Raw genomic sequence first — 915323 nt, 5'->3', positions numbered from 1 at the left:
CGATGTCGAATTCGTAGCCGAGCGCATAGCCTTCTTCGGTGATGTCCATCGAGAAGCGCGAGATCAGGCGATCGCGCGCGGCCTCGGGCGTGCCCTGGAAGATCGGGTCGTACGCGAGCAGCGGGTCGCCGGGGAAATACATCTGCGTGACGAGACGCGAGCCGAAGTAATCGCCGAACAGCGAGAAGTGGATGTGATTCGGGCGCCACGCGTTCGGATGGTTGCCCCACGGGTACGCGCCGGGCTTGATCGTCAGGAAGCGGTAGCGGCCTTCGCTGTCGGTCAGGCAGCGGCCCGCGCCGAGGAAGTTGGGGTCGAGCGGTGCGTCGTGCTGGTCGACCTTGTGCACGTAGCGGCCGGCCGCGTTCGCCTGCCACACCTCGACGAGCGTGTTGCGCACGGGCTTGCCGCCTTCGTCGAGCACGCGGCCCGTGACGACCATGCGCTCGCCGAGCGGCTCGCCGTTCTTCACCGCGTTCTTCGTCAGGTCATGGTCGAGTGCGCCGAGATCCTCGGCGCCGTAGACGGGCGCGTACTGGTCGCGGAGCTTCTCCTTCAGCGGGATCAGCGGGCGCGTCGGGCCGCGCTTCACGGACGAACGGTACTCGGGGTGGATGTAGGCCGGATGCGACGGCCAGTCGCGCGGCGTGAGGATCGTGGGGGAATCCATCGGGTGTCTCCTGATAGGTATTTCGCGAAGTGGATGGCAGGACTTTAGCTAATCCGGAAAGTTATGCAAAATGACCTTTTTTCGCTAATCGCATAACTGTTCATTATGTTTGACGCGCCAATGAAAATTCCGCCGGACAGGATGCCTGTCCGGCGGAAAAAGCGATCGGGCTTCGCGTCGTCGGTGACGACCCCGTGCACGGCCCTCCAGCCAGCCCGTCGCTGTTTTTTTGTGTTGTCGTTCTTGTTGTTGTCGGGTCTCCCTGAGCGCCTGTTATGACTGGCGGCCGGGATCGAACACGATCCCGTCGAATTCGAGTGCCAGCGCGCCGCTGCGCAGCAGTGCGGCCGGCGTCGCATCCCGGTCGGCGCCGAGCACGTCGCTCACGTAGTTCGCGCAGAACCCGCGCCGCGTCCGCAGGTTGAAGCGGTTGCCGAGCAGCGCGTCGATCCGCCGTTCAGCCGTTGAATGAATCCGGCGCTGCGCTTCGGTGGTCGGTGCCGCGACGCGACGGGCCAGCGCGATGCGTCCGCCGTCGGTCCGGGCGACGAAGCGCGACAGCGGCGTGAGCTTCGTCCACGCAAACGCCGATTCGGCGATCACGGGCTCGTCGCCCGAGGTGTCGACGACGATGCCGAAGCGATTGGCCCACGCACCCGTCGCGCCTGCCGCGTCGCGCGGCGCATTCGCCGGCACGCGGATGAATACGAGATCCCCGACGTGCGCGCTGGCGGCCAGCGTGCGGACCGTGGCGAGCGGGATCGTGCGATCCGTGTCGCGGGCATCGCGCGGGGCGGTGTGATGCGATTCGTAGGCAGCGGTTTCGGTTCGGGTGGTCATTTCGGCTCCGTCGTTCAGTGACAGCACGGAGCGGATTATGCAGACAAGTATCTGAAAGTGTTCATCTGCGTGCTCAGGTAGCCTAATATCTGACCTGGAGCATCATTTTTCGATACCAAAATGACCGAAACCGCCCAACTTATCGACATGCTGAAGCGCCAGTTGAAGGCGCAGGGCATGACCTACCGCGACGTCGCACGTGCGCTCGACGTCTCCGAGACAAGCGTGAAGCGGCTGTTCGCCAGCGGCCGCTTTACGCTGGAGCGTGTCGTGGAGATCGCGCAACTGCTCGGCTATACGCTGGCCGAGCTCGTGCAGGAGGCGTCCGCGTCGGCGCCGAGGCTGCACGTGCTGACCGAGCAGCAGGAAGCGCTGCTCGTGTCGGACGACAAACTGCTGCTCGTTGCCGTGTGCGCGATCAACTACTGGACCGTCGAGGACATCGTGTCGGCCTATCAGGTGACGAAGGCCGAGTGCGTGAAATACCTGCTGATGCTCGACCGGATGAACGTCGTCGCGCTGTTGCCGGGCGACCGGATTCGCGTGCGCGTCGCGCGCGATTTCGACTGGCTGCCCGGCGGCCCGATCCGCCGTTACTTCCATGCGCACGCACTCGGCGATTTCCTCGACAGCCGCTTCGACGGGGAGGGCGAGACGATGACGTTCTCGCAGGGGATGCTGACCGAGGCTGCGTCCGCGGAGCTCGAACTGGAGCTGCGCCGGCTGCGCAGCAAGGCCGCCGCGCTCCATGCAGAATCGTCGTCCGCACCGCTCGCGCAAAAGCATGGCACCAGCTTGCTGATCGCGAAGCGGATGTGGGAGCCGGCCGGTTTCCAGGCACTGCGGCGTCACGCGTGATGCAGCGTCGAGTGCTTGGGACTATCCGGAAAGTTATGCAAAATGGCATTTCATCGTCAATCGCATAACGAGTCGTTATGAATAACCGTATCGCTGACGGCCGCGTCAAGTTCCGGCACCTGCAGTGCTTTCTTGCGATCGCGCAACTGGGCGGCGTGCAGAAGGCGGCCGAAAGCCTGTCGATCACGCAGCCGGCTGTGTCGAAGACGATTGCCGAGCTGGAGGCGATCCTCGGCGTGAAGCTGTTCGAGCGTGGCCGTCAGGGTGCGCAGCCGACCCGCGAGGCGCAGCTGTTCATGCCGCACGCGAACGCGTGCGTGCTGGCGCTGCGGCAGGGCGTCGGGTTGCTCGCGCGCGAAGGAGGGGCCGCCGCGGCGACGCTGGAAATCGGCATGCTGCCGACCGTCGCGGCATCGCTCGCGCCCGCGTTGATGAAGGCGCTCGCCGAGCGCTGGCCGCGCGTCGTCGTGCGGATCGCGACGGCCGCGAACGCCGATCTGCTCGAGCGCCTGAAGTCCGGTGCGATCGAGTGCGCGATCGGGCGGCTGTCGGAGCCGGAGCGGATGATCGGGCTCGCGTTCGAGCAGTTGTACAACGAGCCGCTGGTCGCCGTCGTGCGTGCAGGGCATCCGTTGCTGTCGAGCGCGGCGCCGGCCACCGAACTCGCGCGCTATCCGGTCGTGCTGCCGCCGTACGGCACGCTGATCCGCCAGTCCGCCGAGCAACTGCTCGGTGCATGCGGCGCGCCGCCGCTGGATTCGTTCATCGAGGTGCTGTCGGTATCGGTCGCGCGCGCGCTGGCGCTCGAGAACGACGCGGTGTGGTTCGTGCCGCTCTATGCGGCCGAATACGATCTGTCGGCCGGTGCGCTGGCGCGCCTGCCGCTGCCATCCGCGGGTACCGACGAGCCGGTCGGGCTCATTCTGCGCACCGATGCGCAGCCGTCGCCGGTCGCACGGACGCTGATCGATGCCGTGCGCGAGATCGCACGATCACGGTTCGGCGACAAGCGCCCGCACCGGACGCCACGCGCCGCGCGCAAGCCGGGTCGCGGCAATCCCTGATCCTTCGGGCCGGGCGGCAAGCCCGGCTCGGTTCCTATCTCCGCTTCCGGACCGGCCATCCGGCCAGTAGCCGTCCTCGTGGTGCTTGGCATATCGTATCGTTTTTGGTACGATTGGTGTCAAGACGATGACGAGACAGCAGATCCAGGTCACGCTCGGCGTGCGGTTCTTTTGCACGGCCCGAGGCAACGAGCCGGTGCGCGAATGGCTCAAGGCGCTCGGGCAAGCGGAGCGAAGGGCGATCGGCGAAGAGATCAAGACCGTTCAACTCGGCTGGCCGCTCGGCATGCCGCTGGTCCGGAAGATGGCGCGGGATCTGTGGGAGATCCGCGTGATGCTGCCGGGGCGGAACGCCCGCGTGCTGTTTACAGTCGTGGGCGACACGATGGTCCTGCTGCATGGCTTCTTCAAGCAGTCGCGGGCCACGCCGTCGGACGACCTCGACGTCACCGTCGCGCGCCTGAAGGCGCTGACGCACGCCATTTGAATTTCCGGTTGTGCCTGAACGCACCGTCTCCGACGGTCGGGCAGCCGGCAACGCCATGCACAGGAGTACGACATGACGACCACGAATAATCCGCATATCGGCAGCGACTTCGATACCTTCCTCGAAGAGGACGGCAATCTCGAAGCGGCCACCGCCACCGCGATCAAGCGCGTGATCGCGTGGCAGATCGGGCAGGAGATGAAGGCGCAGCACATCACGAAAACCGCGATGGCCGCACGGATGAAGACCAGCCGCGCCGCGCTCAACCGGCTGCTCGACGAAACCGACACGAGCCTCACGCTGGCGACGCTCGCGAGCGCGGCCACCGCGCTCGGCAAACGGCTCAGCTTCGAGCTGGTGCCGGCCTGACGGGCATGAAGGATCGGCGGACGGCCGAGTCCGCACCTCCGCGCGTGATGCATGCGGCGGAGTGGACGGCAATCCGGCCAGCGGTTCGGCCAGCGCTTTGGCCATCGGTTCGGTCATGATCAGTCCGCGCGTCGCCGCAAGCAGGCGAGTGTCGGCCCGAGCACGCATGGCGGGTCACTGACGCGGCCCGGCCACCTGCAGATAAAGCAGCGCACCGCCCGCGAGCAGCAACGGGCACAGGATGTACCAGCCGGTCGCCAGGAACAGCCCGGCGACCGCGACCAGCGAAATCCATGCACAACGGTGCGCGATGCCGCCACGTGGCAGCAGTTTCAGCGCGGCGGCCGCGCCGAGCCCGTACACCATCACGAAGCACCCGGACGTGACGAGCACGAGGGGCTTCGGCCCGACATCCGTCAGCGTCGTCGCAGCCAGTGCGACTACGGCGAGCGTGGCGATCACGCCGAGGCTGCGGCGCGGGACGCCGCCGACCTGGCTGCCATGCGCGAGCCACGCGGGCAACGCGCCGTCGCGCCCAAGCGCCGCGCCGAGCTTGGCCGCGCCCGCGAAATACGCGTTCATCGTGCCGAGCGTGAGCAGCACCGCGGCCGCGGCGGCCAGCACCTGCGCATGACCGCCGATGCCGCCCGCGATCAGTTCGGCGAGCGGCGCCCCCGATCCGCCCGCGGACGGCCCGAGCACCGTCACGCTCGCGGCTGCAACCGACAGATACAGGAACCCGACCACCACGACCGCGATACCGGCCGAGCGCGGCATGTCGTGTGCGGGCCGGTGGAATTCGGCCGCGAGATGCGTGATCGCTTCCCAGCCGGCGAAACTCCACACGAGCAGCGCGGCCGCCTGGCCGACCGCGAGCCAGCCGTGCGGCGCGAACGGATGCAGGTTCTCCGTGCGCGCATGCGGCGCGGAGGCGAGCACCGCGGCGAGCAACAGCGTGACGAGCAGTGCCGACAACACGAGCTGCATGCGGCCTGACACGGTGACGCCGAATGCATTCGCGGCCGACACGATCGCGATCAGCGCGGCAGCCGTGACGACGACGGTCGTGTGCCCGCCACCGGTGACGGCCGCGACGTATGCGCCACCGAACATCGCGGCAGCCGGCGCGCCGGCCGGTACAGCGAAGTAGAAGCACCATCCGACGATAGCCGCGGCCTTCGGGCCGAATGCACGCCGGGCGTAGGTCGAGACGCCGCCTGCGTCGGGATAGCGCGCGCCGAGTGCGGCGAAGGTGGCGGCGAGCGGCCCGGACAGCACGACCAGCGCGGCCCATGCGAGCAGCGATGCCGGGCCCGCAACTTCCGCGGCGAGCGCGGGCAACGCGATCACGCCGGTGCCGAGCACCGCGCCGATATACAGCGCGGCGCCCTGGAAAATCGTCAGCGAGCCCGCGTGATGCACGGCGGGTGAATCGACATGCGAGGGCATGGACAGCAGTCTCCGGAAGTTTCGTTGTGTTTGGGCGCGCGCGTCCGCGCGGAAAATCGTTCGATGCTACCCGAACGACGCCGGCAGCGCGCCCCGGCGATCAGTAGTCCGTGCGGTGTCGCTTGTCAGCCAATGTCAGCAGTGCCGCGCGAGCCGCAGGCGGGCATCCTCGCGGGCAGCGGGCGATAGCTCGGGCGCGTAGTGGAACGCTCCCGAAACCAGCGATGCGACCGGCACGCCGTCGCGGAACAGCACGCGATTGCCGGCCAGCGCGGGCACCTTGTCGCCGGGCAGCAGCGTGCCGGCGAGATTCAGCGGATCGGCGCCCGTCACGCACACGTACTGTCCATCGCCCGGTTGCCGCCGCAGTTCGCGCAGGATCGGAATCGCTTCGGGCAGCGCGAACTGCTCGCCTGCGAGCCCGGCGACGAAGCGTCCGCCGCGAATCTCGCCGCGCGCCTCGAGGCGCTGCAGGACACGCACGAGTTCGCGCCAGCTCGGCAGCCAGTCGGCTTCGCGTTCGAGCAGCCGCCAGAACACGACGCCGTAACGGCGCAGCAGCGTCCATGCGATGTGTTCGAGCGCATCGGGGTCGGTTGCAACCTGGTCGCGTTTCGGCACGGGCGCATCGTCCGGCGGCGCGTGACGTTGCACGAGCGCCCAGCGGCCCGCGTCGTCCATCCCGCCGATCAGCGCGCCGCCGCGCCGTGTGCGTGGCGCATAGGTCGCGCTGCGCTTGACGGCGGGCTTCAACAGCGCACGCAGGCCCGCGTAGCTGTCCGCATTCACGAGGCCGGCCGACACGAGTTCGCCGAGCGCCTGTTCGAGTTCGACGGGCAGCATGTGCAGGTCGTCGAGCAGCGCATCGAAGAACATCGCGCCGTGCGCGGCGAGGGCATCGCGCACCTGTGCGGCGCGCGCGGACAGTGCCGGTTGCGCATCGGGATCGCGCAGCACCTGCCACGCGGACAGGTGGCGGCGCGGCAGCAGCACGATCGGCGTCGTCTTCACGGGTGTGCCGGCCGCGCGCGCCGGTGCGCCGATGCGCGTCCACACGAGCTTGCCGGAGCGGCACAGCTCGTCGAGCCCGCCTGCCATGTAGTCGGTGAGCCGAGCGGGCAGCAGCGCGTCTTCCCAGGCGCTTGCCGCGGCCTCGTAGCCTTCGAGCTGTTCGACCACGGCCGCGAGTGCGTCGCGGCCCGTGCCGCGCGTGTCGGGCGTCAGGTGTTGCCAGTGGAACAGGAAGCGCATGAAATCGGCGCGCTCGACCGGCTCGATCTCGCGGCGCAGCCGCTTCACCGTATAGCGATGAATGCGCGCAAGCAGATGGCGTTCGCACCATTCATCCGTCGTCGCGCCCGGCGTGAACCGGCCGCGCATCACATAGCCTTCGCGCTCCAGCGCCGCAAGTGCCGTCGCGATCGACGCAGGCGGCAGCCCGAGCGGTGTCGCGATCGAATCGAGGGCAAGCGGGCCGAAGCCGGTGAGCCGCGCGCGGATCACGTCGACGAGTGCGGCATCCGCTTCCCACGGCTGCGCGCAGGCAGCCGGCACCTTGAGCGCCGGCGCGGTGTGCGCGTCGGGATGCAGCGCACGCACGCACACGAGCCGTTCGACCGGCACCCACAGGGCGGCACCGTTCGGCGCGACGAGTCTTGTTGCGCGGCGGCGTTCGGCGAGCGTCGCGAGCCGGTCGGGCCAGCCTTCGTGTGCGCGTGCTTCGCTATCGGCGATGCACGCGAGCGTGAGCAGCGCGTCGTGCATTTCGTCGGCATCGCGCACGAGTGGCCATGCTTCGTCGCGCACTGCATCGATCGCGTCGGCGTCGAGCGTGCCGAGATCGTCGGCCGATTCGGGATCGCTCCAGCGGCGCGACTGCACGGCCTGCGTGCGGCGTTCCTCGAGCGGTGCATCGTCGAGGAACGCATAGGGTTTCGCGTTCAGGATCTCGGCCGCGAGCGGCGACGGCGCGGGCAGGTCGCGCGCGACGAGCTCGATCGCGCCGCTTTCGATCCGGCGCAGCAGCGCAAGCCAGCCATCGGAGTCCATCGCGTCGTGCAGGCAGTCGTCGAGCGTCTGGTCGACGAGCGGGTGATGCGGTATCTCGCGCTCGCCGACTATGTTCTCGAGGCACGCGACCTGATCGGGGAACACGGTCGCGAGCAGGTCGTCGCTCTTCATCCGCTGCAGTTGCGGCGCGGTGCGCTTGCCGCCGGTGAAGCGCGGCAGCGCGAGCGCGGTCGTCGCGTTCCAGCGCCAGCGCACACCGAACATCGGCGCGTCGAGCAGGGCCTGGATCAGCACGTGCTCGGCGCTCGCCGGACGCAGGTAGCGCCACACTTCGTCGAGTGCGAAGCTGTGCGCGAGCGACAGCGACAGGATGATCGCGTCGTCGGTCGCGGCCGCCTGCAGCTCGAAGTTGAAACTGCGGCAGAAGCGCTTGCGCAGCGCGAGCCCCCACGCGCGGTTGATGCGGCTGCCGAACGGCGAATGGATGACGAGCTGCGTGCCGCCCGATTCGTCGAAGAAGCGCTCCATCACGAGCGTGTCCTGCGTCGGCAGTGCGCCGAGTACGGCGCGCGTGCGCGCGAGATAGTCGGTGATCTGGCGGGCGGCGTCGGGCGACAGGTGAAGATCGTCGACGAGCCAGCGCAACGCCGGTGCGAGGCGGCTTTCGGCCGGGCAGGCAGGGGCGGCACGGGCGCCGTCGTTTCGTACACTGATCGCGGCTTCGGCTTCGGCTTCGGCTTCGGCTTCGGCTTCGGCTTCAACACGTCGCGTCGATTTTGCACCGCCCTTGGTCCTGGCTTGGGTCGTCGCCTTGACTCCAGCCGCCGTCTTCCCGCCAATGTCGACGTCAGTGCGTTGACCGCCTCCGGCATGCCCTTGTCGGTCGCCTTCGGCGAATAGTCCGTCGAGCCGCGCGCGCAGCCGGCCGACCGCCGCCGACAGTTCGTCGCTGCGCCCCGGTGCCTCGCCGAGCCAGAACGGGAGGTTCGGCGACTGGCCCTGCGCGTCCTCGACGCGCACGCGGCCCGTTTCCACGCGAATGATCCGGTACGATTGGTTGCCCAGCTGGAACACGTCGCCCGCGAGACTCTCGATCGCGAAATCCTCGTTGACCGTGCCGACCTGGATGCCCTGCGGTTCGAGCAGCACCGCGTAGTCGGCCATGTCGGGGATCGTGCCGCCCGACGTGGTGGCGGTCATCATCGCGTTGCGGCGCCCGCGCACGGTGCCGCCGACAATATCGCGATGCAGGTAGGCACCGCGCACGCCGCGCCGGCTCGTGAAGCCTTCGGCGAGCATCTTCATCACTTCGTCGAAGCGCTCGCGCGTCAGCCGTGCATACGGCGCCGCGCGTGTGAAGCTCGCATACAGTGCGTCTTCCTGCCATTCCGTGCACGCCACTTCGGCGACGATCTGTTGCGCGAGCACGTCGAGCGGCGCTTCGGGAATGCGCAGCGTGTCGAGTTCGCCGCGCTGCACGCAATCGAGCAGCGCGGCGCACTCGACGAGTTCGTCGCGCGACAGCGGGAACAGCCGGCCTTTCGGTACGCCGCCGACATGGTGCCCGGAGCGGCCGACGCGCTGGAGGAACGGTGCGATCCCGCGCGGCGAGCCGACCTGGCAGACGAGATCGACGTCGCCGATATCGATGCCGAGTTCGAGCGATGCGGTGGCGACGAGCAGCTTCAGTTCGCCTCGCTTCAGGCGCTGCTCGGCGTCGAAGCGGTGCTCCTTCGCGAGGCTGCCGTGATGGGCGGCGATCGCTTCCTTGCCCAGCCGGTCGGCGAGATGGCGCGCCATGCGCTCGGCGGTGCGCCGTGTGTTGACGAACACCAGCGTCGTGCGATGCGCGGCCGCGAGCCCGGCGATGCGGTCGTACACCTGTTCCCACACGTCGGTTGCCATCACGGGCTCGAGCGGCACGTTCGGCAGTTCGAGCGCGAGGTCGCGCTCGCGCGTGTGGCCGGTGTCGATGATCGTGCAGTCACGCGGCGCGTCGGCCGGGCCGCCTACCAGGAAGCGCGCGACCGCGTCGATCGGCTTTTGCGTGGCCGACAGCCCGATCCGCGGCAGCGCACGTCCGGCCAGCGCGTCGAGACGCTCGAGCGACAACGCGAGATGGCTGCCGCGCTTCGACGACGCGAGCGCATGGATTTCGTCGACGATGACCGAGCGCACGTTCGACAGCATCTGCCGCCCCGACGTGGACGACAGCAGCACGTACAGCGACTCTGGCGTCGTGACGAGGATGTGCGGCGCGCGCTTGCGCAGCGCGGCGCGCTCGGCCTGCGTCGTGTCGCCGGTGCGCACGGCGGTGCGGATCGCCGGCACCGGCAGGCCGAGTTGCGCGAGCGATTCGGCGATGCCGGCAAGCGGCGCATCGAGGTTCACGTGGATGTCGTTCGACAGCGCTTTCAGCGGCGACACGTACACGACGAGCGTTGCGTCGGGCAGCGTGCCGTCGTGCGCCAGCGCATCGCGCACCAGCTCGTCGAGCGCGCACAGGAACGCGGTGAGCGTCTTGCCGGAACCGGTCGGCGCGGCGACCAGCGTCGAGCGCCCGGCCTTGATGTGCGGCCACGCAAGCGCCTGCGCGCCGGTGGGCGCGGCGAACGTGCGCCGGAACCACGCGGCGACGGCCGGGTGGAACACGTCGAGCGCACTGGCGGCAGGGCGGGTAGCGGTGACGTCCATCTGAGCGTTGAAATGGGGTGCAAGCGCGCGGAGGGCGCGCGCACGAATCGAATCGTCAGTGTGCCAGACGCCGCGCGGGCGTGCCGGGCACGCGTGTCTACGATTCGAATTCAGATGGGGGCCGTCACCGCACTTTCAACGAACGGAAAGTTGCATGTGCGCCGGCACGCCGATCGCGCGCCGAATTACGTCAAATTGCAACTAAACGCGATTCAGCCAGCCGAGCCAGTGCTCGAGCAGCGGCGCGCGCGACCACAGCGACTGCGCGAGCCACAGCGTGCCGCCCCATGCGGCGGCCACGACGATCAGGTCGCAATGCCCGCTGTTCCACAGGTTGAGCGAGTGACGCCGCCAGATCCACGGCACGCCGAGCGGGTTCGGCCAGTCGGCGAGGAGGTGCATCAGGCCGCCGCATGCGAAGCCGAACAGCGGCGCGGCCCACAGTGGATGCGGATGATGGACGAGCCCGTGCCACCCGAGCGCAAGCAGGGCGATCCAGCCGATGCCCCAGTGCGTGATGGTGCGATGCGTGATCCACAGGCGGCGCTTGCGGCTCCACCATGCGACTTCGAGCCAGTCGGGCGCGGTGCCGCCCGCGACGCCGGCCGCGAATGCGGCGAACAGACCCGAGTGCCACGGGCCGGTTGCACCGGTTTGTGCGACGAGGACGGCGGCGGCGACGCCGGCCGCGATGCCGGACGCATGATGCGCATTGTGTGATGCCATACGAAGCGAGACGAAGAAACGTGAAGCGGGGCGCGCACGAAAAATGATGCAGCGCGAAAGCGGGGCGCTATCTTCGCAGATCGGCCCGTGCTGCGGGAGGGACGTTTGCAGATTTTTTTGCGAGCGCCACGTGGCCCGCTGCGCAGTTCGCAACTTTCGGTTTTGTGCGCCGCGTGATGACGCGCATCGCGCGCCATTTCGACCGATCCGCATGCACGTTCGGAAGCCGCAGCGTGACCGGGCGCACACAACGGATGTGCTTTCGTTGCACGCGCCGTGTTCGACCCTTTTTGTCCCCCTATACTACGAAACCGGATGTGGCCGTCGGCGCGCCAGCGGCCATGAGCGGAACAGAGGCTTTTACGGCCTGAAGGAGATCCACATGGGGGACATGCAATGACTACGCTGAATCGCTTCAAATCATCCGCTGTCGTGCTCGCGACGGTGGCCGGCATCGGGTTCCTGCCGAACGCGCCCGTCTATGCGAAGGGGCCGCAGCCCGCGGTCCTGACGAGTTCGGCGGTCGCGGTGGCCGACAAGTACAGCGCGGATGCCGCGGAGCGGATCTTCAAGGAAGGCGGCAACGCGATCGACGCGGCCGTCGCGATCGCATTCACGCTCGCCGTCACGTATCCGGAAGCCGGCAACATCGGCGGTGGCGGCTTCATGACGATCTACAAGGACGGCAAGCCGTACTTCATCGACTACCGCGAGCGTGCGCCGCTCGCCGCGACGAAGGACATGTACCTCGACAAGGACGGCAACGTCGTCAAGGGCATGAGCCTGTACGGCCCGCGCGCGGTCGGCGTGCCGGGTACGGTCGCGGGCATGTGGGAAGCGCAGAAGCGCTTCGGCAAGCTGAAGTGGAAGCAGGTGCTCGCGCCGGCGATCCACTACGCGCGAGATGGCTTCGTCGTCGACGAACAGCTCGCGCAGCGCGGCGTCGACGCGTCGAAGGAGTTCGGCGGCAAGACCAACTTCGACAAATATTTCTCCGGGCTGAAGGCCGGCGTGAACTTCAAGCAGCCGGATCTCGCCGATGTGCTGACGCGAATTTCGAACGATGGCGCGGAAGGTTTCTACAAGGGCAAGACGGCCGAGTTGATCGCCGCGTCGATGAAGACCGGCGACGGCAACGGGCTGATCACCACCGAGGATCTCGCGCAGTACCGCGCGGTGTGGCGCCAGCCGGTGCAGGCGAAGTGGAACGGCTATGACGTGATCACCGCGCCGCCTCCGAGCTCGGGCGGCATCGGCCTCGTGCAGCTGCTGAAGATGAAGGCCGACCTCAAGCAGGACTTCGAGGGCGTGAAGCTCAACTCGCCGCAGTACATCCACCTCGTCGCGGAAATCGAGAAGCGCGTGTTCGCCGATCGTGCGCAGTATCTCGGCGATCCGGATTTCTACAAGGTGCCGATCGCGCAGCTGACCGACGACGCCTACATCGCGAAGCGGGCGGGCGAAGTCAACCCGAAGGAGCCGTCGGATACGAAGAGCGTGCAGCCGGGCCTCGGCACGACGATGCCGGAGAAGGCCGAAACGACGCACTTCTCGGTGGTCGACAAGTGGGGCAACGCGGTGTCGAACACGTACACGATCAACGGCTATTTCGGCTCGGGCGTGATCGCCGACGGCACGGGCATCGTGCTGAACGACGAGATGGACGACTTCTCCGCGAAGCCGGGCGTCGCGAACATGTTCGGCGTGGTCGGCAGCGACGCGAACGCGATCGAACCGAAGAAGCGCCCGCTGTCGTCGATGTCCCCAACGATCATGACCAAGGACGGCAAGGTGTCGCTCGTGATCGGCACGCCGGGCGGTTCGCGGATCTTCACGTCGATCTTCCAGGTGATCAACAACATCTACGACTTCAAGATGCCGTTGAAGGAGGCCGTCGGCGCGATGCGCTTCCATCACCAGCTGCTGCCGCCGAACACGATCTTCTGGGAGCCGTACCACCCGGTCGAAGGCGAACTCGCGAAGCAGATCGAGGCGCGCGGCTACACGCTGAAGGGGCAGGATTTCAGCGGCGACATCCAGGTGATCAAGATCGACGGCAAGACGCCGGAAGCGATGGCCGACCCGCGCGGGCGGGGGGTGACGCGGGTGATTCACTGACGTGAAGGGGGCGTGCGCTGTTGCGAAGGCGGCCGCGCACGCCGTGTTCCATAGCCGGGTGCCGTACCGCCGGCTGCGGAACACACTCAGCCGGTGGTCCGGATGAAGCGTGCGATGCGTGCCGCGATGGCGTCGGGCGCATCTTCGAGACAGTAGTGCCCGACGCCCGCCAGCCGCTCGACGGGCGCGGACGGAAACAGCGCCGTGAAGAGCGGCAGGAAGTGTTCGGCGCCGAGCGTTCGGTCGGCGTCTCCCCAGATCGCGAGCGCGGGTTTTTCGCGTATCGCGCGCAGCGCCGCCGCATCGGGCTCCTCGAACCGGTGCGCGCCGGCGGCAAACCCGCGGGCCCATCCGATCGCGCCGAGACAGTCGGCCGGTTGCGCGAACGGCGCACCGTATGCGGCGATCCACGTGTCGTTGATGATCGCGTGATTTTCGAACCCGTTCAGCTTCAGCGTGCTCAGGATGTTGAAGCCGAGCTGACCGAGCACCGTCTCGAGCGTATCGTCCGCCGCCGCGCGCATGATCCACCGGAACCACGGCGCGTCGCGACCGTTCGCGTTCAGGCGCTCGACAAGATCGGGCTGGCCGAACGGCGTCGGCCCGTTCACGGACACGATCCGCCGGATGCGATCCGGATGCCGCGCGGCAAGCCCCATGCCGACCGGGCCGCCGAAGTCGTGCATCACGAGCGTGATGCGATCGAGGCCGCGCGCGAGTACGAAACGTTCCAGGTTGTCGATGTGGTCCTGCAACCAGTAGCTGCGGCCCGGCGGCGTCGCGCTTTTGCCAAAGCCCATGTGATCGGGGACGACGACGCGGTGTGTCGGACTCAGCGCGGCAACCAGATGGCGGAACAGGTAGCCCCACGTGGGTTCGCCATGCAGGCACAGGATGGTTTCGCCATTGGGCGGGCCTTCGTCCACGTAGTGCATCCGGAAGCCGGATGCGTCGTCGAAATGCGGGGCGAATGGAAAGGTGCCGTCGAACGTGGCATCGGACCGGATCATCGAGCGCTCCTTCGGATAGTCGGATAATTTGGTTTCAAGTTGAAACCAAAATGAAGCGTAGGTTATCGGGTTTCAAGTTGCAACCAGAAAGATGTCCGGGCCAACCGCGGATCGACCGGGCCATGGGTGCATGACGACGCGTCGGAAAGGAACGGCGCCGTAGTTTAGCGGCTGGACACAGGAGTTGGCGTGCCAATCAGGCCCGAATCGACCCTGCCATTCGTCGATCGCGAACAGTCGAGCCCCGAGCGATTGATCTTTCGCGTAATGAGTTTTATATTGCAACCATTCATTTCAACGGAAACGACCGCCGTTCCGCCCGCATTCCGGGAACGGACGCGCCCCATGCATCGATGAACAGACGAACCACGCACGAGGATTCCCCCTGCGGCGTTGCCCGCCCGCTGGACGCGATCGGCGACTGGTGGTCGCTGCTGATCGTGCGCGATGCGTTCGACGGGCTGCGCCGTTTCGGCGAATTCCAGAAGAACCTCGGGCTGGCCAAGAACATCCTGGCCGCGCGTCTGCGCAACCTGGTCGCGCACGGGATCATGGACATCGTGCCGGCCGCGGATGGCGGCGCGCATCACGAATACGTGCTGACCGAGAAAGGGCGCGGCCTGTTTCCGCTGCTCGTCGCGCTGCGGCAGTGGGGCGAGGATTTCTTCTTCGAACCGGACGAGGCGCACGTGCTGCTCGTCGACCGGAAGAGCGGGTTGCCGGTCAGGAAACTGGAGTTGCGTTCGCAGGACGGGCGCGTGCTCGGGCCGGAGGATACGGTCGTGTTGCCACCGCCGGACTGACGTGCGGCGACGGCGCCCGCGTTACCGTTTAAGCAGCCCATGCGCCTGCACGATCTGCTCGGCGAGCTGGTTGATGGAAATACGCCGCTCCATCGCCTGCGAGCGGATCTGCTGGTAGGCTTCTTCCTCGCTGATTGCGTTGTGCTGCATCAGCAGTGTCTTCGCTTCCTGCAGCGTGCGCGCTGATATCACGCGCTGTTCGAGTTGAGCGATGCGGCGGCGGTATTCGTCGTGCCGGCGGCTCTGGTGACACGCGAGCGCCATCGCGCTCAACAGGCCGAACGAGCGAATCGGCGTCGTCACCGCGCTCTGCGCATCGATGCGCAGCATCAGTTCGAGGATCGTCGGGCTTTCGTAGGTCGTGACCGCGATGAGCGGCGGCCGCGCGTCGTCTTCCAGCCACGGGATCGACAGGTGCAGCAGGTCGGGCCGAACCGCGAGAATCACGAGGTCGACGCTTTCCGGCAGTGCGGCGGGCGGCGGCCAGCGCTGCTCGGTCGGGCAGCCGATGCGCGAAAGCTGCTCGACGAGCAGCAGGCCGTTGTCGTCATCCGGGTAGTACACCATCACGCGCAGCGAGCGCAGTTCGGCGAGCAGGCGCGGCGTCGAGCGGATCGGGGTGCGGGCGCGCATCGTCGGTTATGCCTTCTGTTCGTCGGGCGCGTGCACGCGGTCGCCGAGCGAATGCGTGACGAGGTACGGATCGGGATGCACGCGTCGCGTCGCTTCGCGCACGATCGTGAAATTGCCGTCGGCCGTCGCACAGCCGATGCGCGGGTAGAGGCACGTGTGCTGCGTAAGCCGGTCGATCTTCACCCGCCCCTGGGGGGCGTCGAATTCCGCATCCGCGAGATGTTCGACGAGCCGGTCGCGCTGGTCGGTGCCGGCACGCGCGAGCGCATTGGCGAACAGGTGCACCTGGAAATACGCGGCCTCCCACGGCGCGGACGCGCTCGCATCGTCGCCGAAGCGCGCCTTGAGCTGCGCGATGCAGCGCCGGTTCACATCGGAATCGATGGTCTGAAAATAGGGCGACGACGTGTAGTGGCCGGCCGCGGCCGCGCCCATCTGGCCGAGCTCGATCTCGGAGGTCGTCAGGCTCGCGATCGGCATCTTGCGCGCATCGAGGCCGGCTTGCGCATACGCGCGGTAGAACGCGGCCGTGCTGTCGCCTACCAGCGTGCTGAACACGAAGTCGGGCGCCTTCGCACGGATGTCCTCGACCACCGCCGCGAAATCCTGCTCGGACGCGACGAGCGGCATGTATACCTCGCCGAGGATCTGGCCTTCCGGATGCTGCGTGACGAGATCGATCATGATGCGGTTCGACTCGTACGGGTAAATGTAGTCGGACCCGACCAGGTACACCCGTGCGCCGAACTGCGCAGTCATGAACGCGGCGAGCTGCACGCTGTTCTGGTTGGGCGCCGCGCCCGTGTAGATCACGTTCGGCGAGAATTCGAAGCCTTCGTAGAGCGTCGGGTAGAACAGCAGCTTGTCCCACTTCTCGACGATCGGAATCAGCGCCTTGCGGCTGCTCGACATGTACGCGCCGAACAGCACGTTCACGCGCTCGGTGGCGATCAGCTCTTCGGCGAGCCGCGCATAGGCGGCCGGGTCCGAACACGCATCGCGCACGACGGGCACGATCTCGCAGCCGTTCGCGCCGCCCGCTTCGTTGATCTCGGCGATCGCCTGCAGCGTGCCGCGCAACTGGCTCTGGCCGAGGCGCGACGTGCATCCGCTTTGCGAGAACAATACGCCAACCTTCACACTGTTCATTCGCTCTTCCTGTCTCTTCCGGGTGGGGCCGTCACGCGGTCAGGCGCCCGGCCGCGTGCGCGACGACGGCTGCCAATGCGTCGCCGTTCGCCGCGTGGACGCAACTCGGGCCGACGCCAAGTATTGTAGACAACCCGGGCGGTGCGCCGAACGACAAACCGGCGATCGCGACGCCGCGCTGCCGGCCCTGGCGTGCCGCGTGGCGCGCATCCTCGACGAGGTAGCGCGGGTCGAACACGTCGATGTCGGCGGCCTCACCGTCGCCGATCATCAGCACGGTGGCCCGTGCGCGCGCGGCTTCGCGGCGCAACAACGCCAGCGCATGGCGCAGTGCGGCGCCCGTGCGGGTGCTCATCCCGCTGTCGGCCGCGAGCAGCGCCGCACGGCGGCCGGTGTCGAACGCTTCGCCGAAATCCTTGAAGCGCGCGTAGTACACGCGATGCCGGCCGTCCGACGTGTAGCCGTGCACGGCCCAGCGCCGCCGCTGCCGGTCGAACAGCTCGCCGAGCACGAACGCCGCGCGCTTCTCGAGCGTGGCGACCTGCGCGGCCGTCGACGCCGACAGGTCGAGCAGGATCAGCACGGGCCCGCGCGCGTCGTGCGGCACGCGGCGACGGAACACGCGCGGATCGGGCACATGCCCGGCGCGTCGAGCGATACGTGCGGCGATCGCCGCATCGACGTCGAGCGCATCGCCGTCGAGCTGACGGCCGACGCGTCGCATCGGTTCGGCCGCACGCGGAGACGGCGCCCGCTTCGCCGTGCGCCGGTCGGCTTCGATCAGCGTGGCAAGCGAACGGGGCGGCACCGACGTGGCCGGCGCGCGTTCGACGATCGTCGTCCAGTCGCGACGTTCACGCTGCGTGTGGCAATTCCACTCGGGATAGCGCGGCGCATCGGGCGCGGGCGGCGGTTCGTCGTCGGGTTCGTCGCCATGGCCGCCGGTCGACGCCGACATCCCGACGCCTTCGCTGCCTGCCTGTTCGGCCGTTACGGCGGCTGGCCGGGCCCATAACCACGCGTTGTCGTCGCGATAGGACAGCCATGCGCCGTCGTCAGGCTCGAACCGCACGCGCATCTGGCCGAGATCGTTCGCAAGCCGCGATGCGACCGTACGAAACGCGCGGTAATCGTCGAGCGTGTCGCGATGTTCATTGAACAGCCGCACGCCCTTGTCGACCCACGGGTTGCCGTCGCGATACGATGGATCGAACAGCGCTTTCGCCAGCCGCGCGCACAGGCGGCCGAACGTGAGCCCTTCTCGGTCGATCGGCGCGAACGCGGGTGCCCAGAACGTCGCCAGCCCCGGCCACGTGCGTGCGAGCAGCGTTTCGACGCGCGCATCCTCGATCAGCCCGGCGACGGCGAGGCCGATCGGCGTCAGCTTGTCGGACGGCTCTCCGGACGGTGAATGCAGCCAGTGCGCAAGCGCGTGCGCCGCCGCCGCGATGCGTGCGTCGGGAGCCAACGCACCGGGCACGCGCAGCGCGGCATGGCCGAGCGTCGCGCGCTGCGCGGCATCGTCGACCCGCACGTCGGTTTCGTGCGCGGTCATCCCGTGCAGGAAGCGGGCGAGTTGCAGCGCGCTCATGTCGCGAAGTGCGCGGCGGCCATCGCCTGCAACGCGGCACGGGTGTCGGCGTCGTCGGTCGCCGCGTCGCTGATCGCGATCCGGCACGCATCGAGCGGCGCGAGCCCCGCGACGATCAGCCGGGCCGCGTGCACGAGCAGGCGCGTCGACGCACCTTCGTCGAGCCCGTTGCCGGCCTGCGCCAACGCGCGTGTACGGTGGGCAAGATCGACGAGCCGGCGCGCCGTTTCGCGGTCGGCGCCGCTTTCGCGCACGATGACGTCGGTTTCATGCGCGGCATCGGGATAGCCGAAGTCGATCGCGACGAAACGTTGCCGCGTCGACGGCTTCAACCGCCGGTGTTCGCCGTGATAGCCGGGGTTGTACGAGATCACCAGATGGAAATCCGGATGCGCATGCACGAGCTCGCCGAGCCGGTCGAGCGGCAGCACGCGCCGCGAGTCGGTCAGCGGATGAATCACGACCGTTGCGTCGGGACGCGCCTCGACGATCTCGTCGAGATAGCAGATCGCGCCATGCCGTGCCGCGAGCGTGAGCGGCCCGTCGGCCCAGTAGGTGCCGTCGGCGTCGAGCAGATGGCGCCCGGTCAGGTCGGCGGCCGACGTATCGTCGTTGCATGCGACCTGAATCAGCGGCAGGCCCATGCGCCACGCCATGTACTCGACGAAGCGCGTCTTGCCGCAGCCGGTCGGCCCTTTCAGCAGCACCGGCAGGTGATGACGGCAGGCCGTCTCGAACCAGTCGGCCTCGGCGCCGGCCGCCTGGTAGAACGGTGTGTCGGCAATGCGGTGCCCGGCAAGCGGATCGGTAGCAAGCGGCGTATCGCGTGCGCTCATTACCACCTCCCGGTCATCATCAGCATGCCGGGCAGCCAGCAGGTGCCGATGCCGATCGCGATCGTGTAGCCGGGCAGGAAACGCACGCGCCGCTTCAGTCCGAGCGCGACGAAGAACAGGAACCACAGGCTCGACCATAGCAACCACATCGTGCCGAACCGCATGTCATGCGACGTGCCGGCATAGACGAGCGCGCTGATTGCGACGAACAGGCAGTACCAGCCGAGGCCCGCGCCTTGCAGCCCGCGCCACTGGACGGCGGCGAGGTACAGGTACGTGAATGCGAACAGCAGGCCGCCCGCGCTCGAGAAATATTGCTGCGGCGCCGAGGCCTGCACGAGGTCGACGAGGTTGATCAGCAACGCGAGCAGCCCGACGAGCAGGTTCAGGCCGGCCGCGTCGCGCGGTTCGATGCGGCCGGTGAGTGCGACGCCGTTGACGACCAGCACCGCGCCGATGAAGAAGAGAGCAACACCGAGCATGATGAAGGCTCCAGAGTGAGACGGAGCCGTTCGCGCACGCGGCGCGAACGGATGTGCAGGGTGCGGGTTCAGCGGTGCGCGGGCGCATCGGACGGAACGCCTTCGATCGGGCATTCGGGCGTGCCGGGTGTCGCCCGCGTGAGGCGCTCGACGGCCTGGCGCGTGCCGTCCGGGTCGTTCACCCAGTTCGCGTAGAACTCGAACGGGCATTGCGCGACGCCGTTCGGCGATTCGCCGGAGCCGATCTTGCCTGTGTAGCCGCGGTGCAGCAGCTTGTACAGGTGGTTCTGCGACTGCATGTTGCGGCGCGCGTCGCGGATCAGGCTCACCGACAGCTCCGCATACTGCACGCCGTTTTCTTCCTCGCCGCATTCGCCGAGCGTGCGGCCGTCGAAGCCGACGATCGCCGAGTGGCCGAAATACGAATACACGCCGTCGAACCCGGCCGCATTCGCGACCGCGACGTAGCAGTTGTTCATGAACGCCATCGCCTTCGACACGAGCACCTGCTGGTCCTTCGCCGGGTACATGTAGCCCTGGCAGCGTACGACGAGTTCGGCGCCGCGCATCACGCAGTCGCGCCAGATCTCCGGGTAGTTGCCGTCGTCGCAGATGATCAGGCTGATCTTGAGCCCCTTCGGCCCTTCGGCGACAGACGTGCAGTCGCCCGGATACCAGCCTTCGACCGGCACCCACGGCATGATCTTGCGGTACTTCTGCACGATCTCGCCCTGGTTGTTGATCAGCACGAGCGTGTTGTACGGCGCCTTGTTCGGGTGCTCCTCGTGACGCTCGCCGGTCAGCGAGAACACGCCCCACACGTTGGCCTTGCGGCACGCGGCCGCGAAGATGTCGGTCTCCTCGCCGGGGATCGTCGATGCCGTGTCGTACATCTCCTTCGCGTCGTACATGATCCCGTGCGTCGAATACTCGGGGAACACGATGAGGTCCATGCCGGGCAGGCCGCGCTTGATGCCGACCACGCGCTCCGCGATTTCGCGGGCGTTCGCGATCACGTCGGCGCGCGTGTGCAGGCGCGGCATCTTGTACTGGACGACGGCGACGCCGACGGCGTCGTTGCTGCTGGAAATATCGCCATGACGCATGGTGTGCTCCTGGTTCGGGTGAAGACGTGCGTTTTCGAAAGACAAAAAAAAGCCCTTGCCTCGACGAGCGAGGCAAGGGCTTCTTTGCCGGTACGTTCATCCGACAACGCTGTCGGATAACGGGAATGCGGATGGGTGGCCCGATGTCGGGCCGGCGAAGCGCGGGCTAGCGGGCGCGCGCTGCGCACGATCGTAGGACGTCTTTGTCCGCCGGATCGATGGAATGCACTCTAGGCAAAGTTTTTTTTGGACGCAACATCGCGTATACCCCTGCACGTCGGGATCAAGCGGCGACCGGCGCGGGGTGCGCCCGGGATCGTGCATGGCGTCGGGCGTTTGCGTGGGGGCGGACGCAAGTTTGCGCGAACGACGGGACGATATCGCGCCTCGCCGGTGTCGAAGGAGCCGACGGTCAGCGCATCGGCAATACCGAATAAGGTTGCGTGTACAACCTTGTGTGGAACGCCGATGCGCGTCGAGACGCGTTCAACTCCGGTCGTTCGCCGCGTTGCTTTCGAGGAAGCTGTCCACCGCGATCAGCGACTGTTCGTCGAGCGTACCCAGCACGCTTTTCAGTTTCAGCTGCAGCTTCAGCGCGTCGAGATAGCTGTCGAACAGCTTCTGCCGGATGCCCGAGATGTCGTGCCGCAGGTTCAGCGTCTCGTACGTCGTGCTGTAGCCGACCTGATGCGCCTTCATCGACGAATCGTAGGCGAGACGCGCGGCCTGCAGCGACTGCTGCAGCGCGCGGATGCGCTTGCCGACCGATTCGAGCGCGGACAGCGCCTCGCGATGATCGGTACTCAGTTGCTCCTCGACCTCGCGCAGCCGGTTGCGGTACTGCTCGGTCACGTGCTCGGCCTCGACCTGCCGGTAGTACACGCTGCCGCCGGAGAAGATCGGGATCGTCACCTGCACGCCGACCGCGCTCTGGTGGAAGTCGGAGCGATCCGTGAGCCCGCGCAGGTTCGGGTTGAGCCCGCGCGAATACGACGCGAACAGGTCGACGGTCGGCAAGTGCTCGGCGCCGACGCGCTTCGCGGCGAGCCGCGCGACCTGGACGTCACGATACGCCTGCCGGTACGCGGGATTATCCTGCGGCGCGTATTCGCCCGACGGAATGCGCGGCGACGACCCGCGCATCGCGAGCCGCGGCCAGCGCGAGAAATCGATCGTCGAACCGAGCAGCGTCTCGTAGCGCGCGCGGCGTGCGTCGACGTCGGTTTGCGCGAGCGCTTCGTCGGATTGCGCGAGACTGCGGCGCGCCTCGATTTCGGCCGTATCGCCGATCGTCTTCATCCCGAGCTGCGCCATCCGTCGGGTATCGCTTTCGAGCCGGGTGAGCGCGTTCACTTCGTCGTCGGCCGACTGCAGTTTCTCGCGCGCGCTCAGCAGGTCGAAGCACGCGTTCGCGACGCGCAGGATCAGGTCCTGCCTCGCCACCTCGAGCTTCTGTCTTGCCGATTCCTCGTACTCGGTCGCGCGCCGCATGTCGTACAGGTAGGGCACGTTGAACAGCGCCTGCGTGACCTGCGCGGAACCGTATGCGGCATTGCTCGATCCGCTGACGTCGATGCCGAACAGGTTCGCGTGCGTACCGTACCGTCCCCATTCGAGTTGCGCGGCGGCCTGCGGCAGCATCTGCGCGCGCGCTTCGGGGAATTTCTGGCGGGCCGCGTCGTATTCGCTGCGCGCCTGCAGGTAGCGCGGATCGTGCACGACCGCGTACTGGAAGGCGGTGTCGAGGCAGAACGCACGCGCGTTCGCAGACATGCCGGCTATCGTTACAGCGAACAATGTCACGGTTGCAAGTCGGGGATTCCACCTAGTCGTAAAACTTGATAGGGAGTTACCCGTATTCCGCGTCGCCGATCCGCGATTCGCGCGCCTCGTTTCAAACATGGCCGTCTCCGTCTCCTGCCCGTGCCACAACGTATTGCAGCGGGATTTAAACGTATTGAAATTGAAATTCAAACAGCGTGAATGCCTGCTACCGGTGGCGCCTCGGAAAACGCGCCTGTAAGAGTGTGTCCTCCATTGAATTCCGATGCGCTCTCATGATAGCCTGATTTCGGCTCGTAATCGCAGTGATTATTAGATTAACAGGTCGCTAGGGATTAAAAGCCGTTTGTCTTTCAATGAAGGTTCTTTGCATCATCTTTATTTTTTACGAGGAGAGAATGATGAAGGTCATGACGACGGAACAGGTCAGGAATGTGCATGGCGGCGGTGCGATCAGCTCGCTGGGTAGCCTCGCCGTTGACGCCGCGCCGGTGGTGACCGCGCTCGGCCAGTTCCTGCCGAGCCTCGGCAATTACCTGCAGAACCCGAAGACGTTCAATAACACCGGCAAGTAACCGCCGTGCGCGGGGAGGCGCCCCCCGCGCGAAATGCTGCGAAACAGAAGGAAAAGAATCGATCGCCGCAGTGGAAATAAAGTGAATCCGAAATACATTGTTTTCGGTTCGGGCGATTATCAGGAGGCAGGAGTGCCGGATTATCTCCGTAATAAAGTAAAAGCCATTTGGATTTCAGTTGGCTGACGGTGGCGGGCATTCCGACAATATAAAGGCCACAGAAAATGCGAGACATCACGGAAGAACAGGCCCGCCAGATTCGCGGCGGCGCGTCGCTTTACTCCAATTCGGCCGCTTATACGGTCGATCTCGTCAACCAGTCGATCGGCACCACGCTCCAGGGCCTGATGACCCAGTACCAGGCCCGCGCCGTCGAACAGTTCCGGATGTCGCTCGGCTCGTCGCGCTGAGCGGCCCGCCCGACAGCCGGTAACACCGATCTTCCGTCGCAGCCGGCAGCGTGCCGGCTGCGACCATGCGTATCGCGCGACCCGCCACGGACCTGCTACCGGCAGGCCCGGGCGGCGCGTCGTCGCGCCCCGGGTGCCCGACCATGCTCTTCAATACGCGTAAAGTCCGTCCGGTCCTGCAGGACGAGGTGACGGAGTGCGGCCTGGCCTGCCTCGCGATGATCGCGTCGTGGCACGGGCGTGAAACGACGTTGCGCACGCTGCGCAACCGCTACCCGGTCCGGATCGATTCCGGGCTGTCGTTCTTCGACCTGATGGAGATCGCGAACGATCTCGGCCTGCGCGCACGCGGGCTGCAGTTCGACGCGGGCGAGCTCGATGCGTTGAAGACGCCGTGCATCCTGCACTGGGGGATGAACCACTATGTCGTGCTGACGAAGGTCGGCTACGGCAGCGTGCACATCGTCGATCCCGCGCTCGGCGAAACGAAGCTGCCGCTCGCGCAGGCGCTTACGCACATCACCGGCTATGCGCTCGAACTGAATCCGGACATCGGCTTCACGCGGGCGGGGCAGGCCGACCGGATCCGGCTGCGCGACTACCTCGAAGGGCTGACCGGCATTCGCAAGAGCCTCGCGATCGGCATCGCGGGCGGCGTCGCCGCGCAGCTCCTGCTGCTGCTTGGCCCGTCGTACGTGCAGCTGACGATCGACGAGGCGCTGAAGAAGACCGACGTCGACATCCTGTACCTGCTGACGATCCTGTTCGCGATCGTGTTCCTGTTCGACACGCTCTACGCGAACCTCGTCGGCAACATCAAGAGCTACCTGCGCAACATCGTGTCGCAGCAGTTGTCGGCGAACATGGTCGGGCATCTCGCGCGGCTGCCGATCGGCTATTTCCTGTTCCACAACACCGGCGATTCGATCTCGCGCGTGTCGTCGGTGTCGGAAGTCGGGCGCTTTCTCGTCGATGGCCTCGTCGGCGGGCTGCTCAATATCGTCACCTGCACGCTGACGCTCGTGCTGATGCTGTACTACAGCCCGGTGCTGGCCGGCATCAGCCTGGCCGGGATGGTGCTGTTCGCGCTCAGCCGGCTCGCGATCCAGCCGCAACTGCAGGACGCGATGTCGCAGATCCTCACGCGCGGCGCCGAAGCCGACGCGCTGCTGATCGAGAACATCCGCTCCGCGCACTCGATCAAGCTGCTGTCGGCCGAGACCGCGCGCAGCAGCCTGTGGGTGAACGCGTTCACGCAGAAGCTGCAAGCCATGCGCCAGCAGGAGCGGCTGCAACTGCTGTTCGATGCGATCTCGAAAGGCATCGTGCACGTCGAGCAGCTCGTGATCGTCACGTATGGCGCGTGGCTCGTGATGCACGGCCAGAGCACGATCGGCGTGATCTACGCGTTCATCCAGTACAAGAACCTGTTTGCCGACAAGTTCATCGATTCGATCCAGCTCTACGTGCGCCGCAAGGTGCTGCAGGTACACATGGATCGCGTCGCGGACGTGCTGCAGACCGAGACCGAGGAGCCCGCGCCGGACGCCGTCGTGCGACCGGTCGACGGTTTCGACGGCGCGCTGTCGATTCGCGCGCTGTCGTATACGCCGAAGGGTGGCCACCGCCCGATCCTGCGCGACATCGCGCTCGATGTGCCGGCGGGCGGCAAGATCGCGATCGTCGGCCGCACCGGCAGCGGCAAGACGACGCTGTTGAACCTGATCTGCGGCCTCGTGCGGCCCGAGCCCGGCACGCTGTTCGTCGGCGGCGTCGATCTCGCGGAAGTGAACCTGCGGCAGTACCGCAAGCATCTCGCGGCCGTCACGCAGTCCGACCAGCTGTTTCGCGGGACGATCCGCGACAACATCACGAACTTCGCGCCCGCGCCGCGGATCGGCGCGATGTTCGACGCGGCGAAGCTCGCGTGCATCCACGACGAGATCGAGCGGCTCGACCATCGCTACGACACGCCGCTCGGCGATACGCAGAAATTCCTGTCGGCCGGCCAGATGCAGCGGCTGCTGATCGCGCGGGCGCTGTATTGCGAGCCGCGCCTGCTGATCCTCGACGAATTCTCGTCGAACCTCGACCAGGCGACGACGCACGAGATCTGCCGCAACGTGCTGACGCTGCCGTGCACGATCGTGCTCGTCACGCACGATGCGTCGATCCTGTCGATGGTCGACCGGATCTACGAGATGCAGGACGGCGTATTGACCGATGCGACCGACGCATGGCGTTCGGCCGAGGAGGCGCGGTGATGCTCGGACGGCTCTTTCTGCTCAACCCGTTCTCGTATGCGTTCCTGGTGCGGCGCGCGGTGCGCGCCGTCGCGCTGCGCACGTCACCCGCGCGCGGGCTGCGGCTGATGCGCTGGTGCTCGGGCGCATGCCTGCGCTGCTTTCCGTGCATTCGCGAGTCGATCGAGCGCGCGGTCGCATACATGCTGAGCGCGCACCTGGACGACGATCCGCGACGCGTGCGGGAAGTGTCGGCGGCGATCGTGCGCGAGCTGTTCGAGGCCGAGTTCGCGGGGCTCAAGCTGCGTACCCACAGCCTCGAATCGATGAAGTCGATGATCGACGGCATGGCGTGCGAAGGCGACGAGCAGTTGCGCACCGCGCTCGCGCGCGGCGGCCCGCTGATGCTCGCGGGGCTGCACTTCGGCAACCTGATGCTGTTCGTCACGAAGCTGCGCTTCATGATTCCCGACGACCGCAAGCTGATGGTGATCCTGCACCGCGATGCGCCGGGCGTGTTCTTCGACGATGCGCTGCGGCTCGTCGCCGAATACGGCGCCGGCGAAGTGGAGTTCATCGACATCGAGGAGCGCGTGCACCTGCGGCGGCTGATCACGAGCCTGCGGCGCGAGGCGCCCGTCTTCCTACTGTTCTCCGATCTGCACGGCAAGTTCGGCAAGACCAACCGCTGCCGGCTCGGCGGCCGCTGGGTGCGGATGGCCGGCGGCGGCGTGAAGCTCGCGGTCGAGCAGGGGATTCCGCTGCTCGTCGCGTATGCGACGGGCGTGCCGTTCCGCGATCGCTGCGCGGTGCATTTCACCGAGCTCGCGGCCAGCCCGCTCGCGCCGATGCTCGGCGCGGACGACGACGCGTCGCCCGTGCGCGCGACGCACCAGCGCATCGTCGACCGGCTCGAGCAGGCGCTGGTACGCCAGCCCGAGCAGTGGCATTTCTGGGAACACTTCACGCCTTACCTGATGCCGACGCCGCTGCTCGATGCGGCCGCGCGGCGTCGCTCCTGACGAGCCCGCCCCATGCCGACCTGGAACGCCACCCTCCGAGAACAGAAGCCGTCGCGCAAGCTTGCGCGCGGCACGACCTTCGGCACCGTGATCCACGGCGTCGTCGACGTGCCGGTGTCGCTGCGGTTCTTCTGCTACCTGTCACTTGCGATGTTCGCGATGTTCGTGACCGCGCTCGTCGAACTGAGCTACGCGAATACCGAGAGCGTGTCGGGGATGTTGACGCCGCGCTCGGGGCTGATCGGCGTCAGCGCGCCGCCGGGCTGGGCCGTGCGCGACGTCTACGTCGGCAAGGACCAGCACGTGAAGGCCGGCCAGCGGCTGCTGGCGGTGACGCGCGACACGAGCTTCGTGAGCCAGGCCAACAACGTGCAGGGGATGCGCGCGGCGCTCGACCGGCAGCGTGTCGAGGTGACGCAGCAGATCGATGCCGCGCGGCTCGAATACAAGTCGTCGGTGCAGCAGATCAACCAGCAGATCGCCGCGCAGGGCGAGAGCCGCGGGCTGATCGACCGGCAGATCCAGGACCAGAAGCGCATCGTCGACGAATACGGCGAGCGGCGTGCGCGCGTGAAGCAGTTGCTCGACGAACAGGTCGTGACGCTCGAGCAGTACAACCAGGTCAACACGCAGTACCTGCAGGCCGGGCAGGCGTACCAGGACCTGCTGCTGCGCCGCGCCGAGCTCGTGAAGAACGCGATGAAGCTGCGCGGCGACCTCGACACGATGCAGAGCAAGTACGACGGCGCGAACGCGGAACTGAAGATCAAGCAGGAGGAACTGAACGCGAAGGAATACAACATCGACGAGAACGTGAACCAGGTGCTGTACGCGCCGGCCGACGGGCAGATCGTGCGGCTCGACGTCGTGCAGGGCGGCGTGATCGACCCGCCGGGCACGCGCGTCGTCGAGATCCTGCCCGCGAAGGCCGACGGGCTGATCGCCGAGGTCTACATTCCGTCGTCGAAGGCCGGCTTCGTGAAGAAAGGGCAGGAAGTGAAGGTGGCGTACGCCAGCTATCCGGTCGAGAAGTTCGGCACCTATCGCGGCAAGGTGTTGTCGATCTCGCCCGTCGCGTTTTCCGCGAAGGAGCTGAACCTGCCGGGCGATACCGCTACGCCGCAAACCTACTTCAAGACCTGGGTCGAGCTGGCCGACCGCATGCCGGCATTCGAAGGACGGCCACTGTCGCTGCGGGCCGGGATGATGCTGAAGGCCGATATCGTGCTGGAGCGGCGCAGCCTGCTCGAATGGCTGTTCGAGCCGTTGTACCGCATCCGTCAACGCCTGTTCGGCGTGCCGGCCTGAGCCGATGGCGAGCCGGGACAAGGATCGTCGCCGCCGCGCGCGGCCGGGCGCCGTGCGCCCGCTGTCGCGCTGGCTCGCTGCGGCGCTGTGCGCTTGCGCGGCCGTCGCGCATGGCGCGCCGCAGCCGGACGGCGACGCCGAGCCGCGCTGGCAGGCCGGCGCCGACGGAATCGGCTTCTGGCCGGGCGGCGACGCGGACGGATTCGATGCGAGCGCGTGGGCGACCGATGCAGGGCCGGCCCGCCGCGAGCGTGACGACTCGGGCGATGTGCCGCAACCCGACACCGTACCGTTGACGGCGCGCAAGATCACGCTCGGCCAGCGAACCAGCGGGGCGGGGCGCGCATGCGTGGCCACGCGCGACGATGGCGCGGACGGTATCGGCTTCGACGACAACGGCGCAACTGGCGGCTGCGAGCCGGCCGCACCCCGCGATGCGACGGCGGATCGCGCACCGGCCGGCGGCGTCGTCCACGCCGACCGGATGCCGTACGAACTGCATCCGATCGACCCGTCACGGCTGCCCGATCTGCCGGCCGCCCAGGCGCCGCCGCTGCTGACGCAGCTGATGGGCGACGACCGCAACATGGTCGGCCTCGGCTGGCACTTCATCGGCACGACCGGCCGATCGACACCCGTGACGACGCACACGGACGCCCTCGGGCTGAACAGCTTTCAGAACCAGGGTTCGAGCCTGTCGCTCAGCAATACGAACACGCTGGCGTTCACGTTGACCCACTTCGTCTCGGAGAACTGGGCGGCCGAACTCGGCGCGGGCATTCCGCCGGTGCTGACCCTGCGCGGGCACGGCAGCATCGCGCTGCCGCTCGACCGGATTTTTTCGGGCGTCCAGGGGCGCTTTCCGCTGATCGATCTCGCGAACACGCAAAGCAATCCGCTCGCGACCACGCGCGCGTGGCTCGGCTCCGTCGTGTTCAAGTATTACCTCGGGGAGCGCGACGATCGTTTCCGCCCGTTCGCGGGCATCGGCATCAGCTATACGCGCTTCACGAACACGAACCTGAATCCGGTGTTCCAGCGCAAGCTCGCGTCGCTCGGCGGGCTGCTCGCGGCGGGCGCGGACATCGGCAGCCTGCAGTCGCTGCTGCTCGACCCGTCGCTGTTCCAGCGTATCTGGGATGCCGGCGGCGACCTGCTGCTGTCGGGCAAGACCAACGTGTCGGCCAAGGTGAAGAGCGTGTGGGAGCCGGTGTTCACCGTCGGCGCGAGCTACCAGATCACGCGCCGGTTCTGGGTCACCGGCATGGTGACCTATATCCCGTTACGTACGAAGATTACGCTGGACATCGACCAGCCGAACCGGCAGCTCGCGTCGAACACGTTCGATATTTCCGCGAACCCCGTGCTGGCGAGCGTACTGCTCGCATTCCGCTTCTGACCGGCGCGCCGGCCCTTTTTCATGAATTTGACGCGCGACACTGGGATAATGTCGGAGTTTGGCTGCGTCAATGATGGAAGGAGGCCCCATGGGCGACAACGATACCCGTAACGAGACCGACGACCGCACCGATATGGAATCGATGGAGGTGCGCCAGCGCCGTTTCGAGGAAGACCTGGTCGACGCGTACGACGAAGAGCTCGAGATGGAGCTCGACGATCGCCGCTTCGACGACACCGACGACCTGCTGTTTTCGCAGGAGCGTCGCGAGGCGCGCAAGCAGTATTTCCGGGAACTGTTCCGGCTGCAGGGCGAACTCGTGAAGCTGCAGGACTGGGTCGTGAGCACGGGGCACCGGCTCGTCGTCATTTTCGAGGGGCGCGACGCGGCCGGCAAGGGTGGTGCGATCAAGCGCATCACGCAGCGGCTGAACCCGCGCGTATGCCGCGTGGCGGCGCTGCCGGCGCCGAACAACCGCGAACGCACGCAATGGTATTTCCAGCGCTATGTCGCGCATCTGCCGGCCGGTGGCGAGATCGTGCTGTTCGACCGCAGCTGGTACAACCGCGCGGGCGTCGAGCGTGTGATGAACTTCTGCACCGACGAGGAATACGAGGAGTTTTTCCGTTCGGTGCCCGAGTTCGAGAAGATGCTGGTGCGTAGCGGGATCCAGATCGTCAAGTACTGGTTCTCGATCACCGATCACGAGCAGGAAGTGCGATTCCAGAGCCGGATCCAGGATCCGCTCAAGCAGTGGAAGCTGAGCCCGATGGATCTCGAGAGCCGCCGCCGCTGGGAAGCCTATACGGCCGCGAAGGAAGAGATGCTGCTGCGTACGCACATTCCGGACGCGCCGTGGTGGGTCGTGCAGGCCGTCGACAAGAAGCGCGCGCGGCTGAACTGCATTCACCACCTGCTGCAGCAGGTGCCGTATCACGAGGTGCCGCACGCACCGATCGACCTGCCGCCGCGCGAGCATCACGAGGATTACATCCGCCGGCCGGTGCCGGACAACATGATCGTGCCGGATACTTACTGAGTGGCCGCGGCGGGTTCGATGCGATGAAGGGGCGCGCCGTGCAACGCGGCGCGCGTTACTCCCGGATCAGGAATGCGTCGCGGTTGCGCCCGACGATCCATGCGGGTGCGCGCCCGCGCCCGCTCCATGTCGCGCCGGTTGTCGGGTCGCGATACTTCACACCGACGGTGAACAGCTTCGCGCGATCGCTGTAACCCTGCCCGAAGATTTCCCGTGCGGTCAGCGCGTAGTTCGTGACGAGTTCGCGTACCTGCGCCAGCACCGCGTTACGTTCGCGGCTTCGCGCCGCCTTGATGCGCCGATCGAGTTCCGCAAGCTGGGCTTGCAGTGCCTTCACTTGATGCATGCGTCCGATATCCCGTAGTCGAGTTTTGATTATTGGCGACGCGTGGTGAACCGTACGTCGGCGCGCCTGGCCCAGGCGCGCCGCCTCGGCCGGTGGCGGTTGCGTGCTGCTTGCGCCGGCCTGCGGGAAACGTATGCGGCGCGAGTCGCCGGGAACCCGGTGAGATTAAGTGGCGGCGTGTGGTTTTTCTATCGGACGTATCTGATTTTTCGGCGGAATTTGCCGGTAGCGGGGGCGACGGGGCGCGCGGTTGCCGCTCGTCACAGATCGGGAAAGCCTGATCGCCCTTGCGTCAGGTCGAACAACTCGGCCCGCGCGTTCACGTCGGCGGTCTCGGGCAGCTTGATCACGAGCCTGACCGTCATCCCGTACGCGCTGTCCACCAGTTCATAACCCGCCTGTTCGATCCAGCGGCGCACGCGCGCCTCCTCGGGATAGCCGATCTCGATCGCGAGCCGCGTGTAGCGGATGCGCTCGACGCGCTCGGCATCGAGCAGCGCCGACGCGATTGCATCGGTGTACGCGCGCACCAATCCGCCCGCGCCGAGCTTCACGCCACCGTAGTAGCGCACGACCGCACCCAGCACACCGTCGAGATCGTGATGGCGCAGCACTTCCAGGATCGGGCGGCCCGCGGTGCCCGATGGCTCGCCGTCGTCCGACATCCCGGATTGGCCGCCCGCCAGCAGTGCCCAGCACACATGCGTGGCCGTCGGATGTTCTTCGCGCAGGCGTTGCAGTGCCTGCATCGCGGCGTCGCGGTCGTCGACGGGAATCGCGTACGCGATGAAGCGGCTCTTGCGGATCTCGAGTTCGCGGATGTAAGTGGTGGCGAGCGAGTACATCATGCGTCGCGGCGGGGAAAGTGTAAGGAAATCAAGGTGATGATGGCGTGTCGACTCTTTCGATGCTGACCCGGGCAGGCATGGGCCAGCTGCATGGGCGGGATGGAAGCCGGATTTTACCGTGGTGCGCATCGAAGCAACTCGATGCCGTCAGGATCCGGCCCGGCGGATCCACCGGACACGCAATGGCGAAGCGCGCCGATGTGAATGGTGCGGCAGCGGCCGTTCACCTGTTGCGGCTTGATCGAGATCGCCGCGCTCGCGACGTTGCTGGCGCTGTTGCTCTGGTAAGGGCCGTCAGCGGATGGGTGAATACGGAAGAGCCGGGCACGACATGCGCGGCTCTTCCTTCGGGCTATCGCCGCTCAGTGCCCTTGCAACCGGATATCCCGCGACGACGCACCGACATACACCGTCCCGCCCGGCACCACGCGCCAGCCGTTACGCGACGTATCCCACACGCTCTGCATGCGCGGCGACACGGTAACGCGCACACGCCGTGTCTCGCCCGGATTCAGCCGGATCTTCTCCCAGCCGACCAACCGCTTCGGCGGTTCGTCCTTATACGGCACGCCGAGATAGACCTGCGGCGTCTCCGCGCCCGCAACGCGCCCGTCGTTGCGCACCGTGAACGCGACGCTCAGCGACCCGTCCCATTGCTTCGACACCGACAGCCCCGAATACGCGAAGTGCGTGTACGACAGCCCGTAGCCGAACTCGAACATCGGTTTGATGTTGTGCGCGTCATACCAGCGATAGCCCATGTTCAGCTTTTCCGCATAGACGGGATCGTTGTCGAACGCGCCGTTTTGCCCCCAGGTCGGCGAATCCTGATCGCGCGCGGGGAACGTGACGGGCAGCTTGCCGGACGGATTGACCGCGCCGAACAGCACGTTCGCGATCGCCTTGCCGCCGGCTTCGCCCGGATACCACGCCTCGACGATCGCGGATACCTGGTCCTTCCACGGCATCAGCACCGGGTTGCCGCTCTGGACGACGACGATCGTGTGCGGATTCGCACGCGCGACGGCTTCGACGAGCGCATCCTGGTTCGACGGGTTCGCGAGGCTCAGGCTCTGGAGATCGCCGAAATCTTCGCCAGCCGGCTGTGCGACCACCACGATCGCGACGTCCGAACGGCCCGCGAGTGCCGCGGCCTGGTCGATCTCCTGCTGCGTGTACGCGCGGAACGGCGACTGCTGATCGCTGTTGCCGGCATACGTGACCTGCGCGGCCGGCGCGAGCGCGCGGATCGCGGCGACGATCGGCACGTCGACCTTCAGCCACGGATTGCGCCACCAGCTGCATCCCGTCGATGAACCGAACGTGAGGCCGCCGCAGCCCGCGAACGATCCCGATACGGGGTCGCGCGTGTTGCCCGAGCCGCCGCCGGACAGCACGGCCGCATCGGCATGGCCGCCGATCACGGCGATATGCGACAGTGCCGACGCGGCAAGCGGCAACTGGTTGCCGTCGTTCTTCAGCAGCACGATCGACTGCTCGGAAGCGGCCTGCGCGAACCGGCTCGCGGCCGCGAAATCGATCGTGCCGCCGCCCTTGGCCGGATCGTCCATCACGCCGACGCGGATCATCACCGCGAGCTTGCGCCGCACCATGTCGTCGAGTCGTGCAGTCGACACCGAGCCGTTCGCAATGGCCTGCTTGACGGCCGCCGGCGTCAGGTACACGGTCGATCCGACGTCTTCTTCCTCGTCGAGCCCGGCGTTGATCGCGGCGGCGGTGCTGTGCGTCGCCCCCCAGTCGGACTGCACCTGGCCCTGGAAGCCCCATTCGTTCTTGAGCACGTCGTTCAGCAGGTGAGGGTTCTCGCATGCATACGTGCCGTTCAGGCGGTTGTAGCTGCACATCACGCTGCCGGGCCGCCCGCGCTTCGCGGCGATCTCGAACGGCAGCAGGTAGAGTTCGCGCAGCGTGCGCTCGTCGATCTGCGTGTTGCCGCCCATCCGGCCGTGCTCCTGCTCGTTGCCCGCGTAGTGCTTGATGGTCGCGATGACCTTCTGCCGCTGCGTGGCGAGCGTGCGTTCGGCGAGCAGGTCGCCGGCGAGCAGCGGATCCTCGCCGAGATACTCGAACAGGCGCCCGCCGCGCGGTTCGCGCGCGAGATTGGTGCCGCCGCCGAGACCCATGCCGAACCCTTGCGCGCGCAACTGGATGGCGACCTGCTTGCCGTAGTCGTACGACAGGCGGCGATCCCAGCTCGCGGCGACGGCGATCGTCGCGGGGAACGTCGTGCTGGCCTGCGAAGTGCTGCCGGAACCCGTCGCCGAGTCGACCATGTTCAGGTCGGGAATGCCGAGCCGCGGCACGCCCTGGATGTAGCCGGCGCCGCCGCCCGGCACCTTTGACATTTCGTATTGCGAATGAATGAATTGAAGTTTTTCGTCGAGTGTCATCTTGCGCACGAGCAGGTCGGCGCGCCGAACTGCCGCGGCAGACGCGAACGCATCGGTCGCGTCGCCCTGCGCGTTGAAATCGGCGTTGCTTGCGTAGGCATTGGTGCAGAGGGTCGCTGCCAGCACGACGGCCGGCCAGAGTTTGTCCCGCATGTTGCTCTCCATGATCGTATTGCCGGTTGTTCGAATGATGTCTGGAGCTGCGCACGTCCGGTGGATTCGCACCGGACGCATTCGGCTGGCGATGCTGGATGGTTGCGCGTCGCATGCCAGGCCAGGCGGGGAATCGTTACGGCCGGTTGGGCTCGACCGGTCAACGCGGACGGCGACGCACGGGCCGCCCGACGCTGCCGAATCGGATGTAGCGATTCTCTGCAGCGACTAATGGTATGAATGTAGTTTGACTACAGCATCGGTGTTTCTACCGATATGTCGGATCTTTCTTCGGCAGGGGCGTGCGGCGGGGCGGAAAAGCGGTCATCGTTTCCGATCGATGCTGTGCGATCGGGTAAGAAGTGCCTGCGTGCGAGCGGTTTTGCGGTCGATACGTCGAGGCGGGCGATCCGGTTCGTTGCGTACGCATCGAACCGGGCTTCAGTTATTTCGCGCACTGTTTGTCGGGAATGTCGCTTCTATTCTGGAATGGGCGCGTGCGAACGATCGTGCTCGCCCATCCCCTCAGGATTTCCCCATTCAAGCGTATCAGTCAACCACACGTCGAGGATCGATATGGCATTCCAGCTACAGGATCGGGTTCAGGAAACGACGACCACTATCGGCACGGGGGCGCTCTCTCTTGCGGGGGCAATGACCGGATTCCGTTCGTTTTCGTCCGTCTGTGCAAATGCAGATACCTTTTACTACGGGTTGCAGGCCGTGACCGGTGCCGGTGCCCCGAGTGGAAGCTGGGAGATCGGAATCGGCACGTACAACGTCAGCGGGAACACGCTGTCGCGTACCACCGTATTGGCGTCGAGCAACGGCGGGGCTGTCGTCAATCTCGCGGCGGGCACCACGCAGGTATGGATCGATCTGCCGGCGGCGCTGCCTGCCAATTTGCCGGTCAGCGCCAAATACTTCGGCGCAAAGGGAAACACGAGGATCGTCAATGACGGGGTAACGACGTCGGGGTCAACGGCGTTCACATCGGCGTCGGCGGCATTCACGGCTGCGGATGCGGGCAAGCGAATCGACGTTGCGACGACCAATGCCAGCGGCGTCGCGACGCTTGTGGTCTCCACCACGATTGCGGCATTCGTCAGCGCAACGCAAGTGACGCTCGCGAAAGCAGCCAGTGCCTCCGCGACGGCAGCGAATGTGGTCTACGGCAGCGACGACGGCCCGGCCCTGACAGCGTGGTTGAACTACCTGATGACCATCTGGCCGGTCAAAGGCGATCTTCCTGCCGGGGTCTACTATTCGGGCAGCGCGCTTCCCGCGATCACGAAGCCGATAGCATTGTTCGGGCATTCGGCGCGTACCTCGATCATCCAGTTTGGCGCCGGGGTCAGCGGTCAATGCCTGACGGTACTGAACGCGGGTTTCAATAGCGAAGCGACGGACCTGCCGCAAACAGGCAACGTGTCATGGACATCCAACACGGCCGTGCTGGCCGGTTGCGTGCTGCGTGACTTTACCCTTCAGGGAAATCGCGCGTGCGCATCGCTTCAACATGGATTGGTATTGCAAGGCAACGTGGACTGGCTCGACGTCGCGCACGTGAACTGCCTGTATTTCCGGGGGGGCGGCGTGCTGTGGATGGATACCGGAAGCGGAGCGACGCAAGCGCGCGCCAACGTACGCGAAGTCAATCTGGGTACGATGAAGATCAGGCATTGTGGCGACGTGTCGACGAACACGCCCAGCTTCGGCATCTATCTTGACGACAGTCCAGCCGCCACCGGATCCGATTCGTCGAACCTGTTCAACCTGAACAATATCGACATCATCTTCAGCTACGGCACGGCGCTCGCCGTGCAAGACCGGCGCACGTCGAACACCGGGTACGCAATGACCGGCATTCAAGCTCGCAACATCCTGCTGCACGACCGCATGACAACGATGGGCCTGAGCGGAGGGCGCATGTTCAGCGTAGTGGGACAGATCACCAATAGTGTCTTCGAAATCAATTTCCCGTTGAGTGCTCGCAACGATTACGCGGTTGAAATTTTACCGAATCCGAATTTCAATACCTATCCGTATGACAATGAATTTGTCTTTTCTTTTCCCAAGACAGTCAAGGGCGTGACTATCGGAAACGTCGGCTACAACGCGATCAAGTTCAGAAATTACTTCGGTTGTGCCGAGGCGGCATTCATCTCTACCACGGGCCCATATAATTTAAAAATTGATTGCGAGACCGACAGCGTATTTCAATCGATCACTTCTGCGATAACGCTGACGGGCGCGAGCGCAGTGGCGATTCCCGGCTGGAATTTCAACACAACGCCTAATCTGTCGATCTTCATGCCGGTGAATGCAGTCAATGGAACTGGCGACACCACGCTGGCAACGATTTTTGGCATAACCGGCACGATTGCGCGATCCGGAAGCGTGACGGCCGGGACCGATACCTACACATTCACGCCCTCTTCGTCAAATACGTCATACATTCCGGCTGGCGAATACTTTTCGAAGATTTGCGTTGACGGTTCGCAGGCTACCGGTGTTGCCGGGCGCTACAAATACATCCCTGAGGATCGGTACGGGCGCGCAGTCAGTGGCGCATGGGCAAGCGGGCGCCTGCTTCAGATGTGGCCGTGGCAATTTCATATTGAATATGCGACCGGACTGGTTCGCTACAGCTATGGCGCGCCGACGGCCGACAGCGCCGGCAATGCGATGGCGCTTTGGTCGAACGGCTTCGTCGGCACGAGCTCGACGCCGAGTGTGACCGGTATCAGCAAACTGACGGCGAACTATGCGTTGCCGACGACGCTGACGAACCTGACCGGCGGCATAGATGGTCAGTCGGTCAAGATCGTTGCGACCAACGGGAATTGCACGATCGCGAACAACGCGAACCTTCAGACGACGACCGGGGCCAATGTCGTCATGGCAACCGGTCAGGTTCTGACCTTCACGTTCGACGCGACACTGAACAAATGGTGTGGCGGCTGACAAGGTTGCCATAGCGGCTTTGTGACACGACCCTCCACCGCAACGCGCACCGATCGGTGCGCTTTTTTTTGGTTCATCGCGGATTACCGGCGACCGCGCTCGCGGCAGCCTGGCGCCGGTTTCAGGCAGTGTGGTCAGCGAGGCCGCGGCGTGTTCTTCGGGGCCCGATCGGATGTTTGTATGAAGATAGGTTTTCGGTGGGGTTGCTCACATACACGCGTCGCCAGACAGTGTCCAATCACGTGTCAGCGCGTGAGCAACCCGGCCGGAGCACGACCGGCAGGTTGCGCCGGCGACAGGATGCAGACAAGCCCAGCAGGGTGCTGCTCATGATGAGCTGTATGGAATGATGCGCTGTGACAAGGGGCGCGCGGCAATGCAGCGCGAGCCGTGCCGGCAAGCGTAATGCGGTAATCCGTCATGTCGGGCGGGTTCCCGCACAGTTTGGAACGACGCGATGTCAACGACTACACAAACTATATCGAGGCTCGGTTCACTGCGACTGTTTGCGGTGGGGGTGACCGTGTGTACGCTGAGCGCATGTGCATTTGCGCCCGGCATGACCTACCGCGCGCCGGCCGAACGCGACGCGAATGCGCGTGTGAGCGTCGCCGCATCGGGCGCGGGCGGCCTCGACGGCGTGCAGAACGTGTCGAGCGAGGACCTGATCGAGATCACGCCGGCGTTCGTCGAGCAGCAGCGCGCCACGCGTTCTACCAGCGTCGACGCCGAAGTCCGGCACCTGTTCGGCACGCCGACGGCGTACGTCATCGGTCCCGGTGACGTGCTGAACATCGTCGTATGGGATCACCCGGAACTGAACCTGCCCACGGCCCAGGCGACCAATGGCGACAATATCGGCACCAATTCGGTCGCGGCGGGCTACACGGTCGACGCGAGCGGTAACGTGCAATTCGCGTACGCGGGCCTCGTACACGTGGCGGGGATGACCGAGGCGCAGGCGCGCACGGCGCTGACCCGGCGACTCGGCGAATACGTGCGCAAGCCGCAAATTGCGCTGCGCATCCAGGCGTATCGCAGCAAGCGCGTCTATCTCGACGGTGAAGTGCGCACCCCCGGGTTGCAGATCGTCAACGACATGCCGATGACGCTGCCCGAGGCGATCGATCGCGCAGGCGGCTTCACCACTGCGGCCGATCGCTCGCAAGTCACGGTAACGCGCGGCGACAAGACGGTGAACGTGAGCCTGCCGGCGATGGTTGCGGCAGGCGTGAATCCGTCGAACATCCTGCTGCGCGACGGGGATCTGGTGCGCGTGCGCGCGACGAGCGACGCGAAGGTGTTCGTGCTGGGCGAGGTGACACGCCCGGCGACGCTGACATTGACCGACGGGCGGATGAGCCTCGGCGAAGCGCTCGGCGATACGGGCGGCGTGAGCCAGTACACGTCGGACGCGCGACAGATCTACGTGGTGCGCCGCGGGCCCGGCAACCGGCCGCAGGTCTACCACCTGGACGGGAGCGCGCCGGCATCGTACGCGCTTGCCGATCAGTTCGCGCTCGAGCGTCGCGACGTCGTATTCGTCGACGCGTCATCGCTGGTGCGCTGGAGTCGTGTCGTGAATCTGCTGATTCCGTCTGCGGCGCAGGGTGCGCTGACGGCCCGCGCCGTTACGCCATGAACGATGTTCCGAATGCCGTGGTCGCGATTTTTCTCGCGCCGGCTGCGACGACGCCTTGCCAATGCGTCGTTTCGGCCCGCCTCGTGCGGCGTTGCAGCGACAGGTATTGAAATTGTAATGTGACGTACGGAAAACGTCAGGATTGAATGATTAACTACCCGTGGATGATCGAGCGGGGCCGTCCGCCTGGCGCATCGAGGTCATCCGGCGTGACGGAATCCGAATTGAGCACATTCTCGGAAGCATTCTCGACGACGAAGCGTCTGCGGATCGGGGTGGTCCTCGGCGAACGCTTGCGCATCATGCGCGCGTCCCTTCGTTCACGCGAGTAGCGATCGACCGCTTGCCTCATGGCCTGCGGCAAGCACGCATTGAAATCCGGCCCGTCAGACACTTACAACAAGGACCAAACCATGACACCCATCCAGTTCGATGGATGCGTCGGCTGGCTTCACGAGGGAAATCGACCCCATGGCATCGTCATTTGCGAGCCGCTTGGCCACGAGGCGCTTTGGCTTCATAAATTCGTGCGCTCACTTGCCGAGCATCTCGCCGATCGTGGCTTCCCGGTGCTGCGTTTTCACTATCCGGCGAGCGGCGATTCACTCGGCGACGAACAGGACCCGGAGCGCTTCGAGTGCATGCTGGCGAGCATCCGGCAGGCCGTTCGGACGCTGCACGAACGCGTTGCGCCGGACAGCCTGACGCTCGTCGGCGTGCGTGCCGGCGCAACGTTGGCGCTCCTCGCGGCCGACCGCATGCCGGGGCTCACACGCTTCGTCGCAGTCGCGCCCGTCGTGCGTGGCCGCAGCTACGTGCGAGAGCTTTCCCTCGTCGCACAACGCTGGCTCGATAACGTGCCGCCGACCGTACGGGATGCGGTTCGCCACGAACGGCCGTTCAATGTACTCGGCCATGCGTATCCCGACGATCTCGTCGGCGCGCTCCGGCGTATCGACCTGTGCGACGCCGTCGCGAACATGCGCACGTTGCCGGCGCGTGCGTTGCTCGTTGATGCGCCGTATGGCGACAGCGCGGCGTTGTCGGACGCGTTGCAGGCGCGCGGTGTCGCGGCGAGCGTTCATACGTGCCAGGACTGGGCGGTCGCGATGCGCGAGCCGCTCTGGTCGCGGCTGCCCGATGCGTTGCCCGATACGATCGCGAACTGGGTCGACGACGGTTCGGAAACGGTCGTTCGCGTCGCCGAGCAACGTCCAGTGTGCGGGGTCGTACTGGCGGGCAATGGCAGCGTCGAACATTTGATTCGTGTGGGCCCGCAACAACTGGTCGGCGTGTTGTGCGAACCGGCGGGCGAGAGAATACGGGCCGGTGCACCGACGCTGCTGATTACCAATACGGCCGCCAATCCGCGCATTGCCGACGGACGACTCTCCGTTCGGCTGGCCCGGTCGCTCGCGGCGCTTGGCATCTGCAGCTTGCGTATCGATTCGAGCGGCATTGGCGATAGCAGCCAGCGTGCGCGTGACGACCAGACGGACATTCCGTACTCGGACCAGGCGATTGGCGACATGGTTGCCGCCGCGCGTTGGCTGAAAGATGCCGGCCACCACAAGATCGTTGCGTTCGGGATCTGCTCAGGGGCGTACGCGTCGCTTCACGCGGCCGCGCAGGGGCCACTGGCCGGTGTGATCGCGGTCAATCTTCCGGTTTTCATCTGGCCGCGCGGGCAGACGCTCGCGAACGTCGTCTATAACCAGACCAATTCGATGCGCGGCTATGCTGCCTCGTTGCGCAACCTCGACAAGTGGCGCCGCCTGCTGACCGAGGGGCGCGACCCGCGTCCGGTATTCCGCGCGCTTTTCCGTTTCGTCACCGATGTCATGACCGTACCGGTCAGGCGCCTCATGGAGCGTGTCGGCCGGGGGCCGGGAAAGGACACGCCACGCGGCTTGCTGCATGACATGTCTGCGCGTGGCATTCAGACTCATCTGATCTACGGTACGTTCGACCCCGGCATCGATGTCATGGTCCGGAATTTCGGCTCGGCGTCCTCCGGTGCGTTCGCGCATCTTCCGAATGTATCGGTCGACACGCAGGATGCACTCGACCACTCGTTGCATGGCGCAGCCGCTGCACAATTCGTGATCGATCGATGTGCTGCGTTGCTGGTCGACTGGCATGCGCCGGCTGTGCCCGTCGCCACCGCCGTCGCGCAAACGGACGCGGAAGCGAAGACGAAACGCGCGATTCCGTAGCATTTCGGCAAGCGTCGCACCGACGCAAGCGCGGCGGGGCGGCAATTCGGGGGCGGCTGAACGGCTGGCAGCCGGCCGGTGCACGGGACGGAACGCGCCCTGGTGCATGGGGACGCCTGTTTGAATCCGCCCGTAAGTGACCGTGCGAACAGATCCCCGGTGTCCGAAACATTATCGTGGCGGTGTCCATTTCTCGTGTCGCCCCGCCTGCGACGGCGTGGGCGCCACGAGGTCGTTCAGGAATACCGATGCAACGAAATCACCACGATTGCCGAAACACGAGCAACCGCCGCGCGCCGCGGGCCGGGCATGCAGGATGGCATGGCGCACGCTCGTTGAACGGGGGGGCAGAGCCGCCTCCTGCGTACGAAGACCGTGACGACGCGTCGCTCTCACCGTACAACGTACATTGAGGCCGGTCGTGATGCGTGTGTTGGTCATCAACGACTTCGTTCGCAGGGGCGGGGCCGAGGAGGTATATCGGGTATCGGTCGACGTGCTGCGCGCACGCGACGACGTCGTGGTCGAAACCTTCGACGAGCACACGTTGCCCGATGTCGAAGATAGCCGGCGCGCGCGCACGTGGTCGCCGGCCGCTGCGCGTGCCCTCGTCACGCTGCTCGAGCGATTTCGTCCGCAACGGATCCTCGTGCACAACTATCACAATCTGCTGTCGAGCGCGATCCTGCCCGTGCTGGCCCGCTACAAGCGGCGCTCGGGATGTGGCTTGTACATGACCGCGCACGACTACCATCTGTTGTTCTACAACCCGAGTCTGATGGTCTATTCCCGGGGAAGGGCGCGGCCGTTGGCGCTCGACGAGCTGCGTCACGCCAGGCGTTTCGCCTTCACCGCCAGCCCGCACGGTTTTCTTCACGATGTCGCGAAGAAGTTGCATTGGCATGCGGTCAATGCGCTTTTCGACCCGATCGGCCTGTTCGACGAGATACTCTGTCCGAGTCCGTTCATGCGCGACCTGATCGCGCGATCCGGCCGAACGCCCGCCACGCTGGTACCGAACCCGATCGACGCCACACTGGTGCCCCGCGCGCCGAAGCCCGCGAAAGGCGATCGTCTCGATCTCGCGTTCGTCGGTCGCGTGGAACCGGACAAGGGCCTCGTGCCGTTTGTTGCGCGGATGGCTGAGCCGGCCGGCGATGCGATTGCATCGCTCACCGTCTACGGTGACGGATCGGAGCGGAGCAACCTGGAAAGCCAGTACGCGGCACTCGTCGAATCGGGGCGGCTGCGTTTCGCAGGACGCCTCGATCACGACACGCTGTTCGCCGCACTACCCATGCACGATGCCCTCGTGTTGCCGTCGATCTGGGTGGAGAACGCGCCCCTCGTCATCGTCGAAGCCGCGATGCTCGGCCTCCCGGCGCTCGTGCACGACATCGGAAGCCTTTCGACCTTCGGTGACGAGATCGGCAACAAGATTCGCTACCGGAATGCGCCTGAAGAATTCGCACGCGCACTGGTCGAACTGCGTGCACACCTCGACCGCACGAACCGTCGCTACGACTGGTCGCGTTACTCGATCGACTGCTATGCGTCGTCGCTGTATGCCGTGCTCGGCATCGGCAGGGACGGTCCGCGCACGTGGGCTCATTGACGGTCGGTGCAAGGTTCACATTCAGCCCGGAAAGCACGATGACCGCCGTTCGAAAAAACTTTGCGTTGTTGTTTTCGCTGCAAATATCGACATATGTCGTGCCACTCGTCACGTTGCCACTGCTGACGCGTGTGCTCGGCCCGCAACAGTACGGCACGTTGTCGTTCGTGCTGGCGGTGGCAACATACTTCATCAATCTGGCGAATTACAGTTTCGACCTGACGGCAACGCCGCGTGTCGCGCTCGCGAAGGACAGGGTCGAGCGATCCCGCATTTTCTGGACGACGGTTTGCGCCCAGTGGCTGATCACCGTCGCCGGCTTCGCCGTGATCATGGCGCTGACGATGCTGATCCCGCATTTCGCGGCGGAACGCACGGCGCTGCTCGTCGGATTCGGGATGGCGATCGGTGCCGCGCTTACACCAGGCTGGTACTTCCAGGGAATCCAGCGGCTGAGCGTGTTCAGCGTCACGGTGGTTGTGTACCGTGCGCTCAGTGTCGCCGCGTTCTTCCTGTGGGTTCGCACGCCGGACGATCTCCTGCCCGCGGTCGCGATCAACGCGGCGGTGCCGTTGCTGTGCGGAATCACGTTGCTTGCGTATCTCTTCGTTCAGCGCGAGATCGAGCGCGTACGCGTGCGGTTTGTCGATATCGTCGCAGCGCTGCAAGGCGGCTTTCAGGTGTTCCTCGCGTCGACGTCGATCTCGTTCTACGCGTCGACCAATACCGTGCTGCTGAGTATCGTCTCGGGTAACGTCGCCGCCGGCTATTTCGCCGCAGGCGACAAGCTGATCCGGGCCGCGGTCGGCCTGTTGCAGCCGCTACGGGCATCGACCTATCCGCACGTCACCTATCTGATGCATCACGCGCGCGACGAAGCGTTTGCGTTCCTGCGCAAGCTGATCGTCGTGCAGGGCGCGCTCGTGCTGGCCATGTCGGCAGCCATCTACGCATGCGCGCCGATCGCCGTCAGGATTCTGTATGGCAGTTCGTTTGCGCCGACGGTCGGCGTGCTGCATTGCCTGGCCCTGGTGCCGTTCATGGCATGCCTGACGGATCTGTTCGGTGTTCAAACGATGCTGCCGCTCGGCATGAAGCGCGCCTTCAGCGTCATCCTGATCTCGTCCGGCTTGTTGAACATGACCTTGCTGCCGCCGCTTGCGATGCTGTTTGCCGAGCGGGGCGCCGCGATCGCGGTATTGATCGCCGAAACAGCGGTTGCCGTCGCGCTTGCTTATGTTCTCCGTCGCGAACGGGTCGGGCTGGTCAACGTGCCGGTGCGTTCGGGGTGACGCGATTCGCGCTGCACGCACGACGCGGGGGAAGGCGGCGGCGCGGTCCCGCCACGCCGCGGGCACTGAAAGTGTGGGTTGTCGAACGTTTCTTCCGAGTGTGCCCACCTATACTGGCCGGACATGAACGCAGGCCGGCGACGCTTCGCCGCGCCTGGTCGGCGCACGTCGCACGGGGCGGTTTGCGCGAACCCTGTCGCGCGTCACGCCTTCGCGTCGCTCCGCTCGAAAACATGTGTCTCCAGCATCATGAACGGAAACCGATCGACTAACCGGCTCTGGGCCGCCACATTCATGATTGCGATCGCAAGCGAGGTCTTTTCCGGCGCGATCCGCTATTACACGTCGCTCGCCGGCATTTCGATGCTCGGCTATCTGCCTAAGGCCATGATGGTCGGCTGCATCGTACTCGGCCTCGTGGTGCGGCCGCGCATCGAAACGCTGCTCGCCGGAAGTTACCTGGCCGTGCAACTGTGCGTTTCGCTCGCGAACGGCATCAGTCTCGTGGCCGCGTGTTTCTGGATCTGGACGGTCGCGCCGTTGCTGTTCGTGCTCCTCATGCCGCCCGGTGCGCTCGACATGCTCGAGTCGAACCCGATCCGGCTCGCGTTCGTCGCATTGACGACGGCCTGCTGCGCCGGCGTCATGCTCAACGGGTTGGTACACCTGCCATGGGTGGGCGGCAGCATCGACGTGGACGGCGTCAATGTGCAGCTCGCGTCGTCCAATTACGTCGGTACCGTCCCGCGCCTGACCGGCTTTGGTCGAAGCAGCGCAACGACCGGCCTCGTGATCGGCCTGCTGACCACGTGGCTCGTCCCGCGCCTGCGCAACGCGATGGCCATCGTGGCGCTGCTCGCAATGTCGGCGGCTGCGATCTGGGCCACCACCAACAAGACGACACTCATTGCGCTTTCGCTCGTGCTGCTCTGTTTCGCCATGCTGAAAACGACAGGTCTCAAGCGCGCCTGTATCGTGCTGACGGGATTGATGATCGTATTGCCCGTCGCGGGATGGGTGATCGCCGCGACGACCAACGTGGGTGTCCCCGATACGGGGTCGCTCGCTTCGATGCAGGACCGGCTGTTGAACACCTGGCCAAAGCTGCTCGACGGCATGGCGAGCGCAAATCTGCTCTGGTTCGGCGTCGGGCCTGGCGGCTTCGGTTCGGCGACGGCGTACTATACGGCCGATTTCGGCTTCAATACCGGCTATTCCGATAATGCCGCGCTCTATGTCGTCGCGAATCTTGGTGTAGCGGGGGCCGTGCTCGTCATGCTCGTATTCGTTCAGCGCGTGCTTGCAAGTCGTACCGACGACCCGCGAGCATGGCTGATGCTGCTGTTCGTGCTGTTGAGCGGCGTGACGACCGATATCTTCGAAGCGCTTGGCTGTCTGCTCTTCACGGGCCTCGCGATCCGCACGCTGACCGTGCATGCCGGCCGCGACGCCCCGGAGCACACGGCGACTTGGGCAGGCAGTCGATGAGTAGGGCCATTCAACCGGCACGCGCGAGGTCGTGGGCGAGGTGGTTCGCGTCCGCGCTGCTCGGCGCCGCAGTCATATCGACGGCATCGAATCCCGCCAGCTCGGACGAACCGGCCGTTGTCCTGCCGAATGCGACGCAAACGCCGATGCTGCCGTTCGTCGCCCTCCCGCGCTTTTTCGACACGCGCGCGAATTCGGGTGTCGCGATTCACGAGATCGACGATCCGGCGCTGCTCGACGCAGTACGAGACGCCGGTTTCTCGTTCGTCCGAACCGACCTGTTCTGGGATTCGGTGGAAACGCCGAAAGGCTGGGATTTCTCGCACTACGATGCGCTCGTCGCCAACCTGCGCGCGCGTGGGCTCGGCGCGCTGTTCATCCTCGGCTACGGGCATCCGCGATACGCACCCAAGCAGCCGCCGACGTCGCCTGCCCAGGTCGACGCATTCGCCGAATATGCGACGCAAGCCGCACGGCACTATCGCGATCAGCCCGTACGCTTCGAAGTCTGGAACGAGCAGGACCACAAGGACTACTGGCTCGCGCCGCCATCGCCGGCCGCGTACCGGAACCTGTTGGAAGCGACCGTCCGGGCGGTCAAGACCGCGAATCCGAATGCGGTCGTTGCGACGGGAGGCGTTCAGCAGGTCGACATGACATTCATCCGGGCGGTCGGCGATATCGGCAGCGCATCGCAGCCCGCACCCGACGCGGTCAGCGTGCATCCGTATCGGCAGAATGCGCCGGAAACCGCGCTGGGCGACTATGCCGCGCTCGCGCGAGATCTCGCCACGTATCATACTGCGCCCGCCATCTGGGCCACCGAGTGGTCATATCCGACCTACGCTTACAAGTACGTGTCGCACACCCGAGACGGCCACGACCCGGTCGCGCGCGAACGTCAGGCGCGCTACGCGGTACGACGCCTGCTGGTCGACTGGGTCGCGCAAATCGGGCTCACCGCCTACTACGACATGCGCAACGATGGCCGCGACCCGAAGAACATGGAGCACAACTTCGGCCTGCTGGACGCTGACAACACACCGCTGCCGGCGTACGTGGCAGTTCGCAATCTGTTCTTGTTTACCGCGAATGCCCGAGCTGCACGATTGTTTCTCGATCAGGTCCGCCGTTTCGCCGTCCTGCAATTGCGGACCGATGGCGTCGTGAAATACGTGGTCTGGTGCTATGGAAACAGGAACGCAGTCGACGTCGATCTGTCGCAGTTGCCAGCTGCCGGTACGTCCGCATCCGATCTCTATGGAGCGTCGCTCGACATCACGCGCCGCCGGTTGACACTTCGCGAAGAGCAGGGCCCGGTGTTCATCGTCTCGGCGACTGGCCGATAGCCGGCGAGCAAGATCGGAAACGGTCGCTTAATCCAGAAAACAACCATGAAAACCAACGCACGAATCATCCAGTCTCCGCAGCGGTTACCCGACGAATCCGGGTTGACGCAGCTTTGGCAAGCCGTTAGACAGCATCGCCGCCTGTTCTTCGCAACGATCGGCGTCACGCTCGTCGCGGGTGTGCTGTACGCACTGCTGGCCACGCCGCAGTATCGGGCCGAAGCGCTGCTGCGCGTCCAGACCAAGCCGGGTTCGTCGATCAGTTCGCTGTCGGACGTGTCCGGGACGATTGCGGCGTCGCCGTCGGCGTCCGACGAAAGCGAGATGCTGATATCGCGCGCGGTCATCGACGCAGCGATCGATGCGACCGGTGCCGATCTCGATATCCGCAATGCAAGCCGGTTTCCGCTGATCGGTTCGCTTGTGGCCTCGCGCTTCGATGCGGACGACGCGCTCGCGCCGGCGCCGCTCGGGATGACCGGTTATGCATGGGGCGGCGAACGGCTCGACATCGGCGAATTCTCGATTCCGACGAATGCGCTCGGTGATCGATTCAGGATCGTCGCGGATGACACGAATACCTGGATGCTCCTTGACGACGACAACCACGCGCTCGCGCACGGCAAGGTCGGTGAAACGGTGCCGTTCAGGCTGCCCGGCGAGGCGACGGCCGGCCGGTTGCGTGTCGACGCGCTGCGCGCGCGTCCGGGCATCGCATTCACGGTGCGCAAGCAACCCGAGCCGCTCGTATACGAAAACATATCGAAGCATCTGAAGACGGTCGTGCCGAACCGCGACTCGACACTGGAATCGCCTTCGATGATTCGACTCAGCTACCAGACGGACAGCGCCCGGGAAGCGAAGAAGATGGTCAACGCAATCGTGCAGCAGTATCTGCAGCGCGACCTCGCGTTTCGGACCGATCGCGCACGGCGCAATCTCGACTCGCTGCGCCAGCGGCTGCCGGGACTGAAACACGACTTGCAGAAGGCCGAGGACGATCTGAACCGGTACCGGACGCAGAACGGTGCGATCGACGTCGATCAGCAAGGGGTCGCGCTGATCAGCCGCCTCAACTCGCTGGCGGAGCACCAGACCGCGCTGCAGATCTCGCTCGACGACGTCAGGCAGCGTTTTCTGCCAAAGAGCTTCCAGTATCAGACAGTTCAGTCACAGCTCGAGCAGGTGAAGCAGGAGATCCGCGACACGAGCGCAACGGCGGCCAGGTTGCCGACGACGCAGCGCGAATTCGTGCGGCTGTCACGCCAGGTGACGATCGCGACGCAGCTTTATACAAGCGTGCTGACCAACGCGCAGCAACTCGAGCTCGCCATTTCCAGCGCGTCGCCGGGCGTGATGGCGGTCGACTGGGCGGTCGCGCCGTTCCGGCCGGTCTGGCCCAAGCGCGGCATTGTCGTGCTCGGCGCGCTGTTTGCAGGGGTGTTCCTTGCATTGACGGGCGTGCATTTGCTGTCGCTGTATCGCCGTGAGCTGCATTCACCGGCCGGGTTGGCCAGGGTGACCGATCGCCCCTGTCTCGCGATCGTGGCGTCGTCGCCTGCCTTGACGGCCGTGCCTGGCGGGTCGCGCGTGATGGCGTTGCCTCTGGCCGCGACGCATCCCGACGACGTGGGGGTCGATTCGGTGCGTGCATTGCGCGCGAGCCTGAAGGTTGCGCTCGCGGCGCCTGATCATGGGAGCGAAGGCGGCCAGGTCCTGCTGTTCACGGGAGTGACGGCGGGCGTCGGCTGCAGCTTCGTGGCGTCGAATCTGGCGTATCTGCTGGCGGGAACGAAGGCCAGCGTGCTGCTGATCAACGCGGACTTGCGTGCTTCATCGATGGCGGGCGGCCCAGGGCTCGCACAGGTGCTCGACGGCTCGGTGTCACCCGATACCGTGACGCTGCCCGTTGCGGGAAGCCACCTGTCGATCATGCCGGCGGGTGTTCCGGTCAAAACGTCTCCCGGCGAGTTGCTGGAAGGCACCGGTTTCACGACACTCATCGCATCAATGCGCGAGCGTTACGACTTCGTCGTCATCGACGGGCCGCCGCTGCTGCCCAACAACGACGCGCTCGGCATCATCGGTGCGAAGTGCGACGCGCACGTCCTCGTTTCGCGCGGTGGCGTGACACGCGTCGCCGACGTCGAGACCGCGTTGTCGCGCTTGCGGAGCATCGGTGCCGATATCACGGGGCACGTCTTCAATACCTACACGGGATCGAACCGGCCGGTCGCCGAACGCGTGCGGACGCGTGATTTTCCGGTTCGCTCGACCGCGCGCCAGCGCGTGTAATCCCGGGAGGCCCGGTGCCGTGGATTCGTATGGCGGCACCGACGAGGCCGGCAAAAGGCAGGTGTTCCAGCGCCATCCCGCATGCCGTTTGCCGGGCTGGATGACGGCATCGCGGGGAGTCGATCGACGTGGGTGAGCGCTTGCCGGCCGGCAGCGGGCGCCCGACGATGCGCATAGGCTGCCTTAAAGTGTATTGAATATTCGGTTCATCGTTTCCGCGCTCTTGCTCCAGCTGTATTGCTCGGCGTGAACGGAACCTCGACGTTTCAGATCCGCCCTGAGTTCGGCGGAGTCGAGCAGATTGCGCAATTTTTCTGCGATGTCGTTCGACGAATAGGGATCGCAATAGAGTGCCGCATCGGCGCAAACTTCCGGCAGCGCCGCCGATCTTCCGACCAGCGTCGGGCAACCATATCGCATCGCCTCGAGAGGCGGAATGCCGAACCCCTCGTAGATCGATGGGTAGAGGAAGCAGGCCGCATGCTGATACAGCGCTTTCAGCTTCTCGTCGCTGATGTACCCGGCGTACTTGATGTTAGGCGCGGGCGCGGAGATATCGTCCTGCGTGCCAAACACGGCGGCATTGCGCATGCCGACGATGACGAGATCCACCGACGGGTCGTCGATCTGCCGGAACGCAGCGATCAGCCGGCCGAAGTTCTTGGTGGGGTTCATGCTGCTGACCGCCAGCACGAACCGGCCCGGCGTGAGCGCGTGTTCGTTCAATACGCTCGGGTCCGGTTCCAGTGCGTCGAGATGGTCTGCACCCAGTGGGACGACGCTGATCTTGTCCGTTGAAACGCCGCAGTGGTGCGCGAGGCGATCGCGCGAAAAGCGGGAGTTGGTCAACACGCAAATGGAGGTGCGCGCGAGAATCCAGAACATGATCCGGTACCACACCCGAAACGGTCGGGAGAAGTGTGCGGGTGTATCGAACACCGCCGCATCGTGCATATAGATGATCTGCTGGCCAAGGAAAATGGAACCGGAATTGCTGAGGTTGACGATGCGGTCGCGGCGTGCAAAAAGCGGAAGGACCAGTTGCTCCCAGATCACGCCTTTGGCGAAGCCGACCTTGACCGTCTTCGTACCGCTCACCACGGCATCGGTATGCGGCGGAACGAGTACGGTGACGGAATCCTGCGGCTGCGACCGGACCAGTGCAGCGATCAACTCGCGTGCGACGCGTTGCACCCCCGTCGTTTTCTGGGTGGCGAAACGGCCGTTATAAACGAGTTTCCTGGGTTCTTTGAGGTTGCTCATGTCAAATCCGGTGAGGTCGATACGCGGCCTGAGGCGTGTGGATCGGGCTGAACGGCGCCGCCTGCGTCGCGTCCATGACGGGCATCGGTTCGATTGCCGAAGGTCGAGAGAGCGATGTGCGGAGTGCACTGCTGTCGAAGGCGACACGCACTGTTCCCGATTACGGCAATGCGTCAGGCCTTGACCTGCTCAGCTGCGGCATGCTCGAAATACAGGGCATCGGCGCGACGCGGGCGCGCGTTCAGTCCGTAGAGGGACTGCCATTGTCTGAAGATGGCATTCATCGAAAACCGATGGAGTGCAAACTTTCTGGCCGATTCCCCCATTTGTTCCCGAAGCTGCCGGTCGTCGCGGAGCAGGGCCACATACCGCGTCATCTCGTCGACATTTGACGCGACGTATCCGGTCACGCCGTGAATGACCACGTCGCGGTTGCCGACGACGTCCGTGACCACGGCGGGCAGGCCTGCCACCTGCGCCTCGATCAGTGCCACCGGCATGCCTTCCCAGCGCGAGGTCTGGACGTAGATATCCAGTCCGGACGCCAGCTCGAGTGCGCGCGAACGCGTCACCCAGCCGCTGCAGAAAATTGCCTGACTTTCGCGGGGATTCGGAATTTCGTCGGCGTCGCCGCCAATCCAGAGAAACTGGACGTCGGCATCGTGCAGCTCGGTCGCCAGTTGTACGAAGGCTTGATGATTTTTCTGGAAAGACGCGCGACCGCTCATTCCGATCGCAATCTTGTGATCGTCACGCGCCCGACGCGAAGGGATCTCGACGACGTTGACGCCGTTTTCCACCAGCACGGCCGATTTCGCTCGAATTCGCCCCTTGATCTCCTGGAGTTCGCTGTCCGAGCAGGCGACGATGGTTCCGCCGAGGAGGGCGGCCATTCGCTCGAATCCCAGATAGGCGAACTGTTTCGCGCGGGAAACATCGCGACGCAGAAACGACAGGCCATGCGGGGAATAGAGCACCTTTGCGGCCGGCGCGGCGATTCTAGCTGCGGCCCGTCCCAGTACGCCGGCCTTTGACGAATGAAGATGAATCACCGTCGGACGGCATTCGCGAAGGCATTGGACCAGGGCGCGCAAACTGAGCAGGTCCTTCCTGACACTGACTTCGCGAGCCATGTCGACGTGGACGAGCTCGACGTCAGGTCGGAAGAGCATCGGGAAATCGGCCGGCGTTTCGGGGCGGATGGAATGCAGCACGGTCACGTCGACGCCCGTTGCCGCAGCGTGATTGGCGAGGTGGACGAGCATCGAAAGCACGCCGCCGCCAAACGCTTCGACAATATGAACGATCCGTTGTGTGGTCATCTTCTGGGCTGCCTGTTCGGCCGGATGCCGCGCGGTCGACCGTAAATGCGAATATCCGACAACCCGCGATGTCGACGATATTCAATTCGATCGATGGAAAACATTCAAAAGATATGTATGACTAAATGAATGGATGAGATAAAGCCTTGTCGTCCGCATCCATTCGATCTCGATCAGGCCTATGACATGCCGACGTTGTCGGGGGATCAATCCACTCGATGACACTCGATGAGGCGCCGAGATGGCGAGAGGGCGAAACGCGTCTCTACGGCTGACAGTGATCGGACGATTCATGTCGCGCATCGATGAATGTCCGTTCGAGGACGCGTGACGACGCGTGTCTGAGGCATTGTGCTACGCACGCGCGACGGGCTGGGTGCGATGGCTTACATTGCGCGACCGAAGCGTGGCCGGGCATGCGTCGGTCTTCCGCGCGCGCGGGGGCGTGATCCGCACATGCTTATCGAGCGACGTCCGGCACGGCGGTCGGCGTGAGCGTTTTCGGTGACGCAATCGGGACCGGTTGCGCCGCCCGTGCATCGACCGCGCGTCCATACTGATCATCGAACCGGACGATATCGTCCTCGCCGAGATACTCACCCGATTGCACCTCGATGATTTCGAGCGGAATCCTGCCTGGATTCTCGAGACGGTGCATTTCACCGACGGCGATATACGTCGACTCGTTTTCGCAGAGCAGGAACGTCTCGTTGCCGCGCGTCACCTTCGCGGTGCCGCGTACGACGATCCAGTGTTCGGCCCGGTGATAGTGCATCTGCAGCGATAGCTGCTGGCCGGGCTCGACCACGATCCGTTTCACCTGGAAGCGCTCGCCGAGATCGATCGAATCGTAGTGTCCCCACGGCCGCTGCACCTTGCGGTGCTCGCTCGCCTGCGGGCGCCGGTCGGTCTTCAGCCGCGCGACGACGTTCTTCACGCGCTGCACGTCGTGCTTGTTCGCGACCAGCACCGCATCGGGCGTCTCGATCACGACGACGTCCTTCATCCCGACGCACGCGATCAGGCGCCCCTCCGAGCGCACGAAGCTGTCCTGCGTATCCTCGAACACGATCGGGCCGCGCGCGACGTTGCCGTGATCGTCCTTCGGCATGATTTCCCAGATCGCATCCCAGGTGCCGACGTCCGACCAGCCGGCCGCGAGCGGCACCACGATGCCTTCGATGCCGAGTTCGCGGTGTTCCGCGAGGCGCTCCATCACCGCGTAGTCGATCGAGTCCGACGGGCACGCGTCGAAGGCCGCCGCATCGATCCGGAAGAACGGATCCTCGGCGATGCCCGCACGCCATGCGGTTTCGCAGGCCGCGTGGATGTCAGGCGCGAGCGCGGCGATCGCCCTTAGCCAGACCGATGCGCGAGTGACGTAAATCCCGCTGTTCCACCAGTAGTCGCCCGACTGCAGATAGCGCTCGGCGAGCGCCGCGTCGGGCTTTTCGACGAAGCGACCGATCGCGTAGCCGCCCTGGCCGCCGTGGCGGCCCGTGCGCGGCTCGCCGACCTGGATGTAGCCGTAGCCCGTTTCGGCGCGGCGCGGCAGCACGCCGAGCGTGACGATTGCGCCTTCCTGTGCGTAACGCGCCGCGCGCGCGATCGCATCCTGGAAGGCGCCGACGTCGGCGATCACATGATCGGCCGGCATCACCGCGAGCACGGGATCGTCCGCGAGCTGGCTTGCGTCGAGTGCCGCCAGCGTCAGCGCAGGCGCGGTATTGCGTGCGGCCGGCTCGAGCAGGATGCGGGCGGGTGCCGCGCGGCCGAGCACCTGTGCGGCACTCATGACACGATGCTGCTCGCCGCAGACCAGCAGCAGCGTGTCGCCGAGCGAGGCATTCGCGATGCCGTTCAGGCGGCGCGCCGTCGCCGACAACGGCGATTCGTTCGAGGTCAGCTCGATCAACTGCTTCGGATACTGCTCGCGCGACAGCGGCCACAGCCGCGTGCCGGAGCCGCCCGCGAGAATCACCGGCAGGATGCACGGCAGGTCGGGCTCGGGAACCGGACGAAGGGTGCGGGTCATCGATTGGCTCCGGTGTCGGCGGGCTGCCGGTTGTGTGTGCGGCTGTCGGCTCGCGCGTCGTCGTTGCGCGACCGGTGTGCCGACACGGCTCGCGACAGCAGGTTGCGCAGCGCGCCTGCAGCGCGGTCGGACGATCGCACCAGACCGATGAACGGCGCACCCTGTTCGAGATACGGGCCATAGGCCTTGCGGAATCCGAAACGCTTGTAGAACGCCTGGCGCGGCGCCGGGACGTGCGTGCGCACCGCAGCCGCGGGCCATGCGGCCTGCGCGGCGGTGAGGGCGCGCTCGATGAGCCGCTCGAGCGTATCGTCGTCGCGGCGGCTCTCGCTCGTGAGCACCTTGTCGATCACGACGTCCGGGTCGATGTCGTCGCCGGGCAGGATGCGTGCGTAAGCCGCGACTTCCATGGTGTCGCCGTCGCGCAGGGTCGCATAGACATGCAGCGCGCCCGCGTCCTTGCCGTCGATGTCGAGATGCGTGTGCGCGTCTTCGACCACCAGCACGGCGTTGCGGGCGCGCAGGATTGCGTAGAGGTCGACGGCGCCCAGATGTTCGAATTCACAACAATGCCATTCCATGATGCTGTCCTCGCGTGATGCCTTCGGCATGCCGTGCCGCACGGACGCGATCGTCCCATGCAGCGCGGCGATCCTCATCATCCGGGTGCGCGGTGCGTCGGTCTGTTCGAAAGCGTACTCACGATCCGGATTCGCTTCGCCGGTGCGGCTTGCGCAGCCGGGAAGCGCCGCGCGAGCGCCGCAAGGTGCGGTAGCACACACCGGGATGGCCGGTGCCTTTTCATAATTGCCCCATCCTGGCGGCCCGCGTCGATGCGAGGCCAGTCAACATCGAATGTCAATAAAGAACCGGGGGCCGGACTTGAAGACTGCGAGCGTTCACGACGGGCCGGTCGTGCATGGCGGCGCCGGGCACACACTCACGCACGCGGTCGGCTGTATCGCGCAGGCCGGCCGTGAGCCGCCTCGTCGAATCACGCCGGGGCAGTGCGTGCCCGTGCGGCGTGCATGTCCTCCATCCGCATGCCGTTGTTGGGGCTTGGGATCAGGCGACGCGGCCTGGCCGATGGCGACAACGTGCGGCCCGCATCCGAACCGACGAAACGCCGGATCCGATCCCGACGAGCCTGAGCGTCGCGTGGCGGATCGCCATGCTGCATCGCGGGAGGCGCGCGCCGGCGCGACCGACTTCACACGTGGCCGCGACGACTCGCCGGACAGCGATCGGCGTGCGCGGCACGCGTCTCGCCGTGCGTCGGCGCCGCGAAACGGGATGCGTGATGTGGCGCGGTTGATTACGGCATGTAACGGACGAGCGGAGACCGAGCGGGCCGGGCGTCGCCGCGATACGATTCGGCTGTCCGGCGGCGCGCGCGATTATGTGGCAAGTGGAGTGCGGTGTCGGCCATTCCCGGGGATTTCGGTGAAAATGACTGGCAATCAACCGTGCCTATCTTGGGGAAAAGTAGTATTTGCCACTGATTGACTGGAATGCTCGTAGATAATCAAATCTCAGTGGTCAAACGCGCGTGGTGCGGGGCAACCGGTTGCATTATCGGTCGCGTAACCGGTTGATTCAGGTTTATCTTTTGGTAACAAGACCATCTCGAAACGGGGTGTAAATTCAGGAGCGGATGAAATGCGGCGGTCATTCCGGAAGCGGGGTGGCGGCCATCCGGTTCAGCATCGGGCGCAACGGTCGTGTACGACGTGACGCACATGCCGACGGCATTCCCGTCTGCCGACGCGTTCCGCCTGGATGGCGGGTCGCCTCAAAGCGGGAACGTCGTGGCTCCCTCAGCCGCGCGTTCCCTTCGAGTTCGATGACAACGAGGCCGGATGACATCCGGCTCGACCTCCGGGGGCTCTCGCCGTGTGCAGTTTCGATCTTCGCCAAAGCTGCGGAAACGCAGCGCGGAAAGGTGGCCATGCGCCGCCGGCCGCAGCGCACGCGAACGGTTCGCGGAGTGGAGAAAGTGATGGTTCGTTATGAATATGCCAATAACGCGCGATAAGAGCGCCGGCGCGGGGAGTGGTAACGGGCAGCGTCCGCTGATTTACTGGACGCAGTCGCCGTCCGTCATGCTGCGAAAGGAACTGGCGCGACGCGACTGGAAAGTGTCGATCGTTGCGCAGGCGAGCGAGCTGCGCGACACGTCCGGTGAAATCACCTGCGGCATCCTCGACCTGAGCGGCGGCCATGCCGACGCGATCGGGAGCATTGCGTCGACCTGCGCGTCGATGCGCGACGTCGTCTGGGTCGCCCTCGTCGACGTCGGCCAGACCGCTTCGCCGAACGTGCGCGCGCTGTTGCGCGACTATTGCTTCGACTACGTCACGTTGCCCGCCTCGCATCAGCGGATCGCCGATACCGTCGGCCATGCGTACGGCATGGAGTGCCTGTTCGCGCGCGATCGCGAACGGCTCGAATCGGAGGAGAAAGGCATCGTCGGCACCTGCAGCGCGATGCTGCGGCTGTTCGATACGGTGCGGCGCTTCGCGCGCACGGACGCACCGGTGTTCGTGTTCGGCGAAACGGGGACTGGCAAGGAGTTGACGGCGGTCGCGATCCATCGCCATTCGGAGCGCCGCAACGGCCCGTTCGTCGCGGTCAACTGCGGCGCCATTCCGCCGCACCTGCTGCAATCCGAACTGTTCGGCTATGAACGCGGCGCGTTTACCGGCGCGAACGCACGCAAGATCGGCTATGTGGAAGCGGCGAGCGGCGGCACGCTGCTGCTCGACGAGATCGGCGACCTGCCGCACGAGAGTCAGGCGAGCCTGCTGCGTTTTCTGCAGGAGCGCGCAATTCATCGGCTGGGCGGCAGCGATCCGGTGCCGGTCGATGTCCGGATCGTGTCGGCGACGCACGTCGACCTGCGGGACGCGATGGCGGAAGGGCGCTTCCGGCCGGACCTGTTCCACCGTCTGTGCGTGATGCGCATCGACCAGCCGCCGCTGCGCGCGCGCGGCAAGGACATCGAGCTGCTCGCGCATCACATGCTCGAACGCTTCCGTGGCGACGCGCGCCATCGCGTGCGCGGCTTCTCGACGGATGCGATCACGGCACTCTACAAGCACGACTGGCCCGGCAATGTCCGGGAGCTGATCAACCGCGTGCGCCGCGCGGTCGTGATGACGGAAGGGCGCCTGATAACCGCGCAGGATCTCGAACTCGAGTACTGCCTCGATGCCGCGTCGCCGTCGGTGGCCGACATCCGCAAGTCGATCGAGCGCGAGGCGATCGAAACCGCGCTGCTGCGCACGCGCGGGCGCGTCGCGGCGTCGGCCCGCGAGCTCGGCGTGTCGCGCGCGACGCTGTATCGCTGGATGGAGGCATACGGGATCGAGCGGCCGCGCGGCACGGGCTCGTCCGACTGAGATTCGACATGGGCGCTCGCGGCTTTCAGCCGCCGCGAGCACCGCATCAACCGGCCTGCGTGGCGCGCACCGTGCGCGCGGCGTTGACTGCCCGGACTTCCACGGCCGGCGGCACATCGGCCGCGGCTCCATGCTTCCCGGTCAGGTCAAGCGGAACGAGGGTGACGCGCGCCGGCGTGTCGGGCGCGAGATGGAACCAGTCGTCGCGCGGCAGGTAGCCCGGCGCATCGATCTGCACATGACGCGCAACGTGCCGTGTGTCGATGTCGACATGCCACGTGTTACCGGTGCGCGACACGCACGCTTCCAGCCCGAGTTCACGGCGCGCCAGGGCGGCCGGACCCGTGCGGGACGGGAAATGGAACGCCTGCGACAGCAGCGTGCCGTCGTCCGCGCGGAGTGTCGCGACGACGGTGTCGTGTTCGCAGGGCCCGAAGCGGTACGCGTAGGTCCAGTCGAAGAACCGGCCGAGCAGCTCGGCCGTGCCGATCCGCACGGCGTCGTGCGCCGCCATTCGCACCGGGCAGCCGGCCCGCGCGACCGGCGTGCGGCCGTCGCGCAGCGCGACCAGCTCGAGCGCAGCCGACAGCGGCGCGGGGCGCTCGTTGACCACATGCACATCGAGCCCGTTCAAGCCTTCGTCGACGAGCAGCACCTGCACCGGCTGCAGGACCTGGCGCAACGCATACCACGCCGATTTCGGCCGGTGCGCGGCGTCGATCACCCCCCAGCCGGCGCCGGGCATCACGTCCTGGAACTGCCAGACGAGCGCGCCGGCGCAGCGCGAGCCGGTGCGCCGCCATTCCGAAAACGTTTCGCGCATCAGGTCCGCAATGACCGCGCGCGACAGCTCGAAGTAGCGCGCCGGATCCTCGCGCCGCAGCCGGTCGGGCACGACGTCGTAGAGCGTCTGCAGATAGTGGTCGCGTATGTCCTCGAAATCCCACGACGTGCCGGGGTCGCGCGGCACGGCCGCTTTCCAGCGCGGCTCGTGCACGCCGGGCCAGCCGAGCTCGGCGAGCGTCGCGTCGCACGGCACGTTCGAGAACGCGAGGCATTCGCTCGCGAAGCGCACGTCCGCGCGCCGCGCGTCGTCGAGCGGGCGCAGGTAGGCACCGACGCCGTAGTAGTGCGACACGCGTTCGCGCGGTGCGAACGGCAGCACGCCGCCGTCGGGCGAATCGGGCACATACGGGACGTCGGGCCGGCATGCGGCCGCGTGGCCGGCCAGCCGGTCGGCGGTCAGCTCGAGGAAGCGCTGCTTCGGGCCGAGCCCGGACATCGCGGCCTGTTGCGCGATCTCGCTGCCGCCGCACAGTACGGCGAGCGACGGCGATGCGCCGTGACGGGAGAGGAACTGCCGGGCTTCGCGATCGACGTTGTCCGCGAACGCGGGATCATCGAACGCATAGTCGAAGTTCGCGAACATGAAATCCTGCCAGACCAGCAGCCCGAGCCGGTCGCACCACGCGTGAAAGGCATCGGCCTCGTAGGTCATCGTGCCGCCGACGCGGATCATGTTGAAGCCGGCGTCGCGCGCGAGCCCGAGCAGGCGGGCGTAGGTCGCGTCGTCCGCGTGCAGCGCGAGCGGTGCAGCACTGCTCCAGCACGCGCCGCGCGCGAACACGGGCACGCCGTTGATGCGCAGCCCGAAGCCCTTGCCGTCGGCGCCGGCGTCGACTTCGATCGTGCGGAAACCCGTTGCACCGAGCGGCCGCACCGCGTCGCCGAGATGCAGCGCAACGTCGTACAGCACCGGCTCGCCGTGCGTATGCGGCCACCAGCGGCACACGTTGGGTACCGCGACGCTGGCGCGCAGACGGTCGGCACCGGCACGTTCGAGCGTGGCGTGGTGCTGGCCGCACGACAGCCGCGCCGCGATCGCGTCGGGCAGCGGCGCGGCGAACGTCAGTTCCGCATCGAGCCAGCCCGTGTCGCCTTCGATGCGCGCGTGCAGGTCGCAATCGACGAGAACGGGCCCGTCGGCCGGATCGAGCACGTCCACGGGCCGCCACGGGCCGGTCGGTACATGCGGCGGAAACCAGCCCGGCATGTGGCCGAACAGCGACGTGCGGATCGTGCGCAGCGCCGCCGGCTCGGCGAGCCGCGTGCGCCAGCGTGCCCGGCGCGGCGCGCGCGTGTCGCGCAGGTGCGGGGCGAGCGCCCGGAAACACAGGGTCAGCCGGTGAGCGCCGTCGAGCGACACGGATACGTCGTGTGCGACGAACATGCTGTCGGAGCGGAGGATCGGCGTGTCGTCGAGCCACGCTTGCGCGAGCGTCGCGAGGCCGTGAAAGCGCAGCACGCGCGGCCCGTGTCCGCGCAGTTCGATCCGGTACCAGTGGTCGCGTTCGTCGAGCGATTCGGCTTCGTCGAGCCGGCCCGCAAGCGCGAGCGACTGCGCGACCGTGCCGGGCACGGTCGCCGGGATCCAGCCGGCGGCCGGGAGGTCGCGCGGTTCCCGTGCGACCCCCGCGGCCGTCGCCAGCATCGACCACGCGGGCAGGGCGCGCGCGCGCGTCACCGCATGACCGGCACGGCTGCCGCGGTGTCGCTGCGCACGGGCGTCATGTGCCGCAGCGGCAACGCGATTTGCCGCGCGCAGGCAACCACATCCGCGTACGCGGCCTCGATCGCTTCGAGCGTCGACTCGCCGCGCTCCTCCTTGCCGCGCGCGCAGGCGCGCGCGAGCCGGAATTCGAGCACCATCGCTTCGGACGCGATGCGGTCGCACGCGGCGCGGATCTCGGCGAACGGCCCGACGCAGCCGCTGGCCTGCAGCCAGCGCGCGTAATGGCCGAACAGCTCGAAATTCGCGCCGAGCTGCCGTACCGAGTTGAACGAGTACGCATGGAAACGCTCGAGCGGCGAATCGGCGAGCGTCCGCGCATCGGTCTGCAACTGCCGCCGGAATGCGGCGATCGGGTCGACGACCGGCAGGCGCCGCAGGTGGCGCTGCAGCGCGGCGAGCGACGTTTCGCACAGCGCACGCTCGTCGAGCGGCGCAAACCGCCGCTTTGCGCATTCGACGTACGGCGGCAGCGTCATCGGCGAGTTGCCGCCGACGAGCCCGTCGTAGTCGAAATCCTCGGCCACGTAATAGCCGCTGTTGTGGAAGTAGCCGATCTGGCGCTTTGCGCGGTCGATTGCATCGATGCCGATCGTCGTCTTCGTGTGCTGCGTGCGGTAGCTGCTGCCGCGCGTATCGGGCAGGAACCACGCGTCGACCTCGACGATCATCAGGTGGCCGCGCGCAACCTGCGTCTCGATGTGCTGGACGAGCGGCTCGTAGATCGAGTGCTCCTGCACGACGATGCCGTACAGCCGCTCCAGTTCGTCGTGCGGAAACTTGAAGAACGTGAACTGGTCGCCCTCGAAATCGAGCGCGATCGTAAACGGCAGCGCCGCGTACGGATTGAAGCCCCACCAACGGAGCACCTCGAGCCACATGTCGACGTAGCAGTTGGTCTGTTTCCAGACCATCTCCTGGCCATGCAGCGGATGCGGCCGGTAGTGGCGCGCGCGGTGGCGCACATCCTCGAACGACGCGTCGTCGCCGTCGCGGGACACGAATCTCATGGCGTGCCCCACAGCACGTCGCGGACTGCGCGCGGCCATGCATCGAGGTCGAGGCCGTGATGGCGGAACAGCGCGAGCGTGAGCCGTTCGAGGCCGAAGCCGACGCAGCCCGTGTGCGCGACGTCGCCCGTGGCGGTGCGGATGTCCCACAGCAGCCCGAAATGGTCCATGTGGTAGTTGAAGCTCAGGCAGGCGGTCTGGCGACCATCGTGCTCGATCGGGATCAGCAGCTCGAACTTCAGGTTCTGCTCGCGCTGGCTGTTCGCGACGATCTTGCCGCCGCGCCCGAAGAACGGATCGTTCGCGAGGTCGATCGCGTTGGGCAGGCACAGCATCTCGATCATCCGCGTGCCGCGTTCGATCCAGGTCTCGCGGAACGCGACGATCTGCTCGGGCGTGCCGATCCGCACGTACTCGCGCATCCGGAACAGCTGCATGCGGGTCGGATCGAGCGACGGCTCGTGGCGGAAGCAGTACGAGAAGACGTCGACGATCCGGCCGTCGGCCGGCAGCGCGCCTGCGCGTGCGACGACCGGGTAGACCGGGTAGCACGCGGCCGGCGTCATCACGACGTAGGTGGGCTTCTGGCTTTCCGTCCAGTCGTCGCCGCGATCGAGGCACTGCAAGACGCGCTGGTGCTGGTGTTCGTCGCCGCAGAACGCATGCACGCTGCCCGCGAGCTGCGGGAAGCTCTTCATGTATTCGCTGCGCTCGAACTCGGTGCGGCTCATCGCCGGCGGGAAGCGCAGCATTTCGGCCTGCTGGTCGGCGCCGATGCGCGTGACGAACGCGTCGAGCGCTTCCACGACGCGCTCGAACCGTTCGCTGCGGCCGAACAGGCCCTGGATGCCGGTGGACACCAGCAGGCCCGCGTCGATCAGTTCGTCGCGCAGCGGGTTGACGCCCGCGCGGTCGATCGGTGCATCGGCGGGAGCGGATGCGGCGGAGGGCACGGCAAGGCGATCGTTCACGTATGTTTCTCCAGCGTCGCAGGACGCAGCGCGAGCAGCAGGTTCGAGGTGTTGACGGCAATGCGGTCGTTGCTGATCATCAGCGGCGCCGCATACAGGTCACGAATGTGGCGGCCGATGCTGAACGGCGTGCCCTGCTTGTAGCCGGCCATCCCGCAGATCATCATGGCCTGGTGCGCGACTTCCAGCGCGGTCGTCGACACGTAGGTCTTCAGCGTGTTGATCTCGGCGGCCCGGGCCATGCCGGCCGACCACGAGCGGGACGCCGGATTCGCATGAAGGCGCAGCACGTTGTCGACGCGGGCCTGCATCGCCTGCATCAGCGCAAGCGAATCGGCGATGCGCCGCGACGCGGGCGACGGCGCGCCATCGGTCTGGCGTGCCTGCGCGCGGAAGAACTGGTGCGCGCGGTGGAACGCGTCGCCGGCCACGCCGATCCATACCGCGGCCCACAGGATGTGCGACACCGGCACCATCGTTTCCTCGGCGATCTTCGCGAACGGCACCGGCAGGCACTGGACGGCAGCGCCTTGCGCATCGAGCTCGAAACCGTTGCTGCAGGTGCCGCGCATCCCGAGCGTGTCCCATTCGCCGCGGCGCGTGAGCGTATAGCCGTCGCGCAGCAGCGTGACGAGCACCTGCTCGGAAGCCGGCGCGTCCGCATCGCGTCGTGCGGTCGCGAGGATGCCGTCCGCATAGTCGCCATACGAGATCGTCGGCGCGGATTTGCGCAGCCGGAACTCGCCGCCGTTGATTTCGAGCGCACACTGGCTCGCACGCAGGTTGCCGCCGACGCCGTCTTCCGACGTGGCCGATGCGAGCAGCCACTGGTGACGCACGAGCTGCTGCAGGAACAGTTTGTGCCAGCCCTGGTCGAGCGCGTGGTCGACGACGCAGGCGACCTGGATCTGGTGCATCGCGAACACCATCGCCGACGACGCACAGGCCTGGCCGAGAATCGAGCAGGCCGACGCGATGTCTTCCAGCGACGCGCCAGCGCCGCCGAGATGGGGCGGCACCATCGCGCCGAGCAGGCGGCGTGAGCGCATGGCCTCGATCGCCTCGACGGGGCAGCGCGCGTCTCGGTCGACCGCGTCCGCGTGCTGCGCGGCGATCTGCGCGACGGCATGCGCGGCCTCGTCGAGCCGACGCGAATCGCTGTCGGCCGCGAGTTCGGGAAGCAGCGCGCTCATGCTGAATGCTCGGTGCGTTGCAGCGTGGTGATCGTGTCCGCGAGCGCGTCGATGCTGCGGAACAGGTTGCGGTTCAGCATCTCGTCGGGAATCTCGATGTTGAATTGCTTCTCGATCGCGAGCATCAGCTGGATCGTGTCGAGCGACGAAAGGCCCGCTTCGTAGAGATCGTCCCCGTCGCCGATCGAGTCGATCGCGGCTTCGAGATGGGCGACGTGCTTCAGGATGGTTCTGATTTCGTTTTTCACGTGCTGCTCCGGCGTGCGTGGTGTCGTCCGCTCGGGCAGACGCGCGATACGCGCTGACGTCCCCCCGGCAGTCCGGCATCAGTAGACCATTGGCAGACGCGGCGTTCTGTTCGCCACCCTACAAACAGCTAACCCGGCAGGCAGGCGGCGCGCCAGCGCCGTCCCGATGCGGCATGCCAATCAGGCGCGCGCCGCGGCCGGCACGCCCGAATCGGCAGACAGGATGCGCTTCATCTCGTCGCGCACGATCGCGCGGCAGCCGCACGACATTTTTTCGAGGCCGGCGAGGTCGGCGAGCTCGATCGAGCTCCGGTATTGCCGGATCAGGCCCAGCTTCTGGATTTCGCCGGCGGCATCGGTGACCGTTTCGCGGCGCACGCCGAGCATCTGCGCCAGCATGCTGTGCGTTACCTGGATCTCGATGCTGCGCGTCCGGTCGTACGCGAGCAGGAACCATCTGCATAACTGATGTTTGAGCACGTGATGACGGCTGCAGAACGTGATCTGGGAGACCTGCGCCATCAGCAGCCGCACGCACAGGAACACGAGATGGCGGATGACCGGCGATGCGTCGAACGCCGCGGCGAACACGCGCCGGTCGAGCCGGTAGACGAAGCCGTCGCGGCAGGCCACGGCACGGCACGGCATCCGGCCGCTGCCGCCGATCACGTCGTCGCACACCACGCTTTCGCTGCCGATCTCCGCGACTTCCAGCGTCATGCCGCCGGACGACACGTACTGCAACGAAATCGCGGTCGTGACGGGCAGGTAGACCGCGGCGAGCATTTCGCCGGGCTCACAGAGCACTTGCCCGGATTTCAGGTGGACGAGTTGAAGCTGGGGGGCCAGCGTCGCGAGTTCTTCGCGGTCGATGGCCGCGAGAAAGCGGTTCGCATCGAAGCTGTGGGAAAGCTCGATCATGCCGTTCGCATGCGCGACGGTGTCAGGGGCCTGATGAGTCACGGCGCATCCTCGTAGGGTGGCGGTCACGCGTCGTCGCGGCGATACCCCGAAAATGGGGAATTCGCACGATCGTGCGGACTTGTGTTCGTCAAAAATGGAGAGACGATACTGGCGAAAAGGCTAGCACGGCATTGAAACCGAACAATTGCATATTGCGTCATTTCACAAAGTTTGACGATTTTGTCCAGGTGAAAACGTCATCTGGATTTAATGATTCATTTCGACGAAATTAATCATCCTGAATCTGAATGTGACTTCGGGCATTCATTCCATGTCGGCCGGGAATCAATCGGTCGGGAAGGTGCATCGCGTGGGGGAAGTGCCTGGCGGGCATTGAACATTATTTGACAAATAAATGGTGGTCGCACAAAAGCATATGAAAATCAAAGGCTTGTGGTTGAATTGTGCGGTAGGTGACAGAGCTGAAAATTAGTGTGTCGATTCAAATTTGAGACAGTTTCAAACAACCGTGTGAGGCGTGACGCCGCAGCGGAGTGCTGTCCGGCACATCACGGAAACAATTGAAAATCGACTGTAAGTATATGAGCGACAAGCCTCGCGGCACCGGCGCGGCTACCTCGGGTGGAGGCACGCAAAATGATCAGTCAAATGGCGTGCAGTGTCCATCGCTCGGAAGAGTGTCCGAAAATGAGACGCTTTTTTTGTTTTTGCACGAGTTATTTGGGTGATTTAAATCCGGTGTGATTCATATATTAAGGATGGGCATGTATTGGCACGTAAATCGCTTATTCGGGCTGGCGTGTCGAAACGGAGCGGTCGACTCGATCCGGCGGCGAACAAGCCGATGGTCAGTCGGAATCAGGGTTGTGGCCGCAACCCCTGCGACGTCCGGGCGCGCATCGCGATAACGAGTTCCATGCACGCAGCTGCAGGCGGCACGGACGATAAAAGGGATACAGACATGCTTCATCTTCACTCGAGCTACTCGGCGAATGCCATCCTCGATGCCCTCCCCGAGGACAGCATCCGCACCATCGCACCGCATCTCGAACTGGTCAGGATCAAGGCCGGGATGCTCGACCGGGTCGGCGAGCCGATGCGCCACGTGCATTTCCCGACGACGTCGATGATGTCCGTGCAGCACCTGATGGAAGACGGTGCGATGGTCGAGGTGGCGCAGGTCGGCCGCGAAGGGGTGGTCGGGCTGGCGACGATGGTCGGTGGCGCCGCGGCGTCGCACCGGGTCGAGGTCCGCATCGGCGGGATGGCCTATCGTGTGCCGAGCTGCGTGATGCGCGCCGAATTCGAGCGCTCGCCGCAGACCTACCGGCTGCTGCTCAACTACTGCCAGGCGGCGATGGCGCAGATCTCGCGCAGCGCGCTGTGCAACCGGCATCACTCGGTCAGCGAGCAGCTCAGCCGCTGGCTGCTGCTTGCGCATGACCGCATTGACGGCGACGAACTGGCGGTCACGCAACAGACGATCGCGAACATGCTCGGCGTGCGGCGCGAAGGCGTGACGGAGGCGGCGGGCAACCTGCAGGAAGCCGGGTTGATCCGGCAGCGCCGCGGCCGCATCACGGTGCTCGACCGAGACGGCCTCGAACATCACGCGTGCGAATGCTACGACCTGATTCGCGCGGACTATCGCAGGCTGCTCGGCACGCGCGGGACGGCGCGGCCGACACCGGTTCGGCCCCGCATGCCGGAGGCGCATCGCGGGTTCCCGGCACGTGGTGCGTGACGATGCAGTCGAAGCCCGGTGGAACGAATGCGATGCGGCGGGCCGCGATCGCGGCGACCGACGTCGTGCTCGTGCTGGCAGGCGCGCTCGCCGCGCAGGCGGCGTCGGGCCTTGCGTGGCGCGAGCTGTCCGACGCGCAGCGCGGCGCGATCGCGCTGTTGTGCGTGCTGACCGTGGCATTGCTGCCGCGCTACCTGCGCTCCGTGCGCGGCAGCATGGCGCCGCACGGCGGCACGCATGCGCTGACACAAACGCTCGTGGGGCTCGTCTGCGCGAGCGTGCTGACGGTGGCCGCCGCGTTGTGGATCATGAACCGCGGCGGCACGATCACGACACGCTGGATCGTGCGCACGGTGCTGGCCGGCGATGCCGCGTTGCTGCTCGGCCGTACCGCACTCCTGGCGCTCGCGCTGACGCGTGACGACCCGCGCGCGCGGCAGCGCCGCGTCGCAGTGGTCGGCGCAACGGCCTACGGGCGTGTCGCGGTCGAGCGGATGCAGCTCGCGCCGCAGGGCCCTTTCGTGGCGGCGTGCGTATTCGATGACGACGCACCGGCTGCCTCCGGCGGGATCGGCGGCGTGCCGGTGATCGACGACTGGAATGCGTTGCGCGACCTGATTCGCGGCGGCGAGATCGACGAGGTATGGCTCACGCTGCCGATGTCGCACGAGTGGCGGATCCAGCGCATCGTCCGCGAGTTGCGCGACGAATTCGTGGAATTGCGGCTGCTGCCCGACGTGCGGCAGATGGCGGTGGTCGATCGCTCGGCGACCGACGTGCTCGGCATGCCGGCTATCAACCTCGCGACCACGCCACGCTCGGCGCCGGAGCTGTGGGCGAAGTTCGCGTTCGACCGGCTGTTCGCCTTCGGCGTGCTGATCCCGTTGCTGCCGCTGCTGTCGATGCTGGCGATCGCGGTCAAGCTGTCGTCGCCGGGGCCCGTGCTGTTCAGGCAGCGCCGCAAGGGCGTCGATGGCCGGGAGTTCGACATTCTGAAGTTCCGGACGATGCGCGTGCATCGCGCACAACCGGGGGTCGTGCGGCAGGCGTCGCGCAACGATACGCGCATCACGCGCGTCGGCGCGTTCCTGCGGCGCACATCGCTCGACGAGCTGCCGCAGTTCTTCAACGTGCTGTTCGGGCAGATGTCGGTCGTCGGCCCACGCCCCCATGCGATCGAACATGACGACTTCTACCGGCAACTGATCGACTGCTACATGTATCGCTACCGCGTGCGGCCCGGCATCACCGGATGGGCACAGGTGAACGGCTATCGCGGCGAGACGCGCAAGGTCGAGGCGATGGAAGCGCGTGTGAAGTTCGATCTGTTCTACATGCAGAACTGGAGCTTCTGGTTCGACATGAAGATCATCCTGTTGACGGTCGTGCGGGGTTTCATCGGGCGCAATGCGTTCTGACGAAGCGTGGCCCGGAATCTTGCGTGTCCGGCGGCCGGGTATGCCGTCGGCGGCGGGCGCGGCGTTCGAATCGGCGCCCGCCATCGGAGATGCCGCTTCGTTTTGCGATCGTGTCGCGATTTCGCGTCCGTCCCCAGTTCGGCAGGGCGTATCGCGAGCGCTGCAGTGCACGCTGATTCCGGTCAACACATGCGTGTTCAATGGGTTTATCCTGCGTCGAATGCGTCCGGCCCTTCGTGTCTCCGGGCGCACATCCGGACACGGTGGCAGGCGGTGACGCCTGCCCGCCGCGCACCGGCGCGACACCGCGCGCCGCAATGCCCAGCGCGGAACCCGGAACAGGAGAGACGGCCATGGCGCTCGACCCACAACAACGGCAGACGCTGAAACAGCGGCTGAACGAGAGCGAGCAGACGTTGCGTGCGGAGATCCGCGCCAGCGAAGACCAGCGCGCGTCGGAATCCTACGCAGACCTTGCCGGCGCGGCGCCGGACGAGGGCGACGAGGCCAATGCGGATCTCTTCGTCGACGTCGATCATGCGTTGATCGGCATGAAACTTACCGAACTGCGCGCGATCGGCCGCGCCCAGCAGCGGATGCGCGACGGCAGCTACGGCGAGTGCATCGACTGCGACGGCTCGGTGGGCTACGAGCGCCTGCTGGCACGCCCGGCCGCCGAGCGCTGCACGCATTGCCAGTCGATCTACGAGCGGCATTACGCCACGACGCCGCGCGCCACTCTCTGACGCCGGCGTCCGAGCCATATCGGCGCTGCACGCGTGGCGCGGCCGGCGTACGATGATGAACGGGCGCCCGGCGGCGTCAGCATGCGGCGCCGGGCGGGCAGACGCCGTCGCGCACGCGCGCGGCGCCATCCACGTGGAAGGGAGCCACGCCGATCATGCCGATCCACAATGCCGGGTGTGCGGCCGTGTTCGCCGAGATTGCCGACATGCTCGAGATCCAGGGCGCCAATCCGTTCCGGGTGCGTGCCTATCGCAATGCCGCACGGACGATTGCGGACTACGGGCGCGATATCCCGGCGATGATCGCGAACGGCGACGATCTCGGGAAGATTCCATCGATCGGGCCCGATCTCGCGTCGAAGCTGCGCGAGATCGTCGCGACCGGCACCTGCGAATTGCAGCAAACGCTGCGTCACGCATTGCCGGGCGCGATCGTCGAGCTGCTCGACGTGCCGGGGCTCGGCGCGAAGCGCGTGAAGGCGCTCCATGACGCGCTGCACGTCGATTCGCTCGAGCAGCTTCGCGCGGAAGCGAAGAGCGGGCACGTGCGCGAGCTGCCGGGCTTCGGTGCGAAAACCGAAGCGCATTTGCTCGAAGCGATCGACGACCGGCTCAAGCGCGAACCCCAACGTTTCCTGCTGCCGGATGCGGCGCACTCGCTGCTGCCGCTGCTCGAACGCCTGCGTGCCGTTGCCGGCGTCGGCAAGGTCGTGCCGGCCGGCAGTTTCCGCCGCCGCCGCGAGACGGTCGGCGATCTCGACATCCTCGTCACCGCACGCGATCCGGCGGCTGTCGCCGACGCGTTCGTCGGCTATGGCGAGGTGGTGCGCGTGCTGGCGCACGGCAAGACGAAGTCGAGCGTGGTGCTCGCCAGCGGGTTGCAGGTCGACCTGCGCGTCGTCGATGCCGACGCGTTCGGCGCGGCACTCGTCTACTTCACGGGATCGAAGGCGCACAACATCGCGTTGCGCAGGATCGCGCAGGCCGGCGGGCTGAAGATCAACGAGTATGGCGTGTTTCGCGGCGACGAACGGATTGCCGGCGCGACCGAGGCGTCGATCTATGCCGCGATTGGCCTGCACGACGTGCCGCCCGAATTGCGCGAGGATCGCGGCGAGATCGACGCAGCGCGCGCGGGCACGCTGCCGGCGCTGGTCGAGCGCAAGCATGTCCACGGCGACCTGCATGCGCATACCGACGCATCGACCGGTCGCGACAGCCTGCGGGCGATGGCCGATGCGGCGCGCGCACGCGGGTTCGCGTACCTGGCCATCACCGACCGGGCACCGCATGCCGGTGGTGGCCGCCACCCCTTCGACTGGCTTGCCGGGCAGCTCGACGAGATCGATCGCCTCAACGCGTCGTTCGACGATTTCGTGCTGCTCAAGGGCGTGGAGGCCGGCATTCGCGAGGACGGCAGTCTCGACGTGCCCGACGCAATGCTTGGCCGGCTCGATCTCGTGGTCGGTGCGGTACGCGACGGCTTCGAACTGTCGCGCGACGCACAGACCGCGCGCATGCTGCGCGCGATGGATCATCCGTATTTCACGATTCTCGCGCACCCGACGGGCCGTGTGCTCGGCGAGCGGGACGCATGCGAACTCGACGTGTCGCGCGTGATCGAGCATGCCGCGGCGCGCGGCTGCTTCGTCGAACTCGATGCGCAGCCGCGGCGGCTCGACCTGCCGGACATCTGGTGCCGCGCAGCCGCGCAGGCCGGCGTGCCGGTGGCGATCGGCTCGGATGCGTGCAGTGCGGACGAACTCGACAATCTTGCGTACGGCGTCGATCAGGCGCGACGTGGCTGGCTCACGCGGCCCGACGTGCTGAACACGCGCACGCTCGCGCAATTGAGGCCGCTGCTGGCACGCACGATGGGTGCGGGCGGCGCGTCGAAACGCAGCGGCGGCGCGAAGGGCGCATGAGCGCGGCTGACGGCGTGTGCCGCCAGCTGCCGGCCATGCATGAACGCGGTCACGTCATGCCAGTACGCCGGCCGCGGGCACATAGGGCAGGCCGAGCGCCAGCGCGACCGCTTCGTACGTGATGTGTCCGTCGCACACGTTCAGGCCCGCGCGCAGATGCGGATCGTCGGTCATCGCTTGCTTCCAGCCTTTGTCGGCGAGCGCGAGCGCATGGGTGAGCGTTGCGTTGTTCAGCGCGAAGGTCGACGTGCGCGCGACTGCGCCGGGCATGTTCGCGACGCAGTAGTGCACGACGCCGTCGACGACGAAGGTCGGGGCCGCGTGCGTCGTCGCATGCGAGGTCTCGAAGCAGCCGCCCTGGTCGATCGCGACGTCGACGACGACGGCCCCCGTGCGCATCGTCGCGATCATGTCGCGCGTGACGAGCCGCGGCGCCGATGCGCCCGGTACGAGCACCGCGCCGATCACGACGTCGGCATCGCGCACGGCTTCGTCGATCGTGTGCGCATTCGAGCAGACGGTCGTGATCCGGTTGGCGAAGACGAGGTCGAGCTGGCGCAGCCGGTTCACGTTGGTGTCGAGCACGGTGACGCGTGCGCCGAGGCCGACCGCCATCTGCAGCGCGCCGGTGCCCACCACACCGGCGCCGAGCACGACGACATGCGCGGCCGGCACGCCGGGCACACCGCCCATCAGCAAGCCACGCCCGCCGCGCGGGCTCTCGAGGTGGGTCGCCGCGACCTGGATCGACATGCGCCCGGCCACCTCGCTCATCGGCGCGAGCAGCGGCAGGCCGCCGCCGGGGCCCGTCACGGTTTCGTATGCGATGCAGACGGCGCCGGACTTCACGAGCGCGGCCGCCTGGTCGGGATCGGGTGCGAGATGCAAGTACGTGTAGAGAATCTGGCCGCGTCGCAACATGGCGCATTCCGCCGGTTGCGGCTCCTTGACCTTGATGATCATGTCGGCGCGCGCGAAGACTTCGTCGGCGCCTTCGCAAAGCGATGCGCCCGCGGCGGTGTAGTCGTTGTCGAGCAGGCCGATCGCCGTACCCGCGCCGCGCTGCACCAGTACGCGATGGCCGTGCCGCGTCAGTTCGTGCGCGCCGGCCGGCGTGAGGCCGACACGGTATTCGTGGTTCTTGATCTCTTTCGGCACACCGATCAGCATGAGTCGCCTCCATGGCCTTCGTTATCGTTGTCGTGCAGGTGCGCAATGCGCCGAACGATGCACGTGCGGCCGGTCGCGCGGGGGCGTATCGACCGCAGTACTGGAATAACAGCGTAGTGGTGCGCGAAGGGAAGTCAAGCGGCCGGCCTGCGCCCGCCTGCTTGCGCACTGCATCGCAACATGCGCTGTCGCGGGCGGCGGGTTGCGACCGGACGTCGCAATGCGGGTGTCGCCGGGTTTCGGTATCGTCACGTGTGGCGCGGACCGAGGCCGCGTGCCGGAACCTTGCCGGCAACATATCGCGATAGCGAGACAACGAGACGAGGATATCGACCGACATGACCGGAGCGTATTTCAGCGTGCCGACGCTTTGCGCGATCGCGCTCATTCACGTCTACTGGGCGTTGGGCGGGCGGCGCGGCAAGGGGGCGGCCATTCCGGAGCATGACGGCGAGCCGCTGCTGCGGCCGACCGCCATCGGCACGCTCGCGGTCGCGGCGGCATTGCTGGCCGGCGCGTGCGGGGTCGCCGCGCGTGCCGGTTGGCTGGGGCAGCACGCGAATCACGGCACGATCTCGTTCGCGGTCGTTGCGCTCGCACTCATCTTCGCGGTGCGGGCCGTCGGCGATTTCCGTTACGTCGGCTTCTTCAAGCGGATTCGCGGGTCGCGTTTCGCACGCATGGACACGCGCTACTACTCGCCGCTTTGCGCGGCGCTGGCGCTTGCCATCGCGTCGATGTTCTGGCCGTGGTGAGCGCGCGTCTCAGCACGCGGGCCTCTCCATCTCCTTAAGGAATTCCGCCGGCACGGTGTCGGTCAGCCATACGCCGTTTTCCGCGACGAAGAACGTGTAGCCTTGCCGATGCATGCGTTGCGCATCGACCTCGAGGATCACCGGCACGCCGTAGCGCTTGCCGACGGCCAGCGCCGTCCGGATCTCCGGCGACAGATGCACGTGATGACGGGCGCCCGGTTTCAGCCCTTGCGCCCGAATCGAATCCAGGAAGCGCGTCGCGGTGCCGTGATAGAGGCGCTCGGGCGGCTGCGCGGCCGGATAGCGGCGCTGCACGGCGGGCGTCGAATGGCCTTGTACTGCCCGGATGCGACGGCCGTCGTCGGAGAGGGCGAAGCGTTGCTTGTCGCTGGTCGCACAGACGGTTTCGAGCGTCGCGCGATCGAGAGGGTGCCCCTGGCGGGCGGCCCCGGTGATCAGTTCGTCGATATCGGCCCAGCCTTCCGGGTCGAGTTGCAGCCCGATCGTCTCCGGCGCGTGGCGCAGCAGGTAGCTGAGGGTTCGGCTGATGCTGGTCGCGTCGGGCGCCGGCAGTTTTTTCTTCGATGTATTCATGAGTCGCGGAGGCTACCAGAACGCGACGCACATCGGCTCCCTCGGGTGCGCTGCGTGGCTGGAAAGAGACAGCCTTCGACGCGGCCCACCACACAACAATCCTCTCCCTGACGCCCGCATCAGCCGGCAATCACACGATCCTTGCGCGTTCCGGCTTCCGGATTTTTCAATTGTTGCGGTTTTCGATGCATTGAATTGCATTGGCGCGATTCCGGATGGAACCGGTTCCATTTATAATTCGCGGCACTTGTCGCCGGACCCGAAAGAGCGCCGCGCACGTCGCGCTTGCTGTCGGCAAACGCGGCGTCTAAGTTGAATGAGGGTCATGAGCGATGAGGGGCAGATGCAGGCAGATGCCGGTATTTGTCAGACGATACGGCTCATCAAGAAGCCGATCCGTGTAGCGCAGCCTGAATTGGCGCGATGCGCGGCTGCATGAAGGCGCTGCCGCGCATCGCATGGACGGCGCCTGCATCGTGGTTGTTCGCAACAGACGAAAGAACAGGACGGCCAGCCGCGTGCGGCATGGCTGCCAAGCCGGACATGCCGCATGCGGAGTGCGCGCGTCCGGGCCCCGATCCCCAACGATCAACATCCGACCATGTCCACGCCACCAGACAAACCCAATTCGCGCCGCCGTTTCCTGCGCACGTCGGTCGCGCTCGTGCCGATCGCGTCGGTCGCCGGCTGCGACCTGCGCTCGTCGTCGCCTTCGGCGACGAACGGCAACGCGCCCGGTGCATCGGCCAACGCCGAGCGTGCCCCGTACAAGCCGACCTTTTTCGATGCAAAGGAATGGGCGTTCGTCCAGGCCGCCGTCGACCGGCTGATTCCGGCCGACGCCGAAGGCCCCGGCGCGCTCGAATCGGGCGTGCCCGAATTCATCGACCGCCAGATGGAGACGCCGTATGCGCACGGCGCCACCTGGTACATGCAGGGGCCGTTCCAGCAAGGCGTGCCCGAACTCGGCTATCAGCTGAAGCTGGTGCCGCGCGACATCTACCGGCTCGGCATCGCGGCGGTCAACCGCTATTGCGAGAAGACCCACGGCAAGGCGTTCGCGGATCTCGACGCGCCGACGCGCGACACCGTGCTCGGCGCGCTGGAGAAGGGCGGCGCGCAGATCGACGACGTGCCGCCGGGCGTGTTCTTCGGTCAGTTGCTGCAGAACACGCGCGAAGGCTACTTCTGCGATCCGGTGCACGGCGGCAATCACGACATGGCTGCGTGGAAGATGATCGGTTTTCCGGGCGCGCGCGCGGACTTCATGGATTTCGTCAACCAGAACGGCAAGCCGTATCCGTATGGCCCCGTCTCGATCAACGGGGAGCGCAGCTGATGGCCGCAGAGAAAAAACCGCATGTCGATGCGGTGATCGTCGGCTTCGGCTGGACCGGCGCGATTCTCGCGAAGGAACTGACCGAAGCGGGCCTGAACGTCGTCGCGCTCGAGCGCGGCGAGTATCGCGACACCTACCCGGACGGCGCGTATCCGAACACGATCGACGAGCTGACCTACAACATCCGCAAGAAGCTGTTCCTCGACCTGTCGAAGACGACCGTGTCGATCCGCCACGGCCTGCAGGACACCGCGCTGCCGTATCGGCAGCTCGCCGCGTTCCTGCCGGGCGAGGGCGTGGGCGGCGCGGGGCTGCACTGGTCGGGCGTGCATTTCCGGATCACGCCGGAAGAGCTGCGCCTGCGCAGCCACTATGAAGAGCGCTACGGCAAGAAGTTCATCCCCGAAGGGATGACGATCCAGGACACGGGCGTGACCTACGACGAGCTCGAGCCGCATTTCGACTTCGCCGAGAAGGTGTTCGGCACGTCGGGGCAGGCGTACAAGGTCGGCGGCAAGGTGGTCGGTAACGGCAACGTGTTCGACGCGAATCGCAGCGACAACTTCCCGCTGCCCGCGCAGCTCAACACCTATTCGGCACAGCGCTTCTTCGACGCGGCCAAATCGCTCGGCCTGCATCCGTACCGGCTGCCGTCGGCGAACACGTCGGGCCCATACACGAACCCGTACGGCGTGCAGATGGGCCCGTGCAACTTCTGCGGCTACTGCAGCGGCTACGCGTGCTACATGTACTCGAAGGCGTCGCCGAACCTGAACATCCTGCCCGCGCTGAAGCAGGCGCCGAACTTCGAGCTGCGCTCGAAGTGCCACGTGCTGCGCGTCGACCTCGACGATACGAAGAAGCGCGCGACGGGCGTGACCTACGTCGACCCGGCCGGACGTGAAGTGCACCAGCCGGCCGATCTCGTGATCGTGGCCGCGTTCCAGTACCACAACGTGCACCTGCTGCTGCTGTCGGGTATCGGCAAGCCGTACGACCCGATCTCGGGCGAAGGCGTCGTGGGCCGCAATTTCGCGTACCAGAACCTGTCGACGATCAAGGCGTTTTTCGACAAGGACACCTACACGAACCCGTTCATCGGCGCGGGCGGCAACGGCGTCGCGGTGGACGATTTCAACGCGGACAACTTCGACCACGGCCCGCTCGGCTTCGTCGGCGGCTCGCCGCTGTGGGTGAACCAGGCCGGCGTGAAGCCGATCAGCGGCATCGCGACGCCGCCCGGTACGCCGCAATGGGGCTCGGCGTGGAAGAAGGCGGTCAAGGACAACTACGCGCACACGATCTCGATGGACGCGCACGGCACCAACATGTCGTACCGCGACGTGTATCTCGACCTCGATCCGACCTATCGCGATTCGTACGGCCAGCCGCTGTTGCGGATGACCTTCGACTGGAAGGACAACGACATCAAGATGGCGCAGTACGTGACCGGGCAGATGAAGAAGATCGCGGAGGCGATGGGGCCGAAGGCGATCGGCGTGTCGACGCGCGAGTTCGGCAAGCACTTCGATTCGCGTGCGTACCAGACGACTCACCTCGTCGGCGGCGCGATCATGGGCACCGACCCGAAGACGAGCGTGCTGAACCGCTACCTGCAGTGCTGGGACGTGCACAACGTGTTCGTGATGGGCGCATCGGCGCTGCCGCAGGGCATCGGCTACAACCCGACCGGGATCATCGCGGCGCTGGCCTACTGGTCGGCACGTGCGATCCGCGAGCAATACCTGAAAAATCCCGCCCCGCTGGTGACTGCATGAAGAGGACGATGAACCACAACGTTGCGCGCCGGATGTCGCGCGCGCTGGCGGCCGGTGCGGCCTGGGCCGCGTTCGGCTTCGCCGGCTCGACGGCGTTCGCGCAACCGGCCGCGGCGCCCGCGGCGGCTTCCGGCCCGGCGGCCGCACCCGCGGCCCAATCCGCCGACGCGGCCCTGATCAAGCGCGGCGAATACCTCGCGCGGGCTGGCGACTGTATCGCGTGCCACACCGCGAGCGGCGGCAAGCCGTTCGCGGGCGGGCTGAAATTCGACACGCCGATCGGCGGGATCTACTCGACGAACATCACGCCCGACCCGAAAACGGGCCTGGGCGGCTGGACGGTCGAGGACTTCACGCGCGCGGTGCGCGAAGGCGTGCGCAAGAACGGCGACACGATGTATCCGGCCATGCCGTTCCCGTCCTACGCGCGCCTGAGCGACGACGACATGAAGGCGCTGTACGCGTACTTCATGCACGGCGTCGCGCCGGTCGAGCACGAGAACCGCGCGGTCGACATCGTGTGGCCGCTGTCGATGCGCTGGCCGCTCGGGATCTGGCGCAAGATGTTCGCGCCGACACCGAAGCCGTTCGACGCGGCGCCGTACAGCGATCCGGTGGTCGCGCGCGGTGCGTATCTCGTGCAGGGTCTCGGCCACTGCGGCGCGTGCCATACGCCGCGCGCGCCGACCATGCAGGAGCGCGGGCTGACCGACGCGGACGGCCCGGACTTCCTGGCCGGCGGCGCGGCGATCGACGGCTGGGTGCCGACGAGCCTGCGCGGTGAGCCGCGCACGGGCCTCGGCACGTGGACGGAGACCGAAATCGTGCAGTTCCTGAAGACGGGCCGCACGCTGCGCACGGCCGCGTTCGGCGGGATGACGGACGTGGTCGGCCACAGCATGCAGCACATGACCGACGACGACCTGAACGCGATCGCGCGCTACCTGAAGACGCTGCCGCCGCGCGTGCAGGGCGAGCAGCCCCACGTGTACGACGCGGCTGCCGCGAAGGCGCTGCAGACCGGCGATGCGAGCAAGCCGGGTGCCGCCGTCTATCGCGACAACTGCACGGCCTGCCACCGCAGCGACGGCCACGGCTACACACGCGTGTTCCCGGCGCTCGCCGGCAACCCGGTCGTGCAGGGCGACGATCCGACCTCGCTGATTCACGTCGTGCTGGAAGGCAGCGCCCTGCAGGGCACGCGCACCGCGCCGTCGACGTTCACGATGCCGCCGTTCGGCTGGCGTCTGTCGGACCAGGAAGTCGCGGACGTGTCCAACTTCGTGCGCACGAGCTGGGGCAACACGGGGGCGCCGGTGACGGCTGCTCAGGTCGCGAAGGTGCGCAAGAGCGTGCCGTCGACCCGGCCCGAACCGCCGCCGGGCGCGCGGTTCCCGCAAGCGTCGCGTTGACGGGGCGGCGGGGCGCCCGCCCCGCCTGTCCGAGGTGTTTCAGGGCGCCGCCGCACCCGCGCGGCGCCTTTCGTTTCGCCGGGGTTGCACCCCGCGGGAGCGCGCCGCCGCGTGAATTTTTCGCGGGGGCACGCCATTTGTCCGCCTCATCCCTTATCCTTTCATTCTTGAACCTTACTAAACAGTTACAAGAACTCGGGAGGGGGGATGCCTCATGACGTCAGCCTGATTGCATTGCTCGCGGCCGGTTTCGGTCTCGCGATGGTCTTCGGTTATTTCGCGTCGCTGTTGAAAATGCCGCCGCTCGTCGGCTATCTGCTCGCCGGGATCGTGATTGGCCCCGGCACGCCCGGCTTCGTCGGCGACCTGTCGCTCGCGCAGCAGCTCGCCGAAGTCGGCGTGATGCTGCTGATGTTCGGCGTTGGCCTGCATTTCTCGCTCGGCGACCTGCTCGCGGTGCGCAAGATCGCGCTGCCGGGCGCAATCGTCCAGATTACGGTGGCCACGCTGCTCGGCGGCGGGCTCGCGCTCACCTGGGGCTGGAGCGTCGGGGCGGCGCTCGTGTTCGGGCTCGCGCTGTCGGTCGCGAGTACCGTCGTGCTGCTGCGTGCGCTCGAAGGGCGCGGGCTGGTCGAGACGGTCAACGGGCGCATTGCGGTCGGCTGGCTCGTCGTCGAGGATCTCGTGATGGTGCTCGTGTTGGTGCTGCTGCCGCCCGTCGCGGGGCTGCTCGGCGGCACGCCGCCCGGCGACGCGCACGCGGCCGGCGGCAGCGTGTGGGGCACGCTCGGCGTCACGATGCTGAAGGTCGCGGCGTTCATCGCGCTGATGCTGGTGGTCGGCAAGCGTGTGTTTCCGCGCATTCTGTGGCTCGTCGCGCGCACCGGCTCGCGCGAGCTGTTCACGCTGTGCATGATCGCGGCCGCGGTGGGCATCGCGTTCGGTGCGGCGAAGCTGTTCGACGTGTCGTTCGCGCTCGGCGCGTTCTTCGCCGGCATGATGATGCGCGAGTCGGAGTTCAGCCGGCGCGCAGCCGACGAGACGCTGCCGCTGCGCGACGCGTTCTCGGTGCTGTTCTTCATCTCGGTCGGGATGCTGTTCGATCCGAAGATCCTGCTCGCGGAGCCGCTGCACGTGATCGAGGTCGCGGCGATCGTGGTGATCGGCAAGACGCTCGCGGCGGTCGCGCTCGTGATCGCGTTCCGCTATCCGCTGAACACCGCGCTGACGGTCGGCGCGGGTCTCGCGCAGATCGGCGAGTTCTCGTTCATCCTTGCAGGGCTCGGCCGCGCGCTCGGGCTGCTGTCGGCCGAGGGGCAGAGCCTGATTCTGGCGGTCGCGCTGATCTCGATCGCGATGAACACGCTGCTGTTCGCGATGATCGATCCGGCGCTCGCGTGGATCCGCAAGCATTCGGCGTTCGCGCGCAAGCTCGAGGCGCGCGACGATCCGCTCGCCGCGCTGCCGATGTCGACGCCGCAGACGCACCTCACCGGGCAGGTCGTGATCGTCGGCTACGGCAAGGTCGGCACGCGGATCGCGCACGCGCTGGACGAGCGCGGCATCGCGTATGTCGTCGTCGAGCAGAATCGCGAGCTCGTCGAGAAGCTGCGCGCGGAAGGCGTTGCCGCCGTGTCGGGCGATGCGATCGAGCCGATCGTGCTCGTGCAGGCGCATATCGCGCGCGCCGGGATGCTGGTCGTCACGCTGCCCGACGTGTTCGACGTGCGGCAGATCGTCGAGATCTCGCGCACGCTGAACCCGGCGCTCGAGGTCGTGCTGTGCACGAACAGCGGCGACGAGGCCGCGCTGTTGTCGCACGAGGGCATCGGCACCGTGTTCATGGGCGAGACCGAACTCGCGCGCGGGATGACCGAGCACGTGCTCGGCAGGATGACGAAGCCGGCTGCGGCCGCTGCGCATTGACGGCGCGCGGCATCGCGCCGCGCACCGGTTGGGGCGAGACGGCGCGGGCGGCCGCCGGCCCCGGGCACCGCTTCACGATCAGTAGAACGTCTCGAGCGTCAGTTCCTGCGCCATCACGCGGTTGCCGGCCAGCAGGCCGCCATCGACGGGCAGCGCGACACCGGTGATGATCCGCGCGGCCGGCGAGCACAGGAACAGCGCAGCCTGCGCGACGTCGTCGGGCGTCGCGAAATCGTCGAGCGGATACCACTTCCTCAATGCCTCGAACACCTGCGGGTTGCGCGCCACGCGCGCTTCCCAGGCAGGTGTCTTCACGGTGCCCGGCAGCACGATGTTCGCGCGCACGCCGTCGCGGCCGAATTCGATCGCGAGCGATTTCGTGTAGCTGATCAGCCCGGCCTTCGCCGCGCTGTACGCCGGATGCCCGAGCGCATGCACGCCGTTGACCGAACCGATGATCGCGATCGCGCCGCGCCCGCGTGCGCGCATGCCGGGCAGCACGGCTTCGACGCTCATGTAGGTGGCCGTCAGGTTCGCGTCGAGATCCGTGCGCCAGGTGGCGGGCGTCGTGTCGCGCAGCGTGGTCGACGCCGCCGTGCCCGCGTTCGCGACGAGCACGTCGACCGGCGGCTGCGATTCGAGCAGGGAACGCAGCCGCTCGGCGTCGGTGAGGTCGTCGACGAGCGGTGCCGCGCGCGCGTCGCCGAGCGTATCGAGGAAGCGGTCGAGCGCCGCGCGGTCGCGATCGAGCGCGAGCACGCGGTCGCCGGCCGCGAGGAAGGTGCGGCACAGCGCCTGGCCGATGCCGCCGGCGGCGCCCGTGACGAGCGTGGTGCGTGTCATGTCGGCTCCTTGGGCTGGCTCACAGACCGAGCGCGGCGCGCGCCTGCTTTTCGTTGTCGCGCGTGATCAGCGTGCCGGAGGTCAGCACGAGCGGCTGCGGCGCCTGGTTCTTCGTGATCCAGTCATACATGTTGACGCTCGTCTGGTAGCCGTGCTGGCGCGGATTCAGCAGGATCGAGCCGTAGAAGCCCGTCGGCTTCGGCTTCGCGAATTCGTTGAGCGCAACCTGGCTGCCGTTGATGCCGACCGCGACCATCGCGTCGGCGCCGATGCCGCGCCCCTCGGCGGCGCGTACCGCGCCGACCGTCGTGTCGTCGTTCGAGCCGAACGCCACCCAGCGCTTGAAATTCGCATGCTTGGTGAGCGCGATGTTCGCCGCGTTGAACGCGCCTTCGGTGTCGGCGGTCATTTCGGGGGCGTCGATCACGTTCGCGGCCGGGAAACCGGCGGCCTTGAGCGCGTCCACCGCGCCGGTCGTGCGCGCTTTCGCGGTCGGCAACTGGTCGTACGCGATCCGGATGATGCCGACCTCGGCCGGATTCCAGCCGCGCCGCTTCGTCTCGTCCGCGATTGCCTGGCCGACCTGCTGGCCGATCTTGTACGCGGAGATCCCCATGTGCGGCACGCCCTGGAGCGGCGCGCCGCGGCCGTCGACGAGCTGGTCGTCGACCGACATCAGCTTGATCCCCGCGCGCTTCGCTTTCGCCGCGATGCCGGGGCCGAGCTTCACGTCGGGGGCGCAGATGATCACGCCCTGTGCCTTTTGCGCGGCGAGGCTGTCGAGCGCGGTCGATACCTTTTCACCGCTCGGCGTCGCGATCTTGATCAGCGTGAAGTGCTTTTCCTTCGCCGCCTGGTCGGCGAAGCGCCATTCGTCCTGGAACCACGGATCGTCCGGCTGTTTGACGAGGAAGCCGATTTTCACGTCGGCGGGGTCGGCGGCATGGGCGGGCACCCCGCCGACCAGCGCCGCGCTCGCCATGGCCAGTGCGAGCGTCTTCCAGTGGAATCGCATGCGTCTCTCTCCTTTGTCGTCGTCGCGCATGCGGGCCGGGTTGCCCGACGCACGGAAAAATTGTAGAAGGAGGCAGCGGGAACGCTCAAATGATGCGCGGCGTTCCTAGAAAGTGGGACAGACCCGATGGCGGGGAGGGGCGAGGAGGCGACGAGGTTGTCGGGGCATGACGCGCGCCGGGGGGCGGGGCGACCCGCCGCGCGGGCTGCGTCGATCACCCCGCCGCCGTGTTGGCTTGCGCCGGCGCTCTCGACGGCGCGGCGGTTTTCGGCGCTGCCGCCGTCTTTGCCTGCGTCGCCGCCGCTTTCGGCGCGGCCACCGTCTTCTGCGGCGCAAGGGCCTTCGCAGGCGGCGCCTTCTCGGGCTCGACCGGCGCATCAGGCGGCACGCCGAGCAACTGCAGCGAACCGCTCGTGACCGACGCGAACACCGGGCCGGCCACCGTGCCGCCGTAATAGCCCTTGCCGCGCGGCTCGTCGATCATCACCGCGACGATCAGGCGCGGGTTGCTCATCGGCGCCATCCCCGCGAACAGCGCGCGGTACTTGCCCTTCGCATAGGTCGCGCCGACCTGCTTGCGCGCGGTGCCCGTCTTGCCGCCGATCCGGTAGCCGTCGACGCGTGCGCGGCGCCCCGTGCCGCCTTCGCCGACCGCCATCTCGAGCATCGAGCGGATCGCCGCGGCTGTCTGCGGCGACGTCACGCGGTGGCCGCGATGCGCGTCGATCGTCTGCTGGTCGGTGCCGTTCTTCAGCAGCGACACCGGGTGCAGCGTGCCGTCGCCCGCATAGGCCGTGTAGGTTTGCGCGATCTGCAGCAGCGACATCGACAGGCCGTAGCCGTATGCCATCGTCGCCTGCTCGATCGGCCGCCAGCGCTTGTAGCCGCGCAGCCGGCCCGACGCGACACCGGGGAACGTCAGTTCCGGCGCGCGGCCGATCCCGTATTCCTGGTATTTGTTCCAGATCGTTTCGGCGGGCAGGTTCAGCGCGAGCTTCGCGAGCGCGACGTTGCTCGACTTCTGCAGCGCCTGCGCGACCGTCAGCGAGCCATGGTTCGACGTGTCGTGGATCACGGCCGGGCCGATCTTGTAGCTGCCCGGCGACGTGTTGATGATCGTGTTCGGCGTGACCTTGCGCTCGTCGATCGACAGCGCGACGACGAGCGGCTTGATCGTCGAGCCCGGTTCGAAGGTGTCGATCACCGCGCGGTTGCGCAACTGCTGGCCGGTGAGGCGCGCGCGGTCGTTCGGGTCGAAGGTCGGGTAGTTCGCCAGCGCGAGGATTTCGCCGTTCTGCGCATCGAGCACCACGACGCTGCCGGCCACCGCGTTGTTCTCGATCACGGCCGCCTTGAGCTGGCTGAACGCGAGCTGCTGGATGCGGCGGTCGATCGTCAGTTCGATCGTCGCGCCGTGCTGCGCCGGGACGAGCGGGCGCGTGTCCGACACGATGCGGCCGAGCCGGTCGCGAATCACCTCGCGCTGCCCGGACGTACCCACCAGGCGCGCATTTGCCGCGAGTTCGACGCCTTCCTGGCCGTTGTCCTCGACGTTCGTGAAGCCGACCACGTGCGCGGCCGATTCGCCTTCCGGGTAGAAGCGCTTCGAATCGGCGATCTGCGTGATGCCGTCGATCGCGAGCTTGTCGAGCTTGCCCGCGGTGTCCGCGTCGACCTGCCGCTTGAGCAGCACGAACGTCTTGTCGTTGCCGAGGCGCCGCTTGACCTCGACGAGCGGCATGTCGAGCAGCTTCGAGATCTGCGGGTAGTCGGTGTCGGCGACCTGTTTCGGGTTCGCCCAGATTTCATAGGTCAACAGGCTGACGGCGAGCATCGCGCCGTTGCGGTCGACGATGCGCCCACGCGTCGCGTCGAGCTCGATCGTGCGCTGGTAGCGTTTCTGGCCCTGGCCGACGTAGAACGCTTTGTTCGCGACCTGCACCCAGAAGGCGCGGCCGATCAGCGCGGCGAACGCGACGAACACGACGATCACGATCAGCTTCGAGCGCCACATCGGCAGGCGCGATGCAAGCATCGGATTCTTGGTCGCGGCCGCGTACGGATCGGCGGGGTGGGTCTTCTTTTTCACGCTCATGCAATGGCCGGGTCGGGCCGCCGAAAGGCGGCTGGTCAGTCTGGATATGCGATTGTAATAAATGAGTAAACGCCGTGTGAGGAAACTGTGTTCCGGCCCCGAGAAATAACCGGCATTGGCCCTCCGGCTCGGGGCAAAAAAGGGACGAAGGGAAGGTGGGGCGGAAGCGGAACCTCACCGGTGCGGAGGCAATGAAGAGTGGGGCGATTCGCTGCGGGTCGATCCGGGGGCGGCAATATTCAATACGGTCGATGCCGACCATCCCCGGTGTGCGATCAATTGACCGGCTCGCGGTTATTTCTTTAAACCGGAAAATTAAAAACGCCCCGAAACGGGGCGCCGGTAATGCTGAATATCGAAATGAATATCACTGAAGCTGGAATAAACCCGAAAACCGCAGACGAATTAAATCGATTATTTCTATCGGGCGACAGAAATGAATTCCCGGTATTCCGGCTCGCTCGTGCAGCGATCGACGGCCTGCAGCCGCCACGCGCCGGGGTGATTGCCGGCGAGTACCGCGGGACCCTGTTCGCGCTGCGTCGCATCGAACGACAGTCCCTTCAACTGGCACAAGGCATTCCCGCCGTCGGCCGCGCAGAGCGCCATTGCGCCCTCGACGTCGCGGACCTTGCCCCAGGTCGGCAGATCCAGGCCCTGATGTGCCTCGCGCGACCACAGTCCCTCGTCGGTATCGACCCACAGTACCGCGAAGGATTGCCGGGTTGCCGATTCGCTGCCATTAATCCGAATGGTGAGGCGCATTGTGATCGTCTCCTAAAAAATGACACATTCGACCGTTTTGACTTGATCAGTCTAGATAGACTGGTGTGAAACGCAAGTGATAAACCGCAATAAATCCGTATCGAGTTCATTGCGGTTTCAGATGGAACGACGTCTGACGATTCGCGATGATTCCGGCGGCGCGCGCAAACACACGCGTACCGGCGATCGCGGCGCCGACGGGGGCCGGGCCGATCATCACGACATGGGATGACCGGGCCGCGAGGCGCGTCGATCTGTCGCGCGTGTCCGGCTGCGCAAACCGGGCCGATCCGGGGCGGCGCCGCACCGTCGGAAGGCGTCCCGACCGGATGTTGCGGCGCTTTGACGGCGCGGCCAGTACGACAGACTCCGACAATCCCATACAAATCGGCACACTTTCACGAAACTTTCGGAACAGACTTGCCTGCGGTCGAGCCCCACACTGGGATCTTTCCGATCCTGTGCCGCGGACGCCCGTCCTCGGCGGCTGCCGCCGCCTCGAGCCAGAGACGCGATCGACGCGATCGCGGGCCGCGCGCCCGATCGGGACTGCCGGGGCGCGCGTCAGGGCCCGGCCCGGCCGGTGAGCCGTGCGCAGCCTGCAACCGCGGGCCGCGCGATGCCCGGCCGACTCTTCGAAGGAGACTATCGTGCTGATCTGGAAAACCGCGCTGTCGCTCAACTGGCGGACGAGCCTCGTGTCGCCGGCCAGCGCACCGGTCGCGGCGGCGAACGTCGGGCGCCTGGTGCTGACCGGCGCAACCGGCTTCATCGGCAGTACCGTACTGACGGCGCTGGTCAACGCGGGGCTGCTCGACCGCGTCGTCTGCGTCGTACGGGCGCAGGACCGCGGCCACGCCGTCGCGCGGCTGCGCGAAGCGGCGCTGCGCGCGGGGCTGGCGCCCTACTGGGCGTCGCGCCTGACCGATGCGAACGTGATCGTCGGTGCGCTCGGCGACGTGTGGCAGGGCGCCGACGCGTCGCGCCTCGCCGCCGCGACGCACGTGATTCATTGCGCGGGCCATGCGTCGCCGGCTGACGGCGCGCACCTGCGGGCCGACATCGCCGATGCGGTGCGCTTCGCCGAACGCTTCGCTCGGGCCCCGCGACTGCAGCGCTTCGTGTATGTCGGCACGGCCTACGCGCATGCGGGCCGCGGCGGGATCGTGCAGGAAGCGGCCGCGGGCGGCGTGACGAACGACGTCGCGGGCGACGAGGAAGGCTTGCCGGGCGCCGTGCTGGCGGCGGACTACCTGCACGCGAAGGCGGAGACCGAGCATCGTCTGCGCGCGCTCGGGCTGCCGCTCGTCGTGGTGCGGCCGTCGCATGTGGTCGGCCACACGGTGCTCGGTACGCGGCCCGCGCCGAACTCGTTCTGGATGTTCCGGCTGGCGCATGCCGCGCGCCGCTTCACGGCGCGGCCGATGACGCGCATCGACATCGTGTCGGTGGACGACGTGGCGCGCGCGACGATGCTGCTGGCCGTCAAGCCGACGCTCGCGCACGACCTGTATCACGTGTCGGCCGGCGACGAGGCGCCGCAGGTCGCACAGATCGTGCGTGCGATGGACGAGGCGGCGGGGATGACGGGCGCGCCGCGCTACGCGGCGTGTGCGCCAGCCGAGTTGCCGCTTGTGGTGCGCGATGTGCTCGGGCGGACCGATCCGGCACTCGAACGCGTGATCGGCCGCGCACTGAAGCGCTGCGGCGAATTCGCGACGGTCGATCGCGTGTTCGACAACCGCCGCGTGCGCGACGAAATCGATTTCGAGCCGCTGCCGTTCATCGATTACGTCGAGGAATGTATGCGCACGTCGCGCGGCATGGCCGTGACCGACCTGATGCGCGGCGCGGTGCACTGATATTGCCAGTAGCGCACCAGCTCCCGTTCCCGCGCCCGGCGGGAGCGGGAGCCGTCATCACGTGTTGCCGCCGAGCTCGATGAGTCGGTCGAGCGCGCGATAGATGTCTTCGAGGCCGTCCTGGCCGAACCGCGATTCGAGCTGCCGATACTGCTCGTCGATCCGCGGGCCGATTTCCGTGACCAGTTTCCTGCTTTGCGGCGTCAGGCTGACCAGCAGCCGGCGCTGATCTTCCTGCGCGCGCGTGCGCGTGATCAGCCCGTCGCGCTCCATACGTTCCAGCACGCCCGTGAGGCTCGGGCTCAGGATGCAGCAGCGCCGCGCGATCTGTCCCGCTTCGAGCGCTTGCGCCGGTTCGCCGTCGAGCACGCGGATGATCCGCCATTGCTGTTCGGTCAGCGCGAATTCCTTGAGAATGGGGCGGAACAGACCCATCAGCGTTTCGCGAGCCTCGAGCAGGAGCATGGCCAGGTTGCGATGGTCGAGCGTACGGTTCATCGGGTTGGGCAGTGGACGGGGACGCATCAATCTTAACAGCCGCAGGGAGTGAATTTCGCGTATCAGGGTAATCGAGGTTGCCCGCGCGAGATTGTTTACTTAAGATATTAACTATTGACGATGCGCCGCGACGCGCGGCAGGGGAATGACGCATGGAGCTGTCTTGCACGACCGCCGCGGCGCCGCCGTTGCCGGTCGCCATCGGTACCGTCTACGGTGCGCTGCTCAACGAGCGCGCGGCGCTCGACGCGCTCGGCGATGCCGTGAACGCGCCGCCATACGGCCGCCCGCCGCAGGCGCCGATCCTGTACATCAAGCCCGCCAACACGCATGCGGGCGACGGCGCGGCCGTCGTCGTGCCGGCCGGCATCGACGCGCTGGAGATCGGCGCGTCGGTGGCCGTCGTGTTCGCCCGCCGCGCGACGCGCGTGCCGGCCGCGCAGGCGCTCGACTACCTTCACGGCTTCACGCTCGCGAGCGACGTGTCGGTGCCGCATCCCGATTACTACCGTCCGGCCGTGCGCTTCAAGTGCCGTGATGGTTTCTGCCCGCTGGGCCCGGCCATCGTGCCGGCCGCCGCGCTGGGCGAGGTCGACGCGATCGCCCTGACCGTGCGGATCGACGGCGAGGTGGTCGTGTCCGCCTCGACGGCCACGCTGATTCGCTCCGTGCGCGAGTTGATCGCCGACGTGACGGCCTTCATGTCGTTCGACGCGGGCGATGTCCTGCTGCTCGGCGTCGCGGGCGGCGCACCGCATGCCCGCGCGGGCAGCACGATCGAGATCGCCGCCGCCGGCATCGGCACGTTGCGGCACACGCTGATTGCGGAGGAAACACGATGAAGACGGCGCGCGTGATCTACAACGGCGCACTGCATGCGGCCGAACCGGCCGGCGACGGCGCGATCCGCCTCGATACGGGGCGAGTCGTTGCCGAGGACGGGGTGGAGTGGCTGCCGCCCGTCGCGCCGCGCACGACGTTCGCGCTCGGCCTCAACTACGCCGACCACGCGAAGGAACTCGCGTTCAAGGCGCCGAGCGAGCCGCTGATCTTCCTGAAGGGGCCGAACACGTTCATCGGCCACCGGTCGCGCACCGTGCGCCCGGCGGATGCCGCCCACATGCACTACGAGTGCGAGCTGGCCGTCGTGATCGGCCGGCCCGCGCGCAACGTGGGCCGCGCGCAGGCGCTCGACTACGTGGCCGGCTATACGGTCGCGAACGACTACGCGATCCGCGATTATCTCGAGAACTACTACCGCCCGAACCTGCGCGTGAAGAACCGCGACACCTGTACGCCGCTCGGGCCGTGGTTCGTCAGCCGCGACGAGATCGGCGATGCCGGCGACCTGACCCTGCGCACGACGGTAAACGGCCGGGAGACGCAGCGCGGCAGCACGCGCGACCTGATCTTCGACGTACCGGCGTTGATCGAGCACATCAGCGGCTTCATGACGCTCTCGCCGGGCGACCTGATCCTGACCGGCACGCCCGAGGGGCTGGCGGACACGAAGCCGGGCGACGAGGTCGTGACCGAGATCGAAGGGATTGGCCGGCTCGTGAACACGATCGTCGGCGAAGCAGACTACTATCGCGCCGGCTGAGCCCGTCGCCCAAGGAGAGAGCATGACCATCAAGCACTGGATCGACGGCCGCGAAGTCGAAAGCCGCGAGACGTTCACGACGCTGAATCCCGCGACGGGCGATGTCATCACCGACGTCGCATCGGGCGGCGAGGCCGAAGTCGACGCGGCCGTGCGCGCCGCGAAGGCAGCGTTCCCGAAATGGGCGAACACGCCCGCCAAGGAGCGCGCGAAGCTGATGCGCAAGCTCGGCGAGCTGATCGAGAAGAACGTGCCGATGCTCGCGGCGCTGGAGACGCAGGACACCGGCCTGCCGATCGCGCAGACGAGCAAGCAGCTGATTCCGCGCGCGTCCGAGAACTTCAACTTCTTCGCGGAAGTGTGCGTGCAGATGAACGGCCGCAGCTATCCGGTCGACGACCAGATGCTGAACTACACGCTGTACCAGCCGGTCGGCGTGTGCGCGCTGGTGTCGCCGTGGAACGTGCCGTTCATGACCGCGACCTGGAAGACGGCGCCGTGCCTGGCGCTCGGCAACACGGCCGTGCTGAAGATGTCGGAACTGTCGCCGCTGACGGCCGACCAGCTCGGCCGCCTCGCGCTCGAAGCCGGCATTCCGCCGGGCGTGCTCAACGTCGTGCAGGGCTATGGCGCGACGGCCGGCGATGCGCTGGTGCGCCATCCGGATGTGCGCGCGGTGTCGTTCACCGGCGGCACCGTCACCGGCAAGCGGATCATGGAGCGTGCCGGTCTCAAGAAGTATTCGATGGAGTTGGGCGGCAAGTCGCCGGTGCTGATCTTCGACGATGCCGATTTCGACCGCGCGCTCGATGCATCGCTGTTCACGATCTTCTCGATCAATGGCGAACGCTGCACGGCCGGCTCGCGGATCTTCGTGCAGCGCACGATCTACGACCGTTTCGTGCAGGAATTCGCGCGCCGCGCGAACAACCTGGTGGTCGGCGATCCGTCCGATCCGGCCACGAACCTCGGCGCGATGATCACGCGCCAGCATTGGGAGAAGGTGACGGGCTATATCCGCATCGGCGAGCAGGAAGGCGCGCGCGTGGTCGCGGGCGGCGCGGACAAGCCGGCGGGGCTGCCCGACCATCTGCGCAACGGCAACTTCGTGCGGCCGACCGTGTTGGCCGACGTCGACAACCGGATGCGCGTCGCGCAGGAAGAGATCTTCGGGCCGGTCGCGTGCCTGATTCCGTTCGAGGACGAGGAAGAAGGGCTGCGGCTCGCGAACGACACGTCGTACGGCCTTGCTTCGTACATCTGGACGCAGGACGTCGGCAAGGTGCATCGCCTCGCGCGCGGCATCGAGGCCGGGATGGTGTTCGTGAACAGCCAGAACGTGCGCGACCTGCGCCAGCCGTTTGGCGGCGTGAAGGAATCGGGCACCGGACGCGAGGGCGGCGAGTACAGTTTCGAGGTGTTCGCGGAGATCAAGAACGTGTGCATCTCGATGGGTTCGCACCACATTCCGCGCTGGGGCGTGTAACGGGCGCGGGTCGTCTGGAGCACGAAAGAACCATACGGAGACTTGAACGATGGGCAAACTGTCCCTCGCCGCGAAAATCACGCACGTGCCGTCGATGTACCTGTCGGAGTTGCCCGGCAGGCATCACGGCTGCCGCGAGGCGGCGATCCGCGGCCATCAATTGATCGGCGAGCGCTGCCGCGCGCTCGGCGTCGACACGATCGTCGTGTCGGACGTGCACTGGCTCGTCAACGCCGGCTATCACGTGAACTGCAATGCCCGGTTCTCCGGCACGTACACGAGCAACGAGCTGCCGCATTTCATCCGCGACATGCAGTACGCGTATCCGGGCAACCCGGCGCTCGGCCGGCTGATCGCCGAGACGGCCACCGCGCGCGGGATCGCGACCCGCGCGCACGAGATCGACAGCCTCGAACTCGAATACGGCACGCTCGTGCCGATGCGCTACATGAACGCCGACCAGCACTTCAAGGTCGTGTCGATCGCCGGCTGGTGCATGTGGCACACGCTCGACGAAAGCCGGCGCTTCGGCGAGGCGCTGCTCGAAGCGATCGAGAAGAGCGATGCGAACGTCGCGTTTCTCGCGAGCGGTTCGCTGTCGCACCGCTTCAACGACAACGGCAGCCCCGAGGAATCGATCCACGAGATCAGCCGCGAATTCTTCCGGCAGGTCGACCTGCGCGTGGTCGAGCTGTGGAAGCAGGGCGATTTCAAGACCTTCTGCGCGATGCTGCCCGAGTACAACACGCATTGCCACGGCGAAGGCGGGATGCACGATACGGCGATGCTGCTCGGCTTGCTCGGCTGGGATCGCTACGACAAGCCCGTCGAGATCGTCACCGACTATTTCGCGAGCTCGGGAACCGGGCAGATCAATGCGATCTTTCCGTTGTCCTGAGTACCTCGCCACGCATTCGACAGGAGACTGGCCATGCCCCATATCGTCGTCGAGTACACCGCGAACATTCGCGACGACGCACGCATTCCCGCGCTGCTGCGCACGATCAACGCCACGCTGATCGCGCAGGGCGGCGTGTTCCCGACGGGCGGCATCCGCTCGCGCGCGATCGAACTGCAGGACTATTGCGTGGCCGACGGCACGGAAGACGACGCGTTCGTCCACGTGACGCTCAAGATCGGCTCGGGGCGCACCGACGAGCAGAAACAGGCCGCGTGCGACGCGCTGTTCGGCGCAATCAAGTCGCATTTCGCGGAGCTGTACGCGAAGCGCTACCTTGCGCTGTCGATGGAATTGACCGAGTTCAGCGAAAGCGGCTCGTACAAGCACAACAACATTCACGCCCGCTACAAGCGGGCCGGCTGAACCCCATTCCCGATCCGACCATGCTCGAACCCGCCATCATCGACCAGCTCGCCCGGCGTCTGCACGACGCCGAGCGCGAGCGCACGCAGATCCGCCAGATCTCGCTCGACCATCCCGACATCACGATCGACGACGCGTATGCGATCCAGCGCACGTGGGTGGCCATGAAGCTCGCGGAAGGCCGTACGCTGAAGGGCCACAAGATCGGCCTCACGTCGAAGGCGATGCAGAACACGTCGCAGATCGACGAGCCCGACTACGGCGCGCTGCTCGATGACATGTTCTTCGACGACGGCGGCACGATCCCGACCGCGCGCTTCATCGTGCCGCGCGTCGAGGTCGAACTCGCGTTCGTGCTCGGCAAGCGGCTCACGGGCCCGCACTGCACGATCTTCGACGTGTATGACGCGGTCGACTACGTGGTGCCGGCGCTCGAGATCATCGATGCGCGCAGCCAGTCGATCGACCCCGACACGAAGCGGCCGCGCAAGGTGTTCGACACGATCGCCGACAACGCGGCGAACGCGGGCGTCGTGATCGGCGGGCGGCCCGTGAAGCCGCAGGACGTCGACCTGCGCTGGGTCGCGGCGATCATGTCGCGCAACGGCGTGGTCGAGGAAACGGGCGTCGCGGCCGGCGTGCTGAACCATCCGGCGAATGGCGTCGCGTGGCTCGCGAACCGGCTGGCGCGCTTCGACGTCGCGCTGGAGCCAGGGCAGATCGTGCTCGGCGGCTCGTTCACGCGGCCGTGCGCGGCGCGTCCAGGCGACACGTTCAGCGTCGACTACGGTCCGCTCGGGACGATCCAGTGCTACTTCGAATGAGGTGAGCGGACGATGCAGATTCCTTCGAATGTGTTCAAGGCCGCGCTTGCACGCGCAGACGCGCAGGTCGGGCTGTGGCTCGGGCTCGCGAATCCGTACAGCGCCGAGGTGGTTGCGGGTGCCGGTTTCGACTGGCTGCTGATCGACGGCGAGCATGCGCCGAACACGGTGCCGACGATCCTCGCGCAACTGCAGGCGATCGCGCCGTATCCGTCGCATCCGGTCGTGCGCGTGCCGTGGAACGATCCGGTGATCGTCAAGCAGGTGCTCGACCTTGGCGCGCAGACGTTGCTCGTGCCGATGGTGCAAAGCGCGAATGAAGCGCGCGCGGCGGTGGCTGCAACGCGTTATCCGCCGCACGGGATTCGCGGCGTGGGCAGTGCGCTGGCGCGTGCGTCGCGCTGGAATCGCGTCGGTGACTACCTGCATCGCGCGAACGACGAGATGGCCGTGCTCGTGCAGGTCGAGACGCGGGCGGGGCTCGAGGCGATCGAGGCGATTGCGCGGGTCGAGGGCGTCGATGGCGTGTTCATCGGGCCGGCGGATCTGGCCGCCGATCTCGGGCATCTCGGCAATCCGGGGCATCCGGATGTGCAGGCGGCAATCGACGGCGCGATCCGGACGATCAAGGCGGCCGGCAAGGCGCCGGGCATTCTGAGCGCGGATGAGGCGGCCGCGCGGCGCTATCTGGAGGCGGGGGCGTTGTTCGTTGCGGTCGGTGTGGACACGACGCTGCTGGCGAGAAGTGCGGAGCGGTTGGCTGCGCAGTTCAAGGGGAAGGGGGGCGAGGCCGCGAAGAAGGGGGACGGGACGTATTGAGCCCGTGGCGGCGACTGGCGTTTTCTGTCTAATGGACGCCTGCCTTCCGCACGGCGGTTTCATGTCTGCAGATCGCCGCGCTTATTCCTCTCCACGCCGCCCTGTTTCCATATACCTCCCCGGCGTCGTCCCCAACGCGCGCCGGAACATGTCGATGAACGCGCTCACATTGTCGTACCCGAGATCTAGCGCGATCGTCGTGACCGGTACACCGTCGGCAATTCTCTCGAGCGCCCGCAGTAGCCTGGCCTGCTGACGCCACTGCGCGAACGTCAGCCCCGTCTCCGCGACGAAGCGGCGGCTCATGGTCCGGGCGCCGATGCCGGCCCATTCGGCCCATTCCTCCAGCCGCCGGTTGTCCGCGAGATCCGCGGCAAGCGCATCGGTGATCCTCATCAGCCGCGGGTCCTGCGGCCGCACCAGCCCCAGCGCCTCGACTTCCGATGACGCGATTTCATCGAGGATCACATCGGCGATCCGCGTCCGCGCGGCATCCAGCGCCGCATCACCCCAACTGGCCGCGCGCTGCACGGCCTCCCGCAGCAGCGGCGTCGTGCGGATCGCGCGCGGCGTATCCGGCAGCGCCGCGCAGCGCGCTTCGGCAACGAACGCCGACCAGCCGGAAATCGGCCCGAACGAGCGCAGCGAATGCCGGCAATGCGGCGGAATCCAGATCGCGTGGATCGCTGGCACGACCCAGTCCTGGTCGTCGAGCCCGATCGTCAGCAGTCCGCTCAGCGCGCCGACGAGCTGGCCGCGCGCATGCGAATGGGAGGGCGTCACGCGCGGGTCGCGTTGCGACAGGACCGCAGCGACGACGAACGGGCCGTCGTCGGACGTGACGAATCGGGCGGGCAGGAGTGGATCGGACATGGCCGGATATCGGTATCGAATGGCCGTTATACCGGAGATCGGCCGAATTGGCACGCCTACACTGGGTCCATCGATGACAACCGGAGTAAGACACGATGCGAGCCGAACAGATGCTTCCCGACCATGCCGACCGTATCGAGGCCGACGGAACGACGATCCGCAAGGGCACCGTCGGCGCGTTCCTGGTGAACGCGCGGGTGCTGACCGACACGAACGCCGCGCCGGCCGATCGGGCGCGCGCGGAAGCCGACACGATCGACGCGTTGCCCGCGTTGCGCGCACTTGGCCTGTTCGACGTGCTGGAAGTGCGCGACCCGGCGCTGCGTGCGTGGCTCGATGCGCGATGACGCGCATCGGCACCGTCGACCGAGATCCCTGATTCAAGGAGCAACCATGAAGGCAGCAGTCGTGACGGGCGCCGGCAAGCGTCCCGTCCAGATGGCATTCGAAGCACCGCGTGAGATGCCGGGGCACCGCCTGATCGACGTGACGGCGTCCGCGCTGAGCCGGATCGCGCAGGCGCGTGCGTCCGGTACACATTACTCGTCGGACGGGCGTTATCCGTTCGTCGTCGGGGTCGACGGCGTGGGCCGTCGCGACGACGGGCAACGCGTCTATTTCTTCGGCCCGCCCGCACCGTTCGGCGCGATGGCCGAGCGCACGGTCGTACCCGATACGCGATGCGTGCCGTTGCCCGACGCGCTCGACGACGTGACGGCCGCGGCGATCGCGATTCCCGGCATGTCGTCGTGGGCCGCGTTGACCGAGCGTGCGCGGCTCGTCGCGGGCGAGACGGTGCTCGTCAACGGTGCGACCGGTACGTCGGGGCGGCTGGCGGTGCGAATCGCGAAGTATCTCGGCGCCGCGAAGGTGATCGCGACCGGCCGCAACGCGGCCGCGCTGCAGGCCTTGCTCGGCGCGGGTGCGGATGCCGTCGTGTCGCTGCAACAGGACGACGCACATCTGGCGCGGGCGCTCGAGCCGCATTTCCGCGCGGGCGTGGATGTCGTGCTCGACTATCTGTGGGGGAGCAGCGCGCAGGTATTGCTGGTGGCTGCGGCGAAGGCGACGCCCGATGGGCGCCGGCTGCGTTTCGTGCAGATCGGCTCGATCGGCGGTGCGGACGTGCTGTTGCCGGGCGCGGTGCTGCGGGCGACGGCCATCGAGCTGATGGGCAGCGGCCTCGGCAGTGTGCCGCTGCCGCGCCTGCTGGCTTCGGTGCGCGGCGTATTCGACGCGGCCGGGCCGGCGGCCTTGGCAATCGAGACGCGGGCCGTGCCGCTGGCGGACGTCGGCGCGCATTGGGACGACACGAGCAGCCTGGTGCGAACGGTGTTCACGATGCGCGAGGGCGGATGATGAAGCGGCGGCGCGCGGCCTGGCCGCATGCACGGCTGGCGCCGTTTGGGCATGTGATCTCTTCAGGATGCCGATCGGTCCGGCGAACCGCTTCGTGGCGCCATCGAGGGCAGGGCGGCAAGCCGCGGGCCGCGAGCCGGTGACGCGGCGCACGGTGCGCGCGCCGCTACCCGCCGTCACGCTTAGAACCGCTGCTGGATCCCCGCCGTCACCCCGACCTGGGTCGTGCCATAGCCGTTGACATCGCGCGATACGCCGACCTTCTGCCCGTGCTGCCCGATCGCGAATGCGCCGGCCGCGTACAGTACCGTGCGCTTCGACAGCGCGTATTGCGCGCGCATCGACACGAGCGTCGGATCGGCATCCGTGCCGCCCTTGATGTTCTGGTGATATACGGCGCCGATCAACGAGAACGTCGGCGTGAACTGGTACGAGCCGCCGACCCAAACCATGTCGCTCAACTGGTTCGCGGCGCTCGTGCGATACGCGCGCTTGTAGTTGCGGTAGCCGGCCATCGTCTTCAGGTTGCCGAAGTCGTAGCTCAGGCCCGCATGAATCCCCTGGATGTAGTTGACCGGATCGGCCGGCGTCACGCTGTCGGCTGCGCCGTTCTGCCGGTCGAACGCGACCACCGCGGCGAACGGGCCGCCCTCGTAGCCGATCGCCGCGTCGTACTTCGAGCTGGTTTTGACACTGCCCGGCACGTTGCCGAAGCCGTACATCGCGCCGAACTTGACGCCGCTGAATTCGCCGTCGTAGCGCACGGCATTCGACGAACGCGTGAACATGCCGTCCTTGCGGCCGCCGGTCGCCATCGACGACGTCGCCCACGAATAGTTCTGCGAGTAGCCCATCGGGTCGAACTGCAGCATGTAGTCGTAGGTGACGGTGAAGTTGCGGCCGAGCGAGATCTCGCCCCACTTGCCCTTCAGGCCGACGGTTGCGCGGCGCCCGAAGATCGCGTCGGGGCCGTCGTCGGACGCGCCGTTTGCAAGATCGATCCCGCTTTCGAGACGGAACACGGCCTTCAGCCCGCCGCCGAGATCCTCGACGCCGCGCAGGCCCCAGCGCGACGTGTTCTTGTTGCCGGACTTGAGCTTGTACGAATTGCCGCCTTCCGGCGCGGCGTGGTTGGCGAATTCGATGCCGGCATCCATGATCCCGTACATCGTGACCGACGACTGCGCGTGCACGGCGCCGGCGGTGAGGCCGGCGACGGCGGCCGATCCGGTCAGGACGGCGGCGCGAAGGGAACGTTCTGCGCGTGACTTCATTGACGGTGTCTCCTTGGTTCTTGTGAGTGGGTGAAGCGGGATCAGGCGAATGCGGCGCGCGGCACGCCGCGGCGGACGCCCGAAGACGTCCGCCGGACCTGCCTGTCATGACACGACGGAACGCGCGCAGGTGGCGGGCGGAGCGCCCGCCGCGTGGGTCAGCCCGCTTTCGCGAACGCCCAGCAGTCGTTGGTCGGGAATTCGATCCAGTGCTTGCCGGCCGCTCGCGGTACGTGGCCGAACGCGCGCAGGCGCATGTCGCCGCAATGGAACAGGTATTCCCAGCGGTCGCCCAGATACATCGACGTAACGAGGTCGGCCTGCAGCCGGTTCGCGCCCGGGCCGTCGGTGACCTGCACGCGCTCGAGGCGGATCACGGCCTGCGCGTCCTGACCCGGCGCGAACGTGTCGCGGGCGAGCGCCTGCAGTTCCCAGCCGTCGCCGGCGAGCGTCACGCGTTCGCCGTCGACGGCCGCGACGCGCGCGTCGATCCGGTTGTTGCTGCCCATGAACTCGGCCGTGTACAGCGAACGCGGCGAGCCGTACAACTCGGCCGGCGTGCCTTCCTGCTCGATGCGGCCGTTGCGCAGCAGCAGGATGCGGTCGGACATCGCCATTGCCTCGGTCTGGTCGTGCGTCACGCACAGGGCCGACAGCCCGAGCGACACGATCAGCTCGCGCAACCATGCGCGCGCTTCCTCGCGCAGCTTCGCGTCGAGGTTCGACAGCGGCTCGTCGAGCAGGATCACCGGCGGGTTGTAGACGAGCGCGCGTGCGATCGCGACGCGTTGCTGCTGGCCGCCCGACAGCTGGTGCGGAAAGCGTTCCGCGAGATGGCCGAGGCCAAGCTGGTCGAGCGCGCTCTGAACGCGGCGTTTCTGTTCGGCCGGTGCGACGCGGCGCAGCTTCAGCCCGTAGCCGACGTTGTCGGCGACGGTGCGGTGCGGCCACAGCGCGTACGACTGGAACACAAGGCCGAGCGAGCGCTGCTCGACGGGCAGGTCGACGCGCTGCGCGCCGTCGAAGAACACGCGGCCGTCGAGCTGGATGCGGCCGTCGGACGGCTGTTCGAGGCCGGCCACCGCGCGCAGCAGCGTGGTCTTGCCGCTGCCCGATGCGCCGAGCAGGCAGACGACTTCGCCGGCCTTCAGTTCGAACGACACGCCCTTGAGGATCGGATTGGCGCCGTAGCTGAGATGCAGGTCGTCGACGATGAGCTTATCCATGAAGTTTCACTCCGAAACGCAGGGCCACGCCGAGACCGGCACCGACCATCGCGATGTTGATGACAGAAAGCGCGGCGACCTGGTCGACGGCGCCGGTCGCCCACAGCGACACGAGCAGCGCGCCGATCACTTCGGTGCCGGGGGACAGCAGGTAGACGGCCGTCGAGTATTCGCGCTCGAAGATCATGAAGATCAGCAGCCACGCGGCGAGGAGACCGAAGCGCACGAGCGGCAGCGTCACGTCGAGCGATACGCGGCTGCGCGTCGCGCCGACGCTGCGGCCGGCTTCCTCGAGCTCGGGGCCGACCTGCAGCAGCGCGCTCTGGATGAGCCGCATCCCGTACGCGAGCCACACGACCGTGTACGCGATCCAGATGCTCCACATCGAGTTCTTCAGCTCGCGCAGGCCGGGGACGAACAGGAAGATCCACAGGAATGCGAGACCGGCGAGCAGGCCGGGCACCGCGCGCGGCAGCAGCACGATGTAGTCGAGCAGCTTGGTGGCCCAGTCGGGGCGGCGGTGGCCGGCGAACGCGACGAGCGAGTAGAAGCCGACCGCGAGCGCGCCGCCGATCACGCCGATGCCGAGCGTGTTGACGATCGCGCGCACCAGGTTGTCCTGCTCGAACAGCTCGGTGAAGTTCGACAGCGTCAGCACTTCGGCGAGCGCGACGCCTTCGCCCCAGTTGGTCACGAACGCGCGCAGCACGATGCCCGAGAGCGGCACGATCACCGTCAGCATCAGCCACAGCGCGACGATCGCGAGCGCGACCCAGCGCCATACGCCGAGCGGCAGCACCGTCGCGCGGCCAGCCTTGCCCTTTACGGTGACGAAGCGGTTCGCCGTTTTCAGCAGGCGGCGCTGCAGCAGCACGAGCGGGAACGTGATCGCGACGATGCACACCGCGACCGCGGCCATCAGGTGATACGACGGCACGCCGAGCTTGTTGGTCAGCTTGTACAGGTAGGTTGCGAGCACGAGGTGGCCTTCCGGATCGCCGAGCACGAGCGGCAGCCCGAACACCTCGAAGCCGAGGAAGAACACCAGCACGCCGGCGAACAGCAGCGCGGGCATCGTCATCGGCAGGCTCACGTCGAGCGCGACCCGGAACGGGCGGGCGCCCGTCACGCGGGCGGCTTCCTCGACGTCCGAGCCGAGGTTGCGCAACGCGGCGGACGAGTACAGGTACACGTGCGGCACGTGCGTGAGGCCGACGATCACCGTGATCGCGAAGATCGAATACACGTTCCAGGGTACGTTCTGCACCCCGAACAGTTCCTTGAACCACACCGAGTAGAAGCCGACCGGGCCGGCCGCGACCACGTAGCCGAACGCGAGCACCATCGGCGACACGAACACGGGCGTGAGCAGCAGCGGTTCGAGCCAGCGGCGGCCGGGCAGGTCGGTGCGCACCATCAGGAACGCGAGGACGCCGCCGAGCGGAATCGAGATGAACAGCATCCCGCCGGCGATGACGAACGAGTTCTTCACGGCCGACCAGAAATCGGGATCGCTGAAGATGAAGCGGAAGCCTTCGATGCCGAGCGTCTTGTTCGCGTCGAAGAACGGCGCGGACAGCAGGCTCTGGAACAGGATGAAGCCGAGCGGCAGCGCGACCGCGATGGTCAGCACCGCGACGACGATCCAGCGCAGCATGCCGGCGAGCGGCTGCAGACTGTTGACCGGCAGCGCGGGAATCGCATCGCGCGGGCCGGTGGTGGGCGGAACGGCCGGCGCCGTTCCGTGTGTGCTGGTTGAAAGCATGAGTTCGCCCCTGCGGCCATCCGGATGGCCGCCTCCAGGAAATCGGTGAGGGAAAGGGGCCGCCCGCGCGATGCGCGGCGGGCGGCAGTCAGTCAGCGGATCAGCGCTTGATCGCCTGCTGCCATTGCTTCAGGAACGCGAGGCGCTTCGACTGGTCGAGATAGACGAGCAGGCCGGTGCCGATCTGGATCGGCTTCAGCGAATCGCCGAGTTCCTTCGTGAGGCTCGCGGCCGACGTCTCGCCGGTCACGTCCGCGCGGATCGCGTACAGGTTCGCCTGGTTCGCGATCAGCGTCTGGCCGCGCTTCGACAGCAGGTAGTCGACCCACAGCTTCGCGGCGTTCGGGTTCTTCGACTTCTTCGACACCGTGGCGAGGCGGCTCACGATCTGCGTGTAGTCCTTCGGAAACACGTAGCCGATCGACTTGTCCTTCTTCGCCTTCGCGTACGCGTACGAACCGATGATGTTGTAGCCGATCAGGTTCTCGCCCGACGAGATCCGCTCCATCATCGCGCCCGTGCTCGACTGCAGCTTCGGGCCGGTCGCGCCGATCGCCTTCACGAGCTCCCACGTGACCTTCTCGTTCAGGTGCGCGTCCTGCGTCAGCGCGTTGAAGCCGACGCCCGATTTCTCGACGTCGTAGGTCGTGACCTTGCCCTTGAACTTGTCGCCTTGCGTGGTGAGCAGCTTGATCAGGTCGGCGCGCGTGGTCGGCACTTCGTTCTCGGGGATCAGGCGCTTGTTGTAGACGATCGCGAGCGGCTCGAACGTCGTGCCGTACGCCTGCTTCTGGTATTGCGCCCACTGCGGCACGTTTGCGCTTTCGGGCGAATCGTAGGACGCCATCAGGCCGTCGTTGACGAGCTTGACCTGCAGGTCCATCGCCGAGCTCCACAGCACGTCGGCGCTGGTGCTGCTCGCCGCGTTCTCGCTGATGTAGCGGTTGTACAGCTCGGTGCTGTTCATGTCGTTGTACTCGACCTTCACGCCGTACAGGCTTTCGAAGTCCTTGATCAGCGGGCGCACGAGGCCCGTGTCGGTCGTCGAGTAGACGATCAGCTTGCCTTCCTTCTTCGCGGCGTCGATCACGCCCTGGTAACTCCCCGGATACCCGGCCGGAACCTGCGCGGCGGCGGCGCCGGCGGCAGTGCCCAGAACGACCGCCAGCGTGGCGGCGAGGTGCTTCGGTGCAAACGGCATGTCTTCCTCCAGTTACGTCTAGGTGTTGTTCGAGTGGAGCGGATGTTAATTGCGGCGCACTTTCAGCCTGCTTTCATTTCCGTTCACAATCGCGTCCTTTGTGTCATGGATTTCCCGAGGTCGAAGCGGCGGCGGCCGCGCGTTTTGCGGCGCGCGGCACGGTCAGGCACGGGCGGAAAGCAGGTTGCCGCGGGGCGCGGCAACGATGACAGGGGGGCTATGCGGGTTGCGCGAGCAGTTTGCCGAGCAGCCGGCCGCCATGCCGCGCATGCGCGGCCGTCAGCGCGGAGTACCCGATGACGACACCCGCTTCGCACCGGGCGCTCCGACAGAATCCGCGGATCGGCTGCAATTCGATCCCGTCCGCATGGGCTTGGGCGACATACGTGGCGTCGTCCATCCCGGGCGGCAGCCACATCACGAAATGAAAGCCCGCGTGTTCGCCGGACACCGCGTACCGACCGCCGGCGTGTTTCGCCAGTTGGTCGAGCACGATGTCGCGCCGTTGGCGGTACGCGTGGCGCGCGGCGCGCAGGTGCTTCGCAAAATCGCCGTGCGCGATGAAGCGGGCCAGCGCCAGCTGGGGCGCCACGCCGACCGAGCGTGCGGTCGCATGCCACACGGCCGAAAGGGCCTGCCGCAGTTCCGCCGGCACGACCATGAAACCGATGCGCAGCCCCGAGAACAGCGTCTTGTTGAACGAGCCGCAGTAGATCACGCGATCACACGCGTCGAGCGATTTCAGCGCGGGCAGCGGGGCGGTCTGGTAGCTGAATTCCCCGTCGTAGTCGTCCTCGATGATCCACGCGCGGTTGCGCTGCGCCCAGTCGAGCAGTTCGAGCCGGCGCGACACCGACATCGTGATGCCGAGCGGCGCCTGATGGGCCGGCGTCACGTAGGCCGCGCGCGCATCGGGATGCCGTTCCAGCGATGCCGTGTCGATGCCTTCCCGATCGACCGGCACGTCGATCACGGTCGCACCCGCGATCGTGAAGATCTGCCACGCCGACGCATAGCCGGGGTCCTCCATCAGCACCGTCGAGCCGCGCGTGAGCAGCGTGCGCGCGACGAGATCGATTGAATGCCGGATGCCGGTCGTGATGAAAATGTCGCCGGCGCTGCACGGGATGCCGCGGTATTCCCGCAGGTATGCCGCGATTTCATTGCGCAGGCTCTCGACGCCTTGCGCGGGCGTGGCCCCGAGGTCGTTCGCCGTCGCGGCCAGCAGGCTGGCGCCGAGCGCCTTCTTCCATTGCTGCATCGGCAGCAGGCCGGGATCGGCGAGCCGCGCGACGAACGGGACGCCCGGGCGCACGCCTTGTTCCGGCACGGTGGCGTCGGTCGTGCGTGCTGTCGCGGGGTGGGCGTCGGAGGGGGGAAGGCCGGTGTCGCGCGACTGCGCGGCCGCGCGCAGATAGCTGTCCGGCACCACTGCGCAGACCCGCGACCCGGATCCTTGCGTACGGGCGATATAGCCCTCGGAGCACAGCCGGTCGTACGCCGCTTCGACCGTGCCCCGGGCGACGCCCCAGCGCGCGGCGAGGGTGCGGCTGGACGGCAGCGGGCTGTCGCCGGGCAGCAGGCGCTTCAGGATCGCGTCGCGCAGTGCGTCGGCAATGCACTCCTGCTTCGACTGCGGACTGCCTGCGGACAACCCGGCAGGGCACGGCAGATCGAGCGGAATCGCGGCTTTGCCTCGCGACATAGTGGTCCAGTCAGTGTCGGATTTAATGGCCCTTCAGCTTATATCACTTTGACCTTAGATTGCTGTCGACCACATCAATCCGACCGGAGACGGGCTCACCGCATGAAAACGCGTTCATTACCCCAGTGGGGCTGGCTGTTCCTGTTGATGCTCGTCGTGTGCCTGCCGCGCGTCACGATCGATGCGTACCTGCCGTCGCTGCCGGCGATGGCGGACGCGCTGCACGGCACCGATGCGCAGTTGCAGCTCACGCTGACCCTCTACATGGTCGGCTATGCGCTGTCGATGCTGGTGTCGGGGCCGTTGTCCGACCGTTACGGCCGCCGTCCCGTTTTGCTCGGCGGCCTGTGCCTCTACGTGGTCGCGAGCGTCGCCTGCGCGTGGTCGGCCAGCGTCACGGCGATCGTCGTCGCGCGCATCTTCCAGGCGCTGGGCGGCTGCAGCGGAACGGTGATCGGCAGGGTGATCGTGCGCGAGCGCTTCCCGACCGCGATGCAGGCCACGATGCTGGGGCGGATTTCGGCCGGCATGGCGCTGTCGCCGGTGATTGCACCGCTGGCCGGCAGCGCAGTGGCCGAGTGGCTCGGCTGGCGTGGCGTGTTCGGATTGCTTGCGGCAGGCGGGCTCGTCGCGACGGCGATGGTGCTGCGCTACCTGCCGGAGACCCGCGAACGCGACACGCGGCCGGCGCCGGGCAAGGGGATCCTGCGGACGTATGCGGGCCTGCTCGGCGAGCGCCGTTTCCTGCGCTACTCGCTTGCCATCAGTTTCGCGTACTGCACGTACTACCCGTTCATCGCGGAATCGTCGACGCTGTTCCAGCGGCAACGGGGCGTATCCGGCCCGGTGTATGCCGCGATTTTCGGCCTGACCGTGCTCGGCTACCTGATCGGCTCGAATGTGTTTGCGCGGACTGGCACGCGCTGGAAGGCCGATGCCGTCATCGCGGCGGCGGCGGGCATCAACCTGGCCAGCGCCGCCGCGTTGTGGATCGGCGGTGCGATCGCGCCGACGGCGGTGGCGGCGCTCGTCGTCCCGATGTTCTTCGTGATGATCGCCGTCGGGATCGCGATCCCGGCCTGCCAGTTCGCGGTGATGCAGCCGTACACTACGATCGCGGGGACGGCGTCCGGGTTGTTCTTTTTTATCCAGATGGCGATGACGGCCGCGTGCGGCGGCGTGCTGGCGTGGCTGTCGGATGGCACCGCGCGCCCGATGATCGTCGTCACGGCCGGTGCGAGCGTCGCGTTCGTGGCGGTGGCCGTCGGCCTGCGCGAGCGGCGGCGGGTAAGCGACGGTTCGCACGTCGCGACGCGGAACCGGCCGGCCGCCGAGCGCTGACGGACGGTCGGCGGGAGGGCCGACGAGCGCCCGCGCCGGTGGCGCAACCCGTGTTTGCGCGAGGCGTCGCCGTGGAAAGGATCATGTAATGTAGCGGCCTGTCGCTGACCTTACTGGAACCCCCATGCGTGTGCTGCTCGTCGAAGACAATCCGAACCTCGCCCAGTCGTTGAACGACGCGCTGAGCGCGGCGCGCTTCGCGGTCGATCACATGGCGGACGGCGAGGCGGCCGACCACGTGCTGCGCACGCAGGATTACGCGCTGGTGATTCTCGATCTCGGGCTGCCGAAGCTCGACGGGCTGGAAGTGCTGCGGCGGTTGCGTGCACGGCGCAATCCGGTGCCGGTGCTGATCCTGACCGCGCACGGGTCGGTCGAGGATCGCGTGAAGGGGCTCGATCTCGGCGCCGACGACTACCTGGCGAAGCCGTTCGAACTGACCGAACTCGAGGCGCGCGCCCGCGCACTGATCCGCCGCAGCCTCGGCCACGAGCATTCGCGGGTCGAATGCGGGCCGCTTTCGTATGACAGTATCGACCGCAGCTTCCATCTCGCGGGCGAGCCGCTGTCGCTCACGCCGCGCGAGCGTTCGGTGCTCGAGGTGCTGATCCTGCGCAACGGTCGCGCGATCAACAAGGAAACGCTGTCGGAGAAGATTTTCGGGCTGGACGAGTCGGTCAACGCCGATGCGATCGAGATCTACGTGTACCGGCTGCGCAAGAAGCTCGAGAACACGGGCGTCGCGATCGTCACGCTGCGCGGGCTCGGTTATCTGCTGGAAGCGAAGGCGGAGACGGCTGAATGAACTGCCGCCGCGCTCGCGACCTTTGCACGGAACCGGTGTACGCGTTGACGCGCGACGCAGGATCGACACGTTCGCGGCCTGCCAACCACACGCATGCCATTCACGGCCGGCGGCGCGGGCGTGGAGCGGTGCGCGGTGCATGCCCTGCCATGTCCCATGGTGCGGCCAGGCGGGGGGGCGAGTGACCCGCCCGAACCTGCGCACCCAGGTCGCGCTGTGGCTGCTGCTGCCGCTGCTCGGCCTGCTCGCGCTCGACTCTTGGCTCACGTACCAGCGCGCGATGAGCGCCGCGCACGTCGCGTTCGACCGCACGCTGTCGTCGTCGCTGAAGTCGATCCGCGAAGGCGTGCGGCTCAACGACGGCGAGATCGAGGTCGACCTGCCGTATCTCGCGCTGGAAATGCTCGAATCGAGCGACGGCGGCAAGATCTACTACCTGATCCGCGAGGACAACGGCCACACGATCACCGGCTACCCGGACCTGCCGCTGCCACAGGGGCGCGACGCAGGCGACGGCGCGCTGTTCGTCACGCGTCACTACGATGTCGTCTATCGCGGCGAACCGTTGCGGATGGCTGCGCTGCGCATCCCGGTGCACGACGTGCCGACCGCGCAGTCGCGCATCGTGTGGGTGATGGTCGGCGAGACGATCGAGGCGCGCCAGGCGCTTGCACGCGAAATCCTGGTGGGGTCGCTGCTGCAGGAAGGGTTGCTCGTCGTGCTGGCGCTCGGCATCGTGTGGCTCGGCGTCGGGCGCGGGCTGCGGCCGCTGAACCGGCTGTCGGCGACGGTCGCCGCGCGCAGCGAGGACGATACGACGCCGCTCGATACCGGCGCGATGCCGAGCGAACTCGCGCCGCTCGTCGAGTCGATCAACCAGTACATCGGCCGCACGCAGCGGATGCAGGTCGCGCGGCGCCGTTTCTTCGCGGACGCGGCCCATCAACTGAAGACACCGCTCGCGGCCGTGCAGGCCGGCGTCGAGCTCGCGCTGCGGCCCGACGAGCAGCCGCGCGTGACCGGGCACCTGCGGCGCGCGAACGGCGCGGTGCGGCAGGCCGCGAAGATCGTGCAGCAACTGCTGTCGTTGTCGCGGCTCGATTCGGACAGCGGTCATGCGGTCGCGCACAAGCCGGTCGCGCTGCACCGGCTCGCGCGCAGCGTGACGCTTGACTGGTCGCCGGTCGCACGCGCGCGCGACATCGATCTGGGCTTCGAGCACGAGGCCGATATCGACGTGCATGGGCAGTCCGACCTGCTTGGCGAGATGATCGGCAACCTGATCGACAACGCGATCCGTTACGCGGGCGACCGCGCGGTGATTACGGTGCGCGTATCGCGCGATGGCGAGCACGCGCGGCTCGACGTCATCGACAACGGGCCGGGCATTCCGGCGGCCGAGCGCGACGCGGTGTTCGAGCGCTTCCATCGCGGCAGCAAGACGCAGACGGTCGAAGGGACGGGGCTCGGGCTGTCGATCGTGCGCGAGATCGCGCGCGTGCATCAGGGCAGGGTGACGCTTGCCGATGCGGCCGGCGGCGGGCTGGTCGTGACGATCCGGTTGCCGGCGGCGAACGACGCGGCGCCGCGGGCGGCGTGATGGCGATCAGCGATGCGGGAAGCGGCGCGCCATGTGCGGCGGCCTCCCGGCTGCGCGGAGGATCGGGTGTTGCAAGCGGTCTCGTGCGTCCGGCTCAATCGCCGAACCCGATCTCCGCTTCCAGCGACTGGCCGACTTCGAGCCACGCGCCCGCGCCTTCGACGACGATCGCATTGATGCCGAACGTCAGCTCGCCGTTGAAGCTCGGGTTCGCGCGATAGGTCTGCATCGTGTCGGTCGGCTCGTGCGGCCACGCGGGATCGGGCGCGCCGGTGGCCTGGTCGATCGTCGGCATCGGGCAGCGCGTGCACGGCTTCACGAGGCGCAGCCGCACGGGCGTCGCGCCTTCCGTGTCGAGGTGTTCGACGAAATCCTCTTCGTATGCATCGAGATCCGACACGACGATGTTCGGGCGGAAACGGTTCATCGGAATCGCCGGTGCGCCTTTTGCGGCGAGCCGTGCGTTCAGGTCGTCGAGCGACGCCTGGCCGATCACGAGCAGCGGGTAGCCGTCAGCGAATTGCGTGTGCGTATCGATCTCGCCGGTCCATTTGCGGTTGCAGCCGCGGCGCGCGTCGGGGCCGAAGCGCGCGAGCTTCGTGGGCACGCCGAGGAATTCGCTGAGCCACGCGGCCGTTTCGGCGCCCGTGTCGATCGCGTCGACGGTGTCGCGCCACACGGTCGTGGCCATTTTCGGCGTGGCGGGCGATGCGCTGCCGTCGAGCGGCGTGCGGATCTCGCGCATGCCCGGCGCGTTCAGCACGAGCGCATCGCTGTCGAGCGCGGTGTGGATCAGCGCGAGGCGCGGGTGCGTGCGCTGCGTGATCATCTGCCCGGCGGGGTCGGTGATCAGCCAGTGGCGGTCGTACGCCAGGCCCGTTTCGAGCAGTTGCGCGCGCGACAGCGCGATGCCGGCGCAGGATTTGATCGGGTAGACGAAGAGGTCGGCGATGGCTGGCATGACGCTGGCTGAGGGCGGATGGCGAGACTGCGATTGTGCCAGATCGTGCCGACGCCGTTTGGGCGGCTGCGCACCGTCGCGCGGCCGGTCATGCGAGCGGGAAGCCGGGGTCGAACGTCGCGCGCACGTCGAGCGGCTGGCGCAGCAGTCCGGCCTTCAGGTAGAAGTCGGCCGTGCGTTGTTGCTCGGCGATGATCGCCGCGTCGATCGGCAGCCAGCGCGTGCTTCGGCGCTCGAACTGCAGCCTCGCGGCCGCCGGCGGAATGCCGATGATGCGCGCGAGCGCGGCGGAATACGCGTCGACATGCCGGTACGACCACACCTGCGCGCGCACCACGCGCCGCAGGAAATCGTGCAGCACGTCGCGCTTCGACGCGATCGCCGCGTCGGTCGCCGCGATGTAGCTGAGGCCCGACCACAGCCCGCGGCCATTGACGAGGACGCGCGCGCGACCGCTCGTTTCGGCGAGCGCGGTATAGGGTTCCCAGGTCGCCCAGGCGTCGATTGAACCGGTTGCAAGCGCAAGCATCGTATCGGCGGGCGGCAGGAAGCGGAACGAGACGGCGTCGGGCGGCAGGCCGGCCGCGTCGAGCGCCTTCAGCGTGACGAAATGGCCGATCGAGCCGCGCGTGGTGCCGATGCGCTTGCCCTTCAGGTCGGCCGCGCCCTTCAGCGCCGCATCGGGCCGCACGAGAACGGCCGTGCCGTACGGGTCGGAGCGGTTCGCGCCGATCACCTTGATGCGTGCCCCCGACGCGAGCGCGAAAATCACCGGCGCATCGCCGATCGGCCCGCAATCGACGGCGGCCGCGTTCAGCGCCTCGGCGAGCGGCGCGCCGGCCGGGAACTCGGTCCACGCGATGTCGTACGCCAGGCCGTTCAGTTCGCCGGCGGCTTCGAGCAGCGCGCGCAGCCCGCCTTTCTGGTCGCCGGCGCGCAGCAGCGGCCGTGCGCCCGATTGCGCGCGCAGCGCGGCCGGTGCCGCGGCGATCGTGGCGAGGGCGCTCGCCTGTGCGAGGAAATGGCGTCGGGTCGGATTCATCGTGAAGTTCGGTCGGAAGAGACGTTCAGGGATTCAATCAATGCGGAAGTCCGGCCTGCACATCGCGCACGGGTTCCGCGTCGACGCGCAGCAGCAGCGCGGTCAGCGGATCGCCGGTCGCTGCCGGTACGGCCGGTCGTGCGGCGCTGTCCGAACGGCACAGCAGGTCGGCATCCGACCAGCCGGCGCTGCCCGGCAACGCGCGCGCCCGCAGCCAGCCGCGCCGATCGGCGAGGAGCTGCGTACCGCCGAACGCGTCGGGCGCCACGCCGGCGATCGTCGCGAATGCGAGCCACGCACCGGGCGTCGACGCGACGCAATCGGCTTGCGCGGTGCCGCTCGCCTGCGCGATGGGCGCGCCGCGTGCCGTGACGAGCAGCGTTTGCCAGCGCGCGTCTTCCGGCGGGGGCGTCACGCCCGGCGCGAGCGCGACGACGCGCACGCGCTGGCCTGCGCGCCAGCGCTCGAGCGGTTGCGGCGCGGCGGCGCCGCAGCGCACGTCGAGCGCCGGCAGCGGGACCGGTACGGGCCACGCGCCTTGCGCCTGCGCGCCGCTGCCCGCGGCGAGCGCTTTCAGGTAGTCGAGCACGGCCCAGGTATCCTGCGGGCCGAGCGTCGCGGCGAAGCCGGGCATCGTCGACGCGCCGTGTTCGTCGCGCGTGCCGTGGCGTACGCGCCAGAACAGCTCGCCGTCGAGACGGCGGGCGAGCAGCGCGCCGGCGAAGGTCGGCGGCCAGCGCGAGAGCGTGGCCGCGAGCGGCCCTTCGCCGCGTCCGTCCGTGCCGTGGCAGGCCGCGCAGTGTCGTGCATACAGGTGCGCGCCGCGCATCACGTTCGATACCGAAAACGGCACGGGATCGCGCTGGAAGCTCGTCGGCACGGCGGGCGAGAGCCACAGCGAAGACGGCGGCCACGGCGCGAACCATGCCGCGGCCAGCGCGGCGAGCGCCGTGGCGACCCGCCACTTGCGTGAAGCGAGCGCGATGCCCGCGAGCACGACGGCCAGCGCCGTCGCCGCCGCGGCGAACGCGAGTTGCCGCGTGAGTCCCGCGTCGATGCGCAGCGTTTCGAGCGCGATGCGACGGGCCCACGGCCAGGCGGCTTGACCGTCGGCGTCGCCCGTCAACCCGATCGCATGCAGCACGCGCGCCAGCGCGATTTGTGCGCGATACAGCCCTTGCAGAAACATGAGCGCCCAGTCGGCGAACGTCGGCGCGTTCATCGGCACCCTTCCCGCCGCGCGGCGGCCCAGCGTCGAGCGGCACCGCGCATCTACCAGCTCGCATCGAGCCCGAGATGCCGCAACGCGTCGTGGCGCAGTTCGGCAAGGCGCGGGTCGCCGCGATGGCGCGGGTAGGGCAGGTCGACGTGCAGTTCGGCGACGATGCGTGCCGGACGCGGCCCGAACACGATCACGCGCTGCGCAAGGAACAGCGCCTCCTCGACATCGTGCGTGACGAGCAGCGCGGAGAAGCCGTCGCGTTGCCACAGCGCGGCGAGCTCGGCCTGCATCGTGAGCCGCGTGAGCGAATCGAGCTTGCCGAGCGGCTCGTCGAGAATGAGCAGGCGCGGATCGTTGACGAGCGCGCGGGCCAGTGCGACCCGCTGCGCCATCCCGCCGGACAGCTGATGCGGGAATGCGTTCGAGAATTCCTGCAGCCCGACGCGCGCGAGCGCCTCGTCGACACGATGCTGCGACACGCGCGCCACGCCGCGCGCCTCGAGGCCGAGCGCAACGTTTGCGCGCACGCGCCGCCACGGGTACAGCGTCGGGTCCTGGAACACGACGATGCGCGACGGATCGGGTTGTTCGATCGGCACGCCGTCCTGTGCGATCGTGCCTTGCCGCGCGGCCTCGAGGCCCGCGACGAGGCGCAGCAGCGTCGACTTCCCGCAGCCGCTCGGGCCGAGCAGTGCGACGAATTCGCCGGCCGCGACCGACAGCGTGACGTCGTCGAGCACCGGCAGCGCGCCGCCGGGGCCGTCGAACGCATGGCTCACGCGGCGGATGTCGATGCGCGCACCGCGCGGCGCCGTGACGGCGGGCGCCGCGGCGACGAAAGACGCAACGGACGATTCGAGTACGCCGGTGCTCACCATTTGACCGTTCCTTTCTGCCAGGCGAGCGCGCGATCGCGCACCGCGAACAGCAGCGCAATGAGCCCGGAAAACAGCAGCGCCATCACGATCAGCGCCGCATACATGTTCACGTACGATGCCCAGCCCTGCGCCCAGCTCAGGTACCAGCCGAGCCCCGACTTGACGCCCATCATCTCGGCGACGACCAGCACCGTGAACGAAGCGCTGAGCCCCATGAAGATGCCGACGAACACGTGCGGCAGCGCGGCCGGAATCGCGACGCGCAGCACGAGGAAGCGCGCATTCGCACCGAGCGTGCGCGCGACGTCGTAATACTGCTTGTTGACGCTCGCGACGCCCGACCACGTCAGCACGGCGACCGGGAAGCCGGTAGCGAGCGCGATCAGGAACGCGGCCGCCGAATAGCTCGACGGGAAGAAGTAGAACGTGAGCGGCAGCAGCGCGGTGGCCGGCACGGGGCCGAGCACGCGCAGCACCGGATGTACCCAGTAGCCGATCCGGCGCGACCAGCCGATCGACACGCCCACGGCGAAACCGACCGCGACGCCGTACGCGAAGCCGAGCGCGAGCAGCTTCAGCGTGTTGCCTGCGCTGCCGAGGAGGCGCGGCCAGTCGTCGACGTAGACTTCGATCAGCGCCTGCGGCGGCGCGAAGAACGGGGTCGGCAGCCAGCCGGTTTTCGCGGTGACGATTTCCCACGCGGCGAGCACGAGCGGCAGCGCGACGAGCCATGGGCCGGCCGGGCGCAAGCGCGCGAGCCGCGTGCGTGTCGCGGGTGCGAGATGGCCGAGCGTCGCGGCGATGAGCAACAGCGCGGCGATCGTCCACGCGCCGACGGCGAATTCGTCGGTATACGCCCAGTCGGTGAAGCCGACGACACGGTTCGGCCACAGCTGCGTGAGTGCGCCGAGCCCGGCCCACGCGAGCGCGGCGGCGATGCCGGTCGGCCAGGTGCGCGCACCGCGGGCTTCGGCGGCCAGCGTCGCTTCGCACGCCGTGCAGGCGACGCGCGCCGCGGTCGCGGCGGCACTGCCGCCGGAAGGGGCGGACGCGGTGTGCGCGGAGGGCGCGCGTTCGATCGTCGACATCGCGTCACCCCAGCACGTTCGCATAGACCTGCTGCGCGAAGCGCTGCGGGTCGGTGCTCTTCTTCAGCACGCTGATGCGGCGGAAGTCGTCCGCGTAGAACGCGATTTCCTGCTGCAGGTCGACGTTGGTCGGGTGGTGATCGTAGGTGAGCGTCGCGTAGAGCTTGCGCAGGTCCTCGGGGCTGATCTTCGGCGAATATTTCGCGAACACCTTCGCGGCTTCGTTCGGGTTGTCGTGCGTGAACTCGGTGGCCTGCACGATCGAGCGTGCGAGTGCGGCGGCCGACGGCCGGTCGTTGCGCACGAGGTCGCCGCGCGCGCCGATCACGCAGCACACCTTGCGCGCGTATTCGCCGGACAGGTTCGTCGCCAGTTCGGTGTACGCACCGTTGCTGCGCTTCTCGAGCAGATAGAGATTCGGGTCGCCGTCGGCGATCGCGTGGATCTCGCCCTTGTCCACCGCCACGCCGAGCAGATCGGCCGGATACTGCCGCCACGTGATGTCGCGCTCGGGATCGATCCCGTTCTTCGCGAGCAGGATCGAGAAGAAATGCTTGCCGGGTGCGGCCAGGTCGCTGACGCCGACCGTCTTGCCCTTCAGCGCCTGCAGCGTCGTCACGCCGGCTGCCTTCGCGCCGAGCAGCCGCACGCAGCCGCCATGCGAGCTGCCGATGATCTTCACGTCGAAACCGGCTTCGAGCGGCTTGAGCCAACGATGGATCATCCCGACCGCCGCATCGGCCTTGCCGGTCGCGATCGATTCGAGCAACTGGTCGGTCGACCCGCTGTAGTTGATCAGCTCGACCTTCAGGCCGTTCTTCTCGAAGAAGCCGCGCTCCTGCGCGACGACGATCGGCGTCAGGCAGAACGCGTTCTGGTTCCACGCGAACGTGAGCTTCTTCAGCGGCGGCGCGGACCAGGCCTTGCGGCCCAGCGTGATCGCGGGCGCGGCGAGTGCGACGGCGCCGGCGGCGCGCAGCAGCGTGCGGCGTTTGCCGTCGTGCGCGTCGGCGGGCGCGGTTGCGGGTGCGGTGGTTCGGGTCATGTTGGTCTGGTCTCCGGTCGTGCGACAAGGCGCTCAGTCGAGCAGGTCGGGTTCGTCGGCGACGACGCGCGCGAACAGGCTGTCGAATGCATGCAGCGCGCCCTCGGGGCCGCCGATCTGGTCGTGCGTGTGGCGTGCGGTCGCGTGATCGATCGGTTGCGGCGTGCCGGCTGCCTCGGCGAGTAACTGCGTATGCGCGGCGTTGTCGAGCGCGATGTACCACCATGCGGCGGCCTCGACCGACGGGCCGGCGGTCAGGATGCCGTGGTTCTTCAGGATCACGCCCTTGTGCGTGGTACGGTCCGGCTTCACGAGCGCCGCGGCGATCCGCGCGCCTTCGCTCGTGTCGACGACCATCCCCGTGAAGTCGTCGAACAGCGCGTGGTCTTCATGGAACACGCAGGCGTCCTGCGTGAGCGGGTCGAGCAGGCGGCCGAGCGTCGACCACGCCTTGCCGTAAGTCGAATGCGTATGCGCGGCGGCGACGATATGCGGATGCGCGTCGTGGATCGCCGCGTGGATCGCGAACGCGGCCTTGTTCAGCGGCCGCGTGCCGATCGCGGTTTCGCCGCGTGCGTTGACGAGCAGCAGGTCGGACACCTTGATCTGCGAGAAATGCACGCCGAGCGGATTCACCCAGAAGTGGTCGGGCAGCTCGGGGTCGCGTGCGGTGATGTGGCCGGCGAGCCCCTGTGCGAAGCCGAAGCGTGCGAACAGGCGGAACGCGCCTGCGAGTCGTTCCTGACGGTGACGGCGCTCGGCGGCGACGTCGATGCGCGGTGCCGGCGGATCGAACCAGAAATGCTGGCGCGGCGCTTCGGCAAGTTCGAGTCCCGATGCGGTACGGACGGGCGAGGAAAGGACGGCGGACATGGTGGCGTAGGGCTCCGTATGGCTCCGTTGGGCTCAGGCCGCGCGGCGTGCCGCGTCGCGGGCGGCGACGGCGCTGCGCACGCGCGGAATCAGTTCGCGGCCGTAGTCGATCGCATCTTCCAGCGGATCGAAGCCGCGGATCAGGAACGTCGTCACGCCGAGGTCGTAGTAGTCGAGCAGCGCGTCGGCGACCTGTTCGGGCGTGCCGACGAGCGCCGTCGAATTCGAGCGGGCGCCGGTGAGCTTCGCGATTTCGGTCCACAGCCGCTTGTCGACGCGCGAGCCGCGATCGGCCGCGGCGAGCAGGCGCCGCGCGCCTTCGCTCTGCTGCGGCCCGCCGGCGCCGAGGCCGGCCGCATCGCGCAGCCGGCGCGTTTCGTCGAGGATGCGATGCGCGCGGGCCCAGGCTTCGTCTTCGGTCGCGGCGAGGATCGGGCGGAACGACACGGAGAAGCGCACCTGCCGGCCGTGCTTCGCGGCTTCGGCACGCACGCGCGTCGTCAGGTCGCGCACCTGGTCGAGCGATTCGCCCCACAGCGCGTAGACGTCCGCGTGCTTGCCTGCCACCGCGAGCGCCGCTTCCGACGCCCCGCCGAAATAGATCGGCACATGCGGCTGCTGGAATGGCTTCACTTCCGAAAAGCCCTGCTTGAACCGGTAGTGCGTGCCGTCGTGATCGAACGGCTGCGCTTCGGTCCAGATCCGCCGCAAGATGCCGAGGTATTCGTCGGTGCGTGCATAGCGCGCGTCGTGGTCGAGGAAGTCGCCGTCGCGCTGCTGCTCGCTGTCCGAGCCGCCGGAGATGAAGTGCACGGCGAGCCGGCCACGGCTGAACTGGTCGAGCGTCGCGATCTGCCGCGCGGCGAGCGTCGGCGCGGTGAAGCCCGGGCGGTGCGCGAGCATGAAGTGGATGCGCTCGGTCGCGGCCGCGGCGAACGCGATCGTCAGCGTCGCCGACGGGCCGGTCGAGTGGTGCGGCACGAGGATCCGGTCGAAGCCGGCCGTCTCGTGGGCGCGTGCAAAGTCGCGCACGTAATCGGGATCGACGACGGGGCCGGACGGCGGGTGGATTTCCGACTGCTTCTGGCTCTGGATCATGCCGATGAATTCGACGCTCATCTGGGTCTCCGGTGCAGGGACGTCCCGGCACGTGGCCGGGCAGGAATGGAGCGCAGGTTAACGCCGGGATCATGCGAAACGGAAATAATCAATCCCGATTTGAATATCAGATTTGCATGGTTTGGGCGAGGGTGCGCTGCGCATACGCTGTGGGCTCACGAACGATCGGGCGCGCGGGCGCCGGCGAATCCGGCACGGTGCGTTCCAGACCGCCGGCTTCATGAGAAACCGCGCCGCGCGGCGATCGATTGCCGCTGTTGCCGCCTGTCCGTCTTACTCAGGGAATCCGTTTCGATGTCCGCCAGCCTTGCCGCTTCCTCGCCGTCGCCGCAGCCGCGTTCGCTGCGCCTCCTGTCGACCGAAGATGCCGATGCCGACGACGCACGTGTCGCCGCGCTGCTTGACCGCCTCGCACCGGAACTGGCCGCCGACGCGGCCCGCAACGACGTCGACGGCCGCTTTCCGCACGAGAACTTCGCGCGGCTGCATCGCGCGGGGCTGATCGCGCAGGTCGTGCCGCGCGAGCATGGCGGCGCCGGTGCGACGCTCGCGCAGGCGAGCCGGATCGTGGCCGCCGTTGCCCGGGCCGATCCGGCGACCGCGCTGGTGCTGACGATGACGTACCTGCAGCATCGCGCGCTCGGCCGTGCCGACAACCGCTGGCCGTCGCGGCTCCGGCGGGCGGTGTTCGACAGCGCGGTGACCCAGGGCGCGTTGATCAACGCGCTGCGCGTCGAGCCTTCACTCGGTTCGCCGTCGCGCGGCGGCTTGCCGGAAACCATTGCACGTCGCGACGGTGACGGCTGGCGGTTGTCCGGTCACAAGCTGTACAGCACCGGGATTCCGGCGCTGCGCTGGCTGGCCGTGTGGGCGCGCACCGACGAACCGGCGCCGCGGGTCGGCGTGTTTCTCGTGCCGCGAGACCGCGATGCGGATGGCGATCGCATCCGCGTGATCGAAAGCTGGAATCACCTCGGCCTGCGTGCGTCAGGCAGCCATGAGGTCGTGTTCGACGACGTGCGGCTGCCGGCCGATCACGCGGTCGACGTACGCGCGCCGCAAGCGTGGGCCGTGTCGGCCGCGACCCATGCGGATGCCGACGCGCAGGCCGACCAGCAGGCATGGATGGTCGCGCTGCTCGGCGGCCTGTACGACGCGGTGGCGCGTGCGTCGCGCGACTGGCTGGTCGGGTTCGCGACGACGCGTGCGCCGAGCGGGCTGGGCGCGCCGCTCGCGACGCTGCCGCGCGTGCAGGAGGCGGTCGGCGAAATCGAGGGCTGGCTGCATGCGAACCGCGTGCTGCTCGACGATCACATCGCGCGCACCGACGCGGGCGACGCACCGCCGGTCACGACGAGCGGCCTCGTCAAGCGGACCGTGACCGAGCACGCGATCCGCGTGGTCGAGCAGGCGTTGAAGCTGTCGGGCAATCACGGGCTGAGCCGCGCCAATCCGCTCGAACGCCACTTTCGCGACGTGCTGTGCAGCCGCGTGCATACGCCGCAGGACGATGCGATCGCGGTGGCGGCGGGGCGTGCGGTACTCGAAGCGGTGAGCCGGGGCGAAACGAAGGACGAAACGAAAGACGAAACGAAGGGCGCGGCGGAGACGGGCGGGGCGCCGGTCAACGAGACCGGACGCGGCCGCGCCGATGCGTGAGCGGAGCAGGGCGGGCGCGTACCTCGAGCGGGCTGCACGACGCGGTCGCCGCCCGGCACGCTCACGCAGCCTTGCCGTGCGCCTGCTCGGGCAACGCGAACGCCGTGCGCGCATGCGCGGCAACGGCGGCGAGCGGCGCGTCGAAGCGGGCCGCATCGTGCCGGCGCAGCAACCACAGATCGATCTGGGGCTTGAAATCGGTGAGCGGCACGATGTCGAGCGCATCGCGCAGCGGGCTGCCTTCGACGAGCGGCAACGGCATCAGCCCGATGCCGAAACCGTTCGCGACGCTCTGCAGTTGCAGGTCGCGGCCGTAGGTGTCGAGCGTGACCGGCATCGGCAGGCCCTGCGCGTCGAGCGCGCGCCGCAAGCCCGCACGAAAACCGCAGCCGTCCGGATTGAGCACCCAGCCACGCGCATGGCAATCGGCGAGCCGATAGCTGCGGCGCGGCCAGTCACCCTTGCGGCCGACCGCGACGAGCCGCGTGGCCAGCAGCCGTTCGCCCTCGACCTGCGCGGGCAGCACCATTTCGCGCGCGAGGAACACGAGCGCCGCATCGAGTTCGCGGCGGGCGACGCGCTCGACGAGCATGCCGCCCCAAGCGGTCGTGACCTGCGTCGCGAGCGCGGGCCACTGCGCGGCGAGTTCGACGATCAACGCGGGCAGCATCAGCTCGCCGAGGCCCTGCGTGAGCCCGATCCGGAATTCGCCGGCGGGCGGCTGCTTGCCGGCCGTCAGCTCCCGCAGCGCATCGACTTCGCGCAGGATCGCGCGACACTGCTCGAAGACCTGCCGGCCGATGTCGGTCGGGCGCGGCGGCTTCGTGTTGCGGTCGAGCAGGATCACGCCGAGCGCTTCCTCGAGATTCTGGACGCGCCGCGTGATCGCGGGCTGCGTCATCCCGAGCTCGGCCGCGGCCTGGCTCAGGGTCTGGCAGCGGACGACCGCTGCAAAAGCGTCGATATCGCTAATTTTCATGTTTGTTCTGCATGGTCTTTCGGGTGCATCATGACGATCCATCATATTCGGCATCATATTCGAGGAGTCGGCCGATGAGTACGCTTTCGTTGCATCAGACGCCGCTGCGGCCGTTCGTCGACGGTCTGGGCGCGCTGCTTGCGTCCGGCGCGAACGAGACGCGCATCCTTGACGAGGGCGGCGTGCTGCTCGCCGCCCTCGTCGAACACGACGACTGGCTGCCCGACGCATTCGCGCAGCCCGACCCCGCACGCTATCGGCAGTACCTGCTGCATCTCGACCCGGACGAGCGGTTCTCGGTCGTCAGCTTCGTGTGGGGGCCCGGCCAGACGACGCCGATCCACAACCACACGGTGTGGGGGCTGATCGGGATGCTGCGCGGCGGCGAGTTCTCGCAGCCGTACCGGTTCGACGCAGCGGGCAAGCCCGTGCCGGCGGGCGACGCCGTGCGGCTGCAGCCGGGCGAGATCGAGGCCGTGTCGCCGCGCATTGGCGACGTCCACCGCGTGACCAACGCGTTCGCGGATCGGGTATCGATCAGCATCCACGTGTACGGCGCGAACATCGGCAAGGTCGAGCGCGCGGTGTTCCTGGACGACGGCACCGTGAAGCCTTTCGTGTCCGGCTATTCGAACGCCTGATGCAGTTGCCCGCCGGCACGCGTCGGCGGGCCCGAGATTCATCCGTACCGTTTTCTTCACCGACTTCAACGCATTCGAGACAGAGACACCGTGACGCAATCCGCCGATTCCACCTTCCGCTTTCCCGTCGCGTCGTACCAGGACGTGCGCGCGCGCCTGCTGGCCCGCGACGAGATCGCGCTGATCGACGTACGCGAGGAAGATCCGTACGCGCAGGGCCACCCGCTGTGGGCCGCCAACTTTCCGCTGTCGAAACTCGAACTCGACGCGTGGACGCGGATTCCGCGCCGCGACACGCCGATCGTCGTGTTCGGCGAAGCGGGCGGCGAGGATCTCGCGCCGCGCGCGGCGGCCAAACTCGCGCAACTCGGCTACTCCGACGTGCGGCTGCTCGACGGCGGCCTCGCGGGCTGGCTCGCCGCGGGCGGCGAACTGTTCATCGACGTGAACGTGCCGAGCAAGTCGTTCGGCGAATGGGTCGAGGCCGAGCGGCACACGCCGTCGCTGTCCGCGCAGGAAGTGCAGGCGCTGATCGACGCGAAGGCCGATGTCGTGATCGTCGACGCGCGCCGTTTCGACGAATACCAGACGATGAACATCCCGACGTCGACGAGCGTGCCGGGCGCGGAGCTCGTGCTGCGCGTGCGCGCGCTCGCGCCGAACCCGGCGACGCGAGTGATCGTCAACTGCGCGGGCCGCACGCGCAGCATCATCGGCACGCAGTCGCTCGTGAACGCGGGGCTGCCGAATCCGGTCGCCGCGCTGCGCAACGGCACGATCGGCTGGACGCTCGCGGGCCAGACGCTCGAACGCGGCGCCGCGCGACGCTTTCCGGACGACATCGACGCGACGCAGCGTGCCGACGCAAGGCGGGCGGCGCGTGCGGTGGCCGAACGCGCGGGCGTGCCGCGCATTGCGCTCGCGGACGTCGCCGCGCTCGGCGAGCCGGGCCGCACGCTGTATCGCTTCGACGTACGCACTCCGGATGAATACGAAGCCGGCCACTTGCCGGGTTTCTTGAGCGCGCCGGGCGGCCAGCTCGTGCAGGAGACCGACCATCACGCGGCCGTGCGCGGCGCGCGGATCGTGCTCGCCGACGACGACGGCGTGCGCGCCGACATGACCGCGTCGTGGCTCGCGCAGATGGGCTGGGACGTGCGTGTCGTCGAACCGGAGCACGGTACGGCGAAGTTCGGCGAGCGCGGCCAGCCGCCGCGCGACGTGCCGGCAACGCCGCCCGCGACCGACGTGTCGCCCGCGACGCTCGCGGGCTGGCTGAAGGAGGCGGCACCCGGCGAGCTGGCGATCGTCGACGTGACGGCCAGCGCGAACTACGTGAAGCGCCATATCCCGGGTGCGTGGTTCGCCGTGCGTGCGCAGTTGCGTGATGCGTTCGCGGCGATTCCGCCCGCCAGGCGCTATGTGTTCACGTGCGGATCGAGCTTGCTGGCGCGGTTCGCGGCGGACGATGCCCGCGCGCTGCTGCCGGCTTCGGCTGAAATCGCGGTGCTCGCCGGTGGCACGGCAGCATGGATCGAGGCCGGGCTGCCGCTCGAAAGCGGCGAGACGCATCTGGCGTCACCGCGCATCGACCGCTACCGGCGCCCGTACGAAGGCACCGACAACGCGGCGGCCGCGATGCAGGCCTATCTTGACTGGGAGTACGGGCTGGTCGATCAGTTGAAGCGGGACGGCACGCATCACTTCCACGTGATCTGACCGATGCGGTGCAGCCGGGCGCGGCGTGTCGTGCGTCGCGCCCGGTCAGGGCGCATCTCAGCGCTTGAACGTATCGACGGCCGTGCGGCCGACGGCCGGATCGTCGGTAAAGAAGCCGTCGATCCCCGCGCGCAGGTAAGCCTGGATCTCCCGCACCGAGCCGGCGGTGTTGCGCGTGGCGGGCGTGCCGCCATCCTTCAACGAGGCGGGCAGGAAGTTGTTCTCCGGGCGGAACGTGTACGGATGCACGACGAGGCCGGCCTCGTGCGCATAGCGCACGTACGGCGTCGGCTGCTGCAGCGTGCCGTCCGCGGCGACCGCGATGATCGACGTCTTGTACGGGCCGACGCCGTTCGCATAGGTCGCGATCTCGCGCATGCCGTCGCGCGTCGACAGGTCGCCGTAGGTGCGCTTGTCGTTCGCCTTCACGAAGTCGTACGGGCGCTGGCCGGCTTCGTCCATCAGCTGCACGAGCTTCCAGTTCGGCTGGCTCGACTTGATCCGGTTGCGGATCGTCTTCAGGTTCGCGACCTCGAACGACTGGATGTAGACGGTCGCCGTGCGCGCCGTGTACGAATCCTTCAGCAGCGCATCGACGAGACGGTCTTCGAGCGGCAGGCCGATCGACTGGAAGTAGGTCGGATGCTTGGTCTCCGGATACAGGTGGATCGTGCGGCCGGTCTGCGCGGACATCTGCTTCGCGAGCGCGACGATCTCGTCGAACGTCGGAATCTCGAACTGGTCGTTGTATGCGGTGTTCGCGGGGCGGACCTGCGGAATGCGCTCGCGGGCGCGCAGCGTCTTCAGCTCGGCGAGCGTGAAATCCTCGGTGAACCAGCCGGTCAGCTCCGCGCCGTCGATCGTCTTGGTCGCCTTGCGGCCCGCGAACTGCGGCAGCGTTGACACGTTCGTCGTGCCCGAGATCTCGTTCTCGTGACGCGCGACGAGCACGCCGTCGCGGGTCGACACGAGATCGGGCTCGATCACGTCCGCGCCGTCCTCGACCGCCTTGCGGTACGACGCGAGCGTGTGTTCGGGGCGCAGCGCGCTCGCGCCGCGATGGCCGACCACCTGGACCTTCGCGGAAATCGGCTGGGTGGGGTCGGACGCGACGTCGTCGCCGCCGCACGCGGCGAGCAGGAACGCGGCGGCACAGGCGACCGGGACGTAGCGCAGGGAGGTCGGGCGCTTGAAGAGCATGTCGATGAACCTTCGAAACGAGAGTCGGAAAGGGGCGATCGCTCCGGCATGCGGCCGTCGTGGCGTGTCGCACGGAGTCGAATGGGACGCGATCGTCGCATCGAATAATTACATATGTATTACTTGTGCCTTTCTTTTGAATATTTTTAGGGCGCGATACCGGCGGCGGAGCAGTTGATTGCGGCCCGATGTGGGGCGCATTCCGGCCGTCTCGGGCAGGCCGCGCGCCGGATGCACTAAACTTGCGGGAATTTTGCATCGCCGCGCCGGGGCGGACGTCCGCCTGGCGCGACGATGCGGCGACTCGCGGGCCGGCGCGGGCGCCCGGCGCCCGTGTGCGTCCGGGGCCCGCGCCGGCCGATTTTTCCCGACCCATGACGACTCGAACCGATTCCGCCTACCTGCTCGGCGACCTGCTGAAGAACGTTTCCCGCTCCTTCTACCTGACGCTGCGCGTGCTGCCCGACGGCATGCGCGATCCGGTCGGCCTCGCGTACCTGCTCGCGCGCGCAGCCGACACGATCGCCGACACGGCGCTCGTCGCACCCGATCGCCGCGCGGCGTTGCTGACCGACCTGCGCGACGAGGTCGAACGGCTCGGCGACGGGGTTGCGCTGTCGCGTGCGCTCGAGGACGTGACGCGGATGCAGACCGATTCGCACGAACACGTGCTGCTCGGCTCGATGGCGCCGATGCTCGCGCTGCTGCGCGCGCAGCCGGAGGCCGACCGCGCCTCGATCCGCAAGGTCGTCGCGACGCTGACGGCGGGGATGGTATTCGACCTGCGCACGTTCCCCGACGAGCAATCGGGGCGGGTCGCGTCGTTGCCGACGCGTGACGAACTCGACCGCTACACGTATCTCGTTGCCGGCTGCGTGGGCGAGTTCTGGACCGACATGACGGGCATGCACACGCCGGCGGCACGCGGCTGGAACCTGCCGGACATGTGCGAGAAGGGCATCCGTTTCGGCAAGGCGCTGCAGATGACCAACATCCTGCGCGACTGCGGGAAGGACCTGCGCATCGGCCGCTGCTACCTGCCCGACGACGTGCTGGGCGCACACGGGCTCGGCGTCGCCGACCTGACGGCGCCCGATGCGTCCGCGCGCGCGCGCGGCGTACTCGTCGACCTGCTGCGCGTGACGCTCGACCAGTATCGCGACGCGTGCCTGTATACGCTCGCGATCCCGCGCCGCTTCGTGCGACTGCGGCTCGCGTGCCTGTGGCCGATCATGATCGGCCTCGAAACGCTCGAGTTGCTGGCCGGCCACGCAGCGTGGCTCGATCCGGCGAAGCCGGCCAAGGTGCCGAGAAAGCGCATCTACCGGATCATGGCGTCGTCGCTCGCGCTGGTCGGCTCGAACACCGCGATTCGCGCGCGCATGACCGCGCTCGCCGATGCCGTGAGCGCGCATCTCGTGCCGCCGGCCACGCGCTGAATCGCACTGAACGATGCCGGCACGACGGGTGCCGGCGTCGCCCCTCGGCCCACGTTCGCCGGGCCGCTCCCGCCGATCTCCCGCGCCTCGACTAAAAACGTTTTCATTATTTCGTTTCGCGAAACGTGGGTGTCATGAACGTCAGCGATCCTTCGCGGCGGCGTGAATCGTGGCATCGACCACGGTCGCGCATTTGTAAGATGTATGTTGCCGAAGGCATCTGACGACATCCGTCGGTCGCGTTGCACCTGTAAAAATGTAAAGCTAGGGTTTTCACCGGGAAATGCCGGAGAGGCCCGCCGCGTAAGCGTTTTCAGGTGTTATGTAACCGCTTGGTGAACCCGCGCGTTGCGTCGATCATACGATGACCGACTGCGCGTGTTGGGAAATAATCGGTAATCCGTCAGAATTGCGCCGGCATGTACTCGCACATGTGTCAGGTCATAAAACCACACCACAAAAGAAATCATTCTTTGAGGACGGAGAATCAATGAAAAAGCGCGTCGCTTTCGCCATGACGGCAGCTGGCCTTGCAGCCGCTACCGTCGCCCACGCTCAAAGCAGCGTGACCCTGTACGGTATCGTCGATAACGGTCTGGCTTACCAGAACAACTCGTCGGCAGTCGGTGCGACCTCGGGTGGTCACTCGAAGGTGCAGATGTCCACCGGCGTGTGGGCAGGCAGCCGCTTCGGCCTGAAGGGCAGCGAAGATCTCGGCGGCGGCACGAAGGCGATTTTCCAGTTGGAAGCCGGCGTCAACACGGCTAACGGCTCGTCGCAGTGGACCAACGGCATCTTCACGCGTCAGGCGTGGGTTGGCCTGACCAACAACACGTACGGTACGCTGACGGCCGGCCGCCAGTACACCGCGTACTACACGCTGCTGTCGCCGTACAGCCCGACGACCTGGCTGACCGGCTATTACGGCGCGCACCCGGGCGATATCGACTCGCTGGATACCAGCTACCGCGCGAACAACTCGCTCGTCTACATGTCGCCGAAGTTCTACGGCTTCACGGTCGGCGGTTCGTACTCGTTCGGCGGCGTTGCAGGCGCAACGAACCGCGGCTCGACGTGGAGCGCCGCGATCCAGTACCTGAACGGCCCGGCAGGCATCGCGGTCGGCTACCAGAAGGTCAACAACGCGACGCTCGGCGGCGGCGTGTGGGGTGCGAACTCGACGGTGCAGAACGGCCTGACGGCGACGGGTGACGGCAACCAGCCGGCCGTTTCGTCGATCAACAATGGCTACGCGACCGCGCAATCGCAGCAGCGTATCGCCGTGACGGCGGGCTACCAGTTCACGCCGGCATGGGACATTTCGGCATCGTACTCGAACGTCCAGTACACGCCGGGCGTCGGTTCGTCGTTCCGCAACACGGCGATCTTCAACACGGCAGGCGCCGTGCTGCACTGGAAGGCAGCGGCTCAGTGGGACTTCGCGGCGGGCTACTCGTACACGGCGGCAACGCAGTCGAACGGCATCACGAGTTCGGCCAAGTACCACCAGGTCACGCTGTCGCAGTACTACAGCCTGTCGAAGCGCACGGGCCTGTACGCAGTTGAAGCTTGGCAGCATTCGAGCGGCAACACGCTGAACGGCGGCAAGATCATCGCTGCAACGACGTCGATCGGCGACGGCGTGGGCGCAGGTTCGAAGCAGAACCAGATCGGCCTCGGCGTCGGCCTGATCCACCGCTTCTGATGTCGCGCGGCGCGCGAGCGCCGCTCAGGGCATGCGGTATGAAAAACCGGCCTTCGGGCCGGTTTTTTATTGGCGGTGCGCATTGTGCGCAGTGCCGGTTCCGTCACCGGCGAGCATCGAATGGAAGCGGGCGGCGACGGCAGTCGAGCCTGACAGGTGCGCGCATCATGCGATGCATGGCGCAGTGTTCGGCCGGTGCCAATGCCGTCCTGTTCGTCACTGCGCAGCCGCATCCGTCCAGCTTCCCGCCAGCGCCTGGAACAGCGCCGCCGTATCGGCAAGCCGGTCGGCCTGCGCGCGGGTGCGGTCGAGCGACGTCTGCAGCGCCTGCCGCTGCGCGTCGAGCAGGTCGAACGTGCTGATCCCGCCCGCCGCGTAGCGGTCGCCGGCAATCATGTTGCTTGCCGCCGCTTCCCGCGCGGCGATATCTCTCGCCTGCAGTTCGGCCGCGTCGTGCTCGACCGCGCGCATCGCGTCGGCCACCTGCTGAAGCGCCTGCAGCACGGTTTCCCGGTAGCTCGCGAATGCTGCGTCGTACGCCGCTTCGGTCGCACGTTTCTTCGCGCGCAGTTCGCCGCCGTGAAAGAGCGGTTGCGTCAGGCCGAGGCCGACATTCCACACATTGAGCCCGCTCACGAGATCCGCGATGCGCGTGCGTTCCGAGCCGATCCCCGCCGAAATCGAAAAGCGCGGATACAGGTTCGCGGTGGCCACGCCGACGTTCGCGCTCGCCTGGTGCAGCACGGCTTCGGCCGCGCGGATGTCGGGTCGTTCGCGCGCGAGCGTCGACGGCAACGCGACGGGCAGCGTGCGCGGCAGCGCAAGTGCTTCGAGCGTGAGGTCGGGCAGCACGGCATCGGACGGCGGCACGCCGAGCAGGATCGCGAGCCGGTGGCCGGCCTGCGCGAGGCGGGCGTCGAGCGGCGGCAGCGACGCCTGCGTCTGCGCGAGCAGTGCGCGTTGCGCATGCACGTCGGCCTGCGAAACACCGCCCGCCGCGAAACGCATTTCGACGATGCGCAACTGCCGCGCCTGCGCGTCGATCAACTGCCGCGTGAGCGCGACCTGCTGCGCGAGCGACGCGCGCAGGATCGCGGTCGCGACGACGTTGCCCGCGAGTGTCAGGCGCGCCGCGTCGAGCGTGTACGACTGGTAGTCGACTTGCGCGCGTAGCGCTTCGAGCGCACGCCGGTTGCCGCCGAACACGTCGAGTACATACGACACGCTCACCGATGCGTCATAAAGCGTGAACGGCCCCGGGCTGGGCACGTTGGCGGGCAGGCCGAACGCGGTCGTGTCGACTTGCTCGCGTGTGGCGGACAGGCTCGCATCGACTTTCGGCACCATCGTCGCGCCGGCTTCGGCCGCATGGTTCTGCCGCGCTTCGTCGAGCCGCGCGCGGGCTTCGGCAAGCGTCGGGCTGTTGTGCCACGCGGTATCGACGAGCCGGTTCAGCGGTTCGGAGCCGAACTGCGTCCACCAGCATTGCGGCGTGTGCGCGGCCGGTGCGAACGTCTGCGGGTCGCCGGCCGCGCCGGTGGCGGCGGCCGTCGTCGCGGGCGGCTCGCCGCGCGTGTAGTGCCGCGTGGCTGGCGCGTCAGGTGCGTGGAAATCCGGCCCGACCGCGCATCCGGCGACGAGCAGCGCGGCGGCCAGCGCACAGCCGTGAGCAGCGCGGTCAACGTGGAAGGGGCGACGCGAAGCCGGTTTCATGGTGCCGTGCCTAGTCGAGCGTCCGCCGGTAGAAACGCAGCGCGACGCCCATCACGACGATGGTGAACAGCGCGACCGGCCACACGGACGGCCACAGGTCGCTCCAGCCGTTGCCTTTCAGGAGGATGCCGCGCACGAGGCGGTTGAAGTAGGTGAGCGGCAGCAGGTTGCCGATGAATTGCGCCCACTTCGGCATCCCGGCGAACGGGAACATGAAGCCCGACAGCAGGATGTTCGGCAGGAAATAGAACACCGCGAGCTGCATCGCCTGCAACTGGTTCTGTGCGAGCGACGACAGCGTGATGCCGACGGTCAGGTTCGCGGCGATGAACAGCAGCGCGGACAGGTAGATCGCGAACACGCCGCCGACGAACGGCACGTCGAACACGAACCGTGCCGCGGCGACGATGATCGACACCTGGATCAACCCGATCAGCACGTACGGGACGATCTTGCCCGTCATCACCTCGAGCGGCCGCACCGGTGTTGCGAGCAGGTTCTCCATCGTGCCGCGCTCGCGTTCGCGGGTGATCGCGAGGCCCGTCATCATCACCATCGTCATCGTCAGGATCACGCCCATCAGGCCCGGCACGACGTTGTACTGCGTGATGCCCTCGGGGTTGTACAGCCGGTGCAGCACGACGTCGAACGCGGCCGGGCGGCCGTTCAGGTAGGCGAGCGGACCCGTCAGATCCTTGTCCGCGACGGGCTGCACGAGGCCCGGCAGCGCGCCGATCGCCGACGCGGTCGCGACGGGATCGGTCGCGTCCGCCTCGACGAGCAGCGACGGACGCTCGCCACGCAGCAGCCGCCGCGAAAAATCGGCCGGCACGGTCAGCACGAATTGCACGTCGCCGCGTGCAAGCGCATGCCGGCCGGCCGCCTCGTCGGGCAGCGTCTCGACGATGTCGAAGTACGCGGAATTGCGCATCGCGGCGACGAAGCTGCGCGCGAACGGGCTCGCATCGGCGACGATCACGGCCGTGGGCAGGTGCTTCGGATCGGTGTTGATCGCGAAGCCGAACAGCGTGAGCTGGATGATCGGCACGCCGACGATCATCGCGAACGTCACGCGGTCGCGCCGCAGCTGCAGGAATTCCTTCAGCACGATGCTCCACCAGCGAGCGACCGAGAACGCGTCGTGCAAGCGTGCCCACGCGTTCATGACGACGCTCCGCCGGGTTGCCCGGACGCGCGGCCCATCATGTAGATGAAGACGTCCTCGAGCCCGGTGTCGATCGGCGCGACCTGCAGCGCGGCAGGCCCATCGGCTTGCGCCGCGACCTGCGCGAGCGTCGCGTCGAGCCGCGCGCGATCGCGGCCGCTCACATGCAGTGCCGAGCCGAATACGACCGTCTGGTCGACGCCCGGCATCGTGCGCAGCCGCGCGGACAGTTCGCTCAGGTGCGCACCGGTGATCGCGCGGGTCGCGAGCCCCTGCGACGCGACGATCTCCGCCGACGTGCCCTGCGCGAGCAGCTCGCCGTACGCGATGTACGCGAGCTTGTGGCAGCGCTCGGCCTCGTCCATGTAGTGCGTGCTGACGAGCACCGAGATCCCTTGTGCGGCCAGCCGGTGCAGCTCTTCCCAGAAGTCGCGGCGCGCGGCCGGATCGACGCCGGCCGTCGGTTCGTCGAGCAATAGCAGCGCCGGCTCGTGCAGCATGCAGGCGGCCAGCGCGAGGCGCTGCTTCCAGCCGCCCGACAGCGCGCCCGTGAGCTGGTCCGCGCGGCTCGCGAGGCCGAGCCCGTCGAGTGCGCGCGCGACGGCCGCCTTGCGGTCGGGCATCCCGTACACGCGCGCGACGAAGTCGAGGTTCTCGCGGATCGACAGGTCTTCCCAGTACGAGAAGCGCTGCGTCATGTAGCCGACGTGCCGCTTGATCTGCGCACTGTCGCGCACGATGTCGTAGCCGAGGCAGGTGCCGCTGCCCGAGTCGGGCGTGAGCAGCCCGCACATCATCCGGATCGACGTGGTCTTGCCGCTGCCGTTCGGCCCGAGAAAGCCGAAGATCTCGCCGCGCGCGACGCGCAGCGACACGTCCTTCACGACATGCTTGTCGCCGAAATGCTTGTTCAGGCGATCGACGTCGATCGCATACGGTGCGGGCGGCAGGTTCATGGCACCCTCACGGCGACGGGCTGGCCCGGGTGCAGCTTCGGCGCGTCGGCGACGGCCGGGCGCGCCTCGATCATGAACACGAGCTTGGTCCGGCTCTCGTTACTGTAGATCACGGGCGGTGTGTATTCGGCCTCGCTCGACACATAGGTGATGCGCGCGGGCACGTCGGCCGCGCAGCCGTCGCAATGGATCGCGACCGTGCGCCCCGGCGCGAGCGAGGCGATGGCGGCTTCCGGCACGAAGAAGCGCACCTTCAGGTTTTGCGGCGGCAGCATCTGCACGACCGGATTGCCGGCCTGCACCCATTCGCCGACGCGGTACAGCGTGTCGTACACGCGTCCGGCGGCGGGCGCGGCGACGCGCTTCTGGTCGAGCTTCCATTGCGCCTCGGCGACCGCCGCCTGCGCGGCGTCGACCTGTGCGGCCTGCGCGGCGATCTGCTGCGCGCGGCCGGGCAGGCGCGCGACGTCGACCTGTTGCTGCAGTTCGCGCATCTGCGCGGCGGTCGTTTGAGCGGCCGTGCGCGAATCGTCGAGCTGCTGTTTCGACAGGCCGCCGGCAGCGTACTGGCTTTCATCGCGCACGCGTTGCGCGGCGGCCCGCGCGGCCTGCGCGGTGGCTTGTGCGAGCTGCGCCTGCGTGACCGCGATTTCGGGCGGGCGCTTGCCCGTCTGCAGGTCGGCAAGCTGCGCGCGGGCGGCCGCGAGCTGGTGCTGCGCCTGCAGCAGCGCGGCTGTTTCGCTGACGGCTTCGAGCGAGAAGGCCGGTGCGCCGGCGGCGAGGGTCTGGCCGCGCGCGACCGACAACTGCGCAAGCGTGCCCGACTGCGACGACGACAGGTACACGAATTCGCCTTCGACGTAGCCCTGGTAGGTCGTGCCGTTGCTGGCCTGCCGTTCGCAACCGGCGAGGAGCGCGACGGCGGCGGCCAGTGCGATCGGCAGCGCGCGGGCCGTGTTCACGACGGGCTCCGTGGCGAGCGGGCTGGCGCGCGCGGCGCGGCGGCCGGCGGCTGCAGGCCCGAACCGAGCAGTGCGCGGACGTGACGGTGCAGCACGTCGCGGTCGATCGGCGGCAGGCCGCGCGCGCTTTGCCACAGTTTCGCGGTCGCGAGCGGCAGCATCACCAGCGCGATGATCGAATGGAACAGGAACGCCGGTTCGAGCGCGGGGTTCAGCGTGCCGGCCTGCTGCGCGCCGCGGATGCGCTCGGCGAAGCGCCCGACATGGTCGAGCGGAATGCGGCGGACCATCCGCTCGCGCAGCAACCCGCCTTCGTGGACGATCTCGCGCAGCCAGATCGACGGCAGCCACGGCATGCGGCGCGTGACGTCGAAGAAGCGGTCGACGAGTTCGGCGACGAGCGCGAACGGGTCGTTTTCGATCTGCGGCTCGGTCGGCCGCCACACGAACGCGATGACCTGCGCGAGCCGTTCCTCGACGATCGCGTCGAGCAGTTGCTCGCGATTCGTGAAGTAGTAGTGGACCATCGCCGACGTGACGCCGGCCGCGGCGGCGATCTGCGCGACCGTGGTCGCGGCGATGCCGCGCTCGGCGAACAACTGCATCGCGACGTCGAGCATGTGGTCGCGCAGGTCGAAATCGTCGACCGACGGGCGGCGCCCGCGCGGCCTGGCGACGGTGGATTTCGCGTTCATGAAATCGACGCTAATTGATGAGTTAGTTAATTTCAAGGAAGGGTTTTCGCCCGGGTTGATCGAGATCAGGCGAGCGTTGAATGGGGACGCGGGCGGGCGAGGCGGCGACGTGACGCGGCGCGGCGCGGCGCGGCCAGCCGGCGGCGGAGTGTAGGGAACAGCTAATGGAGAAACGGTGGGGGAAACGAGCGGGGCTGCGGCATGGCGCCGGCGGCATGGGCCCGGACGCGAAGCGAGGGCGCGAGCCTGGACAATGGCGCGCGCCCCCGAAAGGCGGCTACTGGTCGATTGGCGACGTCATCGGCACGTGATCGCCGGTCAGCCCGAACACGACGAGCTGCGCAGGCTCGGTCGCGCTCGCGTTGCGCGACACCTGGTGGCGCGAGCCGGGCGCCTCGTACCAGCCTTCGCCGGCGCGGTAGCGCCGCAGCGGGCCGCCGTTCACCTGCGACAGCACTTCGCCTTTCGACACGACCGCGAACACCGAGCCGAGGTGCCGGTGGGCTTCGGAAGCCTGGCCGGGCGCATAGTCGACGGTCGCGACGACGGCGAGCTTGCCGGGCGCTTCGGGCACGGCCTGCTGCATGATCGTATGCACGTTGTCGCCGGCGTCGTGCGCCCCGGCGGCGGCCGGCAGCAGCGCGGCGCCGGTCGCGAGCCACGCGTACAGGGCGGCGCGACGCAGGTGCGTAGCGTGAGTCATCGTCGTCTCCTTACTCGGGCATCTTGCGGAACGCGATCGCGAAGCGGTTCCACGAGTTGATCGTCGCGATCAGCATCGACAGGTCGAACAGTTCCTCGTCGGTGAAGTGCGGCTTCACGGCCTCCCACACGGCGTCGGGCACGTGGTTGCTGGCGACCAGCGTCAGCGCCTCGGTCCATTCCAGCGCCGCGCGTTCGCGCTCGGTGAAGAACGGCGTTTCGCGCCACGTGACGACGGTGGCCAGGCGGCGCTCGGTTTCGCCACCCTTGCGCGCATCGGTCGTGTGCATGTCGACGCAGAACGCGCAGCCGTTGATCTGCGACGCGCGCAGGCGGACGAGTTCGGCGAGCGGCTTCTCGATCGAGCTCTTCGCGAGGAATTCCTCGGCATTGCGCATCACCTTGATCGCATTCGGGCTGGCGGCATAGAAGTTCAGGCGCGGTTGCATGGCAGGTCCTTTCTCGGTTGGAGCGCACGGTGGCGCGACAGGACCTACTTTAGGACGCACGCTGGCCTGCTTGAATGGCCAATTTCGGGAAAATTCAGGTAACCAGTGCCGCGCCGCCGACGGTGTCCGAACCCAGCAGGCCGGCCAGCTTCGCAAGCGCCGTGTCGATGCGCAGCGCGTCGATCCCGCCATAGCCGAACAGCAGCCCCGCGCGCACCGGCACGCCGACGTGGAACGCCGAGATGCCATACAGGCCGATGTCGTGCGCGCGGGCCGCGCGGACCAGCGCCGCTTCGTCGCACCCCGGCTTCAGGTAGGCGGCGAGGTGGATGCCGGCGGTGGGAACGATCGCATCGAACCACGGCGCGAGTGCGCCGCGCAGATGGGCGATCAGCATCTTGCGGCGGGCATCGTAGTGCTTCTGCACGCGCTTCAGGTGCCGCGCGAAATCGCCTTCGAGCATGAAGCGGGCAAGCGCCGCCTGCGTCAGCGTGCAGGTGTGCCAGTCGACGATCTGCTTCGCCTTGGCCAGCGCGCCGCGCAGCGCGCGCGGCGGAATCGCGTAGCCGATCCGCAGTTCCGGAAAGATCGTCTTCGAGAACGTGCCGACATAGGCGACGAGGCCGGTGCGGTCGAGGCTCTTCAGCGACTCCACCGGCCGGCCTTCGAAGCGGAACTCGCCGTCATAGTCGTCCTCGATGATCACCGCGCGGCGGCGCTGCGCCCATTCGAGCAGCGCGACGCGCCGGTCCAGCGTCATCGGCATGCCGAGCGGGAACTGATGCGATGGCGTCACGTAGACGAGGCGTGCGTCGTCGGGCAGCCGTTCGGTCAGCAGCCCGTGCGCGTCGACCGGCACGCCGATCACCGTCGCGCCGAGCGACGCGAACGCGGCGCGCGCGGGCGGATAGCCGGGGTCCTCGACGGCGACCACGTCGCCGGGCCGCACGACGACGCGGGCGATCAGGTCGAGCGCCTGTTGCGCGCCTTGCGTGACGAGCACGTCGTCCCAGCCGCACGCGACCGCGCGGCTGAACGCGACATAGCGCGCGATCGCGCCGCGCAGTTGAGGATCGCCGGCCGGGTCGTGATACTGGGCGGGGCCGCGCATCTGCTGGCGCAACGCGTGATGCAGGCAGCGCCGCCACGCGTCGAACGGGAACAGCGCCTTGTCGGTCACGCCGCCACGGAAGTCGAAGCCGGGCGAATCGTGCGGCATCGGCATCGCGAGCGCATCGGGCAGGTCGTTCCACAGCGCGCGCGCATCGACCGCGTCGACGCGCGGCGTATCCTCGACGAGCGACGGCGCCGACATGGCGGCAGCGTGCGGCACGCGCGCGAGGCCGTCGGCGACGAACGTGCCGTCGCCCGCGCGGGTAGTCAGGTAGCCCTCGGCGACGAGGCGCTCGAACGCGTCGAGCGTCGTCTTGCGCGATACGCCCAGCTGTTTCGCAAGGTCGCGCGTCGACGGCAGCCGCGCGCCGCCGGCGAGCCGCCCGTCGACGATCGCGGTGCGCAGTTGCCGGAAGATCTGCCCCGTCAGGTCGTGACGGCCTTCGATGCGGATGGCAATGTCCATCGCGGTGGTTACCTCGATTGTCGTAATTTTGTGCCGATCAGCATACCGGAAGTCCGCCGTGGAGGTCGCTTGGCGGGGCGCCCGCACCGGTCGCCAAGCCGCAAGCAATCGGGGACGCGGGCTGAACCGGCCGGGTGGCCCCGTAACTCGCGTCCGCTGCCCGTACCCGCCGATTGGACCTCGGCCCGCCGCTGCCTTACGATCCACGACAACCCCAGACCGGAGCGAGCCCATGCTGTCCGAAGACGAACTTGCGCTGCTCGACGCGATCCGTGCCACCGGCAGCCTGTCGCGCGCGGCCGCGCGGCTCGGCAAGGCGCCGTCGACGGTGTCGCACGCGGCGCGCCAGCTCGAAACCCGCTTCGACGCGCTGCTGTTCGACCGGCGCGGCTACCGGCTGCAGCTCACGCCGGCCGGCCAGTTGCTGACCGACGAGGCGGCGCGGCTGGCGCTGGACGTCGCACGGCTGACGCAGCGCGTGCGGCAGATTGCGAGCGGCTGGGAAGACCGGCTGTGGATCGTCAGCGACGAGGTGCTGGAGTTCGACACGCTGCTGCCGGTCGTCCGGTCGTTCGATGCGCTCGACTCGGGCGTGTCGTTGCGTTTCACGCACGAAGTGCTCGGCGGTACCTGGGAAGCCCTGCGCGACGGCCGCGCGGACCTGGTGGTCGGCGCGACCAACGAGCCGCCCGCGATTCCCGGCTTCAAATGGTTCGAACTGGGCGCGATGGAGTGGGTGTTCGCGGTGTCGCCACGCCATCCGCTGGCCGCCGCGACCGGCGCTCTGACGCGGGACGTGATCGGCGCGCACCGGGCGGTCGTCGTCGCCGATTCGTCGCGGCGCGCGGTCGGCCGCGCGTATGGCCTGCTCGGCGGACAGGCCGTGCTCGCGGTGCCGTCGATGCGCGCGAAGATCCTCGCGCAGCGCGACGGGCTCGGTGTCGGCTGGGTGCCGCTCCGGCGCGTGGCGTCGCTGCTCGCGCGCGGCGAACTCGTCGAAAAACAGACAGCCGATCCGCGCGAGCCGAACCGGCTGTATGTCGCGTGGCACGGCGACCGGGACGGCCGCGCGCTGCAATGGTGGCTCGAGCAATTGCGCGAGCCGCGGCTCGCGCAGCGCCTGCTCGACGGTATCGACGTGGCCGGCTGACGCGGCGAGGATCAGGGCAGGACAAGCGAACCTGCCCGCTCGAACACGTTCGACGATTTCGAACATGTTCGTCGCGCACGTCGTACGGCAGGGCCGGGCGCCGCGCGCATCCTGTGTTCACGGTCAACTCACCGGTTCACAGGAGAACATCATGCAACGCTTCGAAGGAAAGACGGTCCTCGTCACGGGCGGCAACAGCGGCATCGGCCTGGCGGCCGCCAAGGCATTCGCGGCAGAAGGCGCGCGGGTCATCATCACCGGGCGCGATGCGCAGACGCTCGAGGCCGCGCGGCAAACGCTCGGCGCCGGCGCGCTCGCAATTCGCAACGAGGCCGGCAGCGTCGCATCGGCCCGCGCGCTGGCCGATGCGATCGCGTCGGCGGGGGCGCGGCTCGACGCCGTGTTCATCAACGCGGGCGTCGCGAAACTCGCGCCGTTCGCCGACAGCGATGAGGCCATGTGGGATCTCGTGTTCAACACCAACGTGAAGGGCGCGTATTTCCAGATCCAGTCGCTGGTGCCGCTGCTGAACCGCGGCGCGTCGATCGTGATCAACGGCTCGATCAACGCGCACATCGGGATGCCCGGCTCGTCGGTGTACGCGGCGAGCAAGGCGGCCGTCAATTCGTTCGCGAAGACGCTGTCGACGGAGTTGCTGCCGCAGGGTGTGCGCGTGAACGTCGTGAGCCCCGGGCCCGTGCAGACGCCGCTGTACGGCAAGCTCGGGCTCGACGCGGCGACGCTCGATGAAACCGCCGACAAGATCAAGGGCCTCGTGCCGGTCGGCCGGTTCGGCACGCCGGAGGAGATCGCGTCGACGGTGCTGCACCTCAGCGCGCCGGAATCCGCGTTCATCGTCGGCGCGGAGATCATCGCGTCGGGCGGGATGGGGTTGCTCTGACCCGGTCGTGACACAGGCGGGGCCGCACTCGCCCGGCGCAATGCCGGGCGGGCGGTTCCTGCGAACCGCATCTGCCGTGCTGCCAGCGCCGAGTGACTGCGGACGTCGGCGGATCGCGCCCCCTGCGAAAAGGCCATGACGGTAGCAGGGGCGACTATCCGTTTACTAGACGACCGGTCTAATCCGCGGCTATCATCCGTCCTCATGAATGCGACGACGTCCGCGGCGCATGCAACGAAGACGCGAAATGCCATTTGAATGCCATTCCGCGCTGCGATGCTGGTGGTGCTGCGAGACGCCGTCGTTTTATTTCGAATCATCCTAGACGACCGGTCTAATAGGCGAGTATCGCATTCGGATATGCGGGCCGCACGTTGACGCGTCTCAGCTGACTAACCGACAGGCGCGCCGCGCCGACCGGCCGGATTGCCCGGTTGCGCGGCCCCGTTCCCTCATCCATTTCGAAGGAGTATCCGATCATGAAGATTCTGGTTGTCCTGACCTCGCACGACACGCTCGGCGACACCGGCAAGAAGACCGGCTTCTGGCTCGAGGAACTGGCCGCGCCGTACTACACGTTCAAGGATGCGGGCGTCGAGCTGACGCTTGCGTCGCCGAAGGGCGGCCAGCCGCCGCTCGATCCGAAAAGCAGCGATCCGACGGCCCAGACCAACGCGACGCGCCGCTTCGACGCCGATCCGGCGGCCAAGGCCGAACTCGCGTCGACGCGCAAGCTGGCCGAGGTATCCGTGGACGACTACGACGCCGTGTTCTACCCGGGCGGCCATGGCCCGCTGTGGGATCTCGCCGAGGATCTGCATTCGATCGGCCTGATCGAGCGCGCGCTGGCGGCCGGCAAGCCGGTCGCGGCCGTGTGCCACGCGCCGGGCGTGCTGCGTCACGTGAAGAACCCGCAGACCGGCGAATCGGTCGTGCGCGGCAAGCGTGCCACGGGTTTCACCAACAGCGAGGAAGCGGCCGTCGAACTGACGGAAGTCGTGCCGTTCCTCGTCGAGGACATGTTGAAGACCAACGGCGCGCAATTCGAGCGCAGCGCCGACTGGGCGCCGCATGTCGTCACCGACGGGCTGCTGATCACGGGGCAGAACCCCGCGTCGTCGGAGCCCGTCGCCGAGGCGCTGCTCGCGCAGCTCGGCCACCGTTGAGCCGAGGGCGCCGGCCGGGCCGGCGCCGTACCGTATCCGTCGCCGGGCGCAGGCCGGCCCGTCGACGGCCCGATCGTTCCGTCGTGCGTACCGCACGGCGCGTTTCCAGTCGTTTTGCAGAACCAAGCAAAGGAGCCGTGGATGTCTGCCCTGTTCGAACCGTTCAAACTCAAGGATGTCACGTTGCGCAACCGCATCGCGGTGCCGCCGATGTGCCAGTACGTCGCCGAGGACGGCGTCGTCAACGATTGGCATCACGTGCATCTGGCCGGCATCGCGCGGGGCGGCGCGGGCCTCGTGATCGCCGAGGCGACGGCCGTGGCGCCGGAAGGGCGCATCACGCCGGGCTGCGCGGGGCTGTGGAACGATGCGCAGGCCGAAGCGTTCGCCCCATCGGTCGCGGCGATCAAGGCGGCCGGCGCGGTACCCGGCATCCAGATCGCGCACGCGGGCCGCAAGGCGAGCGCGAACCGTCCGTGGGAAGGCGACGACCATATCGCCGAAGGCGATCCGCGCGGCTGGCAGACCATCGCGCCGTCGGCCGTGCCGTTCGGCGCGCATCTGCCGAAGACGCCGCGCGCGATGACGCGCGACGACATCGCACGCGTGCAGGCCGACTTCGTTGCGTCGGCGAAACGCGCGCGCGACCTGGGCTTCGAATGGCTCGAACTGCACTTCGCGCACGGCTATCTCGCCCAGAGCTTCTTCTCGGTGCATGCGAACCAGCGTGACGACGAATACGGCGGCTCGGCCGAGAACCGCGGTCGCTTCCTCGTCGAGACGCTCGCGGCCGTGCGCAAGGTGTGGCCGGAGCATCTGCCGCTGACCGCGCGCTTCGGCGTGATCGAGTACGACGGGCGCGACGAAGAGACGCTCGCCGAGTCGATCGCGCTCACGCAGCGGCTGAAGCGGGAAGGGCTCGACATGCTGAGCGTGTCGGTCGGTTTCTCGACGCCCGACGCGCAGATTCCGTGGGGTCCGGCGTTCCTCGCGCCGATCGCCGAGCGCGTGCGCCGCGAGGCCGGGCTGCCGGTGTCGTCCGCGTGGGGGATCGACACGCCGCAACTCGCGAACCGCGTGGTGGCGGAAGAACAGCTCGATCTCGTGATGGTCGGCCGCGCGCATCTGGCCGACCCGCACTGGCCGTACTACGCGGCCAAGCAACTCGGCGTCGAGCGTCCGTCGTGGACGCTGCCCGCGCCGTACGCGCACTGGCTCGAGCGCTACCGGAGCGCCGACAAGGTGGCCTGAGCGGGCGGGGCGCCGGGGCGGCGCGCGCATGACATGCGCCGCCGATCCGGCGCCGATGGATAGAATGGCGGTTCGCGCAGGCCGGTTGCCTGCGCGAACCGCCATTTTCTCATTCTCGACAGAGGTGCCATGGGCGCACATGTCCCGTCGTCTCCCGATCCTGCCGCACGGCCGCGTACGCAGCAGGTCTCCCGTGCCGTGCTGTACGCGGCGCTGCTGGTCATCGCGCTGTGGGTGATCCGCGATTTCATTCCCGCCATCGCCTGGGCCTGCGTGATCGCCATCGCGATGTGGCCGATGCTGAAGCGCTTCGAATCTCACCGGCTGTTCCGCAACCGCCCGACGCTCATCGCGCTCGTCATCACGGCGGCGATCTCGTTGCTGGTCGTGCTGCCGGTGGCCGTCGCGGCAACCCAGGCGATCGGGCAGGCGCATGACCTGCGCGAGTGGCTGCGCACGATCCAGGACAACGGCATCCCGGTGCCCGACCTGGTTGGCCGGCTGCCTTACGGCGCGGCGCAGGTCACCGAATGGTGGCAGGCCAACCTCGGCCACCCGCTGCATGCGGCCAGCGCGATGCATGCCGTCAACGGCGAAAAATTCCTCGCGTTCGGGCGGCAGTTCGGCACGAAGCTTGCGCACTGGCTGCTCGAATTCGGCTTCATGCTCGTCACGCTGTTCGTGATCCTGCGCGCCGGCCACAAGCTGTCGGGGGCGTTACTGCAGGGCGCGCGGCGTGCGTTCGGGCGCAGCGGCGCGGCGCTGATCGAGCGGATGGTCTCGGCCGTGTTCGGCACGGTGACGGGGCTCGTCGTCGTCGGGCTCGGCGAGGGCGCGCTGCTCGGCATCGCATATGCGCTGGCCGGCGTCCCGCATGCGGCGCTGCTCGGCCTCGTCACGGCGATCGCCGCGATGCTGCCGTTCTGCGCGCCCGTCGTGTTCTGCGGGGCGGCGCTCTGGCTGTTCGTGCAGGGCGCGACCGTGTGGGCCATCGTGGTGGCGGTGCTCGGGTTCGTCGTCGTGTTCGTCGCCGAGCACTTCGTGCGGCCGGTGCTGATCGGCAATTCCGCGCGGCTGCCGTTCCTGCTCGTGCTGTTCGGCATCCTCGGCGGCGCCGAGACGTTCGGCCTGATCGGGCTGTTCGTCGGCCCCGCGCTGATGACCGTGCTGACGATGCTGTGGGCCGAATGGATTGCATGACGATGCGTGCCGAGCCGGCGGCATGACGCGGCGGTGCGGATGCGCGTCCAGGCGTGCATCGGCCGCCGCGACGGGCGACGATCTGCGTTGTGCAGAGGCTGGCAATGCGAGGATTCGGATAAAGATCTCTACATTTCTTTTCGATCCGGACCCAAAGGTCTAGTAGCATGGGGCTTTCGATCGCGCCGGCGCGGCGCAGCAGATTTTCCCAAGCATGCGATTGATTCCGATGGCCCGTCCCGCAGCGACGCTCTCCCTGGCCGCCAGCTGCCTGATGTTGCACGGCTGCGCGTGGTTCGACGCGTGGCTGCCATTCTCGTATTCGCGTACGCCGCTCGCGAGGGCCGCGTCGCGGCATGGCGCGACGCGCGCCGATGTCGTCCGCGCCGGCGGCAATCCGCGCAGCGTATGGATGGTTCGCAACGGCAGCGGCGTCTGCTACAACTACTTCATCGAGCACGGCAACGATCACCGCGAATACTTCGTCGTGTTCGACAAGGCCGGCGTCGTCACGCAACACGGCTTCGATTCCTGCATGAACGCCGACCGCAAGGGCACGCTCCAGCCGGGCAAGGCCGCGTCGCGCTAGCGCGGCGGCCGTGCCCGTTGGCCGTCACGCGATCGTGTCGACCACGCCGCCGTCCACCCGCAATGCGGCGCCCGTCGTCGCCGAAGCGAGCGGCGAGCACACGTAGACCACCAGGTTCGCGACCTCCTCGGGCGTCGCGGGCCGCTGGATGATCGAGCTCGAACGGTGGTTGCGCACGAAATCCACGGCCACGTCCTCGACGCTGCGGCCGGTTTCGTCGGCCGTTTCCTTCAGCAGCGCCCGCACGCCGTCCGACATCGTCGGCCCCGGCAGCACCGAGTTGACGGTCACGCGGGTGCCGGCCGCGAGTTTCGCGAGCCCGCGTGCGATCGACAGCTGCGCGGTTTTCGTGAATCCGTAATGAATCATGTCGACCGGGATGTTCAGGCCGGATTCCGACGAAATGAACACGATGCGCCCGGCATTGCGTTCGATCATTCCCTTCAGGTAATGCCGCGCGAGGCGCACGCCGGACATCACGTTGGTCTGGAAGTAATGTTCCCATTCGGCGTCGTCGATCTCGAAGAACGCCTTCAGGCCGTAGATGCCTGCGTTGTTGACGAGGATGTCGGCCGCGGGCGTGTGCTGCGCGATGCGCGCAGCGCCGGCGGCATCGGACAGGTCGGCCGCGACACCGTCGAAGTTCGCATCGGGGACGGCGGCACGCAGGTGCGTGAGCGCGGACTGCACCGACGCATCGCTGCGGCCGTTGACGACGACGCGTGCGCCGGCGCGCGCGAGCCCTTCGGCGATTGCGAGCCCGATACCGGCAGTGGAGGCGGTGACGACCGCGGTCTTGCCTTTCAGATCGATATGCATGTGCGTGACGGGAGAGGAGTGAGGGGGATCCGCCGCGGGTGTCGCAGCGGACGGAATTCCAAGCTTAGGCGAAACGGCGCGATCCGGCGTCGAAGCCGCCGATCCCGTTGCGCGGCGCCGCACAGTCTTGTACGGTGAGCGTTCGCCGTCCGAACCGGGAGCCCGCTGCGTGAGCCGTACCGCCAACCGATCCGTCGTACCGTCGCCGTTCTGGCGTGATGCCGCGCTGCCGTTCATCGAGGCGCGCACCGTCGACGACGGCCGCGCGATCTGCTATGCGAAGCACACGCACGACACGTTTTCGGTGGGGGCGATCGTCGGCGGCACGAGCACCTACGTGAACGGCGCGACGAACGAGCATGTCGGGCGCGGCGTGCTCGTGATCATCGATCCGGAACAGGTGCACGCGTGCAATCCGTACGGCCCCGATGCATGGGCGTACCGGATGGTCTATGTCGACGTGCCGTGGCTCGCGCGGCTTCAGCATTCGCTGGGCCACGATCCGAACGGCGACTTTCGAGGGTTTTCGGCGAAGTTGACGGAGCGGCGCGACCTGTTCGCGCAATTTGGCGGCTTTTACCGCACGCTCGTCGCGCCCGGCATCGATCCGCTCGGCAAGGCGAGCGCGGCGGTCGAGTTCTTCACGGCGCTGCACGGCGCGCTCGATCGGGAACTGCCCGGCCCGCGCGCCGGGGACGACAACGCCCGGCTCGCGCGCGCGGCGGACTATATCGCCGCGCATTGCCGTGAGGGCGTCACGCTCGATGCGATCTGCGCCGCGGCCGATCTGTCGCCGTCGTACCTGATCCGCGCGTTCAGCGCCCGCTACGGGATGACGCCGCATGCCTTCCTGATCGATCGCCGCGTGCAGTACGGCCGCACGGAGCTGCGCCGCGGGCGGCCGATCGCCGAAGTCGCGCTGGACGCGGGCTTTGCCGACCAGGCGCATTTCCAGCGCGCGTTCCGGCGGATCGCAGCCGCGACGCCCGGCCAGTACCGCAGCGCGACGAACTGAACGGCAAGCCCTACGCGTCGAGCAGGAACAGTGCGCTGCCCGCGAGCAGCAGCGCCATCAGCCGATTGAACACGCGCATGTGCCGCGCGTTCGCCAGCCGGTGACGCAGCGACGCGCCCGCATACGACCAGCACGCGATCGACGCAAAACAGATCACCAGATACAGCGCGGCGAACTGCCAGACCTGCGTGCGGTCGCCATCGGCAGCATAGGCGCCCATCGCGGCCACGCACGCGAGCCACGCCTTCGGATTCAGCCACTGCATCGCCGCGCCGGCCGCCGCCGACGGGCCGGCCACGTCCGGGTTCGCAGACAGCCGGCCGTCATCGAGCGCGAGCCGCAACGCCATATAGAGCAGGAACGCGATCCCCGACCACTGCGTGGCGGTCGTCAGCACGGGCCAGCGCGCGAGCGCCGCGTGCAGCCCGAGGCCGATCAGCAGGAACAGCGCGACGAAGCCGAGCGTCGCGCCGGCCGCATAGCGCAGGCTCGCGCCGAGGCCGTGCCGCGCGCCGGCACTGAGCGCGACGATGTTGACGGGACCGGGGGTGATCGACGAGGCGAGCGCGAATGCGGCCATCGAAACCAGCATGCTCATTGATTGTCTCCATGCGAATGTCAAAGTCGCATCGAGACTAAAGAAGCCGCGCGTGTCGGTATTGAAGAAAACTGCCCTCGGCGTCGCTGTCGGGATTCACGTGATGCTGAACCGGTCGCCGCGCGCATCGGCGACCGAAAGTCGTTGGAAGCACCGTTGCAGCCGCAGTCGTCGAGTCTCACGTCACGGACGGGCGGGAGTCGCGAGCGCGTCGAACACGTCGGCTTCCGGAAGCCGCAGCCACGACGCCGGGCCTGCATCGATTTCTTCGACCGTCAGCAGACACGCATCGAGTTCGCGACGCAACCGGACGTGATCGATCGACTGCCCGATGAACACGATCTCCTGCCGGCAATCGCCGGTCGGCTCCTCCCACTTTTTCAGCACGCCGTCGCGACGATAGTCGTCGTGCGGCCAGTCTGATCGAGGAACGAATCGCCACCATCGTCCGACGTAACCCCACTGGAACGCGCCGCCCGTTTGCACGAGCATGGCGATGTCGGCATATCGGTGCGCAGCCCAGACATATCCCTTGCAGCGAAGCAGTCGGCCGTTGGCCCAGGGGCGACGCAGCCACGCGAGCAGGCGCGCCGGATGAAACGGCGCACGTTCGTGATAAGTCCACGACGCGATCCCGTACGCGTCGGATTCCGAGGGGCGTTCGTCGGCCTGCATGCGTTGCATCCATCCCGGCGATTCGACGAGCGCCGGGAGATCGAAACGCCGCGTATCGAGGACGTCTGACGGATCGATCTCGCCGTGCTGCATCGGCAGGATTCGCGCGGACGGATTCAGCGATGCAAGGAGGGCGCGCAGCCGGTCGAAACCTGCGTCGCCGATCCGGTCGAGTCTGCTCACGAGGATCACGTTCGCGTATTCGACTTGTTCGATCAGCAGGTCCGACAGCTTGCGCGGCGGACCGGAATCGCTGCCGTTCGCGAGCGTGGCGTCGTGCGTGACCGGTTCAGCCGACGCGATCATGCCCTCGAACGTCTCGCCGTTGACCACCGTGACGAGCGTGTCCAGCCGCGCGAGTTCGCTGAGGCTGAAACCGTCGCGGTCGAGGAACGCGAACGTCTCCGCAACCGGCATCGGCTCCGAGATACCGGTCGACTCGATCAGCAGATAGTCGAAGCAACGCTGCCGCGCGAGCGTGCTGATCTGCTCGAGCAGATCGGCGCGCAGCGTGCAGCAGATGCAGCCGTTGCTCATTTCGACGAGTTCGTCCTCGCCTCGACGCAGCTCGACGTTGCGCCGCACGTCGTCGGCATCGACGTTCACTTCGCTCATGTCGTTGACGATCACGGCGACCTTCAGGCCGGCGCGGTTGCGCAGGATGTGGTTCAGCAACGTCGTCTTCCCGGCGCCGAGGAAGCCGGACAGCACGGTGACCGGAATCCTCGGCGGCGCGGCGGCCGGCGCTTGTCGATGTTCCGGCGTCGTCATGCGCTGTGCCCGGACGCGCGATCCAGGTAGCCTTCGAACAGGTCGACCACAACATAACCGTCGTCGGCGGCGGCGCCCCACAAATCCTTCACGCGGAACTCGACATGATAGGTCGGCTGATGCACGGCTCCGGTGTCGCCGTGGCCGATCGCGTCCGGGAAGGGCCACGATTCGGTCGTCCGGTGCAGCACGACGCCTTCCTTGCCGCGAACGTAGCCCGGCGCGCGGATGTGTCCGCTGACGTATTCGTCGCGAACGACGACGCGATCGCCGACCTCGAACCGCGTCGAGTCGGAAGGTGCTGCCCGGCCGCCGGATTTCGGCGGGTTTGCGAGCCGGAAATGCGAACCGAGCGCGCGGTCGAGTTCGTCCTGCGTGAGCACGCCGGTTTCGACGAGCAAGGTGGCCGTCGCGATCACGTAGCGCTCGTAGTAGCGCGTGCCGACGTGCTGGCGCACGTCGATGCGTTCGACTGCGTGACGTACCTCGTCGACGCTGAATTTTTTCAGTGGGTCCACGCCGACGAACATCAGGCTGTACGCGAGATGCTCCCAGTCTTCCTTGAAGACCGGCTTGTAGCTGAGACTGTTGATCGTGTGCGGCACCGGGCCGAAACCCTGGAACCCGCCGAGGTCGTGAAAGCCGTCCATATGTGACTCCGAGATGAAGGTCGAAAGCGAAACGTGGCGCGAGTCAGTGCACGCGCGGCAGCGCCACGCCGATCAGCACGTCCTTCGTGACGAGCGTGCGCAGTTGTTCCTCGGTCATGTGCTCACTGCCGGCCGGCCGCACCGGCAGCACGAGATAGCGGCTTTCGGCGGTCGTATCCCAGACCTTCACGACGACGTCGTCGGGCAGGTCGGTGCCGAGTTCGCGCAGCACCGTGCGCCCTTCGCGGACGAGTCGCGCACGATATTCGAAGCCCTTGTACCACTCGGGCGGCAGCCCGAGCACCGGCCAGTTCGTGCATGAGCACAGGCTGCAGACGATCACGTTCTTCAGCGTCGGCGTGTCTTCGAGCGCGACGATGTATTCGCCCTGCGGCCCGGTGTAGCCGAACTGCGCGCACGCGGCCGTGCCGTCCTTCAGCAGCAGTTCGCGAAACGCCGGGTCGACCCACGCGCGCGCGACGATGCGTGCGCCGTTGGCCGGATCCCAGGTCGTGGACATCAGCTCGGTCAGGCCTTCGATATAGCCGTCGGGGATCAGGTTCTTCTCTTTCATCACGCGAAACAGTGCCCAGGCACGTTCGCCGGGCGTCGAGGCTGTTTCCGCGGAAGGGATCGCGCTCATCGTGGGGTTCCTTGTGGTGGTTCGGGTCGACCGCCGCCATCGCGTTGGTACTGCCGTGGCGGGGCGTGGAAGCGTGGTGTCGGTCACGCTCGACGAGCAGGGTAAGAAGAGAAAAAGCGCGGTTCTTTGCCGGCACGGATCGGAAACTATGCTGACACGGCCCCGTGGCGCGGCAGGGGCCGACGCGCAACGGCGGCACGGCGATTCGTGGCATCGACAGGGCGCCCGGCACGCAATGGCGGCCGCCGGCGCACGTTGTGCGACCGCCGTATGGCACGGGGCGCGGAGGTCCGCCACAGCCAATTTCTTGTTCCGCCGGAAAACAGAAATGCGGATTTTGCCTTTCTATTCTCACTCTCAAGCGACGGCCGTTCGATGTCGCGAATCGCCGGTACTCCCGCAGTAACGGCGGAACAACAGTCAGCCAACCCCCCGCGATTCCACCGTCCGGCAACGATTCCCGTTCGTCGTACGTCGAGCGCGGCGGTGTCTGCGCATCCAGGTGAGGAGCATGATGGGCAACGTCAACAGAATGAAACTGAAGCGTATCGCGCGCTGGATCGGCTTGTCGCTGATGGCCGTCGCATCGCATTACGCGGGCGCGGTCGAGGTCGATCCCGGCGATTACGAGCAGTATCCGGCCGGCGCGACGATCGGCGTGCTGTACTACAACTACTCCGCGACGAACGCCTACTACGCGAACGGCCACCGGACGTCGGATTTCGACCTGCAGTCCAATATCGGCATCGCCCGCCTGCTGCATGTGTTCCAGCTCACCGACAGGCTCACGATCGATCCGCAGGTGTTGCTGCCGTTCGGTCACATCAGCAGCTTCGGCAACGCTAGTGCGCTTGGCAGTACGAACGGTGTCGGCGACGTGATCCTGACCGCACCGTTGAAATTCCGCCTGAACGACGCGAAGGACGTCGTCGCCGCGACGGTCTACGTCTACGCACCGACAGGGAGCTACGACCAGAACCGCGGTCTCAATCTCGGCGCCAACCGCTGGTCGCTCGATTTCCAGGCGGCCTACATCAAGCACTTTTCGCCGCAGTGGGCGCTCGATCTCGTCGGCGACGCGATCTGGTACGGCAACAACACGTCGTACGGCGCGAGCGGCACGACGCTGCATCAGCGGATGAGCTACAGCGCACAGGCGATGGTGCGTTACATGCCCGATCCGGGCACGTCGCTCGGGATCGGCATTACGCAGTTCTGGGGCGGTGAAACGAGCGTGGGCGGCGCGGACAACAACGACGCGCTTCGCACGACGCGCATGCGGATCACCGCGGCGAAATTCGTGACGAAATCCGATCAGGTGCAAATCCAGCTCGGCACCGATCTGAGCGTGCGCAACGGCCCGAAGAACAGCCTGCTCGCCGGCCTGCGTTACGCGCACATCTTCTGACGACCCGCGTGCGCCGGGATACGCCCGGTGCATCTCGCTCCGTGTCCCCAACGTCGATACCTCGACATCCGATTCCCTTTCCAGAGAGGTCACGCATGGAATCCGCCATCGACAAACACCTGATCTGCCCGCGGACGCTGTCGCGCCGCGTCGCCGACGATTACCAGCCACCGTTCCCGATGTATGTCGCCCGGGCCGCCGAAGACCTGAGCCAGGTCGTGATGGGCTATTTCGGCGTGCAGTATCGCGGCGCCGACAAGCGCGCCACGGCGCTGGCCGCGTTGCGCCGGATCGTCGCCGATTTCGGTGCGCCGGACGGCCCGAACAACTTCGATCTGACACAACACACCGACGACCAAGGCTACGAGAACCTGATCGCCGTCGGCTACTGGCGCGATCCGGCCGCGTATGCGCGCTGGATTGCGTTGCCGGCACTCGCCGACTGGTGGGCCTCCGACGCGCGTCTCGCGGACGGGATCGGCTACTTCCGGGAAATCGTCGCGCCGCGCGCCGAGCAGTTCGAGACGCTCTACGCATTCACGAGCGATTTCCCCGGCGTCGGCGCGATCATGGACGGCGTCAGCGGCGAGATCGAGGAGCACGGCTACTGGGGATCGATGCGCGACCGGTTCCCGATCTCGCAGACGGACTGGATGCGCGCGGACGGCGAGTTGCGCGTCGTCGAGGGCGATCCGACCCGTGGCGGCCGAGTGGTCGTACTGGCACACGACAACATCGCGCTGATTCGCTCCGGCCAGGACTGGCGCGCGGCCGAGCGCGACGAGCGCCGACTGTATCTCGAGGAGATCGAGCCGACGCTGCGCAGCGGGATGGAATTTCTGCGCGACAACGGCGCGGACGTCGGCTGCTACAGCAATCGCTACGTGCGCTCGATCGATCTCGACGGCAACGTGCTCGACGAGAGCTACAACATCGGCCACTGGCGCTCGCTCGACCGCCTCGAGCGCTGGGCCGAATCCCATCCGACGCACCTGCGGATCTTCGTCACGTTCTTCCGCGTCGTGACCGGGCTGTCGAAACTGCGGCTGTATCACGAGGTGTCCGTCTTCGACGCCAAGCATCAGGTTTACGAATACGTGAACTGCCATCCGCGCACCGGACTGATGCGCGACGCCGTCACCCGCTGAATCCCGCCGGCGCCGACGGCGCCGCTTACCGAACTGGAGAACGTCGATGGCCATCAAACGCCCGACTCGCGAACAACTGTCCGACATTGCAGCCGGTTTCGGCTTTCATGTCGATTCCCGCCAACTCGCCGAATACGACGATGCCCTGCAGGCGAACTTCGATGCGTACGACGCCATCGACGCGTTGCCCGACTATCTGCCCGTCGTCGCGTATCCGCGCACGCCCGGCTACCGCCCGGAAGGCGACGAGAACCGTTACGGCGCGTGGGCGCGCAAGAGCACGATCCACGGTGCCGCGGAGGGCAAGCTGCGCGGCAAGACGGTGGTCGTGAAAGACAACATCTGCGTTGCCGGCGTACCGATGCGCAATGGCGCGAGCACGTTCGAGGGCTACGTGCCCGACGTCGATGCGACCGTCGTCACCCGGGTGCTCGACGCCGGCGGCACGATCGCCGGCAAGTCGACCTGCGAGTACTACTGCTTTTCCGGCGGCTCGCACACGAGCGCGTCGGGGCCGGTGCACAATCCGCGCAAGGCAGGGCACTCGTCCGGCGGCTCGTCGTCAGGCAGCGGCGCGCTGGTCGCGAGCGGCGAGGTCGACATGGCGCTCGGCGGCGACCAGGGCGGCTCGGTCAGGATCCCGTCCGCCTATTGCGGCATCTACGGGATGAAGCCGACGCACGGGCTCGTGCCGTACACCGGCGCGATGCCGATCGAGGCAACCGTCGATCATCTGGGGCCGATGACGAGCAACGTGCTCGACAACGCGCTGCTGCTCGATGTCATCGCGGGTGACGACGGACTCGATCCGCGCCAACGGGCGTTGCCGCCGCGCGCCGATTATCTCGGCGCGATCCGCGACGGCATCGCGGGACTGCGGATCGGCATCCTGCGCGAGGCGTTCGGGCTCGCGAATTCGGAGCAAGTGGTCGACGAGGCCGTGCTGGCCGCCACGCATCGGTTGCGCGAGCTGGGCGCGAGCGTCGACGAAGTGTCGGTGCCGCTGCATGCCGCCGGCACCGCGATCTGGCTGCCGATTGCGGCCGAGGGTGCGACGCAGCAGATGATGAAGGGCAACAGCCACGGTTTCAACTGGGGCGGCCTGTACGTGACCGGCATGATCGATCATCACGCGGGCTGGCGCGAGCGGGCCGATGAGTTGCCGGATACCGTGAAGGTGACGATGCTGCTCGGCGAATATTTCACGAGCCGGTATCGCGGGCGCTACTACGCGAAGTGCCAGAACCTCGCGCGGCGCTTGCGGTCGGCTTACGACGCGGCGCTGCAGTCGTATGACGTATTGGTGATGCCGACCGTACCGATGCGCGCGTCGAAGCTGCCGGAGCCCGGTTGCGCGATGTCCGAGTCGCTGACGAGGGCGTTCGAGATGCTCGCGAATACCGCGCCGTTCGACGTGTCCGGGCATCCGGCGATGTCGCTGCCGTGCGGGGTAGCCGACGACCTGCCGATCGGGCTGCAACTGGTCGGGCGCCGTTTCGACGAGGCGACGCTCTATCGCGTTGCGTATGCGTATGAACAGTCTTCCGACTGGCGTCGGACGACATGCTCATGACATGCCCGGCGCGGTAGCGCGTCGCCGCTGCGCCGCGTGTCGGTCCGACCGGCAACGCGGCGTACGCGGCCATCGATTGGACAATGCGCTTTTGAACGGGCACGCTACCGGCTGCGTGTTTGCTAACCCATGTGGGGCACGACCATGACGATGCGTCCTTTCCCGCGCGCCGCAAGCGGCGACGCGCCCGGTCTGGCGTCCGACAGCCCGCTGGACGAACGGACGAACGCGGCCATCGAGGTGCCGCCCGACGGCTCGGTCAGCCAGCGTATCGAATTCTGGCGCGAGACGATTCTGCGCCTGTTCGCGGACGTGCAGATCGCGGCCGTGCAGAAAGCCGATTTCTTCGGCCGAGTGCGGCAGCGCAAGTGCGAAAAGATGCGAATCTCGGAAATCCACGCGAGCGAGCAGGCCGTGATTCGGCGTTATCGCCAGGCGCGCAGCGAGTATGAGGACAAGTATTTCGGAGTATTGATGCTCGAGGGCAGCCAGTCGGTCGAGCAGGACGGCAAGATCGTCACGCTGCACCCCGGGGATTTTGCGATCTACGACGCGACACGGCCTCACCACCTGCAGTTCGGCCAGTCGTGGCGCGAGATCGTCGTGAGCATTCCCCGCGCGACGCTGAACCAGCTCGTCATCGGGATGGAGCACCGCACGGCGTGCCCGACGCAAACCGGGGAGGGCGTCGGCAGCGTCATGCGTGCGTTTCTCGAGCAGATGTCGTCGCAGATCCGTAGCGTGACCGAGGACGAGATGCGGCAGTTGTCGGATACCGCGATCACGCTGATCGCGATGACGCTGGGGGGCATGCAGCGCAACGACCTCGCGCAATCGAGGATGAAGGCGTTGACACTGACGCGTGTGAAGCGGCATGTGCTCGAGCACCTGCACGATCCGGAGCTGAACCCGATGATGATCGAACGGACGATCGGGATTTCGTCGCGGTACATCAACAAGCTCTTCGAGGCCGAGGAGACGTCGCTGATGCGTTACGTATGGAACCTGCGACTCGAACGGTGCGCGCAGGATCTCGCGAATCCGCAATGCGTGGCGCTGCGCGTGTCCGACGTCGCATTGCGCTGGGGATTCAACGACATGTCGCATTTCAGCCGCGTGTTTCGCGAGCGGTTTGCGATGTCGCCGCGGGCGTGGCGCGAGCAGGGTGGCAAGCCACGCGCGTAATGCGTTCCGGGCCGCGTTCGTGGCTGGCAAGCGCCGATCGGAGGCGGCCGGACGTCGACAGGCGCGGCCGCCGTCAATGCAGCGCGCGTGGTGCATGGGCCGGACGCGAATCGGCCGAGCCGGCCGCGTCGGCTGCGTCGCCAGCGCGTAGCGGACCGCCCGCGCACGGTTGCGTCGACACCGAGAACCCGAACGTGTTGATGCCGCCCGAGCAGGCGACGAATACGCTGCCGCCGTGCATCTCGGCGACGGCCTTGACGATCGACAGCCCGAGCCCGTGGTTCTCCTTGCTGTTCGCGCGGGCTTCCTCGAGCCGGTAGAAGCGCTCGAACACGTGCGAGCGCCGTGCGGGATCGATCGGCTCACCCGGGTTCGCGACCGACACTTCGACGAGCGTGTCGCGGCGCACGATCGTCACGCTGACCGTCGCGCCGGGCGCCGAATGCTGGATCGCGTTGATCAGCAGGTTCGTCATCGCGCGGCGGAACAGCGACGGATCGACGGCCGCGCGCGCATCGCCGTTCAGTTCGGCGTGCAACTGCGCCTCGTCGAGCGGGATTTCGAGGAAGTCGAGCATGCGCCGCACTTCGTCGGCGAGCGACACGTCCTTCAGGTCGGTCGCACGTTCGCCGCGGTCGCTGCGCGACAGGAACAGCATGTCGTTGATGATCACGCGCAGCCGCTCGAATTCCTCGAGGTTCGACTGCAGCGTCTGCTGCATCCGGTCGACCGTGCGGTCGCGGCTGGTCAGCGCGACCTGGGTCTGGCCGATCAGGATGCTGATCGGCGTGCGCAGTTCGTGCGCGACGTCCGCGTTGAACGCCTCGAGCCGCGCGTAGGTTTGCTGGATGCGGTCGAGCGCACCGTTGAACGATGTGGCGAGATCGCGCAGCTCGGCCGGCAGCGCGTCGGTCTGCAGCCGCTGGCGGCGGTTCGCGAGGCTGATCGCCGATGCGTCCTGCGATAGCCGGTCGAGCGGCGCGAGCCCGAAGCGGGCCACCGCGCGGCTCAGCAGCAGCGTAATGAGCGTCGCGAGCGTGATCAGCCCGGCGAGCGTCCAGACGAAGCGGCGCAGCATCCGCTGCGTGCGCTCGCACGAGCTGGCGACGACCAGCTTCAGCGTCGGCCGCTCGCCGTTACCGGCCACCGTGACGGTCTTCGTCATCACGTCGTAGGTGCTGTGGTTCAGCGCGTAGCGCTGGAACGCGCCGAACGGCGCGCCGACCGGCACGCCGTCGACGGGCGCGCCGAAGCGGAAGTCCGGATTCGTGCTGTCGACCTGGTAGCGCGTCGAGCCGTCGGGCGGTTCGAGATCGGCGAGTTTTTCCTGCATGAGACGCCCGCGCATGGCCGTGGTCGCATGCGACACGATCATCTCGGCGACCTTGGTGCGCGTGTCGAGCGTCGCGCGCACCTCGGCGAACAACTGGCGCTCCATCATCACGAACAGCCCGCAGCCCACCAGCGTGAACACGAGCAGCGACACGATGCCGAACATCGCCGAAAGCCGCCGGACGATCGAGCGTTTCATGCGGGCCTCTCGGTGTCGCCGTCCTCGCGCGCCTCGAGGACGTAGCCCATCCCGCGGATCGTGTGCAGCAGCTTGTCCGTGAACGGGCCGTCGAGTTTCGCGCGCAGGCGCTTGATCGCCGTCTCGACGACGTTCGCGTTGCTGTCGAAGTTCACGTCCCACACGAGTTCGGCGATGGTCGTCTTCGACAACACTTCGCCGCTGCGCCGCGCGAGCACGCCGAGCAGCTGGAATTCCTGCGCGGTCAGGTCGAGGCGCGTGCCGTCGCGCGTGGCGCGGCGGCCGATCAGGTCGACGCGCAGGTCGCCGATCGAGATCAGCGTCGATTCCTGCACGCGAGCGCGGCGCGTCAGCGCGCGCAGCCGCTCGATCAGTTCGAGGAACGAGAACGGCTTGGTGAGGTAATCGTCGGCGCCGCCGCGCAGCCCGCGCACGCGGTCATCGACGCGGTCGCGCGCGGTCAGCATGATGACGGGCGTCTGCTTCTGCGCACGCAACGCGCGCAGCACGCCGAAGCCGTCCAGCTTCGGCAGCATCACGTCGAGCACGACCACGTCGTACTCGAATTCGACGGCTTTCCACGCGCCGTCCTCGCCGTCGAGCGCGGTGTCGACGACCCAGCCTTCCTCGGTCAGGCCGCTCTTCAGGTATTCAACGACTTTCGGTTCGTCTTCGACGATCAGGACTTTCATGTTCGAATCCGTTGTCCGGTCAATCCGGTTAAGGGCTCGGGCGCGCCGGGGCCGCCGTGGCAACCTCGGCCGGCGCGGGGCCGGCCGCGGCATGGCCATCCCAGCCGCCGCCCAGCGCCTTCGCGAGAAACACGACGAGCGCCGCGCGCTGGCCCTGGATCTGCACGGCCTGCCGCTCGCTGGTCAGCAACTGCTGCTCGGCCGTCAGCACGTCGATGAACGGCGTCAGGCCGCCCGCGTAGCGATCCTGCGCGAGCGACACGAGCTTGCGCGCGTCGTCGACGGCCGCGGCGGCCTGCTGCGCGGCGTCGGCGAGCACCGACAATCCCGTGACCGCATTCTGCACCTCCTGGAAGGCGGTGAGCACGGTCTGCCGGTAGCTGGCCTGCGCGGCAACGTAACCGGCCTGCGCGAAATCGACGCCGGCCTTCAGTTTGCCGCCTTCGAACAGCGGCTGGCTGAGCGACCCGCCGACCGACCACAGCAGCGCCGGCACGGTGAACAGGCCCGCAAAGCGCGTCGCGTCCCAGCCGATATCGGGCGACAGCATGATGCGCGGGAAATAGGCGGCGCGCGCGACGCCGATCTGCGCATTCGCGGCGGCCATCGCGCGCTCGGCCGACGCGACGTCGGGGCGCCGCTGCAGCACGTCGCTCGGCAGGCCGGTCGGCAGCGCCGGCGCGTTGATCGGTACGACGCGCGGCGCGATCGAGAAGGCGGGGGCCGGCGTGCCGACCAGCGTCGCGATCGCGGTTTCGACCTGCACGCGCTGCTGGAGCAGCAACTGCGCCTGCGTGCGCGTCGCGTCGAGCTGCGCGCGCTGCTGCAGCAGGTCGAGGCCCGACACCGCGCCGAGGTCGTGGCGCGCGCTCACGTAGTCGAGCGCTTTCTGCTGCAGGTCGATCGAGCGCCTGACGACGTCGATCTCGGTATCGAATTCACGCAGCGCGAAATAGCTCGATGCGAGATCGGCGGTCAGCACCAGGCGTGCGTTCGCGAAATCGTCACCGGCCTGCTCGGTGGTCGCCTGCGCGGATTCGACGCTGCGCCGCACGCGGCCGAACAGGTCGAGCTCGTAGCTGACGCTCGCGCCGACCTGGATGTCGTTCTGCACGGTCGACGCGTTCGGCGTTGCGTAGTTGGTCTGCGGCCGGTCGGCCGAGATCTTGAAGCGCTGGCCGCTCGCGTTCAGGCCGACGGCCGGATACTGCGCCGAGGCGACCGACGCGAGCGTCGCCTTCGCCTGGTCGTAGCGCGCGGCGACGGCCTTCAGGTTCTGGTTGTTGCGCAGCGCTTCGGTTTCCAGTGCATCGAGCTGCGGATCGCCGAATGCGGTCCACCATGCCGGATCGAGCGGCGCGCGGGCTGGCGCGGCCGGATGCCAGTAGGAATCCGCCGGGTCGAGCCGCCACGCGGCCGGCGTGTCGACGTCGGGCCGCTTGTAATCGGGGCCGACCGTACAGCCGGCGAGGGCCGCCGCGAGCGCAACGGCGGTGGCGGAGACGGCGGCAGGCCGCCGGCGGAGGCGCATCGCGATCACGACTTCGCCTCCGCGGCGCCGGATGCCGGTTTCGCGGCCGGCGCCGCGACGATCACGTGGTCGCCGTTTGCGAGCGCGTCGCTCGGGTTCGTGACGAGGCGGTCATTCGGCGTGAGCGGGCCGTCGACTTCGAGCGTCTGCCCGATCGTGCGCACGACCGTCACCTGTTTCAGGCGCACCTGGCCATTCGCGTCGACGGTCGCGACCGTCGGGCCTTCGGCGCGGAACAGCAACGTATTGGCCGGCACCTGCAGGCGGCCGACCGGCGTCATCGGCAAGGTGGCCTGCACATACGCGCCGGGCAGCAGCCTGCCGTCCGGGTTCGGCAGCGTGATCTCGATCTGCAGCGAGCGCGTCGCGACGTCGATCGCCTCCGACGTGCGCGTGATCGTCCCGTCGAAGGTCCGGCCCGGCAGCTCGGCCTGCGCGACGCTCACGTGCTGGCCGACCTTGACCTGCTGCGCATACGCCTGCGGCACCTGCACGTAGAGGCGCAGCCGGTCGGCCTGCACGACCGTGAACAGCGAGCGGCCGGCGTTGCCGGAGCTGACGAGATCGCCCACGTCGACGTTGCGCTGCGTGACGATCCCGTCGATCGGCGCGACGATCCGCTGGAAGCCTTTCAGCTCGGTGAGGCGGCGCATGTTCGCATCGGCCGCGGCGAGGTTCGCGGTGCCCTGGTTGAACGCGCCTTGCCGGTCGTCGAGTTCCTGCTGCGAGACGGCATCGCGCTGGCGCAACTGCTGCGCACGGTCGAACGATGTCTTCGCGAGCGCGAGTGCGGCTTGCGCCTGCTGGCGCTGGGCGGTGGCTTGCGCGAGTTCCTGGTTCAGCTCGGGTGTGTCGAGTTCGGCGAGCAATTGCCCCTGCTTCACGTGCGCGCCGATGTCGGCCTGCCAGCGCAGCACGTAGCCGCTCGCGCGGGCATAGATCGGCGCCTCGACGAAGCCGCGCAGCGTGCCGGGCAACGTCAGCTTGCCGCCGGTGGCCGCATCGACCGGATGCGCAATGCTCACGTACTGGCGCGTGTTCTGCTCGGCAACCGCGTCGAGCCGGTTGCGGTTCAGCACGTTGACGACCACCGTGCGCGCGGCGCCGGCGGCCAGCAGCACGCCGATCACGATCAGGACGATCTTCCCGCGTCGCGACACCGACGTGCGCGTCGGCAGGTGCATGCCGCGTTCGTCCACCTGGATGCCGACGGAGCTGTGATGTTTCTCTTCCATGAATTCAACCAAATCAACCGGGTAGTGGGACGAAAGTCAGTGTCCGGCCTGGCGTGCACGCCGGCGGGCCAGCCGCGCATGCACGCCGCCGAACACGAGCGGCACGAACAGCAAGGTCGAAACGGTCGCGAACAGCAGCCCGCCGATCACCGCGCGGCCGAGCGGCGCATTCTGCTCGGCGCCTTCGCCGAGACCGAGCGCCATCGGCACCATCCCGATGATCATCGCGAGCGCCGTCATCAGCACCGGCCGGATCCGCGTCGCGCCTGCTTCCAGCGCGGCCGTGAGCGGCGGCGCGCCGGCCTCGAGGCGCTGCCGCGCGAACGACACGACCAGGATGCTGTTCGCGGTCGCGACACCCACCGTCATGATCGCGCCCGTCAGTGCCGGTACGCTCAGGTGCGTGCCGGTGATGAACAGCATCCACACGATGCCGGCGAGCGCGGCCGGCATCGCGCTGATGATGATCAGCGGGTCGAGCCACGACTGGAAATTGACGACGATCAGCAGGTAGACGAGCACGATCGCCATCGCGACGCCCGCGCCGAGGCCGAGATACGACGTGCGCATCGTCTCGACCTGGCCGCGCATCGTCAGCTCGGTGCCGCGCGGCAGCGTCGCGCGCGCGTCGGACACGATGCGGTCGATCTCGCCCGCGACCGCGCCGAGGTCGCGGCCTTCGACGCTGACGTACACGTCGATCGCCGGGCGGATGTTGTAGTGCGTGATCACGGCCGGGTTCGCGGTGCTGCGCACCTGCACGAGGTTGCCGAGCAGTTGCAGCGGCATGCCCGTGCGGCCGCTCGCCGAGATCGGCGTGCCGAGCAGGTCGTCGACCGACGAGATGCTGTATTGCGGGGTCTGGATCTGCAGCGGGTACTGGACACCGGTGCGCGGGTTGATCCAGAACGACGGCGTCGTCTGCGAACTGCCGGACAGCGAGATCAGCATGTTCTGCGCGACGTTCTGCGCGGAGAGGTTGAGCTGCTGCATGCGCGTACGGTCCATGTCGGCCAGCAGGGTCGGCTCGTTGTTGCGTTGCAGCACGTGCACGTCGACGGCGCCGGGGATTTGCCTGAACTTTTTCATCAGGCTGCTCGCGATAGTCATGTTACTCGCGAGATCGTTGCCGAGCACCTGCAGGTCGATCGCGGCCGGTTGGCCGAAGTTGAGGATCTGCGTGATGATGTCCGACGGCTGGAAGAAAAACTCGACGCCCGGGAAACGCTCGGGCAGCACCGTGCGCAGCGCCTGCACGTAGTGCTGGGTCGCGCGGTGGCCGGGCTTCAGCGCGATCAGCAGCTCGCCGTCGAGCGTGCCGATCGTGCCCGCGTTGCTGTACGACAGGTTGATGCCGCTCGCCGGCAGGCCGAGGTTGTCGACGATCGCGCCGAGTTCGTCGGGCGGCACGGTTTCGCGGATCACGCGTTCGACCTGGTCGGCGAGGCGCGCGGTTTCCTCGATCCGGTAGCCGGTCGGCGCGCGCATGTGCAGCCGGATGTTGCCCGAATCGGCATTCGGGAAGAAATCGCGGCCGAGCACGAACACGAGGCCCGTCGACAGCACGCAGAAGCCGAGGAAGCACATCGCGTAGAAGCGGCGGCGCACCAGCAGGATGCTGAGCAGCACGATGTACCACGCGCGCAGCCGCTCGAACGCATCGTTGAACGCGTGATGGATGCGTGCGAAGCGCGACGTCGCGTGATCGGGGCCGGTGCTCGCCTGCTGCGGGCGGAACAGCAGCATCGCGAGCGTCGGCACCAGCGTGCGCGACAGCACGTACGACGCGAGCATCGCGAACACGACGGCTTCCGCGAGCGGCACGAACAGGTAGCGCGCGACGCCCGTCAGGAAGAACATCGGCACGAACACGATGCAGATGCACAGCGTCGACACGAACGCGGGCACCGCGATCTCGCCGGCGCCCTCGAGGATCGCGTCGTGCAGGTCGGTACCGAGATGCAGGTGCCGCTCGATGTTCTCGATCGTGACGGTCGCATCGTCCACCAGAATCCCGACCGCGAGCGCGAGCCCGCCGAGCGTCATGATGTTGATGGTCTCGCCGAGCGCGGACAGCGCGATCAGCGACGTGAAGATCGACAGCGGGATCGAGATCGCGATGATCAGCGTGCTGCGCCAGTTGCCGAGGAACAGCAGGATCATCATCGCGGTCAGCACGGCGGCGATCAGCGCCTCGTGGATCACGCCCTGGACGGCCGCGTTGACGAACACCGACTGGTCGAACAGCGGCGTGATCGTGAGCCCTTCGGGCAGCGTCGGGATCACCTTCGGCAGCAGCGCCTTCAGGTCCGACACGACCTTGAGCGTCGACGCATCGCCGCTTTTCAGGATCGAGATGAGCACGCCGCGCTGGCCGTTCTGGCGCACGACGTTGGTCTGCGGCGCGAAGCCGTCGCGGACCGACGCCACCTCGCGCAGGTAGGTCGTCGCGCCGTTGACGGTCTGGACCGGCAGGTTGTTGATGTCGGCGATGGTGTCGGCCGACGCGTTCGTGTCGATCCGGTATTCGGTCTGGCCCATCTTCGCGGTGCCGGTCGGCAGCACGAGGTTCTGCGTGTTCACCGCGTTGACGATGTCGGCGGGCGTGAGCCCCTTCGCGAGCAGCGCCTGCGGATCGAGGTCGATCGCGACCACGCGTGTGCGGCCGCCGTACGGGAACGGAATCTGCACGCCCGGCACCGTGATCAGCTGCGGGCGCAGGAAGTTGAGCGCGATGTCGGCGAGCGACTGTTCGCTGAGCGTCTTGCTCGACAGCCCGAGCTGGATCACCGGAATGCTCGACGCCGAGTAGGTGATCACGAGCGGCGGCGTCGCGCCCTGCGGCATCTGCCGCACGATCGCCTGCGCGGACGAGACCGTCTGCGCGATCGCCGTCTGCACGTTCGCGCCCGGTTGCAGGAACACCTTCACGACCGCGATGCCCGGCAGCGACGTCGATTCGACGTGCTGGATGTTGTTGACGGTCGTCGTCAGGATCCGCTCATGCACGGACGTGATGCGGTTCGTCATCTCGGTCGCGGAGAAGCCGCTGTAATTCCAGATGACGCTGATCACGGGAATGTTGATCGCGGGCAGCACGTCGACCGGCGTGCGCATCAGCGCAAGCGGGGTGGCCAGCACGATCATGATGGCCATGACGATGAACGTGTAGGGGCGCCTGAGCGCGAGATTGACGATCCACATGGAGGCGGCGGGACAGGCGGTGATCAGGCGTGGGTAAATGGAACCCGAATGATAGGCGTCGGCGTGGAACGGGTTACTGTCGCGAAACTGGCGGAATTGTCAGTTTGGGGCGCGGCGGTCGATTGCCGATTCGGCAGACGAAACGCGGCGCGGCGCGACGGCCGGAAAACGGCCGCGATACCGGACGGGCGAGCGGCGTCGGCGGCGATCCCGTTCATCGGTCCGCGCTCAGATCTGCTCGATCCCGACGCGCGCGAGCGCACCGAGATCGACGACGTCGATCTGGTTGTACGCGAGCCGCAGCGCGCCGAGCTTCTCGAGCTGCTGCAGCGCCTGGTTGATCCGCTGCCGCGATACGCCGACGAGCATTCCCAGTTCCTCTTGCGAGATCGACAGCGACGGGCCGGTGTCCGGGTACAGGTCGGGGTTGAAAAGCTGCGCGAGCGACTGCGCGACGCGTGCGTCGACGTCCAGCAGCCGGCTGTTCTGGATCGACGCGATGAATTCGCCCATCCGGTTGTTCAACTGGTGGATCACGAAGCGCGTGAACGGCAGGCTCGTGTCGAGCAGCGCATGGAACGTGTCGGCCGGCACGAACAGCACGGTCGAGCGCTGGATCGCGACGACCTCGTACTTGCGCAGCTCGCGCTTGATCACGCTGCCTTCGCCGAACCAGCCGCCCGACGGCACGCCGGAGAACGTGCAGCCGCGCCCCGACGCATTGAAGATGGCGAGCTTCAGCAGCCCGCGGTGCACGCCGATCCAGTATTCGGACGGCGCGAGCCGATGGGCGATCACGTCGCCGGCCTCGCACTGCTCGACGTGCGACTGCGCGAGCACGAGCGCCTGGTGCTCGGGCGCGAGCGTGCGGAACCACGCGCACTGGCCGAACAGCGTGGCGAGCGCCGGCAGCCGGCCCGGTTCGGGAAGGGCATCGGCCGGGTCGGCGGGCGCGTCGGGCGGTGCGGCGAGTGGGTCGTGCATGGTTGCGGGTTTGCGAGGATAGGGATAACGCGCAGCGCGTGACGGGCACTCTGTCGTTTCGATGACAGACGGCTCACAATAGCGCCCGTTAGGCTGTCGGCAATTGAACCACATCAAAACGATTCGGGGTGGATGCGCCTCGGTCGACAGGACACGGGAGACAGGATCATGACGCAGATGTTCGAGGCCGGACTCGGCCGCCGCGACGCGAATTACGTGCCGCTCACCCCGATCGACTTCCTGGTCAGGACGGCCGAAGTCTACGGCGAGCGCCTCGCGATCGTGCACGGCGACGTGCGGCGCACCTGGGGCGAGACCTACACGCGCGCGAAGCAACTGGCGAGCGCGCTCGCGCGGCTCGGCGTCGAACGCGGCGACACGGTCGCGGCGATGCTGCCGAACATCCCGGCGATGGTCGAGGCGCACTTCGGCGTGCCGATGGCCGGCGCCGTGCTGAACACGATCAACACGCGGCTCGACGTGTCGTCGGTGCTGTTCATGCTGCGTCATGGCGAGGCGAAGGTGCTGATCGTCGACACCGAATACGCCGAGTTCGCCCATCGCGCGGCGCTCGAGGTGCCGGGCCTGAAGATCGTCAGCGTGGCCGACGCGATGCCGACCGATCCCGCGCGCTTCGCGGGCGCGACCGACTACGAGGCGCTCGTCGCAAGCGGCGACGCCGACTACGCATGGACGCCGCCCGCCGACGAATGGGATGCGATCGCGCTGAACTACACGTCCGGCACGACCGGCGACCCGAAGGGCGTGGTCTACCACCATCGCGGCGCGTATCTCGCGGCGATCAGCAACCTCCTCGAATGGGACATGCCGAAGCATGCCGTCTACCTGTGGACGCTGCCGATGTTCCACTGCAACGGCTGGTGTTTCCCGTGGGCCGTCGCGGCGCGCGCGGGCGTGAACGTCTGCCTGCGCAAGTTCGACGCGAAGACGGTGTTCGACCTGATCCGCCGCGAACGCATCACGCACTATTGCGGCGCGCCGATCGTACAGAGCGCGATCGCGAACGCGCCGGCCGAGTTCCGCGAAGGGATCGACCACACGGTGCACGCGATGGTCGCGGGCGCGGCGCCCGCGCCGGCCGTGATCGCGAAGATGAAGGAAATCGGCTTCGACTTGTTGCACGTGTACGGGCTGACCGAGGTCTACGGGCCAGCGACCGTGTGCGCGAAGCAGTCGCGGTGGGAGGCGTTGGGCGACGAGGAGCGCGCGCGGCTCAATGCGCGCCAGGGCGTGCGCTATCACCTGGAAGCGGGCGCGACGGTGCTCGATCCCGACACGATGGCGCCGGTGCCGGCCGACGGCGAGACGCTCGGCGAGATCATGTTCCGCGGCAACATCTGCATGAAGGGCTACCTGAAGAACCCGAAGGCGACCGACGAGGCGTTTCACGGCGGGTGGTTCCATACCGGCGATCTCGCCGTGCTGATGCCGGACGGCTACATCCGGATCAAGGACCGCAAGAAGGACATCATCATCTCGGGCGGCGAGAACATCTCGAGCATCGAGGTCGAGGATGCGCTGTACCGGCACCCGGCGGTGGCGGTCGCGGCCGTGGTCGCGATGCCCGACCCGAAGTGGGGCGAGGTGCCGTGCGCGTTCGTCGAGCTGCGCGAAGGCGCGAGCGCGACCGAGGAGGAGATCGTCGCGCATTGCAAGGCGCTGCTCGCGGGCTTCAAGGTGCCGAAGGCCGTGCGGTTCGGCGAGCTGCCGAAGACATCGACCGGGAAGATCCAGAAGTTCCAGCTGCGCAATGCGGTGGGATCGGACAAGGCGATCGACCTGGCGGGCGGCGACAAGAAGTAGGCGATGCGCCGGCCGTAGCCGGCCATCCGTTCCCCGTCACGCATTCCGTTCGAGCCGGAACACGCTGACCGCGTCCGACAGGTGCGCGGCCTGGTCGCGCAGCGCGACGGCCGCGCGTTCGGCGCCCGAGATCAGCAACGCGTTCTGCTGGGTCGCGTCGCCGATCTGCGTGACGGCCAGGTTCACCTGCTCGATACCGGTCGATTGTTCGCGCGACGCGGCGCTGATCTCGCCGATCAGCGTGCGGACCTGGTCGACTCGCGCGACGATGTCGCGCATCGTGCCGCGTGCGGCCTCCGCGATCCGGTAGCCCTGTTCGACGGTCGTCGACGATTCGGCGCTCAGCGCGTCGATCTCCTTGACCGCGGCCGCGCTGCGCTGAGCGAGCGCGCGCACTTCGGCCGCGACCACCGCGAAGCCCTTGCCGTGTTCGCCCGCGCGCGCGGCCTCGACGGCCGCGTTCAGCGCCAGGATGTTGGTCTGGAACGCGATCCCTTCGATCGTGCCCGTGATCTCGGCGATCCGGCGTGTCGCGCGGCCGATGTCGTCCATCGTCGCGACCACGCGCTGCACCGCGGCGTCGCCGTTCGTCGCGGCGGCCGATGCGTCCGCGACCAGCGCGTTGGCTTGCGCCGCGTGCTCGGCACTCTGCTGCACGGCGGCGGTGATCTGTTCCATGCTGGCGGCCGTCTGTTCGACGCTGCTCGCTTGCGTCGCGATCCGCGCGGCGATGTCGCCGCTGCCGGCCGCGATGTCGACCGTGCCGCGCGCGATGTCGGCGGAGCTGTTGCGCACCTGCGCGACGATCCGCGCGAGGCCGTCGCCGATCCCGTCGACCGCCTGCACGAGCCGGCCGATCTCGTCGTCGCCCGGCTTGCCGCGCGTGGCCGCGCCATCGCGGATGCGCACGCTGAGATCGCCCGCCGCATAGCGCTCGGACGCCCGTGCCGCCGCATCGAGCGGCCGGCTCACGACGCGGCGCACCACGATGACGAACAGCGTCGCGAACGCCGCCACGAGCACGGCGCCGATCATCAGGAAGCGGTTGCGGGTGGCGCGCATGGTGGCCAGCAGTTCGTCGTCGAGCGCGATGCCGCCGACGAGCCACTGCCACTGCGGAATCGTCGTGAACGATACGAATTTTGCGGTCGGCCCGCTGTCGTGCGCGGCCGGGTCGGTCGACGTGTACGCGAGCCGCCCCTGGCCGGCCGCGAGCATCTGCGCGTACGGCGCGCGGGTCTCGTCGGCAGGCTGGCCGTCGGCATCCGGATGCACGACGAAGGTGCCGCGCGACGGCCCCTGTGATGCATCGAGCACGAAGTAGTAGCCGTTGTCGCCGATCTTCAGCGACCGGATGCCGTCCTCGACGAGCTTGAGCTCGGCGCCGATGTCGAGGCCGACGAACAGCGCGCCGATCACGCGGCCGGTCGCATCGGTCACCGGCTTGTACTGCGTGATGTACGGCCGGCCGAACAGCTTCGCGAGGCCCGTGTAGCTGCGTCCGGCGACGAGCGGTGCGTACGCGGGGCCGGCACGGTCGAGCCTGGTGCCGACGGCGCGCGCGCCGTCCTGCTTCTTCAGCGACGTCGTGATGCGCACGAAATCGTCGCCGTCGCGCGCGAAGATCGTCGCGATCGCACCGCTTTTCTTCAGGAACTGGTCGGGGATCGAATAGTCGAGGTCGAGCGGCTGGCCGCCCGCGGACAGGGTTGGCGCGGCGACGCCGCCGATGTCGACGGTGCGCGCCGGGTCGAGCGTGAAATCAGGCGGCAGGAAGCTCGCGAACAGCGACATCGAGCGGTTGGCTTCGGCCGACAGCGCCTTGTCGAACAGGTCGACCATCGCGCGGATCGACTGTTCCTTGTCGACGATCCGCATGTGGGCTTCTTCAGCCAGCTGCTGGCCGGCGAAATGCGCGAGCGTCCACGCGAAAACGGTAAACAGCAGGGCGACGAGCGCGCACGCCAGCGCCGCAAGACGCGCGCCGACGCTCACCCGGCCCGATTGAGTCAATCTCATGCGACATCCTGAGTGGGGAGGGAGAGGAGGCGGAACGCACGCGTCACCGCTAGTTGCCCGGTTAATACGGCAACTTCGGCGAAATCTTTAGCGGCGCGCCGTCGATGGCGGCGCCGGCAGGTGCGGCCGTCGCACGGGGCTGCGGCGAGAAGCGGGTGTCAATGCGTCATGAGCCACGCGACGGCCAGATAACGGCCGACTTTCGCGATCGTCACGATGACGAGAAAGGTCGGCAGCGGCTCGCGCAGCACACCCGCGATCATCGTCAGCGGATCGCCGATCACGGGCGCCCAGCTCAGCAGCAGCGACCAGCGACCGTAGCGCGCGTACCAGCGTTCGGCGCGCGCGAGCGCGGCGGGCTTGACGGGAAACCAGCGGCGCTCGCGGAAGTGCTCGATGCCGCGCCCGAGCGCCCAGTTGATCACGGAGCCGGCGACGTTGCCGATGCTCGCGACGAGCACCAGCGCCCACACGGGTTCGCGCCCGGCGAGCAGCAGGCCGGCGAGCACGGCTTCGGACTGGAGCGGCAACAGGGTCGCGGCGACCATCGACACGGCGAACAGGCCGCCGTAAGTGAGTAATTCGGACATCGCGCGATTGTAGCGGGCGCGCGCCGGCCGAACCGGGGCACGGGGGTCACACGGTCATGCGGCGTCGGCCGTGCCGAACAGCAGGTGCGAGATCACCGACTTGTCGACGGGTTCGTCGTTGAGCGTGCTGGCCAGCAGTTCGCCGGCGAGCTGCTGCGGCGAAAACACCATGTCGGGTTTCAGCAGGCGCAGCCGTTCGAGGTTGCGCTGGTGGTTCACGAGCGCAACGGTGCGCACCGTTGCTGCGATCTCGCGGATCGCGAGGATGATGAAGGCGTTCTCGGCGTCGTCGGAGCGCAGCGCGAGCACCGCACGCGCGGTCGCCGCGCCGGCGCTTTCCAGGACCGCGTGGTCGGTTGCATCGCCGACGATCAGGTCGGTCGTTGCCGGATAGTTGTGCTCGACGCCGGCCGGCACGACGACGGTCACCGCGTAGCCGCGCTTGCGCAGCCCGTCGTGCACCGCATGCGCGACGGGGGTCGCGCCGACGATCAGGTAATGATGCTTGCGGATCACGTTCGAAATGCCTCCCTTGACGATTCGTTTCAGATTGCCGCCGATCACGGGGCCGACGACCGCGCTGATCGACGTCGCGAACACCGTGATGCCGAGCACGATCACCGACGCGGTGAACAGGCGCGCGGTCGGCGCGTGCGGAACGATGTCGCCGTAACCCACCGTCGACATCGATACGATCGAGAAATAGACGGCCGTGGCGAGATCGTGGACGGGCGGCGTGAATTGGTCGCCGAGATACAGCACGCCGAAGGTCGCGTAGATCAGCAGCGATACGATGCTCAGCAACGCGAACAGGCTGCTCGCGGCAACGCTCGCACGGTCGAAGTGCCGCCAGTAGTACAGCAGCGCGACGGCCAGCACGGCCGTGTAGACGAACACGGCGTGGCTGCGATAGCCGCCGAGCACGCTGATCGCGGCGGCGGCGACCAGCAGCAGGATCGACAGCACCCACGCGACGCGGGCGCGCAGCACGATGCCGATGGCCATCGTCGCGAGGCCGGCCGCAACGACCACTTGCGGCAACACGACGAGCCCGGCGTTGTCGACGAGGTTCAGCGCATCGGCGAGCCACGCGTGATGCGCGCCGAGCTTTGCGTGCTCGACGACGGGGCGCAGCACCATGAGCGCGTCGAGCGCGAGGAGGAGAGCGAGATACCAGTGCAGGCCGATCGGCGCGAACACGCGCCGCAGGCGGGTAGTGAGGGGCTTCATCCAGTCGCCCGGCTGGCCGGGCATGTCCAACGAAACAGCCGCTACCCTAAAGCATTCGGCAATCGGCTGCTTTTTCGAGGGGCCTTGACGGCGGCCGCGAGGAAGCCGCCGCCCGGCCGTGTTCAGTTCCAGCCGACCATGATCGCGCCCATCCCGACGAGCAGCCCGCCCGTGACGCGGTTCATCGCGCGCATCCGCGCGGGCCGCTGCAGCGCGCGGCTCAGCCGGTGCGAGAACAGCGCCATCGACGCGACGCCGCCCGCGAACAGCACCGCGAACGTCGCCGCGAGCAGCAGGTACTGCTGGTTCAGGCTCCAGTCGGCGCTCGGGCTGAGGAACTGCGGAAAGAACGACGGGAAGAACAGCAGCGTCTTCGGATTCAGGCCGGAGGTCGCCAGGCCGCGCCAGAACAGCGCGCGGTGCGAGTCGGTGTCCGGCGGGGTTGCCCCGGCCGGCCCGATCGAGGCGGCGGGCGCGCCGGCCGGCGCACGGCTGAGCCATTGCTTGCAGCCGAGCCAGACGAGGTAGGCCGCGCCGGCCCAGCGCAGCACGGTCAGCGCGCGGTCGTCGAGATGCACGAGCGAATTCAGGCACAGCGCGGTCAGCGCGAGTTGCAGCAGCACGGCGAGCGTGCCACCCCAGACGCACGGCAGCGCGCGGCGCCAGCCGGCGCGTAGCGCCTGGTTCATGGTGAGGAGGTTGACGGGGCCGGGGGCGTAGACGAGAACGGCGGAGGCAGTGAGAAACGACAGGTAAAGCCTGAACGACATGACGGGTAGCGCGGGAACAGGAACATGGGCGCCGATGCCGCGCGGCCGGATAGGCGCGCGGGCGGCGGGGAGTTGCATGCCTGCTGGCCGGCGCCGCAACTCGTGATTGCGGCCGTGCGTCCCGGTGCGAAGGGGTTGTCGCGGGGAGCGTGCCGGACAGCAGGCATGGGTAAAAATATATCAAGGGGCCGGATTAAAAGGCTTCCGCTTTTCCACACAAACCGACACAAATCCGGAATGTCGTTCAGATAGAATCCCGCTTTTCAGTAGAAGATTCTTTCCGCCATGGCCACACGTGAACGCTCGCCGAAAACGCTCGACAGCCAGGATCGCAAAATCCTTGGTGCACTGCAGAAAAATGCGCGTCTGTCGAACGCCGAACTGGCCGAACAGATCGGCATGTCGACCACCGCGTGCTGGAACCGCACGCGGCAGCTCGAGATGGACGGCTACATCGACGGTTATGTTGCGCTCGTCAACCAGCGGAAGCTGGGCTACGCGGACATCGTGATCCTGGAGGTCACGCTCGATCGCCACGAGGACGACGCGCTCGCGCGCTTCGGCGAGGAACTCGCCGCACTGCCCGAGGTGCTCGAGGCCTATCTCGTATCGGGCGAGTACGACTACTGGATCAAGGTCGCGGTGGACGGCACGGCCGGCTACGAGCGTTTCCTGCGCGAAAAGCTGTACAAGATTTCGAGCATCCGTCACAGCCGCTCGATGTTCGCGCTGCGTTGCATGAAGGACGTGCCGTCGATTCAGGTGTTTTGAGAATGGGGACGAGCATGCGGCCGTGGGCGAAACGACGGCGCATGGGGTTGCGCGTTTGCGCGGAGAAAGCCGGCAAGCGAGCGAGGGGACGAGGCGTACGGCGCGATTCGGTACCTGGGCCGGCAACGCGGATGAATCTTCCGCCCGCGGCGATCCGGCGTACCTGCGTGCAGGCTGGATAACGGCTGCGGGCCGGGGCAACCGTCAGACAAAACCGCGCCGATGCCGATCGGCGCCGGCATCGGCTTTAAAGCAACTTCAGAACGACTTCGACGCGCTCCCGATACGGAGCGTGTTCAACAGGACTATCCGGCCCGTTTCCTGCGACTGGCCTTGCACGCCGTTGCCCGACGCAGCGGCCTCGTGGCGCGCGTCCGGGCAAGCGGATCAGGCAAGGCAACGTGCGGACGGCCTGCAGGCGGCCGGTCGTTCCGTTCAGCGCGGCAGGCGTGCGTGTGCTTCGGCGATGACCTCGCAGTTCTCGAGGTGGAGTGCCCATGCTTCTGCAATCAGCTCGCCCATACGTGCGAGCCAGCCAGCGGATTCGGTGGAACGGTCGGAGAGGTTAGACGTTTGCATGACGAAGCCCCTTATAGGTGGCGAGTTAGGGATAACCCTAATCATAGCGAAACGCCTCCGCTTTGTGAAATGCGATTTCGTTATATGAGAATTACTGACAATTCATGTTGCGGCTTCGCAACATGAATGTCGGCTGCCATATCGGCTGCCTGCGCGAGGCCGTGCCGGTGCGACAAGGCCGCGCCGGCACGGCCTCGCATGGGGCAACAGAGGGGATTCGAGCGGTGGGCGGCGATCGGTCGGCGGGCGGCGGCTTACCCGCCGATCCACCCGAACCGCCACGACAGCCGCCGCGTCGCGGCGAGCAACGCCTGCGCGAGGTCGCTGTCCGGCCCGCGCGGGAAGCCGCGCGACGAGCCGATGATCGCGATCACGAGCCGGATGCTGCCGGTGTGATCGAACACGGGTGCGGCGACTGTCCCGATGCCCGGCACCGGCGCGTCGAATGCGAAATCGAGTCCGGTCGCGCGGATCGTCGCGAGCCGAGCGCGGAACGCATCGTCGGCCGGCGCGGCGGCGGTGCCCGCGAGGCGCACGGGTTCGTCCGCGAGCAGGTCGGCCAGCACGTCGTCAGGCATGCCGGCCGCGAACACCCGTCCGATCGCCGTGTTGACGAGCGACATCACCGTGCCGACCTGCAGGCTCACGTGCTGCGGCCGCGCTGACTCCTCGAGTCGGATCACGGTCGGGCCGAGCGGCCCGAGCGTCGCGGCCGCGACGCTCATGTCGGTCGCGCCGGCCAGCGCGACGATCTCGGCTTCCGCGTCGCGCGTCGGCGACACGCGCTGCATCGCGATCAGGCCGAGCGCCTGCCCGAGCGGGCCGCCGCCGAAGCAGCCGGCGTCGTCGCGGCTCAGCAAGCCGATCTTCTGCAGGCTGACGAGATGAGGAAAGGCCTTCGCGGCCGGCATGCCGGCGGCCGCCGCGAGATCGCGCAGCGGCAGCGCGCGGCCAGCCGACACCAGCGCAAGCAGCAGCTCGCCGGTGCTGTCGAGCGCATGGATGCCGCGCTGCGCCTTCGCATCGTCCGCCAGGGCAGGCGGCACGCGCGGGGCGGCCGGGGCCGGGCCGGAAACCGGCGGGGGCGCGTCGTGCGCCGCGCCGAGCAAGGCGGTGGCCTGCCGTGCCGCGTCGCGCAATGCCGCCGCGATCGGGCCGTCCCAGTCGACGTCGATCGAGCCCGTCGAACCGATCACCGTCAACGCGAGCTGCAGCGTGCCCGTCGCGTCGAACACCGGCACGCACATCGCGCTGACGCCGGGGCTCGGCAGGTCGACGCCGCGCTCGATACCGCGGGCGCGGATTGCATCGAGTTCGGCCCGCGGCACGCCGGCCTCCGGCACGGGCTGCTCCGCGCCCGCGAGCGTGGCGCCCGCGCCGGCCTGGCTGGCCGCCATCGCGTCGAGTTGCGCGGGATCGCCGAACGCGCGGAACACGCGGCCGGTGGCGGTGGTGTCGAGCGACATCACCGAACCGACGTGCAGGTTCACGTGCAGCGGATAGCCGCCGTGCTCGATACGCACGATCGTGGGCCCGAGCACGCCCGGCACCGACAGCGCGACGCTCAGGCCGACCGCTTCCGCGAGTCGCGCCGCGTGCGGCAGCGCCGCGCGATAGGCTGGCTGGCGCTCGATCGACATCAGCCCGAGCCGCAGCGACAACGGCCCCGGCTCGTAATTGCCGGTGATCGCATCGCGCTTCACGAGCGCAAGCCGCGTCAGGCTGACGAGATAGGTGTGCGCCTGCGCGGTCGACAGGTCGGCCGCCGCGGCCAGCTCGGACAGGCCGAGCGGCTTGCGCCGGCGCGCGAGCGCGTCGAGCAGCCGGCCGCCGACCTCGACACTCTGGATCCCGCGCTGCGCCTTGGGCGGCGCGTCGTCTGCGCTGACTTCGTGGTTCTGCACGCGATGAATCTTCCGTTGACGAAACCCCGCATGGTATCCGACGCCATTTATCGCGCCAGCCCGCAGGTTTACCCGTATTAGACAATAGCAAGCGACTTTGTCATTGACAAATATTCGGCACGGGAAGATGATCCGCTCACTCCCCTCAACACATGGCTCGCAGCCACGGAACGCAACATGGCCAAAGCATTCGCCTCCCAAGCCGATCTGGAAGAGAAGAAAGTCACCTGGACGAAGCTGTCCGAGAACGCCTACGCGTACACCGCCGAAGGCGACCCGAACTCGGGTGTGATCATCGGCGACGACAGCGTGCTGATCGTCGACACGACCGCGACGCCGGCGATGGCCCAGGACCTGATCGCGAAGATCCGCAGCGTGACCGACAAGCCGATCAAGCACGTCGTGCTGTCGCACTACCACGCGGTGCGCGTGCTCGGCGCATCGGCGTATTTCGACGAAGGCGCGCAGCACGTGATCGCGAGCCGCGGCACCTACGAGATGATCGTCGAGCGCGGCGAGGCCGACATGAAGTCGGAGATCGAACGCTTCCCGCGCCTGTTCGCCGGTGTCGAGACGGTGCCGGGCCTGACCTGGCCGACGCTGGTGTTCGAGCGCGAGATCACGCTGTTCCTCGGCAAGCTCGAAGTGAAGATCATGCACGTCGGCTCGGGCCACACGAAGGGCGACACGATCGTCTGGATCCCGTCGCAGAAGGTGCTGTTCTCGGGCGACCTCGTCGAATACGACGCCGCGTGCTACTGCGGCGACGCCCAGCTCGAGCAATGGCCGGCCACGCTCGAGGCGCTGCGCGCGCTCGGCGCCGAGAAGCTCGTGCCGGGCCGCGGCCCCGCACTGCTGAACCCGGCCGACGTGAACAAGGGCCTCGACTACACGAAGGATTTCGTCACGACGCTGCTCGCACAGGGCCGCAAGGCCGTCGAGCAGAAGCTCGACCTGAAGGCGTCGATGGCGCTCACCCGCGAAGCAATGGACCCGAAGTTCGGCCACGTGTTCATCTACGAGCACTGTCTGCCGTTCGACGTGTCGCGTGCGTTCGACGAAGCGAGCGGCATCACGCATCCGCGCATCTGGACGGCGCAGCGCGACAAGGAAATGTGGGCCGCGCTGCAGGATTGAGCGGCTTGCACAGGCGGGGTGTCCGACAGGGCGCTCCGCCTTTTTTCTGACGCGGCGACTGGCCACGGCTTCCTGCCGCCTGTCCGTCCGCCGTATCCGTTCTCACAAGAAAGCAGGGCGCACGTACGCCCCGGGAGACGGCTGCGCGCTCGAATCGCGCAGCCTGTTTGGAGAGAGACATGCCTCAATCGCTTCCCGCCGAAGCGGCGCTCGCGCACGCGAGCGCTTCGGCTTCCGCCGCCACGAACGACGCGCTGCTGTTCCGCAAGATCGCGTGGCGAATCGTGCCGTTCCTGTTCCTCTGCTACGTCATCTCGTTTCTCGACCGTATCAACGTCGGCTTCGCGCAGTTGCAGATGAAGCACGATCTCGGCTTCAGCGATGCGATGTACGGCCTCGGCGCCGCGGTGTTCTACGTCGGCTACGTGTGCTGCGAAGTGCCGAGCAACCTGCTGCTCGCGCGCTTCGGCGCGCGCCGCACCTTCACGCGGATCATGCTGCTGTGGGGCATCGCGTCGACCGGGATGATGTTCGTGTCGCAGCCGTCGCATTTCTACGTGCTGCGCTTCTTGCTCGGCGTATTCGAAGCGGGGTTCTTTCCCGGCATCGTGCTGTACCTGACCTACTGGTTCCCCGCGAACCGGCGGGCGGCCGCGATCTCGGTGTTCTTCGCAGGCGTCGCGGTGGCCGGCGTGCTCGGCGGCCTGATGTCGGGCTGGATCATGCGCGACATGAGCGGCGTGCTCGGGATGCACGGCTGGCAGTGGATGTTCGCGATCGAAGGCGCGCCGGCGATCCTGCTTGCATTCGCCGCGTTCACGTTGCTGGTCGACCGGCCGCAGGACGCCACGTGGCTCACATCCGATGAAAAGGCGCAGGTTGCCGCGCTGTGCACCGACGGCTGCGGCCATGGCCACGCGCACGACGGGCGCAGCCTCGTGGCGGCACTCGCGAACCCGCGCGTGTACCTGTTCGCGTTCATCTATTTCTCACTCACCTGCGCGTCGCTGACGCTCAACTTCTGGATGCCGCTGATGATCCGCGACTTCGGCGTGACCGACGTCGTGGCCGTGAGCCTGTACACGGTCGTGCCGAATGCGGTCGGCGCGGTGGGGCTGGTCCTGATCGCGCGCCGTTCGGATCGCACCGGCGAGCGCCGCAGGCACTTCGCGTGCTGCACGATCGGCGGCGGGCTCGCGCTCGCGGCGCTGACGCTGCACCTGCACAGCTTCGCGGCGATGCTCGCGTGCCTGTCGGTCGCGGCGACGCTGATCTTCGCCGCGTTGCCGATCTTCTGGGCCGTGCCGACCCGCTACCTGTCGGGCAACGCGGCCGCGGCCGGGATCGCGCTGATCAGCAGCATCGGGATCACGAGCGGCATCGTCAGCCCGTGGGTGATCGGGATGATCCGTACGCGCACCGGCAGCATGGATCTCGCCGTGTATCTGCTGGCCGCGCTGCTGGTGGCGAGCGGTGTCGCGCTGATGCTCGGCGTGAAAGGCGAAGGCGCGCCGCGCGACTAGGCAGGCAACGGCCGGTCGCTGCTGGCGGGCGGCGGCGACCGGCACCCCGTATGGGACCCGCACCCGAATCCATCGAGGAGACGATCGATGTCAGCCCCTCTTCAAGCGGCCGCCGCGCGTGCCGTCGCGCCAGGTGTCGCATCAACGGACGACGATGCGCTGTACCGCCGCATCGGCGCGCGGATCGTGCCGTTCCTGTTCATCTGCTACATCGTGTCGATCCTCGATCGCAGCAACATCGGCTTCGCGCAGTTGCAGATGCGGCAGGACCTCGGCCTGACCGACGCGATGTACAGCCTCGGCGCGGTGCTGTTCTTCGTCGGCTACGTGCTGTTCGAGGTGCCGAGCAACGCGCTGCTGCGCCGCTTCGGTGCGCGCCGCACGTTTGCGCGGATCATGTTCCTGTGGGGCGCGGTGTCGGTCGCGATGATCACCGTCGACAGCGCGAAGCATTTCTACGTGCTGCGCTTCCTGCTCGGCGTATTCGAAGCGGGGTTCTTTCCGGGCGTGGTGTTCTACCTGACGTACTGGTATCCGGCGCGGCGGCGCGCGTCGGTGCTGTCGATCTTCTACGCGGGCGTCGCGGTGGCCGGGATGGTCGGCGGGCTGCTGTCGGGCTGGCTGATGCGCGGGATGTCGGGCGTGCTCGGGCTGCACGGCTGGCAATGGATGTTCGCGATCGAAGGCGCGCCCGCGATCGTGCTCGGCGTGATCGCGTGGTTCTGGCTGTGCGATCGACCCGAGCACGCGCGCTGGTTGTCCGACGCCGACCGCCAGCGGCTCGCGGCCGACCTGGCCGCCGACCGCGCCGGTGTCGATACGCCGGCGCCGCACTCGCTGCGCCAGGTGCTGGCCGAACCACGCACGTACCTGTTCGCATTCATCTATTTCTCGCTGACCACCGCGCTCCTGATGCTGTTGTTCTGGATGCCGCTGATGATTCGCGAATTCGGCATCCACGATGTCGTGCAGATCAGCCTGTTGTCGGTCGTCCCGAACGCGGTCGGCGCGGCCGGCCTGATCGCGATCGCGCGGCGCTCCGATCGCAAGCGCGAACGGCGCCGGCACTTCGCGGCATGCGCGTTCGGGGGGGCGGCGGCGCTCGCGCTGCTGACGCTGCACCTGCCGAGCATCGTCGCGATGATGGCGCTGCTGTCGGTCGCGGCGATGCTGATCTTTGCCGCGCATCCGGTGTTCTGGGCCGTGCCGTCCGCGTATTTCTCCGGTGCGGGCGCGGCAGGCGGGATCGCGCTGATCAGCAGCATCGGCGTATCGAGCGGCATGATCACGCCGTGGCTCGTCGGGCTGATCCGCACGAGAACCGGCAGCATGGATCCGGCGATGCTGATGATCGCGGCGCTGCTGGCCGCGTGCGCGGTCGCGATGCTGCTGGGCGTGCGGGCGGTGCCGCGTGAAGGGGCGGTGTGACGCGGGCGGCGCCGGTGCGCTTCAGTGGAGGGACAGAAACAGCCCGGGCAGGACGAGCAGGCCATGCAGCACCAGCGCTCCGTAGATCGTGCCGCCGCGCGCCTGCAGGTCGATCGACAGGCAGGCGACGGCTGCGACGACCCCGATGGCCGATAGGCCCGCCGCCCAGAAGAGCGCGGTGATCAGCACGCGCACGCCGGTGTACGGATCGTCCAGCGAACTGGCGAACACATAGCCGATCAGAAGCGCCAGCAGCTCGATGAGCGCGACGACGAGAAGACCTGACGCGATTCGCGCGGTGCGTTTGGCATTGTCCATGGCAAGTCGGAGTGGGTAGGGGCGGGGGCGCTAGCCTACACGATCGGTCCCGAATCGGTCGCGCAACGGGGGTGGCAGCACGCCCGGCGAGGAGCGAGCGTTGCCAGACAGAAATCTACGCCCGATACACCTCGATCCGGTTGCGGCCGCGCTCCTTCGCGAGATAGAGCGCCTTGTCGGCGCGCGACAGCGGCTGGTATGCGCCGAAGTCCGACGCCCGCATCGCGTCGATGCCGATGCTGACGGTCAGCGTGACCTGCTGATCCTCGTGCGTGAGCCGCGCCTGGCTCGCGCGTTGTTGCACGCGCTGCGCGAATGCCAGCGCGCGGTCGAGATCCGCGCCCGGCAGCACGATCGCGAATTCCTCGCCGCCAACCCGCCCGACGATGCCGTCCGGCCCGGTTTCCGCGAGCAGCAGCCGCGCAAAATGCCGCAGCGCGCGGTCGCCGACCGGGTGACCCCAGCGATCGTTCAGCGCCTTGAAGTGATCGAGATCGAGCATCAGCACCGCGGCGGCCTGGCCGGTCGTGCGCACGGCGCGCAGCGCGGCTTCGCTTTGCCGCATGAATGCGTGGCGGTTCGACAGCTGCGTCAGGTGGTCGGTGGTCGCCATCCGGTGCAGTTCGGCCTCGATGTGCTTGCGGTCGGTCGCGTCGGTGATGAAGCCGTGCCACACGGTGCCGCCGTCGGCCGTGCGCTGCGGGCGCGCGTCGCCTTCGCGCCAGCGCAGGCCCTGGCCGGGCAGCAGCACGCGATATTCGAGCCGCCACGGCGTCAGTCGCATCGACGAGTCGTGCAGCGACTGCCGATAGGCGACCAGGTCGGCCGGATGGATGCGCGTCTCGACCGCCTCGGCGCTGCGGGCGATCTGTTCGGGCGTCAGTTCGTAGATGTCGCCGACACCCGCGCTCGCGTAGGAAAAGAAGCGGCGCCCGTCGGGCGCCTGCCGCAGCTGGAACACCAGCCCGGGAACCTGGTCGGTGAGGTCCGTGACGAGCGCGGCCGAGTCGCGCAATCGCACGGCGAGCTCGCGCAGCGCGGTGATGTCCGTGGTCGTCCCGACCATCCGGAGCGCGCGGCCGTTGCCGTCGCGGGCAATCACCTTGCCGCGGCTGCAGATCCATTTGTACGAGCCGTCCTTGCAGCGGATGCGGTGCTCGACCGCGTAGTAGTCGGTGCGCTGCTCGAAGTGCGCGAGCATCGCGGCCTTCACGTCGGCGGCGTCGTCCGGATGCAGCCGTTCGTACGCGTCCTCGATCCGGGTGCTGAGCTCGTGCGGCGCGTAGCCGAGCATGGCCTTCCAGGCCGGCGAATAATGGATCTCGCCGGTTTCCACGTTGCGATCCCACACGCCGGTGCCGCTTTCGGTCAGCGCGAGCGTGGTCAGCGTGCTGTGTTCCTCGACGACGCCGAGCCGTTCGCGCAAAGCGGCTGCTTCGGTCGCGCGGGCAAGCGTGCCGGCGGCGAGCGTGGCGAGGTCGCACAGCAGCGCGTATTGCTTGGCGTCGAGCGCCGGGCGTTTATCGTCAACGACGCACAGCGTGCCCAGCGTCGCGCCATCGGGGGCGGCCAGCTTGCAGGCCGCGACGATCCGCAGCGCAAGAGGCGAGCCTTCGTTGCGTTGGCCGGTGGTGTTCGCGCCGTGCAGGGCGAACCGGGCCTCGGCAGCGGGGGGCGGCCCGGCTTGGGGCGGCAAGCCGTCGGCGGGAAGTGAATCGGCAAGCCGGTCGGGCAGTTCGCCGTCGACGGCCAGCACGCGTTGCGCATCGGCGCCGGCGCGCGTAATGAACGCGCCGGCGGCGCTGAAATGCGCACGCGCGACACGGCAGACGGTGTCGAGTTCCGGCAGGGGTGGGAGCGTGGGCTGACGGTTGGCCGAACCGCGTGCGGAGGCCGGCGCGTCACCCGTCTCGGTGATGAACATACGGACCCGCATGGTCGAATTCCGCAACGGACGATGGCCCTCGTGATCGGACGAATACCGGTCGAACGAGGTCGCTTGGGGACTGCAGTCGCAGAGCTTACTGTTGCGCGGAATACGTGGCAAGCGAACCGGAATCGTCTGTCTTTTTGCGACATTTGTGCAGGCCAGGAAAGAATCCGATGCGTGTTTCCGCAGACGAATCTCCCGATCGGCACATGCCCGGAAACGGGCCACGGAACCTCGGATGATGACGGACGATTCGCCACGCATCGCCGTGTTCCGCAGCCCATCCCGGGGTTCGACGTGCTCGTCGCTTTCGACCTGCGGGATGCCGCGTGCTCAGCTTGCCGTCGCGTAGCGCGGCGCGGGCGTGTCGGCCGACAGGTGCGGCGCCATCGTGCGGCGCGCGGCCTCGTACGCGGCCCATTCGTCGCCCGCGTGCAGCGACGGGATCGTCACGAGTTCGCCGCGATCGAAACCGACCAGCGCCGCATCGACCATGTCCGGCGCCGGCATCACGATTTCCTTCGGCAGATGTTCGAGCGGCAGGCCGCCCGTCTGCCAGAAATCGGTGGCGGTCGCGCCGGGCAGCACGGCCTGCACCTGCACGCCCTTGCCGGCGAGCTCGTGATGCAGCGACTGGCTGAACGCGAGCACGAACGCCTTGCTGCCGCCGTACACGCCGTTCAGCGTTTCCGGCGAGATCGCGACGATCGACGAAATGTTGATCACCGCACCGTGGCCGCGGGCGACGAAGCCGGGCACCGCCGCATAGGTGAGGCGCGTAAGCGCGGTCACGTTGAGGTCGATCATCCGCGTCATCGCGTCGACGTCGCTGTCGAGCAGCGGCGCGTGCGTGCCGACGCCCGCGTTGTTCACGAGCAGCGTGATGCTCGCATCCTGCTTCAGCTTCGCTTCGACGGCGGCGAGTGCGGCGCGGTCGTTGAGGTCGGCGTCGATGATCTCGACGCTGCGCTGCGTGTCGTTCGTGATGCGCTCGGCGAGGGCGGCCAGCCGCTCACGGCTGCGCGCGACCAGGATCAGGTCGTAGCCGCGGCGTGCGAGGCGGTCCGCGTAGACGGCGCCGATGCCCGACGACGCGCCGGTAATGAGGGCGGTACCGCGATGTGCTTGCGTCATGATGTGCTCCGTTTCGATGGGAATGGCCGGATGGCGTGAAGCCATTCTGGCCGCGAATCGCTGCGACACAAATGACGTAGATGGGTATGATTCAGGACATCGGGCCGACCCACTCGCCCGGGACGGGAGAACGCACATGCACCGCATCGGCTTTTTGATCAGCGATGGTTTCCAGATCATGGCGCTCGCCGCGCAATCGGTGTTCGAGTACGCGAACATGGGCATGAGCGAGCCGTTCTACGTGATGGACAACTATTCGGTCGACGGCGGCGACGTGCGCTCGTCGCTCGGGCTGTCGGTCGCCACGTGCGCGCTGCGCGGGCGGATCGCCGTCGATACGTGGATCGTCGCGGGCGTCAACGATCCGATCGCTTCGCCGGCGCCGGCCGGTGTCGTCGCGTTCCTGCGCCGCGCCAACGCACGCGCGCAGCGAATCGCCGGCATCTGCACGGGCGCGTTCGTGCTGGCCGAGGCCGGGCTGCTTGCGCAGCGCCGCGCGACGACGCACTGGGCGTTCGGCCGCGACATGCAGCGGGGCTATCCGGAGATACGCGTCGAGGAAGACCGGATCTACATCGTCGACGGCCCGATCTGGACGTCGGCCGGGATGACGGCCGGCCTCGACCTCGCGCTTGCAATGGTGGAAAAGGATCTCGGCGCCGATGCCGCGCGATCGGTCGCACACAAGCTCGTGATGCACCAGCGGCGGGCCGGCGGCCAGTCGCAGCATTCGGAAATGCTGAAGCTCGCGCCGAAATCCGACCGGATCCAGAACGCGCTGAACTACGCGCGGCAGCATCTCGGCCGCGCGCTGACCGTCGAGGATCTCGCCGAAGCCGTGCACCTGAGCCCGCGCCAGTTCAGCCGCGTGTTCACGCTCGAAACGGGGCAGTCGCCCGCGAAGGCGATCGAGCGGCTGCGGCTGGAGAATGCGCGGCTGATGATCGAGCAGAGCCGCCACTCGCTCGACTTGATTGCGAAGGAAAACGGCTTTCGCGACCGCCGGCACATGCGCGAGGCGTTCGTGCGCGGGTTCGGCGTACCGCCGCAGGCGATGCGGCGCGACGCGCGGGCGGGCGAGCGGGAAACGGGCTGAACCGTCATCGGCATCCGCCGGTTCTGCCTGTCCTTGCGACGATCACGGCGGCGAGCGGCGCGTTCGATCGCCGCGGCCGCCCGGCATTCAACGCGTGACGAACGGCGCGGCGGCGTCCGGCGCCGTGCGCGCATGCTTGCGCTGGCGCAGCAGCGCGACGCGGCAGTTCTCGCGCGCGGTCTCGCGGCCGTCGTCGTCGAGCAGCACGAGATCGCCGCGCATCACGTTGAGCGTGATCACGTCCTCACCCGGCGCGCCGAGCGTTTCCGGCGTGTGCACCGAGCCGGCCGGTTCGAGCACCGTCGAGCCGGCGTGCGCCACCCAGTCGTATTCGCGGTAGCGCCACGCACCCTGCAGCGTATGGACGAACACCTCGCCGTCGTGACGGTGGCGCGGCAGCGTGCCGCCGGCCGGCATCTTCAGCAGCGCGGTCAGTGTGTCCTCGGCCGCATTGATGTGCAGGTACTTGATCGCCAGCCCCGGCAGGTCGGCGCTCATCGGCAGCCACGGCAGCGCGTCGCCAGGCAGGCACGAAATCGGCGGCAGGTCGGTGGAGAGCGGGGCGGACGGCTGCGTCATGGCGGGAGGCGGAGCGGAAATGGGGAGCCCGCATTATCGCAGAGCCGGCTCGTGCGGCCGAACGGGACGCTTCGCATCGGCTCGAGCGCATGCGACGAGGCGATCCTTACAGTCTGAAATACACAGCTAAACTGTACAGTTTTTCTGTATATCGGATATCCTGACTACATGAACACGCCAGTGCCTTCTTCCGAAGCGCTCCCGCTGGCCGGCCTTGCCGGCGAACTCCGCATCTCGGTCGGCAAGCTGATGCGGCGGATGCGGGAGCAGATCCACCCGAACGATCTCACGTCATCGCAGAAGTCGGTGCTGTTGCGGCTCGACCGCGACGGCCCCGCGACCGTGTCGGCGCTCGCGCGTGCCGAGAGCGTGCGGCCGCAGTCGATGCGCGTGACGGTCGCGACGCTCGAGACGCTGGGCGCCGTCAGCGGCGAGCCCGATCCCTCCGACGGCCGGCAGACGCTGATCGCGCTCACGCCCGGTTTCCGCAAGGTGCTGCAAGCCAACCGCGCGGCCAAGGACGACTGGCTGTTCCGCGCGCTGCACGCGCAACTGTCGGAGGCAGAGCAGGCCGAGCTCGCATCGGCCGTGAAGCTGCTGCAGCGGCTCGCCGAATTCCAGGAACCGCCGCGTTCGTAAACCGCCTCGCCCCGCTCGCCGAAAGGACAACCCAAACATGAACTTCTCGCATCTCGTGTCGTATTGCTTCGGCGGCGCGTTTCTCGCGAATGGGGTGCCGCACCTCGTCAGCGGGTTGCGCGGCGAGCCATTCCAGACCCCGTTCGCGAATCCGCCCGGGCGCGGGTTGTCGTCGTCCACCGTGAATGTCGTGTGGGGCGTCGCGAACCTCGTGATGGCGTATGGGCTGGTGTGCCGGGTCGGCGATTTCGACCTCCGGGTCACGGCCGACGCGGCGGCGTTTGGCCTCGGCATCCTCCTGCTCGGCCTGTTCCTCGCGCGGCGCTTCGGCGAGCTGCACGGCGGCAACGAGCCCGACAGGGAGCGGCCGTGAGCGTGCCGGCGGCGGGCGTGTTCCGCTCGCTTCGCGGCTTCAACTATCGCGTGTGGGCGATCGGCGCGCTGGTGTCGAACATCGGCACGTGGATCCAGCGCACCGCGCAGGACTGGCTCGTCCTCACGCAGCTCACGCATCACGACGCGTCGGCGGTCGGCATCGTGATGTCGCTGCAGTTCGGCCCGCAGCTTCTGCTGCTGCCGTGGACGGGGTACGCGGCCGACCGTTTCGACCAGCGCAAGCTGCTGATGGCGACGCAGGCGCTGATGGGCGGCCTCGCGCTCTTGCTGGGGCTGCTGACGGTGACCGGCGTCGCGCAGCTGTGGCACGTGTATCTGTTCGCGTTCCTGTTCGGCTGCGCGTCGGCGTTCGATGCGCCGGTGCGGCAGACCTTCGTCGCGGAACTGGTCGCCGACCGGGAGCTGGCGAACGCCGTCGCGCTCAACTCGACGTCGTTCAACGCGGCGCGGATGATCGGGCCGGCGGCGGCCGGCTTCATCATCGCGTCGATCGGCACCGGCTGGGCGTTCCTGCTCAACGGGCTCAGCTTCGTCGCGGTGCTGGCGTCGCTGTCGATGCTGCGTGCCGACGAGCTGCGCGCGCATGCGCGGGCCGGCCGCACGCGCGGCAGCCTGCTCGACGGGTTCCGTTACGTGTGGCAGCGCCCGGACCTGAAGGCGATCCTCGCGATGCTGTTCCTGATCGGCACGTTCGGGCTCAATTTCCAGCTGTTCATCTCGACCATGGCGGCCAGCGTGTTCCACGTCGACGCGCGCGGCTTCGGCGTGCTGTCGTCGATGATGGCCGTCGGCACGATTACCGGTGCGCTGCTCGCGGCACGCCGGGACCGGCCGCGCTTCCGGCATCTGTGGATCGGCGCGGCGCTGTTCGGGCTCGGCTGCACGCTGGCCGCGCTGGCGCCGGGCTACTGGCTGTTCGGTGCCGCGCTCGTGCTGACCGGGATCGCCGCGATCACCTTCATGAACTCGACCAACAGCCTGATGCAACTGTCGACCGAGCCGGCGATGCGCGGCCGCGTGATGGCGCTGCGTCTCGCGGTGGCGCTCGGCGGCACGCCGATCGGCGCGCCGGTGGCGGGCTGGGTCGCGAACCATCTGGGCCCGCGCTGGGCGCTCGGTGTGGGCGCGATGTCCGGTTTTGCCGCGGCGCTCGTCGCGACGCATTTTCTGAAGCGCATGCGCGCGCAGGGTGGAGCGGGCGGTGGTGTTTGATCGACTATGAAAGGGGCGTAGGCTGTTCAGTTGTTCGGCCGGACAGCGCTCGGTCGTTCGACATTCGGCCGATCGGCATTCGGACGTTCAGCACTCGGTCGTTCGGCACCCGGTTGCTCAGCGCTCAGCCGTCCGGCACTCAGCCGTTCAGCACCCAGCCGCCCAGCCACGCCAATGATCACGCCCCCGGCCGATCTGCCGCATGCGCGGCTTCGAGACACGACTGAAACAGCAGCGCGGCCCGCGACGGCCGCGGCGAGCGGCGCAGCAGGCTCACGAACCGGCACCGGTAGTTGAACCGGTGCGGCGCGATCGGCTGCATCAGCCCCTTGGTTTCGAAGCTTTCCGCGTAATGGTCGGGGAGGAAGCCGAGATAGCGGCCGGACAGGATCAGCGTCGCGATCGACTCCTGGTCCGACGCGGTCGCGCTGCGCGTGAGCTTCGCGCGATGGCTCAGTTCCATGTTCGGCGAATGGAAGCCGAGCCCCGCGAACGCGTGGTTACGGATCGTCGTCCACGTGAGCTTGCCGTGCGGCGCATCGTAAAGCGGATGCTGGCGGCCGCAATAGAGCAGCATCCGTTCGTCGAACAGCTCCGAATACACGAGGCTGCCCGAATTGCGGTGCGCGGGAATGATCCCGACCTGATAGCTGCCGTCGATGATCCCGCGCTCGACCTCGTTGATCGACGCGACATGCAGGTTCAGCGCGACGTCGGGGGCCTCGTCCGTGAACTGGCGGATCGCGTCGCCGAGCCGCGCGTTCGCGTTGGTGGCCGTCTTGTCGAACACCGCGACGTGCAGTTCTCCGCCCATCCGCTCGTGAATACCGTCTATCCTGCTGCGAAAGGCCTCCATCGACGCGAGCAGCCGCAGCGTCTCCTCGTACACCGTCTGTCCCTCGGGCGTCAGCGTGAAGCCCGCACGGCCGCGCCGGCACAGTACGAGGCCGACGCGCGTTTCCAGATCCTTCACGTGCCGGCTGATCGTCGAGATGCCGATATTCAGTTCCAGTTCGGCCGCCGCCATCCCGCCGCACTGCACGACGCCCTTGAAGACCCGCAGCAGGCGCAGATCCATGTCGCTGAGCTGCCCGAGCAGCGCACGGCTCTTCGGTTTTTTTGCTTGCATAGTTGCGCAAGTGAACATTGATATTGCGATATTGAAGAGACTAATTGGCCTCCCGACAATGCGCAACATCATCACAAGAAGGAGGGGCGCGCCGCGCCGACCGACATGACCGACATCACCACCGCCGCGCAGCAGGACGACACGACCATCCGTACCGACGCCGCATGGCTCGACGCGCACTGGATGCCGTTCACCGCCAACCGCCAGTTCAAGGCCGATCCGCGCATGATCGTGTCGGGCCAGGGCGCGTATTACACGGACGCCGAAGGCCGCAAGATTTTCGACGGCCTGTCGGGTCTCTGGTGCACGGGCCTCGGTCACGGCCGCACGGAAATCGTCGAAGCCGTGAGCCGCCAGGTCGCGCAGCTCGACTACGCGCCGGCGTTCCAGTTCGGCCATCCGAAATCGTTCGAGCTTGCGAACAAGATCAAGGACCTGACGCCGGCCGGCCTCGACTACGTGTTCTTCACGGGTTCGGGCTCGGAAGCGGCCGATACCTCGCTGAAGCTGGCCCGCGCGTACTGGCGCGCGAAGGGCAAGGGCACGAAGACGCGTCTGATCGGCCGCGAGAAGGGCTACCACGGCGTGAACTTCGGTGGTATCTCGGTGGGCGGGATCGGGCCGAACCGCAAGCTGTTTGGCCAGGGCCTCGACGCCGACTTCCTGCCGCATACGCAACTCGCCGAGAACAAGTTTTCGCGCGGGATGCCCGAGCACGGCGCCGAACTGGCCGACCGCCTGCTCGAGCTGATCGCGCTGCACGACGCATCGAACATCGCGGCCGTGATCGTCGAGCCGTTTTCCGGTTCGGCGGGCGTGGTCGTGCCGCCGAAGGGCTATCTGAAGCGACTGCGCGACATCTGTACCGCGCACGACATCCTGCTGATTTTCGACGAGGTCATCACGGGCTTCGGCCGTGCCGGCGCGATGACGGGCGCCGACGCGTTCGGCGTGGTGCCGGACATCCTGAACTTCGCGAAGCAGGTGACGAACGGCGTGCAGCCGCTCGGCGGCGTGATCGCGACGAAGGAAATCTACGACACGTTCATGGCCGCGGGCGGCCCCGAGTACATGCTCGAGTTCCCGCACGGCTACACGTATTCGGCGCACCCGGTCGCGTGCGCGGCCGGCATCGCGGCGCTCGACCTGCTGGTGAAGGAAGACGCGGTGGCCCGCGTGCGCGATCTCGCGCCGCATTTCGAGGCGGCCGTGCACGGGCTGAAGGGCCAGCGCCACGTCGCGGACATCCGCAACTACGGGCTCGCGGCTGGCCTGACGATCGCGGCACTGCCGGGCGAGCCGGCACGGCGCCCGTACGAGATCGCGATGCGCTGCTGGGCGAAGGGCTTCTACGTTCGCTACGGCGGCGACACGATCCAGCTGGCGCCCCCGTTCATCTCGGAGAAGCGCGAGATCGACAACCTGGTCAACGCGCTGTCCGACGCATTGAACGAAGTGGACTGAGCCGCGGCTTGCCCTCAAGCGACAACCGAATTCACGAAAGAGCCTGAACGATGAAACACGACAGCAATGTGACCTCCACCGTCGGCCACCTGATCGACGGCAAGCGCGTCGACGGCGGCAGCCGCGTCCAGCCGGTGTTCGACCCGGCCACCGGCGAATCGAAAAAGAGCGTCGCGCTCGCCGACAAGCTGACCGTCGAAGCGGCGATCGCGTCCGCGCAGGCCGCGTTTCCGGCCTGGCGCAACACGCCGCCGCTGAAGCGTGCCCGCGTGATGAGCCGCTTCAAGACGCTGCTCGAGGAGCATGCCGACGAGCTGTGCGCGCTGATCACGGCCGAGCACGGCAAGGTGCTCGCCGATGCGATGGGAGAACTGCAGCGCGGGATCGAGAACGTCGAATACGCAACCTACGTGCCGGAGTTGCTGAAGGGCGAGCACAGCAAGAACGTCGGCCCCGCGATCGATTCGTGGAGCGAGTTCCAGGCGCTCGGCGTCGCCGCCGGCATCACGCCGTTCAACTTCCCGGTGATGGTGCCGCTGTGGATGTGGCCGATGGCCGTCGCGTGCGGCAACACGTTCGTGCTGAAGCCGTCGGAGCGCACGCCGTCGTCTACGTTGCGCATGGCCGAGCTCGCGCTCGAAGCCGGCCTGCCGCCGGGCGTGCTGAACGTCGTGAATGGCGACAAGGAAGCGGTCGACACGCTGCTGACCGACTCGCGCGTGAAGGCCGTGAGCTTCGTCGGCTCGACGCCGATCGCCGAATACATCTACTCGACCGGCTGCGCGCACGGCAAGCGCGTGCAGGCGCTCGGCGGCGCGAAGAACTTCGCGGTCGTGATGCCGGACGCCGACATCGGCAACGCGGTGAACGCGCTGATGGGCGCCGCGTACGGCTCGTGCGGCGAACGCTGCATGGCGATTCCGCTGGTCGTCGCGATCGGCGACGAGACGGGCGACCAGGTCGTCGCGGGCCTGAAGGCCGAGATCGAAAAGATGAAGGTCGGCCCGGGCAACGGCTCGGGCGTCGACATGGGCCCGCTCGTCACGCAGCAGCATTTCGACAAGGTGACGGGTTTCGTCGAAGCCGGTGTGGCAGCGGGCGCGACGCTCGTCGTCGACGGCCGCGGCGTGAAGGTCGACGGCCACGACGGCGGTTATTACCTCGGCCCGTGCCTGTTCGACAACGTGAAGCCCGGCATGCCGATCTACCAGCACGAGATCTTCGGGCCCGTGCTCGGCGTGATCCGGCTGAAGTCGCTCGACGAGGCGATGGCGCTGATCGACGCGCACGAATACGGTAACGGCACGTGCCTGTTCACGCGCGACGGCGAGGCCGCGCGCTACTTCAGCGACAACATCCAGATCGGCATGGTCGGCATCAACGTGCCGCTGCCGGTGCCGGTTGCGTACCACTCGTTCGGCGGCTGGAAGCGTTCGCTGTTCGGCGACCTGCACGCGTACGGCCCGGACGCCGTGCGCTTCTACACGAAGCGCAAGACGATCACGCAGCGTTGGCCGTCGGCCGGCGTGCGCGAAGGGACTGTGTTCAGCTTCCCTTCGAACCGCTGACGCGCCACCCGGCCGCATGCGTCGCCCGCCCGCTTGACGGCGGACGACGCAGCGCGGCCGGCGCGATCGCGAGAAGGCCCGCCCGGATCGACGATCCGCGCGGGCTTTCTTGCGCAGGCGCAGCGTGCGCGGAAGACGGCGGACGAGCGCTTACGGCGCAACCACGTGCCACATGTCCTTGAAGTTGTCGCCGTTGCGGTCGCCCTGTTTCATGTCCTTCGAGAAGAAGTACAGCGGCTTGCCCTTGTATGCCCATTGCGGGCTGCCGTCGTCGCGCTTGACGATCGTGTAGGGCCCGACCGGAACGTCGGTCGCGCTGGCCTTGTACGGCGGCCAGAAGGATTCGCACTGGCCCGTGCACGCGCTGGTGCCGGCGTTGGCCTTGTCCTTGTCGAACGTATAGACGGTCATTCCGTTCGCGGCGACGAGCGAACCGTTTTCGACTTTGGTGATCGAGCCTTGAGCCGACGCCGAAGCGGATGCAATGGCGAGCAGGGCGGAGCTGACGAGCAGCGCGGCTTTCATGAGGGCCTCCTGTAATCCGGTGGGCGGCCGCGATCGTGCACGGGCGAGCGTGCGCCGGGATCGCGATGAAGGGTGCCGGAACGCGGTGCCGTTGCCGCCGGTGCGAGCGACGCAGGGTCGAATGGCGGCAAACGGGGCGCTCCATTCACGATAGGCGGTTTTTGGCGGGGCTGCGAGAACATTGGGGGCGTATCGGCCGCGCGTAGGCGTTACACAATGGCATCGCGATCGTTGCCATGCTCCGGCGCCGGTATTTGACATCCGTCCCCGAGTGCGCGCTGCGCCTACCCGTGCGTCAGCGCCTCGCGCGATTGGTTTGCGCGACGCCCGCGATCACGAGCGCACCGCTGCCCAGCATCGATGGCGACAGCGGTTCGCCGAACAGCGGCACCAGGTTGGTGAACACAGCCGCGCGGGCCGTGCATGGCGAAACGGCTCACCAATGCGGGATCGGCCGCCGCCGCGTCACACCCAGAGCCGGTACATCCAGAACGATTCGTCCTCGATGAAGCGTTGCGTGAATTCGCTCGGCGAGAAACCGGTGATCCGCTTGACCTCGCGGCTCAGGTGCGCCTGGTCGGCGAACCCTTCGTCCAGCGCCAGCGTGGCCCAATTGAACGCGGTGCCGGCTTCGAACCGGTCGCGCGCCGCGAAGAACGCGCTTTCCGTCCTGACGAGCGCCTGCCATTCGCGCAGCGATCGGCCGCTGTAGGTCTTGATGCGGCGTTCGACCTGGCGCGGGCTGTGCGTGCCGCGCCATTCGCGTGCCTGCAGCGCGAGGCGCTCGACCCAGCTGCGCCCAGCGTGGCGGAGCGACGACAGCGGTGTAGTGGGCCGAAGCGCCTGCCAGCGCGGCGCGAGATGACGTTCGATGGCCGCCAGCACGTCGGCATCGCGCTCCGCGCCGAGCAGGCCATCGAGCAGCGGGTGCCAGTCGGGGGCGAGGCACGCGTGCGCGTCGAGCACGCGGTCGTGGATGTCCGGCAGCGCGACGCCGAACAGCGCCCGCGCCGCATCGGCGGTGAAGCAGATCATGCCGATCCTTCCACCCGTCGGCGCCCAGGCCACGGTAGGGGCGGAATGGCTGCCCGACAGCGTCGCCGAGGCCCCGAAGGGGCGCCACCGGGGCCCGTCGGCTGCGGGTTCGACGAAGCCCACGTCGAGATCCCGATACCACGACACGCACACCAGCGGCGTGGCCGGAAAATGCGAGAGCCGCTGCGCGTCGCTCAACGCGAACCCGCGCGTGTCGTGCAACACGATCGCGACCACCGCGCCCTGCAGGGCAGCCGGCGCGGGGTACAGCCGCCCGTGCGGCGACCGCCCGTCCCTCAGCACGCGAGGCGCGCGTGCCAGCGGATCGGGGCATGACGGCGAGATCGATAACGGATCGGAGAACATGACGCCGGAGTATAGGGACAGGCCAGACGCGTGTCGATGTCGTTTGCGTTCAAGACCGCCGGCAAGCCGATGCGGACAATCCGGCCCATGAATACGCGATCCACTTCCCAATGTCCATTCCATGCGGGCGCCCCGGCTTCGGCGCCCGTGCTTCACCCGCCCGGCGTGTGGCCGCCGGGGCCGCGCACCGGCCTGACGGGTTGGGGGCTGCTGCGCACGATGTCGCGCGACCTGCTCGGCACGCTGGCCGGCTGGCAGCGCGCATACGGTGACGTCGTGCACTTGCGAATGTGGCCCGAGCATGCGGTGGTCGTGACCGATCCCGCGCTCGTGCGCGAACTCCTGGTGACGCATCACGATGCGCTCGGGCGCTGGGAGCGAGCCGTCCGGGTGTTTGAGGAGGTTCACGGCCATAGCGTGCTGATCGCCGAAGGCGACGCGTGGCGCGACAAGCGGCACGCGTTGCAGCCGAATTTCATGCCGAAGCCGGTTCAGGCGTTCGTCCCGTCGATCGCGGCGACGGCCGGACACGCGCTTGCGCAGTGGCCGGCGCGCGATCCGGACTGGCCGATCGAAAGCGCGCTGACGTCGCTGGCGATGGACGTGATCATGCGCACGATGTTCTCCGATGCGATCGGCGACGATGCGCGTGCGGCCGAGGAAGCCGTGCGCGCGGTGAGCGCGGCGGCCAACGCCGATTTCTACTGGCCGGCAAGCACGCCGGACTGGATGCCGTGGAAGCGCGGCAAGGCGCGGGCGATAGCCGTGCTGAACGGGCTGATCGACCGGCATCTGCAGGCGCGTCTCGACTTGCCGATGCACGCGTGGCCCGACGATCTGCTGTCGCGTCTGTTGCGGCTGCATCGGGACGACGCGCGGCGATGGCCGGTGCGGGCCGTGCGCGACGAATGCATGACGGCGTTTCTCGCGGGCCACGAGACGACGGCCGGGGCGCTGACCTGGTGGGCGTGGTGCATGGCGGCGCATCCGGAGGCGCAGGCCGCCGCACGCGACGAAGTGGCGCGCGTGCTGGGCGGTCGCGCGCCGTCCGCCGAGACGCGATCGTCGCTGCGCTACCTGACGCACACGCTCGAGGAAACGCTGCGCCTGTATCCGTCCGCGCCGATCCTGATCAGCCGCCGGGCGGCCCGGCCGATCGTGCTGGGGCCGTGGCAGTTCCCCGCTCGGACGCTGTTCATGCTGCCGCTGCAGCTCATGCAACGCGATGCGCGATGGTTTGCGGAGCCCGACGTGTTTCGTCCCGAGCGTTTTGCGGACGACGCGCCGGCCGCGCCGCGCGGAAGCTACATGCCGTTCGGCACGGGCCCGCGTGTGTGTCTCGGGCAGCATCTGGCGATGACGGAAATGACGATCGTCGCCGCGATGATCCTGCAGCGCTACGAATTGTCGGTGCCGCCGGGCATGACACCGCCGCGGCCGGTGCTGAACGTGACGCTGCGGCCGGAGCGGCCGCTGCATCTCGCGATCGCGCCCGCCGCGGCCGGCCGTGCCGAGTGATGCGTGCGGCGCGGCCGGGCGAGCGGGGCGCCGATGCGACGGGGCATCGAACGCGACGGCATGCTCGCCGGACTCGCGTGTCATGAACGATTGCCGTTCAGGCAATGCGGCGTCATCGAATCGTCGGAATGTGAATGCCTGCCGGCCGCGCCTTTTGGCGCCGCTGGCGCGGCGTCGCGCAGCACCTATGCTTGAAGGGCCCACGCCGGGCGGAGCCCAAGGAGACGGTCATGCGCATGCTTCTCAACATACGAATCCCTCACGAGCCGTTCAATACGCTGGTGCGCGATGGCAGCGTCGGCGACGTGATCTCGCGAATACTCGAAGCGGTCAAGCCGGAGGCCGTGTATTTCACGGAGCAGAACGGCGGGCGCGGGGCGGTCGTGATCGTCGACGTGAATGACCCGTCGCGGATCCCGGCGCTCGCGGAGCCGTGGTTCCTGATGTTGAATGCGGACTGCGAGTTCCGCGTGGTGATGTTGCCGGACGATCTCCGGAATGCCGGGCTCGCGCAGATCGGCGCGAAGTGGAAGTAGCGGACGTAGCAGGACACTGCGTATGACCGTGCCCCTGCTCGAGAGCCGGGCAGGCGGCATGGCGCGGCTCTCGCGTGCCGGCTATTGTGCAGGTCGCGACGGTTCGGGGTTCGCTGCTTTCCCGTCTTTCGGCCGCAATAGCAACAGCAGGCCGCTCAGCGCCGCCGCGGCGACGAACGCGAAAAAGAACTGTTCGTTCCATCGGCGCAGGCTGTCCGACGCCACACCGCCGGCACTCCCGGCCGCGGCGCCGGCTTCCAGCAGGAACGTGAAGACCGCCGGCACCGGTGCGGAACCCAGGTAGGCCAGGAACGCGAACTGCAGCCGGCCACGCGTGAGAATCGACCAGACATCTTTCCCCATCAGGTAAGCGACCAGCAGCAGCGGTGGCACGAGCACGATCGACGCGGCGCTGATGGCACACAGAAGCAACCAGCCAAGTCCGACGAGCGGAATGAGCGACATGAATCGGGATTCCTGTTTCGGGGCAGTCTCGTTGTCGACGGATCATCCGGATGGGCTTCAACGGATAACCAGGGAAGGCGGCGATTCACGGATATTGCACGATTCCGCGCCCGCTGCCATCCGCCTTTGTCGATATGTCGACGTGTTCATCCCGCCGCATCTTCCCCCAACGCCTGGATGAAGCGCGAAAACAGCTCGGGCTGCGACGAGATGCCAAGCTTCGCGTAAAGATGCCGCCGGTGCACCTTCACCGTTTCGGGTGATATCGCCAGCCGCTCGGCGATCGCCTTCGACGAATTGCCGCGCAGCACCATTCTCGCGATCGACATCTCGCGATCGGTCAGCACGCCCGCGCCGAAGCGGGCAAGCGCCTGCTCGACCCGCGCACCGAGATCGGCATCGGGCGTGGCGCGTGCCGCGTCACCCACCAGCCGCCAGTGCTGCCGGATCGCCGCGAGCACCCATGGCATCGCGGCCGTCAGCTTGCCGAGCGGCTCGACGTCGAACCGCGTACCCGCGCCGAGCGACAGCGACAGCAGCAGGTCGGCGTTTGGCCGCACGAGGATCTGGATCTCGTCGTCGCCAACCGCATCGCGGAAGTAGCTCAGAAAATATTCACTCTGCCGGAACAGGTCGGGCGCGACTTCCTCGAGCCGGTAGCAGCCGTCGGCGAGCCCGTCGTGAGCGGCCTGCAGGAACGGATCGAGCAGATATAACCCATTCAGGTAAAGCGGCACCGGCGACGCGGCATCGGTGCCGCCCGTGTCGTATTCGTCGAGCACGAGCGGCACGCCGTCGCGGCCGATCGCGGTCGCGAGCGCGTTGTCGAACGGCACCATTTCATTGAGCAACAGCACCAGAAACCGCCAGAAGCGCGGCTGGCCGAGATGATCGATTGCGCGGCCGAGCGCCTGGTGCATCGCGATTTCGGAAAAGAGACGATCCATACCACCACCGGAAGGGCGTAACACGAAGGGGGAATAGCGGTCCTGAAATTGGCTTCCTAGACTGCCACGCAATCAGTCGGGCCCGAGTATGGGCGTTCAAAAAACGTTGGCAAAGCAGGACAGGAGAACGAAATGGCGATGATGTCGGAATCGACGGGCACGCTGCAAGCGGCGCCTGCAACGGAAGACGCGCCGCGCGCGCTGTCGCAGACGCTCAGCGTGCGCGATGCGGTGATGATCACCGTATCCGGCGTGACGCCCGCGAGCTCGATCTTCGTGATCGCGCCGTTCGCGATCCAGCAGGCCGGCAGCGGCGCGGTGCTGTCGTTCCTGCTCGGCGGCGTGCTCGCGCTGGCGTTCGCGCTCTGTTACGCGGAGCTCAGCGCCGCGCACCGCAGTGCGGGCGGCGAATACGTCATGGCCAAGCGCGTGTTCGGCACGCTGCCCGGCTACCTGACCTTCATCACGGTGCTGTCCGTCAGCGTGTTCATCCCGGCCGTGCTCGCGAGCGGCGCCGCGCCCTACCTGAACAACGCGCTCGGCACGCATTTCGGCAACCAGTCCGTCGCGCTGACGATCGTGCTGCTCAGCTACCTGCTCGGCATGCTGAACATCAAGACGAACGCGTGGATCACGGGCGCGTTCCTGGTCGTCGAGATCGGCGTGCTGATGCTGATCGCGGGCCTCGGCTTCGGTTCGCCGCATCGCGGCGCCGACGCGCTGATCGCGCCGGTCGTCGCGAGCGGCAACGCGCTCGTGCCGGCGACACTGGCCGCGATCGTCCCGGCGATCGGCACGGCGATCTTCTGCTACAACGGCTTCGGCTCGGCCGCCTATCTCGCGGAAGACCTGCGCGGCGGCAACCGCAATGTCGCGAAGGCGGTGATCTACTCGCTGCTCGTGATCCTCGTCGTCGAACTGATTCCGCTCACCGCGATCGTGCTCGGCGCGCCGTCGCTGACCGAGCTGACGAAGAGCGCCGACCCGATCGGCTATGTCGTGCGTTCGCTGAGCAGCCCGGCCGTGTCGCGCGTGGTCAGCGGCGGGATCTTCCTGTCGGTGTTCAACGCGATCATCGCGATCGTGATCACGATGGGCCGGCTGCTGTACAGCAGCGGCCGGCACGCGCTCTGGTCGCGCACCTGCAACCGTGCATTCTCGACGATCCATCCGCGCCTCGAATCGCCGTGGCTCGCCACCCTCGCGCTTGCGGTGCCGTCGGCCGGGCTCGTGTTCGTGTCGAGCCTCGACGAACTGACCGCGTTCACGGTCGACCTGTTGCTGCTGATCTATCTGGTCGTCGGGCTGGCCGCGCTCGCGAGCCGCTTCGTGCGCCGTGACGTCGAACATCATTACCGGATGCCGTTGTGGCCCGTGACGCCGCTCGTCGCGGTAGCCGGCGCGGCCTATACGCTCTACACGACGCTGGCGACGGCCACGAAACCGACCGACCTGATCATCATCGCGGGGCTGCTGATCGCCGCGCTCGTGATGTATGCGGTCTGGGCGCGCCACAGCGAAGCGTTCCGCACGCTCTGAGCGCTGGCCTTGTCGAAGCACTGAAACACCGAACCATTGAGAGACTGGAGGAACTGCATCATGCGCACGAGGGATCTCGGCATCCGCATCGGACTCGGCACACCGGGCCGCTTCAACGCGATCACGGACGTTCCGGGCGTGCGGGTCGGGCATTGCACGCTGAACGTCGAGAACGGCGACGCATCGATCCGCACCGGCGTCACCGTCATCGAGCCGCGCGCGGGCGCCGCGCACGATTCGCCGTGTTTCGCGGGCGTGCACGTGCTGAACGGCAACGGCGACGCGACGGGGCTCGAATGGATCCGCGAGGCGGGCCTGCTGACCACGCCGATCGCCTATACGAACACGCACAGCGTCGGCGCGGTGCGCGACGCACTCGTCGCGAACGAGCGCGAAGCGGCGGCCGGCCGCGTGTACTGGTGCATGCCGGTCGTGATGGAAACCTACGATGGCTTGCTGAACGACATCTGGGGGCAGCACGTGAACGCCGCGCATGTGCAGCGCGCGCTGGCCGCCGCTCAGCCGGGGCCGGTTGCCGAAGGCGGCGTGGGCGGCGGCACGGGGATGATCTGCCACGAGTTCAAGGGCGGCATCGGCACCGCGTCGCGCGTGCTCGCGGCCGATGCGGGCGGCTGGACCGTCGGCGCGCTCGTGCAGGCGAACTACGGCGTGCGCGAGATGCTGCGCGTGGCCGGCTACCCGGTCGGCGAAGTGCTGCGGCACGTGCCTTCGCCGTTCCGCGCGCCGGACGCGCAAGGCGAGGCCGGGATGGGATCGATCGTCGTGACGATCGCGACCGACGCGCCGTTGCTGCCGCATCAATGCACGCGCCTCGCGCAGCGTGCGAGCGTCGGGCTGGCGCGCGTCGGCGGGGGCACCGAGGATTCGAGCGGCGACATCTTCCTTGCGTTCGCAACGGGCAACGACGGCCTGCCGGCGGCGAACTACGGCAGCAAGGGCGCGCCGACCACCGGCGTGCAGATGGTCAACAACGACCATATTTCCGCGCTGTTCGTCGCCGCGGCGGAAGCGGTGGAGGAAGCGATCGTGAATGCGCTCGTCGCGGGCGGCGACGTCGAGTCGCGCGGTGCACGGGTCGAAGGGCTGGGGCAGGCGCGCTTGCTGGATGCGTTGCGCGAGGTGGGCTGGCGGCCGGGGCGCGGCGCGTGAAACGGCATGCGCCGCTTCAATCGAAGCGGCGTAGGCGGGAGCGTCGATGCGGCGAGCGGTCGGGCCGCCGCTCGCCCGCGCATGCAAGGCGGACGGTGCGGGCGTGGCCGTGACGACGCGGCGCCATGCTCAGCTGCCGAAGTAGATGTTGCAGAAGCTGACGGGGCCGACACAGGCGTTCGGGTCTTCCTGCTTCGATTGCGAACGATCGACGCGGCCTGCGGTTGCGACGGCTTCAGCGCGGTTCGCCTGCTGCTGTGCGACGTCTGCCGGAGCCGGCTGTGCGTGAGCAACGGCAGCGGTGAGCGACAGGGCAACGAGGGCGAGGTGCAGCGGCTTCATGTTGGTTTCTCCTGGGTGAGTGCCAGTCTCGCTGGCAGTGAGGAAACTATAGGCTCGCACTGCTTAAAGATTAATCACCGCGGCTGTAGAGCTTATTTCCATCCGGAACAAGGATCCGGTTGCGCGCGCACCGATCCTCAATGGCGGAGCCGGTTGAACGGCGCGTCCTTGTCCAGCAGCGCGCTGCGCATGAAGTGCAGGCAGCCGACGATTCGCTGCATGCGGTGCCGCTCGTCGGGCACCGCGTACCACGCCTGCAGCGTGTGCTGCGCCGCGCGGATCGCGAGGTTCACCGATTTCAGCGTGCGCGCGTGATGGCCGGGTGTCGGGTCGTCGAAGAAGCGCGGCAGCTCGCGCAGCACCGCGTCGATCGAACCGGTCCAGCGCAGCATTTGCGGCGGCTTCGATGCGCGGAACGTGTTCAACTCGTCGCGCAGGTCGATCACCGCGTGGCCGACCTCGAGCGTCGACAGCATCCAGCGCAGCGCGTCGCGATGCTGTCGCGTGCGCCGCACGAGCAGCGTGCGCAGCTGCGCCATCAGGTCGTGCGTACTCGACTGGAAGCGCTGGGCGAGGCCATCCGGCGCGCCTTCGCACGCCAGCGTGACCTGGCGGCGCAGGTCGTGCGCGATGCGGCCCGTGAGCCACGGCATGTGAGTCGGGAACACGACGGCGAACACGAGCGCGCACGCGAGCATCGCGACGACGATCGCCAGGCCGTTGTTGATCAGCACCTCGGGGGTATACGCGATCGCGTTGTCGGGCCCCGCGAGCAGGCAGAAAAATACCGCGAAGCCGATTCCGTAGCCGGACAGTCCCGGCCGCATCGCGAGAAACGCGCCGAGGCCGAGCACCGGCGCGAGCGCGGCGCACAGCAGCGGGAAGCCGTCGATGTTCGGATACACGTAGCACAGGAACAGGTAGCCGACGACGGTCGCGAACGCCGCGCCGACGCTCATCTGCGCGACGAACTTCGGCGCGCGCGGCGACGTCGAGCTGAGCGCGCACGCGATCGCGGTGGCGATCACGGCGAGCGGGCCGCTCGGCCATTCGGAGGCAAGCCAGAACGCACTCATTGCACCGACGGCGACGATCGTGCGCAGGAACGCGAACCCGACGAAGAACGCGTTGGTCTTCACCGCGTAATGCGTGACCGAGCGCTCGAATGCGTGATCGTCCTGGTCGAGCGACGCATAGGTGTCGGCGTAGCCGAGATATTCGCCGATGAAGCGGTACAGCAGCTCGATCGCGGTATCGAAGTCGAGCAGGCCGCCGGCCGCATGCGCCTCGATGTTTCGCCGCGACGCGCGCGCGGCTTTCGGCAGCGCGCCGTGGAAGCGGCGCAGTTCGAGCAGCGCGCCGGTGGCCGGCGAGACGCCGCGCGGCCGCTCGTCGCGCAGCGCGGCGAAGCGCTGCGCGAGCGCGTCGACGTGCGGCGCCAGCGCATCGAGCACCGCGTCCGAGCCATTCGCGCGCAGCCGCTTGACGAGCTGGTGCAGCGCATGCAGCCGCGTGCACGCATTCATGAACTCGCTGTTCAGCCGCGCGAGGCGGCGGCTGCGCGCGCGAATGTGCGGATCCTCGAACGACGCGAAGGCGCGATTGGCCTCGAAGCCGACGATGTCATCGACGAAATCGGCGAAGCGCCGCTCGAAATCGCCGCGCGCGACGTCGCCCGTGAGCGCGCCGGCCGTGAACGCCGCGAACGTCGCATGGCGCGTGCCCAGCGAGCGCATCAGCGCCTTCGCGGAGCTGAGCGGCAGGATCAGCGCGCTGACCGCACCGGAGCACGCGATGCCGAGCGCGACTTCCGCGGCGCGCGTGAGTGCGGACTGGAACAGTGTCTGCGGGGTCGTCACGGCCGGCAGGCCGATCAGCGCGGCCGTGTAGCCGGCGAGCACGAAGCCGTACCAGCGGAAGTGGCGATTGCGCACCGCGAGCGCGATGCAGGTGCCGATCCACAGCGTGATGCCGGCCATGTACAGCTCGGGCTGCTGCGCGAACAGCCCGCCGAGCGCGAGTGCGGCGACGAGGCCGGCCGCCGTGCCGAGCACGCGGTAGAAGCTCTTCGCGAACACCATCCCCGACAGCGGCTGCATCAGCACGAACACGGTCGTCATCGCCGTGCGCGGCTGCGACATCTCCAGGCGCATCGCGATGCCCATCGCAAGGAGCGCCGCGAACACCGTTTTCGCGAGGTGCAGCCAGATCAGCCCGTCGCTCGCGGCCCAGTCGCGTGCCGCGTCGCCGAGTGGATCGAGCCATGTGCTCCATCGTGCCGGTTCGATGGAAGGTCGCTCGATCGCAGGTTGTGGCTTCATGAAAAGAGGGGGCCGGTACGGGGCCGGGCGAGATGCGCGGCGCGTCCGAACGGTCCGTTCGACTGTTGAGGCGCCGATTGTAGGAGTGCGGCGCCCGCGCATTAACGCAGTTGCGGGGAAACGATAGTTGCAGCCGGAGTAACAATCTGTCGCATCCCGTGGAGGAAAATGGCGGCTCCGCTACAGGTTGCTCACAGGAATGGATACCCTACAAAACATGCGGGTGTTTTCGCGCGTCGTCGAGACGGGCAGTTTCACCGCCGCCGCGCAATCGCTGAATTCGACGACCGGCGCGATGTCGCGCGCGGTGTCGGAGCTCGAGGCGCGCCTGCGCACCCGTCTGATGAATCGTTCGACGCGCCGTCTCGCGCTCACGTCGGCCGGCGAAAACTATCTGCGGCGTTGCCGCCAGATCCTCGCCGACGTCGACCGCGCGGAAGAAGAGGCGAGCTGCGCGCACGAACGGCCGGCCGGCGTGCTGCGCATGCACAGCTTCGCGAGCGTCGGTCATCACTATGTATTGCCCGCGCTGACGCGCTATCACGCGCAGTTTCCTGACGTATCGATCGAGCTGTCGCTGTCGCAGCGCATGCCCGACCTGTTCGACGGCACGAGCGACATGGCCGTCGTGACCGCGTCGTCGCTGCCCGATTCGGAACTCGTGTCGCACCTGCTCGGCTCGACCTTCAGCATCCTGTGCGCGTCGCCCGACTATGTGAAACGGCACGGCGCGCCGGCTCGCCCGCAGGATCTCTCTGCGCACGCGTGCCTGACGCTGTGCACGCCGGCGTTCCCGACGCACGAATGGGTGCTCGAGGGGCCGGAAGGCGTCGAACAGATCCACGTCACCGGGCCGGTGCAGACCAATACGGCCGAATCGCTCGCCCTCGCGATCCGCGACGGCATCGGGATCGGCATGCTGCCGTTGTACTCGGCGATCGACGCACTGCGCGACGGCACGCTCGTCCGCGTGCTGCCCGCGCATATCCTGCAGAAGATGAACGTCTACGCGCTGTATCCGTCGCGCCGCTTCATCGATGCGAAGGTGCGGACCTGGGTCGAGATGCTGCGTGCCCAGGTGCCGGGGATGATCGCGCGCGACGTCGAGATGCTGAGCGCGATCGATCGCGAACCGCAGGCCGCCTGAGCGGCGGACGCGCGTCGGCGCATTGCCCGCACGGCCGGCGTTTTCTCGTCAAGCCAACCAAGCGAACGCAAATCGCGCCATGCCCGCGGTACGTGGTTCACGCGGGCGGGGCGCTTCGTCGTGCCGTTACCGCGCGGGCCTGGCGGCCGCACCCGATTCCGTTGCCGGTTCGCCGGCCGGGCCGTATGCGGCGTGTGCCGCCTTCTGTTCCGCGAGACGCTTTTCGTGGAGTCGTTCCTGCGCCGCCATGATGTCGTCCGGATAGTTGTTGACTTCGCCGCGCGCCGGGTTGTAGCCGACCGACTCGAGATCGATCAGCTCCTGCAGCACTTGCGCGCGCGTGACGGGCGATGGGGCCGACTGGGCGAAAGACAGGGCCGGTGCAGCAAGCAGGACGGCGGCGGCGGCAGCGACGAGCGATTTCACGAGGTTCTCCTGGGTACGGGGTGGGCGGCCGGATCGACGCGATGCGTGACCCTGACCTGTGCTGGCAGTCTACGCAGCCCCCTCGCGCGTAAAAACCCCGATTCCAGGCAGGCTGCCTTCCAGATGAAACAACATTGGCGCAAGCCGCCCGCGGGCAGCGAACCCGTGTGCGAACGCAGGTTCGTGGCCGTCGGGCGGCGATGCATCGTGCCGGTCAGAAGCGCGTGCGCATGCCGATCGTGCCGACGATCTGGTTCGCCGTGCTCGATGCGCCGCCCGAGCCGTCGATGAACGCCTGGTAGCCGCGGCCCGCTGCGTGCTGATACATCGCTTCCGCATAGACGTCCGTGCGGCGCGACAGCTTGTAGACGGCCTGCAGGTCGACCTGATGCCACTTCGGATCGGTGCCGTGCTTGCTGTCGGGGTTCGACACGCTGGCGTCCGTATACACGTAGGCCGCGCCGAGGCTGACCGCCGGCGTCACCGCATAGCGCACGTTCACGTCGTAGTTGTTGAACGCGACCTGGCCGGTCGAGCCGAACGAGCCCGTGTTGTCGTACTGCGAGCGCGTATAGACGAAGCCGACGGTGGCCGGGCCGAATCCGTAGCTGATGCCGCCGCCGTAAGAACGCATGCGGTCCGAGCCGATCGACCAGCCGCCCTGGTTCAGGCTCTTCGCTTCGGCCGCATCGGTCGCGCCCGGGCTCGCGCTCGTCGAGCCCTTCGTGCCGTTCATCTGCAGGTACGCGCCGGCCAGCTTCAGCGGGCCGTTCGTGTAGCTTGCCGCGACGCTGTACGCGCGGTTCGCGCCGAAGCTGGTCGCGTTCGAGAACGCATACATCGCGCCGACCTTGAAGCCCGCATGGGTCTCGCTCGTGTACTTGACCGCGTTGTTGATGCGCAGCGAGTGGTTCAGGTTGTCGTTGTCGAACGGATGCGCGAAGCTCGTGTCGCCGAAGTCGCCGGCGGTGGCCGACAGCGGCGCGACGAAGTCGACCATCGTGTCGTATTGGCGGCCGAGCGTCAGCGTGCCATAGCCGCTCTGGCTCACGCCGACGTACGCATGGCGGCCGAACAGCTTGCCGTCCTGCCCGAGCCCGCCGTTGTTCACGTTGAAGCCGTTCTCGAGCACGAACAGCGCCTTCAGGCCGCCGCCGAGATCCTCGGTGCCGCGAAACCCGACGCGGCTGCCGTTGACGGTGCCGCTGTTCAGGCGCCACAGCGACGCACCGTTGGCGTTGTTGGTGTAGACGATGCCGGCGTCGATCAGGCCATACAGTGTGACCGAGCTCTGTGCGTGAGCGAGCGGGGCGAACAGCGCGGCGGTGCATGCGCCGGCGACGAGGGTTTTTTTCATATCAAGGCTCCTGCGTGTGGGACTGGCAACGAAAGTTCGGCGCAAGTATAGGAACGCATCCCACGCGCAAGGCCGCCGGGGGCCGCGAGCGCACCTTTCCGGATCCGGCAAGAGTCCTTCACAAAACCGACATGACGTGCCGTGTGCGCCTGACGCCGGCGGCTTTTGCGCGATCGCGTGCGCGTGGCATCCGCGCCTCGGTGGCCGGCTGTCGCATCGTTGCAACATGCGCGGCGCGCGGCACGGCGGTTGATCGTCGTGACCGGTGCGTGGAGAATGGGGCGTTCGCGCCGACGCCGGGCGTTACACGCGCGCATCGACGCGTTTCATCGATACGCGTCAACGGGATCGCACGGCCGCCCGCGCCACGCGCGCGGCCGTTTTCATGGATGCCACGGGGAGACTTCACATGAATCTGTTCAACGTACGCCTGCGGGGCCGCGACGGCCTGTTCACGATCGGCATCGATGGCGGCAGGATCGCGCGGGTCGACGCCCAGTCGGCGCCGGTCGCACCCACGGGCGCAGCGGATGTCGACGCGGGCGGCCGCCTTGCGATTCCGCCGCTCGTCGAGCCGCATATTCACCTCGACGCGGTGCTGACGGCCGGCGAGCCCGCGTGGAACATGAGCGGCACGCTGTTCGAGGGCATCGAGCGCTGGGCCGAACGCAAGGCGACGATCACGCACGAGGACACGAAGACGCGCGCGCATGCGGCGATCGGCATGCTGCGCGATCACGGGATTCAGCACGTGCGCACGCACGTCGACGTCACGGATCCGACGCTTGCCGCGCTGAAGGCGATGCTGGAAGTGAAGGACGAAGCACGCGGGCTGATCGACCTGCAGATCGTCGCGTTTCCGCAGGAAGGCATCGAATCGTTCGACGGCGGCCGCGCACTGATGGAGCAGGCGATCGAACTCGGCGCGGACGTCGTCGGCGGGATTCCGCATTTCGAGAACACGCGCGAGCAGGGCGTCAGCTCGATCCGCTTCCTGATGGATCTCGCGGAGCGCACCGGCTGCCTCGTCGACGTGCATTGCGACGAGACCGACGATCCGCATTCGCGTTTTCTCGAAGTGCTCGCGGAAGAAGCGCGCGTGCGCGGGATGGGGGCGCGCGTCACGGCGAGCCATACCACCGCGATGGGCTCGTACGACAACGCGTACTGCTCGAAGCTGTTCCGCTTGCTGAAGCGCGCGGGCCTGAACTTCATCTCGTGCCCGACCGAGAGCATCCACCTGCAAGGGCGCTTCGACACGTTTCCGAAGCGGCGCGGCGTCACGCGTGTCGCGGAACTCGATCGCGCGGGCATCAACGTGTGCTTCGGTCAGGATTCGATCAAGGACCCGTGGTACCCGCTCGGCAACGGCAACATCCTGCGCGTGCTCGATGCGGGCCTCCACATCTGCCACATGATGGGCTACCAGGACTTGCAGCGCTGCCTCGACTTCGTGACCGACCACAGCGCGACGACGATGCATCTCGGCGACCGCTACGGCATCGCGGTCGGGCGTCCGGCGAATCTCGTCGTGCTCGACGCGGACAGCGATTACGAAGCCGTGCGCCGGCAGGCCAAGGCCGCGCTGTCGATCCGACACGGGAAGGTGATCCTGCGGCGCGAACCGGAGCACGTCACGTATCCGGATTGACGTGCACGGCGGGCGGTCAAGGCCCGCCAGGCTTCATGCATTCATCAAATGCATGAGTCAATTCGAAAAATACGTTTGTCTCATGATTGGCGCGGGCCTACGATGCGGTCCTGACAACGGCGTGCGGGTTGCGCGCCGTCTTTTCGATCCCATTCGCCGACCCCATGCGCCTCGATCTCCCGTCCGCTCCCGCATCCTCCTCGCCGGCCGCCAGCCCGTTCGCGCGCGTGGCGGTCGTCACGATCCTGACCGGCGTCGGCGCGGGCCTCGGCGGCATGCTGCTCGCGCTGCTGCTGCATGCGATCCAGCACGTCGCGTACGGCTACGACATCGCGCACGTGATCGGCACCGAGAGCTTCCTCACCGGCGTGACCGGCGCCGATCCGCTGCGCCGGCTCGCGGTGCTGATCGTCTGCGGGATCGTCGCCGGCGGCGGCTGGTGGGCGCTGTACCGGTATGGCCGGCCGCTCGTCAGCATCCGCCGCGCGGTGCGTGCGGCCGATCCGCGGATGCCGTTCGTCAGCACGACCGTTCACGCGCTGCTGCAGATCGTCACCGTCGCGCTCGGCTCGCCGCTCGGCCGCGAAGTCGCCCCGCGCGAGATCGGCTCGCTGCTTGCCGGGCGGCTTGCGCATGCGGCGGGGCTCACGCCCGACGATTGCCGGCTGATGGTCGCGTGCGGCGCGGGCGCGGGCCTCGCGGCCGTCTATAACGTGCCGCTCGGCGGGGCGATCTTCGTGCTCGAAGTGCTGCTCGGCACGTTCGCGCTGCGTGCGCTGGTCCTGGCGGTCGCGACGTCGGCGATCGCCGCGGCCGTTGCGTGGATCGGCCTCGGCAACGAACACCAGTACACGGTGCCGCCGTTCGTGCTGAGCACGCCGCTGGTGGTGTGGTCGATCGTCTGCGGGCCGCTGTTCGGCTTTGCCGCCTACGGCTTCGTGCGGCTCACGACGCGTGCGCGGGCAGACGCGCCCAAAGATGGGCGGTTGCCCGTGCTCGCGTTGCTCAACTTCGCGGTGATCGGCGTGCTCGCGATGCGGTTCCCGCAACTGCTCGGCAACGGCAAGGGCCCGGCGTCGCTGGGTTTCGACGGCACGCTGACGATCGGCCTCGCCGCGACGCTGCTCGTGCTGAAGGTGCTGATCGAGGCCAGCAGCCTGCGCGTCGGCGCGGAAGGCGGCCTGCTGACACCGGGCCTCGCGAACGGCGCGCTGCTCGGCGTCGTGCTCGGCGGGCTGTGGAGCCTCGTGTGGCCGGGCGCGTCGATCGGCGGGTGTGCGCTCATCGGCGCGACCGCGTTTCTCGCCGCGTCGATGCAGATGCCGATCACGGCGGTCGTACTGCTGCTCGAGTTCACGCGCGCGGATCACGACAGCCTCGTGCCGATGCTGCTTGCCGTGGCCGGCTCGCTGGTCGCGTACCGGTTCGCGCAGCGGCTGGCCGAGCAGCGGGCGAATCCGGTTGCGACCGTGAGCGCACCTGCGACCGCCGGCCGATAACGCACCCGCATCCGACCTTTTCACCGGCGGCGCCGATCGCACCGCCAGTGGCCGTTTTCCTCCCCGTTTCCACGATCGCGATTGCCGGGCCCGGCGTGCGCGACATCATGGGATAGTGCGTGACGACGCTGCTGTTCTCGGGCGTCGTGTTCGTCGCGGAAATGTATCTGTTCTGACGCGGCTGGGCGCGAGGCGGGCGGCATGGCCTGATATCGGCGGCCGGGACGCAGGTCGCCATCCGCCGGTGGATAATCGGCTCACCCTGTTTCCGCCGATGGAGGCTGCATGACCGATCCGAACGAACCGCCCGGCCGCCGGGCGTATGCGAGCTTCGCGCAACGTTATGCCGACATCGCGCCGACGAAGGCGCACAACGCGCTCTACGAACGTCCGGCAACGATGGCGCTGCTGGGCGACGTCGACGGCCTGACGGTGCTCGACGCCGCCTGCGGGCCCGGCATCTGCAGCGCGCACCTCGCACGCCACGGCGCGACGGTGCATGCGTTCGACGTCACGCCGGAGATGGTCGCGCTGGCGAGAACGCGCTGCGCGGGCCTCCCGGTCGACGTCGTGGAGGGCGATCTGGAGGGGCCGCTCGCCTGGTTGCCCGACGATGCGTTCGACAAGATCGTCTGTTCGCTCGCGTTTGACTACGTGCGCGATCTTGCGCCGACGCTGCGCGAATTCCGGCGCGTCGCGCGGCCGGGCGCCACGCTCGTGTTTTCGATGGCGCATCCGATGCGGGACTGGATGGACGAACGCACGCGCGGCGAGGGCACCTATTTCGATACGTCCCGCTTCGGCTTTCACTGGTCGGGTTTCGGCGAACCGAAACCCTACGTCGAAGCGTGGCGGCGGCCGCTCGCCGACATCCTGAACGCAGTGGCCGACGGCGGCTGGCGGCTCGACCGGTTCGTCGAGCCGAAGCCGCTGCCCGAGATGAATGCCGCGTCGGAGCGGCTCCATGCGGAGCTGTCGCTGGCCCCGGCCTTCCTTTGCATCCGCGCGCGCTGCTGACACGCCGCGGCGCGGCGGTCGTCCTGACTCAGTGCTGCGCCGGCTCGTCGTTCAGCGTACCCAGGAACGCTTCGATATCCTTGATGTCCTGCGCCGTCATCGCGGGCTTGTCGCCCGGTTTGCGATCGAACGGCGCATCGGTCACGTCGACGTTCCCGCGATATTTCGGCGGGATGTCGTCGTACTCTTCGACCTTGCCGTCCGCGCCGCGCGAATAGAATTTTTGCGGCGAGATGCTGCGCTCGTTGTAGAACGCCATCACCTGGTCGAGCGTGTGGAACACGCCGTTGTGAAAGAACACGTGGCGCGTCGCCGAGTTGCGCAGCGTCGGCGTGAGGAACATTCCGCAATACTGCGTCTGGTCCTTCAGGTCGTCGCGGAACGGCCCGCACACGCCGAGATCGTAGAACGCCGGGTTGCGGTTCTGCGCCAGTTCCTTGTTGCGCGGCGCGCCGAGCGCCTCGTACTGGTAGTCGGTAAACATCGGCGGCAGCCCGTCCTTGCCGGGCTTCGACAGGTGGCAGCCCGCGCAATTCGCCTTGTCCGGATCGTTGAACAGGCGCAGCCCGCGCAGTTCGGCCTGCGTGAGCCGTGCACGGCCTTCGAGCCAGCGGTCGTACTTGCTGTTGTACGGGTGGAACGACGGATCCTCCACCTGGTAGCGTGCGATCGCGAACATCGCCTCCGACACCGCGAGCTGCGGGCTGTCGAACACGCGTGCGCCGAACAGTTGCTCGAGTTGCGCGCGGTGCGACGACTGCGCGAGCTTGCGCGCGACGTCGTCGATGCTCGCGTTCGCCATCTCGACCGGATTCAGCAGCGGGCCGAACGCCTGCTGCTGCAGCGTATCGGCGCGGCCATCCCAGAACATCCCGCCCTGCGGCACGAGCTGCGGCGCGGCCGACGTGCCGGCCACCTTCTGCGCCTTGACGACGCCGGCGGCCGACGCGGCCTGCTGCGCGACGGTCGGCGCGGCGTCGTTTTCACCGGCATCGGGGCCGATGCTGAAGTTCGGCTGGCGATACAGATACATCAGCGACGGCGGCGGGCGATAGCCCTGCTGCGTCATCGCGAGGCCGCCCGGCTGCACGTCGAGCGCGTTCGGCGGGCCGTACGCATGATCGGGGCTGTGGCACGACGCGCACGACTGCTTGCCCGACGCGGACAGCGACGGATCGGCGAACAGCGCGCGGCCGAGTTGCGCGACTGCCGACAGCGGCTGCGCGGCGGGCCGCTGCAGCACGACCGGATGCGGGTTCGCCCCCGTCCAGTCGGCGACGACGGTGCCGATCGCCGCGGGCACCTGCGACGGAAATGCGATCGCGAACGCGCCGTAGCCGAGCACGGCGGCGCCGATCGCGAATGCCGCGCGGCGCAGGAGGCGGGACGGCGTGCGCGGCGCGCGGGTGCCGGTGGTGTCGGGAGACGGGAACGCAGGGCGAGCGGTCATGCTGTCGGTCGGAAATCGGGCGCCGCACGAAGCGGCGCGTTAAACGGAAACGGCCGACGCATCATGCGCCGGCCAGGCGGTCAGGCAGTACCGGTCAGATCGCCGGCGCCGAGCTCAATGCGGTGCCGAGTGTCGGGTCGAGATACAGCGGCGTCGTGTTCGGCTTCGACGTGAAGTCGAACAGGGTGCGCAGGTCGCCCGCCGTCGCGTCGAACGAGCCGCCGCCGATGCGCTGGCCGCCGAGCCAGTTGTCCTCGATGAAGCGCACGACGGACGACTGGTCGAGCATCGTGTGATCGACGTAGTTCTGCTTCGCGTACGGCGAGATCACGATCAGCGGAATGCGCACGCCCGGGCCGCAGCGGCCGTTCACGGTGCCGCCGTTCACGCCGGTCGTGCCGCCCGAGCCGCACTTGCCGTTGCCGCTCACCTGGTCGACCGGGTCCGACGAACCGCGGGTCGGCGGCGTGTACACGTGGTCGTACCAGCCGTCCGAGTCGTCATAGGTGACGATCACGGCGGTGTTCTGCCAGTCCGGCTGCTGCTGCAGGAAGTTGACGACCTTCGTCACGAACGCCTGCTCGTCGAGCGGATCCGAATAGCCCGCGTGCGCATCCTGTGCGGCCGGCGCCTTCAGGTAGCTGACCGACGGGAAGTTGCCGGCCTTCACGGCCGCGAAGAAGTCGTCCGTGTCGTATTGGTGGTTCGCCGGTTCGGCGGTCTTGCCGTCGGTCTGCAAGCTCGAACCGATCGCCGCGACCGAGCTCGGGCGCGTGTGCTGCGGGTTCGCGGTCGACGCGTAGTACTGGAACCAGTTGTGGTGCGGGATGTAGTCGGACGTCGCGGCGTTCACGGCGGTGGCGACCGTGCTGCGGGCGCAGCCCGTGGTGCCGTTGCCGTTCGTCGTCGACAGGTTGAAGCCGCCCATGAAGCCGCCCCACGTGATCTTCGCGCTGTTCAGCAGGTCGCCGATGTTCTTGCCCGTCATCATCGCCTGGTCGGTCGTGCTCGAGCACACGTCATAGCCCGGGTCGACGTCGTTGATCATCGTGTAGCCGGTCTGACCGTCGTTGATGTAGTACGAGCTCTTCGCGAGCGTCGACGGTTGCGCCGACGTCTTGACGATCTGCATCCCGTTGGTCTGGCCCGACACGACGTTCAGCGCGCCCGGCGTCGACGGGCCGTACGTCGTCGTGTACGTGTTGTCGCTCATCGCGAAGCGCTGCGCGTAGTTCCACAGCGCGGTCACGGTATTGCCGTCGAAGTAGCCCATCACCTGGCCCTTCGTGCCGAACGCGCCGGCGCCGCCGGACGAGCCCCTGCCGGTGTATTTCGGGAACAGATCGGCCGCGCCGAGGTCTTCCGCTTGCTGCTCGGCCGTGTACGCGTGGTTCTGGTCGGCGGTCGCGGCCTGCGTGCGGTCGAGGCGGAACGGGTTCGCCGCGTCGGTGCCGTTGGCCGTGTTCGTGAAGTTCGGATTCGCGGTGAGCAGCGTGCCCGTCAGGCCGTTCGGCGTCGGCGTGCCGGCCTTGGCGGTGAACGCCGGTTCGCCCGACGGGTTCGTCGCGTTCGGGTAGGTGCCGAAGTAGTGGTCGAACGAAATGTTTTCACCGTAGATCACGACGACGTGCTTGATCGGCGTGGCGGTCTGCAGCGCGTCCTGCGACGACACGACGGGTGCCGGCGGCGTCGACGTCGGATCGCTGCCGCCGCAGGCGAACAGCGCAAGCGCCGCGGCAGCGCAGGCGGTGACAAGCAAGGCTTGACGGAACATCGGGAAACTCCAGGTAAGGTCTTCGATGGTGGAGAGCGGCCCCGTCGCCGTGTGGGTTCGGCGCGGAGCTCGCGAGAGAGCACGCGCATTGAAACAGTCCCGTATGAAGATATGGGGACGGAGTGATTTCGCGACGGTTGCGCTGCGGTATCGATTTCATTACGGCGCGACGCAATGCGAAAGAAAGTGGAAAGGAATGAACCACGTGCCACCTTTGCGTCACATTCCGCGGCGCCGTGGGCCGCTGCCGCAGATGCCGCGCGGGGCGGGCGAGAGGACGTTGCTGCTCGGTTTGCGGAGGGGGCCGCGCGGCGCAGGGATTTTGACAATCGGATGACGTATTCATACGATGAACGCCCTGCGGCGACGATATCGCGTGGCCGACCGTCAGCGAGTATTCATCGTGCCGATCCCCGTTTTGTTTGCCGTTCTGTGTGCGGCGTTCCTGCATGCGTCATGGAACGCGCTCGTCCGCGGCAGCGGCGACCGGTTGCGGTCGGCCACGGTGCTGCAGATCGCGATCGGGCTGTTCGCGCTGCTGTTCCTGCCGGCCGCGGCGCCGATCACGCCGGCGAGCTGGCTCTGTGTCGTCGCGTCGGCCGTGCTGCACGTCGTCTATACGCTGCTGTTGGTGCGCGCGTACGAGCACGGCGACCTGACCGTCGCCTATCCGGTCGCGCGCGGCACCGCGCCGCTGCTCGTCACGCTCGGCGCGGCGGCGTTCGCGGGCGAGCACCTGAATGTCGGCGCGCAATGCGGGCTCGTGCTGATCTGCGCGGGCATCCTGGCGATCGGCCTGGAACGCGGGCGCGGCGCGAAGCACCGGATGATGCAGGTGCTGCCGACCGCGTTCGCGACCGGCGTGTCGATCGCGGCCTACAGCGTGGTCGACGGAATCGGCGTGCGGGAAAGCGGCAACACGGTCGGCTATACCGCGTGGATGTTCGTGCTGACGGGTGCGATGATGGCCGCGTACTACCGCCTGCGGGCGGGGCCGCTGCGGCTGAAGCAGGATGTCGGCGAAACGGCGAAGGCCGCCTGCGGCGGCGTGTTCGCGGCGCTCGCGTACGGCATCGTGATCTGGGCGATGGATCGCGCGCCGATGGGGCCGGTGTCGGCGCTGCGGGAAACGAGCGTGGTGTTCGCGGCGCTGATCGCGCGGGTGTACCTCGGCGAGCGGCTGACGCCGCGCCGGGCGGCCGGTTGCGTGGTGATCGCGGCGGGGGCGTTGTTGATCAGTGCGTTTGAAGCGGTGAGGTGAACGGGGCGGCCGAGCGTGCGGCCCGCAGTTTCAGCCTTCCACCGGCATCGCACTCGTGCACTTGATCTCGTCGAGGCACACGCTCGAATGCACGCCGCTCACGCCGGGAATGCGCATCAGCGTCTCGAGTAGGAACCGCGACAAGCCTTTCAGATCGTGTGCGACGACCTTCAACACGTAGTCGATGTCGCCGGTCACCGAGAAGCACTCCTGGATCTGCGCGAGATCGGACACCAGTTTCTGGAACTTCGACAGGTCGCGGATATGCCCGCGCTCCATCGTCACGTGCACGAAAGCGGTGACGCCGAAACCGAGCGTGTCGGGGCACAGCCGGGTTTCGTAGCGGCGGATCGCGCCGATCTCTTCCAGACGCCGGTGGCGGCGCAGCGTCTGCGCGGGCGACAGGCCGACGGCCTTCGCCAGATCGAGGTTCGACGCGCGGCCGTTCTCCTGCAGGATCGCGAGCAAGTGCCGATCGAGGCGATCCAGAACCGGTTCATGCATTTTTGTTTCCTCATTCGTCTCCTGGATGCAATCTTATCTCATAATGTAGGGTTTGCATGAACGGGTTACGAAACCCGATTTCGCCGTCGCGACGCTAAACTGACGCCGGATTTTCGTATGCGAACGCAGCCATGCGGGCGCGGCGACAGTCGGTGGCCGGTCTGGCGGGCACGCCGATGCGAATCGGGCGCCGCCACGCGAAGATTGCAGTCCCCAACCCGGCGGCTCCACGAACGGCCCCGGCACAGCAAAAACAGCGCCCGGCACACCGAGGCGCGCCGCACCGCTTCAGGCGGAGGCGGACAGAGTGGAGAAGACATGGTTTCTGGAAACGAGAGCGACGGCCTGAAGCGCGGGCTGAAGAACCGGCACATCCAGCTGATTGCGCTCGGCGGCGCACTCGGCACGGGGCTGTTCCTCGGCATCGCGCAGACGATCAAGATGGCAGGCCCGTCCGTGCTGCTCGGTTACGCGGTGGCGGGCGTCGTCGCGTTCTTCATCATGCGCCAGCTCGGCGAGATGGTCGTCGACGAGCCCGTCGCCGGCTCGTTCAGCTACTTCGCCGACAAGTACGTCGGCCACTTCACCGGCTTCCTGTCGGGCTGGAACTACTGGGTGCTGTACATCCTCGTCAGCATGGCCGAGCTGTCCGCCGTCGGGATCTACGTGCAGTACTGGTGGCCGGGCGCGCCGACCTGGGTGTCGGCGCTGGTGTTCTTCGTCGCGATCAACCTGCTCAACCTGGCAAGCGTGAAGTCGTATGGCGAGACGGAATTCTGGTTCTCGATCATCAAGGTCGCCGCGATCGTCGGGATGATCGGCTTCGGCGGCTGGCTGCTCGTGAGCGGCCATGCGGGGCCGGAGGCGAGTGTCCGGAACCTGTGGCAGCACGGCGGCTTCTTCCCGAACGGCGTGTCGGGGCTCGTGATGTCGATGGCCGCGATCATGTTCTCGTTCGGCGGGCTGGAGCTGATCGGTATCACCGCGGCCGAGGCCGACGATCCGAAGCGCAGCATTCCGCGTGCGACTAACCAGGTGATCTACCGCATCCTGATTTTCTACATCGGCGCGCTGGCCGTGCTGCTGTCGCTGTATCCGTGGGAAAAGGTCGTCACCGGCGGCAGCCCGTTCGTGCTGATCTTCCATGCGCTGAGCAGCAACGTGGTGGCCAACGTGCTGAACGTGGTCGTGCTGACGGCCGCGCTGTCGGTCTACAACAGCGGCGTGTACAGCAACAGCCGGATGCTGTTCGGCCTCGCGAAACAGGGCAACGCGCCGAAGGTGCTGTGCTCGGTGAACAAGCGCGGCATTCCGCTCGCCGCGCTCGGCGCGTCGGCGCTCGCGACCGGCGTGTGCGTGCTGGTCAACTACTTCATGCCGGGCAAGGCGTTCGAGGTGCTGATGGGCCTCGTCGTGTCGGCGCTGATCATCAACTGGGCGATGATCACGCTGATCCACCTGAAGTTCCGCCAGGCGAAGCGCGCGGCCGGGGAAGAGACTTCCTTCCGCAGTCTGGGCTATCCTTTCACGAATTACCTGTGCCTGGCATTCATGGCCGGCATTCTCGTCGTGATGTACCTGACGCCGGATCTCCGCCTGTCGGTGTACCTGATCCCGGTATGGCTCGCGGTGCTCGCGGTCGGGTATCGCTTCCGTCAGAAGAATGCAGGCTATGCGGTGCACGACGGCGCATCCGCACGCTGACGCAGGCCAGGACCGATCATTCTTCCAAACGAGACCGACTCAAGCCATGTTCGAACACATCGACGCGTACCCGGGCGACCCGATCCTGACGCTCAACGAGAACTTCCAGAAAGATCCGCGCGACCAGAAGGTCAACCTGAGCATCGGCATCTACTTCGATGCCGAAGGCCGGATTCCGGTGATGGGCGCCGTGCGCGAAGCCGAAGCCGCGCTGCAGCGCGAGAGCGGCCCGAAGCCGTACCTGCCGATGGTCGGCCTGCCTGCGTATCGCGACGCCGTGCAGGCGCTCGTGTTCGGCGCCGATCACCCGGCCCGCGCGGCCGGCCGCATCGCGACCCTGCAGACGCTCGGCGGCTCGGGCGCACTGAAGGTGGGCGCCGATTTCCTGAAGCGCTACTTCCCGGATGCGCAGGTGTGGCTCAGCGATCCGAGCTGGGAAAACCACCGCTTCATCTTCGAGCGCGCCGGCTTCACGGTAAACACGTATCCGTACTACGACGAAGCGACGGGCGGCCTGAAGTTCGACGCGATGCTCGCGGCGATCGACGCGCTGCCGGCGCGCAGCATCGTGCTGCTGCACGCGTGCTGCCATAACCCGACCGGTGTCGACCTTGACGAAGGCCAGTGGGAGAAGCTGATCGACGTGATCGAGGCGCGCGGGCTGCTGCCGTTCGTCGACATGGCGTACCAGGGCTTCGGCGCGGGCCTCGACGCGGACGCCTTCGCAGTGCGCGAACTCGCCCGCCGCGGCGTGCCGACGCTGGTTGCGAACTCGTTCTCGAAGAACTTCTCGTTGTATGGCGAGCGCGTGGGCGGCCTGAGCGTCGTCTGCGAGGATGCCGCCGCGGCCGACCGCGTGCTCGGCCAGCTCGCCGGCGCCGTGCGCTCGAACTACAGCAACCCGCAAACCTACGGCGCGAAGGTCGTGGCGGCCGTGCTCGGCACGCCTGCGCTGCGCAAGCAGTGGGAAGAGGAACTGGCGGCGATGTGTCGCCGCATCGCGCGGATGCGCCAGTCGATCCATGACGGCCTGCGCGACCACGTCAGCGGCGAGGCACTCACGCGCTATGTGAAGCAGCGCGGGATGTTCACGTACACGGGCCTGACCGAATCGCAGGTCGATGCGCTGCGCGAAGTGCACGGCGTGTATATCCTGCGTTCGGGCCGGATGTGCGTGGCGGGCCTGAACGACTCGAACGTCGCCATCGTCGCCGACGCCATCGGCAAGGTGCTGAAGAGCGGCGTCTGAGCGCGGCGCGCTCCGGCGCGCCACGCGGCAGGCCGAACCGGCTGTCTCCCGCAAGGGGGCAGCCGGTTTTTTTGTGCGGCCGCAATGTGCGCCACCGGGCTGACGCGGGCGCAGGCGCGGCGGTACGATCACGGAACCGAACGCAACTCGGAAGGAGCGACATGGGCATCCGGATCATCCAGCTCGGCACGCCGCGCGCGGCCGGCGAGGGCCTGCGGATCGGAACGGTGCGGCGGCCGCCCCGCGGCGTGCCGAAGGCGGAATTCGCGTCGCGCAACTACTATGATGTATGGTTGCCGACGCTGTCGCCGAGCCCGGAACTCGTCGCGCAGGCGCAGGCGGCCGAAACCGATGCCGAATGGAACGCGTTCCGGCGCCGCTTCCGCGCGGAAATGGCGCAGGGCGATGCGGCGAAGGTGCTGGACCTGCTGGCGGCGCTGTCGGGGACCACCGCGTTCTCGATCGGCTGCTACTGCGACGACGAACGCCATTGCCACCGCAGCGTGCTGCGCGAATTGCTCGCGGAACGCGGTGCGGCGATCGAGCCGGACGCGGGCTGAAAGCGGACTGAAACGGGCTCAAGCCGGGCTCAAGCCGGGCTCAAGCGGCATCGCGCAGCCGCGCCGGGTAAGCCGCCGCGCCGTTATCGTGCGGCGCAGCGAACCCGTTGACGTGGGTCAAGCGTGCGGGCGCGCGCGCCACTATGCTCTTGTCATGGAGCCATCACGACGATGACAGGCGGACAGATGCAGATTGCCTTCCCGCCGGAACCACCCGAATATTGCGCACGCGACCTGGTCGTGGCGTTTTCGGCGCTGGTCGACGGGCGTTGCGTACAGTGCGCGGTCACGGCCGAGGCGCTGGAAGATCATTTCGGGGCGCCGTCGCTGCTCGAACGCGACCTGCTGACCGCATTCGACGCGCACCGGTCGGCGATCGAAGCGATGGCACGACGCATGCTCGAGGAAATCGGCGGCCGGCCGGTGCTGCTGCACAGCGGCCACTTCCGGCTCGAAGACTGATACCGCAGGAGGGCGCATGACATTGCAGGGCAACATTCACGAACGCGACTGGTCCGTCGAGGTCGAGACGCGACCGTGCGAATCGGGCGAATTCCGCTGCCGCGTGACGGTCGAGCATGGCACCGGCGCCGCGCGTTTTCATCACACGTTCGAGCACAGCCATGCGTATCCGACCGAACGCGAGGCGATGATCGAAGGGCTGCGGGCCGGCATGACGTGGATCGAGATGAAGACGTCGCAGACCTTCAACGTATGAACGGTCCCGCGCCGGCGAAGGCGCGGGCAGGCTATCGGCCGGGCAGCGATCGAAGAAATCGCGCCGTGCCACGGGTAACACGTGCCGCCGCTTTTGGGTGCGGGCGGCACTTGCAAGGCGGTCGACGAGCGGGCGGCCCCGTCAGGAGACACGACATGGGCGTGGGCATGCAGATCGCCTGCCACGGATTCGCGGGTTCCGCCGCGGTCGAGGCCGAAGCCGGCGCGCAGCTGGTGCGGCTCGAACGGTTCCGCGCGCTGATCGGCGGTTGCCATCTCGCCATCGAATTGCGTGCCGCCGCCGATGGCGCACGCCGGTACGACGTGCGGCTCGACCTCGTGATGCGTGACACGGCGCTCTGGACGCTACCGCCGTGCGTCGGCGACGATCTGGACGACGTGCTGCGCCGTGCGTTCATGCAGGCCGAGCAGGCGCTGATCGCGTGCCAGGCGGGCGATGCAAGGGCGGAGCTGCGCAACGCGGCGGGCGGCGGCGCGGTGCAATGATGCATCGCGCGCGAAACCGCGCCGGCGGCCGGGCGTCGTCCTGGCCTTGTTCCATCAGACCCGTGCGAGCGCTTGCGAGTCGATGATGCGCACGCGCTTGCCGCGCGTTTCGACCAGCGCTTCGCGATGGAACCGCGAGAACATCCGGCTCACGGTTTCGAGCTTCATCCCGAGATAGCAGCCGATTTCCTCGCGCGTCATCCGCAGGTTGAATTCCGTCGCCGAATAGCCGCGCGCCTCGAAGCGCGACGACAGGTTCAGCAGGAAATGCGCGACGCGCTGCTCGGCCGACATCGTGCCGAGCAGCAGCATCTGGCTCGATTCGCGGACGATCTCGCTGCTCAGCATCTGGTAGAGGAAGTGCTGCATCGGCTTGATCTCACGGCACGCCGCTTCGAGCGCGCCGAACGGGATGATGCACACGACACTGTCCTCGAGCGCGATCGCGTCGCAGCAGTGCTGGCCGCTGCCGATGCCGTCCATCCCGAGCGTTTCACCGGCAATCTGGAAGCCCGTCACGTGTTCCCGGCCGTCGCGGTGCATCATCACCGTCTTGAACGAACCCGCGCGCACCGCATAGATGCTCTGGAACGGATCGTCGGTGCGGAACAGCGCGTCGCCCTGGCGAACCTGCCGGGTCGTGCAGATGATCGCGTCGAGGCGGCCGTATTCGGCCGCGGTCAGGTGGGGCGGCAGGCACATCGAACGCATCGCGCATACCGAGCAGCGCGCGGCGGGATGTTTGGCGGCGTCGGCGCGCGTGACCGCGCGAAGCGGAATCGCCGGCCGAGGCGCGATGGATACGTCGGCGGCACAGGGGGTGGCTGTGGACATGAGTCACTCCGGCTCGTCAGGGGCGGTGCGCGCGAGCGTGCACCAGGGATTCGATGACACGGCATGCGGCGTCGAATTCTGCGGTCTTGTCGAAGAAGTAGTCGGCTCCGGCCGACGCGCATGCCTCTCTGAATGCCCGCGCCGAGTGATTCGTCAGCACGATCGTGACGATGCGCGGCGCGGCCTTCGACAGCATCCCGATCAGGTCGAGACCGCTGCCGTCCGCCAGCCGCAGGTCGACGATCACCACATCCGCCTGGCTGCTGCGGATCTGCGTCCACGCGTCCTGGCCGTCTTCCGCCTCGCCGACGACGGCGACACCGCGGATCGCGCCGACGAGCAGCGCGATCCGCTGCCGGACGGCGATGGCGTGATCGACGAGAAACACCCGGAGCGCGGGGGGGAACTGGCTGGCATTCATGCCGGCAGTATCGTGTTGCGCCGCCGAAAATGAAATCGGCCGAATTGGAAGTTGATGTAGGCCGCTGCGACGCGTTGTAGGGTAATTCCTACAACGCGTACGGGAAACCACCGGAACGGCCGCTTCGTGACGTGCCTCGTGTGCGGCCCCGGCGGGCCCGATCAGCCGGCCTGGCGCGCCGCCAGCGTATCGCGCGCCGTGCGGCACGCGGCGAGATCCCACGCGGCACAGCCGACGCTCTTGAACAGCAGCGGCCCCGTGCGGTCGAATGCGCCGCCCAGCACGTCGGCGAGCGACGCGACGTGCTGCCAGTCGACCTGCGCGACGATCAGGTCGCCGGCTTCGTGGCGCGCGCCGGCCGGGTCGTCGACGACCAGCCGGCTGGCGCGCACCGTGTTTGCGTCGATCTCGGCCGCGTCCGCGGTGAATGCGCCGACGCCGACCACGAGCCGGCCTTCGCGCGCGGCTTCGCGATAGACGGGGGTGCGGCTCGTCGTCAGCGTGACGACGACGTCGATCGCATCGGGAATCGCGTCGCCTTCGAGCGGCGCGAGACGCGGTGCGTGCGCGCGGTGCGCGGCACAGAATGCAGCCGCGCTGTCGGCGCTCGTGCCGCGCACGTGGAGGCGCGCTTCGGGAAAGATCGCGGCGAACGCTTCCGCGTGATTGGCCGCCTGTTTCCCGGTGCCGATCAGCAGGATGTCGCGCGGCGCGGCGCCATGCAGCGCCTGGATGCCGAGTGCGGTGATGGCCGCCGTGCGGCGTCCGGTGACCGTCGGGCCGTCGAGCGCGAAGCGCATTTCGCCGGTGGTCGCGTCGTATGCCGTGACCTGGCCGAGGATCGTCGGTAGCCCGCGGGCGCCGTTGCCCGGGCACACGTTCACGAGCTTGTGGGTCGCGAGGTCGCGCGCGCTCGACGGCATCGACAGCATCACGCCGCCGGCCTGCAGCGGCACGACCAGGCGTTCGGGGCTGACGATCTCGCCCGCCGCATAGTCGGCGACGGCCTGCCTGAGCGTGGCGAGCAGCGCCGGGTAGTCGAGCAGCGCGGCCGTGTCGGCTGCATCGAGAACGGGAATCGGGGAAAGAGCGGTCATCGTGTACGTCGTATGCGTCGGTGAGCGTGGACGACGGGCGCATGCCGCACCCGCCACGGGGCTGCCGGATACCGTGACACAGGGCAGTGTGGATCGAATCTATACCACTTGCTGGCCTACCTGCAACCCAGAAAATAAAGCGGCGCTCCTGTTTTGGTTCTAATATCTATCCAGAAAAGGCCGCCATGGCCTCGCTGCCGGCGCGCTCCGGTATAGTGCGAACCCATTCCAGATTCACGCCCTCGACCGGGCAGGAGCTACACGATGATGTCCGCGCGTCCCGACACACTCGAAGGCGGTTTCAGGCCGCTGCAGATCTACGAGCAGGTGGCCGAGAAAATCCGCGACGAGATCCGCGCGGGGCGCTATGCCGCCGAGTCGCGGCTGCCGTCCGAGCGCGAGCTCGCGGGGCTGTTCCAGGTCGGCCGGCCGGCCGTGCGCGAGGCGCTCGGCGCGCTGCAGAACGAAGGGCTCGTGTTCACGAAGCGCAATTCGGGCACCTACGTCGTGGCGTCGCCGCTCGACGTGCTCGCGCAGCGCGGCGACATGCACCGGGCGTCCGAAGCCGATTTCAGCCCGACGTCGACGCTCGACGTGCGGCTGATCCTGGAGCCCGCGATCGCACGCCTCGCGGCCGCGCACGGCCGCACCGACCCCGGTGCGGAGCGCTATCTGGCTCAGATGGAGACCATTACCGACGTCGACGATCCGCATCAGCGCGCGCTGTGGAACGAGAGCGACCGGCTGTTCCACCGGCAACTCGCGTTGATGACCGGCGACGCGCTGATCGTGAAGATCGCGGACGAAGTCGCGAAGACGATGGACCAGCCGCTGTGGAAACGGCTGAAGGACGACGGCATCTACGATGCGGGCCGGATCCGGCTCTACGTGTCCGAACACCGGCTGATCTACGAGGCGATCGTGTCCGGCGACGCCGATGCGGCGGCGTTCTATGTCGAGCAGCACATCCTGCGCGTGCGGCGCGACATCGCGCCGAAGTGACCGCGCCGGCCCGTTCTGGTCTGAAAAATGACCAGAATCGAAGTTTTTATTTTTGAATTGCTTGCATGGTAACCACGCGTGTCCTACATTGGTTTCACACAAAACCAATCAGGAGACATCATGCGACACCTCGTTACCGCGCTCTCGGTGGCCATCGCCGCCGGCGCGCTGACTTCCGCGCATGCGCAGGAAGTCGTGATGATCGGCCATTCGGCGCCGCTGACCGGCCCGCAGGCCGCGAACGGCAAGGACAATGAAAACGGCGCGCGCCTGGCCGTCGACGAACTCAACAAGGCCGGCATCAAGGTCGCCGGCAAGACCGTTACCTTCAAACTGGTTTCCGACGACGACCAGGCCGATCCGAAAGCCGGCGTGCAGGTTGCCCAGAATCTCGTCGACAAGGGCGTCGTCGCGGTGCTCGGGCCATACAACTCGGGCGTCGCGATTCCCGCATCGCGCGTGTACTCGACAGCCGGCGTGCCGATGCTGCCGGTGGCGTCGAACCCGGCGCTGACCAAGCAGGGCTTCAAGAACATCTTCCGGATCGGCGCGAGCGACGAACAGCTCGGCGGCACGATGGCCACCTTCGCCGCGAAGACGCTGAACGCGAAGACCGCAGCCGTGATCGACGATCGCACCGCGTACGGGCAGGGCGTTGCCGAGCAGTTCATGAACGTCGCGAAGGCGAACGGGATCAAGATCGTCGACCAGGAATTCACGAATTCGTCGGCCACCGATTTCCTCGGCATTCTCACCAAGATCAAGGCCGGCAACCCCGACGTGATCTTCTTCGGCGGCTATGCCGCGCAGGGCGCGCCGATGGCCAAGCAGATGAAGCAGCGCGGCCTGCGCGCGAAACTGCTCGGCGGCGACGGCATCTGCTCGGCGGACATGGGCAAGGTCGCGGGCGACGCGGCGTCGATCGTCTACTGCGCGCAGGGCGGTGTCGCGCTCGAGAAGACGGCGGCCGGCCGCGAATTCCTGAAGAAGTACCACGACACGTATCACACCGATACGCAGGTCTACGGCGTGAACTACTACGACGGGATGAAGTTGCTCGCCGACGCGATGGTCAAGGCCGGCACGACCACCGACAAGGCGAAGCTGATCGCGCAACTCGCGAAGTCGAACTATGCGGGCGTCGCGGGCACCTATTCGTTCGACGCGAACGGCGACCTGAAGGGCGCGCCGACCACCGTCTACGTGATCCGCAACGGCTTGCCCGAACCGTACGCGAAGTAACCGGCCAGTCTGTCATCGGACGGCGGCGCGGCCGCCGTCTTTCGTTTCAACGCATTCGATCGACCATGAAAATTTCCCGATCCCTTTCCACCGTCGAAGTTCATACCGGCGGCGAAGCGTTCCGTATCGTCACGAGCGGGCTGCCGCGCCTGCCGGGCGACACGATCGTCCAGCGCCGCGCATGGCTCAAGGAGAACGCCGACGAGATCCGCCGCGCGCTGATGTTCGAACCGCGCGGCCATGCCGACATGTACGGCGGCTACCTCACCGAGCCCGTGTCGCCGAACGCCGATTTCGGCGTGATCTTCGTGCACAACGAAGGCTACAGCGACCATTGCGGGCACGGCGTGATCGCGCTGTCGACCGCGGCCGTCGAGCTCGGCTGGGTGCAGCGCACGGTGCCGGAAACGCGGGTCGGCATCGACGCGCCGTGCGGCTTCATCGAGGCGTTCGTCAAGTGGGACGGCGAGCACGCGGGGCCGGTGCGCTTCGTCAACGTGCCGTCGTTCATCTGGCAACGCGACGTGTCGGTCGAGACGCCGTCGTTCGGCACGGTGACGGGCGACATCGCATACGGCGGCGCGTTCTATTTCTACGTCGACGGCGCGCCGTTCGACCTGCCGGTGCGCGAGGCGGCGGTGGAAAGGCTGATCCGCTTCGGCGCGGAAGTGAAGGCCGCCGCGAACGCGAAGTACCCGGTCGTGCATCCGGAGATTCCGGAAATCAACCACATCTACGGCACGATCATCGCGAACGCGCCGCGCCACCCGGGCTCGACGCAGGCGAACTGCTGCGTGTTCGCGGATCGCGAGGTCGACCGCTCGCCGACCGGCTCCGGCACCGGCGGCCGGGTCGCGCAGCTCTACCAGCGCGGCCTGCTCGCGGCCGGCGACACGCTCGTCAACGAATCGATCGTCGGCACGGTCTTCAAGGGGCGCGTGCTGCGCGAGACGACGGTCGGGGCCATCCCGGCCGTGATTCCGGAAGTGGAGGGCAGCGCGCATATCTGCGGGTTCGCGAACTGGATCGTCGACGAACGCGATCCGCTGACCTACGGTTTTCTCGTGCGCTGAGGTGCCGCGCCGATTGGCCGCGCCGGGCGCGGCCGCCCGTTTGTAGTACCAGGCTTGGCGCGTCGTTCCCGTTGCGGGGCGCGCGCCTTTTTTGCGCATGAACCGCCGCGCAGCCGCTCCGCGTGTGCCGCCGCCGCGCCATTGCGGTCCGGCGGGCCGCGCGAGTTTGGTACGATGCACCCTTTTCAGCCGAGCTCCACCCGCGTGAATCGCCGAAACGTGCCGTCAGTGCGTGACTTCTGTGCCAGATGGGTCACGCGCGCCCAACCCGTCGCGGCTGCCGCCGTCGCGCGGGTCAAGCCTCTCGCCGCCACCGCGTGGCGCCATGTCCGTCACCCGACGCGCCGCGGCGTGCTGCTCGCCGGCGCCGCCGTGCCGGCGCTGTTCGTGGTGTACGTGGTCGTGCTGATCCCGTTCACGCCGGGCATCGGCGACATCCGCAAGGCGCGCGTCGACCAGCCCGCGCAGGTGCTGTCCGCCGACGGCAAGCTGCTCGCCGAATTCAAGCCGTCGAACCGCGAATGGGTGCCGCTCAAGCAGATCTCGCCGCACATGGTCGACGCGCTGATCGCGACCGAGGATCACCGCTTCTACGAACACCACGGCCTCGACTGGAAGCGCACGGCGTCGGCCGCGCTCCATACGTTCTCGGGCAGCCGCCAGGGCGGCTCGACGATCACGCAGCAGCTCGCGCGCAACCTGTATCCGGACGAGATCGGCCGTGCGCCGACGCTCACGCGCAAGGTGAAGGAGGCGATCACCGCGCTGAAGATCGAGGCGGTCTACAGCAAGGACCAGATCCTCGAGACCTACCTGAACACGGTGCCGTTCCTGTACAACGCGTACGGCGTCGAGATGGCCGCGCGTACCTATTTCGACAAGTCGGCCGACGAGCTCGACGTGCTCGACAGCGCGACGCTCGTCGGGATGCTGAAGGGCAACAGCTACTACAACCCGGTGCTGAATCCCGAGCGGGCGCTGCAGCGGCGCAATACGGTGCTCGGCCAGATGGTGAAGTACGGCAAGCTGTCGCCGGCGCAGTTCGCGCAGTTGCAGCGCCGGCCGCTGCGGATCGATTTCGAGCGCCAGAAGGAGCCGCCGGGGCCGGCGCCGCATTTCGCGCAGCAGTTGCGCAAATGGCTGATCGCGTGGGCCGACCGCAACGACTACAACATCTACTCGGACGGGCTGATCGTGCGCACGACGATCGATTCGCGGCTGCAGCAGATGGCGACCCAGGCGCTCATGCTGCAGGGCAACCAGTTGCAGGGCATCGCGAACAACGCATGGAGCGGCCGCGACGGCTGCGGCACCGACAACGAGGTGTTCCGCACTTTCATGCGCGAGTCGCCCGAGTACAAGGCCGCGCAGGACGCCGGCAAGGACGACGCGGCCGCGATGAAGCTGCTCGCGGCCGACCGCGGCTTCATGCGCGCGCTGTGCAAGACGAAGACGGACGTGCAGGCCGGCTTCCTCGCGATCGATCCGCGCAACGGGCAGATCCGCGCGTGGGTCGGCAGCCGCGACTTCACCAGCGAGCCGTTCGACCACGTCGCACAGGCGCGGCGCCAGCCGGGCTCGACGTTCAAGCCGTTCGTGTATGGCGTCGCGTTCGCGAGCGGGATGAAGCCGGACGACACGTTCATCGACCAGCCGGTCGAGATCCCGTTGAAGGGCGGCGAGATCTGGCGGCCGAACGACGACGTGCCGCCGACCGGCAAACCGATGACGCTGCGCGACGCGGTCGCGCTGTCGCGCAACCGGATCACCGCGCAGGTGATGGAGAAGGTCGGGCCGGCTGCCGTGGCAAGGCTCGCACGCGACATGGGCGTGTGCGAAAGCCCGCTCGAACGCGTGCCGTCGCTCGCGCTCGGCACGAGCCCGGTCACGCTGAAGGAGATGGTCGCGTCTTACGCGACGATCGCGAACGGCGGGCTGTATGTCGAGCCGCAGATGGTGACGCGCATCGAGAACCGCCAGGGCGACGTGCTCGCCGAATACGCGCCGGCGCCGCCCGAGCGCGCGCTCGACGCCGAAACCGACAAGACGTTGCTCAGCGTGATGCGCGATGTCGTGACGCGGGGCACGGGCGGCAGCATCCGCACGCGCTTCGGGATCCGCGGCGACGTGGCCGGCAAGACGGGCACGACGCAGGACAACGCGGACGGCTGGTTCATCCTGATGCAGCCCGGCCTCGTCGCCGGTGCGTGGGTCGGTTTCGACGACGGGCGCGTGACGCTGCGCAGCGACTACTGGGGGCAGGGCGCGCACAGTGCGCTGCCGATCGTCGGCGATTTCTTCCAGCGTGCGCAGCGCGCCCGGATCGTCGACACGAAGGCGAAATTCGATACCGAGCCGTCGCCCGGCTGGTTCGCGTCGCTGCGCGAGCGTGCGACGGACCTGTTCGACACGTGGTTCCCGCCCGAGGCGAAGAAAGCGCCTGCGCCGGTCAGGACGCAGCGGGTGGAGCGTGCGCCCGAGGCTGACACCGGCGCGGCCTCGGCCGCTTCGGTCGCATCGGCGCCCGAAGCGGCATCGGGCGGCATCGTCGAGGAATGGGTGCCGGCGTCCGAAGTGGCCGCGTCGGCCGCCGCGCTGTCGGCGGGCGCGTCGCAGCCGCAGCCTGCGCAGCCGCCAGCGGGGGCGAGCGCGGCGGGCGGAGGCAGCGCGGGCCTCGGCGCCGCACCGGCTGCCGCCCCTTCGGCCGCACCGTCCCAGGCGCCCGTGCCGGCCGCACCCGACGCGACCGGCGCGTCGCAGTAACGGAGCCGTTCAGATTTCGCGCGAAGCTGCCGTAATCATGTTGTCATGTCAGCTCGCGCGGTCGCTCCGCGCTGCCCCGATGAGGCTATCTACCGACTACGTCGCGCTCACGCGCGACGATCTCGCCGCCGGCGTCCCGCTCGGCTTCGATCTCTACGATGCCGACGGCGCCGCGCTGCTGCCGGCGGGCACGACGCTGCGCGATGCCGCGCAGCATGCATTCCTGTTCGACCATTTCCGGCCGGTGCGGCGGCGCGACGACGCCGAAGCCGTAGCCGAGCCGCGCATGCCTGACGCGGTGCCTCACGCGCCGCGGATGGGGTTGTCGGCGGGGGCTTCGATCGGCATCCGCCGCCGGGTCGGCACGACACGCGGGCTGCAGCGCTATCGTCTGATCGGCATTGCCGCATCGGGCGCGCTGTTCGTCGAGCCGCAACCGGCGACCGCGATCGACTTCACGCCCGGCGACGACATCGAGGCCGTGGCGATCGGCCGTGCCGCGGTGTCGCGTTTCGGCGCGACGGTCGAGTCCGTGCAGGCGGCGGGTGCCGCGCGGTTCCTGATGCTGTCGCCGCCCGGCTTCGTCGACCGGCTACGTACGCGCGCGGAGCCGCGCGTGGCGGTGCGGATCGCGGCCTGTTGCGCGGGCGGGCCGGAGGGCGCGGAAGGCATCGGGATGGTGCACGACATCAGTGTCAGCGGGCTGTCGATTGCCGTCGACCGGCCGATCGCCGCAATCGGCGAATCCTTGCGCGTGCAGCTTCCGTACGCGGCCGGCGACCGGGTCGAACTGCTGGCGCTCGACAGCACGGTGCGGGCCGTCCATGCCGATCCGGCAGCGCCCGCGCTGACGCTGCATCACGCGGCGTTCGGCGAGACCGGCGCCGACGACCTGATCCGCCTCAAGGCGCTGCTGTTCGACCGGCTGATGGCGTCGTCGGATACCGATCGGCGGCGCTGATGCGCGGCCAGACGCGCCGGGTGCCGTATCGGGGTATTCGGTGCGTGAATGTCGACAATCGTCTGATGGTTCGAGCGATTCAGTGGCGATTGTATGTTTTCCGTCAACAGTGAATTCGCGATTTAAGTATTTACCCTGATAGCGTGGCCTCCTAGACTTCACCTCATGCGCAACGACCCCGAGTCCGAAGCGCCTGACAAAACAATCCTGGAGGTAACGCATCATGAAATCGCTGATCAAGGCAGTTGCACTGGCCGCCCTGGTGGCCGCACCGGTTGTCTCGTTTGCCCAGAGCCAGCAGCCGCTGACGCGCGCGCAAGTGCGCGCCGAGCTGGTCCAGCTCGAAAAGGCCGGCTACAACCCGAACGACTGGATGAACTACCCGGAAAACATCCAGGCCGCACAGGCAAAGATCGCCGCCGCGCAGAACACCGGCGCGCAAGCCGATGCAACGGGCTACGGTGCGAACGCCGCCGCGACGTCGCAATCGGGTCAGCGCGTGGTCGTGCCGGCCGCAACCGACCGTTCGTCGGTGTTCTTCGGCCACTAAGCCAGGCAGCGTCCGCAAGGGCGCCCGGTTTGCCGTTTCATCTGAAACCCGTGCACGGTATCCGTGTACGGGTTTTGCATTTTTGCCGCCTGAACGGGGGGGGCCGCGTGCGCACTGCAACTTGATGCGCATCACCGCATGCTGCCCGCCAGCCGTGCCCGCGTCGCGAGCACGGCCGCGACGCCGCCGAGGATCGCGGCCGATGCGAGCGCGAGCCGCCATGTCGGCTGTTCAGACAGGAACAGCACGGCGCCGCACGCGGCGACGGGCGGAACGGAGAGCTGAACCGCCGCGGCGCGCATCGCCGTGAGGTGCCGCAGCGCGGCATACCAGACCACGTAGCCGAGCCCCGACGTCAGCGCGCCGGAAAGCGCGGCGAGTGCGACGCCGGCCGGCGTGACGTGAAAGCGGGTGGCGAGTGCGACGCTCAGCGCGAGTGCCAGCGGCGCGGCGCGCAGGAAGTTGCCGGCGGTTGCCGCGACCGGATCGACGGGCCGACGGCCACGTATCGAATAGATGCCCCATGCAATGCCGGCGGCGGTCATCAGCGCGGCGCCGCGCGGCGTAGGCGCGGCGAGCCCGGGTGACACGAGATACACCAGTCCGCCGAGCGCCGCGCCGAACCCGGCCCATCCGGTCGCGGCAAACCGTTCGCCGGCGTGCCATCCTGCCGCGAACATCGTCAATTGCACCGCGCCGAACAGGATCAGCGCGCCGGTGGCCGCGCTGACGGTCAGGTACGCAAACGAGAAGCACGTGACGTACACGAACAGCATCGCCGCGGCGGGCCAGTCGGCTCGCGGGGCGGGCTGTCGCGCTCCCGCACGCGCGACGATCGCGAGCATCAGCGCGCCGGATACGAGGCGCAGGCTGCCGAAGCTGGCCGCGTCGATCCGTCCGGCCTGCAGCGCGAGTCGGCACAGCAGCGAATTCGACGCGAAGGCGAGCATCGCGATCGACGTCAGCACGACGACGCGCACGCCCGGCCGGACATGCAGCGCGAAGGCGGAGGCGGGCGGTCGCATCGCGGGTCTCAAGCGTGGCTGGCGACGATCAGCACGGCCGCGCCGAACAACGCGGCGCCGAGCGGCGCGGTGAGCGCCTGCCCCCACGACGCATTCTTCTCGAGGGCCATCAACGCGGCGAGCGCCAGCATCCAGCCGAGACTGCCGGCGCCGACGACGAACATCAGCAACATCAGCGCCCAGCAGCAGCCGACGCAGAAGAGCCCGTGGCTCACGCCGAGCGCAAACGCGTGACGCATCGGCGCACGGCCGCGCCAGCGGCTGATCACGAAACTGTAGGGCGTGCGGCACCGGTCGAGGCAGTGCGTCTTCAGTCCGCTGAACTGGAACGCGCCGGCGAGCGCGAAGACGGCCGCGCCGATCAGCCAGCCACGCCACGCGAGCGCCGGCACCCGCGCGACACCGGTCAGCAGCAGCCCGTGCAGGGCATGCGCGACGAGCCCAAAGCCGCTCCACGTGGCGACGTAGCCGACGCCGACCAGCGCCAGCAGGCGCGTCTGATCGGGGCGGCTTGCGACGACGCGGGCGAACGCATCGAACAGCGACAGCGTCGTCGGCAGCATCATGGCGAGGATCATCAGCGTCCAGCCGGCCGCGGCGAACGCGGCCGGCAGCCACAGCGTGCCGCCGGGCAGCGCGCGGCACAGCGCGCTGAACGGTTCGGCCAACGCGCTATCGCCGTGGTCGAGGTACCGCCCATAAGGACTGCGCGTCCACGCCCACAGGGTGAGCCAGGCGAACGCGACGAGACTCGCGAGCACGAGCGGGAACAGGCGCCGATGCAGCGACGCAGCCATGACCGTTGGCGCGCGATCGCGCTTCACGCGTCGAACAGGAACGTGCTCTGCAGCGCGTTGTGATTCTTCAGGTCGACGTCGATCCCGATCGCCGCATTCCTCGACCGATAGACGGGCGCCTTGCCGACGAACACCGGCGCGCCGGGCACCGTCGAGAACACGGTGTCGGTCAGCGTCGTCTGCGCGCCGCTCGGGCCGAGGGGCTCGAGTTCCGCGTGGTAGTCGGTGCCGATCGACAGCGTGCCGCGCGCCCCTTCGACGTTGAACGTGATGGGGGCGCGTTCGATCGACACGACCGTGCCGATCAGTTTCGCGAGCTCGGCGATCGGGCCGCCGGCCTGGCCCGTGTAGACCTTGAGCAGCGCCTGCTCCTGCGCGTCGGACGCCGTGTCGCTGAGGTAGATCGCAGCGGTCCAGTTGCCTTGCAGGATGTTGCCCGGCACGCGGCACACTGCGGCGATCGTGTTGCCGCCCACATCGAGGCCGTCGACGGTGCCTTTGTCGACATGCCAGGCGACGATCGTGTCGCAGACCCCGAAATCCGGATCCTCGCCGATCCAGCACGGGCAGAGTACGCGACAGTTGCAGACCTCGAGCAGACGGCCTTCAAGGTGATAGCTCATGATTCCCTCCAGGGAGCGACGGCGATGGCACGTTGGGCTGGGGGAGGAAGCTGACCGACGAATCGTCACCCCGCTCGGCGATGCGAACGCGAATTGCGCTGAGGAATGCGCGGAAGCGGAGACGGGATGGATGCGATAGCGCGGGCCTGAAGCGGCGTATCGATTTTCAAGTGTAGGTGCGGAGGGCCGATATGCAAGCCGTCGCATGCTGCGACGCCGGCTGACAAGCCGGCGCGCGTGCGCTAGCATCGCGATCGGTGTCGCCGCGAGACGGCCGCCGATGCGCGACAGCGCGGCAGGCGCGGCACCGGGTTCCACGACTTCAACGAACAACAAGGAGCATCCATGCGTGTCTTGACCGGTCTGCTGTGCTCGCTGGCGCTGGCGGCGAACCTCGCCCATGCGCAGGCGAATTGTGCCGACGCGACGGATCAGGCGGCGATGACGGCATGCGCCGATCGCGCGTACAAGAAATCCGACGGGGAACTGAACCGGACCTACCAGGCCGTCACCGCGCGCCTGCGCGATGCGCGGCCGCTTGCCGACAAACTCGTGAATGCGCAGCGTGCCTGGATCGCGTACCGCGATGCCGAATGCAACTTCTCCAGCGCGAACGCCGAGGGCGGCAGTGCGTACCCGATGGTCGTGTCGACCTGCCTGGACGATCTGACGAAAGCGCGCACCGAAACGCTGAAGGGTTATCTGTCGTGCGAGGAAGGCGATCTCGCGTGCCCGGTGCCGGCCAAGTAAGCGTCGTGCGCCGCCCGGTCCAACGCGTGCCGCGCGACCGGGCGACACACGCCATCCGCTGCCGGATGTCGTCCGTTACACGTCGTCCGTTTCGTCGAGCAGCTTGTGCCGCATCGCGTAACGCACCAGCGCCGCTTCGTGCGGCATCTGCATCTTTTCCAGAATCCGCGTCTTGTACGTGCTGACCGTCTTCGCGCTCACGCACAGCGCGTTCGCGATCTCGGTCAGCGTCTGGCCGGCGGCGATCCGCCGGAACACGTCGAATTCGCGGTCGGACAGCCGCTGGTGCGGCAGCGTCTCGGCCGGCTCGTTCAGGCTCTGCGCGAACTGCTCGGCCATCGCGAGGCTCACGTAGACGCCGCCCGACGCCACCTTCGTGACCGCGCCGACCAGCTCGGCGCTCGCGCTTTCCTTCGTCAGATACCCCGACGCGCCGGCGCGGAACGCGCGCACCGCGTATTGCTGCTCCGCGTGCATGGTCAGCACGAGGACGCGCAACGCGGGCTTCTCGTCCTTGATCTGCTTGATCAGCTCGACGCCGTTGCGGCCCGGCATCGACAGGTCGAGCACGAGCACCTGCGCGGGCGTGGCGCGCACGAGCGCGATCGTCGACGGGCCGTCGCAGGCTTCGCCGGCCACCTCGAATCCGGTGGCGTTCTGGAGAATGTGCCGCAGACCGTCGCGTACGAGCGTATGGTCGTCGGCGATGAGCACCTTGATCATGTGATGAGCGTTTCCTGTTGTACGGTACTGAGCGGGAAGGCGACAGTGATCGAGAAGCCGCGCGCGAGCGCGGTGTCGATCGTCACGGTGCCGCCCAGCATGTGGGCGCGTTCGCGAATACCGATCAGGCCGAACGATTTGTCTTCGTGGGCCGGGCCGCCGGGCGCCGAGCCGCGGCCGTTGTCCGCGACGCGCAATACGCAGAAGCCGTCCTCGACGTCGAGCCGCAGCGCGACGCGCGTCGCATCCGCGTGCCGCGCGACGTTCGTCAGCGCTTCCTGGACGATCCGGAACAACGTGGTCGCGCCCGCACTGGTGAACGTGAGGCCGCCGGTTTCGATGTGCCGTTCGACATCGATCCCGTAGCGGTTCGTGAAATCGTTCGCGAGCCATTCGATCGCGGGCACGAGGCCGAGATCGTCGAGCATCACGGGCCGCAGGTCGGCCGCGATGCGCCGCACCGACGCGACCGTCGCGTCGATCAGCCGCCGCATGCCCTGCAGGTGCGACTGCATGACTTCGTCGGGTTGCGTGCGACCGGGCACGCGCAGTTGCTGTTCGACCACCGACAGATCCATCTTCAGCGCGGTCAGCTGCTGGCCGAGGTCGTCGTGCAGCTCGCGCGCAATGCGGGTCTTTTCCTCTTCGCGCACGTTCTGCAGGTTCGCCGACAGTTCGCGCAATTCCTCGCGCGACTGCTTCAGCGCCGTGTCGGCGCGCTGCCGCTCGGTGATGTCGCGCAGCATCACCGTATAAAGCTTGCCGGACGCGTCGCGGATCTGCGAGATCGAGGCCTCGATCGGAAACTCCTCGCCGTTGGCGCGCAGCCCGAACAGCACCCGCTGGCGGCCCATCTGCCGCTCGGACACGCCCGTCACGCCGAACTGGTCGACGTGCTTCGCGTGCGCGGCGCGGAACCGCTCGGGGATGAAGCGCGACAGCGGCGCACCGATCGCCTCCATCGCGGACACGCCGAACACCTGCTCGGCCATCGGATTGAAGATCACGACCGTCTGCTTTTCGTCGATCGTGATGATCGCTTCCATCGACGAACGGATGATGCCCATCATCCGCGCCTCGTTGAGGATGCCGCGGCTGCTCGCGCCGGAATCGACGGCGCCGGAGCGGCCGCGCAGCAGCGCATGGACGAGCACCGCGAACACGATCGACGCGATCAGCCCAGCAGCGAGCACGGTGCCGGCCGCGCGCTGCGCGCCGGTCGCGCTCGGGCGGCCGTCCGCGGAATACGCGAGCGTCAGCGCGGTGCCGCCGAAATTCAGCTCGTCGGTGCGCCGCATCAGGTCGGGCGATGCCGAGGCCTCGTCGGTCGTCGTTTCGACGCTGACGATCGCGCGCCGATCGCCGCCGGCGGTGATCCGCACGTCGATCCCGCGTTCCGCGTCGAGCGCGCGCTCGACCAGGCGCTGCGGGCTCAACGCCGCGAACAGCACGCCGTCGGCGCCGGTTTCGCGCAGGCCGGGCGGCGTGGCGGCCGCATGCGGCGACGCAGCAACCGGCAGGAACAGCGTGAAGGTGCGGGCGTCGCGGGACGCGTCGTCGTCGGCAGGGTGGACGCCGAGCGCGACGTCGCCGGTCTGCAGCGCGTGCGCAAGCGGCGCGGCGTCGGACGCGCCGAAGCGCACGACGGGCGAATTCGACGCCGGTGCGCTGAGCGCGGCGGTCGCGAGCGTGCCGGCCGGCATCGGCTTCGCGCCGGCGAGGGCGATGCGCGTCGCGGGCGGCAGCGGCGCATAGCCGATCTGGCGAACCGGCGAGCGGCCGCTGTCGAGGTCGAGCGTGTCCGCATACCGGCGCCATTGCTCGGGCGTCATGCCCGGGACGAGGCTGAACGCGCCGCGCGCGCCTTCGAGCACGGCCGCGCCGGATTGCAGCTCGTGGCGAAGCATCGCCGTCACGTGCGTCGTGCGGCGTTCGAAACGCGTATGGACGGCGCCTTGCCACTGCTCGCGCACGAGTAGCGCGACGCCGAGCGACAGCGCGGCGCCGGCGCACAGTGCAACGACGCCGGCCGCGAGCGGCTGGCGTAACATGATCTGGAGGCGCGTGGGCCCTCGGGCGTCACGCGTCGGGGTTCCACTTGCGGTCATTCGATGGCCATTCTGTTGTCGGGGGCCGCCCCGTGGCACGAGGGCAGCGCAGCAAAACCGGGCAAAACTCGCACCGGCCGCACGGAACGTCTATTTTCAAGATGAAATTGTGCGCGATTTACATGTTTTTTGTAATGGGGCACTGGAAATTGAGGCAACCGGCGTGAAGCAGTGGGCGCGCCCGCCGCGCTTGACGCGCATCAACGGGCGCGTCGGCACGTGGGGCAGACTGTTCGGCAGGCCACCGGGCACCGGGCCGGGTGGCGAATACGGGCCGCCGTCGCGCAACGCGCGATGCGTGCCCGGTCGGAGGGACGGACCATGTACAAGCGGATTTTCGTCGGGCTGGACGGCAGCCCGAGTGCGCGTCTCGCGCTGAACGAGGCGATCCGGATCGCGGCGGCGTCCGGCGGCGAAGTGACCTGCGCGTATGTCGTCGAGCACCGGCCGCAGCTCGTCGACGTCGACGCGGGCTTCGCGGGCGAGCGCGATGGCGATGCGGCCGCGACCGAAGCCGCGACGCCGGTGCTCGACGATGCGAAAGCGGCGCTCGCGCAGGAGCATGTGTCGGGCACCGTGCGCGCGCTCGACGCCTATGGCGAGGATGTCGCCACGGTGCTGATGCGCACCGCGGCTGAAGCCGACGCCGACCTGATCGTGATGGGCACGAGCGGGCGGCATGGCCTGCGCCGGCTGCTGCTCGGCAGCGTCGCCGAGTCGCTGCTGCGCGCGGCCGACCGGCCCGTGCTGCTGGTGCGGCACAGCGAGCCCGGCGCGCCGGCGGCTAAGTGACGCGCGCGGCAAGGCGCTGACGCTGACGCACGGGCGGGCGCGGGCGGCGACTGTCTCGCCCATTCGCCGGATGACGTCCCGACGAAACGGAAACCCACGACGCACGGCGCGTGAGCACAGCTGTCGCGTCCGTCACATCGGCCGGGCGAGGGCGGCGCGCCCGCTGCACCCGACGGGCGCGTTTCGCGTGCCCGCGGTTGCATCCCGACACGCAGTTCTGGCAGCATCGACCGGTGTCCGCTTGTTCGCCGCGCGCATGGCCGCGGCGATCGACGCAGCAGCATCCGGCGGCATGCGGCGCGCGTTCGCGATGAGCGAAGCGTGGCCGTGCGCCGGGTGCCCGGCTCCCTACCTTACCGACGTCATCCGCCATGCCGATTTCCGCTACCGACCTGATTCGCCAGTTCGACCTGCAGCCGCATCCCGAAGGCGGCTATTTCCGCGAAACCTACCGTGCGACCGATTCGGTCGTGCGTCCGGCCGACGGCGCGTCACGTGCCGCGTCGACCGCGATCTACTACCTGTTGTGCGACGGCGCGTATTCATCGTGGCACCGGATCCGTTCCGACGAAGTCTGGCATTTCTACGTGGGCGACCTGATCGAAGTGTGGGTGCTCGACGACCGCGACGGGCTGACGATCCATCGGCTCGGCAACCCGCTCACGCATCCGGGCACCGTGTTTCAGGCGGTCGTGCCGGCCGGGAGCTGGTTCGGCGCCCGCTGCGCGGCGCCGGAGCATGTCGCGCTCGTCGGCTGCACGGTCGCGCCGGGCTTCGAGTTCGCGGAATTCGAACTGGCCGACGCAGCCGCGCTGGCCGCCGCGTTTCCCGACTACGCGGAACACGTCGTGCAGCTTGCTCAGCGTCAGCGCACGGATAGGTGACTGTCACGGCGGTGCAACCCGTGGCGCGAAGCCGGTACCGATGGTGCGTGTTCCGCGCGATCGCGGCCAAACCCGTTTAGAATGCCGTGATGCATCAGGTCGGCTGCGGACGTGCCGCGGCGCCCGTTGCGCAGCCGTCCGGCGGCCACCGTCGCGCGGCTGCATGCCTTCCAGGAGCGCCGCCGTGTGGCACTTTCCCATCGCTATTCCGTCGTCGCTCGGCCCGTGGGCCGTATTCGCGAGCGTGTTGATCACGCAGCTCGGCGTGCCGGTGCCGGCCGTCCCGATGCTGATTCTCGGCGGTACGATGGCGGCAATGGGGCAGGCGTCCTGGGTCAGCATGTTCGCGGCGGCGATCGGCGCGACGATGCTGGCCGATTCGCTGTGGTTCTTCATGGGCCGCACGCGCGGCCGTCGCCTGCTGAACGGCCTCGTGCGCTTCTCGCTGTCGCTCGACACGACGCTGCGTTTCGCACGTAACGTATTCGAAAGATACGGTGCGCCGCTGCTCGTGCTGTCCAAATTCCTGCCGGGCCTCGGCCTCGTGTCGGCGCCGCTGCTCGGCACGACCGCCATCGGCGTCGGCGTGTTCCTGTTCTGGGACCTGGCCGGCGCGTCGCTGTGGGCCGCGTTCTGGCTGGTCGGCGGCGCGGCCGTTCACGATCAGATCGTCCAGTTCGTGCTGTGGGTGCGTGCGAGCGGCGGCACGATCCTCGATGCGTTCCTCGCGATCTTCATCACGTTCCTGCTGTACCGCTGGGTGCGTCGCGTGCAGTTCCGCCGCTATCTCGCGCAGGTGCGTATCTCGCCGCCGCAGCTCGTCGAGATGATGACATCGGACGAGCCGCCGCTGATCTTCGACGCGCGGCCGAAAGCGATCCGCGAGCGCGAACCGTACCGGATCGCCGGCGCGGTGCCGGTCGATCTCGATTCGCCGGATTTGCTGGACCCCGAACTGCTGAAACGGCCGATCGTCGTCTATTGCGTGTGTCCGAACGAGGCCACCGCGAAACGCCTGATCGCGAAGATGCAGCGCAAGAAGATGATCCACAACATCCGCGCGCTGAAGGGCGGACTCGACGCGTGGGAGAAGCACGGCTATCCGGTCGAGCCGCTGCCGGCCGATCTCGATGCGTCGCGTTATTTCGTGCGTTCCGACCACGGCGCGCTCGAAGGCGAATATACGGTAAGGGCGACGTTGTCCAAGTAAATGCGCGCGCTATCTCGCGCGCATCCGAATTCCACCTCTGATTTCACGCACTCCGATTTTTCCGAAAATCGGCTGGCGCGAAACGTCTGATCATTCTTATAATCCCGCCTGCCTATTGCGTGCGCCTGATCGCGCACACTCGACGCGCGTTCGTTCGCGCTGAAAGCGATTGATCCCGTTGCCGCTCGTCACGCGCTCAGCCGCGTCACACGGGCCGCACGGGCGTATTCCGTGAAAGTCCCGATCCGATTTCCGGATTGTTCCGGAAAATATCGATAATCCGCGGCGATTCCAATCGGATTGACGCAGCATCCGTGTCGTTTCTTATTCAGGAAGCGACGGCGGAGATTATTTCGTTTTCGGCATGAACGGCCGCGCATTGATATCGACAATGACGGCGGCCCGTTCGCGGCTGCCAGGAGACGGACTTGAAACAACCAGAAGACCAGTTGCACCGCGGGCTGGAAGAGCGGCACATCAACCTGATGGCGCTCGGCGCGACGATCGGCGTCGGCCTGTTCCTCGGCTCGGCCACCGCGATCCGCGTCGCCGGCCCGGCCATCCTGCTGACCTACCTGCTGGGCGGCATCGCGATTTTCCTGATCATGCGCGCACTCGGCGAGATGGCGATCGCCAATCCTGTCGCCGGCGCGTTCAGCCGTTACGCACGCGACTACCTCGGGCCGCTGGCCGGCTACCTGACCGGCTGGACCTACTGGTTCGTGTGGATCGTCACCTGCATGGCGGAAATCACGGCGGTCGGCGTCTACATGCACATGTGGGTCCCCGGCGTGCCGAACTGGATCTGGGCGCTCGCGGCGCTCATGGCGATGGGCTCGGTGAACTTCATCGCGGTCAAGCTGTACGGTGAATTCGAATTCTGGTTCGCGCTGATCAAGATCGTCACGATCGTGCTGATGATCATCGGCGGCGGGTTGATGATCGCGTTCGGCATCGGCAACGGCGGTGTCGCGATCGGCCTGTCGAACCTGTGGGCGCACGGCGGTTTCATGCCGAACGGCCTCAACGGCGTGATCGCCGCGTTGCCGATCGTGATGTTCGCGTATCTCGGTGTCGAGATGCTCGGTCTCACCGCCGGCGAGGCGCGCAACCCGGAGAAGTCGCTGACGAAGGCCGTGAACTCGGTGTTCTGGCGCGTGCTGATCTTCTACATCGGCGCGTTGTTCGTGATCATGTCGCTGTATCCGTGGGACCAGATCGGCACGCAGGGCAGCCCGTTCGTGATGACGTTCTCGCGGCTCGGCATCCCGGCGGCTGCCGGCATCATCAACTTCGTCGTGCTGACCGCGGCGCTGTCGTCGTGCAACAGCGGCCTGTTCAGTACCGCGCGGATGCTCTACAACCTCGCGCAGCAGGGCCAGGCGCCGAGCAAGCTCGGCAAGGTCAACCGCAACGGTGTGCCGGTGTACGGCGTGATCGTGTCGGTCGCGCTGCTGCTGATCGGCGTGCTGCTCAACTATCTCGCGCCGCAACACGTGTTCACGTGGCTCACGTCGGTGTCGACGTTCGGTGCGATCTGGACGTGGTGCGTGATCCTGATCGCGCAGATGCGCTTTCGCCGCACGCTGTCGGCTGACAAGATCGCGCGCCTGCCGATCCGCGTGCCGCTCTATCCGCTCGGTTCGTTCGTCGCGCTCGGCTTTCTCGTGCTGGTCGTCGTGCTGATGGCGTTCACGCCCGACACGCGCGTCGCGCTCGTGATCGGGCCGGTATGGATCGTGCTGCTCGGCATCGCGTATGCACTGTTCTACGCGAACCGTCCGGCGGTATCGATGCCGACGAAGTCGTAAGCAGCACGGGCAGGGGCCCGAGCGCCCCTTGATCGCGATCATGCACGTGCGGGCCGGACGGCCTATGCTGAACGAATCGATTGTCCGCGCTTCGCGTGGCAACCCGCCGATCCCAGTAACCGTCGCGATCACGGTGGCCGCCCGGCCGCCGTGCGCCACTTCAGCGCGAAGCTCCCGTCGTCGTTCCGCGACGACGCGCACGCACCGAGGCCTTCGCCATGCAGCCTGCCCAGCCCATCCCGACGCTTGCGCGAATCGCGCTGGCCGTCGATCCGACGCCCGAATCGCTGTCCGCCGCGCGCTATGCGCGCACGCTGCTGCGTCCCGGCATGCGATTGCGCATCGTCTGCGCGATCGACAACCCGCGCCTCGTATTGCCCGACATCCCGCGCATCGACGCACTGCTGACGTCCGCGCGCGAGGACCTGATGCGCGAGGCGCAAGCCATCAACGAACGGATCGCGGCGTTGTTCGCCGATAGCGGCATCGAGGTCGAGCAGGCCATCGTCGATACGTCGGTGACGGGCGGCTCGGTGGCCGATGCACTGGTGAGCGACACGTCGGCATGGGGCGCGGACGTGCTGATGGTCGGCGCGAATCCGCATCACGGGCTGCTGCGGCTCGTCGAAGGCGCGATGTCGGACACGCTGACGTCGCGCGCGCGCTGCGCGTTGCTGATCGTGCCGGCCGCGTATGCGCGGCCGTCGGACGGCGGCCTGCAGCGGCTGATGTTCGCGGTCGACGGCAGCGAGCCGTCGCTGCACGCGGTGCGCATCGGGCTCGGCTTCGCGACGCCGACGACGTTGCTGTACGCGGCCTATGTGATCGATCGTGCGGTTCGTCTGACGGATATCGTGCCGGTGCGCGCGCTGGAGGATGCCTATCGCGCGGAGGGCGAGGACGCGCTCGCGAAGGTCGGCCCGCTGTTCCATGCGACCGGGAACCCGACCAAGCGCGGTGTCGTCGAGACCCGTCCGACCAGCGACGACGTGGCCCATGCGCTGATGCGCGACGCCGCGCACTGGCGTGCGGAATTGCTGGTGGTCGGCACGCACGGCCGGCGCGGTATCGCCGCCTGGCTGATCGGCAGCGTCGCACGCCGCGTTGCGCATCTCGCACAGGTGCCCGTGCTGCTCGTGCGCGGTGCCGAATAAATCGTGCGATGTCGAGAGCGAAGCAGGATTGGGTTGACCTGCATCAGAAACGGTGCGCATATCGCGTGAGACATTGACTGACGGAACATCCGGCAACGCGGGCGGTCTGTCGTGCATTGCTCAGCCACGTCGCAACGCGTGTATCAAAGGCTGCGATCGACGGTGCATTCACAGCCGTGACATCCATTTCCAGAGCCGCAACGTGCGATGCACGGCGCGTCATCTGATCAAGCACTCTCTGGCACGAGGGTAGGCAGCCGATGGTTGCCTTGGAGGACGGGCGGGGTGCAAGCCACCCCGCCCGCTTTCCTCGTTCGTGTTGTAGTTGGCCCCGTCTGGTTTGCTTTCCTCGCAGGAATCGTTGTCGTTGCGGCCGTGTGGAACGGCGCGTCATGTTGCGTGAGGGCGCGCGGTGGCGTTACGGCATGCGCGCCGCTGCCGGCGTTACGTGGTGCACTTGCCGTTACACGACCCCGTGCCATGCAACGGCTGCCGAACGCTCAGGTTGCGCGAAGCATCCAGCGCAGGTCGTGCCGTCGGCCTGCGCCGCGGCGCACCCGCGAGCGCTGGTGCGCGACATGCAGCGGCGCGCACGCGCTGCACGTGCGGTTGCGCAGGCGGTTCGCGTGCGGCCAGCCGGGGCGCGCCTTGCGGCGTGGCTCCTCAATGGTCGGCGCGTCGGGTGCGGCCCGCGCGCAGAGTGCCGCGGCGAACCGTTGCAACGCGAGAACCGAGCCCGCGACGCTCTGGTACTTTTCGCGGCCGATCTGCCCGTCGAGCGTGACGAGCAACCCGGCTTCGCGAGCGAGCGCAAGCAAGGTGTCGATATTGTCGGACGGACGATTGCCGGCCGGCACGGCCTTGGCGGGCAGGGCGCGCGCGTTGCCCGACGCGCGCCGCAGGCCGTCCCGGCCCGGTAAGTTGCGATGTTCCATGGTTGGTCTCCTGCGCCAGGCCCCGCGTGCCGGCTCGACGGCCGGCTGAGCGATGACCCGTATGAACGTTTCGTCCATGTCACCAGTATCGTGTGGCGCCCGTGCGCTGCCAAGCAGCGCGCGCTGAAGTCGCTGTCAGGTAATGCGCGGCGCCTATCGGAATCCGCTGACACGCGGGGCGGCCGATCGGCCGTCCCGGCGGCGATCCGTCGCGTTCATTCCGACGAATGGACCGCGCGCGGCAGACGTCGCTTGACGCATGATTTCGGCCGGTCTAAGTTCGCCAGTGCATCGGCGTCGAGCGGCGTTCCATCGTTTGCCAGTCGACCGGTGCCGCGCCCCGGGGTGGCGTGGCAGGGCTTCCAGTCTCGTTCGCGGGCAGTTTGCGCCGCGGATATGGCGCGGCCGGTTCGGGGACGGACCGGCAAGACGGCACGCAACGTGTCGTTGATCGCGCGCAAACACGCGCCGGCGCATCGCACGCCGCGCTGCCATTCAGTCTTTAAGCTTCCGGTACCTTCTTCTTTTCGTTCCTCGACCGTCAGGAGTCCGTCGATGTCCAAGGACAATTTGCTCGATTCACTCAAGGAAGCCGCCAAACAGCGCGCGATCGGTTCGGATCAGTTGCGAGCGATGCTCGACGACGAAGTGCGCGTACTGTCGTCCGGCGCGCGGGTGCACGACTACATTCACGTGTTCGCGATCCGGCATCTGCGCGACCGGATGCGCCAGCAGGACGATCTCGATAACGACACGCGGGCCGATGCGCCGCCCGCGGACGCCGATCCGCGTCCGAGCCATCGCCTGTGACGGGCGAGCGCCGCGGCTGACGCCGCGGACGCGACACGATCCGTCGCAAGGCCAGGGCCGGATCCTGATCGACATTCATGCATCCGTCGACAGCAAACCAGCCTGTTCAAACCTCGCTTCGATCGCCGCTCCCAGGATCGTTGGTACCGTCGTTGCGCTGTCGTCGCGTCCGGTGACGGTGCGGCCGATGCGCCGGCCGGCGCAGTCATCCCGACAATCTCCCGACAATTTCCTGACAGGTCACACGGTCTTTTGTCATATGTTTCACTGAATTGTCACGGCGGCCTCAAGTAAGCCGGGCGATTGCCGTTTACCCGGTGAATTCGTCCACCGGGCGTTCGCGCTCCCTTACCGAGTCGTTGCCATGTTCTCCTCCATCCGCGCCCGCATCCTCGCCGCGTGCGTCGCCATCGTCGTGTTCGCGCTCGTCGCCACCACGCTCATCAACTACTTCATCGCGCGTTCGTACAACGACGACGCGATCGACCGCAACCTGACCTCCGTCGCCAGCGGCCACGTGGTCGGGATCGCCGACTGGGTCGCCACCCGGAGCCGGATGATCGCGTCGCTGCAGGATGCCGCGCTGACGCCCGATCCGCTGCCGGTGTTCAAACAGATGGCCGCGGCCGGCGGTTTCACGAACGTCTACGCGGGCTATGCCGACAAGGTGTTCCACTTCTCCGACCCGACCGGCATTCCGCCCGATTACGATCCGACCGGCCGCCCGTGGTACAAGCAGGCCGCGCAGGCCGGCAAGCCGGTCGTCACGCCACCGTACGTCGACGCCGGTACGGGCAACCTCGTCGTCACGTTCGCGGTGCCGATCCTGCGCGACGGCGCGCTGAAGGGCGTCGTCGCGGCGGACGTCTCGATGGACACCGTGATCGCGAACGTGAAGACGATCCACCCGACGCCCGCGAGCTTCGGGATGTTGATCGACAGCAACGGCCACGTGGTTGCACACCCTGACGCGAAGCTCACGCTGAAGCCGGTCGCCGACGTGTCGCCCGAGCTCGGCGCGATGAACGGCGCGACGATCGCGGCCGCGACGGCGCCCGTCGAGGTGACGGTCGGCGGCGACGCGAAGCTGGTGCGCGCACGCCCGGTGCCGGGCACCGACTGGTACGCGCTGGTGCTGCTCGACAAGAACGAGGCGACGGCCGGGATGCGCTCGCTGCTGACCGCTTCGCTGATCACGCTGCTCGTGATCGTCGGGGTGGCTTCGCTGATCATCGGCGCGATCACCGCGACCGCGTTCCGCCGCCTGTCGCAAGTGCGCCAGGCCATGGCCGCGATCGGCTCGGGTGCGGGCGACCTGACGCAGCGCCTGCCGGCCGAGGGCCGTGATGAAGTGGCCGACATCGCCCGCTCGTTCAACAGCTTCGTCGACAAGCTGAACGACGTGATGCGCGAGATCCGCGATGCGAGCGAATCGGTGCGCACGGCCGCGAACGAGATCGCGGCGGGCAACCAGGACCTGTCGTCGCGCACCGAATCGGCGGCGGCAAGCCTCGAGGAAACGGCCGCATCGATGGAAGAGATCACCGCGACCGTCGGCCAGTCGGCGGCCGCCGCCGGCCAGGCCGACGAACGCGCGGCAGCCGCGTCGCGGATCGCGTCGCACGGCGGCGTGGTCGTGTCGGACGTCGTCGCGACGATGGAGAAGATCGAGGAAGCATCGGGCCGGATCGGCGACATCATCGGCGTGATCGACGGGATCGCCTTCCAGACCAACATCCTTGCGCTGAACGCGGCCGTCGAAGCGGCGCGTGCGGGCGAGCAGGGCCGCGGCTTCGCGGTCGTCGCGCAGGAAGTGCGAAGCCTCGCGCAACGCAGCGCGCAGGCCGCGCGCGAAGTGAAGGTGCTGGTCGAATCGACGGTCGCGAGCGTGTCGGCCGGGTCCGGGCAGGTGCGTCAGGCCGGCGACACGATGCGCGAGATCGTGTCCAACGTGTCGAACGTGACGACGATCATCTCCGAGATCACGCACGCGGCGAACGAGCAGACGCGCGGCATCCAGGAAGTGAATCGCGCGGTCACGCAGCTCGACGAAATGGTGCAGCAGAACGCGGCGCTCGTCGAACAGTCGACCGCCGCCGCGACCGCGCTGCAATCGCAGGCGAACGCGCTGGCGACCACGGTCGGGCGGTTCAAGGTCGCCTGACGCGGCTTGTGGAACAGACGGCCGCGCCGCTCAGGAGCGGCCGTTGTCGGGCATCAGCGCGAGCCGGTTGTAGAGCGTTTTCAGGCTGATCCCGAGCGCTTTCGCGGCGCGCGGCTTGTTGCCGTCGAAGTGGTGCAGCGTCGCCGCGATGAAGCGCTGCTGCGCATGGTGCAACGTCGCGCCGAGCGGCAGCGCCATCGTGTTCTCCGATAGCCGTTCGGGCGGCATCACCGGCTTCGGCAGCGTGACGTCGATGCCTTCGTCCGCCAGGATGTACGCGCGCTCGATCGTGTTGTGCAGCTCGCGGACGTTGCCGGGCCACGAGTACGTGCGCAGCGCCGCGATCGCCGCCCCCGTCAGCCGCTTGTGCGCATGGTGCCGTGCGTTGAGGGCTTCGACGAACTCCAGTGCGATCGTCTCGATGTCGCTGTCGCGCTGGCGCAGCGGCGGGACGTATAGCGCAAACGCGGCGAGGCGGTAGAACAGATCCTCGCGCAACCGGCCGTCGCGCACGGCTTCGGCCGGGTTGTGGCGCGTGGCCGATACGATCCGCACGTCGAGCGGAATCGGCTCGGTGCCGCCCACCCGCACGATCACATTCGATTCGATCGCCCGCAGCAGCTTCACCTGCAGCGGCGCGGGCATTTCCGCGATCTCGTCGAGCAGCAGCGTGCCGCCGCGCGCGGCTTCGAAGAAGCCTTCCCGTTGCGCGATCGCGCCGGTGAAGCTGCCTTTCTCGTGCCCGAACAATTGCGATTCCGCGATATCCGGCGGAATCGCGCCGCAGTTCACGGGGACGAACGGGCCGTCCCGCCGGGCGCTGAGATCGTGCAGCCGGCGCGCGACGATATCCTTCCCGACCCCGCTTTCGCCGGCAATCATCACGCTGGCACGGGTCGGTGCAATTTTCTCGATGCGATCGAGCAGCGTGCGCATCGCGGAGGACCGGCCGGACAACCGGCGCCCGTCGGCCCGCTGCTTCATACGGTTTGCGATATCTCCCATCTGCGTTTCGCGGGCCGTTTTGAAAATCGGCATCACGCGTTCCGTTGATTGCAATATTTTCATCGACAGCGAAACGGCTGTGAAGGTGCCGCAAGATAGAAATTTCCAATGTGCGCGGCGGGGACGGAAGAATCAGGCCATCGCGGTTCCTGACACGAATCGCGGTATCGGGTCGGTGCTTTTTTACATCATTCCGCTGAAAAAACCGGTTGCGTCCAGGGTGCACTGACGAGGCCCGCGACACCGGCCGCTGCAGCCCGGCCCGCAGGGTTGCCACGCAGCCAGGCCACCCGGCGTGGCACACCATCCGGCCATCCGCGGCCCGAACCGGGTATGCCACTTGCTGACCCCATCACGCTCGCCCGGCACGCTGCACGGCAGGCCGGATGGTCGACCCGCGGCGTGACGCCGTGCGACCGGAGCCGGCGCGAGGCAAGGATGCAATGAGAACCCTGACCCGTGAGCTGTTACGGCAGGGTGCATGGATCGTGCTGGCCGTCGGGCTGGCGTCCGCGCTGCAGGCGTGGGCGGTTCGCGTCGGCGGCGAGCACGCGCCATTTGCGCCGCTGCCTTTTTACGCAGGCGTTGCGGCTGCCGCGTGGCTGACGTCGTTCGGCGGCGGCCTGGTTGCCGCCGCGTTCAGCGTCGCTGTGATCGCTGCGCTGGGGTGGCGTGACGCGTCGCTGGCCACGCTGCTCGCACAGGCCGGCGCATTCGCCGCAATCAGCTTCGTCGAGTGCGTGCTCGTGAGGGCGATGAAGCCGCTGCTCGCGAACGATCGTCTGCGCGAACCCGATAACGACGGCGACGCCGATGCGCACGAGCCGCGTCGCGAGCCGACGCCCGGCCCGCGCATGCCCGTACCGGACGACGGCCTGCTGCGCCGCGTGGTCGATGCTTCGCCTGACGCGATCGTCGGGGTCGATGCCGCACGCCGGGTCACGAGCTGGAATCCGGCGGCGCGAAGGATCTTCGGCCTCGACGCAACGCAGGCCGCCGGCCGCGACATCACCGTGATGATCGCGCCGCGCTGGCTGCGACGCCATCCGTTGCCTGCGTCGTTCGCGAATCTGCCCGCGCCGGTCGGTCCTTTCGACGTGCTGTGCGTGCGACGCGACGGCGGCCGTTTTCGCGCGACCGTCGCCGCGTCGCCGATCGTCGACGCGCAGGGCAACTGCACGGGGCTGTCGATGACGTTGCGCGACGCGCACGCACGACGCCGCGACGAGCGGCGCCACATGCGCTCGCTGCGCGGCGCGCGCGACGCACGCGTGCAGGCGGACACGTCGAACCGGCTGAAGGACGAACTGCTGGCCACCGTGTCGCACGAACTGCGCACGCCGCTGAACGTGATCTACGGCTGGGTCGAGGTACTGCGCAACGTCGACGGACAGGGGCTCGCGCAACAGGCGGTCGACGCGATCGATCGCAGCGCGCGGTCGCTGTCGCACATGGTTGCCGACCTGCTCGACGCGTCGTCGCTCGCGACGGGCCGGTTGCGCCTCGAGCGGGTGCCGGTCGATCTCGTGCGGGTCGTGCGCGATGCCACGCGTGAACTCGATGCAACCGCACAGGCGAGCGGGCTCGAGCTGTCGACCCGTTACGAGATGCCCACCTGCGTGATTCCGGCGGACCGCGAGCGCGTGCGCCAGGTCCTGTCGAACCTCTTGTCGAATGCGATCAAGTTCACGCCGCCGGGCGGCCGTATCGTCGTGTCGCTGGCCCGGGCGGGCGAGCGTGTGCGGCTGTCGGTCGCCGATACCGGGCAGGGTATTGCGCCGGAATACCTGCCGCATCTGTTCGAGACGTTCAGCCGGCCCGAACGCGCCTTTGCGTCGCCGAAGCGCGGCCTCGGGCTCGGCCTGTCGATCGTGCGCAACCTCACCCAACTGCTTGGCGGCGAAGTCGTCGCGACGAGCGCCGGCACCGGACGCGGGACGACCGTCACGGTCACGCTGCCGGCCGGCTGGGACGTCGACGAACCCGCCGAGAATCTGCCGCACACGGCGGGCACGCCGGATACGACGACGCTCGACGGCCAGCGTGTGCTCGTCGTCGACGATGACGCGACATCGCGCGCGAGCCTCGCCGCGGCACTCGAAACGATGGGCGCGCAAGTGTCGACCGCGCAATCGGGGCATGACGCGCTCGACGTGGTGGAACGGCAGGCGCCGAACGTCGTGCTGTCGGATCTCGCGATGCCGGACGGCGACGGCTTCTGGCTGCTCGACCGTATCCGACATTTGCCGGGCGGCAGCGGGCACCTGCCCGTCGTCGCGATCACGGCGCACGCCGGCAACGCCGACCGGCACCGCGTGATGGCGGCCGGGTTCGACGCGTATCTGCGCAAGCCGGTGGACATGCCGACGCTCGCGAGCGTGATCGCCGATGTCGCGCCGGCCGCCGCGCACGATCGAAAGGGGCGCGACCGGTAGACGCCGGGGGCCGCTCGCCGGGTCATCGACGAGGAAAGGCGGCGCGATGGATGCAACGGCAACCCGCGCGGCCGGCGCGCTCCGTCGCGACATACGGAGGTCCGGATGAAAACGAATCGAACCGGCCGGCCGACGGCGATCGTGCTGGCCGCGATCGTCGGCGCATTGAACGTCGCGTTCGCGCAGGGGCCGGCGTCGCCCGCTTCGCCGGCGCAAGTCGCGCCGGGCGTCATCCGCCCCGGCACGACGGCCGACGAGGCGGGCATGACGCAGCGGCCGACCGGTATCGATGCTGAATTCGTCGACAAGGCAGGCATGATCGGCAAGGTAGAGCGGCAGGCCAGCCAGCTCGCGCTCGACCGCTCGTCGAATCCGGACGTGAAGGCGTTCGCGCGCAGGATGATGAACGATCACGGGCGGATCGCCGGCGAGTTGCGGCAGCTTGGCGCGGCCAAGGGCCTGCCGGTCCAGTCGCGGATGCTCGTTGACCCGGCCGTGACCGCGATGCGAACCCAAGCGGGCCACGCGTTCGACACGGCCTATGTCGCGCTGGCGGGCCCGCGCGCGCAGGAAGCGGCGATCCGGCTCTACGAGGCCGAGGCGCGGAACGGCCGCGATCCGCAGCTTCGCGCGTTCGCGGCCAACGCGTTGCCGATGCTGAACGCGCATCTGGCCGCCGCCCGGCAACTCGCGCAGGCGGTGGCGGCCGCGCACTGAGCGGCGATCGCGCTACCGCTCGTCGCCTTCGGGGCGTTCAGGGGCGTCGGGGCCGCCCGGCGACGCCTCGTACGGCGGCGAGTCGAGCGCCGTTTCGCCTTCCTCGATCAGCCAGTACGGCGAACTGCCGTAGTACGCATGCAGCGCCTCGGCCCACTCCGGATCGGCCATTGCGGGCCAGCGGTTCCTGTCGAAGCCGGGGGCTTCGCGCACGCGTTCGGTGGCGACGGGCAGCACGAAGCATTGGCGCTCGACGTCGAGCACGAGGACGTTCCACGGCACCGCGAGCAGCTTGTCGCCGATCCCGGGCAGGCCGCCCGACGCCACGACCGCATACGCGATCCGGCCGGAGCGCACGTCGAGCATGATGTCGGCGACCTGGCCGACGTCGTCGCCGTCCATCGTCAGGACGCGATCGCCTTCGAGCGTGCGGGCGGCCATCACGTCGGGTCCCGGCCCGCCGCCGGCCGTGCGGCGCTTGCCGCCGACGATGCGCGTGTCGTCGCGCGACGGTCTGTCCGTTGTCATCGAACACCTCCTGGTCGAAGCGGCGCCCGGGCGGGCCACGCGGCGTGAACGGGCGCCGCTCAGCGCCGGCGCGGCAGCGACACGTCCTCGAGCGTATTGGCCAGCTCGTCCCGCTCGGGGCCGCCCGCGCGGGTCGCGATGTCGCCGAGCGACACGATGCCGACCAGCCGCCGGTTGCGGTCGAGCACCGGCAACCGATGCAACTGCACGTCGGCCATCCGCTGCTGGACGTCGCCGACACCGTCGTCCTCGACGCACCATTGCACAGGCCTGGATGCGACCGCCTGCACGGGCGTATCGGACGAATGGCCGTGCGACAGTCCGCGCACCGCGAGGTCGCGGTCAGTCACGATCGCGACGAGTTCGGGGCCGTCGCAAACGGGCAGCACGCCGATATCGAAGCGCCGCATCAGTTCGGCCGCGTGGCGAATCGTGTCGGTCGGCGCGACGCACACCACGTCGCGCGACATGATCTCGGTGACGCGAAACATGAATGCCTCCTTCGTGAACAAGACGATCCAGGAGCAGCTGGCGTGCCGCGCGCGGGCCGCACACGCCGGGCCTCGACGGCCAGGCGACGGAGAAATTTGCCAGCCCGCTTGTACATCTTCCACGGCGGCAGCCGCGAACGGGTAGGGCGGGACGTCAGTGCCCGATGCCCGTCATCGTGACGATCGCGAGCACTACCGCGCTTTCGATCGCCGCCAGCGCTGCGACGCCGGCGGCGCCGCTGATTTCATGCCATCTGCGTTCAAGGCCTTTCATCGGATCGACTCCGGATTGCTCCGGCGCGCCGCTGCGCAGTGCGAGCCGGTTGCCGCCGTCAGCCGTGATCGGGGGGCGGGGAAGGAACGTGCGGCGCGCGGCGTTCGCGCTCGCCGGACGGCTTGGCAGGATCGATACGGGTCGCGCCGCCAACGGCGGGCGGATCGCTGGCCGGAAACGTTTCCTCGAGTCCCTCGTCGATGCGTTCCTCCGTCTTGTCTTTGGACGGCGGGCGCGACGTGGCGAGCCAGAGCAGTCCGGCAGCCGGTGACACGGCGTCGTGGCGGCCGGGGGCGTGAGCGGTCATGGTCGTACCTCCTGGGTCATGGATGGGGGCGCAAGCGCGATGCCTGCGCGGGACCGACGGCACGACGCTTGCGCGTCGGCGAAACCGCGCGGGGCGCGGCGCAGCCACGCACGCCGTCGGCGTGGACGAGAGGACATCGCGATGAAGGCATCCACTGAAAGGATACGTTACGTCGCGAACGGTTGCGGCCGCGATTTCTGCCACTTGCACGAGCGTTTCGACACGTGGCAGCGCGAGTCGCCGGTCTATCGGCCCGAGGCCCGAGCGGCGCACGTTCGACGGCAAGGGAGAGGCACGCGATCTGAACGACACCGTCTACGACGGCCCCGAGCACGCGCAGCAGGCGCTCGTCGCGGCATGCGCGCCGTCCGACCGATTCGCGCTCGCGGTACGGCCGACCGCCGACGGGCGCACGTTGTGGCTCGTGATGACGGCCCATGAGGACTCTGAGCACGCGACAGCGTCCAACCGGGGCGGCCAACCGGGACACATGCCGCGGCAATGGGCACACCACTTGCGCAGGGTTGCGGCGCCATCGAGATGCGCGCCGTCGCGCAGGAGAGACATGAATACGCCATACACGCTGCACCGCCCCGAACCGACGACGCCCGACGTCGACCCGGACCCGACGCCCGGGCACGACGATCCCGTCGATCCGCCCGTGCCCGACGGGCTGCCGCAGGGTGACCCGCCGTCGCACCCGTCACCGATGCGGATGCCGGGAGGAAGCGGTGCATCACACGCGTCCGCGCGAACACTGAAAAAGGGAGGACCCTCATGGACATTCACGTGCAATCGCCAGACAAGCGCGCGATCGCTCAGGTGCTGGGCCGCTATTTCGAATCGCGCTCGTTGCGCTATCACATCGAGGAACTGCCGGGCGGCGTGCTGCAGATCGGCTTTCGCGCCAGCGGCCGCCCGGTTGCCGTCACTGTTTCGTTCGACGATGCCGCGTACGACGCCTATACGCATTGGGACGCGAGCCAGAAGCAGCTCGCGCTCGGACGGCTCGCCGACGGCTTCTCGCGGATGATGTCGACGCGCAGCCCGGCCGCGCTGGCCGGCGACTATCACGTCGAGCGATTCTGATTCCACCACGCTTCACCGGACGATTCCTGCGGCTGGCAAAGTGCCCGCCCGCAGCGGGCGCTTTGCGTCCGCGCACGCGTCGCGTAGGATGTCCGTTAATTCAGCGCACGCTACGTTCGCGCCGCAGGCCGCCAGCCGCTGCAGCCGAAGAGGCGCAATGCGCTTTCCTTCAGGTTCGTTTCGCGCAACTGCCAGGGACCGCCGTGATGACTGTTGCTCGCCCTTTGCTGTCACCCGGCGCACGCCGGTTCGTTTCCGGTGTGTCGGCCTGCGCGGCGCTCGCCGCGGCCGGCGCCCGCGATGCGTCGGCCCAGACGCCTTCGCCGCTCGGCGAGTGGCAATACTCGGCGGGTGTGCCACTCGAAAAACTCTACGACCCGAACATCTCCACCTGGAATATCAGCGTGGGCGCCGCGATGACGCTGCAGCCGCGCTATGCGGGCTCCGACCGCTATCGCGTGATGGGCGGCCCGAATGTCGACATCCGCTATCGCGACCTGTTCTTCCTGTCGACGGGCGAGGGGCTCGGCGCGAACGTGCTGCGCGGGCCGAACTGGCGCGTGAGCCTGTCCGTCGGTTACGACCTCGGGCGCCGCTCGGCCGACGATATCCAGCACCTGAACGGCCTCGACAACATCAACGCGGCTCCGGTGATGAAACTGGCGGCCGATTACGTGATCTCGAAGGAATTTCCGCTCGTGTTGCGCGCGGATATCCGGCGCAGCATCGGTGGCTCGAATGGCTGGGTCGGCGATTTCTCCGCGTACATGCCGCTGCCGGGCAGCAACGAGCATTTCTTCTGGTTCGCGGGGCCGACCGTGTCGTTCGCGGATTCGCGCTACATGAACAGCTGGTTCGGCGTGAACCCGGGCGCCGCCGCGCGTTCCGGGTTGCCGGCCTATTCGTCGGGGGCCGGGCTCAAGTCGTACGGCGCGGGCGTGACGATGGCCTGGTTCGTGAACAAGCACTGGTTCGTCACGATCGACGGCGCGATCGAGCAACTCGTCGGCCGCGCCGCGCGCAGCCCGATCACGCAGCAGTCGACCAACGGCGTATTCGACATGTCGGTGAATTACCAGTTCTGAGCGGGGTCGGGCAGCAGCGGGCCGATGGCGCGTGCGGCATCGGCCGTCACATTTGATATGATTCCGACCTGTACGAATGTACAGTGATCAATCCCGTGACGCCTGCATCGCCGACGCCCCCGGCGTTTTACTACCTGACCAATTTCGAACGCGCGCTGGCCTGGCTCGGCGAGCGTTACGACGACCTGTTCGACGCGCACGAGCACGCGTTCGTCCGCCGGTTCGCGACGCTGCCGCAGGCGTCGCGCGCGCTGCTCGTGCGGATGCTGATGCGCAACGGGTGCGACTTCCGCGCCAGCAAGCTCGTGTACGACGAAATCGGCTGCGCACTCGCCGCAGCCGCGCCGCTCGTCGAACTCGGCTGGGTCGACCCGGCGCCCGCGCTGACGCTCGACGAACTGTTCGCGCTGTCGACCAAGGCCGATCTGCTGCGCATCTTCCCGGCCCTCGCCGCGCATGCGGGCGAACGCAAGCCCGAATGGCTCGAACGGCTGCGTCCCGGACACGACGTCGCGCAACCGCTCGACGCATGGGGCGCGCACGACGGCGACCGTGTGCTGCGCGTGACGGTCGGCGCGCTGTGCGACCGGCTGCGCCTGATGTTCTTCGGCAATCTCCATCAGGACTGGAGCGAGTTCGTGCTCGCCGATCTCGGCGTGTTCCAGTACGAAAGCGTGCCGATCGCGCCGTCGTCGCGTGCGTTCCAGCAGCGCGGCGACGTCGATGCGTATCTCGCGCTGCAGGTGTGCCGCGATGCGCTCGACGCATGGCCCGGCGATCTGCCGTTCGACGACCTGATACGCGCGATCGACGCGGTCGATTGCGGGCAGCCGTGGCTCGCAACGCGTCGCGCAAAGCTGCTGTTCGCGCTCGGGCAGGCCTGCGAACGCCGGGCCGACTGGGCCGCCGCGCTCGACGCGTATGCACGCAGCGCATGGCCCGGTAGCCGCCACCGTCGCATCCGCGTGCTCGAACGCTGCGGGCGTGACGGCGATGCGCTCGCGCTGGCGCTCGATGCGCGCGGCGGCTTCGAGAGCGACGAGGAGCGCCAGCGGGTCGAGCGCATGCTGCCGCGTCTGCAGCGCCGGCTCGGGCAGCGCGTCGAACGGGCGGCCGCGGCGACGGACGTGCCGCGCGAAACGCTCGTGCTTGCGCGCCCCGATGCGTTCGTCAGCGTCGAATTTGCGGTGCGCGATCATCTCGCGCAACCCGCTTCGCCCGTCCATTACGTCGAAAACACGCTGATCAATTCGCTGTTCGGGCTGCTGTGCTGGGAGCCCGTGTTCGCCGCGGTGCCCGGTGCGTTCTTTCACCCGTTCCAGCGCGGCCCGGCCGACCTGCACGCGCCCGATTTCGTCGCGCGCCGCGCGGACGCGTTTGCCGCGTGCTTCGCGCAGCTCGATTCGGGCGCCTATCGCGACACGATCCGCCGGCATTTCACGCTGAAGGCGGGGCTGCAATCGCCGTTCGTGTTCTGGGGCGTGCTGAGCGACGAATTGCTCGACGAGGCGCTCGCGTGCCTGCCGCCCGAGCACTTGCGGCTGTGGTTCACGCGCCTGCTCGCGGATATCCGCAGCAACCGGTCGGGGCTGCCCGATCTCGTCCGCTTCTGGCCCGGCGAGCGCCGCTACGAACTGATCGAGGTGAAAGGCCCCGGCGACCGCCTTCAGGACAATCAGACGCGCTGGCTCGCGTACTGCGTCGCGCACGGCATCCCGGTGCGCGTGATCGACGTCGAGTGGGCGGGCGAAGACGTCGCGCACGCCGAAACGGCGAGCCTGTCCGCATGAGCTACGTCGTCGCGGTGCGGGCGATGTGCGAGTTCACCGCGCGACGCGGCGATCTCGACCTGCGCTTCACGCCCGCGCCGACCGCGCTGGAAGGCATTGCCGGCCACGGTGCGGTCACGTCGAACCGCGGCGCCCGCTACGAAACCGAGATCGCGCTTGCGGGCACGTGGGGCACGCTCACCGTGCGCGGCCGCGCGGACGGCTACGACCCGGTGGCAAACCGTCTCGAGGAGATCAAGACCTATCGCGGCAGCCTCGATGCGATGCCGGCCAACCACCGCGTGCTGCACTGGGCGCAGGCGAAGGTCTACGCGCACCTGATGTGCGACGCGCGCGGCTTGCAGGAAATCGACGTCGCGCTCGTCTATTTCGACATCGTGTCCGAACGCGAGACAGTGCTGACGCAAACGCTGGGGGCGGCCGAACTCGCGACGTTCTTCGCCGAGCAGTGCGCGTGCTTCGTCGGCTGGGCCGAGCGCGAGACGGCGCACCGCGCGGCACGTGATGCGGCGCTGCGTGCGCTTGCGTTTCCGCACGGACAGTTCCGCAGCGGCCAGCGCGAGCTGGCGGTGGCCGTCTATCGCGCGGCACGCGACGAGCGTTGCCTGATGGCGCAGGCACCGACCGGCATCGGCAAGACGCTGGGCACCGTGTTTCCGCTGCTGAAGGCCTGCGGCGAGGGCGAGCTCGACCATGTGTACTTCCTGACCGCGAAAACGCCCGGCCGCGCGCTCGCGCTCGAGGCCGCGACGACGCTCGGCGCGGGCTCGCCGGCGCTGCCGCTGCGCGTGCTTGAACTCGTCGCGCGCGACAAGGCGTGCGAGCATCCGGACAGCGCATGCCACGGCGAATCGTGTCCGCTCGCGAAAGGCTTCTACGACCGGCTGCCGGCCGCGCGCGATGCGGCGATCGAGGCCGGGCTGCTCGACCGCGACACGGTGCGCGCGGCCGCGCTCGCGCACGACGTCTGTCCGTACTACCTGTCGCAGGAGCTCGCGCGCTGGTCCGACATGGTGATCGGCGACTACAACTACTACTACGACGGCAGCGCGATGCTGTACACGCTCGCGCAGCAGAACCAGTGGCGTGTCGGCGTGCTCGTCGACGAAGCGCACAACCTGCTCGATCGCGCGCGCAAGATGTACAGCGCATCGCTCGATCCGTTCGCATTCGCGGCGGCCCGCGAGGCTGCGCCCGCGGCGCTGCGCAAGGCGTTCGACCGGCTCGCCCGCGCCTGGGGCACGCTCAGTCGCGCACAGGCGGGGCGCTATGCCGCGTACCCGGAAATACCGGGCCCGATCGTGTCGGCCGTGCAGAATCTGGTCGCGGCGCTCGGCGAACACCTGGCCGATGCGCCGCGCGCGAACGGCGACGCACTGCTGCGGTTTCATTTCGAGGCGATCCAGTTCGGCGTGCTTGCCGAAGCGTTCGACAGTGCGTCGATCTTCGACGCGACGCTGCACGGCGTACCGATGCCGCGCCAGCCGGTGCTCGACGGCGTTGCGTCGGCGAGCCGCCGGCGCCGCGTCCAGTCGACGCTGTGCGTGCGCAACGTGATTCCGGCGGGTTTTCTCGCGCCGCGCTACGAAGCCGCATGCGCGACCGTGCTGTTCTCGGGGACGCTGAGCCCGTTTCACTTCTACCGCGACACACTCGGGTTGCCCGGCGACACGGGCTGGCTCGACGTCGACGGGCCGTTCCGCGCCGAGCAACTGACGGTGCGCGTCGCGAGCCACGTGTCGACGCGCTGGCGCGACCGCGACCGTTCGCTCGAACCGATCGTCGACCTGATCGCCGAGCAATACGCGACGCGGCCCGGCAACTACCTCGGTTTCCTGAGCAGCTTCGACTACCTGGGGCGCGTGGTCGCGCTGATGCAGACACGGCATCCGGACGTGCCGGTCTGGGCACAGGCGCCGGGCATGGCCGAAAGCGAGCGCGACGCGTTTCTTGCGCGCTTCGACGCGGGTGGGCGCGGCGTCGGCTTCGCGGTGCTGGGCGGCGCGTTCTCGGAAGGCGTGGACCTGGTCGGCGAGCGGCTGATCGGCGCGTTCATCGCGACGCTCGGGCTCCCGCAGGTCAACGACGTCAACGAACAGATGCGGCATGCGATGGACGCGCGCTTCGGTAACGGCTACGACTACATGTACCTGTACCCGGGCTTGCAGAAGGTCGTGCAGGCGGCCGGGCGCGTGATCCGCACCGAGCGCGACGAGGGCGTCGTGCATCTGATCGACGATCGTTACCGGCGGCGTGAAGTGCGCGACCTGCTGCCGAGGTGGTGGCGGATCGGGTAAGGCAAGGGCCGCCTGACCGTCGTGTAAGCGAACCTGCCGGTGGCCGTTGCCGCGCATCTTCCGCGTGATCGATCACGTGCGTTTCCGCCCGAGCCGCTTCGAGGATTTAAAAGGTCGAAGCGCTCGCGCGATGCAATGCGGTGAAGCGGCGACGGCGTTTTGATGCGCTTGCCATGGCGCGTCGCGAGCGGCGTGGTTTTCTTATCCGATCGATGTCGGTATCGAGATCGTCGGCGATTTGCCGAAACGAGCAGACGGGAGGCGGAGCAATCGGCGGACTTCCCTAGAGCACGTTCAGCATCGCGAGCGCGGCTTCCTGCAGATGCGGCAGCACGCGCCGCACGGCCGCGTCGGTCGTCTCCGCGCCGATCGGCATGTTCGTGCTCAACGCGGCAACCACTTCCCCATGACGGTTCTTCAGCGGCACCGCGATCCCGCGCACGCCGACCTGCAGTTGCTGCTCGATCGCCGCGAAACCGGCGTCGCGTGCGCGGTCGACCTGTTCGAGCAGGCGCGCCTTGTTGGTGATGGTGTGCGGTGTGAACGGCGGCAGTTCGGTGTCGTCCAGCCACGCGCGCACGGCTTCGCGATCGGGATAGTGGGCGAGCAGCACGACGCCCGGCGACGTGAGCGGCGCCGGCACGCGTGCGCCGAGCACGAAGCCGGTCGTCATCACGCGCGACACGCCGTTGCGCGCGATGAACACGAGTTCCCAGCCGTCGAGCACGCTCACGTAGGCCGACTCGTTCAACGACGCGCTCAATTGCTGCAGATAGGGCTGGACCGTGCGCGGCAGGCGCGCCGAATCGAAGTACGACCAGCCGACCCGCAGCACGCGCGGCGTGAGGCCGTACAGCTTGCCGTCGGTGTACACGTAGCCGAGCGATTCGAGCGTCAGCAGGTAGCGCCGCGCGGCCGTGCGCGTAAGACCGGTGCGCGCGGCAGCCTGGGTGGGCGTCATGCGCGCATGCTGGCTGTCGAACGCCTCGAGGATCGCCAGGCCTTTTTCGAGGCCGGCAATCCAGTCGCGTCGGTCGAGTTCGGGCTTTTTCATCGTCGGAAGGTGCCTTCTGCGTGCGCGGTAATCGCGCGTGAATGGGCGATTATCGCGCAGATCGGATCTGCCGGGATGCATCGCCGGGGCTGGTCTGATTCGACGCCGGATGCGTGCCCCGAGCCCGGAACATGGCCGTCGACGATAATCGGCGGCGCGCCGAACTACCGGATCGGTCTGACGTGCGCGACCTCGGTGGAAGACATGCGGAAAGCGTTGCCGCCGTTGCGCGGCATTCCAAGGGGGATTTCGCCGGCGAAGCCGCGCTAGAATCGCCGCCTCGACTGGAACAGAACAATGAAAATTCGCGAATCCGTGTTGGCCGTGCTCGTCGCGGCCGTACCGCTGCTTGCCGCGGCGAATCCTTCGTCCGGCACGCGCCTCCCGAAGCCGACCGTCGATGTGCGTGCGTGGCCGCGCATGACGTCGCCGAAATTCGGCTGCTATGTCGAAACAGCCTTCGGCTACCGTGACAAGCGCTTCAATTGCGTGTTGAAGCAGTACAGGAACGCCGGTGACGTGTGCAAGAACACGAAGGCCTACTACGAAGGCCCGGCGTTCCCCGACCGGCTCGCGGCCAGCGTGCATCCGCTCGCGACGAAGGTCGAGCTGGACTGGGAGCACGGCGACCTGCAGATGGTCACCGTCACGCTGAAGGGGACGTGGAACGAAGCGGATGTGCGCAAGGCGTTCGGGCTGCCCCGCGCGGAAGGGCGCAAGCTGACCGAAGCGGAGTTGCGGTCGGCGCCGGGCAACCTGATGGACACGAGTGTCCAGTATCCATCGGCCCCGCTCGACGAAAGCCTGGCGAAGCGCCCGAGCAACCCCGCGCGCGGCACGACGGCCGTGATGCTCTACGGGTTCGACCACATGGGCGCAGGCGACGCCGATTGCGGGGGCGGCGAGTAACGCGCGAGAAAGCGGCCGGTGCGGCCGCCGACCGGGTACGGAGGTGGTACGGCGCCCGGATGGCGTGCGCCGTACCGTCAGGGTCTTACTCGCTGCTCGTCCACTCGACGTTCGCGCCGACCGAGCGCAGGTTCTCGACGAAATGCGGGTGCGCGCGGCGGATCGGCAGCGCGTTCATGATTTCCGAGCGGCCTTCGATGCTCGCGGCCACCATCAGCAGCGCGATCGCGACGCGGATGATGTACGGGCTCTCGACGCGCGCCGGCGTCAGTTGCAGCCCGCCGAACGTGATCAGACGATGCGGATCGGACAGCAGCACGTGCGCGCCGAACTTCGACAGTTCGCCGGACCAGCCGAGCGCGCCGTCGTACACCTTGTTCCAGAACATCGCGCTGCCTTCCGCGCGCACGCCGAGCGCGATGAAGATCGGCAGCAGGTCGACCGGAAGGTACGGCCAAGGCGCGGCTTCGACCTTGGTGAGGATGTTCTGCGTGAACGGCCGGCGCACGCGCAGCGGGCCGTCGCGTTCCGCGCGCGACCAGCCGTCGCGGTGCGTGACGTTGACGCCGAACTTCGCGAACGTGCGGTCGATCAGCGGAAAATGCTCGGGGGACGAGTTGCGCACCGTGATGTCGCCGCCCGTGATCGCGCCGAGCGCGAGGAACGTCGCGATTTCGTGGAAATCCTCGGCGAAGCGGAATTCGCCGCCGCCGAGCTTGCGGCCGCCCGTCACGCAGAGCCGCGACGTGCCGATGCCCTCGATCGCGACGCCGATCATCGCCAGGAACTGGCAGAACTCCTGCACGTGCGGCTCGGACGCGGCGTTCATCAGCGTCGACGTGCCGTTCGCGGCGGTCGCGCATAGCGCGAAGTTTTCGGTGGTCGTTACCGACGCGTAGTCGAGCCAGTGGTCGTTGGCCGTCAGCGGGCCTTCCGTGCGGACGATCAGCGAATCGGGCGTGCGCTCGATGTGCGCGCCGAAGCGCTCGAACACCTCGACGTGCGGATCGATCTCGCGCACGCCGAGCGTGCAGCCCTTCACGTCGTTCTCGAGGCGCGCGACGCCGAAGCGCGCGAGCAGCGGCGGGATCAGCATGATCGACGAGCGCATCGCTTCCGGCAGCCGATGGACGGCCGGATCGAATGTCGTGTTCCGATGGTGGAGTTCGAGCAGGCCCGTCGTGAAGTCGACCGACACGTCGCTGCCGAGCGTGCGGAAGATGTCGAGGATCTTGCGCACGTCGGTGATATCCGGCACGCCGACGAGGCGCAGCGGCTGATCGGTCAACAGGGTGGCGCACAGAATCGGCAGGACGGCGTTCTTGTTTGCGGACGGCTTGATGTCCCCGCGCAGCGGAGTGCCGCCGTGGACGATGAGATTCGACATGATATGGGGGCGTATCGGTGACTGACGTAGGCCCATATGATGCCATTGGTCGGCGGGCGGCGTGGAATGTTCGGCGGCGAAAAAGGGGAATCGGGGCGGGCAACTGACAGTGTTTGACGTCGCGCGCACGAACACGAGGCAGCGGTGCCGTTGCCGGTCGACGTCGAGCAGTGCTGCGTGATGGCCGGCCATGGGGTGGGCCGGCCATTCGGTCAGGTTGTCACTGCGCCGCCCGCATCCGCGCGGCGACCACCAGCGAAATCAGGCAACCCACCGCGAGGTAACCGGCGACGAGGTGCCACGAGCCGCCGCCCACGCCGACGAGGCCGACCGCGATGAACGGCGTGAACCCGCCGCCGACCACGCTCGCGAACTGGTAGCCGACGCCCGCGCCGCTATAGCGGTATTCGGCGCCGAACAACTCGGTGAACAGCGGTTGCTGGACGCTCACGACCATGTCGTGCGCGGCGTTCGCCAGCAGGATCGAGAAGATCACGATCCACGCGATCGACCGTGCCTCCAGCGCGACGAAGAACGGCACCGCGGACGCAAGGCCGATCAGCGCGCCGATCAGGTAGATGCGGCGCAGGCCGTAGCGGTCGGCCAGCCACGCGAAACACGGGATCGTCACGCAGCTCACCGCGCCCACCAGCAAGCCGATGTTCAGGAACAGGTCGCGCGACATGCCGAGGTTCGTCGTCGAATAGCTGAGCGCGAACGCGGTGACGATATACATCGTGAACAGTTCGGCGAGCCGCAGCGCGATGATCAGCAGGAATGCCTTCGGATGGCGCGTCAGCGCTTCCAGCACCGGCAGGCGCAGCTTGCGGTTGCCGTGTTCGACCTTCTCGACGAATTCCTGCGATTCGTCCATGTTCTTGCGCACCCACAGCCCGATCAGCACGAGCACGATGCTGAATACGAAGGGCAGGCGCCAGCCCCACGACTTGAACCCGGCCTCGCCCAGCGTGTGGCTCAGGATCGACACGATGCCCGTGGCGAGCACGAGGCCGACGCCGTAGCCGACCTGCACGCCGCTGCTGTAGAACGCCTTCCTCTGCTTCGGCGCGCTCTCGACGGCCATCAGTGCCGCGCCGCCCCATTCGCCGCCGACCGCGAAACCCTGGATCGCGCGCATCAGCACCAGCAGCACGGGCGCCCACCAGCCGATCGACGCGAAAGTCGGCAACAGGCCGATCGCGACCGTCGACAGCCCCATCAGCATCACGGTCAGCACCAGCATCCGCTTGCGGCCGAACCGGTCGCCGTAGTGGCCGAACACGACGCCGCCGAGCGGCCGGAACAGGAAGCCGACGCCGAACGTCGCGAAAGCCGCGAGCGTGCCCATCGTCGGGCTGACTTTCGGGAAGAATTCGGAATTGAATACCAGCGCGGCGACGATCCCGTACAGCAGGAAGTCGTACCAGTCGACAACGGCGCCGACGAAGCTGCCGATCGCGGCCTTGCGGGCCTGGCTGCGTATGCGGGCACTGGCGGCGGCGTCGAGGGTGTCGAAGGTTGGGGTCATGGCGATGTCTCCTGGCACGGCGCATCGTGGAATCGTGGCGGCGCCGCGTCCGATGCTGCATTGAAGTCGATGGGTGAACGGAGAATAGGGCGCGCGCCGCATGGCGGCAATTGGCCAATCGGACAATGTGCGCGATTATCGTTCAAATCCGTGCGATTATCGAACGCTTTCCGGGTTTGCACTGAGCGGCGTAACGATATCCCGTTTGGCCAGGGTGTGCCGCCGTGAACGATCTGGTTAAAATTGGAACCATTGAAAATTCGCCCGTTCGGGGCGGATGCGCGGTCGCCACCCTGGCCGCGCATGCCGCACGCGACGGGCACCATCCCCATCGACCGCATACCCCCGGAGACTGGAATGCCCGGCAATTCCCACCCCCTGTCCAGCGATACGCCGCCCGTTACCGATCCGGCTGCCAATCCGCTCGGGATGGCCGGCCTCGAATTCGTCGAATTCGCGGCGCCCGTGCCGGAAGCGCTCGCGCAGCGCTTCGAGCAGTTCGGGTTCAAGGCGATCGCGCGGCACGTCAGCAAGAACGTCACACTGTACCGGCAAGGGCAGATGCATTTCCTGATCAACGCCGAGCCCGATTCGTTCGCCGCGCGCTACGCGGAGGAATACGGGATGGGCGTCTGCGCGATCGGGCTGCGGGTGGCCAGCGCCCGGCGTGCGTTCGAGCGGGCGATCGAGCTCGGCGCGTGGGCGTTCGAGGGCGAGAAGGTCGGGGTCGGCGAGTTGAAGATTCCGGCGATCCAGGGCATCGGCGATTCGCACCTCTATTTCGTCGACCGCTGGCGCGGGCGTGACGGCCAGCGCGGCGGCGTCGGCGATATCTCGATCTTCGACATCGATTTCCGGCCGATCGACATCGCGACCGCGCATACCGATCTCGACTGCGCGGGCGTCGGGCTGCGGCAGGTCGATCATTTCACGCAGACGGTCGGCGCGGGGCGCATGCAGGAGTGGCTGGATTTCTACCACGACCTGCTGCATTTTCGCGAGATCCACGAAATCGACGCGCACTGGCATGTGTCGGAGGAATCGCGCGTGATGGTGTCGCCGTGCGGCGCGGTGCGGATTCCGGTCTATGAAGAAGGCACGCGGCGCACCGAGCTGATGCATGCGTATCTGCCCGACCATCCGGGCGAGGGCGTGCAGCACGTCGCGCTGGCCACCGACGACATCCTGTCCTGCGTCGATGCGCTGCGTGCGAACGGCGTCGAATTCATCGAGCCGCCGGCCCGCTATTACGACGAGGTCGACGCGCGGCTGCCGGGGCATGGTGTCGATCTCGACGCGCTGCGCCGTCGCGCGGTGCTGGTCGACGGCGAGATCGGCAGCGACGGCGTGCCGCGCCTGTTCTTCCAGACTTTCGTCAAGCGCCGGCCCGGCGAGATCTTCTTCGAAGTCGTGCAGCGCCAGGGGCACCACGGGTTCGGGGAAGGGAATCTGTCGGCGCTCGCCCGCGCGCGCGACGCCGGCTAGGTGGCACCGGCGCCTGCCTCGGGCGCCACGCGCTGCACGTCGAGCGTCATGCGCCGGCAGCCGGCACGCGGTTCGGCGCCGGGTCGTTCGGCTCGCGCAGCACGCATGCGGTGCCGCCCGGCGTGTACATCGACACGACACAGCGGTTGCACGACGTGTAGCCCGACTGCGCGAGCCGGCCGTCGCGCAGTTCGTTGACGAAATCCGGCTCGAACACGAGTGCACGTGCGAGCGCGACCGCGTCGAACCCTTCACGCATCGCCCGCTCGACGTTCCCGCGTGAACGGACGCCGCCGGTTTGCAAGATGGCATCGTTCGATGGCAACGTAACGACGCGGCATGCCGCGCACGACTCGAACAACATCAGGAGAACCGCATGAGCAGCCAGTCGCAGAAGAAGCAGAAGCGCCTGCCGAAACCCGCAGGGCGCCAGGCAATCCTGACCGAGCAACGTCGCCGGAAGATGGCGCGTTCGCCTCATGCGTATGTGCGCGGCAATACGGCCCGGTTCTACGAATGGCTCGTCGAAACCAACGGTAGCGCGCTGCCGCACGGCCCGTCGATCTGGATCTGCGGCGACTGTCATACCGGCAATCTCGGCCCGGTTGCAAACCGCGAAGGGAAGGTCGACGTGCAGATCCGGGATCTCGACCAGACGGTCATCGGCAATCCCGTCCATGACCTGATCCGCCTCGGGCTTTCGCTGGCGACGGCCGCGCGCGGGTCGGCGCTGGCGGGCCTGACGATCGTGCACATGATGGAGGCGATGACGGCCGGTTATGCATCGGCGTTCGGCAGCCGCAACGCGAAGCTGCCCGAGCGTCCCGAACCGGTCCACCTCGTGATGAAGCAGGCGATGCGCCGCTCGTGGCGGCAACTTGCCGTCGAACGGATCGAAGGGCTCGCGCCGACGATTCCGCTCGGCCGTCGCTTCTGGCCGCTGAGCGCGAAGGAATCGCGTGCGATCGGCGAGCTGTTCCGCGACGAAGCGATCGCGACGCTCGCCACGAGCCTCAAGGGCCGCAACGACGCGGGCAAGGTCGACGTGCTCGACGCGGCGTACTGGGTGAAGGGCTGCAGTTCGCTCGGACGGCTGCGCTACGCGGTGCTGCTCGACATCGACGGGGACGTCAGCGACGGCGACGACCTGTGCCTGATGGACATCAAGGAGGGCGTGACGGCCGCCGCACCGCGCGACGAAACCGCCGCGATGCCGCGCGACAACGCCGAGCGCGTCGTGGAAGGCGCGCGGCATCTGTCGCCGGCCCTCGGCGAGCGGATGCGGGCGGCGCGCCTGCTCGACCGCGCGGTCGTGATCCGCGAACTGCTGCCGCAGGACCTGAAGCTCGACATCGATCTGCTTGCCGAGGACGATGCGCGCGAAGTCGCACGCTATCTCGGCGCGGTGGTCGGCGCAGCCCACGCGCGCCAGATGGACAAGCCGACGCGCGCGGCGTGGCGCGCGGAACTCGGCCGCAACCGCGCGAAGACGATCGATGCGCCGATGTGGCTGTGGAACAGCATCGTCCAGCTCGTGAGCAACCACGAAGCGGGGTATCTGGAACATTGCCGGCGCTTCGCCGCAGGGGAGTAGTGACTCGCCGCGCGCGACGGCCGAGGCTATCCGGCTGCGTCCGGCTTGTGGCGCTGCCGACGCATGCCGTCGAGGATCGCGTCTGCCACGTTCGCCTGAAATTCCGCCAGGATCCGCGCGGCGGCTTCGACAATCGCGGATTCCGTGCGCGGACGACGGCTGCGATCGCGGCGCACACGTTGTTCTCGGTCAGGCCGATGCGCCGAACCTGCGCGATCCTATGGCCTGGCCGGATCTCGCCGTCATGTGAGCGCCGGGCGGGCTCGGCACCTTGACGAGCCGCTCGATGCTGGCTGCCGACGGGTGCGCAGGATTGCCGCGTGACGCCGGGGCCGGCCGTATGTATCGACAAAAACAACCGATAGCCTGTCAAGCGAAGAGCCGCCCCGTCATCCCGCGTCAACGCGTTACGCTGCTCGCAACGGATGCGGCTGCGCACCCCGTGCGCTTTCCGGATCGTCGTCGCCGAGCGGAATGAACGCCATGATCTCGAGGTCGTGCCCCGACAGCGCAGGCAGCCGGAACGGGCTCGACAGCACGTTCAGCCGCCGTACGCCAAGCTCGCGCAGGATCTGGGAGCCGATCCCCGTCACGCGTCCGTCGCGGCGCGCATGGCCGGCCGGCGCCCGCATCGCGTCGCCGCGCATGTCGCAGTCGAGCAGCACGGCCACCCCGCAGCCGGCCGCGTCGATTCGCTGCAGCGCGGCGTGCAGCGGCCACGAATGCGCGGACGGTTCCGCATCGAGCAGGTCGAGCAGCGAATGGCATTCGTGCACACGCGTCAGCACGGGCGTCGACGGATCCGGCTCGCCGCGCACGAGCGCGAGATGCGGCGCGCCGTGCACGGTGTCGCGATACTCGATCGCGCGGAATCGTCCCCACGGCGTATGCAGCGGACGTTCACCGACGCGTTCGACGAGCGATTCGTGTTCGCGCCGGTAATGGATCAGGTCGGCGATCGTGCCGATCTTCAGCCCGTGATGCGCGGCGAACGCCTTCAGCTCGGGCAGCCGCGCCATCGTGCCGTCGTCGTTCATCACCTCGCAGATCACCGATGCGGGCGTGAGCCCGGCGAGCGCCGCGAGATCGCAGCCGGCCTCGGTGTGCCCCGCGCGCACGAGCACGCCGCCCGGGCGAGCGGCGATCGGGAACACGTGGCCGGGCTGCACGAGATCGTCCGGGCGGGCGCCGGTCCGCACCGCCGAACGGATCGTATGCGCGCGATCGGCCGCCGAAATGCCGGTCGTCACGCCTTCGGCCGCCTCGATGCTGACGGTGAACGCAGTGCCGAACGGCGTACCGTTGCGATCAGCCATCGGCGGTAGCTTCAGTTGCTCGCAGCGCTCGGCGGTCAGCGTCAGGCAGATCAGCCCGCGCCCGAAGCGCGCCATGAAATTGATCGCGTCGGGCGTCACGTGATCGGCCGCGATCACGAGATCGCCTTCGTTCTCGCGATCCTCTTCGTCGACGAGCAGGACCATTCGGCCAGCCCGCAGCTCGTCGACGATCTCCCGCGTGCCGGCGAGCGTCATGGGGCCTCCGTCGGGTCGAACGCGCGGCGCAGCGCGTCGGCGCCGAACGTCAGCACGCGGTCGGCTGCATCGAGCGCGCCGAGCATGCTCGCGAAACCGTGAAGCTGGCCCGGCCAGCGCACGAGCGTCACCGGCGTGCCGGCCTGCGCGAGGCGCAGCGCATACGCTTCGGCCTCGTCGCGCAGCGGATCGAATTCGGCGCTGACGATCGTCGCCGGCGCCGCGCCCGCGACATCCGGCGCAGCGAGCGGGCTTGCCAGCGGCGACGCGCGATCGGCGCCGGCGTCGAAATAGTGGTGCTTGAACCAGCGCATCATGTCCGCCGTCAGGAAATAGCCGTTGCCGAGCGTTTCGTACGACGGATGCTCGGTCGCGCAATCGACGACCGGATACAGCAGCAACTGGTGCGCGATCGCGATGCCCGAGCCACGCAACTGCAGTGCGGCGACCGCCGCCAGATTGCCGCCCGCGCTGTCGCCGGCCACGGCAAGTGCGCCGGCGCGTGTGCCGAGATCGCGCGCGTTGGCGGCGGCCCAGCGCACGGCGTCGCATGCGTCGTGCGCGGCGGCCGGGAAGCGCGCCTCGGGCGCAAGCCGGTAGTCGACCGAGAGCACGAGCGTGCGCGCACGGGCCGCGAGGCTGCGGCACAGGTTCGCATGCGAATCGATCCCGCACGATACGAAGCCGCCGCCGTGGAAGAACACGGTCAGCGGCAACGGCCCGTCGGCGGCGGGCCGATACAGCCGTGCGTACAACTGACGGCCCGACGCGGGAATCTGCCAGTCCTCTTCGGCGGCGACGGCATCGCCCGGGGCGAACGCGCCGCCGGCGGCAAGACTCGCGCGATACGCGGGAACGGTGAGCTGCGCGAAATCGATCGCGGGCGCCTGGGCGAATGCGGCGAGCAGCGCCTGCGCCTGTGGGTCGAGCGGCATGGGGACTCCTGTCCGAATCGGATGCGGTTTGAATCAGGTAAACCCGTGTCGCGGTTTTCCCCGAGTCCGCGCCGGATGCTTGCCGGCACGGCCTGACGGGCATTCCAGCGCAGCGGGCAGCGCGCCACATCATCCGATCGGACGATGGTGCGTCCGCACGGATGGCCAATTCTCCCCATTCAGTGAATCTCCCGATGACGCTGGAATTTAGACGCGTCTTAATCATGGCGGCGCGGTTGGGTCGTGCCGGAAACATGTCGTATGGAGGATGGAGCGTGCTGATGGAGACGAGATGGGCTCCGCAAGAGAGCCAGGCAATCAGCGACGAGGCCGACATCGGCGTCGCGGATTTCAGCGAGCTGATGGCGCGCATCTATCAGGGGCCGCTGGAGACGCCGCCGTGGGCCGGTGCGCTCGAACTGGTTCGTCGCTGGCTGCAGGCCAACTACGTGACGCTGATCCTGCGCGCGGCCGCGAGCGACCGCCGCGCGCCGCTGTCCGTGCACGCGTCGGAATTCGGCCCGGTGGTGCCGGGCGACGGCGAGGCGTCGTACAACAACTACTACTATTCGCTCGACCCGTTCGTCGGCCTGCCGGCCGATCGCGTGGTGACGGTCGACGACGTGTTCGGCGACACCGGCTGGCTGTCGAGCGAGCTGTACAAGCAGTTCCTGAAGCCGCAGGACGTGCGCTATATCCTCGGCGCCGACCTGCGCACGCCGTCAGGCGTCGAGTGCCGCTTCCGCGTGTGCCGCAACTATGCGTCGAAGCAGTTCTCCGCGCGCGACAAGGCAATCTGCGCACTGCTGCTGCCACACCTGAAGCGCGCGGTGGAATTGCATTCGCGGCTCGACACGGCCGAGGTCGAACGCTCGATCTATGCGAACGCGATCAACCGGATGCAGATCGGCACGATCACGCTCGACGAGAACGGCACGATCATCGACCTGAACAGCGTGGCCGACGAGATCCTCAAGCAGAACAACGGCCTGACGATTGCGCGCGGCACGATCGAGGCGACCGATGCGCAGGAGAACCGGACGCTGAAGCGGTTGATCCGCCATGCGGTGATGGGGCACCACGGCACGGCCACGGCGACCGTCGAGGCGATGCCGATCACGCGCTGTTTCGACAAGCCGCGCCTCGGGCTGCTGGTGCGCACGGTGCTGCTGTCCGACTGGTCGGAGGACAACAAGCGGCGGCCGGCCGTCACGCTGTTCCTGCGCGATCCCGACCGCAAGCCGCAGGGCGCGCAGGAAATCATCCGCAAACTGTTCGACCTGACGCCCGCCGAGACGTCGCTCGCGCTGCTGCTGACGAACGGGCTGACGCTCGAGGAGGCCGCGGAGGAATCGGGGATCAGCAAGAACACGGCGCGCACGCATCTGCGCGCGATCTTCTCGAAGACGGGTGTCACACGCCAGGCGACGCTCGTGCGGATTCTGCTCGGGAGTGTCGTGCCGCTCGGGTAAGCGACAGCCGAGGTCGATCCATCGGAACCGGCCGCATTCGTCTGGCGAACCATCGACATGGGTCAACGCGTCGCGTGCCGCACGACGGCTGCGGCATCATGCGAAAGAGGCTCGCACCGTGCGAGCCGCTTCTTCATTCAGCGCCGCAGATAGCGGCTACCCTGCCGCCCGCGATGCATGGCGATGCCCGCTGCGTTCACGAGCCACGCGTCGACCGATCGGCCCATGCCGACAGCGCCGGCCACTGCGCACAGCCGCGCCGGATGAAACCGGCCCCCGTGCGGATCACAAGCGCGCCGATCGCGAGGGCGGCCAGATCATCGAGACGGCCGAAGCCGACCAGTGCCGCGCTCATCGCGAGCGCTGCCAGCAGCGACGACAGCGCATCGGTCCGTACATGCCAGCCGCTCGCCTCGAGCAGCGCGGAGCCCGTCTCGCCCGCCTTGCGCAACATCCAGTGCGACAGCACGGCCTTGCCGGCGAGCGTGACGGCGACGAGCGAGAGCGTCATCGCGCCCGGCTGCACGACGGGCGGCGTCGCGAACCGGTTCGTTGCATGCCAGATCATTTGCGCGCCGGTCGCAACGAGCAACGCGCCGAGGCCCGCGAGCGCGAGCGGTTCGTAGGTCGGGCGCCGCTCCGGCGGCAAGCGCGCGTCGAGCCGGCACGCAATGAGGATCAGCGCATCGGCGGCAAGATCGATCGCCGCGTGTGCGACGTCCGCGAGCAGCCCGGACGAATGCGCGGACCACGCCGCGACCGTCTCGACGGCGAGCAGCAGCAGGTTGAGCGCGAGGCTGACGGCGAGGGCGCGGGAGATGGCCGCATAAACGTGGGACGTGGCGCGCGACGTGCGCTGCATGGTGGATTCGTCTGTCGATAGCGTGGGGCAGACCCGAACGCTACTGGTCGACGGTGGCAGTTCCATGACAGGCGCCGGGCGCGGCCCGTCCGGTCAGCGGTGCACATCCGCCGACGGCAGCAGCGCGGCGAAGCGATCCGCGAGCGTCGGGCGCGACCGCCCGGGCCAGATCGCGCCGGGTTCGAACAGCGGCAGCGCGGCGCCATCGCCACGAACCCCACGATTGCCGAGCAGCCCCTGCGTCAGACCCGCCGTCAACGCCGTCCGATGAACGTCGGCACGCGCTTGGCGACCAAGCCTCGAAAGCCGATCCGGAATGGCGGGCTCCTTGTTCTCATGCATTGCATTGACGCACCGGAAGGATGCCGACGGCGCCGTGAAGCGGGGCGGTCGGCTTTTAATCGCGCAATGTTGACGATTTTTTGCGCTGATTGAAGAGGCACTCTGGCGTGCAGGCGGGTTGGGAGGAGTCGGGCGACGTGTTGTGCTCAGCGATTTTGCACTCGATATGGGCGCGATACCAAGCCTGACAATCTCGACATTATAGAAATAATGTCAAATAACAATGGTCGATGAATTGGATATTTAACGGTTTACGTTATATTATTAACGAAACCATCCGCCCAATCCCGCCATGTCCGATCTCGCCGCCGACGAATCCCGCCTGACCGCCGAAATCGAGCGCCTGAAGGCCGACTTCCCGAAAACCCGCGAGTTGTATCGCGAAGCCTGCGCGCTGCTGTTCTTCCGCTTCGGTATCACGCCCACCGCGAACCGCCTGTACCAGCTGGTCCGCAAGGGCAGCATGAGCACGCCGACAGCCGTCCTCGGCGAGTTCTGGGCGGAGCTGAGGGAAAAAAGTCGCGTCCGCATCGAGCATCCCGATCTGCCGGCCGACTTGCAGGCGGCCGCCGGCGAACTGGTTGCAACGCTGTGGAATCGGTCGAGCGCCGACGCGACCGCCGCGCTCGACGCCTTGCGCGCGGAAGTCGAAGCCGAACGGATGGCGGCGAAGGCGGAAGTCACGGCACTGCAGGCCGAACTCGCCCGCACCGAAACCGCGCTGGAACAACGCACGGCCGCACTCCTGGCCGCGCAGGTGCGCATTCAAGAACTGGAGCAGGCGAGGGCGGCGGACGACGCATCGCGACAAGCGCTGCAAGCGGATATCGAACGCCTCACGGCCGACAACGCGGAAGGCGACCGCGCACTTGCGCAGGCACGCGCGGATTTCACCACCCAACTCGACCGGCTGCGCGACGACGCCGGCCGGGCAGAGGAACGCTTGCGCGCGTCGGAGAAGCGAGCGCTGCAGGAGATCGATCGCGAGCGGCTCGCCGCCGCGCGGCTGCAGAAGGAACTCGATGCTGTGGCATTGCGCGCGGAGCAGCGCGATACGCAGCAGCGCAAGGAGGTGGCCGCGCTGCAGGCGCAACTCGGAGATGCGCTGCATCGATGCGGCGTGCTTCAAGGGCAGCTCGACGGCGCGCAGGCGACCAATGCGGCGCGAGCCAACGAACTCGACGCGCTGCGGCGCGAAATGACAGTGCTCTCGCGCCGGTCGGCGCTGCGTGGCGCCAAGGCGGCACCGGCCGCGCAACGCGACGAGCGGAGGGCTCGCACGCGAAAGCGCGCAGCCGAAGCGCCGCCGCGCTGACGGAGGCGCCCGCAAGCGTGCGTCAGCCCAAGGCGGCGCACGCCTGAAGCCTGAAGCCTGAAGCCTGAAGCCTGAAGCCTGAAGCCTGAAGCCTGAAGCCTGAAGCCTGAAGCCTGAAGCCTGAAGCCTGAAGCAGACACGCAAGCGACCGAGCCCCCTAAACCCCTGATCGCCCGCCCATCTACCGATACCGATCAACTCGACACATACCGCGACGGCAGCGCCGGCGCGTCCGCCGGAATCGTGACGAGCGACGTATTCAGCCAACCCTGCGGCGAGCCGTTCGACTGCGCATAGGCGCCGACGTACGGCATCATCCGCGTCGTCTGATAGACCTGCGGCGTCCACCCGGCGGGCGCGAGGAAGATCGACGTCGCGCGCTTTTCGCTATAGGCGGACGCACCGTACGTCGAGATGTTCCACAGCGTCTGCTGATACGTCGCATAGTCGGCGTTGTGCCGCGAACCGCCAGCCTGCCAGCCTTCGAGCTGGATGAACGTGTTGTACGTGCCCACGCCCGCGAGCAGGTTGTTCACCGTGCGCCCGTACAGGAACGACAGGATCAGCCCGCAGCCGGCCGGCGCGAAATCGCTGCCGACGCTCAGGTAATAGCGGCCCGTCGTGTTCAAAACCGATGCGTAGTGCGAGTTGCCGATATCCGTCGACGTCGTCAGCCCGCTCGCGCCCACGAAGCTGTCGAACGCCTGCATCGTGACACCCGCCGGCAGGTCGCTCGTCGCGCTGATCGCGACGATGTGCGAACCGGCCGCCAGCTGCGTCAGGAACGCGGACAGCGTACCCGCGATCCAGTTGCCCTGCGCATCGACGAACGGAAACGCGCGATAGCCCGTCAACGCGAACACCGCCGGATCGGAGCCGGCTTGCCACGCGATCTGCGGCACCCACATCGTCAGTGGGCCGGCGTTCGATGCGGTGGATACGTACTGCTTCAACGCGTCGATCAGTTGCGCATCGGCGGCGGGCAGTGCGCCATAAGCTGCGCCGTTCTGCCAGCGCTGCACCCATTGCGCGACGAAGCCCGCGAGCTGACCGCCGGTGAAGTCGGCCGGCGGCACGTAGCCGAGCGGGCCGGTACTTTGGTACGCGGACTGGATCGCCGCGGCCGTGCGCACGTTGCTGCCGAACATGCTGTTCGCGAAATCCTGGCAGTTGTTGGCCGGCGGCGTCGCGAGCTGCGCGAGCGGGACGACCCACGCGCCGTTCGCGGTCGCGACGCCGCGATACAGCGTGAGATTCGCGACCGAGTCGTGACCGGGAAACGTGGCGGCGTCGGCACCCGCCACGTAGCCGGCCGACGGCGTGACGCTGACGGTGGTCGGTTGCGACCCGAACGGATGCGTGTACGAGATCGCAAACGATGCATCCCCGCCGGCCAGGCTGAACGATCCCGTGCAGTCGCCCCAGCTGTTCGACGCGCTGACGGCAGTCGATTGCCCGGTTGCGACCTGCGCTTGCGACGCCCGCGGCAGCGAGCCGCTCTGGCTCGCCGCGTTGCCGTACGCGAGTGTCGTCGACGGGATCGCATTGACGACGTTGATCGTGATCGAGCGGTCGGCGATGCCGTACTGGCGGGTGGACGCATCCGCGGCGCCGGTGGCGGCGAACGACGACGCGGACGTCGGGTTGCCGTCGCCGCCGCAGGCAGCCAGCGTGCCGACGAGCGGCGACAGGGTCAGCGCGGCGCCGCGCTGGATGAAGCGCCGGCGGTTCGGCGCGGACGGACGTTCGGGTTTCGAAGCGGTCATGGGCGTTCCTGGTCACGGGTTCGGGAGGCGACAACGGCGATCCGGCGCGTTGCACACGTGTGCAATGCCGGTCGAAACGGCTCGTTCGCCGGCACATGCGCCGCGCGTATTTATGCGGGAGATCGATGAAACGCCCGCGACGAAACCGAGTCGTGCATGTGACGCCGCGCACGCGGCAGGGCGGAACCGGGGCGAGGAATGCCGGAGCGACATTTGGGCGCCCGGCGGGGATCGGGTAAAGTGCCGCTCAACATGCCGGTTCGACGTTACTAGACGACCGGTCTAATCGTTGCTAACATACGTCATCATGAATGCATCTTCAGGCGCGGAAGTCCGCCAGCACATCCTGGATATCGCCAAGCCGATCATGCTCCACAAGGGGTTTTCGGCGGTCGGTCTGAACGAGATTCTCGCTGCGGCGGGCATCCCGAAGGGCTCGTTCTACCATTACTTCGGCTCGAAAGAGGCATTCGGCGAGGCGCTGCTCGAATCGTATTTCGACGGCTATCTCGCGCATCTCGACAACCTGTTCAAGCATCAGCCCGGCACGGGCGCCGAGCGCCTGATGACGTACTGGCGCAACTGGCTGCACACGCAATGCGCGGACGATCCGGAAGGCAAGTGCCTCGCGGTGAAGCTCGGCGCGGAAGTGTCCGACCTGTCGGAGGCGATGCGCACGGTGCTGCGGCACGGCACGAGCCAGATCATCGAGCGGCTCGCGGGCGGCATCGAGGCCGGGCTGGCCGACGGTTCGCTGAGCGGGGTCGCCGATCCGTCGTACACAGCCGCGATCCTCTACGAGCTGTGGCTGGGCGCAACGCTGCTGGAAAAAATCCACCGCAACCGCCAGCCGCTCGAAAGGGCGATGGTCGAAACGCGGCGCATGCTGAACCTGCCGCCGGCCGCGCAAGACGGAGCGCAGTCGTAACCCGGGCGCGCACTGGCGCGCCTTGTTTTTGCCCTGATTCTAGACGACTGGTCTACTTAAGCTCGCATGACGAACGCATCGCTCCGCGTTACGCTGTCCCGATTGTTCCAACCGCACGCGTGCGACCGCGACGGCCTGACCGTCGGCGCTGCCACGCGTGCGTGCCTTCTGCTGCCTCATCCCTGATCCGATCGTGCCCACGAAGCACGTTTATTCCTGTTGACGGAGACTCACATGCCGCAAACCAAGACCGCAAACCGCCAGATCATCCTGAATTCGCGCCCGGTCGGCGCACCGACGCCGGACAACTTCCGCATCGAATCCGCTGACGTGCCGACGCCCGGCGCCGGCCAGGTGTTGCTGCGCACGGTCTGGCTGTCGCTCGACCCGTACATGCGCGGCCGGATGAGCGACGCACCGTCCTATGCGCCCCCGGCCGAACTCGGCCAGCCGATGGTCGGCGGCACCGTCAGCCAGGTCGTCTCGTCGAACCTGCCCGCGTTCCGCGCAGGCGACCTCGTGGTAGCGGGCGCCGGCTGGCAGGACTATGCGTTGTCCGACGGACGCGACCTGATTCCGCTCGGCCGCGACTTCGCGCATCCGTCATACGCGCTCGGCGTGCTCGGCATGCCGGGCTTCACCGCCTACACCGGGTTGCTGAAGATCGGCGAGCCGAAGGCCGGCGAAACCGTGGTGGTCGCGGCGGCGAGCGGTGCGGTCGGCGCGGTGGTCGGCCAGATTGCCAAGTTGAAGGGCTGCCGCGTGGTCGGCGTCGCGGGCGGCGCCGACAAGTGCACGTACGTGACCGACACGCTCGGCTTCGACGCGTGCGTCGACCATCGCGATCCGGCGTTTGCCGCGAAGCTGAAGGACGCTTGCCCGAACGGCATCGACGTCTATTTCGAGAACGTCGGCGGGGCCGTGTTCGACGCGGTGTGGCCGCTGCTCAACGAGCATGCGCGCGTGCCGGTGTGCGGAATCATTGCGCATTACAACGACGCGGCATACGACGACACCGCGGTGTCGACCGGCCGTGATCGCGTGCCGGCGCTGATGGGTACGATCCTGCGCAAGCGCATCCGCGTGCAGGGTTTCATCATCCTCGATCACTATGCGACCGGTTATGCGCCGTTCCTGAAGGACATGAGCGAATGGGTCGCGCAGGGCAAGGTGAAGACGCTGGAAGACGTCGTCCCCGACCTGGCCGACGCACCGGAAGCGCTGATCGGCCTGCTGGCCGGCAAGAACTTCGGCAAGGTCGTCGTGCGCGTGGGCCCGGACGAACTGGCCTGATGCCGCGGCACGGCAACACACCACAGTTGCACGCCGGCGTCGCGTTACGCCGGCTTGTGGCATGCTCGATTCCGTTTCGATAGGAGTGACAAGATGGCGCTTCACGTGATTGCTTCGCTGTTCCTGAAACCCGAACACGCGGAGGCCGCCGAGGCCGTCCTGCGCAGCATGGTCGCGAAGACGCGCACCGAGCCGGGCAACCGGCGCTACGACCTGTTCCGCGAGCAGGACGGCTCGCCGAACCTGCACCTGTACGAGATCTACGACGACCAGGCTGCGTTCGACGCGCACCTCGCGAGCCCGTATTTCGTTGAATTCCGCACGAAGTCGGCCGACTGGTTCACAGCGCCGCCGGTCATCAAGGTGCTGTCGGGCATCGACGTGGCCGAGTAACGACGTCGGATCACCGCCGCGGCTCGTCCCACCCGGGCCGCGCGGCACCCGTCGCGCACCGCGCGACGGCGATGACAACGACGACACAGCGCGGCGCGCCTTGCGCGCCGCTTCCCCAATACACCGGCCCCGGAGGCTGAATGATCACCCTCAACATCAACGGCGAAACCCGCTCGGTCGACGCCCCCGACGACATGCCCTTGCTCTGGGTGCTGCGCGACGTCGTCGGCCTCACCGGTACGAAGTTCGGCTGCGGGATCGCGCAATGCGGCGCGTGCACGGTACATCTCGACGGCGTCGCCGCGCGCTCGTGCGTGCTGCCGGTTGCGGCCGTCGCGGGCCGCAAGATCACGACGATCGAAGCCGTCGGCGCAACGCCGGCCGGCCACAAGGTCCAGCAGGCATGGCGCGAGCTCGACGTCGTCCAGTGCGGTTACTGCCAGTCGGGGCAGGTGATGGCCGCCACCGCGCTGATCGCGTCGAACCCGAACCCGACCGACGCCGACATCGACGCGGCGATGGCCGGCAATATCTGCCGCTGCGGCACGTACAACCGGATTCGCGCGGCCGTGAAGCAAGCCGCGAAGGAGGCCTGACATGTCGCGAGGACTGATCGAAGCCGGCCGGGCCGGTACGGGCGTATCGCGCCGTTCGTTCCTCAAGTTCGGCATGTCGCTGGGCGCGGCGGCCGGTGGCGGCCTGTTGCTCGGCTTCAGCCTGCCGGCCGCGGGCGACGATGCACGTCGTTCGGTGATCGGCGGCGACGGCGATGAAACCGCGCGCGCCGGCGTGTTCGCCCCGAACGCGTTCGTGCAGATCGACCGCGCCGGCAAGGTCACGCTGGTGATGCCGAAGGTCGAGATGGGGCAGGGCGTCTATACGGCGCTGCCGATGCTGATCGCCGAGGAACTCGAAGTGCCGCTGTCGAGCGTGACGCTCGACCATGCGCCGCCGAACGAGAAGCTGTTCCTCGATCCGCTGCTCGGCGGCCAGCTCACCGGCGGCTCGACGTCGGTGCGCTACGCGTGGGAACCGCTGCGCCGTGCGGGCGCGACCGCCCGTACGCTGCTGGTCTCGGCCGCCGCGAAGCAATGGAACGTCGATCCCGCATCCTGCCGCGCCGCGAACGGCGAAGTGCAGCACCCGCCGAGCGGCCGGCGCGCGTCGTACGGCCAGTTGGCTGACGCCGCGGCGAAGCTGCCGGTGCCGAAGGACGTCGTGCTGAAGAAGCCGGAGGATTTCAAGCTGATCGGCACGCCCGCGAAGCGTCTCGATTCGCCGGAGAAAGTCGACGGCACCGCGCAGTTCGGGCTCGACGTGCGCCTGCCCGGCATGCTGTACGCGGTGATCGTGAACAGCCCGGTGTTCGGCGGCACGGTCGCGAGCGTCGACGATACGGCCGCGAGGAAGATTCCCGGCGTGCGCCAGGTCGTACGCGCGGACAACGCGGTCGCCGTGGTCGGCGATCACACATGGGCCGCGAAGCGCGGCGCATCGGCGCTCGTCGTGAAGTGGAACGAAGGCGCGGGTGCGAAGGTGTCGATGAAGGACATCGTCGCCGATCTCGCGCAGGCGGCGGCGAACGGCAAGGGCGCGGTCGCGCGCAAGGAGGGCGACGTCGGCCGCGCGTTCGCTGGCGCGAAGACGCGCGTCGACGCCGTCTACGAACAGCCGTTCCTCGCGCACGCGACGATGGAACCGGTGAACTGCACGGTGCACGTGCGCGGCGACGGCTGCGAAATCTGGGTCGGCACGCAGGTGCCGACGCGCGCGGTCGACACCGTGCAGCAGCTCACGAGCTTTCCGCCGGAGAAGATCGTCGTGCACAACCACCTGCTCGGCGGCGGTTTCGGCCGGCGGCTCGAAACGGACATGATCGGTCAGGCGGTGAAGATCGCCAAACAAGTCAACGCGCCCGTGAAGGTCATCTGGACGCGCGAGGAGGACATCCAGCACGACATGTACCGGCCGTACTATTACGACCGGATCTCGGCCGGCCTCGACGCGAACGGCAAGCCGGTCGCGTGGCAGCACCGGATCGTCGGCTCGTCGATCATCGCGCGCTTCGCGCCGCCCGCGTTCAAGGACGGCATCGATCCCGATGCGGTCGAGGTCGCGGCCGAGTTGCCGTACGACCTGCCGAACCAGCTGGTCGACTACGTGCGCCAGGAGCCGCGCCACGTGCCGACCGCGTTCTGGCGCGGCGTCGGCCCGACGCGCGGCACGTTCGTGGTCGAGAGCTTCATCGACGAACTGGCCGCGCAGACCAAGACCGACCCGGTGCAATACCGCCGCGCGCTGCTCGGCAAGACGCCGCGCGCGCTCAACGTGCTCGACGTCGCGACGAAGGCGGCCGGCTGGGGTGGCCCGGCGCTGCCGACGGGGCAAGGGCGCGGCGTCTCGGTGATGCACGCGTTCGGCAGCTTCTTCTCGATCGTCGTCGATGTCGCGGTGGATAACGGCGAGGTGCAAGTCAAGCGTGTCGTGTGCGCGGTCGATTGCGGCATGGTCGTCAACCCGAACACGATCGAGGCGCAGGTGCAGGGCGGCATCATCTTCGGGATCACGGGCGCGCTGTACGGCGAGATCACGATCGAGGACGGCCGCGTCATGCAGAGCAACTTCACCGACTACCGGATGCTGCGGATCAACGAGACGCCACCGATCGACGTGCATCTGGTGAAAAGCGGTGAAGCGCCGGGCGGGATCGGCGAACCGGGCACGGCCGCGACGGCCGCGGCGCTGTCGAACGCGATCTTCGCGGCGACCGGCAAGCGGCTGCGTAAGCTGCCGGTCGGCGACCAGTTGAAGACGGCGTGAGGGGGGCGACGACCATGCAAAACCTCACCCTGAAGATGCTCGGCGCGTCGTTGTTCGCCGTGTCTGCGCTGCTGGCCGACACGGCCGCGCATGCCGCTCAGACGGCACCGGCCGACAGCGCGCTCGTCGCGCGCGGCGCGTATCTCGCGAAAGCGGGCGACTGCGTCGCGTGCCACACCGCGCCACGTGGCACGCCGTTCGCCGGCGGCCTGAAGATGGTCACGCCGATGGGCGCGATCTACACGACCAACATCACGCCCGATCCGGAAACGGGCATCGGCGGCTATACGGAAGCCGAGTTCGCGAGTGCGCTCCGCGCAGGCGTCGCGAAGGACGGCCATCACCTGTATCCGGCGATGCCGTACCCGTCGTACGCGAAGCTGAAGGATGACGACGTGAAGGCGCTGTACGCGTATTTCATGCACGGCGTCGAGCCGGTGAAGCAGGCGAACCGGCCGTCGGACATCCCGTGGCCGCTCAACATGCGCTGGCCGCTCGCGTTGTGGAACAAGGTGTTCCTCGACACGACGCCCTACGCCGACAAGCCGGCCAAGGACGCGATGTGGAACCGCGGCGCGTATCTGGTGCAGGGGCTCGGGCACTGCGGGTCGTGCCACACGCCGCGCGGCGTCGGCTTCCAGGAGAAGGCGCTCGACGAAGGCGGCGCGGCGTTCCTGTCGGGCGCGCCGATCGACAACTGGTTCGCGTCGAACCTGACCGGCGAGCCGAACACGGGGCTGGGCCGCTGGAACGAGGCCGAGGTCGCGCAATTCCTGAAGACCGGCGCGAATCAGCACGCGACCGCGTTCGGCTCGATGGTGAGCGTGATCAACCACAGCACGCAGGCGCTCTCCGACGACGATCTGGCGGCGATTTCGCGTTACCTGAAATCGCTGCCGGCGGCGGGCGGCACGGGCGCGCCGCCGTACAACTACGATCCGAAGGCGACGCAGGCAGCACTGGGCCGGCCGGCAGCCGATCCGGGTGCGAAGGTGTATAACGCTTACTGCCTGCATTGCCACGGCGCGGACGGGCGCGGCTACGCGCCGCTGCTCGCGCCGCTCGCCGGCAATCCGAACGTGCTCGAAGCCGATGCCGCGTCGCTGATCAACGTGACGCTGAACGGCAGCGACACGCTCGTGATCGACGGCGTGCCTTCCGCGTATCCGATGCCGGCGTTCTCGAACCAGTTGAACGATCGGCAGATCGCCGACGTGCTGACGTTCATGCGCGCCGGCTGGAACAACGGCGCGCCGGCCGTGCAGGCGGCGGACGTCGCGAAACTTCGCAAGGCGACGGCGGCCGCGCGCTGAGCGCGGCCCCATGCGGAACGATGGCGGGCCGGTGAGCCTGCCGTCACTGCCGCCGGGTGCGTGCCTGCCCCGGCGGCTTGGCTTTTTTCTGTCGTTTTCCTGTCAACCGGCGCGCGGCCGTTCGCGGCAGCGCGCGTTTATCGACGTAATGTAGGGGTGTCTGGATGGCTAACGTGACTTATACGGATACGCAACTGCTGATCGACGGCGAGTGGGTCGACGCCGCAAGCGGCAAGACGATCGACGTCGTGAACCCGGCGACCGGCAAGCCGATCGGCAAGGTGGCTCACGCGGGCATCGCCGATCTCGACCGTGCGCTCGCCGCCGCGCAACGCGGCTTCGAGGCATGGCGCAAGGTGCCCGCGCACGAGCGCGCGGCGACGATGCGCAAGGCGGCCGCGCTGGTGCGTGAACGCGCCGACGCGATCGCACAGTTGATGACGCAGGAGCAGGGCAAGCCGCTCACCGAAGCGCGCGTCGAAGTGCTGTCGGCAGCGGACATCATCGAATGGTTCGCGGACGAAGGCCGCCGCGTATACGGCCGGATCGTGCCGCCGCGCAACCTTGCCGCGCAGCAGACCGTCGTGAAGGAGCCGGTCGGCCCCGTCGCCGCCTTCACGCCGTGGAATTTTCCGGTCAACCAGGTCGTGCGCAAGCTGAGCGCCGCGCTGGCAACCGGCTGCTCGTTCCTCGTCAAAGCGCCGGAAGAAACCCCCGCCTCGCCGGCCGCGCTGCTGCGCGCATTCGTCGACGCGGGCGTGCCGGCCGGCGTGCTCGGCCTGGTGTATGGCGATCCGGCTGAAATCTCGTCGTACCTGATCCCGCACCCGGTGATCCGCAAGGTGACGTTCACGGGTTCGACGCCGGTCGGCAAGCAGCTTGCCGCGATGGCGGGCCTGCACATGAAGCGCGCGACAATGGAACTGGGTGGCCACGCGCCGGTGATCGTCGCCGAGGACGCCGACGTCGCGCTGGCGGTGAAGGCCGCCGGCGGCGCGAAATTCCGCAACGCGGGGCAGGTCTGCATTTCGCCGACGCGCTTTCTCGTGCACAACAGCATTCGCGACGAATTCACACGCGCGCTGGTCAAGCATGCCGAGGGGCTGAAGGTCGGCAACGGCCTCGAGGAGGGCACGACGCTCGGCGCGCTCGCGAACCCGCGGCGGCTCACCGCGATGGCGTCGGTCGTCGACAACGCGCGCAAGGTCGGCGCGAGCATCGAAACCGGCGGTGAACGGATCGGCTCGGAAGGCAATTTCTTCGCGCCGACCGTGATCGCGAACGTGCCGCTCGAAGCGGACGTGTTCAACAACGAGCCGTTCGGCCCGGTCGCGGCGATCCGCGGTTTCGACAAGCTCGAGGACGCGATCGCGGAAGCGAACCGCCTGCCGTTCGGTCTCGCCGGCTACGCGTTCACGCGTTCGTTCGCGAACGTGCACCTGCTCACGCAGCGCCTCGAAGTCGGCATGCTGTGGATCAACCAGCCGGCAACGCCGTGGCCGGAAATGCCGTTCGGCGGCGTGAAGGACTCGGGCTACGGGTCGGAAGGCGGGCCGGAAGCACTGGAGCCGTATCTCGTCACGAAATCGGTGACGGTGATGGCCGTCTGACGGTCGTCAATCGATCGCGTGCGCGGCGCTGTCGGCGTTGCGCATGCGATCGGCGCAGGTCGGGCGGTATGCCCGGCTTTCGTCAGTTCTCCTGCCAGCCGCATTCGAACGGCGACCACCCCGGTATTTCAATACGCGCGTCACTGCGGGTCGATTGTTTCGATTCAGTCACCAGCCACGACATACGCGACACCACGCCCCTCGGTGAATGGCACCAGCACCCGGTGCCTGCCCGATCGGAACCCGATCCGCTCGACACCGCTCAGGTCAAGTCGTCAGCCACCTGGCAAGTACGGACTGCACCTCGTACCCGAGTGCCACGCTTTTTGGTATAGGTTATCCAGAAGAAACCATAACAACCGGTGCGTCAGCGTCGGCCCAACCTGAGAGGAAACGGATGCATCCGCGGTCGGCAGCGCCGTACTACGTTGTGCTGGCGGGGACCTTGATAGCGTGCGCGCTGATGGGCCTTTGCGTATTGCAGTTGTTTCAAAGCCGTCACGACGCGCTCGAGCGCGCACGCGATACGTCGCGGAACCTGGCGCTCGTCGCCGAGCGCGACATCGAACGCAATATCGAACTGTACGGCCTGTCGCTGGACGCGGTGATTCAGGGCTTGCAGCAGCCGGACGTCATGGCGGCCTCGCCGGCATTGCGGCGCGGCGTCCTGTTCGATCACGCGATGACGGCGAAATTTCTCGGCTCGATGCTCGTGCTGGACGCGGCCGGCAACATCGTCCTGGATTCGGCGAACGACATACCTCGACAGGGCAATTTCGGCGACCGCAAGTACTTTACGGTTCACCGGGACAATCCGGACGTCGGGCTTTACATCAGCGATCCCTATGCGTCCCGCCTGCGCGGCGGCTCGCTCAGCGTGGCGCTGACGCGCCGCGTGTCGAATCCGGACGGCTCATTCGGCGGCATCGTGATGATCGCGGTCAATCTCGAGTATTTCCACACGCTCTTCGCCGGCCTCGCGCTCGGCTCGCACGGCGCGATTTCGCTGATCGGTACGGACGGCATCATGTTCATGCGCCAGCCGTACGACGTGCACACCGTCGGCCGCGACCTCAGCAAGGCGGCGACGTTTCGCCACTTCCTGACCGCGCCGGAAGGCTCGTTCCTCGACACCTCGACGATCGACAACGTGCGCCGCCTTTACTACTTCAAGACGCTGCCGCATCTGCCGCTGATCATCATGGTCGCCGAAGCGGAGCAGGACATCTACGCCGCATGGCGGCGCCGGGCGATCATGATCGGAGCGCTGGTGGCGACCTTCGGCGCGGCGTTCATCGTGCTGTCCTGCATGCTGGGCGTCCAGCTGCGGCGTAGGATGCGGGCCGAATCCGAGCTGGTCATGCTCGCACGCACCGACGGCCTCACCGGGCTCAACAATCGGCGCTCGTTCGGGGAAGTGCTGGACCTCGAATGGCGTCGCGCACGCCGTGCCCGCTCGGTGTTTTCGCTGCTGTTCGTCGACGTCGACCGCTTCAAGGCCTACAACGACACGTATGGTCACCAGGCCGGCGACGACGCGCTGGCGGCGGTGGCACGGTGCATCGGCGACAACATCCGGCGACCCGCGGACACCGCGGCCCGCTATGGCGGCGAGGAATTCGTCGTGATCCTGCCCGATACGCCGGCCACGGGCGCTACGGAGATCGCCGAGCGGATTCGTGCGGCCATCGACGGGCTTGCGATCGAACATGCGGAAAGCGAATTCGGGCGCGTCACCGCGAGCATCGGCGTGGCAAGCTGGGCCCCCGAGCAGGAAGGGGAGGTCGAGTCGGTGATCAAGGCGGCCGACGAGGCGTTGTATCACGCGAAGGAAACGGGGCGGAACAAGGTTGCCTCGCATGAAACGGGCATCTGACGCCATCGTCGGCACGCATCGCCGATTGCCGATGGCGGGCGTGCCGTTCGACGCTCAATGCCGGCCGCTGCCGCGATAGCTTTCCACTTCCGCGTCGTACGCCGCCAGAAACGCCTTGCCGAACACCGACGCGAAATCGTCCTCGATCGCGAACACCGTGTCGCGATGGGTCGCCGCGTAGCGATCCCACATCCTCGCCTTGTACAGCACGGGCACGCGCTTCTCGTACCAGCGCATCGCGTCGTCACGCTCGCGCAGGCGTTGCGGCGAAAAGCGCGTCAGCAGGTCCATCAACGCGGCGCGCATGCCGGCGACCATGCCGATCTGGTGCGCATGCAGATCCTGGAACGCGTCGCTGACCGCGCTCTGCGGCGACATGAAGCCCGGCAGCGGCAGCCCGAACATCTGCCGCAGCACGGCGCCGCCGTCCGGCAGCAGCTTCAGCGGGTTGTTCTCGCGATCGAGCAGCATCGTCATGTGCGCCTTCACCTCGCGCTTCAGGATGCTGCGCGACGACAGCAGCTCGACCGTGCCGTTCGCGAACAGCGCCAGCAACTGGCCCGCGATGAACAGTTGTTCGGCCGACCACTGATGCGACTCGGCGGCCGTATCCAGCCCGGCGCCTTCGAAGAACGCGCTCAGCAGTTCATCGGGCGTCGGCGCGCGCGCGGCATGCGACGCCGGTTCATCGGCCGGCCGCGTATCGGCGGCGCGCGCGGCAGCTGGCTGCACACGCACGTGGTGCGTCCACTCGGGCGCATGGTCGGCCTGTGTCGTGGACGGTGCTTCGCGATCCGCATTGCCACGATCGGCCTGCGGCGCGACGCCCGTTGTGCCGATATCGCCCGATGACTGCGCGAACAGGTCGAGCGGATCGATCGACAACTGGCTGAGGTCGCGCTGCGATGGTGCGGGCGGTTCGGTCTGCGCTGCGCGATTCGCCGGCTGGGCGGCGTCCGCCCGTGCGGGGCCGCCTGGTCGTGTGCCGGCGTCCGCCGCCTTGCCGCGCGGCGCGAGACGATCCTGGAGAAGCCCCCACAGCCGGTTGCCGGCGCCTTTCGTATCGACCCGCGAAGACGTTGCTTGCATGGGGGCCGCTGAAGCGCGTGCCGGCGCCTGCGTATCGACGTGCATGCCGGTATCGGTCGCCATGTCGATGACCGGTGCATCGTCTCGATCGCCGCCATCGTCACGTTCGGCACGCAGCACGTACGGCCCGATGCGGATGATGTCGCCGGTGTTGAGCGGGCGCTCCTGCGCATAGCCGACCGGCTCGCGGTTCACCTCGATCGTCGATACGCTGCTCAGGTTCTTCAGCAGGCACGCGTCGTCGCCGACCTGCAGCAGCGCCTGCAGCCGCGATATCTGGCGTGTGTCGTCGCGCAACACGAGATGGTTGTCGCTGGCCCGGCCGATGGTGCCGCCGGGCGGATGAAACACGACGGCGTCGTAGCAGTCGTTTTCGACCGGCTCGCCGGCATGTTCGATCACGATCAGTTGCATGTCATACGTCGCTCGGTGTAGCGCTCGCGTGGAAACCGGTTCGATCAGGATGACGACGCATGCCTGCGGCGCGCGAATTCGAACGCGGGCCCCCAGATCGGATGCCCCCTCTCGGCAGGGGACAAGTCGAAGCGCGGGTTGAGGTCGAGAATTTTCGAGAACTCGGCGCGGCACGGCGTGATGCGGTTCGTCACGCAATAGCTGAACGCGAGGAGCTTGTGCGCGGCCACCTGCGTGTCGGTGTCGGCGCTGTCGATCTCCTTCGCGTGGCTCAGCAGCGCGATCGTGCGCCCGTAGTCGCCGCTGTCGTACGCGGCGCGTGCACTCTCGACCGTCGCGCGTGCAGCCGACGGTGTCGGGGACGTACCGCACCCGCCGGCCCCCAGCAACCATGCGCCGAGGAAAAGAACGAGCGATGATCGACCTTTCATTATTGAAATTAAATATTGGCGTAATTGGAAGGTGCACACAAGCGCTGTTGGATTCTAGTGCCAATCATCGGCATTGAACCCGCTGTTACGTTTTGTTTCATTTCGCCGATTCGCTTCCACATGAATGCAGAATCGACTACGAATTTCAGTGCTTGTTAAACCGGAAAAACGGCCTATAGTTCGCTGTGTTTTTCGGATTCGTCAGTTGTTTGGTCAGCGCACGTCAATGCCCGAAAAACCAGACCGTCCGTTCGTGCGAAACGAATAGGCTGACACACCACCGGCGTCGCGAGCATCTCTTGCTCGACAGCCGGCCGGCTTGAGCCCCGCGCCCATCCGACAGGTGTCCACGCCATGGAACCGGGCCGCCCACGCGCACCGGTCGGATTAATTTTGCCATTAATTTACCAACATCAATTCAATTGGCCATCGTCTCGCCAAAGCGACTTTCAAACACACTGAATGATATGACCCGGCTTTTTGCAAGAAGAATTTGCCGACAGAAATTGCAATGGATGGATATTCTGGCTACACAATTACCGACTAATTAATTGTCCCTTTTTCAATCAGATCATCCGGTTTGAAAATTGAAAACCGGTGTGTGGCTATTGTGTGGCGAGGGTGGAATATGCAATGGCGGTCGAGCAGTTTCATCGTATGGGGATGCGTGATGCTGTTGCCGGGGTGCGGTGCGACGGAGCGCGCCGCGGCGGTGCCGTATGCGATCACGGTTGACGTTGCGCCGGACGTCAACCCGGACATGAACCGCAAGCCCTCGCCGATCGTGCTGAAGGTGTTCCAGCTCCGCGCGGCGGCGTCGTTCGACAGTGCGGATTTCTTCTCGCTGCAGGACAAGCCGGAAAACGTGCTCGGCGCGGATCTGCTGGGCGCCGACCGTGTGATCCTGCGGCCGGGCGAGTCGCGCACGCTGCACTATCGCGGCAATGTCGAGGCCGGAGCGATCGGCGTGGTCGCCGAATACCGCATGCTCGAAAGGAACCGCTGGCGGCTGACGGTGCCGCTGCCGCGTGCGAAGCAGCTCAATCTCTACAAGTTCTGGCAGACGTCGCCGGGCGAGCTGAAGCTGTCGATCGCCGTGCGTAATGGCGGCATCGCGCTGAACGATGCGAAGGGGCGCCCATGACCGAACCGACGATGTCCGCGACGCCGGTCGCGGCGCTCCGCCAGCGGGTGGTGTGGACCGAGGGGATGTTCCTGCGGCCGCAGCATTTCCAGCAGCTCGAACGGCACTGGGAACGCTACGTCGCGCTGCGCTGCCTGCCGCTGCAAGGCTTCTACTGGGGCTTCGACACGCTGGAGCTCGATCGCGAGCAACTGGCGCTCGGCAAGGTCGCGTTGCGCACCGCGTCGGGCGTGATGCGCGACGGCACGCCGTTCGACCTGTCCCATCCGGACGATCTCCCCGAACCACTCGACGTACCCGCCGATGCGAAGGATCAACTCGTCGTGCTCGCGCTGCCGCTGTGGCGCGGCGGCGGCGAGGAGGTGTCGTTCGGTGCAGGCGCAGGTGCAAATGCAGGTGGCGGCAATGCTTCGAGCGCTGCAAACGGCGGGGCCGATGTCGCGCGATACGTCGTGCGCGAATACGAAGTGGCCGATGCGAACGCGGTCGCGCTCGGCCCCGCGCTGCTGCAGACGGGCCGCCTGAACGTGCGGCTGATGCTCGAAGCCGAGCTGACCGGCGACTGGCATGCACTCGGCGTTGCGCGAATCGTCGAGCGGCGCACCGATGCGCGGCTGCTCGTCGACAACGGCTATATTCCGCCGCGCCTCGTCGCGCAGCACGACGCCGTGCTGCTGGCCTATGCGCGCGAGCTGCACGGGCTGCTCACGCAACGCAGCGAAGCGCTTGCGGAACGGTTGTCCGAGCCCGGGCGCGGCGGCGTGTCGGAAGTCGCGGATTTCCTGCTGCTGCAGCTCGTGAACCGCTATCTCGCGCTGACCTGGCATGCGCAACAACACGTGGCGACGCACCCGGAGACGCTGTTCTGCGACTGGCTCAAGCTCGCGTGCGACCTGAGCACGTTCACGGCGGCCGGCCGGCGCCCGCAGTCGCTCGCGGTCTACGTACACGATGACCTGCGCACGAGCTTCGCGGAGCTGATGACCGAGCTGCGCCGATCGCTGTCGACGGTGCTCGAGCAAAACGCGATCCAGATCGAGCTGCGCGATGCGGGCAACGGCATCCGCGTCGCGACGCTGGCCGACCCGGCGCTGCGCGACACGGCCGGCTTCGTGCTCGCGGTGCGCGCGGACGTGCCGGCCGACAGCTTGCGCGCGCGTTTTCCCGCGCAGGCGAAGCTCGGGCCGGTCGAGCGGATCCGCGATCTCGTGCAGTTGCAGCTGCCGGGCATCACGATGCGCCAGTTGCCGGTCGCGCCACGGCAGATCCCGTATCACGCGGGCCATACGTACTTCGAGATCGACAAGGGCAGCGACCTGTGGAAGCAGCTGGCGCGCTCCGGCGGTCTCGCATTTCATTTCGCCGGTGAATTCCCTGGGCTCTCGATGGAGTTCTGGGCGATACGCGGGTAAGGGCGGGGCGACGCGATGCATTCCACCTCCGATTCGATCTCCCCCGGCGCCGGCGGATTCGTGCCGCCGAATCCGGGCGGCGTGCATCCAGCCGCGGCGGGCGCGGCCGGCCCGACCGCGACGCAGCCGCGCCCCGGACGCTGGGCCGCGAGCGGCACGAATCCGCTCGTCGCGGCCGCGAATCCGTTGCTCAACCTGGTGCCGCAGATCCGCTCGACCGTCCATCACCCGAATCCGGCGTGGCTGCGCGAGCATCTGGTCGTCGAGATCCGGCAATTCGAGACACGTGCGCAGGAAGCCGGCGTGCCGTCGCAAGCGATCATCGGCGCACGCTACTGCCTGTGCACGGCGCTCGACGAGGCAGCCGCGCTGACGCCGTGGGGCGGCAGCGTGTGGTCGTCGCACAGTCTGCTCGTGTCGTTCCACAACGAGACCTGGGGCGGCGAGAAATTCTTCCACCTGCTCGAACGCCTGTCGCAGCAGCCGCGCCAGCATCTCGACCTGCTCGAGCTGCTGTATTTCTGTCTCGCGCTCGGCTTCGAGGGCCGCTATCGCGTGCTCGACAACGGCCACGCGCAGCTCGACGCACTGCGCCGCCAGCTCGCGCAGACGATCCGCTCGGTGCGCGGCGAATTCGAACCCGCGCTGTCGCCGCACTGGCGCGACGTCGTCACGCGCGACGTCGCGCGCCGCGTCGTCGTGCCGCTGTGGGTGTGCGTGGCGCTCGCGCTGCTGATCGGCTTCGGCGTGTTCGTCGGGCTGCGGATCGCGCTCGCCGGGCATTCGGATCGGCTGTTCGCGTCGATCGACGCGCTGCACGTGCCGAAGCTGCAGCCCGCGCAGGCGCCGCCGCGCCCGGCGCCCGCGCCGCGCATCGCGAAGTTCCTGGAACCCGAGATCGCGGCCGGTCTCGTATCGGTGCGCGACGCTGCCGATCGCAGCGTGATCGTGCTGCGCGGCGACGGGTTGTTCAAGTCCGGCTCGACGTCGGTGATCGACCGCTACGTGCCGGTGCTCGCGCGCGTGGCCGATGCGCTGAACAAGGTGCCCGGCAACGTGCGCGTGACCGGCTATACCGACGACACGCCCGTGCATACGGCACGCTTCGCGTCGAACTGGGACCTGTCGCGCGAACGCGCGGAAGCCGTGCGCGGCATGATCGCCGCGCGGCTCGACCATCCGGAACGGCTCGCGGCGGAAGGACGCGGCACGCTCGACCCGGTCGCACCGAACGATTCATCGGCGAACCGCGCGCTGAACCGGCGTGTCGAGATCACGCTGCTGCCGGCGCCCGGCAGCGCCGCCGTCGGCGCGAGCCCCACGCAGGGGGCCAACTGACCATGAACCAGGCTGTCGCGCGTTTCGTCCGGCCGTTGCCGTCGCGGGCGATCTGGACCTTCGCCGGTCTCGTCGTGCTCGCGTGCCTGGTGTGGCTCGCAGGCCCGCTGTTCGCGTTCGCCGAGGTCCGGCCGCTCGAAAGCGGCTGGGCGCGCGGGCTGACGATCGCGGTGCTGTTCATCGCGTGGGGCGCACGCGTCGCGTGGCGCAGCTGGCGCGCCGGCCGCCTCAACGCGCAGTTGCTGAACCAGCTGCGCGAGGCCGCTCCCGGGCCGGCCGCCGCCGGCGATCCGGCGAAAGCGCAGCTCGACGAGTTGCGCAGCCGTTTCGACGAAGCAGCGACGCTGCTGAAGAAGGCGCGCTTCGGACAGGCCGACGCCATACGCAAGGACCTGCCGCGCTGGTTCGACCGGATGTCGCGCCAGTACCTGTATCAGCTGCCGTGGTACGTGTTCATCGGCGCGCCGGGCTCGGGCAAGACCACCGCGCTCGTGAATTCCGGGCTCAGCTTTCCGCTTGCCGAGCAGTTCGGCCGCGCGGCAATTCGCGGCGTGGGCGGCACGCGGCATTGCGACTGGTGGTTCACGAACGACGCGGTGCTGATCGACACGGCCGGCCGCTATACGACGCACGAGGGCAACCGCGCGCTCGACGAGGCCGAGTGGAAAGGCTTCGTCGACCTGTTGAAGAAATACCGCACGCGCCAACCGCTGAACGGCGCGATGCTGACGATCAGCGTCGCCGACCTGCTCGGTGCGTCGGAGGCCGAGCGCACGCAGCACGCGATGGTGCTGCGCAAGCGGCTGCTCGAACTGCGCGTGCAGCTCGGCATTCGCTTTCCCGTGTACCTGCTCGTGACGAAGGCCGACCTGCTCGCGGGCTTCGCCGAGTATTTCAGCAGCTACGGCCGCACGGAATGTGCGCAGGTGTGGGGTTTCACGTTCCCGCTCGCACAAAGCGAGGCGCCGGGTTTCGACCTGCGCGCGGCATTCGACCGCGAATACCGGCTGCTGCACCAGCGGCTGAACGACGGACTGCCCGAACTGCTCGCCGCGCAGACCGATGCGCGCCAGCGCGAAATGACGTACCTGCTGCCGCAGCAGATCGCCGACCTGCAGGACATGCTCGGCCAGTTCGTCGCCGAGGTGTTTTCGGTGTCGAGCTACGAGCCGATGCCGATGCTTCGCGGCGTCTACCTGACGAGCGGCACGCAGGAGGGCACCGCGTTCGATCGCGTGATGAGCGGCATCAAGCGTTTCCTGAAGATCGAGGGCGTGCCGCCGGTCGCGCAGGTCGGCTCGACCGGGCGCAGCTTCTTTCTGAAGTCCCTGCTTCAGGAACACATCTTCCGCGAAGCCGCGCTCGCCGGCAGCGACCTGCGCTGGCACCAGAAGCGGCGCGTGCTGCGGATCGCCGGCTACGTGCTGCTCGCGCTGGCGTGCGTGGCCGTGCTGGTCGCGTGGCTGCGCAGCTATTCGAACAATCGCGCGTATCTCGACCAGATCGCCGCGCGCGTGCCGGCCGTCGATGCGCAGATCGCCGGGGCGAAATTCTCCGATGCGGCGGACGTCGCCCGCCTGCTGCCCGTGCTCGACGCGCTCGGCAACCTCGCGAATGCGGGCGGCACCGACCTGCAGCATCCGCCGCTCGCGTATCGATGGGGGCTGTTCCAGGGTGAGAAGATCGACGAAGCGGTCGACGCCGTGTACCGGCGCGCGCTCGAAGACGTGCTGCTGCCGATCGCCGCGAGCCGGATGGAGGCCGCGCTGCGCGACGCCCGGCCCGACGAGACCGAATACGCGTATGCGGCGCTGAAGGCGTATCTGATGCTGTACGACAGCGCGCACTACGATCCCGCGTTCGTGCAGGCCGTCGTCGACCTCGAAATGGAACGCGCGCTGCCGCCCGATTTCTCGCCGGCCGAACGCACCGCGCTGCGTGCGCATCTCGCCGCGCTGTTCGGCAACCGTGTCGCGGTGTCGCCGTATCCGATGAACGAGCGGCTCGTGGCCGACGTGCGCGACCGGCTGCGGCAGGCGCCGTTCTCGCAGCGGCTGTACCGGCAACTCACGCTCACGCTGCGGCCGGCCACCTCCGCGTTCGACTTCAGCGTCGCGCGGGCGGTCGGTCCCGACGCTTCGCTGGTGTTCCGCCGCCAGAGCGGCAAGCCGCTGTCGGAAGGCGTGCCGGGGCTCTATACGCGCAACGGCTATCGCAACGTGTTCGCGCCGCGCCTGGCCGGCGAGGTCGACGCCTACGGGCGCGAGGAAGTGTGGGTGCTGAACCTCGGGCTGTCCGAGATTCCGGGGCCGACCGACGCGGCCGCGTGGGCGCGCGATATTCGCCAGCTGTACCTGAACGACTACCTGAAGATCTGGGACGACTATCTCGCCGACATCAAGCTGCAACGCACCGCGACGCTCGCGCAGAGCATCCAGGTGGCGCGCGCGCTGTCGGCCGCCGATTCGCCGCTCACGCGGCTGATGGTCGCGCTCGCGCGCGACACGGCGCTCGGCGATGCGCCGGGTGGGGCCCGCACTCTCGCGGGCCGCGCGCAGGACAAGGTCGACGAGGCGCGCAGCTCGCTGTCGCAGATCTTCGCGGGCCAGGGAAGCAATTCGAGCGCGAGCGCGTCCGCGGCGGCGCCCGCGAGCGCCGAGCAGATCGTCGACAGCCACTTCGCCGGGCTGCGCGCGTTCGCGCCGGGCAGCGGCGACCAGGCCCAGGCGTTCAATGACGTGCTGAAGTCGATCGACGCGCTGTACACGTACCTCACCGCCACCGACGACGCACTGAGGAGCGGCGCGCAACCGCCGCCGTCCGACGCGCCCGCCAAGCTGCGCGCCCAGGCCGGCCGCTTGCCGACACCGTTCCGCGAAGTGCTCGACGACCTGTCGAACGTCGCGAACGGCAGCGTCGCGACCGTCGAGCAGCGCAGCGTCGCGACGCGGGCCGGTGCGAACGTCGGCGACTTCTGCCGGCAGGCGATCGCGGGCCGCTATCCGTTCGCGCGCGGATCGTCGCGCGACGTCGCGCCGGCGGATTTCGCGCAGATGTTCGCCCCCGGCGGCCTGATGGACGACTTCTTCCAGAAGAACCTGCAGTCGATCGTCGATACGACGTCGCATCCGTGGCGCTTCGCGAACCGCAATGCGGACGCCGATCCGTCGGCCGCCGCGATGCTTTCTTCGTTCGAGAAGGCGGCGGTGATTCGCGACGTCTACTTCGGCGGCGGTGCGCGCACCGAGCAGCTGAAGGTGCAGATCCAGCCGCTCGAAATGGACCCGTCGATCACGGAGATGGTGCTCGACGTCGACGGGCAGATCGTCCGCTACGCGCACGGCCCGCTCGTGCAGAGCGCGGTGGACTGGCCGGGCCCGCGCGGCAGCAACCAGGTGCGGCTGCAGGTGTCCGGGCAGGCCGGCGCGACCGACGGCTTCACGACCGACGGGCCATGGGCGCTGCATCGGCTGTTCGACCGCGCGGGCGTGTCGGCCGGGCGCGGCTCGGACCAGATGATTGCGCGGTTCACGGTCGACGGCAAACCGATCGTGCTGCAAGTGAATGCGGGCAGTGTCCGCAACCCGTTCAGGCTGCCCCAGATGGAGTCCTTTACATGCCCTCCGAAGCCATGAGCCCGACACCGCCGTTCACGCGTACCGACGGCGATGCGCCGGCCTGGTACGGGAAGATTCCCGGCGCCGGCGACTTCGTGAACAGCCGGCTGCCGCATGCGCTCGCGCTGTGGTGGGAACGCTGGCTCCAGCAGGGAATGGCCGCGATGCGCCAGCAGGGCGCGGGCGAGATCGAGCGCCACTACACGGTCGCGCCGGTCTGGAATTTCCTGATTCCGGCGGGCGCCGGCGCGTCGTGCGTGCAGCCGGGCTGCCTCGCGCCGAGCTGCGATCGCGTGGGGCGCTATTACCCGGTGATCGTCACGCTGCCGATGCGCGCGGCCGATTACTGGAACGCATTGCCGGACGTTGCCGACACGTTCTATTGGCAGGTCGGCCAGGCGCTGCTCGACGCGATCCGCCATGCACGCGCGCCGGGCGACCTCGAGCAGATGCTGGAGCGCGTGCGGCTCACACCGGGCGACGACACGTACGCCGACCTCGTCGCCGGCATGCCGGCGCCGCCGCCGCAACGGCCGGCACCGGCCGCGTGGCCGGGGCTGTCCGGTTACTTCGATCCGCACGGCGGCACCAGCTTCTGGTGGACCAACCGCGCGGACGGATCGCCGCTGCGCACGCATGCGCATACGGGCACGCCCGACAACGCGCTGTTCCTGACGCTGTTCGGCGGCGGCTAGCGGCCCGGCCGACGGACGGCGGGCCGCCGGGCGCGGCGGGCGGAAAGGACGCAGTTTCGAGAGGTGGTGGAGATGAAGGACGCAGGATCGAGAGACAACGAGCACGACACGGCGACACGCGGCGACGCATCCGAATTCACGGTGCGGCCGCTGCCGCTCGGCCATCGCCTGGGCGAATTGCAGCTCGACGAGGTGCTGGGCATCGGCGGTTTCGGGATCGTCTATCGCGCGTTCGACCGCACGTTGCGGCGCGCGGTCGCGATCAAGGAGTACATGCCGTCGATGCTGGCCACGCGCGGCGGCGACTATACGGTGTCGCTGCGCTCCGAGCGGTTCGCGCAGGCCTTCGACGCCGGGCGCGGCGCGTTCCTCAACGAAGCGCGCCTGCTCGCGCAGTTCGATCATCCGGGGCTCGTCAAGGTCCTGCATTTCTGGGAAAGCCACGGCACCGCGTACATGGTGATGCCGTTCTACGAAGGGCGCACGCTCAAGCAACTGCTCGACGGCGGGATGCGGATCAGCGAGACGCAGTTGCGCAATATCGTCGGCGCGCTGCTCGGTGCGCTCGACACGCTGCATCGCGCGCAGTGCTTCCATCGCGACGTCGCGCTCGACAACGTGCTGATCCGCCCGAACGGCAGCGCGATCCTGCTCGACTTCGGCGCGGCGCGCAAACGGATCGGCGATCTGGTCGACGACGGCGCGATGATGATCAAGCCCGGCTACGCGCCGATCGAGCAGTACACCGACGATCCCGCGTTCAGCCAGGGGCCTTGGACGGATCTCTATGCGCTCGGCGCGGTGATGCACGCGATGATCACCGGCGAACTCCCGCCCGCGGCCGTCGTGCGTAGCATCCAGGACACGTACCGCCCGCTCGCGTCGCGCGAACTGCCGGCCGGCGAGGTGTACAGCCCGGCATTTCTCGCGGCGGTCGATCATGCGCTGCAGTTGCGGATTCCGGATCGGCCGGAGTCGGTTGCCGCGTTCGCGGTCGAGCTCGGGTTGCGGGACTTCGGGACGGGTGGCGGATATGGCGCGGCGGTCGCGCCGCCCGTGAGCGATGCGGGCACGAGCTGGGAAGGGAAGCGTGAAGCGTCTGCCGGGCTCGGCACTGCACCGGCTGCCGCCACGGCGTCGGTTGGCGCGGGCGGGACCGCCTCGGGCAACGCTGCGCCGGATGAGCGGGCGCCGACGCCTGCTGGAGCGGACCCGCTGTCCACGCCTACGAACACGGCATCCGCGTCGTCTGGCATGTCCGGCGCCAAGCCGGTGGCCGATGATGCGCCATCGACGTCCAAAGCGGCCGCAGAAGGCGCGGCGATTGCGGCTGCGAGCAAGTTCGCGGCGTCCGAATCGCATGCGTCCAGGCCGGCTGCGAAACCGGCTGAATCCGACGCACCGCTCGGAAACGTCCAACGAGAGAAAGAACCGCCCGCTGCAAGCGCCGACACACAGGGCGAAGCCAGTACACGATCCGCAAGGACTGCCCCGGACATCGGCGTGCATGGTGCGGCAGGTTCGGGCAATGCAAACGCGTCAGCGGCCGCCGGCGCCGCCGGCCCGGCCGCCCCGCGTCCCGCCGCATCGGCATCGTCACCGGGCGGCGCAGCCATGCCTGCCGGTGCCCAACGCGGCCAGGCACGCACCGGAACGCGCAACCGCCGTCTGCCTGTCTACGTCGGCAGCGCGTTCGTCGCACTGATCGCCGTCGGCCTCGCCGCGACCTATCTGTCGCGTCCCGCCCGCGTCGCCGACGAGCCCGCGCCCGTCGCGAGCCAGCCGCAGGCCGGCACGTCCCCGCCCGCGAGCATGCCGGCTACCGCGCTGGCCCAGCAGGGGCCGACACCGGCCGTCGTGCCGCCGTCCAGCCTGCCGGCCGGATCGTCCGCGCAGGTTCCGCCGCCCCCCGTCGCGGCGGCGCAGGCCAGCGCGCCTGCCGTCGAGGCCGCCGCGGCCGCGCCACAGGTTGCAACCACCGTGACGAACCCGGCCCCGTCGCAAGCGGGTTCCGGTTCCGCCATCGCACCCGCCGGCAGCCTCGATGCGTCGGAGCGTGTCGTCACCGTGCCGCCGTCGGAAGCGGCCGCGATACCGGCGACTGCGCCAACCCGGACGCCGAAACCACCGCCGGAAACCGACACCGCGGTCGCCACCGTGAACGTGCTGCCTGCCGAGCGACAGCCGCGTCCGCCGAAGGTGCAGGAAACCGTGCAGGTGCGTTTCAACGTGCGTCCCTGGGGTGACATCTACGTGAACGGCGCGCGGCGTGGCGCGAGCCCGCCGCTACGTTCGGTATCGCTGACGCCGGGCGTCTACGTGATCGAGATCCGCAACGGCTCGCTGCCGCCGTTGCACCGCACCGTGGCGATCGACTTCGGCAGCAAACCGGTCAACATCGACTATGCATTCGAATGACGTCAGCCAGGCGGCGCTGGCCGCCGCCGCATTGTCCACGGCGCCGCCCGGCATGCCGGCGACACCGCGCGCCGGCCTGATCGGCCAGCTGCTCGCGGATGTCGCGCCCGATGCGCCGTGCGGCGCGAACCTCGAATACGACGCCGAGTTCCTGCAACTGCAGGCGCAAGCGACGCCGCGCGCCGAGCAGCAATACGGCGACACCGTGATCCCGGCCGAGGCGCCCGACTGGCGCGCGGTCGAGCGGCTCGCGCTCGCGCTGTCCGCGCGCACGAAGGATCTGCGCGTCATCGCCTGTCTCGCGCGAAGCTGGACCGAGCAGCACGGCATTCCCGGCTATGCGGATGCGCTCGCGCTCGTCGCCAACCTGCTCGAACGCCGCTGGGACGACCTGCATCCGCGGCTCGACGCGGACGGCGAACCGGACCCGACGCTGCGGATGAACGCGCTCGCCGAGGTGGCCGGCGCGCATGACTGCGCGCGCGCGGCGCGCCGCCAGCCGCTGTTCGACGGCGGGCCGAGCGTGCGCGACGCCGAACGGCTGCTCGACGGCCGCGACGACACCGGCGGCCCCGTGGCCGGCAGCCGCGACGGCCTGCTGGCTGCGCTGTCGGCCGCGCGCGGCGACGGCACGACGCCGCTCGACGCGGCGCGCGCGGCACTACATGCGCTGGATGCGATCCGCGTATGTGTGACGGACAAGCTGGGCCGCGAATGGGCGCCCGACGAAGGCGATGCGGAGAAGGCGCTGCAGCGGATCGTGCGAGAAGTGCCGCTGCCCGAGCCGCAAACGGCCTCACCCGACATGCAGCCGGCCACGGCCGGCGACGCCTCACAGGCCGGCCCCGCAGCAACGACAACCGCACCCGCGGGGATACCGAACGCCCACGCATGGCGCGACGCCGAGGTCACGAGCCGCGACGACGTGCGCATCGGTCTCGACAAGATGTGCCGCTATTTCGAGCAGCACGAGCCGAGCCATCCGGCGCCGCTGCTGCTGCGGCGTGCGCAGCGGCTGCTCGCGCTCGACTTCTACGAAATCATCCGCGATCTCGCGCCGGAGAGCCTGCCGAAGCTGGACCTGCTGAGCGGCGAGAGGAGCGAATGAAACGAACCAAAGCCGCCGCCATGCGGGCGGCGACGACGGACTGCGCAACCTGATCGATGCGAAGGAGTGGACGATGACGGACAGAACCAAGGCGGCGGGCAGCGGACAGAAGTTCATCGCGCGCAATCGGGCGCCGCGCGTACAGATCGAGTACGACGTCGAGACCTACGGCGCCGAACGCAAGGTGCAGTTGCCGTTCGTGATGGGCGTGATCTCGGACCTGGCGGGCAAGCGTGCCGAGCCGCTGCCGGACCTGCCGGAGCGCAAGTTTCTCGAGATCGACGTCGACAACTTCGACGAGCGGATGAAATCGGTCGCGCCGCGGGTTGCGTTCCAGGTGCCGAACACGCTGACGGGCGAGGGGATGCTCAACGTCGACATGACGTTCGAGCAGATCGACGATTTCTCGCCGGCCGCGATCGCACGCAACGTCGACGCGCTGCGCCGGCTGCTGGAGGCGCGTACCGAGCTGTCGAACCTGCTGTCGTACATGGACGGCAAGCACGGCGCCGAGCAGCTGATCGAGCGCGCGATCAACGATCCCGACCTGCTGAAGACGCTCGTGCGCGAGCCGCATGCACCCGTGCAGGGCAGCGACGCGATCCAACCGGAGGCCCGCGATGAATGATCCCGTTCAATCCCGCGTCGACGCGCGCGACGCCGCGCAACCGGCCGTCGCGCACGACGAATTCGCCGCGCTGCTGCAGAAGGAGTTCAAGCCGAAGACGGCCGAGGCGCGCGAGTCGGTCGAGCGCGCGGTGCGCACGCTCGCGCAGCAGGCACTCGAACATACGGTCGGGATGACGACCGATGCGTACGGCAGCGTGAAGCAGATCATCGCGGAGATCGACCGCAAGCTGTCCGAGCAGATCAACCAGATCCTGCATCACAACGAGTTCCAGACGCTCGAAGGCGCGTGGCGGGGGCTGCATTACCTCGTCACGCACACCGAGACCGACGAGCTGCTGAAAATCAAGGCGCTGCCGGCGTCGCGCAACGAGGTCGCGCGGATGCTGAAGCGCTACAAGGGTGTCGCGTGGGACCAGAGCCCGCTGTTCCGCAAGATCTACGAAGAGGAATACGGGCAGTTCGGCGGCGAGCCGTTCGGCTGCCTGGTCGGCGATTTCCATTTCAACCACAGCCCGCCCGACGTCGAGATGCTCGGAGAGTTGTCGAAGATCGCGGCCGCCGCGCACGCGCCGTTCATCGCCGGCGCGTCGCCGGAGCTGATGCAGATGGATTCGTGGCAGGAGCTGTCGAACCCGCGCGACCTGACGAAGATCTTCCAGAACACCGAATACGCGGCATGGCGCAGCCTGCGGCAGTCGGAGGATTCGCGCTACATCGGCCTCGCGATGCCGCGTTTTCTCGCGCGACTGCCGTACGGCGCGCGCACCAACCCGGTCGACGAATTCGATTTCGAGGAAGACACCGACGCCGCGAACCACGACCGCTACACGTGGGCGAACTCGGCGTACGCGATGGCCGCGAACATCAATCGCTCGTTCAAGCAGTTCGGCTGGTGTTCGTCGATCCGCGGCGTCGAATCGGGCGGGGCGGTCGAAGGGCTGCCGAGCCACACGTTCCCGACCGACGACGGCGGCGTCGACCAGAAATGCCCGACCGAGATCGCGATCAGCGACCGCCGCGAGGCCGAACTCGCGAAGAACGGCTTCATGCCGTTCGTGCACCGGAAAAACTCGGATTTCGCGGCGTTCATCGGCGCGCAGTCGCTGTACCAGCCGGCCGAATACCACGATCCCGACGCAACCGCGAATGCGCGGCTGTCCGGCCGCCTGCCGTACCTGTTCGCGTGCTGCCGCTTCGCGCACTACCTGAAGTGCATCGTGCGCGACAAGATCGGCTCGTTCCGCGAACGCGACGACATGGAGCGCTGGCTGAACGACTGGATCATGAATTACGTCGACGGCGACCCCATCAATTCATCGCAGGAAACCAAGGCGCGCAAGCCGCTCGCGGCCGCGCAGGTGGTCGTCGACGAGGTCGAGGACAACCCCGGCTACTACACGTCGAAGTTCTTCCTGCGACCGCACTACCAGCTCGAAGGGCTCACCGTATCGCTGCGGCTCATCTCGCGGTTGCCGACCGCGAAGGCGGCCAACGAGTGAGCGGCGGGGCAGGCAACGATCGGCATTCAACGCGGCATTCATCCTGACATCGCACTGAAACGGAGACGGCAATGGGCGTGGCAATGTTTATGAAGGTGGACGGCGTGACCGGCGAATCGGCCGACGCACAGCACAAGGGCTGGACCGACATCCAGTCGTTCACGTGGGGCGCGAGCCAGCCGGGCGCGATGGCGAGCGGCAGCGGCGGCAATGCGGGCAAGGCGAGCTTCAACGATCTCGTCGTCGCCGCGTACATGGACAAGGGCGCGCCCGCGATCATCAAGAACTGCGCGAACGGCAAGCACCTTTCGTCGGTCGAGATTTCCGCGTGCAAGACGGGCGGCACGCAGGTCGAGTTCATGCGCGTGACGCTGCAGGAGGTGCTCGTCACGTCCGCGCAGGTCGCGGGCATCGATCCGGGCGACGTCGCCGACCGGTTGATGATGCATTACGGCTTCCAGGCCGCAAAGGTGAAGAAGCAGTACTGGCAGCAGAACGACAACGGCGGCAAGGGCGCGGAGGTGACCGTCGGCTGGAACATCAAGGAAAACACCGAGATGTGACGGCGCGGAGATAACCATGGACGACCCGCGAACCCGCGACGGCCGGGAGGGCAACCTGCGCGACCGGCTCCAGCCCGCGCTGCTCGACCGGCTCACGGACGACACGCCGCAGCGCGCGACCGAAGCGCCCGGCGCGCAGTGGATCGGCACCGAACGCCTGCGCACGGCCGTGCTGCGCGATCTCGCGTGGCTGCTCAATACGCGCAACGCCGAGGACGGTTTCGTCGACTGGTCGGCGTTCGCGCAGGCGCAGGCGTCGGTGCTCAACTACGGGATGCGGCCGCTGGTCGGCAAGCCGATGTCGGGCGTCGAGCGGATGTCCGTCGAGGCGTCGATCCGCGACGCGATCCTCCGCTTCGAGCCGCGCATCGCGCCCGACAGCGTCGACGTCCGCAGCGTGACCGACGCGCCCGGCGGTCGCGCCGGCGAACGGCGCCACAACGTGCTGTTGTTCGAGATCCGCGGCACGCTGTGGTCGATCCCGCATCCGCTCGAATTCCTGCTGCGCTCCGACCTCGATCTCGAGACGGGCGCGATGTCGCTGCAATCCGTGGCGGGGGCCTGACGCGATGGATACGCGCCTGCTCGATTACTACAACCGCGAACTCGCGTACCTGCGCGAGCTCGGCGGCGAATTCGCGCAGCAGTTCCCGAAAGTTGCCGCGCGGCTGCGGCTCAATGACTCGGGGCCGCCCGACCCGTACGTCGAGCGTCTGCTCGAAGGCTTCAGTTTCCTCACCGCGCGCGTGCAGCTCAAGATGGACGCCGAGTTTCCGCGCTTCACCCAGGCGCTGCTCGATGCGGTGTATCCCGGCTATATCGCGCCGCTGCCGTCGATGGCGATCGTGCGGTTCGCGCCGATGCTGAACGAAGGCAGCCTCGCCCAAGGCTGGCGACTGCCGGCCGGCACCGCGCTGCGCGCGCGACCGGCCGCGTCCGAGCAGACTGCGTGCGAATTCCGCACCGCGCACGACCTGACACTGTGGCCGCTCGAACTGACCGATGCGACCGTGACCGGCGCGCCGTCATGGCTGCCGCGCGGCGCTGTCGTGGCGCGGCAGGACGTGCGCGGCGCGCTGCGCATCCGGCTGAAGGCGCGCGGCGGTGCGAAGCTGTCGCAACTGCCGCTCGACCGGCTGACGTTCCATCTCGCGGGCCCCGAGCGCGACGCGCTGCACCTGCTCGAACTGGTCGCCGCGCATACGCTCGGCGTCGTGTGCCACGATCCGGCGCAGCCGCCGCGCTGGCTGCATACGCTCGATGCCGACGCGATCGTCCACGAGGGTTTCGATCCCGCGCAGGCGATCCTGCCCGACGACGGCCGCAGCTTCCACGGCTACCGGCTGCTGCGTGAGTATTTCGCGTTTCCGGCTCGCTTCCTGTTCTTCAGCATCGGCGGGCTGCGCGCCGCGCTCGCACGTGCGACCGGCGACGAATGCGAGCTGACCGTGCTGTTCGATCGCCACGACGCGGCGCTCGAAGCAGCCGTCAGCGCGAAACACCTCGCGCTGAACTGCACCCCGGCCGTGAACCTGTTCGCGCGTCGCGCCGACCGAATTCCGCTGCAACCGGGCGCGCGTGAGCACCACGTCGTCGTCGATCGCAGCCGGCCGCTCGACTACGAGGTCTATGCGGTGCAGCGGCTCGCGAGCGAACAGCGCGACGATGGCCAGTCGCGCGAATTCCGGCCATTTCACGCGTCGTTCGCGAGCGACGACGGCAATCACGGCGCGTATTACACGGTGCGGCGCGAACCAAGGCTGGTCTCTTCCCAGGCGCGCGCGAACGGCACGCGCACCGGCTACGTCGGCAGCGAGACCTACGTGTCGCTCGTCGACGGCCAGTGCGCGCCGTACGACGAGACGATGCGCTACCTGGCGGCCGACACACTCTGCACGAACCGCGATCTCGTGCTGCTGCAGCCGCCCGGCGTTGCGAACACGTTCACGCTGCGCGTGTCGGCCCCGGTCGAAAGCATCGTCTCGATCCGCGGCCCGTCGCGGCCGCGCCCGCCGATCGCCGATGCGCAAACCGCGTGGCGGCTGATCCGCCATCTCGGGCTCGCACGCCACACGCTGACTGACCTCGACGACGACGAGGGCGCGCACGCGCTGCGCGAACTGCTCGGCCTGCACGCCGACCCGGCCGATGCCGCGATGCGCCGGCAGATCGACGGCGTGCTGCGCGTGGCGTTCTCGCCGGTGTTCCGCCGGCTGCCTGCATCCGGCCCGCTGATGTTCGGGCGGGGCGTGCAGGTCGACGTGACCGTCGACGACCACGCGTTCTCCGGCGACAGTCCGTTCCTGCTCGGCGCGGTGCTCGAACAGTTCTTCGCGCGCCACGTGTCGATCAACGCGTTCGCCGAATGCGTGCTGACCAGTGCGCAGCGCGGCACGCTTGCGCACTGGCCGGCGCGCATCGGCAGGCGGCCCGCGATATGAAGCGCGATATGTCACCGGGTGCCGGGCCCGCCGCCGAAGCCGCACGCCGCGATGCGTGGTGGGCCCGCCTGCGTGCCGCGCCGCACGGCTACGACCTGTTCCAGGCGCTGCGCTGGCTCGATGCGCTGTCGCCCGGCCGCGCGCCGCTCGGCCATGCCGCGCGACCGCGCGACGAACCGGCGCGGCTCGGGCAGCAACCGTCGCTCGCGTTCGCGGCGTCGATGTTGGCCGGCGTAAGCGACGAGGGCAGTGGCATGCCGCCGCGCATCGCGATCCACGGGTTCGGGTTGTTCGGCCCGAACGGGCCGCTGCCGACGCACCTGACCGAATACGCGCACGAACGCGCGGCGCAGCACGATGACCCGACGTTTGCCGCGTTCGCCGACCTGTTCCATCACCGGCTGATCCTGCTGTTCTATCGCGCGTGGGCCGACGCGCAGCCGACGGTGAGTCTCGATCGCCCGGAGCGCGCACGGTTCGACGGCTATGTCGCGAGCCTGATCGGGCGGGCGGCACACGGCGACAAGCCGGCCGCGAACGCCGACACCGGCGCCGACACGCTCGCGCCGCATGCGCGCTATTTCCATGCGGGCCATCTCGTGCGGCACACGCGCAACCCGGAAGGGCTCGTGCAGATCCTGCGCCGGCATTTCGGTGTCGAGGCGCGCATCGTCGAGCACGTGCCGCAATGGGTCGCGATCGAGCGCTCGCAGCGCTGCGCGATCCGCGCGACGCGGCCGACGTTGCGTATTGGCGCCGTCGCACTCGGCATCGCGGTGCGCGATGCGCAGTCGCGCTTCCGGATCGTGCTCGGCCCGCTGTCGCTCGACGCATACCGCCGTTTCCTGCCGGGCGGCCCGCATGCCCGGCAGCTCGCGCAATGGGTGCGCGAATACGTCGGCATCGAGTTCGACTGGGACGTGCAGCTCGAACTCGCGGCCGACGCGGTGCCGGCGATCGCGCTCGGCGCGCCGCAGGGCATCGGCCGCACCGCGTGGCTCGGGCAGCGGCACGAACCGGGCCCCGCGCGCGACCTCGTCGTTCGCTACGACGTGCGCCGTGGCGGCACGCCGCGCGCCGGCGCCCCCCTTCATCCCGAAACCGCATAAACGGGAACCGTCATGTCCGATATCGGCCGCGTCAACCTGTTCGGAAAACTGAATCCGTTCCTCTACGAGACGCTCGAGCAGGCAACCGGCTTCTGCCGGCTGCGCGGCAATCCGTACGTCGAGCTCGCGCACTGGTTCAAGCAGATCCTGCAGCGGCCCGACGGCGACCTGCAGCGCGTGCTGCGCCGCTTCGACATCGACGAGGCCCCGATCGACCGCGCGCTGGTCACAGCGCTCGACCGGCTGCCGCGCGGCGCGGGCTCGGTGTCGGACCTGTCCGTGCACATCGACGACGCGGTCGAGCGCGCGTGGGTCTACGCGACGCTGAAGTACGACGCGACGCGCATTCGCGGCGCGGTGCTGCTGCTCGCGATCCTGAAGACGCCGCCGTTGCGCAACGTACTGCTGGCGATCACGCGCGAATTCGAGCGCATCGTGCCGGATCTGCTCGCCGACGAACTCGAATCGATCGTCGACGGATCGCCCGAGGCACAACCGGCCGCACATTCTTCGCAGGCCGGCCTCGGCGGCGACGCATCGATGCGAGGCACGCCCGCCGCCGAAGGCTCGGCGCTCGCACGCTTCGCCGTCGACCTGACCGCCCGCGCACGGGCCGGCGAGATCGATCCCGTCGTCGGGCGTGACGCCGAGATTCGCCAGATCGTCGACATCCTGCTGCGACGCCGCCAGAACAACCCGCTGCTGGTCGGCGAGGCCGGCGTCGGCAAGACGGCCGTCGCGGAGGGCTTCGCGCTGCGGATCGCTGCGGGCGACGTGCCGCCGACGCTGCGCGACGTCGCGCTGTACCTGCTCGACATCGGGCTGCTGCAGGCCGGCGCGAGCGTGAAGGGCGAATTCGAGAGCCGGCTGCGCGGCGTGATCGACGAAGCGATGTCGTCCGAGCGCCCGGCGATCCTGTTCATCGACGAAGTGCATACGCTCGTCGGCGCGGGCGGGGCCGCCGGCACCGGCGACGCGGCGAACCTGCTGAAGCCCGCGCTCGCGCGCGGCCTGCTGCGCACGATCGGCGCAACCACGTGGTCCGAGTACAAGCAGTACATCGAGAAGGATCCCGCGCTGACGCGGCGCTTCCAGCTCGTCCACGTGCACGAGCCGGAAGAGACGGCCGCGCTGACGATGCTGCGCGGCCTCGCCGCGAAGCTCGAAGCCCATCACCGCGTGCTCGTGCTCGACGACGCACTGCAGGCCGCCGTCACGCTGTCGCACCGGTATATCCCCGCCCGGCAGTTGCCGGACAAGGCGATCAGCCTGCTCGATACGGCCTGCGCGCGCGTCGCCGTCAGCCAGCACGCGGTGCCCGCGCCGATCGAGGACGCGCGCCGCCGCATCGACAGCCTGCGCGTCGAGCAGGAGCGGATCGCGCGCGAGTGCGCGCTCGGCACCGGCGACGCCGCGCGGCGCGATGCGATCGAGTCAGATATTACCGGCGCGCAGGCGGAACTCGACCAGCTCGACGTGCGCTGGCAAACCGAACGCAATGCATTGGCGGCGATCGTCGAGTCGCGCACCGCGCTGCTCGACGACGATCCGTCGCGCGAACTCGACGCCGCCACGCGCGCCGATATCCAGGCGCACCTCGCGACCGCGCAGCAGGCGCTGGCCGACGTGCAGGGCGATGCGCCGCTCGTGCTGCCCGCCGTCGACACGCACGCGGTGGCGGCCGTCGTGGCCGACTGGACCGGCATTCCGCTCGGCCGGATGGTGCGCGACGAGACGCAGGCCGTGCTGAAGCTCGCCGACACGCTCGGTGAACGCGTCGTCGGCCAGAAGCACGCGGTCGAGCTGATCGCCGAGCGCATCCAGACCGCGCGCGCCAGGCTGGACGATCCGAAGAAGCCGCACGGCGTGTTCCTGCTGTGCGGGCCGTCCGGCGTCGGCAAGACCGAAACCGCGCTCGCGCTGGCCGACACGCTGTACGGCGGCGAGCACAACGCGATCACGATCAACATGAGCGAGTTCCAGGAGGCGCATACCGTGTCGACGCTGAAGGGCGCGCCGCCCGGCTATGTCGGCTACGGGCAGGGCGGGGTGCTCACCGAGGCCGTGCGCCGCCGCCCGTACAGCGTCGTGCTGCTCGACGAGATCGAGAAGGCGCACCGCGACGTGCACGAGATCTTCTTCCAGGTGTTCGACAAGGGCTGGATGGAGGACGGCGAAGGGCGCGACATCGATTTTCGGCATACGGTGATCTTGCTGACCTCGAACGTCGGCGCCGATCGCGTGATGCAGCTGTGCCGCGATCCCGAGCGCCTGCCCGACGTGCAGACGCTCGCCGACGCCCTGCGCGCGCCGCTGCTCGACGTGTTTCCCGCCGCGCTGCTCGGCCGGTTGACCGTGGTGCCGTACTACCCGCTCACCGACGCGACGCTCGCGCGGATCGTCGCATTGCAGTTGCGGCGGATCGAGCAACGGATCGACGCGCATCACGGCATCCGGCTGCGCTGCACCGACGCGGCGACCGCGCTGGTCGTCGAGCGCTGCCGGACGATCGAATCCGGCGGCCGGATGGTCGACGCGATCCTCACGCATACCGTGATGCCGCGCATCGGCCGCGCGATCCTGCAGGCCACGCTCGAAGGCCGCACGCTGTCGTCGATCGAGCTGAGCGCCGCCGACGGCGAATTCGCCTATCGGTTCGACGAGGAGGCAACGACTTGAATCGCGTATTCACACTCGACAGCCCGCACGGCGACGACCTCAAGTTCCATACGCTCGACGGCAGCGACGAACTCGGCCGCCTGTTCGAATTCCGGATCGAGGCGCTCGCCGACAGTCACAGCCTGTCGCTGAAGGACATGCTCGGCAAGGCCGTGACGGTTCGCATCGAACTGCAGGACCAGTCGACGCGCTACCTGAACGGGATCGTTGCGCGCGCATCGCTTTCCGGCAGGCGAGCCGAGCGGTACTACGGCTACGAGCTGGTCGTGCGTCCGTGGCTATGGCTCGCGACGCGCCGCTCGGATTGCCGGATCTTCCAGAACAAGACCGTGCCGGAAATCGTGCAGGAAGTGCTGTCGACGTACGGCTTTCCGATCGAGAACCACCTCGCCGAATCGTATGTGCCGCGCGAGTACTGCGTGCAGTACAACGAGACCGATGCCGCGTTCGTGTCGCGGCTGATGGAGTTCGAGGGGATCTACTTCTGGTTTCGGCATGCGGAGGACACGCATACGCTGATGCTCGGTGACGCGATGTCGTCACACACCGTGCTGCCCGGCTACGAGACGATTCCGTACATCGCGCGCGACCGCACCGCGATCGCCGACGAAGAACATATCGACGGCTGGCTACCCGCGCAGGAAGTGAGCGTCGGCCGACACCAGACCACCGACTACGACTACACGAAGCCGCGCGCGGATCTTTCGTCGCAGAAGGTCGATCCGCGCGGTCACGATCACGACAGCTTTGCGTCGTTCGAATGGCCGGGCGGCTATCACGACGATACACCCGGTGCGCATTACAGCCGCGTAAGGCTCGAGGAACAGCAGGCTGAACATGAACGGGCGAGTGCCGATACCGATGTGCGCGGTGTCGCGCCCGGGTATCTGTTCACGCTCGAACATTGCCCGCGTGCGGACCAGAACCGCGAGTACCTGATCGTGCGGTGCCAGTACCGGTTTCAGGAGAACGCGTACGCGAGCGACCAGGGCGCGGAGGCCGTCGTGCATCAGACGATGATGCTCGTGCAACCGTCGAGCCTGCCTTACCGGTCGCCGCGCGACACGCCGCGGCCGCGGACCAACGGGCCGCAGACGGCCACTGTGGTCGGGCCGCCGGGGGAGGAAATCTGGACCGACCAGTATGGGCGCGTGAAGCTGCAGTTCCGCTGGGATCGGTACGGGCAAAGCAATCAGGATTCGTCTTGCTGGGTGCGGGTGTCGAGTCCTTGGGCCGGGGGTGGGTTCGGGGGCGTGCAGATTCCGCGGGTGGGCGACGAGGTGGTTGTCGATTTTCTGAATGGCGATCCGGATGAGCCGATCGTCACCGGGCGGGTTTACAACGGCGAGAAGATGCCGCCGTGGGGGCTGCCGGGGAGTGCGACGCAGAGCGGGTTGCTGTCACGGTCGTCACCGGGCGGGACGACCGAGCACGCGAATGCGTTCCGGTTCGAGGACAAGAAGGGCGCCGAGCAGCTGTGGATGCACGCGGAACGGAATTTCGATGCGGAGACGGAACTCGATCATTCGCTTTCCGTCGGGAACAACCATACGCATACGGTCGGGAACGACGAGACGATGCAGGTGAAGAACAACCGGCAACGGAGTGTGGGGCAGAACGAGACGGTGAATATCGGGCAGAACAGGGTGGCGCAGATTGGGGCGAATGAGACGCATGGGGTGGGCGGGAATCGAACGCGAACGGTCGGGAAGAACGAAACCGTGTCGATCGCCGCGAATCGCGACGCGACCATAGGCGGCATTCACAGCGAGACAGTTGCGAAGGGCAAGACGGAAACGATCGGAGAAGGCAAGACGCTGAACGTCGGACAGCTTTATCAAACGACATCGCAGGACATGAAGACGCTGGTCGCTTCGGCGCATACCGAAGAGATCGGCGCGCGCACGTCGACGATCGCGAACGCACATACGCACACGGTCGGCGGCGAACATACCGTCAACGTCGGTGCGAACCATACGACGAACGTGCAGCATCAGGTGATCGTCAACGCCGGCGACCAGCTTTCGCTCGTCTGCGGGATGTCCAGCATCGTGATGAAGAGCGACGGCACGATAACGATCCAGGGCGTCAATGTCGCATCGACCGGCACGAATACGCACAGCGTGAACGGTAAGACCGTGACGTCGTCGGCGACCGCGGAGCACACGGTCGAAGGCGCCGTCCTGAAACTGAATCCGTGACAGAGGTCAACACGAATGCAGAACTGGCAGCCGACCAATCCGGTGGAGCGCAGGTTCATGGATGCGCATACGGACTGGATGAGTTTCGCGAAGGACAAAGCCGCGCGGTTGATGGTCTGGCAGACCGACGAGAGGGATGCGGAGCTCGTGCGGTTGTATTTCCAGGTCCAGGACGAGACGTCGTGCGCGGTCAGGACAATGCGGGCGTCGTTCGTCAACGAATCGGGTTATGCGAAGGCGCTGACCGACGAGCTCATTGCATTCTACAACAGCCGGCGGGAGGCATCCAATGCGCAGGGCATACGTGCGGATTGGCAGGTGCCGTACGACGACGGCAAGAATCCCGTGCTCTATCTGTTCGCGGTGACCGACAGCCTGATGCAGCACCATCCGGATATTTTTCCGGCAATGGTGTTCGTGCTGGAACCGGTGAAAGTACGGGATGACTCGGCGTGGGTGCGATGGATGGACGATTTGCTGTCGATCATTGCGGTCGCGCCGCAGCTTGCCGAGCGCGTGCGCTTTGTCGTGCCGCGTATCGACATCGCGCCGTTTGCTGCGTTGATGCAACGGCATCGCGCTACGGTTCGCGTTGTGCACGGCAAGTATTCGATGGCGAGCGTGCCGCGTGAACTGCTGGCGGAATCGGGCGAGCGCGGGCCGAGCGGTGAGTTTCGACGGCATTTCGTGATGTTGACCGAGATGATCGAGGGCGGTAATCCTTCTCGTCTGGAGGAACTGCGTGCGGCGGCGCTGAGGGTGGCTGAGCGCGAGCAGTGGTTCGACCAATGCGTTGTCGTGCACCTGATTTCGGGGGCCGCGTACCTGAAATGGCGCGATCGGGAACGAGCGGTCGCGGCTTACCAAAGCGCAGCCAGCAGCGGCCTGCGAGCCGTCGAGGCCGGGCATCCGGCGGGGCACAAGCTCGTGGCGAACGGGTTGTTCGGCGAGGCGAGCGTACATCTCACGCACAAGGATTATGCTCACTCGGCTTATTGCTACGAGCGCGCGGCGGCGTCGACTACGGCGGCGAAGGACGGGTTGATGACGGTCGAGGCCTGGCGGATGAGCGCGGTGTGCTGGGAACGGGCAGGGGAGCGCGAGCATGCGCTGGAAGCCGGGTTCAATGCGCTCGATGCGGGATTGATGATCGACGAGCCGATGCGGGCAAACAGCAACCTGCCGATGGTTGTCGAGTGGATGGTGTCGCAGCTGGGTGTACAGGACCGGCGGCGCAACGCGTTGAGCGAGAAGGTCGCTGCGTTGCGCGGTGGGCGCTGAGCGGAGGCCGAAACCGTGGCGCTGCTAGCCGTCAAACATCTCGATCCCGTTGTTGGCGTGGACGTTCATTCGGTACTGGTCACGCCGGGTACACCGCCGGTGTTCCTGCCGCATCCTCATGTCGGGTTCATGCTCGATAAGCGCGAGTACATCCAGGCCGCAAAAGCCGTGGTCGGCTGCATTGCGACGATGATCGCGCAGGAGAAGGTGACCGAATACGTCGAGGATCATCCCGAAGAGGTGAAGAAGCTGGAACACCTGGCCGATGAGGCGAACCAGCAGGTCAATAAGCAGCTCAATGATTTGATGGGTGGCGGCAAGTTTCCGGACGTCAAGGACGATCCCACGGTCGCGGAGGGGATGAAACTGGCGAACGAGGCCGACAAAATCAAGAACCGCATCAGTGACGACCTTGGCTCGAACGTCGGATCGGGTGGCAGCAGCGGCAGGCCGATTTTTGTGAACGGGATGATGCGGGCCACCGCGGGCACGCATGCGTATCACGTTCCCGGGTTGCATTTTCCGCTCGGGGAATCGTTCGCGCCTCCGCCCGAGGAGGTTGAACCGTCGAACGACGGGGAATCGTTCATGGGCAGCAAGACGGTGCTCGCCAACAACGATCCGATGTCGTACATGGCGCTGGAAGCGTTGAGTTGCTGGTCGATCGGGATGGAGCCGCCCCCGCATAACAGCGCGCATACGGATCGGACTTATCCGTCGATGCCGAGTTCGGTGATGCTGCCGATTCCGGCAGGGCGGCCGGTGCTAGTGGGCGGGCCGCCGATAATGAACATGGCTGCGGCGGCGAAGGGGTTGTTCAAGGCGTTTCAGGGATCGAAGTGGGCGAAGGCGCTGGCGGACAAGCTGCATTTGAAATCAGGGTTCCTGCGGTGCAATGTGTTGAGGGCAGAGCCAGTGGATGCGATGATGGGGGACGTTGTTGTTCAGCAAAGGGATTTCACGGTTTTTGGGCGTTTGCCGCTCAATTGGGAACGGCAATACTCGAGTCAGAACCAATACCATGGCGCTGTCGGCGCTGGCTGGCAGACCCCTGCCGACATCCGTCTTGAACTGATGCGGCATGACGATGAGGTAGGCGTGTTGGCGTACTTTCCAGATCACGCGACGGCATTCGATACGATGCCGGATGCAGCCGGGTGGTCTGCACGGGTATATGACTGGCAGAACGGACACGTCCTGTATCAACGGAACGATAGGTTGATTCTCCGAACTCGTGCGGGGATCGAGTATGAATTCCCGTTACTCACTCCCTGGCAGCACGCTGTCGCCGCGCTCTCTGACGATGCCACGTTGGTGCTACCTGTTGAACGGATAGCTAACCTAATCAACAATGCGTGGGCATTCAAGCGTCGAACTGACGGCAGTCTTGCGTGCCTGGTCGAATGGAAAGGCAACGTGACGACCGGGCGCAAAATCGAATGCGAGACAAGCCAACATGGCCTAATTGCAGGGGCAGCGAATCTGCTCACGAAGCTAACACTAATCGATCAGGACGGAATTGCACATCCTCTTGTTCAGTACGAGCACGACCGGAACGGGAATTTGACTGCCGTGCTGGATGCAATGAGCCAGCCGCGCCGTTTCGCGTACGCAGACGGCTGCGGTATGGTGCGACACACGAGCGCGAGAGGGGTGTCTTTCCACTACAGCTACTTGAGACACAACGACGACAGGTGGCGAGTCAATCATGCGTGGGGTGACAACGGACTTTTCGATTACCGGTTCATCTACGACATTGAACATTGGGAAACACGAATCACCGATTCGCTGGGGCACACGACTATCCTCTACGCCAATGAACGAGGCATGCCGGTAGCCCAAATTGATCCGCTGGGAGGCATAACGAGTTACCGGTACGACATGCTGGGGCGGGCGAACGCCAAGATCGATCCTGTTGGCCGTACCTCTACCTGGATGTACGACGCGTTCGGAAATCTGCTGACACTGACACTACCGGACGGGAGCATCGTGCGCGCGCAGTACGACTCTGACCACCGGCTTATATGCATGACGGATCCGAATGACGGAGTCTGGCGATATACGTGGGACGAACGCGGGAATCTCCTCGACCAAACAACGCCAGCACAGGCGAGTTCAAAATACGACTACGACACGTATGGTCAGATTGTGTCCTACACGAACCCCCGAGGTGCTGTCACGCGCTTCGGCTACGATTACGATGGCAATCTCACGCAGGTAATAGATGCACTCAACCATGGCAGACAGTACACCTATGATGCCCGGGCCAACCTCATCCAGGTTATCAACGCCCTAGGCCAGGTAAGTCGTTACGAATACGATCGCAATGGAAACCTGACGCGAGTAAGTGAACCGGGAGGGCGAGAAACCTTCTGCAATTACGACGCCGATGGGAATATGGTGAGCTGCCGCGATCCGAACGGCCAGATCACTCAACTCGAATATTCACCGTTGGGACAAGTCACCAGGCGGCTGGCGCCGGACGGTAGCACAGTCGAGTATCGGTACAATACCGAAGAAAAACTGGTTGGCGTTGTCAATGAGCGCGGCGAGCTGTATCAGCTGAATCGTGATGCATTAGGCCGGATCGTCGAAGAGATAGATTACTGGGAGCAACCGTGCCGCTACGAGTATGGTGCTGCGGGCGACCTACTGCGCAGCATCAATGCTCTCGGTCAGGTAGTGAACTATGAATCGGACCCGCTCGGCCGTGTCGTCAAAAAGCATGTGCCGGATCCGCAACGGCCGGAGGGGACCCGAACCGAGACCTTCTCATACGATCGAAGCGGTAACCTAGTTGTCGCCGAAAATCCCGAATGCAGAATCGAACTAAGGTACGACTCTGCGGGTAGAGTCGTCGAAGAAAAACAGGGCAATGAATTCGTGATTGCCAGCATGTATGACGCGGCGGGTAACCGGACGGAACGCAGAACCCAGCTCGTTTCCAGCGACGGGGTCGTGGATCATGTGGTGTTCTACGAGTACAACGTCCTCGACGCTGTGACGTCGATCCGGATCGACAGTGCGCCGCCGGTCAATCTTGAGCGAGATGCTGTCGGGCAAATTCGCGTTGAGCACCTTGGTGCAGCGTTGCGGCGAGAGTTGTCATATACGTCAGAGGGTTTGCCGGCAACGCAAGCCCTGTTTTTCGGTACCGGCCCGATGTTCTCCAGTGAATACACATATGATGCCAACGGCGAACTGCTCGAAAAGCGTGACTCCCGCCTGGGCATTGAACGCTATCAGTACGATTTGGTGGGTAGGCTAACCGGGCATCTCGATCCGACCAACAAGTTGCATCGATTCCGATACGACCCGACGGGTGATCTGCTGAGTACACGAATTCGTCGACACGGCCATAGCAGTAGATTTGATGAAGTATCGCAGGTCGCTGCATGGATCCGAGAAGGCGAACATGACGGTTGCTATTACGGTTTCGACAGTATCGGCAATCTGATACGTCGGCAGGATCAGCAGCAAGATCTGACGTTGCTGTGGGATGGAGACGGCCTGCTAGTCGAATCGCGGACAACACGCGTGTGTCAGACGTCGGCACTCATGAGCAGATCGGGCACGGTGAACATTCGAACCCGATACGGATACGATGCGCTCCGTCGGCGCACGAAGAAAATCACCGAGATTCGCCGCAACATCAATCCACGGAAGGCGACTGAGTCCGGTTGGACAACGCTATACCGTACCAGCAGCTTTTTTTGGGACGGTAATATGCTGGTTAGCGAGGTCCGTAATGGCAATGGATCGATTGATATGCAGCCATCGCAAACCTCGGGACCCCTACACTCGGCGGAAGATTCATCTGGAAACGTGGAGGGTTTGACCACTGAATACCCCGAGTCGACACAGGAAAATCGCGAAGTCCGTGAATGGGTGTACTATCCACAAAGTTTAGTGCCTCTAGTCACCATACAGCATCCATACGTGACTGCCGCACCTGCACTGTTAGAGCATGGCGGCTCATCGCAGTATTACTTCTGCACTGATCCCAATGGCTTCCCGGTACGGGTTATTGATTCGATTGGTGCCGTCGTGTGGGAGGTTAATTACACACCTCCTGGCGACATTAAACTCGTTGAGAATCGAACAGATTTTTACCAACCCATTCGATTCCAGGGGCAATATTACGATGCAGAATCTGGTCTTCACTACAACAGACATCGATACTATGACTCACACAACAGCAGCTTCATCAGCAAGGATCGCATCGGTTTAGCCGGAAACCTCAATCTTTATCAATTTCTAGTCAATTCGCTAGGCTGGATTGATCCCCTGGGGCTGACTGAACACCGAGGCCGAATTCAAGCGCAAGGTGATAATCTAGAGAAATCTTTTTCATGGGCCCAAGACACGCCCATTACCGCGAATGCCGCACTGGAAGGATTGAATGACCTTGAGGCGAGCTTAAGCAAAAGCGATAGAAAAATTAGGGAAAATGAATTTAGACGTGCACGGAAATTTATCAAGAATGCGGAGCGCGCCGGCGGTGTAGACGCGCCCGTAAGCAAGACGTTTCAAGTGAAGGATACCAAACACGAACGTGTGGACATAGAAGTTAACGCCGGAAAGGCGTTCATCCCAGAGGAAGAAGAAAAAACTGGAGGTGTGTGTCAAGATGACTAAGCGCAAAAAAACATCTAGATTTTATGCGTATCTGGACGACGAACAGGTCTACTCCAGGCTTGAGGATTACTGGTTGGAATTGTTCAAAAAAATCATGTTGGATAAAGGGCTTTCAGAGAAGGACTGGGTCACCCCTCTCTACAATACAACATTTTCCAATGGCGAAAAATTCATGGATGCCAATCCAATATTTTCAGCCAAAATCAAGGCAGGAAACAGATCAATAAAGATAATTCATGATCACATTGACGACGAAATCGAAAATCACTGGATAGAAACCAGCGATGATAAAAATGAACTCGTCATAGTATGCGCACTTCCTGAAAAAAGTGCTAACGTGGTTGAATCGTTAATTAGATCCTGGATTTAGATAAACTCCAGATCACACGATACATTGCACGGAATGAGTTGCTGACTGATCGGCCCTTTTGTTATCTTACCACGCCGATTCACGATTCGATACGTAAAAATCCCCGCTGCAGCGGGGAGGGGAGGTCTAACTTTTCATGTCAAATTGGTGATGCCGCAAACAACGCGCCAGTCTCGGCGCTCCGGCTATGGGAGAGCCGAATTCCATTGACGATATGAGATGCTGGCTCGCTGTCACCGTCCTGATACTCCTGCATCAAACGAACAACCATTGGGCCAACTTGTGCAGTTTTTGCATCGGGAAATATTGAAGCCAGAGCCGCAATGCCGATAACAGCGACGTCGGCACCTGATTTGGATGTTCCGTCGCCAGTTCCAAGAAATAGTAAATTCGTAATTTTCTGAGACTTCTTGTCGACCGTTACCATGATCGTCAGATGATCGTTCAGCGAAGCCGCTAACCCGGCCGACTTGTCATCGTTAGTTTTTGTTCTGAAGTTCGCCCTGAACGGACTATCGGTCCGCATCATGAGGTCGTCAAAACTCTTCACGTATTCGTCTACAGTGATGCCGAGCGTCGCAACAGGCTCGGCAACCCCTTCGGAGCCTGAATCTGCAGCTTTCTTGGACGATGCGGCGTCGGGCTGCACATCTGATGACGATGCAGGCGACGCTGCCGGCAAAGGCGGGGAATCTGATTTTCCGCACGCGTTTAAGGCGGCGATGGCAAGCAAAGTAGCGGTGTAAACGGATATTTTTTGGATTTTCATAATTTCTCGGACGTGTCGAGTTCCCCGTGCGTATGGTCTATCGCACGGCAGACGGAAAGTATAACGAAAGCTAAAAATCGGCGTCCTGAAATCAAACCCAAACCTTGCTTGCGGTGCTGCGAGCGTGCCTTCATGCTTCGTTCGGCAGATCCTGCTCGCAATTATTCTATTTTACATAACGTGAAGACTGGAAACTATCGGCTGGATTGTTGCGGCTTCAGCAACGGAAGGGGCCGCCGCTAGACCAACTGCCATCGCGGTCGCGACGGTGGCCCCAGTCACTTTTCCCCAGACGTTCTCCCAGAATTCGCGCGCCGAGTCATCGCGCGCACGCTCCGCGTTCGCTGCGGAGATCACTTCCATCGGGTCGAGATCGAGGATGGTCGCAACCCGGACGGCCGTCATGTCGTCGAAGTAAGTGCGGCCGAGACGGTACTTACTGATCCCGGCACGCGTCATGCTCAACGCCTTCGCGGCGGCATAATCAGATTCGATGCCTAATTTCTGCTTAACGGCATCAAGATATTCGACCGTAGTTTTCATAACCGACCCCTCAACATCTAGAACCGCAAGTTTCAAAAGTGAGGGTTTCACCTTCGGCCGTGAAAATCGAAACATGCCGGCTGTCCGTATCCAAAACGCGCGCAGGAATAACGCGCTGATCGCCGTTGGAAAGGCTTGCCAGCTTGGTTCGGGGCCATACGTATATCTCAGTCTCTTTAAATCCACTGCATGACAAAACATAAAGCAGGGGTTTATCGAGGCTAACTCCGGTAGTCCCAAAGGAAATAGAGCAGGAACCGGAAAAGAGATATTTGTGCGAACTAGAAATCCATCGGACGGCCGATGAATAGTCGCTCATCGTGCTGGCCGATGCCGTGCCGCAGAAAGCCGCGAAGGCGAGGGCGGCGACGCCGAATTTCATGATCGAACCCTTAGTGAACCCTACAGGGCAAGCCTATACGACCTGTCAACGCCCGACAACGGTGTCTGGGCGTTGACGCGTATCCAATCGTTGACGTATATTCGCCAGCACGTCGCGGGGAAACAGGAACTGAACCCACCTAGCTTGCCCGTACAGCAAGCCCCCGCGACGGTTGTTTCCCTCTTCTCGGGTTCATCGGGGGTTCGGTCATGCGAAAGACTCGGTTACAAATTCATCCGTCCAGCTTGGGCGGCTTCACGCTTCAAGGCCCGTACTACCGTCGCCGCTCGCGCATCGCGCGCGCCGTCGACGCGTTCTTTCACTGGCTCGGGGCGTGACCATGAGCACGTCGACAGCGTTCGGTGATATCGGCTATCGCGTAGAGGACGTGCGCGAGGGCGAGGACGTGCATTTCCTGCCGGGCAGCGTGGGCGCGCGACCGTTCGGTCGGCCGCGTTCCGTGGCGCACATTCGCGCGACGCCGACCGGCGACGCGGCGCTGGAGCGCATCTACCGCCTGTTGCGCGACCGCCGCGCAGGCCGGGGGCGGTGATGATCCCGGTCAAGGTCAGGGCTGATGCGCTGCGCGTCGAGATTCTGCGCTTCGCGCGCGTCAAGGCGCTCGGCCGGTCGAGCATGCATTGCAAGCCGCACATCACGATCGACGGCGGCCGCTGGCACTGCGTCTATCCGGGCCCGGGGAAGGGCGAGCATGCAACCGGCGAGACGCCGGTTCTCGCGTACGGCAACTGGAGGCATACCCGCTGATGCCGCTCGCTCGCATGTCGTCCGATGAGGAATGGAGCGCGCAGCGCGTCGCGGGGCTCCCGCCGCGCTGGCGCGCCCGCATCCTCGGCCAGTACGACGAGCAGCGCGCCAGCAGCGCGCCGGACGCGCGGCGCGAGTCGAATCTCTTCCTGCTTTCCCTCACCCAGCAGCTTGACGCCGTGCGCCTGCCGCTCGGCGCGAACGACGGCGTGATCTGCGAGCGCGCGAGCGTGCTCGCGGCCGAGTGCGCGGCGCTGGCCGAGCTGTACCACGATCCGCGCGCGGCGCGCGAGGCGATGACGCGCGTCGTCGAGGCGCACCAATGCGACGCGCCGGCCGACGAGCGCGTCGACGAGCGCACGGGAGAGATCAAGGGCGTGCGCGACGTGCCGGCGTGCAAGCGCATGACGGACGCGCTCTGGTGGCGTCGCGCGCTGCGGCGCATGCACGCGCGGCACGTCGAGGCCGCGGCGATCGCGCTCGGCTACGTCAACGCGGCGCGCGACATGTACGTGAGCGACGAATCGCTCGACCGCCGCACGCAGCAGCGCAAGCGCAATGCCGCGATGCTGGAACAGACCATCGCCAGGAACGAAGAGGGCGACGAGTTCACGCTCGCGGAGCTGGCCGCACGCGGCGTCGCGAACAAGGCGATCCGCCGCGGCGAGCTGATGACGCGTATCTCGGGCTTCGAGCAAATCGCGCGCGACATGCGGCACGTCGGCCTGTTCTTCACGGTCACGTGCCCGTCGCGGATGCACAAGTGGCGCAAGGCAGGCGGCAAGGCCCGCGCGAACCCGCTGTACGACGGCACGAAGCCGAACGAAGCGCAAGCGTATCTGGCGCGCATGTTCGCGCGACTGCGCGCGGCGCTCGCCCGGGCCGGCGTGCGCTGGTACGGCTTCCGCATTGCCGAGCCGAATCACGACGGCACGCCTCATTGGCACGTGCTCGTTTTCTTCGCGCCGGGCTGGCGCGGCGACGTGCGTCGCGCGGCGCTCCCGCGCGTGTGCGCGATCGTGCGCCGCTACGCGCTGCAAGACTCGCCTGACGAGCGCGGCGCCAAGGCGCACCGCGCGGACTTCGAGCCGATCGACTGGAGCAAGGGCAGTGCGGCCGGCTATGTCGCGAAGTACGTTTCGAAAAACATCGACGGCTATGCCGTGGGGGACGACCTGTATGGAAATCCAGCGCTTGAATCGTCGGCGCGCGTCGAGGCATGGGCGTCGACGTGGCGAATTCGTCAGTTTCAGCAGGTTGGTGGCCCTCCGGTCACTGTTTGGCGCGAGCTGCGCCGGGTTGCCGAGCTTCCTGCGGGCGCTCCAGATGCGTTGGAGGCAGCGCACCGCGCGGTCAACAAAGTGGCGGGTGCGGAAGGCGAGGCAAAGCCGGCATCGTGGGCTGAGTTCATACAGGCGAACGGCGGCATATATGCGCCGCGCGAGGCCCGTCCAATACAACTCGCGAAAGAGTGGGACTCGCGCGAGGGCCGCTATGGTGAGCCGGTCGGTCAGGTCGTGAAGGGCGTGCGCGCGATGGGCTGGATCACGTACCGCGACGGCATCGTGGCGGATCGCCGCAAGCTGGTTGAGGTGCTGGTGGAAAGCGTCCGTCACGCATGGGAGATCGTCTCCCGTCGAGTGAGCGGGGGTGTTCACGCGGGCATCGCCCGCGCTTGGACTCGTGTCAATAACTGTACGCGCGGCGTTGCTGCCGATACGGACGGAATATCAGATTGGATTTCGGAATATGAAAATTTTGAGCGGTACGGGGGCGCCGTTGCCTGTTGAAGATGGAAAAACGGCAACGGCGGTAGCCGAAGTGGTCGGGGCGACGAAATTGGATGCGGCTCGACGGGAGGCGCGCGCACTGCGCGCGATGTTCGACGCGCTGTCGCCGCTGGAGCGCGCGGTCGCGGGCAAGCAAATCGCGGCGGTTCGTCGTCTCGTCGAGGCGGTCGAAGCGCTGTAACGGGGAGCGGCCGGCCGTTTCCGGCCGCACACAAAGCGAGGTAGACCATGTTGGAAGCACTGAAGAACGCTGTATCGAACGCCGTCGAGGCGCTGCGCAACAACGGCGAGCACCGCGCGTCGCTGGCGGACGCGATCACGGCCGCACACGCGTACATCGCGCATCTGGAGGATCGCGTCGCGGCGCTCGAACAGGCGATCGCGAACGGCTTCGCGGTCGCGCAGTCGGCGGCCGCCGTCGTCGACGCGGCCGGTGCCGCAGTGACGGGCGCCACCCAGGTCGAAACGAAGCCGGCCGCGTAACGGGAGGCGCCATGTCGTATCTCGGAAAGGCTGAATGCCACCTCTGCGACCGCGAGGTCGACGTCTCCGCGAACCGGAACGGCATGGCGTATTACCGCTGTGCCGCGTGCGGCGCGAAGCTGGAAACGAAGCATACGCGCGCGGATCGTTTGTTGCGCGCGAAGGTCCGGCCGTTCGATGCGCCCGAAGATGCACCGGCAAACCCGGCGCCGGAACCTGCGGCGAATCCCGGCAAATCGCCGGAACCGCCGCAACCCAGCAACCCGCCGCGCACGCCTCGGCGTGCCGGCTTCTGGAACGTATGACCATGGCAAAAATCACTGACCCGGTATCGTTTGAGGTGCCGGACAAGCGCGCCGATTCGACGCTCGACGGCGCGCAGGTCGACCCGCTCGCGGCGATCGCGCAGGAGGAAATCGACGCGAACGAAGAGATCGCGGCGAAGGCGGCGGCCGCCGCCCAGGCGGAAGCCGATGCGGTGATGGGCGATCTCGTGCAGGGTTGGCAGGAGGCATGCCGGCACGGCGCGGACATCATCACGGCCGCGTTCGACGGGCTCAAGCCCGTATGGACGCCGGAACGGATGGACAACCTAGGCGCGGCGCTCGCGCGCGCTGATGCGCATTACGGGTGGGGAGGGGCGGGGCGGCTGCTCGGTCATCCGCTGCTCGGCGTCGGCGTCGCGGCGCTGCCGGTCGCGATCGGCACGGCGCAGTTCGTGAAGCTGGAGCGCGAGCGGCTCGCCGTCGAGCGGGTCGAGCGCGGCCGGCGGCTCGCGGCCGGCGCGCCGGCCGCCGACGTTACGCCGTCGATGCCGGCTGCGCCTCCAGGCGAACCGGCGGCGGCGAAACAGCAGCGCGGGCCGACTCCGAACATGGGCGCGGCGATCGATAACGCGCTGGCACGCGACACGTTCATGCAATGACGGCCGGCATCCACAACAGCGCGGACATCATCGGCGTGGTGGGTGCCTCCAGCATGGGGAAGGGCATCTACGTGAAGGATTACCTACGTCGGCAGTCGAAGCGCCGGCCGATGGTGATCTGGTCGCCGCTGGAGGAAACGGACGACTACGCGGCGGTGATCGGCGGCCGGAAGGTCGACACGATCGCCGCGCTCGTGGCCGCGATCAAGGCAGGGGAGACGCGGCTCGTGTTCATCCCGTCCGAGAAGCCGAAAGAGCTGAAAGAGCAGTTCGACCGGTTCTGTCGCGTCGTGTGGCAGCTCGCCGGCTGGCTGGTCGTGGTCGAGGAACTGTCGAATGTGACCATGGCGAGCTGGGCGCCGCCGGCATGGAAGAAGCTGTCCACCGCCGGACGCCACAAGGGGCTGACGATCATCGGCACCAGCCAGCGGCCGGCGCATGTCGACAAGGATTTTTTCGGGAACTGCACGGAGCTGCGGTGTTACCGCGTCGGCTACAAAAACGATGCGGTCGCCATGGCCGACGTGATGCTGATATCGAACCCGAAAGAGCTGCTCGACCTGCCGCAATTCCACTACGTCCACCGACAGAAAATGTCCGGCACCAACACGACCGGCGTTGTTTCTCCGCCAAAACGCTGAAATTTCCCACAGACACGCGGGCCGCAAATTCCCGCGAATCGCCGCGATTCCCCGACTTGGACTCGCGGCGATTTTTTTTGGAACCTGCGGGCTCATCCCACTCGTACGGGCTCCACGTGTCTGAACCGTCTTACCTGCCTACCCGCTACCGCCTGTCGCAAGAAATCATCGCGACGACGGTCGGCGTGCTCGTCGCCGCATACATCATTTCGAAGGTGCCGGCGTTCAAGAAGCTGGTCGACGGAAACACGATTTGGGCCACCGAGAACAACCTGACGAGCACCTCGTCGATCACTCCCTGAGGCCCAAATGAACAAGGCTCATCTGCATGCTGCTTTGGCGACGCTCGCAACGTTCGCCGTCGTCGCCTTTATCCAGAAAAACGTGTTCGCGATCCCGGTCGTCGGCACGTATCTGCCGGGCGGCCAGTAACCCGCGCGCGGGACTCCCCACAACACCCAAGGAATCGCCATGCGCAAAGAGCAGCTTGTAAATTTCCAGAATATCGCGCCGGGACAGACCGCCATCCTCACGATGCCGATCGGCCCCACCTACGAGCGGGTGAAAATCAACCTGCTCAACGGCCTCGTGATCTCGCAGATCGACAACATCGTCGGCAAGATAAACGGCAAGCCGTTCTTCACGGTGACGGGCCCGGATCTGCTGGCCGAAAACCTGTACGAAGGGCGCAGCAACCCGACCACACTCATCCTGCTCGACTTCACGCGCAAGAACGCGAAAAGCTCGAGCACGAAGATGGGCGCGAGCGCGCAGACCAGTGAAGAGCTGCTCACGGCGATCTGCTCGGCGCTCATGCAGACCCTGACCTTCGAAATCACGGTCAACGCGTCGGCGCCGAACGGTTCGAACATGCAGGCGTTCGCGCAGCTCAACGACCCATCGAAAAATCCGATGGTGCTCAAGCAGCTCTACGCGGCGTTGGCGTTCCCGAACGCGCAGGACAACGACATCCCGCTGGCGGTGGGGCTGGCCGGCGCGATCATCAAGAAGCTGTACCTGCACCAGTCGAATTACGGCCCCGCATGGGCGGCGTCGACCGCCTACGCGCTCGGCGCGCTCGCGTCGAATGGCGGCAACCTCTACCGCGTGACGGCGGCCGGCACGTCGGCGTCGTCGGGCGGCCCGACCGGCACCGGTTCGTCCATCACGGACGGCTCGGTGACGTGGGCGTATGTCCAGGCGGTCGGCACGATCACGAAAATGCAGGTGCGCAACTCGGGCGTGATCATCTGGGAAGGCGCGCCAAGCGATGCGGCAGGCGACCAGACCGATTACGCGAAGGTGCCGCAAGCGGGCCTCACGGTGATCGACTTCGATCTGCAAGGCTTCCGCGAGAAGTGGCTCAACACGGCCGTGACGAACAACGTGTTCCTGCGGCTGACGACGAGCGGCGGCCCGTTCAACCTGCGCATGTACCAATCGATCGTCGATCCGGTATCGCGTTAATCGACGCACGTCCACCAACCAACAGGAGGGCGTATGTCGCTTTTCACGCTTGACGGAACGGGGATCAGCGACCCGTCGTCCGACACGCTCGCGGCGTATGGCGGAGACAGCAGCGGTTCATCCGACCTGTCGACGCTATACGGCGTGAACGGCGGGGGCGTCGGGGATGGCTACAACTGGTCGACCGTCACGGACTCAACGCCGGTTTCGGCCAGCTCGCAGACGCTCGGGCAGCTTCAATCCGGCGGCTCGACGGTCGACTGGACGTCGATCATTCAAGGCGGGCTCGCGACGCTGGTCGCCGCGGACTCGATCAGCCATGGGCTGACGGCGACCGGGCAGGCGCTGCCGACGTACCGCGCGCCGAACGGTGCCGTGTACCCGGTGGGGCAGGGGCCGGGCTACGTGCAGCAGGGCGGCGGCGGCTTCATGTTGCTGCTGCTCATCGGGATCGTGCTGTTCGCGGTCGCGGAGGAAAAGTAATGGTCGCCGCCGTCCCCGGTCTTTCCCTTCCGCCGCTCACCTTCGCGGGTGGGTCGGCCGGCCCGTCGAGTGCGACGGATTACAACCCGGTCAGCTTCAACGATGGCTCGTTCATCGTGTCGGGCTCGCCGCAACTCGGTACGTCGATCGCGGGCGCGGTGGCGGGCGCAACGAATAGCTTTTCGATCGGCTCGTTTTCGAACCTCACGCCGTGGCTGCTTATCGGGGGTGTTGCGTGGCTCGTGATGCATCGCAAGCGCCGCGACTGACGCTGCGCGAGGCTGACGCGGCAACGGTGGTGCCATTACTGGCACCGGTCGCGCGTTACGACACGACCGGCGGCGTCGACTCGCTCGAACGGATGGCGGCGAACGGCCGCGCGTTCGTGATCGAGCAGGACGGCGCGCCCGTCTGCGCGTATTTGCTCGAACGGCATGGTCGCGAGGCGTTCGTGACGGCGGCGGCCGGCGCGGCCGGCGTCTGCCTCACAGACCTGCTCGCGCAGTTGATCGAAGCGCAGGCGGTCGGGCTCGACTCCATCGCATTCCAGACGCGTCGACGCGGGCTGATCCGCAAGGCGATCGCCAAGGGATACCGCGTTGCCGGGCACGTCAAGAACGGAACCATCATGCGGAAGGAACTGCAATGATTCGCAACCCACAACAAATCAAGCTGCTCGCGCTCGGCCTGCCGATGGTGCCGGCGAACGGCGGCGGCTCGTCGGACTCGTCGTCGGCCTCGACGACGACGAACGCCGACCAGCGGAACAACGTCGGTTCCGGCGTCGGCGCAACGGCGTCGAGCGGCGGCACCGTGACGCTCAACGTGAGCCAGCTCGACGGCGGAGCAATCTCGGCTGCGTTCGGGCTCGGTCACGATGCGCTGGCCGGGATCGAAAACATCGGCACGGCAAGCATGAGCGCGAGCGCGCACACGGCAGAGGATGCGATCAACGGCGTGCTCACGAGCGCGCAGGGCGCGCAGCAGGCGTACAAGGATGCGACCTCTCAGGCGATCGCGGCCGTCCAGGCTGCGTATGGCAGCGCGAGCAGCGCGGTCATCGGGCAAGCGAATACGACGGCCAGCGACGTCGCGGCCGCGTATCAGGACGCGAAAACCGGCAACCAGCGCACGATCGTGATTGGCGGCCTGATCATTGCCGCGCTCGCGGTGACGATGCCGTTCCTGCTGAAAGAGGCCGCCTGATGCAGACCATCGCACAAAAGATTCTCGCGAACCCAGACCCGGCAACCGGTCAGCAGGCAGGTTATAACGCGGCCCTCGGTGGGCGCACGCTCTATGTCCAGTCGAGCGACGCCGGAAACACGCTCACGATCACGCTGACGGATGCGTTGGGTGGGCGTGAAACGGTGCAAAACGTCGGCGCGGGCGCGAAGCTCACGCCGGCTCTTGGTTTCGTGACGGTGGCGATCACAACGTCGGCGGACAACAACGTCGCCTTCATCGTCACCCAGGGCGACATCGATATCCAGCTCAACCAAACGTCCGTGCAGATCGCGAACGGTAACGGCAACCCGGTGCCGGTCGCGATCGTGAGCGAACCGGGTTCGCCGTTTCCGGTGACTGTGCAGGGAACGGTGAACGTGTCCGGCGCGACGCTCACGGCGACGAACGTCGGGATCAACAATACGAGCGCGAACCCGGTGCCGGTATCGCTCGTGAGCGAACCGGGTGCGCCAGTGCAGGTTTCGGCACCTGCCAGTGCGCCCGTTGCCGTGCAGGTTCAACCGCCGGCCAGTGCGCCGGCCGATGCATCGCCGGTCGTGGTCGGTACGTCAGGCATCGCGCTGATCGCTGCAAGCGCGGGCCGCAAGGGCTTGCGCGTGCGCAACGCGGGCACGGGGCAGCTCGCGATCACGGCGGCGGCCGGAACGACGTTCGCGAACGCGGCGGTAGTGATCCAACCGGGCGATACCTACATCGAACGCGATGCGCCGCAAGCGGCGTGGTACGCGATTTCCGATACGGGCACGACGGCCAATATCCAGACGGTGAGCTGATGAAGAACTATCCATATCGGACGGCGCTCATTGCGCTCTGCATGTGGGCCGGCGCCTGCGTCGGTCTGATCGAAACGCAGTATGCGCACGCGCAATCGGCGTCGGATTTGTTGTCGGGACTCGCGGGGCGTCTTGCGGCGAACGTCGCGACGAAAAGCCTGAACGTGACGGGAGGCTATACGGCCGCGATTACGTCGGCGGGGGCGATGGCGCAAAGCCTGTCGAAGCCGGGCACGACCGGTCAAGGCATCTACACTGGAATCTGCTCGGGTTGCACGTCGTTCGATGCGAATCAGTCGACGCTCACCGTTCCATCGGGATCGACCGTGACGACGATGAGCGGGTACGGCAGCTACATCAACAATCAGAATGGCACCGGCACGCCGAACAGCGGAAACAGCGTGAACTATTTCAGCGTCGCAACATGCGGCGTGAATAGCGCGGCATGCTGGGGACAAAACAACGTCCTGATCGACAACACGACCTATGCAACGTCGACCATCACGGGCGTGCAGCTCAACGGCATCGAGATCGATTTCGATGTGACGTCACCGCATACGAACGTGCAAGGTCCGACGATAACGGGTTCGTCGCTAGTGCAGCCGGCGGCGGCAGTCGGCTTCACGGTCGGTTCGCTTTCGGTGCAAAACCCGTCGATCGCGAAATGGACGTATGGCTTCGTCACACAGGATGGTGTCGCGAATGTAGCGGCGCACTGGGGTGCCCTAGCAGCGTCCGGATCGAACGTCGCAAGTCAGCCGGTCGTGTACGACTACTACGACGGCGCGGGCGCGGTGCGCGCCTGGACGGAACAGGTCGCGGCGAATGGTAGCCTGAATTTCACGGACAGCGGTTCAGGGCATGCTGTTCAGGTGAACAGCGGCTTCATTGCGAAAGCGCCTTCCGGCAACGGATCGATAACGGTCGACAATGCCGGCGGTCAGCAAAGCGTCGTGCTACTGAACGACAACGGCGCGAATAAGTGGCAGGTCGGAAAAGACCTGTCCGGCAACTTCTTCGTCTATGACACGGTGGCGAATGCCTACGTGATGCAGATGCCAAGCGGGGGCGTGCTGACTGTTTCGCCGCTGGTCGCTCACGCGAAATCCGAAATCGATTCGGGCTATCAGTACACCACGCCGGCCAGCGGAAGCACGCTCACCATGGGCGCCACCCAGGAAACGGAATTGATCCACGGCAGCGGAACGATCGCGAGCCTGACGCTCACGTTGCCGGCGTGCTCGACGGATGGCCAGATCGCGCGGTTTGCATCGGATGTGGCGGTCACGTCGCTCACGGTTAACGCGCCATTCGGAACGGTAACTGGCGCGCCGAACACGATCGCGGCGAATGCAGGGCACGCGTATGTGTGCCGTGCGTCGGCAACGAACTGGTTCCCGCTTTACTGATGAGCGCGGCTCCGTTCGTGTTGCTCGCGGCGAGCGCGGTAGCGCTGCTGTACCTGAGCGAGCAGGGCGATCAGGATGTCGCCAGCTTCACGCCGGGCGACATTGTTGGCAGTGCAACGGGAGATTTACTCGATATGACGGGCACCTATACCGGCGGCGATCCGAACCAAAATCGTCAAGCGTTTCTCGACATGATCGCGCAGAGCGAGATCGGCGCGGCGCTGCTCGCGGAAACGGACGACGGCTATAACGTGCTCGTCGGCGCGACCGCGGCGAACCCGCTCACCTTCTCCGACTACTCGCACCATCCGCGGATCTACAACGCGAAGTTCAACTCGACGGCGGCCGGCCGCTACCAGATCAACTGGCCGACGTTCCAGACGGTATCGAGTCAAACGGGGCTCACGGACTTCTCGCCGGCCACGCAAGACGCGATGGCGCTTCAGCTCTGCGCGAACAAGGGCGCTCTGTCGGACATCGACGGCGGCAATATCCAGGCGGCCATCGCGAAGTGCGCGCCCGTGTGGGCGTCGCTCGCGGGCGCCGGCTACGGCCAGCATGAAAACTCGCTCTCAAGCCTGATTGCATGGTTCACGAACGCGGGCGGGGTGACGGCATGAAAGACACGTTGAACAACGTGGCACTCGGGCTCGGCGTGGCTGCGCTCGGATTCGCGCTGCTGAAGTACTTCCAGAGCGCGGGCGGCAGCTCCGGCGGATCAGGTGCGGCCGGGCTGAGTGCACCAATCGGCGCGACAAGCCCGAACGCGGGCGCGCTTTGGCAGAACCTCACGTTCCCGCTCGGCACGAACACGGGCGGCGTCAACGTGACGGGCTCCGTCGATCAGGTCTACTCGTCGACGAGCTGGAACCCGGATGCGATCAGTGCGCAGCTCGGCGCCGATGCAATCGCGGCAATGGGGGCGGCCGGACAGTCGACGGCGAACGTGTGGGGATTCCACCTGTGAGCCTGAAAAGCGACGCGCTCGAAGTGACGGTGACCGTCGTCGTCGTGGGCGGTCTGCTCTGGTATGCCGCGCGCAAGGTCGGCGGCGGCCTATCGTCGCTCGGCAGCTCGATATCGAGTGCGGCGAGCGAGGCCGGCGGGGCGATCGCGGACGGTGCGTCGACCGCCTGGACAACGGCGGGCACGCCGGTTGTGCCGAACGATACGGGGATTCCGGCCGTGGACGGCGCTGCGAATCTCGCGAACGGAATCGTATCGGTGCCGTCGAGCGTGCTCGATGGACTATCGATGGGCCTGATCGGCGGATCGGGCGGAACGGGCGGTAATGGCGGGCTGGCGGGCTGGTTGATGAGCATCATCGACGGCAGCTTTTTCGCGCCGAAACAAGCGCCGGACTCGACGTTTGACACGGGGAACGGCACGGGGTGGTAACGCAATTCAACAGGGGATCATGATGAATATTTTTGCAAGACTGGCCGAGCCGAGCACGCATGCAGCGCTCGCAGGCCTCGCGGCCGTGGGCTCGCAGCTCGCCGTCGCGAACGGTGCCGATCCGCACGTCGTCGGTGCGATCGGCACGGCGCTGTCGGCGCTGTTCGGTCTGATCGGCGTGTTCCTGCCGGAAAGTTCGGGCACGGGGGCGTAATGGATGCAGCTCAGTGGCTGACCATCGGCGTGAGCATCGTGCAGATACTGGTCGTGCCGGTGGGCTGCTTCCGATACATTTTGGGGGTCGAGAAACGCTTGACGCGGATCGAGGCCAAATTGGGGATTGCCGACTGACGGAGGTCATCATGGCAAAGCATCATCGCCGCCGCGAGCGCGACAGCAAGGGTCGCTTCAAGCGCTCGCGCTAAAGAAAAGCCCCGGAAATCCGGGGCTTTTCATTCGAGGTTGTCGGGGTCGAGCGGTTCGCCAAAGAGCCACGTGAACAGCCAAACGACGGCCCAGACAATCGGGCGGACGAGCCAGTCAATCATGGGATGATCCCGAAGCGGCGAGCGATGAGCGCGCGGCGTTCGCGTGCTCGCTCGATGGTGGAATCGAAGGTGCCAGCGATCTTCGCGGCGCGCACCTTGTCGGCCACGTGCCAGAGGCGCACGTAACGTTCGAAGGCGCGCTCGCTCGACATGTAGGCCGGCGCGAGCGCGGCAACCCACTGAGCGATGTCGTCGGCGGTGACGATGACTTCTCCGAACAGGTCGAGCATGGTCGTGTTTATCGCGCCTTGGTAAACGGGTTGTCGGCGTTGCACGAATCGACGGGATAGGGAGAAATACGGGTCAGATTGATACGACGAAATAGGCTTCGTTGGCCGCCCGGCGGGCGCGACGCCTATTTGACATAACGTGAATTATCGATAGTTTTGGTGTAGTAGCTTTTTAGAAATGTCGTGTTCTAGCCATTTAGAAATGTCGCGTTTGGACCTCGGTAAGCTTGCCGGCTCCCCGTCAGATCATGGAGCCGGCGATGCACCGAACAGCACTGGTGACATTGAACATGCGAGAACTCGACCGTCTGAAGGTAATCCAGGCTGTGGTGGATTTGGGCCTGAAGCCTGGCCGCGCGGCCGAACGACTGGGCCTAACGGTCCGGCAGATCGAACGGCTAGTGATTCGGTACCGGGAATCTGGTGCGGCTGGACTGACGTCGCTCAAACGTGGTCGTCCGGGGAACCGGCGATTGGACGAGGAACTGGCTCGGCGAGCGCTGGCGATCATTCTCGAGCGCTACGCGGATTTTGGCCCGACGCTGGCCTGCGAGAAGTTGTCCGAGTGCCATGGCATCCAGTTGGCCAAGGAGACGGTCCGGAAGCTGATGACGGATGCCGGTTTGTGGGTGCCACGCCGGCAGCGGCCGCCGAAGGTCTATCAGCCGCGGGCCCGGCGCGCCTGCTTGGGTGAACTGATCCAGATCGACGGCAGCGATCATCGATGGTTCGAGGAACGGGCGCCGGCCTGCACGCTGCTGGTGTACGTCGACGACGCGACGAGTCGGTTGATGCATCTGCACTTCACGCAGACCGAATCGACCTTCAGCTACTTCGAAGCGACGCGGGCGTATCTGGAGCGTTACGGCAAACCTGGAGCGCTCTACAGCGACAAGTACAGCGTGTTCCGCAGCCCAACCGCGAGCAAGACCGGAAGCAGCGTGACGCAGTTTGGCCGGGCCATGTATGAGTTGAACATCGATACGTTTTGCGCGAACAGCAGCTCGGCCAAGGGCCGTGTCGAGCGAGCGCATCTGACCTTGCAAGACCGGCTCGTGAAGGAACTGCGGCTGCGCGGGATCAGCACGGTAGCCGAGGCCAATGCGTATGCGCCCTCCTTCATGGCAGCCTACAACACACGCTTCGCGAAGCCGCCGCGCAGCGACTTCAATGCGCATCGGCCACTGCGAGACGACGAGGATCTGGATACGTTATTGACGTGGCGTGAAACACGTCGGGTATCGAAATCGCTGACCGTGCTCCACGACCGAGTGCTTTACTTGCTGGACGACACGCCGGTCAACCGGAAGCTGATTCACCGCTACATCGATGTATGGGAGTACCCCGACGGGCGGATCGAAATCCGAGCCGATGGCAAGGTTCTGTCTTGCCGTCTTTACGACAAGCGTAAGCACCCGATCAGCACCGTAGCGCATGTCGTTGACGGAGGGGTATCCGCGATGCTATCGGATGGGATCGACGTGAGCGGTAGACGGCAACAACGGCGCCACATGCCACGGCAGCAGCTCATCGACGCGATTGACCGGATGGTCAGCGATACGCTCGAGCACGTAAGCGAGATACGCCTCCGGATCGAGGCCGTTCAGGCGCGCCGTGCCGATCAGGCTATACATCGCGGCGGCCCGTTCACCACCGGAGTCGGCGCCGGCGAACAAGTAGTTGCGCCTCCCGATCGCGACGCCACGCAGCGCCCGCTCGGCGATCAGGTTGTCGATCTCCACCTGCCCGTCGCTGCAGTAATAGACCAGTGCCGACCAGCGATTCATCGCATACCGAAGTGCCTTGGTCGTGTCGGATTTCGCAGAGAGCGTGGCGAGCGTCGCTTCGAACCAGAGCTTCATGTCGTCGAGCAACGGCACCGCTTGTGCCTGACGTACTCTGCGTCGTTCATCGGGCGGTTTGCCGCGGATCTGCTCTTCGATCTTGTAGAGCGCGCCGATCCTGTGCAGTGCCTCTTCGGTTACGGCATTGGGACGCACCGCATGCAGGTCGTGGATTTTCCGGCGAGCGTGGGCCATACATGCAGCTTCCTGGATGGTGCCGCCGCGATACAGCTCGGCATAGCCGGCAAACGCATCGGCCTGCAGCACGCCGGCGAAGTGCGCGAGATGCTGCTGGGGATGTTCACCACGTCGATCCGGCGTATAGGTGAACCAGACCGCCGCCGGCTCTTCGGAGGCACTCGGCCGGTCATCACGCACGTAGACCCACAGGCGTCCTGTCTTTGTGCGACCGTTGCAGGGTGCCAGCACAGGCAGCGGCGTGTCGTCCCCGTGAACCTTGCCGCCGGCTAACGTGTATCGGCGTACGGTGTCGACCAGCGGTGCAAGCAGCGCCGTGATGCTTCCCATCCAATACCCCATCGCACCCGGCTCGATCTCGACGCCGTCGCGCGCGTACATGACTGCCTGGCGATGCAGCGGGATGTGGTACGCGAACTTCGACACGGCAATGTGCGCGAGCAGCGCCGGACCCGGGATGCCACGATCGATCGGTCGACTCGGTGCCGCGGCCTGTACGATGCGATCGCAGCATGCGCAGGCCAGCTTCGGACGGCGGTGGCGGATCACGCGGAAGTGCGCCCGGACGTATTCGAGCTGTTCCGCGACGTCTTCGCCCAGCAGTTTGAGTTGGCCGCCGCAATCGGGGCAGTCATCGTCCGCGGGCAGATGGATGCGCTCTTCGCGCTCAAGGTGATCGGGCAACGGCTTGCGGCCCACACCTTCGCGACTCGGCCGTTTCAACGCAGGAGCGGTGGCCATATCGGCCGAGCCTTCATCGGCCTGCAGGTCTTCCAGCCGCAATTCAAGCTGTTCGATCTGGCGATCCAGCTTCTCCGATTTCCGGCCAAACTGCATCCGGCGCAGCTTGGCGATCGTCAGCTTCAGATGTTCGATCTCGATCGCGCGCGACGAGAGCTGCTCGCGCAAATTGGCGACCATCGCCTTCAGCGCGTCAATGTCATCGGGGAGATCGGCGGGAGCAGCAGACATGCAGTGAGCTTACACGACGCCACCCTCAAGCTCGCCACGCGTAATGAACGTTTACAATGCGCTTCGCGGGCGCGCTGCATCGATCGGCTGCCGCCAATCGAAACCCTCGAGCAAGAGCGCGAGCTGAGCGGTCGTCAGCGCGACAACGCCGGCATCGGCGCGCGGCCACGCGAAGCGTCCTTTCTCGAGGCGCTTCGAGAGAAGGCACAGGCCGCCGTCACACCACCACAAGCACTTCAGCAAGTCACCTCGCTTGCCCCGAAACACAAACACGTGTCCGGAGAACGGATCTTTCTCTAGCACCGTCTGTACTTTCGAGGCCAACGAGTTAAAGCCGGAACGCATGTCCGTGACGCCCGCCGCGATCCAGATTCGCGTGTTCGGCGGAATCACTTCAGGCACTCTCGTAGATACCGTTCAGCGAACTCCTGTGACACGCCGCGGATGCGGATACGTCGCTTGCCAACCTCGATCTCGATTTCACAGCTCGGCGACATCGCCGGGCTCGCCGACACATCCAGCGTTTGCGGCAGAGAGTGGTTTGGGACGTTTTTCGATGGCAGATCGATCACATCAACTGGCAGCAGCGCGATGCTTGGTGTCGAAGTTGCACGTTGCGCTTCCAGTAAGCTTCTCCGCCACTGCGCGACCATATTGGCATTCAAGCCATGCGCACGGGCCACTTCGGCAATTGAACGATTCGGATCGTTCGCTTCAGCAGCAACCGCTTCCCGAAACTCCTTCGTGTAGTTCCTCGATCCCGGTTGTCTTCCATGCACTACTGGCTTCATCGATCTGATTCCCATTACATCTGATGGGAATCAGATTGCCTATGCCGCGCTCTCACGAACAGACGGTACATGTCGAGCGCTTACCGACAAGCTGGCGGAAGTCGATCAAGGTGCAGTGATCGAGCAAAAGCGATTGAGTCACGTGCTACAAGTTTCGCAAGCGCTTCAGGCTCAGCGCGACAACCGTCGAACCTCCGGATCGCCGTCGCGAACCAATCAAGGTCAGGCCGTCCGCGGTTCAAAGCAACCCGTTGGCACGAAGAAGCAACGTGCATTTACGCAGGCCGACGTCGAGCAGGTAATCGTGGATCTCGCCGAACGCAGACAGCCGCAACAGCCCGCGCGCAAACCTAGCCGTCGGTCTGCAAGGGGCAATGACGCAAGCGTAAGCACCCTGCCCGTTCAGGACCAGCTCTTCGACACGGCGTGATCTGCAGCCCATGAGAAACAAATCATGAACCCCTGAAAACACGACATTTCTATTTAGCTGGCGCCCCGACATCTTGAAATGGCTATGACATTTGGTGTAGGAGCAAAGTAGTAATCTATGGCCAGCCCGAATTTTGCAACCCCTGGTTCTGATGTCTTTGGCTTGCGCAAATCTATCCGGAATCTGAGGTAGAGCCTCGTTCCACGATGAAAACCGCACCGGTCGATCCTCAAAATGTCGGCAGCTGCTGGGAGCTGTACAACTTGTCAGGTTCTTCGTCCGGTCGCTGTGCCGTTAGATCATCAGAGTTACAGCAGTCGCAAAACCTGGCGGGACAAATTTTCAAGCACGACAACCGCGCGACGGATCGTACACCGCGTGCTTCGTCAATACAGCCCAAGCGATTCGAGCCAGCTTGTTGGCTACCGCGCATGCCACCACGTTCGAATGGCGTCGTGTGAGCATCGATCTGATCCATTCCCCCAACCGATCAGTTCGTAGCGCCACTCGCTGGATGACGGCTCGCGCACATTGGACCAACAAGTGTCGCAGATGCTTGTCGCCTCGCTTGCTGATTCCATACAAGATGTTTCGGCCACCGGTGCTATGTTGCCTGGGCACGAGACCGATCGACGCCGCAAAGTTGCGTCCGCCATCGTACTGACTAACGTTCCCGATCTCGGACGCGAGAAGGCTCGCCGTGATGACGCCGATACCAGGAATCGACAGCAGTCGGACTGCATTTTCGTCCTCGCGTAGCTGCATCGTCAGATCTTTGTCGATGTCATGGACCTGTTGATCCAGATATCGATAATGTTCGTGCAATCGGTGCAGCAGCTCGGCCAGTCGAGGCGGCAACTCATTGGCGGCCAAGGTGTCGGGAATGCGATGAAAAACAGCTTTGGACGTTGGCAGACTAATACCGAATTCCAGAAGAATGCCGTGAATTCGATTGATGGTAGCCGTGCGCTCTACGACGAGGCCCTCTCGAACCCGATGCAACGCAGCAAGCGTTTGCTGTGCCTCTGAGCGAGGTTCTACAAAACGCATCGAGGGGCGTGCTGCAGCCTCACAAATCGCTTCGGCATCGATGTAGTCGTTCTTGTTGCTCTTCACAAAGGGGCGGACATACTGAGGCGAAACGAGCTTGGCGGTATGTCCCATGGCGATCAATTGGCGTGCAAGCCAATGCGATCCCGCGCAGGCCTCCATGACAACTGTCACGGCCTTCAGATTCCCGAAAAACGGCAAGAGTTGAGCGCGCGTCAGCCTCTTGCGAAATACTTCGTGACCCTTTGCATCTTGTGCGTGCAGATGAAACACATGCTTGCCCAAATCGATGCCGATCAGCGTGACCTCGTTCATGGCGCTCTCCTCTACCGTGGACCGAACTGCCTATCGTAGAACGATCGCTGGGATCGGGCTGGCCATTTCATTATGTCGTAGCTCGAGGGTTTCGGCGCATGCTGGCGGCGGTTCGAACTGCCGGAGCGCATCGTGGGCCAACCTGGACTGATCACCATGAGCATGCGGGAGCTGGATCGTCTGAAGGTCGTGGAAGCTGTGATCGAGCAGCGCCTGATGCCTTGGCGAGCCGCGGAGCGGCTCGGGATCAGTCGACGGCAGATTGAACGGCTGGTCGCCCGGTATCGGGCTGCTGGCCCGGCCGGGCTGCTTTCGCAGCGCCGTGGCCATGCGAGCAACCATCAACTGCCCGAGGATTTGGCACATCGTGCCTTGGGCCTGATTCGGGAGCGCTACGCCGATTTTGGGCCGACGCTGGCCTGCGAGAAGCTTTGCGAATGCCATGGGCTGCAGCTGTCGAAGGAAACGGTCAGGAAGCTGATGACAGATGCTGGGCTCTGGATTCCGCGCCGGCAACGACCGCCGAAGGTCTACCAACCGCGAGCGCGCCGGGCGTGCCTGGGTGAACTGATCCAGATCGACGGCAGCGATCATCGATGGTTCGAGGACCGAGCGTCGGCCTGCACGCTGCTGGTGTACGTGGACGACGCGACTAGCCGGTTGATGCAACTGCACTTTACGACGACCGAATCGACGTTCAGCTACTTCGAGGCGACGCGGGCATATCTGGAACGTTACGGCAAGCCGGTGGCGTTCTACAGCGACAAGTACAGCGTGTTCCGCAGCCCGACCGCAGGCAAGACCGGCAGCAGCGTGACGCAGTTTGGCCGGGCTATGTATGAGCTGAACATCGACACGTTCTGCGCGAACAGCAGCTCGGCCAAGGGGCGTGTGGAACGGGCCAACCTGACGCTGCAGGACCGGTTGGTCAAGGAAATGCGCTTGCGCGGCATCAGCACGGTCGCCGACGCCAACGCGTATGCGCCCTCCTTCATCGCTGATTTCAATCGTCGCTTCGCGAAGCCGCCGCGCAGCGACTTCAATGCGCACCGGCCGCTGCGAGACGACGAGAATCTGGACCGGGTGATGACCTGGCGCGAAACGCGTCGGGTCTCGAAGTCGCTCACGGTGCTGTACGACCGGGTGCTGTATCTGCTGGACGATACGCTGGAGAATCGGAAACTGATTCATCGCTACATCGACGTCTGGGAGTACCCGGATGGCCGGATCGAAATACGGGCCGATGGCGAGCTATTGCGATGCCGCCTTTACGACAAGCTGGCGGAGGTTGATCAAGGCGCGATCATCGAGCACAAGCGTCTGAGTCATGCGCTGCAGGTGGCTGAAGCGATCCAGGCGCAGCGCGACAACCGGCGGATCTCGGGTTCGCCGTCGCGTGCCAATCGAGGGTTACCGGTACGAGCCAAGGCATCGTTGCCAGGTGCCAAGAAACAGCGTGCGTTCACGGAGGCTGATATCGAAGGAGCCATCCTGCAGGTTGCCTCACACACACATCAACCGGAATCGAACCGACGGTCTGCGAAGGCCCGCGGGTGAACGCAAGCGCCCTGCTGCTTCAAGCTCGGCGCTTCAACGCTGAAGGACGGAAAACCGATGAAACATGCGACATCTGTATTTAGCTGGCACTACGACATCTGAATCCGGGTATGACATTTTGGTGTAGTGGCTAGATTGAAATGTCCGCTTTGGGGATGCGGCTATTTTCTTGGACTGATTTACGTCGTTAGCCCCAGGCTTTCACGGTACTCGATGGGGCTGAGATAGCCAAGCGAGCCCTTGATCCGTTTCTCGTTGTACCAGCGAATGTAGGCGCTCAGTACCTCAATGAACTCCGCGATGGTCGTCGAACGCCAGTCTCCTGGATAGAACATCTCGGTCTTCAGCCTGCCGAAGAATCCCTCACAGGCTGCGTTGTCCGGGGAACAGGCTTTACGCGACATGGATCGAATCAGATTAGCCTTTGCAACCCGCGATAGCCAGCCAGGCCAACGGTAGTGGCCACCGCGATCGGAATGCACGATCGGCGTTTTATCTGCTTCAGTCACGGTCTCGATAGCCGCGTCTAACATGGTATTCACGAGTTCTGCGTCAGGGCTTGTGCCGATCGACCAGCTGACTACCATGCCATCAAAGCAGTCGATCATGGGCGACAGATATACCTTACCCGCAGGAATCTGGAACTCGGAGATATCGGTCACCCACTTTTCGTTGGGGGCGTCAGCACGGAAATCGCGATTGATGATGTTATCTGGGGCAGGGCTGATTTCCCCGATATAAGAACGGTATCGGCGCCGCCTGGGCCTGGCTGCGTGGAGGCCGCCTTGTTTCATGAGCCGACGCACGACCTTCTCCGATAGAAACACACGTTGTCGGCCGAGCGCTGCCTGCACCCGACGATAGCCGTAGGATCGGTGATTGTCCTCGAAGATCTCTGCAACGGTACGACGGACTTCTGCATATTTGTCGGCAACCCGTATGGGCGACCGATGGTAGAAATAGGAGCTGCGCGCTAGGTCCAACCGCGCAAGCAGCTCAGCCAAGCCGTATTCTTCTCTCAGGGCGTCAACCAGCGTTGTCTTCTCCCGGTTGCTCAGGAGTGGCAGGTCGACGCCCAGGTCTTTTTTTAGGAGTTCATTCGCCTTCTTCAACAGGTCGTGTTCAAGCTGCAAATTGCGAATGTCGCGTCGGAGCCCTTCGACCTGCCGCTCCAGTTCGTCCCGATCCGTCTCCGCAGGTGATCGCTTGTCGCGTTTCATGGATGCAGGGGCCTCTCGGCCGAGTAACTGGTTCTTCCAGTTGTACAACGTCACCCTGTCAACGTCCAGCTTTCGCGCCAACGCCTGCGCACTTCCTTCGCGTGTACATAGTTCGTACACCGCGGCCTGCCTGGACGCCAGTGACGCGACCGGTCGACCTGCCTTGCCAACCACGCATCTCCTGGTTTCCGGATAGCGCTCGCGAACCCACGCCGTCAGTATCTGGCGACATGGATAGCCTAATTCCCTGAGGGTGAAGGCGAAGCAGCGCCCGTGGTTGACGTAGTGCTCAAGTGCTACGTTCTTCTGTTCTTCTGAATACTTCTGCTTTCCGCGAACATACTCCTTCTGCAAATCGCCGCTGTTCTCGAATTCCTCGCACCATGCCTTGAGAGAATTCTTCGTCGGGTAACCCAACTGGCGGATTGTCGCCTTGATGCGCTTGCCAAGCTTCAGGTACAGCTCGACCGCCCGAACGCGGTCTTCGTATGAATACATGGACTACCTCCAGGTAGTCCAAGATTTGGTCCGCATCCCCTTTTGGCTAGATTGAAATGTCCGCTTTTCGGGCCGCGTAAGCTGTCCGGCCGCCGGGTGTCCGGCGCCGGAGGCTGCGATGGCTGCAACGGAGCGGATCACGATGACGATGCGCGAGCTGGACAGGTTCAAGGTCATTCAGGACGTAGCCGACGGCAAGCTCAAGCCGTGGCGTGCGGCCGAACGGCTGGAGTTGACGACACGGCAGATTCGGCGGCTGGTCGCCCGGCTGCGTGAGCACGGCCCGGCGGGATTGGTGTCGGGACATCGAGCGAAGCCCGGCAACCGTCGTCTGGATCCAGGAGCCGCCGACCGGGCCCTGTCGATCATCCGAGATCGCTACGCCGATTTCGGCCCGACACTGGCTTGCGAGAAGCTGTGGGAATGTCACGGCATTCGGTTGGCCAAGGAGACGGTCAGGAAGCTGATGACGGACGCCGGGCTCTGGATTCCGCGCCGGCAGCGTCCGCCGAAGGTTTATCAGCCGCGAGCGCGCCGGGCGTGCCTGGGCGAACTGATCCAGATCGACGGCAGCGATCATCGGTGGTTCGAGGAACGGGCGCCGGCCTGCACGCTGCTGGTGTATGTGGATGACGCGACGAGTCGACTGATGATGCTGCACTTCACGCAGACGGAATCGACCTTCAGCTACTTTGAGGCAACGCGGGCGTATATCGAACGCCATGGCAAACCGGGGGCGTTCTACAGCGACAAGGCTAGCGTGTTTCGCAACGTGAAGCCGGGCAAGACTGGCAATCGCGTGACGCCGTTTGGTCGGGCGATGTACGAGCTGAACATCGACACATTCTGTGCGAGCAGCAGTTCGGCCAAGGGACGCGTGGAGCGAGCGCACCTGACGTTGCAGGATCGATTGGTCAAGGAGATGCGATTGCGCGGGATCAATACGGTGGCCGACGCGAACGCTTATGCGCCCTCCTTCATGGCCGCCTACAACGCGCGCTTCGCGAAGCCGCCGAAGAGCGACTTCAATGCGCATCGGCCGCTGCGGGCCGACGAGAGTCTGGACTTGGTGCTGACGTGGCGCGAGCCGCGGAAAGTGACGAAGTCGCTCACGGTGCAGTACGACCGGGTGATGTACTTGCTGGAAGACACGCCGGCCAACCGGAAACTGATCGACCGTCAGATCGAGGTCTGGGAGTACCCGGATGGGCGGATCGAGATCCGGGCTGACGATCGTGTGTTGCGCTGCCGGCAGTACGATCGCCTGGCTGAAATCGATCAAGGTGCCGTCGTCGAGCACAAGCGCTTGAGTCATGTGCTGCAGGTCGCGCAAGCCCTTCAGGCGCAACGCGATAACAGTCGAATCGGCAAAGCTCCGTCTCGAACACATCGAGGCGACTCAACCCGGACCGACCGAAACGAACCCCAAGCGGGCAAGAAGAAGCAACGCGAGATCACGCAGGCCGACGTCGAGCATGTGATCGTGGATCTGGCGCAGCGTCGGCAAACCGCAAAGCCGCCAACCAAACCTGGCCGTCGGTCCGCAAAAGCTGGAGAAACAACCGTGAGCGCCCTGCCCGTTCAGGCGCCGACCTTCGACACTGTGTAACGCTCAAAACGAGGAAAAAGACGCAGCAAAACCAACCTTAAAACCGGACATTTCTAAATGGCTGGAAGGTGGACATCTGAATCCGGGTATGACATTGGTTGTAGTGGCGTGCGGCCGAACGGCTGGAGTTGACGACACGGCAGATTTGGCGGCTGGTCGCCCGGCTGCGTGAGCACGGCCCGGCGGGATTGGTGTCGGGACATCGAGCGAAGCCCGGCAACCGTCGCCTGGATCCAGGGGCCGCCGACCGGGCCCTGTCGATCATCCGCGATCGCTATGCCGATTTCGGGCCGACGCTGGCCTGCGAGAAGCTCTGGGAGTGTCACGGCATTCGGCTGGCCAAGGAGACGGTCAGGAAGCTGATGACGGACGCTGGCTTATGGATTCCGCGCCGACAGCGTCCGCCGAAGGTTTATCAACCTCGAGCACGACGAGCATGCCTGGGCGAACTGATCCAGATCGACAGCAGTGGCCATCGATGGTTCGAAGATCGGGCGCCGGCCTGCACGTTGCTGGTGTACGTCGACGACGCGACGAGCCGCCTGATGATGCTGCACTTCACGCAGACCGAATCGACATTCGGCTACTTCGAGGCAACGCGAACGTATCTGGAGCACTACGGCAAACCGGTGGCGTTCTACAGCGACAAATACAGCGTGTTTCGCAACACGAGTGCCGGCAAGACAGGCCAGAGCGTGATGCACTTCGGCCGGGCGATGTACGACCTGAACATCGACACGTTCTGCGCGAACAGTAGCTCAGCCAAGGAGCGCGTCGAGCGTGCACACCAGACGTTGCAGGATCGGCTGGTCAAGAAGTTGAGATTGCGCGCAATCAGCACGGTCAACGACGCCAACGTTTATGCGCCCTCCTTCATCGCTGCTTTCAACACGCACTTTGCGAAGCCGCCGAAGAGCGATTTCAATGCGCATCGGCCGCTGCCGGATGACGAGAATCTGAACATGGTGTTGACCTGACGTGAAACACGTCGGGTATCGAAATCGCTGAAAGTGTTGCACGACCTCGCCCCACGTGTATTGCCACTTTCAATGTCAATAGATCACTCGTTGTCTCGCTTTCCAAGTACTTACAGCGCACCCACGCTCGAACGAACAGCGTCGAAGCGAGTGCCTTGATTCCCCACCCGAGCGACGTTCACCCAAGGAACCGGTTCACGTCGCCCCGCGCATTCAGTTCGACACCCCTACGTTCGACTTACGACTACTGCAAGCTTTGAAACCTTTCTAGGCAACCCTGCCAAACCTCGATCTAAACATTTTAGATTTCATCAAAAAATATTTGACGCTCCGTTTTCTTCCTTGTTATCTTTTCCCGCAATAAATGCCGACAGGAGTTTGAATTGCGCAAATAAACCAAAAGCCCGACAAATAACTTCCATTTTAATTACACCATTGTGATGTCGATATTCGGCTCACAAAGCCGCAATTACTTCCGCGAGGGAAAGTTTCTCGACTCACCGCCATCCAGCTTCGCTTCAGGCTGGACCGTTTCGTCACGATGCGTCGCAAGGAAACGTCGTCAGCATCGCGATCTGCTTGACGGCACGGCAGGTTTCATCCGCCGAGCCTAGCTTGCCGAACCACACCGTTCGCGCCACACGAAGTTGCATCGTCAGTCCCATGCAGCATTGCAATCGCCTGGAACAACCGTAGCAGCCCAGGTCGTCAAATGGCATCGCAATACGGTCTTTTCGGCTCAAATAACTTGCATTCCTAATCAATAGATAGCGAATCGAAGCTGTTCTATCCGCAAACCGCGGACTGTTCCCAAAGCAATTGTCGGACCACCGCACGCAGGATCGCGGCGGGGCCCGACAAACAAGAGGGCCGAGCGCAGAATCGGTGCCCGCGATACGCGAGCCCGATACCCGACCGGCCTCCAATTCTGATGGTGGGTGGGGAGGAATACTTATGTCGCCTTGAATTCTGCTGATCGTTCTGGCTTGCGTCAGGTTGCATCGGCCGCCCTTCGCTACCCGCGATCCGGGCCGCGCGCCGCACCCGTTCTTCGTCGAAATCTCGGAGCTCACAATGCAGAGAACTCAATACGTCAATCGCAAACTCCTGCAACGCTTTGCGCTGACGGCAATTGCAGTTGGAGTAGCAGCCACGATGGTCCCGCTGTCCGCCCAGGCGGCAACCAACTGGGTCCAGACCCGCACCAGCGCGTTCCTCCTGTCCAATGCACCGGCCGCGGCCGCATCGCAGGCACTGGCCGCGTCCGCTGCGGCGCCCAGCTACTCGCTGAACAGCGTCGGCACGCCAGCGCTTACCGATACGCACGTGACGCCGCTCGAATTGAGCCAGCCGCTGCACGTGACCGTAGTTCTGAAGAATCGCAACGCGGACCAGCTCGACACGTTCCTTCGCGACGTCAACCAGCCGGGTAGCGCGAGCTATCACAAGTACCTCACGCCCGCCCAGTTCAAGGCGCGCTTCTCGCCGACCGACGCACAGGTCGCAACCGTGGTCGCTCACCTGAAGGCGAACGGCTTCAACAACATCACAGTCTCTGACAACAACACACTGATCGCCGCCGACGGCAATGCCGCCAACGTGCAGCGCGGCTTCCAGGCGAGCATCAAGCGCTTCAACTATCGCGGCAAGCCGGTCTACGCGAACGATTCGGCGGCACTGATCCCGGCCTCGCTCGGCTCGATCGTCGATTCCGTGCTCGGCCTGCAGAACGCCGCCGTGCCGCATCGCCTGCTGCACCGCTTCGCGCCGGCCGCCGTCATCGAACCGAATGCGGTTTCGAAGAATGCGTCAGCGGCGTCGCAGCAAGTCGGCCACCAGCCGACCGATTTCGCAAAGATCTATGACGCGAGCGGCCTGCCCGCCGCGACCAACACCACGGTGGGCATCATCACCTGGGGCGACATGACCCAGACCATCGCCGACCTGAACACCTTCACGCAGAACGCCGGCCTGGCAACCGTCAACACGGCAGTGGTCGCGGGCGGCTCCGGCACCCTGGCCGACGACGGCGATCCGGGCGAGTGGGATCTCGACAGCCAGGACATCATCGGCACGTCGGGCGGCGTCAAACAGCTGATCTTCTACTCGGCCATCAACGGCGACAGCAACGACAGCGGCCTCACCGACGCGACGCTGACCGCCGCCTACAACAAGGCGGTGACCGACAACAAGGCGACCGTCATCAACGTGTCGCTCGGCCTCGACGAAACGGCCGCCAACTCGGACGGCTCGCTCGCGGCCGACGACGCGGTATTCAAGCAGGCTGTCGCACAAGGGCAAGTCTTCTCGGTCTCGGCCGGCGATGCAGGCGTCTATCAGTGGTCTACGTCACCGCAAGGCGCGCCCGGCTATATCGGCACGTACAACGGCACGTCGGTCAAGACGACGATCAACCTGTCCAAGTACAGCGTGTCGTCGCCCGCGAGCTCGCCGTACGTCGTCGCCGTCGGCGGCACGACGCTCTCGACCACCGGCACCACGACGTGGGCCGGCGAAACCGTGTGGAACGAAGGCGTCGCCTATGCGGACCTCGACAGCAACGGCAACCCGGTCGACAACGCCGTGCGGATCTGGGCAACGGGCGGCGGCGTGAGCGCGTTCGAGACCGCGCCGAGCTGGCAGACCGCCGCGCTCGGCAGCACGGTGACGAAGCGCGTGCTGCCCGACGTGGCGTTCGACGCCGCGCAGGCGACGGGCGCGTACATCGTCATCAACGGGCAGACGAACCAGCTCGTCGGCGGTACGAGCCTCGCGTCGCCGATTTTCGTCGGCGGCTGGGCACGCGTCGAATCGGCCAACAACAACAGCCTCGGCCTGCCGACTTCGGCGTTCTACCAAGGCCTGCCGACCAATACGTCGCTGCTCCACGACGTGTCGTCGGGCAACAACGGCTACAGTAGCCACGGCTACACCGCGAAGGCCGGCTGGGACGACGACACCGGCTTCGGCAGCCTGGATTTCGCGAGGGTCAGCGCGAGCTCCGTCAAGTAACGCGGCACGACCCGATGGGGGCGCGGCAAGCTCGCCGCGCCTCTCATTGCACCTACGCCCCGCACGACGACGGCGCATCGACGCCGAGAACAAGGATATGGCCGGGCTGGCGGCGGCATTCTGACAAGCATTGACAACAAATCAGGCACGAGGCGCTCGTTGGGCAGCAATGCCGTCGCGGCCAACGGAGGTCGGCGGGATCTGGCGGGCTTTTGTGGCGTTGCGCGCGAAGACGGCGGACAGCGGTTCGTCCTTCTCCAGCCTCGCCTGGCCCGATGGGGCCGGGCGAGGCCGGAGGCGCGGCAGTGCACGACGCCTCGATCGTGCGAATTCGGACGGAGGCCCATGCCTCAAGCCAGATACGCAGCGACCTCGTCCGGCGTCAGGAACCGCACCAGCGTCACGGACGGATTCTGCGCCGGATGGCACACACCATTGAAGCCGTTCCAGCATCGACGGATACCCTCTTCCGTCTCCAGCGCGATCAGCACGCATTGGCCGTGCTTGCGGTGGCTGCGCAGCGGCGCTTCACCCCACGCGAGCGCCAGATGGTTGACGAGCACGCCGTTCGCATATGCATGCGCCTGCAGCCAGTGAAACGCCGAGGTGTCCTGCTCTTCGTCACCGTTCCTCGGCGCAATCGGCTTGCCGACGCGCAGCGTCTGCGCGTGTTCGGCGATCAAGCGCTGCAGCAACGTGAACGCGTGGAACGTGTTGTTGACCGCATGCGCGCTGGCGACGAAACCCGTGCCGGAAGCCGGCAGCACGACGACGCACTCCGGCTCGTAGCTCAACGCCGACGCGGTGCATAGAAAGTGCAACTGGTCGAACGGCAAACTGTCGTTGTCGGCCATCCGGTCAAGCAACGACTGCAACGCGGTATCGGCGACGAGATCGCGGTGATTGTCACGATTGCGCATCAGCATCGCCATCAGCGGCAGAACCAGCGTATCGACCGCGTCCCGCCACGCATCGACTTCCCAACGCTGCTGCGCGCTCAGTGCATCTAGCCGTTGCCGAGCTGCTTGCCAGTCGCGCCGTTCGTCATCGGTGGCTTCCTCGTCGCCCTCCTCGACCGCCCTTGCGCAAAGCGGCGCGAGTTCGGACAGCCACGCCCCAAGCCTCGCCCGCGCGGCCGAAAACAGGATGCGCGGATCGGCCCCGCGCTCGACGATCGCGCCACCGAGCAGCGCCAGCAACGCCGCCCGGTTCGGGTGCAGCGCCGGCAGTTCGGCCGCACACGCGCGCAGGATGGCGTCAGCGCAGGCAGGATCCTGCGCCTGCTCAAGCAATGCTTCGATTGGGGGCAGTTCGAAGAAATCGTCCATCGTGAGGAGATCGGCTTCGTCGAGAACGGGCCGATGAAGGACGGCAAGAAATTCGGGTGTCAGCGGCGTCATGTGGCGAGTGTTGTAGCAAGGAAGAACGTGCGATGTCGGCGTAGTCGAAGCGGACGGCGCAGCGCTCGCCCGCTTCGGTGGCGAGCGCGCGTTACTCGCGCATCCCCTCCAGATCGCGAATCAACTCGCTAGCCGAGATCTCGTCGAGCGTCGACAACGCATCAGCGTCGCGAATGCTGCCCCAGTTCGACGGCGAGCCGGCCTGCAACGCACCGAGTTCCTGATCCGGATACATGTCGACCGCCCCGACGATGATCCCCGGGTCAAGCGACAGCTCGATCACCTTGCCCGCGCCGAGCGGCTTCGTGAAATACCAGATGCAGCCGGCATCCTGCACCTGGCCGCGGCGCCAGCCCTTGTTGACGAGCCCGAGCACGCGGCCGGTCGGCACCTTGACGCCCTTCCAGCGTTCGAGCTGCCGCCCGTTTCGCTCATCGTCGGTCAGCCGGTACACGTCGCGGCCAAGCTGGGCGAACGGCTGCAGCAGCTCGTAGTCGGCGAACACCTGCCCGAACGCGGCGGCGTCGGCCGGCGCGATTTCCAGCGCATGCGGCACGCCGATGCGGATCGTCGCGCCTTCCGGCAACGTGAACGCATCGTCGTCAGCCGTGGCCGCGGTGCCGTCTTCCGCCACGCGGAAGCAGGCCTTCAACGTGCCGCCGAAGTTGCCGCCATCGTCCACTTCGTACACACCCCAGACGAGACGCTGAACCAGGTGGCGCACCAGCGGATGCTCGGCGAGAAACGTGCGAAACACCTCGGGCGTCCAGCGGCGGCGGCCGCACATCGCGACCTCGAGCCGCGCGAGCTGCTGGCTCGCGATGGTGCGCGCATCCTTCTTCAGCAGCTTGAAGCGCTCGACCGCTTCCTTGCTCTTCACCGGATCGTCGGTCTTCTTCGGCTTCGGCAGGTCGGCGAGCCGCGCGCCGGCCACGCCGTCGGCGCCGGTCTCGCGCACATACGGCTTGAGCGTCTCGTCGAAGCCGACCCGGAACGCGCGCGGACCGAAGTCGAGCAGCATCGTGCCCTGCGCGTCGAGCCCGAGATCCGGCGCGAGACGATCTTCCAGTTCCTCCGACGACAGCCCGCGCGCTTCCGCGATCGCATCGATCTTCTCGCGCGCACGGTCCTGCAGCGCACGGAACTTGACCTTCTGCGCGATACCGTTGAGCAGCATCAGCGCGACGTCGCTGCCGATCGAGGCCAGCACGTCGAGGCCGGTCGCCGCGCGCGCGTGGGCCGATTCGCCGGGCCACGTGCGGATCAGCGGCGTCAGCTTGCGTGCGGTGTCGTCGTCGCCGAACAGGCCCAGTGCGGTCAGCGCCCAGCCCTCCTTACCCGGCGCGCCGGCATCGAGCCATGCGTTGAAGCAGTCCCACGAGAAGTCGGCCAGCGACTCCGCCGTGCATGCGTCCTTCACGACGTCGATGCCGCCGTAGATCCCTTCACCGGTCGGGAACGTCAGCATCTGGCCGAGCGTGTCGAGCGCGTCGTCCGGCAGCGCCTTGCCGTTCTTCAGCACCGGCCGGCGCCAGCCGCGCGGCTGCCAGAATTCGGGCAGCTTGCTGCGCTTGGTCGGGAAACGGTCGAGCGGGCTCTCGTCGAGCACCGCGCGCACCGCCTGCGGCACCGCGGGGTCGGCATAGCGCGCGGCGACCTCCATCAGCAACGCCTCGTGGCCGTTCGCCTGCAGCAATCGCAGCGCGGTGCCGGCGCAGTCGCGCGCTTCGCCCGGCTTGCCGAGCGACGGCGCGATCAGGCCGCTGGCCGCATGTTCGGGAAACTTCAGCAGCCACGCACGGCCGTCGTCGCGCAACGTCTTCAGCTTCGCGAACGCGCGGGCCGCGATCGGCGCGCATTCGACCGCGCCGTAGTTCAGCGCGTAACTGAAATTCTCCGTCGGCTTGCTGCGCACGGTCGCGATGAGGCCGGGCAACGCGGGCAAGCCAAAGGTCGCCATCAGCATATTGACGCCGGCCGTGCTGTAATCGCCCGCAATCGCGTTCCAGATGTCGACCGCCACCGCCGCCGGCAGCAGCGTCAGGTACTCGGCGCGCAGCGAGTACCAGAAGTACCGCTCGCGCTTGCGCTCGTCGATCATCGCGCGCCACGCGGCGACGAACTCCGGCGCGTCGCCTTGCCGGATCGCCTTCGCCGCAGCCTCGCCGAGCGGCCCGTAGTACTTCTTGCTCGCGTCGAAGCCGAGGCCGGCGACCAGCGTCAACGTGTTCCTTGTCGCTTCGGCGAATCGCTTCGCCTCCCACTGGTTCGGCGTTTTCGCCTGGTTGCGCTTCGCTTCGTCCCAGCATTCGATCGCCGCCAGTTCGAGCGGCTCCAGCGTCAGCACGGCGGCCTTTTTCTGCCGCGCGGCAAGCCACGGCGGCGCCGCCAGCACGCCCGGCAATTCGTCTGCCGATGCGACGTCGGCCGGGCCGGCCAGCAGCGCGAGCAGCTTGTCGATCACCGCCTGTGCCGGCGCGTCGAGCCACGGCCGCAGCCCGTCGACGTGCGCCGCATGCGCGCGCAGCAGGCGCGTCAGGCTCGGCGTCAGCAGCCCGGCATCCTTGCCGCCCGCGGCCACGAGCCGCGACAGCGCGACCATGCCCGCCACCGGCCAGCGATCGAGCGACAGCGACAGGCGCGCGAGCGCGCCCTTCGAACCGCTGGCGACCTTGGCCAGCGCGGCCACCGCGTCGGGCGTGCCGATCGCGGCGAGCGCGTCGCCCGCCGCATCGTCGGCGGCGCCGCGTTCGAGTACGTCGAACGTCGCCGCGCCGCGCTCGCGCAGTACGGTCGCGACCATCCGCGACATCCCCCAGAACGAATGGCCATAGCTGTCCGGGCGGATTTTCGCGGCGACGGCGATCGCATCGGGATCGGTCGCGGTCAGCAGCATCCAGTGCAGCGTCTCGGGCACGTCGCGCTCGGCGCCCAGCCGGCGCACCAGTGCATTCGACAAGTGCGGCGCATCGGGCAACAACAGTGCAGGAATCGGCTGGCGGGTCGGGTGCAGCGTCGGGATCGCGGCTTCGCTCCTGTCGACGCAGGCCTGCCAGTCCGCCTCGCTCGCTGCGGCGAGATGCTCGCGCAGCGCCGCCTCGCTGCCGACGATCGGCCCGCGCCAGCTACCGCGCACCGGGCCGTCGACATTCGTCGTGAAACGATGGATGCGGCGCTGCGCCTGACGGTCGTAGTCGGCGTGCACCTGGATTTTCAACGCATCGAACAGCACGTCGATCGCGCCCGTCAAACCGTATTGCGCGACCAGGTAGTCGACGACCGGGCGGCCGATCGTGGTTTCGCCGTGATAGTCGCCGACGCTCATCGCCAGCGCGAACAGCGCGGCATCGGCTTGCGCATCCGCCACCGGCCCGGCGATCGGCGTGCGTGCGACCAGCCGGTCGAGCATCCGCTGGACGGCCGGGCGCAGCGCCGCATCGGTCGCGCCGATGTCGATCGAGTATCCGTCCTTGCCTTCGATCTTCAGCCACGCGGCGCGACGCATAGGCTTCGCGCTGCATCTGCGGCGACAGGCGCACGGGTTCGCCGTGCGCGAGCCACGGCGGTACGGCGGTGTCGGCGACCGCGGGTGCTGCGTGCTCCGGTGCGGCGGCAGTCTCGGTTGTTACCCACTCGCCGAGCGCCGCAGCCGCCGCCTGCGCATGCTCATGCACGGTGGCCGACGTTCCCCAGCCATACAGCAGCCGGCGCGACTTCAGGACGTCGAACGCCATCGCGGCGCCCTGGTCGCCGACGTTGTAACGGCGCTTGATCACGGCGACCGTCAGCGTCTCGCCGGGCTGCATGTCACCGTTCGCGATCTGCGCGCGCACGGTTGCGACGACGCGCTCGCATTGGGCATCGAAACTTTCGGCCGCGACGGGCGGCACGGGCGCGGGAGTGGCGGCGGACGTGGCCGTAGAAGCCGGCGTCGATGCGCCCGGCTGGGCCGACGGCGCGGACGGCGCACGCTTCGCCGTCTTCACCGCTGCGGGTTGCGTACTCGCCGCCGATTCTGCCTCTGTGGACGCTTCCGGCACAGCGGACGAGGCTGCCGGTAGCTTCGCGGCGGTCGCGCCGATGCTCGCGCCGGCCGCCACCGCGACTTCCGCATAGCCCTTGCCGGTCTTCTCCTTGACGAGCTTGTCGAGCGCGGCGCGCGCCTTCGCGTCGTCCGCGAACGACTTCGTCTGGCTCTGGCCCGCGGTGCCGATGCGGCCCCAGCGGATATTGAGCCCGGAGCCGTCCTGCTCCACTTCCCAGAACTTGCTGGAATTGCCTTCGATCAGTTCAAAACGACGCATCCGTTCCCTCTCACTCGGATCGACGACGCAGCACGATGCCGCGCCTGCATGCCGTGGCCGTCAGGCAGCCACGACGCCCTCTCGTTCATTCATCCCGCGATCCGTGCAGCCTGCACGGCGACGCGCGGTGTCGGGCGCTGCCTGCTCGCCCGGTCGACGGTCATGCCGTCATTGCTCGACGATGCCCAGCAGCAGCAACGTCAGCGAACCCAGTTGCGCCAGCAGCGACGCCGATTGCGCCGCGCGCAGGCTGTCGGCCAGCGCGCGCAGCAGCCTGCCTGCGTTGGCGAGGCCGGCGTGCTCCAGCCGCGCGGCCTGCGCCCGCGCACGCTCGACCGCGCCGCCGCCCTGATGCCGCATGCCCTGGCGCAGCCACTCGGCCAGCAGCGCCAGCGTGTCCTCCGCGAGCGCGACCCGCGCGGGCAACGGCTCGCGCCCGCCCGCCAGCGGCAGCGGATGCGGCGCCGCCGCTTCGGTCTGCAGCACGACGGCGCGCTGTGCGGTCAGCACGGCCAGCGGCCGCATCACGGCCGTGCCCGCATGCAGGCGCACGGTGCCCGCCAGCGCGCGCAATGCCCCCCATTCGCCGGACAGCGCGCGCGCCAGCGCATCGACCGCGCCAGGCGCCACGGCGCGATGCGGCAGCGCGAGGTGCAGCACCTCGTCGACGCTCGCGTCGGCCGCCCCGGCTTCGCGCTGCGCGAGCCGCGCGTGCAGCACCTGCGCGGCCGCATCCCAGTGAACCGAGCGCACGACCATCGGCTCGAACGCGACGACGTGCAGGGACCCGGCCGCGGCGCCGTTCGCCGCCTGTCTCGGCCGCACGAAATCGGGCAGCGCGTCACGCAGGTGCGCGACGAGCGCCGCGATGCCCAGCTGGCGGATCGGCGCGGCGAGATCGTCCCAGGATTTCGGTGACAGCGGCAGCACGCCCGTCTGCCGTACGCCGGCCGCGATGTCGACCGCGCCGTTCGCGCGACGCTTCGCGGTTTTCGTGACGACCTGCCCGGCCGCGATCTGCCGCAACGGAAAACCCGCAACACGGCGGCCGGCCAGATCCGGTGCCCGGCCGCCGGCCGCGACGTCGGCGGCACGCGGCCAGTTTCGCGTCAGCACCATCACGGTCTGCGTGTCGGGATCGGCGAACAGCACGCTCGCCCCCTCTTCCGCCTCGTCGCTCCACAGCTCGACGCCGAGCGACACCAGCCGCAAATGATCGAGTTCGACCTCGCCCTTCACGCCGATGCCGAGCATCTGACGGGCCGGCACCGCGGCACCGTCGCGCTGCGTCGCGGCGGACATCGCCGCACGCACGCGCGCCCACAGTTCGGCCAGGACCCGCACGAGCCGCAGCGGCTCGAAACGGCTGCTGCGCGCATGTTGCGCGTGAACCAGTTGCCAGGCTTCGTCGAGCGCGTCGTCGACCCATTGCCAGCCGCGCTCGCGAAGGTGCCCGCGCAACGACTCCACCCGCGCGGCCAGCGCGATCGGCGGCTGGCTCGAGCCGTCCAGCCATAGCGCGTGCACCAGCTTGTCGAGGTCGGCGATCAACGCGTGCGCCGCGTCGTTGCGCAACGGCGACGGGTCGTCGTCGCTGTCGCCTTCGTCGCCGGCCGGCGGACGCACCTCGACGATCGCTTCCGATACGCCGTCGGCCGGGGCGCCGGCCTGCCGAAACGCCCAGACGGCGACCACCACGTGCGCGCAGCCGCTTCCCTGCCGGCAATCGCAGCGGGCATGCGCGAGCGAGCGCCTCGAGAAGAACCGGACCGTGCACATCGGCAGTCGTGCAACCGGCGACCATTGCGCACCGGCCCACAGCTGCACGGCCACGACGGGCCGTGCGGCCGCCATGCGCGCGGCCTGTTCGAGCACCGACGGCGCGAAGCTCGCCGCCAGCGCGGCATCGTCGAAATCGGCGGGGCTCCATGCGCGATCCGCGGGCGACGCGCCGTTCGTGCCGTAATCCTGCGGGGCATCGTCCGGGCCGTCGCGCGCTTCGTTGCTCGCCACGTCATTCCGGTTGCATGCCGCTTCGTCGCGCGGATCGGCCTGCCCCGTCTTGCCGTCACCACCTGCACGCCCACCGGCCGAGTCGACCGCATCGACCGCTTCGTTTGCCTGCATGCTCGCCTGATAGGCCAGCACCAGCATCACGCGATGCCGGCACATGCCGCTCGCCGTGCAACTGCACGCCGCATCGCGCAAGGTCCGGCCGGGCGGCAGGCGGGTCCGCACGCCGTCGTCGAACGACGCATGCACCGTACCGTCGCCGTCGACAGCCAGCGCCGGCACCGCGCCGGCCGCGACATCCTTCTGCGCCCGCTTGACGAACCCGGCGTTGGCGAGCGCGGTCAGCGCCTCCGGCGTCAGTTCGAGCAGATCGTCACGCATCGGGGCGCTCATCCCTGCACCTTCTCGGCGAGCCACGCGGCCAGTTGCCCGGGCGTCATCGCGCCGACTTGCGCGCCGGCGTTCACGAGCCGCGCCGCCATCTCGCGGTCGTACGCGGGCTCGGCCGCCGAATCGAGCGCGGCCAGCCCGAGCACGCGCGCGCCGCTCTCGGCCAGCGCCTTCACGCGGCGCACGAGTTCGTAGCCGCTGCCGCCTTCGTAGAAATCGCTGACGAGCACGACGACCGTGCGTGCAGGATTCGCGACGCAGGATTGCGCATACGCGACGGCTTTCGCGATGTCCGTGCCGCCGCCGAGCTGGACCTTCATCAGCAGTTCGACCGGGTCGGATACGTCGGCGGTCAGGTCGACCACCGACGTATCGAAGGCCACGAGACGCGTGCGCATGCCCGGCAATTGCCACAGGCACGCAGCCATCACCGCGCTATGGATCACCGAATTCACCATCGACCCGCTCTGGTCGACGAGCAGCACGATGTCCCACGGCTCGACCTGGCGACGCGTGCGACTGTTGAAGACCGGCGTGTCGAGATACAGCTTGCGCCGCTCGGGATGCCAATGGCGCAGGTTCGCGGCCAGCGTGCGCGTGTAGTCGAAGTTGCGCGCGATCTTCATCCGCGAGCGCCGGCGCCGGTCGCGCGTGCCGCTGAAAGCCTGCCGCACCTCGGTCGCCAGTCGCTCCATGATGCGCCGGACCACCTCGGCAACCAGCCGCCGCGCAGCCGCCAGCACCTCGGGATTCATCAGGTGCTTCGTGTGCAGCACGGCGCGCAGCAGCGATTCGGACGGCTCGATCCGCTCCAGCACGTCGAGGTTCGTGACGACTTCGTCGATGCCGAAGCGCTCGACCGCATCGCGCTCGAGCCGGTCGATCACCTCCTTCGGAAACAGCGTGTGGATCGTGTTGATCCAGTCGGGCGTGCTCAGCGCGGATGGCCCGAGGCCGGCACCGCGCTCGCCACGCTTCGCGCGGTCGTCGTCGCGACCGTACAGCCATTCGAGTGCCGCGTCGGCGGCCTGCGCATCGGCGCCCGGCGTGCCGCACGCGGCTTCGGCAGGCTCGCCGAGCAGCAGACGCCAGCGCTCGAGCGGGCCGGGAATGTTCAGCGGCATGGCAGGACTCGCGAAAACCGCGTCGCGCCATGCCGTGACGGCGCGACATCGTGGTGAAGGAACAAGCAGCCGCGCGCGTGGCGGTTCGTCGATCGGTGGGTCACGACGCCTCCGGGTCGGGCGTGAGCCCCCAGCGTCGCAGGCGGCCCAGCACCTGCGCCTCGATGCGCGCGGCGTGCGCGGCCTCCTCGGGCGATGCGTCGTTCGCGTGCCGCTCCGTCAGCACGCGTCGCGACAGGTGCGTCGCCTGGTGCAGCGCGAGCACGTGATCGGCGAGCCGCCCGCGCTCCTGCGGCGGCAACCACGCGAACGCGCCGCGCAGCCCCGGCAGCGCGAGCACGAAATCGGCGTCGTCGAGCGCGCGCACGGTCGCATCCATGCCCGCGACGAACGCTGGCGCGCTCGCCAGCGTCTCGCGCGCCAGCGCAAGCAGGCCGCCGAGCGCATCGCCGAGCGCGGCCGCCGGCATCGCCTGCAACAGCGCCATCGCATCGTCGATGCCGGCGACGGGTCGACCGTCGTCGGTGCCGGCATGCGCGGCGAGGCCGAGCAGGGCCCCGAGCGCCGCGCCGCGACTCGCGGGCGCCGCCGCCGTATCGGCCGCCTTGCGCCGCCAGACGGCCAGCGCGCGCAACGGTTCGATCGTGAGCGGCGTGTGGGCATCACCCTCCGTGCCGGCCAACACGTCGGCCACGATCCGGCGCAGCGCGACGTGCCCCTGCACATGCGCATCGAGATCCGCCGGCGCCAGCGCGGCGGCCGGCTCCAGCAACCATAGTGCGCGATCGAAACCGGCCTCGACAACGATCCGCAACACCGGCGCATCGTTCATGCCGAGCAGATCGCCATGACGCAGCAGCGTATGCAGGTTGCCGAGCGCGGGTGCGATCGACTCGAAGCGCTGCTCGCGCGCGACCGCATCGCGCAGCGTATCCAGCAATGTGTCGCTCAGCGCCGCCAGGCCGGCCCACGCGGCGCGGTTCAGGCCATCCGCGAGCGGCGCGATGCGACCGCCGGCCTGACGCAATTCATCCTCGAGCCGCGCGCGCGCCGCGTCGGACAGCGTCGCGCCCCACGCGCCGGCTTCGATCAGCGCCGCCTGCTGCTCGAGCGGCTCGCCGAGTTGCCAGACCTCGTCGCGTTCCCCCGACATCGCAAGCTGCGCGCCCTGGCGGCGCACGACGCCGGGCACCCGCAGCAGCGCCAGCCGGTGCAGCACGCGGCTGCGCGCACGCCCTTCGTCGGTCAGCAGGTCGAGCGTCAGCGTGCCGCGCAGCACGATGCCGAGCGCGGCCAGTTCGTCGCGCACCGCGGCGACGAGCGGCGGTTGCGGCGTGCCGGGCGCGAGTTCGCCCGCAACGTCGCCGGCCAGCGCATCCATCGCCTCGACCAGCACCGGGTCGGTGCCGGCCCGCAGCGGCCCGCGATAAGTCCACGGCAGCGGCGCGTCGAGCGCGTCCTTCACCAGCGCGCCGGCCAGCGCGTCGAGCCAGTCGCAACGCAGCGGCCGTGCATGGCCGCGCAGGCGCGCCAGCCCTTCGGCCCGCACGTGCACGGCGATCAGGTCGGCCGTCGATACCGGCAGCTTGCGCGTGCGCAGCCGCTGCATCACGTTCTCGAGCACCCGCCGAGCGGCCTCCTCGGCACCGTGCGCCCAGACCCACTGGTAATAGGCCGGCGAAGGCATGCCCGATGCGTAGCCCGCGAACGCGTCGAGGCGCTTGAACGTGTAAGGCACGAGATAGGACCCGTAGCGGACGCTGTGCGCGGCCTCGTCGACAGCCTTCGAATCCGCATCGGGCACGCAGGCGTCGTTCGACGGTTCGTCGAGCACGGTGCCGGCACCATCGTCGATCGAGCCCGGTTCGGGTGTCTCGGGCAACGCAGCCGGCAGCGTGCGCCAGAGTCGCGCCAGCGCCGGCGCGTGATAGCCGCCGCAGACGACCAGCACGTCGTCCGCCTGGCCGCCGGCTTCGCCGACCGCCCACGCGATCCAGCGCGCCATCATCCGTTCGCGCGCCTGGTTGCCGAGCGAGCCCGGATCGTCGTCGCGCAGATGCGCGAAGTAGGTCGACAGGCGTTGCGCGAGTTCGTCCAGCGCGCCGGGCGTATCGCCGACGTCCTCGAACAGGTGGTCCCACAACGCATCGCGGCCCTGCACGGCAAGCGTGTCCGCCAGCGCGCGCTCGTAGGCGTCGGCGCGTGCCTCGTGTTCGGCGTCCGCGACATCGGCATAGCGGTTCTCCAGCCGCGAGAACGCCGCGTGCCACGCGGGCAGGTCGATGAAGCGAACCGTCGCGCCGACTTCGCGCCCCGCCTGCAAGGCCTGCCATTCCGGCGAATGCTCGGCGAACGGGGTCCACGAGCCGTAATGCGCGGCATCGCCGGACAGATAGCTGTAGATCGCGATCGGCAGGCGGTGCGGACGATACAGCTCGTCGAGCCGGCCGTTGAAATCCGCCGGCCCTTCGATCAGCACGTAGCGCGGCCGCCGCGCACGGATGCGCTCGGCCACCAGCCGAGCGCAGGCGGGGCTGTGATGCCGGATGCCGACGATGTGAGGTGTGCCGGACGTGTCGGTCTGCATGCGGCGCCCGTCAGTCGACGTCAATGCATGCGACGCCGCCGACGGCGCCCGACCTGACCTTGTCGCCGCGCGCAAAGTGCGCGTCGGGCGCGTCGGCCGCGACACGTCCCGGCCCCGGCAGGTCGCCGTGAACAGTTGCGTTCATGTCGCGCGTCACGGCAGACGGTGGCGTGCCGCGTAGTACGCGCGCCAGTGCGCCCCTTCGCGCCGTGCGGCCTTCTGTTCGAAGTAGCGGCGCAGCTTCGCGCGATCGTCGGCGTTGTCCTTGACGACCGTGCCGGCGATGCAGTCGACCAGATCCTGCGGCGACCCTTCGCGCTGCTCGAGAAACCATGCGCGCACCCCGACCGCGTGCGCGACGTTCACCGCTTCGGCCGTCGACATCACCGCCGTCAGCCGGTCCATCGCGCCGTCGCTGCCCGTCGCGTCGCCGGCCCCGCCGCGCAGATCGCGGAACGTGGTGACCAGCAGTTCCAGCACCGGCTGCGGCACCGCCGCCGGAATGCCGCTGCCGGCCAGCAGGCGCGCGCTGGCTTCGCGCACGAGTGCGAGTTCGCTGTCGAAATCGAGAATCGGGAACACGGTTTCGAAATCGAAGCGCCGCTTGAGCGCAGCGCTCATCTCGTTCACGCCACGGTCGCGCGTGTTCGCGGTCGCGATGATGTTGAAGCCCTCGCGCGCATACAGCATCCCGTGTTCGCCGTGCAGTTCGGGCACCGCCATCACGCGGTCCGACAGCATCCCGAGCAGGCAGTCCTGCACCTCCAGCGGCGCACGCGTGATTTCCTCGAAACGAACGATCTTGCCGTCGTGCATGCCCTGGTACAGCGGCGCGGGCACGAGCGCGCGCAGGCTCGGCCCTTCGTTGATCAGCAACGCGTAGTTCCAGCCGTACTTGATCTGGTCTTCGGTGATCGATGCGCCGCCCTGGATCGTCAGCGTCGACGTGCCGCTGATCGCGGCCGCCAGCAGCTCGGACAGCATCGATTTCGCGGTACCCGGCTCGCCGACCAGCATCAGCCCGCGGCCGGTGGCAAGCGTGACGAGCATGCGCTCGATGCTCGCGATCGGCGCGACGATCTTCGGCGCAATGCCGAGCGCACGATCGCCGGCAATGAATGCGCGGGCGGCCGTCAGGCTCAGTTGCCAGCCCGGAGGACGTGGTTGGCCGCCATCCTGCGCCTTCAACTCGGCGAGCTGGTCGGCATACAGGACTTCAGCGGGCGGACGCTGCAATGCATGCGGTTGAGACTGAGCCATGTCTGCTTCTTCTTGTCTTGTGATCGCGGTCGGGCTCGAATGCCCTCGGAGCGCGAATTATATCGCCGCGCGCGAGGTCACGATTCGGCGAATCGGTTTTTGTCATCTCGCGGCCGGGTCGCGAGAACAGGCGCCATTGCGGTATTTGCAGAGCCTGCGCATCGCCCGGAGCACGAATCACCGCACCCACAGCTCGGCGAACGACACGAACCCCAGCGGCGCGGCCTCGGCGCCGGCAACGTGCGATGCCAGCTCGACATGCTGGTGCTCGTGCGAGATCGGAATCAACCACGCCGCATCGACCAGCTCCTTGCCGATGGCCTCGCACTCCGCCATCCGCGCGCGCGGATCGGCTTGCGTCTGGACCGCATGCAGCCGGCGGTCCAGGTCGAGCGCGGCAGCCTCCGGCATCCATTGCCGGAACGTACTGTTGGCCCCAAACCATTCGAAGCATCCGAAATCCTCGTCGTCGTGCAGGATCTCGCTGCCCAGTACCAGGTCGGCCGAATCCAGCCAGTCGCGCCGGATCAACGCCGCATAGGGCAGCGTCAACACACGCAGCCTGATCCCCGCGTCGCGCAGTCTGGCCTCGATCGCACGGGCCAGGACGCGTTCGTCGTGGGTCTGCCCCGTGACCAGCGTGAGTTCGGTGTATTTCGGCACGAAGGGTTCGGCGGCTGGCGTCGCGACGCGATGCCGCCAGGCCGGTAGCAACCCGGCCGCGGGCCGCCTCGCGGGATCGTCGTGACCGAACAAGCTGGCGGGCGCGAGCCAATCAGCCAGCGCCAGCCGGTCGGCACGCTCGCGGAACGCTTCGCGCGTGGCATTGCAGACCACGTAGGTACAGCCCGCCTGCACGCGCACGATGCCCTTGTTCTCCGGTGCGTGAGACGCGGAGTAGCCGAATCGGAGATCGAATCCGTCCGCCTGCTCGGTCGATGGAAGGAACCAGAGATCCAGTTCGTCAAGCAGCGCGCGTTCGCGATAGTGATCACCGAATGCCGACAACGTGATCCGGTAGTCGCTGCGACGCGTCAGCTTGAACGGCCCCGTGCCGATCGGCATGCGCGCAAAATCGGCGTTCCTGTGACGTGGCACGATCGACGCGTTGGCGGCCGCGAGGCGCTGCGGCCAGAGATGATCGACGTCGCCGAGACGACATACGATCCGCCTGCCCTCACCGATTTCCACGTCGAGCAGATGCCGGTACAGGCGCTGGAAATAGCTCGACTCGTCGCGCATGCGCAGCAAGGTGTACCGCACATCTTCCGGCTCCAGAAGCCTGCCATCGTGGAAACCGACGTTCGGCCTGAGCCAGAAGTGCCAGACGCGCCCAGCCTCTGCCTGCTCCCAGTGATGCGCCAGCGCCGGCACGACGCGCTGCGTGTGCCTGTCGAATTCGGTCAGTCGCGAAAAGATCTGCCGCACCAGATGGGCCTCCAGCCGGCTGATCACCCGATAGGGATCGAGCTCGTCCACCGCCCGATAGAGGGGAATGCGCAGGCGATGGCCGTGCGAGCCGGCAGGATGGATTCCGAGAAAATCCGGAAGCCGCCTCAATAGTTGCTGGCGCTGCTCGTCTCCGAGGCTCGCAAACGCCTGCTCCAGCTCACCGTCCGCCAGCAGGCAGGAAAGGCGATCGAGCACTGCATGCTGCGGGGCAACCAGCATCGTCAGCCTCGAGAAATGGCCACGGCCACGCGCCGCCTCCCACCGCAACCACCCTTGCGCCTCCATCTTGCGCAGCAGGCCTCGTACGTTGCGCTCGGTGCAGTTCAACGCTCGCGCCAGTGCCGGCAACCCGGGCTGGCTGCCCTGCTCGTCGAGAAACTCGCCAAGCCGATGAAACTGGTCGATCAGTCGCATAAAAGAGGAAACAAAAATTTCTGAATTTGCCGTTTTTATTGTGCTTGCCGTTATGCAGAATGTCCACGCAAATAAAACAAATCGATTCAAATTCACCCACTCAATGCGGGCATGCATCGTTTTGGTGAATTCGTGTTTTTGCAAACAATGACCTAACTGACGACGAATTTAATTCCCCGCACTTTCGATTCGATCGCCATCGTATAAATATCGCTGCTTCAACACGGCGCCGCCCCGGACGTTATCAATCATTCTGGATAGTTAATGAGCGAAATGAATTTCGGATATCAACCGTCCCACAATACGCTGGTTCATCAGGTCGAACGGCCGCATGGAGAACCACACCGAGAGCATTTCCGTTTCGTCCGGCAGCCGCTGGCGCCGTTGGCGCCCGGCGAAGTCCTGGTGAGAAACGTGCATTTCTCGGTCGACCCGTATATGCGCGAATGCATGGACGGCGACTGGGCGCTGCATGCGCCGCTGGAAGGACGGACCATCGGCCAGGTGCTGCACAGCACCGGCACATCGATTCGCCCCGGCGACTGGGTATTCCATCGTCAGGGGTGGCGCACCTACGCCCAGGTGCCGGCGCAAGCGCTGCGGGTAATCCGGCCCGCTGACGGGGTGCCGCTCACCGCCTGGTTGAGCATTCTGGGCGGTACCGGATTGACCGCGTGGGTCGCGCTGACCCGCATCGTCCGCCTGCAACCCGGCGAATCCCTCTATGTATCGGCCGCCGCTGGCGGCGTCGGCACCGCGGCCGGCCAGTTCGCGCACCTGCTCGGCGCGAGCCGGATCGTCGGAAGCACCAGCAACGAGCACAAGGCGCGGCAATTGACGAGCGGCCTCGGTTATTCCGATGCGTTCGTCTATCGGCCAGGGCATGTCGGCGCGCAATTGCGCGAACGGATTCCCGAAGGGATCGACGTCTATCTGGACAACGTGGGCGGCGAGCAGCTCGAAGCGGCTATTGCCGTCCTGAAAGACCACGGGCGCGCGGCGCTGATCGGCGCGGTCGCGCAATACAGCGCGCTGCAGCCGCCTGCCGCGCCACGCAATCTGTTCGAGGTGGTGGGCAAGAGCCTGACGCTGCAGGGTTTCCTCGTGAAGGACTACGCCAATCTGCAGCAGGAACTCGAAGCATTCGCCATTCCTCACCTCCAGCGCGGCGACATCGTCGCCCCGGAGACGATCACGAAGGGCTTCGACAATATCGTCGAGGCATTTCTCGCGATGCTTTCCGGCGGCAATCTCGGCAAGGCCATCGTCAGTGTCGATACCGACGATGCGGGCGCGTTCTGATTTTTGTGTCCGGGTCGACTGCGGATAATCAGCAAATCAAATAAGAACGATTACCAGCTCCAGTCGAGGCATCTTGATTCGGTCAATTAATGATTTTCCATTCCGGCGACCAAGCGCCGGCCACATCTTTCGTACTGTATACAACCAAGGGTGGGAATAATGTCTACGGTTGAAGCGAAACTCAACTACGCCGAAGTGTTCGGCGATGTACTGGATCAACTCAAATCGACGGATGCCTATCGCCATTTTCTGACTTTCTCACGCAGCGCCGGTCATTTCCCGTTGGCGAATTACCAGGGAAAGACGATCGAAGTGTGGTGCAGCAATGACTACCTGGGCATGGGGCAGCACGAAAAGGTGATTGCGTCGTTCCGGCATGCGCTGGAGCAGTTCGGGGCGGGCTCGGGCGGGTCACGCAACATTTCCGGCAATACCGGCGCGCACGTCGATCTGGAGCAGCATCTGGCCCGGCTGTACGGCCGAGATAGCGCGTTGATCTTCAACAACGGCTATCTGGCCAATACGGAAAGCCTCAGTGTGCTCGTTTCCGTGCTCAGCGACGCGGTCGTGTACTCCGATGCGTTCAATCATCGCTCGATGATCGAGGGCATCAGGAAGCTCAAGGGCAAGAAATATGTTTTCAAGCACAACGATCTTGTTGATCTCGAACGCGGCCTGGCCGCCGAACCGTTCGAGCGACCGAAGCTGATCGTCTTCGAATCGGTGTATTCAATGGACGGCGACGTGGCACCTGTGAAGGAGATCGTGCGGCTCGCGAAGCGATACAACGCCCTGACCTATATCGACGAAACCCATTCGGTCGGCGTGTTCGGCCCCAAGGGGCTGGGCCTGTGCGAAGCGCTGGACGAACATGGCGTCGACTTCATCCAGGGTGGTTTCGGCAAGGCAATCGGCACCTCGGGCGGTTTCGTCGTGGGTACTCGCGATGCCGTCGACTGCATCCGCAGCCTGTCGCCGGGCTTCATCTTCACAACTTCGTTGCCACCGGCCCTGATGGCCGCGACGCGCACGAGCATCGACCACATCATCGGCGACACGGCACGCCGCGAGACGCTGTTCAGGAACGTCGCCTATCTGAAAGCCGCGTTGCGCCGGCACCAGGTCGATTTCGTCGATGCCGAGAGCCATATCGTTCCGATCATCATCCCCGGCCTGGAAAAGATCAAAAGGGTTTCGCGAACGCTGTTGACCGACCACCAGATCTACGTTCAGCCGATCAACTTCCCGTCCGTTCCGCGAGGCCAGGAACGTTTTCGCGTGACCGTGACGCCAGACCATTCCACCGCACAGATCGACCGGTTCGTGGCGGCACTCGAATCCACCATCTGATCCAGACAGGGAACATCATGCAAATCAAGCCAGTGAGCGATTATGTCGGCGCCGAGATCCACGACATCTCGATTCGCGATATCCGCAACCCGGAGATCCGTGAACAAGTGCTGCAGGCACTGCACGACAACGAACTGCTGATATTCAAGGATCTGGATATCTCGCCGGGCGAACAGGTAGAACTCGCACGCCTGATCGGTGAACCGGTACCCTTCGTCATGAGCCAGTACCGCCACCCTGAGCACCCTGAGATCATGATCTCATCGAATGAGGTGGTGAACGGAAAGGCGTATGGCGTGCCGCGCGTAGGCAATTTCTGGCATCAGGACTCTTCATATACCGATAACCCGACCACCTATACGCTGTTGCACGGCATCACCATTCCGGCGTCGAGCGGCGATACGCTGTTTTCCAGCGCCCGCGATGTCTATGCCCGCCTGCCCGATACGTGGAAGAGAAAGATCGAAGGCCGCCAGGCGGTCCACACGGTGCGCAAGCGCTTCAAGGCCCGCCCCGAACACGTAGGCTTTTCGATCGCCGAAATCATGCAGCACGCGGAGAAGCTGCATCCGCCGGTTACGCATGACTTGGTCAAGGTCGACGCGCGAACCGGGCGGCCGTACCTGTATGGCGCCAAGGACTACCTCGATTACGTGATCGGCTTCGACGCGAACGAGAACCAGGACTTCCTGGCGCTGCTGGAAGAACTGGTGACAGACAGCCGCTACGTCTACCGCCACCGGTGGACCAAAGGCGATCTGCTGTTGTGGAAAACGGAAACCGCCTATCACGCGGTCACGCACGTCGAAGACAACCATGCGCGCACCGTGCATCGCGTGGCGGTGAAATGAGCAGCGCCGTCGGCGTAACCGATTTCGAGACGCTGGTGCCCGCGCAGACCGTCTCGCGCCAGGACCTCGTGCGCTGGTCGGGGCTGGAACCCGGCGACCTGGACGAGATCCTCCCGGCGTCGGCGGTATCGGTGTTCGACGCCGATATCCCGGACTGGCGGTATGCGGCCCAGGTGGCAGCCACCGTGATCGAGCGGCAAGCCGTCGATACGAAACGAATCGGCTGGGTGATCTACTGCGGGTCGGGCGTCTGGGATGCGCCGTTCTGGTCGCCTGCCGCGAAAGTCGCGTCGGAACTAGGCTTGACATACGCGCATTGCTTCGAGGTCGTCAACTTCTGCAACGCTGGCGCGACTGGCCTGTCCATTGCGCGCGACAAGGTGTCCGCGCGGCCGGGTCATCTTGCGCTCGTCATCATCTGCGACCGCCTGAGCCGCGTCATCGACCGATCCGACGCGCAATCGCGTGCGTTGTTCAACTTCGGCGACAGCGCCACCGCCCTGGTGGTCGGTACGGACCGCCCGCTGCTGACGCTGCGGGGTGACGAGATGCGCACCGACCCTTCCTGGTGCGACATGTATCGCGGCCAGTTGCACGACGGCCGAACCCTGGTGCGAAAGCATTACGAACGCCGGGGCCTGAAACAGCGCTACATCGATGCGTTCGTGGAACTGCTCGGCCTCTGCCTGGCCGGTGCTGCCGTGGCGATCGATCAGTTGCGCTACCTGCTCATCAACCAGGGCGATCGGGACGTCCACGAGAGTTTGCTGAAGAACCTCGATCTTCCGGCGGAGCGAAGCGTCTTCAACTACCACCTCGACGGCCATCTCGGCGGCGGCGACAACTGGATCGCACTGCGTCAGTTGTTCCAGGCCGGCCGGTTGCGGCGCGGAGATATCGTCGCGATGGCAACCAGCGCGATGGGGTTCAGTTGGGGCATGTCGTTACTGGAGGTATCGCAATGAAAATCCTGATCCTGCATCAGGCGCCGTTCAAGAAAATGCGCTATGACCTCGTGCTCGACCATCGCGAACACGAACTCACCTATATCGGGCTCGACAAACACCTGCGCGATCTGCCGGACGGACTGGCATGCCGTCGCATCGTCCTACCGCCGGACGCCGACGACGACCTCGTCCAGGCGGTACTGGCGCGCGTATCCCCCCACGACGGCTTCCGGTCCGTGATCGCGCTGTCCGAATACGGCATCCTCGAAGCGTGCCGGATTCGGGCAGCACTCGGTATCTCCGGCCCGGCGTACGAACAGATCGAGTTGGTGCGCGACAAGGTCAAGATGAAACGGCGCATCGCCGAAGTCGGCTCGATACGCTATCCGCGCTTCATCGAGCGGGCCGAGGAAGTGGCGACGCGACGATGGAGCGGCAGGACCATCAGCAAGCCGCGCGATGGCGCATCGAGCCGCGGCATCGTGGTCCATGACAGTTTCGACGCGGCGATCGACCACCTCGAACGTCACGATGGTTGGGGAAGCCATGAAATCGAGGAATATGTCGACGCGCCGCTCTACCACTTCGACGGCGTGGTGGTGGACGGCAAGATCGAATATTTCCTGCCGAGCCGCTATATCAACACGCCGCTCGCCTACCTGTCCGGCGAGCCGGTAGGCTCGTTCCAGGTCGAGCAGAGCCCGGTATTCGATGCGTTCGCGCATCAGGTCGTCGAGGCCCTGGGCATCAGCCACGGCTGTATCCATATCGAGGCCTTTTTCGACGGCAAGACCTGCATTTTCCTCGAGGCCGCCAACCGTCTGGGCGGTGCCCGCATCGTCGAAACCCATCAGTTGCGCACCGGCGTTCACCTGCCGTCGATCGAGCTTAGCGACTGCCTGAAGCTGCCGGCTCCGGCAGTGGGCGCATCGTCCCCGGCGTACTACGGCTTCCTCCTCTACCCCGGCCATCATCGCTCCGACCTGCCCGAACTCGTCGTGCCCGACGATGTCGTGCGAAGCCCACTACTGGTCGAGCTTCAGCGCAATGACCGGCCGGTGGAACAACTGACCTACGACGAAGCGCAGATCCCGCTGTCGCTGGTGGCTCGTGCCGATTCACCGGAACAGCTCGAGCACTTTCTCGGCCACTGTCTGCGGCGTATCGCTCAGCCCGGCATCCTCTGACCGCCTCGTTCAATCGCTTGCCCGAACCCTCACCATGCACGACATTACCGATCGCATCATCACCCTCTCGTCACTCTTCGACGCACTTCGGGACCAAACCGGCTGGCGTCGGCAACTGACTGCGCGACAAGTCGGTGAAATTGCCGCCCTGTTCGATCCTGTCGCACTCAAGCAAGCCGTCTGGCGTGGCCTCGGCAACCTGCACGCGCTGCCGTGGATCTACCACGCCGATCGCAACGACGTCACGGAACTGCGCCCGCACGGCGTCATTACGATCACCGGCTACAGCCTGCAGGCTCAGTGGCGCGGTGTTCTGCTGGCCTGGCTGACCGGGAATCGGGTGGCGGTGGAAAGCGAGTTCGTTTCGTTCTGGGAGGCCGTCGCAGAGGTCGCGCTGAAGCAACGCACCTTCTTGCCGTTCTCGATTTCGCTGAACCCGGAACCTGACGATGGTTCGCTGCGCGTAGACGTGCCGCCGCTGCGTTTGACGGACAACGACGATGCCGAAGCGCCCGGCGCGATACGCTATCGAATCGGGCCGGGCGCTGCCGCGCCTTATCCGCTGGAACTCGATTTGTCGCATTCGTGGAGCGCCGTGCTGGTCGAAAGAACCTACCTGGCAGGCACGTCGCTCACCGACGCACGCCGCGAGGCGAGCGCAGCCAGCCGATTGCGGCGCCTCGACAGCCGGGTGCGCTTTCTTTTTCACGAGATCCGGCAGATTCCCTACTATCGCGGGCTGACACTCCCCGACACGATCTCGGCCTTCGGCGATTTTCCGCTGCTGGACAAGGCCGCGCTCGAGGCTCATTCACCGCCTTACGGAAACGGCATGGGGTCCGGCGCCCTGCCGACCGGCGAAGTCCTGGTATCGGGCTCCAGCGGCGGAAAGAAACGCTACATCCCCTATTCACGCCATGACTGGCAAAGCATGCTGCAGGAAGCCGTGCAAATGTTGTACAACTCCGGCTTGACACCGGGCGACAAGGTCGTCAACACGCTGTACGGCGGACATTTGTACGGCGGCATGTTGACCAGTTCCCAGGAACTCGCCCTGATGCCCGTAGAGTCCTATACGGTCGGGCAAAACGTGACGCCAGAAGAACTGGTCCATTTGCGCCAGGCGTTCGGCGTCAACGTCGTGATCGGCATTCCCAGCCTGCTCGAAACGCTGCTGGACGGCGCCAAGCGGATCGATCCGGAATTCCGGATCGAGAAGGTCATCTATGGCGGTGCAGCCTGGCAGGAAAGTCGCAAGCGGTGGTTGAAGACCGAGTTCGGCGTCAGCGTGGTTCGCAGTATCCTCGCGGCCAACGATGGCGCGCAGATCGGTTACCAGCCCGAAGACCTCGGCGGCACCGCGCATCTGCTGGTCGACGACTACAACTATGTCGAGATCGTCGACGACGACGGCAACCCGGTGCCCGATGGCCAGCAGGGCCACATCCTGATCACCAACTGGCAGAAGTTCGAATACCCGCTGGTCCGTTACCGGATCGGCGATCTGGGCCGAATCATCCCGCACCCGCAAGGGCGCGCACTGGAGTATCTGGGGCGCGGCGACGGGCTGATCATCCTCAATGGCCGACAGGCGCTCTATCACCAGGAAATCGTCGACGCGCTGGCACATGTGCCGATCATCCAGTTGCAATTGAGCATCCGCCGCCATCGGCAATACGAGACGCTGCAAGTTAATGTCGAGTCGCCGGAACGCCTCGACACACGCGGGCTGACACAGCATCTGATCGATGCGCTGCCCGCCTTGCAGTCGTACGACATGGTGTCCGACCAGTTGCTGCAATTCAAGGTGGAGGTCGTCCAGTTGGCGCAGGGTACGCTGACGCGCAACCCCGTCAGCGGCAAGGTACGTCTCGTCGAGGACCATCGCCAGAGCGACCTGGAGGCGACGTCGTGATCGAAGCGCGATCCTATCCAGCCCTGCAGCAGGGCCTGTTTCAGCGCGAGGTGTTGCTGATGGGTGCGGGCCCCGTCCCGCAACCGCTCTCGGTGCGGCAGGCCAACATGCATGTCGCAAGCCATCTCGGCCCGGACATGAACGACGTGCTCGATCAACTGAAGGACATGGCGCGTTATGCGTTTCAGACCGCAACGCCGTGGATTTTCGGTCTGGCCGGCCCCGGCTCGGCCGCCGGCGAAATGGCGCTCGCCAACCTGGTGAACGCCCGATCGCGCGTACTCGCCATCGTCGGCGGTCATTTCGGCGCACGTCTGGCCGAGATGGCCATGCGCCTGCAATCAGGCGTGGACATCTTCCAGTTCGATGGTCACGCATGCTTCCCGATCGAGCGGTTCCAGCAGCATCTTGCGCGTTACCGTCCGAGCCTCGTCACGGTGGTACACGGCGAAACTTCGTCGACCACGATCAATCAGGCGTTGCCGGCGATTGCGGCGCTGTGCCGCCAATACGAAGCCCTGAGCGTGGTCGACGCGGTGTGCACGGTGGGCACCACGGCGTTGCCGATGGATGCATGGCAACTCGACGTGGTGTTTTGCGGCGGTCAGAAGGGACTGTCGGCAATCCCCGGCGTGTCGCTGATCGCCTTTTCCGCCCGCGCCTGGCAACGCATCGCGAAGCGCGACTTCAAGCCCGCCCACTGGTGCCTTGACGCCGCCCTGGCACATGCGTTCTGGCACGAGCACCGCTACCACTATACGGCCCCCGTCAACGGACTGTTCGCGTTGCACGAGGCGCTGCGCCTCCTGAACGAGGAGACCTTGCCGACCCGTATCGAGCGGCATCGTTCGAGTTCGGCGGCCGTGCAGGAAGCACTGCTGAAACTGAACCTGACGTTGGCCGCGCCCCCGCCAACCCGTCTGCACTCGGTGATCGGCGTTCATCTGCCCAGCGGGATTCAACCGGACGCGTTCGTCGCGCGCTTGCGCGACCAGCATCGCGTCGAGATCTCGACCACCTTCGGCCTGCCGCTGCTGCGCATCGGCCAGATGGGTGAACAGTGTCGCCCGCAGGCCGTACTGCGCCTCGTGGCCGCACTTGGCCACTGCTTGCGGCAAGCGGGCCGGGAACTGGACATCGACGGGATCGTGGACGAAACCGAGGCTCGGCTCGCTTCGCGGGAGCTGATGCCGAATGACTGACGCCCCGGTACTGCGGCCGCTACTCTCGCTGGCCTTCCTGCTGAACTTCAGCCGGGCATTGACGTTCACCTTTTTCCCGATCTACCTGTCGACCAGCCTCGGGTTCTCGGCCGTGCAGGTCGGTTATGCGCTCGGGTGCTCCGTGATGATCGCGACGCTCGGGGGCATTTACTGCGGGATCCTGGTAGACCGATTCACGCCGTTGCGCGCGTTGCTGCTGGTCATCACGATATCCGCCGCGATCTATGCGCTCATTCCGATGACAGCGCGATTCTCGTTGATTTTCGCGTGCCTGGTAGCCATCGAACTGGCATTTACGTCGATGCATCTGTCGATCAAGTCCCTGTTCACCGGGATACTGCCGGAACAGCAGCGTAGCGCCGCGTTCTCGGCCAATTACACGATCATCAATCTGGCGTTCTGCACAGCGCCGGTGGCCGGCCTCGCTCTCAGCCGCTGGTCGGCGCTGGCGCCGATGCTCGTTTCTGCCGCATTGAACCTGATGGCGCTGGCCGTGTTAGTCGCCTGCGCGCGACGCTACCGCACCGATGCGGCCCTGGCTGTTCCGCAGGCCGGATCGCAACCGCCGTTGCGGGAAATCGCGGCCGTGCTGGCAAGCGATAGGAGGCTGCAGTTGTTCACCCTCGGGGGGCTGTTCAGCTCTCTCGTCTACGCAAGATTCGCTACCTATCTGTCGCAGTATGTCGGGCACGTGACGGACACGGCCCGGGCCGAGACGCTGATTTCACTTACCACCGCCGTCAATGCCGCTACCGTGATCCTGCTGCAATACCTGGTAGGCAGCCGGATTTCCCATCGGAACATGCTCGCGGCCGTGATGGCCGGCAGTGTCATGCTGATCGCCGGACTGCTGGTTTACGACCATTCGATGGTGGTTGCATTCTGGATCGTCGGTACGTTCATCTTTACGCTCGGCGAGATCCTGATCGTGCCTTCGGAATTCATGTTCGTCGATTCGATCGCCCGTAGCGATATGAAAGGCGCCTATTTCGGCGTTCAGAACATCTCGATGCTGGGTGGCGGTTTAAATACGATCCTGTGCGGATTCCTGCTCGACAGCGGGATCGATGCGCACGCATTGTTCTACATCATGGCCGGCTTCGCTGCGATGGGCTGCTTGTTCTACATCGCTGGCGTACGCCATCGAACGGCGGTGCGGCGCGTCGAACCGGCGAATACCGAAGCCTGACCGCCATGTCGGGAACGCAACGATATCCCGATGCCCGGTCGTGCACGAAGTCGGGGGCAGGCACGCGCCGTGCGAGAGCGGGCCACCGGTCAGGCATCCGCCTCCTCATCGCCGCCCGTGCCCCCGACCGCGCAATACGTTTGTAGAATCAACGTGTTCGCCGTTCACGATACGGTAAGAGACAGGCTCCTCAGCCGCCGCCCCGGCGGAGCCCTGTGGTCCTTCATCGACGCGATCCGGGCGTCGTATCCGCCGTTTCCGAGTCAGGCGAGACGGCAAATTTCGCTCAAGACCAGGCCCGCGGAGCCCGACAGGATCGAGCGACACCCGCACCACCAACCGGAGGGCATCATGGCGATTCACGAAGTCTTTCCCTATTTGCACGCCTAGCGCGAAGGCGTTCGGCGCGCAGGAGAAGTTCCGTCTCGTCGAGCCGTCCGGGCGCATCGGCCACGCGGAATTGCAGCTCGGGCCGTGCACGCTGATGATCTCGGACACGTTCCCCGAATACGATATCTTCGCCCTTGATCCGGATGGCAACGCGCCGATGTCGCTTCACCTGCATGTCGACGACACCGACGCGACGATCGCCGCCGCGGTCGCGGCCAGCGCGCAACTGACACGCGCGATCCAGGACCCGTTCTACGGCGAGCGTTCCGGCAAGATCCGCGACCCGTTCGGTTACGATTGGCTGATCGGGCATACGATCGAAGCGGTCGACCCCGAAGAAATGCAGCGGCGTTATACGGCGCTGCTGTCCGGCGACCCGCAGAAAACCTGAACGGCGCACCACGCGCGCCGGTCGATCACCCCGACATTCGCGATGCACTATCACCCCGACGACATCCGCCGGCTCTACCAGAGCGTGCCGACGCTGCTGCTGAACCGCCCCGCGCCGGCCGAACGATTCCTGGCCGCCGCCGTCGCGACCGGCGCCGAACTCGGGCACGTGCTGCGCGACTACCCGCAGGTCCGCTATCAGCCGCTCGACTTCCACTACCTGTGCCAGCAAAGCCTGTCCGTGCTGGACGATGCGCTGCTGGCCGACCTCACGTGCGACATGCCGGTTGGATGGCGCGGCGCGCAATGGGCCGCGCTGTTGATCGCGTTATCGGGCGACGCGCGCCATCTGCCGCGCCTCGACGAAGCCAGGCGCCATCGCGGCGTCGAGTGGACCGCCGAGCTTGCCGACGCCGCCGTCCGCCCGGAAGCTTCGTCCGCCGGTTTTCGCTGCTGCCGGCTGATCGTCGACCTCCGGACCCAACTCGCATCGCTGCCGCGCGTCGCCGTGCGCCTGCGACAGCCGTCGCCGCCGGAAATCGCCGCGGCTACGGAAGCGGCCGTCCGAGCCGCGTATCGCCGCGGCGATGTCGCGACGGCGCTGGCGATCGCCCGCGCCTAGACACGCGGCGACCGTCCAGCCGTTTTCATCACGGCTTACTCGACGTTGTCCGATACATCCGTCATGCGGATCATGTGCGGCCTCACGCCGTCGTCCATTGTCACCGCGTCCTTCGGATGGATCAGCGCCTCGAGCCGCGCCTTCGTCGCGACGAACTCGGGCGTATTGACCTGCGAATAGTCCCGCGGCCGCGGCACGGGCACCTCGATCAGTTCCTGCACCGCCCCCGGATTCGCCTTCAGCACGAGAATCCGGTCCGCCAGAAAGATCGCCTCGTCGAGGTCGTGCGTGATGAACAGGATCGTCACGTCGATGTTGCGCCAGATGTCGAGCAGATGCGTCTGCATCTTCGCCCGCGTCTGCGCGTCCAGTGCGCCGAACGGCTCGTCCATCAGCAGGATGCGCGGACGGTTCGCGAGCGCGCGGGCAATCGCCACGCGTTGCTTCATCCCGCCCGACAGCTGGTGCGGGTACACATCCGCGAAACGCGTCAGCCCGACGAGATCGAGCCACTGCAGCGCTTCGCGCTCGGCTGCGCCGCTGCTGCTGCCGTTCATCCGGAGGCCGAACATCACGTTCTTCTTCACGGTGAGCCACGGGAACAGCGTATAGCCCTGGAACACCATCCCGCGATCGGCGCCCGGCCCCTGCACCGGCTTGCCGTCGAGCAGCACCTCGCCGCTCGTCTGTGCTTCGAGCCCCGCGAGGATGCGGATCAGCGTCGACTTGCCGCAGCCGGACGGGCCGATCACGCACACGAATTCGCGCCGGTACGTCCGGAAACTGATGTCGTCGAGTGCGACGCACTCGCCTTGCGGTGTCGCGAAACGCTTGCCGACATGACGCACGTCGAGTATTACGTCGCGGGTTTTCAAGCGCGCGAAACGCTCGCGCACGGCGTCGGACTGCATCAGGTAATCGGGAACGGCGCGCGGGTTCTGCATGATGGCCTCTGCGGAAATCGGTCGATGGGTGTGCGGCAACGGGCGTCACGCTTTCAGCGTGCGATCCCACGGAAACAGCCTGCGACCGAGCAGCCCGAGCACGATGTCGGTGCCGAGGCCGATGATCCCGATCATCAGGATCGCCGCATAAACGTTGTCGAAATGCTGGTAGCGCGCCTGCTGGCTGATGTACCACGTGATGCCCGAGCTCGTGCCGACGAGTTCGGCGACGATCAGGTAGGTCCAGGCCCAGCCGAGCAGGATGCGCTGGTCGCGATACAGGTCCGGCAGCACGCCGGGGATCACGACGTGCGTGAGCAGCTTCAGCTTCTTCGTGCCGAGTGTCATCGCCGCCTCGAACAGCCCGTATTCGAGCTTGCGCGTCGTGTTCGCAATGATCAGTACCTGCTGGAAGAGCGTGCCGATCACGATGATCGCGACCTTCGGCGCGTCGTAGATGCCGAGGATCGCGACCATCAGCGCACCGAACGCCGGTGCGGGCAAGTAGCGGAAGAACTCCAGGAACGGCTCCTGCAGCCGCGCGAGCACGCTGAAGGTGCCGCAGACGATGCCGAGCGGCACGCCGATCGCGGACGAGATCACGAAGCCCCAGAAAATGATCCGGATGCTGTGCCACAGACTCTCGTGCAGCCAGACGCCGTCGCGGGATGCCGGCGGTGTCGTGAACGCGGTGTAGAACGCGCGCAGCACCTGGTGCGGCGCGGGCAGGTAGACCGGGTTCGCGCGCACGCCTTCCGGCACGGCCGCGTGGGTCGCTCGCGCATGCGCCAGTTCATCCTCGAACACGTCGCGGTCGATCTGCATGCCGGTCTGGAAATAATCGACGCTGCCCGGGTTCGTGATGCGCATTTGCGGATGCCAAATGAACGGCACATAGCTGATCAGGCACCAGACGGCGAACGGCAGCAGGAAGGACGCCACGCCGAGCGTCCATTTTCCGCGTGTCGTCAGCTCACGGCGCACGGCAAGCCATTCGGTCGGGTTGCGGGTCATGGGCATGAAAATCTCCATATCGTTTCAGGTGCCGGTCGCGCGCATGCCGGGGCGCCGCGCGACCGGGCGTTCATTGCGATGCACCGCGCGCGGCGCTCGCGCGGTAAGCGCGCCAGCCGCCGAAGTGCGTGATGTCCTGCGCGCCGTCGAGCGCCGCGCTTTCACACAGGAAGCCCTGCACCCGAGCGCCGTCCGCGAGCGCCAGCGTGCCGATGCCGAGCGGGTCGGGGATGCCGGCGACGAAGCTGCCGTAAGCGTCAACCGGCATCTCCCAGATCTCGACCGCGATCGACGCGCCGCCGTCCGGCACGCGCACGAGGCCCGGCTTGGCGACGCCGCCGGATACCGCCGCCGACAGCGCGTAGAGACGATAGGCGGGCGCTGTTGTCGTTGAGGCGACGAGACGTCCGCCTCGCTGCGTGAGCTGCCAGTTGAGCGGCTCACCGCGCAGGTGCGCACCGACGACCGCCACCCGCACGACACCGGACGACGCGCCGGGCACCGACGCCGTAGTTGCATACGCGTCGCCGGCGGCGTCCGCCTGCGAACCGTCACACGCGGCTGCGCCGCTGCCCCGTTCGTGAGCATCCCCCCACGCCTGCGCAAGATCGAGCAACCGCGCGTCGTCGTGCGCGCGCCCGACGAACGTGATGCCGAACGGCAACCCCGCATGCCGCCCGGTGTCGCAGCGGCCGGCGGGCACCGCGATCGCCGACAGGTCGAGCAGGTTGACGAAGTTCGTGTAATAGCCGAAACGCGAATTGATGCCGATCGGGTCGGCTTCGAGTTCGTCGACGGTCGCCGTCGTCGCCGAAGTCGGCATGACGATCGCGTCCAGTCCGTTCCATGCGCGACCGGCCTCGACGCGCAACGTCGCGAGCGTGTCGAACGCGGCGAACGCATCGGCCGCGCTGAAGCGCGCCGCGCCGCCGACGATTTCGCGAATCACCGGATGCAGCGCATCGGGCTCCCGCGCCGCGAAGGCGCCGATCGCGGCGAGCCGTTCGGCAACCCAAGGGCCTTCGTAAAGCAGCCGCGCGGCAGCCAGGAACGGGCTGAAATCGATCTCGACGATCCGCGCGCCGGTCGCGCGCAGGCGTTCGAGCGCGGCGCGCCACGCCGCGCCATACGATTCGTCGCCGAAGAATTGCAGTTGATCGGCGCGCGGCGTGCCGAAGCGCAACTGCCCGAACGGTCGCGCCGGTTGCGCGCGCAGCCCGTCCGTACCCAACAACGGCTGCCATGCGCGTCCGTACGGATCACCGTCGGTCACGCCGTGCGCGGCGGCGAACACCGCCCGCGCGTCGGCCGCCGAATGCGCGAACACCGACACGCAATCGAGCGACCGGCAGGCCGGCACGACGCCGAGCGTGCTCAACACACCCCTGGTCGGCTTGAGCCCGACGAGCCCGTGGAACGCCGCCGGCACACGCCCGGAGCCGGCCGTGTCGGTACCCAGCGAGAACGACGCGACACCGAGCGCCACGGCCACCGCCGACCCAGAGCTCGAGCCGCCCGACGCATGGCGCGGATCGAGCGCATTGCGGCACGCGCCATAAGGCGAGCGCTGGCCCGACAACCCGGTCGCGAACTGGTCCAGGTTGGTCTTGCCGATCGGGATCGCACCGGCCGCGATCAGCCGCTCGACGACGGGCGCGCTGCGCGCCGGCGTGTACGCGTAGGCCGGGCAGGCGGCCGTCGTCGGGATGCCGGCGAGGTCGATGTTGTCCTTGATCGCGAACGGCACGCCGTACAGCGGCAATGACGCGAGGTCGCGCCCGGCCAGCGCGTCGGCATAGGCCGTCATCTCGGCCTGCGTCAGCGGACGGATCCATGCATGATGCGGATCGCCCGCGGCAAAATGCGCGGCGATCGCGTCGACGAGCGCGTGCGGCGTCAGGTCGCCCGCCGCATAGCGCGCACGCAGCGCGGCGATCGAGCGGACCCCGGGCACGATCGAACGTTCGGTCGTGCTCATGCGACCTCCTCGGCGGCGCCCGCCTTCATCACCATCAGCCGCTGGCCGGCGACCACCGTCGCGCCCGGCGCGCAATCGATCGTCTCGATCGTGCCGTCTTCCGTCGCCGTCACCGCGACCTCCATCTTCATCGACTCGACGATCGCGACGACCTGCCCCTCGGTCACGCGCTCACCGGCTTGCACCAACACCTTCCACAGGCTGCCCGAAACGTCCGCGGCAATCGCGCGCTGCGTATCGGCGAGCACGCCGGCTTCCCGCGCGGCGTCCGCATCGCCCGGTGCCGCGTCGCCGACGTATTCGGCATGCCCGGCTACCCGCCACCGTTCGCGCTCCGCTTCGAACGCCGTCTGCTGGGATGCCTTGAATGCGGCGATCGAATCCGCCTCGTCGCGCAGGAAACGGTTGTATTCGCCGAGATCGAACACCGATTCCTCGATCTTCAGCCCGGCGCGCCCCGCGACGAAATCCGCGCGCAGTTGCGCCAGTTCCGCCTCGCTGACTTCGTAGAAGCGAATCTCGTCGAAGAAGCGCAGCAGCCACGGCTTGCCGGCTTCGAACGCTCGCGTGGTCCGGTGACGATTCCACATCTGGACGGTGCGGCCGACGAACTGGTACCCGCCGGGGCCCTCCATCCCGTACACGCACAGATACGCGCCGCCGATGCCGACCGCGTTCTCCGGCGTCCAGGTGCGCGCGGGGTTGTACTTCGTGGTGACGAGCCGGTGGCGCGGATCGATCGGCGTCGCGACGGGTGCGCCGAGGTACACGTCGCCGAGCCCCATCACGAGGTAGCGGGCGTCGAACACGATGCGCTTCACGTCGTCGATGGCGGCGAGTCCGTTGATGCGCCGGATGAACTCGATATTGCTCGGGCACCACGGCGCATCGGGCCGTACCGACTGCATGTAGCGCTCGATCGCGACACGCGTCGACGGATCGTCCCACGACAGCGGCAGGTGCACGATGCGGTTCGGCACGCGCATGTCGGCGACGTCCGGCAATGCGCGTTCGGCCGCCTGCAGATGCGCGAGCAGCGTATCGAGCGGCAGTGTCCGCGGGTCGAACTGCACCTGGAGCGAACGGATGCCCGGCGTCAGGTCGAGCATGCCCGGCAGACGGTGCGCATCGAGCCAGCACATCAGCGCATGCACGCGAAAACGCAGGTTCAGGTCGAGCACGAGCGGCCCGTATTCCACCAGCACGTTGCGGTCGCCCGAGCGCCGGTAGACGACGCCGATGCCGCCGCCGGCCGACGGGTCGCGATGCAGCACGCACTCGTGCGGCGCGCCGGCCGGCGCCGGGCGCGCAACCGCGTCGGCGGCAGGCCCGGGCGACACGCGGGCGCGCACGAACTGCACGGTATCGCCGGGCCGCAATTGGCCGAGCTTCCACAATTCGTCATGCACGACCGTCACCGGACACACGAAGCCGCCGAGGCTCGGGCCGTCCGGGCCCAGGATCACCGGCATGTCGCCGGTGAAATCGACCGCCCCGATCGCATACGCGTTGTCGTGGATGTTCGACGGATGCAGGCCGGCCTCGCCGCCGTCCGAGCGCGCCCATTGCGGCTTCGGGCCGATCAGCCGGATGCCGGTGCGGCTCGAGTTGTAATGCACCGTCCACTGCGTGCGGTACAGCATCGCGATGTCGTCCGGCGTGAAGAAATCCGGCGCACCGTGCGGGCCGTCGAGCACGCCGAGCGTCCACGCGTGCGTCAGCGCGGGAATGTCGGCCGCGGCCAGCGTGGCGCCCGGGTCGCCGCGCCCGGCTTCCGCGTCCAGATGCAGTACGTCGCCCTTGCGCAGCGCACGCCCTGCATGGCCACCGAACTGGCCGAGCGTGAAGGTCGCCTTGCTGCCGAGATAGTCGGGCACCTGCAGCCCGCCTTTCACGGCCAGGCATGCACGCACACCGGCGCCCGTCACGCCGCCCAGCTTCAGCACCGCGCCTGGCCGCGCACGCAGCACCTGCCAGAACGGTGCGGTTACGCCATCGAGCGATGCCGCGAACGGTGCGCCGCCGAGCACGAAGAGCGTCTCGGCGTTGAAGCGCAGCGTCGCGCCGACCATCGTGAACTCCAGCCCGGCCGCGTCGCGCGCATTGCCGAGCAGCGCGTTCGCGAGCGTGAAGGCTCGATCGTCCATCGGCCCGGACGGCGGCACGCCGACGTTCCAGTAGCCGACGCGCCCGGGCGTCTGCTGCACGGTGGTCTGCACGCCGCCGTCGAGCACGTCGATCGTGTGAGGCGCGAACGCGAAGCGCGACAGGAAGGTCGTCGTCGATGCGCCGCGCGCGAACGTGTCCGAACCGGCAATCGCGCGCAGATAGTCGAGGTTGGTCTCGATGCCGTACAGCTCCGTGCGCGCCAGTGCGCGCCGCAGCGCGGCCAGCGCGTCGCGACGCGTATCGCCATGCACGATCAGCTTCGCGAGCAGCGGATCGTAGTACGCGCTGATCTCGGTGCCCGCCTCGATCCATCCGTCGACGCGCACGTCGTCCGGAAACGCCACGTGCGTCAGCAGCCCCGCACTCGGCAGGAACTGCTTGTGCGGATCCTCCGCATAGAGCCGCACCTGGATGCTTGCGCCGCGCGGTGCAACGTCGAGCGTGTCGAGCGGCGGCAGATCGCCCTCCGCCTGCAGGATCATCCATTCCACGAGATCGATGCCCGTCACTTCCTCGGTCACGCAATGCTCGACCTGCAGCCGCGTGTTCACCTCGAGGAAATAGAACTGGCGCGTATTGGCGTCGAACACGAATTCGACCGTGCCGGCCGACGCATAGCCCACCGCTCGGGCAAGCCGCACCGCGCTCGCGTGCAACGCGGCGCGCTCTTCATCGGCCAGGCCCGGCGCGGGCGTTTCCTCGATCACTTTCTGGTTGCGACGCTGCACCGAGCAGTCGCGTTCGCCGAGCGCGATCGCATTGCCGCGGCCGTCGCCGAAGATCTGCACTTCGATGTGCCGCGCGTGCTCGACGAATTTCTCGAGATACACGCCCGCATGCGCGAAGTTCGCGGTGCCGAGCCGCACGACGGAATCGAACGCCGCTGCGAGCTGCGCGGCGTCGCGGCACAGGGACATGCCGATCCCGCCGCCGCCCGCGGTGCTTTTCAGCATCACCGGATAGCCGATCGCGTCGGCTTCGGCGAGTGCCGTCCGTACGTCGTCGAGCAGGCCCGTACCCGGCAGCAGTGCGACGCCCTGCGCAGCGGCGAGTTCGCGCGCGGTGTGCTTGAGCCCGAACGCGCGCATCTGGTCGCCGCGCGGCCCGATGAAGCGCAGGCCCGCGGCTTCGCATGCGTCGGCGAAACCGGCGTGCTCGGACAGGAAGCCGTAGCCGGGATGCACGGCTTGCGCGCCCGTCTCGCGCGCCGCGGCGAGAATCGCCGCGACGTTCAGGTAGCTGTCGGCCGCCGGCGCGGGGCCGACCCGCACGGCTTCGTCGGCGAGCGCCACATGGCGCGCATCGCGGTCGGCGTCGGAGTAGATCGCGACCGACGCGATCCCGAGCCGCTTCAGCGTGCGGATCACGCGGCATGCGATTTCGCCGCGGTTCGCGACGAGGACTTTGTCGAATCTCATGGTGCCTCCCGCCGGGCTGCCCCAAGGCAGGCAACCGCCCCCGTGGGAGGCAGTGAACGTGTCGGCCCGGAGTCGCGCTTCGGCGCGTACGCCGGCCTCATGCAAAGCAAGCGAGCGTGGGGGGTGTTCATTCGGCCTCCCAGATCGTGAGGCGTACGGGCGTCGGGTTGTACCCGTTGCACGGGTTGTTGAGCTGCGGGCAGTTCGAGATCAGCACGGTGACGTCCATCTCCGCGCGCATCTCGACGTACTTGCCCGGTGCGGAAATGCCGTCCTCGAAGGTCAGCCCGCCGAGCGCCGTGACGGGCACGTTCATGAAGAAGTTGACGTTGCCGACGAGGTCGCGCTTGGTGAGCCGCGCGCCCGCGCCGCACGTGCAGTGCGCGATCGCGTTGAGGAAGCTGTCGCGGCAGTTGTGCATGTGCCGCTTGTCGAGCGCATAGCGCACGGTGTTGCTCTCGGCCGCGCACGCGCCGCCGAGCGTGTCGTGACGGCCGCAGGTATCGGCAACGATCGTCACCATCGGGTTGCCCCGGCTCGACAGCAGCACGCTGCCCGCGCTCAGGTACAGGTTGCGCTGTGCGCGGATGGTGTCCTGCGCGCTGTAACGCTCCTCGGGGTCGTCGGACCGGTAGAACAGCGTGTCGACGGCCTGATTGCCTTCGAGGTCGAGGATGCGCAAGACCTGCCCGCGCTTCAGGTCGCGCAGCCACGGTTCGCCCGCGTTCAGTGTCGTATCGTGGATCGCATCACGCGAATCGAGACGGCTTTCGATGATCGGCATGGCTCGGCTCCTTACGCAAACAGGCGATCGGTGTTGGCGAAGCCGCGCATGTTCTCGGCGCACGCGCGGCGGCACGAGTCGTCGTCCGGCGCCGCGCCGTCCGCCGGATACGCGCGGTACGCGATCAGCTTCACGGCCTTCGGCGCGTAGTCCGGGCGCGGATCGAGCGGATGCGGCGCCGTCGAGAACGCCGCCAGCGTGTTCATTTCGAAGCGCAGGTCGAGGGCGCTGCCGGCCGGCGAGTGTCCGGCGACGAAGTCGAGCGCGCCGTCGTCGCGCGTTTCGAGCTTGCTGAAGAAATTGACGTTCGCGACGAGGTCGCGCGCCGACAGCCCGTATTTCGCGAGCTCTAGCACGAGGCTGTCCCGGCCGTTGCGAATCATCGCGTTGCGATCGACCTGATACGACGTCGTGCCGTACTTGTGCGCGAACAGCCGCGCATCGCCGACGCCGCCGAGCGGGTCGTGCCAACCGAGCGTGTCGGCCGTGATCGACGCGATCACGCGCCCCATGTCGGTGTACAGCGCATGGCCGCGCGTGAGGTGCGCGGTGTGCTGTGCCTTCAGCGTGTCGGCCATGTTATAGCGTTCGAGCGGGTCTTCCTGGCGATGAAATACGGCAGACAGGTTGGCGCCGCCGTCGACATCGACGACGCGCAGCGCGAGACCGCGGCGCAGGATGCCGGACCAATGGGTTCCGGCGGGAATGAGCGTTTCCCACACGACGTGTGGCGGCGGGGCAAGGACGGCTTGGGGGCTCGGCGACATGGCGGCTCCGTGGTCGGTTGGACAAAAAGCGTGAGAGGGCGACCGAACGACATCGCGACCTCCCGGGCTTTTATCCCTCCGTGGAGCCTCGCCGTTTCCTCGAATCGAGGAGAAGACAAGACCGGATTGCTCTCGGACCAGCCATCGCACGGCGCGAACGCCGCACGACCGGAACCCTAGCGATCCTGAAGATGATGCAAATTGCTTCGCACCTCTCGGGCATCGGATAAGCGAGTTGCGTGCCAGCGTATGCGGAATCGCCGCGCCATGGGGCTTTCCGCCATGCGCGCGTTGACGAGCACTGCACCGGAGGCGGTTGGCTGCCCTTGCGGCGGGCGTGCCCCGCACCATGCAAACGCGCTCCCGCACCGGCGCAGTGCGCGCCGCGCCCGCCTGCACGACACGATCGTCGATGGCATGGGCATTGCTCGATGCCTGCACCTTCACTCGTGACGCGACACTTCATGAACAAGCTCGACCTGCTCCGGCGCGCGCTGAGCGCGCTCTTCTCCGTGCGCTTCATCGAACTGCAGCGCGCGTCGCGCCGCCGCTGAGCCTGCCCGCCGCGTGCCGTTGGCACGCTTCTCGCTCGGTATGACGCCGAGAGGTGCGGCGGCGTCGCATCTTAGGGGTGCTAGGGTTCCGGTTCATCGAACGTCTGGTCCGAGAGCAGCCCGGCGCGGATTCGTCCGGTCGCGAGACCGGGCGCGCACACGCTACACGGCGGGACAAAAGCCCGGGAGATTGGCGATGGCAACGGCCGTCGCGCCTCTCCGTGGCCGCTTCATTCGTTCCGCATCCGCAGGAACCGGCCACGCGGCCGGACCGTGCACTGGCATGGTCCGTATCGACGATCCCGATCCCGGTCTCCTGGAGAAAACGATGACCCGCCCCGCCCTGGCGCTGCGCCGCCTGCTGTCCCGCCGTTCCGTCCGTCACGCATTGGGGGCCGCCGCCACGGCCGCCACGCTGCTCATGACGCCCGCCGCACACGCGGCAGCACCGCTCAAGATCGGCTACAGCGACTGGCCCGGCTGGGTCGCGTTCCAGGTCGCGCTCGACAAGGGCTGGTTCAAGGAGGCCGGCGTCGATGTCGATTTCGAATGGTTCGATTACTCGGCATCGCTCGACGCGTTTTCCGCGGGCAAGCTCGACGCGGTCGCGGCGACGAACGGCGACGCGCTCGTGACGGGCGCGGCAGGCGCGAAGAACGTGATGATCCTGCTCACCGACTACTCCGCCGGCAACGACATGATCGTCGCGAAGCCCCCGCTGCGCAGCGTCGAGGCGCTGAAGGGCAAGAAGGTCGGCGTCGAACTCGGTCTCGTCGATCACCTGCTGCTCGAAACCGCGCTGCAGAAGCACGGGCTGAAGGACGGCGACGTGACGCTCGTGAACGCGAAAACCAACGAACTGCCGCAGGTGCTCGGTTCGTCGACCGACATCGCCGCGGTGGCCGCGTGGCAGCCGAACGCGGGCGAGGCGTTGAAGCGCGCACCCGGCGCACGCGCGATCTTCACGTCGGCGGATGCGCCGGGGCTGATCTACGACGCGATCACGGTCGCGCCTGCAAGCCTCGCCGCGCGCCGCGCCGACTGGGCCAAGGTGATCAAGGTCTGGTATCGCTGCGTCGCGTACATCAACGACCCGAAGACGCAGGCTGACGCCGTCCGGATCATGTCCGCGCGCGTCGGCCTCGCGCCGGAACAATACCTCCCGCTGCTGAAAGGCACGCACCTGCTCGACGAAGCTGCCGCGAAGCGCACGTTCCGCAAGGGCGACGGGCTCGATTCGATCTACGGCTCGACGCGCAACGCGAATGCGTTCAACGTGCGCAACGGCGTGTACAAGCAGTCGCAGGACGTCGACGCCTATATCGATCCGCGTCTGGTGATGCCGCATTGACGGGCGCGGGGCCGGGCTTCAGGCGCCGGCCCCGCGCGCGGACACACGTGCATCCTGCTGTTGCCGCCGCACCGCATTTAAATCGACGTGCGGCTGCGTCGGGTGGCGAAAGCCCCGGCGCCGCCGCGCCGAAGAACGGCCCGGAACAGGGCTGCCGGAGCGGTATCGCGCGATCGGCCGCGAACATCGCGTGCCCGTCGCCGCCGAGCTGCGCCTCGGCGACGAGGCCACCCTGCCCGCTCCCGCGTCAAGCACGTCGAACCCGATCCGCACGACATCGCGGCGCAATGTGTCGATCGGTCTCGACGTCATGCCACCGCGCGGGCACGCGCGTCGACGCATCGAAATAGCGGCTTGGGTCGGCCACGGCATCGGGATCGCCAAGCGTGCCCGAGTACGTCGACGGCCGGCCGCCGCGCCCGCCGCCTGAACATCGCCCCCTCCGCCTCGCCGCGATTCTGCGCGATTTCGCAGAGGACCTTTCCTGTGCAACGCCTTAATCGACCGGCGCACGATCTCCAATAATGGCCGCTCGATCCGCCGGCCGCCAGGCCGGGAAAACGATAAAAACTCCTATGCATTCCTACAAGATGAACAAGCACGCCAGCACTCGACTCGCGGGGACCGCCATTGCCACCTGCCTGACCGCCCTCGCGTCGGGCGGCGTACACGCACAGAGCAGCGTGACGCTGTACGGCCTGATCGACACGTCGATCACCTACGCGACCAATCAGCGCACGCACGGCGCCGGCTCGCCGGGCAGCGGCGCCGTCGCGATGACGAGCGGCGCACTGAACGCGGCACGCTGGGGGCTGCGCGGCAACGAGGATCTGGGCGGCGGGACGGCCGCGGTCTTCACGCTCGAAAACGGTTTTTCGGGCACCAGCGGCGCGCTGTCGCAGAAAGGCGTCGACATGTTCGGCCGCCAGGCATGGATCGGCCTGAGCTCGAAGACGGCCGGCGCGCTCACGTTCGGCCGCCAGTACGACCTGATCCTCGATTTCGTGACACCGCTCGGCGCGTCCGGCCCCGGCTGGGGCGGCAACCTCGCGGTGCACCCGTACGACAACGACGATTCGAACCGCAACCTGCGCATCAACCACGCGGTGAAGTACATGAGCCCGACGTACCGCGGGCTGAGGTTCGGCGCGATGTACGGGTTCTCGAACACGGCAGGCCAGTTCTCCAACAACGCGGCGTGGAGCGCGGGCGTGTCGTATGAGAACGGGCCGCTGAAGCTCGGCGCCGGCTACCTGAAGATCAGCCGCGACCGCAATGCGCCGAACCCGAATGGCGCACTCAGCACGGTCGACGGCTCGGCGACGATCACCGGCGGCAACCAGCAGATCTGGGCCGCGGCCGGCCGTTATGCATTCGGGCCGCATTCGGTCGGCGTCGCGTGGTCGCACTCGGCCACCGACGGCGTGACGGGCGTGCTCCAGGGCGGCAGCATCGCGCCGCTAAAGGGTGAATCGCTCGTGTTCGACAACTTCGCGGTCGACGGGCGCTTCTCCGTCACCCGCGCATTGAGCCTCTCGGCCGCATACACGTACACGATGGGCCGCTTCGACACGCGCAACGGCCAGACGCGCCCGAAATGGAACCAGGTCGTGGCGCAAGCCGACTATGTGCTGTCGAAGCGCACCGATGCGTATCTCGAAGGCGGCTACCAGAGCGTGAGCGGCGGCAACGGCAATCCCGCGTTCAACGCGACCGTCTGGACGCTGACGCCGTCGGCGAACAGCAACCAGGTCGTCGTCGCACTGGGGCTGCGGCACAAGTTCTGACGACGCGGAGTGGAGCGGCGCAGCGCTGCTGCGCCGACCGCGTAGGGCATGCATTCCCGCACCGCCCGATCGTCATGCCCCGAGCCGGAAAGGCCGCGCCCGTGCGCGGCCTTGCCGCCGGGGCATCGCCCGCACGGCGGCAAGAATGCCGCCCGGCTGTCGCGTCGGCGCAAAAAAATGCGGAGAAACTGGTCACGCTGTGACATTTTTCCTAATCTGTTTGCAGCGACGCCGAGATTTGGCGTTCCGGTCGCGACACTCTTTCATATGGCGCACCACCGGCTTACGAACATGATTCACGTCATGGCGCCGGACCTTTCGCGCTGTTGCGGCCGGATACGGACGTGCCGATCGCACGCCCCACGCGTTCAACGCAGTCAACCGCAGGAGACGAACGATGAGCAAAACGAACCGATTTGCGGTCCTGGCAACCGTGGTACTGCTGGCCGGTTGCCACCACGCGGCCAAGACGCCCGAGAATGCCGGCATGGCGCCGACGCCCTCGAGCGAAGCCGTCGCAACGGTGACGGCCGACGAGCTCAACAATCCGAACAGCCCGCTCGCGAAGCGCAGCATCTACTTCGATTTCGACCAGTATTCCGTCAAGCCCGAATACCAGTCGCTACTGCAGGCGCATGCCGATTACCTGCGCAGCCATCCGGCTCGGCACGTGCTGATCCAGGGCAACACCGACGAACGCGGCACGTCCGAGTACAACCTCGCGCTCGGCGAACGCCGTTCGCAGGCCGTGATGAGCGCACTCGAAACGCTCGGCGTGCAAGCCTCTCAACTCGAGGCGGTCAGCCTCGGCAAGGAAAAGCCGGTCGCGCTCGGCCACGACGAGGATTCGTGGGCGCAGAACCGCCGCGCCGATCTCGTCTATCGTTGATCGCGGGCCGCCGCGACGGCGGCCTTCGCTTCAGTATCCGCGCGAGCACCGGAAACCGGCTGAATCGCACGCGACGCCCCGCGGCACGACTTAACGCATGGCCTTCACGTCGGCCGGCGTGACGCTCGCGGGCTGGCCGCCCCACGTCGCACGCAGGTAGTTCGCGAGCTGCGCGAGTTCGTCGTCGCTCAGCGTAGGCGCGAAACCGGGCATCGGCTGCAGGTTCTCGAACCCGGCAAACTTCTGCTCGCCGATGCCGTCGAGCATCGCGACCAGCAGGTTGCGCGGGTCGCCCTGGCGCACCGTCGAATTGCCGTTCATCGGCACCGCCACGTGCGGCTTGCCCTCGCCGTTGAAGCCGTGGCAGCCCGCGCAGACCGCGAGATACACCGAGCGGCCGGCCGCGAGTTGCGCGGCGTCGGCCGACACCGGTTTCACCGGCTGCGGCGCGGGCGGCGTATCGCCCAGCAGGTACACGGACAGCGCGCGCAGGTCGTCCTTCGTCATGTACTGCGTGCTCAGGTGCACGACCGGGTACATTTCGCCGAATGCCGAGCCTTGCGGGGCGATGCCGACGCCGAAGAACGTCTGCAGGTCGGCGCCCGTCCAGCCGCGCGCGGCCAGGCCGGCCGGCGTGATGTCGGGCGCGGCCACGCGGCCGAGCGCGGCGCCGGCGAACGGCTTCGCGCTGTCGAGCTGGCCCGTGAACGCGCGCGGCGTATGGCATTCCGCGCAGTGGCCGAGCGCCCCCGCCAGATAGCGGCCGCGCTGCCAGTCGGCGGACTGGCCGGCCGAGGCATCGGGCAGGCTGTCCTTCAGGAACACCTTGTCCCAGAAGACCATCCCGAAACGCAGGTTGTACGGGAACTTCAGCGCGTGCTCGCGGTTTTCCTGCGCGACCGGCCTGACGGTCTTCAGGTACGCGTACATCGCGTCGGAATCGGCGCGCGTGAGCTGACGGTACGACGTGTACGGCATCGACGGATACAGGCGCTTTCCCGGCGCCTTGCCGTCGTGCAGCGCGGCGTAGAAGTCGTCCGCGCTCCAGCTGCCGATCCCGTGATCCTTGTCAGGCGTGATGTTCGAGCCGTAGAACGTGCCGAACGGCGATTCGAGGGGCGCGCCGCCGGCGAACGGTGCGCCGTCCTTCGCGGTGTGGCACGCCGCGCAATCGGCGGCCTTGACGAGATAGCGGCCGCGCGCGATCGGGTCGGCGCCAGGCGCGCCGGACGCCGCGCTCGAGGCCGGTGCGTCATGGCCGCCGCACGCGGCGAGCAGCAGCGCGCAAGCCGCGGCGAGCACGGGGAGGCCCGCTGCCCGCGCTGCACGATGAGCGAATGTGCGTTTCATGCGGCGTCCTTCACGAGTCCCGGCGTTGTCAGCACCACGTCCTTGACGGCTTCGTAGTAGCGGACATAGCCCGTGCAGCGGCAGAGGTGCGCGTCGAGCGCCTCGGTGATGGTGTGCTCGACGTCGGCCTTCGCAATCGGCTCGCGCTTCAGGCGTTCGATCAGCACGGTTGCCGCATTGACGAAGCCCGGCGTGCAGTAGCCGCACTGGAAGCTGAAATGCTCGAGGAACTTCTGCTGGATCGGCGACAGCTCGACCACTTCGCCCGCTTCGTTGCGCTTCGCGTGACCTTCGATCGTGCGGATCGAGCGGCCATGGAAGAAGTGCGCGCCGGTGATGCACGTGCGCATTTCCTCGCTCGTGCCGTCCGGCTTGTCGACGATCACGACACACGCGTGGCAGATGCCCTGCCCGCAGCCGAGCCGCGAACCGGTGAGGCCCGCGTATTCGTGCAGGAACTCGATCATCATCAGCCCTTCCGGCACCTGCATCGGGCCGACGGACTTGCCGTTGATATTGATCGACAGCGGCTTCGACTGGAACCGGACGAGCGGACGCTCGACGGCGGCCGGAGCCGATGCCGGCACTGCCGGAGCCGATGCCGGTGCGGCCGAAGCCGCGCTCGGCGCCGAAGCGCCGGTCGCGGCGGCGCTGGCGCTCGCGGCCGAAGCCGCGGGTTGGGCGGTCGTCATGCGAGCACCTCCTGAATCTTTTGCGGGGTCACCGGCAGGTCGGTGAAACGATGGCCGATCGCGTGCGCGATGCCGTTCACGATCGCGCCGACGACGGGAATCATCACCACTTCGGCGACGCCCTTCGGCGGATCGGTCTCGGACAGCGGCGGCAACACGTCGCCCGTCTGCGTCCAGACGGCGACGTCCGACGCGCGCGGCAGTTGGTAACGGTTGAAGTTCCACGTGCCGTTGCCGGGGCCGTCTTCATATAGCGGCAGGTATTCGTGCAGCGCGTGGCCGATACCCATCGCGAGACCGCCCTGCAACTGGCCCGACACGAGCTGCGGCGAAATCTGGTTGCCGCATTCCATGATCGAGTGGTGCGTGAGCAGCTCGACCTTGCCGGTCGCTTCGTGCACGGCCAGTTCGACCAGCGTGCCGACTGCCGTGTAGTACGTGACGGCCGCGTTGTTGCGGCTCGTCGGCGGGATGAACACGCGCTTGCGGTCCAGCACGCGGTAGCCGTTCGCGGTCGGCGCCAGCGTGCCGTGCATCGCGGTCGCGCCGGCCGGTGCGGCGGTGCCGGGCACCGGGCCGTCGTCGCCCGTCTTCGGCGCGCCGACGCGCAGCGACAGCCCGTCGATCGGCAGACGCTCGATCGCGCCGCCCACTTCGAACTCGGCGTCGGTCCACTGCCAGCGGTTGAACACGTGCACGACGGCGCCGGTCGGCAGGCCGAGCGCATGCGCCTGCTTCGCGAGCTGCTCGAACGACAGCGGCTCGAGGCCGTCGGCGGTCAGCTTGCCGTCGACCCAGCGCGCGTCCTCGATGCGGATCGTGTACGGCGCCGCCTGGCCGCCGCCGAGGCCGCGCGTCCAGATCGACATCGCGGCCGGCCACAGGCCGTAGCGGAACACCGCGCGTGCGGCTTCGCGCGTGCTGTGCGTGAAGTAATACGCGGAGTTCGTCGCGCTCGACGGCGACGCATAGCTCGGCGACCAGCGCGGGTTCGCGCTCAGCCGATCCTGGTCGGCCTGCGACATGAGGTACGGATCGCCGCTGGTCTCGACCGGCAGGTCCGGCCATTCGGTCAGGGCCACGCGCACGTCCGTTGCCGGGCGGCCCAGCCATTTCGCGACCGCGACGGCCTGCGACGTCGACATCCCGGTGCCGATCTCGGCCGCCGTGTGCTGCAGCGACACCTTGCCGTTCTCGTCGAATTCGACCTTCGCGAACGATGCTTCCGCACCCGTGCCGAAATCCTTCTGCACGCAGGCGAAGCCGACGCCGTAGCGCTTGCCCGGATTCGCGGCCTCGTAGTCGGCCTTGCGTGCGGCGCGGTGCGTCCACAGCGGATGCTGCTTCGCGCGCTCGAGCACCTCGTCGACGCGCAGCGCGCCGGCGGGAATCGCACCCTGCGTGTTCTTCATCCCCGATCGCAGCGCGTTGCGCAGGCGGAAATCGATCGGGTCGATGTTCAGTTGCGCGGCGATCTCGTCGACCGCAATCTCGGTCGCCGCCATGCTCTGCAGCGTGCCGTAGCCGCGTGCGGAGCCGGCATCGATCGCGCGCGACGCGATCGCGACCGCGGCGAGGTCGCTTTTCGGGAAGTAATAGATCGATTGCGCGGCCGTCGCCCCCACCATCGCGACCGACGGCGAGAAGTTCGAGCGCCCGCCGCCGTTCGCCTCGAAGTCGCCCTTGAACGACTGCAGCAGGCCCGTGTTGCGGTCCACCGCGATCCGGTAATGCATCTTGAACGCGTGACGCTTCAGCGACGTCTGGAACTGCTCGTAGCGGTCGTTCGCGAAACGCACCGGGCGACCGTCCGCGTACAGCGCGCAGACGAGGCCGTAGAACGGCACGTTGAAGTGATCCTTGGAGCCGTAGCCGACCGTGTAGCACGGATGCACGAACAGCTTCTTCACCGGGAAGCGGCACTTCGCGACCATCTCGGCCGCGCTCTGCGCCACTTCGAGCGGCGACTGGGTCGGCACGACGAGGTGCAGCGACTGCGTCGCGGCGTCGTACCAGCAGTTCGCGTTGTCCGGCTCGAGCGCGGCCGTATCGACCGACTGCGTGTTGTACTCGCGGTCGAACACGAGCCAGTCGGCCGGCGGATGGTCGAGCTCGCCGGCGATCTGCCCGGCCAGGAACATGCCCTGCTCGTCGAGCTTGCCGTGCTCCTTGCCGTCCGGCCATACCGGCAGGTGCTTGCGCATCATGCTCGGGAAGATCGGCGCGTCCTTCAGGCTCGAATAGACGTCGTCGTCATAGGCCGTCTTGCCGCCCACCCGAACGTAGCGGAAGGTGCCCCACGGATCGCGCTCGAGCGGGCCTGTGACCGCGCCGTAGCGGATCACGTCGTCGCGGAACTTGAGCGCGTTCTTCGCAAAGCGGAAGCGCGCGAAGTCGTGGTAGATGAGGATCGCGACCGCATGGCCGAGATACGCGGGCGTCTTGCCGGCCGGCAGCAGCATGTCGTCGCCGTAGAACGCCGGGAACGCGACGCCGTCGCGCACGAGATCGTCGGCCGTGACCACGCGGTCCGGCTTCAGGTCATCGCCGAGCAGCGACAGGTCGAAGCCTTCGTACGTGCGGTCGGCCTGCGTGACGCGCAGGATCAGCGCATGCGACTGCTGCTGCGGCCAGTGCGGCATGTCGGCTGCGCGCACGTCACGGGCGAACACTTTCGAGCCCGTGACCTTCGCGATACCGTCGATGCGGAACTGGGGGATGCCGGTGACGCTATCCCATTTGACCGGGGTGAGGAGTTTTTCTTCGAAGAGCGCCGCGAATGCGCGGCTGCCAAGGGGCGCGACATACACCGCGACGCCCGCCAGCACGCTGGCTTTCAGAAAACCCCGCCGTGACAGGCCGTGGTTTTTCATTGGGGGAACCTCCTGAGGCGGCTCGGACGGCGATCGGGTGTCGCGACGTTCGGAGCGGCGCGCATTCTGGCATTGTTTTCGATATATCGCCTATAGTATTTCCCGCATGAAATACTTATTGAATTTCTTATAACGGGATTCATACGGGCTGCGGCGGACGGTCGCGGCGCGCAATGCGTCGGCGATTTGCGCGCATTTGCCTCCGGTCGCACCGGCTTCGGCCGGCATCGACATCTGCCGACGGGCAAGCGCGCCACGCATCGCGGCCGGTCTCCGGTCGGCCACCGTACATCGTTCCATTCGCAACGATCCTGCGTCCGCCCCTTCGAATGCGCAACAATTTCGCAGGCGCGGTTGACGACCAGCGGCCGGGTGCTGTCCCGTGTCGATGAGCTGCTCCTGCCATGCTCCCGGGCACCCCGCGCGGCCCGTGTTTCATGGTAATGTCGCGCGTATCCGGCTTGCCGGCGCTTCCGCTACGTGCCGTGCGGGCGCCGCCGGCCATCGCGACATCGTGTCGAGGTCAAAAACCATGGCAGTCAGGACATCTCTCCTGCACTCCGTTCTCGCCACTCCTTCCTCCGGCAACCACCGTGTCACGGCGGCGTTGCGCCCGTCGATGCTGGTCACGCTGTTCGAGGATATCCGCCCGATGGCGATGTCCGGGCTCGCGAGCGGCTTCGTCGCGGCCGTCGCGCTGATCCGGCTGCAGCAACTCTGGTGTCTCGTCTGGCTGATCGTCGACATCGGCCTGCTCGCCGCCCGGCTCGCGATCGTGCGCGCCTACACCGTGCGCCGCGACGCCGGCGACGATCGTGCCGAATACTGGGCGAGGCGCTATGCGCCCGTGTCGCTCGCCGCGTGCTACGTGCTCGGCCTCGGCGTGATGGGCTGCGTGGACGCCGTCGACGTCGAGCTCGGCACGCTGTCGGTGATGGTCGCGGGCGGCGTATTCGGCGGGATCGCATCGCGCAATTCGGCGCTGCCGCGGCTCGCGATGACGCAGGTCACCCTCGGCGTGCTGCCGATCGGCCTCGGTGCCGTGCTGGCGGACCGGCCGGGCGCGTGGCTGCTGCTGCCGCCGCTCGCGATCTATCTCGCGGCCATGCGTACGGTCGTCCAGCGCCATTACCGCGTGCTCGTCGCGCTGATCGCCGCGCGCCAGCGCAACGCCGAACTCGTCGCACATTTCGATGCTGCCCTCACCTACATGCCGCACGGCCTGTGCATGATCGACAGCGAGACGCGCGTGATCGTCGCGAACCGCCGCACCGCGCAGCTGTTCGGCTCGCCGCGCGAGATCATGCTCGATACGCCGCTGGCCGACGTCGTCGCCGCGCTCGGCACGAACGCCATGTGCGATCCCGGCGGCGCCGGTCTCGCCGCACAGTGCGATGTCTGGCTGACCCGCGACGAACCGGAGCCGTTCGATATCGTGCTCGCCGACGGCCGACAGCTCGAACTGACGCGCCACCGCGTGCCGGACGGCAACGCGGTGATCATCGTCGAGGACGTCACCACGCGCCGCCTGACCGAGCAGCACATCCGGCATCTCGCCCGGCACGACGCGCTGACGGGTTTGCCGAACCGCCACGAACTGCATGCCCGGCTCAAGCGAATGCTCGCGCACCGGCCGCGCGTGCCGGGCCCCTCGCTCGCCGTCATGTATCTCGACCTCGACGGCTTCAAGGCGATCAACGACCGGTTCGGCCACCAGGCCGGCGACGACGTGCTGACGCAGGTCGCCGCGCGGCTCGGCAAGACGCTGCCGCCCGGCGAGCTGGCCGCGCGAATCGGCGGCGACGAATTCGTCGTCGCGATCGACGACACGACGATGCACGCTTGCTCGCTTCTCGCCGCCCGCATCATCCGGCAGATCTCGGCGCCGTACACGCTGTCGATCGGCGAGACGGTGAGCCTCGGGATCAGCATCGGCATCGCGCTCGACGACGGGCACGGCTCTCCCGACGAGCTGATCCGGCAGGCCGACAGCGCGCTGTACGACGCGAAGTCGGCCGGCAAGGGCATCTACCGCTTCTATTCGAGCGGCAGCAGCCGGGTCACGCCCGTGACCGCGAGCTGACCTGCCTGCGCGCGCCGGCCGCATCTCCCGCTTTCACTCGCCTCCGCCTCCTCCCGACGATTCAATTCCGAAACGCTTTGCATCGCCGCACGTGGCGTCGCACGTTCGCGTGTCACGTGACGTGTTCCGTAACATCGCCGCTCGCCACCGGTCACGTTGGCCGCAGAAGGCGGCACGATCGACGCCGTCCCAGGCTTTTCCGACCTGGCACTCTTATTGCTCCCTGTCAGGAAAACAGGTTTCAGGGAGACCCAACATGAATACCGTCGAAGTCCTCAGCCGAAGCGAAACCATCGACGAACTGGACGTGATCGACGGCGCATCGCTGATCCGCCGGCTCGTCTCGGAGCGCCGCATGCCGGCCGTACGCGAAGCCCGATGCGTCGACAATCCGCCGCTGACGCTGTACGGCGCATTTCGCCAGGGCGTCGCCGATCACGGCGCACGCCGCGCGAATCCGTATCGCGCCGGCAGCCGTCTCTGGGCACTATGGGAAGAAGGACGTCTCGAAGCTGAAACATCGGGCCGCTAAGCCGCCCGCACGCGCCGGCCCTGTCGCGGCAAAGGGCCGGCGCGAAACATCAGGCCCGCATGCGGCCGGCCGACCGGCATGCCGTTCATCGTTGCAACATCGCACGGGGTTTCGCGCATCGGATTTGCAACTCGCGGGTACGCATCGATGCGCTTGCCGGTTGACGGCGTTCGGCGTTCGGCGTTGACCCACCCGGCGCGGCGCGCAGCAGTCGTTTCCCGATAAGATGGCAGATTCCGTTCCTCGAACGATGCCGCCATGACCGCCTCTTCCTCACACCGCAATCCCATCCACTGCGAAATCGATCTCGACGCGCAAGGCAAGCACGCAGGCTACCTGCGGCTGCCGCATTCCGTGCACCGCTCGGCGTACGGCTGGCTGCCGATTCCGATCGCGTCGATCCGCAACGGCGACGGCCCGGTCGCGCTCGTGATGGCCGGTAATCACGGCGACGAGTACGAAGGCCAGATCATCGTGTCGCAACTGATGCGCGAGATCGAGCCCGAGATGGTCAGCGGGCAGTTGATCCTGCTGCCGATGGCGAATTTCCCCGCGGCGGATGCAGGCCTGCGCGTGTCGCCGCTCGACGAAGGCAACCTGAACCGCAGTTTCCCCGGCGACCCGACCGGGACGCCGACGCAGATGATCGCCCACTACATCGAGCATGCGCTGCTGTCGCGCGCGCAGTATCTGGTCGACCTGCATTCGGGCGGCAGCTCGCTGCTGTACCAGGGCGGCAACATGCTCGCGATCGATCCGCTCGACGCCGACGAAGCCGCGAAGCTCAACGGGCTGCTGGTCGCGTTCGGGTTGCAGAACGCGCTGCTGCACGCGCCGAATCCTGTCCATTCGGCGTCGGCCGCGCGCCGGCAGGGCGCGATCTCGATCGTGACCGAACTCGGCGGCGCGGGCATGGCCGATCCGTCGCTGATCCAGATGGGCCGCCACGGGTTGCTGCACTACCTCGGCTATATCGGGCTGCTGCGCGGCGCGCTCGTGCCCGACGCGCCGCCGACCGTCACGCGCTTCATGCGTGTCGATGGCGACCGCCACTTCGTCTACGCGTACGAGCGCGGGCTGTACGAGCCGCTCGTCGAACTCGGCGACCAGGTGAAGGCCGGGCAGCCGGCCGCGTGGGTGCATTTCCCCGATACGCCGCTGCGCGAGCCGGTGCTGCACCGGTTCAAGGGCGACGGCGAAGTGGTGTGCAAGCGCGTGCCCGCGCAGGTGCGGCGCGGCGATTGCCTGTTTCAGCTGGCCGAACCGTCCGCGGCGCCGACCATCGGCCAATAGGCCAATTCCGGATTCATCTCTTTCCCGTGCTGTCTGCCATTCATGGCGGACGGCACGCGTGCACCATTAACCAACTTGACAAATTAACCTTTTTGGTTATGATCGCAGACGGAAAAGAGAACACCTCACTGCGAGCTGTCTCGAGTCAGAACACTCATCGAGAACGGCAACGTGCGTTTGACCGCGAGTGCGGTATCGGGCGCCCAGCAACTCGGTTTTACGGAAAGGCAGGCGGTCGGTATCGTCATGTCGCTGACCGCCGACGATTTCTACAAGAGCATGACGACATATGCCGACCATACGATCTGGCAAGATCGTATATCAGCCTCGTACCGTGCGTGGCGACGTGTATCTGAAGCTGACTGTGGTCGACGACGTCCTGGTCGTGTCTTTCAAGGAGCGGTGAAAATGAAATGCCCTGCCTGCGGTGCCGCCAAGCTGGTCCGCGATACACGAGACATTCCCTATACGTACAAGGGTCGATCGACGGTCGTCCGCGATATCACCGGTGATTTCTGCCCGGCCTGCGGAGAGTCGGTTCTCGACCTCGACGAGGCGACCCGTCTCGGCGACGCGATAACCGAATTCAACAAACAGGTGAATGCGACCATCGTCGACCCGAAGTACATTGCGAAGGTACGCAAGAAGCTGATGCTGGATCAGCGCGAGGCGGCCGAGATATTCGGTGGCGGTGTCAACGCGTTCTCCCGCTACGAAACCGGCAAGACGAACCCGCCGCTCGCCCTCGTGAAGCTGCTCAGGATACTGGATCGTCATCCGGATCTGCTCGCCGAAGTGCGGGCCGCGTAGGCTCGCGTCATTCAGCAGTGCGCATGCGTGCAGCACAGCCTTCGACGCGTGCGCGTTCCGCCCCACCCCGCTCCCGCTGCAAGCCTTCTGACATCCGCCGCGAAATCCTTATCGAAATTGCTTCGTTCGCCTTTGCCGGCCGCGCCGCTAACGTGTTCAAAACGGCGGCGGCCCGCCACATGCATCGCAGGATGCACACCGGCCGCCGCCATCACGACAACCGCGCCGCGATAACGGAACAGACCGGACGGGCCGCGTGCCCGCACCCCGCCAGGAACGTCCGCATCGCGCGCCCTTCGCGATGCCCATGGCCACGACCGACCGCCTCATCGACACGACGCCGCTCGACGTCCGCGCGCAGCCGCTGATCGACGCGCTGATCGACGAATATTCGACCCGCTACCACGCGTATCGCCCCGACAGCCGCGCGTCCGCACGCGACGAGCTCGCACGCTACCCGGCCGAACGGTTCGCCCCACCCGAAGGCGCCTTCGTGCTGCTGCTGCGCGACGGCGAAACGATCGGCGGCGGCGCGTTCAAGCGTTACGACGCGCAGACCGCCGAGCTCAAACGCATCTGGACCCGCTCGGACCTGCGCCGCCAGGGCCTCGCCCGCCTCATCGTCGAGGCGCTCGAGCTACGCGCCGCGCAGCAAGGCTATCGCCGCGTCTACCTGACCACCGGTTTTCGCCAGCCCGAAGCATGGGCGCTGTACGACCGCACCGGCTATACGCGGCTGTTCGATTCGTCGATCGCGCCCGAGGCGTATGAGCACTTGCGGTTCGGCAAGGATCTCGCCGATCCGTCGCGCACGTCGACGCTGGCCGACCTGTGGGCGCCCGTGCCCGAACCGGTGCTGTCGCGCTGAGCGCGGCCGCCCCCTGCCTCCCTCCGATCTCCGCTTGCCACCACAGGACGCTTTCATGCAACGAGCCGTACCGCTTTCTTCCCGTGCCGCGCGCACGCTCGCCACCGCGCTGATCGGCCTGACCGTGTTCGCCGCAGCCGCGGCCGCCGCAACGTTCGACCTGAGCCCCGAACAGCGCGGCCGCCCGCGCGGCGCGGCCGATCCGGCCGTCGAGCGCGCAGTGCCCGCGTCGTTCAAGTTCGCCGAGCCCGGCACGCTGACGATCGGCATCGCGCCGAGCCTGCCGCCGATCAGCTCGTATGCGACCGATGCACGCACGGTGATCGGCTTCGACGCCGATGTCGGCCAGCTCGTGTCCGACAGCCTCGGCCGCAAGCTGAAGATCGTTGCGCTCGCGTGGGCCGACTGGCCGCTCGCGCTCGAATCGGGGAAAGTCGACGCGGTGATCTCGAACGTCACCGTCACCGAGGAGCGCAAGCAGAAGTTCGATTTCTCGTCGTACCGCCACGACCTGGTCGGCTTCTACGTGCGCAACGACAGCAAGATCCAGGCGATCCGCGAGCCGAAGGACGTCGCGGGGCTGCGTGTCGTGACCGACGCCGGCACCAACCAGGAAAAGATCCTGCTCGCCTGGGATCGCGAGAACGTCGCGCACGGGCTGAAACCCGTGCAGATCCAGTATTACGACGACCAGGCGATGCGCATCGTCGCCGTGCAGTCGGGCCGCGCCGATGCCGTGTTCAGCGTGAACTCGGTGCTCGCGTACCAGAGCGCGCAGCAAGGCAAGACGCGCCTCGTCGGCGCGATCAGCGGGGGCTGGCCGCGCACGGCCGACATCGCGATCGCGACGCGCCGCGGCAGCGGTCTCGCCGATCCGCTCACCATCGCACTGAACGGGCTGATCAAGAACGGCCGCTACCAGCAGGTGCTCGACCGCTGGAACCTCGCGTCCGAAGCGATCGACCAGTCGCGCACGAATCCGCCGGGGCTGCCGAAGAGCTGAGCGCCGCGCCCGCCTACCGTCGATTCACGCCCCCTCCACGCTCACGCAGGAACGTCGCCCACCATGTCTTATTCGCTTTCGTTGCTGGACAAGAGTCCGATCGCCGACGGCGCGAACGCCGCCGACGCGCTGCGCTTCACCACGACGCTCGCGCAACGCGCCGAGCAGCTCGGCTACGCGCGCTTCTGGGTCGCCGAGCATCACGGCACGCCGGCTTTCGCAAGCTCGGCGCCGGAGATCGTCGTCGCGCACCTGCTCGCGCACACGTCGCGCATCCGCGTCGGCTCGGGCGGCGTGATGCTGCAGCACTACAGCCCGTTCAAGGTCGCCGAAACCTTCAAGGTGCTGGCCGCGCTCGCGCCGGGCCGCGTCGATCTCGGCGTCGGCAAGGCGCCCGGCGGGTTGCCGCTGACCACCCGCGCGCTGCAGTGGTTCCACGACAAGGCGCGCAAGCCGGACTTCGCGGGCCAGCTCGAGGAGCTCGACGCGTTTCTCGGCTGGGGCGTCGCCGAGGATCACCCGCTCGCCGGCGCGGTCGCGATGCCGGTGCCGCCGCAGCCGCCCGAACGCATCCTGCTCGGCGGCTCGCCGGACAGCGGCGCGCTCGCCGCGCGCAACGGCTGGCGCTTCTGCTACGCCGGGCATTTCAACGGCGACGACGCGAACCTCGAACGCTCGCTGGACGCGTACCGCAGCGCGGGCGGCACGAAACCGCTCGTCGCGCTGTACGCGGTGGCCGCGCCGACGCGCGACGAGGCCGAGCAGCTGATCGGGCCGCTGAAGATCTTCAAGCTGCAGTTCGCGGGCGGCCAGAGCTTCAATCTCGCCAGCGCGCAGGCGGCCGCCGAATTCGCGCGACAGAGCGGCGCGTCCGACTACCGGATCGACGAGCTGCGCCCGACGGTGCTGGCCGATACGCCCGAGCGCATCCACCGCGCGCTCGATGCGCTGAGCCGGCGGCTCGACGTCGACGCGTTCGTGATCGACTCGCCGGTGACCGACTACGCGGCGCGGCTCGCATCGGCCGAATGGCTCGGCGGCGCGCTGTCGGCCACGCCGTTGCAGGCGGCCCTCGCGGCCGGCCGCTCCCTTTCCCCTGACCAGGACGCGTGACGCTCCCATGACGACCCGACGATCGATCCCCTTCGGCCTGATGCTGCAAGGCGCAGGCAGCCACATGAACGCATGGCGGCACCCGAGCAACCCGCCGGACGCGAGCATCAACCTCGATTTCGCGATCGGCATCGCGCGCCAGGCGGAAGCCGCCGGCATCGCGTTCGCGTTCGTCGCGGACGGCCTCTACATCAACGAGAAGTCGATCCCGCACTTCCTGAACCGCTTCGAGCCGCTGACCGTGCTGTCGGCGCTCGCGGTCGCGACGAAGAAGATCGGGCTCGCGGGCACGATCTCGACGTCGTACAGCGAGCCGTTCACGGTCGCGCGCCAGCTCGCGTCGCTCGATGCGATCAGCGGCGGGCGCGCGGGCTGGAACGTCGTGACGACGCCGCTCGAAGGCACCGCGAAGAATTTCGGCAAGGCGCATCCCGATCACGAGCTGCGCTACGAGATCGCCGACGAATACCTCGCCGTCGTGCAGGGCCTGTGGGACAGCTGGGACGACGACGCATTCGTGCGCGACCGCGCGAGCGGCCGCTTCTTCGACCGCGACAAGCTCCACACGCTCGATCACCACGGCCGCTTCTTCCAGGTTGCGGGCCCGCTCAACATCCAGCGCTCGCCGCAGGGGCAGCCGGTGATCTTCCAGGCCGGTTCGTCCGACACCGGCATCGGGCTCGCGGGCAAGTATGCGGATGCCGTGTTCACGCATTCGCCGTCGCTCGACGAAACGGCCGCGTTCACGCGGCGCGTGAAGCAGAGCGCGATCGAGCACGGCCGGCAAGGCAGCGACGTGAAGATCTTCCCCGGCATCGGGCCCATCGTCGGCCGCACGGCGGCCGAGGCCGAGGACAAATACCAGGCGATCCGCAACCTGCTGACGATCGACGAGGCGCTCGCGTACCTGGGCCGCTATTTCGATCACCACGATTTCACGCAGTACGCGCTCGATGCGCCCTTCCCGGAACTCGGCGAGCTCGGCCGCAACAGCTTCCGCTCGACCACCGACCGGATCAAGGCCGACGCGAAGCGCAAAGGCCAGTCGCTGCGCGAGACGGCGCTCGCGGTCGCCACGCCGCGCCCGAACTTCATCGGCACGGCCGAGCATGTCGCCGACGAGCTGATCCGCTGGCACGACGCGGGCGCGGGCGACGGCTTCATCCTCGGCTTCGCGGTGCAGGCGCAGGGCGTCGAGGATTTCGTCGAACTCGTGATTCCGGCGCTCGAGGCGCGCGGCCGCTACAGCCGCGACCTGCCCGGTGCAACGCTGCGCGACCACCTCGGGCTGCCGCGCAAGGCCAGTCGCCACGCGGCGCCTGATGTGTCGCGCGAAACGGCGGCCGAAGCGCACGCCTGACGCCCGCTGCCGCGCCGCCCGTGCGCGGCGCGCCCGCCCGACCGATTCGAGGATCTCCACCGACATGAGCGACACGACCCACCTCGGCGGCGCGCTGCCGCCGCTCTCTTCCCCCGGCGCGCGCGACGCCGGCACGCGTTTCCGGATCGTGCCCGCGCGCCACCGGTCGCGCACGGCCGGCTCCGTGCTCGCCGTCGCGCTGATCGCGATCGTCCTGCATTCGATCCTCGGCAACCCGCAATGGGGCTGGCCGGTGTTCGCCGAATGGTTCCTGTCGCCGCCGGTGCTGTCGGGGCTCGCGCGCACGCTGGTGCTGACACTGCTCGGCGCGGTATTCGGCCTCGTGCTCGGCGCGTTCGTCGCACTGGCCCGGCTGTCGCGTTCGCGGCTGCTGTCGGCGAGCGCATGGACCTTCGTGTGGCTGTTCCGCTCGATTCCGCTGATCGTGCTGCTGCTGATCCTGAACAACCTCGGCTACCTGTACGAGCATGTGCGGCTCGGCGTGCCGTTCACCGACATCGTGTGGTTCGACACGCCGACGACCGACCTGATCAGTCCGTTCCTCGCCGCCGTCCTCGGCCTCACGCTGCACCACGCGGCGTTTTCCGCGGAGGTGATCCGGGGCGGCATTCTCGCGGTCGACCAGGGGCAGCTCGAAGCGGCCGCCGCGCTCGGGCTGCCGCGCGGCCGCCAGACCACGCGGATCGTGCTGCCGCAGGCGATGCGCGCGATCCTGCCGACCGCGTTCAACGATCTGATCATGCTCGCGAAAGGCACGTCGATGGTCTACGTGCTCGCGATGCCGGAGCTGTTCTATACGGTGCAGGTGATCTATCGCCGCAATCTCGAAGTGATTCCGCTGCTGATGGTCGCCACCGTCTGGTACCTGATCATCCTGACCGTGCTGTCGGCCATCCAGGTGCAGGTCGAGCGGCACTATGCGCGCGGCGCGCTGCGCAACCCGCCGCCGTCCGTCCTCACGTTCGCACTCGCGCGCCTCGGCGTGCTGTGGCGGCGTGTCACGTCCCGTCACGCGGCATCGATCGCACAGGCTCAAGGCGATCACGACACCGCGACCACCGTCGCGCCGCGCGCCGGCGGCGAAGTGGCCGTGCATGGCGTCTCGAAGCAGTTCGGCATGCAGCGCGTGCTCGACAACGTGTCGTTCGTCGCCCCGCGAGGCAGCGTAACCGTGATCGTCGGGCCGTCGGGCTCGGGCAAGTCGACGCTGCTGCGCACGATCAACCATCTCGAACGCGTCGACGACGGCTTCATCGACATCGACGGCGAGCTGATCGGCTATCGCCGCGACGGCGACGTGCTCTACGAGCTGAAGGAACGCGACGTGCTGATGCGGCGCACGGCTGTCGGGATGGTGTTCCAGAACTTCAACCTGTTCCCGCACCTGACAGTGCTCGAAAACCTGGTCGAGGCGCCGGTCGTCGTGGGCGGCGTCACGCGCGACGCCGCCGAGCGCATCGCCCGCACGCTGCTCGCGCGTGTCGGTCTCGCGGATAAAGCCGATGCGTACCCGCGCCAGTTGTCGGGCGGCCAGCAACAGCGCGTCGCGATCGCGCGGGCGCTCGCGCTGCGCCCGAAGGTGCTGCTGTTCGACGAGCCGACGTCGGCGCTCGATCCCGAGCTCGTCAACGAGGTGCTCGACGTGATCAAGGAACTCGCTCGTTCCGGCACGACGCTCGTGATCGTCACGCACGAGATCGGCTTCGCGCGCGAAGTCGCGGACAACGTGCTGTTCATGGAGCGCGGGCGCATCGTCGAAGCCGGGCCGCCGGCCGTCGTGCTCGACGCGCCGTCGCATCCGCGTACGCGTGCGTTCCTGTCGAGGGTGCTGTGATGCGCACCGCTCCCGACCCGCGAGGTGCCGCACGATGACCGACCGACGCCGGTTCATGACCGCCGCGCTGGTCGCGGCGGCGGGCTTGCCGTGGCACACGGCGGACGCGGCCGCCGCCACGGCCGACCTCGACCCGCGCCAGGCCGGCCGCCTGCGCGCGCCACCCGACGATGCGGCGATCCGCGCGGCGGCCGGCTACCGCTGGGTCCGCGACGGCGCGTTCACGGTCGCGATTTCACCGCACGCGCCGCCCGTGTCGACCTATGCGACCGACGCGCGCACCGTGGTCGGCGCCGATCCCGACTATGCGCAGCTCGTCGCGGACACGCTCGGCCGCACGCTCGTGCTGCTGCCGATCGCGTGGGCCGACTGGCCGCTCGGGCTGACGTCCGGCAAGTACGACGCGGTGATCTCGAACGTCGGCGTGACCGAGAAGCGCAAGGAGAAATACGATTTCACGACCTACCGGCTCGGGCTGCACGGCTTCTATGTACGCACCGGCAGCCCGATCGCGAAGCTCGCCGAGCCGAAGGATATCGCCGGCCTGCGCATCATCACCGGCGCGGGGACGAGCCAGGAGCGCATCCTGCTCGAATGGAACAAACGCAACGTGGCGCAGGGGTTGAAGCCGGCCGATCTGCTCTATTTCGACGACGATGCGACCGCGCGCGTCGCGCTGCTGTCGGGCCGCGCCGATGCGGAGCTGAACCCGAACGCGTCGCTCGCGTACGAGGCCGCGCGCACGGGCAAGATCCGCCGCGTCGGCGTCGTCAATGCGGGCTGGCCGGCCCATGCCGACGTGGCGATCGCGACGCGGCGCGGCAGCGGGCTCGCGCCCGCGCTGACGCTGGCGACGAACGCGCTGATCGCGAGTGGCCGCTATGGGCAGGCGCTCGCGCGCTGGGGCTTGCAGAGCGAGGCGATCGCGCGCGCCGAAACCAATCCGCCGGGGTTGCCGTCGTTCTGAGCGCGTTGACAGGACGATGCCCGACACGACATCGCCCCGGCATTCCATGTCGGCCATGCCGGGGCGCGCGACACAACGCCGTTGGGTGGAGTGCCGAGCCTACGCCCTCACCGCCGCGCGCGACCGGTCAAGCTCCGCGACCTGCGCATGAATCGCCGGAATCAGGTCACGCCCGTAATCGAGCGCATCGTCCAGCGGATCGAACCCGCGAATCAGGAACGTCGACACGCCCAACCGGTAATACGCGCCGAGCGCCCGCGCAACCTGTTCCGGCGTGCCGACCAGCGCGGTCGAATTCCAGCGCGCGCCGGTCAGGTTCGCGACGCCCATCCACAGCCGCTCGTCGAGCACGTCGCCCTGCGCGGCGGCCGCCATCAGCCGTTGCGAACCCGCATTCTGCGGCGCATGGCCGGCGATCGGCTGGCCGTTCGCGAGCCGTGCCGCGCGCACGCGCGCGCGGATCGCCTCGGCCTTCTCCCATGCGGCAGCCTCGGTGTCGGCGACGATCGGCCGGAACGACACGCTGATGCGCGGCGCACGCCCGAATGGTGCGGCGGCCTCACGCACGCGTGCGATCTGCTCGCGCACCGACGCGAGCGGCTCGCCCCACGTCATGTAGACATCGGCATGCTCGCCCGCGACCGCCAGCGCGGCCGGCGACGACCCGCCGAAATAGATCGGCACGTGCGGCCGCTGCACACCCTTCACGAGCGGCGACGCGCCGCGCAGCCGGTAGAACGCGCCGTCGTGGTCGACCGGTGCGTCGGCCTGCCAGATCCGCTTCAGCACGTCGAGATATTCGCCGGTGCGGCGGTAGCGCGCATCGTGCGGCACGAAATCGCCGTCGCGCTGCAGGTCCGTATCGTCGCCGCCCGACACGATGTTCAACGCGAGCCGGCCGCCGCTGAATACGTCGAGCGTCGCGACCTGCCGCGCGGCGGCCGACGGCACGATCACGCCCGGCCGATGCGCGAGCAGGATGCGGATGCGCTCGGTCGCGGCAGCCGCGAACGACGCGACGATGAAACCGTCCGCCGCGTTGCTGAAATGACCGACCAGGATCTGGTCGAAGCCGGCGGCCTCGTGCGCCTGCGCGAAACGGCGCACGTAGTCGGGCTGGACGGCGGCGCCGCCCGGTACGTCGACCTCCGCGCCGGGCGTCGCGGTGATCATGCCGATGATGTCGACTGGCATGTCGGGGTGTCCTCGTGGTTCTCGTGGTTCTCGTGGTTCTCGTGGTTCTCGTGGTTCTCGTGGTTCTCGTGGTTCTCGTGGTTCTCGTGGTTCTCGTGGTTCTCGTGGTTCTCGTGGTTCTCGTGGTTCTCGTGGTTCTCGATCGGAAATCGTGGCCGGGATGGTCCGCTTACTGCGCGGCGGCCGCTTTCTGCGCAGGCGCCACAAACGCGCCCGCATACGAGCGGTCGAGCAGCTTCGACGTGTCGTACGCGGCCGGAATCACGCCGGCCTTGTGCAGGAAGTCGGCCGTGTTCTGCGCGTCCCTCGCGGCTGTCTCGTCGACCGGGCCGACGCGCTGCTTCGCGTTGTCGAGCCAGCGGTACGCAACGTCGGGCTCGAGCTTCGCGCGCTTCGCCCACAGGTCCGCATACTCGCGCGGGTGGCTGTCGACCCACTGGCGCGCGGCCACGACGCGTCGCAGGAAATCGGTGATCTCGGCGCGCTTGCCGGAGGCGGCCTGCTCGTTCGCAGCAACGAAGCTCAGCGCCGGCATCAGCCCCTGCGCGGTCGTCACGGGCCGCGCACCCTGTCGCAACGCGAGCGTGCTGACGAACGGCTCCCACAGCGACACGGCGTCGACCGAGCCGTTCGCGAAAGCGTTGGTCGCATCGATCGGCATCAGGTACGCATACTTGACCGAATCCGCGCGCAAGCCCGCGTGTTCGAGCGCGCGCAGCACGAGCTGCTGGCTCCACGCACCGCGCCACACGGCGATGGTCTTGCCTTGCAGATCGGCCACGGTGCGCACCGGCGAGTTCTTCGGTACGAGAATCGCGACGCCGTCGAGGCTCTGCCTCGACACCGCGACGACCTTCACCGGCGCGCCGCGCGCGGCCAGCGTCAGCAGCGCGGAATCGCCGAGAAAGCCGACGTCGATCGCATTGCCGTTCAGCGATTCGGCAACGGGCGCGGCGGCCTGGAAATGCTTCCACTCGATCGTGTAAGGCAGGTCCTTCAGCACGCCGGACGCCTCCATCGACGCCTGGATGTTGAAGTAGTTCTGTTCACCGACGCGCAGTGTGACGGTGTCTTTGGCAATGCCCGGCTGCGCGGCAAGCGCCAGCAAGAGCGCCATGACGATTCGGCTCGACAACGTGATCTCCCGGAGGGTTGGCAAACGGCCGCGCGATGGCGGCGCCTCGCGATCCGCCGTGCACGGCGGCCGGCGGAACGGATGGAACCGGTGACGATACGTCGATCTTCATCATGAAACAAACGCAATATTCTTCTATACAAAGATGCAAATGTTTTATGACGTGACTGGCGTCGCAGAATGCCGCCCGTCGCGCTCATCGGAACCCGGTTCGAATGAATCCTCGACAGATATTTCGTGCGCGAAATAAATCACGCACTATATTTCGCATACGAAATAACCACCTGAACGAGGACGGTCGTGAGCTCCCAACCCATCGAGTTTTCCGCCGCCGACGGCTACGCGCTGCACGGCACGCTGTGGTCGCCGGATGCCGAGCCGCGCGCGCTGGTGCTGATCCATCCGGCGACGGCCGTGCCGGAGCGGCTGTATGCGGGCTTCGCCCGCTTCCTGACCGAACGCGGCTTTGCGGCGCTCACCTACAACTATCGCGGCATCGGCGCGTCGCGGCCCGCGCGCCTGGGCGCGCTGAAGGCCCGCATGCGCGACTGGATGGAACTCGACGTGGGCGGCGCGACCGCGTGGGCGCGGCAGGCGTACGCAGGTTTGCCGCTGCTGGCGGTCGGGCATAGCGTCGGCGGGCATGCGATCGGGCTGTCCGCCGCCACGCCGCACCTGCGCGCGGCCGTGCTGGTCGCCGCGCATGCGGGCAGCACGCGGCTGATCGCGCAGGCGGCCGAACGCCTGAAGGTGCGGCTGATCCTGCGCGTACTCGGCCCGCTGATGTCCGCGCTGCTCGGCTACGTGCCCGGCAAGCGGCTCGGGCTCGGCGAGGACATGCCGGCCGGCGTGTTCCGCGAATGGAGCCGCTGGACGACGCTGCCGCACTATTTCTTCGACGATCCGACACTCGGCGCGGCCGAGCGTTACGCGAAACAGCAGTTGCCGATCCTCGCGCTCGGCTTCGACGACGACCCGTGGGCGAACCCGGCCGCGATCGGGCTGCTGGTAAGCTATCTGACCCGCGCGACGGTCGAACGTCGCCAGATCGATCCGCACGTGGCGGGCAGCGGCCCGGTCGGGCACATGGGCTTCTTCCGCAGCCGCCCCGGCACCGTGCTGTGGCCCGGCGTGGCCGACTGGCTCGCGCAGGCACTGGACACGCCGCGCGCCGCGGGCCGTCCCTCCCTTTCCATTGCAGCCGGGAACCCAGCTTGAGCGAAAACCGACGACTGTTTTTCATGTTGAACATCGGCCAGCGGCGCGTGCAGCGCTGGATCGACCGCAAGGCGGAGACCGAGACGCGCGCGAGCGCCGCGCAGGCCGGCGCGCTGTTCTGCCTCGCGAAACAGGATGGCGCGCTGATCGGCGAAGTCGGCGCCGCGCTGCAGCTTGCACCGTCCGCGATGACGGGGCTCGCCGACCGGATGGCGAAAGCCGGCCTGATCACGCGTCATGCCGATTCGGACGACGGCCGTGCGACGCGCCTGTACCTGACCGACGAGGGCCGCGCGGCACTCAAGCGTGCACGCGTGCTGCTGCGCGAACTCAACGGCAAGCTGTGCGACGGGTTTTCCGACGACGAACTCGATGTCGTCGCGCGCTGGCTGCATACGCTGCAGGAGCGGTTTCCGGCGGAACGATGAGCAGCGCGGCGCCGTCGCGCCATCGACGGCACGCGCCGCGTGCATCGCATCAATGCATGTCGGTCAGCACGACGCGCCCGTCGACCTTGCCTGCGCGCAGTTTCGCGAACACGTCGTTGATGTTGCCGAGCCGGTCGCGATGGATGTGCGCGCGCACCAGGCCGTCGGCCGCGAAATCGAGCGATTCCTGCAGGTCGCGCCGCGTACCGACGATCGACCCGCGCACGGTGATGCCGTTCAGCACGGTCGAGAAGATCGGCAACGGGAAATCGCCGGGTGGCAAGCCGTTCAGCGCCACCGTGCCGCCGCGCCGCACCATCCCGAGCGCCTGCGCGAACGCGCTGCGGGACACGGCCGTGACGAGCACGCCGTGCGCACCGCCGATCTCCTTCTGGATGACCTTGGCCGGATCGTCGATCGACGCGTCGATCGTCAGTTGTGCGCCGAGCTGCCGCGCCAGCGCGAGCTTGTCGGGTGAAATGTCGATGGCCGCGACGTGCAGGCCCATCGCGCGCGCATACTGCACGGCCACGTGCCCGAGGCCGCCGATACCGGAGATCGCGAGCCACTGGCCCGGGCGCGTATCGGTGACGCGAATGCCCTTGTAGACGGTGACGCCCGCGCACAGGATCGGCGCGATCTCGTCGAACGCAACCTGCGCGGGCAAATGGCCGACGTAGTCGGGATCGGCCAGGACGTATTCCGCGTAGCTGCCGTTCACCGAATAGCCGGTGTTCTGCTGGTCATGGCACAGCGTTTCCCAGCCCGTGTAGCAGTACTCGCAATGGCCGCAGGCCGTATAGAGCCAGGGCACGCCCACGCGATCGCCTTCGCGCACATGCGTGACGCCCGCGCCGACCGCCGCGACGATGCCCACGCCTTCATGGCCCGGAATGAACGGCAACGACGGCTTGACCGGCCAGTCGCCGTCGGCCGCGTGCAGATCGGTATGGCACACGCCCGATGCCTGGATGTTGACGAGGATCTGGCCGCGCCCCGGCGTCGGCACGGGCACCTCCTCGATGCGTAGCGGTTCGCCGAATGCGTGCACGACGGCCGCTTTCATGGTTTGGGTCATGGATCGCTCCTGCCTGGTCGGTAGGCGATCCAGTATCCGGATTCGGACTCGAAAGACGTTGACACGTATCAACGCGCGGGACGATGCACGGCGATGGCCGCGGCTTCAAGGTATCGCACCGGGGCGCGACGCCGGATCGCACCCCGTCAGGGGCCGCGCACTGAATGCGGGCGGCAACCTCAACGTGGTCGACGAACCAGCGTGCCGCCCACGTTCACGACCTGGACTTCCAGACCGAACCCCGCGCGGGCGCGCCCCGCCGCTCCCGTGGCCATTTCATCCATCAGACAGAAACCCGACAAAATCCTGTCATCTTGCTTGGAATTTGAAATGATATAACATATCATTTCGCGTGCTCGTCCGCCTGACGCCGTTCCACTCTGGGTGGCCGGGCCTCGCCGAGCCATTTTCCAACGGGTCGCTGCGCGTTGCTGACGCAACAATATATCGTATCCAGCCGTGACCCGCATCGCTCGTTATCCGATCCGATTCCAACCGATTCACCAACCATGCGCGACCTCCCTCGTCTACCGCTTCGCCCGCTCTCGTCCCTTTCGCTGATACTGTTCGCCGCCGTCGCGCACGCGCAGACCGATACGCCCGCCGTGTCCGGCACGCCACCGACCACCGCGCTCGCCCCGATCTTCGTGACCGCGAACCCGCTCGGCGACAACGAACTGATCGCGCCGACCGTCCAGCTTTCCGGCGATGCGCTGACACGCCGCCAGGCCGATTCGCTCGGCGAGACGCTCAACGGGCTGCCCGGCGTATCGACCACCACCTACGGGCCGATGGTCGGCCGCCCGATCATCCGCGGGATGGACGGCGACCGGATCCGGCTGCTGCAGAACGGCGTCGCGGCCTACGACGCGTCGTCGCTGTCGTACGACCATGCGGTGCCGCAGGATCCGCTGTCGATCGAACGCGTCGAGATCGTGCGCGGCCCGGCCGCGCTGCTATACGGCGGCAACGCGGTGGGCGGCGTCGTCAACACGATCGACAACCGGATTCCGCGCGAAGCGATCGAGGGCGTGACGGGTGCGCTCGACGCGCGCTACGGCGGCGCAAACTCGGTGCGCGCGGACGCCGCGCAAGTGGAAGGCGGCAATGGCCGCTTCGCGTTCCACGTCGATGCGTTCGACCGCGAAACGAGCAAGCTGCGGATTCCCGGCTACGCGCGCAGCAGCGCACAACGCGCGATCGACGGCCCCGACACGCCGCAGCCGTATGGCAACGTGCCGAACAGCGACGGCCGCGTGCACGGCGGCTCGGCCGGCGCGTCGTATACGTGGGCGGACGGCTTCGCGGGCCTGTCGTACAGCGGCTACGAATCGAACTACGGCTCCGTCGCGGAGAGCGACGTGCGGCTGCGGATGCGTCAGGAGCGCCTTGCGCTCGCGTCCGAGGTGCGCAACCTGAGCGGGCCGTTCACGAAGCTGAAATTCGACTTCGCGTACACCGACTACCGTCACAAGGAAGTCGACAACGGCGAGACCGCGACCACCTTCCGCAATCGCGGCTACGAGGCGCGCATCGAGGCAACGCATCGCAAGATCGGCCCGCTCGAAGGCGCGATCGGCGTGCAGTTCGGCCAGAACACGTTCTCCGCGCTGGGCGACGAGATGCTCGTGCCGTCCACGCGTACGAACAGCGTCGCGCTGTTCGGCCTCGAGGAATGGCAGGTCGTCCCGGCGCTCAAGCTGAGCCTCGGCGGCCGCTTCGAGCACGTGAAGGTCGATCCCGATCCGGCCGGCGTCGAGAAATTCGCGGGAGCGCAGCCGCGCGAGTTCAACGCGGGCAGCCTGTCGGCCGGCGCGCTGTTCTCGCTGACGCCCGTATGGTCGGTGGCGGCCAACGTCGCGTACACCGAACGCGCGCCGACCTTCTACGAACTGTATTCGAACGGCCCGCACGATGCGACCGGCCAGTTCCTGATCGGCAACCCGAACGCGTCGAAGGAAAAGGCCGTGTCGACCGACCTGTCGCTGCGCTACGCGAGCGGCCCGAATCGCGGCAGCGTCGGCGTGTTCTACAACCGCTTCTCGAACTACCTGACCGAGTACAACACGGGCCGCGTGGTGAACGACGACGGCGAACCGGTCGCGCCCGGTACCGACGGCTCGCTCAACGAGGCGATCTACCGTGGCGTGCGCGCCGAGTTCTACGGCATCGAGCTGGACGGCAAGTGGCGCGCCTTCGCGCGGCGCGGCCATACGGTCGACCTGGAACTGACGGCCGACTACACGCATGCACGCAACGTCGACACGGGCCAGCCGCTGCCGCGCATCGCGCCGCTGCGCGCGACGCTCGCGGCCGACTACGGCTACGGCCCGTTCGGCGCGCGCGCGCAAGTCACGCATGCGTGGTCGCAGCATCGTGTGCCCGAGAACGACTTTTCGACGGACGGCTACACGTCGCTCGGCGTGATGCTCACCTACAAGTTCCGCGTCGGCCCGACGCACTGGCTCGCCTACCTGCGCGGCGACAACCTGACGAACCAGGAAATCCGCTATTCGACCTCGGTCGTACGCGGCTTCGCACCGGAAGGCGGCCGCAGCGTGATGGCCGGGTTGCGCACCACGTTCTGACCCTCTCACGGCCCGCGGCGCCCGCCGCGGGCCGCTTTCCGGCACCCCTGCCCGCCGCGAAATTCCGTTTATCCGCCATTACCGGCAATCGCGCGGCACTCGCCGACGACGCGAACCGGTTCCCTACCCGATTCAGTCGAAACCACCTTCCGGCATTCATCGATAAATCGAAACAAATTCATCATACTATTATTAGCAAAACGACAGCTTTTGTTTCACCAAAGAAAACCGGTTTCAAATTCCACGTATAAACCTTTTAATCACGGGCACTCCATCGATTCTTGATCAAAATCAAAAGCGCCCGCCCGACAACGGTTCCAGCGATAAAAAAACTAATATCAGGGTTTTCGAAGGGTAAAGAATCATCCGATATACCCGTTAATGCCGGCACGAGCCCGTATCTGGTCGAACAATAATTTCAATTCGCCAACCACACGCACAGAGGCACACTGTGAAAATCGCCAGAATGAGCATCAAAACAAAACTCCTTGGCGGCTTCGGCCTGCTCGCAGCGGTCGTCGTGATCGTGTCGGGCATGGCACTCAAGGCGCTATCCGATACGAACGCCGAGTTTTCCCGCTACATGAACGGCATCAATGCGCGGGCGACCCTTTCCGCGCAAATCCGCACCGCCGTCGACCGGCGCGCGATCGCCGCGCGCAACCTCGTACTCGTGACCAAACCGTCCGACCTCGAGCTCGAACTGGCCGAGGTGAACCAGTCGCACAAGGACGTGCAGGACCATCTCGCGAAGCTCAAGGACATGATGGCGAACGCGACCGACACCTCCGATCGCGCTCGCGAACTGGTGGCCGACATCGCGCGCATCGAAGGCAGCTACGGGCCCGTCGCACTGCGTATCGTCGGGCTCGCGCAGGCCGGCAAGAAAGACGAGGCGATCGCCGACATCGACGACAACTGCCGGCCACTGCTCGCGCAACTGGTGCGCGCAACCGATGCCTACGCGACCTATACGCATGAACGCGAACTCGCGATCGCGCAGCAATTCGCGGATCGCTATGCGATGGAGCGCAACCTGCTGGCCGGGATCTGCCTGATCGCCGTCGCGGTCGCGGTATGCGGCGGCCTGTGGCTGACGCGCAGGATCACGGTGCCGATCGGCTCGGCCGTGGACGTCGCACGCACGGTCGCGAACGGCGATCTCGGCAGCCGCATCGACGTGAGCGGCAACGACGAGACGCGCGATCTGCTCGAAGCATTGCGAACGATGAACGAGCGATTGATCGGCATCGTCGGCCGCGTGCGCGATTCGTCGAACAGCATCGCACATGCGGTCGGCGAGATCGCGTCGGGCAACCTCGACCTGAGCCAGCGCACCGAGGAACAGGCCGCATCGCTGCAGGAAACCGCCGCGACGATGGAGGAATTCACGTCGACGGTGCGATTGAACGCGGAGAACGCGCAACAGGCCAGCTCGCTCGCCGCGAACGCATCGGACGTCGCGCAGCGCGGCAGTTCGGTGGTCGGCCGCGTGGTCGAAACGATGACGGAGATCGGCCACAGCTCGTCGAAGATCGCCGACATCACCGGCATCATCGAAGGCATCGCGTTCCAGACCAACATCCTCGCGCTGAACGCGGCCGTCGAAGCCGCTCGCGCCGGCGAACAGGGGCGCGGTTTCGCGGTCGTCGCGAGCGAGGTGCGCAGCCTCGCGCAACGTTCGTCCACGGCGGCGAAGGAGATCAAGGAACTGATCTCCGCGTCGGTGCAGACGATCCGCGACAGTTCCGAACTCGCGGGCGAAGCCGGCAAGACGATGTCCGACGTCACGCAGGCCGTTGCGCGTGTGACGGACATCATGGGCGAGATCGCGGCCGCGTCGGCCGAGCAGAGCCGCGGCATCGACCAGGTGAACCTGACGATCACGCAGATGGACGAGACGACGCAGCAGAACGCGGCGCTCGTCGAGCAGGCCGCGGCCGCATCGAAGTCGCTCGAGGCGCAAGGCCGCGAGCTGTCCGAAACGGTTGCCGCGTTCCGGATGCCGTCCGGCACGCACGTGACGTCGCCGGGCGCGTACGCGCAAGCTCCGGCCGCGCATCACTGGCAACCGGCCACCGCGTAATCGATTCCGCAACGAGGCGACGATGCGCACGCCGTGCCGCCGCACTGCCTGCGTCACGCTTGTGCGCGCCGCGCGATGCGCGGCCGCACGCGGCACGCAGTGCTGCCGCGCATCGTCACCGCCCGGCGCAGCGGGTTCGCATGCCCGACGTCGCGCTTCGCCGATCCGCGTCGCACGCTCGCGGCGCGCATACGGGTAGCACCGTGCGTGGAGCGGCAGCCTCGACGGTCGTTTCCATCGACCGGCGCGGCCTCGTGCGCGCGTCCTGACCAGCACATCGCCGCGCACGATCGCGCGTGATGCGCCCTGTTGCGCCTCGCATGGCGCACGCTGCGCGTGCAGCGTTGCGCAAGTTTCGATCCCGCCCGTGTATCGTGCGTTGCCACACCGGCGACATGGAGATCGCGCTGCATTCGCCCGCACATCGCTCGCCGAGGCAGACTTTTAAAACGCACGAATGACGAGTATGCTAAAAAAAGCACTCCCCGGTCGGACGGCGAATCGCGTACCCTGACTCCCGTCCGATCGCATTGCGGCCCCCTCGTTGCGCACATCGCGCGTCGATGGCGGCGTCTGTTTCTCGCGCCACGGCCGCACAAACCTTTCCCCCAACAATCGTCAGGAGAGCTAGTGAGCCGACTCGTCGTCGTATCCAATCGCATTGCAGATCCTCGTAAAGCCGCGGCCGGCGGCCTCGCCGTCGCCGTGAAAGACAGCCTGCAGGAATCCGGCGGCGTCTGGTTCGGCTGGAGCGGGAGGCTACGCGGCGGCGACGATCAGCCTACGCATGGCGACGAGGTGCAGATCCAGAACGTCGGCGGCATCCAGCTCGCGACGATCGATCTCGACCCGCAGGATTACGACGCGTACTACCTCGGTTATTCGAACAACGTGCTGTGGCCGGTGTTTCACTACCGGCTCGATCTCGCGCAGTTCGACCGCCGCTTCGCCGACGGCTACCGGCGCGTCAACCAGCTGTTCGCGCGCAAACTGCGCACGCTGCTGCGGCCCGACGACACCATCTGGGTCCACGACTACCAGCTGATTCCGCTCGCCGCCGAATTGCGCGCGATGGGCTGCACGAATCCGATCGGTTTCTTCCTGCACATCCCGATGCCGCCGCCGCCGATCATGGCCGCGATCCCGGAACACGAATGGCTGATGCGCTCGCTGTTCGCGTACGATCTCGTCGGCTTCCAGACCGAGTCGGACCTGCTCCACTTCGAGCATTACGTCGAAGCGGAAGCCGGCGCCGCGCGGCTGCCGGACGGCCGCCTGCGCGCGTTCGGCCGCACGCTGTCGGCAGGCGCCTTCCCGATCGGCATCAATGTCGACGAGTTCGAATCGCTCGCGCGCGATCGCGACGGGCTCGACATGTTCGCGCGGATGCGCGACGAGTATTCGCGCCGCCAGCTGCTGGTCGGCGTCGACCGGCTCGACTACACGAAGGGGCTGCCGCAGCGCGTGCATGCGTTCCGCCAGTTGCTCGAGCAGTATCCGGAGAACCGCAACCGCGCGACGCTGATCCAGATCGCCGCGCCGAGCCGCGAGGATCTCGGCGCGTACGACGACCTGCGGCGCGAGATGGACAGCCTGTGCGGCGCGATCAACGGCGACTACGGCGAACTCGAGTGGATGCCGATGCGCTACATTCACCGCACCGTCGCGCGCAAGCGCCTGCCGGGCCTCTATCGCGCAAGCCGCGTCGCACTCGTCACGCCGCTGCGCGACGGGATGAACCTCGTCGCGAAGGAATTTCTCGCCGCGCAGGACGCAGCCGACCCGGGCGTGCTCGTGCTGTCGCGTTTCGCCGGCGCGGCCGAGCAGTTGAAGTCGGCGCTGCTCGTCAATCCGTACGACACGCAAGGCACCGCGCAGGCGATCCAGCGCGCGCTCGCGATGCCGCTCGAAGAACGCCGCCAGCGTCACGCGGCGTTGATGGCGCTCGTGCGCAAGACCGACGTGCACTGGTGGCGCACGCGCTTTCTCGACGCGCTCGCCGAAGCGGCCGAAGTCGCCGCCGCAACCCCATCCTGACGCGCGCTCACGCGTCCGTCGCCACGTATTCGAGCGCCGCGCCGTTCACGTCGCACAGGTCGACCGAAACCGGAATGCCTTCGCGCAGGCTCGCCGTCAGTACGCAGTACGCATCGAACTGATCGAGCACGCGCGTCGCTGCCGCGAGATCGGCCCACGTCTTGCCGATCGACAGCCGTACCGACATCGCGCCCACCCGCACCCAGCCTGCTTCGTTCTGCACCATGTCGACGTCGATATGCGCGGCAATCGGCTGCGGATCGACACGCTGCTTTTCCAGCGCGAACAGCAGGCTCGCCGCGAGGCAGGTCGCGACGGCCGCGGCCAATAACCGGATCGGGTTCGGCCCGCGTCCGTCGCCGAGCGGCGGCGGCTCGTCGGTCAGCACCGGCGCCAGCGTCGTGCCGGCAAACGCCACTTCGAAACAGAAACGCGCCTGCTGCGCGACATCGACCGATACGTGCGCCTCGCTCATGGCGACTCCGTGGAGATCAACGGGGAAAGGAATGCCGGCGCGCAGTCGCTGCGACGCGCGCCGCTCGCAGGTTCGCGGCACCTTCAGCGATCGGGTTCGCGTGGCGGCCCGTATGCGACGAAATCGCGCTCGACCGCGGACGCATGCTCCGTTTCGATCGCGCCGCCGCGTGCGCCGGCTTCGTCGTCCGGCGCCGCCGTCGTTGCGGACGGTGGATCGACGCGCCCGTCGATCAGCGCCTGCAGCGCGTCGCGTTCGAGCACCTCGCATTGCAATAGCCGGCGTGCGATGCGCTCGAGTGCATCGCGGCGTTCGCCGAGCGTCATCGCAACCCGCGCATGCGCATCGGTCAGCAACGTGTGCACCTCGTCGTCGATCATGCGCGCGGTGTGCTCACTGCAGCGCATCTCGCCCGCATGCCATGCGCCTGGTATGCCCTGGCGCGCCTCGCCATCGTCGAACGTCGCGAGCCCGATCTTCTCGCTCATCCCGTACTGCATGACCATGTGGCGCGCCATCGCGGTCGCGCGTTCGAGATCGTTCTGCGCGCCCGTCGACACGTCGCCGAACACGAGTTCTTCGGCAACGCGGCCGCCGAGCAGGGCGTCGATCCGGTCGAGCAGCTCGCTTCGGCGCAACACGTAGCGATCCTCGGTCGGCACCTGCTGCGTATAGCCAAGCGCCGCGACGCCGCGCGGAATGATCGACACTTTCTTCACCGGATCGCAATGCGTGCGGCTTTCCGCGACGAGCGCGTGACCGGCCTCGTGATACGCGATGGTCAGCTTCTCCTGTGCGTTCATCACGCGGCTCTTGCGCTCGAGGCCCGTCAGCGCGCGGTCGATCGCCTCGTCGAAGTCGGCCATGCCGATCGCCGGCTTGCCGAGTTCGGCCGCATGCAGCGCGGCCTCGTTGACGACGTTCGCGAGATCCGCGCCGACGAAGCCCGGCGTGCGCGACGCGAGTTCGCCGAGATCGACGTCGGCCGCGAGCTTCACGCGCTTGACGTGCACGCCGAGGATCTGCCGCCGGCCATTCACGTCGGGCCGGTCGATCGCGATGTGGCGATCGAAGCGGCCCGGCCGCAGCAGCGCGGGATCGAGGATCTCGGGCCGGTTCGTCGCGGCCATGATGATTACGCCGGAGCCGGCCTGGAAGCCGTCCATCTCGACGAGCAGCTGATTGAGCGTCTGCTCGCGTTCGTCGTTGCCCGACATCGGACCCACGCCGCGCACCTTGCCGAGCGCATCGAGCTCGTCGACGAACACGATGCACGGCGCCTTCTGCTGCGCCTGCTCGAACAGGTCGCGCACGCGGGCCGCGCCGACGCCGACGAACATCTCGACGAACGCCGAGCCGCTGATCGAGAAAAACGGCACGGCCGCCTCGCCGGCCACCGCACGCGCGAGCAGCGTCTTGCCGGTGCCCGGCGCGCCGACTACCAGCACGCCCTTCGGGATCTTGCCGCCGAGCCGCTGGTAACGGTCGGGGTTGCGCAGGAATGCGACGAGTTGCTGCAGCTCGGCCTTCGCCTCGTCGATGCCCGCGATATCGTCGAACGTGATGCCGGTTTCCTGCTGCACGTACACCCGCGCGCGGCTCTTGCCCATCCCGGTGAAGTCCTGCAGCCCGCCGCGCTTGCGCAGCATCATGTTCCAGATGAACACGAACAGCACGAGCGGCAGCAGCCACGACGCAAGCGATGCGATCCAGCTCGTGTCCGGTGCGCCGTGATAGCGGATGCCGGCGGCGGTCAGCGTGTCGGTCAGGTGCTCGTCGGTCACGCGGTTGGTCGTGAAGCGCCACGGCGCGCCGGCCTGCTGCACGGCCGCGACTTCGGACGCCGGCAGCATCGTGCCGGCCTGCGGCATCTTCAGCGTGCCCGTGATCGATGCAGGGCCGACCTCGAGATCATCGACGAGCCGTGCGGCGACGAGCCGGTGGAAATCGCTGTACGCGATCGACGCCGACGACGGATGCAGCATCAGCAACTGCGCGGCGAACAGCACGAAGAAGCCCGCCGCGATCAGCAATCCCGGGTAGTCGAATTTCCTGTCCATGGCATCGGGCCGGACGTGCGCGCTACGCTAGGCGGCGCGGCACGGCGGACGTGTGCGGACGCGCGCGCAGCCGGCGCGCGGCATCGGCGGCCATGCGGAAGCGGCATTCATGCGGGCCATCGTCGCCTCGCTTCATCGCCTCGTTCGTCGCATCAATGGTGCCGCGACGACGCCTTGGGCCAGCGCCGCCGGGCAATCCTCGCCCGGGCGGCACGCTGCGACGCGCCGCCCCTGAATCAAGTCTAGCTCGCGCGCAGGCGTCGCGCATCGCCCGCGGCGCGGCTCGAATCGTCCGACCAACACCTTTCATCTGCCCCCGTTGCCGCGTTATAGTCGCGTTCATGACATTTTTGTGACAGGCGCAACACGGGCTGTTGCCTTCCATCCCGCAGCGCGGCAGCCTGTGCGACGCCGCCGCGCATCACGCCCCCGTCCACCCGCCCACTCGAGGAACCCACGACGTGAACGACACCCCCGATCGCCCCGACGACCTTCCCGCCGATCCCGACCGCCGCCGCCTGCTCGGCGGCCTCGCCGCGCTCGGCGCGGGTGTCGCGCTCAGCGGCTGCGAAACCACGGCAGGCAGCGCGCCGCGCTCCGCCGCCGACCTGCGCATCGACGAAGCGTTGCGCCAGCGCGTGCGCCACATCGTCGTGATCTATGCGGAAAATCGCAGCTTCGCGAACCTGTACGGCGATTTCCCGGGCGTGCGCCATCTGCTGAGCGAGGTGCGCCCCGAGCACACGCAGCAGCTCGATCGCGACGGCAAGACACCGCTGCCCGTGCTGCCGAAGATCTGGGGCGGGCTCGTGCCGCAGGCGCAGGAAGTGGACGGCAAGCGCTACGCAATCGCCGAGCGCGACATCGACAAGCTGCCGAACGCGCCGTTCCTGATTTCGGACGCACAGGGCAAGGCGCTGCCGAACGGCGTGATCACACGCGACCTGTGGCACCGCTTCTACCAGAATCAAATGCAGATCGCGGGCGGCCGCAACAACCAGTTCGCCGCGTGGGCCGATTCGGGCGGCCTGGTGATGGGCCACTACCGCAATTCGGCCGACACGCTGCGGCTGTGGAATCTCGCACGGCAATACACGCTGTGCGACAACTTCTTCATGGCCGCTTTCGGCGGGTCGTGGCTGAACCACATGTACCTGATTTCCGCGCAGCCGCCTCTGTATCCGGACGCGCACAAGCATCCGCACGCAGCCAAGCTGCTGTCGAAAGTCGAGGGCGACGATCCGGCCGGCACGCGCCTGAAGCTCGCCGACGATTCGCCGGCGTCCGCGCTCGACGGCCCGCCCAAGTTCGCGGGCGACGGCCCGCTGACGCCCGACGGCTATGGCGTCAACACGATGGCGCCGCCGTACCAGCCGAGCTACGTGCCGCCGGCTGACCCGGGCAATGCCGCGTATGCGGATCCGGCCGATCATCGCGTGATGCCGCCGCAGGGCCATGCGACGATCGGTGACCGCCTGTCGGAAAAGAACGTCGACTGGGCGTGGTACAGCGGCGCGTGGCAGTACGCGCTCGAGCATCGCGACACGGGCAACGTGCCCGATTTCCAGTACCACCACCAGCCGTTCAACTATTTCGCGAACTACGCGCCCGGCACCGACGCGCGCAGCAAGCACCTGCGCGACGCCGGGCTCGGCGACGAGCCGTCGACCAACCACTTCATCGCCGACATCGACGCAGGCCGCCTGCCGGCCGTCACGTTCTACAAGCCGCAGGGCAACCTGAACATGCATGCAGGCTACGCGGACATCGAATCCGGCGACCGTCACATCGCGACCGTGATCGACCATATCCGGCGCGGGCCGCAATGGGACAACACCGTGATCGTGATGACGCACGACGAGAACGGCGGCTGGTGGGATCACGTCGCGCCGCCGGTCGGCGACCGCTGGGGGCCGGGCTCGCGGATTCCGGCGCTCGTGATCTCGCCGTTCGCGAAGAAGGGTTTCGTCGATCACACGTTGTACGACACGAACTCGATCCTGCGCTTCATCAGCCGCGTGCACGGGCTCGCGCCGCTCGACGGGGTGGTCGCGCGCAACCAGGCGTTCGCCGCGCGCGGCGCGACGCCGCCGGGTGACCTGACGAATGCGCTCGATCTCGGCTGACGGCAGGCCGGCCGGATTGCTCGGCCGGCGGGTTGGCCGAGCAGGCCGGTGATACGACGACGCCCCGGGCAACACGATTGCGCGGGGCGTCGTTCATTTCAAGCCGGCAAATACTAAGCGGCGCGGCGCACTGCGTCGCACCCCGCTTGCGCGGCGTGACGCCCGGCCTGTCGGCCGAAGAACGTCGCGTCGGCCAGCGACAGCCCCGAGCTGTACCCGGCGCCCCAACGCGGCAGCCCGCAGGTCGTGCGGCCCGCGGCATAGAGCCCCGGCACCGGCGCCCGCGCCGCATCGACCACCTGCCCGGTCGGCAGCGTGTCGAGCCCGCCGAGCGTGAAATGCGGATAGAACGCGTAGTCGATCCGGCAATCGAGCGCGACGAACGGCGGCTCGATCAGCGGCTGCAGCCACTTCTTCGCCTTGTGGAACAGCGGGTCGGCGCCTTCGGCCGCATGGCGGTTGTAGACGTCGACGGTTGCCGTCAGCGTGCCCGCCGGCATCTGCAGGTCGCGTTCGACTTCCTCCCACGTTTCACCGGCCGCCGCGATGCCGATCCGCGCGATCGCAGGCGGCTCCCGATACGTCGCCCGATCGACGAGCAGGTAGATCCGGTCGTCGGCCTGGTGGAATGCGTGATGGCCCGTGCGGCCGTGATAGCCGTCCTCGTTGACGAAGCGCTGGCCGCGCGCGTTCACGAAGATCCCTCTGATCAGCGATTCGGGCGCGTAGAACGGCAGGCTGACGAAGCCTTGATCCATATGAATCGCCGCGCCGCCCGCGCTCTGGCCGAGCAGGATGCCCGAGCCGTCGTCGCCGGGGCTGCCGATCGGTTCGTCCGAGCGCAGCAACTGCGGCGCATGCCGGCGCACCATCTCGCGGTTCATCGCGAAGCCGCCCGCGCACAGGATCACCGCGCGACGCGCCCGCACGCATGCCGTCTCGCCATAGGCGCGCAGCACGACGCCGCGCACCGCGCCGCCGTCGTCGACGATCAACGCGAGCGCGCGCGTGTCGTAGCGCGTCGCGACGCCGAGCGCCGCCACGCGCTCGGCCAGCACGCGCATCAGCATCTGCCCGCCACCCCAACCCGGCCATTGCGGCGTGTGCCCGCGCGGGCACGGCTTCGCGGCCTCGCTGAACGGCCAGGCTTCCTCGCTACCCGACCAGATCAGGCAATCGTCGGTTTCCGGTTCGACGATCCGCTCGGCGATGAACGTGTTCTTGTACGCAAGGCCCTGCGCAACGAGCCAGTCGTGGTGCGCCAGGCTTTCGTTCGCGTAGAGGCGCACCTTCGCTTCGTCGGCGTCGCGGCCGCCGGCCAGCATCAGGTAGCGGTACAGATCCTCGGTGTCGTCGGTAAAGCCGGCCTGCCGCTGCGCGGGCGTGCCGCCGCTGCCGCCGAGGTAGATCTCGCCGCCCGACAGCGCGCTCGTGCCGCCGTAACTCGACGCGCGCTCGACGATCAGCGTGTCGGCGCCGGCGCGCGCGGCTTCGATCGCCGCGCAGGCGCCGGCCGCGCCGAAGCCGACGATCACGACATCGTGCTCGGCATCCCAGCGACGCACGTCGCGGGTATTCAGGGGGTGGGTCAGCGAATAGTCGGATGTCATGAGGAATGGGGCGGCGTGAAGGAAATCTGCGGGAAGCTGGGGGCGTGGAGCTGATCTGCCGAGCGGGTCGCCTGACGCGGAGGTTGGCGCGTTGTCACTGTGTCGAGTTATCGCGTTTTCGCGTTTTCATGGTGGCGCGTTGTCGTTAAGAGCACGCGGCGGTACCGATGCAAACCGTGCGCCTTGTCGGGCGCGGAGAAAATCGAACGGCGTGAAGCCGGGCGGACCGCGCAGCCGGCCCAATCCGCAACGATTGCGCGGCGGCCACGGTGACAGCGGTCCGTGCACCGTCGCACCGCGACGGCATCCGATATTGCACGGCGCGCGGCGGCGCCGGCGTCACATGCCGCGCATCGCGGCGAAACCGAAGTGCGACGGATCGATCGGCACGCAACCGGTCGGCAGGCCGTTCGCGTCGACCGAGCGGCATTGCAGGATGCCGGCTGCATACGGCGGCGACGGGACCTGATCGGCGCCGTATCGCGCCATCGCCATGACAGCGAACGTGCCCATCGCCAATACGCACAGCTTGCGCGTCGTCAGTCTCATGATCGTCGTCCCCTCCGGTGGTCCGCTGATGCGGTTCGTGTCCGGCGCGCATCGCATGCGGCGCCGGATGACTGCACGGTAGCCAGCGCCCGGCCGCCGGCCATCGTCCGTTTCGACTAGGGGCAAACGCTGAGCAGGCGATGCGCGGCCTGACGCATCGCAACATCGCACGCTTCGGCTTCGCCCACGTGGATGAACGGGACCCGTCGCGCGCCTGTCGCAGCCGGCCGCACGAATCGTCAGACGCATGCCGTGCACGGGCGCTGCGCCGCACCATCCATGCCCCCTCATGTGACGCGCGCGGCCTGCCCCGGTGTTTTCCCCGACCCTCGCCCTGCTCCGTATGGATGATGAATCCCGGCCTGCCCGGTGCGAACCTGCCGTCGACGTCGCAATGCCGCCGCGTCGGCCCGCCTCGCGCGGCCGGCGCGCTCCGTCCTTCCACGGGAGCCAACGCATGACCGATTCCAATCCCCGCCACGCGCTGTACGAACTTGCGTGCCTCTACGCGCAAGCCGTCGACCGGCGCGACTGGCCGCGACTCACCACGCTCTTCACCTCCGATGCAACCCTGGCCGGCCCCGGCTTTCGCTTCGACGACCGCGACGCGATCGTCGCGGGCATGCGCGTGATCGAGCGCTACGAAGCGACCCAGCATCACGTGCACAACCAGCTCATGACACTCGACGGCGGCGAGGCCGACGTCGAGACCTATGGCGTCGCCTGCCACGTCTACGTGCGCGACGGCGTGAAGCGCAAGCTCGACTGGGGGCTGCGCTATCGCGACCGCTGCGTGTTCGACGGCGTCGCGTGGCGCTTCACCGCGCGCACGCTGCACGTCGACTGGGCACAAGACCTGCCGCTGGCGGGCTGAACGATGCGCCACCCTGCTCCCGTCGACGGCCGCACCGCGCTCGACGCGATCAAGGCCGGCCGCGCGCCGGGCGCCGCATGAGCACCTCCCTGCTTTCAACGTCAAAGGAATTCGACCGCCCATGAATCGAGTCGCAAACAAGGTCGCGCTGGTCACCGGCGCGGCAAGCGGCGTCGGCCGCGCGGATGCGCTGCTGCTCGCCGCCGAAGGCGCGCGTGTCGTGCTGACCGACATCGACGAGGATGCAGGCCGCGCGCTCGCGCGCGAGATCGGCGACGCGGCACTGTTCGTCCGCCACGACATCGCCGACGAAGAAGGTTGGCAGCATGCGATCGCGTCGACGCTCGACCGCTTCGGCCGTCTCGACGTGCTCGTCAACAACGCGGCGATCTGCCCGGTCGGCTCGATCGAGGACACGAGCCTCGACACATGGCGGCGCGTGATGCGCACCAACGCCGATGGCTATTTCCTCGGCTGCAAGCATGCGATCCGCGCGATGAAGGGCAACGACACGCCGGGCTCGATCGTGATGATGTCGTCGGTCGCCGCACTCGGCGGGTTGCCGATGATGTGCGCGTACACCGGGTCGAAAGGCGCGGTGACGGCGCTCGCGCGCAGCGTCGCCGTGCACTGCAAGCGCAGCGGCTACCGGATCCGCTGCAACTCGATCCATCCGGACGGGATCTGGACACCGATGACGCAGGCGCTGATGCCCGATCTCGACCCGGCCGCGCTCGGCATCGGCAGCGACCCGATGGCGCGCATGTGCGCCCCGCAGGACGTCGCGAATCTCGTGCTGTTCCTCGCGTCCGACGAATCGCGCTTCGTGAACGGTGCGGAGCTGCGGATCGACAACGCGCAACTGGTGTCGTCGCTGTGACGCGGCGCAACGCTTTTCCATTCGAAGGAGTGCATCGATGATTTCATTCACCGGCAAGACCGTGTTGATCACCGGCGGCGGCGCGGGCATCGGCCGCGCGTGCGCGGAAGCGTTCGGCGCGGCCGGCGCGCGCGTCGCGGTGGCCGAGATCGATCCGGCCCGCGCGCAGGACGTGCGCCAGGCGCTCGAAGCGGCGGGCGTCGATGCGCTCGTCGGCACCGTGGACGTCACGCGTCGCGACGAGGTCGATGCGTTCGCGCGAACCGTCGATGCACGTTTCGACGGCCTCGACGTGCTCGTCAACAATGTGGGCGATTTCCTGCAGATCGCGAAACCGTTCGACGACTGCACCGACGACGACATCGCGCGGCTGTTCGACGTGAACCTGCGCCAGGCGTTCATCGTCACGCGCGCGATGCTGCCGCTGCTGCGCAAGCGCGGCGCGGGCAGCAGCATCGTCGGCGTGTCGTCGATCGAAGGTTTCCGCGCGATTCCGAACTGCACCGTGTACGCGTCGTTCAAGGCCGCGCTGACCGGCTTCACGAAGAGCCTCGCCCTCGAGCTTGGGCCGGCCGGCATACGCGTGAACCAGATCGCCCCCGAAACCACCGAGACGCCGCAGGTGCCCGTCAGCGCAATGGTCGCGGCCGAGCATCGCGAGCACATCCCGCGCTGGATCCCGCTCGGGCGCTTCGGCACGGCCGGCGATATCGCGGGCGCCGCGCTGTTCCTCGCGAGCCCGCTCGCCGCATGGGTCACCGGCACGACGCTGCATGTCGACGGCGGCGCGCTCGCGGCGGCCGGCTGGTATCGCGACCCGAACGGCTTCTGGACCAACCTGCCCGTCGTCACGGGCAACGGCTTCAACTTCTGAGCGGCACCGCTCGCCTGTTCATTTCACGCGGCGCAGTGGCGCCGCCACGGAGACTCCATGAAGATCCTGATCGTCGGCGGCACCGGCCTCATCGGCGGCCATGCCGCGCTGCACCTGCATGCGCAGGGCAACCACGTCACGCTCGCCGCGCGCAAGCCGCCCGCGCCCGACAGCGCACTCGCGCAGTTCGACGTCCTGCTGCGCGACTACGTGGCCGGCACCTTCACGCGCGACGACCTCGCGCCGTTCGACGCGGTGGTGTTCGCGGCCGGCAACGACATCCGCCACCTGCCGCCCGGCACCGACGAAGCCGCGCACTGGGAACGCGCGAACGTCGACGCGGTGCCGCGCTTCTTCGCGCTCGCACGCGACGCGGGTGTGAAGCGTGCGGTGCTGGTCGGCAGCTTCTATCCGCAGGTCGCGCCGGCGCTCGTCGACACGGTGCCGTACGTCCGCTCACGCCATCTCGCCGACGAACGCGTACGCGCGCTCGCGGCGCCGTCGTTCGCCGTCTGCAGCGTCAATGCACCGTTCGTCGTCGGATCGGTACCGGGGCTGCGCAACGCGATGTTCGCCGCCTATACCGGCTATGCGCAGGGCCAGTTCGCGGGGCTGCCCGTGTTCGGGCCGGCCGGCGGCAGCAACTTCATCTCGACGCAATCGCTGTCGGAAGCGATCTGGGGGGCACTGCAGCGCGGCGAAGCGGGCAAGGCCTACCTCGTCGGCGACGAGAACCTCAGCTTCGCCGACTACTTCGCGGCGTTCTTCCGCGCGGCCGGCAATCCGCAGCACGTGCCGTCGCTCGACCAGGAGCATCCGCTGCTGCCCGACATCGCGATCTATACGGGGCGCGGCAACGTCGTGTCGTACGAGCCCGATCCGGCCGACAGCGCGCTGCTGCGCTACCGGCGCGGCGACGTGCAGCGCGCGGTGGACGAAGTCGTTGCGCATTGCCGCGCGCAATGAGCGAACGGCGCGCGTACGCAGCGGATGCGAAAACGTCCCGCCGCCGGCAATGCATGCCGGCGGCGGGACGTCAGGGTACGACGTCGATGCGAACCGTCAGGCGCCGATGCGCTGCTCGATCTTCTTCATCGTGTCGGTCATTTCGGCCGGCAGGCGCAGCTTCAGCATATCGAACAGCGCCGCATGAAGCTTCAGCTCCTCGCGCCATTCGTCGGCGTTCATCGACGTCACCGCCTCGAACTGTTCGCGCGTGAAATCGAGGCCGTCCCAGTGCAGGTCCTCATACGCCGGCGACACGCCGAACGCATGCTCGCCGCCGCCACCCGTGCCTTCGAGACGATCGAGCATCCACTTCAGCACCCGCATGTTCTCGCCGAAGCCCGGCCACACGAACTTGCCGTTCGCATCCTTGCGGAACCAGTTCACGCAGTAGATCTTCGGCAGTTTCGCGCCCGCGCCTTCGAGCTGCTTGCCGAGTTTGAGCCAGTGTGCGAAATAATCGCTGACGTTGTAGCCGCAGAACGGCAGCATCGCGAACGGATCGCGACGCACGATGCCCTGCTGTCCGACCGCCGCGGCGGTCGTCTCCGAGCCCATCGTCGCGGCCATGTACACGCCTTCGACCCAGTCGCGCGCCTCGGTCACCAGCGGCACGGTCGTCGAACGGCGGCCGCCGAAGATGAACGCGTCGATCGGCACGCCGGCCGGGTTCTCCCAGTCACCGTCGATCGACGGGCACTGCGCGGCCGGCGCCGTGAAGCGCGAGTTCGGGTGCGCCGCCTTGCGGCCCGTTTCCTTGCCGATTTCCGGCGTCCACGGGTTGCCCTGCCAGTCGGTCAGCTTCGCGGGCGGCGTGTCGGTCAGCCCTTCCCACCACACGTCGCCGTCTTCCGTCAGCGCGACGTTCGTGAAGATCACGTTTTCGGTGAGTGTCGAAATCGCGTTCGGGTTGGTCTTCACGCCGGTGCCCGGTGCGACGCCGAAGAAACCGGCTTCCGGGTTGATCGCATACAGCCGGCCGTCGCGGCCCGGCTTCAGCCACGCGATGTCGTCGCCGATCGTCGTAACCTTCCAGCCGTTGAAGCCCCGCGGTGGAATCAGCATCGCGAAGTTGGTCTTGCCGCACGCGGACGGGAACGCGGCCGCGACGTGATATTTCTTGCCCGCCGGCGACGTCACGCCGAGGATCAGCATGTGCTCGGCGAGCCAGCCCTGGTCGCGGCCCATCGTCGACGCGATACGCAGCGCGAAACACTTCTTGCCGAGCAGCGCGTTGCCGCCGTAGCCCGAGCCGAAGCTCCAGATCTCGCGCGTTTCGGGGAAATGCACGATGTACTTGACCGGGTTGCACGGCCACGGCACGTCCTGCTGGCCGGCTTCGAGCGGATGGCCGACGCTGTGCACGCACGGCACGAACTCGCCGTCCTCTCCCAGCACGTCGTACACCTCACGGCCCATGCGCGTCATGATCCGCATGTTCACGACGACGTACGGGCTGTCGGACAGTTCGACACCGACATGCGCGATCGGCGAGCCGAGCGGGCCCATCGAAAACGGCACGACGTACAGCGTGCGGCCACGCATCGAGCCGCGGAACAGGCCGTTGAGCGTCTCGCGCATTTCGGCGGGTTCGATCCAGTTGTTGGTCGGGCCGACGTCGTCGCGCGATGCCGCGCAGATGAACGTGCGATCCTCGACGCGCGCGACGTCGGACGGATCGGATTGCGCGAGATACGAGTTCGGGCGCTTCGCCGGGTTCAGGCGCGTGAGCGTGCCCTGGTCGACCATCGCCTGGCACAGCGCGTCGTTTTCTTCCTGCGAACCGTCACACCACACGACGCGCTCGGGCTCGGTCAGCGCCGCGATGCGCGACACCCAGTCGATCAGCTTGCGATGTTTGACGAAAGCCGGCGGAGCGACGAGCGGGCCGTGCGTGGCTGCGGCCAAAGAGTTTTGCGACATGAGGATGTCTCCAGATTATTGGGCGGGGATGGGGGTTGCGGGGCGAGCCCGCGAGATGGGGGATGCGATTGGAGCGCAGGGTGCGGCGGCGCGCAGGACGGGACGCGCGAGCGGAGCGCGCGTCGATACCGCGATGCATGCGAGAGAAGGTGATGTCTCTTTAGTAATTGCGAACGCGAGTTTCGCCATACAAGCAACCTGCCGTACAACGTCATGACGGCCAGCATACCATCGCCGTTATTCGGCAGACGTTGCGTTGCAACAAGAAACAACTCCGCCGGCGAGCGGGCACGCCGGTTGCCTGTGCGTTCTTTTTTGCAGCGCCATTGCGCGCGCTTTGGGGACGAAACGGCCAGGACGGCCGTCCGTCAACGGTTTCGCGGGAGCGGCAAATCTGGCGCGCCGCTCCCGCGTGAGACCAACGCGGACACGGGCCGTGCGAATTCACGTTTTCGCTACTCAGGCAAACCCTGAATTAGGTTGCGTACACAAACATCTGACGTGAAGGCTCGGCAGGCACCCCTGCTCAAAACGGCGCGCCGGGCAATCCGGGGTAATACGCGCCTGCCGCCATCCCGCCGTCGACGGCCAGCTCGGCGCCGTTGCAGTACGACGCTTCGTCGCTCGCGAGGAACAGCGTCGCACGCGCGATTTCGTCGGGCAGGCCGACGCGCTGCAGCGGCACGTTCGCATAGTGCTTGTTGATGTCCTCGAGCGGCGCGCCGGTCGGGTTCGACATCGCGGTGTTCACGCCCCCCGGATGGATCGAATTCACGCGCACGCCCTGATGGCCGAGTTCGAGCGCCGCGACCTTCGTCAGCCCGCGCACGCCCCACTTGCTCGACACGTACGCGGCCAGTGCGTTCACGCCGCGCAGCCCATCCACCGACGAGATGTTGACGATCGACCCGCTCTTCTGCACGATCATGCGCGGCGCGATGGTTCGGATTCCGACGAACGTCCCGACGAGGTTGATCGACACCGCGCGCTCGAAATCGCGTTTCGACAGTTCGGTGATGCCGCCGAACGTCAGCACGGCTGCATTGTTGACCAGTACGTCGATACGGCCGAACTGCGCCATCGTCGCGTCGGTCACGCGCACCCAGCTCGCTTCGTCGGCGACGTCGAGCCGCATGAAGCGCGCCGCGTCGCCGAGTTCGCGCGCGAGCGCTTCCCCTTCCGCGTCGAGCACGTCGCCGATCACGACGCGCGCGCCCTCTTCGACGAACAGCCTGCACGTCGCCGCGCCCATGCCACGCGCACCGCCCGTGACGATCGCTACCTTTCCTTCCAGTCGACCCATGTCGTCCTCCGTTCGAATCCGGTTTGCCGGCTGCGACCTACGCGCATGCGTGAGCGTGCTTGCCGGATCATGATTGGCACGCGGCCAGCGCCGCGCGCTTGTCGGCCTCCGCAGTCAGCCCCAGTACGCCTGCCCGCCGTCGAGCGGCAGCGTCGCGCCCGTCAGGTATGCGGCGTCGCGGCTCGCCAGGAACACGATCGCGCGCCCGATGTCCTGCTCGCAGTCGCCGACGCGGCCGAGCGGAATCGTGCGGAAGAACGCGGCGGCTTCCTGCGGATTGGCGTCGATCCAGCCTTTCAGGCCCGGCGACAACGCATGCGGCGCGACCCCGTTCACGCGGATGCCGTCCACGCCCCATTCGCACGCCGCCGCGCGCGTCAGCGCACGAATCGCCTCCTTGGTCGCGGCGTACGCGCCGTAGCCGGACGCATCCCAGCGCACCGCGGCCGACGAAGCGAAATTGACGATCACGCCGTCGCCCTTCAGATACGGATGGCACGCGCGCATCATCCGCAGCGTCGCGATCGGCCCCGATTCCAGCCCCGCCAGGAAATCCGCGTCGGTCACGTCGAGCAGGCGGCCGAGCGGCACGACCTGCGCGTTGTTGATCAGGATCTGCACGCCGCCCAACCGCGCGACGACGCTGTCGACGCACTGCTCGATCTGCGTCGCGTCCATCACGTCGCACACGAACGGCTCGGCCACGCCGCCGCGCGCGCGGATCGTCTCGCAGGTCGCGAGCAGCTTGTCGCGGGTACGACCGACCACCGCGACCCGCGCGCCTTCCTCTGCGAGCGCCTGCGCGACGCCCTGGCCGACGCCCTGCCCCGCGCCCGTCACGAGCGCGACCTTGCCTTTCAGGATGTCCATGCGCGCGCCTCAGGCGACGATCGCCGGATGCGCCTGCACGGGCCCGCCGAGCAGTTCGCGGTACGACGGCGGCTGCTTGCCGTCGAGATCGGCGATGCCGTACCGCAGCGCGGCTTCCGCGCCGACGAGCACCTGCCCCGACAGCGCCATGCGCTGCGGGTCACCGTGAATCGCGTGAATCACGCGGCCCGTGAACTCGGGGCTTTCCGCGACGAGCGAAAATTCCTTGTACAGATCCGGGTGTGCTTCCCACACGCGCGTCGTGCGCTCGGTGCGCAGCGGCCCCATCCAGATCGACACGGCCGCGACGTCGAACGGCTTCAGGTCGACGGCCATGTCCTTCGCGAACTTGTCGACGCCGGACTTCTGGGCGCCGTAAGCCGCGCCGTGCATGTAGCAGCTCGCACCGAACGACGACGTGAACGCGATCAGCCCGCTGCGGCGTTGCGCCATCAGCCGCGCCGCGTGCCAGCTCGCGACATAGGCCGAGCGCAGCCCGACATCGAGGATGTTGACGAGGTCGAGCGACTTCTCCCAGAACGGGCCCGGCAGGATCAGCTGATCGTGCAGGCAAGTCGCGTTGTTGACGAGAATGTCGAGCCGGCCGCTGTCGCGTTCGACACGCTCGAACAGCGCCTTCACTTGCGCATCGTCCGCGTGGTCGCAGGCCACCGCGATCCCGCGACCGCCGAGCGCATCGATCTCGCGTGCGGTCTCGTGAATCGTGCCGGGCAGCGGCGCGTCGCCTTCGTTCTGCGAACGGCCCGTTACATAGACGGTCATGCCGGCCGCGCCAAGCGCACGCGCGATGCCCTTGCCCGCGCCGCGCGATGCGCCCGTCACGACGGCAACCGGCGCATCGTGGTTCCGTGTCATGTTCGATGTCTCCTGTGGAATGTGCGCCACGTGCGTGGCGCTGGCGTGCGTCAGGCGGCCGGCGGCTGCGCGCCGGCGAACAGCACGCCGGGCGCATCGCCTTCGTAACGGGCCGACAGCGTCGACGTGACGACGCAGCGCGTGCCCGCGATCCGCCATTCGCCGTCGACCTTCCGGTATGCGTCGTCGTAGTACGCGCCGAGCTGCGTGAGCGTGCGCGCATTCGTGTCGATCATCTGGTAGTGCAGGCCCCACGTGCCGCGTGCATGCGTCGCATCGAGCACGTCGATCTCGGGATTGACGCCGTGATGCATCTCGACGATGTGCGGATGGCAGCCGAGTTGCGCGAACACGTCGACGAGCGCGTCGCGTGTGTCGAACGTGCCGATCCGACCGTAGTCGATATGCACGGGGCCAGGCGCGAAGCAATCGCGCATCCCTTGCGGATCCTTGCGGTCGCAGCACGTGAAGTAGCGCGCCTTCAGCCGGCGGATCGCGTCGGCGTCCTCGAGCCGGCGCACGCGCGCTTCCAGCGATTCGATGAGGGTCATCCTGTCTCCTTGTTCGGTGCCCGCGCGGTTCGAACGCCGCGTCGATGCCACGTTACCGCCGTGCGATGCACCGGCCATCACCCGTTCGGATGAAATCCGTGATTCGTTTCGACAGCGCCGTCCAGGTGCGGCAACGGCGTTCGTCCGAACAGACGATGTGATGCAAGCGGCTTCGTTCCTACCATCGAACGACACCACCACGAGACCCGGCGATGGACGACACGACCCGCACGCTCCATGAGTACGAGCAGATCCGACAGTTGAAGTACCGGTATTTCCGCGCGGTCGACACGCACGACTGGGCGCTGCTCGCCGATTGCCTGACCGAAGACTGCGAGGCGCGGCTGTACGGCGGCCGCTATGCGTACGACGGCCGCGACGCGTTCGTGTCGAGCCTGCGCGCGCTGATCGGCAAGCCGACCTTCCTGACGATGCATCACGGCCACCATCCGGAGCTCACGCTGGTGTCGGCCGATCACGCGTGCGGCGTGTGGTTTCTCGAGGATCATGCGATCAATCTTGAGGATGACTACCTGCTGCACGGCACCGCGTTTTACGACGACCAGTACGTGAAACGCGCTGACGGTTGGCGCATTCACGCGACGCGCCACGAGCGCCTGTTCGAAACCGTCACGTCGCCGATCCCGCCGTCGTTCACGCTGACCGCGAACCGGTTTGCACCGGGTGTGGATGGTGTGCATGGCGCGGTCGCCACCGCTTCCTGAACCCCGGCGGCACCGCCGCCGATCCCGTCAATCCCCGTGGAGCCGAAGCAATGGAGAAAGTCATTTACGTGTTGTGGCGCGACGCGCAGGCCGCGCCCGATCAGTGGAGCCGCGCGGTGCGCACGCAACTCGCCGACACGCTGCTGTCGCTCGGCGCGCACGGCGTGCAGGTGAACGTCGCCGATGCGGATGTCGCGCCGGCCGCCGGCCTGAAGCAGACCAACACGCACCCGGGCATCGACGGGATCGTCGCGGTGTGGGTCGATAGCGCGAACGCGATGTTCCGCCAGCCGTTCGACGATGCGGTGCGCGCGGTGGTCCCGCACATGGCCGCGTATCTCGTCACCGAGTCGCAGCCGATTCCGAATACGCGCTTTCCGGCGCGGCCCGGCGAGCGCACGACGGGCTTTTCTCAGCTCGCGTTCCTGAAGCGGCCGCCGCGGCTGACGCACGAAGCGTGGCTCGACGTGTGGCACGGGCATCACACGCGCGTCGCGATCGATACGCAGGACAATTTCCTGTATGTGCAGAACGTCGTCGTGCGCGCGCTCACGCATGTGGCGCCCGGCTACGACGCGATCGTCGAGGAATGCTTTCCGGCCGCGGCGATGACCGATCCGCATGCGTTCTTCGACGCGGTCGGCGATGACGGGAAATTCCAGCGGAATGTGGCGGATATGATGGACAGCTGCGGGCGCTTCATCGATTTCGACAAGATCGACGTAGTACCGACGAGTCAGTATGTGGTGAAGGCGGTTCGAGGGTAGGTTCGGGCGATCGCGTGGTGCGGTCGGCTCACGCGAACTTGCCGAAATCCACGTCTTCCTTGACGAACTTTCCTGTCGACAGCAGTGCGCGTTCGATGTCCGCGATGATCGAAACATTGTCGCGCGTCGCGGTCACGAACAGCCCCCAGAGATCTTCGTCTATTTCGTACGCGCCCCGTGCATAGGTCCAATAGCTGAAAAATTGGTCGTGAGACAAGGTGACTGCGGGTTCGTCGAGGCCGTGCGGATGCGGAACCCTTACGGCGTGCAGGGCATCCCGCAGGATCGCCGCGACATCCGGAAAATCGGCAGCGCGATGGTCATCCAGGATCTCGACCAGAAGATTGCTGCCGTGGAAGACTGGCCGGATACGGAATCGAATCAGGTTTGTCATGCGCGTTCTCCTGCTTTCATCCACGACCGAACGAGCGCCCATGGCCCGCCGCCGCCCAAAGTTGACTCATGCATCCACCCACCGTTACGGACAATGGACGTTCGACGTCATCCGGCCGTGTCAGGCCGCCTCGCCGGACAAACCGGTTTCGCACGAATCCTGACGCCGACTCACGGTCGATCCGGTCACCAACTTTGAAACTGCTTCCACCACGCCATCCGCGAGCGGCAGATCCGGGTTCGAGTACGCGGCGAGGTTTTCGTGCAGATCCGCCGTGCGAACCGTCTTGAGGACGTGATTGGCGTCGGCGATCAGCGCCATTCCGGCTCGTGGATTGGCACGCTGCAGAAGCTCCGCGTCCTCTATGGCAACCTGGATATCCCGCGTGCCCTGCACGATGAGCACCGGCTTCGTGTAATCCGCCAGCACGGCCGCCGGATCGACGGTCAGTTCGCTCATCAGGAAACGCTGGACTTGCGGCCTGAACAACGGCATAAGTGCTGGATCGATGCGGGTCGCGTCTACGCGTTTCCCGGCTTCCAGGGATGCGAGGATCGATAGCGCATTTTCCAGGACCGGGGCGTTGGCCGGGTTCGATTGCAGTTGTTGCCGCAGTACGTGCACGAGCGGACGCCCCGCCGTGGAAACCAGGATCAGGCCGGCGATGTCGGCCGATTGCCGAGCAGCCAGCATTGCCACCAGCCCGCCCTCGCTATGCCCCAACACCCATACGCCGGGCGCCCCCGTCCGCGCCCGGATGGCCGCTACCCACGCATGGACGTCGGCCGCGTAGTCGTCGAGCGTGACGTCATCGGCATCCGGAACCGCCGACGCGCTGCCGTACATGCCGCGCTTGTCGATTCGAACCGACGCGATGCCTTCATCGCGCAATCCTTCCGCGAGCAACCGGTACATCGACGCCTGGATCCAGTTCGGCGCGTTGCCGTTCCTGTCGGTCGGGCCCGAGCCCGGCACGATCAGCACCACCGGGGCGTCGCCGGTATCCGGCGACAACAGCGTGCCTTTCAGCGGGCCGACGGGGCCCGGCGCTTCGATTTCCGTCTGCATGGTTTGTAAGGGATCTCGCTGATGAAAAACCATAGCCAACGGCTGCAAATGTGCATGAGACCGTCGATACCGGGCCCACACGCAGCCGGCTTTCAGTGCCAGTCGCCGGCGAATCGACGCGGCTGATACGTCTTCTCGTTCCAGGTAAACCGCGCGGACTTGCCCGACGCGGCCTTGCCCTTCGGACGCACGACGAGGTCGTAATGCCCGTGGGTCATGTGAGGGCTGAACGACAGCGCGTAATGAACCTGCTGCGTGTTTTCCGCATCGCACGCATCCTGCGCCGCGTCGCCCTGATCGTTGCCTTTCCCGGCCTTCGCCGCGACGCATTCCGCCGCCCCGTCCTTGTCATAGGTCGACCAGTCGGTCACCGCGGTGAAGATGGGTGTCACGCGAGCATCGGCATAGCGATACAGGCTCAGTATCTCGTTCGTATCGCTATGCGAGGTCGATGTGTAGTTATTGTTGAAACGGACGCCAAACGCAGTTTCCTGCGCGCTGATTCGGTAAGGGATCACGTCCATGGTCAGGAACGCGTTCCACAACATCGGTGACGTATCGACGCGCTCGCTTCGATCGCTCGCGAGCAGGTGGAACCCTTGCCCGTCGCGGGTCAGGACACCGGTCCACAGCGCCGCGTCGATGTCGTCGGTCGAGCGCTGGACCAATGCAGCCACGACCCACAGCGGCCCTGCAGCCGCCGGCCCATGCGCCCATGGCGACAGCGCGACACCCTTGATGCTGTCGGCCGGCGCGGGATCGTTGCCCATCAGGACACGCAACGCAGCTTGCTGGTCCAGGTCGCTCACATCGCTCGCGGCAAATGTGCAATTGGCAAAAAATGCCAGTATGAGCGCCAGCATCGCCTGTCCGTAAAAGTGACGTTTCTTCCTGTTTCTGTCGCCTGGATGTCGCTGCCCCGAGAATGAATCGTCTCGGCGCTTTTCCTGCATGTTGGTCAACATTGTTCGTGTATTCCTCGTCGATCCATCTTCCAACCGGTTTCAAGCACGCTTCGTCCGGGCCTCGGATTTGGCCGACCGCCATTGTCGACGACTTGCGCAGCAACGTCGACTGACCGTCGCTCCCCGCCCCGCTCTTTGCCGCCCCATGACAAAACGTCTATACTTGGACATTCCATCGACCGACTCGCCGAAGCACCCACCCCGGCGCGCCGCGATCCCCCGGCCCCACCTGCCCGGAGCGACATGAGCGACTATTCCGTTTTCGACACGCTTTGCGATCTGCTGAACACATCCGGCGCGCGGTTCCGTGTGCTGGAGCATCCGGCCGAAGGGAAATCCGACGCGATCGCCGCGCTGCGCGGCACACGCCCCGAACAGGGCGCGAAGGCGATGCTGTGCGCGTTCAAGGATGGCGGCGACGCCACCGCGCTCGCGGTCATTCCGGGCCACCTGAAGATCGATTTCCGCAAGGTCGCCGATGCGCTCGGCCGCCGCAAGGCAACACTCGCGTCGCCGGACCTCGCGGCCGCCGTCACGCGCTGCGTGATGGGCGCCGTGCCGCCGTTCGTGTTCGCCCCCGGCGTGACGCTCGTCGTCGATCCCGCCCTGGTCGAACGCAACACCGAGATCGCTTTCAACGCCGGCCGCCTCGACCGCTCCGTCGTGCTCGACGCGGCCGACTATGTGCGGATCGCGCAGCCGCTGCTCGCCGACATCACGCGGCCGGAAGCCGCGGACGGCGAATAACACGCCGGTTGCCCCTTTCCCGAAGCCGTCGCATCGATCCGAAACCTGACCGCGAAACCATCATGACTCCCACCCGGAAACGCGCGCTGTCCGAGCAGGCATCGCTGATCGAACAGGTGCAGCGCATTGCCGAAGGGCTCGGCGCGATGTTCGCGCCGTTCACCGAGGTCGTGGTTCACGACCTGCGCACGCCGAAGCACGCGATCCTCGCGATCCACAACAACCTGTCGGGGCGCGCAGTCGGCGATCCCGCGACCGAGCTCGGCCTCGCCCGCATCGCGGACGAAGCTTTCCCGCCAGTGCTCGCGAACTACCCGAACCGCTTCGCCGACGGCCGCACCGCGAAAAGCACGTCGATCGGCATCAAGGATTCGACCGGCCGCTATGTGGCCGCGCTGTGCCTGAATGCCGACGTCACGCTGTTCCGCGGTTTCCAGGGCATGCTGAACCAGTTCTGCAGCACCGACGGCGAAGCGGTTGCGGAAACGCTGGACCCCGCCGGCGCGGATGCGATCCGGCAACGCATCGACGCATTCGCAATGCGCCTCGCGACGACGCCGCGCGAACTGAAGACCGACCAGCGCCGCGAGCTGATGCAGACACTGAAGGCCGACGGTTTCCTCGAGGTACGCCGCGCGATGGAGATCGTGTCGCAGCATCTCGGCGTCTCGCGCGCGACCGTCTACAACGATGCGAAATGACCCACGCGCGATACCCGCGCGGCTTTCCTGCTGACCGATTCTTACGACCACCGGGCATCCCATGAACTCTCCGACTCTCCCCACCTACGACGACGTTGCCGCCGCCGCGGCCCGACTCGAGGGCCATGCGCACCGCACGCCGGTGATGACGTCGCGGACGATCGACGAAGCGCTCGGCGCGCAAGTGTTCTTCAAGTGCGAGAACCTGCAGCGCATGGGCGCATTCAAGTTCCGCGGCGCGTTCAACGCGCTGTCGCGTTTCGACGCGGAGCAGCGCCGCAACGGCGTCGTCGCCTTCTCGTCCGGCAACCATGCGCAGGCGATCGCGCTGTCCGCGCGCATGCTCGGCATTCCCGCGACGATCGTGATGCCGCAGGATGCGCCGGCCGCGAAGATGGCCGCGACGCGCGGCTACGGAGGCAACGTCGTGACCTACGACCGCTACACCGAGGATCGCGAACAGATCGGGCGCGATCTCGCCGCGCAGCACGGACTCACGCTGATCCCGCCCTACGACCACCCGGACGTGATCGCCGGCCAGGGCACGGCGGCCAAGGAACTGTTCGACGAAGTCGGCCCGCTCGATGCGCTATTCGTGCCGCTCGGCGGCGGCGGGCTGCTGTCGGGCACCGCGCTCGCCACGCGCGCGCTGTCGCCGCACGCGGCACTGTACGGCGTCGAGCCGGAAGCCGGCAACGACGGCCAGCAATCGTTCCGGTCCGGCGCGATCGTGCATATCGACACGCCGCACACGATCGCCGACGGCGCGCAGACGCAGCACCTCGGCAACCTGACGTTCCCGATCATCCGACGCGACGTCGACGACATCCTGACCGCGACGGATGCGGAACTGGTCGACTGCATGCGCTTCCTCGCCACTCGTATGAAGATTGTGGTCGAGCCGACCGGCTGCCTGTCGTTCGCCGCGGTGCGACGGATGAAGGACGCACTGCAGGGCAAGCGCGTGGGCGTGGTGATCAGCGGCGGCAACGTCGATCTCGAGAACTTCTGCGCATTGGTGTCGGCGCCGGCATGAGCGTCGCGGCGCGCATGAACATTCCGTCATGCGCGCCGCATCACGCCTTCACGGCGCGTTAAGTTTCGCGCCCTAGACTGATTAGGTTGTCCCGTAGTCAGTCGTGAAGGAGCCACCATGAAATCGCACGCGATCGTCGCCGCCGCCCTGGCGGCTGCTTCCCTTTCGGCGTTCGCTCAACCGGGCGTGACGTCATCCGGTTTCCCCGCCGCGTCGCCGCACGACGCCGTTGCGCAGGCGACGCACCGTTCGCCCGCCGCGTTGCCGCACGCCGGCTTCGTGCTCGCAAAAATCGATCAGAACAATACGCCGCCCGATCGCGGCGGCGACCCGAGCGGCCGCACGCATTCCGGCACGCACATGTGACGGCGGGCGCCGGGCGCGGCTGCCGCGCCCGGCCCTCAGAACGACGGCAGCGACGGATCGCGTGAAGCGAGAATGGCGTCGGTGCGCCGCTGCAGCGCGCCGTCGATCGTCTCCGGTTGCGGAATCAGCCAGTAGCGCCCTTCACGAATACCGTCGAACACGCGCTCGGCGAACGCGTCGGGCGTGAGCCCGTGCGCGTTCAGCATCGCGCGCATCGTATCGACGAAGCCGCGCACTTCGGGCCGGTCGTGCGCCGCGCCGAACGGGTCGTTGAAGATGCCCGACTGCACGGGGCCCGGCGCGAGCAACGACACGCCGACCGGCGCACCCAACATCTTCAGTTCTCCATACAGCGATTCCGTCAGCGCGACCACCGCGAATTTCGTCGCCGAGTAAGGCGACATCAGCGGGCTCGGCAGGAACCCGCCGACCGACGCGGTATTCACGACCCGCACCGGCACGTTGCGCTCGAGCATCCGCGGCACGAAGCTGCGGATCCCGTTCAGCACGCCGTGCACGTTGATCGCGAAGCTGCGCTCGAAGCGTTCCGGCGTGATTTCCCAGGTGAAACCGGTCGCCATCACGCCAGCGTTGTTGAACAGCAGGTCGACACCGCCGAAGCGCTGCCAGGCGGCCTGCGCCAACGCGTCGACGGCTTCCGGCCGGCTGACGTCGGTCGGCACGCACAAGACGTCGGTGTCGAGCGTCGCGGCGAATGCGTCGAGCTTCGCCGGGTCGAGATCGGCCAGCACGACGCGCATGCCGAGCCTGGCGGCGTGGCGTGCGAGCCCGCTGCCGATGCCGCTGGCCGCGCCGGTGATCACGGCGGTGCCGCCGTCGAAACGAATCGAGTTCGTCATGTCAATCAAAGTCCTGTCGGGTCGAGGTGGGGATGCGCATACGCGGGAATCACCGGCGGCGGTACCGTGCGGCCGTCGAGCGAACGCACCGCGCGTTGCTGCGCGCCGTCACGACGACGGTCGCGCCCTCGGATGCGAGTCGCTGCGCGATCGCACGGCCAATGCCGCGGCTTGCGCCCGTCACGAGCGCGCGCTTGCCGGCCAGTACGCCGGTTTGGGTGTCGGTCATCGTTGTCTCCTGTGATGAGCGCACGGGCCGCTCGGCCGGCGATATCCGCAACATGAAGGATCAGCTTGGTTTCTGCCTCGCCCGTTTGAACGAGATCGAGTGCGCGGGCCGCCTGTTCGAGCGGAATACGCTCGAAACGCGGCACGCGCAGCGCGCGCTTTTCGAGCAGCCCGGCGATCCGGCCGAGCGCGCCGCCGCTCGGCATCCGGCTATAGGTCATCGCGGTGCGCAAGCCGCGCCGGGCGCGCCAGCATGCACCGCGAGCCGCATCGCGAACGTGCCGACCGCGCCCGCGCCGCCGTGCACCAGCACGGTCTAGCCCGCGCGCAGCGCGCCGTCGTCGAACAGGCCGGCCCATGCGGCGAGCGCAGGCTTGGGCACCGTGGCGGCTTCCGCCACGCTCACCGCATCGGGCACGCGCGCGACGGAGTCGCGGCGCACGACCACGTATTCCGCTCCCGCTCAGTCGAGCCCCAGCGGATTCGAAATGCGCAGCTTCCAGCCGCCGCCCGCGCTTCGCGCCATCACCTGCGTCGCCGTGCCGGTTTCGGTCCGCGCCATGCCGTCCGGACGCGCGATCGTGAGCGTCCAGTCGAGCAGCACCAGCGCGACATCCCCGCTAACGAGCGTGCGACGCACCCGATTGACGATCCGCGGACGCATGGCCAGCAGCGCGGCGAATTGCGACCGCAATGCCACACGATCGCCGGCGACGATCTCGCCGTTCGTCATCCGCATCGTCGCGTCGTCACTGAACAGCGTGACGACCGCGTCGGCGTCGCCGGCATTGAACGCCGTGTCGAATGCAGCCGGCACCTGCTCCGGCGTACGCGCTGCGTGGCCCAGCCCGTCGACGAAACGGCGGATCAACCCCGCGACCGCGGCCGGCGCTTCCAGCGGCGACAGGTGGCCGACACCCGGCAGGATCTCGAGACGTGCTCGCGGAATTCTCGGCAGCAGCTCGGCCTGCAATGTGTCGACGCGATCCACCTGATCGCGCTCACCGGCAATCACGAGTACCGGCACGTCGATCGCCGCGACCTCGGCCGTGATGTCTTCCCGCATCGCGACGTTCGGCCACGCGAATTTCGCTTGCGGCGCCCCGCGCAGACTGTCCTCGATCACCTGCTCGCGGCGGGCCGGTTCGAGCGGGCTGCCGGCAAGCACATGATCGACCACCTGGCCGATCGACTCGCGCGTATCGTATGCACCGGCCATGCCCGCGCGCTGCGCGTCGGGAAGTTGCATGGGCGACGGCGGCGACGGCGCGACCAGCACGACGCCTTCGAGCCCGCGCGGCCGGCGCGACGCCAGCAACTGCGCGGTCTTGCCGCCCATCGAATGGCCGACGAGCACGTAGCGCTTCAGGCCGAGCGCGGCGATCACGCCCTGCGCGTCGTCGGCCAGGTCGGCGATCGTGTAGCCGGCTTCAGGCGCCTCCGAATGCCCCCAGCCGCGATGATCGGTCGCGACGGTCCGGTATGCGTCGGACAGTTCGTCCGCGACGAATCGCCAGGTGCGGGACGAGCCGCCCCAGTAATGCAGAAAAACCAGTGCTACTTCGCCGTGCCCCTGTTCGCTGACGCGAATCCGGATGCCGTTTGCGTGAATGTCCGTTGCCATGACCGCTCCGTCGAGACGTGATGAAGAAAGGTGGAACGCGGCCTTCGCCCGGTCGGGCCCGGCCCGCGTTCGACCGTGACGTCATCGTAGAGACGGGCACCGGATTTGATAATTGGCGATTCGCGACGTGCAGTCGATAATCAGGCTATCGAATCGAGGAGAGGGTTCATGGACCGCTTCACCTGCATCGGCGTGTTCGTGGCGGCCGTCGACGAGGGCAGCCTCGCGGCGGCGGCGCGGCGTTACGGGCTGTCCCCGGCGATGGCCGGCAAGTACGTGAGCGCGCTCGAAGCCGAGCTGAACGCGCGGCTGCTGCAACGCACGACGCGCCGCCTCAGCCTGACGGAGGTCGGCCATACGTACTACGACCGCTGCAAGCGGATACTCGAGGCGTTCGACGAGGCGAATCGCGAGGCGAGCGATTCGCAGGGCGTCGCGCGCGGCGTGTTGCGCGTCGCCGCGCCCGTGACGTTCGGCGCGATGCACCTGGGGGACGTGGTCGCGCGCTACCTGGACGCACATCCGGGCGTCGACGTCGAAGTGCTGCTCGACGATCGCTATGCCGACCTGCTGAGCATCGGCGCGGATCTCGCGATCCGGATCGGGCGCTTGCCCGATTCGGGGCTCGTCGCGCGACGCATCGCGCCGTGCCGCATGACGGTGTGCGCGTCACCCGCGTATCTCGCGCGCCACGGCACGCCACGCACGCCCGACGACCTGCGGCGCGCGCACCGGCTCGCGTTCAGCGAAGCCGTGTCGGCCGGTGACTGGACGCTCGTCGATGCGAACAACCGTGCGCACGCGATCGACGGCGCCTGCCGGCTGTCCGCCAACAACATGCAGATGCTGCTGGCGGCCGCGCTGGCCGGCGCGGGCGTCGCCTACGGGCCGACCTTCGTGTTCGGCGGCCATCTGGCGCGCGGCGAACTCGTCGCGCTGCTGCCCGACTATCACGCGACAGCGCTGACGATTCAGGCCGTGTACCCGAGTGCACGCCACGTGTCGCTCAAGATGCGCCGGTTCGTCGACTATCTGGTCGAGGCGTTCGGCGAGTCGCCGCCGTGGGACGGCCCGTGGCCCGCGCAACCGGCGCCTCCGATCGCGTAACCTCGTCACCATTCATCAGACTTGAGCGCATTTCAATGCACGTTCCGGCACCGATTTGAAAGAAATTAGAAAGGAACTGTTGCCATTCGCGCGCATTCCGGGCGGCACGCACACGAACGATTGACGCGCCGCCGACGTGCCCATTACCCTTGCGCGCTGATGGTTCCCGGAGACGGGATCAAAAGGGAACGCAGGAGAGGCCGCGCCTCGAATCTGCGGCTGCCCCCGCAACTGTGAGCGGCGAATCCGTGCCACCGCATGCCACTGGGAAACCGGGAAGGCTGGCACGAATCAGGACCCGCGAGCCAGGAGACCTGCCATCGACCCGAGGTCCAAGCAGCCGCACCGGGCGGGGTGTCCCGATGCGCCAGCACCGCCTTTGGCGGTGCCCGTTGCATGGACGGCCCGACCTCAGGATCCGCCCGATGTCCACCGTTACCGCATCCGCTTCCGCTCCGGAAGCGTCGCACCGGCACGCCGCCGGCATGCACGGCCCGCCTGCTCGCGCGCGCCGTTCCCGCTCGATCGCGTCAGCCGGCATGCGCCGCGCCGACGCCCGCGACAAGGGCCTGCCCGGCCCGGTCGCGCGATAACCCGATCACCGATAACAAAACCGGTGCTGCCCGCCGCCCGCTCACGATCGACGCATGCGCAGCCCGGCAACAGCGACAGCCAGATGAAGATTCGACACCTCCTTGCCACGTCCGCCGCGACCGCGCTCCTCTCGCCCCTCGCCCACGCAGCCGGCGACGCCGCGGTTTCGCAACCGGCCCCGGCCGCCGAAAGCGCCGACCTGCCGACGATCAACGTGACCGACACGCGCCGGCTGCCCGAGTCGTTCGACCAGCGCTATGCGACGACCCAGGTGCTCACGCGCACCGATCTCGACCGGCTGTCGCCGAGCGATCCGAGCATCACGCAGGCGCTTGCAACGCTGCCCGGCGTGACGGTCTCGCAGAACGGCGGGCCCGGTTCATCCGCGTCGGTCAGCATCCGCGGCTCGTCGGCCAGCCAGGTCGCCGTGTTCATCGACGGCATCCGGATCGGCTCGTCGACCACCGGCATCGCGCCGTGGGCGGATCTGCCGACCGAAGCGTTCGAACGCGTGGAAGTGATCTCGGGGCCGGCCGCCGCGTCGTTCGGCGCCAATGCCATGGGCGGCGTCGTGCAGCTCTTCACCCGCCGCGCGGCCAACCAGCCGAACCAGACCACCGTGTCGTTCGGCGGCGGGTCGAACAAGACGTTCGACACGCAGCTGCGCACGTCGGGCACGGTGCCGTCGACCGGGCCGCTCGCCGCGCTCGGCGGGCTCACGTACTCGCTCGGCCTGCACTCGTACAACACGGCCGGCATCGACTCGACGCGGCCTTTCGCGTACGGGCATGAGGACGGCCGCAACCCGTACCACGCGCAGGATCTCGATGCGCGCCTCGGCTACGCGCGCGACAACTGGTCGATCTCGACGTTCGCGCTGTATCACCGGTCCGATCTGTCGTTCGATAATCTCGGCGGTGGCAACCGCCAGCTCGATCATCAGTTGACGACCGGTGTCGCGTTCCATCTCGACATCACGCCGGACACGCAGTTCGACCAGTCGTTCGGGTATTCGAACGATCGCGGGTTCATCTACGCGAACGATCCGACGATCCCGACCGACCAGATCAATTCGCAGCGCATCAGCACGTCGACGTCGCTGACGCATCAGGAGCGCGGGTTCCATCTGTTCGGACTGCCGCTGTCGGGCGAAACCAAGCTCGCGTACGACTTCACGCGTGAGCAGGCATTCCTGCCGATCGACATTCCGAACGGCGTGCCGACGCGCAACGATTCTGCGTTCTCGCTGCATCAGTCGACGACGCTCGGCAGCGTGACGATGTTCCTCGCGGGGCGTCATGAAATCATCGCCGGGCAGTCGGTGAATACGGGTAACGCAGCGCTGTCGTGGGCGATCACGCCGGTCTACACGGCGCGCGTGTCGTACGGCAATGCGTTCCGGCTGCCGACGTTCAACGACCTGTACTACCCCGGCTACGGCAATCCGAATCTCAGCCCCGAGCGCAGCAATTCGGTCGAGGCCGCGATCGACGCGAACACGTCGTACGGCACGTTCACAGCCGCGATCTACGACACGCGCGTCAGCAACCTGATCGCGTACAACCCGGCGACGTTCTCGCCAATCAACATCGGCCGCGCGCATATTCGCGGGATCGACCTGTCGTACAAGGGGACGATCGGCCGCTCGACGCCGGTAAGCCTCGCGGTCGGGATCCTGAATCCGCAGGACGAGACCAACGATTCGTGGCTCAACCGCCGGCCGCGCCAGACGGTCAGCCTCAACATCGATCACACGTGGGATGAACTACACCTGCATGCGTTGAGCACCGGGGCATCGCTGCTTTATGGCGGCACGACGTTCGACGACCCGGCGAACTCGACCTATCTGCCTTCGTATCTGACGGTCGGGCTGCGCGCGTCGTACCGGATCAATTCGCACCTGACCGTGTCGGCGACGGTGTCGAATCTGTTCGATCGGCAGTATATGACCGCGTACGGGTACAACACGCTTGGGCGGACGGCGTTCGGGAAGGTTAGTTACACGTTCTGACATGTTGATGGGGAGGCCTTGGCGCGGTGTGCGGCAAGGCCTGGGTAAGCGGCCCCGAAAATTCCCGGACAGGTCACAACGACATCGAAAATCAGTCCTGCAAAAATGGGGGGGCCATAGATTTTCTAAAACGCCCCCACATAGACGGCTCGACTGCCGCACTAGCCGCCAGATGGTGGCGGCATCGGTATATCGCCAAGCTGCAATCCGAGCAACGAAATGTATTCGTAGATGTGCTGATATCCGGCCTGCCCCTCATAGGTTTGGTAGTCGGAGTTAGGTTTGCCGCACAGCCGGAGCTCCATTTCCGCGCCTCCCATGCCCCATTGCGTATAGTTCAAGTTATTGCTTTCAATAAGACCCATGTTGTCGAAAATCGACTTCTTCAACGTTGGATCAATGACGTTAGCCGGGGGATCATATAGCGTCAAAGAAAAATCCATAGACGTCTCACACCAAAACATCGGAACAGTATCCAGTGTGTTGTATACGCGCAGCGCATTACCGGCCATTTGTTTATTGAAATAATTCGCAAAAATGCCGTCACCGGCCGTTGGCGCAGCGAACGTTTGACAATAAAAATTCAAGGCTGGAAGTTTGTCTTTCAGATAAAGCGCGAGTACCGACATGAGAGCACCACCAAGGCTGTGGCCAACCAATCTGATCGTCGCACCACTTTGCATTTTTCCCAGAAAATCGGAAAGCGTGCCCTGAGAACCAATGGAAGACGCCGTATTCAATATCGCGTTTACGCCCGCATAGGTCCCCGGCGATATGTTCGCAGGCACCGGGCAGCTCTTGATAAGGTTCTGCAACGGCACCATCGGGAAAATCAACAAATCATCCCATGAATCTCTAATAGAATCTTTGTTGGTCCCACTCGTCACTACGACGATGTCGTTATTCGCCCCACCAATCAGCACCACTGTGATGTGAGCCGCGTATTTTTCGGGAGTATCATCCAAAACCAGAGCGGGACCCCAGACCACGGCATAACCGCCGCCTACCTTGGAACCATTAAGACGTGAAAGAATATTGTCCTTCACCACGGACGGCGACGGATTCTTCATGTCTTGCCAAGACATGTATTGGTTCCTTGCCGCGTTGTTTACCACGTATGCGTGCGTGAGACTGACTTTCCTCTGCAGAGATGAATCTAGCGAATTCATAACCGCTCCTTGTTTCGAAGAAAAGTGATTTTCCAAAGAGGTCAACGACATTTCACTTCCTCACGGGCCAGAGCTTAGATTAACTTATCAAAGTGCGGCTCGTACCTGTCTACTTTACTAGGCGTCGCCGAAGTCAAACCGCCCCACGTGGGTCCTTGTCACACGGAGTCCGTTGCGCTCGCCCGCGTGCCCGTCTGCCCTACTTTTCGCTTGTCCTTCAAGCGCTAACTCTCGCCACTGATTTGCACGATGTGCGCGTGATGCAACAGTCTGTCGAGCATGGCTGCCGTCAGCGTCTGGTTGTCAGCAATGGCCGACGAAGCAGCGTTGACGAGCGCGAACTGAACGACGGCTTCCGGGTTGGAACCCGACGTCTGATTGTCCGAGTGACGGTGCGGGCGAGTGACGCTTCATGGCTGCGGATTCAACCCGTCGATGCAACGAATTGATGAAATCGCTCAGCCGATGCATCACTTAGCGCCCACGCCACTTCGAGACGGTCTGTTGAGTGATCCGCAGTTTCGCCGCGACCGTCTTGTTGTCGATGCCGTCGGCACAGGCCCGCACGATCCGCGCTCGCAATACCAACGCCTGCGCCGCCTTACGTCGCATCGTCAGGGCCGTGAGTTGATCGCGCTCCGATTCGCTCACCTTCGGTCGTCCGCCCATCGCCGCCTCGTCGTGTTCGTGCATTCACCAAACACTACTACAGGTGGCAATTTATTCAACGAATTTCTAACTCACAACACTAGCGCTACGCTAATCATGACTCACTTGCTTAAGCCACGCGTTTAATTCACGCGTACGATCACGTGTTCTGTCGATTTCGCAAGTCAGTAGATCAAGATTGCGATCTTCACCCGCCTCGTTTATCAGATACCAAGCGGTACACTCGTTGCCCAGAAAACGAACCCATTGCCGCTGAGCCTCGACAAATTTCACCTTGAGTACCGGATAGTTGACGTACTCGTCACGTGGCCGAGACATCAACTTCAAAACCTTTTGGTAAGTGCGGTTCAATTCGTCGTCTGCTTGCTGAAATTCATCTTGACTACGCTGCAGCAAGCACTCGCGCGCCACGCTATCCGGTGCGCAGCTCTGCGCTTGCGCAGGGGTGAGCCACGACAATGTCAGTGCCACGGCGACGCCGAACACTACGCGACGGGCGTTGGACGCCGATGTGCCAATATGCATTCTTGCTCCTGTTCCGGCTTTTCTCATCCGCATGGCGATCGGAGTAATTCTGGTGCCGATCGCTGTCGATAGCGCCGACTGAAACACATACCGTTGACTTTTTTTAACAAGCGCGACCAACTTCGGAAAAGCTGATTGTCAACGAACTATACGACCATGTCGAGTGACTGAAAATGGCAGCCGATACGAGCCAATCGCAGCGCACCTCGGATCGAAACAATCTTGATGACGGTTCCACATCTGATTCCAAACATTCGCCGGGCGCTGCCACAAGCATCCCCTTCGACCAACACCAGGTATCCCGCGACGGCACGGCGTCACCTTCCCGCTCTGGGGAGGATTATGATGACTCGTTCGGCAGCCACGGGTTCGCCTGCCGGCGCCTCCCCGATGCCCAGCCCATCCCGTAACGCGACGCGGCAATCCTCTACGCCGCGACTGGGGCGAACCATGGATCAACGCGAAGACTTCATCGTGCGCACCATGTCGGCCGACGAGGTCGCCATGGCGGTCGAATGGGCGGCTGCGGAAGGCTGGAACCCCGGCCTGCACGATCCGTCGTGTTTCAGGGAAGCGGATCCGGCCGGTTTTTTCGTCGGCGTCTGGCGCGGCGAGCCGGTCGCGTGCCTTTCCGCCGTCGCCTACGACGAACGCTTCGGCTTCATCGGTCTCTACATCGTCAAACCCGGGTTTCGCGGCAAGGGCTTCGGCATGCGAATCTGGCAGCACGGCATGCATTACCTTGGAGACCGCAACATCGGGCTCGACGGGGTCGTCGCCCAGCAGGCGAACTACCGGAAGTCCGGGTTTCGGCTCGCGTACCGCAACATCCGCTACCAGGGGCGCGTGGACGGCATCGGGTGCGCGCATGTAGCGGCAGCGGCCGACGTGCCGTTCGAGCCATTGCTCGCTTACGATCGCCAGTGTTTTCCCGCAGCGCGCGAGCGTTTCGTTTCCGCGTGGATCGCGCAGCCGGATGCGTTTGCGCTCGCGACAGTCGACGCTGGCCGTGTCGCCGGTTACGGTGTCGTGCGGCGTTGCAAGACCGGCTGCAAGATCGGCCCGCTCTTCGCCGATGACGCCGGCGTCGCCACCGGGATATTTCGTGCGCTGGCGGCGCGCATGCCCGGCGAGGTCATCGTGCTCGACGTACCGGAAACCAACCCCGCGGCCGTCGCGCTGGCGGAACGGCACGGCATGACGAGCGTCTTCGAAACCGCCCGGATGTACACGAAAGACGCGCCGGCGATTGCAATCGATCGCGTCTTCGGGGTGACGTCGTTCGAGCTGGGGTGATCGTCCCGAGCAAGGCGACTGTACGCGCATCGAGCGGGATCGCGGTGCCGTTTTCGCCGTTGTAAACTGCGGCAAACAACCACGAAAATCCACGACATGTCATTGCATACCTACCTGCTGTTTCTGCCGGCCTGCTTTGCGCTCAATATGGCCTTCGGACCGAACAACGTCCTTTCGCTGTCCAACGGGGCACGCAACGGCGTGCTGCACTCGGTGACCGCATCGTTCGGGCGTCTCGCGGCGTTTGCCATCATGATCGCGATTACCGGGTTCGGCCTCGGCGCATTGTTGCTCGCTTCCGAAACCTTGTTTTCGGTATTGAAGTTCGGCGGTGCAGCCTATCTCGTCTGGCTAGGTATCAAGTTGCTGCGTTCGAAGCCTGCCGAACAGCCTGTCGTCGAGACGGAGCCGGCGGTGGCCCGGAAGGACCGGGCGGACTTGCTGGTGAAGCACTGCAAACAGGAATTCTATGTGGCGGCCGGCAATCCGAAGGCCATTCTGATTTTTACGGCATTCTTTCCCCAGTTCGTCGACCGAACGCACTACGCCCTCAGCTTCACTGCCCTCGGCGCGACGTTCCTGATGCTGGAACTCGTGGCCATCGTGACCTACGCCGTGATCGGTGCACGGTTGCGCTCGCTGGCGACGAACCCCAAGGGCTTCACGTGGCTGAACCGGGCCAGTGGTTCGCTGATGATCGGGTTCGGCGTGTTGCTGGCAATGCTGCGTCGGCCTGCCGCGTAATCTCTCCCTCCGGGGATGGCCGCGTGCTGTCCTCGATGTCGGGACGCTCAATGACTTGATTCGACGCATCCGGTCACAACGCGACACGCGCGACGACGTATCGACCTAAACGACGCCACGCACGCCCGCGACGACCTGAATCAGGCCGAATACCGCGATGACCGCGGCCGACACGCGCGACAGCCCGTGCATGAACGCGAACGACATCTTCGTGCGCAGCGCGGCGGTCGTACCGCTCAGGCACAGCCACCACGTCGCGGAACCGATGAACACGCCGGCGACCATCGACGCCACGGCCGGCCACATCGCCCCCTCCCGCGCCCCGGACAGCGGGCCGAGCGCCGCGAAGATCCCGACGAACGACAGGATCGTCATCGGGTTCGACAGCGTCAGGCCGAACGTCGTCACGAAATCGCGCAGCACGGTCGTGCGCGGCAGGTTGCGTTGCGCGGTCGACGCGGCCGGCGCCTGGCGCGCGATAGTCCACGCGAGCCACACGAGAAACGCGCCGCCGCCGATTTTCAGGCCGACGGTCAGCATCGGGAATGCCGTGACGATGCCCGCGATGCCGAGCGCACCGAGCAGGCCGTAGATCGCATCGGCGCACGCGGCGCCGACGCCCGTCGCGAATCCCGCCTGAAAACCGCGGCTCAGGCTGCGCTGGATGCACAGCATGCCGATCGGCCCGACCGGCACCGCGATCGACAACCCCATCACGACGGATTTGATGAACAGCATCGCCTGCTCCTTGCGAGATGCAACGGGTGGAACAGGCATCGTAGGGAAAGTCCCGTCATCGCTGAATGCGGTTTTTAAGGAAAAATGGCCACTCCACCTTAAAAAATCCCGCCTCAATGGACGATCTGGACTGGAAGGTACTGACGCTGTTGCAGGCCAACGGCCGCATCAGCTACACGGAGCTGGCGCGCCAGGTGCACCTGTCGGTGCCGGCGGTGACGGAGCGCGTGAAGCGGCTTGAAGCGGCCGGGGTCGTCGAGGGCTATACGGCCCGGATCAATCCGGCCGCGGCCGGCTATCCGGTCAGCGCGCTGATCGGCATCACGGTGCCGCAGCCGGCGAAAGCGAAATTCCTCCGGTTGCTGGAGACCATTCCCGAAGTGGTCGAATGCCATCACGTGACGGGCGCGGACTCGTACATGATGCGGCTCGCCGCGATCAGCATGACCCATCTCGAACAACTGATCGAACGCATCAACCTGTACGGCGAAACACGCACGTCGATCGTGATGTCGACGCCGCTGCCCGCACGCGGGCTGGCGCGGCCGCCGTCGCAACGCGACGTCGTTCGCGATTGACGCATCGAGCAGCCGCGTCCGATCCGGTTCCCGCAGGGGATCATCCAGCAATCCTGGCCGGCGGTAACCGGAGGCCGAGGTTCGCTTGGCCGGTTACCGCCGTGACGATCGGAATCGATCGCCTACTTGCCGGCCAAGCCGCCAAGCAGGCCGCCCACCAGCCCCGTCACGGGCGCGAGCGGATTGGAGAGCCCACCCAGCGGCGAGCCGCCGCCCGTGCCGGTCGCGGAACCGTCGTGGACGGTCGCCGGCATGCCGCCGACCACGCTCGTCACCAGGCCGGCGACCGGCACCGCGCCGTTCGCACCGCTCGGGTTCACGAGGCCGCCCACATTGGTCACGGTGTTGCCGACCGCGCGAACAAGTCCGCCGACGCCACCGACCAGCGGCTGGGGCGACGTGGACGTCACCTTCCATCCCGCCGACGTGATCGCGCCGCCGATCTGCCCGAGCAGGCCGGCGACCGGCTGCCCGAGGCCGGTTGCCGTGCCGACCTGCTGCGTGACCTGGCCGACGGTCGTGACGAGCGGCGTGATCGCCGTGCTGATCGCCTGCGTCGTCTGCTGGACCGGGCCCGACGAAAGCGCCGAGCCGAGCATGGTGCCGCCCGTCTTGATGCCGCCCGCCACCGTATCGAGCAGGCCGCCGACCGGCGTCGTGAGCGGCGCCAACGGCGACAGCGGGCCGGTGCCGAGCGCCTTCACCGTTTCGCCGAGGCCGGTGACCGGGTTGCTGACCGAACCGACGATGGAGCCCAGCCCGGCAACCGTCGTGCCGACGGGGTTCGCCGTGAAGCCGATCTGGCCGATGCCGTTGCTCACGGCGTTCGACGTGTCGCGGATGATCGTGCCGGCGCCCGTGACCGTATCGCCGAGGCCGGTGGTCACGCCCTTGCCCACGGGCGGGCTCACGCCGCTGATCGTGACGCCCGCGTCAATGACGGCCGCGCCGACGGAGCTGATGATGCCGTTGGTGCCTGGGGTTCCGCTTGTGCCGCTTGTGCCGCTGGTTCCACTCGTACCGCTGGTTCCACTCGTACCGCTGGTTCCACTCGTGCCGCTGGTTCCACTCGTGCCGCTGGTTCCACTCGTACCGCTGGTTCCACTCGTACCGCTGGTTCCACTCGTACCGCTGGTTCCACTCGTACCGCTGGTTCCACTCGTACCGCTGGTTCCACTCGTGCCGCTGGTTCCGCTCGTGCCGCTGGTTCCGCTCGTGCCGCTGGTTCCACTCGTACCGCTGGTTCCACTCGTACCGCTGGTTCCGCTCGTGCCGCTGGTTCCACTCGTGCCACTGGTCCCACTCGTACCGCTGGTTCCACTCGTGCCGCTGGTTCCACTCGTGCCACTGGTCCCACTCGTGCCGCTGGTCCCACTCGTGCCGCTCGTACTTGTCGTTCCGACGTTGTTACCGCCCGGCGTCGGCGATGTGACGTCGCTGCCGCCGCACGCAGCCAATGCGCAAGCCGCGGCAATGGCTGCGACCGCAGCATTCGCCTTGATGAAATGATTTTGCATGGAAGCCCCCGTTCGCTTTTTTTCAGCTCGATCATCCCGACAAGCATCTATCGTGCCAATGCGATCGGCGTCGTCGACGGCTTCACACATACGCCGGACTACCGCGTTCCAACGAACATCCGGGCGGCGACGCGAGACATCCGCACTCGCCCCCACTCCTGCGATCAACCCCGCGTCCCGGGTAACACGTGCGTAACGCGGGCCCTGCGTTACGTAGCATCGTGTGACGAAAGACGCGGTCCCGCCCCTATCGCCATCGCTTCGTGCGATGCACGGGGAAATCGAAACCGCCACGACGGCCCGAGTTGACGCTTGAAAACCGTGTGTCAAGAACGCACGCAAGGCGTTTCGACACGCTCGCACGGGGCCGCGCCGGCGAACGCCGGCTCACCCACTCCCGCCCGACTCTCACACGAACAGCGATGCGACGATCGCACACCACACCGCACTCGCGCCGCACAGAAACACGCGCCGCGCGACGAACATCCGCGCCTCGTCGTCGGGCGCTTTCATCGGCGATGTCGCGAGAAACGGCACGCTGGCAAGGCACGCGAAGCCGGCCAGCGCGGGCAGGATCACGACGTAGTCGCCGAACCGCCACGGCAGCGGCTCGTGCAAACCCCAGTAGCCGAGAAACAGCATGCCCATCGAAAACATCGTCGCGGCGGCCGAACTGAGCGCGACCACCGATCCCGTCGGAAATTGCATGGGAGCCTCCCCTCGCGCGGCGTGCGCGACGCCGGATCATTATCCGGGCACGGAAGGAATCAGCACAACGACCGCCGATGGCGGCGGATGGAAATCGAGGCCCGTAGCGGCGTCTGCGCCGACGATGCATCGACGATCGAAAGAATCCCGATCCTGTTGGCCGGTTGCTCCCGCGGCACGGGGATCCGGGTGCGACACGGACGATTGCGGCGCCGCCGCACGGATGATCGTTGTCACGGATCGACAGCGATCGCTTTCACGCGGAAAAAGCGCCAGCCATCAACCCGGCTTCTTCGCGGCCTGCAAGACGGAAATCCAGCCCACCACCGCCGCCGCGACCCAGCAGCAGGCGATCATCAGGTCGAGATCCATCCAGCCTTCGAAGTTCGCGCTGTTTTCGAAACTGCAGCGCTGATGGCCCCTGACCCACACGCAGCCACCGATGAATTGCTGGATGTGCATATAGACGCTGTAGACGGCAAAAGCCGACGCAATGACTGTGAGCCGCAAACGGATGTTCTTTTTCATGTCATGCGGATGCCGGTGGGAAAGCCTGTGACGATCTTACGGCAACGGCAACCTGCCCGGCAATCCGTCGCATCCTGGGTCACCCGGATGCCCGCCGCTCACTCGTCGATCCGCCTGATCGTCCTCAGGCAGTCCGCCGCCAGTTGCTGATAGATCCGCGTGCCGTTCGCCTTCGCGTCGATCTCCGCATCACTCAGCCGCCGCACGACGCGCCCCGGCATGCCCGCGAGCAACACGCCGCCTGGCACGTCGTAACCGGCCTTCACGAACGCGCACGCGGCGACGATCGTCGTGGCGCCGATCGTCGCGCCGTCCATCACGACCGCATTCATCCCGATCATCGTGTCGGGCGCGAGCGTCGCACCATGCACGATCGCACCGTGGCCGAGGTGGCTGTTGACGCCGAGCCGGCAGGTCTCGCCGATCCCGACGTGCAGCACGCAGCCGTCCTGCACGTTGCTGCCGTCTTCGACGACGATCGCGCCGAAGTCGCCGCGCAGGCTCGCATGCGGGCCGATGTAGCAGCGCGCGCCGATCGTCACGTCGCCGATCACGACCGCGCTCGGATCGACATACGCGGTTGGGTCGATGCGCGGGCGCATCCCGTTGAATTCGAACAGCGGCATCGGTCAGAGCGCCGCGGCCGCTTCCGGCACGAGCGTGAACAGGTCGCCAACCACACCGTAGTCGGCCACGCTGAAGATCGGTGCTTCCGGATCCTTGTTGATCGCAACGATCACCTTCGAATCCTTCATGCCGGCCAGGTGCTGGATCGCACCCGAGATACCGACCGCGATGTACGGCTGCGGCGCGACAATCTTGCCGGCCTGGCCGACCTGATAGTCGTTCGGCACGTAGCCGGCGTCGACTGCCGCGCGCGAGGCGCCCAGTGCCGCGTTCGGCTTGTCGGCCAGCGGCTCCAGCACCTTCGCGTAGTTCTCGCTGCTACCGAGGCCACGGCCACCCGACACGACGATGCTCGCGCCCGTGAGTTCCGGACGGTCCAGCTTCGTCACGTCACGGCTCACGAACTGCGTCGCGTTCGCGATGTCGACGCCCGTCCGGTCGGATTTCACGCCGACCTTCACGTTCGCGTCGACCACGCGTTTTATTGCCACGAGCGCTTTCAATTGCCTGACTCCTGTCCCGTTGCGCGCGCCGCGTCAGCGCGCGGTAAACCCGCCGTCGATCACGAGCTCCGCGCCCGTCACGTAACGGCCCGCCGGCGACACGAGATACAGGATGCCGGCCGCAATGTCGCGCGGGCTGCCGATCTTCGCCATCGGCACATTGGTCTGCATGTACTCGAAGGCACGATCGGGGTCCTGCCCCATCTGGCGAAACGCTTCCTCGAGCATCGGCGTGCGGATATAGCCGGGATGCACGGAGTTCGCACGGATGTTCTTCGCCGCGTAGAGCATCGCGTCGACCTTCGCCATCATCCGTACCGCAGCCTTCGACGCGTGATACGCGGGCACGTCGGGCCCGCCGACGATCCCGTACATCGACGACAGGTTCACGATCGAGCCGCCGCCGGCCGCGTCGATATGCGGAATCGCGGCACGCGTGCACAGGAACACGCCGTTGACGTTCACGTCCTGCACGCGCTGCCATTGCGCGAGCGTGAGCTCGTGCGTCGGCACGTTGTGGCCTTCGATGCCCGCGTTGTTCACGAGCACGTCGAGGCGCCCGAAGCGCGCGACGATCTCGCCGAACACGCGCGCCACGTCGGCCTCGTGCGTCACGTCGAGCGACCAGCATGCGGCCTGGCCGCCCTGTGCGCGGATGTCCTCGACCAACGCTTCCGCCGGCTGCGACAGCACGTCGAGAATCGCGACGCTCGCGCCGGTGGCCGCCAGCGTGCGGGCCGTCTCCGCGCCGATGCCGCGCGCGCCGCCGGTGATCGCGGCCACCTTGCCGCGCAGGTCGAACAGGTCTTCGATGAGCTTCATGTCGTCTCCATGCAGGTGTTCAGACGGGCCGCCCTTAAAGCGGCCGGCCGTCAGGGGCATCCGGTGTTATCGCTTATTGCGCGTCGCAAGAAAATCGAGGCATTCCCGATTGAAATAGGCAGCGTGTTCCACCATCACCCAGTGGCCGCACCGGTTCATCAGCACGAAGCGCGCATCGCGGCAGCGTTCGAGGAACTTCAGCGCGCCGCCGACCGGATTGAAGCGATCGTCCGTGCCCCAGAAACCGAGCACCGGCGTACGCAGGTAGCCGAGCGCGTCGGTCAGGTTCGGCACGCTCATCGTCGACAGCACTTCGGTCGGCTGCTCGACGCACACCGTCATCCGCTCCGCGACGAGCGCGTCGGTAACGAGCGCCGGGTCGTGCACGAGCAGTGTCAGCAGTTCGCGCATCGTGTCGTCATTCATCTGGCGATGGGTGAACAGCTGCACCATCCGCTGAATCCCCTCCATCCGGAAATAGGTGTCGCGATCCTCGACGCCGCCCGGCGCCATCATGATCAGCCCGTCGACTTCGTCCGGGTAGTCGAGCGCGTACTTCAGCGCGATCGCGCCGCCGAGCGAATTGCCGAGCAGCACGGCCGGACCGATCCCGAGCGCGTTCAGCTGCGCATGCAGCGCGCCGACGAAGAAATCGAGCGTATAGGCAACGTCGGACGGCTTCGACGACTGCCCGTAACCAGGCAGGTCGACGACGATCGCGCGATAGCCGGCCGCCGCGAAGGCGGGCACGTTGTGCTTGAAGTTGCTGAAACCGCTGGCGCCCGGGCCGCTGCCGTGGATGAATACCACGGGCCGGCCTTCGCCCGCCTCGTAGTGGTGCAGGCGCAGGCCGCCCGGCACGTCGGTGAAGATGCCGGCCGGCGGCGTCGTGGGGATCGTCATCGCGGGTTGTCTCCTTCGTCGTTCGATGGATGTCTGCCACGATGATTGCGCCGCCGGCGCCAGCGGGCATCATCCTTTCAGACTACGAAGGCGCGCGCGCTTGTTCCTATCATCGGCCCACCGAAACGGAGGCGACGATGAACGGATTCGACTACAGCGGCAAGACGGTGCTCGTGACGGGCGGCACCAAAGGCATCGGGCGGCGCATCGCCGAGCGCTTTCTCGCGGCAGGGGCGCGCGTGTTCGTCTGCGGACGCAGCGCGCCCGACACACCGCCGTCGGCCGGCGGTCGCACGGCGGCATTCGTCGCGGCCGACCTGCGCGACATCGAACAGGTCGACGCGATGCTCGCGACGATCCGCGATGCGGCGGGCGGTCTCGATGTGCTCGTCAACAATGCGGGCGGTTCGCCGTTCGCGCTCGCGGCCGATGCCTCGCCGCGCTTCACTGAATCGATCGTGCGGCTGAACCTGATCGCGCCGCTGCAGCTCGCGCAGCGCGTGAACGCGATCATGCAGCCGCAGCCCGACGGCGGCGTGATGCTGTTCATCGCGAGCATCAGCGCGTCGCGGCCATCGCCCGGCACGGCCGCATACGGCGCCGCGAAAGCGGGCCTCGTCAACGCGGTCACGTCGCTCGCGGTCGAGTGGGCGCCGCGCGTGCGCGTGGGCGCGATCAGCCCGAGCCTCGTGCAGACGGAATCGGCCACCGAAGGCCACTACGGCGACGACGATGCGCTCGACGCCATCCGCGCGACGATTCCCGCCGGACGGCTCGCGACACCGGACGACGTCGCGTCCGCATGCCTGTTCCTCGCGTCGCCCGAAGCGTCGTACACGTCGGGCGCGAATCTGCGGCTCGACGGCGGCGGCGAGCGGCCCGCGTTCCTGTCGGCCGCGCAGGCGGCCGCGCGCTGATGCACGCATGACAAACGGTGCGGCGCTTTTCAGCAGCCTGCTAGGGAAGTCATCTAGTTCATTTTGACGATTCCCTGCTACCGCGATCTCCCTACTCTGCCTCTCACGACAACACATAGTCGACCGTCGTCGATACCCCCAAGAGGAGACACCATGCATCAACGGATTTCGCGCCGTACCGACAAGCGGGCAACCGCCACGCTGTCGACGCTGGCCGCCGCTTTGCTGGCATGCGCCGCTCCCGGCGCACATGCAGGCAGCACGATCGAGCTGGGCGCCGACACGACGCTGGACTACACGTTCACGCTCAGTTACGGCCTCGGCATGCGTACGCGTGCGCCGAGCGGCAATCTCCTCACGCCGGCGAACATCAACGGCGACGACGGCGACCGCAACTTCGCGAAGAACAAGCTGATCGAGAACCAGGTCAGCCTGCTCGGCGAAGTGAACCTGAAGCACGACGACTGGGGCGTGTTCGTGCGCGCGGATACGTTTTACGACCAGGCGTATCGCCATCCTAACTACAACGACGCGCCGGGCACCGTGAACCAGTCGGGCCAGTACAACACCTTCACGAGCGACGCGCGCTACTGGTCGGGCGGCCACACGACGCTGCTCGCCGCGTATGCGTACAACACGTTCAGGATCGGTTCGACGAGCCTGAACGTGAAAGTGGGCGACCAGGTGGTCGCGTGGGGCGAGAGCCTGTTCTTCCCGAACATCGCGGGCGCACAGGGGCCGTCCGACGCCACCAAGTCGTACATGGCCGGCGCCGAAGTGAAGGACATCCTGTTGCCGGTGCCGCAGATCTCGACGCAGTGGCAGATCACGCCGAACTTCAGCCTGCTCGGCTACTACCAGTTCTCGTTCCAGCAGAACCGGCTGACCGCACCCGGCACGTACTGGAGCTATTCCGACGTCACGGGCCCCGGTGCGCAGCTCATCATCGGCCCGGGTGGGATGATCATTCCGCGCGGCCCCGACGACAAGCCGAGCGCCCGCAACCAGTGGGGGATCGGCGCGCGCTTGCGCGTACTCGGCGACACCGAGCTCGGCCTGTACCACCTGCACTACAACGACATGAACCCGAGCGTCGTCACGACGTACTTCCCGACGCTCCAGTACCAGCAGACCTACTTCAGCAACATCAAGCTGACCGGCGCGAGCTTCTCGACACAGATCGGCCCGGTGAACGTCGCGGGCGAAGTGTCGTACCGCCAGGGCGCGGCGGTGCTCGTCAACACGCCGACGGGCCCGCAGTCGACCCGCGCGAACGTGCTGCAGACCAACCTGTCCGGCATCTACTCGATCGGGCCGAGCTTCCTCGCGAATTCGCAGTCGCTGATCGGCGAACTCACGTACGTGCACGCCGGCGGCATTTCGGAACTCGACGGCTCGACCACGCTCGCGAATTCGCGCAATGCGCTCGCGGTGGAGATCGCATGGACGCTCAGCTACAAGAACGTGTTCAACGGCTGGGATCTCGACGTGCCGCTGACCTACACGCACGACCTGACGGGCACGTCGCCGCTCGCCGGTGCGCTCGGCTCGCTGACGGGCCAGGGCGACCACCGCGTGACGGCGGGCGTCACTTTCACGCGCCTGAGCAACCTGCAGCTGTCGCTCGTCTACGCGAAGTTCCTCGGATCGCCGAACCCGGTCACGCGCGCGCTCGCGGATCGCGACTACGTGCTGGCCACGGCGACCTACCACTTCTGAGCGGCCCGGCCGCTCGTCATTCAGCAAGATGAGGATCGATATGAAACGCATTCATCTCCCCCTCCTGCGCGCGTCGGTGATGGCCGCGTGCGCGGTCGTCGCGACGGCGTCGTTCCCGAAGGTCACGCCGGACGACCTGAAGGCGCTCGACGGCCCGCTGACGCCGATGGGCGCGGTACGCGCCGCGAGCAAGGACAGCGGCGTGCCGGAGTGGTCGGGCAAGTGGCTCGGCACGCCGCCGGACGTGCAGTACAAGCGCGGCAGCCGCTACCCCGATCCGTTCGCGAACGACAAGCCGGTCGCGACGATCACCGCGGAAAACATGGCGCAGTACGCCGAGCACCTGACCGACGGCCAGAAGGCGATGTTCAAGCGCTACCCGGCCACGTTCAAGATCAACGTCTACCCGAGCCATCGCGATTTCCGTTACGCGGATTCCGTCTACAAGGACATCCGCACGTACGCGCCGGATTCGACGATGACGTCCGACGCGAACGGCCTCACGAACGCGCCGCCCACGGTGCCGTACCCGATCCCGAAGACCGCTGCCGAGCTGCTGTGGAACCAGCGCTTCTCGTCGGCGATCGGCGCCGAGCAGGCGACCTACGACCAGGCGGTCGTGTACTCGGACGGCAACATCGCGTGGGGTAAGGTGCGCTACGACATCTACTCGCCGCGCAATTCCGGCAAGTTCGACGTGAAGAGCGACCTGAACAACCGCACGTACTACCGCAACGCGACGGAGCTGCCGCTGTCCGATCGCGGCTCGCTGATCGTCGGCTTCACGAACTGGGACAAGGCCGGCGCGGACAACTCGTCGCGTACGTGGATGTACAACCCCGGCACGCGCCGCGTGCGCCAGGCGCCCGAGTACGGCTACGACCAGCCGCAAGGCCCGGGCGGCTTCCGCACCGTCGACGACGACCGCCTGTACAACGGCCCCGGCGACCGCTATGACTGGAAGATCGTCGGCAAGCGCGAGATCTACGTGCCGTACGACAACTACAAGGCGATGGACAGCTCGGTGAAGTACGCCGACCTGCTGACCAAGGGCCACGAGAACCCGTCATACATCCGCTACGAGCTGCATCGCGTGTGGGTGCTGCAGGCGACGCTGAAGAGCAACTACCGTCACCAGTATGCGAAGCGCGTGCTCTACATCGACGAGGATTCGTGGATGACGCTGCTCGCCGACAACTACGACGCACGCGGCCAGCTGTGGCGCACCAACGTCGCGACGACGCTGTACGCGTATGACGCGAAGGTGTTCTACCCCGGCGTCGTGTTCTACCACGACCTGATCTCCGGCGCGTACATGGCCGACCGCCTGACGAACGAAGGCCCGATGCCGAAGCTCGACAACAGCCCGCAGTTCAACGAGGCGTACTTCTCGCCGGACGCGATACGCAGTTCGGGCAACTAAGCAACCTGTCGGCGCGGCATGCCCGCGACCCACGCGCCGGCGCACGGTGCCGCCCGCAACGGCGGCCTGTTCCATTCGAGATTCGAGGGCCCTTTCATGTCTTCCCGCCTGCATACGTCGCTCGGCGACGAGCTGTACGCCGCGTGGCACGCGCGTGCGCCGGTCGCACCGCTGTCGAGCCGCCCGCGCCGCCTGTCGCTCGACGATGCCTACCGCATCCAGCAGCGCTTCATCGAACGCCGCGTCGAACACGGTGAGACCGTGGTCGGCAAGAAAATCGGCGTGACGAGCCAGGCCGTGCAGGACATGCTGAACGTGCGCCAGCCCGATTTCGGCATCCTGCTGTCCGGCATGCACTACGCGGCCGGTGAAGCGATCGTCGCCGATTCGCTGATCGCGCCGCGCGCCGAGGGCGAGATCGCGTTCATCCTCGCGCGCGACCTGCGCGGCCCCGGCATCGACCGCACCGACGTGATCGCCGCGACGGCCGCCGTCGCGCCCTGCTTCGAGATCGTCGATTCGCGCATCCGCGACTGGGCGATCCGCATCGAGGACACCGTCGCCGACAACGCGTCGTGCGGCGTGTACGTGCTCGGCGACGCGCGCGTCGATCCGCGCACGCTCGATCTCGCGGCGTGCGAAATGACGATCGACAAAAACGGCGAGCGCGTCGCGCAAGGGCGCGGAGACGCCGCACTCGGCCACCCTGCCGACGCGGTCGCATGGCTTGCGAACACGCTCGCCGCTTACGACGTGCCGCTGCTCGCCGGCGAGATCGTGCTGTCCGGCTCGCTCGCGAAACTGATTCCGGTCACGGCCGGCGACGCACTGTCGATGCAGATCTCGGGCATCGGCAGCTGCGACGTCCGCTTTATCTAAAGGAACCCTGATGAAGAAAATCCAATGCGCACTGATCGGGCCCGGCAACATCGGCACCGACCTGCTCTACAAGCTGCGCCGCTCGCCGGTGCTCGAACCCGTGTGGATGGTCGGCGTCGATCCTGCATCCGATGGTCTCGCACGGGCGCGCGAATTCGGCCTGAAGACCACCGACCAAGGCGTCGACGGGCTGCTGCCGCACGTGGCCGCCGACGACATCCGCATCGCGTTCGACGCGACGTCGGCCTACGTGCACCGCGACAACTCCGACAAGCTCACCGCGCTCGGCGTGCGGATGATCGACCTGACGCCCGCCGCGATCGGGCCGTACTGCGTGCCGCCGGTCAACCTCGACGCGCATCTCGACAGCGCGCAGGCGAACGTGAACATGGTCACCTGCGGCGGCCAGGCGACGATCCCGATGGTGTACGCGGTATCGCGCGTGCAGCCGGTCGCGTACGGCGAGATCGTCGCGACCGTGTCGTCGCGCTCGGTCGGCCCCGGCACGCGCAAGAACATCGACGAATTCACGCGCACGACGTCCGGCGCGATCGAACAGGTCGGCGGCGCACGCAAGGGCAAGGCGATCATCGTGATCAACCCGGCCGAGCCGCCACTGATCATGCGCGACACGATCCACTGCCTGACCGACGGGCCGCCCGACGTCGACGCGATCACCGCGTCCGTGCACGCGATGGTCAAGGAAGTGCAACGCTACGTGCCCGGCTACGCGTTGAAGAACGGCCCCGTGTTCGACGGCAATCGCGTGTCGGTGTTCATGGAAGTCGAGGGGCTCGGCGATTACCTGCCGAAGTACGCGGGCAACCTCGACATCATGACCGCCGCCGCGGCCGCCACGGCCGAGCGTTTCGCCGAACAGATGCTGGCCGCGACGGCCGCCACCGCTTGAGTCGAGGAGTCACACGATGTCACTTGCAGGCAAGCAGATCACCGTCCACGACATGTCGCTGCGCGACGGGATGCACCCGAAGCGCCACCAGATCACGCTCGACCAGATGCGCGACATCGCGCGCGGGCTCGACGCGGCCGGCGTGCCGCTGATCGAGGTCACGCACGGCGACGGGCTCGGCGGCGCGTCGGTCAACTACGGGTTTCCCGCGCATACCGACGAGGCGTACCTGAGCGCCGTGATTCCGGAGCTGAAGCAGGCGAAGGTGTCGGCGCTGCTGCTGCCGGGCATCGGCACCGTCGAGCATCTGCGCATGGCGCACGCGCTCGGCGTCGGCACGATCCGCGTCGCGACGCACTGCACCGAGGCCGACGTGTCGGAGCAGCACATCGGCCTCGCGCGCACGCTCGGGCTCGATACGGTCGGATTCCTGATGATGGCGCACATGTCGTCGCCCGGGCAGCTCGTCGTGCAGGCGAAGCGGATGGAATCGTACGGCGCGAACTGCATCTACATCACCGATTCGGCCGGCCACATGCTGCCCGACGATGTGACCGCACGGATCGCCCAGGTGCGCGACGCGCTGAAGCCGGAGACGGAACTCGGTTTCCACGGCCACCACAACCTCGCGATGGGCGTCGCGAACTCGGTCGCGGCCGTCGCTGCCGGCGCGAACCGGATCGACGCGGCCGCGGCCGGCCTCGGCGCCGGCGCGGGCAACACGCCGATGGAAGTGTTCGTCGCGGTATGCGACCGGATGGGGATCGAGACGGGCGTCGACGTGTTCGCGATCTCGGACGTCGCCGAGGATCTCGTCGTGCCGATCATGGATGCGCCGATCCGCCTCGACCGCGACGCGCTGACGCTCGGCTATGCGGGCGTCTACTCGTCGTTCCTGCTGTTCGCGAAGCGCGCGGAAGCGAAGTACGGGATTCCCGCGCGCGACATCCTCGTCGAGCTGGGCCGGCAGCGGCTCGTCGGCGGGCAGGAAGACATGATCGAGGACGCGGCGCTGACGATGGTGCGGGCGCGGTCGGTGGCGGCGTAATCGCATACGGCCGTCTTCCATCCGGAAGCAGTGTGAACGGGGCGCTAGCCCCGTTTTCTTTTGACGAGGGTAGGCGCGCTGCGCGCCCGGCAGGCCGCGTGACGCGTCGCGGCCGCTCTCACCGAGACACCGCCTTCAACACGCCCCCACCTCGCGCAGCCATATCCGTCAACGATGTTTCCCGCCATGCCGGCGCCGCCGATGTTCCGCACGCGCCTGCAGCAGCGACGGCATCAGCTCCTCGATGTATTGCCGCGCCTGCCCGCGCGTCACGATCTCGCTGAAGCGCTGATGGGCCTTGTCATGGCCGACCAGCGCCGCATGCGCTTTCTTCAGGATGTGCAAGAACGCGATCAGGCTCGTGCCGTCGCGCACGGGCAGCGCATCGCGCGGGTCGGGGGCCGGTGTGGTACTCATGATCCGATCCTTTGCGGGCAGTCGGTGCGGCAGGTCGTGGTGACGAGCGCCAGCAGGTCGTTCGCGAGACGGTCGCGGTCCGTCAGCGGCGCAAGGCCGAACAGCCGCTCGAGCGTCGCGGCGACCGACGCATGGTCGTACGGCGTATGGTCGACCTGCCCGGCCGCGACCCACGGCGAAATCACGATCGCCGGCACCCGCACGCCGTACACGTCGAACCCGAAGCCGCTCGCGTTCAACGTCGCCGCCGCGCCATCGTTCGGCGGCGGCGCGGCGCCCGGCCTGACCGAATCGTAGAAGCCGCCATGCTCGTCGTAGCAGATCACGAGCAGGCTGCTGTTCCACACCGGCGAATTGCGGATCGCGTCGTACACGCGCGCGGCGAGTTGGTCGCCACCGGCCAAGCCGTCCATCGGGTGCTGCGAGCTGCCGTCCTGATAGGTACCGTGCACGATGTCGCCGTAGCCGGGCTCGATGAACGTATAGCGCGCCGTATAGCCGGCCGCGAGATCGGCCTCGAAATGCGCGAGATCGTCGATGTCGAAGAAGCTGATGCCCTTCAGCGACGCGACCTGCGGCACGTGGCCGAGCGGGTCGCCCGTCTGGTCCTGGTAGATGCGCCAGTTGTCGTCGCCGAGCGCGGCGAAGATCGAACCCTTCGGATAGGGAAAGCCGCCGAACACGTCCCACCCGGCCATTTCTTCCTTGGTCGGCGAATGGTCGAGCCCGGCCGACGACGCCCCGTGCAGGAAGAAGCGGTTCGGCCAGGTCGGCCCCGGCATCGACGCATGCCACGCGTCGCACAGCACGAATGCGTTCGCCAGCGCGTACAGCGACGGCGCCTGCGTCGCGATATTGACGCCCTGCATGATCTTGCCCGCATCGGCCGGCTGCGGCGGCGTGCCTTCGGAATGCGACGTCGCGTAGTTCGACACGAACCCGGTATTGCCGACCGGCGGATACGGCTGCCCTTTCACGAACGGCACGCCCGGGCCGCAAAGCTGCTCGAGCACGTCGGTGAATTCGTGGCACGGATCGGTCGGCATCCGGTCGGGTGCGCCGCCGCCGAACGGGTAGACCGCGTCGCCATACGCATTGCTGTTACCCGGTGACGCGGCAACGATGTCGGGATAGCCCGACAGCGCGAACAGGTGATCGAAGGAGCGGTTCTCGAGCATCAGCACGAACACGTGCCGGATGCGGTCCTGAACCGACGGGGATGCGGGGGCTGCGTCTGCACTCATGGCGCCTCCTGGCGTCGCGCGACGAAAGTCCTGCTGGCACGGTCGTTGGCCCGCTGGAAGCCGCTGAAGGCATTGAAAGCCACGGCGCGGGCCGCGAATTGCCGACGAGTGTACGACCGCGCCGCCCCGCGCGTAAAGCGGCATGCGAACCGCGTTGCGGCGCGCGCGTTCAGCGGTCGGCCGACGCGGTTTTTCCGCGTAACGCACATCGGGTCAACGATCGCGGCGCTGGTGTCGCACGACAACCGCCGGGTCCGCCGGATCAATTACGCAGCGCATCGACGTTTCGGGCGGGACGGTGCGCCGAGCGTTGACTTTCGCCGGTCGGCCCGATACGATCGATGCACTTTCAAGACGCCCTCCCGGTCCGCCGGGAGGGCGTTTCGTTTTGGTTCACCCACCAAACGGAAATCACTTGAAATGAACCCTGTCGACACCCTCGTCTCCCGCCCGAACGCCGACCATGACGGCCTCGGCTACCAGCGGCACGGCACGGGCCCCGAATGTGTGTTGGTCCTGCACGACTGGCTCGGCGACCGCACCAACTACGCGGCGCTATTGCCGTATCTCGATGAAGCCGCCTTCAGCTATGTCTTCGTCGACCTGCGCGGCTACGGCGCATCCATCCACCTGAACGGCGCCTGCACCGTCGACGAGATCGCGGCAGATTGTCTCGCGCTCGCGGACCGGCTGGGTTGGCAGCGCTTTCACATCATCGGCCATTCGATGACCGGCATGGCAACGCAACGGATCGCCGCCGACGCGCCATCGCGCATCAAGAGCGCGATCGCCGTGTGCCCGGTGTCGGCGGCCGGCAACCGCCTGAACGACGACGCACGCGCGTTCTTCGCGAGCACGACTGTCAACGACGATGCGTTTCGCCGGCTCATGCGTTTCGTGACGGGGGGATTGTCGGCGCGCTGGGCCGACTTGAAGCTGCGGCAGAACCGCGAGCGCGTGGCGCCGGCTTGCCGGCTCGCGTATCTCGACATGCTGACGGGAACGGATTTCGTCGACGACATCCGCGGGCTCGACACGCGCTTTCTGGTGATCGTCGGCGACAAGGATCCGGGGCTCGACGAAGCGGCGATGCGCGCGACGTTCCTGGCCTGGCACCCGAACGCGCGGCTCGTGACGATCCCGAATTGCGGGCATTACCCGATGCAGGAATGCCCGCCGTACTTCGCGACGGTCATCGAGGATTTCCTGCTGGACGCGGCCGCTTGAGCGTTGCGCACGCGCGGCGGCCGGTAACGGCGGTGTGGCCGCCCCGGCATGACGATGCCGGCGGTGGCCGGTGAACGGCACGCGATGTGTCGTCCACCCGGTTCGTCCAGCCTCGTCGGCCGGACGGGATTCGATCGGCGAGGCGGTGCTGCGGGCCCGCGCCGATCGTTGCCGCTTAACGGCGCGGCTGGCCGGTGCGCTGCGGACGCGTCGAATTCGCGTCCTTGTGCCGGAAGTTGATGCGGCCCTTGGTCAGGTCGTACATCGACAGTTCCAGCGTCACGCGATCGCCCGCGAGAATGCGGATATGGTTCTTGCGCATGCGGCCCGACGCGTACGCGCCGACCACGACACCGTTTTCCAGCGTGACACGGTATTTGCTGTCGGGCAGCACTTCGTCGACGATTCCGTCCAGTTCCAGCAGTTCTTCTTTTGCCAAACCAATTCCTCCAGACAAGGTAATTGACCGCAGCCGCGGCGATCTGCCCGCCGCCGTACCCGCAACGGGACGGCGGCCGGCAGGCTGCCGGGGATCGGTTCGTTCAGACGGGCCCAGGGCCTGTCTTGCGATCGGAGCCCGGCGCGTTGCGGCGTTCGGGCGGTCAGTGGCGGCGGCGCATGGAGCGCCGCGCAAGTCGGGACCGCGCCGGCTACTACGGCATGGCGGCGGTCTGCTCGGGTTGATGCGTTGAAGCGGTGATGCGCTCGCGAAGCGGCGGGCGCTTCACGAAGGCGTTGCGTCGCACGCGGATCACGCATGCGTTGAGGGAGGCGTCACGACCGATGCATCGTGGATGTCGCGATGCATCGGTCGTGCGCATCGGAAGCGCGCCGGCTGCCGCCGAAGCGGCGCCCTGCGCGCGAATCCGTCCGGCGGCGGCCACCGCTTGGCGGCCGCTGCCGATGCGGCTTACTGCGGCGTGATGTTCGATGCTTGCAGACCCTTCGGGCCGCGCTTCACTTCGAAGCTGACCTTCTGGCCTTCGGCCAGGGTCTTGAAGCCCGTGCCGCGAATTTCAGAGAAATGGGCGAACAGATCGTCGCCGCCGTTGTCCGGGGAAATGAAACCAAAGCCCTTGGTTTCGTTGAACCACTTGACGGTACCGGTATCCACAAATACTTCCTTAATACAAATGACGAATAATTGAACATGCGCCCGCAACGGGCACAGAAAGAATCTAAAGAGGGAGAGACCAACGACCGCCGCACGGAGTGCGGCCAATGATGAGCAATCGAACTTCTTGGACACTTCGGTCATGGACACTACGCGGTAGCGGCCGTTTCGTCAAGACATTTTGATGCGACGCACCAGCGCGCCCGCCCCGTGCGCCTTGCGCGGCGTGCATTGCCGGCCGATGGCACATATTTCGATGTCCCCCCTTTTTTCGGCCGGCGCACCGGTTTTTACCGCGGCTCGAACACGTGATGCAGCGCCGGCGGCGCGGCGCCTTCGCGAATCCGCATCTCGAACGCCTTGCGCGCGACGCTCGTCGGCCGCACGTCCGCCACGTCCAGGTAGAACTGCGAATACCAGTCGCGCATCTGGTACAGCGGCCCGTCGCCTTCGCACAGCAGCGGGTTGTCGATCCGCGTCTTGCTGTGCCAGATGTCGACGTCCTCGTAGAACGCGCGCTGCGCTTCCTTCACGTACGCGTTCGCGATCTCCATGTTCTGCGCGTCGGTCAGCCCGGCCACCTTCTTCACGATCACGCCGTAACGCAGCTCGAAGCTGTTCATGTCGATCGGCACATGGCAGTTCAGCAGCACCGAGTGGATCGGCTGCCCGCCGCTCTGCCCCGTCATCTGCGTGATGTGCACGGCCGGCCCGAAATACGTCGACAGCGCGGTCAGGGCGTCGCCGCCGAGCTTCTCGCTGCGGCCGACCATCAGTTGCGTCGCCTTGTGATCCTCGAACAGGTTCGCGAAATAGTCGATCGGCGCGCGGTGCACGGTCGCGAAGTGTGCGACGTCGGAGATGTTGTCGACCAGTTCGCGGCAATTGGCCTGGATCACCATCTTGTCGACGACCCAGTCCGACCATTCGTCGGAGAAACACACGTCGAGACGCGGAATCGCGACTGCCTCCGGCGGCGCGTTGCCTTCCGGGTCGTTCCACACGAACAGCAGGTTGTTTTGCTCACAGGTCGGCCACGCGCCGATGCGCGCCTTCGGCGGGATCCGCTTGCAGTACGGGATCGACGCGCACTGCCCTTCGCCGTTCCAGGCCCAGCCGTGGAACGGGCACACGAGATTGTCGCCGTCGACCGTGCCGAGGCTCAGGTCCGCACCCATGTGTGGGCAATACGCGTCGACGATGTTGACCTTGCCGGTCGAATCGGCGAACGCGGCGAGCTTGCGGCCGAAGATGTTCAGCGTATGCGGCTTGCCGTCCTTGTAGTCGCGGGCGAGCCCGAGGCAGTGCCAGCCGCGCGCATAGCGCTGCACGAGCGGCTGGGCTTCGATCTTGTAGGGGCGTGCGGACATGGTGTGTCGTCTCCTGGTGGACGCGCGCGGCGGCCCGCCGCGCGCTCGGGGTGATGAGGGGCGCGCTCAGCGCACCGGATTGCCGGATTCGAGTGCGTGCGCCGGCTTCGGCGGCGGCGCGGCCGCCGGCGCCTGCCGGGGCTGCGCCGCCGGCACGCGGTGCTCGGCACGCTCCACGCCGAGCCATGCGGCCAGCGCGGGCAGCAGGAACACCGCGCCGAACAGGTTCACGAGGAACATGAACGCGAGCAGCACGCCCATGTCGACCTGGAACTTCAGCGCGGAGAACGCCCACGTGCCGACGCCGATGAACATCGTGACGGCCGTGAACAACGCCGCCGTACCGCGCTGGCGCATCGCGTCGGCGAACGCGTCCGGCAGCGTCGCGCCGTGACGGAGGTCGTGCTGCAGGCGCTCGTACAGGTAGATCCCGTAGTCGACGCCCACGCCGACGCCAAGCGTGATCACCGGCAGCGTCGCGACCTTCAGCCCGATGCCGAGCCGCGCCATCACCGCGTTGCACAGGATCGACACCAGCGTGAGCGGCACGACGATGCACAGCACCGCGCGCCACGAGCGGAACGTGACCGCGCAGAGCAGCGCGATCGCGCCGAAGATCGACAGCAGCATCGCGATCTCCGCGTCGCCGACCGCCTCGTTGGTCGCGGCCATCACGCCGACGTTGCCGCCCGCGAGCCGGAACGCGACGTTCGGTGTCGGGTTCCCGGCCGCGAAGCGCTTGATCTCGTCGACGATGTGCGCGAGGGTCGTGCCTTCGTGGTTCTTCGTGTAGATCAGCACCTGGATCGCCTTGCAGTTCGCGGTGTTCATCCCGTTGTCGGGGTCGAACGCGCTGGAACCCTGCGTGAGCCCGTCGCTGGAGCGCGGCAGCGCGGCCCAGCGCGGATTGCCCTCGTTGAACGCGGCGATGAACACCTTGCCCTGCGACGACACGCTCGTCACCGACTGCACGCCGGCCACGCCGCGCATGGTCATCTCGAACTTCTCGATCGCGCTCATCACCGGGTAATGCAGGCACGCGTCGTCGAAGCCGGTCGTCTCGACGATCACCGACAGCACGTCCACGCCGATGTTGTACTGGTGCGTGATCGCCGCGTTGTCGATGTTGTAGCGCGAGTTCGCGCGCAGTTCAGGCGCGCCGGTGCCGATGTCGCCGATCTCCAGCTTGCGCGATTCGAGCGTGCCGTACGCGAGCAGCGCGAGCGCCGCCGCGAACACGCCGAGCGCCGGCGCCGGCCGCGCGAACACCGCGAAGCGCGACCACCTCCGGCTGCCGCCGGCCGCCGCGCTGCGCTGCGCATGGGCCAGCGCGCCGCGCTCGAGGCGCGTGTACGACAGCAGGATCGGCAGGAACACCTTGTTCGTCACGATCATCAGCAGCACGCCGAGGCACGCGGTGATGCCCAGCTCGCGCACGATGTCGATCCTGATCCGCATGATCACCATGAAGCCGAGCGCGTTGGTCAGCAGCGCGACCGTGCCCGGCACGAACAGCTTGCGGAACGCGTCGCGCGCGGCCTCCGCCGACGATGCGCCGCGCACCAGCGCCTGCTTCCACGCGTTGGTCATCTGCACCGCATGCGACACGCCGATCGAGAAGATCAGGAACGGCACGAGGATCGACATCGGGTCGATGCCGAGCCCGAGCAGCGGCAGCGCGCCGAGCAGCCAGACGACCGGCAGCAGCGCGACGGCGAGCGCCAGCACGGTGGTCTTCAGCGAACGCGTATAGGCGAGCAGCAGCGCGGCCGTGACGAGAAAGGCCAGCGCGAAGAACGCCACGACGCCGGCGATGCCGTTCTCGACGTCGCCCACCAGCTTCGCGAAGCCGATGATGTTCACGTCGATGCCCTGCTTCGCGTACTTCGCGCGGATCTCCTCGAGCTGGCGCGCGACCGCGCTGTAGTCGAGCCGCTTGCCGGTGGCCGGGTCGGTCTCGCGCAGCTCCGCGCGGATCAGCGCCGACTTCAGGTCGTTGCCGACGAGGCGGCCGATCTGCCCGGAACGCGCGACGTTGCGGCGCACCTTCGCGAGATCGTCCGGGTTCGCGCTCGAGAACTGGCCGGGCACGACCACGTCGCCGCGAAAGCCGGCCTCGGTCACCTCGGTGTAGTGGACGTTCGGCGTGAACAGCGAGAACACGCGCGAACGGTTCACGCCGGGAATGAAGAACACGTCGTCGGTCGCGTGGCGCAGCGCGTCCATGAACGTCTGGTTGTAGATGTCGCCGTCGCCGTTCCAGCGCAGGCTCACGAGGATCGTGTTCGCGCCGGGAAACGCACCCGCATAGCGCTCGAACACCTGCATGTACGGGTGCTGCATCGGGATCATCTTGTTGAAGCCCGGATCGAGCTTCAGGCGCGTCGCGGACAGCCCGAGCGCAAGCGTCACCGCGACGCACAGCAGCATCAGCAACCGGCGCCGGCGGATGATCGTGTTGGCGCAGCGCTCGACGAACGCGGCGAGGCGCGACGCGGAAACGGCTTCAGGGGGGCGTGACAGGTCGTTCATGGAATTCTCTGGTCGATGCGAAACGAACGGGAGCAGGCAGCAGGACGGCCGGGCGTCAGGACGGCGAGCCGGCGAGCGGCGCGACGCCGGCTTCGCCGCCGAGCAGCAGCGCGCCGTGGCCCATGTCGAGCACGGCCGCGAGGCTCTGCACGCCGCCGAGCTTGCGCACGTCGAAGGTCAGCCCGCCGTCGCGCGACGCGACGATCGCGCCGCCCTGGCCCACCAGCACGAGTTCACCGTCGGCGAGCTGGGTCGCGCCGAAGTACGACACCGGCACGTGGCTGTCGACATGCGTCCAGGTCGCGCCGCGATCGGTGCTGCGCACCACGTTGCCGCGCATCCCGTAGGCGACCCAGTCGCCGTTCGCGAGCATCAGCGCGCCGAACAGCGAGCCGGCGTACGGCGACGGCAGCTTGTCCCACGTGGCGCCGTTGTCGGTCGAGCGCAGCAGCGTGCCGCTCTCGCCCGCGACCAGCAGGTTGCCGTGGCCGTCGCCGACGATCGCATTCAGGTGACGATCGCCGGCCGGGGTCTTCACGGTCTGCCAGTGGAGGCCCGCGTCGTCCGAACGCAGCAGCTGGCCGAAGCTGCCGGCCGCGAACAGCGGGCCGTCGGCCGTGCCCCACACGGACAGCAACGGATCGGAATGCTCGTGGTCGATGTGCACTTCGCGCCAGTGCATGCCGGCGTCGTCGCTGCGCACGATCCGGCCGTCGTGGCCGACCGCGATGCCGAGCGTCGGCGTGACGAAGCGCACCTGCGTGAGCGTCGATGCCTGGTCGGGCGTGACCGATGCCGGTCGCCAGCGGGCGCCCCCGTCATCGCTCAGCAGGATCACGCCGCGTTCGCCGACCGCGACGATGCGTGCGCCGGCCCGGGCGAGCCCGTTGATCTGCAGCCGGTCGGCGTGGATCGCCGTGACCGGGAACGCCGGCAGCGGGCGCGGAGAAAACGCGAACAGCGCGGCGCCGAGCACCAGCGCCGATATCGCGAGTCCGGGCAAAGTTCGTTTCATCGCTTGTCTCCTGTGTCTGCGTTCGACGACGGTGAGCGCCATGGCGCTCACCACCGTCGCCCGCCAGTCTCCGGGCCGTCGGTCGTTGCCGCGGCCTCGAATGGTCCTGAATGGGGGGCCGCTTGAGCGGCGCGGCCCGCCCGCGTGCCGCTACGCGCCGACTTCGAACAGCGCGGCGGCGCCCATCCCGCCGCCGATGCACATCGTCACGACTGCGTGCCGCACGCCGCGCCGCGCGCCTTCGAGCAGCGCGTGCATCGTCATCCGCGTGCCCGACATGCCGAACGGATGGCCGAGCGCGATCGCCCCGCCATCCACGTTCAGCCGATCGTCTGGAATGCCGAGCGTGTCGCGGCAGTACAGCGCCTGGCACGCAAAGGCCTCGTTCAACTCCCACAGCCCGATGTCGCCGACGGTCATCCCGACGCGCGCCAGCAGCTTCGGAATCGCGAACACCGGGCCGATACCCATCTCGTCCGGCTCGCAGCCGGCCACCCCGAGGCCACGGAACGCGCCGAGCGGCGTCAGGCCACGGCGCGCCGCTTCGCTGCGCGACATCACGATGACCGCCGCCGCGCCGTCCGACAGCTGCGACGCATTGCCGGCCGTCACGAACTCGCCCTGCTCGACGACCTTGCCGCCGCTCCACGACGGCTTCAGCCCCGCGAGCCGCTCGGCCGTCGTGTCGGCGCGCACGCCTTCGTCGCGCGCCGCGTGCACGTCCTCGTAACCGGCCGGGTTGCCTTCCTTGTCGAACAGCGCGCGCCGCACGTCGAGCGGCGCGATTTCCGCGTCGAAGCGGCCGGCCGCCTGGGCATCGGCCGTGCGCTGGTGGCTCTGCAGCGCGAATGCATCCTGGGCGGCGCGCGAGATCCCGTAGCGGCGCGACACGATCTCGGCCGTTTCCATCATCGCCATGTACGCAGCCGGCTGGTGGTCGAGCACGGCCTGCGAACGCGCGCGATATGCGTTCTTGTGCTGGTTCTGCGTGAGCGAGATCGACTCGACGCCGCCCGCGACGACGATCCGCGCGTCGCCCGCGCCGATGCTGCGCGCCGCGCTCGCGATCGACATCAGGCCCGACGAGCACATGCGGTCGATCGCCATGCCCGGCACCGATGCCGGCAGCCCGGCTGCTGCAGCCGACAGGCGGCCGATGTTGTAGCCCTGCGTGCCCTGCTGCGCGGCGCAGCCGATCAGCACGTCGTCGACGTCGGCCGGCGCGACGCCGGCCCGTTCGAGCGCCGCGCGCACGACGTGGCCGCCCAGCGCCGGCGCCTCGGTGTCGTTGAACATGCCGCGAAACGCCTTGCCGATCGGCGTGCGTGCGACGGAAACGATGACTGCGTCTTCCATGTGTGTGGCTCTCTGAATCTAGAAGGTGTAACGGCTGATCGTGTCGGCCACGCAACCGGGTTTCGCTTCGCCTTCGATCTCGACGGTCACGCGAATCCATGCCTGCACGCCGCCTTCGAGCGGCTCGACGCGCAGCAGCTCGCCGACGCCGCGCACACGCGCGCCGACCTTCACCGGCGACGGGAAACGGATCCTGTCGCAGCCGTAGTTGACGCCGAGCCGCGCGCCGTCGATCCGCACGATCTGAGGCAGGAAGGCATTGACGAGCGACAAGGTCAGGTACCCGTGCGCGATGCACGCGCCGAACGGGCCGTCCTTCGCGCGCACCGGGTCGACGTGCACCCACTGGTGGTCGCCCGTCGCATCGGCGAAGCCGTCGATGCGGAGCTGGTCGATCGCGAGCCACGCGCTCGCGCCGAGCGTCTCGCCGACGGCCGCCGCGAGTTCGCCGGGATGCGCGAACACGCGGGGCGTCGCGCGCACGGGGTCGAGGGTCGTGCTCATCATGCGTGCTGGCTGCTGACCGACAGCACTTCGCCGGTCATGTACGACGCGTAATCGCTTGCAAGGAACACCATCACGTTCGCGACCTCCCAGACTTCGGCGGCGCGCCCGAAGGCTTCGCGCGACGCCAGTTGATTCAGCAGGTCGGCCGGCGCCGACTTCTTCAGAAAATCGTGCATCGCGAGGCTCGGTGCGACCGCGTTGATGCGCACGCCGTACGGCGACGCCTCGAGCGCCGCGCAGCGCGTGAGCGCCATCACGCCCGCCTTCGCGGCCGCGTAGTGCGCCTGTTCCGCCTGCGCGCGCCAGCCGAGCACCGATGCGTTGTTGACGATCGCGCCGCGGCCTCGGGCCTGCATGTGCGGCAGCATCGCGCGCGTCATCCGGAACGTCCCGGTCAGGCTAATGTCGATCACGCGCGACCATTCGGCATCGTCCATATCGACGATGCGGGTCGAGCCGCCGAGCCCGGCGTTGTTGATCAGCACGTCGACGCCGTCGAGCGCGTCCTGCGCTTGCGCGACGAGCGCCTGCACGTCGGCCTCCACCGCGACGTTGCACAGGCGGCCGTGGACCTGTTGCAGCCCCGTTTCGGCGCGCAGCGTCTCGACCGCCTGCTCGAGCCGCTTTTCGTGGATGTCGGAGATGAACAGCGCGCGGCAGCCTTCTTCCGCGCAGCGGCGCGCGGCCGCGAAGCCGATGCCGGCGCCGGCGGCAGCCGTGATCAGCACCGATTTGCCGGCGAGCAACTGGTGGCCCGGCACGTAGGGCGGCGCTTTTGCAATCTGGGAGTCGGTCATGAAGTACCTCGGGGTTCCCTGGGCATGCCGAGCCCGCGCTCGGCCATGATGTTGAGCTGGATTTCGTTGGTGCCGGCATAGATCGTGTCCGCACGGGAGAACAGGAACACGCGCTGCAGATGGGTGAGCTTTTCGTCGGCCGGATCGATCACGTTCGCGCGGGACCCAAGCGCATCCATCGCGAGCTGGCCGAGGTCGCGGTGCCAGTTCGACCAGAAATACTTGTAGATCAGCGCCTCGCGGCGCAGCGGCGCGGCGGCCGCGCCATCGGCGTCGTCCGCCCCGGACAGCATCCGCAGCGCGTTGTAGCGCATCACGCGCAGCCCGGCCCACGCGCGGCCGATCCGCTGGCGCAGGACGGGGTCGCGGTCCGCGCCCGATTCGCGCGCGGCGTCGATCACCCATTCGAGTTCGCGGACGAACTGCATCTGCTGGCCGAGCGTCGACATCCCGCGCTCGAAGCCGAGCAGCGTCATCGCGATCCGCCAGCCGTCGCCGGGCGCGCCGACGAGGTCGCGGGCTTCCGCACGCGCACCGTCGAAAAACACTTCGTTGAATTCCGCGCCGCCGTTGAGCTGCTTGATCGGCCGGATCTCGATGCCCGGCTGGTCGAGCGGCATCAGCAGGAACGACAGCCCCTTGTTGCCCTTCGACGCGGGATCCGTGCGCGCCAGCACGAAGATCCAGTCGGAATCGTGCGCGAGCGACGTCCAGACCTTCTGGCCGTACACGCGCCACGCGCCGTCCGCGCCCGGTTCGGCGCGCGTGCGCACGTTGGCCAGGTCGGACCCCGCGCCGGGCTCCGAATAACCCTGGCACCAGAACTGCGTGCCGGCCAGGATGCCGGGCAGGAAGCGCGCGCGCTGATCGTCGGTGCCGCACGCGACGAGCGTCGGCCCGAGCAGCCCTTCGCCGATGTGCCCCATCCGCCCGGGGCCGCCCGCACGGGCGTATTCCTCGTGGAAGATCACCTGCTCGGCGACCGGGAAGCCGCGCCCGCCGGCGTCCGTCGGCCAGCCAAGGCCGGTCCAGCCGCCCTTCGCCAGTTCCTGCTCCCACGCCTTGCGTAGCTCGGGCCAGGCTTCCTCGTCGCCGGGGCCGCCGCGGTATTTCAGGCACGCGAAGTCACCGGTCAGGTGCGATCGCACCCAGTCGGCCACTTCATGCCGCAATTGCCGTTCGCGCGTGTCGCTGTTCATTGGAGGGCTCCTGTGCGTGCTGCCGATGGACGAGATGCCGCCGCGGCGGGGGGTGCGAGCGCTTCGTCGCGACGCGATGCGCCGCCGTCGATCGCATGGGACGCGATCCATTCGAGCAGTTGCGGCGTGCTGCCGAACTGCGCACCCGACGCCTGCGCACGCTTGAAGTAGAGATGCGGGTCGTATTCCCACGTAAAGCCGACGCCGCCGTGCAACTGGATCGCTTCCTGGGCGCAGAACGCATACGCGTCGTTCGCGGCGGATTTCGCGGCGGCGATATCGGCACGCAATGCGTCGCCCGGCAGCACGCTGCCGGCTTCCGCATCCCATGCATGCGCGGCGCCGAGCACCGCCGAACGCGCCGCTTCGATCAGCACCATCATCTGGGCGCAGCGGTGCTTGACGGCCTGGAACGACGCGATCGCGCGGCCAAACTGCACGCGCTGGCTCGTGTAGTCGAGCGTCAGGTCGAGGCATTGCTGTGCGCCGCCGAGCTGTTCGGCAGCCAGCGCGAGCGCCGCGAACCACGCGGTGCGTCCCAGCAACTGGGCCGCCGCGGTGCCACACGCGAGCAGCGCGTCGCGGCTCACGCGGGCGTCGTCGAGCACGATCCGTGCGATCGGCCGCGTGGCGTCGAGCGTGTCGAGCGGCGTGACGTCGAGCCCCGACGCCGTTGCGACGTCGATCGCGAACAGCCCGACCGACCGCCCTTCGTTCGCGATCCGCGCCGGAACCAGCAGCAGGTCGGCGCGCGCGCCGTCGAGCACGTGTGCTGCGACGCCGGACAACGCGAAGCCAGCCGCGGTTTCTTCCGCGATGAACGGAAGCGGTCGAGCACTGGCCGGTTCGTCGAACGAGTCGCCGAAAGACGCGTCGAATGCGTTGACGTCCGGCCCGCCGCATGGCCGGCCGACCCGCGCGCCACTTGACTCGCCGAACGGCCAGTCGAACGGCAGCGCCAGCGTCGCACTGCACGCGCCTTCGGCAATCTTCGCGAGCCGGCCTGTCGCCAGCGGCGTATCGCAGCCGGCCAGCGCCGTCGCCGCGAGGCATGCGGTCGAAAAATACGGCACGCACGCGACGCGCCGGCCGAGCTGCTCCATCAGCACCGTCTGCTCGAGCGCACCGAGCCCCAGCCCGCCGGCCGCCTCGGGCAACGCAAGCGCGTTCCAGCCGAGTTCGCCCGCAAGCGCGGCCCACAGCGCATCGTCACGGCCGGCCGACTGCGCGAGCGCGCGGCGCACGTCGGCGGACGCGCTGCGTTGCGCAAGCACGTCGGCTGCCGCATCGCGGATCATCGCCTGTTCGTCGGTGAGCGCCAGATCCATCGCTCAGCTCCCGTACACACGCTGCGCGGGACGCGCATCGGCAAGCAACTTCGCCACCGCCGGGCCAACCTCGGCCGCTGCCCAGCGTGCGCCGCGATCGACGCGCGGGCCGGTGCGCCAGCCTTCCGCGACCGCGATCATCCCGCCCGCGACCTCGAACACCTGGCCCGTCACATCAGCCGACAGCGCGCTGCCGAGCCACACGACCAGCGGCGCAACGTTGGCCGGATCGAAATAGTCGAAGCCGCCGTCCTCGGGCTGCTTCATCATGTCGGCGAACACGCCTTCGGTCATCGACGTGCGCGCGGCCGGCGCCAGCGCATTCACGCGCACCCCGTAGCGCTGCAACTCGACCGCTTGCATCAGCGTGAGCGCGGCGATCCCGGCCTTCGCCGCGCCGTAGTTCGACTGGCCGATCGAGCCTTGCAGCCCGGCGCCCGAACTCGTGTTGACGATCCGCGCATCGACCGCGCGGCCGGCTTTCGCCGCATCGCGCCACACCCGCGCCAGCACGCTCGACAGGCAGAAGTGGCCGCGCAGGTGCACGCGCATCACGTCGTCCCAGTCGGTTTCGGTCATGCTCGTGAACATCTTGTCGCGGCAAATGCCCGCGTTGTTGACGAGCACGTGCACGTCGCCGAACGCTTCGCGCGCCGCGTCGACGATCCGCTGCGCGGTGTCGACGCGCGTGATGTCGTCCGCATTCGCAAGCGCGCGGCCGCCGCGTTGCGCGATTTCGTCGACGACTGCTTGCGCGGCATCGCGCCGGATGTCGTTGACGACGACCGCCGCGCCTTCGGCCGCGAACGCAAGCGCGTATGCGCGCCCGAGCCCGCCGCCCGCGCCGGTGATGATGACGGTGCGTCCGTTACAGATTCCCATGCTGGTGCCTCGTGGATCGTGAAGGTGACGCGCTCACAGGCGCTCGATGATCGTGACGTTCGCGAGGCCGCCGCCTTCGCACATCGTCTGCAGCCCGTAGCGGCCGCCCGTGCGTTCCAGTTCGTGCAGCAGCGTCGTCATCAGACGCGCACCGGTCGCGCCGAGCGGATGGCCCAGCGCGATGCCGCCGCCGTTCGGGTTGGTCTTTTCGTGCGGGAAACGCGTGTCGGCGAGCCATGCCTGCGCGACCGATGCGAACGCCTCGTTCATCTCGACGACGTCGATCCGCGACCAGTCGAGGCCGGCCTTCTCGAGCGCGGCCTGCGTCGCCGGGATCGGTGCCGTGAGCATCCACAGCGGATCGTCGCCGAGCACGCTCAGGTGATGGATGCGTGCGCGCGGCGTGAGCCCGTAGCGCGTCAGCGCCTCCTCCGACACGATCAGCAGCGCGGCGGCCGCATCGCAGGTCTGGCTCGCGACGGCCGCCGTCAGCGAACCGCCCGGCGTCAGCGGTTCGAGCGTCGCCATCTTTTCCAGCGAGGTATCGGGGCGCGGCGTCTCGTCGTGCACGACGCCTTCGAGCGGCACGATTTCCCGCTTGAAATGCCCGGCCTCGATCGCCGCAACCGCGCGGCGGTGGCTTTCGAGCGCATAACGCTCCATCGCGTCGCGCGACAGGTTCCAGTGATCGGCGATCCGCTGCGCGGCGACGAATTGCGACACCGGCGCGTCGCCGAAGCGCGCACGCCAGCCGTTGCTGCCCGAGAACGGGTCGTTGAAGCCGAGCGGCGCCGCGCAGGTCATCGCGGACGAGATCGGGATCTGCGTCATCGTCTGCACGCCGCCGGCCACCACCACGTCCTGCACACCGCTCATCACGGCCTGCGCGGCGAAATGCACGGCCTGCTGCGACGAGCCGCACTGGCGGTCGACCGTCACGCCCGGCACCTGCAGCGGCAGCCCGGCCGCGAGCCAGCAAGTGCGCGCGATGTTGCCCGCGAGCGGGCCGATCGTGTCGACGCAGCCGAACACCACGTCGTCGTATTCGTCCGCGGGAATCGCGTTGCGCCAGACCAGCGTCTTCAGCACGAAGCCGCCGAGGTCCGCCGCATGCACGTGCGCGAGCCCGCCCTTGCGGCGGCCGGTCGGCGTGCGCAGCGCGTCGACGATATAGGCTTGTTTCATCCGTTCAACTCCTCGAGGTCGAAGGTCTGCGCGGGGCCGATCGGCAATGCATCGCCGAGGATCGCGTCGGCCACGCGCGCCTTGTGGAACGCGCTGTCGCCCCAGCTGCCGGAGAGCGCCCAGATGCGCTTCATGAAGATCTGCAGGTCGAGCTCCCACGTGTAGCCGATCGCGCCGTGCACCTGCATCGCGTGGCGCGCGGCAAGCTGTGCGGCCGACGTCGCCGCGAGCTTCGCGTGCGACACGAACACCGCGCGCTGCGGGTGATCGTCGGCGATCGCCTGCGCCGCGCGCGCGACCACCGGCCGCGCGAACTCGTAGCGGATCGCGACGTCGGCGAGCAGGTGCTTGAGCGCCTGGTACGAACCGATCGCCTTGCCGAACTGCTTGCGCTGCGCGCTGTAGTCGATCGCGACGTCGAGCACGCGCTGCGTGAGGCCGAGCAACTGCGCGGCGACCGCGAACGCACCGTGGTCGAGCGCGCGCGCCAGCAGCGGCGCGGCTTCGTCGGCGCTCGCGATGCGCGTGGCGGCCGACGGCTCCCAGTCGAGCGTGAACAGCCGCCGCGACGGGTCGACGCTGTCCACCGCGCGCCACGCGCACTGCGCGGGATCGACGCGATGCAGCTCGCCGCGGTGTTCGCAAAGGAGCGTCTGCGCGACGTGCACGTCGGCCGCATACGGGTTCACCGGATGCACGAGCGCGACGCGCGCGCGCCCTTCGGCGATGTCGCGCAGCAGCGCGTCGCGCCAGTCGCTCGCCGGCAGCCGCGCGAGCACGCCGGCCGACACGAGCGCCGTGTCGAGCAGCGGCTCGGGGCTGCCGAAATAGCCGTAGGTCTGCGCGAGCAGCGCCCATTCCGTTTCGCTCAGGCCGAGCCCGCCGTGCGCCTCGGGCACCGACACGGCGGTCAGCCCCTGCGACGCGAACAGCGCCCACAGGTCGTCCGAGCGCCCGGTCGGCGTGGCCCAGAGCTCGCGGATCAGCTCGGGCGTCATCTCGGTCATCAGCAGGCGCTTCACGCTGTCCGCGAGCGCTTCCTGGTCTTCATCGAATACGAAATCCATACGATGTCCGTTCTGTAAGGGTGGCGCCGGTGCGCTCAGGCGCGCGGCATGCCGAGCATCCGTTCGGCGACGATGTTGCGCTGGATCTCGTTGGTGCCCGCGTAGATCGTGCCGGCCTGCGCGAACAGGAAACCGTCGAGCCAGTGGCCGAGCGCCGCGTGCTGCGCGGCCGTCTGCGGGACGACCTCGCCGTGCGCACCGAGGATGTCGAGCGCGGTCTGGTGCATGCGCAGGTCGAGCTCCGACCAGAACACCTTGTTGGTGCTCGACTCCGCGCCGATATGGCCGCCCTTCAGCAGCCGGCTTGCGGTCGCGTAGGTCGACAGCGCATACGCCTGCGCATCCATCCACGCCTGCACCACCCGCTCGCGCAGCGTCGGATCGCGGTCGGCGCTGTCGCGGTGGGCGAGATACAGGTCGCGCAGCGCCTGTGCGGTGCGCTGGAACCGTGCCGGCGAACGCAGCATCAGCCCGCGCTCGAACCCGGCCGTCGCCATCGCAACCTGCCAGCCCGCGCCTTCGGCCGCGAGCCGGTTCTCGACCGGCACGCGCACGTCGTCGAAGAAGATTTCCGCGAAACCCGTCTGCCCGTTGAGCTGGCGGATCGGCCGCACCGTGATGCCCGGCGCGGACAGCGGCACCATCAGGAACGTGAGCCCGTGGTGACGCGACGATTCCGGGTCGCTGCGGAACAGGCCGAACAGCCAGTCGGCCCACACCGCGCGGGTCGACCAGATCTTCTGGCCGTTCAGCACGTATTCGTCGCCGATGCGGGCGGCCGTCGCGCGGATCGCGGCCATGTCCGAGCCCGCGTTCGGCTCCGACCAACCCTGCGCCCACACGTGCTCGCCGGCCGCCATCGCGGGCAGGAAGCGCGCCTTCTGCTCCGCCGTGCCGAAATCCATCAGCGTCGGGCCGAGCAGGAAGATGCCGTTCTGGTTCACGCGCATCGGTGCGTCGGCACGCCAGTACTCTTCCTCGAAGATCAGCCACTCGATCAAGTCGCAGCCGCGCCCCCCGAGTTCGCGCGGCCACGTGACCATGCTCCAGCGGCCCGAGTGCAGCGTGCGCTCCCATTCGCGGTGCGCGGCGAAGCCTTCCTCCGTGTCGAAGCTCGGCAGCCGCTCGCGCGGCACGTGCGCGGCGAGCCATTCGCGGATCTCCGCGCGGAACGCCTGTTGCTGCGGCGTATAGGCCAGGTTCATGCGCGTGCCTCTCCGGCGGTTGCCTGCGCGTCGAAACGCGCATCGCGCTTCTCGACGAACGCGGCGCGCGCCTCCGTCGAATCGTTCGTCAGGTACGCCTGCAGCGTGAAGCCCTGCTCCCAGCGGTACTTGTCCTCGAGATCGCCGTCCTCGACGCCGTTCAGCGCCTCCTTCGCGAGCCGCACCATCGCCGGACTCTTCTCCGCGATCTTGCGGGCGATCGCGAGCGCCGCGTCGCGCAGCATGTCGCGCGTCACGACCTGCTCGACCGCGCCGAGCCGGTACGCTTCGGCCGCATCGATCAGGTCGCCGGTGAAGTACATCGCACGCACCTTCTGCACGCCGAACAGCCGCTGCAGATGCGCGCCGCCGCCCATCGCGCCCCGGTCGATCTCGGGCACGCCGAAGCGTGCGCAGTCGGCCGCGACGACGATATCCGCCGCGCCGCAGATGCCGATCCCACCACCGAGCACGAAGCCGTGCACGGCCGCGATCACCGGTTTCGGGTTGCGGTGCACCGCGCGAAACGTCTCGTAGTTGCCGGCGTTGACCGCCACGATTCGCTCCGGATGCGCGGCCAGTTCCTTGATGTCGACGCCCGCGCAGAAGCCGCTGCCTTCGCCGCGCACGACGATCACGCGCACGTCGTCGTCCTCGCCGAGCGCGTCGAGCGCGCGGGACAGCGCATGCCAGCCCTGCGCGTCGAGGGCGTTCACGGGCGGATGGGCGATTACCAGTTCGGCGATGCCGTCGGCCCGATCGATCCGGAACGGCGTCGCGCCGGCCGGTGGGTTGGATGCTGTCATCTCCTCTGCCTCTCTGTGATGGTGTTCACGCGGCCTGTGCCGCCGGCGCGGCGCGCAGCGCGGCCAGTGCGTCGAGCCGCTCGCCGGCTTCCGCGACGATCCGCGCGATCAATGCGTCGCACGATTCGATCGCGCCGATCATCGCGGCCGCCTGGCCGCTCGGCAGCACGCCTTCATCCGGATGGCCGTCGACGATCGCGCGCTGGATCAGGAACGGCGCATTCGCGGCCATCAGCGTCTGGCTCGCGGTGTAGTTGTGCGAGCGCAGCGCCTTGATTGCCAGGCCGAGCATGTCGCTCGTGCGCAGCCCGTTCTGGCGTCGCCATGCTTCGGCGGTCTTCAGCGCGAACAGCGTGCGGCGCAGCGGGCCGAAACGTTCGAGCTTCAGCAGATACGGGTTGTCGATCATCCGTTGCGGCAATCCGTCGAGTGCCTCCGACACGCGAATGCGCGCCGGGTCGCCGACCGCGACGTAGCGCTCGAGCGTCTCGCGCGGCACCGGCGATTCGGTGCTCATCAGGAAGCGCGTGCCCATTGCGATGCCGGCCGCGCCATACGCGAGCGCGGCGGCCAGCCCGCGCCCGTCGAAGAACCCGCCGGCCGCGACCACCGGCACGCGCACCGCGTCGAGCACCTTCGGCAGCAGCAGCGTGGTCGGCACCGAGCCCGTATGGCCGCCGCCTTCCGCGCCCTGCACGGTGACGATGTCCGCGCCGAGTTCGACGGCCTTCGCCGCATGCTTCGGCGCGCCGACGGTCGGCATGCAGACGATGCCCGCATCCTTGAAGCGGCGGATCGTCTTCGCGTCGGGCCCGCGGCCGTAGCTGACCGCGCGCAGCCGGTGCTTGATCGCCAGTTCGACGACCTGTTGCGCGTTCTTCTGGAACATATGGAAATTGATGCCGAACGGCTGGCCGGTCAGCGACTTCACTTTCAGGATCTCGGCCTCGACCTGCCCGGGTTCGAGCGTCGCGCCGGCCAGGAAGCCGAAGCCGCCCGCGTTGCAGGTGGCCGCGACGAGCCGCGCATCGGCCACCCAGCCCATCGCGGTCTGCACGATCGGATAGCGGCAGCCGAGCAGGTCGCACAACGGCGTATGCAGCGTCGTGCTCATGCGGCGGCTCCGTTGACGACGTCCGGCGCGGGCGCGTGCGCGTCGCTACGGTCCGCGCCGTTCGGCTGGCGCTGCGAGCGGGCCATGCTGCGCGCGTCGTAGCCGCCGAGGCGGTCGCCGCTCACCAGCTCGTTGTGCGCATGCGCGAAGTGATGCCACGCGAACGCCGCGTCCATCGCCGCGCGCTTGCCTTGCAGTTCCTCGACGTGATTCAGCGCCTGCTTGGTCAGCGCGAGCCCGAGGCGCGGCATCGTCGAGATCCTCGCGGCGATCGCGTAGGTCGCGTCGCGCAACCGCTCGCGCGGCACCACGCGGTTGACCATCCCCATCTGGTACGCGCGCTCGGCCGGCATCCGCTCGCCGAGGAACAGGAATTCCTTCGCGATGCGCGGGTTCAGCTCGTACGCATGCGCGAAATACTCGACGCCCGGAATCCCCATCCGCACGACCGGATCGGCGAAGCACGCATCCTCGGACGCGACGATCAGGTCGCACACCCACGCGAGCATCAGCCCGCCCGCGATGCATGCGCCCTGCACCATCGCGATCGTCGGCTTCGGCAGGTCTCGCCAGCGCCGGCACATCCCGAGGTACACCTCCTGCTCGCGGGCATAGAGGAATTCGCCGCCGTCCTTGTCGACGTGGTCGTACCACAGCGATGCGCGGTCGAACGACTCGTGGATGTCGCGGCCCGGCGTGCCGATGTCGTGGCCCGCCGAGAAATGCTTGCCGGCGCCCGCGAGTACGATCGCCTTCACCGCATCGTCGTGCGCCGCACGCCGGAACGCCGCGTCGAGCGCGTACGTCATCTTCGAGTTCTGCGCGTTGTGATACTCGGGACGGTTCATCGTGATCGTCGCGATGCCACCGTCGACCGCGTAGTCGACGACACCGTCGCCGAAGCTCACCTGGGTCGCTTCCATGTCGGACCTCATCCCCGGCGCGGCGCCGGATTGTTGCGCACGATCGTCGCGCGCAGGTTGTGCGGATCGAGCGCGCGCACGATGCGCAGGTCTTCCGCGTTCGGCGGGGCCGTCGTGTCGATATCGGGTGCGGCGATCAGCGGAAAGCCGGTCGCGTCCTGCACCTCGTCGAAGCTCACGCCCGGATGCAGCGAGCGCACGCGGATCGCGTGGTCCGGCCCGCCGAAATCCATCACGCACAGGTCGGTGACGATGCTGCGCAGGTCGACGAAGGTCTTCATCCCGGGCAGCCGGCGCGCCGGGTTGTAGCCGACCGTGCACACCATGTCGACTTCGTGTTCGACGAACGTGCGCCTGCCGTGGCCGCTGACGAAGAACGAGTTCGCATGATTCGTCGTGTTGCCGGGAAAGCCGCGTGCGCCGAGCAGCTGGGTTTTCGGGCGCGCGTAGTCGTCGCCGAGCCACGAGATGTTGGCCTGGCCGAAACGGTCGATCTGCGTCGGCATCACGAGCGCGTGGCGGCGGCCGTGCCACAGGCAGTCGAACACGCGCTCGTAGGTCATCCAGCCGCTCGCCTTCACGCGATAGCCATCGGGGCGCGGGCCGAGCGGCACCGGCTCCTCGACGAGATACGCTTCGCCGTCGGTCAGCATCAGCCCGTCGTTGTACGCGAGCCGCGCGAGGCCGGCCGCGAGCCGCGGGCCCGTGCCGATGCCGGTCGCCAGCACTTCGCCGTCGTCGCGCCAGAGTCGCGCGGACGCGACGATCATCAGTTCCGCGAGGGAATGGTCGAGAGATTCGCTCACAGGCGCTCCTTTACAGAATCGGCAACGGCAGCGTCGTCACGTGCGACAGGCCGCCGACGCCTTCGAGGTACCGGCGTTCGTCCTGGCCGACCACGTCGCGCAGGTACGCCGCCGTTGTCGCGTCGTCTTCCGCGCTGGCGCAGTACGCGCGCAGGTGCGGCAGGTCCCAGCCGTAGGCCGGACCGCACGACGTCGGATGCGCGCCGCCCGGCGCGTGCACCACGCCCGTGACGAGCGAGCGCTCGAACGGGTTACGCTTCGCGGCGTCGAGGTCTTCCGTCGCAATCGACGAATCGACCCGTTCCGCCGACACGTAGCAGCGCTGCGCGGCCCGCGTCATCCACGCGTCGAAGAACGGATCGGGGCCGTCGATGCGCGTGTTGCCCATCCGGTCGGCCGCGTTCACGTGCAGCAGCGCGACGTCGAGTTCGATCGCGGGCATCGCGAGCAGCGTCTCGCCATCGTCGTACGGCGACTGCACCGTGCGCAGTTGCGGCGCGTGATCGAGCAGCGCGGTGCCGAGCCCGGCACGGGTCGGCAGGAACGGCAGGCGTGCGGCGGCCGCGCGCAGGCCGAGCTGCAGCATCCCTTCGTCGAGTTCGAGCACATCGACGCGGCCGTGCTCACGGGCGCGGCGGAAATGCGGTTCGAGCGGAATCACGTCGAGCGACACGAAGCCGAACACCACCTTGCGCACCTTGTCCGCCGCGCACAGCAGCCCGACATCGGCGCCGCCGTACGCGACGATCGTCAGGTCCTTCAGGTTCGAGCGCGCGATTTCGCGCACCAGCGCCATCGGCTTGCGCCGCGGCCCCCATCCGCCGATGCCGATCGTCATGCCGTCGGCGAGTTGCGCGACCACGTCGCGCGCGGACATCGTCTTGTCGAGAGGTTTCATCGTCATCGTGCTGGCTTACCGGTATCCGATGCTGAAATCGTGGCCCCACTGGCTCACCTTAGTGGCCTCGAACACCGCGTGTTTCGACCAGTCGACCGTGAGACCGCCGAAGCCGTATTCGAGATCGAAGCCGCCGGGCGTCTTCATGTAGAAAGAGATCATCTGGTCGTTGCAGTGACGGCCGAGCGTCGCGGACATCTTCACGTCGTGCGTGGCCACGCGATCGAGCGCGCGCCCCACTTCGTCCATCGAGTCGACTTCGGCCATCACGTGCACGCAGCCCGACGGCACGGCCATCTCGAACAGCGCGAGGCTGTGATGGCGCGCGTTGCGGCAGTGCATGAAGTGAATGCGTTTCTCGGGTTCGGCCGGATCGGGCGTGAACTTCACGCGATAGATGTCGGACAGCTCGAAGCCGAGCACGCCGCGCACGAACGCGTCGGTCGCGTCGAACTGCGGCGCGGGCAGCACCGCGTGGCCGAGCCCCATGTCGCCGGTGACGAAGTGCGAGACGCCCAGCGGCGACACGAAGCGGCGGAAGTCGCAGCGCGCCCCCCAGTACAGCTCGTGGCGGTTGCCGGACGGGTCGGTGCACCACGCCATCGCCTGCGCGCGGCGCAGCGCGGCTTCGGCGGGCGTCGCGCGGATCGGCTCGACGCCCGCGCGCTGCAGCGCAGCAAGCGCGGCGTCGAACGCCGCGCCGTCGGGCAGTTCCCAGCCCGACGCGAAATAGCGGTCGGTCGAGCCGGGAACGATCACGTAGCGGAAATCGCGCTCGTCCATCTTCAGGTACAGCGCGCCGTCGGGCGCGTCGAGCGCCTGCATGCCCAGCACGTCTTCCGCGTAGCGGCGCCACGCATCGACACGCGTCGCCTCGACGACGACGTAGCCAAGCGCACGGACATCGATCATGTCGGCCTCCTCCTGGTTCAGAATCCGTTGTTCGTGAAAGGATTCTGGCCGGTCGGGGGGGGTGTCACATCGTCTGTTGGGACGAGAGGCGGGGGGGAAATGGACGGGGCGGAACGGCCGCGACGGGGGTGCGGCGGGCGTTGGGTCAGCCGGGGGTTCGGCAGGTTCGTGTGCCGGCATGCGGGCATCGGCTGGACACGCAACCGACGAAGGCAAAAAAAGCGGCTGTCCGGTCCGGACACATCGGCTTCTCGCCACCGTTCCGGTGAATTCGCGTGCGGTTTTCGAACCGATTCCCTCGATTGAATCTTGCGGTGCGTATTTGAAACAATGAAAGTTTTAATTTGATTAATTACTCCGCATTTATTCGCAAAATACTTTACCCATTCGGCAATCGCCCCCCCTGAAATCAATCTATTTTCATTCAAATTACAAAAAATAATAACTCAAATTAAATAACATTATAACGGTCGAGTGATTTTTACGGTGTAGATTTGATATGCCATCCATTTAAACCGGGCAAGACTGGAATTACATAGACCGCATTTTTCCGAATCCGAACGATCTCACCGAATATGGCCCCAAGCAATTAAATTGGCGCACGATTTGCATTTCGATCGACGGAAGTCATTGAACGGCCAATCAAAACAAGACCCCATCCACTCCACCCGCCAGGGTGTTCGGCAACAACAAAGAGCGTTCATTGGAAGCATTTTCCACGCAACGTCCTCGCAATGCATTTAATTCGCCCGGCATAATTTTCATGCAATCTGAGGGGCACCTCAATGTTCGACCGATATTTCGAATCTCAGGGAACGACTCGCAAGTTCGAAAGGAGATTCAAATGAGCAAATTGATCAATAAAATCGCTGTTGCTGCGTTCGGTTCGTTGATCGCAACCAGCGCGCTGGCCCAGCAGATCAGAACACAGGGAAGCGTGACGCAAATCACGTTACCCGAGCGCGGTCTGCAAATTGCCGCAATCGATTTCAAGCACGCGCTGCCGATGCCGATGCCAAGGCCGCTCGTTGCGCCGCCTGCCATGCTGGATTCACTGATGTACAACGCCAGGCCAGTGCTGGGCGTGCCGGGCCATGCGCCAGGCGGCGCCGGAGACGGCGTGCAAAGGCCGGTGCAACTGGTCGCGCCAGTCGATTTGAGTCAGTCCGGGGTCCAACCGCAGGAATACGGATCGTCGAATCAGCCATATACCACTAGCCAGGTGAATGCGAACGGCGACAATACGCAGTATTACTATCCGTTCCGTGCAGCCGGCAAGCTGTTCTTCAACATCGGCTCCGCGACCTACCTGTGCTCTGCCTCCCTGATCAAACCGGGCGTGGTCGTCACGGCCGCGCACTGCGTCGCGAATTTCGGCCAGCGGCAGTTCTACTCGAACTGGGTATTCGTTCCGGCCTACAGTAACGGAACCGCACCCTACGGTACGTGGAACGGGGCATCCGCCACCGTCATGACGTCCTATTACGACGGCACCGATCCATGCGCTGCCGCCGGCGTCATCTGCCAGGACGACATGGCCGTGATCGTGCTGTCGCCGCAAGCCGGATCGTATGCGGGCAATCGCGCCGGATGGTATGGCTATGGATGGAACGGCTATAGCTACACGCCGTCAGGGCTCGCGCTGATCGACCAGCTCGGCTACCCGGTGGCCTTGGATAGCGGCGTCTACATGGAGCGAAACGAATCGCAAGGTTTCGTGTCCGCCAGCAACTCGAACAACACGATCATCGGATCGCTGATGACCGGGGGTTCGAGCGGCGGCCCGTGGCTCGTCAATCTTGGCATGCCGCCGACACTCAACGGCACGGCCTTCGGCAACGCAGCCTCGCACAATACCGTGGTCGGCGTGACGAGCTGGGGTTATACGAACTCCGCGGTGAAGCAGCAAGGCGCGTCGCCGTTCACGAGCAGCAACATCGTGACGCTCGTGAATACCGTATGCGGCAGCACGCCGGCAGCGTGTTGAGGGCAGCCTGACGTAACGCGTCGCGCGTGGCATTGCGCTCGTCGTGCCGATTCGGCACCGCCGGCCGACGCTTCACGCGACGCACCCTCTGCGGTGCCCTGGGCCAACCCGCGCTTCGATCGAACGCGCGACGCTAGTCGAACGGATTCACCAGCCGGACCCCCGTCTTCGCGAAATCGCCGACGTTGCGGGTGACGACCGTCAGGTCGTTGATCAGCGCCGTTGCGGCAATCAGCTTGTCCAGCGCGTGCTCCGGATGCGGAACACGCAGGTGGCCCCACAACTGGCCGACATCGATGTCGATCGGCAGGATGTTGGGCGCATAGTCGGACATGAGCGCGGCCAGCCAGGCATCGAGTATCGACGCCTGCCGCGTATCGCCGCGGCGGCGGATCATCTCGACACCGCGGCGTAGTTCGGAAACCGTCACGACGGACAGGTAGAGACTGCTGCCGTCGTTTCCGGCTTCACGGAAGAACGCGCGCACCCCGCTGTTCGCGCGCTTTCCCTTTCTGATTTCGCTGATGACGTTCGTATCAATCAAAAACACGCCTGACCTCGCCGGAATCCTGAACACGTTGGAAATCCGCGTCTTCGCCAACATCGGGCATGCTCATCAGCACTTGCGCAAATGTCCTTCGCTTCGGCCGGCCGAGCGCATCGGCCAGAATGGCTCGATGTTCGGCCTCGGCACTCCTGCCATTTGCCGCAGCCTGCTCGCGCAGGCTCTGAACGATACTGTCATCCACGTTACGCACCAGAAGATTTGCCATAGGTCCCTCCATCCAGGTTGCTATCAATGATAGCGTCATGACGGTGAATTGCAAGCATCGTCATGAATGGATGGAAGACGGGGTTGGCGTCGGCCAACGGCAGCAGCCAGCATGAATCCACCCGACTTCCGCCGTTCGCCCGACACGTCGAACTGCTGTCCGCAAGGTAAGCCAGATCGGAACGACGTAAAAGACGGCCGAACGGCTATTCGCAGACAGGCGGCACGCGTGGACTCGCGCAGGGTGGCGTCATTCACCGCTGCCGGGTCGATCGCGCAACGCAGCCCCCATCCGTCGACGCATTCGGGATCGCAGGCAACCGATGTCAAACCCTGATAGGCAAATATCGGCACTCCCCCGGCCCGCACGCACAACGGCAACCCGACCACTCAGAACCGATACGAAATCCCGATCTGCAACACCGGGTACCACCGATAGCGCGACATCACCTGCCGCAGTTCGTCGAGCCCGCTCGCGACGAGGATCTGGCTCTTCGCCGGCCCGGCCGCGGCCGCGAGTTCCGGCGACAGCGTGTACGAACATTTCGGTATCCCGTACGCCACGCCGAGGTCGGCGACGAATCCGAGCCCCTTCGACGCCGGCCGATGCCCGTAGCCGATCCCGACATACGGCATCACGGCCGGATAGCGCGCTTCCGCCACCGCGTACATCCCCGGCATCGCCGGATAGCGCTTGCCGCCGAACACGTAAGTCCCATTGGTCGGCACCGATACGCCGCGCAGTTCGTCGTCGTTGAAACGCAGGCCGAGCGTCGCCCGGAAGCCGCTGCCGCGCCACGGAAAGATGTCCGCGTACAGGCCGCCCTGGCGCAGTTTCAGGTCATCCTGATAGCGATTGCCGGCCACCGTGAAGTCATGCGAAAGATCGATCGCATTGAAGTCCGCATGCGCACCCAGCATCGAATTGAAGCTCACGGCCGCGCCGATGCCGACGCCCTGCGTGCCACCCTGCAGGTAGATCTCCTGCGCGTGCGCGCTCGCGGCGCACATCACCGCCACCGCTGCCCATTGGTTCACCGTCATTTTCACGGGCGCCTCCCCCGACTTGTGCCGGGCGCGCCTCGCCAACGCATGCGGCCTGCGCCGCGCTGCGTGATGCGAACCCCGACACGACACCTTGCAAGCACGCTTGCTGTTCGACGGATCGGGAACGCGTTGCCCCGTGCGCATGGCCGATACAGCATGTGCCGCAACACACGGCGCCCGCGGCCCGATCCGATTCCCCGTTTCTATCGATGTCGTTGCATGCCGCAGATGCGTTCATCGTTGTTGCGACATTCGTTTGCGCCAGCGGCACCGGGTCAACCGCAAAGCGCGTGCCATGCGGCGCAAACCGAAGCGGGAAAAGCGTGACCGCAAAACACGGACGTTCACGCAGGCTGTAATCGGAGGAAATGTTTCAGGAACGCATCCTTATTCGGCAGACGATGCCGGGCGACGCGATCCGACGTGTCGTGCGTCGATACCCCAACGCGTGCCGAACGAGGCGGGATAGCCGTCAGCGCGCGGGAGTCGTCGTGAACGTTGGGCGCATGCGGCGCAATGCATTGAAGAATGCGTTGCAGGGATGTGACCTCGCGCCGGTCGAGCGCGACGCCGATACGCAATTGCGCGCGGTGATTCAGGGTGAACACGGATGCCGGCGCGTGCTTTTCATTTGAATGCGACCACGACGCTCCAACTTATTGGCTTTCTAGATCACCATCCGAACGAATCAGCTTGGTACAATCCATCGACCAGGACGAAGCCGATTTATAAATCAATCCGGCCACCGGAAAATTGCAGACGAGGCATTGCACCTCGAACATCCGCGCCAACCATCGGCAATTTACAAGACCAATCGACTAGCGGGGGAACTGTGAAACACATCGCAATTCTTGTGTTGGTTGCAGCCACTGTTGCGGGTTGCAACTCGAAACAATCCGACAACAACACTCAGTCGTCAGCGACGAGTCCCGCCACGCCAAGCGATACTTCCGCCCCACCGCAACCGCCTCAAGTGGTGGCGCCTGCACCCCCGCCTCCCTCCCACAACTACGCAATGAGCCAGGATGGCACGTATGGTTACGAGCCTGCGCTGAGTGAAGATGACGTGAGAGCAGGAAAAGCGACGAAGGCGCTTGTCATGATGCGCTACGTTGGCATTAGGGACGGCAGCTATATTCTGCTCCTGGTCGATGAAGACAATCCGAATATTTCGAATCGCATTACTTGTTCGGCCCCGTGCAATTTCGCCAAGTCGCAAACCATGGCCGGCGATTCGGTTCTAAAAACCGAAACCATACGGGTTGTACCTAATTCCCTGATCGGCGCGATGATCGAAGACGCGATGTCGGGGCAATTGACACCCTATGGTCAACACACGGCGACGTTGAGCCAATCTCAACCGTCAGCGACCACGGCACTCTCGACACAATCGAATTTGCCAGTTGCTCAGCCGGTGGCAAATCAATCCGCAAGCGACGCTGCAGCCTCCCCGCTGCAACAAACCAGCTTCGACTGTGCCAAAGCCAAGTCCATTCCGGAATTTCTGATCTGCCACGATTCGGATCTTGCGGCTTCAGACCGCGATCTTGCCGCGACATACCAACAAGCGAAAGATGCTGTCGTCGACAAGGCTGCCTTTGTTGAACGAACACGCAAACAATGGAATTTTCGCGAGAAGAATTGTCGCGACAAGGCGTGTCTGACATCGTGGTACGCGTACCAGAAGCGCGTTCTGACGAAGATCGCCCAAACCGGGGATGTCAACGTTCAAGACAACTGACTCGGCTCAAGCGACGCTGAAGCCTGCTCGTCCGGGCAGGCTTCCTGGCCCCGCTACACCCCATACCCGCCCGACACATTCAACTGCTGCCCGGTAATGTAATTGGCCCGGTCCGACGCCAGAAACACCGCCGCCCGCCCGACATCGGGCGCCTTCCCCCAGCGCTCGAGCGCGAGCATCTTCTGCGCCTCGTCGATCCACGCCTGGTCGAATTGGCCCTGTTCGAGCCGCACCGGAAACATCCCGGCCTCGATCACGCCGACCAGGATCGAATTCGCGCGAATGTCGTAACGCCCCTCCTCGCGTGCCAGCCCCTTGACCAGCGCCTCGTTCGCCGCCTTCGGCGCGACCGACAACCGTCGCGCTCCGGCCAGCGCAGGTGCCCGGCCGACCCGAGCGTCACGAACGATCCGCCCCCCGACGGGCGAAAGTGCGTGGTGGCCGCGACGCCTTCGCCGCGAATGTCGCGCGCGACGCGCTCGGCCACGTCGGCCTTGCTGCGGTAGCCCATCGCGACCGGCACGCCGGCGCACGCAAACTCGAGCGCGACACCCTGCCCGATCCCGCCGCTGCCGCCGAACACCAGCACCGCGCCCTGCGCAAACCCGTTGTCGTTCATCCCGTCCGTGTGTCGCGGCGCCGCTCAGGCCGCCGCCTCGCTCCCCGCCCGCAGGCGGTACTTCAGCACTTTCCCCGCGGCACTCGTCGGCAGCTGCCCGACGAACGTGAAATGCCGCGGCACCTTGTAGTTCGCCATGTTGCGGCGCGCCCAGTCGTTCAGTTCGTCGGCGTCCGCATGCGCGCCCGGCCGCAGCACGACATACGCGTGGCCGACTTCCCCGAGCCGCGTATCGGGTACGCCGACCAGCGCAACCTGCGCAATCGCCGGATGTGCGGCGAGCAGCCGCTCGATCTCGGCCGGATAGCAGTTGAAGCCGCCGACGATGAACATGTCCTTGATACGGTCGGTAATCTTCAGGTTGCCGCTCGCATCGACACAGCCGAGATCGCCCGTATGCAGCCAGCCATCGGCATCGACGGTCTCGCGCGTCGCGTCCGGCTGGTTGAAGTAGCCGCGCATCACGTTGTAGCCGCGCACCCAGATCTCGCCGGTCTCGTCCGGCCCGAGCGGCGCGCCGTCCGGCCCCGCGATGCGCAGCTCGACATCCGGCATCGGCCGGCCGGACGTACAGGCAACCGTCTGGGCATCGTCGCCCTGACGGCACAGCGTCGCGAAGCCGCACGATTCGGTCAGCCCGTAGCCGGTCAGCACCGTCTCGAAGCCGAGCTCCGCGCGCATCCGTTCGATCAGGCTCGGCGCGATCGCCGCCGCGCCCGTCACCGCGATCCGCAGCGACGACAGGTCGCGCGTCGCGCGGTCGGGGGTGTCGAGCAGCGCGTAGTACAGCGTCGGCGGGCCGGGCAGCACCGATACGCGATCGTCGGCAACGCGCCGCAGCACGTCGTCCGGCTGGAACACGAGATGCGGCAGCACGGTCGCGCCGCTCGACAGCGCGGCGAGCCAGCCGGCCTTGTAGCCGAACGTGTGGAAGAACGGATTGACGACCAGGTAGCGGTCGTCGTGGCGCACGCCGGCGATCGCCGCCCACGCCTGCGCGGCGCGCAGGTTCTGGCCGTGCGCGGTCATCACGCCCTTCGGGCGGCCGGTCGTGCCGGACGTGAACATCAGGTCCATCACGGTGTCGGGCGTCACCTGCGCCTCGCGTTCGCGCACCGCGGCCAGCGGCACCTCGGCGCCGCGCGCGAGGAACGCGTTCCAGGTCTCGTCGCGCGCACCGGGCGGCGGTTCGCCGTCGAACACGACGACGCGCTCGAGCGTCGCGGGCCGGTGCGGCGCGAGCATGGCCGGATAGGATTCGCCGAGGAAGGCGCCGCAGCAGAACAGCAGCCGTGCGCCCCCGTCGTGCAGGATGCCGCCCACCTCCATCCCCTTCATTCGCGTATTGACCGGCACGAGGATCGCGCCGACGGTGTGGATCGCCAGCGCCGCGACGATCCATTGCGGCAGGTTCGGCGCCCACACCGCGACGCGGTCGCCGGCCGCGGTGCCGCTCGCGAGCAGCGCGCGGGCCGCGTCGAGGCGCGCCGCGTCGAGCTCCGCGTAGGTCAGCCGGCCATGCTCCGATTCGATCGCCGGATGCGCGCCGTGTTGCATGGCTGCCCGTGCGATCAGCGCGGGCGTGGTCAGGATTTCGTTGTCCATCGTCATCGATCAGGATGACCGTGCGCGCCGCCGGCGCGCCACGGCTCAGTCGGGAAACACCACGCGCAGTGCGTCGCTCGCGGGCCGTGCGCAGCAGGCGAGCGTCCAGCCGGCCGCGACCTCGTCATCGTCGAGCGCGTGGTTGCCGTCGAGCGCGACCTCGCCGCGCTCGATCCGGCACATGCACGCGCCGCATTGCCCCATCCGGCAGGAATTGGGCGCCGGTACGCCCGCGCGCAGCATCGCGTCGAGCAGCGTTTCGCCGGGGGCGCTGTCGAACGCGAACGCGTCGCCGTCGAGCACCGTCTCGATCGCCGCGACGTCGCGCGACGCAGCGGCCGCCGCTGCGCTCGACGCAGCCGTCTCGGCAGCCTGCGCCGGCGCATCGGGCAGCGACGCGAAACGCTCGACGTGCACGCGGGCCCGCAGCAACCCGAGGCCGAGCATCGCGGCCAGCGCGTTCTCCATGAACCGCGCGGGCCCGCAGATGAACGTCTCCTGCCGGCTGAACGGCCGCGCGAGTTCCTCGAGATGGCGCTGCTGCGGGATGCCCTGCACGCTGTCGAGCCAGTGGATCGCGCGCACGCGGCCCGGATGGCGCTGCGCGAGCTGCCGCAGTTCGTCGCGGAAAATCACCGAGCGTTCGTCGCGGTTCGCATAGATCAGCGTCAGCATCCCGCGTCCGTGCACGAGCGCCGATTTCAGGATCGACAGCACGGGCGTGATGCCGCTGCCGCCCGCGAACAGCAGCAGGTCGCCGTCGAGCGTGCGCGGCGTAAACACGCCGGCCGGCGGCAGCACGTCGAGCGCGTCGCCCGCCCTCACGCGCTCGCACAGCCAGTTCGACGCACGGCCGTCGCGCACCCGCTTGACGGTGATCTTCGGCGCGGCGTCGATGCCGGGCGCGCTCGACAGCGAATAGCAGCGCGCGACGGTCGCGTCCGTGCACGGCACGTTCAGCGTCAGGAACTGACCGGGCCGGTATGCGAACGCGTCGCGCAACGCGGCCGGCACGTCGAACACGAACGAGCACGCGTCGTCGCTTTCGGCAATCACTTCGGCAACGGTCAGCCGATGGAAGCGCGAATCGCTCATGACCGGCTCCTCACGTCACGCGGCCGCACGGGCCACCGGCGCGCCGGGCGTCGTGTAGGCGCCGTCGAGATAGACGAGCGGATCGACGTCGCCGCTCATCAGCACCTCGCGGATACGCCCGATGAACACCGTGTGCGTGCCGTATTCGAAGCGGCCGTCCTGTTCGCACACGAGGCTCGCCTGCGCGTCGCGCAGATACGGCACGCCGTGCGGCGACGTGTGCCAGTCGCCGGTCGTGAAGCGCGCCTCGCCCTTCAGGCGGCCGCTGCAGTCGATCGCGATGCCTTCGTGGGCCGCCGACAACACGTTCACGCAGAACCCGGCGCCCGCGTCGAGCGGCGGATACAGCGACGCGCTGCGGTTGATGCAGATCAGCAGCGAAGGCGGATCGGTCGACAGCGAATCGACCGCCGTCGCGGACATCGAGTAGCGCCGGCCGTCGTGCGCACTGCTGATGACCGTGACGGAGCGCGCGAGGCGGCGCATCGCGAGCAGCATGTCGGTGCGCAGCGGATGGGGGGTGAGGTCGCTCATGGTCGGACTCCGTCAAGTTCTGTCGTGGATGGCCGGGCGGGCCGGCCGCCGGCGTCGGCTGCGCGAGCAGCCAGGTGGTCGGCGGCGAGATACCCGAAGGTCATCGCCGGGCCCAGCGTCGAGCCCGCGCCGGGGTAGCTCGCGCCCATCATCGATGCGCTGGTGTTGCCGATCGCATAGAGGCCGTCGATCGGCTCGCCGTCGGCGCGCAGCACGCGGGCGTGCACGTCGGTGACGAGCCCGCCCTTCGTGCCGATGTCGCCCGCATCGATCCGCACCGCGTAGAACGGCGCCTGGTCGACCGGCCCGAGGCACGGGTTCGGCTTGTTCCGCGGATCGCCGTAGTACGTGTCGAACAGGTTGTCGCCCTTGCCGAATGCCTCGTCGATCCCGGTGGCCGCGTAGCGCGCCATGTCGCGCAGCGTGTCGTGCAGGCCGGCTGCATCGACGCCGATGCGCGCGGCCAGCGCGTCGATCGTGTCGGCCTTCACGATCACGTCGCGGAACGCGGCCGGAATCCGGGAATCGGGCATCATCGACGCCGGCATGATCGGGCCGCACGGATACTTGCGGCGAAACCGCGCGTCGAACACCATCCAGGCGGGCACGCTCGCGCCGGTGCGCGCATGGTCGCGATACATCGCCGGCACGAATTCGGAATACGGCGCGGCTTCGTTGACGAAGCGCTTGCCGAGACCGTTCACGATCACGCAGCCCGGCAGGTTGCGTTCGACGAACAGCGCGCGCTGCTTCTCCTCGCCCGCGACACCGACCGTCGGCGCGCCCCACACGTGCGCCATCAGCGCCAGCGCCCCGCCGAGCCGGTGGCCTTCGGCGATCGCGTCGCCGGTATTGGCCGGCGGCGTCGCGCTCCACTGCGCCTGCGTCGGCTGCGGCAGGTAGCGCTCGCGCATCGGCTGGTTGCGCTCGAAACCGCCCGCGCCGAGGATCACGCCGCGCCGCGCGGCGATCGTCACGGGCTGCCCGAAGCGCTGCGCGCGCACACCCGTCACGCGGCCGTCCGCATCGAGCAGGTCGCGCATCGGCGTATCGAGCCACACGGGTACGTTGCGATCGAGCAGCGCACGGCGCAGCCCGCCGATCAGCGCATTGCCGAGCGTCAGGCGCCGGTCGCGCCGCGTGCGGCGGCGCATCCCGACATCGAGCCAGTAGCGGCCGAACTGCGCGATCGCAAGCTTCATGAAGCCGGGGCCGCGCGAGAACAGCGTGTGCGCCTCCTTCGACGTCACCGCCACGCGCCCGCCGATCAGCGTGCCGGGCGACGCCGGCCGCAGCCGGTCGAATTCGGCGCCGAGCAGGCCGCCGTCGAACGGCAGCGGATCGAGCGCGCGGTAGCCCGGCATCGCGCCCGGCACCTTCTGGAAATAGTCCGCGTACTTCGGCAGCGACTGGTAACGCACCGGCGTCTTCGATTCCAGGTAGCGCAGCATCTCCGGCGCGCGGTCGAGATACGTGTCGATTTTCTCGCGCGTCGATTCGCCGGCCACGCAGGCTGCGATATAACCGCGCGCGGCCTCGCGCGAATCGGTCGCGCCGAGCTCGGCGATATGGTGATTGCACGGCACCCAGATGCCGCCGCCCGAGACGGCCGACGTGCCGCCGTACAGCGCCGTCTTCTCGATCACGACGACGGACAGGCCGCGGTCGGCCGCGCGGCACGCGGCGAGCAGCGCGCCCGCGCCCGAACCGACGACCACCACGTCGAACACGTATTGCGGTGCTTGCGGGTCGTTCATCGCGTCTCCGTCAGATGAAGAAGTCGGTGTTCTCGCGGCCGAGCATCACGGCGCCGAGGTTCTGGCCGAAGCGGTCCACGTTGTTCGCGTAGTGCGCGCGGGCCGCGTGCAGGTCGAGGAAGCGGCGCACCAGCGGATTGCGGTGATAGATGCCGTTGCCGCCCGCGTAGCGCAGCAGCGCGTTCGCGGCCTGCGCGCAGCGCTCCGCGACCTGCGCGGACTGGTAGCGGAAATGCACGCGGCGCTCGATCGACACGGCGTGGCCACCGGTGACCGACGCCATCAGTTCCGCGAAATTGCGCTTGAGCAGCACCTGCATCTCGTCGATCGCGACCGCCGCGTTCGCGCACGCGGTCTGCGCGCCCGGATCGTCGGTCGTCTTCGCGCCGCTGTTGGCCGACACGCGCGTCGCCGCATAGCCGGTGAAATCGTCGAGTGCGCCCTGCAGCGCGCCGATGCACGACGTGCACACCGCACGCACGAAGATCTGCGCGAACGGCAGCTTGAACAACGGCGCGTCGTTGACGGCGAGGCCCGGGCTCGTGCCCATCATTCCGTCGATCGCCTTGTGCGTGCGGTACGCGGGCACGAATGCATCGTCGACGACGATGTCGTGGCTGCCCGTCGCGCGCAGGCCGAGCACGTCCCAGTCCTGCCGGATCCGGTAGTCGGATTTCGGCAGCAGGAAGGTGCGGTATTCGGGTGGCTGGCCGGCTTCGGCCGGCGGCACCAGCGCGCCGAGGAACACCCATTCGCACAGTTCGCTGCCGCTCGAGAACTTCCAGTGGCCCGACAGGCGGAAGCCGCCGTCGACCGGCGCCACGCGGCCGACCGGCATGTAGGTCGACGCGATCAGCGTCGCCGGGTCGTTGCCCCACACATCCTGCTGCGCGCGCTCGTCGAACAGTGCGAGCTGCCAGTTGTGCACGCCGACGACGCCGTACACCCACGCGGTCGACATGCAGCCGCGCGCGAGCGCCATCTGGATGTCGAAGAAGACTTGCGGATCGAGCTCGTAGCCGCCATGGCGCTTCGGCTGCAGCACCTTGAAGAAGCCGGCGGCCTGCATGTCGGCGATCGTCTCGGCCGGGATGCGGCCCTGCGCTTCCGCCTGCGCGGCGCGGCCGGCCAGCGTCGGCGCCAGCGCCTCGGCCCGGGCGATCAGCGTGGCGGCCAGTGCGTTCGAATCGTTGTCGCGATGCACGAATGTCTCCTGTGAAGCGGGTGATGCGCCGCGGCGCGTGCCCCGCTCTCGTTCAAAGTTGTTCGGTGCGGTCTGGCCGCGGGCGATGCTCGCCGCCACCGATGGTCGGCTTCGCGCGGCCGCGCCGCATCGTCCGACCGGACGGGACGACGCGCGCGGCCCGGGGCATCACGCGCAGGCGCACACCTGCTCCTTGTTGAAGAACGGGATCACGTGCTCGCCGATGTTGCGGATCGTCTCCATCTGCGCGTCGTGCGGTACCGTGCCCATCTGGCACAGGAACAGCACTTCGTCGACGCCGGCTTCCTGCAGGCGGCCGACATAGCCGATGCAGTCGTCCACCGTGCCGTACGCATGGTTCGGGTTCATCATCGCGAGCGCCGGGTCGGCGAAGTTCACGACGACTTCCTCCGATGCGAAGCGCGAGCGGATCACCATCTCGCCGGTGTCGGCCTGCACGAGGTCGTCGCCCCACTTCGCCGGGTCCGGACGCTCGCCGCCCGTGTACCAGTACGCGAGCGATTCCATGAAGTAGCGCTGGCCGCGGATGCCGATCTTGCGTGCGGCCTGGCCGTCGGCCATCACGACCGTCGGGCACAGTGCCGCGAGATGCTGGGTCGCGCGGAAGCCGACCTGGTCTTCCGGCTTGCGGTTCGCCCACGCTTCGCGATACACGGCGTTCTTCTTCGCGACTTCGTCGGGGCCGCCGAAACCGAGCACCAGCGCGCCCATCCCGCGCTGGCCGGCGCGCAGCAGCGCGTCGGTGTTTGTACACGCGAGGTACATCGGCGGGTGCGGATCCTGGAACGGCTTCGGGTGGATCGGGCGCTTCGGAATCTTGATGTACTTGCCGTCGTGCTCGATCTCGTCCTGCACGAACATCTTCGGCACGAGGTACATCGATTCGTCGATCATCGGCTGCAGCTCGTTGAGGTCGTAGCCGAACGCGCCGGCTTCCTGCTGGCTGCCGCCCTTGCCGACGCCGAAGTGCACACGGCCGCCGGACAGGATGTCGAGCAGTGCCACACGCTCCGCGACCTTGATCGGGTGGTTCATCGCGGGCGGCAGGCACACGACGCCGTGGCCGAGCCCGATGCGCGTCGTGCGGCCGGCCAGGTAGGCAAGGAAGGTTTCCGGCGCGCTCATGTGCGCATAGTTTGTGAGCGACGTGTGCTCCACACACCAGATCGTGTCGAAGCCGACCTGCTCGGCCAGCAGCGCCTGTTCGACCGTTTCCTTGAACACCCGGTGGTCGCCCTCGCGCGATGCGTCGGTGGTCTGGGCTTCGTAGATGAGGGAAAACTTCATTGCGTGCGTCTCCATGTAGGTTGGACGAGTCGGGGTCGTGCAGCCCGCCCGCACGATACGGACGAAGCGCGACGGTCCACGAATGGGAGTGTCGGCGCGCGGGCCGGTGCGGACATCGTCTGTTTGGAGTAACGGCATGCGTGCGGGGACAGAGGGGTTTCACGGTCATCCGATCGGACTGCGTGAGCGCGCAGGCGGCGCGCTAGCATCGAAAGGCGGCACGTTGCACGCCGCCCACATCAAGACAAGGGAGAACCGGGATGAAGGTATCGATGCTGCTGTATCCGGTCGACGACATCGACACGGCGCTGCCGCTGTTCGTCGACGGGCTCGGCCTGAACGTGACGTTCCGCGACGGTGACCGCTATTGCGCGCTCGACGGCGGCCCGCTGACGATCGCGCTGGTCGCGGGCGACGAGCAAATCGTCGAGCGCGCGGCGCTCACGCTGCGCGTCGACGAGGAGGACGACCTGTATGCGGCGATGGCGCGGGTCGTGAAGGCCGGTGCGTCGGTGCGCGTGCCCGTGCAGGCCGGGCCGCACGAATACCGTGCGGTGCTGGAGGACAAGAACGGCGCGCTGTTCGTGATTTCGCAGAAACGGGCCGCATGACGGCATGCGGCGCGGGCGCCGCGCGCGTGGCAGGCCCGTTACGCGTCCGCGCCCGGCGTGCTCAGGTCGCTCGCTTCGAGTAACTCGAGCAGCGTGCGCGCCGGCTGGCTGAGCCGCTTCGCGGCCAGCGCGATGAATTCGATGTCGGGCAGCACGGGCAGCGCGTCGCCGTTGACCAGCGGCGCGAGCCCACGCGTCGACAAATAATGCGACGTCGCGGTCAGGCCGAGCCCCGCACGGGCGGCCGCGATGCAGCCCGGCTGGCTGCTGCTGGAGCACACGACTTCCCAGCCGATGCCCTTCTCCGCCAGCGCGTTCAGGACGATCGCGCGCGTCACGCTCGGCTCGGCGACCAGCACGAGCGGCAGCGGCCGCTCCGGATCGACGACGGTGCCGGGCCGCGCGACCCATTCGAGCCGCGTGCGCAGCAGCGGCGTGCCGCGCCGCTCGCCGAGCCGCCGCTTGCCGATCATCAGGTCGAGCGCGCCCGCGTCCAGCCCTTCATAGAGCCGGCTCGTCATGCCGGTGGTGATCTCCAGCGCGACGTCCGGGTGCGCGGCGCGAAACCCGGCGAGCACATCCGGCAACGCGACGAGCGCGAGGTCGTCCGGCGCGCCGAGCCGCACCCGCCCCCGCAGCCTCGGCTTGCGGAACTGCGATTCCGCGCGGTTCAGCGCCTGCAGGATCACGTTCGCATGCACGAGCAGCGCCTCGCCGTCGGCCGTCATCGCGATCGAATGCGTGTCGCGCACGAACAGCCGCCGGCCGACGCTCTCTTCGAGACGACGGATGTGTTCGCTGACGCTCGACTGGTTGAGCCCGAGCTGCCGGCCCGCTTCGGTGAAGCTGCGGCAATTCGTGACGGTCGCGAACGTGTTGAGCCAGACGGGATTGAGCATCGCGCATTGTCATCGGCATTACCGATGACAGTCAACGCCTTCAGGTAGCTTCCCGATGACCATCGGAATCGGTACCATCGTGCGCTTGAAGACCGGCAGGCGCCGCGCAACCGCGTCGAGGCGCCACCCGCACCGGCCTTTGCACCACCGATTTCGCCATGTCCCGGGAACCCACACACTCCGCACTGCTCTGGATCGTCGCCGCTGCGTTCTTCATGCAGTCGCTCGACACGACGATCGTCAACACCGCCCTGCCTTCGATCGCACAAAGCCTGCACGCGTCGCCGCTCGCGATGCAGCCCGTCGTGGTCGTCTATACGCTGACGATGGCGATGCTCACGCCGGCGTCCGGCTGGCTGGCCGACCGGTTCGGCACGCGCCGCGTGTTCTCGCTCGCGATTCTCGTGTTCGTGCTGGCATCGATCGGCTGCGCGGCGTCGCATACGCTCGGCCAGCTCGTCGCCGCGCGCGCGCTGCAGGGCATCGGCGGGTCGATGCTGCTGCCGATCGGGCGACTCGCCGTGCTGCGCCGCGTGCCGGGCGAACAGTACGTCGCGGCGATCGCGTTCGTGTCGATCGCCGGCCAGCTCGGGCCGATCGTCGGGCCGACGCTCGGCGGCTGGCTGACGCAGGCGATTTCGTGGCACTGGGTGTTCATCGTCAACGTGCCGGTCGGCGTGGTCGGCCTCCTCGCCGTGCAGCGCTACCTGCCGCACGACCAGGCGCAACAGCCGCCGCCGTTCGACTTCGTCGGCTGTGCGCTGCTGTCGGCCGCGATGATCGCGCTGTCGCTCGCGATCGACCCGCCGATGCCCGCGCATCGCGCAGCGTGGGCGGCCGGGCTCGCCGTGCTCGGCCTGGCGAGCGCGCTCGCCTACCTGCCGCACGCACGGCGGCGGGCGCAGCCGCTGTTCCGGCTCGGGCTGTTCCGCGAGCCGAACTTCGGTTCGGGGCTGCTTGGGAATCTGCTGTGCCGGATCGGCACGAGCTCGGTGCCGTTCATGCTGCCGCTGCTGATGCAGGTGCAGCTCGGCTACACGCCGCTGCAGTCGGGGCTGATGATGCTGCCGGCCGCGATCGCGGGCGTCATCGCGAAACGCTGGATCGCACCGCTCGTGAAGCGTTTCGGCTACGCAGCGTTCCTGGTCGTGAATACGGGGATCGTCGGATGCGCGATCGCGGGGTTCGCGCTGGTGTCGGCGCGGCCCGCGCCGCTCCTGGAAGGCGCGCTGCTGATCGTGTTCGGCGCGGCGAACTCGATGCAGTTCGCGGCGATGAACGGCGTGACGTTGAAGGGGCTTTCGCACGCCGACGCCGGCAGCGGCAACAGCCTGTTCACGATGATGCAGATGCTGGCGATGGGGCTCGGCGTATCGATCGGCGGCGGCCTCGTCAACCTGTTCGCCGCCTATCAGGGCTCGATGGCGCACGGGTTCATGCTGTCGTTCACGTGCATGGGCGTGGTGACGCTGCTGTCGTCCGTCGTGTTCCGGCGGATCGATGCGGCCGCCCCGCCGGCCAGCGCCGCCGCGCGCCCGTCCGCGTGAGCGCGGCCGTCAGTTCGCCGGGCGGCGCTCGACGACGCGCTTGAGCACCCAGCGGATCGACGATCCGTCGGCCGGCGGCTGCGCGACGCGGTATTCGTCGATTTCGAGCGTGTACAGGTAGCCGGGCTGGTACGCGAAGCCTTCGATACCGGCGTACCACAGGCTCCACGGCTCGTTCGGGCTGCCGCGCACCTGCAGGCACTCCATCGGCGCGACGCCCGTGCAGCGCGCGGACTGCGGCGCAACTTGGACGGTCTTGGTCACCGGCTTGCTGTCGGCCGGGCGCATCGCGTTCGGCGCCGTCGCGACGGCGTCGGCCTGGCATCCGGCGAGGAGCGTGCTACCGGCAATGACGGCCGCGCCGAGCAGCGTTCTGGACTGGCGAATCATCTGATGTTCCTCAGGAAGCGTTGAAGGGCCGATTAGAGGCTCCCCACGGCAAGAAAGTTCACAAATAGCTTACAGAAGGCAATCCGCCACGTTCATTCGTGGGATGCCGCGCGCGAGCCGATACGTTGTGGTGATCCGGTTCAGCCGTGCGCATCGCCGCCGGCGGCTCGCCCGGGCCGCGCCGGTCCGGCAAGTCGCCGCTCGGCGTGCCGATCCGCGCGGTGCCGCTCAGCGAATGGTCGGAAGACAATCCGCGCCGGCCGGCGTGCGCGATCTTCATCCGCGATGCCGAACGCAAGTCGCAGGCGTCGCACGGCATCGTGCGCAAGCGGTTCGACCTCACGCCGGCCGAAACCGCGCTGACGCTCGCGCTCGTCGACTGGCAGACGCTCGAGGAAGCGGCCGCCGCGCTCGCGATCAGCAAGCACACCGCGCGCTTGCACCCGCGCGAGATTTTTCCGAAGACGGGCGTCACGCGGCAGGCGACGCTCGTCAGGACGTTGCTGAACAGCGTGCTGTCGCTGGGGTGAGGTGCGTTGCCGTCGTCACGACGGCGGATTCACCGTGGGATGATCGTGTACCATCGACGCTTCCCGATATGCCTGATCGCACTGCGTTCGTCCGCTGTTCCCCACACGAACGATCCGCACCGCGCCCTCCACTTCGCATGACCTCGCCCGTTCCGTCCGACACCGCGCTGCGCCCGCTGCCGATCGATGCGCTGACCGTGCCGGCCGCGCTCGACGGACGCACGGGCACCAACCGCTCGAACTGCGCGCATCCGCAGATCGCCGCGACCAACGACCTCGACGCGGTGCGCGCCTGGCTCGCCCGCTTCGTCGATACGCCGACCACGTTCCAGAACTACCGCAAGGAAGCGGAACGCCTGCTGCTGTGGGCCGTGATCGCGTGCGGCAAGCCGCTGTCGTCGCTCACGCACGAAGATCTGGCCGTCTACCGGCAGTTCCTGCTCGCCCCCGAGCCGGCCGAGCTGTGGTGCGCGAACGGCGGGCGCAAGCATCCGCGCGACGATCCGCGCTGGCGGCCGTTCTACGGGCCGCTGTCGGCGGCCAGCCAGCGGCAGGCATTAGTGATCCTGAACGTGATGTTCTCGTGGCTCGTGCAGGCCGGCTATCTGGCCGGCAATCCGCTCGCGTTGTCGCGGCAGCGGCAGCGCCGGCCCGCGCCGCGCGTCACGCGCCATCTCGGGCAGCCGCTGTGGCAGTCGGTCAAGGATGCCATCGCCGCGATGCCGCGCGACGATGCGCGGGCAAGCTTCCATGCGGATCGCGCACGCTGGCTGTTCACGCTGCTGTATCTCGGCGGGCTGCGCATCACCGAAGCGGCCAATACGACGATGGGCCAGTTCTTCTGCCGGCGCGATGCGGACGGGCACGACCGCTGGTGGCTCGATGTCGCGGGCAAAGGCGGCCGGCAGCGGCTCGTGCCGGCCACCGACGAAATGATGGCCGAGCTGGCGCGTTACCGACGCGCGCATGGCCTGCCCGCCTTGCCGTCCGACGGCGAGCCCACGCCGCTCGTGCTGCCGGTCGGCCAGGCGCGCCAGCCGCTCACGCGCGCAGCGCTGCACCGGATCGTGAAGCAGGTGTTCCGGCACGCGGCCGACCGGCTGCGCGCGAACGGCGAAGCCGGCGAACAACAGGCGCGCGTGCTCGAACAGGCGTCCGCACACTGGCTGCGCCACAGCGCGGGCTCGCATATGGCCGACGGCCGCGTCGACCTGCGGCTCGTGCGCGACAACCTCGGCCACGTGTCGCTCACGACGACGAGCCAGTACCTGCACGCGGACGACGACTGGCGGCATCGCGAGACGGAGGAGAAGCACCGGATCGGGTGGTAGGTGCGCACCGATCCGATGGGTCGCGGGTCGCGGGTCGCGGCTCGCGCGGCGCGTCCGCGCTCAGTGATCGAGTTCGAGCCCGCCGAGGCCACCGTTGCCGCGGCATTTCGCGCGGTCGCCTTTCACCTGCCAGTCGATCTGCCCGCACATCACGTCGATGCGCTTGCGGTAACTGTCGACCAGGCACTGCGTCGTCGTGCAGCGGTTACGCGCCTTCAGCCACGCTCTCTGCGTCGCCATGAACTGCTCGTACTCGGGCGGATCCTCGACCGGATAGTTGCTGAAATCGTAGAGCATGTGCTGGTAATCCGCGTTGAGCGCATCGTCGAGATGCGACAACGTCGGATTGGCGCAGATTTCGCGCTCCACGAACGTGGACGCCTTCGCGCAGTTGAACGACGCGGCGTGCGCGCCGGTCATGCCGGCCGCAACGGCCAGCGCAACGAGCCATGCTTTCATGTGGGTGCCGTAACGAAGAAGGCGGCGGCCGCGGATCGGCTCACCCTGACGTGCGAACGGGCCTGCCCGTCGCCGCGACCCGGGAGCTTAGGTCAACGCGCGTCGCATTTCAATACGCGGCTCGGCATCCCGGCACCTGCGCCACACGGCACGTCACACTCGATCAGTACACGCCCACCCAATGCCCGGGCACCCACGCCCAGTGGTTGCCGGCCCACCGGTAATGCCCCTTCGCCCAGCGATAGCCCGGCGCAGGCATCGGCGGCGGCACCTCGACGACGGGCGCCGGCTGTGGCGGCCGCACGGGCTCGACCACGCATGCGGACATCAGCGCCGCACTGGCCGTCACCAGCATGGCGAGCGAAACGGATCGGATCTTGATCATCCTGGATTCTCCCTTTTTGTGTAATGGTTGGTTCAGTGCCGAAGCGGCAACACCGCGCGTCACGCGGATCCCCGAATCAGCCCGCTCATCGGCCGCGTCGCACCGCTTTCCGCGAACAGTGCGGACGCGGTGCGGCGCGGATCGAGCCGCAGGCTTTCGGCGGCGGCGCCCGAGATCAGTGTGTCGAGCGACGCGGTCGGTTTCAGGTCGCGCCCTTCGTACAGGTCGCCCGGCCGCAACCCCGGCCAGTCGGCGATCACGCGGCCGCCGGCCACCGCGCCGCCCGCGAGCATCGCGACCGATGCCTGCCCGTGATCGGTGCCGCCCGTGCCGTTCGCGGCCGCCGTGCGGCCGAACTCCGTTGCGACCAGCACCGTGGTCTGCTGCCACGCGGGCCCGAGGCCGTCGCGCAGCGCGGCGAGCATCGTATCGAGCGCCTTCAGCTGATTCGCGAGCCGCGCGTTCTGCGCGCTGTGCGTGTCCCAGCCGCCCGTCTCGATCATCGCGATGCGCGGGCCGTCGTCGCGTGCGAGAAACGTCGCGGCGAGCTTGCCGACCCCGGCCGGATCCTGCCGCGCATGCGCATCGCCGGCGAGGCCGCGCGCGTCCATTGCCGACTGCCACAACGGGCCGAGTTGCGCGTCGGCCTCATAGAGCGCAGACACGCGTGCGAGCAGGTCGTCCGGTGCGGCCGGCAAGCCGGACGGCGCGTACGACGCGGCCTGCACGGCGCCGCGCAACGCGAGCGGCACGGTCGGCGCGAACGCGATCGCGTTTTCACGCGTGGCCGGCAGCAGTGCGGCGAGCCGGTTCAGCCATCCGTCCTTCACCTGGTACGGCGTGCGGCCGCCCGTCTCGAGCACGTTCTGGCCGTCGAAATGCGAGCGGTCGCGATACGGCGATGCAATCGCATGAACGAACAACGCCTGCCCGTCGCGGTACAACTGCGCGGTCTGTACGAGCGACGGATGCAGCGCGAACGTGCCGTCGAGCCGCGTCGCGGACGACGCGTCGATCGCCAGCGGGCCGCGCAGCGACGCATACGCGGGCTCGGCATACGGGACGACGATGTTCAGGCCGTCGGCCGCGCCGCGCTGGATCACGAACACGAAGCGCCGATCGGTCTCGACGTTCGCGAACACGATCCGCGGTGCGACGAGGATCGCGCCTGCGCCGGCGGCGGCCACGCTCAGGAATTGTCGGCGGGACAGTGCCATGGTCATCTCCGTTGGAAATCGGGCGATACGAGCAGCAGTGCGAGCGACGTGGTCGCGCTTTCGGCGCGCGACAGCGCGGTCGCCGTCGGCGCGCTCAACGACCCGGCGAGCAGCGTGTTGCCGAGCGCACGCGGGTCGAGCCGGTCGCCCGTGCGCGCGGCCAGCCGCTGCGCGAGTTCGACGCGGCGCACGAGCGCGTCGGGCGCGGCCCAGCTCGCGGCAACATCGTCGTAACCGGCCGGCGAGCCGGGCCGCCACACCGGCTGGCCGAGCTGCGTGAGCAGCGGCGCAACCTTCAGGTCGCCCGTGTCGTGCCAGCCGAGCCCGCGCAGCGACGACACGGCCCACTCCCACGGCGTCTTGAACTTGCGGTTGACCGGCGCCCACGCATCGGGCGCATCGACGAGCGCGCGATAGACGGTCGGCAGATCGCCGCCGCTCGCATCGAACGCCCGGGCGAGCCGATCGGTCAGCGCGGGCGGCGGATTGTCGGCGACGAAATGACGGGCAAGCTGGAACGCGATATGCCGGCCGGTCGCCTCCGAATGCGCGAGGTCGTGCAGGATCGCGCGCGCCTGCGCTTCGCCGGGCTGGTCGTAGCTGCGCCCCATCACACTACGCACGCCGGGCTCGTGCAGTTTCGGGCGAAACACGAACGCGCCGGGCGCCGCGTCGCCGGGCTGCGGGCCGCGCCCGCCGGCGATGCTCCAGCCGGTCAGCGCGCGTGCGAATTCCGTCACGTCGGCTTGCGTGTAACCCGTGCGTACGCCGAGCGTGTGCAGCTCCATGATTTCGCGCGCGAGATTCTCGTTGAGCCCCCGTTTGGCCGACGGATTGCGTGCTTCGGCACGCAGCGCGGCCGGGCTGTCGGGGCCGACCGAGCGCGCCTGGTCAAGGAAAAGCTGCATCGCGGGATGCTGTTCGACGGCGACCAGCATGTCCTCGAAACGGCCGAGCACGTGCGGGCGGATCGCGTCGCGTTCGAACGCGCCCGCGTAGGCCGCCACCGGCCCCTTGTCGACCGACACCGCGAAATGGTTCGCCCAGAAATGCACGAGACGCTCGACGAACGGCGCGGGCGTATTGAGCGCACTGTTCAGCCGCGCGGCGACGGCGCTGCGATACGTGTCGCGACCGTCGCGCCGGATCGACTGCTCGGTCGCGCGCTTCGTCGCCGGGTCGTTGCCGGTCATCGCATTGCGCGCGTTCGCGAAGCGCGTCGCGAGCGCGACCGCGTCCGGTTCGCCGGCCCACGCGGCCGGCCGCGCGTCGTAACGGTCGAACTGCGCGACGAGCGCCGCCTTCGGGTCGGCTGGCGGCGCTTCGTCGGCGCGCGCGCCGAGGCCGAAGCGGTTCAGCGCGATGGCGGCCGGCGTGATGTCGTTCGGGTGGTCCATGAAAGGGCTCTCGCGATGCGTACCCGTGTTTAACGTCGGTTGGCGGGAAATCCGTCGCGCGAAAGGCAAATATTTCGGGTTTGTCTCGCGGCTTTGAATGCGTGCGTGTTGCCGCTCGAATTTCGATCGCGGATTCGACTGACGGTTGCAGCGAATCGGGGGCGCTCGGCCGCCGCATTGCCGTATCGCTGCATCGCCGTTCCGTGCGTTGCCGGAGGCCGTAGAGAGCGGCGTGGTCGACGCGGTCTCCGCGTGGATGCTTGCACGTTGAACGTGCGCGCAAGCATCGCGCTGTCGCAGTTGCCTCGCGACGCTTCGCTGAAGCGTGCCTGCAAGCGTTGTCGATCAACACGCCGCGTACGCGTTGCGCATCACTGAACAGGCACGCCGCCGCACGTCGCCCGCGCGGCGTTTGCTGACCGACTTACCGACTCGCCGCGTCGTCCTGCTGCTTCTGCCACTTCGGCGGCAGCCGCCAGTTACCGCTACGCCGCAACCCGTCGACGAACTTCGCACGCTCGTCCGGCGTCAGCGTCGCCGCGAAATCGACGACGCTGCGCTCGACCTGCGCACGCAGCGCGGTATCGGCCGCACGCGTACGTTCGAGCGCGGCGTCGATCGCCGGACGATCGAGTTGCGGCGCGGCGAGCAGATCCAGCACGGTGATCCGGTCGTCGCGCCCTTCCCGCGCGAAATCGCGGCCGTCCTTGCGCGCCGCCTTCAGCGCCGCAACGAACGCCTGCTGGCGCGCATCAGGCAATTCGTCCGCGGCGAAACGCAATGCGGCGCGCGACGCAGGTGCGCCAGCGGCCCGCAGGTCGCGATGCGTCGAAAACCACTGATACGCACCGCCGCCGATCGCGCCGAGCATGAATACGTTCAGCACGACCGAACCGACGAGGACGAATTTCCAGCCACGCTCACTCATTCATCACTCCAGTCCACGCTCGGCCCACCGAACGTCGTTGTCAGATAGCCCGGCTCATGCGAAGGCGGCACGCTGCCCAACATCAGCATCGACACGGCCACCGCGCCCGCGAGCGCGCCGGCCAGGCCCACGCCCGCGAATGCCGCGCCCGACCACCACACGGCGCCGCGCCGCCGCGCGCGCCGCGGTGCGGGCGCCGTCGCGACGATGCGCTCGACGAGCGCCGGCGCGGGCGGTGCGACCGTATCGTTGGCGAGCCACGCATCGAGTTCGGCCGCATCGTCCAGCGCCGCCAATGCGTCGCCCGGATGCGCGCGCGCCCATGCCTCGGCGGCCGCGCGCTCGCCGTCCGGCCAGCGCCGCGCATCCGAGCCGTACGCGGCGACGATGGTGCGAAATCGTTCGGGTGTCATCGGATGTCCTCGCTAGGTGAATCGCCCGCCAGTTGCGCGCGCAAGTTTCGCCGCGCACGCGCGAGCAGGCTTTCCAGCGCGTCAACGGTAATGCCCATCAGGTTGGCCGCCTCCACGTTCGACATTTCCTGATAGTACTGGAGCACGAGCGCTTCGCGCTGCCTCGCCGGCAACGCCGCGAGCGCCTGCCGTACGCGCGCGTCGCGCGAGCGGGTCTCTGCACGCATGGCCGGCTCCGGTTGCGGATCGGGCACGTCGGGCAACACGTCGACCGGCTCTTCACGGCGGCCGCGCAACCGGTCGTAGCACAGATTCAGCACGACGCGATGCAGCCACGTGTCGAACCGTGCCTCGCCTTCGCGCCAGCCCGGCGCCTGTTTCCAGATCCGCAAGAACGTCTCCTGTGCGACGTCCTCGGCTTCCGTGCGGTCGCCGAGCATGCGCGTCGCGAGTGCGAGCAGCCGCGGCAGCTTGCGCGCGACGAGCATGCGCACGGCCGACGCGTCGCGCGCGCCGACCCGTGCGACCAGGGCCGCGTCCGGATCGCCGTCGCTCAACGCGGGGCGCTCCAGCGCATCGCGCGTCTGTGCCGCGGCGCGATCGTCGATGCGTCCGCCGGCAGACTGAAGCTCATCGTCGTGCTCTCCTTGCATGCGCCGCGCCATTACCCGGCCCCGCCATACTGGCGGTTCAGGCTCGCCGCGCGCATCGCGCACGGCCTCGGCAAGGTCCGTTTCATCGGCATCCGTTTCAGGCTGCATGGCGATCGGGTCGATCGGGTGCCGGCCGCCCGGTCGCGCGAGCGGCGGCCGGCGTGCTCAATATACGACGACCGGCGCGGGCCGGTAATAGGCCGGGCGCGCGGGCACCACGACACAGCCGGCCAGCACGATGGCGGCGGCCGCCAGTATCACCATGGTTCGAAAAGGCATGGCTGCGCCTCATGACGTTGCGGGAAACAGCCACCGCGCCGGCACCGCGTGCCGTGCGGCGGCATGCGCATCAGGCCCAGTGGCCCGGAACCCAGCGCCATGCCGGGCCGCGCGCGACCCAGTGGCCCGGCACCCAGTGATGACCGACGCGAACCACTTGCCAGTGGCCCGGAATCCACACGTAGCGGCCCTGCCGCCAGTGCCAGTGGCCCTGGTCCCACACGTAGCCCGCGCGCGGCGCGGGCATCACTTCGACGCGAGGCGGCGGCGGTGCGTAAGGCGCGACGATGACGGCCTGCGCGAAGGCCGCCGACGCGGCCAGCGCGGCCACGCATGCCGTGGCAAACCGCAATGACGTGGAAAGCTTCATGAAAGACTCCAAAGTATCGAGTATCGACCGGTAGCGGCCGTTCATGCGTTAAACGGCGCGGGCGAACAGAATCCGTCGCGGTGGCGGCAAATAAATTTCGGCCGGGCCGGATGCACGTCGGCGCAGGCCCGATGCCGCAATCCGCACGCCCGGGCATGAGCCAACCTTGCGCGGGGTTGCCCTGCTGTCACAACTCGGCAAAACTGCCCCCCGACAATGACTCGCACCGGAATCCCGCTCGTTTCCGGCTCACGCATTGGCCGCGCTCGCGCACGGCCAGGCGGTTCCACATCTCGCGTCTCCACCAACGAAAACACCGACCATGTCGAACCAGGACAACTCCCCGATCCAGCCGAACGAGCCGGCCGCGTCCGTGTCGCGTCGCGGCTTCCTGAAACTCGCCGGCGTATCCGGCCTTGCTACCGCCGCCGGCGGCCTCGCGGCAGCCAGGGCCGCCGCGTCGAACCCGGACGGCACACCCGAACAGGTTCACCTGACGTGGGGCAATGACCCGGCGTGCGAAGTCGTGATCTCGTGGGCATCGCTCGCGTCGGCCGTCAATCCGCGCGCGCGCATCGTCGCCGACGGCGAGCCCGCGCGCACCGTGCACGGCGTCCAGCGCCTGTACACCGACGGCCTGAACGGCGAGACGGTCTTTACGTACCACGCACGCGTGCACGGGCTGAAGCCGAATACGCGCTACCGCTACGAGATCACGGCCGACAACGACAGCAACGCCGCGCAGCCGTTCTCCGCGACTTTCTCGACGGCGCCGCGCGGCCGCGCGCCGTTCCGCTTCACGAGCTACGGCGATCTCGCGACGCCGAACGGCGCGTGGGTGCTGTCGTCGCCGCAGAGCCGCTTCGCGGTGCAGGCCGTCGAGCAGTTCCAGCCGCTGTTCCACCTGCTGAACGGCGACCTCTGCTACGCGAACCTGAACCCCGCGCACCAGCCCGACGTGTGGCGCGATTTCGGCAACAACAACCAGACGTCGGCCGCGAATCGTCCGTGGATGCCGTGCCCCGGCAATCACGAGATCGAGTTCAACAACGGCCCGCAGGGGCTCGACTCGTATCTCGCGCGCTATACGCTGCCGGAGAACGGCACGCGCTTCCAGGGCCGCTGGTACAGCTTCCGCGTGAGCTCGGTGCTGTTCGTATCGCTCGATGCGGACGACGTCGTGTACCAGGATGCCGCCGCGTTCGTCGGCGGCCCCGCGCCGCTCGTGCCGGCCGCGAGCACGGGCCGCCCGCCGATCGAGCCCGGCACGTCGTTCTACGTGCGTGGCTACAGCAACGGCGAGCAGACGCGCTGGCTCGAACACACGCTACGTCATGCCGCGCATGACGACGATATCGACTGGATCGTCGTGCAGATGCACCAGGACGCGCTCAGTTCGTCGAAGACGGGCAACGGTTCCGACAAGGGCATTCGCGAAGCGTGGCTGCCGCTGTTCGACCGTTACGGCGTCGACCTCGTGCTGTGCGGCCACGATCACGACTACGAGCGCAGCTACCCGGTGCGCGGCTGCAATCACCGCGCGGGCGTCGATGCGACGACCGGCGAAGTCGTCGAGACGCTGCAGCCGCGTCCGGTCGGCTCGAACGACCCGGACCGCACGACGTTCGACACGAGCCACGGCACGATCCACCTGATCCTCGGCGGCGGCGGCACCAGCGCGCCGCTCGACGTGTACGGCGAGAACCCGGCGACCGGCTTTGCGCGGGCGAAGGTGTTCACGAAGCCGAACCGGCCGGTGCCGGGCACGGCGCCGAACACGTTCGTGCGCGAGCCGGCCGATGCGCTCGAGGATGCGATCTGGTCCGCGCGCCGCGATACGGGCACCGGCTACGGAATCGCCGTGTTCGATCACGACCCGGGCAAACCGGGCGGTCACACGACGATCACGATGCGCTACTACCACGCGCCGGGCGCCGACCAGCACCCGACCGCCGACTACGAGCTGTTCGAGACGATCGAGCTGAGCAAGAAGCGCAACGAGCGCTGACCGGGCGGGCGCCCGTTGCGACGGGCGCCCGATGCTTCACTTGTCCGGTTCGTTGCCTACGCAACGTGACGGGGCGATCAGGATGCCGCGGTTCGCGAAATAGCGGTCGAAGGTCGCGCGCGGCATCGCCACGCTCTGCTGCGTGCGCACGTCGAACCCGGACGGATTGTGGTCCATACGACGCCGTTGGCCGACGCATTCGATGCAGTCGCGAATGCGTTGCGGCAGGCGCATGACGACATCGACATCGATCCCGTGCGGCGACAGCTTGAAATCCGTGGCGACGCCGGCGGATGGCCGCTGATCGCCCTGTCGACGGACAAAGACGGTTGCTTCGTTGTCACGACACTCGGATCGACGCGGAACGCGATGCTCGACTCGATCGGCAACGCGTTGTCGGCAATCGGTGCGGCATGGCGCATCGACGACGCGTGACCGGTTGCCGCGTGGCGCCCGTGTTCCCGGATCGGCCGCAAGCGCCGGGCCGATCGCCGCCCACGCCGCTGCTCGATCTCCCTCACCTCGTTAAACTACGCGTTTCCGTCGGCAATCGCCGTCCCGCATGCCGAAAGCATGCGTGCTCATGCCGGCGGACCCGAATCATCCGAAATCGAATTTGAATGTTGAAACAGGCAGGACGCATGAAGCGCAAGAATAAGGCAACGCTCACCGGGCTCGGCGCGGTGTTGTTGTGGGCCTCCGTGGTCGCCCTCGTCCGTGGCGTGAGCGAAAGCCTCGGCGCGACCGGCGGCGCCGCGATGATCTATACGGTGGCATCCGTGCTTCTGCTGTTGACGATCGGCTTCCCCGATCTGAGCAAATTCCCGAAAAGCTATCTGCTCTGGGGCGGGCTGCTGTTCGTCGCGTACGAGCTGTGCCTGTCGCTGTCGATCGGCTATGCAAGCAACGGCCAGCAGGCAATCGAAGTCGCGATGGTCAACTATCTGTGGCCGAGCTTCACGCTGGTCGCCGCGATCGTGTTCAACAAGCAGCGCGCCAACCTGCTGGTCGTGCCCGGCGTCCTGCTGTCGATGCTCGGAATCTGCCGGGTGCTCGGCGGCGACCAGGGCCTCGACCCGGCCGGCATGCTGCACAACGTCGCGAACAACCCGCTGAGCTACGGGCTCGCGTTCTTCGGCGCGCTGATCTGGGCCGGCTACTGCACGGTAACGGCGCGCCTCGCCGACGGCAAGAACGGCGTCACGCCGTTCTTCATGCTGGTGGCGCTGGCGCTCTGGATCAAGTTCGCGATCGAAGGCGGCGGCGGCATGACGTTCAGCCTGCATGCGGTCATCTACATCGTGCTGGCGGCATCGGCGCTGGGGTTCGGCTACGCGGCCTGGAACACCGGCATCATGCACGGCAACGTGACGATCATCGTCGGCGCGTCGTACTTCACCCCGGTGCTCGCCGCCATGCTCGCCGCGACGCTGCTGCATGCGCCGCTGTCGATCGAGTTCTGGCAAGGGGCATCGATGGTCTGCGGCGGGTCGATCCTGTGCTGGCTCGCGACGCGCGGCCGGCGCAGTGCAAAGGCCGCGCCCGTTCGGAGCGGCAACGAAGCCCAGGGCAACTGCCAGGGCTGACGATACCGGGCGCTTGCGTTGCGATGCCGCCCGACAGCACGCGGTGATCCTGCAGACCATCGGGCACTCACGCTAGCTGTGCGACTCCAGTGCGATACGCACGGCGAGCCCGGCCAGCACCGTGCCCATCAACCAGCGCTGCGCCGACGCCCAGACCGGCCGCCCGGCCAAGAAACCCGCGATGCCGCCTGCCATGCAGGCAATCAGCCCATTCACGCTGACGCTCACCGCAATCTGCACGCAGCCGAGTGCCAGCGATTGCGCGAGCACGCTGCCGTGCCCCGGCGAAATGAACTGCGGCAGAAGCGACAGGTACATCACCGCGATCTTCGGATTCGAGAGGTTCGTGACGAAGCCCATCGCGAACAGCCTGGCCCGGCTGTCGTGCGGCAACTGCCTGACCTGGAATGCCGAGCGACCGCCCGGCTTCAGCGCCTGCCACGCCAGGTACGCCAGATAAAGCGCACCGGCAAAACGCAACACGTCGTACGCATACGGCACGGCCATCACCAGCGCGGTGATGCCCAGCGCCGCGCACACCATGTAGAAAACGAACCCCAGCGCGACGCCGCCGAGCGACACCAGCCCCGCACGGCGGCCCTGGCAGATCGAGCGCGACACCAGGTAGATCATGTTCGGCCCGGGCGTCAGCACCATGCCGAGCGACACGAGTCCGAAAGCAAGCAAGGTAGAGGCAGCCGGCACGGAAATCTCCTTCGGGGCGAAGCGGTCATGGGCGAGTTCGAACAATGTATTGCATCTCGACCGCCATCTGCATGAATAAACTTCAAGCCTCCCATGAGCGCTGTTCATCGCACCGGCCGTTCGTTACCGGCTCTTTCTCGCTCGCGTGCGGATCGCCTTCGCCGCCTTCGCGCGTTGCGCGTCGACGAGCCGCACGAACTCATCCGCGACCGCGTTGCCGGCCGTATTCCACGACAACCGCACCGAGCGATGCAGCCTGGGCGACAGTTCCAGCACGCGGCCACCGAACGGCGTATACGTGAGCGTGATGCGCGGCACGATCGACACGCCCATGCCGGCTTCCGCCATCGACAGAATGGTCCGCATCTCGACCACGTTGAACGCGGCCCGCAGCGGCGCCCCGCCGCGCGCGAAGTAATCCGCGATCACCGGCCCGCATCCTGCCTTCGAGAAAATGAACGGCGCCGAGGACAACTGCTTTGCCGACACGCTCTTGCGGCCGGCGAACATGCCATCCGCCGCCACTGCGACAAAATCCTCGTCGAGCAGCGGCAGATTGTGCGCGAACGGCTTCGTGCCGGCCACCACGCCGACATCGGCCGTTCCGTCGTCGATCCACCCTTCGACTTCGCTGTCGGTGCCTTCGAGCAGCACCGCCGACACGCCCTGGTGCGTCTCCTTCAACGCCTCGAGCGCCGGTACGACGAACGCCAGCGACACGCTCGGCAGCGACGCGACCACCAGCTTCCCTTCGAGCTTGCCGCGCGACAGGCTGAACTGCTGGCGCAACAGCTGCGCTTCCCGCACCACGTTCTGGACGTACGGCCACAGGCGTTCGCCCGCCGCCGTCAGGACGACCGGCTGCCGGTCGCGCCAGAGCAGCTTGACCTCCGTGATGTCCTCCAGCTCGGTCAATGCATGGCTGATCGCGGACTGACTGCGGCTCAACCGGTCGGCCGCGGCCGTGAGCGAGCCGAGTTCGACCACGGCTGCCAGGGCCTGCAACTGGGCAAGCGTCATCGACGCCTCCTTGTTCAAAGATATGTATGTCGTGCATGAGATGGAAAATCGTCATGAATTATATTGAACCGAGGAAACGATCACGCCGACGCCACCCGTAGCGCACCGCGGCCGATCCCGAATCTCCTTCACAACGCTCGGGTAAGATGCATCCTCGAACCGCATATCGGTTGCCTGCAGCCCCGGCCGCACAACGGCGCGGCGTCCTGCAATCGACTTCCGGTTCAAGCCGATCCAGAACGAATGCGTGCAACACGCACGCGACCGCAACGGGCTCCGTCGACAGCGCTCGCTGCCGGAAATTCCGCGACATGCCATTCCATGATGCATTTCAATCTGACTGAAGGTGTGCTGGTCTCCAGCCTGCAGGGGCTCAGCGCGTTCGATCTGGCCGGTATCGCCGTTGCGCTGCTGCTGGGCGGCATGGCCAAGGGGATCACGGGCATCGGCGTGCCGCTGATCGCGATGCCGATACTCAGCCAGTTCCTGCCGATCCGGCATGCGGTGCTGCTGCTGTCGATGCCGATCATCCTCGGCAACATTCCGCAGGCGCTGGAAGGCGGCCAGTTGCTGGCGACGGCACGCAAGATCGCCGCGCCGATCGCGGGCACCGTGATCGGCAATATCGTCGGCGTGGCGATCCTGCTGTCGCTCAATCCGGGTCATGCGCAGGCGGCGTCCGGCGCGCTGCTGATCGTGGCCGCGGCGCTGATGCTCGCCGCGCCGAAACTCAACCTGCCGGACGCGTGGCAAAAGCCTGTCGGCTTCGCGCTCGGTTTCGGCGCAGCGCTGATGGAGAGCATCGCGTCGGTGCCCGGCCCGCTGCTCGCCACCTACCTGATTTCGTCCGGCGCGACCGGGCGCGTCTTCACGAAGCAGATCGCGATCATCCTCGTGGTGTCTATCGTCACGCTGGTCACGACGTTCAGCGGCGCCGCGCACGCGAGCGGCGCCGACCTCGCGATCTCGGCAGCGGCCAGCCTCCCGGCCATTGCCGGCATGTGGCTCGTTCGCCCGCTGCGGGACAAGATGTCGCCGCGCCTCTTCAGGATGGTCGTGCTGCTGTTCGTGCTCGTCGCGGCGTCGCAGATGATCTGGAAATCGGGCGTGTTCCGGCACGGCGGATCGCACGTTACCCGGATGGACAACGCGCACGCAGCCAAGAATTAGCAGCCGGCGCACCACCATCGATGACGCATGCGTTCTGAAAGCTGCCAGGCGTAGTATTCGCGGGCCCGGCGTATCGCCCCGCCCGACGGTGCGGACGATGCGTCACCGACCTTGCTGCTCGCTCGCTGATGCCCGCATCGGCGCAGCCATGCTTTCAGAGACATGAAATGGAAACCTACGTGTTGCTCGGCTGCGGATTCGGCCTTGGCCTGCTGATCGCCATCTGGGGCATCTGGCAACTCAAGTAACGCTTGCCCGCCCGATCCACGCGCAAGCAATCCGTATGGAGACGGACGGGAAATTGTAGTTTGCGTCCGTATTAGTCACCCATCTGCTTCGCACTCCGATTCAGCTATCCGACAGCATCGGTGACCGGCGTTTGCTCCCGTTGAAAAGCAAACGCGATCGCGCTGCATCGAAATGCGTGCACTCGGCCTTGAGCCAGTCCGAAAACACGACGGTGCGCGGATCGTCGGGATTGCGTGACAACAGCATGTAGCGCGCCGGCGCTCGCACGTGCCTGCCGAAAACATCCACGAGCCGTCCACTCGCGATCTCGTCGTGCACCAGCGCGGCGCGCCCCATCGCGACGCCCTGATGGTTCAGCGCGGCCGCGATTGCCAGGCTGGAAAAATTGAACTGCGGGCCGTCAAGATGGGCCGTCCACGCCGGACGAACCGCCTCCAGCCACGTGCGCCACTCGACGAATTCGGGTGCACCGCCCCACGGAGCCGCGTCGTGCAGCAGGACGACGCCATCCAGCGATGCCCCGCTGGCAAAGGCCGGATGCTGCGCCAGATACGCCGGCGTGGCGACCGGAAACAGGATTTCGTCGAGCACGGCCTCGGCATGCAACCGATCGTATTGCACCGGGTCGTAACGCACCGCCACATCGATGTCGTCGGTCTCCATGGCCTGACGATCCAGCACCTGAAACTCGGCCTTCACGCGAACCGGCACGTTCGGCTGTTGCCGGTGAAATTCGGACAGGCGCGGCATCAGCCACTGCAGCGCGAGCGACGGCAGGCAACTGACCTGCAGCGGGGCATTCGACATGCCAAGCGCCTGAAGCGTGCGATTGATGTCGACGAACGCGCCAGACACCGTCCCGAGCAGGATCCCGCCCTTCTCGGTCAGCTTCAGTCCGCGCGCCTGGCGCACGAACAGCGGATAACCGAGCCGGTCCTCCAGGTTCCTGATCTGCTGGCTCACGGCGCTTTGCGTCAGGTTGAACGCCTGTGCCGTCTTCGTGAAGCTCAGCAGCCGGCCGGCCGTTTCAAAACAGAGCAACGCACCCAGGATCGAACCGTCGAGTCGCATAGATATCAGTCAGGCTAATGCATTCATTAGAAATCGGCGCTTTTGCGCAGCCGTCCCGAATCGTAGCATTCCGGCCAGATGTTCCGTTTATCCGATGCAAGGCCGATCCATGACCATTACGCTCCAGCCCGCCGATCTATTAGCCAAACTGCAATCGCGCCGCCCGCTGCTGTGGCTGAATCCCCATGCCGGCGGCCCGCTGCCGCACGACGCACCGTCGCCCGACGCCATTGCGATGGCCGAAGCGCGGCTGGCGCGCTGCGAGCCGCTGATGGCCGAGCTGTTTCCCGAACTCGCGGCAAGCGCCGGAAAAATCGAATCGCCGCTGATGCCGGCCGACCGCCTGCAGCGCGCGCTATCGCTCCCGGCAGACGCACACGGCGCGTGGTTCATCAAGCGCGACGACGCGTTGCCGGTCGCCGGTTCGATCAAGGCGCGCGGCGGCTTTCATGAAGTGCTCGCGCTCGCGGAGTCGATCGCGATCGAACACGGGCTGCTCGACCCCGCGGGCGACCGGCGGATCCTCGCATCGGCCGCCGCACGCGAACTGTTTGCCGCAAACACCGTCATCGTCGGCAGCACCGGCAATCTCGGCCTGAGCATCGGCGTGATGGCCGCCGCGCTGGGGTTCGAGTCGGTCGTTCACATGTCGACCGACGCGAAGCCGTGGAAGAAAGCGCGCCTGAGACAACGCGGCGTTCGCGTCGTCGAACATGAAGGCGACTATGCGCAGGCCGTCGCGGCCGGACGCGAACAGGCACGCAATCAGCCGCGCAGCCACTTCGTCGACGACGAAGGCTCGCTGATGCTGTTCCTGGGCTACGCGGCCGGCGCCCGGCATCTCGCCGCGCAACTCACCGAGGCGGGCCGCCGCGTGGACGCGGCGCATCCGCTCCTCGTCCATATTCCGTGCGGCGTCGGCGGCGCGCCGGGCGGCATCGCGTATGGCCTCAAGGCGCTGTTCGGCGCGCACGTGCATTGCTTTTTCGCCGAACCCGTCGCGTCGCCGTGCATGATGGTCCAGCTGGCCGCCGGCCCCGGGAAGCCCGTGTCCGTCTACGACGCGGGGCTCGACAACCGGACCGAGGCCGATGGCCTGGCCGTCGCGCAGGCCTCGCACCTCGTCAGTCCGCTGATGGCGTCGCTGCTGTCGGGCGTATTCACCGTCAGCGACGCGCAGCTGTACACCCAGTTGCTCGCGGTTCACCGTACGACGGGCGTGGAGCTCGAGCCGTCGGCCGCCGCTGCCGTCGGCGGCCCCGGCTGGCTGTCGCAGTCCCCGGCCGGCCGCGACTACGTGCAGCGCCACGCGATCGACCTGCGCCGGTCGACCCACGTCATCTGGGCGACGGGCGGCTCGCTCGTGCCGCCGGAAGAACATGCCCGGTTCCAGTCTCATGCGCAGGCGCTCGCCGGTGCCGCGGCCAATGCGTGACGCGTCGGGGCCGGTGTCCGGCCTCGTTCCCGAAGACGCGTTAGACTGTCTCGATGGAACAATGCCGTTATTGCCAGAGAATCCGCGATGAATGGGATTGCCACGGTGACGAATGCCGCCGGGCAATCGCCAAGGCGCTGCGCCGGCAGCGCGCGGGCCTGCCCATGGTGCCCGATCGCATCCGCAACGAACTGCCGTCCGGCGCGCCGACCCAGCAGGTCATCGCCGTGCTGTCGCGCCAGCGCCTGCGCGCGCGGCGCGGCAACGAGGAACGCCGGGAGCGCAAGGAAATCGACGACGACGTCTGATCCGGCAGCGTCGCAGCCCGTCCGCATCCCCTCTCTCCGCCCGCGCCTTCGCCGCCGTGCGCCCGCCCCTGCCGCACGCGTCCGCCCCGCTCCGTTGCAAATCCGGCAACCTGGATTAGGGACAGAAGGCGTTTGTCTCGAAATTATTATCCAGGCTGCAACGATCTTTCGCCAAAACTCACGTTTACCCTAGGTCGACCGGCGCCTACGATGTAATCAACCGCTTACGACATGGTGTCGAACGCGGAAAGCCAAAAACATCGGAGGTCATCATGAAATCGCTCGTTTCCGCAGTCGTTGCCGCTGTCGCCCTGTCCGCCTCGTTCGGCGCATTCGCGCAAAGCACCGTGACGCGCGCTCAAGTGCGCAATGAACTGGTCCAGCTCGAAAGCGCCGGCTACAAGCCGAGCCAGTCGAGCCCGTACTACCCGGCCGACATCCAGGCCGCGCAAGCCCGCGTGCACGCCGCCGACAACAGCGGCTACGGTGCGCAACCGGCCGCGACCGTCCAGGGTGGCGCACCGGCCGTCAAGGTGCAAAACCCGCGCGACTCGGTCTACTTCGGCCACTAAGCCTTCGCGCGCAGTCCGCGCGGCCACGAGCCCGTCTTGCGACGGGCTCGTGGCATTTGCATCGCACGCTTCACCGGCCGCCGCCCGACGCGGCCCGGCCGGCCGCTTCGTCCGTCCCGCAGCCGGCGCCGCTGCCGTTGCCGACCAGATCCTGGTAGCGCACGAACGCGCGCTGCGCGGACGCCTTCGCCGCGTACATCGCCGCGTCGGCCTTGACGAGCAGTTCCTCGGCCGACGCGCCGTCAGCCGGAAACTCGCTGACGCCGATGCTCGCGCCGACCGCCACGCGCCGGTCGCCAAACTCCAGTTCCTCGGCCATCACGAGCTGGATGCGCGACGCGACGTCGCCGATCACCGCCGGTGAGCGCACGTCCGCAATCAGCACGATGAATTCGTCGCCGCCGAGCCGCGCGACCATGTCGCCGCTGCGCAGCACGAGGCTCAGCCGCTGGGCGACCGCGACGAGCGTGCGGTCGCCGGCCGAGTGCCCGTGCTGGTCGTTGATCTGCTTGAAGCGGTCGAGGTCGACGAACATCACGGCCAGCCCTTCGTGCATCGCGGCCGCACGCCGGATCGCGGCATCGAGACGCTCCATGAACAGCAGGCGATTCGGCAACTCGGTCAACGCATCGTGCCCGGCGAGGTGCGTGAGCTCCAGTTGCTTCGCACGCAGCATCGCGACCTGCGTGCGAATCTCGACGCGCATGCTCTCGAAACAGCGCGCGAGCACGCCGATCTCGTCGGCACGCCCGACCGGCAGCTGCTCGGCGGCCGGATCGTCGAACACGTGGGTCGCGGCGCGCGCGAGCGTCTGCAGCGGCCGCGTGATCGCACGCGCGAACAGGATCGCGAGGATCACCGCCATCAGGCTCGACTCGAGCACCATCCGGACGATCCGTTCGCCGAGCATGCCGGCCGGCGCCAGCACATCCGTCAGCGGGCGCCCCATCCCGAGCACGACGAAGCGATTGCCCTCGTCGTGTCCGAACGGCGTGCGCACGAACGCGAACATCTGCCCCGGCGCCGCGGCAGGATTGGTCAAGCCATTGACGGTAACGTTTGTGCGCGCGTCGTCGAACAGCGCGCGCGTGACGGCGAAGCGGTCCTGCATCAGCACGCGCCTGCCGCGATCGAAGCCGAACGTCTGCGCCGGATCGGGGTGCACGAGAAAATCGCCCCACTCGTTCGCGAGATACACCTCATAGTCTTCCGGCAGATCGCGTTCGAGCCGCTCGAACACGCGCGACAGCTCGACATCGACGACGAGCGCGCCAACCGCCTGGCCCGACGTGTCGACGACCGGCGTGCCCACGCGCAGGATCGGCAGCCCTTCGGCTGCGTGCGACCCCGTCTCGTGGTTGATCACGATCGGCGACAGGTAGATATGACCGGGCGCCGTCGCGAGCGTATCGAATACATAGGAAAACTGCCCTTTCTCCTGGAGCGCACTGGCCGGCAATACGACGATGCCGTGCGCATCGCGATCGACGCGGATGCGTTCGAGCCCGAAATCCCCGCGCGCGATCAGGCGGATCTGCAGGTACTCCGGGTGATTTCTCATGAAGCTGTAGAACACCTGCTCGAGCCGCGCGCGTGGCGCGCCATCCCGGTTGTCGCCGTCCGCGACCAGCGCGCACGACGGCAATTGCGCGAGCACGAGCGCATCGTCCGCGACGTCGGACAGCACCGTGGTGAAGCGCTGCCCCAGCAGTTGCGTCGACATCAACAGGCTGTGCTGCGCTTCCTGCACGAGCATCGCGCGGTTCGCACGATACGTGTAATAGCCGGTCGCGCCCGACGCGATCACCCCGATGCACGCGAACAGCACCGACAGTTTCGACGTGAGCCCGAGCCGGATCATTTTCCGAACCGCTCCGGCCGGTCGCCCGACACGATGCGGCTCCACAGCGATTCGCGCCGCGCGATGTCCTCGACAGGCTGGAGCCAGACGAGATGCTGGCGCCCGGTGTCGAGACCTGGCGGCGGCGCAAGCGTGTTCGCGAGGCCCTGGCGTTCGGTCAGCAGCGCGCCGATCGCCGGTTCGAGCATGTAATTGATCCATGCGAACGCGAGCTCCGGATGTTGCGCGCCGCGCGTGACGGCCCAGCAGTCGAGCCACGCGAGCGCGCCTTCGTCCGGGATCACGTAGCCGACGTCGGCGCCGGCACGTCGCAGCAGTTCGACCTGTTGCGTACCGTAGTTGCCGAACATCAGTGCCGCACGATGCTGGACGAACAACGCGGTCGCCTCTTCGGGCAGCGTGTAGTACGTCAGCAGGTTGCGGCGCAGGGCGATCAGCTTGTGCGCGACGGCGAGCGTCTGCGCGCTCGACAGGCGAAACGGATCGGGATAGCCGAGCGCCAGCGCCGTGAACGAAAAATTGTGCTGCGCGCTGTTGAAGTCGAGCACCTTGCCGCGGTAGCGCGGATTCCACAGCTCCCGCATCGAGCGCGGCGCGGCCGGCACCTGCTTGCGATCGTAGATCAGCCCCATCGACGAGTACGTGAACGGGATCGCATGGATGGCGCCATCCTCCACGAGCCCGTCGATCGTCGTGAGTTGCTGGAAGTTCGGCAACTGCCGCCGCCGGTTCGGGATGCGCGACAGGTCGATCGGCGCGAGCAAACGTTCGTGCGCATAGCGCTGGATCTCGGCCGTGTTCGCGGCCAGCACGTCATACGGCGGTGGCGCCGCGCTGTGCATGCGCGTCCACAGTGCTTCATCGGAGTCGACGAAACTCACTTCGACACGTACGTGAAATTGCGCTTCGAACGCGCTGACGACGTCGCTGTCCGCATAGCCAGGCCATGCGAGCACGCGCAGCACGTTGTCGTTGACGGTTTCGGGAGACGCGGCGAACGCCGCAAACGAAGAGGAAAGTAAGCTCACCGTCAAATTGATGAGCAGCCTGCGCACGGCGACACGTGCGCGCGTACGTGCGCCGATTCCCCTGATCAATCGGACTCTGCGTGAATCGCCCGGCTGCATTCGACTGTCCTTTTTCGAGTCGATGCGATATCCCGCAACAACACCATAAAACCTGCAGTCGCGCAATTGGAAGAAGCCGGATACGGCGCGTGCCCCCATCGACGCCGCCGCGTGCGGATGCCGTTACACCGGCCCGCTTCCGCTTGTCGGAACGAACGTCAGCGCCACGCCTGCGTGAATTCCGCGATCACACGCGACAGGTGTGCACGCATCGCTTCGCGTGCAGCAGTTGCGTCGCGCGCCATGATCGCCGCGAAGATCCGCTGGTGATCTTCCTGCGACGCTTCGCGCAGCGCGGTCGAGTGAAAATGCTCCTCGATCTTGTCCCACAACGGATCGCTGCGCGCGCAGTCCCACATCGCGGTGACCATGTGCAGCAGCACCGTGTTGCCGGTCGATTCCGCGATACGCAGGTGGAACTGGCGATCGGCCGCGTCGTACGCGACCTTGTCATTCATCTGCTCACGCATCGTCGTCAGCGAGAAGAACAGCCGGTCGAGATCCGCATCCTTGCGTTCGGTCGCCGCGAGCGCCGCGACTTCCGCCTCGATCAGCCCGCGTGCGCGCAACGTCTCGATCGGCCCCGGGCCGCGCGGCACCTCGAACGTCACCGGCCGCGCGGCGTCGGCCGCCGATACGTAGATGCCCGAACCGATCCGCACTTCGACGATCCCTTGCACCTCGAGCGCGATGATCGCCTCGCGCACCTGCGTGCGGCTCACGCCGAACTGGTCGGCCAGGCTGCGCTCGGACGGCAACCGCGCGCCGGCCTCGAACGCGCCGTCAGCCACTATCGCGTGAATCTGCCGCGCAAGGCCGATATAGGAGCGGTCCGCGGCATCGGTATCGCGGCTGGTTGGCAGGCTGGAAAGATCGGTCATCGAAAGGCTCGCAACAGGCTGGCCGGCGCCGTCGCGGCGCCGGATCGCCAAAATGGTACACCAATTCCGGGCAGTATCCGGTTCCGCATCTCCACCGGCACAATGGGCACTTCCTGAAATGCCATGCCAGCCGGATTGGATCCCATCAACTGGTAAACCACTATCCCGCACAACTGGCATACCAATCATAATCCGCACACCGGGGACGGAGCCGGCCTGCCGCCGCCCGCCCGATGCATCAACCGCCAGCCAGGAGCCGCTCCAGTGAAGATGTCATTCCGTTGGTACGGCGAGTCCGATCCGGTCTCGCTGCAATACATCCGCCAGATCCCGGGCGTCACGCATATCGTGTCCGCGATCTACGACGAACCGGTGGGAGAAGTCTGGCCCGCGCACAAGATCGACGCGCTGAAGGCGACGATCGAGCGCGCCGGCCTGCGGTTCGAAGTCGTCGAGTCGGTGCCCGTCCACGAGGACATCAAGCTCGGCAAGCCGGGCCGCGACCGCCTGATCGACAACTACCGTCAGACGATTCGCCATCTCGGCGCGGCCGGCGTGCGCGTGATCTGCTACAACTTCATGCCCGTGTTCGACTGGACGCGCACCGAGCTGTCGAAGACGCTCGACGACGGCTCGACCTGCCTCGCGTTCAGCACCGACGCGGTCGACCGGATCGATCCGGACGACGGCATCGCACTGCCGGGCTGGGATTCGAGCTACCAGCCCGAACAGTTGAAGACACTGCTCGCCGAGTATCGCGACGTCGACGAAGCAGCGCTGTGGGCGAACCTCGCCTACTTCCTGACGGCGATCGTCCCCGTCGCCGAGGAAGCCGGCGTGAAGATGGCGATCCACCCCGACGATCCGCCGCGCCCGATCTTCGGGCTGCCGCGCATCGTGAAGAACCGCGACGATCTCGCGCGAATCATGCGCATCGTCGACACGCCCGCGAACGGGCTGACGCTGTGCTCGGGCTCGCTCGGCGCGGGCCCGCAGAACGATGTCGAAGCGCTCGTGCGCGAATTCGGCGCGATGGGCCGCATTCACTTCGCGCACATCCGCAACGTGAAGGTCGACGCGAACGGCGATTTCGAGGAAACCGCCCACCTGTCGAGCTGCGGCTCGCTCGACATCGCCGCGATCGTGAAGGCGTACCACGACACCGGCTTCACCGGCTACGTGCGCCCCGACCACGGCCGCATGATCTGGGGCGAGACGGGCAAGCCCGGCTACGGCCTTTACGACCGCGCGCTCGGCGCGGTCTACCTGAACGGCCTGTGGGAAGCGCTCGCGAAGTTCGACCGCATGCCATCGCAAGCCACGCGATAACCCGCCCATCGAGGCCGCCGGCGCTGCGGATCGCCGGCGGCCCGTCACGACATTCCGCGCGGAGACACCGCATGCCACGCATCCGATGGGCCATGATCCTCATGTGCTTCCTGGCCAACGTCATCAACTTCATCGACCGCGCGAACCTTGCGATCGCGGCGCCCAGCATCCGCGCCGACCTCGGCCTCGACGCGGTCGGCATGGGGCTCGTGCTGAGCGCGTTCTTCTGGACCTACGCGTTCCTGCAACTGCCGGCAGGCTGGTTCATCGACAAGGTCGGCGTGCGCGTGAGCCTCGCGCTCGCGGTCGGCTGGTGGTCGGTGTTCACCGTCGCGACGGGGGCCGCGCGCGGCCTCGCGCAACTCGTCGGCGTGCGGCTGATGCTCGGCGTCGGCGAAGCGGCGGCGATCCCGTCGTTCGCGAAGGTTGCGTTCAACTGGTTCCCGCGCAGCGAACGCGGGCTCGCGAGCAGCATTTTCGACAGCGGCTCGCGCGTCGGCTCCGCGCTGTCGCTGCCGCTCGTCGCATGGCTGATCTCGATCGTCGGCTGGCGCGGGTCGTTCGTGATCACCGGCGGCATCGGCATCGTGTGGGCACTGGCGTGGTGGTTCATCTATCGCGACCCGGAACGCCATCGCGCAATCGCGCCCGATGCCGTCGATGCGCTGCTCGCGCAGCGCGGCGCGCCAACCGTTGCGGCCGCAACCGACGGCCCGAAGGTATCGTGGCTCGACCTGTTCCGCTACCGCACCGTGTGGGGCATGATGATCGGCCTGTTCTGCCTGAACTTCGCGATCTACTTCTTCATCACGTGGTTCCCGAGCTACCTGCTGCAGTCGCGCGGCTTCTCGCTCGCGTCGCTCGGTACCTCGGGCATGCTGCCCGCGCTGCTCGCGATTCCGGGCGGCTGGCTCGGCGGCTATGTGTCGGACAGCCTGTTCCGCCGCGGCTGGAGCGCGACTGCCGCCCGCAAGACCTGCCTCGTGCTCGGCATGCTGCTGTCCTCGTCGATCGCGCTGTCCGCCTTCGTCGAGAACGTGTGGGCCTGCCTCGGCCTGTTCGCCCTCGCGTACGCGAGCCTGTCGTTCGCCGGCGCCAACGTGTGGACGCTCGTCGGCGAAGTCGCGCCGACGCCGGCGCATGTCGCATCGCTCGGCGGCATCCAGAATTTCGCGGGCAATCTCGCGGGGATCTTCATCACGACGTTCACGGGCGTGATGCTGTCGATCACGAAGGGCTCGTTCGTCGTGCCGCTCGCGGTGGCCGGCGCGTTGTGCGTGGTCGGCGCGCTGTCGTACCTGTTCATCGTCGGCAAGGTCGAGCCGTTGCCGCCGCTGCGCGGCGGTGCGAGCCCGCAGAACGTCGAGCCGAACGCGGCCTGACGCGGCAGGAAAGCGCGGCCGACGCGCCCGCACTTTCCTTTTCGTCCCGCCCATCGGACAATGAGCCGCGCCCGCCGGCGCGGCGCCACTCCGGCCCGCGCGTCGCGACGGCGCGCTCTGCCCTCGCCGATGAAACGCTACGAAACCCTCGCCCACACGATCGCCGACGACATCCGCCACGGCAACCTCGCCGTCGGTACGCGCCTGCCGTCGCTGCGGCAGATCATCGCGCAGCACGGCGTAAGCCAGTCGACGGTGTTTCGTGCGTACTACCTGCTCGAACAGTGGGGGCTGATCCGCGCACGCGAACGCTCGGGCTACTACGTCGCGCCGGGCGCCACGCCGGCAACGAGCCCCGCCGCCAAGCGCCGCGCCAGCCGTGCCGGCGCCACGCGCAAGGTCGACATCAGCAGCCTCGTGTTCTCCGTCCTCGACGCGGCCACGCAACCCGGCATCGTGCCGCTCGGCTCCGCCTTCCCGTCGCCGCAACTGTTTCCGCTGCCGCGCCTCGCGAAATCGCTCGCGCAGGCCACGCGGCTCGTCAGCCCGTGGAGCACGGTGGTCGACCTGCCGCCCGGCAACGAGGCGCTGCGCCAGCAGATCGCACGGCGCTATCTCGCGACAGGCATCTCGCAACCCATCGACGAGATCGTCGTCACGAACGGCGCGCTCGAAGCGCTGAACCTGTGCCTGATGGCCGTCACGCGGCCCGGCGACGTCGTGGCCGTCGAAGCGCCCGGTTTCTATGCGGCGCTGCAGGCGATCGAGCGGCTGGACCTGCGCGCGGTCGAGATTCCCGTCGATCCGCACACGGGCCTCGATCTCGATGCGCTCGCGAACGCGCTCGACCGGCACGACATCCGCGCGTGCTGGTTCATGACCAATTTCCAGAATCCGACCGGCGTCACGCTGTCCGCCGAGAAAAAGCGCGCGCTCGTCGAGTTGCTCGCCGCGCGCGACGTGCCGTTGATCGAGGACGACGTGTACGGCGAGCTGCACTTCGGCCCCGACTATCCGCTGCCCGCGCGCGCGTTCGATCGGCACGGCCTCGTGATGCACTGCAGTTCGTTCTCGAAGACGCTCGCGCCCGGCTACCGGATCGGCTGGACCGCCGCCGGCCGGTTCGCGGAGAAGGTGCAGCGGCTCAAATTGATGACGACGCTGTCGGCCAGCATTCCCGCGCAGGCCGGCATCGCGAACTATCTCGAGCATGGCGGCTACGATCGGCACCTGCGCAAGCTGCGCGGCGCGCTGCACGCGCAGCTCGACCGGATGGACGACGCGCTGCGGCGCTGGCTGCCGGCCGGCGTCGAATGGGTGCGGCCCGAAGGCGGCTATTTTCTGTGGCTCGCGTTTCCCGACGCGATCGACGCGATGGAGCTGCATCGCCAGGCGATCGCACGCGGGATCAGCTTCGCGCCGGGGCCGCTGTTTTCGGCCGCACACGGCTTCGAGCGCTGCGTGCGCGTGAACTTCGGCCACCCGTGGAGCCGCGACATCGAGCACGCGATCCGTGTGCTCGGCGAGCTCGTCGCGCAGCCGTCGGTTCGCAAGGGCGCTTGAATCTCACCCGGTGCACCCTGCCTGCGTCACGGTGATGCACGCGACCCGCACGCGGGTTACAGTGCCGATCCCGCCGCTCCTCACGATTGCCCATGAGTCAACTGCCCTACCTCGATCACGACGCGCTGTTGAAACTGGCCGCTGAAGCCGCGCACGTCACGCGGCCGTGCGCCTGCACGAGAACGCCGCTCGCCGGATGGACGACCCTGCCGCTGTCGCTGCAGGACGCGCAACTGACCGAAGTCGCCACGCTCGCGCCGCCGGGCGAGACGGAGCCGACCTACGCCGAACATCACCCGGCCGGCACGCGCTACGCGTCGGACGACGCGCCGATCGCACTGCGCCATTTCCCGTACAACCGCTGCACCGTCAACCGCTGCCGCGCGTGCGGCCGCCTGTTCCTGCGCTACCAGGAAGGCGGCGGCTACTTCATCGACCAGCGCATCCGCGCGCTCGATCCGGCGCTCGTCGTCGACGCCGCCGCCTAAACACCCGCCACGGGCACGCACGCAGGCCCGGCCCGCGCCGGCGTCACGCCGGTCATCTGCTACGCCCTTTTCGTCCCCATCTGCTGCTTGTCCCGCCTCGCTGCGTTCCCTACGCTGTCTGCTGTTGCCCGACACCCGTCGCAACCTCTCTCCCGAGCCACGCGCTTCGCGCCCCGGCTCCTCTCGCGTATCACGTCATGTATCGATATACCGTTTTCGACCGGGCGCTCGTGCACAGCCGCGCCGCCCAGTTTCGCGACCAGCTCCAACGCTGGCAGCAGGGCACGCTGAGCGAAGACGCGTTCCGGCCGCTGCGCCTGCAGAACGGCTGGTACGTGCAGCGCCACGCGCCGATGCTGCGCGTGGCCGTCCCGTACGGCGAACTGTCGAGCACGCAGCTGCGCGTGCTCGCGCGGATCGCGCGCGACTACGACGTGCCAGACGACGCCACTTACCGCGCCGCATCCGACGCGCAGGCCTTGCTCGGCACGCTGCGCCTGCCGACCCGCAGCGCGCACTTCACGACCCGCACCAACGTGCAGTTCAACTGGATTCCGCTCGACAAGGCCGCCGATGTGATGGACCTGCTCGCGACCGTCGACATGCACGGCATCCAGACGAGCGGCAACTGCATCCGCAATATCTCGTGCGACGAGCGCGCCGGCGTCGCACCCGACGAGATCGCCGATCCGCGTCCGTTCGCCGAGGTGATGCGCCAGTGGACGACGCTGCACCCCGAGTTCGCGTTCCTGCCGCGCAAGTTCAAGATCGCGATCACCGGCGCGACCGAAGACCGCGCAGCCACCGACTGGCACGATGTCGGGCTGAAGCTCGTGCGCGACGACGCGGGCGAACTCGGCTTTCGGGTGAGCGTCGGCGGCGGGATGGGCCGCACGCCGATGATCGCGACGCTGCTGCGCGCGTTCCTGCCGTGGCGGCACGTGATGAACTACATCGAGGCGATCGTCCGCGTGTACAACCGCTATGGACGGCGCGACAACAAGTACAAGGCGCGCATCAAGATCCTCGTGAAGACGGAGGGGCAGCGCTACATCGACGAGGTCGAGGAGGAGTTTCGCCAGATCGTCGATCACGACGGCGGGCTGCACACGATTGCGCAGGTCGAGTTCGACCGCGTCGCCGCATCGTTCGTCCCGCCGCGGCTCAAGCCGCGCACGGTCAGCCTGCGTGACGCGAACCTGCGCATGTCCGCCCAGGCGGCACGCCACCCGGCCTTCGCGCGCTGGCTCACGCGCAACGTGGCCGACCACCGCGATCCGGCGCTTCGCATCGTCACGCTGTCGTTCAAGCGCCGCCTGCAGGCGCCGGGCGACGCATCGCCGGACCAGCTTGATGCACTCGCCGATCTCGCCGACCGTTTCTCCGCCGGCGAGGCGCGCGTGACGCACACGCAGAACGTCGTGCTGCCGTGGGTGCATGTCGACGACCTGTTCCTGCTTTGGGAAAACGCGCGCGCGATCGGGCTTGCCAGCGCGAACGTCGGACTCCTGACGGACATGATCGCGTGCCCGGGCGGTGACTTCTGCGCGCTCGCGAATGCACGCTCGATCCCGATCGCCGATGCGATCGCCGAGCGCTTCCAGGATCTCGACATGCTGCACGACGTCGGCGACATCGACCTGCACATCAGCGGCTGCATCAACTCGTGCGGCCATCATCACAGCGGCCACCTCGGCATCCTCGGCGTCGACAAGGACGGCGCCGAGTGGTACCAGGTCACGCTCGGCGGCTCGGACGGCTCGACGGCGAGCGGCCCTGCGCAGCCGGGCAAGGTGATCGGCCCGTCGTTTTCGGCGGACGAGATCGTCGATGTCGTCGATGCGATCGTCAACGCGTATCTCGACGCACGGATCGACGACGACGGTCGCAGCGAACGATTCATCGACACCGTCCGCCGCATCGGCACGGAACCCTTCAAGGCCGCCGCGAACGCTGCGCGCCATCAGGAGGAGCACGCATGAAGCAGGCGCACCCTACCGCACGTATCCGGCTATTGACGCCGGCCGAACACGCCGGCGACACGCCGCAGCACGACGACGCGATACTGACGATCGGCAACGACGAGGAACTGCCGCCGCTCGCCGGACACATCGCGCGGGCTGCGCGCATCGACCTGGCGTTTCCGTCGTTCACCGACGGGCGCGCGTACAGCCAGGCGTACCTGCTGCGCAAGCGCTACGGCTTCGCCGGCGACCTGCGCGCGACCGGCGACGTGCTGGTCGACCAGTTGCTGCTGATGGAACGCACGGGGTTTTCGAGCGCGGTGCTCGGCGACGGCACGGACATCACGGCCGCGCGGCGCCAGCTCGACCGGTTTCCGGGCTTCTACCAGCACGATGCGCGAGGGGCGATGCCGCAGCAGAACGCGGCAACGCCAGCCGGAAAATGAAACGGGCGGCCCGCAGGCCGCCCGTACGATGAACCGGAAGCTACCGGCCGGCGCCCGCCGCGAAGCGGGCGCCGGCGTTCAGCGCGCCGCGACCGGCTTGCCGAACGCGCCGAGGATCTTCTTCTCGAGCGCGATATAGTCGCGGCCGAAGTGATGATCGCCCTGCGTCTTGATCACGTCGGCGCCCGTGTTCACGAGCGCCGGACACATCGTGTCCTTCTCTTCCGCGCCATAGAAGCACTGTACGAGTTGCGGGGGCACCTTCGCGATTTCCGGCGCGACCTTCAGCGCCTTGTCGCTCGCGGGCATGCCGAGCCAGCCCGTCACGCGGATCTGGAAATCGGCGGCCGGCGCGAAGCCGAGCAGCGACATCACGGCGACCTTGTCGCGCAGGTCGGCCGGCAGCCGGTTGTACGCGAACGGCATCACGTCGGCGCCGAACGAGTAGCCGACCAGCGCCACGCGGTTCGCATGCCAGCGCGCCATGTAGGTGCGCATCACGCGCGCGAGATCGCGGCTCACCTGCGCCGGCGGCTTCTCGCTCCAGAAATAGCGCAGGCTGTCGATGCCGACCACCGACACGCCGTCGCGCTGCAGCGCCTCGGCGATCGTCTTGTCGAGATCGCGCCAGCCGCCGTCACCCGAGATCACGATCGCGAGCTGGCCGTTGCCCCCCTTGGCCGGCAGTTCGACGAGCGGCAGGTCCGACACGTCGAGTTCGTCGCCGCTCGTGGTATCCCGCAGATGCGACGTGACGAGCGACACGAGCTTCGCGGAATCGCCGGTGGCCGCCGTTTCGACGAAGCCCGGCATCGCGCGGCGCACGATCGTCGGATCGGGCGGGCACGGCTTGAAGCGCGGATCGAGCTTGGCGGCCGGATCGACCGATACGACACCGGCGATCGTGTTCTCCGGTGCCATCGACAGGATCTGCTTCGCGATCGCGCCGCCCTGACCCACGCCCGCGACGATCGGCGTGAAATAGCGCGACGATTGCGCGAGGCGTTCGAGCTGGTGGCTGACCGCTTCGGCGTCGCCGTCGAGGTGGTGGCAGGTCTCCGGCTTCGCCGCGAGATTCATCGCATAACGCTCCGAATCGACGCCGACCGTCATCGCACCGGCCTGCGCGAGCGCATCGGCGGCCTGTTGGTCGGCCGCATTCCAGCCGGCCTCGCGCGAGAACAGCACGACGAAGCCGCGCAGCGGCCCGCCGGGTTTGGTCACGGTCACGGGCCCGTAACGGCCGCCCGACACGGTTTCGGCCTTCACGGCGGCCGGTTGCGTGGCGCACGCGGCGCCGGCCAGCATCATTGCAGCGCAGGCGGCTGCCGCCCGCGCGATTCCCTTCTTCAACATCATGAACGCCGACCTCCCGCCAGCAATGACAGATCCGCCAGCGTGACAAACACGCCGACCGTGCCCGAGGCCGCGAGGTAACGCGGCTCCCAGTGCGGTTCGAACTTGCTCTTGAATGCGCGCAAGCCGCGGAAATTGTAGAAGCGGCCGCCGAAGCGCCAGACCATCAGGCCGATCCGGTGCAACGGCGACGGCATCTTCGCCGCCCCCATCCCCGAGAACGGCGCGATACCCAGGCTCAGCTTGCGGAAGCCCGCTTCCTTCAGATGCAGCGCGAGCTGCGTAAACAGATATTCCATCGCGTACGGCGACGCGTCCGGCAGATGGCGCATCACGCCGACCGTCGCCTCGGTGTTGAGGTCGGTCGTCATGAACGTGACGAACGCGATCGGCTTGTCGGCCTGCCGCACGAGCATCACCGACTGCGTCGCCAGATAGCCGTCGTGGAACGCGGCGACCGAGAAGCTCTTCTCGCGCGCGTCGCGGCTGTCGAGCCAGCCGTCCGAGATGTCGCGCAACGCCGGCAGCGCGGCCGGCACGTCGCTCGGCGCGATCACCTCGACCGTCAGCGCGTCCTTGTCGCCGCGGCGCAGCGCGTAGCGCAGGTGCGAGCGGTTCGAACCTTTCAGGTCGAACTGGTCGAGCGCGATATGCGCTTCCTCGCCGAGCTTCATCAGCGTGAGCCCCGCATCGAGATACAGCGGCAGCGCGTTCGCGCGCACCTGGTAGAACGCCGCCCGGCCGCTATGCGCGTGTGCGAGCGCGATGAACTTGCTGATCAATGCCGGCCATTCCTCGCGCGGCCCGACCGGGTCGTGCAGCGCGGCCCACGTACGGCCGTTCTTCGCATACATCAGGAACGCCCGGCGGGACTCCGAGAACAGGAACGACTTGTCGCCCATCAGCGCGAGGCCCGCATCGCTGCATTCCTGCGCGCGGATGATCCGTTCGGCATCCGACAGGTCCTGCTCCGCGGGCTTCACGAAACGGCCCGGCGCCGGGCGCAGCAATTGCCACAGTGCGAACAGCGCGACGAACACGCCGGCCGCGAGCGTCGCGCGCAGCGCACGCGGCGCACGCGCGTCGAACGAGAAATGCGACCACAGCTCGCGCGTGTACGGCACGTCGCGGAACGCGAAGAACAGCACCCATACGGCCAGCATCAGCACCATCGCCACCGACACGAACCAGCTCACCGTGAAGCGCTCGGCCAGCAGCGACGAATGGCGATTGAAGCGGCGGCGGCTGACGAGCAGCAGCACCAGCAGCGTGCCGAGCACGCCGGCCTCGACGAACGCGAGGCCCTTCGCCAGCGACAGCGCGAGGCTCGCGAGCGTCAGCGCGAAGGTCATCCACCATGCGCCGTCGAGGCGGCGCAGCAGCCCGCGCGCAACGAACAGCAATGCGACGCCGAGCACGCTGCAGATCACCTGCGAGCCTTCGAGCACCCACAGCGGCACGAGGTGGCGCAGGATCGCAATCCGGTGCCAGAACGCGGGCGTCGCGCTCGAGATCACCAGCATCCCGCCGACCGCGAACGTCACGAGGCTCAGGAACACCGGCGCGAGCTGCGACACGCGCACGGCCTGCCGCGTCACGAGCCGGCGCCGCAGCGCGCGGCCTTCGAAACCGGCCAGCAGGCCGGCCGACAGCACGAGCGGCACGCCGAAGTAGATCGCGCGATACGCGATCAGCGCGGCGACCATCGCGTGCGGCGGCACTTCGCGACCGAGCGTGAAGACCATCGCCGCTTCGAACACGCCGATCCCGCCCGGCGTATGGCCGATCATCCCGAGCAGCAACGCCGCGGCGTAAACGGTAATGAAGGTCGGGAAGCCGACCGGCGCGGCCGGCAGCAGCACCCACAGCGTCAGGCCCGCCGCGACGACGTCGAGTACCGCATACACGACCTGCGCGACGAGATCGCGTCGCGCCGGCACGTCGAACGACAGCCACTTGAAGCGCGTGACGACCGGGCGTGCGGCGTTGCCGCACATCACGACCATCGCGGCCAGCACCACCAGCAGCGCCGCGCCGGTCCACGTCAGCACGCCGGGCGCGACGTGCAGCATCGCGGCGAGCGCTTCCGGCACGCAGACCATGCCGACCGCCGTCATCAACACCATCGCGAGCGCCAGCGTGCCGCTCGTGAACACCGTCATCCGGCCGATCTGCGCGGGCGTGACGCCCGACACGCCGTACACGCGTGCACGCACCGCGCCGCCCGTCAGCGCGCCGAAACCGGTCGCGTTACCGAGCGCGGACCCGGCGATCGCGCCGATCCACAACGCGACGCGCGGCACCTTCGCGCCGACGTAGCGCAGGCCGACCGCGTCGCGAGCGACGAGCGCGAGATAGCTGAGGGCCGTCGCGGCCAGCGACGCGCCCCACTCGCCAGCGGACATGTGACGCAGCTGGCGGATCACCGACCGATAGTCGACGGATTCCGACAGGTGCTGGAAAACCACGATCAGCAGCAGGCCGATGCCGAGCGCGAGCAGCGGCGACAGCACACGCTCATTGCGGATCAGCGCCCGGAAACGGGCGATCACCGCCGCGGCGCGGCCGGGCGAACCAGAGTGGCGGGAAGACATAGGTTGTTCAGTGGTGGTGCATAGCGTGTCGCGGCGCAAGACGGCCAGGCGGCGACGTATCTGGTTGTTCTGCTTGGGCGGCCGGCCGACGGAAATGGTTGGCGGCGCCTGGATCAGAACTTACGAGTATACGGAATTTATATTACAGAATCTTTCAAGTCCGGATTGTGCGGATTTGTGGTGCCGCGTGCGTAAAAATCGCATCAAAAATTGTGCGTCCGATCAACGCAAGGTGCGCATCATACCGGGAACCGGACTTGTTTTTTCATCAGATGAATGACTTGTGATGCATTTGGGAGAAAACTGCCGGGCGGCGCGTGGCGAGCGAGGACAAAACCGTGCGGCTGGAGGGCTATTCGGGAATGGGGACGGATTGATCGGGGGCGTGTTTCCATAGGCATCCTCCACGAGCCCCTACGAGGCAGAAACGAGGCAGAAACCGCCGGCACGCACGAACCTGACCGGGCCGCGAGACGAATTCGCACACGAGCATGGCGCCTCGCGAGCGTGGGCGATCCGGATCAAATATCGCCGGTTTCCGGAGAAACCACCGGACCGGCGCCGACGACGAACCGATGCTGCAGCAAGCGCCGGCCCCCCAACAACCGCAGTACCGCGTACCGGCTCCAGGCCATGCCGGATTACGCGAACCGCGTGACCATCCAGACGCCGATCAGGATGACCACCGCGCCGACCGCCTGCATTGGGCGCAACAGATGCTCGTGCAGCGCCGTGAACGCCAGCACCACGAGCATGGAGGTCGCGACCATGACCGGATACGCGATGCCGAGCGAGGTCTTGCGCAGCGCGACTGCGTACAGCACGAACCCGATCCCGTAAGCACCGACGGCCGCACCGCGCACGATCCACGGCAATAGGCTCGACTCGCCGAGCGCCACGCCCTTGAGGGCCGCCACCCGGAGCAACAGGCTGGCGAGCCCGCCGAACGCGCCGCTCGCAATCACGATCAGCCAGTTCATCGCGCGGCCTCCGTCGCCACGGCAACATCGTGCCGCCGGCCGGCGTGGGCGCGAGCGCCACCCTGCCCGCCGGCGCTTTCGCCAAAGATCGCATCGAAGCGGTTCGCGCCATGCAGGGCGATCAACACGATCGCGGGAAAGACCACCGAGAAGTTTCGCGCCTCGTCCCGATAGCCGAAGAAGCAGAACAGCACCAGCACCGGCAGGAAGGCGGCAAGAAAGTAGGTGCGGTAGCGCGCGGGCGTCGCACGCCACGCGGCCCGGAAAAACACCGCAAGCGGTACGAGCATCAGCGGGTTCTCGAGGCTCGGGGTAAAGATGCCCTTGCCGACCAGGTTGTAGAACGACAGATAGGATGCCGGATTCAGCCAGAACTTCAGGTTGTCCCACACGTGGTATTCAACGAAGCCGCCCGCGTTTGCGCCGTACCCGCTCATGATGAACTGCCGCGTCGCCGCGCAGATGGCCAATTGCACGACGAGCCACGCGACCCGCCTCGACAGTGTGACGCCACGCTCATGCAGGAAGAACAACGCGAGCGGCACCAGGAAGAACGTCTCCTTGTTCAGCGAAAAGACCGCGATCGTCAACGTGCACGCCAGCCATCGGTTCGTCAGCACGAAGTAGCACGCGCCAAGCACGCCGAGCAGTTCGAAGAAATCGTAGTAGTAGCCGCCCTGCTGGAACGTCAGCGGGTAGATGAAACTGAACGCCGCCAGGAAACCGACCGAATGCCCGAAGCTCAGGCCGTGCAGCCGGGCAAGCTTGTAGACCAGCAACAGCGCAAACAGCGTCGACAATACGACGGCGATATACGTCAGGTGATAGACGAGCGCCACGACCGGTGTCCAGTATTCGCCCGGCACGTTCGTGAAATAGGCATTGCGCAGTGAATCATGCCGCGTGATCGACTTGAACAGCTTGTCCCGCACGGCCGGATCGATGCGTTCGGCGATCCATTTTGCCGCCTTCGGAAATGACGAGCGGTAGACGAACGGCTTCGGCGCATCTCCGTTCATCATCCCGACGAGGCTGTAGCTCGTCGCAAAACCGTCCTTCTGGTCGTCGCGAAAGCCCCACTTCAACAGCATGCTGTTGGTGATGTTTCCGGCACACACGAACAACAGCACATACACGATGGCAAAGCGGCAGTACGCCCGCACGCGGTTTCGGTTTTTTTCCGTCATAGGGTTTGCGCCGTTCATGGGGCTGGCACGAAGTGAGCGGCCAGCACAAGCGCCACCATGACGCAGAGCATGCCGAAACTGCCACGGTTTTCGAGAATATGGACGATCGGATCGTCGTGCATCGCACCACGCACCGTTGCAATCCACAGGCGTCCGAACAGATAGATCAATCCGATCTGGACGAGCCAGAGCAAATGCGGAATCGTGTAGCGCGCGGCCGTTTCGGGCGCGCTGATGAACAGGCCGAACACGACCACTGCCGCCAGCGATGCACCGATCCCGAACGGCCACAGCACTTCGAGATCGCCCACGCGGTAATCGCGGCCCGCCGACACGTGTTTGTCGCTCTGACGCAGGAGCACGAGCTCCGAGCAGCGTTTCACGAGCGCGAGGCTCAGGAACGCAAGCACGGAAAAAGCAAGCAGCCAGCGGCTGACCAGAATATCCGCGGCAATGGCCCCCGCGACGATCCGGTGTGTATACAACAGGGACAGCACGACGACGTCGAGCAGCACGACGGACTTCAGGCGCCAGCTATAGGCAGTCGTAAGCACCAGATAGAGTGCAAACATGGCGGCGAACCCGGTCGACACGGCGAACGCCAGAGCAAATGCCACCGCGAGCAATAGCGCGGCGCCGCCGAGCCCCTGCATAATCGACAACGCGCCGCTCGCGAACGCGCGATTGCGCTTGCGCGGATGACGCCGATCGTTGTCGAGGTCCCAGAGGTCATTGCAGATGTAGGTGGCCGACGCGCCAAGCGACATTGCAAGAAACGCGAGCGCCAGCGTGGTGACCTTGTCGGCGTCGAAGAACGCGAATGCCGTCAGGAGTGGAACGAACAGCAACAGGTTCTTCAGCCATTGATGTACACGCAGCGCCTTGCACCACGTCGACAGGCCGGCACGCTCGTTCTCGAACTCCCGCTCGACGGGAACGCTGTTCCGGACATCAGTAGCGACATTCGGCGCAACGCCCGCCAGAATGGCGCCCTTGGCGCCTGCCCAGATCGGCATGTCGGCCTTGCTGTCACCTGCATAGACGAAATCTTCGCCAAGCTGCTCGCGAATGCAGGCGAGTTTGGCCACGCCTTTCATGTTCGTGTCGCCGCTGGTGGCGATGACGAGATCGAACAGGCCGAGATGGGTATCCACCTGTTCGGCGATCGAGCGATGCGCGGCCGTCGCCAACACGATCCGGCGGCCGCTTTCGCGTTCGCGGGCGAGATAATCGACGAGTGGCTTGCGATACGGAAGCGTCTCTGCCCGGAGATCGGCCTGCTCGGCAACCTTGCCCTTGAATGCGGCACGCCCGCCAGCGAGCCAGAGCGGCAGCCGCAGCAAGTTCGCAGGTTGACGCTTGATGACACATATCACTGACTCCATCAGGGTATCCGACGTCGTCAGCGTGCCGTCGAGATCGACGACAAGCGGAAGTTTTCTGGTCTCTTGCATTATTGGTCAATCGTTTCCGGTTGACATCGAAGTCAAACCGGTCAATTTGCTGCTCGCGATACTGCCGCCCACCCGAAAAGGCGGCATCAATGCTCGCTCGACGATTTTCGTTTCCCCGACATCGTTGCGACTCGACCGAGCGGCCGGAATGTTACCAGAAAATATCGCCGGCGAAGACCATCATCAACCAACGCTATGCCGGTGCAATGTACAACGCCTACGACAATGCCCGTCACTCACCGATGGACAAAACATGAAAAAAATCCGGTGCTTTTATTTGAAAACCATTAATAGACCAATCTAATTATTTTCAATCGACCACGGACGAAACATATAAATTCCACGGCCCTTAATTCAAATATCAAGGATAGTCTCCGACATATCCGAATCGAATTAAAAACCTGCCGATATCGCACGCATGGCCGCGCGACCAAAGCGCAACGCTCGCTACCTCATTCCGCCCGCTCATGCTCCCCCAACCCGATCGCCTTGTAGTCGTAGGTCGGATAGAACTCCGTCCGATACGCGCCCCACGCCGTATCCTCGAGCACCCGATTGACCTCGCGCAGCCGCGACGCCGGCAACCGCAGCACGACGATCTGCCCGATCCCCATCGTCACGGTCCAACTCACCACCTCCACGCCCGGCGGCGGAAACGCCTTGTAGAACCCCTGCTTCGCGAGCTGCGCATTCAGCTCGGCAAGCGGGCGCGACTGGTCGTGTTTCAGGAATACCGTGAGCAGTACCGCGTTGTCGGGCGTCGCGGCAGCCGATCCGGCCGGCACGGTCGACGTCTGGCCGATGGCCGGTGCGCCACCGATCGCGGCGCCGGCCAGCACTGCAGCGATTGCAAGGGTTCGAATCGGGAAATACGGGAATGCCGTCATGACGCGACTCCATGGCTTCGTGGGTGGAGCCGCCATCATGCGCCGACGGCCGATACGGCTACGCGTCGTCCGCGCCGTTGCGTTCGCGCAGCACGTCGATGAACGCGCGCAGCTTGGCCGGCACGTGCTTGCGATTGACGTAGTACAGCCACATCGGCGGCAGCGTGCGGCACGCACCGGGCAGCACCTCGACGAGCGTGCCGGCGCGCAAGTCCTGCTCGATCCGCTCGCGCATGAACGCGAACGCGATGCCGACACCCTCGCGCGCCGCATCGATCACCGCGTCGGCGTCGTTCGTCACGAACACGCCGTCCGGATCGAGGTCGACGTCGCGCTGCCCGTCGCGCAACAGCCATTTATGCAGGCGCCCGCTCTCCGAGAACCGGAAACGGATGCACGCATGCCGCTCGAGCCCGGCAATCGACGCCGGCGCGCCATACCGCGCCAGATACCCGGGCGACGCAACCAGCGCACATGTCAACGCCGGCGCGATCCGCACGCCGATCATGCCCGGCTGCAACCGGTCGGCCAGGCGAATCCCCGCATCGAACCCGTCCTTCGCGATATCGACCAGTTCGTTCTCGTAGCGGATCTCGAGCCGGACTTTCGGGTAGCGTTCGCGAAACGTGGCGAGCACCGGCGCGATCACGAGCGTACGCGCGAGCGGCAGCGCGGTCACGCGCAACACCCCGTTCGGCTCGCTGCGCGCATCCTTCAGCTCGTCGCGGGCCTGCATGACCTGCCGGTACGCAGGCTCCGTCTGCCGCCAGTAGCGCTGGCCGGCTTCCGTCAGGCTCACGCCGCGCGTGCTGCGATTGAACAGCTTCACGTTCAGCTCGCCCTCGAGCTGCCCGATCGCGAGGCTGACGGCCGCCGGCGTCAGGCCCAGTGCGGCGGCGGCACGCGTGAAGTTGCCGGCCGTCGCGACGGTCATGAACACGTGCAGCCCGGCCATCGGATCGCGTCTGCTCATCATTAAAAAAACTTGAAACGCCTTCGAGCGGAATGCGAATTCTCCCATATACCGCAACTGCCTACACTAGCCCTGTCGTCCCATCATCGGAGCCTCGCATGAACCCGCTCACCGCCGCGCTGCCGCTCGCGGCCGCCCGCCGCACGATCGACGCGGCACTGGCCCACGCCGCATCGCTGCAGGTCGCCGGCATCGCCATCGCCGTCGTCGATGCCGGCGCGAACCTGCTCGCGTTCGCGCGCACCGACGACTGCTTGCTCGGCGCGATCGATCTCGCGCAACGCAAGGCGCTGACGGCGGTCCGCTTCCGCGCATCGACCGGCGCGCTCGGTGCGATGTCGGGCGACGGTCCGCTGCGCGGCATCGAACACAGCCACGGCGGGCTCGTCACGTTCGGCGGCGGCGAACCGCTCGTCGACAGCGACGGGCGCTGCGTCGGCGCGATCGGCATCTCGGGCGGCAGCGTCGACGAAGACACCGCGATCGCGCAGCACTGCCGCGACCGCTTTCCGGCAACGTTCCACTCCACAAGGTAAGCACATGGCACCGAAACGCATCCTCATCACCGGCGCGGGCACCGGCTTCGGCCGCGAAGTCGCGCTGCGCCTCGCCGAACGCGGTCACGACGTGACGGCCGGCGTACGCATCACCGCCGAAATCGACGCACTGGCGGACGCCGCAGCGCAGCGCGGCACCGTGCTGCGCGCGATCAAGCTCGACGTCACGTCGCCTCACGATCGCGCCCGCGCGGCCGAGCTCGACGTCGACGTGCTCGTGAACAACGCAGGCGTCGGCGAAGCCGGCGCGCTGGTGGACCTGCCGGTCGAGATCGTCCGCGCACTGTTCGACGTGAACGTGTTCGGGCCGCTCGAACTCACGCAGCAGATCGCGCGCGGCATGCTTGCGCGCCGGCACGGCAAGATCGTGTTCGTATCGTCGATCGCGGGCCTGATCACGGGGCCGTTCACGGGCGCCTATTGCGCGTCGAAGCACGCGGTCGAATCGGTGGCCGAGGCGATGCACGCGGAACTCGCGCCGCACGGGATCAAGGTCGCGGTCGTGAACCCCGGCCCGTACAGCACGGGCTTCAACGACCGGATGATGGAGACGGCGCGACGCTGGCGCGACCCGGCCGTGCATACCGTGACGCCCGAGCGGCTGACGTTCCCGCTCGAACAGCACGACCCGGAGGAAATGATCGCGAAGATGGTCGACGTGATCGACAGCGACGGCGGCGCGTTCCGCAACCTGCTGCCGGCATCGTCGGAAGCGTTCGTGCGCACCGAACAGGCGCGTGCGTGGGAGCGGCAGCAGTAAGCCGCCGGCGCAGCGGCGGACGGCATGCCGCCGCTGCGCGCGTTCAGTACACGTCCCGCATGTAGCGCCGTGCCTTCGAAAGCCGCGCGACGTAGTCGTTCGCGGCTTCGTCCGACATGCCGCCGTGCTCGGCGACCACCGCCTTCAGCGCCGTGTCGACGTCCTTCGCCATCCGCGCGGCATCGCCGCACACGTAGAAGTGCGCGCCTTCCTCCAGCCACGCGAACAGCTCGGCGCCCTGCTCGCGCATCCGGTCCTGCACGTAGATCTTGTCGGCCTGGTCGCGTGAGAACGCCAGGTCGAGCCGCGTCAGGAAGCCGCTGTCGCGCATCGCGCCCAGCTCGTCGCCGTAGTAGAAGTCGGTCTGCGCGTGCTGCTCGCCGAAGAACAGCCAGTTGCGCCCGCGCGCGCCACGTGCCCGCCGCTCGTGCAGGAAGCCGCGGAACGGCGCGACGCCGGTCCCGGGGCCGACCATCACGATCGGCACGTCGCCGTTCACCGGCGGCCGGAAATGCGCGGACTTCTGCACGAATACGGGTACGCGGCCGTCATCCGCGCGATCGGCGAGGAACGTCGATGCGACACCTTTGCGCGCGCGCCGGCCGTTGTGATAACGCACGGCCGACACGGTCAGGTGGATCTCGCCCTGGTGCGCGCTCGGGCTCGACGCGATCGAATAGAGGCGCGGCTGCATGCGCTTGAGCATCCCGACCAGTTCGGCGCCCGACAGCTCGACCGGGAACTCGTGCAGCACGTCCGCAAGCTGTTGCCCCCACAACCATTGCTTCAGGTCACCCTTGCGGTCGTCGCCGAGCAACGACTTCAGCGCGCCGTTCGCGCTGCGCGACGCGATGAAGGCAAGCGTGTCCGGATGCGGGCGCGTGATGTCGAAGTGACGCGCGAGCGCGTCGCCGAGGCGCATGTCGCCGACGCCGGCGATCGACACCGGCGCATCGGCCTTCAGCGCGGTGACGGACAGCAGCTCGTCGACCAGTTCCGGGCAGTTGGTCGGCCACACGCCGAGCGCGTCGCCGCTTTCGTATTCGAGGTTCGCGCCTTCGGTCGACAGCGACACATAGCGCGTGTCCTTCGCGGCGCCCGGGCGATTGAGCCGCAAGTTCGCGACGAGTCTCGACGGCGCCGGATGCGCCTTCGTCGGCAGCAGCCCCGACGGGCTCATCCCGCCGGCCGGCACCGCGTGCAGCGCCGCATCGGCCGCCTTGATCCGCGCGACGACGCGTTCGAGCCACTGGTCGGCGTCGCGCTGGAATTCGACGTCGCAATCGACGCGTGCGCAGAGCCGCACCGCGCCGAGTTCCGCGAGCCGCGTGTCGAGGCGGCGGCCGTGGCCGCAGAACTGGTCGTAGTTGCGATCCCCGAACGCGAGCACCGCGTAGTGCACGCCGTCGAGGCGCGCGGCGCTGCCGGACTGCAGCGCTTCCCAGAATTCGCTGCCGTTGTCGGGCGCATCGCCATCGCCGAACGTGCTCGTCATCAGCAGCACGTATTGCGCACTGGCGAGCGACGCCACCGGATAGTCGGACATGCACGCGGCGCGGATCTCGAAGCCCGCACTCATCAGTTGCGTCGCGTAATCCTCGGTCAACGATTCGATGTTTCCGGTCTGCGATGCCCACAGCAGCACGACCTTCGGCCGCGTGCGCACGATCCGCACGCCGCCGGACGCGCCGGCATCGGCCGGCCGCGCAGGCGTCGCTACCGGCACACTCGCCGGCACATTCGCCGGCAGCGAGCGGCTGAACAGCCCGGCCAGCATGCCGTCGAGCCAGAACCGCACCGGCGGCGTGAGCGGCGCGCCGGCCGGCAGGACGGGCACGCCGCCCTCGCGCCGGCCGGCGCTCGCCTTCAGCCCGCTGACGAGGCCGGCCACATACAGCCGTTCGGTGTCCGTCAACGGCGGCGGCGCGAGGTCGGCCACGCCGAGCGCGGCCGCGAAAGTGTCGATGTCTGCCATGTCCGATTCCTGTGAAGCGGTCGCCTGCGCCATCACCGGCGCGGGCAGCGCGTCGTCGGCGCGTGCGCCGGGTTGCGCCGTCTCGTCGGCGGCGGACGCGAACGCATCCGTCTCGACGCGCCGCAGCGCGACCGCGCAGTATTTCAGTTCGGGTTGCTGCGATTCCGGATCGATCGCGTCGTTCGTCACCGCGTTGATGCACAAGTCGTCGCCGTACACGTCGTTCCAGTGCATCGGCGCGAAGCAGTTGCCGCGCTGCACGCGCCCGGTCACGACGGCCGGCAGCACCGCGCGGCCACGCGCCGAGCGGATCTCGACGCTGTCCTTCGCGGCGATGCCGAGCGCGCTCGCATCGTCCGGGTGCAGTTCGACGAACGGGCGCGGGTTGAGCTTGTTCAGCATCGCGACCTTGCCCGTCTTGGTCATCGTGTGCCATTGATGCTGCAGCCGCCCGGTGTTCAGCACGATCGGGAACGTATCGTCGGGCAGCTCGGCCGGATCGACGTGCGACCGAGCGAAGAAGCGCGCCTTGCCCGACGGTGTCGGGAACGCGACGCGGGGTGCGTCGTTGCCTCCGGCTGCCGGACGCAGCGTCTGGCTCACGCCGTCGTTCAGGTAGCGGATCGGGTGCCGCTCGCGCGCGGTGCCCGGCGCGACCGGCCACTGCACGGGCCCGTCGCGCAGCGCCGCATGGCTCGCGCCGCGCAGGTCGTAGCCGGTCGCCGGATTCGAGAAGCGGACGATCTCGTCAAACACGTCGGCCGCCGACGCATAGTCGAATGCGTCGCCGAAGCCCATCGCGCGCGCGACTTCCGCGACGATGCGCCAGTCGGGCAGCGCGTCGCCCGGCGGCGCGATCGCGGCGCGCATCAGCGTCATGTTGCGCTCGGAGTTGACCATCACGCCGTCGCCTTCGGCCCACAGCGCGCCGGGCAGCAGGATGTCCGCATAGCGGTTGGTCTCGGTGTCGAGGAATGCATCCTGCGCGATCACGAGCTCGGCGGCCTGCAACCCGGCGATCACGTTTCGCCGGTTCGGCACCGTGGCGACCGGGTTCGTGCAGACGATCCAGCATGCCTTGACGTCGCCGGCCGCCATCCGCGAAAACAGGTCGACCGTGCCTTGCCCCGTCTCCTTGCGCAGCGAGCCGGCCGGCACGCGCCACAGGTTCTCGACGAAACGGCGATCGTCGTCGGACAACACCGAGCGCTGCCCCGGTAGCCCCGGCCCCATGTAGCCCATCTCGCGGCCGCCCATCGCGTTCGGCTGGCCCGTCAGCGAGAACGGCCCGCTGCCGGGGCGGCAAATCCTGCCCGTCGCGAGATGCAGGTTGCAGATCGCATTGGTGTTCCACACGCCGTGCGTGCTCTGGTTGAGCCCCATCGTCCAGCAGCTCATCCACTCCTGCGCGTCGCCGATCCATTGCGCGGCCGTGCGCAGGTCGGCTTGCGCGAGCCCCGTGATTGCCGCGACGCGCTCGGGCGTGTAGTCGGCAAGGAGCGCGGGCATCGCGTCCCAGCCTTCGGTGTACGCATCGATGAACGCGGCATCGGTGCGGCCGTTCGCATGCAGCAGGTGCAGCAGCCCGTTGATCAGCGCGAGATCGGTGCCCGGCCGGATCTGCAGGAACAGGTCGGCCTTGTCGGCCGTGCCGGTGCGACGCGGATCGACGACGATCAGCTTCGCGCCGGCCTTCACGCGATCCATCATCCGCAGGAACAGGATCGGGTGGCAATCGGCCATGTTCGCGCCGATCACGAAGAACAGGTTCGCGCGATCGAAGTCCTGGTACGACCCGGGCGGGCCGTCCGCGCCGAGCGACTGCTTGTAGCCGGTGCTCGCGCTCGCCATGCAGAGGCGCGAGTTCGACTCGATGTTGTGGGTGCCGACGAAACCCTTCGCGAGCTTGTTGACGAGGTATTGCGCCTCGATCGACATCTGCCCCGACACGTAGAACGACAGCGCGTCGGGCCCGTGCGCATCGAGCACTGCGCGCAGGCGGCGCGCGGTTTCGGCGATCGCGTCGCGCGCCGGCAGCGGCACCAGGTCGTCCTCGCGCGCCCGGCGCACGAACGCGCGGTCGAGCCGCCCCGAACGGCGCAGCGCGACGTGCGCCGAAGAACCCTTCGTGCACAGCCGCCCGAAGTTGGCCGGATGGTCGGCGTCGCCGGACACCTTGACGACTTCGCCTTCCTCGACGTGCAGCACCATCCCGCAGCCGACGCCGCAGTACGGGCACACGCTCTTGACAGGAGTGGCGCTCATGCGTGCTCCGGGGCGGTCAGGCCGCGACCCACACGAAGCCGTCCTCGACCCGCGACGGATACGCGCGCACCGACTGCTCGGGCGCCTCGACGCATTCGCCGGTGCGCAGGTCGAAATGCTGCTTGTACAGCGGCGACGCGACGACGACGCGCTCGCCGAGGCTGCCGATCAGCCCGCGCGACATCACGGCCGCCCGCGACACGGGATCGACGTTGTCGATCGCGAACACGCCGCCTGCCTCGGCATGCGCGACGTGAAACACCGCGACCTGCTCGCCGTTGACGAGTGCACACACGCCGGTGTTCGGCACGATCTCGTCGAGCGGGCACACGCGGGTCCAGGACAGCGGAAGACGATCGTTCATGATGGACTCCTTGGAAAGGACGCTGGTGTCGGTCGGGATCAAACGGTTGCGGATTCGGTCACGGCCTGCGTCGCGCCTTCGACAACCACGGGAATCGTCACGAGCTTGCCGCGCACGCGCTCGTCGGGCGTCGCGGGGCGAATCTGGCCGCGCGTCTCGACGAACGCGATGTTCTCGTCCGGCGCGTCGCTGTTCACGAAGTGGCGGAAGCGCCTGCGCGTGTCGGGATCGGTGACGGCCTTCTTCCATTCGCACTCGTAGGTGTCGACCACGTGCTGCATGTCGGCTTCGAGTTCGGCGCCGATCCCGAGCTTGTCGTGCACGACCACGTCGACCAGGTAGTCGAGGCCGCCTTCGAGGTTGTCGCGCCACACGCTGGTGCGTTGCAGCCGGTCGGCGGTGCGCACGTAGAACATCAGGAAACGGTCGACGTAGCGGACCAGCGTGGCGCGGTCGAGGTCGGACGCGAGCAGCTCCGCGTGGCGCGGCTTCATCCCGCCGTTGCCGCACACGTACAGGTTCCAGCCCTTCTCGGTCGCGATGATGCCGACGTCCTTGCCCTGCGCTTCCGCGCACTCGCGCGTGCAGCCCGATACGCCGAACTTGATCTTGTGCGGCGCGCGCAGGCCCTTGTAGCGGTTCTCGAGGTCGATCGCGAGGCCGACCGAATCGCCGACGCCGTAGCGGCACCACGTCGACCCGACGCACGACTTCACGGTGCGCAGCGCTTTGCCGTACGCATGCCCCGATTCGAAGCCGGCCGCGATCAGTTCTTCCCAGATCGACGGCAGCTGCTCGACGCGTGCGCCGAACAGGTCGACACGCTGGCCGCCGGTGATCTTCGTGTAGAGCCCGTACTTCCGTGCGACCTGGCCCACCGCGATCAGCCCTTCCGGCGTGACTTCGCCGCCCGGCATGCGCGGCACGACCGAGTACGTGCCGTCGCGCTGGATGTTCGCGAGGTAGTAGTCGTTCGAATCCTGCAGCCCGGCGTGCGCCTTCTTCAGCACGAATTCGTTGAAACACGACGCGAGAATGCCCGCCACCGCCGGCTTGCACACGTCGCAGCCGAGGCCGTGGCCGTGCTTCGCGAGCAGTTCGTCGAAGGTCGTGATGCGCTCGACGCGGATCAGGTGGAACAACGCCTGGCGCGAATGCGGAAAGTGCTCGCAGATATGGTTGTTCACCGCGAGGCCCTGCTTCTTCATCTCGGCCTTCATGATCTGCGTGACGAGCGGCACGCAGCCGCCGCACGACGTGCCCGCGCCCGTGCACGTCTTCAGCGCGCCGAGGCTCGTCGCGCCGTCCGCGACCGCCGTGCAGATTTGCGACTTCGACACGTTGTTGCACGAGCAGATCTGCGCGGCCGCAGGCAGCGCGTCGACACCGATCGCCGGCTTCGCAGCGCCATCCGACGACGGCAGGATCAGGAATTCCGGCGACTCGGGCAGCTCGATGCGGTTCAGCATCATCTGCAGCAGCGTGCCGTATTCGGCCGCGTCGCCGACCATCACCGCGCCGTGCAGGAACTTGCCGCAGTCGGACACCACGAGCTTCTTGTAGACCTGGCGGCGCTCGTCCGCGTACTGATAGGTGCGGCTGCCGGCGGTCGTGCCGTGCGCGTCGCCGATGCTTGCGACATCCACGCCCATCAGCTTCAGCTTCGTGCTCATGTCGGCGCCCGCGAATACGACCGCCACTGCACCGTCCGCATCGCCGCCGAGCTGCTTCGCGACCACGCGCGCCATGTCGTAGCCGGGTGCGACGAGGCCGTACACCATGCCGTTCCAGGCCGCGCATTCGCCGATCGCGTAGATGTCGGCGTCGCTCGTGCGGCAGGCGTCGTCGATCGCGACGCCGCCGCGCGGGCCGATGTCGAGCCCGCATGCGCGGGCCAGTTCGTCGCGTGCGCGGATACCGGCCGAGAACACGATCATGTCGGCGTCGAGGTGCGTACCGTCGGCAAACGCCATCCGGTGCGTGCCTGCTTCGCCATCGACGATCTCGAGCGTGTTCTTGCCCGTATGCACGGTCACGCCGAGCGCCTCGATCTTCGCGCGCAGCATCCGGCCGCCGCCGTCGTCGACCTGCACGGCCATCAGCCGCGGCGCGAATTCGACGACGTGCGTGTCGAGCCCCATGTCGCGCAGCGCTTTCGCGCATTCGAGGCCGAGCAGCCCGCCGCCGATCACCACGCCGCGCTTCGCGTGCGCGCCGCACGCCTGCATCGCTTCGAGATCCTCGATCGTCCGGTACACGAAGCAGCCGTCGCGATCGCGCCCCGGCATCGGCGGCACGAACGGGCGCGAACCCGTCGCGAGCACCAGCTTGTCGTACGCGAGCGTTTCGCCGGACGCGAGCGTGACCGTATGCGCGGCGCGGTCGATCGACGCGACTTGTGCGTTCAGGCGCAGGTCGAACGCCGGATGACGCTCGAAGAAGCCGGGTTCAACGAGCGACAGGTCGTCCGCCGACTTGCCCGCGAAGAATTCGGACAGGTGCACGCGGTCGTACGCGGGGCGCGGTTCCTCGCCGAGCACGGTGACCTGCAGCGCGCCCGTGGCGCCCGCTTCCGCCGCGATGCATTCGAGGAGCTTGTGGCCGACCATGCCGTGGCCGATGACGATGAGTTTCATGATGACGTTTCCTTCGGTCGATCAGTTCGCGACGCTGCCGGCGGCCAGCGCGCGGTCGCGCAGCTCGGCTTCGCGCGCCTTGTGTTCTTCGCTGAAGCGCACGGCCATCGCGCACAGCGCGGTCGCGGTGACGGCCAGGCCGAGCAGGCTCAGCGTGTGCTGCACGTCGCCGACGCCCTTCAGCAGGAAGCTCGCCGCCACCGCGCCGACGTTGCCGCCCGCGCCGACGATCCCCGCCACGCCGCCGAGTGCCTTGCGGTCGATGAACGGCACCAGCGCGTAGGTCGCGCCGCACGCCATGTGCGTGAACAGGCCGAAGCCGAGCATCGCGACGAGCGCGATGCCGACGCTTTGCGCATGCGAGAACCAGGTCAGCCCGAGCCCTTCGCCGACGATCAGCGCGCACAGCAGCGTCGCGCGCACGTCGAGGCTGCGGCGCGCGGCGATCCTGTCGGACAGCCAGCCGCCGAGCGCACGGGCAAACAAGGCGAGCAGCCCGAACAGGCCGACCGCGAACCCTGCGTCCTTCAGCGACAGGCTGAAGTGATCGACGTAGTAAAGCGCGGCGATGTTGTGGATGAACACCTCGACGCCGAAGCACGCGCCATACGTGACGAACAGCATCCACACGCGATAATTGCCGCAGGCCGCGAGGAAGCTCGCCCAGCCGCCCTTCTTGCCGCTGTCGACCGTCACGCCTGCGTTGCGCAGCGCGATGATGTCGCCTTGCGGGCAATCCTGCGTGAAGCGCCAGTAAGCCCAGGCCATCACGAGCATCGCAACGCCCGGCACGACCAGCGCGATGCGCCACGACGCATCCTCGCCGAAGCCGAGCATCAGGCCGGCGGCGACGAGCAGCGGCATCAGCGCCTGCGTCGCGCCGGCGCCGGCGTTGCCCCAGCCGGCCGTCGTCGCGTTCGCGGTGCCGACCACGTTCGGCGCGAACATCACCGACGTGTGGTACTGCGTGATCACGAAGCCCGCGCCGATCGCGCCGATGCCGAGCCGGCAGATCAGGAACGACAGGTAGTCGTGCGTGAACGACACCGCGAACACGGGGATCGCGCCGAGCAGCAGCAGGCCGACGTACACGCGACGCGGGCCGAAGCGGTCGCACAGCGGGCCGACCAGCAGCCGCACGGCGATCGTCGCGGCCACCGCGGCGATGTTGATGTTGGCGACCTGCGCCGCCGTCAGGTGGAATTCGCGTGCGATCAACGGCATCAGCGGCGCGCACGCGAACCACGCGAAGAAGCACACGAAGAACGCCATCCACGTCAGGTGGAACGCGCGCATCGGCGCGGTGCGGAGGCTGAAGAGATCGATACGGGTAGCTTTGTCGGTCATGTCATCCGCCAAACGAAAAACGGCGTCCTGCGCACCCGGTCTCGTCGAGACCCGATGCGTAGGACGCCGTTGCCCATGAAGCCCGTTGCCGGGCGCGTCGGTAATCGGTACTGCCGGACGAACCGCCATTGATTCGCCCGAGCCCCCTGACGCAAACGCCGTGCCATGTCGTCGCGAATCGGGCCCGCAGCCCCGCCGCGCAAGGCGTGCCGGGTGTCTTGCGACACACGACGCCACGCGACCCGCGACGCGCCGTGATGCAGCGACGCACGGATGTGGTGCGCTGCAGCACTGTCGCCGTGCGATATCGCGGTGCGCGCTGACGGGGCGCGATGCACGCCGATGCGGTGTTGCGGCTGCCCGCGCGCGGCAGCCGCCTGCATGAATGGCGCCATCGCGCGGCGCGGTGCGCGCCGTTCCCGCCGCGCCAGCGTGACGTGTCATGCCGGTTGGCCCGGATATTGCTGAATCCGGTGCATGACACCGGCAACGGCGCCGGTGGGCAGTCCCAGCAAACCATGTCCGTCGTTCAGGCGGGCCGATCAGGACAACGGTGTCCTCCCGTGCGCGGCACGGCTGGATACCGGTGCGTTTCGACCGCCCGCCGCCGCCCGCAACGACACCCACTCGACCGCCGGATGCAGGCGGCACAGGAACACGACATGACGACAGGCAAAGTCACGCTGCTGGGCGCCGGGCCCGGCGATCCCGATCTCCTCACGCTGAAGGCCGTGAAGGCACTGGCGGCTGCCGACGTGCTGCTGCTCGACGATCTCGTCGCGCCCGGCATCGTCGAACTCGCACCGCAGGCACGCGTGATCCGCGTCGGCAAACGCGGCGGCTGCCGCTCCACGCCGCAGGCATTCATCGAGAAGCTGATGCACCGCTACGCGCTGCGCGGCGCGCACGTGGTGCGCGTGAAAGGCGGCGATGCACTGCTGTTCGGGCGCGCCGGCGAAGAACTCGCGACCCTGCGCGCCGCCGCGATTCCGGTCGAGATCGTCAACGGCATCTCGTCGGGATTCGCGGCCGCCGCGAGCCTCGGTATCTCGCTCACGCACCGCGAGCATTGCCACGGCGTCACGTTCGTCACCGCGCACCGTCAGGACCACGGCGAACCCGACTGGGCGCAGCTCGCGGCGACCGGCACGACGCTCGCGATCTACATGGGAATGAGCCGCGTCGACAGCATCGCCGCCGGCCTGCTCGCCGTGCTGCCGCCATCGACACCAGCCGCGGCCGTGCAATGGGCCGGCACGCGCGACGAACGCCGCTGGACCGGCACGCTCGGCGGTCTCGCGCGCGGCATCGACGAAGCACGGCTCGGCAGCCCGGCGGTGATCCTCGTCGGCGGCGCGATCGGCGAAGCGGCCGTGCAGCACGCGCCGGACGCGGGCGCCGCGATCGAGGCGGCCTTGTCCCGGGCCGCGTAGCATGCGCGACGCCACGCGGCACCGGCCGCCCACCTATCACGAAGACAGCGGCGCCGGCCGCCGGGCTGCCATGCGCGGCGCCGACACGATGTCTGCGCGGGGCCGTTGCCCCCGCACCGCGCATCGCGCCACGATTTCGCCGCCGCCGGTCGCGTCATGAGTGCGTCTGCTTCTTCCGCCCGCCTGCGCGTGCTGCTCGTCACCGATACCGACAAGCCGATCGGCGAGCTCGGCGATGCGCTTGCGCACCTCGGCTACGAGATGCTGAACGACGTCGCGACGCCCGCGCGCCTGCCGGCCGCCGTCGAGGAGCAGCGTCCGGACGTCGTGATCATCGATACCGATTCGCCGTCGCGCGACACGCTCGAGCAGCTTGCCGTGATGCATGCCACCGCGCCGCGCCCCGTGCTGATGTTCAGCCACGACGCCAACCAGTCGCTGATCCGTGCGGCGGTCGGCGCAGGCGTCAGCGCGTATCTCGTCGAAGGGCTGTCGGCCGAGCGCCTCGCACCGATTCTCGAAGTCGCGCTCGCCCGTTTCTCGCATGACGACGCGCTGCGTCGCCGGCTTGCCGACGTCGAACGCGAACTCGCGGAGCGCAAACTGATCGACCGCGCGAAGCGCCTGCTGATGGACCAGCGCAGGCTGTCCGAACACGACGCATACGCGACGCTGCGCAAGCGTGCGATGGATCAGGGCCTGCGCATCGTCGACGTCGCGCGGCAACTGCTCGACGCGTCACCCGAGTCATGACCGCCATGGATACCTCCTCCCCCGTCGCGCCGGAGCGCGCGCATCTTCGCCTCGGGTTCGTCGCGCTGAGCGATGCGGCCCCGCTGATCGTCGCGCACCGCCTGAACCTCGGCGCGCGACACGGCCTCACGCTCGAACTCAGCCGCCAGCCGTCGTGGGCCGCCGTCCGCGACAAGCTGCTGAGCGGCGAGCTCGACGCCGCCCATGCGCTGTACGGGCTCGTCTGCGGGCTGCAGCTCGGGATCGGCGGCCCGCAGGCCGACATGGCCGCGCTGATGGTGCTGAACCGCAATGGCCAGGCGATCTCGTTGTCGCCCGGCCTCGCCGACGCGTATCGCAACAGCGGCAGCGTGCGCGACGCGTTTGCGACGCTCGGCCGCAAGCCGCTCCTCGCCCAGACGTTCCCGACCGGCACGCACGCGATGTGGCTGAACCACTGGCTCGCGTCGCACGACGTCGACCCGCTGCGCGACGTGCGCAGCGTCGTGATCCCGCCACCCGAGATGGTGGCCGCGCTCGCCAGCGGCGAACTCGACGGCTTCTGCGCCGGCGAGCCGTGGCATGCGGTGGCCGAGGCCTGCGGCGCGGGGCGAACCGTTGCCGTCACGAGCGAGATCTGGCCCGATCATCCGGAGAAGGTGCTCGCGACCCGGCGCGATTTCGTCGCGCTGTACCCGGCCGCTGCCCGCGCGCTGATCCGCACGCTCATCGATGCCTGTGCATGGCTCGACAGCGCCGCGCACCGTCGCGAGGCGGCCGACTGGCTCGCGTCACCCGATGCGCTCGGCGTACCGGCCCGGCTGATCGCGCCGCGGCTGCTCGGCGACTACGGATCGGGGCCGTTCGCCGTGCCGCCGCTGCCGATCCGCTTTCACGACGGCGGCGCGGTGAACCGCCCCGATCCGCGCGAAGGCGAGTGGTTCCTGTCCCAATACCGGCGCTGGGGCATGCTCGACGGTTCGCACGACGACGCGGAAATCGCCCGCGCGATCGCGCAAACCGCGTTGTATGATGCTGCCGTCGCCGAAAGCGGCGCACCGGGCCTGCCGCAGGCGTGATGCGCGCCGCGTGATGCAGGCGGCGCGCGCTCCCGCGCCACGCCTGTCCGGGCCGCCTGCCGGCGCACGGCATGCGCCCCCGGGTGACGCCGCATGACCACTCCGTCCCCGATCAGATTCGATGCCGAAACCCACGCGCGCGCCGCTCGACGTGCTGCTCACCGAAATCCGCGCGTGCCGTGCCTGTGAAGCCGGCCTGCCGCTCGGCCCGCGCCCCGTCGTGCGTGCCCATCGCGACGCGCGCATCCTGATCGTCGGGCAGGCGCCGGGCGCGCGCGTCCATGCGAGCGGCATCCCGTGGGACGACGCAAGCGGCCGGCGGCTGCGCGGCTGGCTCGACGTCGACGCCGACACGTTCTACGACGAGAGGCGCTTCGCGATCGTGCCGATGGGTTTCTGCTACCCGGGCCGCGGCGCAAGCGGCGACAACCCGCCGCGCCCCGAATGCGCGCCACTGTGGATCGACCGGTTGCTCGCCGAGCTGCCTTCGATCCGGCTCACGCTGCTGGTCGGCCAGTACGCGCAGCGACATTTCCTGCGCGATACGCGCAAGGCCACGCTGACCGACACCGTACACGCGTGGCGCGACTACGGCCCCGACGTGTTGCCGCTGCCGCATCCGTCGCCGCGCAACCAGGCGTGGTTCAAGCACCACCCGTGGTTCGACGCCGAGGTCGTGCCCGAGCTGCGGCGCCGGGTCGCGCCGCTGGTCGCCGTCAACGCAACCGCCCCCCTGTCGCGACGCTTCGCGACCTCCCCGTTATCCGTATCGAATCCAGAATGAACGACACCCCCACCGACCTCGACTTTGCCTGCAACGGCTGCGGCGGATGCTGCCACGACCTGCGCATTCCGCTGACGATCGACGAGGCCACCGCGTGGCTGCAGCGCGGCGGCCACGTGGAGCTGCTGTGCGACGCGATGCCGTGGCTGGTCGAACCCGAGCCCGACAATGCGTTCGCCGCGTACAAGCGCGTGCGCTCGACCGCCGCGCTCAGCGGCTCGCTGCCCGTCCGCGTCACGGTCATGCTCACCGCGACCCATGCCGGGCCGTGCCCGAACCTGCTCGACGACCTGCGCTGCGCGATCTACGACGAGCGCCCGCTCGTGTGCCGGATCTATCCGGCCGAAGTGAATCCGTTCGTGCCGCTGGTGCCGGCCGGCAAGCAATGCACGCCCGACGCGTGGCAGCAGGCGCCGTTCGTCCGCGGCGGCACGATCGTCGACGCGGCCACGCGGGAGAACATCGCGCGCTCGCGTGCGGCGAGCGAAGCCGAGACGCCGCTGCGGGCGCGACTGTGTACGGTGCTGGGGATCGATACGGCGGCCGTGGCCAACGAAGGGTTCGTGATCCATGCGCCGCCGGCCGGCACGCTGCTCGCCGCGCTGACGGCGCTGCGCGCAGCGGAGTCGGCCCCGGCCAGCGCCGACGACGCCATCGCGTGGACACTGGTGTCGAACCGCGCGTCGACGGTGAATGCGCTCGTGTCGGTCGGCGCGGCGAGCCAGCGGGCAGGCAGCGGCAGCCCGCACGCCGGTTATCTCGGCTTCTACCCGGACGAATGATCGCGGCGCGGCGCGGCACGCCGCGAGCGACACCGGGCGATGCCGCACGGCCGCACGGATCGCCGTCGCGTCCGGTTCGCTGTACCATCGCGGCTCAACCGCGTCACGAACAGCAGAATCCTTCATGCCCTCCACCGCCCCGCCGCGCCTGTACGGGATGCCCGAACGCAGCGACCGGCTCGACTTCTACATCCGCGACCAGGCGTCGCGCCAGGCGATCACCGAGCCGCACCGGCACGCGTATTTCCAGATCCAGTTCAATCTCGGCGGCGACACCGAGCAGCGGATCGGCGGCGTCACGCGGCCGTTTCCGCGCGGCGCGCTCGCGTTCGTGCTGCCGCACCGCGAGCACCTGATCCCGCATCCGGAAGGCGCGCACTTCATCGTGATCAACTTCAGCCAGGCGTTCCTGCGCGCCGATCTCGACGTCGACCCGCTCGATCTCGAGGACGTGCCCGCGCACCGCTTTCCCGAGCTGACGCCGTTCCGCTTCCAGGAACACCTCGACTTCATCCTGACCGGCGATACGTACGACGAAGCGCGCCGCCTCGCGCTGCGCATGCTCGACACCGATCGCGTGCGCACATTCGGCTCGACCACGCTGCTGCGCGGCTACCTGCTGCAGCTGATCGGGCTCGTCTGCACGCAATACGCGGGTGCGCTCGACAAGCTCGCGCAGCGCGGCGCCCAGCGCGCGGGCCGGCGCGACGCGCTCGCGCGCGTGCTGCGGCACGTGCGCGCCAACCTGACCCGCGAGGACCTGACGCTCGCCGCGACCGCCGAGGCCGCGTTCCTGTCGCCCAACTACCTCGCGCACCTGGTCCGCAAGGAAACCGGCAGCACCTTCACCGATCTCGTGACCGAGCGCCGGATCGCGCTCGCGCAGTCGCTGCTGGCTCACACGAGCCGGCGCATCGCGGACATCGCACGCTCGGTCGGTTTCCGCGACGAAGGGTATTTCGCGCGGCGCTTCCGCGCGCGGGTTGGCGTGTCGCCGAAGGCGTACCGCGACGCGAATGCCGCGCTGCCGGACGGCGACGACGCACCGGCAGCCACCGACGCGTAGTTTTGTCCCGGTAAAACGCAGTTGCGTCGCATCCGGCCGCGCGGGCGTCGGGTATCGTTGCACGCATGCCGGCCCGTGCGCCGCACGGGCGCGGCATCCGTCTTCCCACCGAACGAGGCCATCCGATGTCCGCTTATGTCATCGACGCTGCCGAGCGTCCTTCCGTCGAAGTCGACCAGTCGTCCGCGCGCTTTCCGGTGCGCCGCGTCTTCTGCGTCGGCCGCAACTATGCCGACCACGCGCGCGAAATGGGCGCCGATCCCGACCGCGAACCGCCGTTCTTCTTCACGAAGCCGGCCGACGCGATCGTCCCGGCCAGCGGCACCGTCGCCTATCCGCCGCTGACGAACGACCTCCATCATGAAATCGAGCTGGTCGTCGCGATCGGCAAGGACGGCCGGTCGATCGACCCGGCCGACGCGCTGTCGCACGTGTGGGGCTATGGCGTCGGCGTCGACCTCACGCGCCGCGACCTGCAGGCCGAAGCGAAGAAGCTGAGCCGCCCGTGGGACTGGGCCAAGGGCTTCGACGCATCGGGCCCCGTGACCGCGCTGCGCGCGGCATCGGCCACCGGCCACCCGGCGACGGGCCGCATCTGGCTCGCGGTGAACGGCGACACGCGCCAGCAAGGCGACCTGGCCGACATGATCTGGGCCGTGCCCGACGTCATCGCCTATGTGTCGCGCTCGGTCGAGCTGAAGGCCGGCGACCTGATCTTCACCGGCACGCCGGCCGGCGTTGGCGCACTGCAGCCCGGTGACCGCGTCACGGGCGGCGTCGACGGCGTCGCGACGTTCGAATTCGTCGTGGGCGCGAAGCCGTAAGCCGTAAGCCGTCACGCGACACGCATGGCGGCCACCTGCCCGGGGCCGCCGTGCGATATCCCGATGTCGGTCAGTCGTAGCGGCGCAGGAAGGCGTCGGCGACGGCCGGCGGATTCAGCACCCTCGCCGATTCGTTTTCCAGCGCTTCGGCAGCGTCGTCGTCGCTGATCGACACGAACAGCGTGATCGCCGCCCTTTCGTCGCCCGTGCCGAACAGGCCCTCGCGGTCGAGCAGGCGCAACGCCCCGATCATCTCGGCATGCAGTTGCCGCGTAAATTCCGGGAATCTCGACCGGACGAACTGCGGGCTCAGCACGTCATCGGCGAGCTTGCCGCAGATCGCATTGAACGGCGACGCTTCCGCCGCCGCGTACGCCCATTCGGAAAAGCCCCACACATACCACGGGTCGTCGTCCGGCACCGCCTGTTGCGCGCGGATCCGGCGCAGCCCCTCGACCGAATTGGCCGCCGGCACCACCGTCATCGCGCCGCTGTCGGTATACAGCGCGAACGCATAGAAATGCTCGTCCGGGTGCTGCGCCCGCAGCGCCCGGAATGTCGCTCTCGCGGCATCGGCAATGTCACGCTGGAAATCAGAAAAGTCGCTCATCACATCCTCGTCCAGTCGCCCTTCGCGCGTCGGCGCGTGCTCGGCGTGCGGCGGGTGCGTCGTCTCCCGATATTCGATCGATTCTCCGCCAATCGCCGGCGGCACGGTAGCGTGCCCTCACCGCCCCCCGGTTCCGCGCGCCCCCGTTCAGCGCCCGGCCTCCCTGGCATCGAACACCCGCACACAGACGGCCGCCGCCAGCGCGATCGCGGCCGACAACAGCATCATCACGAGCGGCGCATAGCCCGCGTTGCCGGCCGTCAACACCGCCCCCGTCAGCGACGAAAGCGCGGCGCCGCCGGCGATCGTCATCGCGCCCGCCAGCCCCGACGCGCTGCCTGCCAGTTCCGGGCGCACCGACACCGCGCCGGCATGCGCCCCGGGATTGGTCAGCCCGTTGCCGATGCCGACCAGCACGCACGGCCCGAACCATGCAATCGCCTGCGTCGCGCCGCCGAACATCAGCGCGAGGCCGATCAGCGGCCCCGCGCATGCGACGACGCGTCCGCACAGGATCGTCGTGGCCAGCGCGTAGCGGCGCGCGTAACGCGCGGCCAGGAAGCTGCCGCACACGAAGCCGGCCGTGATGGTGCCCATGTAGACGCCGATCTCCGCGGGCGCGATGCCGAACACCGTTTGCGCGGCGAGCGGCGCACCGGCCAGGAACGCGTAGAACGAGCCGGTCGAAAACGCCATGCAGAGCGCATAGGCCCAGAAACGGCGCGCACGGAGCAGCGCCGGATACGCGCGAAGCTGCTGCCCGAGGCTCGACGACCGGTTCGCATGGGTTTCGACGAGATCGAACGCACACCAGACGAACAGCGCGACGCCGGCCGCGCCGAGCAGCCAGAAACTCGCGCGCCAGCCCATCGTCTGGTCGATCGCGCCGCCGAGCGTCGGGCCGAGCATCGGCGCGAACGCGGCCGCCATCGCCGCATAGCCGATCCGGCTCGCCACACGGGCACCGCCGCCGGTATCCCGGATCGTCGCCATCGACACCGGATAGACCGACGTGATCGCCGCCTGCATCAGCCGACAGGCGAGGAATGCACGAATATCGGTTGCCATCGCGCAGCCGAGCGAGCCGAGCGCGAACACGCCAACGCTCGCCAGCACGACCGGCCGCCGCCCGAACCGGTCCGACAGCGGCCCCATCACGAACTCGAGCGACGCGGCCACGGCCGCATAACCGCCGAGCGACAGCGCGACGAGCGCATAGTCGGCGCGCAGGTCGCGCGCGATGGCCGGCAGCGACGGCAGGAACAGGCTCAGCGGCAGCACCGAGCACGCGCACAGCAGGATCAGCGTCGCGTGTCTCGGCGACGCCCGTTCAGAAGCGATCGGCAGGTTCGATTGCAAGCGAATGCCCTCCACGCACGTGCCGCACGGCCGCGCGCAACGAAAAAAAGCCCCCGAACGAGTCGGGGGCGCATGGGTGCCGGCGCGGTGCCGCTACCGGACCCTGCGCCTGTGGACGACTACGATGAAGATGGCTGCTTTCATGCCGGATGGCTCCTGGTTGCCTGGCTGACTGCGTGCGATATCGGACGATGGTAGGGGGACGATACCGTCCGCGTCAACGCCCTACCGCGCATGCACCGACACGAACCTCCGCGCGTTGTTGCGCTGGATCAGCACCGCGATCACGCTGCCGCCGCTCGCTTCGAGCGACTGGATGTCGTCCGGCGTCTCCAGCAGCGTGTCGTTGAGCTCCAGCACGACATCACCGGGCTGGATGCCGGCCTTGGCTGCCGGCCCATGCACCGCGTCCACCATCATCCCGACCGCGAGCCCCGTCGAACGGCGCTCGTCGTCGCTCAGCGCGTGCATCGTCAGCCCGAGACGGTCGCCGCCGTCGCCCGCCCCGGCTCCCGGCCCCGGTCGCGCAGCCTCCTTCGGCGCAGCCATGCCGACGGCCGTGCCCGCGTTGCCGGCGGCGTCGTCGGCGCCCGTGATCGTCAGCATCACCGGCGCGCGGTTGCGGATCAGCCGCAGCGATGCCTTCTGCCCAGGCGGCAGCGCGGCGGCCAGGTCGTTCAGTTCGGCCGAGCGGCCGATCGTCTTGTCACCCAGCTTCACGATCACGTCGCCGGGCCGCACGCCGGCCGCGGCAGCCGGCGAGCCGGGCGCGACGCCGTTGACGAGCGCGCCCGCCGGACGCGGCAGCCCGAACGCCGTGGCAAGCCCGATGCCGACATCCTGCACGTCGACGCCGAGCGCATTGCCGGACGACGCGTCCGGCGCCTGGGACGGTTGCGCCTGAGCCTGCATCTGCTTCTGCAGTTGCGCACGCACCTTTGCCGCAAACGCGATCGGGATCGCGAACGTCGTGCTCGCGTAGCGGTCGGTGCCCGTATAAACCTGCACCGCGATGCCGATCACGTCGCCCGCCCGATTGAACACGGGGCCACCCGAGTTGTCGGGGTTGGGCGCGATGTCGGTTTCGAAGAACGGAAACGCGCTGCCGTCCGGCAGCCGGTGCGATGTCGCGCTGACGATGCCGGCCGTGACCGTGTTGCCCGATCCGTCCGGCGCACCGATCGTCATCACCGGTTCGCCCGCGCGCACTTTCGACGAATCGCCGACGCGCACGAATGGCAGCTTCGTCGCGTTGACGCGCAGCACGGCGACATCGCTTTGCGGATCGACGGCCAGCACGGTCGCCTTGAATTCGCGGCGGTCGGTGAGCCGCACCGTCACGTCGGTCGCGTCGTCCACGACGTGGGCCGAAGTCAGCACCAGGCCATCCGCGCTGACGATGAAACCCGAGCCGCTGCCCGATACCGCGCGTGGCGCCGTGTCGGGGGCCGGCGCTTGCGCTTGCGCCTGCGCCTGCGGGCCCTGTGCGGGCGGCGGCGCGTCATGCCGGAAGAACGCGGCGAGCGGATCGTCGGGATCGAGGATCGCGAACGACGGACCGCTCGCCTGCTGATCGGGTGCGGCGGTCATGATGGTCACGACCGCCGGGCCGTAGCGGTCGACGATTGCCGGAAAATCGACCGGCATCGCGTAAGGCGCGGCAGCCGGGCGCTGCTTCATGGGGTGGGGCGTAACGGGCGGCGAGAGGGTCCCGGCAAGGGCGGCCGGCGAGGCCAGCCAACAGCCGGCAAACACGCCCCCGATCAACGCGGTGCGAAGCACGGCGCGAGCAAGCGTCTGGCGAACCACGGTGCACCTCCCCCGGGCGTCGCGGCGCCGACATGCGCGAGACGCGCAGGCACCCGACAAGCACCGGTACACGCCTAGATTTATAGTCCACGCGGCCTGTTCGAACATACGAATCGAAACCCGAATGCCGGGCGGCCCGGCAGGCGCGGCGCCGCCACGGCATTCGTTTCGAACAAAGTGCGCGGTTCGTCAATCCGCACATCCACCACGCGACCATTTCTGACGATCAAGACCGCGGCATGTTCAGCTCGGGGAGCGAGACCAAAAAATCGACGAACATCAACCTTGATTTTAAAAATCCAAGATTTATAAGGTCGGCAAGATAAATTGCCGTGATTGAACGGCGCGTCTCGCCTCACGCCCCACCCACCCGCTCCGCGATCGCCGACAGCATCCGCAACATCGGCTCGAACGCGTCGGCCGACGTATTGCCGAAACCGAGCACGAGCCCGTTGCCCGCCGATGCCGCATCGATCGAAAAGCCCGACAGCGGGAACGGCCCGATGCCGTGCGCACGCGCCGCGTCGACGATCGCGCGATCGCGGTAGCGCGCCGGCAGCCGCAGTGCGAGATGCAGCCCGCACGGCCCGCCCTCGATCTGATGCGGCACGCTCAGGGTGCGGTCGAGCGCGGCGAGCAGCAATCGCCGCCGGTCGCGGTACAGCCGGCGCATGCGGCCGAGATGGCGGCCGTACTCGCCGGTCTCGATGAAATCGGCCAGCGCGAGCTGCACGTGGCGCGTCCCGCCGCGCAGCATCTCCGGCAACACCGGCCGCACCGCCGCCAGCAACGCGTCGGGCAGCACGAGAAAACCGATCCGCAGCGCCGGAAACATCGTCTTGCTGAACGAACCGAGATAGACGACGGGCGAATCCGGCGCGAGCCCGTGCATCGCGCCGATCGGCTCGCCGGTATGACGGAATTCGCTGTCGTAGTCGTCCTCGATGATCCACGCGCGATGCCGGCGCGCGGCATCGATCAGCGCGAGCCGGCGCGAGATCGACAGCACGGCGCCGGTCGGGAACTGGTTCGACGGCGTCGTATAGACGAGGCGCGGCGTCCGCTCGCGCCAGTCGTCTGCTTCCGTGCGCAGCCCTTCCGCGTCGACCGGCATCGGCACGACGTCGAGGTCGGCCGCCTGCATCGCGGTGCGCGCGCCGCGATAGCCGGGCTCCTCGACCCACACCGTATCGCCCGGGTTCGTCAGCAACTGCGCGCACAGCGCGATCGCGCCCTGTGCGCCTTCCGTGATCACGATCTGCTCGGGATCGCAGCGCACGCCGCGTGTCACGGCCAGGTGGCGCGCGATCGATTCGCGCAGCGCGCGCTCGCCGAGCGGATCGCCATAGCCGAGCAGGTCGCGGCCGGCGCGGCGCAGCGCGCGGTCGATCGCGTGGCGCCACGCGTCCGCCGGGAAATGCGTCAGCGCGGGCACACCCGGCCGAAAGCCCTCCGATTCGCCGGTGCCGATGCGGCTCGGGCGAATCCGGCCGAGCCGCTGCGCAACGGCCGGCGGCGCGGCACGCCGGCGCGGCGGCGCCGGCCGTGAAAGCCCGACCACGCGCGTGCCGCGGCGATCGGACTGCAGGAAGCCTTCAGCCACGAGTTGCTCGTAGACGGCGGCTGTCGTGTTGCGCGACACGCCGAGCGTTTCGGCCAGCGCGCGCGTGCCGGGCAGCCGCGTGCCGGCCGGCATCGCGCCGCCGAGAATCGCGTCGCGCACGCGGCGCAGCAACTGGCGCTGCAGCGAAGGCGCGCCCGGCGTGCGCGCCAGCGGCGCGTCGAGCGGCAGCAGCGGTGCATCGCCGGAAGGAAGGACAGTCGTCATCGGAACATCGCAGCGTGAAAATGTCGGAACGTCGCGCACGGCCACTGGCGCACGGCGAGTGCAGGACGGCTCGTGGTTCGCGCCCCGAAACGCGTGGCACCATAAATTTACCGATCGCTGGCGCTTCTCATGGTACCTCGCCGCGACTACGATCGTCTGCATGCCGGCATGTCGCCGGCCGCCAACCGAAGCGAGATCGACCTTGTCCACGCTCACCAACGCTTTCCAGCAACCCATCGGCCACCCCGTTCCCGACTGGTCCGCGCGCCCGCGCCCGGAACGCATCGTGCTCGAAGGCCGCTACTGCCGGCTCGAACCGCTCGACGCCGAGCGCCATGCGGCCGACCTGCACGCCGCCTACGCGCAGGCGCCGGACGGCAGCGACTGGACCTATCTTGCACACGGCCCGTACGCCGACGAATCGAGCTACCGCGACTACGCGCGGATCGCGCAGGCGAGCCCGGATCCGCTGCACTACACGGTGATCGACCGTGCCACGGGCCGCGCGGTCGGCACGCTCGCGCTGATGCGCATCGATCCGGCCAACGGCGTGATCGAGGTCGGCTCCGTCACGTTCTCGCCGCTGCTCAAGCGCACGCCCATTTCGACCGAAGCGCAGTTCCTGCTGATGAAGTACGCGTTCGACACGCTCGGCTACCGGCGCTACGAATGGAAGTGCGACGACCTGAACATCCCGTCGCGCAAGGCCGCCGCACGGCTCGGCTTCCGCTACGAAGGCACGTTCCGGCAGGCGATCATCTATCGCGGCCGCAATCGCGACACCGCGTGGTTCTCGATCATCGACAGCGAATGGCCGGACGTCCGCGCCGCGTTCGACGCGTGGCTCGCTCCCGAGAACTTCGACGCGCAAGGCGAGCAACGCCAGTCGCTTGCCGCCATCCGCCACGCGCAGGCGAACGCGCGCGATGCGGCCAGCCGCGCGAACGACGCAACGCGCGTCACGGTGCGCCCGCTCGTCGCCGCCGACGAAGCCGCGTGGCGCCCGCTGTGGCAGGGTTATCAGAAGTTCTACGACACCGCGCTGAGCGAGGCGGTGTTCGCGATGACGTGGGCGCGCCTGATGGATCCCGCCGAGCCGATGTTCGTGCTCGGCGCATTCGACGCATCAGGTGTGCTGGTCGGGATCGTGCATTCGATCTACCACCGTTCGTGCTGGACCGAGGGGCCGTACTGCTACCTGCAGGACCTGTACACCGCGCCCGACGCGCGCGGGCAAGGCGCGGGCGGCGCGCTGATCGAGGCCGTGTACGAACATGCCCGCGAAGCCGGCGCGAGCCGCGTGTACTGGCTCACGCACGAAACCAACACGACGGCGCGCGCGCTGTACGACAAGCTCGCGAACCACGCCGGATTCATCCAGTACCGGCACGACCTGAAGAAGTAACGCGGCGGCGCAGCCAGCCGGCATTCAGGCGGAAACGCCGGCCGGCGCGTGCGCGTCGTCGCCGTCCGGCGCAACGTCGCACGCCACGCCGGCGGCACCCGGCACCGACGCCGGGCAGATCATCTCGTCGCCATTGGCCGGCACGGGCCGCCGCACCGGCCGGAACACCGGCTCGCCCGGCTCGATCGGCTGCCCCGAGATCGCGCAGCGGCCCGGCTGCAACGCGACGCGCAAACGCCAGCGCTGCTCGCCGTAATGGCACCGGCCGCTCTCGACCCAGCGAATCAGCAGCGCGTTGTCGCCGGCCTCCAGCACCGTGACGAACAGTTGCGGGCGCAACGGCGAGACGGCCGCTGCGGCATGCTCGGGAACCGGCGCTCGACCGAGCGTCGCGAGCGGATGCGCGACGCCGCCACGCGGCGGCATCGCATCGTCTTCGACCCATGCCGGCGCATCGCACGGCACGTCTTCTTCGCAAATCAGGCTTTCCATGGTGTTGAGCATGCTTGACGGATTTCCGTGCAGGTTGAACGGCGCCGCGCTCAGCGCCGGCCCATCGGTTCGCGCAGCAGCGACAGGCCGATCGCCGCGCCGGCGTCGGGCGGCCGAGAGCATCCGCCCGACCAGCCACCACATGCACCGACGATCGCGCCGATCGCCAGCGGCCCGATCACCTGTCCGAGATCGTTGCCCTGCACGACCCAGCCGATGCTGAGCCGCGCCAGCAACGCGCCAGCAACGCGCCAGCAGGCCGGACGCGATGCCGAACGGAAACATCGACATGATCCCGCTCGGCAACGCGAGCGAGCCGCCGAACTCGTGCCGGAGCGACGGCAATACGATCGTCGCCTCGCCGACGTGCAACGCCGACACGATGCCCGCGAGCACGACGTTCGCGACTGCGGCCCGGTCGCTGCGCGACGGCAGCGTGGCGGCATCGGCCGCGACAGGCGATTCGGGCATCTCCCCCTCCGTTGAAACGGCCGCGTGCAACGGGATGCGTCACGCGTCCGAGATCGGACTGCCGCACATGATACAAATTGAAGTTCACTTCAAGTAAAGGGGTAATGTGCGCAACGATCCGTTCCGCCAATCGCGGCAATGAGCCGGCATGGCAGCGTGCGCCTGCCTGATCCAAGCTGTCGGCTTTGCCCCGACGACGCTGCATACGCCCGCATGTCGACCGCCGCTCCCGCTCCCGACGCCCCGCTTCCGCTCGACGCAGCCTGGTCGACCTTCGGCGGCCGCAAGGCCGCCGTGCGCATCTTCGTCGCCGGATACCGCGCCGCTCGCGACCGGCGCGATGCGCCGCTGCACGACAGCCCGGACGGCCAGGTCGTGCAATTCGACGCCGGCATGGGGCGGCCATTCGAGCACTTCGTGATCGAGGGCGCGCCGGCGAATGGCGACGGCCCGTTCGGCGTCGGCGCGTGGATCACGCGCTTCGGCGCCGCGCCGCTGCCGGCCGCGCTGCAAGGCAGGACTCGCCGGCTGTCGGACGAGCATTTCATGGCTGCCGATATCGGCAGGCTGCCCGGCGACGATGCGCTCGCGCGGGCGCTCGCCTGCCACACGCCGGGCGACATCGATACGTTCAATGCGCACGCCCCGTTCCCGCCGTTCCAGCCGAATCCGGCCGCGTTCCTGTTCGCGCACCGGCTGGATGGACAAATCGCCGCCGCCGCGCGTTATGGCTTTGCGTCGGCGCGCGATATCGTCGTCGACCGGGTCGGGACGGCCGACGCGTACCGCCGCCGCGGCCTCGCGATGCAGGTGCTCGCCGCGATCGTCGCGCACGCTCGGCAACGCGGCGCGCAGCGCGTGTGGCTCGTGTCGACCGAGGCCGGCCTGCCGCTGTACCGCGCGGCCGGATTCACACTGCTCGCACCGGTTGCGGTCGACGAAGTCGTCGCCTGAATGCGCGTCGAACCACAGCGGCCATCGCCGCGCGTCTCACGATTCGTCTCATGGCGCTGAGACGAACGTCCCAGCGTCTCACCGGCGTGTCGTTCAGCTTTCGCAGCAAACTTCACGCCGCGCCCCCGTCAAACCTTTGCCTGTCAACGAACCGGAAAATACCGCATCGCACCACGCACATCCGGTCCGATCGCCGCCCGGCGCCCCCACTCAGGCTGGCCCCGTTCCTGCATACCGGTCGATCGCGCAATCGCGCGACGGGCGCACCGGCAGCCACGCCTCGCGCCCGACGACAACCCGATGGAGACAGCAACGTGAGTACACCGGCATCGACCACAGCTCCCAGCATGAAAGCCGCCGTCTGGCACGGCCGCCACGACATCCGCGTCGAACAGGTTCCCGTTCCGGAGCGCCCGCCGGCAGGCTGGGTCACGATTCGCGTGCACTGGTGCGGGATCTGCGGCTCCGACCTGCACGAATACGTCGCGGGCCCCGTCTTCATCCCGGTCGACGCGCCGCATCCACTGACGGGCCTGAAGGGCCAGTGCATCCTCGGCCACGAGTTCAGCGGCGAGATCGCCGAACTCGGCGCGGGCGTGACGGGCTTCGCGGTCGGCGACCGCGTGACGGCCGACGCATGCCAGCATTGCGGCACCTGCTGGTATTGCAGGCATGGGCTGTACAACATCTGCGAGAACCTCGCGTTCACCGGGCTGATGAACAACGGCGCATTCGCCGAATACGTGAACGTACCGGCCGAGTTGCTGTACAAGCTGCCCGACGATTTCCCGACCGAGGCCGGCGCGCTGATCGAGCCGCTCGCGGTCGGGCTGCATGCGGTGAAGAAGGCCGGCAACATCGTCGGGCAGACCGTCGTCGTGGTCGGCGCGGGCACGATCGGCCTGTGCACGATCATGTGCGCGAAGGCCGCAGGCGCCGGGCGCGTGATCGCGCTGGAAATGTCGGCCGCGCGCAAGCAGAAGGCGCTGGAAGTCGGCGCGAGCGTCGTCATCGATCCGAAAACGTCCGACGCGATCGCGGAAGTCAAGGCGCTGACCGGCGGCTACGGCGCCGACGTGTCGTTCGAGTGCATCGGGCACACGACCACGGCGAAGCTCGCGATCGACGTGATCCGCAAGGCCGGCAAGTCGGTGATGGTCGGCATCTTCGAGGAGCCGGCGCCGTTCAACTTCTTCGACATCGTGTCGACCGAAAAGGAAGTAATCGGCTCGCTCGCGTACAACGGCGAATTCGCGGACGTGATCCGCTTCATCGCCGACGGCCGCATCGACGTGCAGCCGCTCATCACCGGGCGCATCACGCTCGGCGACATCGTCTCGCACGGCTTCGAGGAACTGGTCAACCACAAGGACCGGAACGTGAAGATCATCGTTCAGCCCGGCGTCGCCTGACCGCACGCGCGGCCGCGGCAGCGATTCGCGCCGTGGCCCGCGTGCGCAAGGGTCACCCTGAAGCGTCGCCCGTGCACGGGCGGCGCGCCTGCCTGCCGTTTCCCCCGCCCTGCCGCCGTCGTCGAGCGGCACGACGGCACCATCCACGTGCACAGCGTCGTGCAGCAGGGCACCACGGTCACGATCACGCTGCCGGGCGCGGCGCTTCCGTGACGGCGGCGCCGGCGGCAGGCGGCCGAGGCGGCACCGCATCCCCGCCCGATTCTTCGATATACTGGACCGAACCCTTTTCGGGGCAACCTCGGGCCACCACGCCCGTTGCACGTTCGCCCCAACCTGCGTGGCATTGCTCACCGTGAAACCGCGAGCCGGACTGATTCTCGAACTCTTCGTCAACCTGGTACTGCCCTGGGTGGCCTACCGGGCCGCTCAGCCCTATTTCGGTGAAACCGGCGCGCTGTATGCGTCGGCGATCCCGCCGATCATCTGGTCGATCGTCGAATTCATCCGCTCGCGCCGCGTCGATGCGGTGGCGGCCATCGTGCTGCTCGGCATCGCGCTGTCGATCATCGGAATGGCGCTCGGCGGCAGCCCGCGCACACTGCTGATGCGCGAATCGCTCGCGTCGGGCACGATCGGCGTCGTGTTCCTGCTGTCGCTGTTCCGCGAACGCCCGCTGATCTTCTATCTCGCCCGCGCCACCGTGGCCCGCGAGATGGATGGCGGCGCCGCGCATTTCGAAGCCGTCTGGAACGCACAGCCGGGGCTGCGTCAAATGCTGCGGCGAATGACCTTCGTCTGGGGCGCGTTCATGACCGTGGAAATGCTGCTGCGCCTCTGGATGGTCGTGACCTGGCCGGTCGAACGCGTGCTGGTCGTGTCGCCGGTCATGGGTTACACCGTGTTCGGCTGTCTGCTGCTGTGGACATTCTGGTACCGGCGGCGGATGCGCGAGCGCAACAGCGTCCACATCCCGGGCCGCGACGGCGTCACCGAAACCGCCGGCCGCTGACCGCCGACGATTCCGGCCAGCATGGCAAGACGGCTGCGGTATGATGCGCGGCGTCTCGTCCGACGAATGCCGCTCCTGTCATGTCCCTTTCGCTCCTTCCGTCCGCCACGATCTGGCTCGCCCTGTTCGCGGCCGCCGCGTTCGTGTGGCATCGCCCGCAGCACGGCCTGAGCGTCGGCCTTGCCGTGCTCGCCTATGCGTGCGCGCTGGCGTTCGGCAAGCTCGCGCCGCTCGCGCTGGCGACCCTCGCGTTGCTGGCCGCGGCCGCCTGGGGCGCGATGCCCGAGCGCCCGCGCGGGGTGCGCATCGCCGCGCACGTCGTCTTTGCCGCGCTCGCGATCGCGCTCAGCCTGCACCTGATTCCCGGCTTCCACAATCCGCGCGTGATCGGCCCGACGCGCTTCACGCCGGATGCCGTGCCGTTCACGATGTACCTGAATCTCGACAAACCGCTCGTCGGCCTGTGGCTGGTGTGGGTGCTGCCGTGGGTCGCCCCCGACGTCCCGCTGTCGCGCGCGCTGCGCACCGGCGCGGTGGCTGCCGTCGCGACGGCAGCCGCGTGCCTGGCCGGCGCGCTCGCATTCGGGATGGTCGGCTGGGCGCCCAAGTGGCCGCCGTCGGGCTGGCTGTGGCTCGTGAACAACCTGCTGATCGTGACGCTCGCCGAGGAAGCGCTGTTCCGCGGCTACGTGCAGGGCGGGCTCACGCGCGCGCTGCGCGCATTCGCATGGGGACCGTGGGCCGCGCTGGCGATCGGCGCGGTGCTGTTCGGCGCCGCCCATGCGGCCGGCGGCTGGCAATGGATCGTGCTCGGCACGGTGGCCGGCATCGGCTACGGCCTCGCCTGGCGGCGCGGCGGGCTGCTCGCATCCGCGCTCGCGCATGCGGGACTGAACATCGTCCACTTCGGCCTGTTCACCTACCCGATGCTCGACGCCGCGCGCTGACGGCCGCGCGGCGCCGCCGCTCAGTTGATCCCGGCGACCGCGTGCGGCACGTACGGGCGTTCGAGCGTGGCGATCTCGTCGTCGGTCAGTTTCAGTTCGAGCGCGGCCAGTGCGTCGTCCAGCTGCCGCACCTTCGAAATGCCGACGATCGGCGCGGTCACCCCGCGCTTCTGCGCGACCCAGGCGAGCGCGACCTGCGCACGCGGCACGTTGCGGGCAGCCGCGATCGTCGCGACGGCGTCGACGACCGCCTTGTCCGACTTCGCCGTCGCATCGTAAAGCCGCTGGCCGACCGCGTCGCTCTGCTGCCGCTCGGTCGACTCGTCCCAGTTGCGCGTCAGGCGGCCGCGTGCGAGCGGGCTCCACGGAATCACCGCGATCCCTTCGTCTTCGCACAGCGGCAGCATTTCCCGCTCTTCTTCCCGATACAGCAGGTTCAGGTGGTTCTGCATGCTGACGAAGCGGGTCCAGCCGTGCTGCTTCGACGTGTGCAGCGCCTTCGCGAACTGCCACGCGAACATCGACGATGCGCCGATGTAGCGTGCCTTGCCGGCCTTCACGACATCGTGCAACGCCTCGAGCGTCTCCTCGAGCGGCGTGCCGTCATCCCAGCGGTGAATCTGGTAGAGATCGACATAATCGGTGCCGAGCCGCTTCAGGCTCTGGTCGATGTCGGTCATGATCGCCTTGCGCGACAGCCCCGCGCCGTTCGGCCCCGGCCGCATCCGGTAGAACACCTTGGTCGCGATCACGATCTCGTCGCGTTTCGCGAAATCGCGCAGCGCACGGCCGACGATCTCCTCCGACGTGCCGTCGGAATACATGTTCGCGGTATCGAAGAAGTTGATGCCGGCTTCGACCGCCCGCTGGATGATCGGGCGGCTCTCCGCTTCCGGCAGCGTCCACGGATGCGTGCCGCGTGACGGTTCGCCGAACGTCATGCAACCCAGCACCAGCCTGGACACCTCCAGCCCTGTCGATCCGAATTTCACGTATTCCATTGCACGCCTCGCCATTGAAGTTGAGCGGACGGCCGGACGCGCGCCGCGCATCCGCCGAACCGTCGCATGGTATCCCGGGCGGCAGGAATGCGTGCGGCGTCGCCGCCTCGTACGAAGGCAGTGCTCGTCGGCGCGAGATCGCACGGGGCGCCGGCTGCGCGGCGCGTGCGCAGCGGCGCCGGCCGCTGACTTGCTTACTTGGCCTGGTCGGCGATCGGCTGCAGGAACGCGGAGAAGCCGGTCAGCATGATCTGCACGCCGATGCACAGCAGCAGGAACGCCGACACGCGCTTCGCGACCTTGGTGCCTTCGCTGCCGAGGTAGCGCGACAGCAGCGCGGAGCGGCTGTAGACCTGCCAGATCACGATCGCGACCAGCACGGAGACGGCGATCGACACGATGCTCGACAGCATGAATTCCGACAGCTTGTGCGTGCGGTTCGCATTCAGCGCGATCGCGGTCGCGATCGAGCCGGGGCCGACCGTCAGCGGCATGGTCAACGGGAAGAACGCGCGCGTCATGATCGCGTTCGCGTCGATCGGCTTGACCGGTGTGTCGCCGCCGCCCGGGCCGTCGGGTTCGTTCAGCATCTGCCAGCCCGCGACGGCAACCGCGAAGCCGCCGCCGATCCGCAGCGCTTCCATCGAAATCCCGAAGAAATGCAGCACCGGCGTGCCGGCGAAGAACGCGACCATCAGCACGATGAACGCGTTGAACGCGACCTTCCTCGCGAGCAGATCGCGTTCGTGCTCGGTGAGCGCCTCGGTCCGTTCGAGAAACAGGAACGCGATGCCGATCGGGTTGATGATGCCGATCAGGCCGGTGAAGCCGAACAGGATCTCGGAGATAAGGCGGTTGACGATCATCGGATGAGGAATCGGTCGGGGCTGGGCCGGCAGCGCGCCGGAGGTCACGCATTGTAGAGCAAGCGCCCGCGCCGCCAAACTCGGCTACGCCCGTCGTGCCGTCGATCGTCGCCGTTTCGCCGTCGCTTCCCCTTACTCGGCGCCCGCCTCCCATGCCGGCGGACGCTTCGCGAAGAACGCGGTGAAGCCCTCCTTCGCTTCCGGCGTTGCCCGCACGCGGGAGATCGTCTGCGCGGTGAACGCCGCGCGCTCGTCCGACGGCGGATACTCGCCGATCGCGTCGAAGAAGCGCTTGATCTCCATCAGCGCATTCGGGCCGTTGCGGTCGAGTTCGGCGAGCGTCTTGTCGAGTGCTTCGTCGAGCGAATCGAGCGGCACGGCCTGGTGAATCAGGCCGATCGCGACCGCTTCGCCGGCGGCGAGCTGGGTGGCCGTCAGCGCGAGCCGGCGCGCCTGGCGCTGGCCGACCGCCTCGACCAGATACGGGCCGATCACGGCCGGCAGGATCCCGAAACGGGCTTCGCTGACCGAGAAGCGCGCGTGATCGCTCGCGATCACGATGTCGCACGCCGCGCACAGGCCGACGCCGCCGCCGAACGCATGGCCCTGCACACGCGCCACCGTCGGCTTCGGACATTGCCGGATCGCGCGCATCATCGCGGCGAACCGCTGCGCGTCGCGCAGGTTCGCCGCCGCGTCGTTCGCGCTCGCGCGCTGCATCCACTGCAGGTCGGCGCCCGCGCAGAACGCGCGGCCGTCCGAACGCAGCACGATCGCGCGCACGTCGTCGCGCCGGCCAAGCGTGGTGAACGCGTCGGTCAGTTCGGCGATCATCGTCTCGTCGAACGCGTTGAGCACGTCGCCGCGCTGCAGCGCGACGGTTGCGATGCCGCGTGCATCGACCGTGACGGCCAGGGTCTTCAATTCATCCATCGAACAGGTTTCCTCGGGTTGAACGGCAAACATGGGAATCAGGCGGCCTGGCGGCGGTCGATCACGCGCCGGGCCTTGCCGGTCGCGGTCGCGGGAATGCCGCCCGCCGCCAGCACCGTCACGCCGGACGACACGCCGACCATCGTCTTGATCCGGTGCTGCAGCTCGCGCGCGAGCCCCGCACGATCGCTTTCGCCGACGGACGCAGCCGCTTCGGAGCGCAGTTCGACCGCGAGGTCGAGCCGGTCCATGTGACCGTCGCGCGACAGCGTGATCTGGAACTGGCCCGACAACTGCGGCAGCGCGACGACGATCTCCTCGATCTGGCTCGGGAACACGTTCACGCCGCGCACGATCAGCATGTCGTCGGAGCGGCCCGTGATCTTCGCGAGACGGCGCATCGCGCGCGCGGTCGGCGGCAGCAGCGCGGTAAGGTCGCGCGTGCGGTAGCGGATCACCGGCATCGCTTCCTTCGTCAGCGACGTGAACACGAGCTCGCCGTGGCTGCCGTCGGGCAGCACCTCGCCCGTGACCGGGTCGATGATTTCCGGGTAGAAATGGTCTTCCCAGATCACCGGGCCGTCCTTCGTCTCGACGCATTCGCACGCGACGCCCGGGCCCATCACTTCCGACAGCCCGTAGATATCCAGCGCGTCGATGCCCACGCGCGTCTCGACTTCCTCGCGCAGGGCCTGCGTCCACGGCTCGGCGCCGAAGATGCCGATCTTCAGCGACGACTCGGCCGGGTCCATCCCCTGCCGCACCATCTCGTCGATCAGGTTCAGCATGTACGACGGCGTGACGAGGATGATCTTCGGCTCGAAATCGCGGATCAGCTGCACCTGCTTCTCGGTCTGCCCGCCCGACATCGGCACGACCATGCAGCCGAGCCGCTCCGCGCCGTAATGAATCCCGAGGCCGCCGGTGAAGAGCCCATAGCCGAACGCGTTGTGCAGCGTGTCGCCGGGACGGCCGCCCGCCGCGCGGATCGAGCGCGCGGTCACGTTCGCCCAGGTATCGATGTCGCGCGCGGTGTAGCCGACCACCGTCGGCTTGCCGGTCGTGCCGCTCGACGCGTGCACGCGCACGACCTGCTCGCGCGGCACCGCGAACAGCCCGAACGGATAGTTGTCACGCAAGTCGTTCTTGGTCGAGAACGGGAATTTCGCGAGATCGGCGAGCGACGTCAGGTCGTCCGGATGCACGCCCGCCGCCTCGAACGTGCGGCGATAGTGCGGGACGTTGTCGTACGCGTGGCGCAGCGACCACTTGAGGCGCTCGAGTTGCAGCGCCTGCAGTTCGTCGCGACTAGCGGTCTCGATCGGCTCGAGGGTGGCGGCGGGATGCGTCGGGTGAGTCATCGGGGTGCTCCTCCAATGGAGTGATGTCGTTATCGTGTTCGAAGCAGCGGGGGCGACGGCTACGACCGGAACGTGCGGCCGGCCGCGTGCAGCGCGGCAATGCGCGGCGACACGCGATAGCGGTCCTCGCCGTAGCTCGCCGCCAGGTTCGACAGCACGCGATGCACGCGGCCGATGCCGATCGCATCGGCCCACGCCAGCGGGCCGCACGGGTAGTTCACGCCCTTCTCCATCGCGAGATCGAGATCGGCGGGCGAACACACGCCCTGGTTCACCGTATCGGCCGCCTCGTTCGCGAGCATCGCGACGGTGCGCATCACGACCATGCCCGGCACGTCCGCCACGCCGACCACGCGAAAACCGGCCTGCTGGAACAGGCCGACCGCGTCCGCATAGGCCGCATCGCTGCACTGGAGCGCGCGCGTCAGCGCAACGAGCCCGGCCTGCGCGTAATCGCGCGCAAGGTCGACCAGCACGAGATCGGCGGCGCCCGTCTGCGCGGCGCGCGCGGTCGCGGTGCGGCCGTCGGTCAGCGCGATCGATGCGCGGCCGGCCGTCGCGAGCAGGTCGTCGGCGGTCGCGGCGGCTTGCCGGGCGCCGGCGATGCGTTCGGCAAAGCGCGCGTGCAGCGCGGCGGCCGGGCCGTCCTGCGCGAACAGCACGACTTCGGCCGGCGCGTCGCGCGGCGTTTCGAGTTCGGGCGCGGGCGGCGTCGCGCCGTCCGCATACACATAGAAGCCGCGACCCGACTTGCGCCCGAGGAAGCCCGCATTCACGAGTTCCTGCTGGATCAGCGACGGCGTGTAGCGCGGATCGTTGAAATACGCGCGGAATACCGACTCGGTCACCGCGAAGTTCACGTCGTGGCCGATCAGGTCCATCAGCTCGAACGGCCCCATCCGGAAGCCGCCGGCCTCGCGCATCACCGCGTCGATCGATGCCGGCGCGCCGCCCTGCTCGTTCAGCACGCGCAGCGCCTCCGCGTAATACGGCCGCGCGACGCGGTTCACGATGAAGCCCGGCGTCGATTTCGCCATCACGGGCTGCTTGCCCCACGCGGCGGCGGTCGCAACCAGCACCTGTGCGACCTCGGGCGCGGTCGCGAGCCCGCTGACCACCTCGACGAGCGCCATCAGCGGCGCCGGGTTGAAGAAATGCAGGCCGGCGACGCGCTGCGGCACGCGCAGCCCGGCCGCGATCGACGTGATCGAAATCGACGACGTGTTGGTGGCCAGCAGGCACGCGTCGTCGACATGGCGCTCAAGGGTTGCGAAGATCTCGCGCTTCACGTCGAGCCGCTCGGCCGCCGCCTCGACGATCAGTGCCGCGCCCGCGAAGTCGGCCAGTTCACGCACCGCGCGAATCCGGGCGCCGGCCGCGTCGGCCTGGGCGGGTTCGAGCCGGCCCTTCTCCGCGAGCCGCGCGAACTGCGCGCGGATGCCGGCCAGCGCCTTGTCGCAGGCGGCTTCGCTCAGGTCGTAAAGCAGCACCGGATGGCCGGCCGCCGCCGCGACCTGCGCAATACCCGCGCCCATCGCGCCGGCACCGATCACGCCGACGACGGCCGACGGCGCCAGCGCGCCCGAGTTCACCGAATGTGCAGAAGAAACAGCCATCGCTTGCGATCCGTCAAGAAGTGGAGGTGCGAGCAATTATAAACCGACCGGTCGGTAAATTTATGTCAGGGCGAGCCCGAATTTGTCGTGCAAGAGACCGTTACGGAAACTGCAAAGACAAAAAAATTGAAAGGTCGGGGCACTTTTTGCGGACAGAAAGGTCAATGAAAGCATTCGAATATGAGATAGTGACCCCCGAACGCCTGATAAAATTCGACAAATCGCCGGATTTCAGGGGGAACCCGCGTGTCACGCTGCCACCGTCGTCCGCCCCTCCGGGGTCGGAACCGAGCCTCCGGCTCGGGCCGCGTCTCATGTGCTGGCCTCGCCACGTGCGGCCAGCCGCATCGAACCGTTTCATCCAGCGACGGGCTTCGGCCCGCCCGCGCCCCTCGCTGCCTCACGGCGGCGAACCCAGGGCAGCACCATTGCGTGCCGCCACCTTTCGGTTTCATCGTCCTCGTTCGGCGGATAGTACGGCCGGGCTTCGTCAACCCGTGACGGCGCGTCGCGCGCCGCCACTCGCATAAGGAAACCCTTCATGCCGCTCTCGTCCAACCAGCTCCCGCGCTGGACCCTCGTGGCCCCGCTTGCCGCATGGCTGGTCCTCGCGCTGTCGCGCGTCGTGCCGGCCGAAGGCCTCGTCATCGCGGTGTTCGCCGCCGCACTCGCCGGCGCCGTGTTCGCCGCTGTCCACCATGCGGAAGTCGTCGCGCACCGCGTCGGCGAGCCGTTCGGCACGCTCGTGCTCGCGGTCGCCGTGACCGTCATCGAAGTCGCGCTGATCGTGTCGGTGATGCTCGGCGCGGGCCCCGAGAAATCAGGCCTCGCCCGCGACACCGTGTTCGCCGCCGTGATGATCATCTGCAACGGCATCGTCGGCATCTGCCTGCTGGTCGGCGCGTGGAAGCACGGCGAGCAGGACTTCCAGGGCCGTGGCGCAAGCAAGGCGCTCGCGGTACTGGCGTCGCTGTCGGTGCTGTCGCTCGTGATGCCGAACTACCTGAACGCCGCACCGGGCCCGTTCTTCTCGAAATCGCAGCTCGCATTTGCCGGCGTGTCGTCGCTCGTGCTGTACGGCGCATTCGTGTTCGTGCAGACCGTGCGTCACCGCGACTACTTCCTCACCGCGCACGACAGCGCGAACGAATCGGTGCACGCGGCGCCGCCGAGCAACCGCACGGCGGTGATCAGCATGCTGCTGCTGTTCGCGAGCCTCGTCGCGGTCGTGCTGCTCGCAAAGCTGCTGTCGCCGGCGGTCGAGCACGCCGTAATGAAGCTCGGCGCGCCCGAAGCCGCGGTCGGCATCGTGATCGCCGCGCTCGTGCTGCTGCCGGAAGGGCTCGCGGCCGTCACCGCCGCGCGCGCGAATCGCCTGCAGACCAGCATGAACCTTGCGCTCGGTTCGGCGCTCGCGAGTATCGGGCTCACGATCCCGACCGTCGCGGCCGTGTTCATCTGGGTCGGCCAGCCGCTCACGCTCGGCATCGGCCCGATGGAAACCGTACTGCTGGCGCTTACCCTGCTGGTCAGCACGCTGACGCTCAGCCAGGGGCGCACGACGGTGCTGCACGGCGTCGTGCACCTGTCGCTGTTCGCCGCGTACCTGTTCCTGTCGATCACTCACTGACGCAAAAAAGCGCGCGGCCCGGCGGATCACCTCCGCCGGGCCGCGCGCAGTCTTTCACACCCCTTCAGCGTTCCTCGTTCACGTCACGCCGCCGTTACCGCACCGGAATCACGAGGTGCTGGCCCGCCAGGATCAGGTTCGGGTTGGCAAGGTTGTTGCGGCGTTGAATCTCGCGATAGCGCTGGCCGCTGCCGAGCTTGCTCGCCGCGATCATGTTCAGCGTGTCGCCCGCCTTCACCACGTACGTGTGCTCGCCCGACGCGGCCGCGGTCGTCACCGCCTGGTCGCTGACGAAGTACTTGCGCAGCAGGTCGAGATACTGCGGCGACTGCTTGAGCTTCGCGATCGCCGCGTTCAGGTAGATCAACAGATCCTGGTCGTCGGCGCGCACGCCGATCTTGTACGCGATGTTCGAGCCGTCGAGCTTGGTCACCGCGAACTTCAGGTCGGTGTCCTTGATCGAGCTGACCGCGAACGGATAGTCGTAGATGAACGCGTCGACCGTATGGCCGTCGATGCTCTTCGCGATGAACGCCGGATCGGAATCGTCGACTTCAACGAACTTCACGTTCGGATACTGGCGCGTGACGAATGCGCGCACGTCCGGGTCGCCCTTCAGGATGCCGACCGTCTTGCCCGCGAGGTCGTCGGTCGAGCGGATCGCGGAGCCCTGCCGCACGATCAGCGAATAGCCGAAATCGTCGACGTACGGCACCGAATAGACCACGCCCGACGGCGTGTTGTCCGGGAACGTCAGCCCGTCCATTGCCACGTCGACGACGTGGTTCCCCTTCGCATCCGTATCGAGCAGCTGCTTCGGCACGCCCGGATACGTGTCGACCTCGTGACGCGTATCGACGACGACCGGCTTGCCGCCGTGCGAGAACGACGGATCCGCGAACAGCAGCCGCGCGAATTCGACGTTGAAGCCGTGCGGCGTGCCCTTGTCCTCGCCGAAGAACGGTTCGCTCGGGTTCTGCACGGAGATCCGCACGACGCCGTTTTCGGCAATCGATTTCAGCGCGCTGGCCTGCGGCGTGAAGCCCGCCGGCAGCACGCTGGACGACGGCGACGCCTGCGCGGACTGCCCCGTGTCGCCACTTTGCGCGGACGTCGAGGCCGGGGCCGCGTCATGCGCGGAAATCAGTGTCGACAGGCCGCCCTGATGCACGATCCATACGCCGACGAGCACGACCAGAAATGCGATGGCGCCAAGAAGTTTTTTCATGGTTGCGAGCCTGCAGGAAGTTATTGTTGTTTCGACGGCAGTTGCGCGGGGTTCGTCGCGTCGAGCCCGGGCGCGTGCGGCGCATTCATCACCGCCTGCTGCTGCGCCTGCTTGACCTCGGGGTTATCCATCAGCGACGTCTCCATTTCGGAGAACGCCTTGTTGACCGAGCGCATCACCGAATCGACGGCCACGTCGGTCTTGATCTGCTCGAACGTGTCGGACGCCTGCCGGCCCGCGAGCTTGTTCATCTGCTGCGCGGCCTGCGACATGTCCCACATCGCCTTCGCGCGGTCGATCGCCGACGCGAAATTCTTCAGTTCGGCCTGCACCTGCTTGTAGCGCCCCTCGCGGAACGCGAGCAGCTGCTTCATCGTGTCGAGCTGCTGCCGGAAGCGTGGCGCATCGTCCGGATACTGCTTCTCGAACAGCTCCGTCTTGTTCTCGAAGTTCTTCACCTCGGTGCGGAACGCGGTGATGCTGTCCGCGAATTTCTGTGCCGCCTGGCGCTTTTCCGCGAGCTGGTTGATCAGCGTCTCGATCGGATTGGCCTGCGCCTCCTCGACGATCATCTTCACCTTCTGGTTCGCGAACTTCATCGCGACGACTGGCGCGAAATAAATCGCGCCGAGGCCGATCACGCCCGCCGTGACCAGCGCGATCACCCCCTTCAGGATGAACAACGCGGCCGGAGCCGCGATTGCGACGCCGGCGACGATGATCGCCCACTTGATCAGCTTGACCTTGCCACTCCCCGAACTGCCGTTTGCTTCTTCATTCGAAAGCTGCGACATGAGTTTTTCTCCTTGAACCTCGAACCGAACTGCTTGCGTTTGCTTTTTCAAGCTCAATCGAAATGCTTCGGACTTCGGTGCCGCCGGGCAATCAGGCAAGCCGGCGGCGCAATGCAAGGATGGGCGCGACGGACGTCACGAGACGCCGGTGTAGGCGCCGTTCAGGATGCGGTGATGAGGAGCGGCAGACGGCGCTGCGATGCGGCGCGCCGGACGGGCGCCGTTCTTCGCCGCGGCGCTCGCGCGGACGGGAAAGTGTACCGATGCACGGTACGCAACGGGATGACGGATAGGTGACGCGCCGGGCGTCGGGAGAAGCGTTGTTCCGGCGGGCCGACAAACGCGGGGCCGGTATTCCGGTACGAGTGCGTAAAGGCTCATCGTTGTTCTTTTGTGTATCGCGGGTGCAGGACCGCGCGGCCGGCGCGTCCCGCTCCAAATGCACGGACGTATCCTGCGCCGACCGGCATGCAGCGTCAAGCAGTTGTCGCAGTGCAGCGAACTGCTGCGTTCCTCCTTTGGAACACGGGTAGCGAAGCAGCTTTCAACGCGGTAAGGATTCGCAGGACTGCGACCGGTCGTGCTCGGTCAGGATTGCTTGGCATCGCTTGCGCAAGCTTCCGGGTTGAAAGCTTGTCACATCGCGCCGACGGATTCCGCGCTTATGCCGTTACCGCGCCGCCGTGCTCCTGCGCCAGAAACCGCTCGACCATCGCGTTGAACACCGGCAGCGCCGGGTTGTCGTTGTCCGCTCGCCACGCGAGATACAGCTCGGCCGCCACGTCGGCGCCCGCCAGCGGCCGGAACATCACGCCGTCGACATGCAGTTCGCGCGCCGACGCCGGCACGAGCGCGGCACCGAGCCCCGCGCGCACAAGGCCGAGGATCGTATGCGTCTGCCCGACGTAGTGCAGGTAGTTCGGCAGCCGCCCCGCATTCGCAAACAGGCCCGAGATCAGGTCGTGGAAGTATTTCCCTTCGTTCGGCGAATACGCGATGAACGGCTGCCGGTCCAGATCGTCAGGGCCGATGCGCTCGCACGCGGCAAGCGGCGCGCCTTCCGCGACCGCAACCAGCATCGGCTCGCGCTGCACGAGCCGGTATTCGAGCGGCTGGCGCGCGGCACGCTGGCGCACGAAGCCCGCGTCGAGCATCCGCGACGCCAGCGCATCGATCTGCACGGTCGACACCATCTCGCGCAATTCGATGTCGACGTCCGGCAGCGCGTGCGCGGCGTGTGCCAGCAGCATCGGGATCATCCGGTATGCGCTGACCGCCGTGAAGCCGAGCGTGATGCGGCCGGCGCCGCCATGGGCGACGCGTTGCGCGGCCTGCTCGGCCCGTGCGGAGAATTCGAGGATGTGCCGCGCGTCGCGCAGGAACCGCTCGCCGGCCGCGGTCAGGCTGACCTGCCGGCTGCTGCGTTCGAGCAGCGCGATGCCGAGCGCATGCTCGAGCAGCTGGATCTGCCGGCTGAGCGGCGGCTGGGTCATGAAGAGCCGCCGGGCCGCGCGACCGAAATGCAGTTCCTCGGCGACCGCGACGAAGCAGCGAAGCTGGTGCAGTTCAATCATCCAATGCTTGAATCGATCGATAGTCTTTTGATGTTAGACGCATATCGATACGATTTCTATACTCGGTTGCACCTGATGCACGGCCCAAGCCGCGCACGACGACCGAGACCTTCATGACCATCGACATCCTGCTCACCCAGCCGCTCCCCGACGCCATCGACGCCGAACTGTCCGCCCGTTACGCGGTGCACCGGCTGTATGCGGCCGAGCAACCGGACGCGCTGCTCGATCGCGTGGCCGCACGCATTCGCGGCGTCGTGACCGGCGGCGCGAACGGCCTGTCCGCCACGCTGATGGACCGGCTGCCCGCGCTCGAGATCGTCGCGATCAGCGGCATCGGCACCGACGCCGTCGATCTCGACCGCGCACGCGCACGCGGCATTCACGTGACGACGACGCCCGACGTGCTGACCGACGACGTCGCCGACATGGCGATGGGGCTGATCCTGATGACGCTGCGCGACCTCGGCGCCGGCGAGCGCATCGTGCGCGGCGGCCGCTGGGGCAAGGCGGCCCAACCGCTCGCAACGCAGGTGACCGGCAAGCGGCTGGGCATCGTCGGGCTGGGCCGCGTCGGACGCGCAATCGCGCAGCGCGCGCAGGCGTTCCGGATGCCCGTCAGCTACTTTGGCCCGCGCGAGCATCGCGACAGCGGCTATCGCTTCGTGCCCGACCTCATCGCGCTCGCGCGCGACAGCGACGTGCTCGTGATCGCGGCATCGGCCGATCACGGCAACGTGCTCGTGACGGCCGACGTGCTCGCCGCGCTCGGCCACAAAGGATTCCTGATCAATGTCGCGCGCGGCAAGCTGGTCGACGAAGCCGCGCTCATCCGCGCGCTCGCCGACGGCACGATCGCCGGCGCCGGCCTCGACGTATTCGCGAACGAGCCGCACGTGCCAGCCGCGCTGCTCGAGCTCGACCGTGTCGTCGTGCAGCCGCACCGTGCGAGCGCGACCCGCGAAACCCGCGAAGAGATGGGCCGGATCGTGCTGGCCAATCTTGCCGCGTGTTTTGCCGGCCAGCGCCCGCCGACCAGCGTCACGCGCTGATCCCCGCGCCGCACGGCGGCCACCCGTTACAACACCGGATGCCTCCGCACGACGGAGGCCAGGAGACACGCATGCCCAATCGATCCAGCGGCGCCGCCCTCGCCGCGTCGCCCGCCGCCTCGCGCACGATCGGCCGCGTCCGCTATGCGGTCCTCGCGCTGATTTTCGCGGTCACCGTCATCAACTATGCGGATCGCGCAACGATGTCGATCGCCGGAACCGGCGTCGCTCACGACCTCAGGCTGACGCCCGTGCAGCTCGGCATCGTCTTTTCCGCATTCGCGTGGGCCTATGCGATCGGCCAGATCCCGGGCGGCTGACTGCTCGACCGCTTCGGCGCACGGCGCGTGTACGGCCTGAGCCTGCTGCTGTGGTCGGTCTTCACGATGCTGCAGGGCACGGTTGGCTGGCTCGCCGTGCAGGGCGCGGCCGCCACGCTCGCGCTGTTCGTCATGCGCTTCATGCTCGGCCTCGTCGAATCGCCGGCGTTCCCGGCCAACTCGAGAATCGTCGCGTGCTGGTTCCCGACCGCCGAACGCGGCACGGCATCGGCCCTGTTCAATTCGGCGCAGTACATGGCCGTCGTACTGTTCACGCCCGCGATGGCCTGGCTCACGCATGCGCTCGGCTGGGAGCACGTGTTCCTGTGGATGGGGATGCTCGGCATCGCGCTCGCCGCGCTGTGGTTCGCGTGGTATCGCGAACCGCACGGCCATCCGCGCGTGAGCGACGCGGAACGCGACTACCTGCGCGCGCACGGCGCGCTCGTCGATCTCGAGGCGAACCGCGTGCGCCATCGGCCGCGCGTGTCGTGGCATGACGTGTCGCAACTGTTCCGCCACCGGAACCTGTGGGCGATCTACGTCGGCCAGTACTGCATCACGGCCCTCACCTATTTCTTCATCACGTGGTTCCCGATCTACCTGATCAAGGGACGCGGGATGACGATCATGGAGGCCGGCTGGGTCGCCGCGCTGCCGGCGATCTGCGGGTTCACGGGCGGCGTGCTCGGCGGCGTGCTGTCGGACTGGCTGATCCGGCGCGGCATGCATCCGTCGAAGGCGCGCAAGACGCCGTTCGTCGTGGGAATGGCGATGGCGACGCTGCTCGTGCTGGCGAACGGCGCGTCGTCGAACGCGGTCGTGATCGCGCTGATGACGATCGCATTCTTCGGCAAGGGGCTCGCGGCGGTCGGCTGGGCGGTGCTCGCCGATACGGCTCCGGAAGGGATGGTGGGGCTGAGCGGCGGCGTGTTCAACGGCCTCGGCAATATCGCCGGGATCGTCACGCCGCTCGTGATCGGCTACTTCGTCGCCAGCACGGGTTCGTTCGCCGGCGCATTATGGTTCGTCGCCGCGCACGGGCTGCTCGGCATTGCCGCCTACGGATGGCTCGCGGGTCGCTTCGAGCGGATTCGCATCGCGCCGCGCGCATGAACCTCGCCGCGGCACGTGCGGTTCGCGGGAAGCATGCCCGCGCGAATCGTCACGCGCGCTTGCGGCCGCCCCGCGTCTGTTCGGTCGTCAGCCGGTCGAGTTCGCGCAGGTCGTTCTCCAGCGCGGGCGTGAGCGTCGTGCGCAGGTGGTCGAGGAACGTACGGATCTTCGCGTCGAGATAACGGCGGGTCGCGTAGACGGCATACACGCTCACCGTCTGCAGCCGATACTCGGGCAGCACGCGGATCAGCCGCCCTTCGCGGATGTCATCGAGCACCGTATACAGCGCGACGCACGCGATCCCGCGCCCGGCGCGCACCGCGACGCACAGTGCGTCCGGCACATTGACCTGGAACGGCGCGGGCTGCAGCTCGTAGACGGTCTCCTCGCCATCGCTGCGCTCGAGCCGCCATTCGCCGGCCGGCGAGGCGGGCGTATCGAGGCGCAGGCACACGTGGTTCGGCAATTCGTCGGGCGACTGCGGCGTGCCGTGGCGCGCCAGGTATTCGCGCGATGCGACGAGCACGCTGCAACTCGTGCCGCAGGTCTGCGCGACATAGCCCGAATCGGGCAGTTGCGACGCCGTCACGATCGATACGTCATAGCCCTCTTCGACGAGATTCGGCATCCGCTGCGCGAGCGTCAGCTCGACCGACACGTCGGGGTTGTCCTCCTGGTAGCGCACGATCGACGACACGACATGACTCTGCCCGAGCCCCGTCATCGCATGGATGCGCATCTTGCCGCTCGGCCGCAGCAGCGCGTTGCGCGCCTCCGCGTTCGCGTAGTCGATTTCCGCGAGGATCGATTTCGCGCGCTCGAAATAGCGTTCGCCGCTTTCGGTGAGGCCGAGATGGCGCGTCGTGCGATGCAGCAGCCGCGTCTGTACGTGCGCTTCGAGGTTCGATACCGCGCGCGACACCTGCGCGGTGGTCGCGTCGATTTCCTTCGCGACCGCAGTAAAACTGCCGGCTTCGACAACGCGCACGAACAGGCGCATGTTTTCGAGCATGTCCATTGAATTGGCTTGGGGAGAGTCAGTGGGGAGGCGTCGGCAGCGCTCGCGTCAGATGAGGAACGGAACGCAGCCGCGAACCACGTCGAATCGATCACCGTGCCGGGAGAAAGGCGGGAGAGCGGGCATCGCGTTACGTGGTTCTGGCATGACGGGGGGATTCAGTGGCCCGAATTGTACGCCGCCGCAGACAAATTTGCGCGGCTCCCCGGCCCGCAAGCTCTCATCCTGCGAAAGGTTTTTGCAAGCAACGCGCATCGCACACGGGCAACCGCTTGATGCAGTGCGACAATTTATATCACAACGCGATATAATTCGCCGCTCGTCGCTGCGCGCATCCGCGCGTCACTTTTACCGCTTCCCGTCCATGTCGTCAGGCTCCCCTCCACCGCGCCGCACGTTGCGGCAATGGCTGCATAGCTTCGTTCCCCATCCGATGTCGCTGGGCTGGCGTGAGCGCCTGCGCTCGTGCACGGGCGCGCTCGTCGGCATCGCGACGGTCGGCGTGGCGATGCGGCTGCTGCCCGGCGTGCCGGGCCTCGTGCCGCTGCTCGTCGCGCCGATGGGCGCGTCGGCCGTGCTGCTGTTCGCCGTGCCGGCGAGCCCGCTCGCGCAACCGTGGCCGATCATCGGCGGCAATCTCGTCGCCGCGACGGTCGGTGTCGCGTGCGCCCAATGGATAGCCGATCCGATCACGGCTGCCGCGGTCGCGATCGCGTGCGCGATCGGCGGCATGTTCGTGCTGCGCTGCGTGCACCCGCCGTCGGGCGCCGTCGCGCTCACGGCCGTGGTCGGCGGCCCGGCGATCCATGCGCTCGGGTTCAGATTCGTGCTGGAGCCGATCGCGCTGCAATCGGCCATCCTGCTGTCGGCCGCGCTCGTCTATCACGCACTGACCGGGCACCGCTACCCGCACGGCGGCGTGCGCCCCGAAGCGAAACCGCAGGCAGGCGGCGCTACACCCGCGCGAGGCGGTTTCACGCGCGGCGACCTCGACGCGGTGCTGAAGCGCCGCAGCGAATGGCTCGACGTCGATCCGGACGATCTCGAAGCCCTGCTGCGCGAAACCGAGATGCAGGCGTATACGCGCACGTTCGGCCAGCTCTCGTGCGCCGACCTGATGACGAAGAACGCCATCGAAGTCGCGCCGTCGACGTCGGTGACGGCCGCGCTCACGCTGCTCGACCGCCACCGCGTGAAGGCACTGCCTGTCGTCGACGGCGAAGGCCGCCTGACCGGCATCGTCACGCGCGCCGACCTCACGCGCCGGCTGCACCGCCCGACCCCGCTGTGGCAACGCCTGTCCGTGCGACTGCCGCAAGCGTTCGGCGGCCAGCCGGCGAGCGTCGCCGCCGTGATGACGCGCGACGTCACGTGCGCGCCGGAAACGACGCCGATCACCGCGCTCGTCGCGCTGTTGACGCATTCGGGCCACCACCACATTCCGGTCGTCGACGCATCGCACCGGCTCGTCGGGATCATTACTCAGACAGATCTCGTCACGGGCCTTTATCGGCAGACGCAGATGCTAGAGGCGGCGTAACGCATGCAGCGCACGTAACGCAACGTCACGGCCTGCGCGACGCAGAATGGATCGAATCCGCCAAGATTCGGCCATTTGCATCATGTTGTGATATATTTCCCGCTACCGAAACTGACTGTCCGACCGCCCCGATGAACGATACCCGACGCGCGCTGGCGAAAAGCGATTTCCAGCAACTGTCCGAATTCCGCTACCAGATGCGCCGCTTCGAGCGCTTCTCCGAGCGAGCCGCGCAAAGCGAAGGCGTGACGCCGCTGCAATACCTGCTGCTGCTGCACATCAAGGGTTATCCGCATCGCGAATGGGCAACCATCGGCGAACTCGCGGAACGCCTGCAGGCGCAGCATCACGGCGTCGTTGCGCTGGTCACGCGCTGCGAAGGGCTTGGCCTCGTGAAGCGCAAGACGAGCGAAGCGGATCGCCGACAGGTCGAGGTCCACCTCGAGCCGGCCGGCGAGACGCTGCTCGCCCGCCTCGCGGCCATGCATCGCGCCGAGCTGAAGTCGCTCAAGGACGCGTTCCAGGTTCCCCAGATCGATTACTGACCCTTGCATTTTCCACGCCGATGAACGGACCACACAAACGCGATTTCGCGACCACCGACCGCCTGCCCAGGATCGCGTTGCTTGCCGCCGGGATCGGCCTGCTCAGCACGCTGGCCGCATGCGTGCTGTTGAGCCTGATCCACTTGTTCACGAACCTGTTCTTCTACCAGCAGTTCTCGTTCGTCGACCGCTCGCCCGCGAACAACACGCTGGGCGCATGGGTGATCGTGATCCCGGTGATCGGCGGGCTGATCGTGGGGATCATGGCGCGTTTCGGTTCGGAAAAGATCCGCGGCCACGGCATTCCCGAAGCGATCGAGGCGATCCTGTTCGGCAAGAGCCGCATGTCGCCGAAAGTCGCGATCCTCAAGCCGCTGTCGTCCGGCGTCGTGATCGGCAGCGGCGGCCCGTTCGGCGCTGAAGGCCCGATCATCATGACGGGCGGCGCGCTCGGCTCGTTGATCGCGCAATGCGTGCACGTGACCGCTGCCGAGCGCAAGACGCTGCTCGTCGCCGGTGCGGCCGCCGGCATGACGGCCGTGTTCGGCACGCCGGTCGCCGCCGTGTTGCTCGCGGTCGAACTGCTGCTGTTCGAATGGCGCCCGCGCAGTTTCCTGCCGGTCGCGCTCGCGTGCGCGGTGGCCGGTTTCGCTCGCGCCGTATTCTTCGGCGTCGACCCGTTGTTTCCGGTGACCACGGCGGCGCCGACGCCCGTCGCGCTGCTGTCGTGCATCGTCGCGGGCCTGCTGTCCGGCATGCTCGCGTGCGGCCTGTCGGCGGCCCTGTACCGCGTCGAGGACACCTTCGCGAAGCTGCCGGTGCACTGGATGTGGTGGCCTGCGCTTGGCGCGATCGTGATCGGCATCGGCGGCTGGCTCGAGCCGCGCGCGCTCGGTGTCGGCTACGACGTGATCGGCGACCTGCTGCACCAGCACATCGCATTGAAGATCGCGCTTGCACTGCTGATCGTGAAGGCCGCGATGTGGGTGATCGCGCTCGGCTCGGGCACGTCGGGCGGCGTGCTCGCCCCGCTGCTGATGCTCGGCGCCGGCCTCGGCGCCGTGCTGTCGCCGATGCTGCCGGGTGGCGATCCGGCGCTGTGGCCGCTCGTGTGCATGGCCGCGACGCTCGGTGCCACGCTGGGCGCCCCGCTGACCGCGATCGTGTTCGCATTCGGCCTCACGCATGACGCGAACGCGCTGTTGCCGCTGCTCGCGGCGACGCTCGTCGCGCACGGCTTCTCGACCGTCGTGATGAAGCGCTCGATCATGACGGAAAAGATCGCGCGCCGCGGTTATCACATCTATCGCGAATACGGCGTCGATCCGCTCGAGCGGCATGACATCGGCGAAGTGATGACGTCGGCCGACCGGCTCGTCGCGATCGACGGCGACTCGACGCTCGACACCGTCGAGTCGCAGTACTTCGGCGCGAAGCAGACGCACCGTGCGTACCCGGTCGTGCAGAACGGCCGCCTGCTCGGTCTCGTCGATCGCGCGACGCTCGATGCGCAGCGCACCCAGGCCGCGGCCGACACGCCGATCTCCGGTGCATTCGCCAACCGCGCGCCTGCGGTCGCGCAGGCGCACGAAACGTGCCGCGTCGTCGCGTCGCGGCTCGCGATGCTCGGACTCGAGCGCATGCCCGTCGTCGCCGACGAGCAATCGATGCGTATCACCGGCATCGTGTCGCGCAGCGACCTGATCAAGCCCGCGCTCCAGCACTTCGACGACGAACAGAAGCGCGAGCGCTTCCGCCCGATCGTCCCGGCCAACCTGCGCGACATCGGTACGCGCAAGGCCGGCTGATCCACCGCGCAGCGCGCCACCCTCGCTGCGCACACCCCGCTCGCGCCACCTCTTCCGCGCGAAGCGGCACACCACTCACGTGCGGCATCGCATTCCGCCGCTTCCCGCGTTTAAAGTTGGTTAACAATTCGACGAGCGAAAGTTTGTCATCATGGTGCTCATGCGACGGGGCCATCAATCAGCCATTCCACTTCGCGATCAAATAAAGAGTCGCGGCACGGCATGCAGACACATGCCGCTCGCCGCGGCCGTCACATCACCACACGACCGGGCAGCGCGCCGACCACGCAGCGCGTGACGTCGTGTCGCACACGATTCATGCCGTGCCGCAGCAAAGTGCAAAGCATCGGGGCCGTCGTTTGGCAAGCGCGTTAACAACTTGTTTCCGAATAGCCGGAACCGTGCTCGTCCGATGCAATCTCACTGTTACGCAGTCCTGCTGCGCATCCCACTCAATCAATCACGACTCGAGGGAGATAACGTGAACGCAAAATACTTACCGCTCATCGCATTGACCGTGGCATTTTCTGCTCATGCAGCCGATTCTGCCCTCCAAAACGTGGGACAAAGCCAGAAACCCGCCGACCAGGTTGCGCAGTGCATCGCCAAGACCTGGGCCGACAAGTCGCAGCAACAAGTGACATCGCAGTATGAACTCGCGAACGGCCTCGCCATGGCCGTCTATGCGCCGGGCCAGCAGCCGCCGAACGGCGCCGCGGCCATCGTGCGCCCGGCCAACGCCGCCAATGCGAAGACCTGGGTGGGTTTCCGCGGTGGCGATGCATCGTCGGCCGGCGACATCAACGCCTGCCTGTAACGAGAACAGGCGCTCCGGATGGCCTTGGCGCCATCCGCTTGCGACAAGCCCCGCTTCGGCGGGGCTTTTCTTTTGCTGCGCGGGGCGTGTTACAGGTAGCTGCAGACGTAGTCGAGCGTCTCGAGCACTTCGATGTCGAAGCGGCTCTTGCCCGGCACCGAGAACGATTCGCCGGCGCCGTAGGTCTGCCATTCGCTGCTGCCGTCGAGCTTCACGCGGCACTTGCCGGCCTGCACTTCCATCAATTCGGGGGCGTCCGTGCCGAAGTTGAGCGCGCACGGCAGGATCACGCCGAGCGTCTTGCGCGTGCCGTCCGGGAAGAGCACGGTATGCGACACGCACTTGCCGTCGAAATAGACGTTCGCGCGCTTGACGACCGATACGTTGTCGAATTGGGTTGCACTGGTCATGAAATGCCTCTGATTGCTGGATGCCGGATGGCGATGTTGTTGGAGGCCGGCCGGAGCGGCGGGCCGGCCGCTATGATACCGGCTCGCGCGGCATGCGCCGCAATGGCGTGCTCGCTGCGCAAGCCGCATGCCCGCCAGACGACAGCAATGCCGCACGTCCAATCATCAGGATACCGATTCAATAACGATTACGAACCGCAGGCACCGGTTCATCGCAGCCCCTTGCGTCGCGCGGAATCGCGCAGGCAATCGAGCAGCATCGCCGCGGCAGGCGTCAGCGGGCTGTCGCGACGCGTGATGACCTGCACCGAGACGCCCGGCAGGCGCTCGCGGATCGGCAGCACCGCGAGCTGGTCGCGCGCCCACTCGCCCTGCAGCAGTTGCTCGGGCATCGACGCAATCAGGTCGCAACCGGTCATCAGGCTGTGCGCGAGCCCGAAGCTCGGGCATTCGACGACGCGCGCCGGCACCGGCAGCCCGTAGGCGACGAACGAATTGAACAGCACCTGCGTCGAGCTTTCCGGCGACGGGTTCATCAGCCAGTCGGCCTCGACGAGATCGGCGAGCGACGTGGCCGACGCGAGCGGATGCCCCTTGCGGGCGACGATCAGCGAACGGCTCGCATAGAGTTCCGCGTGATCGAATTCGGCTGCCAGCAGTTCGGGCACGACGACGGCCACCGCGAAATCGAGCGAGCCGTCGTGCAGGCGCGGCAGCGCGACGCCCGGAAACCCTTCGATCAGGTTGACGCGCGCCACCGGGAAGCGGCGCCGGAACGCGCGAAACGCATCGGGCAGGATCGTCACCGCGGCGGCCGGCGTGATCGCCGCCGCGACGGAGCCCGTCATCGCGCCCTGCGCCTGCTCGATGTCGTCGCGGGCGCGCTGCATTTCCGCGACGATCAGCCGCGCGCGCACCTGCAACTGCTGGCCGAACGCGGTGAGTTGTACGCCGCGCGCGGTGCGCACGACGAGCGATACGCCGAGTGCGATCTCCAGTTCCTTGACCGCCTTCGTCAGCGCTGCCGGCGACACGTTCAGGCGCCGCGCGGCCGCGCGAATGCTCCCCTCTTCCGCGACGGTGACGAACGCTTTCAGCTGATGGTATTTCATGGCGGCGAGACGTGATCCGTGGAAACCCTGTGCTGCGCGGCAGAAGTCGGTTCAGGGTATTCCCGAGCGGCAACCGGTGGTGAGCACCAAAGCAATTTATCAGCTTCTGGTAGACAAAAGAAATTTATATGCTTGCTCGTCATATGTGCGTCAAACGCCCCACCTGCCCCACAGGAGAGACCATGCTGCAAGCCGTGAACCCCGTCATCCCCGGTATCGCCGCGATCGCACCCGAGCTGGTCGAAGTGCGCCGCCGCATCCACGCACACCCCGAGCTCGCGTTCGAGGAAACGCTCACGAGCGATCTCGTTGCCGAGTTGCTCACCGGCTGGGGCTATGAAGTGCATCGCGGCATCGGCAAGACGGGCGTGGTCGGGGTGCTGCGCGAAGGGCAAGGCACACGCACGGTCGGGCTGCGCGCCGACATGGATGCATTGCCGCTCGCGGAAGCCACGGGCCTGCCGTACGCGAGCCGCCATGCGAACAAGATGCATGCGTGCGGCCACGACGGCCACACCGCGATGCTGCTGTGCGCGGCGCGCCACCTCGCGGCCACGCGCCAGTTCTCCGGCACGCTGAACCTGATCTTCCAGCCGGCCGAGGAAAACTTCGGCGGCGCGAAGGCGATGATGGACGACGGCCTGTTCGACCGCTTTCCGTGCGACGCGATCTTCGCGATCCACAACATGCCGGGCCGCGCGGCCGGCGACATGGCCTTCCGCACCGGCGCCGCGATGGCATCGGCCGACCGCGTGACGATCACGCTGCGCGGCGTCGGCGGCCACGGCGCGATGCCGCACTTCGCGCGCGATCCGATGTCGGCCGCGGGCAGCATCATGGTTGCACTGCAGACGATCGTCGCGCGCGAGGTCGATGCGCAGCATGCGGCCGTCATCACGGTCGGCAGCGTGCAGGCCGGCGAGACGTTCAACATCATTCCCGAAACCGTCACGATGAAACTGTCGGTGCGCGCGCTCAACGCCGACGTGCGCGCGCTGCTCGCGCGCCGCATCGAAGCGCTCGCGAAAGGCCAGGCGGAAAGCTTCGGCGTCACCGCGGAAGTCGACTACGACTACGGCTACCCGGTGCTCGTCAATCATGCGGAGCCGACTGAATTCGCGGCCGACATCGCGCGTCGGATGCTCGGCGCCGAACGCGTCGAAACCGATGCCGCGCCGCTGATGGGCAGCGAGGATTTCGCGTTCATGCTCGAAGCACGCCCCGGCTGCTACGCGTTCATCGGCAACGGGATCGGCAGCAAGGGCGGCTGCATGGTGCACAACCCCGGCTACGACTTCAACGACGACATTCTTGCGATCGGCGCAAGCTACTGGGTTCGCGTCGCCGAAGCCTGGCTCGCGGCCTGACGGCCCTTCATCCCATCGTTTCGCGCCCACCCGGGGAGTCCCACATGGAAACGTCCGCCCTTTCGCTCGCCGGCACGCCGGTCGATGCACGTGCCGCCGCGAAGAAACGCCGGCTGATCGCGGCCGCCGCCGTCGGCAACGCGCTCGAGTTCTACGACTTCACGGTCTACAGCTTTTTCGCGATCCTGATCGGCAAGCTGTTCTTTCCCGTGCATTCGTCGTTCGGGCAATTGATGCTCGCGGTTGCGAGCTTCGGCGTCGGCTTCGTCACGCGCCCGCTCGGCGGGCTCGTGATCGGCATGTATGCCGACCGCGCCGGCCGCAAGAAGGCGATGATCCTCACGCTGCTGCTGATGGCGCTCGGCACCGCGACGATCGCGGTAGCACCGACCTTCGCACAGATCGGCCTCGCCGCACCGCTGCTGCTCGTGCTCGCGCGCCTGCTGCAAGGGTTCGCGTCGGGCGGCGAAGTCGGCGCATCGACGACGCTGCTGCTCGAACAGGCGCCGCAGCATCGTCGCGGCTTCTATGCATCGTTCCAGTTCTCGAGCCAGGGGCTCGCCGCGCTCGCCGGCGCGCTGACCGGCGTCGCGTTGACGTCGACGCTGAATGCCGCGCAGCTCGAAAGCTGGGGCTGGCGCGTGCCGTTCATCATCGGCACGCTGTTCGTGCCGCTCGGCTATTGGCTGCGCAAGACCGTCGAGGAAGTGCCGGCCGCTACGCCCGCCGCCGCGCACGACGAACCCGTCGCGTCGCTGCCGCTCGCCGACGTGTTGCGCCATCACGGCAAGGCCGTGTTCGCGGGTCTCGGTGTGACGATCGGCGGCACGTCGATCCACTACATCATCGTGTTCTACATGGCGATCTACGGCGTGCAGGTGCTGCACCTGCCCACCTGGCTGTCGATGACGGCCGGCTGCGTCGCCGGCGCGATCCTGATGCTCGTGACGCCGATCGGCGGCCACCTGTCCGACGTGTACGGGCGCAACCGGATCGTCTGGTGGACGCGCATCGTGCTGATGGCCGCGATCTACCCGGCGTTCATCGCGCTGAACCGCTGGCCGGGCGCCGCGTCGCTGCTGTCGATCATCGCCGCGCTGTCGATCGTGCATGCGATCAACATCGGCGCGACGGGCGCGATGCTCGGCGAACTGTTCCCGCGCGCGGTGCGTGCGACCGGCGGCGCGCTCGTGTACAGCGTCGGCGTTGCGATCTTCGGCGGCTTCGCGCAGTTCTTCGTCACATGGCTGATCGCGGCGACCGGCAATCCGAATGCGCCTGCGTGGTATGCGATCGGGTGTGGCGCGATGACGCTGCTCGCCGTGCGCTGCATGGATGAAAAGGCCGGGAAGGCGCTGGACTGACGGGTGGCCGATGCTACGATGCGCGATGGACGTCGCGCGCGCATCGTGCATGCCAGAGGCCCTATCCCCACAACGCCCACCGTGCGCCGTCGACATGGGGGCCGGCCTGTTTCACGGCCCCGACTGCCCGTAAGACAGTGAACGCGTGCTCGCCGACATCAACCGGTTGATGTCGGCCGCGCGCATGAAGCCGGTGAAATGAGCCGGCCTTCGTCGTACGTCGCACCGGACGCGGCGGCCGGTCCCAACTTTCGCGCAGTATTCGTGACCGACGCGCACGCCTAGCGTCCGGAGCTACAAGGGGCCGCTCCAACGGCCGAGCATCATCCGCCCCAGCAAGCATCCTCAATTCTCCTCCGATAATCCACGGTCGCCCCTTATCACTCGCTTCAAACCCACCTTTGCATCTAAGCCGCACCAAGTCCGATTGCTGGCAGGCATTGAGGGCTAACCTGCCCGTTTCGGTTACCTGCAGCCATCCATCAGATCGCCGTCGATCCGCTCACACCAGCATACGTCGACGCCTATTCAATGCGACCGGGCTATTCGACTCGCGCCAAGCCGCGCACAATGTCTGGTTATATGGCGATATCTGCCTGCCGCTCGACGCGATCCCTTCACGCAACGCCATTGCAATCGACCGAGACACGGACATCTTGACCTTCACCCAACTTGCCATGCTCGATCCCGAGGGTGAGTGCAACCTCCCTTCGGGCGCATCTTCTAGCCGATCGCACTCAAATTCTGCATGCCCGAACGCATAAAGAGAGCGTCGAAGCTCCGCATTTTCCATTTCTTGCAATCTTCGGGCCAGGAGGTTGTAGAATCCGAAACCCGGTATGTCAAATCAATGACAACAAACGGGGTAAATATAATAAAGGGACGGAACATGAGTGCACAGGACATTATGAAGGCAATTCGTGGCGGCCTGATCCAGAATGAGAGACTGGTCAAGCTCGATACGCCCCTCGGCTCGGACGTGCTGTTACCGCAACGTGTCGCCGGATGGTCACGTATTGGCCGACATTTTGAATTCACGCTCGACGTCCAATCAACCAATAGCAATATCAAGTTGAAGCAGTTGATTGGTCAGCCTGTCACCCTTTGGCTTCAACAGTCCAATCAATCCTACCTCCCCCGCCACGGTTACGTTTATTCGGTCAGGCGACTGGGGTCGGAGGGTGGGTTGACCAGTTACCAGATCCGCTTTGCGTCGTGGCTGAATTTTCTTAAATTCCGCCGCGACCAACGCATCTGGCAGGACAAAACAGTCGACCAAATCCTGAGCGACGTATTTAACGCACATTCCCAGGCGAAAGGCCAGTTTGGATTCGCGATTTCAAAGCCCCTTGAACCGCGTTCGTACTGCACGCAATATGAAGACGACTGGAACTTTGTTCACCGGCTGATGGAGGCGGAAGGCCTCTTTGGTATCTGGAGACAGGCCGAGGACGGCAGGTCACACACGCTGACAATTACCGACACTCTGGGCACGTGTGAGCCGCTCGTGCCACAGACGGTGCCGTTCTCGCGTGATGGCATACATACCGAGGTCGACGCACTGCTGCACTGGTCTGGAATGCGAAATCTGCATAGCGCTGTGCTTTCCACCCGAACGTTTGACTACAAGAGTCCATCTTCACTCGCCAATCCGAAGGGCACCCATGTGCCAACGTTGTCGCACGAGTTACCCGACGAGCTTGAAGTCTACGAATATACCGGTCCCTATACATACCTGAAGGACAATCGCGGCGAGCACTTGACTAAGATCCGGATGGAGGAATGGGAGTCGCGTGCAAAACGGTTTTATGGTACGGGCGGCACGCGCGGGGTCGATGCCGGGCGGTGGTTCGAATTAGCCGGCCATCCAGAGCACGATCTGGATTCCTCAGCCAGACGCCAGTTCGTGGTTCTCGAATCATCTTGGTTGATCGAAAACAATCTTCCGGGGTCTAGCCACCATGCTGATTTGCCGGGCAGCCTGCAAAGCCGGCTGGCGAACACGGCGGGAGCCGCAAGCATCACTCACCCGGATGGCTCCACGGGATTTTATTTCGTCGAAATCGAAGCGCAACGGAAAGCTGTTCCATTCCACAGCCCATTCGAACACCACAAGCCTGTCATGCAAATGCAGACAGCGACTGTTGTTGGGCCACAGGGCCAGGAAATTTACACCGACGAGTTGGGCCGCGTTAAGGTTCAGTTCCACTGGGATCGGATCGGCCAGCGCAACGAGCACAGCTCGTGCTGGGTACGCGTAGCGCAACCGTGGGCGAGCAGAGGTTTCGGCGGCATCCAGCTTCCCAGAATCGGCGACGAAGCTGTCGTATCGTTTCTTGACGGCGATCCGGACAGACCGATTATCACGGCCCGCGTCGGGAACGGCGCAAATCGACCACAGTGGAACTTGCCCGACCAGCACCCACTATCCGGATTTGTCAGCAAAGAAATCGGCGGTGTGCAAAACAACGTCTGGCTGAAGGACGATACACAAGGGCAAGTTCAAACACAGATACGCAGCGACCACCTTGAGTCGGGACTCCACGCTGGCTATATCACGCGTGTGAGCGAACCGGCTGGTCGCGGCGAAAAGCGCGGCGAAGGAGTCGAACTGCGTACCGACGGGAATGCTGCCGTGCGTGGTGGACGGGGGCTACTACTGTCGACCCACCGCCGACCCAGTGCGACCGGCGACGCGTTCAGCGTCGATGAAGTCAATCTTCAGTTGGCAAGCGCACAGGACATCGCAGCGAACCTCGCACAGTCCGCACAATCAGCGGGCGCGCAAGATGGCGAACAGAAAGCTGTTGCCGGTACGCTGAAAGCACAGGCGAAAGGCATTCAGGGGGGCGGCGCGTTAAAACAATTCGAGCAACCGCATCTGGTGCTCGCAAGTCCGGCCGGTATCGCCGCCAGCACGCCGGAACTGATTCACGTCAGCAGCGGCAAGAGCACTTCCATTACTGCTGGCGAGCACATGTCGATCAGCACTGGCGGCGGCTTCTTCGCAAGCGCGCGTCGGGCGTTGCGCCTGTTCGTCGCCGATGCGGGCATGCGGCTGGTAGCGGCAGCGGGCGATATCGACGTGAAGGCGCTGAAGGACAGCATAAACCTGTTGGCGAAACTGAACGTGACGGTGACAGCGAATAAAATCACCATAAGTGCCCAGCAGGAAGTTGAGATCAATGGTGGTGGCAGCTACACCCGCTGGACAGCGGGACAGATCAAGAGCGGCACATCGGGTGGCTTCGAGGTCCACTCGGCAACTCGCACGCTCACCGGACCGGACAGCGTTAGTATGCCGAATATTCCGGCACTGCCACCAGAAAAGGAGCAACTGCACTTCGCGTTGGGGGCATTACCAGGGGAAGCACATCAATACGTGAGCGAACCGTACGATCTGTACAAGGGCGGATCAAAGATCGGACAAGGGGTGACGGACGAATTCGGACGTGTCGTCGTGAAAGACCATGAGCCCGGTACGCCGGCTTATCAGGTCAAACTCGCCAACGGCGGGCAATTCGACCTAAAAGTCAAGGACGCGCTCGAGGGTGACCCTGACCATACCGACCAGCGGACCAATCGGGGCGAACGGCTCGACGGCTAACCGCATCCTACCCATTGATAAAGAGGACCTGAACGTGGTCGACAGCACCTTGAATTCCCAGAATCCAGCAACGGTTGCGATTGACGAACAGTCACGCATTGCAAAGTCATCGGCACAATGGTTGCTGGAAACGCGCAAGGAAATCGCGCCAATTACCTATGAAAACCACCTCGAATTCTTGATCTGTGGCGAAGAAGGGTTCGCGAACATCGCGAATGACCTGAAACTTGCAAAGGATTCCGTCAATCTTTGCTGTTGGGGCTTCGACCCAGGGATGGAACTGATCCGCGAAAAAGGAAAAGCAAAGTGGCCTCGTGGTCAGACGTATGGCGAGCTGCTTGAAGAGGTCGCGAGCAAAGGTGTCACTGTCCGGTTAATGGTGTGGTACCAAGAAACGGCATCGGCCAAACAGAACAACGTCCCAGGCTACTCCGACACCGGGCACAATCCGCTTACGAATCCAGCCGCTTTTATCGTTGGCACATCAAAATCTCCTTACGATAGCAAGGAGCGCCAGAAATACTGCATCGAGTGGTGGAACACGCACCGTCCCAAGGGAGATTGCAGTGGCAAGAACAAAAATCTGCTTGTGACGTTCCGCTCTGTCGACTCGGCAGACGCCACATACTCGCTGTCCGACGAGGAATTCAAGCCGAAAACTGGCGCATTGCCAACCAATGAACGTCCTCTGATGACCGACTATCCGACGCATCATCAGAAACCGATCGTAATCGACTACGACTACGACAACGGCTGCAAAGCGGTCGGTTATGTGATGGGGCTGAACTCCGTGACCGACTACTGGGACACGACGGCGCACGCTATCGATGATCCCTTGCGAGAAATCCTGACGAGCAAGACACTGGGTGCAGAACAAGCTCATGAGGAGGCAACGCTGGGGCAGGCGCCCACGAAGGGCTATAAACATGTCCGGCCCTATCAGGATTATGCATGCCGCCTGTTCGGCCCCGCATTGAAGCGGGTATATGACAATTTTGCACGGGATTGGAATCACTACGCCCCTGATTCATACCGTATGCCAGAGCTTGCGGCGATACCGAGCAATATTCAGAAAGTGCCCAGCGATCCCAATCATGCAGTGCAGATCGTTCGCACACATCCCAGAGACCATGATAAAACGATCAAGGAACTTTACATTCATGCGAGTTCCTGGGCACGCAACTACATCTACATGGAGAACCAGTATTTCTTCTATCCGACCTTCGCCCAGAAACTAAAAGAGATACGACAAGATCACTGGAAGGCTTGGGCTGAAAAGGCCGGGAGGCCAAGTAGCGAGATGGGAATCCTGTATATGTTTATCGTCATTCCACACCCCGAGGATGACGGAATGATTCCCCGTACCTATGACATGCTGACCGAGTTCGGCGCGAGCGATCCGACAGCGAACAATCCAGCAATGTCCAACCAGGGGACCTACGACAAGGAAAATCATCGGGCTCAGGACTATCCGGACGCAAAAGTCGTTTCGTACACACGTGATACCGGAGTGGGTCCTGTCACGTCGCAAATCAAAGTTCTCGATCATCCGAGCGTCCAGGAACTGGCATCTACATATGGAATCAAGGTCAGTGTTGCTCGACTGCGCGCAAGCGGGCCAATTCCCGATCAGGATATGGCCTACCGTGAAATCTACATTCACTCGAAACTGATGATCATTGACGACGTATTTATCACGGTCGGAAGCGCGAACATGAATCAGCGCAGTATGACGGCAGATAGTGAGATCAACATCGGCGCAACCGGGTTGGACTATGCTGCTCCGTTGCGGGAAAAAATATTCAAGCTTCATTCTGGCGGCGACATCACTGGCAGCGGCGACTATAAAGAAATTCCCTCAATGTTCAAACGATGGGTAGCGCGTATGGATAACAATCGCGATGTATGGAAAGCAGGCAAGACAGCACTCAAGGGATTTCTTCTGCCCTTCGAGGATCATCGCGCGACCGGTACGATGCATGCCCAAGTCACTGTTCCGTCGACGTCAGAAACTACAGCCTACGTCTGAGATGAACCGATCCAACACGAATATTGTCGACCTTGCTCTTCGAATTCTATTCGCCAGCCTATGCTTGCTGGCAATTGATTCTCAGGCCAGCCCATTTACAGCCCAGACCAGTAAGCTGAGTGCATCCATGTCCGACTTGCCACGTTACGAAAAACTGCCGTTATTCAGCCCACATCGCAAGACCTTTACCTGCGTGTATCAGGACCAACACGTGCCGCCCGTCGACCCCCAGGCTGAATTGTGGTTTCAGCAAGCATTGTCGCTTAATGATCCAAACATTGACTATGACAAGCGCGACTATCCACGGATTTACCAACTCTACTCACAGGCTGCCGAGCGCAATCACTGGAAAGCAATGCTCAATATCGCATCGCTGATATTGAGCAATCGTCAGGGGGTGCCGATTCATGATCCTGAGATTGCGATTCGGTGGGTGGAAAAAGCGATGAAGCTGGGTGTTCCCGATGCCTACGATATGATGGGAATCTATCATCAAAATGGACTGATTAAAGGTGGCGACGCCACGAGCGCGTATGCCTTCTTCCAGCGCGCTGCTGATATGGGTAGCCCGTCCGCACAAACATTTATTGGAACGAAGACGGATGCCGCATATGATGATCCGGGCGGTGAATTCTGGGGCAATCTGCCGATCGCGACACAAATGCTGGAGTGCGCCCTCGCGCAAGGATATGGAAATGCCGCGAAAGAGCTAGGACATGTCTATGCGAGACCGCAAACTGCCGAAGCGAAACTGCGCGCACTTAACGTTCTTCATCAAGGGGTCAAGCTAGGTTCTGCTGAATGTGCCAACAAATTGTTTACGGAATTCGACGGCATGGATCTTACCGATGGCACCAATCTGGTCGGTCGTATTGACAAGGCACGCGCTGAACGTTACAGCAAGCTCGGAGACGCGCTCGATTTTTATCAGGGCCGCCTGAAACTGCCGAACCTTGACAAGGTACTTCCGTTGCCACCCGCACCGTTGCCGAAATGGGACGGTAATGTACAGACATTGATCGATGGCGCAAAGGCTGTCACTACCCCGCCAAAACCGCCGAAGAATGCGGCACTCCAAGGCCGAGAATTTATTCCGTCCGGATATGCCGTGGCATCGCGCGAACAAAGCACGACAGTCGTCATGGGCAACGCTCCGGTTCCGTTCAATGGTTTTTGGCTTGCGCTGTATGGCCCGCCATCTGCCTCCAAGGCAGATCTGATCCCGGCCCGTCAAAACATGCCGGAACACTACCAGATCGGTGAACACTTCCGTGCACCGTTGTTCGACTGGCTAGCCCCCGAACAGGTACAGTGGCATTACCTTGGCGAAGCTTATGCCCTCCCCCCGCAACGCGACGATTTCCTGAAACATATGATTGACACCGGACTACTACGCGAAGTCCCTGAACTCGCATTGCCAATCCAGTGTAACGGTCAGCAGCGTTGCCCGCAGACGGGGATATGGGAAAGTCGTGTGGACGATGAACATCCGATGGCAACGTTGTACAACCGGTGGGATCGGCAAGCGTTCGTCGAGAAAGGGCAAACATTTCCCCATGCCGGTGACAGCTTTATTGATGTCAGCATGAAAGATGTGAAGTGGACGTACCTCGGCAGCCCAAATGCGGAAACCGGGATGCCGGGCATCCAGGCGATTGGTCTATAAACATGCAGGGACCGCAGCGCTACTTCATGTGAGAGGGAAGAATGGTTCGTCAAGTCATCGTTGTGGGTGATATGCTCACGCCACATGGCGGCACTGTTACGACTGGTTCGAATGCCGACGTTGTAGATGGCAAGGCAATCGCTCGCAAAGGTGATACGGTCGTGTGTTTAGAGCATGGAACCCAGGCCATCGCTGAAGGCGATGTGAACGGCATGATCGGTGGCGCTCCAGTAGCGCTGCACGGACATCGTGCGACATGCGGTTGCACGTTGGTCAGCCGCTCAAGCACTGCGTCGTGGTCCTAACTGCTACAGAATGATTGCCTCCCCGTAAGAGATGGACAGAAGGAGTCACACGATTGCGCGATGACGCTGCTCGCCGTGCGCTGCGCGGATGAGAAGGCCGGGAAGGCACTCGACTGACTGGTAGCCGATGCGCGATGCGCGATTGACGTGGTGTGCGCGCATCGTGCATGATCGCTGCATGCGCCACGTCACGACCACCACCTCGACCACGACGCGCACGACCGCCTTCGGCGGGCTCGTGCGGCGAGTGCGCGCAAGGTCGTAGCGCCACCGATTCCTCACAGGCCCCGCCGGTTCCGGACGGGGTCTTGTCGTTTCTCCGTTCGCATCGGTCACTCAGGAGAAACGCCATGCCCGAAGTCTCTTCCCCGAAACGCGCACTGCTCGTCGTCGACATGCAGGTTGGCCTGTTTCACGGCCCCGAGCGTCCGTACGACGGCGAACGCGTGCTCGCGAACATCAACCGATTGATCGGTCGAGCGCATGAATCCGGTGCACCGGTATTTGCGGTGCGTCACACCGGGCCCGCCGGCTCGCCGATTGCACCCGGTTCTCCGCTGACCGCACTGGTGCCCGAACTCGCGATCGATACCACGCGCGACATCGTGTTCGACAAGGCACAGTCGAGTTGCTTCGCGGGCACGCAGCTCGCCGAATGGTTGCGCGAGGCTGGCATCGTCGAGATCGTCATCGCGGGAATGAAAACCCAGTACTGTATCGACACGGTGTGCCGCGCGGCTGCCGAGCATGGTTTTCGCGCGGTACTCGTGACCGACGCGCACACCTGCATGGACACGCCGGCACTGCCGGCCGAGCGAATCGTCGCGCATCACAATGCGACGCTTAGTGGGCCGTTTGCAACGCTGACGACGACAGAGCAGTGCGTGTTTTGATCCGCAGCAGTCGCCAGACTACACATTACGAGCGCATTTGACTGTTGCAATAGTTTCAGCAAAGATCCCCCGCACCGATTACCTTGATGCACGAGGAAGCGTCGTGAACTGCAACGACCTTCCTCGCGAGTGCCTCGTCTGGAGACAGATATTCGGTGAACCGCTTGTCGATGCGACATGGGACCTTGGTCATGTCGACGGTGTTCTGGAAGCTCTCATCTGCTCATGTCCCTCGACGGACCTACGATGCAGACTTTCATGCATCAGTCTCTGTTCAATCACGCATCCGAATGCTCGCGCATGAAGTGTTTCAGCATGGGCAAGAAGAAATCGGGCCCGCCGATCAGCGTGATTTCTGCTCCCAAAAGGGGAAGCTGCCGGAAGCTGAATTCAATTGCTTTTCTCTCGAAGCTCGCGTAGCGCTGCGGCTACCGGCATTTCTCCCTGGTTCATCGTGCCGGCAACCACCTGCCTTCCGGCTTCCGGGAACCTGGGTTGTGTAAAAGTGAGCAAGCTATCTCGCCACGTAAGATAGACCAGTACCTTGTTGTTGATTGGCACGTGATTTTTCCCGTCGGAACCGCTCTAACCTGGCAACATGCCAACTGAAAGTCAATTACAACTCGTGAACCACGTCGCTCAACGTGCGGATCGCCGTTGATCGAAATACGTTTGCGTTGTCGAGCGGCGCGTTCTTGTCCGTCCACGCGATCGCCGCCAGGCATTGCACACCAACATAGTAGAGAAATTCCCTTCGAGAAACCTGCTCACCGTACGTATTCTCCCAGCCTGCGAGAAAGGCGCTACGCAGCGTTTGATCGGAAAAATCCATATCCACCCAGACGATCTTCGCTAGATCGTAGGTTGCGTCTCCAATGCGTGCAGCTTCGAAATCCAGAATCCCGGAAACCCTATCGTCGGAGTCGACCAGGATATTTCTTCCGATGTAGTCGCAATGCAGGAGCCGGAAATCGGATGGTTCACGCAAGTTGGCGCCGGAATGAAGCAGTCGATCCAGTTGGACGCAGTATTCAGGGTAGTCAGGAGCAGCCCGGTTCAGGCGTGACATCCACTTCGAAACCATCCCCTCAAGATGAGTACGCCACTCGACGGGGTGCTCCAGCTTCACATCACGCTGCTGCCAGAACTTCATCCCCGACAAGCTGGATGGCGTGATCGCACGATGAAGCTGCCCTAAAGCAGCACCGGCAGCCGAAACGAGCCGCAGTTTCGTCTCCCGTCCGGCCCGTTTCAAAACTTGATCAAGCTGATTGCCCTGAATGGCGCTCAAGACGACGACCCCATAGTCGTCCCAAGCGGCCTTCCCCAATATTTTCGGTGCGAAAGAACTCGCTTCGAGCGCTTCCAGGATTTCACACTGCCGGTCGAAAGCCGCTTTATCCGTCGTCGCCTTGACGAACACCCTTTCTTGCGAGGTATGAGCCTCGGCGACGAACGTGCCATCCCGCTCGACAACCAGCCTAAGGTTGTCGACCCGGACGAGTTTTTCCAATGCGGCCAGATCCTTCATGTGAAAAAGATTCCATATTAGCGTTGCGAAGAGGATCAAGGTTACACAACGATCCATTGAACGGGTGAAGCCTGAGCGTGGTTTTCCCGGGACTCGAATACAGCCGTTTCGTGGAGTTGAGCGGCCGATGCGTGTCGCACCAGCATTTGCTGGCCCGGAAAAGAAATTTAGCGAATGCAAACTACCGAGCTCGCTTTACCGGTGGCTGCAAAACAACGGATGAACGTTCTGCCTTGTTCGTATCACGTCTTTTGAGTCCGGTGCGATGTACCGAAGCCAGACCGGCAAACCCTGTAAACGTAAAAAAGCACGGGTTGGAAACCCGTGCCTTTTGTGCATCCGGTGCCCTTCGCGCTCAGAACGTATGCATCATCCCCACATACGCCCCCGTCTGCGACTCGCCCGTCATAGGGCTCGTGCCCGACGTCGCATCACGCGGTGTCGCGAGCAGCGAGAAGTTCGAATTCCCGCCGTTGCGCGCGTACGCGACCGTGCCGTACAGGAACGTGCGCTTCGACAGGTTGTACGTCGTGCCGAGCACATACATGATCGCGTGCCCCGACGGATCGTGCGACGCATCGCCGCCGCCGTCACCGACCTTCACGTAATACCCGCCGCCCGTCACGGCCCACTGCGGCGTCGCAGTGTAGGTCGCGCCGAGCCAGTAGTGATCCGCGCGATCGGCCACGCCGGCCGGGCTGTCCGGCGCCTGGTAGTGCGTATACGCGCCCTGGATCTTGAACTTCGACACCTTCACGTTCGCGCCGACGAAATATTCGCGCGACGCGGTGAAGATGTTGCTGAACTTGCCGTTGCTGTCGCGCAGTTCATCGTAGATGCCGCGCACGTCGAGCAGCGGCGAGTGGTACGAGATCATGATCCCGTCCGAGCGGCCGAAATCGTCGGCCGCACCGTAGTTGAAGCCGCGTGACTGGTTGCCGAACGCGTATTGCGCCTGCACGTCGAAACCGCCGATCACCGGGCTGTGATACTCGATGTTGTTGCTGGTCTGCTGCCAGTTGCGGCCGCGCACGAGCGAGGCCGACGAAAACGCCTGCTGCACGAACGGGTCGAATTCCCACACGCCGTCGCTGTCGATGAACAGGTTGCGGCCGGCCTGCAGCTGGCCCCACGTGTTGCTCTTCAGCCCGACATACGCGCGCCTCGACCACATGCGACCGCCGCCCGTCTGGCCGTTCATCACCTGGAACGCGGTTTCCAGGTTGAAGACCGTCGACAGCCCGCCGCCGAGATCCTCGATGCCCTTCAGCCCGAACATGCTGGTGCCCCAGTCGCCGCTTTCGGCGCTCCAGCGGGTCCCGCTGCCGCCGTTCGGCTTCGCGATGTGGTTCAGGTATTCGATGCCGCCGTCGACGCGGCCGTACAGCGTCACGCTCGTCTGTGCAAAACCGGCCGCCGGCGTGGCGGCCGCGATCAGCCATGCGAAATGTTTGAGTCGCAAAATGAAGCCCCCTCGGAGTCTCGACCTTCCAGCGCGTGCCCCATGCGCGCGCCCCGGGTCCGTTTATCCGCGATCGATCGAAAAACGCCCGGGGCCTGCCGCGCAAAGCGCGAGCAGGCCGCCGGCGATCGCGATGTTCTTGTAGAAATGAATCATGTTGTTGATCTGCTCACCGCCCGTCATATTCCAGAAGTGGTGGCCGATGATGCCGGTGCCGATCGTATAGAGCGCCAGCAGCAGCGCGAGCGCGCGCGTCTGGAAGCCGACCAGGATCGCGATCCCGACGAACAGCTCCATCACGACGGAGATCGCGGCGGACATGATCGGCGCAGGCGCGCCTTCCGAACCCATGAACGCGATGGTACCGGGGAAGTCGACGATCTTCTTCCAGCCGAACATGATGAACAGGATCACGAGCAGGATCCGGGCAAGCAGCAGCAGCACATCGCGCTGGGACGCGAGAAACGGTTGATTCGGTGTCATGGTGTCGATCAACGAAAGCGATGCGTGTAGCGGGAACCCGCCCCGCGCACCGGATTGCGAATGAACCAGGACGGGCGGCCGCCTGCGCCGCCCGCCCCGCTCTGCAACAACCGGCATCGGGCAACAACCCGATGTGCTGTGCTCCTCCTCTTGTCAGTTATTGCCCTGCTTCGTCACGCGCCGCGTCAACGCAGCTTCGCAACGTCCTGCTCGGTCACCTTCGCGGCCGGATTGCCGAACTGCCCGGTCACGTAGTTCGTCAGCGCGGCGATCTGCGCATCCGACAGCTCGTGGCGGAACGCGGGCATCCCGACGTCCTCGCTGCCGGCCTTGCGCTGCACGCCGTTCAGGATCACCTGCACGAGGTTGACCGGATTCGGCGCGCCGACCGTCGAGTTGTGGAACAGCGGCGGGTAATAGCCGTCCGGCGTGCCCTTGCCCTGCATCTGGTGGCAGGTCGCGCAGTTGCCGAGATAGAGCCGCGCCGGATCGATGCCCGACGACGCGAGCGCGACGCCGCGCAGCGTCAGCCCGTCCTCGGCCGGCTTGCCCCACGACGAGCGCGACTGCTTCGCATCGCCGCTGGCGACTGCCGGCACCGTGCGAATGTACGTCGAGATCGCGCCGATATCGGCTTCCGTCATCTTCGAGAAGCTGTGCTCGATCGCCTCGGCCATCGGGCCGGCCGCCTGCGCGAGACCCGGCACGCTGCCGGTGCGCAGGTACTGGACGAGCTGCTGCTGCGTCCAGCCGCCGATCCCCGCGTTGGCGTCGGACGTGATGTTGTAGCCGTCCCAGCCCGCGAGCACCGAGCCCGACAGGAAGCTGCCGCCCGTCTCGTCGAGCGACTTCTCCTGCATCGCGATGCCGCGCGGCGTGTGGCACGTGCTGCAGTGAGCAAGCCCCTGGACGAGATACGCGCCGCGGTTCCACTCGGCGCTCTGCGCCGGCTTCGGCTCGTACGCGCCGTCCTTCAGGAACAGCCAGTTCCAGATCTTCAGCGGCCAGCGCATGCTCAGCAGCGCGGGGATCTCGTTCTTCGGCGGCGTCTGCTTGACCGGCTCGACGCCGTGCATGAAGTACGCGTACAGCGCCTGTACGTCGTCGTCATTGATCTTCGCGTACGACACGTACGGCATCGCCGGATACAGGTTGTCGCCGTTCTTCGACACCCCGTGGCGCACCGCGCGCTCGAAGTCCTCGGCCGACCAGTTGCCGATGCCCGTCTCGGGATCGGGCGTGATGTTGCTCGTGTAGATCTTGCCGAGCATCGGGATCGGCATGCCGAGACCGCCCGCGAACGGCTTGCCGCCCTTCGCGGTGTGGCACGCCATGCAGTCGCCCGCGACCGCGAGATATTCGCCGCGCTTGACGAGCGCCGGATCGGCGGCGTCGGCCGCGCGTGCGAGACCCGGCAGCGCGAGGCAGCCGGCGAGGAGGAAGGTGAGAGTAGATTTCCGCACGGTCAGACTTCCTTCTTCAGCGTGTCCGACATCCGCAGCGCAAGCGCCGCGATCGTCAGCGTCACGTTCACCGTGCCGACGGTCGGCATCGTCGAGCTGCTCGAGATGAACAGGTTCGGATGGTCGAACGTGCGGCAGTCCTTGTCGACGACCGAGTCGCGTGCGTCCGCGCCCATGATCGTCGCGCCCGTGATGTGGTTGTTCGGCGCGAACTCGTCGTTGAAGACGACTTCGGTGCCGCCCAGCACCTTCGCGGCCGTCGCGTAGACCTCGCGCGTGTGCACGGCGCCGCGCTTCACGTAGTCGTCGATCGCATACGTGATCTCGGGGCGCGGGATGCCGATCGCGTCGGTGGCCGTCTTGCTCGGCACGATGCGGTTCTCGGGTTGAGGCAGGATTTCGTGGAAGCAGTCGAACTGCACGTAGCGCGCGGAACGGTCGCGGATCTGCGCGTCGAGCTCCTCGGGCTTCATCAGCTTGCCGCCCTTGAAGATCTTCTGCGTTTCCTGGTTGATGCGCGACATGTTCGACAGGTGGATCTTCTTCGCGGCTTCGGTCGCGCGGAACGGGCCGTCGCGGAAACCGATCAGCGACGTCATCTCCTGCGGGCCGCGACCCGGCCACAGCTTCTCGTTCGCGTAGAACGACACGCCGGTGCCCGGGTGGTCCATCAAATTGCGGCCGACCATGTCCGAGCTGTTCGCGACGCCGTTCGGGAAATCGCGGTTCGCGGACATCAGCAGGATCTTCGGCGTCTCGATGCCGTTCGCGGCAATCACGAAGTACTTGCCTTCGACGCGATGGTCAGCGCCCGTCTTGTCCTTGTAGACCGCGGCGGTAATGCGCTTGTCCGGCCCGGTCTCGAGCTTGTAGACGACCGCGCTGTCGATCAGCTTCGCGCCGGCCTGCTCGGCCTTCTCGACGTGCACGATGCCGTTGTACATCGCGCCGATCGGGCAGATCGGCATGCAATTGTTGTTGCCGCAACAAGTCGGCCGCCCGTCGTACGGGCGGCTGTTGCGCGCGACCGGCTCGGTCACCACGTGGAACTTCGGGTCATAGCCGTTGAGCGCGCTCTTGATCGTCTGCTCGTTGAACGACAACGGCAGCGGCGGCATCGGGTACGGCTCCTTGCGCGGCGAGTAAAGATCTTCCTCGGGGCCCGGGCCCCACACGCCGAGTTCTTCCTCGGCGCGCTGGTAGTAATGCTCGAGGTCGTCGTACTGGATCGGCCAGTCGCGGCCGACACCGTACACGGTCTTCATCTTGAAGTCGTTCGGGATGAAGCGCCATGCCGACGCGGCCCAGTGCCACGTCGTGCCGCCCACCGCGCGGATGTACTGCGAGTTGAACTTGTGCTCGCCCTTCAGGATCAGGTAGTCGTTCGGCGGGCCGTATTCCGGATGCGGGGCCCACGCGCTCGACGGATACGGCGCCATGAAATCGGTCTTGTCGACCTGGTTGCGGAAGCGCTCGACGATCTCCCAGCGCGGCATGCGCGGACCGGCTTCCAGCAGGATCACGGACTTGCCCGCCATCGCGAGCTGGTGTGCAACGATCGCGCCCGCGACACCCGACCCGACGACGACGACGTCGGCCTTTTGCGTATCGGTATCGGCCATCAGGCTTGCCTCTCGATCGGTTTTTCGGCCCAGAAGCCGGGTTTGTTGGGGCAATACGACGGGATCACGAGCGTATCGGATACGACGCTGAACATTAATGCTTCTTCGTAGGTAATCACGACGTTGTCGACGATGCCGAGATACCACGCTTCAAGAATCTTCAGCGCGAGTGCTTCCTGGTCGGGATTCAGCGAACCGGACGCGAGTGCGCCGGCGAGTTGCGGCAGGCTGTCGGCCGTCTTGAACGAGCCCTTCTGCAAGGCCTGCAGGAAGCGCTGGCCGAGCACGCGGCTCAGCCCCTTCTTGCCTGTCAATGCTTCGGAGAGCGTCATGAACGTATCGAGCGGCGCGGTGCCGGGATCGTCGGCCAGGGCCCGCAACGCCAGCGAGCCGGTGAGGCCCGCCGCCGTCAGCGCCAGTGCGCCCTGCAGCCATTGACGCCGTGTGATGCCTGTTAAGGCTGCGTCGCCAGTGCGACGCGAATGGGGAGTGTTGTCGTTGTGCATGTTTCCTTCTCTCGAACACCGGATTCGGGAAAACCACGCTTGATATTTCTCAAACATTGGCGCGGACCTGAAATGTACGCGCACAAAGCGGATCGAACAATCTTTTTATAGTCCATTAAATGTTCCGCAATCCGAGACAATCGACATTTCGCTGCATTTTTGTGTCGTCGACGCGACAAATCTGCGGCACGCCTGCCAATGTCGCACACTGACGCCACACTGTGCGGCGCGATGCGGGCGCATGTCGGTCGGTTAGAATCGCGTGCAATCAAACAGAAAGCTTCCCTCCGAGGGCAATCGAGCGATGAAGCAGCACGACAAACAGAACAAGGCAACGCAAACCAACCACACCGCCCGGCTGCTCTGGCGCATTGGCGCCGTCGCGGCGCTCGGCGGCGCCGCGGCACTCTCGCTGCATGCGGGCGCGGCGCGCACGGTGAGCGTGTCGCCGCAAGGCACCGTCACCGAAGTCAGGCAAGCCGTCGTCAAGTTCGACGAACCGATGGTCGCGTTCGGCTCGGCTTCCGCGCCGAATCCCGCGCGCGTCACCTGCAACGATTCCACGGCCGCGCGCGGCCAGGGTCACTGGCTCGACGACAAGACCTGGGTCTACGATTTCGAAAACGACCTGCCGCCCGGCGTGCGCTGCTCGGTTGCACTCAACGACACGCTGCGCTCGGTCGCCGGCAATGCGGCCAGCGGCCCGCGCCGCTTCACGTTCCAGACGGGCGGCCCGTTCCCGGTGAACGTCCGTCCCGGCTCGCGCGAGATCGAGGAACGGCAGATGTTCGTGCTGAAGCTGAACGGCCCGGCCGAACCGCGCTCGGCGCTCGCAAACATCTGGTGCGAAGCGGCCGGCATCGGCAACCGCATTCCCGTCACGGCCGCCGACGACGATGCGCGCAACGCACTGCTCGATCACTTCGGCCTGAAGAAGGATGCCGCGCGCGTGCTGACGCTGTCGTGCGCACAGGCGCTGCCGGCCAGCGCAAAGATGCAGCTCGTATACGGCAAGGGCGTCACGAGCCCGAGCGGGATCCCGAACGAAACGGAACGGCGCTTCGATTTCACCGTGCGCGCACCGTTCGCCGCGAGCTTCTCGTGCGAACGCGAGAATGCGAAGGCGCCCTGCACGCCGCTGCGCCCGCTCACGCTGTCGTTCAACGCACCGATCTCGCGCAAGAACGCCGAGGCGATCAAGCTGCGTGGCCCCGACGGTTCGCTGTCGCCGACCTTCGCGGCCGACGACAAGAGCGAGGAAGTCACCACCGTCACGTTCAACCCGCCGCTGCCCGAACAGGCCGGCCTGACGATCGAATTGCCGTCGGGCCTGCGCGACGTGACCGACCGCTCGCTGTCCAACGCCGACCTGTTCCCGCTCGCGACGCGCACCGCGCCGATGCCGCCGCTCGCGAAATTCTCGTCGGGCACCTTCGGGATCGTCGAGCGCTTCGCCGAACCCGATTCGCCCGCGCTCGTGCCCGTCACGCTGCGCAACGTCGAGGCCGACCTGCATATCGACGGCCTCAACACCCGGGGCGCGCAGTTCTCGAACCTGAAGGTCGACGACGACACCGCGATTCGCCAGTGGATGCGCACGGTCGACCGCTTCGACAACTGGTCGATGACGGCCGGTTCGATCGACAGCCAGATTCCCGGCCTGCTCGAACGCAAGGGCCAGCACCCCGTCTACGTACCGCGCGAAGCCGGCGAAAAAGCGCCCGCGCCGCAGGACCGCCGCATCGACGTGCGCTCGCTGACGCTGCTCAAGGGCCAGCCCGGCGTGCAGGCGCTGACGCTGCCGAAGGCGGACCCGAAGGCACTGCGCCCGTTCGAAGTCGTCGGCGTGCCGATCGACAAGCCCGGCTTCTACGTGCTCGAACTCGCGTCGCCCGCGCTCGGCCGCTCGCTGCTCGCGAAGCCGTCGAGCATGTACGTGCGCACCACGGTGCTCGTCACCAACCTCGCCGTGCACCTGAAACAGGGCCGCGAAAACAACCTCGTGTGGGTCACGACGCTCGACAAGGGCAAGCCCGTGCCGAACGCGCAGATCCGCGTGTCGGACTGCAATGGCGACGAGATCGCGTCCGGCAAGACCGACGCACAGGGCCTGCTGAAGATCGACGGCGCGTTCGAATCGAAGCGCGCATGCAGCTCGTCCGATTCGGAACAACGCTTCGACGACTACTTCGTGTCGGCCCGTGTGAACGATCCGAAAACGGGCCCCGACATGGCGTTCGTCAGCTCGGGCTGGAACCGCGGGATCGAATCGTGGCGCTTCAACGTGCCGACCGACACCGATAGCGCGCGGACCGTGCGCGCGCATACGGTCTTCGACCGCACGCTGCTGCGCGCGGGCGAAACCGTGTCGATGAAGCATTTCATCCGCGCCGAAACGCTGCAGAGCCTCGCGTTCCCTGCGCAATACCCGACGCGCGTGACGATCCGCCATCTCGGCACGGGTCAGACCTACAAGCTGCCGCTCACATGGGCGGCCGACCACAGCGCGGACACGCAGTTCACGCTGCCTGCCGCCGCCAAGCTCGGCGAATACAGCGTCGAACTCGAGGGCGGCCCGGAGGACGCGCCGACCGCCACCTATTACAGCGGCAGCTTCCGCGTCGAGGCATTCCGCCTGCCGGTGCTGAAGGGGTCGATCGGCGCACGCGACGCGCAGAAAAGCCCGCTCGTCGCCGTGAAGGAAGCGCCGCTCGCGGTGCAGATCGACTACGTGTCGGGCGGCGGCGCGTCGAACCTGCCGGTGCAGGTGTCGGCGCTGATGAAGTGGGCCTCGCCGCCGTTCGCGGATCGCTTCGAGGATTTCAGCTTCACGCCGTATCGCCCCGACACGAGCGACGGCAATGCCGACGACGATTCGCAGGACGGCGACAACGCATCGGCGTCGAACAACGATCCCGACGCAACGAAGCTGATCGCCGACAAGCTGCCGCTGACGCTCGACCGCAACGGTGCGGGCTCGGTCACGCTCAAGGGCCTTCCCGACGTCGATGCACCGAAGCGCATCGCGCTCGAAGCGACGTTCGCCGACCCGAACGGCGAAGTGCAGACGATTCGCGGCGACACGATCCTGTGGCCGGCCGCGGTCGTGGCCGGCATCAAGGCGGGCCGCTGGGTATCGGTCGGCCAGCGCGTGCCCGTGCAGGCGCTGGCAGTGGACCTGCAAGGCAAGCCGCGTGCATCCGTGCCGATCGAGATCAAGGGCGTCGCGCACATCACGACGTCGTCGCGCAAGCGGATGGTCGGCGGCTTCTATGCATACGACAACAAGAGCGACACGCGCGACCTCGGCGTGCTGTGCTCGGGCAAGACCGACGACAAGGGCCGCATGGCCTGCGACGCGACGCTCGAACAGGCCGGCAACGTGCAGCTGATCGCGGTCGCCAAGGATGGCGACGGCCGCACGTCGAATGCATCGACGTCGGTGTGGGTCACGCGCGAAGACGAACTCTGGTTCGGCGGCGACAACACCGACCGGATCGACGTGATCCCGGAGAAAACCTCGTACGAACCGGGCGAAACCGCCCGCTTCCAGGTGCGCATGCCGTTCCGCTACGCGACCGCGCTGGTCGCCGTCGAGCGCGGCGGCGTGATGGAAACGCACATTGTCGAGCTGAACGGCAAGAATCCGACGGTCGACCTGAAGGTTGGCGAATCGTGGGGGCCGAACGTCTACGTGTCGGTGCTCGCGCTGCGCGGCCGGATTCGCGAAGTGCCGTGGTACTCGTTCTTCACGTGGGGCTGGAAGGCGCCGGTCGAATGGGCGCGTGCGTTCTGGCGCGAAGGCCGTCACTATGAAGCGCCGACCGCGTTCGTCGACCTGTCGAAGCCGGCGTTCCGCTACGGTCTCGGCGAAATCAAGGTCGGTACGGGCGTGCACCGCCTCGGTGTCACCGTGACGACCGACGCGACGCGCTACACGGTGCGCAGCAAGGCGCAGGCGCACGTGAAGGTCACGCTGCCGAACGGCCAGCCCGCGCCGGCCGGCACGCAGATCGCGGTCGCGGCCGTCGACGAGGCGCTGCTCGAACTGATGCCGAACAACAGCTGGGACCTGCTCGACGCGATGCTGCGGCGACGCGCGTACGGCGTCGAGACGGCCACCGCGCAGATGGAAATCGTGGGCCGCCGCCACTTCGGCCGCAAGGCCGTGCCGGCAGGCGGCGGTGGCGGCAGCGCGCCAACGCGCGAGCTGTTCGACACGCTGCTGCTGTGGAATCCGCGCGTGACGCTGGACGCGAACGGCAGCGCAACCGTCGAGGTGCCGCTGAACGACGCGCTCACGCGCTTCCGGATCGTCGCGATCGCGGCGGTCGGCCCCGACCGCTTCGGCACCGGCAGCACGTCGATCCGCAGCACGCAGGATCTGCAGTTGATCTCCGGCCTGCCGCCGCTCGTGCGCGAAGGCGACGCGTTCCGCGCGCAGGTCACGCTGCGCAACACGACCGACCGCGCGATGCAGGTCGTCGTGACGCCGCGCGTGACGGGCCTCGATGTCGCGCCGCAGACCGTATCGCTCGCGGCCAATACGGCAACCGAGGTCGCGTGGACGATCACCGTGCCCGAGCAGGCGCTCGACGCGGCCGGCGCGCTGAACTGGCGCATCGAAGCGGCCGAGCAAGGCGGCAAGCGCGCATCCGACGCACTGGCAGTCGCGCAGAAGGTCGTGCCCGCACTGCCGGTCACCGTGCAGCAGGCGACGCTCGCGCAAGTCGACGGCACGCTGACGGTGCCGGTAGCCTCCCCGGCCGGCGCCGCGAACAACGCGCAAGGCCTGCCGCGCGGCGGCATCGCGGTGTCGCTGCAGTCGAAGCTTGCCGACGGGCTGCCCGGCGTGAAACGCTGGTTCGAGCGCTATCCGTACCGCTGCCTCGAACAGCAGACCTCGCGCGCGATCGGCCTGCGCGACCCCGCGCAATGGCAGGCGCTGATCGCACGCATGCCCGTCTATCTCGACAGCGACGGGCTCGCGAGCTACTTCCCGCCGTCGTCCGACGATTCGCATGCCGGCAGCGCGACGCTGTCGTCGTACCTGCTCGTGGTGTCCGACGAGGCAAGCCGTCTCGACCCGCGCTTCGCGCTGCCGGAAGACCTGCGCACCCAGCTCGAGGCCGGGCTCGCGCGCTTCGTCGACGGCCGCCTCGAACGCAACACGTGGGCGCCGCGCCAGGATCGCGACCTGCGCAAGCTGGCCGCGATCGAGGCGCTGTCGCGCTACGGCGCCGCGCAGGGCCGCATGCTCGGCTCGATCGAGATCGCGCCGAACCAGTGGCCGACGTCGGCGGTGATCGACTATCACGCGATCCTGACACGCGTGAAGGACATCCCGCAACGCGACGAAAAACGCGCACAGGTCGAACAGATCCTGCGGGCACGCCTCACGTACCAGGGCACGCAGCTCGTGTTCTCGACCGCACGCGACGACGACCTGTGGTGGCTGATGACCAGCAACGAAACCAACGCGGCGCGTCTCGCGCTGGAATTCGCGGGCGACCCGGCGTGGAAGGACGAGATGCCGCGCGTGACGGCCGGCCTGCTCGCCCTGCAGCGCCAGGGTGCATGGCAGACCACGACGTCGAACGCGCTCGGCCTGCTCGCGGTCGAGCGCTTCTCGCGCACCTACGAGAGCACGCCGGTTGCCGGCGCGACGAAGGTCGCGCTCGGCGGCGAAGAGCGCACGATCTCGTGGTCGCAGGCATCGGCACCCGCGCCCGCCGACACGCCGGCGTCGGCCACGCCCGCCACCCGCGCCGCCGCGGCCCGCAGCGTGACGCTGCCGTGGCCGCGCGCGTCGCAGGCGCCGGCCACGCTGTCCGTCACGCAGGACGGCACGGGCCGCCCGTGGGCCACGATCGAAAGCCTCGCGGCGGTGCCGCTGCGCTCACCGTTCGCGGCCGGCTACCGGATCACGAAGACCGTCACGCCCGTATCGCCCGCCGTCAAGGGCGTGCTGACGCGCGGCGACGTCGTGCGCGTACATCTCGACATCGATGCGCAGAGCGACATGACGTGGGTCGTCGTCAACGATCCGGTTCCGGCCGGTTCGACGATCCTCGGTTCGGGCCTCGGCCGCGACTCCGAAGCCGCGACGCAAGGCGAGAAGACGCCGGACGGCGCGTGGCCGGCGTTCATCGAGCGCGACTTCGACGGCTACCGCGCGTACTACGACTACCTGCCGAAGGGCAAATTCTCGGTCGAGTACACGGTGCGGCTGAACAACGTCGGCACGTTCGGGTTGCCGCCGACGCGCGTCGAGGCGCTCTACGCGCCGTCCGTGTACGGCCTGTGGCCGAACCCGCCGATGACCGTGAAGCCGGCGGAACCGGGCAAGTAACGAGACATTGATGATCGATCCGGTATTGCCGCGGCCGGCGCGTTTCGCCGGCCGCGTATTCATCGCCATCGTGCTGGCCGCGCCGCTCGTCGCGCATGCGCTGCCGAGCTACGACACGGTGCGCCGCAACTGGCGCAGCTCCGACTGGGTGCTGCTCGCGCGCGACGGCACGCCGCTGCAGCGCACGCGCGTCGACCTCGCCGAACGGCGCGGCGACTGGGTGTCGCTCGCCGACGTGTCGCCCGCGTTTCGCGAGGCGATCGTCGTGTCGGAAGACAAGCGCTTTTATGAACACAGCGGCGTCGACTGGCGCGGCATCGCCGGCGCCGCATGGGGCAACCTGTGGAACGAGCGCACGCGCGGCGCATCGACCGTCACGATGCAGCTCGCCGGACTGCTCAGCGATTCGCCGCGCCGGTCGGGCCAGCGCTCGCTGCCGCAGAAGGCGACGCAGGCGGTCAACGCGCTGCTGCTCGAACGCGGCTGGCGCAAGGACCAGGTGCTCGAGGCATACCTGAACCTCGTGCCGTTCCGTGGCGAGACGATCGGCCTCGCCGCGCTGTCGCAGGTGCTGTTCGGCAAGGCGCCGTCGGGCCTCGACGCCCGCGAAGCCGCGATCGCGGCCGCGCTCGTGCGCGCGCCCAATGCGACGCCCGCGAAAGTCGCCGAGCGCGCATGCCGGATCCTGCGCGACATGCATGCCGAGCAGGCCTGCGCGTCGCTCGACGGCTACGTGCAGCTCGTCACCGCGCGTCCGGCCAGCGCCGCGCGCGACGACGGCGCCGCCCTCGCCCCGCACTTCGCGCGACGCATCGCGGCCGAGGTGCGGCCAACGGCCGGCGCACAGGTGCGCACGACGCTCGATGCGCCGCTGCAGCGCTTCGCGCGCGACACGCTGATGCGCGCGCTGACCGAACTCAACGCGCCCGCGCACCGGCGCAACGTGCAGGACGGCGCGGTCGTCGTGATCGACAACGCGACCGGCGAGATTCGCGCCTGGGTCGGATCGTCCGGCGCGCTGTCGAGTGCGCGCGACGTCGATGCCGTGCTCGCGCCGCGCCAGGCCGGCTCGACGCTCAAGCCGTTCCTCTATGCGCAGGCGATCGACGAGAAACGGCTGACGGCCGCGTCGCTGCTCGACGATGCGCCGATCAACCTCGCCGCCGGCGGCGGCCTGTACATTCCGCAGAACTACGACAAGGATTTCAAGGGCTGGGTGAGCGTGCGCAGCGCGCTCGGCGGCTCGCTGAACGTGCCGGCCGTGCGTACGCTCGTGCTCGTCACGCCGCACCGCTTCGCGCGCACGTTGACCGCGCTCGGCCTGCCCCTCGCGCAGGAAGGCGACTACTACGGCTTCAGCCTCGCGCTCGGCAGTGCGGACGTCACGCTGCTGTCGCTGACCAACGCGTACCGCGCACTCGCGAACGGCGGCGTTGCCCGCAAGGTCGTCGACGTGCCCGTGCCCGGTCCCAGTCCCGCGCCGGCGTCCGGCGCATCGGCCACCGCGCAAGCCACCGACGGTACGCGCGTGTTCAGCGAGGCGGCCAGCTTCGTCGTGACCGACATCCTCTCCGACAACAATGCGCGCGTGCGCACGTTCGGCTTCGACAATCCGCTCGCGACACGCTTCTTCTCGGCGGTCAAGACCGGCACGAGCAAGGACATGCGCGACAACTGGACCGTCGGCTTCACGTCGCGCTATACGGTCGGTGTGTGGGTCGGCAATGCGGACGGCTCGCCGATGTGGGACGTGTCGGGCGTCACGGGAGCGTCGCCGGTGTGGTCGGCTGTCGTCGGCTACCTGCACCGCGACCAGCCGAGCCGCGCGCCGCGCGCGCCGGCCGGCGTCGAGACGCGCCGCATCACGTTCGAACGCGATATCGAACCGTCGCGCAACGAGTGGTTCATCGCGGGAACGGCGCTCGACACGATCCGGCTCGCCGCCCCCGTCACGCCAGGCAAGGACGGCGCACGCGCGCCGCTGACGATCGGCGCGCCGACCGACGGTACGATCTTCGCGATCGACCCGGACATTCCGCCGAAGAACCAGCGGATCTGGTTCGAGCGCTCGGCCGGGCGCGCGTCGAAATTCGCGTGGCGGCTCGACGACAAGGTGATCGGGCATGCCGATCGCGTCGCGTGGATGCCGTGGCCGGGCCGCCACCGGCTCGAACTCGTCGATGCGCGCGGCAATGTGGCCGATGCGATCGGCTTCGAGGTGCGCGGCGCTTTCGCGAAGGCGGCCGCGCGCAGGCCCTGAGCACGTGAACCGGCCGCTTACCGGCCGGCTGCGTTGCCGCCGGGCTCGCGCCGCTAAACGGTACGCCCCCCGTGCGGAACGGCTCGTTCTCCCGTCGGTTTCAGTCGTCGCCTGACATGACCTTTTGCCAAGGGAACTGAAAGGATTCCGGCCTGGCGGGCAAACGGGCGAGCAGTACGCGGATCGGGAATCTAGAATACGAACAGCGCCGCTCTCCGAACGCACCGGTTGCTCCCTTCTCCCGGACACCCGCGACCATGAACATTCACCATACGCGCTTCACCCGCCCCGCGCTGGGCGCGCTCTGCGTCGCAACGCTCGCGACGCTCCAGGCCTGCAACGGCGACGCCTGCTTCGGCGTGGATGTCTGTTTCAACGACAACACGCAAACCGTCTCGCTGTCGGGCACGGCCGCCACGGGCAGCGCGCTCGCGAGCGCGTCGGTGGCGGTCAGTTGCGCGGCTGGCTCGGCGACGACACTGACGGACGGCGGCGGCAACTACCAAGTGACGGTCAACGCCGCGCTACCGTGCGTGGTCACCGTGACGTCGAGCGGCACGAGCCTGCATTCGCTCGCGTATGCAGGCGGCACCTTCAACACGACGCCCGAGACCGAGTTGATGCTGGTCTATCTCGCGGCACAGCTCGGCACGAACACAGCTGGGCTGATCAGCAATTTCCAGGGCAATTCGCACTTCCAGCAGGTCATGGGCAGCCCGAACACTGTGCAGGCCGCGCAATCGGCCGTCGTGACGAACCTGCAGCAGCGGTATGCGGTCACACTGACGACGCCGGCGTTCCTGACCACGTCGTTCGTCGTCGGCCAACCGGGCGTCGACAGCGATCTCGGTGCGCTGGAGAAAGCGGGCGCGATCGATTCGAACGGATTGCCGGATCCGGTTGCCGTGTCGCTATTGACGCAGGCCGGCGCGGCGCATCCGCTGTGAGGGACGAGATCGTCGCTGCGGGGATTGATCCCGGGCGATTCCGTGGATATATCCGATCCATCGTCCCGGCAATCCACTACGCGCATTTCCCTGGCAATCGGTTGAAATTCAGCCGGGAATCCAGTCGGGAATCCCGGCCACATCTCCAGATCGATGTCTTCCGCCGTCCTTTTCAAGGGTCGCGCATCCGGCCCACTTCATTCGAAATCCGGCCATTGAACCCCGATTGTCTGAAATTATCGACATTGAATATATCCGCTTCATTCTTTCCAAGTTCGGAATAAAAGCAATTTTCCTCATATTTCTCAACAATCGGCGTCACGCCTCGCATTTCCCATTTATCAAACAATTGGGTAAAGTGCCCACCATCCGATGACGCGAACGCCTCATTCGCGTCGCATAGCGCAATATCCGCTCGCATCAAATGAATACGAAAGCACAGATTCTTCGTTACTGGCGTGCCGCTGAAATCTTCAATCCGCAATCCGTTCCGGATATTGATCTGAAACCCGGAAAGCGAACGAAACAGACCGACCGGCTTACTCCCGACGATCTTCTCGCACCCTGGCAGCCAGGATTCACGCGCCTTCCGGCCGCGGGGAAGGATTGTGTATGGCGTCACGATGTCTATGGCGGTGTCTATCTGGTTCGGCGCGTACGCGAATTTCTCGAATCGATCTTCGGGCAGGATCCGCAATCGTTCGACTCGCGGCTCGACAGCCTGTCGGCATGCTTTCTGATTCGTGTCGATCATGACGGACGCCCGCTCTTCGATACGTTCGTACTGTCCGCGTGCGTTTGGGCATGGGGACGCACCGTCGCGCCTGGCCCCGACTCGCCGGCCTGGCTCGACGGATTCGAACCATTCGCCGCCGACTTCCTGATCAAGTTGCGCCAGATATTCGCGGTTCCCGACGACGACGACGAGGGCAAGGCGCTACTCGCGAATGAACTCGACGTCGGTCGCAAATTGACGCTGGCCGACATCGACGCGATTACCGCATTGCTGTTCGAGGAAATCGGCCTTGTGGAAGAAGTGCCGGACGAACGCGCGCGCATTCGGTCGAGGCAGGTCGAGGCCGGAAAGGAATACAAAATCGACCGTGCCGATTTCCTGAACAGCTTCTTTGTCGACGATCTGACGCGGGTCGCAGACGCGTTCGAGCAGAACAACACGGGAGCCGCGTTATCGGCCTACCTGAGGCCGGATAGCGAGATCGACAACGCAGCGCGCATCGACACCCGGCAATCGGTCGATACGATGTACCAGACGCTGGCTCCCGAGCGCTACCCTTCCGGACGCTGGCCGGCAAGCGGGCACCACCCGCTGGTCTTCAGTCAGCAGTTCGCGATCAACCGCATGATTCACGAACTGGACGACGACGCTGGAATATTCAGCGTCAACGGACCGCCCGGCACCGGCAAGACTACCTTGCTCCGCGATCTCGTGGCGCACATCGTCGTCAAACGAGCTGAAAGGCTTGCGTCGCTGCGTAGACCGGAGGACGCGTTCGACGGCGTCGGCGGCTGGGGATCCGGCAATCGTCAGCGAACCATCCATTTGTGGAAGCCGGAATTCTCGGGCTTCGAGATCGTGGTGGCTTCCGCCAATAATGGCGCCGTCGAAAACATCACGCTCGAACTGCCGGGAGCCGACGCGATCGACGACATCTGGAAACCAAGCGTCGACTATTTCCCGGATCTCGCCGCGCGCGCACTCGGCGGCGACAAGCCGGTATGGGGCTTGCTCGCGGCCCGTCTCGGCAACAAGAAGAATCGGACGGCGTTCCTTCGCGACGTCTGGTGGGATGAAAAAAAGGAAGATCGCCGAACGAACGACGAACCGGAGAGCGAAAAAGGACTACCCGGCCTCGTGACCTGGCTCGGCGACCACGCCAAGCGCCGGCCTTCGATATGGCGTGAGTCGGTCGAACGCTTCCGGCAAGCCTGCGCTGAGGAGTCGAAACTTCGGACGCAGCGCGAGGACTGGGCACGGCAGGCCGACGCGTTGCGCGCCGCGCGGTCGCGCCTCGGTACGCTGAACGCACTTGCGCGGGAACGCAACCGGGCGACAGCGAACGCGGCAAAGGCCCACGAAATTGCCCGGACACGTCACACGGCGGCTATTGAACGAGTAAGACAGGCACACTCTCAAAAAAACGATCACCTGCACGCGCGCCCGGGTTTCTTCGAGAATTTGTTCAGTTTCGGTCGCGCACACCGGGACTGGCGAATCCGATTTCTCGCATGTGTCGACGCCGAACAACAGGCCGGCGATGCGATGGACGCCGCCGCTGGCATCGTGAATCAAGCCGATGTCGCGCGCCGAGGCGCGGAACAACTCGAACGCATGACCCACGACGAAATCGCGTTGCTGTCGGACGACATTACGCGACTCGACGCCGGACTCGCCCAAGCGCGCATGGTCCTGGGCGACCATTTCATTGATCGCGATTGCGCCGATCGCACGGACCACGATCGCGAACTGTCTTCGCCATGGACCGACCGGGCATGGAACGACGCTCGGGCGAAGGTGTTCCTTGAAGCGCTGAATCTGCATCAGGCGTTCGCAGCCGAAAACGCCCATATCGTTCGTTCCAATCTCTTCGGGATGGTCGACATCCTGCAAGGTTCCGTACCGGGAAGCGTATCCCGCCAGGCCGTGAAATCCGCGTGGCAAACGCTTTTCACCGTGGTGCCCGTTATATCCAGCACGTTCGCTTCGTTCGGTCGCCTGTTCTCCAATCTTCAGCGCGAGGAAATCGGCTGGCTGTTGATCGACGAGGCCGGACAAGGGTTGCCGCAGGCCGCCGTCGGCGCTCTTTGGCGGGCCAGGCGAGCCGTCGTGGTCGGCGATCCGCTTCAGCTCGAGCCGATCCTGCCGCTTCCGTTCACCTCGCAACAGGCGCTGCGCACCCGCTTCGGTGTCGAAATGACGTGGACGCCCGGCCGTCAATCGATCCAGCGGCTCGCAGACCGGATCTCGACGGTCGGCACCTATCTTCCCGATCACGAAGGCAACCCGCTCTGGGTCAGCGCCCCGCTTCGGGTCCATCGCCGCTGCGACTTCGACATGTTCGATGTCGCCAACAAAATTGCGTACAACGGGATGATGGTATTCGGCACCGTCATGCGGGCAGAACTCGCTCTTCCCGGCACGACGTGGATTCACGTCGAGGGGCGCGATGCGAACGGGCACTGGGTCCCCGACGAGGGACGGGCTGTCGCCATGATTCTCGACGACCTGCACAAACACGACGACGCCTCCGGAACGATCTACGTCATCTCACCATTCCGGGAAGTGACGCAAGGTCTGCAGGACACGCTCGGAAATCGATACGGAAATGTCAAGATCGGCACGATCCATACGGTACAGGGCAAGGAATCGGATGTCGTCCTACTCGTACTGGGCGGCCATCCAGACCGTCCCGGCGCGAAAGCATGGGCGTCGGAAAAGCCGAATCTGCTCAACGTCGCAGTCAGCCGCGCGAAACGCAGACTCTATGTGATCGGCAATCGCGATGCGTGGCGAGACTATCCGTTTTTCAGCGAATGCGCCGTCACGCTCGAACATCGGACGACATGGCCGGGTGTCGCCGGGCACGACACCGCGACACTCCTGCGCGACGAGGCATAACGAATGAACGACGCGATTGAACGCGCAGCGCATCGTACCGGGTCGATCGATACGATCGACGCCGACACCTATTTCCAATGGCTCCGACTCGCATACACGGCGCGCGATGCAGGCGACGACGTCATCGTCGCGCTACGCTCGGCGGGCACACCGAACGCCGACGCAGAAGCCATCGCATGCAGTCTCGACCTGCCCGACGATCCACGTTTCGCGCCCGCGGTCGCGGCCCGTACCGTGTCCGACGGACTGCCAGACCACGGGATCGGCGAACGCCTCAGCCTCACGCGACGGGACGGGCATCCGTCCTCGCGCGAACGATACCGATGGATCGCAGCCTGCGCGGCACTCGTTGCCTTCGCAGCGGGCGGCATCTTCGCGCTACTCCATCGCCCACACGAGCGGCCGACCGCGGCATCCGTTCGGCCCGCAGGCCAGCAGCACGCGGCGGCAGCGATCGCAAATCGCCCGACCCCGATACCGCGTCAGCAACGCGACAGCGGGCGGGCCCAGTCATCGGAATCGCCGCCGGCGCTCACGAAACACGCCCGCCCGCTGTCTCCCCACACATCGCTCAAACAAACGGTCAATGCGCCCGCGCTCGCTACGCCGGCACCGACGCCAGTAGAGGCTGCTCGCCCAGAATCCTGTCCGCCGGGTGTCGATCGTCTCGGGTGCCCGGGCGCTCCGGGCGTCACTGAGCGCGAATCGGCGTGCCCCAACGGCTTCAGCCGCGCCGGATCGTCGTGCGTGCCGATCGCAATACCGCAGCACGCACACGCGATACCAACCGATTTTGGATGGGAATGCGACGTCGGCTTCATACAGACCGGCCGGAGCTGCACGAAACTGCGCATACCGCACAACGCGCACGTCGATTTCACCGGGCGCTCGTGGCAATGCGATGCGGGTTACGAACGTGCCGGCGAAAGCTGTCGCCCTTCGTGACCGTATATACGCCCCGCTCGTAAAATCGCGCCGTAACAATAGTGGGCACTCGCGAACGGAACCGTGCATGGCTTTGTCGCGTTGCTAGCCGGCCTGTTACGCCGCCTCCCCGCTCCCGCACACCACGGGCGCCGCCTGCTGCTGCGTCAGATACCGCAGCAGTTTCGTCACCATCCACACGACGATGCACGACAGCGCGACGAAGAACACCGCGAGCGGCGTCAGCACATGAATCGACACGAAACCGGCCAGCCCCATCATCGCGGACGACACCAGCAGCAGCGCGCATCCGAGGATCGCGCTCGTCAGGCCGGCGATATGCGGAAACAGCGAGTTGCCCTTGGCCATCAGCGTCGGGTACATCGCGCCCGCGCAGAAGCCCATCACGAGCACCGGCATCGCCAGCGTCCAGACGCGCAGCCCGACGGTCAGCGCCAGCACCAGCATCGCGACCGACGCGCCTGCCATCACGCGCGCGCCGATGCGCAGCCGTTGCTCGGCGCTCGGCAGCCCGGGCCCGTGAATCCGGTTCGACAGGCCGCCGAGGAAATACATCAGCCCGATCCCGAGCGCGAGATAGCCGAAGAAGGTCGGCGGCTTGTGCAGCGTGGTCTGCACCATGAACGGCCCGACGATGTTGAACACGAGCAGGATGCTGTAGCACAGCCCTTGTGCCAGGAAGCAGCTCTGGAACACCGGGCTCGCCAGCACCTTGCCCGCGTTCGTCATCAGCGTGCGCGGCTCGAGATGCACCGGTTTCGGCAAGGTTTCGCGGTAACGCCACAGCAGCGCCCACATCACCAGCGAGTACACCAGCAGGAACACGAGGCACGCGCGCCAGCCGAACCATTCCTGCAGGTGCGCGCCGATCACCGGCGCAACGATCGGCGCGAGCCCCCACGCGATCGACATGTACGTAAACGCGTGCATCAGCGCCTGGCCGGAGAACGAATCGGTGATGATCGCCTTCGCGAGCAGGTTGGTGGTCGCGATCCCGAAGCCTTGCAGGCAGCGCGCCAGCACGAACGTCTCCAGGTTCTGCGCGCCGAGCGACAGCAGGCAGCCGATCGTGTAGATCACGAGCCCGAACGCGAGCACGCGCTTGCGCCCGTATGCATCGGCGATTGGCCCGAAGATGAGCTGGCCGAGCGCATAGGCCGCCATGTAGCCGGACACGCTCGACTGGATCGCCTGCGGCGTGGTCGCGAACGAGCGTGCCATGTCGGGTAGCGCGGGCACGTAGATGTCAATCGCGAGCTGGCCGGCGGACGCGAACAGGCAGATCAGGAACAACAGGAAACGCGGCGAATTCGACTCGCGCGCGGCAGTGGGTGTGGCGTTCATGACGACCGGGAAGGATTCAGGCAGCGGTGACGCAGCCGCGTGATGTTCGAATTGCGAACGTGCGTGCGACGTGGCGAATTCCGTATTGTGCCTGTTGTCGGGTCGCGCGGCCGGATTCCCCTGGCATGGGCGAGGTTGAATGCCGGTTGCGGGATGGCCGGGAATCCGCTGTCGGCACGACACCGGCGGCCTCGCACCGCTTTAATTCTGGTTTAAGCCGGCCCCCGCATAGTCGCCGATGGCTCTCTCCGCGAGCCGCACGATTCGTTCATTATTGCTTCGATCAGTCTTGTTTGATGGAGATATGAAGATGCGATTCCGTTCGTTCATGGCGGCGGGCACACTGGCGCTCGCGCCCGTGTTCGCGCTGGCCGGGCAGACCGGCGCCGCCGTCGCCCAGCCGATATTCGTCAACGTCAACGGGCAGGCCGTGCCCGTGAAAGCCGAAACACGCGTGGTACAGACGGCCGTCGGCCCGATGAAGGTCAGCACGTGGCGCTGGCAGAGTCCGCAAGGCGGCGCGAGCTTCGAGATGCAGACGTCGTCGTCGGGCGGCATGCCGCCGGCCGCGGCGCTTCGGCAGATGCAGGCCGCGCAGTACCAGATGCAGGCGGCCCAGGCGCAGATGGTCGCCATGCAGCAGCAGATGATGGCGCTCCAGCACGTCGCGCTCGCCAACGCATTCGGGATGTCGGCGCCGCAGCCGGTCGGGTTCGCGATGGCGCCGTGGGCAATGCCCGAGCCGGTGCTCGTCATCGTGCCGGCGCAGCCGTCCGCGCGGTCGGTGGCGCCTGCGCCCGCAACGGACACGCCGGCCCGGCCGGCCGCGCGTGGACCTGAAATCAAGGCCTGACGCAACGCTGCGTCGCGCGAGCGAGCAAGCGAGCAAGCGAGCAAGCGACTGACAGCGATACCGAAACCGCCGGCACACGCCGGCGGTTTTTTATTGCCGGTCGCGCGCCTCCCGCGCGTTTCCCGTCCCGGCGAACGCGCGCTGCCGGCCCGCTCCAGAGCGAATCGAAACGCCGGCCCCTCCGTACTTTCCACCCATTGACACACCTCCCCGCCTTCCCTCTATACTCCTCGAAGCGTCGATAAATTGTTGAACAATCAATCGTTGAAATCGACGCCTGACCGGCCAGCACAAAGGATTCCAGCCGGATCGTCGCGCCTGCCAACTTCCCCGAGAGTACCGCGTCATGTCGAACTATCCCGCTGCCTACCAAGTCACCAAGGGCTCCGTCCTGAACGTCGACACTGCCTTTTATTCCGCGATCGCCCGACGCCAGGACGCGCGCGAACGCATCGAGTCGCATGTCGTGCCGATCCGCAGCGGCTTCGCATGGACGGTCCCGGCCGGCCACGTATTCCGCATCGTCACCCTGGAAGGCCCGCAGGTCGCCGACTTCAACATGTGGAACCTGCACAATCCGCGCGAACGCATGTGGGCGTCGCGCACCCGGCAATTGCAGGCCGCGCACGTGAGCACGTTCGACCGGCTCTGGTCGACACTGCCGTACCTGCGCCCGATGGCGACGATCACCGACGACACGCTGGCCGACTATGGCGTCGACAGCGACGGCGGCCGCGTCCACGACCTGCTCGGCACACGCTGCGACCCGTACGTGAACAAGCTGCTGACCGGCGAGGATTTTCATTTCCACTGCCACTCGAACCTCGTCCGCGCCGTCGCGCCGTACGGGCTGACCGAATTCGACGTGCACGACGTGCTCAACGTGTTCCAGTGCACGGGCCTGAACAGCGACGACAAATACTTCATGAAGGCATGCCCCGCGAAACCGGGCGACTATCTCGAATTCTTCGCGGAAATCGACCTGCTGTGCGCGATGTCCACCTGCCCCGGCGGCGACCTGTCGGTGCCGATGTGGGGCCCCGACGCGCGCGACCCGATCGACGTGTGCCGACCGCTCGGCGTCGAGGTCTACCGGCTCGCCCCGAGCCTGCTCGAAGGTTGGTCGTCGCCGTCGGTCGCGCCGTATCGCGGCCAGCACGGGATGCAGCCACCGCAGGCCGACTGGCAGCGCGACAAGACGGCGTAACGCGCGCCGCAGCCCGTAGAATGGCGAAACACCGCCGGCCGCCACGCCGGCGGCGCACGATCAGGAGAGGAGCGAACGAACGGCATGGCAAGCGAAAAAGCGAGAGGACAGTCGGTCGCTGACCGAATCAGCCATCAACTACGCGAGCACATCATCAGCGGCAAGTTGCCGCCCGGCACTGCGCTGATCGAAATGGACCTTGCCGCCGAATACGACACGTCGCGCAATTCGCTGCGCGAAGTGCTGCACCAGCTCGGCCGTGAAGGGCTCGTCACGTTCGTGCGGCACAAGGGCGTCGTCGTCCGCACGCTCAACCGCCAGGACGTGCGCGATCTCTACGTCGCGCGCCGCACGCTCGAACTGCATGCGCTGAACACCGCCGAACTCGCGCAGCCGGCGCTGCTCGAGAAAATGCAGGCCGCTATCCGTGCGGCCGAGCGCGAACTCGACAAGCAGAACTGGCAGGCCGTCGGCACGCACAGCTTGCGGTTTCATCAGCATATTGTCGCGCTGCAGAAATCGGCGCTGCTCGACGAGTTCTTCCGAACCATCTCGGCCCAGCTGCGCCTCGTCTTTGCCGCCGACCCCGACGAGCGGCGCGTACAGACGCCCGACTGGATCCAGCGCGAATACCAGATCTACGACCTGCTCACACAGAACCGTCGCAGCGAGGCCGTCACCACGCTGGCACGCTATCTCGACGATTCCGAGCGGATGCTCGTCGAAGCGATCAAGCGCAGCCAACGCGAGGCCGCGTAAGCATCGCGCGGCCGTCGCGCGCCGTCAGGCGCACTCGTCCTCCGGCAGCGCGTAACTGCCGTCTTCCCGGTGCGTTTCGAGCCCCGTGAGCGGCGGGTTGAACACGCACACGAGATGCAGATCGCCGCGCGTCGCGCGCAGGATATGCGGATCGTTCAGATTCAGTGCGTAGATCGTTCCGGGCGCGATCCGGTGTACGTCGCCCGTCGCCGTATCGACGACTTCCCCTTCTCCCGCCACGCAATAGTTGGTTTCGAAATGGTTCTTGTAGTGCAGATGCAGTTCCGCGCCTTCGTGAACACACGTCTCGTGAACCGAGTAGCCGACGCCGTCCTGTTTGACGATCATGCGCTTGCTGTCCCAGCCCGGACCGCGTGCGTGGCGTTCGGTATTGGCGATATCGCCCGATCTTACGACAATCATGAGTTTTCCTTAATAGTGTCGATGAACAATGACAAGGCAAGCCTTGTCGCCGGAAAGCAGGTCATGCGGAATCGGCAAGCGCGCGCTCGACCGCCGCGGCGATATCGAGCAGCCGCGCGTCCATACCGCGGCGCCCGGTGATCAGCAGGCCGACCGGCTGTCGATCGTGCAGGTCGCCGGGCAGGCTGATGCTCGGCAGGTCGAGCCGATTCGCGAATTCGGTCAACCGGAACGCACGCCCGTTCTGCTCGAGGTACGCGGCTTCGTCGGCGAGATCGGTCATGCGCGGCGGCAGCATCGGCACCGTTGGCGTCAGCACCGCATCCGCATCGCCGAGTTCGGCATCGTAGGTATCGGCCATTGCGGCGAGACGCAGCAGCGCGGCCGCATAATCGTGTGCGCGCACCTGCTCGCCCGCGGCAATGCGCGGTCCGACCAGCGGATCGTAGCGGTTCGCTGCCGTCGCGAGCCGCGCACGGTGCAGCATGAACGCTTCGGCCGCGATGATACCGCCCGCACGGGCGACGGCACCGGCCTCGGCCGCACAGTCGAGCCGCTTGCGCCGGATCCGCGCGCCGTGTGCGGAAAGCCGCGACAGCCACGCGTCGAATGCCCGCGCAACGACGGGATCGAGACCGTCGGTCGCGAACGGCTCGGGCACGATGAAATCCAGATCACGAACCGACACCGGCGTGCGCGCCGGCCGCCGTTCGCCACGACCGCACAGCACCTCGTCCGCGCGACGGCACAGGTCGACCGTCGCGGCCAGCAGGCCCGGTACATCGAAGCTGGTCGACAGAAACTGCATGCCGCCGTCCGGATAACGTCCGCGCGACGGCTTGAATCCGGTCACGCCGCAGAATGCCGCCGGAATGCGTGCGGAGCCGCTCGTATCGGAACCCAGCGACAGATCGGCCGCGCCAAGCGCGACCGACACGGCCGCGCCCGAACTCGATCCGCCGGCAACGCGCTCGCGCCGCGCATCGAGCGGTGTCGTCGGCGTCCCGTACGCGCGGTTCACGCCGAGCGCACCGTACGCGAACTCGGTCATCGCCGTCTGCGCGACCAGCACCGCTCCTGCACCACGCAATGCCGACACCGCCGTCGCGTCGACGGCGGCCGGCGGCGCGTCGGCAAGCACGCGCGAACCGGCATGCGTAATCCAGCCCGCGCAATCGAAGCATGCCTTCACCGTCAGCACGACACCGGCCAGCGGCAAGCCGGCCGCACCGGCGCGCCGCGGCGCATCGCATGCGTGCGCATCGGCCATCGCTGCGGCGTCGCGACGCGCCAGCCACGCCGTTTCGATGTCGTCGGGATACGCGTCGGCATGCGCGAGACATGCGCGCAGCCGGTCGACGCACGCCTGTTCGATCGCAGCGCCGTGATGCAAATCCGCCGAATTCATTTCCGCTTCTCCCGGATCATTCGTCATGCGAAGTGAACGTGCTTCAGGAAGTCCTGCACGCGCTCATCGGCGCTGCCGCGAATCCGTTCAGGCGGCACGTCGTACAGGATCCGGCCGTTTTCCATGAATACGATGCGATCGGATACCTTGAACGCGAAGTTCATCTCGTGCGTGACGATGATCATCGTCATCCCCTCTTTCGCGAGCGTTTCGACGACCTTCAGCACTTCGCCGACGAGTTCGGGGTCCAGCGCCGACGTCGGTTCGTCGAACAGCATGATCGACGGCCGCGTCGCGAGCGCGCGCGCAATGGCGACGCGCTGCTGCTGGCCGCCCGACAACTGATGCGGGTACTTGTTCGCATGCTCCAGCATCCCGACCTTCGACAACAGCGACAGCGCCTGCAGCCGGATCGCCGCCTCGTCGGCCTGGCGGTGATAGCACGGCGCCATCATCACGTTCTGCAGCGCGGTGCGATGCGGAAACAGGTTGAAGCTCTGGAACACCATGCCGATATCGAGAATGCGCTCGTTCGAGACGCGCGGCGGATGCGAACCCGACGCCCGGATGAACGGCTCGCCGTACAGGTCAATCTCGCCCGCGTTCACCGGTGCAAGGCCGTTGACGGTGCGAATCAGCGACGTCTTGCCCGAGCCGGACGGGCCGATGATCGACACCACTTGCCCCGGCACGACGTCGAGATGGATGTCCTTCAACACCTCGTGTCGCCCGTAGCGCTGCTGCACGCCCTTCAGGCGCAGCGCGAATTCGGCGTTCGCGCGCGGTCTCGGCGCGACGGCCGGCGCCGACAGCGGCAATTCCACGTGCGTGTGGCCGGCCGGCGCGGGTGCGCGGCGGCTGACGTCGAGGTGCCGCTCGAGATAGCCGAGCAGTCGGCTGAACACCGTGACGATCAACACGTAGTAGAACGCGACGGCCAGCATCGTTTCGAACACGAGGAAATTCTGCGTGTACAGCCGCTGCCCGACGAGCAGGATCTCGGCGAGCGAGATCACCGACACCAGCGACGTCAGCTTCACGATCGTGATGAACTCGTTCGCGAGCGCCGGTAACGCGATGCGGATCGCCTGCGGCATCACGATCATCCGCTGGATGCCGGTAAATCGAATGCCGAGCGCACGCCCCGCTTCGAGCTGCCCGCGCGGCACCGACAGGATCCCGCCGCGATGGATCTCCGCGAAATACGCGGTCTCGCTCAGCACCATCGCGATCAGGCCGGCCGTGAACGGATCGGACAGGACCGCGCTGGTCGCCGGAAAGACCTGCGGCAGGTTGTAGATGAAGACCAGCAGCACGAGCAGCGGCAGGCTGCGGAAAAACCAGATGTAGACGGCCGCCGCCCGCTTCAACAGCGGCCGGTGCGATTGCCGCGCGAGTGCCAGCGGGAAGCCGAGCAGCACACCGAGCACCCAAGCCGCGACGCTGAGTTCGACGACCACGACGCAGGCGCGCCAGAAATCCTTGTCCCCCAACAACTGAAACGCATAGTGCCAATCGAACTGCATCGAAAACTCCTCGACCCCGCAGGGTGATGCCCCGCCCGGCGCGCAGCGTGCACGCCGGTGCGGAGAGGCGCGCCGGCTCGGCACGCGATGATCGGGTCACGCGTACTTCGGGCCCTGCGGCGCGCCTACTTCGGGGTGCCGAGCGCGGCGGCGACGTCGGCGGGCGTCGGCTCCTGCAGCCCGTATTTCTTCACGAGGCTGCCGTACTCGCCGCTGCGCCTTGCGTCGCTCAGCGCGCCCTCGAGCGCGCCCAGCAGGCCGCTGTCGCCCTTCGTCACCCCCAGGCCGATCACGATCGGATAAAGCAGCGTCGTCGAGCCGATCTCGACACGCCCGCCCGTCTGCCGCGGGATCCCCTGCGCAACGGCTGCGTCCTCGATCTGGACGTCGACTGCCTTCGACATCAGCGCGGACGTCGCTTCAGGCGACGTCGGGAACTCGAGAATGGCGATCTCGCCGCGTCCGGTCGCCTTGCACGCATCCTGCGACAGCGCACGCAGCTTCGGCGTCCACGATGCACCCTTGATCGAGCCGACCCGCTTGCCGCACAGGTCCTGCGGCGTCCTGGGCAGGAACGTGCTGCCCTTCGCGACCAGCAGCGAGGCCCCCGTCTTCAGGTACGGGACGAAATCGACCTGCTTCACGCGGTCGGGCGTCACGTACAGCGCGGACGCAACGATGTCGAAGCGGCGCGCCTTCATCCCGAGGATCAGGTCCGGGAACCGCGTGTCCAGAAACACCGGCTCGAGATTCAGGTGGCGCGCCAGCATCCGCGAGAACTCGGCGTCGAAGCCGGCCGGCTTGCCGGCCTCCAGATACGCATAAGGTGGATACGTGAGATCGGAGCCCACCAGCAAGGTGCCGGGCCGGACGGTCTGCAGCGGAGCCGCCGCCGCGAACGAGCACGCGAGGGCCAGCGGCACGAGCGCGCCGCGAAGGAAATGGCGAAGCGGAAAACGAGCGGACATCGCAAGACTCCTGGGTTGTTCGGCTCCCGCGCTGAAATGCCGCAACGCCTCCCGGACGCCACCGCATGGGGCTTTCCGGGATTTTTCGCCGAAAATTGTTGAACAATTTCGGCCGATTCTGACCAGTTCAAATTGAAATCTGAATCCGGGTATACGCGATAACCGGCGCGACCGGACAGACACCGCATGCGCGCACACACGCGGCCTGTCGGCGCGGAGCACCGGCGCAGGCAAAGTGGAAAAAGAGGCGGGGGAACGCGATCCGGACGGATGTCCGCGAGGTACGGCGCCGGCAACGCGGCGCGCGCAGCGAAGGATCAAGAGGCGGCTTTCATCGTCCGGCTTGAACAGCGCGAAGCCCGCTCACGGCCGCCGGATGCGAGCCGCATCACCGGTTGCTGGGACGGTGGCGTTCGAACGCACGGCCGGCATGTTTGTCATGCCGGCCTGCACTCGATTGAGACGATTCCGTCAATACTGCGCCTGATCAGACGGATTCCTGAACAGCTGCTTCATCTCCGCCGACAGCGGATAGTTGAGGCTCACGCCCTTCGGCGGAATCGGCTGCGTGAACCACTGGTTGTAGAGCTTCTCGGCCGCACCCGACGTCTGCATTTTCGCAATCACGCCGTCGACGACATGCTTGAACGCCGGATCGTCCCTGCGCATCATGCACGCGTAGTTTTCATGGACGAGCGGTGTGCCCGCCACCGTGTACGCGCCCGGATTGCGGTCCTTCGCGATCTCGCCGTACAGCAGCGGCTCATCCATCACGAATGCCACCGCGCGCCCGGTCGTGACGTTCATGAACGCTTCGGCGTGATCCTTCGCGCTGATGATCGTCATGTTCATCGCCTTCTCTTCATTGAGCTTGCGCAACAGGCGCTCGTCCGACGTGCCGGCCGTCGTCGCAACCGTTTTGCCGGCCAGGTCGGAAAAGTCCTTCACGCCCGAATCCTTGCGCGTGCTGAAGCGGATGCCGTACAAAAAGATGCTGTTGGAAAACGCGGCCTGCTTCTGCCGTTCGAGCGTATTCGTCGTCGATCCGCATTCGAAATCGATCGTCCCGTTCTGCAGCAGCGGAATCCGGTTCTGCGACGTGATCGGGATTTCCTTCACCGCGAGATTCGGCAGGTTCAGTTCCGTCTTGAGTTGGTCGATGATGCGCGACGCGATGTCGCGCGAATAACCGATGTTCTTCTGCTGGTTGTCCGAATACGAGAACGGCACCGACGATTCGCGAATGCCCAGCGACACGACGCCCGTGTCCTTGATCTTCTTCAGCGTGCCGGTGAGGGCCTGCGCGTGCGCGCTACCCGCCAGCGCACAGGACAGCGCGACGGCCAGCCAGCGTAAGCGGCGATCCATGCTTTTCTCCTGACGAAACGTTGATCGAATCGCGATCGTACGCCCGACAAAATTCGCACCCTATCAGGGAAAGCGTAATCAACCTTCCACCGCAGCCAGGGCGTGAAAGATGTTTTCCGTACCGCGCAAACCGGCCCGCGCCGCACATTTCGCCCGATCGACCGCGCACGGGCTCACCCCCTCTTCTGTGCCACACGTTCCAAACACGCGTTCATGCTGCGGCGCAGCAACGTAATCGTTTGCGCACGCCCCGTTTTTTCTCGTGAAACGCACTCAAGAAGCCGCCACGCAGGCCGTTACCCAGTGCATGGCGCGTCGCAGCAACCTTGCTGCAACCGTCAGACAAAAAAGACAAGGTTCGGGTCAGCCGGATCAGCGCCACCGCCGGCACGACGGTTATCTACGAGGATCGAGTTTCAACATGAGAGCCAAACGATTCAATTTTGCGCTGGCGCGCTCCGCACATGCGCGCATGCTAGCCGGCATGCTGTCTGCCGCCGCCCTCCTGCCCCTCGCCGGTTGCGGCGGCGGCGGTGGCGGCGACGGCAGCAATCCGTCTTCCTCCAACGCGGCGCCGGCTCCGACGCCTGCTCCGACCACCCCGACGCCCGCTCCCACCACGGCCGGCAACAATGCATGCGCGACGCAGCAGGCCGCCGTGCAGATGGCGGCGCAGACGGCGCCGGCCGAAGCGCCGATCGATCACCTGATCGTCAAGCTGAAGACGCTGACGGCCACGCGTGCGATGGCGGCCATCGACAACGGGACGCGGCTCGACGCGGTGATCCAGCGCTCGATGACACGCTGGACGGCACCGGCTACCGGCAGCGCACGCGCCTATGCGAGCACGGTCGGGCAAACGCCGGTGAACGTACAGGTCGAACGGACGATCTCGAACGGCGCTGCCGTACTGTCGCTCGGGCAGCGCATGGCCGCCACCGACGCAGCCGCGCTCGCGCAGGCATTCGCAGCCGATTCGGACGTCGACTACGCGGAACCGGATCACCCGATGCAGATCCGCGACACGCCGAGCGATCCGCTCTACAGCCAGCAGTGGTACCTGTCCGACCCGACCGCGGGCATCGACCTGCCGCCCGCATGGAGCACGACCAAGGGTTCGCCGACCGTCGTCACGGCGGTGCTCGACACCGGCTACCGGCCGCATGCCGACCTCGTCGGCAACCTGCTGCCCGGCTACAGCTTCATCAGCAACGTCAACACCAGCAACAATGGCCTGACGCGCGGCCCTGACGCAACCGATCCGGGCGACTGGGTCACGCAGCAGGAACTCAGCAATGCGAACGGTCCGTACTATAACTGCGCGTCCGAGCCGAGCGACAGCAGCTGGCACGGCACCCGCGTGATGGGCGTGATCGGCGCGACCGCGAACAACGGCGCCGGCATCGCCGGCATCTCGTGGCTCGGCCGAATCCTGCCGGTGCGCGTGCTCGGCAAGTGCGGCGGTACGACGAGCGACATCGCGGACGGGATGCGCTGGGCGGCCGGCATTCCGGTCAACGGCGTCCCGAACAACCCGACGCCCGCGAAGGTCATCAACCTGAGCCTCGGCGGCGTCGGCGCGTGCAGCACGACGTTCCAGCAAGCGATCGACGACGTGACCGCGAAGGGCGTAACCGTCGTCGTCGCAGCCGGCAACGACGGCCTGTCGACCGGTCTCGACCAGCCCGCGAACTGCCGTGGCGTGATCAGCGTCGGCGCAACCGACGCGACGGGCCGCCGCGCGTCGTTCAGCAACTTCGGCGCCGATGTCGCGCTGAGCGCGCCGGGCGTCAACATCCTGTCGACGTCGAATACCGGCACCACGACGCCGGGCTCGGACACCTATGGCCTCGCGAGCGGCACCAGCCTCGCGACGCCGCAGGTGACGGGGGTCGCCGCGCTGATGCTGTCGGTGAACGGCAACCTCACGCCGGCGCAGATCCAGCAGAAGCTGCAGGGCGGCACGCGCACGACCAAGCTGGCGGCCGGCACGTCGTGTACCGCGATGCCGGCGGGCTCGGGCATCCTCGATGCAGGGGCCGCCGTCGCGTCAGCCAACTAAGCAACGCCACCCTGCTTCGACGCGGCCGCGCGCATGACGATATCGCATGCGCGCGGCCGTTTCATTGAAGGCGCTCCGGCGTCGATCCGATCGCGCATCGCCCCGATTACGTTTCTCGAAATAACGACTGACAAAAAGGTTGACGCTTCGCACAGCGACCCATTACCATCGCTCCCGTCTAATTACATGGAGTGTTCTGTGAACACCGATGCGAGTTGTAGTTGGTCCTTGACCAACTTGACTGCTGCCTGAGGAAAACGCGCAGAGCCTCGTCTTCTGCCGCATCCCGGGAAGCAGGATGCGGCGCCCTTCCGGCCTGACTGGCCAGATCTCCCGCCGAATTTTCATTGTTGTCGAATGCACGCGATACGCCATCGCGCGCGTGCATTCGTGTTGCGCGCAGCGTCAGCTGCGTGCGCTTTCCGTTCGCGTGCCGTCCGGCCGCGCGCCTTCGTGCGTGCGTCGCCGCCGATCGCCCGTGCCGATCATTCGCAACCGACAGGAGTGCAGATGAACTCAGACGACAGTAGTCGATTATCGCTCGCCGGTGCGACGCTGCGCATCGCCCCTCCGGCCGCACCGCACGCGCCGGCGAGCGTTCCCGCCTTCTCCGATCCACAACCGATCGCGCCTGACGCGACGCGGCAGGGAGCGCTCGTGCGTCGATAACGTCACGGTCGCTCCCCGCCCGCCGCCTCGTGCGCAGGGACCGACTCATGACAACACGACACAACACATCGCAAAAGAAACAGCGCGGCTACATCAAGGCCGGCGCCGGCCCGCAGAACGACCCGCGCATCATGCGCGCCGCGCAGGAAGCGGCCCGTCCGCTCGAAGAGACGCTAAAGTCGCTGAACACCAGCACGCGCGGCCTCACCTACGACCAGGCCGCCGACCGCCTGCAGCACTACGGCCCGAACGAAATCGCGCACGACAAGCCGCCGCACTGGACCCGCCAGTTGCTGCTCTCGTTCCACAACCCGTTCGTCTATGTGCTGCTGGTGCTGGCCGCCATCAGCTTCTTCACCGACGTCTACTTCGCGGCGCCCGACGATCGCGACTACGTCGGCATGACGATCCTGCTGACGATGGTCACGATCAGCGCGCTGCTGCGCTTCGTGCAGGAATTCCGTTCGCTGCGCGCCGCCGAGAAGCTGAAGGCAATGGTCCGCACGACCGCGACCGTGCAGCGCGCGGTAACCGACACGTCCGAACCGTCGCGTCGTGAGGTGCCGATGCGCGAAGTCGTGGCCGGCGACATCGTGCACCTGTCGGCCGGCGACATGATCCCGGCCGACGTGCGCCTGCTCGCGTCGCGCGACCTGTTCATCAGCCAGGCCGTGCTGACCGGCGAGGCGCTGCCCGTCGAGAAGTACGACACGCTCGGCGCGGTCGCCGGCAAATCCGCCAGCACGCATGCGGCGGATGCTGCGACCGATACGTCCGCATCGCTGCTCGATCTGGAGAACGTCTGCTTCATGGGCACCAATGTCGTCAGCGGCACGGCGACGGCCGTCGTCGTGGCGACCGGCGAGGACACCTACTTCGGCTCGCTCGCGCGCAACGTCGTGAGCCACAAGCGCATCGAGACGAGCTTCGACCGCGGCGTCGCGAGCGTGAGCTGGCTGCTGATCAAGTTCATGTTCGTGATGGTGCCGATCGTGTTCATGATCAACGGTTTGACCAAGGGCGACTGGCTGAGCGCGCTCACGTTCGCCCTTGCGGTGGCCGTGGGCCTCACGCCCGAGATGCTGCCGATGATCGTCAGCGCGAATCTCGCGCGCGGCGCGGTGGCAATGGCGCGCCGCAAGGTGGTCGTCAAGCGCCTGAACTCGGTGCAGAACTTCGGCGCGATGGACGTGCTGTGCACCGACAAGACCGGCACGCTCACGCAGGACAAGATCATCCTCGAACATCACCTCGACCTGTCGGGCCACAAGGACGAGGAGATCCTGCGGCTCGGCTGGCTGAACAGCTTCCACCAGAGCGGCCAGAAGAACCTGATCGACATCGCGGTCGTCGCGCGTGCCGACGCAATCGGCGAGCGCGTGAAGCCGCAGGGCTACAAGAAGATCGACGAACTGCCGTTCGACTTCGTCCGCCGGCGCCTGTCCGTCGTGGTCGAGGACACGCGCGGCACGCACCTGCTGATCTGCAAGGGCGCGGTCGAGGAAATGCTGGCCGTCTCCACGCACGTGCAGGACGAGGACGGCGTGCGTCCGCTCGACTTCGTCGCGCGCAAGCGGCTGCTCGAACAGGCCAGCGCCTACAACGAGGACGGCTTCCGCGTGCTCGTGCTCGCGACGCGCACGATCCCGCGCGGCGACGAGCGCCAGCAGTACCGCACCGCCGACGAACACGACCTCGTCGTGCGCGGCTTCCTGACCTTCCTCGATCCGCCGAAGGAATCGGCCGCACCGGCGCTCGCCGCACTGCGCGAAAACGGCGTCGCGGTGAAGGTGCTGACGGGCGACAACCCGATCGTCACGATGAAGGTGTGCCGCCAGGTCGGCCTCGAACCCGGCAAGCCGATGCTCGGCACGGAAATCGAAGCGCTCGACGACGCGACGCTCGCTGAAGTCGTCGAACGCACGACCGTGTTCGCGAAGCTCACGCCGCTGCAGAAGGCGCGCATAGTGAAGGCGCTGCAGGCGAACGGCCACACGGTCGGCTTCCTCGGCGACGGCATCAACGACGCGCCTGCGCTGCGCGACGCCGACGTCGGCATTTCGGTCGACAGCGGCGCCGACATCGCGAAGGAAACCGCCGACATCATCCTGCTCGAAAAGAGCCTGATGGTGCTCGAGGAAGGCGTGATCAAGGGTCGCGAGACGTTCGGCAACATCCTGAAGTACCTGAACATGACCGCGAGCTCGAACTTCGGCAACGTGTTCTCAGTGCTGGTCGCCAGCGCCTTTCTGCCGTGGGAGCCGATGCTCGCGACCCAGCTGCTCGTGCTGAACCTGATCTACGACACGTCGCAGATGTTGCTGCCGTGGGACAAGATGGATCCCGAGTTCCTGAAGAAGCCGCGCAAGTGGGAAGCCGGCAACATCAGCCGCTTCATGCTGTGGGTCGGGCCGACGTCGTCGGTGTTCGACATCACGACGTACATCCTGATGTGGACCGTGTTCGGCGCGGGTGCGATGTATCACCTGAACGGCGGCACCGGCGGCCAGATCGTGATGAATTCGGGCTGGTTCATCGAAAGCCTCGTATCGCAGACGCTCGTCGTACACCTGCTGCGCACGCAGAAGATCCCGTTCCTGCAGAGCACGGCCGCGCTGCCGGTGCTGCTGTCGACGTTCACCGCGATCGCGATCGGCTGCTGGCTGCCGTTCTCGCCGTTCGCGGAATCCCTCGGCTTCATGCACCTGCCGGGCAACTTCTGGCCGTGGCTCGCCGCGACGATGGTCGGCTACATCCTGCTCGCGCAGATCGTCAAGACGATCTACGTGCGCCGCTACAAGCAGTGGTTCTGAAAGCCATTTCCTGAAGCCGGCCGGCCCGCGTGCCCCTATGCGGGCCGGCCGGCTCGCCACGCACGACAGGTGATCCAATGAAAAGAATGCTTCCGCTCGCAGCCGCGAGCGCCCTTCTCGCGCCGTTCGATGCCCTCGCCACCCATCCGCTCGTCAGCGACGACACGGGCACGCAGGGCAACGCGAACTGGCAGTTCGAGTTCAACGCCGAGGAAACCTCGAAACAGGAAGAAAACGGCCGTCACCAGCTGTGGAACGCAACGCTCACGCGCGGGTTCGGCGATCACGCCGATCTTTACGTGAACGTGCCGTACACGCATCTGCAGACACGCACCGACGAAAATGGCGCCGGGGTCGGCGATGTCGAGATCGGCATGAAATGGCGGTTCGTCGAACGCGGCCCGCTGTCGATCGCGCTGAAGCCGAAACTGACGACGCCGACCGGCAACGACCGGCGCGGGCTCGGCACCGGCCGCGTGGGTGCCGGCGCAACGCTGCTCGCGCAGCTCGACGTCGCGCGGTTTTCGTTCCTCGCGAATGCGGGCATGACGTACCAGCCGAATCGTCAGGGCGACCTGACGTCGATCTGGGCCGTGTCGGGCGCGGCAATCTACAAGGTGACCGACACGTTGCAGATCGTGGCCGACATCGGCACGTCACGCAACACGGCAAGCAGCGCCGGTGCGAATCCTGCATTCGTGATCGCGGGCGCGATCTATTCGCCGAAACCGTGGCTCGATCTCGACATCGGCTACCGGCGCGGGCTGAACGACCAGACCTACGATCATTCGGTAATGGGCGGCGTGACGGTGCGGTGGTAACAAGCCGATACCCCGTATCGAACCGCATACCCGGCCGCAAGACGACGGGCCGCTTCCAGCGGCCCGTTTTCTATTGCGCATCGTTCACGCCGAACAGTTGCGCGCACACGGCGCGCCCATCGTCGGTCAGCGCGGCGCTGCCGGTGCCGTCCTCGTTCAGCGTCGTCACGCTCAGGCCCGCGGCGTCGAGCTGCGTCAGCACGCGGCGCAGCGTGCTCATCGGCAGTTGCGTGCGTTTCGCGATCTTGGGCAACGACCAGGTCTTGCCGGCCGGATCGCTCGCGGCGTCGTTCAGCGTCGCAAGCGTTGCGACGAAAGCGGGATCGAGCGGGGAGTCGTCGGATTCAGAAGTCATGGGTTGTGGTCGGTGAGCAAGACAGGGGCTGTCGTTCGGGCGTCCGGCACGCGATCGGGCAACCGCCGCCGGCCGAGGACACTATACCGTTTCATCCATCATGCATGCTTGATCGCGGCACGCATGAACGACACGAAGCGTGTGGTGACGGGATCGTCGCGGCCCGACAGCCACGCGAGCCCGACGCGCCACTTCGCGTCCTTGCCGTCGAGCGGCAATACCGTCGCGTCACGCAGCAGATATTGCGCACGCGACGGAATGAACGCGACGCCCGCTCCGGCCGCAACCGATGCGAGCACCGACTGCACATCTTCGGCCTGCTGCGTCACGTGCGGCACGAAGCGGCGTTCGACGCACCACCGGTCGACCTGCGCGGCCAACCCTTGCCCGCGTGCGCGCTGCAACGCGATGAAGCCGATTTCGTTGAGCGTGCCGAGATCGGCCGGCACACGCTTCAGGCCGAGATGCGGCGGCACCGCCAGCGCCAGCGCCTCATCGATCACCTTGAACGACGACAGTCCTTCGTCCGACGGCAGACGCAGGAACCCGGCATCGAGCTTGCCCGCGCGCAACCGACGCGTCTGCTCCGCGGACGACAGGTCGCTCAGCGTGACGGCAATGCCGGGATTCCGGCTGCGAAACTCCGCGACGAGCCGTGGCACGAGCGTCAGCACCGACAGGCAGATGCCCAGCCGCAAATGACCGCGCTGCCCGCTCGACAGCTCACGCGCGCGGGCAAGAATCTCGTCCGCATCGCGCACCAGCGCCTGCGCATCGGGCAGGAAACGCTCGCCGAACGCGGTGAGCTCCGCACCATGCCGGCCGCGCTCGAACAGCTTGCCGCCGAGGCTCGCCTCGAGCGCGCCGATCTGCTTGCTCAGTGCCGGCTGGCTCATGTGCAGCGAATCGGCCGCGCGGCTGAAATGGCACAGCTCGGTGACGGTCAGGAATGTCCTCAGAAGTTTCAATTCCATTCTTGAAAGGAATATCAACGATCAAAACATTCATTTTACCGATTGAATGCGATGACGTTCAATACGGACATGCCCTTTCAGGAATCGCCCGTCATGTCCGTTGATCTCGTCAGTGAATGTCCGCCCGACGACGCTTCGTGCGCACCGGCCGCCATCGACGGGCGCGCCGCAACAGCCGATCCGCGCGCACCGAAACGTCGTGCCGAACGAGTCAAGCGTGCCGAACGCGCTAGCGGCCGTGGCCGCCGCTTTCGTTTCGGCGATGCCGTGGACGCGATGAGCGCGATGAACGACGCGCCGCCGCGCCCCGTGACCGGCTCGATCGCGCTCAGCTTCGCGGTGGTGTCGCGGCGAAACTGGCCACGTTGAATGGCGCGCGGCGCCCGTGCATGCTGTTCATGCCTGCCCTCGCCGTCGCGACGTCAAAACGCGCGATGTCCTCACCCGAGCGCCAGGTCGGCGATATCGATGCGATAGCAGTTGCCGTCCGTACCGATCGCATGAAGCACGCGGCCGCGGCCAGTCATTCGGGCGATCTCGACCGGTTCGGAACCATCGCGCTGCAAGCGATACGTGCGCACCAATCGAGCATCGCCACCGCCATCGATACGCACCAGGTACAACATGTCACGTTCCTGATACGAGCCGCAGAGCAGCGCCACGTATCCGTCGGGCCGCGTCACATCCTCCATGAGCGCGAACGCATGGCTGCCGCTGACCGGCATGCGCGATGACCAGACGGTTTGCCGGTCGCGCACGCGGGCGAGCGCGAATGTGTTGTAGTAGTAGATCCATGCGTCCCGGTCGTCCGGAACGTTGAGCGCATAACAGCAGTCGATCGGCCCGAACCCCGGCGACGGAGCAAACGCATAGCGCTTCTCGCCGGCCCGGCTCCATGCGATCAACCCTGGCGCGCCGACCGGCGAATCCCAGCCCAGATTGCCGTATACGCCCTCGTCGAAATAGGACGTCCAGATTTCCCCGGCAGCCGTGGCCTGCACGGCCGCGATGCCGTCGCCGAGCAGGATTGCGCCGCACGGCGTGCCGTCGCGCCGATAGAACCGGCCATTCAGGTCGAAATCGTCGTCCCCGCGACGGACGGATCGGCAGCACACCAGCAGCAGATCGTCGCCGACAGGCTGGATGTCGTGAATATTGAACGGCGCGTTATCGATCACGCAGTCCAGGCGAACCTCGCCGCCCTGCCAGGCAATCACGCGATACCGCTGCGACGCCGACGGCACAATTTTCGCAAACGACCCGCCGCTCGATAGCGTCCTGTCGTCGCGCGGCTCCAGCGCAAACGCCATGTACAACGCGTCATCCGGTCCGACGTTGCAGGCAACCAGTTCCCCCGTCGCGGACAGGCTGTCGATCGATACGCAAGGCTGCACGGGTAACGCGTGCGGGCGACTGGACATGGGCGCTCCTGTAAATGATCTCGACATCTTGCCGGCTGTTCCATCGTTTGTCAGGCAGGCGCGGCATATCGACGCAAATCGCCACGCAAAGAGGCGTCACCCCGCCGAACAGTGCCTGCGCCATTCGCCGAATCGCGGATCGTTTCCCGCCTTCAATCGTCATCGTCCCGCGATCGACCGTATAATTTTCCGCATCCCGCTGACCACCCATACATTCCACGCAGCCTCACCGCGCGTGAAAAGGAGACGTTCGCTTGACCGGCCTCATCGCGCGCCTGCCCTTCGCCCGAGCCACCCTGCTCGCCGCCCTGTCGATGCTGGTGCTCGCCTTCTCGACAAACGCGTCGTCCACGCCACGCAACCCGCCGCCGCGCGCCGCGCACGTTCATGCACCGGCGAAGGCCGTCAAGAAAACCGTCAAGAAGAAGCCGGCCCAGCGCAACAAGAAGGCCGTCAAGCATCGCCGCCCGCGTGTGAAGCACCAGGCAGTCAAGCGTCACGCGGCACCGGCCCCGCAGCAGCGTCGCGCCAAGCGCGCAACCGCCGTGCGCCCGCGCCCGGCCGCCAAGCCGCGCCTGATGGCGAGTTGCGGCTATAGCCCGCGCGCGGTCAATTCCCTCCATTCACGCGCGGCCTACGTGCTCGACGTCGACTCCGGCACGCCGCTGCTGGCGCGCAACGCACGCACCGTGCGGCCGATCGCGTCGATCTCGAAGCTGATGACGGCCGTGGTCGCACGCGACGCGGACCGTCCGCTGAACGGCGTGCTGCGCGTCACCGCGCACGACCGCGACACGATCAAGTTCACCGGGTCGCGCCTGCAGGTCGGCTCGGAACTGTCGCGCCGCGAGATGTTCCATATCGCGCTGATGTCGTCGGAAAACCGCGCGGCCGCCGCGCTGAGCCGCGACTATCCGGGCGGACGCGCCGCCTTCGTCAAGGCGATGAATCGCGAAGCGCGCCGGCTCGGCATGCGCCATACGCACTTCCGCGAGCCGACCGGCCTGTCGCCGCACAACGTGTCGACGGCCGAGGATCTCGCGAAGCTCGTCGGCGCGGCGGCGCAGGATCCGCTGATCCGCTATTTCTCGACGGATACGTCGACCACCGTGCGCCCGGGCGACGGCGAGCTGCTGTATGTGAATTCCGACCCGCTCGTCCGCTACCGCCGCCTGCCGATCCGGCTGCAGAAGACCGGCTTCATCAACGAGTCGGGGCACGGCGTCGTGATGCGCATGCGCGTGAAAGGCCGCCGCGAAACGGTCGTGCTGCTCGGCGCACCCACGCGCGCGGGCGTCTCGAGCGATGCCATCAAGATCCACCGCTGGCTGTCCTGCTCGATCCAGTAAGCGCACACGGGCGGCCGGCGCGTTCACCCTACGGGAGCGATGCCATGCAGGACGAATATCGCTTCAACGCATTCGGACGGCTGCTGGCCGTCGTGCGCATGAACGGCCGCTGGGCCGTGTTCGATCTTGGCACCGAAGGCAAACGGCGCCCGGCCAACCTGCATGTTCCGCCGACGCTCGCCGCCGACGAACTCGCGCAGTACCTCGGCGACCTGCTGCACGAGAACGCGACCCCGAGATACAGCGAAGTCGTTCCGGTCCCGGTCCCGCTTCGCAGCGCATGACCGCCCTCCTGCCGCGCCTCGACTCGGCGGGAAAATCGACAGTTAAACTTGCAAGTTTAACTGTCGTGTCATATGATCCGCCGCATGAACCCGCCACGCAAACCCGGCGTTTCCGCCGACATCGTCGCCGCTGACCTGACCCTCGCGGTCGGCCAGCTGATCCGCCGGCTCCGCTCCGAGATCGAATCCGGGGGGCTCGGCATGTCCCAGACGAGCGCGCTCGCGCGCCTCGAACGGCACGGGCCGATGACGACCGCCGACCTCGCGCGCGCTGAAGCGATGAAGCCGCAGTCGATGAAGGCGACACTCGCAAGCCTCGAGGAAGACGGTCTCGTCGAGCGCGAACCGCATCCGACCGACGGCCGCCAGATCCTGTTCCGGCTGACCGCGGCCGGCCTCGATGCACGGCTCAAGCGCAACGCCGCGAAACACAAGTGGCTCGGCGCCGCGATCGAGCAGCTCGATCCGGAAGACATCGACACGCTCGCCGCCGCGATCCCGCTGATCCGCCGCATCGGCGAACAATGAATCCGGCCAGCGCGCCCCACGGCATTCGCGCGCACGGCTTTCCTCGTCCCTTCCACGGAGTCCCATCATGTGCGCAACCCGTCTCGACACGAACACGGCGCTCGTCGTCATCGACCTGCAGAAAGGCATCGTCACCCTCCCCACCGCGCATCCGGTCGAACCGGTGATCGCGCACGCCCGCGCACTGCTCGACGCATTCCGCGACCGCGGCCTGCCGGTCGTGCTCGTCAACGTCGCGGGCGGCGCTCCGGGCCGCACGCAGCAGCAGGTGCGCGTGGACGCCCTTCCCGCCGACTGGACCGAACTCGTGCCCGAACTGAACCGGCAGCCGGGCGATCACCTCGTAACGAAAAAGACCTGGGGGGCATTCACCGGCACCGACCTCGACGCGCACCTGAAGGCGGCCGGCGTCACGCAGATCGTGCTGGCCGGCGTCGCGACGAGCATCGGCGTCGAATCGACCGCACGGCAGGCGCACGAACTCGGCTACAACGTGACGCTCGCCGTCGACGCGATGACCGACCTCGACGCGGACAGGCATGCGAACAGCGTCGAGCGTCTGTTCCCGCGCCTCGGCGAGACGGGCACGACGCAGGACATCGTCGCGCTGCTCGACCGGCGCGGCGCATGAGCGACCCGCGCGCCCGGACGGCGCGGGGCCACGCGGCTGGCCAGCTCGATCCGTCGATCTGGAAGGTCAGCGCGGTCGCGGTACTCGGCTCGCTGCTGTCGCAACTCGACGCGACGATCGTCAACGTGTCGCTGTCGAGCCTCGCGACCGACCTGCACGCGAGCCTCGCGACGATCCAGTGGGTGACGAGCGGCTACCTGCTCGCGCTCACGCTGGTGCTGCCGCTGAACGGCTGGCTCGTCGACCGGATCGGCGCGAAGGCGCTGTATCTGTGGTGCTTCTCGGCGTTCACGCTCACGTCGGCGCTGTGCGGGCTCGCGTGGTCCGCGCCGTCGCTGATCGCATTCCGCGTGCTGCAAGGCGTGAGTGGCGGGCTGCTCGCGCCGATGGCACAGATGATGATCGCGCGCGTCGCCGGCCAGCAGATGGCGCGCGTGATCGGCTACGCGGCCGTGCCCGTGCTGCTCGCGCCGATCCTCGGCCCGGTCGTCGCCGGCGCGATCCTGCAGCACGCGTCGTGGCGCTGGCTGTTTCTCGTGAACCTGCCCGTCGGCATACTGGCGCTCGCGCTGGCCGTGCGGTTCCTGCCCGGCGACCGCGACGACACGCAGCCGCGCAAACTCGACTGGGTCGGCCTGGCGCTGCTGTCGCCGGGGCTCGTGCTGTTCCTGTACGGCATCGAACGGATCAACGAAGCGCTCGGCATCGCGGCGATCATCGCGGCCGCGCTATTGCTCGCGGCGTTCCTGCGGGTCGAAACGCGCCAGGGCGACCATGCGCTGATCGACCTGACGCTGTTGCGCGGCAAGGTGTTCGGCGCGGCCGCGTCAACGCAGTTCCTGTCGAACGGCGCGCTGTTCGCGGGCCAGATGTTGATTCCGGTATTCCTGATCCAGGCGTGCGGCCGCACGCCTGGCGAAATGGGCTGGCTGCTCGCGCCGATGGGCCTCGGCATGCTCGTCACCTACCCGTCGATGGGTGCGCTGACGAGCCGGTTCGGCGTGCGGCGGCTGGCTGCCGCCGGCGCGCTGCTCGCGCTGTTCGCGACGCTGCCGTTCGTGTTCCTCGCGCTGACCGGCTACGATCCGTACTTGCTCGTGCCGGCGCTGTTTCTGCGCGGCATGGGCCAGAGCGCAATCGGCGCGCCGTCGATTTCCGCCGCGTATGCGTCGGTCGAGCGCCGCAACCTGCCGATGGCGACGACCTCGCTCAATATCGTGCAGCGTCTCGGCGGCCCGACGTTCACGACTGTCTGCACGCTGTTCCTCGCGTGGCGGCTGCAGGTCGAATCGGTGGCGAGCGGCGGCACGCCGGCGAACGCGTATGCGTGGGCGTTCGGCCTGCTTTGCGCGCTGCACGCGGCGAGCTTCGTCACGACGCTGCGGCTGCCGTTGGGGGCGGCCGGTGCGGACGGGAAACCCGCCGGCGCCGCGCGCGCCGGTTCGCGCTGACCGCGAACGTTGCGTCGCGCTGTGCCGCGCCCGATACGCACGGCCAGCCACATGAAGTACACCGAACCGACGGCCTTCATCGCGCGTTGCAACGCGGCCAGCGCACGCCGGCCGCGACGGAACTCGCCCGCCACCTGCGCAACGGCTTCGCGCACTTGCGGGCTGCCGCCTGGCGCCGGTTCCCGTTAGACGATGCCCGGCTCCTGCGGCGCCACCGTCGTACCGGCGGCCTCCAGTGCCTGGTGCAGCGTCGGGAAGATGCACGACGCGCCGACGATCTCCGTGATCCGGTGACGATCCATGTCCGCGCGCAGATAGCGGTTGACTCGCCCGAACAGCACGCCGATCCCGCGTGCGTGCAGCATCCCGACGAGGTCGGCCAGCGTCCGCGCGGCCGAATAGTCGATGTCGGTGATCGCGCCCGCATCGACGACGAACCAGCGCGTCGGCACCGGCGCCGCATCGACGAGCTCGGTCACTTCGGCCGTGAACAGATGATCATTCGCGAAGAACAGGTCGGAGCCGAACCGGTAGACGATCAGCCCCGGCGCCGTCATCGCGCCGCGCCTTGTAGGCACCGGCTGCCATCGTCCATTGCCTTCGACCGGTTCGAGCACCATCGTGTGCGGCTGGTAGCTGTGGCGCACGTGCCGCATCAGCGACAGCGCGACGGCCAGCAGGATGCCGTGCTCGACGCCGACCGTCACGACGGCCACGGCCGTCACCAGCGCGAGCGTGAATTCGCCGGGGCTTTCCTTGCGGATCGCGGCGAGGCTGCGCAGGTTGATCAGCCCGAGCGCGATCGTGAACACGATGCCGGCCAGCACCGCATGCGGCAGGTACTGCAGATACGTGCTGAAGAACAGCAGGACCACCGCCACCACGGCCGCGAACGCGAGATGCCCGATCTGGCTGCGCACGCCCGCGCCGTCGGCCATCGCCGTCTGGGTCGGGCTGCCGTTGACGACGAACGCGCCGCCCACCGCCGCAGCCGCGTTGGCGGCCGCCAGGCCGAGGATGTCGGCGTTGGTGTCGACCTCTTCGTCATACTGCTGCGCGAACACGCGCGCGGCGGCCGCGCTCTGCGCAATGATCATCACGAAACACGACGCGGCGACCGGCACGAGATCGAGGAACTGCTGCCACGTGACGGACGGCCAGCGCAGCGGCGGCAGCCCGCCCGCGACCGGCCCGAGCACCGCGATGCCGTGTGCGGCGAATCCGAACGCGGCGCTTGCCGCGATGCTGCCCGCGACCGCGATCATCGGCATCGGCACGCGCGGCAGGAACCGCTTGCACACGAGAATCGCGACGACGACGAGCGCCGCGAGCGCGAACGTCGGCCGGTTCGTGTGGACGAGATGCGTGACGACGTAGAAGAGCTGCGCCAGGCTGCGCGACGCCGGGTACGGCACGGCCAGCCCGAGCATGTCGCCGAGCATCGCGATCGACACCTGCACGCCGACGCCGGCGAGAAAGCCGACCAGCACCGTGCGCGACAGGAAATCGGCGAGAAAACCGAGCTTGAAGATGCGCGCGAGCAGCAGCATCGCGGCGGTCAGTAGCGCGACCATGCCGGCCAGCGCCACATACTCGGCGCTGCCGGCCGGCGCCATCGACGACAGCCGGCTCGCGAAGATCGTCGCGGTCGCGGAGTCGGCGGCGACCACGAGATGGCGCGACGCGCCGAAGCACGCGAACGCGACGAGCGGCAGGAACACCGTGTAGAGGCCCGTGACGGCCGGCATGCCGGCGATGCGCGCATAACCGAGCACCTGCGGGATGTCCATCGACGCGAGCGAAAGGCCCGCGAATACGTCGCGGATCGCCCCCGCGCGGCGGATCGGGAGGATGCCTTTCAGCAGCCGCACGCCCGACGGGCGGCTTTCGTTGGAATCTTGCATGCGTGGAATGCGTGAATACGGGGTGACGTGGTTCGCAAAGCCGTTCGCGCATCGTGCCCCGGACAGGCATCGCATGGCAAGTGTGCGAAGGAGGCGCGTGTCGCTCACCGTCGGCGACGGGCCGCATGCAACGACGAACGGCGCACCGACGATCCATGCGACGTCCGCATGATTGCATGGATCGCCGTTTTCGCGCATCGAAGCGCAAAGGCCCGCCGCAGCGGTGCCCGGCCGCGCCCCGGCCAGTGCGCACCGCAAGCCGCCACACGCACGTGCGGCGGCTTGCGGTGATGCGCTTTCATCACCCGCCGTCACCCGATTACAGAGGAGACCTGCGCAATGGTGAGGAAGTTCGGGAGCCGCGCACCCGGCATCCACGGCCACCTGCCTGGAACCCGATGGCACAATCACGGTCCCTTTCATGTGCCCTTCACCGGGCGCGCGCCGCGCCGCGGCGCCGATTCAACGCACGAGAAGGCCCCTGTTCGCCCCTATGACCCTGAACGAATCCTGGTTTGCGCCGCTCGTCGGCATCCTCATCCTGCTCGCCGCCGCCGGCGCGATCACCGCCGTCGTCCATTTCCTGCTGTTCCGCGTGGTCGCGCGGCTCGCACGGCTTTCCGCCACGCGCGTCGACGACGCGCTGTTCGAATTCGGCGCGTTCAAGTGGCTGAACCGCATCGTCCCGTTCGTCGTGATCAAGCTCGGCCTCGGCGCGGTGCCCGGCATTCCCGACAAGGCCGCCCAGGTCGCCGACAAGGTGCTGTTCGCGCTGCTCGTGTTCCTCGTGACGATGACGATCAGCGCAACGCTGTCCGCACTCGAACACACGCATCGCACGCACCATCGCGACCAGCCGCGCCTGTCGCTGAAAGGCGCGATGCAGCTCGTCAAGCTCGTGATGTTCATCACCGCCGCGCTCGTCGTGATCGGCGACGCGACCGGCAAGCAGATCGGCCTGCTGCTGTCCGGCATCGGCGCGATGTCCGCGGTGCTGATGCTGATCTTCAAGGACACGCTGCTCGGCCTCGTCGCGGGCGTGCAGCTGTCGTCGAACGACATGCTGCGGATCGGCGACTGGATCACGATGCCGTCGGCCGGCGCGGACGGCACCGTGATCGACATCACGCTGAACACCGTCAAGGTCGCGAACTTCGATCACACGATCATCACCGTGCCCACCTGGAAGCTGATCACCGAGAGCTACCAGAACTGGCGCGGGATGACCGAAGCGGGCGGACGCCGCATCAAGCGTGCGCTGTTCGTCGACGCGACGAGCGTGCGCTTTCTCTCCAACGACGAGATCGAGCGGCTCGAGCGCCTGACGCTGCTGAAGGACTATCTCGAGGACAAGGTCGACGCGATCGAGCAATGGAACGGCACGCTCGGCGCGGCCGGTGACTGTGCGGCGAACCGCCGCCAGTTGACGAACCTCGGCACGTTCCGCGCGTATGTCGCGAACTACCTGAAAGGCCATCCGCGCATCCGCCGCGACATGACCTGCATGGCGCGGCAACTGCCGCTCACCGCCGAAGGCATTCCGCTCGAACTGTACTGCTTCACCGACACGACGACGTGGGTCGACTATGAGGCCATCCAGGCCGACCTGTTCGATCACCTGATCGCCGTGCTGCCCGAGTTCGGACTGCGCGTGTACCAGCACCCGTCGGGCTTCGACATGCGGCAGATGGCCGGCGCCGCGCAAACCGGGCTGCCCGCGCCGCACGCGGGTTGATGCGCGCGACGGCGGCCGGTCGTCGGCCGCCGCTTGCCGCGCGGCCCCCGGCACTCAGCGCGCCGCGCACTCCGACGCGAGCCGCCCGAGTACCTTCAGCGCGTCCTCGATCTGCCGCGACCACGGATAGCTGTAGTTGAGCCGGATGAAATGCCGGTAATCGGTGCCGGCCGAGAACATGTGCCCGGGGCCGACCGTGATCCGCTGCGCGAGGGCCAGCGCATACAGCTTCATCGCGTCGACCTTGGGCGGCAGCTCGACCCACAGCACGTACCCGCCCTGCGGCTGCGACAGCCGCGTGCCCTCCGGAAAGAAACGCCGCACCATCGCGCTCATCAGGCTCGCCTGCTGCGCGTACTGCTTGCGCATGCGCCGCAGGTGGAAATCGTAGCCGTCGTGTTTCAGGTACTCGGCGATCGCGAGCTGCTCGATCGCGGGCGTGGCTAGCGTGTTCAGGAATTTCAGCTTCTCGACCTGGTCGCGGTAGCGGCCCGGCATCGCCCAGCCGATCCGGTAGCGCGGCGACAGGCTCTTCGAGAACGACGCGCAATGCAGCACGAGCCCGTCGCGGTCGAACGACTTCAGCGCGCTCGGCGTCGTGTCGCCGAAGTACAGCTCGTGATAGACATCGCTCTCGATCGCCGGCACGCCGTGCTTCGCCAGCAGTTCGACGAGCGCGCGCTTGCGCGTGTCGGGCATCTGGAAACCGAGCGGATTCTGGAAGTTCGGCATCACCATGCACGCGGCGATGCGCTCGCGTTCGAGGATTCGTTCGAGCGCATCGAGATCGATGCCGTCGCCCGGATGCGTCGCGACTTCCAGCGCGCGCATGCCCATCCGCTCGATCGCGTGCAGCATCGCGTAGAACGTCGGCGACTCGACGGCGATCGTGTCGCCCGGCTTCGCGACGGCCTGCAGGCACAGGTTGATCGCCTCGGTCGCGCCGATCGTCACGACGATCTCGCCGGGTTCGACCGCGATCCCACGCTCCGCATAACGACGCGCGATCTGCCGGATCAGCTCCTGGTTGCCGGGCGGCAGATCGTCGATCACGCCCCAGCGCGTGCGGCGGCGGCCGATCGTCTGCGCATAGCGCGCGAGACGCTGCACCGGAAACTGCGACGCATCGGGATACGGCGAGCCGAGCGGCACCGCGTCGTCGCGCGCGATCGAGCGCAGCGTCGACAGCACGAGACGGCTCACGTCGACGGCCGACGGCTCGGCGGCCGGCGCCGACATGTGCAGCTCGGCCTCGGCCGGCGCCGCTGCGCGCGCGCGGACGAAATAGCCCGATTGCGGCCTGCTCTCGATCAGGCCGCGGCTTTCGAGCACGAGGTACGCGCGCAGCACGGTCGTGACGCTGAGCTGCTGTTGCCGGCTCGCCTGCCGCACCGATGGAATCCGCTCGCCGGGCCGGTACACGCCGCGCTCGATCTGCGCCTGGAGATCGTCGGCCAGTTGTTCGTAACGCTTCATGCGCCTTCCTTTCAGCTCCCCTTCAACAACACAGTTGCGATCCGCACTGCCTGAATGGCGGCAACTGTACTCTTTTTTGAAGTGAACAGGTGTACACACAGCCGGACGGGTGCCGCACGTACTCTGCACGCATCGACCCCGACACCCGCTGCATCATGAAAAAGAAATCCGCCACCGCGCGCATCGAACCGTACACCCACCCGGCCGCCGGCTGGGGCGCGTTGAAAGCCGTCACGATCAACCTGATCAAGGAAAAGGTCGCCGGCGGCAACTACCGCACGCTGCTGCGCCAGAACCAGCCGGACGGCTTCGACTGCCCGGGCTGCGCGTGGCCCGACCGCCAGCACGCGTCGACGTTCGAATTCTGCGAAAACGGCGTGAAGGCGGTCGCCGCCGAAGCGACGAGCAAGCGCGTGACGCCCGAATTCTTCGCCGCGCACACGGTCACCGAGCTGCTCGAACAGTCGGACTTCGAACTCGAGCAGCACGGCCGGCTCACCGACCCGATGGTGTATGACGCGCAGACCGACCGCTACGTGCCGATCGCGTGGGACGACGCGTTCGAGCTGATCGCGCGCCACCTGCGCGCACTGCCCGACCCGAACCAGGCCGCGTTCTACACGTCCGGGCGCGCCAGCAACGAAGCAGCGTTCCTGTACCAGCTGCTCGTGCGGCTGTACGGCACGAACAACTTCCCCGACTGCTCGAACATGTGCCACGAGGCGACGAGCCGCGGGCTGCCGGCGTCGGTCGGCGTCGGCAAGGGCACCGTCACGCTCGACGATTTCGAACACGCGGACACGCTGCTGATCTTCGGCCAGAACCCGGCCACCAACCACCCGCGGATGATGGGCGAGCTGCGCGAGTGCGCGAAGCGCGGCGCAACGATCGTGTCGATCAACCCGCTGAAGGAACGCGGCCTCGAACGCTTCGCCGATCCGCAAAGCCCGCTCGAGATGCTGACGATGTCGGGCACGAAGATCGCGTCGACGTTCATCCAGCCGACGATCGGCGGCGATTTCGCGCTGATCAAGGGGATGGCGAAGCGCGTGCTCGAACTCGACGACGCCGCGCGCGCCGCCGGTGCACCGCGTGTGCTCGACACCGCGTTCATCGGCGAGCATACGGCCGGCTTCGACGCGTTCGCCGACGACCTGCGCGACGAAAGCTGGTCCGCGCTGACGGCCGAAAGCGGCGTGCCGTACGAACAGATCGACAGCCTTGCGCAGCTCTATGCACGCAGCGAGCGCGTGATCGCGACGTGGGGCATGGGCATCACGCAGCACAAGCATTCGGTCGCGACCGTGCAGATGCTGACGAACCTGATGCTGATGCGCGGCAACATCGGCCGCCCCGGCGCGGGCCTGTGCCCGGTGCGCGGTCACTCGAACGTGCAGGGCAACCGCACGGTCGGCATCGAGGAAAAGCCGTCGCAGGCGTTCCTCGACCGGCTCGGCCGCGTGTTCGACTTCGAACCGCCGCGCCACCACGGCTACGACGTCGTCGAGACGATCGAAGGGATGCTCGCAGGCCGCGTGAAGGTCCTGATCGGCCTCGGCGGCAACTTCGCGATGGCGACGCCCGACACGCCGCGCACGTGGGAAGGCATGCGCCGCTGCGACCTCTCCGTGCACATCACGACGAAGCTGAACCGCAGCCACCTGATCCACGGCCGCGACGCGCTGATCCTCCCGACGCTCGGTCGCACCGAGATCGACCTGCAGGACAACGTCGCGCAAGGCGTGACGGTCGAGGATTCGATGAGCATGGTCCACGTGTCGTACGGGATGAACAAGCCGGCGTCGCCGAACCTGATGTCGGAGCCCGCGATCGTCGCGCACATGGGCCACGCGTTGTTCGGCAGCGGCAAGATCGACTGGCTGGCCTACAAGGACGACTACGCGAAGATCCGCGACGCGATCGAGGCGACGCTCGACGGCTTCTACGACTACAACACGCGCATCGCGCGGCCGGGCGGCTTCCACCTGCGGGTGGCGTCGCGCGACCGCGAATGGCTCACGCCGACGGGCAAGGCGAACTTCATCGCGCACGCACTGCCGGCCGACACGCCGATCCAACGCGCCCGTGCACTGCACGGCGAACGGCTGATGACGCTGATGACGACGCGCTCGCACGACCAGTACAACACGACCGTCTACGGGCTCGACGACCGCTATCGCGGCGTGTTCGGCCAGCGCCGCGTGGTATTCGCGAACCGCGACGACCTCGCGATGCTCGGCCTGAAGGCCGGCGAATGGGTCGACATGGAAACCGTGTGGCACGACGGCATCGAGCGGCGCGCGGACGGCTTCCTGCTCGTCGAATACGACATCCCGCGCGGCTGCATCGGCGCGTACTACCCGGAAACGAACCCGCTCGTGCCGCTCGACAGCGTCGGCGACGTATGCAACACGCCGACGTCGAAGTCGATTCCGGTGCTGCTGCATCGCGCGGCCGCGCCGGCGTCGATCGCCGCCTGACGGAGCGCGGCGATGATCGTTCGTCCGCGCGAGCACTGGCTGCGGATGCTGCTCGTCTGGAACGGCTCGGTGCTGCCGACCATCCTGCCGCAGCTCGTGCTGACGCTTGTGATCAGCCTCGTCGCGGTATGGGGCGGCGGCCGCGTGCTCGGCGAGAAGGTGCCGCTGAACCCGACGCCGTTCACGCTGATCGGCCTCACGCTCGCGATCTTCGCGGGGTTTCGCAACAACGCGAGCTACGAACGCTACCGCGAAGGCCGGCAACTGTGGGGCGGCGTGCTGACCGCCACGCGCACGCTGGTGTCGCAGGCGCTCTGCTACGGTGCGGTCGACCGTGACGATGCATCGCGGCGCGCCTTCGTTCGGACGGTCGTCGCGTACGTCTATGCGCTCAAGCATCAGCTGCGCGGCACCGATCCGGCCGCGGACCTGCGCGGGCTGCTCGACGATGCTGCCTACGCGCGCATCGCCGCGTCGCGGTTCCGCCCGGTCGTCATCGTGCACGCGCTGCGCGAAGCGTTCGCCGCGCGCGCCGATGCGGGCCACCTCGCCGACACGCGGCTGTGGATGCTCGACGCGCGTCTCGACGATCTCGTGTCGATGGTGAGCGGCTGCGAACGGATCGCATCCACACCGATCCCGTTTTCATACGACGTGCTGCTGCACCGGACCATCTACGCGTACTGCGTGCTGCTGCCTTTCGGCCTCGTCGACTCGATCGGCGCGGCGACGCCGTTCGTCACCGTGTTCGTCGCCTATACGCTGATCGCGCTCGACGCAATCGCACATGCGATCGCCGAGCCGTTCGGCGATGGGCCGAACCATCTCGCACTCGATGCGATGACGCGGCAGATCGAGCGCACGCTGCTCGAACTGAACCGCGAGCCGCTGCCGGCGGAAGTGACGCCGGGCAAGGCCTATCGCCTCAGCTGACGCACGCCGGGCGCTCCATCATTCCTGGCGGCCTCGCAGGAAGCCCTCGTGCGCGGCCGCCGTCTCGGCGATCGTGCTGAGCAACACCGCACCGCGCAGCAGCGCGCGGCCGTCGTCGCTGTCGACCTCCTTCACACGCCGCAGTAGCGCATGGGCTGCCGCGTTGCCGGCCCGCGCCAGCCGCGCGAAATCCGCGCGCCCTACCCGAGCCTGCACCAACGCGACCGCACGCCGCGCCGCCGGCTCGCGTGCCGCCAGTTCCGCCAGCGCCAACAGACAGTCGCCGATCGTCCAGGCCGCAAGCAGATCGCGCAGGTCGTGCTCGATGAGAGCGGGCGACAGACGGCCAGCGAAACCGAGTTCGCGCCCAAGGCGGTCGGCCGTGCGGCTCAGCCACGCACTCGCCTGCCATGCCCGTGGATTGCGTGCGATGCGAACCAAATCGTCGCGCACCGCGCGATGCAGGCGCCGCCGGCTCGTGCCGGGATCGCCGGGAAATACGAGCGCAAACACCAGTGCCCCGAACGCGATGCCGAGCAGCGTGGCGAGCACCGAATTGAGAAACGCGGCGTCGCCGATGCGCGCCGTATTGTCCGGCGACGTGAAATTCCAGAAGAAGATCGAGAAGCCGCTGCCGATGCCGGCCGTGCGCGGATTGCGCATCGCGATACCCGTGCCGATCAGGAACACGCCGAGGATGGTCGCGAGCATCTCGAAGCCCGACACCGCCGGCAGCAGCACGAAATTGCAGAGGGCGCCCGCGACCGCCGCGCAAGCCGCCCCTTTAAGGAAGCCGACGGTGGCGCCCACCGAGTTCGGGCGCGTCGAGAACAGCGCGCAGACCACGCCCGTGATCGCGACGAACCCGGCGCCCGACGGCCACGCGGTCACGATCCAGAGCGCCGAGGCGACCAGCACCGCAATGAACGCGCGAATCCCGTTGTGCCAAGCGAGCACCGGATCGTGGTGGAACGCGTAGCGCACGCGCGACGCCGTCGGGTTCGGCCGGTCCAACTGCGCCTTGCCCGCGAAGGCGGCGTCGAAACCGGCAAGCAGCGCCGCCAACCGGTCGAGGGTGAGCAGGCGCGACGGGTCCGAGCCGGCCGGCTCGGCGGCATCGGCGCGCACCGCGGCGTCCACGCGCGCACGCAACGCGGTCAACTCGGCGCCTGCTGCGCCCGACGCCGCCACGCCGTCGAGCACCTGCGCGGCATCGGCGACCAGCGGGTCCGGCGTGCCGCCGCTGCGCGCCGCGTGCTCGTGCAGCGCTTGCCCCGCGGCCTGCGCGGACAGCACGCCCAGCACCGCCGCGCGCAGATGGCCGATCGCGTTGCGCACCGGCGGCGCGCCGGCAGCCGCATACTCGGCCGCCGTGTCGAGTTCGAGCGCGTCCGCGAACAGCCGGTGCACGGCCGCGCCGTTCGGCTCGCGGCGCAGCGCGCCCGCGCCGACGGCCACTGCGCGGTCGAGATAGCGCGCGAGCCGCGTGCGGACGTCGGCCAGCGGCGAACCGGGCGCGAACACCGTCTCGAACGCCGCGCCGCACAGGATGCCCACCACCACGTACAGAAAGCGCGCGGTCGCGATGTCGAATGCGTGCAGCGGCGCGGATACGGCGTCCATGGCGATGATGGCCGCCGTATAGCCCGCGAGCACCGCCGCATACGCGCGGAAATTGCGCAGGAAGGTCGCGACGCCCGCACACAGGCCGATCCACGCGGCGAGCGCCGGCAGGAACAGCTCGGGCGTCTGCGCGAACGCACCGGTCAGCACGAGCGCGACGGCCGCGCCGATCGCGGTGCCGAGAATCCGGTACTGGCTCTTCGACAAACCCATTCCGCGGCTACCCTGCGCGACGATCCACACCGTCGACGCGGCCCATTTCGGGTCGTCGAGATTCATCCGGAAGGCGATGTAGAGCGCGAGCAGCGACGCGGCCGTATTGCGCAATGCGAAGCCAAGGGCGCCGGGCGGCAGCGTGGGCCGGGCGTCGCGCAGCGCGGTGCGCACGGTCGCGAACGGCGGCAGAGGGGGCAAGGCGAATTTCATGCGGCGAGCATACGGGGGCGCGCCGCCGCCACTAAGAGGCGCGGACAGGATGCGTTATTGCTCCTGGCAGGATAATCGCCGCCGCACGGAGCGATTCGGCCGGCGAAGGTAAGATGCGCGCAGGTCGAACACTGACGCACCCCGTATGGACTTCGAAAGCATCCGGATATTCCTGCGCGTGGTCGAGCGCGGCAATTTCACCGCCGCCGCCACGCACCTCGACATGCCGCTCAGCCGCGTGAGCCGCAAGGTCAAGCAGCTCGAGGACGATCTCGGCGTCCAGCTGCTGTACCGGACCACGCGCCGCGTCTCCGTCACCGAGGCCGGACGCGACTACTACGAGCGCTGCCTGCGCGCCGAGGACATCCTGCTCGACGCCGACCGCCAGGCCCGCGCGCTGCGCACGGCGCCGGAGGGCATGCTGCGCGTGCTGGTGCCCTACTCGATCGGCCTGTTCGAGCTGGAGCCGGCGCTCGCCGAGTTTCGCCGGCGCTACCCGCTGGTCCAGCTCGTGCTGATCTACGACAACAACCCGCTCGATCTCGTCGAGCACGGCTTCGACGTGGCGCTGCGCGCGGGGGTGCTGACCGATTCCAGCTACATCGCGCGCTCGCTCGGCTGGTCGCAGGCGAAGCTTGCCGCGAGCCCGGCCTATCTCGACCGCGCCGGCCGGCCCGCCACGCCGCAGGATCTCGCGCGGCACGACCTGCTGCTCGTCGGCCGCGACGCGCCCGGCCTGACGCTGCGGCTCACCAATGCGGCCGGCGACGTGGCCGACGTGCCGGTGCGGCCGGTGCTGATCACCAACGAATCGGTGACGGTGCTGCGCCAGGCCGCGGGCGGCGGCGGCATCGCGCTGGTCTCGACGCACTACACGGCCCGCCGGCTCGAGCGGAACGAACTCGAAATCGTGCTGCCCGACTGGCACCGAACCGACGACGTCGAGCTGCACGTGCTGTATCCGCGACGCGCGACCCTCGACAGCAAGGTGCGCGCGTTCGTCGATTTCCTGGCGGAAGTGTTCACCGGATGGCGCACCGCACCGTAACCGGCACGGTTCGCACACCGATTGTTGCGGCAAGCGAAATCGATTGATGAGCCGGCCCGTGTTGATGGCGGCTCGCCACATCGTTAGCCTGTCGCGATGCAAAATCATTCCACACGCGACGGCAGCCGCCTGAGCGCTGCCCGCAGGCGCGTCACGCGCGTCCCGCCTTCCTGACCGGCCGCATCCCGCCTCCCGAAGCCCGCCACGGCTTCGTGCATCCGATCGAGCAGCACGTCGCACGCATCGGCCCCATCTACCGGGCTGCGCTGCGCGCGCCGTGCCCCCTTCCGTTCAGCAGCCGCGCCTGCGTCGCGTTCGCGCGCGTGCGCGGCCGCGCACGACGGTGCGTGCCCGCCGCAACGGGCCGCATCCGTTACGCCCCTTACGCAGGAAACCCATGTCCACTCCGTCATCTTCGGCCCCGTTATCGGGCGGCCGCCTCGCGATCGGCACGATCGCGGTATCGCTCGCGATGTTCATGAACGTGCTCGACTCGTCGATCGCGAACGTCGCCATTCCGACGATCTCGGGCGACCTCGGCGTGTCGGTCGACGAAGGCACGTGGGTGATCACGATCTTCGCGGCGGCGAACGCGGTGTCGATTCCGTTGACCGGCTGGCTCACGCAGCGCTTCGGCCAGGTACGCCTGTTCGTCACGTCGATCCTGCTGTTCGTGTTCGCGTCGTGGCTGTGCGGGATCGCGCCGAACCTGCCGACGCTGCTCGCCGCCCGGATCCTGCAGGGCGCGGTCGCCGGGCCGCTCGCGCCGCTGTCGCAGGCGCTGCTGCTCGGCGCGTGGCCGCGGCGGAAATCGTCGAGCGCGCTGGCGCTGTGGTCGATGACGGCGCTCGTCGGCCCGATCGCGGGGCCGTCGCTCGGCGGCTGGATCACGTACGACTACAACTGGTCGTGGATCTTCTACATCAACATCCCGGTCGGCTTCTTCGCGGCCGCCGTCACGTGGATCGTGTTCCGCGACCGCGAATCGGCCACGAAACGCATGCCGATCGATACGGTCGGCCTGTTGCTGCTCGTGCTGTGGGTCGCATCGCTGCAGATCATGCTCGACAAGGGCAAGGATCTCGACTGGTTCAACTCGCCCGTCGTCGTCGCGCTCGGCATCGTCGCGCTGATCGGCTTCGCGTTCTTCCTCGTGTGGGAGCTCTACGAAACCAACCCGATCGTCGACCTGCGGCTCTTCACGCAGCGCAATTTCGCGGGCGGCACGATCGCGATCTCGGTCGCGTACGGGATGTTCTTCGGCACGCTCGTATTGCTGCCGCAGTGGATGCAGGGCTATCTCGGCTACCGCGCGGTCGACTCGGGGCTCGCCACCGCGCCGCTCGGGCTGTTCGCGATCCTGCTCACGCCGGTCATGGGGCGCCTGCTGCCGCGCACCGACCCACGCTACATCGCGACGCTCGCGTTCGTCGGCTTCGCGGTTGTCTTCATGATGCGCACGACCTTCTACACCGACGTGTCGCGCTGGGATCTCGTGCTGCCGACGCTGCTGCAGGGCATCCCGATGGCGATGTTCTTCGTGCCGCTGACGTCGATCATCCTGTCCGGGTTGCCGCCGGAAAAGATCCCCGCCGCCGCCGGCCTGTCGAATTTCGGCCGCACGTTTTGCGGCGCGGTGGGCACGTCGCTGATCAGCAACGCGTGGAACGACCGCACGATCCTGCATCACGTGCGGCTCACCGAACAGGCGAGCGTCACCAACCCGACCTTCGCGCAACACGTCGACACCACGCGTTCGCTGCTGCACCTGGGCCCCGATTCGGCGCTCGCGTTCTTCAACGCATCGGTCGATTCGCAAGCGGCCGTGATGGGGCTGAACGACATCTTCTACGTGTCGGCGATCATCTTCATCGCGATCATTCCGCTGATCTGGATCACGAAACCCACGCGCTCGGGCGGCGGCGATGCCGACGCGGCGGCGGCCGGCGCGCATTGATCCGCATGCGCGACGGTCGGGCCCCGCGCGGCACGTGCGGGGCCCGCTCCGCAACGCCCCGACGTAACAAAGACTTGCAATCGATACAGGCAGAAACGTCAACAGCAGGGGCCCCCTCCGCGTTTTTTGGACAAGCGCCCACGATCCGGACGCACAACGACAGGAGAAAACACCATGCGAGCCCTCACCCGCCATCTCGCGATTGCCGCCACCCTGATGTCGGTGCTGACCGGCACCGCGTTCGCCGACACGCCGTGGCAACAGGCGCATCCGCGCCGCGAAGAGGTCAACCAGCGCCTCGCAAACCAGAATCGCCGGATCCATCACGAAGTGAAGGACGGCGAGATGTCGCACGCCCAGGCCGCGCGCCTGCACCGTGACGACCGCAAGATCCGCCAGGAAGAGCGGGACATGGCTGTGCAGGATCACAGCCACATTACGAAGAGCGAACAGCGCGTGCTGAACCAGCAGGAAAATGCGGTCAGCAACAAGATCGGCCAGTAACGCCGGCAAGCGCCCAGTCGCCATCGCCTGAACGCCCGCTGCCGCCGCCCGGCAGCGGGTGCTTGTTGTATCGAATCGTTTCAACGCCCGAATCGCGTCAAACGCTGCGGGTATACTCGGACGTCAGCCGCCCGCCGTATCGACCGTCAAGAACGGCCCGATTCCGGGCGGTTTCGTCGCGAAGCTTCGCGTTTCGCCTACCCCGCGCCCCAGCCTCGATACGAGACACCCGACGACCGACCATGAAACGATTCCTGCTGCTCCTTCCCGCCGCCCTGCTCGCCGCCTGCGGTTCCGCACCCTCGCCCGACTCGGCCGCTTCCTCCGGCGCAGCGCCGATGATCTACGTGTCGTCGCAACGTCCGGCCTACGCGATCGCCAACTGCCTCGACAGCCGCCTGTCGGGCACCGAGCAGTCGCAGCACAACGGCGTGACCGACATCGCCGTCGGCTCGAACTCGTACTTCGTCACGCTGACGCCGTCGGGCAACGGCTCGGTCATCAAGGTCGTGCGCGGCTCGGGCAACGAGCCGGCCGAGGAAGCGATGCGTTTCGCGATCGCGCGCTGCGCGATCTGATCCGAACCCGCCGATGCCGGGCGTCCGCCCGGCTCGCTCCCGCGCGCCAACCCGCCGGCGCGCACGCCGAATATTTTCATCCGGGCGGCCGTCGATGAGAGAATCGCAGCCACGATTTTCTTTCAACGGAGCCCGCATGAAGCACCTGCTGTCCCGGCTGTTCGTCAGCGCCGCGCTCGTCGCGCTTGTTCCGGCATGGCCGGCACAGGCGGCCACGCCGCCCGGCATCTTCGTCGTCGCCACGCAGCTCGGCGAATTCACGACCCTCGACCCGAGCGGGATTTACGAGCTGGTGCCGTCCGAGTACGTCGCGAACACCTACGAACGCCTGGTGCGTGTCGACCTGAAGGACCCGACGCGCTTCGACGGGCAGATCGCTCAATCGTGGACGGTCGGCGCCGACGGCATGACCTACACGTTCAAGCTGCGCCCCGGCCTCACGTTCCATTCCGGCAACCCGGTGACCGCCGACGACGTCGCGTGGTCGCTGCAGCGCACCATCCTGCTCGACAAGGGGCCGGCCGGCGTGCTCGCCGATCTCGGTCTCACGAAGACGAACGTGATGCAGAAGGTGCGCGTGGTCGATGCGCAGACCGTCGTGCTCGAAACCGACCGCAAGTACGCACCGAGCTTCGTGCTCAACGTGCTGAGCGCGTGCCCGGCATCGGTCTTCGACAAGAAGCTGCTGCTGTCGCACCAGCAGGGCAACGATTTCGGCAGCGGCTGGCTCCGGACCAACGACGCGGGCTCGGGCCCGTACCAGCTCGTCAAGTGGACGCCCAACGAGACCATCGTGCTGCAGCGTTTCGACAAGTACCGCACGCCGTACCCGATGAAGCGCGTCGTGCTGCGTCACGTGCCCGAAGCGTCCGCGCAGCGGCTGCTGCTGGAGAACGGCGACGCCGACGCCGCGCGCAACCTGAGCCCCGACAGCCTCGCCGCGCTGACGAAGGCCGGCAAGATCAAGGTCGCGTCGTGGCCGGTGTCCGCGCTGTTGTACCTGAGCCTGAACACGAAGAACCCGAACCTCGCGAAACCCGAGGTGCAGCAGGCGATGAAATGGCTCGTCGACTACGACGGCATCCAGCGCAACATCGTCAGCACGACCTACAAGGTGCATCAGACCTTCCTGCCCGAAGGCTTCCTCGGCGCGTCGAACGCGCGGCCGTACAAGCAGGACGTCGCGAAGGCGAAGGCGCTGCTCGCCAAGGCCGGCTTGCCGAACGGCTTCGACGTGACGATGGACATGCCGAACGACTATCCGTACCTCGAGATCGCGCAGGCGCTGCAGGCGAACTTCGCGCAGGGCGGCATCCGCGTGAAGCTGATTCCGGGCGATGCGAAGCAGGCGATCGGCAAGTATCGCGCGCGCCAGCACGACATCTTCATCGGCGAATGGTCGCCCGACTACATGGACCCGAACAGCAATGCGCGCGGCTTCGCGTGGAATCCCGACAACTCCGACCAGTCGCCGACGAAGATGCTCGCGTGGCGCAACAGCTGGGACATTCCGCAACTGACGAAGGACACCGAGGCCGCACTCGTCGAGCCGTCGCCCGCGAAGCGCGCACAGCGCTACGAAGCGCTGCAGAAGGCCGTGCTCGCGAACTCGCCGTTCATCATCATGTTCGAGAAGGTCGTGCAGGTCGCGACGCGCCCCGGCGTGACCGGGCCGGAAATCGGGCCGATCAACGATCTCGTGTCATACCGCACGCTCGCGAAGTAATCGGGGCCGCCCGCGCGGCCGACCATGCCGGCGCGCGGGTAATCGCCGCAAGCCGCCGCGGCGGCGCTAGGCCGTGCGGCGGCCGGCGATCTACAATGGCCGGCGCCGCGGGGGCCGGCTGGTCCCGGCGATGGCACCCACCACCGAATTCGCTTCGCGAAGGAAAAACGGATGCGCACGCTACAACAACTGAGAATGGAATTCCTGCAGTACAAGATCGAACCGATCGGCTGGCTCGGCGACAGCCCTTCCCGCTTCGACTTTTATACGGAAACGGCGATCGGGTGCGACACCATCCTCGAGCTCGGCGTGTTTACCGGGCTGACCACGACGGCCTTCATGCTCGCGCAACCGAAGCGCCTCGTGTCGGTCGACATCTCCGACGAGCACTTCCACATCCGGCGCGAACTGGAGCAGGCCGCGCAAGACCTGTCGGTCGACTTCGAATTCAGGATCGCCGACGATCTCGCGATGGAGCCGCTGGCATCCGACCTGCTGTTCATCGACACCACGCATACGTACGAGCAGACGCTCGCCGAACTGAACCGCTTCGGCCCGCTGGCACGCAAGAAGATCGTGCTGCACGACATGACCACGGCCGGCGTGTACCAAGCCGTGTTCCAATGGCTGTGGGACAACAAGCAGTTTCATATTACGTATCACGACAGCCGCGGCTGCGGCGCGGTCGTCTGCGAGCGCCACGTCGGCTACTGAGCCGGGCACGCCCACCGGGGAAAACACATGCATTCGAGCGAGCACGCGGTCTGCGTGGCCATCAACGACAACAACCGCGCATGGTACGAAATGCTCGTCCCGTTCCTGCTGTCGCTGCGGCACACCGGCTACGACGGCCGGATCGCGGTGATCGGCTACGGGCTCTCCGAACGCAAGCGGCAGATCCTGGCGAGCCAGTCGGTCGACGTGATCGAAGCATCTGGCGCATATGCGCTGCCGGTCGGCCGCTTCATCGAGGCCGCCGAGTATTGCGCCCGCAACCCGCAGATCCGCAAGCTCGCGCTGTACGACGCCGACATCTGGTTCTGCGCGCCGGAGTTCGACCTGTTCTCGCAGATCGGCGACGACCGGATCCACGCGTGCCCCGACCCGCTGTTCTGCACGTTCGTCGTCACGCCGCTGATCGGCGAGCGGCGCGACGCTCATTGGCGTCTCGTCGTCGACGAAGTCCGCGCGCGCCACGGCGGTGCGCTGCAGGCCGGGCTCGTCGCCGGGACCGCCGACGCGTGGGCACGCTACGCCAGCCATCTGCGCGACTGCATCGCCCGCATCGGCACCGATTTCCAGGAATGCTTCGGGATCGATACGACGTTCCTGCACCTGTGGAGCGCGCAAGGCGAAACGGCGCTGCTCGATCCGGTCCAGAACTTCGTCAGCAAGTACGGCATTCACGAAGCGTTCGACGCAAGCGACGGCACGACGACGCTCCGGTATCACGGCGAGCCGATCCGCGCGCTGCACATGACCGGCGACATCCGCTTCCTCGACCGCTGGCGCTACTACGCGAACCACACCGACGCCGCGCTGCGTGACGGCGTGCCGTTCGCGCTGTCGGACGGCACGCCGGTGCAATCCGACGCGGTGGCCGCGCGCATCGCGGCGGCCGACTACCTGCGCTCGGCCGGGCTGACCGTCGCGTCCACGGCGATCGAGGAAAGCGCCGGCGCCTACCTGCAGGCGATCGACGAACCCGGCGGCACGATGCTGATCGGCAGCGGAAACCACGAAGCCGTGTTCACCGCGACCCGCGACATCGCGCGGCTGAACGTCTACGTCACGCATCCGTCCGGCTCGCCGTCGCCGCTGCTGTGCGAAGTGCTGGTCGACGGGCAGCCGCAGCGCAAAGGCACCGAGTTGATGGCGCATTTCTGGTATCGGATCGTGGCCGGCACCGTCATCACGCTGCGCTCGACGAGCCTCGGCGGCCAGCAGTGCAACGTGATCTGGCGGCTTCGCGAAGCGCCGGACATGCAGCAGTAGGCACCGGCCGCTGCCGTTCAGTTGAAGGCCGCCCACACCAGGTACGCATTCAACCCGACGATCACGACCGTCGCCGCTCCGGCGACGATCCGCAGCGGCAGCCGCATCGCGTAAGCACCCATCACGTCCGCGCGCGCCGACAGCATCAGCAACGCGATCATCGGCAGCGGCAGCACGAAACTCAGCACGACCTGGCTCGCGACCATCGCGCGCGTGACGTCGCAGCCGAGCGCGACCACCGCGAACGCGGGCGCGATCGTCACCGCGCGCCGCACCCAGACCGGCACGCGGCGGTGGATGAAGCCCTGCATCACGACCTGCCCGGCCATCGTGCCGACCACCGAACTCGACACGCCCGACGTCAGCAGCGCGACGAGAAACAGCGCGCCGGCCGCCGGCCCGAGCACCGGGATCAGCGTGTGATACGCGGCGCCGATGTCGGTCATGCCCGGCGCGCTCGCGTGAAACGCCGACGACGCCATCATCACCATCGCGAGATTCACGAACCCGGCCAGCCCGAGCGCGATGACGACTTCGCGGTTCGAGAAACGCACGAGCCGCCGCCGCTCCGCATCGTCGCGCGGCGCGGTGCGATCCTGCGTGAGCCCTGAATGCAGATACAGCGTGTGCGGCATGATCGTCGCGCCGATGATCCCGACCGCGATCGTCAGCGCCGCGCGATCCGGAATCTGCGGAACGACCAGGTGAAACACGGCCGCGTGCCAGTCCTGCGGCGCGATCAGCAGTTCGCCGAGATAGCACGCGCCGATCACGCCGACCAGCGCCGCGATCGCGGCCTCGAGCGGCCGGAAGCCGCGCTTTTCGAGCGCGAGGATCGCGCAGGTCGCGAGCGCTGTCGCGATCATCCCCGCGAACAGCGACAGGTGGCACAACAGCCCGAATGCGAGCGCGCCGCCAAGGAATTCGGCGAGGTCGGTCGCCATCGCGGCGATCTCGGACGCGACCCACATGCCCCACACGACCGGCGCGGGAAAGCGGTCGCGGCACAGCTCCGCGAGATTGCGGCCGGTCACGATGCCGAGCTTCGCGGACATCGCCTGGAACAGCATCGCGATCGCGTTCGCGGCCAGCACGACCCACAGCAGCCTGTAGCCGTACGCGGCGCCGGCCTGGATGTTGGTCGCGAAGTTGCCGGGATCCATGTAGCCGATCGACGCGATGACGGCCGGACCGACGAACGGCAGCAGCGCGGCGACGCCGGTGCGGCGCCCTTCCAGCGCGGCGCGCGCGGCGCCGTCGGTGTGCCCGGTGGGCCGGCCCGGCAGCGCGAAGCCGCCGGCAGGTTTGCTCGTGACGGGAATCATGGTGAGGTTCCGTTCGAATGAGGAAGGCTTCCTGAAGTTCGGGCGCCGCGGCCGGCGTGCCGCCTGCCGGCCACGACGGCGGCGGCGTTACAGCGGCACGACGTCGGGACGGTTGCGCGGAAACTGCGCGATCACGTCCGGCGCGAGGTTCAGGTGCGCTTCGACGAGCTGCGGCGGCGTATGCGCAAGCCAGTCGGACAGCGACACTTCCGCATAGCGGTCGGTCTTGAAGATCTCGAGGAACACCAGATCGGTGCTGCCCGTGTTCTGCACGTAGTGACCGAGGCTCTTTTTCACATAGCCGACGTCGCCCGCGCGGAAGTCGGCCGTCTGCGCCTTCGGCCCCGTGTCGAACACGGTCATCCGTGCGTCGCCCTGCAGGTAGTACTGCCATTCATCCGCGTTCGGGTGCCAGTGCAGCTCGCGCATGCCGCCCGGATGCACGGTGACGAGCGCCGCCGCGACGGTGGTCGACACGTTGAAGTTCGTGCTGTCCGCGATCCGCACTTCGCCGCCGCGGGTCTGCCTGACCGGCTTCATGTCGCCGAGCGAGAAGGTGAACGGATGAGGCGGCGCCCCGGCCGACGACGCCGACGCGCGCTGCGCTTGCGGGAGCGGACCCGGTTCGTCGCCCTGGAAGATCCACAGGTTGTCGAGCGGAATGTTCCTGAATGCGTCGGCCGGCACGCCGAAGTTGAGCGCGAGCACATCGGGCGGCGTGTGCGCGATCCAGTCGGTCAACAGCAGCGTGTTGAATTCGGACGCGCGGCCGTTATCGAACGCGAGCAGGAATTCGGCGCCGTCGGTGCCGAGGCCCTGCAGCGAATGCGGCAGGCCGGGCGGGAAATACCAGAGATCGCCGGTTTTCACGTCCTGCACCGATGGCCGCCCGAGCTCGTCCAGCACCGTGATCCGGCTGCGGCCGTCGAGCATGATGGCCCACTCGGCCTGCTGGTGCCAGTGCATCTCGCGAATGCCGCCGCGCGTGAGGCGCATGTTGACGCCTGAAATGGTTTCGGAAATCGCGAAATCGTCCTGCGTGACTTCGCGCGCCCATCCACCATTTTGAATGCGCTTATGCGCATTATTGAACGAGGCCCAGAATAACGGCATGCCGTTGATATCGGTGGCCGGCGGATCCTGAAAAGACGGGAATTGATTGGCGATTGCCGGATTTTTCGGGCCCGGGTCGGTCAGGCTCTGGCGGTTGCGCGCATTCACCGCGCCTTCCGGCGGGCGGTCCGGATTGCCGAACGAGGCGGCCTTGGCCGATACCGCGATACCCGCGGCGGCAATGGCGCCGGCGGTTTCCGCCAGCATCTTGCGTCGAGAAAGATTCGTCATGGTTTCCTCTTCATACCTGCAATTGAGCGAATTTCCATTACGGAACACATGCCGTTTTTCGGATTATCGAAAATCGAACATCCCGTGACGAAAGTTAAATCCAGATCGCCGAAAAACTTAAATGAATTATTAACCTTAATTAATGATTTAATCTGATCCGCTTTAACTTTGTAATTATTGCGGCGCAGCGGGATACTGAAAGGTGACCGATATCGGTGAATCGGTCAGGTCCGGTGAATGCGGAAATACGACCGCGCGCGGTCGGGATGCCACACGTGGCGACAAGATCGAGACATGCAACGCACGATCACGATGCGGCGCAGTCGATTCGGATCACTGATCCTCTCAAACTGAAACAGCCGCATCCGATGCGTCGAACGCCAGCCAACCGGGCCGGGGTGCGGTTTACGCCCGCGGCATTTCGTCGAGCCGTTGCGCGGCGAACCGCAATCCACCCAGGATGCGCTCCGCTACCCTCGCCGGAAAACCGGGAGGCAGCGCAGCGCCGACCGATTCGATCACATGCGGCGTCATCGCGACGAGCCGTTCGACGATCGGCGTCGCAATATCGCCGAGCAGGCAGTATTCGGCCATCGCGGTGAAGTGCCGTCGCGTCATGTCGCGCATCGCATAGTGCTTGCGCTTGCCGTGCACGGCCATCGCGAGCTTCGCCTTGTGCCACGACCACGGGTTCCCGCCATCGCCTTCGACCGGCCAGATCGACATCACGTCGTAGAGCGGCGTGAGGCGGAAACGGCCGCCCGGCAGCAGGCGCAGGCTGAAGTTCTTCGCGTGCCCGTCCGGTGCCGCGAGCATCCAGAACACGCCAGGGCCGCGAACAGTGTGTCGAGATCCTCCCGCGCCGTTTCCGAACGGCGCAGGAGGCCGACCAGGTCAGGCACGCCGGGGCCGCCCTGCGATTCATACTTCAGGTGCGGTGGCACGCCGAGCGCCTGGCAGAAGTCCTCCTGCGGCAAACGCAACAGCCACCGGCCGTCACGATGCAACGTACGATCGAAACGCTCGACCGACAGTACCGTGTGCGCGCCGAAACGCACGATTTCCATATGGGCGGCCGGCAGACCGAATGAATTATTCCTGTGGGGCATAAACGCAAAATATGCCTGACAGAGATAAAAACGCCTTTTTCACCTGCCCCCATGACCGCGCCCTCGACCCTATCGCCGCCCATCACCCCATAGTTTTTATCCGCTAGCGCGATTGATTTTGGCTTTGTTAGATAGATGACATTGAATCATCCAATGACAACGATCTAACATACCGATGACCTGCGCGTTCGCCCATACCGTCGAATCCCGCTTTGCCGAGCTGACGCCGACCGCGAAGCGCATCGCGAGCTACATGCTCGCGAACCTCGATCGGCTCGGCCTCGAAACCGCCGACCAGATCGCGCAGCAAACCGGCACCAGCGGCATTTCGGTCGGGCGTTTCCTGCGCAGCGTCGGTTACCGGAATCTCGACGACCTGAAACGCGAACTGCGCGGCGACAGCGACCGTCCGTGGATGATCACCGACCGCCTCGACGAGTACCGCCGCGCCACCGCCACGCCAACGACCACCGGCGAGCGCGACAGCCATCGCGGCGACGGCACGCTTGCGTCGTCGCTCGAGCGCGAACTCGACGCGATCCGCCACGTCTACCGGCTCGCCGAAGAACCGGTGTTCGCGCAGGTGGCCGACCGGATCGCCCAAGCCGACGCCGTGTTCATCCTCGGCATCCAGTCGACGCGCGGCATCAGCAACGCGTTCAGCAGCTACCTCGAATACCTGCGCCCGCGCGTGTTCTACTCGGACGGCCAGTCAGGCTCGTACGTCGATTCGCTGAACTCCGAATTCGAGCGGCCGTACTGCATCGTCACCGATACCCGCGCCTATTCGCGCAGCGCGCGCCGCTATTGCCAGGCGGCCGCCGAACGCGGCCAGCCGTTCGCGCTGGTCACCGATCTGTATTGCCCGTGGGCGCGCGAGTGGCCGGCCGACCTGCTGCAGGTGAAGACCGACGTCGGCCAGTTCTGGGATTCGCTCGCGCCGCTCACCTGCCTGTTCAACCTGCTGATCACCGCCGTGGTCGACCGCCTCGGTCCCGCGATCGACCGGCGCGTCGCGCGCAATCGCGAACTGCAGCGCACGTTCGACCAATTCGAATCCTGAGCAAACCGGACCGCCGATGAACCATTACCGCCTCGTCGAAATCACGCCCGCCACGCATCGCGTCGAGATCGATCTCGTCTACGCGACCGAGCGCAACCTGACCGGCAAGCCGATCTACCGCAACGCGCACTGTCTGCTGCTCGAGCCGGCCGAAGCCGCACTGCGCCGCGCGGTCGACGTGGCCGCGCAGGCCGGCTTCACGCTGCGCCTCTACGACGCGTATCGCCCGCCGCAAGCGCAGCAGGTGCTGTGGGAGTTCCTGCCGGATCCGAACTTCGTCGCCGATCTCGGCCGCGGGTCGAACCACAGCCGCGGCACCGCGCTGGACCTGACGCTCGTCGGCGCGAACGGCGAGCCGCTCGACATGGGTACCGGCTTCGACGAGATGGTGGCCGCGTCGGGCCATTTTCACGCGGGCTTGCCCGAGCATGTGCAACGCAACCGGCTGCTGCTGCTCGGCGTGATGCACGCGGCCGGCTTCGCGCATATCGACAGCGAGTGGTGGCACTACGAGCTGCCCGGTTCGCACGCGCTGCCGCCGATCGACAACGCGGCGAGCGGCCCGTGGCGCCTGATGTGACGACGCTGCACGCCCGCCCCCTTTTCATGCAGGTTCACGTTCAACGACTCAAACGACAGATGGAGAAGCGCCCATGAAATTCCCGACCTCCCGGCTCGTCGCGGCGCTGGCCGCCGCGTCCCTGTTCGCCGCCGTTCCGCTTTCCACCGCCCATGCGGAAACGCCGAAGGACATGTTCGTGATGGCCACGCTGCTCGACGAATTCACGACGCTCGATCCGGGCGAAATCTACGAGCTGGTGCCGGAGGAATACGTCGCGAACACGTACGACCGGCTCGTGCGCGTCGACCTGCGCGATCCGTCGAAATTCAACGGCGACGTTGCGCAGTCTTGGACCGTGAGCCCCGACGGGCTGACCTATACGTTCAAGCTGCGCTCGGGCCTCAAGTTCCACTCGGGCAACCCGCTGACGGCCGACGACGTCGCGTGGTCGATCCAGCGCACGGTGCTGCTCGACAAGGGCCCGGCCGCGGTGCTGACCGGCATCGGGCTCACGAAGGCCAACGTCGCGGCGAACGTGAAGAAGCTGGACGACCAGACGGTGTCGATCACGACCGATCACAAATACGCGCCGACCTTCGTGCTCAACGTGCTCGGCTCGTGGCCCGCGTCGGTGCTCGACAAGAAATTGCTGCTGTCGCACCAGCAGGGCAACGACTTCGGCAATGCGTGGCTGAAGACCAACGAGGCCGGCTCCGGTGCGTACAAGCTCGTCAAGTGGTCGCCCAGCGACAGCATCGTGCTGCAACGCTTCGACGGCTACCGGCTGCCGCTCGCGATGAAGCGCATCGTGCTGCGCCACGTGCCCGAAGCGGCGAGCCAGCGGCTGCTGCTGGAAAACGGCGACGTCGACGCGGCGCGCGACCTGAGCCCCGACGATCTCGCGTCGGTCGTGAAATCGGGCAAGGCGAAAGTCACGGCCTCGCCGCAGGCAACGCTGCTGTATCTCGGCCTGAATACGAAGAACCCGACGCTCGCGAAGCCCGACGTGCAGGAAGCGCTGAAGTGGCTGGTCGACTACGCGGGCATCCAGGCCAACGTCGTGAAGACGACCTACAAGGTGCACCAGACCTTCCTGCCCGAAGGCTTCCTCGGCACGCTGAATGCGAACCCGTACAAGCTCGACGTCGCGAAGGCGAAGGCGCTGCTCGCGAAGGCCGGCGTGCCGAACGGCTTCTCGGTGACGATGGACGTGCGCAACGACTATCCGTACACGGAGATCGCGCAAGCCGTGCAGGCGAACTTCGCGCAGGCGGGCGTCAAGGTGCAGCTGATCCCCGGCGACAACAAGCAGACGCTCGCGAAATACCGCGCGCGCCAGCACGACATCTACATCGGCGAATGGTCGGCCGACTACATCGACCCGCACAGCAACGCGCAGGGTTTCGCATGGAACCCCGACAACGCCGACAAGTCGAGCTACAAGATGCTGGCCTGGCGCAACAGCTGGGACATCCCGCAGCTCACGAAGGAGACCGACGCCGCGCTCGCCGAGCCGACCGCCGCGCAACGCGCGCAGCGGTACCAGGCGATGCAGAAGGAGATGCTCGCGCGCTCGCCGTTCGTGATCATGTTCGAGAAGGTCGCACAGGTCGCGATGCGGCCCGGCGTGAGCGGGCTCGAAGTCGGGCCGATCAACGATCTCGTGTCGTACCGTAACCTGAAGAAGCAATAAGGTTCGCCGCATGTCGACTCCCGCCTCCTCCCTCGAAGCACTGCGCACGCTGCCCGCGCGGCGCCCGGCCGTACGCTGGGCGTTGCGTGTGCTGCGCTGGGCGCTCACCCTCGCCGTCACGTTCGCGGGGCTGCTCGCGCTGACGTTCGTGATCGGCCGCAAGGTGCCGATCGATCCCGTCCTCGCGATCCTCGGCGATCGCGCATCGGCCGACGCGTACGCGGCCGAGCGCATCGCACTCGGCCTCGACAAGCCGCTCGTCACGCAGTTCCTGATCTACGCGCGCGACGTGCTGCACGGCAATCTCGGCATGTCGCTGCTGACGTCGAACCCCGTGCTCGACGACATCAGGCGGGTGTTCCCGGCCACGCTCGAACTCGCGACGATCGCGACGTTGATCGGCATCGCGATCGGCGTGCCGCTCGGCGTTGCGGCCGCGGTGAAGCACAACCGGCCGATCGACCACATCGCACGCTTCGTCGGCCTGATCGGCAACTCGGTGCCGGTGTTCTGGCTCGGGCTGATGGGGCTGCTGCTGTTCTATGCGCGGCTGCACTGGGTCGGCGGCCCGGGCCGGCTCGATCCCGTGTACGACGGGATGGTCGACCCGCGCACGGGCAGCCTGCTGATCGACGCGGCGCTTGCCGGCGAGTGGGACGTGTTCCGCAACGCGGTGTCGCACATCGCGCTGCCGGCCACGATCCTCGGCTACTACTCGGTCGCGTACCTGAGCCGGATGACGCGCTCGTTCATGCTCGACCAGTTGAGCCAGGAATACATCGTCACCGCGCGCGCAAAGGGCTTGTCGGAACGGCGCGTGATCTGGCGGCACGCGTTCGGCAACATCATGGTGCCGCTGCTCACCGTGATCGCGCTCACGTACAGCAACCTGCTCGAAGGCTCGGTGCTGACCGAGATCGTGTTCGCGTGGCCGGGGCTCGGCTCGTACCTGACCGGCGCGCTCCTGAACGCCGACATGAATGCCGTGCTCGGCGCGACGCTCGTGATCGGCGTGATGTTCATCACCGTCAACCTGCTGACCGACGCGCTGTACCGCGTGTTCGATCCGCGTGCGCGCTGAGGGCCGCTTCGACATGACCGTTTCCATCCTGCTTCCTTCACCGTCCATGCCGAAGGCCATCCGATCATGAATGCCGCCCCTCTCACGCTGCGCGCGTGGCTGCTGTCCGACGCGCCCGCGTCGCGCTCGCAGGCCGCACTCGGCCTCGCGTACCGCCGCTGGCGCCGTTTCGCGGTCAATCCGCTCAACCTGTTCGGGCTCGCGATCCTGGTGACGCTGATCGTCGTCGCGATCGTCGGCCCGCTGATCATGCCGCACGATCCGCTGCGCCAGGTGCTGTCCGACCGGCTGCTGCCGCCCGGCTCGCCGTCGCACTGGCTCGGCACCGACCAGCTCGGGCGCGACATCCTCTCGCGGCTGATCGCAGGCTCCCGCCTCACGCTCGGCATCGCGCTGCTCGTCGTCGTGATCGTCGTGCCGATCGGCCTCGCGATCGGCACGACGGCCGGCTATTGCGGCGGCTTCGTCGACAGCGTGCTGATGCGCATCACCGACATCGCGCTCGCGTTTCCGAAGATCGTGCTCGCGCTCGCGTTCGCCGCCGCGCTCGGGCCCGGCGTGATCAACGCGGTCGTCGCGATCTCGATCACCGCGTGGCCCGCGTATGCGCGGCTCGCGCGCGCGGAGACGATCCGCATCGCGCAGGCCGACTTCATCCACGTCGCGCGGCTGCAAGGCGCGTCGGGCCCGCGCATCCTGCTGCGCTACATCATGCCGCTGTGCATGTCGTCGGTGATCGTGCGCGCGACGCTCGACATGGCCGGCATCATCCTGACCGTCGCGGGCCTCGGCTTTCTCGGCCTCGGCGCGCAGCCGCCGAGCCCCGAGTGGGGCTTCATGGTCGCGTCGGGCCGCAACGTGCTGCTCGACGCGTGGTGGGTCGCCACGCTGCCCGGCATCGCGATCCTGCTCGTGAGCCTCGCGTTCAACCTGCTCGGCGACGGGCTGCGCGACGTCTTCGATCCCCGCCATGGAGCATGACATGCCGATGAATTCCACCCCCGCACCCGCGCCGCTCTGCGAGATCGACGGCCTGAAAATCGGCTTTCGCGGGCACGACGGCGTCGTCACCGACGCGGTGCGCGACCTGTCGCTGACGCTCGCGCCCGGCGAACGGCTCGGCATCGTCGGCGAATCGGGCTCCGGCAAATCGCTGACGGGCCGCGCGCTGCTCGGCCTGCTGCCCGACGCCGCGCGCTGGTCGGCCCGCACGATGCGCTTCGCGGGCCACGACCTGCTCGCGATGTCGCCGGGCGAACGCCGGCGGCTGTGCGGCAGCCAGATGGGGATGATCCTGCAGGATCCGAAGTATTCGCTGAACCCGGTGATGACCGTCGCGAAGCAGATGGGCGAAGCGTTCCGGCGGCACGAGCCGGGCTTGCGCGGCCGCGCGCTGCGCGAGCGGATCGTCGACGCGCTCGCGGCCGTGCAGATCCGCGACCCGGCGCGCGTCGCCGATGCGTATCCGCACGAGCTGTCGGGCGGCATGGGCCAGCGCGTGATGATCGCGATGATGGTGTCGACGGGCCCGCGCCTGCTGATCGCCGACGAGCCGACCTCCGCGCTCGACGTCGCGGTGTCGATGCAGGTGCTCGCGGTGCTCGACGCGATGATCGCGCGTCACAACACGGGCCTGATGTTCGTCAGCCACGACCTGCCGCTCGTGATGTCGTTCTGCGATCGCGTCGCGGTGATGTACGCGGGGCGCGTGGTCGAAACCTGCGCCGCGCGCGACCTGCGCGATGCGACGCATCCCTATACGCGCGGGCTGCTCGCGGCGAACCCGCCGCTCGCGAACCCGCCCGACGAACTGCCGGTGCTGCGGCGCGATCCGGCATGGCTCGACGCCGCGGCGCCCGCGCCGGCCGCTCACCTACCGAAGGAGGCCGCACGATGATCGACGTCGATCACGCATCGATCCGTTTCCCGACCCGCACGGGTCACGTCGACGCCGTGCGCGACGCAAGCTTCGCGGTCCGCGACGGCGAAGTGTTCGGGCTCGTCGGCGAATCGGGTTCCGGCAAGTCGACGCTGCTGCGCGCGCTGACGGGGCTCGTGCCGCTCGCATCCGGCAGCCTGTCGATCGACGGACGGCCGGTGGGCGGCACGCCCGATCGCGCCTTTCGCCGTCACGTGCAGATGGTGTTCCAGGATCCGTACGCGTCGCTGCATCCGCGCTTCACGGTCGACCAGACGCTGCGCGAACCGCTGTCGATCCACGGCATCGGCGACGCCGATGCGCGCATCGCCCGCGCGCTGTCCGAGGTTGGCCTTGGCCCCACGTTCCGGTTCCGCTATCCGCACCAGCTGTCGGGCGGCCAGCGGCAGCGCGTCGCGATCGCGCGCGCGCTGATCGTCGAGCCGCGCGTGCTGCTGCTCGACGAGCCGACGTCCGCGCTCGACGTGTCGGTGCAGGCCGAGATCCTGAACCTGCTGCGCCGCCTGCATCGCGAACGCAACCTGACGATGATCCTCGTCAGCCACAACCTCGCGGTGATCGGCTTCCTGTGCCAGCGCGTCGCGGTGATGCAGCACGGCGAGATCGTCGAGCAGTTGCGGATCGAGGACGTGCGCGCCGGGCAGGTTGCACGCGACTACACGCGCACGCTGCTGAACGCGACCGAAGGCTACCGTCGTCTCGCCCCGGTGGCGGGCGCGCCGGCAGGCTGACATGTGCGCGCCGCACCGGCATGCGATACTCGGCGCGCCACGCAACGGCCCGCGGCCCATGGAACCCTGGTGCGCCGTACGGGTCAATTTCGTTTCGTCAACAGCTCAACCGCAATAGGGAGGCGTTCATGCTGCAATTCATCGAAACCCTGGTCGTCGGGCTCATCGTCGGCCTCCTCGCCCGCGCGCTCAAGCCCGGCGACGACAAGATGGGCATCCTGATGACCATCGTGCTCGGCATCGTCGGCTCGCTGGTCGCCGGCTACGTCGGCCGCGCCGCCGGCTGGTACGCACCGGGCCAGGGCGCGGGCTGGATCGCGTCGATCATCGGCGCGATCGTGCTGCTCGTGATCGTCGGCGCGGTGCGCAAGCGCGCGAACTGAACGGCGCACCTTCGGCTCCAACGCAAGACGGCCGCTCATCTCGAGCGGCCGTCTTGCTTTCCGGGCGGCGCAAGGCCGTTGCCCACACAACGGTCACGACGACCGTTCGTCCTTCGATCTTATGCCACCCGGCATTTCCCTGACTTGCGGTTGCACAGATTCGGCCTACATTGGTTTAAGCAATACGCAATCGTTTGCCGATTGCCATTATTTCGATTTTTTGCACTCAAGAGGTCCGATGGTTTTGCCGTTTACGCATACAGCATTGCAGCGTTGACGGACTGCCACCCGAGCGGCCACGCTGCGACGCGCTTCCTCTCTGGAGCCTGTCATGAAGCATCGCCTGTTCGCCGCCTCGTTCGCCCTGGCTGCCTCGCTTCTGGCCACGTCCTCATCGTTTGCTGCCGGCGCGTCCGGCACCATCACCTTTTCCGGCATGATCGTCGAGCCGCCCTGCTCGTTCGCGGTCGATACGGCCGATCTCGCCCGCGGGCAAGTACGCCCTGACTGTCCGCGCCCGGCAAGCGGCCAGATCGCGTTCGTCGACGCGGCGAGCCAGCAGGCCATCAAGACCACGACCTTTACCCAGGCCTCGCGCGCAATCGTTTTACCGAACCGTCCGGGCAACCACCAGGCGCCGATGATCGCCGTCGTGACGTACCAGTAAATCCGCCCGCCGGCGCGGCACCCGGCGGGTTCCGCGCGCCGATTCGGCGCGCGTCCGCTGCGCCGGTCAATCGCGATGGCGCGCGATCCAGTCGCTGAACGCGCGGATCTTCTGCTGGCTGCCGATGTTCTCGGGATACACGAAGAAGTAGCGCGCGCCCGTCTCGAGCACGATGTCGAACGGCCGTTCGAGCCGGCGTGCGCTGACGTCGTCGTCGACGAGCGTCACGTCGCCGATCGCGACGCCGAAGCCCTGCATCGCCGCATTCGTCGCGAGATCGAGCGTGTCGAACGTCGGCCCGCGCGCCGGATCGACGCTGCGCTCGCCCGCGTGATCGAGCCATGCGCGCCAGTCGCGATGGTCGCGGGTCGGATGCAGCAACGTATGGCGCGCGAGATCGCCGACCGCGTCGAGCGGCGACGTCTGCCTCAATTCGGGCGCGCAGACGGGCGTCAGCCGCTCGTCGAACAGCGGCAGCGCGCACACGCCCGTGCCCGGCGACGTACCGTAGACGACCGCCGCATCGAACGGCTCGGTCGCGAAATCGACGACGTGCTGCCACGCGGTCGTGATCTGCACATGCAGATCGGGATGCTCGCCCTGGAAGCGCATGATGCGCGGCAGCATCCAGCGCATCACGCAGGTGGGCACCTTCAGCGCGAGATCGGTGCGCTGCCGCGTGAGCTTCATCGAAATATCTTCGATCCGCGCGAAGCTCTCGTTGACGACCGGCAGCAACTGTTCGCCCTCCGCCGTCAGCGTGAGGCCCTTCGCATGCCGCTTGAACAACGGGAAACCGTAATGCGCCTCGAGCGTCTGGATCTGCCGGCTTACCGCGCCCTGCGTGATGCACAGCTGCTCGGCCGCGCGCGTGAAGCTGCGGTGGCGAGCCACCGTCGAGAAGATCTGCAGCGCATGCAGGGGCGGAAGTCGGCGCATGAAGAAGGCAAACGGAAAAACGGCGCGGAGGGACCGCGCGCCGACCCCGGCGCGCGCTGTCCGACACGATAAGCCAAACGCCGGCTTTGCGCGAGGCGCGGGACGCTCAGGCCGTCGCGGTGAGCGCGCCCGCCACGATGCGCGCCGCCGACGCGACGACGTCCGCGCGGGCCACCGCGGCGGCCTGCGGCTGTGTGAACGACACGGCCATCACGATCGGCGCACGCGACGGCGGCCACAGCACCGCGACGTCGGTCGTCGTGCCGTAGCCGCCCGTGCCGGCCTTGTCCGCAATGCGCCAGCCGGGCGGCACGCCCGCCGCGATGCCGGTCGCGCCGCGCGCGCCGCCGACCATCCACTCCGTCAGTTGCGCGCGCTGCGGCTCGTGCAGCGCGTTGCCGAGCAACAGCCGCTGCAGCGTGTCGACCATCTCCACCGGCGTCGACGTGTCGCGTTCGTCGCCGGGCGCCGCGTTGTTCAGTTCGGGTTCCCAGTGATCGAGGCGGAACGACGTGGCGCCGCTCTCGCGCGCGAACGACGTGACGGCCTGCGGGCCGCCGAGCACGCCCATCAGCAGGTTGCCGGCGCCCTTGTCGCCCGACTGCAGCATCGCCGCGCAAAGCTGCTCGATCGTCATGCCCGTGTCGACGTGGCTTTCCGTGATCGGCGAGCCCGACACGATTTCATAGCGGCGATACAGGATGCGGCGCGGCAGCAGCGATGCGTCGAGCGAGCCGCGCGCGAGCATCGCGGCAGCCGCGACGACCGCATACGTGCCGCACAGCGGGAAGCGCTCGCGCGCACGGTGCGCGATCCGCACGCCATTCGACGTATCGAGCGCGGCGACGCCGAGCCGGCCATTCGAGGCCTTCTCGAGCGCGGTCAGTTCGGCCTGGGCGGTGTGGGCGCGCCCCTGATCGGCGACCGGCGCGGACGTGCACGCGGCGACGAACGGCGCGGCAACGGCGGCAAGCAACAGCGAACGGCGTGTCGGAGAATGTTCCATGAATGTGATGTGTTCTGTCGGAATCGGTGGCACGAAGCAACGCGGGCGCGCCCTGAACAGGCGCACCCGTTCACGCCGGCGGCCGGCCCGCGTCGGCCTACGCCGCGCATCCCCGAAGGACGGCCGTCGGCCCCGCGCAGCGCGGGACTCGCATGAACAGGCCCTAGCGTAGCAGCGACCGCCGCCACGTTCCAGCGAAACGGCCCTGCGTCACCCTTGCGACGAAGGCAGATACGGCACCGGATTGACCGGCTTGCCGTCGCGTCGCACTTCGAACAGCAGCGCGACACGCGAGTTGTCGAGGTCGCCCATTTCGGCGATCTCGTCGCCCTGACGCACGATGTCGCCCGTCTTCACGAGCAGCTTGCGGTTGTGCGCGTAGGCGGTCAGGAAATCCGCGTTGTGCTGGACGATGATCAGGCTGCCGTAATCGTTCAGGCCGGTGCCGGCGTACATCACGCGGCCGTCGGCCGCGGCGCGGACCGGGTCGCCCGGCCGGCCGGCGATCTGGATGCCGCGGTTCTGCCCCGGCCGGAACCCGTCGACGATCTTGCCGTTCGCGGGCCACTTGAGTGCGACGCCGCCCGCATGCCGCTTCGTTTCCTTGACGACCTGACGGTCGCTCGCGCTCGACGCCGCGGTCTGCGCGGTTGCCGGGTTGCTCGCTGCACCATTGCTCGACGCCGACGACGCGGCCACCTGCGTGCCGGCCACGCCCGACGGCGGCAACGGCTGCTGCTTGACGATGCGCAGCGCCTGTCCCATGCGCAGCCTGCCCTTCACACCCAGCTTGTTCCAGGTGCGCAGGTCGGCCACGCTGCAGCCGTTCGCGGACGCGATGCCCGTCAACGTGTCGCCGCGCTTCACGACGTACTTCTGCGCGACGAGAATCGGCGCCGGCGGCGGTGTGACGGCCGACGGCGCGGCAGCGGGCTGGCTCGACGGCGACGGTTGTCCCGCCAGCGTATCGCTCGGCGGAACGGACTGCGTGCTTGCACAACCGGCCATGACGAGCACGGCTGCCAGGCCCGGCAGCCACGCTGCGTTGCGGTGAATCTCGCGCGTTTTCATGGACGATCCGACTCCGGTTTGACAATCTTTCAAGCATCTCAAAAACGGAACGGCCGACGTGTAACCGGATGCAAACAATGATGACAAACGATCACGAACCGGATGCCGGCCGGCATTCGCTACCGGTAATACGGCCCGACCCGGAAAAACTTGATGGTCTGGTTGCGTGAAAACGGAAGAATTTTCGTTTCAGAAAACTATGGCGAATGCGTTTCGATAGGTGCGAAACGAGACTACCGCCTGCTGCGGCGCGCGCCCGCCGCGATGTTCAACGCAACCACCCGGCGAGTTCGGAGCAGGCCCACGCGATGCCGATGCACAGGAACAACACGTGCAACGCGATCTTGAACGACACGCCCCACGACGGATCGATCTGCATGACAGGCTCCCCGGTTGATGTGCGGCCATGATCCGCCATCGATCCCGCCCCGAAAATGCGGAACCGGCGAATCGGGCCTCAGGCTGCGCCTGAGACCGCGGCCGCGGTTCCCTGCTAACTTATCGGCCATTCCAACACGATCGCCCCGCCCATCATGCGCTTCGACCTGACCGACCTGCGGCTCTTCCTGAACATCTGCGAGGCCGGCACGATCACGAGCGGCGCCGAGCGGACCCACATCACACTGCAGGCCGCGAGCGAGCGCATCCGCGGCATGGAGGACGAACTCGGCGTGCCGCTGCTGCATCGGACCAAGTCGGGCGCGCAGGCCACCGACGCAGGCCGCGCGCTCGAGCATCACGCGCGCACCGTGCTGCAGCAGATCGACCACATGCGCGGCGAATTGCAGCAATACGGCCAGGGGCTGCGCGGGCATATCCGGCTGCTGTGCAACACGGCGTCGCTGAGCGAATACCTGCCCGACGCATTGGCCGACTACCTGCCGCATCATCCAAAGCTGTCGATCAGCGTCGAGGAGCGCTCGAGCCAGGAAATCGTGCATGCGATCCGCAACAAGACGGCCGAGGTCGGCATCGTCGCCGATTCGGTCGGGCTCGGTGGGCTCGAACAGAAGCCGTTCCGCGAGGACTGGCTGATCGTCGTCGTGCCGGCCACGCATCCGCTCGCGTCGCAAGGCGAGGTCGCGTTCGACTCGATCGCCGATGCCGACTTCATCGGCCTCACCGACGGCAGCGCACTGCAGGTGCATCTCGCCGATCAGGCGCGCGCGCTCGGCAAGCGGATCCGCTATCGCGTGCAACTGAAGAGCTTCGATGCGATCTGCCGCGTGATCGCCAGCGGCGTGGGCATCGGCATCGTGTCGCGGCACGCGGCCGAACGCGCGATGCAGACGATGGACGTGCGGCTCGTCGAGCTGTCCGATCCGTGGAGCCACCGGAAGCTGACGCTGTGCGCGCGCTCGTTCGATGCGCTACCGAAGTACACGCGCGAGTTCGTCGCGTTCCTGTCGGGCGAAACGGCGCCGCGATGATGCGCGCCGCACTCGCCCCCATCGACACATGGAAACACACGGAGGGACGCTCATGACCGACATCGATCTCGCCAATCGCTACCGCGCATATCTCGACTGCCTGAACCGGCGGGACTGGGCGGCGCTCGGCCAGTATGTCGACGACGACGTGATCCACAACGACCGGCCGCTCGGCCTCGCCGGCTACCGCGCGATGCTGGAGCAGGACTGCCGCGACATTCCGGATCTACGCTTCGACATCCGGCTGCTCACATGCGAACCGCCGCTCGTCGCGTGCCGGCTTCGCTTCGCGTGTTCGCCGAAAGGGACGTTCATGGGGCTCGCCATCGACGGCAGGAAGGTCACGTTCGCCGAGAACGTGTTCTACGAATTTCACGACGGCAAGATCCGGCAGGTCTGGTCGGCGATCGACAAGGCGGCGCTCGAGGCTCAGCTATGACATCGCCGGCGCGGCCGGAGGCCCGTCGCGATCGATGAGCCGACGTTCGGCTCGATTCGCCTCTTATGGATAACGTTTTCTCTCTAACGCAACCAAGCGCATCTCGCCGGATAGCGTGCCGCCTCGCCGCGTCGTCATCTGCATCCTGCACTCCATCGAATCGATCCCGGTAAAAATTCCTCGCGATTTCCGCATCATCCGGCGCTCGCTTCCTGCCCCTGCTTTCCCGCGATTCGGGTTTCTACCGGCGCGTCCCGCGCGAAAGTTCATTGACATCATGCCTGTCGATGTCTAAATTTGGAAAACGTTTTCCTTCGCGTCGGTGCGACGCCGTTCACGGCCCGCGCAGGGGGAACGCTTGCCCGCTCGGGTTGCGATTTCGGGCCACCGTCTTCAGGGATCAGGATTGCCAGGCGGAGGTCAGGGACGGGCGCCGGGCGCGGCAACGGTCATACCGGCCCGCCCCTCATCACTATTCAAAAACTGGAGACACAATGCATCCGCGCAGCAGATTCGCGCTCGGCGCCGCGCTCAGCGCCCTTTCCGTCCTGTTCGTCAGCGCCTGCGGCGGCAACGACTTGACCGACACACCTCCCGCATCGTCGCCGCCGTCGACCGCGACGCCCTCGCTCGCGGCGAACTCGCTGCAGGCGCTCGTCTACGGCGCGCCCGACACCAGCGTGCCGGCCGGCGCGGACATCCCCGTCACGATGATGGGCCAGATGCGCGCGCTGTTCGACCTGATCCGGAAATCGCCCGACTTCACGCAGGTCGTGATGGATCTCGGCGACGGCGCGCCGGTGCACGTGCTCGATACGAACACCGGCGACAAATTCCTGCCGGGCAAGCTCGCGCTCGGCCTGTCGTACATCCTGATCGACATGAAGTCGAAGGGCGACCCGCAATACGCGAGCTATCTCGCCACCTACCAGACGATCACGACCGCGATGATGGCGCAGTCGGGCAGCAACTACACGTACGCGAATACGTCGTGGGGCGAGTACTACTACCTCGTCGCGCTGAACAACCTGAAGGCGCACGGAATGCTCAACGAAGTCTTCAGCGACGCGATACTCGCGACGCTGCAGCAGCGGCTCACCTTCTGCGACATGTTCGGTCCCGACGCGAGCGGCAAGACCAATACGTGCCCGGCCGCGGGCACGCCGATCGACATCGCGTCGCTCAACACCGCGCAGAACTACTATGCGGTGTCCTACGGAATCGCCGGGTTGCGCCAGAAGCTGGGCTGGAACAACCCGGCGTTCGCGTCGGCGACCGATCCGTCGGTCGCGACGATGGGCGCACGCGATGCGCTGCTGTACACGCTCACGAACCACATCCGCAAGGATTCGTCGGGCGGGTTCTCGGACGAAGCGTCGAACACGCACACGACCTACTACGACCAGGCGCGCTTCGATCGCTACAGCACGTTGCTGATCGGCGAAGTGACCGAGCGCACGTTCGAGATGGGTAACGAGGCGAACCTCACGCCGGAACTGAAGGAGTATCTGCGCAAGTCCGTCGACCTGATCCTCCCGCAACTGAACGGTGACGGCCAGGGCTTCAACTACGGCCGCTCGATCGGCCCGTACGGCGATTCCGCGTTCATGGAAGTACTGACGGCCGCGGCCAATGCCGGCGTGCTGACCGACCAGGAGAAGCAGATCGCGTATGCGTTCATCTATCAGGCCGCGCATCGGTTCGACACGTACTGGTACGACCCGTCGCTGCCGACGCCGTCGGTGAACATGTGGGTCAAGGGCCGCGGCACCGACGCGTATCGCGGCAAGCCGCGCGTGATGGGCGAGAACTTCAGCCTGCTGCACCAGTACCTGTACGTGAACGCGTGGTGGAACAAGCTCGGCTTCGGCGGCAAGGCGCCGATGGCCGATGCGGACTACAACGCGTGGCTCGACGCGCTGCCGCATTACACGCTCACCTGGTACAACCAGCCGGGCGACACCGCGCATCCGTACAGTGCGGCGCTCGTCACCGTGCGCGACGGCCGGCGCGTGATCAACCTGAACCTCAGCCAGGCGCCCGACTACAACTCGTACACGCCGTACTACCCGGTGCCGTTCTCCGACAAGCTGATCTACGGCACGACCGATCTCGGCTACGCGCTGCTGGTGCCGCAGGTGTCGTACAACGGGAAGACCTACATTCCCGTCACGTACTACAAGAACCTGAATGTCCAGCAAAGCAACGGGCAGGTGATCGTGTCGTTCGATACCGCGAAATTCCGGCTCGCGTCGAAAAACGCGGCGTACACGACGGATCTCGACCTGCAGGTGCATACGGTATTGACGTTCGCGCACGGCTCGGTCGCACGCAGCGATACGCTAAGCACGGGCACGCTCACCGGCAACCTGTCGGTCGAAACGGACTTCACGTCGTTCGCGGATTTCGCATCGACACAGGCGAACGGCGACGGCGTGTCGGTGACCTACGCGAACAGCGCCGCGACCGGCTATGCGGCGTCCGGGTTCGACAACTGCGCGCTGTCCGCCTTCGATACGGTGAACGGCGCGACGAACCCGCTGTCGACGACGCCGATCGGCCAGCTGCATTCGAACTTCGCCTGCACGACGAAGCCGTTCGCACTCGGCGCGGGCGCGACCCGCACGTTCGGATGGACGCTGAAATACGCCGACCCGGCCAGAGCTGTGTGACCCACACCCACGTCCGGTGAACGACCCCGAACCCGGCTGTTGTCGAAACCGGCGTCGGGATCGTCACGGACAGCGGGCATCGCGCTCGTCGGCGATGCCCGCTTACAGCCACCCCGATCGCGGCGCCCGTCATCTGGTTTTGCCTGAGACTGGTTAGGGCTTGCGGCGCGGCGGCGCGATGGTGCCGATGTGCTGTCGCGCCACGGGCCGGCGAAAAACGCGCCGCCGGTACCAATGCAGGCGGGGCTGGACCATGCACCTCCAACGGGGTCGCCAAACTCGAACCCGCCCCCGAATCCGGACGAATACGGAGACTACTCCGCAACAAAAGCCGATCCGGGCCGATCAGCCCCCGTGAGATGGCCCCCGCCCCTGCTCGCTATCGAGGTGCGCCATCTGTGCGGCCGGATAACGCTCGCCGGCAGCCGCCCCGGCGGGAACCGCCGCTTCGATGCGAGCGATATCATTGACCGTTAGTTGCATCTCAGCCGCTTGCAATGCGTCACGAAGCTGCGTGCGCTTGCGCGCGCCGATCAGCGGCACGATATCGCCGCCGCGCGACAGCGCCCACGCGATCGCGACCTGCGCGGGATTGCTGCCCTTCTCGTCGGCGATTGCGCGCAACGCGTCGACGAGCGCGAGGTTGTGCGCGAGGTTCTCGCCCTGGAAGCGCGGGCTCGCCGCGCGGAAATCGCGCTCCCCCTGCCGCGTCGTGCTCCAGCGCCCACCGAGCAGCCCGCGTGACAGCACGCCGTACGCCGTCACGCCGATCCCGAGTTCGCGGCACGCGGGCAGGATCGCGGCCTCGATGCCGCGCGACAGCAGCGAATATTCGATCTGCAGGTCGGAGATCGGCGCGACGGCCGCCGCACGGCGGATCGTGTCGACACCGGCTTCCGACAGGCCGATATGGCGCACGTACCCGGCCTTCACGAGATCGGCGATCGCGCCGATCGTGTCCTCGATCGGCACCGCCGGATCGACGCGCGCCGGCCGGTAGATGTCGATGTAGTCGGTGCCGAGCCGCTTCAGCGAGTACGCGACGAAGTTGCGGATCGCCGCCGGCCGCGCGTCGTAGCCGGCAAACCCGCCGGCCGGATCGCGCAGCGCGCCGAATTTCACGCTGATCAGCACCTGGTCGCGTGCCCGGCCGCGCAGCGCATCGCGGATCAGCATCTCGTTGTCGCCCATCCCGTAGAAATCGCCGGTGTCGAGCATCGTGATGCCGTGGTCGAGTGCCGCGTGCAGCGTCGCGATGCTTTCGTCGCGGTCGGCCGGTCCGTAGAAATCCGACATCCCCATGCAGCCGAGCGCGAGTGCCGACACCCGCGGGCCCGTCCGGCCCAGTTCACGCGTTTCCATGTCCGTTTCCTTGAGTGATGAATGAACAGGCCGGATTCTGGACGCATCGCGACACGCGATAAACGCGAAACACTCAACCAAACCATTCGACGCTGATTAACAATGGAGCCTGCTCCCCTCCACCCACGCACCCGCCCCGCATGGATCATCTGCAAGCAATGCGCATCTTCGCGCGTGTCGCCCATCTCGGCAGCTTCACCAAGGCGGCCGAGCAGTTGCAACTGCCGCGCCCGACGGTCAGCAACGCCGTGCAGTATCTGGAAAAGCACCTGAAGATCCGCCTGCTGCAGCGCACGACGCGACGTGTCGCGCTGACGGCCGAAGGCGCGACCTATTACGAGCGCTGCGTGCGGCTCCTGGCCGATCTGGACGATGCGGAAACGCTGTTCGAGGACGCCGGCACGACGCCGCGCGGCGCGATCCGCGTCGACCTGCCCGAGCGCTTCGCGCTGAACCAGGTGATTCCGGCGCTACCGGGTTTCCACGCGCGCTACCCCGACCTGCGTGTCGTGATCGGCACGACCGACCGCTTCGCCGACCTCGTCGCCGATGGCATCGACTGCGCGGTGCGCGTCGGCGCGATGTCCGACACGTCGCTCGTCGCGCGGCGCATCGGCGAACTGGCGCAGATCAACTGCGCGGCGCCCGCCTATCTCGAGCGGCACGGCACGCCGCGCTCGCCGGACGAGTTGCCGGACCACGTCGCGGTCGGCTATTTCTCGAGCCGCACGGGCCGCGAGCTGGACTGGGAATATGCGGATATGGATACGGGCCAGCTGCACGCGGTGAAGATGCGCAGCATCGTGTCGGTCAGCAGCTCGCAGGCGTATCTCGCGTGCTGTCTTGCGGGCCTCGGGCTGATCCAGGCACCGCGCGAAGGGCTCGGGCCGCTGCTCGCCGACGGCTCGCTGGTCGAGGTGCTGCCGGAATGGAATGCCGAGCCGCTGCCCGTATCGGTGGTGTTTCCGACCGGCCGGCATCTCGCGCCGCGCGTGCGGATCTTCGTCGACTGGCTCGCGGAAACCCTCGGCGCCACGCCCCGGGCGGATTGACCGCAGCCGGCGCCGGCGCACGCGGCCCCGGCGCCGCCCGATCAGGATCAGAACTTGTGGCGGATCGCGGCGCGCACCGCGAACTGATTCGACGACGCCGACGGGCCGTCGGTGCCGACCACGTAGCCGCCGTCGGCCGCCGTGCCGGTCTTGTCGCCGGCAACCTTCTGCCATGCGCCCTGCAGGTACACGTCGGTGCGCTTCGACAGGCTGTAGTCGGCCATCAGGCCAACCGTGTGGTATTTCGGCTTGAAGGTCCCGGCCGCCGCATCGTACTTGCCGTCCGTGTACACGTATTGCGCGCCGAGATAGAAGTCGGGCGTGAGCTGGTACTTGCCGTTGATCTCGATGTTCTGGAACTTCGTCGCGGTCAGCCCGAGGCCGGCGAACGTCGAAGCCGGCAGGTAGACGGTCGACACCGGGTTCTTCACGTCCGTCTTCGTGTAGACCAGGCCGACCGTGGCCGGGCCGAACGTGTAGTTGACGCCGCCGCCGAAGATCCGCAGGCGGTCGGCGACGAAGTTCGCGTCATCCGCCGAGATCGCGCCCGCGCTGCCGACGCCCGGGTTGTTCGCCTGCAGATACGCAGCCGCAACCTGCAGCCCGGCCAGCGAGTACTGCGCGCCGAGGCTGTACTGGCGGTTGTTCGAGAAGCCGGTGCTGTTGCTGAAGCTGTACGTGCCGCCGAACGTCAGGCCGTTCCAGTCGGCGCTCGCGTACTTGACCGTGTTGTTGACGCGGAACGAGTTGTCCGTGTTGTCGTTGTCGAACGGGTGCGAGAACAGCGTGCCGCCCCAGTTGCCGTTGGCGGTGAGCGGCGCGAGATAGTCGACCACCGAGTCATACTGACGGCCGAAGGTCAGCGTGCCGAAGCGCGGCGCGCTCAGCCCGACGAACGCCTGGCGGCCGAACATGCGGCCGCCCTGGCCGAGCCGGCCGTTGTTCACGTCAAAACCGTTTTCCAGCGTGAAGATCGCCTTCAGCCCGCCGCCGAGATCCTCGCTGCCCTTCAGGCCCCAGCGGCTGCCCTGCGCATAGCCGCTCGCGAGCTGGTAATTCGATTTTCCGACCCCATTGACGTTGACGTTGTTCGTGTAATTGAAGCCTTCGTCGATCACACCGTACAGCGTCACGCTGTTCTGGGCGAAGACCGGCGCGGCGAAAGCGGCCAGCGCGGCGGCAAAAATGACGTGCTTCTTCATGACGGATCTCCGGAGCCGGGGGCCGGGCGGGTCGAGCGCCCGGCGAATGTTTGGTCTGTTGTATGTGTGGCCCGCAGGGCGGACGACGCGGTGTGCGGCCGCGTGAGGTCAAAATGGTGTCACGTCGCAAACCGTCCGTCCATCGGGGCAAGTGAACCCTGCGCAAACCGTTGCGCTCGTCCAACTGCCCCGTTGCGCAGACTGCCTGACCCGGCTTATCGGCAGCGGCAGGACGGGCGGCCATCCGCGTAAACCCGGTGTGCGCCGCATCGGTGGCACAATGCGCATCCGTTCGTCATTTCTTCACGAAGTCATGCTTCACCCCGATTCACGCGCGGCGCGCGCCGGCTGCGCCCGCGGCCCGCGCCGGGAGGCGCTCCGATGACCGCACCGGCCCGGGCCGGCCGCTACGCCGAACTCGATTTCTTCCGCGGCCTGGTGCTGCTCGTCATCGTCGTCGATCACATCGGCGGCAGCATCCTGTCGCGCGTGACGCTGCACGCGTACGCGCTGTGCGACGCGGCCGAAGTCTTCGTGTTCCTCGGCGGTTTCGCCACCGCGATCGCGTACAACTCGCTCGCCGAGCGGCACGACGAGGCTGCCGCGCGCCAGCGCTTCATCCGGCGCGCGTTCGAGATCTACCGCGCGTTCCTCGTGACGGCCGGCCTGATGCTGCTGATCACGGCCGCGCTGAACGCGTTCGCGATCGACGGCCCGAACATGCCGACCAACGATCTCGACGGCCTGCTCCACAAGCCGCTCGCCGCGCTGCGCGACATCCTGCTGTTCCGCCGCCAGCCGTACCTCGCATCGGTACTGCCGATGTACGCGTTCTTCGCGCTGCTCGTCCCGCTCGCGCTGCCGCTCGCGCGCACGCAGCCGTGGCTGCTGCTCGCGTTCAGCGGGTCGCTGTGGTACGCGGCGCCGCACGTCGCGCGCTTTTTGCCGACCGTCGAAGGCGCGCCGTGGGACTTCAATCCGTTCGCGTGGCAGTTCCTGTTCGTGCTCGGCGTGATCGCGCGCTGCCAGCCGGTCTACCAGACGCTCGCACCGAAGCCGCAGGGCTGGCTGCTGACGGCCGCGGCGCTCGCGATCGTCGCGGCCGGCGCGTACTACCGGCTGCGCGTCGAGCCGTTCCCGACCGATCCGTCGATCAAGCAGAACCTCGGCGCGCTGCGGCTCGCGAACTTCCTCGCGATCGCGTGGCTCGCGGCCAAGCTCGTGCACCTCGGCTGGATGAAGAAGGTCGCGCACGCGATGCCGTGGATCGGCACGATCGGCCGGCAGGGGCTGCTGTGCTTCGTCGCGGGCACCGCCATCTCGCTCGCGGTCGATTCGGTGCTCTACCAGGCGACCGAAGGCTATCTCGACGTGAAGCTCGGCCTGACCGCCGACGTCGTCGCAATGGGCCTGCTGTATCTCGTCGCCAAACTCTACGGGCCGCTCGTCGCGCGGCTGCCGTTCCGTTCGCGGCGATGACGCGCCGCGCCTTCATGCGCCGCTGCTACGATAGCCGGCGCCTCTCCTGAAACGATTCGACATGCGCCGACTCGCCCTTCCGTTCGCTATCGCCCTGATCGCCGGCTCCATCGCCACGGCCCGCGCCACGCCGCCCGCACCGGCGGGTTCGCCCGCGCCGCCGCCGGCCGTCCAGACCGCGACGACCCCGTCGGCCGCCCAGGAACCCGCCCTCAATCCGGGCAGCAGCGTCGTGCTGCGCACGTTCCGCTCGGCGTCGCTGAAGCGCGACTGGTCGTACACGGTCTACCTGCCGCCCGGCTACAACCCGGAAGGCGCGCGCTACCCGGTGATGTACCTGCTGCACGGCAACGCCGGCAATGCGAACGACTGGGTCACGCAGGGCCGGCTGCAGGCCACCGCCGACACGCTGATCGAGCGTCGCGAGATTCCGCCGGTCGTGATCGTGATGCCGCAGGGCGGCACCGACTGGTACGTCGACCGCAAGGAGAAGATGCAGAGCGCGTTCCTCAACGACCTGCTGCCCGAGGTCGAAGCGCACTTCGCAGTGTCGAACCAGCGCGCGGGCCGCGCGATCGGCGGCGTGTCGATGGGCGGCTTCGGCGCGCTGCGCTTCTCGCTGCTCGAACCCGGGCTGTTCTGCGGCGCGATGCTGCTGAGCCCCGCGATCTATGCGAACGAGCCGCCGCTCAATTCCGCCGCGCGCTATGTCGGCGTGTTCGGCGACCGGCAGTTCGACCCGCGCGTGTGGCACGAACTCAACTACCCGGCGCTGATGCGCGGCTATTTCGCGCGCAGCTGGCGGATTCCGATGTTCATCGCGGCCGGCGACGACGACCTGACGATCCAGGCCGAATCGAGCGTGCTGTACACGCACCTGCGCCGCGCGCAGAACCCGGCCGAGCTTCGCATCGTCGACGGCGGGCATACGTGGGACGTCTGGCGCGGGCTGCTCGGGCAGGGGTTGAAGTACGCGCTCGAGTGCGTGAAATGACGGCGGGCGGGCGCTGCCCCGCCCGTTTTCGTCAGGCTGGCCGGTGACCGGCGGGCCGCCGGCCCGAGTCGTGCCCTGCGCCCGCCATCCCGGCGCGCCTGTCGCGCCGGATGGCGCGCTCAAGATCGCGCGGGCTCAAAGCCACGTGCCGCCCTGCCGTTCGCTCGGCTCCCCGGCCAGCGCGTCGAAATCGTGAATCCAGTCCAGGTGATGCAGCACGCTGTCGCGCTCGGCCAGACGCGCATTGCGCGCCTGCGCGGCCGGCCCGTCGGGCAGGTGCAGCACATCGGCCACGGAGATCGACGCGTACTGCACCTTGCGCGTGCGGCCGCGGCGCAGCCGCTCGTACGCTTCCTGCGCTTCGCGCCAGTTGCCCGGCCCGGCCTGCGCCAGTTGCGCCGCCAGCACCACCGCATCCTCGATCGACTGATTCGCGCCCTGCCCGTGGTGCGGCACCAGCGCATGCGCGGCGTCGCCGATCAGCGTCACGCGCCCGCGGCTCCAGCGGCCGAGCGGCGGCCGGTGGAACAGGCCCCAGCGCTGGCTGATCGGCACGGCGGTGATCATCTGCACCACCGCCGGATGCCAGTTCCTGAACACGCGCAGTTGCTCGCCCTCTTCCGACGGCATCACCCAGTCGCGCGACGGCCACGGTGACGGGTGACGCTCGACCAGCAGGAAATTCTGGTCGCCGCCGTCGCCGATCGGATAGTGCAGCAGGTGCCCGTGCGGCCCGATCCAGTACTGCAGCGTTTCGGGATCGGGCAACAGGCTCAGCCGCGCGGCCGGCACCACGCCGCGAAAACCCGAACAGCCCGAATACAGCGCATCGTCGTAGCCGAGCATCCAGCGCCGCGTGATCGAGCGCGCGCCGTCCGCTCCGATCACGAGATCGGCATCGACGCGCACACCGTTGTCGAACGACAGCGTGACGCGATCGGGATGCTGGGCGAGATCGGTCAGCCGATGGCCGAGACGAATGGATTCGAGGCCGACCGCCCTGGACAGCACGGCCTGCAGGTCCGCGCGATGCACGCCCCAGTACGCGCCGCCGAATTGCCGGCGATAGTCGGGGTCGCCCCGATGACGGCCGATCACCGCGCCGCTGCGTCCGTCGCGATAGACGAGCCCCGGGATGTCCGCGCACACCGCATCGAAGGCCGCACGCAATCCCATGCGTTCGTAGAAGCGCGTCGCATTGGCCGACAGCGCGACGGCCGCGCCGACTTCGCGCAACACCTCCGTCTGCTCGTAAAGCTGCGCATCGATGCCGTGCTCGCGCAAGGCGAGCGCGAGCGTCAGGCCGCCGATCCCGGCGCCGACGATCGCAATCTTCAGGTTCGTCTGCATGATGAAGGTGTCTCCGATATTCCGATGTGGGGTCTGCGGCTTGCGCAGCGGTCATGTCGATTGCATGGGCCGTATCGGTATTCTCGGGAGCGGACTTTCATCCCGCAATAAAATGACTGGAATCTGCTTCATCACTGGATGCAATGAACCCGGCGAGGCCCAACCCATGGAACTGAGCGATATCGACCTCAACCTGCTGCTGCTTTTCCAGCGGCTGATGCAGGAACGGCGCGTGTCGAGCGTCGCCGCGCAGATGAACATGAGCCAGCCGGGCGTGAGCAACGCGCTCGCGAAGCTGCGGCGCCGGCTCGGCGATCCGCTGTTCGTGCGCGGGCCCGGCGGCGTGGTGCCGACGCCGTTCGCGCTGCGCCTCGCGGAACCCGTGTCGCACGCGCTCGCGACGCTGCATGCCGCGCTCAATCCCGAGACCGGTTTCGATCCGCAGCGCGCCACGCGCACGCTGACGATCGGCATGACCGACATCGGCGAAGTCGTGTTCCTGCCGGCGCTGCTCGAACACCTGTCGCAAGCGGCGCCGGGCATCGCGCTCAATACCGTGCGCGACACGAGCGTCAACCTCGGCGACGAAATGGCCGACGGCCGCGTCGATCTCGCGATCGGCCTGCTGCCGCAGCTCAAGGGCGGCTTCTATCAGCGCCGGCTGTTCGATCAGCGCTATGTGTGCCTGTTCCGGCGCGGCCATCCGCTCGAGGAAGCGCCGATGACGGTCGACGCGTGGCGCAATGCCGAGCACCTGGTCGTGGTATCGGCCGGCACCGGTCACGGGCAGGTGGACGAATGGCTGAAGCGCCGCCGCGTGGCGCGCCAGGTGCGGCTCACGGTGCCGCATTTCATGAGCGTCGGCTACATCCTGCAGCGCACCGACCTGATCGCGACGGTGCCCGAGCATCTCGCGCAGCAGCTCGCCGCACCGTTCTCGCTGGGCTGGCGCGCGTTGCCCGTCACGGTGCCGGGCGCGCCGATTCACATGCTCTGGCATACGCGGGTCAACCAGGACGAGGGAAACCGGTGGCTGCGCGACGTGGTGGTCGATCTGTTTGCGGAAACGGGTGCGCGGGCAAGGAAGGCCACGCCCGGCCGGAAGAAATAGCCGAGACCATCGCGCCATCGAGGGTGCTTTACGATGTCGCTCGAACCTGCGCGCCGCGCATTTCGACTACATTGCCGAAGGTGGCGACGATCCCGGTCATCGGCCGCGTTGCCCCTCTTTCAACCAGCAGGAAATCAAGCCATGTCTGTCCCGAAAAAAATCGCAGCCGTCACGGGCGCCGGCTCCGGCATCGGTCGCGCAGTGGCCATCGCGCTCGCCCAAGCGGGATTCACCGTCGCGCTGCTCGGACGCACGGAGGAATCGCTGCGCGCAACGCAGGATGCGATCCGCACCGCCGGCGGCGACGCGCAAGTGTTTCCTGCAGACGTCACCGATGAAGCGTCGGTCGACCACGCGTTCGCACGGATCGCGCAGCAGTTCGGCCGGCTCGACGTGCTGTTCAACAATGCCGGCCGCAACGCCCCGCCGGTTTCACTCGACGAATACGAATTCGATGTGTGGAACGGCGTCGTCGCGACGAACCTGACCGGTGTCTTCCTGTGTGCGCGGGCCGCGTGGCGCCTGATGAAAGCGCAGACGCCGCAGGGCGGCCGGATCATCAACAACGGCTCGATCTCGGCGCACGCGCCGCGCCCCGACACGATTGCGTACACGGCCACCAAGCATGCGGTGACCGGAATCACCAAGTCACTGGCGCTCGACGGCCGCCGGTACAACATCGCGTGCGGCCAGATCGACATCGGCAACGCAGCGACGTCGCTCACGGAACGGATGACGCAAGGCGTCCCGCAGGCGGATGGCAGCCTCGCGCCCGAGGCGCGCATGGACGTCACGCATGTCGCGAGCGCGGTCGTCCAGATGGCGAACCTGCCGCTGGACACGAACATCCTGAACATGACGATCATGGCGACCGCGATGCCGTTCGTCGGTCGGGGCTAAACGAAGCGCTCGCGACGCCCAGTCCCGGCCGGTCCGCAGCGGGAGACGTCACCCGCCCATGATTGCTGACGACGTCATGTGCTGTCGGGCGAACTCGAGCTGCACTTCAAGCACGGCGAACCGACGCGGTTGCGCGCCGGTGAGCGCGCTGATCTCGTCGCATCGGCCGCATGCGTACGTGGCGCCGTCACCCGAAGGCGCGACGCTGCTCGTGGTGCTCATGCCGCCGAGTCAGGCACCGGCGAAGCCTCTGTCGCCGTAGCCTGGCGCCGTGCGTCAGCCGGTCCGGGTTTTCTTGCCGGTGGACGGCGGCTTGACGATGACGAACTGACGACGATCCTTGCCCCTGATCCAGAGCGGCGCATTGCCGCGCCCGCTCCACTCCTTTCCGCTCGCCGGATCGCGATAGCGCGCCGGCAGCACTTTCACGACGTACGAACCCCGGCTGCCGTTGCGGCCGACCAGGTCGCGATGCTTGATCGCATAGGTATCCATCAACGAGTGAACCGCCGCGATCGCATCGACGCGTTCGCGCGCGCGTGCTCGCTCGATTTCCTCGTCCAGTTCGGCCAGCTCGACTACGAGCTGTGCATAGGTCTTGCTCGCGCTCATCTTCTTCATGCCCGCATCCACATCTGCATGCGAACCATCATGATTCGCATCACTAACTGACTGTTTCACGACGCCCCGTGACGACGGGATCCACTCGATCGGCAAGCGGCTCGCGTCGGCGCGTCGAAGCACGCGACACGCGGGCAACGACATACCGCCGCGCACAGTGCGCGCCCCCGCGTCGGCCCGAGCGTCCGCCCGGGGAATCCTCGCGGTAGACGTCCGGCGACACAATCGCGCCCTGCGTTTCAAATATCAAGTGATATTTGAAACGCGATCGTAATAGTATCTATCTCAAATATCAACTGATATCCTGCCTGCCATGAACATGCCCTCCCTTCCCCCGCGGCTGAGCCGCGAAGAAAGCCGACAGCAGACCCGCGCCCATTTGCTCGCGGCGGCGAAGCGGCTGTTCGTCGATCGCGGGTTCGGCGGCACGTCGCTCAGGGATATCGCGGCCGAGGCCGGTTATACGCAGGGCGCGTTCTATTCGAATTTCGCGAGCAAGGAGGAATTGTTCGTCGAACTGATGCGGGAGCGTTCGACGACGCAGGTGGCCGACATCGCGCGGGCGCTGAGCGACCCGTCTGCGTCCGGGGAGGACATTCTGAATGCGCTGGAAGCCTGGTCGCGGACTGTCGATGCCGAGCCCGAGTGGTCGGTCCTGGGCGTCGAGTTCAAGCTTCAGGGGCGGCGCAACCCGGCGTTCGCAGCGGCGTCGCAGGCGTTACTGGACGGCCACCGCGATGGCCTCGCCTATTGCATCGAACAGATTTTCGCGAGGATGAAGAAGGTGCCGCCCGAATCGCCGGCCGTCCTGGCCGTGTCGTTCATGGGGCTCTCGCAAGGCCTGTCGCTCCAGCGGTCGATCCTGTCAGAAGTGCCGATCGGGCACATGATCATGGTGTTCCTGCGCAGCCTGCTGGCGGCGGCAGCGCCGGTGCGCTGACCGGCGAGGTTGCAAGCGATCACGGGGATGGCCGGCGCCGCGATGGAGCCGGTTCGCGCGTGACGCGGTTCGCCGCGTTGCGGTCGTTCGCCGTACCCGATGCTGCCCGTATCCGGGCAGCACTGTGCTGCCGCGCGTTGATCGCAGGTCATTCACGAACGACGCGATGCTGCGGCGATGCACCGCATGCAAACGTGCGTCGTCACGCTCGCAGGATATCCTCGGCAACCCGTTCGAACGGTACGCGTCCTTGCCGAAGCTCGACCGCTTGGTCGCTCCCGAAATCGATATGGCCGCTGTTCAGCCCTCGATTCAGTTCGATGAATCCATCGATTGCAGCAATCGAGAACGGATGCATCGCGAGTACCCCGGCCCATGCGGACGGCTCAAGCGCGACCGGCCGCACCGGCCGATTCAGCAGGCGTGAAAAGATGTCCGCGATGTCGCCGGGCGAATATGCCGTCGGCCCTTCGAGCCCGATCTTCCGGATACCCATCCAGTCCTCACGCAGAACGTCCGCCGCGACGCGGCCGATATCCTCGGTCGCGACCATCGGAATGGCACGCTCGACCGGCGCGAGCAGGCTTGGCAAGATGCCCTCTGTGCGGACCGGATCGACAACACGTGCCCAGTTTTCCATGAAGTACGCGGCACGCAGGAACGTGACCGGGATTCCCAGTTCGGCCAGCCGACGCTCCGCGGTCCTGTTGGTCGCGATCACGCCGGTGCCGTCCGGCCGGTCCGCGCCGACCGACGACAACAGCACGAGCTTGGGCAGGCCCGATGCGCGGACCGCTTCTGCAACGGCGCGCGCCGTCACGTCCGCATGATCGAACAGATTCTCAAGCGCATAGTTGGGCGGCTTGACCAGATACGCGCCGCGCGCGCCGGTCAACGCTTGCGTCAGTGCGGCCGAATCGGCCAGGTCGGCGACCGCCACCTCCGCGCCCTGCGCGACCCAGCGCGCCGCCTTCGCGCGATCGCGCACGACCACGCGAACCGCAACGCCTGCATCAATCAGCGCCTGGGCCGCGACGGCTCCCGTGCGCCCGGTGACACCCGTGACAACGTACATATGCTCTCCAGACAGCCGCCCCACCCGTTGGAGCGATGGCTTCGATGATGTACGCTGACCTCACATAACTCAAATGCATACCGATCATGTCCAGCATGCACGAACTGGATTTACGTTCCGTCGACCTCAACTTGCTCAAGCTGCTCGACGCGTTGCTCAAGGAGCACAGTGTCACACGCGCCGGCATGCGGCTCGGTCTGACTCAGCCCGCCGCGAGCCGCGCGTTGGGCCGACTGCGCACACTGCTCGACGATCGCGTCGTCGTGCGCACGCCGAAGGGGCTGGAATTCACGCCGCGCGCGGCATCGCTGGCGCTGCGCGTCTCGCGCGTGCTGGCGGAAGCGGCCAGCATCGTCGCGCCCGAAAGATTCGATCCCGCCACCGCGCGCGGGCAGTTCTCGATCGCGTGCCTCGACCACATGGCGCTAACGCTGATTCCAGACGTGAATGCGCGACTGGAACAACGCGCGCCGGGGCTGAATCTCGAAGTACCGCCGTCCCGCGGCAACAACGTCGAACTCGTGGCGGACGGCACGGCTGGCATCGCGCTTGGCGCATTCGAAGACGATGCGTTGCCCGCAGGCTTCTATCGTCGAACGCTCTACGACGACAGCCTGGTCTGCATCATTCGAACCGGGCATCCGATCCTGTCGGCGCGACTGACGCCTGGGCGTTTCGCGGCGTTGTCGCACGTGTTGGTGACGATCGGCGGCCGGGGCGGTGAGTTGGTCGACGCGGCTCTCGCGCGGCACGGGCTGCACCGGCGAATCGCGATGCGGTTGCCGCACTTTCTGGTAGCGCCGATGGTCGTCGCGAAGAGCGACATGGCGCTGGTGCTGCCGCGCCGCCTCGCGCAGCACGTCGCGTTGTCGATGCCGGTCACGCTTGTGGAATTGCCGGTCGATGTGCCGCATTTCGCGCTGTCGATGATCTGGCATGAGCGCACGCACGACGATGCCGCGCATGCGTGGCTACGCGCTCAGATCGTCGATATTGTGCAGGCGATAGAACCATAGGCGCCGTGCGCGATCACCCGCAACGCATTGGCCTTGACGCGATCCACTTCTCCCTCAAACATCCGGATCCGGAATCCGTGTGTCACGAGATCATTCAGCGTTGATCAGTCCTCCCAACGTGCCCTCGGACGAGGCAATCTACGAGGGCTTGACGGACAAGCCTCGAATTTTCAGTCGATCGATTGCCGTCGCTTTTTCCCTTCCAGCCGGCCTTGCCGAGCGCCGTGAACCGCGGGCCGTTGCGACACGAGACCTCGCGGCCCATCATCACGCCATCGGCACCCCGCCGCCGAATCCGTCGCGTCGTCAACTCGAATCGCCCCGCCTGTCGACCGCTCGCCACCGCTCACAGCGACGGACAAATACCGTTGTCGACCGGCCGCATGCGCGAATCCAACGCGAAAACTGAAAGACTGAATTGCTGCTGCGCGAGCGATCGACGCCGCTATATTGTCGACGACCAGCCCTTTCACAAAGGACTGCGAACAATATCCGTCAACCTCCAATCGAGACATCCATCCATGAATAAAACGACACGGCTGCTGCGCATGACTTGCGCGCTCGCCTGCTGCGGCCTGTTCTCCCACGCGCATGCGCAAAGCAGCGTCACGCTGTACGGCATCGTCGACACCGGGATCGACTTCGCGTCGAACGTCGGCGACCAGCACCTGTGGCAGATGGCGAGCGGCGTCAGCGCCGGCAGCCGCTGGGGGCTGCGCGGCCGGGAAGATCTGGGTGGCGGGCTCGCCGCGATCTTCGATCTCGAAAGCGGCTTCAATTCCACGAACGGCGGGCTCGGCAGCGGCCTCGCGTTCTCCCGCAACGCCTACGCCGGGCTGTCGAGCGAGCGCATGGGCACGCTGACGCTCGGCCGCCAGTGGGATCCGGTCGTCGACCTGATCGAGCCGTACTCGCTGAACAGCTATTACGGCGGCTGGTATTTCTCGCACCCGAACGACATGGACAACCTCGACAACGGCTTTGCGGTCAGCAATGCCGTCAAATACACGAGCCCGACGATCGCCGGCTTCACCGGCGAGGCGCTCTACTCGTTCGGCGGCCAGCCCGGCCGCTTCTCCGACAACTCGGCCTACAGCGCGGCCGTCGCGTATACGAACGGGCCGTTCTCGGCCGGCGTCGGCTATCTGCGCGTCAACGATCCGGAGCAGGCGGTGCAGAGCTACCAGAACGGCGACGGCTACACGAACGCGGTATACGGCAACTATCTCGAGAACGCGCGCAGCCAGAATATCTTCGCGGCAGGCGCGTCGTACCAGATCGGCAAGGTCAAGCTGATGGGCAACTTCAGCAACGTCGATTTCCAGCAAGGCGACGACGAGCAGGACGTGAAGTTCCAGAACTACGAGATCGCCGGCACGCTCGCGGCCACGAGCCAGCTCAACTTCGGCCTCGGCTATACCTACACGACCGGCCGTGACCATGCGACCGGCCAGGAGCCGAAATACCGGCAGCTGAACGCGAGCGCCGAGTACGAACTGTCGAAGCGCACGGCCGTCTACGCGCTCGCGGCGCTGCAGATGGCGTCGGGCGGCGCCGTCGCGCAGGTCGCGGGCTTCGATCCGTCGTCGAACGGCCGTCAGGCGGTCGGCCGGATCGGGCTGCGTCATACGTTCTAGGCGACTTTGCGTCCGGCCCGGCTTCCGACGTTCCGGAAGCCGGGTCCGGCATCGCATCGATCGACACGCCAGCCGCCAGCCGCCCGTCGCACCGTCGCGCGGCGACGCATCATCCGCCGGTCCCCGGGGCCGGCGCAACTGACGAACACGCCGGGTCAGTTCGGCAGGCTGATCGCCAGTTGCTCATCCTCGAGCAGTTGCGTGAGCGACCCGTGCAGGCGCTCGAGGCTCCGCGGCGGCAGCGCGAAGCTCGCCCAGCCGAGCCCCGTGTGCCGCAGCAACAGCACCGCGCCGCCGTACAGCGGATGGCGCTCCGCATACCAGCACGGGTCCATTTCCGTCACGAATTGCTGCGCGCGCGGCGGCATCTCGGGCACCGCCGGCTGCATCGACGCGCGCAGCAGGCTCAGATACTGGATGACCGCGTCGACGTCCTCCGGATCGAGCACCGCGGCGCCACGTTCGATCGACACCAGCACCACCGGCTTGCCGTGCTCCTGGATCATCTTGATACTCAGCGGCTGCGTCATTTCTGCGTTCCTTGTCACGACTTATATCGTCCTATTATCGGCAGCCGCGCCACACGCTCACCTGAAGATTCGGTGTCGCTTCATGAAGTTTTTTTTAGATGACGAACGACGCCGGGAAACCGTTCGTCGTGTGCTTGAGCAGCAGATACCCCGCCTCCCCCGCCGCTTCCTTAAACGAAATTTCATCCATCCCGCGTCGTTTTTTAAGCGTGAGCGGCAGGCACGCATCCCATAATCGGCTCGCTACCCTGCCGCTCACGCGTTGCAGGACGCGCCGATCGATCATCGCCGGCGCATGCCTCCCAACCCCACCCTTGCGCGGATCATGAATCAACTGCAAGCGATGCGTGTCTTCACGCGCGTAGTCGAGTTGTCGAGTTTCAATCTCGCCGCCCGCCAGCTCGGGATGTCCGCTGCCGCGGTCACGCGCAGCGTCGGCATGCTCGAAGCGCACCTGAACATGCGCCTGCTGAACCGGACGACCCGCAGCCTGTCCCTCACCGAGACCGGCCGCGAATACCTCGACGGTTGCCGCACGATCATCGAGAAGCTCGACGAGATCGAATCGAACCTCGTGCAGGCCACCCGCGACCCGCGCGGCACGCTGCGGATCGCGGCGTCGGCGACCTCCGTCGCGGCCGGCCTCGGCCTCCTGCTGTCGGCGTATCGCGCCGCCCATCCGCGTGTCCGGTTCGACGTGACGACGTTCGACACGCATGTCGACATGGTCGAGGGCGGCTACGACGTCTGCTTCTGCGACGATCGCCGCCTGATCAACGCGACCTTCGTCTCGCGCATGCTGATGAGCGTGCGCGACGTGGTCGTCGCGTCGCCCGAGTACCTCGCGCGCCACGGCACGCCGAACGACCCCGGCGAACTGAACGAACACAGCCTGCTGACCGTGTCGAACGGCACGGCCCGCAGCTGGGAGTTCTCCGACGTCGACGGCGCCTACCGCGTCTATACCGGCAACGCGCTGGCGTCGTCCGGCAGCATGATGGTGCGGATCGCGGCGCTCAATCACATGGGCATCACGCAATTGCCGCATCCGCTCGTCGCCGACGATATCGCGCGCGGCACGCTGCTGCCGCTGCTCGAACGTTACGAAGTCAACGGCGGCCCGCGCTGCGTGTCGATGCTTTACCCCAGCCGCAACTATCTGTCGACGAAAGTGCGCAGCTTCATCGACTACGTGGTCGACCACTATCGCGCGCTCGAACGCGACACCGTGCAGCTCTCCGCCGCCTGACGCCCCGGGACGCTCCGTCGATGACACGCATCCTGACGATCGAAGACGATCCGCTGATCGCGGATCACATCACGCGCGCGCTGCGAGCCGCCGGCCACCAGGTGGACGTCGCGCGCACCGGCCGCGACGGCATGGCCCGCGCGATGAGCGCCGACTACGACGTCGTCACGCTCGACCGCATGCTGCCGGATCTCGACGGCCTCACGATCCTCGCGACGATGCGCGGCGTCGGCCTCGACACGCCGGTGCTCGTGATGAGCGCGATGTCCGATGTCGACCAGCGCATCCAGGGGCTGCGCGCGGGCGGCGACGACTATCTCGTCAAGCCGTTCTCGCTCGACGAGATGTGCGCGCGCATCGACGTGCTGATCCGTCGGCGGCCGCGCGGCGCGCAGGTCGAGACGGTGCTGCGCGCCGGCGAGCTCGAACTCGACCTGGTGCGGCGTCGCGTCACGCTCGGCGGGCACGAGCTCGCGCTGCTGCCGACCGAATGGCGCGTGCTCGAATTCATGATGCGCCACGCGGGGCGCGTGCTCACGCGCACGATGATCTTCGAAGCGGTATGGGGCTGCCGCTTCGATCCGGGCACGAACCTGATCGACGTGCACGTCGGCCGCCTGCGCAAGAAGGTGAACCGGCCCGGCGCCGGGCCATTGATCCGCACGATCCGCGGCTCGGGCTACATGCTCGGCTGAATCGGGCCGCCGCCACCTAAAACTTGTTTCATCTTTTTAGCGACCGGCTGTTAGGGGCCGCTCCGCAGAATGCGGTCATCGGCTGCGCATCGGTGTTTTCCCGAGGCCGCGCGCATCCGGCTCTTCTTCACGACGCTTTTGAACGGAGCAGCACCCCATGCTGAAAATTGTCCGGCTCGCGCTTGTCCGGCCCTATACGTTCGTCGTGCTGGCGCTGCTGATCCTGATCGCAGGTCCGCTCGCGGCGGTGCGCACCCCCATCGACATCTTCCCGGACATCCGCATTCCGGTGATCAGTGTCGTCTGGAACTATTCCGGCCTGCAGCCGGACGACATGTCCGGCCGGATCGTCACGTACTACGAGCGCACGCTCGGCACCACGGTCAACGACATCCAGCACATCGAATCCCAGTCGTTCCGCAGCTTCGGCATCGTCAAGATCTTCTTCCAGCCGACCGTCGACATCCGCACGGCCACCGCGCAGGTCACGTCGATCTCGCAGACGGTGCTCAAGCAGATGCCGCCCGGCACCACGCCGCCGCAGATCCTCAACTACAACGCGTCGACCGTGCCGGTGCTGCAGATCGCGCTGAGCAGCAACACGCTCGACGAGCAGAAGCTGGAGGACTACGCGGAGAACTTCATTCGCCCGCAGCTGCTGTCGGTGCCCGGCGTCGCGATTCCGACGCCATATGGCGGCAAGGCGCGGGAGGTGCAGATCGACCTCGATCCGCAGGCGCTGCAGTCGAAGGGGCTGTCGGCGCAGGACGTCGCGCACGCGCTCGCGCAGCAGAACCAGATCATCCCGGCCGGCACGCAGAAGATCGGCCGCTTCGAATACAACATCAAGCTCAACAACAGCCCGCTCGCGCTCGACGCGCTGAACGACCTGCCGATCAAGTCGGTCGGCGGCACGACCCTCTATATCCGCGACGTGGCGCACGTGCGCGACGGCTTCCCGCCGCAGAGCAACATCGTGCGCGTCGACGGCCATCGCGCCGTGCTGATGAGCATCCTGAAGAACGGCTCGGCGTCGACGCTCGACATCATCGCGGGCGTGAAGGCCAAGCTGCCGCTGATCGAACAGACGCTGCCGCCGGGCCTGAAGCTCGTCACCATGGGCGACCAGTCGACCTTCGTGAAGGGCGCCGTCAGCGGCGTGGCGCGGGAAGGCATCATCGCCGCCGCGCTGACCTCGCTGATGATCCTGCTGTTCCTCGGCTCGTGGCGCTCCACGTTGATCATCGCCGCGTCGATTCCGCTGGCCGTGCTCTCGGCGATCGCGCTGCTCGCGGCCACCGGAGAAACGCTCAACGTGATGACGCTCGGCGGCCTCGCGCTGGCGGTCGGGATCCTGGTCGACGACGCGACGGTGACGATCGAGAACGTGAACTGGCACCTCGAACAGGGCAAGGACACCCGTGCCGCGATCGTCGACGGCGCGAAGCAGATCGTGATGCCCGCACTGGTCTCGCTGCTGTGCATCTGCATCGTGTTCGTGCCGATGCTGATGCTCGACGGCATCTCGCGCTTCCTGTTCGTGCCGATGGCCAAGGCCGTGATCTTCTCGATGGTGTCGTCGTTCGTGCTGTCGCGCACCTTCGTGCCGATGCTCGCGCAATACCTGCTCAAGCCGCACGCATCGGCCGGCCATGCGTCGGGCGAAATGGCCGCGATCATGGATCCGCACGCTGGCCACGCAGGCGCGCACGACGTGCCGCCCTCGTCCAATCCGCTGGTGCGCTTCCAGCGCGCGTTCGAGCGCCGCTTCGAGGCCGTGCGCGCGTCGTACCGGATCCTGCTGGGCCTCGCGCTCACGCGCCGCAAGCCGTTCGTCATCGGGTTCCTGTGCGTGGTGGCCGCGTCCTTCGTGCTCGCGCCGTGGCTCGGCCGCAACTTCTTCCCGGCCATCGACTCGGGCGAGATCTCGCTGCACGTGCGCGCGCCGGTCGGCACGCGCGTCGAGGAAACCGCCGCCGAGTTCGACCACATCGAGAACACGATCCGCGGCGTGATTCCGCCGTCGCAGTTGCGCGCGATGATCGACAACATCGGCCTGCCGAAGAGCGGGATCAACCTGACCTACAACAACAGCGGCACGCTCGGGCCGCAGGATGGCGACATCCTGATCTCACTGTCGAAGGATCACGCGCCGACCGCCGGTTACGTGCGCACGCTGCGCGAACTGCTGCCGCGCGCCTATCCGGGCACCACGTTCTCGTTCCTGCCCGCCGACATCGTCAGCCAGATCCTCAATTTCGGCTCGCCCGCCCCGGTCGACCTGCAGGTGGCCGGCCCCAACCAGCGCGCGAACCTCGAGTACGCACGCGAGCTGTACCGCAAGCTGCGCCTGATCGCAGGCATCGCCGACACGCGCATCCAGCAGGCCAGCACCTACCCGCAGTTCACGGTGGCGGTCGACCGCACGCGCGCCGACCAGCTCGGCATCACCGAGCAGGACGTGACGAACTCGGTGGTCGCGACGCTGGCCGGCACCAGCCAGGTCGCCCCGACCTACTGGCTCAATCCGCGCAACGGCGTGTCCTACCCGATCGTCGCGCAGACGCCGCAGTACCGGATGACCACGCTGTCGGCACTGCAGAACCTGCCCGTCACCGGGGCAAGCGGCCAGTCGCAGCTGCTCGGCGGCCTGGCCACGATCACGCGCGGCGTCGGCAACGCGGTGGTGTCGCACTACAACATCGAGCCGCTGTTCGACATCTACGCGACGACCCAGGGCCGCGACCTCGGCGCGGTCGCGGCCGACATCGACGGCATCGTCAAGGCCACCGCGAAGGATCTGCCGAAGGGCTCGACCGTCACGCTGCGCGGCCAGGTGCAGACCATGAACGGCGCGTTCGCCGGCCTGCTGCTCGGCCTCCTCGGCGCGATCGCGCTGATCTACCTGCTGATCGTCGTGAACTTCCACTCGTGGGCCGATGCGTTCGTGATCGTCTCGGCGCTGCCGGCCGCACTGGCCGGCATCGTCTGGATGCTGTTCACCACGCACACGCCGCTGTCGGTGCCGGCGCTGACCGGCGCGATCCTGTGCATGGGCGTGGCGACCGCGAACTCGATTCTCGTCGTCAGTTTCGCGCGCGAGCGCCTGGCCGAAACCGGCAACGCGCTGGCGTCCGCACTCGAGGCCGGCTTCACGCGGTTCCGCCCGGTGCTGATGACGGCGCTCGCGATGATCATCGGCATGGCGCCGATGGCGCTCGGCCTCGGCGACGGCGGCGAGCAGAACGCGCCGCTCGGCCGCGCGGTGATCGGCGGCCTTGCGTGCGCGACGATCGCGACGCTGTTCTTCGTTCCCGTCGTGTTCAGCCTCGTGCATCGGCGCGACGCGCTGAAGCACGACGCTTCCCGCGCTTCCTCCCCTTCCGCGTCCGGAGCTTCCCATGTCCACTGAGATCGATATCAAGTCGCCGAAACGGCTGCCCAACCTCAAGCTCGTCGCCACGATCACCGCGCTGATCGCGGTCGGCATCGTGACGACCGGCGTCGTCGGCCGCGCGCACGCGAAACAGGAAATGACGACCTGGTCCGCCGAGCAGGCCGTGCCGACCGTGGTCGCCTACACGCCGTCGACCGGCGCCGACAGCAGCACGCTGGTGCTGCCGGGCCATCTGTCCGCGTTCGAAAGCGCGCCGATCCACGCGCAGGTGTCGGGCTACCTGCATGCGTGGTACACCGACATCGGCGCGCACGTGAAGTCGGGCCAACTGCTCGGGCTGATCGACACGCCCGAGCTCGACCAGCAGCTGCAGCAGGCGCGCGCCGACCTGCAGAGCTCGCTCGCCAACGAGAAGCTGGCCGCGTCCACGGCCGCGCGCTGGACCAGGATGCTCGCTCAGGATTCGGTGTCGCAGCAGGAAACCGACGAGAAGACCAGCGACCTCGCCGCCAAGCAGGCGATCGTCGCGGCCAACGAGGCCAACGTGCGGCGCCTCGACGCGCTCGAGGCGTTCAAGCGCATCGTCGCGCCGTTCGACGGCGTGGTCACCGCGCGCAAGACCGATATCGGCCAGCTGATCTCGGCCGGCGGCGGCACGGGCCCCGAGCTGTTCGCCGTATCCGACGTGCACCAGATGCGCGTCTACGTCAGCGTGCCGCAGAACGAGGCGGCCGCGATCCGCCCCGGCATGACGGCCACGCTGACCGTGCCCGAGCATCCGGGCGAGACCTTCCATGCGACGCTCGCCGACACCGACGACTCGATCGCCGATTCGACCGGCACGCTGCTCGTGCAGTTGATGGTCGACAACCGCGACGGCAAGCTGATTCCGGGCGAATACACCGAAGTGCATTTCGCGCTGCCGGCCGGCAGCAGCCACGTGCTGACGATTCCGGCCAGCTCGCTGATCTTCCGGCAGGCAGGCCTGCAGGTCGCCGTGGTCGGCAAGGACAACCGCGCGGTATTCAAGCCCGTGACGGTCGCGACCGACCTCGGCACGCACGTGCAGATCGCGACCGGCCTCGCTCCGGACGATCGCGTGATCGACAACCCGCCCGACTCGCTGGCCGCGGGCGACCCGGTCAGGCTCGCGGCGCCGGCCCGCGCCGTCGCGGCGGCCGCGCGCGACACGGAGCGTGCGAATGGCTAACCGGGTTCGGCTCTGCGCGATGCTCGCCGGCATCGCGTTCCTCTCCGCGTGCTCGTTCGCGCCCGCCTATCACGCACCGCGGACGGCGTTGCCGGCCAGTTTCAAGGAAGTGGGCGGCTGGCAGACCGCTAAGCCGGCCGACCGCATCGCGCGCGACGGCTGGTGGAAGGCGTTCCGCGATCCGGTGCTCGACCGGCTCGAAGCGCAGGTGGCCGCGGCCAACCCCGACGTGGCCGCCGCCGTGGCCCGTCACGACGAAGCCGCCGCGCTGTTCGACCAGGCGCGCTCGGGGCTGTTTCCGACCATCGGCCTCGGCGCGCAGGTCTCGAGCAACCGGCAATCGGCCACGCGGCCGCTGCGCGGCTCGAACCAGCCGGACGTGTACGGCTCCAACACGCTCGACGCCGGCTTCGACTACGACCTCGACCTGTGGGGGAAAGTCCGCAACGAAGTCGCGGCCGGCCGCGCCGACGCGCAAGCCGGCGCCGACGATCTCGCGTCGGTGCGGCTGAGCCTGCAGGCCAGCCTCGCGAACGCGTACTTCAACCTGCGCGGGCTCGACCAGCAGCAGCAACTGCTGGCCGACACGATCGCCACCTACCGGCGCGCGCTGCAGTTGACGATGAGCCGGCACGAAGGCGGCATCGCGTCCGATCTCGACGTCTCGCGCGCCCGGACGCAGCTCGATTCGGCCCGTGCATCGGCCGAGGACGTGCGCGCGCGGCGCGCGCTCTACGAGCACTCGATCGCGACGCTCACGGGCGTACCGGCGTCGTCGTTCTCGCTGACGCCGGACCTGGGCGTCGCGTACCTGCCGACGATCCCGGCCGGCATTCCCGCCACGCTGCTGCAGCGGCGTCCCGACGTCGCGGCCGCCGAGCGCCGCATGGCGGCCGGCAACGCGAAGATCGGCGTGGTGCGTGCGGCGTTCTTCCCCGACATCACGCTCGGGCTGATCGGCGGGTACCAGAGTTCCGGGCTCGGCCACTGGCTCAGCGCGCCGAACGAGATCTGGTCGATCGGGCCCAGCCTTGCGCTGACGCTGTTCGACGGCGGCCGCCGCCAGGCGCTCACCGACCAGGCGCACGCGAAACTGGCCGAGAACGGCGCGCGCTATCGCGCGGTGGTGCTCGCCGCGTGCCAGCAGGTGGAGGACAACCTCGCGCTCACGCACCACCTCGGCGACGAAGCCGCTCGCGAGCAGGAAGCGCTCGACGCGGCCGAGCGCACGCTGCAGTTGTCGATGTCGCGCTATCGGGACGGCGTCGTCAGCTATCTCGACGTGGTGACGGCGCAAACCACCGAGCTCAATACGAAGGTCACGATGCTGGAACTGGACACGCGCCGGCAACTGGCGGCGGTGGGGTTGATCGCCGCGCTGGGCGGCGGGTGGTCGACGGATGAAGCCGCACCCGGGGCGCAGGCGCCGGCCGCGACGCCGGCCCGTTCCGCGACCTGACACCCTCGCGACACGCGGGAGGCGTGTCGCCTTTCAAGGCACCCGTCGCGATGACGGGTGCCGTTTTTTACATCGATCCGGCTGCTCAGAACTTGTGGCGGATACCGGCCGCGACCACGGCCTGCCGGTCGTTGCCCGACGCGGCAAGATTGAAGATCCCCGCGTTGCCGAGCACCGCGACGCCGTCCGCGCCCGTCACGCGCTGGTACACGCCTTCGAGATAGAGATCGGTGCGGCGCGACAGCGCATAGTCGGCCTGCAGCATGAACTGGTTCCACTTCGGCGCGACGCTGCGGCCCGCATCGTCGAAACGGCCCTGCGTGAACGTATACGAGCCGCCCAGCGAAAAGGCCGGCGTCAGGAAGTAGCGCCCGTTCAGTTCGTAGTTGCTGAAGGTCAGCAACTGGCCGTTCACGGCGCCGTACGCACCGCCTTGCGACAGTTCGCGCGGATCGTTCAGGATCGTTCTCGTATAGACGAGGCCGATCGCCGCATGCTCGAACGCGTAATGTGCGCCGGCGCCGAACGTGCGCCAGCGGCCGCCGGCCAGCATCGCATCGCCGTCCGAACTGCTCAGCGATCCGCCCGTGTTCTGCGGCGCATTCACGCCGCCCGGCTGGTTGGACTGCAGGTATGCGACCGCAAGGTCGACCGGGCCGTTCGCATACTGCGCGCCGACGCTGTACGCGTTGTTGTTGCTGAACCCGCCGCCCTGGTTGCTGAAGCCGTACGCGCCGCCGAACGTGAAGCCGCCGTAGTCCGCGCTGCGGAATTTCACCGCGTTGTTCATCCGCGTGTCGTTGGCGAGGTTATCGTTGTCGTACGGGTGATCGGCGATGTTGCCGCCGAATCCCGAGCCCGTCGCCGACAGCGGCGCGACGAAGTCGACCAGGAAATCGTACTGGCGGCCGAGCGTCACCGTGCCCCACTGGCGGCTGGACAGACCGACCCACGCCTGGCGGCCGAACTCGTCGCCGCCGTTGCCGAACTTGCCGTTCGCGACGTTGAAGCCGTTCTCGAGGGTGAACACGGCAGCCAGGCCGCCGCCGAGATCCTCGTTGCCGCGCAGCCCCCAGCGCGACGTGCTGAGGTTGCCGCTCTGGACGCCGTAGACCGGGCCCGCACCGGCCGACGATTTCTGGTTGCTGATGTAGTCCAGGCCCGCGTCGATCGTGCCGTACAGCGTGACGCTGCTCTGCGCATGGGCCGCGCTCGCAAGCACGCACGCGATCACCGCCGGGATTGCCAGATATTTCTTCATGATGGTTTCGCTAGAGTGGATCGGTCTTCTCGCATCGCCGGCCAGTGTGGGATGGCCGGTCCGTCCGCGATGCGATGGCGCACAATTTAGGCGGCGGGCATGACAGCGCCGTTATCAAAACGGCCCGAAAAATGAAACCTTCTTCATGTTCGCGATGCAACGGTTTCATGTCCGCCCAGACGCTGCGCCCGCGCATGAATTTCTTTTCACGTTGCGTATGCCGATCCGCTAGCCACCCTCCTCTATGCTTGACCTCGACCCGATGCGCAACAGCGACACATGCCGCGCCGGGGGATGAACCCAGTCAACCATCATGAGGACTCCGAACATGAAAACCGCCCATATCGTCGCCGCCGCCATGCTCGCCGCAATCGGCACACTGTCCGTTCCCGCGTTTGCACAGACCGGCAGCCAGCCGATGCAGATGGCTTCCGCCGTCACCAAGGATGGGGGGACCGGTGTGCAGGCCGCCGGCCAGTGGGTGCCGCCGTACGGCCAGGCGATGCACGAGAAGACGCGCGCCGAGGTCTACGCCGAGCTCGTGCATGCCGAACAGGACGGGCAGCTCAAGTACCTGAACTCCACGCTCTACTCGCATTGATGCGCACCGCCGTGCGGCCGGGCGCGGTGCCCGGCTCATGCCGTCCGCGCCGTCCGCGGCGACGCCTCCCGTTCACCGAAACGTCCGCCATTCATGAAGCTTCGTCCGTTGTTCGCCCGTTCTGCCCGTCTCGCGATCGCCGCGGTCGCCGTCGGCGTCCTGCTGTCCGGCTGTGCCGCCGCGCAGCCCGACGGCCCCGGCGATTGCGTCGGCCCGCCCGATTTCTGCGTGCCGTTCTTCGGCTCGTAAACGCACGACGGGCGCGCTGCCGTCGGCAGGGCGCCCGTCGCGTCTTCCGCTCGATGCGGGCCGCGCCCGCGCGCTCAGGCGTCCGGCAGCGTCACCTGGTAGCCGTAACGGCTCACGGTATCGATCCGCACGCCGGGCAGGTGCCGCGCAAGCTTGCGGCGCAGCCGCGACACCACGAGATTGACGCTCGACGGATCGACATCCTCCTTGTCCTGCCAGACGTAGCGGATCAGCTGATCGCGCGGCACCGGCGCGTTCGGACGGCGCATCAGGCATTCGAGCAGCAAGCATTCGCGCCGCGTCACGGCCAGGCGCAGCTTGCCGTCCTTGAGTTCACGCGCGAGCGTGTCGAACGGGGATGCCGCCGCGACCGGGCCTTCCGTGTCGCGCGGCCCGGCCAGCCGCTGCAGCGCCTGCAGGCGCTCGTGCAGCTCGATGAACGAGTATGGCGCGCAAAAGCAGGCGTCGGCGCCCGCACGCAGCACGCGGATGCGCTCGCGCGCCGACGCCTGGCCGATCAGCACCACCAGCGCCGCGCCGCCGCCGCCGGCGACGAAACGCGGCAGCATCGCGATCAGCGCGGCGTCGCCGCCGGGCTCGAAAGCCGTCGCGACGATTGCGTCGAACGCCTCCTGCGAGGCGAGGAACAGCCCGTCGCGCAGGTCGTCGGCGCGCTGCAGGCTGTGCCCGCTCTCCTGCAGCGCCTTGTGCAGCCACGCCGCTTCCGGGTGCGGCGAAGTCACGAGCAGGACGCGCATCGTCAACGGGCCTCGCAGCGGAAAACCGCACACACGAGCAATTGCATCCGGACAAACGTCATGCCAGCGACCTCGGCCAGCATTCGATCGTCACGCGCGTGCCGGGCTCGGCATTGCCGATGCGCAGCGTGAAGTCGTGCACGTTGACGACCGCCGACACGATGCTCAGGCCGAGCCCCGCTCCGGCGAGATGCCCGGTACGGCGGCTGCGGTAGCGATGCTGCAGCACGGCCTCGCGCTCGTTGGCCGCGATGCCCGGGCCGTTGTCGACCACGTCGATGCGCGGACCGCACGGCGTGTCATGCAGTTCCACGCGCACGGTGTCGCCCGACGTCGTGTACTTGAGCGCGTTGTCGAGCAGGTTGGTGAGCGCCTCGAACAGCAGCGCGCAATCGCCATGGATCCGCGTGACAGGCTCGACGAGCACCACGAACTGGATCGAACGGCTGTCGGCGAGCGGCTCGAACAGTTGCCCGACATCCGTGACGAGATCCTCCAGCGCCACCTCCGCGAACCCGCCGCGCCGCTGCAGCGAACCGATTTCGGCAATGCGCAGCATCGCGCGAAAGCGGCTGAGCAGCACGTCGGTCTCGTTGCGCGCCCGTGCGACGAGGCTCGCCAGCGCCGCATCGTCGAGCCCGTCCGCGCGCTCCGCCGCGTGCGCGAGCAGCGTGTGCACGTGCGCGAGCGGTGTCCGCAGGTCGTGCGCGATGCCGTCGCAGACGCCCTTCACTTCGTTCATCAGGCGCTCGACTTCCTCGAGCATGTGATTGACGAGATGCGACAGCAGGTCGATCTCGTCGTGCCCGCCGATCGGCAGCCGCTGCCCGAGGTCGCCCTGCGCGATGCGCTGCGTGATGAGCCGAACTTCCTTCAGGCGCTGCATCTGCCGGACGCTGAGGATCAACCCGCCGACGACGCCCGCGGCAAGGCAGAACAACCCGCCGCCGACGAGCGCCTGGATGATCGCCGCGCGGATCCTCAGGATGTGCGTGAGGTCGCGCCCAAGCACCAGAATGTCGCCGTTGGCGCGCCGCTCCGCCATCGTGCGGACGACCGGCGGCACCTGGTCGCCCGCGATCGTCATCGTGTGATCGAGCGTCACGCCGTTGCGGTTCGGCTGGAGGCCGGCCGGCAGCGCCAGCACGTCGCCCGCGATATGCTTGCCGTCCGCGGTGAAGAGCCCGTAATAGTTGGTGTGCATCCGCTCGCGCTCGATCCGGTGCTGAATGGCGGCAGGAAGCTGGTCCTCCTGGATCGAATCGAAGTAGATCATCTGCCAGTCGATCACCACATCGGTCTCGCGCTCCATGTCGTGCGTGATCACCGATGCGATGTAGCCGAGCAGCAACATCACCGAGATGGAAAACGTCACGGCGTAGACAGACACGAGCCGGAACGTGCTGGAGTACCAGCGCCGCTTGGGCGCCGGCTGGACGTGATGCGTGGAGAACGTCAAGGCAGCGGGCTCAACCAAGGATGTAACCGGCACCGCGTACCGTCTGGATCATCTGTTTCGCATCGGGCGGATCGATCTTCTTGCGCAGCCGGCCCATGTGCACTTCGATCAGGTTGGTGCCGGGATCGAAGTGATAGCCCCATACGGCCTCGAACAGCATCGTGCGCGTGATGGTCTGCCCGGCATTGCGCATCATGTATTCGAGCACGCGGTACTCGGTCGGCAACAGCGCGATTTCCTCGCCGTCGCGAAACACCTTGCGCGAGATCAGGTCGAGCCTGAGCGGCCCGACGGTCAGGCTCGTGTCGAACTGCGCCGGCGCCGTCTGGCTCCGGCGCAACAGCACTTCGAGGCGCGCGGCCATTTCCTCGGGATCGAACGGTTTGGTCAGGTAGTCGTCGCCGCCCGCGCGCAAGCCGCGAACGCGTTCGTCGACATCGCCGAGCGCACTCAGCATCAGCACCGGGGTGCGCACGCCGACGCTGCGCATCGTGGTCAGGATCGTGAGGCCGTCGACGACCGGCAGCATCCGGTCGAGCGTGATCACGTCGAATTCGTTGCCGAGCGCGCGGGCCATGCCGTCGCGCCCGTTCGCCACCCATTCGACCGTGAAACCGCGACCTGTCAGTTCTCTGACGATTTCATTCGCGGTGATTTCGTCATCTTCGATCGTGAGGACGTGCGCCATGGCCGCACCGTCGCGGGACAGCTTGTTGGGCAGGACCGGCTGGTTACCCGGGGAAACTGATAATGCCATATACGATTCTCGTCTTCATCGAAGGGACGCATGCGCTTCGACTCCCGATGGCCGAACGCGCTCGGATGGAGACTACACGCGCGCGCGTAAATCGTGCGCGTCGACTTCATGAAGAAAATTTCATATACGGTGACATCGCGGCCCGGCCGTTGCCGGCACCGGCCGGCCAGGCGCGCGATGATGCGGGACGCCGGGAACCGGCCGGCATCCGGAAAATTGCGACACAATGCCGCACCGTCATTGGCGAGCGCGGACCACCGGCGGTCGTGGCCGGGCGCGTCGCGATGCAGGCAATCAGCCGCGCGGCGGCGACCCGTCCGGCTTGCCGGCCACCCGCCGCGATGCGACGGCATGCGCGGCGTCCTCCGCACGATGCAGGCGCTCGACCTTCGTCTGCGCGAGCGTCGCGTCGGCAATCGCGAGCCCCGTTCCCTGCACCTTCGCGAACGCCAGCACCGGCGAGCACACCAGCGCGACTAGCGCGGCCATCCTGACGGTCGTTTTCATGCCTTTCCTCCTGCGGGCCGCGCCGTGCGCAGCGTCGATTGATCACCGGCTCGACGATACGCACGAGCCGCTAACCGTTCGACAGCGCGCACATGAAGGTTTCTTTAACGTCCGACGCACGCGATGAAGGCGGCCTCGACACGCGCCGCCCCGCATAAAACTTGTTTCATCTTCGCGCTGCCGTTTCGATAGTCCGCCGCCCCTAACCTTCGTCGGGCAGTCGACGTTGGCATCCCACCGTACGGCCTGTTCCCAACGCTTCCCAGGAGTCGAAGATGAATCATCCCGCCCGTTACCTCGCCTGTGCCGCGCTGCTCGTGCTGAGCGTCTCCGCGCACGCCGCGCCGAAGCTCACGTCGGCGCAATGCAACGACTATCCGTTCGTGCACACGAAAGGCCCGGTCTCCCATCGGCAACTGGTCAACGAGCTGAACGAGCTGGAGTCCGTCGGCTACAACCCGTCGTCGGGCGACGAAAGCAGCTATCCGGACGATATCGATACGGCGCAGGCGCGCCTGATGCAGAAGTATCAGAAGGATTGCGCGGGCGCCGCCAACACGGTCGCGTCGAACGGCAACTGAAGCGCCAGTGGCAACCGATCTCCGAGTTTGCGCGCTTGCCTCGCGGCTGCGCGCTTTTTTTCGTCATCCGAACGGATTCGCCATCATGCGCGCAGACGGCACGACGCTTCCGGAGAGACGCGGCCCGTTCGACATCACGCGCTCATGCGCGGCGGCGAGCGCGAAACGAGCGCCGATCGGAGAGGGATCGACATGGCCTGATGCCGCCCGCCACGCCTGCATGGCGCCTGCACGATGAAAGCAGGTCGACGATCCGTCAACGACCCGCCGCGCGAATCATTTGCTTGTTCTATAAATTCGAACCCCGTCACATATCCGGATCCGGAATCCTTGCCGACTGGATCACGACCAGCGTATCGCCCGCCTCGATCCTGCACGGCGGATCCTCATAGAACGAAAAGATCTTCCCGCACCGGTCGAGCCCGACGACGATCGCACCCGGCACGACGTTCGTCATGCAGCCGATCTCGCTTGGCAACGCCTCGCGCTCCAGCAGCGTCGCGCGCCCGCGCGTCGACAGCATGTCGTTCACGAACGGCACGATGTAGCGGCTGTGCACCGCGTCCGCGAGCAGCAGCGCGCCGATCTTCGTCGACGACACGATCACGTCCGCGCCCGCCTGCCGCAATTGCCGCTGGTACAGGTTCTCCTGGATCCGCACGACGATCTTCGTATCGGGCGCGATGCTGCGCACCGACAACGTGAGCAGGATCGCGGTCGGATCGTCGGTCACCGAGATGATCACGGCCTTCGCCGCGCGCACCTGGGCCTGCTGCAGCAGGTCCTCGTGCGCGGGATCGCCGAGCAACCCCGTCACGCCGAGCGACGTCGCGGCCTCGAGCGCCTGCTGCTGCGAATCGATCACGATGATCGTCGCGGCATCGACGCCGCTCTCGAGCAGCTCGCGCACGGCGATCGACCCCGACAGGCCATAACCGCACACGACGATGTGATCGGACAATTGCTTTTGCAGGCGTTTCATGCGGAATTCCTCGACGACGCGCTGGATCACGAACTGATACGCCGTGCCCAGGAAAATGAACCAGATGACGATGCGGATCGGCACGATGAAGAACGCATCGATGAGACGCGCCCGCGCGGTGACGGGCACGATGTCGCCATAGCCGACCGTCGCGACGGTCACCATCGTGAAGTACACGAGATCGGCGACGGTCATCGGCGTGCTCTTGGTCGAATCGCGCAGGCCGTCCCGATCGAGATACAGCACGAGGAACGCGAGCACGCACAACAGCACGACCGCACCGACACGAAACAGCAGCGTGCGCCGCGGCGACGTCGCGGGACGGGTGAACAGCATGCGCGCACGCGGCGCCTGCCACGGGTTGCGGGCGCGACGCAGGCGTGAGCGCAACGAACGGCGCTTGGCGGAAGGCGTTGCCAACGGGGGAATCTCCTGAAGGATGCGGGCTCGATTCTACGACGGGAAGACGGTGATCCGGCCCGACATCATTGCATCGATTCGTCCGTTACAGCATGCTGCGCGGCCGCACCATCGTCCCGTCGACGAAACGCTGCGCGCGAAACGCCGACAGGTCGAGCGACGGCGCGCCCGTGTCGATCCATTCGGCGAGCAGCCGGCCGACGATCGGCCCCATCGCGAAGCCGTGACCGCAGAACCCCGTCGCGATCGCGAGCCCCGACGGCGTGCCCGGCGCATCGATCACCGGAATGCCGTCGGGCAGCACGTCGATCAGGCCGGCCCACGACTCGACGATCTGCGCATCCTTCAGCGCGGGGAAGATCGCCTTGAGCTTCGCGAGCGCGCGCGGCGCATGCGCGCGATTCGGCTGCGGCTGCGGATCGCGCGGCTCGATCGGTCCGGTCGCACCGTTGATGCGGGCAAGCGCATCGCGCCACGCAGCCGAATTCAGGTGTAGCCGGAACTTGTCGCGCTGCGACCAGAACGCCGGCCAGAACAGGCTCAACCCGCGCAGGTGGCCGAGCGTCAGGTCGACGTCGACCTGCATGTCGTCGGCGAGATTGATCGCACCGTTCTTGCGCTGCCGGATGCCGAGGCCGTGGCCCCACACCGTCGACGCCGACACCGGCGGCACCACATTGGTGCGCATGCACGTGCCGCGTACCGCCTGTTGCGGCAGCCGGATGCCGACGCCGTCGAGCAACCTGAAGCTGGTCGCGCCGGCCGCGCAGATCACGCGCCGCGTGCGGATCGTGCCGCGCTCGGTCACGACGCCGGCCACCGCACCGCCGGCCGTCTCGATTGCGCTCACGCCGCAGCCTTCGAAGAAGCGCGCGCCCGCCTCGACGGCACGCGCGGCGAATGCGGCCGCCACGCGGCGCGGCTCGGCCTGCCCGTCGGTCGCGGTGTACAGCCCGCCGAGCGTGCGCGCCTGCGGCGAAAGGCCGCTGACGCGCTCGTCGATCTGTGCGCGCGTCAGCGTGCGCGTGTCGAGCCCGTGCTCGCGCGCGACGGCGAGCCACGCGTTGAACGACGCCCAGTCCGTTTCGTTGTCCGCAATATAGAGACAGCCGCCCTGCCGCCATTCGAGATCGAAACCGAGGGTTTCCTCTAATCCTTCCCAGATCCGCATGCCGGCCATCATCAGCGGCACCTCGGCTGCTTCGCGGCCCTGCTGCCGCACGAAGCCCCACGCACGTGTCGACTGCTGTCCGGCGATGCGCGACTTGTCGAGCACGACGGCCTTCAGGCCGCGCAGGCCCAGGTAATACGCGGCTGCGCAGCCCATGATGCCGGCGCCGGCGATCACGATATCGGCGTCGGTCGGGAATGGTGTGCCGGCGAGGGTCAGTGCATCGTGCAGCGGATAGGTTGTCGTCATTGCTTCCTGTCAGGCGTTAATACGTCCGGATACGGACCTCGGTGGTAACGTCGTGACACACCTTTCACACAAACGCACCTTTCACGACGCTGAATAACGACCATTTTGCGGTAAAGTTATCTTTTCCGCGCGTGGCCGGTCGGCTCGCCCCTGGACGTCATGAAGACTGTCCGTCGAGACTGCCGCAAGGCGTCGTTCTGAACGTCACGATCCGTTCCCGTAGCATGACCACTGAAGCAATCACCACGGATTCCCTCGCGGTTGCCGAGCGCGTGCGCGAGCTGATGACCCGCAACGGCATCGGCAAGCGCCAGCAGACCACCGAGCTGTGCCGCATCCTCGACCTGAGTTTCTCGCAAGGCCACCGCAAACTGCGCGGCAGCAGCCCCTGGACGCTCGCGCAAATCAAGAAAGTCGCCGAAGCGTACGGCGAACCCGCCGCTCAGCTGTTCGGCGCGCAAACGCTCGACCCCGGCATGGTCGGCGCCTATTCGCAGGAGGCCGTACTTTACGCGGGCGTCGCCGAAATTCCGTGCACCGCATGGATCGGCGCGCCGCTCGAAGCCGGCGCGCGCCCCGAATTCGTCGCGTATGAACAAAACGGCCGCTGGCGCGTGCTGCGCCACACCGGCGTGCTGTACCAGAACGCGTACGACGTGCACAAGATCGAGATCTATCCGCGCCGCGCGGAGAGCGACAAGCTCGTCGTCGCGGTGATCGACCCCGATCGCGTCAGCGCGACCGAGCTGTGCCGCTATCTCGAACGGCAGGGTTTCGCGACGGCCTCGTTCGACGGCCTCGCGCCGTTCGTCGACGCGCTGCAGGGCCAGGCCTTCGATGCGGTGCTCACCGAATGGCTGTTCGACGACGCCACGGCCGCGACCGCGATCAAGGCCGTGCGCACGTCCGACAACCCGGGCGCGCCGATTTTCGTGCTGACGGGCGACCTGCTCACCGGCCGCGCGAGCGAAGCCGACATCAGCGAAGTGATCCGCGCGTTCGACGTCGTCTGCTACGAAAAGCCGGCGCGCATGGCGATCCTCAGCGCCGACCTCGCGAAACGGCTCGCACGCGGGTAGCCCCCGGGCCGCTCCTCCCCCGGACGGCCGACGCCCGCGCGGCACGGCGGTCGTGAACAGGTGCATAGCTCAGTACAATAGCCGCACCTGTTCACGCCCACGCCGGCATCCGCCGCCCGACGCCATGGCCCGCCTCATCCCCGACGACTGGAAAAGCCTCGCCGCGACCGGCGCGGCCGAACGCGAGCGCGAAACGCTCGCCGCGCTCGAACACGCGCTGCCCGACAGCTACACCGTGTATCACGGCGTGCACTGGACCCGCGCCGACCAGGCGTTCTCGGTATTCGGCGAGGCCGCGTTCGTCGTCGTGAGCCCGGCCGGCCGCGTGCTGCTGATCGAGCAGAAAGCCGGCTTCCTGCGCGAAACACCGAAGGGGCTCGTGAAGGTCTATCTGCAGAAGGAGCGCAATGTTCCGATCCAGCTTGCGCGCACGCAGGAAACGCTGCACCGGCGCCTGACAGCCGCGCTCGGCGCAGGTGTGTACGGCGTCGAGGCGCTGCTGTACTGCCCCGACTACGCGATCCGCGACGCGTCGATCGCCGGCGTCGCGGCCGACCGCATCGTCGATGCCTCGCGTAAAGCGCAGCTCGCGCAGGTGATCCTTCAGATCCTGCCCGAGGACGACGAACACTTCCCGAACGCGCCGAAGCTCCACCATTTCCTCGCGGACGAGCTCGCGCTCACGCCCGACACAAGCGCGCTCGTCGGACAGGCCGGCACGCTCGTCACGCGGCTGTCGGGCGGGCTCGCCACGTGGGCGCGCCAGCTCGAATTCGCGCCGTTCCGGCTGCGCGTCACCGGCACGGCCGGCTCGGGCAAGACGCAGCTCGCGGTGCAGGCGATGCGCGATGCGGTCGCGGCCGGCAAGCTCGTGCTCTACGTATGCTTCAACCGGCCGCTCGCCGACTACATCGCCCGCATCGCGCCGCCCGGCGCGAAGATCGCGAACTACCACCAGCTGTGCGACTGGGTCGCGCGCGACGGCGGCTATACGCCCGACTTCCAGGTACCCGGCGAATTCGAGCGGCTCGAGGCGCGCTTCGCGGAAACGCCCATTCCCGAGCACTGGCGTTTCGACGTGCTGGTGGTCGACGAAGGACAGGATTTCCATGCGCCGTGGGCCGCCGCCCTGGAGCGCTTGCTGGCGCCGGATGGCGCATGGTGGTGGCTGGAAGATCCGCTGCAGAACCTGTACATGCGCGAGCCCGTCGCCCTGCCGGGCTGGGTCACGCTGAAGGCGCTCACCAACTACCGGAGCCCGCGCGACCTGCTCGAATTCGTGCGCGACATCGTCGGCCGGGTCGAGCCGCTTGCGGCCGAGCTGCGCTCGGGCAGCCCGTTCGACGGTTCGGATCCGTCGGTGTCGTCGTACGGGGAAGAAGGCGCGTCGGCGGACGCGTTGGCCGACGCCTGCATCGATGCGACCAAGCGGGCGATCACGCACGCGCTGTCGCTCGGCTTCCGCAAGCAGGACATCGCGGTGCTGTCGTATCGCGGCCGCGAAGGCTCGGTGCTCGCGCCGCTCGACCAGCTCGGCCCGCACCGGCTCAAGAGCTTCACCGGCAAGTACGACCTGTTCGGCAACCCGGAGTATCGCGAAGGCGACGTGCTGCTCGATTCGATCTACCGCTTCAAGGGCCAGTCGGCGCCGTGCGTGATCCTCACCGAGGTCGACTTCGACACGCTCGACGCGCGTGCCGCGCGCAAGCTGTTCGTCGGCGCGACGCGTGCGACGATGAAACTGCTGATCGTCGCGTCGTCGCGCGCGGCCGCGCAACTCGCGGCCGTCTGATCTAACGGGCGGGCGGCAGGCGAGCAGGCGCCCGCCCCGCCGCCATCCGCGGTCGATCAGGCCACGCGGAACGCGCCGACCGCGCGACGCAGCCCGTCGGCCTGCTCTTCCAGCGATGCGGCAGCCGCCGCGGCCTGCTCGACGAGCGCCGCGTTCTGCTGCGACACCTGGTCCATCTGCGACACCGCGCGGTTCACCTGCTCGATCCCGTCGCGCTGCTCGTTCGACGCAGCCGCGATCTCCGTCATGATGCCCGTCACGCGGCCGATCGCCTGCTGGATGTCCTGCATCGTCGCGCCGGCCAGGCCGACGAGCCGCGAACCGTTCGCGACGCGCTCGACCGATTCGCCGATCAGCGTGCGGATTTCCTTCGCCGCCGACGCCGAGCGTTGCGCGAGCGTGCGCACCTCGCCCGCGACCACCGCGAAGCCGCGGCCCTGCTCGCCCGCGCGCGCGGCTTCGACTGCCGCGTTCAGCGCGAGGATGTTGGTCTGGAACGCGATGCCTTCGATCGTGCCGATGATGTCGGCGACCTTCTGCGAGCTCTGGTCGATCTCGTTCATCGTGCCGATCACCTCGCCGACGACCGTCGCGCCGCGCGTGGCGATCTCGCTCGCGGTATCCGCGCAGGCCTGCGCCTCCACCGCATTGTCCGCGTTCTGCTTCACGGTCGCGGTGAGCTGCTCCATGCTCGCGGCCGTCTCCTGCAGCGCGGACGCCTGTTCCTCGGTGCGCTGCGACAGGTCGGTGTTGCCGGCCGCGATCTGGTGCGTCGCCGTCGAGATCGCTTCGGAACCCTGGCTGACCTGGCGCACGGTGTCCGCGAGACTGCGCTGCATGCCGGTCACGCCCTTGACCAGCTCGGCCATCTCGTCGCGCGACGACCAGCGCACTTCCGACGTCAGGTCGCCTTCCGACAGGCGGCGGAAGTGCGACAGCAGGCGATTCACCGGCTGGGTGATCGCGAAATGCAGGCCGATCGCGCAGCCAAGGCACGCGGCCAGGCCGAACGCGATACCGGCAATCGCGCCCGCGCGCATCCAGCCGTAATAGGTCTGCGCGGTGTCGTACACGTCCTTGCCGCGCGCGACCTGGTACGCATCGAGCGCATCGGTCGCCTGCGTGAGCGCGACCGACAGCGGCGGCGCCACCGACATCAGCAGCCGGTCGGCCTCGTCGCGACGGCCGTCGCGGACCGCGTCGATCATCGGCTTCAGCGCCTGCCCGATCAGCGCCTGGCGCGCAGCGTCGAGGCGGCTCGCGAGCGGGCCTTCGTCGCCGTCGTGCGGCATCGACGCGTAGCCGCACCAAGCGGTGTCCGCCTTCGCGAGATAGTTCTCGGCCTTCTTGACGAGATCGGGCACTTCCGGCGCTTCCGGATGCAGCAGCGCACGATCGAGCGTCGTGCGCACGATCGTGAGGTTCAGGCTGGCCGCCGACAACGCGGTCTTCGCGGCCAGTTGCTGCGTATAAGCCTCGTCGAGCGCGCGGTTCGAGCTCTGCATGCCGGCGAGGCCGATCAGCCCCGACACGACGAGCAGCACGGCGACGAGACCGAGCGTGGAAAAGATCCGCGTACGGATCGAGAAACGGGAAAACAGGGCGTTCAGGTTCATGACGGGACGTGAGCGGTGAAAAGTGCCGCGGCAATCGGTCCGCAGCACTCTGGATTACGGTTTGCCTGCAAAAAACTTGAGTCCGGCCCCGCTTCTCGCCTGATCCCGGTCAATTTTTCGTGCCGGCAATCTTCTGTTACGGCTGCAACAGATCGAGGCTGGGCAGAAATTGACTGGTCAATCATCCATGGCTATAGTTCGACACAATTCCCTGCCATGGCAGATATCTCGATGACAACCGACACCCTCCTCACTCCGCCGGCCGCGGAAACGGCCCGTCGCGACGCGCCGACCGGGCTGATCGTCGCCGCGCTGCTGCTCGTCATGCTGCTGTCCGCACTCGACCAGACGATCGTGTCGACCGCGCTGCCGACGATCGTCGGCGAGCTCGGCGGGCTCGACCAGTTGTCGTGGGTCGTCACCGCGTACCTGCTCTCCTCCACCGTCGTGCTGCCGCTGTACGGCAAGCTCGGCGACCTGTACGGCCGCAAGATCGTGCTGCAGGCCGCGATCGTGCTGTTCCTCGCGGGCTCCGCGCTGTGCGGCGTCGCGCAGGACATGACGCAGTTGATCGTGCTGCGCGCGCTGCAGGGGCTGGGTGGCGGCGGCCTGATGGTCGTCACGATGGCCGCGATCGGCGATCTGGTGCCGCCCGATCGCCGCGCGCGCTACCAGGGGATGTTCGGCGGCGTGTACGGCCTCGCGACGATCATCGGCCCGCTGCTCGGCGGCTTCCTGGTCGAGCACCTGTCGTGGCGCTGGATCTTCACGATCAACCTGCCGCTCGGCTTTCTCGCGCTCGCGGTGATCGGCGTCGCATTCCGGCCGCACACCGCACACGTGAAGCACCGGATCGACTACATGGGCGCCGCGTTCCTCGCCACCGCCCTCACCTGCGTGATCCTGTTCACGAGCGAAGGCGGCTCGCTGCTGCCGTGGACGTCGCCGCAGCTGTGGATGACGCTCGTGCTCGGCGTCGTCGCGATCGGCGGCTTCATATATGAAGAGCGGCTCGCGGTCGAGCCGATCATGCCGCTCGAACTGTTCCGCCATCGCACCTTCGTGCTGGTCAGCCTGATCGGCTTCGTCGTCGGCATCGCGCTGTTCGGCTCGGTCACGTTCATCCCGCTCTACCTGCAGGTCGTGAAGGGCTCGACGCCGTCGCAAGCCGGGATGCAGCTGCTGCCGATGATGGGCGGCATGCTCGTGACGTCGATCGTCAGCGGCCGGCTGATCTCGCGGCTCGGCTCGTACCGGATGTTCCCGATCCTGGGCACGCTGACCGGCGGCATCGCGATGGTGCTGCTGTCGACGCTGACGCTCGACACGCCGCTGCACACGATGTACGCGTACATGGCGCTGCTCGGGATCGGGCTCGGCATGGTGATGCCGGTGCTCACGCTCGCCGTGCAGAACACGGTCGAATTCCGGCACATGGGCGTCGCGACCTCCGGCGCGACGCTGTTCCGCTCGATCGGCGGCTCGCTCGGCGTCGCCGCGTTCGGCGCGCTGTTTTCGCACGGGCTGCAGTCGCGGGTGATGGATGCGCTGCCGGCCGGCACGGAACTGCCGCCCGCGCTCGGCCCGGCCGCCGTGCACCTGTTGCCGGATGCCGTGCGCGACGCGTACCTGCATGCGTTCGCCGGTTCGCTGCATGTCGTGTATCTCGCGGCGGCGACCGTCATCGCGATCGCGTTCGTGCTCGCATGGTTCGTCGAGGATGCGCCGCTGCGCAAGCACAACTGATCGGAATGCGCGTCGCGCGGCGCTCGGCACCGGAAACGTGCTACGCCGCAGCCTTTAGGCCTTTGACGCGCCGTACCCCATCCGCAGCGGCCCGCCGTTACGGCGCCAGCACGACCGCCCCCGTCGTCGCGCGCGACTCCAGCAGCCGGTGCGCATCGGCCGCCTGTTCGAGCGGCAGCCGCGCGCCGATCTCCACGTGCATCCCACCCGCCAGCCGCTCGAGCGTCGCGCGCGCGGCTTCGCGATACCCCGCGACGTCGCGCGCGATGAAGCCGAGCACACTCGGCCGCGCCAGCGCGATCGACCGCACCGGCCCCAACTCGTCGAGATCGATCGTCTGCCGCGCGCCGATCGCGGCCACCTGCCCGATGCTCGCGACCATCCCGAACGGACGGACCGCGCCGAGCGTGCGCGTCAGCACGTCGCCGCCGATCCCTTCGATCGCGTAATCGACCCCCGCGCCACCGCCGAACGCGCGCGCGGCCGCGACGAAATCCTCTTCGCGGTAATCGACGACCGCCTCGGCGCCGTGCTGGCGGGCGAGCGCGGCCTTCGCGGCCGACCCGGCCGTGCCGATCACCCGCGCGCCGAGCGCACGCGCCCATTGCGTCGCCAGCAGCCCGACGCCGCCGGCCGCCGCATGCACGAGCACCGTGTCGCCGGCGCCGACCTGACGGACGCGATGCAGCAGCATATAAACGGTGATCCCCTTCAGCAGCCCGGCCGCGGCGGCTTCGTCGCTCACCCCTTCGGGGATCGGCAACACGCGCTCGGCCGGCATCGTGCGCAGGCTCGCATAGCTGCCGGTCGGCATGCCCGCATACGCGACACGCTGGCCGACGACGAGATCCGTCACGCCCGGCCCGACCGCGTCGATCACGCCGGCCGCTTCGACGCCAAGCGCGTCCGGTAGCGCGGGCAACGCATGCGCGCCCGTCCGGAAATAGATGTCGACGAAATTCACGCCGACCGCGGTCTGGCGAATCCGCACCTCGCCGGCCCCGGGCGGCGCGACCGGCGCATCGACGCGACGCAGCACGCCGGCGTCGCCGTAGCAATCGATCCCGATCCGGATGGCGGTGGCAGTTTGGGTCATGACGTTCCTCACAATCGAATTGAAGTGAAACAATCATCCCATCGTGCATAATCGATCGGAATTCCCTTTTCCCGCCCATTTACTGTGCAAAATTCGACCGATCAGGATCGCGTTCCCACGCCGGCGCTGCCGATGAGCTGGGACGACATCCGTTACTTCCTCGCGGTGATGCGCGGCGGCAGCCTGTCGGCCGCCGCGCGGGCGCTGCAGGTCCAGCATTCGACGGTCGCGCGGCGCATCGACGCGCTGGAGTCCGCGCTCGGCATCCGGCTGTTCGACCGGCTGCCACGCGGCTGGCCGCCGACCGACGAAGGGCTGCACCTTGCCGAGCACGCGGCACGCCTCGAAACCGACGCGCATGCGTTCGCGCGCGCCGCCCAGGGCGCGGCGGCGCTCGACGGCGTGGTGCGCGTATCGGCGTCGCCGGTGTTCGCCAGCCACTTCCTCGCGCCGCGCCTTGCCCGCGCGCAGCGCGCGTGGCCGGCGCTGCGCATCGACCTGCTGGGCGAGATGCACGCGGCGAACCTATACGCGCGCGAAGCCGATCTCGCGGTGCGGCTGTCGCGGCCGACCGAGCCGGGGCTCGCCGCGCGCCGGCTCGGCACGATGCGCTTCGCGCTGTGCGCGGCGCCGGAATGGGCGGACGCGCCGCCCGACACCTGGCCGTTCGTCGGCTATGACGACGCGCTCGCGCAGACGCCGCAGCAGCAATGGCTCGAACGCTTTGCGGCCGGGCGCCGCTTCGCGTTCGTCACCAACGACCTGGCCGCGCAGCATCGCGCGTGCGCGGCCGGTGCCGGTGTCGCGCTGCTGCCGAGGTTTCTCGTCGACTATTCGCTCGCCGCGGGAGGTGCGGCCGGTGCGGCCGGTGCGGCCGGTGCGGCCGGTGCGGAAGGTGCGGAAGGTGCGGGAGGTGCGGGAGGTGCGGGAGGTGCGAGAGGTGCGAGAGGTGCGGCTGGTGCGGCCGGTGCGGCCGGTGCGGGAGATGCGGCTGGTGCGGCTGGTGCGGCACCATCGTCCGCCCCGGCGCCGCTCGTCGAACTGACGTCCGCGCCACGCTGTGACATCGAGCGCGAGATCTGGCTCGTCGTCCACCCGGACGTGCGGCGGTCGCCGCGCGTGCAGCGCGTCGCGGATGCGATCGCCGACGCGGTGCGCGCGGCGGACGGCCGGCTTTGACGCCACCGACCCGCTCGCGTCAGAACCGCTGCTGCAGCCCGGCCATGATCCCCAACTGGTTACGCCCCATGTCGACCGTGCCGCCGGCGGCGACCGCCTTGGCGGCCGTCGCGCCGTTCAGCATGTAGCCGACCGACGTGTAGACGCGCGTCCGCTTGGACAGAAGATGGTTGGCACGCCCGACCAGCAAGGTCGCGTTCGCGCCGCGCGCGGGCCCGCGTTGCAGATAGCGCGTGCCTTGCGCGTCGAACGACAGCGCCGGGGTCGGCATATAGGTGACGCCGGCGAAGAAGATGTCGGTCTGCCAATGAGCGGCCGCCGCGACGTGGTTCCGGATCCATCCCGCGCCGAGCTTCGCGCGCCCCATCACCGCGTAACCGGAGACGACGCCGTGCGCGCTCGTATGGGCGCTGCTGTCGAGCGGTGCCGCCGCGCCCGCTCCGCCGCGCTTGACGTCGTAGGACGCCGCGACGCCGAAGCGCGCCGCGTCGTAGGCCACCAGCGCCGTATATTGCCGGCACGCGAGCGGATTGCCCGGCACCTGCCCCGCGCAGCCGGTAGCCGAAGGCCCGGCCGGCCCGGCGGCGTCGCGGCCGAAACTGTAGGTGCCGCCGATCGTGAACCCGCGGAACTTGCCCAGGTAGCCGATCGCATTGTCGCTGCGCGCATTCGGCAGATAGGCGTCGAAGCCGCTCGGCGAATGAATCGACGGCCCGATCACGTCGGCATTGGCAAGCGCGTAGGCCGTCATGTTCATTTGCCTGCCGAGCGTGAGCGTTCCCGCCTCGCCGCTCAACCCCACGTTCGCCTGCCGGCCGAACAGCCGCCCGCCGTAATTGAATCCGCCCGTACCGGGCTGGAAACCGCTTTCCAGCACGAAGAACGCACGATAGCCGCCGCCCAGGTCTTCGCCGCCCTTCACGCCCCATCGCGACGGCACTTCGCCGGTCAGGTGCGGGATGCCCGTCGCGGCTCCGCCCTTCGCCGCACGGTTGTAGTACGAAATACCGGTATCGACGATGCCGTACAGCGTCACGCCGCCTTGCGCATGCGCGACGGCCGATGTCGCCGCCAGCGCCGCCGCGAGTACGCTTGCCCTCACCCTCGCGTTCAACGCCCCAGAATCGATATGCATGACTGAATTTCCCGAAAAAAACGACGCGTGCTGCGTTGCCGCGCGCGATCGGCCGCCGGCCTCGCGCCGGCGGGCCCCGCCAATGTGCCGCTCAGGAGTGCCGGGCGGGCGACCCCTGCCGTTCGCCGGCCGCAGCCGCCAGGCCGTGTTGCGAAGCCGAGCGCCGATGGTCGATCAGGCCGACCGCGGCGGCGGCCGCCAGCGCGGGCAGCCCGATCGCCATGAAGTTCTGTTCCAGCGGCAGATCGATGCCGACCAGCACGCCGATGACGATCGGCGCGAGGATCGCGCCGCAGCGGCCCACGCCCAGCGTCCAGCCGATGCCGGTCGAGCGGATCGCCATCGGATAGAACTGCCCCGCATACGCGCAATTGACGATCTGGGTGCCGATGGTCGATGCGCCCGCGAGGGCGACCAGCACGAACAGCAGCGTGGGCGGCATCGGATAGCCGAGCAGCGTGATCGATACCGCGGCGAGCAGATACATCGATACGAGCACCGTCTTGATCGGAAAGCGATCGGCCAGCCAGCCGCCGCCGATCGCGCCGGCCATCGCGCCGGCGTTCAGCACCAGCACGAAGGTCAATGCCGAGCCAAGGCTGTGGCCGGCGCTCGCCATCAGCCGGGTAAGCCACGAACTGAGCGCATACACCATGAACAGGCACATGAAGCAGGCGATCCAGAACATGACCGTGCTGAATCCGCGACCGTCGTCGAATAGCTGGCGAACGGGCGCGCCGCCCGCCTTGTCCTCGCGCGGGACGACATAACAGTCGCCCGGTTGCGGCCGGTACGCCGGATCGAGCCGGCGCGCGATGCGCGCGAGCTCGTCGGTCCTGCCGCGCCGGATCAGGAACGGCAGCGATTCCGGCATCCACTTCACGAGCAGCGGAACGAGCAGCACCGGCGCCCCCGCGGCGACGAACACGGACTGCCATCCGTACGCGTCGATCATCCCCTTGCCCATCACGGCCGCGAGCATGCCGCCGACCGAATAGCCGCTGAACATCAGCGTCACCAGCGTGCTGCGCATCCGGCGCGGCGCGTACTCGGTCATCTGGGCGATCACGTTCGGCATCACGCCGCCGATGCCGATGCCCGCCAGGAAGCGGGCCGCGCCGAACTGCGCGGGCGTCTGCGCCAGCCCGGCCGCCGCGGTAAAGACGCTGAACAGCGTCAGGCAGGCCGCGATGGCCCAGCGTCGCCCGATCCGGTCGGCTACCGTGCCGAACACGATGTTGCCGAACATCATGCCGAACAGCGCCGAGCTGACCATGAAGCCGGCCTGCGCCGGATTGACGCCCATCTCCTTCATGATCGCCGGCAGCGCGATGCCGGCCACGGCGAGGTCGTAGCCGTCGAACACGATGATCAGCGCGCACCAGAACAGCACGACGCCGTGCAGCTTGCCCAGCCGCGCATCGTCGGAGAGCGCCTGCAGGTTGATTTGACGCATGGACTTCCTTCCTTTTTCCAGTGGGGATTCGGGCCTGGCGGAAGTGTTCACGTCACACGCGTTCGAACCAATACGATCGCTGAGTCAATCGATTTAGTAGATATCCGAAATATTGTCGTGCAATGCGCCACTTTCCGTCCGGATGCCGGCGCAGTGTAGGAAGCCACAATGATTCTCACTATCCGGAATTTGCAGGCGGCCATGCGAACTCGATCCGCCTTTTTCCGCGCGCCGGGCGCTATCCGGATCTTTCCCCGCGACGAACGGGACTATCCGATTCTTGCAAAACTTTCGACAAGCCTGACAAAGATCAATATCATCCTTTCAGGATATCTCGCTCACAAGAGAAACCGATGTGGCACGACGCGCATCCGCCGCCAGCCGGGTGCGCCGCACGAAAACCGCCACACAGGAGACGCCCCATGCCCCTCGCCCCGAATGCGGAAGTGCTGTCCGCGCTGTATCGGAATTGCGTGTTCCGATCCGGATTGCGCATGGATGCGCACGAGCAGGTTTCCATGGAACTGGCCGAGCATGCGCTGCGCTGGAAACAGGGCGTGCCCGACGCAGCGCTGTTCAAGGGGCAACTGAATCAGCTGACCGTCTACGCGCTGCAGTACGGCGCCGAAGTCGAGGTCGCCCCGCGCCCGTTCGACGGCTTTTCGCTCGTCCACACGTCGCTCGCGGGCGGCGCCGAAATCGAGTGCGACGGGCACGTGATGGGCGTATCCGCGGGGCGCACCGCCGTGCTGGCGCCGACGTCGCGGGTTCGCCTGCGCTGGCGGTCCGGCACGCGGCAACTGATCGTCAAGGTGCCCGATTCGCTGATGCGCGCGGTCTGCGGCCGCCGGCCCGACGACGCGGCGCCCGGCCTCGCGCCCGGATTCCTGCTGCCGCCGGCGCTGGCGTCGCAATGGGATCTGATCGCGCAGTCGCTGCTCAACGTGCTCGCCGTTGCCGACGACGGCGGTATCCGGGCCGAATGGCGCGACCACTTCGAACGAAGCCTCGCGCTCTTCCTGCTCGTGCATTGCCCGCCGTCGCCCGCCGCCGCGCAGGCCGGCACGGCGCCGCCGGCGCGCGGTGCGCCGGCGGAATCCGGATCGCGCGGCGGCATCCGGCAGATGGATGCGCTGCACGCATTCATCCATGCGCGGCTTTGCGCGCCGATCTCGCTCGAAGATCTCGCCCGGGCGGCCGGCGTCAGCCTGCGGACCCTGAACGTGCTGTGCCGGCGCTACCACGGCGCGACCCCGATGGAACTGTTGCGCAACATCCGGCTGGACGCCGCGCGCGTGCAGTTGCTCAGCGACCCGACGGCCAGCATCACCGATACGGCGCTGACGTTCGGCTTCGGGCACCTCGGCCGCTTTTCCGCGTACTACTTCGCCCGCTTCGACGAGTTGCCGCGCGACACGCAGAAGCAGCGGCAGCCGAACTGAACGCCGCGCGCCGGGCGCACGGCCGCCGCTTTACGCGTCAGGCAATCGCCCGCATAGTATCGGCTTGCCCATACACCGCCCCTGCCGCACCGTCACCATGTCCGCCACGCCAGCCGCCTGCGTCGTTCGCGACGCGACCGATGCCGACCTCGATGCGATCCACGCGATCTATGCGCACCACGTGCGCCACAGCGTCGCGTCGTTCGAGGAAACGCCACCCGACGTCGCCGAACTGCGCACGCGGCGCGACGCCGTGCTGCGCCACGGGCTGCCGTACCTCGTCGCCGAATGCGACGGCCGCGTGGCCGGCTACGCGTACGCAACGCCGTACCGCGCGCGCAGCGCGTACCGCTTCACGGTCGAGGATTCGATCTACATCGACGACACACAGCGCGGGCGCGGAATCGGCCGCGCACTGCTCGCCGCGCTGATCGAACGCTGCGAGGCCGGCCCGTGGCGGCAGATGATCGCCGTGATCGCCGACGGCGGCACCGGCGGTTCGACGTCGCTGCATCGCGCGTTCGGCTTCGAGCCGGCCGGCATGCTGAAGGGGGTGGGTTTCAAGCACGGCCGCTGGATCGATACGGCGCTGCTGCAGCGCCCGCTCGGCGACGGCGCGAACACGCTCCCCGTCTCGCCCGAGCCTGTCACGTCGCGCTAGAATGGTCGCATGTCAAAGCAGACTCATTCCACCCCCGACGAGGCGGCGCCGGACGCCCGCAACGAGTACACGGTCGACGAACTCGCGCGCGTGTCCGACACGACCGTGCGCAACGTCCGCGCGTACCAGGATCGCGGCTTGCTCGCGCCGCCGGAAAAGCGCGGCCGCGTCGGCATCTACGACGACACGCACGTCGCGCGCCTGAAGCTGATCAACCACCTGCTCGCGCGCGGCTACACGCTGTCGAACATCCAGGACCTGATCAAGGCGATCGACGAAGGCCACGACCTGCGCTCGATCCTCGGCCTCGAAAACGCGATCGGCGGCCGCTGGTCGCACGAACTGCCGAAGACCTATTCGCTCGCCGCGCTCGCGCAGATGTTCGGCCCGCAGGCGACCACGCAACTGTCGCGCGTGACCGAACTCGGCCTGCTCGAACGGCGCGGATTGTCGTTCGTCGCAAAGAGCCCCGCCCTGCTCGAAGCAGCGGCCGCGATGACGAAGGAAGGCATCCCGCCGCGCGAGCTGCTCGACGTGATCAGCCTCGCGCGGCCGCATTTCGACGCGATCGCGCGACTGCTCGTCGATCTCGTCGTGAAGCGGCTCGACCGCTACGACGCCGGCACGCTGCCGCCCGCCACCGACGTGCCCGAGCTGGTCGACGCGATCTGGCGCCTGCGTCCGCTCGCGGCCGTGTTCGTCGAAGGCGAGACGAACCGTGCGCTGGAAACCGCGGCGAGCGCGTATCTCGGCGGCCGGGTTGCGACGATCCTCGACAAGAAGCTCAGCGACGAGGCCGCGCGACAGTCCGGCACACCGGCATCGAAAGACGACGGCGACGAAGCATAGGCGCGCCGCCGTCATATTGATATCGGCAATGCTTCGTTTGCGGGCTTGATCGCCCATGCGACGATTCTTCCAGCCGAGCGCCACCACCGCTCGCCCGAAGACGTTATGCATGGAGTCCGTTCGATGATTCGTTTCACCCGCTGGATCGCCCGCACCGCCGCCGTGACGCTCGTCACGCTGTCCGCCGCGTCGGCCTTCGCACAAGGCGGCGCCGACAAGGTCGTGCGCATCGGCTACCAGAAGGCCGGCCTGCTGTCGGCCATCAAGGCGCAAGGTTCGCTCGAAGCGCGGCTCAAGCCGCTCGGCTATGGCGTGCAGTGGTTCGAATTCCCGGCCGGCCCGCAACTGCTCGAGGCGCTGAACGCGAACAGCATCGACTTCGGCTATACGGGTGCGCCGCCGCCCGTGTTCGCGCAGGCGGCCGGCGTGCAGTTCGTCTATGTCGGCGCGGAACCGCCGGCGCCGCACAACGAAGCCGTGGTCGTGAAGGCCGATTCGCCGATCCGTTCGGTCGCCGGCCTGCGCGGCAGGAAGGTCGCGCTGCAGAAGGGTTCGAGCGCGAACTACCTGCTGCTCGAAGCGCTGAAGAAGGCCGGCGTACGCTATGACGAAATTCGCCCCGTCTACCTTGCGCCGGCCGACGCGCGCGCCGCGTTCGAGAGCGGCAACGTCGATGCATGGGTCGTCTGGGATCCGTACTACGCGGCCGCGCAAGACACGCTGAAGGTGCGCACGCTGTCCGACTACACGGGCCTCGCGGCGACCCACAACTTCTACGAAGCCACACGGGATTTCGCGCAACAGCATCCCGACGTGGTCAGCGCGATCCTGAAGCAGGCGCGCGAGACGGGTCAGTGGGTCAACACGCATCCGGCCGACACCGCCGCGCTGATCGCCCCGAAGGTCGGCCTGCCGCAACCGCTCGTCGAGACGTGGATCAAGCGTGTCCCGTTTGGCGCGGTGCCGCTCGACGAAAAGATCGTCGCGGCACAGCAGGGTGTCGCCGATGCGTTTTATGCGGCGAAGCTGATTCCGCAGAGGCTGAGCGTGGCCGACAACGCATGGGTCGATAAAGGCGTGCAAAGTGCGCTCGCGGCGAAGTAGCGGGAACGCAGTGCGCAATTGCCAAAAGGCCGACGGGCGCACGACTCGTCGGCCTTTTTTGTTCCTGCCGAATTTTCGGGAAACGCCGGACGAACTGTCGGCGCTCAGCCAAAGCGCGGGGCACACTTTGACGTTTATCATGAACGACCGCGACGCGACTCCCCGTCGCAGGGCGGTTCGTGATTCGAATGGCTGCGTCGGATCTGGCTACGTCGCCGCTGCGGGTCGTTCGGGGCCCACCACCCCATCAGGCCCTGCCCAACCTGCGCGTCATGCCGGGTAGCACGCGCAGCCAGGCAAGGCCGCATCGCTTCATCCGCAAATCCGACCACCCGAAGAAACAGTTACAAAGTAACGATTGACGCCGGCACCGCCCGGCGGTTAATGTGTCGCCAGAAGTTCAAGAAGTCCGATTGCTGTTCATCAATTCATCGCTCCTCAGCGGTATTCGTTGTCCTCTCTCTCCTTGACGCTTCACGTGCTCTTTACTGAGCAAATCTTCTCATTTTTTCTCAAGGATTCTTCATGGATACCGGTATCGTCAAGTGGTTCAACGACAGCAAAGGCTTTGGCTTCATCACGCCCGACAACGGCGGCGACGACCTGTTCGCTCACTTCTCCGAAATTCGCGCCGACGGCTTCAAGACGCTGGCTGAAAATCAGAAGGTAAGCTTCGAAACGAAGCAAGGCCCGAAGGGTCTGCAAGCGGCTAACATCCAGCCGCTGTAAAGTTTGAAGAACCCGGCTTCCCGTCACGGACGCCGGGTTGCAGCGACATCCTCGCGGAGATTGCTCTCCCAAAGTTGGCGCGACTGCTCTTAGCTGCATCTGTTCATTCAGCAGCTCGCCGAGCGCCACACGCCTCGTTGCACTTCATTCCCCCTCTGGCTGCAAAGCCCTTTTTTCGCTTTACGACTGCTTCAGATTCGGCTCGCAATGGCTTTGAATCGGCGTACTCGTGCACCTTTCGCACGGCACGCGAGCACTCGAACATTATTAAAATTAAAATGCAAAACATCCGAATTCAACAGTACAACGGCTATGCCGTTCAATCCTCGGCGCATCGTTTGCCCGACGGTAGTTTTTCATCCAACCTGCTGCTTGAACGCGCCGACAGCACACGCGCCGAAGGCCGCTACCAGTTCTATTCGCTCGACTACTTCACGAGTGAGGAGCAGGCGTTGCAGCATTCGGCCCGCTGGGCACGCAACTGGGTCGACACGCGCGGTTAAAGGCAACGCCCGGCCATCGATCCGGCGACGCGCGCAAGGTATAGCCTGCGCGCGCCCATTTGCTTCACTGGCCCGCCACCTTCTCCGCCGGCCGCGTTGACCACGATATCGAGGGTCTCGAACCGCTCTGCCAGCACATCCCGAACACGTTCCACCGGATCTCAGGCACGCCAAGGTCGGCAGCCAGGGCACGGTAGGACGCGCATCGGGAAACACGCCGCCGATCGCTTCGGCGGCGCGTTCCGGCATGTTCGCGCTGTCCGATGATGACGACCTCCGCATCGTGCCGAGCCAAATGCGTCGCCGTGGTCGGGTCGACTCCCGCCCCGCCGTCTCGCCATCTCACACCGACACCAGCCGATTCATCGCACCGCCTCAAAGATCGCCGTTCGAAGACAACCACTCGGGTTCATACGCACCCAGTGCGCGCGCCGGATAAAACCAATGGAGCGGTGCATCGTCGATCCGCACGGGCGGAAGGAGCCGGGATGCCGGCCCCCACGACGTCGATTCGACGTGTTCCGCGCGATCACGTTGTCCTTCGGCGACCAGTTCGATCACTTCGCTCATGGGCTCCGAGCGCAACTGCAAATCGGCCGCCGTACGCGCCAGCGACGCGCGGACCTCGACACCGACGCCCCTTTTCATGCGCGTCGTCAGCCCGCGAATGGCGGCCGTCGCCATCAGGTAACCCGTTGCATGGTCGATGGCCTGAACGGGCAGGTTCACCGGCGCATCGTTGCCCGTCACACGCATGCCAGCCTCGGCGATGCCCGTGCTCATTTGAATGAGGCTGTCGAAGCCACGCCGGCAGCGCCATTCACCGGTCCAGCCATAAGCGTCGAGCGACACGTCGATGAGCGCAGGATTCAGTTCGCGCCGATGCGCGGCATCGAGTCCGAGACGCGCCAGCGCATCGGCCCGATAGCCGTGCACGACGATATCGGCACTGCCGAGCAACTGCTTGAGCGTATCGAGATCCGCGGCATCCTTCAGGTTCAGCCGCGCACACCGCTTGCCGAGGACGACTTCCGGCACCGTGCCCGGTTCTTCCCAGCCGTACGGATCGATGCGCAGCACGTCGGCGCCCAGGCCCGCAAGAAACCGTGTCGCCACGGGGCCGGCGAGAATGCGCGTCAGGTCGAGCACGCGAATGCCGCGCAACGGCCGGTCTTTCGAAGGCCGCCAGTCATGCGCGACGGCATCGGTCGCGGCATGAACGTGCAGCAGCGGTTCGGTTGCGACCGCCTTGCCCTGCGGATGCCCGGCCCACTCCTGCGCCGAGTACATCGCCGCCGCACACCCGCCGCGCTCGACGATCGCATCTTCAAGCGCACCGGCATCCCAGCGATTCACCGCTTGCGCGACCGACCGTGCATCGGCGGCGCACTCGAGCACCGACAAGGCGGCCAGTCGATGATGCGGCGCGTTGGTGTGCAACCGGATCCAGCGATCGCGCGCCCGATAGTTGCCGGCCACCGGATCCCATTGAGGCGGCATCGTCCAGCCCTGCGGGCGCAGCGACGTGCCGAACCACAGCGACGCCATGCGCCGGTCGACCCGAACCGACGGCAACGTTCCGGTCGACGCATGCAGCAATTCGGCAACCGACATCCCCGCCGAGCCGATCGCCGCCGTGGCCATGTCGGTTACGCGAAATGCCGAAACCAGTTCTCCCGCGCCGCTGAAGCTGCACGACTCGAGGAACGCCTGGGCCCCACCCGCCGCCAGCCAGAACGCCCCTAGACGACGCGACACCCGATCCTCATCGGCCGCGGCCGGTTCCTTCGAGATTTGATCGACACGCATGTTCGACTCGCATGAATTGGGTGAGGCAAAGATCGTCTCGCTCGCATTTGTTGTCAACGTTGATTATCCTGATCAACCTGTCGAACGATTCCCCCTGCGCACGATGTCGAACTACCTGAATTCGACCGAAGCCGCGGCAAGGCTCGGTGTCTCGCGGCAAACCCTCTATGCGTACGTCAGCCGCGGCCTGCTTCGCGCGGAGCCGGGCGGCAGTCACCGTGAAAGCCGCTACCTCGCGGCCGATGTCGACCGGCTCGCGGATCAACGCGCACGCGGCCGCAAGCCGAAGGAGGTGGCGAAGGCCGCGCTGAACTGGGGGTCGCCCGTGCTCGAATCGAGCATCACGTTGATCGACGGCGGCCGGCTTTTCTATCGCGGTGTGGATGCACTCGATCTCGCTGCCCGCGCGAGTCTCGAGGAAGTCGCGGCGCTGCTATGGCGATGCGACGAGCAGACCGCTTTCGGCCGCCACGTCCCCACGACGCCGCCGGTACTGCGAACCCTCTTCAGGCACTACGCCGATCAACGCGCCGAGCAGGCCCTGCTACCGCTCTTCACCGTCGCAAGCGAGGACGCGCCAACGGCTGTCTGGCATCAGTCGGCCGATCGCCAGGCGCAGGGCTGCGGCGATCTCGTGCGGATTCTGGCGGCATGCCTGCTGCGCACCCGGATCGATACGGCACCCATCCATGTGCAATGTGCACGGGCCTGGGATGTCGGGCCTGCGGGCGCCGATCTGATCAGGATGGCGCTCGTGCTGTGCGCGGATCACGAACTGAACGCGTCGAGCTTCACGGGGCGATGCATTGCATCGACGAACGCGAGCTTGCGGGCCGTCGTGGTCGGCGGCCTGGCCGGCCTGTCGGGCGAGCGGCACGGCGCCACCACCGCGCGCGGCGAAGCACTGTGGGACGAACTGGGCAACAAGGACGTCGAGCAAAAAATGGCCGCGCGTCTCGCCCGGGGAGACGGCTTGCCGGGCTTCGGACATGCGCTCTATCCCGGCGGCGACGTGCGCGCGACGTTCCTGTTGTCGCGGATCCTGCCGCGTCATCCTCAATGGAAAAGGATGATCGATGCGGGGAGCACCCTCGTCGGCCAGAAACCTTCGCTCGATCTCGCGCTGGTGGCACTGCGCAGGCATTTGCGGCTTCCCGTCGGCGCTGCATTCGGCCTGTTCGCGCTTGGCCGCTCGATCGGCTGGATCGCGCATGGGCTGGAGCAGCGCGAGCAATCCGATCTCATCAGGCCGCGCGCGGTTTACACGGGGACGTGGCCTGATGGCGCCGGGGCGAATCATGCCCGATCCCGCGGACGATCGGGAAAGCGGCAGACAACGCAACCCGCAGCGCCGAAAGACGACATGCTTGCCGCTTTCTTCAGGACTCGATAGCTTTTCGCCCGATGACGTCGCGGCCCGTCATCAGCGACACGCCAACGCGTCGTCGGCATAGGGACGCAGCCACCCGCCGACGTTTCGCGGATGTCGCCACCGAATCGGCTGGGCGCCTCTACGCAAATCCGCGAAGACTTCTCTCCGGATCATCGAAATACAAACAGCACACCGCCCAATGATCCGGCGATGCGCGCACCGCGCCGGCGGCGCCCGCATGCCCGGCATGCCGACTTATTTCAGCGTCCCCGCCACCTTCTTCTGCCGCCACAGGCACAGCAAGTCGCACGCAACATGCGCGGCCGCAATCGCCGTGATGTCCGCGTGGTCGTACGCGGGCGCAACCTCGACCACATCCGCGCCGACCAGGTTCACGGCGCCGAGCGCACGCACGATCGCGAGCGCCTGTGCCGACGACAGCCCGCCCGCGACCGGCGTGCCCGTGCCGGGCGCGAATGCCGGATCGAGGCAGTCGATGTCGAAAGTCAGGTACGCCGGCCGAGCGCCCACGATATCGAGGATCCGCTCGACCGCCGCGCGCGAGCCATGGTCATGCACCCAGGCCGCATCGAGCCGCTCGATCCCGAGGAAATCATCGTTCCATGTGCGAATCCCGACCTGAACCGACGTCGCCGGGTCGATCAGCCCTTCCTTCACGGCCTTGTAGAACATCGTGCCGTGATTGAGGCTGTCCGGATCGTCGTCGGCCCACGTGTCGCAGTGCGCGTCGAAATGGATCAGCGACAGCGGCTTGCCGTAGCGCTCCGCGTGCGCGACCAGCAGCGGATACGTGATGTAGTGGTCGCCGCCGAGCGTCAGCATCTTCGCGCCGGAGCCGAGGATCGTGCGCGCATGCTCGACGATCGCGGGCTTGATCGACAGCGGGTTGTGCGCGTCGAACCAGCAATCGCCGTAGTCGACGGCCGCGAGCTCGTCGAACGGGTTGAAGCCCCACGGATACGGATGAAGCTCCGCGAGCTGGACGCTCGCCGCGCGGATCGCAGCCGGGCCGAGCCGCGCGCCGGAACGGTAGGTCGTCGCGAGGTCGAGCGGCACGCCGGAGATCGCGACATCGACGCCGTCGAGCTCGCGCGAATAGTTGCGGCGCATGAACGACAGCACGCCCGCATAGGTGTTTTCGATCGACGAGCCGTACGGCGTCGTGCGACGGATCGCGCCGTCGCCGTGGAGAAGTTCGGTCATGGTCGGACCTGTTTTCGTGGGGAGGCCAGCCCGCCCCGCGTCGCACGAGCGCACGGGCCGGGCACGGCATGGATTCATCGGGCACACACCGGCTCGCGCATCCAGCCGCGCGGCCGAGCGAAACAACGACAGCAACAACCACATCGATAACGGCAATACCGCGGCGATCATAGCAAGCCGAATCGAAGTCGTTGCCCCGGTTCAACCGGGGCAACGCGCCGAAACTTTCCGCCACCGGCCACGCCCTCGATTCCTAGAAGGATTCGCCGGTTTTCGCACGCCCTTTCTTCCGGATAATGGCCGGCAGCCGCGCTCTCGACGGCGCGCCGTCCACCGCAGACAACAACAAACCGGAGACACCCGCCTTGATCGCCACGCTTCCCGCCACCTACCGCCGGCTCTGGCCGCTCGCCGTCGTCGCCGCGCTGCTGTACGGGCTGTCGCTTGCCGCCTCGCCCTATCCCGGCCAGGCCGCGGCGAAAGCCGCGATGGGGATCCTGCTGCTCGCGGCGGGCAGCACTTGCGCCGCGCCGCGCGAACGCGCGTGGCTGTGCGCGGCGCTCGCGACGGCCGTGCTCGGCGACGTGCTGCTCGCGCTACCCGGCTGGCCGCTGTCGTTCGTCCTCGGGCTCGGCGCGTTCCTGCTCACGCACCTGTGCTATTGCGCGATCTTCATGCGCTGGCGCGCGCGGCCGCACGGGTGGCGCATCGTCGCGCTCGTCGGGTTGTGGATCGCCGCGCCGGCGTTCTACGTGGCGTTCTTTCCGCACCTCGGCGAGTTGATGGCGCCGGTCGCCGTCTACATGCTCGTGCTGTGCGCGATGGCGAGCTTCGCGCTCACCGCCCGCACGCGCGGCCCGCTGGTGGCCGCCGGCAGCCTGATCTTCGTCGGCTCCGATACGCTGATCGGCGTCGGCCGCTTCCTCGGCGGCTTTCCGGGCATCGATTACCTGATCTGGGGCCTCTACGCGCTCGCGCAGGTCACGATCGTGGCCGGGGTTTTCCATGAGACGGCCGCCCGATCGATCCGTCCCTGATACTGTTTCAAACAGGCCGCCGCGCGCCGGCGGCCTCGCCGGCTCCCTCTCTCGCCCTATCGACGGCCCTTTCCGCGCCTCCCGCCATGCGGAAACCGGCCCGTTCCAAACCCCGCTCAGCCTTTTCCCGCCTGGCTTCCGGCCCTTAGAGCCCCGCTTCTAGCCTCTTGCGGTTTCCGGGTTCACCTACTATCGTTACATCAACCAATGTAACATTCAAAAATGAGCCAAATCGGAGACACCCGGATGAATGCTCGCACGTTGCCTTTCGGTCCGCCCGGCCACGACGGCCAGGACGAAACCATCGACATCGCCATCATCGGCACCGGCTTCGCCGGCCTCGGGATGGCGATCCGCCTGCGTCAGACAGGCGTAACCGACTTCGTCGTCCTCGAGAAGGCCGCGTCGGTCGGCGGCACGTGGCGCGACAATCATTACCCCGGGTGTGCATGCGACGTGCAATCGCACGTCTATTCGTTCTCGTTCGCGCCGAACCCGCGCTGGACGCGCATGTTCGCGCCGCAGCCGGAAATCCGCGCGTATCTGGAAGACTGCGTGCAGCGCTTCGGGATCGGCGCGCACCTGCGCCTGAACCACGAACTGCAGCGCGCCGAGTACGACGAGGCCGCGCAACGCTGGCGCCTCACGTTCGCGAACGGCAAGCGACTGTCCGCGCGCGTGCTGGTGTCGGGGATGGGCGGGCTGTCGCGGGCCGCGCTGCCGTCGATTCCCGGCGTCGAGAACTTCAAGGGCCGCGCGTTCCACTCGCAGCAGTGGGATCACGACTATGCGCTTGAAGGCAAGCGTGTCGCGGTGATCGGCACCGGGGCGAGCGCGATCCAGTTCGTGCCGCAGATCGCGCCGCGCGTGAAGACGCTGGCGCTGTTCCAGCGCACGCCGCCGTGGATCATGCCGAAGCCCGACCGCAACCTGACCTGGTTCGAGAAGTGGCTGTTCCGCACGCTGCCGTTCACGCAGAAGGTCGTGCGCAGCGGCATCTACTGGATGCTCGAATCGCGCGTGCTCGGCTTCGCGATCCATCCGTCGCTGATGAAGAACGTGCAGAAGCTCGCGCTGCGCCACATCCGCAAGCAGATTCCCGATCCGGAGCTGCGCAAGATCGTCACGCCGAACTACACGCTCGGCTGCAAGCGCGTGCTGATCTCGAACGACTACTACCCGGCGCTGTCGCGCAAGAACGTCGACGTGATCACGACCGGCATCGACCATATCGAAGCCGACGCGGTCGTGACGACCGACGGCAAGCGCCATCAAGTCGACTGCCTGATCTACGGCACCGGCTTCCAGGTGGCCGATCCGTATCCGCGCGGCGCGATCATCGGCCGCGGCGGGCTCGACATCGTCGACGCATGGCGTGACGGCGCGCACGCGTATCTCGGCTCGACGCTGCCCGGCTACCCGAACTTCTTCATGATCGTCGGCCCGAACACCGGCCTCGGCCACAACTCGATGGTGTTCATGATCGAGTCGCAGATCGAGTACATCCTCGGCGCACTGCAGGCGATGCGTCGCGAACGTGCGGATGCGATCGAGGTGCGCCCGCTCGTCGAGGCGCAATTCAACAGCGACCTGCAAGGCAAGCTGAAGAAAGCGATCTGGTCGACGGGCGGATGCAAGAGCTGGTACCTCGATCCGCGCACCGGCAAGAACACGACGCTGTGGCCAGGCTTCACGTGGCGTTTCCGCCAGGCGACCGCGCACTTCTCGATCGCCGACTACCACGCGTATCGCGCGCCGCAACACGACGCGACCGCGCGGCCCGCCGTCGCGCCCGCCGCTTCCGCTTCGACTTCCACGTCCGCCGAAGCGGCCTGAGCCAGACAAGGAGCAACCGACATGAGAGATTTCGCCAACAAGGTCGCCGCGATCACGGGCGCCGGCTCGGGCATGGGCCGCGCGCTCGCGATCCAGCTCGCGCAGGCCGGCTGCCAGGTATCGCTCGCCGACAAGAACGGCGTCGGCCTCGCCGAAACCGAACGGATCGTCCGCACGATCGCGCCGAACGTGCGCGTATCGACGCGCGTGCTCGACGTCGGCGACCGCGACGCGATGTTCGCGTGGGCCGACGACACCGCGAAGGAGCACGGCAAGGTCAACCTGATCTTCAACAACGCGGGCGTCGCGCTGTCGAGCACGATCGAAGGGATGGAGTACAGCGACCTCGAGTGGATCGTCAACATCAACTTCTGGGGCGTCGTGCACGGCACGAAGGCGTTCCTGCCGCACCTGAAGGCCTCGGGCGACGGCCACGTGATCAACACGTCGAGCATCTTCGGGATCTTCGCGCAGCCGGGCATGAGCGGCTACAACGCGACCAAGTTCGCGGTGCGCGGCTTCACCGAGTCGCTGCGCCAGGAACTCGACATGATGAAGTGCGGCGTGTCGGCGACCTGCGTGCATCCGGGCGGCATCCGCACGAACATCGCGCAGTCGAGCCGCGTCGCGAAGAACATGGTCGGCTTCATCGTCGAGAGCGAACAGCAAGGCAAGGACAGCTTCGAGAAGTTCTTCATCACGACCGCCGACGACGCCGCGCGCACGATCCTCGCCGGCGTGCGCAAGAACAAGCGCCGCGTGCTGATCGGCCGCGATGCGAAGGGTGCGGACTGGATGGCGCGCATCCTGCCGTCCGCGTACCAGGCGCTCGTCGTGCTCGCGACGCGCCGCGAGGCTGCGAAGGCCCGCCGCGCCGCGCGCGGCACGCCAGCCGCCGCGCCGCTGCACGCCACCTACAACAACGCAGGCAACCAGGGAGGAGAACAATCATGATGACCCCGAACATGATGCCCGTGCGGCGCGACATCCGTTTCGCGCTGCCGCCCGAACGCGCGAAGGACTGGCACGTGCAGGGCGTGCCGGTCACGCATTTCATGAACGCGCTGTCGCTGCTGTTCCCGGCCGGCGAACGCTTCTTCATGGATTCGGTGCGCAACTACCGCGACCAGATCGAGGATCCCGAACTGAAGAAGCAGGTGCTCGGCTTCATCGGCCAGGAAGCGATGCATACGCGCGAACACATCGAATACAACGACCTGCTGCAGTCGTCCGGCCTGCCCGCGCACAAGCTCGACAAGCGCCTGTGGACGATCCTCGGCTGGTTCAAGAAGGTGTTGCCGCATTCGATGCAGCTCGCGATCACGATCGCGCTCGAGCACTACACGGCGATCCTCGCGAACCAGCTGCTGTCGGGACACGAGCACCGCATCGACGGCTCGGTCGAAGGCTACCAGCAGATGTGGATGTGGCATGCGATGGAGGAAACCGAGCACAAGGCGGTGTCGTACGACGTATGGACCACCGTGATGAAGCCGGGCCTCGGCAGCTACCTGCTGCGCACGGGCACGATGCTGACGACCACCGTGTTCTTCTGGGCCATCGTGTTCGACTTCCACGTGCGCCTGATGCGCGCGCACCGTCGCGAACACGGCAAGTTCGGCGGCATGTGGCGCCTCGTGAAGTACCTGTACAGCCCGAAACACGGCGTGTTCCCGAGCATTGCGCGCGAATGGCTCGACTACTTCCGCCCGGGCTTCCACCCGTGGGATCACGACAACCACCAGTACCTGCAGGGGCTCGACACGCTGCTCGAGAACATCGACGCGACCAACGCGCGCTACGCGGCGCAAGCCGCCCCGCGCCGCGTGCCGCTGCACCCGGTTCCGCAGGCATGACGCCATGGCGCGCGCCCACGAGATGCTGACCGTCCAGTCCGGCGACGTGAAGCTCGCCGTGTATGTAAGCGGCTCGCGTCGCGCGCCGCCGCTGATCCTCGTGCACGGCTACCCCGATTCGGCGGCCGTATGGGCGCCGATCCGCGCGCGGCTCGCGAAGCGCTACCGCGTGATCGCGTACGACGTGCGCGGCGCCGGCGCCTCCGATGCGCCGCGCCGCCGCGCCGACTACACGCTCGAACGGCTCGCCGGTGACCTGAAGGCGGTGGCCGACGCGACCTGCGGCGGCCGGCCGTTCCATCTCGTCGGCCACGACTGGGGCTCGATCCAGTGCTGGGAGGCCGTGACCGACCCCGCGTTCCGCGGCCGGATCGCGTCGTACACGTCGATCTCGGGCCCGTGCCTCGATCACGTGTTCCGCGCGAAGATGCGGCTCAAGCAGAGCCTGAAGTCGTGGTACATCGCGTTCTTCCACCTGCCGCTCGTGCCGTCGCTGGTGTGGCGGCTCGGCGGCGCGGCATTGTGGCCGCGCTGGCTGCAGCTCACCGAACGCGTGCGGGCGGAGCGCGACCCCGTGCAACTGAAGAACGCGCTGAACGGGCTGCAGCTGTACCGCGCGAATTTCATCGCACGGGCACGCAAGCCGCGTGAGCGGTACGCGCAGGCGCCCGTGCAGATCCTGGTGCCGGTGCGCGACCGCTACGTGACACCCGAGATGTCGGTCGACCTCGACCGCTGGCTCGGCGACCACGTGCGCGAGGAAATCGACGGCACGCACTGGATCGTGCTGCGCCATCCCGACATGATCGCGTCGCGGATCGACCGCTTCGCGTCCGCGCAGGAGCGGCCGACGGTCACGAACGCCGCGGTTCAGCGCACCGCCGGCGCCGGCAGGCGCCTGAACAGCGTCTCGTAGTCGACGACGAGCCCGTCGTCGTCGATCTCCATCGCGGCCGTGAAATTCCGGAAGATGCCTTCGTAGCGGTAGCGCCGGCCCGGCTCGAGGCATGCATAGGCCTGCTTGACCGGCGTGACCTTCAGGTCCGGCGTCGAGATATACGCGACGTCGATCGGCCGCCGCTCGCCGCGCGCGAGCCCGAGGCGGCCGATCGGCAGCGAATTCGTGAACGGCGTCGCCGCGATGTCGATGTCGATGCAGCCGTCGAGTTCGGGCAACGCGCGGCCCGCGCCGTCGTGCCAGTGGCCTGCGCCGTCGCCGCGCAATTCGAGCGTGCCGCCGCCCATCACCTTGAGCACCGCGTATGTCACGCGCCAGTGCGCATCGCACTCGACGCGATACGCGAGCCCGTACGCACGGCCGTACCGCTGGCCGACTACCGCGCTTTCGACGACGATCCCGCCGCCGCTCCGGTCGAACGTCAGATGTTCGACCCCGTCGCCCTCGAGCGACGCCCAACGCACTTCGCGCATCGTTCCGCCTCCCGGTTTCCTTGATGCGTGGCATCGTCGCACAAATTCCCGAACGACAACGACAACAAACGCGTACTTGATCCGAAAGGCTGGCGATCGCTCAAATTCGCCGCGGAAACTGACACATTGCCCGAAAACGTCAGCGCAGGCCGGCTGGCATCACCACGCCCCAATTCGGGGCGCCGCCCACAAATCCTGACTATCCATGATTCCCTATTCCGGTGCACAGGATTGTGTCCTATGCTCGCGGCTCGTCCTGTTACGCCGCCGACATGCCTACCGCCCGTTCCGCCTCGCCGTCGATCGACCTGCGCATTTTGCTGCGCGGCATCGGGCAGATCGTCCTGCAGGCGAATGCGTTCACCGGCGCGATGCTGCTCGCCGCGCTGGCGCTGACCGACGTGCGGCTCGCCTGCGTGGCGCTGGTCGGTTCGGCCGCCGCCAGCATGACCGCCGTGCTGACGGGCGCCGAGCGCCGCGACGTCGAACAGGGGCTGCACGGCTTCAACGGCGCGCTCGCCGCGCTGATCGCCGTGCTGTTCGTGCCCCATCCGCTCGCCGCGCTCGCGCTGGTGCCGCTGGTCGCAATCGGCGCGGCGCTCGTGCAGCGCGCGATGCGCGCGCCGCTCGCTCGCTGGCGCCAGTGCCCGTATTCGAGCCCGTGCCTCGCCGTCACCGCGCTGTGGCTGCCGCTTGTTGCGTTGCAGCAAACGAACGACGCCCCGGTCGGCGCGACACTGGCGCTGCCTTCCATCGCCGACGCGCTGCTCGCGGGCGTCGCGCAGACTACCTTCGCGCAAGGTGCGTGGGCCGGCGCGCTGATCGTCGCCGGCATCGCCTGCGCGTCTCGTCGCGCGGCCGCGTTCGCGCTCGGCGGCGCCATCGTGTCGACCGTGCTGCTGCTCGCGCTCGGTGCCGATCGCGTATCGTTCGCAGGCGGCCTGCTCGGCTTCAACGGCGCACTCGCCGCGCTCGCGCTGATGCCGCGCGGCCCGCGCGCGGCGTTCGCGGCCGCCGCACTCGCCGCGTTGATCCAGTGGCTCGCGACGCAAACGGGCATCCCCGCATTCACGGCCCCGTTCGCGCTCGCGTCGTGGGTCACGGTGGCCGTCGCGCGCCGCTTCACCCTCGGAGAAACCGATGTCGTCATTCGCACACCGTCCTGACGCCGTGAAACCCGGCGGCCCGATCTCCGACGCCGAACGCCGGCTGCGCGTCGACCTCGCCGCCGCGTATCGGCTCGTCGCGCTCAACGGCTGGGACGATCTGATCTACACGCACCTTTCCGCGGCCGTGCCCGGCGAGCCCGGCCACTTCCTGATCAACCCGTTCGGCCTCACGTTCGACGAGGTCCGCGCGTCGAACCTCGTGAAGATCGACCTGGCCGGCAACCGGATCGGCGACAGCGAGCATGCGGTCAACGTGACCGGCTTCGCGCTGCATGCGGCCGTGCACGCGGCGCGCGCCGACGCCGTGTGCGTGATGCATCTGCACAATACGGCCGGCATCGCCGTGTCGATCCAGCGCGACGGGCTGTTGCCCGCGTCGCAGCACGCGCTGCGGTTTCATGGCGACCTGGCGTACCACGACTACGAGGCGCTCGCGTTCTCGCCGGCCGAAGGCGCGCGGCTGACTTCCAGCCTCGGCGCGAAATCCGCGATGCTGCTGCGCAATCACGGCACGCTGACGGTCGGCCGCACCGTTGCCGAAGCCTATGTGCTGATGGATACGCTGATCAAGGCGTGCGACATCCAGGTGCGCGCGCAGGCGGGCGGCGGGCCGCTCGTGCTGCCCGACCCGGCCGTCGCCGACCGCACCGCCGAACAACTGCGCGACGGCGGCGCGATCGAAGGTGAACTGGAATGGCCGGCGCTGCTGCGCCGGCTCGACCGGATCGATCCGACGTATCGCGACTGACGTTGCCGGCGTCCCACCGAATTTCCACCCCAAACCATCGGAGCCCCCAGTCATGCCGACTTTCAATATCCAGTTGTTCGAAGGCCGCACGGTCGAACAGAAGCGCGCATTCGTCGAAGCGATCACGCGCGTCACGTGCGAGACGCTCGGCTGCGAGCCGGGCTCGGTCGATATCATCCTGACCGACGTGAAGAAGGAGAACTGGGCGACGGCCGGGAAGCTGTGGAGCGACGAGCGCTGACAGGCATCGCGTCGGCGCCGGCAGAACCTTCCGGGCGGTATGCGCTCGAGCCGCGGTGACATCGGAACCGCCGCGCCGCACACACGGCACTCGATGGGGACTGCATGATCGAAGACAAACACATCGCCAAGACACTGAACGAAATGATCCTGTCGATGGGCATGAAACTGGATCAATCGCTCCATCAGGTCAAAGAGACGCGCCCGGCGCACGAATTCGTCGCCTATCGTGAATTCGTGTCGCAGGTGTTGACCACAATGCGGGTCGACTTCATGAACCCGCTCTACGCGCGCCACCCCGACCTGAAGCCACCCGAGCTGACTTGACGCTCGCCTGCAACGCCGAGCACGCGCGTTGCAGGCTCCCCCTCTCCTCCCGTTGTGCGCCCGCACATCGCTTTGTCACGCAATCGGCGCATAATGCCGGACAGACGCAGCAGCCAATGGCCACCCGGGAGACCGCCATGGAAGCGAAGAACGAGGAAGTCGTCGCACACCTGCTCTCCGACGTCGTCGAATTCGCGCGCGGGCGCCTGCCCGAAGCCACGTTCCGGATCGTCGAACCCTTCCTGCGTCATTACTACGATTTCGTCGATGCCGACGATCTGCAGAGCCGCAGCATCGCCGATCTCTACGGCGCCGCGATGGCGCACTGGCAAACCGCCCAGAAATTCGTCCCTGGCAGCGAACGGCTGCGCGTGTACAACCCGATCCTCGAACAGCACGGCTGGCATTCCGACCACACGGTCATCGAGATCGTCAACGACGACATGCCGTTCCTCGTCGATTCGGTGACGATGGCCGTCAACCGCCTCGGGCTCGCGCTCCATTCGGCGCTGCACCCGGTGTTCCGCATCTGGCGCGGTCGCGATGGCGGCATCGAGCGCGTCGATGCGGGCGGCGCGACACCCGGCGACGGCCAGTCGCAACTCGCGTCGTTCATCCATTTCGAAGTCGATCGCTGCGGCGATGCCGCTCTGCTCGACACGTTGCGCAACGACATCGCGCACGTGCTCGGCGACGTGCGCGCGTCGGTGGAAGACTGGCCGAAGATCGTCGACATCGCGCGCGCGACGATCAAGGACATGAAGGCGCGCGAATCGACCGCGGAAGACATCGAGGCGCGCGCGTTCCTCGAATGGATGGCCGCCGATCACTTCACGTTCCTCGGCCAGCGCGACTACGCACTCGTGTCGGACGGCACCGGCTTCGGCCTGCGCGGCATCGAGGGTACCGGCCTCGGCATCCTGCGCGAATCGCTGCGCACGTCGGGCGCGCCCGACGTGACGCCGCTGCCGCCGGCCGCCGCCGACATCATCACCGGCGCCTGGCCGATCTTCCTGACCAAGGCGAACTCGCGCGCGACCGTGCACCGGCCCGGCTATCTCGACTACGTGGGCGTGAAGCTCGTCGGCGCCGACGGCAAGGTCACCGGCGAGCGCCGCTTCATCGGGCTCTACACGTCGACGGCGTATTTCGGTTCGTATGCCGACATTCCGATCGTGCGCCGCAAGTGCGCGAACATCGTGCGGCGTGCAGGCTTCCTGCCGAAAGGGCATCTCGGCAAGTCGCTCGTGACGGTGCTCGAAACCTATCCGCGCGACGAACTGTTCCAGGCCGACGAAGACCAGCTCTACGACATCGCGCTCGGCGTCCTGCGGCTGCAGGAACATCAGCGCACTCGGCTGTTCGTGCGCCGCGACCGCTTCGACCGCTTCGTGTCGTGCCTCGCGTACGTGCCGCGCGACAAGTACAACACCGACCTGCGTCGGCGCATCGCGAAGCTGCTCGTCGATGCCTACAACGGCGTGAACGTCGAATTCACGCCGCTGCTGTCGGAATCGGCGATCGCCCGCATTCATTTCGTCGTGCACGCGGAACCGGGCACGATGCCCGACGTCGACACGCGCGAACTCGAGACGCGGCTCGTGCAGGTGGCGCGCCGCTGGCAGGACGATCTCGCCGACGCGCTGCTCGACGCATTCGGCGAAGAACAAGGCAACCGCCTGCTGCAACGCTATGCCGATTCGTTCCCGGCCGGCTATCGCGACGACTATCCGGCGCGCACGGCCGTGCGCGACATCGAGCTGATCGAACGCGTGAAGGAGTCGGGCCAGCTCGCGATGAACCTGTACCGGCCGATCGAGGCCGACGCGCGCGCGTTCCGCTTCAAGGTCTATCGCGCGGGCGACCCGATCGCGCTGTCGCGCAGCCTGCCGATGCTCGAGCATCTCGGCGTGCGCGTCGACGAGGAACGGCCGTACCGGATCCAGACGCAGGACGGCTCGCACGCGTGGGTGCATGACTTCGGGCTCGAGCTCGCCGACGATACCGAGTTCGACATCGAACGCGTGAAGGGCCTGTTCGAGGATGCGTTCGACCGGATCTGGAGCGGCCGGATCGAGAACGACGACTTCAACCGCCTCGTGCTGCGCGCGCACCTGAGCGCACGCGAAGTGACGATCCTGCGCGCATATGCGAAATACCTGCGGCAAGTCGGCTCGACGTTCAGCGACGCCTACATCGAGCGCGCGCTGACCGGCAATCCGGCGATCGCTCGGCAGTTCGTCGAACTGTTCCTGCTGCGTTTCGACCCGGCCACCGGCGACACGCGCGACGTGCAGGCCGAGCGGCTGCTGAAGGCGATCGAAGGCGCGCTCGACCAGGTGCCGAACCTCGACGAGGACCGCATCCTGCGCCAGTTCCTCGGCGTAATCAACGCGACCGAGCGCACGAACTACTTCCTGCGCGACGCGAACGGCGAATCGAAACCGTACCTGTCGTTCAAGTTCAATCCGGCGAAAGTGCCGGGCCTGCCCGAACCGAAGCCGATGTTCGAGATCTGGGTGTATTCGCCGCGTGTCGAGGGCGTCCACCTGCGCGGCGGGCGCGTCGCGCGCGGCGGCCTGCGCTGGTCGGACCGCCGCGAGGATTTCCGCACCGAGGTGCTCGGGCTGATGAAGGCGCAGATGGTGAAGAACGTCGTGATCGTGCCGGTCGGCTCGAAAGGCGGCTTCGTCGTGAAGAACCCGCCGCCGCCGAGCGATCGCGAGGCGTGGATGCGCGAGGGCATCGCGTGCTACCAGACCTTCCTGCGCGGCCTGCTCGACCTGACCGACAACCTGGTCGGCAACGCGATCGTGCCGCCGCCCGACGTCGTGCGCCACGACCCCGACGATCCGTACCTGGTCGTCGCCGCCGACAAGGGCACGGCCACCTTCTCCGACTACGCGAACGCGATCTCGCACGAATACGGCTTCTGGCTCGACGACGCGTTCGCGTCCGGCGGCTCGGTCGGCTACGACCACAAGAAGATGGCGATCACCGCGCGCGGCGCGTGGGAATCGGTGAAGCGGCACTTCCGCGAGATGGGCATCGATACGCAGACGACCGATTTCACGGTGGTCGGCGTCGGCGACATGTCGGGCGACGTGTTCGGCAACGGGATGCTGCTGTCGCCGCATATCCGGCTCGTCGCCGCGTTCGATCACCGGCACGTGTTCCTCGACCCGAACCCCGATCCGGCGATCAGCTTCGCGGAGCGCCAGCGCATGTTCGCGCTCGAACGGTCGAGCTGGGCCGACTACGATCCGGCCGCGATTTCGGCGGGTGGCGGCGTATATCCGCGCACCGCGAAGACGATCCCGCTGTCGCCGGCCGTGCAGGCCGCGCTCGGCATCGACGCACATGCGCTGCCGCCGGCCGAGCTGATCCGCGCGATCCTGCAGGCGCCGGTCGACCTGCTGTACAACGGCGGCATCGGCACCTACGTGAAGGCCACGCACGAAACCCACCTGCAGGTCGGCGACCGCGCGAACGACGCGGTGCGCGTGAACGGCGCGGAGCTGCGCTGCAAGGTGGTCGGCGAAGGCGGCAACCTCGGCTGCACGCAGTTCGGCCGCATCGAGTTCGCACAACGCGGCGGCCGCATCAACACCGATGCGATCGACAACTCGGCCGGCGTCGATTGTTCGGATCACGAAGTCAACATCAAGATCCTGCTCGGGCTCGTCGTGTCCGACGGCGAGATGACCGAGAAGCAGCGCAACGCGCTGCTCGCGGAGATGACCGACGAAGTCGGGCTGCTCGTGCTGCGCGACAACTACTACCAGACGCAGGCGCTGTCGATCGCCGGCCGCTATGCGGTCGAGCTGCTCGACGCCGAGGCGCGCCTGATGCGCTGGCTCGAACGCGCGGGCCGCCTGAATCGCGTGATCGAATTCCTGCCGACCGACGATGAAGTCGCGGAACGGCAGGCCGCGAAGCTCGGCCTCACGTCGCCGGAACGCGCGGTGCTGCTCGCGTACAGCAAGATGTGGCTGTACGACGCGCTGCTCGAATCCGACGTGCCCGAGGATCCGCTGGTGGCCGCGATGCTCGTCGACTACTTCCCGAAGCCGCTGCAGCAACGCTTCAGCGAACCGATGCGCCGCCATCCGCTGCGCCGCGAGATCCTCGCGACGCACCTGACCAACGCGCTCGTGAACCGCGTCGGCTGCGCGTTCGTGCACCGGCTGATGGAGGAAACCGACGCGAAGCCCGGCGACATCGTGCGCGCCTGCATCATGGCGCGCGACGTGTTCGACCTCGATGCGGTGTGGCGCGATATCGACACGCTCGACAACCGCGTCGCCGACGACGTGCAGGCGCGCATGTTCGTCGACGTCGCGCGGCTGCTGGAGCGCGCGGCGCTGTGGTTCCTGCGGCACCTGCAATCCGGCGCGGTGGCCGACGGCGGTGTCGCCGAGCTGATCGCGCGCTGCCGCGACGCGGCGCAGCGGCTTGCGCCCCAACTGCCGTCGCTGCTGCCGGCCGACGATCTCGAAGCGCTGTCCGAGCGGCAGCGCGTGCTGGTCGAAGCCGGCGTCGACAGCGCGCTCGCGGTGCGCGTCGCGAGCGGCGACATCTCGGCCGCGCTGCTCGACATCGCCGAAGTGGCCGCGACCAGCAACCGCAGCCTCGAACTCGTCGCGGGGGTCTATTTTTCGCTCGGCACGCTGCTCAATTACAGCTGGATCGGCGAACGGGCGGCAACGCTGCCGACGCCGACGCACTGGGACATGCTGGCGCGCGCGGCCGCGCTCGCGGAAGTCGCGCGCCTCAAGCGCACGCTCGCGACGAGCGCACTCGCGGAATCGCCGGATTCGACCACGCCGGAGACGATCGTCGGCGCGTGGCGCGCGCGCCGCGAAACCGCACTTGCGCGCTACGAGCACCTGCTCGCGGACCTGCGCGCATCGGGTGGCGCGAGCCTCGCGGTGCTGCTCGTGATCGTGCGGGAAATGGCCGTGCTCGAACGGGCATGATGGCCGCGACGGTCGCGACGGCTCAGACCGTCGCGACCAGCAGCTCTTCCGCGTTGTTCGGCGGCCGCAGGCCGTCGGTGCGATCGGCGAAGTAACGGCGCGTCAGATCGGCGGCCGATACATGTGCGGCGTGCGCAAAGCCTGCCTCGCGCGCGAGCGCCTGGATCTGCGCCGGCATGAAGAAGCTGATGAACGGCGTGCCGCTTGCCCGCGCGCCCTTCGCGGCCATTTCCAGCCCGGGGCGCACATCCGGATCCGCATGCTCCAGCGGCAGCAGGAACGTCATCGCAAGCGTCGAACCCGGCGCGAGCGACGCGACTTCGCGCAACGCGGCCGCATTCGCTTCGTGCGTCAGGTACATGCTAACGCCGGTGGACACCACGACCGCCGGCTTGCCGGCATCGAAGCCCGCGCCGACGAGCGCCGCGCGCCACGACTGTTTCGCCTCGAAATCGACCGGCACGAAACGCAGCCAGTCGGGCACGCCGAAACCGAGCTCGACCAGGCGGCGCTGCTTCCAGGCCTGCGGCGCGGGCGGGTCGACCTCGAAGACGGTCACGCGCGACGCCATGTCGGGCCGGCGCTGCACGAAGCTGTCGAGGCCCGCGCCGAGGATCACGTACTGGCTCACGCCGCGCGCGGCCTGCTCGACCACCAGATCCTCGATGAAACGCGCCCGCGCGACGATCGACGCACGAAACGGCCGCGTGAACTGCGGATCCATGTCGCCGCGCTGCTGCCAGCCGGGTTCCGGCGCGAGCAGTTGCAGCCCGACTTCGTCGGCGAGCACCGGCGGCGGCGCGTCGAGTTCGACGTGCAATGCGCGCCACAGCGCGACACGCGCGGCCGTGCTGTCGGGGGCGCTTTCGCGGGGTTCGGTCATCGCCGCCTCACGCGCCCTGCTTGCCCGGCGCCTGCAGGCGCCATGCGCGGCCGTCCGGATCGCGCACGGTCATGTCGCGCGTGCCCCAGTGGGTGTCCTCGAACGGCGTGACGACGTCGACGATCGGCTGCGGCTGCACTGCCTGTTCATCCGGCACCTTGAGCACGACCTGCAGGTCCGGCGTCTCGCCCGGCGGCACTTCCGCGATGAACAGAAAGGGGCCGTCGCCGCTGCGCAGCTGGCCCGAGTTGTGATCGGTTTCGAACTCCAGCGTGAAGCCCAGCGCCTGGAAGAACTTCGCCGACTTGCCCCAGTTGTGCGTCGTCAGGTACACGGCTTCGATTCGCTCGGTTGACATGTCACTCCTCCTTGGTGGACAGCCCCGCGCCCGGCGGCGGCGCGGCCAGGTACGCGCGCAATGCGTCGGCCACCAGCGCGGACAGCGATTGCTCCGTTTCGATGGCGCGATGCTTGACCTGCCGGATCAGGCTGAGCGGCAGGTAAACGTTGAACTGCTTGACTTCTTCGTCGGTCATGTTTGCTAGTATGCTAGCAATCTAGCAAAAGTCAATCGCAAGCGCGGCCCGTCTGTGCGGGCCGTCATGGGCTGTCGCGAAGCCGGGTTACGTCGCGGCGCGCGCCGCCAGCCGCGCGAACAGCGCGTCGAGATCGAATCCCGTCGTGTCGACGCCGATCGTGTCGCGCAGGCACGCGCCCCATGCGGCCGCATCGTCGAACGTGACGGCGCGCCCGACGCCCGCCGCGTCGCGAATCGTCAGCGTGGTGTTGCGCAGCGCGGCACGGCCATCCGGCAATACGCGGCAGGCGATCAGGTTATGCAGGAAGATCGATTCGGGATACGTCGACGTGAACCAGTTCGCGGCGTCGTAATCGATCCACTCGACCCGCTTCGGCTGGAAGCGATAGGTGGTCTGCCAGCCGTCGGGCGTCTCGATCTGCATGTCGAATTCACCGTCGACCGGCGCGGCGACGACACGGAACACGCCGTGCGGCGTCAGCTGCCGCTCGTCCGGCACGAAACGCAGCGGCGCGGTGAGCGTCGCGCTGCCGAAGCCGATGTCCGCGAGCCAGGCCGCGCCATCGAGATCGATGCGCAGCAGCATGTGCGTATGCGCGGTGACGGCTTCCGGCGGCTGCATCCAGCGCACGCGCGCGATCATCGGCGTCACGCGAAAGCCGATCGTCGTGAGCGCCGCGTAGAACAGCTTGTTGAGTTCGAAGCAGTAGCCGCCGCGGCGATGCGCGAGCACCTTGTCGACGATCGACGGCAGGTCGAGCGCGACGCGCGCACCGGTCAGCGGATTGAGGTTTTCGAACGGAATCGCCTGCGGGTGCAGCAGATGCAGCCGGCGCAGCACGTCGAGGGTCGGCTCGACCGGGCCATCGTAGCCGATGCGGGAGAAATAGCGCGAGAGGTCAAACGAGTCTGTCATGAACCTGCACCGAAAAAAGGGACACGCCACGATAACATCGCGCGAAATCCCCATGTTGTGCGGGGCCATCTTTGCGTCGCGTGCAATGCCGGCACCGCATCGCGCGTGGCCCCGTGCAACGTTACGGCAGCAGCTTCAGCGCGGACGATGCAACCGTCGGCACCGAAATGCCCTGGCTCGTCGCGAACTGCACGGCCTGGTTGAGCGTCGTCGCGAGCGACTGCAACTGGCCCGGCGCGGTTTGCGCGATATACGACGCAGCCTGCATGTTCTGCGGATTCAGGCCCGACTGCAACAGCGATGCCGCGCTCGTCGAGCCAAGATTGCCGAGCCCCGACTGCAGTTGCGAATACTGCGTGAGCCCCTGCCCGAGCGACGCGAGGCCGGTGCTGAACGCCTGCTTGTCGATCGGCCCGTGCGTCGCGCCGCCGCTCGCGAATGCCTGGCCGAGCGCCTGCGACACCGATTGCTGCGCGCCACCCATCTGCGACAACGCAGCCGGCGTCAGCGCATCGCCGCCGGCCAGCTGGCTCGCGGCCTGCTGCGCCTGCCCGGCCGCGCCGGTGAGCCCCATCGCCGACGCCAGCGAAGACTGGCCGGTCAGCACCTGCTGGTTCGCGCCGACATAGGCCTGCAGCAGTTGTGCGACGCCACCCTGCGCGGGCGCCGCCTGCTGTTGCCCGCCGCCGAGCAGCGATGCGCCGATCGACTGCAGGTCGAGCTGTGCATGCGCGGCACCGCTTGCCAGGATGCCGAGCGCGATGCCTGCCGAGGCCAGGTGCCGGCCCGTCGCGCGAATCTGCTTCATGTGTTTTCCTCGTGCCGGAATGGTTGAGGCCGATATTGTCGAAGCGCGCCGCGCGCAGCCGCAACGACTGAAACACATCGAAACGAAATCACGCCGCGCAACCGCTTGCAATTCCACGGCCGCAGTACGTGCTCAAGGAGATTCGTCCGCGTTTGCCGGGCGATTTCCTGGCGTATGCCGAAATTCGTTCTCGCACCGCATCAATCAATGACGACGGTTGTCGGCTCTCGCAAGCGATGCTGGATGCGGCTGGCCAGCCGTCCCGCGCGCCGCACTGCACATCGCACGCTCCGTCGACCGAACCAGCGGCGACGCTGAACGTGCTGTCCAGCGTCAATGACATGACGCCATGCCGTCGCACAACGCGCCCGTGCGCGGCGTGGCGCGCGCCTACGAACCACACGTTCGAGCATCGAGGCAAAACGGGCGGCTTTCCGCCGCCCGCTTCTCCCTCTCCCATGCGCGATCCGCAACCGGCTTCGGCTTCGGCTTCGGCTTCGGCTTCGGCTTCGGCTTCCGGCTTCCGGCTTCCGGCTTCGGCTTCCGGCTTCCGGCTTCCGGCTTCCGGCTTCCGGCTTCCGGCTTCCGGCTTCCGGCTTCCGGCTTCCGAGTATCGACCCACTCCGCGTTACGCCGCCATCCACGCCGGCAACCGCCCACCGACCCAATCAGCCGCCTGCTCGTAGCCGCGCGCGAGCTGCAACACGGCGAGATCGGCACGCGGACGCCCGATCAGCTGCATCCCCATCGGCAGCCCCGCGTCGTTGAAGCCGACCGGCACGCTGATCACCGGGCAGCCGGCCAACGTCCACGGCACGACCGTTTCCATCCAGCGGTGGTAGGTATCCATCGGGCGGCCCGCGATCTCCTTCGGCCAGCGCTGGTCGACGTCGAACGGAAACACCTGCGCGGTCGGCGCCGCGATGAAGTCGTAACGGTCGAAGAAGCTCAGCACGGTCTGGTGCCACGCGGTGCGCTCGACGCTCGCGTCGAACACGGCCGCGCCCTGCATTGCGAGCAGCCCTTCGACCTCGTAGATCGCCTCGGGCTTCAGCAGCGCGCGCCGCGCCGGATCGCGATAGTGCGCAAGCAGCCCGCCGCCGGACAGCAGGTGCCGGTGCGTGAGCCACAGGCGCCAGATCCGGTCGGGCGCGAACGCCGGCAGCGCGGCATCGACGTCGCAGCCGATCTCGCGCAGCGTCGCCAGCCCCCGCTCGCACAGCGCGAGCACGCCGGCCTCGGTCGCGAGATAGCCGTTCCAGTCGCCGACCCACGCGATGCGCTTGCCGCGCAGGTCGGCGTCGAGCGGCTGCGCGAACACGGCCGGATCTTCCGCGAGCGACAGCGGATCATTGCGGTTGTAGCCGGCCTGAATCGCGAGCAGTTGCGCGACGTCGCCGACCGTACGGCCCATCGGCCCTTCGATGCCGAGCTGCTGCACGAACACGTCGACGCCCGGCCAGCGCGGCACGCGGCCCTGCGACGGGCGGAAGCCGTAGATGTTGCAGAACGCGGCCGGATTGCGCAGCGAACCGCCGAAATCGCTGCCGTCCGCCACCGGCAGCATCCGCGACGCAAGCGCCGCCGCCGTGCCGCCGCTGCTGCCGCCCGCACTCTTCGTCAGGTCGTACGGGTTGCGCGTCGCGCCGTAGACCTCGTTGAACGTGTGCGAGCCGAGCCCGAATTCGGGCGTGTTGGTCTTGCCGATGAAGATCGCGCCGGCCGCGCGCATCCGTGCGACGCCCACGGAATCGGCCTGCGGCACGTTCTCGCGGAAGATCGGCGAGCCGTAGGTCGTCCGCAACCCCTTCGTCATCGCCAAATCCTTCGGCGCCTGCGGCATCCCGTGCATCCAGCCGTGGTACTCGCCGCGCGCGAGCGCGGCATCCTTTTCCGCGGCTTCGGCGAGCAGCGCGTCGCGATCGCGCAGCGCGACGATCGCGTTGACCGCGCCGTTCACGCGCTCGACGTGATCGAGATACGCGCGCATCGTCTCGACGCACGACACGGCCTTGCTGCGGATCGCCGACGCGAGCTCGCCCGCCGACAGGCGCACGATCGGGTCGACGGGGATGGAAGCGGGAGCAAGAAGCTGCGGGGCGCCGTGCGGCATGCGAAGTCTCCTGGAATCGGAAGGGAATGGCGGGCCGCATGGCGGCGGTCGCTCCCGAATCGGCCGGGAGCGGCCGGGAGCGGCCGCGCCGCGGCCGATGCACTACTCTACGCGACGCCGGATCGGCGACCCCCGATATTTTCCGCCGCGATTCATTGCGGTTCCGACTGAATCGGGGCGGCGGGCCACGCTTCGCGCGCACCGCCCCGGCCGGTGAAATCGTTTATGCGCATAAACTTAAATTTCTTATATTTCTATTAGGTGCGGCACGAGGCGGCACGCGTTAACGACATTTTTACGCGGTCGCCCGTTCTCTTTAGATCGTTCGGCCCAGCGGCGCGCTACGCTGGAATCATCTCGTTTCCCTGGACAACGTTCATGCTCAAGCTGCTGGTTCCGGTCGGCCACTCTCCCCGCTCGCTTCAGGCGGTTCGCCATGCGACCTTCCTGTATCGCGAACGGTGCGCATCGGAGATCGTGCTGATCAACGTTCAGGCGCCGCTCGAATCGACGCGGCTCGAGGCCTACCATCCGCTGTCGCGGCTGCGTTCGATCGAGGAGAAGTTCGCGTCCGACGATCTGGCCATGGCCGAACGGATCCTGCAGGACGCCGGCGTCAAGTACAGCGTCGTGATGAAGGTGGGCCCGGTGGCCGATACGATCGCGTCCGTCGCGGCAGAAACAGGATGTGACGAGATCGTGGTCGTCGCACCCAGGCACGATCCGCTGCATGCACTGCTGTCGGTGTTCCGCCGCAGCGTGATGAGCCGGCTGGTGCGGATTTCGAATGTGCCGGTCACGGCCGTGCAATGACGGGGATGACGCGCGGCGGCGCGTCGAGGGCGCGTTCGCTGACGGGCCCGAGGTTTGCAACGCGCGGTGCGCATGGGCGCGCTGCCGCTCACACGTGCACCGGCGTTGACCCGGCGCTTACTTGATGACCTTGCGCCAGAACACGAAATAGGCGGCTGCCGAAGACGCAACGAGCAGGATGGCCCACATCGGGGCGAGGCTGATCAAGACGGAAGAGACGTTAAGCATTTGGATTCCTCACTAATTCGGTAGCGATGTTCAGCACTGCCTGCTTGCCGGAACCGATGCGTGCCTCCGCGATCGCGCCCCGTCAAATCATGCGTTCATGCTATCGCCTTGAACGGCTGCGCGACCGCCCCCTCCCGTCCGTACCCTGACATTCGTCAAACTCCCGTGAATCGCGCGCCTGTCGCGCCGGAAACCGTCGCGCGAATGCGTCGCCGCCCGCCCGGTTCCGCCTGCCAGGCGCCCTGAAGCCGTGCCTTCCCTCCTCCCAACATCCACGAAAAACGGGACAGGACCACCCGGCGCCCGCGATTTCAGCAGACGTTTACCGGGGGAACCCCCAAGTGCTTCGTCAGACGGGTCCGCGTTACGCTTGGGCAACGAGGAGACAAACCATGAGACGAGCCGTACATATCGCTGTTTTCGCACTGCTGGCCTATCTCATTGGCGATCGCGCGATCCTGCATGCGCAGGGCCGCGATACCAGCCCGCTCGCGTGCGAACAGGGCGCCGCGCAAGTGAAGGTCGACGCGCTCGGCCGCGGTTTCGGCGAAGCCGCTGCCAGCAGCCAAGGCGAGGCCTTCATGTCGGGCTGCCTGGTGACGGGACGCGGCAACCAGGATGTCGCGCTGGCGAACCGCTGACGGGTGTCCGTTGACGCTCCGACCGCGACCGGGTTACGACGGCTGAACCGGAGCCGCGCGCCCGCATCCATTCCCGCTGGTCACGGTCATTTTCTCGATCGACGTCGCGACGGATGTCACGGTCCGGATGCCGTTCACGCTGAACGTCTGCTCGCGGTCCGACTCGTCGCGGGGAAGACGCATCAACAGCTGCGCGACCAGGCCGCCCTTCCGGTAATCGCCAAACCAGTCGATCAACCGGCCGATGTAACACGTGTCGCCGACGTGAACCGCCATGTCGCCGACGATCTCGTATGCGTAGTGGCCAGGCCCGTCACTCGAGTATTCGCTGCGATCGTCACCCTGCACCGACGGCGAAATCGGACACAGCGGCGTGTCGGAGCCCGCATCGCGCGCGGTGCTGTCGCTCACGTCGTGCAGCGCCTTTTCGAGCGGCGCATGCAGCCGCCGCGATCGGCGACAGCCTGTTCGATTTCCGCTACAGTGGCTTGCCCGGTATCCGGCCGGCGCACCGAAACCCTGCTGCATCTGCAACGACCACCCATCCAGAGATGAGCCATCCGCACACCGAGTTGATCCAGCGCTTCTACACGGCGTTCCAGCAGCGCGACATCGACCGGATGCTCGCCTGCTATGCCGACGACGTCGTGTTCGTCGATCCCGCGTTCGGCGAGCTGCGCGGCGACCTCGCACGCGACATGTGGCGCATGCTGGTCGCGCGTGCACAGGACTTTTCATTGACGTTCGGCGACGTCGACGTGGATCAACAGGCCGGGCGCGCCAAGTGGATCGCGCAATACCGGTTCACCGCGACCAACCGTATGGTGGTCAACCGGATCGATGCGCGGTTCCGGTTTCGCGACGGACTCATCGTCGAACATCGCGACAGCTTCGACCTGTGGCGCTGGTCGCGCCAGGCGCTGGGACTGAAAGGCGCCCTGCTGGGCTGGACACCTTTCGTGCAACGGGCGATCCGCGCGCAGGCGCGGAAGAATCTCGACGCGTATCGCGCGAAACGGAAATAGCACTCACCGTTATGGCTTCATCGTCGCGTTGATCAGGTCGCAAGCCATGTCGGGCAGAACACCGTCCGGATGCTTGAGACCGTGCAGGCGATACCCGCTTTCGTCGGCTTCGGGATTCCGGCCGACGAGCCCGACGCGCCCCTTGCCGTAGCGATAGGTCGTGGCCGCATGAACCAGCGACGATGTGACGAGCGACAACACCTCGAAAATTGAATGCCTGGATCGCATGTTCTCGATCGACGGGATTTAAGGGCTCGCGGAAGGGCCTCGCGGTCGTTCGGGACTGGGCGACTGGCGCGCGCCAGTGCTCGCCCCGCTTTTTGAAACCTGATTGAAATCCGCGTGAAATGGAGCACAGGCGCGCGAAAGCGGCCCGTGTGTAACGTTTCTTGCATGCTTGCGCAGCTATATGCGCCGCCGGCAACCTGGCTCCCGGCGCTTCGTTACCGGCCGCACACCTCGCCGGTCGAGGCCCCGAACGATACGCGTCAGTTCACATGGCGGCAGCCAAAGCCGACAACGGAGGCGCCTGATGCGGTCGGACGATTCCGGAGCGCAGCCGAGCGCCCCGCACCATCACCCCGCCGCCCTCTGCGCCTCCCGGCGACGACCGGGTACCCCCCGCCAAACCTCGCCCGCACGCACGCCCACCCGCGCCTGCGCTACACGTCCGCAACGACCGACTCCCCCGCGCCACCACGTCTCCTCACGCCCCAAACTCAACTCTTATATAAGACATAAGACATTTGACGTCAAAGCGCATTGAGATTAGAATCCCGCTGCAAAGCAGTGTCTGGAACAGCCCTGGAGTGCCGGCAAGGCCTTCCCCTCAAACGCAATATCAGCAGGTCTCCCCATGCTTGAAAACTTTCGTGCTCACGTGGCCGCCCGCGCCGCGCTCGGTATTCCTCCCCTGCCGCTGACGGCTCAGCAGACCGCCGAACTGGTCGAATTGCTGACCAACCCGCCCGCCGGCGAAGAGCAGACGCTGGTCGACCTGATCACCCATCGCGTGCCTGCCGGCGTCGACGAAGCCGCCCGCGTGAAGGCCGGCTTCCTGGCCGCCGTGGCCAAGGGCGAGACCGCCTGCCCGCTGATCTCGCGCGAACGCGCGACCGAACTGCTCGGCACGATGCTGGGCGGCTACAACATCCAGCCGCTGATCGAGCTGCTGTCCGATGAGGCCGTCGCTGCCGTGGCCGCCGACGCACTGAAGAAAACCCTGCTGATGTTCGACCAGTTCCATGACGTCAAGGAACTCGCCGACCAGGGCAACGTGCACGCGAAGGCCGTGCTGCAAAGCTGGGCCGACGCCGAATGGTTCACGAGCCGTCCGGAAGTGCCGCAAAGCCTGACCATCACCGTCTTCAAGGTGACGGGCGAAACCAACACCGACGACCTGTCGCCGGCCCCGGACGCCACCACCCGCCCGGACATCCCGATGCACGCGCTGGCGATGCTGAAGAACGCGCGCCCGGGCATCACGCCGGAAGAAGACGGCAAGCGCGGCCCGGTCAAGTTCATCGAATCGCTGAAGGAAAAGGGTCATCTGGTCGCCTACGTGGGCGACGTGGTCGGCACCGGCTCCTCGCGCAAGTCGGCCACCAACTCGGTGCTGTGGTTCACGGGCGAAGACATCCCGTTCGTCCCGAACAAGCGCTTCGGCGGCGTGTGCCTCGGCGGCAAGATCGCCCCGATCTTCTACAACACGATGGAAGACGCCGGCGCGCTGCCGATCGAGCTCGACGTGTCGCAGATGGAAATGGGCGACGTGGTCGAACTGCGCCCGTATGAAGGCAAAGCGCTGAAGGACGGCAACGTGATCGCCGAATTCCAGGTCAAGTCCGACGTGCTGTTCGACGAAGTGCGTGCCGGCGGCCGCATTCCGCTGATCATCGGCCGCGGCCTGACCGCGAAGGCACGTGAAGCGCTGGGCCTCGCGCCGTCGACGCTGTTCCGCCTGCCGCACCAGCCGGCCGACAGCGGCAAGGGCTTCTCGCTCGCGCAGAAGATGGTCGGCCGTGCATGCGGTCTGCCGGAAGGCCAGGGCGTCCGCCCGGGCACGTACTGCGAACCGAAGATGACCTCGGTCGGCTCGCAGGACACCACGGGCCCGATGACCCGCGACGAACTGAAGGATCTCGCGTGCCTCGGCTTCTCGGCCGACCTCGTGATGCAGTCGTTCTGCCACACCGCCGCGTATCCGAAGCCGGTCGACGTGAAGACGCACCAGACGCTGCCGAACTTCATCAGCACGCGTGGCGGCATCGCGCTGCGCCCGGGCGACGGCGTGATCCACTCGTGGCTGAACCGCATGCTGCTGCCCGACACCGTCGGCACCGGCGGCGATTCGCACACGCGCTTCCCGATCGGCATCAGCTTCCCGGCAGGCTCGGGCCTGGTCGCGTTCGCGGCCGCCACCGGCACGATGCCGCTGGACATGCCGGAATCGGTGCTGGTCCGCTTCAAGGGCAAGATGCAGCCGGGCGTCACGCTGCGTGACCTCGTCAACGCGATCCCGCTGTACGCGATCAAGCAAGGCATGCTGACGGTCGCCAAGCAAGGCAAGAAGAACATCTTCTCGGGCCGCATCCTCGAAATCGAGGGCCTGCCCGACCTGAAGGTCGAGCAAGCGTTCGAGCTGTCGGATGCGTCGGCCGAGCGTTCGGCCGCCGGTTGCACGGTGCACCTGAACAAGGAACCGATCATCGAATACCTGAACAGCAACGTCACGCTGCTGAAGTGGATGATCGCGCAGGGCTACCAGGATCCGCGCAGCCTGCAGCGCCGTATCGCGGCGATGGAGCAGTGGCTGGCCGACCCGCAACTGCTGTCGCCGGATGCCGACGCCGAGTACGCGGCCGTCATCGAGATCGACCTCGCCGACATCCACGAGCCGATCGTCGCTTGCCCGAACGACCCGGACGACGTGAAGACGCTGTCCGACGTCGCCGGTGCGAAGATCGACGAAGTGTTCATCGGCTCGTGCATGACCAACATCGGCCACTTCCGTGCGGCGTCGAAGCTGCTCGAAGGCAAGCGCGACATCCCGGTCAAGCTGTGGGTCGCGCCGCCGACCAAGATGGACCAGAAGCAGCTGACCGAAGAAGGCCACTACGGCGTGTTCGGCACGGCCGGTGCGCGTACCGAAATGCCGGGCTGCTCGCTGTGCATGGGTAACCAGGCTCAGGTACGCGAAGGCGCAACGGTCATGTCGACGTCGACCCGCAACTTCCCGAACCGTCTCGGCAAGAACACGAACGTGTATCTCGGCTCGGCGGAACTGGCGGCAATCTGCTCGCGTCTGGGCAAGATCCCGACCAAGGAAGAGTACATGGCCGACATGGGCGTGCTCAACGCGAACGGCGACAAGATCTACAAGTACATGAACTTCGACCAGATCGAAGACTTCAAGGAAGTGGCCGATACCGTGCAGTTGTAAGCACGCGCAGCGGGCTGCGGCGGGTGGTTGACGTCGCAGCACACCACGCGATGGCGTCGCGGGCTCAATGCCTGCGGCGCCATTTTTTATGCGGCGCCGAAACAAGCTCCACTGGGAGATGGCGGCAAAGCCGCGATGGCCGGCGTTTCTACCGCTGCGTCACGACGCTCACGCGCCCTCGCCACGCGGCTCACGACGGATCACCAACTCGTTGAAACCGGTGCCCGCATCGGGTTCGCGCGAGAAGCGATGAGCAGGAAGCAGCGCGAGCAGGATCTCGGCGGTCGTGCGCACCACGCAACCGCTCGCCACATGACCGCCCGTCACGCGGCCGCCCGCATCGGAAACGGACATGTGCAGGTGCGCCCCGTCCGGCGAGACCGAGCCGGCCAGCGTCAGGATTTCGAGATCGCCGCGCAGTTCGGTCGGCAGGTCGGCGCCTGCAAAGCGCAACTGCGCGACGCTCAGGCTGCCGATGCCCTGGATCGCGAATGCGGCGTGCGCGTCGTGCGCACGCAATGCTTCCTCGATGGATGCGCGCAGATCGTCGCCAGGGGACAGACGCAGAGGATGGGCTTGCATGGTCAAGAACCCGCTGGTGAATCGTGGTGTCGACAAAGAGTACGTTCGACCCGTGAATCCGGCAAGTCACCCACCTTCGGGAAAACTGCGCCCCCCCTCCCGGCGGTGCGCCGGCATCACCCGGTAAAACGCTCGCCCGCAATCCGCGCATCCGGTACGCCAGCCGCACCAGCGACTTCCCGCACACCCTGCACGAGCGGCGGCGGATTGCTCAGGGTCGACTAATTATCTTATTTCCGGAAATACACATTTCCATCAAATACCACCCGCACCATAAGTACGGCGCGTGGAATCCCGCCTATTTTTACGATAACCTGTTTGGCATAACTTCACGGAAATTATCGGTATAGCCTGAATGTTTCAATAAAATTAATGCATCTTTAATCATGAAAAATATTGACCGATATCCGGTCAAGTCATCGATGCGCACGATGATGTTGATCATATATTGATGATGGATATCAATATCCGATCTTCTTCGCTCTGCCTATGATGTGTCTCTGCTTTTTCATCCACCCAGACATTAATTGAGAGAATCCATGAAGACTAAGATCCGACTCATACCCGCTTTTTTGGCCGCATTCGTTTCTCTCGCCGTGCAGGCCGATCCGAACATTTCCGCGCGGGCGCCGCAACCACCGGCGGGTGGTTACGACCGCATGTCGTGGGATATCACGCCCGAAGTGGTTCCGACCACGGTTAACCGAAGCTACTACTGGGCGAACCTGTTAACGTCGGAGCACGGTGGCCATGCCATCTACACCGGCCTCCAGCCCCGCACCCAGGGATCGAATCTCGTTATCTTCAGTGCGTTTGACAACGGCACAACGCCGCTCGCGACGAACTGTTCGGGCGGTGCCGACGGCGGCTCAGGAACTTCCTGCTCCCTCGCCCTCGCTTGGCAAACGGGACATACCTACCAGCTGGAGATCACGTACAGTGCGCCGGATTCCGATGGCGGCGATGCAACCCTCGAAGGTTCGATCACGGATAAGGGTACCGGTGTCAAGACGTCGACGGGCAAGATTGCGATTCCTGCATCATGGGGTGGCCTGTCGCGATCGGCCTATTTGTTCGACGAGTACTTTCCATTCAACGCCGGCCCGAAGGATCCCGCGCAGCGAGTCTGTGTTCCATACGTGCGATACACGACTGCCCTTCCGAGTTTCTACCTGAAGGGAGTGGAGTATCCGACGACCGAACAGTCGATTCGTTTGAACACCGGGCAGGATAAGTGCGCGGTTGCCGCCGGTACACCGAATGCACGCATAACGCTTGTCAACACGGCGACCTACCGCCTCGAGAATGGTTTCTTGCCTGGCAGCATCGGTGCGCCGAAGTAAGCGGTGCTATCGCGCAGCGCCCGCCACCGGAACGGCGGGCGTCAGGCGAGATCAGCAAAGCGTAGTTGTAGCGGCTCGCAATCATCGGCCACCGGCATCCTCCGCTCCGCCGGCTTGAGTACCGCCACGGTCTGCCCCACCGAAAACCGTTTGCGTTTCATCGCCAACCTCCTTCCGGGGAGTCTCGCGTCGAAACACCAACATCCATTTCGGTCCGGATTTCCTGAAGCAGATCAGCCAGGCATGCGGTGGCGCTTGCATGCGTTCGCACAGCCCCCGCCGCAACCGGATCGCCTCGAACGAAAATGCCCGGACATCGCCCGGGCCTCTTCACTTCATCCGTTGCCGCCGGCCGCGCTTACGCTTCAAGCGCCTCGAGCACCTTCCCCTTCGTCTCGATCCCGACGAAGTGCACGGTCACCGCTGCGATCAGCGGCACGACGCCGATCAGGTAGAACGCCGGCGCGAGGTTGCCGCCGACGATCGCGTGCGGCACCACCATCGGCGCAACGAACGACGCGATCTTCAGCCATGCGCTGCCGAGCCCGCAGCCCGACGCGCGGATGCTCGTCGGATACTGCTCCGGCGTATAGACGTACGCGGTAATGAATCCCGACGCCATCAAGCCGAGCGACAGCGAGCAGAAGATCGACACGACATACACCGACGACGCGTGATAGAAGCCCGCGAACGCCAGCGACAGTGCGCACAGCACGAACGACCACACGATCACCGGCTTGCGGCCGAGCTTGTCGACCAGCAGCGCCGACGCCAGCGACCCGAGCACGCCCATCACCGAGCCGATCACCGCGAGGTTCAGCGCGAGCTGCAGCGGTGCGTGATAGAAGTTCTTGTAGATCGTCGGCAGCCATGTCGACAGCCCGTACTGGATGAACCCGCAGGTCGCCCACAACGTCGCCACCGCGAGCGTGCGCTTGCGATACGCGGCGCTGAACAGGTCGCTCATCTTGCGCTTAGGATGCTGGCGCACCATCTCGTCGAACGCGGCCGCCTGCGTGACCGGCGGCAGCTCGCCGCGCACCGACGCTTCGAACGCGCCGACCGCTCGCCCGGCTTCCGGGAGCCGCCCGCGCGACGCGAGCCAGCGCGGCGATTCCGGCACGAGGCGCGTGAGCACGAGCGACAGGATCAGCGGCAGGCCGCCGACGAAGTACATGATTTCCCAGCCGAAGCGCGGCACGAGCCACGCACCGAGCGCCATCGATACGAGCAGGCCGATCGGGAACACGATCTCGTACAGCAGCACGAAGCGGCCGCGGCCATGTGCGCGCGTGATCTCGTTGATGTACGTCGCCGCGACCGGCAACTCGCCGCCCAGGCCCAGGCCCTGCAAAATCCGCAGCAACACGAAGATCTCGAACGTCGGCGCGAAGCCGCACGCGATGCTCGTGACGCCGATCACGGCGGAGCTCCACGCGATCGCCTTCACGCGGCCGTGCTTCTCCGCCAGCGCGGGAAACAGGAAGGCGCCGATCAGCTGGCCGATCGCGCCGGATGCGATCAGCATGCCGATCTGCGTCGGCGACAGCCCCCATTTGTGAATCAGCAGCGGCAGCGTCGCCGCGATCGTGATCACGTCGAAGCCGTCGAAGAACGTCGCGGCGCCGATCAGCACGCGCGCGCGGATCTGCATCGCGTTGGCGGGAAGCCGCTCGAGCCGCGCGATGATCGCGCCGGGCGTGGAGGCGGCAGCTTCCATCGTGGCGCGACCGGCCACGACGTTGTCGAAAGTGCTCATGCGGGATGTCTCCTGTGTCTCGTCGCCCGGTCAGGCCAGAGTCTTGCTCGTGTCTGCCAGCGCTTCCGTATCCACTGCCCGGCCCTGGTTCATCCACTTGCGCGCGAGCTTCAGCTCACGTGCGTTGTTGATGGCGACGACACCTCTCACATGTCCTTCGCCCACGAAAAACAGCGTTGCGCGGCGCGCGGCAAGCTCGCCGCGCACGACGAGCTGCGCATCGGCCGGCAGATCGCCGAGGATCTGCAGGTTCACGTCGTACTGATCGGACCAGAACCACGGAATCTCCGCGTACGGCGCACGCACGCCGAGCACGGCCTTCGCAGCCGCGATCGCCTGGTTCTGCGCGTTGGCCCACGATTCGAGCCGCACGCGCCGCTTCAGCCAGCCGTTGTGATGGTTCGCGACGTCGCCGCACGCGAAGATCGCCGGGTCGCTCGTCGCGCCGAATTCGTCGACGACGATGCCGTCGTCGATGGCCAGCCCCGCATCACTCGCGAGCGACGCGTTCAGCGCGAGGCCGATGCCGGCCACCGCGAAATCGGCGTCGATCGTCGTACCGTCGGCGAGCGTCGCGCGGACCTTCGACGCGTCGCCCGGCTGCGCGTCGAGCGATGCGAGCGCTGCGCCGAGGCGGACGTCGACGCCGTTCGCACGATGCAGGTCAAGCAGGAAATCCGACACGATCTGCGGCACCGAGCGGCCGCACAGCCGCGGCGCGCCTTCGACCACCACCGCTTCGACGCCGAGCTTGCGGGCGGTCGCCGCGACTTCGAGGCCGATCCAGCCGCCGCCGATCACGAGCACACGCCGGCTCGCGCGCAGCTTCTCGCCGAGCGCGGCCGCTTCGTCGAGCGTGCGCAGGTAATGCAGGCCCGGCGTCTTCACGAGGGCGTCCGGCAGGCGCCGCGACGTGCCGCCGGTCGCGATCACAAGGCGGTCGTATTCGATCTCGCGGCCGCTTTCGGTCTTCACGACGCGGCGCGCACGGTCGATCGATGCCGCGCGTTCCGGCTGCCATGCTTCGACGTTCAGCGCGTCGAATTCGTCGGGACGCACGACCCGCACGGTTTCGATGTCGGCGTCGCCGGCCAGCACGGCCTTCGACAGCGGCGGGCGCTCGTACGGCAGATGCGGTTCGTCCGCGATCATCACGAGACGGCCGGCAAAGCCTTCCGCGCGCAGCGTCTTCAGCACCCAGCCGGCGGCCTGGCCGCCGCCGATCACGACGACCGTGCCGGGCGCGGCCTGCTCCCGCGAGTTCCCTTCGCTCATGATTTGCGCTCCGTCATGAACTTGCCTTCCGGCGCCTTCGCGCTCTTCTGCCGGCGCGTATTACCGTCGAGGCCGCCGTCGACGGCCCATTCGGCGAACACGGTCGGGCCCGGCTCGAAATCGCGCGGCTGCCACTCGGGCGTCAGCACGTCTTCGTCCGCGTAGTACTCGATCAGGCCGCCGGCCGGGTTCTGGAAGTACCAGAAGTACGCGGACGACACCGGGTGACGGCCCGGGCCGAGTTGCGTTTCCCAGCCGCAGCGGTCGATGTGCAGGCCGCCGCCGAACACTTCGTGGATGTCGCGCACGGTGAACGCGACGTGGTTCAGGCCGCGTTTGCCGTTCGGCAGTGCGAGCAGGAACAGGTCGTGGTGGCCGCCGTGCGGCGCGCAGCGCATGAACGCGCCGCGGCCCGGGTAACGATCCGATGTCTCGAAGCCCAGCAGCTCGTGATAGAACTTTTCCTGCGCATCGAGGCAGTTCGTGAAGAACACGACATGCCCGACCTCGACCGGCTCCGCGCGCGGGTAGATCGGGCTCGGCTGGTCGACGCGCAGCGTCCGGCCCCACACGTTCGACGGCGAGCCCGTGATGTCGAGTTCGCGCTTGCGCGTGACTTCGACACGGATCGCCATCCCGTTCGGGTCGATGCAGCCGATCGCGTCATCCTGCGCGTAATACCCGGGCTGGCCGGCAAGCTTCGTGCGCAGCGCGTCGAGATCCTGCCGCGTCGCGACGCCCCACGTGACTTCACGCAGCGTCGGGCCCGCTTCGAACGCGGGTGGCAGCGCCGGATCGTCGGCCTTCACGGCCAGCACGGTGCAGCCGTTCAGCGTCTCGAAGCGCGCGCGCGTGTCGTCGTGCGCGACTTCCCTCATCCCCCAGTCGGCGAAAAAGCGCCGGCAGGTGGCGAGGTCGTCGACGCCGTACGTGATCTGCTCGATTCCCAAAATGCTCATTGCGTCATTCCCCTTCGCTCAGTTCGCCCACGGCAGCGGCGCGTCGTTCAAGCCCCAGTAGAGGCTCTTCTGCTGCATGTACTCGCGGATGCCGAGACGCCCCTTCTCGCGCCCCATCCCGCTCTCCTTCCAGCCCGAGAACGGCGTGGAAATCGAAAACAGCTTGTACGTGTTGATCCAGACGGTGCCCGTCTCCAGCGCACGCGCGATGCGCCACGCGCGCTTGTAGTCGCGCGTCCAGATGCCGGCCGCCAGGCCGAACACGCTGTCGTTCGCCTGCGCGATCAGCGACGCCTCGTCGTCGAACGGCATCGCGACGAGCACCGGGCCGAAGATTTCTTCCTGACAGATGCGCGCGCTGTTCGGCAGGCCTTCGAGTATCGTCGGCTGATAGAAGAAGCCGTGCTCGCGCCCGTCGCCCGACGGCCGCTCACCGCCGCACAGCAGGCGGCCGCCTTCCTCGAGACCGAGCGCCACGTAGCGCTCCACCGATTCGCGATGCTTCGCGGTGATCAGCGGCCCCATCTGCGTGTCGGGGCGAGTCGGGTCGCCCACGCGCAGCTTGCGTGCGCCCGCGACCAGACGCTCCATGAATGCGTCGTACACCGCGCGCTGCACGAACAGCCGCGAGCCCGCGATGCACGCTTCGCCCGACGAGCTGAAGATCCCGTACAGCACGCCGTTGACCGCGTGATCGAGATCGGCGTCTTCGCAGACGATCGTCGGCGACTTGCCGCCGAGTTCGAGCGACACCGGCATCAGCTTCTCGGCCGCGATGCGCGCGATGCCGCGGCCCACTTCGGTGCCGCCGGTGAACGACACTTTCTTCACCAGCGGATGACGCACGAGCACGTCGCCGATCACCGAGCCCTTGCCCGGCAGCACGCTCAGCACGCCCTTCGGCACGCCTGCTTTCTCGCAGATGCGAGCCAGCGCAAGCGACACGAGCGGCGTGACTTCGGCCGGCTTGAGCACCACCGCGTTGCCGCCGGCGAGCGCCGGTGCGAGCTTCTGCGCATCGGACGCGATCGGCGAATTCCACGGCGTGATCGCCGCGATCACGCCGATCGGTTCGTACACGCTCATCGTCAGGTAGTCGCCGCGCGACGGCGTCAGTTCCTCGTCGAGCGTTTCGAGGCACGCCGCGAAATAGCGGAACGTGTTCGCGGCGCTCGCCACCAGCACGCGCGTCTCGCCGATCGGCTTGCCGTTGTCGCGACGCTGCAGGTTCGCGAGCGCCTCGTGGCGCTGCATGATCAGATCGGCGATGCGGTACAGCACTTGCGCGCGCAGGTGCGGCTTCAGCCCGGCCCAGTCGGCGCGGCGCCACGCGGCGTCGGCGGCCTCGACGGCTTCGGCCGCGTCTTGCGCATTCGCGGTCGACACTTCCATGTTCAGCGACTGGTCGGCCGGATAGATGCTCGCGTAAGGCGCGCCACGGCCGCGCCGCCATTCGCCGCCGATCAGGATGTTGCCGTCGGGTACGAGGCTCGTATCGAAAGGAGTCATGTCACAAGTCCCACAAATCTGTCTCTGCACGTCCGCCTTCGCCGTGGCGCGGGCGGACCTTCAACGGCCCGGTCAGATCACGCAGCGGGCCGCGCGGTTGCGCAGCGCGCGGATCGCGCTGTACGCCGTCAGCGCGGATGTCTTCGGGTTGTCAGGCAGCGGCTTGCCGCTCATTTCCAGCGTCATCTCGCCGAATGCGCCGCGTGCGGTGATGCGGTGTACGTTGCGTACGACGGCCGGATCGGCGATCAGGCGCACGTGCGTCGCGTCGAGGCCGAGGCCCGCGAGCGCGACGGTTGCCGCGACGTTCGCGTTCTTCGGATACAGGCGCGCGGCATCGCGCGCGCTGCCTTCGAAGATCACCTTTTCCTCGCTCATCGCACGCAGGTCGCACAGCGTCTCGGCGGGCGTACCCAGCCAGCCGAGCGGCGGCTTGCGGCCCACGTACAGCACTTCGTCGAGGCCGCCCTGCTTCGCGGACGCCAGCGCATCGATCCCGCCGATCGCGCCGGACAGCAGCGTCACGGTCGCGTCGCCTTCGTCGGCCGCCTGCGCGAGCACATCCAGAAGCGCGAGATCGGACAGCGCGCCGATCGATGCGACCGCGCAGTCGGTGCCGGCCTTCAGCAGCGGCACGACGTGATCGACGAGCGCGCTGTGGCCCGCGCATTCGAGCGCGAACTCGGGGCGGCGCGCCAGTGCGCCGACCGACGACACGACCTCCACCGCGCCGCCCAGCACGCCCTGCACCGCCGCGCGCTGGTGTTCCGGCACGATCACGTGCGCGACGCGCAACGACGCATCGTGCTCGACCGCGTGGTACACGGCCGCGCCGATCGCGCCGAAGCCGATCATTGCGACGTCGACCGGTGCGTGGGCCCGCTTCTGCCCGTTATGCATACTGGCGCTCCGACGGCGTTTCTTCCTTCTTCACCGGCGGGCCCGCGAAGTTCGATGCGAACGAGCCGACCGACAGCATGTCGACCTCGACCATCACCGGGCCTTCCTTCGCCAGCCCTTCGCGCACGATCGCCTCGGCCTGGTCGAGCGACGTGATCCGGTAATGCGTGAGGCCGAAACTCGCGCAGAACTGCGCGAAATCGGGCTGGTGCAACTGCACGAAGCAGCGGCGGCCGTCGTAGTGCGCGTCCTGGATGTTGCGGATCACGCCGTAGCACTGGTCGTTCATCAGCACGATCATCACGTTCGCGTTTTCCTGCACGGCCGTCACGAGCTCGCCGACGTTGACCATCAGGCCGCCGTCGCCGACGAGGCAGACCGTCTTCGCCGCCGCGCCCGCGAGCGCCGCGCCGATGCCCATCTGGATGCCCTGGCCGATGCCGCCGCCGAGCGCATGCACGCCCGAGCGCGGCTCGAAGATCTTCAGCAGGCGGTTGCCCCACGTGCTGTTCGAGATCGTCACGTCGCGCACCCAGTTGTAGTCGCGGCCCACGGCGCCCTGCAGCGTATCGACGAGCTGCTTGTACGGCCCGAGGCCCTTCGACACGTCGGCCACCGCCTGCTCGCGGGCCGCCGCGAGATCGGCCGCGAACCGCGGATCGACCGACAGGCGGCCTTCGAGCCGGTCAGCCAGCTCGGCGAGCACGCGCTTCGAATCGCCGTGCACGAACAGCGCGTTGGGATAGCCGCGGTTGTCGGCAAGCGCGTCGGCATCGATGCGGAACAGCGGCTGCGGCAGCGCGAGCCGGTACTTCAGCGTCTCGTTGCCGCGCAGGCGCGAACCGACGACGACCAGCGCATCGCAGGTCTTGTAGAACGCTTCGACGGACGCGTGCACGTTGAACGCGCCGAGCGTCGCCGGATGATCCTCGGGCAGCACGCCTCGGCCCTGCACGCTCGTCACGACGCCGAAGCCGAGCTTCACGAGGCGTTCGACTTCCTCGCGTGCGTGGCGCGCGCCGCCGCCGAGCCACAGCAGCGGGCGGCGCTTGGCCGCCAGTGCGTCGGCGAGCTTCGCGACGCGGGCCGCGTCGTGCTCGCGAACCGCGACGTGCGCGGGCTCCAGGTCTTCCGGCCATTCGATTTCAGCGGCCTGGATGTCGATCGGAATCTCGACCGACACCGGGCCTGTCGGCGCGGTCTGCGCGATGCGCACGGCTTCGCGGATCGTCGGCAGCACGGTTTCGACCGAGCGCACGCGGAACGCGGCCTTCGAGATCGCGTCCAGCATCGACAACTGGTCGGGGGCTTCGTGGATGTACGCCAGATCCCGGTCGAGGTACGGCGTCTCGATCTGCCCCGTGATGTGCAGCAGCGCGGTGCCGGCCGTCAGCGCCTCGACCATCGCGCCGGCCGCGTTGCCCGCCGCCGTGCCCGTGCTGGTGAACGCGACGCCGAGGCCGCCCGACACGCGGGCCAGGCCGTCGGCCATGTTCAACGCGCCGGCTTCGCCGCGTGCGCCGACATACCGGATGTTGCCGCGCGTGTTGATCGCGTCGAGGATCGGCATGTTGTGGATCGAGATGACACCGAATGCGGTCTTCACGCCGCACTGCTCGAGGAAGGTGGCAATCAGCTCGCCGACCGTGGTTTTTTCAGACATGGCGTGCAAAGCCTCCAGAAACGTCGATATGGCTGCCCGTCGTGTACGACGACAGATGCGTTGCGAGATAAAAAAGTGCCCAGGCGGCCTCGTCAGGCTTGCCGAAGCGGTTCAGCGGAATGTTCTTCGTGCGGGCGATCGCGCCCGTCCAGTCCTCCCAGCTTTCGCCGGACCGCGCCTGCGTTTCGTAACGGCGGCGCCACTGGCCCGACTCGACGATGCCGATCAGGATCGAGTTCACGCGGATGCGCTGCGGCGCGAGTTCGGTCGCGAGCGACTTCACGAGGCTCAGCACGCCCGCGCGCGCGGACGACGTCGCAACCATGTGCGGCTCCGGCTGCAGCGCGAGCAGCGAGTTCACGCAGGTGATCGTCGGCGCCTGCGCGTCGCGCAGCAGCGGCAGGAACGCGCGCGTCGGGCGGATGATGCTGAAATACTTCAGTTCGAGTTCTTCGCGCCACGCGTCGTCGGTCGTGTCGGCGAAGGTCGACACGCGGCCCTGGCCGGCGTTGTTGACCAGCATGTCGGCACGGCCGAAACGCGTCGAAACCGCTTGCGAGAACGCAGCCACGTCGGTCTCGTCGAGCACGTTGCAGCGCTCGGCGAGCAGTTGCGCGCCCGGGTATTTTTCAGCGAGCATCGCTTCGGCGCGTGTCAGACGGTCGCTGTCGCGGCCGCAAATCGCGACCGATGCGCCTGCCTGCAGGAACCGTTCGGCCGTCGCGAGGCCGATGCCGGACGAACCGCCCGTCACCACCGCGACCTGCCCGGTCAGATCGATCTCAATCATCGGAGTCCTAATGCCTTCAGAAACGTGTGCTCGTCATCCGAGCGGTAATTGAGCCGCCGCGACAGTTCCGCCGCCGCGCGCTGCACCTTGTCGATCAGGCCGTCCGCGATCAGCGCCGCGTCGATTTCCGGCCTCGGCACCGTCACCGTGATGCACGCGACGATCTTCTGCGTCTCGTTGCGCACCGGCGCCGTGACCACCGAGATGCCGCGCTCGAACGACGAATTGCTGACGCCGTAGCCGCGCAGCGCATCCTCGCGGATCACGTCGTACAGCGCGTCGACCGTCTCGGGCGTCGCGTTCGTCATCCGGTTCAGCGCACCTTCCGGATACAGCGCATGCAGCTCCTTCAACGACAGGTCGCCCATCAGTACGTGGCCGTGCGTCGTTGCATGCGCGGGCAAGCGCGTGCCGACGTTCACGCGGATCGAGCTGAACACCGGCGCCTGGCTCTGCGCCTTCGCGACGAACACCACGTCGCGGCCGTCGCGGATCACGATGTGCGTCGTGAAGCCGGTCGCGTCGCGCAGGCTTTCGATCACGGGCAGGCCGAGATCGGTCAGCTCCAGCGAGCTCAGGTATTCGAAGCCGAGCCGCAGCACGGCAATGCCGAGCTTGTAGTTGCGATCCTTGTCCGCGCGCTCGAGGAAGCCGAGCGATTCGAGCGTCTGCAGCAGACGGAATACCGTCGTGCGCGGAATGCCGAGCCGCTTCGACAATTCGGGCGCGCCGAGCACGGGCTCGCGCGGCGAGAATTCGGCGAGGATCCGCAGCCCGCGTTCGAGACCCGGCACCACGTAACTGGCTTCGCCCTTGCCGTTTTCGGCGTCGTCTCGTTGCAGCGGTTCGTTCATGAGAGCCCCCGCTGTGAGTCGCACTGACGGCAGAACGTGTCGATCAGTGCGGAATAGACGGCCGGTGCTTCCACGTAGCCGGCATGGCCTGCTTGCGGAATCACCTGCAGCCCGACATGGGCGGCCGCGGCGATCCGCTCGCACGCGGCGGGCGGCGTGATCGCGTCGTTCGCGCCGACGGCCACGGCCGTGCGGCCGCGAAAGCCGGCGAGATCGGTGGCGAGATCGGCGTTCGCGAGCAGGTGCGTGGCCTGCGCATAGCCGGCTGGCACGATGCGCGCCATGTTCCAGCGCACCCACGCACGCGCGTCCTCGCTCGCGAAACCGGACAGCATGTTGCCGCTGCGCTGTTCGGCAAGCCCGGCCGGACCGAGTGCGGCCAGCATCGCGAGCCGCGCGTCGCGGCGCGATTCGCGCGTTTCAGCCGGGGCGCTGCCGTAGCCGCCCGCGGGCGACACCAGCAACAGGCCGGCGATCCGCGCGGGCATCACGCGGGCGAGACCGCCCGCGATGATCGCGCCGAGCGAATGCCCGACCAGCACGCAGCGTTCGATGCCGAGTGCCTCGAGCCACGCGTTCAGCGACGCCGCGTAATCGGCGGCGGCCGGCGACGCGCCGTGCACCGGCGTCGACACGCCGTAACCGGGCGCATCCCACGCGAGCACGCGCCGCGATGCGCCGAGCGTGTCTAGCTGGCGGACCCACGATGCGGCGCCCGAGCCGATCCCGTGCAGCAGCACGACGGGCAGCGCACGGCCTGCATGCTGCGCGCCGGCCTCACGGTAGCCGATCGTGCCCGCCGCGCCGGCCGCGCAACGCTGTTCGGGAAACTGCCCGAGCAGCGCGGCGAATGCCGCGGTGCGGTCGCGTTCACGTTTGTCGATGACACTCATTGCTTCACCGGCTCCGTCTCAGCGCTTGATCTTCGCGAGCGGCGAATCGGGCGGATACGTCGGCGTGATCGGCTTCGGCGAACCGAGCATCACGCACATCAGCGCATCTTCCTCGCCGATGTTGATTTCCGTGCGATACACGCCCGGCGGCACCGAGATCAGGTCGCGCTCGCCGAGGATCGCTTCCCACGTCTCGCCGTCACGCTCGCAGATCACCTTCATCTTGCCGCGCAGCACGAAGAAGATTTCCTCGACGTCCATGTGGATGTGGCTCGGGCCGATGTTGCCGGCCGGGATGACCATCGTCGAGAACGTGAAGCCGCCGGCCGGCACCGTGTTGACGTCCTTCGCGACGCCCGTGCCGCCCGTGCCGACGTAGCGCATCTGCGCGCGGCGGTACTTCGGGTCGTAGTCGGCCTGGAACTTCAGTGCGTCCCAGTCGTAGCGCCGCGTCGCGTAGCGCGCGACGCGCCCATCCATCCAGTCGTTGAAGCTTGCGCCTTCCGGCTGGTCCCACGATTTGCGTTCGAGATCGGCGTCCGCCATCGTCAACTCCTTCATCAAGGGTGAAAACATCAATTCATCACGAAGCCGCCGTTCACCGGCAGCAGTTGACCCGTCACGAAGCGCGCGCCGTCCGACAGCAGGAACAGCACCGGGCCCGTCACGTCGTCGGGCACCTGCGCACGCGTCAGCGCGCGGCCCTGCATGTAGAACGCGTGGCGCTCGGCCGGCACGTACGCGGTTGCCTCGACTTCGGTGAGCCCAGGCGCGATCGCGTTGACCGTCACGCCGTGCGCGCCGAACTCGCGTGCCTGCGCATGCGTCATCGCGATCACCGCGCCCTTGCTCGCGACGTACGCGAGCAGCTTCGGCGCGCCCCACAGCGCGGTGTCCGATGCGAGGTTCACGATCGCGCCGCGGCCCGACTGCGCGAGGTACGGCAGCGCCGCATTGCTGACGAGCCACACGCCGCGCACGTTCACGTTCATCACGGCGTCCCACGTCGCGACGTCGAGCTCGGTCGACAGCTTGCCGCCCGAGTTCGTGATCGCCGCGTTGTTGATCAGCGCGTCGATGCCGCCGAGCGCCGCCGCGCCCTGCGCGACGAACGCGGTGACGCTCGCCGGATCGGCGAGATCGAGCGCGAAGCAATGCGCGACATGGCCGGCTTCGGCGAGTTGCGCGGCAAGCGCGCGGCCTTCGTCGGCCAGCACGTCGCCGAACGCCACTTGCGCGCCCGCTTCGACGAGCGCCTTCACGAACGCCGCGCCGAGCCCGCGCGCGCCGCCCGTGACGAGCACGCGGCGCCCCGCGAGCGACACGACCGGAGCGCGCTCAGCCATTCGAGGGCTCCGCTGCGGCCTGCGCCGCGCGATGCGCGTCGAGCGCGGAGAGATGCTCCTGCGCACGCGTGCGCAGCATCCGGCGCACGCGCGTCATGCCGACGTCGTGCTGGTACAGGTATTCGTGGTCGCGCGCATTCGGCGCGAGGCTTTCGAGGACGTAGCGGTCCTGCTCGAGCACGTCCCAGTGCAGGCCCTCGAGGCGGTTGCGGTACATGAAGCGCCACACGTCGCGCTGCCAGCCGCTGACCTTGCGCGTGCGCCAGAAGTAGACCTGGCAGTTGTCGCCGTCGACCGGCGTCGCGAAGCCGATGATCCCGAAGTTGCCGCCCGGGCCGAACTTCTGCTTGTACGGGATCGCGAGACGCATCCACAGGCAGCCCGTTTCGCCGAGCTCGACCCAGTCGAAGTTCACGTCGCGCTGGCCGATCTTCTCGAACATCAGGCCCGTTTCCGTCTTGCGCACGCGCATCTCGGCCTGCTTGTCGCCTTCGGCCATCGAGTGCGAGGTGGCGTGCAGGTACGCGCCGTGCATCGGGTCCATCACGTTGTCGATCGCGTACTGGTAGTTGCACTTCCAGTTCGACACGCACAGGAAGTGGCCGTACTCGTCGTCGACCAGTTCCTCGGGCAGGTTCAGCGGCGCCGGCTCGCCGTGCGCTTCGTCGCCGAACCACAGGAAGATCGCCCCGGCCTTCTCCTCGACCGGATACGACTTCACGCACTTCATGCCTTCGAGCGGACAGTTCGATACGGCCGGCACGCGGTTGACCGTGCCACCGCCGTCGACTTCGATGCCGTGATACCAGCAGGCAATGTTGCCGCCGAGGTTCCAGCCGAGCGACAGGCGAGCGCCGCGGTGCGGGCAGCGATCCTCGAGCGCGTGAACCTTGCCGTCGTGATCGCGCCACAGCACGATCTGCTCGGACAGGCGCGTGAGGCCGACCGGTGCATTCGACACCTGCCAGCTCGGCGCGACGGGATACCAGTAGTTCTTGATGCCGCGGTCGAGGTAGTCACGGACCGGGTCGTGTTGGGCTGCGTGTTGTACGGGGGACGTCATCAGTGTGCTCCGGATGCGGTTGTCGTCGGGTCGGCTGCCAGCGCTTAAGCGGTCATTCCGCGAGCGCGGCCATTTCGGCGCGGAAGCGCTCGGCGGTCCACACCGTGCCGTCCGGCGCGCGGAAGCCGATGCGGTTCAGGCCCGCGACGACATCGTCCAGCTCGATCGCGCCGGCTTCGAACACGCGCTCGAGCGCATCGCCGAGGTCGTTTTCGTACTGGGTCGGTGCGGCCTTGCGGTTCTGCCAGACCTGGTTCTCGACCTGGCCGGGGATCTCGATCTGCCCCTTGCCCGCGACGTTGTTCGGCTGCGGCGCCACCCACGGCTTCAGGAAGGGATTGAAGTTGACGGTCGCTTCTTTCATGTCATTCCACCTTGATCTGGATTTCCTCGCCGGCGAGACGCACCGCGTACTGCTTCAGTGCGCGTCCGCCCGGCCCCTTCAGGCATTCGCCCGTCTTGATGTCGAACACGGCCTCGTGCAGCGGGCATTCGACCGTGCCTTCGTCGACGAACCCCTGCGTCAGCAGCGCGTACGCATGCGGGCATACGTTCTCGAGCGCATACACGTCGTCGCCGACGCGGTAGATCCCGATTTCGACGCCGTCGGTCCGCTTGAACTCGATCGGCGTGTCTTCCGACAGCGCGCCGGCGTGCCCGGCGCAAACCCATTGTTCAGACATCTCACACCCTTCCTTCTGATCGACTCTCGGTTTGTTCCGATTTGTTCCATATCCGGAACGTCAGTTTATGGATGGTGATTATAGGAGTGTGTTTCCACGAGTAAAACAAAAAGCAGCATGTCCTAGGGAAAACACCGACCGCTGGATCGACGATCGCTTTCGCCTGCCTTATCAAATGTAATTTTTTGTTGTGTGACGGGCATTTACCGGCTTTTTCGAGACACTGGACACCGCTGCCGGGCTTCGGTCCGAAACCCATCCGTCCCGAAAAAATTATTTTTGACTCGGTGCCCGCCGCCTCTATACTCCATTCCATCAGAGGCACATCGTTCCTTATATGGAACATAAGAATGCCCGCTCGATGGCGAAAACGCGCGACGGCCGGCCGTTCCCGCGCATGCCGCCACGGTACGTTTTCATCAGGTTGGAGATTCAGGAGATCAAATGGTCAAGCATGCGGTAGCAGCAGCAGTGATCGGATTGGGCGCCGCGTCGGGCGCGTGGGCGCAGAGCAGCGTGGTGCTGTACGGCAGCATGGATGCGGGCGTCGCGTACGTGAACAACGTCGGCGGCCAGGCGAAATGGGCGATGATCCAGGGCAACACGCAGCCCGATCGGTGGGGCCTGAAGGGCAAGGAAGACCTCGGCAATGGCCTGTCGGCGATCTTCCAGCTCGAGAACGGCTTCTATACGAACAATGGTCAGTTCGCGACCGCGAACACGATCTGGAACCGCGCGGCATTCGTCGGCCTCGGCTCGGAACGGTACGGCACGCTGACGCTCGGCCGCCAGACGCCGCTGTCGTTCGACTATCTCGATCCGCTCAGCACGGCCTACCTCGCGATGAGCTGGTACGCGTTCCACCCCGGCAACATCGACGGGCTCGCCGCGACCGGCAACGTGCCGTACAACAACGCGGTCAAGTACCGTTCGCCGACCTTCGCGGGCTTCTCGGCCGCGGCGACGATGGCGCTCGGCAACACGACGAACTTCTCGACCGGCAAGTCGCTCGGCGTCGCGCTGAACTACGCGAACGGGCCGTTCAAGGCGTCGGCCGTGTACTCGAACGAGCACGACCGCTCGATCCTGATCAGCACGACCGGCATCACGTCGTTCCAGGGGCAGAACACAGCGAACGGCTACACCGCAAGCAAGGTCGAGAACCTCGGCGCGGGCGCGTCCTACCAGTTCGGCGACTTCCTCGTGCACGGCCTGTACACGCGCACGAAGATGCAGTCGAACGGCTTCTCGGACACGTTCCAGAGCTACGACGCGGGTGTGAACTACCGCAGCAGCGCGTTCAACACGATCGCGGGCGGCGCGGCGACCACGACGCTGGCCGGCCGCCGCTGGACGCAGGCCGAGCTCGGCGACATCTATTCGCTGTCCAAGCGCACGCAGTTGTATGCAAACGTGCTGTACGAACACGGTTCGGGCGGCGCGAAAGCCGCGTTCTTCACGGCAGGCGTGTCGAGCACCGCGAACCAGGTGATCGTGCTCACCGGGATCCACCACTCGTTCTGAACGAAGCCAGGCGTTCGCCGCCTGAAACGACAAGAGCGGCCCGCGGGCCGCTCTTGTCGTTTGTGCGCGGCTTTTGGACGGCCGCGCATCGCAACACTCAGAACATCGCGACCTTGTGGCGCGCGTGCGCGAATGTCGGATCGCTTTCGAGCGGACGATAGTTCAACCGCTGCGACAGGTCGACCGCCGCGCCGCACACGGCCTCGACGAGCCGTTCCTTCTCGCGGGCCTCGCCGATCTCCGAACGCGGCACCGTCGCGGTGATCGCCGCGACGATCGAGCCCGAATGATCGCGTACGGGCGCGGTGACCGCCGAAATGCCGCTCTCGAATGCCGCCTCGCTCACCGCGTAGCCGAGCCGCGCATAGTGGCGCACGCGTTCGTACAGCTCGTCGACGGTGCCCGGCGTGCGCTCGGTGAACTGCTCGAGGCGCTTTTCCGGGTAGAGCTGGCGCAGTGCGTCGCGCGTCAGGTCGCCCATCAACACGTGGCCGTGCACGGTCGCATGCGCGGGCAGGCGCGTGCCGACGTGCACCTTCACCGAACCGAACATCGACGCGTTGCTCTGCGCCTTCGCGACGAACACGACGTCGCGCTGGTCGCGGATCAGCAGATGCGTCGACAGGCCGGTCGCATCGCGCAGCCGTTCGAGCACGGGCCCGCCGAGATCGGTCAGTTCGAGCGAATTCAGGTATTCGAAGCCGAGCCGCAGCACGCCGACACCGAGCCGGAAATAGCGGTCGCCATTCACGCGCTCGAGGAAACCGAGCGCTTCGAGGGTCTGCAGCAGGCGGAACGTGGTCGTGCGCGGAATGCCGATGCGCTTCGACAGCTCGGGCGCACCGAGCACCGGCTCGCGCGCGGAGAATTCGGCGAGGATCCGCAGCCCGCGTTCGAGCCCCGGCACCAGGTAGGACGACGCGCCGCCATGCGATTCGTCGTCGCCGGGCGCCGCGGTTTCAGGTGCGTCGCTCATCGTTGTCTTGACCATGTGGACATGGACGGTAGGAAATCAGTCACGAAACAGGCCACGGATCGTCGTGGACGGCCGGTCATGCCGCCCCGGCGCGCACGCAGTGGCACCCGCGCGCTTCGCCGCGACGCAGCATGCGCCGCCACGACTCCATGAAGAGTCATTCACGGTCGAGAGGATAGCAGTGATGGACAGCGCGACGCCATGCGGAAATCGCCGGACGGCGGGTAGCCGCCGCCCGGCCGCGTTTGCGGCGAGCGGCCTCCGGATCGCGGCCGGCGCGGCATGCTGCGCCGGAAGGCCCGAGTGCTACAGGCGCGACAGATGAACCCGGATGTTCGCGCGGTCGTACGTAAAGCCGCCGGCCGCGGCCGGTTCGAGCACGCGTGCGAGGTCGACCGCATACCGCCATCCGCTGCCGAGGAGCCCGCCGTTCACGGCCCGGATCGCGGTGCCGCCGACGGCGATCGCCGCATGAAAGACGGAACCGCCGCGCGAGAAGCCGACCGCGGTCCCGGCCGGAATGTTCGCGCGCCCGTCCCATTCGTTGCCGTTCTCGAAGTTGAACCGCGGCCGCCAGTGCTGACCAATCGTGTCGAGCAGCGTGTTGGGCGTGATCATCGCGTCGGCGCGCATCAGATACCGCACATAGGCCGCGGCGTCGTAGCAGACGCCGCCGGAAACATACGTGTTGATGTCGGCCGTGCCGGCTATCAGCGCCTGTGCGTGTCTCTGCCGCTCGGGGAAACCGAACTGGGCGACCTGCGCGCCCAACGGGGTCAATTGCATGGGTGGCTCCTGTGGAAGCAGCGAGGCGTCATCGCCCCGCCAACGCAATAACCTCATATCTTATTACGATATCCGGCCTGGCCCGCGCGCACGGCTCCGGACGTCACGGCATGCGCGCCGCCGATGCCGGCGCGGCGGCGGCCGCATCGGGATTCGGCGCGAGCCGCAGGCGCACGCGCAGCGGCTGCAGCATGTCGGGCGGCGGCGGCTCCGTCAGTGGGCCGGCGGTGAGCAGTTGCCGCAGCGTCGCGTCCGCGTCGGGATCGCCGAGCGACGCGAATTCGACGCGCGTGACGGCGCCGCTCGTGCCGATCCACGCGCGCACGACGATCGCGGGCGGGGGCGCCTCGGCGCTCGCATTCAATACGCGCGCTTCGAGATAGCGGTGCAGACGATCGGCCGCGTCGCCGTCGGCTTCGAGCCACGTCTGGAACTGCCGCCCGGCGAGCTGTCCGTAGCGGATCCACGTTTGCGGCACGTCGGCCGTCTGTGCGACGGCCATCGACACGGCACCTGCGAAAAGCGCCCACGCGACGACGATCGCCCGCCACCCACCGGATACGCCCCACTGCTGCATTCGTTTCATCCCGCCTCCCGTTTCGCCGATGCGCCGACGCGCCGCGTTGCGTCGCCCGCTCGTCCTGCAACCCTCAGCCGATCTCGATCGGCACGTACAGGCGCGTGCCGCCGCGCTGGACGAGCAGCGCGACGTTGCCGTGCGCGGCGTCGATCTCGGTCATCAGCGCGCCGACGTTCGCGACCGGCGTGCCGTTGACCGACAGCACGACATCGCCGGGCTGCAACCCCGCGCGGGCAGCCTGGCCGCTCGCCTGCTCGACGACGAGCGCCTGGCCGACGCCGAGCCGCTGGCGCTCCTGGTCGGTCGCCGCGCGCAGCGCGAGCCCGAACCGCGCGGGCCCTTGCTCGCCGCTCGCCGACGCCGTGCCGCTGTCGAATGCGCCCACCGTCGCGCTCATGTGCATCGCCCGGCCCGCGCGCCACACGAGCAGGTCGGTTTGCCGCCCGGCCCGCATGCCTGCGACCGCGCCGAGCAGGTCCGCCGATTCGGCGACCGGCCTGCCGTCGACCGCGAGTACGACGTCGCCCGGCTGCAGGCCCGCATGCGCGGCCGGGCCATCCGGCTCGACCACGGTGATCAGCGCGCCGTCCGGGTTGGCGAGGCCGAACGAACGCGCAAGCGCCTGGCTCACTTCCTGGACGGCCACGCCGAGCCGGCCGCGCGTGACCTTGCCGGTCCGCAGCAACTGGTCCTTCACGTCGAGCGCGATATCGATCGGAATCGCGAACGCGAGCCCCTGATAGCCGCCCGTCTTCGAGAAGATCATCGAGTTGATCGCGATCACGCGGCCGCCGAGGTCGAACAGCGGGCCGCCCGAATTGCCGGGATTGATCGGCACGTCGGTCTGGATGAACGGAATCGCACGCTCGCCGGGCAACGAGCGCGATTTCGCGCTGACGATGCCCTGCGTGACCGTGTTCGCGAACCCGTACGGCGAACCGATCGCCATCACCCAGTCGCCCACTTCGGTGCGCGCGGGGTCGCCGGTCGCGACGACCGGCAGGTTGTGCGCGTCGATGCGGATCACCGCGACGTCGGAAACGGGATCGCTGCCGATCACACGCCCCTTGAACTGCCGCTTGTCGGTCAGCTTCACGTCGATCGCGACCGCATCGCCGACCACGTGCCGGTTGGTCAGGATCACGCCGTCCTCGCTGACGATGAAGCCCGAACCGAGGCTCACCTCCTCGCGATTGCCGATCACGCGTCGCGCAAGAAACGGCGCGAGCGGATGATCGGGCGCGATGCCCGGCGGCAACTGGATGCCCATCTGCGTGACTTCGCGCGTGACGCTGATGTTGACGACGGCCGGGCCGACGCGCCGGACCAGCGCGGCAAAATTCGGCAGCGCGACGGAAGGCGTTGGCGTTGGCGTTGGCGTTGGCGTTGGCGTTGGCGTTGGCGTTGGCGTTGACGTTGACGTCGGCGATGCAGCGCCCGACTGCGCGGGCCGCTCGGCAGCCGTTGCCGTTGCACAAACGCACGCGCAGGCCAACGCCAGCCCGCCGGCCATCGCTCGCGGCATCGCCGCCCGGTTCGTGTGCCTGCCCGCTTTCATGTCGCTGTTCCTCGTCGGTTCGCGCCGGAACGCCGCCGGCTCATCGATACCCGCGCCCCACGTTCGCCCGCATGCATTACTTCGGCGGCACCGCGACCGGCGCATCGGGCCGCTGCGGCGTCACCGACCGGCCCCAGTTCGCGCCGAAACGGTTTCGCTCGGTCGACAGGTTGAACGTGCCGAGTCGGTTCGACGGCTGCTTCGACAGTCGCTCCGAATCCGTTTGCGACGCGCCCGCCTGCGGGTCGGCCTTCGGCTTCAGCTGCTGGCTGAGGCAGTCGTACGACAGCGCGCGCTTGCCGTCGACCTCCGCATCGACGCACACCGGCTTCGCGGCCGAACCCGGACTGGCCGGCGCAGGCGCGGCCGCACTCGCCGCCGCGCGGCCGACCTGCGCGTGTGCGCCGGTTGCCAGCAGCAGGCAGACGATCGTCGCGATTCCGCGTCGTCGCCTCCTCATGCGCACCTCCTTCGGAAAGGGCTTCATGGCACTCGCCCTGCCGCCGTCACAGGTTCGTCCCCGGCGCCGACGCGCGCGCCAGGAAACGCGCGAACGCCGTGCGATCGGACGCTTCGACGGCAGGCTCCTGCGCATCGACCTGTTGCACCCATGCGTCGCGCATGCCGTCGACCGGCTGCCACGCCTGCACCTGTGCGCCCGTCGGATACGGCGTGACGAGCGGTTCGCGATAGTCGACGCGAAACAGCGGCGGCGCGCTGCCGCCCGCCGTCCACAGATCGCCGACGTCGCGCACGCTCGCGTCGAACCAGAACCGCACCCAGCGCACCGCCGGCGCGCGCGTGTCGTTGCCGGGCGCATCGGCACCGCACGCGTCCGGCACGCGCAGGAAGCCGGCCAGCACGAGCAGCACGGCCGCCAGATCGTCGTCGCGCAACATCCGGTACGACCAGAGATCCGCCACGTCCACGCACGAGATCACCGCAATGAAGCGCCCGATCGTGAGCGCGGGCCACGCGCGCCGCATCAGCGTGTAATGGCGCGCCCAGTGCGCCACGAAGCGCTCGCGATGCCGGGCAGCGACCTGCACGTCGCGCGAGCCGCGAATCGTCAGTTCCTCCGGCTGATACTGGCGAGTCGTGAGCACGCACTGCGCGGAGCACCGCGCGCTCCGGTGCCGTGCATAGCCGCCGGCACCGGGCAACGGCTCCAGTGCGCCGAAGCACAGCGGGCAATGCGTGGGCCACTCGCCGGGCCGGCCCGGCCACGGGTTCGCCTTCGGCATGCGCGGGCGGTCGGCCGCCGCGGCCGGACGGCGTCGCCCCGGCGTGCGCGGGTCGGGGGCGTCGACGCGCGGCGTCGAACGAACGGTTGCCATGCGCGCGCCTACCGGGCAGACGCGAGCGCTTTCTTCAGCGCGTCTTCGTTGATCGGTGCGTTCGCGGCGAGCTTCGCGAGATACGCCTGGGCATTCTGCTGCGTGCGCTGCGCACGCATCATCTCGCGCAGTTGCGCCTTCACGTCGGCCAGCGGACGCGGCGCGGCCGCGCGGACGTCGATCAGCTTCACGACATGAAAACCGGCCGGCGTCTGGATCGGGGCGGAGACCTGGCCCGGCTTCAGCGCGTCGGCCGCCTGCCGCACTGCCGGCACCATCAGTTGATCGGGCACGAAACCGAGATCGCCGCCGTTCGCGGCACTGGCCTTGTCCTGCGAGTTCGCCTTCGCGAGCGCGGAAAAATCGCCGCTGCGCGCGCGGTTCGCGAGATCGGCCGCCTGCTTGCGCGCCTTGTCGAGCGTCGCGGCATCCGCGTTCGGCGGCACCGCGATGTAGATCTGCGCGACATGCAGCGCGCGCGGCGCGGTGAACGCGGCGCGGTTCTTGTCATACGCGGACTGCAACTCCGCGTCGGACGGATAGTCGGCCGGCGGCGCATTCACCGACGCCAGGTAGCTGCGCACGACGATATCGCGCCGCGCCTGTTCGACAGCCGCCTGCACCTGCGCCTGCTTGTCCCAGCCCTTCGCTTTCGCCTCGGCCAGCACCGCCTTCTGCGCGAGCGTCGAACGCACGACCTGGTCGAGCGCCGCGGGATCGGCCGCGAGGCGTTCGCGCCCTTCCGGGCTCACCGTCTTCAGCAGGCCCGCGATGTCGTCCTGCGTGACCGACGCCTGCGCGGCGTTCGCGATCACGTCGTCCTGTGCATGCGCGACGAACGGCACGCCCAGCACGAGACTGCCTGCCACGACCGCTAGCCTCTTCATCTTCGTCATCATCGTTCGACTGCCCTCTCGATTGCTCTTGAAATGCGAACGCTGCATCAGCGCACGTCCGTCAGCGTCATGCGCAGGACCAGCGGCTGCGCCATCCCGCGCGGCGGCGCCGCGCCGACCGCCCGGCCGACGAGTGCCGCATGCAGCGCGGCGTCGAGCCCCGGTGGTCCGGCCGCGCCGCTGTCGACGCGCGTCACGTGCCCGTACCGGTCGAGCCACGCGCGCACCGGCAGCACGGGACCGTCGTCGCCCGCATCGGCCCGCTCGCCTGCCCAATGCTCGATGCCGGCACGCAGGAGGCGCACCGCCGCGTCGTCGCCGTCAAGCGTCGCCTGCAGCCACAGCGCGGTACGCCGGGCATACGCGCCCCACGCGGCGGGTGCGTCGCCCGCGGCTATCGCGTCCGCCTCGCGCCGTGCACGGCCCGGCAGCAGCGCATGCAGCGCGGCGCCGATCCTCACGTCGCAGTGGCCTCGACCGCTGCCGTGGCCGCTTCGACCGGCGCTGCGCCTGCCTGACCGCCGGCCACCGCGCGTGCCGCCGCTTCCTGCTCGGCCATCGCGGGACGGTTGCGCAGGTGCAGCAGGAATTCCTGGATCAGGCGATCCCATAGCTCGATCGTCGAACGCAGGTAGCGCTCGGACACGCCACCGGCGACGACCACGTCCATTTCCAGCGCGAGAAACGGCCCGTGGCTCGCGAGACGTGCGAAGCGCTTGGTCCGGTTCCAGTCCGCGACGAGTTCGGCCGGCAATTCGCCCTGCACCTGCAGCACGCACGACAGCGTGTAGTCGATGAACAGCTGCGCGGCGGGCGGTGCGTCGGCGCCCTGCGGCGCGAGCGCGGTGGCCGGATTGCCGAAGCGCACCGCGAAGCCGATGCCCTGGCTTGCGCTCATCAGTTGCACCGCGCCGTTCTGCTCGGCCGCCGTCACGCGGTAGCCCGCGCGGCGCAGCACGTCGGCGAGGCGGTCGGCGCTGATCGCTTCGATCGGCGCGTCGTGTGCCGTGCGTTCGTCGCCGGCGTTCGGTTGCGTGTCTTGCATGTCTGTCTTCCCCGTATTCAACGAATCGATCGGTTCCATCCCGGCTGCGGGCCACGCGCTCACTGCGCGTTCGCCGCGGTAGCCGACGCCGGTGCCGGCGCCGGTGTTGCGGCCGCCGGCCGCGCGGCCGGGTCGTACTTGCCCGCATACAGCGCATCGCCGTAACGTTGCGCGATGTCGTCGTACTTCACACGCGCCGACTGCGCGAACGGCTGACGCGACGAGAACAGCGTGCCGATCCCGACATGCTCGTACGCGTCGAGAATCTCGTGCCCCACGCGATACAGCTCGGCATTCTGTGCCTGGCAGGTTTTCAGTTGCGTGTCACGCGCGGCGGCGTCCTTCTGCAGTTGCGTGTGCTGCGCATCGCGGGCGCGCGACACGGCGAGCAAGTCCTCATAGGACGACCTGTATTTCGCCAGCGACTTCGCGTCCTGCTCGCGGCCCGCGCGCTCCTGCGCGAGCGCACGCTTCGCAGCCGCCTCGGCGCCCGAGTCGCCGCGCGCGGCCGCCAGTTGTCCCTGCATCGCCTTCAGTTGCGCAAGCGCGTCGTCGCGCTGCTTCTCGGCCGCCGCCTTGTCGCTCTGCAACTGCGCCTGGTTGTCCTGCAACTGGCGCAGTTCCTGCACGGTCGAGCGCAACTGGCTGCGCAGCTTGTCCTCGATGCCCTGCGCGTGCGCGCCGCCGGCCGCGAGCAGCAGCGTGCCGGTCAGGGCGCTCGCGAACATCGTGCGAGTGATCGTGTTCATGCGCGACTCCGGTCAGAAGCGAGCATTGAGCTCGATCTGCAGCACGTCGATCGAAACCGGCGGCCCGTACACTTCCTTCGAGCTCAGGTAACGGGCCGACACCCACGTATCGCGTGCAACCGCATACGCGGCGCCGAGCACGTAGCCGCGCGCGTTGGTGCCGCCGAGGTGGAAGTCGGGATCGTTGAACGCATCGAGCACGGCGTCCGGCTGCAGGTACTTGTATGCGATCGAGAAATTCCACTGGCCCTTCTCGCGCGGCTCCGGCTCGCCGAACGTCGCCTTCGCGAGGAAGCCGTTCGGGCCGCTGCGGTAGTCGGCGCGCGTCGCGTTCACCGACGTCGAATCGTAGTTGTTGACCGGCAGCGACGCCGCCGCGAAAGCCTTGTTGTCGTTGTACGCGAGGTTGCGCACGTATTCGCCGTCGAGACGCAGCTTGAAGCGATCGGCCACCACGGTGTCCCACTGCGCCTTCAGGTCGAGCAGCCGGTAGTTGTAGGCGAGGCCGAACAGCTGCGGCTGCGGCGTCATGCCCGGCGCGAGGTTCGGGTTCTGCACGATGTTGCGCAGCGCGATCAGCGTGTTGCCGCCCTGCATGAACGCCGGCGCCTCGTTGTCGGTGCTGCAGCTCGTCGCGCCCAGATACAGCGCGCACGGCGACGACAGCGTGCCGCGCATGTTCTGGAAGTCGTAGTACGCGGCCGCGCCGCGCAGCCGGTTCTTCGCGTCGATCTTCCAGTCGGCGCCGAATTGCGCGCCGAACATCCACTTCGTGTCGCTGCCGGCCTTCTCGGTGCTGTTCGACGGGAAGTTCTCGCTCGTGTACTGGATCGGAAACACGCCGAGCGTGCCGAACAGCGTGACGTCCGGATTCCACGGCAGCGCATGCCGCAGGTTCGCGGCGAGCCCGTCCATCATCAGGTCGTCCGAGAACACCAGGTCCGACTTGAAGAACGGGTTGTCGAAACGGCCGGCCGTCAGGTTCAGCCATGACGTGGGCTTGTACGCGAAGAACGCCTTGTTCAGCCAGATGTTCTTCTTCGCGAAGCCGCCGCCCGCGGTGGCCGTGGTCGACACGGGCCCGTTGTCGTTGCCGCTCGCGAGCTGGATGCCGGCGATCATCTCGTCGGACAGCGTCGCCGTCACGCCGAGCCGCGCGCGGTAGCGCAGCAGGTTGTTGCGGTTCTCCCGCGTGTTCTGCGTGGGGATCTGCGTGTTGTTGGTGTTCGGGTTGACGTCGAATCCGCCGGCCTGGTTGATCGCCGCGAAATTCGTCACGCCGTTCGTGTTGCCGCCGCCGTAGAAGTGATACTCGTCACGCACGCGCAGGTCGCCGTCGAGCTTGATGCGCGACACCCAGTCGGGGAAAGTGTTCGGCTGCGCCCAGTTCTCGGCCTTCGCCTGCGCGATCACTTCCTGCTTCACCTGGTCGCGGATCTGGTCGCGCACGAGCTGCGGCACGTACGGCACCGCGACGTCGCCCGGCTGCGTCGGCGGGTTGACCACGCCGCCCGCCACGACCGGCGCGCCCGATGCGCGGGCCGATCTCGCCTGCACGGCCTCGGTGCGCGCCTCGCTGATCAGCTCGTTCGCGTTCTGCTGCGTGAGCACGCCGCGCTTCACGAGCAGGTTGATCAGGTTGATCACCACGCTCTCGGTCGGCGCGGCTTTCCCCGACGCGGCCTGCGCCTCGAGCGATTGCCCGTGCGCGGCGGACGCGCAGGTCAGCCCGAGCGTCAGCACCGCCGCGCCGACGCGCGACAGGCGCGCGGGCAGCGCGCCGTTGCGGGGCACCCCACCCCGTCCGTTCATCTTCCGAATCATCGAAGCACTCCGAACAATTTTCGTTTCTTTTCCGGCAGCATCCGTGCAACGGCGCCACCCCAGGATTCTTTCTTCGTATCGCGCACGCATCGTCATGCCGGCTTGCGCCCCTGAAGCTTGACGAGCACCGGATACGAGGTCGCCGGCGGCGGTGCCTCGTCGACCCGGCCAAGCGCTTCGACCGCCGCGACCACGGCCGCGTCGATCTTCGCGTCGCCGGTGGACTGCGCGACCGTCACCTTCGTGATGCGCCCCGACGTATCCATCCACAGGTTCAGGCTGCCCGCGAAACGCGCGCCGCCGGCCTCCTGCACGCCCTTGTCCTGCTCGATCGCACGCTGCAGTACGTACACCATGTATTGCGCATAGCTCGCGTTGCCGAACTTGCCGCCCCCGCCGCTGCCGACCATCCCCGAGCCGTCGCCCGCGCCGATGCCGAAGTTGTCGGTGCCCGCCTGCGCATCGGCATTCATCGTCATCTGCTTCGGCTGGTTGTCCGACGGCTTCGGCGCCTCGGACGGCTTCGGCGCGATCGTCGGCCGGTCGACCGGCGTCTTGACCTCTTCCTTCACCTTCTCCGGCGGCGGCTTCTGTTTCGGCGGCGGCGGGGGCGGCGGCAACGGAATCACCGTCGTCACCTGCGGCGCGCTCACGCGCTTCACACCTGCGGTGTCGCCCGCGAAACGCCAGATCAGCGCGGCAACGCCCGCGAGCACCAGCACGATCGCGACGGGCTTCACGTAGCGGCCGGGGCCCTTGTCCGGCGGGCCGCCGTTATAGGTCATTTCCATCGCGTCAGCCGCCCTGCTTCGCCTTGCCGGTCACGAGACCGACCTGCGACAGATCGAGGCGGCGCAGCAGGTCGAGCACGTCCATCACCTTCTGGTACTGCACGCCCGCGTCGCCCTTCAGCACGATCGGAAAATCCGGACTGGTCGCCTTCTCGGTGCGCAGCCGGCTCTCGAGTTCGTCCATCGTCACCGGGTACGCGTCGAGGAACACTTGCCCCGAATCGGCGACCGTGATTGCCTTCGTCTTCGGCTTCGCGAGACTCGCGGACGAGCTCGCCTTCGGCAAATCGACCTTGATGCCCTGCACCGACGCGGTCGTCATGATGATGAAGATGATCAGCAGCACGTACGCGAGGTCGAGCATCGGCGTGATGTTGATGTCGTCGTACGGCTTGTCGTCGTCCTGAACCTGCATGGTGGTCTCCTGCGTGCGTCAGTCGGCCAGCACCGCGTGATCGGGCGCGCGGTGTGCTTCGGCGAGGCGCGTGACGAATTCGTCGACGAACACCTGCATGTTCGCGGTCACGTTCTTGTTGCGGATCAGCAGGTAGTTGTAGCCAAACAGCGCGGGGATCGCGACGAACAGGCCCGTGACGGTGGCGAGCAGCGCGGCCGCGATACCCGGCGCGATCGCGTTCACGTTCACGTCGCCGGCCGCCGCGATCGCGGCAAACGTGATCATCACGCCCACCACCGTGCCCAGCAGCCCGAGGAACGGGCCGCCCGAGATCGCAATCGTCAGCAGCACCATCGACTTCGACAGCCGCTGGTTTTCCCGCACGAGCGTCGCGTCCATCGACGCGCGAATCGCCTCGATCGATTCCGACGTGATCACCGTGCGGCCGTTGCTGTCCACGCGGCTGTGGATTTCATGCACGCCGGCCTTGTACAGCCGGTACAGCGACGACTGATACAGGCGGCGGCCGTCGGCGCTCGCTTCGTCGACATGCGCGAGGCCGACCAGGTGACGCCCGGCCACTTCGCGGAAGCGCTGCACGAAATACTGGTTGGCCTTGTCGACGGTGCCGACGTAGCGCGCCTTCGTCCACATCACGATCCACGACACGAGCGCCATGCCGAGCAGGATCGTGATCACGACCCACGCGTCGACGGTCACCGATTGCACGATCACGCCGAAGTAACCGAAGCCGAACCCCGACTGCTTCTCGTCGGCGCCGTACGCGACGAGCTTCGATTCCGAGCCCTGCGCGAGCGCGTCGACCGCGATCGCGGCCGGCGAGCGCGCGATCTTCGACAGGCGCAGTTCGTCGAGCGCGCCCGAATACGCGGCGAACCCGGCCGGCGCGCCCGTTGCGTCCGCACCGATCGTCGCCGCGGCGTTCAGCGCGGGCAGTGCCGCCGCGACCTGTGCGGCCTGCTTGCCGTTCACGTAGACGGTGAGGTTCCTGCCATCCGCCGTGACCGCGAGAAACGTCCACTGGTTCGCGGCGACCGGCGACGCGGCCGGCGTGCGCACCGGTGCAGCGCCACCGTCGACTTCCGCGAACGGCACGCCATTGTCGAGTCCGATCAGCAGTGCATTCGCGCCGTCGCGACGGCTGTACAGCAGCGTATTCGGCGTGAGCGCCGACGGCTTCACCCATGCGCTGAACGTGAAGCTGCCGCCGGCCGGCACATTCAGCGACGGGCTCGCCGGCAGCGTCAGCGACCCGTTGCCGTCGAACCGCGCGCCCTTGCCGACGATGCCGTCCTCGACCGTGCGGAACGATGCGTTCTGCGCGTGGTTGCCGTACGCGGTCAGGTCCTTCGGCGGCGCACCTGCCGCACCGTTGAAGTGGTAGACGAGCGTGTAGTCGGCATCGAACGTCTCGGCCGGCTTGCTGCCGTCCGGCGCCTTCTTGTTGCCGTAGTACATCCAGATCGACTCCGCGGCGCCAGCCGGCATCTTCGGAATGTCGACCCAGATCAGCGCGACGCCGAGCACCGGATCGTATTGCTCGACGTGGTAGTTCAGCGGCGTCTTGTCGTCGGCGGCGACGAAACGGATGTCCGCACCGTTGTCGGCCAGCCCGTCGAACTGGAAGTTGCCCGAGTGCAGGCGGATCAGCAGCGGCACGCGGCCGGCCGATTCCGCGAGGTTCGCGCCTTTCGCGCTCGCGTCGATCGTGATCGCCTTCCGGTACGACCAGTCGTTCTGCCACCATGCGTTCGCGATGCCGGGCAGCACGCCGAGCATCACCGCCAACAGGAAAAACAAGACTCGCTTCACGATCCACTCCCCGAATGTGCGGGCGCCGCGCTCGTCGCATCGCCCCGGCACGATCAAAAAAAATCCGTCAGAATCCCAGCCTTACGTAGAAATCGAATCGCGGGCTGTACTGCCGCGTATAGATGCCCGCCTTCAACGGCCAACCGGCCTCGAAATCCGCGCTGGCGTACTTCATGATCTGCACCCGTGTACCGACGCCGACGCTCATCAGGTTGAAGCGCGACGTCTGCTCCGGCAGCGGGCTCAGCAGCCACAGGTGCGCCGCGTCGAAGAACGCGTGGAAGCGCCATTCGTTCACGCGGCTGCCGACCGCGCCGCCGAGCCATTTGGCGAGCGACGGGCTGCGCAATTCGACCGATGCGATCACGCCGCTGTCGGCCGTGTCCTCGGCCTGCATGTAGCCACGCACGCTGTTCATTCCGCCCGCGGCGAACTGCTCGCTCGACACGAGCGGCGAGTTCGCGATCTGCGCGTTCACGTGCGCATTGGCCTGCATGTCGTTGGCGAAGCGCTGCGTGTGGTTGACGTCGAACTTGCCGTACACGAAATCGGGCGTCGCGTTGTAGCGCTTGTTGTCCCATGCGCCCCAGTCGCTGCCAAGGCCGCGGATGTTGGTCGTCACCGACGCGGAGAACGACGTCTGCGAATGCTTCAGGCTCAGCTGGCCGTTGTACGACAGCGTCACCGGCACGTATGTGAGCGGCGCGGTCGAGCCCGTCTGGCCCGGTATCGACACGTTTTCGTCGAAGTGCTTGCGGTCGATCTCGACGCTGACCGAGTGCGCGTAGGTTTCCGATGCCGGCAGCGCATAGATCGCGGTGAAGCCGTACGTGGTGCCCTTGCCGAGCACGTTGGTGTTCGCGACCGATGCGACGTTGCTGTCGGAATGCACGACCGTCGCGAGGAAACTCCAGTGCGAATCCCTGATCGGCGCGAGATACGAGAACGCATAGACGCGCGCATCGTTCGGGTGCTGCGGCGCAAGCACGTAGGTGCCGGAAATCACGTGGCCGAGCTGCCACAGATTCGAGTAGCTGAGGTTCGCGGTCGTGCGCAGCGACGACGTGCCGGGGCTGTTGTCGTTGTTCAGTTCGAGCGAGCCGTGCAGCGGGCTGTGATCGTCGACCTTCAGGTCGACGTCGACCGTCTGCGGCAGCGCGCCCGGCTTGAGGATCGGAATCACCTGCCGGTCCGCCGAGCGGTTCAGGTCGGTGAGCTGCTGCTGGGCCTGGTTGAAATCGGGCACCTGGCCCTCGGCCAGCGCGGGCACCGCGTCGCGAATGTTCTGCGGCGAGTTGTACTTCGCGCCGTCGACGCGCAAGCGCCCGACCTTCGCTTCGGTCACCTGCAGCAGGATCACGCCGTTCTTCACCTGCTGCTGCGGCAGCTCGACGACGACCGACTGGTAGCCGCGATCCTGGTACGCCTTCTGCAACGCGTCACGCGCCGCGTTCACGTCGGCGAGCGTGCGGCCCGGCCCCTCGAACGGATACACGGCCTTCTCGATCTCGAGCGTCGGCAACGTCGTGTTGCCGCGCACCACGAAGGCATTCACGTCGAACGACTGCGGCGCGGCCGGTGCCGCCTTCGCGGCGGGAGCGGCTTCCTGCGCATGAGTCCCCGGCGCGAAGCCCAGCCCACCGGCCAGCACGACACCTGCCAGGCATCGGCAGTTCAGCCGCCATCGTTCGCGTGACTTGCGGTCTACTCTCGGCGGCATGCGCCATTCCCCTTTGTTGTTCCGGATCGAAGCGTTGCGCACCGCGCCAGCCGTTCGCCCCGCTATCAAATGCCTGTTTCACTTTGATGACGGTTTATTCGTCATCCTTAGCATGATCTGCGCAATGCCTTTCCCGATTTCCTTGCCCGGTGCGCTCAACCGCATCTACCGGAAAGGACGATGCGAATCCGGAAAACCCGCAGCTTCCGTCGCGCATCGTCGCGATCGACTGCCAGCCGACGCAACGGCACGGCTGCGTCGATCGGCAACGACGATCGTGTGCGGCGCACAAGTCGGCGCTCTCACCTACCTAGACGGAACCGGGCGCGCATTGCCGCAAACTTTTTTTCGCGGGCCGTCCGACCGGCCATTCAATCGGCCGTCCGGATCGACGCCGGAAGCAGGACACGGCCGCCAGCGTGCGGCCTGCAATGCGCGCGCAACGAAGACCGGCGTGAATCGCGCGGCGCGTTGCGCAGGAATGTGCGTGGCCCCCGTTTCGTGTTCGTATCGTCTGCCGTCGTTGCCAAGGCATCCGGGCATCGCGCGTGCGCGATCGCCGGCAAACGGTTTGCCGCCCCGAAGGCAGTGCGCGAGGCGCGTCACCCTCCCCCTGCGTGCGGCTCGACAATCCTCAGGTTTCAACCGGGAAGTTTTTGTGACATTCCGCTGAAGATATGCACGAGAGCCGCGCGAGACCGTTTCCGCGCACCGCGCGCGCGATGCGGCGCCGCGACACGCGTCCCGTCGACGAGAAATCCTGCGGCTTGCGGCGGTTCGCTTCGTCCTAACTATTGGATAAAAACGTCAACGACCGGATTCCTCCATGTCATTCGCGACGATGTTCGTACGGTGGCTCGCCGAACGCCTGTCCGGCCAAGCCGCGGCCGCGGCCGCGGGCCGGCTGCCGCCCGCCGCCTTTGCCGCGCCGCGCCGCGCGTTGCGCTGGCGCGCGCCCTGGCGGGTCTGGCACCTGCTGTCATGGGTCGTGCTCACGTTGCTCGCGCCGCCGATCTGGACGATCGGCACGCTGCTGCTGATCGACGCGTCGAGCGACCAGCCGCTGTTCTGGACGCTCGCGATGGCGATCGTGCCGGTCGCGAACGGGGCCGCGATCGTCGCGGCAAACCAGCGCCATCACCGCGCGCCGTTCACGCGACGCTCGACGGTGGCGCTCTACCTGTTCTTCGTCGCGATGGCCGTCGGCTGCGCGCTGTTCGTGCTGCTGCTGTGGCGCTCGCATGCGATCGCATCGCTGGTCGGCCCGCTCGCGCTGACGACCGACGGCACGCATCCCGCGACGCTCGCGTTTTGGGTGGCCGGGCTCACCGCGATGTTCGGCGTCACGTCATCTGCGCATGCGAGCATCGCCCATGCGTGGCTGGCATTCGTGGACTGAGCGCCGCCGCACCGCCCTGGCAGGAGCCTGCGAATGCATCGATACGAAAGATCCGGCAGCGTGAGGCCGCAGCGCGAACGCGGCATCGCGATCGTCACGGTGCTGCTCGTCGTCGCGCTGGCGGCGACGCTCGCGGCGAGCGTGCTGTGGCGCCAGCAGGTCGCGACGCGCGACGTGGAGAACCAGCGGCTCGCGACGCAGACGATGTGGGTCGAGCGCGCGGCGGTCGAGTGGGCGCGTGCGACGCTGCGCGCGCAGAGCGCGACGTCGAACGTCACGTTCGCCGGCCAGCCGTGGTCGTCGCCGGCCGCCGACGTGCAGCTTGCCGACCTGCTGCCGCCCGAAGCCGCGGCGGTCAATGCGGAGCTGTCGCGTGCGTGGATCTCCGGCCATGTCGAGGATGCGCAGGCGCGCTTCAACCTGACGAACCTCGTGACGCGCATCGCGCCCGGCAAGCCGTGGCAAGCCAACGGCGAAGGCGTGCTCGCGTACCGGCGGCTGCTGAGCCAGCTGTCGCTCGACCCCGCGCTCGCGCAACCGACGGCCGACTACATGCTGCGCTCGCTGCGCGACACGAACGGCCCCGACGGCTGGCCGCTGCAGCTCGTGTCCATCGACGATCTCGCGCGCATTCCCGGCTACGACGCGCACGCGATCGAGACGCTCGCGCCGTTCACGACGATCCTGCCGGACCTGACGACCGTCAATGCCAATACCGCGGCCGAGCCCGTGCTCGTCGCCGCGATTCCGACGCTGTCGGCCAGCCAGGCCAAGCGGCTCGTCGACCGGCGCGTCACCGCGTACTTCGTCAGCACCGGCGACATCGCCGAGACCCTGCTGCCCGCGCGCGACAGCAATCCGACGCTGCCGGACGGCTCGAGCGTCGGCGTCAACAGCCTCTATTTCATCGTGCATTGCCGCGTGCATTCGGCGCGCATCAACGCGCGCGTCGACACGCTGATCGCGCGCTACGGCAGCGGCAATTTCACGTGGACGTCGGTGATCTGGGTTCACCGGCTGACGAGTTGAACGCGGCGCCTGCGCGCCGCTCGGTGAGCGTCGGCTAGTTCAGCGACGATTCGCTCAGCGCGACCGAACGCATGCCCTGCGCCGCCGCGCAGTCGAACGACAGCCGCGTGAGACTCGTCTCGCGCACTTCGCCGAGCAGCCGGTTCCAGTCGTCGATCGATACGAGCAGCGCGATCGGCCGGTTGTATTTGGTGACCATCACGAGCGCCTCGCCGGCATGCCGCAGCGCCTTCGACGGATTGCTGCTGAAGTCGCGCGTCGCCATCGCGATCGTGCGCAGGCTGAACACGTTCGCGGCCGGATCGCCGGCGTCGTCATGCAGCAGGTGTTCGAGCGTCGCCGCGCGCAGCAGCGCCTGCGACTTCGCGGACAGCCGGTTGTCGCGGCGCCTGCGCCGCTCGCTGCGCGGATCGACGTGCACGGCGAGCATCCGCACGATCTGGCCGAGCGTCGCCGCGGGCAACTGGTCGTAGCGGCGCCACCAGTCGGGCGGCAGCGCGATCATCATCCCGGCATAAGTGGCCGTGACGCCGTCGGCGATCTGCGACGGCACGCGTTCCGCGTCGCGTTCGTCCAGGCCGAGCGCGCCACCGACGACGCGCGTCATCACGCTGAACGCGTTGTAGGCAAGTGCCGCGATGCCGCTCGCGAGCAGCGACGCGCGGGCCGGCACGCTGCCGAACAACGCGCCACCGAGGACCGAATCGAGCGAAAACGGCAGCGCATCGCGCCAGCGCCGGCGCGCCAGCTGCATCACCTGGCATGCGTCGAACGGTTCGACCGGCAGGTTCGTCAGCACCGTGACCGTCGCGCCCGGAGCGCCGGCGAGCCCGTGGCCGCGCCATTCGATCCGCCTGAGCGTGCCGGCCGCTTCACCGTCGCCCACCATGCCGACGGCCTGCTCGCGAACGTCACCGCCGTCGAGCAGGCCGGCATCGCGCCAGCCACCGAGCGGCCGGCACGCGGCCGCGCCGCCGTCGTCGCGCAGCACGAATGCGCCGCCGCGGCGCGGCCAGCCCGACACGATCGCGTCGATATCGAAACGGCCGTCGATCATCCACAGCTCGCCAGGCCTGACGGTTTCCAGCAGCGCGCCGACGAATGCCCGTTCGTGCGAGCGGTCGCGCTCGACCGGCAGCAGGTCGACGATCATCGCAAGCTCGGGATCGTAGACCGGCATCACTCGCGCGCTCGCCAGGCCCGGCGCCGCGTCACGCGCCGGGTCGTCGCACGCGCGGCCGCAGTCGCAACCGGCCCGGCCAGGCGCACAACCGGCGCCCGCGCCATCCAGCACGCGCAGCCGCATCCCGCCGAGCGTGCGCCCGCGTTCGTCCGCCCGCGCCGCCGCGACGGGCAACAGCAGATCGACGCTGTCCCTGACGAGCGCACGCCCCCAGCCGGCGCGCCAGCGGCTCATGCCGTCGTGAAGCGCGGCCACCGCGGCGCCGGACGCGGGCGATGCGTGGCCGGGCATCCCATGCGGCATCGGCGATGCCGGCGTCTGCGCCTGCGCGGCAATCGCCGCGATCGCGTCGACCGCCAGCGCGAACAGCGTCTCGCGGATCGACTCGTCGTCGGGTTCTTCGTCCGCGTCGGCCGCCATGTCGATCCAGTCGTCGTGCAGCGCGCACTGCAGCACGAGCCGCGCCATGATCGTCATCGGGCTCTGTTCGACGAAGCGTTCCACAATCGTGCGCATCATCCCGTCACTCCACACTGTTCAGCCGGGCACACGCGCACTTGACGGGCCGCCTGCGACGCCGCAGCATCGTGGGCGACCGGACCCGCGCGACGGCGCGCCGCCGCGGCGGTCCGCCCGCAATCGATGCACGAGGCACCGGCATGTACGTAGATCCCCGCGTGGCCCATGGCCGCGCCCGGTTCGACCTGAGCGGCTCCCCGCGGCTCGTCGCCGACGAGCGCCGCTGGGAAATCAGCGACGTCGTCACGCGCGGCCTCGACGATTTCACGGGCGTGCGCAACCGCCGCAACCTGATGCGGCTGCTCGAACGCCAGATCGCGCCGAAGCTCGCGCGCCTTGGGCTCGAGCCGTACGTCGGCGCGCTCGGTCATGCCGAAGGGTTGTTCGTCAACTTCTCGACGATGAGCGCCGAGCATGGCCTGCGCGAATTCCAGCTTCAACTGACGGTGCCCGACCTCGTGCTGCGCAGCTTCGCGTCGAACGTGATCCGGCCGCACGCGGTCGCGCGCTGCATGCAGCGCAACGGCGTGATGTCGCTGGCGGAAATCGAACCTGAAACGCGCATCGCGTTCGTCGCCGCGCGCGTGATGCGCTCGCTGGCGCTCGCCGAAGGCTGGCGGCAGATCGGCGTGCCGACACCGCACGGGCTCTTCGTCGGCGCGCTCACCGACGCGCACGACGTCGCGATGAACACCTATTTCCGGCCCGGCGACAACGACCGACCGTCGCGCTGGAGCGGCTTCTCGGCCCTCTTCTCGACGATGCCGGACTGGCGGCCGGAACAGGTCCGGCACGGCGGCGAGCTGCTGCAATGGATGGTCAACCATATCGTGGCCCTGCAAGAATCCGCACCGTTCGTCGAACGCTTTCCCTTTCTGCGCGAGCCGCTGCGCGATGCCGGCGATCCGCTCGACGCCGCCTGGAACGGCGCACGCGCCGGCGTGCAGCCAGGGGCGCCATCCTGAATCCCGAGTCGTGAATCCGGGCTTTCCTGACGCGGCCGGCGCGGACTCGGCACGCACCCGCCGCCATGCGCGAGCGGTGATCCGGGGGCCCATTCAGGCCCCCGTTCCCCGGTCTCCGCTTGCCAGCCCCTCCGCACAGCCCCCTCGCTCTCTCATATACAAGGTCGAAGCGAGCCCGCATAACCCGCATACTTTCTTTCAGCGCGAGCGCGAGCGCGTGCGCGAGCGCGTGCGCGATTGCGCACCGCACCGGTGCGCGCGCGAAACGCCGCCGTATCAATGCGTACGCGTCGGCCCGCCGGGCGCCTGGCGGCCGACCGTATCCAGCAGGGCCCACATCCAGATCAGCTCGCGGACCGTGCGTGCATGCTCGCCGCTCTGCGCGCGCCAGCGCGCGAAAGCGTCGCGTTCCTGTTCCGTCGTGTCGCCGGCGCGCAACCACAGCAACCAGCGCACCGCGCCCTCGCGGATCGCATCGGCGCGCGTATTCGCGTCGCCGGGATCCGTATCCCGTTGCGATTCGTTCATGATCACGCCACCGCCCGAAGCTCCATCGACACACATCCCCCGCACCGCGCATCGCTGCACGGCCGGGGCGCTTGCCACCCACGCCTCGGGTCCGACGACGTCACGCCGGGCCGCCATGACAGACGGCCCGGCGTTTGCCGGCCCTCATTGATCAAGTCGTATCGGACGGCCGTAAACCGCAATGCGCGGACAGCCGGAAGCAACGCGAACGCATCGCCGGCGGGAGAAAGACGGGGGAAATGAGGCGCGGGAAGCGGGTCAGCTCAGCAGCACGATGTTGCCGGGCAGGCGCGTGATGTGCGCGCCATACAGACGGCCGACCATGTCGATCACGTCGTCGAGCCGCGTGATCGGGAACTGTGCCTGCATCCGGTTTTCGCCGAGCGACGCACTGCGCAGGATGACCTTGCCGCGCCGGTAGCGATTGATCTCGTCGACGACGTCGGATAGCGGCACGCCGTTGAACACCAGCATCCCGCGCCGCCATGCGCTGACCGCGCCCGGATCGATCCGCGACACGGGCTGCACGCCGCGATCGTCGTACACGACCTGATCGTCGGCCGTCAGCGTGCGCGCGCCGCGCGGATGCTCGAGCGCGACCGTACCGGAGAGGCAGGTCACGCAGACCTGCGAGCCGGTGCGCCGCACGTTGAAGCGCGCGACGGTCGCCTGCATGCGGCCGCCGCCCGCCACCACGGTGACGGGCCGGATCGGTGTCGCGCGGTCGGCCGGCGGCGCAGCCGCATCGATCTCCGCCTCGCCGGCGACGACTTCGACGCCGTGCGCGGCATCGCTCGCGGCCAGTACGTCGAGGCGCGTCTGCGTATTCAGCTCCACCGTCACGCGTGACGACAGCGCGACGCTGCGCTGTTCGCCGGTGCCCGTGTGGTAATCGGCCGCGAGATCGCCGAGCGACGGCCACAACTGCATCGGCGGGCGCAACGCGAGCCACGACGCGCCGGCCGCGACGGCGAAGCCGATGAACGCGCGCCGCCCGGTGCGCATCGTGCGCTCGCGTTTTGCAACGTTTGCCCAGGCAGCGGCCGCCCGTTCCTCGTGCGCGAGCTCGGTCGCCGCCGTGCGCAGCGAGCGCCAGGTATCGCGCAGCAGATCGGCGGCTTGCGGACGATCGGCGCACCAGCGCTCGAACGCGTCGGCTTCGGCCTGGCTCGCGTCTCCCGAGCGCAGACGCAGCAGCCACGCACTCGCTTCGTCGAGTTCGTCGTGGGCAGGTTCGGCCTGGGCTTTCGTCATCGTCCTGATGCTCAAAATTTACGCGGGCCGCCTCGCGTGCCCGGGTACGGATCGCCGTCTTCCTGCATGCGCTGCAGGCAGTACTTCATTGCCGCACTCAGCTCGCTTTCGACGAGCCGCAGCGAAATGCCGAAATGCTCGGCGATCTCGCGGTTCAGCAGGCCGTCCACGCGGGCGGCCAGCAGGATCGCGCGGCGCCGCGGCGGCAGGCCGCGCAGCACGTCCTTCAGTGTCTCGACCTTGCGGCGCGCCGCGACGATGCGCTCCGGATCGGCCAGTTCGTCGGGCATCTCGAGCAGCGTCTCGACATCGTCGTCGTGCAGATGCCGGCGCTCGCGGCGATGCTGGTCGATCGCGACATTGTTCGCCATCCCGAGTATATAGGCGTCCGCGTTCGTCACCTGGGTGGAGACGTTCGCGTTCTCGAGACGCAGCCAGGTTTCGTGCAGCGCGTCGGCGGCGCCGTCCTTCGACCCGGTCACGCGTTCGAGGCGCCTGACCAGGTACGCGTAGCGCGTCGCCAGCAGCTTCCTGAGCCCGGTGCGGTTGCTGTCGGTCATCGCGGCCTAGCCCCGGACAGCCGGCTGCGGCGCCGGACAGCGGAAATGCACGCCGTTGCCGGACGGCCGCAGCAGGATCGTGACCGGCTGCGGCAGGTCCGCAGGCGGCGCGTCGTCCAGCTTCAATGCGCGCAGCGCGCGCATCACCGCCGCGTCGCGGGCGGCCGAACCGCTCGATGCCACCATGTTGACCGCCACCACCGCCCCCCTGTTGTCGATGCGCACCTGCGCGACGAGTCGATAGCTCCCCGGTACGGCTCCCGGCTGCGCGCAGAGCGCATCGATCAGACGCGCCTGCAGCAGGCCCGCGAACGCGCGCCGATCGTCGGAATCGCCGATCCCGTCGATCGGCAAGGCCGCATCCGCCGGCGTGTCGGCCGTCGCGGGCGCCTGCTCGGCGGCCGGCTGTGCGACGATGATCGCTTCGTCCGGGCGCGAGAATTCCGCACGCAACCCCGTTCCGGCCAGCATCCGCTCGAGCGCGTCGCGCGGCGTGAATTCGCCCTGGACCGGCGCACTCGTGCGCCCGTCGAGCAGCGGCGCCGGCGCCAGCACGATCAGCTCGGTGAGCCGCGCGAAGTCCTGCAAGGTCTTCGCGAGCGGCTGCGCGGGCAGATCGAAACGCACCACGCTGCCCGGCCGGCGGACCATGGAACCGGTCTCCTGCGCGTGTATGCCGTGCATGCACGGCACGACGAACGCCAGCCACGCGACGAGCGCCAGGACACCGGTCGGCGCCCGTGAACGAGTCATGAATCCCTGGACGGAAGTGGAGTTGCACGTCGCCGGCGAAACGCGCACCCCCGTGAGCGGTTCCGCGGCAAACGAACGTCAGATTGTGAGCGGGCACTGTGACAGTCAGGTGAAGCGTGCAGCGGTGCGATTCAATCGCGGCGCGTTCTCGCATCGCGAGCACGCCGGGCGCCGGGCGTCGTTCAAAGCCGGCGCACGACGAAGTTGCCGATGCCCGTGCCGACGACGGCCATCCGCACGTCGCCGGACCATAACGTGATCGTCACGGGCACGTCGATGCCCTCACTGCCGAGCACGACGCGCGACGGCACTTCACCGCCGCCGGTGTACCGCACCGACACGCCCGTCACTTCGGCGCCCCAGCGGCGTGCGCGATACATGTCGTCGCTCATCGGTGCCCAGGCGCCGCTTTCGGTACGCTGCACGAAGCGATAGCCTCCGCCGATCGGCTGCCATGCGATCGGGATCGACCGCACCTGCGCTTCGTCGCCGGCCGATTCGAGCAGGTTCGCGAGCCGCTGCGCTTCCTCTGCGAGATCCGTGCGGCGATTGCGCGACGGCGCGAGCGTCACGACCGCGACCAGCAGCCCGACGATCACGAGCACGACGAGCATCTCCAGCAGCGTGAAGCCTGCCGCGCGGCGCGACGCGAGCGGACGCCGTTGCCTGACGCGTGCGAGCGTCATGCCGTTACTGCCACGAGCCGATGTCCGCATCGTTCCCCTCGCCGCCCGGCTTGCCGTCCGCGCCGTAGCTGAACACGTCGATCGCGCCGTGCGCGCCCGGGTTCAGGTATTGATACGGGTTGCCCCATGGATCCTTGGGCAAGCGCTCCAGATAACCGCCGTCCTTCCAGTTGTTCGGCACCGGATCGGTCGCCGGCTTCTGGATCAGTGCAGTGAGCCCCTGCTCCTGCGACGGGTAGCGGCCGTTGTCGAGTCGATACAGGTTGAGCGACTGCATCATCGTGCCGATGTCCTGCTTCGCGGCGATGCGGCGCGCCTCGTCGGGACGGCTCATGATCTTCGGCACGATCAGCGCCGCGAGAATCCCGAGGATCGCGACCACCACCATGATCTCGATCAGCGTGAAGCCGCGTTGCACACGTCGGCGCGCACTGTCATGCGGCCGGCCGGCGTGCAACCTCCGGACTTCTTCGTGGCGCGTCATCATGCATTCACCCTTGCGTCAAAGAATGGAAACCGTTCCCTGTTCATCGAACCCATCGAACCCACTCGTTGCCATGAAACCGTTCGCCCTGCTTCGCACCGTTGCGTCGCGCATCGATCCGCTGCCGCTCGTCGCGACGCTTGCGGCCGGCGCGGCGCTCGTCGCCGTCTCGATGTGGGCCGCGCGCGCACTGAACACACTCGATGCGCCGCCACTCGCACAACCCGCGCCGCCCGCACCGTTCGACGTCACGGCCGGCGCGCAGCTGTTCGGCGCCAAACCGGACGACAACCGCAACACGATCCAGCTGCTCGGCGTGCTCGCATTCGATGCGCGCCGCGCGGCCGCGATCGTCAGCGTCGGCGGCGAAGCGGCGCGTGTCGTGCGGATCGGTTCGGTGATCGGCGAAGCCGCGAAGCTCGCTGAAGTGCGCGCGCGCTCGATCGTCGTCGACCGCAACGGCCTGCAACGCGAGATCGCGCTGCCCGCCGTGCAGAAGGCCAACGCGTTCGTGCGCTGAGCCGCCGCGCATCACTGCACCATGTTGTTCAGCTCGATGATCGGCATCATCACCGCGAGCACGATCACGAGCACCACGCCGCCCATCGCCAGGATCAGCAGCGGCTCGAGCAGGCTCGTCAGGAACATCGTGCGGCGCTCCAGTTCGCGCGATTCGCCTTCGGATGCGCGGTCGAGCATCGTCGTCACGTCGCCGGTCGCCTCGCCCGAGCGGATCAGGTGCACGAGCACCGGCGGGAACGTCTTCGTATGGGCCAGCGCACGCGACAGCGCCGAGCCTTCTCGCACGCGCACGATCGCATCGTCGACGTTCGCGCTCATTGCGCGGTTCGATAGTGTTTCGCCGGCCGCCTGCAACGCGCGCAGGATCGGCACGCCGGCTGCGGTGAGGATACCGAGCGTGCTCGCAAAACGCACCGTGTTGTAGCCGCGCACCAGCTTGCCGGCGAGCGGCGCGCTCAGCAGCCAATGATCGAACTTCAGCCGCGGCCCTTCCTGTGACAGCACCTTGCGGATCGCGAAGACGAGCGCAATCGTCGCGAGCAGCGACGCCCACCACCAGTGCCGCACGAAATCGGACAACGCCATCATCGCGACCGTCAGCGTCGGCAACTGCTGCTTCGTGCTGGTGAACACGTTCGCCACCTGCGGCACCACGTAGCTCAGCAGGAACGTGACGATGCCGAACGCGATCAGCGTGACGATGCCCGGATACGTGAACGCGAGCAGGATCTTCTGCTTCAGCGCGTTGCTTTGCTCGATGTAGTCCGCGAGGCGCGACAGCACGATGCCGAGCTTGCCCGTGTGCTCGCCGGCCGCGACGAGTGCGCGGTAGATCTCCGGGAAATCGCGTGGATGCTGGCTCAACGCATTCGCGAACGAATGGCCGCCGACGACTTCCGCGCGGATCGACGCCATCAGCTCGCGCACGTACTCGCGCTCGGCCTGCTCGCTCAGCACCGACAACGATTCGTCGAGCGGCAGCCCCGCGACCAGCAGGCTCGCGAGCTGGCGCGTGATGATCGCCTGCTCGCGCTGCGACAGCTTGCGGCCGAGCGACAGGCGTTGATGACGCTCGCCGTGCCGGCGCTGCGCGGCGAGTTCGACCACGAGCGGCGTGAGGCCCTGCGTGCGCAGGTGGCTGCGGCCGGCGCGCGCGCTGTCGGCTTCGAGTACGCCTTTCAGCGTGCGGCCGGTGGGATCGATCGCTTCGTAACGGAATGCCGACATGTCTGTGCCCTCGTGTCACGTGTGCGACTTGCTCGGCGACGTCGTGCAACGCGTCGGACGGAGTCGCCGAAGAAGACTACGGAGCGAACCGGCGCAGATTTGTGACGGATGGTGGGCTACCTTTTTTGGTTTGGCCGGCTTTATGACTTTTGATCGCCGTTCTTATATAGGAGAAACGATTTCACTCTGATCGATGCCGAAATTTATTCAACAATTATCCATTCTACGATCGCAAATCATGAATCGCCTGATAAAGCCGTTCAATCGCCCCTCGGAATATCCGGATCGGATTTTCGATGCACTTATGGAAGAAATGTTCGGCAGTACCCGCCACGAAACTGACTTGTTGTTACGGTAGCGCTGCCGTGCTCGCCAACACGCCTGCGGCGCATCGCGCCGCCACGGCATGCCCCGTCTTCCCAACATCTGGGAATCGCTCATTCCACGAATCGATCCCGATTTACCACCAGCCAATCTGGATAACGCATTGGCAAACTCGCCAAAAATGTTACGTACCATTCGTTATTAAAAATTCACACGCGCCATACGGATTCCCACCTACATTTAGCCGGCGGTCTACACGGTATTCAAACCGCAGCAGCAGGCTTCCCGTTTATCTTCGTCCAAGGAAATTTCAAATGAAATCCAGCAAGCGCAAGATCTGTCAAGTCCTCGCTCTCGTCGTTTCGGGCATGGGTGCATCGGTCGCGATGGCCGCAGGCCCGCTGATTCAAGGTGGCGGTTCGTCGCTCGTCGCACCGACGATCGGCGCCAACTCGCCGGCTTCGGGTGAAATCGGCCTGTTCGGCACGTCCAACGCCACGTTCACGTACTACTCGGTCGGCTCGGGCGCCGGCCAGAACGCATTCCTGAACAACCAGCCGACGTACCTCGGCGCGGGTGTCACGGGCACGGTCGACTTCGCGAACAGCGATGCGGCACTCACGACCGCCCAGGTCACGGCCTACAAGGCCAGCACGGTCGGCGCGAACAGCGGCCCGCTGATTCAGATTCCGTACATCGTGACGGCAATCACGATTCCCGTCGTCAACGGCCCGGCCGTGACGAGCGTGAAGACGCCGCAAACGACGCCGAACCAAGCGCACAGCATCGCGCTGAACGACGACGACCTGTGCGGCATCTTCTCGGGCAAGCTGACGAACTGGAACCAGGTCGTCAATCCGGAAGGCGGCAACTACTCGCTGAACGCACCGATCACGGTCGTCTATCGCACGGACGGCAGCGGCACGACCGAACTGCTGACCCGCCACCTGGCTGCCGTCTGCACGACCGCCAACACGGCTTCGGGCGTCAAGTTCGTCGATTCGCTGACGTTCGCGAACACGACTGCGTTCCCGTCGGGCGTGCCGTCGAACTTCGTCGGCGCTTCGGGCAGCGGCGGTGTGCGCGCTTCGCTCTCGTCGTTGTCGTCGGCCACCTCCGCGCCGGCTGCTGTCGCGTACCTGAGCCCGGATTACACGAACACGTACATCGCATCGCAAAGCACGGTCGTGACGCCGTCGGGCGCGCTGCAGCTTCCGCTCGCCAGCCTCTATAACACGACGGCCAAGGCATACTACGCGCCGACGTATTCGAACGCGACGACGGCAGTCAACACGACCACCGCACCGTCGACCAAGGCGGCCGCTTCGGATCCGACGCAGTGGGTGCCGGTGTCCGGTACGGCCTACAACCAGCTGGCTAACCCCGCCTCCGGCTATCCCGTTTCCGGCACGAGCCAGATCATCCTGAGCCAGTGCTATGCCGACCCGACCGTCGCATCGAATGTTCAGAGCTTCCTGAACAACCACTACACGAGCTCAAGCAACGCTTCGGTCGTGCACGGCAACGGTTTCGATACCGTGCCGTCGGGCTTCCAGACTGCAATCTCGGCAAACTTCCTGAGCAACTCGAGCAAGAACAACCTGGACATCGGCGACGCAGTGGCCTGCGCTCCCATCAACGGTCGGTAATCAGCAGCAGATCCGTCCACACCGAGCAATACCGTGCACCGACCTCGAGTCATCGAGGTCGGTTTTTTATTTGCCGTTTCAGGTCCCAAGATACCGACAGCATCGATGAGTCGCCGCCTGCCGTTGAACCCGCCGGCAGTATCCTGAGGCGGGCTTTCCATGCAACAGCCTCTTGCAATACGACGCCGGTCACCCACAACCCCCTGAGAAGCAATCGCTTATCGTCGACTCGTACCACTCACCCGCCCGAGGCTGCGGTTGACCCGTGACCGGCAACGCGCGCGGTTCGCGTCAGAACTCCCGTTCCGATTTTCCGGAAATCCAGGCCACTGGCATGACGAAACAGACAAACCGGACGCATCCGGTTCGACGTCTGAAAACAAAATGCCCCGCCCATGCGAGGCGAGGCATTCTCTTCTCATTCAGCTGCATCGATACCGATGCAGCCGGGTCAGAACCGGTTCAACTTCCCGAGTTCCTCCTTGCTAAGTAGCGTCCGCTGAGTCGGTCCGGCCGCGCCAAACCCCAACAGCGAAACCGAATTCGACGCATCGTAACCAACCTGCTCCGATCTGCGTCGCTTCGATCCGCCATCCGGACCGCTGTCCCCGAAGCCCTCGACCTGCACACTGATCGTCCAGCGACGCGGAGCGACACCCGACGCATTGTTCTTCGCAATGTCCTGCGCGACCTGGCTCGCTGCCGACGCCGCCGAACTCGCGGCCGTCAGCGCGCCCGTATTCACAGCCTGAACGAGTGGAATACCGGTTGCCTTGCCCGTTACCTGGATATTGTCCGCATTCACGACACGCAACGCGGCGACGTTGAGGTTGCCCGCGCGAATGCCCGCATCGCCGGCATCGACCGTACCGCGCGGCGCGATCAGGTTGACCGTGCCCTTCGGTGCGCCCGGGATGCTCTGCAGCGTCGCGATCCCAGCCCCCGTCACCTGCCCGCGCGAATCAACCGTGCAGTAGTGGTTCGCATCGCAGACATACTGCGGCGCGGGCGTGTCCGCCGATGTCTTCGCACCCTTGCCTGCGTTGATGTCGCCGTTCGAACTCCAGATCGTCATGTCGCCGCCCTGCTCGGTGAAGATCCGGCTCTGCGCGAGCAGCACGCTTTGGTCCGTGAAGATGTCGACGTTGCCCTTCTCGAGCGTCAGGATCCCCATCGTGCCGGGGCCTGCGACGACACTCCCGTCACTGCTAACGATCTGCGGCGGCGCCGTCGTACTACCGACGAGCGCCTGCCCACCCGGCCCGAGGATCGTCACGTCGCCGCCTTGCTGCGTCTGGATGGTCGTACTGCGGATATCGAGATTGCCCGTGCTGGCAGACTTGTTCGCCCCGTTCGAGCCGCCTCCCAGATTGTTCGCCGTGTATCCGAACGACGCGGGGAACAGCGTGTTGATCGCCTGGTAACCTCGCGAATACTGGCCACTGTACCGGCTCGCCGGGTCGTTGAAGTCCGCACCGACTTGCGCCAGCACGCCGAACAGCACCTTTTCCGCGAAAAGCTGCTGGACGTAAGACGGCAATGCCTGGAATTGCTTCCATGCGTCGTCAGCCGTCAACTGGCCGACCTTCAACTGCGCGGCGTCCTTGTCCACCTGCAATCCCGTATCGACGCCAAGCCCGGCGTCGTACTGCTCCATGAACGCGATCAATGCGGGCGTCGCACTCGGCACACCGGCAACAGCGCTGCCTGGTGCGATATAGGTCGAAACGAAACCCGGCAGGTCGACGCCAGGCCCAACGCCAAACAGCACGTTGACGTTCGCGCTCTCGTGCGGCAGGTTCGGATTGTTCGCATTGCCGACTGCGTCGATACCCGTGAACGGATGCGTGAGCGCGCCTGTATTCGCGCTCTTGCCGTACAACTCACCCTGACTCGTTAATGGACCGATGTTGCGTCCCGCCTGCACGTCGAACCAGCCGGGCCCGCCGACCTCCAGTACCGGCACCGCGCCTGCGGTCGTCGAAATCGGCGTGTCGTAAATGTCCCGCCCAGCCACGACGCGCGTCACGTCCGAGCTTCGCAGATTCTGCCCCCAGAACGCCAGGTTGACGATGTCCTGTCCAGCTTGCAGAAGCGCGGGCTTATCGATCGAAAGCGTAACGAGATTCTGGTAGAAGCCGTCACCGCTACTCGATGTATCTATCCCGCCGTTGACGATACTGCCGTTCAAACTATAGACCCGCGCAGGCAGCGCATCGTCGCCGTGAAGGGCGCCAGTCGCGTGCGCGGCAAGCGTCACGTCTGTCAACGCCGGAATGCTGACTTGCGCTTGCGGGTTCGTTGGCGACGGCATCTGCGAGGGATCGGCGTCGGACAAACCGAACGTATTGGGCAATGCGACGTTGGACCATCTGGCCGCTACATTGGAGAGATACACCGACTGGTCCGCGACCAGATTCAACTGGCCAACAGCCGACGGATAGAGCGCCCCGCCGGATTGGATATCTATCGCTCCGCTGAAAGCAGTCAGATTCATGCTGGCTGGCAACACGCCGTTCGCGCCAGTCCACATGCCGCCAAGCGAGCCAAGCCGGATGTCGCCGGTTGTGGAGAGCGCATTGACCGCAGAAGTCGGCGAATAGCCCTGGCCGTCAGGATACTGGCCGTAACCGCTGAGATTGACGACTGCCGTCGATTGGCCGCCGCTCTGCGTATAACTGCTCGAATAAGAGGGATTCAGTACGGCGCCGATATCGACCCCTTGTCGAGCAGCGACGTTGAATATCCCGTCCTGCGTCGCAAGCACTGTCGACACGGCCATCGGCGCGCCCCCAGGCATCCAGGACGCGGTAGAGATATCCGATCCGATACTTCCTCCAGCCGATATCGTTCCCGTCCCCTTCGCGACGAAGTAGTCGCCGCTCAGGATATCGCCCCCCGCTCGCACCGTCAGATTTCCGCCGCCGACCGTAACAGGCTTGCCGCTTCCGTTCAGATACCACGTGGTTGGCAGCGACACTGCCAGGTCCGAGATATTGCCGCCGGCGCTGATCGATACGTTGCCGCCAACGCTCATCACGCCTTGGTCGAATGCACCGAAATCGATCGACGATCGGGTCAACGGGGCGACGATTGTCGAGCCACTCGCGGTTGCCCCCGGGGTGATCTGCATCCACTGCCACCAATACTGGCTGATACTGTTCCCGGCTCCGCCGGTTGCCGCACCTGTCGCATCGGTCACGTTCTGGATGCCGTTGATATCGCCCTGCACACGAATCGAAATATCGCCAGCCGAATCAGGATTCACGGTCGGCGTGACCAGAATGTCTTGCAGGCCCGAGCCCCCACTCACGATCGCAGAGGTATTACCCAGCGCAGGCGAGCCCTGTGCCGGCGTACCCGCCGTATAGACCACGCCCGGTGCGGTCGTATCCGCCAGCACGAAATCGTTGCCTGCAGCAATATCGATCGATCCTGTGCCGGTCCGAATCGTCGTCGGCTGAAGCAACGCCAACCCCTTCGAATCGACATAGGTCGTGTGCTGATTCAGCGTAACGTTGCCGGACGGTGCGCCGCCGGCATCGAATGCGGCAATCGGCTGCACGGCAAGCGGATTTGCGCTCGCCAGATCGGCGCCGCCGACCATGCGGAATGACGAGCTTTGTCCTCCAAGGAGTGTGGCAAAACCGACAGGCAACGGGTTGTTGGAGGTCGCAACATTCGCCGGCAAGTTACCCGGCAGGTTTCCAATATTGGAAATCCCGGTGTCCGGAATAGAAAGTGGGGCGATCGGTGCATATACAAAACTGAAGGCATTATTTGGATGCACCAATACACTAGCACCAGATACAGTGGTGGAAATTGCACTGAAATATGTATTCACATACAACGAAAGATAGGAACCGTAGTCCACAGGATTTGAAGAAATGAATGGAGAAGATGGTGTACCGAATTTCTTGGCAATAACCACACCATTCTTAACAAATCCAGTAATGGATAGCACATTGTAGCCACTCAACCAATCCGAATATGCATTCGAATAATCCTGATACGACGAATAAGAAGAATACAATGGAGCAGGATTCAATAATGGAGAATATGGCATCACATGGAGCGGATAATTTCCAAAGAAATTTCCGTTTTGCCACAGATTGAAATATCCACCCCACGCATTCGCATATCCAAGATAATCAGAATAGTAATCAGCGGACTGCTTTATGAGCGGTGCGCTCAGCGCCATATTGGGATCATATAGCGGATTCCCCGGATTGCTGCCGAACGAGGACAAAGACTGAGTCGTACCGTCGGTCAATTGCACGGTAATCGACGTCGGATCGTCCAGCGAAGCCAGGCTGTTGTATAACGCCAGCGCCGCGGCATACGTTCCCGTCGCACCGGCATTGCCTGCCGCCCCAAGAATCGTCGCAACCTGGCTCTGGAAGAACCCGTCGGTAATGCTCGCTTGCGCATCGAAATTGTTTATCGCCCGGAACGTCAGCATCGGCGCAACCGTCCCGTTATAGCGATACGACGGATCGATCGTCCCGTGGTTGTTCGGCAGCCCTGCGCCGAGATTCCAGTTCGACAGGATCGAGATGTTGCCGCCGTTTATCGTGGTGCTCGGGTTGTCGAACTCGATCCCCGGCGCAACGCGGAAATTCGCGATGCCCGATGCCGCCCCTTGCAGCGTCGGCCCATTCGCACCGAGCCCGCTTTGAATGAAGCCCATCAGCGTGCCGGGCGTCATCGACAGCGTGCCGTCACTCGCCGTGACGATCTGCCCGCCGTAGTAATTCTGATGATCGGCGTTCGCGGTCGTCGGCACGAAGTACGCGCCGCTCATCCCAGGGAAGCCAATCGACACCACACCGTTGTACAGCGAATCCAGGTCTGACTGGCTCCCCGTGAGCGTCACCTGTGCGCCGGTCGCGTTGTTCGTCAGCGTGCCGCCACCGTCGCCGTTCGCGTCCGGCGTGAACGATAAAGTGGGTGGATTGGTGCCTTGCGCCGTGAACGTACCGGCCAGCAAATGCCCATTGCTGTCGTACCAGCCTGCCGGATCGACGATGCCGTCGAAGTGCTGCGCGCCCGACGTCGCATCGGTCGTGCTCCACGTCGCATACGCTTCGAGCGTCGTCGCGCGGGAACCGACGATGCCTTTGCCGCTGTTGAACGAATTCGGCAACTGGACATCCACGCTGCCGTCCGCGAGCAGCGGCGCGCGGAAATTCACGGTGCCGCCCGACAGCCCGCCGGCCGTTCCGCCCGACACGTCGATCAGCGCGTTCGCGCCGACACGGATCAGCCCGGAACGCGACGGATCGATGTTCTCGTAGCCGTAGGTCGCGTTGTACGGGTTCGCCACCGTCGGATCGAACACCGCGCTCGTACCGATGTTCACCTTGCCGCCGCGCTGCGTCGGATCGGAACTGCGCGCGAGCAACGTGCCCTCGACATCGACGCCGCTGCGCCCGTACAGGTCGATCTGCCCGCCCGCCTTGCCCGACGCGTCGATCGTGCCCAGCACGTTCACGTTGCCGTTCGCCGTATCCGACGCATTGCCCGCGCCGCCGTCGGCGGTCAGCGATACCGAGCGCGCGGTCAGCGCGTTGCCGGCGGACAGCGTGAGGTTGCCCGACTTCGTGTGAACGGCGATCGACTGGTTCACGCCGCTCGACGCGAGCGTCTGTGCCAGCGAATCGAGATGGGTTGCGCCGGCCATGTCGAGTGACAGCGATCCGCCGGCATAACCGTTCGTCGCACCGCCCTTGATCGTGCCGTTGAGATTCACGACCTGCTTCGGCGCCGACAGCGTCAGGCTGCCCGCCGCGCCGCCGCCTTTCGCGCCCGAGAAATCGAGCGTCGTGCCCGATTGCACATCGACCGTCCCGGCATCGGCGGTCAGGATGATCGAACCGGCCGGCGCGTACTGCGTCACATCGAAGAACTGCTTCGACACGCCGGCGGAACTGAGCGTCGACCCACTGCCGATCGTCAGGTTGCCGGTCGTCGCCTCGAGGCTCACGTTGCCGGCCGGCGCGGTAATCGTCGCGCCGTTGTCGGCGAGCGTGCCACCGACGAAATGCCACGCGCCACCAACCGGCGTTTTCGTCAACGCGGTACCCGCTGCGCCGTTCAACGTCAGCGCACCCGTCGTCTTCACGGTCGACGCGGAACTCGTATCGGCCAGATACACTGGGGCGTTGAGCGTCACCGGCAATGCGCCGAAATCGAACGTCCCCGTGCCTTGCCCGACGATGCCGCCGCTCGCGGCCATGTTCGCCGATGAAAATCCGTTGAGCGTCTTGGCGCCCGTACCGAAGTCGATCTCCTTCGCATTGACCGTCAGCGTACCGCTGCCCGTCGCGGCCACGCTGCCGGGTGCACCCGTCTCGTTCGTGAACGCGATCTGCTGCCCGTTCAGCGTGACGTGGCCGCCATCGCTCGTGAACGTGCCCGCGCTCAGGTCGACGCTCTTGCCGAACGTCGCACTCACGTCACCGACGAAGCCCATCGCGCCATAGCTGCGCAGCGTGACGAGATCCGCGTTGGCGAGCTGCGCGAGTCCGGCCGGATCGATCACGAAGCCCGGCAGGTTCGCCGCGGTCGCACCGCTCGCATTCGTGAACGTGATCGCCGAGCCATCCACGGTAATCGCTTTGCCCGACAGCACCGCACTCGGATCGACTTTCAGATTGCCCGACGAATCGAGCATCAGCGCCTGGCCGCCCGACAACGTCGCGCCTGCACCGACCGTCAGCAGCCCCGTGCCGGTGCCACCCGTGCGCGTGAGCGGCGCCATTGCACCGTTCGACACGCGCAGCAGCGCACCATCGCCGGTAATCGTGATCGGCTGGTCCTTCGCCGCCGGATAGTCGCCGGCAGCCACGATCGACGCGCCCGCGTCGACACGCAAGCCGTTCGACGCGTTCGCATCCGTGCCGCTCGCGTCGGTCTTCGTCACGAGCAGGATCTCCGGGCCCTTCAACGACGAGTTGGCGTCGTTCGACACCACCACGCTGTTCGCGATCGGCGTGATCGTCACACCCTTCGTCGTCGCCGCGCGCGTGCCGCCGATCAACAGGCTACCGGCGTTCAACGAATCGAGCGCATCGCCGCCGATCTGCAGATAGCCTGGCAACGCCGCGCTGCCGTTGCCGGTGATCTGGATATCCTGCGACGCGATGTCGACCTCCGCCGGTGCGCCACCCGCCCCTGCCGCCGCGTTCAGCGTCGCGCCGAGTGCGAGCGCCTTCGTTGCAGCCAGCACGAGCTGGCCACCGTCTACCGGCAGCGGCGGCGTCACGTTGCCCTGCTTCGCGGCCTGCGCGGTGAAGAAAGCGTTCGCGCCCTTCACCGTGTATTGCGAATACTGCTGCCAAGTCGCGCCCGACTGCACGTTGAAGAGCGTCGGCGTCGCGCTGCGGCCGCCCGTCACGGCATCGGCGAAATACCCGGCCGTCATGACGGTGCCGTCCGGCAGCACCTGTGACGCGCCGGGGACGACGTTGCCGGTCGCGGACGATACCGTCACGCGATAGGCGCCCGGCAGCGTCGCGTACTTGCCCGGCAGCAGTGTGTAATAGCCGGGCGCGAGGCCCGGCACGCCGGACAGGTACACGGCCTTGCCGATCGCGTCGTTCATCCCCGCCTGGCCGACGCCGAGCGTCGCGGTCTTGGTCGTCGCCGTACCGTTGCTGGCGACGGCTGGCTGCACAGTCTGTGCGAACAGCGGATCGTATGCGGCAACCGGCGATTGCGCGCCCGGCACGATCGCATAGACGTTCCCGCCGCCCGCATTGACCGGTACCGCCGTTGCACCCTTGCCGCTCGCGTAGCTCACGTTGTATTGCGACAGCACATCGCGCGTGCCGCCCGTGCCCGGCACCCATTCGGCAGCCTGCAGGTCACCGCCGCCGGACAAGTCGATCGTCGCGCCCTTGTTGAGCGCAACGCTACTGCCGTTCACGCCGATGTACTTGGCCGGCGGCGCATTCAGATCGGACGCCGTCGTGCCCGCAAGCGGATTGAACTGCCATTCGACGCCGTCGACCGTCGTGCCGTACGGAATGATCGATCCGCCGTTCGAAACTGACGTTACGCTGCCGTTGGTGAACGTCACCGAATCCGTCGCCACGAGCGGCAGGTTGCCGAACTGCTTCTGCGTCGCACTGTTCGTCGGGTCGCCGACGCCGAATACGAGTGTCCCGGACGGTGCGCGTACGGTGCCGCCCTGCACGATGTTCGTCGCGTCGACAAGAAGCATGCCGCCGGCTGACAACGGCGTGCCGGATGAACCGTTCGTGGCGAACGTGACGGTGGTCGGTGCGGGCTTGCCGGTAGCCGAATCGACCGGGCCGACCGCGTCGACGATGAACGTGCTACCGGTCGCCGGATACACGTCCGCTGCCTTGAACGTCACGTTGCCGGGCGTGTACAGCATGCCGGGCGCCAGCCCGACGGGGCCGCTCTGCGCCGCGCTGGTCGAACTGAGCCGGATATCGCCACTGCTCGTGAGGTTCGCCAGACCGAAATTGTTCAACTGCAACTGATTGCGCAGGTCAAGGAACGACGCGTTCACATTCAGCGTCGCATCGGACAGCGTCGCGACCGGCGCAAATGCGGGAGTCGACGAGGTTGCCGTCGGCCCTGCCAGGGCAACATAAGGTGCGTTGATCGCTACCGTCGTGCCGAGCGAATGCGCTGGCGGCTGCGCGAGCAGGTTCACCAGTGCCGCATTACCGTTCGCCGGAGTAGACAGCAGCGTCGAGAGCTGGTCCATTCCGATTGCCGCGATGCGCCCGGTATTCAGCGTCACCGACTCTGGCAGCGTCAGATTCACGTTGCCGGCAAACACGATCGGCGACACCGGAATCGGAGACGGCGTACTGTCGCCCAGCACGAGATTCGCGATGCCCGAGTCGTTCAGGTGATCGGCCGCGAACTGGATCACTCCCGTCGGCTGACCGATCGGCTGTCCGGTGGTCGGATCGACCGCGATCGAGAATTCCTGGCCGGGTGCCAACCCGGCGGGAACGAGCGTTCCGCCCTGCCGCACGACGAGCGCCGTCGCGCCGGCCGAGCTGCCGTTCTGATGCGGCAGGATCGTCAGCGTGCCGCCACGAGCCTGCGCCGCGCCACCGAAGCCGGCCAGCGTACCGTCCGCAAAGAGTCCATAGGCTGCAGACAACGTGATCGAGCCGGCATCGCTCCATACCGGCTGAGATGCGTACGTCCCGTTCGTCTGTAACCGGTCGAAGTTCGCCGATGAGCCCGACACATCGATCTTCGAACCGGCTTGCGTGACCACGTAACCCGAATCGCTCGATAGCGTCACCGAACCGCCCGGGAGTACCTTCCCCACGTTCGGCGAGACAGTCGCTCCACCGAGCTTGACCGGCGCGGCAAGCGGATTGGCGAGCGCGACGCCCGATACGTCGAGCGTCGCATCGGAGCCGAGCCAGACGGACCGGCTGTTGCTCGGCGTGAAGACATTGAGTTGCCCCGGCTGGGCGGTCGTGGTTCCGGTATCGGCACTTAGCACGATCGACCCACCCGGTGCGACCACCGACCCGAGTACCGTGACCTGCTTGGGCGATGCGAGAACAACGCTCGCACCCGCATCCGCGTTGATCGATGCGCCGGACGACAGCGTAACCGCGCCGGTCACGCCCGAATACGACGGCGGCGGGCTGTCCGGCGTGCTTTGCCACACCACGTAGTTTCCGCCCGTCAACACGAGGTTTGTCGGTTGCCGGTGATATGCGTCGAGTTGACCGATCGTCGTCAGGTCGCCAGCCGACAGATTCGTGCCCGAGCTTGTTTGCTGGAGCGCCAGTGCATCCGGAATGCGGTTCAACTGAGTCAGCGAGACTGCCGCTCCGGGTGCGACGGTCGAATCGTAGTACGCGTTCAGCACGTACTTGCCGAAGCCTTGTTGCGAGAAAAAGCTCTCGGGGAGATACACATCCCACGGCGATGCCGCCGACCGATCTCCACCGATCCTGAAACCGAGCGCCTCGAGCGTCAACGTGCCGCCCCCCGAAAAACCTTCGCTCAGGATCGTGCCGTCCATGGCGATGGTACCCGCCATCGGTTGTGTCGAGGGCAGGGGCGAACCGCTGTCGCGCGTATGACCGAACTGCTGCGTCGCCAGCGGCGCCGCGTAGGTCTGTAACGCGACGTTGCCCCCGCGCCCGGCCGGCACGCCATTCTGGAGCAACAACTGGCCGTTCGCGAGCATTTCGCCGCCGCTCGATACATCGAGCACACTTCCCGGTCGCAACAGGATCGACCCCGTCGTGTCCACGTTGCTGCCGTTCACGACAATCGCTCCCTGCTGCGTCGCCGACAGCGAGATGCTGCCGCCGTTGATGAACTGGCTGTTGCCAGGTGTCGTGCCAGGCGCGGCCAGCACATCGTTGTTCACCCACTGCCCGGCGGCGCTGATTACGCCCTGCGGCCCGACTACGACATTGCCACCGCTCGTGATCGAAATCGAGCCGGACGGCGCGGACAGCCGCCCCGCGACATTCACATCGGCGCCAACTGCTGGGCTGTTGAACGAGATCGAACCGCCCGGCTGCAGGTTCAGTTGCGTGCCCTGCGCCACCACGATGCCCTTGCCCGCGCTCTTGTCCTCGGTCAAGTTCAGGTTCGCGAAACCGCCGTTGTTCAGCATCGCGACCGGTACCACCCGCGTCGCCGGCAAGTTGTTCGGATCGTTGGCGGCCAGCGATTGCGAAGCGTTCTTGTCGAGCGGCGTCTCGATCGAGAAACCCGGCATCAGTGCGCCCAGTTGCGGCGCCGCATCCTGCAGGATCGTCAGTCCCGAGAGGGCATTGAGCGGCAGCGACGTGGTGTTGGCCGCACTGTTCCACGTCATCCCGGCCAGCGCGTTGCCGGCCAGTTTCGGATCTGCGCCGAGGTTGAACGTCCCGCCGGAAGGCAGGCTGTTGCCCTGCATCTGTTTCGCGCCGCCGAACGACTGCGCGCTGATGTCCCCATCGAGCACCAGCGCCTGCGACGCGAACAGGTCGAGCGTGCCGGCATTGCCGCCGACGATGTAATCGGACTGGTAGGTGCCGCTCGTCAGCAGCGGGTTGTACCAGGACTTCGTCACGCCCCAGCGCGGGTGGTTCTCGATGAATTGCCCGGCGATGCCGACATAGTTGTCGTAAGGGCTCGCCTGCCCGATCGGCACGATCGCGCCGTTGGCATCGACGAGCCGCGTCGTGTTGACGATCCCGCCGTCGTAATGCACATACCCGCCGTTCAGGTTCATCGACGAACCCGCCGCGGTCATCACCTCGTTGCCGGACAGCGTGATCGTGCCGCCGTTGGTCAGCAACTGGTCGACGGTACGCGGAATCAGGTTCACGTAGCCCGACAGGTTCAGGATCGGGCTGCCGACCCACTGCACGCCGTCGCTGCGCGTGCCAGTCAGGGTGCTGTCGACGACGACACCTTTCAGCCCGAACAGGAAGCTGTTGCGCAGCAGCGGCGAATCGGCCAGCTCGTTCTGGCCGATCCGGTCGACCGTCACGAGCGTTTGCGAAATCGGCACCTGCACGTTCGCCAGCCCCGATACGTCGATCGTCGCGCCGTCGTCCACGTAGATCCGGCCCGGCACGGCCGTCTGGCCCGGCACCTTGTTCGTCACGACCGACGGCGCATAGGCCGTCACCGACACGTTCGAGCCCGGTGCCTCGATCAGCGAGCCGCCCTGGAACCACACGGAACCTGCCGTCATCGTGATACCGCCCGGCGTGAACGTCGTACCGGGCGTCGACGTCGCGGTCTGGCCGTTGTTGTCCGGCAGCACGGTCGTCACCGATCCCGGTCCGAAGCTCAGCAGACCGGCGCGATTGACGTTGTCGGCGCCGCCGGCGCCGCCCGTGACCGGCGTCGAACCGGTATAAGGATTGCCCAGCGGATTGTTCGACGCATACTCGTCCGCGGTAGAGATCGTGATCGTCCCCGGCGTATTCACGCTCGTCGTCACGCCCACCACGCCGTTCTGTGCGACCCGGCTGCCGAGCAGGTTTACGTTGCCGCGCGCGGCCTGCACGATACCCGTGTTCGTCAGTGTGCCGGCGGGCGTGACGTCGATTGTCGCACCAGTGGCCGGATCGACCGTCACGATCTGCCCGCTCAGTTCCGGCAGCAGGACTTGCGGATTGCCCGAGGCTCCACCTCCGTTGGGCCGCAGGCTCACCCCCACGCCCGCCGCGAGCACGACCTGCCCCGACGTCGCCGAGATGCTGCCCGCGTTCGTCACGTTCGGCGCGGCGACCAGCACGAAGCCGCCGTCGCTCGCCGTACCGTTGGTATGAGTCGTGATCGACGCACCTTGCTCGATCGTCACATCGCCCGGTGCCTGGTACGTACCCGTGAGCGCCACCTTGTTACCGAGTCCCAGCACCTCGTTCGGCGTGCCCACCGACCCCGCCACCCCGCCCGAACTCCCCGACTGCGGATACGCCAGCCCGCCCGTCGTCCCCGCCGGCAAGCTCAGGAACTGCTGGTTACTCGCGACAATCCCCGCAGGCGTCGGCACGAGCTGGTTCTTCATGTCGAGCAGGTTCAGCGACGAAGCAACCAGCGAATGCACGTTGACCTGCGACCCCGCACCGAACAACACCCCATTCCGGTTGATCACATACACCGCCCCCTGCGCGGTGATGTTCCCGAGAATCTGGCTCGGCCTGCCGCTCGGATCGTTGATCCGGTTCAGCACGGCCCAGTTGTTCGCGCCGTTCGTCTGCGTACCGCCCGACTGGTCGAAATTCAGCGTCGTCTGCCGGCCGACGTTCATCGTCTCCCACGTCAGCACCGCGTTCTGCCCGGTCTGCTTGACGTCGACGTTCACGTGCCCGCTGCTGTCGACGTTCTGCGTCGGCGCGTTCGCGTTGAACCACAGCACCGGATTGTTCGTATCGCTCGACGCGCCGGCCGCCACCTGCAGCCCGCCCGGCGCGAGCCCGTTCGGCACGCTCGACGGCAGCTTCGCCGCCGCCGCGGCCGCGTTCTGCTGCGCGGCAATCTGCGCGGCGATCGCCTGCGCGGCATACCCGAGGTTGCGGATCGAAGGCTGGCTCGCCTGCAGCGCCTGCTGCGCCGACACGCCCAGATTCGGCATGCCCGGCGCGCCGCCGGCACCGCCCGCGCCGCCGCCCGATGCACGCGCGGCCGCCGCCCCGAGGTTCATGATGCCGGCCGCTGGCACGTGCGCGGACGCACCCGCCAGCAGCATCAAGGCCACGACCCGGACCAGCGGCCGCAGTTCCGATTTCAGGACCGGGCGGGAGCCCGTCGCGTCAGGTTGTCGTGCCGTGCGTGCGCGTGCTGCCATTCTTCACCCCGAATCCTATGAAATTGCGCTGGACGACGCTCGTGCCCAAGGCGGCGCCGATCCGTTTTCGCGCTGGGTCGTTGCAACCGGGATCGAACCCGGCCACTGGAATCCCAAGAACATACGAAGGCCCGATGGCAGCGGCGTGGCGGGTGTTACGGACCATTCGGGCCGCACGAGAAAGGTCCGTAGCTTTTGTCACAGTCGGCCGTGCCGGTCACGCGGTGTCGCGGTAAGCGTGGATACGGGCCGCGAGGGCCTGCGCCACACGCTCGACCAGCGCCGGCCAGTCGCCGGGACGCCCCTGCCGGAACAACGTCGCGCTCGGGTACCACGGGCTGTCGTCGCGTTCGAGCAGCCAGCGCCAGTCCGGCACGCGCGGCAGCATCACCCACACCGGGAGGCCCAGCGCACCGGCCAGGTGCACGACCGACGTATCGACGGCGATCAACAGGTCCAGCGTGTCGACGAGCGCGGCCGTTTCCGCGAAATCCTTCAGTTCCGCCTCGAACGACAGCACGCCGCTCGCCGCGAATGCGTCGGCGTCGCGCGGGCGTACGCCGACCTGCAGGCTCACGAACGTCGCATCGAGTTCGAGCAGCGGCGCCAGCACGGCGAACGTCATCGACCGGTTTTCGTCGTTTGCATGATCCGGATTGCCCGACCACGCGAGCCCCACGCGCAATCGTCGCGGCCGAGCAACCGCATCGAGCCGTTCGATCCATGCGGCACGCCGCTGCGGATCGGCATGCAGGTACGGCACGTCGGCCGGCACCGTGTCGAGCGTCGTGCGGAACGCGAACGGCAGGCTCATCATCGGGCAATGCAGATCGAACGCCGGCGCGGGCTGCCCGTCGGCGACGACGCGGCTCACGCCGCGCAGCGTGCCGAGCAGGTCGGCAAGCGCCGCCGGCGCATCGACCACAACCGTCGCGCCGCGCTCGTGCGCGAGGCTCGCGTAGCGGCAGAACTGCAGCGTGTCGCCGAAGCCCTGCTCCGCGTGCAGCAGCAGCGTGCGGCCGGCGAGCGGTTCGTCGCCCGTCCATTGCGGACGGTCCGCGTGACGCCGGTGCAGCGTCACGTCGGCGGCGTCCCAACGCGCTTCGTGCTGCCACCAGCCGGCGTCGAAGTCGCCCATCACCAGGCGGCAGAACGCCTCGGACCGGCGCGCGACACCGTGATTCGGGTCGCGTACGCAGGCCAGCGCGAAATCCGCGAGTGCGGCGTCGTAATCGCCGAGCTGCTGGCGCGCGACGGCACGCGTATGGATCTCCTGCGCCGTCCGGCCAGGCGCATCGATGGCCGCCGCGTAACTCGCGAGCGCATCGTCGTAGCGGCCCAGCAGTTGCAGCGCGATCGCGCGATTGCACAGCACTTCCGCGTGCGGGCCGCGTGCTTCGAGCGCACGGTCGTAATGCGCGAGCGCTTCGTCGAACGCGCCGAACGCCCGCAGCGCGCCGGCCCGGTTGCGTAGCGCGTCGAAATCCGCCGGCGCACGCGCGAGCGCTTCGCCGTACGCGTGCGCGGCTTCCTCGTGCCGCCTCAGCCCGAGCAGCGCGTTCCCTCGGCCGACCCACGCGCCCACGTTGTCGCGGTCGCGCGCCAGTAGCCGGTCGCTGCGCTTCAGCAACGCGTCACGCAAATGCAGCAGGTCGAGCGCGACACAACTCACGAACAGCAGTTGCACGTCGTCCGGCATCCGCGCGAGCGCTTCGTCGAGACACGCCAGCGCTTCGGCCGGACGCCCCAGTTCGATCAGCGTATAGCCACACGCGTAGGCGAGATCGGGCGTCTTGCCGCGCACCACCATCGCAAGCTGAAAGCAATGCAGCGCCGCTTCGCCGCGACCCAGCGCACGCAACGCATGACCGCGTTCCGCAAGGGCTGCCGGGTCGTCAGGATCGAGCCGCAACGCGCGCTCGATGCTGATCAGTGCGTCGGCGGGCCGGCCGAGCGCGCGCAATGCCTCGCCGCGCCGGACCCACGACACCGCGCGGCCCGGCTCACGCGTCAGCGCAAGATCGTAGGCGCCGACCGCTTCGCCATGCCGGCCGAGCGCATGCAGCGCGTCGCCGCGCGCCGCGTAGGCCGGCGCATGGCCGGGATCGCGCGCGAGCGCCTGCGCGGCCGCGTCGAGCGCTTCACGATGACGGCCCGTGCCGCTCAGCGCCTGTGCGTGATTCACGAAATTCCACGGGTGATTCAGCCCGGATCGCATCGAGCGCGCGATCAACGGCTCCGCGCGCACGGCGTCGCCGAGTTGAAGATGCACGAACCCGAGCAGATGCAGCGCCTCGACGTGATCGGGGTTCATCGCCAGCACGCCCTCGTAGAGCCGTTTCGCGCCCGCGTAATCGCGTTGCTCGAGTCGCGCGCGCGCATTGCGCAGCGCATCGTCGACGGCGGCCCGCAGCGGCGCGGCACCCGCGCCGAACGCCGGTGCCTGCGCCGTGCTCATCGCGACGCTCCCGCCACCAGCGCCGGCAACGCGTCGCGCAGCCGCTCGACGACCGGCGCCCACTGTCCGCCCTCGGGCTGACGGAACAGTCGCGCACCCGGATACCACGGGCTGTCGTCGCGATCGAGCAGCCAGCGGAAATCGGGCGTGTACGGCAGCATCACCGCGAGCGGCCGACCGAGCGCGCCGGCCAGGTGCGCGACCGACGTATCGACACTGATCACCGCATCCATCGCGTCGACCAGCGCGGCCGTTTCCGCGAAATCCGTCAGTTCGTCGCCGACGAAGCGAATCGGGCTCGCATCGAGCACCGCGCGATCCTCGTCGCGGATCACCTTCTGCAGGCTGATCCATTCGTAGCGCTCATCGAGCAGCGGCAACAGGTCGGCGAACGCGATCGAGCGATTGCGGTCGTTCACGTGCAGCGGGTTGCCGGACCACACGAGGCCGATGCGCGGCCGGTCAGCCGCGCCCAGCCGCACGCGCCAGTGTTCGACCCGCGCGGGATCGGCGCGCAGGTACGGCACACTCGCCGGGATCGACGACAGGTCGGTGCGGAATTCGAGCGGCAGGCTCAACAGCGGGCAATGCAGGTCGAACGGTGGCAGCGGGTCACCGCGCGCGACGAGCACGTCGATGCCGTCGAGCGTCGCGAACAGCGCCTTCAGCTCGACTGGCGCCTCGACCACGACGCGTGCGCCGAGCGCCTTCACCAGCGGCACATAGCGGCAGAACTGCAGCGTGTCGCCGAGCCCCTGCTCCGGATACAGCAGGATCGTCTGCCCGTCGAGCGGCATCCCGTGCGTCCAGCGCGGCTGCGCGAAATCGCGCCGGCTGCCGTCGAGCTGGCTGTCGCGCCAGCGCCATTCGTATTCGGCCCAGCCGGCCTCGAAGTCGCCGGTCGACAGGCACAGGAACGCGCGCATGCAGTGCGCGGGCGCATCGTCGGGATCGATGTCGATCGCTTCCGCATACGCGTGCAGCGCATCCTCGTGCCGCCGCAGCGCGCGCAACGCGTTGCCGCGATGGAAATGCGCAAGCTTGTCGCGCGGCGTCGCGGCGATCACGCGCGCGAGATCGTCGAGCGCGTCGTCGTAGCGATGCGTTTCGAGCCGCACACGCGCACGCGTGAACGATGCGGGCACATAGTGCGGATCGATCGCCAGCGCGCGATCGCACATGTCGTGCGCATCGTCGTGTCGCGCCACCTGCATCAGCGCGCTCGCGTAGTTGCACAGCACGCCCGTGCTGCCCGGCTCGACGTCGAGCGCACGCGCATAGCTGTCGACCGCATCCGCGAAGCGGCCCAGATGGCTCGCCGCATTGCCGCGATTGGCGAGCGAGCGCGCATGGCGCGGGTCGAGCGCGAGCGCGCGGTCGCAGCGCACCAGCGCCTCGTCGTGCCGGCCGAGCTGTTCGAGCGCGATCGAGCTGTTGAAGATTGCATCGACGAACGTCGGGCTCGCCGCGATCGCCGCATTGAAATCCGCCAGCGCGTATTCGGGGTCGTGCAGGTCGAGATACGCGACGCCGCGCAGGAACAGCGCGTCGGCGCTGCCCGGTCGCAGGGCAAGCGCGTGACCATAGCTGTCTGCCGCTTCGCGGAAGCGGCCGAGCTCGCGCAGTGCGAGCCCGCGTGCGCGCATCGCGTCGAACGTGCGGCCCGCGAGCGCGATCGCGCGATCGCAATCGGCAAGCGCAGCGTCGAAGCGGCCGAGTGCGCGCAGCATGTCGCTGCGTTTCACGTAACCGTCGGCGAACCCGGGCGTGAGTTCGAGGAGGCGATCATAGACCGCGCACGCTTCGTCGTACCGTGCGAGTTGCGCGAGCAGCCCGGCCCGCTGGAACAGCACGCGCTGGTGCACGGGATTGATCGCGAGCGCCTCGTCGAGCCGCGCGAGCGCATCGTGCTCGCGCCCGAGCCCGGCCAGCACGGCCGAGTAGTTCGCGAGCGCGAGCGGCACCGGCTGGCGCTCGACCGAGCGCCGCATCAGCGGCTCGGCATCGTCGAGCCGCCCCTGCTGGAAGCGCACCGCGCCGAGCAGGTGCAGCGCCTCCGGATGCTCGGGATCGAGCGCCAGCAGCTCGGCATACGCATGCTCCGCATGCTGCAGCGCGCCCTCGTGATGCGCCTTGCGTGCGCGCACGAGCAGGCGTTCGAGCTGCATGGTGTCGGGCGGACGGCGCTCCGGCGCGACCGTCGCGCTCGCCAATGTCGTCCCTTCCCCGTTCGGTGTCATCGTGTGGCCCCCACTGATCGCTGTTCGTATCGCGTGTCGTGTCTAACGTGTCATCGGTTCGAGCGCGGCACGCACCGCGTCGATCGCCTCGGCCCAGTTGCCGGGTGCCGGCTGGCGAAACAGCCGCGCGGACGGATACCACGGGCTGTCGTCACGCGCGCGCATCCAGCGCCACGCCGGCGGGTCGGGCAACAGCACCCAGACGCGCGCGCCCAGCGCACCCGCCAGATGCGCGACCGCGGAATCGGTCGCGATCACGAGATCCAGCGCGCCGATCAATGCGGCCCGGTCCGCGAAATCACCGAGCGCGTCGTCGACGCGGCGCACCGGCGCATCCGCCAGCCACGCGGCGTCGCGTTCATCCAGTGGTGTCTGCAGGCTGATCCAGTCGACGTCGAGATCGAACAGCGGCGCGAGTCGCGCGACATCGATCGACCGGCCGGCGTCAGCCCGTCGCGCCGGCTCGCTCGCCCAGGCAAGCCCGACACGCAGCCTGCGCCGTTCGCCGAGCAGCGTGTCCCACCGGCGTATGCGCCGCGGATCCGCATGCAGGTAGGCAGCGGTGCGCGCAATCGTGCCCAGGTCGGTGCGAAACGCGTGCGGCAGACTCGGCAGCGGCACATGGCAGTCGAAGGCGGGAAGCGGCTCGCCGCGCGCGATCACATGAACCGCACCGGTGAGCGACGCCATCAGCACGCGCAACGACGGCGGCACCTCGAGCACCACGCGTGCGCCGCGCGCCGCGACGAGCGGGACATAGCGGCAGAACTGCAGCGTGTCGTCGATGCCCGGCTCCGCATGGATCAGGATCGTCTTGCCGTCGAGCGGTTCATCGCCGCACCACACCTGTTGCGTGAACGGTCGCGCATGGCGCGCGAACGGCGTATCGCGCAGCCGCCATTCATACTCGCGCCAGCCGCGCGCGAAGTCGCCTTCCGTCAGGTGCAGTGCTGCACGCGCGCAGTGTGCGGCGGCGAAGCCGGGTTGCAGCGCGAGCGCGCGATCGAAGGCGGTGAACGCTTCATCCACCTTCCGCGTCTCGGCAAGCAGGTCGCCGCGAGCCAGCCAGTTCGTGGCGACCTCGGGACGCAGCGCAAGCGCACGATCGACCGACGCGATCGCTTCGTCGTAGCGATGCAGGTCCCGCAGCACGTTGCCGCGGTTCGTCCACGCTTCGGCGAAATGCGGGTCGAGCGCCAGCGCGGCATCGTAGCTGGCAAGCGCCGCGTCGAAGCACTGCAGGTCGCGCAGCACGGTGCCGCGATTGCACAGCGTGTCGGCCGAGCGCGGATCGATGGCCAGCGCCCGTTCGTAGCTGTCGAGTGCGTCGTCGTGACGCTCGAGTTGCAGCAGCGTGTTGCCGCGGCCCGCGAGTGCGCGGACATGCTCCGGATCGAGCGCCAGCGCCCGCTCGCAACGCGCCAGCGCTTCGTCCGCGCGCCCCAGCCGTTCGAGTACGGCCGCGCTGTCGCAGAGTGTGTCGAGCCGCTCGGGATCGGCCGCGAGCGCGTCGTTGAAGGCGGCAAGCGCCTCGTTCAGACGGTCGAGCTCGGCGAGCGTACGGCCGCGCTCCGTCACGATCGCGGCGACGCCCGGCCGGATCGCGTTCGCGCGATCGAAGCAGTGCAGCGCATCGGCCGCGCGCCGCAACTCGCGCAGCACGAGCCCGCGGTTGAACCACGATTCGAACGATTGCGGATCGACCATCAGTGCGCGGTCGTAGGTGTCGAGTGCGTCGTCGAGGCGGCCGAGCGCACGCAGCGCGCCGCCGCGATTGCAGAGCGCGTCGAGCACGAGCGGCGACACCGCGAGCGCACGATCGAACGACGCAAGCGCGTCGTCGTAGCGGCGCAGGCCGATCAACGTATTGCCGTGGCGCACGAGCGTCTGCACGTCGTCGGGCGCTGCGCGCAGCGCGGTCGCGAAAAGCCCGAGCGCCTCGTCGATGCGGCCGCGCTCGCCGACGATCGCGCCGAGATCCGACAGCGCGCGCACGTCCGGCGCGATCGCGATCGACTGGCGCAGCAGCGCTTCGGCCTGATCGGCCGCACCGCGCTGGAATTGCAGCACGCCGTACAGATGCAGCGCCTGCGGATGATCGGGCTCCTTCGCGAGCACCGCGAGGTAGTCCCGTGCCGCGTCGTCGAAGCGACCGGCGCCGTGCCACTGCTGTGCGCGGCCCAGAAGCGCCGCCGACTGCCATTGCCCGGGTGCGCCGTGTCCCGACGCGCCCGCGTGTGCATCATGCCGGTGCTCGACCGTCACGTTCGCCCCCTTCCCGTTTGCCGATGCCGCCGCTGAGCCGGTCGATGAAACCGGTCGCGTCGGTCATGCTCGTGACGAGACTAACGGACGGCCAATAACAGACGTATGACGAAAGTTACGGACCATTTTGTCCGGGGGACGGAACGGCTGTCGGGGCCTGGCCGCGTGCACCGGACGGCATCCTGCGCTTACTGGCCGATCGGGATCGTCCGCACGTATTCGACCGCCGGCGCGCCCATCGTCACCGAGAAGCGCACCCCGCGCGGCACCGGCACGCCGATCGACGTCGAGTTGCTGATGCCATGCTGCGCGAGAAACTGCGCATAGGACTGTTCGATGGCGGCCTGGCTCGTCGTCCATCCGCCGGGCGGGATCCACACGGAAAGCTGCATCGAGCGCGCATCATTGCTGACCACCACGCGCGCGAACGCATCCATGTGATGCAGCGCGTCGTCGACGTCGGCGAGCGACGCGAGCGGCTGCGACGCACTGCGCACGAGCTCGCGCCCGTTGAGCTGGTAGCGCACCACCTGCATCTGCGTCGGCCCGCCGCCGACACCAAGATGGCGCACCATCACGAGTTCGCCCGGACGGATGCGCAGCGGCGGCCCGAACACTTCGTCGGGCGTGACGAGGTTCGTCAGGTCGAACTGCAGTTGAGAGAAGTAGCGGCCGAGCAGACGCGTTTGCGCCAGATTCGACGCGATATCGTCGCGGCCGCGGATCGTCGCATCGAGGCCGCGCCACGACAGCAGCGCGATCACGGCGAGCAGCGCGATCGCGACCAGCATTTCGATCAGCGTGAAGCCGCGGGCACGGTCACGCGCCACCGCACGCGGGTCAGCGGCGCGCTTCATTCTGGATCACCGTGACGACTTCGGCGAGCACGTTGCGGCTCGATGAGGACGGATACACGCTCACCGTCACGCGACGCACGAGCGGGCTCGGCAGCGCGGCCACCGACTGGCGGCACACGAAGCGGTAGCGGCCCTGCGGACATGCAAACGTGTTCGAGCCGACGGACGGCCAGGTCGATGCGATGCGGATCTCGCCGAGCGCATTGTCGGCGCTCCATAACGCGAGCAGGCGCATGCGCGCCATGTCGGTATCCGATGCGAGCGCGCCGATCGCGCGCATCACGGCGCCGAGCGCCACGGCGACGATCGCCAGCGCGATCAGCACCTCGATCAGCGTGAATCCCCGTTCCGGCGCCCGCGCCGTGCGCGATCCGCCACGCGCATGGCGGTTGTAGTCGGTTCTGTCGTCGCACATGACCTGCATTCTTGTCGATGGGTCGTCGTCCGGCGTCCGGCGTCCGGCGTTCAAATCGCGGCGCGACGCCGCATCGCCGGCGCGACGGGCGCCGTGCAGGGACGTTAAGCGCAGCGTATGGCACACACGTGTCGAATGGTACGGACCATTTGGCGCGGCGAGCGCGGACGAACCGGCGCGCAGGAACGCCGCATGCGCTGTCGCGCGTCGCGCAGCACGACGCTCGGGCAAGCGAAAATCTGAAAACGATTGGGAAAAACCGCCCGGCGGCGGGCGGTGAACAGTGAAGACGATCCTCGGGTGGAATCGACGCGACGGCGTCAGGCCGTCACGGCGGCGTCATACTCGGCGCGGGCAAGCTGGCCGGCGGCGTAGGCCTCGGCTTCGCCGCGAAAGCCTTCCCGGCTGAACGCGACGACTTTCACGCCGACGCCGGTCGCCCGCTTCACCGTCAGCGCCCATTGCCATCCGCCGTCTTGTTCAAAGACGTGCAGCGAGGGTTCGAAGGAAGGGTCGAATACAGTCACGCGTTTTGCTCCTGCCCCCTTGCGCACCGCGTCGGCAACGCTTGGGGCATGTCGAAAGGATCGCGCCGGGATGCGACGCGCTTCTGCCATTCAACAGTCTAGCCAAGGATTGTTGCGACGCACCATCAGAGGTTTCACTCATCTATCGGAACCGGCCGGTCGATCAAATTTACCTGAAGCCCATATGGCACGGGCCTCAGCGCCATGTCAGCACGCCCGGCTCAGCGGTCATGCGGCAACGTGCCGCACATTCGACCGCTTGCCTGCCTCGGTCGCCCGTGAATCGTAAAAACGGGGCGCGAAGCGCCCGGCGCTCCCCGCACCTCAACGACGAGGGGGTTACCGGCCCGTGCCGGCCGGCATCACGTAGCGGAACGTCAGGTTCACGCGCTCGCCCTGCACGCCCGGCGCCTTCGGCACGCGATGCTGCCACTCGGCCTGTGTGCGGCCACGCATCACGAGCAGGCTGCCATGCCCGAGGCGATACGCATGCGTGACACCCGTCCGGCGATGGCGAAGGTCGAACACCCGCATCGCACCGAGGCTCACCGATGCGATCACCGGCGCATCGCCAAGCTCGGGCTCGTTGTCCGCATGCCAGCCGAGGCTGTCCAGCCCGTTGCGGTAGCGATTGAGCAGCACGCTGTTGAAACGCGCGCCGCACGTCGCCTCGACCGCGCGCTTCAGGTCGAGCACGGCCGGCGTCCACGGCGCCGGCACGTTGCGGATCCCCGAGTAGACGTAGACGGCATCCGGCTCGCCCTGCCATGCGGTCAGCCGCGGCAACGGAATGCGTCCGCGCGGCGTGCGGATCGTGTCCTGTTGCCACGCGACCTCGCCGATCAACGCGGCCAGCGCGCGATCGGCATCGGACGGCGCCAGCCAAGCCGGGTACCAGTCCACGTCGGGCGCGGGCGTGTCAGCGAAGAGATCGGGCGTCGACATGTCGAGGGAAGCGGGCGAAGAACGGAGCGAACAGTGCATGCCTGCATACTAGCCAACGGCGTCGCCCGCTGCCATGCGCTGTCATTCGCTGGTGAGAGGAATTCGCCGCGCCACGCGAAGCGGGTTCGCGCATCACGCCATCATCGCGGCGTGTCGCGGCCCGCCTTGCCGAGGGGGCCGCTTTCTTTCTTCCGCCCTGCCGGCCGGCCCTACCCGCCGCGCGTCAGCCGGATCAGCGTGATCTCGGACGGCACGCCGAAGCGGTTCGGCGGCCCCCAGTATCCGGTGCCGCGGCTCGTATAGAGCCACAGGTCGCCGAAGCGGCTCAGCCCGCCGATCACCGGCTGCTGCAGCCGCACGAACGGCGGCCATGGCAGGAACTGGCCGCCGTGCGTATGCCCCGACAACTGCACGGTAAAGCCGGCGCGATTCGCCGCTTCCGCGCTGCGCGGCTGGTGCGCGAGCAGGATCTTCGTGCCGACGTCGCGCGGCGCACCCGCCAGCGCCTGAACGGGGTCGCTGCGATGGGCGGGATCGAACCCGCCCGCCGTGAAATCGGTGACGCCCGCGAGCACCGCGTGTGCACCGTCGTGCTCGATCAGCACGTGCTCGTTGAGCAGCACCGTCAACCCGATGCGCCGGAATTCGTCGATCCACGCATGCGCGCCCGCGTAATACTCGTGGTTGCCCGTCACCAGGAAGCTGCCATGCCGCGACTGCATGCGGCCGAGCGGCGCCGTGTGCTCGCGCAGGCGCTGGACCGAGCCGTCGACCACGTCGCCCGTCACGACGACGAGGTCGGCATCGAGCGCGTTGACCGCGCGCACGATCCGTTCGACATAGGGCCGCTTGATCGTCGGCCCGACGTGGATGTCGGACAGTTGCACGATCGTCAGCCCGTCGAGCCCGGCCGGCAGCCCCGCGACCGGGATCGACACACGCTTGACCGCGGCCGTGCGGCGCGCACCGACGAACCCGATCGCGGTGACGAGCACCGCACCGGCCAGCACGCCGAGCGCCGTGTCGGTCGCGGCGCCGGGCCACGCGCCGTCATGCCCGAGATGCCGCCATCCGAACACGCCGAGCAGCACGAATTCGCGGAGAAACGTCAGCAGGAGCAGCGACGAGAAGAAGCCCATCACGAGCGAGCCAGCCCAGCCGGCCAGCGTCGCGGCCCAGCCTTCGTCGAAGCGCCGCGAGAACATGCCGACCGGGATCAGCACGACGAAGCTCGCCAGCACGAGCGCCGCGATCGTGCGCGCGACCGGCGACGCGAACGCATCGGGAATGATCCGAATCCCGACGTACAGATGGAACAACACGCCGATTGCAATGAACCGGACAAAGAAACTTCGCATGGAACGCTCACCTTCGTTGCGATACCGATACCGCTTCCGCGTCGCGTGTCGCACGAGGCCGAGAGGCTCCGTGCCGCGCGTCGCGCCATACGTGCGATGGTACACAGATCGCGACTTTGACGACCGGCCGCCGGCCTGGCCTCGACGCCGCGCGCCGCCACACTTGACCACGGCTGCATCGGCCTGCCCGACGCGAGCGACGTAGACGCTTTCCCGAAGCCCCTCGTTACCGAGATGCAGCGCACGCTGCGCTTGCCCATCCGGACCAGCCACGTCGAGAACGGCGGCCAGATGATCGACGCGAATGTCCGCGTCTTGCCCGCAGGCACCGCGCGCCGCCATGCAACGCCGACGGCACTGCGCGTCGTCGCTCTCGCGGGCGAGCAGACAGCCCCGCCGTACGCCCGCCGCAGATCTGCGTCACCGATCGCGACGCGCTGCCGCGCCACACACGCAATCCGGCTGCCCTGCTCGTCAACATCGGCCCCGATCTGCCGGATCGGCCACATTCCCGTGTGGTCGAACGGCAATCGGCCGTTTCCGCACCGATTCCGCGCCGTCGACACGGCAAATCAGCCACCCTTCGTTCGTCTGACGATCCTTTACATCCCGTTGGCAACCCTACGCGAGCTTCCACTGGCAGAATCGCGACGGGCCGACCATCATCGCAGCAATGCAGTGCCGAACGTGCGCACGCGCGCCCCCGACCAACAATCCCCCAACGGTGCGCCGGGCGGGTGGCTGGCGGTCCGCATCGCGCTGATTTATTATCGGCTCCGTATCTTGGAATCGTCGTCGCGGCGACGATCCGCATTGCGCCGCGCCCGGCATCCACCCCCAACGTCGAGCTCGTCACACCATGAGAAAAACAACGCCGCGCGCGCCCTTGCGCGTCGCCGCCGTCCTGGCGCCAGCCCTGCCGCTCGCGGGCTGCGCATCGCGCGGCGCTCCGTCGTACGTCCTGTTCGGCGCGTATTTCCCGCTTTGGCTCGTCAGCGCGATCGTCGGTGTCGTCGGCGCGATCGTCGCGCATCGCGTCTTCGTCGCGACCGGCTGGGCCGCCACGGTGCCCTACCAGCTTGCCGTCTGCACCGCGATCGGGCTCATGGTCGCGGTAATCGTGTGGCTCACCGGCACGGGGCCGTTCGCATGAAGGCCGCCGGCATCGCCCGCCCCTCCATCAAAGGCCGCGTGATCGCACTGGCGATCGTCGCGCTCGGCATCGCGGCACTCGTGTACGCGTACCACCGCACGACGGCCTACCCGTCCACCGACGACGCATCGATCGACGCGGACGTCGTGCACGTCGCGTCGCCGGTCGGCGGCCGCATCGTGCAGCTCGCCGTGCATGAAAACCAGCGCGTCGCGAAGGGCGACCTGCTGTATGTCATCGATCCGGTGCCGTACCGGTTGACGGTTGCGCAGGCGCAGGCCGACCTCGAGCTCGCGCGCGCATCGCTCGACACGCGCCGCCGTTCGCTGATCGGCGAGCGCTCGAACGCGGCCGTGGCCGCCGAGCAGGTCAAGCGCGCGACGCAGAATCACGACCTTGCGACGCGCGACGTGAACCGGCTAGCACCGCTCGCCGCGCAGGGCTACGTCAGCGCGCAGCAGTTCGACCAGGCGAAGGTCCGCCAGCGCGACGCGGCCGTATCGCTCACGCAGGCACAGGAACAGCAGCGCGCGTCCGCGCAGACGATCGGCGACGAGGCCGACGCGATCGCGACGCTGCATGCGCGCGAGGCCGCGCTGGCCCGCGCGCAGCACGCGCTCGAAGACACCGTCGTGCGCGCGCCGCACGATGGCCTCGTGACGGGCCTGAGCGTGCTCGCCGGCGAAACCCTTGCGCCGAACCAGTCGATCTTCACGCTGATCGACGCGAGCGAATGGTTCGCCGTCGGCAACTTCCGCGAGACGTCGCTGAGCCGCATCGCGGTCGGCGACTGCGCGACCGTCTATTCGATGATCGACCGCAGCCGCCCGCTGACGGGCAAGGTCGTCGGCATCGGTGCAGGCATCGCCGACAGCGCCCGCATCAACCTGCCGCGCACGCTGCCGATCGTGCAAAACTCGGTGAACTGGGTGCACGTCGCGCAGCGCTTCCCCGTACGCGTGAAGCTCGACGAACCCGACGGCACGCTCGTGCGCGTCGGCGCCAGTGCGATCGTCGAGGTCCGGCATGGCACTGCCTGCCGCTGAGGTTCGCTCGCCGGGCCCGCGCGAAGTCCTGCGACTGCTCGCGCCGTTTCCGGGGCGCATGTCGATTGCCGTGCGGGTTGCGCTGATCTGCGCGCTGACCGCGCTCGTGACGGCCGCCTACGGCACGCCCGAAGCCGCGCTGTCCGCGTACGTCGTGTTCTTCATGATCCGTACCGACCGCGTGATGAGCGTCGTGCTCGCTGCCGCGCTGCTGGTGATCGTCACGATCGTGATCGGGCTCGTGCTCGGCATCGCTATCTTCAGCATCGACTATTCGATCCTGCGCGTCGCGTGCATGGCCGTGCTGTCGGTCGGCCTCCTGTACCTGACGTCGGCCAGCAAGCTGCGCCCGGTCGGCGCGATCCTCGCGATGATCGTCGGCTTCGGGCTCGACCAGCTCGGCCTCGCACCGTTCGGCGAAGCTGCGACGCGTGCGCTGCTGTACATCTGGCTGACGATCGCGATCCCGGTCGGTGTCGCGATCGTCGTCAACCTGCTGATCGCACCGTTGCCGCGCAAGCTCGCGCACGCGCAACTCGCGAAGCGCTTGCGGCTTGCCGCGCAGCGGCTGCGCGGCGACGATGCGGCGCGCGACGCATTCGACGCCAGCCTGCATGAAGGCGACAAGCAACTGCTCACGTGGCTCAAGCTGTCGAAACTCGAAGGCTCGTCGTCCGCCGCCGACTTCGCGGCGTTGCGGCAGGCCGTGGCATCGAGCACCGCGCTGCTCGTTGGCGTCGCGCTGGCCGATCGCGAACCGGACGCGCGTCTGCCCGACGCATATGCCACACCGATCGCCGCGACGCTCGACGAGATGGCCGACATCCTCGACCAGGGCGGCTACCCGGTCGACGTGACGCTCGCGCTCCCGCCGACCGACATGCTGCCGCCGCTCGCGCGTGTTGCTGTGACCAATCTCCACGCAGCGATCACGCATTTCGCGGAACCGGCCGCAACGACCCATGTCGCTTCATCGGCTTCATCGGCTTCATCGGCTTCATCGGCTTCATCGGCTTCATCGGCTTCATCGGCTTCATCGGCTTCATCGGCTTCATCGGCTTCATCGGCTTCATCGGCTTCATCGGCTTCATCGACTCCGACGACAGCACCCGACGCATCCGGATCCGCAGCCGCCCCGCCCCCCGCGCCACGCGGCGGCTTCTTCCTGCCCGACGCGCGCACCAATCCCGACCACATCCGCTACGCGCTGAAGACGACCGCCGCGGCGATCTTCTGCTACCTGCTGTATTCGCAGCTCGACTGGTCGGGCATCCATACATGCGTCGTCACCTGCTACATCGTGTCGCTCGGCTCGACGGCCGAGACGGTCGAGAAGCTCACGCTGCGGATCTTCGGCTGTATCGTCGGCGCGCTGCTCGGCACGGCGGCGCTCGTCTTCGTCGTGCCGTCGCTATCGTCGGTCGGCCACCTGATGGCGCTGGTGTTCGCCGGCGCGTGGCTCGCCGCGTGGGTCGCATTCGGCTCGCCACGCATCGCGTATGCCGGCTTCCAGATCGCGTTCGCATTTTTCCTGTGCGTGATCCAGGGCGCCGGCCCCGGCTTCGACCTCACGATTGCGCGCGATCGCACGATCGGCATCCTGCTCGGCAACGTCGTCGTGTATCTCGTGTTCACGCGCATCTGGCCCGTCAGCATCGGCAAGCAGATCGACGTCGGGCTCGCCGCGCTGATCGACCAGTGGCGGCGCCTCGCGCAGGTCGTGCAGCCGGCCGAGCGGCGCGCGCTCGCGGCTGAAGCGTTCGCCCGCCACGGCGCGATCACGCAGGAGCTCGGGCTGGTCCACTATGAACCGTCGTGGGTGCGCCCGGCTGCGACGTGGCTCGCCACGCGGCGGCGCGCGCTCGCGGAACTCGGCGCGCTCGAAGGCCCGCTGTTCCTGCTCGCCGAACGCAAGCCCGGCGACGCGGCGCTCGGCGCGCAGCTCGCCCGCGTGACCGAACCGCGCGACGACGAAGCCGCGCCCCATGAAGCACCATCCGCGCCATTGGCCACCCCGCCGCGCGCCGCCCCAACCGACCCCGCACGCGACGCGCTGCTGAACCTGATCGACACGCGGCTCGCGCGCATCGCCGATGCCGCCCGTCAAGCCACACCGAAGGAGCCTGCCCCCCATGCGCCTACCTGAACCGCCGGCCGCCTCGATCGCCGCCGCCGCCCTCGCGACCGCCGTCGCGCTGGCCGGCTGCGCGACGTCGTCGATCGATCTGGCGCCGGAGGCGTCCGATCGCCCGTGGCAGCCACAAACGTCGGCCGCGGGCGACATCGTGCCGGGCCCACCGCGCGCGTCCGCACAAGGTTCGCACGACTACACGCTGCCCGCGTCGCCCGCGCTCGCGTCAGTCTCGCCGCCGGCCGCGCTCGATGCCGCGCACGCGTACACGCTGCCCGAGCTGATCGATCTCGCCGAATCGGCGAACCCGCTGACCCGCATCGCGTGGAACGACGCGCGCAACGCCGCGCTGGCGGTCGGCCTCGCCAAGACCGCCTACCTGCCGAGGCTGTCCGCGACGGCCATGGGCGGGTACCAGGCAAATCACGGCACGACATCGTCGATCCTCGGCGATTCGTCGAGCAACTCCACCGTGCACGGCACCATCTCCGCGCTGTCGCTGCAATGGCTGCTGTTCGATTTCGGCGGCCGCGCGGCGCGCGTCGAAGCGGCCGAGCAGGCGTCGATCGCATCGAACGTCGCGTTCACGGCCGTACACCAGCAGGTGATCCACGACGTGACCGTCGCGTACTACCGCTACGAAGCCGCACGATCGCGCGCGCTCAGCGCCCGGCAGGGCCTCGCGAACGCGGATGCGATCCTCGCGGCCTCCCGCGCGCGTCTCAAGCACGGCGTCGGCACGGTCGTCGAGCTCGCGCAGGCGACGCAGAATCGCGCGCAGGCCAACCTCGCGCTCGTGCAGGCGAACGGCACGGAGAGCGACGGCTACCTCGCCCTCGTCTCCGCACTCGGCATCTCGCCGCTGTCGAAGCCGACCATCGCCGCGCAGCCGAAGCGGCCGCTGCCGCCCGCACTCGGCGCGTCGGTCGACGCGATCGTGTCGGATGCGATCGCGCGCCGCCCCGACCTGCAGGGCGCGTTCGCGCTTGAACAGGCCAATCGCGCGAAAATCAAGGCCGCGGAAGCCGCGTTCATGCCGAAGATCTTCCTGTCCGCGTCGACGTCGTACGCGAGCGGCGGCACGTCCATCTCCGCGCTGCCCGCGATCGGAGACCAGGCGCCGACCGTCAACCTGAACGGCAGCCGCTACGGCGGCGGCGTGTTCCTCGGCGTGACGATTCCGCTGTACGACGGTGGCCTGCGTTCGGCGGTGCTGATGCAGGCGCGCAACGATGCGGAAAGCGCCTCCGCGCGCCTCACGCGAACCAAGGAGGAAGCCGTTCGCCAGGTCGTCGCCGCACAGAACGCGGTACAGACGAGCCTTGCGTCGCACGACGCCGCGAAGGCGCTCGTCGATGCCGCGCAGACGAGTTACGACGCGGCGCTGACCGCGTACCGGAACGGCGTCGGTTCGGTCACCGATGCGACGATCGCGCAAAGCCAGTTGCTGGCCGCCCGCAACGCGGAGGTCGACAGCTATGCCGGGGCGCTGTCCGCTGCCGCCGCGCTCGCGCTTGCGACGGGGACGATCGGCTCGGCGCAGTAGCTCGACCGCCGCGAGGCGGTTGACGCATGCGCCCGCCGCCCACTAGAATGCCGCCAATTCTCCCTTCAGGAACCATCGTGGACAGTTGCAGCACTTCGTTGCGTGCGCCGCTTGCCGCCTGAACGCCTGTCCGCCGCAGTTCTCCTGCCGGGCTCGCGTTCCGCGAGCCGCACACCCCCGTTTCACACTGAATGACGCATTCGCGCGGTACAGTACCGCGCGATGACGCCCATCTTCGCGTCGCCTTCGGCCTTGCGCCGCTGCGACGCGAAACGGCACGCGCGCCTAGCACGGCAGGACAACCATGACTTTCGATTTCGCACTCCGTCTTTTCACCGCGTTCGCCTGCGGCGTCGCCATCGGCCTAGAGCGCCAGATGCGCCAGCGCACAGCCGGCCTGCGCACCATCACACTCGTCGCGAGCGGCGCATGCCTGTTCGTCACGCTCGGCGTGCTGACCGGCAATGGCGTCGCCGGCGTCACGCAAATCGCCGCCTATGTCGTGTCGGGCGTCGGCTTTCTCGGCGGCGGCGTGATCATGCGCGACAAGGGCTCGATCCAGGGCATCAACACCGCCGCGACACTGTGGTGCTCGGCCGCCGTCGGCGTGCTGTCGGGCTCCGGCCATTTCGTGCCCGCACTTGCCGGCACGGGTGTCGTGCTGCTCACCAATACGGTGCTGCGCGGCGTCAGCCAGGCGATCAACGCGACGCCGGTATCGAACGCCGATCTCGTGCGCGAATACCAGATCACCGTGATCTGCCTGACCTCCGACGAGGTGCACATCCGCACGCTGCTGTCGAACTCGATGTATGCGAAGCCGCTGTCGTTCCAGAGCCTCACGAGCGAGGACGTGCCCGACCAGCCGGACCGGCTGAAGGTGACCGCGACACTGAAGCTGCATCCGAAGGATCAGCAGAAGCTCGAGCAGATCGCGAGCCGGATGAGCATGGAGAAGAGTATTTCCAGCGTGAGCTGGACCGCGAAGGAAGCAGAGCCGATGATGGAGTGAGCCGCCTGGCGGCAGCAACCTGTCGCGCTGCCGCCCTCACTCCCTGTCAGGGCGTCTCGATCAGCCCGGCCGAGATTGCCTTGACGACCGCCTGGACCTTGTTCGTCGCGCCCAGCTTCTCGAGGATGTTGTTGACGTGGAAGTTGACCGTTCGCTCCGAGATGCTGAGGATCTGGCCGATTTCGCACGCGGTCTTGCCCTCGGCCGTCCAGCACAGCACCTCGCGCTCGCGCGCGGTCAGCGTGACGCCCGCCGCCGGCGACAGCTTCGGCACCATGAAGCGGCTCATCAGCGAGTGCGACAGGTTCGCGAGCCAGTTCGTCTGCAGCGTCAGCATGTTGATTTCGGCCGGCGTCAGCCGGTCGGCATGGCGGGCGATGCTCAGCAGGCCGAACGCGCCGCGGGCCGCCCAGCTCGACTGCGCCACACCCACCGACAACCCGAAATCACGCGCGTCCTGCCACAGCGGGCACGGGGCGATCCGGTCGACGTCCGGCCAGACGATCATGTTGGTGCTGAGCGCGCCGTCGCGAACCGTCGAGTCGATCTCGATGTAGTTCTGCGCCTGGTAATGCGCCATCCAGCCGTCCGGATAGGTATTGAAGATCGCGACCGCCGGCTTCGAAACAGGCAGCGGGACGCGAATGCCGTAACAGCAGTATTCGAATCCCAGCCGTTTGGAATAGGCGGCAATCCGCTGGAAGAGCTGCTGCTCGTCTTCCGCGGCGCTGAATTGTTGATAGGCATCCTGCCAGCGCAGTTCCATTCATTCTCCGACAACGTCACGCTGTCATACTTGTCAGGTTCCAGCCCCCGTTCGAGGCTGATACATTCCGCGCATGACTTCACCTTTGCTGCACCCAGTCTCCGGCCCGTCCCCGGACGGCTACGTACGCCTGTCAGAAGGCGCACTGGCCGTGCTTGCGCTCGACCATGTCGCAAGCGGCCTCGACGCATCGCTGCTTGCGGAATTGCGCGACAGCGCAATCGACGCACGCCTTGCCGGCTATACCGAATGGCATCGCCCGGCCAGTGCCGGCGTCGCTTACGTGACGATCGGCTGGGACTGGTATCTCGAACGCGCGACGGGCACGTTCGTGATCGCGGGCGGCGACGTCCGCAGCAACGTGATGGCCATCGACGCCACGGGCGCCGACATCGGCATGTTCCGCACAGCCGCCGCGCTCGCCGCCCGACTCGCGTGCATCGACTGGCCCGCCGCGGTCGCGTCGGCCCTGCTCGGGCACGACGACGCCTATCATGCCGGTCCGACGCTCCAGTGACAACTGGCTGTGCATCTATTCATCGGACAATTTCCACGATGCTGGCGCTCTTTATAAGCAAAAGCCGCACGGTTTTCAATCCCGTTGATCAAGAAACCGTTACCACGTCCTAAACGACGTCTTTCCAACGGCACCCTGTAAGAGTTACCAGTTACAGCCCCCTCGTGCTGCGCGATGTAATGCGTGCATACAAAAGCACAGATCCGAGGACACCATGCGGACCTTCGTTCACGAGGAAGGGCGGTTGCCACACGAACTTGCAGCGGATCTCGGGCGCTATCGGCGCAGAGTGTTCGTCGAGCAGCTTGGATGGGCGCTTCCGTCGGCGAACGAAAGCTTCGAGCGCGACCAGTTCGATCGCGACGATACCGTGTACGTGTTCGCGCGAAACGCCAGCGGCGACATGTGCGGATGTGCGCGCCTGCTGCCGACGACGCGCCCGTATCTGCTGAAGTCGCTGTTCGCCGACCTGATCGCCGAAGACATGCCGCTGCCGCAATCGGCCGCCGTCTGGGAGCTGTCCCGGTTCGCGGCAACCGACGACGAAGGCGGGCCGGGCAATGCCGAATGGGCCGTGCGCCCGATGCTCGCGGCCGTCGTCGAATGCGCGGCGCAGCTTGGCGCACGGCAGTTGATCGGCGTGACGTTCGCGAGCATGGAGCGGCTGTTCCGACGGATCGGCATACACGCGCACCGCGCAGGCCCGCCGAAACAGGTAGACGGGCGTCTGGTGGTCGCGTGTTGGATCGACATCGATCCGCAAACGTTTGCTGCACTAGGAATCGAGCCGGGGCTGGCTGCCCGGCAAGCCATCGCGGCCTGAACCGAAACGCGCGTTTCTGTCCGGGCGGCATCGTAACGAAGGAGAATCAACGTGGACCAGTCTCAGGTCTTTCGCGCGATGATGCCCGGGTTGACGAGCGCCAGCGGCGCCCGCATCACGGTCGCCTACCCGTCGTTTCCGCGGCCGTTGCCGCTCGTACGGCTGGACCGTCGCGGCCTCGTGTTCCGTGCCGCCGGCGCCGTGCCGCTCGTCTGCGGGTTGCCGCGCGCGGCGACGCTGCTGGCCGCTGACGAACCACTTTGCTCGCTGCGCCTCGTGATCCGCGACATCACGCCGGCCGACGAAGGCCGGCATGACCTGACGATGCAGCCGTCCGGCGCCGCCGGCGACGAATTGCTGTGGCATGCGCTGCGCGATCGCGAGCCCTACCGCCGGATTCGGCAACCGCTCGCGCCCGTCGACACGTCCATCGCCACCGACGGCGAGTCGCACGCGTCGGCCAGCGAAGCCGTGCCGCGCCCGTCACGCAGCACGGCCTTCCGGCTGCCGTGCCACAGCGACGCGCTGTTCTTTGCCGACTGGCTCGAATATCACTTCGACGAATTGCGTGCGCTGTCGCAACAGCATGGGCCGCAACTGCAGCTCAACCAGCTCGAGCGACAGGTGGCCGACGACGAGGTCGGTGTGCGTTTCGTCTACGACATCGATGGCCATGCCACGCGGCACGCGCTGACCGACTGCGCGCGCGAGGCCTGTGCATGGATCGAGACGGAGATGCGCGACAAGTACGCATTACCGGTCGCACAGGAGCGCTTCAGCGCATTTGCGGCCCACGCGCGGGCTGGCGGCATGTGAATGCGGCGCAACAGGAAGTTGTATCGATACAACTAGGGCTTGCCATGACTCGGGTTTTCCCTTAAATTTTCAGCTGTCTCCTCCATGTCTCCAAACATGGATTCAGCCCGCTCAATGTAGCGGGCTTTTTCTTGCCTGCGCGAATTGCGGGGACACATCCCGTTCCGCCCCGCCTAACCTGCCGGGCGCGCACCAGGCGGCCGCGGCCAGTAGTGGTGCACCGCAAATATCAGCGCCACCGCCCCGATCATTGCCAGCAGCAGGTACAACCAGCCCTTTTTGGTCGTTGGCAGGTCAGTCAGCGCACTCACATCGCCCGTCAGGGCCATCAACGCGACCATAGCGAGTCCGGCCAGCACCATCGTTCCCTTGGCCACCCATCCAAAGGCAACCTCAAGCGCGCCCGCCCATCGCGACTGGCGATAAGGGCCGGTAACCGGCCGACGGAGATCGGGGTTACTCATTTGAGGCCGCTCGTCGGGGATATGCACGTCGGCCCATCGATCGGCAGGCCGAGGCAAAAGCAGGACGTCGAAGGTCGTCCGGACCAGCACCCGCTGCAACGGGGTGCGCGCATTTGATCGGAAGCGTCATGTTTTTTCTTTCGCGAGCGAGGTACGGCGGTTCGATTCGTTTGGCCGAACGTTTGGCCAAAACGAGCCCATATCGTTCAATACGATGAACATGCGCCGAGGCGCGATCCGTTCGCCTCGCGCAAGCCGGATCGATCGGCCGGCTTATCATTGACCGGCCCGCCACTCGCCCCCGAGGCCATCTTGCACGCCCATCTGCGCATTGCCCGCCCGGTCAGCAACCTCGCCCGCACCGAGCGCATGTATCGCGACGCTCTCGACCTGTCCGTTCTTGCGCGCTTTGAAGATCACGACGGCTTTTCCGGCGTGATGCTCGGACGCGAGGGCCTCGACTATCACTTCGAATTCACGCACTGCCCCGACCATCCGATCGCGCCGTCGCCAACGCCCGAAGACCTGATCGTGTTCTACCTGTCCGATCGGCCGGAATGGGAAGCCGCCTGCGCGCGCGCCACGGAACATGGCTTCATGCCGGTGACGTCGTTCAATCCGTACTGGGAAATATCCGGCCAGACTTTCGAGGATGCCGACGGCTACCGGATCGTGCTGCAGAACGGCACGTGGCGCTGACAGACGAACACGCGTGAGCCGTTACGCGCCGGCCAGACCGGCGGCGCGGGCGGCATACGCGACGTGCCGGCGCAGCGCATGCCCTTCCGGCAACGTAGCCGTGCCCCCAGGCGGGACGCGCCTGCCGCCACACGATCTCGACGCACGGCGCCATCGGATGCGTTGCACGCACTTCGTGCGACAGGCCGCACACCCCGATCAACATCGCATCGGCGCGACGCTCGAGCGCCCACGGGCCGAAGCCGTGTGCATCGAAATGCGCGATGACGTCGCTCGCCTCGTCAACGGACATCGGGCCGCGCGCGAGCCATGCGACTACAGCCGGATCCGCGTGCATCGCCGACAGCGCACCTGCATCCGTCGGCTGCCAGCGACGCAGCGTCAGTCGCTCGGTTTCGATCTTCGACGGTGTGGACATGCGGGAGACGGATCGTTCAGGCGGCGTAACGCGAGCGCCATCGCAAACCCGAAAGTGGAACGGACGAAGGAGAAATCGGGACCGCCGCTTCTGCCGGCGACGATCCAGGGAACAGGAGACGAGAAACGGGCGCCGGCGCGCTCGTGGCGATTACTCGTTTTCCTCGAAGTAATGCCCGAACTTCGTCTGCTTCGTGCGGATATAACGCTCGTTTTCCTCGCGCACGGGCACCGCAAGCGCCACGCGCTCGCAGACGGGAATGCCATGCTTCGCCAGCGTGTCGAACTTCGCCGGGTTGTTGCTCATCAGCCGCACCGACGTCACGCCGAGGATCCGGAGGATCGCGGCGGCCGAGTCGTATTCGCGGGCGTCGTCGGGCAGGCCGAGGTCGAGGTTCGCCTCGACGGTGTCACGCCCCTGCTCCTGAAGCGCGTACGCACGGATCTTGTTGCTCAGGCCGATCCCGCGCCCTTCATGGCCGCGCAGATACAGCAGCACGCCGCGGCCTTCGGCCGCGATGTAGCGCAATGCGAGATCGAGCTGCTCGCCGCAGTCGCAACGGTACGAGCCGAACACGTCACCGGTCAGGCATTCGGAATGAAGGCGCGTCAGCACGGACTGCTCGCCGGCGACGTCGCCCATCACGAGCGCGAGATGTTCGGCATCGCTGCCGGATACGCGGAAAGCGTACGACGTGAACGTACCGTAGCGCGTGGGCAGCGACGCGGTGGCGACGAGCGTCACGCACTCGTCGGCCTGGCCATTGCCCGGCGCGGGCGATTGGGGACGCGAAGACATCATGAATTCAATCGAAACGTTCAGGAATGTAGGAGTTGTGTGGATAGTGCGTGACCGGAGTTTACCGCTAATCTGGAATCGTCACGCGACTGCCGCCACCTGCGCGGCTATACTGGGCCCATCGGGTGACAAGCATCACGTCCTGCCTGCCCAGCATCGACCTGCACACGGAGAAAGCGAATGAGCACGACTGTCGCGCAGCTTCTCAAGGCCAAGCCGGATTCGGGCCGCACCGTCTACACCGTCACGAAAAACGATCTCGTCTATGACGCCATCAAGCTGATGGCGGAAAAAGGCATCGGTGCGTTGCTGGTCGTGGACGGCGACGACATCGCGGGCATCGTCACCGAGCGCGACTACGCGCGCAAGGTCGTCCTGCAGGACCGCTCGTCGAAAGCCACCCGCGTCGAGGAAATCATGACGGCGAAGGTACGCTACGTCGAACCGTCACAGTCCACCGACGAGTGCATGGCGCTGATGACCGAGCACCGGATGCGCCACCTTCCCGTCCTCGACGGCGGCAAGCTGGTCGGCCTCATCTCGATCGGCGACCTCGTGAAGAGCGTGATCGCCGATCAGCAATTCACGATCAGCCAGCTCGAACACTATATCCACGGCACGCCCGCGGTCACGTCCACCTGACCGGCTCCAGCAAAAAAGGCCCAAACGCGCGAGCGTCTGGGCGGAAAGCCGCCGGAATGCGGCGACGGAGGTTCTGCTCCTGCGGGCGAATGACGCGCACAACTGGTGCGCGTCTCGTCGATTAAGCGGTGCGCGCGGGCAGACCCGGGGGCGTTCAGTTGCCGAAGTAGACCGAGTTCACGGGATTCGCTGCTTCCCGCGTCATGCGACGGCCCGCTTGGCCGGCACCCGTTGCCACGGCGCCGTAGCCGCTCGTATCGGCTTGCGCGAGCATCGGTTGGTTCGGTTGAATGCGTTGTTCGGCGGCCTGGATGTTGTCCGGATACTGCGAATCGCTCGCCAGCGGCTTGTAGCCGTTCTGTTCGAGTTGCACGAGTTCGGCCTTGACCTGGTCGCGGGTCAGCCCCTGGTCGGACTGTGCAAACGATGCGATCGGGGTAGCAAGGACGGATGCGGCGATGGCTGCGTAGATGATCGACTTCATGATTTACCTCCGGAATATGTTCTCTTATGACGTCGCCTCGGCAGGACTGTCTGAAGCGAATGAATGCAGTGTAGTTCTCACCATTCCGAGGGGAAACCCTTAGTTTGAACATACAGCGTTGCGATTTTGACAAAAATCGTCGACATATCCCGGACGATATCGCTGTAACTTGCTTCACCTGCACAACAATCGCTGACGAATTGCCAACAGCCAAATCACATATCCCGAAGGTTGTGTTGTAGAATCGTAAGGTTTTATTCGTCAGTCGACCTTCCATCCACCATGTACGCGCTCACGCCCCTCTCGGTTTCGCCGTCCGGCCCGTCCGGCCCGGCCGGCGTGCGCGCGTACGCCGGTCATCCGGCGCATCCCCTCGCTCGACGCACGGCCCAGGCGCCGCTCGCCCCTGCCCGGCGCCTGATCTGACGGCTCGGTCTCCTCTCGGAGCCAGGTCAGACAGGCTCCGGGCGATCCCCATAGGCATGCCACGCCTGCCCCTGCCGATCATTTGGAGAACTTCCATGAAACCACGCCTTTACCAGTTGACCGAACTCGACGTTGCTCGCCTCGAGAAGCACGCCGAACACAACCCGCGCTTCCAGACGATGCTCGATGCGCTGCTCGAGCGCGCCGACATCGTCCAGCCCGATGCCATCAAGGCGAACGTCGTCACGATGAACTCGCAGATCACGTTGCTCGACGAAGCGACCCAGGAACAAGCCACCTGGACGATTGTTTATCCGGACGCCGCCAATCTCGAGCTCGGCCGCCTGAACGTCTTCTCGCCCGTCGGCATGGCGCTGCTGGGTACGCAGCGCGGCCAGATGGTCAAGGTGATGCAGCCGAGCGGCGCCGAAAAGCTGATGAAGGTCGCCGCGATCGTGTTCCAGCCGGAAGCCAACGGCGAATACACGCGCTGAACCACCCAGCGGCGGCACCGCGCCGCTGTGGCGCACAATGCAAAAAAGCGAGGCACAAGCCTCGCTTTTTTGCGTCCGGACGATGTGTATCGCCGACATCACGTTCCGCAGACGAAAAAAAGGCGCCCGAAGGCGCCTTTTTTTGATGCTGCGAAGCGGGTTACCCCGCCGTCACGCTTAGAAGCGGTGACGCAGACCAACCGTTGCTGCGGTTTGGTTGATCGACGAGCTCGATGCCGTCGTCGGGTCGCCGTTGTAGATCGACGCGCCGCCAGCATTCTTCGATGCGCGTTGGTACACAGCTTGTGCGTACACGTCCGTGCGCTTCGACAGCGAGTAGTCAGCTTGCAGGCCGAACTGGTTCCAGTGCGCGCTGCTGCCGTCAACCTTTGCGCTCGTGTACGTGTAAGCAGCACCCAGGCCGAGAGCCGGCGTCAGGTTGTACTTTGCGTTGACTTCGTAGTTGTCAGCGCGGAACGTGCCAGCGCCGTTAGCTTGGTTGTCAACACGCGATTGCGTCCACGCTGCACCAACTTGCGCCGGGCCGAATGCGTATGCTGCTGCTGCGCCGTACGTGCGCAGGCGGCCTTGGCCGTTGAACAGTGCGTTGTTCGACACAACTGCGCCCGACGACGTTGCGTTCGGGTTGTTAGCTTGCGAGTACGCTGCACCCAGCTTCAGGCCTTGGTACTGGTACGACACGCCGCCGCTGTATGCACGGTTGTTGCCGAAGTTCGTGTCGTTCGAGAACGAGTACGTGCCGCCGAATTGCAGGCCAGCGTAGTTCGCGCTTGCGAACTTGATCGAGTTGTTGTTCGAGTAGCCGCCGTTCGTGCTCAGGTTGTCGTTGTTGAACGGGTGAGCGAAGTACGTACCACCCCACGTGCCCGTTGCGGTCAGCGGAGCCAGGTAGTCTTGAACGGAGTCATACTGCTTGCCCAGCGTAACCGTGCCGTACTGGCTCGACAGACCGACAAATGCTTGGCGGTTGAAAATCGTGTTGTTGCCGCCGTTTGCGAACTTGCCGTTACCGATGCCAAAGCCGCTTTCCAACGTGAAGATTGCCTTCAGGCCGCCACCGAGGTCTTCCGAACCACGCAGACCGAAACGGCTCTGGTCAATGCCCGAACCCATCGACCACAGCGACTTGCCTTGGCCAGCTGCGTTTTGGACGTTGCTTTGGTAGGTGATGCCTGCGTCCAGCACGCCGTACAGCGTGACGCTGCTTTGTGCGTGAGCGACGGTAGCAAACGATGCTGCAGCTGCTGCAACGATCAGAGTCTTGTTCATTCGTGGAGCTCCCTTCTAAAAAGAGGCAGGTCTCGCGACCTTGTTCATAAACGGTCTGCAACCGCCCGGGAGCGCCATCGATCCTGCTGGCCGCGCCCGGATAGTTGCCCGTTTGGGAACCGTGAGTTTAGGGGTGTACCCTAGGGGAGCGATCCGCAAATAAAGAAATAAGCTTTTCCAGAACTAGAAATAATAGAAATGGGGCCGCGTTATAAGTATTTGTTTTGACGCTGGTTTTTGGCTTCTTGACAGGGGCTTTTTGGAGGCTTTCATCGCACCATTCTTTCATGTCATCGTCTTGACGGTTGCATAGAAACAACAAACGGATTCGACGCGCCCCCGGAATCGGCAAATTTTACCCACCTCGACCTCAGATTTCAGGCACCGGGCACCTAAAACGCATGCTTCAGCCAGTAAACAGGTGCGTCATTCGTTCAGCGGGTCACATCCGCCCGTCAGCCACCCATATTAGAAAGGCCGTTCTCCACCTGCCGACAGCTCGCCCGCCTGCCGTGACACGCGGTAACAGCCTTAACCGCTCGCGTAACCCGGCCGGCCGACTGCCAGGCTAATGTAAGGCAGCCTCGAATACAGAACAGGACACGCCATGAATCGACGCTCGTTGTTACGCGCCATCGGATTGACCGCCGCCTTCGTCGGCACCGGCGGCTGGCTCCGCGCTGCCTCGGCCCAGCCCGCGCCGCCCGCGTACCGCCCGTCCGGCCCGAATCGCGTGCCTGGCGGCCCGCCCTATCCGGACCGCCCGGGCTTCGCACCGCCAGCCGCCCGGCACGACCGCCGCCCGCCGCCGCCACGGCCGCACGGCTATATATGGACGGACGGCTATTGGCGCTGGCAGCGGGGCCGCTATATATGGGTGCCCGGCCGCTGGGTCGCACGGCGTCCCGGGCGCCGGTGGGTGCCCGGCTACTGGCGCCGCCAGGGACAGGCGTGGATCTACGTCGACGGTACGTGGCGATAGGCAGCCCCCCGGCGGCCCGGCCGAGGGCAGGCCCGGAGCCGGGCGGCGCGGGCGAATCCGCGCCGTTCGGCCCCGACCTCACGGTGCCTGGCAAGCATCTCCGCGAATCCCGCCCCACCCCGCCCCGATGCCGGCGCCCAAACCGCTGGCGAGGTATCCGGTCACGCACGTCGACCATCGACATGCCCGCCGATCTGCGGCGCACCACCTCATCTCGTCTGGATCCTGCCGCACCCGTCGCAAGTCGTGCGCCATGCGGCGGAAGACTGCCGTTTCGGTCGTCCCCGCGCATGCCCTTGCAAACGGAGCACCGCCAGCGCGTCGCCGCATGCGGGACGAATAGAGCGCACCGCAACATCGGCGCCCCTCTCAACCCGACACGATCATTCGGATAACGAAATCATTCAACGGTGACGCGAATGCAGCCGTGCCATTCCATTCCACGCCTCGTCGCGTCGCGCCCGATCCGCACCACGACGCCCATCGACGAGATGGCGCAAGCGCCCCGTTCAGCGTCCGCCGCCCTCCAGGTCCCGTGCACGACGTCGCGCGGCGCAGATCGCGCGATGATGTTCGTCGGCCCACCGGATCATCGCCTGCATCGGCGTCAGGAACGAACGCCCGAGGTCGGTCAGCGCATATTCGACACGCGGCGGCACTTCTGCGAACAGCGTACGACTGACGAAGCCGTCCTGCTCGAGGCGCTTGAGCGTGCGCGACAGCATCTGGTTCGACACATCGCCGATCGTCCGGCCGAGTTCGTTGAAACGCATCGTCCCGCCGGACAACGCCTCGAGCACGAGCAGGCTCCACTGGTCGCCAATGCGGTCGAGCACATCGCGAATCGGGCATGGCTGATCGAGTTCGACGGGTTCGTCTGCGGGCGGGAACGACATGACTGGATTCTCTTTCAAGGGCAACGCATGGTCAGCGCGGTGTGACCTGTTCACACCGCGCTGACTTCTTGTGACGGGTTCGCGGCAACTGTACCATTCGATCGGCCCGACAGCCGCGTGGATTCGCCAGTTCAACGAAGCATGACGACGGCCCGCGGCCTCGCTTCGACCAGGCTCGTGTATCCGCAACCACGCGCCGTGATCGCCGATCGCCGCAGCAGGCTCGACCCGCTGTCGCGCATCGCGCACCAACCCACGCTTCGTCAGACAAGGACCCGCTACATGTCATCGCTCCGCTCCCCCGTTCGCGCCGTTGCCGCGCTCGTCCTGCTGGCCGCATCGACGGCCGCACTGGCCACCGGCCCGGCCACGCGCGACCTGGCCGCCGAAGAAGCCAACCGCCAGCTCGTGCTGACGTTCTACGACCGCTTCTTCAACAAGCACGAAGCCGTCGAGGCCGCCGTTGTCGTCGCGGACGACTACAAGCAGCACAACCCGCACGTACCGGACGGCAAGAAGCCGTTCGTGTCGTACTTCGTCGGCGCGTTCCAGAAAAACCCGGCATCGCGCGCACGCATCGTGCGCAGCGCAACCGACGGCGACCTCGTCTACCTGCACGTGCATGCGACCGAGCGACCGGGCGATCGCGGCGAAGCGGTGGTCGACATCTTCCGCGTCAAGGACGGCAAGATCGTCGAACACTGGGACGTGATCCAGCCGGTACCGGAAAAGTCCGCGAACGCGAACACGATGTTCTGACGCGCGCAGCCGGCACGTGGTGCGCAACGATGCGCACCCTCCGTCAACGAACGCTCGGACGACGGCGCGCTGCTGCAGCGGTTCGAACAGCGCCTGTCGGCCAGCGGCGCGGCGCTGTCGCAGCGCGAACGGCTCGTATGCCGCACGGTGCTGCAAGGCCAGCCCGTCCCGCAGATCGCCGATACCCTAGCGCTCAAGCCCAGCAGCGTGCGCACCTGTCTCGGGCGCGCGCTCGCGAAGCTCGGCATGACGAACCGGGCCGGACTGTTCGCGTGGTGCGTGACCGACGAGGAGCCGCCGGAGGATCGTGGCCAATACGTCCAGATCCGCAACGGCATGCGCGACCGGCGCGCGCAGCTCGCACACCTGCAGCTCGTCGACCCGGCCGACATGAGCCGCTTCAACCGGCTCGGCGCGATCGCCAGCGTCCAGACGCTCTGGACGGCCGCGCGCGAGGAGCAGCAGCAGCTCTATCGCGACCTGCTCGGCGCCGAGCGCACCGCGCGCAACTATCCGTTCCGCAGCCTGCGCAACGCAGGGGCGATGCTCGCGGCCGGCTCCGACTGGTCGGTCAGCACGATGGACCCGATGCAGATCATCCAGACGGGCGTCACGCACCTGCTGGTCGACCAGCCCGAGAGCCCGCCGTGGAATCCGCACGAACGCCTCGACCTGCTCACGATGCTCGAGGCCTATACGGTCAACACCGCGTATGCGCTGCGCTTCGACGACTGCACGGGTTCGCTCGAAGCGGGCAAGGACGCGAGCTTCGCGATCCTCGACCGCAATCCGTTCGCGCACCCGGTCGAGACGTTCGCGCAAACCCGCGCGATCGAGACGTGCTTCCGCGGCGAAGTCGTGTACGCCGCGCCGGGCTGGGCCGACTGAAGCACGAACCCGGCTGCCGTCAGGCGACGGCGAGCGCCAGCACCTGGTCGGTCGTCAGCACATCGCCGAACGTGTCCGACAACGCGGCCAGCGTCGCGCGATGGAGGTCGCGGTGCGACACCGTGCCGCCGTCCGCGATGTCGAGGTCGCGCGTCGCGCATGCGTCGTCGACGACGATCACCGCGTAGCCGAGCGGCACCGCATCGCGTGCCGCGCCGGCGACGCATGCATGCGTCATCAGGCCCGTGACGATCAGCGTGTCGATCCCGGCCGCCTTCAGGCGCGCATCGATGTCCGTCGTCGGGAACACGCTTACCGACGTCTTTTTCACCACCGTGTGATGCGCCGCCGGCTGCAGGTCCGCGTGAAAACGGAAGCCGTCGCTGCCGTCGGCGAAGATCGGGCTGTCGGCCGTATCGACGTGCTGGACGTGAAACACCGGCATGCCTGCGCGGTCGGCGAACGCGATCACGCGCTGCGCATTGCCCAGCGCACGCGGCCCCTCCGGAATCGGCAGGCGGCCGCCGAAGTATTCATTCTGGAAATCGATCACCAGCAGCGCGGTGCGGGCGGCGGCGATCGATGTCGGCGCGGTCGCGCCCGCCAGGGTACGGATGGTCGGATGTTGCATGGGTCGCCCTCTTGGTTGGCATATCGAAGAAACGGCGCGCCGGGCCTGCCGGCGCCGCCGGACGCGGCCGGAATGCTGTCCGGCCGAGAGACGCCAGTGTCAGGCCGCGCGGCCTGGCGCGACAGCGGCCCGCGGGACAACGTCCGACAGGATCGGGCCAACATGCAAACCGCCTACGACAGCACGGCCGTTCGAGCACCCGGCTGCGTGCGGCCGTACGCGACCATCATCGCGAAGCTGAGCAGGAAGCCCGCGCCGCCGATCAGCAGCAGGCCGATCTCACCGAACACGGGCAGCAGGTTCGTGAGCGCGCCCGTGACGACCCACGCGACGGCCATCACCGAGCCCGCGACGCCGAGCGCCCAGCCTTGCCGGTCCTCACTGACCGCGTCGGAGAACGCCGTATACATCGTCGTATATGCAACCATGTCGAAGCAGCCGACGACCATCGCGAGCGCCCACAGTACGGGCTCGTGCGGGAACAGCGCGGACAGCACCTGGCCGACGCCCGCGACGAGCAGGCCCGTCTTCGCGATGTCGACCACGCGCCACACGCGCAGCATCCGCCGCACGACAACCAGCAGGCCGAACACGAAGCAGAGGCCGATCACGCCGCTGAACAGCCCGAGCCGCGCGCTCGTGTAGCCGAACTTCGCCTGCAGCAGCAGCATGATGGTCTGCAGGTAGAGCCCGTAGCCGACCTGCATCAGGAAGAACACGACCGACAGGAACGCGACGTTGCGCTGGCGCGCGGCCTCCCCGATGATCCGCAGCGGCAGCAGCGGATCGATGCGCGTGTCGCCGCGCGGTGCCGTCGAGTCGCGATACGACGCCCAGGTCCAGAACGCGCAGGCCAGCGACAGCGCGGCGACCAGCACGAACGGCGTGCCGTAGTCGAACAGCGGCGAAATCGTGCGGTCGGACGTGACGCCGCCGAGCACCGGGCCGACGATCACGCCCGCGCTGAACGCGAGCGACATGATGCTCATGTTGTATGCCTTGTTCTCCGGCGTGCTCACGTCCGTGATCGCCGCCTGCGCGATGCCCTGGCAGCCGGCCATCAGCCCGGTGAGCCCACGCCCGGCCAGCAGCAGCGCGACGCTCGCGTGCCATGCGCCGGCCGCCATCATCGCGTAGCCGGCCGCGAGGCCGAGCACGCACAGCAGCAGGATCCTGCGGCGGCCGTAGCGATCGGACAGGTCGCCCATCAGCGACGAGCCGAAGAACATGCACAACGGGTAGATCCCGTAGCCGAGGCCAAGGTAGAAATTGCGCGCATGCGCGCCGGCGTCGACCGGCAGGATGCCCGCGTGCGGATCGCTGAAAATCGCGGACATCATTGGATAGACGAGCCCGAACCCCATCGCGTCGATCGCGATGGCGAGCAGGCAGGGGCCGAGCAGCTTGTAGTCGAGCCGGGACATGGCGACCTTCCGGACAGAGTGGATGATCGCCCAAGCGTAACGACCGGCCGGCGACCGCGGTAGGCCGCCGGCCGCGATGCTAAGCATCGGCGGGGCCGATACCCTGCGTGCCACGCGCGCCGATGGCTCGCCGGTGCGGGCGGCAGGACACGGCCGCTACTTGGCGCTCGCCGGCTCGCCCTGGAGAAACTGCCGGCGTGCGAGCACGCACGGTGCGCCGTCGTGCATGAACACGCTCGCGAGCAGCCCGAACGATGCCGCGAACAGCACGTACCACGCAGGTGCGACCGGCGACCCGCTCGCGTGCGTCAGCCACGTGACGATGAACGGCGCGAAGCCGCCGAACACCATCACCGCGACGTTGTAGGCAAGCGCGATGCCGGTCGAGCGCGAACGCGTCGCGAACTGCTCGGCGAGCGTAGTCGGCGCAGGCCCGTAGCAGATGCCGATGATTGTGCAGATCACGAGCTGCATCGCGAGCAAGCGCCCGATGCCCGGCGCAGCAGCCAGCCACGTGAACAGCGGATACGTGACCGTCAGCAGTGCCAGCGAACCGGCGATCAGCACGGGCCGCCGGCCGATACGGTCGGACACGAGCGCCGCGACCGGGATCGTCACCGTCAGCAGCGCAACCGCCGCCATCTGCACCTTGAATACCTGGTCGAGCGGCAGCCCGAAGGTCTTGTGCACGAACGTTGGCATGTTCACGAGCATCACGTAGAACACAGCCGTGCCGGTGATCGTCTGCCCCATCGACACCAGCACGCCGCGCAGGTTGTCGCGCAGCACGCCCGACACGCTCGCCGGAGGCTCGACGGTCGACTTGCTCGCGTCGAGGAACGCCTCGGTCTCCTCCATGTGTCGGCGGATCCACAGACCGACCGGCCCGATCAGCAGCCCGAGCGCGAACGGCACGCGCCATCCCCAGCTATGCAGCGCCGCCTCCGACAGCGACTGCGTGGCCCACGCGCCCATCGCGGCGCCCGAGAACACCGCGAGACACTGGCCGATCAGTTGCCACGATCCGTACAGCCCGCGCCGGTTCTCCGGCGCGCTTTCCACGAGGAACGCGGTCGCGCTCGCGTATTCGCCGCCGGTCGCGAAGCCCTGCAGCAGCCGCGCAACGACGATCAGGACCGGCGCCGCGGGGCCGATCGCCGCGTACGACGGCGCGAACGTGATCAGCGCGATCGACAGCGTCATCAGGAAGATGATGAGCTGCATCGCGGCCTTGCGGCCCTTGCGGTCCGCATAGAGCCCGAGCAGGATGCCACCCACCGGGCGCATGAAGAAGCCGACGCCGAAGGTCGCGAGCGACATCAGCAGCGACGCGTACTGGCTCTCGGCGGGAAAGAACAGCCGCGCGATGATGCCGGAGAAGAAACCGTATACGATGAAGTCGTACCACTCGAGGGTGTTGCCGACGACAGCGGCAACCACCTGCCGATGCCGCGAGTTCCGACGTGAGTCGCGCATGCTTTTCTCCTGCAGTCTCATGGCGCCGCACCGCATGCGTCCCGCATTCCGTGGCGGGCATGGGCGAACCGGCGGTTCGGATCGCCGGCCGGTGCGCGACAGGCACGCACCGTCGAAACCTCTCGGCCGCACGCACGACCAGCGTGAAACGATCATAGGGACGCCAAAAAACCGCATCAATTAATGCCCGCGGCAGATGATTAGCCGGAGATTAAATGTCTCTCCACCGCGCTTCTGCATGCGAAAAACCCGGAAATTCGCGCATTGTTGCGGTCCCGGTTCTGCGGCAGAATCGTCGGCCGCCCTTCCCGTCGGCCGTACCATGCGCAACCGCATCAACGAAGAAATCACGTTCCGCAAGCTCGAGGTGCTGCTCGCCTTCATGGAGGCCGGCAGCCTCGCGAAGGCCGCCGAGGCGCTGGGCGTCAGCACGGTCAGCGTGCACCGCGCGCTGCACACGCTCGAGGAAGGGATGCACTGCGCGCTGTTTCGCCACGAGGGGCGGAACCTGATTCCGACCGACGCCGCGCAGGTGCTCGCCGAAGTCGCGGGCGAAGTGCTCAAGACGATGACGGACGGGATCCGCTCGACGCGCGAGGCGGCCGGCTACGGCGCCGGCCAGTTGAAGATCGGTTCGCTCTACTCGTTGACGATCCGCACTGTGCCCGAAGTCGTGATCGCGCTGAAGGCGCGCCGCCCCGAGCTGCAAGCCGAGCTCGTGCTCGGCTCGAACGCCGACCTGCTCGACAAGCTCCGGCAAGGCGCGATCGATGCGACGCTGATGGCGCTGCCCGAACCGGACGCCGAAATCGAATCGATCGCGCTGTTCGAGGACGAGATGTTCTTCGCCGCGCCGATCGACTCGCCATACGCGCGGCACGACGCCATCGACCTGTGCTCGTGCGGCGACGCACCGTTCGTGTCGCTCGGCGAAGGTTTCGCGACGCATCACGGCTTCACGGAAGCGTTTCGCGCGGCCGGCGTCACGCCGAACGTCGTGATGCGGGTGGGCGACATCTTCTCGCTGATCAACCTCGTGTCGGGCGGGGTCGGCTGTTCGCTGCTGCCCGGCCGCGTGCGCGACCTGTTCGCGCACAAGATCGCGCTCGTGCCGCTCGCCGGGCCCACGATCCGCCAGACGATCGGATTGAGCTTCCTCCACCGGCGCGAACGCGACCCGAACCTGCTCGCACTCGCGACCGTGTGCCGGCTGACCGTCAAGGGGCCGAACGTGCGGTAACGCCCGGATCGCGCGGCCGGCAGCGCGCGCCCTCTCCGTTCCGCCTCGCGCACCTGCATCGTTCGAACCTGAAGCTCGTGCCGATCGAAGCATGTTCGCTCGACGACTGTCGCAAGGTGATCGACGTGAACCAGGTCGGCTGCTGGCTCGGCATGAAATCGGCGCTTGGCGCGCTGAAGGCGGCGGGCGGCGGCTCGATCGTCGACGTGTCGTAGACGGCCGGAATGGAAGGCGTTGCGGGCGGCAGCGCATACGTATCGAGCAAGTTCGCGGTGCGCGAGATGACGAAGGCCGGCGCCCGCGCCATCCGCGCGGCGCGGGCGATGCGACGTCAGCGCGCGCCCTCCGCCGCTACCTCGCGTCGGCCGACGCGTCGCGCGCCGCGGCGGCCGCACGGTCGAGCGCGGCGGCCATCGCCGCCTGCTCCTTGCCGGTGAACTGGTCGAGAAAGAGTTCCGCAACCGTCGACTGGTACACCTTCCACATCTTCTTGCGCAGCGTTCGCCCCTTGTCGGTGATGCTCGCGTACGCGGCGCGGCCGTCGTCCGCCGAACGGGCGCGCGTGACGAGCCCCTCCTGTTCGAGCCGGTCGACGAGCCGCGTGAGGTTGTAGCGCTCGATCGCGAGTACATCGGCCAGTTCGTGCATGCGGCGCGTGCCGTCGGGCCCGCTTTCGAGCCCCCACAACGCGTCGTACCACGCATAGGCCGGCAGGCCGGCCGCCGCAAGGCGGCGCTCGATCTCGCGAATCATCGTCCGGTGCGCGCGGACAAACGAAAACCACAGATCGGGTTCGGGTGCGCTCATGTCAGGTCGTTCCTCTCATTGAATTGCAGTTGCAATTAAATTCTACCTCGATAACAATTGCCCTCACACGATTGCAATTGCAACCATCAGCCCGCCGATCGGCGGGCGTTCCGTCGCGCGACGCGGCGCCACGACCGTCGCCCCGCGCAGCCTTATGCTTCTGGAGACATTGCATGACCGCACCTCTCGCGCTACCCGACATCGACCCGCAGGAAACCCGCGAATGGCTCGATGCGCTCGAATCCGTGATCGCGCTCGAGGGCCGCCCGCGCGCGCACTACCTGCTCGACCAGCTTTCCGACCTCGACGCGGCACGTCACGGCGACCTGCACGGCCGCGTGACGACCGCGTACGTGAACACGGTACCGCGTGAACGGCAACCGGCCTATCCGGGCGATCTCGCGCTCGAACGGCGCCTGAACGCGATGATCCGCTGGAACGCGATGGTGATGGTGCTGCGCGCCGGCCGGCATTCGAACGTCGGCGGGCACATCGCGACCTACCAGTCGGCCGCGGTGCTATACGACGTCGGCTTCGACCACTTCTTCCGCGGCCGCACCGACACCTTCGACGGCGACATGGTCTACATCCAGGGCCATTCGGCGCCCGGCATCTACGGCCGCGCGTACCTGGAAGGCCGCATCACGGACGCGCAGCTCGACAACTTCCGCCGCGAGACCGGCCGCGAAGCGGGACGCGACGGGCTGTCGTCGTATCCGCACCCGCGGCTGATGCCCGATTTCTGGCAATTCCCCACCGTGTCGATGGGGCTCGGGCCGCTCACGGCCGCGTATCAGGCGCGCTTCATGCGCTACCTCGAATATCGCGGGCTGAAAGCGCATCAGGGCCGCAAGGTCTGGGCATTTCTCGGCGACGGTGAAATGGATCAGCCCGAATCGCTCGCCGCGATCTCGCTCGCCGGGCGCGAACGGCTCGACAACCTGATCTTCGTCGTCAACTGCAACCTGCAGCGCCTCGACGGCCCCGTGCGCGGCAACGGCAAGGTCATCCAGGAACTCGAAGGCACGTTCCGTGCGGCGGGCTGGAACGTCATCAAGGTGATCTGGGGCAGCGGCTGGGATCGTCTGCTCGAACGCGACACGACGGGCCTGCTGCGCCAGCGCATGATGGAATGCGTCGACGGCGACTACCAGACCTTCAAGTCGCAGAGCGGCGCGTACGTGCGCGAGCATTTCTTCGGCAAGTATCCCGAACTGCTCGAACTCGTCGCCGACCTGTCCGACGACGACATCTGGAAACTGGCGCGCGGCGGCCACGACCCGGAAAAGGTCCATGCAGCCTATGCACAGGCGGTGCGCGCGGAAGGACGGCCGACCGTCGTGCTCGCGAAAACGGTCAAGGGCTTCGGGATGGGCGAAGCCGGCGAAGGCCAGAACGTGAACCACCAGTTGAAGAAGATGAGCGCGGATGCCGTACGCGCGTTCCGCGACCGCTTCGCGTTGCCGGTCAGCGATGCGCAGCTCGACGAACTGCCCTACCTCAAGCCGGAGCCGGGCAGTGCCGAGGCGCGCTACTTCGCGGAACGCCGCGCGGCGCTCGGCGGCCACGTGCCGGCTCGCTTCAGCCAGGTGGCGCCGCTGCCGGTGCCGCCGCTCGCCGCGTTCGACGCGCAGCTCAAGGCCAGCGGCGAGCGCGGGCTGTCGACGACGATGGCGTTCGTGCGCATCCTCGGCACGCTGCTGAAGGATCCGGCACTCGGCAAGCTCGTCGTGCCGATCGTACCGGACGAATCGCGCACGTTCGGGATGGAGGGCCTGTTCCGCCAGATCGGCATCCATTCGCATCTCGGCCAGCTCTATACACCGCAGGACGCAGGCCAGCTCAGCTACTACAAGGAAGCGAAGGACGGGCAGATCCTGCAGGAAGGCATCAACGAATCGGGCGCGATCGCGTCGTGGATCGCGGCCGGCACCGCGTACAGCAATCATGGGCTGCCGTCGATCCCGTTCTACATCTTTTATTCGATGTTCGGGCTGCAACGCGTCGGCGATCTCGCGTGGGCGGCCGGCGACGCGCGTACGCGCGGCTTCCTGCTCGGCGCGACGTCGGGCCGCACGACGCTGATGGGCGAAGGGCTCCAGCACGACGACGGGCACAGCCACGTGCTGTCGTCGGTGATTCCGAACTGCGTGTCGTACGACCCGACCTATGCGTACGAACTCGCAGTGATCGTGCGCGACGGCCTGCGGCGGATGTTCGCGGAGCAGGAGGATGTCTACTACTACATCACGCTGCTCAACGAGAACTATCCGCATCCGGCCCTGCCGGACGGTGCGGAAGCCGGCATTCTCAAGGGGCTCTACCTGCTGCGCGAAGATGCCTCGCGCGCGGCGGATACGCCGCACGTGCCGCACGTGCAGCTGATGGGCAGCGGCGCGATCCTGCGCGAAGTGCTCGCCGCGAGCGACCTGCTCGCGCAGGACTTCGGCGTGTCGAGCGACGTGTGGAGCGCGACGAGCCTGAACGAGCTGCGCCGCGACGGGCTTGCCGCGGAACGCTGGAACCTGCTGCATCCCGAGCAGGCGCCGCGCGTGCCGTACGTGCAGCAATGCCTCGCCGGCCGCACGGGCCCGGTGGTGGTGGCGACCGACTACATGAAGATCGTCGGCGACCAGATCCGCGCGTTCGTCGACGGCCGGCGCTTCGTGTCTCTCGGCACCGACGGCTTCGGCCGCTCCGATACGCGCGACGCGCTGCGCGCGTTCTTCGAGGTCGATCGGCACTTCATCGTGATCGCGGCGCTGAAGGCGCTCGCCGACGACGGCGCAATACCGCTTGCCAGGGCAGGCGAAGCGATCCGGCGCTACGGCATCGACATCGACAAGGTCGATCCGGCCAGCGTGTAGTCGGGCGGCGCGCGGCAGGCAGGATCGCTGCGGCCTGCCGCGCCACCGCGCCCGCGCTACTGCCCCGACCGCGCGAGCGGGCCTTGCTCGCCCTGGCTCGTTCCCGACGGCCATCCGCCCGCAAGCGCCTTGTACAGCGCCACCGTCGACGCCGCGCCGCGCATCTGCCCGTCGGCCGCCGCATCCTGCGCCTGCAGCAGCGTGCGTTGCGCGTCGAGCACTTCGTAGTAGTCGATCGCACCCGCCGAAAACCGCGCCTGCGCCAGTTGCGCGGCGCGCGCGCTGTCGGTCGCGGCCCGCACGAGATGGTCCGTTTCGTCACGCGTGCGGGCGGCGCGCAGCAGCGCGTTCTCGGTTTCCTCCAGCGCCCCGAGCACGGTCTGCCGGTACTGCGCGAGCTGGCCGGCCGCTTCGGCATCGCTCGCGGCGATCCGCGCACGCACGCGGCCGACATCGAGGAACGACCAGTCGATGCCGAGCGCGATCAGGTTCGTGTCGCTGCCCGCGCGGAAGAACCCGTAGCTGCTCGTCGCGCTGCCGAGCAGCCCCGACAGCGTGAAGCGCGGGAACAGGTCGGCCGTGGCGACGCCGATGCGCGCGGTCGCCGCGTGCAGCCGCGCCTCGGCGGCCGCGACGTCGGGCCGCCGCCGCAGCAAGTCGCCCGGCGTGCCGGGATCGATGTCGGCGGCCAGCGCGGGCAGCGGCACGGGCGTGCCCGCCGACGCGGCGGCCTTCGGGAGATCGAAGCGGCCGATCAGCGCGTCCGGCGTCTGCCCGGTCAGCACCGCGAGCCGGTGCTCGTCGACGCCGATCGCCGCCTCGTACACGGCGATCCGCGACGTCGTCGATTCGTACTGCGCGCGCGCCCGCGCCGCATCGAGTTCGGACCCTCGCCCCGCGCCGACGCGTGCATTGATCAGCGCGAGCGTCTGCTTCTGGTTGTCGGCGTTCTCGCGCGCAATCCGCAGCCGCTCCTGCGAGCCGCGCAGATCGACGTACGTGCTTGCCACCTCGCCGGCGATCGCGACGCGCACCGCGCGCACGTCCGCCGCGCTGGCGGCCGTTTCCGCACGCTGCGACTCGATCGAACGGCGCACGCGGCCGAACAGGTCGAGCTCCCACGCGGCATTGATCCCGACGCTGGACGTCGGCGTATCGCGCTGGCTGCGCGGCGCGCCGAACGCCTGGTCCTTGCTCATCAGCTGATGGCCGATCTGCCCGCTCGCGGTGAGCGTCGGATAGCGATCGAACGCAGCCTGCGACAGCAGCGCATTCGACGCGTCGTAGCGCGACACGGCGACCTGCAGATCCTGGTTCGCCGCGAGCGCCGTGTCGATCAGCTGCGTCAGCACCGGATCGCCGAAACCGCGCCAGAACGCGGCATCGGCATCGGCCGATGCGTCGGGCGGCATCTCCGGCGTCGTACCGGACGGCGCCGCATCGCGCGACGCCGCCGGATGCGCATCGCGGGCGAACCGTGCGCCCGTGGCCGTGTCGGGCCGCCTGAAATCGGGGCCGACCGCGCACGCGGCGAGCGCCACCGACAGCGCGAGCGCGGAAAGACGGAAAGCGGCGCTCATCGGTTTTCTCCTTCGAGGGTGCCGTGGTGTTCGCTCCACACGGCCGGCGTGCCGCCCGCGAGCTTGCGGATCGCCACGTAAAACACGGGCGTCAGGAACAGCCCGAACACTGTGACGCCCAGCATCCCCGCGAACACGGTGATGCCGGTGGCCGCCCGCACTTCGCTGCCCGCGCCGCCGCCGATCAGGAGCGGCACCGAGCCCGCGATGAACGCGACCGACGTCATCACGATCGGGCGCAGCCGCAGCTTGCACGCTTCGAGCGCGGCGTCGATCACGCCCTTGCCCTGGATTTCGAGCTCGCGTGCGAACTCGACGATCAGGATCGCGTTCTTGCACGCCAACCCCATCAGCACGACGAGGCCGACCTGCACGAACACATTGTTGTCGCCGCCCGACAGCCACACGCCGAACAGCGCGGCGCAGATGCACACGGGCACGATCAGGATCACCGCGAGCGGCAGCGTCCAGCTCTCGTACAGCGACGCGAGCACGAGGAACACGAGCATCACCGCGAGCGGGAACACGACGATCGCCGCGTTGCTCTGCGTGACCTGCTGGTAGCTGAGGTCGGTCCATTCGAGCGTGATGCCCGGCGGCAGCACGTCCTTCGCGATCTGCTGCAGCTTCTCGATCGCCTGCGACGACGACATCACCTTCGGATCGGCATCGCCGATCAGGTTCGCGGCCGGATAGCCGTTGTAGCGAACGACCGGGTCGGGCCCATACGCGGGCGTCACCGTCACCATCGAGCCGATCGGCACCATCTCGCCCTTCGCGTTGCGCGTGCGCAGGTTCGCGATGTCGGCGGCCGTCTGCCGGTGGCCGGCATCGGCCTGCGCCATCACGCGGTACACGCGGCCGAACAGGTTGAAGTCGTTCACGTACATCGAGCCGAGATAGACCTGCAGCGTGCTGAACAGGTCGGTCAGCGCGACGCCCTGCGCCTTCACCTTCAACCGGTCGACCTTCACCTCGAGCTGCGGGATGTTCGCCTGGTACGAGCTGACGGGGTAGCTCATCCCCGGCGTCTTCGCGACGGCGGCCTGGAACGCGGCGAGCGCATTCTGCAACGCGCCGTAGCCGAGCCCGCCGCGATCCTCCAGGTACAGCGAATAGCCCGAGCCGTTGCCGAGGCCCTGGATCGGCGGCGGCATCAGCGCATAGGTCATGCCGCCGCCGATCGCCGCGAAGCGCGCGTTCAGGTCCGCGTTGATCTCGGCGGCGCTGCGGTGACGCTGGTCGAACGGCTTCAGGATCACGTACGAGTTCGTGATGTTCGGCGTGTTCACGCCCTGCAGCGCGTTCAGCCCGGCAAACGCCGGCACCATCTCGACACCGTCGGTGCCGAGCGCGATCTTCGTCATCTGTTCGGTCACCTCGCTGGTGCGCGCGAGCGACGCGCCTTCCGGCAGCTTCGCGCCCGCGAACAGGTACAGCTTGTCCTGCACGGGGATGAAGCCGCCCGGCACCGCGTTGAGCAGCAGCGTGGTCGCCGCGAGCAGCGCTGCATAGACCGCGAACACCACCCCGCGCCGCTTCAGCGTGCGCGACACGAAGCCGTGATAGCGACCGGAACTGCGGTCGAAGAAGCGGTTGAACGGATGGAACAGCCAGCCGAACGCACGATCGAGCCCGCGCGTGAGCGCATCTTTCGGCGCGCCGTGCGGACGCAGCAGCTTCGCGGCGAGCGCCGGCGACAGCGTCAGCGAGTTGATCGCGGAGATCACCGTCGAGATCGCGATCGTCACCGCGAACTGCCGGTAGAACTGGCCGGTGACGCCCGACATGAAGGCCATCGGCACGAACACCGCGCACAGCACGAGCGCGATCGCGACGATCGGCCCCGACACTTCGCGCATCGCCTGGTGCGCGGCGTCGCGCGGGCTCAGGCCCTGCGCGATGTTGCGCTCGACGTTCTCGACGACCACGATCGCATCGTCGACGACGATCCCGATCGCGAGCACGAGCCCGAACAGCGTCAGCGTGTTGATCGAATAGCCGAGCAGATAGAGCCACGCGAACGTACCGACCACCGAGACGGGCACCGCGACGAGCGGGATGATCGACGCGCGCCACGTCTGCAGGAACAGGATCACGACGAGCACGACCAGCACGACCGCCTCGATCAGCGTGTGCTGCACCGCGCGGATCGATTCGCGCACGAACACGGTCGGATCCCACACGGGACGATACGCGACGCCGGGCGGGAAGCGCTTCGACAGTTCGTCGAACTTCGCATACACGGCCTTCGCGACCTCGAGCGCGTTCGCCCCCGGCGACAGGAAGATGCCGACCACCGCCGATTGCTTGTCGTTGAAATAGGAGCGCAGCGTGTAGTCGCCCGCGCCGAGCTCGATGCGCGCGACGTCGGACAGCTTCACGACCTGGCCGTCGTCGCCGTTGCGCAGCACGATGTCGCCGAACTCCTGCACCGTGCGCAGCCGGCCGCGCACGTTGATCGACAGCAGGAAGTCGTTCTTCTTCGGCGACGGCTCCGCGCCGAGCTGGCCGGCCGACACCTGCACGTTCTGCTCGCGCACGGCCGCGATCACGTCGCTTGCCGTCAGCCCGCGCGACGCGAGCCGGTTCGGGTCGAGCCATAGCCGCATCGCATAGTCGCCCGAGCCATACACGCCGACGTCGCCGATGCCGGCGAGCCGCGACAGCTCGTCCTTCACGTGCAGCGTCAGGTAGTTGCGCAGGTACAGCGAATCGTGGCTGTTGTCCGGCGAATAGAGGCTCACGTACATCAGCGGCGTCGGCGACTGCTTCTGCGTGGTCACGCCGTACTGGCGCACCTCGTCGGGCAGGCGCGACAGCGCCTGGCTCACGCGGTTCTGCACGCGCACGGCGGCGGTGTCGGGATCGACGCCCTGCACGAACGTGACGACGACCTGCAGGCTGCCGTCGGAACCTGCGACCGACTTCATGTACATGATGCCTTCGACGCCGTTGATCGCCTCTTCCAGCGGTTCGGCGACGGATTCGGCGATTTCCTTCGGGTTCGCGCCCGGGTACGTCGCACGCACGACGACGCTCGGCGGCACGACTTCCGGGTATTCGCCGGCGGGCAGCATCGGGATCGAGATCAGGCCGATCGCGAAGATGACGATCGACAGCACGACCGCGAAGATCGGCCGGTCGATGAAGAATCGGGAGAAATCCATTGCCTGTCTCCCGTTATTGCACGGCCGGCGCGCCGGCGTCGGCCACGGCCTGCGTGCCGTTGCCGTTGCCGTTGCCGTTGCCGTTGCCCTCGCCGGTGCCGGCACCGGCGGCAGCGCGTGCAGGGAGCGCCTTCGGCTTCACCTGCGCGCCCGGGTAGTAGATCCGCTGCATGCCGTCGACGACCACGCGATCGCCCGCCTGGATCCCCTTCTCGATGATCCGCTCGCCGTCCAGCCCGCGGCCGATCGTCACGTCCCGGCGCAGCGCCTTGTCGCCGGGGCCGATCACATACACGTACTTGCGGTCCTGGTCGGTGAGCACGGCCTTGTCGTCGACGAGCAGCGCATCCTGGTCGTGGCCGCTGACGAGCTGCACGCGCGCATACAGGCCCGGCGTAAACGCATGGTCCGCATTCGGCAGCCGCACACGCGCGCGGATCGTGCCCGTTTGCGGGTCGAGCCGGTTGTCGAGAAAGTCGACGGTGCCCGCATGCGGGAAGCCCGTCTCGTTCGCGAGGCCCACGCGCACCGGATCGGCGCCGATCGCACGGTGCTTCGGATCGGCACGCCGTGCGTTGTAGCGCAGGTAGCTCTGCTCGTCGCAGTCGAAATACACGTAGACGGGGTTCTGCGACACGACGGTTGTCAGCAGCGTGTCGTCCGCGCGCGCCAGGTTGCCGACCGTGGCGATCGCGCGGCCGACGCGGCCCGCGATCGGCGCGCGCACTTCGGTGAAACCGAGATTGAGCTTCGCATCGGCAACGGCCGCGTCGGCCGCCTGCAGGTCGGCGCGCGCCTGCTCGGCCGTGGCGCGTGCGTTGTCGAGTTCTTCCTGCGACGTCGCATGCGCGTCGATCAGCGTCTGCACGCGCTTGAGCTGCACGTTCGCGAGGCTCGCAGCCGCGCGAGCCCGCTGCAGCTGCGCGTTCGCGCGATCGAGTGCGATCCGGTACGGGCGCGGGTCGATCTCGAACAGCAGCGCGCCCTGCGCGACCAGGTCGCCTTCCTTGTAGGCGACGCGCTGCAGATAGCCGCTCACGCGCGGCCGCAGTTCGACGGCATCGACGGCTTCGACGCGTCCGTTGAATTCGTCCGCGAGGCGGATCGTGCGAGGCGCGATGGTGGCGACGCCGACTTCGGGGAGGGCTTGGGCCGACGATGCGCCTTTGCCGTCGTGACAGCCCGACAACGCCAGCAGCAGTGCGCAGGCCGCGCCCAAAGGCGACGCCCTGCGTAGGGATAAGGAGAACATGATGCCTCGCGACGGGTTAAACTGCCGCGTAGCATAAAAGTTGAAGTTAACTTCAAGTCAAGTTTTACCGGAGGGGCATCATGGGTATCCAGGACATCCCGCAATGGCCGCTGCTGTCGATCCGCGAAGTGGCCGCGCGCAGCGGCGTGCCGGCGTCGACACTGCGGTTCTACGAGACACGCGGGCTCATCAAGTCGCACCGCAACGGCTCGAGCCATCGCCATTATTCGCGCGCGGTGCTGCGGTTGATCGCGTTCATCGTATTCGCGCAGAAGATCGGCTATTCGCTCGACGAGATCGCCGAGCAGCTCGTCAGCCTCCCCGAGGACACCGCGCCGAGCAACAAGGACTGGCAGCGGCTGTCGCGCGGCTGGAAGCAGCGCGTCGCGAGCCGGATCGAGGAGTTGCAGCGGCTCTACATCAACCTCGACGAATGCATCGGCTGCGGCTGCCTGTCGCTGAAGCGCTGCAAGCTGACGAACCCGGAAGACCGCGCGGGCCGCAACGGGCCCGGCGCGCGGCGCTGGCTCGGCGATGCGCCGCCTACGGACATCAAGTGACAGGCAGGCCGGAGGTGGCGCGCGATGCCCCACCCGGCCGCCTGGAGGGACGGCGTCAGCCGACGCGCCAGCCGTCGTTCACCGCGATCGTCGCGCCGGTGACGAACGACGCACGCGGCCCGGCGAGCCGCACCCGATGCAGACGACGGCCGGGCGCGTCGCGGGCGGCATCGGCGCCGCGCCGATGCCGCGCCTGTTCGTGCCGATGCAGCCGCAAGGCATTACGTTACGTTCTGCGAACTGAAGGAGGCGGGCAGCCCGCTCGCGTATGAGCTGGCGATCGCGCACCGGACGCCATCGCCGCTCGCCGATGCGCTGCGCGGGACCGCGCGAAGCGCGGTACGCGAACTGGGGCTGGTGTTGGTGCTGGCAGTGTGACCACGCTCGCCGCGCTCAGACGCCGACGACGTTGAACGCGGCGTCGGCCACGGCCTTGCGGAACGCGTCCTGCCGCGTGGGCAGCGACGTGTACTCCAACATCATGTGGCTGTACGACACCGTCGTGCCGATCGCGCTCGCAAGCATGAAGAACAGCACGGTCGGATCGACCGGGCGAATCACGCCGGCCTCGACGCCGTCCGACAGCAGCGGAAACAGCACGTCATAGTACGGGCGCACGAGCCGCTCCTGCAGCCGGTCGAGACGCCCGCCCACTTCGGTCGCTGCCGTCGAGAAGAACATGCCCACGTCGGGCTCGTCGAACTCGTGCTCGACGCACAGCTCGATCGCGCGCAGCACGCGGTCCCGATGCGACAGCGGCGACGTGCGCAACGCGCGCAGGGCGTCGAACATCGGCTGGGCGAGCTCGGCGATCTGCTCGAGAACCGCCAGCCACAACGTTTCCTTCGTACCGAAATGGTGCGCGATCAGCGCCGCGTCGACCCCCAGCTCGCGCGCGACTTCGCGCACGCTGGTCGCGTCGTAGCCACGCTTCGCAAACGTGCGGCGCGCGGCCCGCAATATCACGTCCGGCCCCACGGACGCCCCGGCCAGCGGCCGCCCTCGCATGCGCCGCTTGGCCGGCGCGCGCTCAGTGACTTCAGTCACGTCTTCCTGCTCTCCTTGAATGATTCGAATACCCCTGCTCAGGCCCCGCTTTAGTGGCGCCGAAAACCGGGTGACCTGCCCCGCTCCGTTGACACGCGAAGCCGGGAAGCGCTAGGATCATACCTTATTCATCACGTGATGATTTATCCATGACAACCCCTACACGCATCGTTATCGTCGGCGGCGGGATCGCAGGACTGCAGCTCGCGACCCGCCTGGGCGAGCGCCTCGGCCGGTCCGGGCGCGCCCAGGTCACCGTCGTCGATCGCAGCCCGACCCACATCTGGAAGCCGATGCTCCACACGATCGCGGCCGGCACGCGCGACGTGCAGCAGCAACAGGTGATCTTCCTCGCCCATGCTCGCGACCACGGCTATGCGTACCAGCCTGGCGAACTGAAGGGGCTCGATCGCGCACGCCGCCGCGTGCAGCTCGGCGAGATCCGCTCGCAGGACGGCGAACTCGTGCTCGACGCACGCGAGCTCGAATACGACGTGCTGATCCTCGCGCTCGGCAGCCAGGCCAACGATTTCGGCGTGCCGGGCGTACGCGAGCACTGCTATTTCATCGACAGCCAGCGGCAAGCCGAGACCTTCAACGAAGCGTTGCGGATGCGCGTGTTTCGCAGCATCGCGCGCGACGAGCCGTTTCGCGTCGCGATCGTCGGCGCGGGCGCGACCGGCGTGGAACTCGCGGCGGAGCTGAGCCGCCTGCTGGAAGTGGCGCAGGCGTATGGCGACGCGACGGTACGCGAGCGGCTGCAGCTCACGCTGCTCGAAAGCGGCCCGCGCATCCTCGCCGCGTTTCCGCCGCGGATTTCGGCGTCCGCACAGCGGCGGCTCGAACAGATCGGCTTTCACGTGCTGACGTCGACCCGCGTCACGTCCGCCGACGCGAACGGCTTTCACTACGGCGACGGTTCATTTGCGGAAGCGGACCTGATGGTCTGGGCGGCCGGCGTGAAGGCGCCCGATTTCATGCAGGCGCTCGACGGCCTCGACACGAATCGCGCGAACCAGATCGTCGTCGGGCCGACGCTGCAGGCCACGGGCGACGAGCACGTGTTCGCGATCGGCGATTGCGCCAGCCTCCTGCCCGACGGCCAGGAACGGCCGCTGCCGCCCACCGCGCAAGTCGCGACCCAACAGGCCGAGCACCTCGCGAAGCACTTGCCCGCATGGCTCGACGGCACGCCGATTCCGCCGTTCGCGTTCCACGATTTCGGCGCGCTCGTCTCGATCAGCGACTACGACGCGTTCGGCACGCTCGGGCAGTTCGGGTTCTTTCGCGGCGGCTTCATCCAGGGGCGTTTCGCGCAGTTCAGCCACCTGATGCTCTACCGGCGGCACCAGCAGGCGCTGCACGGCTTCTCCAAGGCGACCCTGCTGTGGATCGCCGAACGGATCAACGGCTGCGTGCAGCCGCGCATCCGCTTGTCGTGATGCCGCGTGGCGGTGTCGCGTAACGTTTTTCGAGGAAAACCGACATGAACAACCGTTTGGCGCCCTGGCTCGTGACCGTCGCCGCGATCAGCAGCTTCGACATGCCGTCCGTCTCGTGGGGCGTGCCGCGGCGGCGCAGCGTCACGCGCGACCGGCTGCCGTCGTGGGATGCGACGAGCAAGCCGTCCATCAGCGTGCTCGAGCGGCCCACGGCCGACACCGTGATGATTTCATGGCGCGACGCATGCACCGGGCACTACGGTTATCAGAAGTGGCGGCTGTTCACCACGCGCAAGCGCGGCGTGTGTGCGCTGTCGGGGCAGCCGATCGAGATCGGCGACAGCGTCTATGCGCCGCAATTGCTCGGCTCGACGCCGGGCAACGCCGCCGCGATGGTGCGGGCCGAGTGCATCGATGCGGCACGCTCCGCCGAGGCGGCCTGAAGGGCCGAAATTCGGCCGGGGATCCCGCTTCAGACCGTGGTGACGCGATCCGTATCGCGGACCATCTCGTTCATCCGTGCTTCGGCTTGCGCAGGCCGTCGAGGTTGAATGAATAGCCCGTCGGCAACCCTGCCGGCCATGCAGCAGGCTCCGACGGGGAGCGACATCGATGACGGATGGATGCCGCACCCCATGAGTCCACTTCGGGACTGTCAGCTCTCGACATCCTCGAGACTGAACACCTCGGTCTTGTCGTTATACGAGAACACTTCCCCGTAACGCCCCCAGTCGATCACCGCGTCGAGCGTTTCCTCGGCCGCTTCGTCGGACAGGAAATCCTCCAGTTCCTGCTCGAAGCGCACGCGCGGCGCACGATGCCCCGGGCGCTCGTTCAGCACCTTCCGGATCCGCGCGGCGAGCGGCACGTGCTTCAGCAGGTGGTCCGCGAACATCAGCTTGCGCTCCTGCGTGCCGAATTCCGCGAACACGCGCGCGGGCGGCGTGAGGAACACGTCCCCTTCCCGCACGTCCGCGAAACCGAGGTGCTGCAGCACTTCGGCGATCGGGAACAGTTCGTCGACTTCCAGGTGCAGCGTGCGCGCGATTTCCGGCATGTCCGCGCGGCCGTGGTACGGCGCCATCGCGAGCGTCTCGATCAGGCCGGCCATCAGGTTGGTCGACACGCGCGGCATCCAGCTGCCGAGCTCGAGCCCCTTCTTCGTCGCCTCGCCGGTCTGACGCGCGGTCATCTTCGCGTAGATGTCGTCGACGAGCTTGCGGAAATCGGTGTCGAGCCGGTTGCGCGGATGCTTGAACGGCACCTTGATCTCGGCGATCACGCGGCCCGGGTTCGACGACAGCACGAGGATCCGGTCGCACATGAACACCGCTTCCTCGATGTTGTGCGTGACGATCAGCACCGACTTGATCGGCATGCGGCCCTGCGTCCACAGATCGAGCAGGTCGGTACGCAGCGTCTCGGCCGTCAGCACGTCGAGCGCGGAGAACGGCTCGTCCATCAGCAGGATCGTCGGGTCGACGACGAGCGCGCGCGCAAAACCCACGCGCTGGCGCATGCCGCCCGACAGCTCGCGCGGATACGCGTTCTCGAAGCCGTCGAGACCGATCAGGTCGATCGCGGCAAGCGCACGCTCGCGCCGCTCGCGTGCGCCGACGCCGAGCGCTTCGAGGCCGGCCTCGACGTTCTGCAGCACGGTGAGCCACGGGAACAGCGCGAAGGTCTGGAACACCATCGCGACGCCTTCGGCCGGGCCGCGCAGCGGCTGGCCGAGATAGGTCACTTCGCCGCCGGTCGGCTCGATCAGCCCGGCGATGATGCGCAGCAGCGTCGACTTGCCCGAGCCGGAACGGCCGAGCAGCCCGACGATCTCGCCTTCGCGCAGCGACAGGTTCGCATCGTCGAGCACGAGCAGCTCGCCCTGCGACTTGTTGAAGCCGCGGTTCACGTGCTCGACACGCAGGATTTCGTCGCCGAGGCGCGGCGGCTGCAGTGGCTGGGATGTCTTGACGGGGGCGTTGATAACGGTCGAATTTTGCATCGCGCTTACTCTCAATCGAGACGGAGCCGGGATTCCGCATAGGCGTACATCGGACGCCACAGCAGACGGTTGAACAGGGTAACGAACAGGGACATCACGGCGATGCCCAGGATGATCTTCGGAAAATCGCCGGCGGCGGTGGTCTGCGCGATATACGAACCAAGGCCGTGCGCGACGACCTTCGTGTCGCCCCACTGCACGAACTCGGACACGATGCTCGCGTTCCACGCGCCGCCCGACGCGGTAATGGCACCCGTCACGTAGTACGGGAAGATGCCGGGCAGGATCGCCTGCCGCCACCACTGCCAGCCGCGGATGCGGAAATTCTTCGTCGCTTCCTTGTAATCGTTCGGATAGGACATCGCGCCGGCGATCACATTGAACAGGATGTACCACTGCGTGCCGAGCACGATCAGCGGCGACAGCCAGATGTCCGCGTTCAGGTGGAAGTGGACGATCACGATCACGAACACCGGGAACAGCAGGTTCGCCGGGAACGCGGCGAGAAACTGCGCGAGCGGCTGAATCCTCTCGGCCAGCGCCGGGCGAAGCCCGATCAGCACGCCGAGCGGCACCCAGATCACCGAGGCGATCGCGATCAGCACCAGCACGCGCAGCAGCGTGATGAGCCCGAGCACGAGCACATGCCCGACCTCGCCCATCGTCACGCCGGTCGCGACGAACGTGACGACGCGCCACACGACGTACACCGTCAGCAGGATCACGAACGCGGCCCACACGATGTCGCCGATACGCGACGAGCGCCGCGACGACGCACCGTTCGCGCGCGTGCCCTTCAGCGACGGAAAGCGCAGCGGGATGCGCGCGGCCTGCGACAGCAGCCAGCCGGCCGGCACGAGCAACTGATGGATCAGGTGCGTGCGGCGCATCATGTCGAGCAGCCAGGATTGCGGCGCATCGCCCGACGCGGTGTTCTCCATCCGGAACTTGTCGGCCCACGCGACGAGCGGGCGGAACAGGAACTGGTCGTACGCGAGGATCACGACCGACATCGCGACGATCACCCAGCCGACCGCGCCGAGGTTCTTGTCGCTGATCGCCTGCGCGAGGTACGCGCCGATGCCCGGCAGCGTGATGGTCTGGTTGCCGACGGTGATCGCTTCCGATGCGACGACGAAGAACCAGCCGCCCGACATCGACATCATCATGTTCCAGATCAGGCCCGGCATCGAGAACGGCACCTCGAGCTTCCAGAAGCGTTGCCACGGCGTCAGGTGAAAGCCGCGCGACACTTCGCTCAGGTCGCGCGGCACGGTGCGCAGCGACTGGTAGAAGCTGAACGTCATGTTCCACGCCTGGCTCGTGAAGATCGCGAAGATCGCGGCCAGCTCCGCGCCAAGCACGCGGCCCGGAAACAGCGCGAGGAAGAACGTGACGGTGAACGAGATGTAGCCGAGCACCGGCACCGACTGCAGGATGTCGAGGATCGGAATCAGCACCATGCCCACGCGGCGGCTTTTCGCGGCGAGCGTGCCGTAGACGAGCGTGAACACGAGCGACGCGACCATCGCGGCGAGCATCCGCAGCGTGGTGCGCAACGCGTATTCAGGCAGGTTCGACGGATCGAGCGAGATCTTCTGCGTCTGCAGCACGCCGATCGGCGCCATCGTCTGGTGGAAACCGACGATCGCCATCGCGAGCAGGCAGATGATCAGCGGAAACGCGACGGCATCCCAGCGGTTGGGCAGCACGCGCCACGCCGAAGCGTTCGCGGTGCGGTTCGGATCGAAACTGATATCCATCGGTAGCGTCTTGTGTTGAATTGAAAATCGATGGGACCGGCCGCGCATCGCGCGGCCGGACGTCGCGCCCCCCGGCGCGGGTCAGAACAGTCCGTGCAGCACCCAGTACAAGGCGGCCGACAGCGCGATCGATGCGGGCAGCGTCAGCACCCACGCGAGCACGAGGTTGCGCACCGTATCCCAGCGCAGGCCCGCGCCGCTGGCCGTCATCGTGCCGGCCACGCCCGACGCGAGCACGTGCGTCGTCGACACCGGCAGCCCGTACGCGTCGGCCATCCCGATCGTCAGCATCGCGACGGCCTCGGCCGACGCGCCCTGCCCGTATGTGAGATGCGACTTGCCGATCTTCTCGCCGACCGTCACGACGATCCGCTTCCAGCCGACCATCGTGCCGAGGCCGAGCGCGATCGCGACCGCGACCTTCACCCAGGTCGGGATGAATTTCGTCGCGCGGTCCATCTGCTTCTTGAACGCATCGAGCGCGCTCGCGTCCTCGACCGAGAACGCCGGCGCCTTCGCCTTCTCCATCAGCCGGATCGCCTCGGACGCGACGTACATGTTGTTGCGTACGTTGTCGACGAGGTTCTGCGGCACGCTCGAGATGCCGCCGGCCTGGGCGACCTGGTCGGCGATCGTGTCGGTGAGCTTGCCCAGCGCCGGAATCGTCGCGGGCGTCAGCTTGTGCGTGCGCACGTACGCCTCGACGTCGGCGCGCGGCGCAGCCGACTGCGCGGCCGGGTCCGCATACTTGACGAGCGTCGTCGACGCGTGGCGCGCCACCGCGACGAAGGTGCTCGTCTGGTCGGGCGTCACGGCCTTGTTCAGCGCATACGCGGTCGGCATCACGCCGATCAGGATCAGCATGATCAGCCCCATGCCCTTCTGCCCGTCGTTCGAGCCGTGCGCGAACGACACGCCCGTGCAGGTGAGGATCAGCAGCAGGCGGATCCAGAACGGCGGCGGCTTGTTGCCCTTCGGCTCCTGGTACAACGCCGGCACGCGCACGAGCGCCTTCAGCAGCAGCAGCACAAGCGCGGACAGCACGAAGCCGATCAGCGGCGAGAACAGCAGCGCCTTGCCGACGCCGAGCGCCTGGTTCCAATCGACGCCGCTCGTGGCCGACGGGCCGCTGACGAACTGGTTCATCAGGCCAACGCCGATGATCGAGCCGACGAGCGTGTGCGAACTCGACGACGGCAACCCGAAATACCAGGTCGCGAGGTTCCACGTGACGGCCGCGATCAGCAGCGAGAACACCATCGCGAAGCCCGAGCCGCTGCCCACCTGGAGGATCAGTTCGACCGGCAGCAACTGCAGGATGCCGAACGCGACGGCACCGCTCGACACGAGCACGCCGAACAGGTTCCAGAGGCCCGACCACACGACGGCGAGGTGCGGGTCGAGCGAATGCGTATAGATGACGGTTGCGACCGCGTTCGCGGTGTCGTGGAAGCCGTTCACGAACTCGAAGCCGAGCGCGATCAGCAGCGCGACGATCAGCAGCAGGAACGGGAGGACCGAACTTTCCTTGACGGGACTGAGATCGGCGCTGAGATGAATGCCGACGTAGACGATCCCGCAGGCAATGATCAGAAAAAACAGCGCGAGGCTGATGGTACGCGTGCGGTGGCTGACCGCACCGCTGGTTTCCGTTGCCGCGAGATTCGGCATGAAGGGGCTCCGGAGAGGTGACTCGGAGTGGCAGGCTATCGATCGGTCGTGACGCAAATGTGACGTGTCACTTACAAGTCATTGACAGGCCATCCTTCAAAAGTCATGCACCGCCCGCCAAGCCGCGAACACGGGTGCTCGACCTCGTGATGCGCGGGAATAAATCCGCCGCTGCGCCGGTATGGCACGCGAAGGCGCCGGTTTATTCCAGGACGATCCGGCCGTCCGGTTTCCTCACATGAATGCGAGGCTCATATGTCTTCATCGCCCCCCATCAACCCGTCGCGCCGCAAGGCCCTGCATTGCATGGCCTTCGGTGGCCTCGGCACGCTGTTTACGCTGTCGGGCGGCATCCTGACACCGTTCGACCTCGCGCTCGCGCAGGCCGGCGATGCGCTTCCCGCCAACGCGGGCCGCCCGCTGTTCGTGCAGATCAGCGACACGCACATCGGCTTCAACAAGGATGCGAACCCCGACGTATCGGCCACGCTGAAGCAGACGATCGACCTCGTCAACGGCATGCCGGCGATGCCCGCGCTGGCCATCCATACCGGCGACATCACGCACCTGTCCAAGCCCGAGGAGTTCGATCACGCGTCGCAACTGCTCTCCGCGCTGCGTGTGCCGGAACTGCATACGGTGCCCGGCGAGCACGACGTCACCGACGGTTCGGGAGCCGAATACTTCGGCCGGTTCGGCCAGGCGTCCGACAACCGCGGGTACTACAGCTTCGATCACGCGGGCGTGCACTTCATCGGCCTCGTCAACGTGATGCACTTCAAGCCGAACGGGCTCGGCAGCTTCGGCGACGACCAGCTCGCGTGGCTCGCGCAGGATCTGAAGGGCCGCTCGTCGAGCACGCCGATCGTCGTGTTCTCGCACATGCCGATGTGGACCATCTACGAGCCGTGGGGCTGGGGCACCGGCGACGCGCCGCAGACGATGGCGCTGCTGCGCCGCTTCGGCTCGGTCACCGTGCTGAACGGGCACATCCACCAGATCGTGTCGAAGGTCGAAGGCAACGTGACGTTCCACACCGCGCGCTCCACCGCGTTCCCGCAGCCGACGGCCGGCAACGGCCCGGGCCCCGTTCCGCTCACCGTGCCGCGCGACCGGCTGCCGTCGATGCTCGGCGTGACGACCGTCGAATTCGCCGGCCATCCGGTCGCGTCGTCGCTGCATGACACGACGCTGGCGTGACGCACCGAATCATAAGGAGACCGACATGACCCGCTTCAAGCAATCCAGCCTCATCGCGGCGCTGATCCTGTGCGCCACCGCCCCGCTCGCCGCGTTCGCGCAAGGCCCGGACGGCTCGCTCGTGACGATCCACAACTTCATGTTTTCGCCGATGTCGACCACGATCAAGGCCGGCACGACGATCACGTGGAAGAACCTCGACGCGGAACCGCACACCGTCGTCAACGACGCCGGCATCTTTCATTCGAAGGCGCTCGACCAGGACGAGACGTACTCGTTCCGCTTCGACAAACCGGGCGTCTACAAGGTGTTCTGCGGGATTCACCCGTACATGAAGGAGACCATCACGGTCGAATGACGCGGCGCATCACCCACGCGGACGAATGGCGGACGGTGGGCCGCCTGCAACGCCTCCCCCATTCGCCCGCGTGGCTGACGGCGCCACCCAGGCCCAGGATCGACCTCGGCGCCGTGCCCGAACGCCGCGGCAGCGGCTTGTCCGCAGCCGTTCGACGCGCCGTGTGCGGCCAGGCGCCGCGCGAGCGGCCGCAGGCACGCCCCCCGTCGATGCACTTGAGGGTCGGAAGCGATTGGCGAAGCAAACGCCGCCGCATATTGCACTGCGGGCGGCCCCCCGCCGCCGATCGCCTAAACTGAATCGGTCCGTTCGGATCCGACCCACCTTCACACGCAGCGAGGCAAGCCATGACCGCGAGCCAGCCGGCACGCATGGATCTCCCTGGGCAAGTCGTGCTCGTGCTCCAGGGCGGTGGCGCACTGGGCGCGTTCCAGCTCGGCGTCTTTCAGGCGATGGACGAAGCCGGTATCCGGCCCGACTGGGTGGTCGGGACGTCGATCGGCGCGATCAACGCGGCGCTGATCGCCGGGAACCCGCCCGGGCTGCGCTACGAGAAACTGTCGGGGTTCTGGCGCCGCGTGACCGAACGGACCCGTTTCGACACCGCGCCGCTGTTGCCCGGCTGGGACCGGACGCTGGCCGAGCTGATGATCATCGGCGGCGGCATCGCGGGATTCTTCCAGCCCAATCCGGCATCGTGGCTCGGCCCGATGGTCCGCCTCGGCGTCGATCGCGCGTCGTATTACCGGATCGCGCCGCTGCGCGACACGCTCATGTCGCTGATCGATCCCGACCTGCTGAACGCGGGCCACCCGCGCCTGACCGTCAGCGCGGTCAATGCGTGCACCGGCACGATGCGCTATTTCGATTCGCGCGACACGCGGCTCGGAATCGAGCACATCATGAGTTCGGGCGCACTGCCGCCCGCGTTCCCGGCAATCCGGATCGACGGCGAACCGTACTGGGATGGCGGCGTGTATTCGAACACGCCGGTCGAAGTCGTGCTCGACGACAACCCGCGCCGCAGCTCGATCATCTTCTCCGTCCAGATGTGGAACCCGGCCGGCCCCGAGCCCGAGAGCATCTGGCAGGTGTCGGAGCGGCAGAAGGACATCCAGTATGCGAGCCGCACCGACAGCCACATCGCGCGCCAGCAGCAGATCCACCGGCTGCGCCACGTGATCCGCGAACTGGCCCGCCACGTGCCGGAAGCCGAACGCGCATCGCCGGCCGTGCGCCGGCTCGCCGCGTGGGGATGCGAAACCACGATGCACCTGATCAAGCTCGCGGCGCCGCGGCTCGCCGGCGACAATCAGCTGAAGGACATCGATTTCACGCCGGACGGCATCGCCGCCCGCCGGCAGGCCGGCTACGAAGCGGCACAACGCGCCATCGCGGCACGTCCGTGGGATACGCCGACGGACCCGATGGAAGGCCTGGCGGTATTCGACGCAAGCGCGCCGCCCATCCCGGAAAACCCGGCATGACACGCAGCCCTGCAACAGCAGGCCGAAAGCACGGCAGCGTGCGCAGCGTGTCGAAATAATCGTCGAGGATCGTGACGTTCAGGGGGCGATCCTGGCAACGCCGTCGTCCTGAACCGGGAATGCTTCGCCGGGAAATGAATTTATCTTGCCGATTCCCGCGTTGTTCTGACCGATCAGTTTTCACCATACGCGGACTTCGCGCGGGCGCTCACTGCCGTGCCGCTCGCATGTCCGGCGCCGTACCGGCAACGACCGGACACGATGGCGGCAACGCCTGCCCGAACAGCACGGCCAGCCCGCAAGCGGACGTGAACATGCCGAGACCGTCATGCCCGACGCCCGGCACTTCGACGACCTGCTGCGCGAGATCGTCAGGATGACGCTTCTTCAGGTAGTCGAAATATGCGAGCCCGCGCGCGAGCCGGTACGGGCCTTGCGCCATCGCCGCGCACGAGCGATCGATGAAGTGGGTGTACGGGTTCGTGTCGGCCTGGCCGAGCAGGTACACGACATGACGCGCGACATAGCGAGTTTCAAGATCGCGCACGTCCTGCGACGCGACATAAGGCGGCGCCGACTTCAGCCCGTATTTCCACTCCGTCGCGCTAGGGCAGGTTCCGCCGGCGATCGCCTGGCCATCCGGCCGTTCGTCGTCGAAATACAGGTAGCTCGACGGGTTCGCGACCACATAGCGCACCGCGATGCCGGCCCGCTCCAGCGCATCGCCTTCGTGCCCGGCCACCGCATAGCGCTGCAGCAACTGCGCGCCGGCGGAATGACCGATCACCACCACGCTCGACAACGCGGGATACAGGTTGCGGTCGGCGAAATGCGCGAGCAATGCGTCGAGCGCCTTGAACGAACTGATCGGCCCCGGCTGACGCGCCGCTTCACCGCCTTTCCATCCTTCCTGCGTCCACGCCAGCGTGTGCGCCGGCAACGAAAACGCGCGCGTATCGGCACGCGTCAGGAACTGCGGCGCGACGACCATCGTGCCCTTCCCGGCCGCTCCGGCCTTCTCGACGACCTCGAGCCCCGATGCATAGTACGCGTCGGCGTTGCGAAGCGTGCCGTGAATCACGACGAAGACGCGGGTGATATCCGGCGCGGCGTGGTCGAGCGGAGGGTCGGCATAGACAGGCAACACCGCGCTGCCCTGCGGCGTATCGACGGCCAAACGCTGGCTGGCGACGGCCTTGACCGGCGCCTCGAGGCGTTCGCGTTGCGTGGGCGTAGCGGCTTCGGCCGGACGCGCGCCGCCCGGCACGCCGAGCACGGCACACGCGGCCGCGAGCGAAACGGCAGATGACAGGGTTCGTGCTGCCGGCAGCACGCGCGAGAACCGAAGGCTGGCGAAGGCGACGGAAATGAGTGACATGGCGACGGATCGAGTGGCGGGTATGACTTTAACGGCGATGGTCGCAGAATCCGTCGCACGCCGCCGGACTGTTGCGGGAAGCGGGTCAGTCCGCCGGGTCCGCGCCGCGTTCGGCGTCGACGCAGGCGTTGCCCGAAGCACGCTGCATCCGTTGCACGATCGCGTCCAGTTCGCCGATATGCGCGGCCACCGCCTGCTTGCCCGCTCGTGCCCATCCATCGAACGATGTCATCCCGCTCACTGCGCCGACGAACGCCATGCCAGCCCGCTCGGCCGCCTGCGCGTCCACCGCATGATCGCCGACGTAGATCGCCGAGCAAGCCGGCAGGCCAAGTCGCGCCAGTGCCTGCACAAGCCCCTCGGGATCGGGCTTGTGACGCTGCACGTCTTCCCCGCCGATCAGCACGTCGACGAGCGACTGCAAACCGTTGCGCTCGATAATCGCCTCGATCCGGTAACGAAACTTGGACGACACGATCGCGACGGCGAGCCCTTGCTCTCGCAACCGGGCAAGCAGCGGCGGCACTTCGGGATAGATCCGGGTGCCGGGCACCATGATCTCGTCGGCGCGCGCCACGAAGCGACGCGCGAATGCATCGGCCCGCGCCGGTTCGGTTTCGCCCGTCAGCGTGCGAAACATCTCCTGCAGCGGCAGCCCGATCACGGCGCCGATCTGCGCCGGCGTCGCGCCGGCTGCGCCAAGCTGATCCAACGCGTACTCGGTGCACTCGACGATCGCGGCGGACGAATCCGCCAGCGTCAGATCGAAATCGAAGATGACGGCTCGAACAGGCATGAAAGGTCTCCGCAAACAAAAATGGCTCGCGCACGATGCGCGAACCGGCAGGAGGTTGCGATGCGCACTGGCGTGTCGATCGATCAGCGATCCTGACCGGATTGCGCGCGATCTGCCGCGTCGAGCCCGTCCGGGTCGCGCTTCGCCCATTGTTTCGCCCACCCCAGCAACGGCTGCAGCGCCGCCTCGAGCCGCCGGCCTTCGGCGGTCATGCAGTAGCCGCCCTCGCCATGCTCGACGAGGCCCGATGCCTTGAGCTCGGTCAGGCGCGTGTTGAGCAGGCGAGCGTTCGTGTCGCAGGCTTCCTGCAGTGCACGGAAAGTGAGCGGCGCGCCGCGCAGCTCCCAAAGGATGCGCAGTGTCGTGCGTCGCCCGAGCAGATCCAGCACGACCATGATGGGTCGCCCTGTCTTCGATCCGCGAACGCGCTGTCCGATCTTGGGTGTGGTCATGCTGTACTTTTTAAAGCAAACGCCGCGTGACGTCAACGAATCGTCGCGATGTGGGCGCGCATGCCGCATTGCAAAGCCGACGCCCTGCCCTTTTTACATTGCTTTACTTTTTAAAGCATGCCGCCTACGCTGCTGGCGTGGCCATCGGCAAATTCGTGCATGCACTCGCACCGGCCACGTGCACGAGCACGAAGGAGTTCACATGGCTCAGCGTATCGCATGCGCAGTGCCGCCATTCGCCCCCGACATCGCCGCATCGATCGACCGGATCATGCGGGGCCGCCCGCCGTTGCGCCTCTTCACCACGCTGGCGCGCGACGCGCGCCTGTTCACGAAGTTCTTCGCCGCCAGCCTGCTGGACGAAGGCCACCTCGACATCCGGCAACGCGAGATCGTCATCGACCGCACCTCCGCGCTTTGCCGGTCCGAATACGAATGGGGTGTGCATGTCTCCGTGTTCTCGGCGGCCGCCGGGTTGACCAGCGAGCAGATTCGCTCGCTGGCCCTCGGCTCGTCCGACGACGCATGCTGGAGCGACGAGGACCGTTTGCTGATCCGGCTGTGCGACACGCTGCATCGGCATTGCGACATCGACGACGACCTGTGGCACGCGCTGCGCCCGCATTTCCGCGACGAGGCGCTGCTCGAATTGCTGATGCTCGCAGGCTTCTACCGGACCGTCAGCTACCTCGCGAACGGGCTGCGCCTGTCGCCGGAAGCAGGCGCCGCACGATTTCCGCAACGTTCGGGCTCGTGCTCGGCGGCCCGATCGCGCGCTACCTGACCCGCAAGCTAAAAACGCCCGGCCTCGAAGCACCGCATACGCCCCAAGAGCGCGCCAGCGATACGTGCGGCTTCGAGCATCCCAAGGAACAGCAGTCGATGACGCCGACCGCGTTCATCAAAACGCTCGCGCTGTTCGCGATCGCGCTGTCCGGCGGCACCGCGATCGAGTCGCTGATCCGCGGCACAGCATTCGAGTTGCCGACCCTCGTGCTGCTCGTTGCGCAAACCGCTCTGATGGTCGTCTACGCGATCTTCGTGACGTTCCGCTTGGTGGGCTCGAACTACGACGCCGCCGTGCTCGCGGCCGGCCATTGCGGTTTCGGGCTCGGCGCGACTCCGACCGCAATCGCGAACATGCAGGCCGTCACCGCGCGCTTCAGCGCCATCGCACGTGGCCTTCCTGATCGTGCCGATGGTTAGCGCGTTTTTCATCGAAATCGCGAACGCGCTCGTGATCAAGCTGTTCCTCGCGCTGCCGATCTACGGGTAATGTAGGCATCCATAATTGATGCTAGCCATGCATTCGTGCGCTTCCGCCATAGACCATGCAGGACGCCTCCGGTTTTCCATGTTATTGGCCGCGGCCTTGTGAAGGCCCGTGTCAACTCCCCTGCAGCGCCGCCCTCCTTGTGACGCGTTGTGTGACATCCGGTTTCAGCGGACAATCTCGCCGTAGTGATAAGGTTCCATCTCATTACCAGGCCGTTCGGCGATGTCTGCAAACAACCCCGCGCGACATCGAGTGGCCGTTGCGGATCAGTGCGAAAGGCGCTTCGCGACCCACCGCAGCCGCTCGAGTCTCGACGGCCAATGTCTGCTTGACAAGCGATTGCGGTCGTTCGCCGCCGAGAGATGAATTTTGTCACGAGGCGAGATCGCAGACTATCGGCAAACGGCCGCTTTACGGTGTACCAAGCGTCATGACCGGCAAGGCGCGTGCAGCCGCTCCAAACACTCAGCCGAAGCTGATACCAGACGTTGCGGTCGACGTCGATTCGTTGGACATCCTGGAAGTGCTTTCCTGCTCTGCAAAAAAGACGGGTTCGAAGTGGCGGGCGACCCAAAAAGCGTGTTTGCGCATTTTGATTCGGGCACTCGTACTTTACCGCAGTTGAAAGGAGCGTGCGATGCCGAGACCCTCGAGCCCACAGCCGCCGGAGAACGGGTTGCGCGCAGCGCACGTGGCTGGTCAAGAGAGCGTGGTCAACCCAGCGATGCTCATCGCCCATGAGACCGCCATGAGTCGGGAGTGAGCTTCCTCAAGCACTCGCGAATCGATTCTTGCATGCTAAATCGAAACGTATCTGTTCAGCTCCCGGACGTTGCCCCTTGTGAGAGCAGCTTCAGTCGTTCAGGATGTCCCGCGCCTTGGCAATTACAGGCGCGTCGACCATCTTGCCGTCGACACTAATCGCTGAACCGTCGCTGCCTTTTATCGCAGACATAACTCGCTGTGCCCATTCCACTTCCTCCGGAGCCGGGCGGAAAGCCGCGTAGACGTGCTCTAACTGCTTTGGATGGATGCACAGTTTGCCTCGGAACCCAAGGTTACGGGCCCGGATGGTGTCCAGTCGAAGCAGCTCGGGGTCGTCAATAACTGCGGTGACTCCGTCAACGGGAGGCGCGATGCCAGCGATTCGCGAGGCTAATGTAAGTTGTGAGCGGAAGTAAACAAGTTCATCACCGTCGCCTTGGATGCCAGTGTCGACTTGGAAATCAATTGTTCCGAACATTAGGCGCTCGACCTTCGGCGTTCGCGCTAACGTGACGAGGTCGGCGAACGCCGCAGCAGTCTCGATAAGTGGCAACAGCGCGATATTGTCGTCGACTTCCTTTGACAGTTCGGAAAGGGCAGCGGCGCGTTCTGCCTTCGGAACGACAATGCCGCGGAGGTTCAACATCCCACGCAAAGCTGCAGCGTCTTCCTGATACCACGGCGTATCGGCAGCGTTCACGCGCACATATGCGTGGCCTCCTTTTTTCAGCCAGGACGCAACGGCGTCACGCGCCTGTGACTTCGCAGCAGGAGCTACTGCATCCTCGAGGTCAAGAATGACGGCGTCGGCGCCCGCCGCGCACGCCTTGTCGAATCTTTCGGGGCAGTTGCCGGGCACGAAAAGATAGGTTTTAGGAAACATGGAATTTAACTCAAAGAAGGTCTATCGTCAGAGCTGACCCAAGACTTTTTTAGCTTCATGGTCAGGTACCGAAGAGAGAGCGGTATGGCGACGTAGTCAAAAGCAGTTCGAGTGCGTCGGCTCGTTCGCAACGCGGAGCGCGCACATGAGCCGACGCAGTGGGCTGGCCTACCCCGTCAATGAGCTGCCTTTGCAAGACGGTCGGATACAGAACCTTGCTCCAAGGTCTTTTGCCTTCCAAGATAGAAAGCAGCGCATGCGCTAATCAACGACATCAACGCGAGGAAGGCAGCGACTGCATACGCCGAGTGATAAGTCTGGAACAGCCAGAGGGAAATCATGGGAGCGGGTCCGCCGGCGATGATGGAGGCACCCTGATAGCCGAGCGACGCTCCGCTGTATCGAATACGTGCAGGGAACGACTCTGCAATGAAGGCGGCCTGCGAGCCGTAAAGCGCCGCATGAATCACCATGATAATGACCGTGCCCGCCACTACCGCAAAAGGAATCTTGGTGTTCAACAGGGCGAAGTACGGGAATGCGAACAGCATCATGCAGATTGCGGCAGACATATAGGTCTTCCGGCGACCGATACGGTCGGCCAGATGTCCGAAGTACGGCAAAGCAAAGCACGCCACAACAGCCGCAATCAACACCGCGTTCAGAATGAACTCTTTTCCGAGCCCAAGGTTCTTGGAGCCGTACAACATGGCGAACGAGGTGAGTATATAGAACGCAGCCTGCTCGCCGGGACGGACCAGAGCGGAAAGCAGAATCGCTTTCCACTCGGTCCTGATGGCTTCACTAATCGGGCTCTTCGTGCGGTCAACCGCCTTGTTTGCCTCAACAAAATCTTTCGTCTCCGGCACGCCCATGCGGACCACCAGTCCGAAGACCAGAAGTGCACCACTCGCGAAGAACGGCATGCGCCAGCCGAAGTCCATGAGCGAGTCGGCTCTCCAGCGGCTACACATGCTCCAGACGAGTACGGAGATAACCAGCCCAAGAGGAACACCAACGTTTGGCAGCGACGCCATGAAGCCACGGCGCTTTCCTTGATGACTCTCCATCGAGAGAAGAACGGCGCCACCCCATTCCCCGCCTACACCAATCCCTTGGAAGAATCGGAGGACAACAAGAAGCCAGCCCGCCGCGGGGCCTATCTGGTGCGCGGTAGGCAGCAAGCCGACGAGCAAGGTGGCAACGCCCATCAGGGTAAGCGTAGCGACAAGCGTTGATTTGCGGCCAACACGGTCACCCATGTATCCGAAGATGGCTCCGCCAAGTGGGCGCGATAGAAAGCCCACGAAAATCGTCGCGAACGATTCCATGAGACCTTCTGAGCCACCGTGTGCGAAGAAGAGCTTCGGGAAGATGAGCGCCGCTGCAGTGCCATAGATGAAAAAGTCATACCACTCAATCGTGGTGCCGATGACACTGGCGATTGCTGCGCGGCGCTCGACGCGCTTCGAGTCTGTCGAGAGGGTCGAGGCGTTTGCCTGACCGAGAGGGGATTTGGGGTGCATCGTTGTCTCCAATCTTTAGAAATTCGTCGAAGCTAGCGAGTGCGTTTAGAACGACGCCTCTGCGCGCATTGAGACGGCGCCGCCGGGCAAGCTCACCCAAACTACGAGTTGGTCACCGTCTTTCGCGGCGTTGAACCGCAGTTCGTTACCCAGAATCGAGGGCTGAAGACCTCGATAACTAAAGCGCTTCAAACGGTGTCCACTGACTTCTTCGGCAAACCCCGCGAGCATGGTTGCATTCAGCGGCCCATGAATGACGAGGTTCGGATAGCCCTCGACATCGCGGCAATAGTCCGCGTCGTAATGAATGCGGTGGCCGTTGAACGTAAGCGCTGAGTAGCGGAACAGCATCGTCGAATCCGGCTTCAGCGCACGCGTTTTTTGCGGCTGAGGCATGTCCGTCGTTGCTGATGTTGCGCCGCCCCTAGATGCTTCTTTGTAGACAATGTCGTGATGTTCAGTGACCAAGACCTTGCCGTCATGAACGACTTCATGCAGGACCGTTACGAAAACGAGTTCTCCGCTTCGCCCTTGCTTATGCTCGACCGACGCGATGCTGGAGCGCTTTTCAATTTCTACGCCCAACGGAAGGTCTCCATGGAACTCGAGCCTCCCGCCAGCCCACATCCGGTTGGGCAGCGACACCGGCGGCAAAAAGCCGCCCCGCGCCGGGTGGCCGTCACGACCAAGTCCGGAAGACGGCTCTCCGTTCAAGAAATAGAGCCAATGCCAAAGTGGAGGCAACGGTGCGCCATCTACAAAATCGGATTGCGGAATACCGAGTGTCGCGGCCATAAGTCGCGCTTGACGTGCAGACAGGACATCGCGGTCAGACTGGCTTTTACCAATCCACTCGCAGAGATGCGAAATGTCGACAGCGCTCATACGAGTGCTCCTTCTTGTTTCGCCGCGAACTCGGAACGGATGCGCTCGGTGTGCTCTCCCAACTTCGGTGCAGCTTGAAATTGCTGGCTGTCCCATGGTGCGCGAACAGCCGGCGCAATCATCTGCAACTCTTCGCCTTCGACCGTCATCGGCCATTTTCGCAAGGCTGGATGTTCCGCCATCTGGGCAACGGAGCGAACTTGTCCGTACGCGGTGTTTGCGGTCGCCAATCGTTCGAGTGCTTCGCTCGACTTGACCTTGGCAAAGGCTTCTGCAATCACGTGGTCAAGTGCTTCACGGTTGGCCACTCGATTTGTGTTGGATGAGAAGCGTGACTCGTCGGCCACCTCCGGCTGCTGGAGGAACGCCGAGCAGAACTGTCGCCATTCCCGCTCGTTCTGGATGCTGATTACGATTTCGTCACCGTTCTTCGTCCTGAAAGCCCCATACGGCGCGATGGACGGGTGCTTCAGACCCTGACGCGTCGGTGCTCCTTTTCCGTAGACTTGGTGAACGTATGGAATCGTCATCCAGTCTGCCGCGCCGTCAAACAGTGAGACCGAGACGCCCGAACCCTTGCCTGTATTTGAACGGAGGGCGAGCGCAGAAAGCACTGCAATCGTAGCGTTCATTCCGGCGCCAATGTCGCAAATGGAGACGCCGATACGTCCGCACGCATCCGGAGCGCCGGTGATTCCGGCCAGACCACTCTCACACTGCACGAGGAGGTCGTAAGCCTTGAGATTGCTGGCCGCGTTATTGGTCCCGTAACCGCTGATGTCGCAGGTAATCAGGCGCGGATGCAGGCTACGCAGCGCGGCACTGCCGAACCCCGCCCGGTCCAAGGCGCCCGGCGCGAGGTTCTGAACGAATATATCGGCCTCGGCAATGAGTCGATGCAACAGTGCTGCGTCGTCCGCCTTCTTGAAATCCAGAACAACCGATTCTTTGCCGCGATTTGTCCAGACAAAATAGGACGATTGACCGTTGGCGGCGGCATCGTAGCCGCGCGCGAAATCGCCCTCTGCCCGCTCAATCTTAATGACGCGTGCGCCCATTTCTGCGAGACGCCCCGTACATAGCGGCGCCGCGAGCGCCTGTTCGATACACACGACAACTATGCCGGCGAGCGGCTTCGAGGAAAGTGCTTGATTGACTGATGCCATCATCAGTGCCTCCTGGACTTATGTTGATGGCAACCAGTATCGGAAAATGCATCCGCAAACTACAGCGAGTTTTCTCGAACCGAGCATTCGACTAATTCGAAATCGTGCAGCGCAGCAATCGCGCTACGCCCTGAATTTTTTGGAGCTTATGCTATAAATATCTGGTCATATTCGATAAAGACGAACGCATGAGCTTTGACCTGACCGACCTTAAAGTCATCGTCGCGGTTGCAGAAGAAGGCAATGTTTCGCGGGGCGCGGAACGGTGCCACCTCGCGCCGTCGTCAGCTAGTCTTCGAATCAGGAATCTCGAGGAAACAGTCGGGGTGACGCTTTTGAGCCGACATCCAAGAGGCGTTGCCTTAACTGCGGCGGGCCAGGTCCTTGTCGAGCACGCCAAACGCTGTCTTGCTCAAATTGACCAGATGCGCTCGGACCTGCTTCCATATACTCAGGGGATGACCGGGCACGTCACCGTTTTCGCGAACAACAATGCAATCAGTTCTCACCTGCCCGAAGACCTCGCTCGATTCTTCGCTGCGTTCCCCAGTGTGCGTATCACATTGGAGGAGCGGATGAGTCACGACATCGTCGGCGCCGTTGCGGCTGGTCGAGCAGACGTTGGGGTTGTTGCGTTGGAGTCTGAGCATCCGGCATTGCGGTTTGTCCCGTATAAGCAAGACCAACTCGTTCTGCTAGCCCCTGTCACTCACCCTTTGGCAGGGCAAAGTCATGTCAGCTTTAAAGAGTGCCTCGGCCAGCCGTTCATCAGCCTGCAATCGGGCGCCGCATTGCACACCTTTTTGGTGAACCATGCCAGTGCCCTCGACGGTCAGCTGGATGTGCGTGTTCAGGTTTCGGGTTACCGTGCGATAGCTCGGCTTGTGTCCTCAGGTGCTGGAATTGGCATCGTCCCCCGGACTGCGATTGAGCCATCAGACGAAGGAAAGGTAACGGTAATTGAGTTGGTTGAGGCGTGGTCTCAGCGCAATCTACACGTTTGCGTTCTGCGCAATCCGACCGAAAAGAATCTGTACCGAGACGAACTCGTGGATATGCTGTGTAGCTCACCAGTTTGACCGCGAGCATACGAACTGCCGGGCCTTACTGGCGGAGAGCGAATATGACGGACGGCTGCCCGTTTCGTCTTCGATGGTCACAAACATTACCCCCTTCGCGGTCCCAGGTCGCTGACGGACGGTGACCACCCCGCAGCCGCGCGCGAGCCGGCCGTTGGGGTAGGCGAAAGTCAGCACCCAGCTGCGGATTCAACCGGTCGATGCAACAGATTGATGGAACCGCTGGGCGGGCGTGTCAAAGTTTAGCGTCTTACGCGGACGCTCGTTGAGACGCCTCGCTACAGCGTCGAGTTGGGCTTGGGAATAGGCAGAGAGGTCGGTACCTTTCGGGAAGTACTGCCTCAGCAGTCCGTTCATGTTTTCATTCGAGCCGCGTTGCCACGGATTCTGCGGATCGCAGAAATAGACCTGGATCTTGGTCGCCACGGTAAAGCGTTTGTGATCAGCCATTTCCGTGCCCCTGTCCCAGGTCAGCGATTTATATAGTTCCCGAGGTAACTTGCTGGCGTGTCGTATCAGCGCGTTGACCACAGCCTCGGAATCCTTGCCGGCTACTTTTACCAGCATCACGTATCGACTCTGACGTTCGACAAGAGTCGCAATCTGGCTGGTAGCGTTGCCAAACAGCAAGTCCCCTTCCCAGTGCCCGGGTATCGCGCGATCCTCCGCCGTCGCGGGGCGTTCACTGATCGATACAGCGTCGCGAATGTTCGTGCGGTCTTCGGTTTTCAATGTGTGATGGCGAGACCGGCGCATCGCTCGAGAGCGTCGCAAGTGTTCAAGCAATTCCTTTTTCAGGGCACCGCGAGCTTGAATATAGAGGCTCCGATAGATCGTCTCGTGTGACACCAGATGGTCCTTGTTGACGGCATACGCATGCTTGAGCCAACCAGAAATCTGCTCAGGGGACCACTGCAGCTTCAGCTTTGCAGCGACAACTCGCGCCAGCGTCTGGTTGCTCACTAATTTGCAAATCTTCGGGCGACGTGCCCGATCCCAGGCGAGCTCATCCGCCCGGCTCGCTCGATAACCTTGGCTGCCTCCGTTGCGCTGCAGCTCGCGGCTGATCGTGGAAGGAGCACGTCCCAGCTTGGCCGCGATAGACCGAATCGATAATCCGCTCACCAGGCAGCGAGAGATTTCCTCGCGTTCCGCGAGCGTCAATGTCTGCGGTGCGCGATGTCTTTGCGGTGGCTCGATGCCGCCGGCCTCTGACAGGATCCGCTGTATCGAAGAGTGGCCCCGATCGAACAGTTTGGCAATTTGATGAATCGTTTCACCTTTGCGCCAGCGGTCCCACATGAGTGCTTTCTGACTCTCAGAATAGTAGATCCTCGGCCTCTGCTTCATTTGCAACACCTCCACTGCTTGCGCAGATTCTAGTGTGTTGCATCGACCGGTTGAATCCGCAGCCTATAACAGCCGCTCACACTTCGTCTTTTAATGACGGTTCATGGCCGGCAGCCGCCGGTCGTGATCTCCGGCAACTGGCCGAACGGCGAACTTCGAGCGGTCCCGTCTGGCCCGCTGGTAAACTCAGGCAACCCCACCACGCAATGGCCGGAGAGCGCGTTGACCGATCTCGTCACACTGCAGGCCCCCATCGACTACGAAATCGCGAATTCGCTGATCATTGCGACGCCGGAAGCATGGCGGACCGCTGACATGATCGTAACGCGTGCTGGCGAGTGGGACCGCCTCGAAATAGCGATCACGAACCCGGACGGAATGATGGACATTGTCCTGCCAACGAAAGAGATCGTTTCTGCCCTTCAGCAATTGGTTGACTTGCATCGCGGACAGAGCGTGGTTTGGGTAAAAGCCGTGTACTCAGTAGCAGTGAGCGAGTCTGCACAATGGCGCTCCCCTGCATCCTTCGAGTACGCGACACGAGCCGGCGTTACGGCCTAGACCGGCGGCAGTAGCGGTCACTCGCCATCGCCAACTACTGGCCGAGAGCAACCGGACGCAGTCGGCTCCCGATGTCCCGCAACACTGTTTTCCCAGCATAGATGACTGAGCTTGAGGCAGAGAGCGTCCCGTTTGAACTCAGCGCTTCGACCGGCCCGGCGGGGCGTCGAGAATCGGTCTAGAAATCAAAATGTTACCGCCGGAAGGCTTGGTCCACTACGCGAGTTGACAAATTTAATGCGGACGTAGGCGAATTGACGACATTATTTTGGTGGAAACGTCAATAAAGTCGTCAATTCGCGTGCTGGGAGCCTTGATACACGAGGATTCTGGAGTGACAGAATTATTTTGCTCTACGAGACCGCCGCCAGACTCCTGACCGAGGTTGCTCGTAAAGCGATCGTTTCGGCTGCACACCTAGCAGCCTAAACAGGCCTTGCGCCGGTCAGACGACTATCCGGTTCATCGATACGCGGCGAGCATCAGTCCAGACGCGGCAACAAGGTACACGCGCGCCTTGTTCCTCTCCGCCTCCGCCGCCGTACGGGACCCAGTCTCAAGGGCCTATTGCTAGCGCAAGGTCCAGCAAGATAAGCGCCATAACCAGGCACTCATCGCGCTGGGACGGCGACGCCGCGACGTCCTGTCCACCATGGCTGCGCTATACCAACCCAAGTCAGGCCCTAACCCTTGTCGAGCGTCATACGGGGCCGCTCGCGGCGAATGTTGATGTTGCCATGGAATTGCCGAGCCGAGACCGAACGGCGCGTCTATGCGGCCAATGTCGTCGCCTAGGACGAAATTCTCGCTGGGTCAACGCAACCGCCAAATCGATGAAAGCGCGTCAAACCAACGCCTCACGTACATAGCTCAGGCTGTAGTTTGGACCACGGTGTTCAATCTGACGCTTTCATCGAGGGGATAGACTGGCCGCACGAGTCGCCCGTAGCGGAACAGTCCGTAGTCCGAACCCGTCACGCCGCGGCTGTCGCACTCGACCAGCGCGGCCGCGATCGGCACGAACACCGGCCGGCAATACATCCGCGACTTCAGCAGCAGGAAGCGCGCGCGGCGCGGATCGACACCGACGCTCTCGAACACGCCGAGATCCCAGGGCTCCTGCGTACGCTCGCTGATGACGAGCGTGGCCGCGCCGATGTCGAGCACGGCCGTGCGGCCCATGTATGCGCGCTGGCCCGTGTACGTCGGCCCCGTGATCACGTATTCGCCGTCGGTCAGCGCGCGCACGACGCCGGTCGCGCGGAACGGCTCGCGCCGCACGCCGCCGTGCGACGGCAGGCGGTTGCCGACCGGTACCGTGACGGTCGCGCCGACACCCGCGTCGATCAGCGCCGCGACGGCCTGCGGGTCGCACAGCGGCCCGCTGACGATGCCGTCGAGCCCATGCTCGAGCGCGGCCTCGAGCAGGTCCATCGTGTCGCACGGGCCGCCCGACATGCAGTTGTCGCCGTGATCGAGCATCAGCACGGGGCGATCCGCGCCGCGCGCGAGCGCCGCAGCCTGCGCAACCGATTCGGCGAGCGGCGCGCTGCGATAGACGAAATCGTCGCGCTCGTCCCAGATCTGCCGTGCGATGCGCTCGGCCACCGCGTCAGCCGCGGCCCGGTCGCCATCGGCCACCACGACGACGCTGATGCACGGCGCGGGAATGTCCGCGAGCGAGAAGCCGGGCAGCACCGAGACGGCGAGCATCCCGTCGGCCTCGGCCGCGCGCGCGGCCTCCACCGCGCGCCGCATCGCGCCCTCCGCGCTCGCGCTGCGCAGCGTCGAGGTCATCAGCGGCGGCTGCCGCCACGCGAGCACGGGCCGCACGCGGCCGTGCAACTGGTCGAGCAGCACGCGTGCCGCATGCTCGCCGGTCTCGACCATGTCGACGTGCGGGTAGGTCTTGAAACTGACGATCACGTCCGCGTGATCGATCATCTTCTGCGTGACGTTCGCGTGCAGGTCGAGCGCGACCGCGATCGGTGCGCCGGGCAGCGCCGCGCGCACGCGCGCGAGCAGGTCACCCTCGCCGTCCACGCTCTGCTCGGCGACCATCGCGCCGTGCAGGTCGAGCATCACCGCATCGCAGCCGGGCGCTGCCGCGACGATCGCGTCGCAGATCGCCGCATACGCGTCGGCCGCGACGGGCCCGCTCGGGTTCGCGGCCGCCGACACCGGCGTCACGATTTCAGCGCCCTCACGCTCGGCCGCATCGATGAACGCGGCCATCGCGGTGCGCATCCCGCGGTTCGCGCGATACGCGTCGTCGCCCCAGTCGGGGCCGGTGCGGCCGAACGCGGCAAGCGGCGTCGGCACCGGCGAGAACGTGTTGGTCTCGTGGTTCATCCGGGCGATCAGGATTTTCATCGCGCGCAGCCCTCCGCGATCCCGGCGGCACCGAGCATCGCGTGCAGCAACACGTTGCAGCCGGCCTCCAGATGCGCGGGATCGGCATCCTCGATCTCGTTGTGGCTGATCCCGTCCTTGCACGGCACGAAGATCATCGCGGTCGGCGCGACGCGCGCGAGATACACGGCGTCGTGGCCCGCCCCGCTGATCACGTTCATCGACGACAGCCCGAGCGCACTCGCGCCTGCACGAACCTGCTCGACCAGCGTCGCGTCGAACGGCTGCGGCGCGAAGTACACGACCTGCTCGACGTCGATCGGCATGCCGGCCGATGCGCCCAGGTCGGTGCAGGCAGCACGCAGCTCGGCATCCATCGCCGCAAGCGTCGCATCGTCGGCCGCGCGCATGTCGACGGTCAGCGTCACGCGGCCCGGAATCACGTTGCGCGAATTCGGGTGCACGTCGACCCAGCCGACCGTGCCGCGTCCATGCGGCGGATGCGCGCACGCGATGTCGTTCACCTTGCGCACGAGATCGGACGCGACGAGCAGCGCGTCACGCCGCAGCGCCATCGGCGTCGGGCCCGCATGCGCCTCCATCCCGTGCACGGTCACGTCATACCAGCGCTGCCCGAGCGCGCCCTCGACCACACCGATCGTCGTGTCATGTGCCTCCAGGACCGGCCCCTGCTCGATATGCGCTTCGAAATACGCGCCGACCGGATGCGCATCGCGCCCGTCGTTCGCATCGCCCGCATAGCCGATCGCGGCCAGCGCGTCGCGCACCGACACACCGTCGCGGTCGCACTGCGCGAGCGCATGGTCGAGCGTGAACGCGCCCGCGAACACGCCGGAGCCCATCATCACGGGCACGAAGCGCGAGCCTTCCTCGTTGGTCCATACCGCGACCTCGAGCGGCGCGCGCGTGCGCACACCCGCGTGGTCGAGCGTACGCAGCACCTCGAGGCCCGCGAGCACGCCGTAGTTGCCGTCGAACTTGCCGCCGGTCGGCTGCGTGTCGATATGACTGCCCGTCGTCACGGGCGGCAGGTCGTCGCGTTCGCCCGCACGCCGCGCGAAGATGTTGCCGATCGCGTCGACACGCACCGTGCAGCCGATTTCCTTCGCCCACGCGGCGAACAGGTCGCGCGCCTCGCGATCGAGTTCGGTGAGCGCGAGGCGGCACACGCCCCCCTTGTCGGTCGCGCCGATCCGCGCGAGACGCATCAGGCTGTCCCACAGTCGCGCGCCGTCGACGCGCAAGCCGGACGCTGCGACGCCCGGTGTCGAATCCAGAATTTGCATCGATGGAATTCCTCGCAATGAAAGGGGCGGCGCTTACGCGACGCCGACGCCCAGATAACGGTCCTTTACCTCGTGATCGGCCATGAACGCAGCGTTGCTGCCTTCGTAGACGATCACGCCCTGTTCGATCACGAAGTGGCGGTCGGCGAGCTGCGTGCACACTTCGAGGTTCTGTTCGACGAGCAGGATCGCAACGCCGGCGGCCTTGATCTGCTTCAGTTGCTCGACGATCTCCTCGACGATCACCGGCGCGAGCCCTTCCACCGGCTCGTCGAGCATCAGCAGCCGCGGGTGGTTCATCAGCGCGCGGCCGATCGCGAGCATCTGCTGCTCGCCGCCCGACAACTGCGCGCCGCCGTTGCGGCGGCGCTCCTGCAGGCGCGGGAAGATCCGGTAGATGTCGTCGAGCTGCCACGGTGAATCGCGGCGCGCACCGAGCCGCAGGTTCTCCTCGACCGACAGCAGGCGGAAAATCCCGCGATGCTCCGGCACGAAGCACAGGCCGCGCGCGGCGATCCGGTGCGCGGGCTGTCCGGACACCGGCCGGCCCGCGAACGTCACCGTGCCGCCGGTCGGCGCGACGACGCCCGCGATCGTCTTGAGCGTCGTCGACTTGCCCGCGCCGTTGCGGCCGAGCAGCGTCACCGTCTCGCCTTCGTTCACGTTCAGCGAAATGCCTTGCAGGATGTGACTCTTGCCATAGCAGGCATGAACTTCCTTCACGTCGAGCATCATGCGCGGCCTCCCGTGATCATGTTGCCGAGATACGCGCTGCGCACGCGCTCGTCGCCGCGAATCGCATCCGGCTTGCCTTCGACCAGCACGCGGCCCTGCTGCATCACCGTGATGGTGTCGGAGATGTCCATCACGATCCCCATGTTGTGCTCGATCAGCACGACCGTGTAGTCGTCGCGCAGGCCACGGATCAGCGCCTTCATGTCGTCGAGATCGTCGATCCCCATGCCCGACGTCGGCTCGTCGAGAAAGATCGCGCGCGGCCGCGCCGCCAGCGCCATCCCGACCTCGAGCCGGCGCTGCTGGCCGTGCGACAGCACGCCGGCCGCCGTATCGGCGAAGCGCTGCAGGCCGAGCCGCTCGAGCACGTCGTCGATGATGCCGTCGTGCGCGAGCACACCGCGCGGCGGCGCCCACGGATTCAGCGCACGCCGCGATTCGACGCCTTGTGCGGCGACGCGTAGGTTCTCGCGCACGCTCAGGTTCGAAAACAGGCTCGTCACCTGGAACGAGCGCGCGATGCCGCGCCGCACGCGCTTGTGGTCGGGTTCGCGCGACACGTCGTGACCGTCAAACAGGATCGAACCCGCCGTGATCGGCAACGTGCCCGTCAGCGTATGGAACAGCGTCGTCTTGCCCGCACCGTTCGGCCCGATCACCGAATGCACGGTACGTGGCATGATCCGCAGATCGACACCACCCAGCGCCGTGAACTTGCCGTAGCGCTTGACGATGCCACGCGCCTCGAGAATCGCTTCGCTCATTGCCGCTCCCCGGTCGTCGCTGCCGTGCGTCCGCCACGCCGCAGCGACGCCACGACACGTTCACCCAATCCCCACAACCCGCGCTGCAAGAACAGGCTGACCGCGATCAGAACTAGGCCGAGCAGCAGCAGCCAGCGCGGCCACAGCGTCGACAGCCAGTCCGCGAACAGCACGTAGAACGCCGCGCCGAGCACCGACGCGAATAGGTTGCCCGTGCCGCCGATCACCGTCATCACGAGGATCATCTCGCTCGTGTGGTAGTCGATGTTCGACAACGGTGCGATGCCCGTCATCAACGCGTGCAGCGCACCGGCGAGGCCCGTGACGGCACCCGAGATTACGAACGCCGCGAGCTTGAAGCGCTTCACGTCGTAGCCGGCCGCGGCCGCGCGCGCCTCGTTGTCGCGGATCGCGAGCAGCGTGCGGCCAAACACCGAGCGCGACACGCGCAACAGCAGCCAGAACACCACGACGAACAGCACCGCGACGAAGCCGTAGTAGCGCCACGGCGAATCAAGCGGGACAAGCGGATGCCCGAATGCGGACAGCGCGGGGCGCGGGATATCGAGCAACCCGTTGTCGCCGCCCGTGACATCCGGCGTCGTATAGGCAAGGAAGTAGAACAGTTGCCCGAACGCGAGCGTCAGCATCACGAAGTAAGTGCCACGCTGCCGGATCGAGAACCAGCCGACGAGCGCGGCCGCGACGGCACCGAGCACGGTGGCTGCAACCAGCGCGGCGGTCACCGATGCGACGCCGTGCGTCAGCACCAGCCCCGCCGCATAGCTGCCGAGCCCGAAGAAGATGCCCTGCCCGAACGACAGCAGCCCCGTGTAGCCGAGCAGCAGGTTGCAGCCGAGCGCGGCGAGCGCGAACACGAGCACTTCGGTCGCGAGCGAACCCGAGTTCAGCACGATCGGCAGGATGCATGCAGCTGCCACGGCCAGCCAGCCTTCCGGTCGTTGCAGCACGGCGCGCCAGGACTGCGCCCGCCGCGGGGCCGCCGCGCCGGGCGGCAGCGATTTGGACGATTGAATCATGCTGCCCTCCCCAGCAAACCGTTCGGACGCAGCAGCAGCACGGCTGCCATCGCGACATAGATCATCAGCCGTGCCCCTTCCGGCCAAAGCGTGCTCATCAGGCTCTGCACGATGCCGACGAGCAGCCCGCCGACGAGCGCCCCGAGAAAATTCCCCATCCCGCCGACGACGACCACGACGAACGCGACGCCGAGCGCCTCGATGCCCATGAACGGATCGACGCCGCGAATCGGTGCGGCCAGGACGCCGGCAAGCGCCGCCGTCGCCGCGCCGAGCGCGAACACGAGGCTGAATACGCGTGTCACGTTGATGCCGAGCAGCGACACCATCTCCGACGATTCGCTGCCCGCGCGCACCGTACTGCCGAGCCGCGTGCCTTCGAGCACCCACCACAGCAATGCGGCGAGCACGGCCGTGAACCCGATCACGAACAACCGGTACTTCGGGTAGACGAAGCCGCCCCAGATCACCACACCGTTCAGCACGTCGGGCGGCGGCACGTTGTCGCCGAGCGGGCCCCAGGCGAGGATCGCGCATTCCTGCAGCACGAGCGCGAGCCCGACCGTCGCCAGGATGTGGAATTCATGCTGCTGCGCGTACACGTGACGCAGCACGAGCTTTTCGACGCCCCACGCGAACGCGCCGACGACGAGCGGCACGACCGCGAGCGCGACCCAGAAATTCGCCGACCATTGCAGCGCCTGATAGCAGAGATACGCGCCGAGCAGGTAGAACGCGCCGTGAGCGAAATTCACGAAGCGCAGCAGGCCGAATACGATCGACAGGCCGACGGCGAGCAGGAAATACAGCATGCCCACGCCGATGCCGTTGACGATCTGCAGCAGATAGACGTTCATGGCTTCCGTGTCAGAAAGGAAGGTAACGGACGCCCGCGGCGCACGACGGCCGGGGGCGCGTGCACTGCGTCACGCGAGCTTGCAGCTCGTCTTCTCGACCGGCAGGAACGACTGGCCCGAGCTGACGATGTCGGCGTAGTCGTCCGCGTTCTTCATCCGGCTCTTCGGCTTGCCCTTCAGCAGGTAGTAGTTTTTCAACACCTGGTGGTCGCCCTTGCGGATTTCCTCCGGGCCCGTGAGGCCGTCGTACTTCATGCCCTCCATCGCCGCGACGACCTTCTTCGGATCGGCGCTGCCGGCCTTCACAATCGCGTCGACCAGGATCTTCGAGCAGATGTACGAACCCGCGAGGCTGTAGTTCGGGTTCGCCTTGAACGTGGCGTTCGCGCGCTTCACGAGGTCGCGGTTCAGCGGCGAATCGATGCCGTGCCAGTACTGCGCGCCGAAATACACGCCGTCGCAGATGTCGGGCCCGAGCGCCTCGAACTGCTCGAGTCCGGACGCCCAAGCGAGCAGGATCGTGCAGTTGCGCTTTATCCCAAAGCTGACGGCCTGGCGCAGCGTGTCCGACGATTGCGAGCCGAAATTCAGGATCAGGAGCACGTCCGGCTGCGCGGCCGCCGCATTCGTCAGGTAGCCGCTGAACTCCTTCTCGGCGAGCGAGTGGTAGCTGTTGCCGACATGCTCGATGCCCTTCTCCTTGAAGACCACCTTCGCGGCCGACAGCAGGCCGTCGCCGAACACGTATTGCGGCGTGATCGTGTACCAGCGCTTCGCCTTCGGCAAGATCTGGGTCAACGGGCGCACCGTCTGCTCGATCGCGCCGAAGGTCGGCACCGACCAGCGGAACGTCGCGGCATTGCAATCCTTGCCGGTGATCTCGTCCGCGCCGGCCGTCGTGATGAACACGCCGCCCGCCTTCTGGACTTCCTTGCCCATCGCCAGCGATTCGGACGACAGGATGCCGCCCGCGAAGAAACGCACGCCCTTCTGCTGCGCGATCTCCTGCACGCGCCGCACGGCGGTTGCGGGCTTGCCCTCGGTGTCGAGCGCCGTATAGGTGAGCGGCGCGCCGAGCACCTTGCCGTATTGCTGGACGACGAGCTTCATGCCGAGATCGGCGTACTTGCCGTTGGCGGCGAACGGCCCCGACATCGGCACCGGGCACGCCAGCTGGATGGATGAACCCTGCGCGAACGCGGCACGGGACGACATGCTGCCGAGCGCACCCGGCACGGCCGACAGCGCGGCCAGTTTCAACAGTTCTCGGCGATTCAAGTTGACGCTCCTGATAAAGGGGGACACACGCGATGCGACCGACTGCCAAACCGTGCCCACGCCCTGCAGAATGCGCGCCGCCGGTTGATCCTATTTATCATGATAAATAGAATGGACCTGATGCTAAAGTTGATCAAAATTGGTGTCAATCAGGCAAAATTCCGTACCTGCGCCGGAACGGATCGTCGACGATGACGCGGCGCGCAGTCAGACAGAGGAGTCATGAAGATGGTCATGGACCGAGCCAGGGCGGGCCTCGCGGTCGAAATCAAGCAGCCGAAGCGGGCCGACCTCGTCGCCGAGGAGATCAAGCGGCTAATCACCGAGAAGGACCTGAAGCCCGGCGACCGCCTGCCGCGCGAAGCCGAGCTGCAGCAGCTCTACGCCGTGAGCAAGAGCACGATCCGCGAGGCGTTGAAGTCGCTCGAGGTGCAGGGGCTCATCAAGGTCACGACCGGGCCGTCGGGCGGCGGGATGGTCGTCGAGGTGCCGCTCGATCGCACGCTGCAGCTCCTGCAGAACTACCTGTTCTTCAAGGACGTGACGATCGACGACATCTACACCGTGCGCAAGCTGCTCGAACCCGAACTGGCGGCCGGTGCCGTGCCGCACCTGACCGAGCGCGACTTCGCGGCGCTGGAGGCGAACATCGCGTGCTGCGACGGCGCGTCGGGCGTGCACGACCGCGGCCACATGCTGCGCCAGCGGCAGGAGGACACGACGTTCCACGACATCCTCGCGGCCGCGAACCCGAACCCGTTCCTGCGCTTCAGCTGCGAGCTGATCAACGAGATGATCCGGCAGCTGATCGAGTTCCGGAACGATACGCCGCTCGTGGAGCACAAGCGCTTCGGCGAAGCGAACGTGTCGATCCACAAGGCGATCCTGCAGGCCGCGCGCGAGCGGGATGCCGAACAGGTCCGGGCGCTGATGGTCGAGCACATGACCGAGGCACCCAAGCATGTGAAGCGGATGAAGGGCAAGCTGCGCGGGCGGTTGATCCTCGACTCCGAAATCCGTAGGCGCGTCCCGTTACCCCTTCCGATCGAGGACGCGATTGCAGCAGACTCCTCAGCCGATTAACTGGTGCCATCCTGGCCTATCGCGTCGCGCTATTCATCTCCGGGCATACCGCGCCGCCTAATTGAGCATGTGTAGGCGTTCACAATCACTGCTAGCGGCGGTCACAAGAGTGCTAGCAGCGTCCAGTAATACTGCTAGCGCCGTGTTTTACTGACTGTAAGCGGCGGGCATCGGTAACGCGATATCGCCCGGAGCGCAGCGTCGAAATTGGGGGCTCGCGCGAGAATCGATTGAGGAACTGTCTCAAGCAGGCTGTGACGTACCTTGCAGTAGTCAGCTGACGGATCGAGCCAACGTGCTAGCAACGTTAGAGAACATCGGCACGGATTCTGTTGTAGGAATGCAACGACTATTCAGCCGCAAGCAACTTTGGAAAAAGCCTTTAACTCTGGGGCATTACCGCAATTTTCTGCTAGCAACATTACTGAACACGGCTAGCGATAATACTGAACACTTACAGCGACCAGTCGAAAGAACCGACGCAGCACGCGCCTCAGTCGCGTCGCCTCGATGCTCGCGCCGTCCTCCTCGAGGCTGGCCACGATCGGCGACGTGGGGTTCCAGCGTGCTGGCGTGACCGGCAAGCCGCGTTGCACCAGATACTGGTCGAGCGCCGTCCGGGCCAGTCGCGGCAGGGTGACTTTCCCGCGCTTGCCGCCCTTGCCGACGAGGTGCAGCCAATGATCGCCGTGTTCGTCGGTGCGGATGTCGCCGAGCGTCGCGCCGACGAACTCGCTGGCGCGTAGCCCGGTCGCGTAGCCAAAGTCCAGCAGGAAGCGCAGCCGATGTGCCGCGCCCGGCGTCCAACCATACGACCACTCGAGCCCGTCGGCCATGGCCCGAATCAGTTGCCACTCGCCTTCGGTAAAGCCGCGCGTGACATCGAGACCGGGTTTCGCGACGCGACGCACCTTGATGCCCGCGTACGGATTGGCCAGGACGTAGCGCTGCTCGACCAGCCAGCGGAACAGTGCCGACAGCACGGTCAACGCGTAGGCTGTTGAGTGGGGCGACAGTGGCCCGCTGAACGGTCGCCACTCGACGCTGTGCCGCGGCCGCGCCGGACCAACCCAACGCTCGCGTGGGGTCGGCCGCCGCAGGAACGCGCGGTACGCGATCGCGTCATCGGTGGTAAGCGACGACAGCGCGGTGCCGCGCTCGAGGATCGCCCACAGGATCAGGCGTTCCGCTTCCTTGCGGTACGCGCGTTGCGTGGCGGCCGACTCGTGCAGCGACAACCAGGACTGCACGGCCTGATAGTCGTTTGAGGCCTTCAACAGGCAGACGTGCTGCGGGGCACGAAACTGTCCGTGCGAGCCGTCGACTTCGCGCGGCACGCGCAACTGTTCCCACGGTACGATTGGGCCCGCCAGCGTCGCGGCCACCAGTGCGCGGGCGCGTTCAGTCAGCGCCGGGGGCGCGGCAAAGAACGCCTCCACGTGCTGGGCACCAGCAGCGCCGAGCCCGTCAATCGCCGTCCACCAGCGGCGCCGGCGCGGAATCCGCACGGTCAGATCGGCCAGTGTCCGAATGCCATGCGCCCGCAGCGCGGTCACCACGCGAGGCGGCAACCATGGATCGATGGCGTCGGCGATGTGCGGTTCCGGTGCCGGCAGGCTGCGCAACGCCTCGATCGCGCGCGCGACGGTGGCGGCCGACGCAGCGGACCGCTCGCCGAATGTTTCGGCCAGGTTGGATCGGTGACGGCTCCTCGCGAACGCGACCAGGGTGCGCCGAATGCCGGCGAGCACGCCGTGCGCAGATGCCCCGAGTGCCTTGCGCTCGCCCAGATAGCGCGCCACGGCCGCGCGCGCGTCGAGCCCGGCGTACCAGGCGCGCAGCGCGGCCAGTTCGGCGTCGTCGGGAAAGGGTGTGGATTCGGTCTCGCGCGTTTTCATACTCGCCAGTTTAGGCTGACTTTGAGTATGGGCCGGTAATGAAACTTATCGGTCTAGTACTGTGAAAAACTGACACCTACCTTTCAATCGTTGTGGTCGGGTGCCCGACGCGCCGCAATCGGTAGGACCGTTTCCCGCCAGATATCATTGCGCAGCGTCTAAACTTGTTCCATTCCAAGCCTGATCCGCCAAAGCCAACAGTTTGCAGGCTGGTGCCGAAAGAGGTGCCGACATGTTGTGAATTGCCAAGGTATTGAACCAGATATCTTCCTCGACCTCGACGAGTTGCAAACCATGCCAGTCGAATGCCTCGAGAGAGAGTGGATCGACAAGCCCAACGCCCGCACCGTGCGACACCATCGAGGCGACCGTCAGCGTATAGGCAACCTCTATCACGATATTGAGACGCTTTCCTCGCGTCGCCAACATTGCGTCGAGTTGACGACGCGACGTATCTCTCGACGACAATGCGATGAACGGATAATCCGTTACTTCAAACAGCGAGACCGCGGCTCGTTTCCCAAGGGGATGGTGCGCCGGTACCGCAAGTAACGCTCGTCGTCTGGCGATTGATCGGGCAACCAACCCATGCGTATCGATCAGTTCGGCCGCGAAGCCGATATCGCATTGCCCGCTGGAAATGCGCTCGCGCACTTCCGGAGACGAATGAATTTCGTAGCGGATGAGCAGATCCGGCAAGTCACGCCGCAGCTGCGCAATCAATGCCGGCAACGGTCCATATCCCATCGCCGGCAGACTCGCAATCGTGAGGAGGCCGCTGCGCCCCTCCCGCAAACTCGATGCACGTTCTCGTATCACGTCCAAACCAGTGAACATGCGCTCAACATCGATCAGTAATGCTTTGGCCTCTGGAGTCGGACGCAGCCGAGCGCCATCCCTTTCAAATAGCTTAAGGCGCAACGTCGCTTCCAATTGACTCACCAATCGGCTAATCGCTGATTGCGACGTGTGCATAAGGTCCGATGCACGGGTGGTCGTTCCGGTCATCATGACAGCCTTGAAAGCTTCGAGCTGGCGAGGGTTCATTGACGTCACCTATATCAGTCGCGACTAGCAGTAAGTCAAATCCGCATTGGGAACGGAGGATTCGGTCACGCATTATCTACGCATTAAGTATCCAGTATTGATATAGCCGATTCCGACGTGCAAGGTTGGAGACCGGCGAAATTCAGGCCACATCGAAAAGCGATGACGATGGTGTTTCGCGAGGAGTAATCCCATGAGCGTATGCATTGACGAAGTGGAAGTGCTTCAGCAACTCGAAAGCGAGCTTCGCCTCTTGACGGCGTACGCGAGGGAAGCCGACGGTTGCTATGAGATTCTGAAACGCAAGATCGACGACCTCAGCATGTTCATCGCAAACGAAGTAAACCAGCGGAGTTGGAGGACGGCCACCGACGACATTGAATGGTCAAGTCTGATCCGCAGGGTTCGAGACTCCGCTGTCGCAGCGCTGTGCAACCTGGAAAAGTACCTTTGCCATCAGATGCTACGTGATGGCACGGATCTGGGTTCCTACCTCGACGCACTCGCATCGTCTGTTCGTGCTGAAATCCTTCGCGCTGGCATCACTACCCAAGCGCGGATCTTGTTCATCGGGTCGGGGGCATTTCCCACTTCCGCCATGTTGATTGCTCGCGAGGCCAAGGCACAACTATGCTGTATCGACATCGACGATGAAGCAACATTGCTAGAGGTGGCCTCGCAAAATCGGACAGCCAGATAAGTGGAACGGCCGGGGCCTGAGCCAGCGATAATGCCGGCAAAGGAACCGAGGAAATGACGAAGAAAACCCGACGCACGCACTCAGCGGCGTTCAAAGCGAAGGTGGCGCTCGCAGCGGTCAAGGGCGAGCGCACGCTGGTCGAGCTGGCGCAGCAGTTTGATGTGCACCCGAACCAGATTACCGAATGGAAGCGGCAATTGCAGGAGCGTGCGGCGGACGTGTTTGGCGCGGCAGGCATGCCGTCGAGCGAGCCGCCGGTGGACCTGAAGGCGTTGCACGCCAAGATCGGCCAGCTGACACTGGAGAATGATTTTTTAGAAGGTGCGCTCACCAAGGCGGGATTGCTGAGCGCAAAACGATGATCGACCGTACGCATGCGCTGCCGGTTTCGCAACAGACGCGACTGGTTGGCATCGCGAGATCGAGTGCGTATTACCGGCCGCAGCCGGTCAGCGAAACCGATTTGTTGTTGATGCGGCGAATCGACGAACTGCACATGGAGTTCCCGTTTGCCGGGGCACGGATGCTGGCGCGCCTGTTGCGTCGGGAGGGCCATGAAGTCGGCCGCCGTCGCGTACGCACGTTGATGAAGCGCATGGGCGTGGAGGCGCTGTACTGCAAGCCGAACACAAGCCGCCGCAACGCGCAGCACAAGATATGGCCGTACTTGCTGCGCGGCATGAAGATCGCGCGGGCCAACCAGGTGTTCGCCCTCGACACGACCTACATTCCGATGGCGCGAGGCTTCGTGTACCTGACGGCCGTGGTGGACTGGGCGAGCCGCAAGATTCTCGCGCACCGGGTTGCCATCACGCTGGAAGCCACGCATGCCGTCGAGGCACTGGAAGAAGCGTTCGCCCGCTACGGGCTGCCCGACATCGTGAACACCGATCAAGGCAGCCAGTTCACGGCGGGCGCGTTCACCGAGGCCGTACTGTGTCGAGGCGTGCGGCTGTCGATGGACGGCAAAGGGGCTTGGCGTGACAACGTGTTCGTCGAGCGCGTATGGCGCAGCATCAAGTACGAAGAGATTTACCTGCGGGCCTACGAGTCGGTCAGCCATGCCCGGCGCTCCATCGGCGACTACATCGAGCTGTACAACCGGAAAAGGCCCCATTCGAGCCTGGCGGATCAGACGCCGAATGAGGCATACTTCGCGACGCTGCCTGCGATCAAATCGGCAGCATGATTGCCTCGGCCGCTCCACTTAAAAATCTCAGAAAACTGTCCGAACGAGTGAGGCCACCTCTGCTCGGCTCCCAAATTGCCAATCGACAAGGGCTCGGCGGACTCATGGAGTTTACGAGTGTTGCCACTGATGCGCTACCCTTCGCGCGATATGCCACGCACTTCATGATTGCCTCGCTCGTCGAGAACAAGGCCGCCGTCCTCGATCAGATCTGGGCATCAATGGGCGACCATGCAAAGGTCCTCGTGCGATACGGCGCGGGGATCAAGGAACTGTTCAATTACTCGATCGATTCATCGAGCCTTGAACGTTGGAAGGTGTCTGGTCCGGCCATCACTCACTCGATGTTTGATACGCTCATTCTGGAAAAACCACACCATGCCTGAAGACGATGATACAGCCGAAAATTTCCTTCTCGTCGGGCTGGGGGCGGTGGCCATCCAGTTCGCATTCGATCTCCGAAGCGTGACTGCTGGCAAGCTGGGATTCATGAATCGAGCGGGCGCGCGCAGTCGTCTTATACGCGACTCGATCGCGGCAGGCCAAGCCCTTTCGCTGGACGGTCGCGGAAGAGCCTTGAGCGAAACGGTCAGTATGCCGATCGGATATTTCCACGATAGTGGTGACGATATCGACGACCAGTGGAATACGCTGGTTCTCTGCACGCCGGCCGACTGCTATGTGGACGTGATCAAAGCTCTGCCTTGGGACCGACTGACGCAGGTTCGTTCGATCGTACTGATGTCGCCGTTCCTCGGCGCCGCGTTGCTAGTGGAAGCCGCGTTACCGGCGAACCGACAGTTTGCCGTCGTGAGCCTGTCCAGCTATTTTGGCGACACGAAAATTCTCGATGCAGACCGGCCGCTCGCGGCCACGACCAAGGCGTTTAAGCGTCGGATATTTATTGCCGCCAACCGGGAATGCCCGACCTTGGATATCGTGCATCGGAGTGTCGCGCGTCATGGAATCGACGTTGTCAACATGCGCTCGCCATTGGAGGCGGAGGCGCGCAGCATCACGACGTACGTCCACAGCCCCCTTGTTCTCTGTCCTTCGTCATTGGAACATGTCCTGTTCTCAACCGGCCCCGACCGCTACATCTACAAACTCCATCCGGAGGGACCGATTACCCCACAGGTCATGCGGAGTATGGTCCGGTTGTGGAAAGAGATATCGGCGTTGTTGGAACGAATGGGCGCGCTACCGGTCAACCTCCTCAAGTTCCTCAATGACGACAATTATTCGGTTCACGACGTCATGCTCGAGCGGGACGCGATCGAGCGTTTTCCAGAATTCGATGAGATGCGTCAAGAGTACCTTTTGTTCGTCCGCTACAGTGCCCTGCTCGTGGATCCTTTCTCACAGCCCGACCAACACGGCCGATATTTCGATTTCTCTGCGGTTCCATTCCGCCGTGCTTATCTCGACGACGAAGATCGGTGGCAGGTTCCTCGCGTACCGCTTGAGGATCATCGCAAGCTCTCGCTCATATACCACCTCGGACAACGCTTCAATCTGGCAATGCCACAAACATTTGCCTTATTGTCAAACTTCGAAGCGGCCATCCAACGTTTCATCACGGAAAAAGGAGTTGACCATTGTCACTCGACCATTCTTCACGACACCACGCAGACGCAGTCGACCGCGCTCTACCGTCAATGGTCAACAACCTGTGGAAAAACGGAGTACTGCTAGCGGTCTTGGCTTCCTTCACCTTCAGCATCATGAACGCCTTGGTGAAGGAGCTCAGTTCGACGCTGCCACCGTCAGAAATCGGCTTTTTCCGCGGTGTGATCGGAGCAGCGCTCGTGTATTTACTGATGTTGCGGGAGAAGTTGTCTTTTTCCCGAAGCGATCTATCGATGCTGATCGTGCGCGGACTGATGGGCGCGTTCTACCTAATCTGCTACTTCTATGCGATTGCGCATATTCCGCTCGCCGACGCGAGCATCCTCGCCCATCTCTCCCCCGTATTCATCATCCTGCTCGCGGCAATATTTCTGAAGGAAAGGATACCGAAGTCCATGTGGCTGCTGCTCCCTGTTATCCTCGTGGGAGCCGTTCTCGTCGTCAAGCCATATCAGTACTCGAGCTATTCAATTTATGCCGGACTCGGTCTGCTAAGCGCCGTTTTCGCGGGAGGAGCGCATGTCGCGATACGGCAACTCAGCGGCAAGCACCATGCATACGAGATCGTCTTCTATTTTCTCGCCATTGCGGCGCTCGTGTCAGTCCCGTTGATGTGGAAAGACTTTGTCTGGCCGAACACGGGACGCGAATGGGGACTCCTGCTGGCACTCGGAGGTGTCTCGTTGTTCGGCCAACTATTTCTCACGAAGGCGTTCACACATGAAAAGGCATCAGTCGTCGCCGTGACCCGCTATATCGGCATCGTATTCAATGCAACATGGGGTTGGCTGTTCTGGCGAGAATCGATGGACGTCGGAACGATTGTGGGTGGTGTCTTGATCGTTATCGCTTGTATTCTGTTGTCGCGGTTAAAAACCACGTAATCTTCATCGACAAATGCGAAGCGCTGCCACGTGTCCCACTATCGAGCAACGCAATCTGACGGCGACCTCGGATATATGCTGTCGTCGGAAAAATCTAACCAGAGTAGTCGCGTCGGGAAAAGCAGCGGCGAGACGACGTGGCAGTCGTTTTCCTACATACCGGCCGCGATGGTGCACCAAGCGGTCCAGGATTCTCCGAGCGCATGAACGAAGTAGCGCAATAACCAGTCATCCTCATCGAGAACGCCGACCGGCGGTAATTGAGCGGGCATGAACGCCAGCCATTCGAGTAAGCCGAACGGCGGATAGTGTCGCGAGCAACGTGCAAGCGTTTGAAGACTGAAGCGCCGCTCCCAAGTGAAGCGCCATCCCAGCATGGCGATCGACAACGGCGGCGCATTGCCATCGAACAACAACAATCGGTGGCCGATCGAATCGCGAGCGGAGTCAATCTCCGGCCAGAGAATCTGCATCGATCGCGATAGGCGGCGCATCCGGTTTCGTCGCAGGTTTCTATAAACGGTGTACTGTAGGAGTTCACAATCAATGCTAGCCATGCCCAAAGGAGTGCTAGCAATGTTCACTAATACTGCTAGCGTAGTGTTTTGCTCAGCCTAAGCGGTGGGCATCGATAACGTGATATCGCCCGCAGCGCGGCGTCGAAATTCGGAGCTCTGGCGAAAATCGATTGCGGAACAGTCTCGAGCAGGCTGTGGTGCACCCGGCAGTAGTCGGCTGACGGATCGAGCCACTCCCTCTTCCACCGCGATGCAGTGACATCGGCGTCGTTCAGAACAAGACATCTGAAGCAATACACCAAGTACTTCTGGTCGAAGACCCACTCATGCTGCGTCTGGATCATGCTCAGAATGCCGTCGTTGAGCCGCGCAACGCGAGATAGACGGCTCAGGGTTGGGGATGGAACTGGGGGAAAGAGGATCCAGCCGGCCTTGGTCAGGCTAGGCATCGCTACGCCTGTGCCCGATTCCCAGATCAAGTCTACGCTCGTCTGATACCGCGCCGCGATTCGACCCAACCAGCTACCAAACGCCTCTTCCAGGAAGGGGCGAGGTGCGATGGGCCACGGCCTGTGGGTGTCAGACATGCGCGCGGGCAACTCGTTCAAGGTGAGCGATATCGATGCACTCGTCACCGTTCCTGATCGCCAACTCTGCTGCTTCGTTGAGGATCGTAGATATGGCGCCAGTCAGCCCCCCGCTTATCTCGAGAACGAGCTGGACAATCTCACGTCGCGACAGATTCGATGGTTTTCGTAGCGGCAAGACTTTCTCGAACGCAGCCATGAGCCTGCGAAGACTTTCACTTTCCCTCCACCTTGGGATCTCGAATGGTCTGTAGCGGCTGATCATCTGTGAATCGGTCTGAAGCCCTAGAACGGCATCGCGCGTACCGACGAGGACCATGCTAATCTGCAGGTCGTTGGCCAGGTATTTTAGAAGGTTCAAAGAGGCGCGTTGCTCACGGTACGTTCCGGCGAGCAGGTGATGAACCTCGTCTACGATTAGCATCTGCGGCGACATCCGCCGCAAGATGTCGCGAGCGAGCCGCTCGAGTGTTGCAAGCCCCGCGGCGGGGTTATGTGGCGCACCGAGCTCAAAGAGCAAGGCGGCGTAAAAGCGGTGCTGATCGGGGGTGGGAGGCATCTGTACGCTCACGACCGGACACCGCTCTACCCCGGTTCTCTCGTCGAACTCGCTGGGGTGCGCTCGCCTGAACTTGGCCGTTATCTTGGTTTTCCCGATGTTCGAGTCGCCGTGCAGCAGAAGGCACGGCATGCGCTCACGCCTCGGCGTGTCATAGAGCCGCTGCAGTAGCTGCAAGGCTTCAGTCGCTCGGGGATAGTCGATCCACCGGTCACGTAACAGACCCTTTATGCGATCCTCTTTTCCGAGCAGGACCTGATCTCTTGCTGCGGGTAGCAGATGCGCGAAATCACACTGCTTCATGCTGGCCCCCTACCACTGTTCAACGTCATACGCGGTAACTGGTGCGTCGTAGTTCACCTGCTCGACCTGCCGCTGTTCAGTGAGTGAAAGATCTTCGATGCTGCTCTTCGGAACCAAACCGCCAGCTTGACGTGCCATGCGGCGTCGCGCTTGAGTAGCCCGCTGGGAAGTGACGACCAGTTGTCGCTGCTGCTCAACAGTCTCGAATATCTCCCTCTCCGATACTGCCCGTTGTCCCCTAGCCCGGATAGCTCGCAAAGCTGCGTAAGCCCCCGGCGAAGTCATCTTGACGGGACCGATCGCCGAGATGGTCAAGCGACGGTTGGCGTCCAGCGATGGGGCAGCAGCTGCGCGATGTCGGCAGCACGGTGGGTCGGCAACCGGGTCAACACGTCTTTCAGGTAAGCTAACGGATCGTGTCCGTTCAGTTGCGCGGAACGGATCAACGTCATGATCGCTGCTGCACGCTTTCCCGCGCGCAGTGACCCGGCGAACAACCAGTTCGACCTGCCGATGGCCCATGGGCGGACCTGGTTTTCCACCCAGTTGTTGTCCGCAGGCAGATGCCCGTCGTCCAGATAGCGCGTGAGCGCCTCCCAGCGTTTCAGGCTGTAATCGAGCGCCTTGGCAATCGCCGAGCCCTCGGGGACACGTTGTCTCTGCTCGAGCAGCCAGGTGTGGAGTGTGTCGGCGATCGGTCGAGCACGCTCCTGACGCACGATGCGTCTTCGGTCTGGTTCAAGTTCCGCTACATCACGTTCCACTTCGTACAGCGCGCCGAAGTACCGCAGCGCTTGCCCGGCGAGTTCGCTTTGGTGCTTGACGTGTAGATCGAAGAACTTCCGGCGGGCATGGGCGAGACATCCGATCTCAGTGATCCCGTTTTCGAAGCCGGCCTTGTAGCCGCCGTAGTCGTCGCACACCAGCTTGCCGCGCCACTCGCCCAGGAAAGCGCGCGCGTGTTCGCCGGCACGACTGTCTGCGAAGTCGTAGATCACCGCTTTCAGATCGGTGAACTGCGTGGTGCTGTACGCCCATAGATAGGCGCGATGGGTCTTGCCTTTGCCCGGTGCGAGCCTCTGTACCGGCGTCTCGTCAGCGTGCAGCACGTGTTGCTGCAACAGTTCCTGCTGTAGCGCGTCGACCAGAGGCTGCAATCGCACGCCGCATACCCCGACCCAGGCACCGAGCGTCGATTGCGGTATCGCCAAGCCAGCACGTGCAAAGATGCGCTCCAATCGATAGAGCGGCAAGTGATCGGCGTACTTTGCCACCAGCACCCACGCGAGCAGTGCAGCAGTCGGGATGCCCTTGTCGATCACCTGCGGCGCAACCGGCGCCTGCACCAGCGTCTCACATGCCTTGCATACCCACTTGCCGCGGATATGCCGCTTGACCGTGAACACGCCGGGCGCATAGTCCAGCTTCTCGCTGACGTCCTCGCCGATGCGTACGCGCTGGCAACCACACGCACAGGTCGTATCGTCCGGTTCGTGATGGATGTCGGTGCGGGGGAACTGCGGTGGCAGAGGCGCACGTTTCGGTTGCTGACGCGCCTGGCTGGCCCGCTTCTCCGGTTGCAGCGCTTCGAGCTCGGTTTCAATCGCCGCCAGATCCGCGTCGATCGCTTCGTCGAGCAGGCTCATTTGCTCTTTGTTGAGCTGTTCGCTGCGCCTGCCGAACTGCTGCCGCTTGATGATCGACAGTTCGTGCGTCAGCTGATCGATCCGCGTTTGACGATACCGCAGCTCCCGCTCCTTCTCATCAACCTCGCGGTCCTTCTCCCTAACCTCGACGATCAACGCCGCGGCCAAGGCGCGGAGCTGTTCGGGACTGAGGGCATCGAGGTCGGGTGGCAGGTCCATGGCAACCAGTCTGCCAGACGCCAACCCGATACGAAGCGGAACAGTTTACGTCCGGCGCAGCATCATAGGACGGTGATCGCGTGGTCCGGCGTGAGCGTGCGCCACGGCAATCCCGTCACCAACGCGCGCAACTGCACCGGATTCAGCGGCAGCGCGATCGCTTGCTCACCGTTGGTCCAGACGAATCGCCCCTTGTTCAGACGTCGTGCGGCAAGCCACACACCCAAGCCGTCGTAGACCAGCACCTTCATCCGCGTCGATTGCCGGTTGGCAAACAGGTACGCATGGTGGGGCCGCACCGCGCCGAACACCTTGACCACGCGTGCCAGCAACGTATCGACGCCGGCACGCATGTCGACCGGCTCCGTCGCCAGCCAGATGGTATCGATGCGAATCATCGCAGCCAGTCCTGTAACCACGTCGCACATTCGCCGGCCGCGGACACTGGCCAGCGCACCGTGACCGTCGCGGCTCCCCGGTGGATTTCGATCTGGATGTCAGTGGAACACGATGCGTTAGCCGGTGCGTCGAGTTGCAACGGAACGAACGCGGCAGGAACGTCCTTCGTTTCGACAGACGCCACAGGCGCCCCCGATGCCTCTCGCGTAGCCGCCACCCATCGACGCAGCAGATTGGCATTCAATCGGTAGTGCAGCGCCACCGCCGCAATCGACACGTGCGGCTGCAACGCCGCGCGGATCGCCTTCTCCTTGAATTCCTTGCTATGTCGCCGACGTCCCCCGGTCGGGCGAAGCTCGTCGTCAAGTGGCGTTGCCTTCGTCATCATGTACACCTGTCCATCAAAAATTTTAATGGACACGATGCTCCTTGCTTTCGATGGCCGCCTTCAAGATGACTTCGCCGGGGGCTTACAAAGCTGCCCGCTGTTCGAACAGCGAGATGGGAGGCCGACGCAAGTCCGCGTATCGCACTTCAACGAAACTGCCTCTGCCAGCGCTTACGAAGATGCGCGAGAGATCTTCTGGGTGATATCGGATCGTCACGGACCGGTGTGTTTCCCGCCATGCCGCGAACAAGGGATGCCAATAGCGGATCAGGAAGAGCTTCAGGCCGTCCCGCTGAATGGTCCTGGATGCGACTGGCAGGAACCGGATCAAAAACTTCAGTTCGGCATCCGGTTGAGTTGGCAAGCATCGTGAATCCGCTGCTCGCCATGTTTCCTGCCACTTTTGCACGGGCTGAAGTCCCAACAAACCGCGGTGGGGGCTGCAGTGATAACGCCTGCCGATCTCGACAGCCAGCCACTGCTCGAACTGCTTCAACGTAAGTGAAGCTGTCTTTTCGACCTGGCGCGCCTTGCGCCCTTTGACTGACGATCCAGTCGAACCAGGGAGGCCACGCACGCGCTCCATCAAGGTCCTGTTCAGCCGCTCGATGTGGCCACCAAAGTGCGGCTTGCCCACCGGTCGGTACATCAGTTCAATGCCGTACTCGCGGCATTCACTGCGAAGGGCACGGCTTTTGAATTCGGCCGCGTTATCAAGATGCAGCGTTCGTGGGATACCGCGCATCGGCCAGTCAGCCTCAACGCCTAGTCTTTCGAGCCACGGCTCTTTCCGTAGAACTACGCGCGAGAGGAGCAAGCTTACCGTCGCAGTCCCCGGCCTCTCCATTGCGACATAAAAGCCAAGCACACATCTCGTAGCAACGTCGAGAGCCACAGACAGCCACGGTCGACCGATAATCTGTCCGTCCAGTTCGCTAACGAGCAGGATGTCCGCTTGCGTGTGATCAACCGTAAGCCGTCAATAAACGACGCCCTACCAATGGTAGGAAAAAGGTCAGATGCTACGTGTCCGCGTGGACACATGCACTCAGACCGTGATGACAGAGAAACAGGACCTTCGAAGCAGACTGGTGGTTGGCCGTCGACGGGATGGTCGGCGGGAATTTGATGAAGAGGCCGTGCGTGAGCTGGTCGAGTTTTGCCTGAAGCCGGGGGTATCGATCGCCCGGGCGGCCATGGACCATGATGTCAATCCGAACCAGTTGCGTCGCTGGATCTCGCGTCATCAGCAGCATACGCTGCAAACGCCACCGAGACCGGACCCGCTGGTGATAGACGGTGTATCGATCGACATCCCGGGTTCGGCACGTGGTGTTCCGATGAGTGAAGCGCCGGCATTTGTCCCTGTCGTCACCGCGCCATCGACAGTGCCCGCCGTTTCCCCTGTACTGCCACCGGACACGTCGTTGATGGCGCTCTCGTTACATGTGCGCTTATCGAATGGTGTCGAATTCGATCTTGGCGAGGCGAGTGTCGATGAGCTGGCCACGGTGATCCAGATGCTCGGGAGGCTGCCGTGTTCCGGTTCGACGAAGCGCTGAAGGTCTACCTGCATCGCGATCCGGTCGACTTCCGCATGGGCATCAACGGGCTGTCGATCCTGGTCGAACAAGCGATGCGCCTGAACCCAATGACCTCGGCGCTATTCGTCTTCGGCAACCGCCGTCGCGATCGTATCAAGATTCTCGGCTGGGGTGGCAATGGCTTCTGGTTGCTACTCAAGCGACTCGAAGCCGATCGCTTCATCTGGCCGAACGGAGGCGACACGATCACGATCACGCTCAACGCCGAGCAGTTGCACTGGCTGCTCGACGGAATCGACCTGGCGGTGATCCAGAAGCATCCCCAGCGATATTACGCGCGGATGAGCTGAACACCACGCGAGAGGCATAGTCTAATCGGCCATGCCGAACAGCCCCGTCATGCCGAGTGTTGAGGAATACCAGGCACTGCTCGCCGAACGCGATGCGCTGCGCGGTGAGCTTCGGCTCGTGACGGCTCAGCGCGATCTGGCCGAAGAGAAACTGCGGGCCTACAAGCACGAACTGTTCGGCGCCTCGAGCGAGGCGCGCCATGCCGACCAGCTCGGCCTGTTCAACGAAGCAGAGGCATTGGCGACGGCTACCGACGCGCCCGCACGCGAGGATATGCCCGGCACATCGGTCGCCGCCCGCACGCGTGGCAAGCGTGGGCGCAAACCACTCGATCCGAACCTGCCGCGCGAGGTCGTGCGGCACGAGTTGCCCGAGTCCGAACGGTTCTGCGCGCATGATGGCCATGCTCTCGTCGAGATCGGTGTGGAAACGAGCGAGCAACTCGACGTGATTCCCGAGCAGGTGCGCGTCGTTCAGCACCAGCGGGTCAAGTACGCATGTCCGTGCTGCGACCTCGGCATCAAGGTGACGCCCGCACCGGCGCGCATCATCCCTCGCGGGCTGCTCACGGAATCTGCGCTGGCGTGGATCATCACTGGCAAGTACCAGTACGGTATGCCGCTGTATCGCCAGGCCACCCTGCTGCGTCGCTTCGGCGGCGACATCTCATCGAACACGCTGGCCGCCAGCGTGGTGCGGGTAGGTCTGGCCACGCAGCCGGTGATCAACCTGATGCGCGACGCGCTGCTCGAATCGGACCTGATCTGCGGCGACGAGACAACGTTCCAGGTGCTGAAGGAGCCGGGACGAAGGCCGCAGGCGAAGAGTCACCTATGGGCGCAGGTTAGCGGCTCGGGGCCGCCCGTGCGAATGTTCTCGTACTCGCCGGGACGCGGCGCCCAGCATGCGCAGAAGCTCTATGCCGGCGTGCAGCCTGGCACCGTGCTGATGACTGACGGGTACGAGCTCTACAACGGCATCGCCCACGATCACCATCTCGTGCATCTCGGATGCTGGGCACACGTACGCCGCGGCTTCATCAAGGCCGAGGAGTCGGTGCCGAAGGCTGCACGCTCGCCTGATCTGCTAGCCACGCGATTCGTCGTGCTGATCGGCAAGCTGTTCGCGGCCGAGGCGCGCAGCGCGAAGTGGAAGTCTGAACGCCGGCAGCGACTGCGCGCCCGATACAGCGCCCACGTGCTCTCTCTCATCGAGCACATGTTGGTCGAACATCTGCCGGGCGTCGTACCATCGAGTCTGCTCGGCAAGGCATTGCAGTACATGAGCGGACAATGGCCGAAGTTGGTCCGCTACGTCGAGAACGGCACCTGGCCGATCTCGAACAACCCTTGCGAGAACGCGATCCGGCCGTTCGTCGTCGGCCGCAAGGGCTGGTTGTTCTCCGATACGGTCGCGGGTGCGCAGGCCAGCGCCAACCTATACTCCCTAGTCGAGACCTGCAAAGCGAATGGCATCGATCCGTACCGCTATCTCACCTGGCTGTTCGCAAAGCTACCGTTGGCGAATACGGTCGACGATTACGTTAAGCTCCTTCCGTGGAGCCTAGATGAAGCCCGACCTGGAGTATTCTGCGGCGCATGGCTGCCAAGCTGATGTGTCGGACTCCAACTCAGGTAAGTTCAGTGGGGAGAGATTCAATTGCCATCCGCCAACGTAGTGAGACTGTATGGCGCCGCATGGAGTGTATACGTGCGGATAGCCAGGCTCGCACTCGAAGAAAAGGGCATTCCTTATACCCTTGTCGAAGTCGATGTATTCGATAGTGCCGGTGTTCCGCATGAACATTTAAAACGACACCCGTTCGGTCGCATCCCAGCCTTCCAGCATGGAGACTTCTGCCTTTACGAAACCAGTGCCATCGTTCGTTACATCGATGACGCCTTTGACGGGCCCAAGCTGCAACCGACTGATGCGAAGGCACGTGCCAGAGTCAATCAGATCGCGGGGGTGATGGATGCCTATGCGTACCGAACCTTGGTCTGGGACATCTACGTGGAACGCGTCGTTGCTGTTAAGGAGGGGCGGCCGACAGACGAAAAAAAGATTGCGATCGCGTTGCCACTTGCGTCGACGTGCCTAGCCGAACTTGACCGACTATGCGACGGAAATGGTTATATGGTCGCCGACCAGGTGAGCATTGCTGACCTCTACGCTGCGCCCATGTTTGCCTGCTTCACGCAAGCAGCCGAAGCAGGCTTACTGTTGGATCGATGCAAAAAGTTAAAGGACTGGTGGCACCGATTCTCCGTTCGCGAAAGTATGGTGCGTACCCAACCATGAGCGGCGCTACAACGTTGCTGACGGGCGTCGTTAATTGACCGCATACGTTCCTTTTAAAGATCGGTCAGTTCGGCGTCCCCGTGATTTCCATGCAGACTACGACGGTAGCGCGATCTAGGCGCGACAACGGTTAGCGGTCGGCCCCGAATGTTGGGTCTATAAAAATCAAATAGTTGCTGTTCGTAGAGCAAATTAAATCCGTCATCCATTGAAAGGACGAGGTAAAGGAGCAAGTGCGTACCCTGACGCCTCGCTTTGCGTCGTTGTAAAACGGTTCTTGCCACACCGCGCTGCGAACCATGATGACGCGTCCGGTTTCTCGTTCGTCTGGCTGCGGAACTGATCCGCACCAGTCACCCGTCAGGATCAAGGCGAGTGCCGCTGATCTGGCCGTCGCAGGGCTTTGCAAACCGGCCCGATTTAAATATCCATGCAAATCAGATGGTTGCTTTTTGCTTTTTCTGGCGGCGGGAAGCGCGGCAGCGCGCCGCGTGAAAAATATGGCACCGTGGCGATGGGCCGGCAATACACACCTTATATCCGACCATGATCCGAAATGAGCCTGGTGCCCGCAAATGGGTAACCCTAGAATTGACATGTACTTCTGGACATTGGCCTGGTACCGACGGTTTTCTGGAGCTCGACCTGACCACCTGAGCTAGGGGAGCCAAAATGCTTTGCAATCTGTTCTATAGGCGGCGCGCGCCCGTTTCTTTAGGCCAATTGCCTTGTGCTTTTTATGGGCGTCTCAGTGATCGTTACAACGGCGTGGCCGGGGACTGGGCCCAATCAACTCACTGGTTTGCCTCGCCGATACCAACAAGGCAATCGGAAACGAGTCGCGATGGAGCTTCGAGACTGCAGCGCGACCGGGTCGCACGCACCATGCCGGCTCGTTGCATAGAAGTCGTCACGCATTCACTGGGGGTGCTACCTAGATTTGGGTTTTGACTCAAGACGATGAGGGTCCGCCGCCAACCGAGCGCTTGCCGATCCGGTCGGCGAGAATCGCCGACACGCCAAGGAAGGCCGGGTACTCGGCCGTGATCACGAACGTGGGAATCGCCGCCAGATATCGGGCGAAGCGACCCTTGGCTTCGAAACGCTCACGAAACGGCGAATAATCGAAGAACTCACCGAGCCGCGGTACCACACCGCCGCCGATGTAGACGCCACCGGTCGCACCAAGTGTGAGCGCAAGATTGCCGGCGACGGTGCCAAGCATGCCGCAGAAACAATGGAGCACTTCGGCGCACAGTGCCTCACCATCGAGTGCGCGGCGCACGATCTGCGGCGTGTCCAGCCCGCTCGCGCAGTGACTGGCGCGCGCAGCGAGCGCTCGGTAAATCATCTCGATCCCAGGGCCGGCCGCGAGTCGCTCGAACGATACGTGCGGCCAAGTCTGCCACGCGTATTGCAAGATGTAGGCGTCACGCTCGTCGAAGGGAGCAAATGTGACGTGCCCCCCTTCGCCGCTGAGAGGTATCCATCGCTCCCCGGCGGGAATCAGGCCCGACACGCCCAGCCCAGTGCCCGCACCGAGCAGTCCAACCGCACGGTTCTGCTGTGGCGCACCGCCGCCAACCTGGCGACACTGTGCTTTGGGGAGGTACGGCAGCGCCATCGCCAACGCGGTAAAGTCGTTGACCACCAGCAGCGTATCGAGGCCCAGCGCACGACGCGTTGCCTCGATCGAAAAGCGCCAATCACAATTTGTCATGCTGACCAAGTCTGAGTCGATCGGATTGGCGATCGCGATCGCAGCGTGGGTCACTCGTGTGATACACACCTCGGCGAGATACGTTCTGATCGCTTCGGCAATGCCCGGAAATCCGCTACACGGATACACATGCACATCACCGATCACGCCAGGGCCTGTCTCCAACGCGAAACGTGCGTTAGTCCCTCCGACGTCGGCCAGCAGGCGCGGGCCGTCGACGTTTTCGATCGGAGCCTGATGCGGCGCGACTCGCGCGTCTAACTCAATCACTGTTCCTCCTGATTCATGTGTTGCCGTTGCTTGACCAATTATCGAAAACGGCTCAGTTCTCTTCTACCGCCATGAGTGTGTTCGTCGCGGTTGATAAGACCGGCGGGCCGGTGTCGGTGCAGTCCTTCAGGACCGTTACCGAAGAACAGAAGCGACTCGCGAAATATGCTGCCGAGGTCAAGGATGCACTCGACGCGACCGTCGACTTGAAGCCCGAGGAAGTGGTCGACGGGAAAGCGTGAAGGCTCGTGGCCTGAATGCACGCGCCAGCACAATCGGCACACACTCGTGCCGTGCTACCGCGCGCGAGCCGTCTGCACAGCGGCGAAGCCGATGTTTTCGCAAAACGCGGACCGCATTGACGAGGCCTGCTTTCGCCAACCGGGCAGCATCGTGTCGACCACGTGGACGATATAAGGCCACCGCCGAAGTGCAGACGCCCCGCCTCGCCAAACGTTTCATACGTGCCCTGCTCGATGCCTTCCGTGCCGATATAGATCCAGTTGCCTGCCGTCATCTGCCGATACATCATCAGACCCTTGTAGTCGAGTTCGTTGAAGTGTTACCGGTTCGCCCACTTCGACACGAGATTCGAATTCGCGAGCGGCACGCCCAGGGTGTCCGGATGCGTCTTGAACTTGCCGACCGGCTTGCCCGACTGGATCAACCGCGACTCGTCGTCGTTCAGTTCCCGGAGCGCGGCGAGGATCGCACTGAAGCATTCCTAGTCGCGCGCCGCGCTGCCGATTCCACCGTAGACGATGAGGTCTTCCTGGCGCTCACCGACATCCGGGTCGAGGTTGTTCTGGATCATCCGGAACGGCGCTTCGGTGAGCCAGCTCTTGCACGACTGCGTGATGCCGCTCGGCGCGCGCACCGTACGGGGGCCGTGCGGTCGGATGTGGTCAAATCGCGTTGCATAGCGTGTTCCTTTGATTCGTCGAATTCGATAGAGATAAGGCCATCAGAAGCTGCCGGCAAACTGGAATTGCGACGCTGGATGCCCCAGCGTGACCGGCGTTGCGATCGTCGAGTTCACCCAGGTCCTGCGCCAGAGCAGAAGGCACGGCTCGCCGATGTCCATCAGTAGGTATTTGCGCATTGCGGCGTCCGGCTTCCGGGCGAAAATCCGGTATTCGGCGCGCTGAATCGGCGCGATCTGAGCCATGTAGTGATTCGGCGTCTGCTGGGTGAGATCCTGTTTCAGGTAGTCGGGGAAGACGTGCAGATTGACGTAGCGATCCTCGAACTGGACCGGCAGCTCTCCTTCGGAATGCACAATGCGCGAATGAAAAGCCGGACCGCTCTTCAGTCCGAGCGCGTCGAGCGCACCGGGATCGTCGCTGGGTTTGAGCGTCAGGAGACGCGCGCTGTGGCGATGTCCGCGCGCTGCGATTTCGTGGGCAATGCTGCGGATCTCAGCTAGTGTCGCTTCGTATTTCTGCGCGGCGACGAAGGTGCCGGAGCCCTGGACGCGCGTCAGGACCTGTTCGGCAGTCAACTCGCGGAGCGCGCGCGAGACGGTCATCCTGCATACGCCAAACAGTTTGACGAGTTCCCGTTCGGACGGAATCAGGTCACCTTGCTTCCATGTGCCGTCTGCGACGCACGTCAGCACATCGCGCTTGATCTGCTCATAGGCCGGCGTCGGCTTGATTCGCTGGACTGTCAACTGAGCCTCCTGGGTCATGCGGTAGCCGCGAGCATGGTCGGCGCTTCACCGATCAGCCGGGTCGCGGCCGAGATGTCGCCGGCGAGCGGCCGATCGTCGCGGTACGGGGGGATGACGCCCCGCACGCGTTGCCAGATGGCGTCAGTCTGCGGCGCACGCCGGGCCGCGTCCGGTTGCAGATCGTAGGCCTGCGCAGCAGCCAGCAATTCGATCGCGACGATTCGCTGCGCGTTGCCGATGACCTCGAGCGCCTTCAGCGCGGCTGGCGTCGCATGACACAGGTGATCTTCCTGCAAGCCCGACGTGATGCCGCCGTCGAGGCTCGCGGGCGCCGCGAGCCGCCGGTTCTGCGCGACCAGCGACACCGCCGTGTACTGCGCGATCATAAAGCCGGAGCAACTGCCGCTGTTGTCGGCGAGGAACGCTGGCAAGCCGCTGACGAGCGGATTCACGAGCCGGTCGATGCGGCGCTCCGCCATTGCCGCGACTTCGGCAACCGCGGTCGCGAGGCTGTCCATGGCCAGCCCAATCGACGCGCCGACCGCGTGCGCCTGCGAATAGACGCACGGCGCATCCGGCGTACCGCTGACGATCGGGTTGTCGGTCACCGACGCGAGTTCGCGATCGACGACGTCCGCAGTGGTGACGAACACGTCGCGCGCGGCGCCGTGCACGTGCGGGATCGTGCGCAGGCTCAGCGGATCCTGCGTGCGCCGCCCAGCCGACGCTGCCAAGATGCCGCTGCCGGCCAGCAGCGCGCGCAGGCGCGCGCCGACCAGCGACAGGCCCGGCGACACGCGCAACGCGAGCGAGTCGGCATCGAATGCGGCGACTTGTCCGCGCAGGTTTTCGAAGGTCATGGCCGCAACCGCGTCGGCCCAGTCGAGCAGGCGTTCGGTACGAAGCAGCGCGAGCGCGGCAAGGCCGGTCACGCATGGAGTGCCGTTGACGATGCTCAGGCCCTCCTTCGCTTCGAGCACGAGCGGCTCGAGGCCGAGCCGCTGCAATGCCAGTGCGCCGCTGATCCGTTCGCCGTCGGGCTGCTTGCCGAAATTGCGGGCGCAGCCTTCGCCGATGCAGACGAGGGCGATGTGCGCCATGTGGCTCAAGTAGCCCACCGAGCCGTACGCCGGCACTTCGGGAAGGTAATCGGAGTCGAGTAGCGCGACGAGCCGTTCGGCCAGTTCGAGCCGGATGCCGGAGCGGCCATGCGCGAAGTTGTTGAGCGTCGCTGCGATGATGGCGCGCGTTTCTTCCGCGCCGAGCGATGCACCGACGCCAACCGCGTGGCTCATCAGGATGTTGCGCGACAGGCGGCGCTGGTCGGCCGGCGACACGATCACGTCGCACAGCGCGCCGACGCCGGTGTTCACACCATAGGCGCGAATGTCGCGCGCGACGATGCTCTCGACCAGTGCGCGCGCCGCGTCGATGCGCGTGCGGGCCGCGCCGGACAATTTTAACCGGGCGCCCATCGCGATCGCCGCCACGTCGCGCCAGCCGAGCGGCCGGTCCAGTTGTGTAGCTGTTATGTTTGTGTTCAATCGAATCTCTGTCATGTCCATGGTTAATTCGCCGTCCGGTGCTGATGGCTCGATACGAACTGCCGGAAGCGCTCCGAGGACTGATCGCCGTACAGTTTGGATGACGAGACGAGTCTCACGCTTACGCTTTTTGTAGAGTTGAGGAAGAGGGGCGTCGCTATCCTGATGCTGCTGCGCGTTGGTAAGGACACGTCGTCGGCCGCGCTGTCTCAGGCGGGAACACGCACCACGAGCCGTCATCGTGCCGGAAGAAAAAGATTGCCAACGGGCCGGCGGATCGCTATGTCTCGACGCAGACATAGCGTCTTTGATTCGACCGTGTGCGACTAAATTGGACAATGTGGACGGGCATGGCCGGCGTGGGTGCAAGCCATTTTTCAACCAGCACGCGCAACGATTTCTCACCGGAATTCATCACCTTCTCCTTCAACCCCTCTGTAAGGATCCCCTTGGCCGGAGCCGCGCTGGCGAGCGAAACGCCGGCTGGGGTTCCCTTGTTCAACCTTGACGCGGCGACTCAAATCCCAAGCTGTCCACGGATCCATCGGACGGCCTATATCGCCGCACTACGCCAATTCCGCCTAGAACGAATGCTGAAGATCGACAAACACGCCCGATTGACTGTGGCCAGGCGGGGGGTTGTCGGTCGAGTTCGTGACCGGGTAATTGGCGTTCAGCCCGAAGTCGGCGTTCTTGCTATTGCGCACCGAAGCCGCTTCGAGCGCGATCAATGTGCGCTTGGACAGGTTGTAGGTTCCGCCAATTGCATACAACGTTGCGCTGCCGCCGCCGTGATTGGCGTTCACGTGATATACGGCACCAATGACCGCCACTGCGGGGTTGATTTGCCATGTCGCGCCTCCCCACTCCTGCTGCGTCCTGGTGGGCGCTCCGGGAAGCGCGTCTGGCGCCTCCGAGCCTTGGTAGACAAGTTGCAGCTTGACTGGGTCGAGGAAGATGTTGACGCCGCCGAAGTATTCCCGAGATGCGGCATAGACGTCGGAGAGGCGTCCGTCTTTGTCGCGGATCTCGTCATACAAACCGCGAACCTGGAACAGCGCGCTCGTGTACGTCAACTGGATCCCGTCCTGGCGACCCTGCGGCGTCGTGCCGTTGCCGTTCCAATTGGTCGCATTGCTGAGTGAGTATTGCCCGTAGACGTCGAAACCGTGCCAGGTCGCCGATTGGTACGAGATATTGTTGCTTGAGTAGGGCCAGTTGCGCCCGCGAACCAGCGATGCCGACGACCAGTTCGATTGGCCCATCGGGTCAAAATCCCATACGTTGTTCGGAATAAAATTTTGACGACCGAGCAGGATCGTGCCGTACGTGTCGTGTGAGATGCCGACCTCTGCCCAAGTATTAAAGAGCGAGCCGGAAGAGTCGAGCGTGCCGTCGTTCGAATTAAACTCTCCTTCCAGCCTGAACTGGGTTTTGAAGCCACCGCCAAGGTCCTCGCTGCCCTTCAGCCCTATCATGCTTAAAGCCAGATCGCCGGGTGTGACGCGAAAACGCGACTCGCTGCCGGTGCCGCTTGGGTTCTGGATGCCGGTCATATACTCGATACCGGTCTCGACTCGCCCGTAAAGCGTCACGCTGCTTTGTGCTTGTGCGGCGGCAGCAACCGTAAGCACCGATGCTGCGAGCAATGTGTTTTTCATCTCATCTCCTCCAACCGTAATGTAAGTAATATCTGTTTCCAAAAAACATCCCGGGACGCCCCTCGACGCCGGATCATTCATGGCGCATGGGAAATCAAGTTGGCAGCACCAATGCAGTGATCCGGTACGGACCGCTCGCTTGCCTACCCAGTTTGTCTACGTTCGTTATTATTTTTCTAAGTACAACTATGTAATTACCAATTTATCTCCGACCCAGTCATCACAATGGATGTACCCGTAACAGTTAATACAAGTACCGTTTAACCGATCGTTAGGCGATGCGTCAGCCCGCAATGCTCAAGCAGATCTCGCGGACGACGAGGGCATCGCGGACTAGCAGTCCTCCTCTACTCTGCGAGATTTTCGTATTCAGTTCGGCGGCTGAATATCCCGGCAATTTCCGCCCTGACGGTGACTGGCCAAGGCAGTCTCCACAGAGCTCAAGCTGTGTATGCCCTCCGCAAGCCCTGGCATCAGCGTTCAATGTCTCCAGTTAGTGCGTAGATATCGATGAAATCCAGTCAGAGGACAATTCGTTTTTGGGTCGCCGGGTCGAAGAAGCAGACCGAAGCGATGTCGATTGCCAACGTCAGTCGTTCGCCATGCTCGCGAATGCGTTTTGGCGGCAGGCGAACGACAGCGTGCTGGTCATTCAACTGAGTAAACAGGAAAGTATCCGCACCGGTGGGCTCTACCAGTTCGACCTCGACCGTTACTGCGCCGGCATAGCCTGACGGGACTTCGATGAAGTGTTCCGGACGAACGCCAAGGATCACATGCCTGCGTGCCAAGTTGGAGTCGCGCACCAGCCCCAGTGGGATCGTGTAAGTCCCGACGGATGACGTCAGTTGGCCTAGCCACTGCCCACCCCGCTCTTCCAAGGTCACCGGCAGGAAGTTCATATTAGGAGAGCCGATGAAGCCGGCCACGTAGAGGTTGGCGGGGGTGTCGTAAATCTCTTCCGGCGAGCCGAGCTGCTGCACCAAACCATCCTTCATCACGGCGATCCGATCCCCCAGCGTCATCGCCTCGACCTGGTCGTGCGTCACGTAGACGATGGTGGCGCCCAGCCGCTGATGCAGTTGTTTGATTTCACTGCGCATCTCCACCCGCAACTTGGCGTCCAGGTTCGAGAGCGGCTCGTCGAACAGGAAGATCGATGGATTGCGCGCCAATGCGCGCCCCATTGCCACCCGTTGCCGTTGGCCACCGGACAGCTGCGCTGGTCGCCGCTCTAACAGGCTGTCGATCTGCAGCGTCTTGGCGACGCGGTCCACTACTGGACCGCGCTCCGGTTTGGGTATCTTGCGCATTTCCATCGCAAACTCGATGTTTTGCCGTACCGTCATGCCCGGGTAAAGCGCGTAAGACTGAAACACCATCGCGATGTCCCGGTCCTTCGGACTCACGCGGTTCACGCACCGATCGCCGATGTGGATCTCGCCCTCTTCGATCGTCTCCAATCCAGCGATCATGTTTAGCAGCGTGGACTTTCCGCAGCCAGACGGGCCGACCAGGATCAGCAGTTCACCATCGTCGACATTGATGTCCACACCGTTGAGGATGTGGTTTGTGCCATAGCTTTTCCGTACATCTTTGATTTGCAGCTTTGCCATAATTGCCTCGCTTAACCCTTAACCGCGCCAGCCACCAAGCCGCGTACGAAGTACTTTCCGGCCAGGATGTAAATCAGAATGGTCGGCGCCGCCGCAATGAATGCGGCCGCCATATACACGTTGTATTCCGGTGTTCCGTGCTGCGCGCTCGTCAGATTGTTCAGCCCTACGGTGACCGTCTGCTGGTCGGACGGTGAAAGTACCAATGCGAACAGGAAGTCGTTCCACACGGCGGTGAACTGCATGATCAGCACGACAACCAGGATCGGCGTGGCTGCCGGCAGCACGATGCGCCAGAAGATGGTGAACAGGCCCGCGCCGTCGATCCTCGCCGCCTTGATCAACTCGCCGGGGAATCCGACGAGATAGTTCCGGAAGTAGAGCGTTATCGGCAGGCTGTACAGGATGTGCACAACGATGAGTCCAGACAGGGAGTCACCGAGTCCCATGCTGTTGACGATCATCGATAGCGGCAGCAAGAACAAACCAGCAGGAAGAAAGGTTCCGAAGAGCAACAGGAAGAAAATCAGATCGGTGCCTTTGAATCGCCACTTGCTCAGCACGTAGCCATTGAAGCAACCCCACAGTGTCGGGACCAGCGTGCTCGGAATGGCCATGATCAGCGAGTTCTTCGCATACACGGACAGGCCGTCGCAACTCGCCGACCCGGTGCAAGCAGAAGCCCACGCCTTGTACCAGGCATCCAGCGTCCAGTGCTGCGGCAGCCCAAACTGGTTGCCACTCTGTATTTCCTCCAACGGCTTAAACGAGTTAACCAACGCAAAACAGGCAGGCAAGAGGAAGAACCCCACCGCCAGGATTAACGTGGCGTAAATGAACAGCCGTGCGGGCGTCAGCTTTTCAGCTCTCATGACGCTGCCTCCGAAGTTCGGTGACGATGTAGGGCACAGCCACGACGCTACACATCATGAGGATGATCATGCCCGACGCGGAGCCCAGCCCCATCTCCTCACGTACAAAAAAGTGGTTGAACATATAGAACGCCGGAAGAGTGCTGGACTGCCCTGGCCCGCCTCGGGTCAGTACCACCACCATGTCAAAAGTCTTCATTACGGCAGGCAGCAGGATCAACAGGACACTGAACACGGTTGGACGCAACATCGGCAGCACGATGCGCCAGTAGATACGTGGCAGGCTTGCGCCATCGAGCATCGCCGCCTTGAAAATCGCATCGTCGACACCGCGCAACCCGGCGATAAACAAGGCCATCACAAAGCCAGTCGATTGCCACACCGCAACGATCGCAAGCGCATAGATGGAGCGGTCTGAACGCACTATCCAGTCAAAGCTGGCGTTCTCGAACCCCATACCGTGCAACCAGGCTTCGATACCCACGTCCGGCGCCAGCAACCATCGCCAGACAGTGCCTGCCACCACGAACGACAACGCGATCGGATATAGATAGAGGGTGCGAAAGCCCCCTTCGAAGCGAATCTTCTGATCGAGCAGAATCGCGAGGAAACACCCAAGCACCATCGGCCCCACAACTGCAACAGGTGCGTACCTAGCCAGGTTGATGATGGATTGGCGCCAGGTGTCGTCTTCCCATAGCTTGCGGTATTGGTCTAACCCAACCCAGTCGAATACCTGTACGGCATTGGATTCGGTGAATGAAATTACGGCGACCCAAATGGTCAATCCATAGAAGAAAAGCAGGCTGATCACCAGCGCTGGCGATAACACCAGTTGCGGAAGCCATTTTTCCAGCCACGGAGTGTTGGACTTTCCGGTCGCCATATAACCGCCGATTGGCTCCGCTGGCGTGGACGCCGACGGAGAAATGTTTTTACCGAGAGACATGGCACTACTCCGCTATCATGTCCGGCGGGCCTCCTCAACGAGCTTCCGCCGGATCATGCAGGTTGCACAATTCTTACCCCGACCTGCCTTACTTGTTGGCCTTGGCAACCGCCGCCATCTTCTCGGCAGCTTGCTCCGGTGTCATGTCGTCACTTGCCCAGAACGCCTGAACCACATCCTCCCAGCCGGATACACGCGCGGGTGAGGCCAGTTGCTCAGCGGCCATAGTCAGCGTGCCAGACTTGGCCGTAGCGAGGAAGTCGGCATGGGACTGCTTGCCACAGTCGTCGAATTGAGACATGTCGGCGTCGGTGCGCACCGGCACGGAGCCCTTGATCTTATTGAACGCCTCCTGGCCGTCCTTACTCATAAAGGTGGTAGCGAGCGCGTTCTGTGCCTGCTGATCCTGATCCTTGACCTTGAAGAACATAAAGGCGTCAACGTTAAAGAGAAAACCGGTGCTCGTACCTGGCATCGGTACACACAGAAAATCCTGCCCCGGCTTCTGCTTGGCCATTAGGAACTCACCCTTGGCCCAGTCACCCATCGCCTGCGACAGCGCCTTGCCCTCGATTACCATGTGGGTTGCCGCATCCCAAGTGCGGGTAGAGGCAGCCTTGTCGGTGTAGGGCTTGATGCGGCGCAGCGTCTGGAATGCCTTAATCATGCTGCTGCCCTGCAGTGCTTCCGCGTTACCCTCGTAGAAGGCTTTCCGGTAACCATCCGCCCCCAACGAACCGTATGCGATCTGCTGGAACAATTCGGTCGTGGTCCAGTTTTCCGCTGCCGCCAGAGGCATGATGCCGGCTGCCTTTGCCTTGTCCGCAAGGACAAACCAGTCGGCCCAGGTCTTGGGTGGCTCGGACGCCCCTATCTTTTTCATAGCCGCAACGCTGATCCACATCACATTCTGGCGGTGGACATTCACCGGTACCGCAACATACTGGCCATTAATCTTGACATAGTGTTGCACGATCGTCGGCAACACACTGTCCCAGTGCTGCTGCGCTGCGAGTTGGTTCAGGTCGGCCAGCTTAGAACGATCAACATCAAACTGCTTGACGTCGGTATCGATAATGGCAGCGGCCGGCGGATTGCCCTTGAGAAGGCGGGACTTCAACAGTATCCGCTCATTGTCGCCGCCTCCTGCCGCCACATCCTTCCACTGATAGCCCTTAGATTCGTACTTCGTCTTGAACTGGGCCACGGCAGCCGATTCGCTGCCGCTGGTCCACCAATGCATCACCTCCACCTCAGTCGCAGATACCTGCCCCGCGATCAGCAGGCCGGCTGCGACCAGACCCAAGTGCAGCGGCCAGCCTGATTTCAACATTTTCATACGATAGCTCCTTGTGTGTTTTGTTGCTCGGTCGAATACGGGGAGGCCGTTTGAGAGACGACCATTAATATCAACTCATTTACTCTGCCATCCTTATCATTTACATGCATGTGCAGTTAATTTGCATGCAATATCGTCAGGTTTATAATTTAGATTCGAAGAATGTGAGAAGCGAGTCCAGCTCTTCGTCACTCAACAACCTGTTTATGCCGCTGGGTCCGGGCTGCTTTTCCTGAGGAAGGTGGCTTAGCACTTTCTTTCGATACTGCGTCGGCGTCATCGATAGATATTTCTGGAATGCCACGTTCAACGATCGGTGGTCCGGGAATCCACTCTGCTCACTTACTAACGTAATGCTGACAGATTCGTCGCGTAGCATGGCCCTAGCTATGTTGAGTCGCAGCAGCGTCAGATACTCGCGAAAATTGAAGCCCGTGATCGCGTTGAATGTTCGCGACAACTGGTAATAGCCAACGCGGAGAGCTTCGGCCACATCCAGGAGCCGGATATCCTCCGCATAGCGCTCACTGACGAACGCGATAGCTTGCTTAGCTAACTCAACCTCCTTCACATGTCCGGAACCGTGAAGAAGGTCAACCGGATCTCGCTCGACCGTTCGCCGTGACGCCTTCTCCATTGCGTCTAGTAAGCCGTATATGTGCTGCAGCAAAGCATATCGTCGCGAAAAACCGTCCTTCATGGTCAAGCGAGCAAGCAGCACGACATTTTTAAAGACGTCGCGCTCGGCAGCCGAACACTCGCCAAAGGTACTAACGTAAAGAGGCAGGTCTGTGGTTAGCGATTTCTCGCAATTGCTGTAGACCGTTGGCGCGAATTGCACCGCGAGCAGCTTGCTTCCACGTTCCAACGAATGCAGCGTGTGGAGTTCGTCGGAATTGACGAATACCAAGCCACCTTCTTCCAAAGCCCGTGACTTATTGCTGATCCAGACTACAAACTTGCCGGTCAAAACTACCATCAGCTCTGGCGCCCGATGCCAATGTGGCTCACAGTACGTAAGTTCCGTGGCGTAAAGGTTGACAGGTTGCGCATCGAAGTCCACCCACTCGTAGCCCAGGGGCGACGCGTTGCTCCCGAGCGTCCCACGACGCTCAGGGGTTTGGGAAGGGGCCGCTCGCCTGAATGGTTGCATAACAGTGCTCTATATAACGCGGACGGGGTGGGCGATATCGTCTTCCCTGTCGATAAAAAAAGTCACAACTCCGCAATCGCCGCAGCCAGCTCGGCCCGGGATATGTCTATTTCGAAGATCGTGGTTAGCGAAATATGGATACCGGTAAATATGTCAGTGGCGTTCGCCTTGATCAGTTCCTCTGCGTCCGAGAATGACTTTCCAGACTTCCGACTGTAGAGAACACAGACGTTTCTGAAAGCTTCTGGGTGCTCCAGCAACTCCAGCAGGGATGAGTCCTCTTTCAGGGCAGGTAACGGTCGATCGGCGGATACTTGCACCACAGCGGTGAGCTCAATCTGCCGAGAAGACTTGCCGATCATCAGGCGATACTCTCCCGGCTCGACTACCCAGGCATTAACCGCAGTGTCGTAGTAAGCGAGATCTTCTGCAGCAAGGATGATCTGACAGGATTTCGTCTCGTTCGGCATGATCTCCAGTTTGGCGAAGCCCTTAAGTTCGCGTGCCGCTCGAGGAAGTCGCCCTTTTGGGGGTTCGACGTATAGTTGAACA

General features: G+C 66.8%; 784 protein-coding genes, 25 pseudogenes and 3 riboswitches (2 of these 812 cut by a window edge). Of the genes and pseudogenes, 397 read left to right on the top strand and 412 right to left on the bottom strand.

Annotated elements, in window-relative coordinates; translation table 11 throughout:
* Together pcaH and ACPTTC_RS26995 are read right to left on the bottom strand one after the other, a co-directional pair.
* Positions 1–670: the 5' portion of a protocatechuate 3,4-dioxygenase subunit beta gene (gene pcaH, locus ACPTTC_RS27000; protein WP_175968287.1), read on the bottom strand. Its footprint begins 38 nt before the window's first position; only the first 670 of its 708 coding nucleotides appear in the window; the start codon lies at positions 668–670; its stop codon lies off the left edge, out of view.
* Positions 671–943: 273 nt separating this feature from the next.
* Complete coding sequence (locus ACPTTC_RS26995) at positions 944–1510, bottom strand: YiiX/YebB-like N1pC/P60 family cysteine hydrolase (protein WP_423394658.1); 567 nt, start codon at positions 1508–1510, stop codon at positions 944–946.
* A gap of 120 nt (positions 1511–1630) precedes the next feature.
* Here ACPTTC_RS26995 and ACPTTC_RS26990 point away from each other — a divergent pair, with 120 nt between their 5' ends.
* The 4 genes from ACPTTC_RS26990 (at position 1631) to ACPTTC_RS26975 (ending at position 4288) form a co-directional block, all read left to right on the top strand.
* Positions 1631–2368: a helix-turn-helix domain-containing protein gene (locus tag ACPTTC_RS26990; RefSeq protein WP_175950512.1), complete on the top strand. Its 738-nt coding sequence runs from the start codon at positions 1631–1633 to the stop codon at positions 2366–2368.
* A 77-nt stretch (positions 2369–2445) separates the two neighbouring features.
* Positions 2446–3432, top strand: a complete 987-nt coding sequence (pcaQ, locus tag ACPTTC_RS26985) for a pca operon transcription factor PcaQ (protein WP_423394657.1) — start codon at positions 2446–2448, stop codon at positions 3430–3432.
* 127 nt (positions 3433–3559) lie between these two features.
* A complete protein-coding gene (locus tag ACPTTC_RS26980; protein WP_423394656.1) occupies positions 3560–3919 on the top strand; it encodes a type II toxin-antitoxin system RelE/ParE family toxin in 360 nt (119 codons plus the stop codon).
* A gap of 72 nt (positions 3920–3991) precedes the next feature.
* Positions 3992–4288 (top strand): XRE family transcriptional regulator, encoded by a 297-nt coding sequence (locus ACPTTC_RS26975; RefSeq protein WP_011658604.1) that lies wholly within the window; start codon positions 3992–3994, stop codon positions 4286–4288.
* Positions 4289–4462: 174 nt separating this feature from the next.
* On the opposite strand, the gene ACPTTC_RS26970 is transcribed toward ACPTTC_RS26975, so the two are convergent.
* The 3 genes from ACPTTC_RS26970 to ACPTTC_RS26960 form a co-directional block, all read right to left on the bottom strand.
* Positions 4463–5737, bottom strand: a complete 1275-nt coding sequence (locus tag ACPTTC_RS26970) for an APC family permease (RefSeq protein WP_423394655.1) — start codon at positions 5735–5737, stop codon at positions 4463–4465.
* A gap of 135 nt (positions 5738–5872) precedes the next feature.
* Positions 5873–10441, bottom strand: a complete 4569-nt coding sequence (locus ACPTTC_RS26965) for an Lhr family helicase (protein WP_423394654.1) — start codon at positions 10439–10441, stop codon at positions 5873–5875.
* Positions 10442–10642: 201 nt separating this feature from the next.
* Positions 10643–11167 (bottom strand): metal-dependent hydrolase, encoded by a 525-nt coding sequence (locus ACPTTC_RS26960; RefSeq protein WP_423394653.1) that lies wholly within the window; start codon positions 11165–11167, stop codon positions 10643–10645.
* A gap of 396 nt (positions 11168–11563) precedes the next feature.
* Between ACPTTC_RS26960 and ggt the strand changes: the two genes are divergently transcribed.
* Positions 11564–13285 (top strand): gamma-glutamyltransferase, encoded by a 1722-nt coding sequence (gene ggt / locus ACPTTC_RS26955; RefSeq protein ID WP_423394652.1) that lies wholly within the window; start codon positions 11564–11566, stop codon positions 13283–13285.
* An 86-nt stretch (positions 13286–13371) separates the two neighbouring features.
* Here ggt and ACPTTC_RS26950 read toward each other — a convergent pair whose 3' ends face one another.
* Positions 13372–14295, bottom strand: a complete 924-nt coding sequence (locus ACPTTC_RS26950; RefSeq protein WP_423394651.1) for an alpha/beta fold hydrolase — start codon at positions 14293–14295, stop codon at positions 13372–13374.
* A 353-nt stretch (positions 14296–14648) separates the two neighbouring features.
* Between ACPTTC_RS26950 and ACPTTC_RS26945 the strand changes: the two genes are divergently transcribed.
* Positions 14649–15098: a winged helix-turn-helix transcriptional regulator gene (locus ACPTTC_RS26945; RefSeq protein ID WP_069251376.1), complete on the top strand. Its 450-nt coding sequence runs from the start codon at positions 14649–14651 to the stop codon at positions 15096–15098.
* 21 nt (positions 15099–15119) lie between these two features.
* Here ACPTTC_RS26945 and ACPTTC_RS26940 read toward each other — a convergent pair whose 3' ends face one another.
* The 7 genes from ACPTTC_RS26940 to ACPTTC_RS26910 form a co-directional block, all read right to left on the bottom strand.
* The gene (locus ACPTTC_RS26940) at positions 15120–15731 is read right to left on the bottom strand and encodes an ANTAR domain-containing response regulator (RefSeq protein ID WP_423394650.1); all 612 of its coding nucleotides are present in this window, start codon (positions 15729–15731) and stop codon (positions 15120–15122) included.
* A 6-nt stretch (positions 15732–15737) separates the two neighbouring features.
* Positions 15738–16880, bottom strand: a complete 1143-nt coding sequence (locus tag ACPTTC_RS26935; protein ID WP_423394649.1) for a transporter substrate-binding domain-containing protein — start codon at positions 16878–16880, stop codon at positions 15738–15740.
* 31 nt (positions 16881–16911) lie between these two features.
* Positions 16912–18471, bottom strand: a complete 1560-nt coding sequence (locus ACPTTC_RS26930; protein ID WP_423394648.1) for a nitric oxide reductase activation protein — start codon at positions 18469–18471, stop codon at positions 16912–16914.
* Positions 18468–19307: a CbbQ/NirQ/NorQ/GpvN family protein gene (locus tag ACPTTC_RS26925; protein ID WP_423394647.1), complete on the bottom strand. Its 840-nt coding sequence runs from the start codon at positions 19305–19307 to the stop codon at positions 18468–18470. The genes ACPTTC_RS26930 and ACPTTC_RS26925 overlap by 4 nt, the downstream gene beginning before the upstream one ends.
* On the bottom strand, positions 19307–19789 hold the full coding sequence (locus ACPTTC_RS26920) for an AmiS/UreI family transporter (protein ID WP_423394646.1): 483 nt from the start codon (positions 19787–19789) through the stop codon (positions 19307–19309). Before ACPTTC_RS26920 ends, ACPTTC_RS26925 begins: the two co-directional genes overlap by 1 nt.
* Before the next feature lie 68 nt (positions 19790–19857).
* Positions 19858–20895: an aliphatic amidase gene (locus ACPTTC_RS26915; protein ID WP_423394645.1), complete on the bottom strand. Its 1038-nt coding sequence runs from the start codon at positions 20893–20895 to the stop codon at positions 19858–19860.
* 486 nt (positions 20896–21381) lie between these two features.
* The gene (locus ACPTTC_RS26910; RefSeq protein ID WP_423394644.1) at positions 21382–22797 is read right to left on the bottom strand and encodes a TolC family protein; all 1416 of its coding nucleotides are present in this window, start codon (positions 22795–22797) and stop codon (positions 21382–21384) included.
* A gap of 278 nt (positions 22798–23075) precedes the next feature.
* Between ACPTTC_RS26910 and ACPTTC_RS26905 the strand changes: the two genes are divergently transcribed.
* From ACPTTC_RS26905 to ppk2, 7 genes are all read left to right on the top strand, one after another.
* Positions 23076–23252, top strand: a complete 177-nt coding sequence (locus tag ACPTTC_RS26905; protein ID WP_006479216.1) for a hypothetical protein — start codon at positions 23076–23078, stop codon at positions 23250–23252.
* A 224-nt stretch (positions 23253–23476) separates the two neighbouring features.
* Entirely contained in the window at positions 23477–23662 is a 186-nt protein-coding gene (locus ACPTTC_RS26900; protein ID WP_021159490.1) for a hypothetical protein, read from the top strand.
* Positions 23663–23805: 143 nt separating this feature from the next.
* Positions 23806–25926, top strand: a complete 2121-nt coding sequence (locus tag ACPTTC_RS26895; protein WP_423394643.1) for a peptidase domain-containing ABC transporter — start codon at positions 23806–23808, stop codon at positions 25924–25926.
* Positions 25923–26927, top strand: a complete 1005-nt coding sequence (locus ACPTTC_RS26890; protein ID WP_423394642.1) for a hypothetical protein — start codon at positions 25923–25925, stop codon at positions 26925–26927. Before ACPTTC_RS26895 ends, ACPTTC_RS26890 begins: the two co-directional genes overlap by 4 nt.
* A 12-nt stretch (positions 26928–26939) precedes the next feature.
* Positions 26940–28235, top strand: a complete 1296-nt coding sequence (locus ACPTTC_RS26885) for an HlyD family secretion protein (protein WP_423394641.1) — start codon at positions 26940–26942, stop codon at positions 28233–28235.
* A 4-nt stretch (positions 28236–28239) separates the two neighbouring features.
* Entirely contained in the window at positions 28240–29634 is a 1395-nt protein-coding gene (locus ACPTTC_RS26880) for an OmpW/AlkL family protein (RefSeq protein WP_423394640.1), read from the top strand.
* An 88-nt stretch (positions 29635–29722) separates the two neighbouring features.
* Positions 29723–30673, top strand: a complete 951-nt coding sequence (gene ppk2, locus ACPTTC_RS26875) for a polyphosphate kinase 2 (protein WP_423394639.1) — start codon at positions 29723–29725, stop codon at positions 30671–30673.
* A 55-nt stretch (positions 30674–30728) separates the two neighbouring features.
* On the opposite strand, the gene ACPTTC_RS26870 is transcribed toward ppk2, so the two are convergent.
* The 3 genes from ACPTTC_RS26870 to ACPTTC_RS26860 all read right to left on the bottom strand — a co-directional run bounded on the left by ACPTTC_RS26870 (position 30729) and on the right by ACPTTC_RS26860 (position 34431).
* Complete coding sequence (locus tag ACPTTC_RS26870) at positions 30729–31019, bottom strand: H-NS histone family protein (protein ID WP_423394638.1); 291 nt, start codon at positions 31017–31019, stop codon at positions 30729–30731.
* A gap of 260 nt (positions 31020–31279) precedes the next feature.
* Positions 31280–31867 carry an IMPACT family protein gene (locus ACPTTC_RS26865; protein ID WP_423394637.1) on the bottom strand — a complete coding sequence of 196 codons (588 nt, stop codon included), beginning with the start codon at positions 31865–31867 and terminating at the stop codon, positions 31280–31282.
* A 362-nt stretch (positions 31868–32229) separates the two neighbouring features.
* Positions 32230–34431: a glycoside hydrolase family 3 C-terminal domain-containing protein gene (locus ACPTTC_RS26860; RefSeq protein WP_423394636.1), complete on the bottom strand. Its 2202-nt coding sequence runs from the start codon at positions 34429–34431 to the stop codon at positions 32230–32232.
* Positions 34432–35007: 576 nt separating this feature from the next.
* On the opposite strand from ACPTTC_RS26860, the gene ACPTTC_RS26855 reads away from it, so the two are divergent.
* From ACPTTC_RS26855 to ACPTTC_RS26820, 8 genes are all read left to right on the top strand, one after another.
* Entirely contained in the window at positions 35008–37398 is a 2391-nt protein-coding gene (locus tag ACPTTC_RS26855; RefSeq protein WP_423394635.1) for a hypothetical protein, read from the top strand.
* 457 nt (positions 37399–37855) lie between these two features.
* On the top strand, positions 37856–39040 hold the full coding sequence (locus ACPTTC_RS26850; RefSeq protein WP_423394634.1) for a polysaccharide biosynthesis/export family protein: 1185 nt from the start codon (positions 37856–37858) through the stop codon (positions 39038–39040).
* Positions 39041–39453: 413 nt separating this feature from the next.
* Positions 39454–41256: a serine aminopeptidase domain-containing protein gene (locus tag ACPTTC_RS26845; protein WP_423394633.1), complete on the top strand. Its 1803-nt coding sequence runs from the start codon at positions 39454–39456 to the stop codon at positions 41254–41256.
* Positions 41257–41680: 424 nt separating this feature from the next.
* Positions 41681–42871, top strand: coding sequence for a glycosyltransferase family 4 protein (locus ACPTTC_RS26840; RefSeq protein ID WP_423394632.1), 1191 nt, complete (start codon positions 41681–41683; stop codon positions 42869–42871).
* 38 nt (positions 42872–42909) lie between these two features.
* Entirely contained in the window at positions 42910–44163 is a 1254-nt protein-coding gene (locus ACPTTC_RS26835; protein WP_423394631.1) for an oligosaccharide flippase family protein, read from the top strand.
* Positions 44164–44457: 294 nt separating this feature from the next.
* Positions 44458–45651, top strand: a complete 1194-nt coding sequence (locus ACPTTC_RS26830) for a hypothetical protein (RefSeq protein ID WP_423395721.1) — start codon at positions 44458–44460, stop codon at positions 45649–45651.
* Positions 45648–47000 carry a cellulase family glycosylhydrolase gene (locus ACPTTC_RS26825; RefSeq protein ID WP_423394630.1) on the top strand — a complete coding sequence of 451 codons (1353 nt, stop codon included), beginning with the start codon at positions 45648–45650 and terminating at the stop codon, positions 46998–47000. Before ACPTTC_RS26830 ends, ACPTTC_RS26825 begins: the two co-directional genes overlap by 4 nt.
* 45 nt (positions 47001–47045) lie before the next feature.
* The gene (locus ACPTTC_RS26820) at positions 47046–49295 is read left to right on the top strand and encodes a GNVR domain-containing protein (RefSeq protein WP_423394629.1); all 2250 of its coding nucleotides are present in this window, start codon (positions 47046–47048) and stop codon (positions 49293–49295) included.
* Positions 49296–49478: 183 nt separating this feature from the next.
* On the opposite strand, the gene ACPTTC_RS26815 is transcribed toward ACPTTC_RS26820, so the two are convergent.
* From ACPTTC_RS26815 to ACPTTC_RS26800, 4 genes are all read right to left on the bottom strand, one after another.
* Positions 49479–50558, bottom strand: a complete 1080-nt coding sequence (locus ACPTTC_RS26815; protein WP_423394628.1) for a glycosyltransferase family 4 protein — start codon at positions 50556–50558, stop codon at positions 49479–49481.
* A gap of 173 nt (positions 50559–50731) precedes the next feature.
* Positions 50732–51880, bottom strand: coding sequence for a glycosyltransferase (locus ACPTTC_RS26810; protein WP_423394627.1), 1149 nt, complete (start codon positions 51878–51880; stop codon positions 50732–50734).
* Positions 51881–52340: 460 nt separating this feature from the next.
* Entirely contained in the window at positions 52341–53915 is a 1575-nt protein-coding gene (locus ACPTTC_RS26805; protein WP_423394626.1) for a mannose-1-phosphate guanylyltransferase/mannose-6-phosphate isomerase, read from the bottom strand.
* Positions 53912–54577: a drug:proton antiporter gene (locus ACPTTC_RS26800; RefSeq protein WP_423394625.1), complete on the bottom strand. Its 666-nt coding sequence runs from the start codon at positions 54575–54577 to the stop codon at positions 53912–53914. Before ACPTTC_RS26800 ends, ACPTTC_RS26805 begins: the two co-directional genes overlap by 4 nt.
* A 1347-nt stretch (positions 54578–55924) precedes the next feature.
* Here ACPTTC_RS26800 and ACPTTC_RS26795 point away from each other — a divergent pair.
* Entirely contained in the window at positions 55925–57316 is a 1392-nt protein-coding gene (locus ACPTTC_RS26795; protein ID WP_175950474.1) for a sigma-54 dependent transcriptional regulator, read from the top strand.
* Between the two features lie 46 nt (positions 57317–57362).
* On the opposite strand, the gene ACPTTC_RS26790 is transcribed toward ACPTTC_RS26795, so the two are convergent.
* From ACPTTC_RS26790 to ACPTTC_RS26765, 6 genes are all read right to left on the bottom strand, one after another.
* Positions 57363–59807, bottom strand: coding sequence for a glycoside hydrolase family 2 protein (locus ACPTTC_RS26790; protein ID WP_423394624.1), 2445 nt, complete (start codon positions 59805–59807; stop codon positions 57363–57365).
* 29 nt (positions 59808–59836) lie between these two features.
* Complete coding sequence (locus ACPTTC_RS26785) at positions 59837–60895, bottom strand: DUF1839 family protein (RefSeq protein WP_423394623.1); 1059 nt, start codon at positions 60893–60895, stop codon at positions 59837–59839.
* Positions 60892–61866 (bottom strand): amino acid--[acyl-carrier-protein] ligase, encoded by a 975-nt coding sequence (locus ACPTTC_RS26780; protein WP_423394622.1) that lies wholly within the window; start codon positions 61864–61866, stop codon positions 60892–60894. The genes ACPTTC_RS26785 and ACPTTC_RS26780 overlap by 4 nt, the downstream gene beginning before the upstream one ends.
* Complete coding sequence (locus ACPTTC_RS26775; RefSeq protein WP_423394621.1) at positions 61863–63059, bottom strand: acyl-CoA dehydrogenase family protein; 1197 nt, start codon at positions 63057–63059, stop codon at positions 61863–61865. Before ACPTTC_RS26775 ends, ACPTTC_RS26780 begins: the two co-directional genes overlap by 4 nt.
* The gene (locus tag ACPTTC_RS26770) at positions 63056–63307 is read right to left on the bottom strand and encodes an acyl carrier protein (protein WP_046547642.1); all 252 of its coding nucleotides are present in this window, start codon (positions 63305–63307) and stop codon (positions 63056–63058) included. Before ACPTTC_RS26770 ends, ACPTTC_RS26775 begins: the two co-directional genes overlap by 4 nt.
* A 180-nt stretch (positions 63308–63487) precedes the next feature.
* Positions 63488–64270, bottom strand: coding sequence for a Crp/Fnr family transcriptional regulator (locus ACPTTC_RS26765; protein ID WP_226194794.1), 783 nt, complete (start codon positions 64268–64270; stop codon positions 63488–63490).
* 922 nt (positions 64271–65192) lie between these two features.
* Here ACPTTC_RS26765 and ACPTTC_RS26760 point away from each other — a divergent pair.
* The 4 genes from ACPTTC_RS26760 to polX all read left to right on the top strand — a co-directional run bounded on the left by ACPTTC_RS26760 (position 65193) and on the right by polX (position 70064).
* Positions 65193–65975, top strand: a complete 783-nt coding sequence (locus tag ACPTTC_RS26760) for a Crp/Fnr family transcriptional regulator (protein WP_226194793.1) — start codon at positions 65193–65195, stop codon at positions 65973–65975.
* A 2-nt stretch (positions 65976–65977) separates the two neighbouring features.
* Complete coding sequence (locus tag ACPTTC_RS26755; RefSeq protein WP_423394620.1) at positions 65978–67393, top strand: undecaprenyl-phosphate glucose phosphotransferase; 1416 nt, start codon at positions 65978–65980, stop codon at positions 67391–67393.
* Between the two features lie 353 nt (positions 67394–67746).
* Positions 67747–68139 (top strand): TraR/DksA family transcriptional regulator, encoded by a 393-nt coding sequence (locus ACPTTC_RS26750; RefSeq protein WP_423394619.1) that lies wholly within the window; start codon positions 67747–67749, stop codon positions 68137–68139.
* Positions 68140–68294: 155 nt separating this feature from the next.
* Entirely contained in the window at positions 68295–70064 is a 1770-nt protein-coding gene (polX, locus tag ACPTTC_RS26745; protein ID WP_423394618.1) for a DNA polymerase/3'-5' exonuclease PolX, read from the top strand.
* A 54-nt stretch (positions 70065–70118) separates the two neighbouring features.
* Here the strand turns inward: polX and ald are convergent, their stop codons facing one another.
* On the bottom strand, positions 70119–71234 hold the full coding sequence (gene ald, locus ACPTTC_RS26740; protein WP_226194790.1) for an alanine dehydrogenase: 1116 nt from the start codon (positions 71232–71234) through the stop codon (positions 70119–70121).
* Between the two features lie 338 nt (positions 71235–71572).
* Between ald and ACPTTC_RS26735 the strand changes: the two genes are divergently transcribed.
* Entirely contained in the window at positions 71573–71989 is a 417-nt protein-coding gene (locus ACPTTC_RS26735; RefSeq protein ID WP_423394617.1) for a DUF3995 domain-containing protein, read from the top strand.
* A gap of 9 nt (positions 71990–71998) precedes the next feature.
* Here ACPTTC_RS26735 and ACPTTC_RS26730 read toward each other — a convergent pair whose 3' ends face one another.
* Positions 71999–72583, bottom strand: coding sequence for an RNA 2'-phosphotransferase (locus ACPTTC_RS26730; RefSeq protein ID WP_423394616.1), 585 nt, complete (start codon positions 72581–72583; stop codon positions 71999–72001).
* Positions 72584–73184: 601 nt separating this feature from the next.
* On the opposite strand from ACPTTC_RS26730, the gene ACPTTC_RS26725 reads away from it, so the two are divergent.
* From ACPTTC_RS26725 to ACPTTC_RS26710, 4 genes are all read left to right on the top strand, one after another.
* Positions 73185–73922: a gluconate 2-dehydrogenase subunit 3 family protein gene (locus tag ACPTTC_RS26725; RefSeq protein ID WP_423394615.1), complete on the top strand. Its 738-nt coding sequence runs from the start codon at positions 73185–73187 to the stop codon at positions 73920–73922.
* Complete coding sequence (locus tag ACPTTC_RS26720; RefSeq protein ID WP_423394614.1) at positions 73922–75700, top strand: GMC family oxidoreductase; 1779 nt, start codon at positions 73922–73924, stop codon at positions 75698–75700. Before ACPTTC_RS26725 ends, ACPTTC_RS26720 begins: the two co-directional genes overlap by 1 nt.
* Positions 75697–77112 (top strand): c-type cytochrome, encoded by a 1416-nt coding sequence (locus tag ACPTTC_RS26715; protein ID WP_423394613.1) that lies wholly within the window; start codon positions 75697–75699, stop codon positions 77110–77112. Before ACPTTC_RS26720 ends, ACPTTC_RS26715 begins: the two co-directional genes overlap by 4 nt.
* Before the next feature lie 207 nt (positions 77113–77319).
* A complete protein-coding gene (locus ACPTTC_RS26710; RefSeq protein ID WP_423394612.1) occupies positions 77320–79038 on the top strand; it encodes a cation:proton antiporter in 1719 nt (572 codons plus the stop codon).
* Between the two features lie 78 nt (positions 79039–79116).
* Here ACPTTC_RS26710 and ACPTTC_RS26705 read toward each other — a convergent pair whose 3' ends face one another.
* The 4 genes from ACPTTC_RS26705 to ACPTTC_RS26690 all read right to left on the bottom strand — a co-directional run bounded on the left by ACPTTC_RS26705 (position 79117) and on the right by ACPTTC_RS26690 (position 83756).
* Positions 79117–79881, bottom strand: a complete 765-nt coding sequence (locus tag ACPTTC_RS26705) for an SDR family oxidoreductase (protein WP_423394611.1) — start codon at positions 79879–79881, stop codon at positions 79117–79119.
* Positions 79882–79900: 19 nt separating this feature from the next.
* Positions 79901–80896, bottom strand: coding sequence for an arabinose ABC transporter substrate-binding protein (locus ACPTTC_RS26700; protein ID WP_423394610.1), 996 nt, complete (start codon positions 80894–80896; stop codon positions 79901–79903).
* 214 nt (positions 80897–81110) lie between these two features.
* Positions 81111–82991, bottom strand: a complete 1881-nt coding sequence (locus tag ACPTTC_RS26695; protein WP_423394609.1) for a peptidoglycan D,D-transpeptidase FtsI family protein — start codon at positions 82989–82991, stop codon at positions 81111–81113.
* Between the two features lie 420 nt (positions 82992–83411).
* Positions 83412–83756, bottom strand: coding sequence for a DUF3564 family protein (locus ACPTTC_RS26690; RefSeq protein ID WP_175950456.1), 345 nt, complete (start codon positions 83754–83756; stop codon positions 83412–83414).
* A 650-nt stretch (positions 83757–84406) separates the two neighbouring features.
* Here ACPTTC_RS26690 and ACPTTC_RS26685 point away from each other — a divergent pair.
* The gene (locus ACPTTC_RS26685; protein WP_423394608.1) at positions 84407–85618 is read left to right on the top strand and encodes an SDR family oxidoreductase; all 1212 of its coding nucleotides are present in this window, start codon (positions 84407–84409) and stop codon (positions 85616–85618) included.
* Between the two features lie 57 nt (positions 85619–85675).
* Here the strand turns inward: ACPTTC_RS26685 and hpaR are convergent, their stop codons facing one another.
* A complete protein-coding gene (gene hpaR, locus ACPTTC_RS26680; RefSeq protein WP_039356885.1) occupies positions 85676–86116 on the bottom strand; it encodes a homoprotocatechuate degradation operon regulator HpaR in 441 nt (146 codons plus the stop codon).
* A 152-nt stretch (positions 86117–86268) separates the two neighbouring features.
* Between hpaR and ACPTTC_RS26675 the strand changes: the two genes are divergently transcribed.
* Genes ACPTTC_RS26675 through hpaI form a run of 7 tightly spaced genes read left to right on the top strand, consistent with a single transcriptional unit; the run spans position 86269 to position 92172 of the window.
* Positions 86269–86958 carry a fumarylacetoacetate hydrolase family protein gene (locus tag ACPTTC_RS26675; protein WP_423394607.1) on the top strand — a complete coding sequence of 230 codons (690 nt, stop codon included), beginning with the start codon at positions 86269–86271 and terminating at the stop codon, positions 86956–86958.
* Positions 86955–87719, top strand: a complete 765-nt coding sequence (locus tag ACPTTC_RS26670) for a fumarylacetoacetate hydrolase family protein (RefSeq protein ID WP_423394606.1) — start codon at positions 86955–86957, stop codon at positions 87717–87719. Before ACPTTC_RS26675 ends, ACPTTC_RS26670 begins: the two co-directional genes overlap by 4 nt.
* A 22-nt stretch (positions 87720–87741) precedes the next feature.
* Complete coding sequence (gene hpaE, locus ACPTTC_RS26665; protein WP_423394605.1) at positions 87742–89205, top strand: 5-carboxymethyl-2-hydroxymuconate semialdehyde dehydrogenase; 1464 nt, start codon at positions 87742–87744, stop codon at positions 89203–89205.
* Positions 89206–89254: 49 nt separating this feature from the next.
* Positions 89255–90103: a 3,4-dihydroxyphenylacetate 2,3-dioxygenase gene (gene hpaD / locus ACPTTC_RS26660; RefSeq protein ID WP_423394604.1), complete on the top strand. Its 849-nt coding sequence runs from the start codon at positions 89255–89257 to the stop codon at positions 90101–90103.
* Positions 90104–90136: 33 nt separating this feature from the next.
* On the top strand, positions 90137–90529 hold the full coding sequence (locus ACPTTC_RS26655; protein WP_423394603.1) for a 5-carboxymethyl-2-hydroxymuconate Delta-isomerase: 393 nt from the start codon (positions 90137–90139) through the stop codon (positions 90527–90529).
* A 20-nt stretch (positions 90530–90549) separates the two neighbouring features.
* Complete coding sequence (hpaH, locus tag ACPTTC_RS26650) at positions 90550–91353, top strand: 2-oxo-hept-4-ene-1,7-dioate hydratase (protein WP_423394602.1); 804 nt, start codon at positions 90550–90552, stop codon at positions 91351–91353.
* 12 nt (positions 91354–91365) lie between these two features.
* On the top strand, positions 91366–92172 hold the full coding sequence (gene hpaI, locus ACPTTC_RS26645) for a 4-hydroxy-2-oxoheptanedioate aldolase (RefSeq protein WP_423394601.1): 807 nt from the start codon (positions 91366–91368) through the stop codon (positions 92170–92172).
* Positions 92173–92253: 81 nt separating this feature from the next.
* On the opposite strand, the gene ACPTTC_RS26640 is transcribed toward hpaI, so the two are convergent.
* Entirely contained in the window at positions 92254–93045 is a 792-nt protein-coding gene (locus ACPTTC_RS26640; RefSeq protein WP_423394600.1) for an AraC family transcriptional regulator, read from the bottom strand.
* A 95-nt stretch (positions 93046–93140) separates the two neighbouring features.
* Here ACPTTC_RS26640 and ACPTTC_RS26635 point away from each other — a divergent pair, with 95 nt between their 5' ends.
* Both ACPTTC_RS26635 and ACPTTC_RS26630 read left to right on the top strand, forming a co-directional pair.
* A complete protein-coding gene (locus ACPTTC_RS26635; RefSeq protein ID WP_175950445.1) occupies positions 93141–93392 on the top strand; it encodes a hypothetical protein in 252 nt (83 codons plus the stop codon).
* Between the two features lie 46 nt (positions 93393–93438).
* Positions 93439–94404: a quinone oxidoreductase family protein gene (locus ACPTTC_RS26630; protein ID WP_423394599.1), complete on the top strand. Its 966-nt coding sequence runs from the start codon at positions 93439–93441 to the stop codon at positions 94402–94404.
* 182 nt (positions 94405–94586) lie between these two features.
* Here ACPTTC_RS26630 and ACPTTC_RS26625 read toward each other — a convergent pair whose 3' ends face one another.
* The 5 genes from ACPTTC_RS26625 to ACPTTC_RS26605 form a co-directional block, all read right to left on the bottom strand.
* Positions 94587–95678: a porin gene (locus ACPTTC_RS26625; protein WP_423394598.1), complete on the bottom strand. Its 1092-nt coding sequence runs from the start codon at positions 95676–95678 to the stop codon at positions 94587–94589.
* A gap of 158 nt (positions 95679–95836) precedes the next feature.
* The gene (locus ACPTTC_RS26620) at positions 95837–96904 is read right to left on the bottom strand and encodes an ABC transporter ATP-binding protein (protein ID WP_423394597.1); all 1068 of its coding nucleotides are present in this window, start codon (positions 96902–96904) and stop codon (positions 95837–95839) included.
* On the bottom strand, positions 96897–98669 hold the full coding sequence (locus ACPTTC_RS26615; protein WP_423394596.1) for an ABC transporter permease: 1773 nt from the start codon (positions 98667–98669) through the stop codon (positions 96897–96899). The genes ACPTTC_RS26620 and ACPTTC_RS26615 overlap by 8 nt, the downstream gene beginning before the upstream one ends.
* Before the next feature lie 100 nt (positions 98670–98769).
* Complete coding sequence (locus ACPTTC_RS26610) at positions 98770–99870, bottom strand: ABC transporter substrate-binding protein (RefSeq protein ID WP_423394595.1); 1101 nt, start codon at positions 99868–99870, stop codon at positions 98770–98772.
* Between the two features lie 217 nt (positions 99871–100087).
* Positions 100088–101575 (bottom strand): PLP-dependent aminotransferase family protein, encoded by a 1488-nt coding sequence (locus ACPTTC_RS26605; protein WP_423394594.1) that lies wholly within the window; start codon positions 101573–101575, stop codon positions 100088–100090.
* A gap of 102 nt (positions 101576–101677) precedes the next feature.
* Here ACPTTC_RS26605 and ACPTTC_RS26600 point away from each other — a divergent pair, with 102 nt between their 5' ends.
* The 3 genes from ACPTTC_RS26600 to ACPTTC_RS26590 all read left to right on the top strand — a co-directional run bounded on the left by ACPTTC_RS26600 (position 101678) and on the right by ACPTTC_RS26590 (position 105321).
* Entirely contained in the window at positions 101678–102916 is a 1239-nt protein-coding gene (locus ACPTTC_RS26600) for a multidrug effflux MFS transporter (protein ID WP_423394593.1), read from the top strand.
* 124 nt (positions 102917–103040) lie between these two features.
* Positions 103041–103721 carry a response regulator gene (locus ACPTTC_RS26595; RefSeq protein WP_069251438.1) on the top strand — a complete coding sequence of 227 codons (681 nt, stop codon included), beginning with the start codon at positions 103041–103043 and terminating at the stop codon, positions 103719–103721.
* Positions 103722–103902: 181 nt separating this feature from the next.
* Complete coding sequence (locus tag ACPTTC_RS26590) at positions 103903–105321, top strand: sensor histidine kinase N-terminal domain-containing protein (protein WP_423394592.1); 1419 nt, start codon at positions 103903–103905, stop codon at positions 105319–105321.
* A 94-nt stretch (positions 105322–105415) separates the two neighbouring features.
* Here the strand turns inward: ACPTTC_RS26590 and ACPTTC_RS26585 are convergent, their stop codons facing one another.
* From ACPTTC_RS26585 to ACPTTC_RS26550, 8 genes are all read right to left on the bottom strand, one after another.
* Positions 105416–106282: an MOSC domain-containing protein gene (locus tag ACPTTC_RS26585; protein ID WP_423394591.1), complete on the bottom strand. Its 867-nt coding sequence runs from the start codon at positions 106280–106282 to the stop codon at positions 105416–105418.
* 88 nt (positions 106283–106370) lie between these two features.
* Positions 106371–107324 (bottom strand): ABC transporter substrate-binding protein, encoded by a 954-nt coding sequence (locus ACPTTC_RS26580; protein ID WP_423394590.1) that lies wholly within the window; start codon positions 107322–107324, stop codon positions 106371–106373.
* A gap of 37 nt (positions 107325–107361) precedes the next feature.
* A complete protein-coding gene (locus ACPTTC_RS26575) occupies positions 107362–108546 on the bottom strand; it encodes a c-type cytochrome (RefSeq protein WP_423394589.1) in 1185 nt (394 codons plus the stop codon).
* A gap of 50 nt (positions 108547–108596) precedes the next feature.
* A complete protein-coding gene (locus ACPTTC_RS26570; RefSeq protein ID WP_423394588.1) occupies positions 108597–109424 on the bottom strand; it encodes an ABC transporter ATP-binding protein in 828 nt (275 codons plus the stop codon).
* Positions 109418–110512, bottom strand: coding sequence for an ABC transporter permease (locus ACPTTC_RS26565; protein WP_423394587.1), 1095 nt, complete (start codon positions 110510–110512; stop codon positions 109418–109420). The genes ACPTTC_RS26570 and ACPTTC_RS26565 overlap by 7 nt, the downstream gene beginning before the upstream one ends.
* A gap of 4 nt (positions 110513–110516) precedes the next feature.
* Positions 110517–111557, bottom strand: a complete 1041-nt coding sequence (locus tag ACPTTC_RS26560) for an ABC transporter substrate-binding protein (protein ID WP_423394586.1) — start codon at positions 111555–111557, stop codon at positions 110517–110519.
* Between the two features lie 33 nt (positions 111558–111590).
* On the bottom strand, positions 111591–112430 hold the full coding sequence (locus tag ACPTTC_RS26555; RefSeq protein WP_423394585.1) for a class II aldolase/adducin family protein: 840 nt from the start codon (positions 112428–112430) through the stop codon (positions 111591–111593).
* Between the two features lie 33 nt (positions 112431–112463).
* Positions 112464–113549 carry an LLM class flavin-dependent oxidoreductase gene (locus tag ACPTTC_RS26550; RefSeq protein WP_423394584.1) on the bottom strand — a complete coding sequence of 362 codons (1086 nt, stop codon included), beginning with the start codon at positions 113547–113549 and terminating at the stop codon, positions 112464–112466.
* A gap of 294 nt (positions 113550–113843) precedes the next feature.
* Between ACPTTC_RS26550 and ACPTTC_RS26545 the strand changes: the two genes are divergently transcribed.
* Entirely contained in the window at positions 113844–115208 is a 1365-nt protein-coding gene (locus tag ACPTTC_RS26545) for an acyl-CoA dehydrogenase family protein (RefSeq protein ID WP_423394583.1), read from the top strand.
* A gap of 61 nt (positions 115209–115269) precedes the next feature.
* On the opposite strand, the gene ACPTTC_RS26540 is transcribed toward ACPTTC_RS26545, so the two are convergent.
* Positions 115270–116244: a LysR family transcriptional regulator gene (locus ACPTTC_RS26540; protein ID WP_423394582.1), complete on the bottom strand. Its 975-nt coding sequence runs from the start codon at positions 116242–116244 to the stop codon at positions 115270–115272.
* Between the two features lie 17 nt (positions 116245–116261).
* On the opposite strand from ACPTTC_RS26540, the gene ACPTTC_RS26535 reads away from it, so the two are divergent.
* Together ACPTTC_RS26535 and ACPTTC_RS26530 are read left to right on the top strand one after the other, a co-directional pair.
* Complete coding sequence (locus tag ACPTTC_RS26535) at positions 116262–116828, top strand: cysteine dioxygenase (RefSeq protein ID WP_423394581.1); 567 nt, start codon at positions 116262–116264, stop codon at positions 116826–116828.
* A gap of 90 nt (positions 116829–116918) precedes the next feature.
* On the top strand, positions 116919–118547 hold the full coding sequence (locus ACPTTC_RS26530) for a rhodanese-related sulfurtransferase (protein WP_423394580.1): 1629 nt from the start codon (positions 116919–116921) through the stop codon (positions 118545–118547).
* A 57-nt stretch (positions 118548–118604) separates the two neighbouring features.
* On the opposite strand, the gene ACPTTC_RS26525 is transcribed toward ACPTTC_RS26530, so the two are convergent.
* On the bottom strand, positions 118605–119747 hold the full coding sequence (locus ACPTTC_RS26525; RefSeq protein ID WP_423394579.1) for a glycerophosphodiester phosphodiesterase: 1143 nt from the start codon (positions 119745–119747) through the stop codon (positions 118605–118607).
* A gap of 374 nt (positions 119748–120121) precedes the next feature.
* On the opposite strand from ACPTTC_RS26525, the gene ACPTTC_RS26520 reads away from it, so the two are divergent.
* Positions 120122–121186, top strand: a complete 1065-nt coding sequence (locus tag ACPTTC_RS26520) for a phytoene/squalene synthase family protein (protein ID WP_423394578.1) — start codon at positions 120122–120124, stop codon at positions 121184–121186.
* 490 nt (positions 121187–121676) lie between these two features.
* Complete coding sequence (locus tag ACPTTC_RS26515) at positions 121677–122891, top strand: porin (protein WP_423394577.1); 1215 nt, start codon at positions 121677–121679, stop codon at positions 122889–122891.
* A 216-nt stretch (positions 122892–123107) separates the two neighbouring features.
* Here the strand turns inward: ACPTTC_RS26515 and ACPTTC_RS26510 are convergent, their stop codons facing one another.
* The 5 genes from ACPTTC_RS26510 to ACPTTC_RS26490 are packed head-to-tail and all read right to left on the bottom strand — an operon-like array spanning position 123108 to position 128382.
* Positions 123108–124604, bottom strand: a complete 1497-nt coding sequence (locus ACPTTC_RS26510) for an efflux transporter outer membrane subunit (RefSeq protein ID WP_423394576.1) — start codon at positions 124602–124604, stop codon at positions 123108–123110.
* A gap of 10 nt (positions 124605–124614) precedes the next feature.
* Entirely contained in the window at positions 124615–125769 is a 1155-nt protein-coding gene (locus ACPTTC_RS26505) for an ABC transporter permease (protein ID WP_423394575.1), read from the bottom strand.
* The gene (locus ACPTTC_RS26500) at positions 125766–126725 is read right to left on the bottom strand and encodes an ABC transporter ATP-binding protein (protein ID WP_423394574.1); all 960 of its coding nucleotides are present in this window, start codon (positions 126723–126725) and stop codon (positions 125766–125768) included. The genes ACPTTC_RS26505 and ACPTTC_RS26500 overlap by 4 nt, the downstream gene beginning before the upstream one ends.
* Entirely contained in the window at positions 126722–127687 is a 966-nt protein-coding gene (locus ACPTTC_RS26495) for an HlyD family secretion protein (RefSeq protein ID WP_423394573.1), read from the bottom strand. Before ACPTTC_RS26495 ends, ACPTTC_RS26500 begins: the two co-directional genes overlap by 4 nt.
* Positions 127684–128382, bottom strand: coding sequence for a TetR/AcrR family transcriptional regulator (locus ACPTTC_RS26490; protein ID WP_423394572.1), 699 nt, complete (start codon positions 128380–128382; stop codon positions 127684–127686). Before ACPTTC_RS26490 ends, ACPTTC_RS26495 begins: the two co-directional genes overlap by 4 nt.
* Here ACPTTC_RS26490 and ACPTTC_RS26485 point away from each other — a divergent pair.
* Positions 128381–128536, top strand: a complete 156-nt coding sequence (locus ACPTTC_RS26485) for a hypothetical protein (protein ID WP_423394571.1) — start codon at positions 128381–128383, stop codon at positions 128534–128536. The genes ACPTTC_RS26490 and ACPTTC_RS26485 overlap by 2 nt on opposite strands.
* 123 nt (positions 128537–128659) lie before the next feature.
* Here ACPTTC_RS26485 and ACPTTC_RS26480 read toward each other — a convergent pair whose 3' ends face one another.
* From ACPTTC_RS26480 to ACPTTC_RS26470, 3 genes are all read right to left on the bottom strand, one after another.
* Positions 128660–129085 carry a cupin domain-containing protein gene (locus ACPTTC_RS26480; RefSeq protein ID WP_423394570.1) on the bottom strand — a complete coding sequence of 142 codons (426 nt, stop codon included), beginning with the start codon at positions 129083–129085 and terminating at the stop codon, positions 128660–128662.
* Between the two features lie 10 nt (positions 129086–129095).
* Entirely contained in the window at positions 129096–129533 is a 438-nt protein-coding gene (locus ACPTTC_RS26475; RefSeq protein ID WP_069251461.1) for a carboxymuconolactone decarboxylase family protein, read from the bottom strand.
* A 94-nt stretch (positions 129534–129627) separates the two neighbouring features.
* Positions 129628–131112, bottom strand: coding sequence for a PLP-dependent aminotransferase family protein (locus ACPTTC_RS26470; protein WP_423394569.1), 1485 nt, complete (start codon positions 131110–131112; stop codon positions 129628–129630).
* Positions 131113–131344: 232 nt separating this feature from the next.
* On the opposite strand from ACPTTC_RS26470, the gene ACPTTC_RS26465 reads away from it, so the two are divergent.
* From ACPTTC_RS26465 to ACPTTC_RS26440, 6 genes are all read left to right on the top strand, one after another.
* Positions 131345–132262, top strand: coding sequence for a LysR family transcriptional regulator (locus ACPTTC_RS26465; protein ID WP_423394568.1), 918 nt, complete (start codon positions 131345–131347; stop codon positions 132260–132262).
* Between the two features lie 151 nt (positions 132263–132413).
* A complete protein-coding gene (locus ACPTTC_RS26460) occupies positions 132414–133163 on the top strand; it encodes an SDR family oxidoreductase (RefSeq protein WP_423394567.1) in 750 nt (249 codons plus the stop codon).
* Between the two features lie 479 nt (positions 133164–133642).
* Entirely contained in the window at positions 133643–134329 is a 687-nt protein-coding gene (locus ACPTTC_RS26455; protein ID WP_423394566.1) for a type 1 glutamine amidotransferase domain-containing protein, read from the top strand.
* A 141-nt stretch (positions 134330–134470) separates the two neighbouring features.
* On the top strand, positions 134471–135580 hold the full coding sequence (locus ACPTTC_RS26450) for an NADH:flavin oxidoreductase/NADH oxidase (RefSeq protein ID WP_175968383.1): 1110 nt from the start codon (positions 134471–134473) through the stop codon (positions 135578–135580).
* A 129-nt stretch (positions 135581–135709) separates the two neighbouring features.
* On the top strand, positions 135710–136780 hold the full coding sequence (locus ACPTTC_RS26445) for an AI-2E family transporter (RefSeq protein WP_423394565.1): 1071 nt from the start codon (positions 135710–135712) through the stop codon (positions 136778–136780).
* Between the two features lie 214 nt (positions 136781–136994).
* Positions 136995–137369, top strand: a complete 375-nt coding sequence (locus ACPTTC_RS26440) for a hypothetical protein (protein WP_226194735.1) — start codon at positions 136995–136997, stop codon at positions 137367–137369.
* A gap of 24 nt (positions 137370–137393) precedes the next feature.
* On the opposite strand, the gene ACPTTC_RS26435 is transcribed toward ACPTTC_RS26440, so the two are convergent.
* On the bottom strand, positions 137394–138188 hold the full coding sequence (locus tag ACPTTC_RS26435; protein WP_423394564.1) for an SDR family NAD(P)-dependent oxidoreductase: 795 nt from the start codon (positions 138186–138188) through the stop codon (positions 137394–137396).
* Between the two features lie 169 nt (positions 138189–138357).
* On the opposite strand from ACPTTC_RS26435, the gene ACPTTC_RS26430 reads away from it, so the two are divergent.
* Entirely contained in the window at positions 138358–139203 is an 846-nt protein-coding gene (locus ACPTTC_RS26430; RefSeq protein ID WP_423394563.1) for an AraC family transcriptional regulator, read from the top strand.
* A gap of 10 nt (positions 139204–139213) precedes the next feature.
* On the opposite strand, the gene ACPTTC_RS26425 is transcribed toward ACPTTC_RS26430, so the two are convergent.
* The 4 genes from ACPTTC_RS26425 to nthA form a co-directional block, all read right to left on the bottom strand.
* Positions 139214–139801, bottom strand: a complete 588-nt coding sequence (locus tag ACPTTC_RS26425) for a LysE family translocator (RefSeq protein WP_423394562.1) — start codon at positions 139799–139801, stop codon at positions 139214–139216.
* A gap of 183 nt (positions 139802–139984) precedes the next feature.
* Positions 139985–141247 (bottom strand): GTP-binding protein, encoded by a 1263-nt coding sequence (locus ACPTTC_RS26420; protein WP_423394561.1) that lies wholly within the window; start codon positions 141245–141247, stop codon positions 139985–139987.
* Positions 141244–141897 (bottom strand): nitrile hydratase subunit beta, encoded by a 654-nt coding sequence (gene nthB / locus ACPTTC_RS26415; protein ID WP_423394560.1) that lies wholly within the window; start codon positions 141895–141897, stop codon positions 141244–141246. Before nthB ends, ACPTTC_RS26420 begins: the two co-directional genes overlap by 4 nt.
* Positions 141898–141940: 43 nt before the next feature.
* A complete protein-coding gene (gene nthA, locus ACPTTC_RS26410) occupies positions 141941–142540 on the bottom strand; it encodes a nitrile hydratase subunit alpha (protein ID WP_423394559.1) in 600 nt (199 codons plus the stop codon).
* 511 nt (positions 142541–143051) lie between these two features.
* On the opposite strand from nthA, the gene ACPTTC_RS26405 reads away from it, so the two are divergent.
* From ACPTTC_RS26405 to ACPTTC_RS26390, 4 genes are all read left to right on the top strand, one after another.
* The gene (locus ACPTTC_RS26405; protein WP_423394558.1) at positions 143052–143948 is read left to right on the top strand and encodes a transporter; all 897 of its coding nucleotides are present in this window, start codon (positions 143052–143054) and stop codon (positions 143946–143948) included.
* Positions 143949–144043: 95 nt separating this feature from the next.
* Positions 144044–145096 (top strand): phenylacetaldoxime dehydratase family protein, encoded by a 1053-nt coding sequence (locus ACPTTC_RS26400; RefSeq protein ID WP_423394557.1) that lies wholly within the window; start codon positions 144044–144046, stop codon positions 145094–145096.
* Positions 145097–145142: 46 nt separating this feature from the next.
* Positions 145143–146669, top strand: coding sequence for an amidase (locus ACPTTC_RS26395; protein ID WP_423394556.1), 1527 nt, complete (start codon positions 145143–145145; stop codon positions 146667–146669).
* Positions 146670–146813: 144 nt separating this feature from the next.
* Positions 146814–147854, top strand: coding sequence for a helix-turn-helix domain-containing protein (locus ACPTTC_RS26390; RefSeq protein WP_423394555.1), 1041 nt, complete (start codon positions 146814–146816; stop codon positions 147852–147854).
* Between the two features lie 73 nt (positions 147855–147927).
* On the opposite strand, the gene ACPTTC_RS26385 is transcribed toward ACPTTC_RS26390, so the two are convergent.
* The 6 genes from ACPTTC_RS26385 to ACPTTC_RS26360 all read right to left on the bottom strand — a co-directional run bounded on the left by ACPTTC_RS26385 (position 147928) and on the right by ACPTTC_RS26360 (position 157031).
* Positions 147928–149385 carry a heavy metal sensor histidine kinase gene (locus ACPTTC_RS26385; RefSeq protein WP_423394554.1) on the bottom strand — a complete coding sequence of 486 codons (1458 nt, stop codon included), beginning with the start codon at positions 149383–149385 and terminating at the stop codon, positions 147928–147930.
* Positions 149382–150077 carry a heavy metal response regulator transcription factor gene (locus tag ACPTTC_RS26380; protein ID WP_226194720.1) on the bottom strand — a complete coding sequence of 232 codons (696 nt, stop codon included), beginning with the start codon at positions 150075–150077 and terminating at the stop codon, positions 149382–149384. The genes ACPTTC_RS26385 and ACPTTC_RS26380 overlap by 4 nt, the downstream gene beginning before the upstream one ends.
* 28 nt (positions 150078–150105) lie before the next feature.
* Positions 150106–151608 (bottom strand): efflux transporter outer membrane subunit, encoded by a 1503-nt coding sequence (locus tag ACPTTC_RS26375; protein ID WP_423395720.1) that lies wholly within the window; start codon positions 151606–151608, stop codon positions 150106–150108.
* Between the two features lie 5 nt (positions 151609–151613).
* A complete protein-coding gene (locus ACPTTC_RS26370; protein WP_423394553.1) occupies positions 151614–152843 on the bottom strand; it encodes an efflux RND transporter periplasmic adaptor subunit in 1230 nt (409 codons plus the stop codon).
* 36 nt (positions 152844–152879) lie between these two features.
* Complete coding sequence (locus ACPTTC_RS26365) at positions 152880–156047, bottom strand: efflux RND transporter permease subunit (RefSeq protein WP_423394552.1); 3168 nt, start codon at positions 156045–156047, stop codon at positions 152880–152882.
* 228 nt (positions 156048–156275) lie between these two features.
* The gene (locus ACPTTC_RS26360; RefSeq protein ID WP_175950401.1) at positions 156276–157031 is read right to left on the bottom strand and encodes a Crp/Fnr family transcriptional regulator; all 756 of its coding nucleotides are present in this window, start codon (positions 157029–157031) and stop codon (positions 156276–156278) included.
* A gap of 168 nt (positions 157032–157199) precedes the next feature.
* On the opposite strand from ACPTTC_RS26360, the gene ACPTTC_RS26355 reads away from it, so the two are divergent.
* A complete protein-coding gene (locus ACPTTC_RS26355) occupies positions 157200–158855 on the top strand; it encodes an acyl-CoA synthetase (RefSeq protein WP_423394551.1) in 1656 nt (551 codons plus the stop codon).
* 36 nt (positions 158856–158891) lie between these two features.
* Here ACPTTC_RS26355 and ACPTTC_RS26350 read toward each other — a convergent pair whose 3' ends face one another.
* The 4 genes from ACPTTC_RS26350 to ACPTTC_RS26335 form a co-directional block, all read right to left on the bottom strand.
* Complete coding sequence (locus ACPTTC_RS26350) at positions 158892–160874, bottom strand: methyl-accepting chemotaxis protein (protein WP_423394550.1); 1983 nt, start codon at positions 160872–160874, stop codon at positions 158892–158894.
* A gap of 158 nt (positions 160875–161032) precedes the next feature.
* Positions 161033–161464 (bottom strand): YqaA family protein, encoded by a 432-nt coding sequence (locus ACPTTC_RS26345; protein WP_423394549.1) that lies wholly within the window; start codon positions 161462–161464, stop codon positions 161033–161035.
* Between the two features lie 54 nt (positions 161465–161518).
* Positions 161519–162694 carry a voltage-gated potassium channel protein gene (gene kch / locus ACPTTC_RS26340; protein ID WP_423394548.1) on the bottom strand — a complete coding sequence of 392 codons (1176 nt, stop codon included), beginning with the start codon at positions 162692–162694 and terminating at the stop codon, positions 161519–161521.
* A 122-nt stretch (positions 162695–162816) separates the two neighbouring features.
* Positions 162817–163464, bottom strand: coding sequence for a LysE family translocator (locus ACPTTC_RS26335; protein WP_423394547.1), 648 nt, complete (start codon positions 163462–163464; stop codon positions 162817–162819).
* Between the two features lie 285 nt (positions 163465–163749).
* Here ACPTTC_RS26335 and ACPTTC_RS26330 point away from each other — a divergent pair, with 285 nt between their 5' ends.
* A complete protein-coding gene (locus tag ACPTTC_RS26330; RefSeq protein ID WP_175968407.1) occupies positions 163750–164235 on the top strand; it encodes an Lrp/AsnC family transcriptional regulator in 486 nt (161 codons plus the stop codon).
* 435 nt (positions 164236–164670) lie between these two features.
* Here the strand turns inward: ACPTTC_RS26330 and ACPTTC_RS26325 are convergent, their stop codons facing one another.
* Both ACPTTC_RS26325 and ACPTTC_RS26320 read right to left on the bottom strand, forming a co-directional pair.
* Positions 164671–164814: a hypothetical protein gene (locus tag ACPTTC_RS26325; RefSeq protein ID WP_423394546.1), complete on the bottom strand. Its 144-nt coding sequence runs from the start codon at positions 164812–164814 to the stop codon at positions 164671–164673.
* Positions 164815–165068: 254 nt separating this feature from the next.
* Entirely contained in the window at positions 165069–166718 is a 1650-nt protein-coding gene (locus ACPTTC_RS26320; protein WP_423394545.1) for an IclR family transcriptional regulator, read from the bottom strand.
* Between the two features lie 177 nt (positions 166719–166895).
* On the opposite strand from ACPTTC_RS26320, the gene ACPTTC_RS26315 reads away from it, so the two are divergent.
* The 3 genes from ACPTTC_RS26315 (at position 166896) to ACPTTC_RS26305 (ending at position 170806) form a co-directional block, all read left to right on the top strand.
* A complete protein-coding gene (locus ACPTTC_RS26315; protein WP_089427583.1) occupies positions 166896–167855 on the top strand; it encodes an MBL fold metallo-hydrolase in 960 nt (319 codons plus the stop codon).
* Positions 167856–168034: 179 nt separating this feature from the next.
* Complete coding sequence (locus tag ACPTTC_RS26310; protein ID WP_423394544.1) at positions 168035–169378, top strand: MFS transporter; 1344 nt, start codon at positions 168035–168037, stop codon at positions 169376–169378.
* A gap of 87 nt (positions 169379–169465) precedes the next feature.
* Complete coding sequence (locus tag ACPTTC_RS26305; RefSeq protein WP_423394543.1) at positions 169466–170806, top strand: MFS transporter; 1341 nt, start codon at positions 169466–169468, stop codon at positions 170804–170806.
* Between the two features lie 21 nt (positions 170807–170827).
* Here the strand turns inward: ACPTTC_RS26305 and ACPTTC_RS26300 are convergent, their stop codons facing one another.
* The 3 genes from ACPTTC_RS26300 to ACPTTC_RS26290 form a co-directional block, all read right to left on the bottom strand.
* Positions 170828–171124: a hypothetical protein gene (locus ACPTTC_RS26300; RefSeq protein ID WP_226194709.1), complete on the bottom strand. Its 297-nt coding sequence runs from the start codon at positions 171122–171124 to the stop codon at positions 170828–170830.
* A 115-nt stretch (positions 171125–171239) separates the two neighbouring features.
* Positions 171240–173060, bottom strand: a complete 1821-nt coding sequence (locus ACPTTC_RS26295; RefSeq protein ID WP_423394542.1) for a sensor domain-containing diguanylate cyclase — start codon at positions 173058–173060, stop codon at positions 171240–171242.
* A 327-nt stretch (positions 173061–173387) separates the two neighbouring features.
* Complete coding sequence (locus ACPTTC_RS26290; RefSeq protein ID WP_423394541.1) at positions 173388–174188, bottom strand: SDR family NAD(P)-dependent oxidoreductase; 801 nt, start codon at positions 174186–174188, stop codon at positions 173388–173390.
* 136 nt (positions 174189–174324) lie between these two features.
* Between ACPTTC_RS26290 and ACPTTC_RS26285 the strand changes: the two genes are divergently transcribed.
* Positions 174325–175284, top strand: coding sequence for a GlxA family transcriptional regulator (locus tag ACPTTC_RS26285; protein ID WP_423394540.1), 960 nt, complete (start codon positions 174325–174327; stop codon positions 175282–175284).
* Between the two features lie 87 nt (positions 175285–175371).
* Here the strand turns inward: ACPTTC_RS26285 and ACPTTC_RS26280 are convergent, their stop codons facing one another.
* The gene (locus tag ACPTTC_RS26280; RefSeq protein WP_124447769.1) at positions 175372–175863 is read right to left on the bottom strand and encodes a 2,4'-dihydroxyacetophenone dioxygenase family protein; all 492 of its coding nucleotides are present in this window, start codon (positions 175861–175863) and stop codon (positions 175372–175374) included.
* Positions 175864–176031: 168 nt separating this feature from the next.
* Between ACPTTC_RS26280 and ACPTTC_RS26275 the strand changes: the two genes are divergently transcribed.
* Genes ACPTTC_RS26275 through ACPTTC_RS26265 form a run of 3 tightly spaced genes read left to right on the top strand, consistent with a single transcriptional unit; the run spans position 176032 to position 178110 of the window.
* On the top strand, positions 176032–176502 hold the full coding sequence (locus ACPTTC_RS26275) for a MarR family winged helix-turn-helix transcriptional regulator (protein WP_423394539.1): 471 nt from the start codon (positions 176032–176034) through the stop codon (positions 176500–176502).
* A gap of 37 nt (positions 176503–176539) precedes the next feature.
* Positions 176540–176875: a hypothetical protein gene (locus ACPTTC_RS26270; RefSeq protein WP_423394538.1), complete on the top strand. Its 336-nt coding sequence runs from the start codon at positions 176540–176542 to the stop codon at positions 176873–176875.
* Entirely contained in the window at positions 176872–178110 is a 1239-nt protein-coding gene (locus tag ACPTTC_RS26265) for an MFS transporter (RefSeq protein WP_423394537.1), read from the top strand. Before ACPTTC_RS26270 ends, ACPTTC_RS26265 begins: the two co-directional genes overlap by 4 nt.
* A gap of 178 nt (positions 178111–178288) precedes the next feature.
* On the opposite strand, the gene ACPTTC_RS26260 is transcribed toward ACPTTC_RS26265, so the two are convergent.
* Entirely contained in the window at positions 178289–179239 is a 951-nt protein-coding gene (locus ACPTTC_RS26260; RefSeq protein WP_175950336.1) for a LysR family transcriptional regulator, read from the bottom strand.
* Positions 179240–179344: 105 nt separating this feature from the next.
* Here ACPTTC_RS26260 and ACPTTC_RS26255 point away from each other — a divergent pair, with 105 nt between their 5' ends.
* Complete coding sequence (locus tag ACPTTC_RS26255; protein WP_423394536.1) at positions 179345–180703, top strand: aspartate aminotransferase family protein; 1359 nt, start codon at positions 179345–179347, stop codon at positions 180701–180703.
* Positions 180704–180753: 50 nt separating this feature from the next.
* Positions 180754–182271, top strand: coding sequence for a CoA-acylating methylmalonate-semialdehyde dehydrogenase (locus tag ACPTTC_RS26250; RefSeq protein ID WP_423394535.1), 1518 nt, complete (start codon positions 180754–180756; stop codon positions 182269–182271).
* A gap of 150 nt (positions 182272–182421) precedes the next feature.
* On the opposite strand, the gene ACPTTC_RS26245 is transcribed toward ACPTTC_RS26250, so the two are convergent.
* Together ACPTTC_RS26245 and ACPTTC_RS26240 are read right to left on the bottom strand one after the other, a co-directional pair.
* The gene (locus tag ACPTTC_RS26245) at positions 182422–182796 is read right to left on the bottom strand and encodes a COG4315 family predicted lipoprotein (RefSeq protein WP_021159211.1); all 375 of its coding nucleotides are present in this window, start codon (positions 182794–182796) and stop codon (positions 182422–182424) included.
* A 465-nt stretch (positions 182797–183261) separates the two neighbouring features.
* Positions 183262–184197 (bottom strand): AraC family transcriptional regulator, encoded by a 936-nt coding sequence (locus ACPTTC_RS26240; protein WP_423394534.1) that lies wholly within the window; start codon positions 184195–184197, stop codon positions 183262–183264.
* An 87-nt stretch (positions 184198–184284) separates the two neighbouring features.
* On the opposite strand from ACPTTC_RS26240, the gene ACPTTC_RS26235 reads away from it, so the two are divergent.
* Both ACPTTC_RS26235 and ACPTTC_RS26230 read left to right on the top strand, forming a co-directional pair.
* Complete coding sequence (locus ACPTTC_RS26235; protein WP_423394533.1) at positions 184285–185715, top strand: cytochrome P450; 1431 nt, start codon at positions 184285–184287, stop codon at positions 185713–185715.
* Positions 185716–185945: 230 nt separating this feature from the next.
* Complete coding sequence (locus tag ACPTTC_RS26230) at positions 185946–186251, top strand: panthothenate synthetase (RefSeq protein ID WP_423394532.1); 306 nt, start codon at positions 185946–185948, stop codon at positions 186249–186251.
* 81 nt (positions 186252–186332) lie between these two features.
* Here the strand turns inward: ACPTTC_RS26230 and ACPTTC_RS26225 are convergent, their stop codons facing one another.
* The gene (locus tag ACPTTC_RS26225; protein WP_423394531.1) at positions 186333–186716 is read right to left on the bottom strand and encodes a hypothetical protein; all 384 of its coding nucleotides are present in this window, start codon (positions 186714–186716) and stop codon (positions 186333–186335) included.
* 146 nt (positions 186717–186862) lie between these two features.
* On the bottom strand, positions 186863–187663 hold the full coding sequence (locus ACPTTC_RS26220) for a helix-turn-helix transcriptional regulator (protein ID WP_423394530.1): 801 nt from the start codon (positions 187661–187663) through the stop codon (positions 186863–186865).
* 132 nt (positions 187664–187795) lie between these two features.
* On the opposite strand from ACPTTC_RS26220, the gene ACPTTC_RS26215 reads away from it, so the two are divergent.
* On the top strand, positions 187796–189202 hold the full coding sequence (locus ACPTTC_RS26215) for an APC family permease (RefSeq protein ID WP_423394529.1): 1407 nt from the start codon (positions 187796–187798) through the stop codon (positions 189200–189202).
* Between the two features lie 60 nt (positions 189203–189262).
* Positions 189263–190372: a P1 family peptidase gene (locus ACPTTC_RS26210; RefSeq protein ID WP_423394528.1), complete on the top strand. Its 1110-nt coding sequence runs from the start codon at positions 189263–189265 to the stop codon at positions 190370–190372.
* A gap of 129 nt (positions 190373–190501) precedes the next feature.
* Here ACPTTC_RS26210 and ACPTTC_RS26205 read toward each other — a convergent pair whose 3' ends face one another.
* Positions 190502–190714 (bottom strand): hypothetical protein, encoded by a 213-nt coding sequence (locus ACPTTC_RS26205; protein ID WP_041493313.1) that lies wholly within the window; start codon positions 190712–190714, stop codon positions 190502–190504.
* Positions 190715–190851: 137 nt separating this feature from the next.
* Entirely contained in the window at positions 190852–193035 is a 2184-nt protein-coding gene (locus ACPTTC_RS26200) for an FUSC family protein (RefSeq protein ID WP_423394527.1), read from the bottom strand.
* Positions 193036–193234: 199 nt separating this feature from the next.
* Here ACPTTC_RS26200 and ACPTTC_RS26195 point away from each other — a divergent pair, with 199 nt between their 5' ends.
* Positions 193235–194182: a LysR family transcriptional regulator gene (locus ACPTTC_RS26195; protein WP_175950322.1), complete on the top strand. Its 948-nt coding sequence runs from the start codon at positions 193235–193237 to the stop codon at positions 194180–194182.
* A gap of 126 nt (positions 194183–194308) precedes the next feature.
* On the opposite strand, the gene ACPTTC_RS26190 is transcribed toward ACPTTC_RS26195, so the two are convergent.
* Together ACPTTC_RS26190 and ACPTTC_RS26185 are read right to left on the bottom strand one after the other, a co-directional pair.
* On the bottom strand, positions 194309–194608 hold the full coding sequence (locus ACPTTC_RS26190; RefSeq protein WP_423394526.1) for a DUF4148 domain-containing protein: 300 nt from the start codon (positions 194606–194608) through the stop codon (positions 194309–194311).
* 214 nt (positions 194609–194822) lie between these two features.
* A complete protein-coding gene (locus ACPTTC_RS26185) occupies positions 194823–195965 on the bottom strand; it encodes a porin (RefSeq protein ID WP_423394525.1) in 1143 nt (380 codons plus the stop codon).
* Positions 195966–196374: 409 nt separating this feature from the next.
* Between ACPTTC_RS26185 and codA the strand changes: the two genes are divergently transcribed.
* From codA to ACPTTC_RS26165, 4 genes and pseudogenes are all read left to right on the top strand, one after another.
* Positions 196375–197616 carry a cytosine deaminase gene (gene codA, locus ACPTTC_RS26180; RefSeq protein ID WP_423394524.1) on the top strand — a complete coding sequence of 414 codons (1242 nt, stop codon included), beginning with the start codon at positions 196375–196377 and terminating at the stop codon, positions 197614–197616.
* A gap of 164 nt (positions 197617–197780) precedes the next feature.
* Complete coding sequence (locus tag ACPTTC_RS26175; RefSeq protein WP_423394523.1) at positions 197781–199115, top strand: chloride channel protein; 1335 nt, start codon at positions 197781–197783, stop codon at positions 199113–199115.
* 74 nt (positions 199116–199189) lie between these two features.
* A pseudogene (locus tag ACPTTC_RS26170) lies at positions 199190–199291 on the top strand (TIGR00366 family protein); the annotation flags it as partial.
* 109 nt (positions 199292–199400) lie between these two features.
* Complete coding sequence (locus ACPTTC_RS26165; RefSeq protein ID WP_423394522.1) at positions 199401–200132, top strand: class I SAM-dependent methyltransferase; 732 nt, start codon at positions 199401–199403, stop codon at positions 200130–200132.
* A gap of 28 nt (positions 200133–200160) precedes the next feature.
* On the opposite strand, the gene ACPTTC_RS26160 is transcribed toward ACPTTC_RS26165, so the two are convergent.
* Together ACPTTC_RS26160 and ACPTTC_RS26155 are read right to left on the bottom strand one after the other, a co-directional pair.
* Entirely contained in the window at positions 200161–201582 is a 1422-nt protein-coding gene (locus ACPTTC_RS26160; RefSeq protein ID WP_423394521.1) for a cytochrome-c peroxidase, read from the bottom strand.
* A 94-nt stretch (positions 201583–201676) separates the two neighbouring features.
* A complete protein-coding gene (locus ACPTTC_RS26155; protein ID WP_423394520.1) occupies positions 201677–203356 on the bottom strand; it encodes a phospholipase C in 1680 nt (559 codons plus the stop codon).
* Positions 203357–203705: 349 nt separating this feature from the next.
* Here ACPTTC_RS26155 and ACPTTC_RS26150 point away from each other — a divergent pair, with 349 nt between their 5' ends.
* Positions 203706–204617, top strand: coding sequence for an EamA family transporter (locus ACPTTC_RS26150; RefSeq protein ID WP_423394519.1), 912 nt, complete (start codon positions 203706–203708; stop codon positions 204615–204617).
* Between the two features lie 30 nt (positions 204618–204647).
* Here the strand turns inward: ACPTTC_RS26150 and ACPTTC_RS26145 are convergent, their stop codons facing one another.
* Positions 204648–205121: an Lrp/AsnC family transcriptional regulator gene (locus tag ACPTTC_RS26145; protein ID WP_174974390.1), complete on the bottom strand. Its 474-nt coding sequence runs from the start codon at positions 205119–205121 to the stop codon at positions 204648–204650.
* Positions 205122–205439: 318 nt separating this feature from the next.
* Here ACPTTC_RS26145 and ACPTTC_RS26140 point away from each other — a divergent pair, with 318 nt between their 5' ends.
* From ACPTTC_RS26140 to ACPTTC_RS26115, 6 genes are all read left to right on the top strand, one after another.
* Positions 205440–206825, top strand: coding sequence for an amino acid permease (locus ACPTTC_RS26140; protein ID WP_423394518.1), 1386 nt, complete (start codon positions 205440–205442; stop codon positions 206823–206825).
* Positions 206826–206871: 46 nt separating this feature from the next.
* The gene (locus tag ACPTTC_RS26135; RefSeq protein WP_423394517.1) at positions 206872–208074 is read left to right on the top strand and encodes an amino acid aminotransferase; all 1203 of its coding nucleotides are present in this window, start codon (positions 206872–206874) and stop codon (positions 208072–208074) included.
* Between the two features lie 161 nt (positions 208075–208235).
* Complete coding sequence (locus ACPTTC_RS26130; protein ID WP_423394516.1) at positions 208236–208634, top strand: DUF488 domain-containing protein; 399 nt, start codon at positions 208236–208238, stop codon at positions 208632–208634.
* 171 nt (positions 208635–208805) lie between these two features.
* Positions 208806–209096, top strand: a complete 291-nt coding sequence (locus ACPTTC_RS26125) for a DUF1488 domain-containing protein (protein WP_226194678.1) — start codon at positions 208806–208808, stop codon at positions 209094–209096.
* Positions 209097–209112: 16 nt separating this feature from the next.
* Complete coding sequence (locus ACPTTC_RS26120) at positions 209113–209352, top strand: UDP-glucose 4-epimerase (RefSeq protein ID WP_175950306.1); 240 nt, start codon at positions 209113–209115, stop codon at positions 209350–209352.
* A gap of 155 nt (positions 209353–209507) precedes the next feature.
* The gene (locus ACPTTC_RS26115) at positions 209508–209858 is read left to right on the top strand and encodes a metal ABC transporter ATPase (RefSeq protein WP_423394515.1); all 351 of its coding nucleotides are present in this window, start codon (positions 209508–209510) and stop codon (positions 209856–209858) included.
* Between the two features lie 54 nt (positions 209859–209912).
* Here the strand turns inward: ACPTTC_RS26115 and ACPTTC_RS26110 are convergent, their stop codons facing one another.
* The 3 genes from ACPTTC_RS26110 to lhpI form a co-directional block, all read right to left on the bottom strand.
* A complete protein-coding gene (locus ACPTTC_RS26110; RefSeq protein ID WP_423394514.1) occupies positions 209913–210692 on the bottom strand; it encodes a helix-turn-helix domain-containing protein in 780 nt (259 codons plus the stop codon).
* A gap of 16 nt (positions 210693–210708) precedes the next feature.
* Positions 210709–211113 carry a response regulator transcription factor gene (locus tag ACPTTC_RS26105; protein ID WP_423394513.1) on the bottom strand — a complete coding sequence of 135 codons (405 nt, stop codon included), beginning with the start codon at positions 211111–211113 and terminating at the stop codon, positions 210709–210711.
* A gap of 161 nt (positions 211114–211274) precedes the next feature.
* Complete coding sequence (gene lhpI, locus ACPTTC_RS26100; RefSeq protein WP_423394512.1) at positions 211275–212210, bottom strand: bifunctional Delta(1)-pyrroline-2-carboxylate/Delta(1)-piperideine-2-carboxylate reductase; 936 nt, start codon at positions 212208–212210, stop codon at positions 211275–211277.
* Between the two features lie 264 nt (positions 212211–212474).
* On the opposite strand from lhpI, the gene ACPTTC_RS26095 reads away from it, so the two are divergent.
* The 6 genes from ACPTTC_RS26095 to ACPTTC_RS26070 all read left to right on the top strand — a co-directional run bounded on the left by ACPTTC_RS26095 (position 212475) and on the right by ACPTTC_RS26070 (position 219801).
* Positions 212475–213212: a FadR/GntR family transcriptional regulator gene (locus ACPTTC_RS26095; protein WP_423394511.1), complete on the top strand. Its 738-nt coding sequence runs from the start codon at positions 212475–212477 to the stop codon at positions 213210–213212.
* A gap of 120 nt (positions 213213–213332) precedes the next feature.
* On the top strand, positions 213333–214454 hold the full coding sequence (locus tag ACPTTC_RS26090; RefSeq protein ID WP_423394510.1) for a branched-chain amino acid ABC transporter substrate-binding protein: 1122 nt from the start codon (positions 213333–213335) through the stop codon (positions 214452–214454).
* A gap of 65 nt (positions 214455–214519) precedes the next feature.
* Positions 214520–215527 carry a trans-3-hydroxy-L-proline dehydratase gene (gene lhpH, locus ACPTTC_RS26085; RefSeq protein ID WP_423394509.1) on the top strand — a complete coding sequence of 336 codons (1008 nt, stop codon included), beginning with the start codon at positions 214520–214522 and terminating at the stop codon, positions 215525–215527.
* 174 nt (positions 215528–215701) lie between these two features.
* Positions 215702–218290, top strand: a complete 2589-nt coding sequence (locus tag ACPTTC_RS26080; protein ID WP_423394508.1) for a penicillin-binding protein 1A — start codon at positions 215702–215704, stop codon at positions 218288–218290.
* A 79-nt stretch (positions 218291–218369) separates the two neighbouring features.
* Positions 218370–219251 carry a PilZ domain-containing protein gene (locus ACPTTC_RS26075; RefSeq protein WP_423394507.1) on the top strand — a complete coding sequence of 294 codons (882 nt, stop codon included), beginning with the start codon at positions 218370–218372 and terminating at the stop codon, positions 219249–219251.
* 223 nt (positions 219252–219474) lie between these two features.
* Positions 219475–219801 (top strand): DUF4148 domain-containing protein, encoded by a 327-nt coding sequence (locus ACPTTC_RS26070; protein WP_175950296.1) that lies wholly within the window; start codon positions 219475–219477, stop codon positions 219799–219801.
* Between the two features lie 131 nt (positions 219802–219932).
* Here ACPTTC_RS26070 and ACPTTC_RS26065 read toward each other — a convergent pair whose 3' ends face one another.
* The 3 genes from ACPTTC_RS26065 to ACPTTC_RS26055 are packed head-to-tail and all read right to left on the bottom strand — an operon-like array spanning position 219933 to position 222246.
* The gene (locus ACPTTC_RS26065) at positions 219933–220826 is read right to left on the bottom strand and encodes a DMT family transporter (protein ID WP_423394506.1); all 894 of its coding nucleotides are present in this window, start codon (positions 220824–220826) and stop codon (positions 219933–219935) included.
* A gap of 8 nt (positions 220827–220834) precedes the next feature.
* The gene (locus ACPTTC_RS26060) at positions 220835–221623 is read right to left on the bottom strand and encodes a DUF2182 domain-containing protein (protein ID WP_423394505.1); all 789 of its coding nucleotides are present in this window, start codon (positions 221621–221623) and stop codon (positions 220835–220837) included.
* A gap of 23 nt (positions 221624–221646) precedes the next feature.
* The gene (locus ACPTTC_RS26055) at positions 221647–222246 is read right to left on the bottom strand and encodes a DUF1326 domain-containing protein (protein ID WP_423394504.1); all 600 of its coding nucleotides are present in this window, start codon (positions 222244–222246) and stop codon (positions 221647–221649) included.
* Between the two features lie 345 nt (positions 222247–222591).
* Here ACPTTC_RS26055 and ACPTTC_RS26050 point away from each other — a divergent pair, with 345 nt between their 5' ends.
* Positions 222592–222996, top strand: coding sequence for a lysozyme inhibitor LprI family protein (locus ACPTTC_RS26050; RefSeq protein ID WP_175968466.1), 405 nt, complete (start codon positions 222592–222594; stop codon positions 222994–222996).
* Positions 222997–223071: 75 nt separating this feature from the next.
* Here ACPTTC_RS26050 and ACPTTC_RS26045 read toward each other — a convergent pair whose 3' ends face one another.
* Positions 223072–223719 (bottom strand): response regulator, encoded by a 648-nt coding sequence (locus ACPTTC_RS26045; protein ID WP_006483707.1) that lies wholly within the window; start codon positions 223717–223719, stop codon positions 223072–223074.
* A complete protein-coding gene (locus ACPTTC_RS26040; protein ID WP_423394503.1) occupies positions 223716–225827 on the bottom strand; it encodes a PAS domain S-box protein in 2112 nt (703 codons plus the stop codon). Before ACPTTC_RS26040 ends, ACPTTC_RS26045 begins: the two co-directional genes overlap by 4 nt.
* A gap of 321 nt (positions 225828–226148) precedes the next feature.
* Between ACPTTC_RS26040 and ACPTTC_RS26035 the strand changes: the two genes are divergently transcribed.
* The 5 genes from ACPTTC_RS26035 to ACPTTC_RS26015 all read left to right on the top strand — a co-directional run bounded on the left by ACPTTC_RS26035 (position 226149) and on the right by ACPTTC_RS26015 (position 231678).
* A complete protein-coding gene (locus tag ACPTTC_RS26035; protein ID WP_423394502.1) occupies positions 226149–226619 on the top strand; it encodes a universal stress protein in 471 nt (156 codons plus the stop codon).
* A 371-nt stretch (positions 226620–226990) separates the two neighbouring features.
* Positions 226991–227503: a cupin domain-containing protein gene (locus tag ACPTTC_RS26030; protein ID WP_423394501.1), complete on the top strand. Its 513-nt coding sequence runs from the start codon at positions 226991–226993 to the stop codon at positions 227501–227503.
* A 184-nt stretch (positions 227504–227687) separates the two neighbouring features.
* The gene (locus ACPTTC_RS26025) at positions 227688–228713 is read left to right on the top strand and encodes a DedA family protein/thiosulfate sulfurtransferase GlpE (RefSeq protein WP_423394500.1); all 1026 of its coding nucleotides are present in this window, start codon (positions 227688–227690) and stop codon (positions 228711–228713) included.
* 428 nt (positions 228714–229141) lie between these two features.
* Entirely contained in the window at positions 229142–230524 is a 1383-nt protein-coding gene (locus ACPTTC_RS26020; protein WP_423394499.1) for an amino acid permease, read from the top strand.
* Positions 230525–230742: 218 nt separating this feature from the next.
* Positions 230743–231678, top strand: a complete 936-nt coding sequence (locus ACPTTC_RS26015) for a universal stress protein (RefSeq protein WP_423394498.1) — start codon at positions 230743–230745, stop codon at positions 231676–231678.
* 500 nt (positions 231679–232178) lie between these two features.
* Here ACPTTC_RS26015 and ACPTTC_RS26010 read toward each other — a convergent pair whose 3' ends face one another.
* A complete protein-coding gene (locus ACPTTC_RS26010) occupies positions 232179–232613 on the bottom strand; it encodes a hypothetical protein (RefSeq protein WP_423395719.1) in 435 nt (144 codons plus the stop codon).
* Between the two features lie 215 nt (positions 232614–232828).
* Positions 232829–233176 carry a hypothetical protein gene (locus tag ACPTTC_RS26005; RefSeq protein WP_423394497.1) on the bottom strand — a complete coding sequence of 116 codons (348 nt, stop codon included), beginning with the start codon at positions 233174–233176 and terminating at the stop codon, positions 232829–232831.
* Between ACPTTC_RS26005 and ACPTTC_RS26000 the strand changes: the two genes are divergently transcribed.
* Positions 233169–233423, top strand: a complete 255-nt coding sequence (locus ACPTTC_RS26000; RefSeq protein WP_423394496.1) for a DUF3562 domain-containing protein — start codon at positions 233169–233171, stop codon at positions 233421–233423. The two genes, ACPTTC_RS26005 and ACPTTC_RS26000, sit on opposite strands and share 8 nt — an antisense overlap.
* Positions 233424–233787: 364 nt before the next feature.
* Positions 233788–235587: a methyl-accepting chemotaxis protein gene (locus ACPTTC_RS25995; protein WP_226194659.1), complete on the top strand. Its 1800-nt coding sequence runs from the start codon at positions 233788–233790 to the stop codon at positions 235585–235587.
* Positions 235588–235617: 30 nt separating this feature from the next.
* On the opposite strand, the pseudogene ACPTTC_RS25990 reads toward ACPTTC_RS25995, so the two are convergent.
* A pseudogene (locus ACPTTC_RS25990) lies at positions 235618–236655 on the bottom strand (sigma-54 interaction domain-containing protein).
* A gap of 380 nt (positions 236656–237035) precedes the next feature.
* On the opposite strand from ACPTTC_RS25990, the gene ACPTTC_RS25985 reads away from it, so the two are divergent.
* Together ACPTTC_RS25985 and ACPTTC_RS25980 are read left to right on the top strand one after the other, a co-directional pair.
* A complete protein-coding gene (locus ACPTTC_RS25985; protein ID WP_423394495.1) occupies positions 237036–239027 on the top strand; it encodes a PAS domain-containing hybrid sensor histidine kinase/response regulator in 1992 nt (663 codons plus the stop codon).
* Positions 239028–239132: 105 nt separating this feature from the next.
* Complete coding sequence (locus ACPTTC_RS25980) at positions 239133–239744, top strand: DUF4142 domain-containing protein (RefSeq protein WP_423394494.1); 612 nt, start codon at positions 239133–239135, stop codon at positions 239742–239744.
* Positions 239745–239756: 12 nt separating this feature from the next.
* Here ACPTTC_RS25980 and ACPTTC_RS25975 read toward each other — a convergent pair whose 3' ends face one another.
* From ACPTTC_RS25975 to ACPTTC_RS25965, 3 genes are all read right to left on the bottom strand, one after another.
* Positions 239757–240272, bottom strand: a complete 516-nt coding sequence (locus ACPTTC_RS25975; protein ID WP_423394493.1) for a PRC-barrel domain-containing protein — start codon at positions 240270–240272, stop codon at positions 239757–239759.
* 59 nt (positions 240273–240331) lie between these two features.
* Positions 240332–240763 (bottom strand): CBS domain-containing protein, encoded by a 432-nt coding sequence (locus ACPTTC_RS25970; protein WP_226194654.1) that lies wholly within the window; start codon positions 240761–240763, stop codon positions 240332–240334.
* A 332-nt stretch (positions 240764–241095) separates the two neighbouring features.
* Positions 241096–241344, bottom strand: coding sequence for a hypothetical protein (locus ACPTTC_RS25965; RefSeq protein ID WP_175950278.1), 249 nt, complete (start codon positions 241342–241344; stop codon positions 241096–241098).
* A gap of 141 nt (positions 241345–241485) precedes the next feature.
* Here ACPTTC_RS25965 and ACPTTC_RS25960 point away from each other — a divergent pair.
* From ACPTTC_RS25960 to ACPTTC_RS25940, 5 genes and pseudogenes are all read left to right on the top strand, one after another.
* Positions 241486–241789: pseudogene (locus ACPTTC_RS25960) on the top strand (hypothetical protein); the annotation flags it as partial.
* 332 nt (positions 241790–242121) lie between these two features.
* On the top strand, positions 242122–242433 hold the full coding sequence (locus tag ACPTTC_RS25955) for a hypothetical protein (protein WP_226194652.1): 312 nt from the start codon (positions 242122–242124) through the stop codon (positions 242431–242433).
* 206 nt (positions 242434–242639) lie between these two features.
* On the top strand, positions 242640–243518 hold the full coding sequence (locus ACPTTC_RS25950) for a MipA/OmpV family protein (protein WP_226194651.1): 879 nt from the start codon (positions 242640–242642) through the stop codon (positions 243516–243518).
* 95 nt (positions 243519–243613) lie between these two features.
* Positions 243614–245308, top strand: coding sequence for a VRR-NUC domain-containing protein (locus ACPTTC_RS25945; RefSeq protein ID WP_423395718.1), 1695 nt, complete (start codon positions 243614–243616; stop codon positions 245306–245308).
* Entirely contained in the window at positions 245305–247605 is a 2301-nt protein-coding gene (locus ACPTTC_RS25940; protein WP_423394492.1) for an ATP-dependent DNA helicase, read from the top strand. Before ACPTTC_RS25945 ends, ACPTTC_RS25940 begins: the two co-directional genes overlap by 4 nt.
* A gap of 283 nt (positions 247606–247888) precedes the next feature.
* Here the strand turns inward: ACPTTC_RS25940 and ACPTTC_RS25935 are convergent, their stop codons facing one another.
* Positions 247889–248659, bottom strand: coding sequence for an IclR family transcriptional regulator domain-containing protein (locus ACPTTC_RS25935; RefSeq protein ID WP_226194647.1), 771 nt, complete (start codon positions 248657–248659; stop codon positions 247889–247891).
* Between the two features lie 297 nt (positions 248660–248956).
* Between ACPTTC_RS25935 and ACPTTC_RS25930 the strand changes: the two genes are divergently transcribed.
* A complete protein-coding gene (locus ACPTTC_RS25930) occupies positions 248957–249568 on the top strand; it encodes a hypothetical protein (RefSeq protein WP_423394491.1) in 612 nt (203 codons plus the stop codon).
* An 85-nt stretch (positions 249569–249653) separates the two neighbouring features.
* Here ACPTTC_RS25930 and ACPTTC_RS25925 read toward each other — a convergent pair whose 3' ends face one another.
* Positions 249654–250955, bottom strand: a complete 1302-nt coding sequence (locus tag ACPTTC_RS25925) for a UDP-N-acetylglucosamine 1-carboxyvinyltransferase (protein ID WP_423394490.1) — start codon at positions 250953–250955, stop codon at positions 249654–249656.
* A gap of 220 nt (positions 250956–251175) precedes the next feature.
* A complete protein-coding gene (gene shiA / locus ACPTTC_RS25920) occupies positions 251176–252483 on the bottom strand; it encodes a shikimate transporter (protein WP_423394489.1) in 1308 nt (435 codons plus the stop codon).
* Between the two features lie 357 nt (positions 252484–252840).
* On the opposite strand from shiA, the gene ACPTTC_RS25915 reads away from it, so the two are divergent.
* On the top strand, positions 252841–253968 hold the full coding sequence (locus ACPTTC_RS25915) for a 4-hydroxyphenylpyruvate dioxygenase family protein (RefSeq protein WP_423394488.1): 1128 nt from the start codon (positions 252841–252843) through the stop codon (positions 253966–253968).
* A 46-nt stretch (positions 253969–254014) separates the two neighbouring features.
* On the opposite strand, the gene ACPTTC_RS25910 is transcribed toward ACPTTC_RS25915, so the two are convergent.
* Positions 254015–254227, bottom strand: a complete 213-nt coding sequence (locus tag ACPTTC_RS25910) for a hypothetical protein (RefSeq protein ID WP_423394487.1) — start codon at positions 254225–254227, stop codon at positions 254015–254017.
* Between the two features lie 117 nt (positions 254228–254344).
* Here ACPTTC_RS25910 and ACPTTC_RS25905 point away from each other — a divergent pair, with 117 nt between their 5' ends.
* Positions 254345–255562, top strand: a complete 1218-nt coding sequence (locus tag ACPTTC_RS25905; protein ID WP_423394486.1) for a DUF2252 family protein — start codon at positions 254345–254347, stop codon at positions 255560–255562.
* A 407-nt stretch (positions 255563–255969) separates the two neighbouring features.
* Here ACPTTC_RS25905 and ribBA read toward each other — a convergent pair whose 3' ends face one another.
* Complete coding sequence (gene ribBA, locus ACPTTC_RS25900; RefSeq protein WP_423394485.1) at positions 255970–257094, bottom strand: bifunctional 3,4-dihydroxy-2-butanone-4-phosphate synthase/GTP cyclohydrolase II; 1125 nt, start codon at positions 257092–257094, stop codon at positions 255970–255972.
* Entirely contained in the window at positions 257091–258029 is a 939-nt protein-coding gene (locus ACPTTC_RS25895) for an alpha/beta hydrolase (RefSeq protein ID WP_423394484.1), read from the bottom strand. The genes ribBA and ACPTTC_RS25895 overlap by 4 nt, the downstream gene beginning before the upstream one ends.
* A gap of 281 nt (positions 258030–258310) precedes the next feature.
* Between ACPTTC_RS25895 and ACPTTC_RS25890 the strand changes: the two genes are divergently transcribed.
* A complete protein-coding gene (locus tag ACPTTC_RS25890) occupies positions 258311–259501 on the top strand; it encodes a helix-turn-helix transcriptional regulator (protein ID WP_423394483.1) in 1191 nt (396 codons plus the stop codon).
* Positions 259502–259697: 196 nt separating this feature from the next.
* On the opposite strand, the gene ACPTTC_RS25885 is transcribed toward ACPTTC_RS25890, so the two are convergent.
* Entirely contained in the window at positions 259698–260363 is a 666-nt protein-coding gene (locus ACPTTC_RS25885) for a cation diffusion facilitator family transporter (RefSeq protein ID WP_423394482.1), read from the bottom strand.
* A gap of 93 nt (positions 260364–260456) precedes the next feature.
* A pseudogene (locus ACPTTC_RS25880) lies at positions 260457–260570 on the bottom strand (LysR family transcriptional regulator); the annotation flags it as partial.
* Between the two features lie 427 nt (positions 260571–260997).
* Between ACPTTC_RS25880 and ACPTTC_RS25875 the strand changes: the two are divergent.
* Complete coding sequence (locus ACPTTC_RS25875) at positions 260998–262020, top strand: DNA-binding protein (RefSeq protein WP_423394481.1); 1023 nt, start codon at positions 260998–261000, stop codon at positions 262018–262020.
* Between the two features lie 194 nt (positions 262021–262214).
* Here ACPTTC_RS25875 and ACPTTC_RS25870 read toward each other — a convergent pair whose 3' ends face one another.
* Positions 262215–263786 carry a hypothetical protein gene (locus ACPTTC_RS25870; RefSeq protein WP_423394480.1) on the bottom strand — a complete coding sequence of 524 codons (1572 nt, stop codon included), beginning with the start codon at positions 263784–263786 and terminating at the stop codon, positions 262215–262217.
* Positions 263787–264093: 307 nt separating this feature from the next.
* Between ACPTTC_RS25870 and ACPTTC_RS25865 the strand changes: the two genes are divergently transcribed.
* From ACPTTC_RS25865 to ACPTTC_RS25830, 8 genes are all read left to right on the top strand, one after another.
* Entirely contained in the window at positions 264094–264714 is a 621-nt protein-coding gene (locus tag ACPTTC_RS25865; RefSeq protein WP_423394479.1) for a TetR/AcrR family transcriptional regulator, read from the top strand.
* A 234-nt stretch (positions 264715–264948) separates the two neighbouring features.
* On the top strand, positions 264949–266007 hold the full coding sequence (locus ACPTTC_RS25860; RefSeq protein ID WP_423394478.1) for an NADP-dependent oxidoreductase: 1059 nt from the start codon (positions 264949–264951) through the stop codon (positions 266005–266007).
* 93 nt (positions 266008–266100) lie between these two features.
* Positions 266101–266400 (top strand): putative quinol monooxygenase, encoded by a 300-nt coding sequence (locus ACPTTC_RS25855; RefSeq protein ID WP_423394477.1) that lies wholly within the window; start codon positions 266101–266103, stop codon positions 266398–266400.
* A 140-nt stretch (positions 266401–266540) separates the two neighbouring features.
* A complete protein-coding gene (locus ACPTTC_RS25850) occupies positions 266541–266996 on the top strand; it encodes a (2Fe-2S)-binding protein (protein WP_423394476.1) in 456 nt (151 codons plus the stop codon).
* Position 266997: 1 nt separating this feature from the next.
* Positions 266998–269220 carry a molybdopterin cofactor-binding domain-containing protein gene (locus ACPTTC_RS25845; protein ID WP_423394475.1) on the top strand — a complete coding sequence of 741 codons (2223 nt, stop codon included), beginning with the start codon at positions 266998–267000 and terminating at the stop codon, positions 269218–269220.
* Positions 269221–269234: 14 nt separating this feature from the next.
* On the top strand, positions 269235–270533 hold the full coding sequence (locus ACPTTC_RS25840) for a c-type cytochrome (protein WP_423394474.1): 1299 nt from the start codon (positions 269235–269237) through the stop codon (positions 270531–270533).
* A 164-nt stretch (positions 270534–270697) separates the two neighbouring features.
* A complete protein-coding gene (locus ACPTTC_RS25835) occupies positions 270698–272143 on the top strand; it encodes an NAD-dependent succinate-semialdehyde dehydrogenase (protein WP_423394473.1) in 1446 nt (481 codons plus the stop codon).
* 397 nt (positions 272144–272540) lie between these two features.
* Complete coding sequence (locus ACPTTC_RS25830; RefSeq protein WP_423395717.1) at positions 272541–274019, top strand: sensor domain-containing diguanylate cyclase; 1479 nt, start codon at positions 272541–272543, stop codon at positions 274017–274019.
* Positions 274020–274073: 54 nt separating this feature from the next.
* Here ACPTTC_RS25830 and tagH read toward each other — a convergent pair whose 3' ends face one another.
* Complete coding sequence (gene tagH / locus ACPTTC_RS25825) at positions 274074–275522, bottom strand: type VI secretion system-associated FHA domain protein TagH (RefSeq protein ID WP_423394472.1); 1449 nt, start codon at positions 275520–275522, stop codon at positions 274074–274076.
* A 44-nt stretch (positions 275523–275566) separates the two neighbouring features.
* On the bottom strand, positions 275567–275953 hold the full coding sequence (locus ACPTTC_RS25820; protein WP_226194627.1) for a TssQ family T6SS-associated lipoprotein: 387 nt from the start codon (positions 275951–275953) through the stop codon (positions 275567–275569).
* 628 nt (positions 275954–276581) lie between these two features.
* Here ACPTTC_RS25820 and tssJ point away from each other — a divergent pair.
* The 18 genes from tssJ (at position 276582) to ACPTTC_RS25730 (ending at position 305096) form a co-directional block, all read left to right on the top strand.
* Positions 276582–277097 carry a type VI secretion system lipoprotein TssJ gene (tssJ, locus tag ACPTTC_RS25815; RefSeq protein WP_423394471.1) on the top strand — a complete coding sequence of 172 codons (516 nt, stop codon included), beginning with the start codon at positions 276582–276584 and terminating at the stop codon, positions 277095–277097.
* Positions 277094–278509, top strand: coding sequence for a type VI secretion system baseplate subunit TssK (gene tssK / locus ACPTTC_RS25810; protein ID WP_423394470.1), 1416 nt, complete (start codon positions 277094–277096; stop codon positions 278507–278509). The genes tssJ and tssK overlap by 4 nt, the downstream gene beginning before the upstream one ends.
* A 15-nt stretch (positions 278510–278524) precedes the next feature.
* Positions 278525–279847, top strand: coding sequence for a DotU family type VI secretion system protein (locus ACPTTC_RS25805; RefSeq protein ID WP_423394469.1), 1323 nt, complete (start codon positions 278525–278527; stop codon positions 279845–279847).
* 2 nt (positions 279848–279849) lie between these two features.
* Entirely contained in the window at positions 279850–283482 is a 3633-nt protein-coding gene (gene tssM, locus ACPTTC_RS25800; RefSeq protein ID WP_423394468.1) for a type VI secretion system membrane subunit TssM, read from the top strand.
* On the top strand, positions 283464–284159 hold the full coding sequence (tagF, locus tag ACPTTC_RS25795; RefSeq protein ID WP_423394467.1) for a type VI secretion system-associated protein TagF: 696 nt from the start codon (positions 283464–283466) through the stop codon (positions 284157–284159). The genes tssM and tagF overlap by 19 nt, the downstream gene beginning before the upstream one ends.
* A gap of 72 nt (positions 284160–284231) precedes the next feature.
* Positions 284232–286577: a protein kinase domain-containing protein gene (locus ACPTTC_RS25790; protein WP_423394466.1), complete on the top strand. Its 2346-nt coding sequence runs from the start codon at positions 284232–284234 to the stop codon at positions 286575–286577.
* A 52-nt stretch (positions 286578–286629) separates the two neighbouring features.
* Positions 286630–287685, top strand: coding sequence for a type VI secretion system protein TssA (tssA, locus tag ACPTTC_RS25785; protein ID WP_423395716.1), 1056 nt, complete (start codon positions 286630–286632; stop codon positions 287683–287685).
* Positions 287686–287758: 73 nt separating this feature from the next.
* Complete coding sequence (tssB, locus tag ACPTTC_RS25780) at positions 287759–288313, top strand: type VI secretion system contractile sheath small subunit (protein WP_423394465.1); 555 nt, start codon at positions 287759–287761, stop codon at positions 288311–288313.
* Positions 288306–289814, top strand: a complete 1509-nt coding sequence (gene tssC / locus ACPTTC_RS25775) for a type VI secretion system contractile sheath large subunit (protein ID WP_423394464.1) — start codon at positions 288306–288308, stop codon at positions 289812–289814. Before tssB ends, tssC begins: the two co-directional genes overlap by 8 nt.
* Before the next feature lie 71 nt (positions 289815–289885).
* Positions 289886–290377 (top strand): Hcp family type VI secretion system effector, encoded by a 492-nt coding sequence (locus ACPTTC_RS25770; protein WP_027791618.1) that lies wholly within the window; start codon positions 289886–289888, stop codon positions 290375–290377.
* Between the two features lie 16 nt (positions 290378–290393).
* Entirely contained in the window at positions 290394–290942 is a 549-nt protein-coding gene (gene tssE, locus ACPTTC_RS25765) for a type VI secretion system baseplate subunit TssE (RefSeq protein ID WP_423394463.1), read from the top strand.
* A gap of 4 nt (positions 290943–290946) precedes the next feature.
* Positions 290947–292818, top strand: a complete 1872-nt coding sequence (tssF, locus tag ACPTTC_RS25760; protein WP_423394462.1) for a type VI secretion system baseplate subunit TssF — start codon at positions 290947–290949, stop codon at positions 292816–292818.
* Entirely contained in the window at positions 292815–293927 is a 1113-nt protein-coding gene (gene tssG / locus ACPTTC_RS25755; protein ID WP_423394461.1) for a type VI secretion system baseplate subunit TssG, read from the top strand. Before tssF ends, tssG begins: the two co-directional genes overlap by 4 nt.
* A 12-nt stretch (positions 293928–293939) precedes the next feature.
* A complete protein-coding gene (gene tssH, locus ACPTTC_RS25750; RefSeq protein WP_423394460.1) occupies positions 293940–296606 on the top strand; it encodes a type VI secretion system ATPase TssH in 2667 nt (888 codons plus the stop codon).
* Positions 296603–298807: a type VI secretion system tip protein TssI/VgrG gene (tssI, locus tag ACPTTC_RS25745; RefSeq protein ID WP_423394459.1), complete on the top strand. Its 2205-nt coding sequence runs from the start codon at positions 296603–296605 to the stop codon at positions 298805–298807. Before tssH ends, tssI begins: the two co-directional genes overlap by 4 nt.
* Positions 298808–298822: 15 nt before the next feature.
* Complete coding sequence (locus ACPTTC_RS25740; RefSeq protein WP_423394458.1) at positions 298823–300088, top strand: hypothetical protein; 1266 nt, start codon at positions 298823–298825, stop codon at positions 300086–300088.
* Between the two features lie 15 nt (positions 300089–300103).
* Positions 300104–304726 carry an RHS repeat-associated core domain-containing protein gene (locus tag ACPTTC_RS25735; RefSeq protein ID WP_423394457.1) on the top strand — a complete coding sequence of 1541 codons (4623 nt, stop codon included), beginning with the start codon at positions 300104–300106 and terminating at the stop codon, positions 304724–304726.
* The gene (locus ACPTTC_RS25730) at positions 304719–305096 is read left to right on the top strand and encodes a hypothetical protein (RefSeq protein ID WP_423394456.1); all 378 of its coding nucleotides are present in this window, start codon (positions 304719–304721) and stop codon (positions 305094–305096) included. Before ACPTTC_RS25735 ends, ACPTTC_RS25730 begins: the two co-directional genes overlap by 8 nt.
* A 139-nt stretch (positions 305097–305235) precedes the next feature.
* On the opposite strand, the gene ACPTTC_RS25725 is transcribed toward ACPTTC_RS25730, so the two are convergent.
* The 3 genes from ACPTTC_RS25725 to ACPTTC_RS25715 all read right to left on the bottom strand — a co-directional run bounded on the left by ACPTTC_RS25725 (position 305236) and on the right by ACPTTC_RS25715 (position 306790).
* Entirely contained in the window at positions 305236–305865 is a 630-nt protein-coding gene (locus ACPTTC_RS25725; RefSeq protein ID WP_423394455.1) for a hypothetical protein, read from the bottom strand.
* Positions 305866–306036: 171 nt separating this feature from the next.
* A complete protein-coding gene (locus ACPTTC_RS25720; RefSeq protein ID WP_080501967.1) occupies positions 306037–306408 on the bottom strand; it encodes a DUF3693 domain-containing protein in 372 nt (123 codons plus the stop codon).
* Positions 306409–306418: 10 nt separating this feature from the next.
* Complete coding sequence (locus ACPTTC_RS25715) at positions 306419–306790, bottom strand: hypothetical protein (RefSeq protein WP_143275452.1); 372 nt, start codon at positions 306788–306790, stop codon at positions 306419–306421.
* A 340-nt stretch (positions 306791–307130) separates the two neighbouring features.
* Here ACPTTC_RS25715 and ACPTTC_RS25710 point away from each other — a divergent pair, with 340 nt between their 5' ends.
* The 22 genes from ACPTTC_RS25710 (at position 307131) to ACPTTC_RS25605 (ending at position 318526) form a co-directional block, all read left to right on the top strand.
* Positions 307131–307343, top strand: a complete 213-nt coding sequence (locus ACPTTC_RS25710) for a hypothetical protein (RefSeq protein ID WP_077176938.1) — start codon at positions 307131–307133, stop codon at positions 307341–307343.
* A complete protein-coding gene (locus tag ACPTTC_RS25705) occupies positions 307343–307558 on the top strand; it encodes a hypothetical protein (RefSeq protein ID WP_423394454.1) in 216 nt (71 codons plus the stop codon). Before ACPTTC_RS25710 ends, ACPTTC_RS25705 begins: the two co-directional genes overlap by 1 nt.
* 230 nt (positions 307559–307788) lie before the next feature.
* Positions 307789–309348: a replication endonuclease gene (locus tag ACPTTC_RS25700; RefSeq protein ID WP_423394453.1), complete on the top strand. Its 1560-nt coding sequence runs from the start codon at positions 307789–307791 to the stop codon at positions 309346–309348.
* Entirely contained in the window at positions 309308–309529 is a 222-nt protein-coding gene (locus ACPTTC_RS25695; protein WP_423394452.1) for a hypothetical protein, read from the top strand. The genes ACPTTC_RS25700 and ACPTTC_RS25695 overlap by 41 nt, the downstream gene beginning before the upstream one ends.
* Before the next feature lie 47 nt (positions 309530–309576).
* Positions 309577–309831 (top strand): hypothetical protein, encoded by a 255-nt coding sequence (locus ACPTTC_RS25690; protein WP_199568769.1) that lies wholly within the window; start codon positions 309577–309579, stop codon positions 309829–309831.
* Positions 309832–309842: 11 nt separating this feature from the next.
* Entirely contained in the window at positions 309843–310136 is a 294-nt protein-coding gene (locus ACPTTC_RS25685) for a hypothetical protein (protein ID WP_423394451.1), read from the top strand.
* A gap of 2 nt (positions 310137–310138) precedes the next feature.
* Positions 310139–310756: a hypothetical protein gene (locus ACPTTC_RS25680; protein ID WP_423394450.1), complete on the top strand. Its 618-nt coding sequence runs from the start codon at positions 310139–310141 to the stop codon at positions 310754–310756.
* Positions 310753–311397: a hypothetical protein gene (locus tag ACPTTC_RS25675; protein WP_423394449.1), complete on the top strand. Its 645-nt coding sequence runs from the start codon at positions 310753–310755 to the stop codon at positions 311395–311397. The genes ACPTTC_RS25680 and ACPTTC_RS25675 overlap by 4 nt, the downstream gene beginning before the upstream one ends.
* Before the next feature lie 116 nt (positions 311398–311513).
* Positions 311514–311699 (top strand): hypothetical protein, encoded by a 186-nt coding sequence (locus ACPTTC_RS25670; protein WP_423394448.1) that lies wholly within the window; start codon positions 311514–311516, stop codon positions 311697–311699.
* A 7-nt stretch (positions 311700–311706) separates the two neighbouring features.
* Positions 311707–311829, top strand: coding sequence for a hypothetical protein (locus ACPTTC_RS25665; RefSeq protein ID WP_256858024.1), 123 nt, complete (start codon positions 311707–311709; stop codon positions 311827–311829).
* Positions 311830–311868: 39 nt separating this feature from the next.
* Positions 311869–312864 carry a major capsid protein P2 gene (locus tag ACPTTC_RS25660; protein ID WP_423394447.1) on the top strand — a complete coding sequence of 332 codons (996 nt, stop codon included), beginning with the start codon at positions 311869–311871 and terminating at the stop codon, positions 312862–312864.
* A gap of 33 nt (positions 312865–312897) precedes the next feature.
* Entirely contained in the window at positions 312898–313347 is a 450-nt protein-coding gene (locus ACPTTC_RS25655) for a hypothetical protein (RefSeq protein ID WP_077056792.1), read from the top strand.
* Positions 313347–313616, top strand: coding sequence for a hypothetical protein (locus ACPTTC_RS25650; protein WP_077056793.1), 270 nt, complete (start codon positions 313347–313349; stop codon positions 313614–313616). The genes ACPTTC_RS25655 and ACPTTC_RS25650 overlap by 1 nt, the downstream gene beginning before the upstream one ends.
* A gap of 29 nt (positions 313617–313645) precedes the next feature.
* Positions 313646–313996 carry a hypothetical protein gene (locus ACPTTC_RS25645; RefSeq protein ID WP_423394446.1) on the top strand — a complete coding sequence of 117 codons (351 nt, stop codon included), beginning with the start codon at positions 313646–313648 and terminating at the stop codon, positions 313994–313996.
* The gene (locus tag ACPTTC_RS25640; RefSeq protein ID WP_423394445.1) at positions 313993–314553 is read left to right on the top strand and encodes a hypothetical protein; all 561 of its coding nucleotides are present in this window, start codon (positions 313993–313995) and stop codon (positions 314551–314553) included. The genes ACPTTC_RS25645 and ACPTTC_RS25640 overlap by 4 nt, the downstream gene beginning before the upstream one ends.
* Complete coding sequence (locus tag ACPTTC_RS25635) at positions 314553–315368, top strand: hypothetical protein (RefSeq protein WP_423394444.1); 816 nt, start codon at positions 314553–314555, stop codon at positions 315366–315368. The genes ACPTTC_RS25640 and ACPTTC_RS25635 overlap by 1 nt, the downstream gene beginning before the upstream one ends.
* 206 nt (positions 315369–315574) lie before the next feature.
* The gene (locus ACPTTC_RS25630) at positions 315575–316777 is read left to right on the top strand and encodes a hypothetical protein (RefSeq protein WP_423394443.1); all 1203 of its coding nucleotides are present in this window, start codon (positions 315575–315577) and stop codon (positions 316775–316777) included.
* Positions 316777–317397: a glycoside hydrolase family 104 protein gene (locus tag ACPTTC_RS25625; protein WP_423394442.1), complete on the top strand. Its 621-nt coding sequence runs from the start codon at positions 316777–316779 to the stop codon at positions 317395–317397. Before ACPTTC_RS25630 ends, ACPTTC_RS25625 begins: the two co-directional genes overlap by 1 nt.
* The gene (locus tag ACPTTC_RS25620) at positions 317394–317744 is read left to right on the top strand and encodes a hypothetical protein (RefSeq protein ID WP_423394441.1); all 351 of its coding nucleotides are present in this window, start codon (positions 317394–317396) and stop codon (positions 317742–317744) included. The genes ACPTTC_RS25625 and ACPTTC_RS25620 overlap by 4 nt, the downstream gene beginning before the upstream one ends.
* Positions 317745–317773: 29 nt before the next feature.
* Positions 317774–318175, top strand: a complete 402-nt coding sequence (locus ACPTTC_RS25615) for a hypothetical protein (protein ID WP_423394440.1) — start codon at positions 317774–317776, stop codon at positions 318173–318175.
* Positions 318176–318194: 19 nt separating this feature from the next.
* Complete coding sequence (locus ACPTTC_RS25610) at positions 318195–318389, top strand: hypothetical protein (RefSeq protein WP_423394439.1); 195 nt, start codon at positions 318195–318197, stop codon at positions 318387–318389.
* Positions 318389–318526: a hypothetical protein gene (locus tag ACPTTC_RS25605; RefSeq protein WP_155623362.1), complete on the top strand. Its 138-nt coding sequence runs from the start codon at positions 318389–318391 to the stop codon at positions 318524–318526. Before ACPTTC_RS25610 ends, ACPTTC_RS25605 begins: the two co-directional genes overlap by 1 nt.
* 193 nt (positions 318527–318719) lie before the next feature.
* Here the strand turns inward: ACPTTC_RS25605 and ACPTTC_RS25600 are convergent, their stop codons facing one another.
* Positions 318720–318953, bottom strand: coding sequence for a hypothetical protein (locus ACPTTC_RS25600; RefSeq protein ID WP_423394438.1), 234 nt, complete (start codon positions 318951–318953; stop codon positions 318720–318722).
* A 260-nt stretch (positions 318954–319213) separates the two neighbouring features.
* Here ACPTTC_RS25600 and ACPTTC_RS25595 point away from each other — a divergent pair.
* Positions 319214–320359 (top strand): annotated as a pseudogene (locus tag ACPTTC_RS25595) (ISNCY family transposase); the annotation flags it as partial.
* A 57-nt stretch (positions 320360–320416) separates the two neighbouring features.
* Here ACPTTC_RS25595 and tnpC (ACPTTC_RS25590) read toward each other — a convergent pair.
* From tnpC (ACPTTC_RS25590) to ACPTTC_RS25575, 4 genes are all read right to left on the bottom strand, one after another.
* Positions 320417–321967, bottom strand: coding sequence for an IS66 family transposase (gene tnpC / locus ACPTTC_RS25590; protein ID WP_423391979.1), 1551 nt, complete (start codon positions 321965–321967; stop codon positions 320417–320419).
* A 51-nt stretch (positions 321968–322018) separates the two neighbouring features.
* Complete coding sequence (gene tnpB, locus ACPTTC_RS25585; protein WP_057929670.1) at positions 322019–322312, bottom strand: IS66 family insertion sequence element accessory protein TnpB; 294 nt, start codon at positions 322310–322312, stop codon at positions 322019–322021.
* Positions 322313–322356: 44 nt separating this feature from the next.
* On the bottom strand, positions 322357–322758 hold the full coding sequence (gene tnpA / locus ACPTTC_RS25580; RefSeq protein ID WP_423391978.1) for an IS66-like element accessory protein TnpA: 402 nt from the start codon (positions 322756–322758) through the stop codon (positions 322357–322359).
* Positions 322759–323530: 772 nt separating this feature from the next.
* The gene (locus ACPTTC_RS25575; RefSeq protein ID WP_423392343.1) at positions 323531–324553 is read right to left on the bottom strand and encodes an IS110 family transposase; all 1023 of its coding nucleotides are present in this window, start codon (positions 324551–324553) and stop codon (positions 323531–323533) included.
* Between the two features lie 156 nt (positions 324554–324709).
* Between ACPTTC_RS25575 and ACPTTC_RS25570 the strand changes: the two genes are divergently transcribed.
* On the top strand, positions 324710–326110 hold the full coding sequence (locus ACPTTC_RS25570; RefSeq protein WP_423395715.1) for an ISNCY family transposase: 1401 nt from the start codon (positions 324710–324712) through the stop codon (positions 326108–326110).
* Positions 326111–326289: 179 nt separating this feature from the next.
* Here the strand turns inward: ACPTTC_RS25570 and ACPTTC_RS25565 are convergent, their stop codons facing one another.
* Positions 326290–327828, bottom strand: a complete 1539-nt coding sequence (locus ACPTTC_RS25565; protein ID WP_423391215.1) for an IS3 family transposase — start codon at positions 327826–327828, stop codon at positions 326290–326292.
* A 118-nt stretch (positions 327829–327946) separates the two neighbouring features.
* On the opposite strand from ACPTTC_RS25565, the gene ACPTTC_RS25560 reads away from it, so the two are divergent.
* Positions 327947–329437: an ISNCY family transposase gene (locus ACPTTC_RS25560; protein WP_423394437.1), complete on the top strand. Its 1491-nt coding sequence runs from the start codon at positions 327947–327949 to the stop codon at positions 329435–329437.
* Between the two features lie 104 nt (positions 329438–329541).
* Positions 329542–330411 (top strand): annotated as a pseudogene (locus ACPTTC_RS25555) (ISNCY family transposase); the annotation flags it as partial.
* A 539-nt stretch (positions 330412–330950) separates the two neighbouring features.
* Here the strand turns inward: ACPTTC_RS25555 and ACPTTC_RS25550 are convergent.
* Entirely contained in the window at positions 330951–331079 is a 129-nt protein-coding gene (locus ACPTTC_RS25550) for a hypothetical protein (RefSeq protein WP_423394436.1), read from the bottom strand.
* Between the two features lie 409 nt (positions 331080–331488).
* Here ACPTTC_RS25550 and ACPTTC_RS25545 point away from each other — a divergent pair, with 409 nt between their 5' ends.
* Positions 331489–333426 (top strand): S53 family peptidase, encoded by a 1938-nt coding sequence (locus ACPTTC_RS25545; RefSeq protein ID WP_423394435.1) that lies wholly within the window; start codon positions 331489–331491, stop codon positions 333424–333426.
* 350 nt (positions 333427–333776) lie between these two features.
* On the opposite strand, the gene ACPTTC_RS25540 is transcribed toward ACPTTC_RS25545, so the two are convergent.
* Both ACPTTC_RS25540 and ACPTTC_RS25535 read right to left on the bottom strand, forming a co-directional pair.
* Positions 333777–334826: a hypothetical protein gene (locus ACPTTC_RS25540; protein WP_423394434.1), complete on the bottom strand. Its 1050-nt coding sequence runs from the start codon at positions 334824–334826 to the stop codon at positions 333777–333779.
* Between the two features lie 91 nt (positions 334827–334917).
* Positions 334918–338331, bottom strand: coding sequence for a DUF4132 domain-containing protein (locus ACPTTC_RS25535; protein WP_423394433.1), 3414 nt, complete (start codon positions 338329–338331; stop codon positions 334918–334920).
* Between the two features lie 263 nt (positions 338332–338594).
* Here ACPTTC_RS25535 and ACPTTC_RS25530 point away from each other — a divergent pair, with 263 nt between their 5' ends.
* Complete coding sequence (locus ACPTTC_RS25530) at positions 338595–338942, top strand: hypothetical protein (RefSeq protein WP_423395765.1); 348 nt, start codon at positions 338595–338597, stop codon at positions 338940–338942.
* Between the two features lie 47 nt (positions 338943–338989).
* On the opposite strand, the pseudogene ACPTTC_RS25525 reads toward ACPTTC_RS25530, so the two are convergent.
* The 7 genes and pseudogenes from ACPTTC_RS25525 to ACPTTC_RS25495 form a co-directional block, all read right to left on the bottom strand.
* Positions 338990–339130 (bottom strand): annotated as a pseudogene (locus ACPTTC_RS25525) (WGR domain-containing protein); the annotation flags it as partial.
* Positions 339131–339298: 168 nt separating this feature from the next.
* Positions 339299–341536, bottom strand: coding sequence for an SWIM zinc finger family protein (locus ACPTTC_RS25520; protein WP_423394432.1), 2238 nt, complete (start codon positions 341534–341536; stop codon positions 339299–339301).
* Positions 341533–342657 carry a vWA domain-containing protein gene (locus tag ACPTTC_RS25515; protein WP_423394431.1) on the bottom strand — a complete coding sequence of 375 codons (1125 nt, stop codon included), beginning with the start codon at positions 342655–342657 and terminating at the stop codon, positions 341533–341535. The genes ACPTTC_RS25520 and ACPTTC_RS25515 overlap by 4 nt, the downstream gene beginning before the upstream one ends.
* Before the next feature lie 100 nt (positions 342658–342757).
* Positions 342758–345244, bottom strand: a complete 2487-nt coding sequence (locus tag ACPTTC_RS25510) for a DUF5682 family protein (protein ID WP_423394430.1) — start codon at positions 345242–345244, stop codon at positions 342758–342760.
* A gap of 10 nt (positions 345245–345254) precedes the next feature.
* Positions 345255–345389, bottom strand: a complete 135-nt coding sequence (locus ACPTTC_RS25505) for a hypothetical protein (RefSeq protein ID WP_423394429.1) — start codon at positions 345387–345389, stop codon at positions 345255–345257.
* An 8-nt stretch (positions 345390–345397) separates the two neighbouring features.
* The gene (locus ACPTTC_RS25500; RefSeq protein WP_423394428.1) at positions 345398–346504 is read right to left on the bottom strand and encodes an ATP-binding protein; all 1107 of its coding nucleotides are present in this window, start codon (positions 346502–346504) and stop codon (positions 345398–345400) included.
* A 177-nt stretch (positions 346505–346681) separates the two neighbouring features.
* Positions 346682–348514, bottom strand: coding sequence for an ABC transporter substrate-binding protein (locus ACPTTC_RS25495; protein WP_423394427.1), 1833 nt, complete (start codon positions 348512–348514; stop codon positions 346682–346684).
* Between the two features lie 120 nt (positions 348515–348634).
* Between ACPTTC_RS25495 and ACPTTC_RS25490 the strand changes: the two genes are divergently transcribed.
* The 10 genes and pseudogenes from ACPTTC_RS25490 to ACPTTC_RS25445 all read left to right on the top strand — a co-directional run bounded on the left by ACPTTC_RS25490 (position 348635) and on the right by ACPTTC_RS25445 (position 359736).
* Positions 348635–349672: an MDR family NADP-dependent oxidoreductase gene (locus ACPTTC_RS25490; RefSeq protein WP_423394426.1), complete on the top strand. Its 1038-nt coding sequence runs from the start codon at positions 348635–348637 to the stop codon at positions 349670–349672.
* Between the two features lie 159 nt (positions 349673–349831).
* Positions 349832–351022: a 5-aminolevulinate synthase gene (hemA, locus tag ACPTTC_RS25485; RefSeq protein WP_423394425.1), complete on the top strand. Its 1191-nt coding sequence runs from the start codon at positions 349832–349834 to the stop codon at positions 351020–351022.
* A gap of 17 nt (positions 351023–351039) precedes the next feature.
* On the top strand, positions 351040–351873 hold the full coding sequence (locus tag ACPTTC_RS25480) for a TauD/TfdA dioxygenase family protein (RefSeq protein WP_423394424.1): 834 nt from the start codon (positions 351040–351042) through the stop codon (positions 351871–351873).
* Positions 351870–352838 (top strand): 3-oxoacyl-ACP synthase III family protein, encoded by a 969-nt coding sequence (locus ACPTTC_RS25475; protein ID WP_423394423.1) that lies wholly within the window; start codon positions 351870–351872, stop codon positions 352836–352838. Before ACPTTC_RS25480 ends, ACPTTC_RS25475 begins: the two co-directional genes overlap by 4 nt.
* The gene (locus ACPTTC_RS25470; protein ID WP_423394422.1) at positions 352835–354007 is read left to right on the top strand and encodes an ATP-grasp domain-containing protein; all 1173 of its coding nucleotides are present in this window, start codon (positions 352835–352837) and stop codon (positions 354005–354007) included. The genes ACPTTC_RS25475 and ACPTTC_RS25470 overlap by 4 nt, the downstream gene beginning before the upstream one ends.
* A 34-nt stretch (positions 354008–354041) precedes the next feature.
* Positions 354042–355922, top strand: a complete 1881-nt coding sequence (locus tag ACPTTC_RS25465) for a phenylacetate--CoA ligase family protein (RefSeq protein ID WP_423394421.1) — start codon at positions 354042–354044, stop codon at positions 355920–355922.
* Positions 355919–357124, top strand: a complete 1206-nt coding sequence (locus ACPTTC_RS25460) for a pyridoxal-phosphate-dependent aminotransferase family protein (protein WP_423394420.1) — start codon at positions 355919–355921, stop codon at positions 357122–357124. The genes ACPTTC_RS25465 and ACPTTC_RS25460 overlap by 4 nt, the downstream gene beginning before the upstream one ends.
* Positions 357117–358334, top strand: a complete 1218-nt coding sequence (locus ACPTTC_RS25455) for an MFS transporter (RefSeq protein ID WP_423394419.1) — start codon at positions 357117–357119, stop codon at positions 358332–358334. Before ACPTTC_RS25460 ends, ACPTTC_RS25455 begins: the two co-directional genes overlap by 8 nt.
* A 351-nt stretch (positions 358335–358685) precedes the next feature.
* Positions 358686–359115, top strand: a pseudogene (locus ACPTTC_RS25450) (VOC family protein).
* Positions 359116–359157: 42 nt separating this feature from the next.
* A complete protein-coding gene (locus tag ACPTTC_RS25445) occupies positions 359158–359736 on the top strand; it encodes a hypothetical protein (RefSeq protein WP_423394418.1) in 579 nt (192 codons plus the stop codon).
* 35 nt (positions 359737–359771) lie between these two features.
* On the opposite strand, the gene ACPTTC_RS25440 is transcribed toward ACPTTC_RS25445, so the two are convergent.
* The 6 genes from ACPTTC_RS25440 to ACPTTC_RS25415 form a co-directional block, all read right to left on the bottom strand.
* On the bottom strand, positions 359772–360680 hold the full coding sequence (locus ACPTTC_RS25440; protein ID WP_423394417.1) for an ABC transporter ATP-binding protein: 909 nt from the start codon (positions 360678–360680) through the stop codon (positions 359772–359774).
* A 45-nt stretch (positions 360681–360725) separates the two neighbouring features.
* Positions 360726–361700, bottom strand: coding sequence for an ABC transporter permease (locus ACPTTC_RS25435; protein ID WP_175970478.1), 975 nt, complete (start codon positions 361698–361700; stop codon positions 360726–360728).
* Between the two features lie 64 nt (positions 361701–361764).
* A complete protein-coding gene (gene atzF / locus ACPTTC_RS25430) occupies positions 361765–363672 on the bottom strand; it encodes an allophanate hydrolase (protein WP_423394416.1) in 1908 nt (635 codons plus the stop codon).
* The gene (uca, locus tag ACPTTC_RS25425; protein WP_423394415.1) at positions 363669–367259 is read right to left on the bottom strand and encodes an urea carboxylase; all 3591 of its coding nucleotides are present in this window, start codon (positions 367257–367259) and stop codon (positions 363669–363671) included. Before uca ends, atzF begins: the two co-directional genes overlap by 4 nt.
* Before the next feature lie 127 nt (positions 367260–367386).
* Positions 367387–368043 carry an urea amidolyase associated protein UAAP2 gene (locus tag ACPTTC_RS25420; RefSeq protein WP_423394414.1) on the bottom strand — a complete coding sequence of 219 codons (657 nt, stop codon included), beginning with the start codon at positions 368041–368043 and terminating at the stop codon, positions 367387–367389.
* An 11-nt stretch (positions 368044–368054) separates the two neighbouring features.
* Positions 368055–368810, bottom strand: a complete 756-nt coding sequence (locus ACPTTC_RS25415; RefSeq protein ID WP_423394413.1) for an urea amidolyase associated protein UAAP1 — start codon at positions 368808–368810, stop codon at positions 368055–368057.
* Positions 368811–368867: 57 nt separating this feature from the next.
* A riboswitch (guanidine-I (ykkC/yxkD leader) is annotated at positions 368868–369001 on the bottom strand.
* A 432-nt stretch (positions 369002–369433) separates the two neighbouring features.
* Positions 369434–369555: riboswitch (guanidine-I (ykkC/yxkD leader) on the top strand.
* Between the two features lie 137 nt (positions 369556–369692).
* Between ACPTTC_RS25415 and ACPTTC_RS25410 the strand changes: the two genes are divergently transcribed.
* The 4 genes from ACPTTC_RS25410 (at position 369693) to pal (ending at position 373391) form a co-directional block, all read left to right on the top strand.
* Complete coding sequence (locus ACPTTC_RS25410; RefSeq protein ID WP_175970473.1) at positions 369693–370715, top strand: ABC transporter substrate-binding protein; 1023 nt, start codon at positions 369693–369695, stop codon at positions 370713–370715.
* Positions 370716–370905: 190 nt separating this feature from the next.
* Entirely contained in the window at positions 370906–371145 is a 240-nt protein-coding gene (locus ACPTTC_RS25405; RefSeq protein ID WP_423394412.1) for a hypothetical protein, read from the top strand.
* A gap of 145 nt (positions 371146–371290) precedes the next feature.
* Positions 371291–372502, top strand: coding sequence for a porin (locus tag ACPTTC_RS25400; RefSeq protein ID WP_423394411.1), 1212 nt, complete (start codon positions 371291–371293; stop codon positions 372500–372502).
* A 397-nt stretch (positions 372503–372899) separates the two neighbouring features.
* Positions 372900–373391 (top strand): peptidoglycan-associated lipoprotein Pal, encoded by a 492-nt coding sequence (pal, locus tag ACPTTC_RS25395; RefSeq protein WP_175953723.1) that lies wholly within the window; start codon positions 372900–372902, stop codon positions 373389–373391.
* Between the two features lie 90 nt (positions 373392–373481).
* On the opposite strand, the gene ACPTTC_RS25390 is transcribed toward pal, so the two are convergent.
* The 4 genes from ACPTTC_RS25390 to ACPTTC_RS25375 form a co-directional block, all read right to left on the bottom strand.
* A complete protein-coding gene (locus tag ACPTTC_RS25390) occupies positions 373482–374741 on the bottom strand; it encodes a c-type cytochrome (RefSeq protein ID WP_423394410.1) in 1260 nt (419 codons plus the stop codon).
* Positions 374738–375433, bottom strand: a complete 696-nt coding sequence (locus tag ACPTTC_RS25385; RefSeq protein WP_423394409.1) for a (2Fe-2S)-binding protein — start codon at positions 375431–375433, stop codon at positions 374738–374740. Before ACPTTC_RS25385 ends, ACPTTC_RS25390 begins: the two co-directional genes overlap by 4 nt.
* Positions 375430–378306 (bottom strand): xanthine dehydrogenase family protein molybdopterin-binding subunit, encoded by a 2877-nt coding sequence (locus ACPTTC_RS25380; RefSeq protein ID WP_423394408.1) that lies wholly within the window; start codon positions 378304–378306, stop codon positions 375430–375432. The genes ACPTTC_RS25385 and ACPTTC_RS25380 overlap by 4 nt, the downstream gene beginning before the upstream one ends.
* Positions 378307–378396: 90 nt before the next feature.
* Complete coding sequence (locus ACPTTC_RS25375; protein WP_423394407.1) at positions 378397–378567, bottom strand: hypothetical protein; 171 nt, start codon at positions 378565–378567, stop codon at positions 378397–378399.
* Between the two features lie 271 nt (positions 378568–378838).
* Between ACPTTC_RS25375 and ACPTTC_RS25370 the strand changes: the two genes are divergently transcribed.
* Positions 378839–380389: a diguanylate cyclase domain-containing protein gene (locus ACPTTC_RS25370; protein ID WP_423394406.1), complete on the top strand. Its 1551-nt coding sequence runs from the start codon at positions 378839–378841 to the stop codon at positions 380387–380389.
* A gap of 256 nt (positions 380390–380645) precedes the next feature.
* Positions 380646–380921: a hypothetical protein gene (locus ACPTTC_RS25365; RefSeq protein WP_423394405.1), complete on the top strand. Its 276-nt coding sequence runs from the start codon at positions 380646–380648 to the stop codon at positions 380919–380921.
* On the opposite strand, the gene ACPTTC_RS25360 is transcribed toward ACPTTC_RS25365, so the two are convergent.
* A complete protein-coding gene (locus ACPTTC_RS25360) occupies positions 380918–381181 on the bottom strand; it encodes a hypothetical protein (protein WP_423394404.1) in 264 nt (87 codons plus the stop codon). The genes ACPTTC_RS25365 and ACPTTC_RS25360 overlap by 4 nt on opposite strands.
* Between ACPTTC_RS25360 and ACPTTC_RS25355 the strand changes: the two genes are divergently transcribed.
* From ACPTTC_RS25355 to ACPTTC_RS25315, 9 genes and pseudogenes are all read left to right on the top strand, one after another.
* Positions 381180–382214: a succinylglutamate desuccinylase/aspartoacylase family protein gene (locus ACPTTC_RS25355; RefSeq protein WP_423394403.1), complete on the top strand. Its 1035-nt coding sequence runs from the start codon at positions 381180–381182 to the stop codon at positions 382212–382214. The genes ACPTTC_RS25360 and ACPTTC_RS25355 overlap by 2 nt on opposite strands.
* A gap of 135 nt (positions 382215–382349) precedes the next feature.
* Positions 382350–382620: pseudogene (locus ACPTTC_RS25350) on the top strand (type II toxin-antitoxin system MqsR family toxin).
* Positions 382621–382622: 2 nt separating this feature from the next.
* Positions 382623–383024, top strand: coding sequence for a type II toxin-antitoxin system MqsA family antitoxin (locus ACPTTC_RS25345; RefSeq protein WP_175953739.1), 402 nt, complete (start codon positions 382623–382625; stop codon positions 383022–383024).
* A 307-nt stretch (positions 383025–383331) separates the two neighbouring features.
* Complete coding sequence (locus tag ACPTTC_RS25340; protein WP_423394402.1) at positions 383332–383892, top strand: GNAT family N-acetyltransferase; 561 nt, start codon at positions 383332–383334, stop codon at positions 383890–383892.
* Between the two features lie 55 nt (positions 383893–383947).
* Complete coding sequence (locus ACPTTC_RS25335) at positions 383948–384895, top strand: ABC transporter substrate-binding protein (protein WP_423394401.1); 948 nt, start codon at positions 383948–383950, stop codon at positions 384893–384895.
* Between the two features lie 63 nt (positions 384896–384958).
* A complete protein-coding gene (locus ACPTTC_RS25330) occupies positions 384959–386008 on the top strand; it encodes an LLM class flavin-dependent oxidoreductase (RefSeq protein WP_423394400.1) in 1050 nt (349 codons plus the stop codon).
* Positions 386009–386015: 7 nt separating this feature from the next.
* Positions 386016–387368: an LLM class flavin-dependent oxidoreductase gene (locus tag ACPTTC_RS25325; RefSeq protein ID WP_423394399.1), complete on the top strand. Its 1353-nt coding sequence runs from the start codon at positions 386016–386018 to the stop codon at positions 387366–387368.
* 64 nt (positions 387369–387432) lie between these two features.
* Positions 387433–389223 carry an amino acid ABC transporter permease/ATP-binding protein gene (locus ACPTTC_RS25320; protein WP_423394398.1) on the top strand — a complete coding sequence of 597 codons (1791 nt, stop codon included), beginning with the start codon at positions 387433–387435 and terminating at the stop codon, positions 389221–389223.
* Between the two features lie 34 nt (positions 389224–389257).
* Positions 389258–390190, top strand: coding sequence for an ABC transporter substrate-binding protein (locus ACPTTC_RS25315; RefSeq protein WP_423394397.1), 933 nt, complete (start codon positions 389258–389260; stop codon positions 390188–390190).
* Between the two features lie 99 nt (positions 390191–390289).
* On the opposite strand, the gene ACPTTC_RS25310 is transcribed toward ACPTTC_RS25315, so the two are convergent.
* Both ACPTTC_RS25310 and ACPTTC_RS25305 read right to left on the bottom strand, forming a co-directional pair.
* The gene (locus ACPTTC_RS25310) at positions 390290–391384 is read right to left on the bottom strand and encodes an LLM class flavin-dependent oxidoreductase (RefSeq protein WP_423394396.1); all 1095 of its coding nucleotides are present in this window, start codon (positions 391382–391384) and stop codon (positions 390290–390292) included.
* A 169-nt stretch (positions 391385–391553) separates the two neighbouring features.
* Positions 391554–392501 carry an ABC transporter substrate-binding protein gene (locus ACPTTC_RS25305; RefSeq protein ID WP_423394395.1) on the bottom strand — a complete coding sequence of 316 codons (948 nt, stop codon included), beginning with the start codon at positions 392499–392501 and terminating at the stop codon, positions 391554–391556.
* 318 nt (positions 392502–392819) lie between these two features.
* Between ACPTTC_RS25305 and ACPTTC_RS25300 the strand changes: the two genes are divergently transcribed.
* Positions 392820–393737, top strand: coding sequence for a serine aminopeptidase domain-containing protein (locus ACPTTC_RS25300; RefSeq protein WP_423394394.1), 918 nt, complete (start codon positions 392820–392822; stop codon positions 393735–393737).
* Positions 393734–394165, top strand: a complete 432-nt coding sequence (locus ACPTTC_RS25295; RefSeq protein ID WP_423394393.1) for a MarR family winged helix-turn-helix transcriptional regulator — start codon at positions 393734–393736, stop codon at positions 394163–394165. Before ACPTTC_RS25300 ends, ACPTTC_RS25295 begins: the two co-directional genes overlap by 4 nt.
* 49 nt (positions 394166–394214) lie before the next feature.
* Here ACPTTC_RS25295 and adhP read toward each other — a convergent pair whose 3' ends face one another.
* A complete protein-coding gene (gene adhP / locus ACPTTC_RS25290) occupies positions 394215–395243 on the bottom strand; it encodes an alcohol dehydrogenase AdhP (protein WP_175953762.1) in 1029 nt (342 codons plus the stop codon).
* Positions 395244–395752: 509 nt separating this feature from the next.
* On the opposite strand from adhP, the gene ACPTTC_RS25285 reads away from it, so the two are divergent.
* The 3 genes from ACPTTC_RS25285 to otsA all read left to right on the top strand — a co-directional run bounded on the left by ACPTTC_RS25285 (position 395753) and on the right by otsA (position 401954).
* Positions 395753–397831 (top strand): TonB-dependent receptor, encoded by a 2079-nt coding sequence (locus tag ACPTTC_RS25285; protein ID WP_423394392.1) that lies wholly within the window; start codon positions 395753–395755, stop codon positions 397829–397831.
* 466 nt (positions 397832–398297) lie between these two features.
* Positions 398298–399917 carry a methyl-accepting chemotaxis protein gene (locus ACPTTC_RS25280; RefSeq protein WP_423394391.1) on the top strand — a complete coding sequence of 540 codons (1620 nt, stop codon included), beginning with the start codon at positions 398298–398300 and terminating at the stop codon, positions 399915–399917.
* Between the two features lie 630 nt (positions 399918–400547).
* Positions 400548–401954: an alpha,alpha-trehalose-phosphate synthase (UDP-forming) gene (gene otsA / locus ACPTTC_RS25275; protein ID WP_226197539.1), complete on the top strand. Its 1407-nt coding sequence runs from the start codon at positions 400548–400550 to the stop codon at positions 401952–401954.
* A 7-nt stretch (positions 401955–401961) separates the two neighbouring features.
* Here the strand turns inward: otsA and ACPTTC_RS25270 are convergent, their stop codons facing one another.
* Together ACPTTC_RS25270 and ftsH are read right to left on the bottom strand one after the other, a co-directional pair.
* The gene (locus ACPTTC_RS25270) at positions 401962–402429 is read right to left on the bottom strand and encodes an OsmC family protein (protein ID WP_423394390.1); all 468 of its coding nucleotides are present in this window, start codon (positions 402427–402429) and stop codon (positions 401962–401964) included.
* An 83-nt stretch (positions 402430–402512) separates the two neighbouring features.
* The gene (ftsH, locus tag ACPTTC_RS25265; RefSeq protein ID WP_423394389.1) at positions 402513–404489 is read right to left on the bottom strand and encodes an ATP-dependent zinc metalloprotease FtsH; all 1977 of its coding nucleotides are present in this window, start codon (positions 404487–404489) and stop codon (positions 402513–402515) included.
* A gap of 461 nt (positions 404490–404950) precedes the next feature.
* On the opposite strand from ftsH, the gene ACPTTC_RS25260 reads away from it, so the two are divergent.
* Positions 404951–406615 (top strand): acid phosphatase, encoded by a 1665-nt coding sequence (locus tag ACPTTC_RS25260; protein ID WP_423394388.1) that lies wholly within the window; start codon positions 404951–404953, stop codon positions 406613–406615.
* Between the two features lie 113 nt (positions 406616–406728).
* Here the strand turns inward: ACPTTC_RS25260 and ACPTTC_RS25255 are convergent, their stop codons facing one another.
* Both ACPTTC_RS25255 and ACPTTC_RS25250 read right to left on the bottom strand, forming a co-directional pair.
* Positions 406729–408225 carry an FAD-dependent oxidoreductase gene (locus tag ACPTTC_RS25255; protein ID WP_423394387.1) on the bottom strand — a complete coding sequence of 499 codons (1497 nt, stop codon included), beginning with the start codon at positions 408223–408225 and terminating at the stop codon, positions 406729–406731.
* Between the two features lie 339 nt (positions 408226–408564).
* Positions 408565–408774, bottom strand: coding sequence for a hypothetical protein (locus ACPTTC_RS25250; protein ID WP_175970446.1), 210 nt, complete (start codon positions 408772–408774; stop codon positions 408565–408567).
* Positions 408775–409231: 457 nt separating this feature from the next.
* On the opposite strand from ACPTTC_RS25250, the gene ACPTTC_RS25245 reads away from it, so the two are divergent.
* From ACPTTC_RS25245 to ACPTTC_RS25230, 4 genes are all read left to right on the top strand, one after another.
* Positions 409232–409648: a nuclear transport factor 2 family protein gene (locus tag ACPTTC_RS25245; RefSeq protein ID WP_423394386.1), complete on the top strand. Its 417-nt coding sequence runs from the start codon at positions 409232–409234 to the stop codon at positions 409646–409648.
* Between the two features lie 121 nt (positions 409649–409769).
* A complete protein-coding gene (locus ACPTTC_RS25240; RefSeq protein ID WP_423394385.1) occupies positions 409770–410528 on the top strand; it encodes an SDR family oxidoreductase in 759 nt (252 codons plus the stop codon).
* A 40-nt stretch (positions 410529–410568) separates the two neighbouring features.
* Positions 410569–411402, top strand: coding sequence for an SDR family NAD(P)-dependent oxidoreductase (locus ACPTTC_RS25235; RefSeq protein WP_423395714.1), 834 nt, complete (start codon positions 410569–410571; stop codon positions 411400–411402).
* Positions 411403–411459: 57 nt separating this feature from the next.
* Positions 411460–412368, top strand: a complete 909-nt coding sequence (locus tag ACPTTC_RS25230; RefSeq protein WP_423394384.1) for an NAD-dependent epimerase/dehydratase family protein — start codon at positions 411460–411462, stop codon at positions 412366–412368.
* 96 nt (positions 412369–412464) lie between these two features.
* Here the strand turns inward: ACPTTC_RS25230 and ACPTTC_RS25225 are convergent, their stop codons facing one another.
* The 5 genes from ACPTTC_RS25225 to ACPTTC_RS25205 all read right to left on the bottom strand — a co-directional run bounded on the left by ACPTTC_RS25225 (position 412465) and on the right by ACPTTC_RS25205 (position 417930).
* Positions 412465–414330: a phosphoenolpyruvate carboxykinase (GTP) gene (locus ACPTTC_RS25225; protein ID WP_423394383.1), complete on the bottom strand. Its 1866-nt coding sequence runs from the start codon at positions 414328–414330 to the stop codon at positions 412465–412467.
* 526 nt (positions 414331–414856) lie between these two features.
* Positions 414857–415633, bottom strand: a complete 777-nt coding sequence (locus ACPTTC_RS25220; protein ID WP_423394382.1) for a glucose 1-dehydrogenase — start codon at positions 415631–415633, stop codon at positions 414857–414859.
* 114 nt (positions 415634–415747) lie between these two features.
* Positions 415748–416503 carry an SDR family NAD(P)-dependent oxidoreductase gene (locus ACPTTC_RS25215; protein WP_423394381.1) on the bottom strand — a complete coding sequence of 252 codons (756 nt, stop codon included), beginning with the start codon at positions 416501–416503 and terminating at the stop codon, positions 415748–415750.
* A 9-nt stretch (positions 416504–416512) separates the two neighbouring features.
* Positions 416513–417379 carry an SDR family NAD(P)-dependent oxidoreductase gene (locus ACPTTC_RS25210; protein ID WP_423394380.1) on the bottom strand — a complete coding sequence of 289 codons (867 nt, stop codon included), beginning with the start codon at positions 417377–417379 and terminating at the stop codon, positions 416513–416515.
* A gap of 50 nt (positions 417380–417429) precedes the next feature.
* Positions 417430–417930: a nuclear transport factor 2 family protein gene (locus tag ACPTTC_RS25205; protein WP_423394379.1), complete on the bottom strand. Its 501-nt coding sequence runs from the start codon at positions 417928–417930 to the stop codon at positions 417430–417432.
* Positions 417931–418142: 212 nt separating this feature from the next.
* On the opposite strand from ACPTTC_RS25205, the gene ACPTTC_RS25200 reads away from it, so the two are divergent.
* Together ACPTTC_RS25200 and ACPTTC_RS25195 are read left to right on the top strand one after the other, a co-directional pair.
* A complete protein-coding gene (locus ACPTTC_RS25200; RefSeq protein WP_423394378.1) occupies positions 418143–418655 on the top strand; it encodes a nuclear transport factor 2 family protein in 513 nt (170 codons plus the stop codon).
* A 50-nt stretch (positions 418656–418705) separates the two neighbouring features.
* Positions 418706–419422 carry an EthD domain-containing protein gene (locus ACPTTC_RS25195; protein ID WP_423394377.1) on the top strand — a complete coding sequence of 239 codons (717 nt, stop codon included), beginning with the start codon at positions 418706–418708 and terminating at the stop codon, positions 419420–419422.
* A gap of 28 nt (positions 419423–419450) precedes the next feature.
* On the opposite strand, the gene ACPTTC_RS25190 is transcribed toward ACPTTC_RS25195, so the two are convergent.
* From ACPTTC_RS25190 to ACPTTC_RS25180, 3 genes are all read right to left on the bottom strand, one after another.
* Positions 419451–419816 carry a hypothetical protein gene (locus ACPTTC_RS25190; RefSeq protein ID WP_423394376.1) on the bottom strand — a complete coding sequence of 122 codons (366 nt, stop codon included), beginning with the start codon at positions 419814–419816 and terminating at the stop codon, positions 419451–419453.
* A 120-nt stretch (positions 419817–419936) separates the two neighbouring features.
* Positions 419937–420884 (bottom strand): alpha/beta hydrolase, encoded by a 948-nt coding sequence (locus ACPTTC_RS25185; protein WP_423394375.1) that lies wholly within the window; start codon positions 420882–420884, stop codon positions 419937–419939.
* A gap of 92 nt (positions 420885–420976) precedes the next feature.
* On the bottom strand, positions 420977–421849 hold the full coding sequence (locus tag ACPTTC_RS25180; protein WP_423394374.1) for a hypothetical protein: 873 nt from the start codon (positions 421847–421849) through the stop codon (positions 420977–420979).
* A 243-nt stretch (positions 421850–422092) separates the two neighbouring features.
* Between ACPTTC_RS25180 and ACPTTC_RS25175 the strand changes: the two genes are divergently transcribed.
* The 4 genes from ACPTTC_RS25175 (at position 422093) to ACPTTC_RS25160 (ending at position 424699) form a co-directional block, all read left to right on the top strand.
* A complete protein-coding gene (locus ACPTTC_RS25175) occupies positions 422093–422596 on the top strand; it encodes a YbaK/prolyl-tRNA synthetase associated domain-containing protein (protein ID WP_175953781.1) in 504 nt (167 codons plus the stop codon).
* Between the two features lie 62 nt (positions 422597–422658).
* Positions 422659–423297, top strand: a complete 639-nt coding sequence (locus ACPTTC_RS25170) for a helix-turn-helix transcriptional regulator (RefSeq protein ID WP_423394373.1) — start codon at positions 422659–422661, stop codon at positions 423295–423297.
* A gap of 61 nt (positions 423298–423358) precedes the next feature.
* Positions 423359–424333, top strand: coding sequence for a threo-3-hydroxy-L-aspartate ammonia-lyase (locus tag ACPTTC_RS25165; RefSeq protein WP_423394372.1), 975 nt, complete (start codon positions 423359–423361; stop codon positions 424331–424333).
* 117 nt (positions 424334–424450) lie between these two features.
* On the top strand, positions 424451–424699 hold the full coding sequence (locus ACPTTC_RS25160) for a hypothetical protein (RefSeq protein WP_423394371.1): 249 nt from the start codon (positions 424451–424453) through the stop codon (positions 424697–424699).
* A 35-nt stretch (positions 424700–424734) separates the two neighbouring features.
* On the opposite strand, the gene ACPTTC_RS25155 is transcribed toward ACPTTC_RS25160, so the two are convergent.
* From ACPTTC_RS25155 to ACPTTC_RS25140, 4 genes and pseudogenes are all read right to left on the bottom strand, one after another.
* Positions 424735–425559, bottom strand: coding sequence for an SDR family NAD(P)-dependent oxidoreductase (locus ACPTTC_RS25155; RefSeq protein WP_423394370.1), 825 nt, complete (start codon positions 425557–425559; stop codon positions 424735–424737).
* Between the two features lie 91 nt (positions 425560–425650).
* Positions 425651–425788, bottom strand: a pseudogene (locus tag ACPTTC_RS25150) (SDR family NAD(P)-dependent oxidoreductase); the annotation flags it as partial.
* Between the two features lie 34 nt (positions 425789–425822).
* A pseudogene (locus tag ACPTTC_RS25145) lies at positions 425823–426250 on the bottom strand (zinc-binding dehydrogenase); the annotation flags it as partial.
* On the bottom strand, positions 426251–427411 hold the full coding sequence (locus ACPTTC_RS25140; protein ID WP_423394369.1) for an alpha/beta fold hydrolase: 1161 nt from the start codon (positions 427409–427411) through the stop codon (positions 426251–426253).
* A gap of 168 nt (positions 427412–427579) precedes the next feature.
* On the opposite strand from ACPTTC_RS25140, the gene ACPTTC_RS25135 reads away from it, so the two are divergent.
* From ACPTTC_RS25135 to ACPTTC_RS25125, 3 genes are all read left to right on the top strand, one after another.
* Positions 427580–428518 (top strand): LysR family transcriptional regulator, encoded by a 939-nt coding sequence (locus ACPTTC_RS25135; RefSeq protein ID WP_423394368.1) that lies wholly within the window; start codon positions 427580–427582, stop codon positions 428516–428518.
* 143 nt (positions 428519–428661) lie between these two features.
* A riboswitch (cobalamin riboswitch) is annotated at positions 428662–428854 on the top strand.
* Between the two features lie 89 nt (positions 428855–428943).
* Positions 428944–429111, top strand: coding sequence for a hypothetical protein (locus ACPTTC_RS25130; RefSeq protein WP_226197560.1), 168 nt, complete (start codon positions 428944–428946; stop codon positions 429109–429111).
* Between the two features lie 83 nt (positions 429112–429194).
* Positions 429195–431123 carry a TonB-dependent receptor domain-containing protein gene (locus ACPTTC_RS25125; RefSeq protein ID WP_423394367.1) on the top strand — a complete coding sequence of 643 codons (1929 nt, stop codon included), beginning with the start codon at positions 429195–429197 and terminating at the stop codon, positions 431121–431123.
* Between the two features lie 161 nt (positions 431124–431284).
* Here ACPTTC_RS25125 and ACPTTC_RS25120 read toward each other — a convergent pair whose 3' ends face one another.
* The 4 genes and pseudogenes from ACPTTC_RS25120 to ACPTTC_RS25105 all read right to left on the bottom strand — a co-directional run bounded on the left by ACPTTC_RS25120 (position 431285) and on the right by ACPTTC_RS25105 (position 433486).
* Positions 431285–432208, bottom strand: coding sequence for a lipase family protein (locus tag ACPTTC_RS25120; RefSeq protein WP_423394366.1), 924 nt, complete (start codon positions 432206–432208; stop codon positions 431285–431287).
* 308 nt (positions 432209–432516) lie between these two features.
* Positions 432517–432612 (bottom strand): annotated as a pseudogene (locus ACPTTC_RS25115) (ATP-binding protein); the annotation flags it as partial.
* A gap of 157 nt (positions 432613–432769) precedes the next feature.
* Positions 432770–432961 (bottom strand): annotated as a pseudogene (locus ACPTTC_RS25110) (helix-turn-helix domain-containing protein); the annotation flags it as partial.
* Positions 432962–433051: 90 nt separating this feature from the next.
* Entirely contained in the window at positions 433052–433486 is a 435-nt protein-coding gene (locus ACPTTC_RS25105) for a lysozyme inhibitor LprI family protein (RefSeq protein ID WP_423394365.1), read from the bottom strand.
* A gap of 450 nt (positions 433487–433936) precedes the next feature.
* On the opposite strand from ACPTTC_RS25105, the gene ACPTTC_RS25100 reads away from it, so the two are divergent.
* Together ACPTTC_RS25100 and ACPTTC_RS25095 are read left to right on the top strand one after the other, a co-directional pair.
* A complete protein-coding gene (locus ACPTTC_RS25100) occupies positions 433937–434782 on the top strand; it encodes a GNAT family N-acetyltransferase (protein WP_423395713.1) in 846 nt (281 codons plus the stop codon).
* A gap of 96 nt (positions 434783–434878) precedes the next feature.
* Positions 434879–435526, top strand: a complete 648-nt coding sequence (locus ACPTTC_RS25095) for a LysE family translocator (RefSeq protein ID WP_175966143.1) — start codon at positions 434879–434881, stop codon at positions 435524–435526.
* A 105-nt stretch (positions 435527–435631) separates the two neighbouring features.
* Here the strand turns inward: ACPTTC_RS25095 and ACPTTC_RS25090 are convergent, their stop codons facing one another.
* A complete protein-coding gene (locus tag ACPTTC_RS25090) occupies positions 435632–436264 on the bottom strand; it encodes a LysE family translocator (protein ID WP_423394364.1) in 633 nt (210 codons plus the stop codon).
* A 116-nt stretch (positions 436265–436380) separates the two neighbouring features.
* Between ACPTTC_RS25090 and ACPTTC_RS25085 the strand changes: the two genes are divergently transcribed.
* Positions 436381–436842 (top strand): Lrp/AsnC family transcriptional regulator, encoded by a 462-nt coding sequence (locus ACPTTC_RS25085; RefSeq protein WP_226197568.1) that lies wholly within the window; start codon positions 436381–436383, stop codon positions 436840–436842.
* Between the two features lie 122 nt (positions 436843–436964).
* Here the strand turns inward: ACPTTC_RS25085 and ACPTTC_RS25080 are convergent, their stop codons facing one another.
* The 7 genes and pseudogenes from ACPTTC_RS25080 to ACPTTC_RS25050 form a co-directional block, all read right to left on the bottom strand.
* Positions 436965–438359 (bottom strand): collagen-like triple helix repeat-containing protein, encoded by a 1395-nt coding sequence (locus ACPTTC_RS25080; protein ID WP_423394363.1) that lies wholly within the window; start codon positions 438357–438359, stop codon positions 436965–436967.
* Positions 438360–438767: 408 nt separating this feature from the next.
* The gene (locus tag ACPTTC_RS25075; RefSeq protein WP_175966152.1) at positions 438768–439067 is read right to left on the bottom strand and encodes a hypothetical protein; all 300 of its coding nucleotides are present in this window, start codon (positions 439065–439067) and stop codon (positions 438768–438770) included.
* Between the two features lie 279 nt (positions 439068–439346).
* The gene (locus ACPTTC_RS25070; protein WP_175966154.1) at positions 439347–439595 is read right to left on the bottom strand and encodes a hypothetical protein; all 249 of its coding nucleotides are present in this window, start codon (positions 439593–439595) and stop codon (positions 439347–439349) included.
* Positions 439596–439693: 98 nt separating this feature from the next.
* The gene (locus ACPTTC_RS25065; protein WP_423394362.1) at positions 439694–440221 is read right to left on the bottom strand and encodes a transferase hexapeptide repeat family protein; all 528 of its coding nucleotides are present in this window, start codon (positions 440219–440221) and stop codon (positions 439694–439696) included.
* A gap of 3 nt (positions 440222–440224) precedes the next feature.
* Positions 440225–440641 (bottom strand): annotated as a pseudogene (locus ACPTTC_RS25060) (electron transfer flavoprotein subunit alpha/FixB family protein); the annotation flags it as partial.
* Between the two features lie 117 nt (positions 440642–440758).
* On the bottom strand, positions 440759–441547 hold the full coding sequence (locus ACPTTC_RS25055; protein ID WP_423394361.1) for an SDR family NAD(P)-dependent oxidoreductase: 789 nt from the start codon (positions 441545–441547) through the stop codon (positions 440759–440761).
* 66 nt (positions 441548–441613) lie between these two features.
* A complete protein-coding gene (locus ACPTTC_RS25050) occupies positions 441614–442450 on the bottom strand; it encodes an alpha/beta fold hydrolase (protein ID WP_423394360.1) in 837 nt (278 codons plus the stop codon).
* A 137-nt stretch (positions 442451–442587) separates the two neighbouring features.
* Here ACPTTC_RS25050 and ACPTTC_RS25045 point away from each other — a divergent pair, with 137 nt between their 5' ends.
* From ACPTTC_RS25045 to dmpG, 6 genes are all read left to right on the top strand, one after another.
* Positions 442588–443367 (top strand): SDR family oxidoreductase, encoded by a 780-nt coding sequence (locus tag ACPTTC_RS25045; RefSeq protein WP_423394359.1) that lies wholly within the window; start codon positions 442588–442590, stop codon positions 443365–443367.
* Between the two features lie 153 nt (positions 443368–443520).
* A complete protein-coding gene (locus ACPTTC_RS25040; protein WP_423394358.1) occupies positions 443521–445086 on the top strand; it encodes a DUF1302 domain-containing protein in 1566 nt (521 codons plus the stop codon).
* 40 nt (positions 445087–445126) lie between these two features.
* On the top strand, positions 445127–446509 hold the full coding sequence (locus ACPTTC_RS25035) for a DUF1329 domain-containing protein (RefSeq protein ID WP_423394357.1): 1383 nt from the start codon (positions 445127–445129) through the stop codon (positions 446507–446509).
* Between the two features lie 96 nt (positions 446510–446605).
* Complete coding sequence (gene dmpE / locus ACPTTC_RS25030) at positions 446606–447388, top strand: 2-oxopent-4-enoate hydratase (RefSeq protein WP_423394356.1); 783 nt, start codon at positions 446606–446608, stop codon at positions 447386–447388.
* A 10-nt stretch (positions 447389–447398) separates the two neighbouring features.
* Positions 447399–448298: an acetaldehyde dehydrogenase (acetylating) gene (locus ACPTTC_RS25025; RefSeq protein ID WP_423394355.1), complete on the top strand. Its 900-nt coding sequence runs from the start codon at positions 447399–447401 to the stop codon at positions 448296–448298.
* A gap of 16 nt (positions 448299–448314) precedes the next feature.
* Positions 448315–449346, top strand: a complete 1032-nt coding sequence (gene dmpG / locus ACPTTC_RS25020; protein WP_226197579.1) for a 4-hydroxy-2-oxovalerate aldolase — start codon at positions 448315–448317, stop codon at positions 449344–449346.
* A gap of 168 nt (positions 449347–449514) precedes the next feature.
* Here dmpG and ACPTTC_RS25015 read toward each other — a convergent pair whose 3' ends face one another.
* Positions 449515–449763, bottom strand: a complete 249-nt coding sequence (locus tag ACPTTC_RS25015) for a hypothetical protein (protein ID WP_175966179.1) — start codon at positions 449761–449763, stop codon at positions 449515–449517.
* The gene (locus tag ACPTTC_RS25010) at positions 449760–451007 is read right to left on the bottom strand and encodes an alkaline phosphatase family protein (protein WP_423394354.1); all 1248 of its coding nucleotides are present in this window, start codon (positions 451005–451007) and stop codon (positions 449760–449762) included. Before ACPTTC_RS25010 ends, ACPTTC_RS25015 begins: the two co-directional genes overlap by 4 nt.
* Positions 451008–451427: 420 nt before the next feature.
* Here ACPTTC_RS25010 and ACPTTC_RS25005 point away from each other — a divergent pair, with 420 nt between their 5' ends.
* Positions 451428–452234 carry an alpha/beta fold hydrolase gene (locus ACPTTC_RS25005; RefSeq protein ID WP_423394353.1) on the top strand — a complete coding sequence of 269 codons (807 nt, stop codon included), beginning with the start codon at positions 451428–451430 and terminating at the stop codon, positions 452232–452234.
* Positions 452235–452409: 175 nt separating this feature from the next.
* Here ACPTTC_RS25005 and infA read toward each other — a convergent pair whose 3' ends face one another.
* The 20 genes from infA to ACPTTC_RS24905 all read right to left on the bottom strand — a co-directional run bounded on the left by infA (position 452410) and on the right by ACPTTC_RS24905 (position 473250).
* A complete protein-coding gene (gene infA / locus ACPTTC_RS25000) occupies positions 452410–452673 on the bottom strand; it encodes a translation initiation factor IF-1 (RefSeq protein ID WP_226197583.1) in 264 nt (87 codons plus the stop codon).
* Positions 452674–453144: 471 nt separating this feature from the next.
* Entirely contained in the window at positions 453145–453348 is a 204-nt protein-coding gene (locus ACPTTC_RS24995; RefSeq protein WP_006483056.1) for a cold-shock protein, read from the bottom strand.
* A gap of 290 nt (positions 453349–453638) precedes the next feature.
* On the bottom strand, positions 453639–454718 hold the full coding sequence (locus tag ACPTTC_RS24990) for a Rieske 2Fe-2S domain-containing protein (protein WP_423394352.1): 1080 nt from the start codon (positions 454716–454718) through the stop codon (positions 453639–453641).
* 66 nt (positions 454719–454784) lie between these two features.
* Complete coding sequence (locus tag ACPTTC_RS24985) at positions 454785–457250, bottom strand: efflux RND transporter permease subunit (RefSeq protein WP_423394351.1); 2466 nt, start codon at positions 457248–457250, stop codon at positions 454785–454787.
* Between the two features lie 55 nt (positions 457251–457305).
* Positions 457306–458265: a WD40/YVTN/BNR-like repeat-containing protein gene (locus ACPTTC_RS24980; protein WP_423394350.1), complete on the bottom strand. Its 960-nt coding sequence runs from the start codon at positions 458263–458265 to the stop codon at positions 457306–457308.
* Between the two features lie 150 nt (positions 458266–458415).
* Positions 458416–459621, bottom strand: a complete 1206-nt coding sequence (locus tag ACPTTC_RS24975) for an acetyl-CoA C-acyltransferase (RefSeq protein ID WP_423394349.1) — start codon at positions 459619–459621, stop codon at positions 458416–458418.
* Between the two features lie 18 nt (positions 459622–459639).
* The gene (locus tag ACPTTC_RS24970) at positions 459640–460125 is read right to left on the bottom strand and encodes a MaoC family dehydratase (RefSeq protein ID WP_423395712.1); all 486 of its coding nucleotides are present in this window, start codon (positions 460123–460125) and stop codon (positions 459640–459642) included.
* On the bottom strand, positions 460125–460925 hold the full coding sequence (locus tag ACPTTC_RS24965; RefSeq protein ID WP_423394348.1) for an SDR family oxidoreductase: 801 nt from the start codon (positions 460923–460925) through the stop codon (positions 460125–460127). Before ACPTTC_RS24965 ends, ACPTTC_RS24970 begins: the two co-directional genes overlap by 1 nt.
* A complete protein-coding gene (locus tag ACPTTC_RS24960; RefSeq protein ID WP_423394347.1) occupies positions 460922–462124 on the bottom strand; it encodes an acyl-CoA dehydrogenase family protein in 1203 nt (400 codons plus the stop codon). Before ACPTTC_RS24960 ends, ACPTTC_RS24965 begins: the two co-directional genes overlap by 4 nt.
* Complete coding sequence (locus ACPTTC_RS24955; RefSeq protein WP_423394346.1) at positions 462121–463452, bottom strand: acyl-CoA dehydrogenase family protein; 1332 nt, start codon at positions 463450–463452, stop codon at positions 462121–462123. The genes ACPTTC_RS24960 and ACPTTC_RS24955 overlap by 4 nt, the downstream gene beginning before the upstream one ends.
* 3 nt (positions 463453–463455) lie before the next feature.
* Positions 463456–464334: an SDR family oxidoreductase gene (locus tag ACPTTC_RS24950; protein ID WP_423394345.1), complete on the bottom strand. Its 879-nt coding sequence runs from the start codon at positions 464332–464334 to the stop codon at positions 463456–463458.
* A 33-nt stretch (positions 464335–464367) separates the two neighbouring features.
* Positions 464368–465519, bottom strand: a complete 1152-nt coding sequence (locus ACPTTC_RS24945; RefSeq protein WP_423394344.1) for an acetyl-CoA C-acetyltransferase — start codon at positions 465517–465519, stop codon at positions 464368–464370.
* A complete protein-coding gene (locus tag ACPTTC_RS24940) occupies positions 465516–466586 on the bottom strand; it encodes an acyl-CoA dehydrogenase family protein (RefSeq protein ID WP_423394343.1) in 1071 nt (356 codons plus the stop codon). The genes ACPTTC_RS24945 and ACPTTC_RS24940 overlap by 4 nt, the downstream gene beginning before the upstream one ends.
* A gap of 35 nt (positions 466587–466621) precedes the next feature.
* Entirely contained in the window at positions 466622–467791 is a 1170-nt protein-coding gene (locus ACPTTC_RS24935) for an acyl-CoA dehydrogenase family protein (protein ID WP_423394342.1), read from the bottom strand.
* Positions 467788–468597, bottom strand: coding sequence for an enoyl-CoA hydratase family protein (locus ACPTTC_RS24930; protein ID WP_423394341.1), 810 nt, complete (start codon positions 468595–468597; stop codon positions 467788–467790). The genes ACPTTC_RS24935 and ACPTTC_RS24930 overlap by 4 nt, the downstream gene beginning before the upstream one ends.
* A gap of 25 nt (positions 468598–468622) precedes the next feature.
* Positions 468623–469711 (bottom strand): NAD(P)H-dependent flavin oxidoreductase, encoded by a 1089-nt coding sequence (locus ACPTTC_RS24925; RefSeq protein ID WP_423394340.1) that lies wholly within the window; start codon positions 469709–469711, stop codon positions 468623–468625.
* The gene (locus ACPTTC_RS24920) at positions 469708–470634 is read right to left on the bottom strand and encodes an enoyl-CoA hydratase (protein ID WP_423394339.1); all 927 of its coding nucleotides are present in this window, start codon (positions 470632–470634) and stop codon (positions 469708–469710) included. Before ACPTTC_RS24920 ends, ACPTTC_RS24925 begins: the two co-directional genes overlap by 4 nt.
* An 8-nt stretch (positions 470635–470642) precedes the next feature.
* The gene (locus ACPTTC_RS24915; protein WP_423394338.1) at positions 470643–471440 is read right to left on the bottom strand and encodes a CoA-transferase subunit beta; all 798 of its coding nucleotides are present in this window, start codon (positions 471438–471440) and stop codon (positions 470643–470645) included.
* A 10-nt stretch (positions 471441–471450) separates the two neighbouring features.
* The gene (locus ACPTTC_RS24910) at positions 471451–472344 is read right to left on the bottom strand and encodes a CoA transferase subunit A (protein ID WP_423394337.1); all 894 of its coding nucleotides are present in this window, start codon (positions 472342–472344) and stop codon (positions 471451–471453) included.
* Positions 472345–472353: 9 nt separating this feature from the next.
* A complete protein-coding gene (locus tag ACPTTC_RS24905) occupies positions 472354–473250 on the bottom strand; it encodes a VOC family protein (RefSeq protein WP_423394336.1) in 897 nt (298 codons plus the stop codon).
* Between the two features lie 763 nt (positions 473251–474013).
* Between ACPTTC_RS24905 and ACPTTC_RS24900 the strand changes: the two genes are divergently transcribed.
* Complete coding sequence (locus tag ACPTTC_RS24900) at positions 474014–475237, top strand: trypsin-like serine peptidase (RefSeq protein WP_423395711.1); 1224 nt, start codon at positions 474014–474016, stop codon at positions 475235–475237.
* A 133-nt stretch (positions 475238–475370) separates the two neighbouring features.
* On the opposite strand, the gene ACPTTC_RS24895 is transcribed toward ACPTTC_RS24900, so the two are convergent.
* The 4 genes from ACPTTC_RS24895 to ACPTTC_RS24880 form a co-directional block, all read right to left on the bottom strand.
* Positions 475371–475841 (bottom strand): type II toxin-antitoxin system VapC family toxin, encoded by a 471-nt coding sequence (locus ACPTTC_RS24895; RefSeq protein ID WP_423394335.1) that lies wholly within the window; start codon positions 475839–475841, stop codon positions 475371–475373.
* The gene (locus tag ACPTTC_RS24890; RefSeq protein WP_014899176.1) at positions 475774–476010 is read right to left on the bottom strand and encodes a FitA-like ribbon-helix-helix domain-containing protein; all 237 of its coding nucleotides are present in this window, start codon (positions 476008–476010) and stop codon (positions 475774–475776) included. The genes ACPTTC_RS24895 and ACPTTC_RS24890 overlap by 68 nt, the downstream gene beginning before the upstream one ends.
* 389 nt (positions 476011–476399) lie before the next feature.
* On the bottom strand, positions 476400–477053 hold the full coding sequence (locus tag ACPTTC_RS24885; protein ID WP_226197601.1) for a hypothetical protein: 654 nt from the start codon (positions 477051–477053) through the stop codon (positions 476400–476402).
* A gap of 347 nt (positions 477054–477400) precedes the next feature.
* The gene (locus ACPTTC_RS24880; RefSeq protein ID WP_423394334.1) at positions 477401–477664 is read right to left on the bottom strand and encodes a hypothetical protein; all 264 of its coding nucleotides are present in this window, start codon (positions 477662–477664) and stop codon (positions 477401–477403) included.
* 407 nt (positions 477665–478071) lie between these two features.
* On the opposite strand from ACPTTC_RS24880, the gene ACPTTC_RS24875 reads away from it, so the two are divergent.
* The gene (locus tag ACPTTC_RS24875) at positions 478072–478797 is read left to right on the top strand and encodes a lysozyme inhibitor LprI family protein (RefSeq protein ID WP_423394333.1); all 726 of its coding nucleotides are present in this window, start codon (positions 478072–478074) and stop codon (positions 478795–478797) included.
* A 53-nt stretch (positions 478798–478850) separates the two neighbouring features.
* On the opposite strand, the gene ACPTTC_RS24870 is transcribed toward ACPTTC_RS24875, so the two are convergent.
* From ACPTTC_RS24870 to ACPTTC_RS24840, 7 genes are all read right to left on the bottom strand, one after another.
* On the bottom strand, positions 478851–479153 hold the full coding sequence (locus ACPTTC_RS24870) for an SDR family NAD(P)-dependent oxidoreductase (RefSeq protein ID WP_423394332.1): 303 nt from the start codon (positions 479151–479153) through the stop codon (positions 478851–478853).
* Positions 479154–479440: 287 nt separating this feature from the next.
* Positions 479441–481027 (bottom strand): FadD3 family acyl-CoA ligase, encoded by a 1587-nt coding sequence (locus tag ACPTTC_RS24865; RefSeq protein ID WP_423394331.1) that lies wholly within the window; start codon positions 481025–481027, stop codon positions 479441–479443.
* A 39-nt stretch (positions 481028–481066) separates the two neighbouring features.
* A complete protein-coding gene (locus ACPTTC_RS24860) occupies positions 481067–482116 on the bottom strand; it encodes a 2Fe-2S iron-sulfur cluster-binding protein (RefSeq protein WP_423394330.1) in 1050 nt (349 codons plus the stop codon).
* A gap of 15 nt (positions 482117–482131) precedes the next feature.
* Entirely contained in the window at positions 482132–482650 is a 519-nt protein-coding gene (locus ACPTTC_RS24855; RefSeq protein WP_175966240.1) for a flavin reductase family protein, read from the bottom strand.
* On the bottom strand, positions 482647–484407 hold the full coding sequence (locus tag ACPTTC_RS24850; protein ID WP_423394329.1) for an FAD-dependent oxidoreductase: 1761 nt from the start codon (positions 484405–484407) through the stop codon (positions 482647–482649). The genes ACPTTC_RS24855 and ACPTTC_RS24850 overlap by 4 nt, the downstream gene beginning before the upstream one ends.
* 10 nt (positions 484408–484417) lie before the next feature.
* Positions 484418–485611: an acyl-CoA dehydrogenase family protein gene (locus ACPTTC_RS24845; RefSeq protein ID WP_423394328.1), complete on the bottom strand. Its 1194-nt coding sequence runs from the start codon at positions 485609–485611 to the stop codon at positions 484418–484420.
* Positions 485612–485779: 168 nt separating this feature from the next.
* Positions 485780–486919: an LLM class flavin-dependent oxidoreductase gene (locus tag ACPTTC_RS24840; protein ID WP_423394327.1), complete on the bottom strand. Its 1140-nt coding sequence runs from the start codon at positions 486917–486919 to the stop codon at positions 485780–485782.
* A 260-nt stretch (positions 486920–487179) separates the two neighbouring features.
* Between ACPTTC_RS24840 and ACPTTC_RS24835 the strand changes: the two genes are divergently transcribed.
* Entirely contained in the window at positions 487180–487530 is a 351-nt protein-coding gene (locus tag ACPTTC_RS24835) for a VOC family protein (RefSeq protein WP_226197610.1), read from the top strand.
* Between the two features lie 38 nt (positions 487531–487568).
* On the opposite strand, the gene ACPTTC_RS24830 is transcribed toward ACPTTC_RS24835, so the two are convergent.
* Complete coding sequence (locus tag ACPTTC_RS24830; protein WP_423394326.1) at positions 487569–488429, bottom strand: LysR family transcriptional regulator; 861 nt, start codon at positions 488427–488429, stop codon at positions 487569–487571.
* A gap of 158 nt (positions 488430–488587) precedes the next feature.
* On the opposite strand from ACPTTC_RS24830, the gene ACPTTC_RS24825 reads away from it, so the two are divergent.
* Positions 488588–489976 (top strand): DHA2 family efflux MFS transporter permease subunit, encoded by a 1389-nt coding sequence (locus ACPTTC_RS24825; RefSeq protein ID WP_423394325.1) that lies wholly within the window; start codon positions 488588–488590, stop codon positions 489974–489976.
* Between the two features lie 9 nt (positions 489977–489985).
* Here the strand turns inward: ACPTTC_RS24825 and ACPTTC_RS24820 are convergent, their stop codons facing one another.
* Complete coding sequence (locus ACPTTC_RS24820; RefSeq protein WP_423394324.1) at positions 489986–490366, bottom strand: DUF4377 domain-containing protein; 381 nt, start codon at positions 490364–490366, stop codon at positions 489986–489988.
* 179 nt (positions 490367–490545) lie between these two features.
* Between ACPTTC_RS24820 and ACPTTC_RS24815 the strand changes: the two are divergent.
* Together ACPTTC_RS24815 and ACPTTC_RS24810 are read left to right on the top strand one after the other, a co-directional pair.
* Positions 490546–490896, top strand: a pseudogene (locus tag ACPTTC_RS24815) (helix-turn-helix transcriptional regulator); the annotation flags it as partial.
* Positions 490897–491033: 137 nt separating this feature from the next.
* The gene (locus tag ACPTTC_RS24810) at positions 491034–492227 is read left to right on the top strand and encodes a tyrosine-type recombinase/integrase (protein WP_423394323.1); all 1194 of its coding nucleotides are present in this window, start codon (positions 491034–491036) and stop codon (positions 492225–492227) included.
* Positions 492228–492287: 60 nt separating this feature from the next.
* On the opposite strand, the gene ACPTTC_RS24805 is transcribed toward ACPTTC_RS24810, so the two are convergent.
* The 8 genes from ACPTTC_RS24805 to ACPTTC_RS24770 form a co-directional block, all read right to left on the bottom strand.
* Entirely contained in the window at positions 492288–492686 is a 399-nt protein-coding gene (locus ACPTTC_RS24805; protein ID WP_423394322.1) for a lysozyme inhibitor LprI family protein, read from the bottom strand.
* Between the two features lie 163 nt (positions 492687–492849).
* On the bottom strand, positions 492850–493068 hold the full coding sequence (locus ACPTTC_RS24800; protein WP_041493558.1) for a YXWGXW repeat-containing protein: 219 nt from the start codon (positions 493066–493068) through the stop codon (positions 492850–492852).
* 62 nt (positions 493069–493130) lie between these two features.
* Complete coding sequence (locus ACPTTC_RS24795) at positions 493131–494288, bottom strand: DUF1501 domain-containing protein (RefSeq protein ID WP_423394321.1); 1158 nt, start codon at positions 494286–494288, stop codon at positions 493131–493133.
* A gap of 2 nt (positions 494289–494290) precedes the next feature.
* A complete protein-coding gene (locus tag ACPTTC_RS24790) occupies positions 494291–495685 on the bottom strand; it encodes a DUF1800 domain-containing protein (protein ID WP_423394320.1) in 1395 nt (464 codons plus the stop codon).
* 424 nt (positions 495686–496109) lie between these two features.
* Positions 496110–496613: a periplasmic heavy metal sensor gene (locus ACPTTC_RS24785; protein ID WP_423394319.1), complete on the bottom strand. Its 504-nt coding sequence runs from the start codon at positions 496611–496613 to the stop codon at positions 496110–496112.
* Positions 496610–497026 carry a hypothetical protein gene (locus tag ACPTTC_RS24780; protein WP_085037458.1) on the bottom strand — a complete coding sequence of 139 codons (417 nt, stop codon included), beginning with the start codon at positions 497024–497026 and terminating at the stop codon, positions 496610–496612. The genes ACPTTC_RS24785 and ACPTTC_RS24780 overlap by 4 nt, the downstream gene beginning before the upstream one ends.
* Positions 497023–497787 carry an RNA polymerase sigma factor gene (locus ACPTTC_RS24775; RefSeq protein ID WP_423394318.1) on the bottom strand — a complete coding sequence of 255 codons (765 nt, stop codon included), beginning with the start codon at positions 497785–497787 and terminating at the stop codon, positions 497023–497025. Before ACPTTC_RS24775 ends, ACPTTC_RS24780 begins: the two co-directional genes overlap by 4 nt.
* Before the next feature lie 241 nt (positions 497788–498028).
* Positions 498029–498328 (bottom strand): YXWGXW repeat-containing protein, encoded by a 300-nt coding sequence (locus ACPTTC_RS24770; RefSeq protein WP_175953842.1) that lies wholly within the window; start codon positions 498326–498328, stop codon positions 498029–498031.
* A gap of 322 nt (positions 498329–498650) precedes the next feature.
* On the opposite strand from ACPTTC_RS24770, the gene ACPTTC_RS24765 reads away from it, so the two are divergent.
* Positions 498651–500336 (top strand): purple acid phosphatase family protein, encoded by a 1686-nt coding sequence (locus tag ACPTTC_RS24765; RefSeq protein WP_423394317.1) that lies wholly within the window; start codon positions 498651–498653, stop codon positions 500334–500336.
* A gap of 36 nt (positions 500337–500372) precedes the next feature.
* Here the strand turns inward: ACPTTC_RS24765 and ACPTTC_RS24760 are convergent, their stop codons facing one another.
* Positions 500373–500513 carry a hypothetical protein gene (locus ACPTTC_RS24760; RefSeq protein ID WP_423394316.1) on the bottom strand — a complete coding sequence of 47 codons (141 nt, stop codon included), beginning with the start codon at positions 500511–500513 and terminating at the stop codon, positions 500373–500375.
* Here ACPTTC_RS24760 and ACPTTC_RS24755 point away from each other — a divergent pair.
* Positions 500505–500771: a hypothetical protein gene (locus tag ACPTTC_RS24755; RefSeq protein ID WP_423394315.1), complete on the top strand. Its 267-nt coding sequence runs from the start codon at positions 500505–500507 to the stop codon at positions 500769–500771. The genes ACPTTC_RS24760 and ACPTTC_RS24755 overlap by 9 nt on opposite strands.
* Positions 500772–500977: 206 nt before the next feature.
* Positions 500978–501922, top strand: a complete 945-nt coding sequence (gene yddG / locus ACPTTC_RS24750; protein WP_423394314.1) for an aromatic amino acid DMT transporter YddG — start codon at positions 500978–500980, stop codon at positions 501920–501922.
* 72 nt (positions 501923–501994) lie between these two features.
* Here the strand turns inward: yddG and ACPTTC_RS24745 are convergent, their stop codons facing one another.
* Entirely contained in the window at positions 501995–502627 is a 633-nt protein-coding gene (locus ACPTTC_RS24745) for a LysE family translocator (RefSeq protein WP_423394313.1), read from the bottom strand.
* Between the two features lie 123 nt (positions 502628–502750).
* Positions 502751–503647, bottom strand: a complete 897-nt coding sequence (locus ACPTTC_RS24740) for a LysR family transcriptional regulator (RefSeq protein ID WP_423394312.1) — start codon at positions 503645–503647, stop codon at positions 502751–502753.
* Between the two features lie 321 nt (positions 503648–503968).
* On the opposite strand from ACPTTC_RS24740, the gene ACPTTC_RS24735 reads away from it, so the two are divergent.
* Positions 503969–504817, top strand: a complete 849-nt coding sequence (locus ACPTTC_RS24735) for a sulfite exporter TauE/SafE family protein (protein WP_423394311.1) — start codon at positions 503969–503971, stop codon at positions 504815–504817.
* Between the two features lie 348 nt (positions 504818–505165).
* Here the strand turns inward: ACPTTC_RS24735 and ACPTTC_RS24730 are convergent, their stop codons facing one another.
* Positions 505166–506137: a LysR substrate-binding domain-containing protein gene (locus ACPTTC_RS24730; protein WP_423394310.1), complete on the bottom strand. Its 972-nt coding sequence runs from the start codon at positions 506135–506137 to the stop codon at positions 505166–505168.
* Between the two features lie 94 nt (positions 506138–506231).
* Between ACPTTC_RS24730 and ACPTTC_RS24725 the strand changes: the two genes are divergently transcribed.
* The 3 genes from ACPTTC_RS24725 to ACPTTC_RS24715 all read left to right on the top strand — a co-directional run bounded on the left by ACPTTC_RS24725 (position 506232) and on the right by ACPTTC_RS24715 (position 508452).
* The gene (locus ACPTTC_RS24725) at positions 506232–507572 is read left to right on the top strand and encodes a D-serine ammonia-lyase (RefSeq protein WP_423395710.1); all 1341 of its coding nucleotides are present in this window, start codon (positions 506232–506234) and stop codon (positions 507570–507572) included.
* A gap of 53 nt (positions 507573–507625) precedes the next feature.
* Positions 507626–507880: a hypothetical protein gene (locus ACPTTC_RS24720; RefSeq protein ID WP_027791787.1), complete on the top strand. Its 255-nt coding sequence runs from the start codon at positions 507626–507628 to the stop codon at positions 507878–507880.
* A gap of 272 nt (positions 507881–508152) precedes the next feature.
* Positions 508153–508452, top strand: coding sequence for a DUF4148 domain-containing protein (locus ACPTTC_RS24715; RefSeq protein WP_226197629.1), 300 nt, complete (start codon positions 508153–508155; stop codon positions 508450–508452).
* Between the two features lie 70 nt (positions 508453–508522).
* Here ACPTTC_RS24715 and ACPTTC_RS24710 read toward each other — a convergent pair whose 3' ends face one another.
* The 3 genes from ACPTTC_RS24710 to ACPTTC_RS24700 form a co-directional block, all read right to left on the bottom strand.
* Entirely contained in the window at positions 508523–510313 is a 1791-nt protein-coding gene (locus ACPTTC_RS24710; protein ID WP_226197630.1) for a GGDEF domain-containing protein, read from the bottom strand.
* Positions 510310–511440, bottom strand: coding sequence for an extracellular solute-binding protein (locus ACPTTC_RS24705; RefSeq protein ID WP_423394309.1), 1131 nt, complete (start codon positions 511438–511440; stop codon positions 510310–510312). Before ACPTTC_RS24705 ends, ACPTTC_RS24710 begins: the two co-directional genes overlap by 4 nt.
* A gap of 158 nt (positions 511441–511598) precedes the next feature.
* Positions 511599–512321, bottom strand: a complete 723-nt coding sequence (locus ACPTTC_RS24700; RefSeq protein WP_423394308.1) for a FadR/GntR family transcriptional regulator — start codon at positions 512319–512321, stop codon at positions 511599–511601.
* A gap of 264 nt (positions 512322–512585) precedes the next feature.
* Between ACPTTC_RS24700 and uxuA the strand changes: the two genes are divergently transcribed.
* From uxuA to ACPTTC_RS24670, 6 genes are all read left to right on the top strand, one after another.
* Positions 512586–513650, top strand: coding sequence for a mannonate dehydratase (uxuA, locus tag ACPTTC_RS24695; RefSeq protein ID WP_423394307.1), 1065 nt, complete (start codon positions 512586–512588; stop codon positions 513648–513650).
* Between the two features lie 71 nt (positions 513651–513721).
* On the top strand, positions 513722–515032 hold the full coding sequence (locus ACPTTC_RS24690) for an MFS transporter (RefSeq protein ID WP_423394306.1): 1311 nt from the start codon (positions 513722–513724) through the stop codon (positions 515030–515032).
* 129 nt (positions 515033–515161) lie between these two features.
* The gene (locus ACPTTC_RS24685; protein WP_423394305.1) at positions 515162–516595 is read left to right on the top strand and encodes a PLP-dependent aminotransferase family protein; all 1434 of its coding nucleotides are present in this window, start codon (positions 515162–515164) and stop codon (positions 516593–516595) included.
* Positions 516596–516687: 92 nt separating this feature from the next.
* Positions 516688–517083, top strand: a complete 396-nt coding sequence (locus tag ACPTTC_RS24680) for a hypothetical protein (protein ID WP_423394304.1) — start codon at positions 516688–516690, stop codon at positions 517081–517083.
* Positions 517084–517280: 197 nt separating this feature from the next.
* On the top strand, positions 517281–519065 hold the full coding sequence (locus tag ACPTTC_RS24675; protein ID WP_423394303.1) for a nitrite/sulfite reductase: 1785 nt from the start codon (positions 517281–517283) through the stop codon (positions 519063–519065).
* Positions 519062–519493 carry a DUF934 domain-containing protein gene (locus ACPTTC_RS24670; RefSeq protein WP_423394302.1) on the top strand — a complete coding sequence of 144 codons (432 nt, stop codon included), beginning with the start codon at positions 519062–519064 and terminating at the stop codon, positions 519491–519493. Before ACPTTC_RS24675 ends, ACPTTC_RS24670 begins: the two co-directional genes overlap by 4 nt.
* A 78-nt stretch (positions 519494–519571) precedes the next feature.
* Here the strand turns inward: ACPTTC_RS24670 and ACPTTC_RS24665 are convergent, their stop codons facing one another.
* The 7 genes from ACPTTC_RS24665 to ACPTTC_RS24635 form a co-directional block, all read right to left on the bottom strand.
* The gene (locus ACPTTC_RS24665) at positions 519572–520852 is read right to left on the bottom strand and encodes a virulence factor family protein (RefSeq protein WP_423394301.1); all 1281 of its coding nucleotides are present in this window, start codon (positions 520850–520852) and stop codon (positions 519572–519574) included.
* Entirely contained in the window at positions 520849–523443 is a 2595-nt protein-coding gene (gene mprF, locus ACPTTC_RS24660) for a bifunctional lysylphosphatidylglycerol flippase/synthetase MprF (RefSeq protein ID WP_423394300.1), read from the bottom strand. The genes ACPTTC_RS24665 and mprF overlap by 4 nt, the downstream gene beginning before the upstream one ends.
* Positions 523444–524084: 641 nt before the next feature.
* Positions 524085–524423, bottom strand: a complete 339-nt coding sequence (locus ACPTTC_RS24655) for a small multidrug resistance protein (RefSeq protein ID WP_423394299.1) — start codon at positions 524421–524423, stop codon at positions 524085–524087.
* Positions 524420–525628, bottom strand: coding sequence for a hypothetical protein (locus ACPTTC_RS24650; RefSeq protein WP_423394298.1), 1209 nt, complete (start codon positions 525626–525628; stop codon positions 524420–524422). The genes ACPTTC_RS24655 and ACPTTC_RS24650 overlap by 4 nt, the downstream gene beginning before the upstream one ends.
* The gene (locus ACPTTC_RS24645) at positions 525625–527064 is read right to left on the bottom strand and encodes a UbiA family prenyltransferase (protein WP_423394297.1); all 1440 of its coding nucleotides are present in this window, start codon (positions 527062–527064) and stop codon (positions 525625–525627) included. The genes ACPTTC_RS24650 and ACPTTC_RS24645 overlap by 4 nt, the downstream gene beginning before the upstream one ends.
* Positions 527065–527516: 452 nt before the next feature.
* Positions 527517–527951: a hypothetical protein gene (locus ACPTTC_RS24640; RefSeq protein WP_423394296.1), complete on the bottom strand. Its 435-nt coding sequence runs from the start codon at positions 527949–527951 to the stop codon at positions 527517–527519.
* A 58-nt stretch (positions 527952–528009) separates the two neighbouring features.
* Positions 528010–528924 carry a LysR family transcriptional regulator gene (locus ACPTTC_RS24635; protein WP_423395709.1) on the bottom strand — a complete coding sequence of 305 codons (915 nt, stop codon included), beginning with the start codon at positions 528922–528924 and terminating at the stop codon, positions 528010–528012.
* A gap of 98 nt (positions 528925–529022) precedes the next feature.
* Between ACPTTC_RS24635 and ACPTTC_RS24630 the strand changes: the two genes are divergently transcribed.
* Both ACPTTC_RS24630 and ACPTTC_RS24625 read left to right on the top strand, forming a co-directional pair.
* Positions 529023–529460, top strand: coding sequence for a GlcG/HbpS family heme-binding protein (locus ACPTTC_RS24630; protein WP_175953890.1), 438 nt, complete (start codon positions 529023–529025; stop codon positions 529458–529460).
* A gap of 4 nt (positions 529461–529464) precedes the next feature.
* Entirely contained in the window at positions 529465–530241 is a 777-nt protein-coding gene (locus ACPTTC_RS24625; protein ID WP_423394295.1) for an SDR family oxidoreductase, read from the top strand.
* A gap of 43 nt (positions 530242–530284) precedes the next feature.
* On the opposite strand, the gene ACPTTC_RS24620 is transcribed toward ACPTTC_RS24625, so the two are convergent.
* From ACPTTC_RS24620 to ACPTTC_RS24605, 4 genes are read right to left on the bottom strand one after another with little or no spacing between them, the layout of a single operon-like run.
* Positions 530285–534481: a molybdopterin-dependent oxidoreductase gene (locus ACPTTC_RS24620; RefSeq protein ID WP_423394294.1), complete on the bottom strand. Its 4197-nt coding sequence runs from the start codon at positions 534479–534481 to the stop codon at positions 530285–530287.
* Positions 534482–534497: 16 nt separating this feature from the next.
* Positions 534498–534845: a nitrite reductase small subunit NirD gene (nirD, locus tag ACPTTC_RS24615; protein ID WP_423394293.1), complete on the bottom strand. Its 348-nt coding sequence runs from the start codon at positions 534843–534845 to the stop codon at positions 534498–534500.
* A 38-nt stretch (positions 534846–534883) separates the two neighbouring features.
* Positions 534884–537481: a nitrite reductase large subunit NirB gene (gene nirB, locus ACPTTC_RS24610; RefSeq protein WP_423394292.1), complete on the bottom strand. Its 2598-nt coding sequence runs from the start codon at positions 537479–537481 to the stop codon at positions 534884–534886.
* A gap of 21 nt (positions 537482–537502) precedes the next feature.
* A complete protein-coding gene (locus ACPTTC_RS24605; RefSeq protein WP_423394291.1) occupies positions 537503–538828 on the bottom strand; it encodes an MFS transporter in 1326 nt (441 codons plus the stop codon).
* A 662-nt stretch (positions 538829–539490) separates the two neighbouring features.
* Between ACPTTC_RS24605 and cobA the strand changes: the two genes are divergently transcribed.
* From cobA to ACPTTC_RS24570, 7 genes are all read left to right on the top strand, one after another.
* Positions 539491–540261 carry a uroporphyrinogen-III C-methyltransferase gene (cobA, locus tag ACPTTC_RS24600; RefSeq protein WP_423394290.1) on the top strand — a complete coding sequence of 257 codons (771 nt, stop codon included), beginning with the start codon at positions 539491–539493 and terminating at the stop codon, positions 540259–540261.
* A 156-nt stretch (positions 540262–540417) separates the two neighbouring features.
* A complete protein-coding gene (locus ACPTTC_RS24595; protein WP_175966346.1) occupies positions 540418–541014 on the top strand; it encodes an ANTAR domain-containing response regulator in 597 nt (198 codons plus the stop codon).
* A gap of 5 nt (positions 541015–541019) precedes the next feature.
* Positions 541020–542072: a CmpA/NrtA family ABC transporter substrate-binding protein gene (locus ACPTTC_RS24590; RefSeq protein WP_423394289.1), complete on the top strand. Its 1053-nt coding sequence runs from the start codon at positions 541020–541022 to the stop codon at positions 542070–542072.
* A 121-nt stretch (positions 542073–542193) separates the two neighbouring features.
* Positions 542194–542856 (top strand): uracil-DNA glycosylase family protein, encoded by a 663-nt coding sequence (locus ACPTTC_RS24585; protein WP_423394288.1) that lies wholly within the window; start codon positions 542194–542196, stop codon positions 542854–542856.
* Positions 542853–543638, top strand: coding sequence for a YkgJ family cysteine cluster protein (locus ACPTTC_RS24580; protein ID WP_423394287.1), 786 nt, complete (start codon positions 542853–542855; stop codon positions 543636–543638). The genes ACPTTC_RS24585 and ACPTTC_RS24580 overlap by 4 nt, the downstream gene beginning before the upstream one ends.
* Positions 543639–543762: 124 nt before the next feature.
* Positions 543763–544704: a helix-turn-helix transcriptional regulator gene (locus ACPTTC_RS24575; protein WP_423394286.1), complete on the top strand. Its 942-nt coding sequence runs from the start codon at positions 543763–543765 to the stop codon at positions 544702–544704.
* 125 nt (positions 544705–544829) lie between these two features.
* On the top strand, positions 544830–545528 hold the full coding sequence (locus ACPTTC_RS24570) for a fumarylacetoacetate hydrolase family protein (protein WP_046548002.1): 699 nt from the start codon (positions 544830–544832) through the stop codon (positions 545526–545528).
* Between the two features lie 70 nt (positions 545529–545598).
* Here ACPTTC_RS24570 and ACPTTC_RS24565 read toward each other — a convergent pair whose 3' ends face one another.
* The 4 genes from ACPTTC_RS24565 to ACPTTC_RS24550 all read right to left on the bottom strand — a co-directional run bounded on the left by ACPTTC_RS24565 (position 545599) and on the right by ACPTTC_RS24550 (position 551134).
* A complete protein-coding gene (locus ACPTTC_RS24565) occupies positions 545599–546138 on the bottom strand; it encodes a DUF4303 domain-containing protein (RefSeq protein ID WP_423394285.1) in 540 nt (179 codons plus the stop codon).
* A 147-nt stretch (positions 546139–546285) separates the two neighbouring features.
* Positions 546286–547497, bottom strand: coding sequence for an MFS transporter (locus ACPTTC_RS24560; RefSeq protein ID WP_423394284.1), 1212 nt, complete (start codon positions 547495–547497; stop codon positions 546286–546288).
* 225 nt (positions 547498–547722) lie between these two features.
* A complete protein-coding gene (locus ACPTTC_RS24555) occupies positions 547723–549306 on the bottom strand; it encodes a trypsin-like peptidase domain-containing protein (protein WP_423394283.1) in 1584 nt (527 codons plus the stop codon).
* 355 nt (positions 549307–549661) lie between these two features.
* A complete protein-coding gene (locus tag ACPTTC_RS24550) occupies positions 549662–551134 on the bottom strand; it encodes a PLP-dependent aminotransferase family protein (protein ID WP_423394282.1) in 1473 nt (490 codons plus the stop codon).
* A 202-nt stretch (positions 551135–551336) separates the two neighbouring features.
* On the opposite strand from ACPTTC_RS24550, the gene ACPTTC_RS24545 reads away from it, so the two are divergent.
* Positions 551337–552539: a GNAT family N-acetyltransferase gene (locus ACPTTC_RS24545; RefSeq protein ID WP_423394281.1), complete on the top strand. Its 1203-nt coding sequence runs from the start codon at positions 551337–551339 to the stop codon at positions 552537–552539.
* A 24-nt stretch (positions 552540–552563) separates the two neighbouring features.
* Here the strand turns inward: ACPTTC_RS24545 and ACPTTC_RS24540 are convergent, their stop codons facing one another.
* Together ACPTTC_RS24540 and ACPTTC_RS24535 are read right to left on the bottom strand one after the other, a co-directional pair.
* Entirely contained in the window at positions 552564–553043 is a 480-nt protein-coding gene (locus tag ACPTTC_RS24540; RefSeq protein WP_423394280.1) for a DUF3331 domain-containing protein, read from the bottom strand.
* 38 nt (positions 553044–553081) lie between these two features.
* On the bottom strand, positions 553082–553267 hold the full coding sequence (locus ACPTTC_RS24535; RefSeq protein ID WP_423394279.1) for a hypothetical protein: 186 nt from the start codon (positions 553265–553267) through the stop codon (positions 553082–553084).
* A gap of 32 nt (positions 553268–553299) precedes the next feature.
* Between ACPTTC_RS24535 and ACPTTC_RS24530 the strand changes: the two genes are divergently transcribed.
* From ACPTTC_RS24530 to ACPTTC_RS24510, 5 genes are all read left to right on the top strand, one after another.
* A complete protein-coding gene (locus ACPTTC_RS24530) occupies positions 553300–553599 on the top strand; it encodes a hypothetical protein (protein WP_423394278.1) in 300 nt (99 codons plus the stop codon).
* A 116-nt stretch (positions 553600–553715) separates the two neighbouring features.
* Entirely contained in the window at positions 553716–554456 is a 741-nt protein-coding gene (locus ACPTTC_RS24525; protein ID WP_423394277.1) for a GNAT family N-acetyltransferase, read from the top strand.
* A gap of 347 nt (positions 554457–554803) precedes the next feature.
* The gene (locus ACPTTC_RS24520; protein ID WP_423394276.1) at positions 554804–555868 is read left to right on the top strand and encodes a 2,3-butanediol dehydrogenase; all 1065 of its coding nucleotides are present in this window, start codon (positions 554804–554806) and stop codon (positions 555866–555868) included.
* A 355-nt stretch (positions 555869–556223) separates the two neighbouring features.
* Positions 556224–556880: a VC0807 family protein gene (locus ACPTTC_RS24515; RefSeq protein ID WP_423394275.1), complete on the top strand. Its 657-nt coding sequence runs from the start codon at positions 556224–556226 to the stop codon at positions 556878–556880.
* Positions 556881–556960: 80 nt separating this feature from the next.
* Positions 556961–557827 (top strand): lysostaphin resistance A-like protein, encoded by an 867-nt coding sequence (locus ACPTTC_RS24510; RefSeq protein WP_423394274.1) that lies wholly within the window; start codon positions 556961–556963, stop codon positions 557825–557827.
* A 20-nt stretch (positions 557828–557847) separates the two neighbouring features.
* Here ACPTTC_RS24510 and ACPTTC_RS24505 read toward each other — a convergent pair whose 3' ends face one another.
* The 5 genes from ACPTTC_RS24505 to ACPTTC_RS24485 all read right to left on the bottom strand — a co-directional run bounded on the left by ACPTTC_RS24505 (position 557848) and on the right by ACPTTC_RS24485 (position 563604).
* Positions 557848–558828 (bottom strand): aldo/keto reductase, encoded by a 981-nt coding sequence (locus ACPTTC_RS24505; RefSeq protein WP_423394273.1) that lies wholly within the window; start codon positions 558826–558828, stop codon positions 557848–557850.
* Positions 558829–559022: 194 nt separating this feature from the next.
* Positions 559023–559694 carry a MarC family protein gene (locus ACPTTC_RS24500; protein ID WP_175953933.1) on the bottom strand — a complete coding sequence of 224 codons (672 nt, stop codon included), beginning with the start codon at positions 559692–559694 and terminating at the stop codon, positions 559023–559025.
* Positions 559695–559826: 132 nt separating this feature from the next.
* Complete coding sequence (locus tag ACPTTC_RS24495) at positions 559827–560627, bottom strand: enoyl-CoA hydratase-related protein (protein ID WP_423394272.1); 801 nt, start codon at positions 560625–560627, stop codon at positions 559827–559829.
* Positions 560628–560665: 38 nt separating this feature from the next.
* Entirely contained in the window at positions 560666–561988 is a 1323-nt protein-coding gene (paaK, locus tag ACPTTC_RS24490; protein WP_423394271.1) for a phenylacetate--CoA ligase PaaK, read from the bottom strand.
* 59 nt (positions 561989–562047) lie between these two features.
* A complete protein-coding gene (locus ACPTTC_RS24485) occupies positions 562048–563604 on the bottom strand; it encodes a 3-hydroxyacyl-CoA dehydrogenase (RefSeq protein ID WP_423394270.1) in 1557 nt (518 codons plus the stop codon).
* A 541-nt stretch (positions 563605–564145) separates the two neighbouring features.
* Here ACPTTC_RS24485 and ACPTTC_RS24480 point away from each other — a divergent pair.
* Positions 564146–565234, top strand: coding sequence for a calcium:proton antiporter (locus tag ACPTTC_RS24480; RefSeq protein ID WP_175966382.1), 1089 nt, complete (start codon positions 564146–564148; stop codon positions 565232–565234).
* 94 nt (positions 565235–565328) lie between these two features.
* On the opposite strand, the gene ACPTTC_RS24475 is transcribed toward ACPTTC_RS24480, so the two are convergent.
* From ACPTTC_RS24475 to ACPTTC_RS24465, 3 genes are all read right to left on the bottom strand, one after another.
* Positions 565329–566462 carry a transporter substrate-binding and LysM peptidoglycan-binding domain-containing protein gene (locus tag ACPTTC_RS24475; protein ID WP_423394269.1) on the bottom strand — a complete coding sequence of 378 codons (1134 nt, stop codon included), beginning with the start codon at positions 566460–566462 and terminating at the stop codon, positions 565329–565331.
* A gap of 20 nt (positions 566463–566482) precedes the next feature.
* A complete protein-coding gene (locus ACPTTC_RS24470; RefSeq protein ID WP_423394268.1) occupies positions 566483–567256 on the bottom strand; it encodes a hypothetical protein in 774 nt (257 codons plus the stop codon).
* A 662-nt stretch (positions 567257–567918) separates the two neighbouring features.
* Positions 567919–568830: a LysR substrate-binding domain-containing protein gene (locus ACPTTC_RS24465; protein WP_423394267.1), complete on the bottom strand. Its 912-nt coding sequence runs from the start codon at positions 568828–568830 to the stop codon at positions 567919–567921.
* 113 nt (positions 568831–568943) lie between these two features.
* On the opposite strand from ACPTTC_RS24465, the gene ACPTTC_RS24460 reads away from it, so the two are divergent.
* Together ACPTTC_RS24460 and ACPTTC_RS24455 are read left to right on the top strand one after the other, a co-directional pair.
* The gene (locus tag ACPTTC_RS24460) at positions 568944–569882 is read left to right on the top strand and encodes a 2-hydroxyacid dehydrogenase (protein ID WP_423394266.1); all 939 of its coding nucleotides are present in this window, start codon (positions 568944–568946) and stop codon (positions 569880–569882) included.
* A gap of 71 nt (positions 569883–569953) precedes the next feature.
* A pseudogene (locus tag ACPTTC_RS24455) lies at positions 569954–571318 on the top strand (MFS transporter).
* Between the two features lie 49 nt (positions 571319–571367).
* Here the strand turns inward: ACPTTC_RS24455 and ACPTTC_RS24450 are convergent.
* The gene (locus ACPTTC_RS24450) at positions 571368–572336 is read right to left on the bottom strand and encodes a LysR family transcriptional regulator (protein WP_226197674.1); all 969 of its coding nucleotides are present in this window, start codon (positions 572334–572336) and stop codon (positions 571368–571370) included.
* 364 nt (positions 572337–572700) lie between these two features.
* On the opposite strand from ACPTTC_RS24450, the gene ACPTTC_RS24445 reads away from it, so the two are divergent.
* The 4 genes from ACPTTC_RS24445 (at position 572701) to ACPTTC_RS24430 (ending at position 577046) form a co-directional block, all read left to right on the top strand.
* The gene (locus ACPTTC_RS24445) at positions 572701–573876 is read left to right on the top strand and encodes an HPP family protein (protein ID WP_423394265.1); all 1176 of its coding nucleotides are present in this window, start codon (positions 572701–572703) and stop codon (positions 573874–573876) included.
* Positions 573877–574007: 131 nt separating this feature from the next.
* Positions 574008–574421, top strand: a complete 414-nt coding sequence (locus ACPTTC_RS24440) for a MarR family winged helix-turn-helix transcriptional regulator (RefSeq protein ID WP_175953951.1) — start codon at positions 574008–574010, stop codon at positions 574419–574421.
* A 20-nt stretch (positions 574422–574441) separates the two neighbouring features.
* Complete coding sequence (locus tag ACPTTC_RS24435; protein WP_423394264.1) at positions 574442–576229, top strand: chloride channel protein; 1788 nt, start codon at positions 574442–574444, stop codon at positions 576227–576229.
* 481 nt (positions 576230–576710) lie between these two features.
* Positions 576711–577046 (top strand): hypothetical protein, encoded by a 336-nt coding sequence (locus tag ACPTTC_RS24430; protein WP_081436670.1) that lies wholly within the window; start codon positions 576711–576713, stop codon positions 577044–577046.
* An 89-nt stretch (positions 577047–577135) separates the two neighbouring features.
* Here ACPTTC_RS24430 and ACPTTC_RS24425 read toward each other — a convergent pair whose 3' ends face one another.
* Positions 577136–577456: a pyrimidine/purine nucleoside phosphorylase gene (locus ACPTTC_RS24425; protein ID WP_006478890.1), complete on the bottom strand. Its 321-nt coding sequence runs from the start codon at positions 577454–577456 to the stop codon at positions 577136–577138.
* A 209-nt stretch (positions 577457–577665) separates the two neighbouring features.
* On the bottom strand, positions 577666–578568 hold the full coding sequence (locus tag ACPTTC_RS24420) for a LysR substrate-binding domain-containing protein (protein WP_174918575.1): 903 nt from the start codon (positions 578566–578568) through the stop codon (positions 577666–577668).
* 182 nt (positions 578569–578750) lie between these two features.
* On the opposite strand from ACPTTC_RS24420, the gene ACPTTC_RS24415 reads away from it, so the two are divergent.
* The 6 genes from ACPTTC_RS24415 to ACPTTC_RS24390 all read left to right on the top strand — a co-directional run bounded on the left by ACPTTC_RS24415 (position 578751) and on the right by ACPTTC_RS24390 (position 588906).
* Positions 578751–579935: a M20 aminoacylase family protein gene (locus tag ACPTTC_RS24415; protein WP_423394263.1), complete on the top strand. Its 1185-nt coding sequence runs from the start codon at positions 578751–578753 to the stop codon at positions 579933–579935.
* Between the two features lie 44 nt (positions 579936–579979).
* A complete protein-coding gene (locus tag ACPTTC_RS24410) occupies positions 579980–581299 on the top strand; it encodes an MFS transporter (RefSeq protein ID WP_423394262.1) in 1320 nt (439 codons plus the stop codon).
* 889 nt (positions 581300–582188) lie between these two features.
* Positions 582189–584906, top strand: coding sequence for a type VI secretion system Vgr family protein (locus tag ACPTTC_RS24405; protein ID WP_423394261.1), 2718 nt, complete (start codon positions 582189–582191; stop codon positions 584904–584906).
* Entirely contained in the window at positions 584851–586935 is a 2085-nt protein-coding gene (locus ACPTTC_RS24400; protein ID WP_423394260.1) for a phospholipase D-like domain-containing protein, read from the top strand. Before ACPTTC_RS24405 ends, ACPTTC_RS24400 begins: the two co-directional genes overlap by 56 nt.
* Before the next feature lies 1 nt (position 586936).
* Positions 586937–588601 carry a DUF6396 domain-containing protein gene (locus ACPTTC_RS24395; protein WP_423394259.1) on the top strand — a complete coding sequence of 555 codons (1665 nt, stop codon included), beginning with the start codon at positions 586937–586939 and terminating at the stop codon, positions 588599–588601.
* A gap of 41 nt (positions 588602–588642) precedes the next feature.
* Positions 588643–588906, top strand: a complete 264-nt coding sequence (locus ACPTTC_RS24390; RefSeq protein WP_423394258.1) for a PAAR domain-containing protein — start codon at positions 588643–588645, stop codon at positions 588904–588906.
* A 45-nt stretch (positions 588907–588951) separates the two neighbouring features.
* On the opposite strand, the gene ACPTTC_RS24385 is transcribed toward ACPTTC_RS24390, so the two are convergent.
* Complete coding sequence (locus ACPTTC_RS24385) at positions 588952–589125, bottom strand: hypothetical protein (RefSeq protein ID WP_423394257.1); 174 nt, start codon at positions 589123–589125, stop codon at positions 588952–588954.
* A gap of 131 nt (positions 589126–589256) precedes the next feature.
* Between ACPTTC_RS24385 and ACPTTC_RS24380 the strand changes: the two genes are divergently transcribed.
* Complete coding sequence (locus ACPTTC_RS24380) at positions 589257–589799, top strand: cysteine hydrolase family protein (protein WP_423394256.1); 543 nt, start codon at positions 589257–589259, stop codon at positions 589797–589799.
* A 390-nt stretch (positions 589800–590189) separates the two neighbouring features.
* Here the strand turns inward: ACPTTC_RS24380 and ACPTTC_RS24375 are convergent, their stop codons facing one another.
* From ACPTTC_RS24375 to ACPTTC_RS24345, 7 genes are all read right to left on the bottom strand, one after another.
* On the bottom strand, positions 590190–590360 hold the full coding sequence (locus ACPTTC_RS24375; RefSeq protein ID WP_423394255.1) for an NUDIX domain-containing protein: 171 nt from the start codon (positions 590358–590360) through the stop codon (positions 590190–590192).
* Between the two features lie 55 nt (positions 590361–590415).
* On the bottom strand, positions 590416–591330 hold the full coding sequence (locus ACPTTC_RS24370; protein ID WP_423394254.1) for a phosphotransferase family protein: 915 nt from the start codon (positions 591328–591330) through the stop codon (positions 590416–590418).
* Between the two features lie 355 nt (positions 591331–591685).
* Complete coding sequence (locus ACPTTC_RS24365; protein ID WP_423394253.1) at positions 591686–592792, bottom strand: porin; 1107 nt, start codon at positions 592790–592792, stop codon at positions 591686–591688.
* A gap of 63 nt (positions 592793–592855) precedes the next feature.
* Positions 592856–593275 (bottom strand): DoxX family protein, encoded by a 420-nt coding sequence (locus tag ACPTTC_RS24360; protein ID WP_175953959.1) that lies wholly within the window; start codon positions 593273–593275, stop codon positions 592856–592858.
* Positions 593276–593460: 185 nt separating this feature from the next.
* Complete coding sequence (locus ACPTTC_RS24355) at positions 593461–594738, bottom strand: cytochrome c (protein ID WP_175966417.1); 1278 nt, start codon at positions 594736–594738, stop codon at positions 593461–593463.
* A 2-nt stretch (positions 594739–594740) separates the two neighbouring features.
* Positions 594741–596360: a GMC family oxidoreductase gene (locus tag ACPTTC_RS24350; protein ID WP_124493636.1), complete on the bottom strand. Its 1620-nt coding sequence runs from the start codon at positions 596358–596360 to the stop codon at positions 594741–594743.
* Positions 596360–596866, bottom strand: a complete 507-nt coding sequence (locus ACPTTC_RS24345; RefSeq protein ID WP_226197683.1) for a sorbitol dehydrogenase family protein — start codon at positions 596864–596866, stop codon at positions 596360–596362. The genes ACPTTC_RS24350 and ACPTTC_RS24345 overlap by 1 nt, the downstream gene beginning before the upstream one ends.
* Positions 596867–597170: 304 nt before the next feature.
* On the opposite strand from ACPTTC_RS24345, the gene ACPTTC_RS24340 reads away from it, so the two are divergent.
* The 3 genes from ACPTTC_RS24340 to ACPTTC_RS24330 all read left to right on the top strand — a co-directional run bounded on the left by ACPTTC_RS24340 (position 597171) and on the right by ACPTTC_RS24330 (position 606425).
* A complete protein-coding gene (locus ACPTTC_RS24340; RefSeq protein ID WP_423394252.1) occupies positions 597171–603218 on the top strand; it encodes an alpha-2-macroglobulin family protein in 6048 nt (2015 codons plus the stop codon).
* Positions 603219–603228: 10 nt separating this feature from the next.
* Positions 603229–605478 carry a penicillin-binding protein 1C gene (pbpC, locus tag ACPTTC_RS24335; RefSeq protein WP_423394251.1) on the top strand — a complete coding sequence of 750 codons (2250 nt, stop codon included), beginning with the start codon at positions 603229–603231 and terminating at the stop codon, positions 605476–605478.
* 257 nt (positions 605479–605735) lie between these two features.
* Positions 605736–606425 (top strand): hypothetical protein, encoded by a 690-nt coding sequence (locus ACPTTC_RS24330; RefSeq protein ID WP_423394250.1) that lies wholly within the window; start codon positions 605736–605738, stop codon positions 606423–606425.
* Between the two features lie 172 nt (positions 606426–606597).
* On the opposite strand, the gene ACPTTC_RS24325 is transcribed toward ACPTTC_RS24330, so the two are convergent.
* Entirely contained in the window at positions 606598–606846 is a 249-nt protein-coding gene (locus ACPTTC_RS24325; RefSeq protein WP_423394249.1) for a hypothetical protein, read from the bottom strand.
* A gap of 3 nt (positions 606847–606849) precedes the next feature.
* On the opposite strand from ACPTTC_RS24325, the gene ACPTTC_RS24320 reads away from it, so the two are divergent.
* Entirely contained in the window at positions 606850–610062 is a 3213-nt protein-coding gene (locus tag ACPTTC_RS24320; RefSeq protein WP_423394248.1) for an AAA domain-containing protein, read from the top strand.
* A 3-nt stretch (positions 610063–610065) separates the two neighbouring features.
* The gene (locus tag ACPTTC_RS24315; protein WP_423394247.1) at positions 610066–611007 is read left to right on the top strand and encodes a hypothetical protein; all 942 of its coding nucleotides are present in this window, start codon (positions 610066–610068) and stop codon (positions 611005–611007) included.
* Positions 611008–611103: 96 nt separating this feature from the next.
* Here the strand turns inward: ACPTTC_RS24315 and ACPTTC_RS24310 are convergent, their stop codons facing one another.
* Complete coding sequence (locus tag ACPTTC_RS24310) at positions 611104–612351, bottom strand: multidrug effflux MFS transporter (RefSeq protein WP_423394246.1); 1248 nt, start codon at positions 612349–612351, stop codon at positions 611104–611106.
* 310 nt (positions 612352–612661) lie between these two features.
* On the opposite strand from ACPTTC_RS24310, the gene ACPTTC_RS24305 reads away from it, so the two are divergent.
* From ACPTTC_RS24305 to ACPTTC_RS24295, 3 genes are all read left to right on the top strand, one after another.
* Positions 612662–613204 carry a hypothetical protein gene (locus tag ACPTTC_RS24305; RefSeq protein ID WP_423394245.1) on the top strand — a complete coding sequence of 181 codons (543 nt, stop codon included), beginning with the start codon at positions 612662–612664 and terminating at the stop codon, positions 613202–613204.
* Between the two features lie 346 nt (positions 613205–613550).
* On the top strand, positions 613551–614411 hold the full coding sequence (locus ACPTTC_RS24300; protein WP_226197694.1) for an urea carboxylase-associated family protein: 861 nt from the start codon (positions 613551–613553) through the stop codon (positions 614409–614411).
* Positions 614412–614495: 84 nt separating this feature from the next.
* Positions 614496–615170 carry a GntR family transcriptional regulator gene (locus ACPTTC_RS24295; RefSeq protein WP_069260171.1) on the top strand — a complete coding sequence of 225 codons (675 nt, stop codon included), beginning with the start codon at positions 614496–614498 and terminating at the stop codon, positions 615168–615170.
* A gap of 24 nt (positions 615171–615194) precedes the next feature.
* On the opposite strand, the gene ACPTTC_RS24290 is transcribed toward ACPTTC_RS24295, so the two are convergent.
* The 5 genes from ACPTTC_RS24290 to ACPTTC_RS24270 all read right to left on the bottom strand — a co-directional run bounded on the left by ACPTTC_RS24290 (position 615195) and on the right by ACPTTC_RS24270 (position 620863).
* The gene (locus tag ACPTTC_RS24290) at positions 615195–615593 is read right to left on the bottom strand and encodes an ectoine synthase (RefSeq protein WP_423394244.1); all 399 of its coding nucleotides are present in this window, start codon (positions 615591–615593) and stop codon (positions 615195–615197) included.
* A 61-nt stretch (positions 615594–615654) separates the two neighbouring features.
* Positions 615655–617001 (bottom strand): amidase family protein, encoded by a 1347-nt coding sequence (locus ACPTTC_RS24285; RefSeq protein WP_423394243.1) that lies wholly within the window; start codon positions 616999–617001, stop codon positions 615655–615657.
* 23 nt (positions 617002–617024) lie between these two features.
* On the bottom strand, positions 617025–618527 hold the full coding sequence (locus ACPTTC_RS24280; RefSeq protein ID WP_423394242.1) for an amino acid ABC transporter permease/ATP-binding protein: 1503 nt from the start codon (positions 618525–618527) through the stop codon (positions 617025–617027).
* A 125-nt stretch (positions 618528–618652) separates the two neighbouring features.
* Positions 618653–619495, bottom strand: a complete 843-nt coding sequence (locus tag ACPTTC_RS24275) for an ABC transporter substrate-binding protein (protein WP_423394241.1) — start codon at positions 619493–619495, stop codon at positions 618653–618655.
* 471 nt (positions 619496–619966) lie between these two features.
* On the bottom strand, positions 619967–620863 hold the full coding sequence (locus tag ACPTTC_RS24270) for a glutamate/aspartate ABC transporter substrate-binding protein (RefSeq protein WP_423394240.1): 897 nt from the start codon (positions 620861–620863) through the stop codon (positions 619967–619969).
* 421 nt (positions 620864–621284) lie between these two features.
* Here ACPTTC_RS24270 and ACPTTC_RS24265 point away from each other — a divergent pair, with 421 nt between their 5' ends.
* From ACPTTC_RS24265 to ACPTTC_RS24255, 3 genes are all read left to right on the top strand, one after another.
* A complete protein-coding gene (locus tag ACPTTC_RS24265; protein WP_423394239.1) occupies positions 621285–622925 on the top strand; it encodes a S8 family peptidase in 1641 nt (546 codons plus the stop codon).
* A gap of 716 nt (positions 622926–623641) precedes the next feature.
* Entirely contained in the window at positions 623642–626407 is a 2766-nt protein-coding gene (gene mgtA / locus ACPTTC_RS24260) for a magnesium-translocating P-type ATPase (protein ID WP_423394238.1), read from the top strand.
* Between the two features lie 77 nt (positions 626408–626484).
* Positions 626485–627228, top strand: a complete 744-nt coding sequence (locus ACPTTC_RS24255; protein WP_175966443.1) for a transporter — start codon at positions 626485–626487, stop codon at positions 627226–627228.
* 70 nt (positions 627229–627298) lie between these two features.
* Here ACPTTC_RS24255 and ACPTTC_RS24250 read toward each other — a convergent pair whose 3' ends face one another.
* Together ACPTTC_RS24250 and ACPTTC_RS24245 are read right to left on the bottom strand one after the other, a co-directional pair.
* Positions 627299–627583, bottom strand: coding sequence for a transcriptional regulator (locus ACPTTC_RS24250; RefSeq protein ID WP_423394237.1), 285 nt, complete (start codon positions 627581–627583; stop codon positions 627299–627301).
* A gap of 98 nt (positions 627584–627681) precedes the next feature.
* Positions 627682–628557 carry a LysR family transcriptional regulator gene (locus ACPTTC_RS24245; protein WP_175966447.1) on the bottom strand — a complete coding sequence of 292 codons (876 nt, stop codon included), beginning with the start codon at positions 628555–628557 and terminating at the stop codon, positions 627682–627684.
* Positions 628558–628608: 51 nt separating this feature from the next.
* Here ACPTTC_RS24245 and ACPTTC_RS24240 point away from each other — a divergent pair, with 51 nt between their 5' ends.
* A complete protein-coding gene (locus ACPTTC_RS24240) occupies positions 628609–628926 on the top strand; it encodes a hypothetical protein (protein WP_423394236.1) in 318 nt (105 codons plus the stop codon).
* Between the two features lie 71 nt (positions 628927–628997).
* Here the strand turns inward: ACPTTC_RS24240 and ACPTTC_RS24235 are convergent, their stop codons facing one another.
* Positions 628998–629867: a hypothetical protein gene (locus ACPTTC_RS24235; RefSeq protein ID WP_423394235.1), complete on the bottom strand. Its 870-nt coding sequence runs from the start codon at positions 629865–629867 to the stop codon at positions 628998–629000.
* Between the two features lie 365 nt (positions 629868–630232).
* On the opposite strand from ACPTTC_RS24235, the gene ACPTTC_RS24230 reads away from it, so the two are divergent.
* The 5 genes from ACPTTC_RS24230 to ACPTTC_RS24210 all read left to right on the top strand — a co-directional run bounded on the left by ACPTTC_RS24230 (position 630233) and on the right by ACPTTC_RS24210 (position 634221).
* Positions 630233–631327 (top strand): serine hydrolase, encoded by a 1095-nt coding sequence (locus ACPTTC_RS24230; RefSeq protein WP_423394234.1) that lies wholly within the window; start codon positions 630233–630235, stop codon positions 631325–631327.
* Positions 631328–631371: 44 nt separating this feature from the next.
* Positions 631372–631611: a DUF7661 family protein gene (locus ACPTTC_RS24225; RefSeq protein WP_423394233.1), complete on the top strand. Its 240-nt coding sequence runs from the start codon at positions 631372–631374 to the stop codon at positions 631609–631611.
* Positions 631612–631683: 72 nt separating this feature from the next.
* Complete coding sequence (locus ACPTTC_RS24220) at positions 631684–632139, top strand: MarR family winged helix-turn-helix transcriptional regulator (RefSeq protein WP_175030829.1); 456 nt, start codon at positions 631684–631686, stop codon at positions 632137–632139.
* Between the two features lie 67 nt (positions 632140–632206).
* Positions 632207–632770, top strand: a complete 564-nt coding sequence (locus ACPTTC_RS24215) for an isochorismatase family protein (protein ID WP_423394232.1) — start codon at positions 632207–632209, stop codon at positions 632768–632770.
* On the top strand, positions 632767–634221 hold the full coding sequence (locus ACPTTC_RS24210) for a DHA2 family efflux MFS transporter permease subunit (protein WP_423394231.1): 1455 nt from the start codon (positions 632767–632769) through the stop codon (positions 634219–634221). Before ACPTTC_RS24215 ends, ACPTTC_RS24210 begins: the two co-directional genes overlap by 4 nt.
* A 185-nt stretch (positions 634222–634406) precedes the next feature.
* Here the strand turns inward: ACPTTC_RS24210 and ACPTTC_RS24205 are convergent, their stop codons facing one another.
* Positions 634407–636125, bottom strand: coding sequence for a SulP family inorganic anion transporter (locus ACPTTC_RS24205; RefSeq protein WP_423394230.1), 1719 nt, complete (start codon positions 636123–636125; stop codon positions 634407–634409).
* A 493-nt stretch (positions 636126–636618) separates the two neighbouring features.
* Between ACPTTC_RS24205 and ACPTTC_RS24200 the strand changes: the two genes are divergently transcribed.
* Complete coding sequence (locus ACPTTC_RS24200; RefSeq protein WP_423394229.1) at positions 636619–637860, top strand: mechanosensitive ion channel family protein; 1242 nt, start codon at positions 636619–636621, stop codon at positions 637858–637860.
* Positions 637861–637914: 54 nt separating this feature from the next.
* Here the strand turns inward: ACPTTC_RS24200 and ACPTTC_RS24195 are convergent, their stop codons facing one another.
* The gene (locus ACPTTC_RS24195; RefSeq protein ID WP_423394228.1) at positions 637915–639336 is read right to left on the bottom strand and encodes a PLP-dependent aminotransferase family protein; all 1422 of its coding nucleotides are present in this window, start codon (positions 639334–639336) and stop codon (positions 637915–637917) included.
* Between the two features lie 155 nt (positions 639337–639491).
* Here ACPTTC_RS24195 and ACPTTC_RS24190 point away from each other — a divergent pair, with 155 nt between their 5' ends.
* Positions 639492–641816, top strand: coding sequence for an FdhF/YdeP family oxidoreductase (locus ACPTTC_RS24190; RefSeq protein ID WP_423394227.1), 2325 nt, complete (start codon positions 639492–639494; stop codon positions 641814–641816).
* Between the two features lie 12 nt (positions 641817–641828).
* Positions 641829–642749 (top strand): bestrophin family protein, encoded by a 921-nt coding sequence (locus ACPTTC_RS24185; RefSeq protein WP_423394226.1) that lies wholly within the window; start codon positions 641829–641831, stop codon positions 642747–642749.
* 18 nt (positions 642750–642767) lie between these two features.
* Here the strand turns inward: ACPTTC_RS24185 and ACPTTC_RS24180 are convergent, their stop codons facing one another.
* Positions 642768–644798: an FUSC family protein gene (locus ACPTTC_RS24180; RefSeq protein ID WP_423394225.1), complete on the bottom strand. Its 2031-nt coding sequence runs from the start codon at positions 644796–644798 to the stop codon at positions 642768–642770.
* Between the two features lie 145 nt (positions 644799–644943).
* On the opposite strand from ACPTTC_RS24180, the gene ACPTTC_RS24175 reads away from it, so the two are divergent.
* The 7 genes from ACPTTC_RS24175 (at position 644944) to ACPTTC_RS24145 (ending at position 652606) form a co-directional block, all read left to right on the top strand.
* The gene (locus ACPTTC_RS24175) at positions 644944–645846 is read left to right on the top strand and encodes a LysR family transcriptional regulator (protein WP_423394224.1); all 903 of its coding nucleotides are present in this window, start codon (positions 644944–644946) and stop codon (positions 645844–645846) included.
* Between the two features lie 397 nt (positions 645847–646243).
* On the top strand, positions 646244–647803 hold the full coding sequence (locus ACPTTC_RS24170) for a DHA2 family efflux MFS transporter permease subunit (RefSeq protein WP_226197722.1): 1560 nt from the start codon (positions 646244–646246) through the stop codon (positions 647801–647803).
* A gap of 174 nt (positions 647804–647977) precedes the next feature.
* Positions 647978–648307 (top strand): hypothetical protein, encoded by a 330-nt coding sequence (locus ACPTTC_RS24165; protein ID WP_423394223.1) that lies wholly within the window; start codon positions 647978–647980, stop codon positions 648305–648307.
* A 242-nt stretch (positions 648308–648549) separates the two neighbouring features.
* The gene (locus tag ACPTTC_RS24160; RefSeq protein ID WP_175968549.1) at positions 648550–648885 is read left to right on the top strand and encodes a sugar ABC transporter ATPase; all 336 of its coding nucleotides are present in this window, start codon (positions 648550–648552) and stop codon (positions 648883–648885) included.
* Between the two features lie 136 nt (positions 648886–649021).
* A complete protein-coding gene (locus tag ACPTTC_RS24155; protein ID WP_423394222.1) occupies positions 649022–650611 on the top strand; it encodes an ABC transporter substrate-binding protein in 1590 nt (529 codons plus the stop codon).
* Between the two features lie 171 nt (positions 650612–650782).
* The gene (locus ACPTTC_RS24150; protein WP_175954041.1) at positions 650783–651325 is read left to right on the top strand and encodes a class I SAM-dependent methyltransferase; all 543 of its coding nucleotides are present in this window, start codon (positions 650783–650785) and stop codon (positions 651323–651325) included.
* Between the two features lie 27 nt (positions 651326–651352).
* Positions 651353–652606 (top strand): hypothetical protein, encoded by a 1254-nt coding sequence (locus ACPTTC_RS24145; protein ID WP_423394221.1) that lies wholly within the window; start codon positions 651353–651355, stop codon positions 652604–652606.
* Between the two features lie 17 nt (positions 652607–652623).
* Here the strand turns inward: ACPTTC_RS24145 and ACPTTC_RS24140 are convergent, their stop codons facing one another.
* From ACPTTC_RS24140 to ACPTTC_RS24130, 3 genes and pseudogenes are all read right to left on the bottom strand, one after another.
* Positions 652624–653931, bottom strand: a complete 1308-nt coding sequence (locus ACPTTC_RS24140; protein ID WP_423394220.1) for an Nramp family divalent metal transporter — start codon at positions 653929–653931, stop codon at positions 652624–652626.
* Between the two features lie 87 nt (positions 653932–654018).
* Positions 654019–655275: an oxalate decarboxylase family bicupin gene (locus ACPTTC_RS24135; protein WP_423394219.1), complete on the bottom strand. Its 1257-nt coding sequence runs from the start codon at positions 655273–655275 to the stop codon at positions 654019–654021.
* Between the two features lie 405 nt (positions 655276–655680).
* Positions 655681–656366 (bottom strand): annotated as a pseudogene (locus tag ACPTTC_RS24130) (HipA domain-containing protein); the annotation flags it as partial.
* A 193-nt stretch (positions 656367–656559) separates the two neighbouring features.
* On the opposite strand from ACPTTC_RS24130, the gene sapR reads away from it, so the two are divergent.
* The 9 genes from sapR to ACPTTC_RS24085 all read left to right on the top strand — a co-directional run bounded on the left by sapR (position 656560) and on the right by ACPTTC_RS24085 (position 664503).
* Positions 656560–657447 carry a sap1 transcriptional regulator SapR gene (gene sapR / locus ACPTTC_RS24125; protein WP_423394218.1) on the top strand — a complete coding sequence of 296 codons (888 nt, stop codon included), beginning with the start codon at positions 656560–656562 and terminating at the stop codon, positions 657445–657447.
* Positions 657448–657463: 16 nt separating this feature from the next.
* Complete coding sequence (ddpX, locus tag ACPTTC_RS24120) at positions 657464–658027, top strand: D-alanyl-D-alanine dipeptidase (protein WP_175968556.1); 564 nt, start codon at positions 657464–657466, stop codon at positions 658025–658027.
* A gap of 73 nt (positions 658028–658100) precedes the next feature.
* A complete protein-coding gene (locus ACPTTC_RS24115; protein WP_423394217.1) occupies positions 658101–659702 on the top strand; it encodes an ABC transporter substrate-binding protein in 1602 nt (533 codons plus the stop codon).
* Between the two features lie 10 nt (positions 659703–659712).
* The gene (locus ACPTTC_RS24110; RefSeq protein ID WP_175968558.1) at positions 659713–660783 is read left to right on the top strand and encodes an ABC transporter permease; all 1071 of its coding nucleotides are present in this window, start codon (positions 659713–659715) and stop codon (positions 660781–660783) included.
* Positions 660784–660849: 66 nt separating this feature from the next.
* Positions 660850–661764: a nickel transporter permease gene (gene nikC / locus ACPTTC_RS24105; protein ID WP_423394216.1), complete on the top strand. Its 915-nt coding sequence runs from the start codon at positions 660850–660852 to the stop codon at positions 661762–661764.
* A 1-nt stretch (position 661765) separates the two neighbouring features.
* The gene (locus ACPTTC_RS24100) at positions 661766–662680 is read left to right on the top strand and encodes an ABC transporter ATP-binding protein (protein ID WP_423394215.1); all 915 of its coding nucleotides are present in this window, start codon (positions 661766–661768) and stop codon (positions 662678–662680) included.
* Positions 662677–663453: an ABC transporter ATP-binding protein gene (locus ACPTTC_RS24095; protein ID WP_423394214.1), complete on the top strand. Its 777-nt coding sequence runs from the start codon at positions 662677–662679 to the stop codon at positions 663451–663453. Before ACPTTC_RS24100 ends, ACPTTC_RS24095 begins: the two co-directional genes overlap by 4 nt.
* Before the next feature lie 128 nt (positions 663454–663581).
* Positions 663582–663836, top strand: coding sequence for a GlsB/YeaQ/YmgE family stress response membrane protein (locus tag ACPTTC_RS24090; RefSeq protein WP_423394213.1), 255 nt, complete (start codon positions 663582–663584; stop codon positions 663834–663836).
* Positions 663837–664167: 331 nt separating this feature from the next.
* Positions 664168–664503: a type 1 fimbrial protein gene (locus ACPTTC_RS24085; RefSeq protein ID WP_423394212.1), complete on the top strand. Its 336-nt coding sequence runs from the start codon at positions 664168–664170 to the stop codon at positions 664501–664503.
* Positions 664504–664569: 66 nt separating this feature from the next.
* Here ACPTTC_RS24085 and ACPTTC_RS24080 read toward each other — a convergent pair whose 3' ends face one another.
* From ACPTTC_RS24080 to ACPTTC_RS24070, 3 genes are all read right to left on the bottom strand, one after another.
* Positions 664570–665442 carry a LysR substrate-binding domain-containing protein gene (locus tag ACPTTC_RS24080; protein ID WP_226197737.1) on the bottom strand — a complete coding sequence of 291 codons (873 nt, stop codon included), beginning with the start codon at positions 665440–665442 and terminating at the stop codon, positions 664570–664572.
* Between the two features lie 106 nt (positions 665443–665548).
* Positions 665549–666448 carry a class A beta-lactamase gene (gene bla / locus ACPTTC_RS24075; protein ID WP_423394211.1) on the bottom strand — a complete coding sequence of 300 codons (900 nt, stop codon included), beginning with the start codon at positions 666446–666448 and terminating at the stop codon, positions 665549–665551.
* Positions 666449–666658: 210 nt separating this feature from the next.
* Positions 666659–667519 (bottom strand): peptidoglycan DD-metalloendopeptidase family protein, encoded by an 861-nt coding sequence (locus ACPTTC_RS24070; protein WP_423394210.1) that lies wholly within the window; start codon positions 667517–667519, stop codon positions 666659–666661.
* A 533-nt stretch (positions 667520–668052) separates the two neighbouring features.
* Between ACPTTC_RS24070 and ACPTTC_RS24065 the strand changes: the two genes are divergently transcribed.
* The 3 genes from ACPTTC_RS24065 (at position 668053) to ACPTTC_RS24055 (ending at position 672060) form a co-directional block, all read left to right on the top strand.
* Positions 668053–668949 carry a LysR substrate-binding domain-containing protein gene (locus ACPTTC_RS24065; protein ID WP_423394209.1) on the top strand — a complete coding sequence of 299 codons (897 nt, stop codon included), beginning with the start codon at positions 668053–668055 and terminating at the stop codon, positions 668947–668949.
* Positions 668950–669001: 52 nt separating this feature from the next.
* The gene (locus tag ACPTTC_RS24060; RefSeq protein ID WP_175954075.1) at positions 669002–669388 is read left to right on the top strand and encodes an ester cyclase; all 387 of its coding nucleotides are present in this window, start codon (positions 669002–669004) and stop codon (positions 669386–669388) included.
* Positions 669389–669882: 494 nt separating this feature from the next.
* Entirely contained in the window at positions 669883–672060 is a 2178-nt protein-coding gene (locus ACPTTC_RS24055) for a hypothetical protein (protein ID WP_423394208.1), read from the top strand.
* A 345-nt stretch (positions 672061–672405) separates the two neighbouring features.
* Here the strand turns inward: ACPTTC_RS24055 and ACPTTC_RS24050 are convergent, their stop codons facing one another.
* Positions 672406–673422: an aldo/keto reductase gene (locus tag ACPTTC_RS24050; RefSeq protein ID WP_423394207.1), complete on the bottom strand. Its 1017-nt coding sequence runs from the start codon at positions 673420–673422 to the stop codon at positions 672406–672408.
* A gap of 140 nt (positions 673423–673562) precedes the next feature.
* On the opposite strand from ACPTTC_RS24050, the gene ACPTTC_RS24045 reads away from it, so the two are divergent.
* Positions 673563–674474: a LysR family transcriptional regulator gene (locus tag ACPTTC_RS24045; RefSeq protein WP_175968569.1), complete on the top strand. Its 912-nt coding sequence runs from the start codon at positions 673563–673565 to the stop codon at positions 674472–674474.
* Positions 674475–674521: 47 nt separating this feature from the next.
* Here ACPTTC_RS24045 and ACPTTC_RS24040 read toward each other — a convergent pair whose 3' ends face one another.
* Entirely contained in the window at positions 674522–675676 is a 1155-nt protein-coding gene (locus ACPTTC_RS24040; protein WP_423394206.1) for a porin, read from the bottom strand.
* Between the two features lie 381 nt (positions 675677–676057).
* Between ACPTTC_RS24040 and ACPTTC_RS24035 the strand changes: the two genes are divergently transcribed.
* A complete protein-coding gene (locus tag ACPTTC_RS24035; protein WP_226197748.1) occupies positions 676058–677155 on the top strand; it encodes an OpgC domain-containing protein in 1098 nt (365 codons plus the stop codon).
* A gap of 61 nt (positions 677156–677216) precedes the next feature.
* On the top strand, positions 677217–678149 hold the full coding sequence (locus tag ACPTTC_RS24030) for an alpha/beta hydrolase (protein ID WP_175968572.1): 933 nt from the start codon (positions 677217–677219) through the stop codon (positions 678147–678149).
* 135 nt (positions 678150–678284) lie between these two features.
* Here ACPTTC_RS24030 and ACPTTC_RS24025 read toward each other — a convergent pair whose 3' ends face one another.
* Positions 678285–679499 carry an FAD-dependent monooxygenase gene (locus ACPTTC_RS24025; RefSeq protein WP_423394205.1) on the bottom strand — a complete coding sequence of 405 codons (1215 nt, stop codon included), beginning with the start codon at positions 679497–679499 and terminating at the stop codon, positions 678285–678287.
* Positions 679500–679665: 166 nt separating this feature from the next.
* On the opposite strand from ACPTTC_RS24025, the gene ACPTTC_RS24020 reads away from it, so the two are divergent.
* Together ACPTTC_RS24020 and ACPTTC_RS24015 are read left to right on the top strand one after the other, a co-directional pair.
* The gene (locus tag ACPTTC_RS24020; RefSeq protein ID WP_423394204.1) at positions 679666–680610 is read left to right on the top strand and encodes a LysR family transcriptional regulator; all 945 of its coding nucleotides are present in this window, start codon (positions 679666–679668) and stop codon (positions 680608–680610) included.
* Between the two features lie 141 nt (positions 680611–680751).
* Positions 680752–681510, top strand: coding sequence for an SDR family oxidoreductase (locus ACPTTC_RS24015; RefSeq protein WP_423394203.1), 759 nt, complete (start codon positions 680752–680754; stop codon positions 681508–681510).
* 48 nt (positions 681511–681558) lie between these two features.
* Here ACPTTC_RS24015 and ACPTTC_RS24010 read toward each other — a convergent pair whose 3' ends face one another.
* Together ACPTTC_RS24010 and ACPTTC_RS24005 are read right to left on the bottom strand one after the other, a co-directional pair.
* Positions 681559–681732 carry a hypothetical protein gene (locus ACPTTC_RS24010; RefSeq protein WP_423394202.1) on the bottom strand — a complete coding sequence of 58 codons (174 nt, stop codon included), beginning with the start codon at positions 681730–681732 and terminating at the stop codon, positions 681559–681561.
* Between the two features lie 54 nt (positions 681733–681786).
* Entirely contained in the window at positions 681787–682131 is a 345-nt protein-coding gene (locus ACPTTC_RS24005; RefSeq protein WP_423394201.1) for an H-NS family nucleoid-associated regulatory protein, read from the bottom strand.
* A 313-nt stretch (positions 682132–682444) separates the two neighbouring features.
* Here ACPTTC_RS24005 and ACPTTC_RS24000 point away from each other — a divergent pair, with 313 nt between their 5' ends.
* Positions 682445–683071 carry a TetR/AcrR family transcriptional regulator gene (locus tag ACPTTC_RS24000; protein ID WP_423394200.1) on the top strand — a complete coding sequence of 209 codons (627 nt, stop codon included), beginning with the start codon at positions 682445–682447 and terminating at the stop codon, positions 683069–683071.
* A gap of 202 nt (positions 683072–683273) precedes the next feature.
* Here ACPTTC_RS24000 and ACPTTC_RS23995 read toward each other — a convergent pair whose 3' ends face one another.
* On the bottom strand, positions 683274–684170 hold the full coding sequence (locus ACPTTC_RS23995) for an NmrA family NAD(P)-binding protein (protein ID WP_423394199.1): 897 nt from the start codon (positions 684168–684170) through the stop codon (positions 683274–683276).
* A 62-nt stretch (positions 684171–684232) separates the two neighbouring features.
* On the opposite strand from ACPTTC_RS23995, the gene ACPTTC_RS23990 reads away from it, so the two are divergent.
* Together ACPTTC_RS23990 and ACPTTC_RS23985 are read left to right on the top strand one after the other, a co-directional pair.
* Positions 684233–685162 (top strand): LysR family transcriptional regulator, encoded by a 930-nt coding sequence (locus tag ACPTTC_RS23990; protein ID WP_423394198.1) that lies wholly within the window; start codon positions 684233–684235, stop codon positions 685160–685162.
* Between the two features lie 548 nt (positions 685163–685710).
* Positions 685711–686799 (top strand): porin, encoded by a 1089-nt coding sequence (locus ACPTTC_RS23985; protein WP_423395708.1) that lies wholly within the window; start codon positions 685711–685713, stop codon positions 686797–686799.
* Between the two features lie 155 nt (positions 686800–686954).
* Here ACPTTC_RS23985 and ACPTTC_RS23980 read toward each other — a convergent pair whose 3' ends face one another.
* Both ACPTTC_RS23980 and ACPTTC_RS23975 read right to left on the bottom strand, forming a co-directional pair.
* Positions 686955–687329, bottom strand: coding sequence for a hypothetical protein (locus tag ACPTTC_RS23980; protein WP_175957825.1), 375 nt, complete (start codon positions 687327–687329; stop codon positions 686955–686957).
* Positions 687330–687423: 94 nt separating this feature from the next.
* A complete protein-coding gene (locus ACPTTC_RS23975) occupies positions 687424–687669 on the bottom strand; it encodes a hypothetical protein (protein ID WP_423394197.1) in 246 nt (81 codons plus the stop codon).
* On the opposite strand from ACPTTC_RS23975, the gene ACPTTC_RS23970 reads away from it, so the two are divergent.
* From ACPTTC_RS23970 to ACPTTC_RS23950, 5 genes are all read left to right on the top strand, one after another.
* Positions 687655–688578, top strand: a complete 924-nt coding sequence (locus ACPTTC_RS23970) for a LysR family transcriptional regulator (protein ID WP_423394196.1) — start codon at positions 687655–687657, stop codon at positions 688576–688578. The genes ACPTTC_RS23975 and ACPTTC_RS23970 overlap by 15 nt on opposite strands.
* A 20-nt stretch (positions 688579–688598) precedes the next feature.
* A complete protein-coding gene (locus tag ACPTTC_RS23965; protein WP_423394195.1) occupies positions 688599–689273 on the top strand; it encodes a response regulator transcription factor in 675 nt (224 codons plus the stop codon).
* Between the two features lie 157 nt (positions 689274–689430).
* Complete coding sequence (locus ACPTTC_RS23960; RefSeq protein ID WP_423394194.1) at positions 689431–692685, top strand: efflux RND transporter permease subunit; 3255 nt, start codon at positions 689431–689433, stop codon at positions 692683–692685.
* The gene (locus ACPTTC_RS23955; RefSeq protein WP_423394193.1) at positions 692675–693880 is read left to right on the top strand and encodes an efflux RND transporter periplasmic adaptor subunit; all 1206 of its coding nucleotides are present in this window, start codon (positions 692675–692677) and stop codon (positions 693878–693880) included. Before ACPTTC_RS23960 ends, ACPTTC_RS23955 begins: the two co-directional genes overlap by 11 nt.
* The gene (locus ACPTTC_RS23950) at positions 693873–695339 is read left to right on the top strand and encodes an efflux transporter outer membrane subunit (RefSeq protein WP_423394192.1); all 1467 of its coding nucleotides are present in this window, start codon (positions 693873–693875) and stop codon (positions 695337–695339) included. Before ACPTTC_RS23955 ends, ACPTTC_RS23950 begins: the two co-directional genes overlap by 8 nt.
* A gap of 85 nt (positions 695340–695424) precedes the next feature.
* Here the strand turns inward: ACPTTC_RS23950 and ACPTTC_RS23945 are convergent, their stop codons facing one another.
* The gene (locus tag ACPTTC_RS23945; protein WP_423394191.1) at positions 695425–696600 is read right to left on the bottom strand and encodes a porin; all 1176 of its coding nucleotides are present in this window, start codon (positions 696598–696600) and stop codon (positions 695425–695427) included.
* Between the two features lie 328 nt (positions 696601–696928).
* Here ACPTTC_RS23945 and ACPTTC_RS23940 point away from each other — a divergent pair, with 328 nt between their 5' ends.
* Both ACPTTC_RS23940 and ACPTTC_RS23935 read left to right on the top strand, forming a co-directional pair.
* The gene (locus tag ACPTTC_RS23940) at positions 696929–697201 is read left to right on the top strand and encodes a DUF4148 domain-containing protein (RefSeq protein WP_423394190.1); all 273 of its coding nucleotides are present in this window, start codon (positions 696929–696931) and stop codon (positions 697199–697201) included.
* Positions 697202–697294: 93 nt separating this feature from the next.
* Entirely contained in the window at positions 697295–697450 is a 156-nt protein-coding gene (locus ACPTTC_RS23935; RefSeq protein ID WP_423394189.1) for a hypothetical protein, read from the top strand.
* 74 nt (positions 697451–697524) lie between these two features.
* Here ACPTTC_RS23935 and ACPTTC_RS23930 read toward each other — a convergent pair whose 3' ends face one another.
* From ACPTTC_RS23930 to ACPTTC_RS23915, 4 genes are all read right to left on the bottom strand, one after another.
* Positions 697525–698208, bottom strand: coding sequence for a response regulator transcription factor (locus ACPTTC_RS23930; protein ID WP_423395707.1), 684 nt, complete (start codon positions 698206–698208; stop codon positions 697525–697527).
* Positions 698209–698266: 58 nt separating this feature from the next.
* On the bottom strand, positions 698267–699598 hold the full coding sequence (locus ACPTTC_RS23925) for a HAMP domain-containing sensor histidine kinase (protein WP_226197858.1): 1332 nt from the start codon (positions 699596–699598) through the stop codon (positions 698267–698269).
* Between the two features lie 79 nt (positions 699599–699677).
* The gene (locus tag ACPTTC_RS23920; RefSeq protein ID WP_226197859.1) at positions 699678–700355 is read right to left on the bottom strand and encodes a response regulator transcription factor; all 678 of its coding nucleotides are present in this window, start codon (positions 700353–700355) and stop codon (positions 699678–699680) included.
* 363 nt (positions 700356–700718) lie between these two features.
* On the bottom strand, positions 700719–700931 hold the full coding sequence (locus ACPTTC_RS23915) for a hypothetical protein (protein ID WP_423394188.1): 213 nt from the start codon (positions 700929–700931) through the stop codon (positions 700719–700721).
* Positions 700932–701206: 275 nt separating this feature from the next.
* Here ACPTTC_RS23915 and ACPTTC_RS23910 point away from each other — a divergent pair, with 275 nt between their 5' ends.
* Positions 701207–701512, top strand: a complete 306-nt coding sequence (locus ACPTTC_RS23910) for a DUF4148 domain-containing protein (RefSeq protein WP_423394187.1) — start codon at positions 701207–701209, stop codon at positions 701510–701512.
* Between the two features lie 307 nt (positions 701513–701819).
* Here ACPTTC_RS23910 and ACPTTC_RS23905 read toward each other — a convergent pair whose 3' ends face one another.
* Both ACPTTC_RS23905 and ACPTTC_RS23900 read right to left on the bottom strand, forming a co-directional pair.
* Positions 701820–702914 (bottom strand): potassium channel family protein, encoded by a 1095-nt coding sequence (locus ACPTTC_RS23905; RefSeq protein ID WP_423394186.1) that lies wholly within the window; start codon positions 702912–702914, stop codon positions 701820–701822.
* 85 nt (positions 702915–702999) lie between these two features.
* Positions 703000–704334, bottom strand: a complete 1335-nt coding sequence (locus tag ACPTTC_RS23900; protein WP_423394185.1) for an NAD(P)/FAD-dependent oxidoreductase — start codon at positions 704332–704334, stop codon at positions 703000–703002.
* Positions 704335–704558: 224 nt separating this feature from the next.
* On the opposite strand from ACPTTC_RS23900, the gene ACPTTC_RS23895 reads away from it, so the two are divergent.
* Positions 704559–705413, top strand: a complete 855-nt coding sequence (locus tag ACPTTC_RS23895; protein ID WP_175968599.1) for a helix-turn-helix domain-containing protein — start codon at positions 704559–704561, stop codon at positions 705411–705413.
* 124 nt (positions 705414–705537) lie between these two features.
* Complete coding sequence (locus ACPTTC_RS23890) at positions 705538–707205, top strand: ATP-binding domain-containing protein (RefSeq protein WP_423394184.1); 1668 nt, start codon at positions 705538–705540, stop codon at positions 707203–707205.
* Between the two features lie 56 nt (positions 707206–707261).
* On the opposite strand, the gene ACPTTC_RS23885 is transcribed toward ACPTTC_RS23890, so the two are convergent.
* Entirely contained in the window at positions 707262–708821 is a 1560-nt protein-coding gene (locus ACPTTC_RS23885; RefSeq protein WP_423394183.1) for a methyl-accepting chemotaxis protein, read from the bottom strand.
* Between the two features lie 231 nt (positions 708822–709052).
* Between ACPTTC_RS23885 and ACPTTC_RS23880 the strand changes: the two genes are divergently transcribed.
* Positions 709053–710567 (top strand): MDR family MFS transporter, encoded by a 1515-nt coding sequence (locus ACPTTC_RS23880; RefSeq protein WP_423394182.1) that lies wholly within the window; start codon positions 709053–709055, stop codon positions 710565–710567.
* 97 nt (positions 710568–710664) lie between these two features.
* Here the strand turns inward: ACPTTC_RS23880 and ACPTTC_RS23875 are convergent, their stop codons facing one another.
* On the bottom strand, positions 710665–711663 hold the full coding sequence (locus ACPTTC_RS23875; protein ID WP_423394181.1) for a quinone oxidoreductase family protein: 999 nt from the start codon (positions 711661–711663) through the stop codon (positions 710665–710667).
* A 132-nt stretch (positions 711664–711795) separates the two neighbouring features.
* Here ACPTTC_RS23875 and ACPTTC_RS23870 point away from each other — a divergent pair, with 132 nt between their 5' ends.
* Positions 711796–712842: a LysR family transcriptional regulator gene (locus ACPTTC_RS23870; protein ID WP_423394180.1), complete on the top strand. Its 1047-nt coding sequence runs from the start codon at positions 711796–711798 to the stop codon at positions 712840–712842.
* 19 nt (positions 712843–712861) lie between these two features.
* On the opposite strand, the gene ACPTTC_RS23865 is transcribed toward ACPTTC_RS23870, so the two are convergent.
* Together ACPTTC_RS23865 and ACPTTC_RS23860 are read right to left on the bottom strand one after the other, a co-directional pair.
* On the bottom strand, positions 712862–713977 hold the full coding sequence (locus ACPTTC_RS23865) for a porin (protein ID WP_423394179.1): 1116 nt from the start codon (positions 713975–713977) through the stop codon (positions 712862–712864).
* Positions 713978–714068: 91 nt separating this feature from the next.
* Positions 714069–715433, bottom strand: a complete 1365-nt coding sequence (locus tag ACPTTC_RS23860; RefSeq protein WP_423394178.1) for an MFS transporter — start codon at positions 715431–715433, stop codon at positions 714069–714071.
* A 422-nt stretch (positions 715434–715855) separates the two neighbouring features.
* On the opposite strand from ACPTTC_RS23860, the gene ACPTTC_RS23855 reads away from it, so the two are divergent.
* From ACPTTC_RS23855 to ACPTTC_RS23830, 6 genes are all read left to right on the top strand, one after another.
* On the top strand, positions 715856–716875 hold the full coding sequence (locus tag ACPTTC_RS23855) for an AraC family transcriptional regulator (protein WP_423394177.1): 1020 nt from the start codon (positions 715856–715858) through the stop codon (positions 716873–716875).
* A gap of 97 nt (positions 716876–716972) precedes the next feature.
* Positions 716973–717536, top strand: a complete 564-nt coding sequence (locus tag ACPTTC_RS23850) for a GNAT family N-acetyltransferase (protein ID WP_423394176.1) — start codon at positions 716973–716975, stop codon at positions 717534–717536.
* A gap of 9 nt (positions 717537–717545) precedes the next feature.
* Positions 717546–718385, top strand: a complete 840-nt coding sequence (locus ACPTTC_RS23845; protein WP_423394175.1) for a MerR family transcriptional regulator — start codon at positions 717546–717548, stop codon at positions 718383–718385.
* A gap of 123 nt (positions 718386–718508) precedes the next feature.
* The gene (locus ACPTTC_RS23840; RefSeq protein ID WP_423394174.1) at positions 718509–719489 is read left to right on the top strand and encodes a sulfonate ABC transporter substrate-binding protein; all 981 of its coding nucleotides are present in this window, start codon (positions 718509–718511) and stop codon (positions 719487–719489) included.
* 525 nt (positions 719490–720014) lie between these two features.
* Positions 720015–720218, top strand: coding sequence for a cold-shock protein (locus ACPTTC_RS23835; RefSeq protein WP_034185637.1), 204 nt, complete (start codon positions 720015–720017; stop codon positions 720216–720218).
* Between the two features lie 278 nt (positions 720219–720496).
* Positions 720497–720721: a hypothetical protein gene (locus tag ACPTTC_RS23830; RefSeq protein ID WP_175957830.1), complete on the top strand. Its 225-nt coding sequence runs from the start codon at positions 720497–720499 to the stop codon at positions 720719–720721.
* Between the two features lie 375 nt (positions 720722–721096).
* Here the strand turns inward: ACPTTC_RS23830 and ACPTTC_RS23825 are convergent, their stop codons facing one another.
* On the bottom strand, positions 721097–722530 hold the full coding sequence (locus ACPTTC_RS23825; RefSeq protein WP_423394173.1) for a CoA transferase: 1434 nt from the start codon (positions 722528–722530) through the stop codon (positions 721097–721099).
* A 103-nt stretch (positions 722531–722633) separates the two neighbouring features.
* On the opposite strand from ACPTTC_RS23825, the gene ACPTTC_RS23820 reads away from it, so the two are divergent.
* Positions 722634–723923, top strand: coding sequence for a citrate synthase family protein (locus ACPTTC_RS23820; protein WP_423395706.1), 1290 nt, complete (start codon positions 722634–722636; stop codon positions 723921–723923).
* A gap of 234 nt (positions 723924–724157) precedes the next feature.
* Here ACPTTC_RS23820 and speB read toward each other — a convergent pair whose 3' ends face one another.
* The gene (speB, locus tag ACPTTC_RS23815; RefSeq protein ID WP_423394172.1) at positions 724158–725126 is read right to left on the bottom strand and encodes an agmatinase; all 969 of its coding nucleotides are present in this window, start codon (positions 725124–725126) and stop codon (positions 724158–724160) included.
* Between the two features lie 365 nt (positions 725127–725491).
* Between speB and ACPTTC_RS23810 the strand changes: the two genes are divergently transcribed.
* The 5 genes from ACPTTC_RS23810 to ACPTTC_RS23790 all read left to right on the top strand — a co-directional run bounded on the left by ACPTTC_RS23810 (position 725492) and on the right by ACPTTC_RS23790 (position 730771).
* The gene (locus ACPTTC_RS23810) at positions 725492–726163 is read left to right on the top strand and encodes a lysoplasmalogenase (protein WP_423394171.1); all 672 of its coding nucleotides are present in this window, start codon (positions 725492–725494) and stop codon (positions 726161–726163) included.
* 246 nt (positions 726164–726409) lie between these two features.
* On the top strand, positions 726410–727999 hold the full coding sequence (locus tag ACPTTC_RS23805; RefSeq protein WP_423394170.1) for a flavin-containing monooxygenase: 1590 nt from the start codon (positions 726410–726412) through the stop codon (positions 727997–727999).
* Positions 728000–728020: 21 nt separating this feature from the next.
* Positions 728021–728953: an SDR family NAD(P)-dependent oxidoreductase gene (locus ACPTTC_RS23800; RefSeq protein WP_175968615.1), complete on the top strand. Its 933-nt coding sequence runs from the start codon at positions 728021–728023 to the stop codon at positions 728951–728953.
* The gene (locus ACPTTC_RS23795) at positions 728950–729855 is read left to right on the top strand and encodes a metal-dependent hydrolase (protein WP_423394169.1); all 906 of its coding nucleotides are present in this window, start codon (positions 728950–728952) and stop codon (positions 729853–729855) included. Before ACPTTC_RS23800 ends, ACPTTC_RS23795 begins: the two co-directional genes overlap by 4 nt.
* A gap of 4 nt (positions 729856–729859) precedes the next feature.
* Positions 729860–730771 carry an alpha/beta fold hydrolase gene (locus tag ACPTTC_RS23790; protein ID WP_423394168.1) on the top strand — a complete coding sequence of 304 codons (912 nt, stop codon included), beginning with the start codon at positions 729860–729862 and terminating at the stop codon, positions 730769–730771.
* Here the strand turns inward: ACPTTC_RS23790 and ACPTTC_RS23785 are convergent.
* Complete coding sequence (locus tag ACPTTC_RS23785; protein WP_423394167.1) at positions 730726–731286, bottom strand: putative glycolipid-binding domain-containing protein; 561 nt, start codon at positions 731284–731286, stop codon at positions 730726–730728. The genes ACPTTC_RS23790 and ACPTTC_RS23785 overlap by 46 nt on opposite strands.
* A 272-nt stretch (positions 731287–731558) precedes the next feature.
* On the opposite strand from ACPTTC_RS23785, the gene ACPTTC_RS23780 reads away from it, so the two are divergent.
* The 5 genes from ACPTTC_RS23780 to ACPTTC_RS23760 all read left to right on the top strand — a co-directional run bounded on the left by ACPTTC_RS23780 (position 731559) and on the right by ACPTTC_RS23760 (position 738749).
* Entirely contained in the window at positions 731559–732452 is an 894-nt protein-coding gene (locus tag ACPTTC_RS23780; RefSeq protein WP_423394166.1) for an urea transporter, read from the top strand.
* A complete protein-coding gene (locus ACPTTC_RS23775) occupies positions 732427–733203 on the top strand; it encodes a class II aldolase/adducin family protein (protein WP_423394165.1) in 777 nt (258 codons plus the stop codon). Before ACPTTC_RS23780 ends, ACPTTC_RS23775 begins: the two co-directional genes overlap by 26 nt.
* Positions 733204–733255: 52 nt before the next feature.
* Positions 733256–733444: a 4-oxalocrotonate tautomerase gene (locus ACPTTC_RS23770; protein ID WP_175957787.1), complete on the top strand. Its 189-nt coding sequence runs from the start codon at positions 733256–733258 to the stop codon at positions 733442–733444.
* A gap of 104 nt (positions 733445–733548) precedes the next feature.
* Positions 733549–733770 (top strand): hypothetical protein, encoded by a 222-nt coding sequence (locus tag ACPTTC_RS23765; RefSeq protein WP_423394164.1) that lies wholly within the window; start codon positions 733549–733551, stop codon positions 733768–733770.
* A gap of 137 nt (positions 733771–733907) precedes the next feature.
* The gene (locus ACPTTC_RS23760) at positions 733908–738749 is read left to right on the top strand and encodes an NAD-glutamate dehydrogenase (protein WP_423394163.1); all 4842 of its coding nucleotides are present in this window, start codon (positions 733908–733910) and stop codon (positions 738747–738749) included.
* Positions 738750–738771: 22 nt separating this feature from the next.
* On the opposite strand, the gene ACPTTC_RS23755 is transcribed toward ACPTTC_RS23760, so the two are convergent.
* From ACPTTC_RS23755 to ACPTTC_RS23730, 6 genes are all read right to left on the bottom strand, one after another.
* Positions 738772–739632, bottom strand: a complete 861-nt coding sequence (locus ACPTTC_RS23755; protein WP_423394162.1) for a class I SAM-dependent methyltransferase — start codon at positions 739630–739632, stop codon at positions 738772–738774.
* A 7-nt stretch (positions 739633–739639) separates the two neighbouring features.
* Positions 739640–739990, bottom strand: a complete 351-nt coding sequence (locus ACPTTC_RS23750) for a VOC family protein (protein WP_423394161.1) — start codon at positions 739988–739990, stop codon at positions 739640–739642.
* A 1-nt stretch (position 739991) separates the two neighbouring features.
* A complete protein-coding gene (locus ACPTTC_RS23745) occupies positions 739992–740168 on the bottom strand; it encodes a ribbon-helix-helix domain-containing protein (protein WP_423394160.1) in 177 nt (58 codons plus the stop codon).
* 87 nt (positions 740169–740255) lie between these two features.
* Entirely contained in the window at positions 740256–741086 is an 831-nt protein-coding gene (locus ACPTTC_RS23740; protein ID WP_423394159.1) for an arylamine N-acetyltransferase family protein, read from the bottom strand.
* Positions 741087–741207: 121 nt separating this feature from the next.
* Positions 741208–741894: a hypothetical protein gene (locus tag ACPTTC_RS23735; RefSeq protein WP_423394158.1), complete on the bottom strand. Its 687-nt coding sequence runs from the start codon at positions 741892–741894 to the stop codon at positions 741208–741210.
* A 628-nt stretch (positions 741895–742522) separates the two neighbouring features.
* Positions 742523–744007 carry an amidase gene (locus ACPTTC_RS23730; RefSeq protein WP_423394157.1) on the bottom strand — a complete coding sequence of 495 codons (1485 nt, stop codon included), beginning with the start codon at positions 744005–744007 and terminating at the stop codon, positions 742523–742525.
* 378 nt (positions 744008–744385) lie between these two features.
* Here ACPTTC_RS23730 and ACPTTC_RS23725 point away from each other — a divergent pair, with 378 nt between their 5' ends.
* Positions 744386–744820: a universal stress protein gene (locus ACPTTC_RS23725; RefSeq protein ID WP_423394156.1), complete on the top strand. Its 435-nt coding sequence runs from the start codon at positions 744386–744388 to the stop codon at positions 744818–744820.
* Positions 744821–745440: 620 nt separating this feature from the next.
* Positions 745441–745689 (top strand): hypothetical protein, encoded by a 249-nt coding sequence (locus ACPTTC_RS23720; RefSeq protein WP_021161497.1) that lies wholly within the window; start codon positions 745441–745443, stop codon positions 745687–745689.
* A gap of 33 nt (positions 745690–745722) precedes the next feature.
* On the opposite strand, the gene ACPTTC_RS23715 is transcribed toward ACPTTC_RS23720, so the two are convergent.
* Positions 745723–746100 carry a hypothetical protein gene (locus ACPTTC_RS23715; protein WP_423394155.1) on the bottom strand — a complete coding sequence of 126 codons (378 nt, stop codon included), beginning with the start codon at positions 746098–746100 and terminating at the stop codon, positions 745723–745725.
* A 140-nt stretch (positions 746101–746240) separates the two neighbouring features.
* Between ACPTTC_RS23715 and ACPTTC_RS23710 the strand changes: the two genes are divergently transcribed.
* On the top strand, positions 746241–746714 hold the full coding sequence (locus ACPTTC_RS23710) for a nuclear transport factor 2 family protein (RefSeq protein ID WP_423394154.1): 474 nt from the start codon (positions 746241–746243) through the stop codon (positions 746712–746714).
* A 9-nt stretch (positions 746715–746723) separates the two neighbouring features.
* Here ACPTTC_RS23710 and ACPTTC_RS23705 read toward each other — a convergent pair whose 3' ends face one another.
* A complete protein-coding gene (locus ACPTTC_RS23705) occupies positions 746724–746942 on the bottom strand; it encodes a hypothetical protein (protein ID WP_423394153.1) in 219 nt (72 codons plus the stop codon).
* A gap of 628 nt (positions 746943–747570) precedes the next feature.
* On the opposite strand from ACPTTC_RS23705, the gene acnB reads away from it, so the two are divergent.
* The gene (gene acnB / locus ACPTTC_RS23700) at positions 747571–750156 is read left to right on the top strand and encodes a bifunctional aconitate hydratase 2/2-methylisocitrate dehydratase (protein ID WP_423394152.1); all 2586 of its coding nucleotides are present in this window, start codon (positions 747571–747573) and stop codon (positions 750154–750156) included.
* A 168-nt stretch (positions 750157–750324) separates the two neighbouring features.
* On the opposite strand, the gene ACPTTC_RS23695 is transcribed toward acnB, so the two are convergent.
* Positions 750325–750738, bottom strand: coding sequence for a PPC domain-containing DNA-binding protein (locus ACPTTC_RS23695; protein ID WP_423394151.1), 414 nt, complete (start codon positions 750736–750738; stop codon positions 750325–750327).
* Positions 750739–751277: 539 nt separating this feature from the next.
* On the opposite strand from ACPTTC_RS23695, the gene ACPTTC_RS23690 reads away from it, so the two are divergent.
* A complete protein-coding gene (locus tag ACPTTC_RS23690; RefSeq protein WP_423394150.1) occupies positions 751278–752081 on the top strand; it encodes a DUF3472 domain-containing protein in 804 nt (267 codons plus the stop codon).
* Positions 752082–752439: 358 nt separating this feature from the next.
* Here the strand turns inward: ACPTTC_RS23690 and ACPTTC_RS23685 are convergent, their stop codons facing one another.
* From ACPTTC_RS23685 to ACPTTC_RS23620, 14 genes are all read right to left on the bottom strand, one after another.
* Positions 752440–753840 carry an MFS transporter gene (locus ACPTTC_RS23685; protein ID WP_226197803.1) on the bottom strand — a complete coding sequence of 467 codons (1401 nt, stop codon included), beginning with the start codon at positions 753838–753840 and terminating at the stop codon, positions 752440–752442.
* Between the two features lie 30 nt (positions 753841–753870).
* Positions 753871–755115 carry an NAD(P)/FAD-dependent oxidoreductase gene (locus ACPTTC_RS23680; RefSeq protein ID WP_423394149.1) on the bottom strand — a complete coding sequence of 415 codons (1245 nt, stop codon included), beginning with the start codon at positions 755113–755115 and terminating at the stop codon, positions 753871–753873.
* Entirely contained in the window at positions 755112–756074 is a 963-nt protein-coding gene (locus tag ACPTTC_RS23675; protein ID WP_423394148.1) for a VOC family protein, read from the bottom strand. The genes ACPTTC_RS23680 and ACPTTC_RS23675 overlap by 4 nt, the downstream gene beginning before the upstream one ends.
* Positions 756075–756092: 18 nt before the next feature.
* Positions 756093–757583, bottom strand: coding sequence for an aldehyde dehydrogenase (locus ACPTTC_RS23670; RefSeq protein ID WP_423394147.1), 1491 nt, complete (start codon positions 757581–757583; stop codon positions 756093–756095).
* 72 nt (positions 757584–757655) lie between these two features.
* Positions 757656–758483: an aspartate dehydrogenase gene (locus tag ACPTTC_RS23665; protein ID WP_423394146.1), complete on the bottom strand. Its 828-nt coding sequence runs from the start codon at positions 758481–758483 to the stop codon at positions 757656–757658.
* The gene (locus tag ACPTTC_RS23660) at positions 758476–760146 is read right to left on the bottom strand and encodes a thiamine pyrophosphate-binding protein (RefSeq protein WP_175957767.1); all 1671 of its coding nucleotides are present in this window, start codon (positions 760144–760146) and stop codon (positions 758476–758478) included. Before ACPTTC_RS23660 ends, ACPTTC_RS23665 begins: the two co-directional genes overlap by 8 nt.
* Positions 760139–760936, bottom strand: a complete 798-nt coding sequence (locus ACPTTC_RS23655) for an SDR family oxidoreductase (protein WP_423394145.1) — start codon at positions 760934–760936, stop codon at positions 760139–760141. The genes ACPTTC_RS23660 and ACPTTC_RS23655 overlap by 8 nt, the downstream gene beginning before the upstream one ends.
* Positions 760933–761790 (bottom strand): IclR family transcriptional regulator, encoded by an 858-nt coding sequence (locus ACPTTC_RS23650; RefSeq protein WP_423394144.1) that lies wholly within the window; start codon positions 761788–761790, stop codon positions 760933–760935. The genes ACPTTC_RS23655 and ACPTTC_RS23650 overlap by 4 nt, the downstream gene beginning before the upstream one ends.
* Entirely contained in the window at positions 761787–762683 is an 897-nt protein-coding gene (locus tag ACPTTC_RS23645; RefSeq protein ID WP_423394143.1) for an alpha/beta fold hydrolase, read from the bottom strand. Before ACPTTC_RS23645 ends, ACPTTC_RS23650 begins: the two co-directional genes overlap by 4 nt.
* A gap of 18 nt (positions 762684–762701) precedes the next feature.
* Positions 762702–763229, bottom strand: coding sequence for a cupin domain-containing protein (locus ACPTTC_RS23640; protein ID WP_423394142.1), 528 nt, complete (start codon positions 763227–763229; stop codon positions 762702–762704).
* 29 nt (positions 763230–763258) lie between these two features.
* A complete protein-coding gene (locus ACPTTC_RS23635; protein ID WP_423394141.1) occupies positions 763259–764029 on the bottom strand; it encodes an SDR family oxidoreductase in 771 nt (256 codons plus the stop codon).
* Positions 764022–765092, bottom strand: a complete 1071-nt coding sequence (locus tag ACPTTC_RS23630) for a Rieske 2Fe-2S domain-containing protein (protein WP_423394140.1) — start codon at positions 765090–765092, stop codon at positions 764022–764024. The genes ACPTTC_RS23635 and ACPTTC_RS23630 overlap by 8 nt, the downstream gene beginning before the upstream one ends.
* Before the next feature lie 52 nt (positions 765093–765144).
* Positions 765145–765456 (bottom strand): recombinase-like helix-turn-helix domain-containing protein, encoded by a 312-nt coding sequence (locus tag ACPTTC_RS23625; RefSeq protein ID WP_175957761.1) that lies wholly within the window; start codon positions 765454–765456, stop codon positions 765145–765147.
* Position 765457: 1 nt separating this feature from the next.
* Complete coding sequence (locus ACPTTC_RS23620; protein ID WP_011354710.1) at positions 765458–765775, bottom strand: non-heme iron oxygenase ferredoxin subunit; 318 nt, start codon at positions 765773–765775, stop codon at positions 765458–765460.
* A 444-nt stretch (positions 765776–766219) separates the two neighbouring features.
* On the opposite strand from ACPTTC_RS23620, the gene ACPTTC_RS23615 reads away from it, so the two are divergent.
* The gene (locus tag ACPTTC_RS23615; protein WP_423394139.1) at positions 766220–767299 is read left to right on the top strand and encodes a porin; all 1080 of its coding nucleotides are present in this window, start codon (positions 766220–766222) and stop codon (positions 767297–767299) included.
* A gap of 97 nt (positions 767300–767396) precedes the next feature.
* On the opposite strand, the gene ACPTTC_RS23610 is transcribed toward ACPTTC_RS23615, so the two are convergent.
* The 15 genes from ACPTTC_RS23610 to ACPTTC_RS23540 all read right to left on the bottom strand — a co-directional run bounded on the left by ACPTTC_RS23610 (position 767397) and on the right by ACPTTC_RS23540 (position 781791).
* Positions 767397–768290 carry an IclR family transcriptional regulator gene (locus ACPTTC_RS23610; protein ID WP_413227031.1) on the bottom strand — a complete coding sequence of 298 codons (894 nt, stop codon included), beginning with the start codon at positions 768288–768290 and terminating at the stop codon, positions 767397–767399.
* Between the two features lie 291 nt (positions 768291–768581).
* Entirely contained in the window at positions 768582–769061 is a 480-nt protein-coding gene (tecA, locus tag ACPTTC_RS23605; RefSeq protein WP_423394138.1) for a type 6 secretion system effector deamidase TecA, read from the bottom strand.
* Between the two features lie 103 nt (positions 769062–769164).
* Complete coding sequence (locus ACPTTC_RS23600; RefSeq protein WP_423394137.1) at positions 769165–769647, bottom strand: YbaB/EbfC family DNA-binding protein; 483 nt, start codon at positions 769645–769647, stop codon at positions 769165–769167.
* Positions 769648–769711: 64 nt separating this feature from the next.
* Positions 769712–771199, bottom strand: coding sequence for a Do family serine endopeptidase (locus ACPTTC_RS23595; RefSeq protein WP_423394136.1), 1488 nt, complete (start codon positions 771197–771199; stop codon positions 769712–769714).
* Between the two features lie 76 nt (positions 771200–771275).
* The gene (locus ACPTTC_RS23590; protein ID WP_423394135.1) at positions 771276–771659 is read right to left on the bottom strand and encodes a hypothetical protein; all 384 of its coding nucleotides are present in this window, start codon (positions 771657–771659) and stop codon (positions 771276–771278) included.
* Between the two features lie 46 nt (positions 771660–771705).
* On the bottom strand, positions 771706–772536 hold the full coding sequence (locus tag ACPTTC_RS23585; protein WP_423394134.1) for a hypothetical protein: 831 nt from the start codon (positions 772534–772536) through the stop codon (positions 771706–771708).
* An 8-nt stretch (positions 772537–772544) separates the two neighbouring features.
* On the bottom strand, positions 772545–773435 hold the full coding sequence (locus tag ACPTTC_RS23580) for a peptidylprolyl isomerase (RefSeq protein WP_175968656.1): 891 nt from the start codon (positions 773433–773435) through the stop codon (positions 772545–772547).
* Between the two features lie 44 nt (positions 773436–773479).
* Positions 773480–773893 carry a hypothetical protein gene (locus ACPTTC_RS23575; RefSeq protein WP_423394133.1) on the bottom strand — a complete coding sequence of 138 codons (414 nt, stop codon included), beginning with the start codon at positions 773891–773893 and terminating at the stop codon, positions 773480–773482.
* Positions 773890–774477: a YbjN domain-containing protein gene (locus ACPTTC_RS23570; protein ID WP_423394132.1), complete on the bottom strand. Its 588-nt coding sequence runs from the start codon at positions 774475–774477 to the stop codon at positions 773890–773892. Before ACPTTC_RS23570 ends, ACPTTC_RS23575 begins: the two co-directional genes overlap by 4 nt.
* A gap of 59 nt (positions 774478–774536) precedes the next feature.
* On the bottom strand, positions 774537–775226 hold the full coding sequence (locus tag ACPTTC_RS23565) for a hypothetical protein (RefSeq protein WP_423394131.1): 690 nt from the start codon (positions 775224–775226) through the stop codon (positions 774537–774539).
* Between the two features lie 12 nt (positions 775227–775238).
* Positions 775239–777050 carry a putative porin gene (locus ACPTTC_RS23560; protein ID WP_423394130.1) on the bottom strand — a complete coding sequence of 604 codons (1812 nt, stop codon included), beginning with the start codon at positions 777048–777050 and terminating at the stop codon, positions 775239–775241.
* Between the two features lie 92 nt (positions 777051–777142).
* The gene (locus tag ACPTTC_RS23555; protein WP_423394129.1) at positions 777143–777841 is read right to left on the bottom strand and encodes a TonB family protein; all 699 of its coding nucleotides are present in this window, start codon (positions 777839–777841) and stop codon (positions 777143–777145) included.
* 4 nt (positions 777842–777845) lie between these two features.
* Positions 777846–778256: an ExbD/TolR family protein gene (locus ACPTTC_RS23550; protein WP_021161942.1), complete on the bottom strand. Its 411-nt coding sequence runs from the start codon at positions 778254–778256 to the stop codon at positions 777846–777848.
* Between the two features lie 18 nt (positions 778257–778274).
* A complete protein-coding gene (locus tag ACPTTC_RS23545; RefSeq protein ID WP_423394128.1) occupies positions 778275–780071 on the bottom strand; it encodes a DUF2341 domain-containing protein in 1797 nt (598 codons plus the stop codon).
* 67 nt (positions 780072–780138) lie between these two features.
* A complete protein-coding gene (locus ACPTTC_RS23540; protein WP_423394127.1) occupies positions 780139–781791 on the bottom strand; it encodes a ShlB/FhaC/HecB family hemolysin secretion/activation protein in 1653 nt (550 codons plus the stop codon).
* A gap of 826 nt (positions 781792–782617) precedes the next feature.
* On the opposite strand from ACPTTC_RS23540, the gene ACPTTC_RS23535 reads away from it, so the two are divergent.
* Together ACPTTC_RS23535 and gspK are read left to right on the top strand one after the other, a co-directional pair.
* On the top strand, positions 782618–783190 hold the full coding sequence (locus tag ACPTTC_RS23535) for a hypothetical protein (RefSeq protein WP_423394126.1): 573 nt from the start codon (positions 782618–782620) through the stop codon (positions 783188–783190).
* A gap of 33 nt (positions 783191–783223) precedes the next feature.
* Complete coding sequence (gene gspK / locus ACPTTC_RS23530; protein ID WP_423394125.1) at positions 783224–784219, top strand: type II secretion system minor pseudopilin GspK; 996 nt, start codon at positions 783224–783226, stop codon at positions 784217–784219.
* Positions 784220–784253: 34 nt separating this feature from the next.
* On the opposite strand, the gene ACPTTC_RS23525 is transcribed toward gspK, so the two are convergent.
* Positions 784254–785921, bottom strand: coding sequence for a type II toxin-antitoxin system Phd/YefM family antitoxin (locus ACPTTC_RS23525; protein ID WP_423394124.1), 1668 nt, complete (start codon positions 785919–785921; stop codon positions 784254–784256).
* Between the two features lie 140 nt (positions 785922–786061).
* On the opposite strand from ACPTTC_RS23525, the gene ACPTTC_RS23520 reads away from it, so the two are divergent.
* The gene (locus ACPTTC_RS23520; protein ID WP_423394123.1) at positions 786062–786886 is read left to right on the top strand and encodes a hypothetical protein; all 825 of its coding nucleotides are present in this window, start codon (positions 786062–786064) and stop codon (positions 786884–786886) included.
* Between the two features lie 276 nt (positions 786887–787162).
* Here the strand turns inward: ACPTTC_RS23520 and ACPTTC_RS23515 are convergent, their stop codons facing one another.
* The 6 genes from ACPTTC_RS23515 to gspG form a co-directional block, all read right to left on the bottom strand.
* Positions 787163–787414, bottom strand: coding sequence for a FecR/PupR family sigma factor regulator (locus tag ACPTTC_RS23515; protein WP_423394122.1), 252 nt, complete (start codon positions 787412–787414; stop codon positions 787163–787165).
* 258 nt (positions 787415–787672) lie between these two features.
* Entirely contained in the window at positions 787673–788668 is a 996-nt protein-coding gene (locus ACPTTC_RS23510) for a FecR family protein (protein WP_423394121.1), read from the bottom strand.
* Positions 788669–788679: 11 nt separating this feature from the next.
* Complete coding sequence (locus ACPTTC_RS23505) at positions 788680–789228, bottom strand: RNA polymerase sigma factor (protein ID WP_175968668.1); 549 nt, start codon at positions 789226–789228, stop codon at positions 788680–788682.
* A gap of 6 nt (positions 789229–789234) precedes the next feature.
* Positions 789235–789981, bottom strand: coding sequence for a secretin and TonB N-terminal domain-containing protein (locus tag ACPTTC_RS23500; protein ID WP_423394120.1), 747 nt, complete (start codon positions 789979–789981; stop codon positions 789235–789237).
* A 182-nt stretch (positions 789982–790163) separates the two neighbouring features.
* Complete coding sequence (locus ACPTTC_RS23495; RefSeq protein ID WP_423394119.1) at positions 790164–790667, bottom strand: GspH/FimT family pseudopilin; 504 nt, start codon at positions 790665–790667, stop codon at positions 790164–790166.
* A gap of 4 nt (positions 790668–790671) precedes the next feature.
* Positions 790672–791151, bottom strand: coding sequence for a type II secretion system major pseudopilin GspG (gene gspG, locus ACPTTC_RS23490; protein WP_423395705.1), 480 nt, complete (start codon positions 791149–791151; stop codon positions 790672–790674).
* Positions 791152–791224: 73 nt separating this feature from the next.
* On the opposite strand from gspG, the gene ACPTTC_RS23485 reads away from it, so the two are divergent.
* Positions 791225–791671 carry a type II secretion system protein N gene (locus ACPTTC_RS23485; protein WP_423394118.1) on the top strand — a complete coding sequence of 149 codons (447 nt, stop codon included), beginning with the start codon at positions 791225–791227 and terminating at the stop codon, positions 791669–791671.
* An 11-nt stretch (positions 791672–791682) separates the two neighbouring features.
* On the opposite strand, the gene gspF is transcribed toward ACPTTC_RS23485, so the two are convergent.
* Complete coding sequence (gene gspF / locus ACPTTC_RS23480) at positions 791683–792900, bottom strand: type II secretion system inner membrane protein GspF (RefSeq protein WP_423394117.1); 1218 nt, start codon at positions 792898–792900, stop codon at positions 791683–791685.
* A gap of 638 nt (positions 792901–793538) precedes the next feature.
* Here gspF and ACPTTC_RS23475 point away from each other — a divergent pair.
* Positions 793539–794873, top strand: a complete 1335-nt coding sequence (locus tag ACPTTC_RS23475; RefSeq protein ID WP_423394116.1) for a substrate-binding domain-containing protein — start codon at positions 793539–793541, stop codon at positions 794871–794873.
* Positions 794874–795324: 451 nt separating this feature from the next.
* Here the strand turns inward: ACPTTC_RS23475 and ACPTTC_RS23470 are convergent, their stop codons facing one another.
* The 9 genes from ACPTTC_RS23470 to ACPTTC_RS23430 form a co-directional block, all read right to left on the bottom strand.
* On the bottom strand, positions 795325–808089 hold the full coding sequence (locus ACPTTC_RS23470) for a filamentous haemagglutinin family protein (RefSeq protein WP_423395704.1): 12765 nt from the start codon (positions 808087–808089) through the stop codon (positions 795325–795327).
* Between the two features lie 316 nt (positions 808090–808405).
* The gene (locus ACPTTC_RS23465) at positions 808406–810646 is read right to left on the bottom strand and encodes a tetratricopeptide repeat protein (RefSeq protein WP_423394115.1); all 2241 of its coding nucleotides are present in this window, start codon (positions 810644–810646) and stop codon (positions 808406–808408) included.
* On the bottom strand, positions 810643–812886 hold the full coding sequence (locus ACPTTC_RS23460; protein WP_423394114.1) for a tetratricopeptide repeat protein: 2244 nt from the start codon (positions 812884–812886) through the stop codon (positions 810643–810645). Before ACPTTC_RS23460 ends, ACPTTC_RS23465 begins: the two co-directional genes overlap by 4 nt.
* A gap of 42 nt (positions 812887–812928) precedes the next feature.
* A complete protein-coding gene (locus ACPTTC_RS23455; protein ID WP_423394113.1) occupies positions 812929–815151 on the bottom strand; it encodes a tetratricopeptide repeat protein in 2223 nt (740 codons plus the stop codon).
* A 188-nt stretch (positions 815152–815339) separates the two neighbouring features.
* Positions 815340–816008, bottom strand: coding sequence for a PulJ/GspJ family protein (locus tag ACPTTC_RS23450; RefSeq protein ID WP_423394112.1), 669 nt, complete (start codon positions 816006–816008; stop codon positions 815340–815342).
* A complete protein-coding gene (gspI, locus tag ACPTTC_RS23445; RefSeq protein ID WP_423394111.1) occupies positions 815992–816423 on the bottom strand; it encodes a type II secretion system minor pseudopilin GspI in 432 nt (143 codons plus the stop codon). The genes ACPTTC_RS23450 and gspI overlap by 17 nt, the downstream gene beginning before the upstream one ends.
* A gap of 320 nt (positions 816424–816743) precedes the next feature.
* Positions 816744–816950 (bottom strand): hypothetical protein, encoded by a 207-nt coding sequence (locus ACPTTC_RS23440; RefSeq protein WP_059585120.1) that lies wholly within the window; start codon positions 816948–816950, stop codon positions 816744–816746.
* 339 nt (positions 816951–817289) lie between these two features.
* Positions 817290–817895: an alpha-ketoglutarate-dependent dioxygenase AlkB family protein gene (locus ACPTTC_RS23435; protein ID WP_423394110.1), complete on the bottom strand. Its 606-nt coding sequence runs from the start codon at positions 817893–817895 to the stop codon at positions 817290–817292.
* A gap of 209 nt (positions 817896–818104) precedes the next feature.
* On the bottom strand, positions 818105–819253 hold the full coding sequence (locus tag ACPTTC_RS23430; RefSeq protein WP_423394109.1) for a metallophosphoesterase: 1149 nt from the start codon (positions 819251–819253) through the stop codon (positions 818105–818107).
* 859 nt (positions 819254–820112) lie between these two features.
* Between ACPTTC_RS23430 and ACPTTC_RS23425 the strand changes: the two genes are divergently transcribed.
* The 5 genes from ACPTTC_RS23425 (at position 820113) to ACPTTC_RS23405 (ending at position 826141) form a co-directional block, all read left to right on the top strand.
* A complete protein-coding gene (locus ACPTTC_RS23425; RefSeq protein WP_175957753.1) occupies positions 820113–820406 on the top strand; it encodes a hypothetical protein in 294 nt (97 codons plus the stop codon).
* Positions 820403–821452, top strand: coding sequence for a multidrug transporter subunit MdtN (gene mdtN / locus ACPTTC_RS23420; RefSeq protein ID WP_175968683.1), 1050 nt, complete (start codon positions 820403–820405; stop codon positions 821450–821452). Before ACPTTC_RS23425 ends, mdtN begins: the two co-directional genes overlap by 4 nt.
* Entirely contained in the window at positions 821433–823598 is a 2166-nt protein-coding gene (locus ACPTTC_RS23415) for an FUSC family protein (protein ID WP_423394108.1), read from the top strand. The genes mdtN and ACPTTC_RS23415 overlap by 20 nt, the downstream gene beginning before the upstream one ends.
* Positions 823585–825129, top strand: a complete 1545-nt coding sequence (locus ACPTTC_RS23410) for a TolC family protein (protein WP_423394107.1) — start codon at positions 823585–823587, stop codon at positions 825127–825129. Before ACPTTC_RS23415 ends, ACPTTC_RS23410 begins: the two co-directional genes overlap by 14 nt.
* Before the next feature lie 304 nt (positions 825130–825433).
* Entirely contained in the window at positions 825434–826141 is a 708-nt protein-coding gene (locus ACPTTC_RS23405) for an MgtC/SapB family protein (protein WP_175957749.1), read from the top strand.
* Between the two features lie 46 nt (positions 826142–826187).
* On the opposite strand, the gene ACPTTC_RS23400 is transcribed toward ACPTTC_RS23405, so the two are convergent.
* Positions 826188–826907, bottom strand: coding sequence for an autoinducer binding domain-containing protein (locus ACPTTC_RS23400; protein ID WP_423394106.1), 720 nt, complete (start codon positions 826905–826907; stop codon positions 826188–826190).
* Positions 826908–826980: 73 nt separating this feature from the next.
* Here ACPTTC_RS23400 and ACPTTC_RS23395 point away from each other — a divergent pair, with 73 nt between their 5' ends.
* The 3 genes from ACPTTC_RS23395 to ACPTTC_RS23385 all read left to right on the top strand — a co-directional run bounded on the left by ACPTTC_RS23395 (position 826981) and on the right by ACPTTC_RS23385 (position 829063).
* The gene (locus ACPTTC_RS23395) at positions 826981–827424 is read left to right on the top strand and encodes a DUF4902 domain-containing protein (protein WP_423394105.1); all 444 of its coding nucleotides are present in this window, start codon (positions 826981–826983) and stop codon (positions 827422–827424) included.
* A gap of 214 nt (positions 827425–827638) precedes the next feature.
* Positions 827639–828247: an acyl-homoserine-lactone synthase gene (locus tag ACPTTC_RS23390; protein WP_226201538.1), complete on the top strand. Its 609-nt coding sequence runs from the start codon at positions 827639–827641 to the stop codon at positions 828245–828247.
* A 51-nt stretch (positions 828248–828298) separates the two neighbouring features.
* Entirely contained in the window at positions 828299–829063 is a 765-nt protein-coding gene (locus ACPTTC_RS23385; protein WP_423394104.1) for a hypothetical protein, read from the top strand.
* A gap of 173 nt (positions 829064–829236) precedes the next feature.
* On the opposite strand, the gene ACPTTC_RS23380 is transcribed toward ACPTTC_RS23385, so the two are convergent.
* The gene (locus ACPTTC_RS23380) at positions 829237–829527 is read right to left on the bottom strand and encodes a hypothetical protein (RefSeq protein ID WP_423394103.1); all 291 of its coding nucleotides are present in this window, start codon (positions 829525–829527) and stop codon (positions 829237–829239) included.
* Between the two features lie 312 nt (positions 829528–829839).
* Here ACPTTC_RS23380 and ACPTTC_RS23375 point away from each other — a divergent pair, with 312 nt between their 5' ends.
* Positions 829840–830226 (top strand): VOC family protein, encoded by a 387-nt coding sequence (locus ACPTTC_RS23375; RefSeq protein WP_423394102.1) that lies wholly within the window; start codon positions 829840–829842, stop codon positions 830224–830226.
* Here the strand turns inward: ACPTTC_RS23375 and ACPTTC_RS23370 are convergent.
* Together ACPTTC_RS23370 and ribA are read right to left on the bottom strand one after the other, a co-directional pair.
* Positions 830141–830563, bottom strand: a complete 423-nt coding sequence (locus ACPTTC_RS23370; RefSeq protein ID WP_423395703.1) for a GNAT family N-acetyltransferase — start codon at positions 830561–830563, stop codon at positions 830141–830143. The genes ACPTTC_RS23375 and ACPTTC_RS23370 overlap by 86 nt on opposite strands.
* Positions 830564–830794: 231 nt before the next feature.
* Positions 830795–831445: a GTP cyclohydrolase II gene (gene ribA, locus ACPTTC_RS23365; RefSeq protein WP_175957737.1), complete on the bottom strand. Its 651-nt coding sequence runs from the start codon at positions 831443–831445 to the stop codon at positions 830795–830797.
* Between the two features lie 177 nt (positions 831446–831622).
* Between ribA and ACPTTC_RS23360 the strand changes: the two genes are divergently transcribed.
* Positions 831623–832084, top strand: coding sequence for a CBS domain-containing protein (locus ACPTTC_RS23360; RefSeq protein WP_423394101.1), 462 nt, complete (start codon positions 831623–831625; stop codon positions 832082–832084).
* A gap of 154 nt (positions 832085–832238) precedes the next feature.
* Here the strand turns inward: ACPTTC_RS23360 and ACPTTC_RS23355 are convergent, their stop codons facing one another.
* Positions 832239–832568: a DUF4148 domain-containing protein gene (locus ACPTTC_RS23355; RefSeq protein WP_226201543.1), complete on the bottom strand. Its 330-nt coding sequence runs from the start codon at positions 832566–832568 to the stop codon at positions 832239–832241.
* A gap of 521 nt (positions 832569–833089) precedes the next feature.
* Between ACPTTC_RS23355 and ACPTTC_RS23350 the strand changes: the two genes are divergently transcribed.
* Positions 833090–833488, top strand: coding sequence for a GreA/GreB family elongation factor (locus ACPTTC_RS23350; protein ID WP_423394100.1), 399 nt, complete (start codon positions 833090–833092; stop codon positions 833486–833488).
* A gap of 177 nt (positions 833489–833665) precedes the next feature.
* Here the strand turns inward: ACPTTC_RS23350 and ACPTTC_RS23345 are convergent, their stop codons facing one another.
* Positions 833666–834778 (bottom strand): porin, encoded by a 1113-nt coding sequence (locus ACPTTC_RS23345; protein ID WP_423394099.1) that lies wholly within the window; start codon positions 834776–834778, stop codon positions 833666–833668.
* A 607-nt stretch (positions 834779–835385) separates the two neighbouring features.
* Between ACPTTC_RS23345 and ACPTTC_RS23340 the strand changes: the two genes are divergently transcribed.
* Positions 835386–835760, top strand: coding sequence for a hypothetical protein (locus ACPTTC_RS23340; RefSeq protein ID WP_423394098.1), 375 nt, complete (start codon positions 835386–835388; stop codon positions 835758–835760).
* A gap of 509 nt (positions 835761–836269) precedes the next feature.
* On the opposite strand, the gene ACPTTC_RS23335 is transcribed toward ACPTTC_RS23340, so the two are convergent.
* Positions 836270–836656, bottom strand: a complete 387-nt coding sequence (locus tag ACPTTC_RS23335; protein ID WP_226196432.1) for a winged helix-turn-helix transcriptional regulator — start codon at positions 836654–836656, stop codon at positions 836270–836272.
* A 282-nt stretch (positions 836657–836938) separates the two neighbouring features.
* On the opposite strand from ACPTTC_RS23335, the gene ACPTTC_RS23330 reads away from it, so the two are divergent.
* Together ACPTTC_RS23330 and ACPTTC_RS23325 are read left to right on the top strand one after the other, a co-directional pair.
* Positions 836939–837415: a nuclear transport factor 2 family protein gene (locus ACPTTC_RS23330; RefSeq protein WP_423394097.1), complete on the top strand. Its 477-nt coding sequence runs from the start codon at positions 836939–836941 to the stop codon at positions 837413–837415.
* Between the two features lie 69 nt (positions 837416–837484).
* A complete protein-coding gene (locus ACPTTC_RS23325) occupies positions 837485–838303 on the top strand; it encodes an amidohydrolase family protein (RefSeq protein ID WP_423395702.1) in 819 nt (272 codons plus the stop codon).
* Between the two features lie 19 nt (positions 838304–838322).
* Here ACPTTC_RS23325 and ACPTTC_RS23320 read toward each other — a convergent pair whose 3' ends face one another.
* The 3 genes from ACPTTC_RS23320 to ACPTTC_RS23310 form a co-directional block, all read right to left on the bottom strand.
* Complete coding sequence (locus tag ACPTTC_RS23320) at positions 838323–838934, bottom strand: cysteine hydrolase family protein (RefSeq protein ID WP_423394096.1); 612 nt, start codon at positions 838932–838934, stop codon at positions 838323–838325.
* A gap of 173 nt (positions 838935–839107) precedes the next feature.
* Entirely contained in the window at positions 839108–840358 is a 1251-nt protein-coding gene (locus ACPTTC_RS23315) for an MFS transporter (RefSeq protein WP_423394095.1), read from the bottom strand.
* Between the two features lie 156 nt (positions 840359–840514).
* The gene (locus tag ACPTTC_RS23310) at positions 840515–841834 is read right to left on the bottom strand and encodes an MFS transporter (RefSeq protein ID WP_423394094.1); all 1320 of its coding nucleotides are present in this window, start codon (positions 841832–841834) and stop codon (positions 840515–840517) included.
* Between the two features lie 322 nt (positions 841835–842156).
* Between ACPTTC_RS23310 and ACPTTC_RS23305 the strand changes: the two genes are divergently transcribed.
* On the top strand, positions 842157–843074 hold the full coding sequence (locus tag ACPTTC_RS23305) for a LysR family transcriptional regulator (protein ID WP_226195734.1): 918 nt from the start codon (positions 842157–842159) through the stop codon (positions 843072–843074).
* Positions 843038–843289 carry a hypothetical protein gene (locus ACPTTC_RS23300; RefSeq protein ID WP_423395764.1) on the top strand — a complete coding sequence of 84 codons (252 nt, stop codon included), beginning with the start codon at positions 843038–843040 and terminating at the stop codon, positions 843287–843289. The genes ACPTTC_RS23305 and ACPTTC_RS23300 overlap by 37 nt, the downstream gene beginning before the upstream one ends.
* Before the next feature lie 136 nt (positions 843290–843425).
* Here ACPTTC_RS23300 and ACPTTC_RS23295 read toward each other — a convergent pair whose 3' ends face one another.
* The gene (locus ACPTTC_RS23295; protein WP_175958480.1) at positions 843426–843881 is read right to left on the bottom strand and encodes a MarR family winged helix-turn-helix transcriptional regulator; all 456 of its coding nucleotides are present in this window, start codon (positions 843879–843881) and stop codon (positions 843426–843428) included.
* 173 nt (positions 843882–844054) lie between these two features.
* On the opposite strand from ACPTTC_RS23295, the gene aceE reads away from it, so the two are divergent.
* Positions 844055–846748, top strand: coding sequence for a pyruvate dehydrogenase (acetyl-transferring), homodimeric type (aceE, locus tag ACPTTC_RS23290; protein WP_423394093.1), 2694 nt, complete (start codon positions 844055–844057; stop codon positions 846746–846748).
* 56 nt (positions 846749–846804) lie between these two features.
* Here the strand turns inward: aceE and ACPTTC_RS23285 are convergent, their stop codons facing one another.
* Genes ACPTTC_RS23285 through ACPTTC_RS23275 form a run of 3 tightly spaced genes read right to left on the bottom strand, consistent with a single transcriptional unit; the run spans position 846805 to position 852750 of the window.
* Positions 846805–848328, bottom strand: a complete 1524-nt coding sequence (locus tag ACPTTC_RS23285) for an efflux transporter outer membrane subunit (protein WP_423394092.1) — start codon at positions 848326–848328, stop codon at positions 846805–846807.
* On the bottom strand, positions 848325–851498 hold the full coding sequence (locus ACPTTC_RS23280; RefSeq protein ID WP_423394091.1) for an efflux RND transporter permease subunit: 3174 nt from the start codon (positions 851496–851498) through the stop codon (positions 848325–848327). The genes ACPTTC_RS23285 and ACPTTC_RS23280 overlap by 4 nt, the downstream gene beginning before the upstream one ends.
* Before the next feature lie 13 nt (positions 851499–851511).
* A complete protein-coding gene (locus tag ACPTTC_RS23275; RefSeq protein WP_423394090.1) occupies positions 851512–852750 on the bottom strand; it encodes an efflux RND transporter periplasmic adaptor subunit in 1239 nt (412 codons plus the stop codon).
* 80 nt (positions 852751–852830) lie between these two features.
* On the opposite strand from ACPTTC_RS23275, the gene soxR reads away from it, so the two are divergent.
* Positions 852831–853310, top strand: coding sequence for a redox-sensitive transcriptional activator SoxR (soxR, locus tag ACPTTC_RS23270; RefSeq protein ID WP_423394089.1), 480 nt, complete (start codon positions 852831–852833; stop codon positions 853308–853310).
* A gap of 124 nt (positions 853311–853434) precedes the next feature.
* Positions 853435–853688, top strand: a pseudogene (locus ACPTTC_RS23265) (LysR family transcriptional regulator); the annotation flags it as partial.
* A 15-nt stretch (positions 853689–853703) separates the two neighbouring features.
* Here ACPTTC_RS23265 and ACPTTC_RS23260 read toward each other — a convergent pair.
* Entirely contained in the window at positions 853704–854357 is a 654-nt protein-coding gene (locus ACPTTC_RS23260; RefSeq protein WP_423394088.1) for a TetR/AcrR family transcriptional regulator, read from the bottom strand.
* A gap of 149 nt (positions 854358–854506) precedes the next feature.
* On the opposite strand from ACPTTC_RS23260, the gene ACPTTC_RS23255 reads away from it, so the two are divergent.
* Together ACPTTC_RS23255 and ACPTTC_RS23250 are read left to right on the top strand one after the other, a co-directional pair.
* Entirely contained in the window at positions 854507–855799 is a 1293-nt protein-coding gene (locus tag ACPTTC_RS23255) for an NAD(P)/FAD-dependent oxidoreductase (RefSeq protein WP_423394087.1), read from the top strand.
* A gap of 44 nt (positions 855800–855843) precedes the next feature.
* The gene (locus tag ACPTTC_RS23250; RefSeq protein WP_423394086.1) at positions 855844–856242 is read left to right on the top strand and encodes a DUF3331 domain-containing protein; all 399 of its coding nucleotides are present in this window, start codon (positions 855844–855846) and stop codon (positions 856240–856242) included.
* Between the two features lie 212 nt (positions 856243–856454).
* Here ACPTTC_RS23250 and ACPTTC_RS23245 read toward each other — a convergent pair whose 3' ends face one another.
* The 3 genes from ACPTTC_RS23245 to ACPTTC_RS23235 all read right to left on the bottom strand — a co-directional run bounded on the left by ACPTTC_RS23245 (position 856455) and on the right by ACPTTC_RS23235 (position 861235).
* Positions 856455–857801: an AAA-associated domain-containing protein gene (locus ACPTTC_RS23245; RefSeq protein ID WP_423394085.1), complete on the bottom strand. Its 1347-nt coding sequence runs from the start codon at positions 857799–857801 to the stop codon at positions 856455–856457.
* A gap of 11 nt (positions 857802–857812) precedes the next feature.
* Complete coding sequence (locus ACPTTC_RS23240; RefSeq protein ID WP_423394084.1) at positions 857813–859564, bottom strand: ABC transporter permease; 1752 nt, start codon at positions 859562–859564, stop codon at positions 857813–857815.
* Between the two features lie 81 nt (positions 859565–859645).
* Positions 859646–861235, bottom strand: coding sequence for an inorganic phosphate transporter (locus ACPTTC_RS23235; protein WP_423394083.1), 1590 nt, complete (start codon positions 861233–861235; stop codon positions 859646–859648).
* Between the two features lie 255 nt (positions 861236–861490).
* Between ACPTTC_RS23235 and ACPTTC_RS23230 the strand changes: the two genes are divergently transcribed.
* The 3 genes from ACPTTC_RS23230 (at position 861491) to ACPTTC_RS23220 (ending at position 864280) form a co-directional block, all read left to right on the top strand.
* A complete protein-coding gene (locus ACPTTC_RS23230; RefSeq protein WP_423394082.1) occupies positions 861491–862435 on the top strand; it encodes a metallophosphoesterase family protein in 945 nt (314 codons plus the stop codon).
* Between the two features lie 25 nt (positions 862436–862460).
* Entirely contained in the window at positions 862461–862793 is a 333-nt protein-coding gene (locus ACPTTC_RS23225) for a cupredoxin domain-containing protein (RefSeq protein ID WP_175968724.1), read from the top strand.
* A gap of 347 nt (positions 862794–863140) precedes the next feature.
* Positions 863141–864280 (top strand): patatin-like phospholipase family protein, encoded by a 1140-nt coding sequence (locus ACPTTC_RS23220; protein WP_423394081.1) that lies wholly within the window; start codon positions 863141–863143, stop codon positions 864278–864280.
* A gap of 208 nt (positions 864281–864488) precedes the next feature.
* Here ACPTTC_RS23220 and ACPTTC_RS23215 read toward each other — a convergent pair whose 3' ends face one another.
* From ACPTTC_RS23215 to ACPTTC_RS23205, 3 genes are all read right to left on the bottom strand, one after another.
* Positions 864489–865658 carry an alpha/beta hydrolase gene (locus ACPTTC_RS23215; RefSeq protein WP_423394080.1) on the bottom strand — a complete coding sequence of 390 codons (1170 nt, stop codon included), beginning with the start codon at positions 865656–865658 and terminating at the stop codon, positions 864489–864491.
* 85 nt (positions 865659–865743) lie between these two features.
* On the bottom strand, positions 865744–866604 hold the full coding sequence (locus tag ACPTTC_RS23210) for an HAD family hydrolase (RefSeq protein ID WP_423394079.1): 861 nt from the start codon (positions 866602–866604) through the stop codon (positions 865744–865746).
* Positions 866538–866849, bottom strand: a complete 312-nt coding sequence (locus tag ACPTTC_RS23205; RefSeq protein WP_423394078.1) for a winged helix-turn-helix transcriptional regulator — start codon at positions 866847–866849, stop codon at positions 866538–866540. Before ACPTTC_RS23205 ends, ACPTTC_RS23210 begins: the two co-directional genes overlap by 67 nt.
* Before the next feature lie 259 nt (positions 866850–867108).
* On the opposite strand from ACPTTC_RS23205, the gene ACPTTC_RS23200 reads away from it, so the two are divergent.
* Together ACPTTC_RS23200 and ACPTTC_RS23195 are read left to right on the top strand one after the other, a co-directional pair.
* The gene (locus ACPTTC_RS23200) at positions 867109–867690 is read left to right on the top strand and encodes a carboxymuconolactone decarboxylase family protein (protein ID WP_423394077.1); all 582 of its coding nucleotides are present in this window, start codon (positions 867109–867111) and stop codon (positions 867688–867690) included.
* A pseudogene (locus tag ACPTTC_RS23195) lies at positions 867645–868182 on the top strand (sodium/glutamate symporter); the annotation flags it as partial. The gene ACPTTC_RS23200 and the pseudogene ACPTTC_RS23195, both read left to right, overlap by 46 nt.
* Before the next feature lie 853 nt (positions 868183–869035).
* Here the strand turns inward: ACPTTC_RS23195 and ACPTTC_RS23190 are convergent.
* From ACPTTC_RS23190 to ACPTTC_RS23175, 4 genes are all read right to left on the bottom strand, one after another.
* A complete protein-coding gene (locus ACPTTC_RS23190; RefSeq protein WP_423394076.1) occupies positions 869036–869830 on the bottom strand; it encodes an HpcH/HpaI aldolase/citrate lyase family protein in 795 nt (264 codons plus the stop codon).
* Positions 869831–870006: 176 nt separating this feature from the next.
* Positions 870007–871356: an MFS transporter gene (locus ACPTTC_RS23185; RefSeq protein WP_423394075.1), complete on the bottom strand. Its 1350-nt coding sequence runs from the start codon at positions 871354–871356 to the stop codon at positions 870007–870009.
* Between the two features lie 45 nt (positions 871357–871401).
* Positions 871402–872241, bottom strand: a complete 840-nt coding sequence (locus ACPTTC_RS23180) for an FAS1-like dehydratase domain-containing protein (protein ID WP_423394074.1) — start codon at positions 872239–872241, stop codon at positions 871402–871404.
* Positions 872238–873410 (bottom strand): CaiB/BaiF CoA transferase family protein, encoded by a 1173-nt coding sequence (locus ACPTTC_RS23175; protein ID WP_423394073.1) that lies wholly within the window; start codon positions 873408–873410, stop codon positions 872238–872240. Before ACPTTC_RS23175 ends, ACPTTC_RS23180 begins: the two co-directional genes overlap by 4 nt.
* Positions 873411–873595: 185 nt before the next feature.
* On the opposite strand from ACPTTC_RS23175, the gene ACPTTC_RS23170 reads away from it, so the two are divergent.
* On the top strand, positions 873596–874486 hold the full coding sequence (locus tag ACPTTC_RS23170; RefSeq protein ID WP_423394072.1) for a LysR family transcriptional regulator: 891 nt from the start codon (positions 873596–873598) through the stop codon (positions 874484–874486).
* Between the two features lie 189 nt (positions 874487–874675).
* Here ACPTTC_RS23170 and ACPTTC_RS23165 read toward each other — a convergent pair whose 3' ends face one another.
* Positions 874676–875836 carry an IS30 family transposase gene (locus tag ACPTTC_RS23165; RefSeq protein WP_175978805.1) on the bottom strand — a complete coding sequence of 387 codons (1161 nt, stop codon included), beginning with the start codon at positions 875834–875836 and terminating at the stop codon, positions 874676–874678.
* A gap of 222 nt (positions 875837–876058) precedes the next feature.
* Between ACPTTC_RS23165 and ACPTTC_RS23160 the strand changes: the two genes are divergently transcribed.
* Both ACPTTC_RS23160 and ACPTTC_RS23155 read left to right on the top strand, forming a co-directional pair.
* Positions 876059–876397 (top strand): hypothetical protein, encoded by a 339-nt coding sequence (locus ACPTTC_RS23160; RefSeq protein WP_423394071.1) that lies wholly within the window; start codon positions 876059–876061, stop codon positions 876395–876397.
* 360 nt (positions 876398–876757) lie between these two features.
* Positions 876758–877127: pseudogene (locus ACPTTC_RS23155) on the top strand (transposase); the annotation flags it as partial.
* Between the two features lie 140 nt (positions 877128–877267).
* Here ACPTTC_RS23155 and ACPTTC_RS23150 read toward each other — a convergent pair.
* The 7 genes from ACPTTC_RS23150 to ACPTTC_RS23120 all read right to left on the bottom strand — a co-directional run bounded on the left by ACPTTC_RS23150 (position 877268) and on the right by ACPTTC_RS23120 (position 884730).
* Positions 877268–878770: a M81 family metallopeptidase gene (locus tag ACPTTC_RS23150; RefSeq protein WP_423394070.1), complete on the bottom strand. Its 1503-nt coding sequence runs from the start codon at positions 878768–878770 to the stop codon at positions 877268–877270.
* A complete protein-coding gene (locus ACPTTC_RS23145; protein WP_423394069.1) occupies positions 878767–880056 on the bottom strand; it encodes a Zn-dependent hydrolase in 1290 nt (429 codons plus the stop codon). The genes ACPTTC_RS23150 and ACPTTC_RS23145 overlap by 4 nt, the downstream gene beginning before the upstream one ends.
* A gap of 33 nt (positions 880057–880089) precedes the next feature.
* Entirely contained in the window at positions 880090–880791 is a 702-nt protein-coding gene (locus tag ACPTTC_RS23140) for an ABC transporter ATP-binding protein (RefSeq protein ID WP_423394068.1), read from the bottom strand.
* On the bottom strand, positions 880788–881555 hold the full coding sequence (locus ACPTTC_RS23135; protein ID WP_423394067.1) for an ABC transporter ATP-binding protein: 768 nt from the start codon (positions 881553–881555) through the stop codon (positions 880788–880790). Before ACPTTC_RS23135 ends, ACPTTC_RS23140 begins: the two co-directional genes overlap by 4 nt.
* Entirely contained in the window at positions 881552–882595 is a 1044-nt protein-coding gene (locus ACPTTC_RS23130; protein WP_423394066.1) for a branched-chain amino acid ABC transporter permease, read from the bottom strand. Before ACPTTC_RS23130 ends, ACPTTC_RS23135 begins: the two co-directional genes overlap by 4 nt.
* Entirely contained in the window at positions 882592–883452 is an 861-nt protein-coding gene (locus ACPTTC_RS23125) for a branched-chain amino acid ABC transporter permease (protein ID WP_423394065.1), read from the bottom strand. Before ACPTTC_RS23125 ends, ACPTTC_RS23130 begins: the two co-directional genes overlap by 4 nt.
* Positions 883453–883521: 69 nt before the next feature.
* Positions 883522–884730, bottom strand: coding sequence for an ABC transporter substrate-binding protein (locus tag ACPTTC_RS23120; protein ID WP_423394064.1), 1209 nt, complete (start codon positions 884728–884730; stop codon positions 883522–883524).
* Between the two features lie 228 nt (positions 884731–884958).
* Here ACPTTC_RS23120 and ACPTTC_RS23115 point away from each other — a divergent pair, with 228 nt between their 5' ends.
* The gene (locus tag ACPTTC_RS23115) at positions 884959–885813 is read left to right on the top strand and encodes a FadR/GntR family transcriptional regulator (RefSeq protein ID WP_423394063.1); all 855 of its coding nucleotides are present in this window, start codon (positions 884959–884961) and stop codon (positions 885811–885813) included.
* Positions 885814–886259: 446 nt separating this feature from the next.
* On the opposite strand, the pseudogene ACPTTC_RS23110 reads toward ACPTTC_RS23115, so the two are convergent.
* Positions 886260–887711: pseudogene (locus ACPTTC_RS23110) on the bottom strand (phage integrase family protein); the annotation flags it as partial.
* Positions 887712–887855: 144 nt separating this feature from the next.
* A complete protein-coding gene (locus ACPTTC_RS23105; RefSeq protein ID WP_423394062.1) occupies positions 887856–888758 on the bottom strand; it encodes a LysR family transcriptional regulator in 903 nt (300 codons plus the stop codon).
* 193 nt (positions 888759–888951) lie between these two features.
* Here ACPTTC_RS23105 and ACPTTC_RS23100 point away from each other — a divergent pair, with 193 nt between their 5' ends.
* The 5 genes from ACPTTC_RS23100 (at position 888952) to ACPTTC_RS23080 (ending at position 893160) form a co-directional block, all read left to right on the top strand.
* Positions 888952–889458, top strand: coding sequence for a hypothetical protein (locus ACPTTC_RS23100; RefSeq protein WP_423394061.1), 507 nt, complete (start codon positions 888952–888954; stop codon positions 889456–889458).
* 53 nt (positions 889459–889511) lie between these two features.
* Positions 889512–890647 (top strand): IS3 family transposase gene (locus ACPTTC_RS23095; protein WP_423394060.1). Its coding sequence is split into 2 segments (ribosomal slippage): positions 889512–889776 and positions 889776–890647, totalling 1137 coding nucleotides; the frame shifts between segments, so codons are not numbered across the junction.
* Entirely contained in the window at positions 890644–891033 is a 390-nt protein-coding gene (locus ACPTTC_RS23090) for a hypothetical protein (RefSeq protein WP_423394059.1), read from the top strand. Before ACPTTC_RS23095 ends, ACPTTC_RS23090 begins: the two co-directional genes overlap by 4 nt.
* On the top strand, positions 891026–892342 hold the full coding sequence (locus ACPTTC_RS23085; RefSeq protein WP_423394058.1) for an opine metallophore biosynthesis dehydrogenase: 1317 nt from the start codon (positions 891026–891028) through the stop codon (positions 892340–892342). Before ACPTTC_RS23090 ends, ACPTTC_RS23085 begins: the two co-directional genes overlap by 8 nt.
* Positions 892306–893160: a DMT family transporter gene (locus ACPTTC_RS23080; RefSeq protein ID WP_423394057.1), complete on the top strand. Its 855-nt coding sequence runs from the start codon at positions 892306–892308 to the stop codon at positions 893158–893160. The genes ACPTTC_RS23085 and ACPTTC_RS23080 overlap by 37 nt, the downstream gene beginning before the upstream one ends.
* A 152-nt stretch (positions 893161–893312) precedes the next feature.
* On the opposite strand, the gene ACPTTC_RS23075 is transcribed toward ACPTTC_RS23080, so the two are convergent.
* From ACPTTC_RS23075 to ACPTTC_RS23045, 7 genes are all read right to left on the bottom strand, one after another.
* Positions 893313–893633, bottom strand: a complete 321-nt coding sequence (locus ACPTTC_RS23075) for a hypothetical protein (RefSeq protein WP_423394056.1) — start codon at positions 893631–893633, stop codon at positions 893313–893315.
* A gap of 119 nt (positions 893634–893752) precedes the next feature.
* Positions 893753–894265 carry a hypothetical protein gene (locus ACPTTC_RS23070; RefSeq protein WP_423394055.1) on the bottom strand — a complete coding sequence of 171 codons (513 nt, stop codon included), beginning with the start codon at positions 894263–894265 and terminating at the stop codon, positions 893753–893755.
* Complete coding sequence (locus ACPTTC_RS23065; protein WP_423394054.1) at positions 894258–895127, bottom strand: TniB family NTP-binding protein; 870 nt, start codon at positions 895125–895127, stop codon at positions 894258–894260. The genes ACPTTC_RS23070 and ACPTTC_RS23065 overlap by 8 nt, the downstream gene beginning before the upstream one ends.
* Positions 895128–895438: 311 nt before the next feature.
* Positions 895439–896992, bottom strand: coding sequence for an IS66 family transposase (gene tnpC, locus ACPTTC_RS23060; protein ID WP_423392062.1), 1554 nt, complete (start codon positions 896990–896992; stop codon positions 895439–895441).
* Positions 896993–897054: 62 nt separating this feature from the next.
* Complete coding sequence (gene tnpB / locus ACPTTC_RS23055; protein ID WP_423392063.1) at positions 897055–897390, bottom strand: IS66 family insertion sequence element accessory protein TnpB; 336 nt, start codon at positions 897388–897390, stop codon at positions 897055–897057.
* On the bottom strand, positions 897387–897812 hold the full coding sequence (locus tag ACPTTC_RS23050; protein WP_423392064.1) for a transposase: 426 nt from the start codon (positions 897810–897812) through the stop codon (positions 897387–897389). The genes tnpB (ACPTTC_RS23055) and ACPTTC_RS23050 overlap by 4 nt, the downstream gene beginning before the upstream one ends.
* Before the next feature lie 49 nt (positions 897813–897861).
* A complete protein-coding gene (locus ACPTTC_RS23045) occupies positions 897862–898524 on the bottom strand; it encodes a Mu transposase C-terminal domain-containing protein (RefSeq protein ID WP_423394053.1) in 663 nt (220 codons plus the stop codon).
* Positions 898525–898798: 274 nt separating this feature from the next.
* On the opposite strand from ACPTTC_RS23045, the gene ACPTTC_RS23040 reads away from it, so the two are divergent.
* Genes ACPTTC_RS23040 through ACPTTC_RS23025 form a run of 4 tightly spaced genes read left to right on the top strand, consistent with a single transcriptional unit; the run spans position 898799 to position 901975 of the window.
* Positions 898799–899341: a transposase gene (locus tag ACPTTC_RS23040; protein ID WP_423394052.1), complete on the top strand. Its 543-nt coding sequence runs from the start codon at positions 898799–898801 to the stop codon at positions 899339–899341.
* The gene (tnpB, locus tag ACPTTC_RS23035; protein WP_423392033.1) at positions 899317–899673 is read left to right on the top strand and encodes an IS66 family insertion sequence element accessory protein TnpB; all 357 of its coding nucleotides are present in this window, start codon (positions 899317–899319) and stop codon (positions 899671–899673) included. Before ACPTTC_RS23040 ends, tnpB (ACPTTC_RS23035) begins: the two co-directional genes overlap by 25 nt.
* A 31-nt stretch (positions 899674–899704) precedes the next feature.
* Positions 899705–901288 (top strand): IS66 family transposase, encoded by a 1584-nt coding sequence (gene tnpC / locus ACPTTC_RS23030; protein ID WP_423394051.1) that lies wholly within the window; start codon positions 899705–899707, stop codon positions 901286–901288.
* 45 nt (positions 901289–901333) lie between these two features.
* Positions 901334–901975, top strand: coding sequence for a glutathione S-transferase family protein (locus ACPTTC_RS23025; RefSeq protein ID WP_423394050.1), 642 nt, complete (start codon positions 901334–901336; stop codon positions 901973–901975).
* A 955-nt stretch (positions 901976–902930) separates the two neighbouring features.
* On the opposite strand, the pseudogene ACPTTC_RS23020 reads toward ACPTTC_RS23025, so the two are convergent.
* A pseudogene (locus ACPTTC_RS23020) lies at positions 902931–903965 on the bottom strand (glucokinase); the annotation flags it as partial.
* A 77-nt stretch (positions 903966–904042) separates the two neighbouring features.
* Between ACPTTC_RS23020 and ACPTTC_RS23015 the strand changes: the two are divergent.
* Positions 904043–904207: pseudogene (locus tag ACPTTC_RS23015) on the top strand (acyl-CoA thioesterase); the annotation flags it as partial.
* A gap of 173 nt (positions 904208–904380) precedes the next feature.
* On the opposite strand, the pseudogene ACPTTC_RS23010 reads toward ACPTTC_RS23015, so the two are convergent.
* From ACPTTC_RS23010 to ACPTTC_RS22960, 11 genes and pseudogenes are all read right to left on the bottom strand, one after another.
* A pseudogene (locus tag ACPTTC_RS23010) lies at positions 904381–904902 on the bottom strand (urocanate hydratase); the annotation flags it as partial.
* A gap of 27 nt (positions 904903–904929) precedes the next feature.
* Positions 904930–905655: a UTRA domain-containing protein gene (locus tag ACPTTC_RS23005; protein WP_423394049.1), complete on the bottom strand. Its 726-nt coding sequence runs from the start codon at positions 905653–905655 to the stop codon at positions 904930–904932.
* Complete coding sequence (locus ACPTTC_RS23000) at positions 905652–907181, bottom strand: HAL/PAL/TAL family ammonia-lyase (protein ID WP_423394048.1); 1530 nt, start codon at positions 907179–907181, stop codon at positions 905652–905654. The genes ACPTTC_RS23005 and ACPTTC_RS23000 overlap by 4 nt, the downstream gene beginning before the upstream one ends.
* 157 nt (positions 907182–907338) lie before the next feature.
* Positions 907339–907596, bottom strand: a pseudogene (locus ACPTTC_RS22995) (hypothetical protein).
* A gap of 166 nt (positions 907597–907762) precedes the next feature.
* On the bottom strand, positions 907763–908842 hold the full coding sequence (locus ACPTTC_RS22990; protein ID WP_423394047.1) for a porin: 1080 nt from the start codon (positions 908840–908842) through the stop codon (positions 907763–907765).
* 521 nt (positions 908843–909363) lie between these two features.
* Positions 909364–910458, bottom strand: a complete 1095-nt coding sequence (locus ACPTTC_RS22985) for an ABC transporter ATP-binding protein (RefSeq protein WP_423394046.1) — start codon at positions 910456–910458, stop codon at positions 909364–909366.
* A gap of 11 nt (positions 910459–910469) precedes the next feature.
* A complete protein-coding gene (locus tag ACPTTC_RS22980; protein WP_423394045.1) occupies positions 910470–911330 on the bottom strand; it encodes a carbohydrate ABC transporter permease in 861 nt (286 codons plus the stop codon).
* Complete coding sequence (locus ACPTTC_RS22975; protein WP_423395701.1) at positions 911320–912216, bottom strand: carbohydrate ABC transporter permease; 897 nt, start codon at positions 912214–912216, stop codon at positions 911320–911322. Before ACPTTC_RS22975 ends, ACPTTC_RS22980 begins: the two co-directional genes overlap by 11 nt.
* A 151-nt stretch (positions 912217–912367) precedes the next feature.
* Positions 912368–913618, bottom strand: a complete 1251-nt coding sequence (locus ACPTTC_RS22970) for an ABC transporter substrate-binding protein (RefSeq protein ID WP_423394044.1) — start codon at positions 913616–913618, stop codon at positions 912368–912370.
* A gap of 142 nt (positions 913619–913760) precedes the next feature.
* The gene (locus ACPTTC_RS22965; RefSeq protein ID WP_423394043.1) at positions 913761–914681 is read right to left on the bottom strand and encodes an AraC family transcriptional regulator; all 921 of its coding nucleotides are present in this window, start codon (positions 914679–914681) and stop codon (positions 913761–913763) included.
* A gap of 152 nt (positions 914682–914833) precedes the next feature.
* A protein-coding gene (locus tag ACPTTC_RS22960) for a beta-glucosidase family protein (RefSeq protein ID WP_423394042.1) crosses the window boundary here: on the bottom strand, positions 914834–915323 show its end. Its footprint extends 1862 nt past the window's final position; the window shows 490 of its 2352 coding nt (coding positions 1863–2352); its start codon lies beyond the right edge, outside the window; the stop codon is at positions 914834–914836.

Origin of the sequence: Burkholderia mycopellens, assembly GCF_964265025.1 — a bacterium.
In the GTDB taxonomy this organism is placed as follows: domain Bacteria; phylum Pseudomonadota; class Gammaproteobacteria; order Burkholderiales; family Burkholderiaceae; genus Burkholderia.
Note: the sequence above shows the minus strand (reverse complement) of the source record. Positions and strands in the feature narration are given on the sequence as shown.

Excerpts from the sequence above, each read along its gene's own strand:
- ACPTTC_RS26575 (WP_423394589.1), bottom strand. The coding sequence starts at position 108,546 with ATGAACGCGCCGACGTTCGCCGACTGGGCGCTCATGTTTCTGCAAGGG.
- ACPTTC_RS23865 (WP_423394179.1), bottom strand. The coding sequence starts at position 713,977 with ATGCATATCGATTCTGGGGCGTTGAACGCGAGGGTGAGGGCAAGCGTA.
- ACPTTC_RS23555 (WP_423394129.1), bottom strand. The coding sequence starts at position 777,841 with ATGGAAATGACCTATAACGGCGGCCCGCCGGACAAGGGCCCCGGCCGC.
- ACPTTC_RS24885 (WP_226197601.1), bottom strand. The coding sequence starts at position 477,053 with ATGACGGTGAACCAATGGGCAGCGGTGGCGGTGATGTGCGCCGCGAGC.
- ACPTTC_RS25210 (WP_423394380.1), bottom strand. The coding sequence starts at position 417,379 with ATGACACGGAACCACGATGCGCCGGTTGCCGTCGTGACGGGCGCATCG.
- ACPTTC_RS24985 (WP_423394351.1), bottom strand. The coding sequence starts at position 457,250 with ATGAACGACCTGTCACGCCCCCCTGAAGCCGTTTCCGCGTCGCGCCTC.
- ACPTTC_RS23580 (WP_175968656.1), bottom strand. The coding sequence starts at position 773,435 with ATGATGACGAAGATGAAGAGGCTAGCGGTCGTGGCAGGCAGTCTCGTG.
- ACPTTC_RS23735 (WP_423394158.1), bottom strand. The coding sequence starts at position 741,894 with ATGAAGCAGATTCGCGCGACGGGCCGGCACCTGGCCTCGGCAGGCATC.
- ACPTTC_RS26635 (WP_175950445.1), top strand. The coding sequence starts at position 93,141 with ATGCGAGCCGAACAGATGCTTCCCGACCATGCCGACCGTATCGAGGCC.
- ACPTTC_RS26240 (WP_423394534.1), bottom strand. The coding sequence starts at position 184,197 with ATGTTCTCCGATCCGTTATCGATCTCGCCGTCATGCCCCGATCCGCTG.
- ACPTTC_RS23190 (WP_423394076.1), bottom strand. The coding sequence starts at position 869,830 with ATGTTTCCTAAAACCTATCTTTTCGTGCCCGGCAACTGCCCCGAAAGA.
- ACPTTC_RS23170 (WP_423394072.1), top strand. The coding sequence starts at position 873,596 with ATGAGCTTTGACCTGACCGACCTTAAAGTCATCGTCGCGGTTGCAGAA.
- ACPTTC_RS24565 (WP_423394285.1), bottom strand. The coding sequence starts at position 546,138 with ATGAGCGACTTTTCTGATTTCCAGCGTGACATTGCCGATGCCGCGAGA.
- ACPTTC_RS23275 (WP_423394090.1), bottom strand. The coding sequence starts at position 852,750 with ATGTTCTCCTTATCCCTACGCAGGGCGTCGCCTTTGGGCGCGGCCTGC.
- ACPTTC_RS24300 (WP_226197694.1), top strand. The coding sequence starts at position 613,551 with ATGTCGAACTATCCCGCTGCCTACCAAGTCACCAAGGGCTCCGTCCTG.
- ACPTTC_RS25015 (WP_175966179.1), bottom strand. The coding sequence starts at position 449,763 with ATGAGTACCACACCGGCCCCCGACCCGCGCGATGCGCTGCCCGTGCGC.
- ACPTTC_RS24990 (WP_423394352.1), bottom strand. The coding sequence starts at position 454,718 with ATGTCCGCACGCCCCTACAAGATCGAAGCCCAGCCGCTCGTGCAGCGC.
- ACPTTC_RS26605 (WP_423394594.1), bottom strand. The coding sequence starts at position 101,575 with ATGTCGCGAGGCAAAGCCGCGATTCCGCTCGATCTGCCGTGCCCTGCC.
- ACPTTC_RS26885 (WP_423394641.1), top strand. The coding sequence starts at position 26,940 with ATGCCGACCTGGAACGCCACCCTCCGAGAACAGAAGCCGTCGCGCAAG.
- ACPTTC_RS26065 (WP_423394506.1), bottom strand. The coding sequence starts at position 220,826 with ATGCGACCGCCCGCCTCCGCCTTCGCGCTGCATGTCCGGCCGGGCGTG.
- ACPTTC_RS26490 (WP_423394572.1), bottom strand. The coding sequence starts at position 128,382 with ATGAACGCGAAATCCACCGTCGCCAGGCCGCGCGGGCGCCGCCCGTCG.
- ACPTTC_RS24540 (WP_423394280.1), bottom strand. The coding sequence starts at position 553,043 with ATGCTCAACACCATGGAAAGCCTGATTTGCGAAGAAGACGTGCCGTGC.
- ACPTTC_RS24860 (WP_423394330.1), bottom strand. The coding sequence starts at position 482,116 with ATGAGCGATTCGCGCTTCCATCGGCTGACCGTTGCCGAAGTGATTGCC.
- ACPTTC_RS26120 (WP_175950306.1), top strand. The coding sequence starts at position 209,113 with ATGACATTGCAGGGCAACATTCACGAACGCGACTGGTCCGTCGAGGTC.
- ACPTTC_RS26000 (WP_423394496.1), top strand. The coding sequence starts at position 233,169 with ATGTCCAAGGACAATTTGCTCGATTCACTCAAGGAAGCCGCCAAACAG.
- ACPTTC_RS25665 (WP_256858024.1), top strand. The coding sequence starts at position 311,707 with ATGAACAAGGCTCATCTGCATGCTGCTTTGGCGACGCTCGCAACGTTC.
- ACPTTC_RS23765 (WP_423394164.1), top strand. The coding sequence starts at position 733,549 with ATGATCGAAGACAAACACATCGCCAAGACACTGAACGAAATGATCCTG.
- ACPTTC_RS26990 (WP_175950512.1), top strand. The coding sequence starts at position 1,631 with ATGACCGAAACCGCCCAACTTATCGACATGCTGAAGCGCCAGTTGAAG.
- ACPTTC_RS25860 (WP_423394478.1), top strand. The coding sequence starts at position 264,949 with ATGCCGCAAACCAAGACCGCAAACCGCCAGATCATCCTGAATTCGCGC.
- ACPTTC_RS26400 (WP_423394557.1), top strand. The coding sequence starts at position 144,044 with ATGGAATCCGCCATCGACAAACACCTGATCTGCCCGCGGACGCTGTCG.
- ACPTTC_RS23705 (WP_423394153.1), bottom strand. The coding sequence starts at position 746,942 with ATGCGATCCAGGCATTCAATTTTCGAGGTGTTGTCGCTCGTCACATCG.
- ACPTTC_RS25840 (WP_423394474.1), top strand. The coding sequence starts at position 269,235 with ATGCAAAACCTCACCCTGAAGATGCTCGGCGCGTCGTTGTTCGCCGTG.
- ACPTTC_RS24055 (WP_423394208.1), top strand. The coding sequence starts at position 669,883 with ATGCATCCGCGCAGCAGATTCGCGCTCGGCGCCGCGCTCAGCGCCCTT.
- ACPTTC_RS24960 (WP_423394347.1), bottom strand. The coding sequence starts at position 462,124 with ATGAACAGCGACACGCGCGAACGGCAATTGCGGCATGAAGTGGCCGAC.
- ACPTTC_RS24380 (WP_423394256.1), top strand. The coding sequence starts at position 589,257 with ATGCCCGAAGTCTCTTCCCCGAAACGCGCACTGCTCGTCGTCGACATG.
- ACPTTC_RS23395 (WP_423394105.1), top strand. The coding sequence starts at position 826,981 with ATGACTTCACCTTTGCTGCACCCAGTCTCCGGCCCGTCCCCGGACGGC.
- ACPTTC_RS24350 (WP_124493636.1), bottom strand. The coding sequence starts at position 596,360 with ATGGCCGATACCGATACGCAAAAGGCCGACGTCGTCGTCGTCGGGTCG.
- ACPTTC_RS23250 (WP_423394086.1), top strand. The coding sequence starts at position 855,844 with ATGAACAACCGTTTGGCGCCCTGGCTCGTGACCGTCGCCGCGATCAGC.
- ACPTTC_RS24805 (WP_423394322.1), bottom strand. The coding sequence starts at position 492,686 with ATGAAAGCATGGCTCGTTGCGCTGGCCGTTGCGGCCGGCATGACCGGC.
- ACPTTC_RS26175 (WP_423394523.1), top strand. The coding sequence starts at position 197,781 with ATGCGCCTCGATCTCCCGTCCGCTCCCGCATCCTCCTCGCCGGCCGCC.
- ACPTTC_RS24205 (WP_423394230.1), bottom strand. The coding sequence starts at position 636,125 with ATGCAAGATTCCAACGAAAGCCGCCCGTCGGGCGTGCGGCTGCTGAAA.
- ACPTTC_RS24285 (WP_423394243.1), bottom strand. The coding sequence starts at position 617,001 with ATGAATTCGGCGGATTTGCATCACGGCGCTGCGATCGAACAGGCGTGC.
- ACPTTC_RS26165 (WP_423394522.1), top strand. The coding sequence starts at position 199,401 with ATGACCGATCCGAACGAACCGCCCGGCCGCCGGGCGTATGCGAGCTTC.
- ACPTTC_RS26970 (WP_423394655.1), bottom strand. The coding sequence starts at position 5,737 with ATGCCCTCGCATGTCGATTCACCCGCCGTGCATCACGCGGGCTCGCTG.
- ACPTTC_RS25610 (WP_423394439.1), top strand. The coding sequence starts at position 318,195 with ATGATGAATATTTTTGCAAGACTGGCCGAGCCGAGCACGCATGCAGCG.
- ACPTTC_RS25505 (WP_423394429.1), bottom strand. The coding sequence starts at position 345,389 with ATGAACGCAACTGTTCACGGCGACCTGCCGGGGCCGGGACGTGTCGCG.
- hemA (WP_423394425.1), top strand. The coding sequence starts at position 349,832 with ATGTCTACGGTTGAAGCGAAACTCAACTACGCCGAAGTGTTCGGCGAT.
- ACPTTC_RS24370 (WP_423394254.1), bottom strand. The coding sequence starts at position 591,330 with ATGAAGGATCTGGCCGCATTGGAAAAACTCGTCCGGGTCGACAACCTT.
- ACPTTC_RS24035 (WP_226197748.1), top strand. The coding sequence starts at position 676,058 with ATGACCGCACCGGCCCGGGCCGGCCGCTACGCCGAACTCGATTTCTTC.
- ACPTTC_RS23090 (WP_423394059.1), top strand. The coding sequence starts at position 890,644 with ATGATTGCCTCGGCCGCTCCACTTAAAAATCTCAGAAAACTGTCCGAA.
- ACPTTC_RS26385 (WP_423394554.1), bottom strand. The coding sequence starts at position 149,385 with ATGAAACGCTCGATCGTCCGGCGGCTTTCGGCGATGTTCGGCATCGTG.
- ACPTTC_RS23135 (WP_423394067.1), bottom strand. The coding sequence starts at position 881,555 with ATGAGCGAAGCGATTCTCGAGGCGCGTGGCATCGTCAAGCGCTACGGC.
- ACPTTC_RS24250 (WP_423394237.1), bottom strand. The coding sequence starts at position 627,583 with ATGACTTCTGAATCCGACGACTCCCCGCTCGATCCCGCTTTCGTCGCA.
- ACPTTC_RS26920 (WP_423394646.1), bottom strand. The coding sequence starts at position 19,789 with ATGCTCGGTGTTGCTCTCTTCTTCATCGGCGCGGTGCTGGTCGTCAAC.
- ACPTTC_RS26840 (WP_423394632.1), top strand. The coding sequence starts at position 41,681 with ATGCGTGTGTTGGTCATCAACGACTTCGTTCGCAGGGGCGGGGCCGAG.
- ACPTTC_RS26300 (WP_226194709.1), bottom strand. The coding sequence starts at position 171,124 with ATGGACAATGCCAAACGCACCGCGCGAATCGCGTCAGGTCTTCTCGTC.
- ACPTTC_RS24770 (WP_175953842.1), bottom strand. The coding sequence starts at position 498,328 with ATGAAGCTTTCCACGTCATTGCGGTTTGCCACGGCATGCGTGGCCGCG.
- ACPTTC_RS26800 (WP_423394625.1), bottom strand. The coding sequence starts at position 54,577 with ATGATGAGGATCGCCGCGCTGCATGGGACGATCGCGTCCGTGCGGCAC.
- ACPTTC_RS25635 (WP_423394444.1), top strand. The coding sequence starts at position 314,553 with ATGCAGACCATCGCACAAAAGATTCTCGCGAACCCAGACCCGGCAACC.
- ACPTTC_RS23070 (WP_423394055.1), bottom strand. The coding sequence starts at position 894,265 with ATGTCTGACACCCACAGGCCGTGGCCCATCGCACCTCGCCCCTTCCTG.
- ACPTTC_RS26695 (WP_423394609.1), bottom strand. The coding sequence starts at position 82,991 with ATGAGCGTGAAAAAGAAGACCCACCCCGCCGATCCGTACGCGGCCGCG.
- ACPTTC_RS23040 (WP_423394052.1), top strand. The coding sequence starts at position 898,799 with ATGCTACGTGTCCGCGTGGACACATGCACTCAGACCGTGATGACAGAG.
- ACPTTC_RS24510 (WP_423394274.1), top strand. The coding sequence starts at position 556,961 with ATGTCCCTTTCGCTCCTTCCGTCCGCCACGATCTGGCTCGCCCTGTTC.
- ACPTTC_RS25915 (WP_423394488.1), top strand. The coding sequence starts at position 252,841 with ATGCCCGGCAATTCCCACCCCCTGTCCAGCGATACGCCGCCCGTTACC.
- ACPTTC_RS23665 (WP_423394146.1), bottom strand. The coding sequence starts at position 758,483 with ATGCATAACGGGCAGAAGCGGGCCCACGCACCGGTCGACGTCGCAATG.
- ACPTTC_RS22975 (WP_423395701.1), bottom strand. The coding sequence starts at position 912,216 with ATGGCGACCGGAAAGTCCAACACTCCGTGGCTGGAAAAATGGCTTCCG.
- ACPTTC_RS24045 (WP_175968569.1), top strand. The coding sequence starts at position 673,563 with ATGGATCATCTGCAAGCAATGCGCATCTTCGCGCGTGTCGCCCATCTC.
- tagF (WP_423394467.1), top strand. The coding sequence starts at position 283,464 with ATGCCCTCCGAAGCCATGAGCCCGACACCGCCGTTCACGCGTACCGAC.
- ACPTTC_RS26160 (WP_423394521.1), bottom strand. The coding sequence starts at position 201,582 with ATGACCGCTCGCCCTGCGTTCCCGTCTCCCGACACCACCGGCACCCGC.
- ACPTTC_RS24440 (WP_175953951.1), top strand. The coding sequence starts at position 574,008 with ATGAACGATACCCGACGCGCGCTGGCGAAAAGCGATTTCCAGCAACTG.
- speB (WP_423394172.1), bottom strand. The coding sequence starts at position 725,126 with ATGACCGAACTTCTCCACGGCGACGGCGCGATCCGTCGCACGACGCCG.
- mdtN (WP_175968683.1), top strand. The coding sequence starts at position 820,403 with ATGAAGGCCGCCGGCATCGCCCGCCCCTCCATCAAAGGCCGCGTGATC.
- ACPTTC_RS25325 (WP_423394399.1), top strand. The coding sequence starts at position 386,016 with ATGACGACCCGACGATCGATCCCCTTCGGCCTGATGCTGCAAGGCGCA.
- ACPTTC_RS24000 (WP_423394200.1), top strand. The coding sequence starts at position 682,445 with ATGAACATGCCCTCCCTTCCCCCGCGGCTGAGCCGCGAAGAAAGCCGA.
- ACPTTC_RS23840 (WP_423394174.1), top strand. The coding sequence starts at position 718,509 with ATGATTCGTTTCACCCGCTGGATCGCCCGCACCGCCGCCGTGACGCTC.
- ACPTTC_RS25250 (WP_175970446.1), bottom strand. The coding sequence starts at position 408,774 with ATGAGACTGACGACGCGCAAGCTGTGCGTATTGGCGATGGGCACGTTC.
- ACPTTC_RS25035 (WP_423394357.1), top strand. The coding sequence starts at position 445,127 with ATGAAACGCATTCATCTCCCCCTCCTGCGCGCGTCGGTGATGGCCGCG.
- tssG (WP_423394461.1), top strand. The coding sequence starts at position 292,815 with ATGAAGCGCGATATGTCACCGGGTGCCGGGCCCGCCGCCGAAGCCGCA.
- ACPTTC_RS24780 (WP_085037458.1), bottom strand. The coding sequence starts at position 497,026 with ATGACACCCGAACGATTTCGCACCATCGTCGCCGCGTACGGCTCGGAT.
- ACPTTC_RS24775 (WP_423394318.1), bottom strand. The coding sequence starts at position 497,787 with ATGCAGCCTGAAACGGATGCCGATGAAACGGACCTTGCCGAGGCCGTG.
- ACPTTC_RS24970 (WP_423395712.1), bottom strand. The coding sequence starts at position 460,125 with ATGAGCACGACCCTCGACCCCGTGCGCGCGACGCCCCGCGTGTTCGCG.
- ACPTTC_RS23550 (WP_021161942.1), bottom strand. The coding sequence starts at position 778,256 with ATGCAGGTTCAGGACGACGACAAGCCGTACGACGACATCAACATCACG.
- hpaE (WP_423394605.1), top strand. The coding sequence starts at position 87,742 with ATGACCATCAAGCACTGGATCGACGGCCGCGAAGTCGAAAGCCGCGAG.
- ald (WP_226194790.1), bottom strand. The coding sequence starts at position 71,234 with ATGCTGATCGGTGTGCCGAAAGAGATCAAGAACCACGAATACCGTGTC.
- ACPTTC_RS23515 (WP_423394122.1), bottom strand. The coding sequence starts at position 787,414 with ATGAACGAATCGCAACGGGATACGGATCCCGGCGACGCGAATACGCGC.
- ACPTTC_RS23370 (WP_423395703.1), bottom strand. The coding sequence starts at position 830,563 with ATGCACGCGGATCCGGCTGTAGTCGCATGGCTCGCGCGCGGCCCGATG.
- ACPTTC_RS24835 (WP_226197610.1), top strand. The coding sequence starts at position 487,180 with ATGAAGGTATCGATGCTGCTGTATCCGGTCGACGACATCGACACGGCG.
- ACPTTC_RS24855 (WP_175966240.1), bottom strand. The coding sequence starts at position 482,650 with ATGAGCGACCTCACCCCCCATCCGCTGCGCACCGACATGCTGCTCGCG.
- ACPTTC_RS24740 (WP_423394312.1), bottom strand. The coding sequence starts at position 503,647 with ATGACGCTTGCCCAGTTGCAGGCCCTGGCAGCCGTGGTCGAACTCGGC.
- ACPTTC_RS24070 (WP_423394210.1), bottom strand. The coding sequence starts at position 667,519 with ATGAAAACGCGCGAGATTCACCGCAACGCAGCGTGGCTGCCGGGCCTG.
- ACPTTC_RS23505 (WP_175968668.1), bottom strand. The coding sequence starts at position 789,228 with ATGACCGACAGCAACCGCACCGGGCTCAGGAAGCTGCTGGCGACGCGC.
- ACPTTC_RS26750 (WP_423394619.1), top strand. The coding sequence starts at position 67,747 with ATGGCGCTCGACCCACAACAACGGCAGACGCTGAAACAGCGGCTGAAC.
- ACPTTC_RS23885 (WP_423394183.1), bottom strand. The coding sequence starts at position 708,821 with ATGAACCTGAACGCCCTGTTTTCCCGTTTCTCGATCCGTACGCGGATC.
- ACPTTC_RS24005 (WP_423394201.1), bottom strand. The coding sequence starts at position 682,131 with ATGAAGAAGATGAGCGCGAGCAAGACCTATGCACAGCTCGTAGTCGAG.
- ACPTTC_RS24040 (WP_423394206.1), bottom strand. The coding sequence starts at position 675,676 with ATGAAGAAGCACGTCATTTTTGCCGCCGCGCTGGCCGCTTTCGCCGCG.
- ACPTTC_RS23800 (WP_175968615.1), top strand. The coding sequence starts at position 728,021 with ATGAGAGATTTCGCCAACAAGGTCGCCGCGATCACGGGCGCCGGCTCG.
- gspI (WP_423394111.1), bottom strand. The coding sequence starts at position 816,423 with ATGTGCGACGACAGAACCGACTACAACCGCCATGCGCGTGGCGGATCG.
- soxR (WP_423394089.1), top strand. The coding sequence starts at position 852,831 with ATGGGTATCCAGGACATCCCGCAATGGCCGCTGCTGTCGATCCGCGAA.
- ACPTTC_RS24235 (WP_423394235.1), bottom strand. The coding sequence starts at position 629,867 with ATGGCGTTTGCGCTGGAGCCGCGCGACGACAGGACGCTATCGAGCGGC.
- ACPTTC_RS23740 (WP_423394159.1), bottom strand. The coding sequence starts at position 741,086 with ATGACAGACTCGTTTGACCTCTCGCGCTATTTCTCCCGCATCGGCTAC.
- ACPTTC_RS23080 (WP_423394057.1), top strand. The coding sequence starts at position 892,306 with ATGGTCAACAACCTGTGGAAAAACGGAGTACTGCTAGCGGTCTTGGCT.
- ACPTTC_RS26455 (WP_423394566.1), top strand. The coding sequence starts at position 133,643 with ATGAAGATTCTGGTTGTCCTGACCTCGCACGACACGCTCGGCGACACC.
- ACPTTC_RS26205 (WP_041493313.1), bottom strand. The coding sequence starts at position 190,714 with ATGAAGCCGCTGCACCTCGCCCTCGTTGCCCTGTCGCTCACCGCTGCC.
- ACPTTC_RS26425 (WP_423394562.1), bottom strand. The coding sequence starts at position 139,801 with ATGAGCATGCTGGTTTCGATGGCCGCATTCGCGCTCGCCTCGTCGATC.
- ACPTTC_RS23730 (WP_423394157.1), bottom strand. The coding sequence starts at position 744,007 with ATGCCGCACGGCGCCCCGCAGCTTCTTGCTCCCGCTTCCATCCCCGTC.
- ACPTTC_RS26345 (WP_423394549.1), bottom strand. The coding sequence starts at position 161,464 with ATGTCCGAATTACTCACTTACGGCGGCCTGTTCGCCGTGTCGATGGTC.
- ACPTTC_RS26880 (WP_423394640.1), top strand. The coding sequence starts at position 28,240 with ATGGCGAGCCGGGACAAGGATCGTCGCCGCCGCGCGCGGCCGGGCGCC.
- ACPTTC_RS24345 (WP_226197683.1), bottom strand. The coding sequence starts at position 596,866 with ATGCACAACGACAACACTCCCCATTCGCGTCGCACTGGCGACGCAGCC.
- ACPTTC_RS25830 (WP_423395717.1), top strand. The coding sequence starts at position 272,541 with ATGCATCCGCGGTCGGCAGCGCCGTACTACGTTGTGCTGGCGGGGACC.
- ACPTTC_RS24315 (WP_423394247.1), top strand. The coding sequence starts at position 610,066 with ATGAACGACGCGATTGAACGCGCAGCGCATCGTACCGGGTCGATCGAT.
- ACPTTC_RS24200 (WP_423394229.1), top strand. The coding sequence starts at position 636,619 with ATGACCCTGAACGAATCCTGGTTTGCGCCGCTCGTCGGCATCCTCATC.
- ACPTTC_RS23075 (WP_423394056.1), bottom strand. The coding sequence starts at position 893,633 with ATGCAGATTCTCTGGCCGGAGATTGACTCCGCTCGCGATTCGATCGGC.
- ACPTTC_RS24760 (WP_423394316.1), bottom strand. The coding sequence starts at position 500,513 with ATGGACCACAATCCGTCCGGGTTCGACGTGCGCACGCAGCAGAGCGTG.
- ACPTTC_RS26620 (WP_423394597.1), bottom strand. The coding sequence starts at position 96,904 with ATGGATAAGCTCATCGTCGACGACCTGCATCTCAGCTACGGCGCCAAT.
- ACPTTC_RS26220 (WP_423394530.1), bottom strand. The coding sequence starts at position 187,663 with ATGGATCGTCTCTTTTCCGAAATCGCGATGCACCAGGCGCTCGGCCGC.
- ACPTTC_RS25165 (WP_423394372.1), top strand. The coding sequence starts at position 423,359 with ATGAACTCTCCGACTCTCCCCACCTACGACGACGTTGCCGCCGCCGCG.
- ACPTTC_RS23425 (WP_175957753.1), top strand. The coding sequence starts at position 820,113 with ATGAGAAAAACAACGCCGCGCGCGCCCTTGCGCGTCGCCGCCGTCCTG.
- ACPTTC_RS23630 (WP_423394140.1), bottom strand. The coding sequence starts at position 765,092 with ATGACGTCCCCCGTACAACACGCAGCCCAACACGACCCGGTCCGTGAC.
- ACPTTC_RS25560 (WP_423394437.1), top strand. The coding sequence starts at position 327,947 with ATGGCTGCAACGGAGCGGATCACGATGACGATGCGCGAGCTGGACAGG.
- ACPTTC_RS23115 (WP_423394063.1), top strand. The coding sequence starts at position 884,959 with ATGGTCATGGACCGAGCCAGGGCGGGCCTCGCGGTCGAAATCAAGCAG.
- ACPTTC_RS26500 (WP_423394574.1), bottom strand. The coding sequence starts at position 126,725 with ATGAACCTGCCGCCCGCACCGTATGCGATCGACGTCGATCGCCTGAAC.
- ACPTTC_RS25390 (WP_423394410.1), bottom strand. The coding sequence starts at position 374,741 with ATGAAACGCACATTCGCTCATCGTGCAGCGCGGGCAGCGGGCCTCCCC.
- ACPTTC_RS23295 (WP_175958480.1), bottom strand. The coding sequence starts at position 843,881 with ATGAGCGCACCCGAACCCGATCTGTGGTTTTCGTTTGTCCGCGCGCAC.
- ACPTTC_RS23655 (WP_423394145.1), bottom strand. The coding sequence starts at position 760,936 with ATGATTGAGATCGATCTGACCGGGCAGGTCGCGGTGGTGACGGGCGGT.
- shiA (WP_423394489.1), bottom strand. The coding sequence starts at position 252,483 with ATGACCCCAACCTTCGACACCCTCGACGCCGCCGCCAGTGCCCGCATA.
- ACPTTC_RS25445 (WP_423394418.1), top strand. The coding sequence starts at position 359,158 with ATGCACTATCACCCCGACGACATCCGCCGGCTCTACCAGAGCGTGCCG.
- ACPTTC_RS23230 (WP_423394082.1), top strand. The coding sequence starts at position 861,491 with ATGTCTTCATCGCCCCCCATCAACCCGTCGCGCCGCAAGGCCCTGCAT.
- ACPTTC_RS26915 (WP_423394645.1), bottom strand. The coding sequence starts at position 20,895 with ATGCGTCATGGCGATATTTCCAGCAGCAACGACGCCGTCGGCGTCGCC.
- ACPTTC_RS26145 (WP_174974390.1), bottom strand. The coding sequence starts at position 205,121 with ATGCATGAACCGGTTCTGGATCGCCTCGATCGGCACTTGCTCGCGATC.
- ACPTTC_RS23460 (WP_423394114.1), bottom strand. The coding sequence starts at position 812,886 with ATGACACCGAACGGGGAAGGGACGACATTGGCGAGCGCGACGGTCGCG.
- ACPTTC_RS26520 (WP_423394578.1), top strand. The coding sequence starts at position 120,122 with ATGACGACTCGAACCGATTCCGCCTACCTGCTCGGCGACCTGCTGAAG.
- ACPTTC_RS25050 (WP_423394360.1), bottom strand. The coding sequence starts at position 442,450 with ATGACGATCCCCACGACGCCGCCGGCCGGCATCTTCACCGACGTGCCG.
- ACPTTC_RS25190 (WP_423394376.1), bottom strand. The coding sequence starts at position 419,816 with ATGACAAACCTGATTCGATTCCGTATCCGGCCAGTCTTCCACGGCAGC.
- ACPTTC_RS26460 (WP_423394567.1), top strand. The coding sequence starts at position 132,414 with ATGCAACGCTTCGAAGGAAAGACGGTCCTCGTCACGGGCGGCAACAGC.
- ACPTTC_RS23935 (WP_423394189.1), top strand. The coding sequence starts at position 697,295 with ATGAAGCTTCGTCCGTTGTTCGCCCGTTCTGCCCGTCTCGCGATCGCC.
- ACPTTC_RS24275 (WP_423394241.1), bottom strand. The coding sequence starts at position 619,495 with ATGTCCGCTCGTTTTCCGCTTCGCCATTTCCTTCGCGGCGCGCTCGTG.
- ACPTTC_RS25675 (WP_423394449.1), top strand. The coding sequence starts at position 310,753 with ATGACGGCCGGCATCCACAACAGCGCGGACATCATCGGCGTGGTGGGT.
- ACPTTC_RS26200 (WP_423394527.1), bottom strand. The coding sequence starts at position 193,035 with ATGAAGCCACAACCTGCGATCGAGCGACCTTCCATCGAACCGGCACGA.
- ACPTTC_RS26835 (WP_423394631.1), top strand. The coding sequence starts at position 42,910 with ATGACCGCCGTTCGAAAAAACTTTGCGTTGTTGTTTTCGCTGCAAATA.
- ACPTTC_RS24940 (WP_423394343.1), bottom strand. The coding sequence starts at position 466,586 with ATGGATTTCGTATTCGATGAAGACCAGGAAGCGCTCGCGGACAGCGTG.
- ACPTTC_RS24450 (WP_226197674.1), bottom strand. The coding sequence starts at position 572,336 with ATGGACATGCTCGAAAACATGCGCCTGTTCGTGCGCGTTGTCGAAGCC.
- ACPTTC_RS25075 (WP_175966152.1), bottom strand. The coding sequence starts at position 439,067 with ATGCAATTTCCGACGGGATCGGTGGTCGCGCTCAGTTCGGCCGCCGCG.
- ACPTTC_RS24080 (WP_226197737.1), bottom strand. The coding sequence starts at position 665,442 with ATGCGCCGACTTCCGCCCCTGCATGCGCTGCAGATCTTCTCGACGGTG.
- ACPTTC_RS23380 (WP_423394103.1), bottom strand. The coding sequence starts at position 829,527 with ATGAGTAACCCCGATCTCCGTCGGCCGGTTACCGGCCCTTATCGCCAG.
- ACPTTC_RS24505 (WP_423394273.1), bottom strand. The coding sequence starts at position 558,828 with ATGGAATACGTGAAATTCGGATCGACAGGGCTGGAGGTGTCCAGGCTG.
- ACPTTC_RS25120 (WP_423394366.1), bottom strand. The coding sequence starts at position 432,208 with ATGTCTTGGCAAGACATGAAGAATCCGTCGCCGTCCGTGGTGAAGGAC.
- ACPTTC_RS25365 (WP_423394405.1), top strand. The coding sequence starts at position 380,646 with ATGAATACCGTCGAAGTCCTCAGCCGAAGCGAAACCATCGACGAACTG.
- ACPTTC_RS25600 (WP_423394438.1), bottom strand. The coding sequence starts at position 318,953 with ATGCTCGACCTGTTCGGAGAAGTCATCGTCACCGCCGACGACATCGCT.
- ACPTTC_RS26485 (WP_423394571.1), top strand. The coding sequence starts at position 128,381 with ATGAAATCGACGCTAATTGATGAGTTAGTTAATTTCAAGGAAGGGTTT.
- ACPTTC_RS26540 (WP_423394582.1), bottom strand. The coding sequence starts at position 116,244 with ATGATGCCGAATATGATGGATCGTCATGATGCACCCGAAAGACCATGC.
- nikC (WP_423394216.1), top strand. The coding sequence starts at position 660,850 with ATGAATGCCGCCCCTCTCACGCTGCGCGCGTGGCTGCTGTCCGACGCG.
- ACPTTC_RS25370 (WP_423394406.1), top strand. The coding sequence starts at position 378,839 with ATGGCAGTCAGGACATCTCTCCTGCACTCCGTTCTCGCCACTCCTTCC.
- ACPTTC_RS25375 (WP_423394407.1), bottom strand. The coding sequence starts at position 378,567 with ATGCGTGGCGCGCTTGCCCGTCGGCAGATGTCGATGCCGGCCGAAGCC.
- ACPTTC_RS25715 (WP_143275452.1), bottom strand. The coding sequence starts at position 306,790 with ATGAAATTCGGCGTCGCCGCCCTCGCCTTCGCGGCTTTCTGCGGCACG.
- lhpH (WP_423394509.1), top strand. The coding sequence starts at position 214,520 with ATGAAAATTTCCCGATCCCTTTCCACCGTCGAAGTTCATACCGGCGGC.
- mprF (WP_423394300.1), bottom strand. The coding sequence starts at position 523,443 with ATGTCTTCCCGCCACTCTGGTTCGCCCGGCCGCGCCGCGGCGGTGATC.
- ACPTTC_RS24175 (WP_423394224.1), top strand. The coding sequence starts at position 644,944 with ATGGACTTCGAAAGCATCCGGATATTCCTGCGCGTGGTCGAGCGCGGC.
- gspF (WP_423394117.1), bottom strand. The coding sequence starts at position 792,900 with ATGTCGGCATTCCGTTACGAAGCGATCGATCCCACCGGCCGCACGCTG.
- tagH (WP_423394472.1), bottom strand. The coding sequence starts at position 275,522 with ATGCAACTGATCGTGATCGAACATGCCGGCGAGCCGGTCGAAAACGAC.
- ACPTTC_RS25725 (WP_423394455.1), bottom strand. The coding sequence starts at position 305,865 with ATGAAAATCCAAAAAATATCCGTTTACACCGCTACTTTGCTTGCCATC.
- uca (WP_423394415.1), bottom strand. The coding sequence starts at position 367,259 with ATGAGATTCGACAAAGTCCTCGTCGCGAACCGCGGCGAAATCGCATGC.
- ACPTTC_RS26135 (WP_423394517.1), top strand. The coding sequence starts at position 206,872 with ATGTTCGAACACATCGACGCGTACCCGGGCGACCCGATCCTGACGCTC.
- pbpC (WP_423394251.1), top strand. The coding sequence starts at position 603,229 with ATGATCGATCCGGTATTGCCGCGGCCGGCGCGTTTCGCCGGCCGCGTA.
- acnB (WP_423394152.1), top strand. The coding sequence starts at position 747,571 with ATGCTTGAAAACTTTCGTGCTCACGTGGCCGCCCGCGCCGCGCTCGGT.
- ACPTTC_RS26775 (WP_423394621.1), bottom strand. The coding sequence starts at position 63,059 with ATGAGCGCGCTGCTTCCCGAACTCGCGGCCGACAGCGATTCGCGTCGG.
- ACPTTC_RS26290 (WP_423394541.1), bottom strand. The coding sequence starts at position 174,188 with ATGACGCAAGCACATCGCGGTACCGCCCTCATTACCGGCGCGTCGTCG.
- ACPTTC_RS24670 (WP_423394302.1), top strand. The coding sequence starts at position 519,062 with ATGAAGCAGGCGCACCCTACCGCACGTATCCGGCTATTGACGCCGGCC.
- ggt (WP_423394652.1), top strand. The coding sequence starts at position 11,564 with ATGACTACGCTGAATCGCTTCAAATCATCCGCTGTCGTGCTCGCGACG.
- ACPTTC_RS25305 (WP_423394395.1), bottom strand. The coding sequence starts at position 392,501 with ATGGCGCTCTTGCTGGCGCTTGCCGCGCAGCCGGGCATTGCCAAAGAC.
- adhP (WP_175953762.1), bottom strand. The coding sequence starts at position 395,243 with ATGACCCAAACCATGAAAGCGGCCGTCGTGCACGCATTCGGCGAACCG.
- ACPTTC_RS24480 (WP_175966382.1), top strand. The coding sequence starts at position 564,146 with ATGCCGCTCTCGTCCAACCAGCTCCCGCGCTGGACCCTCGTGGCCCCG.
- ACPTTC_RS25925 (WP_423394490.1), bottom strand. The coding sequence starts at position 250,955 with ATGTCGAATCTCATCGTCCACGGCGGCACTCCGCTGCGCGGGGACATC.
- ACPTTC_RS24325 (WP_423394249.1), bottom strand. The coding sequence starts at position 606,846 with ATGCGAGCGGATATTGCGCTATGCGACGCGAATGAGGCGTTCGCGTCA.
- ACPTTC_RS24415 (WP_423394263.1), top strand. The coding sequence starts at position 578,751 with ATGCTGCAAGCCGTGAACCCCGTCATCCCCGGTATCGCCGCGATCGCA.
- ACPTTC_RS25500 (WP_423394428.1), bottom strand. The coding sequence starts at position 346,504 with ATGGCTCAGTCTCAACCGCATGCATTGCAGCGTCCGCCCGCTGAAGTC.
- ACPTTC_RS25475 (WP_423394423.1), top strand. The coding sequence starts at position 351,870 with ATGAGCAGCGCCGTCGGCGTAACCGATTTCGAGACGCTGGTGCCCGCG.
- ACPTTC_RS26535 (WP_423394581.1), top strand. The coding sequence starts at position 116,262 with ATGAGTACGCTTTCGTTGCATCAGACGCCGCTGCGGCCGTTCGTCGAC.
- ACPTTC_RS26510 (WP_423394576.1), bottom strand. The coding sequence starts at position 124,604 with ATGAAACCGGCTTCGCGTCGCCCCTTCCACGTTGACCGCGCTGCTCAC.
- ACPTTC_RS26325 (WP_423394546.1), bottom strand. The coding sequence starts at position 164,814 with ATGCAAACGTCTAACCTCTCCGACCGTTCCACCGAATCCGCTGGCTGG.
- ACPTTC_RS26810 (WP_423394627.1), bottom strand. The coding sequence starts at position 51,880 with ATGACCACACAACGGATCGTTCATATTGTCGAAGCGTTTGGCGGCGGC.
- ACPTTC_RS23390 (WP_226201538.1), top strand. The coding sequence starts at position 827,639 with ATGCGGACCTTCGTTCACGAGGAAGGGCGGTTGCCACACGAACTTGCA.
- ACPTTC_RS23940 (WP_423394190.1), top strand. The coding sequence starts at position 696,929 with ATGAAAACCGCCCATATCGTCGCCGCCGCCATGCTCGCCGCAATCGGC.
- ACPTTC_RS24100 (WP_423394215.1), top strand. The coding sequence starts at position 661,766 with ATGCCGATGAATTCCACCCCCGCACCCGCGCCGCTCTGCGAGATCGAC.
- ACPTTC_RS24330 (WP_423394250.1), top strand. The coding sequence starts at position 605,736 with ATGAACATTCACCATACGCGCTTCACCCGCCCCGCGCTGGGCGCGCTC.
- ACPTTC_RS26580 (WP_423394590.1), bottom strand. The coding sequence starts at position 107,324 with ATGAATCCGACCCGACGCCATTTCCTCGCACAGGCGAGCGCCCTCGCC.
- ACPTTC_RS25875 (WP_423394481.1), top strand. The coding sequence starts at position 260,998 with ATGTCCGATCTCGCCGCCGACGAATCCCGCCTGACCGCCGAAATCGAG.
- ACPTTC_RS26560 (WP_423394586.1), bottom strand. The coding sequence starts at position 111,557 with ATGACCCGAACCACCGCACCCGCAACCGCGCCCGCCGACGCGCACGAC.
- tnpB (WP_423392063.1), bottom strand. The coding sequence starts at position 897,390 with ATGATTCGCATCGATACCATCTGGCTGGCGACGGAGCCGGTCGACATG.
- dmpG (WP_226197579.1), top strand. The coding sequence starts at position 448,315 with ATGTCACTTGCAGGCAAGCAGATCACCGTCCACGACATGTCGCTGCGC.
- ACPTTC_RS25420 (WP_423394414.1), bottom strand. The coding sequence starts at position 368,043 with ATGCCGATCATCGAAAGCCGTCTCGATTCGCGTGATGCGATCCACGAT.
- ACPTTC_RS24625 (WP_423394295.1), top strand. The coding sequence starts at position 529,465 with ATGGCACCGAAACGCATCCTCATCACCGGCGCGGGCACCGGCTTCGGC.
- atzF (WP_423394416.1), bottom strand. The coding sequence starts at position 363,672 with ATGAGCACGACCGAACGTTCGATCGTGCCCGGGGTCCGCTCGATCGCC.
- ACPTTC_RS26060 (WP_423394505.1), bottom strand. The coding sequence starts at position 221,623 with ATGGCTGCGTCGCTGCATCGGCGCCTGTTCCCGCTCGTGCTCGCGAGT.
- ACPTTC_RS23305 (WP_226195734.1), top strand. The coding sequence starts at position 842,157 with ATGCGCAACCGCATCAACGAAGAAATCACGTTCCGCAAGCTCGAGGTG.
- ACPTTC_RS25895 (WP_423394484.1), bottom strand. The coding sequence starts at position 258,029 with ATGCCGCTCGACCCACAGGCGCAGGCGCTGCTCGCCGCATTCGCCCAG.
- ACPTTC_RS24185 (WP_423394226.1), top strand. The coding sequence starts at position 641,829 with ATGATCGTTCGTCCGCGCGAGCACTGGCTGCGGATGCTGCTCGTCTGG.
- ACPTTC_RS26380 (WP_226194720.1), bottom strand. The coding sequence starts at position 150,077 with ATGAAAGTCCTGATCGTCGAAGACGAACCGAAAGTCGTTGAATACCTG.
- pcaQ (WP_423394657.1), top strand. The coding sequence starts at position 2,446 with ATGAATAACCGTATCGCTGACGGCCGCGTCAAGTTCCGGCACCTGCAG.
- ACPTTC_RS26995 (WP_423394658.1), bottom strand. The coding sequence starts at position 1,510 with ATGACCACCCGAACCGAAACCGCTGCCTACGAATCGCATCACACCGCC.
- ACPTTC_RS24060 (WP_175954075.1), top strand. The coding sequence starts at position 669,002 with ATGACCGACATCGATCTCGCCAATCGCTACCGCGCATATCTCGACTGC.
- ACPTTC_RS23255 (WP_423394087.1), top strand. The coding sequence starts at position 854,507 with ATGACAACCCCTACACGCATCGTTATCGTCGGCGGCGGGATCGCAGGA.
- ACPTTC_RS26150 (WP_423394519.1), top strand. The coding sequence starts at position 203,706 with ATGAACGCCCTGCGGCGACGATATCGCGTGGCCGACCGTCAGCGAGTA.
- ACPTTC_RS23685 (WP_226197803.1), bottom strand. The coding sequence starts at position 753,840 with ATGAGCACTTTCGACAACGTCGTGGCCGGTCGCGCCACGATGGAAGCT.
- ACPTTC_RS23435 (WP_423394110.1), bottom strand. The coding sequence starts at position 817,895 with ATGTCGACGCCCGATCTCTTCGCTGACACGCCCGCGCCCGACGTGGAC.
- ACPTTC_RS25630 (WP_423394443.1), top strand. The coding sequence starts at position 315,575 with ATGGCGCAAAGCCTGTCGAAGCCGGGCACGACCGGTCAAGGCATCTAC.
- ACPTTC_RS26805 (WP_423394626.1), bottom strand. The coding sequence starts at position 53,915 with ATGACCCGCACCCTTCGTCCGGTTCCCGAGCCCGACCTGCCGTGCATC.
- ACPTTC_RS23585 (WP_423394134.1), bottom strand. The coding sequence starts at position 772,536 with ATGGCAACCGTTCGTTCGACGCCGCGCGTCGACGCCCCCGACCCGCGC.
- ACPTTC_RS23125 (WP_423394065.1), bottom strand. The coding sequence starts at position 883,452 with ATGAACGTCTATCTGCTGCAGATCGTCAACGGCATCGGCGTGGGCATG.
- ACPTTC_RS24700 (WP_423394308.1), bottom strand. The coding sequence starts at position 512,321 with ATGACCGATCTTTCCAGCCTGCCAACCAGCCGCGATACCGATGCCGCG.
- ACPTTC_RS26335 (WP_423394547.1), bottom strand. The coding sequence starts at position 163,464 with ATGTCGTTCAGGCTTTACCTGTCGTTTCTCACTGCCTCCGCCGTTCTC.
- ACPTTC_RS25465 (WP_423394421.1), top strand. The coding sequence starts at position 354,042 with ATGCACGACATTACCGATCGCATCATCACCCTCTCGTCACTCTTCGAC.
- ACPTTC_RS23150 (WP_423394070.1), bottom strand. The coding sequence starts at position 878,770 with ATGAAAATCCTGATCGCCCGGATGAACCACGAGACCAACACGTTCTCG.
- ACPTTC_RS26815 (WP_423394628.1), bottom strand. The coding sequence starts at position 50,558 with ATGAGCAACCTCAAAGAACCCAGGAAACTCGTTTATAACGGCCGTTTC.
- ACPTTC_RS25220 (WP_423394382.1), bottom strand. The coding sequence starts at position 415,633 with ATGGGTCGACTGGAAGGAAAGGTAGCGATCGTCACGGGCGGTGCGCGT.
- ACPTTC_RS23280 (WP_423394091.1), bottom strand. The coding sequence starts at position 851,498 with ATGGATTTCTCCCGATTCTTCATCGACCGGCCGATCTTCGCGGTCGTG.
- ACPTTC_RS24900 (WP_423395711.1), top strand. The coding sequence starts at position 474,014 with ATGCAATCTGAGGGGCACCTCAATGTTCGACCGATATTTCGAATCTCA.
- ACPTTC_RS26865 (WP_423394637.1), bottom strand. The coding sequence starts at position 31,867 with ATGATGTACTCGCTCGCCACCACTTACATCCGCGAACTCGAGATCCGC.
- ACPTTC_RS23360 (WP_423394101.1), top strand. The coding sequence starts at position 831,623 with ATGAGCACGACTGTCGCGCAGCTTCTCAAGGCCAAGCCGGATTCGGGC.
- ACPTTC_RS24500 (WP_175953933.1), bottom strand. The coding sequence starts at position 559,694 with ATGATCGTCAACCGCCTTATCTCCGAGATCCTGTTCGGCTTCACCGGC.
- ACPTTC_RS26440 (WP_226194735.1), top strand. The coding sequence starts at position 136,995 with ATGCGATTGATTCCGATGGCCCGTCCCGCAGCGACGCTCTCCCTGGCC.
- ACPTTC_RS22990 (WP_423394047.1), bottom strand. The coding sequence starts at position 908,842 with ATGAAAAACACATTGCTCGCAGCATCGGTGCTTACGGTTGCTGCCGCC.
- ACPTTC_RS25025 (WP_423394355.1), top strand. The coding sequence starts at position 447,399 with ATGAAGAAAATCCAATGCGCACTGATCGGGCCCGGCAACATCGGCACC.
- tssB (WP_423394465.1), top strand. The coding sequence starts at position 287,759 with ATGACGGACAGAACCAAGGCGGCGGGCAGCGGACAGAAGTTCATCGCG.
- ACPTTC_RS25095 (WP_175966143.1), top strand. The coding sequence starts at position 434,879 with ATGTCATTGCATACCTACCTGCTGTTTCTGCCGGCCTGCTTTGCGCTC.
- ACPTTC_RS25850 (WP_423394476.1), top strand. The coding sequence starts at position 266,541 with ATGATCACCCTCAACATCAACGGCGAAACCCGCTCGGTCGACGCCCCC.
- nthB (WP_423394560.1), bottom strand. The coding sequence starts at position 141,897 with ATGGACGGCTTTCACGACCTCGGCGGGTTCCAGGGTTTCGGCCCGGTG.
- ACPTTC_RS24525 (WP_423394277.1), top strand. The coding sequence starts at position 553,716 with ATGTCGACCGCCGCTCCCGCTCCCGACGCCCCGCTTCCGCTCGACGCA.
- ACPTTC_RS24495 (WP_423394272.1), bottom strand. The coding sequence starts at position 560,627 with ATGGATGAATTGAAGACCCTGGCCGTCACGGTCGATGCACGCGGCATC.
- ACPTTC_RS26555 (WP_423394585.1), bottom strand. The coding sequence starts at position 112,430 with ATGTCCGCCGTCCTTTCCTCGCCCGTCCGTACCGCATCGGGACTCGAA.
- ACPTTC_RS26850 (WP_423394634.1), top strand. The coding sequence starts at position 37,856 with ATGTCAACGACTACACAAACTATATCGAGGCTCGGTTCACTGCGACTG.
- ACPTTC_RS26210 (WP_423394528.1), top strand. The coding sequence starts at position 189,263 with ATGCGCACGAGGGATCTCGGCATCCGCATCGGACTCGGCACACCGGGC.
- ACPTTC_RS23320 (WP_423394096.1), bottom strand. The coding sequence starts at position 838,934 with ATGCAACATCCGACCATCCGTACCCTGGCGGGCGCGACCGCGCCGACA.
- ACPTTC_RS26730 (WP_423394616.1), bottom strand. The coding sequence starts at position 72,583 with ATGAATACATCGAAGAAAAAACTGCCGGCGCCCGACGCGACCAGCATC.
- ACPTTC_RS23835 (WP_034185637.1), top strand. The coding sequence starts at position 720,015 with ATGGATACCGGTATCGTCAAGTGGTTCAACGACAGCAAAGGCTTTGGC.
- ACPTTC_RS26030 (WP_423394501.1), top strand. The coding sequence starts at position 226,991 with ATGCCGATTTCCGCTACCGACCTGATTCGCCAGTTCGACCTGCAGCCG.
- ACPTTC_RS25065 (WP_423394362.1), bottom strand. The coding sequence starts at position 440,221 with ATGCCGCTGTTCGAATTCAACGGGATGCGCCCGCGCATCGACCCAACC.
- ACPTTC_RS24920 (WP_423394339.1), bottom strand. The coding sequence starts at position 470,634 with ATGGAAGCGACCCAGGTGAGCTTCGGCGACGGTGTCGTCGACTACGCG.
- ACPTTC_RS24715 (WP_226197629.1), top strand. The coding sequence starts at position 508,153 with ATGAAATCGCTCGTTTCCGCAGTCGTTGCCGCTGTCGCCCTGTCCGCC.
- ACPTTC_RS26595 (WP_069251438.1), top strand. The coding sequence starts at position 103,041 with ATGCGTGTGCTGCTCGTCGAAGACAATCCGAACCTCGCCCAGTCGTTG.
- ACPTTC_RS23695 (WP_423394151.1), bottom strand. The coding sequence starts at position 750,738 with ATGCAAGCCCATCCTCTGCGTCTGTCCCCTGGCGACGATCTGCGCGCA.
- ACPTTC_RS25175 (WP_175953781.1), top strand. The coding sequence starts at position 422,093 with ATGAGCGACTATTCCGTTTTCGACACGCTTTGCGATCTGCTGAACACA.
- ACPTTC_RS23535 (WP_423394126.1), top strand. The coding sequence starts at position 782,618 with ATGTCATTCGCGACGATGTTCGTACGGTGGCTCGCCGAACGCCTGTCC.
- ACPTTC_RS25705 (WP_423394454.1), top strand. The coding sequence starts at position 307,343 with ATGATCCCGGTCAAGGTCAGGGCTGATGCGCTGCGCGTCGAGATTCTG.
- ACPTTC_RS26895 (WP_423394643.1), top strand. The coding sequence starts at position 23,806 with ATGCTCTTCAATACGCGTAAAGTCCGTCCGGTCCTGCAGGACGAGGTG.
- hpaI (WP_423394601.1), top strand. The coding sequence starts at position 91,366 with ATGCAGATTCCTTCGAATGTGTTCAAGGCCGCGCTTGCACGCGCAGAC.
- ACPTTC_RS26610 (WP_423394595.1), bottom strand. The coding sequence starts at position 99,870 with ATGCCGTTTGCACCGAAGCACCTCGCCGCCACGCTGGCGGTCGTTCTG.
- ACPTTC_RS26010 (WP_423395719.1), bottom strand. The coding sequence starts at position 232,613 with ATGGAACATCGCAACTTACCGGGCCGGGACGGCCTGCGGCGCGCGTCG.
- ACPTTC_RS26940 (WP_423394650.1), bottom strand. The coding sequence starts at position 15,731 with ATGCGCGCCCGCACCCCGATCCGCTCGACGCCGCGCCTGCTCGCCGAA.
- ACPTTC_RS26615 (WP_423394596.1), bottom strand. The coding sequence starts at position 98,669 with ATGCTTTCAACCAGCACACACGGAACGGCGCCGGCCGTTCCGCCCACC.
- ACPTTC_RS25230 (WP_423394384.1), top strand. The coding sequence starts at position 411,460 with ATGAAGATCCTGATCGTCGGCGGCACCGGCCTCATCGGCGGCCATGCC.
- ACPTTC_RS24210 (WP_423394231.1), top strand. The coding sequence starts at position 632,767 with ATGAGCGACCCGCGCGCCCGGACGGCGCGGGGCCACGCGGCTGGCCAG.
- ACPTTC_RS25975 (WP_423394493.1), bottom strand. The coding sequence starts at position 240,272 with ATGACAACGGACAGACCGTCGCGCGACGACACGCGCATCGTCGGCGGC.
- ACPTTC_RS24650 (WP_423394298.1), bottom strand. The coding sequence starts at position 525,628 with ATGAACGGCGCAAACCCTATGACGGAAAAAAACCGAAACCGCGTGCGG.
- ACPTTC_RS23130 (WP_423394066.1), bottom strand. The coding sequence starts at position 882,595 with ATGATTCAATCGTCCAAATCGCTGCCGCCCGGCGCGGCGGCCCCGCGG.
- ACPTTC_RS24140 (WP_423394220.1), bottom strand. The coding sequence starts at position 653,931 with ATGATTCCCGTCACGAGCAAACCTGCCGGCGGCTTCGCGCTGCCGGGC.
- ACPTTC_RS25905 (WP_423394486.1), top strand. The coding sequence starts at position 254,345 with ATGAGCAGCCAGTCGCAGAAGAAGCAGAAGCGCCTGCCGAAACCCGCA.
- ACPTTC_RS25845 (WP_423394475.1), top strand. The coding sequence starts at position 266,998 with ATGTCGCGAGGACTGATCGAAGCCGGCCGGGCCGGTACGGGCGTATCG.
- ACPTTC_RS25575 (WP_423392343.1), bottom strand. The coding sequence starts at position 324,553 with ATGAACGAGGTCACGCTGATCGGCATCGATTTGGGCAAGCATGTGTTT.
- ribBA (WP_423394485.1), bottom strand. The coding sequence starts at position 257,094 with ATGACGCTCGCCGGCACGCGGGAGATCGTCGACGAGCTGCGGGCTGGC.
- lhpI (WP_423394512.1), bottom strand. The coding sequence starts at position 212,210 with ATGACCGCTCTTTCCCCGATTCCCGTTCTCGATGCAGCCGACACGGCC.
- ACPTTC_RS24730 (WP_423394310.1), bottom strand. The coding sequence starts at position 506,137 with ATGCGACTCGACGGTTCGATCCTGGGTGCGTTGCTCTGTTTTGAAACG.
- ACPTTC_RS23245 (WP_423394085.1), bottom strand. The coding sequence starts at position 857,801 with ATGCAAAATTCGACCGTTATCAACGCCCCCGTCAAGACATCCCAGCCA.
- ACPTTC_RS23600 (WP_423394137.1), bottom strand. The coding sequence starts at position 769,647 with ATGAAACGAATGCAGCAGTGGGGCGTATCCGGTGGGTGGCGGGCGATC.
- ACPTTC_RS24595 (WP_175966346.1), top strand. The coding sequence starts at position 540,418 with ATGAGTGCGTCTGCTTCTTCCGCCCGCCTGCGCGTGCTGCTCGTCACC.
- ACPTTC_RS23660 (WP_175957767.1), bottom strand. The coding sequence starts at position 760,146 with ATGTCTGAAAAAACCACGGTCGGCGAGCTGATTGCCACCTTCCTCGAG.
- ACPTTC_RS24935 (WP_423394342.1), bottom strand. The coding sequence starts at position 467,791 with ATGAACCTGGCCTATACGCCGCAGCAACAGGCGTTCCGCGCGGAGATC.
- ACPTTC_RS26545 (WP_423394583.1), top strand. The coding sequence starts at position 113,844 with ATGTCCGCCAGCCTTGCCGCTTCCTCGCCGTCGCCGCAGCCGCGTTCG.
- ACPTTC_RS26950 (WP_423394651.1), bottom strand. The coding sequence starts at position 14,295 with ATGATCCGGTCCGATGCCACGTTCGACGGCACCTTTCCATTCGCCCCG.
- ACPTTC_RS25330 (WP_423394400.1), top strand. The coding sequence starts at position 384,959 with ATGTCTTATTCGCTTTCGTTGCTGGACAAGAGTCCGATCGCCGACGGC.
- ACPTTC_RS23215 (WP_423394080.1), bottom strand. The coding sequence starts at position 865,658 with ATGTCACTCATTTCCGTCGCCTTCGCCAGCCTTCGGTTCTCGCGCGTG.
- ACPTTC_RS26395 (WP_423394556.1), top strand. The coding sequence starts at position 145,143 with ATGGCCATCAAACGCCCGACTCGCGAACAACTGTCCGACATTGCAGCC.
- ACPTTC_RS23240 (WP_423394084.1), bottom strand. The coding sequence starts at position 859,564 with ATGGATATCAGTTTCGATCCGAACCGCACCGCGAACGCTTCGGCGTGG.
- ACPTTC_RS24570 (WP_046548002.1), top strand. The coding sequence starts at position 544,830 with ATGTCCGCTTATGTCATCGACGCTGCCGAGCGTCCTTCCGTCGAAGTC.
- ACPTTC_RS24720 (WP_027791787.1), top strand. The coding sequence starts at position 507,626 with ATGGAACAATGCCGTTATTGCCAGAGAATCCGCGATGAATGGGATTGC.
- ACPTTC_RS25855 (WP_423394477.1), top strand. The coding sequence starts at position 266,101 with ATGGCGCTTCACGTGATTGCTTCGCTGTTCCTGAAACCCGAACACGCG.
- ACPTTC_RS26900 (WP_021159490.1), top strand. The coding sequence starts at position 23,477 with ATGCGAGACATCACGGAAGAACAGGCCCGCCAGATTCGCGGCGGCGCG.
- ACPTTC_RS25605 (WP_155623362.1), top strand. The coding sequence starts at position 318,389 with ATGGATGCAGCTCAGTGGCTGACCATCGGCGTGAGCATCGTGCAGATA.
- ACPTTC_RS24965 (WP_423394348.1), bottom strand. The coding sequence starts at position 460,925 with ATGACCGACTCCCAGATTGCAAAAGCGCCGCCCTACGTGCCGGGCCAC.
- tssK (WP_423394470.1), top strand. The coding sequence starts at position 277,094 with ATGACCGAACCGACGATGTCCGCGACGCCGGTCGCGGCGCTCCGCCAG.
- ACPTTC_RS23145 (WP_423394069.1), bottom strand. The coding sequence starts at position 880,056 with ATGCAAATTCTGGATTCGACACCGGGCGTCGCAGCGTCCGGCTTGCGC.
- ACPTTC_RS23210 (WP_423394079.1), bottom strand. The coding sequence starts at position 866,604 with ATGGGCGAAGCGCGACCCGGACGGGCTCGACGCGGCAGATCGCGCGCA.
- ACPTTC_RS26790 (WP_423394624.1), bottom strand. The coding sequence starts at position 59,807 with ATGCTGGCGACGGCCGCGGGGGTCGCACGGGAACCGCGCGACCTCCCG.
- ACPTTC_RS25625 (WP_423394442.1), top strand. The coding sequence starts at position 316,777 with ATGAGCGCGGCTCCGTTCGTGTTGCTCGCGGCGAGCGCGGTAGCGCTG.
- ACPTTC_RS24195 (WP_423394228.1), bottom strand. The coding sequence starts at position 639,336 with ATGAAGCGTTACGAACAACTGGCCGACGATCTCCAGGCGCAGATCGAG.
- ACPTTC_RS24310 (WP_423394246.1), bottom strand. The coding sequence starts at position 612,351 with ATGAACGCCACACCCACTGCCGCGCGCGAGTCGAATTCGCCGCGTTTC.
- ACPTTC_RS23005 (WP_423394049.1), bottom strand. The coding sequence starts at position 905,655 with ATGACCCAGGAGGCTCAGTTGACAGTCCAGCGAATCAAGCCGACGCCG.
- ACPTTC_RS24635 (WP_423395709.1), bottom strand. The coding sequence starts at position 528,924 with ATGAGCAGACGCGATCCGATGGCCGGGCTGCACGTGTTCATGACCGTC.
- ACPTTC_RS26600 (WP_423394593.1), top strand. The coding sequence starts at position 101,678 with ATGAAAACGCGTTCATTACCCCAGTGGGGCTGGCTGTTCCTGTTGATG.
- ACPTTC_RS26110 (WP_423394514.1), bottom strand. The coding sequence starts at position 210,692 with ATGTCCACAGCCACCCCCTGTGCCGCCGACGTATCCATCGCGCCTCGG.
- ACPTTC_RS23755 (WP_423394162.1), bottom strand. The coding sequence starts at position 739,632 with ATGACCGAACCCCGCGAAAGCGCCCCCGACAGCACGGCCGCGCGTGTC.
- ACPTTC_RS25820 (WP_226194627.1), bottom strand. The coding sequence starts at position 275,953 with ATGAAAGGTCGATCATCGCTCGTTCTTTTCCTCGGCGCATGGTTGCTG.
- ACPTTC_RS23915 (WP_423394188.1), bottom strand. The coding sequence starts at position 700,931 with ATGAAAACGACCGTCAGGATGGCCGCGCTAGTCGCGCTGGTGTGCTCG.
- ACPTTC_RS23225 (WP_175968724.1), top strand. The coding sequence starts at position 862,461 with ATGACCCGCTTCAAGCAATCCAGCCTCATCGCGGCGCTGATCCTGTGC.
- ACPTTC_RS26670 (WP_423394606.1), top strand. The coding sequence starts at position 86,955 with ATGAAGACGGCGCGCGTGATCTACAACGGCGCACTGCATGCGGCCGAA.
- ACPTTC_RS23980 (WP_175957825.1), bottom strand. The coding sequence starts at position 687,329 with ATGACGCAGCCGCTGAGTATCAAGATGATCCAGGAGCACGGCAAGCCG.
- ACPTTC_RS24630 (WP_175953890.1), top strand. The coding sequence starts at position 529,023 with ATGAACCCGCTCACCGCCGCGCTGCCGCTCGCGGCCGCCCGCCGCACG.
- ACPTTC_RS23355 (WP_226201543.1), bottom strand. The coding sequence starts at position 832,568 with ATGAAGTCGATCATCTACGCAGCCATCGCCGCATCCGTCCTTGCTACC.
- ACPTTC_RS24465 (WP_423394267.1), bottom strand. The coding sequence starts at position 568,830 with ATGATTGAACTGCACCAGCTTCGCTGCTTCGTCGCGGTCGCCGAGGAA.
- ACPTTC_RS24705 (WP_423394309.1), bottom strand. The coding sequence starts at position 511,440 with ATGCAGCCGGGCGATTCACGCAGAGTCCGATTGATCAGGGGAATCGGC.
- ACPTTC_RS23495 (WP_423394119.1), bottom strand. The coding sequence starts at position 790,667 with ATGACGCTCGCACGCGTCAGGCAACGGCGTCCGCTCGCGTCGCGCCGC.
- ACPTTC_RS26155 (WP_423394520.1), bottom strand. The coding sequence starts at position 203,356 with ATGTTCCGTCAAGCCTTGCTTGTCACCGCCTGCGCTGCCGCGGCGCTT.
- ACPTTC_RS26820 (WP_423394629.1), top strand. The coding sequence starts at position 47,046 with ATGAAAACCAACGCACGAATCATCCAGTCTCCGCAGCGGTTACCCGAC.
- ACPTTC_RS25085 (WP_226197568.1), top strand. The coding sequence starts at position 436,381 with ATGGACGATCTGGACTGGAAGGTACTGACGCTGTTGCAGGCCAACGGC.
- ACPTTC_RS25550 (WP_423394436.1), bottom strand. The coding sequence starts at position 331,079 with ATGGGACTGACGATGCAACTTCGTGTGGCGCGAACGGTGTGGTTCGGC.
- ACPTTC_RS24475 (WP_423394269.1), bottom strand. The coding sequence starts at position 566,462 with ATGAAAAAACTTCTTGGCGCCATCGCATTTCTGGTCGTGCTCGTCGGC.
- ACPTTC_RS24875 (WP_423394333.1), top strand. The coding sequence starts at position 478,072 with ATGAGCCAGGATGGCACGTATGGTTACGAGCCTGCGCTGAGTGAAGAT.
- ACPTTC_RS24165 (WP_423394223.1), top strand. The coding sequence starts at position 647,978 with ATGCGAGCCCTCACCCGCCATCTCGCGATTGCCGCCACCCTGATGTCG.
- ACPTTC_RS24090 (WP_423394213.1), top strand. The coding sequence starts at position 663,582 with ATGCTGCAATTCATCGAAACCCTGGTCGTCGGGCTCATCGTCGGCCTC.
- ACPTTC_RS23470 (WP_423395704.1), bottom strand. The coding sequence starts at position 808,089 with ATGCTGCTGGCGGGTGCGTCCGCGCACGTGCCAGCGGCCGGCATCATG.
- ACPTTC_RS24910 (WP_423394337.1), bottom strand. The coding sequence starts at position 472,344 with ATGACGATGAAACCTCTCGACAAGACGATGTCCGCGCGCGACGTGGTC.
- ACPTTC_RS23100 (WP_423394061.1), top strand. The coding sequence starts at position 888,952 with ATGAGCGTATGCATTGACGAAGTGGAAGTGCTTCAGCAACTCGAAAGC.
- ACPTTC_RS26845 (WP_423394633.1), top strand. The coding sequence starts at position 39,454 with ATGACACCCATCCAGTTCGATGGATGCGTCGGCTGGCTTCACGAGGGA.
- ACPTTC_RS23350 (WP_423394100.1), top strand. The coding sequence starts at position 833,090 with ATGAAACCACGCCTTTACCAGTTGACCGAACTCGACGTTGCTCGCCTC.
- ppk2 (WP_423394639.1), top strand. The coding sequence starts at position 29,723 with ATGGGCGACAACGATACCCGTAACGAGACCGACGACCGCACCGATATG.
- ACPTTC_RS23645 (WP_423394143.1), bottom strand. The coding sequence starts at position 762,683 with ATGAGTGTCATCGACAAACGTGAACGCGACCGCACCGCGGCATTCGCC.
- ACPTTC_RS24640 (WP_423394296.1), bottom strand. The coding sequence starts at position 527,951 with ATGACGGCATTCCCGTATTTCCCGATTCGAACCCTTGCAATCGCTGCA.
- ACPTTC_RS25080 (WP_423394363.1), bottom strand. The coding sequence starts at position 438,359 with ATGCAAAATCATTTCATCAAGGCGAATGCTGCGGTCGCAGCCATTGCC.
- ACPTTC_RS26705 (WP_423394611.1), bottom strand. The coding sequence starts at position 79,881 with ATGACACGCACCACGCTCGTCACGGGCGCCGCCGGCGGCATCGGCCAG.
- ACPTTC_RS24975 (WP_423394349.1), bottom strand. The coding sequence starts at position 459,621 with ATGGAAGACGCAGTCATCGTTTCCGTCGCACGCACGCCGATCGGCAAG.
- ACPTTC_RS23950 (WP_423394192.1), top strand. The coding sequence starts at position 693,873 with ATGGCTAACCGGGTTCGGCTCTGCGCGATGCTCGCCGGCATCGCGTTC.
- ACPTTC_RS23675 (WP_423394148.1), bottom strand. The coding sequence starts at position 756,074 with ATGAGCATTTTGGGAATCGAGCAGATCACGTACGGCGTCGACGACCTC.
- ACPTTC_RS24590 (WP_423394289.1), top strand. The coding sequence starts at position 541,020 with ATGGATACCTCCTCCCCCGTCGCGCCGGAGCGCGCGCATCTTCGCCTC.
- ACPTTC_RS23565 (WP_423394131.1), bottom strand. The coding sequence starts at position 775,226 with ATGAACACGATCACTCGCACGATGTTCGCGAGCGCCCTGACCGGCACG.
- ACPTTC_RS24485 (WP_423394270.1), bottom strand. The coding sequence starts at position 563,604 with ATGGCTGTTTCTTCTGCACATTCGGTGAACTCGGGCGCGCTGGCGCCG.
- ACPTTC_RS23820 (WP_423395706.1), top strand. The coding sequence starts at position 722,634 with ATGTCGAACTACCTGAATTCGACCGAAGCCGCGGCAAGGCTCGGTGTC.
- ACPTTC_RS23690 (WP_423394150.1), top strand. The coding sequence starts at position 751,278 with ATGAAGACTAAGATCCGACTCATACCCGCTTTTTTGGCCGCATTCGTT.
- ACPTTC_RS25740 (WP_423394458.1), top strand. The coding sequence starts at position 298,823 with ATGCAGAACTGGCAGCCGACCAATCCGGTGGAGCGCAGGTTCATGGAT.
- ACPTTC_RS25985 (WP_423394495.1), top strand. The coding sequence starts at position 237,036 with ATGAGAACCCTGACCCGTGAGCTGTTACGGCAGGGTGCATGGATCGTG.
- ACPTTC_RS25410 (WP_175970473.1), top strand. The coding sequence starts at position 369,693 with ATGACCCGCCCCGCCCTGGCGCTGCGCCGCCTGCTGTCCCGCCGTTCC.
- ACPTTC_RS25385 (WP_423394409.1), bottom strand. The coding sequence starts at position 375,433 with ATGACGACCGCCCAACCCGCGGCTTCGGCCGCGAGCGCCAGCGCCGCC.
- ACPTTC_RS26050 (WP_175968466.1), top strand. The coding sequence starts at position 222,592 with ATGCGTGTCTTGACCGGTCTGCTGTGCTCGCTGGCGCTGGCGGCGAAC.
- ACPTTC_RS25695 (WP_423394452.1), top strand. The coding sequence starts at position 309,308 with ATGAAAATTTTGAGCGGTACGGGGGCGCCGTTGCCTGTTGAAGATGGA.
- ACPTTC_RS26015 (WP_423394498.1), top strand. The coding sequence starts at position 230,743 with ATGCAGCCTGCCCAGCCCATCCCGACGCTTGCGCGAATCGCGCTGGCC.
- ACPTTC_RS23850 (WP_423394176.1), top strand. The coding sequence starts at position 716,973 with ATGTCCGCCACGCCAGCCGCCTGCGTCGTTCGCGACGCGACCGATGCC.
- ACPTTC_RS24295 (WP_069260171.1), top strand. The coding sequence starts at position 614,496 with ATGGCAAGCGAAAAAGCGAGAGGACAGTCGGTCGCTGACCGAATCAGC.
- ACPTTC_RS25285 (WP_423394392.1), top strand. The coding sequence starts at position 395,753 with ATGCGCGACCTCCCTCGTCTACCGCTTCGCCCGCTCTCGTCCCTTTCG.
- ACPTTC_RS23525 (WP_423394124.1), bottom strand. The coding sequence starts at position 785,921 with ATGATGCGCACGATTGTGGAACGCTTCGTCGAACAGAGCCCGATGACG.
- ACPTTC_RS25270 (WP_423394390.1), bottom strand. The coding sequence starts at position 402,429 with ATGAGCGAGGCGCACGTATCGGTCGATGTCGCGCAGCAGGCGCGTTTC.
- ACPTTC_RS25160 (WP_423394371.1), top strand. The coding sequence starts at position 424,451 with ATGAAATCGCACGCGATCGTCGCCGCCGCCCTGGCGGCTGCTTCCCTT.
- ACPTTC_RS25865 (WP_423394479.1), top strand. The coding sequence starts at position 264,094 with ATGAATGCATCTTCAGGCGCGGAAGTCCGCCAGCACATCCTGGATATC.
- ACPTTC_RS24020 (WP_423394204.1), top strand. The coding sequence starts at position 679,666 with ATGGAACTGAGCGATATCGACCTCAACCTGCTGCTGCTTTTCCAGCGG.
- ACPTTC_RS26360 (WP_175950401.1), bottom strand. The coding sequence starts at position 157,031 with ATGCACGACCCACTCGCCGCACCGCCCGACGCGCCCGCCGACCCGGCC.
- ACPTTC_RS23570 (WP_423394132.1), bottom strand. The coding sequence starts at position 774,477 with ATGCAAGACACGCAACCGAACGCCGGCGACGAACGCACGGCACACGAC.
- ACPTTC_RS23960 (WP_423394194.1), top strand. The coding sequence starts at position 689,431 with ATGCTGAAAATTGTCCGGCTCGCGCTTGTCCGGCCCTATACGTTCGTC.
- gspK (WP_423394125.1), top strand. The coding sequence starts at position 783,224 with ATGCATCGATACGAAAGATCCGGCAGCGTGAGGCCGCAGCGCGAACGC.
- ACPTTC_RS26565 (WP_423394587.1), bottom strand. The coding sequence starts at position 110,512 with ATGTCGACGATCGAACGCGCGCCCTCCGCGCACACCGCGTCCGCCCCT.
- codA (WP_423394524.1), top strand. The coding sequence starts at position 196,375 with ATGAATCTGTTCAACGTACGCCTGCGGGGCCGCGACGGCCTGTTCACG.
- ACPTTC_RS25720 (WP_080501967.1), bottom strand. The coding sequence starts at position 306,408 with ATGAAAACTACGGTCGAATATCTTGATGCCGTTAAGCAGAAATTAGGC.
- ACPTTC_RS25540 (WP_423394434.1), bottom strand. The coding sequence starts at position 334,826 with ATGACGCCGCTGACACCCGAATTTCTTGCCGTCCTTCATCGGCCCGTT.
- ACPTTC_RS23830 (WP_175957830.1), top strand. The coding sequence starts at position 720,497 with ATGCAAAACATCCGAATTCAACAGTACAACGGCTATGCCGTTCAATCC.
- ACPTTC_RS24790 (WP_423394320.1), bottom strand. The coding sequence starts at position 495,685 with ATGGACCACCCGAACGACATCACGCCGGCCGCCATCGCGCTGAACCGC.
- ACPTTC_RS26450 (WP_175968383.1), top strand. The coding sequence starts at position 134,471 with ATGTCTGCCCTGTTCGAACCGTTCAAACTCAAGGATGTCACGTTGCGC.
- ACPTTC_RS23845 (WP_423394175.1), top strand. The coding sequence starts at position 717,546 with ATGTCAAAGCAGACTCATTCCACCCCCGACGAGGCGGCGCCGGACGCC.
- ACPTTC_RS25545 (WP_423394435.1), top strand. The coding sequence starts at position 331,489 with ATGCAGAGAACTCAATACGTCAATCGCAAACTCCTGCAACGCTTTGCG.
- ACPTTC_RS26690 (WP_175950456.1), bottom strand. The coding sequence starts at position 83,756 with ATGCGCCTCACCATTCGGATTAATGGCAGCGAATCGGCAACCCGGCAA.
- ACPTTC_RS24810 (WP_423394323.1), top strand. The coding sequence starts at position 491,034 with ATGACCTCGCCCGTTCCGTCCGACACCGCGCTGCGCCCGCTGCCGATC.
- ftsH (WP_423394389.1), bottom strand. The coding sequence starts at position 404,489 with ATGGACAGGAAATTCGACTACCCGGGATTGCTGATCGCGGCGGGCTTC.
- ACPTTC_RS24170 (WP_226197722.1), top strand. The coding sequence starts at position 646,244 with ATGTCCACTCCGTCATCTTCGGCCCCGTTATCGGGCGGCCGCCTCGCG.
- ACPTTC_RS25125 (WP_423394367.1), top strand. The coding sequence starts at position 429,195 with ATGAAGATTCGACACCTCCTTGCCACGTCCGCCGCGACCGCGCTCCTC.
- tssE (WP_423394463.1), top strand. The coding sequence starts at position 290,394 with ATGGACGACCCGCGAACCCGCGACGGCCGGGAGGGCAACCTGCGCGAC.
- hpaR (WP_039356885.1), bottom strand. The coding sequence starts at position 86,116 with ATGAACCGTACGCTCGACCATCGCAACCTGGCCATGCTCCTGCTCGAG.
- ACPTTC_RS26640 (WP_423394600.1), bottom strand. The coding sequence starts at position 93,045 with ATGTCCGATCCACTCCTGCCCGCCCGATTCGTCACGTCCGACGACGGC.
- ACPTTC_RS26185 (WP_423394525.1), bottom strand. The coding sequence starts at position 195,965 with ATGAAAAAAACCCTCGTCGCCGGCGCATGCACCGCCGCGCTGTTCGCC.
- ACPTTC_RS23910 (WP_423394187.1), top strand. The coding sequence starts at position 701,207 with ATGAATCATCCCGCCCGTTACCTCGCCTGTGCCGCGCTGCTCGTGCTG.
- ACPTTC_RS26315 (WP_089427583.1), top strand. The coding sequence starts at position 166,896 with ATGGCCAAAGCATTCGCCTCCCAAGCCGATCTGGAAGAGAAGAAAGTC.
- ACPTTC_RS26310 (WP_423394544.1), top strand. The coding sequence starts at position 168,035 with ATGCCTCAATCGCTTCCCGCCGAAGCGGCGCTCGCGCACGCGAGCGCT.
- ACPTTC_RS26270 (WP_423394538.1), top strand. The coding sequence starts at position 176,540 with ATGAACTTCTCGCATCTCGTGTCGTATTGCTTCGGCGGCGCGTTTCTC.
- ACPTTC_RS24605 (WP_423394291.1), bottom strand. The coding sequence starts at position 538,828 with ATGACCGACAAAGCTACCCGTATCGATCTCTTCAGCCTCCGCACCGCG.
- ACPTTC_RS24220 (WP_175030829.1), top strand. The coding sequence starts at position 631,684 with ATGATCCGCCGCATGAACCCGCCACGCAAACCCGGCGTTTCCGCCGAC.
- ACPTTC_RS26140 (WP_423394518.1), top strand. The coding sequence starts at position 205,440 with ATGGTTTCTGGAAACGAGAGCGACGGCCTGAAGCGCGGGCTGAAGAAC.
- ACPTTC_RS25225 (WP_423394383.1), bottom strand. The coding sequence starts at position 414,330 with ATGTCGCAAAACTCTTTGGCCGCAGCCACGCACGGCCCGCTCGTCGCT.
- ACPTTC_RS26305 (WP_423394543.1), top strand. The coding sequence starts at position 169,466 with ATGTCAGCCCCTCTTCAAGCGGCCGCCGCGCGTGCCGTCGCGCCAGGT.
- ACPTTC_RS26515 (WP_423394577.1), top strand. The coding sequence starts at position 121,677 with ATGAAAAAGCGCGTCGCTTTCGCCATGACGGCAGCTGGCCTTGCAGCC.
- ACPTTC_RS24735 (WP_423394311.1), top strand. The coding sequence starts at position 503,969 with ATGATGCATTTCAATCTGACTGAAGGTGTGCTGGTCTCCAGCCTGCAG.
- ACPTTC_RS26035 (WP_423394502.1), top strand. The coding sequence starts at position 226,149 with ATGTACAAGCGGATTTTCGTCGGGCTGGACGGCAGCCCGAGTGCGCGT.
- ACPTTC_RS26675 (WP_423394607.1), top strand. The coding sequence starts at position 86,269 with ATGGAGCTGTCTTGCACGACCGCCGCGGCGCCGCCGTTGCCGGTCGCC.
- ACPTTC_RS26760 (WP_226194793.1), top strand. The coding sequence starts at position 65,193 with ATGCTTCATCTTCACTCGAGCTACTCGGCGAATGCCATCCTCGATGCC.
- ACPTTC_RS24115 (WP_423394217.1), top strand. The coding sequence starts at position 658,101 with ATGAAATTCCCGACCTCCCGGCTCGTCGCGGCGCTGGCCGCCGCGTCC.
- ACPTTC_RS24530 (WP_423394278.1), top strand. The coding sequence starts at position 553,300 with ATGCCGAACGGAAACATCGACATGATCCCGCTCGGCAACGCGAGCGAG.
- ACPTTC_RS25565 (WP_423391215.1), bottom strand. The coding sequence starts at position 327,828 with ATGTATTCATACGAAGACCGCGTTCGGGCGGTCGAGCTGTACCTGAAG.
- ACPTTC_RS23220 (WP_423394081.1), top strand. The coding sequence starts at position 863,141 with ATGACCGCGAGCCAGCCGGCACGCATGGATCTCCCTGGGCAAGTCGTG.
- ACPTTC_RS23205 (WP_423394078.1), bottom strand. The coding sequence starts at position 866,849 with ATGGTCGTGCTGGATCTGCTCGGGCGACGCACGACACTGCGCATCCTT.
- tecA (WP_423394138.1), bottom strand. The coding sequence starts at position 769,061 with ATGCAATTGACCCCGTTGGGCGCGCAGGTCGCCCAGTTCGGTTTCCCC.
- ACPTTC_RS26255 (WP_423394536.1), top strand. The coding sequence starts at position 179,345 with ATGACCGACATCACCACCGCCGCGCAGCAGGACGACACGACCATCCGT.
- ACPTTC_RS23720 (WP_021161497.1), top strand. The coding sequence starts at position 745,441 with ATGAGACGAGCCGTACATATCGCTGTTTTCGCACTGCTGGCCTATCTC.
- ACPTTC_RS23045 (WP_423394053.1), bottom strand. The coding sequence starts at position 898,524 with ATGCGCGGTATCCCACGAACGCTGCATCTTGATAACGCGGCCGAATTC.
- ACPTTC_RS24955 (WP_423394346.1), bottom strand. The coding sequence starts at position 463,452 with ATGGATCTGGCGCTCACCGACGAACAGGCGATGATCCGCGATGCGGCA.
- ACPTTC_RS26570 (WP_423394588.1), bottom strand. The coding sequence starts at position 109,424 with ATGGTGAGCACCGGCGTACTCGAATCGTCCGTTGCGTCTTTCGTCGCC.
- ACPTTC_RS25440 (WP_423394417.1), bottom strand. The coding sequence starts at position 360,680 with ATGCAGAACCCGCGCGCCGTTCCCGATTACCTGATGCAGTCCGACGCC.
- ACPTTC_RS26755 (WP_423394620.1), top strand. The coding sequence starts at position 65,978 with ATGCAGTCGAAGCCCGGTGGAACGAATGCGATGCGGCGGGCCGCGATC.
- ACPTTC_RS25650 (WP_077056793.1), top strand. The coding sequence starts at position 313,347 with ATGGTCGCCGCCGTCCCCGGTCTTTCCCTTCCGCCGCTCACCTTCGCG.
- ACPTTC_RS24110 (WP_175968558.1), top strand. The coding sequence starts at position 659,713 with ATGTCGACTCCCGCCTCCTCCCTCGAAGCACTGCGCACGCTGCCCGCG.
- ACPTTC_RS24850 (WP_423394329.1), bottom strand. The coding sequence starts at position 484,407 with ATGAACGACCCGCAAGCACCGCAATACGTGTTCGACGTGGTGGTCGTC.
- ACPTTC_RS23405 (WP_175957749.1), top strand. The coding sequence starts at position 825,434 with ATGACTTTCGATTTCGCACTCCGTCTTTTCACCGCGTTCGCCTGCGGC.
- ACPTTC_RS23315 (WP_423394095.1), bottom strand. The coding sequence starts at position 840,358 with ATGTCCCGGCTCGACTACAAGCTGCTCGGCCCCTGCCTGCTCGCCATC.
- ACPTTC_RS23465 (WP_423394115.1), bottom strand. The coding sequence starts at position 810,646 with ATGAGCACGGCGCAGGCACCGGCGTTCGGCGCGGGTGCCGCGCCGCTG.
- ACPTTC_RS24820 (WP_423394324.1), bottom strand. The coding sequence starts at position 490,366 with ATGATTCGCCAGTCCAGAACGCTGCTCGGCGCGGCCGTCATTGCCGGT.
- ACPTTC_RS25950 (WP_226194651.1), top strand. The coding sequence starts at position 242,640 with ATGACTGTTGCTCGCCCTTTGCTGTCACCCGGCGCACGCCGGTTCGTT.
- ACPTTC_RS23285 (WP_423394092.1), bottom strand. The coding sequence starts at position 848,328 with ATGAGCGCCGCTTTCCGTCTTTCCGCGCTCGCGCTGTCGGTGGCGCTC.
- ACPTTC_RS25130 (WP_226197560.1), top strand. The coding sequence starts at position 428,944 with ATGTCCACCGTTACCGCATCCGCTTCCGCTCCGGAAGCGTCGCACCGG.
- ACPTTC_RS23920 (WP_226197859.1), bottom strand. The coding sequence starts at position 700,355 with ATGGCGCACGTCCTCACGATCGAAGATGACGAAATCACCGCGAATGAA.
- ACPTTC_RS25520 (WP_423394432.1), bottom strand. The coding sequence starts at position 341,536 with ATGAGCGCCCCGATGCGTGACGATCTGCTCGAACTGACGCCGGAGGCG.
- ACPTTC_RS25680 (WP_423394450.1), top strand. The coding sequence starts at position 310,139 with ATGGCAAAAATCACTGACCCGGTATCGTTTGAGGTGCCGGACAAGCGC.
- ACPTTC_RS23635 (WP_423394141.1), bottom strand. The coding sequence starts at position 764,029 with ATGGCTGAGCGCGCTCCGGTCGTGTCGCTCGCGGGGCGCCGCGTGCTC.
- ACPTTC_RS26930 (WP_423394648.1), bottom strand. The coding sequence starts at position 18,471 with ATGAGCGCGCTGCAACTCGCCCGCTTCCTGCACGGGATGACCGCGCAC.
- ACPTTC_RS25770 (WP_027791618.1), top strand. The coding sequence starts at position 289,886 with ATGGGCGTGGCAATGTTTATGAAGGTGGACGGCGTGACCGGCGAATCG.
- ACPTTC_RS24680 (WP_423394304.1), top strand. The coding sequence starts at position 516,688 with ATGAGTCAACTGCCCTACCTCGATCACGACGCGCTGTTGAAACTGGCC.
- sapR (WP_423394218.1), top strand. The coding sequence starts at position 656,560 with ATGACCTGCGCGTTCGCCCATACCGTCGAATCCCGCTTTGCCGAGCTG.
- ACPTTC_RS25185 (WP_423394375.1), bottom strand. The coding sequence starts at position 420,884 with ATGCAGACGGAAATCGAAGCGCCGGGCCCCGTCGGCCCGCTGAAAGGC.
- ACPTTC_RS25435 (WP_175970478.1), bottom strand. The coding sequence starts at position 361,700 with ATGCCCATGACCCGCAACCCGACCGAATGGCTTGCCGTGCGCCGTGAG.
- ACPTTC_RS25335 (WP_423394401.1), top strand. The coding sequence starts at position 383,948 with ATGCAACGAGCCGTACCGCTTTCTTCCCGTGCCGCGCGCACGCTCGCC.
- ACPTTC_RS25455 (WP_423394419.1), top strand. The coding sequence starts at position 357,117 with ATGACTGACGCCCCGGTACTGCGGCCGCTACTCTCGCTGGCCTTCCTG.
- ACPTTC_RS24725 (WP_423395710.1), top strand. The coding sequence starts at position 506,232 with ATGCAAGGCCGATCCATGACCATTACGCTCCAGCCCGCCGATCTATTA.
- ACPTTC_RS24665 (WP_423394301.1), bottom strand. The coding sequence starts at position 520,852 with ATGATGTTGAAGAAGGGAATCGCGCGGGCGGCAGCCGCCTGCGCTGCA.
- ACPTTC_RS25965 (WP_175950278.1), bottom strand. The coding sequence starts at position 241,344 with ATGACCGCTCACGCCCCCGGCCGCCACGACGCCGTGTCACCGGCTGCC.
- ACPTTC_RS24690 (WP_423394306.1), top strand. The coding sequence starts at position 513,722 with ATGCCACGCATCCGATGGGCCATGATCCTCATGTGCTTCCTGGCCAAC.
- ACPTTC_RS24145 (WP_423394221.1), top strand. The coding sequence starts at position 651,353 with ATGCATTCGAGCGAGCACGCGGTCTGCGTGGCCATCAACGACAACAAC.
- ACPTTC_RS25415 (WP_423394413.1), bottom strand. The coding sequence starts at position 368,810 with ATGTCGCCGAGCCCCCAAGCCGTCCTTGCCCCGCCGCCACACGTCGTG.
- ACPTTC_RS25155 (WP_423394370.1), bottom strand. The coding sequence starts at position 425,559 with ATGACGAACTCGATTCGTTTCGACGGCGGCACCGCCGTGATCACCGGC.
- ACPTTC_RS25100 (WP_423395713.1), top strand. The coding sequence starts at position 433,937 with ATGGATCAACGCGAAGACTTCATCGTGCGCACCATGTCGGCCGACGAG.
- cobA (WP_423394290.1), top strand. The coding sequence starts at position 539,491 with ATGACGACAGGCAAAGTCACGCTGCTGGGCGCCGGGCCCGGCGATCCC.
- ACPTTC_RS23450 (WP_423394112.1), bottom strand. The coding sequence starts at position 816,008 with ATGAAGCGCGCCGCTGACCCGCGTGCGGTGGCGCGTGACCGTGCCCGC.
- ACPTTC_RS24290 (WP_423394244.1), bottom strand. The coding sequence starts at position 615,593 with ATGATTGTCGTAAGATCGGGCGATATCGCCAATACCGAACGCCACGCA.
- ACPTTC_RS23970 (WP_423394196.1), top strand. The coding sequence starts at position 687,655 with ATGAATCAACTGCAAGCGATGCGTGTCTTCACGCGCGTAGTCGAGTTG.
- ACPTTC_RS23825 (WP_423394173.1), bottom strand. The coding sequence starts at position 722,530 with ATGCGTGTCGATCAAATCTCGAAGGAACCGGCCGCGGCCGATGAGGAT.
- ACPTTC_RS25805 (WP_423394469.1), top strand. The coding sequence starts at position 278,525 with ATGCATTCCACCTCCGATTCGATCTCCCCCGGCGCCGGCGGATTCGTG.
- ACPTTC_RS26735 (WP_423394617.1), top strand. The coding sequence starts at position 71,573 with ATGACCGGAGCGTATTTCAGCGTGCCGACGCTTTGCGCGATCGCGCTC.
- ACPTTC_RS23500 (WP_423394120.1), bottom strand. The coding sequence starts at position 789,981 with ATGACTCGTTCACGGGCGCCGACCGGTGTCCTGGCGCTCGTCGCGTGG.
- ACPTTC_RS24085 (WP_423394212.1), top strand. The coding sequence starts at position 664,168 with ATGAAGCATCGCCTGTTCGCCGCCTCGTTCGCCCTGGCTGCCTCGCTT.
- ACPTTC_RS24830 (WP_423394326.1), bottom strand. The coding sequence starts at position 488,429 with ATGCTCAATCCCGTCTGGCTCAACACGTTCGCGACCGTCACGAATTGC.
- ACPTTC_RS26630 (WP_423394599.1), top strand. The coding sequence starts at position 93,439 with ATGAAGGCAGCAGTCGTGACGGGCGCCGGCAAGCGTCCCGTCCAGATG.
- ACPTTC_RS25790 (WP_423394466.1), top strand. The coding sequence starts at position 284,232 with ATGAAGGACGCAGGATCGAGAGACAACGAGCACGACACGGCGACACGC.
- ACPTTC_RS26480 (WP_423394570.1), bottom strand. The coding sequence starts at position 129,085 with ATGACTCACGCTACGCACCTGCGTCGCGCCGCCCTGTACGCGTGGCTC.
- ACPTTC_RS26550 (WP_423394584.1), bottom strand. The coding sequence starts at position 113,549 with ATGAGCGTCGAATTCATCGGCATGATCCAGAGCCAGAAGCAGTCGGAA.
- ACPTTC_RS23710 (WP_423394154.1), top strand. The coding sequence starts at position 746,241 with ATGAGCCATCCGCACACCGAGTTGATCCAGCGCTTCTACACGGCGTTC.
- ACPTTC_RS23105 (WP_423394062.1), bottom strand. The coding sequence starts at position 888,758 with ATGAACCCTCGCCAGCTCGAAGCTTTCAAGGCTGTCATGATGACCGGA.
- ACPTTC_RS23310 (WP_423394094.1), bottom strand. The coding sequence starts at position 841,834 with ATGCGCGACTCACGTCGGAACTCGCGGCATCGGCAGGTGGTTGCCGCT.
- ACPTTC_RS24015 (WP_423394203.1), top strand. The coding sequence starts at position 680,752 with ATGTCTGTCCCGAAAAAAATCGCAGCCGTCACGGGCGCCGGCTCCGGC.
- ACPTTC_RS24240 (WP_423394236.1), top strand. The coding sequence starts at position 628,609 with ATGACGTTCAATACGGACATGCCCTTTCAGGAATCGCCCGTCATGTCC.
- ACPTTC_RS24025 (WP_423394205.1), bottom strand. The coding sequence starts at position 679,499 with ATGCAGACGAACCTGAAGATTGCGATCGTCGGCGCCGGGATCGGCGGC.
- ACPTTC_RS26470 (WP_423394569.1), bottom strand. The coding sequence starts at position 131,112 with ATGGACATTGCCATCCGCATCGAAGGCCGTCACGACCTGACGGGGCAG.
- ACPTTC_RS26945 (WP_069251376.1), top strand. The coding sequence starts at position 14,649 with ATGAACAGACGAACCACGCACGAGGATTCCCCCTGCGGCGTTGCCCGC.
- ACPTTC_RS25980 (WP_423394494.1), top strand. The coding sequence starts at position 239,133 with ATGAAAACGAATCGAACCGGCCGGCCGACGGCGATCGTGCTGGCCGCG.
- ACPTTC_RS26420 (WP_423394561.1), bottom strand. The coding sequence starts at position 141,247 with ATGACGACGCCGGAACATCGACAAGCGCCGGCCGCCGCGCCGCCGAGG.
- ACPTTC_RS24030 (WP_175968572.1), top strand. The coding sequence starts at position 677,217 with ATGCGCCGACTCGCCCTTCCGTTCGCTATCGCCCTGATCGCCGGCTCC.
- ACPTTC_RS26080 (WP_423394508.1), top strand. The coding sequence starts at position 215,702 with ATGCACCCTTTTCAGCCGAGCTCCACCCGCGTGAATCGCCGAAACGTG.
- ddpX (WP_175968556.1), top strand. The coding sequence starts at position 657,464 with ATGAACCATTACCGCCTCGTCGAAATCACGCCCGCCACGCATCGCGTC.
- ACPTTC_RS26350 (WP_423394550.1), bottom strand. The coding sequence starts at position 160,874 with ATGAGATTGACTCAATCGGGCCGGGTGAGCGTCGGCGCGCGTCTTGCG.
- ACPTTC_RS24550 (WP_423394282.1), bottom strand. The coding sequence starts at position 551,134 with ATGACGACTGTCCTTCCTTCCGGCGATGCACCGCTGCTGCCGCTCGAC.
- ACPTTC_RS24150 (WP_175954041.1), top strand. The coding sequence starts at position 650,783 with ATGCGCACGCTACAACAACTGAGAATGGAATTCCTGCAGTACAAGATC.
- ACPTTC_RS25360 (WP_423394404.1), bottom strand. The coding sequence starts at position 381,181 with ATGGCGGCATCGTTCGAGGAACGGAATCTGCCATCTTATCGGGAAACG.
- ACPTTC_RS23650 (WP_423394144.1), bottom strand. The coding sequence starts at position 761,790 with ATGAACGAACCGCTGCAACGAGACGACGCCGAAAACGGCAAGGGCGAA.
- ACPTTC_RS24395 (WP_423394259.1), top strand. The coding sequence starts at position 586,937 with ATGAACCGATCCAACACGAATATTGTCGACCTTGCTCTTCGAATTCTA.
- ACPTTC_RS23085 (WP_423394058.1), top strand. The coding sequence starts at position 891,026 with ATGCCTGAAGACGATGATACAGCCGAAAATTTCCTTCTCGTCGGGCTG.
- ACPTTC_RS25205 (WP_423394379.1), bottom strand. The coding sequence starts at position 417,930 with ATGACCCTCATCGAATCGCTGGAAGCGCGCGTGCGCCGGCTCGAGGAC.
- ACPTTC_RS25510 (WP_423394430.1), bottom strand. The coding sequence starts at position 345,244 with ATGCAGACCGACACGTCCGGCACACCTCACATCGTCGGCATCCGGCAT.
- ACPTTC_RS26250 (WP_423394535.1), top strand. The coding sequence starts at position 180,754 with ATGAAACACGACAGCAATGTGACCTCCACCGTCGGCCACCTGATCGAC.
- ACPTTC_RS25490 (WP_423394426.1), top strand. The coding sequence starts at position 348,635 with ATGAGCGAAATGAATTTCGGATATCAACCGTCCCACAATACGCTGGTT.
- ACPTTC_RS24435 (WP_423394264.1), top strand. The coding sequence starts at position 574,442 with ATGAACGGACCACACAAACGCGATTTCGCGACCACCGACCGCCTGCCC.
- ACPTTC_RS24645 (WP_423394297.1), bottom strand. The coding sequence starts at position 527,064 with ATGCAAGAGACCAGAAAACTTCCGCTTGTCGTCGATCTCGACGGCACG.
- ACPTTC_RS26235 (WP_423394533.1), top strand. The coding sequence starts at position 184,285 with ATGAATACGCGATCCACTTCCCAATGTCCATTCCATGCGGGCGCCCCG.
- ACPTTC_RS25255 (WP_423394387.1), bottom strand. The coding sequence starts at position 408,225 with ATGACATCCGACTATTCGCTGACCCACCCCCTGAATACCCGCGACGTG.
- ACPTTC_RS24585 (WP_423394288.1), top strand. The coding sequence starts at position 542,194 with ATGCCGAAACCCACGCGCGCGCCGCTCGACGTGCTGCTCACCGAAATC.
- ACPTTC_RS23875 (WP_423394181.1), bottom strand. The coding sequence starts at position 711,663 with ATGACCCAAACTGCCACCGCCATCCGGATCGGGATCGATTGCTACGGC.
- ACPTTC_RS26225 (WP_423394531.1), bottom strand. The coding sequence starts at position 186,716 with ATGTCGCTCATTCCGCTCGTCGGACTTGGCTGGTTGCTTCTGTGTGCC.
- ACPTTC_RS26390 (WP_423394555.1), top strand. The coding sequence starts at position 146,814 with ATGACGATGCGTCCTTTCCCGCGCGCCGCAAGCGGCGACGCGCCCGGT.
- ACPTTC_RS26125 (WP_226194678.1), top strand. The coding sequence starts at position 208,806 with ATGACAGGCGGACAGATGCAGATTGCCTTCCCGCCGGAACCACCCGAA.
- ACPTTC_RS26785 (WP_423394623.1), bottom strand. The coding sequence starts at position 60,895 with ATGAGATTCGTGTCCCGCGACGGCGACGACGCGTCGTTCGAGGATGTG.
- ACPTTC_RS23880 (WP_423394182.1), top strand. The coding sequence starts at position 709,053 with ATGACAACCGACACCCTCCTCACTCCGCCGGCCGCGGAAACGGCCCGT.
- ACPTTC_RS26855 (WP_423394635.1), top strand. The coding sequence starts at position 35,008 with ATGGCATTCCAGCTACAGGATCGGGTTCAGGAAACGACGACCACTATC.
- ACPTTC_RS26710 (WP_423394612.1), top strand. The coding sequence starts at position 77,320 with ATGCCTCATGACGTCAGCCTGATTGCATTGCTCGCGGCCGGTTTCGGT.
- nirD (WP_423394293.1), bottom strand. The coding sequence starts at position 534,845 with ATGAACGATCGTCTTCCGCTGTCCTGGACCCGCGTGTGCCCGCTCGAC.
- ACPTTC_RS24225 (WP_423394233.1), top strand. The coding sequence starts at position 631,372 with ATGCAGGACGAATATCGCTTCAACGCATTCGGACGGCTGCTGGCCGTC.
- ACPTTC_RS24930 (WP_423394341.1), bottom strand. The coding sequence starts at position 468,597 with ATGACAGCATCCAACCCACCGGCCGGCGCGACGCCGTTCCGGATCGAT.
- ACPTTC_RS25400 (WP_423394411.1), top strand. The coding sequence starts at position 371,291 with ATGCATTCCTACAAGATGAACAAGCACGCCAGCACTCGACTCGCGGGG.
- ACPTTC_RS26795 (WP_175950474.1), top strand. The coding sequence starts at position 55,925 with ATGAATATGCCAATAACGCGCGATAAGAGCGCCGGCGCGGGGAGTGGT.
- ACPTTC_RS24390 (WP_423394258.1), top strand. The coding sequence starts at position 588,643 with ATGGTTCGTCAAGTCATCGTTGTGGGTGATATGCTCACGCCACATGGC.
- ACPTTC_RS23415 (WP_423394108.1), top strand. The coding sequence starts at position 821,433 with ATGGCACTGCCTGCCGCTGAGGTTCGCTCGCCGGGCCCGCGCGAAGTC.
- ACPTTC_RS25315 (WP_423394397.1), top strand. The coding sequence starts at position 389,258 with ATGACCGACCGACGCCGGTTCATGACCGCCGCGCTGGTCGCGGCGGCG.
- ACPTTC_RS26275 (WP_423394539.1), top strand. The coding sequence starts at position 176,032 with ATGAACACGCCAGTGCCTTCTTCCGAAGCGCTCCCGCTGGCCGGCCTT.
- ACPTTC_RS23890 (WP_423394184.1), top strand. The coding sequence starts at position 705,538 with ATGGCCCGCCTCATCCCCGACGACTGGAAAAGCCTCGCCGCGACCGGC.
- ACPTTC_RS24065 (WP_423394209.1), top strand. The coding sequence starts at position 668,053 with ATGCGCTTCGACCTGACCGACCTGCGGCTCTTCCTGAACATCTGCGAG.
- ACPTTC_RS24095 (WP_423394214.1), top strand. The coding sequence starts at position 662,677 with ATGATCGACGTCGATCACGCATCGATCCGTTTCCCGACCCGCACGGGT.
- ACPTTC_RS23860 (WP_423394178.1), bottom strand. The coding sequence starts at position 715,433 with ATGCGTCAAATCAACCTGCAGGCGCTCTCCGACGATGCGCGGCTGGGC.
- ACPTTC_RS26465 (WP_423394568.1), top strand. The coding sequence starts at position 131,345 with ATGCTGTCCGAAGACGAACTTGCGCTGCTCGACGCGATCCGTGCCACC.
- ACPTTC_RS24795 (WP_423394321.1), bottom strand. The coding sequence starts at position 494,288 with ATGGCACTGTCCCGCCGACAATTCCTGAGCGTGGCCGCCGCCGGCGCA.
- ACPTTC_RS24135 (WP_423394219.1), bottom strand. The coding sequence starts at position 655,275 with ATGACGAATCTTTCTCGACGCAAGATGCTGGCGGAAACCGCCGGCGCC.
- ACPTTC_RS26830 (WP_423395721.1), top strand. The coding sequence starts at position 44,458 with ATGATTGCGATCGCAAGCGAGGTCTTTTCCGGCGCGATCCGCTATTAC.
- ACPTTC_RS23330 (WP_423394097.1), top strand. The coding sequence starts at position 836,939 with ATGTCATCGCTCCGCTCCCCCGTTCGCGCCGTTGCCGCGCTCGTCCTG.
- ACPTTC_RS24255 (WP_175966443.1), top strand. The coding sequence starts at position 626,485 with ATGAAAAGAATGCTTCCGCTCGCAGCCGCGAGCGCCCTTCTCGCGCCG.
- ACPTTC_RS24785 (WP_423394319.1), bottom strand. The coding sequence starts at position 496,613 with ATGAGTGAGCGTGGCTGGAAATTCGTCCTCGTCGGTTCGGTCGTGCTG.
- aceE (WP_423394093.1), top strand. The coding sequence starts at position 844,055 with ATGACCGCACCTCTCGCGCTACCCGACATCGACCCGCAGGAAACCCGC.
- ACPTTC_RS24520 (WP_423394276.1), top strand. The coding sequence starts at position 554,804 with ATGAAAGCCGCCGTCTGGCACGGCCGCCACGACATCCGCGTCGAACAG.
- ACPTTC_RS26245 (WP_021159211.1), bottom strand. The coding sequence starts at position 182,796 with ATGAAAGCCGCGCTGCTCGTCAGCTCCGCCCTGCTCGCCATTGCATCC.
- ACPTTC_RS25355 (WP_423394403.1), top strand. The coding sequence starts at position 381,180 with ATGACCGCCTCTTCCTCACACCGCAATCCCATCCACTGCGAAATCGAT.
- ACPTTC_RS25710 (WP_077176938.1), top strand. The coding sequence starts at position 307,131 with ATGAGCACGTCGACAGCGTTCGGTGATATCGGCTATCGCGTAGAGGAC.
- tssA (WP_423395716.1), top strand. The coding sequence starts at position 286,630 with ATGCCGGCGACACCGCGCGCCGGCCTGATCGGCCAGCTGCTCGCGGAT.
- ACPTTC_RS24685 (WP_423394305.1), top strand. The coding sequence starts at position 515,162 with ATGAAACGCTACGAAACCCTCGCCCACACGATCGCCGACGACATCCGC.
- ACPTTC_RS23590 (WP_423394135.1), bottom strand. The coding sequence starts at position 771,659 with ATGAGGAGGCGACGACGCGGAATCGCGACGATCGTCTGCCTGCTGCTG.
- ACPTTC_RS25480 (WP_423394424.1), top strand. The coding sequence starts at position 351,040 with ATGCAAATCAAGCCAGTGAGCGATTATGTCGGCGCCGAGATCCACGAC.
- ACPTTC_RS26720 (WP_423394614.1), top strand. The coding sequence starts at position 73,922 with ATGGCCGCAGAGAAAAAACCGCATGTCGATGCGGTGATCGTCGGCTTC.
- ACPTTC_RS24865 (WP_423394331.1), bottom strand. The coding sequence starts at position 481,027 with ATGACGATGGACAACGAAATCCTGACCACGCCCGCGCTGATCGCACGG.
- ACPTTC_RS26095 (WP_423394511.1), top strand. The coding sequence starts at position 212,475 with ATGATGTCCGCGCGTCCCGACACACTCGAAGGCGGTTTCAGGCCGCTG.
- gspG (WP_423395705.1), bottom strand. The coding sequence starts at position 791,151 with ATGACGCGCCACGAAGAAGTCCGGAGGTTGCACGCCGGCCGGCCGCAT.
- ACPTTC_RS23895 (WP_175968599.1), top strand. The coding sequence starts at position 704,559 with ATGACCACTGAAGCAATCACCACGGATTCCCTCGCGGTTGCCGAGCGC.
- ACPTTC_RS23595 (WP_423394136.1), bottom strand. The coding sequence starts at position 771,199 with ATGAAAGCGGGCAGGCACACGAACCGGGCGGCGATGCCGCGAGCGATG.
- ACPTTC_RS24180 (WP_423394225.1), bottom strand. The coding sequence starts at position 644,798 with ATGAAATTCGCCTTGCCCCCTCTGCCGCCGTTCGCGACCGTGCGCACC.
- ACPTTC_RS25045 (WP_423394359.1), top strand. The coding sequence starts at position 442,588 with ATGAACGGATTCGACTACAGCGGCAAGACGGTGCTCGTGACGGGCGGC.
- dmpE (WP_423394356.1), top strand. The coding sequence starts at position 446,606 with ATGTCTTCCCGCCTGCATACGTCGCTCGGCGACGAGCTGTACGCCGCG.
- ACPTTC_RS24155 (WP_423394222.1), top strand. The coding sequence starts at position 649,022 with ATGAAGCACCTGCTGTCCCGGCTGTTCGTCAGCGCCGCGCTCGTCGCG.
- ACPTTC_RS26925 (WP_423394647.1), bottom strand. The coding sequence starts at position 19,307 with ATGAGCGCACGCGATACGCCGCTTGCTACCGATCCGCTTGCCGGGCAC.
- ribA (WP_175957737.1), bottom strand. The coding sequence starts at position 831,445 with ATGATGTCTTCGCGTCCCCAATCGCCCGCGCCGGGCAATGGCCAGGCC.
- ACPTTC_RS23620 (WP_011354710.1), bottom strand. The coding sequence starts at position 765,775 with ATGTCTGAACAATGGGTTTGCGCCGGGCACGCCGGCGCGCTGTCGGAA.
- yddG (WP_423394314.1), top strand. The coding sequence starts at position 500,978 with ATGAAGCGCAAGAATAAGGCAACGCTCACCGGGCTCGGCGCGGTGTTG.
- ACPTTC_RS23345 (WP_423394099.1), bottom strand. The coding sequence starts at position 834,778 with ATGAACAAGACTCTGATCGTTGCAGCAGCTGCAGCATCGTTTGCTACC.
- kch (WP_423394548.1), bottom strand. The coding sequence starts at position 162,694 with ATGAAGCCCCTCACTACCCGCCTGCGGCGCGTGTTCGCGCCGATCGGC.
- ACPTTC_RS25995 (WP_226194659.1), top strand. The coding sequence starts at position 233,788 with ATGTTCTCCTCCATCCGCGCCCGCATCCTCGCCGCGTGCGTCGCCATC.
- ACPTTC_RS25515 (WP_423394431.1), bottom strand. The coding sequence starts at position 342,657 with ATGCCGCTGAACATTCCCGGCCCGCTCGAGCGCTGGCGTCTGCTGCTC.
- ACPTTC_RS25970 (WP_226194654.1), bottom strand. The coding sequence starts at position 240,763 with ATGTTTCGCGTCACCGAGATCATGTCGCGCGACGTGGTGTGCGTCGCG.
- ACPTTC_RS25470 (WP_423394422.1), top strand. The coding sequence starts at position 352,835 with ATGAAAATCCTGATCCTGCATCAGGCGCCGTTCAAGAAAATGCGCTAT.
- ACPTTC_RS26295 (WP_423394542.1), bottom strand. The coding sequence starts at position 173,060 with ATGCGGGTCCGTATGTTCATCACCGAGACGGGTGACGCGCCGGCCTCC.
- ACPTTC_RS26975 (WP_011658604.1), top strand. The coding sequence starts at position 3,992 with ATGACGACCACGAATAATCCGCATATCGGCAGCGACTTCGATACCTTC.
- tssF (WP_423394462.1), top strand. The coding sequence starts at position 290,947 with ATGGATACGCGCCTGCTCGATTACTACAACCGCGAACTCGCGTACCTG.
- ACPTTC_RS23780 (WP_423394166.1), top strand. The coding sequence starts at position 731,559 with ATGCCTACCGCCCGTTCCGCCTCGCCGTCGATCGACCTGCGCATTTTG.
- ACPTTC_RS26280 (WP_124447769.1), bottom strand. The coding sequence starts at position 175,863 with ATGACGCAGCCGTCCGCCCCGCTCTCCACCGACCTGCCGCCGATTTCG.
- ACPTTC_RS25380 (WP_423394408.1), bottom strand. The coding sequence starts at position 378,306 with ATGAAAAACCACGGCCTGTCACGGCGGGGTTTTCTGAAAGCCAGCGTG.
- ACPTTC_RS23795 (WP_423394169.1), top strand. The coding sequence starts at position 728,950 with ATGATGACCCCGAACATGATGCCCGTGCGGCGCGACATCCGTTTCGCG.
- ACPTTC_RS23140 (WP_423394068.1), bottom strand. The coding sequence starts at position 880,791 with ATGATGCTCGACGTGAAGGAAGTTCATGCCTGCTATGGCAAGAGTCAC.
- ACPTTC_RS26475 (WP_069251461.1), bottom strand. The coding sequence starts at position 129,533 with ATGCAACCGCGCCTGAACTTCTATGCCGCCAGCCCGAATGCGATCAAG.
- ACPTTC_RS23410 (WP_423394107.1), top strand. The coding sequence starts at position 823,585 with ATGCGCCTACCTGAACCGCCGGCCGCCTCGATCGCCGCCGCCGCCCTC.
- ACPTTC_RS23965 (WP_423394195.1), top strand. The coding sequence starts at position 688,599 with ATGACACGCATCCTGACGATCGAAGACGATCCGCTGATCGCGGATCAC.
- ACPTTC_RS25955 (WP_226194652.1), top strand. The coding sequence starts at position 242,122 with ATGGACATTCACGTGCAATCGCCAGACAAGCGCGCGATCGCTCAGGTG.
- ACPTTC_RS23235 (WP_423394083.1), bottom strand. The coding sequence starts at position 861,235 with ATGCCGAATCTCGCGGCAACGGAAACCAGCGGTGCGGTCAGCCACCGC.
- ACPTTC_RS25535 (WP_423394433.1), bottom strand. The coding sequence starts at position 338,331 with ATGCGTCGCGCCGCGTGGCTGAAGATCGAAGGCAAGGACGGATACTCG.
- ACPTTC_RS23945 (WP_423394191.1), bottom strand. The coding sequence starts at position 696,600 with ATGAAGAAATATCTGGCAATCCCGGCGGTGATCGCGTGCGTGCTTGCG.
- ACPTTC_RS25620 (WP_423394441.1), top strand. The coding sequence starts at position 317,394 with ATGAAAGACACGTTGAACAACGTGGCACTCGGGCTCGGCGTGGCTGCG.
- ACPTTC_RS22985 (WP_423394046.1), bottom strand. The coding sequence starts at position 910,458 with ATGGCAAAGCTGCAAATCAAAGATGTACGGAAAAGCTATGGCACAAAC.
- ACPTTC_RS26040 (WP_423394503.1), bottom strand. The coding sequence starts at position 225,827 with ATGACCGCAAGTGGAACCCCGACGCGTGACGCCCGAGGGCCCACGCGC.
- ACPTTC_RS23855 (WP_423394177.1), top strand. The coding sequence starts at position 715,856 with ATGCCCCTCGCCCCGAATGCGGAAGTGCTGTCCGCGCTGTATCGGAAT.
- paaK (WP_423394271.1), bottom strand. The coding sequence starts at position 561,988 with ATGACTCACCCGACGCATCCCGCCGCCACCCTCGAGCCGATCGAGACC.
- tnpC (WP_423394051.1), top strand. The coding sequence starts at position 899,705 with ATGCCGAACAGCCCCGTCATGCCGAGTGTTGAGGAATACCAGGCACTG.
- ACPTTC_RS24190 (WP_423394227.1), top strand. The coding sequence starts at position 639,492 with ATGAAAAAGAAATCCGCCACCGCGCGCATCGAACCGTACACCCACCCG.
- ACPTTC_RS25730 (WP_423394456.1), top strand. The coding sequence starts at position 304,719 with ATGACTAAGCGCAAAAAAACATCTAGATTTTATGCGTATCTGGACGAC.
- ACPTTC_RS25890 (WP_423394483.1), top strand. The coding sequence starts at position 258,311 with ATGGAGACGAGATGGGCTCCGCAAGAGAGCCAGGCAATCAGCGACGAG.
- ACPTTC_RS26260 (WP_175950336.1), bottom strand. The coding sequence starts at position 179,239 with ATGCAAGCAAAAAAACCGAAGAGCCGTGCGCTGCTCGGGCAGCTCAGC.
- ACPTTC_RS23485 (WP_423394118.1), top strand. The coding sequence starts at position 791,225 with ATGAAACCGTTCGCCCTGCTTCGCACCGTTGCGTCGCGCATCGATCCG.
- tssM (WP_423394468.1), top strand. The coding sequence starts at position 279,850 with ATGAACCAGGCTGTCGCGCGTTTCGTCCGGCCGTTGCCGTCGCGGGCG.
- ACPTTC_RS23870 (WP_423394180.1), top strand. The coding sequence starts at position 711,796 with ATGAGCTGGGACGACATCCGTTACTTCCTCGCGGTGATGCGCGGCGGC.
- ACPTTC_RS26700 (WP_423394610.1), bottom strand. The coding sequence starts at position 80,896 with ATGCGATTCCACTGGAAGACGCTCGCACTGGCCATGGCGAGCGCGGCG.
- ACPTTC_RS25935 (WP_226194647.1), bottom strand. The coding sequence starts at position 248,659 with ATGAAAAAGCCCGAACTCGACCGACGCGACTGGATTGCCGGCCTCGAA.
- ACPTTC_RS24980 (WP_423394350.1), bottom strand. The coding sequence starts at position 458,265 with ATGAAACGAACTTTGCCCGGACTCGCGATATCGGCGCTGGTGCTCGGC.
- ACPTTC_RS26435 (WP_423394564.1), bottom strand. The coding sequence starts at position 138,188 with ATGCATATCGATCTGAAAGGCAAGACCGCGGTCGTCACCGCCTCCACT.
- ACPTTC_RS23725 (WP_423394156.1), top strand. The coding sequence starts at position 744,386 with ATGCTCAAGCTGCTGGTTCCGGTCGGCCACTCTCCCCGCTCGCTTCAG.
- ACPTTC_RS23510 (WP_423394121.1), bottom strand. The coding sequence starts at position 788,668 with ATGACGAAAGCCCAGGCCGAACCTGCCCACGACGAACTCGACGAAGCG.
- ACPTTC_RS24405 (WP_423394261.1), top strand. The coding sequence starts at position 582,189 with ATGAGTGCACAGGACATTATGAAGGCAATTCGTGGCGGCCTGATCCAG.
- ACPTTC_RS25910 (WP_423394487.1), bottom strand. The coding sequence starts at position 254,227 with ATGCGTGAAGGGTTCGACGCGGTCGCGCTCGCACGTGCACTCGTGTTC.
- ACPTTC_RS23430 (WP_423394109.1), bottom strand. The coding sequence starts at position 819,253 with ATGCGAAGTTTCTTTGTCCGGTTCATTGCAATCGGCGTGTTGTTCCAT.
- ACPTTC_RS25280 (WP_423394391.1), top strand. The coding sequence starts at position 398,298 with ATGAGCATCAAAACAAAACTCCTTGGCGGCTTCGGCCTGCTCGCAGCG.
- ACPTTC_RS26910 (WP_423394644.1), bottom strand. The coding sequence starts at position 22,797 with ATGTTTGAAACGAGGCGCGCGAATCGCGGATCGGCGACGCGGAATACG.
- ACPTTC_RS25135 (WP_423394368.1), top strand. The coding sequence starts at position 427,580 with ATGGACCGCTTCACCTGCATCGGCGTGTTCGTGGCGGCCGTCGACGAG.
- ACPTTC_RS23670 (WP_423394147.1), bottom strand. The coding sequence starts at position 757,583 with ATGACTCCTTTCGATACGAGCCTCGTACCCGACGGCAACATCCTGATC.
- ACPTTC_RS25055 (WP_423394361.1), bottom strand. The coding sequence starts at position 441,547 with ATGAAGCTCATCGAAGACCTGTTCGACCTGCGCGGCAAGGTGGCCGCG.
- ACPTTC_RS25640 (WP_423394445.1), top strand. The coding sequence starts at position 313,993 with ATGATTCGCAACCCACAACAAATCAAGCTGCTCGCGCTCGGCCTGCCG.
- ACPTTC_RS26330 (WP_175968407.1), top strand. The coding sequence starts at position 163,750 with ATGGCCACACGTGAACGCTCGCCGAAAACGCTCGACAGCCAGGATCGC.
- tssH (WP_423394460.1), top strand. The coding sequence starts at position 293,940 with ATGTCCGATATCGGCCGCGTCAACCTGTTCGGAAAACTGAATCCGTTC.
- ACPTTC_RS25195 (WP_423394377.1), top strand. The coding sequence starts at position 418,706 with ATGGAGAAAGTCATTTACGTGTTGTGGCGCGACGCGCAGGCCGCGCCC.
- ACPTTC_RS23985 (WP_423395708.1), top strand. The coding sequence starts at position 685,711 with ATGACTTGCGCGCTCGCCTGCTGCGGCCTGTTCTCCCACGCGCATGCG.
- hpaH (WP_423394602.1), top strand. The coding sequence starts at position 90,550 with ATGCTCGAACCCGCCATCATCGACCAGCTCGCCCGGCGTCTGCACGAC.
- ACPTTC_RS25930 (WP_423394491.1), top strand. The coding sequence starts at position 248,957 with ATGAAAATTCGCGAATCCGTGTTGGCCGTGCTCGTCGCGGCCGTACCG.
- ACPTTC_RS25835 (WP_423394473.1), top strand. The coding sequence starts at position 270,698 with ATGGCTAACGTGACTTATACGGATACGCAACTGCTGATCGACGGCGAG.
- ACPTTC_RS26285 (WP_423394540.1), top strand. The coding sequence starts at position 174,325 with ATGCACCGCATCGGCTTTTTGATCAGCGATGGTTTCCAGATCATGGCG.
- ACPTTC_RS24340 (WP_423394252.1), top strand. The coding sequence starts at position 597,171 with ATGAAGCAGCACGACAAACAGAACAAGGCAACGCAAACCAACCACACC.
- ACPTTC_RS26935 (WP_423394649.1), bottom strand. The coding sequence starts at position 16,880 with ATGAACAGTGTGAAGGTTGGCGTATTGTTCTCGCAAAGCGGATGCACG.
- ACPTTC_RS26105 (WP_423394513.1), bottom strand. The coding sequence starts at position 211,113 with ATGAATGCCAGCCAGTTCCCCCCCGCGCTCCGGGTGTTTCTCGTCGAT.
- ACPTTC_RS22970 (WP_423394044.1), bottom strand. The coding sequence starts at position 913,618 with ATGAAAATGTTGAAATCAGGCTGGCCGCTGCACTTGGGTCTGGTCGCA.
- ACPTTC_RS24890 (WP_014899176.1), bottom strand. The coding sequence starts at position 476,010 with ATGGCAAATCTTCTGGTGCGTAACGTGGATGACAGTATCGTTCAGAGC.
- ACPTTC_RS26355 (WP_423394551.1), top strand. The coding sequence starts at position 157,200 with ATGACGCAGATGTTCGAGGCCGGACTCGGCCGCCGCGACGCGAATTAC.
- ACPTTC_RS26405 (WP_423394558.1), top strand. The coding sequence starts at position 143,052 with ATGATGGGCAACGTCAACAGAATGAAACTGAAGCGTATCGCGCGCTGG.
- ACPTTC_RS23560 (WP_423394130.1), bottom strand. The coding sequence starts at position 777,050 with ATGATTCGGAAGATGAACGGACGGGGTGGGGTGCCCCGCAACGGCGCG.
- pal (WP_175953723.1), top strand. The coding sequence starts at position 372,900 with ATGAGCAAAACGAACCGATTTGCGGTCCTGGCAACCGTGGTACTGCTG.
- ACPTTC_RS25200 (WP_423394378.1), top strand. The coding sequence starts at position 418,143 with ATGGACGACACGACCCGCACGCTCCATGAGTACGAGCAGATCCGACAG.
- ACPTTC_RS25070 (WP_175966154.1), bottom strand. The coding sequence starts at position 439,595 with ATGAAAAAGAACATCCGTTTGCGGCTCACAGTCATTGCGTCGGCTTTT.
- ACPTTC_RS25310 (WP_423394396.1), bottom strand. The coding sequence starts at position 391,384 with ATGCCAGTCGACATCATCGGCATGATCACCGCGACGCCCGGCGCGGAG.
- ACPTTC_RS24160 (WP_175968549.1), top strand. The coding sequence starts at position 648,550 with ATGAAACGATTCCTGCTGCTCCTTCCCGCCGCCCTGCTCGCCGCCTGC.
- ACPTTC_RS24825 (WP_423394325.1), top strand. The coding sequence starts at position 488,588 with ATGTCCCGGGAACCCACACACTCCGCACTGCTCTGGATCGTCGCCGCT.
- ACPTTC_RS23680 (WP_423394149.1), bottom strand. The coding sequence starts at position 755,115 with ATGAGCGAAGGGAACTCGCGGGAGCAGGCCGCGCCCGGCACGGTCGTC.
- ACPTTC_RS23540 (WP_423394127.1), bottom strand. The coding sequence starts at position 781,791 with ATGCCGCCGAGAGTAGACCGCAAGTCACGCGAACGATGGCGGCTGAAC.
- ACPTTC_RS25040 (WP_423394358.1), top strand. The coding sequence starts at position 443,521 with ATGCATCAACGGATTTCGCGCCGTACCGACAAGCGGGCAACCGCCACG.
- ACPTTC_RS24360 (WP_175953959.1), bottom strand. The coding sequence starts at position 593,275 with ATGACACCGAATCAACCGTTTCTCGCGTCCCAGCGCGATGTGCTGCTG.
- ACPTTC_RS23785 (WP_423394167.1), bottom strand. The coding sequence starts at position 731,286 with ATGCGCGAAGTGCGTTGGGCGTCGCTCGAGGGCGACGGGGTCGAACAT.
- ACPTTC_RS23805 (WP_423394170.1), top strand. The coding sequence starts at position 726,410 with ATGAATGCTCGCACGTTGCCTTTCGGTCCGCCCGGCCACGACGGCCAG.
- ACPTTC_RS23340 (WP_423394098.1), top strand. The coding sequence starts at position 835,386 with ATGAATCGACGCTCGTTGTTACGCGCCATCGGATTGACCGCCGCCTTC.
- ACPTTC_RS26525 (WP_423394579.1), bottom strand. The coding sequence starts at position 119,747 with ATGCTCTTCAAGCGCCCGACCTCCCTGCGCTACGTCCCGGTCGCCTGT.
- ACPTTC_RS23745 (WP_423394160.1), bottom strand. The coding sequence starts at position 740,168 with ATGACCGACGAAGAAGTCAAGCAGTTCAACGTTTACCTGCCGCTCAGC.
- tnpB (WP_057929670.1), bottom strand. The coding sequence starts at position 322,312 with ATGCGTTCCGGCTTTAACTCGTTGGCCTCGAAAGTACAGACGGTGCTA.
- nthA (WP_423394559.1), bottom strand. The coding sequence starts at position 142,540 with ATGAGCGCGATCCCTTCCGCGGAAACAGCCTCGACGCCCGGCGAACGT.
- ACPTTC_RS25005 (WP_423394353.1), top strand. The coding sequence starts at position 451,428 with ATGAACCCTGTCGACACCCTCGTCTCCCGCCCGAACGCCGACCATGAC.
- ACPTTC_RS24010 (WP_423394202.1), bottom strand. The coding sequence starts at position 681,732 with ATGAGCACCACGAGCAGCGTCGCGCCTTCGGGTGACGGCGCCACGTAC.
- ACPTTC_RS23900 (WP_423394185.1), bottom strand. The coding sequence starts at position 704,334 with ATGACGACAACCTATCCGCTGCACGATGCACTGACCCTCGCCGGCACA.
- ACPTTC_RS26045 (WP_006483707.1), bottom strand. The coding sequence starts at position 223,719 with ATGATCAAGGTGCTCATCGCCGACGACCATACGCTCGTACGCGACGGT.
- ACPTTC_RS23775 (WP_423394165.1), top strand. The coding sequence starts at position 732,427 with ATGTCGTCATTCGCACACCGTCCTGACGCCGTGAAACCCGGCGGCCCG.
- ACPTTC_RS23640 (WP_423394142.1), bottom strand. The coding sequence starts at position 763,229 with ATGGCGGACGCCGATCTCGAACGCAAATCGTGGGACCAGCCGGAAGGC.
- ACPTTC_RS23610 (WP_413227031.1), bottom strand. The coding sequence starts at position 768,290 with ATGGTCAAGACAACGATGAGCGACGCACCTGAAACCGCGGCGCCCGGC.
- ACPTTC_RS23990 (WP_423394198.1), top strand. The coding sequence starts at position 684,233 with ATGTCCAGCATGCACGAACTGGATTTACGTTCCGTCGACCTCAACTTG.
- ACPTTC_RS26445 (WP_423394565.1), top strand. The coding sequence starts at position 135,710 with ATGGGCGCACATGTCCCGTCGTCTCCCGATCCTGCCGCACGGCCGCGT.
- ACPTTC_RS26070 (WP_175950296.1), top strand. The coding sequence starts at position 219,475 with ATGAAATCGCTGATCAAGGCAGTTGCACTGGCCGCCCTGGTGGCCGCA.
- ACPTTC_RS26655 (WP_423394603.1), top strand. The coding sequence starts at position 90,137 with ATGCCCCATATCGTCGTCGAGTACACCGCGAACATTCGCGACGACGCA.
- ACPTTC_RS23165 (WP_175978805.1), bottom strand. The coding sequence starts at position 875,836 with ATGAAGCAGAGGCCGAGGATCTACTATTCTGAGAGTCAGAAAGCACTC.
- tnpA (WP_423391978.1), bottom strand. The coding sequence starts at position 322,758 with ATGAAGCCAGTAGTGCATGGAAGACAACCGGGATCGAGGAACTACACG.
- ACPTTC_RS26115 (WP_423394515.1), top strand. The coding sequence starts at position 209,508 with ATGGGCGTGGGCATGCAGATCGCCTGCCACGGATTCGCGGGTTCCGCC.
- hpaD (WP_423394604.1), top strand. The coding sequence starts at position 89,255 with ATGGGCAAACTGTCCCTCGCCGCGAAAATCACGCACGTGCCGTCGATG.
- ACPTTC_RS24945 (WP_423394344.1), bottom strand. The coding sequence starts at position 465,519 with ATGAAACAAGCCTATATCGTCGACGCGCTGCGCACGCCGACCGGCCGC.
- ACPTTC_RS25140 (WP_423394369.1), bottom strand. The coding sequence starts at position 427,411 with ATGGCAACGGACATTCACGCAAACGGCATCCGGATTCGCGTCAGCGAA.
- tnpC (WP_423392062.1), bottom strand. The coding sequence starts at position 896,992 with ATGGACCTGCCACCCGACCTCGATGCCCTCAGTCCCGAACAGCTCCGC.
- ACPTTC_RS25885 (WP_423394482.1), bottom strand. The coding sequence starts at position 260,363 with ATGCAGCGCACGTCGCGCGCCACGTCCCACGTTTATGCGGCCATCTCC.
- nirB (WP_423394292.1), bottom strand. The coding sequence starts at position 537,481 with ATGAAACTCATCGTCATCGGCCACGGCATGGTCGGCCACAAGCTCCTC.
- ACPTTC_RS26195 (WP_175950322.1), top strand. The coding sequence starts at position 193,235 with ATGGATACCCTACAAAACATGCGGGTGTTTTCGCGCGTCGTCGAGACG.
- ACPTTC_RS26130 (WP_423394516.1), top strand. The coding sequence starts at position 208,236 with ATGGGCATCCGGATCATCCAGCTCGGCACGCCGCGCGCGGCCGGCGAG.
- ACPTTC_RS23400 (WP_423394106.1), bottom strand. The coding sequence starts at position 826,907 with ATGGAACTGCGCTGGCAGGATGCCTATCAACAATTCAGCGCCGCGGAA.
- ACPTTC_RS24765 (WP_423394317.1), top strand. The coding sequence starts at position 498,651 with ATGTCGAACCAGGACAACTCCCCGATCCAGCCGAACGAGCCGGCCGCG.
- ACPTTC_RS26375 (WP_423395720.1), bottom strand. The coding sequence starts at position 151,608 with ATGCGCCTCCGCCGGCGGCCTGCCGCCGTCTCCGCCACCGCCGTTGCG.
- bla (WP_423394211.1), bottom strand. The coding sequence starts at position 666,448 with ATGGAACATTCTCCGACACGCCGTTCGCTGTTGCTTGCCGCCGTTGCC.
- ACPTTC_RS23520 (WP_423394123.1), top strand. The coding sequence starts at position 786,062 with ATGTACGTAGATCCCCGCGTGGCCCATGGCCGCGCCCGGTTCGACCTG.
- ACPTTC_RS22980 (WP_423394045.1), bottom strand. The coding sequence starts at position 911,330 with ATGAGAGCTGAAAAGCTGACGCCCGCACGGCTGTTCATTTACGCCACG.
- ACPTTC_RS24270 (WP_423394240.1), bottom strand. The coding sequence starts at position 620,863 with ATGGATCGCCGCTTACGCTGGCTGGCCGTCGCGCTGTCCTGTGCGCTG.
- ACPTTC_RS23175 (WP_423394073.1), bottom strand. The coding sequence starts at position 873,410 with ATGATGGCATCAGTCAATCAAGCACTTTCCTCGAAGCCGCTCGCCGGC.
- ACPTTC_RS24410 (WP_423394262.1), top strand. The coding sequence starts at position 579,980 with ATGGAAACGTCCGCCCTTTCGCTCGCCGGCACGCCGGTCGATGCACGT.
- ACPTTC_RS24445 (WP_423394265.1), top strand. The coding sequence starts at position 572,701 with ATGTCGTCAGGCTCCCCTCCACCGCGCCGCACGTTGCGGCAATGGCTG.
- ACPTTC_RS24050 (WP_423394207.1), bottom strand. The coding sequence starts at position 673,422 with ATGGAAACGCGTGAACTGGGCCGGACGGGCCCGCGGGTGTCGGCACTC.
- ACPTTC_RS26075 (WP_423394507.1), top strand. The coding sequence starts at position 218,370 with ATGAGGCTATCTACCGACTACGTCGCGCTCACGCGCGACGATCTCGCC.
- ACPTTC_RS23790 (WP_423394168.1), top strand. The coding sequence starts at position 729,860 with ATGGCGCGCGCCCACGAGATGCTGACCGTCCAGTCCGGCGACGTGAAG.
- ACPTTC_RS24620 (WP_423394294.1), bottom strand. The coding sequence starts at position 534,481 with ATGAGCGCCACTCCTGTCAAGAGCGTGTGCCCGTACTGCGGCGTCGGC.
- ACPTTC_RS23760 (WP_423394163.1), top strand. The coding sequence starts at position 733,908 with ATGGAAGCGAAGAACGAGGAAGTCGTCGCACACCTGCTCTCCGACGTC.
- ACPTTC_RS26860 (WP_423394636.1), bottom strand. The coding sequence starts at position 34,431 with ATGCGGGACAAACTCTGGCCGGCCGTCGTGCTGGCAGCGACCCTCTGC.
- ACPTTC_RS25345 (WP_175953739.1), top strand. The coding sequence starts at position 382,623 with ATGAAATGCCCTGCCTGCGGTGCCGCCAAGCTGGTCCGCGATACACGA.
- ACPTTC_RS24925 (WP_423394340.1), bottom strand. The coding sequence starts at position 469,711 with ATGAGCACGACGCTGCATACGCCGTTGTGCGACCTGCTCGGCTGCCGC.
- ACPTTC_RS25690 (WP_199568769.1), top strand. The coding sequence starts at position 309,577 with ATGTTGGAAGCACTGAAGAACGCTGTATCGAACGCCGTCGAGGCGCTG.
- ACPTTC_RS24420 (WP_174918575.1), bottom strand. The coding sequence starts at position 578,568 with ATGAAATACCATCAGCTGAAAGCGTTCGTCACCGTCGCGGAAGAGGGG.
- ACPTTC_RS24675 (WP_423394303.1), top strand. The coding sequence starts at position 517,281 with ATGTATCGATATACCGTTTTCGACCGGGCGCTCGTGCACAGCCGCGCC.
- ACPTTC_RS23625 (WP_175957761.1), bottom strand. The coding sequence starts at position 765,456 with ATGAAAGAAGCGACCGTCAACTTCAATCCCTTCCTGAAGCCGTGGGTG.
- tssJ (WP_423394471.1), top strand. The coding sequence starts at position 276,582 with ATGCAATGGCGGTCGAGCAGTTTCATCGTATGGGGATGCGTGATGCTG.
- ACPTTC_RS26960 (WP_423394653.1), bottom strand. The coding sequence starts at position 11,167 with ATGGCATCACACAATGCGCATCATGCGTCCGGCATCGCGGCCGGCGTC.
- ACPTTC_RS26980 (WP_423394656.1), top strand. The coding sequence starts at position 3,560 with ATGACGAGACAGCAGATCCAGGTCACGCTCGGCGTGCGGTTCTTTTGC.
- ACPTTC_RS25170 (WP_423394373.1), top strand. The coding sequence starts at position 422,659 with ATGACTCCCACCCGGAAACGCGCGCTGTCCGAGCAGGCATCGCTGATC.
- ACPTTC_RS24575 (WP_423394286.1), top strand. The coding sequence starts at position 543,763 with ATGCCCTCCACCGCCCCGCCGCGCCTGTACGGGATGCCCGAACGCAGC.
- ACPTTC_RS26055 (WP_423394504.1), bottom strand. The coding sequence starts at position 222,246 with ATGAGCTATCACCTTGAAGGCCGTCTGCTCGAGGTCTGCAACTGTCGC.
- ACPTTC_RS23930 (WP_423395707.1), bottom strand. The coding sequence starts at position 698,208 with ATGCGCGTCCTGCTCGTGACTTCGCCGCACCCGGAAGCGGCGTGGCTG.
- ACPTTC_RS24580 (WP_423394287.1), top strand. The coding sequence starts at position 542,853 with ATGAACGACACCCCCACCGACCTCGACTTTGCCTGCAACGGCTGCGGC.
- ACPTTC_RS23180 (WP_423394074.1), bottom strand. The coding sequence starts at position 872,241 with ATGAGCGCTGTCGACATTTCGCATCTCTGCGAGTGGATTGGTAAAAGC.
- ACPTTC_RS24950 (WP_423394345.1), bottom strand. The coding sequence starts at position 464,334 with ATGGGAATCTGTAACGGACGCACCGTCATCATCACCGGCGCGGGCGGC.
- ACPTTC_RS26230 (WP_423394532.1), top strand. The coding sequence starts at position 185,946 with ATGCGCATGCTTCTCAACATACGAATCCCTCACGAGCCGTTCAATACG.
- ACPTTC_RS24280 (WP_423394242.1), bottom strand. The coding sequence starts at position 618,527 with ATGCAGTTCGATTGGCACTATGCGTTTCAGTTGTTGGGGGACAAGGAT.
- ACPTTC_RS24460 (WP_423394266.1), top strand. The coding sequence starts at position 568,944 with ATGACCATCGACATCCTGCTCACCCAGCCGCTCCCCGACGCCATCGAC.
- ACPTTC_RS26505 (WP_423394575.1), bottom strand. The coding sequence starts at position 125,769 with ATGAACGCGTGGGCACGCTTGCACGACGCGTTCTCGGTCGCTCGCTGG.
- ACPTTC_RS25240 (WP_423394385.1), top strand. The coding sequence starts at position 409,770 with ATGAATCGAGTCGCAAACAAGGTCGCGCTGGTCACCGGCGCGGCAAGC.
- ACPTTC_RS23615 (WP_423394139.1), top strand. The coding sequence starts at position 766,220 with ATGGTCAAGCATGCGGTAGCAGCAGCAGTGATCGGATTGGGCGCCGCG.
- ACPTTC_RS25320 (WP_423394398.1), top strand. The coding sequence starts at position 387,433 with ATGAGCGACACGACCCACCTCGGCGGCGCGCTGCCGCCGCTCTCTTCC.
- ACPTTC_RS25940 (WP_423394492.1), top strand. The coding sequence starts at position 245,305 with ATGAGCTACGTCGTCGCGGTGCGGGCGATGTGCGAGTTCACCGCGCGA.
- ACPTTC_RS23200 (WP_423394077.1), top strand. The coding sequence starts at position 867,109 with ATGGCTCAGCGTATCGCATGCGCAGTGCCGCCATTCGCCCCCGACATC.
- mgtA (WP_423394238.1), top strand. The coding sequence starts at position 623,642 with ATGACAACACGACACAACACATCGCAAAAGAAACAGCGCGGCTACATC.
- ACPTTC_RS25870 (WP_423394480.1), bottom strand. The coding sequence starts at position 263,786 with ATGACCGCTTCGAAACCCGAACGTCCGTCCGCGCCGAACCGCCGGCGC.
- ACPTTC_RS25655 (WP_077056792.1), top strand. The coding sequence starts at position 312,898 with ATGTCGCTTTTCACGCTTGACGGAACGGGGATCAGCGACCCGTCGTCC.
- ACPTTC_RS24840 (WP_423394327.1), bottom strand. The coding sequence starts at position 486,919 with ATGAAGTTTTCCCTCATCTACGAAGCCCAGACCACCGACGCATCGCGC.
- ACPTTC_RS24905 (WP_423394336.1), bottom strand. The coding sequence starts at position 473,250 with ATGATCGATGTCCGTGCGCTTGGCTACGTCGTCGTCGAGGCGACGCGT.
- ACPTTC_RS24710 (WP_226197630.1), bottom strand. The coding sequence starts at position 510,313 with ATGATCCGGCTCGGGCTCACGTCGAAACTGTCGGTGCTGTTCGCGTGC.
- ACPTTC_RS25660 (WP_423394447.1), top strand. The coding sequence starts at position 311,869 with ATGCGCAAAGAGCAGCTTGTAAATTTCCAGAATATCGCGCCGGGACAG.
- ACPTTC_RS25090 (WP_423394364.1), bottom strand. The coding sequence starts at position 436,264 with ATGCTGTTCATCAAATCCGTCGTGATGGGGTTGTCGATCGCGGTGCCG.
- ACPTTC_RS24215 (WP_423394232.1), top strand. The coding sequence starts at position 632,207 with ATGTGCGCAACCCGTCTCGACACGAACACGGCGCTCGTCGTCATCGAC.
- ACPTTC_RS24245 (WP_175966447.1), bottom strand. The coding sequence starts at position 628,557 with ATGGAATTGAAACTTCTGAGGACATTCCTGACCGTCACCGAGCTGTGC.
- ACPTTC_RS24655 (WP_423394299.1), bottom strand. The coding sequence starts at position 524,423 with ATGAACTGGCTGATCGTGATTGCGAGCGGCGCGTTCGGCGGGCTCGCC.
- ACPTTC_RS25010 (WP_423394354.1), bottom strand. The coding sequence starts at position 451,007 with ATGAGTGCAGACGCAGCCCCCGCATCCCCGTCGGTTCAGGACCGCATC.
- ACPTTC_RS26715 (WP_423394613.1), top strand. The coding sequence starts at position 75,697 with ATGAAGAGGACGATGAACCACAACGTTGCGCGCCGGATGTCGCGCGCG.
- ACPTTC_RS26965 (WP_423394654.1), bottom strand. The coding sequence starts at position 10,441 with ATGGACGTCACCGCTACCCGCCCTGCCGCCAGTGCGCTCGACGTGTTC.
- ACPTTC_RS23185 (WP_423394075.1), bottom strand. The coding sequence starts at position 871,356 with ATGCACCCCAAATCCCCTCTCGGTCAGGCAAACGCCTCGACCCTCTCG.
- ACPTTC_RS24320 (WP_423394248.1), top strand. The coding sequence starts at position 606,850 with ATGAATACGAAAGCACAGATTCTTCGTTACTGGCGTGCCGCTGAAATC.
- ACPTTC_RS26905 (WP_006479216.1), top strand. The coding sequence starts at position 23,076 with ATGATGAAGGTCATGACGACGGAACAGGTCAGGAATGTGCATGGCGGC.
- ACPTTC_RS23955 (WP_423394193.1), top strand. The coding sequence starts at position 692,675 with ATGTCCACTGAGATCGATATCAAGTCGCCGAAACGGCTGCCCAACCTC.
- ACPTTC_RS26725 (WP_423394615.1), top strand. The coding sequence starts at position 73,185 with ATGTCCACGCCACCAGACAAACCCAATTCGCGCCGCCGTTTCCTGCGC.
- ACPTTC_RS26585 (WP_423394591.1), bottom strand. The coding sequence starts at position 106,282 with ATGCCAGCCATCGCCGACCTCTTCGTCTACCCGATCAAATCCTGCGCC.
- ACPTTC_RS26825 (WP_423394630.1), top strand. The coding sequence starts at position 45,648 with ATGAGTAGGGCCATTCAACCGGCACGCGCGAGGTCGTGGGCGAGGTGG.
- ACPTTC_RS24425 (WP_006478890.1), bottom strand. The coding sequence starts at position 577,456 with ATGACCAGTGCAACCCAATTCGACAACGTATCGGTCGTCAAGCGCGCG.
- ACPTTC_RS26370 (WP_423394553.1), bottom strand. The coding sequence starts at position 152,843 with ATGGAAGAGAAACATCACAGCTCCGTCGGCATCCAGGTGGACGAACGC.
- ACPTTC_RS24305 (WP_423394245.1), top strand. The coding sequence starts at position 612,662 with ATGCGATTCCGTTCGTTCATGGCGGCGGGCACACTGGCGCTCGCGCCC.
- ACPTTC_RS24265 (WP_423394239.1), top strand. The coding sequence starts at position 621,285 with ATGAGAGCCAAACGATTCAATTTTGCGCTGGCGCGCTCCGCACATGCG.
- tnpC (WP_423391979.1), bottom strand. The coding sequence starts at position 321,967 with ATGTCTGCTGCTCCCGCCGATCTCCCCGATGACATTGACGCGCTGAAG.
- ACPTTC_RS23750 (WP_423394161.1), bottom strand. The coding sequence starts at position 739,990 with ATGTCAACCGAGCGAATCGAAGCCGTGTACCTGACGACGCACAACTGG.
- ACPTTC_RS23475 (WP_423394116.1), top strand. The coding sequence starts at position 793,539 with ATGAAATCCAGCAAGCGCAAGATCTGTCAAGTCCTCGCTCTCGTCGTT.
- ACPTTC_RS23065 (WP_423394054.1), bottom strand. The coding sequence starts at position 895,127 with ATGAAGCAGTGTGATTTCGCGCATCTGCTACCCGCAGCAAGAGATCAG.
- ACPTTC_RS25245 (WP_423394386.1), top strand. The coding sequence starts at position 409,232 with ATGACCGATTCCAATCCCCGCCACGCGCTGTACGAACTTGCGTGCCTC.
- ACPTTC_RS26090 (WP_423394510.1), top strand. The coding sequence starts at position 213,333 with ATGCGACACCTCGTTACCGCGCTCTCGGTGGCCATCGCCGCCGGCGCG.
- ACPTTC_RS26870 (WP_423394638.1), bottom strand. The coding sequence starts at position 31,019 with ATGCATCAAGTGAAGGCACTGCAAGCCCAGCTTGCGGAACTCGATCGG.
- ACPTTC_RS26215 (WP_423394529.1), top strand. The coding sequence starts at position 187,796 with ATGGCGATGATGTCGGAATCGACGGGCACGCTGCAAGCGGCGCCTGCA.
- ACPTTC_RS25685 (WP_423394451.1), top strand. The coding sequence starts at position 309,843 with ATGTCGTATCTCGGAAAGGCTGAATGCCACCTCTGCGACCGCGAGGTC.
- ACPTTC_RS25105 (WP_423394365.1), bottom strand. The coding sequence starts at position 433,486 with ATGCATATTGGCACATCGGCGTCCAACGCCCGTCGCGTAGTGTTCGGC.
- ACPTTC_RS26625 (WP_423394598.1), bottom strand. The coding sequence starts at position 95,678 with ATGAAGTCACGCGCAGAACGTTCCCTTCGCGCCGCCGTCCTGACCGGA.
- ACPTTC_RS25570 (WP_423395715.1), top strand. The coding sequence starts at position 324,710 with ATGAGCATGCGGGAGCTGGATCGTCTGAAGGTCGTGGAAGCTGTGATC.
- ACPTTC_RS23335 (WP_226196432.1), bottom strand. The coding sequence starts at position 836,656 with ATGTCGTTCCCGCCCGCAGACGAACCCGTCGAACTCGATCAGCCATGC.
- ACPTTC_RS24470 (WP_423394268.1), bottom strand. The coding sequence starts at position 567,256 with ATGTCGCAGCTTTCGAATGAAGAAGCAAACGGCAGTTCGGGGAGTGGC.
- ACPTTC_RS26365 (WP_423394552.1), bottom strand. The coding sequence starts at position 156,047 with ATGTGGATCGTCAATCTCGCGCTCAGGCGCCCCTACACGTTCATCGTC.
- ACPTTC_RS25215 (WP_423394381.1), bottom strand. The coding sequence starts at position 416,503 with ATGGACATCCTGAAAGGCAAGGTCGCGCTCGTGACGGGCGCGGGGCAG.
- ACPTTC_RS25340 (WP_423394402.1), top strand. The coding sequence starts at position 383,332 with ATGGCCACGACCGACCGCCTCATCGACACGACGCCGCTCGACGTCCGC.
- ACPTTC_RS25180 (WP_423394374.1), bottom strand. The coding sequence starts at position 421,849 with ATGTTGACCAACATGCAGGAAAAGCGCCGAGACGATTCATTCTCGGGG.
- ACPTTC_RS23770 (WP_175957787.1), top strand. The coding sequence starts at position 733,256 with ATGCCGACTTTCAATATCCAGTTGTTCGAAGGCCGCACGGTCGAACAG.
- polX (WP_423394618.1), top strand. The coding sequence starts at position 68,295 with ATGCCGATCCACAATGCCGGGTGTGCGGCCGTGTTCGCCGAGATTGCC.
- tssC (WP_423394464.1), top strand. The coding sequence starts at position 288,306 with ATGAATGATCCCGTTCAATCCCGCGTCGACGCGCGCGACGCCGCGCAA.
- ACPTTC_RS24895 (WP_423394335.1), bottom strand. The coding sequence starts at position 475,841 with ATGTTGGCGAAGACGCGGATTTCCAACGTGTTCAGGATTCCGGCGAGG.